The organism is Saccharothrix sp. NBAS 001 (assembly GCF_056640475.1).
The window spans coordinates 5953184-6863057 of sequence record NZ_CM153251.1 but is presented as its reverse complement, the minus strand read 5'-3'; the positions used below and the strand labels follow the sequence as shown (position 1 = coordinate 6863057).

The window sequence follows — 909874 nt, the reverse complement described above, 5'->3', positions numbered from 1 at the left end:
CGGCAGGGCGGCCCGGCTGCCCGGCGGGCGGTAGGCGGGCCAGAGAATGTCCACAGTGGAGCCCGTGCGGTAGCGAGCGAGAGTCTTGGGGCGCTCCGCCCTGTGGTGTGGCCGGCGGGTGGCCGCCTACCTGCGGCCACGGCTGTTCGCCCCCACGCGCCTGGCCGGCGCTCGCACGCGAGCCCGTCCGCAACGCACGAGCTCATCCGCACGGCGAGCCGAGCGAGCCGGGCACGTTCGCGCACTGCCGCGCCGCCTGTCGGCCGCGATTGGCTGCCGCCGCGCCGCGTTCCGGTCTCGCTGCGAGCTGCCGTGTGCCCTGGCTCGCCCCGTCCCGTTTCGCCGCGCCCTGCCGTGTCCTGGCTCGCTGGGCTTCGGCGCGGCCAGGCCCGTTTCGCCGCGCCCCATCCCGGATTCGCCGTTGTCCTGGCCGGCTCGCCGCATCCTGGTGGGCGCCGACGGTGGCGGGCCGGCGATGGTGGGGACGGCGATGGCTGCGGTGGCGGTGGCGGTGGCGGAGTGGACGGTGGCGGGGCGAGGGGGAGGTGGGGTGAAGCGGGGGGTGAAATGGGGGATTAGGTTCGATTTGGTAGAGATTGTCCGAAATGTCCGTGACGGCCTTCGCCTGCGTGGAAGCGGGCGAGGCCGGATTCCGCGTCCCGCAGGGAGATCAGGCCACGGTCGCGTTCGTTGGACAGGGCGGTTTCCTCGTCCAAGCCGTCCTGGTCCAGGACCGACAGGCGGTCTTGGCGCAGGCAGGTCTGGGGGAACGACGCCAGTTCCCGCGCCAGTTCTTCGGCGGCCGCACGGGCCGTTCCGGTCGGCACCACCCGGTTCGCCAGGCCCATGGCCAAGGCTTCCGGCGCTCCCACCGGCCGGCCGGTGAGGATCAGGTCCAGGGCCCGCGACTGGCCGATCAGCCTGGGCAGGCGGACGGTTCCGCCGTCGATCAGCGGGACGCCCCACCGCCGGCAGAACACGCCGAAGATCGCGTCCTCGTCCGCCACGCGCAGGTCGCACCACAGGGCGAGTTCCAGACCGCCCGCCACGGCGTGGCCGGACACGGCGGCGATCACCGGTTTCGACAGGCGCAGCCTGGTCGGGCCCATCGGGCCGGTCGGGGAGAGGGGGTCGTTGGCGCGGTCGGTTCCCAGGGCCTTGAGGTCGGCCCCGGAGCAGAACGTGCCGCCCTCGCCGTGCAGGACGGCCACCGACAGCGATTCGTCCTCGTCGAACTCGCGGAACACCTCGGTCAGCGTGTGCGCCGTCGGGCCGTCCACCGCGTTGCGCACCGCCGGCCTGTTGAGCAGCACCGTGCACACCGCACCGGACCGCTCCACGCGCACCGAACTCACAGCTTCGGCCGCCCCCGTCCGATGATCGCCTCGAAGTCCACCCCGCGCGGCAGCGTGCCGAACGCCGCGCCCCAGTCCCCCGACAGCCGCGACGCGCAGAACGCGTCCGCCACCGCCGGGTGCCCGTGCCGCACCAGCAGGGAACCCTGCAACGCCAACGCCATCCGCTCCACCAGCCTGCGCGCCCGGACTTCCAGGTCGGCCACGTCCGTCAGCTCAGTCTTCAACGCCTCGACCGCCGCGTCCAGCCGCCGGTCGGCACCACGTGCCGCGTCCAGCTCGGCGAAGAACTCCGCCACCGCCTCCGGTTCACGGGCCATCGCGCGCAGCGCGTCGAGCGCGGCGACGTTGCCCGACCCCTCCCAGATCGACATCAGCGGCGATTCGCGGAACAGCCGGGGCATCCCCGAATCCTCGATGTACCCGTTGCCGCCCAGGCACTCCAGCGCCTCGGCGGCGTGCGCCGGGCCGCGCTTGCACACCCAGTACTTGATCACCGCCAGGCCCAGTCGGCTGCGCGTCCCGGCCAGCCAGAGCGCGGCGGTGGTGGCCGCCTCGGACTCCACGGCCAGGTCCGCCAGGACGTTGCGCATGGCCGGCTGGTCGACCAGGTCACGCCCGAACGCCGTGCGGTGCGCGGCGTGGTGGGTCGCCTGGGTCAGGCCGTAGCGCATCCCGGACGCGCTGCCCAGCACGCAGTCCAACCTGGTCGTGTTGACCATCTCGATGATCGTCCGCACGCCCCGGCCGGGCTCGCCGACCAGCCACCCCACCGCGCCGTCGTACTCCAGTTCGGCGGACGCGTTGGACTTGTTGCCCAGCTTGTCCTTCAGGCGCTGCAGGAACATCGCGTTGCGCGTCCCGTCCGGCAGCACGCGCGGCAGCACGAAGCAGGACAGGCCCTCCGGCGTCTGCGCCAACGTCAGGAACAGGTCGGACATCGGCGCGGAGGTGAACCACTTGTGCCCGGTCAGCAGGTAGTGGTCGCCCGCCCTGGTGGCGGTGGTGGTGTTCGTGCGGACGTCCGAGCCGCCCTGCTTCTCGGTCATCGACATGCCCGCGAGCAGGCCGCGCTTGCCCGCCGGCGGGCGCAGGCCGAAGTCGTACGTGGTGGACGCGAGCAGCGGTTCGTACTGTTCGGCCAGTTCGGGTGTTTTGCGCAGTGCGGGCACCGACGCGTAGGTCATCGAGATCGGACAGCCGTGGCCGGCCTCGGCCTGGCTCCACACGTAGAACTTCGCGGCACGCGCCACGTGCGCGCCCGGCCGGTCGTCGCGCCACGGCGTCGCGTGCAGGCCGTGCGCGACGGCGGTGGTCATCAACCGGTGCCACGCGGGGTGGAACTCGACCTCGTCCACGCGGTGCCCGTACCGGTCGTGGGTGTGCAGGACGGGCGGGTTGGCGTTCGCCTGCCGTCCCAGGTGCTGGACGTCCGCCGAGCCCGCTTCGACGCCGAGTTCGCGCAGCTCCGCCTCGGCCCACGCCGCGCCGCCGCGGTGCAGCCCGTCGAGCAGCGCGGGGTCCTCGGCCACGTCATGGCCTTCCAGCGGGGGGACCTGGTTGGTCACCTGGTGCGTGGCGCGGGTCATGCCCCTCAGGGTACTACCGGGCGGTAACTTCCTGGTCGGTCAAAATTTGGGGGTGCTGACGCCCGTTCGTCGGCCTAACGTCGATCTCGTGAGCGATCACAGGCAGGCGGTGGCCGCGCTGCGCGGCCAGTACGCGGCGATCCCGGCGGGCAGACCCGTCCGGCTCGCCAAGCCGACGTCGAACCTGTTCCGGTTCCGCGCCGACCAACCCGGCGGTCTCGACGTGGCCCGCTTCGACCGAGTGCTCTCGGTCGACGCGTCCGCGCGCACCGCTCAAGTGCAAGGCATGACCACCTACGAGAACCTGGTCGACGCCACCCTCCCGCACGGCCTGATGCCGCTGGTCGTGCCACAGCTCAAGACGATCACGCTGGGTGGCGCGGTCGCCGGGCTGGGCATCGAGTCCAGCTCGTTCCGCAACGGACTGCCGCACGAGTCGGTGCGCGAGCTGGAGGTGCTCACCGGCGACGGCGAGGTCGTCGTGCTCAAGCCGTCCGACGACCTGTTCCGGGGCTTCCCGAACTCCTACGGGACGCTCGGCTACGCGTTGCGGGCGGAGATCGAGCTGGAGCCGGTCCGGCCGTTCGTGCGGCTGCGGCACGTGCCGTTCGGGTCGGCCGCGGAACTGGCCGAGGTCGTGGAGGCGGTCTGCGCGGAACGCTCCTACCAGGGCGAGCCGGTCGACTTCATCGACGGCACGGTGTTCTCCGGCCACGAGCAGTACCTCACGCTGGCGGACTGGGCCGACAGCGCGCCGTACCGGTCGGACTACACCGGGCGCAACATCTACTACCGCTCGATCCAGGCGCGGCGCACGGACTACCTGACCGTGCGCGACTACCTGTGGCGCTGGGACACCGACTGGTTCTGGTGCTCGCGCGCGTTCGGCGCCCAGCACCCGGTGGTGCGCAGGCTGTGGCCCAAGCGGTACCTGCGGTCGGACGTCTATCACCGGATCGTGGCGTGGGACCGCAGGAGCGGGTTCAGCGCCAAGATGAGCAAGGCCGTGCAGGAGCCGGTGATCCAGGACGTCGAGATCCCGGTGGCGAGGCTGGCCGAGTTCCTGGACTTCTTCCACCGCGAGATCGGCATCGAGCCGGTCTGGCTGTGCCCGATCCGGCTGCGCGACGGCGCGGCCTGGCCGCTGTACCCGATGGACCCGGGCGAGCTTTACGTCAACGTCGGCTTCTGGTCCACTGTGGACCTGCGACCGGATGAGAAGATGGGCAGCCGCAACCGGCTGATCGAGGACAAGGTGACCGAACTCGGCGGCCACAAGTCGCTGTACTCGGACTCCTACTACGAAGAAGGGGATTTCTGGGCGAAGTACAACGGTGCCGTCTACCGCGACCTCAAGCAGCGGTACGACGCCGACGCCCGGCTCCCCGACCTGTACGCCAAGTGTGTTCTCCGCAGGTGAATGGAGGTTCCATGCGGTTGGCCGAGGTGTTCCAGCGGGCGGTCGGCGGCGACGCGTCCGTGGGTTTCAGCGCATACGACGGCAGCCGGGCGGGTTCGGCCGACGCGGACGTGCGCATCGAGGTGAGATCGCCGGAGGCGTTGTCCTACCTGGCGTCCGCACCCGGTGAGCTGGGTCTGGCGCGGGCGTACGTGACCGGCCACCTGGAGATCATCGGGGACGTGTACGGCGCGCTGGTGCACCTGTCCGAGTTGTCGCTGCGGGAGGTCCCGTGGCGGGAGCGGCTGGAACTGCTGGGCCAGTTGGGCAAGCAGCGGCTCAACGCCAAGGTCGAGATCCCGCCGCAGGAGCGCAAGCTGCACGGCCTGCGCCACTCGAAGGCGCGCGACCGCGAGGCGATCGCGCACCACTACGACGTGTCGAACACGTTCTACGAGTGGCTCCTGGGGCCGTCCATGGCCTACACCTGCGCAGTGTACCCGTCCGGAACGTCCACTTTGGAGGAGGCCCAGTTCGCCAAGCACGACCTGGTGGCCCGCAAACTCGGCCTCAAGCCCGGGATGCGGCTGCTGGACGTCGGCTGCGGGTGGGGCGGGATGGTGATGCACGCCGCGCGCGAGTACGGCGTGAAGGCGCTGGGCGTCACGCTGTCGCGCAACCAGGCGGAGTGGGCGCAGAAGGCGATCGTCGAGGCGGGCCTGTCGGAGCTGGCCGAGGTGCGCTACCTGGACTACCGCGACGTCCGGGAGACCGGGTTCGACGCGGTCAGCTCGATCGGCCTCACCGAGCACATCGGCAAGGCCAAGCTGCCCGCCTACTTCCGCTCGCTGTACCGCAAGCTGCGGCCCGGCGGGCGGATGCTCAACCACTGCATCACCCGGCCGGACAACCGGCAGCGGGCGCGGACCGGCGGGTTCATCAACCGGTACGTGTTCCCGGACGGCGAGCTGGTCGGCCCCGGCCACCTGGTGTCGCTGATGCACGACACCGGGTTCGAGGTGCGGCACGAGGAGAACATCCGGGAGCACTACGCGCTGACGCTGGCGGCGTGGGGCCGCAACCTGGAAGCGCACTGGGACGACGCCGTGGACGAGGTCGGGCTCGGCCGGGCGCGGGTGTGGCGGCTCTACCTCGCCGCGTCGCGGCTGGGGTTCGAGCGCAACAACATCCAGCTCCACCAGGTGCTGGGGGTGAAGCTGGACGGTACGTCGTCCGGGATGCCGCTGCGCCCGGACTGGAGTTGACGGTCCGGACGTCCACGGCGGCGTTGACGGGCGAGAGGTAGAACAGCACCGGGGCGGCCGGCGCCCACGCGTCGCGCCGGTCGCCCCGTGGCAGGTGCAGGGTCGGGGCGTCCAGGGTGAACCGATCGACGCCGTCACACCGCCGGGTGATTTTCGCGGTCGACGTGACGGGTTCCGCGAAGCGATCGGCGCGGAGCGGGCGGTCGTCCGGGAGACCACCGTCGAAGTTGCCGGAGGACGTGGTCCTCGCGGCCGGCGCGGCGCTGGACCTGGCCTTGCGGCTGTTGCGGTCGGCCCTGGTGGGGCGGTCGGCCTAGGTGAGGGACGTGCGGAAGCGGGTCCAGGTGGTGGGGTGGAGGTGCAGGGCGTGCTGGTGGGGGTCTTTTGAGTCCCGGATGCCCGCTCCGTCCTCGGCCAGCCGCACTTCTACGCAGTTGTCGTTGCCTGCGGTGCTGTAGCTGCTTTTGAGCCACTCGGTGTCGCGCGCGGTCACATCGCCTCCAGTGCTGTTTCCAGTCGCGAACGCGATTCTTCCTCGCTGAAGGCCAGTTCTTGAAGCCGCCGAAAGCACCGTGCGATCGCCTCGGTGTCAGCCGGCTCGTCCAGGTAGGTGGACGGGCCGTAGGCCACCGGCAGCAGGCCGACACGAGGGGTACCCAGGTCGAATGAGAACAGGACCAACGCGCCTTGCTGGCAGGGATTGCGGGGGTCGGTGGCGTCGAGCAGGCGGAGCGAGATGTTCGGTCGGTGGGCAGACGTCAGGAGGTGTTCGATCTGTCGCCGCATGACCTCGGGCCCACCGACCGCGATCGCCAGGGCGTCCTCGGTGAAGAAGAACGCGAACTCTTTGTCGGCGAGGAGCTTCTGGCGTTCGAGCCTGAAGGCGATCCGGTTGGCGCGCTCCTGGTAAGACGGCTCCCACCAGACCCCGTCGCCGGATGCCATCTGCACTTCGGTGTACTCGGGGAGTTGGAGCAGGCCGGGGATGACGGCGCGGTCGTAGTAGGTGACGCTGGTCGCGGCGGCTTCGAGGTCGGCGATGCGACTGTGCGCGCCGGGCAGCAGATCCACGTAGGCGCGCTTCGGTTGGCGTTTGCGGGCTTCCACGCCCATCGCGAGGATCTTCTTGCGGTCCTGCGGGTTCGCCCCGTAGTGGGTGAGCAGTCGGGCCAGGTCGGCGGCGGTGAGGTTCGCGCGGCCGTCTTCGACCTTGATCAGCTGGCTGCGGTCCTTGCCGATCGCGCCCGCCGATTCGTCCAAGGTCTTGCCCGCCGCTTGGCGCAGCCGCCGCAACTCGCTGCCGAGCAGTCGTCTCGGCATGGTCTGCACGGCTTGGCCCACGACGACCTCCCGGTGGAATCACTCGACTAGGTAACTGCGCAACTCTCACGTGAGCCCTTAATCTCGCCCCACGTTCGATTAGTTGCTCCGTACAGCCTAGTGGAGGACGTGTCATGGCAGTCGAAACGCCCGCAGTCTCGGTACTCGCCTCGGTCGTCATCGCGGAGGGCACCACCGTGCGGACCCGCACCGACCTGGACGACCGCGAGCTTTACGTGGTCTTCGACGGCGATCCCGGCACGTTCGACCTCACCATGACGCGGGACGTGGCCGCCGCGTGCGTCGCCCAGTTCACCGAAGCCCTCAACACCCCGGCCGGACGCGTTTCGGGCCACTGACCGAGACCGTCGGAACCCGGTCTTCGGCAGTGGCCCGTGAGGTCCGCTCCGCACCGACCCATCAGGTCAGCTGGTCGGCGATCTGCTTCGCCTGGTTGGACGGGATCGCGAAGCCGATCCCGACGCTGCCCGCCGACCCGCTGTCCGACGCCGGCGAGTAGATCGCCGAGTTGATCCCGACCACCTCGCCCGCGGAGTTGATCAGCGGTCCGCCCGAGTTGCCCGGGTTGATCGACGCGTCGGTCTGGATCGCCTGGTAGCTGACCGGTGCCGACCGGCGGCTCTCGCCCGGCACGGTGACCTTCCGGTCCAGCGCGCTGACGATCCCCGACGTGACCGTGCCCTGCAAGCCCTCCGGCGAACCGATCGCGACGACCTGGTCGCCGATCTTCACGTTGTCCGAGTCGGCGAACGTGGCCGCGGTCAACCCGCTCACGCCCTGCGCCTGCACGACCGCCAGGTCGCTGGTCGCGTCCGTCCCGAGCACCTTCGCGTCGACCGTCCGGCCGTCGCTCAACGTCACCGTCACCTGCTGCGCGCCCGACACCACGTGGTTGTTGGTCAGGATCCGGCCGTCCGCGGAGAGCACCACGCCCGAGCCGATGCCCTGCCCCTGCGCCGTCGCCACGTTCACCTGGACCACGCTCGGCAGCACCTTCGCCGCCACCGCGCTGACGTCCAGAGTGGACTGGTTCGAGGTCTGCAACGCCACCGACGAGCCGGACGTGCCGACCGCCGGGCCCGGTGCGTTCATCGCGCCGACCACCCCGCCGGTGACCCCGCCGAACAGCGCGGCGATCAGCGCCGCCGACGTGACCACCGTGCCGGTCCGCCGCCAGAACGGCTTGGGCGCGGGCGGTGCCGGCTGCGGCTGGAAGCCGACCGGGCCGTGCGGACCGACCGGACCGAGAGGACCTTGAGGACCCTGAGGACCGAAGCTCTGCGGGGCCTGGTGCAGTGAGCCGCTCATCGCGGGGAAGTCCTGTGTCATGTACCCAGGAAAGCCCCGCAGGCTATGAACAACCTGAGCGTCCGCCTAGGAGTTGCCAAGAAGTGCGCGGACCTCGCCGGCGGTGAGCGTCCGCCTCCCGAACAGCGGCCCCTGCGCGCCGGTCACGCCCAGCTCCCGCAGCCGCCGCGCCTGCGCCGCTGTGGTGACGTCCGCCGCGTGCAGCGGGACGCCCAGCGTCCGCGCCCAGTCCAGCGACGCCACCGCGGCGCTCTCGTCGACCGGGTTCGCGCCCTCGGCCAGGCCGTCCACCGGCGTGCCCTGGAACTTCACGCCGTGCAGCGGGATCCGCCGCAGCTCGTCCGCCGGGATGTTGCCGCCGCCCACCTGGTCCAGCACGAACCGGACGCCGTGCTCGGCGAGGATGCCGAGTTCCTCCGCCTGGTCCTCGCCGACCTGCGCGGGCAGCCGCTCGCCCAGCTCGAAGCGCAGCCGGTCGGCGGGCAGACCGCTGGTCCGCAGGACCCGCCGCACCTCGGCGACCAGCTCCGGCTCCTGGCAGTGCCGCGCGGTCAGGTCCATGGCCAGCACGGGCGCGGCCGGCCCGAACTCGGCGTACCAGCCGCCCGCCTCCCGGCACGCCCGCTCCATCGCCCACCGGCCGAGCCGCACGGCCATCCCGGTGCACTCGGACAGCGACGCCAGCGTGTGCGGGTCGAGCATCCCGTGCTCCGGGTGGTCCCAGCCCAGCCGGGCCTCGACGGCGATCAGCGACCGGTCGGCCAGCGCGAACACCGGTTCGTAGTCGACCCGGAAGTCCTCCTGCTCCAGGCCGCCCGAGATGGACGCCGCCAGCACCAGCCGCCGCCGGTCGCGGCGGTCGCGCTCCGCGTCGTACAGCGCCCACTGGGCCTTGCCGCCGTCCTTGGCCCAGCGCAGCGTCACGTCCAGGCGGCGCAGCAGTTCGGTGGCGTCCGCGCCGCGCGCGGGCTCCTGGGCCACGACGCCGACGCTGGCCGTCACGCCGATGCCGTGCTCGTCCACCCACAGCGGCTCGGCGAGCAGGTCCACGGCCCGCTCGGCCAGCGCGATCACGGTCGGCGTGTCCGCCGGGTCCCGGATCAGCACGCCGAACTCGTCCGGTCCGATCCGGGCGAGCTGCCCGACCTCGCCGAACACCCCGCGCAGGTGCCCGGCCACCCCGGTCAGCACCTGGTTGCCGACCTCGTGCCCGAACGCGTCGTTGACCACCCGGAAGCCGTCGACGTCGAAGACCACGAGGGCCAGCGCGTCCGGCCCCTTGGCGCCGACCGCGCCCTCCAGCCAGCCGAGGAACTGGGCGCGGTTCGCCAGGCCGGTGTGCACGTCGTTGAGGCTCTGCCGGACCAGTTGGGTCTGGAGCGCGCGCACCTCGTCCAGGCTCTCGATCATGGTCACGTGGTAGGCGGGCAGGCCGGAGTCGTCGCGCACCAGGGTGACCGCGATGAGCACCGGGATGGTCTCGCCGTCGCTGCGCACCAGGCGCAGTTCGGCCCGCACGCTCTCGCGCGCGCCGGACGCCAGCGACTCGGTGATCCGGACGATCGACGGCCGGTCGTCCGGGTGGATCAGCTCGCGCGCGGTCCGGCCGGTCAGCTCCTCGGGCGTGTAGTCGAGCATCGCCAGCAGGGCGTCGTTGAAGTCCAGGATGGCGCTGTCCACGCCGGTCATCGCGATCGCGACGGCGGAGGTGCGGAACACCGCGTGGAACTTGGCCTCGCTTACCCGCAGGGCCGCCTCGGCCTCGCGCAGCGTCCGCAGCGCCGCCAGCCGGTCGGGCTCCTGCCGGCCCAGGGTGTGCTCGCGCAGCGCGTCGCTGTAGCCGGCGGCGATCCCGCCGAGCACGGTCATCAGCCGGCCGGTGCGGTCGGCGGGCAGGCCGAAGTGGGCGATCAGGTGTTCGCCGAGGAACGCGAGCGAGCGCTCCAGCGTGGCGGCCGAGTCGACGTCGAGTTCGACCAGCGAGCGGCCGACGTGGTGGACCGTCGCCGCGGGGTAGCGCTCCCGGCACACGGCCGCGTGCAGCCGCCGGGTGTACTCGGTGAGCAGCTCGATCAGCCTCGGCTGTCCGGTGAGGACGGTCCAGTCGAGCGTGGACGCCCAGCGCCGGGCGAACTCGTCGCGGGCGAGCGCGAACGCCCCGAGTTCACCGCTCGCCGCGGCGCCTGACTGGTCGACCATCATCATTCAGCTCTACAGGGCCATTCCGACGTGCGCATTCTCCATCCGAGTCACTCGAATGGGTGCATTGACGGTTGCTGGTCGCCGCCGAGCTTACTGGTATTCCACCGAACCGGCGCAAGATGATCCTGCTACTCGCCGGTAGGCACAACGTCGGGTGGGCGGACCGGGACTGGCGAAGTGCCCCGGTCCGCCCGGTGCCGACACCGCTAGGCGTGTTCCGGCGGGCTGATCAAGGACTCCGGGATGGCCGAGTCCTTGGTGCCCCACTTCTCCAGAATCCGCAGGTAGGTGCCGTCTTTGACGAGTCGGTTCACCGCGGCCTGGAAAGCCGGTGCGAGCGGCGAACCCTTCTGGAAGGCGAATCCCACGTCCAGTCGCTTGAACTCGTTGAGGAACTTGAGGTTCGGCTGGTTCGCCGCCGCGTGCCGCAATCCGTTGATCGTGCTCATGACGACGTCGATGTGCCGCTGCTGGAGCCCCAGGTAAACCGCCGCGTTCTCGGCGAAGCTGAGCACCTCGTAGGCGGGTTTCCCGGCGTCCGGGCAGATGTGCTTCTCCTTCTCCAGAGTCGCCTCGAACGTGGTGCCGGTGCCCGTGCCGATCTTCAGGCCGCACAGTTGCAGCAGGTCGTCCACCTTCGACAGCCGGTTGTCGTCGGCGCGCACCGCGAAACCCTGGCCGTCGTTGATGTAGGTGACGAAGTCGATGGTCTTCTTGCGCGCCTCGGTGACGCCGAAGTTGCCGGTGCCGACCTGGTACTTGCCGCTGCCCAGCGCGGGCAGGATGACCTCGAACGCGGCCACCTCGCGGTCGATCCGCACGCCGAGCAGCCTGCCGACCGCCTCCGCGAGGTCGACGTCCAGGCCGAGGATCGTCTTGTTGTCCTCGGCGTAGTAGGCCGACGGCGGCTGCCCGCCCACCGCCGAGCCGAACTTCACCGCGCCCGCCGCGCGGACGTCGGCGGGCAGCAGGTTCGCCAGCGCCTCGTCCTTGCCCAGCCCGGACAGCACGTCGGCGCTCGGCCGCACGCCGGTGCCGGCCGGGTCGGTCGCGTCGGCCGCCGAACACCCGCTCACCACCAGGGCGAGCAGGCTCAGCAGCATCAGCAGTTGTCTCGTGCGCATCTAATCGTCCTCGGGCAGGTGCTTCTCGAAGGCCAGGTGGCCGATGTCGAGCGGGTCCGCGTCCACGTCGAACAGCGCGGTGTAGCCGGTGGCCAGGTAGAGCCCCTTGGCCTCGGGCTGCCGGGGGCCGGTGGTCAGGTAGATCCGGCGGTAGCCGGACTCCGCCGCGATCCGCTCCAGCTCGGCGACCACCCGGCGGCCCAGGCCGCGCCGGCGGTGGCCGGAGTGCGTCCAGATCCGCTTCAGCTCGGCGGTGTGCTCGTCGTAGCGCCGGAACGCGCCGCCGGCGATGGCCGCGCCGTTCTCCAGCAGCAGCAGGAGCACGCCGTCCGGCGGCGCGAACAGCGCCGGGTCGTGCCGGGTCATCTCCGCGCGCGCCTGCTCGCCGTACCGGGTCACGTACTCCCGGGTCAGCTCCTCCTTGAGCGGCAATGTCTCCGGGTCGTCCCAGAGGACCCGGCGGGCCTCGACGGTGTCGACGGTCATCCGTCCACCGCGAGGGAATCCCGCCGGGGCTCCACGATCCGGGCGGCGCGTTCCCGGTCGCGCTTGGCGACCTCCTCGCGGACGATCGGGATCACGTACCGGCCGAAGTCGATGGTGTCGTCCACCATGTCGTAGCCGCGTGCCGACAGGATGTCCACGCCGAGGTCGTAGTAGTCCAGCAGCGCCTGGGCGACCGTCTCCGGCGTGCCGACCAGTGCGTTGGAGTTGCCCGCGCCGCCGGTCGCCGTCGCCGTGGGTGTCCACAGTGCACGGTCGAACCGCTCGCCGCGCTCGGCGATCTCCAGCAGCCGCTGCGAACCGGTGTTCTCCGGGCTGGTCAGGGAGTGCCTGCGGGTCAACGACTTCCCGCCCGCCGTGCGCTGCTTGATCGCGTCGACCGTGCGGTACGCCTTCTCCCAGGCCAGTTCCTCGGTCGCGCCCAGGATCGGCCGGAAGGCCACCTGGATGCGCGGCACGTCGGAGCGCCCGGCGTCCCGCGCGGCCTGCTTGACCGACTCGATCTGCGCGGCGGTGTCGGCCAGCGGTTCGCCCCACAGGCAGAAGATGTCCGCCTCCGCGCCACCGGCCCGGTACGCGGCGGGCGACGACCCGCCGAACGACACGTTGGGCCGGGGCTGCTGCACCGGGAACACGTCGCTGACGAAGTCGGCGAACCGGTAGTGCTCGCCCTCGTGGTCGAACGGGTCGCGCGAGGTCCACGCCCGCTTCACGATCCCGATGTACTCGCGGGTGCGGGAGTAGCGCTGGTCCTTGGTCAGGTAGTCGCCCTCGCGCTGCTGCTCGTGGTCGGTCCCGCCGGTGATGAAGTGCACGGTCAACCGGCCGTCGCTGATCTGGTCCAGAGTGGCGAACGTCTTGGCGGCGAACGTCGGGTAGGAGACGTTCGGCCGGTGCGCCAACAGGATCTGGAGCTTGTCCAGCTTCGTCGCGATGTAGGCGGCGGCCTGCGCGGGCTCGGGCGAGCCGGAGCCGTAGGCGAACAGCACCCGGTCCCAGCCGTGCTCCTCGTGCGCGCGGGCCAGCCGCAGCGTGTACTCCTTGTCGAAGGACGCGCCGCTGCGCGCGTGCGTCTCCGACCCGTCGTTGGTGCCGCCGATCCCCAGAAACTCAACAGGCACGTCAAGTACCTTCCACGTGATGGTGCTAGTCCGGAAACGCTTGTCCGCCAAGAAGCTCTGCGGGCAGAGTTGTTCGGATTGGGAGTTGTGGTGCGGGAAGCCCGAAGCGGGCGGGAACAGAGCCGACGCGCCGACGGCGTTGAGGGAGACGCGCGGTGTCGGCGGGCGGGTCAGCCCGAACAGGAAGCGGACCACACCCGACCGAAGTCGATGTGGCCACGGATGACCAGCCGCACGGAATCCACGACCCCAGTCCAGCAGCGCGAGCCGTGGCCGTCAACGACGGTTCGATCCGCGTCCAAATGACGGAATCCCTTGACTTGCCTCGCGGTCGCGCGCCTACGATCGCGAGGCGGCGTTGAGGGACGCGGCACCGTTCCGTGTTCCCTCCTGCTCTGGAGACGTCGTGAGCGCTTCTACCGTGGTGTCACCGCCCCGGGCCAGAAAAGTCGCCGAGATAGTGCCGTTGCGCCGCCCGTGGCGCTGGGCGTCGGCGGCGCTGGTCCTGTCGGCCGTGCTGGTGGTGCTCTGGTCGGTGGTGACCAACGAGCAGTTCCAGTGGGGCGTGGTCGTCCGGTACTTCACCACCGAGGCCGTGTTGCGCGGGCTGGGCCTGACGTTGTGGCTCACCGCGCTGACCGTCGTGCTGGGGTTCGTGATCGGCGGCGTGCTGGCCGTGATGCGGCTGTCCGGCAACCCGGTGCTGGTCGGGGTGAGCTGGGGCTACGTCTGGCTGTTCCGGTCCGTGCCGCTGCTGGTGCAGTTGTTGTTCTGGTTCAACATCGGCGCGCTGTACCCGGTGCTCTCCGGTGCGACGCCGATCATCGGCCCGGTCACGGCGGTGATCATCGGCCTGGTGCTGCACGAGGCCGCCTACGCCGCCGAGGTGGTGCGCGGCGGCATCCTGTCGGTGGACGCCGGGCAGGTCGAAGCGGCGCTGGCGCTGGGCATGCGGCGCGGCCGGGTGCTGCGCCGGATCGTGCTGCCGCAGGCGATGCGGGCGATCATCCCGGCCGCCGGGAACATGCTCATCGGCACGTTGAAGGGCACGTCGATCGTGAGCGTGCTGGCCGTGCAGGATCTGCTGTACTCGGTCCAGCTCATCTACAACCGCAACTACCTGATCATCCCGCTGCTGCTGGTCGCCACCGTCTGGTACGTCATCGTCACCAGCCTGCTCAGCGTCGGCCAGTACTACGTGGAGCGGTACTACGGGCGCGGCGCGGGGAGGCTGTCGTGACGGTCGCCGTCCAGGTCACCGACCTGCACAAGAGCTTCGGCGGCACGCCCGTGCTGCGCGGCGTCGACCTGACCGTCCCGCGCGGCTCGGTGACGTGCGTGATCGGGCCGTCCGGGTCCGGCAAGAGCACGCTGCTGCGCTGCCTCAACCACTTGGAGAAGCCCGACCGCGGGGAGATCGAGGTGGGCGGCACCCTGGTCGGCTACCGGCGGCACAAGGGGAAGCTGTACGAGCTGAAGGAACGCGTCATCGCCGGGCAGCGGGCGTCGATCGGCATGGTGTTCCAGGGGTTCCACCTCTTCGGGCACCTCACGGTGCTGGGCAACGTCGTGGAAGCGCCGGTCGGCGTGCTGGGTGTGCCGCGCGCGGAGGCCGAGGAGCGGGCGCGGGCGTTGATCGCCCGGGTCGGGCTGGCCGGCCGTGAAGACGCCTACCCGCGCCAGTTGTCCGGCGGGCAGCAGCAGCGGGTGGCGATCGCGCGGGCGTTGGCGATGCGGCCCGAGGTGATGCTGTTCGACGAACCGACCTCGGCGCTGGACCCCGAACTGGTCGGGGAGGTGCTGGAGGTGATGAAGGATCTCGCCGCGGACGGGATGACGATGGTCGTGGTGACCCACGAGATCGGGTTCGCGCGGGAGGTCGCGGACACCGTCGTGTTCCTCGACGAGGGCCTGGTGGTCGAGTCGGGCCCGCCGGGCGTCGTGATCGACGGCTCGCGGCACGCCCGCACCCGCGAGTTCCTGGCCCGGGTGCGATGAGCGTCGTGGTCCTGGTGGGGGCGGGGCCCCGGGCGTCCGGCCTGGTCGAGCGGATCGCCGCGAACGCGCCCGAACTGCTCGACGGGCCGGTGCAGGTGCACCTGGTCGACCCGTTCGCGGCCGGCTCCGGGCGGGTGTGGCGGCACGAGCAGTCGGCGCTGCTGCGGATGAACTCGATGGCCGAGGACGTCACGATGTTCACCGACTCGTCGGTGGTGTGCGAGGGCCCGGTGCGGCCGGGGCCGTCGCTGGCCGAGTGGGCGACCGACCTGTCCACTGTGGACCTCGACCCGGCGGTGCGGGCCGAGCTGGCGGCCATGGCGCCCACCACGTTCCCGAGCAGGCGGGTGCAGAGCGCGTACCTGAAGTGGTTCCACCGCGAGGCGGTCGCCGCGCTGCCCGCCGGGAGTTCGGTGCACGTCCACCCGACGAAGGTGGTCCGGCTGACCGGGTCGTCGCAGGTGCGGCAGCGGGTGTGGCTGGCCGACCGCGCCGAGCCGCTGGTGGCCGACGTCGTGGTGCTCGCGCTGGGGCACCTGGACACCGAGCCCGCGCCGGAACACCTCAAGATGACCGACTACGCCGCCGAGCACGGGCTGACCTACCTGCCGCCGGACTACACGGCCGACGCGGACCTGTCGGCGGTGCCCGCCGGGGCGGACGTCGTGGTGCGCGGCCTGGGCTTGGCGTTCGTGGACCTGGCGGTGCTGCTGGCCGAGGGGCGGGGCGGCCGGTTCGTCCGCGCCGGCGACCGGCTGGACTACGTGGCGTCCGGCCGGGAACCCCGGCTGCACGTCGGTTCGCGGCGTGGCGTGCCGTACCACTCCAAGACCGGGTACCGGTTGCAGGGCGATCCGCCCGGCCCGCCGACGTTCTTCGTGGCGGCCGAGTTGCTGGCCGGCGACGGGGAGATCGACTTCCGCCGCGACGCGTGGCCGTTGATGGCCAAGGAGATCGCGCACGGGTACTACCGCGAGCTGTTCACCGGCCACCCCTCGCGGGTGACGCTGTCGTGGCCGGAGTTCTCCGCGCGGTTCGCCGGGTTGGACTGGTACAGCCCGCAGATGCGGGAGCTGGAGCGGTCCGCCGTGCCCCGCGAGGAGGACGTGCTGGACTTCGAGCGGCTGGACCGGCCGATCGACGGGCTGGTGTTCGAGACCTCCGAGGCGTTGCAGGAGTACCTGCGGGCCTACGTGACGGCGGACGTCGAGCGGCGGTCGTCGGCCGAGCACAGCGCCGACCTGGGCGCTTTCCTGGCCCTGCTGGGGGTCTACGGGCAGGTGGCCCTGATCGCGGCGTCCGGCCGGCTGGTCGGCGAGGACGGGTGGTGGCACGGGTTCTTCAGCTACCTCGCGAGCGGACCGCCACCGGACCGGTTGGAGGAGCTGCTCGCGCTGGCGCGGGCCGGGATCGTGACGTTCCTGGGCGCGGACATGTGGGTCGAGGCGGCGGACGGGGAGTTCGTCGCCGGCAGCGCGAGCGTGCCCGGTCGGGTGGTGCGGGCGCAGGGGCTGATCGAGGCGCGGCTGCCGGTGCACACCCTGGAGCACACCGCCGACCCGTTGCTGCGTTCGTTGGCGGCGGCCGGGGAGGTGTCGGACGTGCGCGGGATGGTCGAGGTGAGCGCGGAGGACAGCCGCGTGCTGGACGCTTCGGGCGTGCCGCACGCCCGCCGGTTCGCGGTGGGGCCGTACACGTCCAACAAGGCTTACGCGGCCTTCGCCCGGCCGAAGACGAACGCGCCGGCGTTCCGGCAGAACGACGAGGTGGCGCGCGCAGTGCTGCGGTTCCTGGCGGCGGTGGAGGTGGACGAGTCCGTGGCGTAGGACCAGTCCTCGAAGCAGGTGTGGTCGGTCGGGTTCGATCCCGGCTCGTGGTGTGCGGGCGCGAGTCGGCTACGAAGGTCCACCCGGTGCGGGACGGGCACGGCTGTCGGTCGTCGGTGCCGGCCGGGGAACGCGGGTGTAGTGGTGCTCCTCGTGGCCGGGCGGCAGGCTGCGGCCGAGGTGGAGGTAGACCTCGCCCCAGCGCGAGTCGACCACCCAGTTCTCCCACTGGTCCAGTTCGACGTCGCAGAACCGGTGCAGGAGGTGGGTGAACTGCCGCCACTCCTCGTCGGAGAGGCGGTCCCGGTCTTCGGTCACCGCGTCAGGGTACGGCGGCGCGGCTAGCGCAGGCGCAGGCCCGCGATCAGCAGCCCCACCACGCGACGCGCGTCGTAGCGCGGGCTGTCGGCCGAGCCGACGCAGAGGTTGCCGACGCCGCGCAGCAGTTCGTACGCGCCCACGTCCGCGCGGATCTCACCCTCGGCCGCAGCGGCGTCGAGGAGTTGGGCGCACGCGGGCAGCAGGCGGTCCAGGAAGTACGTGTGCAGGGTCCGGAAGGCGTCGTCGTCGGACTGCATCGCCTCCGCCAGGCCGTGCTTGGTGACCAGGAAGTCCACGAACAGGTCGATCCAGCGGGTCAGCGCGGCGTGCGGTGTGGGGCCCGCCGCGAGCAGCGCCGGGGCCGCCTCGGCGCACGTCTCGACCTGGTGCCGGTAGACGGCGACGATCAGGTCCGCGCGGGTCGGGAAGTGCCGGTAGATCGTGCCGACGCCGACGCCCGCCGTTGCGGCGATGTCGCGCACGGGCACGTCGACGCCGGAGGCGGTGAACATCGCGGCGGCTGCGTCGAGCAGGGACTCCTCGTTGCGCCGCGCGTCGGCACGCTTGCGCCGGCCCGAGTGCTCCGACCCGCTGTCGACGTCGTCCACCGCCGCCACCTCCACCACTCCGCTTGGCAAACGGAACCGTGTTCCGTATGTTGGTTAGCGGAACACGGTTCCGCTTCGGTCAGGATGTCAGACCGGGCGGGACCGGGCCACCTCGACCCTCCGGGAGGAACGACCATGCGCTACCGCACCTTGGGGCAGACCGGCGTGCAGGTCAGCACGCTCGTGCTCGGCGCGATGAACTTCGGCGCGCTCGGCCGCACCACCCAGGACGACGCCACCGCCATCGTCGACGCGGCCCTGGAAGCCGGGATCAACCTCGTCGACACCGCCGACGCGTACAGCAGGGGCGAGTCGGAGGAGATGGTCGGCAAGGCCATCGCCGGCCGCCGCGACGAGATCGTGCTGGCCACCAAGGCGGGCCTGCCGATGAGCGAGCACCGCGACCACCGGGGCTCGTCGCGCCGCTGGCTGGTCACCGAACTGGACCACAGCCTGCGCCGCCTCGGCGTCGACCACGTCGACCTCTACCAGATCCACCGCTGGGACCCGACCACCGACGACGAGGAGACGCTCTCCGCGCTGACCGACCTGCGCCGCGCGGGCAAGATCCGCTACTTCGGCTCCTCGACGTTCCCCGCCTACCGCGTCGTGCAGGCCCAGTGGGCCGCCCGGGAGCACCACCTGGGCCGGTACGCGACCGAACAGCCCGGTTACTCCATCCTGCAACGGGGGATCGAGGCGCACGTCCTGCCGGTCGCCGAGCAGTACGGGCTCGGCGTGCTGGCGTGGAGCCCGCTGGCCTCGGGCTGGCTGTCGGGGGCGATCCGCGAAGGCCGGGAGATCACCACCAGCCGGTCCGCCCTGCTGCCGCAGCGCTTCGACCTCACCACCGCCGGCAACCAGGCCCGGCTGCGCGCCGTGGAGCGGCTCGCGGCGCTCGCCGACGAGGCCGGGCTGACCCTGATCCAGCTCGCGCTCGGCTTCGTCACCGCGCACCCCGCCGTGACCAGCGCCATCATCGGTCCCCGCACCCCGGACCACCTGCGCGCCCAGCTCGCCGCCGCCGACACGGTGCTCAGCGCCGACGTGCTCGACGCGATCGACGAGATCGTCGCGCCCGGTGTCGACCTGGCCCCGGAGGAGAAGTCCGACACCCCGCCCGCCCTGCTCGACCCCTCGCTGCGCCGTCGCTGACCCGCCGCCCCGCACCGGGGTGGGCCCGCCGGCGCGCTCCGGGCGGACGCGCCGGAGCAGGTCGGGGCCGAGGTCGTGGACGTTCTCCGGGGACAACGCCGCCAAGTCGTCCAAGTCCCCGTTGGGCAGGGCGTCGCGCACCCGCCCGCCGAGCACGGCGTCAGGCAGGAACTCGCGCAGCCTGTGGCGCATGTCGGGGCGTAGGCGACGGGGTGGCCCTTGGCCGTGCCGAACAGCACGACGTGCCCGGGGCCCACCTCCGCGTCCAGGTCGGGCACGCCGCCGGTGTGGCTGTCCAGCGCGGGCAGCAGGATCCGGTCCGGGTCGTTCGGGCGGTACCAGAGCAGCAACGGCTTCGCGCGTCGCGCTTCGGCGTTGTCGAAGCAGCACAGGGCGATCGTGTGCCCCGGGAAGGTCTCGGCGTAGAACCCGAACAGCTCCGGGCTCGGCGTCGGGCCCCGCCTCCATCCACGCCATCGCCGCCGCTGCCACCGGCACGTCGACCGACGCGGCGGCCACCATCCGCTCCAGGACGTCCGCGTGCCCGCCCACCGGGATGAGGTTCTCGCGCGTCATCCCGGTGGCCGGCAGGTGGAGCACCATCGAGTTCGGTCCGCCCGCCAGGTTGACGGCGGTGTTCCGGTAGCCCAGCACCTCGACGTGCCCGTGCCTCGGGTGGTCGCACCGGCCGCCGTAGAGCACGGTGCCGGTGAACTCCGCCGGACCGGAGGAAACGCACGTGGCCGGACCCTACGCGACGGAGGTGTACCGCCCCTGGAACCGGACCAGCGGCTGGTTGCCCGAGTCGTGCTGGATCTCCAGCGGCTCGCCGACCAGCGCCACGTGGTCGCCCACCGCGATCCGCCGGGCCGTCCGGCAGCGCAGCCGGACCGGCGCGTCCAGCAGGTGCGGCACACCGTCCACATCGGACCGCCAGCGGGTGTCCGGGTGGCCCCAGCGGTCCGCGCCGGTCTTCGCGAACAGGTCGGACAGCCCGGTCTGGCCGACGTGCAGCAGGTGCACGGCGAACAGCGGCGCGGTGCGCAGGACCGGCCACGCCGACGCGCCCTCGCCGATCCACACCACGATCAGCGGCGGGTGCAGGCTGGCCGAGGTGAACGAACTCACCGTGACGCCCACCGGACCGTCCGGGCCGCTCGCGGTCACGATCCCCACGCCCTGCGGGAAGTCGCGCAGCGCCGCCCGCAGCTCGGTGCCCAGCCCGCTCATCGCTCGACCCCGACCGGCGTGGTGAACCAGCCCGCCTCGTCCAGCTGCACGCCCAGCGCGCCGATCAGCCGGGTCTGGTCCGCGGTCAGCGTCGCCTCGTTGACGAACAGCCCGCGACCGGGCACCGCCGCGCCGAGTTCGGCGAGCAGCGGCTTGAGGTGCACCTCGACCGCCAGCGCGTGCTTGTCGGCCGCCGCCACCAGCAGCGGGACGGCGGTCTTGCCGCGCAGCCAGTTGCCGGGCGCCTGGTCGAGCACCGCCTTGAGCAGGCCGGTGTAGGTGGCCTTGTAGGTGGGCGAGGCGACGATCAGGACGTCGGCGTTGGCCAGGCCCTCCAACGCCTCCCGCACGGCCGTGGAGCCCGGCTGGAACAGCTCGGGCGCGAGTTCGGCCGCGTCGACCAGCGGACCGTTGGGGACGACCTCCCGGCCCTGCTCGGTGAGGGTCCGGCGGACGGCCTCGCGCAAGGCCAGCGCCGCGTTCAACGTTCGGGAGGCCGGGCGCGGATTGCCGACCAGGGCGCCGACGACGAGTGGCTGGGTCATGGACCCGAGCATTCCAACGTCGTGGGCGGCCCTCAAGGTCGTCCAACGGGCGGGACGACCTCGGGCGCGGTGCCAGGACTCGGCCGGCGACCCCTGGTGAGGGGCCGCCGGCCGAGGCGTCGGACGCCCGTCCCCGCCCGGTGGCGGGGGACCGGGTCAGGCGACGGAGGAGAGCACCGAGTCGATCCGGGTGGCGATCCGGTCGTTGTCGGTCGGGGCGAGGCTCAGCCAGCCGTTCTCGCGCACCATCAGGTACCGGCCCTGGGTGGTGTCGAACCAGGTGATGAGCACGCCCGCCCGGGTGGCGCGGAACCCGCCTCCGGAGGTCACGCCGAACTGGCCGCCGGCCACCCGGCCGGTCGCGAGTTCGCTGACCGCGGCGGCGTCCTCGCGGGACAGGCCGGCCTTCTGCAGGGCCTCGCGCTCGTCCAGCTCACCGCCGCCCCACGGGTCGTCGTCCTCGTCGTCGTCCTCCTGCTGCTGTTGCAGGGCGACCGCCTCGTTCAGCGTCTCCAGCCGCACGGACAGCGCGCTGCCCGGTCCGGCGGAGCCGTGCGGCAGCACCTCGACGATGGACCGCGCCAGCGCCGTCGGCCGGATCTCCTGGAGGCCGATCTTGCCGCTGTCCACGACCACCAGCACGGCCCGCCGGCCGTCGGTCGCGGCCAACGCGCGCAGCGGCCGGTCGACGTGCGCCACCGCGTCCACCGCGACCTGGTGGTCGGCGAGCAGGCGCAGCAGGTCGACCAGGTGGGGGTCGGGCTCGCCGTACGCGGCCAGCACCTCGGCCCGCAGCCGGGCCCGCTCCTCGCCGGTGGTGCCCACGCTCGGCACGTCCAGCGGGTACGGGAGCCGACCCAGCCCCTGGTCGTGCCAGAGCACGTCCAGTTCGCGCGGGGTGAGCAGGAACTGCGGCGCGATCACTGGTCGCCGCCCTTCTTCTTGGGCTTCGTGCCGCCGATCACCGACGGGGGCAGGTTCTCGCCGGGCACCTCGAAGATGTCCTCGCCGCGGATGTAGGCCGCGGACTTGCGCTCCTTGTCCTCCCCGCCCTGGCCGCCGGCACCGTGACCGCCGCCGCCCATGGGGGCGCCCGCGCCGCCCGCGCCGGCACCGGCCGCGCCCGCCGCGCCCGGCCCGTAGCCGCCGGGCATCGGGCCGCGCTGGCCGCCGGGAGCGCCGACGCCCGCCGCGCCGCCGGCCGCGAGCTGCCCGCCGCCCGCGCCGCCGGCACCGGTCGGGCCGAAGCCGCCCGCGCCGCCGCCGAAACCGCCCGCACCGCCACCGCCGCCGAACCGGGGCGCGCCGCCACCGGCACCGCCGCCCGCGCCACCGCCGGCACCGCCGCCGCCACCGCCCGCGCCACCGCCGCCGGGGATCGGCGGGGTGCCGGGGGAGCCGGCCGGGATGTACGGCGGGAGCTTGCCGCCGCCCGGACCGAAGCCGGTCTGCGGCTTGGGGATCACCGTGCCGGGAGGGGCCGGCTTGTACGGCGGGGGCTGCTGCTTGCCCGTGTTGCCGCCGCCCGGCGGCGTGTAGCCCGGCGGGACGTACCCGCCACCGGGCGGGTTGTAGCCGCCGCCGGGGGGCGGCGGGGTGTAGCTGGGCGGGGTGTACTTGTTGGCGACCGGGACCTGGGCCGCCGCCGCGGCGGCCGTCGTGCCCTCGGGCCGGTAGGCCGCGGCGGGCACCTGCGGCACGCCGCCACCGCCGCCGTAACCGCCGCCACCGCCGCCACCCGCGCCGCCACCGCCACCGCCGAAGCCGCCGCCCGTGGTGCTCGGCGGGGTGTAGCCGCCGGCCGCGGGGGCGCTGGGCGCCGTCACCGCGGACGCCTGCGTCGTGCCGCCGGTGGGCGCCGTCGCGGCCTGCGCGTCACCCAGGGTCGGCGCGCCGGCCGTGGCCATCATCAGCTGCTGCGGGGGTTCCTCCACGCGGCCGGTGACCGGGTTGAACGGCGCGGTGAAGCGCGGGGTGTTCTCGTCGACCGCGCGGGACTCGTTCTCCATCGTGGTCATCACCGCGACGGCCTGCTCGTGCGCCGCGCGGGACTGGTCGTTGGCCGCCTGCACGTCGGCCGCCGAGTTCACGAAGCCCTGGATGCCGCCGGCGGTGAACGCGCCGGTCGCCTGGTCCCAGTTGAACGCGATCGGCTCGGGCATGGACGCCCGCGCGTTCTCCATGATGTGGCTCTGGTCGTCCACCCGCTTGCCGACCTCGACGGCGGTCGCGGCGGTCTGCGTCACCCACTCGGCGAGCCGCTTCACCGCGGCGCGCGCGCCGTCGGCCGCCTCGCCGGTCCAGCCCGTCTCGGTGGCCGCCACGCGCTCGTTGATCACCCGCGCGGACTCGGTCAGCTCGTTGCCGAACTGGCCCCACTCGGCGCCGATCTCGCCGGTCTGGCCGGGGTCGTTGTTGTTGTGCACCGCCTCGTACAGCTCCTGGTGCGACCGCGACGCCCAGTTCTGGGTGTCGGTCAGGACGAGGTCGATCTCCTGGTCAGCCATCGCTCGCCCTCTCAGTTGCCGCTCAGGCGGGTCAGTTCGGTGCGGTGTTCCTCGTCGACCGCCAGGAAGTTGCGGATCGCGCTCTGCACCGAGTCGTGCGTCTGCTGGAGGACCTCGCGGTAGGCCGTCATCACCGAGACGAAGGACAGGTCCTGGCCCTCGGCGCGGCCCTCGAACTTGGCGGCCATCTTGTCGCCGACCGGGTTCGCGCCCAGCGGCGCGGGGCGCGCGAGCCGGCCCGCCCGCTCCAGCCACGAGTCGACCTGGTCGATCTGCTCCAGGAGCATCTTGCGCATTTCCTCGCCGGTCGCGGGGTCGAGCATCACCCGCCCGGAGTTCACGGTCTCCTGCAACGCGAGGACCTGACCGTCGGCCATCGGGGCCTGAACGGCGACCCGGGAGGCCAGTCGCCCCTCGGTCTCTTCATTCCCTGGTTCGGCGATGTACATCGGATTCCCTCGCGGAGGCAGCCTGCTGGACTGAACCCAGGGTCACCCTCGCCTCCAACGCCGGCCCAACGCGCGGCCAACGCCCGCCGCGATCTCGCCGCGTCGGCGGATCCGGGGAGGTCGGACACTATGCGAAACTCTCCGACTACAGGGTGACAACGCCGAAAGGTTTTCAGGATGCGGGTGAACCTGCTCGGCCCTGTTGAGCTCGTTTCCGCAGATGGCGGTGCCGTGCGGTTGGGGGCGGCCAAGCGCCGGGCCGTGCTGGCCGCGTTGGCGCTGGAACTCAACCGGGTGGTCTCGGGCGATCGCCTGCTCTCGCTGGTGTGGGACGGCTCACCGCCGCCGCAGGCCAAAGCCGCACTTCAAGGACATATCGCCCAGCTGCGCAAGGTGCTCGCCGACGGCGTGGCGCTGATCACCCGCGCGCCCGGCTACGTGCTGACCGGCGAACGGGACGCGGTCGACGTGTTCCGCTTCGAGGACCGGGTCGCCGCCGCGCGCGACGCCGCCGACGAGGTCGCGGTGGGCCTGCTGACCAGCGCGCTGGCGCTGTGGCGCGGGCCGGTGCTGGCCGACGTGCCGGGTGCCGAGGTGCGCGAGGCGGTGACCGCGCGGCTGGACGAGCTGCGGCTGGTCGCCGTGCAGGAGCTGGCCACCCGGCTGTTCCGGCTCGACCGGGCCGCCGAGGCGGTGCCGGGGCTGCGCGACGTCGTGGCCGAGCACCCGCTGCGCGAGCCGCTGGTGGCCCGGCTGGTGCTGGCGCTGCACTGGACCGGGCGGCAGGCCGAGGCGCTGGAGCTGTTCCACCACACCCGCGAGCAGCTGGCCGAGGAGCTGGGCGTCGACCCGGGGCCCGAGCTGCGCGACGCGTACCAGACCGTGCTGGCCGGGGACACCGCGCCGAAACCCGTCGAACGCGGGCCGGTGCCCGCGCAGCTGCCCCGTGAGCACCGGGGTTTCGTCGGCCGCGAGCCGGAGCTGTCCGACCTGGCCGAGAGCCTCGGCGGCGACTCGCCGATCGGGCTGCTGGTCGGCCCGGCCGGGGTCGGCAAGACGGCGCTGGCGCTGCGCTGGTCGCACCGGGTGGCCGGGCAGTTCCCGGACGGCCAGCTCTTCGTGAACCTCCGGGGTTTCGACGAGACCGAGCCGCTGGACCCGCGCACCGCGCTGGTCGGCTTCCTGCGCTCGCTCGGGCTCGCCGACTCGCAGATCGCGGCCGACCTGGAGGCCCAGGCCGCGCAGTACCGCTCGCTGCTGGCGGGCCGGCGGGTGATGGTGCTGCTGGACAACGCCCGTTCGGCCGAGCAGGTCCGGCCGCTGCTGCCCGGGTCCGCCGGGTGCCTGGTGCTGGTGACCAGCCGGCACCGGCTCGACGACCTGGTGGTGACCGAGGGCGCGTCCGCGCTGCACGTCCAGACGCTGCCCGAGGAGAGCGCGGAGAGCCTGCTCGCGGCCGTGCTGGGCCGGCACCGGATCGACCCGGAGCCCGAGGCCGTCGCGGAGCTGGTCGAGCTGTGCGACCGGCTGCCGCTGGCGCTGCGGATCGCGGGCGCGCGGCTGGCGTCCCGGCCGCGCTGGACCATCCAGTCGCTGGTGGACGAGCTGCGCGACGAGCAGCACCGGCTCGACGCGCTGGAGCTGCCGGAGGCCGGGCGCGGGGTGCACGCGGCGCTGGCCGTGAGCTACCGGGAACTGCCCGAGGGCGCGGCGCGGCTGCTGCGAAGACTCGGCCTGCACCCCGGCACCGACCTGGACAGCTACACCGCCGCCGCACTGCTGGACATCAACGTCGTGAGCGCGCGCACCCACCTGCGGACCCTCGCGTACGCGAACCTGCTGCACGAGTCCACGCCCGACCGGTACTCGCGGCACGACCTGGTGCGGCTGTTCACCCACCACCTCGCGGCCGGCGAGTCCGAAGTGGACACGGCGGTGTCCACGGCCCGGCTGCTGGACTACTACCTGCACGTCGCGGACTCCGGGCGGGCCCACCTGTCCGACCACGTCCGGCCGTTCGGCCCGCGCGAGCACCTGCCCGCGAGCTTCCCGGAGCTGTCCTCGCACGCCGCCGCGCTGGACTGGTTCACCATGGAGGAGGCGAACCTGGGGCTGGCGCTGGACATCGCGCTCAACAGCGGGCAGCGCGAGCGGACCTGGCAGCTCGCGCTGTGCCTGGACGCGTTCCACTTCCGGCGCGGCAACCGGCTGGACCGGCTGGCGCTGTGCCGGATCGGCGCGGCGGCGGCGCACGACCTCGGCGACGCGCAGGCGGAGGCGACCTTCCTGCTGCGGCTGGGTTCCACCCTGGCCGAGCTGGGCCGGATCGCGGAGGCGATCGAGACCTGCACGCGGGCCGCGGAGCTGGCGGGCGACGACCGGCACCTGGGCGTGGCGGCGCTGGCCAACCTCGGCTACTGCCTGATGGCCGACGACCAGCTGGACCGGGCGCAGGCGACCATCCTGGACGCGCTGGAGATCGCGCGCGAGGTCGGTGACGAGCGCTCGCAGGCCAGCGTGCAGAACAACCTGGCGAACGTGCTGCTGCGCAAGCACCAGCCGGAGGAGGCGCTGCGGCACGCGGCCGAGGCGCTGAGCCTGTTCACGTCGGTCGCGCCGTCCAAGGCGCACACCGCGACCCTGCACACGGTCGGCACCGCGTCGCTGCAACTCGGCCGGCTGGACGAGGCGCTGGAGTCCTACCGGGCGGGCCTGGCGCTGGCCGAGCGGCTGGGCGACCGGTACCAGGAAGCGCTGTGCCACCGGGAGATCGGGGACGTGCTGGAGAAGGTCGAGGGCGTCGACGCGGCCGTGCCGCACTGGCTCGCGGCCCTGCACCTCTACCGCGACCTGCGCCTGGCCGACGCCGACGACATGGCCCGCAAGCTCGACCCGAACGTCCTCGCCGGCTGACCCGGCCGGGTCAGCCGACCGCGCCCGCCGCCGCGCGGCCCGCCACCCGGCCGGAGAACAGGCAGCCGCCGAGGAAGGTGCCTTCCAGCGCGCGGTACCCGTGCACGCCGCCACCGCCGAAGCCCGCCGCCTCGCCCGCCGCGTACACCCCGGCGAGCACGGTGCCGTCCTCCTTGAGCACCCGCCCGGACAGGTCGGTGTGCAGGCCGCCCAACGTCTTGCGGGTCAGCACGGACAGCCGGACCGCGATCAGCGGCCCCGCCTTCGGGTCCAGCAGGCGGTGCGGCTCGACCACCCGGATCAGCTTGTCGGTCAGGAACCGCCGGGCCGCGCGCATGGCGTTGACCTGCATGTCCTTGCCCAGCCCGGAGATCACCTGCCGGTCGCGCTCCACGATGACCCGCTCCAGCGCCGCCGCGTCGATCAGGTCGGAGCCGGCCAGCCGGTTCATCCCGGCCGCGAGTTCGGCCACGCCGCGCGCGGAGATGAACTCGTCGGAGCGCTTGGCGAACTCCTCCACGGGCACGACCGCGCCGGGCAGCGCGCGCTTGAGCACCTGCTTGACGTCCTTGCCGGTCAGGTCCGGGTTCTGCTCGGACCCCGACAGCGCGAACTCCTTGCCGATGATCCGCTGGTTGAGCACGAACCACGAGTAGCCGTAGCCGGTCTTGACGATGTGCTCCAGCGAGCCGAGCGCGTCGAATCCGGGGAACAGCGGGATCGGCAGCCGCCGGCCGGTCGCGTCCAGCCACAGCGACGACGGTCCGGGCAGGATGCGGATGCCGTGCCGGCTCCAGATCGGCGTGTGGTTGGCGATCCCCTCGGGGTAGTGCCACATGCGGTCCTCGTTGACGATCCCGCCGCCGGCCGCCCGCACGACCTGGAGCATCCGGCCGTCCACGTGGTCGGGCACGCCGGAGAGCATGTGCTCGGGCGGCGTCCCCATCCGCGCGGGCCAGTTGCGGCGGACGAGTTCGTGGTTGCCGCCGATGCCGCCGGACGTGACGATCACGGCCTGCGCGCCGAGTTCGAAGTCCTCGACCCGGACGCGGGAGCTGGGTTCGCCGCGCCCGGCGGTGCTGGGCTCCAGCACCTCGCCGCGCACGCCGTCCACCACGCCGCCGGTGACGGTCAGCCCGGTGACCCGGTGCCGGAACTTCAGCTGCACCTGACCCCGGGCCACGGCGGCGCGCACGCGGCGTTCGAACGGCTCCACGAGGGCCGGGCCGGTGCCCCACGTGACGTGGAAGCGGGGCACCGAGTTGCCGTGGCCGTCGGCCAGGTAGCCGCCGCGCTCCGCCCACTGCACGAACGGGAACCAGCGCACGCCCATGTCGTGCAGCCACCGCCGCTTCTCGCCGGCGGCGAAGTGCACGTACGCCTCGGCCCACTTGCGCGGCCAGTGGTCGGTTTCGCGGTCGAACCCGGCCGAGCCCAGCCAGTCCTGCAGCGCCAGGTCCGCGTGGTCCTTGACCTTGAGCCGCCGCTGCTCGGGCGTGTCCACCAGGAACAACCCGCCGAAGGACCAGAACGCCTGGCCGCCCAGGGACGCCTCCGGCTCCTGGTCGAGCAGGATCACCCGGCGACCCGCGTCGGCGAGTTCGGCGGTCGCGACGAGCCCCGCGAGGCCGCCGCCGACGACGATGACATCCGCGTCCTGTGCCATCGGGCGAGTCTAGATCCAAGTCCTGGCCGGGCACGAGACTTGAAGAAGATTCACCTTGACGCCGATCGTGGCGTCGGCGTCACCCGAATGGCACCCGCGCGCTGCCCGTCCGGCTTCCCCCGAGGTCCCGGTGAAGTGGTCCCGGCGATCTCCGGGCCCGCCGGTCGACGGCCCATTGTCCGGGGTCGGCGAACGATTTCCGGCGCACCGGAATCGGTTGCCGACCGTCATCGCCCGGCGCGCGCATACCGGGAGTAGGTCCGGGAATGCCGGGCGCTGCCGGCGAATGGGTGAAACGACCGCGCGCACGTCGCGGGTGGGCACGACGTGCGCGCGGTCGATTCGGGTCGGGGCCGCCGGCCGTTCGGTGAGGGGGTTCCGCTCGGCCGACGGCGGCCGGGCCACGCGGGCGCTCCGGGATCGTCTCGGGGAGAGGGCCTGCCGCACCCGTGGGGGGCGGGCGTCGGAGGTCCTGACGTCCGGGCGGCAGCCGCGCGCCGACCACCCGTACAACGGGCGACATAGCACACGTGTTCCCGGGGTGTCCAGGGTCACTACACAGAGTCGCCACGAAGCTCGGTCATCCGCCGTTCGGCGGAGGCCAGCCGGTCACGTGCCGCAACCGCCTTGCGCTTGGCCCGCTCGACCCGGGTCGCGGCCTCCTGCTCGGCCTGCTGCGCCCGGCGCAGCTCGGTCCGCAGCGCCGCCGCGTGGTCCTCCCGCTCGACCAGTGCGGCCTCCGCCTCGCCGACCGCCGCGTCCGCCGCCTTCACGTCGGCCCGCGCGTGCGTGATGTCGTCCCGCGCTTCGGTCAACTTGCGCTCCCGCCGCTGCTCATGGCGGGGCGCGAGGTCGTCCCGGACCGGTGTGCCGGCCTCGGCCAGGGGGCCGAACCCGGACTGGTCGACCGACTTCACCAGGCGTCCGGCGCGGATCCGGGCGGCCAGCACGGCGTCGGCCAGGGCGGCGGTCAGCGTGGACCGCACCTGCTGCACGGCGTCCGAGCCCAGCGGCGCCCCGGCGTCGCGCGCCAGCTCCTCGGTCAGCCGCACCAGGCCGCTGAGCAGGACCCGCCGCCGGGCACCCAGTTCACGCAGCGCACCGCCCCGCAACTCCTCCTGCGCGGCCCGCAGCTGATCACCCAGAGCCACCGCCTCGGCCAGTTCGGCGGCCCCGAACCGGGCCAGCCGGTTGAGCGCCCACGCCGACGAGGTGGGCTTGCGCAGGGCGGCGATCTCCTTGGCCAGCGCCTTGTCGCCGTGCTCCAGGGCGGCCCGCGCGTGGGCGTCCCGGGCCGCGACGAACCGCGCCGGCGAGAGCGCGTACAGCTCGTCGGCGACCCGGTCGATCGGTTCCACGTCCACGATGCCCACCAGTGTGCTCGCCATCGTGTTGATGTGCGATTTGTTACCCGTTCAAGACGTCGTCCAGGGTTTCACCGTTGACAGAGTTTGACATTCCGGCCGGTCGGCTCTTGACTGGAACTGCCGCACCGGTCCGGAACCGGCGCGGCACTTCGCGCACGGGCGCGCAATACCCCGTTCAGTCCAATGTGGACTCGCCTATTGGGCTGTTCGTCTGATTGTCGTGGAAGACCCGGAGAGATGTGCTTGCGCCAATCTTTCCCCACGAAGGGTTTGCGCCGTGATCAACTCAGGAAGTCGGTGGAGACACCGCACCAGTGCGGCCCTGCTGGCCGCCGTACTGGGCACGACTGGGTTCGGCTTCGCCGCCGCTCCGGCCGTCGCGCAGGAAGCGCCGACCGCGCCCGCGTCCACCGACAAGGGCCTGGACAAGCAGGACCGCGAACAGCTGGCCAAGGCCGAGAAGGCCGGCCAGGACAACGTCACCCTGCTGGTGGCCGCCGAGCCCGGCAAGCTGGACTCCGCCGCGAACGACCTCAAGGCCCTCGGCGGCGTCGTCGAGACGACCGAGCGGGACGTCGAGTACCTCAAGGTCTCCGTGCCGCGCGGCAACGCCGAGAAGGCCGCCAAGCTGGCCTCGGTGAACGCCGTCGACGTCGACGGTCTGGTGGCGCTGGACAACCCGCGCCCGGACGGCGCGACCACGCCGCTGCCGCAGACCGCGCCGGGCCCGAAGACGCCCAAGAAGAACCCGTACATGCCGATCCAGGACACCAAGGCGGCGCAGTTCACCGACGAGCACCGCAACTGGGACGGTCGGGGCACGACCATCGCCATCCTGGACAGCGGCATCGACCTGGACCACCCGGCGCTGGCCACCACGTCCACCGGTGAGCGCAAGATCGTCGACTGGTACAACGCCAACGCCACGAACTCCGGCGACGGCACCTGGGTCCAGGTCGGCGGGCGCTACAACGGCACGTTCACCAACGGCGGCGTGACCTACAAGGCCCCCACCACCGGTGGTCCGTTCAGCTTCGGCCTGTTCCGCGAGACCGCGGGCGACCTCGGCCTCGCGGCCAGCGAGACCGGCGGCGACATCAACCGCGACGGCGACAGCGCGGACGCGTTCGGCGTGCTCCAGGACATCACCACCAAGGAAGTCCGGGTGGACGTCGACGGTGACGGCGACTTCACCGACGAGCGCGCCATGATCGACTACAAGTACAAGAAGGACGTCGGCCACTTCGGCACCGACCGGCCCGGCACCCCCGTGCTGGACACCGTGGCGTTCGTGGTGCAGACCGACCGCTCGATCTACGACAACGCCGGCCAGGCGTACGTCAACATCGGCATCGCCGCCGCCGCGCACGGCACGCACGTCGCGGGCATCACCGCCGCCAACAAGCTGTTCGGCGGCAAGGCGACCGGCGCGGCCCCCGGCGCGAAGCTGATGGCGGTCAAGGTCTGCCTGTCGACCCCGTCGTGCACCTCGTCCGGCCTGATCGACGGCGTGCTCTACGCGGCCCGCAACGGCGCGGACGTCGTCAACATCTCGATCGGCGGCCTGCCGGCGCTCAACGACGGCAACAACGCCCGTTCCGAGCTGTACAACCGCACCATCGCCGAGTACAACATGCAGATCTTCATCTCGGCGGGCAACAGCGGCGCGGGTGCCAACACCGTCGGCGACCCCTCGGTGACGACGGACGCGGTCAGCGTCGGCTCGTACATCACCAAGGACACCTGGCTGTCCAACTACGGCTCGGTCACCGCGCAGAAGGAGAACCTGCACGGCTTCTCGTCGCGCGGCCCGCGTGAGGACGGCGGCTTCAAGCCGAACATCGTCGCGCCCGGCTCGGCGATCTCGACCGTGCCGCAGTGGCAGGTGCCCGGCCCGGTGGCCGGCACCTACGACCTGCCGCCCGGCTACGCGATGTTCAACGGCACGTCGATGGCCTCCCCGCAGGCGACCGGTGCCGCGGCACTGCTGGTCAGCGCGTTCAAGGCCGAGCACGCCGGCGAGCGGCCGACGGTGCTGGAGCTGCGCAACGCCATCCAGTCCGGCGCCAAGTGGGTCTCCTCGCTGGGCGCCTACGAGCAGGGCGCGGGTCTGTTCGACGTGCAGCGCTCGTGGCAGCAGCTCAACGCCCACCCGAACGTGCAGAACGTCACCACCTCGGTCACCGTCAACACGGCGCTGTCGGCCCTGCTGCCGACCCCCAACACGGGCGTGGGCATCCACGACCGCGAGGGCGTGACCATCGGCAAGGAGTACGTGCGCACGTACACCCTGACCCGCACCACGGGCCCGGACCGCAACCAGCAGTTCCTCGCCAACTGGCAGGGCAACGACGGGACGTTCTCGTCCAAGTCCCTGGTCAGCCTGCCGCTGAACACGCCGGTCAAGTTCGACGTCAAGGTCAAGCCGACCAAGGCGGGCGTGCACTCGGCCGTGCTCAAGCTGGACAACCCGAACACCCGGGGCGTCGACGTGTTCACCCTGAACACGGTGTTCGCGGCCGAGGAGTTCACCGCGCCGAAGAAGTTCGCGGTCTCCAAGACGGGCACGATCGCGCGCAACCAGTCGCAGAGCATCTGGGTGCGGGTGCCGGTCGGCACCAGCGCGCTCAAGGTCGACCTGGCGGGCGGCGGCGAGGCCGGCAAGGGTCAGGTCCGCTTCCTGCGCTTCGACCCGTACGGCGTGCCGGCGGACACCACCACGACCACCAACTGCTACAACCCCGACGCGGGTGCGGGCTGTGCCGGTGGCACGCCCACCAGCCGCACGGTCGCCAACCCGATCCCGGGCGTGTGGGAGATCGTGGTCGAGTCGCGGCGGACCTCCGACGCGGACAACGCCCCGTACACCGTGACGGCGTCGGTGCTCGGCACGTCGGTCAGCCCCGACCCCGACACCATCGCGTCCGCGCAGACCGGCGTCGGCGTGGACCGCAGCTACACGGTGAAGAACACCCTCGCGGCGTTCAACGGCCGGCTCGTCGGCGGCGCGCTGTCCAGCGCCAAGATCGGCCGCCCGTCGATCGCCGAGGGCGTCTCGCAGACCTACGACGTGACCGTTCCGGCGGGCTCCACGTCGCTGCGGGCGACCATCGGCAAGCCGAGCGACATCTCGGCCGACCTCGACCTGTTCGTCTACAACTGCACCTCGGGCACGTGCGTGCTGTTCGGGCAGACCGCCGACGGCGACTCGGAAGAGTCGTTCACGGTGAACAACCCGGCAGCGGGCGCGTGGCGCATCCAGGTCGACGGCTACGCCGTGCCCTCGGGCACGACGGAGTACGACTACATCGACGTGTACGCGGTGTCGGGTCTGGGCACCGTGTCGGTGACGGACACCAACGCCGACCGCACGGCCGGTGCGACGTGGACCGTCCCGGGCGTCGTGACCGCCACCGGCCAGGCCGGTGCCGGCCGCGTCCTGCGCGGTGAGCTGACCGTGCAGACCGGCGAAGGCGCCGTTGTCGGGCGCAGCGCGGTGATCGTCCAGAACGTGGTCTGACCTCGTTCCGACCCCAGGGCCACCCCCGGTTCGCCGGGGGTGGCCCTGTTCGGTTTCAGCGGCTTCGACAGGCTGTCACCGGCTGTGCTGTGAACACTCTGGGACGGCATCGCAGGTGCCACGTCGGCTCCACCCCGGACAGTGGGGCTGCACGGCGAAACGGACTCGGTGTCTTCCCGCGTATCCGGCGTCGTTCGCTGTGCACGCAGCCGACCTTCCGCACGAGACCGGGGTCGTGCCGAGGGACGGCATCCGGTCCGCGGTCCACTGATCCCGCCGGCCACCCCGGCGCAGGCCGCGTTCGAGGGCGATCTGATGGACCTGATCGGCTATGGCTTGTCGAAGCAGCGGCCCGGGGCCGCTGCGCGGCTGTTCGGACTCGTGTCGGTGATTCCACGTCCGGCCGAGTCGGAGCTGCGGGTGGACACCCGCAGCGAGTCCCTCTCCTTCATTGCCGCGAACATCAGCCCGCTCCTCGACGTGGAGCGATCCGCCGTGGGCGGACTTCCGGGCCTCCGGGTGAGCCACAGGGGCGAGAGGGTGGTGCTGCGGCGACTCCAGTCGCCAGGCCGGATCGTGTTGCGAGGAGTGACCGAGGCGATGTGGTTCGACGCCCTCCGCCGGGGTGTCGGCGAGATGGACCTCGACGCGCTCTACCTCGGCGGTCGTTCCGGCCTCCACGAGTGGGAGCAGCGTGATCTGGCGGACTCGCGCCGTGTCCCGCATCCAGTGGGAGTAAGTGTGGTCAGTGGGTTGCTGCGGCGGCTACGCGCCTTCCGCGCCAGTTCCACGTTGCAGTTTCTCGACCTGTGGGTCAATCGCTGCACCGACGTACTGGAAGTTCACGTCGAGTGGGCGGGCGACTTGGCCCACGGTGATGTGATCGAGCGGCTCGCCGATCCCCGGCTCGGGTTGGGTCTGGCGGTGCACGAGTACTCGGGATGTTGCTGCGAACCGTGTGCGGGCGACCAGTACATGATCAAACTTCGCGATGTCGCCACCGGGACCGTCGAGGTTTGCCTGCGTCGCAGCAGTTTGCGCGACCACCGGCTACCTCCGCGCGCATCCGGCCCCTGCCTGGCGGCTTCCCGGGTTTCGGGAGGCCGGCGCGATGGGCTCTGATCTGGTTGCCGCACTGGCCATCGCGCCGGTCACCTGGTCGGTCGCGTTCATCCTCGCGGTCGCAACCGCGCTGCTGTCCCGTGACGTCCGGCAACGCGCGGACGCGCGGAAGGTGATGGAGTTCCTGCTGCGCTTGCGCCGCCGCTAGGGCGTCGGGTCCGGGCGGCTGATGGGCTCGTCCACGTCCACCTGGCGCACGCCCTCCACGGCGGTCACCCGGCCGACATCGCCCACCGGCACCGAGATCCGCAGGTAGCCGATCGACGTGTCGGTCGCCTCGACGGTCGCGCCGAGTTCGCGCAGGGTCGCGGCGGTGCGCTCGGTGGCCCCGGCGTCGGTCGAGATCACCAGGACCACGCTGGTCACCCCGTCCCGCTGCGCCTTGGTCAGCACGTCCTTGCCGTGCGGGCTGAGTTTGGCGGGCACTGGCACCTCCGTGGGTGGCGGCGTGGTGACCGGTGGCGCGGCGGTCGGCTGTGCGGCGCTCGGCTGGTCGGCGGTCGGTCGGCTCACGCTCGTCGTCGCGGACGGTGCCGACGCCGGGCCGTGGTCGACGACCGGCGACGAGCACCCGGCCACCACCAAGCACAGCAGGCCCACCACTGGTCGCTTCATCCGTACCCCTTCCGAGCCGTCCTGACACCTGGACGGATCAACCACCCCGGTTGGTTGCCTCCGGACCGCTGAACGCCTGCACGCGCTCCTCGCCGTCGGCGCTCTCGCCGAACACCCGGCTGTCCGACCCGGACGCCGGGCTGTCCCGGGTGGTCCGGTGCGGCGGCAGGTCGCGGACCCGCACCTGCGGCAACGCCTCCGGGTGCCGGGTCCGCAGCCACGCGATCAGGTGCTCCCGCACGACGCACCGCAGGTCCCACAGCCGGCCCGCGTCGGTGGCGCTGACCAGCGCGCGCACCCGCACGAACGACCCGACCGCGCCGGTCACCTGCACCACGCACACCCGCCCGTCCCACAGGTCGACGGTCTCCAGCGCGTGCCGCAGCTCCTGCCGCAGGTCCTCCACCGGCACGGTCCAGTCCAGGTCCAGCTCGACCGTCCCGAGCAGCGCCGACTGGGTCCGCGTCCAGTTCTCGAACGGCGTCTTCAGGAAGTACGACGTGGGCAGGATCAGCCGCCGGTCGTCCCACAGGTGCACCACGACGTAGGTCAGCGTGATGTCCTCGACCCGCCCCCACTGCTCCTCGACCACCACCACGTCGTCCAGCCGCAGCGCGTCCGAGAACGCGATCTGCACCCCGGCGAACACGTTGCCCAGCAACGACTGCGCCGCCAACGCCGCGATGGCGCCGATCACCCCGGCCGACGCCAGCAGGCTCGTGCCGGCCGTCCGCGCTTCGGGGAACGTCATCAGCACCGCGCCCGCCGCCAGCACCCCGACCACCACGACGGTCACCCGCCGCACCAACGTGATCTGGGTGTGCACCCGCCGCGCGTGCCGGTTGTCGGAGACGTCCACCCGGATCCGCGCGAGCGTGGCGTCCTCCGCGACCACCAGCAGCGCGCCCAACAGCCAGGCCCCGGCGAGGATGAGCGCTATCCCGACCACGTGCAGGGCCGCGGGCCGCCACTCGCCCCGCGCCGCGACCCCCACCGAGAACTGGACCGCCACCAGCACCGCGACCAGCAGCGCGGGCTTGTGCGCGTGCCGGGCCAACCCGGCGAACAGGGCGGACCGCCGGCCGATCCGCCGCACGACCCGGTGCACGAGCGTCACGGTCACCAACGCGACCAGAACCGACCCGGCGAACGTGAGCACCGCGACGAGCACAGGCACCTCCTCCTCGTAGTCACGTCCCCCTGCCCTACCCGCCGGGTGGATCACCCATTCGCCGACAGGACATTCCTCACGTGCGCGCAACCCCGCCGGCCGGGCCACTCGCGGTACGGCCGAACGGGGTCATCCCGCCGAACCCGACCCGCCTGCCCCGCCGCAGCCGGCAAAGTCGGTGCGTGACGCCGCAACCGCCCGTCGACCCCGCCATCCAGGCCGCGCACATCACCCGGCGCGGCGCGCTGGTCGGCGCGGTGGTGGCCGCGCTGATCACCGCGTCGGCGACCGGGATCGGGGCGTACTTCGCCGGCCGCAAGGAAGGCGTTGCGGTCGCGCACACCGAGACCGTCCGGGAAACGGTGACCGTGTCGGGTCCGGCCGGTCAGGACACGTCGCCCGGGTCGACCACCCGGGCCGCGCCCGGGGGCGCGATGTCGCTGCTGGAGCTGAGCCCGGTCGAGGCGGCGGGGAAGAAGATCGTCACCGACCCGCAGCGGGTGGACACCAAGACCTACCAGCGGGCCATCACGATGTGGATGGGGTTGTGCAGCGGGGGCGACACCGCCTCCCGCACCTACCACCTGGACCGCAAGTACCAGCGGCTCCAGGGCAAGATCGGGCTCAGCGACAGCTCCAAGAGCGATCGCCGCGTCGAGTTCCGGGTCTTCGTGGACAGCCGTCAAGTCGACACCGCGACCGCTCAGGTCGGGCTGGGCCAGGTGCGGGAAATCGACGTGGACGTCACCAACGCGCTGCGCGTGCGACTGGAGGTCTACTTCCAGACCTACACCTGTTACAGCGAGTACCAGGCGGGCGCGGTGTGGATCGAGCCGACGCTCGGCTAGCTGTACTGCCTGTGAGGTCGGGGACGCGGCCGGCGGGTGCTTGGCCGCCCGGTGCGGTGTGGCTGCGGTGGTGATTGCAGGTGTGCAGCCGTCCCGGTGGCGCTTCACGGCGTTCAGTCTGGGGGTCGGTAGGTGCGGGTGCGTTTGTGGGTGACGCCGGTGGTGGCGGGGGTGTCGCGCCAGGGTGGGAGCGGTGGCGGGAGCCGTTGTCGGTCAACACCGGCCGCACCATGATGCCGCGCGCCCGGAAGAACGTCTGTGCGCTGGACCTGACCGCCGCTGCGGTCTGTTGGTCTCGCCTGGGGCGGGTCTCGGTGTGGGCCGGGCTGTTGCGCCCGCCTGCCGTCCGTGGACGCGGTGGACGTCGACGTGGACCGGGTCGGCGGGCGCGGCGTGTTCGTGGCGGCGTACGACGCGGCTGGTCGTGTGGTCCGGACCCTCACCCATTCCAGGATCATCCGACTACGTGCCGGACCGTTCACAACCTCCCAGGGCGGTACAGCTAGCCGTTGGGCAGGAAGTGCGCCATCCGGCCGACGAACGCGACCAGCCGGTCCGGCGTGAAGCGCTCGGGGTCGGTGATCGCGAGCCGGCCCGCCATCTCGGCCAGGGCGAGCATGGTGTGACCGAGCAGTTCGGCGTCCAGGTCGGGGCCGCCCATGGCCTGCAAACCCAGGTCCGCCAACGCGTTGACCTGGTCGGTGATCCGGGCGCGGACCAGTTCGACCTGGCGGCGGAACTCGACGGGCGTGCCCTCCGGCGGCAGCAGGACCAGCCGCCAGCGGTCCGGGGTCGCCACCACCGCGTTCACGAAGGCGCGCACGGCGTCGGTGTAGAGGTCTTCCGGGGTGCGGTCGTCCAGGCCCGCCGGCACGGCCGCCAGGACCTGCGCGGTGGCGCGCTCGGCCTCGCGGGCGAGCAGCGCGGAGATCACCTCGGCGCGGTTGGCGAACTGCTCGTAGACCACGGGTTTGGTCACGCCCGCGCGACGGGCCACCGCCTCCATGGTCAGGGCGTCGAAGCCGCCTTCGGCGATCAGCGCCAGCGCGCCGTCCAGCAGCTGGTCCCGGCGCTGGCCGGGGGGCAGCCTCGGGGCGTACTTCCGGCGCGTTGTGCTCACCGGACCATATTGCTACGGTGTCGTAGCTTTCACAAAGCTACGCTGGCGTAGTAATTGCCGGAGGTCGTGATGGAACCCGACAACCTCGTGTTGCAGCCTCGGGACGTGCACTTCGACTGGTCCTCGCTGCCGATGCACTGGGTGCCCGACGAGCCCGCGGCCACCCACGTCATGAACGTCCTGCACCTGCTGCTGCCCGAGGGCGAGCGCTGGTTCGTCCGCACGTTCCAACAGGCGATCCCGCTGATCACCGACGACGACCTGCGCGAGGACGTGCTGGGGTTCATCGGCCAGGAAGCCGTGCACGCCGAGGCGCACAGCGAAGTCCTCGACCACCTGCTGGCCAACGGCCTGGACCCGCGCCCGTTCACCGACCAGGTGGAAGTGGTGTTCCGGCGCGTGCTCGGCGACCGCGCGGGCGTCGCCGAGCGGGTCCGGCGCGAGCACCTGCTCGAACGGATCGCGCTGGTCGCGGCCATCGAGCACTACACCGCCTACCTGGGCGACTGGATGCTCAACGCGACCGCGCTCGACCGCGCCGGCATCGACCCGACCATGCTGGACCTGCTGCGCTGGCACGCCGCCGAGGAGGTCGAGCACCGCAGCGTCGCCTACGACCTGATGCGCCACCTCGACCGCCGGTACGTGCGGCGCGCGCGGACGATGGTCGTCGTCGCGCCCGTGCTGTGGCTGCTCTGGGCGCGCGGCGCGCGGTTCATGATGGCCAACGACCCGACCCGGCCGGGGAGGCTGACGTTGCGGGAGTTCCGGCGCGCGGGCCGGCGCGGGCTGCTGCCGACCGGGCGCGAGCTGCTGCGCGCCACGCTGCGCTACTTCCACCCGCGCTACCACCCGAAGCAGGAGGGTTCGACCAGCCAGGCGGTGGCCTACCTGGCGTCCTCGCCGGCCGCGCGGGCGGCGCACTGATGGACCTGTTCCTGCGGGGGCTCACCGCGTTCGGCGACGGCTACCTCAAGTCGTTGCGGTTCCTGGGTTCCGCGCGGCCGGCCAGGTCCGCCGGCACGCCGCTGCGGCTGGTCGTGGCCGAACGCGAGGTCGTCGCCGAGGGCGTGGTGGGCCTGCGGCTGGCCGGGCCGGGCGACCTGCCCGCGTGGCAGCCCGGCTGCCACCTCGACCTGCACCTGGATTCGGGGCTGCGCAGGCAGTACTCGCTGTGCGGCGACCCGCGCGACCGGTCGTCGTACCGGATCGCGGTGCGCCGGCTCGGCGTCGGCTCGGCCGAGGTGCACCGGCTGCGGGTGGGCGACCCACTCGTGGTGCGCGGGCCGCGCAACGCCTTCCCGTTCGTCGCCGACGGACCGGTGCTGTTCCTGGCCGGCGGCATCGGGATCACGCCCATCCTGCCGATGGTCCGCGAGGCCGACCGGCTGGGCGTGGCCCGGAAGTTCGTCTACACCGGGCGGTCCCGCGCGTCGATGCCCTTCCTGGACGAACTCCCGCGCGGCGCGGACGTGCGGCCCGACGACGAGTTCGGCCCACCGGACGTCGAGTCGATCGTGCGCGCGGCGTCCGACGGATCGGTCTACTGCTGCGGCCCGACACCGATGCTGGACGCGGTGCGCCGGGGCTTCCGGGCCCGGCGGCTGCACTTCGAGCGGTTCGCGCCACCGCCCGTCGTGGACGGTCGTCCGTTCGCGCTGGTGTTGCGCCGCAGCGGGATCGAGCTTCCGGTGCCCGCCGACCGGTCGGCGCTCGACGTGCTCAAGGACCTGCGGCCGAACGTGCCCTACTCGTGCCGGCAGGGGTTCTGCGGCACGTGCGAGGTGGACGGCGTCCGGATCTGCGTCTCCCGCCCGGCCGGTGACCGGCTCGTGCTCGACCTGTAGCGGAGGAATCGTGTTCGTGGAATCCGATGGTGTGCGGCTGTCCGTGTACGAGCGGGGAGACCGGTCCGCGCCGACCGTGGTGCTGGTGCACGGCTACCCGGACACGCACCGGGTGTGGGACGGCGTGGCGGACGTCCTCGCCGAGGAGTTCCACGTCGTGACCTACGACGTGCGCGGGGCCGGCGCGTCGGACAAACCCCGTGGACTGGCCGCCTACCGGCTGCCCGCGCTGGCCCGCGACCTGTTCGCGGTGGCCGAGGCGGTCAGCCCCGGCGGGCCCGTGCACGTCGTGGCGCACGACTGGGGTTCGATCCAGGCGTGGGAGGCGGTGACGACGCCGGGCGCGCGGATCGCCTCCTACACCTCGATCTCCGGGCCGTGCCTGGACCACGTGGGCCACTGGATGCGCCGCCGGCCGACCTCCGCGCACCTCCGGCAGTTGCTGCACTCCTGGTACATCGTGGCGTTCCACCTGCCGTTCGTCGCGCCTTTCGCGTGGCGCAAGGTGATCGGCCCGCGCTGGGGCCGGGTGGTCAACCGCCTCGAAGGCGCGCGGTCGCACGTCGCGGACTCCGTCGTGGACGACGGTGTGCGCGGAATGTCCTTGTACCGGGCCAACTTCATCCCGCGAATCCGCTCGCCGCGCGTCCGCCGCACGGACGTCCCGGTGCAGCTCGTCCAACTGCTCAAGGACGACTACGTGACGGCGGGCGTGTTGCAGGACGTGGACCGCTGGGCCCCGAACCTGCGCCGTCGGGTGCTGGACGCCGGGCACTGGGCCCCGGTCACGCACGCCCGCACGATCGCGCTGCTGGTCGCCGACCACGTCACCGGCCACAGCCCCGCGCCGACCCCTGCGCCGACAACCCTTCCCGACGCCGCGCCGGATGCCACGCCCCCCGGTCGTCGGGCCTGACCCGCGTGCTCGGCCTGACCGCGTGCCCGTCCGGGCCTTCCCGGGACGACGTTCGCGGTCGGCGGCCCGCCGGCGATTCCGGTGCTCAGCGCCGGAATCGGCACCGAGTCGGGTGGCGGGACGTCCAGAGGTGGCGCGTCACCGGCCACAGCCCTGCGCCGGGAGCCCGGACACCACGTCCCGCGCACGGCTCCGCGCCAGGTTCCACGACCTCCGGTCGTCGTCGGTGAGCCGGTCCGGGTTGGCCCGGGCCGCCGCTCGTCCAGCCGCACCCCGGCGGCCGGCACCAGCAGGTACACCACGCCCAGCCGGAGTTCGCACGCGGCCACCACGACCCGCGGCACGGTGAATCCGTAAGCCTGCTGGTAGGCCCACGTCCGGGCGACCGCCCCGACGATCCCCAGCGTCGGCAAGGTGACGACGAGCAACTGCCAGAACCCCTGCCGCACGTACTCGGCGTAGGTGAGGTTCGCCGTCCGCCGCACGTAGTCGTCCCCGCCGAACAGCGCCCTGACCTGCACACCGACGAACGCCGCGAAGATCATGACCAGCGGGCACACCGGCAGCGCCCAGTCCCGCACGGCCGGCCCCAGACCGGTCGGCAGCATCGGCCGCGACAGCCGCCGCGCGTCGCTGTGCCGCAGCTCGGCGGTCGGCCACGGCATCGCCCGCCCGGCCCCCACCAGGGCCGCCGCCGAGCCGACCGCCGGCCCGCGCGCCGTCCCGTGCGCCCGCCCACCACCGTCGGCGACCCGGCGGGCACGCACAGCGGGTACAGCTCCGTCGACGCGGTCACCGCGCCCGTGCCGAACAGCAGCAACGAGAGCACGACCCACCCCGGCCGAACCTGCTTGACCAGGAAGAACACCACCAGAGCGAGCAGCGGCCAGCCCAGGCCGGGCCGGTCGAACGGCACCAGCAGCGCAGCGGCGGCCCCCATCGCGGCACCGGTCAGCAGGACACGTTCGGGAGACATCAGAGCCCTCAAGGGCGTGTGTCAGCGAGCCGCGTCGCCCCCAGAGCGACCGGCTGTCGGGAATGCGGGTGCGCTAGACCGGATCCGGCACGGCGGGCACGCGCGGCGTCACGGGCACGGTCGCCCGGATGCGGCAGCCCGGACCGCCGTCGACCACGGCGATCGTGCCGCCGTGCAGGTCGATGACCCAGCGGGCGATGTTCAGGCCCAGGCCGGTGCCGCCGCCGCCCGCCCGCTCACCGCGGGTGAACCGCTCGAACACCCGCTCGCGGTCCTCCGGCGGGATGCCCGGACCGTCGTCGGCCACCTCCAGCACCAGGTTCGTGCCCACCCGCGCGGTCAGCCGCACCTCGCCGCCCGCCGGGCCGTGCCGCGCGGCGTTGTCCAGCAGGTTGACCACCACCTGGTGCAGCCGGGCGCGGTCGGCCGTGGCGGTCGCGGTGGGCGGCTGGACGTCGACGGTGAACCGAACCCCCCGGTCGGTCACCGAAGCCTCCGCCACGACCTCGGCCAGCAGCGGCGCGATCGGGAACTCGGCGAGTTCCAGGCGGTGCGCCCCGGCATCGATGCGGGACAGGTCCAGCAGTTCGGTCACCAGCCGGCCCAGCCGCTCGGTCTGCGCCAGCGCGGTGCGCAGGGTCTTCCCGTCCGGCTGGGCCACCCCGTCGACCACGTTCTCCAGCACGTTCTGCAACGCGGTGATCGGCGTGCGCAGCTCGTGCGACACGTTGGCGATCAGCTCGCGGCGCTGCCGGTCGGCAGCGGCCAGGTCCGCTGCCATCTGGTTGAACGCCCCGGCGAGTTCGCCCACCTCGTCGCGCGCGGTGGCGCGCACCCGCCGGCTGTAGTCGCCGCGCCGCATCGCGCGGGCGGCGGTCGTCATCTCGCGCAACGGCCTGGTCATGCCGTGCGCCAGCACCTGCGAGGTGAACAGCGCGGCGGTCAGCGCGCCGATCGTCGTGCCGACCGGCAGCCACCGCATCTGCCACCAGAAGTAGGACAGGCCGACCGCGCCCGACGACACCAGCAGGATCCCGAGCTTGAGCTTGATCGAGCGGACCGGGTCGAGCGGGCGCGGCAGGAACTCCAGGACCGCGGTGAACGCCGACCGAGCGGTCACCTGGGCACCTCCAGGGCGTAGCCGACGCCGTGCACGGTCCGGATCAGGTCGGTGCCCAGCTTGCGCCGCAACGCCTTGATGTGGCTGTCCACGGTCCGCGTGCCGGTGCCGTCCGGCCACCCCCACACCGCGCTGAGCAGCCGTTCCCGCGACTGCACCGCGCGCGGCCGTTCGGCCAGGTGCACCAGCAGTTCGAACTCGGTCGGGGTGAGGTGCGCCTCCTCGCCGGCCCGCAGCACCCGCCGTTCCGACAGGTCGATCTCCAGGTCGGCGACCGAGATCCGGGTGGGCGGCGCGGCCGAGCGCTCCACCCGGCGCAGCAGGGCGTGCACCCGGGCGGCCAGCTCCCGGATGGAGAACGGCTTGGTCAGGTAGTCGTCCGCGCCGACCGCCAGCCCCACCAGCATGTCGTTCTCGTCGCCGCGCGCGGTCAGCATGAGCACCGGCACCGGCCGGGCGGCCTGGATCCGGCGGCACACCTCAAGGCCGTCGAAACCGGGCAGCATGACGTCCAGCACGACGAGGTCGGCGTCACCCGCCTTGGCCACGGCGGTGGGCCCGTCGTGCGCCAACTCGACGTCGAACCCCTCGGCCCGCAGCCGCGCGGCGACGGAAGAAGCGATGGTCAGGTCGTCCTCGACCACCAGAACCCGGCGAGTCATGCCGACGACTCTAGGTGCGACCGGTGGAGACGAACGGTGCGAGTTGTGAACGTCCTGTGGAGGCAACCCGGGCCTCCCGCACGCAGCGCGGCCGGCCGACGGCTTAGGGTGGCGCAGTGGCGGAAGCGGTCCTGGAAGCGGTGCTGGAGCGGATCACGTACGCCAACGAGGAGACCGGCTACACGGTCGCCCGCGTGGACACCGGGCGCGGAGCCGACCTGGTCACCGTGGTCGGGGCGCTGCTGGGCGCGCAGCCCGGCGAATCGATCCGGATGCGCGGCCGGTGGGGGTCGCACCCCCAGTACGGCAAGCAGTTCCACGTGGACGACTACACGACCGTGCTGCCCGCGACCATCCAGGGCATCCGCCGCTACCTGGGTTCGGGCCTGATCAAGGGCATCGGGCCGGTGCTGGCCGACCGGATCGTCACGCACTTCGGGGTGGACGCGCTCGACGTCATCGAGCAGACCCCCGAGCGGCTGATCGAGGTGCCCAAGCTCGGACCCAAGCGGACCAGGCTGATCGCCGCCGCGTGGGAGGAGCAGAAGGCCATCAAGGAGGTCATGGTCTTCCTCCAGGGGGTCGGCGTCTCGACGTCGTTGGCGGTGCGGATCTACAAGCAGTACGACGACAAGTCCATCGACGTCGTGCGCACCGAGCCGTACCGCCTGGCGACCGACGTGTGGGGCATCGGCTTCCGCACCGCCGACACCATCGCGAAGGCGGTGGGGATCCCGCACGACAGCCCGCAGCGGATCAAAGCCGGGTTGCAGTTCACGCTGTCCGAGGCGACCGGCAACGGCGACTGCTTCCTGCCGGAGAACCAGCTCATCGGCGAGGCGATCAAGATCCTCCAGGTCGACGCCGGCCTGGTCATCGACTGCCTGGCGGAGCTGGTCGCGGAGGAGGGGGTGGTGCGCGAGGTGCTGCCCGACGGCGAACCCGCGATCTACCTGATCCCGTTCCACCGAGCGGAGATCTCCCTGGCGGGGCAGTTGCTGCGGCTGCTGCGCACCGGCGAGGAGCGGATGCCCGCGTTCGGGGGCGTGGACTGGGAGCGCGCGTTCGGCTGGCTGGGCGCGTCGCTGGAGGAAAAGCAGCGGGACGCGGTGCGGCTGGCGCTGACCCGGAAGGTCGCCGTGCTCACCGGCGGGCCGGGGTGCGGCAAGAGCTTCACCGTGCGGTCGATCGTGAAGCTGGCGATGGCGAAGCGGGCCAAGGTGGTGCTCGCCGCGCCGACCGGGCGGGCCGCGAAGAGGTTGGCGGAGCTGACCGGCCACGAGGCCCGGACCGTGCACCGGTTGCTGGAGCTCAAGCCCGGCGGTGACGCGGCCTACGACAAGGACCGGCCGCTCGACGCGGACCTGGTCGTCGTGGACGAGGCGTCGATGCTGGACCTGTTGCTGGCCAACAAGTTGGTCAAGGCCGTGCCGCCCGGGGCGCACCTGCTGCTGGTCGGCGACGTCGACCAGCTGCCGTCGGTGGGCGCGGGCGAGGTGCTGCGGGACGTGCTGGCGGTGGACAGCCCGATCCCGAACGTCCGGCTGACGCACATCTTCCGGCAGGCGCAGAAGTCCGGCGTGGTGACCAACGCGCACCGGATCAACTCCGGCGACCACCCGCTGGTGCAGGGCCTGGACGACTTCTTCCTGTTCCCGGCCGAGGAGGCGGAAGACGCGGCGGCGTTGACGGTCGACGTCGTGGCACAGCGGATCCCGCGCAAGTTCGGGCTCGACCCGCGCAAGGACGTCCAGGTGCTCGCGCCGATGCACCGGGGCCCGGCCGGCGCGGGCGCGCTGAACGCGGTGTTGCAGGAGGCGTTGACGCCGGCGGTGAAGGACCTGCCGGAGCGGCGGTTCGGTGGGCGGGTGTTCCGGGTCGGGGACAAGGTCACCCAGATCCGGAACAACTACGACAAGGGCGCGAACGGGGTGTTCAACGGGACGTTGGGCGTGGTCACAGCCATCGACGCGGTGGAGCAGAAGTTGACCGTGAAGACGGACGAGGACGAGGACGTGGACTATGAGTTCGGCGAACTGGACGAACTGACCCACGCTTACGCCATGACGATTCATCGCTCACAGGGCAGTGAGTACCCGTGCGTGGTCATTCCAATCACGACGAGCGCGTGGATGATGTTGCAGCGGAACCTGCTGTACACGGCGGTGACGCGGGCGAAGAAGCTGGTCGTGCTGGTGGGGTCGCGCAAGGCGATCGGGCAGGCCGTGCGCACGGTGGGGGCGGGGCGTCGGCACACCGCGCTGGACTACCGGCTGCGGCAGGGCTGAGCCGTTCAGGCGTGGGCCGAGCGGTCGGCGCGCGCGAGTTCGGCGGCGTCGGCGAAGGCGGACTGGAACAGCGCGATCTCGGAGCCGTCGAGGCTGATCATCGTGCGCTCGTCCAGCCAGACCTCCAAGGTGCCGTCGGTGACGGCGATCGTGCAGACGGCCGGGCGGTGGCCGTCGTCGGAGCAGCGCAGCAGCCACTCGCGTGCCGGGTGGCACTGATCATGGCTGGAATCACGGGTGATCGCGGACATGGTTGTCCCCCTTCGGGTGGTTCGAGCGTGGAGCAGGCCGAATTCGGGCCGGTGGTTGATGGCTTGGACTCGGTTGGCTCGAACTCGCAACTGCGAATGAAGAGTTGCCCCAATCGTGTGGTGAGGGCGAGGCATGGCGCAGACACCGACCGTCCGGCAGAAGTTCCTGGCGATGTACATGCGCGAGGCGCGGCTGAAAGCGGGCGTCGAGCCGAAGGAGGCGGCGCACCTCCTCGGCCGGGACACGACCCGCGTCACCAAGCTGGAACTCGCCCGCGAGGGGATCACGCCCGGCGACGCCAAGATGCTGCTGGACCGGTATGGCGTGCACACCGAGGAGGAGAAGGCGGAGATCGTCGAACTCGCCCGCACCAAGACCCAGCGCGGGCGTTGGCAGGGCCACCGGGCGACCGTCCCGCTGGAGCAGCGCCCCTACTACGACTTCGAGTGGGACTCCGACGAGATCCGGCACTACGCCACCGAGCTGGTACCCGGCATGTTGCAGACTGCGACCTACATGCGGGCGATGCTGACCGCGCGGAACTGGGTCGACCCAGAGACGATCGACGGCATCGTGATGACGCGCTTGGAGCGCCAAGAGGTGCTGTTCCGCGAGCGGCCGAGCCACGCCGCCTTCGTGCTGAGCGAGAGTTGCCTGCGGCGGGTGTTCGGTGGCAACGCGGTGATGCACGAGCAGATGCGCCATCTGAGCGAACTCGCGCGCCGACCGAACGTCCAGCTCCAGATCTTGCCGTTCGACGCGCCGGGCGGCGCCAGCACCTTCGCGTTCACCATGCTGCGGGTGCCCGCGCCGACGTCCGCGCCGCCGCTGAACCTGGTCTACGTGGAGAACCTGCACGACGCCGACTACCTGGACGGCGACAAGGAAATGGCGGACTACGCCAAGCTCTGGGGGAACCTGACGGCGAACGCGCTGGGAGTGGAACAATCGAGGAGGTTCGTCCAGCGCGTGGCTCGGGAGTACGCCTGAGCCGGAAAGGCGGTCCCTGCCATGACCCCGGACTTCTCCAGCGCCAGTTTCAAGACCTCCAGCCACACCGAGGACAACGGGACGTGTGTGGAGGTGGCGGTGGTTCCGGGGTTTTTCGCGGTGCGGGACACCAAGAACCGGGCGGGTGGGCAGGTGTGCGTTGCGGGTCGGGCGTTTCGTAGGTTCCTCGCCGGGCTCCGCTGAGGAGGACCGGGCGGCGTTCGCCACTGGAGCGGGAACGCTATGTGGAACCGGCCCGCATCCGCAGCCAACGCGGCTGCCGGCTGGGCCATCGTGCGACCGTGCCGATGGAGCAGCGGCCCTACTACGACTTCGAGGTCGACTCGAACCTGATCCGCCACTACGGCATGGAGATGGTCCCTGGGCTCTTGCAGACCGAGCGCTACATGAGGGCCGCCCTCGAACGGCGTTTCCGGATCGACGCGGCGAGTGTCGAGGACATCGTGGCGACCCGGCTGGAGCGGCAGGAGGTCCTGTTCCGCAGGGTGCCGGTGACTGCGGTGTTCGATCATGAACGAGCGAGCGCTCCACCTGGATGAGCTGAGCCGGCGGAGGAACGTGCGGATCCACGTCCTGCCGTTCGAGGGCTGGGGAGCGGGGGAACGGCTTTCAGCTTCACCGTGTTGCGTCCCCCGCCTCGACGGCGTCCGCCGCCGACGTGCTGGGAGTGGAACAATCGAGGAGGTTCACCCTGGGGGTCGCCCAGGACTTCGCCTGACCTGGAGAGGCGGTCCCTGCCATGACACCGGACTTCTCGGCCGCCCTGTTCAAGACGTCGACCTTCACCGAGAACAACGGGACGTGCGTGGAGGTGGCGGTGGTTCCGGGGTTTTTCGCGGTGCGGGACACCAAGAACCGGGCTGGTGGGCAGGTGTGCGTTGTGGATCGGGCGTTTCGGAGGTTTCTCGCCGGGCTCCGCTGAGGAGAACCGGGCGGCGTTCGCCACTGGAGCTGGAACGCTATGTGGAACCGGCCCGCACCCGCAGCCAACGTTGCCATCGGCTGGGCCATCGCGCGACCGTGCCGATCGACGCGGCGAGTGTCGGGCACGTCCTGCCGTTCGAGGGGCTGGTGAGCGGGGGAACTGCTTTCAGCTTCACCGTGTTGCGCGTCCCCCGCCCCGACGGCGTCCGCCGCCGATGTGCTGGGAGTGGAACAATCGAGGAGGTTCATCCTGGGGGTCGCCCAGGACTTCGCCTGACGTGGAGAGGCGGTCCCTGCCATGACACCGGACTTCTCGGCGGCCACCTTCAAGACGTCCGGTCACACCGATGGCAACGGGACGTGTGTGGAGGTGGCGGTGGTTCCGGGGTTTTTCGCGGTGCGGGACACCAAGAACCGGGCTGGTGGGCAGGTGTGCGTTGCGGGTCGGGCGTTTCGTAGGTTCCTCGCCGGGCTCCGCTGAGGAGGACCGGGCGGCGGTCGCCACTGGAGCGGGAACGCTATGAGGAAAGTCTGACGCCCGGCGATGCGAACATGCTGCTCGACCGGTACGCGGTCCACACCGAGGAGCAGAAGGCCGAGATCGTGTAACCGGCCCGCACCCGCAGCCAACGTGGCCGCTGGCTGGGCCATCGCGCGACCGTGCCGATCGACGCGGCGAGGTCGAGGATGTCCTGCCGTTCGAGGGGCGGGTGCGCGGGGAACGCCCTTCAGCTTCACCATGTACGCCTGACCTGAAAGGTGGTCCCCCATGACTCCGGACTTCGCGACTGGCCGGTTCAAGACCTCCAGCCACACCCAGGACAACGGGACGTGTGTCGAGGTGGCGGTGGTTCCGGGGTTTTTCGCGGTGCGGGACACCAAGAACCGGGCGGGTGGGCAGGTTAGAGTTGTGGATCGGGCGTTTCGGAGGTTCCTCGCCGGGCTCCGCTGAGCGGAGCCCGGCGGCGGTCGCTACTTGAGCGGGAACGCGATGTCGCAGGCGTCGTCCTCGGGGCCGATCGTGGACCAGTCCGCGAAGTAGACCTCACGCGGCCCACCGGCCACGGTCAGCCCGTTCGCCTCCACCCACGCGTGCACGGCGTCGTACGCGCCCATGATCTGCGGGTACTGCACCTCGCGCTTCTTCAGCCGGGTGTACGCCTCGCGGTGCGCCGGTTCGACCCTCGCCGCCACGCCGGCGGGCGGGGCGGCGACGGCGATCGGCAGGGCGATCTCCACCGGCCCGTCGCTGTCCTCGGTCACCTCGCCGTGGTAGATCACCAGGCCGGGGGCCGAGATCCCGCCGTACTCGGCGGTCGCCTTCAGGACCCGGTCCATCGCCTCGGCGATCCAGTCGGTCAACGCGGGCTGCAGCACGTGGCGCTGCTCCGTCAGCACGACCTGCTCCGGCACGTCCCGCTGTTCCACCTTGAACATCTCCGCCAACCCCTCTCCTCCGGACATCACCACGTGGAGGTACGCGGCCAGGTGCCGCTGCACGGCGAACCTCTGCTCCACCCCGTCCCAGTACTCGCCGAGCAGCGCCGGGCGCTCGCCCGCCGCGGCCGAGACGATCCGGTCGACCTCGCTCAGCGGCATGTCGATCCGGCGCAGCGACCGCACCAGCCGGGCGTGCGCCAACTGGTCCTCCCGGTACCGCCGGTAGCCGTTGGACGGGTCGACCTCCGCCGGCACCACCAGCCCCTGGCGCTCGTAGAGCCGCAACGCCTTGAGCGACAGCCTGGAACGTCGCGAGAACTCGCCGATCCCGAGCAGCCGGTCCATCCGCACCTCCTCCACGTGGACGACCTTGGAGCGTGCCCCAAGGGCAGGGTCAAGCCTCGCCCGAACAACCCGTCACCGCTCGTGCGCGACTGAACGATCTTCACCCGAACGCGTGACAGGAGGCGGGTTCGACAGTAGTTGCGAGCAGCATCCGGTGTAACGGGATTCGCCCGCCCGCCGAACTCGAACCCGTAGCGACCAACCCGGCACCGACCCGCACCGGCCCGCACCCGCTCCGCAGGAGGCCCGATGTCCGAGCAGACCCCACCGGCGTTCGACCCGCGCAAGAGCCCGCACAAGGGGAGCGGCACCGGCCCGGCGTGGGGCGCGGAGTGGGTGCGGGAATCCTTGCACCGCATCAGATCCGCGTCGACGGTGGAGGAGGCGGTCGCGCAGGCCGCCGTCGAGCAGGTCGTCCTCCTGCACTCGATCCGGCGCACTCTCATCTGGACGGCGATCATCATCCCGCTGGTCCTGTTCGGCCTCGGCGTCGTGCTGGTGACCGCCGAGCCCGGTTCGCCCGACTGCGGGACCTACCGGACCCGCTGCTGAACCGTTCCGGAGCGGCCAGGCGGGGCCGTGCGGTCCAACCTGCGCCCATAAGCGTGAGGTATGGCCGGTCGGAGGGTGTGCAGGGCACCGGTTTTGGCCCATTCTCCTGCTCAACCCTGCATAGGAGGAGAACAACCGTGAAGTCGACCAGACGTTCACTGGTGACACTGGCCATAGCCGGTGTCACCGCCGCCGCTGTGATCAACGGCGGCGTCCCGGGCACCGCGGGCCCTGCACCCGAGGTGGCCGCCGCCCAGGCCGGGCCGACCTACGTCTACAAGGTGCACGCACCGCTCGGCAAGGCGTCGCAAGACCTGCTCTCCCGGGGCTTCGACGTCCTGGAGCAGCGCGAGGGCGACTACCTGTTCGTCCTCGGCGACTCCACCGCCGGCCAGAAGCTCAAGGGCGACGGCTTCACCGCCGTCATCGACGAGGTGCTGCCCGCCCCGCAGTGGACCCCGCCGTCGCGCAAGTCGCAGCAGCTCGACGCGGCCGCGCTGGAGGAGACCTACTACGGCGGCTACCGCACGGTCAACGCCCAGTACGCGCACCTCGACGCCGTCGCGTCGCAGTACCCGAACCTGACGCAGACCGTCGACTACGGCGACTCGTGGAAGAAGACGCAGGGCGCGGGCGGCTACGACCTGCGGGCCATCTGCATCACCAAGAAGAACGCCGGCGACTGCGCGCTGAGCACGACCGCGCCCAAGCCCCGGTTCTTCGTGATGGGCCAGCTGCACGCCCGCGAGCTGACCACCGGTGACGTCGCCTACCGCTGGATCGACCACCTGACCCAGGGTTACGGCACCGACGCCGAGATCACCGCGCTGCTCGACTCCACCGAGGTGTGGGTGGTGCCGATCGCGAACCCGGACGGCGTCAACATCGTGCAGCAGGGCGGCAACTCGCCGCGCTACCAGCGCAAGAACGCCAACACCACGAACGGCTCGAACTGCTCGGGCACGTCCGGCTCGCACGTGGGCATCGACCTGAACCGCAACACCAGCTCGCACTGGGGCGGCGAGGGCACGTCCGCGCAGCCGTGCGCGGAGACCTACAAGGGCCCGTCGGCGAACTCCGAGGTCGAGACGCGGGCGTTGCAGGCGTTGTGGCGCAACCTGTACAAGGACCGCCGCGGCACCGGCACCTCCGACGCCGCGCCGGCCGACACCACCGGTGTCGTGATCTCCATGCACAGCTACTCCAACCTCGTGCTGTTCCCGTGGGGCTGGTCGTCGCAGTACAAGTCCGGCAACGACACCCCGCTGCGCACGATGGCGCGGGAGATGGCGTCCCTGGCGGGCGGCTGGCAGTACGGCCAGCCCGGCGAGGTGCTCTACAACGCCTCCGGCGCGACCGACGACTGGGTGTACGACGACCTGGGCGTGGCGTCGTTCGTGTGGGAGATCGGGCCGGGTTCCGGCTCGTGCAGCGGGTTCTTCCCGGCGTACTCCTGCCAGACCTCGACCTTCTGGCCGAAGGTCAAGTCGATGCTGATGTACTCGGCGAAGAAGGCCACCAACCCCTACGGCGGCGGCGGCAACCCGCCCGGCCCGTGCGCGAAGGCGACCAACGACGGCGACGTCAACATCCCGGACGCCGGCGCGGCCGTGTCCAGCACGATCAACGTCTCGGGCTGCACCGGCAACGCCTCGGCGACCACCCAGGTCGAGGTGCACATCAAGCACACCTACCGGGGTGACCTGGTCCTCGACCTGGTCGCGCCGGACGGCACGGCGTACCGGTTGAAGCCGTCGGACAACGACTCGGCGGACAACATCGACACCACCTACACCGTCAACGCCTCCACCGAGGTGCGCAACGGCGCGTGGAAGCTCCAGGTGCAGGACGTCTACTCGTCCGACACCGGCTACATCGACTCGTGGAGCCTGACCACCTGATCGGGCCCCGCTGACGTTCGGCACGAGACCGGCCCCGCAGGCGCACGACGCCTGCGGGGCCGGTCCACGTCCGGGGAACGTGCTCGGCGCGCCACGCAAGGAGATCACCGGACAGCGCGCCCCGCAGACCGCGCACGGCGGGCGTTTCCGCGTACGGCCGGGATGTTCTCCTTGGCGTGCCGGGAGAGCGCGGGCAGGGACGTCGTGCGGCACGGTCCGCCGGCCCGTCGACCCCGTTCGGCCGCGTTGCCGTGCCGACGATCGAGTGGTCCGTGGCGGCACCCCGCTGTGCACGGGCCGTCGTTGCGCCACCATCGGTCGATGAAGCGCAGTGACAGTCGCTACCTGCTCGCGCCCGCGCTGGGTCTGGTTCTGGGCACGACCTGGCTGCTGGGCCTGGCTCTCCTGGCCTGGCCCCTGGACAAGAGTCCGAGATTCTCCTTTTACGCCGGCACCTTCACGGCGTTGTGGACAGCCGGCAGTGCGGTGCTGTCCTGGTTGGTGATGCGCCACTACGGGGTGCGCCGACCGAGAGCGACCGTCGGCGCGGCGGTCGCCCTGACGCTGGTCGTCTCGGCGTTCGGGTACTCCTGGCTGCCGACCCTGTTCGCGCCGTTCGTGTTCGCCGTGTGCTTCCTGGTCGCGGCGGCGGTCGTGGACCTGGTGCCCGCGGACACGAACGGGCCCCTGCGGGGGAGACGCCCGCAGGGGCCCGTTCTGTGAGGGGTGTTACCCGGGCCGGAGGCCCGTTCGTACGGCCTTACTTCAGGCCGTTGCCCATCGCAGCGGCAAGTTCGCCGTTGGTGGTGTCACCGTCGAGCGACCAGAAGAACGCGCCGCCCAGACCCTGCTGCTTGGTCCACTGCATCTTGCTGGTGATCGTGGCGGGGGTGTCGTAGCTCCACCACTGGTTGCCGCAGTACGCGTACGCGGTGCCCGCGACGGTACCGGTGGACGGGCACCGGGTCTTGAGGACCTTGTAGTCCTCGATGCCCTTCTCGTACGTGCCCGGAGCGCCGTCGGTCGCCGTGCCGCCCGGGGCGGCCTGCGTGACGCCGGTCCAGCCGCGCCCGTAGAAGCCGATGCCGAGCAGCAGCTTGGACGACGGGACGCCCTTGGCCTTCAGCTTGTTGATGGCGGCCTGCGTGTCGAAGCCGTCCTTCGGGGGGTTGACCGCGGTCAGCGGGGAGTGGGGACGGGTCGGGCCCTGGGCGTCCCACGCACCGAAGAAGTCGTAGGTCATGACGTTGTACCAGTCGAGGTACTGCGCCGCGCCGCCGTAGTCGGCGAGGTCGAGCTTGCCGCCGTTGCTGGCGTCGGCCGTGATCGCCGCCGTCACCAGGTTGCCCTGGCCGAAGCGGGTGCGCAGGGCCTGCGCCACGTTCTTGAACGCCGCGGCACCGCTGGTGTCGCAGGACAGACCACAGGCGTTCGGGTACTCCCAGTCGATGTCGATGCCGTCGAACACGTCCGCCCAACGCGGGTCCTCGACCAGCTTGTAGCAGGACTCGGCGAACGCGGTCGGGTTCTGCGCGGCCTGGCCGAAGCCACCGGACCAGGTCCAGCCGCCGAACGACCACAGCACCTTGATGTGCGGGTACATCTTCTTCAGCTTGCGCAGCTGGTTGAAGTTGCCGCGCAGGGCGCCCGCGTCCCACGTGTCCGACGTGCCGTCGACGCTGGTGTCCGCGCCGTAGAACTTGTCGTAGTCCGCGTAGGTGTCGTCGTTCGCGGTGCACCGGCCGCCGGTCACGTTGCCGAACGCGTAGTTGATGTGCGTCAGCTTCGCGGCCGAGCCGGAGGTGTGGATGTTCTTGACGTGGTAGTTGCGGCCGTAGACGCCCCACTGCACGAAGTAGCCCAGGTTCTTGTAACCGGGGGGCGGGGTCCCGGTCGTCGTGGTGGTGGGCGTGGTGGTCGTCGTCGACGTGGAGGTCGTCGTCGTCGGGTCCGTGGTGGTGGTCGTCGTGGACGTGGTGGTGGTCGTCGTCGTGGTGGTCGTCGTGCCGCCGCCGGCGTCACAGGACGCGCCGTTCAGCTTGCAGTTCGCCGGACCCGAGAACGCGCCCGTGTAGACGATGTTGAAGCCGAAGCTCACCGAGCCTCCGACACCGACGTTGCCGTTCCACGTGTTCTTGACCGTCACGTGCTGGCCGCTGGTGGTGTAGCCGGCGTCCCACAGGGAACCGACCTTGTGGCCGGCCGGCAGGTCGAACTCGACGGTCCAGCTGGAGATGCCCGCCGAACTCGCGTTGCGGACCGTGTACTTGCCCTCGTAGCCGGAGCCCCAGTCCGAGCCCTTGGTGAAGGTGGCGGACAGACCGCCGGCGCCGCTCGCGGCGGGAACCAGGACCAGACCGAGGACCATCGTGGCGATCGCCACGAACAGCGCTGTGAGATGCCAGCGGATCTTGGACATCGTGCTCCTCGTCAGGGAAAGGAGTGCAGGGTTGAGAAGAACATGTGGTTCAGACCACTTGACGGTCAAGGTCTAGACCACTGTGTCACTCGAACGGACTAGCGGTTCGGGGTGTGTAAGCGTTTCCACAACTGTCCGCACACCGGGGGTGCGCATCACCGAAAGTCGTCCAGGTGATCCCCCCTGAGGTGGTCGCCGGCAGGCCCGAGCCTGGCCAGACTCGGTCCCCTCGACGTCTACTGGGAGGAAGGCCGATGGGCAGGAGAGGCATCGCCTCGGTCGTGGTCGCGGTAGTGGGACTGACCGCGCTGGGCACCGGGGGAACGGCGGTCGCGCAGCCCGCCGCCGCCGGAACGAGGATCGACCGGCAGGTCGTGCAGCGCGGGATCGAGAAGCTGGCCGGCGCGGGCGGCTTCGCGGGCGTCCAGGTCCGGGTCGTGGACGGCCGGGACCGGTTCACCGCGCGCGCCGGCGTGGCGCGGTGGGGCACCGCGAAACCCGTGCCGACCGACGGGCTGTTCCGGGCGGGCAGCATCACCAAGACGTTCGTCTCGACCGTCGTGCTGCAACTGGTCGGCGAGGGCCGGGTGGGGCTCGACGAGCCGATCGGCCGGTACCTGCCGGGGCTGCTGCCCGACGGCGACAAGATCACCGTGCGGATGCTGTTGCAGCACACCAGCGGGCTGTACAACTACACCTCGTCGCTGCCGGAGGACCCGGCCGGACTCGAAACGATCCGCCACAAGAGGTGGACGCCGCAGGAGATCCTCTCGATCGCGACGTCCAAGCCGTTGGGCTTCCCGCCCGGCACCGACTTCAGCTACTCCAACTCCAACTACGCCGTGGCCGCCCTGCTGGTCGAGAAGATCACCGGGAAGCCCTACGGGGCAGCGGTTTCGCAGCGCATCCTGCGACCGCTCGGGCTGCGTGACACGTCCTTCCCGGGCAACCGCGAGGACGTCCCCGGCCCGCACGCGCACGGTTACTACACCGTGGCCGGCAAGGTCGTGGACGTCACCGAGCTGAACTCGTCGGTCGCCTACGGGTCCGGCGAGATCATCTCCAGCACCGCCGACCTCGACCGGTTCGTCGACGCCCTGCTGGACGGGCGGCTGCTCAAGCCCGCCCAGCAGGCCGAGCTGCACAAGTCGCTGCCGTTCACCCGGGGCTACGGCCTCGGGCTGGAGCAGAACGTGCTCCCGTGCGGGGTGACCGTGTACGGCCACACCGGCGGGATCCCCGGCTACTCCACCTACATGGGCAGCACCAAGGACACCAAGACCCGGTTGCAGGCGTCCCTCACGCACGCGCCCGAACCCGGCAACTTCCAGGGCTGGAACGAGGTGCTCACCGAGGTGTTCTGCTGACCCTGGCGCTGGGCGGGGGTCTTCCCGGACCCCCGCTCAGCGGTCGAGGAACAGCTCCAGCTGCGCCACGACGAACGCGTGGTCGTCGGCCTGGGGCAGGCCGGACACGCCGACCGTGCCGACCATCCCGACGCCCGCCACGAGGACCGGGAACACGCCGCCGTGCGCGGCGTACCGGTCCAGGTCCAGCCGGGAGTCGGCCTCGAACGTGCCGCCGCGCGCCCGGAACGTCTCGCCGACCCGGAACGAGCTGCGCCCGTAGCGGTCCACCACGCGGCTCTTGCGGTCCAGCCACTCGTCGTTGTCGGCGGACGTGCCGGCCAGCGCGACGTGGAACAGGCGCTGCTGCCCGCGCCGCACGGAGATCGCGATCGGCAGGCCCTGCGCGCGGGCCGCGTCGACCAGGAACAGGCCCAGCGCCAGGGCGTCCTCGTTGGTGAACGAGCGGAAGACCAGCCTGGCCTCCTGCTCGGCCAGTTCGTCCAGCAGGCTCGCCGCGCTGCTCCCGGGGCCGCTCACGGGGCCACCACCTCTCCGGTCCGGGCGGACGTGGACACCGCCTCGACCAGCAGACGGTAGAACTCGGCGTCCGCGACAGCTCCACCGGCCGGTCCGCGAGACAGCTTCAGCCCATTATGCAACGCTGTTTGGTAATCGTTGGGCGTGCCATCATTCGGTGGTGCCCAACTTGCGCTTCCTGCGCGGCTACAACGACGCGGTGGTGCTGGGCCTGGCCAGGTCCGGCGCCGTCACCAGGGTCGACCTCGCGGAGCGCAGCGGGCTGACCCCGCAGGCGGTGTCCAAGGTCGTCGCCCGGCTGATCGCGGACGGCCTGCTGGTCGAGTCCGGCACGCGCAACGTCGGCGTCGGCAAGCCGCGCACCCTGCTCAAGCTGGTCGCCGAGAGCAGGCTCGCGCTCGGCGCGCAGGTCGAGCGGGACGAACTGCGGGTCGTGCTCACCGACCTGGCGGGCGACGTGCTGGACCGCGCGGTCGCGCCGCTGCCGCCCGACTTCGACCCGGAGACGTTCGTCGGCGAACTCGTCCGGCTGGTGGACCCGCTGCGCGGCGAGCGGCTGCTCGGCGTCGGCATCGGGTTCGTCGGGCCGCTGGACCACCGCACGGGCGTGGTGCACGACGCGACGGCCCTGCCGAAGTGGCACGACGTGCCGCTGGCCGAACTCGCCGAACAGCGGCTCGGCCTGCCGGTCGTGGTCGACAAGGACACCAACGCGGCGATCGTGGCCGAGTCGTGGCGACGCGGCGAGGAGTTGCGCAACGCCGTGCTGGTGCTCGTCGGCACGGGCATCGGCGTCGGGCTGCTGCTGGACGGGCGGGTGCACCGGGGCGCGCGGACCAACGCCGGCGAGTACGGGCACACCACCCTCCAGCTCGACGGGCCGCGCTGCGTGTGCGGGCGGACCGGGTGCGTCGAGGCGGTGCACAACCTCGCCGCGCAGGCCGGTGACCTGGCCACCGCGACGTCCGTCGTGGGCACGGCGGTGGCCGACCTGGTGCAGCTCCTGGACGTGGACCACGTCGTGCTGGCGGGTCGGGCGGTGCTCGCCGCGCCGGCGCAGTACCTGGCGGGCGTGCGGGCCGCGCTGCCCACCGCGGCGTGGCTGCCGGTCGACGTCGGCATCACCCCGTTGGCCGATGACGTGGTCGCGGCGGGGGCGGCGATGCTGGTCCTGAGCGAGTTCTACGGGCATCCCCGGTAGCCGATTTCGGATAGTGCTGCTCAAGGGCACACGTGCGGGTGATTCACTATCCGGCATGTATGCGCTCCGCCACGCCGTCGGGACGGACCCCGGCCTGCGCCGTGAGGCGAACGAGGACTCGGTGTACTTCAGCGAGCGCCTGTACGCAGTTGCCGACGGGATGGGCGGTCACGCGTACGGGGAGGTGGCCAGCTCCATCGCGGTGGCGGTGCTCGCCGAACTGGACGTCGACGCCGACGACCCGCTGTCCGCACTGGCCGGTGCCGCGCGGGAGATCGCGATCCGGCTGACCGACCTGGCCGAGGAGAACTTCGACATGCGCGGCATGGGCACCACGCTCACCGCGCTGCTGTGGGACGGCGAGCGGTTCGCGGTCGGGCACATCGGGGACTCCCGGTGCTACCTGGTCCGCGACGGCGAACTCACCCAGCTCACCCGCGACCACACCATGGTCCAGGCGCTGGTGGACGACGGTCGGATGGCCGCCGAGCAGGCCGCCGAGCACCCCGGCCGGTCCATGCTGATGCGGGCGCTGCAAGCGGGCAGCTCGCACGACACCGACCTGTTCTTCCACGACGTCGAGGCCGGCGACCGGTACCTGATCTGCTCGGACGGCCTGTCCGACGTGGTCGGCCCGGCCGAGATCGGCGAACTGCTCACCGCCGACCCGGACGGCGACGCGACCGTGGGGGCGCTCATCGCCGCGGCCAACGCGGGCGGCGGGCCGGACAACATCACCTGCGTGGTCGTGGACGTGCTGCCGGCGGGCAACGCGTCCTGGCTGCCGAAGTGGCTACAGCGCTGAGAGCCCGAGCAGGTCGGCCAGCCCGGCCCGGCCGGGGGCGGTGACCGCGACCGCGCGGCCGGTGCCGGACTTGCGGACCCAGCCCCGGTCGTGCAGGTGCGCGCAGACGTACGCGCCCGCCGCGCCGGCCAGGTGCGACCGGCGTTCGGTCCAGTCCAGGCACGCCTTGGCGATCGGCCGGCGGGTGGTGGAGAAGTCCGCGCCGAGGTCGCCGAGCCACCGCGCGCCCGCCGGGGTGAGCGCGAGCGCGTCGTCCAGCAGGCGCCGGTCGACCATGGCGTCGGCGATGGCCACGCCCAGGCGTCCGGCCAGGTGGTCGTAGCAGGTGCGGCCCCGGGCCAGCGCGGCGGACGCGGTCGCCGCCTGGAGACCGCGCGCGGGCGGCGTCGGGCCGAGATAGGCCAGCAGGTGCTCCAGCAGGTCGGCCTCGCGCGGGCCCGCGAGCTGGACGTAGCGGTGCCGGCCCTGGCGGCGTTCCCGGAGCAGGCCCGCTTGGACCAGGCGGGTCAGGTGCTCGCTCGCGGTGGGCTGGGAGACCTCGGCGGCCCGCGCGAGTTCGCCGGCGGTCCAGGCCCGGCCGTCCAGCAGGGACAGCAGGAACCGCGCGCGGGTGCGGTCGGCCAGCAGCGCGGCCAGGTTCGCGAGTTCGTCGGCGGCCATGAGGCCATTGTGCGCGCCGGACACTTCGGCGCCCGCCGAAGCGTCGTGCGCCTACCGTGGTCGGCGTGGAACACGACGTGCTGCTCGACCCGGCCTACACCGTCCCGTCCGTGCCGTATGCCGAGCGCGGGGTGGCGTGGCTGCGCTGCCACGTGGCCCGGTTCAGCGAGGGCGCGGACCACGAGCGGCGGCGGGCGGCGGCCGTCGCCCGACTGTCCACTGTGGACGTCGAGGGGTTGCGGCGGCCGGGGCACGCGGTGGCGAAGCTGGCTTCCGCGCTCGGGTTGCCGCGCACGGTCGTGCCCGACGTGGCGGTGGTGGCGCGGTCGTACCAGCCCCACACGCCGATCACGGCCGCCGCCGACGATGCCGTGGCGCGGCTGGTCGGGTGGTGCGGCGGGGTGTGGGACGAGGAGACCGCTGCGGTGATCGGGCTGCTGGTGCAGGCCAGTGCGGCGATGGAGGCGCTGATCGCGGGCAAGGAGCCGCCGGTCCCGGTCACCCGGCGGATCGCGCCGGACGGTGCGGAGGTGCTGGTCGACCTGGCCGGCGCGCCGTTCGGCGCGGGACGGCACGGCTGCCCGGCGCGCGAGCACGCGTCGGCGTTGGCCGAGGGCACGTTCCACCGCCTGCACGCCGGGCCGGAACCCCTGGTGCTGCCCAACGCCTGGGACTTCGCGTCGGCGGCGGCGTTGGTGCGGGCCGGTTTCGCGGCGATCGGCACGACCAGCCTGGGCGTCGCGGCGGCCAACGGCATCCCGGACGCGGCGGGCGTGGCACGCGGGGAAACCCTAGCGCTGGCCCGGAAGCTGGTGCGGCTGCCGGTCCCGGTGTCGGTCGACGTCGAAGCCGGGTTCGGCGACGTGCGCGGGTTGGCGGCGGAGCTGGCCGACCTCGGGGTGGCGGGCGTGAACGTCGAGGACGGGCGCGGGGACGGGCTGGCCGATCCGGTGGTGCAGGCGGAGTCGGTGCGGGCGTTCAAGGAGACCGCGCCGCACCTGTTCGTCAACGCCCGGGTCGACACGCACTGGCTGGGGGTGGACCGGGGGAGCACGGTGGAGCGGGCGCGGCGGTACGTGGACGCGGGAGCGGACGGGATCTTCGTCCCCGGCCTGGTCGAGCCGGGAGCCATCGCGGCGGTGGTCGCGGCGGTCCCGGTACCGCTGAACGTGCTGGCGCAGCGGGACATCCGGGAGTTGGCGGAGTTGGGCGTGCGCCGGGTCAGCACCGGATCGCTGCTGTTCCGGGCCGCCCTCCAGGCGACCGTGGCGACCGCGCGGGCGGTGCGCGACGGCGTGCCCGTGGGCGAGGTCCCCGGGTACGACGAGGTGCAGCGGCTGGCCGAGTGGTGAACGGACGCGCGCCCGCGGTCGTGTGGTTCCTCCGCACTAGGGCACCACCCCGACCCCGGTCCGGCCCGCCCGCAACGCCCAGGGCAGCAGCAGGGCGACGGCCAGGATCCCCAGTGACACCAGCGACACCCCGCCGACCACCCACGCCGCGTACACGCCGTAGGACGCGACCTCGCTGCCCAGGCCGGCCACCGACGTGACGGTGGCCCGTGCGGAACCCGTGATCCGTTCCTGCAACCTGGTCTCGGCCACCACGAGCACCAGCCGGTACAGCCCGTACGACAACGCGACCAGGGCCAGGCCCGCCGGGTGGTGCAGCAGCCCGGCCCCGCCCAGCAGCAACGCCGACAACGCCAGCAGCGCACCGAGCGGCGCGCGGGGCGTGTTCAGCGCCGCGCCCGCCGCACCGGCCAACGGGATCGCCAGCACGGCCACCGGGACGAGCGCCACCGGGACGTCCCACTCCCTCGCCAGCAACGGGAAGTACTCCTCCAAGGCGTCCACGCCCAGCAGCAGCGCCACCACGAGCACGGCCCGTCGCACGGCCGGCACGGCGGCGGTCTCGGCCAGGCCCGAGCGCAAGGTGGCCAGGTAGCTCTCCGGCTCGCCGCGCGGGGTTTCCGGCAGCCGGGTCGCGACCAGGGCGGCGCCCAGGCAGGTCGCCACGCTCACCCAGCCCACCAGGGCGTACCCGCCGGTGGCGAACAGCGCGGTCGCGGCGAGCGCGGCGGGGATCTGGGCGAGCAGGCCCACCGCCGTCACCCGGCCCAGCACGCGGCCGAAGTGGTCGACCGCGCCGACCGCCGCCAGCGCGTCGTGCAGCAGGGCCTCCAGCGCGCCCGACACGAGCGCGCCACCGAGGCCCCACAGCACGAAACCCGCCGCGTACGACCAGAAACCGGGCACGGCCGTCCACAGCGCGTACCCCGACGCCTGCAACCCGCCCGCCGCGACCAGCGACCACCGCCGGGAGAACCGGTCGGCCAGCGCGCCGAACGGGATCTCCGCGACCACGGCCACCGTGGACCAGATCGCGAACAGCGCGGAGATCTGCCCGTCCGACATGCCGTTGTCCGCGAACAGCAGCGCGTACATCGGGTAGATGGGCACGACGTCGGCCAGCAGCGCCCAGCCGACGAACAGCCGGGACAGCGGGCGGGCCGGGGGTGGTACCGGGCGTCAACCGAAAGGCATGACCCAGACTAACCCCGTGCGGCCCGACCGCCGCCCGAATTCCGCCGGTCCGAGCGGACCGGCGCGGCTACACCGGTTCGACCACACCGGTCCGGCGACGGGCCACCAGGGCGTCCACCACCAGGAACGCGACCAGGCTCAGCCCGAACAGCGGCACGAACCAGCCCACGCCCGCCGCGACCACGAGCACCGCGACCAGCTGCCCGCGCGGGGTCTTGCGCCACTGCCCGCGCGGCACCGGGCGGCCGAAGCCCCGGGTCGGCCGGCGCAGCCACCAGATCCGGTAGCCGAGCACGACCACCGTCACCAGGCCCAGCCCGAGCAGCAGCAACAGCACCTGGTTGGGCCAGCCGAACAGCACGCCCATGTGCGCGTCGATGCCCCACCGGCTGAGCTTCGCGATCAGCGAGTAGTCCGCGAAGTCCACCCGGTCCACGACCGCCCCGCCGCGAACGGCGACGGCGTCGACCTGGGTGGGCAGGCCGCGTTCGATCTCGGCGACCTTCCACGCCCCGCCGGACGCCGGGAACCCGATCTCCACCGCCCGCGCGTCGATCCCCGCCTTGCGCGCCACCGCGAGCACACCGTCCACTTCGGACGGTGACCCGGCGGTGGGCGTGCCGGCGGCGTGCCCGGCGTGGTCGCCGGAGCCCGCGACGTCCAGCGCCGGCGTGGTCCAGCCGAACGCCTTGCGCAGGTCCGCGACGTTCTCGCCGGCGTAGGTGGACCACGTCAACCCGGTCGCGGACAGGAACAACGCGCCCACCAGCACCCACAGCCCGATCACGGCGTGCCGCCGGGTGGCGGGCTTGGGCTTCACCGCGCGGCGGCGGGAGAACCACAGGAACACGCCGCCCAGGGCGACCACCCACAGCCAGGACGCGGCCAGCTCGCTGTAGAGCCGGCCGGGCTCGCCCAGCAGCAGGTTGGCGTGGATCTTGTCCAACGCGGTCCGCAACGGCAGCACGCCGCTCGACCCGTAGGTCACCAGGTCCCCGACGACCGCGCCGGTCCCGGGATCGACGAACACCGCGCGCTGCTCGGAACCGCCGAGATCCGGCGCGGCGAACAGCACCCGGGTGGTCGTGCCGGGTTCGGGCGCGGGCCGCACGGCGACCGGCGCACCGCCGGGACCGGCCGCGACGGCGGCCTGGACCTGCTGCGACAGCGGCACGGTCCGCTCGGACGCGGGCACCTGCAAGCGGTCCGAGTAGATCCACGACTCCAGTTGCGGCGTCGCGGCGTACAGCACGCCGGTCAGGGCGGCGATCAGGACGAACGGGCCCACCAGCACGCCCGCGTAGAAGTGGAAGCGCAGCACGAGGCCGCGCCAGGACTCTGTCATGGCGATAACTCCTGGGTACCGGGGAATGCCACCGGTCCCGAGGCGGGACCGGTGGTGTGGCGGGGCGACCTAGGAGAAGAGGGGTGGCCCGCGACGGGGCAGCGTGCGGCGGCGCAGCACCTCCGACAGCGGCGGCTGCGGGTGCTCGGCGGTGAGGATGCCCAACGGCGCGCGGGCGGGCGGCGGCGCGAGCTTGCGCGGCAGCACGGACGCCAGCGCGGCGGCGAGCCGGAACACGGCCCGTTCCGCGCCGGCCAGCGCCGCGACGACGACCCCGGTGGCCAGCACGTGCGCGACCAGCATGGCCGGCGTGGGCAGGAGTTCCCGGGGGTGGCGGGCGAGCAGGGCGAGGAACGCGTGCACGGTCACCTGGACCAGGCCGACCAGGCCGAGGATCTCGCCGAACCCGAGCCTGCGGTCGGTCAGCGGCCCGCACACCCAGGCCACGGCGACCGCGAACACCGCGACGTGCGGCACGGGCGGCAGGTGCCCGTCCGCCCCGGCGTGCGCCACGACGGCGAGCAGCCCGGAGGACAGCCCGACCGCGCCGCAGCGCACCACGCGCACGGCGCCACGGGTCGGGTCCGTCGCCACGAGTCCGCAGCGTAGTTCACCCGCTAGCGTGATCGGCATGACCAAAGTGCTGATCATCGGTGGTGGAATCGCCGGACCCGTGACCGCCATGGCGTTGCGCGAAGCCGGGATCGAAGCAGTGGTGCACGAGGCGTACCCGACCGGTGCGGACGACATCGGCGCATTCCTGACGATCATGCACAACGGTTTGGACGCCTTACGCGCGATCGGCGCGGAACAGCCGGTGGTCGACCATTCCTTCGCCGCCGACGGCCTCGACCTCTACACCGGCGACGGCCGGCTGGTCAGCGAAGCGCGCTGGCACAGCGACCTCACCGGTCCGCGCACGTTGCGCCGGTCGGAGCTGTACCGCGCGCTGCACGACGAGGCCGCGCGCCGGGGCGTGGAGATCCGGCACGGCAAGCGGTTGGTCCACGCGGAGCACACGGCGGACGGGGTGCGGGCGACGTTCGCCGACGGCACGCACACCACGGGTGACGTCCTGGTCGGTGCGGACGGCCTGCACTCGGCGACCCGCCGGATCCTCGACCCGGCCGCGCCGGAACCCCGCTACACGGGCCTGAACATCTTCTACGGCTACACCGAGGGCCTCGCGCCGACGACCGCGCCCGGCCGGTACCACATGATCGCCGGCGGCACGGCGTTCTTCGGGCACACGACCGCGCCCGACGGCCGGACCTGGTGGTTCGCCCGCGTGCCCGCCGACGAGCTGCCCGCCGAGGAGTCCTTCGCCGAGGAGTCGTCCGGTGGCACCCCGCCGGACCTGGTCGAGCGGGCCGCCGCCGCGTTCGCCGGCGACGACGTGCCGGCGGCGTCGATCATCCGCGCGAGCGGCGAGATCCACGCCGGCAACGCCCACGACGTGCCGTCCACTCCGGTGTGGCACGACGGGCGGGTGGTGCTGGTCGGGGACGCGGCGCACGCCGCGTCCCCGGCAGCGGGTCAAGGCGCGTCGATGGCGCTGGAGGACGGCGTTGTCCTGGCGATGTGTCTACGCGACTTCTCCGAGCCGCGTGCGGCGTTCGAGGCTTACGAACGGTTGCGCCGTGTTCGGGTGGAAGCGCTGGTGGCGATGAGCGCTGGATTGGGCGCGGGCCGTTCGGCGGACTCGGAGTCGTTCTACCGACACCACATCGAGTGGAATAAGTCGGTCGGTGCTTCGGCGTTCGATGATTCGGTTTCGGACCGGCTGCGGACCGATCAGTTGTAGGGCATTCCGCCGAACGGGGCCACGCCGGCGGCGGTCGTGAAGACGGCCACCAGCAGGACGGCGATGAGCACTCGTCCGATTCGCATGTGCGCTCCAGTCACGGGAGATCGGAGGAAATTCCGGGAGAATTCGGCGCCGCGGCTACCGTGACAGCAGCGGGTGAAACGCCGCAGTGATTTCGGTGAACAAACGGCGAACGCTGCGAACGCCGAGTTGATTTGAAATAGCGAAACATCTTGTTAACCTGCCGTTTGCCTTGTATTCTCACGGTGTGCGTGTCGTCACCCTGCGTCTCGTTGGCCGCGAGCGTGAGCTGACCCGCCTCGTGGCCCGGGTCGACGCCCTGGCCGAGGGGCGGGGTGCCGCGCTGGTGGTCGAGGGCGAGCCCGGGATCGGCAAGACCGCCCTGGTCAAGGCCGTCTGCGAGACGGCCGCCGCGCGCGGTTTCCGGGTGTGCAAGGGCGCGGGCGACGAACTCGGCCGCTCGCTGCCGCTGCTGCCCCTGCTCGACGCGCTGTCGGCGGCCCGCTCCGACCCCGGCGCGACGGCCACCGCCGAACGCCTGCTGGCCCGCGTGGACGACCTGTGCGCGATGGGTCCGGTCGTCCTCGTGCTGGACGACCTGCACTGGGCGGACGCGGCCACCGTCGCGGTGTGGAAGCGGCTGGCCCGGCTGGTCCCGCAGCTCCCGCTGCTGCTGATCGGCGTGCTGCGGCCGTTGCCGCGCCGGGACGACCTGGCCGCGCTGCGCAGCGGCGTGGAACGCCTGACCGTGCCGAACCTGGGCGCCGCGGCGGTGGTCGAACTCGTCGGCGCGCTGGCCGGCGGCACCCCCGACGACGCCCTGGCCCGGCTCGCCGCCGACGCCGGCGGCAACCCGCTCTACCTGGTCGAGCTGGTCGAGGCGCTGGTCCGGGGCCGGGCGGTCGAGGTGGACGCGGCCGGCACCGCCCGGCTCACCCAGACCGACCTGCCCGCCACGCTGTCCGCCGCCATCGCCGACCGCATCGGCTTCCTCAGCGCCGACGTCCGCCGGGTGCTGGTCGCCGCCGCGCTGCTCGGCGTCGGCTTCCCGGTCGCCGACCTGGCCGCCGTGCTCGGCACCCGGGTGGTCGACCTGCTGCCCGCGTTGCAGGACGCGACCGTCGCGGGCGTGCTGGAGGACGGGCGGATCGGCCTGAGCTTCCGGCACCCGCTGGTCCGCGCCGCCCTCTACGACGAGGTCCCGGCCAGCGCCCGCAGCGCGTGGCACGGCGAGGCCGCGCGGGCGCTCGCGGAGAGCGGCGCGGGCGTCGACCGGGTCACCCGGCAACTGCTCGCCGCCGACGACCGCATGCCCGCCTGGGTGACCGACTGGCTGGACGAACACGGCGCGACCCTCGTCGCGCACGCCCCCGAAGCCGCCGTGGACCTGCTCGGCCGGGTCGTGGTCACGCCGAACGCGACCGCCCGGCGCGGTGTGCTGCTGGCGCACCTGGCCGAAGCCCGGTTCCGGCTCGGCGACCACCACGGCGCGGAAGCCGTGGCGCTGGCCGGGCTCGAACACGGCACCCTCGTGGACCTGCACTGGACCCTCGCCCAGTGCAGGTCCATGACCGGCCGCTCGGCCGAGACGCTGGTCGAACTCGACCGCGCCCTGACCCGTCCCGGCCTGCCCGAGGGCGACCGCGCCCGGCTGCTGGTGCTCGCCGCCCGCGCGCACTGGGACGTGGGCGGGCTGGCCGACGCGGAACGGCTCGCCGACACCGCCGAGGAGATCGCCCGGCGGACCGGCGACCGCACGGCGACCAGCTGGGCGCTGCACGTGCGCACCATCGTGGCCATGGCGCGCGGTCTGATGGCCGAGGCGCTGCCGCTGTTCGACCGGGCGCTGGCCGTGGCCATGGGCGACCCGGCCACCGCCGACCTGCGGCTGCTGCTCCAGATCAACCAGGCCGTGACGCTGGGCGAGCTGGACCGGGGCGAGGAGGCGATCGCGTCCGCGAGCGTCGTCCGGCACGCCGCCGACCAGACCGGCAACACCGTCCGCCTCGCCCAGGCGCAGAGCGCGCTCGGCCAGCTCCTGTACGACGCGGGTCGCTGGGACGAGGCACTCGTGGACGTCGACCTGCTCGCCGACGACCTCAAGCACCCGATGGTGTCGCGTTGCGACCACGGCGTGGCCGCGCTCGTCCACCTGCACCGCGGCGACGCCGAAGGCGCGCGCCGGCACCTGGACGCGGCGGGCGCGGAGGTCGAGGGTCACGTGGTCGGCCCGCTCGCCCTGGCCACCGCGCTGGAGCTGGAGCAGGCCGGGCGGGCGCGGGAGGCGCTGGCCGTGCTGGCGGCGGGCATGGACGCGGTGGAAGACCTGCTGCCCGACGCCGTGCGGCTGGCCGTGGAGCTGGGCGAGGATCCGGCCGCCGCCGTCGCGCGGGCCGAGCGGCTCGCCGTCGAACTCGACGTGCCGCACCGCCGGGCGTCCGCCGCCTACTGCCGCGCGCTGGTCGCCGACGACCCGGTCGGCCTGCTGCACGCCGCCGACGAGTACCGCGCGGCGGGCCGTCCGCTGTCGAGGGCCAAGGCGCTGGGAGCGGCGGCCGTGGCGTTCGCGTCCTCCGGCGACCGGACCTCCGCGCGGGCCGCGCTGAGCCACGCGGTCGACGTGCACACCGCGCTGGGCGCGGACTGGGACGCGACCCTGCTGCTGGCCCGCCTGCGGGAACTGGGCATCCGGCGCGGCCCGCACGCCAAGCACCGGCGGGCCACGCACGGCTGGGAGAGCCTGACCCCGATGGAGCTGAAGGTCACCGAGCTGGTGGTGACCGGCCTGTCCAACCGGCAGATCGGCGAACGCCTGTTCCTGTCCGGTCGGACGGTGGCCACCCACGTCTCACACGTGCTGGCGAAGCTGGGGGTCCGGTCGCGCACCGACATCGCCCGGGAGGCCATCCGGCACCGCGTGGGCTGACCGGTACGCGGAGCGGGCCCGGAAGCCCAGCGGCAGCGCGAACCACCAGAACCCGAACCACAGCACCAACCCGCCGGTGATCCAGGCGGCCGGCCGCAGGCCCAGCACCACGTCGAGGATCAGCAGCAGCGCGGTGGCGAGCGCGAGCTTGAGCAGCACCAGACCCGCCAGCAGCAGCCTGCTGGACGTGCGCACGAGTTCCTGCTTGAGCCGGCGGCGGAACACCAGCCGGTGGAACGGCGCGGGCGCGATCAGCAGGGCGGTGGAGGTCGCGCCGAGCACCAGGCTGAGCACGTACACCTGGAGCTGGAAGAAGCTCAGCGTGCCGAACCGGGGCGTGAACGCGAGCGTCAGCAGGAACGCCAGCAGCAGCTGCACGCCGGTCTGGGCGACCCGCATCTCCTGGAGGATCTCGGCGTAGTTGCGGTCCATCCGCTGGGCGGGGGTCTCGTCTCGTACAGGGTCGGTGGTCATCGTCTTACGGTGCTCTCCGCACTGGTGCGGAGACATCGGTCGGCCTACGGACTTTCCGGGTGGGGTGGGCTGTTGGCAGAGGTGTGGAGCTGCGCGAGTGGGTGACGGACATGCGGGTCGAAACGGTCACGCCGGCGGGGACCCGGGCCCTGCCGCCGGACGCGGCGACGACCCTGGTGCTGTGCTCGGTGTCCGAAGAGGCGTTCGTGGTGGGTCCGCGCACGCGCGGGACGTACTTCGAGACGATCCCCGCCCACCGGCTGAAGGTGCGGCTGCGTCCGGGCCGGGCGCGGGCGCTGCTGGGCGTGTCGGCGCGCGAACTGGTGGACACGGTCGTGCCGCTGCGCGACGTGTGGGGGAGGGTCCGGGGCTTCGACGGCCTGCGCAAGATGGTGGCGGACCGCTTCGCCGACGCGGACCCGGGGCGTGACGCGGTGGTCGCGGAAGCGGTGCGCGCGGTGCCGCGTTTGGGGGTCGCCGGGGCGGCGCGGGCGTTGCACGTGAGTGAGCGGCACCTGCGGACGTTGTTCCGTGACGCGGTGGGGGTGTCGCCCAAGCAGTACTCGCGGATCGAGCGGGTGCGGAGGGTGGTGGCGTCGGGTGCGGCGGGGTCGTGGGCGCGGTTGGCGCACGAGTTGGGGTACTACGACCAGGCGCACCTGAGCACGGAGTTCCGCGCGGCGATGGGCATTGCGCCGGGAGCGTTCGCGGCGGGCCGGTATCCGGACGCGACACCGTGCCACGACATGTCGGCGGCGTCGGGCGCGCACCACGCGGTGGCGTCGGCCTGACCAACCCCCACCGGCGCGGGGAAGATGCTTTTTGACCTGGGGATTCTCAGCCCACCATGCCGTTTTTCATTCGGTCCGCGTCGGTGTCGAATTCCGGACGAAACGCACTGCCACAGGCCCCGGCGCAAGCGCCGACCTACAACTCCCGCCCCATGTACAACGCGACCTCCCCCTCCGACACCGTCCCCCGGTACAACGTCGTGTCCAACCCGCACAGCTCGAACCCCATCCGCAGGTACGCACGCACCGCCGGCACGTTCACGTTCGACGTCTCCAGCCACGCCGTCCGCGCCCCGCGCCCACGCCCCCACTCCACGCCCAACTCCATCAACCGCCGCCCGATCCCCATCCCCCGATACGCCGGATCGACCGTGAGCTGCTGGATCACGACCCGCGCGTGCCACTCCGCGTACGCCACCAGCACGAATCCCCGCACGGCCGAATCCTCCGCGACGAACCCCACCACCGGCTCGGCGTCGTGATCCGGCGGGAACACCTTGGTCAGCGCCGGAACCACCGGAACTTCCCGCAGCGCGAACCCCGACGACCCCGACGACCCCGCCGTCACCTCGAACACCGTGTCCGTCGTGAAGCTGTCGTCCAGATCCAGCACGTCCTGCGCCGCCAACGGCCGGTACCGCACCCCCGTCACCCGCACCCCATCACCCGCACGCCGCCGCGCGGTCCAGCAACAACGTCCGTTCACGCTCGTTGCGGGTCATCGACGCCGCCCGCTTGAACTCCACTCGCGCCTCGGCCGGCCGCCCCAGCTTGGCCAGCAGGTCACCGCGCACGCTCGGCAGCAGGTGGTAGTCCTTCAACGCCGGCTCGTCGACCAGTTCGTCCACCAGCTCCAGCGCGGTCGCCGGGCCGAACGCCATGCCGATCGCCACCGCGTGGTTGAGCGCCACGATCGGCGACGGCGTGACCAGCGCCAACGTCTCGTACAGGCCGGCGATCAGGGTCCAGTCGGTGTCCTCGGGGGTGCGCGCGCGGGCGTGGCACGCGGCGATCCGGGCCTGGATCGAGTACGGCCCGCGCCCCGACTTCTCCAGCGCCGCCAGGCCGCGCCGGATGTGCAGCTGGTCCCACAGCGCCCGGTTCTGGGCCATCAGCAGGACGGGCTCGCCGTTCGGGCCGGTGCGGGCGCGGGAGCGGGACGCCTGGATCTCCAGCAGCGCCACCAGGCCGTGCACCTCGGGTTCGCGGGGCATCAGGCCGGCCAGCACGCGGGCCAGGCGCAGGGCGTCCGCGCACAGGGCGGGACGCATCCAGTCGTCGCCCGCGGTGGCCGAGTAGCCCTCGTTGAAGATCAGGTAGATGACGCCGAGCACGCTGGACAGCCGCGCGTCCCGCTCGTCCTCCGCCGGCACCTCGAACGGCACGTTCGCCTTGGCCAGCGCCTTCTTCGCCCGCACGATCCGTTGCGCCACGGTCGATTCGGCGACCAGGAACGCCCGCGCGATCTCGTCGGTGGTCAGGCCGCCGAGCATCCGCAGCGTCAGCGCGACCTGGGCTTCGGTGGACAGCACCGGGTGGCACGCGGTGAACACCAGGCGGAGCAGGTCGTCCTTGATGTCGCCGACGCCCTCGGCCGCGTCCGGCACGTGGTCGGACTCCTGGTCCCGACCGATCTCCGCGAGCTTGCGCTGGTAGTTCTGCCGGCGGCGGATCTGGTCGATCGCCCGGTTCTTCGCGGCGGTCATCAGCCACGCCCCGGGGTTGCGGGGGATGCCGGTCTCCGGCCACTGTTCGAGCGCGCTGACCAGGGCGTCCTGGGCGAGTTCCTCGGCCAGGCCCACGTCTCGCACCATCCGGGCGAGACCCGCGATCAACCGTGCCGACTCGATCCGCCAGACCGCCTCGACAGCACGACGCGCATCGGAAGCTGTCACGACCCGAAATCAGATCAGCTCCCGATGCGCGTCGGCAAGCGGGGTACTACCCGTTGTGCTGAGCGGCGGCCTGCGCACGCAGTTCCGCTTCGCGCTGGATCACGTCGGGGGCCACGTCGCCGAAGTCCTCGGGCGAGAACACCTGGCGGATCTCGATGTGCGACTGGCCGCCGTTCGGGTTCGGCACCCGCTTGATCCACTCGACGGCCTCTTCCAGCGACTTCAGCTCCAGCAGCCAGAAACCCGCGATCAGCTCCTTGGTCTCGGTGAACGGACCGTCCACCACGGACCGCTGGTCGCCGTCGAAGAACACCCGCGCGCCCTTCGAGCTGGGGTGCAATCCCTCGCCCGCGAGCATCACGCCCGCGTTGACCAGCTCCTCGTTGAACTCGCCCATGGCCCGCAGCTCTTCCTCGCTGGGCATGGCACCGGCTTCACTGTCCGGCGTGGCCTTGACGATCACCATGAAACGCATCTCAAATGTCCCTTTCGGAGCGTGTGGTTCCCATTCTGACGTGCGCGCGGGTCAGCCGCGGAACACGCGACCCAGCGTGCAAGTGCCGGGGCCGACGACCGCGATCAGCAGGAAGGCCCAGCAGTAGACGGCGGCCGGCTCGCCCATGTTGTGCACCGGCAGCAGCCCGGTCGGCTGGTGCACGACGAAGTAGGCGAACGCCATCGCGCCCGAGCACAGCAGCGCGGCGGACCGGGCGGCGATCCCGCAGGCCACCAGCACCGAGCCGACCAGTTCGATGGCGCTGCCCCACCAGCCCGGGAACGACCCGAACGGCACGGCGGTGCCCTGCCCGTCGATGCCGCCGAGTAACCCGAACCCCTGGAGGCCGTGGCAGGCGAACAGGAACGAGATCACGATCCGGAAGGCGGCGAGCATCAGGTCGGTGCGCCCGGCGGAACGGTCGCGGGTGGCGGTGGGGGCGGTGGTCGTGGTCATCTCTGCGGTCCCTTCGCTGTCGTCCTGCCTACGCGACGAACGGCACCCGCGCCGGATCGACACGGTCCTCGAACTTTTCCGAACATTTCTGTTTCCGCAGGTCACGGCATCGCGTCGGCGGTCCGACGGGCGAAGCGCCGGCGGCCGGACGGGCAAATGCCGCAACCGGAGGCATCGGGTGGGCGATCGTCCGCGCCCGTCGGGCGGACATACAGTGCGGCGTGAGCGCCCACCTGTGGATCCGCGCCCGGCACGCCGCCGACCGCGCCCGGCTCCGGCGCGGGCTCGACCTCCCCGCCGTGCGCGTGGTCGACGCGCGCTGCGGGCTCGCCGCCGCGCTGCGCCGGCCCGGCACGCTGGTCGTGGAGCACGCCCACCGCGCCGCGCCCGCCGACGCCGCGCTGCTCGCCGAGCACCTCCACCGGGACGTGCCGAGGCTCGTGGTGTGCACGGGGATGGAGCCGGTGCTGCGCCCGCACGCCCTCCGCGACGCCTTGGCGACCCGCGCGATCCTGATCGAGGGCGACCCGCCGGGCATCCGCCAGGTGGGACGCCTGGACAGCCTCGACCCGTGCGGCGACGCTGGCGGCGTGACCGATGTGGACGTGGTGGTGGTCGGCGGCGGGGCGATGGGATCGGCGGCGGCGTGGCAGCTCGCCTCGCGCGGCGTGGAGGTGGTGCTGCTGGAGAGGTTCGCGCGCGGGCACGTGTTCGGCGCTTCGCACGGCGCGTCGCGGATCTTCCGGCTCGTCTACCCGGACCCGGTGTACGTGCGGTTCGCCGCCGAAGCCCTGGCGCTGTGGCGGGAACTCGGCGGCGGCCTGCTCACCGAGACCGGTGGCGTCGACCACGGAGACCTCTCCGGGATCCCGGAGGCGTTGGCGGCGGCCGGATCCCCCGGCGAGGTGCTCCCGGCGGACGCGGCGCGCGAGCGGTGGCCGGGTCTGCGGTTCGACGGCGACGTGTTCCACCACCCCCGGTCCGGCCGGCTGCACGCCGACCGGACGGTGGACCTGTTGCAGGACTTGACGACCGCGCTCGGCGGCGTGGTGCGGCACGAGACCCCGGTGCTGGAGCTGCGGGTCGGCGACCGGGTCGAAGTCGTTACCCACCAAGAGGTCTACCGCGCTCGACGGGTCGTGGTCGCGGTCGGCGCGTGGTCGGCGAAGCTGCTCGACGGGCTGGTCGCCCTGCCCCCGTTGACCGTGACCCAGGAGCAGCCCGCGCACTTCGCGCCGGTCGACGCCACCGAGTGGCCCGCGTTCATCCACCGCCGCCCCGGCGCGGTCTACGGCCTGGCGACGCCGGGCGAGGGGATCAAGGTCGGCGCCCACGGCGGCGGTCGGGTGGTGGACCCGGACGCGCGGGACTTCCTCCCCGAAGCCGGCCGGCTCGCGGCGTTGCAACGCTACGTCCGGGAGTGGCTGCCGGGCGTCGACCCGGACGACTTCGCGCCGATCAGCTGCACCTACACCTCGACGCCCGATTCGGACTTCGTGCTCGACCGGCACGGGCCGCTGGTCGTCGCCGCCGGGTTCTCCGGCCACGGGTTCAAGTTCGTCCCGGCGGTCGGCCGGGTGCTGGCCGACCTCGCCACCACCGGGCCCGGCGGTGATCGGCGGTTCGCGGCGGATATTCCCGGCCGGGCCGGAAAACCCTGAGCGTTCCCACAGAATGGTCGCCCCTCCGGCCGGACCCGGTGCTGCCGCAGAATCCGGGTGAGGTCGAAGGGAGCTGGGACATGGGAGCTGGTCTGCACCTGGCCGTGGCGCTGGACGGCACCGGGTGGCACCCCGCCGCGCCGTGCGATCCCGCGCGGTTCACGCCGGGGTACTGGGTGGACCTGGTGCGGGAGGCCGAGCGCGGCCTGCTGGACCTCGTCACGTTCGAGGACGACCTCGGGCCGGTCGGGCGGTTGGACTCGGTGCTGGTCGCGTCCCGGGTCGCGCCGCTGACCACGCACATCGGGCTGGTGCCCACGGTGGTCGCCACGCTGACCGAGCCGTTCCACCTGTCCAAGGCGATCGCCACGCTGGACTACGTGAGCAACGGCCGGGCCGGCGTCCGGGTGCGCGGCACGTTCGCCGCCGACCACGCCCGGCACTTCGGCCGGCGCGCGTTCCCGGACGTGCCGGACGACGCGCTGCTGGCCGACCTGGTGGACGAGACGGGCGACTACGTCGAGGTGCTGCGGCGGTTGTGGGACAGCTGGGAGGACGACGCGGAGATCCGCGACGCCGCCACCGGCCGGTTCATCGACCGCGACAAGCTGCACTACGTCGACTTCACCGGCAACTGGTTCAGCGTCAAGGGGCCGTCGATCACCCCGCGCCCGCCGCAGGGCCAGCCGCCGGTCGCCGTGCTGTCGCACGCCTCGCGCATCCACGACCTGGCGCGGCGCTCGTCGGACCTGGTGTTCACCACCCCGCACAGCGCCGAGGACGTGCGCGCGATCGACGCGGAAGTGCAGGGGCTCAGGCACTTCGCGGACGTCGTGGTGTTCTTCGACGCCGACCGCAAGGCGCGCGCCGAGGAGTCCGGCGAGATCGACTCCGACGCGTTCGTGTTCGCCGGCGACGCGAGCCAGCTGGCCGACCAGCTGCTGGAGTGGCACGAGGCCGGCGCGTTCGGCTTCCGGCTGCGGCCCGCCCACCTGCCCGACGACCTGGTGGCGATCACCTCCGAGCTGGTGCCGGAACTCCAGCGGCGCGGCGCGTTCCGCACCGCCTACGAGGCCACGACGCTGCGCGGGCACCTCGGGCTCGCCCGGCCGACCAACCGCTACGCCGCCTGAGAGGACGCCGAGATGAAGCAGATCCACCTCGCCGCGCACTTCCCCGGCGTGAACAACACGACTGTGTGGAGCGATCCGCAGGCGGGCAGCCACATCGAGTTCTCCTCGTTCGCGCACTTCGCGCAGACCGCCGAGCGGGCCAAGTTCGACTTCTTCTTCCTGGCCGAGGGGCTGCGGCTGCGCGAGCAGAACGGGCTGATCTACGACCTGGACGTGGTGGGCCGCCCGGACACCTTCACCGTGCTGGCGGGCTTGGCCGCGGTGACCACGCACCTGGGGCTGGCGGGCACCATCAACTCCACGTTCAACGAGCCCTTCGAGGTGGCCCGGCAGTTCACCTCGCTGGACCACCTCTCCGGCGGGCGCGCCGCGTGGAACGTGGTCACCTCGTGGGACGCGTTCACCGGCGAGAACTTCCGGCGCGGCGGCTACCTGCCGGAGAACCAGCGCTACGAACGGGCGAAGAAGTTCCTCGACGCGGCCACCGTGCTGTTCGACTCGTGGCGCCAGGACGGCGTTTTCGCCTACCAGGACGAGTTCTTCGACATCTCCGGCCGGTTCGACCTGCCCCGGTCGCCGCAGGGCCGGCCGGTGGTCCTCCAGGCCGGCGACTCCGACGAGGGCCGGGAGTTCGCCGCCGCCAAGGCCGACGCGATCTTCAGCCGGCACGCGACCCTGGTGGAGGGCAAGGCGTTCTACGCCGACGTCAAGGGCCGGCTGGCCAAGTACGGGCGCACGCCCGACCAGCTCAAGGTGCTGCCCGCCGCGTCGTTCGTGCTGGCGGACAGCGATTCCGAGGCGCAGGAGCTGGCGCACGAGGTCCGCCGGCAGCAGGTGAGCGGGCAGACCGCGATCAAGTCCCTGGAGCAGGTCTGGAACCGCGACCTGTCGGCGTACGACCCGGACGGGCCGCTGCCCGAGGTCGACCCGCTGGTGGGGGAGCACACCATCGCGAAGGGCCGGGCCAGCGTGCGCAGCCACCGCGATCCCCTCGCCACCGCGCGGGAGTGGCGTGAGCTGGCGGCGTCGAAGAACCTGTCGATCCGCGACCTGATCATCGAGCAGACCGCGCGGCAGACGTTCATCGGGTCGCCCGCCACGGTCGCGGGCCGGATCAACGACCTGGTGCAGGCCGATGCCAGTGACGGGTTCATCCTGGTGCCGCACGTGACCCCCGGCGGGTTCGACGTGTTCGCCGACACGGTGGTGCCGCTGTTGCAGGAGCGCGGGGTGTTCCGGGCCGACTACACCGGGCCGACGCTGCGCGACCACCTGGGATTGTCGTGAAGTACCTGCTCATCACGCTGATCACGCACACCGGTCCGCCGTCCACGACGACGGACCGGTTGCGGGAGGTGGTCGACACCGCCGTGCTGGCGGAGGAACTGGGTTTCGACGGCTACGGGGTGGGCGAGCGGCACGAGCGCCCGTTCATCTCGTCGTCGCCGCCCGTGGTGCTGAGCCACATCGCGGCCCGCACGTCGAGCATCCGCCTGTTCACCGCCGTGACCACGTTGAGCCTGCTGGACCCCGTTCGCGCGTACGAGGACTACGCGACCCTGGACCACCTGTCGGGCGGTCGCCTGGAGCTGATGATCGGCAAGGGCAACGGCTCCGCGCAACGCGAGCTGTTCCACGTGACGCCCGAGGACCAGTGGGACCGCAACAACGAGGGCTACGAACTGCTCCGCCGCCTGTGGCGGGAGGACCGGGTGACCTGGTCCGGCCGGTACCGACCGTCCCTCGTGGACGCCGAGGTGTGGCCGAAGCCGTTGCAGCAGCCGATCCGGGTGTGGCACGGCAGCGCGACCAGCGAGGCGTCGGTGGAGCTGGCGGCCCGCTGGGGCGATCCGCTGTTCTCCGCCAACGTGACCAACCCGCTGGAGCCGTACGCCGCCCTGATCCGCCACTACCGCGAGCGGTGGGCGCACCACGGCCACGCCGGGCCGCCGATCGTGGGCGCGGGCACCGCCGGCTACTACGCGGCCCGCAACTCCCAGGACGCGATCGACGTCTACCGCCCGACCTTCGAGTTCAAGCTGGCGCTGCAGAAGAAACTGGGCCTGGAGCCGGTGTTCCACACGTTGGAGGACTTCGTGGCGCGCAGTTCGGCGCTGATCGGGAGCCCCGCCCAGATCGTGGAGAAGGTGCAGCGCTACCACGAGGCGTTCGGCCACCAGGTGATGCACCTGTCCGCCGACCGCGACGGCCTCGACGAGAAGCAGCACCGGGCGACCCTGGAGCTGTTCCAGAGCGACATCGCCCCGGTGCTGAACCGGGACATCGCCGACCCGGCCTGGTGACCTCCGAGGAGCACCGCGGCCGGCCGAGCCGCCCCTTCACCGGTCCCAGTCGCCGATCACCGGCGGCGCACTCGTCCCCGACGCCCCGAACACCTCGTCGGGATCCGGCTCCAGCAGGTACGACGGCGTCTGGTGCTCGGCGTCCTCCTCCCGAGGCGCCCCGCCGCCGACGACCGGGCCCACACCGGCCGCTCCACCGCCGCCACGCACCCCGCCCGGTCCGCCACCCCGGGCCCCGCCACTCGTCGCGCCCCCGGGCGGCCCGACCCCGGACGCCCCGCCCGGCCCGGCAAGCCCAGGGCCGCCGATCCCGGGCGCGCCGACGCCCGTCCCGCCGATCCCGGGCCGACCGGCCCCCGTGCCGCCACCGCCGCCGATCCGCCCCGCACCACCGCGTCCCGCCGAGCCGCCGGCACGACCGCCGCCCGCCCCGTTGGCCGCCGACCCGCCCCGCCCGCCGGGCACCGGCCCCGGCACCACGCCGCCGCCGACACCGGGAACCGCGCCGCCGGGCACGCCAACCTGCTTGCCCGGCAACGGCTCCGTGCCCTGCCCGTGGCCGCTGGGCTGGGTGACCCCGCCGACCGGCAGCGGCCCGCCCGGCTCCGTCCGTCCGACATCCGGCGGTCGGGTGGGCGTCGAGCGGGAAGTCTCGGTGTGACCGGAGACCTCCGGCACCGGCCCAACCCGGCGTGACGACGACTCACGTGCGTCCACTGTGGCCTCGGCCACGGAATCCTGTTGCGCCACAACAGGAGGAGGCGCGAACGCGGGCTGCGCCGCAGCCGTCTGCGCCACCGTCCGGTCGTAGGTCTCGACGACCCGGGCCGCTTCCCGGTGGTCCTTCTGCTGCTGCTCGAACGCCGCCCGGTCGGCCGCCGCCTGCTGGATGATCTGGATGGGATCGGTGATCCGCAACAGCCGGTCGTTGGCCTCCTGCACGTCGAACGGCCGGGCGGGCGGCGGGGGGACGCTGTTCTTGGCGTCGGCCAACGCCCGCGACTGCTGCGTGAACAGCGTGCCCGCCAGCTGCGCCGAAACGCCGGTCTCCCCGGCGCGGTTGCCCATGCGCGCCAACGCCTGCCGCGCGTGGTCCCCGGCTTCGCCGACCCACTCGCCCTCGCTGTTGCCGATCGCGGTGACGAGGTTCTCGTTGAAGGTGGCCAGGCGGTTGCCCAGGTCGGTCCACATCGAGGCGATCTCGCCGACCTGGGCCGGGTCGACGCCGTCGTGGACGCCGTCGTAGAGCTGCTGGTGCGAGATGCCCAGGTAGTACGTGCCGGGCTGGTCCGGCGCGGTCCGGGTGAGCACCCCGTCCTTGAGCTGGGCCGCCTGGCGGTCGAGCAGGTCGTCCACCCGACCCGGGTCCATGATCGCGCCGACGTAGCCGCCGAACGGCCCGTAGCGCTCCCGGTGCTCCCGCCGCACCCGGTCCTGCAACTCCTCGCCGGTGTGCGCCTCGGCGTGCCGGTCCAGGTGGTAGCGGTGGTAGACGTCCGACGGCCGGCCCGGTGCCCCCTCGTTCATGCCCTCCCCCTCCCCGCCGGTCGCTACGGCAGTCTCGGTTCGACCAGCTCCGCTATCCGCCGTGCCAGCGGACAGGGGTCCTCGCCGCTCTGCGCGGTGTTGAGCACCACGTCGACGCGCGAGGACGGGCCGACCCCGAGGTAGATCCCGCAACTGCCGGTCGCGCCGAGCAGCTCCTTGGCCGGCCGGTCGCCGACGTTGATCTCCTTGACCTGGCCGCCGTTGGCCGCCACGCCCGCCAACCCCACGTTGGTGCGGATGCCCACGCCGAGCGCACCGGCCTTGTTCGAGAACGTGCACACCCGCGCGGTGCCGATCTTCTCCTCGGCGGGCTCCACCCGGGACAGCCCCAGCGCGCTCTCCGCCTCGCCCTTGGTCAGCAGGGTGCACGGGGCGGCCTTCTCCAGCGACCCGCCCGGGTCGGCCGCGCTCGGCGGGCTGCCGGTCACGTTGCCGCCGGGGTTGCTCGTCGCGCTGACCGAGGTGGTCGACGCGCGTCTGGCCACGCCCGCGACCTGGGCGCCGCAGGCGGTGACGGCGAGCAGCGCGGCCAGCAGGCCCGCCAGGCCGAGTCGTGAGTTCACAGGTGCTCCCTGATAGGTCAAGCGCTCTGTGGTGAACCACCGGTGTTCTTGAGGTCGTGGGCGCGGTCGTCGTCGGTGCGCCGGTAGGTGCTGATCGCGCTCACCACCTCGGCGCGCAACTGCTGGAGATCGGCTTGGAGCCGGTGGACGGCGGGGACGAAGCCCTGCGCCGGGTCGCTCGCGATGGTCGCCAGGAACGGTCGGTAGACGCGCGCCGCCGGCGTCGTGCCCAGCTGGGGTTCCTGGCCGAGCACCTCGGCCTTCATCAGCGCGGTGGCCGTGCCGGCGAGCATGTCGTCGATGGCGTCGACGAGGGCCTGCGCACCCTCGGGGCTGATCGTGAAGCCCGCCGCGGTGGCGGCCCGGAACCCCTGGACCGCGCCGGACATGTCGCCGATCCCCTGGACGAAACCGCCTACCGCCACGGTGATCTCCCTCCCCGGAGGACGTCGGACCCGGTCGCGGACAGGCGGGCCAGGTGACGGGTCAGCGCGGCGTGGTCGGCCGGGGTGTAGGTGGCCGAGACCACGCCGTCGTCCGCTCCCGGCAGGACGGCGTAGCGGCCCTGGTCGGTGTCCAGGTAGCCGAGCGTGCCCCGGTCCGCGCCGTCCGCCGTGACCGCGAAGTAGCCCGCGCCCAGCCGGGGCCGGCGCAGGATCTCCTCCACCGCCGCCCGCGCGGACGGTGCGGCGGGCTTGAGGGCGCTGGTGAAGCGGAACTCGGAGAAGTCCTCGTCCGGGGTCCGGGCCGGTTTCGACGTGTCGACCACGGTCACCGACGAGCCCGGCCCCGGCCGCACCGGGGGCAGCAGGTCGACCAGCGCGGGCAGCACGGCGTCCGGGTGCGCGCGGTGGAACGTGATGGAGGCTTCGCCGCCCACGGCCAGCAGGCCCGCGCGGTCGTCCGCCACGGCCAGCGCCAGCGGCCGGTCCGCACCGGAGGTGCCCACCAGCGCCACGGCGACCCGGCCGCCGGCGAGCAGGCGCAGCGACTCGACCAGCTCGGGCGCGAACTCGCCCGCGCGGACCAGGCCGCGCGCCGCCAGGTCGCGGTGCGCCCGCGCCACGACGGTCAGCCGCTCCTCGCGGGTCGCGCCGTGGTGGCCCACGTCGAAGGGGAAAACCCGCACGTCGACGCGCAGGGCTTCGCCGAGCGCGTCGAGTTCGGCGAACGAGCACACCATCCCCGTCGACACCCGATATCGCCGCCTTCCCCGCCGCTGGGGGATATGTTGGCAGCACTGCGCGGCGGTGAATCCGTCTTCGTGCGGGTCTCACCCCACGGGTGGGCGAATTTACGCCTTATGGGGGACGGGCATTCCTCGTGATTGGTTCGGTGAGTCGAATCGCGCGGAGTCCGTGTTGTCGCCTGGCACGCCCCGGACCTCGGTGTATTCACTGTCAAAGGTGAATCCGGTCGCGTCCCGACGTACCTCGTCACCTCGATCGGGTGTGGCGTGATGCAGCAACGCCGGTCGTTGTCGACAAACCTCGGAAAGGTTCGCCGAATGTACTGCGTCTCGTAATGCGGTCGCGATCGGGGCAAGCGTTCCGCGTGCAAGGATTAGTTGCCGAGTGGAATACCCGATCAAACGGTGGAATTGCCGTCGATCGTACCGGTGGTCGTCCCGCAACCCGGCCGTCGCCCGGCCGACCCCGAGCCGATCACGCTGGACCGGGCCGGGTCGGCGCGCGCTCACGGCCGGTCGGCCGCGTCGGTGCCTCGGGGGCCGGGCGTGGGCCCGGTGCCGTCGGCGGCCGGCTCATTTGATGGCGAACCGCATCTCGGCGATGACGGCCTTGCCTCGTTGGCTCGCCACGAAGTTCAGGAACGAGCCGGTCAGGCTGCCCGGCTCGGGCTGGCCGTAGGTGTAGAGGTACTCCGGCACCTGGAACGGGTAGTTCGCCTGGTCGGTGCCCGGGGACGGGCTCGTCCCGTCGATCGAGACGATGTGGACGCCCTTCGATTCCTTGGCTTTGGTGTACTCCACGTACCCGATGGCACCGGCGGTGCCGGCCACCTTGTTGGCGACGTCCTCCGAATTCGACTTCTCGCACTTCAGGACGGGCACGTCCCTCTTGTCCGGGATCGGCACCTCGCAGTCGGAGGAGTTGAAGTCGATTTCCCGGGCATCGCCCAGGATGGTGCGCTGGAACGCGGCCCGGGTGCCGGACGGGGAGGTGCGGCCCACCAGGCGGACCGGTTGGCCGGGGCCCCAGGTTGGCCGTTCGCCTTTGTAGAGGGCTTGGATTTCGCTCTTGCTCAGGTTCTTCTCGCCGACGCTGTCGTTGACCACGATCGCGAACGTCACGTTCCCCACCTGGCGGCCGGCCAGGCCGGAGTACGCCCCGGTCGCCTCGCCGTCGCTCATCGCGATGGTGAGCACGCCGGAACCCTTCGTGTCGTTCAGGTGGGTGACCCCGTCGTTGCTGGCGTTGGGCGCGGACTGGACGTCGCCTTCCGGGCAGCCCTTCTTGTACTCCTCGGCGAGTTTCCCGGTGGCCGGCGCGAAGGCGCTGGAGCCTTCGATCCTGATGGTTCCGGCGACGCAGTCCGAACCCCGCTGGCCGTACAGACCGGTGACGATCAGGGCGGCCGACGCGGTGAGCACTATCGCCATCCCGGCGCTGAGCCACAGGGTGCGCCTGCTCGGGCCGTCGCCGCGCGCCGTGTCGTGCACGAGCCTGCCGCCGTGGATGATGCCGTCGCAGTCCACGGTCTTGGTGTCGTCGGCGGGATCGCCGGACAGCAGCACCAGCAGTTTGAGCCGGTCGCCCCGGTTGAGCGGGATCTTGGGCAGGTCCAGCTTGTCGTCGCCGACCGGCGGCCAGGACTTGTTCTGCTGGAACATGCGGAGCACGGGCTGCTTGGCCTCGACGATGTCGACGTCGATCACCCGGCGGCCGCCGAACTCCAGGTGCAGCGGGACCTCGAAGTCGGCGGCCCCGACGGCGGCGCTGCCGGTGTTCATGATGCGGATCAACGCCAAACCCGCGTCGGGGACCGACGCCCCGCCCCGGCGTCGGTCCCGCAAGTCGACGTCGATCATGTTGTCGCCGAGCGTCGGGGCGCGTCCGATCGGCGCGTCCAGGTGCACCCGCCAACTGATCTGCTTGCGCCTGGACCAGCCCGCGGCGAGGGAGACGACAATCGTCAGCAAGGCCGAAGCGGCACCGATAATGACCTGGGGATCCGTCAGTGGCGTGGTGTCGGCGAGTTGCTGGACGGTCTGCAAAAAAGGCACCGACTGGCTCATGCGCCCAACGTATCCAACAGGCGATCCGGCGCGGATCCGTTCACTTCCGATTCATGGCTCGTTCGGCAAGACTTCCGGCCGTCACGGCTGAATCGGACAATGTCGCCGATCGTGCGACGACTTGATTTCCGCAGTATTGCGGGGGTGGTCAGGTGGCGGTCTATTCGCGGTCCGGGTGGATTTATTCTTTCCACCCGGACAACCGGTCGCCGGGTCGCGCGACACCCTCAGGGGTAGTACCCGCGCACCGCCGCGCTCGCTTCGTCGTACAGCGCGGGCCCCTCGGTGGGCACGGAGGGGAAGCCGCCGGCGGTCTTGAGGCCGTTGAGCTGCTCGGCCGACAGGGCGAACACGACGTGCCCGAGGCCGGACCGGGCCAGCGCCCCCGCGCACATCCCGCACGGCTCGCAACTGGTGTACATCGTCGTCCCCGCGGCGACCTCGGGCGACAGCTCGCGGGCCGCCCACCGGGCCAGCTTCAGCTCCGGGTGGGCGGTGATGTCCCGGTCGGTCAGGCTGGTGTTGCGCTCCTCGGCCAACACCGCCCCGTCCGGCCCGACCAGGAGCGAGCCGAACGGCGGGTTGCCGCCCGCGCGGGCCTCGGCGGCCAGGGCGATCGCGCGCCGCAAGTGCTGTTCGTTCAACGGAATTCCTTTCGCACGGTGGCGAGCGCGTGCCACGCCACTTCCGGGTCGAGCGTCTCGGCCGGGTCGCCGACGTACGGGTCCAGCACGACCGCGTGCACGCCCTGCTCCCTCAACAGCGCCAAGTCGCCGACCACCTGTTCGACGTCGCCCTCACCCATCCGCCGTTCGGCCAACGGTCGGTCGGTGATCCGCAGCAGGATGCGCGGGGCCAGAGCGGGCAACGGTTTCCCCTCCTCTTCGGCGATCTCCGCCAAGCGGGACAACGACTCCTGCCACGCGGAATGCGTCAACCGCAGGCTGTGCCACGCGTCGCCGTGCCGCACGGCCCGCCGCAACGCGCCGTCGCTGTGCCCGCCGACCCAGATCGGGATCGGCCCCGAACCGTAGTCGGCCTCGTCCCGCCACGCCCGCCGAAGCGTGCCGACGAGGTCGTCGGTCAGCTTCCCGCGCTGCCCGAAGGGCACGCCCAGCGCCGCGAACTCCTGCCGCGCCCACCCGACGCCGACCCCGAGCACCAGCCGCTGCCCGCTGAGCTGGTGCAGGTTCGCGGCCATCCGCGCCACCAGCAGCGGGTGCCGGTACGGCGCGATCAGCACGGTGGTGCCCAACGAGATCCGGTCGGTCACCCCGGCGAGCCACGACAGCGTGGTGAACGGCTCGTAGAACGGCGCGGGGTACTGCTCGGCGACGTCCGGCGTGATCGCCACGTGGTCGGACACCATCAGCAGGTCGTACCCCAGCCCCTCCACGGTCCGCGCCCAGTCGCGCAGCACCGCCGGGGACGTGCCGGGGCCGAAGTTGGGGACGTTCACACCGATCAGCACGTGCCCAAGATTAGGTCGGGCCGGCGTGACGGTGAAGGGACTCCTCACGGCATCACCCCGTCCGTGCCGTGGATTCCACGGTAGATTGGCCGGATGACCGAGACCCTGGATGCGACGGACTGGGCGATCCTCGCCGAGCTGCAACAGGACGGCCGGGTCGCGCTCACCGAGCTGGGCCGCCGGGTCAACCTCAGCGCGTCGGCCACCACGGAACGGGTCAAGCGCCTGGAGCAGGCCGGCGTCATCACCGGCTACCGCGCCACCGTCGACCTGGACAAGGTCGGCTACGGCGTGCTCGCCGTGGTGCGCCTCAAGTACCCCGGCAACCGGCACGAGCCGCTGCACGCGCTGCTCGCCGAGCGCTCGGAGATCCTGGAGTGCCTGCGCACCACGGGCGAGGACTGCTACACGCTCAAGGTCGCCGCCGGTTCCATGGCGCACCTGGAGAAGGTCGTCAACGACCTGACGGCGTTCGGCACCACCACCACGAGCATCGTCTACAGCCAGACCTTGCCGTACCGGGGGATCGGCGGACGCCCACCCGCCTGACCTAGCGCCACGGCAGGGCGGGCACGCACGTCGCCGGGTCCGACGAGAACTGGCTGCCGTAGACCACCGCGCCGTCCGGCCGCAGGTAGCACTGCCGCGCGATGTCCGCGCTGGTGCCGAGGAACCGGCCGTTCCGGTCGTACGCGCGGACTTCGCCGGTCGTGCCGTCGTAGGGGAGTTCCCGCTTCGACGGGTAGACGATCCGCGCCAGGTAGGTGCCGTCGGCGATGGTCGCGTCCACGGTCGTGCCGTCGTAGGTGTAGGTCACCCTGGCCACTTTGGTGCCGACCCGGCCGACCGCCACCCGCCAGGCCCGGGGGTCCGGGCGCTTGTCGTCGCCGAGCGGTCGCCCGCCGCTGGTGCCGCCGGTGTGGTCGACCGAGAAGTAACCGGGCAGCCAGTCCAGCGCGGTCAGGTAGAGGTAGCCGGAGTCGAACGGCACGAACGGGCCGTCGACCGTGCAGGGGAGCAGGTAGCCGGAGGTGTAGAGCACCGCGTACTTGCCCGCCGCGTCCTCCCGGTACTGGTACAGCCGGGCCGGCGGGCTGATCCGCGCCGATGCCGAACACCCGGCCTCGATCTCCGCGACGCGCTGCGGGGACAGGTCCGCCTTCGCGGCGGTGGGCGCGCTCTGCGCCGGGTCGAGGGCGTCCTCGGCGGGCCGGGACACGTCCGGCGTGAGCACGACGGCCAGGGCCACCACGGCGGCAGCGGCGGCCAGGACGGCCGCGTGCCGCCGCGCCGGCCGCCGCCCGGTGATCGCGCGTTCGACCGCGTCGCGGATCTCGGCGTGCCGGCCGGGCGGCAGGTCGCGGGCGGGGGGCAGGGTGGTGTTCATCGGTCCTCCACGGCGAGCGGGGTGAACGGGACGACGTCCGGGCCGGTGCCGAGCAGCCTCGCCAGCCGCGCCTTCGCCCGGCTGACCCGCGCCCGCACGCTGCCCTCGGCGATGCCGAGCACGGCGGACGCGTCGGCGTACGACACGCCCGACCACACGCACAGCGCCAGCGCCTCGCGCTCGGCGCGCGGCAGCCGGTCCACCGCCGCCAGCAGCGCGGACATCCGCCGCTGGTCGTCGACCCGCGCGGCGACCTGGTCGGCGTGGTCGGGGACGGGCGGTTCGACGGGCACCCGGTTGAGCAGCCGCAGCCGCCGGGCGAACGTGCGCCGCTCGCCGCGCACCACGTTGGTGGCCACGGCGAGCAGCCACGGCAGCGCCGACTCGTGCTCCAGCCGGACGCGGGCCCGCTTGCGCCACGCCAGCAGGAACGTGGCCTGGAGGTGGTCCTCGGCGGCGGACCACGACGCGGTGAGCCGGAAGCAGTGGTTGTAGACCGCCTTGGCGTGCCGGTCGAACAGCACGCCGAACGCGGCACCGCTGCCGGCCGCCGCGCGGGCCCACAGCGCGCGGTCGTCTTCGGTCGTCATGTCCTCTTCGTGCCCGCTCGGGGGACCTGTGTTGCGCCAGTGTGCCGCCCTGCGGCGGCGCGGTTCCGCCACCGGCCGCCGCACCCGATCCCGACCTGCGCGGAAGCGCTCTCACGAAAGTCTTGACCGGGCCGGTCGGACCCGGTGAGGATCGGCTGGAGCCCGCCGCCGCCCCGTCGACGAACGGATCAGCAGATGTCCCGCAGACACCTGGGTACCGCGCTCGCCGTGCTGCTCGCCACCGGTCTGACCACCGGGGTCGCGAGCGCGGACCCCTCCCCGGGCCGGCCGGTCGTCGGCGAACCCCGCACCGAACGCGGCTGCGCCCGGATCGAACCGACCTCGCCCACCTACGTCGACTGGCCCAGGGTCCGCAGCCGCGTCCAGGGCGGCCCCGCCGACGAGCGGCGGATCGCCGGCATCGTGAACTCCCTGACCCTGGCCGAGAAGGTCGGCCAGATGACCCAGCCGGAGATCGCCGCCATCACGCCGGACGAGGTCCGCCGGTACGGCATCGGCACGGTCCTCAACGGCGGTGGGTCGTGGCCAGGCCGCGACAAGCACGCCGCCGTGCGGGACTGGCTCTCGCTCGCCGACGCCTACTGGGACGCCTCGACGGCGACCCGGACGAAGATCCCGGTGCTGTGGGGCATCGACGCCGTGCACGGCAACAACAACGTCTACGGTGCGACGGTCTTCCCGCACAACATCGGCCTGGGCGCGGCGCACGACCCGTGCCTGGTCCGGGACGTCGGCGCGGCCACCGCCGAGCAGATCCGCGCCACCGGCCAGGACTGGGCGTTCGCGCCGACCCTGGCCGTGGTCCGCGACGACCGCTGGGGCCGGACCTACGAGGGCTTCGCCGAGGAGCCGGAGATCACCCGCGCGTACGGCTACGAGGCCGTGCGCGGCCTCCAGGGCGACGGCCGCCGCCGGGTGGACGTGCTGGCCACCGCCAAGCACTTCATCGGCGACGGCGGCACGCTCGGCGGCAAGGACCAGGGCGTCACCCCGTCGTCCGCCGCCGAGATGGTCGACCTGCACGGCCAGGGCTACTACGGCGCGCTGGCGGCCGGCGCGCAGACCGTGATGGTGTCGTTCAACAGCTGGACCAACGCCGACCTGGGGATCGAGGAGGGCAAGCTGCACGGCAGCCGGCTCGCGGTGACCGACGTCCTCAAGGGCAAGATCGGGTTCGACGGCCTGGTCGTGTCGGACTGGAACGGCATCGGCCAGGTCCCCGGCTGCACGAACGCCAGTTGCCCGCAGGCGATCAACGCCGGCATCGACGTCGTCATGGTCCCCGACGACTGGAAGGCGTTCATCGCCAACACCGTCGCCCAGGTCGAGGACGGCCGGATCCCGTTGTCCCGCATCGACGACGCGGTCACCAGGATCCTCCGGGTGAAGCTGCGCAGCGGTGTGCTCGACGGCGTGCGGCCCTCGGCGCGCGAGCACGCGGGTTCGGCCCAGGCGTTGCAGGCGCGCAAGACCGCCCGCGAGGCCGTGCGGAAATCGCAGGTGCTGCTGAAGAACGACAACCGCGTGCTGCCGCTCAAGCCGCACGCCAAGGTGCTGGTGGTCGGCAAGAGCGCGGACAGCCTCCAGAACCAGACCGGCGGCTGGACGTTGAGCTGGCAGGGCACCGGGAACACCAACGCCGACTTCCCCAACGGCACCACGGTGCTCGGTGGGCTGCGCGAAGCGTTGGGGGACGGGAACGTGGTGTTCTCCGAGACAGGTGACGTCGACCCGGCGGGCTTCGACGCGGTGATCGCGGTCATCGGCGAGACCCCGTACGCCGAAGGCACCGGCGACCTGGGCAAGCGCACCCTGGAGGCGGCCAAGCTCCACCCGGAGGATTTGGCGGTGCTGGACAAGGTCCGCGGTCGCGGCGCCCCGGTCGTCACGGTCTACGTGTCCGGACGTCCGTTGCACGTCAACAAGGAACTCAACCGCTCCGACGCGTTCGTAGCCGCGTGGCTGCCGGGGGCCGAAGGCGGTGGTGTGGCGGATCTGCTGGTGCGCGGGCGTTACACGTACCCGGGCTTCACCGGGACGCTGTCGTACTCGTGGCCGCGCAGCGCGTGCCAGACGCCGCTCAACCCCGGCCAGGCGGGCTACGACCCGTTGTTCAAGCCCGGGTACGGCCTGAGGTCGTGGCAGACCGGGCGCGTCGGCAAGCTGGACGAGACGTCGCCTGCCGGCTGCTCGGGCGACGGTGGCGGCGGCACCGCGACCGAGGACCTGGAGCTGTTCAACCGGCGGGACATCGCGCCGTACAAGGGTTTCATCGGCTCGCCGGACAACTGGGGCGGTACCGAGATCGGTCCGGACGGCGAGGCCGCGCACAGCACGGTCGGCGTGCGCCCGGCGGACGTGAACGTGCAGGGCGACGCGTTGCGGACCACGTGGACGGGTACCGGCCAGCTCTACCTCCAGAACCCGGCCGGCGGCAACGACCTGCGGGGCTACCTCAACGCGAACGCGGCCCTGGTGTTCGACGTGATCGTGCACCGGCCGCCGGCGGCGCGGACCGTGGTGAGCGCGCACTGCGGGTACCCGTGCTTCGCGGAAGTCGACGCCACCGGGATCTTCGGCGGCCTGCCGGTCGGGGCGAGGGCGACGGTGAAGATCCCGGTGGCGTGCTTCGCGGCCGGGGGTCTGGACCTGGAGAACGTCAACACACCGTTCCTGGTCTACACCGACGGCGCGTTCGAGGCGTCGTTCGCGAACGTCCGGTGGGTGCCGAAGGCGGCCCGGGACCCCGACGCCCGAGCGTGTTCCGGCCCGAGCTGACCGGACGGGGTGGGTCCGGCGCACGGGCCCACCCCCGGTTCAGTACCCGACGGTGAACCTGGCCCTGCTGTGCCGCGGCCGTTCGGCCTCGTCCAGCAGGGCCACCGCGAAGTCCTCCAGCGAGATCGCGGAGTCCCCGCCGGAGGTCACCACCAGCTCGTCGCGGCCGAGCCGGTAGCGGCCGGTCCGGGTGCCCGGCTCCAGCGCGAGCGGCGGGCTCAGGTACGTCCAGTCCACTTCGGACTCCGCCCGGACGACCTCCAGCTGCGCGGTGCACGCCAGCGCGATCGGCCGCAGGAACGCCGGGAAGTCCGGCGCGTCCTGCACCAGCACCCCGTCCGGCCGGACCAGGCTGCTCGCGCCGCCGACCAGCAGCAGCCGCGCCCCGGTCGGCCGCACGCCGTCCAGCAGCGCCTTCGCGGTGGCCGCGAGTTCGTGCTCCCGCCCGTCGACCGGCCGGGTCGCGCCGATCACGACGTCCTGGCCGGCGCCGAGCCGGGTCACGTCGGCGGCGGCGTTCGCGTCGCCCACGCGGCACCCCGCGCGGCCGAACCGCGAGACCGCGACGACGTCATGCCCGCGACGCGACGCCTCGGCCACCACCCGGCTGCCGACGCCCCCGGTCGCCCCGAACACGGTGATCCGCATTCCCGTTCCCCCCTCTGGTCTGCGCCACGACCAGCGCGGCGAGCACGATCACGGCGCCGGACACCTGCGCCACCGTCAAGTCCTGGCCGAGCGCCAGCCAGCCGACCGTCGTCGCGACCACCGGGCTGAGCAGGCCGAGGAACGTCACCTCGGTCGCCGCCAGCAGCTTCACGCCGCGGAACCACAGGCTGTAGGACAGCGCCGCGCCGATGACCGCCAGGTACGCGTACCCGGCCACGTTCGTCGCGGTCAGCGCCGGCGGCGGGCCCTCCACCAGGAAGGTGGCGGGCAGGAGCAGCAGGCCGCCCGCGACGAGCTGCCAGCCGGTGGTGGCGAGCAGCGGTGCCGGCGACGCCCACCGCTTGCCCAGCACGGTCCCGGAGGCCATCACCACCGCGCCGCCGAACGCCGCGGCCACGCCCAGCCAGTCCAGCTGCGCGTTGGCCCGCAGCACCAGCAGGCTCACCCCGACGATCCCGGCGACGGCCGCCAACCCGACCCGCAGCGTGATCCGCTGACCGAGCACGGCGGCGGCGAGCCCGGCGACGATCAGCGGCTGGATCGCGCCGACCGTGGCGGCCACCCCGCCGGGCAGCCGGTATGCGGCCAGGAACAGCAGCGGCAGGAACGCGCCGATGTTCAGCGCGCCGAGTATCAGCGACTTCCACCACCAGTCGCCGGTGGGCAGTCGCCGGACCACCACGAGCAGCAGGAGGCCGGCGGGCAGCGCGCGCAGCAGGCTCGCCAGCAGCGGGCGGTCCGGCGGCAGGTACTGGGTGGTGACGAAGTAGGTGGTGCCCCAGATGGCCGGGCCCAGCGCGGTGACCAATCGGTTGCTTAGCACTAAGCCAAAGTAGCTCATTGCTAAGCTACTTTGGCGGTGATCTGCCTCACCGCTAAGGTATGCGGGCATGGGAGACCACGTGGACCTCGTGCTCGACCAGTGGCGCGCGCAGCGCCCTGACCTGGACGTCTCGCCGATGGCGGTGATCGGCCGGCTGTCCCGGCTGAACCGGGTCGTCGACGGCGAACTGCGCGCGACCTTCGCCCGGCACGGCCTGGACCGCGCGTCGTTCGACGTGCTGGCCACCCTGCGGCGCAGCGAGCCGCCGCACCGGCTGACGCCGACCGAGCTGATGAAGTCGTCCATGATCACCTCCGGCGCGGTCACCCAGCGGCTGGACCGGCTGGAGGCGCGCGGCCTGGTGACCAGGGGCCCGAGCCCGGTGGACGGCCGGGGCGTCGTCGTGGCGCTGACCGACGAGGGCCGCGTGCTGGTCGACGCCACCCTGCCCGACCACCTGGCCACCGAGGAACGCCTGCTGGCCGCGCTCGGGCCGGCCGAGCGCGAGCGGCTGGCGGCGACGCTCAAGACCGTCCTGGAATCCCTCGCCGACTGACCCCGCGCGGCCGTCGTTGCCGGCAAGGTGATGGGCAGTCGAACGCACGGGGGAGAACATGAAGAGGATCGCGGTCGTCGGCGCGGTGGTGCTCGCGGGAGGCATGTTGGGCGCCGCCCCGGCCGGTGCGACGGTCAGCCCGCACTGCCAGGAGGACGGCTACTGCCTGTTCTCCGCGACGCGGTTCGGTGGCACCAAAGCCGTCCTGCCGTCCGACCCGGGCTGCCACCGGGTGGGCGCGCTCGGGTTCAGCCCGGCCCGTTCGGCGGCCCGGGGTTTCGGCGACGGCAGCGCGTTGGCGATCTACTCCGACGCGAACTGCGCGAACCGCATCGCCTTCGTGTACGACGAGGTGCCGGACGCGTCCGCGCTGTCCTACCGGCTGCTGCCGATCCCGGGCTGACCGGGTTCCGCGGCGGATTCGGTGCGGCGCAGCCAGAGCAGGCCGAGCACCGGCAGCACCAGCGGCACGAAGCCGTAGCCGATGCCGAAACCGGACCACACCGTGGCTTCCGGGAACCACGACGGCACCAGCAGGCTCACCGCGCCGACCACCACCACGCCGGTCAACTCCACGGCGCACGACGCGAACGCCACCCGCCGCGACCCGCGGCTGCCCACCGCGAGCGTCACCGTGGCCAGGATGTAGACCACGGCGGCCAAAGCGGACAGCAGGTACGCCACCGGAGCCTCGCCGAAGCGCGTCGCGATCTGCACGGCGGACCGCGCCGTCGCGGCGAGCGCGAAGATCCCGTAGACGGCGATCAGCAGCCGCCCCGGCCCGGACCGGGTGGCGTTCGGCCCGGCGGCGGGCCCGGGGGAAGGCGCGGCGTCAGGCATGGCCCTGCCACACCTGGTGCAGCCGCACGATCATCACCGGCACGCTCAGGCACCCGACCGCGAGCACCGAGGCGCCCCACCGGGACCGCTCCGCGATCGACCAGAACCCGGCCAGCGGCAGCACCAGCACCGGCCCGAGCAGGTAGCCGACGAACGTGGCCCCGGAGATCTCCCGGTCCAGCCCGACCAGCCGGACGATCCCGACCACGGCCTGCACCAGCAGCCCGACCTCCAGCAGCACCACCAGGCCGGCCACGCCGAGCGTGAGCTTCGTCTCCAGCGTCAACGGCTTGTCCAGCACCACGAGCAGCACCGCCCACGCGGCTGCCACCAGCGCCAGCACGGTCAGCGCCACGGCCAACGAGTCGATCATCGAACCAGGTCCTCCAACGGCATGTCCACCGGGACACTAGCCGCCACCCGTTCGGCCAGCCTCCGGTGGCCGATGGCACGGGCGATCGACCGGGCCCGCGCCGCGTGCTCCCGGGCCGCCTCGACGTCGCCCGCGCGGGCGTGCACCGCGGCCAGCACGGTGTGCACGACGCCGGTCAGCGACGGCCGCGAACCCCGGCGGACCAGGTCGTGGGCCTGCTCGGCGAGTTCACGGGCCTCGCGGGGGCACGTCTCGCGGCCCGCGTCGGCCCACTCGACCAGCGCCTCCACCTCGTGGTGGTAGTCGGCGATGGACCGCGCGGCGGCCACCGCCTCGACGAACCGGTCCGGCCGGTACCCGTGCAGCGCCGACTCGGCCCGGCCGACCCGGACCAGCGCGGCGGTCTCCCACATCGCGTCGCCGGTCGCCCGGCTGACCGCGAGCATCGCCACCGCCTGCTCCAACGACCCGCGCACGTCGCCCGCGTCCCACGCGGCCAGGCTCAGCGCCCACCGGGCGAAGCTCTCCTCGCGGAGCTTGCCCAGTTCGACGGCACCGGCCAGGGCCTCCCGGGCGCACGCCACGCCGTCCTCGCCCAGGCAGTGCCGCAGCGCGGCCAGCCGGTTGAGCGCGAACACCTCGCGGGCCCGGTCGCCGGCCGCGCGGGCGAGTTCCAGCGCCGAGGTCAGCCGGTCCAGCGCGAGCGGGTAGCGGTCGCTGAGCCAGTAGTTGGTGGCCAGGTTGATCGACGCGACCAGGTGCGCCTCGGCGTCGCCGGCCCGCCGCGCGACCTCGGCGGCGTGGCCGTGCGCGGCGATCCCGTCGTGCAGGTGGCCGCCGACCAGCAGGTAGCGGGCCAGCCCCCGGCTGAGCAGCCAGGCGTACCGGGGCCGGTCGAGGTCTTCGGCGTGGCGGATCGCGGCCAGCAGGTTCGGCCGCTCCCGGTCGCACCACGCGGTCGCCGAGGCGTGGTCGGGCAGCGGCGGCAGGCCGACGTCCGGGAACGCGGGCACCGGCGGCGCGGTCTCCAGGTCCGGCACGAACACCCGGTTCGCCCGGTCGGTCGTGCGCAGGTAGTAGTCGAACAGCCGGTGGGTCGCCTCGGTGCGCTCCTCGGCCGGCGCGACCTCGCGCGCGTACTCGCGGATCAGGTCGTGGAAGGTGTAGCGGCCCGGCGCGCGCTGCTCCAGCAGGTGCACGTCCAGCAGGCCCTCCAGCAGCTCCTCCGCCCGGCCCGCCGGCAGCCCCACCGCCGCGGCGGCGGCGAACACGTCCAGGTCGGTCCCGGGCTGCGCGCCGAGCAGCCGGAACACCCGCTGGTGCGCGTCGTCCAACTGCCGGTAGGACAGGGAGAACGCCGCCGCCACGCCGTGATCGTCCACGGCCAGCTCGCGCAGCCGGTCCCGCAGCCGGTCGCGCAGCTGCGCGACGGTCCACAGTGGACGGTGCTGCAACCGGGCGGCGGCGATCCGGATGGCCAGCGGCAGGCAGCCGCACAGCGCCACCACCTCGGCCACCGCGGCGGGTTCGGCGCGGGTCGCCACCCGGTCGAACAGCGCGACCGCGTCCGACTCCGGCAGCACGTCCAGCGAGACCGGCGTCGCGCCCGCGACCGTGGCCAGCCGCCGCCTGCTGGTGACCAGCACCAGGCAGCCCGCCGTGCCCGGCAGCAGCGGCCGGACCTGCTCGGCGCTCGCCGCGTTGTCCAGCACGATCAGCACCCGCCGGCCGGCCAGCGTCGAGCGCCACAGCGCGGACCGGGCGTCCACCGACTCGGGCAGCGCCTCGGCGACCACCCCGGCCTCGCGCAGCAGGACCTCCAGCGCGGCGGCCGGGTCGACCGGTCCCCGGCCGGCGGTGTGCGCGTGCAGGTCGACGAACAGCCGCCCGTCCGGGAAGCGGTCCGCGAGCCGGTGCGCGACGTGCAGCGCGAGCGCGGTCTTGCCGACCCCGGCCATGCCGTCGACCAGCGCGATCCCGGTGGCCCCGGCCAGCCGGGCGATCTCGGCGGTGCGCCCGGTGAAGTCGGGCACGTCGTAGGGCAGGAACGTGCGGCCCGCCGGCCGGGCCTCGTCCCGCAGCACCTCCTGGTGCGCCGCCCGCAGGTCCGCGCCGGGGTCCAGACCGTGCTCGACGCGCAGCCACCGCCGCCGCTCGTCGAACACCGCCAGCGCCCGCACCTGCTCCCCGGACCGGTGCAGCGCCAGCACCAGCAGCGCGGCGAACCGCTCCCGCAGCGGGTGCTCGGCCACCAGGTCGCGCAGTTCCGCGGCGACCGGCCGGCCCAGCTCCAGGTCGGCGGCCACCCGCTGCTCCAGGGCGGCCAGCCGGGCCTCCTCCAGGCCCTGCGCCAGCCGCTGCCGGGCCAGGTCGCCGGCCACGTCGGCGAGCACCGGCCCGCGCCACAGCGCCAGCGCCGCGCGCAGCAGGTCGGCCCGGCCCGCGGGCTCGGCGTCGCGGGCCCGTTCGACCAGCTCCCGGAACCGGTGCACGTCGATCCGCGCCGGGTCGGTGACCAGCGCGTACCCGTCGCCCCGGCGCTCGATGCGGCCGAGTTCGGCCGGCAGCGCGGTGCGCAGCCGGCTCACGTTGCTGCGCAGCGCCGCCTCCGCCCCGGCGGTCGGCGCGCCGTCCGACGCCAGGTCGATCAGCCGCCCGGCGGACACCGCCCGGTTGGGGTGCAGCGCGAGGACCGCCAGCAGGAACCGCTCCCGCCGCCGGTTCACGGTGATCACGCGACCGTCGAGCACCACCTCGAACGGCCCCAGCAGGCGGAACTCCACACCCCGCACGGTACTCGGCGGGCCGGCAACCAAATGGCAACGCGGACCGCCGACGCTGTGGCCATCGGTTCGCGAGCACCGGGGAGGTCGCGACGTGTCCACGACGCACCGGAGAGCAACGCGGCCGGCCGGCGGGTGCCGGCCGCGCCGCTGCCCGCCGGTCTCGGCCGGGTCCCGCCCGCCTGGGGGTGGGGCGGGGACCCGGCACGGGTGTTCGCGAACGGCTCCACCGGACCGCGCCGGGACCCCGGTGGGTGGAGGCCGGCGGTGACCTGCGGGCGTGACCGGACATCGACACGGTCAACGGCACGTGGGCACCGCGGGGGTGATCGGGAACGGCGGGGACGACACGCCCCCCGGATCCGCCTGACCCGACCCCGGGGAGGCCGTGGAGCGCTCGTGTAGGGGCGCTCCACGGCTGCTCCCGTTGCCGCGCAAGCGACTGCGGGATGCCGAACACCGATCGCCGGCACCCGCCCGGGGTACCAAGCGGCCACCTGCCCGTCGGTGCCGATTCACTCGATAGTGGCCACTTTCGTGCGATCCTCCCTGGGTGATTCGGCTCCGCTGATCACGCACAGTCAGACCCTCTGGCGCGCGCTGTCACCCTGCGACGCCGCAATCGGGGAGAGGACACCCAACCGTGCGAAAGTTCCCTTGGCGGGTGACCGGCTTACTCGCGGCCGGCGTCACCGTCATCGCCACCCTGCTCGTGCCCACCGCCACGGCCGCCACGCCGATCACCGTCGCCCAGGCGATCGGTCAGCAGAACGGCGCGTCCGCCACCGTGCGGGGCTACGTCGTCGGCCAGCCGACCGCCACCTCCACCGTGGTCCGCTCGAACTTCCCGTCGGACTACGCGCTCGCCCTGGCCGACGCGCCGGGCCAGACCAACACCGCGCAGATGGTCTACGTGCAGATCACCTCGGCGTTCCGGGCCGCGTGGGGCCTGCGCACCAACCCCGGCCTGCTCGGCACGCGCATCGACGTGACCGGGCCGCTGACGGCGTACTTCGCGCACCCCGGGCTCACCTCGCCCACCGCGTTCGCGCCCGTGGGCACGGCCCCCACGACGACCACGACCGTCCCCACCACGACCGTCCCGCCGACCACGACCACCACGGGCGGCCCCGGTGACGACTACTACCGGGACGCGATCGGCAAGACGGGTCCGGCGCTCAAGACGTCGCTCAACCAGATCATCCGCACCAACACCAAGCTCACCTACGAGCAGGTGTGGAACGCGCTGAAGTCGACCGACGAGGACCCCGCCAACCCCGCCAACGTCGTCCTGCTCTATAGCGGGCGCTCGCAGAGCAAGTCCGCCAACGGCGGCAACGCCGACGACTGGAACCGCGAGCACGTCTGGGCCAAGTCGCACGGCGACTTCGGCACCGCCACCGGTCCCGGCACCGACCTGCACCACCTGCGCCCCGAGGACGTCTCGGTCAACGCCAACCGCGGCAACAAGGACTTCGACCTCGGCGGCTCGCCCGCGAGCGAGGCGCCCGGCAACTTCACCGACTCCGATTCCTGGGAGCCGCGCAATGCGGTCAAGGGCGACGTGGCGCGGATGCTGTTCTACATGGCCGTGCGCTACGAAGGCGGCGACGGCTACGTGGACCTGGAGTTGAACAACAACGTCTCCAACGGTTCCGCGCCGTACATGGGCCGGCTGTCGGTGCTGTTGCAGTGGAACGCCCAGGACCCGCCGGACGCCTTCGAGAAGCGCCGCAACCAGGTGATCTTCGACAGCTTCCAGCACAACCGCAACCCGTTCATCGACCACCCGGAGTGGGCCGCGTCGATCTGGGGCTGACCCGCACCGGGAGCCGGGTCCGCCGCCACCCGCTCGGGCCTGCCCGAGGGTGGTGGACCCGGTCCCCTGGCGCGGGTGCCGCCGGAACTCGGCGGGCCCGGCCCCTCGGGCGGGTGCTACGCCAAGTGGTCGCCGACCTCGTATTGGGACGCGGACAGGCGTCCGACGCGTACAGAGAGTGTGGTCCGTTCGCGGCGCACCTGCGGTTCGTGGAGCGGTCGAGCCGCGAGCCGGCGCGGCACGCGTTCCGCGAGAGGTCTTGGCAGCAGGCCGGCTGGAGCGCGAGCAGCGGTTCTTCGCGGCGCGTCCGGGTGGCCGAGCAGCTCGCCCGACTCCGGACGAACGCGGACGATTCGGACGCGGCGGACCGTGCACCGAGGCACGCGCCGACCCCGCTCGTTGCTACACGGGGCAGGTGTTTGCGGGCGCGGCACCTGCCCCGTGTACGGCCGGAAGGGGACCACGTCCCCCGTACTCCCCTTCCGACTCCCCTTGCAACAACGGAAGGACACACACCCTCCAGGAGGAGGTGTCGTAACGCTATGCCACTTTCCCCCGGATCGCACCTACTACGATTGAGTGAATTACCAGGTGAGAGCGACTCGACTACCCTCAGAGAGTCACCATGATCCGCCGGTCGAAGACGAGGTCGCGGGCCGACCGCAAACCCATCGCGATCGCGCCGCTGAGCACCGCGCCGTCCCCGAGTTCGCCGGCCGCGATCCGCGGCGCGAGCGGCGTCATCCGGCCCAGCGCCTCGGCCATCGGCTCGGCCAGCAGCCCGGTGTTCCCGCCGATGCCGCCGCCCAGCACCACCAGCTCCGGGTCGATCACCGCGGCCACCGACGCGACCACGAACGCCAGCCGCTCGGCCTCGTCGCGCACCGCCCGCAACGCCCGCTGGTCGCCGGACTTCGCCAGCACGAACACGTCCCGGGCCGACTTGGCCGAGGTGACGCCGTGCTCCTTCGCCAGCGCCACAACCGATTCCGCCGCAGCCGCCGCCTCCAGCCGACCCCGGCCGTGGTCGTCCACTTCGGACGGTGCGCCCCACGGCAGGTAGCCGATCTCGCCCGCCGCGCCGTGCGCGCCCCGGAACAACCGGCCGTCCACCACGATCCCCATGCCGATACCGGTGCCGACCATCACGCACACGAACACGTCGACGTCGCGCGCCGCGCCGTACGCCCGTTCGCCCACCGCCGCCAGGTTCGCGTCGTTCTCCACCAGCAGGTCGGGGCCCAGCTGGGCCTCCAGGTCGTCCAGCAGCCCCCGGCGCTCCCAGCCCGGCAGGTTCGGCGCGTGGGTGAGCGCCCGCCCGCGCGAATCCGGCACACCGGGCGTGCCGACGACCTTGACCACCAGGTCGGCCATCGACAGGCCGGCGTCGGACACCGTCCGCTCGGCCAGCTCCCGCACCGTGCGCACCAGCGACCCGGCCGACCGGCACCGGTTGCGCTCGTCCACCCGCGCGATCACCGACCCGGCCAGGTCGGCCACCGCGACCCGGATCCGCTGCCGGCCGATGTCGATGCCCAGCACGTGCCCGGCCGCCGGGTTCGGCTCGTAGACCATCGCCGACCGGCCCGGACCGGACGTGGTGCGGCCGATGGGGCGCACCAGCCCGTGCTGCTCCAGGTCGAGCAGCGCCTGCCCCACGGTCGGTTTGGACAGTCCCGTGTCCTTGGCTATCTGCGGCCGGGTGGCCGGGCCACCGCGTCGCAGCCGGTCGAGCACGGCGCGTTGGTTGAGTACGCGCATCCCCGCGGGGGTGCCCACCTGGGGCGACTTCCGGACCATCACAGCGAGTGAGTCTAGATCGGGTGGAGCAGCGATCGGACAGGCTTGCGGACAAGCTTCCCGACCGGCCTTGACAACGATGTCAGCCGGCCGTTTCGCTGGCCCACGTGCCGGCCGGCCGAGGCGAGGGGCGTGCGCGATGGGCCACATGCGGGGATTCCTGGTCGTCCTGTCGACCGCTGCGGTGGTCCTGGGTGGCGTGGCAGGCTGGTCGTCCGCGACCGCCGCACCAGGGGAGCCGACCGTGAGCGAAACGCTGTTCGCCACGTCGTTCGAAGAGGGACAGCCCCAGCCGAAGTGGGCGAGCACGGTCGAGACCGACGCGGCCGGGAACGCGCGGACGTCCGGCGTCGACGGCTCGGACTCCACCGGCATCCCCGGCAACGTCACCGACCGGATCGTGGACGTGGCGGCCAACGCCGAGCACACCGAGGCCGGCGAGGTGAAGGAGAACCTGGTCGACGGCAACACCACGTCGAAGTGGCTGGCGTTCACGTCGACCGGGTGGGCGCGGTTCACCTTCCCCGAGCCGGTGGCGGTCCGCCGGTACACCCTGACCTCGGCCGACGACGCGCCCGAGCGCGACCCGAAGGACTGGACCCTGAGCGGCTCGGCCGACGGCACGACGTGGACCGCGATCGACACCCGCGCCGGCGAGGTGTTCGCGTCCCGGTACCAGACCAAGACCTACGAGACGGCGAACACCACCGCGTTCCCTTACTACCGGCTCGACATCACGGCCAACGCGGGCGGCGTGGAACTCCTCCAACTGGCCGAGATCCAGTTCTCCGACGGCTCGTCGACCCCGCCCGCGCGCAACATGCGCACCACCGTGGGCAAGGGGGCCAACGGTGGCTACAACGCCAAGTCCGGTGCGGGTTTCACGGGCGTGAAAGCGTTGCGGTACCAGGGAACGCACACCGCCGCCGGGCGCGGCTACTCGTACAACAAGGTCTTCGAGGTCGACCTCCCGGTGACCGCCACCACCGAGCTGTCCTACCTGGTGTTCCCGTCGTTCGTCACCGACGAGCTGAACTACCCCAGCACGTTCGTCGCGGTGGACCTGGCGTTCTCCGACGGCACCTACCTGAGCGACCTGGGCGCCCGCGACCAGCACGGGTTCGAGCTGTCGCCACGCGGGCAGGGCGCGGCGAAGTCGTTGTACACCAACCAGTGGAACCGGGTCGCGTCGGTGGTCGGGAAGGTCGCCGAGGGCAAGACGGTCAAGCGGATCCTGGTGGCCTACGACAACCCGGCCGGGCCGGCGTCGTTCAACGGCTGGATCGACGACATCGCGGTGAAGTCCGCGCCCGCCGTCGTCGACCGGGCCCGCCCGACCGACTACGTGCTCACCACCCGCGGCACCAACTCCAGCGGCAGCTTCTCGCGCGGCAACAACTTCCCGGCCACCGCCGTGCCGCACGGGTTCAACTTCTGGTCGCCCATGACGAACGCGGGTTCGATCAGCTGGCTCTACGAGTATGCGAAGGCCAACAACCGGGACAACCTGCCGACGCTCCAGGCGTTCACCGCGAGCCACGAGCCCAGCCCGTGGATGGGGGACCGGCAGACGTTCCAGGTGATGCCGTCCGCCGGCCCGCCCACCGCCGACCGCGCGCAGCGCGCGTTGCCGTTCCGCCACGAGAACGAGACCGCGCGAGCGCACTACTACGGCGTGGAGTTCGAGAACGGGATGCGCGCCGAGATCGCGCCCACCGACCACGCCGCCCTGTTCCGCTTCACGTTCACCGGCGACAGCTCGAACCTGGTGTTCGACAACGTGAACAACAGCGGCGGGCTGACCCTCGACCCGGCGACCGGTGTGGTCAGCGGGTTCTCCGACGTCAAGAGCGGCCTGTCGACCGGCGCGACCCGGATGTTCGTCTACGGCGTGGTGGACCGGCCGGTCAAGGCGAGCGGCCGGCTGACCGGCGCGGGCCGGGACAACGTGGCCGGCTACCTCCAGTTCGACACGTCCACCGAGAAGGCCGTCACGCTGCGGATCGCCACGTCGCTCCTGGGCGTGGACCAGGCGCGGCACAACCTCGAACTCGAAGTGTCCACTTCGGACACGTTCGACTCGGTCCGGGACCGCGCGCGCGACGCGTGGGACCGGATCCTGCGGACGGTCGAGGTCGAGGGCGCCACCGAAGACCAGCTGACCACGTTGTACTCCAACCTGTACCGGCTCTACCTCTACCCGAACTCGGCCTACGAGAACACCGGCACGGCGGACGCGCCGAAGCACCAGTACGCCTCACCGGTCCAGCCCGCCGGGGCCGCCACCCCGACCCGGACCGGCGCGAAGGTCGTGGACGGCAGGATCTACGTCAACAACGGGTTCTGGGACACCTACCGCACCACTTGGCCCGCGTACAGCTTCTTCACCCCGCGCAAGGCCGGTGAACTCGCGGACGGGTTCGTCCAGCAGTACCGCGACGGCGGCTGGATCTCCCGCTGGTCCTCGCCCGGCTACGCCAACCTGATGACCGGCACCAGCTCGGACGTGGCGTTCGCGGACGCGTTCGTCAAGGGCGTGCGGGACTTCGACGCCAAGGCCGCCTTCGACGCGGCGGTGAAGAACGCGACCGTCGCGCCGCCGAGCGCGGGCGTCGGCCGCAAGGGTCTGGACACCTCGATCTTCACCGGTTACACGTCCACCGCGACCGGCGAGGGCATGTCCTGGGCGATCGAGGGGTACGTCAACGACCACGGCATCGCGACCATGGCCAAGGCGCTCTACGAACAGACCGGCGAGGCGGAGTACCTGGCGCAGCACGAGTACTTCGCCAACCGGGCGCAGAACTACGTCCACATGTTCGATCCGGCCACCGGGTTCTTCCAGGGCCGCAAGCCGGACGGCACGTGGCGCGTCCCGGCCGCCGAGTACGACCCGCGCGAGTGGGGCTACGACTACACCGAGACCGACGGCTGGAACATGGCGTTCTCCGTGCCGCACGATGGTCGAGGTCTGGCGAACCTCTACGGGGGCAACGACGAGCTGGCCAAGAAGCTGGACGACTTCTTCGCCCTGCCGGAGACCGCGAAGTTCCCCGGGTCCTACGGCGGCGTCATCCACGAGATGACCGAGGCGCGGGACGTCCGCATGGGCCAGCTAGGGCACAGCAACCAGGTTTCGCACCACATCGCCTACATGTACGACTACGCCGGGCAGCCGTGGAAGGCGCAGGAGAAGGTCCGCGAGATCCTGTCCCGGCTGTACCTGGGCAGCGAGATCGGCCAGGGCTACCCCGGCGACGAGGACAACGGCGAGCAGTCGGCGTGGTACCTGTTCAGCGCCCTGGGTTTCTACCCGTTGCAGATGGGCGACGCGCGGTACGCCATCGGATCACCGCTGTTCACCAAGGCCACGGTGAACCTGGAGAACGGCCGCAAGCTCGTCGTCAACGCGCCCGAGAACAGCGCGCGCAACATCTACGTGCAGTCGTTGAAGGTCGACGGGAAGAAGTGGGACAAGGCGTACCTGCCGCACGCCGACATCGCGCAGGGCGGCACGCTCGACTTCGAGATGGGGCCCGAGCCGTCGAAGTGGGCCACCGGAGCCGACGCCGCGCCGCCGTCGCCCACCACCGGCACCGAGCCGCCGAAGCCGTTGCGGGACGTCACGTCGGCGGCGGCGGAGGTGACCGGGTCCGGCCCGGTGACCTCGTTGCTGGACAACACGTCCCAGACGTCGGGGAGCGTGTCGTGGCTCCAAGCCGACCTCGGGGACCCGAAGGAGAAGGCGGAGTTCTACACGCTGACCTCGGCCAAGGGCACGGGCGGCGACCCCGCGTCATGGGTGCTCAAGGGTTCCTACGACAAGGCGGTCTGGTCCACTGTGGACGAACGTTCCGGCGAGGTCTTCCCGTACCGTCAGCAGACCAGGGCGTTCAAGATCCCCAAGGCCGGCCACTACCGCTACTACCGCCTGGAATTCCCGGCGGCGGCGACCCTGGCGGAGGTCGAACTGCTGGCCAAGCCGTTCGCGACGTGCGCGACGACCATCACCGACGACCACCCCGGACCGTTGCAGGTGCGCGGGGTCACGTGCGTGGACGGCGGCACGGTCACCGGTCCCGTGGTGGTGAACGCGGGCGCGTCGCTGTACGTCTTCGGCGGCCGGATCCAAGGCCCCCTCTCGGCGACGGGAGCGGCGGCCGTCGTGCTGGTGGACAGCGAGGTCGACGGCCCGGTCACCGTCACCGGCACGACCGGCGAAGTGGCGCTGGAGCACACGACCGTCGGCGGCCCGGTGAACCTGGTCGGCAACAAGGGCGGCACGGTCGTCGCCGCGACCACCGTGGGCGGGCCGCTGTCGTGCGTGACGAGCAACCCGCCCCCGGTGGCCAACGGCTGGGCGAACGAGGTGCGCGGGCCGAAGGTCGGCCAATGCGCGAAGCTCTGACGCTCGCGGACCAGCACGTGCCCTGCGCATCTTCTTCGTGATCTTGTTCCGCGCGGCCTTGCCACCCGCTACGCGAAACGAGCCACCCGCCACCGCGCCGAGATCGCCTCGGCCCGCATCGTCGTCTACCCCCGTGAAGATCCGCCGGACACGGCCTAGTGCTGCGTTCCTCAGTTGTCGGTGATCACGTGGATGTCGCCGACCGGATTGGCCTGCTCCAGCATCTCCAGGAACTGTTGGTAGTAAAGGCTGTTGCGTGACGCGGCAGTGAGGGTGACGGCCTGGCCGTCACGTATGCGGACGGCACCGTAGACCCAGGTCTTCTCCGGCCCGCGGGAGTAGTCCAGGAGTGCTTTGATGCGGTGAGCAGGATGCGGCGGATCTGGCTGCGTCCGACCATGACGCCGTCGGCTTGCAGGCCTCGCTCAGCGAGTCCAACGTCCAGTGCGCCGGACCGCCTTCCCGTTCGGCGTCCAGGGTGCCGTCGGACTGCCGGGTCAGTCGGCCCGGTGGCTGCCGGGTGCGCGCCATCGCGACGATCCGGCTGCGTTCGTCCTCGGTCAACCGGGGACGGCGCCCCGCTCCCGGACGGTCACCCAGGCCGTCCAATCCGTTGATGTTGAACCGATGCAGCAACTCACGCACGGTCTGCGGATGACATCCGACCTCGGCCGCGATGCCCTTGGTCGACCCACCCTCCCAGCCGGCCACCACGATCCGCGCCCGCCGGATCCAGTCACCGGGAGCGTGTCGGGCACCGGCCAGTTTCGGCACCGCCCGCTCCTCCACAGCGTCGATCGGTAATCGCGCTACCAGCACTTCCGGCACGTGCCACTCCTCGTCGACCGATCAAGATCGACGATCAAGACACGGCACCTTCGAGGAACGCAGCACTAGGGCGTGTCTGACGGATCTTGATGTTGAGGTCCGGCAGAGTCCTGGTCATGGGGAGGGAGTTGGTGTCGGATGTGGCGTGGGCGGTGCTGGAACCGCTCCTGCCGGACCGTTCGCCGTGTCGCGGCGGCCGATGGCGTGATCACCGTCAGGTGATCGAGGGAATCGCCTACAAGTGCCGGGTCGGCGTGCCCTGGCGGGAGGTTCCCGGCCGGTTCGGGCCGTGGCAGACGCTCTACGAGCGGTTGTCCCGCTGGAGCGCGGACGGCACCTGGGCCGTCCTGGTCTCCGCTGTTCAGGCGCGGGCGGATCTGGCCGGTGAGCTGGACTGGGTGGTGTCGGTGGACTCCACCCTGATCCGGGTCCGTCAGCACGGCGCGGCCTTGTCCCGGAACACAGGGGGCCTGGTCGAATCACAGGAATCCGACCGCGGAGCCGGCCGACCACGCCATCGGCCGCTCCCGCGGCGGTCTGACCACCAAGATCCACCTCGCCGTCGACGGTAGGGGCATGCCACTGTCGCTGGTGCTCACCGCGGGCAACGTCAACGACACCACTGTCTTCGTCGACGTTCTGGCCGGGGTCCGCGTCACCCGCCCGGTCGGGCGGCCTCGCACCCGGCCGGAGCGGGTGATCGCGGACAAGGGCTACTCCAGCCGCTCCAACCGCGAGCACCTGGCCTCGCGCGGGATCAGGGCCACGATCCCGGAGAAGCACGACCAGATCGACAATCGGCTGCGCCGAGGCTCGGCCGGCGGCCGTCCTTACGCGTTCGGCAAGCGGCTCTACAAGCGGCGCAACGTGGTCGAGCGTCGTTTCCAGCGGTTCAAGGACTTTCGCGGCATCGCCACCCGCTACGACCGCCTGGCCCGCAACTACCTCGGCGCACTCCACCTGATCAGCTTGCTCGACTGGCTTCGCGATCCGTCAGACACGCCCTAGGGCGTGCGGCCGGTCAGCCCGAGCAGCCGGTCGAGCAGCGGAGCGTCGTCGGGAACCGGGACCTCGGGCCCGAACAGCCCCATCTCCCGGGCCACCGGCGCGCTGCCGACCAGGTCCGCGTGCACGAACGCGAGCACCTCGTCGTCCCAGGTCGGCTTGAGGCCGAGAGCGGTGGCGAGATCCCACCCGTGCACCAGGATCTCGCCCACGGTCAGGCCGCCGACCATCGCGGCGGGCATCTCGTTCGGCGAACCCAGCACGGTCGTGCCCTGCCAAGCCTCGGGCGCGCTCCACGCCGTCGCGGTCCGCTCGACCTGGGCGCGCAACCGGGCCTGCCAGTCGGTCAGGTCGGCGTCGGCCTCCTCGCCCTCCGGCGTGACGACCTCCTTGCGCGCGGCGGCTTCCAGCGACGGACCCCAGTGCAGCAGGTGACGGATCAGCCGGCGGACGTCGTACTCGGCGCACGGCGTCGGCGCGTCCAGCCGGTCGGGCGTGATGTCGTCGATGATCTCCAGGAAGGGCGCCGCAGCGAGCGCCGCCAGCCGTTCGGTGTTCATGCGCGGCACGCTACGGGCGCGGCCCGCCAGGTGTATTGAACAAACGCGACATACCCTGACCGGGTGCGGGACGAGCGGGAACTGGACTGGCGCAAGCACCAGCGACACGCCTTCCCGCTGCCGTCACCGGACCTCGCGCCCTACGTCGCGCGGTACTGGATCGTGCACTGGTCCTACGACCGGCCGTACCGGCAGCTGATCGTGCCGTACCCCAACGTGCACCTGGCGTTCCAAGGCGGCCGGGCCACCGTGAGCGGGGTGTCCAGCCGGCACGTCCACCAGGTGCTGGACGGCGACGGGCAGGTGTTCGGGGTCGCGTTCCGGCCGGGTCGGTTCCGGGCGTTCCTGGGCGCCCCGGTCCGGTCGATCACCGACCGGACGGTGCCGTCGATGTTCCCGGACGTCCGCGAGCCGACCGTGCCCGCCGTCGAGGAGATGCTGCGGTCGTGCCTGCCGGAGCCCGACCCGGCGGCCGAGTTCGCCGCGGCTGCCGTAGACCGGATCGTGGCCGAGCCCACGATCACCAGGGTGTCCGCGCTGGCCGAGGCGACCGGTCGCGGCCCCCGGCAGTTGCAGCGGCTGTTCGCCGAGCACGTCGGCATCGGCCCGAAGTGGGTGATCCGCCGCTACCGGTTACACGAGGTGACCCAGCGGATGGCAGCGGGCGCGCGGGTCGACTGGGCGGCCCTGGCCGCCGACCTCGGGTACGCCGACCAGGCCCACTTCGTGCGCGACTTCACCGCGATGTTCGGCGAGACCCCGACCGGCTACGCGGCCAGGTATCACCAGGAGATCTCGCGGCAGCGCTCGGCGGACGCCCCCGGCTCGACCTGAAGCGTCGCGTGCTCGATGTGGTACTGCTCGGCGAGCAGCGTCTGCGCGGCCTCCAGCACCCGGGCCGGGTCCGCGTCCTGGCAGGTGGTGAGGTGCGCCGAGGCGACCTCCATGCCCGAGGTGAGCGTCCAGACGTGCAGGTCGTGCGCCTCCTCGACGCCCGGCAGCTTGCCGAGTTCGGCCTGCATCGCCTCGACGTCGAGGCGCGCCGGGGCGTGCTGGAAGAGGATCCGCAACGCGCTCGCGGCGAGCTTCCAGGTGCGGGGGAGCACGAACAGGCCGATCGCGACACCCATGATCGGGTCGGCGTAGCGCCAGCCGAACAGCAGCGTCACCGCGCCGCTGATCAGCACGCCGACCGAGCCGATGAGGTCGGCGAGCACCTCCAGGTACGCACCCCGGACGTTGATGCTCTCCTTGGCCCCCTCGCGGAGCATGAAGAACGAGATGACGTTGGCAACCAGCCCGGCCACCGCCGCGAGCATGACGGGCAGCCCCGGCACCTCCGGCGGATTCCCGAACCGGCCGACCGCCTCGAACACGACGTACCCGGCGACGCCGAACAGCAGCACCGCGTTGGCCAGGGCGGCCAGCACCTCGGCGCGGTAGAGCCCGAACGTGCGACTGCCCTTGAAGGAGGCGCGGCGAGCCAGGACGATGGCGGTGAGGGCCATGCCGACGCCGAGGACGTCGGTGAGCATGTGAGCGGCGTCGGAGATCAGCGCAAGCGATTGCGTGGCGAAGCCGACGGCGAACTCGACCACCATGAAGGCCGCCCCGATACCGAAGGCGACCCACAACCGGCCGAGGTGCTTCGCGCTCCCCGATGACACTCCGTGGCCGTGTCCGTGACCCATGGATGGAACATATAGTCACATGCGCATGAGTGCAACCGGTAGATCAGGTGGGGTTGACCACCCATCCCGGACACCGGACCGGCCCCGCCGGGATCAGGTTCGTGACCTGGCGAACCACGTGGAGCCGGCCCCGTCCTGAGGTGGTCTCCAGCGCCCTTCGCCATTGGTCCGCCGACGTGCCCAAGGGGCGACCAACCTCGTGTCCGCGTCGGTCATCACCACATCGGGTGCACCGTGCCGTTCGGAGATGAGCCAGGCGACTTGCCGAGTTCGTCACTTTCCGTGACATCCGGCTCGTGCCTAGGTCTGTGATGACCATGGCCGGACGCGGCCGACGTCCGTCGCGGAAGCCCAAGATGTGCCGGACTCACTTGGGGCGCGCGTGGGGTGCTCAGCGAACGGGCGACGCGCCCGTGAGATCGCAGCGACACCGCCCAGTTCCCGGCGGAGCTACCCCGACCCACCCCCGCAGCGAATCCGGCAACCTCAACCCTTCTCGACCGCCTAAATCCTCAGGTCAGCGCCCTCGGCGAACCGTCCCCGGCCGCGAGCCACGCCCCAGGGGGCAGGGGGTGCAAAACCACCCCGACGGCCCTGCTAAGCTTCTGCCCATAGCTACGGCCCCCGTAGCTCAGGGGATAGAGCACCGCCCTCCGGAGGCGGGTGCGCAGGTTCGAATCCTGCCGGGGGCACAACTGTTTGACCTGGCCTTCGAGTATTCGAGGGCCCCCGTGAAACCCGCGCCGTGACATCACTCATGACGCGGGTTTCAGCTTATCGTCCTCCTCATGGCTCGTCCGGACGGCGTATCGCGCAGGGAGCGCGGCAGCATCGACTCGCTGCCGAGTGGCGCTCTGCGCGTTCGTGTGTATGCCGGTCTGGACGTGATCACGAAGCGCCGCCACTACCTGACCGAGGTCGTCCCGGCGGGCCCCGACGCCGAGCGCTTGGCCGAGGAGGCCCGGGACCGCTTCCTCCGCGAGATCGACGAACGCTCCCATCCGCGGACCAACGCCACGGTGGGCTTCATGGTCGCCGCCCACATCACGGCGGCGCGCCTGGAGCGCACGACCCGCGAGACCTACGACGGCTACGCCCGCAAGCACATCTACCCGATCATCGGCCACTTCAAGGCCGAGTCGCTGGCAGTGGAGGTCCTGGACTCCTACTACGAGGAGCTGGAGCGCTGCCGCGAGCACTGCTCCGGCGGCCCGGAGACCGACCACCGGACACCGGGCGAGCACACCTGCGACCGCCGCTGCCGCCGCCACGTCTGCAAGCCACTCGCGGCCTGGACCGTCCGCAAGATCCACTTCATCCTCACCGGCGCGTACAAGCGCGCGGGCCGCAAGAGCTGGGTCACCCGCAGCCCCATGGCCAACGCCGACCCACCGCCGCCCCCGCCCCCGAAGCCGAGCCCTCCCTCACCGGAGGAGATCGCGACCATCCTGGACGAAGCGTGGCGGCGGGACCTCGACTTCGGGGCCCTCGTGTGGACCTCGACCACCACGGGCGCGCGGCGCGGTGAGATGTGCGCGCTGCGGTGGCGGCACTTCCAACCCGGCCTCAAGCGGCTGCGTGTCGAGGCGTCGATGGCCCAGGGCAACACCGACATCTGGGAGAAGGACACCAAGAGCCACCAGCACCGCATCCTCGCCCTGGACGCCGAGACCACCGCCATCCTGTCCCAGCTCAAACGCTGCTGCGAACACCGCACCCGCGAACTCGGTATCGACCTCTCGCCGGAGGCGTTCATCTTCGCGACCTCCCCGGACGGCATGGTCGGCTTTAAGCCCCGCGCTGTGAGCCAGCGCTACCGGCGCATGGTCGACAAGCTCGGCATCAACACCACGTTCCACAAACTGCGCCACTACTCCGCGACCGACCTCATCAGCGGCGGCGTCGACATTCGCACCGTCGCCGGACGCCTCGGCCACTCCGGCGGCGGCACCACAACCCTGAAGATGTACGCGGCCTGGGTCGAAGAAGCCGACCAACGCGCCTCCGAGACCCTCATGACCAGGATGCCCACCACCCCGGCACCCATCCCGGAGCCGCGGGACAGGCCCAAGGCGGCCCCGCGAAGCCCCTACGAGACCATCGCCGCGCTGGAACGCACCCGCATCGTCACCGACGACATCCCGGACGGCGCACCCGCGCCCACTGTGAAGGAACTCGCCGATCGGCACGCCGTCTCCGTCGGCACCGCGCACCGTGCCCTGGGTTTGTTGAAGGACTGGGGCCTTGTCTCACGCACCGGGCGAGGCGTGAAACCGGTCATCATCCGATCGGACAGCGACGACGAAGGCGTGGCGCTCTACGAGGCTCCGGTCGCGAACGTGACCCGGCTTCCGTCACAGCCCGTCGAGACCTCCGTCCACGTCGAACCAAGTGCTCCCACTGGTGGGAACCGTCCGTTGCAGCTTGAGATCGTTGGGCCCGCTGGGGAGGTGTTGACCAAGTTGGTCACGTCCGCCGACCCCGCGAACCTCGACGAACTACGCCGGTTGTTCACCGGAGCCTTGCGCCGCAAGGGGCATCCAGACGACTCGTACGGCGACTTCGAGATGAACGTGAGCATTGTGGGAGCCGACGGCCTTCTTCTGACGTTCGTCGCCTGAACCCGTGCCACCGCGTGGCAGGGCGAGCCAGTGCGGCATGGTGCCCAATGAAGGACGGTGATCATGCGCTGCGAAGCGTGTCACCAGCCCTGCAAGTACCTCGTCACCGTTGGTGCGTCCTTTGCCAGGGCGCTCCGCCAGTTGAGCGCTCCGGCGTTTTGCAGCCGGCCGACGATGACGATCGGGTGCACACCCATCGAGGTTGCCATCTTGTTCAGCCAGCCTTGGCCGATGCGCTCCGGTGTGGCCGGAAGCGGGTCGGGCAATGCCCAACTGGCGGCCAGATCGTTGGCCTCGTCCTCTTGTTTCTGGCCCTGGGGGTTGTCCTCGTCCAGGATCACCGGACCTGTTATGTGGTCGAGCGCAACGTGCGCCGTCTCGTGGAGCAGGGTGAACAGCACCTTGTCGAGGCGGTGTCCGCGCCCCGAGAGCCCGATGACGGGAGTGCCGCCCATGTCCATCGCGGCTCCGTCGATCTTGCTGGAGGGGAACGCCTCGACGTAGACCAGCCGGACTCCGACCTCCGCGAACATCGTCGGGAACTTGGCGAATGCCGACGGCTCTCTGGCCTCGCTGCTCAGCCTGCCCGCCAGAACTCGCAGACCTTCGGGCGAGTACGGGGCTACGGACAGTCGTTCAGCCTCGCGGCGGACGCACGCGACCCATACCGACTGTGTGGGCGAGGCCGCCTCCTCCATGTTGCTGCGCCGGGCGACCATCGCAAGTCGGGGCGTGTCGTCCAGGGTCTTCAGCTCAAGGAGGTCGCAAAGCTGGGCGGCTTGTCCCGGGAGCGTCGTTGCGGTGATCACGCCACGTTTGCGCAGCAGCGCCAGGGGCGCCAACTTGTTGAGCCGGGCCCGCAGCCGAACATCGTCCAGTTGGAGACGGGTGCCCTCGTGCTGAGACTGCCGCCACAAGTGGTACTGGTTCTGGTAGTTCAGCCAGTACTCCGGGCTGGGGCCCAAAGCCGCCGCGATCTGTGCCGCCGACTCCCGGGTGATCTCCTTCTTGCCCGCGACGATCTCCGAAACGACCTGGGCCGGCCGGCCGATGATCTCGGCGAACTCGGCCTGGGTCCAGCCGTGCTTCTCGATCTCCACCAAGAGGTGCTCGCCCACCGGGGTGACCTCCGCGAGCACGGTTCTCATCGCTTCACCTCCAGGGCGTCGGACCTGAGGAAGCCCACCACCATGACCTCATCGGCCTTCCCTCGGTCGAAGTCCAACATCAATCTCAACCCATCCGCCACGTGGATCGAACTGCGCGCTCCTTCGTGGCCGTTCTCGCTCCGGAGCTCCAAGGACAGGACCTTGCTCAGGTCGTGGCGGTCCCGGGCGGCGAGCAGCGACTGGAGTCGGCACCGGTAGGACCTCACGGCTTCCGGGGGCAACCCGTCCAGTTGGAACGCGGCGTCGACGGCGAGTCGATGGAGGTCCGGGTGGTCGTACAGCAGCTCCACAAGACCTCCCTCCTTCACCCCTGGGCTGATGCCGACCGACGCCGCGGAGCGTACAGCCGTAGCCGCGGGCTCGCCGCCGTCGTACCCGTTTGGACTAGCCCCTACACGACATCGTCTCTTCACCCCTTGCGTGAAGGTGTGTAGCCGGCTTACGGTACCGCTGTCCGGGCAACACAGTTAACAGATGGGAGTGAGGGCATGAGCGGGGAAGCAGAAGCCGCAAAGCCGCACCCTGGAGGTCCGAAGCTCACGGTGACGGTGTTCGCACCCAGGTCGCCCGAGTCGAAGACCTTCGAGTTCCGCCGCAACGACACCGTCGGCGAAGCCGCCCGTGTCGCGGCCGACGCGTTCGGCTACGAGGGAGGCAACCCCTCCTTCGCGACCAACGAGAACGTCGTCCTCGATCGCACCAAGACCCTCGCCGGTGCGCACGTACGGGACGGCGACGAGCTGAACCTGGTCGACGTCGGTGGAGGTGTCTGAAGTGATCCCTGCGGTCGTCACGGAAGCCGTGGTCGCGGCCGAGATGCCCGCCGTGATCGCTTGGGTTGCGCGCCGTCCGGGTTGGACGGCCAGCCTGGACAGCGCGCAACTCGTCCTCACGGTCAACGCCGTCCACCCTGGCGACGCGACCGTCGCGCGGATCACCGCCGACCTCGGCGGCTACCGGGCAATACCCCCGGCCTGGCGCTTCGGGGAACCGACCGATGATCCCCGTGCCGTGCCCTTCCCGGAAGCGGGCAACAGCCCGGCGGTGCCGGGGTCCATCTTTCACTCCAATCGTGTGCTGTGCGCGCCGTGGAACCGCCTGGCCTATGCCGAACACGGAGGTCCCCACGGTGATTGGGGCGCGTTGACCAACTGGGCCGTGGCCGGTGCCGGTTACACCAAGGCCGAGACCTTGGCGGACATGCTCAGTCAGATCCACCTGCATCTTTCCTTGAGCCCGAGGATGTCCTGATGACCGTGTTTCGTCGGAACCCTTTGCCCACTGGCCCGGCGACCGGCAGGTTGCTCGTCGCCGAGCAGGTCCTGGCACCGACCAAGGCGGTCCTGCAAGCCAGCAGCGCAGACCACGATGCTCATGAGGGGCTGGTGTTCTGGTTGGGGCGCACCGTCGGTGCCGATGTCCTCGTCGTCGCGATCGTCGCCCCTCCGACCGAGCACCGGCGCGACGGAGTGTTCGTCGCGGAATCTGCTGTGGCCGGGACGGCTCGTGCGGCACGTGCAGTCGGCCTGGGGCTCGTTGCCCAGGTGCACAGCCATCCCGGTCACGACACACGCCACTCCGACGGCGATGACCAATTGGTGCTCATGCCTTTCGAAGGCATGTTCTCCGTCGTCGTGGCGCACTACGGCCGGGGCAGCCTGCAACCCGCGCAGGGCGCCGGACTTCACCAGTTCCAACGCGGGCGATGGGTGTACGTCGACGAAGGTGCTCTGACCGTCGTGCCCTCGCTCGTGAGCATTGGGGCCCACCATGCCTAGCCGTCGCGAGATCTTCTACGCAGAACGCGACCGTCGCACCCGCCAGTACGGCGGGGACGACAATTCCCTCGAACGGCCTGTGCGGATCGTCGTCGACGCGGAGACGGCCAGCACCCGTCCCGGACAGATTGCCACGCTCGCACTGGTCAACCTGGTGGCGCGAGTCCACCGCCGGATCTGCCTGGAAGTACCGGCGGTACCCCTGGTCGCCCGTGGTCTGGTACCAGCCGGAGACCTACGTGCCGCTGCCGTCGCCACCGCCTTGGCGATCACCCCGGTGCTCGACCTGACCACAACCTTCGACAGCACCACAGGCGTGCTGACGGTTCGCATCGGCGAGCGGGCATCCAACGATTCCGACCTCGTCGTGTCCTGGCGCGGAGGCCGTGGATCGCTATCTGTGGCACCAGGCGATGACGAGACTTGCTCCCCTGACTCCACCTTTGGCGCTGCTGCCGCTGCGGTCCTCGGCGCCGCCGCGCTCTTCCGTCTGGTTCACGGGCAGAAGGTGCGCTCTATACGGTTCAACCCGGTCGAGCTGACTGCGGACAAGGACGCGGGCACTCGCGACGGGCGCGGCCTGATCGACGTCGGTTCAGTGCTCGTCGTCGGCGCAGGAGCGGTCGCGTCCGGCCTCGCATACTGGGCACGGGAGTTCGGAACAGGCTCAGGGCCATGGGACTTCGTCGATGCGGACCGGTCGGAACTGCACAACACGAACCGTTGTATGACCATGACCGCCTCGCACGCGGGTTGGTCGGACGGCGTCCCATCGGGACAACCCGCCTTCAAGGCCGACGCGACGGCGTGGGCCGTCGACGGACGGCCGCACCGCCAGTGGTACGACCTGTGGCAACCGGGGAACCAGACTCGACACGACCTCGTACTGCCGCTCGCAAACGGCCGTGGGGTGCGTGCCCTTCTCGCCCAGCGCGGTGAACCCGTGCTGCTCCACGCCACGACATCCTCGAACTGGACAGCGGAAGTGCATCGCCACGTGCCCGACCGCGACGACTGCCCCGCGTGCCGACTGCCGGACAACACCACCCCACAGATGGAGTGCGCCACCGGCCCGGTCAACGTGGACACATCCTCCAGCCCGGATGCGGCCCTGCCGTTCCTCTCCGGCGCGGCCGGCCTGCTGCTCGCCGCGACCCTCACCGAGATGCCCTCGCAGGCCGTCTTCGGCGACCGGATCAACCACTGGCAACTCGACATGGCCGCATCCGAACCGGTGATTCGGGCGTGGCAACACCCATTCAGCGATTGCTGTCGGCATGTGCAATCCGCCCACATTCGGCAGACCTTTCAACGCCACAGTCCACGCCGGTGGGACTACCTCGACGACTTTTCGCGTCTCGGTCCGGTCGGCCATTGAAGTCATCCTGTGTCGTAACCACAGGTGCCTGAATTCCCTGTCAAGTCAGCATGTTGAATTGGGCGCGGGCAACTGTCTGATGGTTGCCTCGTGCTTGAGAAGGCGATGCGGGCGGCGTCGAATGCAGCGAGCGCGGGACGAATTCTGGCACTGCGGTGGTGTCGGGCCGGTTGTTGTCCACGGGGCGGGCGGTCCAGTGCGGGAAGGTGGGCCGGGTGGGGATGCGTTCGATCGTGATAGTGCAGTTCGGCCTGTCCCGAGCTTCGGGGGCGCGCCTCCGTGGGGCGCCCCCGAACCTGCTTTGGCACCGCGTTGGATGCGGGGCACCCGCGACACGGGGTGCCCGATCACCGGTCCTGTCGGTGGCCCGTCGTTATCGCTTCTCGATGGGCAGGGTTGCGGCGACCAGCTTGGTCGTCTCGTCGTGCCCATACCCGTTGGGGTGGGCCGCGCCCCACATGGCGTGCTCGGAGAGCACGGGGGCCGGGATGGGCCAGATCCACCGGTTGGAGCTCGGCAGCTGGCAGGGCTCGTGTCCCTTGAAGGCGTCGTAGGTGTCGACGTAGGCGACCTTGAACTCGGGATTCTCGGCGACGTCGGCGACGGCGCCCTCGATCGCGACGTTGAACTCCTCGAACTTGCCGCGCAGCCACGCGAGGTCGGCGTGGTTCATCGGCCCGAGCTGGTTGCTCAACAGGGGAATGGGGGATCCGTCGTACCGGCACTTCGTCTCGTCCTGGGGGACGATGGCGGGATATCCGACGACCGCGACCTGCGCGCGCGGAGCCCGTTTGTGGATCTCCAGCAGGGCTTTTTCGATCTCTGCCGCCGCCTCGTGGATGGTGAAGTCGGGTTCGTTGCGCTCCTGGCACGCGCCCGCGGGGCGGTTGTCCATGCCGCGGCCGTTGTACGGGTCACCGGTCGGGAGCCCGTCGGTGACGCAGGTGAGGAAGGCGGTGCTGATCCCGCTGTCGTTGCCTCCCAGCTGGAAGGTCACGTAGTCGGTGTCGGCGGTGACGCTGTCGATCATCGGATCTTCGATGCCGTAGGCCTTGTCCCAGAAGCCGCCCGCTCCTGCGTGCCGCTTGGTCAGGCTCGCGCCGTTGCAGGAGAGGTCGGCGAGTTCCCAGCCCATCGCGGCGGCCAGTTGGTGGGGATAGTTCCTGGTCGACTGTCCGCCGCACCGGCCGTCCTCGACCTCCGGTTTGACGCCGGCGGCGGCGGTGAAGGAGTCGCCGATCGCCACGTAGTTCGGACGCGCCCTGGGCGCGTCGGTGTGCTGGTCGCCGGCGGACCCGGCGCCGGCGGGGACACCGGTCAGGACACCTCCCCCGACCACCATCACCACAGCTGTCACCACGGCCGTCACGGACCTCGACAGACCGGTCATCGACCCACCGTCCCTCTCTGCGCGCTCACAGTCGTGCCCCGCCCGGGCCGGGCCGGGCACCGCCCCCCCCAGCCAACGCACCCGTGCGACGGCACCGCCCGTTTCACCGGAACGTGGGCGCGTTGCGACGGAACGCCGTCACGCGGCGCAGCGACCGGTCGACGACGGTCCGGCAACGACTTCCCGAACGCCTGTCCCCGGGGCCGAGGGCCCCGGCCGCCGTCGGGTGGGCTGCGGCCTGCTTCCAGGCGGCACCGGCGGTTCAGCCGCCGTGTGGTCGCCGTCCCGGGAACGGAACGACGTTGGGGTGGGGTTGTGTGAGTGCGTCGCGGAGTTGCCGGTTCTCGTGGGTGAGTTGGTTGACGGCGCGGACGAGGGCGGGGACGTCGGCTCGGAGTTGGGCGAGTTCGGCGTTCTTGGTGGTGATGGTCTTGTCGAGCGTGGTGATGGTGGTGCGGAGGCGGTCTTCGTCGGGTGTGGTGCCGCCGCCGTGTTCGCGGACGCGTTCGTGGAAGTGGTTGCGCAGGTCGGTGTGGCGTTGGGTGAGGGCGTTGCGGGGGACGTCGGCCTCGATGGCGAGGGCGACGACGGTGAGTGCGCCGTCGGAGCGTTCGGGTCGGCCGGTGAGGATGCGGTCGACGGCGGCGAGGATGCGGTCGCGTTCGTCGGGTGCGGGGCTCACCGGGTGTCCTTGCCTGGGTCGGTGGTGATGCGGGTGTGGTCGTGGGTGTCGGCCCGGCCGCGCAGGGTGGTGGCGGTGGCGCGTAGCCGGTCGGCGAGTGGTCCGGGGACGTGGCCGGCGCGGTGGTCGAGTCGGTCGGCGCGGTCGCGGAGCTGTCGGGCGTGGTGGTCGGTGCGGGCGATGTTGCCGCAGCCGGGCACGCAGTGGTCCAGGCTCGGGGTGTCCTTGACGCCGTCGCGGTGGCACAGGGCGCGGTCGCGCTGGTAGTGGCACAGCAGCAGTGCGTGGGGGTTGTCGTAGAGCAGGGCGTCCTCGTTGGCCAGCAGCCGTCGGGCTGTGGTGGCGGTCAGGACGGTGCCGGCGAAGCTGGGTGCGGTGGCGGCGGCCTTGATGGCGCGGCGGGCGGCGGGACCGGAGACGCCGCCGCCTTCGGCGAGGTCGTGGTGCAGGTCGGCGACGGTGTCGGCGACCGCGCGGACGGTCTCGATGTCGAGCAGTTCGTGGATGCCGCCGCGCCCGCGCGAGGCGTAGCCGGCGGAGACGGCGGTGCGCAGGTGTCCGTACTGGATCGCGAGGGCGACCAGGCCGTCGGGTCGGCGGGCGATGTGCCAGGCCAGGCTCCGGCGGAAGCGGGCGGTGCCGATCGCGCCGGCGGGGTCGGGCGGGATGGTCTGCTCCGGTAGTCCGTGGGCGGTGGCCAGGGTGTCGGCGAAGGCCGTGAAGCTCTCGATCCGGTAGGCCATGGTGCCGCTGCGCATCGCCCCCGACCCGGGCTGCCTGCCGGTGTGTACGGCGTCGAACAGCAGCTCGCCGGGCGGGACGAGGCGTTCCAGGACCCTGATGGCGTCGACCACCGGGCGGATGGCGACCCAGGGGACGTCGCGTTCGACGCCGGCGGAGGCGTGGTTGCCGTGCTCGTCCAGCGCGGTCTTGAACACCGCGCCGCGGTCAGCACCACCAGCATGTACAACGCGAACGAATGCCGGGCCGAGTGCGGGGTCGCATACGGCGCGAACACCCGGTGCGGATCGAACCCCACCCGCCCCGCCGGGGTCAGCACCCGCTCGCAGCGCCGGTTCGCCACAGCGAACACCCCGTCCCAGGAGTGCACCCCCAACGGCAGCCCCCGCTCGTTGAGCCACAACCACAACGGCTCCAGCCCGCGCGGCCCCTCGGTGAACAGCAGCATCCGCTCCCCCACCGTCAACCGGTCCAACACCTGCGCCCCGGTCGAGCCGTCCGGGCCGCGCCAGTGCACCACTGGCGTGCGGCCCCGCGTCACCCCGGTCACCACCCGCAGCCCCGGCACCCGCTCGTAGCGGCCCCTGCGCTGCGCCCGCCGCACCGCCCACGCCCGCGACGACTCCACGTACGCCTCGACCTCACCCACCGCGTCCGACGCGACGTAGAACGTGCGGCGCTTCTTCGACCGCGTCACCCCCGCCGCCACCACACCCCGGTAGTAGCGGCCCCCGTCCAACCGCCGCGCCGGCACCTCGAACGTCAACAACGACCCGGCCTCCGAGCGCCGCAGCCCCGAGGTGGTCAGCAGCCGGACGAACGCCACGTTGCGGTCCTCGACCCGCCCCACCCAACCCGGCTCCGGCACCCCGCCGGCGGTGTGCCCGCGCAACCCCACGTCGATCCACCGTCGCCACGTCCGCAGCGTCAACCAGTGCACGTTCCCCGACCGGGCGTCCTTCGCCCTGGCCACCGGCACCTCCAGCACGTCCCCGTCACGGCCGACCACCCGCTGCACCGCCACCGGACTGCGCCGCACGTGCCCGTTGCCCACAGCCCACCGGTACAGCGCCGCGAACGCCGCCAGCTCCCGGTCCCACTTCGCCCCGCCCACCCGGCCCGGGTTGGCCTCGGCGAACCGCCGCCAGTGCTCGAAGTCCTCCACGTCCCCGGGGCACCGCGTCCGTCCACACCCGACCCCGCGCCCACAGGAACGTCAACAGCAGCACGATGTCGGTCGCGTAGTTCCGCCGCGTCTCCGTGGTGTACCGGCGGAACACCGTCGACTGCCCGAACAGGCCCAACACCGGATCCACCGTGTAATCCGGCGCCAGGAAGATCGGATCACCCGCCAGCACCCCGACCTCGTCCTCACGCACCGCCAGGTCCTCCCAACCCGGCAACAACCCCCGCCGAACCCCACCCCGCACCGCGTCCTGCGGCACCCAGAACACCCGCCAACCCGCCACGTTCCGACTCCCTTGAAGTGCGTCAACACGCACCATCAATAGGGAAGGATGTGGTGGACTCGGACCAGCCCTCCGGACCCACGCAAGCCTAGGGGCGTGCGTAGATTCGATGGCCTACCTCCGACTCCGATCTGTCAAGACTCGCCCAGGCGTAAGCGGGCTTGAGCGCCACCAGCAACTCGGCAGATCGACATCTGCCCGGTGCGAAGTGCGGGCCTCGGTCCTAGTGATACCCGGCTGGTGCGGATTCTCATTGCCACGTGGCCGCTGGTACGGGCCGACCGATCAGGTGTCTGTTGTGTGGTCAGCAGCACAGCAGGTCGGTTCAATGCTCAAGGGCTATCTCGGCTGCGAGCTGCCGGTGTTCGTTGTTGAGGCCGCGGACGATGTTCATGAACGCGCTGGACGCGGCCTCGACAGGGCTTGTCTCTTGGACTCGCCGCCACAACTCCCTGAGAGCGGCGTGCACCACAGCCTCTGCGATGTCGGGCACAGCTCGGTGTGTCGCCGCGACGAACGCGCCCGCGCAGTCGGGTCGCGTCAAGATATCGATCAAGGTGAGGACGGTGAAGCCGGTCATCACCTCCACCAGGTGTTCCGACCCGGTGGAGTCCCGGACACCGCTGATCGCCCAGTACGCCCAGTACAGCAGGTCTGTGCCCGGCGCGTTCATATAGGCGGTGGTGAACAGTTCGTGGGCGCGGCGGCGATTGGTCCAGGTCGCGATGCGGCCGAGGACGATCATGACCGCGCCGCTTCCACTCCTGTTCGACAGCGATGTCCAGGAGTGCGGAGTGGTCGTAGGGCAGGTCGACGATGTGCTCGCGGAGCAGGTCGAGGACGGGTGAGGTAAGTCCGGTCCAGCCGCCACAGCCGAGCAGGTGCAGGCCCGCTTCGAGACAGAGGCGGCCGTTCTGCCTCGATGGCCGAGTGGGTCGAGGTGGCCGAGGCCAGCCAGGCCGGTGCACCAGATGACGGTGTCGACGTGGGCGAGGACGCGGTCGACAGCGAGTTCAGTAGGTTGACCTTGCAGTAACACATGAAGTTGCGGTCTTGCCGACTGGTCGATCTGGCGAAGGTTGGTATGGTCCGTTCCGTCTCGTCAACCATTCCTTGACGCGAGACGGTACGAAACGGCAGGTCGGGTAGCGCACCACACGGCACGCCACCCGACCCTGTTCATCTGGTCAACAGGTCGACGATCGATCCCGCGAGGGTGACGACCTGCACCAGAAGGCCGAGAACAACGGCGGCCCCGGTGGAACTCCACTTCCACTTGGGTCGTCGTTGCGGCATTCGTTCGCCGTCCTCGTCCTCGTCCTCGTTACCTCGAACCACTCAACCTCCTTGGCGAAGCCCACTGCCATGGGCTGAGCCGAGACCTTCCCGGCCCGTCGACGTGACCGGGACGGCGGAGGGAAGCGATCCGTCGCTGACTGTATCGGGTGGTTCGTCCTAGTCACGTGACTACGCCTACCGAACAACGGCCGCCGAGTTCACCTGCCGTTGTCCCGCGCACCATTCCCGCCGGTAGGCAGCTTTCTGGGCGTAGTCAGCGCGAGTTGGCCGACTCGTAGAAGTCGGGCTCCCAGACCCGGTCTCCGGTAGCCTTTCGAGGGCCTCGACAAGAACGCGGTCTTGCAACCGGCCGGAGCCGACTACGAGACGTTGTGGCTGGCGGCACCAGTCGGACGCACGCTCAGCCCGGTGAGCGTTCGAGCCCCTGCGGACTTCGTTCGTCCTCTGCTCGTGTGGATGGGACTATCCACGGGGCACAGGATGTGGCGGCGGTGAGCAGCGCTACTTGAACGAGTTGAGTTGATGGAGTACTGCGTCGGGTATGGAGGCCGTTGCCTCGTCGAGCAGGTGCTCGATCGCGTTGGCCTCCGAGGACTTGTCGATGTCGATCATTCTCGACCAGTTGGAGGGTTCGTAGCGCGCCAGCGACGACAGCGCCAGCAGGGTGGCCCACAGCGCCAGGAACGGGTGGAGGCCGGTTGTCATCGAGCCGACTGCGGGTGTGACGACCGAGTCTTTCGACGACCGGTAGCACACGACACCGATGTCGTCGAAGGTCTTGTACTCCGCCACGGGGATCGGTGGTTCGCTGCGCCAGCGCACGGTCAGACCTACACCTGGGCCGTTGGGGCCGAGCCACTCCACGGATGTCGACGGGTGTGAGGTCGACAGCACGCTCAGTCGAAGTGCAGGGTAGTGGTCGAGGTATCTCCTGACCTGTTCCCGGTCGTTGCCGTACTGGTCCTTCACCCGATGCGGGATCCGGTGGACTTCGGCTTCTGCGAAGGAGTGGGCGTTGGGCCACCGATCCTGGAAGAACAGCAGGGCGGGCTGGGTGACATCCGACGTGAGAGGCACGACTGCCGTCTCGGGCAGCAGTGGCCACAACGTGCTGAGCTTGACAGCTTCGCGGGGTAGGAGCGCCTCGACGCCCAACGCGGTGGCAACCGAGGGAAACAAGCCCCACTCCGTCGCGGCGACGGCGACTTCTGCTGCCAGAGCCGCACCTGTGTCCGCGGTCAAGCCGTGGCCGCTCACCCTCCACGATTGGTTGTCGACGCGTGGTGATGCGGCCACGATCGCCCGTCCTGCCTGTGAGAGGGCGTAGAACAACTGCACCGGCCGGGTCGCGTACCCCGTCCCCCTGGCAGCGTCGAGGAACTGCTCGCACTGTTCCAATGCGGATTGGAACAGTGCTCGTCGACCACCTTGCTTCGCATACCCCGGTGGTTCATAGCGGAGTGCTCGTATGCCCCGCAGTGCCTTCTCCGTACCGGCCACTCGCCGATCCTCCTTCGCGGCAAACTTGCATGCTCTGGCCTGACGTGTTTCCGGAATCGTCGCCGCAAGGGCATCGGTGGTCAGGTCACGTTCGGATTGTATGCGAAGCCGCTGCTCTGATCAGGAAGGGTCTGGGGCGGCGCGGATGTAGTGCGCGATCAGTTTTGCGCTCATCGCTCGCATCATCTGCACCGTTCTGTGCTTGAACTGGTGGTCCGGTGGCCTTCCTGCGTACACCGTGGCGTATGTCCCTGCGCCCGTTGTGCGTTCGCCGGCATGGAGAAGTCCTTCGTGCGCGGTCTTCGATCTGAGGGTGTACACGGCCGAGAGTTCCCTGACCTCCTGTTTTGAGGCAACCAGTTCGAGTGAGGCTTCGAATCTGGCGGTCGCGCCCATGTGTGCGGTGCAGGCGTCGCAGCAGTTGCAGATCTCCAGGGGTCGTAGTTTGGCTCCGAGCCCTTCGATCACTCCCACGTAGGCCAACATTGCATACGAGGGTGAGACCGCCTCCAGGGCGATGCCGTTGTGGTAGGCGCTCAGTGCCGTGAGCAGTGAGTTATCCTCGCTCACCCTGTCGAAGGCCCGTGCAAGGCGTTCGGAGATCTTTACCTCCTCGACTCTGCCTACGTCCGGAATCGACCCGACGAATTGGTCGATGCGCGATGGCGGAATGCTGCGTCCTTCGCACGGGCCGAACTGAGGTGACTGTCGAAGCTGCCAGTTCGTGCCCAGAGCCAGTGACAGCAGGGAACAGAGCAGGTTCAGGTCGTGTGCCGCTCGGAGCGACACGTCTTCCCAGTTGAACCCTGGTGCTGTTCCTTCGACGAACACCGGGTAGGAGTGGCTGAGGGAGTAGCCGCTCAGTGACGGGAGCTCCGTGCTGCTGACTGCTTCCCGGAACTGGGAGGTGGCCTGGTGGATTCTCATGCCGCCGACGGAAGCGGGGGAGGTGAGTAGCTGCACGCCGCGTGGTTGTTGGCCCACCACGCCGATGATCGCGTGCCATTGGACGATCTGCTGGCGTTCGGTGAGCCGTTCGATCCCCTCCATGAGCGCGTCGACCCACGGCCGGGTCTGGCTGACGATCGCCGACTCGTCGGCGACGGCGACGCGGTAGCCCGAGCTGGCGGGGACGACCAGCAACTCCGACGTGACGCTCGTGGAGTCGGTGCCGTATCGGCCGTGTAGGTACGGCACCTCGGGAGTGGGCAGTTCCTGGCTGTAGGTGAACACCTCGGCGTTGTGGTCGCGTGTCAAGGCTGCTGACACGTAGCGCATGAGCCTGTCGCCGTCCGAGCCCCAGTCGATGTCCACTCGGTCGAGGCTGATCTCGACATGCGTACGTCGGCCGGAATTCACGACAACGATTTTCGCACGGCTCCCTCGAAGAGCCGCACAGATATACGACCGGTTCAGCGCCGGGCCATGGGTGTGGTCCCCCGTCGGCGCTGTGCGAGGGGCAGGAGACTCCGGTGTTCGGCGCTCACGGCTGAGGGCGCTAAGCAACTGGCTGTCGTCGTCCGAAGCCTCAACGGGTGGACGACTGTCGCAACACCTACATGCGCTACCCGATCGACCGAAGAGTTGAGCGACGCTCTCGTCAATGGTCTTGGGGTCCGACCACACTTCGCACTCGCCGATGAAGATCTTGCGATCGTCGACCCACACGAGGAGGCTGGCCTTGCCGGTGCCGTTGAACAGTTCGCCGACGGCGTCGCCCTCGAACGGGGCATTCTACCCGACCAGGAGGAGATCGCGGATCTCCTCCTCCTGTAGCGACAGCGGCTGGCGAAGCGAGCTTGTCGGGTGGTCGGTGGGGGAGGTCTGTCCGGTCGGGGTGCGCGATGAGCAGTGCGCGGGCCTTGGTGGTGCGTTGTGGTGGTGGGGGCAGTGCCACTGGGGTGTGGGGTGGATCGGTGGCCCGGTCCGATGGGTGTTCCGGGGTCGGTTTTAGGTTGTCGGGGCGGTGTAGATGCCGCGCTTCCGCAGGTCTGCGGTGGCGTTCGCGAGGGTCTGGTTCACGTGGGCCGAGGATTCGAAGGGGCTGTCGACCAGGTGGTTTTGGGGTAGATCGGCTGTTCGCAGATCTTGCGGAAGTTCTCAGTGCGCATGAGCGGTAGTTGGTGATCGTGATGGCGACGGCCTCGTTCCGGTAGCGGCGTAGTGCCTCGATGTCGATGATCGCGGAGGCGGCTGCGTTCGATTCGGCGGGGGCGGACCGCAATGTTGCTGTTCACCCGTTCTCGCGGCTGGCGGACCGGGCCGCCGGCCGTCGGATGGGAACTTTGACCACGGGATTCTCGGAGTCCACAATGGAGTTCTGAGACCGGAGGTGCGCTGATGGCGTTGAACGGCTCCGACACTGGCAGGCCAGGGTTTGTGTCTTCTGCTCGGTTTTACACGGTGGCCGAGGCGGCGGCGCTGCTCCGCATGTCCTCGATGACTCTCTACCGTGCGATCGAAGCGGGACAGTTTCCCGCCGTCCGGATCCGGACGAGGATCGTCATTCCGGCGCGGGCGGTCGAGGAGATGGTCGAGCGGGCCCTCGCGGATGGCTGCTGTGTCAACGCTGTCGCGTGGGTGCCCGGCACAGTGGCGTGACTATGACCGCCCGGTCTTCCGATGGGCGAGAAGTGCTTGGTAGGGCCGGTCGTCGAGTTCGGCGCGGGCGCTCGCCGGATGCGTGGTGCTCAGTCGCCAGTGAAGGCAGGGGTCGGGGCTGGTGGCGCACGCGGTGCAGATGATGTCGACCGTGCCGTTGTGGACGGTCGCGCGGTAGCCGGTGGCGGCCAGGCTGTGTTTCCGTTGCCGGCAGGTGCCGGGCAGGATCGCGATCCGGGTGTTGGTGCTGTCGATCCTGTGACGCAGTGCGCCGTCCGGTTGCCGTGATGTCGAGTCCACGCCAGGCAACCTAGCACTTGACTCGAACATCTGTTCGATCCGTCGTTGATTCGGTTGTGTGGCCACGGTGCGTCGTCGGGTCGCGACATCGCGCGGAAGTGTTGCGGTACGGGGGAATCGTCGTGTCGGTGAACGGGGCGGGCCAGGCTGCCCGACGGCCGGTCGCGGGTCAACCGCGTAGGGCGTGCGGTGTGACCCGCTCGCGGTCGTCGGGCGGCCGGTCCGCGCCCCTTCCCCGACACGACGCGGGCACGTCAGGCCGGAGCCTGGCGGGAGGGCCGTCGTGTCCGTTCGACAGGAGTTCGTCATGGTGGTGACCGCGGCGGTGGCTGTGTTGGTGTTCTTCGACGGCCGGGATGTGCGGGTCAGTGTGCACGCGGACCGGGACGCGGCGGTGGCGGCGTTGGCCGGGTGTGTGCGTCGTCGGTGGGAGCCGGTCGCCTTCCGGCTCGACGGTGTCGGGCACGACGGCCTGTCCGACCGCGAGGTGGTGCAGTTGTGGTTCGCCACGGTGAACGAGGGCAAGCCGGCGGGCGCCGTGGACCGGGCGCGGTGGTTGGTCGAGTCGCAGTCGGTGGAGTTGGACATGGTGGCGGTGGTGCTGCCGCGTGCGCGCGTGTGTGAGCTGGCGGAGGACACGCGTGGTGTGCGGGTGGAGTGGTATCGGGCGCTCAACGGGTCGTCGGCGCAGACCCCGCACGAGGCGGGTCGGGGGATGGCGGAGATCCTGCGGCGGTGCCGGCGCGTGTTCGCGCGGGCCGTCAGGGCGGACTCCGTGCACCGACGTTGACACAGGGGCGCTGTGAGCGACCGACTGTCTGTCTACATCGGATAGTTTGTCGCGTCGGTGGTGGTCGCGGTGCCCGGTCCGGGCGGGGCTGGTGATCGTGGGTGACGGCGGGGTCGGTGTCAAACCGCGGCGGGGTGCCGGGTTCTGCTGTGTCCTCCCTTCGGTCGGGCAGAACCCGGTACCCCGCTGGTGCGGTTGGACACCGGCCCCGTCGCCACCCGGGTCGATCGGGCCCCGCCCGGACACGGACCCCGCGACCTGTTGGGTCGGTGTCGGGCGGGCTGGGATCCGCCGGAGTGACGTGGCGAACCGGATTTCCCATGTACGGGAACGGGTTTGTTGCGTGCGTTGTCCGGCGGTCGTGTCTACCGGAGGGATGTTGTCGTGACCGCCCAGTTGTGGAGTAACACGCGTTTCGAGTTGGTGGACCCGCGCACGTTGTTGATGGATCGGAATTCCCGCACGATCGGTGACATCGAGGCGGAGAAACCTGACCTGTGCGCGAGCATCCGCAAGCACGGTGTCCGGATCCCGGTCGTCGTCCGGCCGACCGGCGAGGGCCGGTTCCGGGTGCAGGATGGGCACTGCCGCACGATCATCACGGCCTCGCTGCCCGGCGACGACCACGTCGTCCCGGCGATCGTCACCGAGTCCGAGGACGAGGAGCAGTGGGCGTGGCTGCGGGACCAGTGGCTGGCCAACGAGGTCCGCAGCGGCTACGACAGTGTCGACGCGGCGCGGATCTTCGAGGAGCTCACGCTGTTCGGGCTCACCGCGGACCAGGTCGCGGACGAGTTGGGCGTGGACGTCGGGACGGTGGAGGCCGGGCTGCGGACCCGGCGCAGCGACAAGGCCACCGGGACGTTGCGGGCCCATCCGCAGCTCTCGCTGCTCCAGGCCGCCGAGCTGGCCGAGTTCGAGGGCGACGAGGACGCCTACCGCGACCTGACCGAGACCCTGGACACCGATCCGGCCGGGCTGGACCACGCGCTGGCCGAGTGGCGGCTGACCTACGAGCTGCGCGCCGCCAGCGAGGAGCTGGCCGGGCGGTTGCGCGAGTCCGGGGTCGAAGTCGTCGGCGACCACGCCCCGGTCGGGGCGTTGCGGCTGGACCGGTTGTACCGCAGCCGCAAGGACAGGGTCCGGTTGGACGGCGAGGACTCCGGCCACGAGTCGTGCCCGGGGCACGCGGCCTACGTCACGACCAACACCGTCGAGGGTGTCGCGACCGCGGTCTATGTCTGTCGGGACTGGGCCTCCCACGGCCATGTCGAGACGTGGAGCGTGAACCCGACCGTGGCGAAGTCGGAGGAGTGGTCGCCGGAGCGCAAGGCCGCGCACGCGCGGGTGTTGCGCAACAACAAGGTGTGGCGGGCCGCCGAGACCGTCCGCCACGCCGCGCTCCGCAAGCTTCTGGCCGGTGGACCGCCGCGTGCGGCGGGGCAGTTCATCGCGCGCAGCTTGGTGGAGGGCGATCGTGAGTTGCGGCGGGCGATGGAGCGCCATCACGGCTTCGCCTGCCGCCTGCTCGGCCTCAAAGAACCCAAGCCGGGCGGGAAGAACCCCCTGGTCGCCAGGTTGGGCAAGGCGACCGCGGATCAGGCGACGATGGTCAGTCTCGCGGTCCTGTTGGCCGCGTTCGAGGCCTCCACGAGTACGGAGACGTGGCGCAACCCGACGGCGGAGCAGAAGCGGTACTTCGCCGCGCTGGCCAAGTGGGGTGTGCGCCTGCACTGGGTCGAACAGCTGGTCAACGACCCCGAGGCCGACGCGCACCTTGCCGTCGACACCGACCTGACCGACCTCGACCCGGCCGAGACCGAACCGGAGGTCGACGGGCCCGACGGCGGCGACCAAGCCGCCTGACCCCTCCTGAAGACGACGAGGACGTGGCCGACTTCCCCCGGCCACGTCCTCGTCCCCATGCACGAAAGGACAAACACCATGTTCGACCACACCCCGACCCATACCGACCACATCGTGCCCAGCGCGCGTCGCGCCAGTGCCTGGGAGGCCGTGGGGACCGCGGTGGCCCGTCGTGGCGACGCGTTGGAGGCGATGCGCGCGGCCGGGTTGACCGGCTGGGACATCCGCAAGGTCGCTCAGACCGGGATGGACGTGACCCCGTCGGGCGTGACGGTTGTGGACAACCCCGACCAGGTCATGCTCGTGCGCACCGACCCGCGCACCGGCACGACCCGCTACCTGAGTTCGGTGGGCAAGGGCTACGGCGTCACGCAGAACGAGGACCAGGCCGCGGTCCTGGACACCCTGGTCGCCGAGTCCGGCGCGTTCGGCCTGGCTCATGTCGGGTCGATGGACGACGGGCGGCGCACGTTCGCGACGATGAGGCTGCCCGCGACGATGAGCATCGGCGGGGTGGACCGGGTCGAGCTGTACCTGGCGGTGTTCGACTCGCACGACGGCAGCGCGGCGTTCCGGGTGTGCGCGGTCCCGTTCCGGCCGGTGTGCGCGAACCAGCTCGGGTTGGCGGTGGCGACGGCGGTGTCGTCGGTGGAGATCCGGCACACCCGACGCTCGCGGATCGACGTGGGCGAGATCCGCGCGAAGCTCGGCGTGCTCCACCACTACGCCGACGAGTTCGACACGGCCGCGAACAGGTTGCTGGACACCTCCCTGACCACTGCGCAGTTCCGGGAGCTGGTCGAGACGGTGTGGCCGGTGGACGAGCGCACCGCGCCGCCACGCGCCCGCGCCAACGCCGAACGCCGCCGCGGCACGCTGCTGCGGTTGTGGACCGACGCACCCACGCAGGCCGGTATCCGCGGCACGAGTTGGGCGGGTGTGCAGGCGGTCACCGAGTACCTGGACCACTTCGCGCCCGCCGCCTCACCGCTGGTCCGCGCCCAGCGGGCGTTGACCAGCGGCACCGTCGCGCGCCGCAAGCAGCACGCGTTCGACCTGCTCACCGCCTGAGCACCCTGTCCCGGCCCCGCCGCCTTCGTGGTCGCGGGGGCGGGGGCTTTCCGAGATCGCTGTCCGAGGGAGTCGTTATGTCCGTGTTCGTCGTGCCCATGGCCCATATCGACCTGCTGGTCAACGCCGGCCTGCACTACTGCCTGCTCGACAACGCCGCGAGCGCGGGTGAGATCGGGGCGATGTTGTGGGCCGAGAACTACCGCAGCGTCAACCGCCACTACCGGGAGGCCAACGAGCCGCCCCGCTACCTCGCCACCCTCCACACCCCTTACCGATTCCACCCCGTCGCCGTCCTCAAAGCCATCGACGGCTACCTGCACCAGCTCCTCGACCCGCCGGACTCCCCACCCACCTGGGCCGTGGCGTGGTGCCGTGCGCTGCGGGTCGCCGTCGAAACCGACGTAGCGCCCGACGACCGGTCGATGATCGTCGGGATGACCGGGACACCGGTCCCGGCCTACCAGCGGTTCGCCGTGTACGCGCGGGCGCCGTGGCGGGTCGGGTCGCTGGACGACGTGCCCCTCACCGACCGGCCGATGCCGCGATGACCGCCGACACCGATCCAACGTCCCGGCTCCTCGCCGAATCGACCACTGCTCTGGCCGGCATGTCGTCCCAGTGGGAGTGGGCCGAGGACGAGGTCGACGCGGCGGCCCACCGGCATCCCGCCGACGCCGACTTGGTGCACCACGGCTTCGGGCTTCTCGCCCCGACCCACGAATCCATGGCGACCGAGTTCGTCCTGCGGTCGCACTGCCGCGAACTCCTGGACCGCGTGGTTGCCGGCCGGGACACCCGACCGGCCACTGCGGCCGAGATCTGCTGCGCTTGTGCCGAAGCCGGCCGGCATGGCCCGTTGACGACCACGGCGGCCGGTCTCTACTTCCGCATGTGGGCCACGGCCTTCCCCGCACAGCCCGTGGTCGGCGACCGGTTGGCGCACTACGAGGCCCTCTACGGACCCGCCATCGACGACCTGGAGGCCGCCTTGCGGCACAAGCTCGCCGTCCTCGGCCGGGTCCTCGGCGAGGTCACGTGCGCGGGCCGCCACCACCTCGTTCCGGTCCGTTGCCGCTACGCCATGTCCGGCCGCCCGGAAGCCCGGGGGTGACGTCGTGGACGGTTTGTGGCAGGCGGTGTGCGCCGCCGCGCGGCGTGGGTGGCCGGTGTTCCCGACGGTCGCCGGGTCGAAGCGGCCGGCGGTGGCGGACTGGGAGCGGTGGGCGAGCACCGACCCGGACCGCCTGACCGTGTGGTGGGCGCACTCGGCGTGGTCCAACCCCGCCATCGCGACCGGCCCGGCCGGCCTGGTCGTACTCGACCTGGACGACCCCGTCCACCACGGGAGTCCGGGAGGGGAGCACGGCGCGCGGGTGCTGGAACGACTCACCGGCGGCCGGGCGCCGGAGACGTTCACCGTGCGGACGCCGAACAACGGCCTGCACCTGTATTTCACCGCCCCGGACGGGGTGGTGTTGCACAACAGCGCGTCGAGGCTGGGGCCGTCGGTGGACACCCGTGCCCACGGTGGCTACGTCTTGGCCGCCGGATCCGTTACCCCCGGCGGCCGCTACGAGATCGAGGCCGACACCGCCGTACTGCCACTGCCACACCAACTCCTGGACGCGCTGACACCCCTGCCTCCGGTCGACACCGCCGTCGTGATCACCGGCGCGGACGCCGACGCCTATCTGCGGGCGGCGTTGGCCGGTGAGGTCCGCAGGGTTGTGGAGGCGGTGCCCGGCACCCGTCGGGTGTCGCTGTTGCGCGCCGCCGCGCGGATGGGACGACTGGCGGGACTGTCCGACGCAGTGATCGTGACCGCGTTGCGGGAAGCCTCCGACCGTCACCTCGCGGACGGTGCGTACAGCCTGGTGGAACGCGAACGCGCCATCGCCGACGGCATCCGATGGGGACGACAGCACCCCCGCCGGATCACCTCCACCCGCTGAACCCCTCAGGGCCCAAGGCAAAGGGGAGGGGAGCGGCAACAGGGTGTCGTGTCCGCCGCCCGCCTGGTTCTACAGGTCCGGGGTGGTCGCCGCAAACAAACAGCGTTTGCCCGACCACCCCGGACCTGTGCCCGAACCCCAGGCGGCGGGCACGACACCGGGCCACCGCCGAGAAGCAGCCGAGCAGGGGGCAGGACAACCAGGCAGACCCGGGACCCCTCGGGTCCACACAGGACTCCAGCGCCCCCTCGCCCGGCATCCGACCGGAGAGGTGATCCGTCATGACCGACGACCAGTCCGTCCCCGCAGGGGGCGAGCCGCACGACCCGATCCCCGACCGCATCCCGTTGACCGATCCCGGGAAGGTCGTCGCCGCGCTGCCGCACCTGCTGGGGTTCTACCCGGCCGACTCGCTGGTCCTGCTCGCCCAGGAGGGCGACGCGATCGGGGTCACGCTGCGCGTCGACCTGCTCGACGCGCACCACGACCGCCGGGTCGCCGCCGGGTTGGCGGACGAGCTGGCCCGCCACGACCCCACCCTGGTGGTGTGCGTGGTCGTCGGCGACGACCTGGACGGGACCGGTGTCGGGGCCCGGGCCCCGCTGGCCGCACACCTCGCCGCGGAGCTCGGGGCCTACGGCGTGCACACGCACGTCTACGGAGTACCCCGGGTCGCCCCCGGCGAGCGCTGGTTCGTCTACGGCGCCACCGGCCGGGTCCCGGACTCCTACGGCTCCCTGATGCACGCGCTGTCGGTGTCCCGAGGCCTCGTCGTCCAGCCGAGCCGGGAAGCCCTCGCCGCGACCCTGGCACCCGACCCCGACGAGACCCTCGCCCGCCGCGCGCGGCTGATCAACGAGTTCCTCGACGCCCGCAACGCGCGGGACACGCCCGACGACATCGAGGCCGCCTACCAGGCGGTCCGCCGCCAGGTCGACCGGGCGGTCGACCGGGTCGAGCCGCTGACCGACGCGGAGATCGTCGAACTCGGCGTCGCCCTGGCCGACTCCTGGGTACGCGACCGGTGCATGGCCCTGGCCATCGGCGAGCGGGCCGGTGCCGCCGAACGCCTGTGGACCGACCTGGTCCGCGCACTCCCGGCACCCGAGTGCGCCCAACCCGCCTCGCTGTTGGCGGTCTTCGCCTACATCCGCGGCGACGGCCCCGTCGCGTCGTTCGCGCTCGACCACGCGCTCGACGCCGACCCCGACCACCGCCTGGCCACCCTGGTCAACCAAGCCCTGGAGCAGGGGGTGCCGCCACAGGCCATGCGCGGGCTCGCCCAACGGTGCGCCGGACTCCGCCACACCACCACCACCACGGACACCGCCGCTGCGGGCACCGGCGACGACCCCACATCCAGCAACACGTCCGGCGAGGAGAACTGACATGGCCGGCGAGACCACCCTGACCGTCATCGGCAACCTCACCGGCGACCCGGAGCTGAGGTTCACCCAGTCCGGCGCGTCGGTCGCCAACTTCACCATCGCCTCCACCCCGCGCACCTTCGACCGCCAATCCGGCCAATGGCGCGACGGCGACACCCTGTTCCTGCGCTGCACCGCCTGGAACCAGCTCGCCGACCACGTCACCCAGTCCCTCGCCCGCGGCACCCGCGTCATCGCCCAAGGCCGGTTGCGGCAACGCTCCTACGACAAGGACGGCGAGAAGCGCACCGTGCTCGAACTCGACATCGACGACATCGGCCCCACCTTGCGCTACGCCACCGCGACCGTCACCAAACCCGGCGGCACACCCACAACCGAGGCACCGGAGCCCGCCGGGATCCCGTCCTAGCAACCGTCTGCCGAGGGCGGCTACCGGTCGACGTGGGCCGCATTTTCCCGCGGCCCACGTCGACCACCCGGCCGAAACACATCCGGCGGCGCCACCGTCGATCCCGATACAGTCCCGTTCGGGAGACCCGCGGTCCGGGGCTGATACGGATCCCGTCCGCGACCGTCTCCGCGTGCCGAGGCGGTCTTGACGGAATCGTCCGCTCCGGCGGACGGGTGGCCTTTCGGGGCTTCCGCCCCGCACGCCCGGGACGGCCGGCCCAGGTCGGTCGTCCCGGCCCTCCCTGCGACCACCCGCCCCGCGTTGTCGGCGCGATCTCACCGGATTTCCACGTCGACCCCGTACCACTCCCGCAACGCCGTGGCGAGTTCCTCGCCTGCGTAACGAGGCACTTGACCCTGCCACCACGGGAGACCCGTGCGCACCGGCTCCGGGACCAACAGCGCGCGGAACCGCTCGTCGATCCCGGCCAGCCGCTCCTCCATCCACTCCAGCCAGCCCTCGGAGGAACGCGCACCCTCCAGCGCATCGCGTACGCGCAGATCGAAGTAGTACTCGTTGACGTGGTCGTGGTAGGAGTCCTCCACGAACCCGACGAACTGCTCCCACTCGTCCAACGCGCTGTTCAGCACATGCATCGCGTGACGCCCCATCCCCCCGTGGGAATCGTCGGCGGACACTCCGCGCGCTCCCGCAGCCGATGATGTCAACCGCGACCACCCCGCTCAACCGGGTTCGAGCTGTCGCATCCGCATCCTCCGATCCGCAAGACCCGGAACGCGACAGCCGCTGGGCAGGACAGGCGGCTCGCCCACCTCCGAGGATTTCGGGAGGGGCGGCGCAGTGTGCGGGCCGGCCCCGCCCCGTCAAATCGCTGTCCGGAACAATTTCAACCCGCACAAAATCCGCGGGGACCCCCCACCCCACGGATTTTGCTGAAATTCTCCCGGCCATCCCGCGCGATTTGACAGAACGACCCCGACCCTCGGACAGGCAAGAGCGGGCAGGCCAGAGGCCTGCCCTCGATGACGCGCCGCCCCACCCGAAACCCTCTCCCGTCGTGGTGCGGAAAGTAGCAATACGCGACCCGAGAATTACCCATTCGGGGGTCGATCGACTACCCGTATTCGTTGTGCGCGGATTATTCCGGCGATACCATGAAATGGTAGGAAGTCGCCGGGAACGTCAAGCCCGGCACAACTCGAATCCGTATCGGGAGAGTGGACCGTCATGGCCGAGAAAACAGGTTTCACCGAATGCCTGGTCGACATCGCCGACGCCGTGCGCGCCGGAGACGTCCCCAGGGCGAAGCTCCACGCCGGCCGCCTGCTGGGCGAACTCGACCAGCACACCTTCGACATCGTCGCGGACTGCGTGAACACCATCGAGCGCTACCCCGATCGTGCCGAGGTCCACCTGCGCGCCCGCTGGAAGGCCGCCGACGACGACGACGACCGGGCCGTGATCGCCACGTTCGGCACGGCCTACCTCCAACGCCGCCCCGCACCCACCGAGCCGGCCCGCCGCCCCATCCGCGACACCGCACCCCGCGACGAGCACACCGAACTGCGCCCCGAGGCCCGCCGCACCCTCACCCCCGCCCGCCGCGCCGACCTCCGCGACGAGAACCGGCACGACGGGCTCATGGCCGCCTACGAGCCGCGCGCCGGGGTGGACGACGAACCACCACGGGACGACACCGTCTACGCCAGCGGCCTGGACTACGACGCCGCCGCCGTACCAGCGCTGCGCGGCACCCCGTGCGTGCGGTGCTGGCTCGAACGCGCACCCCTGGACCACGACCCGGCCAGTGACGACGGGCTGTGCGGAGACTGCCGGGACAAAGGCCGACCCGGCATCCCGCCCCTGCCCGCTGGCCACAGCCGCGCCGATGCCGTCGAAGCGCGCTGCGCGTTCCTCACCGCCACCTACCCGTGCGCGCGGGCACTGCTGGCCCGCTGGTGGAAGACCCACGCCACCCCCGCCGACCGCGCCGTGATCACCGACTGGGTCCGCCGCAACCCGATCCCGATCCCGATCCCGACCCCGACCGCAGTCGCCCCGCACCGGCCCGCCGAGCCGCGCACCGACGAAACCGACCCGACACCAGCCGCCGACCCCACCGCCGCCGAGCAGACGACCTGCGCCCAGTGCGGAGACCCGCTCGACACCACCAGCACCGGCCTGTGCTCCGACTGTCGCGAGGTCGAACAGATGATCACCGCCGACTGACACCCCCGCATACCGGTGGCGCACCCCCGTGGCGCGCCACCGGTATGCGGCACCGCCCAGACCGGGTGACCGGTGCCGACGACGGCCGCCGCCCTCGCATACCCACCCACCCGCCCTGGCGGGCCGGCCGCAGCCGGCCGGCATCGAGCCGCGCCGCTCGTCCCTCACGGACCCGGCACAGCACCCCCGTCGCGAGGTACCACGGGTTCCCGCGTGCCGCCGGCGACCAGACCCCCACCACACCGCTCACGTCCCGCCCTGCGATCCGTCCGTGCCCGCCGGGGGAGCCTGCTGCGCCAACGACTTCAACGCCCGCACCCGGCCCACGTCCACCCCGAGCAACACGGCGACGTCCTCGACCGGTTCGCCCAACCTCAGCAGTTCGGCCACCGCCGCCGCTGACGCGCACTCGTGCCGCCGACGGAACTCCTCGTGCTCGTAGAACACCTCCGCCAGCCGGTTCACCCGATTCTCGTGCTCCCGCAACGCTTCCCGCCGCCGGACCCGAGCCTCCCGGGCCCGCCGCCGCGCCGCAATCCTCGCCGAAGTTCCCGCCATCACCCCACGCTAAGCACCCACCCCGCCCACAACCCCACCCCCACCCCCGATTCACGGATTCCCACCCCGCCAGGCCTCCTCACTCCATCCGAACCTCGACACCAGCACTCCCGCACCTCGGTCGCACACCGAACACGAGACACCTCTGGCACTCCGCAGTGCGCGGCCCACCCACCGACCCGTGAAACCACCGCCAGAACAACGACTTCCCCGACCCCGGCCGCCTAGCGTCCGGGCATGATGGCGCTCAAGGTGCTGCACGCCGGCGACGGCTACACCTACCTGCTGCGCCAGGTCGCCACCGGCGACACCCCACGCCAGGGCCGCGACCCGCTCACCGCCTACTACCACGCCGAAGGCAACCCGCCAGGCCAGTGGATCGGCACCGGCACCACCGCCCTCGGCGTGCACGGCGACGTCCGCGAAGAACAGATGCAGGCCCTCTACGGAGAACGCCTCCACCCCGACGCCAACACCCTCGTCGCCACCGCCGTCGCCCAAGGCCACAGCATCACCAGCGCCCTCGCCGGCGTCCGACTGGGCCGCCGACTCGCCCAATACGACAACGACATCCCGCTCATCGCCGAACTCCAAGCCGCCTACAAGCGGTTCGAACACACCCACCAACGCCGCCCCGACATCCAGGAACGACGCGACATCAAGGAACAGGTCGCCGCCGCCCTGCTGTCCCTGCGCGACCCGAACCGGGCCTGGACCACCGCCGAGATCCGCACTTACCTCACCGACGAACTCGGCCGCGCACGCCAACCCGTCTCCGGCTTCGACCTCGTCTTCAGCCAACCCACCAAAACCGCCGACATCCTCTGGGCGCTCGGCGACCACCACACCCGCACCGCCCTGGAACACGCCCACCACGACGCCGTCCGCGCCGCCATCGCCTACCTCGAAGCCGAAGCCGCGTTCAGCCGCGCCGGCAAAGCCGGCATCGCCCAGATCGACACCACCGGCCTGATCGCCACCGCGTTCACCCACCGCGAGTCCCGCGCCGGGGACCCCAACCTGCACACCCACGTCGCCGTCGCCAACGTCGCCCTGTGCGCCGACGGCAGGTGGCGCACCCTGGACTCACGCCAACTCCACCACGCCGCCGTCTCGGCCTCCGAGGTCTACAACGCCGCCTGGGAACGCGGCGTCACCCGCCGCCTCGACGTCGCCTGGACCACCACCCCACGCGGCCCCGGCAAACGCCCCCTGCGCGACATCGCCGGCATCCCACCTGAGTGGGTCGCCGGGTTCTCCCAACGCCGCACCCAGGTCGAAGCCGTCTACGACCAACTCCTCGCCCGCTACGTCCGGACCCACCGCGCCACCCCGCCCCGCAGCGTCCAGTTGAAACTCGCCCAACAGGCCGCCACCACCGACCGACCCGACAAACCCGGGCTGCGGAGCCTGCGCGACCAACTCGCCGACTGGACCCACCGCGCCCACCAACTGCGCCCGGACCTCGACATCCCCACCGTCATCCGCGCCGCCGTCACCGCTGCCACCCCGACCACCACACCCGACCGGGTCGACATCGCCGCGTTGTCGGCGACCGTGGTCAACGCGGTCTCCGAACGGCGGGCGACCTGGACCGTCTACCACGTCCGCGCGGAAGCTGAACGACGCCTGCGCGGCCTTCGGACCACCGACGAACACCAGCACGCCGCGCTGCGCGAAGCCGTCGTCCACCACGCCCTGGAGCACGACTCGGTCAAGCTCGACATCACCCCGGACCCCACACCCGTCATGCTGCAACGCGCCGACGGCGAATCCGTCCTACGCCGCAGAGGGTTCGCCCGCTACACCAGCAACGCCATCCTCGACGCCGAACAACGCCTCGTCGACGCCGCCCGCACCTACCACGGCCCCACCATCACCGACAAGGTCCTGAACAAGGTCCTCCGACGCCTCGACCGCAAGACCAAGGGCCACAACAGGATCACCCTCAACCCCGGCCAACGCGACCTCGTCCGCGCCTTCGTCACCACAGGCAAGGCCCTCACCGTCGCGATCGGACCACCCGGAACCGGCAAGAGCACCGCCATGCGCGCCGTCGCCGAAGCCTGGCACACCACCGGCGGACGCGTCATCGGACTAGCCCCCTCCGCAGCCGCCGCCGGCGTCCTGGGCGACATGCTCGGCATCCCCGCCGACACCATCCACAGCCTCGTCACCGCCCACCGTCACCACCAACCCGTCGACGTCCGGCACGGCGACATGCTCCTGGTCGACGAGGCCGGCATGGCCGGAACCCTCATGCTCGACCACATCCGCGCCCTCGCCGCCCACCGCGGCGCCGTGGTCCGACTGGTTGGCGACTACCGCCAACTCGCCGCCGTCGAAGCAGGCGGCGTCCTGCGCCTCATCCACACCGAAACCGGCGGCGTCGAACTCACCGAAGTCCACCGCTTCCGCGACCCCGCCGAAGCCCGCGCAGTCCTCCAGGTCCGCGTCGGGGATGCCCGCGCCATCGCCTGGTACACCACACACAAACGACTCCACGGAGGCCCCCAAGCCGCCGTACTCGACCAGCTCTACACCGCCTGGCGAGCAGACCGCGCCAACGACCACGCCACCATCATGTCCTCCGACACCAACGACATCGTCGCCGAACTCTCCGCCCGCGCCCAAACCGAACTCCGCGCCACCGGCCACGTCGACCCCACCGGAATACCACTCCGTGACGGCAACCACGCCGGCCGCGGCGACACCATCGTCACCCGCCTCAACCGCCGAGACCTACGCCCCCGCCTCACCGACCACGTCAAAAACGGCGACCTCTGGACCGTCCACCACGTCAACCCCGACGGCAGCCTCACCGCCCGCCACCTCAAACACAAAGGCACCATCACCCTGCCCGCCCACTACGTCACCCACTTCGTCGAACTCGGCTACGCCGCCACCATCCACCGCACCCAAGGCCTCAACGTCGACACCGCCCACGCCCACCTCTCACCCCACGCCACCCGCCAACTCGCCACCGTCGCCCTCTCCCGAGGAACCGATCGCAACCACCTCTACCTCGACACCACCCCCGTCCTCGCCCCCGACGAACCCCCAGTCCTCCCCGGAGACCTCTACTACCGCCACCGCGAAACCACACCCGGCATCGCCGCCTTCGCCACCATCCTCGCTAACGACGGCACCGAGATAACCGCCACCGAAACCCGACGGGAAGCACGAGAACTCCCACACCGGCTCGACCAACAGGTCCCCGAGTACGAACACGCCCTCCTGCTCTACCACGGCACCGACCCCGACACCCAAGCAGAACAGTGGGTCGAACAAGCCCTCCCCAGCCTCGCCGACACGATCCTCGCCGACGACGCCTGGCACGCACTCCTGGCCGTCCTCCACGAAATCCACGACATCGGCCACGACCCCGCCGAAACCCTGGCCGAACGCGCCGCCACCCGCGAACTCGACACCGCCGAGAGCCTCGCGAAAGTCCTCCACCACCGCCTCACCGAACACCTCGACGAACTCGCGCCAGTACCCCTCTCCGCAACCGATCCCGACAGCCCGACCCCCGCGTGGCTACCTCCACTGCCTGCCGAACCGGCTCAGGACGACCAGCACGCCGAGCTCCTCCACTGGCTGCGCGACAAGCACGAGTCCATCGCCCGCCGCATCCACCAACTCGCCGATCGGGCCCTGCGGACACAGCCACCGTGGCTGGACAACCTCGACCCGCGCCACCTGCACCTCGCCGGCCAGATCGCCGCATACCGGGAACGTTGGAACATCCCCGACACCGACCCCGTCCCCCTCGGCCCACCCGCACGCGGAACCCGCCAACGCGCCCGGAACTGGCTGGAAACCCTGATCGACACCCCGTTGCACACCACACAACCGGTCAACGTGCCGGCCGGTTCGCCTGCACCCGCCGTCACCGGGATGAAGTCCGCGCGGGAGTTGCAACGCGAGATCGAACGCGCGGCCATCGACCACCTCGACCACCAAGCGGCCCTGTGGGTCCACCAGGCCATGCCGACGGAAGCGCATCGGGTTCTCGCCGAACCGGCGTGGCCCGCCCTCGCTCGACGCCTGCACCACGTCCACGACACGGGCACCGATCCGGCCGCCGCGCTCGCCACCGCCCGCGCCACACGGCAGATTCGCACCGCTGAATCCCTGACGAAGGTGCTGCACCACCGGCTACGTGGAGACGTGCCGAACTCCCCACCACCGAAGCCCACGTCGCCCGCGACCGCCCAACTGGCAGACGGAGCGCGCACGATGCGCGACCGCCTCACCGAACTCGGCAGGAACCTGCACCCGACCGACGACATCCCCATGGCCCCGCCATCCGTGGCCGGTCCCGCTCCCGAGCCGGACACGACCACCAACGCACTTACTCCGGGAAAGGACTTCTTCGACCAGTTGACCGACGCCTGCACCGCCTACCTGGCACACATAGACCGCCAAGCCGACGCCCGGACACAGGCTGGTCTCTCCACGTTGAGAAACCGGGCGTCCAGGCTGGTCACCACGCTGAACCGTCGGAGAGGCAAACAGCAGGAACCCGACGCGCATCGGCACTCCCGGACACAACCCGCCCAGTCCCACGAAGGACCTCGGCTCACGCCTTAACGCCCCACGGCCGATGCTGGGCCGCAGCCCGCCGGGTCGACCCGTAGGCATCCATGCGCACCGTGGCCCGGTCGATCCACCCCGACACCGCCGCCGCGCCACCAGAACTGCGCGTGGCCGGGTGTAAAGCCAAGGGGGACCTGCGTACCCACCTCCGCGCCCGAAAGCGCTGAGCGAAGCAGGCAGAGCACCGACCCGTCCGAGTAGGGCAGCACTACGCGCGCCTCTCTTCCCGAATCGATGGAACTGGTTCGTACCACGTCCACGGCGAAGACCCGTGAACGCCTTGGCGTTGTCGCAACGCCGCTTCGATGCCGTCTCCGAGCGCCGAACCGCCTAATCTGAACGGGTGATTCTGGCACCCGGAGACTCTGCCTGATGTGGGCTCAAAGACTCTTTGACCTGCATGTACGAGAATAGAGTATTACTCCAGTAATATATGACTGACTTTCCGGTAAGTAGGTTGGTCGAGCGGTGGCTTTGGCGGGGGCGGTGGATTCGATAGTGTCCGGGCCATGACCGAGACACCTCCGTCGAACGAGGAACAGTCGAACGAGTCGCAACGGAACCTTCGGGAAGAACTCCGCGACCTCAGGCACGAATTGGACCTGGTCAAAATCGAGCTAAAAACCGTGAAGCGCGCGATCAGGGATCTTGGCGACCGGATCACGTACTGGTTCAGGGGAGGCGGACCGCCGAACGGTGCGCCCACCCGGTGACGCACCCGCACCGGGCCGGTCACCACCACTACAGCCGGGCCGCCCAAGTCATCACAAACGGTCCTTCCGCGTGGCGGGCCGCCTTGTCCCGGTGGCCGCACTCGATCGACTGGGCCACCGGGCCGACCGGTCGCACCGTGTAGTCAAGGTCCCCGTGGGTGATCTCTATCGAGGCGTGCCGGACTCGATTTGCTCCAGCGGGTTCGCTTCGGTGCCCTGCGCGATGCGGCGCGCTTCGGCGTTGAGCGCGTCGGCCACCTCCGGCGGGTAGGCCGGGCCACTCCATCAATCCGCGTTTGTAGAGCTCGGCCACTGCATACACCTCCGTTGGCTCTTAGGCACACGGCCATGACGCCCGCGCTACTAAGGTCAGCCGTTTTGAACAAGCTCTACTTGCATAGCAACTCATTTTGTCCGGTAGGGGAAGTGAATGCTTAGTCACAATGGAGAATGATCTGTGCACATTACTCCCCGTTCAATTTGGGCGAGTGGCGCGGTGCACGTCGAGAGCCTGCATTGCGTGACACCTCCCGGTGCTGGAATGGCCGGACCCCTGCACGGCAGATTCGACTACTCCTGAGTCAGTCAAGGGCGGTTGTCTGTGGATCGGCGCGCATCGGTGTCGAGTGCGATGTGTTGCGCGAGTTGGGTTTCGTGCTCGTACGCGCGCCCGTCGGCGTCGAGGAACGCTTCGTCGGTGACGGCCTGCCATGGGGTGTGTTGGTCTTTGTCGATGCAGCGGCGGAGTGGGGTGTTGGTGTCGGTGAGGCGGTGGAGGGTGGGCCAGAGGTAGTGGTGGCGGTAGGTGATGAGGGCGGTGGTGGGTTCGGTGGGGTGGTGGTAGGCGTCTTGCCAGGCGGCGAGGAGGGCGGTGAGGTCTTCGACGGTGCGGGGGTGGTGGTGCCAGCAGGGTGGGATGTGGTGGGGGTGGGTGAGTTCTTCTCGGGTGTTGAGGTGGTGGACGAAGTGGTCGAGTTGGTGCCAGAGGGTGGTGGCGCGTTCGGTGTCGAGGTGTTCCCAGGACCAGCCGCCTGGTTCGGTGCGGTCCACGGCCGGGCGGAGGACTTCGAACGCATCGACGAGGTGTTTGACGGTGTCGGTGAGTTCGAGGTGTCGGGTGCGTAGTTCGGCGAGGGCTCGGGAGAGCTCCGCAGGGCTGGGGTTGGTCATGACGTGATGCGTCCCATGCGCTGCTCCGCCTGCTGTTTGAGCGATTGCAGGTGGTGGGCGTCGGCGCGCTCGAACCAGGCGTCGAGGTGGACCACGGTGGCGGGGGTGTTGCGGTAGAGCAGGAGCGCCTGCCCGTCGGGCAGGGTGCGGAGCTGGTCCACGCGCAGTGCTTTCTCCCAGGTGTAGCTGGTGGAGCGGGTGCGCCGGAATTCGCCGGTGCTGGCGCTGGTCTGGAGTGTGTGGGTGTCGCCGACGAGGCGGGAGAGGTCGTCGAGGGTGTCGGCTTCGGCGACGCCGCCGAGGATGAGCCTGGTGGTGACGGAGTTCCAGATTTCTCTGGTTTGGTCTTTGCCCCAGCGGCGTTGGAGTTGGCCGAGTCCTTGGCAGGCGAGGATCATGTGGATGCCGCGTCCGCCGGAGTCGGAGACGAGTTGTCCGAGGTTTTCGGGGGCGGCGACGTTGCCGATCTCGTCCCATGCGCAGCGTAGGGGCGGGTCGAGGCGTCCGTCGGGGTAGTGGGTGGCCAGGCGTTTGGCTTGGTGGTGGACGTGCAGGGCGAGGGCTGAGGCGAGTGGTCCGGCGGAGCCGACGCCGCCTTCGCTGATGATGTAGAGGGTTCCTTGGGAGCGTAGGAAGTCGTGGACGTCGAATTCCTGGCCGGCGCGTGGGGAGCAGGCGTCGAGGAGTCCGGGTGAGTTGAGCGGGTCGAGGACGAGGTTGAGGGTTTGGGCGATGCCGCCGAGCATTTCGCCGGCGGTGTTGGTGGTGAGGTCGCGCAGGGTGTGGGCCCAGTGGGCGCTGGTGGGGGAGTGGCGGAGGATGGTGGCGGGTTCGTCGTCGGTCCAGCGTGATGCCCAGGTGAGGATGTCGCGCATGGTTTTGCCGGTGAGGGCTGCGGCGTGGAGCCAGGCGCGGAGGACGCGGGCGGCGGAGTCGGTGAAGAAGCCGGCGTTGGTGGTGCCGTCCATGGGTCGGGCGGCGACGAGTTCGCGGGCGCGTCGGATGGCTTCGTCGGGGTCGTGGCAGCCGGTGACGGGGTTCCAGCGCATCGGGGTGGGCCAGCCGGTGACGTTCTCCGGGTCGAACACGTGGACGCGGCCGACCTGTTCGCGGATGCCGATGGTGGCGGCGAGGACGTCGCCTTTGGTGGAGGTGGTGACAACGGGGCCGGGTGCGTCCAGGACGCGGGGGATGATGCGGCGGTTGGTCTTGCCCTGTCGGGTGCCGACCATGACGAGTTCGGCGTCTTCGTGTTGGCCGTAGAGGTCGATGCGGTGGTGGACGGATCGTCCCATGTGGACGCCGATCTCGGACATCGGTTGGCGGGTTCCGCCGGTGAGTGAGGGTCGGGTGCGGGTGGCTCGTGCGCGGGCGGCGGTGGCTCCGAGGGTTCGGCGGAGTTGCCGTTTGGTGGCCAGGGTTCCTGTGTGCCGGCCGTAGCGCCCGACGGCGAGGGCCGTGGTGGTGACCGTGGCGAGCACCAGCAGTTCGACCAGGCCGGTGATGGTCCACCAGAGTGCGGGGTGGGAGTCGGGGTGGCCGAAGGCGTTGCCGGGGTGGGCGGGGTCGCGCAGGAGGGTGGCGGTGGCGCGTGCCCAGCCGGTGGTGCGCCAGGTCCAGCCGTGGCCGTCGAGCAGGGCGGTCAGTGCGCCGCCGGTGGCGAGGCCGGTCAGCAGACCGGTGGCGAGTACGGCGAGGAGCAGAGTCAGGGCGAGGGCGAGGAGTTGGTCGTCGCCATGGGGGTCGCGGCGGCCGGTCATGACACGGCACCTGGGTCGGTGTCGCGCATGGTCTGGTCGGTGTCGATGAGGGCCCATTCGTGTCCGCCGCGCAGGACGGTGTGGTCGACGAGGTAGGGGTGGTCGTTGATTTTCCAGAGGGCGGTGCCTTGTTCGAGGAGGGTGAGCAGGGTGGTCTGGGTGTCGTCGAGGTGGAGTTCGGTGGCGGTGGTGGTGAGTTGGTCGGAGCGTTGGCGGTAGAGGATGCGGGTGCCGCAGTCGGCGAGCAGGGCGCGGCCGTAGTGGGCGGATTCGGGGGTGCCGCCGAGTAGGTCGGTGATGCGGTGGCACAGGAGGAGGGTGGCGTTGCCGGTGGCGCGGGAGACTTTCTGGCCTGCGTTGGTGCGGGCCATGAGGGCGGGGAAGCCGGCGAGGCGCCAGGCTTCGTCGTAGACGGTGTAGCGGTGTCCGGGGTGGTGGGCGAAGGCCAGTTCGATGACGGCCTGGGTGGTGGCCATGACGAGGGCGACGGCGGTGTCGCTGGTCTTGACGCGGCTGATGTCGATGACGGTGGCGGTGTCGTGCCAGTCGAGTTGGTTGGTGGGGCGTGGGTCGTCGAGCAGGCCGGAGAGGCTGCCCTTGGTGAGGGCGCGGATCGCGAGGCCGATTTCGTGGGTGCGGTCGCGGAGGGTGGTCTGGTCGAGGTGGTGGTGTTCGGCCATCTCCGGGGTGGGGTCGAGGAGCAGGTCGACCAGGAGGCCGAGGTGGATGGGGCGCAGGCGGGTGAGGTCGCCGTTGACGTCGTGCCAGTGGGTGGCGGCGGTGAGGGCGGTTTCCAGGGCGGTGCGTTCGTCCATGGTCAGGGCGCGTTGGTCGGGGAGCAGGGTGCGGATCAGGGCGGCGAGGAGTTCTTCCCAGTGGGAGCGGACGATCGGCCACCACTGGTCGCTGGTGAGGTGGTCGGGTTTGGGTGGGAGGGCCAGGGCGTTGAGGCGTTCGGTCATGCCCGGTCCCAGCCGTAGTACCCGGCCGCCGAGGGCGTGGACGACGGGGACCCATTCGCCGCGGATGTCTCCGGGGACGGCGAAGCGGCGTCCGAAGGCGACGCCGCGGACGCAGAGGGATTTGGCGAGGGCGGATTTGCCGCTGCCGATGACGCCGGCGATGAAGATGCCGGCGTCGTGGAGCAGGCCGTGGGTGTAGAGCCGCCAGGGGTCGAAGCAGAACGGGCTGCCGGAGAAGCGTTCCTGCCCGATGTATGTGCCGATCGGCGGGAGTCCGGCTCCGGCCAGCCAGGGGAGGATGCCGCGTAGTTGGGCGGTGGACTCGACGTGCGCGGGCAGCCGCATCCGGTGCGCGATCCGCCCCGCCCGTTGTCCGGCGGGGCCCAGCCACGGGCGCGGCACCCATCCCGGCAGCCCTGCCCCGACCTGGTCGGCGCGATGGCGGGTCATCGCAGGCCTCGGGCGAGGGGGAGTGCGGCGGCCCAGAAGCCCTGGTCCTGTTCCCAGTGCAGCACGTGGGGTTCCACGGTCGCCTCGTTGAGGGCGGCTTCGGCCGCGCCCGCCTCGACCTCCAGCTCCTCCGGGGTGGCGGCGGTGACGGAGACGAAGCCGAGGAACCGGAAGTGGGCGAAGCCGTCGACGAGTTCGGCTTCGCGGCGGTGCAGGTCTTCGGCTTCGCGGCGGTCGGCGCGTTTGGTGCGGCGGTCGATGCGCCGGTTGAGGGTTTCGCGGGCGTCGTCGGCTCCGGCCTCGACGTCGATGCGGGTCTGGGCTTTGCGGGTGGGGACGGGTTCCAGGATCAGGGACAGGGTGCGGCGGGTGGTGAGGCGGAGCAGGAACGGTTCGAGGAAGCCGACCGGGACGCCGCCGTCGGCGCGGGGCCATTCGGCGATCCACCAGGTGCGGTGCACGGCGGAGTCGGTGGCGTAGTGGGTCCGGTGGGCGGTGGTGGCCATCGGGTGGCATGCGGTCGGGTCGACGCCGGAAGGGGTGCCGGGGTCTCCGCCGGCCTGGTCGCCGTGTCCGCCGCCGCGCCGGTCGAGCATCGCGGTGGCGGCCGGGTCGAACGCGGTGCGCACGAGGTAGGCGAGGCCGCGTGGGGGGAGCCAGCCGCGCACGGTGATCCCGGCGGCGCGTAGTCCGCGTTCGACCCGGGTGATCTCGGCGAACAGCACCGACGCGGCTCCGTCGTCGCCGCCTCCGGCGGTTTTGATGCGGGCGGTGGCGCGGCGGGGGTCGAGGCGGAGGATCAGGAAGGATTCGTGGCGTTGTCCGGCGCGGCCGTGGGTGGTGATGAGTTCCTCGTAGGCGGCTGCGGCGAAGGGGTTGGTGTGCTGGCCGCGGACGTTCCATTCCCGGCGGACGGGGTCGCCGGACTCGGGGATGACCCGTTGGAGGATCTGGACGCGGGAGAGCGGGCTGTCCGAGCGGCACAGCGAGTTGAGCACCGCGCCGAACCCGGTCACGCGGTGGGCCTGGTCGGCGGTGTCGAGCAGGGCGAAGGTGTCCGCGCCGATCTCCAGCGCGGCGACCAGGCTGCCGTCGAGGGTGTCGGTGACGACGCCGAGATCCCGGTCGCGGTCTTCGCCGACCTGGTAGGTGTGGAACCGCAGCCGGGACAGGTCGCCGGGCAGGCGCGGGCCGTCGGCGACGGTGTCGTGGGGGCGCAGGCGGAACGGGCCGCCCCGGTACTCGTGCTGGCCGGTCGCCCGGGTGAGCAGTCGTCCGAGCAGGATCGGCGCGAAGTCGACCAGCGGCCGTCCGAACACCGGCACCAGCGCCGCCGCGACCAACAGGCCCGCTACCGTGAGCGGCACGGCTTTGAGCACGCCCGGCGTGTTCAGCCCGGCCACGACGGTGAACAGCGCGACCACCAGGCAGACGAGCTGGGCGGGGGTTTTGCCCCACAGCACGCCGTCGCTGCGACGCTTGGAGAACCGGACACGGATCGCGGTCACCACCGACCTCCTCCATTCGCGGGCCCCGGCGGCACGCTCCCGGGCTCCTGGGCGTTCGGCACGGGCTGGTTGCCGCTGCCGGTGGGCAGCGGGAGGTAGGGCAGGTGGTCGGGGTAGGGGCTGTCCTCGGCGCCGCCGGAGGTCACGCCGTCCATCGCCACCTGCCCCGCCACCGCCCCGACCGCCCCGGCGATCGCGGCACTGGTCAACACCGACCGCATTCCCGCCGCGTGACTCGCCGTCGCCGACCGGTGCACCTGCTGCTGCCGGAGACCACCCGGCCGAGCCGTGGACGGGGGCCGGGTTGGCGTGGAGATCGTCAGACCCCCGGCGGGCGAGGACCGCAGTCCGGCGGGCTGCGGGGCCGGGAGTCGCCGCGCGGCATTGCCGCCGGACCGGGTGGTCGACGAAGTGGTCGAGTGCAGCGCGGCACCGGCGGGTGAACCGCGGCCCGCGACCATGGCCAGCGTCGCGGCCGTGGTCATCGCCAGTGACCCGCGCCCCGAACCCCTGCCGTGGTCGCCGTCGAGCGGGAACCACTTCACCACCACGAACGGCGCGACCGCCGCCACGCCGAGCGTGCCGACGCCGAGCAGCAGGTCCCCGAGCCCGCGTCCCTGGCCGATCCAGCTCTCGCCGAGCCGGAACACGATCACGGTCAACGGTTTGGCGATGACGCACGCCCACAGCACCGACAGGCCCTTGCGCGACCACTTCCGGGTGCCCCTCGGTCCGGCGCCGCCGGCGAGTTGGAGCACCATCAGCGCGACCGCGAGCACGATCGCGCCCTTGCGGAACACCAACAACAGGTAGGCGACCCCGGAGCAGAACGCGCCGAGCAGGCACACCACCATCACGAACAACCAGCCGGTGGCCGACGCCGCGCCCGAGGTGGCCAGCGTGTACATCAGGGAGAAGAACCGGGCGTAGACGACCTCCGACGTGCCGGCGGTCGCGCCGGCGAACCAGTCCGCGGCCCGGTCGGACACGAACACCGCCAGCGCGACCAGTGTCAACCCCGCGCCGAGCCCGAAGGCCCACCGCACGATCCCGAGCGCGCCCTCGGCGAGTTCCCGGGGTCGCATCCGCACGGCCGCGATCACGGCGTTGACCAGGAACAGGATGAGGACCAGGTAGGCGCTGACGGTGCCGATCGCGCCCAGTACCGATCGCAGCCCAGGGTCGTTGAAGTCGATGGAGGTCGGGTGCCGGAGCGCGTCCAGGGTGAGTTCCAGGCCGGTGAGCATCGCCCGCGCGGCGGCCTCGGCGAGGCATTTGTCGAACTCGGTGGCGCAGTCCATCGCGCCCCACAACTTCGCCCCGGCCTGCGCGGCCGTCGCCCCGGCGCACAACGTGCCCATCGTGAGCACGTTCGCCGGGACCGAGCACAACGCCGCGACGCTGTCGCCGACCTTGCCCCAGTCCACCACCGACTCCGTGCCCCCGGTCGCCGAGCCGATCGGGACGCCGTCCGCGACCACCCGCCCGGCCAGGTTCAGATCCGCCGCCGTGACCCCGGGAGGGAACGGGCGGCGGGCGAGGTAGGAGTTGAGCACCGCACAGGTCCGGTCGATCACCCGCCGGTCGGTGCCCTGCGAACTCGCCCCGGTGAGGGTGTCGCCGAGCCTGTCGCGGGGGATCGCGGCGCAGTCGATCGTGCCGTCCGCCGCACGCGGCCACCACTGCATCGCCATACACCCGTCGCTGGTGCCCACGCAGGAGCCCACGGCGGTACGCACCTGGTCGATGCGGCGCTCGTTCTGCTCCTCGGTCCAGTGGTAGGCGGGCGACAACGGGGGCCGGGTCAGGCAGAACCGCCACGTCGCCCGCTGCGGCGAGAGCTCCCCGCGGTGGTTGACCACGAACGTGCACCGCAGCTCCGTGTCGTCGCGCAGGATCGCCTGGTCCCCGCCGCACACCGCGTCCGCCGGCACCTGCGCCGAGGGCCACGGGCAGCCCGGCGCGAGATACCACCACCGCCCGTCCGCCACCTTCACCCGCGGATACTCCCGATCCGCGATCAGGACCATCTCGATCCCGGCGGTCGGTTGCGGCGCACCGGACTGCGCGGCGGCGGGCGCCGCGAACACCACCAGCAGCACCAGCACGAGCACCCCGGCCGAACCGGCCCGCACCACGGTGTCAGCAGCGGACATAGGGCACCGCCGAGAAACCCGAACCGGTCCGCAGGAACGCCGACGCCCGGTGCACCGCCGAGACGGGCAGCGTGGTCGCCTCCGGCGGAGACGACGGCACCCACCGGCCCTCACGCCACACCACCCAGTACGACCACAACGCGCCCACCACCTCACCCGCCCCGGTGGCGGTGTCGGCGGACCGCAGCCAGAAGCCGTCCACCGACACCCGGGCCCGATCACCGTCGCGTGCCTCGACCTTGACCGCCGTCGCGCCGAACAACGCCCGCCGGTAGGCCGGGTTCTCCTGCTCCGCCCACCGCCCGAACCCCTCGACCACCTCCGGAGCGGCACCAAGGTCGCGCGCCGCCTCCCGGACCGCCTGACTCCCCGCGACCCGTCGCGACACCAGCACCGCCAAGTGGCCCGCAGCCGTGGCCGCCACCGCCTCGTCGCCTCGCTCGCACTCCGCATTGCGGGACACCTGCGAGGTCGGCACCTCGCCGACGCTGTTCGTCCGTCCGATCAGGACACCGCCGGTGAACACCGCTACCGCCGCCCCCGACAGCGCCAGGACTTTGACCACCGGCCGGAATCCGCGCCGCGTGCTGCTGTAGTCGACCATCGGTCCACCACCCTTCAGCCGGAGAACACCGAGTACATGAAGTTCACGAGGATCGAGGCCATGCCGACGACCGCGCCGAGGAACACCCCGCCCACCACGCCGCCGATCCCGACCCCGCGCGCGTGCTGGAACCCCAACCGCGGCCCGACCACGGCGATCCCGATCCCGATCACCACCGCCGCCAACCCGCCCACCAACACGTACATCGCGATCGAGTTCACCAACGACTCCATCGCCGCCAACCCCGGAGCCTTGCGGCCGTCCTCGATGTCGATCGGCCCCACCGGCCCACCCGCCTGAGCACGCCACCACGTCGTCCAAAGCCCGTCATGCACTGTCAACACCTCACAACCGTTGTGCGGAAAGAAGAATCGCGGTCGCGGCGACCTGCTCGGCCGCCACCCCGCCACGCGTCACCGGCGCGGCCGAATCGACCAGCACCCGCTCGAACGGCACCCGCAACACCGCCGCGACAGCACGCCCGGCAGCGGCCTCGGCAGCAGCGGCGGCCCGCGGCCACCGACCCGGCCGGTGCTGCACCACGACCACCACCGCCCGGCCGGTCAGATCACGCCGGACGTCACCGGCCACCAGCTCGACCAACCGCCCGGCCCGGCGCACCTCGGCCGCATCCGCCCGGCACACCACCACCAACACGTCGGCGACCCCCACAGCCACCCGCGCCGCCGCGTCCAGCTCGGCGGGGCAGTCGAGCACGGTCATCCGACCCACGCCCCGCAGCACCTCGACCACGTCCAGCACCTCCGCCGGACGAACCACGCCCCACGGCCCGGCCGGCGGCACGCCACCCACCCGCGTCACCCAGCCACGCGACCCCGTGCCCGCCCCGAAACACTCGACGTGCCGCACCCCGTGCACGAACCCGCCGAGCACCGCGCCCCGATCCGACTGGGCCAACACCCGACCCAGGCCCGGCCAGTCCAACCCGACACCCGGTGCACCCGGCAACCTGGACGCCGCCCCCGGCCACACCGAACCCGACGCGTCCACCACGACCACCGGCCCCGGCTGATACGACGCCGCCACCACCGCGAGCCGCGCGGCCACCGTCGACCGACCCGAACCGGCCACACCCACCACCGCCACCACCAGACCCGACAACGGCCGCCGCAACACCTCCTCCACGCCCGCCCGCCCCCGCCGGCCACCGCCCACCCGCGCGACAGCGGGCACCTCGCCGCGCGGGATCAGGACCGGCCCAGGGGCAGCCGGCTGCGGGGCACGGTGCACAGGGAACGCGGCGGAGGCCGGGAACGGCACCGGCTGCCCACCCCAACTCCCGCTCACCAGCGGAATCCGATCCGAGCAGGCAGCCACGCCGGACGCGGCTGCACGACCGGCTCCGACGACGGGGTACCCGCCGGACGCGGACTCCCGAGCCGCGCCGCCCTGGCCCGCAACTCCGCCGACGGCACCTCCGGCGACCACCCGGACTCCCGCAACCGTTGTGGCAGCGCGATCCCCGCCCGCGACGACAACCGCCCGCTGATCCCGTCCAACGCCGCCGCCAGATCCAGGCACCGCCGGTCGGCCAACGTGGCAGCGGCATAGATCGGTCCCTTATACGAGAAGGGGAGGCCGCGGTCGCGGGCGGTCACCGCGGCACGGAGTTCGGCCGCGTGGTCGGCGACCCGGTCGCACAACACCGTCGAGTACTGCTGCTGCCGCCGCGTCACGGCCGAGAACTCCGCGACCGACTCGGACAGGTCGACCATCCGACCATCCACTGTGGACAACGTCATCTCCTCGGTCAGCCGATCGGCGTGCGCCGACCCGCGCGACACGACGTGCTCCTCGACCCGCACCGCCCACGCGACCGGATCCGCCGCCGCGGTCACGTCCGGAGAGGCCGGCTCCACCCACTGACGGTCGAACCCGAGGAACCCCTCGTTCTCCACGTCGGACATCGATCCCACCTCGCCTCTCCGCGACATCAGGGAATCGGCCGGGCCGCGACGCCACGGAAATCGCCGCCCACCCGCACCCGCGACACCCTCACCACCTCGCCCGACTGCGGCGCCTCGACCATCCGGTGCACGCCGTCGAACGACCCGAGATACATCGCCACGTGATGGGTGCCCCAGAACAACAGATCCCCCGGCCGCGCCGAGCCGAACGGCACCACCAGCTCCGCGCCGGTCAACTGCGAGTCCGACGGCCGCGTGATCCGCACCCCGACCTGCGCGTAGGCGTACAACGTCAAGCCACTGCAATCGAAACCGACCTTGTCGAAGTCCCCGTGCGCGTCCGCCACCCCGCCGTCCCGCACCCCTTTAGTCGGCCCGTGCTCGTCCCCGCCGCCCCACGCGTACGGGGTCCCCAACCACGCCAACGCCGCCCCGACCGCCCTGGCCACCCGCTCCGACGCGGCCACCACGGTCCCGACGACCTGCGCCTCGGCAGGCAGGACGACCGTGTTCCCCACGACCCGCACCGACACCGGCCCCGCCACCACCTGCTCCACACACCCCGCCCCGCCGCCGAACCGCGCGGCCACGACCTCCTCGGCCCACCGCCGGTGCCGCGCGTACCACGACGCACCCGCCCCGCTCGCCTGCACCACCTGCGCCAACTCGTGATTCGGCCGCGGATCGGACCCATACCCCGGAACCCGCCTGAGCAACACCGCGAAGAACCCCGCCGCCGCCCGACCCGGATCCGTCCGGTCATAACCCGCATACGCGTCGAACGGCCCCGGCGCGATCTGCTGGAACGCCCCCACCGCCTCGCCGACCACCACATCGGCCCGCAACGTGCTCTCCTGCATCGCGGTCTGCAATGCGATCACCACACCCCGACGCTCCACGCCCATCCCCTTGGCAGAAGCCAGAATCGCGTCCACAACAGCCGCCTTCGACGACGACAACACCGACCCGACCGCGACCTCGCCACCGTCCGCCGCGCACGATCCGGCTTGATTGGTCGCGCCCGCATTCCATTGCGTGGTCAGCAATCCGCCGCCCACCACGAGCACCAAGACCACGGCGGCCACCGCCAGGAGCGGCTTCATCGGACGACCCCGCCCAGTCGGATCCTGAACCGGTGCCGGAACCCGCCCGAGACCCAGAACTCGCCCGGCTCGCCTGCGGCGACGATCCCGCCCACCGCGCCACCCGCGCCGGGCTCCTCCGCGCGGATCCGCGCCACGCTCGCCACACCCGTGACCCGACCCGACGCCACCTCGACCCGGACCAGCCAATCCGACCCGACCACCACCGCCCAGACCTGCGCACGCCCGTCCTCACGCACACACGCCAACGCCCCCAACCGATGCCCGGCCACCCAATGCCCCGACACCGCCACCGAGCCGATCTCCCCGAACGTCCCCGGATCCCGCAACACCAACCGACCAGGCCCCTCGACCACCACCACGACCCCGTCGACCCCGCACGCACCCGACACCCCACCGGCGACCGGAACCCGCCGCTTCTCCGCCAACGTCCCCGGATCCCGCAACACCGCCACCCCCGGCGAGACCTCCCACAACCCACCCGGGGTCACCGCAACGCCGACCACGTCCCGCCCGGCCGACCCCACCCGCCGCACCTCGCGACCGTCCCCGGCATCCACCACCCGAAGCGCGGACCCTGCGGGCGTCGCCACCGCCTCGACCAAGCCCTCCGCCGTCGACGCCAACCCGACCCCGCCCGCGGGCACCCTCGCCACCACCCGCACCGCGGCGAACACCCGCACCTCGGCCGTCGACACCGCAACCGAGCTCGGCGGCACCGGCACCGGGTCCTGCGTCGCACACGCCACCGACGCACACGACACAGCCATCCCAAACACCACCCGAAACATGAAGACAAACCTGCCCATGAACGACCTCCGAACCAGCGTGAACGCACTCCAGCGTCACGCCGAAAAGGCGCATAACACCCAGGAAGCCTCTGATATCCCGGATTTCCGCGACCCGGTCAAAGTCTGATCTATCGGCACGTGGAAAGGTGGAATAAATGCGTCGACCCGGGTTACTTTCGGTCCACCCGGAATCCTGGTGAAACCAATCGGAGGAGGAGACGATGTCCTTCGACGCCCACGAAATCCCGCGGTTCGACCCCACCGCCCTGACCCGACACCGCCGACGAGCCGGTCTCACCCAAGTGGCGCTGGCCCGACGCCTCGCCATCCACGACAACAAGATCTACCGGTGGGAGAAAGGCCTCACACCGATCACAGCCGCCGAACTGCGCCGGCTCGCCCGCGAACTCCGCGTCGCCCCACCCCAACTCCAACAACCGCTCACCGCACCACCCACACTCACCGACCTGCGCAGCCTCGCCGCCCTGGCCCCCGTCGAACTCGCCGACCGGCTCCACATCAAGACCACACGCCTGCTCCGCTGGGAACACGGCCACCTCGGCACCCCCGACGAACACGGCCCCCTGCTCGCCGCCACCATCGGCATCAGCGACACCGCCATCGCCCACCACGAACGAACCGGACTCCTGCCCACCGTCCTGGCCGTCCGCCTCGCCCGAGCCCTGCACGTCACACCACGACAGGCCGCCGCGGCCTTCCACACCACGCGCAGGACCCACCAGCAGACACGCCCGGCCGCCTGACCGGCCACCTACGCCGCCTCCCCGCCCGAACCCGGCCCCGCCGACACCACCGCCAGCCGACGCCCCATCACATACCGGCGCCGCGCATCCCGCTCCAACACCCCGGCCTTCCACAACGCCACCAACAACCTGTGGACAGTCGTCATCGGCAACTCCATCCGCCGACAGATCTCCGACATGCTCACCGCCCGCCCGCTCCCGGCCACCACGTCCAGCACACGCAACACCCGCCCCAGATAGTCCCGCCCCTCCGACACAACCGGTGACGACGACCGCCCCTCGACCTCCCTGAAAGGGTGACGAACCACCCGACCGGTGATTCGTGACTCAGATACCCCGCACGACCGCGGCTGCATGGACATATCCTCAACTCCTCGGCAGTAGTCACCCAAAGGGCGTCGATCTGTCTTCCGAGTGTCGGAACAGCCTGGGGGAGAGGCAAGGGGGCAGGTGTATTCGAATGGAAGGAATGAAGAATAGGTCGGTGGTCGAGGAGGGCTTCGCCGAGGCGCTTCGCCGGGCGCGGGGCGGCGAGTCCCAATCGTCGGTGGCGCGACGAATGCGGTACAGTGCCAGCCACTACTCCAACGTCGAGAACGGATTGAAGCCGCCGACCGAAGACTTCGCCCGCGCCTGCGACACCGCATTCGCGACCGGCGAAAGATTCCTCACGCTGATCAGCCAGGCGCAACCCCCACTCGGTCTGAAAGCCCGCGCCCGCCCGGCGGAGCTGCCCCAGTCACCGCGCCTGGTCGGCCGTTCCGCACTGCTCGACAGCCTCGACCGGGTGCTGGACACACCGGGAGGCGACCACTCCGCGCTCGTCATCGCGCTCGACGGTCAAGCCGGTGTCGGCAAGACCACCTTGGCGCTCGCCTGGGCCCATCAGGTCAAGGCGAAGTTCCCCGACGGCGCGCTGTTCGTGGACCTGCGCGGCTACGTCGCGGACGGAGATCCCGCCGCGCCCGACCACGTCCTGGAACACATGCTCAAGGTGCTCGGCGTCCCGGCCGCCGACATCCCGACCGGCGTCGACTGGAAGGCCGCTCTGCTGCGCACGGTCCTGGACGGCACCCGCACGCTGCTCGTGCTCGACAACGCCGCCGACCTCGACCAGGTCCGACCGCTCATCCCCGCCGAACCCGGCTGCCTGGTCGTGGTCACCAGCCGACGCAGGCTCTCCGGCCTCGCGGTGCGCCACGGCGCGCAGTGCCTGACCGTCGACAGCTTCGACCGGTCCGACGCGATGACCCTGCTGCGCGACGTCGTCGGCGAACGCGTCGACCACGACCCCGAGTCCGCCCACCGGATCATCGGGTTCTGCGGCGGCCTCCCCTTGGCCGTGCGGGTCGCCGCGGAACGGGTCGCCGCCAGCCGGCACCTCACCCTCGCCGGCCTCGCGGACGAGCTGTCCGGCGAGAGCCAGCGGCTCGACGTCCTGACGCTGCACGACATCGGCACCGCGGTCCGGGCGGTGTTCTCGTGGTCGTTCCGCGCCCTGGAGCCCGCCGCCGCGCGGACGTTCCGGTTGCTCGGCCTGCACCCCGACCGCGAGTTCGGCGTCGGTGCCGCGTCCGCGCTGACCGGACTCCCGGTTGCCGAGGTGTCGAGACTGCTCGACACCCTGACCGGCGTCCACCTGCTGCACGAAGTCGGCCACCGCCGTTACCGCTTCCACGACCTCGTCCGCGACTACGCGGTCGAATGCCTCACCACCGAGGAAACCCTCGACGACACCGTCCACGCCGTACGCGACCTCGCGTCCTGGTACCTGCGCACCATGGCCGCCGCCAACAAGGCCATGTCCCCCAACCGACCCCAGGTACCGCTGCCGGCCACCGTCGAACCGATCGAACCGCTGACGTTCAGCACCACCCACGACGCCGTCCGGTGGGCGGAGGCCGAACTGGCGAACCTGGCCGCCATGACCCGCCAGGCGGCGACCCTGGGCATCCACGACCTGGCGTTCGGGTTCCCTGCGGTGATGGGCTACTACCTGTACTGGCGGCGGCCGTGGCACCTGTGGGTGGCGCCGATGGAGACCAGCCTGGCCGAAGCCCGACAACTCGGCGACACCGCCGCGCAGGCGTCCATCCTGAACAACCTCGCCACCGCCTACCTCGACCTGCACCGGGTCCGCGACGCGCACGACAGCTTCGCCGAGGCGATGCGGTTGAGAGTCCGCGACAACGACCGCGAAGGCCAGATGTGGAGCGGAATCGGCATCGGCCGCGCGCTGCAAGCCCACGGAGACCACGCCGGCGCGCACGAGCACTACCGGGCGGTGCAGACGCTGTGCACCGAACTCGACAACCGGTGGGGCTGGGCCATCGCGACCGCCTACGTCGGTGACACCCTGCGCGCATTGGGGCAGCACGACGCCGCGCTCGCCGCGCTGGAGCAGAGCCAGACGGTGATGAGCCGGCTGGACGACCGCCAGTCGCAGAGCTGCGCCTTGGACAAGATCTCCGACGTCCACCGCGACCGAGGCGACCAGTCCGCGAGCCTGACCTACCTCGAACAGGCGCTGGCCGCCAGCTCCGGCGCCGCCGACCGGTGGGGACAGGCCGAACTGCGCCGCAAACTTGGCCGACTCCACCTCGAACTCCGCCACCCCGAACAGGCCCGCCAAGCCTGGACCGAGGCGCTACAACTGTTCGAGGCGCTGGGGGACACCAGGGCGGTGGGCGTGCGCGCCGACCTCGCCCGACTGGACGCCGGCGACCTGCCGACACCCCGCCGCGCCGGCTGAAGACCCGTCCCGGCCACGAAAGGACCTCGATGCCCGACCCGTTGCCCGCCGTACGGGGCGTGATCTCCACCGACGAACACGACATCGACTGGGCGTCGACCGACTTCGGCAGAACCACCCACCACCGTCCGCTCGCCGTCCTGCGCCCCGAATCCGCCGACGACATCGCCGCCGTGCAGCGCTACGCCACCGCGAACGACCTCCGCCTCGTCCCACGATCCGAAGGCCACTCCACCGCGGGTCAGGCACAGGCACCCGGCGGCATCGTCGTCGACATGACCGGCCTCGACACCGTCCACGAGATCGCCTCCGACCACGTCGTGGTCGACGCCGGCGCACGGTGGAGCCAGGTCCTGGCCGCCACGATCCCCCGAGGCCTCACCCCGCCCGTGCTCACGGACTACCTCGAACTGTCCGTCGGCGGCACCCTGTCGGTCGGCGGCATCGGCGGCGCCAGCCACCGCCACGGCGCACAGACCGACAACGTCCTGGCACTCGACGTACTCACCCCGGACGGCACCCGCCACACCTGCTCACCCACCACGAACCCCGCGCTGTTCGACACGGTCCGCGCCGGCCGAGGACGCAACGGCATCATCCTCACCGCCACACTCCGGCTGCTGCCCGCCCACACCCACGCCCACGTCTACCGGCTGGACTACGACAACCTGGCAGACCTCCTCGCCGACCAACGCACCCTCATGCGCGAACAGCGATTCGACTACCTCGAAGGCCAGGCCCAACTCGACGACACCGGCCGCTGGAACCTCCGCATCGAGGCCGCCACCTTCCACACCCCACCCGCAGAACCAGACGACACCCAGCTCCTGCACGGCCTCAACCACCGCGGCGAGCCTGACACCGAGGCCACGACCTACCCCGGATTCCTCGACCGCCTCGCCGAATCCGTCGCACTGCTCCGCCGCATCGGCCCGTGGCAGCAGCCACACCCCTGGCTCAACCTCCTGCTCCCCGACCACCAGACCGAAACCACCGTGTCCGCCGCCCTGACCGAGACCACCCGGCCGCTGATCGGCGACAGCGGCGTCGTCCTGCTCTACCCGATCCCCCGAGCCCGATTCCGGACCCCGGCCCTCCACCTCCCGGAAACACCGGTCAGCTTCCTGTTCTCCATCCTCCGCGCCGCACCCGCCGACGACCCCAGCGCCCTGGCACGGATGGCCGAGCACAACCACAACCTCACCCGTGCCGCCATCACCGCAGGTGGAGTCCCCTACCTCGGCGAAATTGCCACCTGAACCACGCCACGCATCCCTATTCGCTTCCATTCGAATAAGGCAACCCACTGCCACAACTCCAGCGCGCGATCAATTTTCGGAATCGCCCCGCCGCCACCGCGGCATCCCGATCAATTCGGAGGCGATCCCATGCACATCCCGGTACGCGGCACCCTGGCCGCCGCCCCGCTCCTCACCGCCCTGCTCCTCGGACCGACAGAGACCGCGTCAGCCCGAGCACTCTGCGGCTTCCACCACGTCAACCCCGACCACAACAACGGCGCGGTCTCCCGCTACGACCACTGCGCCGACTCCTTCATTCTCATCCGCGTCGACACCTCCAGTGGCCACCACTACGGCAAATGCGTCGGCCCCTGGGGATCGGTCCCGTTCTGGCCCGGCGAAGCGGTCACCAACGCCTACTACGTACCGACACCGCCGAACACCATGGAGGTCGACGGCCGCAGGATGTGCCGCCTCCAACAACCTGTGGTGTAGACGGCGAAGGTCGGTGACGGTGCCCGGCGAGCCAACGCCGAGCGTCGTCACCGGCCTGTGGGCATCGACCTCAGGTCGGGCTCGGAGTGGCCGAGGTTCCGGTGACCGACTTGATCAGTTCGTAGAAGGTCTCCGCCGCCAGTAGCGGCGTGTCGGCGCTCGGGACGACGATCCACTCCATCCGTTCGCCGTTGAAGCGGGTCGGGGGAAGCGGGACCACTCGCGCATTGTCGAACGTCGCCACCTGGCTCGGGTCTGGCGCAACCTCGGCTGAGGGCTTGACGAGGAAGAAGGCCACCGGGGTGTTCTCGATCCAGAAGACTGGCGTCGGGTTGGCCTTGAACCGATCCTGGCCGATGACGGCGATCGCCACGTTCACGTGGACGGCGACCACCCCGAGGTCGGGGCCGGTGACGGTGAGCACGCCGCAGTCGCACTGGCCGTCCGGCCCCCACCACTCTCGTACGACGTCTCCATCGGTCGTGGCGTCCGTCAAGGGTCGCAGCGACACATCATCCGTGGGCTCGCTCGATGCCGGGTCGATGAACCACGTTCCATCCCACGTCGCCCCGGGAAGCACCGGCCAGCCCAGCTCGGTGTATCGCAACGCGGCCTGCTCGTTGCCGCGCGACTTCGGTGCGACGACGGAGTTCGTCATTGACTGCCTTTCGGTTGCCTCGCGTGGAGTATCCACAGAGGATTGTTTGCGTCGGCCATGGGAGTTGGCCGGCAGGAATGCCTTCGTCCTGCGGCTAGGCCGACTCGGTCAGGCGGTGTCGTGCCCGCGTGCTCGACTTGGTGCACGCGAGGTGGAACCGCAACAGTGGGCTGCATGGCACGGCCACGTGACGCCACAGCTTTGTTCGACAGGTCATGCAGAACCCGTTTGCGTCAGGCGCATGATCTTCGAGCAGTGTGAGGATCCCGGCGGCAAGCCCGGGTAGTTCGGTGCGAGCGATCAGGGCTGCGTCTGCGTCGCTGCCTTGGAACACTCCTTGCACCGCTGCCTCAAGTCGTGCTCTGACGTCCATCATCAGGGCTCGGAAGACAACGTTGTTGTCCGACGTCAACATCATGTCCTGCCTCCGCTTCGTCGAGTCGGACGGCGGCCGGGGTTCTTGCACACAGGGGTTTGCGGGTGCGGGAAGGCCGGGATTCCCTCGTGTTTGCGCCAAGCGGCGTCACAGGCGGTGCACGTGGGCCAACACCCATCGGGGTGTCGCGGGGGCGGATCGTGTGGCACCGTCACGGGTTCGCCGCACAGCGTGGAACCCGTGTCGCACGCCGCCATCGAGCGCGGGACTGCATGACGTCGTCCGGAGTACGGCAACCAACGAAACGCGCGGGTGGTCATCACGGCCCCTGCTCGGGTGCACGGGAAGACGTGCCGATCCGTCGAATGGGGCCGGCTTTCAATCCGGGTGGTTCAGGCTGCACCACGGCAGGCCTGCCGCCGACCGTGCCGTGGTGCCTCCTGCTCGCCGATTGGTCAATGGGCGGCCATGCCGTCCGCGGGACCGGCAGCGGTGGGGGGCGCTTCACCGCCGCTGGCTCCGCAGAACCGCCCGTCGGCAAGTTGTCGAGGAACGCGTCCAACTGGCCTGGGCCGGCTCCGCCATGCAGGGGGCCGGCCAGGGGAGTGTCGCTGATCAGCTCGGGTCGCGGACTGGTAACTTGAGTAACCGTCCTCATGGATCCTCCGATCTGGCGCGTTAACCTCGCCTCAGACCGTAAATCCGTTTAAACAAGTTCGCTACTCGACCTTATGGGTGAACTTGCCTGCTACGTTCCGCAAGTTGGCAAGTCGCCCGAACCGGAGGCTCGATGACCCCCGCCGCGATCCCCAAGCGCGTCGCCGACGTGATCATCGGTCGCAAACTCGCGGAGCTTCGCGTGGCCTGTGGACTGAGCCAGGCCGAGGTGGGCAAGTTCCTCGACTGCACGCAGAACAAGATCGGGAACATCGAGCGGGGCGACAGCGGCACCACCTTGCCCGACCTCCTCGCGCTGCTCGACGGCCTCCGCCCCGACGAGCCGACCAGGGAGCAGCTCCTGCTGTTGGCACGCGGCCGGGAGAAGCGGGCGTCGCGGACCGCGCTGCGGGCGAGCTTCCTCGGCACCATGCGTGAAGTCGTCGACCTGGAGACCAGCGCGCACTACCTGTGGCAGCACAACAGCATGACCGTCCCCGGTCTTCTGCAGACCGAGGCGTACATGAGGATGCTGTTCCGGGCGGCGAGGCCTTCGATGAGTCCGGACGACGTCGAACGTGCCGTGGTGCTGAGGCTTCGGCGGCAGGCTGTTCTCGACAACCTCGATCAGCGGTTCTGGTTCGTCGTGGACCAGGCGGCGCTCGAACGCATGGCGAACATGGACGGCAGCTCGGCCATCCAGCGCGAGCAGAAGGTGGCCGTCGCCGAGGCCATCGACCGGCCGAACGTCGAGGTGCAGGTCGTTCCCTGGAACGTCGGCTATTACCTCGGTCAGGCCTTCACCTACACGATCTTCGGCTATGACAGCGATCCTCATGTGCAGCTCGTGCACATCGAGGGCCTCAAGGACGGTCAGGTCACGTCGAGCCAGGAAGAGGCGAACGAGTATCTGACGGTGTGGGAACACCAGCGGGCCGCAGCACTCGGCCCGGAGCAGTCTCGTGCCTTCCTCATGGCGCAGTGACCGAAAGGGACGGCACGCGAGGAGAGGAGCCGATGTTGATCCACCCGATGTCGCAGGGGCGAGGAGCCTCAGGAGGGTCATCTGCGAGTGGCGAGGAGCTGACAGGGTGGCACAAGTCCACCCACAGCGATCCGAATCAGTCCTGCGTGGAGGTCTCGGGCAACGGACCCGTCATCGGCGTCCGTGACACCAAGAACCGGTCGACCTGCACCTTGTTGTTCTCGAAGGCCGCGTGGAAGTCGTTCACCTCGAATGCCGTCGGGGGTCGATTCACCGCGTGAGCCACGCCGTGCGTGGGTGTCCGGCGTTGTCGGACACCCTGCCCGTGCAGCCATCGACCGGCCGGACCCGACCGCCTCAGGTTGCGCTGTCAGGACGGGCTTGGCCGCGGTCGGCCCAGACGACATGCGCTGTCAGGTCCTGCTCGGCGAAGTGGGTCAGCGCTTGGTCCGCTTGGTCGGTGACGACCCAGTAGGTGCCGTCGACCGAGATCGCCTGTACCTGGCCGGGAAAGGCGAGGCCCCACGCCGCTATGCCGACGCCACCGGCCGGGCGGTCGTGTTCGTAGCCGACGGCGAACAGTCGCGGAACGCACAAGCTCACCAGGTTCCGCAGGGCCGCCGGTGGTGCCGAGACTTGGGGGTGCTGCCGCCCCGGTGGCTGAACAGCCATGGTGTTCCCTTTCATTCAGTCCTACTCCGGCAGGTCCCGCTCTCGGCCGGCGTCGCCGGCCGAGGGTGTCCTGGTCCCGGCCTTGCGGCCGATCAGGTGGCCCAGTTCCAGCAACTCGTGGCTCAACTGGTGTTCGACGGTGGCCAGCGGAATCGTGTAGTCGGTGGTGCACAACGGATCGGCTTCGTCCATCAGGCGTGCGCAGTACCGTCCGAGGAAGGTGTTGGTCCGGGTGGTCCTGGCGATGAACTCCAGTTCGTCCCTGTTCACCGTTCTCGGTCGCGTCCGGCGTCCCGGTACGCGTCCGGTCCCGAACTGCTGCTCGCTTGAACGCCTTCACTCGGCTGCACGACGGCCTCCCTGCTCGACAGCGCGTTTAGGTTGCGGGGTTATGCGACCAGGACCGGCTATGATTACGGAAGGATGCAAGTCGACTACCAGGAGTTTTGCGTCTGGATGTCGTGGATCTGGGCATTGCGGAGCGAATCTATGAGCGACGTGCGCGACTCGTCCGGTGAAGGGCGTCCCGCCGCCGTCCGCCTGGCGGCCGAGATCAAGGCCCGCCGTAGTGCGGCCGGGCTGAGCCAGCCCCAGTTGGGCGCCGCGATCGGCTACACGCGTCAGTACGTGTCGACGGCGGAACGCCCCGGGCAGAACCTCCCGTCGTTCGAGTTGGTGAAGGCGATCGACACCGCGTTGGGCGCGGACGGGGCGCTCATCGCTCTGCGTCAGCTCGCCAGGCGCGAGCAGCACGCGTTCCGCAACGGATCGGCGCTGTCGGCAGAGGAGGGCGCCACGTACCGGGGTCGACGTCCGGTGCCGCGGGCCGCACCCGCGTACCTCCCGGATCTGGCCGACCACCTGCGCGAGCAGTGGCACCTGCTGGTGAAGACCGACAACCTGTTCGGCCCGCGGTTCGCGCTCGGCCCGGTGCACAGTCATCTCCGGTTGGTGCGGGAGGCGATGCGTGCCGCGCGGGGTCCGCTCAGGCGGGAGTTGGTCCGGTTGGCGGCCCGGTACGCGGAGTCGGCGGCGTGGCTGCACGAGGACGCCGGCGAGGACGAGTTCGCCCGGTACTGGTCGGACCGCGCGATGCAGTGGGCCCACGAGTCCGACGACCGGCGGATGCTGTCCTGGACCCTGTTCCGGTGCAGTCAACAGGCATCGGCGGCGTCCGACGCCGCGCGGACCCTCGGGCTCGCTCAGGCCGCGCGTCGGGACGAGGTCGACTTGGCTCCACCGATGAGGGCGGCGATCGCCCAGCAGGAGGCGCACGGGCACGCCTTGGACGGGGACGAGGTCTCGGCCCAGAGGATGCTGGACGAGGCGCACGGGTGGGCCGCGTCGGACGGCGTCGGCGATGCCCGTGACGGTCATGGTTCGTTCTGCACGCCCGCCTACCTGGAGTTGCAGCGCGCGGCGTGCTGGCTGGCCGTCGACCGGCCGGATCGCGCGGTCCTGGTGTACGAGGAGGCCCTTCCGGCGCTGCCTCCGGCGTACCGGCGCGATCGCGGGCTGGCGCTGGGCGGGTTCGCCGCTGCGGCGGCTCGCGTCGGCGAACCCGAGTACGCCGCGCACCTGGCCGGTGAGGCGTTGGAGATCGCGCACAGCGCCGGCTCCGTCCGCACGGAGAACGCGCTGCACAAGGTCTCCGACCTTCTCGCGCCGCACCGGTCGATACCTGCGGTGGCCGCGTTCACGATCCGGCTGGGTGCCGGGTCGTGACCGTGTCGGGGGTCGAACTCGCGGCGATGCGGCGCGCGATCGCCCTGTCCGCGTTCGGCCTGGGCCGTACGAGCCCGAACCCGCCGGTCGGCTGCGTGGTCCTCGACCCTGGGGGCCGGGTCGTGGGGGAGGGGTACCACGAGCGCAAGGGCGAGGCGCACGCCGAGGTGAACGCGCTGGCGGCGGCGGGAGATCGTGCCCGGGGCGGGACCGCGGTGGTGACGTTGGAACCGTGCAACCACCACGGCCGGACCCCGCCGTGCCGTCAGGCACTGATCGACGCCGGCATCGCACGGACCGTCGTCGCCCTGATCGACCCGACCTCGCGGGAGGAGGGCGGTGCCGCCCGACTCGCCGCGGCCGGGGTCGACGTCGAGGTGGGGGTGCTCGCCGACGAGGCCCTCCTGGTGCTGGGGCCGTGGCTCGATGCGCAGCGCACCCGCCGCCCGCACATCACCTGGGCGTACCGGTCAGGCCCGGACGGGCGTACGGGCGTGCTCACCGACTCCCAGATCAGCGTGTTGTCTGCGGGAGTGGACGTGGTGATCAGGGGAGACGGACACGTCGCCGAAGCGGTGCCTGGGGCCCATCCCGCCGACATCTTCCACCTGCCCGCGCTTCCTCCCGGAACTTCGCGCGACGAACTGGTCGACGCGCTCTACAGCGGCGGGACACGATCGGCGCTCCTCGTGTCGGACCACCGGTACGCGGAGCTCTTCCTCCGGCGAGGGCTGGTGGGAGAGGTGGTGGTCCTCCTCGACGTCACCGGGCCGTCGACCACCCCGTTAGCTGATGGGGCGTCCCTGCTCCCACCGGGGTTTGCGCTTCATCGGGTGGCCAGATCCGGAGATGACCTGCGACTCGACGCCCGACGGCACGGACCGGGGCAAATCGCCAGGTCGGACAGTTGACTCCTTCCCCGGGACCGAGGTGAGCCGCTCTGATCGAGCCCTTGCGGGTCCCGGCGGGGCGGAGGCAATGGCCGCGGTCTCGCTCGTGATCCGGCTGTCCACTTGAGACCGCGGAGGGTCCGGGGCTGTGCTGAACACGATCAGACTGCGTCGTAGCGCGTTCGCCAACGCGTCGTCGCTGGCCGGCTATCCGTCGGACTACGCCCTGGCCAAGGCCATGGGCCTCAACCGGTCCACGCTCGCCCGCGTGCGCAACGGCGACCTGCGACCCGGACCGGCCTTCATCGCCGGCGCGCTCACGGCGTTGAAACCACTGCGATTCGAGGACCTGTTCGAGATCGTGTGCGACCAGGCGCGGGTCGACGCGACCCGGTGAACCAGGAGTCCGGTGCCGGTGTGTCACCGTCCGGCCGCAGCGTCCTGAGTCTCCTGCGCAGGCCCTGTTTCGACGGCGCGAAGTCCGCCCGTGCACGAGAGCACTGTTCGTCGGCTACAGGCGAAGGGATGATGGCGTTGGCTGTGGATCGTGTGCGGGATGATCGCGAGTCGCCGGTCGCGGCGTTGTCGTCGTTGGCGGTGACGTATCGGTCGCGGGGGCGGATGCACCGGGTGATCGACTGCGCCGACGGGATCCTGGAGGACTGCGTGGCCCGTCGCGACGAGCGCGGTGTCGCATTGATGTTGGGCCACCTCGGGTGCCTCATGACCGAGGTCGGCAGGCTGGACACCGCCGTCGACTACCTCGATCGTGCGAAGACGTTGTTCGGCAAGCTGTCGGACGCGCCCGGCATTGCGCGATGCCACGTGCAGATCGCGCGAGTGCGCTGGGCCGCCGGCGACGAGAAGAGCTTCGCCAGTCACCTGCGACGAGCACTCGCACAGGAAGGCGGCCTGGACCGACACCTCGCCGAGCAGGTCCGGGCACTGCTGGTGACCCCGCGCGGAACCGCCCTGCCCGACACACCGTGGCCTGCGTTCGGCGACCCGCGACACCGCCTGAATGAGCCGGTGGTCCTGCGCGCCTCGACCAGGTGACGAGTCGATGAGATGAGGTGCCGGAGCGGCCTTGGTGGGGCGGTGTGGCGTGATGGTTTCAGGCGTGTCCGAGTTCGACGGAGGCGACGTCGGTCCATCGGTAGGCCTTGTGGTCCCGGTTGAGGTCGATCAGCGATACGGAGGACACGGTGACCTGGGCCGTGTGGTGGCCGTGGGTTTCCAGCGTCTCGGCGGCGGGTTCGGCGGGGCCGGCGGTGTTGGAGTAGCCGAGGCTGACGTGCGCGCGGAATCCGTTCTCGGGCTCGGGGACGTTGTCGGTTTCGCACACGTCGCCGATGGCGGCCCGGATGGCCAGCCGCAGCTCGGCGAGCGGTTCCAGGGGCCGGGCGGGCATCTGGACGGTTTCGGGGTCTACGTGGGCGGGGCCGATGGTGACGGTGAACGGCTCCAGCCCGGCGCACCGTCTCCTTGTGGCCTGCACGATGCAGTATTCTCCTCGATGTTATTCGCGTGACAGGGTACTGGGCCGTAAGGAATCTTCCGCCAACGCTTTGCCAACTATTTCCCTCCAACTCGGTCAACCGAGAGTGCCTGCAAAAATGCGTATTCCCGGGCCTGTGGTGGCCGGGCTCGCACTCAGTGCGGGTCGGGCCCGGGCGGCGTGATGAACGAGCCATTCCGCACTTCGCGTGTGGCCTCCTGAGGCGCCTGTCGCCTCAGGAGGCCATTGATCACTCGGGCGCAGACCCGGGACTCAGCAGGGCTTTATTCCCCGCACCCCTGCCCAGCCGGCGATGACGCGCGTCCTGGAAACAGTTTGCCCCGGACCAATGGTGAGACACGGCTCGTCCGTGGTTCCGGCCAAGTCCAACTTGCGCTGCACCGTGTAGGAGTGACAATTGCGAATGTCGTAGTAGACGACCTTCAGCGGGCCGAGGGGCACGTCACCTACCGTGTAGCTGAGGCCGCACGGCGCCGCCATCGCCCCGGAAGCGCCCGAAACGAGCATTCCGGAGGTCAGTACCCCGATTGCAATTGCGGAGGCGGCCACGCGCCTGAATGACATTTTCACATCTACCGTCCTTTTCGGTCGGGTCGATCTTTCGTTCGCCGACGATCCCTTGTGTCTGGTGTTCGGTCTGCCGAAGAGCGCCGTTGTTGCCGCGTGCGGCGAGGCAGCGCACCCCAGGTCAAGAATCGGGTTTACGCACGAGCCTGCTGAGGATCCCTCGGCTCGGCGGGGCCGGAACCGGATCCGAGCCCGTCCCTGATCCGGTCGTTGACACTAGCGACACCCGAGCTCCTGACCAGCCGGATCGCGTCCCCGGGATATCCCCGGGATGATCAGCATCGGCCCTGCGGCAAACTGGGAACCGTGCGACATGACCCCTCTCGGACTCGTGGCGACCTGCTGGCCGAACTGGAGCGCGTGCGAAAGCTCCTCAAGTGGTCGCTCAAGACTCTCGGCGAAAAGACCGGGGCAAGCGACACCAGTTGGAACTACTGGCTCAGGGGAGTGCGGCCGGTCTCCGACCACTTCGTGGTTCGCGCAGCAGAGGTCATGATTCACGCACTGGGTCAGAAGCTCGAACCCGGAGAGGCCGGCCGGGACGACCTTCAGGTATTCGACGAGGCCCGGGAATCGCTCCGCCTGGTCCGCGAACACTGGACACGTGCACCCGACGCGGGGTCGACAGCGCAGGCGCCCGGTCCGCCATTGCCGAGTGCCGAACTCGCAGAGGCGGCCGACCGGCTGGCGATCGAAGTGACGAGCCAGTGGACCGCGGAGGCGGACCATCGCCGATTACGCACCCCGATGCCGGTGCCTGTTCGCTGGCAGTGGGCCAAGGGGATGACCAGCAGTGTGGAAGTCGTTGCCAACGTGCCACCTCGCCGAAGACCGCTGTTCCGACCCCTGCCCGAGTTGAGCCCCGTCAGTCCGGCGAGCTTGCGGGGCGGTGAGTTGCGGGACTTGTTCCCCGTCTGCGCCGGGACTGATTCGGGGCGAACAGTGATCCTCGGCAACGCGGGCTCGGGGAAGTCGGCCAGCGCGATCCTGACGCTGCTCGAAGCGCTCGCCCACCGTGCGGGACTGGTCGCGGAGCAGCGCGCGACCGTACCCGTGCCGGTTCTGTTCACCACGAGCGGCTGGGATCCGGGCGATCAACGGTTGGGCGAGTGGCTGGCTGAGCGGCTGGCGGCAGATCACCCGTTTCTACGCGCTGAAGTCCTGGGTGCAGGCACGGCTGCCCAACTCGTTGCCTGCGGCGGGGTTTCGCTGTTCCTCGACGGTTTCGACGAGATGGACCCACGGCTGCGCGCGGCGGCGTTGGACGAGCTCCGCAAGCCCTCGACCTTTCGATTGGTGCTCCTGACCCGCACGAGCGAGTTCGCCGACGCGGTGGTCGCCGGCGAGCACATACATGCGGCTGCCGCGCTGGAGCTGTTACCGGTCTCGCCGGTCGACGCTGCCGCATACCTCAACGGATTGAACCTCGACGGCAGCGAGCCGCAGTGGGCCCGGCTGACCACCCACCTGAACGAGCACCCGGACAGCGCCGTGGCCCGTGCGCTCGACTCCCCGCTCGCTCTGACCCTGTTGCGTGATCACGCCGATGCGGACCTGATCCAGGACCTGCTCGCCCCTGGCCGGTTCGGCTCCCGCGAGGAAGTGGAGAACGCGCTGCTCGACCGCTCCGTGGGCGACGGCGAGCGCCGAACGCCGCTGACCTTCATCGCCGCGCGGATGCTGGCGCAGGGCAACATCCGCGACCTCGCGTGGTGGCAAATCCATCGATGGCTGAACCGGTGGCACGAGCGCGCGGTGCGCGCGAGCGTTCCTGCCGTCATGGGGCTGATCACGGGTGCGTTGTTCGGACCTGTCATGTTCGGACCACAGGGCCGCTATGTGGTCGACGGGTCCACCGGAGCCGCGTTCGGCGTGGTCTACATGTCCGCGATCGGGCTGATCTTCGGCTTGTTGACCGGGCTCACTTCGGAACTGCGGCACTCCCGCCGGTTCACCAGGGTCAGCGGGAACGTCGCCGCGTTCAGCCCTGGTGCCGGATTGACCATCGGGGTGGCCACCGTGGTCGCCGTGGGAAACCAAACGCACTGGGTGCTCGGGCTCTTGGCGGGAGCTGGGGCGGGTGTGGTGGTCTGGCGTTGGGCGACCAGGGCGGCACCGCCACCGGGCACCGGCGAACGCACAGGGTGGATGTCTTACGTCCGCCGGTTCCACCTGCTGTCAGGTCTGGCAATCGGGCTCCCCGTCGGGCTGGCGTACGGATTTACCGACGGAGCGCAACACGGGGTCGGCGCGGGTCTGACCACAGCGTTCATCTTCGGACTCATGGTCGGCTTCGCCCGCCCCTCCACCGAAACCGCCACCGATCCGCACCTGGCGTGGGTGCAGGACACGAGGCACGCCGTCCTCTTCGGCATCACCGGCGGGCTCGCCTTGGGCCTGCCGCAGGGGATCAAGCAGGGGGTGCTGCACGGACCACTCGCCGGGGGCATCGCCTTCGTGGCGATCACGGTCATGCTCGGCCTCAGTCTGGGTATCGGTTCCTCCGATGCGTGGCGAACCATGCTGGTATGCCTTCAACTGCGGCTACGCGGCGTCCGCATCTGCGGTGTGTCCTTCCTGGAGGCCGAACGGGACCGCCGCGTGCTGCGAACCGTCGGGGCGCTCTACCAGTTCAAGCACCCGCGCCTGCAGGACCGACTGGCAGCCGGCCAACCCGTCCAGTAGCGCTGTGCGCCGAGATCCCGTCCGCAGGAGTCACTGCCCTCACGCGTGAACCACCTCGCATCCCAAGTCGACGTACCTGGACTCCACCAACTCCGGACCCTCGCCCCGGGCACCTGAACATCCGGAGGTCGGCAGAAGCGGACGTACGCCACGCGATGGCAGGGAGGCGGCTTCGGCCGAGCCGTCGAGTCGATCTTGTCGCCTGGCTTCCGGCCACGAAATCCTTCGCTGCGGACGCGTTCGCTTCTAGCCTGTCCGGATTAGGATGCGCAGTCGATCAGGAGTGCGGAGGTAGGACGCAACATGACGATGGGGAGCAGCAGGTGAGTGGCCGGGTGGCGGTCAGCGCCATGCCCCTGCCCGTCGATTCAACCCGGTCCGTGGTCTTGGATGGTCCGCCGATTCCGCCTGCGGCGCGTCTCCGGTTGTACACGCCCGACGAGTGGGAGGAGTTCATCCGCGAGTGGGCCACCGCACTGGCTGAGGACTACTTCCAGATCAAGCGGCTCGGTGGGGCGGGTGACAAGGGTGCGGACATCGCAGCGTTCAAGACCGACCGGGAGTTCGAGGGGCCGTGGGACTGCTTCCAGGCCAAACACTACAAGGAGCCCCTCGGCTACGCCGTTGCCGCGGCCGAGATGCTCAAGGTCTTCACATCCGTCATCGACGGTGCGTACTGCCTGCCCGAGAGCTACCAGTTCTTGGCACCCAGGGGGTTGTCGACTCCGTTCAACATGATGGTCAGTAAGCCGACCACCCTGCGGAACAAGTTCCTGGACCGGCTCGTCGAAGGCGACGCGCTCGTGAAGGAGCTGGACAACGTGATGCTCGGCGCGGTGCGGGATTTGGCGGCGGTGACCGACTTCGCCATGTTCAGGTCGGTGGAGGTCTTGGACGCGCTGGAGACCCACAATCGAACCCGGTGGCACGCCGCCCGGTTCGCCACGGCGCTCCCTGCACGGGCCGACGGAGAGGTCCCGCCTGAGGAGTACATGCCCGTCGAGGCCCGCTACTTGCAGCAACTCCTGGCCGTGTATCTGGAGCGTCACCCGGACAAGATCACCACCCTGGACTCGGTGGCCCGCGTACCGAAGCTGAGCAGGCACCTTCAGCGGCAGCGGGTGAGTTTCTTCCGGGCGGAGTCGCTCAAGGCGTACTCCGCCGGAGCGGTGCCTCCAGGCACCTTCGAGAAGCTCCAGGAGGACATCCACGCCGGGGTGGTCGACGTGGCGGAGGGTGACCACGCGGACGGCTACGCGCGGTTGGGGCAGGTCCTGACCCAGGTGGGCAGCCTCGACCTCAGTCGCCACAAGCTCATTGACGTGACCGACATCGACGACCGCAAGGGCGTCTGCCACCAGCTCGCCAACGACGACCGGCTGACCTGGGTGGAGGAAGCATGAGGGTTCCGCTCAACGGCCCACTGGAGTACGGGGTCCGAGTCCTGGTGATGTTGACCGAGGCATATCCGGAGCAGCTGGACATCAACCACCTGGTCCTGCTTGACCACAGCGTGCTGCACACCGCCGAGCTCGGGGGGCCACCCAGCATCCACCCCGCCCACGCCATGCACGCCGGAGAGCTGGGCGTGCGGCGGGCGAGCATCGAGGAAGGGCTGCGGGTCATGATGCGTGCCGGGCTGATCGACATGCGCGCGTCGGGTGCCGGCATCCGCTACGAGGCAGGGGACGAGGCGCACAGTTTCGTCTCCGCGCTCGCGTCGGGCTACATCGCCCAGTTGCGTGACCGCTGCCGGTGGGTGGTCGAGCGGTTCGCTCCTCTGCCCGAGGAGGAAGTCCGACGGCAAACAGCTGCGATCTTCGGCAGTTGGCACGGCGGCGGAGTCGACAACGGCGACGGAGAGAGGGGTACGGGCTCATGGAGCGGCTGACCCTGCTGCATCTGACCTTCATCGGCCCGTCGGTCAACCCGGCGACCGTGGATTTCGGGCCCAGCCTCACGTTGGTCCGTGGTCCGTCGGACACCGGGAAGTCCTACATCGCCGACAGCATCGACTTCATGCTCGGCGGCTCGGCACTGGAGGACATCCCGGAACGGGTCGGTTACGACACCGTGCTGCTCGGCATCCGCCTGCCCGACGGCGAGGACATCACCCTGTCCAGAGCCACCCAAGGGGGCGGCTTCCGGCTGTTTCACGGCGACCACCGCGCCTATCCACTGCCCGCCAACGGCGAGATCCTTGCGGAAAAGCACAACGCCAAGAATGCCAGGAACCTCTCGCGCTTCCTCCTGGACAAGATCGGCCTGGATGGAAAGTTCATTCGAACGGACGGCGCGGGGAAGACGATCTCGCTGAGCCTGCGCAAGGTGTCCCCCCTGTTCCTCATCGGTGAAACCAAGATCCAAGCCAAGACCGCACCAGTGGTGACTGGGCAACACACACTCCGCACCGGAGAAATCTCAACGTTTCGCCTCCTCCTTCAAGGCGAGGACGACTCCGCGATCGAGCCGGGTGAATCGGCACCCGAACGTCGCCGGTCCAAGCTCGCCAAGCACGACGTCATCGACACGCTGCTGGCCGAGCTGCGTGAACAGCTCCAGACCGAGGAGACGCTCCAACAGGTTGTCGACCGGTTGGGGCGGCTGAGGACGACAATCACCGAGTCGACCGCCGCGATCGAGCAGACCGCCACCGCAAGGCACCAATGGGGACAAACGCTGTCCAACAGCGAACGACTCGTCGTCGCCGCACGGCGCAGCCTCGCCGAACTCGACGTTCTCGATGCGCGTTTCACCCTCCTGCACGAGCAGTACACCTCGGATCTGGCACGACTGGAAGCCGTCGCCGAGGCCGGATCGCTTCTCGGCTACTTCACCCCGGGGCGCTGCGTGTTCTGCGGTGCCGAGCCCGCACACCAACACCTCAACGAGGACTGCGCCGACGACACGACCGCGCTGGCCGAGTCCGTGCGCGAGGAGCAACGCAAGACGACCGCGCTGCGCGGCGACCTGCTTCATGCCATCGACGGGTTGCGCGTCGATCGTGCGGAGAAGGCCGCGCGCCTCTTGGCATACACGGATCGGACAACCGAGGCGCGGTCGATGATCTCGCGACTCGACGACATGCTCAACCCTCGACAACATGAGCTCAACGAGGTGCTCGGCTTGTCGTCGCAGCTCGAACGCGACGCCGAGACCATCCGCCGAATCCAGCGACTCGAAACCCTCCGCGTCGAGATCGAGAATGAACCAAAGCAGGACACGATCGCTCCCACCGCAGGACTGCAACGAGGAGCTGTCGACGACCTGTCACGCATGATCGCGGCCCGGTTGCGGGCCTGGGGCTTCCACGACGCGGACAACACCAGTTACAGCTTCGAGGCCCAGGACATCGTCTCGGGCAGCCAACTGCGCTCCGCCCACGGCAAAGGTGTCCGCGCTGTCCTGCATGCCGCGTTCACCATCTCACTCGCCCAATACTGCTTCGACAACGACCTACCCCACCCAGGCTTCGTCGTGCTCGATTCGCCCCTGGTCGTCTACCGCCCCCCGGACCCTGACGCCGAACCCGACGACAGCGGCGACGTCCTCGACACCACCAGCCTCGCGGGCCGGTTCTTCGCCGACATCCAATCGAACTTCTCTGGCCAGATCATCATCCTGGAGAACCAGAACCCGCCGAACGCCTTGGGGGTCTGGGCACGGGACATCTCCTTCACCAAGAACCCGACCCGCGGCCGCTACGGCTTGTTCCCCCACCCTCAGCCGGCGGACTGACAACCCGCCCGACCAGATCTACTGACCCCGCCCCGTCCAGGACGTCGACTCGACGCCAACCCTATGCGTCCCCCGAGCGGGTGATTTTCGAATCACATAGTTGATCTCCGCTGGGCGGAGCCGCGTGACGCCGCTCGTGACGCGAAACGGAGTCAACGGCAGGGGCAGGCGAGCCATACGTGATCTATGGTGTTGCTGTAGTCGCAGGTAGAAGCTGGTGTAGTCAGCGGCGGTCGCCCTCCGGAGGCGGGTGCGCAGGTTCGAATCCTGCCGGGGGCACTCAATTGATCAAGTGTTTCCGCAACTCAGCCCAGGTCCCCTCGGATGGCCAATGTGGGTGCGGAAACATAGATTCTCAGGTCAGCCCAAGTCTGTTCGGTGCCCTGCGGGGCGTGCCGAATGTACTTTGAGGTTGTCGTACGGCCTGGGGCGTGGTAGAGGTTCCGTCCGCTGACGGCATGACAGCATGTGCGCAACTGCTAGACGCGTCCGTCCATGGCCGAGGCCCTGGACATCGACGTCCTCGACGTCTTGTCGCGATGGACGTGCTCATCGAGCGGAGTCTGCGGTTGAGGAGTCGGGCTTCGGCGACCTGGCCGACCTGATGAACAGGCAAACTGCTGGCCGAACTGTCCTGCCGCCTACCAACCCACTGATCACGATCACCACCCCCGGCCAGCCGCGCCGACGGGTCGCGGCCGGCCACGTTGTTCCCGTCACGCCTGAACGCCCGCCGAGGAGAGTGGCAGGTGACCCGCGACTTCTAGCCGGGATGGGCGAGCCCCGGCACCTCTAGTGCGACCGGAGTGCCGGGTTCTTCGGCGGTCTGCCTCGGCGAGACTTCGCTGGCCGCCACGCGCGGAGTTCGTCGGCGGTCGCATCCCACCGCTGTAGTTGCCAGTTCAGGAAGTCGGTGACGTCCGCACCGGAGTCGCCGGCCGTCGACCAGGTCATCCACGGCAACAGTTCCAGCAGACCGGCGAGCAAGGGCAGGGCGGAACTCCGGTCGAGGGCATCGGCTGACGCGAGGAGTTCCATCAGGACGGCGGCGCGTTGCCGTTCGTTCCACCCCGCCCACCCGAGCAGCATTTCCTTCCTTCCTGTGGCAGACGCTCGCGGGTAGGAGATGAAGCGTTCATGCGGCACGTCGAACTTGCCGCGCAGGCGCCAATAATCGATCTTGAGGTAGTCCGTGTAGGAGTAACGGGGAGGCGCCGGCGGAAGCGAAGGACCAGCTGATCCGGTGACGTCCTTCTCGTGCTGGCGCTGCCACACGTGTTCCCACTCCGCGCGCTTGGCGAGGCCGGACTCACGTACTCGCAGCGCCGCCAGGTAGGGCACGTGCTCGCGCTCGACGCAGGACGCGATCACGTCCACGACAGGCTTGCCGGGCGCGTAGAGCGTCACGACCTCCGCGACGGCAGGATCGCCGGCGACCTGTCGAGCGAGTTCCGCGACCGTTAGTGGCCGGGGCGGCGTCTCGCTCCCGTCAAGGGCGAACCAGTGTCGCGAGTCCTCGCACCGATCGAGGATCCAACTTTCGAGCGCGGTGTCCTGGAGGTCCTCCCAGGAGACCCTGGTCCACCGCCGCTTGTACTCCGGCCGTTCCACCAGGTCGAGTTCGGGGTTGTCGCGAATGGCTCGGACGCGGCGTTCGACAATGTCCTGGTACTCGGCCAGCCACTCGCGTGGCACCTCGGTGGTGATCGCAGCGCCTTGCCGCTCGAACCAGGTCGTGGTGTTTTCTCCAGCGCGTGAGCGCTCGGCCAGCACGAGCTCGAACGCCCGCTCGCCAACCCTCAGCTCGGGGACCACATCGGGGTGCGCGACCAGGTCTTCGCCGCGAGTGAGACCGTAGAGGCGGTAGACCTCCCAGTCGAGTTCCTCCTGCAGAGCGATCATCGTCGCTCGCACGGAGTGCCACCGCGCCTTGGCGATGGCCAGCCGCTCGGCAGTCGGCGGACCCGCCGCGAGAACCTCGCTCGGTTCCAGCGAAACCAGTTCTCGTGCGAGCTCGGCGAGGCGTGCGCCCGACCGCGTCGGGAGGCTCCGGGGAAGCGGAAGCCCTCGCAGGCGAGACGGCGCGAACTCGTAGATCTCCATCCACGGCTCCGCGGTCACGGACGACCCCGGCACGACGTGCCGCTTGCTCTGGCTGTGTTGCTTCAGCCAGAAGCACGCGGCAGAGCTATTGAGGAGCCCGAGGAGTCCGACGTGGTCCTCCTCCGTGGCGGACCTCGGCAGCTTGATCACGGGAGCAGAGGTCAGGGGCATCGCACGGTCGCGTGACAATGCGAACTGGTTGTGCGTCGCGACCCAGGACAGTGTGATCGACAATTCGTGCGCATCCGGCGTGTAAGTCACCTGGTGCCAGTCGAACCAAGCCCTGCCGTCCTCCTGGTAGGAGCGGCCGGAGTAGTTGGAGCGCGCGAGCAGGCTCGTCCGATACGGCCACAGGCGGCGGAGGTGTCCGGGATACCGCCTGATGTCGATCAATCCGCTCCATCTGTCCTGCGGGCAGAAGGCGACGTTCACGGGCTTGGCCGTCCAGTCCCTGACTTCCGAGCCGGTGATGACCGGAACGAGCACGTCACCGCCCTCGGCCCCGATGCGCTCGAAGTGCCGTGGTGGGGCAACGAACACGGAGTCCGAGCCTGTGGTGGCGGCATAGCCGATGCGGATCGCACGATCGCCGAGCGACTCACCGCCCGCCATCCGTTCGAGCAACCCGGCGGTTCGCGGCGGGGAAAGGCTCCAGGGGTGGACGGCCAGGTCGGCCCGGCCGACGGTGAAGGAGGAACTCCACTCCGAGCTCCGCCCCGCTTCCCATGACTGCCGCACGATCGATCGCCACACGACACCGTCCTCGGGGTGGTCGGGAAGTGTCGGTTCGCTGCGGAGTCCCGCGACGACGAGGATCTCGTCCTCCGGGGTGGGTTGGCGGTTGCGTCCGATGAGTACGACCGTCGGTGTGCCACGGTTGGGGATGTACGCGCCGCACGTGTCGAGGACGTGCGTCAGGGTCGCACGCTCACCGTAGAAGTCCTCCACCAACCTCTTGCCGAACTCGCGCTTCATGAATGTATTGGAGATGAACTGACCGACGTGCCCGGCCCGGTCGTCCCTCGCGGCCAAGTCGAACATCAACTCGGCGAACGGGACGGTGAGGGCGAAGTGCCCTGTGCACGACGAATACCGTTCCCGATAGCGGCTCGCCAGTGCCTTGTCGGCGACCGTGATGTACGGCGGCTCCGACACCACTACGTCGTACCTGCCTGGCGTCAGCATTTCGCCGAGCCGCCCCTGTTCGTGGCCGCCCATGAGGATGTCGGCGGGAGGAGGCAGGAGCGCGTCGCCTACCACGACGTTGAAGTCGTGTTCGCCGGGCAGTGGGTCACCGTCCAGCAGTCGGAGCGCCGCGACGAGGAGCCGGAACCGCGTGATCATCACCGCAGGAAGGTGGCGATCCACCCCATGTACGGTTCGGAGCGCGCGAAGCACGCGTTCTGCGCGGGAGGCCGTCGGTTCCCGCTGCTCCCACGCACGAACCACCCGTTCGAAGGCGGAGAGGAGGAACCGACCGGATCCACACGCCGGGTCCATGATCCGCAGTTCGGCCGGATCGTCTTCCAGCCGGGGGTTCAGCGTGTGGTCGAGGACCAACGACACCACCATTTCGGGCGTCGTCAGGAGCATGTACCGATCACGTGCCGACCGCGATAGATCTTGGTAGAGAACCTCGGTGAAGTCCGTCGCCAGGTCGACGTCCCGGAAGCGGTGGACGGCCGCACCATCGGCGTCGACTCGCCTCCAGAAAGCGATCAAGCGATCGGCGGCCGCCGCTGAGATCGGACAACGCGCGAGAATATCGACCGCGTCCCCCAGCACGTCGACGCCACCGGGCCGGGACAGGCGGCGGAACACTGCCATCAAGAAGTCGGCAGGTGTCGATGACGGATTCTCTGCGAACCAACGGGTCTGCCCCGTCTCCGCCGCACGAACACCGTCTTGATCCGCACCCGACAGGAGAAGCACCCCCGGCAGGATCTGGTTGTCCTCCGCATATCGCACGAAGACCGAGGCCAGCACCCAGCACACGGCGGCGCAGTCCACCTGTTCGTCGACCCATGCGGAGAAACCCGTCCCGATGCCCGTTTCGTGCACCAGACGCTCGTATGTGGCACGCAGCGCGTTGGCGTCACCGGCATGGCCGATGTTCCGGTGCAGGTCCGTCTCGACGGCTCGCACCTCGTCCAGCAGTTCGGCGAGCAGCCTGCCCGGGTCCACCACCTGATCGCTCCTCCACGGCGGTTGTCGATCGCACCTGCCGCTTATTTTTCAGACCGTGTTAGTAGCTAGGCTGCTAGCCTAGCACCGCGCTCGCCTGTGTCGGTCTGTCGCCGGGGGCGCTCCTCGCGCTGTGGAGACCCGATTTGGAGGGCGCCCTGTTGAACGCCACATGGCTCCGGCTCATGGTGTTGCCGCTGCGCGTGGTGCCGGCCCTGCTGCTTGTGATCTTCGCGGGAGTGGTCGGATTCGTCGCGCTGTTCTGCCCTCCGGACCGGAGGGACTACGCACTCGATCTCGTGAGCACTTGGACGACCGCTGCCTGCATCATCGCTTTGGGGCAGAGCAAGGTGGCTCTGCCCGCCGGCTCGTCCAACCAGCAGTCCAAACCCGGACGAAGCAGATCTCTGGCCACAAAGTGAAGCCCTGCGGATCAACCCGCTGGAAGCGATGGGCGTAGTCCAGCCGTGCGCCTGCGGCGAGGGGTCCGCAGCTCCAAGCTGGGCGGCGTGTCGCTGCCGCTGTGTCCCCTCACTGCCGTCGCTCGGCCGCCAACTCGACGCAAAAGTCGATCACGGACTTTGCGACGGCCAACAGGGTGAACGGCAGCAGGCCCAGGAGACGGACCCGCCTGGATCAAGTGCGGTACTTGTTCGCGACCGCCGGAAGCGGATCGGACACGAACACTACGTCAACGGCCCGATGGCCTGGTGTGGATGCGGTACGTGCCGCACCTGCGGCACGAATGCACAGCTCGTGCCGGCACGCTGGTCAGTCCGGTGACCGGAGCTCGAACCGCGCCTCGATCAGCAAGGAGCCAGTGCGAAGCCGCTGGTCAGCCCAGGCCCCATCCTTTGGTGCTCCTGCCGGGGCATCCACCTTTCGCCGGGTAACTCAGGCCCTGAGCTGCGGAAACGCGCTCGGTGCCCGAACTTTTCAGTCTGTCGCCGTCAGTGGGAATCTGCCCCTGTTTGCCGCCGTCCGCGGACTCACCACGGACTGATCTTGAACACGGCGAAGGCCCCCGAGGTGGTCCCCGAGGGCCTTCCGCCTGGGTCGCGGGTCATGCTTCGAACAGACCCTCGATGGTCTTGTTCGAGGTCTCCCGCTGCCCGTCGATGCACTTCGCGTAGACCTTCAAGAGCGCGTCCACCGAGTGTCCGGCGCGCTCCGCGACCTCGGTAGCCGGGACGCCCCTGTTCAGCCGGAGCGGCACTGCGGCGTGCCGCAGGTCGTACGGTCGTGCGGCCGGCGGAGATGCCACTGGGGCAGGCGTAAGGGCATACTGACGGGCTTCCTCCCACACCCGGTAGTAGGCGCTGGGGAGAAGGCGCAGAGCGGTCGAGGTGGCAGTCCGTGCGCCACGGCTGCAGGGCGGTGCTCGCAGCGCCTTCGGGTTAGTCCAGCTCGCGCGAGGCTGTCCCGCTCTCGGCTACGGGATCACCGAGATCCACATCGGGATGCCAAGGCGCTGGAAGATCATTGTCGCCGAGGCCAGCTCGGACTTGGCGAAGGAGAACAACGAATCCACGCTCAGCGGTCGATCGCCGCGGTGTATGGCGTAGACGACGGCGCTCGGGCGGTTACCGAGAACCTCGGCACGACCGGGATCGAGCTCGTTCACCCTGTCGACGAACATGTCCCATGTGGACTTCTCCACCAGGTTCTCCACGGCAACGATGCCCTGGGCGAACAAGTGACTCAGCGGGCCCGAGCCGGTCCGCGCGTTCACCCGCTTCACGTGGATCAATTCCTGGTTCGGCCCGAGCAGGTCGCAGGCCTCAAAGCCCTGTCTCCCCGTGGGACGCAGGAGCTTCCGGTCCAGGCACAGGAACCCTTCCAGGGTTCCGGCGTGCAGGTTGTACGTCTGTTCGTCACGTTTGCCCGCTGCGTCGGGGGGCGCTTCCCGCCAAGCGGGTAGCTGCCATGGCGGGTCGGACCTGAAGGCGGTCTCGATGACGCGGTCGACGTGGCCGCGGTACTGGTCGGTGAGGTCGTACCAGTGGCCATCGAGCAGGACGAGGCGTTTTCCGCCTGCCAGGTCGACCTGGGCGGTGAGCCAGTGCAGTGCGGTGACGTCGTCGCCGAGGCGGTCGTCATCCTCGGAGTAGCCGGTGATGTGACCGGACTTGAGGACATCGGTGTAGGAGTCGATCTCCGCTTCCGCCAACCCGTGGCAGATGTCGGCGAGTGTCAGCTCGCTGGTATCGATTGTGCTCCGGCCCACCTTGCCCCGGTAGCTGACGACATCCGGTCCTGCGTGGTACGCCGCCGGGTAGGCGACACTCACCGAGTCGGCTCGGTCGCGCAGGTCGCGTCCCAGGCGTGCCCATGCCTCGGGGAGGAAGTCGGCGTCGGATGGGACTCGGCTGATCCAGGTGAGCAGCTCCAGTTCCGGCGACGGCGGCTCGCCCAGGACTCGTCGGATCTCACGGAGGTCGTCGATGAGGTTCACCGGGTCTGATGGTATTGGCAGCCGAATGCGTTTGGTGCAGTCGATCGTGATGCGACGTTCCGACTTGCGGACTTGGCTGATCCGCAGGGACTGCGTCGACCTGATCCGGCCCGCGATCTGACCCACCAGTTCTGCGTGCTCGCGGATGCCGAACGACCAGAGCGAAGTGCCGCCGGGAACGGTGTTCCGGTCGACGCGAGCTTTGCTGCTGAAGTGGGTTCGGCTGATGGTCCGGACGGCAGCCGAGTCGAGCACCCGCAGGGCCATGTTCAGCCCGAAGTCGTGGTCGATGGCGCCGGAGCGCAGCATCCGCCAGCCGCCGCCGAAGGTGAGGGCGAAGGCATCCTGGCCGACGCGGACGAACAGGATCGCCGAGGACTGGCCGCCCCAGAAGTTGAGCGATGTTCCGGTCAGACTCTCGATCAGTGCCACCCATGCGACCCTGGTGGGCTCCGGGCTGCCCGTCACGAGCAGGGCCTCGTTGCCGAGCTCGGCGATGGGTGCCGCGGCGTAGGTGTCGTCGGCGCTGTTCTTCGGAGGAGCCCAGCAGTCCGCGAACGCGATGCCCGGACGCAGGCGGTAGAGATTCGCAGTCCGAGTCGACTCCGCGGTCGGCGCGCAGATCTCCACCGCGGTCACTTCCGGCCTCCGCGGTCGAGGTCGTGGTAGGTGGCGGCTTCGACGACGGTGGCGGGGTTGACCCAGACCGACTGCGCGTCTGCGTGCCGCCACAGGTCAGCGGCACGGGACGAGCGGCCCTGGCGGGACTGGACGTTGCCCAGGCCGAGGAGGGCACGGGTCATCTCGTAGCGGCTGTCCGCCTGCGCGGCGAGTTCGACGGCTTCGCTGTAGTGGCGGCAGGCGTCGTCGAGACGGTCTGCCTGGAAGTCGACCCAGGCCAGGCAGTTGGTCCCCATGGCGACCTCCAGCGGTTGCCGCGCTCGGGCTACCGCCTCGCGGGCGTAGTCGGCGGCAACGTCGTGCTTGCCCACCGCCGCCGAGGCGAACGCCAGTCCGCGCAGGGCGATCAAGGTGTTGCGGGTCAGGCCGGCAGACCGGTAGTAGTCCAGCGCGGCGTCGAGGCCGGTGATCGCCTCCTCGGCGCGCCCCTCGTACAGTCGCACCCAGGCGAGGCTGGAGCGCGCGTCGATCTGCCCGCGTTGGTCTCCGAGCTCCGCGTGGATGGTCTGGGCTCGCTGGTGCGCCTCGGCGGCCTCGGCCAGATCACCCGTTTCCACGTGGGCCATACCGAGGCTGTTCAGGATCATCGCTTGGGCGACCTGATCGCCCAGGGAATCCGCGGTGGCGAGGGCGGTGCGGTGGGTGGTCACCCACGGCTCGAAGAGGCGGTCGGCGAAGAAGAACCCCCGTAGGACGAGCGCGAGCTGCCAGGACCGTGCGTTACCGGCCGCCAGCTCGACCACGCCGGTCAGCATGGGCCACCACGCACGCAACCATGTCCTCGCCGTGTCCGCGTCATGGAACGGGAGCCGCGCGGGAGGTGGCGGTGTGCTCGGGAGGTGGCGGTGCGGTTCGATCAGGCGATCGGCGGCCGCCGCGGCACCCAACGCGATGTCGATCAGCCGCGAAGTCGCGATTTGGCGGTCCCGGTCGTCCGACTCGGATGTCGCGCAACGCACGGCGAACGCTCGAACCAGGTCGTGCAGCCCGATGTCACCGTGCTCGTCGCGGGTGATCAGATTGGCGTCGTGCAACCGGTCGAGGACTTCGCCCACGGGTGCGTCACCCAAGTCGAGCCAGGTGTCGACGGACCATTCCGCGATGGTTCCGTAGGGGTGGATGGTGAGCAGGGCCAAGAGCTTGCGCTCGACGGGCGGAAGGCTGCTGTAGGACAGGACGAGCACGCCCGTGATGCTGCGTTCGCCATCGTCCAGCGCGGTCAGGAGACTCGTGCGGCGGTCGACAAGCGCGGCGAACCGGGCCGCGGTCCACGACCCGGTGGCGAACCTGGACGCCGCGATCCGGATCGCCAGCGGGAGCCCACCGCACTGCCGTACCAGTCGCACCACGGTATCGTCGTCGACCGAAGGACGCTCACCGCAGATCGCGCGGAACAGGGCGACCCCGTCGGAGTCGTCGAGCATGCCGAGCGGTACGCGAATCGCCTCGTCCATCGCTGCGAGGTGGTGTCGGCTGGTCACGATCAGCCTGCTTGACGAGCCCACGGGGCGGAGCGGAACGATCTGGTCGGTAGACCTCGCGTTGTCCAGCACGACCAGGACGTTGCGCGTGGAGAGGATGTCGCGTGTCATCGTGATCCTGTCGTCCGGGTCGGCCGGGATCAACTCGATGTCGGTTCCGAGTTGGCGCAGCAACCGGTACGCCGTGTCCGCGGCGCTCAGCGCAGGCTCGGCGGAGTAGCCCCGCAGGTCCACGAACAGGGTGCCGTCGAGGAAGCTCGCCCTCACCGCCTGTGCGGCCCTGACCACGAGCGTGGTCTTGCCCGCACCACCGAGGCCGGTGACGACGACGACGCGGTTGTCGCGCGGCGCGGCGATGACGTTGGTCAGCAGGTCCAGCTCCGGCCCGTGACCGACGAAGTGACGGGTGGCGGTAGGGAGAGCCGAGCAGTGCACGGCCCGGGTCTGCTCGGTGGTGAACAGCTCCAACAACTGCCCGTTCGCGCGGAGCACGCGATCGTAGGCGTTGACAAGATGGAGCGAGGGGGCCTCCTTGTTGTTCTCGATCTTGCTCAGATGCCCCTTCGTGTAGTCGATCATCCTGGCGAGCTCGGCCAGCGAGTGGCCGCGCCGGTCGCGCCAGCGGCGCAGGTCCGAGCCGATGTGACGCATCAGTGGACTCTCCTGTGGTGATGGGTAGTGATCCGGTCCACGACCCGCAGTCGTGGACCGGACAGGCGACTAGCCGAGCAGGAACAGCAAGGGGTCCAGCACGGTGAGGATCAGGTGCGTGTGCATGGGTCTTCCCTTCGGCGGAGCGTTCGCGCACGCCGTCGTTCGACAGGCGAATCGCTGGTGATTGGGTCGGCCGATCGGTCGACCCAATCCTGGGCGGGCCAGGTGAACGCGGTGAAGGGGTTTCCAGCGGGGAAACGGTTTCGGTCCACCACAGGCCCGCTACCTGCGGTGTTTCAGGGGTTTCCGAAACGGTGCGACAGCCATTCGGCGCAGCGGTGACCACGTAGCCCCCCGGTACAATGCTTGACCTGGGGCAGCGCACCGGGGGTGGGCGGATGGACGCGGTCGGCGACAGACGAGGTGGCAATGCCGAAGCCCTGTTCAATGAATTGAAGTTGCTGCGCAAAGGGTTCGGAGTCAACGGTTCTCAACCGATCGACGAGTTCGGGCCGGTGGTTCGCCTGGTCAGCGGCGCAGTCGAGAGCGACACCGAGTGGCAGACCCGGCAGAAGATCCGAGCCACGTTCGACCGGCTGTCCGACGGTTTGACGGAGCCGTACCGGGTCGTCGCCCGCGCGGCGCTCGGCTTCGACGCACCACCCTCGGCCCGCTACACCGAGCGGCTGGTGGCCCTGGCACCCCTGGTTCCCGCGCTCAACCTGAGCCAGCGGTCGCTGCAACGCCGCAGCGACGAAGCGCTGCGGCTGCTCGCCGAACGCGCGCTGGCCGAACGGCGCGCAGAGGCGGCCGCCCGGCACCAGGCACCCTGGCACACCGCTGTCCTGCGGACGAGGGTGCTGCTGGACCAACCGGAGGTCGAGGCGATCGAGACGCGGAGGATCACCAGCCACGTGAGTGGCCTGGACGTGATCCGGCACTCCCTCACGGTCGCGCCGCCCGGAACGGGCGACCGCGGCTCCGTGGGAGGAGTGCGGCTGCGGGTGCTCTCCGGCGGCGAACTGACCGCCACCCGGCGCGTCGCCGCCACTCGCGTCGAGTTCGACCTGCGGCTCAGCCGCGTCCTCGATGCCGACGAGGAGCATGACATCGAGTTCATGGTCGGAGTGCCGGTCATGTCGCCGTACTACGTCTGCACACCGGCCTACCCCTGCGAATTGTTCGACCTTCGACTCCGGTTCGGCCGCTCGCGCGGGCCGAGCCGGGTCCAGGTGGTCGACGGTGCGTTCGCCCACGAGGTCGGCGACCCCACGGTGCGCCGGGCCACCGTCGGTCTGGACTCGGTCGGTGAGGTGCGGCACGTGTTCCGCGATCTCGCGCCGTACCGGTCCTACGGCCTGCTGTGGGCCTAGTGCCGCCAAGGCGGACCTAGCGCAGGTTCGGGTTGCCCCACGCCAACTCCGGCAGCCTCGATGCCCGCCGGCCCGCATCCGCCCCGTGCATCAGGTCGTTAGCGACCGTTCGCCATGACCTCGACATCTCCAACCGCAACCGCAGCGCGCCCGCGACGTCGACCTCGATCATCTCCGGCCTGCCGGGCAGCACTTGGCGCTCGAACTGGGCGACCCCGTCGACGTGGACCTTGAAGAGTCCGACCTGCGAGCGCTCGGTGTCGTCACCGAGCACCCCGATCGCCGAGTACATCTTCTGGAACCGGCCGCCGAGGTCCACGTCGAGGAACCCGGTGGATTCGGTGAACATCGAACTCGGTCGCATCACGATGCTGTCGGCATACCGCACCCCTTGGAGGACCGCGTCGCCCGACCGGAGGTCCGGCGTGCTGAGCACCCACGGCATCCGCGCCACCGTCAGCGGTTCGGCCGCCGGTGTCGTGCGGGCTCCGCCGCGCCACGCACCGCGCTCGGGCATCGGGTGGCGGCCGGCTCCGGTGATCGCGGCGATGAGGTCGGCCACGCCGTCCTCGGTGAACTCCGAGATCTCGAACCTCGTCGTGGAATAGGCGTTGAGAAAGACCGGGATCTCGTCGATCGAGCGCCCCGGGAGAACCACCGGGAGAATTCGTTCGGTCTGTTCCCGGAGGTTCCTCGTGAGGTTGTCGCGCAGAATCGCGGCCTCGAATTGAGCACCCCGGCCCTCGTGTGCTGCCGCCCGTCCGTCCGCTCTCTGTTTGAATTTCGGTGATGCGATCACCATGATGAAGTCCGCCTCGGAGAGCTGTTCGACCGCCCACAAGGACCAGTCCCGGCGGACGTTGTCGTACCAGAGGTCCACATGCACATCGAGGCCCATGCGCATGCGGAGGAAAGTCGCTAGTCGGTGTACTTGCTGTTGGTGCTCGGGAGTGTCGTGGGAATAGCTGATGAACACGCGCGGGGCCGCATCTTCGTTGCCGCCCCCGGGTTCCCGAGCGGAGAGGTTCCCGTTGGTCACGTCGCTGATCGTGCCTCCTCCGGAGCTGTGGCGCAGCGACCGGACACGCACTTGTCCAGAAACTGTCGTGAATGTGTCGCGTTTTTCCTCTGGGCCGCGCTCAGGGCGGTCGCCTACGATTGCGACCAATCACCGTCACCGATACGCGTCCACGAGTTCGATCTCGGGGACGCGGGAGGAGTTGGAGTGACAGACCGGCTGGGGCACAAGCAAACTGCGGTCATGTTGATCCTCATGGCGCTGTCGAGGGAGGTCTCGAACAACGAATTACGTGACACCGTCGGGTTCACCCTCGACGGCAAGGATCGACGCGACCTCAATTCCCGGCGCTTGGTGGACAGCTCCAGGCCGAATTGGAAGGATTCCTTCGTACACCGGCTGACGGACAAAGGTCTGAGCTGGTGTCAATCGGAGATGAAGCACAGCGAACCCCCGCCGCCACGCCCGCGCAGCAGCCTGGCGTTCGCCCTGTACCCGCTGCTCGGTGCGCTAGGGCAGTACCGGCAGCGCGAGGGGCTGCGGCTTGAGGAGATCTTCACTCCAGAGATCGAACTGACCGAGGCCGAGATCGTCGAGCGAGTCCACGGTGCCTACCGCAAGCTCGCCAGGACACCTCGTGCGTGGGTGTTGCTGACCGATCTGCGGGCGATGCTCGTCCAAGCGCGTCGGGAGGACGTCGACGCGGTGCTGATGGAGCTCGACCGGTCCGGCAAGGCGCACCTGGTTCCGGAATCCGACCGCAAAGCACTCACCGAGGCCGACCACGCCGCCGCGATCCGGGTGGGTGGAGAGGACAACCACCTGATCTCCATCGAGGCGTCATGACCGACCTGCGTGCGGCTCTGGTCTCGTTGCGGATCAACTGGGCCCAAACCCCCGACGACGTCTGGCAAGACTCCGCGTGGCACGTCGACGCACTGCACGCCGAGGCCGTGGCGGCCATCGACAACGCCGTCGCCGACGCGCGCAGCAGCATCGGTCCCAGCCCGATCGGCCTGGTCCTGCAGGGGCAGAAAGGGGTGGGGAAGACGCACTTGCTGGGTCTGGTCCGGCGACGGGCGCACGAGCAGGACGGCTACTTCTTCCTCGACGACCTCACTGCGGGCGACGCGTTCTGGGAGAACACCGCCGAGTCGCTGCGGCGCGGGCTCTCCCGCGACTCCGACGACGGCACCACCCAGTTGAGCCGGTTCCTCCAGCGTGCCTGCAAGCTTGGTCGCGTCGACCCGGATTTGGCGACCCGCATCGTCGACGGGTGGCCGGTGACGCGGGAGGACCTCGACACGTTCCTCGCGGGCCTGCGCACACTCGACCGGCAGGTCGCGATCGAGTGCTCCGACACCGCGCGAGCGATGGTGCTGTACGCGCGGCACGACCCCGAGACGAGCTACGTCGGCGAATGCCACCTGACCGGGGTCGACGAGGTCAAGTCGGATGAGCGGGCTCCTTGGGGCATCCGGGCCACGCCCAAACCCGCCATGACCCGGGTCCAGGACATCACCCGACTGCTGGCGCTGACCGGGCCGGTGGTGATCGGCGTGGACCAGCTCGACACCCTGATCGCCCAGTCCCAACGGCTCAGCAGCGACTCCGGTCCGGCCGAGGACCTCCTGGTCGGGAGGATCGCCGACGGGCTGATGCGGTTGCGCGAGATCACCCGGCGCACGGTGACCGTGCTGATGTGCCTGCCCAACACCTGGTCGAGTATCGGTGCGGCGGCGTCCGACACGGTGGGCGACCGGTTCCGCGAGTCGCTCATCCTCAACCGCGTCGCCGAGGGCGATGTCGGGCGCGCTCTGGTTGAACGTCGCCTGTCCGTGGCCTACCAGGCGATAGGTTTCGACCCACCGCACCCGACCTGGCCGGTCGCGCCCGAGGCATTCGAGGCGGGCTGGGAACGGCAGACGCCGCGCGAGCTGTGGAAACGGCTCAGCACTCACATCGACGCGAGCCTGCGGGCAGGTGAGATCACCGAACTGACGACCTTCACCGACGATGCGCGCGTTGCGGACCGGGAAGAAGCGGTGGTGGACCTGGCGGTCGAGCCGGGCCGGTTCGACGAGCTGGACGAGGAGTTCGAGACGCTTCGGTCGGCCGCGGACGTCGAGTCGCTGCTCGACCCGGCCGCCGAGGACCAGGAGGTCCCCGCAGTCCTGTCCGCTGCTCTGCGCTCGTGGGTCACCGAGCTGGGTGGACACAGCATGGAATGGGAACGCGGTCCCGACGGGCGTGACCTGCACGTTCGGCTGATCCGCACGGTTGACGAGACGTCCGACCTGACCGAGCGGTGGGCGTTCCGGATGATCTCGGCACCGCATCCCAACGCGGTGCTCAGCCGCCTGCGCAAGGCAAAGTCCGCGGCAGGGCTCGAAGTGGGCGGTAGCAACCACCTGGTCATCATCCGCAACGGCGACTGGTCCCCTGGGCCGACCACTTCCGCGGAGGTCGAGGCGCTCGAGGCGGCCGGTGGCACGCGGTGCAGGATTTCGGACGAGGACTTGCGGACATTCTGGGCGCTGTCGCAGATCTGGACGGAAAGCGCGGAGTTCCTCGCGTGGCTGGTCGATCGCAAACCCGCGAGTAGTTCCGAGTTGCTGTCGAGCGTGTTGCCCACGGTCGTCAAGAGTGGTGGCGATGCCGGAACCGCACCGCTGTCGACCACGGTGTCGCTCGGGACCGCGGCAGGCGGGCGGGCGGTGACCGTCGAGCTGGCCGAACTCCGTCAGCACGCCGCGGTGTTCGCCGGTTCGGGCTCCGGCAAGACCGTGCTGCTGCGCCGCATCGTGGAGGAGTGCGCCCTGCGCGGGGTGTCGGCGATCGTGCTTGACCCGAACAACGACCTCGCGCGGCTCGGCGATGCCTGGCCGGATCCGCCCTCGGCGTGGGCGCCCTGCGACGCCGACCTGGCGCGACGCTACTTGGACGAGACCGACGTCGTGATCTGGACACCCGGCTGGAGTTCCGGGAGACAGCTCACCCTGCGTCCGCTGCCGGACTTCACCGAGGTCCTCGGAGACCCCGACGAGTTCGAGGTCGCTGTCGAGATGTCGGCGGCGACCTTGGCGGCGCAACTGCGGATCGCGGGCAGCACGCAGCGCGCGAACATCCGCCGAGCCGTGCTGCGGGAGGCGATCACCTACTACGCGGCGAGCGGTGCGAGTGGTTTGCCCGGCTTGATCGCGCTTCTATCCGATCTACCGGACGACGCCAGCACCCTCAACGACAGTCGCCGCATCGGTGCCGAGCTGGCCGAGGCCCTCAAGGCTGCGATGGTGAACGACCCGCTGCTGGCGGGCGGCGGCGAACCGGTCGACCCGGGGGTTCTCATCACTCCGCCCCGGGGCAAGCGCGCGAGGGTGTCAGTGATCAGTTTCGTCGGCCTGCGCGCGGAGGAGCAGCGGCGCAACTTCGTCAACCAGTTGCAGATGGAACTGTTCGCCTGGATCAAACGCAATCCGGCGGGCGACCGCCCCCTCGGTGCCCTGTACGTGATGGATGAAGCCCAGTCCCTCGCCGGATCGGGAGCGATGACTGCCAGTACCCACAGCACGATCGTGCTGGCCTCCCAAGCACGCAAGTACGGCCTCGGCCTGCTTTTTGCCACCCAGGCACCGAAGGCGCTGCACAACCAGGTGGTGGGGAACGCGATGACCCAGTTCTACGGCCGCCTGAACAGCAACGTCCAGATCGAGGCGGTCAACGACCTCGCCCGAGCGAAGGGGACGCCGGTCAAGGACATCTCTCGCCTGGCACGCGCGCAGTTCTACATCTCGGGTGAGGCATCCGGCTTCCACAAGATCACCACACCGCTGTGCCTGACACACCATCCCTCCGCGCCGCTCAGTCCGGAGGAGGTGATCGAACGCGCCCGTGCCGCCCGAAAGAACCCATGACTTCGGTCTCCGGCATCTCGTCGTGGTCGATCATGCGCCCAGAGTACGAACGCGAGATGCCGAGCCGAGGGGCACAGCGACACATCACCCGCTGTGGTGAACCACCTGAGCTTCGCATCTCGCGCTCGGCTGATCAGGGCAGCCGAGCTTGATCAAATTCCTGACGCAGGGCCCACCTCGTGCGATGCGCGTCGCGCACTGCGGCCATGTGGGCGCGGAAGTCGCCGTCGCGGTCGCAGCGGGCGAACAGCGCCTGGGCCTCGGCCAGCAGGCGGGCCGCTGCCTGGTACGACTCACGCTTGCGGACCTCGACAGCCCGGTCGGCAGCGCGGAGCAAGATCGGAATGGCGTCGGCCGGGTGGCTAGCGGCACGGACGCGTGCGAGTCGGAGCCACAGACCGTCTGAGCAGCCACCGTCGACCGCTGCCTGCCAAGCGGCCTCGTTCTCGTCGTCGGCCAGCAGGATCTCCACCAACATCGAGCGACCCGGTGACCAGCTTCCTTTGGCGGGCGGTAGGTCGGCGAGGAAGGCCAGCGCGCGTTCCCGCCATTGCGGAAAGTCGCCGGCGGTGGTGCTGCGGAGCGCGCGGAAGGTCTCCAGGCTCGGTCGGTCGGTGAAGTTGCCCCACAGCATCTCGCCCGCCTGGTCACGCCGATCCGCGCGCACGTGGATCTCCGCAGCCAGGCTCCGCAGGCGAAAGTCGGGTTCGAAGTCGCCCAGGCCGCGTTCCAGCCAGTTCAGCGCCTCGTCGTCACGGTCGTCGGCACACAGCCGCTCGGCGATGCGGAGCACGTCGTAGGCGCTCGTCACATCTCGTCCCAGCACCTCGATCAGCCCATCTGCCCCTCCCGAAGACTCGGCCAGTTTCTCCATGAGGTGGGTGATGACGAAGCGATGGGTGCTGTAGTCGTTCGGCTTCTTCGGCGGCAGCTTCCGCCACGCCTGCTCGACGAGTTCCCGGTACCGTGCCAAGCCCGCTGAACCCAGGACCTCCTCGTAGTCGGGCAGTACATTGAGGAACACCTCGTACTCGCTGCTCACCGCACGCGTGACCAGACGTTCGGCCAGTTCCGCCGGGTCGGGTGAGCCCGCTTCGCAGGCCGCCAGGTGAACCTCCTCAGCGCGGGCGATCGCCTCGGACAGCCCGCCGTCGGAGTCGTCCACCCGCCCGGCCGAGGACTCCAGCAGTTCCAGCGTGTACTCGGCGAGGGTGATCGCGGCATCGGCGAACCCAGCTCCGACCAGGCCTTCGACCTCGTCCAGAGCATCACCGACGTGCATGAAGTAGCCGTATGCCCCGCCGTAGTCGACGAAATCGGGGATGTCGATGGCGCGTTCCAAGCGGACTCTGACGTCCCGGTCATCGAACGCGTTCTTCTGCCCGGCTGCGGCGGCGAGACGGGAACGCAGCACGTGATCCGATTTCGCGGCCGTCATCAGTTGCTCGATCAGCCACTCCTGATCACAACCACGCAAGAACAACCGCAACCGCTCGTCCGACAACGGCTTCGCGCGCGGCTCCCCGACCTCACCGCCCTGCTCCAGCCACGCCAGCGAGGCGGCGACGCAGTGCTTGCAGAACACACCGTCGACTCCGTACGGGCAGGAGCAACTCCCGAGCAAGCCCTTGGGCGTGACATCGAGCCGCACGCGATAGGTCCGGGTGCCGTCCACCGTTGCCGTCACGGTCGACCCGTCCACGGTGATCCGTCGAACCTGGCCCGCCGCGAAGTACCGCTCGCCTCGCTCGAAGGACCTCTCATCAGCCAGCTTCCGCACCGTGCTCCTGCTCACCGCCACGGCTGCTCATCCTGCCAGGCACCTGCAAGGTGCGGCTCCTACGCCAACTGCACCTCCATCGAGCCACATCAGCTACACGCCAACCTTTTCGGTGAGAATTTTCCATCAGGCACCGCAGGAGACGGATTTGTGGGTGAGATGGTCCCCCGCCCGGAAAGGCACCTCCCCGATGACCTCGCACTTACCCTCGCACCTGGACGTGATCGAACGGCGATTCATCGCGATGACCGCCGGCTCGCAGCCGTTGACGCTCGACTGCGCAGCACGTGGATGCGGCCTGCCCGACGAGGAGCTACCTCTGGGCCGCGTGCGCGTACTGCTCCTCAAACGACAGACGAGTTGGGTGAGCAGGGACGCCGTGTGGAAGGAACTCGCCCGAAAGGCACACGCGGCATCCGAACCGTGGACCACCATCGCTGCCGCGATGATGATGCCCGGCCTCAAGCACATCGCTGGAGAGCTGGGCTCCCGCTTCTGCGGCGACCGTGACGACCTGGACTCCGGGATCCTCGAAGGCTTCCTCCAAGCACTCGACGTCACCGACGCACGGTCGCCGAAGATCTTCGGGCAGCTGTACTGGGCAGCCTTCCGACGCGGCCACGAAGCCTGCAACAGCGAAAGGAGGCGAGCGATGTCCCGGTCCGCACTCGCCGACACCGCATTCGACGCCCGCACAGCCGACGGACATCAGGATAAGGTTCCCCCGATAACCCGAGGCGGTTGTTACCTGGATCGGGCCGGTGATGCCGGGATGGTAGTCGGTTCGGCCTGGACGGCGTGCCAGTCGGCTTCGTACTCGTCCGGACTGAGCCAGCCGAGGTCCTTCTGGATGCGTTCGGTGTTGTAGAACCCGTCGATTCAGCGGAACAGGTCGTTCTCGGCTTCGTCGCGGGTGCGCTAGGAGCGGCGGTAGACCAGCTCGATCTTGAGCGTGGAGAAGAAGTTCTCCATCAGGGCGTTGTCATACGAGTCGCCGACCGACCCCATCGAAGGCAGGATTCCGTTGTCCTTCAACCGTTCTGCGAAGCGGAGGGCCGTGTAGGTCGACCCGCGGTCGCTGGTCTTCCAGCCCACGATCCGGTTGGAGAACGCGTCGCGCACGGCCGCGAGCCAGAAGGCGCCCTCGCTGGTGCGGATCCGGGTGGCGTCTGCCACCCACAACCGGTCCGGCGCGGGCGCGGTGAAGTCCCGGTTCACCCGATCAGGGGCCGGTGCGGCCCGCGGATCCTGCCTGGTCGACGACGTCCGCCACTGTCTACGCAGGAAGGCGCCCTGCAGACCGGCCTGGCGCATCAGCCGCTCGACACGCTTGCGCGACACGCGGACACCCCGACGCCGCAGCACCTGGTGCACCTGCGGACGGCCATAGGCGCCGCCCGAGGCAGCGTGGATGTCGGCGATCTCCGCGGTGATCGCCCGGTCCTCGCGTTCGCGATCCGACGGGTCGGCCTGTCGCGCCACCCAGCCGCGGTAGGTGGAGGAGGCGACGCCCAGGACCCGGAGGACGAACTCGACCCCGAAGCGGTCGCGAAGCTGCTCTACGAGCTTCACGACCGTCGCCGGGTCGGGTCGGGTTCCGCCGCGAAAAACGCGGACGCGGTCTTCAGGATTTCGTCGGCCCGCTTGAGTTCCGCGTTCTCCCTGCGGAGCCGGCGCAGCTCCTCCGACTCGGTCGCGGTGGGCCGGTCGTCCCGCTCGCCGCGGTCGGCCTCGTCCTGCCGGATCCAGTTCCGCAACGCCTCGTGGTGCACGCCCAACTGCCCGGCCAGGCGCCGGATCACCGGCTTCGGATCCGACTCCCGGTACAACCGAACCGCACGGGCCCTCAACTCGTCGGGGTACTTCTTCGGTGCTGCCACGGACGACTCCCTTCAGGCCCTATCGGACCATGTCTGGAAAGCCTCCGAGCTATCGGGGGAACCTCAGACCCGACCGACATCGCCTACTACGTCTGCCACGGACCGCGCCGGTCCACCCTGCTGGACCTCGCCTGGATCGCCGGGACACGCCAGCGGATCGAGGAATGCTTCCAGCAGGCCAAGAACGAGGCCGGACTGGACCAATACCAGGTCCGTTCCTGGCGGGCCTGGTATGCCCACATCACCCTGTCCATGCTCGCCCACGCCTGGCTCGCCGTCACGCGATCCCCTGTGGCAAAGGGGAACCGGTGCCGGCCGCACGGGCATGATCGGCTTCACGTTACCCGAGATCCGGCGCCTGCTGGTCGGCCTGGTCCTACAACCCGCCACCAGCGCCGAGCACGTCTGGTCCTGGTCGCGTTGGCGCCGACGACGCCAGCACCAAGCCCGCCGCAGCCACTACAAACGGCGCGGCTACCCACTCACATAAGTGCCGTTGCAGTACTAGGGCAATCGCGACGCGCTGTCGGACTGTCGTCGTCTCCCGTCCAGGCGCTTGGCGTAGATCTTGAGCAGCACCTCCCGAGGGTCCCGCCCACTCGGCGACCGTTACTACGGGTATTTCTCCGTTGAGCCATGTCGACACCGCCGCCTGCCGCAGGCGACGAAATGGAGGCACCCGAAGAACACGGACGCGTCACCCCCGCCCTACCCGTCCGCACCCCCGGCCTCGGCCCCGAGGTCGGACAACAGCCGGGCGAGCAATCGTTCCTCGTGGACCGGGGAACGTACGCGGTCGTATGCGATCCGCAGGCCGGCGACAGCGGTCACGAGATCGTTCGGCGCGTCACCGATGCCGCTCAGACCGCACTCATCGGCATAGGTGCTTGGGTCGAAGCGCCATGACAGCGCTTCCGGGGCCACGGAGATCACTTGGTCGGCGATGGTGAACCCGGCTGGGTCGAAGTCCGCCCGCGCGTAGATCGTGCAGCCCTCGGCGGCGAGTCCGGCGAGCAGGTCCAAGGCGGCGCCGGAGGCGATCCCGTCGGTGCATACCAGCGGTGGGCAGTTCGGGCCGAGCGCGTCGGCAGCGGCTTCCACGACTGTGGGGTTCTCGCACACGAAGACATCGCCCGCCGGAGCGGTCCAGGTGCCCGAGAGTGAGCGAAGGGTCAGCCAGACAGGTTCGCCGGGCGCGCCGGCGCACAGCCTCGCAGCCGGGGATTCGCCGGTCAGGGGGAGGTTCAACGCCAGCACGCGGGAGGACACACCGTCGCACACCACGCCGGCACCGGCCCACGCCGCACGCCAGCCTCGGCCGGCTCGCTGGGGGCGGGGGAGTTCGTGCACGATCGCCAGGAGGCGGGCGACCGCACGTCCCAGCTGTCGATCGGCATCGAGCGCGTGGGCGTCGTGCAGGGCGTCCGCAGCGAGTTGGGCGAGCCTTGTTCCGCTGTTCGTAGTGCGCAGTCGGGTGACGACGGTCGCCACCTGTTCGGCTAGGGCCTGAAGCTCACCCGAGCCCGGTCGAGGCAAGCCCGTGTCGGCGAGCCACCGCTCCACCACGCCGGCGGCCACACCCGACTCGACCAGGTGGGTAGCCGCGCGCCCTCGCTCAGCCGCTGCTTCGGCTTGGGCGCGGTCGCGGTGAGCCTTGTCGGGTTCGATCTGTTCATCGCGCAGCGCCTCGACGAGTCCAAGCACCGTCAGGTGGTGGTCGGACAGCTTTTCGGCGAGGTCCTGGAGACGAACGGGCTTGCCGGACAGCTCCCACCGGGTGCCGAGCAGGAGGGCGACGTCCCGTCGCTGCTCTGCGGTCAGGGCGACTGCGGTGAGCGTGCCCGTTTCGGTGCGGTGCCCTCGCCTGGCACGGGTGTGGACGGCGTCGAGCACTGCTGCGGGACCCGGCAGGCGCGCCCAGTCCTCGATGCCCGGCGGGATCGTCTTCACTCGGCGTCCGCCTCGGCGAACAAGCCGTCGGCCGTCAACAATGCCTCATCGGCGCGCACGTCGGAGAGCGGTAGTGCGACGGCGGTCCACTCACTGCCGCACCACAGGTACGGAACAGCGTCCACTCCTGGAAGGCCCCGGTGCCTTGCGAGGTCGTACACGGCCACTGCCGGGACGGTCGGGTACTTGCACCACTCGTCGTGGGCGGTCAGCATCACGTCCAGGTCGAAACTCACCGTCAAGCCCATGAACGATGCCTTGATCTCGTCGTCCACCCCGGTCATCGCCTCGTCCAACCACACGCACCGCGGGGCGTGGCCACCGGCCGCGTTGTAGGCGACGACCGCAGCGGCGAACAGTGGTTGGGACAGCAGCACGACCTTCTCGCCGCCGGATTTGGCACCGTGCTTGGCCGCGTCGAACGGCACCCAGCGGCTGGTCGATCCGGGCCGGTACTGCAGCGAGATCTTCAGCCAACCGCGGTAGTCGAGGGCGGTGGACAACTGCTCCCGCCAGTCGGCGGAACCCTCGGCCGACGCGTCCGCCCTGGCCGCGTCGATCTTGCGCGCGAGGAAGGCGCGCACTGTTTCCTGGCGAGCGGGTGATAGTTGTTGGTAGCCCTGGGTCAATGCATCCACCACGGTGCCCGCGTCCGGGTCGGTGGGATCGGGCTCCCACTTCAACTGCACGGCGTTGCCGTGCCGGGTCGGGTGGCTGGTCAACTGCTCGTTGATGTCGGTGAAGGTCCGGGCGGTGTAGTCCAACCGGTCCTTGAGGTGTTCGATGAACGTCGAGCCGAGCAGGGTGGTCAACACCCGTTGCTGCTCGGAGTCGAACGCGTTCTCCTGCGCGCGGACCTGATCGGCGAGCAGGTCCGCGGCGGCCGAGGGTGCCTGCCAGCCGGTCGCGCTGTCGGCCAGGACGACCACGCGCAGGATCGCGCCGTCGTGTTCCGGCTCCCGGACGCGGGCGTCGCGATCAGGCAGCAGATCCTGTCGCAGCGCTTCGAGCCTGCTGTAGCAGTGCCGCCAGGCGCGGTCCTCGTCACCGGGATCCGGGAGTTCCCGGCGTGCCGCGCGGGTCGACTCCCGTGCGGACTCCACGCTTCGGCGTTCCGGTGCCGCCAACCCGAGGGGCTGCGCGAGATCGGCGTCATACACCTCCCACCACGTCGCGAGCGCGGCATCCCGTCGGCGTTCCGCGGTCTGGCGGCGTTCTTCGTGCCGACCTAGGGTCTCTTCGGCCTGGGCGACCGTGACTCTTGCGCCAGTATGTCTCTCTCCGAGCCCGTCGAGTTCCCGGTCGGCCTGTTCGACCAAGCGGTCGAGCTCGGCGCGGCGGTCCAACTGGGCGCGGGCATCACTGGTGAGCGCGCCTTCCGCCGTGCGCAGCCTGACCTCTGCCTGCCGTTTCCGTCCGTGCAGATCCTTCAACTCGACATCGACACCGGCGAGTCTGCGTTGTGCGGAGGCGAGTTCGCTTCGCGCCCGGTTCACGGTCGACACGCGCACGTCGAGCAGTTCCTTGTACTTGGACAGGTTGTCCACGGCTTGGCGATAGTCCTGCAAAGCTCCGTCGAGGAGGGCCAGGTCATCCAGCGGGAAGGCGTGCTCACCCGCATAGGTGGAGAAGTCCGCCCGTGCGGTGTCCCGGATGGTTTCGTTCGTGTGGTGGGTGTTCCTGGCGGACGCGGCCTTGCGTTCGCTGTCCGCGGCCTGACGTTCCCTCTCCCGCAATGTGGTGACGGCGTCGGTGACCGGGCGCTCTCCCGGAAGTCTCTTCGACTCCGCCGCGAGACGGAGGAGATCGTCGTCGAGTTCCCCGATCCTGGATTCGATCGCGCCGGTCGACTTCTCCAACTCCGCCAGCCGTGTCCGCAAGCGGACGATCTCCCGCTGCCTGGCGGACTCGCGAGCGGTGGCACCGAGGTAGGACGCGGGTCGCGCGACTTCGGCGCGCCCGGACAGGGCGGCGCACCGCCACGTGCCGTCCGCCGCCAGCCAAGTGCCGGCAGCGTCACCGCCGGGGTGGGAGCCGTGCCACCCGATGGTGCTGAGGACGGCGCGGACAGCGGCCTCCGTGAGGCCGCCGGTGGCGGTGGGTTCCAGCACCTCGGTCAGGTTCGCGCCCTCCGCCCGGATCTCGCCCGCGCGCACGACCGTGTCCGCCTGCCCGCCGTCTGCTGTGGCGGTCAACTCGCCGTCCGGACTCAGCCAGGCGTCGAGCACACCTGCGGCGGCCAGAGTCGCCTCCAGCAGATCCACCTCGCCCGCAGACAACCCGCCCACGGGCTGTACGCACCGCCAGAACGGCGCGCCCAGCCCCGTGTCGGGTTCCGGCCGATCGCGACGGCGCCAGGAATCCGGAGGTGCCGGCGGACGCTCGGTCTGGTGGAGCACCTCCGCCAGTCCCACTGCGGCCTGCTCGTGTTCCGCCACGAGTGCGCCACGCTCGTGGACCAGTGCCGAGCGTCTCGACCTCAGCGCGTCGCGAACCTCGTCGACGTGCAGGGCGATCGCCGCTGCAGGCGAAACGCCGCGCTGCTGCGCCGGAGTGCCCGATGGGTCCACGGCGGTCAACTCGGCCACCAGGTCACACCAGAACTCGACAGTTCGCTCGTCGGCCTTGGCCAGGACGACGCCCGTGTTCCACTCGCGGAGCTGCCTGCGCAGGGTGTCCACCGCCACCTCGACGCCATCACGTGCCAGTTCCCGCTGGGCCGAGACCTCGTGCAGGTCCGACTCCCGGTCTGCCAACAGGTCCGCTGAACGTGCCGCGTTCGACTCGGCCCGGTCGAACGCGTCACGCAGCTCTCGCAGTCGGGTGAAGCGCTCCCGCCGGACCGAGAGGTCGGCGCGCAACGCGGGCACGTCACGAGCGGGCAGGTGTCGAGCAGCCGACTGGTGCAGTCCGGCCGGCCTCGCTGCGGCCATGACGTCTCCGGACGCCTGAACCACATCCGCATCGGCTTGGTCGGCGGAGGCGCTGGCGCCTTGCTCCGCCTCGGCGGCTTCCACCGCGTCCTCGGCCGCTCCCGAGCGACGATCCTCGACTCCCACAAGTCGCTCGGCCAGCACTCCGAGCTGGTCGCGCAGCACTTCAACGTGGTTCGTCGCGCTCGTCGCGTCCCGGAAGGCCTGGCTGTCCAGCAGCTCACGCAGCTCAGTGCCGAGGTCGGCTCGTTGCGCTCGTGCGTGGGAAATGCGCTCGTCCAGCTCAGAGGCTTCCCCGCGGGCGGTGGTCAACGCGGTTTCCGCAGACCGCCGGTCTTTGGTGGTGCGGTCCAGCTCGGTGGTCGCTGCGGTCAGTGCATCGGCACGGTGGCGCACCACAGTGCGCGCCCAAGGGGTCCAGCCGGTGCGGACGAACCCCGCCAGCCGCACAGCGGCACCGCGGGTCTGGTCCACGGCCGTGCGCAGCTTCTCCAGGTTGTCCCACCCGTCGGCGAGCTGGGTGATCTCCGCGCTCGCCAGCGGCGGCAGAGCCGCGCGCAGGGTCTCCGCCAGGCTGGCGGGGTTGAGCCGTTCCCCCAACTTGGGCTTGCGCAGTTGCTTGAGCAGCTCGGTCAAGTTGTCGTAGGCGTCGGAGCCGAGCCCGAACAGCTCGGCGGCCAACCTGGTGCGGTATCGGGCGGCGCTGTCCGGCACCGTGACACCGGGGACCTTCTTGAGTTCTTTCTGGTCGAGCGGCCGGTCCGCCGCAGACAGCTTGAAATCGCGTCCCGGACGCAAGTGGGTGATCAGGTGCCACGTGGTCACCGCGGATGTGCCGGTACCGCGACGGGCGCTGACGCCGAGGCCGCAGACGAAGAACCGCGCCGTGCCGTCGTCGTCGAGCCTGCCGAACTCGGCCCAGGCGTAACCCAGTCCGGCGTCCGAACGCGGACGCGGATCGTCGTCCTCACCTGTGGGTAAGAGGTTGAAGCGCATCGTGCGGTGCTGAGAACCGAACGGATCGAGCACGGACGCGCCGATCTCCCCGCGCAGCAGCATCAGGGTCGTCAGTTCGAGCACCTTGGTCTTGCCCGCCCCGTTGCCACCGCGCAGCACCAGACGGCCGTCCGCGAACCAGAACTCCGCCTGGTCGTACTCCCACAGGTTGACGATGCCCACGCGCAACGGCTGCCAGCGGCGGAGTCGGGGCTCCGGGAGGCCGCCGGTCATCGCTGCCGCCAGCCACCGCTCGCGGTCGGGTTCCGGTCGGGTCAACCTTCGGCCTCCTCGTCCAGCCTCGCGTTGACGGCCAACACCCTCGGGTCACGGTAGCGGGCCGCTGCGGCGGTCAGCCGCCACCTGCCCGGTAGCCCGGTCGGGCGCAGCAGGTCCAGGGCGCCCAGCAGATCCCGTGCCGTGGATTCCACGGCGTTGCCCACGCGCAAGTCATTGGTCATCGCCTTGGCGTGGCGCGTTCGGACCTCGCCGGCGGCCGACCCCAGGTCCTCGGCCATGACGATCGAGTCCGCGCCGCGCCGGCGCACCAGTTCGTCGAGCACCATCAAGGCCGCGAAGTCCGCAGCGCGCAGCCTCGGGAACGGAAGGTCCGTGTCCGCCTCGTCGGCGGCGATGAGCGCCATCCCCTCGGCACGCTGCTCGACCACCCACCCGGTCATCTCCGCGCACCAGGACAGGACGCGGTGGCGCTGACCGGTGAGGTAGAACCGCTCGGCGTCGGTGAGATCCTCGAACAGGACCAGGGGCAGCTCGACCAGCCTGCGCATCAATCCGATCCGGGCCGATGCCTCGTGGGGCGGTCCACCGTCGTGCCCGTCGCTGAGAGCGGCGCGCAACGAGGAAGGGTCGACCAATCGCAGCAGCAGCTCGCGGCGCACCTCGTAGGCGCCGCCGATCGCATCACGTCGGTGCGCCCACCCCTCGCGCTGCTCCTCGTCGTCACGGGCGGTCGACCGCAGCGCCCCCATGGACACCAGCAGGTGAACGGCCTTGACGAACAGGGAACGTTCGGCGAACCGGTCGGGGTCATAGGGCGCGAGTTCGACGTCTTCGTGCGAGGAGAGCACTCGGACCCGGTCGGACAGGTCCTGGGTGGTGGTGATGTCCTCGGCGTCCTCGGCCGCCGCTGCGGCGAGGACGGCCAGGACGAGCACCCGCCGGGTCGGCGGCTGGAACCGTCGGGGGGCGACGACGACCCCGTCGACGGGGAGCCGGAACAACCGGGCCGCGGAATCGGTCACCACCAGCCGGTAGCCGAGCCGCTGGGCGAACCACTCGGCGAGCGTCGCCCGGTGCACCCGCACCAGTGGCCACACGTCGGGGTGGGTGTGCCGGTCCAGCACCGGCGAGCGGAGCAGGACGGTGAACGCCCGTTGCCGCTCGGCTGCTTCCCGGTTCACGCGGGCTCCATCCTGAAGTACCAGTTCAGGGTCGCCATGCTGCCGCTGCCGGCGCGCAGGCTCGTGGTGTCGTGCGCCTGCGGCGGGCGGCGCAACGTGATCCGCCACCGGCCGTCCCCGGTCACCGCGCTCTCCGACCGCGTCCGCCGCACCACGCCGACGAACTCCAGCAGCAGGTCCAGTTCCGCGTCGGTGATCTCTCCCCAGTCGGCCAGGTGCGTTCCGGAACGTTGACGCAACGCCGCCTCGGCACCGCTGCGGGCGGCTTGGGCGGCGAGCCTGGTCCGTCGGGCCGCGCTCTTGCCGGTGGAGTAGTCCGGCATCTTGGTCCGCCTGCCCACCGCCGCACGGGCGCCCTGCTCGCGGAAGCGCGCGGTGACCGCTGCGGGTGGTGCGTCGGTCCAGCTCAAATCGCCGTCTTCGGCGGAATCCGACACCAGAAGCAGGTGGCGTGCGGAGAACGCACCCACCGCGGTGTCCCAGATCCGCCAGGCGCTCTCGTCGTCGGGAGCGCGTTCGACCGCGACGGCCAGGGCAAGGAGTTCCGCTCGGCGTGTGACCGCGCCGCCGGTGTCCAGCAAGAGGTTCATGTTGCGGGCCCACGGAGCGACCAGGTCGCGCAGTTGGCGTCGTAGCTTCCGCGCCTGGCTGTCCGCGCCGCCGAACCAGGAGCCGAGGGCTTCCCAGGTGTGCTCCCAGCGACGGGCCTGGGATGCCACCACGTCATCGTCCGCGTCGGTGTCCAACGCGGCGCGAACGCACGCCCGCCACACCTCCGGCGTCAACACCGGGTCGAGCTCGGCCAGCAGTTCCGCGATCCGCGGAGTGTGGACGTCGACCTGCTCGCCCCACATCCCGATGTAGGAGCGCAACGTCTGCCACAACAGCTCCTGCTTTGCCGGGTCCGGTCCGCCGGACAGGGCGTGCGCCAACGTGCGCTGCCACCCGCGAGCCGCCGTGGCCATAGCCTGGTGCATAGCCCCGACCTGCTGGAACTCCGTCGCCGCAGTGGTGTACACCGCCTGCCGAATCGACCCGGCGAACGCGATCAGCCGTTCGTGGATCGCACGCGGTGCCAGCGTGAGGTCGCCCGCGGCTTCCTCGGTGTCGTCGACGGACGCCCAGAAGACGTGCAGACCGGCCGCTCGCGGGGTGAGCTGGTACCGGTCCCGGCGGCGCAGGAAGTCCTCTCCCGAGCGCGCGGGCTCCTGCCAGCGGGTCACGACCCGCCACTGCACCAATCGCTCAAGCCGCGCGTCGAGGTGCAAGACCTCCGGAGCGAGCAAGCGGTCCACCGCTTCGGCCGGTACCTGGTCGGCGATGCGGGCACGCAGCCCGGTGGCCACCTCGTCGTAGGACAGCCCGGTCAGGCTCGTGTCCTGCTCGGCGAGCAGGACGTCGACGATCACCCGGTACTGCGCCGCGAACCGGGAGGTCAGGTAAGCCGGGACGAGATCCTGTCCGGGCAGCAGAGCCGACCACGGATCAGCGGGCGCCTCCGTCTCGGGAGTCTCGTCGTGGTCGATCACGCGCCCAGCGTACGAACGCCAGGGGCTCACCCGGGAGCAACAGCGACACATCACCCATTCTGGTGAATCTGCTCCCGTCGGACGGCGTCGGCTGCCACCCCGGCTGATCGGTTCCGAATGCTCACACCAGGGGCCCGCCGGCCGGAACCTCAGTTTCCGAGGTCGAACCGGAGGCGGAGGGAACGGCCCACGACCTGGTACGACGCCATGCCTCCGAGGGCGAATGGGTTCGGGAGAACGCGGAGACGAACCTTGGCGGGGTCGAGGACGTCGGTGACGAAGACGATGTAGTACTCCTCGCCATCGGCCAGGTTGTTGGCTCTCCGGACTTCGGACTCGCCGAGCGTGAACTGCGGTGTGTCGTCGGTAGTGGCCTTCACCTCGTAGAGGAGAGTCCTGTCCGGCCTCCTGACCACGAAGTCGTGGCCGCCGGTGTCGTCGCCCCTGCCGTCGGCGAGGTGGTCGGCGCGGTAGCCGGAGCACCAGCTGTCTTCGGGCGGGACGTCGAACGTGGCGCGCAGCCACTCGCCGACGACGATCTCGCCCGCGAGCCCGATGAGCTTCGTCTTGTCCGCCGAGACCGAGGGAGCGCGCCACGCCCGTGCACCGCTGCCCCCGGCACTGGTGACCGACGGCGTCGTCCGGAGCCTGGTGGACGACTCGGGAACGGGATCGGTGTCCAAGACCTCCCGGGGGACGCTCTCCCGGAGCGCCTGGATCAGGTTGTCGCGGTCTTCCTGGTCGGTGGAGTAGGTCTTCCCGCCGTAGTGGACGACTTCGCGCCGGCGCTTCGCCGTGTCGTGCTCGGCGTCGAGCCGGCTGCGGGCGGCGTCCAGCTCGGCATCGTTCAGGCGCAGCTGACGGGGTTCGGTGGTCGCGGGCATTTCCTCCGGCCACTGCTCGTGCTCCCGCAACCACGCGATCACCGCGTCGGAACGGGGAATCCCGAAGTCCAGGAGTCCGGATCGGACCATGGTTTCGATGTTCTCCGCCGGATCGCCGGGACACCTGCCCTGGCCTCCGGCTTCGCGGTGCAGCCACGCTTCGACGACGAGCCGCGCTTGGTCCAGTCTCCGCGACACCGCCCGGCGTCCTCGTTCACGTAGCTCATCGACCGGTGCCAAGGGCCGTTCCGGCCCGAACGGCTCGCCTACCGCCTCGACCCACGCGTCGACGTGTGTTCGCAGGACCTCGTCGGACAGGTTCCAATGCGTGTCGAGCCAGGCGGGATCCGGTTCCAGGCCCGGCAGTTCGCGCAGGCGCACGTACTCGTCGAGCGGCGCACCCGTCCGGAACGCCGTCGCGAACCTGTCCCGCAGCCGATCCCGGATTTCGGACCTGTGCTGTTGCACGTAGGCGTCGAACTGCTGCCGGTGGCCACCGGGGTTGTGGATCGGCCTGAGGCGCAGCGCGCGCAGGCCGGCGTTGGCGTGGGCCAGGGAGATGTCGAGTTGTCGGATCGCGTCCAACAGGTCGTTCCGGCCCGCGAGGGCGATGATCCGGTCGGCGTCGGGCCTGTGCACGGCCAGCCAACTCCGCACTTCGTCCTGATCGGTCATCCGGGTTCGGACGCCCTGCAACTCCTCGGCCGTGGCGATGTCGATGCAGGCGACCAACTCCAGGACAGGAGCCAGTTCGAACCGGCTCGACGTCCGGTCGCCGACGAGGGCTTCCACCTCGGTCACCGGCATCCTCAACACGGCCGCGACATCGGCCAGGGTGGGCACGGCGTCGCCACATCGGGCCGCGAGGTCGATCAGGGCGAGCCGGAGGCTGTCGGCGATGGCGAGCCCACCTCTGAACTCGGCCAGGGCCGTCGCGGCGGACTGGAGCACCGACCACCGATCGCCCGACCCGCGCAGGGCCACGATCACCGGGTCACCGGCCGACGAGGTCACCCGCACCGAATCGGGCGCGAACTCCTGCTCCACCGGGTGCCCGTCGACAACGGCGGTGATCGAATCCGCGACGACGAGCTGAACGTTGCCCCGCAACGGTTCGACCGCCGACGCCCCGGTGACTCCGCTCACCGGGGTGGTGTGGCGGCGCTGCTCGGCGACGGCGTCGACGAGCAGCGGCAGCCAGCCGCCGCCCCACTCGTCCAGCGGCCGACCGGGCACGTCGAGCGGGTCGGTCCCATCGGCCAGGACCTCCACGACCGCGTCCGAGCACGCCCTGATCCTGGTGACGCCGTCGTCCACGAGTGCCTGCCGCACCCGGTCTGCCAGAGCGGGCGAACGGATCGCGAGCATCGGCACCGGGGTCTGCGCCAGCAGCGTGGTCTGCACCGTCCCGCGCCGATCGCGGGCGTACACGGCGCCGCCGTCCCTGTCGAGGTCGACCAGGCCCAGAGCGCCCTGCGCGTTCACCACGATCGCGTGGGGTACCCGCCCGCCGCGATCGACCAAGTCCCGCCATGCCTGCTCGTAGGCACTGCGCACGGTCATCGCCCGAGGTCCCTGCCGCTCGACCAGTGTGTTGATCTCCACCAGCCGGTCCGCGGCCGTGGCGGGGTCGTCCCAGAACCGGGCTCCCAACCGCTTGAGCCGGGCGCGGACCCGGTCGGTCAGCAGCGACCGCGAGGCAGCCGGATCCGCGCGCAGGTAGTCGGGGGTGTCGGTGTCGCCGACCCACCACGCCGAGAGCAGCTGGGTGAAAACCTGCTTGGCGCGGTCGCCGGGCGTGGTTTGCGGAACCCAGTCGGCCTCGCGCAGGAAGGCCGCGACGAACGACGGCCAGACGACCTTCACCGTGTCGCTGGATGCCCGGAAGTCGACTTGGAGAGCTGATTCCGACCACACGTCGAGCCCTCGCAGCACCAGCTGGGTGTAGAGCTTGCGGGCGTCGTCGTGGAACACCGACCAGTCTTCCTGACCGGGCAGGACCGCGATCCCGCCCGCGACCAGGTACCTGGTGGATTCGTAGCTCGGCCGGTGACCCCACAGCTCGGCCAGCTCGCGCCAAGCGGCCTGGGTTTGCCGACTGATACCGATGTCGAAGTCCTGCACCGTGCGGGGATCCTTCAACTGCTTGCCGCGGAGGTGGAGGTGCTCTGCCACCCGCAACGGGACCAGACCGTGGTTGACGCCCAGCCTTTCGAAGAACAGCAGCGCGTCGTCGACCTCGTCGGGCTCGGAGAACTCCTTGATCAGGGTCCGCTCGCCGATGAGCCGCAGCGATCCGGAGACCGCCGCCGTGGTTGCGACCAGGTCGGCCAGAAGCTGATCGGTTCTGTGGTCCGGACCGTGCCACGCCGGTCCGAAGTAGGCATCGGCCGCAGCGTGCCACCCACTGCGGGTGGGCACGAGCAAGCCGGCCTGGCCCAACGCGTTGTCCCGGCGTTCCGCAGGGGTGTCGCGCCACAGTTCGAAGGCGAACCGCAGGCACGCGGACCGGATCCCGTCGTCAGCCGTGTCCTTCATGACCTTGCCCAGAAGGTCGAGTACGGCGTCAGTGCGGTACTCGCGCACCACACCTTCCAACCACCGACGGCCTGGGCGCTGCTTGCGGTTGTCGTCGACCCAGCGGATGTCGCCGGGCATGAAGGCCAGGCGTTCACGCACAGCCTGGGGCAAGGGTGGCAGCTCGCCCCCCTCGCCGCGTACCCGGCCGAAATAGATCGTCAGGTCGTTGTCCTCGGCGGCGTGGAGCACATCGCCCTCGGTCAAGATGACCCGACGGTCCCGAAGCGCCGACGCGTTGGGCAGTGCCACGCTGAGATCGTCGTAGAAGTCGGCCCAGACGTCAGCTGTCGCCCCTCGGCGGAGCAGATCGGCGGCGAAGGTCTCGGCGAACTCGGCGAGGTGTCGCGGCTGTGCGTCGATGGTCGTCTCGCGAGCTTTTGACAAGGCCCGCAGCCGCCGGACACGGTGCTCATGCAGATCATGCCGCACCAATCGGCTCTCGCCCGCTGCCGCGACCGCCTCGGGGGTGAACACCTTCCCGCGGTGTGGCCACAGGAGTGCAGACGTGAGTGGGAGGCCGTCCGGGCCGTCCAGCTGCGGGAGCACGGGGAGTTCATCAAGCGGAAAGCCTCGGGACTCCAGCGCGGTGGCCAGGCGCTCCAGCCAGTGGTCCGACCAGCAGACGAGATCGAGTCGCACACCGTTCGGCAAGTCCAGCCCGCCGAGGCAGGCGGCGATGACCGCGTCGGCGCACAAGGCGGCGACTTCGTCGTAAAGGACATCGTTGAGGTGGACCGCCTCGTGCACGTCCCGCCGGTCGAGGTTGGCGAAGAACGGACCGTTGACCAGCGCGGCGAGAGGGTGGCGAGCATCTTCCCCCAACGGCAGGAACGCGTAGACGCGCCCATGGCGGAGCGGTGTGCCCAGTGGCACGGCGACGCTCACCACGCCGTCACCCCTCCAGTTCGCCCAACCGGAGCCGATGGTGTTGTCCTCCAGGCTCGCCTCGATTGCGCCTCTCATCACCGCTTCGTCCACTACCCGGTTGAAGACCAGGTACGTGCCCTGCTCCCCGAGCGACACCTGCTCGACGGACAGAGTCCCGGTGCCCGGCTGGGGTCGTGTGGTTCGGGTCAACCGCTGTGCGTTCTCGCGCTCGGCGTCACGCACCCGGACCACGATCTCGGCCACCCGGACGAGGAAGAGGTGGAATGGCACCTCGTCGTGGGATAGCCGGCTCAGCTGCTCCCGAGCGCGCTTGCGCGCCGCGACCGAGCGCAACGGCAGGCGGATGACCGTCGAGAAGCCGCGCCGGGCGAAGTCTTCGACCACGGCGGGGGTTCGCGTGAGCGGCACGGTCACCTTCAAGGTCGACACGTTCTCCCGCAGCTCATCAGCCAACCCCGCCCGATCCGAGCTGTGACGGGCCGCCAGTTCGTCGAAATCGGAGGGACGACCGAAACGAAACCGGAAACCGTCGAAGCGGCGTGCCCCTTGCTGGGCGGCGCTGAAAACCTCCGGGCAGTCGGTCAGCTGAAGCACGCTCTTGAAGCCGACGCCCTTGTTGCCGATGCCCTCGTCCGGCCGCTTGCTGCTCAGCGCGATCCGGCACATCGAGTCGAAGTTGTCCTCGTCGACCGGCCGTCCGCCATTGGCCGCGTAGAGGACACCGTGGTCGCCCTCGGTCTCGTCCAGCAAGAACTCCAGCATCCCGTCGGAGCGATCGGGATCGTGCGCGTCGTGCCCGTTCTGCAGCAACTCGATGATCGTGCGCCCGTCGTAGTCGGCGGCGAAAATGCCCTCGATCGCCTCCTTCTGCTCCCTCGTCACAGGTTGCCCGAGTTCGACGCCCGTGAGGTACAGCGACACCACCGCGTCAGCCTGCCGCCTCACCCGCTCCGCCGTGTCCGGGGAGGCAGCCTCGGTGGCGGGCACTAGGGCAGCAGGTTCGTGCATCACACATCCTGATCGACGTGGACAAAGGTGCCGTTACGTGGTCGGGTGCTCACGATCGGAGACTGCCGACCTCGGCCACTTCGCGCACTCAGCACTCGTCAACCCTGTTCCGGTAGGGATTCCATCGCTCGGCTGCCGAGGTCGTGCAGTGGATCGTTGGTCGACGGGGTATGTGGCCGCGCAGGGGCTACCTCTCCAGCACGTACACCTGGAGCGGTGTGCCCGCCTGATCTGTGAAGGTGCCGTGGGTGGTCCAGCCTGCCGATTTGTAGAGGTGGGCCGCTGGGGCTTCCGGGTGGGTGCAGAGCCACGCCGGGCCGTCGGAGGCGAACTTGTCCAGGAGGGTTCTGGCCATGCCCCGGCCTCTGCGGTCCGGGTCGACCATCAGTTCCACCACCTCCAGTGCGGGAGCCTTCAGGTGGTGTCGGGCTTCCGGGGCTACGGCCTGGCGCACTGCGGCGTAGAACGGCGAGTTCGGGTCGGGATTGGTGGGCCAGCCGTAGATCACGGCCGCGAGGGAGTTGTCCTCGTGGGTCACCAGGCCGTGCGTTCCTGGTGTGGACAGGTGGTTTGCGAACCTTCGTGGGAATCCGGCGAAGTGGTCTTCGGTCGCTGACCACGGAGGTTCGGCGAAGCACTTGCGGTACAGGCGTTCCAGCGGGTCCGACAGAGCGGCCAGCTGCGTGGGTCCTACTGCGGTGTGTTCTACGACCCCCATGGAAGTCAGGGTATCGGTGCCACACGTGGTCGTGGGGCGACTTCTGCGCGGCCGAGATCGGGGTGATCGCGGAATACAGCGGGTCCGGAGATGGCCCGTATTGCCGGACGGTGGGTCGGTCGTCGCCGACGGGGGTCGCGGGTGCTGCTTTCCGGAGGGGTCGGGAAGTGGTGGGTCAGGGGCGGGACGGGCCTTCCAGGTAGGTGACGACCATGCAGCCTGCTACGGCGGTCAGGGATATGACCGACCAGCGGCCGAGCAGGGGGACTATCGGGACTGTGCCCAGCAGGGCCAGGCCCAGGAGGGTTCGGCTTTGGCGGCGTTGGGTTGTGGGGTTGGGGAGGGTGGTGGGGGACGGGTGGTTGTGCCGGGTGGGGTGGGGTTTGGCGGGGGTGGGCCGGGGGAGGGTGTGCAGCTGGAGGCTCTGTCGAACGCCTGTGCGGTTGGAGTCGCCCGGCTGTGGGGGCGGGAAATCGCGCGTCGGGTGTTCTCTCACCTCTACACTCAACAGTTGTTCCTCCAAGCAGTTTCTGGACTCGCCAGGCCAGTTGGACGCGGGTGGGACATCGCGCGGTCTCCTGCTGCAACAGGAGACCGCGTTGCTATTTCCGGTGCCGGGCGACTGCGGCGTTGTCGAGCATGGCGCAGCGGGTGGTCGGTAGTCGCGTTTCCGGTGGTGTGCTGCGCCGAGCGGCCCTGGGCCGGCGGTGAGCGGTGTAGGCCAATCGGTGCAGCTGGTCGTTCGGGTGGATATGCCCGGTAATGGGCTTGCGGTGCTTTTGGGGGCTGGTCTGTCGGTCTGCCTGGGGTTATTTGTGCGGTTGTCGCTCGATCGAGTGAATGTGGTCGGGTGTGTGGTCTTGCGGGTGGATTCCGCAGATTTGCGAAGAAGACGTGAATGTGCGTTGGCGAGTTGTTTTCGGCGGGTTCGGCCCGTCCGGGGCAGGACAGCACGACGTCCCGGCGTCGGGGGACGACACCGGGACGTGCGGCGAGGTCGGTCAGGCTGCGTTGAGCAGGTGGTCGACCTCGCGGGCCTGGGTGGACGGGTCGTTGAAGTAGGCGGTGTGGCCCACGCCGGGCCAGATCAGGTGTTTCGCGCCTTGGATCTGGCAGACCAGGCCGTCGCCCCACACCCGCGGGGTGGCCGGGTCGTGCTCGCCGCTCACCACGAGGACGTTCTTGGCCCCCTTGACGTTGAGGCGGGACCACGGGTTCGCGGGACGGATCGGCCAGCCCGTGCAACCCGCCTGGATGTCCCAGCCCTCGGTGTAGCCCCGGGTCACCGGGGCCAGCCGGCGGGATTCCTGTTGGCGGACGGCCAGTTCGGCGAACGTCTTGACGTCACTGGGGAAGTCGTGGCAGCCGATCACCCGGTACGCGGCGTCGGAGCCCACTCGGCCGAAGATGGCCGCGTCGGGGTTCGGGACCAGGACGTCCCGGAGGACTTCGGCCAACCTGGGCCAGTCCTGCGTCATGTACAACGCGTTGTAGACGCCGTAGCCGATCTGCTCGGCGGTGATGCCGTAAGGGATTCCTTCCGCTGGGATGTTGTGGCGGTCGGCCCGTGCGAGCAGCGCGCTGTACTCGGCCTTGACGTCACGGCCGTGCAGCGCGCAGGTTGTCGTTGCCGCGCACCACTTCGCGAACTCGTTGAACACGTCCTCCGTGCTGCGCGTCTCGTCGGACGCCAGGCGGCGCGCGCCGATCGTGTGGTCCATCGCTCCGTCCAGGACCGCGGAGCGCACCCGTGACGGGAACAGTTGCGCGTACGTCGCGCCCAGGTGCGTGCCGTACGACAGGCCCAGCCAGCTCACCTTGTCCGCGCCCAGCGCGGCGCGCACCGCGTCGAAGTCCTTGGCAGCGCTGATGGTGTCGACGTGGTCGATCAGCGGGCCGGTCGCCTGGCGGCACGACTCGGCCACCTCGCGGTTGTAGGCCACCAGCGCCCGGAACTGCTCCGGGGTCTGCGGGTGGTGGCTCACCTTCGGGTCGTAGGGCGGTTTCGGGCAGTTGATGGCCGGGACGCTCTCGCCCACGCCGCGCGGGTCCACGCCGACGATGTCGAAGCGGTCGCGGAGGTTCGCCGGGAACACCTCGGTCGGTTCGTCGCGGACCATCGGCACGGCCGGGCCGCCGGGGCCGCCCGGGTTGATGAACAGGACGCCGATGCGGCGCGCCGGGTCGGCGGCCGACAACCGGGACACGGCCAGGGAAATCCGCTCGCCGTTCGGCTTCGCCCAGTTCAGCGGCACCGCCACGGTGGCGCACTCGGCACCGTGCTCGCCGCACGCCTGCCACGTCGGCGCGGGTGCGGCTTGTGCGGACGCGGGAACCGCCAACGTGGCGGCCACGCCGATCGCGGTGGCTACGGCCAACGCTCGTTTCATGTCATCCCCTCAGGGGTCGGGTGCGGCGATCATGACCGCGCCGGACGTCGGCGGGCGTCGGTCGCCGGGATGACGCCGGCTCATCCTGCCGACCGAGTGCGGTATCCCTCCAGGAGGGCGGGGAACGGCCGGCGCGAGTTGTCACGGAAAGTGTCGGTTAATTGCTCAGGGGATTTTTCGGTAGCTATGGGTAGAGCGGGCCGGAACAGTAGGTAGGGTTATCCGTAGAGCGTGTCGGGGTGGCCTTCCACCTGCGCGTTCAACGAATATTGCGAGTATTGCGGGTAACCTCTTGGTTCTCCGCTGAAGCTCCTCGTACGGTTTGTCTGGAGTCGGCCGCTGCGGCGCCCGACCTCTTCACCCTGCGAAGTGAGGAATTCGGCAAACCATGAGGAAAACAACGCTGAAGGCGATCGCCTGCACGATCGCCGCCTCGGGAATGGTCGCGTACTTCGCGACACCGGCCGCGTCCGCCCCGGCGGCGCAGCCCCCGACCGCCATCGTCAACGCCGGCTCGGCGGACGCCGTGCCCGGCCGCTACATCGTCGTGTTCAAGGGCCAGGGGCAGGGCGCGCAGTCGGTGAGCGCGGCGGCCTCCTCCATGACCCGCCAGTACGGCGGGCAGGTCCGGCACACCTACGGCGCGGTGCTCGACGGGTACTCCGCCTCGATGTCGGCCGACGAGGCCGCGCGGGTCGCCCGCGACCCGAAGGTCCAGTACGTCCAGCAGGTCACCCGGATGGTCGCCACCGACACCCAGAACAACCCGCCGAACTGGGGCGACGACCGCGTCGACCAGCGCGACCTGCCGCTGAACAACGCCTACACCTACCCGACCAACCCCGGTCAGGGCGCGCGGGTGTACGTGATGGACTCCGGCATCAACGCCAACCACACGGATTTCACCGGGCGCATCGCCGCGGGCTTTGACGCGGTCGACAACGACACCACGCCGCAGGACTGCCACGGGCACGGCACGCACGTCGCCGGCACCGCGGCGGGCACCACGTACGGCGTGGCGAAGAAGGCCACCATCGTGGCGGTGCGCGTCCTCGACTGCTCCGGCAGCGCCACCGACGACGACCTGATCGCCGGCATGAACTGGGTCAAGAACAACGCCGTCAAGCCCGCGGTGGTCAACTACAGCATCGGCTGCCGTCAGCGGTGCAGCAACCAGACCCTCGACAACGCGGTGAAGTCGGTGATCGACAGCGGCGTGCAGTGGGTGCAGGCGGCGGGGAACTCGACCGACGATTCCTGCTACTACAGCCCGCAACGGCTGCCCGAGGCGATCACGGTCGGCAACAGCACCAAGACCGACACCCGCCGCAGCGACAGCAACTACGGCTCGTGCCTGGACATCTGGGCGCCGGGCGACAACATCGTCTCCGCCTCGTACAACAACAACACCGGCAGCGCCACGATGTCCGGCACGTCGATGGCCTCGCCGCACGTCGCGGGCGCGGCTGCGGTCTACCTGGCGCAGAACACCTCCGCCACCCCGGCGCAGGTCCGCGCCGCGCTGGTCGACAACGGCACCACCGGGAAGCTGTCGGGCATCAACACCGGTTCGCCGAACGTGCTGCTGTACACCGGTTTCCTCAACGGCAACCCGCAGCCCGGTGACGTCACGGTCGCCAACCCCGGCAACCGCACGGCCACCGTCGGCCAGGCGTTCAGCCTGGACAACAGCGCCACTGGCGGCACCCAGCCCTACACCTGGAGCGCCACCGGCCTGCCGGCCGGGCTGTCCATCGACTCGGCCACCGGCCGCATCTCCGGCACGCCGAGCGCGGCGGGCACCGCGAACGTCACGGTGACCGCGACCGACAAGGCGGGCAAGGCCGGTTCGGCGTCGTTCACCATCACGGTGTCGACGACCGGCGGTGGCTGCCAGCCCGTCACCAACGGCACGGACTACGCGATCCGCGACCTCCAGACCGTGCAGAGCGCCGTCACGGTGTCCGGCTGCTCGGGCAACGCGTCGGCCACCTCGACCGTCGCGGTGAACATCGCGCACACCTACATCGGCGACCTGGTCGTGTCCCTGGTCGCGCCCGACGGCAGCGTCTACGTGCTGCACAACCGGGCCGGCGGCAGCGCGGACAACATCAACCGCAGCTACACCGTCAACCTGTCCAGCGAGGCGCGCAACGGGACGTGGCGCCTGCGCGTGCAGGACGTCGAGGTCAACGACATCGGGAAGATCGACACCTGGACGCTGACCCTCTGACGACCGCGGCGCCCGGCGAAGTCCCCCTTCGCCGGGCGCTCACGGGCAGGTCGCGCCTCGGACGGCGCGGCCGCGATGCTCAGGCAGGGGTTGCGGCGGTGACGGGCTCCGGTGCGGGCTTGCGGCCGCGTATCACGCACGGGGCCACGGTCGCGGTGGCCGGCACCCCGGCCGCGCCGGCCACGAACGCGGTGGACATGGCGTCGGTGAACGCGGCGCGGGCGCTGTCGGCCAACCGCGCCCATCAGGGCGGCGATGCGGCCGGTGCGGCGCGCCCGCTGCCCGCGCCGAGCAGGGCCAAGGCGACGACCAGCGGCACCACCCCGGTGGTCGGGGTGAGGTCGGCCGGCAGCAGGAAGCCGGCGGCCATCGCGACCATGCCGGTCATGGCGAGCGTGCGGTTGCCGACGCGGGTGCCGAGCGCCGCGCGCGGTGCGGGAAACCGTGCATGGGCAGTTCGATGATCATCCACACCGGCGCCGTCATGCCGACCACCGAGAGGATCGCGCCCAGCGGGTCGGGCTTCTGCCACGGGCCGCGCGACTCGGGCATCAGCACGATCGCGGCGGCGATGGCCACGACGGCGATCGGCACGTTGATCAGGATGGACCGCGTGCCGGGCATGACCAGCGCGCCGCCGACGCCCATCACCACGCGGGCGGCGACGAGTTCGCCGGGGCTGGTCACGAAGGTTGCGAACAGCGACGCGGCACCGAACAGGGCCGGCCCGACGATCATCACCCTCCGCCTGCCGAAGCGGTCGGCGAGGCTGCCCGCGGTGAGCAGGAGGCCCGCGAACACCGGCACGTAGCTGTCCAGCACCTACTGGACGTCCTGCGCGCTCGCCTTGAGCTTGCCGGTCATGATCTCTCCTCAGGGCTTTGCGCATGGTGTGCGCCGAGGTCGGGGCATGACGACCGACGACCTCCCCTCGGTGTGGACCAGGCAGCGCCGCTCCCGGGACCAGCCCTCGCTCAACCGGGCGCAGATCGTCGCGGAGGCGGTCGCGCTGCTGGACGCGGAGGGCATCGACGCGCTGACCATGCGCCGGCCGGGCACCCGCCTCGACGCCGGCGCGACCTCGCTGCACCGGCACGTGGCCAACCGCGACGAGCTGGTCGAGCTGGTCGTGGACGAGGTGTACGGCGAGATCCGCGTCCCGGGCATGATGGCGCTGCTCGCCGCCGCCGGCTTCCCCCCGGCCTAGGCGGGCCCGGCGATCGGCACGGTGCTCGCCTACGTGATCGGCGTCGGCATCAGCGAGGCCGCGTGGCTGACCGTGCCGGCCCGCAGCGGCCAGAGCGAGCGCGACTGGCAGCGCCGGCTCGGCCCGACCGCGGGCCGCGCGGTCGAGGACTACCCGATCCTGCGCAACGCCTTGAGCGTGCGCCGGTCCATCAGCCACCCGGTGGCCGTGACGACGGCGGCGAAGGCGACCACGCCGACCGGCGTCGCCGGCGGGAGCGCGCCGTCGGCGAGCCGGAGCAGGCCGTCGGAGGCCAGCCTGACCCCGGCGAACACCAGGACCACCGGCAGCACCTTCACCGGGCCGCGCCTGCCCGGCAGGTGCTGCCACAGCAGACCGACCACCGCCCCGGTGCACCACCACCGGACGACCACCCACACCACGAGCAACGCCGACTCCGCCAGGTAGCCGGGCTGGCGCTGCGCGAAGGACAGCCCGTCGAGCCAGACCCAGCCGTTGACCAGCAGGCTCACCGGCAGGCCCAGCGCCAGCGCGTACCGGATCGCGTGCCGGGCGTTGGCCACCGGCTCGGCACCCGGTCCGAGGGCGAGCAGGACGTCCAACGGCGTGAGGCCGCCGATCAGGTCGTAACCCCTTGGCGTGTCCGGCTCCCGCCGCCTCCTGGCGGTGACGACGACGTCACGCGCGTGCCGGCGCAGCGTGTCCAGGCCCGTCCCCAGGACGTTCTCGCGCACGGTCGACGCGCCCATCGGCCGGTCCAACGGCGATCGCAACCGCCGGAACACCAGCAGCACGACGACCGCCGTCACCGACCACACCGGGAGCGTCCAGCCCCACACGACCAGACCCCAGTCCACCACGCCCACGAAGAACAGCACGGCCGCCGCGGTCTTGAGCCACCGCACGTCGACCGGGTCCACCTCGGCGACGTGCCGCTTCATCAACGCCCACAACGCCATCACCGGCACGAGCAGCAGCGGGTCGGCCAGATCTCTCGCCAGTTGCGCGGGGTACCGGTCGAACGTGCAGCACACCGCTGCGGCGTCGAGCGGGAACGGGGACAGCCACCGGACCCGGCCGGTGTTCACCACGTCGGACGACAGCCGGTCCAGCACGACGAGAACCGCGACGACCACCGCGCCGCCCCACACCCACCGGCTGATCCGGTGCGCCGGGTCGAGGCGGCGGGCGATCCCGAACGCCTGGGCGACCGAGGCCGCGACCAGCGTCCCCAGCACCAGCACGAACGCGGTCTTCACGGTCACCGACAACGGGTTCACCGCGACGAGCGCGGGCCACTCCCGGTAGGTCCAGACGACCGGCAGCGCGCCGAGGCCGACGGCGGCGACCACCAGCGCGAGCAGCGGCAGGCGTCGCAACCGCCAGCGCCACGCGCAGAAACCGAACAGCGCCAGCACTCCCGCGCCCTCGACCCAGCCGACGAGCCGCAGGTCGACCACGGCACCGGGAGCGTTCAGGAAGTACTGGGCGGCGACGTCCGCGACCGCCGTCACGACCGCCACCACGGCGACCGGGACGGCCAGGCGCAGCGCTTCGGCGCGCGCCCCGGCGGGGGTCGGCGATCTCCGGATCCACAACACCAGACCCACCGCCACCACGACCTGCGCGAGCCACGACAAGGCCAGGGCGAGCACCGACCACGGGTGGGTCACGGCGGCCGCGCCGACCGCCACCCGGGCGTCCGGCACGACGACGACCGACCACGGCCCGGCGCGGTCGGTCGTCCACGTGGTCTCCACGTCGGTGCTGGTGGCGGGCGCGGGCGCCGGTGAGCGCGCCCAGCCGGCGGGCGTGCGCACCGAGACCCTGGTCCACCTCGCGGCGGACAGCGCCGCCGGCGGCTGGTGGGTGAGCTGCCACCGGTCCGGCCCGGACGCGGTGACCCGGACGACCCCCACCGCGAAATCGGGGGTGCCGACCACGTCGGTGTAAACGCGGTCGACGACCTCCAGCCGGTCGCCGACGACGGTCGCCGAAGCCGGCGACTCCCGGATCTCGGCGGCGCGGTCCTCCTCGCGGCCACGGCCGAGCAGGCAGCGCAGCGCGCCCCGGTACGCGGACTCGTCCGGTGGGGCGAGCAGGTGCGGTGCCAGCGGGTTGTCCCGGGGCAGGCTGATCTCCAGCCGGCTCGTCACCCGGACGTAGTCGCGCCCGGCCGCGTCCACGGTCGTCTCGGCGGCCACCTCCACGCCGGGCAGCGGCGCGCAGTCGAAGTCGCCGTAGACCTCACCGCCCCCGAACCCGGCCATGATCGACAGCACCAGGGCCGTCGAGCCCGCGACCAGCAGCGCGGCCCCGGAGATCACCGCGATCGGCTGGTACCACTTGTCCGTCATGCCCCGCCCCGATCCCCCGTGGGTGCATGAGCGGTATCCGGCGGCCGGGGGCCGGCGTTACCGACGGGGGGAGCGGCCGGCCCGCGAGCCGGCCGCTCCGCGCCGGGATCAGGCGCAGTACTGCCCCACGGCGTCCACGAGGATCCGGGCCGCCTGGTCGATCACCTCCTCCGTCACGTTCAACGGGGGCATCAGCCGGATCACGCAGTCGTCGCGGCCGCCCAGCTCGATGATCAGGCCCCGGCGCAGCGCGTAGGACTGGACGGCCGCCGCCCGTTCGGCCGCGGGTGCCCCGGTGACCGGGTCGGCCAGTTCGACGCCCAGCATCAGGCCGCGACCGCGGATCTCGCGCACCCAGGGGTTGCCGTCGAGTTCGGCCAGCCGGGTGCGCAGCTGCTCGCCGCGCTCGCGCACGTTGGCCAGCACGTCGTCGCGCCGGAAGATCCGGATCGTCTCCACGCCCGCCGCGAACGCCGCCTGGTTGCCCCGGAACGTGCCGGTGTGCGCGCCGGGGGCCCACGTGTCCAGGCGCTTGTCGTAGATGATCAGCGCCACCGGCAGGCCGATGCCGCTCAACGCCTTCGACGCGATGATCACGTCCGGCTCGATGTCGTACTGCTCGAAGGCGAACCAGGTGCCGGTGCGGCCGCAGCCGGTCTGCACCTCGTCCACCACCAGCGGGATGTCCAGCGCCCTGGTCAGCGCCCGGAGCCGGCGGACGAAGTCGAGCCGCGCCGGGATCACGCCGCCCTCGCCCTGCACCATTTCGAGCACCACCGCGGCCGGCAGGGGGATGCCGCCGTTGGGGTCCTCCAGCGCGCGTTCCAGCAGGTTCACGCAGTTGGTCTCGCACGAGTCCGGCCGCAGCCCCAGCGGGCAGCGCGAGCAGTACGAGTAGGGGAAGAAGTGCACGCCGGGCATCCCGCCGGCGACCGGCTCCTTCTGCGACACCAGGCCGGTCAGCGCCATCGCCGCGTGGCTGGAACCGTGGAAACCGCCCTGGAACGAGATGATCTCGCTGCGCCCGGTGGCGGTCTTGCACAGCTTGAGCGCCGCGTCCACGGCGTTCGCGCCGGTCGGCCCGCAGAAGTGCACCTTCATCCGGGACCGCAGGTCGGGTGCGAGCATGGACAGCTGGGCGTCCAGGAACTCGCGCTTGGCCGGGGTGGGGAAGTCCAGCGCGTGGGTGAGCACGGACAGCCGGTCGGCCGCCGCCGCGGCCACCTCGGGGTGGTTGTGGCCCAAAGACAGCACACCGGCTCCGCACAGGAAGTCGATGAACACGTTGCCGTCCACGTCGCGCACGTAGCTGCCGAAGCCCTCGGCCAGCGCGATCGGCAGCCGGCGGGGGTAGCTGCGGGCGTTGGACTCCCACCGGGTCTGGTGGTCCAGGTACTCCGCCGACCTCGGGCCGGGCAGGTCCGTGGTGACCAGCGGGAAGTGTTCGGTGGTCTGGGTCATGATGGCCTCCGCGCGGGTTCGGCCGCGCTCTCTTCGGTCAGTTCGACGGCGGGGTTGCCCCGCCACCGCGACCGGGTGGGGACGTCGGTTCCCTTCATCAGGAAGGAATCCGGTTCCAGCAGGGAGTTCTCGCCCACGGTCGTGCCGTAGTGGACGAAGGCGCCGGTGCACAGCGTCGCGCCCGCGCCGATTCGGACGTGGTCGGACTTGAACGCGCCGTCCTCCAGCGAGTGCGCCTGGATGACGCTGCCGGCGTTGAGCGAGCAGTCGTCGCCGATGGTGATCAGCGACTTCTCCGGGATCGAGCAGCCGTCGTCGAACACCCGCCGGCCGATCCGCACGCCGAGCAGCCGCCACAGCGCGTTCTTCATCGGGGTGCCGTCGAACAGCATCAGGTACCGCCCCGGGCTGAGCTTCCAGAAGCGCTCGTGCCGCCAGAAGACCGGGTCGTAGATCGAGCAGAACCTCGGGCGCAGCCGGCGGAAGCCCTGCACCGCCCGTTCGGCGAACACCATGAAGCACGCCGAGAACACCACCGACAGCACGAGGTCCGCCGACGTCGTCAGCCAGCCGTAGGTGCTGTGCAGGCTTCCGGCGGCCACGCCGATCAGCACCAGCCCGAACACCTGGAGCCAGTGCACCAGCAGGTAGATCAGCGCGGTGACCGCGTTGTGCCGGTTCTTCGCGCCCAGCCGCAGCCGGCGGCCTTCGAGCACGTCGATGTCGGCGTCGCGCTTGACGTTGCGCGGGATCTCGAACGCGGGCGAGCCGAGCAGACCGGTGTTGGTCCGCACCGGGCCGTCCAGCGGCACCAGCACCTTCGTCGCCAGCAGGCAGTCCTCGCCCACGCGGGCGTCCGGCGGGTAGGCGATGTTGTTGCCCAGGAAGGCTTTCGGCGCGACCGCCACCTCGCGCACCCGGAACGACGTGCCGGAGAAGTCGGCGTTGAGCAGGGAGAGCCCGTCCGACACCATGGTGCCGACGCCGATCGTGGACAGCCCGGGTGCCTCGTGCTTGACCTCCACGCCGAAGTTCGAGCCGGTCTGCTCCACCCGCCCGAGCCGGTAGCCCAGCGCGCGCAGGTAGTGCACGATGGCCGAGCTGTCGCCGAACAGGTAGTTGAGCGCCCGGACGTTCGTCAGCCGGGAAACCCCTTGGTGCAGGGAGAAGCGCAACCCGTACAGCGGGTACGCCCGGCCAGGCCGCACGAACCGCGACAGCAGCCTCGGCACGGTCAGCACCAGCACCAGGGTGGCCAGCAGGCCGCCGAAGTACAGCAGCGCCGAGTCGGCCAGCTGACCCCGGTAGAACGCCCAGTCGGCGAAGTCCGGCGTGCCCTCGTACACCATGGCCATGGCCAGGTCCGTCACCAGCAGCGACGCGGGCAGCGGGAACAGCACCAGCACCACGAGCTGGCTGAGCCCGAACCAGAACCGCCGGCCACGCGGCAGCCGGGTCCCGTCCAGGGCGCGGTAGTCCACAGTGGACTTGCGGGCCGGGGTGCCGTGCCACGACTCGCCGTCCGGCACGCGCTGCCCACCGTGCAGCGACGAGGCGTGCCCCAGCTGGGCGTGGTCGCCGATCGCGGTGTCGACGTCGAGCACGGCCATCTCGCCGACGAACGCCTCCCGACCCAGCGTGATCCGCCCGGTCCGCAACCGGCCGCCGCGCACCTGGTAGCCGTTGAGCCACGAGTCCTTGCGGACCACCGCGCCGGCACCGATGGTGACGAGGTCCGTGCAGACCGGTGGGTTCCGGGTCAGCAGCAGCGCGCCCCGGCCGATCTTCGCGCCGAGCGCCCGCAGGTAGAGCACGTAGAGCGGGGAACCGGCCAACAACGCCATCGGGCTGAACCGGATCAGCGCCTTCACCGTCCAGAAGCGCAGGTAGGCCCAACCCCACAGCGGGATCTCCCGCTCGTCCCACCGCCCGATCAGCAGCCACTTCGCGCCGATCGGCACCAGGGACAGGAACGCGAACGCGAGCGCCGCCGAGGCCACCGCGCGCAGGTACAGCCCGCCGATCCCGTCCGCCCCGGCGATCCAGCCGAAACCGGTGTCCAGCAGCAGCCCCGCCCCGCAGGCGTAGCCGAGGAAGACCAGCACCTGGGCGAACCCGCAGAGCAGGTAGCGGGCCGTCGCGTAGCGCCGCGCCGGTTCCACCGTGACCGATTTGCCGCCGCCGGCCAACGAGGCCGCCAGCGCGCGCACCGACGGGTGCCGGTAGACGTCGCGCATCGGGATGGGAGGCAGTTCGGTGCGCTGCCGCACTTTCGCGCAGAACCTGGCCAGCAGCAGCGAATCCGCGCCCAGCTCGGCGAAGAACTCGCTGTCCACCGACACCTCGTCCACGCGGAGCACCTCGGCCAGCGCCTCGGCCAGCGCCCGCTCGGTCTCGTCGCCGGGCGGCACGTGCGCGCGTCCGCCGGCCAGCGCCCGCCGGGCCGAGGGCGGCGGCAGGTTGCGCCGGTCGGCCTTGCCCTGCGGCGTCATCGGCACCAGGTCGAGCGGTTCCAGGTAGGCGGGGACCATGTACGCGGGCAGGCGCTCCCGCAGCACCCGGTAGATCTCGTCGGCTCCCGGGTCCGCCGCGCCCTGGCGCAGGCTGTAGTACCCGACCAGCTCGGCGGTCGCCGGGTCGGGCCGGTAGGGCTCGACCACCGCCTGGGCCACGCCGGGCACCCGGAGCAGCACCGACTCGATCTCGGTCAGCTCCACCCGGTAGCCCCGGATCTTCACCTGGGTGTCGATCCGGCCCAGGTACTCCACCTCGCCCGCGTCGTCGATGCGGGCCAGGTCGCCGGTCCGGTAGATCCGGCCGGACGGGTTGTTCGGCACCCCGAGGAAGTCCGGGATGAACGCCCGCCCGGTCAGCTCCGGCCGGTTGAGGTAGCCGGTGGCCAGGCCGATCCCGGCGATGCCCAGCTCGCCCGCCTCGCCCCGGTCCAGCGCGCGCGGCTCGTCCGGGTCGAGCACCACCACCGAGTACGTCGGCAGCGGCACGCCGATGGTCACCGGGCGGTCCGGCCGCACCACGGCCCAGGTCGCGGTGACGGTCGCCTCGGTCGGGCCGTACACGTTGAGGAACCGCCGGTCGGGGCGGTGCCAGCGGGTCACCAGGTCCTCCGGGCACGCCTCGCCTGAGACCAGCAGGAACCGCAGGTCCGGCAGGTCGGCGTCGATCGTGGCGAGCAGCGTCGGCACGCAGCACAGCGCGGTGATCCGCCGGTCGAGCAGGAACTCCCGCAGCTCGTGGCCGACCAGCGCCGCGCCCGGCGGACGCGGCACGAGGGTCGCGCCGGACAGCAGCGGCACCCAGATCTCCTCGACCGAGAAGTCGAAGGCGATCGTCATGCCCTGGTACATCCGGTCGCCGGGCTCGATCCCGTAGACCTCCACCGCGACCCGGACGAAGTTGCAGATCGCGGCGTGCTCCACGGTCACGCCCTTGGGGCGGCCGGTCGACCCGGAGGTGTAGACGACGTAGCACAGGTCGTCCGGCGGCACGCCCTTCTCGTCGGCGGTGAGCCGGTGCGAGGGCAGGTTCGGGTCCGCCTCGTCCAGGCACACCGCGTCGACCGGGACCCGGTCGCGCAGCGACGACGCGGTCAGCACCCGGCGGACGCCGGCGTCCCGCGCGATGAAGTCCAGCCGGTCGTCCGGGAACGCCGGGTCCAGCGGCACGTAGGCCGCGTTGGCCTTGAGCACCGCGAGCGTCCCGACGTAGGTGTGCGCCGGGTCGTCGAACAGCAGGCCGACCCGGTCGCCGGGCCGGACGCCCGCCGCGCGCAGGTGCCGGGCGAGCCGGTTGGCCCACCGGTCGAGTTCGGCGAAGGTCAGCCGGACGCCGTCCGCGTCCACCGCCAGGGCCCCGGCCACGGCGTCGCAGTGCTGCTCGAACACCTCCTCCAGCCGTTCGCCGTCCCGCCAGCGGACCTCCTGGCCGAACCCGCCGCAGGTGAGGACCCGGCCGTCGGCGACCACGCCGATGGGAGCGTCGCGCGGGCTCACCGCCCGACCCCGACGGGCTCGCCGAGCCCGAACACGTCGTGCAGGCGGCGCACCGCCTGGTCGACCAGGCCGGCGGGCAGGACGGCGGTGAACCGGGACGACGAGGTGGTCAGCGCGGACACCACGCCGCCGAGTTCGCCCACCGCGCGCAGCAGCCCGGCCAGGTAACCGGGGTGGTCGAACAGGCCGACGCCCACCACGGACACCGCGCCCAGGCCGTCCTGCACGGTCCAGGGCGCGCCCAGCTCGCGGGCGACCTCGTCGACCACGTCGACCACCCGGTCGCCGCCGCGCACGGTGAACCGCACCTCGTGCCCGTCCTTCCAGGTCAGCACGTCCGGGTTGAGGCCGTGCTCGACCAGCCGGGCCAGCGCCGGTCCGCAACGGTCGGCCGCGGTGCCGGCGAGGGCCAGCGACACCAGCCGGACGTCGCGCTCGTGCGCGATCCCGACCACCCGGTGGCCGGCCTCCAGCGGTTCGGCGGCGACCGTCGTGCCCAGCACGGGCCACGCCGAGTGCACCACCCGCACCCGCACCTCGTGCCGCTCGGCGAGCGCGACCGACCTCGGGTGCAGCACCTTCGCGCCGCGCCCGGCGAGTTCGGTCATCACGTCGTAGGGCACGGTGTCCAGCCGCGTGCTGCCGGGCACCACCCTCGGGTCGGCGGTGTGCACGCCGGGCACGTCGGTGCAGATCTCGCAGTCCGCGCTGCCCAGCGCGGCGGCCAGGGCGACCGCCGTGGTGTCCGAACCGCCCCGGCCGAGCGTGAGCAGTTCGCCGTCCTGGTCGCGGCCCTGGAACCCGGCCACGACGACGACCCGCCAGCGCTCCAGCCGCCGCCGGATCCGGTGGGCGTCGATGTGCTCGATCACGCCCGCGCCGGGTCGTCCGCCCACGACGATCCCGGCCTGGTCGCCGGACAGCGACCCGGCGGCGATCCCGCACTGGTTGAGGGCCAGCGCGAGGACGGCGGCCGAGACCTGCTCGCCGGTCGCCATCAGCTGGTCCAGTTCGCGCTCCTCGGGTTGGTCGGCGAACTCGCCCGCGAGCGCGACCAGGTCGTCGGTGGTGTCGCCCATGGCGGACACCACGACCACGACCCGCTTGCCCTCCTCGGTCAGCGCGACCAGCGACCGGGCCACGTCCCGGACCTGCCCGGGGGTGGCCAACGAGGAGCCGCCGTACTTGCGCACCACGAGTCCGCCCGGTAAATCGCCGGCGCCATCACGCCCGGCGAGTGGCCAGGTCTCGGCCGGACTGGCTCCGACCGGCTCCGAACATTTCTTCATCACCTTGTGACCCCTGATCTTTCAGCATTTGGTGTGCAACTGCCGAAGTGCGGGGCAGGGTCGTCCGACCGACTGCTCAGTGAATTGGTTAGCCATCTGACCCGGTGCCCCTTTAGGTTAATTGCGCCTGGAGGTGAAACCGGTGCGGCAAATCTGAACGTAGCGCAGCTTCCCGGGGTGTGAACACCCCCAGAAGGCTTACAGGGCACCAGGTCCGAAGTGGCTCGGTGGCCCGCGCAAGTCGTGGTGCGCAAGGGCCCGGCATGAACCGAACGGCGGAATCGGGATTCCGTGGAGTGGCTGCCGCATTCCAGCCGACCGGTCGCCGGAGAGGGCTCCGATCGGCCTGGAATAGTCCCGGTAGGAGGGGGTTTGCGGGTTTTTCCGGTAATTGTTAAGGCGCTGGTCAGTACTGGTTCCGGGGCCGGTTCGCGGTCCTTTTCGAGCGGTTCTCCGGCGCGCGTTTCGTATTCCTTCGCGGTTATGTCCGATTCGTCGCGAAAATGCGCGTGCGGGACTGTGCACGCACGGTCACAAGTGAGGGGTCCTCGTTCGGACGCTTTCCGGTTTCGGACAGCGGCCCAATGTCCGGAATCGCGTGGTTCATCACCTTCCCGAACGGGTACCGCTCGGGCGCGGGCGGAACCCGCCGCGCCGGCACCCGGCCGCGCCGACCGACCGACCGACCACCACCGGGGATCCGGCCGGGTGGCCGGGCGCACCCGCCCGCGTCCGTTGTGGAGCGACCACAGTGGACGGACGGCACCGGAGTGTCGGACACCGAACCACCCGCCGGGGGCCGACCTCGCCCGGTCCGGGCACCGAGGCCCGCCCGGTGCGGGTTCACCAGGTCGGCGGATGCGCGGCCCCGCCACGGGGTGTGATTCTCGGCGGGGGGCGGACCGTGATCGCCACCTCTTGGCAGTATGGGCGGGGTGGTGATCGACGTGGGGCTCGAACTCGTGCCGGCCGCGCTCGGCGCGGTGCTGATGGTCGGTCTCGGCGTGTTCGCGCTCGCCTGCCGGCTGTCGGCGGGGGAGCCGGTGCCGCCCGCGCACGCCCGGCGGGTCGCCCGGTGGCAGCTGGCCGCGCCGTGGGTGTTCGGGGCCGCGGCGGCCGTGGTCGTGGTCGACCTGGGGTGGATCCTGCTGGCGGCGTGACCACGTCCACGGTGGACGGCGCACGCCGGGCCGCGCGCGGATCTCCCGCGCGGCCAACGATTCCGCGCCACGCGCACCGAGTGACGCACGCCACCCACGCCCGGACGACGATGTCCGGACGCGGTGCGGGTGGGAGGCTCCCGGTCAGCCCGCGATCTCGGGCTCGGCCAGCGAACTCGCCGAGGTGAACAGCATCCACAGCAGCGCGCCCACCACCAGGCCGCTGATGACGAACACCGGGAACACCAGGTTGAACACGGCGGTGCCCTGCGGCGCGGCGACGCTCGCGTCCGAGACCACGTGCACCGCGGCCATGCCGGTGTAGTGCATGCCGGTCACCGCGACGCCCATGACCAGGCCGGCCACCACGCTCGCCGTCGTCGTCTTCACGACCAGGGTGAACCAGAACGCCGCCGTGGCCGCCGCGATCGCGATCACCACGGACAGCGCGACCAGGCCCTGGTCGTAGTTGATCTCGCCCTTGAAGCGGATCGCGGACATGCCCAGGTAGTGCATCCCGGCGACGCCGACCCCGGCCAGCACGCCGGCGATGATCAGCCGCATCCTGGTGAACCGGACCAGCGTGACCAGGGACAGCCCGACGCCCACCACGACCACGGCGACCAGCGCGGACAGCGCGGTCAGCGGGGCCGAGTACTTGATCGTCGTGCCGGGGATGTCGAAGCCGAGCATGGCGATGAAGTGCATCAGCCAGATGGCGATGCCGCCGATGGCGAACGCGCCGAACACGGTCCACAGGACCTTGGCGCCCCGGCCGGGCTCGCGTCTGGCTCTGGCCATGCAGGACAGGCCGATCAGCGAACCGATGACGGACACCGCGTAGGCGAGCACGAGCGTCCACGCGCCGGAGGAGAAGTGCTGCATCGAGTCGTGGTTCACGGAGGTACCGATCTTTGGGAGTGCGGAGTTGGCGGAGAACCCCTGCTTACCGGCCCACTCTGGGCGTTCGGGGCGATTACCGCCAGAGCCGGTAACCCACTTGAGGCATATTTCCCACAACATCATCACGCATTGTGAGCGACACGGCACAGCGCGCTGGTTTTCGCCCCCTTGGGACCGCTACCAGGGCTTCGACGCTGGTCGGAGCCCTGACGGCGACGGGTGGTGGCATTTATCACCCGCGCTGGACCACATTTCCGTAGTTGTTCGGACGGGCCCGTTTCGCGGGGTGTGCGCCAATCCCGAAACGGTTCAGCGGAAGTACGCGACGACGTCCGCCGGCGTGCACGGCGCGCCGAAGTGCCCGCCCGCCCCGGCGTCCGCGCCGGCCGACCGCCACCACGCCGCCTGCGCCGCGTCGCGCACGCCGTCCACCACCACGGTCACGCCGGACGCCCGGACCGCCGACACCAGCGACGCCACGTACTCCGCGCGGTGGTCCACCAGCCGCGCCGCCACCCGCACGCACCGCACCGGCAGGTCGTCCAGCGCGGACAGCTCGGCCGGGCCCAACCCGAAGTCGTGCAACGCCGTCCGCACGCCCATGTCCGCCAGCACGGACAGGTTGTCCACCGCCTCCACCCCGGCCAGCGCGCCCACCGGCATCCCGACCATCAGCCGGTCCGCCGCCAGCCCGGTCTCCTCCAGCACCCGCACCACCCGCGACACCAGGTCCGCGTCGCCGGACTGCACCGCCGTCAGCCCGACCACCAGCGGCGCCTCGATGCCCGCGCGCTGCCGCCACCACCGCGCCTGGCCGCCCGCCACCCGCAGCAGCCACTCGCCCAGCGGCAGCACCAGCCCGGTCTGCTCGGCCAGCTCCACGCACGCGTCGTGCGCGAGCGGCGGCTCGCGGTCCCAGTGCAGCAGCGCCTCCACGCCCGCCACCCCGCCGGCGAACCCGATCACCGGCCGGTAGCGCACGCCGATCTCGCCCTGCTCCCACGCGCCGGGCATGCCGACCGCGAGCGCCTGGGCGTGCCGGTCGGCCACGTCCTGGTCGTGGTGGAACAGCTCCCACTGGCCGCGCCGCCCGCGCTTGGCCCGGCGCAGCGCCTGGTCGGCGGCCCGCAGCAGCTCGGCGGGCTCCAGGTCGCGAGCCGGCCTGCGGACCACGCCGATGCTCACCGACACCGCCAGGCCGTGCCCCTCCACGAACGTCGGCTCGGCCAGGTCCTCGTTGATCGCGGACACGATCAGCGCGATGTCCGGGGTCTGCGCGGTGTTCTCCACCAGCACGCCGAACTCGTCGCCCTCGAACCGGGCCACCATCGCGTTCTCCCGGGCCAGCACGCTCTTGAGCCGCTGCGCGACGTGCACCAGCAGGCGCTCGCCCGCACGTCCGCCGAGGCTGTTGCACACCATGCCGAACGCGTCGACGTCGAGGTGGAACAGCGTGACGCCGTGCACCGGGTCGGCCCGCCGCAGCGCGCTCTCCAGGTAGGTGGTGAAGTACTGCCGGTTGGGCAGGCCGGTCAGCACGTCGTGCAGCGCCTGGCGGTTCAGCTCGCCCTGCAACAGCATCAGCTCGGTGCCGTCCTCGACCACGGTCACGAAGTGCGCGGGCTCCTCGCGGGCGTCGCGCATCAGCGAGGTGGTCAGCGTGATCCGGGCGACCTCGCCGTTGCTGCGCAGCAGCCGGTGCGACTGCCGGACCCGCTCCTCGCCGCCGTCGAGCAGCAGCGCCATCGCCTCGCGCAGGGCGGTCTCGGAGTCCGGGTGGACCAGGTCGAACACGGTCCGCTCGGCGAGTTCGGCCGTCGAGTGGCCGAGGATCCCGGTGATCGCGTCGTTGGCCCGCACGACCCGGCCCGCCAGGTCCACGATCAGCACGCCGCTGGTCGAGGACGTGACCACCTCGTCGACCAGCGCCTCGCTCTCGTGCAGCCGCCACTTGGCGTCCCGGACGGCCTTGAGCAGGGTGAGCTGCATGCTCTCCTGCTGCTCGAACACCGACCGGCGGTTCGCGGCCAGGAACCCGGCGGACAGCGCGCCGAGGCCGACCGCGATCCGCTCGGCGTGCTCGGCCACCGGGTGGAACTCGGCCAGCCCGAACAGGCCCCGGCCGAGCACGTCGGTGGTGACGCGCAGCCCGGCCTCGCCGACGTAGCCCAGGGCGACGAGTTCGTCGCCGACCTGTTCGAGCCGCTCGCCCGCGAACGGCTCGACGTGCAGCGCGTCGCAGATCCGGTCGAGCTGCCGGCGCAGTTCGGCGTCGAGCTGCTCCCTGCTGTGCGACACCACGATCGCGCCGCTCATCAGGTAGGCCCACTTGCGGGCGAGTGATTCCCGTCCCCGGTCGGGGACCGGTGCGGACGGCGTGGCGTCCGGTTCTCGGTCTGCTTCAGGCATTCCCGTTGCCCTGCTCTGATTCCAGGTTGGGCGGCAGCTTACCTACTTCGGGTCTCCGCACGCTCGACCAGAGGAGTGAACAAAATACCCACGATCGATTCGTCGGTGCTACCGGGATGACTATCGGTCAGATTCTTTTCCGCAATTTTCGGGTTACTGCCGCCGATTCGGTCAATCCGGACCTCACCTGTTGACCCGACCGACACCTGCGTAGAGCAACATGTTCATGTCCGGCACGTCGGAGATGTCCGACGGCCCGCCCGGCCGCCATTCCGCGCAGCCCACCAGGCCCGGTTCGACCAGGTCGAACCCGTCGAACAGGGCCAGGATGTCGGCGTGCCGGCGGACCGTCATCCGGTCCCGGCTGCCGCTGTCCCGGATCGCCTCGGCGGCCTCGTGCAGCGGCTGCCCGACGTGGTCCGCGCTGGCGTGGCTGGCCGCCAGGTAGCTGCCGGCCGGCAGCGCGTCCCGGTAGCCGGCCACCAGCCGGGCCGGCTCCCACTCGTCCGGGATCCAGTGCAGCATCAGCATCATCAGCAAGCCGATCGGCCGGTCGAAGTCCAGCAGCTCCTTGACCTGCGGACTTCCCAGGACGCCCGCGACGTCGCGCATGTCCGCCCGGACGATCGCCGCCCGGTCGTTGTCGGCCAGCATCAACTCGCTGTGCGCCACCGCGATCGGGTCCCGGTCGACGTAGACCACCCGGCACGCCGGGTCGACCCGCTGGGCGACCTCGTGCACGTTCGACACGGTCGGGATGCCGGAACCGATGTCCAGGAACTGCCGGACGCCCTGGTCGGTCATGAACCGCACGGCCCGGCCGAGGAAGGCCCGGTTGACCCGGGCGCCGGCCCGCACGCCGGGCATCAACTGGTCGATCTTCAACGCGATCTCGCGGTCCACGGCGAAGTTGTGCGCGCCGCCCAGCATGAAGTCGTAAGCCCGCGCGATGCTCGGCACGGAAACGTCCACGCTTTGCGGAACCCAGTCCGATCGGACCACCGCGAACACCTCATCGCCGCTCGGGAACGCCCGAGTTTAGCGAGATCACCGCCGGATTCATTGGGCCACCAGCGTGACCACCCTGTCACCCGATCGGGTACTCCCTCCTTCGTCCGAATGCCGCCTAAAGTGGGCCTCCACCACCCGCCTCCCACCGAGGAGTGACAATGTCGGTCCCGGTGGCACCCGGTCGGCTGCCCCTACTTGGTCACACCGTGTCACTACTGCGGCGTCGGGCCGAATTCACCGCCGCACTCCGCGCGCACGGCGAGATCGTGAAAGTCGACCTCGGTCCGGTGCCCACCTATTTCGTGACGAGCCCCCGGCTCACCCACCAGGTCCTGGTCACCGACGGCCCGAGGTTCCGGAAAGGGCTCCTCTTCGAGCGGTTCCGGCCCTACATGGGCAACGGCTTAGCCCTGTCCGACGGGACGTTCCACCGCCGGCAGCGACGGATGATGCAGCCCGCCTTCCACCGCGAGCGCATCGCGCACTACGCCGAGGCGATGGTCCGCGCGGCCACCGACCTCGCCGACACCTGGCAGGCCGGCGTGCCGCGGGTGGTCGAGGACGACATGCAGGCCCTCGCGGTCACCGTGGTCGGCGAGACGCTGTTCTCCACCGAGATCGGGCAGCGGGCCGTCGCCGAGATCCGCCGCTCGGTGTTCGACGTGATCCAGAACGGAGCCGTGCGGGCCCTGTCGCCGGGGTTCGTGTCCAAGCTCCCGATCCCGGTCAACCGCAAGTTCGACCTGGCCATCGAGCGGATGCGGGCCATCGTCCTGGAGGTCGTGGCGAGCTGGCGCGCCGAGGGCGTCGACCACGGCGACCTGCTGTCCACGCTGCTGCTCGCGCACGACGAGGAGTCCGGCGAGGGCATGACCGACCAGCAGGTCTACGACGAGGTGATCACCCTGCTCACGGCGGGCATCGAGACGTCCGCGGTCGCGCTCGGCTGGCTGTTCCACGAACTCGCCGAGCACCCCGAGGTGGAGCGCCGGGTGCACGCCGAGGTGGACGACGTGCTGGCCGGCCGCCCGGTCACGTTCGCCGACCTGCCCCGGCTCGGCTACCTGTACCAGGTCGTCAACGAGGTGCTGCGCAAGTACCCGATCTGGATCCTGATGCGCAAGGCGATCGAGCCCGTCGACCTGGCCGGCACCGTGCTGCCGACCGGCGCCGAGGTCATCGTCAGCCCGCACGTAGTGCACCACGACCCGGCGCACTACCCGGACCCGGAGCGCTTCGACCCCGACCGGTGGACCGGCGAACGGGCCGCCGCGCTGCCCAGGGGCGCGTTCGTGCCGTTCGGCGGCGGCACCCGCCAGTGCATCGGGAACGTGTTCGCGCAGACCGAGATCGTCATCGCGCTGGCCACCGTCGCGGCCCGCTGGCGGCTGGTCCAGGTGCCCGGCACGCGGGCCCGCAGCAAGTTCACCACCGCCGCCTACCCGGTCGACCTGGTGATGACGCCCGTGCCGCGCACCTGACGGCGGACGTCCCCCCGAGCCGACTCCGCGAAGCCTCGTGCCCTCCGGCGATCCGCACCGGGGGGCACGAGTGTGTCCGGGGGCGCTACGGCAGGGGAGCCGCGCCGCGCTCCGCGATCAGCTGCTTCATGTACTCGCCCTCGCTCGACTGCGACTTCAGCATGTTGTCGGCGAGCGTGCGGACCACCGGGACGCCGGCGTGCGTGGCCGCGTACTGGGCCATCGGCGCGCCGCCCTGGTGGTGCCGGAGCATCAGCTGGAGGAAGTACACGTCGAACTCGGTGCCGGACAGCGACCGCAGCCTGGCCAGCTCCTCCGACGTGGCCATGCCCGGCATCAGGCCGGTCTGCCCCTGCTCCTGCCCCGACGACGCGTGGTCGTGCGAGGAGGACTCCATCCACTTCATGTGGGTGCCGTCCGACGACTGCTCGGGCGCTCCCCAGAGGGACAGCCAGCCCTTCATCCGGCCCACCTGCTCCAGCTGCGTCGACTCGATGTCGAAGGCGAGCTGGCGGATGGCCGGGTTCGTCGTCTTGTCCCGCGCGGTGTTCGCCATGGTGATGCCCTGGAGGTGGTGCACCGCCATGTCCTGCGTGAACCCGATGTCCACCGAGTCCCGGCCCGGCGCGCCCGTCGAGTCCGAGCCGGGCAGCTGGATCAGCAGCCCGACCGCCGCGCCGAGCAGCAGCACGGCGACCACCGCCACCGTGACCACGACGGCCCTGGTGGCGGTGGTGCTGCTGCGCGGCTGCTGCCCGGTGTCCTCAGCGGTCAAGATCAGCTGCTCGGCTGGGTGACCGGCGGGGTCCCGCCGGTCTCGCCCTGGTCCTCGGTGCCACCGTCCATCGGGACGGCGTCCGCGCCGGGCTTCTCGGCCACGAACGGCGGCGGGTTGTCCACGTCGAACGTGGTCGAGTCGCAGGCCGCGCCGATCTCCGGGTACGTGTTCTGGTTGCGCCGCAGCGACTGGATGAACTGGTCGATGCGCTCGTCGTCCGCGTTCTCCAGCTTGAGCTGGTGGCCCCACGACTGGAGCGAGATCGGCTTGTCCAGGCCGGGGTACGGCGAGATCATCGTGTACTGCTGGCCTTCGGCCTTCTTCTGGAGCTTGGTGAGCGGCTCACCGGTGATCTGGTCCGGGTTGTACGCGATCCAGACCGCGCCGTGCTCCAGCGCGTGCACCATGTTCTCGGTGCGCACGGCCTTCGGGTACACGATGCCGGTGCAGTTCGCCCACGCACCGTCGTGCGGACCACCGAAGGGCGGTGACTGGTCGTAAGCCACCCGCTGGGTCGGCTGCACGTGCTTGCCGGCCTTGTAGTCCTTCTTGATCACGCCCTGGATCTGGTCCGAGGGGTCCTTGTTGTCCGCGGACGGGTTCCACTTCGCCAGCGCGGCCTCTTGCTCGTTCTTGGCCGAGATCTGCGCGTACGCGTACCCGAACACCGTTCCCGCCAGCGCCAATACGGCGATCACCGCGATGATGGTGCCCCACGGCTTCGGCTTCTTGGCCACCACCGAGGACCGCGCCGCCGCCACGCTGGACCGCGTGGCCTTAGTCTTCTTGCCGCTGGTCATGTCCGCCTCAGGTCAGTCGTCATACGCCCATGCCGCGGGCCAGTGTAGGGAACCGGTGTCTGGTCGTCGTCAACTGCCGGTCACCACGGGTGGCTGTTAACAGTTGCCCAGGTGGCCTACCTCTCACTCCTCGGGACGCGTATCCCGGTCGAGACCAGCGGGAACGCTTCCCTAGACTTAACGGGTGACTCCCGCTGTGCTCGCTGACCTGGTCCGTGCGACGGCCGTGGACGTGTTGTCCACCCGCGGCCTCGACCCCGCCGCCCTGCCCGCGACGGTGACCATCGAGCGACCCCGCAACCCCGAGCACGGCGACTACGCGACCAACCTCGCCCTCCAGGTCGCCAAGAAGCTCGGCGTCGTGCCCCGCGACCTGGCCGGCTGGCTGGCCGAGGCGCTGACCGGCACCGACGCCATCGCCTCGGTCGACGTCGCCGGCCCCGGCTTCCTCAACCTCCGGCTGGCCGCCGACGCGCAGGGCGACATCCTCCGCGACGTGCTGGCCCGGGGCACCGCCTACGGCCACGGCGACCAGCTCGCCGGCGTCAAGATCAACCTGGAGTTCGTCTCGGCGAACCCGACCGGCCCGATCCACCTCGGCGGCACCCGCTGGGCGGCGGTCGGCGACGCGCTCGGCCGGGTGCTCGCGGCCAGTGGCGGCGACGTGACCAGGGAGTACTACTTCAACGACGCGGGCGCGCAGATCGACCGGTTCGTCCGGTCCCTGATCGCCGCCGCGAAGGGCGAGCCCGCCCCCGAGGACGGCTACGCGGGCGGCTACATCAGCGACATCGCCGCCGAGGTGCTCAAGCAGGAGCCCGGCGCGCTGTCCGCCGAGGACGGCCCCGAGGTGTTCCGCCGGATCGGCGTGAACCTCATGTTCGAGGAGATCAAGCAGGACCTGCACGACTTCGGCACCGACTTCGACGTGTACTTCCACGAGAACTCGCTGCACGAGTCCGGCGCCGTGACCAAGGCCATCGACCAGCTCAAGGAGTCCGGCGGCCTGTACTTCGAGGACGGCGCCTGGTGGCTGCGGTCCACCGAGTACGGCGACGACAAGGACCGGGTGGTCATCAAGAGCGACGGCGACCCGGCCTACATCGCGGGCGACATCGCGTACTTCCTGGACAAGCGCGCGCGGGGCTTCGACCTGTGCATCTACATGCTCGGCGCGGACCACCACGGCTACATCGGCCGGCTCAAGGCCGCCGCCGCGGCCGTCGGCGACGACCCGAAGACCGTCGAGGTGCTGATCGGCCAGCTGGTCAACCTGGTCAGCGACGGCAAGCCGGTCCGGATGAGCAAGCGCGCGGGCACCGTGATCACCATGCAGGACCTGGTCGAGGCGGTCGGCGTGGACGCCGCCCGCTACGCCATGACCCGCTCGTCGGCCGACTCGTCCCTGGACATCGACCTCGACCTGCTGCGCAAGCGCAGCAACGACAACCCGGTCTTCTACGTGCAGTACGCGCACGCCCGGCTGTCCTCGGTGCTGCGCAACGCCGCCGACCTGGGCGTCACGCCCGGCGAGGCGTTCGACCTGCTCGACCACGACCGCGAGGGCGACCTCGTCCGCACCGTCGGCGACTTCCCGCGAGTCGTGGCCACGGCCGCCGAGCTGCGCGAGCCGCACCGGGTCGCCCGGTACCTGGAGGAGCTGGCGGGCACCTACCACCGCTTCTACGAAGCCTGCCGGGTGCTGCCGCGCGGGGACGAGGAGACGACCGACTTGCACCGCGCCCGCGTCCAGCTGTGCGCCACGACCCGTCAGGTGTTCGCGAACGGCCTCCAGCTGCTCGGCGTGAGCGCCCCGGAGCGGATGTGATGCGCGCGCACCCCGCCGGGCCCCGGCACGCCGACGTCCTGATCCCCTCCAACACCGCCGGCAACCGACCGTCCACCCCGGACGAACTCGACCACCTGCACCCCACCGTGTGGCCGCGCAACGCCGCCCGCAACGACGCGGGCTCGGTCGAACTGGCCGGCGTCGACGTGCGGGCGCTCGCCGAGCAGTACGGGACCCCGCTGTTCGTCATGGACGAGGGCGACTTCCGGTCCCGCTGCCGCGACCACGCCGAGGCGTTCGGCGACCCGACGCGCGTGCACTACGCGTCCAAGGCGTTCCTGTCCGTCGCGGTGGCCCGGTGGGTCGCCGAAGAGGGGCTGAGCATCGACGTGGCCAGCGGCGGCGAACTCGCCATCGCGCTGCGCGCGGAGTTCCCGCCCGAGCGGATCGCCTTGCACGGCAACAACAAGTCCATCGCCGAACTCACCACCGCGGTCGAGGCGGGCGTGGGTGCCGTGGTGCTCGACTCGTTCCACGAGATCGCCCGCCTGGACCAGATCGCCCGCGACCGCGCGGTGGTGCAGCCGGTGATGATCCGGGTGACGGTCGGCGTCGAGGCGCACACCCACGAGTTCATCGCGACCGCCCACGAGGACCAGAAGTTCGGCTTCTCGCTGTCCTCCGGCGACGCCGCCGAGGCCGCCCGCCGCGTGCTCAAGGCCGAGGGGCTGCGGCTCGTCGGCCTGCACAGCCACATCGGCTCGCAGATCTTCGACGCCAGCGGCTTCGAGGTCGCCGCGCGCCGGGTGATCGGCCTGCTCGCCGAGCTGCGCGACGAGCACGGCGAGGGCGTCCTGGAGCACGTGGCCACCGTCGACCTCGGCGGCGGCCTGGGCATCGCCTACACCCCGGACGACGACCCGCCGCCGCCCGCCGAACTGGCCCGGCAGCTGCACAACATCGTGTCCAAGGAGTCCGAGCACGCCCGCCTGCCCGCGCCGAAGATCGCGGTCGAGCCCGGCCGGGCGATCGTCGGGCCCGGCACGGTCACCGTGTACGAGGTCGGCACCATCAAGGACGTCCAGCTCGACGCCGGCGCGATCCGCCGGTACGTCAGCGTCGACGGCGGCATGAGCGACAACATCCGCACCGCCCTGTACGACGCCGTGTACGACTGCAAGCTGGTGTCCCGCAAGGCGGAGGACGGCGCGAAGGCCGTGCTGTGCCGGGTCGTCGGCAAGCACTGCGAGTCCGGTGACGTGGTCGTGCGGGACTGCTGGCTGCCCGACGACCTCGCGCCCGGCGACCTGATCGCGGTCGCCGCCACCGGCGCCTACTGCTACTCCATGGCCAGCGGCTACAACCGGCTGCCCCGCCCCGCGCTCGCCGCGGTCGCGGACGGCGAGTCCCGGTTGCTGCTGCGCCGGGAGACCGAGGAAGACCTGTTCCGCCTGGAGGTATGACGTGCCTGGCCGTAAACCGATCAAAGTCGCGCTGCTCGGCTGCGGCACGGTCGGCACCGAGGTGGTCCGGCTGCTGACCGACCAGGCGGCGGACCTGACCGCGCGGGTCGGCGCGCCCGTCGAGCTGGCCGGCATCGCGGTGCGCAAGCCGAACAAGCACCGCGAGGTGCCCGCCGAGCTGCTCACCACCGACGTCGACGGGCTGCTCGACTCCGACGCGGACGTCGTGGTCGAGGTCGTGGGCGGGATCGAGCCCGCGCGGACGTGGCTGCTCAAGGCGCTCAAGGCGGGCAAGTCCGTGGTGACCGCCAACAAGGCGCTGCTCGCCGAGCACTCCGGCGAGCTGTTCGAGGCCGCCGACGCGGCCGGTGCCGACCTGTACTTCGAGGCGGCGGTGGCGGGCGCGATCCCGCTGCTGCGCCCGCTGCGCGAGTCCCTGGCCGGCGACCGCATCACCCGGGTGATGGGGATCGTCAACGGGACCACCAACTTCATCCTCTCGGGGATGGACTCCACCGGGGCGAGCTACGCGGAGACCCTGGAGGAGGCCACCCGCCTGGGCTACGCCGAAGCCGACCCGACCGCCGACGTGGACGGGTTCGACGCCGCGTCGAAGGCCGCGATCCTGGCGTCGCTGGCGTTCCACAGCCGGGTGACGGCCGCCGACGTGCACCGCGAGGGCATCGCCGCGGTCAGCGCCGCCGACATCGCCGCCGCCAAGGGCCTGGGCCGCACGGTCAAGCTGCTGGCGATCTGCGAACGGGTCACCGACGACGGCACCGACAGCATCTCGGTCCGCGTGCACCCGGCGATGATCCCCAGGTCGCACCCGCTCGCGGGGGTGAACGGCGCGTTCAACGCGGTGTTCGTGGAAGCCGACGCGGCCGGCGAGATGATGTTCTACGGCAAGGGCGCTGGTGGCGCGCCCACGGCCAGCGCGGTGCTCGGCGACCTGGTCGCGGTGGCCCGCAACAAGGTGGTCAGCGGGCGCGGGCCGCGCGAGTCGGCCTACGCGGGGCTGCCCGTCCGGCCGATGGGCCAGGCGTCCACGAAGTACCACATCAGCCTCGACGTGGCCGACCGGCCAGGTGTGCTGTCGCAGGTCGCGGCGGTGTTCGCGGAGCACGGCGTGAGCATCGCGGCGGTCCGGCAGGAGGGACGGGTGGACGACGCCAGCCTGGTGATCGTCACCCACGCCGCGACCGACGCGGCACTGCGGTCGACCGTGGACAAAATCGGCGGACTGCCCGCGGTTCGGGAAGTGGTCAGCGTGATGCGGGTGGAAGGCGAAGAGTCATGACGATCCAAGCGGGCGTGCGACCGGGGTGGCCCGGCATCATCCACGCCTACGCGGACCGGATCCCGCTCCCCGGGGGAGCGAAGGTCATCACCCTCCACGAGGGCGGCACGCCCCTGGTGGCCTCGGACTACCTGTCCGACGTGACCGGCTGCCAGGTCTACGTCAAGGTCGAGGGCGCGAACCCGACCGGCTCGTTCAAGGACCGCGGCATGACCGTGGCCATGACGCACGCCCTGGCCAGCGGCATCAAGGCGGTCATCTGCGCCTCGACCGGCAACACCTCGGCGTCCGCCGCGGCCTACGCGGCCAAGGCCGGGCTCACCGCCGCCGTGCTGGTGCCGCGCGGCAAGATCGCGCTGGGCAAGCTCGCCCAGGCCGTCTCGCACGGCGCGCGCATCCTCCAGATCGACGGCAACTTCGACGACTGCCTCGAACTGGCCGCCAAGACCTCGGCCGAGTACCCGATCACCCTGGTCAACTCGGTGAACCCGGTCCGGCTGATCGGCCAGAAGACCGCCGCGTGGGAGATCTGCGACGTGCTCGGCCGCGCGCCGGACGTGCACTGCCTGCCGGTCGGCAACGCGGGCAACATCACCGCGTACTGGCGCGGCTACTCCGACTACGCGACCGACGGCGTGGTCACCACGACCCCGCGCATGTTCGGCTTCCAGGCGGCCGGCTCCGCGCCGCTCGTGCTCGGCGAGCCGGTCGCGAACCCGGAGACCATCGCCACCGCGATCCGGGTGGGCAGCCCGGCGTCGTGGACCGGCGCGGTCACCGCGAAGGAGCAGTCCGGCGGCCTGTTCGAGGCGGTCACCGACGAGAAGATCCTGGAGGCGTACCGCCTGCTGGCCAACCGCGAGGGGATCTTCGTCGAGCCCGCCTCGGCGACCAGCGTCGCGGGCCTGCTCGCGACCACCGCCGACGGCCGCCTGCCGAAGGGCTCGGTGGTCGTCTGCACGGTCACCGGCCACGGCCTGAAGGACCCGGACACGGCCCTGCGCGACATGCCCGAGGTCGAGCCGGTCCCGGTCGACCCCGGCGCGGTCGCCACCGCGCTGGAACTGGCATGACCGGCGTCCGCGTCACCGTCCCGGCCTCCACCGCGAACCTCGGCTCCGGCTTCGACGCCCTCGGCATGGCCCTCGGCCTGCACGACGAGGTCGAGTTCGAGACCACCGCCGCCGGCCTCACCATCGAGGTGACCGGCCAGGGGGCCACCACCGTCCCCGAGGACGAGACCCACCTGGTGGTCCGCGCCTTCAAGGCCGCCGCCGCCCACCTCGGCCTCGCCACCCCCGGCCTGCACCTGCGCTGCCGGAACGCGATCCCGCACGCCCGGGGCCTGGGCTCGTCCTCGGCCGCGGCGGTCGCGGGCATCGCCGCCGGATACGCGCTGGCCGGCCACGAGTTGGACACAACCGCGTTGCAACTCGCCGCCGAGTTCGAGGGCCACGCCGACAACGCCGCCGCGGCGATGTTCGGCGGCGTGGCCGTCGCCTGGACGGAGGGTGACCGCTACCGCGCGGTGCGTCTGGACCCGAACCCCGCACTGGCCCCCGTGGTGCTGGTGCCGGACCGGGAGTCGGCCACCCACACGACCCGAGGTCTGCTGCCCGGGACGGTCCCGCACGCCGATGCGGCGTTCGCCGCCGGGAGGTCCGCGCTGGCCGTGCACGCCCTGACCGCCGACCCGGCCTTCCTGCTCCAGGCACTGGACGACCGGCTGCACGAGCCGTACCGGGAATCCGCCTGGCCGGAGACGTACGCGCTGGTCAGGGCGCTTCGGGAAGCCGGAGTGCCGGCCGCCGTCTCCGGTGCCGGCCCGACCGTCCTGGCCCTGCCGGAGGACGGCAAGCTCCCCGAAGACGTCGACGTGAGCGGTTTCACACCGCACCACGTTCCCGTCGACCTGGTGGGAGTGCGCGTTGCGCCACTCGGTTGAGTGAGGCGACGCGCCGGGCCCCGGTTGTTGCACCTGGCCGGACCGGCGTCTACCCTCGGGGCCATCAGTCACCGCGCGCACGGGCGCCGGTGTGGTGCCCGGACATTCGCTCCGGATCGCATTCCTCCAGTGACTTGGCCCTGTGCCGTATGGACGGGGTTGGCGCTGGAAGGCACCCGCTCGCCGTGTGACCGAGAACGTCTCGTGCCGGTGGACTCCGTATCTGTGCGCCTTTTCGCGCGGGCGGAGTCCACCGAGACGCAGGCGAACTGCCTGTCCGCATTCCGTCGGACGGCAGGTCCGCTGGTCCGCGTAGGAGGCGCGGTCCGGTCAGGAAGGACATGTGTGAGCAACACTGATGTGCTGAGCAGCGAAGCTCCTGCTGCTCCCAACGCCGCTGCCAGTTCCGGAGCCGAGGAGAACGCTCTGTCAACCCCTTCGAACGGCAGCGCCCCGCCGCGCAAGCGCGCGGGCCTTTCCGGCATGGTGCTCGCCGAACTTCGTGAACTCGCAGGTCAGCTCGGTATCACCGGCACCGCCGGACTCCGCAAGGGCGACCTCATCGCGGCCATCAAGGAGCGCCAGGGCGGCACCTCCGGTCGGGGCAGTGCCGCGACGCCGCCGAAGGCCGAGAAGAAGGCGGCCCCCGCAGCCGCCGCCGAGAAGCCGGTGGCCGACAAGCCCGCCGCCGCGCCCGCTCCCGTGGTCGAGAAGCCCGTGGAGAAGCCGACGCAGCAGCAGCTCGACGTGACCGACCGCCCCGCGCAGACCGACGACGAGGGCAACCGCCGGGGCAACCGCCGCCGCCGTTCCGCGAACCGCCCGACGGGCAGCCCGGAATCGGCCCAGCCGACCGCCGCCGCGCCCACCACCGAAGCGCCGCCCCAGCAGCAGCCGCAACAGCAGCAGCCGCAGCAGGACCGCGGTGACCAGCGCGAACAGCGCCAGGACCGAGGCGACCGCAACGACCGGGGCGACCGCAACGACCGCGGTGACCGGGGCAACCGCAACCGCGACCGGGACGGTCGTGGCGACCGTGAAGGCCGCGACGGCCGTGGCGACCGCAACCGGGACCGTGACCGGGACCGCGACCGCGGCGGCGACCGCGACCGTGACCGTGACCGGCAGAACGTGCAGAACGTCCAGGACGACGGCGACGACGAGGAAGGCGGCCGCAGGGGCCGTCGCTTCCGCGACCGCCGCCGCCGAGGCGGCCGAGGCGACGGCGCCGGCCCCGGCACCGACACCGAGGTGCGCGACGACGACGTCCTGCTCCCGGTCGCGGGCATCCTCGACGTGCTGGAGAACTACGCGTTCGTCCGCACGTCCGGCTACCTGGCCGGCCCGAACGACGTCTACGTGTCGTTGTCGCTGGTCCGCAAGTACGGCCTGCGCCGGGGCGACGCGCTGATCGGTGCCGTCCGCCAGCCGCGCGAGGGTGAGCAGCAGCGCCAGAAGTTCAACCCGCTGGTCCGCGTGGACAAGATCAACGGGCTGGACCCGGAGGAGTCGAAGAACCGCCCCGACTTCACCAAGCTGACCCCGCTCTACCCGAACGAGCGGCTGCGCCTGGAGACCGAGCCGCACATCCTGACGACCCGCGTCATCGACCTGGTGATGCCGATCGGCAAGGGCCAGCGCGCGCTGATCGTGTCGCCCCCGAAGGCCGGCAAGACGTCCGTTCTGCAGTCGATCGCGAATGCGATCACGAAGAACAACCCGGAGTGCCACCTGATGGTGGTCCTGGTGGACGAGCGGCCCGAAGAGGTCACCGACATGCAGCGGTCGGTGAAGGGCGAGGTCATCGCCTCCACCTTCGACCGCCCGCCGTCGGACCACACGACGATCTCCGAGCTGGCCATCGAACGGGCGAAGCGCCTGGTCGAAATGGGCCACGACGTGGTCGTGCTGCTGGACTCGATCACCCGCCTGGGCCGCGCGTACAACCTGGCGGCCCCGGCCAGCGGCCGAATCCTGTCCGGCGGTGTCGACTCGACGGCGCTCTACCCGCCGAAGCGCTTCCTCGGCGCGGCCCGCAACATCGAGGGCGGCGGCAGCCTGACGGTGATCGCCACGGCCCTGGTCGAAACGGGCTCCGCCGGCGACAGCGTGATCTTCGAGGAGTTCAAGGGCACCGGCAACGCGGAACTCAAGCTGGACCGCAAGATCGCCGACAAGCGAACCTTCCCCGCGGTGGACGTCGACTCGTCCGGCACCCGCAAGGAAGACCTGCTGCTGTCGCCGGACGAGCTGGCGGTCATGCACAAGCTCCGCCGAGTCCTGCACGCCCTGGACAGCCAGCAGGCGATCGACCTCCTGCTGGACCGTCTCCGCAAGAGCCGCACCAACATCGAATTCCTGATGCAGGTGGCGAAGACGACGCCAGGCGCAGACAACGACTGAGCGAAGTCCCCAACGGCCCGCCCGACCCCACGGTCAGGCGGGCCGTTCGCTTTCCACCACCCAACGCGCCCGCAGCCCCCACACCACCCACCCAACACACACGCGCAGGCCCCCACACAACCCAACCTGCGTCGTGTCATCCCCGTGTGGCCTGCGCGCAGCGAACCGCGCTTGAGTAGGGAGTGCAAGCACGCTTTTCGCTTGCACTCCCTACTCAAGGGTGGTTGTCTCAGACCAGGCCACACGGGGATGACACGACGCCCACCGCATTTCGTGTCAATCCTCGGCGGCCAGCCCGTCCGGCGAGGACGCTTTTAACTCTTTTTTCGCCCAGACCTCAAAACCCGCGACGCTCCACAGCCCCAAAACCGCAGGTCAATCCAGCGCGCCCCGCCAAACGAGGCGTCCGCCCTCACTCCAGGCGTGGCCTCCGGCCCCCAACACAATTATCCCACGAGGGACCGACAATCCGCCCCCGCACAAGCCTCTCGCCACCCCGCACAAGCCTCTAGCCACCCCGCACAAGCCTCTAGCCACCCCGCACAAGCCTCTAGCCACCCCGCGCAAGCCGCTAGCCGCCCCCTTGCCGCCCCGCGCCGGCCGCCCTCTCGCCGCCCACCCGCAAGCCGCCCTCTCTCCGCCCACGCACAAGCCGCTGGCCGCCCCCGCCCGACCCCCTGGGCGCAATCTCAGCCGCAATCTCAACTGCGATATAAACGGCGATCGTCCTCAATCGCGATCTCAAGCGCCATCAGTACCCGCACACCCCTCAAAGGCCGTGCAAATCACCAACGCACGCAGCCCCGCGCCCATCACCCGAACGCGCCGTATTCAGCCGCACTCGCCACCGGCAAAGCGTTCGTCCGCCAGAGCAGCTGTCCGCCGCCTCTCCGACACGTACTGACCCACGAGCAGCACCACTACCGGCACCCCCACGACCACCACCGCCACCACAGGCAGCCGAACACCGTCGAGCGCCACCCCCGCACCGAGCAACCCGGCCGGGTACCCCCACCTCAACCACACCCGCTGCCACGCAGCACGCCACGCCACCATCCCGCTCCCCGCCGCCCCCACCGCGACCGACGCCCCGAACAACGGGCTGGACAGCGCGATGTCCCGAGGAGCACCCACGAGCAGTCCCGCAAGCCCCGTCAAGCCCAGCACAGCGCTGCCGAACAGGAACGGCACCGCCAGCCACGTGCTCAACCGCAGCGGGCGTCCGGATATGCACAACACCCGCCAAGTCTCGTGCCCGCCGACCTCTCCGTGCTGCTCTGAGTAGTCCAACGGCTACCTCATGCGCCCAATGGTCGACCCCGAACGTCCAGCGGTCACACCCACCGACTCCCTCCACCGCCCGGCCGCACCCGCTCCCAACCCGCCCCGCCCCAGCCGCACCCCTCCACCACCCCGGCCGTGACCCCCGCCACTCCACCCGCTCCCGCAGCCGCCACAACCCGCCCCACCAGGCACGGGAACATCTCCGGAAGCCGATGCGTTGTCATGCTTGTCGACCGCATCTGGCAGACTGTCAGGTCGAGTCCGGCTCCGGTTCACCTCACCCGTGGTTCCCAGCAACCACCGAGGACCCGGCGGCCACCGAAGAGAGGGACAAGACGTTGAAGACCGGTATTCACCCCGAGTACGTGACGACCGAGGTCACCTGCGGCTGTGGGAACACCTTCGCCACCCGCAGCACCAAGACCTCCGGTTCCATCCACGTCGAGGTCTGCTCGAACTGCCACCCGTTCTACACCGGCAAGCAGAAGATCCTCGACACCGGTGGCCGGGTCGCGCGCTTCGAGGCCCGTTACGGCAAGCGCAAGGGCAAGTAGCTGCACCGACGGCGTCCACCCGGCACTCCCGGGTGGGCGCCGTTGCTGTTTCTCCGCACCACCCGGAGCACCACCCGAGACCGGAGCGCCGAACCGTGACCCTGGAAGCCCTGCTGGCCGAGCACGCCGAGCTGGAAGCCAAGCTCGCCGACCCCTCGGTCCACGCCGACCAGGCAGGCGCGCGCAAACTCGGCAAGCGCTACGCCGAGCTGACCCCGATCGTCCGCACCGCCCGTGAACTCGACGAGGCCCGCAACGACCTCGAAGCCGCGAAGGAACTGGCCGCCGAGGACTCGGGCTTCGCGGCCGAGGTGGACGACCTCACCCAGCGCATCCCGAAGATCGAGGAGAAGCTCACCGAACTCCTCCTCCCGCGCGACCCGCACGACGGCTCCGACGTCGTCCTGGAGATCAAGTCCGGCGAAGGCGGCGAGGAGTCCGCGCTGTTCGCGGGCGACCTGCTGCGCATGTACCTGCGCTACGCCGAGCGCCACGGCTGGAAGGCCGAGGTCCTCGACGGCACCGACTCCGACCTGGGCGGGTTCAAGGACGTCACGGTCGCCATCAAGGCCAAGACCGACACGCCGGACGGCGTGTGGTCGCGGCTGAAGTACGAGGGCGGCGTGCACCGCGTGCAGCGCGTCCCGGTGACCGAGAGCCAGGGCCGCATCCACACCAGCGCGGCCGGCGTCCTGGTCTTCCCGGAGACCGAGGACGTCGAGATCGAGATCGACGAGAACGACCTGCGGGTGGACGTGTTCCGGTCGTCCGGCAAGGGCGGCCAGAGCGTCAACACCACCGACTCGGCGGTCCGCATCACGCACCTGCCGACCGGCATCGTGGTGTCCTGCCAGAACGAGCGCAGCCAGCTCCAGAACAAGGCCCGCGCGATGCAGGTGCTCCAGTCCCGCCTCCAGGTGCTGGCCGAGGAGAAGGCGCAGCAGGAGGCGTCCGACGCCCGCCGCACCCAGATCCGCACGGTCGACCGCTCCGAGCGGGTGCGCACCTACAACTTCCCGGAATCGCGCATCTCCGACCACCGCGTCGGGTACAAAGCGCATAACCTGGACCAGGTCCTGGACGGCGACCTCGACGCGGTGCTCGACGCGCTCGCGGCGGCCGACCGGGCGGAACGGCTCGCCGGCGGGTGACGGGAGGGCGCGATGGCGGAGATCCTGGTGAGTCCCCGGCGCGCCCCTCTGGACCACCCGCTCGACATCCGGATCACCGGCCTGGCACCGGACACCGAGGTCACCGTCCGCGCGTCCACCGCCGACCACGGGTCCGCAGCGGTCTTCCGCTCCGACGAGCGCGGCGTGGTCGACCTGACCAGGCACGCCCCGCTCAACGGCAGCTACCGGGGCGTCGACCAGATGGGCTTGTTCTGGTCGATGACCCCGACCCCCGCCGCTCCTCCCGCCGCCGAACCGGGGCCGACCCGGATCGAGGCCGGGACCGCGCCACCGGTCGAGGTCGAGCGCCTGCGCGTCCCCGACCGGGTGAAACGCACCGAGGTCGACGCCCTCTCCGCGGTCCTGTTCGAACCCGAGCACGACACGCCTCCCGCCGCCGTCATCGTGCTGGGCGGCTCCGAGGGCGGGCGGCACGAACTCGACGCCGCCCTGCTCGCCGGTCACGGCTTCACCACCCTCGCCCTGGCCTACTTCGGTGCCGAGAACGTCCCCGACGACTTGATCCACATCCCCGTCGAGCACGTCGGCAAGGCCCTCGCCCACCTCGGCGACCGACTGGCGCACCGCGCGACGGGCCACGCGACGGACCGTGCGACGGGCCACGCGCCCAGGATCGGGATCGTCGGCGGCTCACGCGGCGGTGAACTGGCGCTGCTCGCCGCCGCCACCTACCCCGAGGTCGCCGCCGTGGTCAGCGTCGTCGGCTCGGGCGTGCTGACCCAGTGCATCGGCCCCGGCACCCGCCTGCTCCAGAAGCTGGACCACGAGGCCGCTTCCTGGACGTGGAAGGGCCGCCCGCTCCCGTACCTGCCGCACTACGTCCCCGAGGAGCTGCGCCGCCGGGTCGTCGAGGGCGAACCTGTCTCCCTCCGGGCCGCGTTCGACCTGTCCGACGGCATCCCGGAGACCGCCGAGATCCCGGTGGAGCGGATCTCCGGCGGTGTGTTGCTCCTCTCATCCGGCCGCGACGGGAGCTGGCCGAGCGCCGAGCTGAGCGAGGTCGCCGAACGCCGGCTGGCGGCCCACCACCACCCCTTCCGGCACGAGCACGTGGTGTACCCGGAGGCAGGACACCTGATCGCCGGCCCGCCGCACCGCCCGGCCACGGCCACCGTGCTGCCCGGGCCGGGCGTCCGGTTCGACCTGGGCGGCACCCCGGCCGCCACGGCCGCCGCCCAGGCGGACGCGTGGCGTCGGACGATCGAGTTCTTGTCCGACCAACTGGGCACCTAATGTGTCGTTCATGAGCGCACACTTTGACGTCGTGGTCCTCGGTGCTGGGCCAGGCGGGTACGTCGCCGCGATCCGCGCGGCCCAGCTCGGGCTGAAGACGGCGGTCATCGAGGAGCGTTACTGGGGCGGGGTCTGCCTGAACGTGGGCTGCATCCCGTCGAAGGCGCTGCTGCGCAACGCCGAACTCGCCCACCTGTTCACCCACGAGCAGAAGACCTACGGCATCCAGGTCGACGGCACGGTGAAGTTCGACTACACCGCCGCCTTCGACCGCAGCCGCAAGGTGGCGGACGGGCGCGTCAAGGGCGTGCACTTCCTGATGAAGAAGAACGGCATCACCGAGTACAACGGTCGGGGGACGTTCGTCGACGCCAACACCATCCAGGTGGGTGATGAGACGGTCACGTTCACCAACGTGATCATCGCCGCCGGCGCGACCACCCGACTGCTGCCCAACACCTCCCTCTCCGAGCGCGTGGTCACCTACGAGGAGCAGATCCTCACCTCCGACCTGCCGGAGAGCATCGTCATCGCGGGCGCGGGCGCGATCGGCGTCGAGTTCGCCTACGTGCTGCACAACTACGGCGTCAAGGTCACGATCGTGGAGTTCCTCGACCGGGTGGTGCCGCTGGAGGACGTGGAGGTGTCCGCCGAACTCGCCAAGCGGTACAAGCGGCTGGGCATCGACGTCCGCACCGGCACCCGCGTCGAGTCGATCGACGACAGCGGCGCGAAGGTGCGCGTCACCGTGTCGAAGGACGGCGAGCAGGAAGTCCTCGAAACCGACAAGGTGTTGCAGGCCATCGGCTTCCAGCCCCGGACGCAGGGGTACGGCCTGGAGAACACCGGCGTCGAGCTGACCGAGCGCGGCGCGATCGCCGTCGACGGCCGGGGCCGCACGAACGTGCCGAACGTCTACGCGATCGGCGACGTCACGGCCAAGCTCATGCTCGCGCACGCCGCCGAGTCCATGGGCGTCATCGCGGCGGAGACCATCGCCGGCGCGGAGACCCAGGAGCTGGATTTCGTGATGATCCCGCGCGCCACCTACTGCCAGCCGCAGATCGCGAGCTTCGGCTACACCGAGGCGCAGGCCCGGGAGAAGGGCTACGACGTCAAGGTCGCGAAGTTCCCGTTCACCGCCAACGGCAAGGCGCACGGCATCGGCGACTCGGCCGGTTTCGTGAAGCTGATCAGCGACGCCGAGTACGGCGAGCTGCTCGGCGGTCACCTGATCGGGCCGGACGTGACCGAGCTGCTGCCCGAGCTGACCCTGGCCCAGCAGTGGGACCTCACCGTGCACGAGGTGGCGCGCAACGTGCACGCCCACCCGACGCTCGGCGAGGCGGTCAAGGAGGCCGTGCACGGCCTGGCCGGGCACATGATCAACTTCTAGGCTCTACGCTCTGCCCATGACCCGACACCCGCTGCGGCTGGCCGTGCTCGAAGCCGAACGCTTGTTGGCCGCAGCGGGCGTCGACAGCCCGCGCGCGGACGCGGAACTCCTCGCCGCGCACGTGCTGGGCGTGGAACGCTCACGCCTGCCCCTGATCCCGCTGGTCGACCCGCCCGTGGTCGACGCGCTGCACCGGCTGGTGCGCGAGCGCGTCACGCGCATCCCGTTGCAGCACATCACCGGGTGGGCGCACCTGGGCGGGCTGGACCTCGACGTCGGCCCCGGCGTGTTCATCCCGCGCCCGGAGACCGAACTCCTGCTCGAATGGGCGCTGGCCGCCGTGTCCGGTGTGGACGAACCGCTCGTCGTGGACCTGTGCACGGGTTCGGGGGCGCTCGCGCTCGCCGTCGCGCACCGCCTGCCGCGCGCGACCGTGCACGCCGTGGAGCGCGACCCGGTGGCCCTCGCCTGGGCCCGCCGCAACTCCGACCTCCGCGTCGAGGCCGGCGACACGCCGATCCGCCTGCACTCCGGTGACGTCACCGCGCCCGGCGTGCTGTCCGATTTGGAGGGTGGGGTCGACCTGGTGGTGTGCAACCCGCCTTACGTGCCCGAGGGCACCGAGGTGCAGCCCGAGGTGGCCGACCACGACCCGCACGACGCCGTGTTCTCCGGCGCGGACGGCCTGGACGTGATCCGGCACGTCGTCGCGCTGTCCGCCCGCCTGCTCAAGCCCGGCGGCCACGTGGCGATCGAGCACGACGACACGCACGGCGAGTCCGTGCCCGCCCTGCTGTCCGCGCGCCGCGTGCTGACCGACGTCCAGGACCACCGCGACCTGGCCGGCCGCGCCCGCTTCGCGACCGCACGCCGCACGTGATCACGCGCGCCGACGTCCTCGCCCGCGCGTCCGCCGCCGACGACGTCCTCCCACTCCTCACGGTCGACGAGTTCTTCACGGACAACCCCGCCGAGGACTCGCTCGCGCCCAACCAGTGGGGCTACGGGCGTCCGCCGCTCGCCGAGGTCGAACGGCGGCTCCGCGCGCTCGCCGCCCGGCCCGACGTGCACTGGGTGCGGGTGCAACTGCACGACGAGACCTTCGACCTCGACGTGATCGCCGCCGAGGCCGTCGCGATCTGCACGACCCTCGACCCCGCCGCCGTCGAGGGACTCCTCGACACGAACTCCCTCCAAGCGGATGGCGTGATGGACGGCTACGCCATGGGCGACCCCGCCGACGAACCGCCGGTCCCGCCGGGCAGCCGGGTCCTCTCCCTCGTCTGGGACTGACTCCCCGCCGGCCCGCCTCGACCGCACTGCCCGCCCCTCCGCCGCGACTGTGATCTGGGAATCCGACCTTGCCCTGATCGGGCAGGCATAGGTTAGCCTCACCTAAGTCGAGGGTGGGGAGGTTGCGATGCGTCGCTGGTGGCCGGTGCTGCTGGTCGTGCTGCTGACCGGGTGCGTGGCGGTGCCGCCGCCCGGCGCTTCGCAGTCGACGGCGGGCGACCGCGTGCCGCTGAGCGAGCTGACCCCGCTCGCCGACCCCAGGACGCACACCGGCCCGTCGACCGCGCTCGTCGAGCAGGCCGACATCGACCCGGTCGAGCGGGGCGTCACGCCGAAGCTGCCGGTCACCGTCACCGACAACCAGGGCACGCGGGTCACCGTCACCGACACGTCCCGGATCCTCGCGCTGGACATGTCCGGCACGCTCGCCGCGACCGTGTTCGGGCTGGGCCTGGGCGACCGGGTGGTCGGCCGGGACACCTCGACCGGCTTCCCCGCCGCGCGCGGCCTGCCGCTGGTCACCGTGAACGGGCACCAGCTCAACGCGGAGGGCATCGTCGGGCTGCGGCCCACCGTCGTGCTCACCGACACCACGCTCGGGCCGTGGGACGTGATCCTCCAGTTGCGCGACATGGGCGTCCCGGTCGTCGTGGTCACCCACAAGCGCGGCATGGACACCAACGCGACGATCGTCCGCGCGGTCGCCGAGGCGCTCGGCGTGCCGGAGACCGGCGAGAAGCTGGTGACCAGGATGGCCGCCGAGGTCGAGCGCACCACGGCCGCCATCGCCCGGCTGGCCCCGACCGACCCGGACCGCAGGCTGCGCGTGGTGTTCCTCTACCTGCGCGGCACGGCCGGCGTGTACTACCTGTTCGGCAGGGGTTCCGGCGCGGACTCGCTGATCACCGCCCTCGGCGCGGTGGACGTGGCCACCGAGGTCGGGCTGGAGGGGATGCGCCCGATCAACCCCGAGGCGCTGGCCCGCGCCAAACCGGACGTGATCCTGCTGATGACCAAGGGGCTGGCGTCCGTCGGCGGCGTCGAGGGCGCGCTGACCGTGCCCGGCATCGCGCAGACCCCGGCCGGCCAGAACCGCCGGTTCGTGGACATGAGCGACTACCAGATCCTCGGCTTCGGCCCGCTGACCTCCGCCGTGCTCGACGGCCTCGCCCGCGCGCTCTACGCGCCGGACGCCCCGTGAAGGGCCCCGCGAGACCTCCCGGCGTCTCCACGCGACCCCCGGCCGAACCAGCCGGCGAACCGCCTGCTGAACCGTCCGCTGAACCACCCGGCGAACCGCCTGCGGGGCTGCCCGCTGAACCGTCCGTGAAAACGCCTGTCGGAGTGTCCGTGAAGCCACGCGCCGAACTGCCCGCGAGACCTCGCGCCAAGCGCACGCGGGTCGTGGTGCTGTTCGCCGTTCTCGCCGTGGCGTTCGTCGTGGTGGCGCTGGTGTCCGCCGGCGCGGGCCAGTACGGCGTGCCGATCAGCGAGGTCGTCGGCTCGATCGCGCACCGCCTCGGGCTCGACCTGGGCGTGCCGCCCGCCGACCGGTACGCCGAGGGCGCGCTGTGGGCGATCAGGTTCCCGCGCGTGGTGATGACCGTGCTGGTCGGCGGCGTGCTAGGGGTGTGCGGCGCGCTCATGCAGGGCTCGTTCGGCAACCCGCTGGCCGAACCCGGTGTGGTCGGCGTCTCGGCGGGCGCGGCGGTGGGGGCGTGCTCGTCCATCGTGTTCGGGTGGACGTTCCTGGGCGCGTTCACCACGCCCGGCGTGGCCTTCGCGACCGGCCTGGTGACCACGTTCTCCGTCTACGCCCTGGCCCGCGCGAACGGCCGGTCCGGCGTGGTGTCGATGATCCTCACCGGGGTCGCCGTCAACGCGGTCGCGGGCGCGGCCATCGCGCTGCTGATGTTCCTGGGCGACCAGGCCGCGCGCGAGCAGATCGTGTTCTGGCAGTTGGGTTCGCTGGCCGGCAGCCGCTGGCCCTACGTGTGGCTGGTGCTGCCCCTGGCGGGCACGACGGTCGTCGCGGCGGTGCTGCTGTCGCGGCGGCTGGACCTGCTGGCGCTGGGCGACCGGCAGGCCCGCCACCTCGGCGTGGACGTCGAGCGGCTGCGGCTGGGCGTGGTGTGCCTGGTCGCGGTCGGGGTGTCGGCCGCCGTGTCCTACACCGGGATCATCGGGTTCGTCGGGCTGGTGGTGCCGCACCTGGTGCGGATGCTGGTCGGCCCCGCGCACCGGGTGCTGATCCCCGCCTCCGCGCTGGGCGGTGCGGTCCTGCTCTCGCTCGCCGACCTGGTCGCGCGGACCCTCGTGCCGCAGGCCGACCTGCCGATCGGCATGGTCACCGCGCTGGTCGGCGGGCCGTTCTTCTTCTGGCTGCTGCGCCGGACCCGGACCCGGGAGGGCGGATGGGCCTGAACCTCGTGGAGGCGGCCGGGGTCGTCGTGGCGATCCGCGGCCGGCGGCTGGTCGACGACGTGTCGCTGGAGTTGCGCGCGGGGGAGGTGCTGGCGCTGGTCGGTCCCAACGGCGCCGGCAAGTCGACGCTGCTCGCCGCGCTGGCCGGCGACCGGGCCGTCGCGGGTGGCGTGGTGCGGGTGGACGGGCAGCCGATCGGTGCCGTCCGCGCGCTCGCCCTGGCCCGCGCGCGGGCCGTGCTGCCGCAGCGCAACCCGGTCGCTTTTCCCTTCACCGTCCGGGAGATCGTCACGATGGGCCGCGCGCCGTGGATCGGCACGCCCGCCGAGGACGAGGACGACGAGGCCATCGCGGAGGCGCTGGGGCGCGCCGAGGTGGCCGCGCTGGCCGACCGGCCGTACTCGGAGCTGTCCGGCGGCGAGCAGGCGCGGACCGCGCTGGCCCGCGTCCTGGCGCAGCGCACCCCCGTGCTGATGCTGGACGAGCCCACGGCCGCGCTGGACGTGCGGCACCAGGAACAGGTCATGACCCTGGCCCGGGAACGCGCCGCCGCCGGCGTCGCCGTCCTGGTCGTGCTGCACGACCTGGGCCTGGCCGCCGCGCACGCCGACCGGGTCGCGGTGCTCGCCGACGGGCGGCTGGTCGACATCGGGCCGCCCGACGAGGTGTGCACGGCCGAGCTGCTGACCCGCGTGTACCGGCACGAGGTCGAGGTGTTCCCCCATCCCCGCACCGGGCGGCCGGTCGTGCTGCCGGTCCGACAAGGAGGTCTGTGATGTCCACTGTGGCCGGACGTGGGACCGGAGGCGCGTTCGAACGCGCGCCGGGACGTGTGGTCGGACGGGTGGCGGGGAGCGCGGCCGGGCTGGCGCTGGTGGCCTTGGCGGCGCTGCCCGTGCCCGCCTCGGCGGCGGCCCGGGTCGAGCTGTCCGTCGCGACCGCCGACCCCGAGTACGCCACGGCCGTCGACCTGCGCGGCACCGGGTTCCAGTCGGTGCCCAACGCGCACGGCGGGATCTACGTGCTGTTCGGCTGGGTGGAGGGGACCTGGCAGCCCAGCAAGGGCGGGCAGGTCGGCGCGAACTACCGGTACGTCCAGGACAGCGAAGCCAAGGACAACAACGGTTTCCAGCGGTTCGTGGCGTTCCCCGGCAGCGACACGGCGAGCAGCGCCAACGGCGGCACCATCGCCGCCGACGGCACGTGGAGCGCCCGGCTCGTCATCCCGGGTGCCAAGTTCACCGCGGCCGACCGCTCCGGCAACACCACCCAGGTCGACTGCGCCACCGTGCGGTGCGGGGTGATCACGATCGGCGCGCACGGGGTCGTGAACCCGAACAACGAGACCTTCACCCCCGTCCGCTTCGCCGTGCCGCAAGGACAAACCCCGCCGCAAACCCAGCCGCAACCGCCGACGCAGGCCCCGCCGCCCGCGCGGACCGCGGTGGACGCTCCGGCGAAACCCGTCGCCGCGCCCGCCGTGCTGAGCGCGGCGCGGACCGCGCTGCCGGCGGGGGAGGCCGTGGCGGTGACCGGGTCCGGGTTCGCGGCCGGTGAGCAGGTCCAGGTGGCGTTGGGCCCGGTGTTCCTGCCGCCGGTGACCGCCGACCAGGCCGGGGCGATCACCTACACCGCGACGATCCCGTCCTCGGTGTCCGCCGGGGTGCACCGGTTGGCGTTCACCGGGGCGACCTCCGGTGCCGGCGGTGGCGTGGAGCTGACCGTGGACCCGCCGGTGGCGACGGCCGAGGTGGCGGCGGCGAGCGCCGAGCCCGGACCGGGCGGCGTGAACTGGACCCTGGTGGGCGGGATCGCGGCCGGTCTCGTCCTGGTGATCGCGGCCGTGGTGCTGCTGAAGCGGAGGAAGACGGCATGAGACTCGCGGGCGCGGTAGCGGCGGGGGCGTTGCTGGTGGCGGTAGCCCCCACGGCGTGGGCCCAGACCACCACCACTACCACCACGACGACCACCACGACGACGACCACGACCACATCACAAGCGACCACAACACAAGCAAAAGCCGCTCAAACGACGACGCAGGCGACGACCACGACCACGACGCCGGTCACCACCACGAACGCCCCGACGTGCGAACTCACCTCGCAGACGGCACGCAAGGGCGATCTGTTGTGGGGCTTCAAGAAGAGCTTCCGCCAGTACGTGGGCGTGACGGCCGGCAACGCCATCACCGCGTCGGACGGCGCGGTGGTCACCGCCGTGGACGAGGTGGTCCGGGACGGCGTGCCGAACCCGGCGGGCATCCCGACCGGGGCCTACCGGTTCTCGTTCGACCAGGCCGACTACCGCGGCCCGACCGACTTCACCGTGCGGTACAAGGGGAAGGTCGCCTTCGCCTACCCGTCGCACTTCTTCACGCTGATCCTCGGCGACCCGAGGGTGACCCGCAACGGCGACGCGGCGACCCTGCGCGCGGACATCGAGCTGAAGGCCCAGCCGGGCGCGCCGACCGAGTCCAAGAACCTGCCCGACGTCGACCTGGCGACGCTCCAGCCGTCCGCCGGCACCACGACCCCGGCACCCGGCAGCCTCGCCTGGTCGGCCGTGCCCGCCACGCTGACCAGCGCCGACGCCTTCGCCGGCTTCTACCAGGCCGGTGCCGAACTCGACCGGCTCGCGCTGAGCGTGGCGGCGGACTGCGCGAACCTGCCCGAACCCCCGCCGACCGCGACCGCCGGCACCCCGCCGCCGGTCGCGCAGGCGAACACCATGGTGCCCCAGCTGAAGTACCGGCCCCTGGCGAACACCGGAGCCGACGTGGAACACGTGCTGTGGCTCGGGATCTCGGTGCTGCTGGCCGGCACGGCCGTGCTCCTCGCGGCCTACCGCCCCCGCCGCGCCTGAAACCCCCGGTGACCGGCACCCCGGCCGCGCTTGCCGGTGACCACTCCCGGCAGGTGCGGCACCCCCTTCCTCGGCACTCCATTCCCCGGCACCCCGCTCCCGGGCACCCCGTTCCGCACGACGAACCCTGCGCTGAAACGGGATCCGCCCGACCACGCAGTGGGTGGTCGGGCGGAACGTGTTGCCGTGGAAAGGAAATCCGGGAACTAGTCGGTGCTCTTGAGCGCCTCCGCGACCGCCGCCGAGATGCGCCGCTCCTCGGCGGCCTTCCGCGCCTTCGCCCGAGCGCGCAACGCCAACCCCAGGCACAGCAGCAGGAGCAGCCCGATCACCGCCGCCCACGGCACCGCCAGGTCCCACTCCGCCGCGACCACCGGCTCCAACCCGCCCCCACCGGGCACGGAACCGGTCACCTCGACGGTCGCCACGACCCGCCCGGCGGGCCAGGTCTGCACGGAGACCTCGCGCTGGGCGCTCTCGCCGGGCAGCAGCTCCGGCAGCTCGGCCACCTCGGCGTCCCGCCCGAACCAGCCGAACAGCCCCTCCACCCGAACGCGCTGCGCGGCGGTCAACCGGGTGTTGCCGACGTTCGCCACGGTGTAGGTCACCTTCGCGACCCCGCCCGCGAAGGGGTTCACCGACCCGTCGAAGCCCACCTTCAGGTCCCGGACCTCCAGGCGCGGCACCAGGTCGCCGCTGACCCGGACGTGCATCCGCGCGCCCAGCCGCCGGTCGACGGTGATCCCGACCCCGCTGTCCGCGACGGCCAGCGACGTCACGACACCACCGCTGTGGTCGCCGGGCGTCGCCGAGGCCGGGACCGACAGCGTGAACGGCACGGTGAGCGTCTGCCCGGCGGGCACGGTCACCTCGTCGGCGGCGAACTTCGCCCACGTACCCACGTGGCCGGACGGCTTCCCGGCGGGCAGCAGGTCGAGCTGACCGGACGACGTGGTGAACGCGTCCGCCGCGTACACCCGGAACGTCAGCGACCGGGTCTCGTGGTTGGTCACCAGCAGCTCGTCGGAGATCACCGCGCCCGGCACGGCGGTGTACCCGAAGTTCGCGCGGCCCGCGCCGAGGGCGTTGTCGGCGGGCCGCACCCCCCAAGTGATTGCGTCCTGCGCGAACGCCGGCAGGGGTGCCGCCAGCGCCCCCACCACCAGGCACAGCACGGCCAGAACACGATGCATGGTCGTCTCCGACATGGGAAGGGGGCGCCGCCCGGAGGACGGCGCCCCGAGGGGGTCGGGTCAGCTCAACGCCGTCAGGGTGAGGGTCGCGGAGTACGTGCCCGCACCGACGCTCGCCGGCACCTTCAGCTCCAGGTCCGCGCCCAGCTTCGCCGAGCCGGACGCGTGGCCGAGCGCGGCGCTGCCGAGCGTGGCCGGCGTGGACAGACCGGGCCCCTGGTCGAACCCGGACGCCACGGCCGCACCGGCGACCGCGCCGCCGGTGTTCTCGGTCACCGCGGGCGTCCAGCCCAGGTTCTTGCCCGCGAACGAGGTGGCACCCGCGGTGAAGTCGCTCACCTGCGCGGAGACCGACCAGGCGGGCGCGCCCAGCCGGGTGTCGGTGACCCGCACCGGGTTGATCGTGCCGGTGGCCCGGTAGTGGTCACCGGCCTTGGTGGCGGTGCCCAGGTCGACCAGCTTGTTGCCGCCGTCGATGGTCCACACGAACTCGCCGGGCTCCTGCGGGGTCTCCGGCACGGTCACCTTGACGTCCTGCGAGGTGCCCGACGGCGCGGTGGTCACGGTGTAGCCGACGTCGAACGGCAGCGGCGCCTTGTAGTCCTGGTTGCCGCCGCACCCGGTGGAGTAGAAGTGCGGGCGCACCGACGCCGGGACGGACTTGACGAACTCGGCGGGCCAGGATCCCCACCAGCCGGTCGCGCCGCCGTCGGTGCCGCAGGCGCGGGTCTGCGCGCCGCCGTCCGCGAAGTCGACCTCGACGCCCTGGTAGTCCGGGGTGACCCGGAAGCCGTTGGCGGAGAGCCCGGACACCGAGCCCGCGTCGAAGGTGAGCAGGGTGAGCCGGCCGAAGTCCTGCGGCTGGGTCGGGTTGCCGCCCATGTCGACGCCCGCGCCGAGCTTGAACTCGACGGACAGCGCGCCCGAGCCGTCGGCGTTCACGGTGAGCTTGGGGTCTTTGTAGATCTCGTTGGGCGCGTTGAACTGGGGCGGGTAGGCGTTGACGGTGTAGCTGCCGGTCCACGACAGGCTGCCCGCGCCGGTGCCCGGGTGCACGGTGCCGGTGCCGGCGGTGAACTTGACCGCGTTCGGGGTCTTCTGCGGCGAGGACACCGGCATGGACGTGCCCGGCTTGGGCGCGACCGCGTACTCCGCCTGCGAGCCGCCGGAGACCGAGCCGACGAGCTGGGTGACGTTGCCGGTGAGGTCCTTGTAGCTCCACGGGCCGAAGATGCCGACCTGCGCGTAGCCGTTGAGACCCCACACGAAACTGGCGTCGGTGATCGTCTGCTCGCTCGCCTGCGCCTGGGCGGGCAGGGCGCAGAGAGCGGCGGCGACACCCACCGCGAGGCAAGCGCCGAGAGCCCTGGGTCTTGTCATTCCCGAACCTCCTGAAATTAGGTGAGGCTAACCTTAGTTTCACAGTTGTTCGCGGGACAAGGAGTCGGGGCCGGGGGATCGGCTGTGACCTCCACCGCTTCCGCGCGGCGGGCTGTGCCAGGATCACTGCGTGAGCACGCTCTACGACTGCGCCGTTCCCGCCGACCGGACCTCCGGTCTCGCCGCCGCCGCCGGCGCGGTGCGGTCCGGGCGCCTGGTGGTCCTGCCCACCGACACCGTCTACGGGATCGGCTGCGACGCGTTCGACGCGAAGGCCGTCCGCTACCTGCTCGAAGCCAAGGGCCGAGGCCCGGACATGCCGGTGCCCGTGCTGGTCGGCTCGTGGACCACGATCGACGGCCTGGTGCTGTCGGTGCCCCGGCAGGCCCGCGCGCTGATCGAGGCGTTCTGGCCCGGCGGCCTGTCGCTGGTCCTCCAGCACGCCCCGTCGCTGGCCTGGGACCTCGGGCACACCCGGGGCACGGTGATGCTGCGGATGCCGCTGCACCCGGTCGCCCTGGAGCTGCTGCGCGACGTCGGCCCGATGGCCGTCTCCAGCGCCAACAAGTCCGGCTTCCCGCCCGCCGGAACCGCGCAGGAGGCGTGGGACCAGCTCGGCGAGGACGTCGGCGTCTACCTCGACGGCGGGCCGTGCACGGACAACGTGGCGTCCACCATCGTCGACCTGACCGGGCCCGACCCGCTGGTGCTGCGCGAGGGCGCGGTGCCGCTGGCCGACGTGCGCGAGGTGCTCGGCATCGAAGTCGAGGTCGCCGGCTAGTGGATCTTCCCGATCGGAGTAGCGTGGCACCCGCAGTGTCCGAAACCCCATCCCCGAGGGGCTAGCACCAGTGGGCCCGTTGCCCGACACCTCTTCCGTCCTCCCGGTCCGGGAGTACCTGCTCGTCGCGCTGACCGCCGCCGTGGTCACGTTCCTGTTGGTCGGCCTGGTCCGGGCCCTCGCGTTCCGGATCGGCGCCGTCGCCTACCCGCGACAGCGGGACGTGCACGTCAAACCCATGCCGCGAATGGGCGGACTGGCCATGTACGGCGGCGTCCTGGGCGGCATGATGCTCGCCCACCAGCTGCCCGTGCTGCGCGCCGCCTTCGACTTCTCCTACGACCCGTGGGCCGTCATCGCGGGTGGTGGCGTCATCGTCCTGGTCGGCGTCCTGGACGACCGGTTCGAACTCGACTCGCTGACGAAACTCGCCGGCCAGGTCACCTCGGCGGGCATCCTCGTCCTGTTCGGACTCCAGTGGCTGGTGTTCTGGGTGCCTTGGGGCGACGGCGAAGGCCAGGGCTCGCTGCTGGTGCTCGACCAGAACCAGGGCGCGCTGCTCACCGTGCTGCTGGCCGTGACGATGGTCAACGCGATGAACTTCGTCGACGGTCTGGACGGCCTGGCCGCCGGCATCGGCCTGATCGCCGCCGTGGCCACCTGCGCGTTCTGCATCGGCGTGCTGGCCAAGAACGGCGGCGACGTCGGCTCCTACCCGCCCGCGCTGATCGCCGCGACGCTGGCCGGCGCGTGCCTGGGCTTCCTGCCGCACAACTTCAACCCCGCCCGGATCTTCATGGGCGACTCCGGGTCGATGCTGATCGGCCTGATGCTCGCCGCCGCCGTCACCTCCGCGTCCGGCAAGCTGAACTACGGCTCGTTCCAGTCCATCGAGACCCTCGACCTGCTCGGCCTGCTGTCCCCGCTGCTGGTCGTCGCGGCGGTGCTGTTCGTGCCGATGCTCGACCTGCTGATGGCGGTCGTCCGGCGCACCCGGCGCGGCGAGAGCCCGTTCTCCGCCGACAAGATGCACCTGCACCACCGGCTGCTGGAGATCGGCCACTCGCAGCGCCGCGCCGTCCTGCTGATCTACCTCTGGGCGGCGGTGCTGGCGTTCGGCACGGTGTCGCTGACGCTGTTCGACGCGACCGTCGTGATGTGGTGCCTGGCCGCCGGGCTGCTGCTCGCGCTGCTGGTCTCGGCCGTGCCGCGACTGCGCGAGCTGCGCCGCACCTGACCGCCGACCGGACCACCGGGTCGGCGCGCGAAGTGACGCCGACCGGTGGCCGCCGAGGGCCGCCGTCCGTCCGCCGGGGCACCGCCGGACGCCGGAACCCGGGCCGGGCCGGCCGCGACGGGGTAGTCACGCTCGGTGATCTGAACGGCGGTGATCGCGCCGCCGGGTGGCGGCTCCGGCCAGGGTGTAGTAACGCTTTCCGCACCCCGAGCGAAAGGTCTCACCCGCGCCCCACTTACACTCGGTTGCGACCAGTGGGAAGGGGTGACATGAGCCAGGAGTGGACTCACGAGAAAGTCGTCCAGCGGCTCGCGGGCGAGATGTTCCGCGGCCTCATCTGGGCGGCCCTCGCCACCGTCGCCATCGGCGCGGTGGTCTGGACTGTGCTGGCCGGGGTCCCCGGCCTGGTCGCGGCGCTCATCGGCGGCGCGCTCGCCATCGCGTGCTCGTTGATCACGCTCTGGCTGATGCACCGCACCGCCGCGCTGCCCGTGCAGTTCATCATGATCGCCGCGTTCGGCGGCTTCCTGGGCAAGCTCATCCTGCTGGTCGTGGTGATGGTGCTGCTCCAGAAGTTCCCGGTGCTGCACGTGAACGCGCTCGCGCTGACCATGGCCGCGACCATCGTCGTGGCGACCTTCATGGAGGTCCGCGCTTCCAAGCGCAGTCGCAGTCAGGTGATCATCCCCACCCCGGGCAACACCTGATCTACCGGCTGGTACGGTGCGCGAAGACGGGACGCCCCAGCTAGGTAGGGGTGCCTCTCGCGGGCGCGTGCGGTACGTAAGGTACGTTTGTCCCGATCGTGACGATTCCCCCGGCGGAGTGAACGCCGGCCGGGAGAACCGGAAGGAACACAGTGACCTCGTTGGTGCTGGCCTCGGGTGGCGAGTTCGTCGCGCCCGGTGTGAAGGACTTCTTCCCCCCGGCGATCTTCGGGTCGGTCGACAAGCCGATGGTCCTGCTGGTGCTGTCGATCATCATCATCGGGACGTTCTTCATCGTCGCGACCCGCAACCTGAAGCTCGTGCCCGGCAAGTTCCAGTTCGCCGCCGAGTCGGTCTACGACCTCGGTCGCAACTCCATCGCCCGTGAGCAGATCGGCGGCAAGGACTTCAAGCCGTTCGTCCCGCTGATCCTCACGGTCTTCACCTTCGTCCTGGTGAACAACCTGTTCGGGCTCATCCCGTTCATCCAGTTCCCGACGATGGCGCACATCGGCTTCCCGCTGGCCGTCTCGGTTCTGGTCATCTACCCGGTTTACCACTACGTCGGTTTCAAGCGCCACGGTTTCGTCGGTTACCTGAAGCACGCGACCATGCCGCCCGGTGCGCCGTGGTTCGTGCTCATCCTGCTGATCCCGATCGAGTTCTTCCAGAAGTTCCTGCTGAACCCGCTGACGCTCGCCATCCGAGTCTTCGCGGCGATGTTCGCGGGTCACCTGCTGCTGCTGGTGTTCACCCTGGCCGGTGAGTTCCTGCTGCTGAACGGCGGAGCCACGGTGGTGGTCGCTCCGATCGCCTTCCTCTTCGCCATCGCGCTGACGTTCCTCGAAGCGCTGATCATGGTCCTCCAGGCCTACATCTTCGCCCTGCTGTCCGCCAACTACATCGGCGCGGCGCTGGCGGAAGAGCACTAGAAAAACAAGCCTCCGATCCGCGAGCGTTCGCGGACCGAAGTGAAAGGGAACAGCACAAGTGAGCGCTATCGTTCTTGCTCAGGATGCCGTCAAGACCGTCAACAACGCGGGTCTCGCCGCGATCGGCTACGGCCTCGCGGCCATCGGCCCCGGCATCGGCGTCGGTCTGATCTTCTCCTCGGTCATCAACGGCACCGCCCGCCAGCCCGAGGCCCGCGGCGTGCTGCTGAGCCTCGCCTGGACGACCTTCGCGATCGTCGAGGTCCTCGCGCTGCTCGGCTTCGTCGTGTACTTCCTCGCGAGCAACGCCTGATCGTCCGTCCCGCGCATTAGGAGTCCGTGATGAAGACCCTCATCCTGGCGGCGGAGGGCGAGGCCATCAACCCCGTCCTGCCTCACCCGTCCGAGATCATCATCGGCCTGATCGCGTTCCTGCTGCTCCTCTTCGTCATCAAGAAGTTCGTTGCACCGCGCTTCGAGACGTTGTACGCGGAACGTGCCGCCAAGATCGAGGGCGGGATCGAGAAGGCCGAGCAGGCGCAGGCGGAAGCCCAGCAGAAGCTCGAAGAGTACAAGGCACAGCTCGCCGACGCGCGGGCCGAAGCCGCTCGCATCCGTGACGACGCCCGCATCGAGGGCGAGCAGATCATCAGCGAGCTGCGTGCCAAGGCGCAGGAGGAGTCCGCGCGGATCGTCGCGCAGGGCCAGACCCAGCTGGAGACCCAGCGCGCGCAGATCGTCGCGGAACTGCGCGGCGAGCTGGGCAAGCTCGCGATCGACCTGGCCGACCGGGTCGTCGGTGAGTCGCTGGAGGACGAGGTGCGCCGTCGGGGCACCGTCGACCGGTTCCTCTCCGAGCTGGACAACACGTCGGCTCCGGCCGCCAAGTGAGGGAACGCCGATGACGCTGCACGCCGCCAGTCGCGACGCGCTGGCCGCCGCCGAACTGCGGCTGCTGGAGATTGTCGACGGCGCCGAGGACAGCGCCGCCCTGGGCAAGCTGGGTGCGGAGCTGTTCGCGGTCGTCGGCCTGCTCTCCAAGCAGCGCTCGCTGCGCCAGGCACTGGCCGAGTCGTCGACCGAGGCCGCGAGCCGCGAGCAGCTCCTGCGGAGCCTGTTCGACGGCAAGGTCTCCGGCGACGCGCTCCAGGTCCTGGCCACGGTCGTCACCGCGCGCTGGTCCAGCCCGCGTGAGCTGGTCGACGGCGTCGAGTCACTGGCCCGCACCACGCTGCTGGTGCGGGCCGAGCGGGACGGCAAGCTCGACACCGTCGAGGACGAGCTGTTCCGACTCGGGCGGATCATCGCCGGCAACTACGAGCTGGAGCTGGCGCTGACCGACCCGGCGGCCGACGCCGACGGCAAGGTCTCGCTGATCGACGGCCTCGTCGCGGGCAAGGTGGACGAGACGACCAAGGTCCTGGTCGACCAGCTGGTCCGGGAACCCCGCGGTCAGGGCGTCGTCGGCGGCCTGTCCGACCTGGCGTCGCTCGCGGCCAAGCGCCGGGAGCGCTCGGTGGCCTACATCCGCTCCGCGGTGGAGCTGGACGCGGCGCAGCTGGACCGTCTCGAAGCCACGCTGACCCGGATCTACTCCAGGCCGGTCGCGCTGCACGTGGAGGTGGACCCCACGCTGCGCGGCGGTCTGCTGATCAAGATCGGCGACGAGGTCATCGACGGAAGCGTTGCCGGTCGGCTGGCGGCACTGCGCCGCGACCTCGCCGGCTGACCAACCGGAACCGCGGCCCACAAGCCCCTTTCCTCATAAACGAAGTGAGAGCAGGAACGACATGGCGGAGCTGACGATCTCGTCGGACGAGATCCGCAGTGCGATCGAGAAGTACGTCTCGACCTACTCCCCGGAAGTCAGCCGGGAAGAGGTCGGCGTCGTCGCGGAGACCTACGACGGCATCGCCATCGTCGAGGGTCTGCCCGGCACCATGACCAACGAGCTGCTGGAGTTCCCCGGCGGCGTGCTCGGCGTGGCCCTGAACCTGGAAGTGCGCGAGATCGGCGCGGTCATCCTCGGTGACTTCGACAAGATCGAAGAGGGCCAGGAGGTCAAGCGGACCGGCCAGGTGCTCTCCGTGCCGGTCGGCGACGGCTTCCTCGGCCGCGTGGTGAACCCGCTCGGCCAGCCGATCGACGGCCTGGGCGACATCGTGGCCGACGACAACCGCGCCCTGGAGCTGCAGGCGGCCTCCGTCCTCCAGCGCCAGCCGGTGAGCGAGCCGATGCAGACCGGCATCAAGGCGATCGACTCGATGACCCCGATCGGTCGCGGCCAGCGCCAGCTGATCATCGGCGACCGCAAGACCGGCAAGACCGCGGTCTGCATCGACACGATCATCAACCAGAAGAAGGCCTGGGAGTCGGGCGACCCGCAGCAGCAGGTCCGCTGCGTGTACGTCGCCGTCGGCCAGAAGGGCTCCACCATCGCGGGCGTCAAGACCGCGCTGGAGGAGGCGGGCGCGCTGGAGTACACCACCATCGTGGCCGCCCCGGCGTCCGACTCGGCCGGCTTCAAGTGGCTCGCCCCCTACACCGGCTCGGCCATCGGCCAGCACTGGATGTACCAGGGCAAGCACGTCCTGATCATCTTCGACGACCTGACCAAGCAGGCGGAGGCGTACCGCGCCATCTCGCTGCTGCTGCGTCGTCCGCCGGGCCGCGAGGCCTACCCCGGCGACGTCTTCTACTTGCACTCGCGCCTGCTGGAGCGCTGCGCGAAGCTGTCGGACGAGATGGGCGCGGGCTCGATGACCGGTCTGCCGATCATCGAGACCAAGGCCAACGACGTGTCGGCGTACATCCCGACCAACGTCATCTCGATCACCGACGGCCAGTGCTTCCTGGAGTCCGACCTGTTCAACGCCGGTGTGCGGCCGGCCGTCAACGTGGGCATCTCGGTGTCCCGCGTCGGTGGCGCCGCGCAGACCAAGGCGATGAAGACGGTCGCCGGCTCGCTGCGCCTGGACCTGTCCCAGTTCCGCGAGCTGGAGGCGTTCTCCGCCTTCGCCTCGGACCTGGACGCCGCCTCGCGGGCCCAGCTCGACCGGGGTGCGCGGCTGGTCGAGCTGCTCAAGCAGGCCCAGTACTCCCCGGTGCCGATGGAGGAGCAGGTCGTCTCCATCTACCTGGGCACCAACGGTCACTACGACTCCGTCCCGGTGGGCGACGTGCGGCGGTTCGAGGCCGACTTCCTCGACCACGTGCGGCGCAGCCACGACGTGATCCTGTCGAGCATCCGCGAGTCCAAGAAGTTGTCGGAAGACACCGAAAAGGGCATCGTGGACGCTGTCAACGCGTTCAAGCAGCAGTTCACCGCTTCGAGCGGCGCCTCGGTCGTGAACGAGGCCCCGGCGGACGCGATGGACGCCGACAAGGTCGGACACGAGTCGGTCAAGGTCAACCGACCCGCTCCGACCGAGAAGTGACGTAGGCATGGCGGCACAGATTCGCGAGCTGCGCCAACGGATCCGAACGGTCAACTCGACCAAGAAGATCACCAAGGCGTACGAGCTCATCGCCACGTCGCGGCTCGCCAAGGCGCAGGCCCGGGTCGCGGCGTCGAAGCCGTACGCCGAGGAGATCACCGGTGTGCTGTCCGCGCTGGCCAGCGCGTCGGCCAACCTCGACCACCCGCTGCTGACCGAGCGCAAGGCCCCCAAGCGGGCCGGCGTCCTGGTCGTCACCAGCGACAAGGGCATGTGCGGCGGCTACAACGCCAACGTGCTCAAGGCGGCCGAGGAACTGCTGGCGCTGCTCCGCTCGGAGGGCAAGGAGCCGGTGCTCTACGTCATCGGCCGCAAGGGCGCGAGCTACTACCGGTTCCGCCGCCGGGAGATCTCCGGCGAGTGGAGCGGGTTCTCCCAGCTCCCGCACTACGTCAACGCCGCGGAGGCGGGTGACACGCTGGTCCCGGCCTTCATCGAGGGCACCGAGAACGGCGGCCAGGGTGTCGATGAACTCCACGTCGTCTACACCGAGTTCAAGTCGATGCTGAGCCAGCAGCCGACCGCGAAGCGCATCGCGCCGATGGAGATCGAGTACGAGGAGTCCAAGCCGAAGCTCCAGTCGGTGTACTCCTTCGAGCCGAACGCCGAGACGCTGCTGGGCGCGCTGCTGCCCAAGTACGTCAAGACGCGGCTGTTCTCGGCTCTGCTGGACGCGGCGGCTTCGGAGTCGGCGGCCCGGCGGACCGCGATGAAGGCGGCGACCGACAACGCCACCGAGCTGGTCCGCAACCTCAGCCGTCAGGCGAACTCGGCCCGCCAGGCCCAGATCACCCAGGAGATCAGCGAGATCGTCGGTGGCGCCTCCGCGCTTACCGGGGGCGCAGGAAGTGATGAGTGACATGAGTGCTACTGCCACCACCACCCGCACCGGCCGTGTGGTCCGGGTGATCGGCGCCGTCGTCGACGTGGAGTTCCCGCGCGACGCGGTGCCCGAGCTGTTCAACGCCCTGCACGTCGAGATCACCTTCGAAGCGGTGGCCAAGACGCTGACCCTGGAGGTCGCCCAGCACCTGGGTGACAACCTGGTCCGCACCATCTCGATGCAGCCGACCGACGGCCTGGTCCGCGGCGCGACCGTGTCCGACACGGGCCACGCCATCCAGGTGCCGGTGGGCGACGTCGTCAAGGGCCACGTGTTCAACGCGCTGGGCGAGTGCCTGGACGTGCCCGGCCTCGGCCGCGACGGCGAGCAGTGGGGCATCCACCGCAAGGCGCCCGCGTTCGACCAGCTGGAGGGCAAGACCGAGATCCTGGAAACGGGCATCAAGGTCATCGACCTGCTCACCCCGTACGTCAAGGGCGGCAAGATCGGCCTGTTCGGCGGCGCGGGCGTGGGCAAGACGGTGCTCATCCAGGAGATGATCACCCGTATCGCCCGCGAGTTCTCCGGCACGTCGGTGTTCGCCGGCGTCGGCGAGCGCACCCGTGAGGGCACCGACCTCCTCCTGGAGATGGAGGAGATGGGCGTGCTCGGCGACACCGCGCTCGTCTTCGGCCAGATGGACGAGCCGCCCGGCACGCGCATGCGCGTCGCGCTGTCCGCGCTGACCATGGCGGAGTACTTCCGCGACGTCCAGAACCAGGACGTGCTGCTGTTCATCGACAACATCTTCCGGTTCACCCAGGCCGGTTCCGAGGTGTCGACCCTGCTGGGCCGCATGCCGTCGGCCGTGGGCTACCAGCCGACGCTGGCCGACGAGATGGGCGAGCTCCAGGAGCGCATCACGTCGACCCGGGGCAAGTCGATCACGTCGCTGCAGGCGATCTACGTGCCGGCGGACGACTACACCGACCCCGCCCCGGCGACCACCTTCGCCCACCTGGACGCGACGACGGAGCTTTCCCGTCCGATCTCCCAGAAGGGCATCTACCCGGCGGTGGACCCGCTGTCCTCGTCGTCCCGGATCCTGGAGCCCTCCATCGTGGGCGAGGAGCACTACCGGGTCGCGCAGGAGGTCAAGCGGATCCTCCAGAAGTACAAGGAACTCCAGGACATCATCGCCATCCTCGGCATGGACGAGCTGTCCGAGGAGGACAAGGTCCTCGTCGGCCGCGCCCGTCGGCTGGAGCGGTTCCTGGGGCAGAACTTCCTCGTCGCCGAGAAGTTCACCGGGCAGAAGGGCTCGTTCGTCCCGATCAAGGACACCATCGAGGCGTTCGACCGGGTCTGCAAGGGCGAGTTCGACCACTTCCCGGAGCAGGCGTTCTTCTCCTGCGGCGGGCTCGACGACGTCGAGGCCAACGCCAAGAAGCTGGCCGGCAAGTAAGTCACCGGCTGTTCGCGTCAAACCCGTCCGACCTTCGTGGTCGGGCGGGTTTTTCGTTGTGCGTGGGTGCGGTGCGGTGCGGTGCGGTGTGGAGGTGGGTGTGCGTGGGTGTGGGTTGGGCGGGTGTGGGTTGTGGGTGGGGTGGGTGTGGGTGGGGTGGGTGTGGGTGGGTGGGGTGGGTGGCGCTCAGGGCTTGGGGAGAGGGGGTTCGGCGCGCCAACCCAGGGAGCGGGAGATCGCGCGGCCACAGGCCCTTACGGCGGGCAGGACGGTGTCGGTGCGGGTCTCCAGGGGGACTACTACGGAGACGGCGGCCACGACGTCGCCGTCCGGGCCCCGGACCGGGGCCGCGATGGAGTAGGTGATCGGTTCGATCTGGCGGTCGGCGATCGCGTAGCCGTCGCGGCGGACGGCGGCCAGGGTTTCGCGCAGCTCTTTGGGCGTGCCGATGGTGTGCTTGGTGAACCGCTTGAGCGGGGTGTGGATCGCGCGTTCCTGGACGTCGTGCGGGGCGTGGGCGAGCAGGACGAGGCCGACACCGGTCGCGTGCAGCGGCATCCGGGAGCCCATCCGGGTCAGCACGCTGACCGCGTCCTTGGCGGCGAGGCGTTCGACGTAGACGACCTCCAGGTCGTCGCGGATGGCAAGTTGCACGTTGTGGTGGATGATCTCGAAGAGGTCTTCCAGGTAGGGCAGGGCGCGGTCCCGCAGGTCCAGCGCACCGGGTGAGAGCGCGCCGAGTTCCCACAGGCGCAGGCCGATCGTGAAGCGGCCGTCGGGGTCGCGTTCGAGGGCGCGCCACGCGACCAGTTCCCGGACCAGGCGGTGGGTGGTGCTCAGCGGGAGGCCGGAGTGGCGGCTCAGCTCGGAGAGCGTGGCCGACGGGCGGTCCGCGGTGAACACGGCGAGCAGGGTGAACGCCCGGCCGAGGATGGATCTGGGGACTGGCACCGGACCAGTCTCCCAGGCGCTGTCCGTCCTGCCTGTCGTCCGCTGACCGGAGTTGGGTCGCGGTCGGGTCTGTGGCGGACCTCACCTGGTGCGAAGGAGTTCGGGGAGCTGCGGTCCACTCTGGACATACCGGAGTGCTGGGTGTGCTGGGGTTCGTCCGGTCCACAGTGGTCCGCTGGGTTCTCGGGTGGGGAGCGGGTGGGGAGCGGGTGGGGTGGGTTGCGGGGTGGATCATGCTTGGTGGCGCGTGGATCGGTTGTCGGGGATCGTGGGCGTCTTGTTGCCGGGGTGGTGGGCGGGGCGCTGCCTGGGGTGCGGTGTCTGATGTCGGCGCTGTGTCCGGTATCGGCGTCGGGGGCGCTCGGGGGCCGTGTGTGGGGCGGCGGTCGGGATTGGCCGGATCGGTGTCATCTGTGGTCCACTTCCGTGTGGGACCGTGCTTACTGCGGGTGTCGCCTGTTCTAGGGGTTCCAGTGGTCGCCGCGACCGGTGAGGTGGCGGTGACGACCGTTGGAGCGACCGCCAGGCGGGTGGTACCCGGTGGCGGGCGCGGCTGAGGGTGGCTGGGGCGGCGCTCGCTTCGGGCGACCGTTTAGACTGCACAGGACTCCACCGTGAGACAAGGGAGATGCGCGTGGCCGAGATGACCGTCCAGCTCGTCGCGGTGGAACGCCGCCTGTGGTCCGGCACGGCCACCTCCGTGGTCGCGCAGACGACCGAGGGCGAGATCGGCATCCTGCCCGGCCACGAGCCCGTGCTGGGCCAGCTGGTCGAGGGTGGCGTGGTCCGGATCCGCACGGTGGACAACGAACTGGTGACCGCGGCCGTGCACGGCGGGTTCCTGTCGGTGACCGGTGAGGGCGTGAGCATCCTCGCCGAGGCCGCCGAACTCGCCAACGAGATCGACGTGGACGAAGCGCGGTCGGCGCTGACGAACGCGGACGACGTGGAGCGCGCCAGGGCCATCGCGCGGCTCCGCGCCGCGGGACACCCGGCCTGACGCGGACGAGCGGACAAACGCCGTGGGGATCGCCGAAGTCGTCGGGGTGGTCCTGTTCGTGGCGGTGGTGCTCCTCGCGTACTTCGCGTGGCGCCGGATCCGCCTGCTTCGTGCTGGAGGGGTGCATGTGGCCCTGCGGGCGAGGCTCGACGTGAGCGGTCGGGGATGGCATCTCGGCGTCGGGCACTACCGTGGGGATACGTTCGTGTGGTCGCGGGTGTTGAGCCTGCGCACCGGTCCGGACCGGGTGATCGACCGCGACGGGTTCGAGATCGACGACCGGCGTGAGCCGACGGCGTCGGAGACCTACGCGATGCCCACCGGAGCGGTGGTGTTGAGATGTCGTGGGGCCAAGGGTGAGTCCGTGGAGATCGCCATGGGCCCGGATGCGTTGACCGGCTTCTTGTCGTGGCTGGAATCCGCGCCTCCGGGCCGTTCTATTCCCTGGGCCTCCTGACCTCTGATCTTCGGTAGCCCGGAACTCGGTAGCCCGGAACTCGGAAACTTGGCAACTCGGAAACCGGTCGTCGGCGAATCGCCGGCGGCCGGTTTTGTGCTGGGGGCGTGGGTGAAAAGCGTCCTCGCCGGACGGGCGAGCCGCCAAGGATGACAAGAGAAAGGGCGGGCGTCGTGTCATCCCCGTATGGCCCGGTCGGAGACAACCGCGCTTGGCCAGGGTGTGCAAGCGAAGGGCGTGCTTGCACACCCTGGCCAAGCGCGGTTCGCTGGCGCGCGGGCCATACGGGGATGACACGACGCGGGGCTGGGTGTGTGCGGGGCTGGGTGAGTGCGGTGCGTGGGGGGTGTGTGGTGCGTGGGAGTGTGCGGTGCGTGGGAGTGTGTGGTGCTTGGGGTGTGGGCTGAGCGGAGTGGGGTTAGGCGTTGCCGCCTGGCTGCCATAGGACGTCGCCGTCCGGGTTCGCTACCCGGGCGAGGATGAACAGCAGGTCGGACAGGCGGTTCAGGTACTTGGCCGGGAGGGTGTTCGTCACTTCCGGCTCGGCTTCCAGCAGTGCCCAGGTGCTGCGTTCGGCCCTGCGGGCGATCGTGCGGGCCTGGTGGAGCAGGGCCGCGCCGGGGGTGCCGCCGTTGAGGATGAACGAGTCCAGTTTGCCGACCCTGGTGTTGTACTCGTCACACCAGGCTTCGAGGCGGTCCACGTAAGGCTGGGTGATCCGCAGCGGCGGGTATTTGGGGTCCGGGGTTACCGGGGTGCAGAGGTCCGCGCCCACGTCGAAGAGGTCGTTCTGGACCTTGCGGACGACCTCTCGCACGTCGTCTGCCAGGGCTCCCAGGGCCAGTGCCACGCCGAGAGCCGCGTTGGTTTCGTCCACGTCCGCGTACGCGGTGATCCGGGGGGACGTTTTCGGGACGCGGGTGAAGTCGCCGAGGCCCGTGGTGCCGTCGTCGCCTACCCGGGTGTAGATCCTGGTGAGGTGAACCGCCATGCCAAGCACTGTAGGGGGCTCCGGGCTCTGGCTTGATTCAGTGCGTCCGTACGATTGCCGGGTAGTACCGACTAGAGGAGTTTCCTTGGTGAGCGAGCACTTCCGGGTTCAGGGCGGTGCGCGGCTGGTCGGCGAGGTCGAGGTCGTCGGCGCTAAGAACAGCGTGCTGAAGCTGATGGCCGCCGCGCTGCTGGCGGAGGGCACGACCACCATCACCAACTGCCCGGAGATCCTGGACGTGCCGCTGATGGCCGACGTCCTGCGGAGCCTGGGCTGCGAGGTGACGCTGTCCGGCGACGTGGCGACCATCACCACGCCCGCCGAGCTGAACCACCGCGCCGACTCCGAGGCGATGGGCAAGCTGCGCGCCTCGGTGTGCGTGCTGGGTCCCCTGGTGGGGCGTTGCAAGCGGGCCGTGGTGGCGTTGCCGGGTGGCGACGCGATCGGGTCCCGGCCGCTGGACATGCACCAGAGCGGGCTGCGCAAGCTGGGTGCGCACAGCGAGATCGAGCACGGGTGCGTGGTCGCCGAGGCCGAGGGCCTGCACGGCGCGCAGATCTGGCTCGACTTCCCGAGCGTCGGAGCCACCGAGAACATCCTGATGGCCGCCGTCCTGGCGAACGGCACCACGGTCATCGACAACGCCGCGCGCGAGCCCGAGATCGTGGACATCTGCGTGATGCTCCAGGAGATGGGCGCGAAGATCGAAGGCGCGGGCACGTCGACGCTCACGGTGCACGGCGTGGAGTCGTTGCGCCCCACCGAGCACCGGGTGATCGGTGACCGGATCGTCGGTGCCACGTGGGCGTTCGCGGCCACCATGACGCGGGGTGACATCACCGTGCGCGGCGTGAACCCGCACCACCTCGACCTGGTGCTGGAGAAGCTGCGGATGGCGGGTGCCGAGGTCACCACGTTCGACGGCGAGGGCGAGGGCGAGGGGGACGCGGCCGGGGTCCAGGGGGTCCAGGGGTTCCGGGTCGTGCAGGACGGGCGTCCGCAGTCGGTGGACTTCGTGACGCTGCCCTACCCCGGGTTCGCGACCGACCTCCAGCCGTTCGCGATCGCGTTGTCGAGCGTGTCCGAGGGCACCTCGATGATCACCGAGAACCTGTTCGAGGCGCGGTTCCGGTTCATCGAGGAGATGGTCCGGATGAGTGCGGACGCGCGGACCGACGGCCACCACGCGGTGGTGCGCGGGGTGGAGCGGTTGTCGAGCGCGCCGGTGTGGGCTTCGGACATCCGGGCCGGGGCCGGGCTGGTCCTGGCCGGGCTGTGCGCGGACGGTGCCACTGAGGTGTACGAGATCTTCCACATCGAGCGCGGGTATCCGGGCTTTGTGGAGAACCTGCGCAAGCTGGGGGCGACGGTCGACCGCATCGCACCCTGAGGGGCCTGTCCTGAGGGTGCAGCTTGAGGGCGCGGCTTGAGGGGCCTGTCCTGAGGGCGCAGCTTGAGGAAGGCTGGTTCGGCACTGGAAGGCTGCCGCCGGTAGGGGTATGCCTGCGGACGGGGGCGTCCGGGGGTGCTGACGTGGCGTTTCGGTTGTGGGAGTCGGTCAGGCGTCTCCGAACTGGCGGGCGGTGGCTTCCAGGCGGGCGTGGTACTGCTGCCACCAGGCGCGGTCGCCTCCTGCCATGTTGTCGACCTCCGCTCGGTGGCCTACCTCGCCGTCGACCAGCTCTCGGACGATGTCCGCGTGGCCGGCGTGGCGGTTGGTCTCCGCGATCATGTGGATCAGGATGCGGTCCAGGGTCACGTTGCGGCGTTCTTCGGGCCACCACGGGACCTCGCCGGGGGCGTCGATGTCCAGGGCCTCGACGGTGGCGTCCGAGTGGGCCCACACGCGGTGGTAGAAGGCGATGACGTCCTCCCGCGATTCCTCCGCCGTCGCCCACATGTCGGCGTTCTGCTCCGCGTCGTCGCGCAGGGTCGGGATCTCTTCCGGGTACGGGCGGCCGAAGACGTTGCCGAGGTAGCCGCTCTCCACCGACGCCAGGTGCTTGACCAGGCCCAGCAGGTTGGTGCCGGTCGGGGTCAGCGGGCGGCGGATGTCGTACTCGGACAGGCCGTCGAGCTTCCACACGACGGCTTCGCGGGCCTGTTTGAGGTAGTGGTGCAGGTGGGATTTCGTGGTCATGTGGTCAGGATGGCAGGCGGGTACGACAGCGGTGGGGTGACGGCCGGGAGTGGGCGCTCAGCGGAGCAGGAGTTTCGCGTTGGGGGCGTCGGCGGGGAAGACGAGCAGGCGGTGGAGGTCGCCCCGGGTGGCCACCGTCGTCTTGATGCCCGCCCGGCGCAGGCGGGTCGCCAGGATCTGGGCGGCCTCGGTGGTGGGCACGACGGCCACTTCACTGAGCAGGCCGAAGTCTTCTCCGGTGTAATCGGGTACGGCACGTCGGTCGTTGCCGAACGCCCAGCGCAGCAGGAGCGCCAAGGCGCCCAGGACCACGACCAGGAGCAGGGTCTGGGTGAGCGCGGTCACGGTGTCCATGCTCCTCCAGCACCGATTCAGTGAGCAACGGCACGCCGGCGGCTGTGTTACTCGTCAGTACGCTACGGGGAACAACGTCGTAGGAGGTTGCCGTGCCGTACCCGGCCGACCGTGAGCGCGACCGCCCGTGGGTGATGCGCACCTACGCGGGGCACTCCAGCGCAACGGCCTCGAACGAGCTGTACCGCCGCAACCTGGCCAAGGGGCAGACCGGTCTGTCCGTGGCCTTCGACCTGCCCACGCAGACCGGCTACGACCCCGACGACGAGCTGTCCCGGGGCGAGGTCGGCAAGGTCGGCGTGCCGATCAGCCACCTCGGCGACATGCGCAAGCTGTTCGACGCCATCCCGCTCGGCGAGGCCAACACGTCGATGACGATCAACGCGACGGCAATGTGGCTGCTCGCGCTCTACGTCAGCGTCGCCGAGGAGCAGGGCGCGGACCGGGCCGCGCTGTCCGGCACCACCCAGAACGACATCATCAAGGAGTACCTCTCCCGGGGCACCTACGTGTTCCCGCCCGGCCCCAGCCTGCGGCTGATCACCGACATGGTCGCGTGGACCGTGTCGAACGTGCCGAGGTGGAACCCGATCAACATCTGCTCGTACCACCTCCAGGAGGTCGGCGCGACGCCGGCGCAGGAGATCGCGTACTCGATGTCGACGGCGATCGCCGTGCTGGACTCGGTGTTCGACTCCGGCCAGGTGCCCGACGAGCGCCGCGGCGAGGTGGTCGCGCGGATGTCCTTCTTCGTCAACGCCGGGGTGCGGTTCGTCGAGGAGATGTGCAAGATGCGGGCGTTCGTCCGGCTCTGGGACGAGATCACCCGCGACCGGTACGGCATCGAGAACCCGAAGCACCGGCGCTTCCGGTACGGCGTGCAGGTCAACTCGCTGGGGTTGACCGAGGCGCAGCCGGAGAACAACGTGCAGCGGATCGTGTTGGAGATGCTCGCCGTCTCGCTGTCCCGGGACGCGCGGGCGCGGGCGATCCAGCTGCCGGCGTGGAACGAGGCGCTCGGCCTGCCGAGGCCGTGGGACCAGCAGTGGGCGTTGCGGATGCAGCAGGTGCTGGCCTACGAGACGGACCTGCTGGAGTACGACGACCTGTTCGAGGGCTCCAAGGTGGTGGAGGCCAAGGTCGAGGAGATCCTGGCGGGCGCGCGGGCCGAGATCGACCGGGTGCAGGCGATGGGCGGCGCGGTCGCGGCCGTGGAGTCCGGGTACATGAAGTCGGCGCTGGTGTCCTCGCTCGCCGAGCGGCGGCGGCGGGTCGAGTCCGGCGAGGACGTCGTGGTGGGCGTGAACAAGTTCGCCACCACCGAGCCCTCGCCGTTGCAGGCCGAGGGCGCGAACGCCATCGAGACCATCGACCCGGTCGTCGAGCAGCACGCGGTCGAGGCGATCCGGGAGTGGCGCGCCGGTCGGGACGAGGCGCTGGTCTCGTCCACTTTGGACGATCTGCGGGCGGCGGCCGGGACCGACCGGAACCTGGTCGAGGCGACGATCGCGTGCGCGAAGGCCGGTGTCACGACCGGCGAGTGGGCTTCGGCGTTGCGCGCGACCTTCGGCGAGTACCGCGCGCCCACGGGGGTTTCGGCGGCTTCGGCGTCCGGTGAGGCGGGCGCGGAGATCGCGCGGGTCCGGGAACGGGTCCGGGCCACCGGTGAGGAGCTGGGCGAGCGGTTGCGGATCCTGGTCGGCAAGCCGGGCCTGGACGGGCACTCGAACGGCGCGGAGCAGGTCGCCGTGCGGGCCCGCGACGTCGGGTTCGAGGTGGTGTACCAGGGGATCCGCCTCACGCCCGCGCAGATCGTCTCGGCGGCGGTGCAGGAGGACGTGCACGTGGTCGGGTTGTCCATCCTGTCCGGTTCGCACCTGGAGGTCGTGCCGGCGGTGGTGGACGGGCTGCACGCGGCCGGGGCGGGTGACGTGCCGGTCATCGTCGGGGGCATCGTGCCGCCCGACGACGCCGACAAGCTCCGGGACCGGGGCATCGCCCGGGTGTTCACGCCCAAGGACTACGAGTTGACCCAGATCATGGACGAGATCGTGTCGGTGGTCCGCGAGGCGAACGGCTTGGCCTAGAGGAAGTCCTTCGTGGAGACGATCTCGGCGAAACCGCCGGCGCGGAGGTTCGTCGCGGTCGCCCGGTAGAGGTCGTCGGCGGTGAGGTCCTCGACGCCGAACGTGAAGGTGGCGTCGAGGACCACCCGCACGTGGTAGCCGAGGTTCCCGGCGACGCGGGCGGTGGTTTCCACGCACATGTTGGTCTGGATGCCGGCCAGCACGATGTCGGTGATGCCCCGGTTGGTCAGCCACGCGTGCAGGTCGACTTCGCCGTGGAAGGCCGAGTTCACCTTCTTGGCGAACACCAGGTCCGGCACGGCGGCGTCGAGTTCGGGCTTGAACCGGTTGCCGTCCTGGCCGGGGCGCAGCGAACCCTGCGCGGAGTCGTGGCGCACCAGCACGAGCGGGCCGGTCCACGCGTCGAGGAGGGCGGCGATGTTGGCCTCGGCGTCGGGGTTGTTGCGGGTGCCCCAGGCCGGCGAGTCGAAGCCGCGCTGCACGTCGATCAGGATCAGGACCTTGTTCGTCATGGTGTCGATCGTGGCGGGCGCGGGTCGGTTCGGGGGAGTGGCAGAACTGGCGCGATCCGGTACTTTCCTGCCACGCCGCGACCCCTGTTCGTTGGTGGGTGCCGAGTACAGCGACATCGCGCATTGCCGTCGCCGTTGGAAGGGGTGCTGCTGGGGGGCCGGGGCCTCGGTGTTGGCCGGGTTGCCGTTCCGTCGGACTGTCTCCGTGACCGCCGGGACCATGCACGGCAACTGGGCCGGGGGTGCTGGAGGCGATGATCGGTGCGGTGAGCGGGTTGGGGGTCGACGTCGTGGCGGCGCTCGGGCGCGGCGGCGGCCTCGGCCGGTTCGGGGTGCTGCCCGAGCACGTCCGGATCGGGCGGTTCGTGGTGTAGGAGAGGGTTCTGCCCCAACGTCGACCTGGTGGTCTGCCAAGCGGGGCGGGTAGGTGCTCGGCTTGCCGGCGCACGGCGTGCTGCTGGTGGAGTGGCCCCTGGTGAACGACCAGTTCGGCATCGCGGACATGCGGCAGGCGCGGGGGCCGGGGTGGTCGCCGGGGGACGATCTGGCCGCCGCCGTGGGGAGGTGGTGGTGGGCGGCGATTTCGGGGTGCTGGGGCGGCGGTCGGCGTCGGGATCCGGGCCATGCCCTCGCCGGGCGAAGGGCTGGCGGAACTGGTCCGCTGAGGTACTTTCCCGCCATGCTCACGATCGGCGTGCTGGTGTTGCCGGGCAGTCGGGTGTTCGACATCTCGGTGGTCGGCGAGGTGTGGGGCGTGCACCGGCCGGAGTTGGGTGTGCCGCCGTTCGAGGTGCGGGTGTGCGCGCCGGGGCGGGTCGCCACGCCGGTGCAGCCGCTGGGCGTCGTGCCCGCCACGCACGGGCTGTCCGGGCTGCGCGGGTGCGACCTGGTCGTGGTGCCCGGCCGGGTCGACCCGCTGGCGGAGGTGCCCCGGTCGGTGGTCCGGGCGCTGCGGGCGTTCGACGGCACGGTCGCGGCGCTGTGCTCGGGGGCGTTCACGCTGGCCGAGGCCGGGATGCTGGACGGCCGCGCGGCCACCACGCACTGGCGGCTGCTGGACGAGTTGGAGCGCAAGGCGCCCGGGGCGACCGTGCTGCGGGACGTGCTGTTCGCCGACGAGGGCGACGTGCTGACGTCCGCGGGCGTGGTGGGCGGGCTGGACCTGTGCCTGCACCTGGTCCGCCGGGCGCACGGCGCGGACGTGGCCGCCGCGCTGGCCCGCCGGTTGGTCATGCCGCCGACCCGGGAGGGCGGGCAGCGGCAGTACGTCGACCCGCCGCTGCCGGGTCGGACCGAGCGTGGCGGGCTGTCCGCCACGGTGGAGTGGGCGGTGGGCCGGCTGGCCGAGCCGATCGGCGTCGCGGACCTCGCCGGGCACGCCGGGCTCAGCGAGCGCACGTTCCACCGGGTGTTCCTGGCCGCGACGGGCAGCACGCCGGGGAGGTGGTTGCAGACCCAGCGGGTGTTGCTGGCGCAACGCCTGCTGGAGACCACGGACCTGACCGTGCACCGGGTCGCCGAGCGGTCCGGGCTGGGCACGGCGGCCAACCTGCGGCGGCGGCTGCGGGCCGAACTCGGCGTCGCGCCCGACGCCTACCGCCGCACGTTCCGGGTGCCTACGGCGTCGTGACGGCGATGACGCCGCCCTGGTCGTCGAGCAACAGGCGGTTGCCCAGGGGCGCGGCCAGCGGCACGTGGTAGGTCTGGGTCATCAGGGCCAGCGTGCGGGCGCAGTTCCCGACCTGGCCGACGGTCCGCACGCCCACCGTGACGGCGCTGCCGGACTCCCGCACGACGGGTTCGTTGTGGGCGGGGGCGTCGCCGGGGCACGGTGACGGCGCGGCCGGCATGGTCACCGTCAGCTCGCGGTCGTTCGCGCTCGCCGGGCCGCTGGAGATCGCGGGGCGCACCTCGCCGGGCTTCCAGAACGTGCCGGGGTCGAGCGCGGGCCAGGCGAGCACGCTGCCCGCCTCGGTGGTGAACCGCCACGCCGGCAGCTGCCACGGGCCGCGATCGGTCGGGAACTCGGCGGTGCCGAACTCGGCGGCGACCAGCTTGGGCGCGGGGGTCTGTGCGGGGGTCGGCGTGGGGCTCGGCGGGGTGGTGGGGGCGGTCTTCGGGCGGGACATGCCGCGCAGCGCGTCCGCCGAGCCGATCAGCGGCACGGTGGCCCGCGCGCCGCCGGGGAGGTCGACCGGGGTGGGCGTGGGTGTCGGCGGGTGCTGACCGGTGAAGTCGAGGCGGCCGGCGAGCACGTCGACCTTGTCGTCGCCGCGCAGCCCGTCCACGACCTGGAGCAGGTCCCCGATCAGCACGATCGGCCGGGGCGACGCGGTCGCCGGGAAGTCGACCGGCGGGACCGTGCTGATCGGCGGAGCGGTCGACGCGGTGCCGCCGGACGCGCACCCGGTGAGCAGCAAAGCCAGCGCCAGCACTCGCAGTCTCATGGTCGGAGGACGGAACGCGGAGGCCGGCCGGTTGCACGGCGGGGGGAGGGCGGCCCGTCCACCGTGGCGTGCCGCGGGTCGAGCGTCCGGTTGCACGTCCGACTACGGTCGTGACATGGCCGAATACCAGCACATTCGCGTCGAACCCGGGGACGGGGTCGTGCGCGTCACGATGGACCGCGCCCGGAAGCGGAACTCGTTGTCCGCCGAGCACCTGGCGGAGTTGCTGTCGGCGTTCCGCGCGATCGCGGCGACCGACGCGGCGGGGGTCGTCCTGGCCGGTGAGGGGCCGGTGTTCTCGGCGGGCCACGACTTCGCCGACGTCGCCGGCCGCGACCTGGAGGGCGTGCGCGACCTGCTGACCCTGTGCACGGACCTCATGCGCACCATCGAGTCCGTGCCGCAGGTCGTGATCGCGCGGGTGCACGGCCTGGCCACCGCCGCCGGCTGCCAGCTCGTCGCGTCCTGCGACCTCGCGGTGGCGTCCGAGGACGCCGGGTTCGCGCTGCCCGGCGGCAAGGGCGGCTGGTTCTGCCACACGCCGGCGGTGCCGGTCGCGCGGGCCGTCGGGCGCAAGCGGCTGATGGAACTCGCGCTGACCGGCGACGTGATCGACGCGCGCACCGCCGAGCAGTGGGGGTTGGTCAACAAGGTCGTGCCGGCCGACGAGCTGGACGCCGCCGTCGCCGACCTGATGGGCCGGGCCACCCGGGGCAGCCGGGCCGGCAAGGCGTTGGGCAAGCAGACCCTGTACGCCCAGCTGGACCGGCCCGAGTCCGACGCGTACGCCATCGCCGTCGAGGTGATGGCCGCCGCGTCCCAGACGCCCGCCGCCAAGGAGGGCATGGCGGCGTTCCTGGAGAAGCGCCCCGCGCAGTGGACCGACTAGACCTTCTTGTAGTACACCGTGGTCGGCCGCAGCACCCCGGTCGGGTCGGCCGCGTAGTCCGGGATCACGCCCACCTCGACCCAGCCCGCCGAGCGGCACAGCGCCTCGGCGGGCGACCCGGTCCTGGTGGCCACGGTGAGCAGGGTCGCGCCCCGGTCCGCCGCGCACTTCTCGGCCGCCGCCAGCAGTTCCCGGCCCAGCCCGTGGCCGCGCGCCCGGCGCAGCACCAGCAGCTTGGTGATCTTCGCGCGGTGCGTGCCGTTGAGCGTCGTGGTGAACCGGACCTGCACGGTGCCCTCGATGCGCCCGTCGACCCGGGCCACCCAGACCGCCAGCACGCCGTTGGCCACGGCCGCCGCCCGCGCCTTCCACCACGACACCGCGTGCGGCCGGGGCAGCGGGGCCAGGAAGCCCACCGACGCGCCGTCGGCCACCGCGTCGGTCAGCACGTCCGCGAGTTCGTCCGCGTCCGCCAGCACGTCGGCGGACAGCAGCTCCACGACGTCCTTCACGGCTGCGCGTTCTCGTGCAGCAGGAGCAGGGTGTAGGCGGCGATCGACTGGGCGTCGGTGATGTCGCCGCGCGCCACCATCGCCTCGAACTCCGCGCGCGGGAACCACGCCGAGCGCATGTCCTGCTCCTCGGGCTCCCGCTCGTGGAAGCCCTCGGTGAGCCGGGTGGCCAGGAACACCCGGCCGCGCTGGCTGGACATGCCGGGCGCGACGTCCAGCAGGCCGAGTTCGACCAGCTCCCCGGCGCGCAGGCCGGTCTCCTCGCGCAGCTCCCGGGCGGCGAGCGCCAGGGGCTCCTCGTCGGCGCGCTCGGGCGCGGTGCCCTGGGGGAACTCCCAGCGGCGCATCCCCAGCGGGTAGCGGTACTGCTCGACCAGCCGCAGGCGTTCCCCGTCCAGCGGGATGACCAGGGCGTAGTCGGGCTTGTCGACCACGCCGTAGATGCCGGTCGTGCCGTCGGCACGGCGGATCGGGTCCTCGCGGACCGTCATCCAAGGGTTCGCGTACACCTCACGCGATCCGAGGGTTTCCACGTTCATTCTCCCTGTGCCGGCGCCTGGGCCAGCTTCGAGTGGCGACGTCCGTACCCGAAGTACACCACCAAGCCCACCACGGACCAGATGCCGAACGCCAACCACGTCGCGGGCGCGAGGCCGGCGACCAGCAGCACGCACATCCCGAGCCCGAGCAGCGGCACCACCGGCATCAACGGCGTGCGGAACCCGCGCGGCAGGTCCGGCCGGGTCCGCCGCAGCACGATGACACCCACGTTGACCAGCCCGAACGCCACCAGCGTGCCGATGCTCGTGGCCTCCGCGAGCTGACCCAGCGGCACCAGGGCGGCCAGTGCGGCGACCACCACGCCGACGATCACCGTGTTCGCGGTCGGCACCCGGCGCGCGCCGACCCGGGAGAACACCTTCGGCACCAGCCCGTCGCGGGACATCGCGATCAGCACCCGGGTCTGTCCATAGAGGACGGTCAGCACCACGGACGCGATCGCGACCACCGCGCCCGCCGACAGGATCGTGGCGGGCCACGCCTGGTCGGTGAGCTGCCGCAGCGCGGACGCCAACGACGCGTCCGAACCCTTCAGCACGTCCACCCCGGCCGCGCCCACGGCGGTCAGCGCGACCAGCACGTACACCACGGTCACGATCGCCAGCGAGATCACGATGGCGCGCGGCAGGTCCCGCTGCGGGTTCTTGGCCTCCTCGCCCGCCGTGGACGCCGCGTCGAACCCGATGAAGGAGAAGAACACCAGCGACGCGGCCCCGGTGATGCCCGCGACCCCGGCGGGCGCGAACGGCTCCAGGTTCGCGGTCTGGAACCCGAACACCGCGACCACCACGAAGAACAGCAGCACCAGGACCTTCAGCGCGGTCGTCACGGTGGTGACCGCCGCGCTCTCCTTCACCCCGCCCAGCAGCACGCCCATCGCCAGCAGCACGACGACCGCGGCGGGCAGGTCGACCACCCCGCCGGAGATCGCGGCGGGCAGCTGGACGCCCAGCGTGGCGTCGAGGAACGCGTTGAGGTACCCGCTCCAGCCCACCGCCACGGCCGCGACGGACACCCCGTACTCCAGCAGCAGGCACCACCCGCACACCCACGCGACCAGCTCGCCCAACGTCGCGTAGGTGTAGGAGTAGGCCGACCCGGCGACCGGCACCGCACCGGCGAGTTCGGCGTAGGACAGCGCGGAGAACAGCGCGGCCAGCGCGGCGACCACGAACGACACCGCCACCGCCGGACCGGCCACCGGCGCGGCCTGGCCGAGCACCACGAAGATGCCCGTGCCCAGCGTCGCGCCGACCGACAGGGCGATCAGCGGCACCAGGCCGAGCGTGCGGTGCAGGGCGGTGTGCCCGCCGTCGCCGGTGAGCTGGTCGACGGGCTTGGTGCGCAGGAGTGACACGGCGCTCGACGGTACCTGCCGGTGGCACCCCGCTCGCACCCCGTAGCCTGTCGGCCGTGCGCCTCGTCATCGCTCGCTGTCAGGTCGACTACGTCGGACGCCTCACGGCCCATCTCCCGATGGCCCAGCGCCTGCTGCTGATCAAGGCGGACGGCTCGGTGTCCATCCACTCCGACGACCGGGCGTTCAAGCCGCTGAACTGGATGAGCCCGCCGTGCTGGCTGATCGAGGACCCGGACCTGTGGGTCGTGCAGAACAAGGCGGGCGAGAAGCTGATCATCACGCTGGCCGAGGTGCTGCACGACTCGAAGCACGAACTGGGCCCCGAGCCCGGCCTGGTGAAGGACGGCGTGGAGTCGGACCTGCAGAAGCTGCTGGCCGAGCACGTGACCACGCTGGGTGAGGGCTGGACCCTGGTCCGCCGCGAGTTCCCGACCCCGATCGGCCCGGTCGACCTGATGTGCCGGGACTCGTCGGGCGGCTCGGTCGCGGTGGAGATCAAGCGGCGCGGCGAGATCGACGGCGTCGAGCAGCTCACCCGCTACCTGGAGCTGCTCAACCGGGACCCGCTGCTCGCGCCCGTGCAGGGCGTGTTCGCCGCCCAGCAGATCAAGCCGCAGGCCCGGACGCTGGCCGAGGACCGGGGCATCCGGTGCGTGATCCTCGACTACGACGCGTTGCGCGGCATCGAGTCCGACGAGTTCCGGCTGTTCTGACCCGCCGGCGGTCCCTCAGCCGCGCCAGTCCGGCGACAGCACGACCAGCGCCCCTTCGACGCAGGCGTTGATGGCGTCCAGGTCGTCCTGCCACGCGGGCGGCACGGCCCTCGGGCGGACCGCGGTCGTGCCGCTGGTGAGCCGGCTCTCCAGGAACGCGACGTGCTGCTCCCGCGACAGGCGCTCCTGCTCGGCGTCGATCAGGGCGTCGAGCTTCACGACGCCGGCGTGCGCCTGGCCGAGCTGCCGGGCCACGTCCCGGACGACGGCCTCCGCGCCCGCCAGTTCGCCGGCCCGGACCGCGACGAGGTGCTCCAGTTCGGCGTAGCGCGCCGATTCCCGCAGCAGCAGGTGCTCCTCGGCCGTGCCCAGCAGCAGCAGCGCCGAGCGCCACACCGCCGAGTGGGCCTCGCGCAGCTTGTCGGCGGTCAGCCAGCCGGCGCGGGCGGCGGCGCTGGACCACATGCCGTCGAGGTGCTCGGCCATCTCGCGGACGAGCCGCCCGTGGTCGGCGGGCAGGTTGCGGAAGTGCACGGCGGTGATCCGGGAGATCCGCCAGTTCGGGCCGAACGCGGTCGCCACCCGCCGCTTCACCCGCTGGTAGGCGGCGACCGGGGTGCCCGCCGCCAGCAGGATCATCGCCACCGCGCCCGGAGCCCCGAAAAATGCGGCCAATGGCCAGAAGACGACCAGGCCCGCCAGTCCCGCCGGAACCAGCAATATCGGCTCCATTCGGGCTATTCGCAGCCCCACCGACTGTTTCCGGGGTTCGAGCACGGCCCACGAAACGACGTCGTCGGACCGAAAGCGGGTGATGTGCACGGGTCGCCAGATGTCCACGAAGCCTCCGGGTCGACCTGCCGAAACGGTCTGTCGGGCGCGACCGCACAGTACACGTCAGGTTATTCGAGATGGTCTCACAACTCTTTCCGGCGGTCGGTGCACGGCACCCGGACGAGTGCCCGGCGCGAGTACGCCGTTCGGCCGCGTCGCGTCGTGGAATTCGCGATATACGCTGACGGCCCGGTGAAATCGACGTGGGGAGGCACTGTGCCTGTACGAAGACCCCGGCCACTCCTCGTGCCCGCCCTCGTCGCGCTCGCCCTGGTCGCGGCGTGCGAATCCGAGCCGCCGATGTCACCCGTGCCGCTGGCGGCGGGCAGTTCCACCGCCTCCGCGCCGGCCGCCCAGCTCGTCGCGCAGCCGAAGTCCGCCAAGGCGGGCGACGAGGTGCGGCTCAGCGGTGAGGGGTACCCCGCCAACAGCCGGGTCGTGTTCACCTTCCACGGGCAGCGGGTGGGCGACGCCACCACCGACGGCGCGGGCCGGTTCGCCGGGGTGCTGGTGAAGGTGCCCGATTCGTTCCGGACCTCCGCGCCCGGCACGCAGTTCGTCGTCGGCGCGACCTCGGGGCCGTTCTACGCCGAGACGCCGTTCGTGATCACCCGCTGACCCGCCGGAGCCGGGTCGGCTCCCGGGCCGTCGAAGACCGACAGGTCGACGTACGCCTTGACCAGCCCGGCGTCGATCCGGCCGGGGTAGACGCGGCCGTGGTTCCAGCGGTAGAACGCGATGCCCTCGCGCACGTCGTCCTCCTCGCCGGACAGCACGTAGCCGGCCGCCGCCGCGCGGTCCTGCAGACCGTGCACCAGGTCGACCGGGCCGGCGCACCACGTCCGGGACGCGCCGACCACCTCCGCCGCGCCCGCCAGGTAGTCCGCCGCGACGGGACGCCGCGCGCCCTGCCGGGTGGCCAGGACGAACGTGAACGGCAGGTGCTCGGGGTAGTCCTGGTCGCGCGCGTCGGCCAGCGCCGTCGCCGCGTGCGCCCGGCCGGCGTCCGCTCCGCCGGCGTAGTCCTCGTCGCCGACCTGGTGGTAGAGCAGGACCAGGCGGCCCGCTTCCCGGTGCCGCGCGAGCGCGCCCGGCCGGTGGCTGACGCACCTCGGGTCGTCCGGGTAGCCGATGTGCCGGAACAGGAACCTCAGGTCGTAACCACCGGTTCGGGTGTAGTCGGCCAGCTGCCACGGCGCCAGTTCGCGCGCCGCGTATTCCACGCCGTACGCGGTGACCACGGGCGTCGACGGGGCTCGGTCGGGGGCTTGGTCCACGCACGGGAGTACGAGGTTTAGGCGTGGGTAGTTCAGATCGGCGAAAACCCCCCGATTGCACTACGGTCGGCATGATCGCCTGTGGGATAGTGTCCGATGTTGTTCGACCTTGTTGAACAGGGAGGTGGGCGACGGTGCCCGTGCTCGCCGAGGCGGACCTCCGGCTGGACGCCGGTCCGCTCGACTACGCGTTGCTCGCGATCTACTTCGCGTTCGTCCTCGGTATCGGCTTCCTGGCGCGGCGCTCGGTGTCGTCGAGCCTGGACTTCCTGCTCTCCGGCCGCTCGCTGCCCGCCTGGGTGACCGGCCTGGCGTTCATCTCGGCGAACCTCGGCGCGATCGAACTGCTGGGCATGGCCGCCAACGGCGCGCAGTACGGCATGGCGACCGTGCACTACTACTGGATCGGCGCGATCCCGGCCATGGTGTTCCTCGGCCTGGTGATGATGCCCTTCTACTACGGCTCCAAGGTCCGCAGCGTCCCGGAGTTCCTGCGCCGCCGGTTCGGCAAGGGCGCGCACCTGGTCAACGCCATCAGCTTCGCCGTCGCGCAGGTGCTGATCGCGGGCGTGAACCTCTACGCGCTGGCGTTCCTGCTCAACCTGATGCTGGGCTGGCCGATCCCGCTGTCGGTGGTCATCGCCGCGCTGATCGTGCTCACCTACACCACGCTCGGCGGCCTTTCGGCGGCCATCTACAACGAGGTGCTCCAGTTCTTCGTGATCGTCGCCGCGCTGCTCCCGCTGACCATCGTCGGCCTGCACAAGGTCGGCGGCTGGCAGGGCCTGGTGGACAAGGTCACCGCCGGTCCGGGCGGCTCGGAGCAGCTGTCCGCGTGGCCCGCGACCGAGCTGACCGGCATCCAGAACCCGGTGCTCAGCGTGATCGGCATCGTGTTCGGGCTCGGGTTCGTGCTGTCGTTCGGCTACTGGACGACGAACTTCGCCGAGGTGCAGCGCGCGCTGTCGGCCAAGAGCATGTCCGCCGCCCGGCGCACGCCGATCATCGGCGCGTACCCCAAGGCGCTGATCCCGTTCGTGATCATCATCCCGGGCATCATCGCGGCCTTGGTCGTGCCCGAGATGCAGGCGCTCAAGGCCGGTGACGACAGCTCCGGCATCGCCTACAACAACGCGCTGCCCGCGCTGATCGGCGAACTGCTGCCCAACGGCATGCTCGGCATCGCCATCACCGGCCTGCTGGCCTCGTTCATGGCGGGCGTCGCGGCGAACGTGTCGTCGTTCAACACGGTGTTCACCTACGACCTGTGGCAGGACTACGTCCGCAAGGATCGCCCGGACGAGTACTACCTGCGGATCGGCAGGCTGGCCACCATCGGCGGCACGCTGATCGCGATCGGCACCGCGTTCCTGGCGGCCGGCTACGGCAACATCATGGACTACATCCAGGCGCTGTTCTCGTTCTTCAACGCGCCGCTGTTCGCCACGTTCATCCTGGCCATGTTCTGGAAGCGGATGTCGGCGGCGGCGGGCTGGATCGGCCTGGTGTCCGGCACGCTCGCGGCGGTGCTGGTGTTCGTGCTCGCCGAGACCGGCGTGGTCGACCTGCCCGGTCAGGGCGCGAGCTTCGTCGGCGCGGGCGCGGCGTTCGCGGTGGACATCGTGGTGAGCGTCGTGGTCACCGTGTTCACCCGGCCGGTGCCGGAGGAACGCCTGGTCGGGCTGGTCTACAGCCTGACGCCGAAGGAGACCCGCAAGCACTCGGCCACCGGTGAGGACGCCGGCTGGTACCGCTCGCCCGTGCTGCTCGGCATCGGTGTCCTGGTGCTGACGGCCGTGCTCAACATCATCTTCGGCTGAGGGAGGTCGTCGTGGCGCACAAGGCCGGTCTGTTCGACCTGCGACTGGTGATCGCGGTGCTGTTCGGGGTCTACGGCGTGGTCCTGGCGGTGGTCGGGCTCGGCTTCACCGACGAGACCGACCTGGCCAAGTCCGACGGGCTCAACATCAACCTGTGGTCCGGCGTCGGGATGGTGGTGCTGGCGGCGCTGTTCGCCACTTGGACGTTCCTGCGCCCGATCGTGGTGCCGGACGAGCAGGAGAACGCCGCCGGGAACGCCTAACGGCGCGGGTAGACGGGGTTGAACGCCTCGACGGTCCAGGCGTCCAGACGGCGGATGGCGCGGCGGATGCGGTCGCGCAACTCGGTGCTCCTCTCATAGGGGTTCACCGGGTATAGCGTTCCGATCTTCTGAATCGTTCCCGATGTGCGTGGTGAGCCCAAACACACGAGATCGCGCCGATCGCCCGGTCCCGCCCTCCCGGCAGCCGGGCTTGCCCGATTCGTCGGGAAACCGGGGGCGGGCGGCCGACTGACCAGCGATCTCGTGCCGAGCCGGCGCAGTCGGCTCGAATTCAACACCGGGTTCTTCGCACTTGTGGGCGAGTCGGTCGCTACCGTGCACCCGTGCCCCGCCTCGTCGCTGTCCTGTGCGCGCTCCTGGTCGTGTCCGCCTGCGCCGGCACGGATCTCGCCAAGCACAAGCCGTATCCGCGTCACACCATCCAGGCCAACGCGGAGAACGTCACGGAGACCACCGGCGCGCAGCCCACGAACGTGCCCGACGGCCAGCCGGTCGACGCGGCGTTCGCCGCGGACAAGCTGCGCCTGACCGACCCGTGCAAGCTGCTCGACCGCAAGGTGCTGGAGGCGCTGGGCACGCCGGGCGAGGTGTCGCCGACCGGGTTCAGCCGGTGCTCCAACTTCATGAAGGACAAGAACGGCAAGGACCTGGCGGTCACCGTGGAGATCGGCCAGACCATGACCACCGAGCTGAAGAACGCGGACAAGCAGCTCGCCGGCCTCAAGAGCTACGAGCAGACGCTGGACACCAGCGCGTGCTTCGTCTCGGTGATCACCCAGGAGAAGCCGGCGCTCGGGCTGACCGTGCAGATCGGCTACAAGGAGGGCGACGCGTGCGTGCCCGGCCGCAAGGTGGCCGAGTCGGTGGTCAAGCTGCTCAAGGACCGGGTCGGCGTGAAGTCGCCGCCGAAGGACTCCCTGGTCACGCTCGACCCGTGCACGCTGGTCGACAAGGCCGTGATCGAGGCCGCGGTGGGCGCGGAGAACCGGACCTACCCCTACGGCCTGCACAACTGCTCCTGGGTGGCCAACGGCAAGGAGATCACCCTGGACATGCGGTCCACGTTCGTCCCGGCGGACCGCAAGTTCGACGCCAAGCAGGCGGACGTGGACCTCGGCGGGGCGCCCGGCTACCAGTTGGAGAACTCCGGCGCGTACCCGTCGTGCGCGGTGAAGTGGGTCCAGCGGCTCAACACCGGCGAGGAGGGCGAGATCGTCGAGGTCAAGGCGGCCGGCCCGAAGAAGTCGGAGTTCGACCGCTGCGCGATGGCGGTGGCCTTCGCCAAGGGCGTCCTGCCCAAGATCCCGAAGGGCTGAACGGGGGCTGACATCTGGTGCGGTTAGCCGTTACTGTCGAGTAACACCTTCGCGCACCTTGGAGGGCCCCTTATGACGCAGACCGCCCCCACGAAACCCTCGCGCCCCGACGGCGAGCAGAAGCGCTTCGCCTCGCTCGACCCGCGCACGGGTGAGGTCATCGCGCACCACCCGGTGCACGGCGAGGCCGACGTGCGGGCGGCGGTCGGGTCGGCGCGACCGGCCGCGCGGTTCTGGGCCGACCTGGGGTTCGACGGCCGGCGGGCCCGGCTGGACGCCTGGCGCAGGCTGCTGGTCAAGCGGCTCGACGAGTTCCAGACCCTGATCAGCGCGGAGACCGGCAAGTCCGCCGACGACGCGCGCACCGAGCTGGCCCTGGTCATCGACCACCTGCACTGGGCCGCCCGGCAGGCGCCCAAGACGCTGGGCAAGCGCAAGGTCAAGCCCGGCATGCTGATGTACAACCACGCGGCGACGCTGGAGTACCGCCCGCTGGGCGTGGTCGGCGTGATCGGGCCGTGGAACTACCCGGCGTTCACGCCGATGGGCTCCATCGCCTACGCGCTGGCCGCCGGCAACGCCGTGGTGTTCAAGCCCAGCGAGTTCACCCCCGGCGTCGGGGTGTTCCTCGGCGACACCTTCGCCGAGGTCGTGCCCGAGCACCCGGTGCTCCAGGTGGTGACCGGGTTCGGCGAGACCGGCGCGGCGCTGTGCGCGGCCGGCGTCGACAAGCTCGCGTTCACCGGCTCGACGCCGACCGGCCGGAAGGTCATGGCCGCCTGCGCGGCGACGCTGACCCCCGTGCTGGTCGAGTGCGGCGGCAAGGACCCGCTGATCGTGGCCGAGGACGCGGACGTGCGCGGCGCGGCGGAGGCGGCCGTGTGGGGCGGCATCTTCAACGCGGGCCAGACGTGCGCGGGCGTGGAACGGGTGTACGTCGCGGACGCGGTGTACGAGGAGTTCGTCAAGCTCGTGGTGGAGAAGGCGAAGAAGCTGCGGCCCGGCGGCGAGCCGGACGCCGACTTCGGCCCGATCACCATGCCCAAGCAGGTGGAGGTCATCCAGTCGCACGTGGCCGACGCGCTGGAGCGCGGCGGGCGGGCGGTGGTCGGCGGGCTGGAGTCGATCCGGCCACCCTACGTCGAGCCGGTGGTCCTGGTGGACGTGCCGGACGACTCGACGGCGGTGACCGACGAGACGTTCGGGCCGACGCTGGTGGTGACCAGGGTGGCCGACGCCGACGAGGGCGTGCGCCGGGCCAACTCGCTGCCCTACGGCCTGGGCGCGACGGTGTTCTCCCGCAACCGGGGCGAGGAGCTGGCCGACCGGCTGCGCTGCGGCATGGTGTCGGTCAACTCGGTGCTCGCCTACGCCTCGGTGCCCGGCCTGCCGTTCGGCGGGGTGGGCGATTCGGGGTTCGGGCGCATCCACGGCGAGGACGGGCTGCGCGAGTTCACCTACGCCCACTCGGTCACCCGGAAGCGTTTCGCCGCCGCGCTGGACCCGATGACCTACGAGCGCGGTTCGCGCACGATCAGGCACGTCGTGCGGCTGGTCAAGGTGCTCTACGGGCGCTGAGCGTGTCCTCCCCGGTTGGGGTAGGAATGGGTGACCATCGACGATGGAGGTCACCGTGAAGAAGATCATCAACGATCCGGCGACGGTGGTGGCGGACGCGCTGCGCGGCATGGCCGCGGCGCACGCCGACCTGCTGGACGTCCAGTACGACCCGACCGTCGTCGTGCGCGTCGACGCGCCCGTGCCGCGCAAGGTCGCGGTCGTCTCCGGCGGCGGGTCGGGCCACGAGCCGCTGCACGGCGGGTTCGTCGGGCGCGGGATGCTCGACGCGGCCTGTCCGGGCCCGGTGTTCACCTCCCCGACCCCCGACCAGGTGCAGGCGGCGCTGGCCCGCACGGACGGCGGCGCGGGCGCGCTGCTGATCGTGAAGAACTACACCGGCGACGTGCTGAACTTCGAGACCGCGGCCGAGCTGGCCGCCGCCGACGGCATCGACGTGCGGACCGTGGTGATCGACGACGACGTGGCGGTGACCGACTCGCTCTACACGGCGGGCCGGCGCGGCGTGGGCGGGACCGTGCTGCTGGAGAAGCTCGTCGGCGCGGCGGCCGAACGCGGGGTGGACCTGGACGGCTGCGAGGCGTTGGCCCGCAAGGTGACCGGCCAGGTCCGCTCGATGGGCCTCGCGCTCGCGCCGTGCACCGTGCCGCACGCGGGCGAGCCGAGTTTCGTGCTGGCCGACGACGAGATGGAACTGGGCATCGGCATCCACGGCGAGCCCGGCCGGCGGCGGGTGAAGGTCGGCCCGGCCGACGAACTCGTGCCGGCGCTGCTCGACCCGGTCCTGGAGGACCTGCCGTTCGCCGAAGGCGACCGGGTGCTGCTGTTCACCAACGGCATGGGCGGCACGCCGCAGATCGAGCTGTACCTGGCGCACGGCATCGCCGAGCGGCTGCTCGCCGAGCGCGGGATCACCGTGGAGCGGCGGCTGGTCGGCTCGTACATCACCAGTCTGGAGATGCAGGGGATGAGCTTGACCGTGCTGAAGGTGGACGACGAACTGATCGACCTGTGGGACGCCCCGGTGCGCACCGCCGCGCTGCGGTGGGGTGTCTGATGGGCTGCCCGGCGGCGGCCGTCGCGGACGCGTTGCGGGCGGTGGCCGGGGTGGTCGCCAAGCACCGCGAGGAGCTGGTGCGGCTGGACCGGGAGATCGGCGACGGCGACCACGGCGAGAACCTCAACCGGGGGTTCGCCGCGCTGGTGACCAAACTGGACGGCGAGGTGCCGGCGACGCCCGGCGCGGTGCTCAAGCTCGCCGCCACCACGTTGATCTCGACGGTCGGCGGCGCGGCGGGACCGCTCTACGGGACGGCGTTCCTGCGCGCGGCGACCGCCGTGGGCGACGCGGCGGAGCTGGACGGGGCGTTGGTCGCCAAGGCGTTGGAGGCGGCGCTGGAGGGTGTCGTGGCGCGCGGCAAGGCCGTGGTGGGCGACAAGACGATGGTCGACGCGCTGACCCCCGCCGTGGCCGCCGCGGAGTCCGTGGCGTCGACCGGCGGGGACGCGTCGGGGGTGCTCCTGGCCGCCGCCGAGGCCGCCGAGCAGGGCGCGGAGTCGACCGTGCCGCTCGTCGCGCGCAAGGGGCGTGCCTCCTACCTGGGTGAACGCAGTGCCGGGCACCTCGATCCGGGTGCGCGGTCCACCGCGTTGCTGCTGCGGACGTTCGCGGGAGGTGCGCGATGATCGGGTTGGTGGTGGTGTCGCACAGCCGGACGCTGGCCGACGGGGTGGTCGAGCTGGCCGGGCAGATGGCACCGGACGTGCGGATCGTGGCCTCCGGCGGTGACGGGTCCGGCGGGCTCGGCACGGACTTCGCGGCGGTGTCCGAGGCCATCGCGGCGGCCGACTCCGGGGCCGGTGCGGTGGTGCTGTTCGACCTGGGCAGCGCGAAGATGGTGGCCGACATGGCGGCCGAGGAGTCCACGGGCGACGTGCTCGTGGTGGACGCGCCCCTGGTCGAAGGCGCGGTCGCGGCGGCCGTCGCGGCGCAGGGCGGTGCGGACCTGCCGACGGTCGCCGACGCCGCGCGCTCGGCGGGAGGACCCGCCGTCCGCTCCGGTGGCGACGTCGAGTCCACCGACCGCTCCGGTGGGGACGTCGAGTCCACTGAGGACGGTGTTCGGGCGGAGATCGTGCTCACCAACGAGGTCGGCCTGCACGCGCGGCCGGCGGCGCTGGTCGCGCGGTCGCTGGCGGGGCTGGACGCGCGGGTCGTGGTGCGGTTCGGCGCGGAGCGGGCGGACGCCGCGAGCGTGCTGGCGCTGATGGGGCTGGGCGCACCGGGCGGCGCCTCGGTCGAGGTGTCGGCGACCGGGCCGGACGCCGCCGAAGCCGTCCGCCGGGTGCGCGAACTGGCCGGTCGCGACTTCGACGAATGACCTGTCCGCGCAGGTCCCGCCCCGCCGTCTTGCTCGATCCCGATGGTGAAGCTCACTCGGACGGGGTGCGACGCCCGTGGGATAGTCGGGCGCAAGTTACCGTCCGGTAGCCCTCCGCGGAGTGGGAGGTAGTCCAGTGACGCGCCAGTTCAGCACGGTCGGAGTGGTCGGTCTCGGCACGATGGGCGCCGGTATCGCCGAAGTGCTCGCCCGGACCGGCCGCACTGTCATCGCGGTGGACGTGGACGAGGAGGGGCTGGTCCGGGGGCGCGGCCACCTCGACCACTCCACCGACCGCGCGGTGGCCAAGGGCAAGCTCGCCGAGGCCGACCGCGCCGGGCTCCTCGGCCGGATCTCCTACTCCACCTCGCTGGAGGCGCTCGCGGGCGTCGACCTGGTGGTCGAGGCGGTGCCCGAGCGGATCGACCTCAAGGCCGGCGTGTTCGCCGCGCTCGACCGGATCTGCGGCCCGGACACGGTGTTCGCCTCCAACACCTCGTCGCTGTCCATCACCGAGATCGGCGTGCACACCGGACGGCCCGGCAAGGTCGTCGGGATGCACTTCTTCAACCCCACCCCGGTGCTCAAGCTGGTCGAGGTGGTCCGCACGGTGGTCACCGAACCCGACGTCGTCGCCGACGTGGTGGAGTTCGCGCGGTCGCTGGGCAAGACGCCGGTCGTGATCGGCGACCGCGCCGGGTTCATCGCCAACGCCCTGCTGTTCGGCTACCTCAACCACGCCGTGCGCATGTACGAATCCCGTTACGCCACAAGGGAAGACCTCGACGCGGCGATGCGCTACGGCTGCGGCTACCCGATGGGCCCGCTGGCGCTGCTCGACCTGATCGGCCTGGACACCGCCTACGAGATCCTCGACACGATGTACCACCAGTCCCGCAACCGCCTGCACGCCCCGGCCCCGCTGCTCAAGCAGATGATCACGGCGGGCCTGCTGGGCCGCAAGAGCGGGCGCGGCTTCTACACCTACGACGGCCCCGATTCGCCGGTCGTCGTGCCCGACGCGCACCCGCCCGTCGCGGCGGACACCGGCGCGACCACCCGGGAGGTGCAGCGGGTCGGCGTGATCGGCACCGGCACCATGGCCACCGGGATCGTCGAGGTGTTCGCCAAGCGCGGCTACGACGTCGTGCTGCGGGCGCGTTCGCTGGACAAGGCCGAGGCGGCGCTGGGCAAGGTGCGCAAGTCGCTGGACAAGGCGGTCTCGCGCGGCAAGCTCGCCGAGGCCGACCGGGACGCCGCGCTCGCGCGCGTCACGCCCGCCGTGGAGTTCGAGCACCTGGCCGACTGCGACCTCGTGGTGGAGGCCGTGGCCGAGGAGCTGTCGATCAAGAAGTCGGTGTTCGAGGCGCTCGACGAGGTGTGCAAGCCGGGCGCGGTGCTGGCCACCACCACGTCCTCGCTGCCCGTCATCGAGTGCGCGGCGGCCACCTCGCGGCCCGGTGACGTGGTGGGCCTGCACTTCTTCAACCCGGCGCAGGTGATGAAGCTGGTCGAGGTCGTGGAGACCATCGCCACCTCCGCCGAGGTCGTGGCCACCGCCCGGCGGATCTGCCTCGACCTGGGCAAGCAGCCGGTGCACTGCGGCGACCGCGCCGGGTTCATCGTCAACGCCCTGCTGTTCCCGTACCTCAACGACGCGGTGAAGATGCTGGAGGCGCACTACGCGTCCGCCGACGACATCGACAACGCGATGAAGGTCGGCTGCTCGCTGCCGATGGGGCCGTTCGAACTGCTCGACGTGGTGGGGCTGGACGTGTCGCTGGCCATCGAGCGCACGCTGTACCTGGAGTTCCGCGAAGCCGGCTTCGCCCCCGCGCCGCTGCTGGAGCACCTGGTCACGGCCGGGCGCCTGGGCCGCAAGACCGGCAAGGGCTTCCGCGACTACACGTGAGCCGGTCCGGGGTCCGCCCGGCCCCGGCGGGGTTGGGCGTACCTGGGTACCGCGGGGTCGCGGGCGTTTGGCATGGTGGACCCATGCGGCGTGTGGTTGTTTCGCTCCTGGTGGCAGCGCTCGGTGTCACGTCGGGCTGCGCGTACTCGGTGAACGGCACGCCGGTGTCGGCCGGGGTGCTCGACATCGAGCCGCCGTTCTCGTCCGGCACGCCCGATCCCACCTCGGAATCCGGGTCGCCCGAGGCGAACCCGGCGAGCGAGTTCTGCAAGCTGCTGTCCTGGAAGGACCTGCCCTACGACGTGCGGGACAAGTCCGCCGCGCCGACCGACACCGGCTACGACTCGCAGTTCGACCAGTCGTGCAAGTGGCAGACCTCGGTCGACTCGCTCGACGTCGGCGTGACCCTGCGGTTCCGCTCCGGGCGGCCGATCACGCTGGAGCAGAACAACGGCGAGTTCCAGCTCAAGGACCGGAAGGTCACCTACTTCGACCGCACCACCGACACGTCCGTCCAGCCGTCGTGCGTGCTGGTCATGGACTACGCGGGCGGCGGCGTCGGCATCATCGTGATCGACGGCTCGGCGCGCTACGGCGCGATCTGCGACCAGGGGAAGAAGGTCGCCGAGGTGCTCCTGGCCAAGGAACCCGCCCGCTGACCCCGTCCCCGGTGGCCGCCCCGCGCGGCTAGCCGCAACAACCGCCGCCGCAGCACCCACCGCCACCGGAGCCGCCGGCGGGCTGGGCCGCGTTGCCGGCCAGGCCGGACACGCCGACCATCGACAGCAGCTTCACCGTGTCGTCGTGGCCCTGCGGGCACGCGGCGGGGGCGGAGGATTCGCTCATCGGGCGCTTGACGTCGAACGTCGACCCGCAAGCCTTGCAGCGGTACTCGTAGGTGGGCACGCGCCTATTGTGGCGGCTTGCGGGGCAGCAGCACCAGCGCGGGCACGGCAACCGTCGAAACGACCGCGACCAGCGTCAACAGCGGCATCTCGTGCGCCCACCCGAGGCCGGCCGCCGCCGCGTGCGCGCCCGCGAACGTCGCCACCCACGTCCGCGAGCAAGGCCGGACCAGCATCGTCACCAGCGCCGAGCCCGCCGTGACCAGCAGGATCGTGGCCGAGGCCAGCAGTATCCCGGGCACCGGCCCCAACGCGCGCGGGACCGCCGGCACCTCCGCCAGGCCCGCGCGCAACGCCGGCTGGGCCACCACCCCCATCTCCAGTAACAACAGCACCCCGACCACAGCCCGCTGCCACCTGTTCACTCCGTGGACCGTAGGCGATCACGTCCGACTATCGGAGTTACCCTGGTTACTCGTGCCGCGCCGCAACCGTCCACACCGCCCCGACGAGCCGTCCCCCGTCGGCGGCCACGGCTGGGCGCGCTCCGAGACCGGACCGGACGGCGACTGGCTCGTCCGCACCGTGCCCGGTGCCGCGACCACCAAGACCTACCGGTGTCCGGGCTGCGATCACGAGATCAAGCCGGGCACCCCGCACGTCGTGGCCTGGCCCGCCGACCACGGCTCGGTGGAGGACCGCCGGCACTGGCACCAGGGCTGCTGGACCTCCCGGACCCGCCGAGGCCCCACCCCGCGCCGCTGGTAGCCCGAGGGGCGTGGCGGGTGGCAGGATCGGGGCGTGGGTGACGCTGTCCGGATCACGGCCAACACCGTGCTGCCCGCGCGGCGCGAGGACGTCACGTTGGTCACCGCCGACGGTCTGCGGCTGGTGGGGGAGCTGTCGCTGCCCGAGCGACGCGCGCCCCGCGCCACGCTGGTGCTGCTGCACCCGCTGCCCACGCACGGCGGCATGATGGACTCCCACCTCTACCGCAAGGCGGCGTGGCGGCTGCCCGCGTTGGCGGACCTCGCCGTGCTGCGGTTCAACACCCGCGGCACGGCCAGCGAGGCCGGGCGCAGCGAGGGCGGTTTCGACAACGCGGTGGGCGAGCGGTTCGACGTGGCCGCCGCGCTGGCGTTCGCGGCCGAGCGCGGACTGCCCGAGGTCTGGCTGGTCGGGTGGTCGTTCGGCACCGACCTGGCCCTGATGCACGGGTGTGACCCGAAGGTCGCGGGCGCGGTCCTGATCTCGCCGCCGCTGCGGTGGAGCACGGCCGAGCACCTGGCCCGGTGGGTCGACAAGCCGGTGGTCTGCCTGGTGCCGGAGTTCGACGATCACCTCTCGCCGGACGAGGCCAGGCGGCGGTTCGGCGCGGACTGCCCGGCCGCGACCGTGATCGACTTCCCCGGTGCCCGGCACCTCATGGTCGGGCACTCCGAGAAGGTGCTCGACGCGATCGTGGCGACCGTCCTGCCCGACCGGCCCACCCCGCTGCCGCGCACCTGGGTCGGCCCCTGCGAGAAGCGTCAGTTCAGCCCATTTGTGGGTTAGCTTGACTGGACGGCCACAGGTGAAGTGTTAGCGTGCCCGACCGTCTCGTGCGGCGCGAAGTCACCTTCAAAACTCGATAAGGACGGTCTCCCGCCGATATCGGGTCTGGAGAATCTCGTGGGTGGAATGAGCATCGCTATGAGGTGATGCCATCGCGGTGGGCCGACCGTGGCAATGAGTGCCGGGTGTGTTGGTCGCATGGCCGAGAAGGGTTGGACGACAGGGTTTCCATGCTGCTGGTCTGATGGAAGTCCGCGTATTGAAAACTGGGTTCTCAGCGATAACTTGCGCGCCGGCCGGCACGTCTCGCAGAACCGACCGGCACGTTTGACGGAGTCGCTGGGTCGATGTCTGAACCACGGCTAGGAGCTGATCGGGACGACCCGCCTAGTATCTGTAATTTCGGTACTCATCCGGGTATGTGGATAGATAGTTTTGCCAGTCTTCCGTGTTTCCGTTGACGGTATAGACAAGCTTCATCATGATTCCGATGAATATCCACGTCGGATCCCTGCTGTCGCCCCACTGCATTCTGGGTGCGGAGCTTCCCGTAAATCGCCCACCAGCGAGGCCGTCAAGTGTTCCAGTCTCGTTCGAGTTGAATTCACGGGCTCCTACGAGTCGTCCTCTTTCGAATATGTAGAACCCGGGCTCACGATGGCCATGAGAGCTAAGCCACAAGTACATCGGGGTCTTCTTCAGGCCGACGTACTGGAAATGTTTCTCGGCGTTTATGAAAACGAATGATATTCCAGACAGTGCTTCTTCTCCGAGGTGCTCCGCCAGGGTCTTGATGATGTGGCCGTAGGCCGTGTGCCATAGATGCTCCCGCCAGCCCTGAAATGCGAGAAGGAACACATCGTTGTTGGCTATCAAATCATCCGGCTCGCTGACTTCGCGCAAATAGTAAAAGCCGGACGAACCAGGGCTCTGCCTTTTAGGATCTGGGCGAAAGAAGTTGACATTCTGTACACTGTTGGCGGCGAATGAACCCGAGTCCGCCTTGATGGAGGTCGATGTGCCCGGACTGTTGCTGGCGACGGGTGGGCCTGAAACCGTGCCAGCGGCTAAGGGTGGTCGGGACGTTGACTGATATTCACGTCACCCATCTGCTGGGCGGCGGCTGAGCCGTTGTCGGCACTGATGTTGACAACTCCCGTCATACTATTAGCCGCATTGTGCCTCCCGTGGTCGACGTCTTTCAGGTCTGAGATAATGCTATTCAGTTCTGCGGCAAAAGCCGCGTCACCTTCGGCTGCGTCTTCCAAGGCCAAGCGGACGCGAGATCTCGTGCGATCGCTGGCCTCGCCATGCTCCCGCACCTCGTAGTCGAATTTCTCAAGTGCGGGATCCCCTCCGAGCTTTGCTTTAATTAGTTCGCGTGCCCTGTCTAACCCGTCGTCGACTGCTCTGTCGACACTTTCCTCGGCGCGTGCAGTCAGTCGACTCAGCTGCCTTGCGGTCCACGCTGTGAGGAATGTCAAGACAGTTTCGAAGTCCATGGCCTCAGTTCTCGCTTCCACTGTGGAATTTGATTTTGCCGTCAGGTAGCCTGACCGCAATTTTAACACGTGAACCCGCCAGAGGCGCAACTGTGGAGAACCGAACGGTGGTGTTCTGTCTGTCGAATACGGCGGCAGTGGGGCGGTCACGTCGGAGTGCAGGTTGGGTGCGGGGTCACCTCGGAGGTGGGCGCTGGCATAGTCGGGATTGAGCGTAAAAATCTGCGACTACGTGGGCCCCGGTCAATCGGCGTCGCCCGCCTTGCGTGAATGCAATTTCGCTGGCCATCGAAAACATGAAAGGGGTGGGTCTTCACCGTGGGCGCAGGAACTCTCCCGCCACCGGCAGTCGCCAAGCCCTCCTGTCTGTGCCGCCGGACGATGAGGAGTGCGTAACGCCTGTAGTGTGGCTGTGTGATCGCGTTGGACTGCGCGTGCTCTCCACGCTATCGGGGCTGTCGGTAGCCGGGTCCGATTTGTACTCATTGCATACGGTGTCTCCTTCACGGTCTGAGGGTGGGCAGGATCGCAGTCGGGAACCTGCTGTGAAAGAAGGGCTATCCCGCGTGGTCTTTGGTGCTGGAATCGCGCCTTTCGTGTGTCGCTCCACGGCCAGGCCCTGTTGCCTGGCGTATGGCGCGAGGGTGTCAGGGGTTATCCGCTATCCGGGCAGCGTGGAGGAAATATTGGACTCCCGCTCCAGCGTCCACATCGGGTTCGTCATCTTCGGGATGTGACCCGTCACAAGGCAGATGATCTCGTAAGCATGGAGATCGGATGTCATAGGGGGAAACCATCAAGGCGTGTGCCGAGATAGGCGGGATCACACCGTGCCGAGACTGGTTTCCAGGGCAGGCGTAGGAATGGTCGAAGTGGACTGGTCAGGCGATAGGGATGTGGTGGGTCGTAGGTCGTTGGTTGGTGGGCAAGGACACATCAGTGCACCTGACGACGCGGACAATGGATCCACCAAACCGTCAGGTGGTCATCGTCGCCTCCTGACGCCGGTAGACCAGGACCGGGCCGTCGATCGTGATGCTGTCGCCGACGTGCGCGAAGCCCAGCTTCTCGGCGACCCGCTGGGACGGCGTGTTGTCGAGGTCGGTGATGATCACCACGGGGCGCTCGGGCCGCTCCCGGTCCGCCCACGCGATGGCCGCGCGCGCCATCTCGGGCGCGTAGCCCCGGCCCCAGTGCCCCGGGCCGATCCGGTAGAACAGGTTGAACGTCGGCTCGCCGTCCAGCCGGTGGTGGCGCAGGCCGCCGAAACCGATCACCTCGCCGGTCGCCACCAGCACCAGGGCCCAGTACCCGATGCCGTCCTGCGCCCAGTGGTCCTGCCAGTCCGCGAGCAGGTCGGCCGCCTCCTCCGCCGAGGGTGGGCCGACCGGGTTGAAGCGGTGGGTCTCCGGGTCGGTCAGGATGGTGATCGCTGCGCGCAGGTCACCCGGGCCGACCCGCCGGAGCAGCAGTCGGTCTGTGCGGATCTCCGCCGGGTTCGAAGTCATGGCGACGACGTTAGCGAGCGCGTACGACAATTTCCCCCGTGGAGACTTCCTCGTTGGTGATGCTGCACGCGTTCCCGTTCGACGGGCGGATGTGGGACGACGTCCGGGCCGCCCTCGACCCGATCACCCCCGACCTGCGGGGCCTCGGCCGGCCGCCGGACCTGGGCGTGTTCGCCGAAGACGTGCTGCGCGACCTCGACCGCCGCGGCCTGGACCGGGTCGTGCTCGGCGGCTGCTCGATGGGCGGTTACGCGGCGATGCAGCTGCTGCGCCGCGCGCCCGACCGGGTCGCCGGGCTGGTGCTCGCCGACACCCGGTTCACGGCCGACGCCGACGAGGTGCGCGCCGGGCGGCTGGCCATGGCCGACCGGGTCGCGGCGGAGGGCGTCGGGTGGCTGCCGGACACCATGGTCCCGGGCCTGTTCGGGGCGTCGCCGGCGGACGGCGTGGTCGAGCGGGCGCGGGAGCTGATGCTCGCGCAGCCGCCCGCCGAGGTGGCGTGGGCGCAGCGGGCGATGGCCGGGCGGCCGGACTCGCGCGACGTGCTGGCGGACGCCGACGTGCCGGCGCTGGTGCTGGTCGGGTCCGAGGACGGGCTCACCCCGCCGGCCGCCGCCCGCGACCTGGCCGACGTGCTGCGGGCCGAGTACGTGGAACTGCCCGGCGTCGGGCACCTGACGCCGCTGGAAGCACCGGAAGCGTTTGCGGCCGCGGTGCTCGACTGGCGGGCCCGGGTCGGCGTCTGAGCGTCCGCGCGGTCAGCGCTTGCCGGAGCGGGCCTTGGACGGGTTCGGCCGGGTGATCTTCTGGGTGGGGCCGTCCGGGCCGCTCTGGGGCTTGGCGTCCGGCGCGGGCTTGGCGTTCGCGGCGGGCTGGTTCGGCCGGCCCTGCGCCGCCTGCCCTTGTGCGGCCTGACCCTGTGCCGCCTGGGCCTGGGCCTGGGCGGCCGGGGTCGGCGCAGCGGCGTGCACGGGTGCCGGCTTGGCCGGTGCGGCCTTCGCCGGCTCGGTTGCGGACTGGTCCGGCGCGGTGGTCTGGGGCTGCGCCACCGGCTGGTTCTGCACGGGCTGGTTCTGGGCAGGCTGGTTCTGGGCAGCGGGCTGGTTCTGCGGCGCGGCCGGGGTGGTGTTCGGGGCCGGGTGGGCGACCGGCTGGGTGGCCTGCGGCGGCTGCGGGCGCTCCTCCTCCAGCGGGTCGAGCAGCGGGGTGACCTCGTGCAGCGCGGTGCGCACGGCGTGCAGCTGCTGGGACAGGCGGTTGCGCAGCTGCTTGAGCGCGTCGACCTTCTGCGTGGCCTGGGTGACCCGGCGGTTGGACTCCTCGGTGGCCTCGCGGACGCGGCGGTTCGCCTCGTCGGTGGCCTCCTGGACGCGCGCGGTCGCCTCGCTGATCGAGTCGTGCCGACGGCGGTTGGCCTCCTCGGTCGCCTCGCGGACCAGGCGCTGCGCCTCGGCGTTCGACGCGGCCTGCTCCTGGGCGATCTGGGCGCGCACCCGGGCGGCCTCCTCGGCGGCCTCGCGGACCCGGCGGTCGGCCTCGCCCTTGCTGGACGCCTCCTGCTCGGCGAGCATCTTCATCGACTCGACGCGACGGGCCGCCATCGCGATCTCGAAGTCCTCCTCGACCGTGGTCCGGCGCTGGAGGGACTCCTCGTCGTGGCGCGCCGCGGTGTCCCGCGACTCCCCGACGATGCGCTCCGCCTCGGCGCGCGCCTTCTCCAGCACGCCTCGGTGCTCGGCCTCCATGTCGGTGCGCCGCTGGTCGAGTTCGGCGATCAGCGTCTCGTACCGGGTGCGCAGCACGGCGGCGTCGGCCTCGGACTTGGCCCGGATGTGGCTGCCCTCGGCCTCGGCGCGGGCCTTGATCTCGTTGGCCTCGTCCTGCGCCAGCCGCAGCATCCGCTGCAACCGCTCGCTCAGGCCCTCCAACGTGGTGGGCGGCAGGGAAAGCCGCTCCACCTGGCCGCGCAGCTCGGCGATCTCCGACCGGGCGGCCTCCAGCTGGCGGCTCAGGTCGTTGGTCTGCGAGACCGCCGCGTCCCGGTCGGCGGCGAGCAGCCGCAGGTCCGAGTCGAGGCGCTCCAGGTGGTCCTCGACCTGCACGCGGTCGTAGCCGCGTTTGACGATGTCGAAGCCGGATCCCAGGGGGACGAGGTCACGGTCGTCGGCGAGGCCCATGGGGGTCACGCTACCCGTTCCGGCGGTGCGGGGGGCACCCCGCCACCCGCACCACCAGACGTTTTCGCTTTACACGCCGCGAAAGCGGTTGATTTCGGTCAGGTGTGCCGAGCGCCGCTCGTGATCGAGGACACCCAGGCCCTCCTCCGGCGCCAGGCACAGCACGCCGACCTTGCCCTGGTGCGCGTTGCGGTGCACGTCGTAGGCCGCCTGGCCGGTGTCGGCCAACGAGTACACCTTGGACAGTGTGGGGTGGATCTTCCCCTTGGCGACCAACCTGTTGGCCTCCCACGCCTCGCGGTAGTTCGCGAAGTGCGAGCCGATGATCCGCTTGAGGTTCATCCACAGGTAGCGGTTGTCGTACTGGTGCAGGAACCCGCTGGTGGACGCGCAGGTGACGATCGTGCCGCCGCGCTTGGCCACGAACACCGACGCGCCGAAGGTCTCCCGGCCGGGGTGCTCGAACACGATGTCCGGGTCGTCGCCGCCGGTCAGCTCGCGGATCTTCGCGCCGAGCCGCTTCCACTCGCCGGTGTCCTGCTCGTGCTCGTCCTTCCAGAACCGGTAGCCCTCGGCGGACCGGTCGATGATCAGCTCCGCGCCCATCCGGCGGCAGATCTCGGCCTTCTCCGGCGAGGACACGACGCACACCGGCGTCGCGCCGCCGTTGAGCGCGAACTGGGTGGCGTAGGAGCCGAGGCCGCCGGACGCGCCCCAGATCAGCACGGTGTCGCCCTGCTTCATGTTCGCGCCGTTGGTCGACACGAGCTGCCGGTAGGCGGTGGAGTTCACCAGACCGGGGGACGCCGCCTCCTCCCACGTGAGGTGCCGGGGCATCGGCATCAGCTGGTTGGCCTTGACCAGGGCCACCTCGGCGAGACCGCCGAAGTTGGTTTCGAAGCCCCAGATCCGCTGCTCCGGGTCGAGCATGGTGTCACTGTGCCCGTCCGGGTGCTCCAGCTGCACGTCGAGGCAGTGCGCGACGACCCGGTCGCCGGGCTTCCACGCGTTGACGCCGGACCCGGTGCGCAGCACGACGCCGGCCAGGTCGGAGCCGACCACGTGGTAGGGCAGGTCGTGCTTGGCGGACTCGGGCGAACTGCGGCCCAGCCGCTTGAGGAAGCCGAACGTGGACAGCGGCTCGAAGATCGAGGTCCACACGGTGTTGTAGTTGATCGCCGAGGCCATCACCGCGACCAGCGCCTCGCCGGGCCCGAGTTCGGGCGTGGGCACCTCGTCGAGGTGCAGGGACCGGCGCGGGTCCTTGTCCTTGGTCGCCAGGCCCTGGAACAGCTCGACCTCGTCGGAGTGCACCGTGACGCCCCGGTAGGTGGCGGGTACGTCCAACGATCCGATGGCGTCCAGTTCGTCGGCGAGGATCGCATCGAGGATCTTCTGCACGGCGTTCCCTCCCAATCGGGGGTGCTCGGGATGTTCGGCGTCGGACGCAGGTCCACGCGGGTTGCCGGAGGTTACCCACGGGTAACCGATTCAGTACCGGCGCTGTGAGCCAGGGCACTGGGGTTTCGCCCGATCGGTCGACCTCGGGTTCGCTCGCCGCCGACCTTGACCGGGCGGCCAACCAAGCGGACGATCGGTGGTGTCCGAATTCCAGGACGGAGGTGCAGGTCATGACCAAAGCGTGGACCAGGTGGCAGGACTGGGCCGAGGTCGCCATCGGCGTGCTCGTGGTGCTGTCACCGCTCGTGGTGACGACGTCCGACGCCGCCATGTGGACGATGATCGTGCTCGGCGCGCTGATCGCCATCGACGGCCTCGCGTCGCTCGCGATGCCGGCCATGGTTTACGGCGAGTGGTTCCAGATGGTGCTCGGCGCGTTGCTGTTCATCTCCCCGTGGGTGATGGGTTACAGCGACCTGGCCGCGGCGTCGTGGGTGTCGTGGGTCGGCGGGGTGCTCACCGTCGCCGCCGGTGCGATGGCCATGCCCGCCGCGAACGCCGCCCACAGCGGTCTGGCAGGCTCGCACTGAGTTGAGAACGGGCGAGGTCGTCCGCACCGGGCGGCCTCGCGCGCTGTCCGGATCGCGGAGGGGTGCAGGCGTGGCAGAGGACTCGTCGGCCAGGGAGCGGATCCTCGCGGCGGCCGAGGAGCTGTTCGCCGAGGCGGGCTTCGACGCCACCCCGACCTCGCGCATCGCCGAGCGGGCCGGGGTGCCCAAGGGGCTCGTGCACTACTACTTCCGCCGCAAACCGGACCTGCTGGCCGCGCTCGTGCAGCGGCTGCCCGACGGCGCGGTGGACGCGCGACGGCTCGTCGTGGTGGGCGACATCGCGGAGAGCCTGCGCCGGCTGGTCGCCGCCCTGGACGCCCGGCTCGACGCGTCGCCGCTGCTCAGCCACCTGCTGTGGCGCGAAGCCGACACGCACAGCGCCGTCCGGGACGCGCTGCACGCCCGCTACCGGCTCGTCGTCGCCCAGATCCGCCAGGTGATCCTGGCGGCGGGCGGCTCGGCGGTGGCCGCCAAGGACGTGGACAGCGCGTCCGCGCTGGTCGCGCTGGCGGTGAGCTACCGGCACTCGGTGGCCCGGCACGCGCCGGACGACGACCGGATGGACCGGGAACTCACCTTCGTGGCGGCGGCCCTCGCGTGACGGATGCCGGCGGGCTCAGTGGGCGGCGTGCTCCGGGGCCGGCTGGACGAGTTCGACCAGGACGCCGCCGGCGTCCTTGGGGTGCACGAAGTTCACCCGGCTGTCGGACGTGCCGCGCTTGGGCTCCTCGAACAGCAGCCGCAGGCCCCTGGCCCGCAGCGCGGCCGACGCGGCGTCCACATCGGACACCCGGTAGGCCAGCTGCTGGAGGCCCGGGCCGGAGCGGCCGATGAACTTGGCGATGGTCGACTCGGGCGTGAGCGGGGCCAGCAGCTGGACGGCCGTGCCCGTGCCGTCGTCGCCGGGTGCGCGCAGCATCGCCTCGCGGACGCCCTGCTCCTCGTTGACCTCCTCGTGGGCGACCTCCAGGCCGAAGTTCTCGCGGTGGAACGCGATCGCGGCGTCGAGGTCGGGCACGGCGATCCCGACGTGGTCGATGGCGGTCACCAGGCCGCGCAGTTCTGGCTGCATGGCAGGCACAGTAGTGGCGGAATCGGTGCAGCGGTGGCTGTGCGGCGCCTCACACGGCTACCCCCGAGTAGCCCTGGGTATCGTGACTGGTTAACAACCGCTTACCCAGGCTCGTGGAGGCCGATGTGTCCGGTTCCGTCATCGTCGCCGGGGCTCGTACCCCGATGGGGCGACTGCTCGGATCGTTGAAGGACTTCTCCGGCGCCCAACTCGGCGGCGTCGCGATCAAGGCCGCGCTGGAGCGGGCCGGCGTCGCGCCCGAGCAGGTCCAGTACGTGATCATGGGCCAGGTGCTGACCGCCGGCGCCGGCCAGATCCCGGCCCGCCAGGCCGCGGTCGCGGCCGGCATCCCGATGTCGGTGCCCGCGCTCACCGTCAACAAGGTGTGCCTGTCCGGCATCGACGCGATCGCGCTGGCCGACCAGCTGATCCGGGCCGGCGAGTTCGACGTGGTGGTGGCGGGCGGCCAGGAGTCCATGACCCAGGCCCCGCACCTGCTGCCCAAGTCGCGCGGCGGCTACAAGTTCGGCGACGTGACCCTGCAGGACCACATGGCCCTGGACGGCCTGTTCTGCGCGTTCGACCAGGTGGCGATGGGCGCGTCCACCGAGAAGCACAACGCCCGCTACGGCGTGACCCGCGAGGAGCAGGACGCGTTCGCCGCCCGCTCGCACCAGCTGGCCGCCAAGGCGATCCGGAACGGGCTGTTCGCCGAGGAGATCGCGCCGGTCTTGGTCCCCCAGCGCAAGGGCGACCCGGTGCTGGTCGACACCGACGAGGGCGTGCGCGGCGACACCACGGTGGAGACGCTGGCCAAGCTGCGCCCGGCGTTCGCCGCGGACGGCAGCATCACCGCGGGCTCCTCGTCGCCGATCTCCGACGGCGCGGCGGCCGTGGTCGTGATGAGCAAGGCCAAGGCCGAGGAGCTGGGCCTGACCTGGCTGGCCGAGATCGGCGCGCACGGCGTCGTCGCCGGCCCCGACGCGAGCCTGCACGAGCAGCCGTCGAACGCGATCCGGGCCGCCTGCGCCAAGGAGGGCATCGACCCGGCCGACCTCGACCTGATCGAGATCAACGAGGCGTTCGCCGCGGTCGGCGTCGTCTCGGCCCGCGAACTCGGCGTCGACCAGGACAAGGTCAACGTCAACGGCGGCGCGATCGCGCTGGGCCACCCGATCGGCATGTCGGGCGCCCGGATCGCGCTGCACCTCGCGCTGGAGCTGAAGCGGCGCGGCGGCGGCGTGGGCGCGGCGGCGCTGTGCGGCGGCGGCGGTCAGGGCGACGCGCTGATCGTGCGCGTCCCCAAGGTCTGACGGTGTGGTCCGCACCGTTGACGTAGTAGAGCTGGTCGACCGCGCGCGCGAAGGACAGCCGCGCGCGGTCGCCCGGCTGATCTCGCTGGTCGAGGACGCGAGTCCGCAACTGCGCGAGGTCGCCCGCGCGCTCGCGCCGTTCACCGGCAACGCGCGGGTGATCGGCCTGACCGGGGCTCCGGGCGTGGGCAAGTCCACCGCCACGTCGGCGCTGGTGGGCGCCTACCGGGCGCGCGGCCGGCGGGTCGGCGTGCTGGCGGTGGACCCGACCTCGCCGTTCTCCGGCGGGGCACTGCTGGGCGACCGGGTGCGGATGGGCGAGCACGCCACCGACCCCGGCGTGTTCATCCGCTCGATGGCCACCCGGGGCCACCTGGGCGGGCTGTCGTGGGCGACGCCGCAGGCGCTGCGGGTGCTCGACGCGGCGGGCTGCGACGTGGTGCTGGTCGAGACCGTGGGCGTCGGGCAGTCCGAGGTGGAGGTGGTCTCGCTGGCCGACACCACCGTGGTGCTGCTCGCGCCGGGCATGGGCGACGGGATCCAGGCGGCGAAGGCCGGGATCCTGGAGATCGCCGACGTGTTCGTGGTCAACAAGGCCGACCGGGACGGCGCGGACGCCACCGCGCGCGACCTCAAGCACATGATCTCGCTCGGCCGCCGCGAGCGCACCGACGTGCCGTGGCGGCCACCGGTGGTGAAGACGGTCGCGGCGCGCGGCGAGGGCGTGGCCGACGTGCTGGACGCGATCGACGCGCACCGGGCGTGGCTGCACGAGCGCGGTGAGCTGGCCCGGCGTCGGACCCGGCGGGCGGCGGCCGAGATCGAGGCCATCGCCCTGGAGCGGCTGCGGTCCCGGTTCGGGGACCTGCGCGGTGGCGCGGCCGTGGGAACCTTGGCCGAACGGGTCGTGGCGGGTGAGCTGGACCCCTACGCCGCGGCCGACCAGTTGGTCGAGGGGGTGGGTGCGTGACACCGGTGGTCGTCGACATCGGTACGCGGGACACCAGGCGGGTGCTGATCGGCGCCCTGGTCGCCGGTGCCCTGGGGGTGGTGGCCCTGGTGGGGGCGTTCTCGGGCTACCGCCAAGGTTCCGCCGCGGGCGGGACGATCGCGCTGGTCATCGGCGTGGTGTTCACCGGCATCGGGCTGCTCGCGGTGCTGAACTGGAAGAAGATCTCACGGCCGCGCAAGCTCGTCTTCGAGCCGCCGGGCGTGCGCTAGGACGACCCGCGGGGCGCGCCGTGGGCGGTGCCGTGGCCGGACCTGGCCGGGGTGCGGATCTCCCGGACCCGCGAACGGGCCGTGCAACTGGCCGACGCGCTCACCCGGCGCACCATGGTCCGGCTGGACCTGCTGCCCGCGCACCCGCCGTCGTTCGCCGCGCGGCACCCCGGGCTGGCGGGCCTGGCCCGCCCGGACGGGACCTACCGGCTGCCGCTGGGCGACGCCGCCTACCTGGTCCCGGTCATCGAGCGGGCCGTGCTCGCCTTCGCGCCCCACCTGTACCGGGGGGTTCAGGACGAGGGGTTCACCGTCGGGCTGTCCTGAGCGGCGAGGTGCGCCTCGTGCTGGGCGTTCGCCTTGCGCCACAGGACTTCCGCGTCCGCCGGGGGCAGGGTCAGGCGGTAGACGTCGGCCAGGGCCCGCACCCAGTCGGCACGGCGGTCCAGCACCGTCCTGCGGGTGGTCGCCTCGATCCGGGACAGGGTGAGCGCGCGCAGCGCGTCCCAGCCGCGCGCGTCGGTGCGCTGCGCGGTGAACGTCTTGACGAAGCCCGACTCCGGCGACGTCGACAGGTGGTGGTGGCGCTCGGCGAAGTCCGACATCCGGGCCGGGTTCGGGTCGAAGTCCATGGCGTGCAGGCCGCTGCGCGGGTCGTGGCCCAGCCGCCACCCGCCGGGCGCGACCACCGACGGGCGCAGCGTGAGGGTGAAGGGGCCTTGGCGGTGCTCGCCCGCCCGCAGCGGGAGCGGCGCGTGCAGGCCGACGCCGAGGCCCGCGTCCACCAGCCAGGCGTCGTCGGAGTCCGGCAGGTCGCGGACGGTCAGCACGAGGTGGTGCCGGTTGATCACGGCGGGCGATTCCGGGGTCGTCTGCACTCCGCCGAGGTGCCTCGTCACGTGGTATCCGAGCGCTTTCAGGATCTCCGCGAACGCGCCGTTGAGGTGAAAGCAGTACCCGCCCCGACCGTTCAGGATGCGGGTCAGGGAATCACCCGGGTCCAGCGTCGTCGGGCGGTTCAGCTGGATCTCGATCGTCTCGTATGGCACCCGTTCCACGAACGCCTGGTGCAGACGGGTCAGCGCGCCCGCGCTCGGCGGCTCCGCGCTGGTCAGGCCCAGTCTGCGGAAGAACGCGAGCAGTGTCGGACGCGTTACCGGAGCAGTCACCGAAAATCCCCCATCCGAGTGGGAAGTCGAAGCCGGGACTTCCGACTCTAGGCAAGGACGATCACAGCGCAGAACGTTTTAGACCGGCAACTGGGGGATGAAGAGGTGCGATGTACGACTCCGTGGGACTCCAGGTGCTCTCCCGCGAGGAGTGCCTGAGACTGCTGGGCACGATGGCCGTCGGCAGGCTGGTCTACACCGACCAGGCGCTGCCCGTCGTGCACCCCGTCGTGTACGTGGTGGACGGGGAGTCGGTGGTGCTGCGGGTGCCCGAAGGCAGCTCCACGCTGGTCGCCCGGGACACGATCGTGGCGTTCCAGATCGACGAGGTGGCGGCCGACCTGTCGCGCGGGTGGTCGGTGATGGCGGTCGGTCACGTCAGCGAGGTCGACGACGAGGCGGTGCTGGCCCGGCTGCGCGCGCTGCCGCTGGCCTCGCGCGGGTTCGGCCGGCAGGACCGGTACCTGGTAGTGGCGCTGGAAGTGCTGTCCGGCCGGCGGATCCCGTGACGGCGGACCGGCGCGGTCGGCCGGTGGGAGCGCACGCCCGGCCGAGGGGATAATCTCGGGACCTCCCGGCTGGAGGGGTGGGTCGGTTGCCAGGTTCCCCGGATCCGAACGCGCGCCTGGACGGGTTGCTCCGCGAGCTGACCGACCGGACCGCCGAGGTGCTCGTCTCGCAGGAGCGGATGCACCGGCTGCTGGACGCGGTCGTGTCGCTGGCCAGCGACCTCTCGCTGCCCGACGTGCTGCGCCGGATCGTGGAGTCGTCGTGCAGCCTGGTCGGGGCGCGGTACGGCGCGCTGGCCGTGGTCGGGCCCAACCGGCAGCTGCTGGAGTTCACCTACGGCGACGACCCGCACCCCGCCGAGTTCGACGGCCTGGCGTTCGACCCGGCCGCGCCGGGGTTCCTGGGCGTGCCGGTGCACGTGCGCGGCGAGGTGTTCGGCAACCTCTACCTGTCGGACAAGGAGAACGGCGCCGACTTCACCCGCGCCGACCAGGAGGTCGTGGTCGCGGTCGCCGCGGCGGCGGGCATCGCGATCGAGAACGCCCGGCTCTACGAGCAGTCCCGGCAGCGCGAGGTGTGGCTGCGCGCGTCCAACGAGGTGACCAACGCGCTGCTCACCGGGACACCGGACCGGGACGCGCTGCGGCTGGTGGCGGTCCGGGCGCGGCTGGCGGCGGACGGCGTCAACGCGGTCCTCGCCCTGCCCGACGCGCAGGGCGAGCTGGCGGTCCGGGTGATGGACGGCGAGCTGCGCGGGTTCACCGTGTCCCGGGAGGGCAGCGCCAGCCGCGAGGTGTACGCGACCGGCCTGACCAAGGTGCTCGACGGCCTGCCCGGCCACTTCGACCGGATCGGGCCGGTGGTGATCGTGCCGCTGGCGGCCGGCGAGCGGATCCTGGGCGTGCTGATGGTGGCGCGGTCGCGCGACCACCACGCGTTCGACGCCTCCGACGTGGCGCTGGTCGAGTCGTTCGCCCGGCAGGCCGCGCTGATCCTGGAGTTCACCCGGGCCACCGGGGCGGGCCGCCGGCTCGCCGTGCTGGAGGACCGCGACCGGATCGCCCGCGACCTGCACGACCTGGTCGTGCAGCGGCTGTTCGGGCTGGGCCTGGGGTTGCAGGGGCTCGACGGCCTGGTCGAGCAGCCGCTGGTGGCGCAGCGGCTGGCGGAGTTCGTGAGCGAGGTCGACCAGACCATCCGGGAGATCCGGCGGACGATCTTCTCGCTGCAGGAGCCGTTGGCGGGCTCGGCGTCGCTGCGGGTCCAGCTCATCCGGGTGGTGCAGGACTCCAGCCGGCTGCTCGGGTTCGAGCCGGTGCTGGCCGCCGACGGGCCGATCGACTCGCTGGTGCCCGACCACGTGCGGCCGGACCTGCTGGCCACGCTGCGCGAAGCGCTGGCCAACGCGGCGCGGCACGCGTCGGCGCGCAAGGTCGAGGTTCAGGTGGCGGTCGACCGCGAGGCCACCGAGCTGCGGCTGGTGGTCAAGGACGACGGCGACGGGCTGCCGGACGGGCGCGCCCGGCACACCGGGGGCTTGGTCAACATGGCCGCGCGGGCGGCGCGGTGGGACGGTAGCTGTGAAGTCCGCTCGGAAGCGGGCAAGGGCGTAACGGTGACGTGGTCCGTGCCGTTGGTATCGGGGTAGGGAGGGTTCATGTCCATCTCGGTGCTGCTCGTCGACGACCACGAGATCGTCCGGCGCGGCCTCCAGCAACTGCTCGCCGTGGAGCCGGACATCGACGTCGTGGGTGAGGCCGAGAGCGCCGCCGCGGCGGTGTCCGCGGCCGCCCTGCACCGGCCCGACGTGGCGGTGATCGACGTCCGGTTGCCCGACGGCGACGGCGTCACGGTGTGCCGGGAGATCCGCTCGGTCGTGCAGCCGCCGCCGGCCTGCCTGATGCTGACCTCGTACTCCGACGACGAGGCGCTGTTCGGCGCGATCATGGCGGGCGCGGCCGGGTACATGCTCAAGCAGGTGTCCGGGAACGACCTGGTGTCGGCGATCCGGACGCTGGCCGGCGGCGGGTCGCTGCTGCACTCCGGGGTCACCGCGACGGTGTTGCAGCGGCTGCGCGGCGGGCCGGTGGAGGATCCCCGCTACGCCGCGCTGAGCCCGCAGGAGCGGCGGATCCTGGACCTGATCGCCGAGGGCCTGACCAACCGGCAGATCGCCGGGCGGCTGTACCTGGCCGAGAAGACCGTGAAGAACTACGTCTCCTCGCTGCTGCACAAGCTCGGGTTCGACCGGCGGACCGAGGCCGGGGTGTACGCGGCCCGGCGGCGGCAGTCCGGCGCGTCCGGCGGCTGACCGCCCTCCGGGGAACGACCGGCGGGACTCCCGTCGCGGGCCCCGCGACGGGAGTCCCACCGCGCTCACAGCCAGTTCGCGCCGGTCAGCGACCGGTCGCCGCTCTCGGCGGTGGGCTTCGTCGGGTCCGGGAGGGGCGTTCCGGCGCAGGTCACGTCCTTGGCCGGGACCTTGCCGTCCACGATGAACGCCTCGACCAGGTCGTCCACGCACCGGTTGCCGAACCCGTAGATGCCGTGGTCGCCCTCGTCGGTCACGGTGAGCAGCCGGGAACCCGCGAACTTCTCGTGGGCGCGCCGGGCGCCCTCGACCGGGGTGGCCGGGTCGCGGACCGACTGGACCATCAGGATCGGCGGGACGCCCTTGCCGGTCGGCGTCTTCAGGTGCAGCGGCGGGCGGTTCCAGAACGCGCACGGGGCCAGGATCTGGTACGAGCCGATCAGCGGGTACAGCTTGCCCAGCCGCTCGGCCTCCTCGGCCAGGTACCCGCGACCGCCCCGGAACTCGGTGTCGTTGCACGCGATGCCGTACAGCGTCGCGTTCGCCGCGTCCGGGTAGCGGATGTCGGAGGCCGCGACGGCGTTCACGGTCGGGTTGGCGAGCGCCGAGAACGTCTTGGCCGCGCTCGGGAACCGGGTCTTGCTGTACAGCGCCTGCACCAGGAGCACGTCGAGCGTGACGCCGTTGAAGATGGTGCCGTCGGGGAGCTGCACCGGGTTCTCCGCCAGGCGCGCCCGGGTCCGCTCGTAGGCGCGGCGCACCTGCTCGCCGGTCGTGCCCAGGTGGTAGAGGCTGTCGTACTTCGCCACCCACGGCAGGAAGTCGACCCGGAACCGGCGTTCGAAGCCCCGGCCGAACTCGTCGAAGATGTCCTGGAACGTGGTGGTGAACTCGGTGTTCGAGTCGAGCACGAACTTGTCCACCCGCTGCGGGAAGTAGGTCGCGTAGTACGCGCCCAGCCACGTGCCGCCGGAGTAGCCGATCCAGTTGATCTTGTCGCGACCGAGCAGGTGCCGCAGCAGGTCGAGGTCCTTGACGGTCTGCTCGGTGTTGACCACCTTGCCCAACTCGCCGGAGTTGCGCTGGCAGGTGCCCGCCTGGAGTTCGGCGGCGTCGTAGAGCAGCTCCACGTTCGCCCGGCTGCGGTCACGCGGGTCCGCCACGCTCAGGAAGTCGAAGTTGGCGCAGGTCACGTTGGTGCTCGCGCCCGTGCCGCGCGGGTCGACGCCGATGATCTCGAAGTTGTCGACCAGCTTCGACCGGCTCTGGTAGAGCAGCGGCAGGGTGCGGCCGGGCGCACCGGGGCCGCCCGGGTTGGTCAGCACGCTGCCCCTGGCCTTGCCGGACTTGGGCTTGAGCCGGCTCACCGCGATGGTGATCGTCTTGCCGTTGCCGGGGCTGCGCCAGTCCTGCGGCGCCCGGTAGGTGCCGCACTCCAGGTCGGGCGCGGGGATGTCGGTGCACGCGGCCCAGCCGATGGTCTGGTCGTGCAGCGGGGTGCGTCGGTCCTGCTCCTGTGCCTGCGCCACCGCCGGTAACGTCGCCACCAGGGCGACGGCGGACACGGCCAACACTGCTCTGCGCATGGATTTCCCCCTCCAGTCGTGCCCCCACCTCATCGGTGTGGTGGGGTGGACGACAAGCGCAGAAAGGCTGGCGTTCGGGTCTACGAAAGAACTAGGCCAGTTGCTGCCCGGGGAAAGTAAGGTCGGAAGCGTGGGGATTTTCCGGAGGAAGCGGCCCGCCGCGGTCGCCCGTGAGGTGGTGCGCGACCACACCTACGACGACGCGATCCTGGACATCGCGGCCGAGGAGATGGACGCGGGGCACCTGCGCGCGGCCACCACCGTGCTGGCCGAGTGCCGGGACGAGCCCGAGCTGCGGGCGTTGCGGGTCGAGGTGCTGGGCGAGCACGCCATCGGGCACGCGGACGAGCTGCTCGAACTCGCCAAGGCCAACTCCGACCCGGACCTGTGGCTGCTCGCGGGCACCGCGTTCATCCGGGAGGCCTGGGCGATCCGGGGGTCCGGGCGCGCGGACAGCGTCGGCAAGGACCGCTTCAAGGTCTTCTTCGGCACGTTGCGCAAGGCCGTCGGGCCGCTGCACGAGGCCGCCAAGCTGCTGCCCCGCGACGCGGTGCCGTGGGCGCTGCTCCAGACGGCGGGCCTGGGCCTGCAGGTGGACCGCGACCAGAAGGACGAGGTGTGGCGGGAGATCGTGGCCCGGTGCCCCTCGCTCTACCCCGCGCACTGGACCCGGTTGCAGATCCTCGCGGCCAAGTGGGGCGGGTCCGCCGAGGAGATGATGGCGTTCGCCCAGGGCAGCGTGGACGCCTCGGCGCCCGGCGACCCGGTGGTGGCGATGCTGCCCCTGGCGCACTTCGAGATCTTCCTGGAGCAGTTCGAGGAAGCGGTCCAGGCGCGCAGCGCGTTGAAGATCGCCACGCTGAAGCTGCGCTACTTCAGCCGGGTGCGCGACGAGATCGCGCAGGCGGCGGACCGGTGGGACGCCTCGCCGGCGCGGGCGCACCCGCGTTCGTTGCAGGCGCACAACCTGTTCGCGGCGGCGTTCGCGCTGGCCGACGACGCGCCGCGGGCCCGTCGGCACCTGATCGGGATGCGCGACCACGTGCACGACGTGCCGTGGGCGTACGTGGCCTACCTGGCCGACGACCTGGAGAAGGAGTACTCAGAGTTGGCCAACAAGTACTTGGACGCCTGAGCCGGGTTCGGGCCGGCTCAGGCGTCGGCGTTCAGCACTTCTGCTTGTAGAAGTACTTCTCGTTGGCGTCGAGGTCCGCCTTGGTGATCGCCAGCAGGGTGGTCTCGATGTCGCGCTTGACCGAGCCGCCCTCGATGGCCGCGATCGCCTGCTCGACGCCGATGCGCCCGATGGCGGCCGGGTCCTGCGCGATCAGCGCCTGCACCGCGCCGCCGCGCAGGTCGGTCACCTGCTTGGGGCTGGCGTCGAAGCCGATCAGGTTGACCGCGCCGGTCCTGCCCGCGTTGCGCAGCCCGGTCGCCGCGCCCTCGCCGGTGTTGAGGTTGGTGGCGAACACGCCGATCAGGTCGGGGTTCGCGGCGAGTGTCGCGGTGACCTTGGACGCGGCCTGGTCGGGCTCGTTGTCGGTGTACTGCTGCCCGACGTACTTCAGGTTCGGGAACTTCGTGATCTCGTCCTCGAAGCCCTTGGCGCGGGCGTCCGTCGTGGACGTGCCGGCCTTGGTGTTGAGCACCAGGACCGACCCCGGCTTGTCGCCGGCGAGCTTGGCGAGGGTCTGCGCGGCCAGTTGGCCGCCCTGCTCGTTGTCCGAGGACACGGTGGACACCGCGACCGACGTGTCCTCCAGCTTGGTGTCGACCTCCACGACCTTGATGCCGGCGTCCTTGAGCTGCTTCATGGGGCCGGCCATGGCCTTGTCGTCGGTCGGCGCGATCAGGACCGCGCCGGGCTTGTTGGCCAGCACGCCGGTCACGATCGGGGTCTGCAACGTCGAGTCGAACTTGGCCGGCGCCTGGACGTCGACCTGGTAGCCCCTGGCCGTCGCCGCCTCGCGGAACCCGCACTCCATGGAGATGTAGAACGGTTCGGCGGCGACGCCGGGGATCAGCACCATCTTCTTGGCCTCGCCGGTCCCGCCGGTGTCGCCGATCTGGCCCCCGCCCCCGCACCCGGTCAGCAGCAGGGCCGCTCCGAGCAGGGCAACTGTCCTCGTTGACATGGTCTCCCCAACCTTTCGGCTAGCGTTGATTGCGCGCCCTTCGCCGCGACTGGTCGAACCACACCGCGGCCACCAGCACGATGGCCACCGCGATCGGCTGCCAGTACACGTTCACGCCGACGATCACGAAACCCTTGCGCAGCACGGCGGGGATGAACACGCCGAGCACCGTGCCGACGATCGACCCCGCGCCGCCGAACAGGCTGGTGCCGCCGAGCACCACGCCCGCGATGGCGTTGAGGTTGTCCGTGTCGTGCCCGGTGATGGACGCGACCCGGAAGTACGCCAGCGCCATGAATCCCGCCAGGCCCGCGAGCGTGCCGGCCAGCAGGTAGACCCGGACCAGGTGGCCGGTGACGCCGATGCCGACCCGGCGGGCGGCCTCCTCGTTCGAGCCGAGCGCGTAGGTGTGCCGGCCGAACCTGGTGGTGGACAGCACCAGCGCGCCGACCGCGGTCACCACGGCGGCCAGGATCACCAGGTTGGGCACGCCGAACCAGGTGCCGGTGCCCAGGCTCTCGCCCAGCACGTCGGGCACGCCGCTGACGTTGGAGCCGTTGGACAGCAACTGCCCCGCCCCCAGCGCCGCGCCGAACGACCCCAGCGTCACGATCAGCGGCGGGATGCCCGTCCTGGCGACCAGCAGGCCGTTGAGCAGGCCCCAGGCCGCGCCGCTGACCAGCGCGGTGACCAGTCCGATGAGGACGGTCCCCCAGCCGGCGGCGGTGGCGTTGCCGCCGTTGACGGCGTTCATGGTCATCGCCGAGGTGACGCCGGAGAAGACCAGCACCGAGCCCACGGACAGGTCGATGCCGGAGGTGATGATCACGAACGTCATGCCGACCGACAGCACCAGCAGCACCGACGTCTCGACCAGCGTCGTCTGGAGGGTGAACGTGGTCAGCACGGCGTCCGGGCGGATCGCGCCGAACACGGCCACGAGCACCAGCAGGACCAGGCCGATCCACAGGGTGTTCGCGCCGAACAGGCGCTGCCCGAGGGTTCGCTCGGTCATCCGTCCTCCTGCGAGAGCGCGCCGGTCATCGCGCCGACCAGCTCCTCCACGGTCGTGTCGGCGGCGGTGAACCTGGCCACCCGGCGGCCCAGCCGCAGCACCTCGACGCGGTCCGACACGGCCAGCACCTCGGGCATGTTGTGGCTGATCAGCACGACCGCCAGACCTCGGTCGCGGACCCGCTTGACGACCTCCAGCACGCGTTCGCGCTGCACCACGCCGAGCGCGGCGGTCGGTTCGTCCATGAACACGAGCTTGCCCGCCCAGACCACGCTGCGGGCCACCGCGACGCTCTGCCGCTGGCCGCCGGACAGCGCGCCGATCGGCACGTCCACGCTCTGCAACGTCACGCCCAGCTCGCCGAAGGACTCGGTGGCCTTGCGGCGCATCGCCTTCTTGTCCAGCACGCCCAACCGGCCGAGCAGACCGGGCTTGAGCAGCTCGCGGCCCAGGAACAGGTTCGCCGCCGGGTCGAGGTCCGGCGCGACGGCCAGGTCCTGGTAGACGGTCTCGATGCCCAGGTCCCGCGCGGTGGTGGGGGTGGGCAGGGTGATCGGGCGGCCGTCGAAGGTGATCGTGCCGCTGTCGGGCCGCTCCGCGCCGGACAGGCACTTCACCAGGGTCGACTTGCCGGCCCCGTTGTCCCCGATGAGGGACACCACTTCGCCCGCGTACGCGGTGAACGACGCACCCCGCAGCGCTTCCACGCCGCCGTAGTGCTTCACCAGGTCGCGGGCCTCTAACAGGGGTTCTGCCACGTCAGCTCCCGAGGCTCGACGGCAGCGGCGGGCGACAGCGGACGGCGACCAGGTCGCCGGTCAGCACGGTCTCGCCCGCCGCGTGCGGCACGACGACCGTGCTGCCCTTGCGCAGCGGGACCTCGCCCAGTGCGCCTTCACCGTCCAGCACCACCAGCACGGCGAACGACGGGTCCAGCGCCCGGTGGCCGGCGACGTGCAGGCGGTCCGCCCGGAAGAACGGGTCCGCCTTGGCGCGCAACAGGTTCACCGAAGGCGCGACGCGGGACGCGGTGTGCGTGAGCAGGTCCTCCACGTGCTGCGCCCGGCGGTCCAGGCACTCCAGCGCGGCCTCCTGGCCCAGGCCCAGGTGCCAGGAGTCCGCGCCGGGCAGGAAACCCCGCCACTCCAGCGTGACGGAGAAGTCGGTGGGCTGCTGGAGTTCGACGATGAACACGCCCTCGCCGATGGCGTGCGGCACGCCGGCGGGCACGAACAGCGTGTCGCCCGCCTTGACCGACACCGGGTTCAGTGCGCCCAGCAGCGCCGCCGAGTCCTGTGTGGACACCCAGCCGGCGACGGTCTCCGCCGGGACGTCCGCGCGGAAGCCGAGGTAGGCGGTGGGGTCCGGGCCGGTCGTGCCGACCACGATCCACGCCTCGGTCTTGCCGTGCCGGCAGGCCAGGTGCTCGGCGGCGAAGGCGTTGGACGGGTGGCAGTGCACCGGCAGGCGCTGGCCCGCGTCGAGCAGCTTGACCAGCAGCGCGGTGTCCGCGCCGAACTCCGCGACGTGCTCGGGACCCAGCCACGCCACCGGGTCCTCGGCGACCGAGGCCCGCAGCCACCGGCCGTCCGGCAGCCTGGTCAGGCCCGCCTCGTCCTGCCCGTACAGGGTGGTGGTCGAGGCCACCCAGTCCTCGGGGCCCTGGTCCGCCCCGGGTTCGCCGCGCAGCGCGGCGATCGCCGCACCACCCCGGTAGAACTGCTTCGGCTGGTTGGCCGGAAGCGCGATCGGCTGGTCGCTCACGCACGAACCTCCCCTGATCCACGGGCCACCAACCGGACCGGCAGCACCACCCGGCGCGGCGGTGACGCGTCGCCGTCCAAGCGGGCGTACAGCAGGTCGGCGGCGGCCTTCCCCAGCGCGCTCGCGTCGTGCGCGATCACGCTCACCGGCGGCGAGAGCAGGTCCGCCAGCTCGAAATCGTCGAAGCCGAGCAGCGCCGGTCGCGACGCCGACCCGGCCAGCGCGCGCAGCGCGTGCACGGTGATCCGGTTGTTGCCGGTGACCACGGCGGTCGCCGGGTCGGCCGCGTTCCGCAAGCGGTGCAACGCCCTGCGGACCGACGCCTCGTCGTGCGGCCCCATCTCGACCAGCGACTCGTGGAAGCCGACGCCGGCCCGCGCGCAGCCCTCGCGGAAGCCGCGCAGGCGTTCGTTGGCGGTGAAGATGTCCGGCGCGTCGCCGAGGAACGCGATCCTGCGGTGCCCGAACGACGCCAGGTGCGCCACCGCTTCGACCGTGCCGCCGACGTTGTCCACCAGCACGGTGTCCGCGACGACGTCGCCCGCCGGGCGGTCCAGGAACACCACGGGCGTGCCCGCGCGCATCTCCGGCACCAGGTACCCGTGCTGCACGCCCGCCGGCACGATCAGCAGGCCGTCGACCCGGCGGGAGCAGAACTCCAGCGCCAGTTCCCGTTCCCGCGCCGGGTCCTCGTCCGACGAGCCGGTGATGACCTGCCGGCCGCGCAGCCGGGAGATCTCCTCCACGGCCCGCGTCACGCCGGAGTAGAACGGGTTGCCCACGTCCTCCAGCACCAGGCCGACGGTGCCGGTCGACGAGCCCCGGCGCAGGTTGCGCGCGCTCAGGTTGCGCCGGAAGCCGAGCTGGTCGATCGCCGCGAGCACCCGTTCCGCGGTCGCCGGGTGCACCCCCGCCTCGTCGTTCACCACGCGCGAGACCGTCTTGATGCTCACACCCGCCAACCGCGCCACGTCGTTCATGGTGGCGCGCCGGACCTTCCGGGCGGTGCCGTTCGCGGACAACGTTGTCATAGTCCGCGAATCACACACCCGGGCATGGTCCGTGTCAATGATGCGCGCTGTCTCGAACCGGACAACACTCGGACACGGCCTTGACGCACCCCCGACACACTCCGCGAGTATGCGATTACCCCACGTTTGTGGACAGCGTTGTCAACGAGGAGGGCTCGTGAAGACGGCACTGGCGACAGCGGCAGTCGTGGCAATCGCGTTGGTCCAACCGGTCGCGTCCCACGCCCAGGCGGAGGACCTCGCGCACTGGGTGAACCCGTTCGTCGGCACCCGGCCGGGTGGTCCCGACCACGGCACCGGCGGCGGCGCGGGCAACAACTTCCCCGGCGCGGACGTCCCGTTCGGCATGGTGCAGTGGAGCCCCGACACGGTGACCCGCCAGCACGGCGGCTACTTCTACGAGGACAACCGGATCAAGGGCTTCAGCCTCACCCACCTGTCCGGCGCGGGGTGCTCGACCTACCAGGACGTCCCGATCACGCCGTTCGTCGGCGAGGTGACGACGTCGCCCGCCGCCGACCCGAACCGCTACGTCTCGACCTTCTCGCACGCCAACGAGTCCGCCACCCCCGGCTACTACGGCGTCACCCTGGACAGCGGCGCGAAGGTCGAACTCAGCGTCACCCAGCGCACCGGCATCGGCCGGCTGGCCTACCCCGGCGGCAGCACGTCCACCCTGCTGGTCAACACCTCCGGTTCGATCGCGGGCACCGACGACGCCGAGGTCACCATCGGCACCGACAGCATCAGCGGGTGGGCCACCAGCGGCCGGTTCTGCGGCGCGGACCACCGCTACCGGGTCTACTTCCACGCCCAGTTCGACCAGTCGTTCGAGTCGATCGGCACCTGGAAGAACGGCGCGGTGACACCCGGCAAATCCGCCGAGCGCGGCGGCTCCCCGCGCAAGGGCGACCTGGGCGACGCCCGCAAGACCCTTGCCGCGCAAGGTGAGCAGCGTTCGGTGGGCGCGCTGGACACCACGGTCTCCGGACCGGGCAGCGGAGGGTACGTCACGTTCGCCGACCCGGACGTGACCATGCGGGTCGGCCTGTCGTTCGTCTCGGTCGACGGCGCGAAGAAGAACCTCAAGGCGGAGAGCGGCACCCAGTCGTTCGACGGCATCCACACCGCCGCCCGCAAGGCGTGGAACGACCGGCTCGGCCAGATCAAGGTCGCCGGCGGCACGGACGCCCAGCGCACCACGTTCTACACGGCGCTGTACCACTCCCTGTTGCAGCCCAACGTCTTCTCCGACGTCGACGGGCGCTACCCCGGCTTCGACGGCCGGCTGCACACCGCCGACAAGGGCCACGCGATCTACACCAACTTCTCCGGCTGGGACGTCTACCGCTCGGAGATGCAGCTGCTCTCGCTGCTGGCGCCGAAGGAAACCGCGGACATGGTCCGCTCGATGGTGGCGTTCGCCGAACAGGGCGGGTCTTGGGACCGCTGGACGGTCGCCAACGGCTACACCGGGGTGATGGTCGGCGACCCGTACCACGTGATGGTGGCCAGTGCGTACGCGTTCGGCGTCAAGGACTTCGACGCGAACAAGGCGTTGCTGCTGATGCTGCGCGGCGCGACCCAGCCCACCCAGGGCTACGAGGAACGACCGGGGCTCAAGGAGTACCAGGATCTCGGGTACGTGCCGATCGGCGCGGAAGGCGTCTGGGGCGCGCCCGCCACGACCCTGGAGTATACCAGCGCGGACTTCGCCATCGCCGACTTCGCCCGCCGCCTCGGCGACGGCGCCACCTGGCAGACCTTCATGAAACGGGCCCAGTACTGGCAGAACGTGTTCAACCCGGCCACCTCCTACACCCAGGCGCGCAACCGCGACGGGTCGTTCGTCGAGCCGTTCGACCCCGGCAACCCGGACAACTGGGTCGAGGGCAACGCCGCCCAGTACACCTGGATGGTGCCCCACAACGCGCGCGGCCTGTTCACCGCGATGGGCGGCGACGCGAAGGTCCGCGACCGGCTGGACTTCTTCTTCACCAAGCTCAACGCCGGCCCCGACGAGCCGCACGCGTTCCTCGGCAACGAGCCGATCATGCACAGCCTGTGGCTCTACAACTGGGCCGGCGCGCCCGCCAAGACCCAGGCCGTGGTGCGCCGGGCGGTCGACGAGCTGTTCGGCCCCGGCCCGAACGGCCTGATGGGCAACGACGACCTCGGCCAGATGTCGTCGTGGTACGTGTGGGCCGCGCTCGGCATGTACCCGGTCGTCCCGGGCCGCGCCGAACTCGTCGTCAACAGCCCGCTGTTCTCCGAGGTCACCATCACCCGCCCGAACGCCAAGCCGATCGTGGTCAAGACCTCCGGCGCGGGCAAGCACGTCGCCGGCCTCAAGCTCAACGGCCGCGCGCAGACCCGCACCTGGCTGCCGGAATCCCTGGTGGCCAACGGCGGCACGGTCGAGTTCGACCTGGCCGCCGACCCGACCACGTGGGGCACCGGACCGGCCGACGCGCCACCGTCGTTCCGCGATGGCGAGGTGGGCCAGCAGTCGTTCATCGCCCCCGGACGCCTAGTGCTGCCCGCCGGCGGGACCGGCACGGTGACCATCGGCGCGCAGGACTTCTCCGGCAAGGGCGGCAAGGTGGGCTGGACCGCCCAGCCGCCCAACGGGATCACCGTCACGCCGAGCCAGGGCGAGATCACCGCGCCACCGGGCGACAAGGCCGGGCAGACCGTGACGATCACCGTCGCCGCGAACGCCCCCGAGCAGACCCACCGCGTCCCGGTCACGTTCTCCAACGGCCAGCGCAGCACCATTTCGGTCCTGGTGGCCGACCCGGGCAGCCTGCGGGCCGCGTTCAACAACGTCGGCACCTCGCCGGACGACAACCAGGCCATCGGCAACTTCGACGGCGGCGGCTGGAGCTACTCCCGGAAAGCGCTGGGGGAGAAGGGCCTGACCCCCGGCGCGAAGATCACCCACGACGGCATCGCCTACACCTGGCCCACCTCGCCGGTCGGCGAGCCGGACAACGTCAACACCACCGGCCAGACCATCACGCTCAACGCCACCGGCACGAAACTCGGCCTGCTGGGCAGCGGTGGCGGCGGCAAGGCGTCCGGCAAGCTCACCGTCACCTACGCCGACGGGAGCACGCAGGTAGAGGACGTCGGTTTCTCCGACTGGGCCCTGGGCGGCAACGCGACCACCCCACCGTCGTTCGACAACCGGGTCGTCGCCATCACGCCCTACCGGAACAACTCCAGCGGAACTTCCCAGCAGCTCAAGATGTTCCTGTTCGCGACCGCGCCGATCACCCTGCAAGCCAAGGAGGTCCGCTCGGTGACCTTGCCCTCCGCCGTCACCGGCGGCACCTTCCACGTCTTCGCGATAGGCGTCGGCTAGTCGACCCACAGATTCCACATCAACCCAATCGCCCACCCACCCATCCACCCACTCACCCACTCACTCACCCGTCAGTTCACCCCACCCGCTCACCCCCGCCAACCCAGACGTTCACCCAATCGACCGGGAGGTGTGAAATCGACATTCCACGTCGACTGGCGGAGTTCCACTCCGGCCAATACGGTAACGCCGTGCTCCGGGCAACCCTGGTATTGCTGGTAATGGCCGCTATGGTGGTACCCGTGACGGCGAACGCGCAGACGGACCCGGTCGAGTCGGTGAACACGTTCATCGGCACGAAGGACGAGGGGAACACGTTCCCGGGCGCTTCCGCGCCGTTCGGAATGGCCCATTCGAGCCCTATCGGGTCGCATTACGCGGGTTGGCGCTACGACGATCCGGTGATCCGCGGGTTCGGTCACTTCTTCCTGTCCGGCGCGGGCTGCTGGGAACAGGGCGGCCTGGTCTCCATCCTGCCCACGACCGGGCTCCCGTCGACCTTCGACCACCGCCGCTACGGCGTCGGGTACGCGCACGAGGGCGAGATCGGCAAACCCGGCTACTACCGGGTGGGCCTGGCCTCCGGGATCACCGCGGAATCCACCGCCACCACCAGGACCGGCGTCGAGCGGTTCACCTTCCCCCCGAACACCACCCCGCACGTGCTCGTCAACGTGGGGCAGGCCAACGACAAGGAACCGGTCAGCGGCAGCAGCATCCGCGTCGTGAACGACCGGACCCTGGCCGGAACCGTGACCGCGCAGGCGTTCTGCGGCGGCAAGCCGTACACGACGTACTTCACCACGACGTTCGACCGCCCGTTCACCACGACCGGAAACTGGGGCGGTGAACAGGGCGGTGCGGGTCTGCGCGGCCAGTGGCTGACCTTCGCCGACGGCCCCGACCCCGGCCCCGTCACCGTCGCCACCGCCATCTCCCACGTCGACCCGGCGGGCGCGACGAAGAACCTGGTGGAGGCCCGCAACCGGACCTTCGACGAACTCCGGGACGCCGCGCAGGCGTTGTGGCGCACCGAGTTGGACTCGATCGAGATCGAGACGAACAACCCCACCGACCGCACGGTCTTCTACACCGCGCTCTACCACGTGCTCCTGCAACCGTTGACCGGCAACGACATCGACGGCAGGTACCGGGGCTTCGACGACAAGGTGCACACCGCCCAGGGCTGGACGTACTACGAGTACTTCTCGCTGTGGGACACCTACCGGGCGCACAACCAGTTGCTGGCCCTCCTCCGCCCCGACCGGGCCCGGGACGTCGCCAGGTCCGTGCTGACCATCCACGACCAGGGCGGCTGGCTGCCGAGGTGGGCGTACGCCAACCAGGAGACCAACACGATGACCGGCGACCCGGTCACCCCGTTCCTGGTGGACCTGTGGCGCTTCGGTGCCCTGGAGGGCCTGACGGACAGGGCTTACGACGCCCTGCTCCAGAACGCCACCCGGGTCCCCGACCCGAAATCACCGTTCGAGGGCCGGGTGGGCAACCCGTCGTACCTCAAGGACGGCTACGTCCAGTACGACAAGAACTTCCCCAAGAAGGGACAGGACGTGGACCCGCAGCACGGCGCGTCCGCGACCCTCGAATACGCGCTGGCCGACTGCGCGCTCTCCATCATGGCCGCATCGCTGGGCCACCGCGAGGACGCCGAAACCCTCCGCAACCGCGCCCGGAACTACCGGGTCCTGTGGGACAGGACGGTCACCGACCGGGGCTTCACGGGCTTCCCCCGCCCCAGGACGGCGGACGGCCGCTGGCTGACCCCGTTCACCCCGCAGGGCCAGGACGGTTTCCACGAGGGCACCGCGTGGCAGTACCAGTGGCTGGCCCACCACGACGTGCCGGGCCTGGTGGAACTCCTGGGAGGCAAGGAGAAGGCCACCGCCCGGCTGGACGACTTCTTCGCCTACCCGGACCTGGTGGCCGACCCGGCCAAAACGGTCCGCGAGAAGTGGGTGGTGGGTCCGTACGACTACTACAACCAGTTCCGCTACAACCCCAACAACGAACCGGACCTGCACGCCCCGTGGATGTACGCCCTGATGGGGCAGCCGTGGAAGACCTCGGCCGTCAACCGGGCCGCGCAGACCCTGTTCGTGGACGGCCCCAACGGCGTGACGGGCAACGACGACCTGGGCACGATGTCCGCCTGGTACGTCTTCAGCGCCCTGGGCCTCTACCCGGCAGTGCCCGGCACCGGCCAGTTCATCCTGCACACCCCGAGGTACACCAGGTCGGTGATCCACCGGCAGAACGGCAACCCGATCACCATCACCGCAGACCAGGCGGACCCCACCAGGCTCCAGTACATCAAGTCCGCCCAACTCGACCACGTCCGCCACGACAAGGTCTGGGTGGACCACCAATCCCTGACCGGCGGGGCCAACCTGAACTACACCCTCACCACCACGCCCGCAGAAGCGACCTGGGCCACCAACCCGGACAGCGCCCCACCCTCCCCCTGCGCCCAGCACCCCTGACCCCCGGCCCCTCCGGCCCCTGCCCCCCGATCCCAAGTCCCAAGTCCCAGATCCCTCAGCCCCAAGTCCCAGATCCCAGATCCCTGCGGGCAAACAACAATTCGCCCACAGGGCTCATCCACAACGGTCCACAAGGCTCCACAACACTTCCCCGCAAGCCCGCAAGCCCGCAAGCCCGCAAGCCCGCAAGCCCGCAAGCCCGCAAGCCCGCAAGCCAAGATTGCAAACCAACACCCCGCCACGGGCAGAGCTGGGATCACCCGACCGTCAACAGTCAACCGTCTCACCGTGCGCGGGCAGTCGAATGCACAGCGCAACTGCCACAGACGACAAAATATTGTACTTGTTGAGCTTTGGTCACTTTCCTCACACGTATGGCCGAGTTCGCCTGCCGTCCGCTCACCGACGGTCTACGTTCCAGCCATGACAGGGGCACGCATACCAGCCGTGGTGGTCGCGGACATCCGCAAGCACTACGGCGACTTGAAAGCGGTGGACGGAGTCTCGTTCACCGTCGCCGAGGGGGAGTTCTTCGGCATCCTCGGGCCGAACGGGGCGGGCAAGACCACGACCCTGGAAATCGTCGAGGGCCTGCGCAAGTCCGACGCCGGATCGGTCACGTTGCTCGGTGAGAACCCGTGGCCGCGCAACCCCAAGCTGCTGCCCAGGATCGGCGTGCAGCTGCAGGCGTCCAGCTTCTTCGAGAAGCTCACCGCGAAGGAGCAGTTGCAGACGTTCGGCTCGCTCTACGGCGTCACCGCCAAGAAGGCCGACGAGATGCTGGAACTGGTCGGCCTCTCGGACAAGGCCGACGTGCAGGAGAACAAGCTGTCCGGCGGCCAGCGGCAGCGGCTGTCCATCGCGTGCGCGTTGGTGCACGACCCGGACATCGTGTTCCTGGACGAGCCCACGGCCGCGCTCGACCCGCAGGCCCGGCGCAACCTCTGGGACGTGCTGCGCGCGATCCAGGCGCGCGGCAAGACCATCGTCTACACCACCCACTACCTGGACGAAGCAGAGATCCTCTGCGACCGCGTCGCGATCATGGACAAGGGCCGGATCCTCGCCATGGACGCGCCGGCCACCCTGGTCCGGGGCCTCGACGCGCCCACCCACGTCATCCTCCAGAAAGGCGTGCTCTCCCCGGCCGACGCGAAGGCCATCCAGGGGGTCGAGAACGCCCAGGAGGACGAGGTCTCGCTGACCATCTCCACCCGCAAGCCCGCACCCGTGCTGTCCGCGCTGGCGGAACGCGGCACCCTCGACGGCCTACAAGTGCGCACGGCCACGTTGGAGGACGTGTTCCTCAACCTGACCGGACGGGAGTACCGCGCATGACCGCGTTCAAGAGCCTGTCGGTCGCCATGATCAAGGGCTTCCTCCGCGACAAGATGACGCTGTTCTTCGTCTTCATCTTCCCGTTGATGTTCCTGGTCGTCTTCGGCCTCCTGTTCCGCGACGCGGGTGACGAGAAGACCAAGATTGCCGTGGTCGGCGACGGCCCGGTCATCACCGCGCTGGACAAGACCGGCGTGCTGGAGCTGGAGAAGTACGACAACGTCGACACCGCGCGGCAGAAGGTCCAGGACGGCGACCTGCCGGCCGTCGTCGCGGTCGACGGCAACGACATCCAGCTGACCTTCGCCGCCAGCGACCAGGTCAAGGCGCAGACCGTCCTCGGCATCGTGTCCGGCGTCGTGGACAAGGTCAACGTGGCCGCCACCAACACGCCGCCCACGTACAAGTTCGACGCGCAACCGATCGAGGACGCCTCGCTCAAGCCGATCCAGTACCTGACCCCCGGCATCCTGTCGTGGGCGGTCTCGATCTCCGGCGTGTTCGGCGCGGCCCTGACCCTGGTCTCGTGGCGCAAGAAGCAGGTCCTGCGCCGGATCCGGCTGTCCCCGGTCGGCCCCACCGCCGTCCTCAGCTCCCGGATCCTGGTCAGCATCGGCACCGCCCTGGCCCAGGGCATCATGTTCGTGGCCGTGGCCCTGACCCCGTGGTTCGGCCTGCAACTCACCGGTCAGTGGTGGCTGGCACTGCCGCTGCTGGTCCTCGGCACGACGGCGTTCTTCGCGATCGGCATGCTCGTCGGAGCATTCTGCAAGACCGAGGAAGCGGCCAGCGGCGCGGCGAACATCATCATCATGCCGATGGCCTTCCTCTCCGGCACGTTCTTCCCGGTGGAGAACGCCCCGGGCTGGCTGCAGACCGTCTCGAAGATCTTCCCCCTGCGCCACATGAACGACGGGATGCTGGACGTCCTGGTCCGAGGCAAGGGCATCGAGGCCCTGATCATCCCGTCCGCCGTACTGATCGCATTCACCGTGGTGGTGGGCTTCATCGCCGCCAAGGTCTTCCGCTGGGAAGACTGACACCACAAAACGCGCGCACCGCGCACCAGCCCCGCCGCGTCGTGTCATCCCCGTATGGCCCGCGCGCAGCGAACCGCGCTTGAGTAGGGAGTGCAAGCACGCTTTTCGCTTGCGCTCCCTACTCAAGGGTGGTTGTCTCCGACCGGGCCGTACGGGGATGACACGACGCCCGCCCTTTCTTTTCGTCATCCTTGGCGGCTCGCCCGTCCGGCGAGGACTCTTTTTCTCTCTCTTCCACAAAAGCAACCCCGGCCGGCCAGTACGCTGCAACCCCCTCCGCAGCCTGAGCGGGCTCAACTACGAAGAGTGACCAGGAACAGGCAAAACGGACCCTGGGGCAAAGTGAGCCCCGTCACTCGCCACAATGGGTGACATGCTCTCCAGCCCCGTAGGTCGTTTCCGTCTCTTCGCGCTGGCCGAAGCCGTGTCCTGGGCCGGCCTGTTGATCGGGATGTTCGTCAAGTACGTGGTCGGCCCCGAGATCGGGGTGAAGATCTTCGGCCCGATCCACGGCCTGATCTTCGTCGGCTACGTCCTGGTCACCCTGATGCTGGCCAACCGCTGGGACCGCCGCACCACGTTCTGGGCGCTCCTCGCGAGCATCCCGCCGTTCGGCACGGTCTTCTTCGAGCGGTGGGCGCAGAAGAACGGGAAGCTCGCAGTCGCCTCATCAGCGTGACCCGACCGGCGCGCCCTAATCGGCGCGACCCAGCAGGCGCGACCCAACAGGCGCGACCCGAACCTAGAGGTCGGCAGCGAGCGACCGCGCCATCTCCAACTCGTGCTCGGGATCGCCGAGGTGGTACACCCGTTCGCTCTCCTCGATGGAGTCCAGGAACTCCTGGTACACCAACGCACCGACGAGGTGCGCCGCCGGCCGCGCGTGCCGGAGAGCCGCCAGTGGATCGCTCTCGGGCCGGTGCCGCAACCAGGCATCGGCCCAAACCCGCGCGATCCCGAGGTCGTCCCCGACGAACCCGATCAACCGCGCCGCGTCCAGCGCCGGGTGACCCCAGTGGGCGTCGCCCCAATCCAGGACCGTTCCCCCGGACCGCCAGTTGCCGGGGTGGAAATCGCCGTGCAGCAACGTGTCCGGCAGCCCGAACGACGGAACGTCCACATCGCGCACCCGCGCTTTCGCGGGCCCGGCCAACGCGGCCTGCACCGCCACCCACCGCGGCACGATGTCCGCGATCACCTCCGGTGACGGTCGCCAGCAGTCGATTCCCTCCGCGTCGCGCATCAGGACCCGTTGGGGCGCGCCGGCAACCACGTCCGGTACCAACTCCGGGTCCACCGCGCGGACCATCGAGATCACCGCGGACTCGTCGGCCATGAACGCCGGGATCTCCTTGGCCCAGAACGTCCCTGAGCCGGTTTCCAGCCTGTACAGGCAGGACAGGTTCCACGTCTTCACCTGAACCGCCCGCCGGACCTCGACGTGCTCGCCGGCCCACGCGACCAGCGCCGCCGGCCCACCGGGGCGCGCCCACGGCATCCTCAGCGGGTCGTCGGACAACACCGGGGGTTCCGAGGAGGACGACCAGGGAATCGCGGGACGGGAGGCGGCCTCGGTCAGGTAGGTCACCGTGCCGTCGCGCATCCGCGACCCGGTCGTGGACACGAGCCGGAGCACGCTGGTCGGCACTCCGAGCACTTCGTCCAAGTGCCGGACGACGGGTTCCACGTCGTTCCACCAAGGGCTGTCCACGGTGAACTCGACCGAACCCACGTACTCACCGTCGACGGTGACCAGCGCTACGACATCCCGCACGCCGTGCAGGGTCCCCCACGATCAGGGCCACGTCGAGCGGATTTGACCGCTGCGGCTCCCGCGCCGGCCGTCGCCCACGCCGCGGGCTCAGTCGGTGAAGTCCCCGACCGAACGACGCACCTTGGCCAGCAGGTCGGTGAGCTGCTCGGTCTGCCGGTCGGTGAGCCCGCGCAACCCGAACTCGACCTGCGTCACCGCTTCGGTCGCCGCCTCGCGCCGGGCGTGCCCGTCGGGCGTGATCTCGACCAACGTCGTGCGCCGGTCCGTGGGGTGCGGGTTGCGCCGGACCAGGCCGTCGGCTTCGAGCCGGTCCACGATGTTGGTCACGCTCGTCGGGTGCAACTGCAAGCGCTCGCCCATCACGCGCATCGGCAGGCTGCCGGTCCGCGCGAACGTCAGCAGCACCAGCGCTTCGAACCGGGCGAACGTGAGGCCGTGCGGCTTGAGGGCGGCGTCCACGGCCGACTGGATGATCTGCTGTACTCGCATGACGCTCGTGACCGCCGCCATCGCCGTCGACGGTCCGATCCGCTTCTCCCACAGCTCGGCGGCGCGCGCGATGGGGTCGAACGGCAGCGGTTGGGACGTCATGCGCCGAAGCTACCAGTGGGTACCCGGATACCAGGAGGCAACTGTGCTCGTCGCGTTCAGCGTCAGCCCGCTCGGCGGGGAGTCCGACAGCGTCGCGGAGGCCGTCGCGGCGGCGGTCCGGGTGGTTCGGGAGTCCGGGCTGCCCAACGAGACCAACGCGATGTTCACCCTGGTCGAGGGGGAGTGGGACGAGGTGATGGCGGTGGTGAAGAAGGCGACCGAGGTGGTCCAGCAGGTCGCCCCGCGCGTGGGGCTCGTGCTGAAGGCCGACATCCGGCCCGGGTTCACCGGGCAGCTCCGGGCGAAGGTGGAGCGCGTGGAGCAGCACCTGGCTTCGGGCGACGCCTGAGTCGACACGTAGTCCGAGACCGCTCAGGCGAGGGAGCCCCGGCGAGGGTAGCCCGGCGAGCGACGCAACCACGCTGGCGAGTAGTCGGACGTCCGACTACTTTGCTGACCATGGCACCCCGAGACCTGTGGCTGCGGTTCGAGACCTATCACGACGTCACCTACTTCACGCCCGAGTCCCGCGCCGTCACCGACGACCTGGGCTGCAAGGGCGGCTGGATGGGCTACTTCGGGATGCGCGCGGCCCCGCTGGGCGCGGCGGCACCGCAGACCGTGGCCGCGGCGTTCTACAGCTTCCACCCGAGGATGGCGGCCCGCGCGCTGCCGGACGCCTGGGAGGTCGCCTCACCGGAGCGCTTCCTGGACGCCCGGCTGCGCGGGGTGGACGCGGCCCTGAAGCGGATGCTGCCCTCCACGGAAATCGCCGAGATCGCGGAGGCCGCGCGGCTGGCGGCGGAGGCCGTCGAAGGCGCTTGGACGGCGGGGAGGGTCCTGGGCGCGGCCAACGCGGCCCTGAGGCTCCCGGACGAGCCTCACCTGGCGCTGTGGCAGGCGTGCACGACGCTGCGGGAGCTTCGCGGTGACGGGCACGTCGCGGCTCTGGTGGCGGCCGACTTGAGCCCGTGCGAAACGCTGGTGCTGTTCGGCGCGGACAAGGGGTTGGACGCCGCGTATCTGCGGGTGGCGCGGGGGTGGAGCGAACAGGAGTGGGCGTCGGCGGAGGCGTCCCTGTCGGCGCGGTCCCTCTTCGACGGCGGGCTCACCGACAGCGGGAAAACCCTGCGCGAGGAGATCGAGCGGCAGACCGATCAGGCCGCCGAGAACCCGTGGAAGGCGCTCGGACCTGCCAAGACGGACCGGTTCGCGGAGTTGATGACCCCGCTGGTGCTGGAGTTGGCGAAGAAGAACGACGCGATGAGGGTCAATCCGATGGCGATTGATCCGGTGCGCGACCTGACGATGTGACGTGACAACCTGGCCGGTCGCGCGCAATGCACTCCGGAGGTCGTGCCAGGATGGAACCGTGACAAGGCCAGACCCTCGCAAGACCGCAGCACTGTCCGCCGCGCTGTCCGGGGCGGTCGACCTCGGCGCGCTGAAGGCACGGGCCGACGCCGCCCGTCAGCGGTCCACCGCGCCGCCCGCATCGGCCGCGTCCGACGGTGGGCACAGTCACGGGCACAGCCCGTGGGTGCTCGACGTCACGGAGGCGACGTTCCAGTCCGTCGTCGAGCGCTCCCTGGACATCCCGGTCGTGGTCGAGTTGACCGCGACGTGGAGTCCCGAGGCGGAGCAGTTGTCCCCGATCCTGGAGCGGGCCGCGCGTGCCGGTGGCGGCGCGTGGATCCTGGCCCGCGTCGACCTCGACGCCAACCCCCGGGTGGGGCAGGCGTTCGGCGTGCAGTCGGTGCCGACGGTGGTCGCCCTGGCCGCCGGGCAGCCGGTGGACGCGTTCGCCCAGCCGTTGTCGGCCGACGAGTTCGACCAGTGGGTCAACCGGTTGCTGGACGCCCTGCGGGACCGCCTGCCGGGGATCAAGGCGGCCGAGGCGGCTGCCGGTGGCGAACCGGTGGAGGAGCCCGAGGACCCGCGGTTCGTGGCGGCCGAAGAGGCGTTCGAACGCGGTGAGTTCGACGTGGCCATCGCCGCCTACGAAGCCATCCTGTCCGCCGAGCCGGCGAACGCCGACGCGAAGGCCGCGTTGGCGCAGGTCCGGTTCACGGCACGGGCCGAGGGGCTCTCGCTGGACGCCGTGGCCGCTGCCGACGCGGCACCCGATGACGTCGACGCGCAGTTGGCCGCGGCTGACGTCGAGTTGGCCGGGCAGGAGGTCGAACGGGCGTTCGGGCGGTTGATCGACACCGTTCGGCGGGTGTTCGGGGAGGACCGGGACCGGGTTCGGGAGCACCTGGTCGGGTTGTTCGAGTTGTTCCCGGCGGATGACGATCGGGTGGCTCGGGCTCGGCGGGCGTTGGCTAGTGCGCTCTTTTAGGGGCTAAGAGCCTTTAAGAGCTAAAAGCGTCCTCGCCGGACGGGCTGGCCGCCAAGGATGACGAAAGAACGGGCGGGCGTCGTGTCATCCCCGCATGGCCTGGTCTGAGACAACCACCCTTGGGTGGGGAGCGCAAGCGAAAAGCGTGCTTGCGCTCCCCACCCAAGCGCGGTTCGCTGCGCGCAGGCCATACGGGGATGACACGACGCGGCGGGCTTAATGCGCGGTGCGCGCGTTTGTGGTGAGCGGGCGCGTTGTGGTGGAACGGCGTGTTGTGCGGTGAGCGGGCGCGTTTGTTGTGGAACGGCGCGTTGTGTGGTGAGAGTTGTCGTGGGCTTGGTCAGTCGGAGTATTTGCGGGTGCAGAGGCCGGAGCCGTCGTAGAAGCCGTCTCGGAAGGCTTCCACGCGGGCGAAGCCCGAGGGGACTACCTGGCCGTTGACGTCTGCGGCGATGAGGCTCTTGTCCGCCAGGAGTTCTGCCACGGCCTCGTCCAGGTCGCCCGAGGACAGGCGGAGGGTGGCCTTCGGCTGGGTGGTGGTGCCCGCCCAGGCTCCGGTCAGGCAGGCGGTTCGCAGGCCGGCCGCCGGGCCTTCCAGGGAGTAGCCCGTGGCCTTCTGGATGGACAGGGCGAAGCGGGAGGCGATTTCGGCGAAGGCGGCGAAGTCGCCGATTCCGCCCTTCTGGCCCCGTTTGGGCGGGGTGCCGATCTTGACCAGGTCGGCCAGGTCGACGGTGATCGTGTTGGTCGACGGGCAGTACGCGGCGGGACTGGTTTCCTGGGCGTTCGCGCAGGTCGCGTTGCCCGACTTGATCGTGGGCGGGGTCGCGCCGCTCTGGTTGTACGCGCTGCGGAGGCTCTCCTCCAGCAGGTCGAGGTAGCGCTTGTCGTCCACCTTCACGTTGCCCTTGCCCAGGCCGGTGTCGACGTCCTGGGCGTCGAACTTCTCCTGGGTGATCCGGGCCTTGATCTCCTGGTCGTCGATCTCCGCGCAGCGCTTGGGGTCGCCAGCGAAGCCGAACTGGAACGCGGCCACGCGGTCGAACGCGCTGCCGTGGGCACCTTGCTTCTCGGCCGACGTGCCGGCTGCGTCGCGGATGAAGAACATCGTGGCCAGGATCTGGTTCAGGCCGGGGCCGGTGGAGATGCGGAAGTGCTTGGACTTGCCCTCCGCCACCCAGCGGAAGAAATTGCCGGCGTAGCAGTCGGCCTGCTGTTCCTTGATGATCGACGGGGTCGCCTGGGTGACGCCGCTGTCCGGGCCGAGCTTGTACTGCACGGCGTGGCCCATCTCGTGGGCCAGGACCGTGACCACCGCCATCGGGCCGAAGGAGTCGTCCAGCATGGGGAGCAGTTCGCCCCGGTCCCAGGCGATGCTGTCGTCCAGGGAGCAGTAGAAGGCGTTGGCCACGCCCTTGGTGTTGGTCCGGCAGATCTCGATGCCGGTGCCGTTGGAGTCGTACGAGACCAGGCGCTTGACCGGCTCGAACTTCTTGCCGGCGAAGTTCTTGGGCAACTGCTCCGCCCAGTACTCCTCGACGTCGGCCAGGGTGTTGATGGCCAGGCGGTCCATCTCGCCGCCGTCGCCGTTCTCCACCCGCAGGTCCGCGTCCGGCACGCCGGGCTTGGGGCCGCTCTCACCGGTCGTGATGTCCAGGCCCGACACCTTGGACACGTCCGGCTTCACCGCTCGTGCCGAGCCGTGCACGGCCTGTGAGCAGCCTGCGGTCAACGCTGCGACCGCGACCAGCGCCGCGGCCGTGAACACCCGTCGAGCCATGCCCAAGCCCCATCCCGATCAGTGCGGTCCGTGCGCACACTACTTGTCCGGCGCGGGCCGGGTGGCCGGAACTACCCGAGCCCGCAGGCGCTGTCGCCGACGAACACACCGCTGCGGAACACGTCGACCCGCTTGAAGCCGGGAGCCACGGACGTCGTGCCGGACCCGTCGCGGGCCGCGTAGTCGTACGCCAGCAGCACCTTCACCGCCTCGTCCAGGTCGCCGGGGGACAGGCCGAAGCCCTGCTGCCGGGTGAAGACCTCGCGGGTGTAGGCACCGGCCAGGCACAGCGCGCCGGCCGCCGCCTCGTCGCCGTCGGTCTTCACGCCGACGGCCGCGCGCGCCGCCATGCCGTACCGGGACGCCAGCAGGATACCGGTCGCGTAGTCGCCGATCTTGGCGTGCAGCTCGGGCAGCTTCTTGGCGACCTCGATCTCCACCGACCTGTCCTTCGGGCAGAACGCCACCGGGCCCTGGTCGCCGGAGCAGTCCGGTTCCGCCTGGGTGGGCGTGGTCTTGGGCGGCGTCCACGTCTTGCCCTTGGCCGTGACCAGCGCCTTGTAGTAGCTGTCCAGGTCCGGCGTGATGGCGTTGAGCATCTCGTCGAAGGGCAGGTTGCCGCCCCGGTCGCGGTCGTCGACGCTGGTGAACGCCTGCTGGGTGAACTTGCGGGTCTGCACGGTCATCGCGGCGCAGAACTTGGTGCCCTCCTGGTACCCGTCCTGGAACGCCGAGACGCGGTCGAACGCGTTGCCGTGCGCGGACTTGTCGTTGGGGGAGGTGCCCACCGGGTCGCGGAACGAGATCAGCGCGCCGAGCGCCGAGTCCAGGGTGTCCGTGCCGATGTCGAGGTGCTCGGACTTGCCGTCGTTGACCCACTTGATGAAGCTGCCGGCGAAGCAGTCGGCCATCGCCTCGGTGAGGATGGTCGGGTACTTCTCCGGGTTCTTGCGCTCGGCCTCGGGCGTGATGCCGATCCGGCGCTGCACGGCGTGGCCCATCTCGTGCGCCAGGACGATCACCACGGCGGCGTCGCCGTAGCCGTCGCGCAGCACCGGCAGCAGGGCGGCGCGGTCCCACGCGATGGCGTCGGCGGTGGGGCAGTAGAACGCGTTGCCCTCGACGTCGCTGGCCTTCTCGGTGCACGGCGGCGGCTTGGCGGCCGGGTCCGACGTGTCGACCGAGTAGACGCCGCCCTCGATGGGCCGCCACTTCTCGCCGAACGTGCTCGGGAACGTCTGCTCCCAGAACTGGTCGATGTCGGTGATCGCGGTCGCGCCCAGGCGGTCGATGTCGCCGCCGTCGGTGCCCTTGATGAAGCTCGGGTCGACGCCGTCCTTGGCCACCACCTTGCCCGCCACCGGGCGCCCGGCGACGGACTGGGTGCACGCCGACGCGACCAGCGCCGTCGAAACCACCGCTACCAGCAGGATCAGCCGAGCCGATGCGTGCCGCATCGGACCATTGTGCAGTCTTTCGACCCCTGTGGGGGTGTTCTCGGCAGTTCGGGCGTGAGGTGAGGACGGCTCGGGTGGTCCGGAGGGGTGGGGAGGGGTGGGGAAGGGGTGGGAGTCGGAGAGGGGCGGGTGGGGGAATCGGGGGTGTCGGGGGGTTGAACGTTCGGTTGTCGGGTGGGGTGTCCACGTGGGAGGCCGAGGTCGGCGCGGTGTCGGAGCGCGTACGGGTGGTGGCCGACCGTTGACTCCGGTGCGGGGCTGGGGTTAACCTGCCAATTGTAAACAATCTTTACTATTCTGCTCCCGAGCCGCCGCCCCGGACCGTGAGGAGAACACCGTGCGCCGTGTCGCCCCGTTGGCGTCGGCGGCTGTGCTCTTGTTGCTCGCACAGCCGCTGACCGCCGCCAGCGCACCCGCCGATTCCCTGCTATCCCAAGGCCGACCGGTCACCGCGTCGTCGGTCGAGGACTCCACCCTGGCCGGGCAGTACGCCGTGGACGGCCGGACCGACACCCGCTGGGCCAGCGCGCCCGGCATCGACCCCCAGTGGCTCGCCGTCGACCTCGGCGGCACTTCCGAGGTGCACCAGGTCATCGTGCGCTGGGAAGCCGCGTACGCCACCAAGTACAAGGTCCAGATCTCCGCCAACGGCTCCGCGTGGACCGACCTGAGCAGCCGCACCGCGGGTGACGGGGAGTCCGACACCCACGCCGGGCTCCAGGGCACCGGCCGCTACCTGCGGGTCCTGGGCACGGCTCGGGCCACCAGCTACGGCTACTCGATCTTCGAGCTGGAGGTCTACGGGGTGCGCGGCGGTGGCGACACCGTCGCGCCGAGCATCCCCGCCGGCCTCCGGGTGACCGGGACGACGGCGACCAGCGCGTCGCTCGCCTGGACGGCGGCCACCGACAACGTCGGCGTCACCGGGTACGACGTGCTGCGCGACGGTGTCGTGGTCGGCACCGCGAACAGCACCTCGTACACCGACGAAGGTCTTGCCCAGAGCACGGGCTACGACTACACCGTCCGCGCCCGTGACGCCGCAGGCAACTCCTCGGCGTCGAGCAACCAGGTCCGCGCCACCACGGGCGCGGGGTCCGGGTCGTTCGTGATCGCGGCAGCGGGCGACATCGCCGAGCAGTGCACGGCGAGCAGTTCGTCCTGCGTGCACCCGAAGACCGCGAAGCTGGTCGAGCAGATGAACCCGGTGGCGGTGATCACCATGGGGGACAACCAGTACGACGACGCCCACCTGTCGGACTTCCAGAACTACTACGACAAGACGTGGGGCAAGTTCAAGGCCAAGACCAAGCCGATCCCGGGCAACCACGAGACCTACGACAGCCCGCCGCTGTCCGGGTACAAGACCTACTTCGGCCCGATCGCCACTCCGCAGGGCAAGACCTACTACTCCTGGGAACAGGGCAACTGGCACTTCGTCGCGCTGGACTCCAACGAGCCGAGCAAGGCGGGCTCCCCGCAGGTCGAGTGGCTCAAGCAGGATCTCGCGAACAACCGCAAGGGCTGCGTCGCCGCGTACTTCCACCACCCCCGGTGGAGTTCCGGTGAGCACGGCAACAACACCAGCAGCGCCACGCTGTGGGAGACCCTGGTCGCCGACAAGACCGACCTGGTGCTGGCCGGGCACGACCACCACTACGAGCGCTTCAAGCCGTTGAACGCCGCCGGGAAGGCCGATCCGAACGGCACCCGCTCGGTGATCGGCGGCGGTGGCGGCGCGTCGCTGTACAAGGTGTCCGCGAACCCCGCGATCACCGAGTTCGCCAAGTCGGTCCACGGCGTGCTCAAGCTGACCTTGACTGACAGCACCTACTCCTGGCAGTACCTGGGCCTGGACGGGAAGCCGGTCGACAGCACGCCGACCTACAACTGCCACTGATGTACCTCGCGACCGCACGTCAGGCGCCGGAGGGCGCCCGGGGCGGGGGCCGGGTGGCGGGCAACGTGCTCGCCCTCGGCCTGGTCAGCCTCGTCACCGACATCTCCTCGGAGATGGTCACCGCGGTGCTGCCGCTCTACTTCGTGGTCGCGCTCGGGTTGAGCCCGCTCCTGTTCGGCGTGCTGGACGGGCTCTACTCCGGGGTGACGGCCGTGGTCCGGCTGCTCGGCGGGCACGTCGCCGACCGGTTCCAGCGGCGCAAGGCCGTGGCGCTGGCCGGCTACGGCCTGTCGGCGGCGGCGAAGATCGGGTTCCTGGTGGTCTCCTCGCCGGTCGCGCTGGGCGGTGTGCTCGCCGTGGACCGGACCGGCAAGGGGCTGCGGACCGCGCCGCGCGACGCGCTGATCTCGTTGAGCAGCCCGGCCGACGGGCTCGGTCGGGCGTTCGGCGTGCACCGCGCGATGGACACGGTCGGTGCGTTCATCGGGCCGCTGGCGGCGATGTTCGTGCTGTGGGCGAGCCTGGGCTCGTACGACGCGGTGTTCGTCACGAGCTTCTGCTTCGCCGTGCTCGGCGTGGTGCTGCTCGCCCTGCTGGTGCGCGACCGGCAGTCGCCGGCGGCCGCCCGCCCCGGGCTGAAGTCGTTGTGGACCAGGCAGTTCCGCCGGGTCGTCGGGTGGGCCGCGCTGCTCGGCGCGGTCGCCGTCGGCGACGGGTTCCTCTACCTGCTGCTGCAACAGCAACTCCGGCTGGACGCGGTGCACTTCCCGCTGCTGGCCCTGGGCACGGCGGCGGTCTACCTGCTGCTGGCCGTGCCGCTGGGCCGGCTCGCGGACCGGGTGGGCCGGTGGCCGGTGTTCCTCGCCGGGCACGTGGCGCTGGCGGCGGCCTTCGGGCTGCTGCTCACGCCGTACGTCAACGTGTTCGTCGTGCTCGCGCTGCACGGCCTGTTCTACGCCGCCACGGACGGCGTGCTGCCGGCCGCCGCCGGCCCGATGCTGCCCGCCGCGCTGCGCACCAGCGGCCTGGCGGTGCTGCAAACCGGGCAGGCGTTGGCGAAACTCGTTTCCTCTGTCCTCTTTGGAGCGATGTGGACGATCTGGGGAGTGTCGACCGCGCTGACCGTGTCGCTGAGCGCGCTGGCCGCCGTCCTGGTTGGCGCGGCGGTGTTGCGGCCGCTGTCGTCCTGATCCTGGCGGCGACCGGGTACGTGCTCTACGCGCGCGGCCACGCCGTGGGCGCGTCGGAGGCGTGCAACCGGCGGTCGGCGGCGTCGGGCACCTCGGCGTGCCTGCGGGCGCTGCCCGGCCTGCCGCCGGTGGTGGAGCTGGTGGTGACCGCCGCCGGCCGGGAGACCCGGCACGAGATTCCGGGCATCCCGAGCCGGCTCCAGGTGTCGCCGAGCGGGCGGATGGTGTCGTTCACCGTCTTCGTGTCCGGCGACTCCTACAACACGGCCGGGTTCTCCACCCGGACCGGCATCTTCGACACCTCGAACGACGAGCTGCGCAAGTCGATCGAGGACATCCCACTGACCGTGGACGGCAAGCGGTACTTCGCGCCGGACCTGAACTTCTGGGGCGTCACGTTCACCGCCGACGACAGCACGTTCTACGCCACCGCGGCGAGCCGCGGCCGCACCCACCTGATCCGCGCGGACTACCGGGTGTGGGAGGCGGAGGCGTTGCGGGACAACGTGGAGTGCCCGTCGCTGTCCCCGGACGGCACCCGGCTGGCGTTCAAGAAGAAGGTGGAGCCGGGACCGTGGCGGCTGCACGTGCTGGACCTGGCGACCATGGCGGAGACGCCGCTGGCCGAGACCCGCAGCGTCGACGACCAGGCCGTGTGGCCGGCCGCCGACACCGTGGGCTACGGCCTGGCGGGCGAGCGGTGGACCGTGCCCGCCGACGGCTCGGGCACGCCGGAGGTCACTCGGGGATGAGCCAGAGCACGCCGGCCGGCGGGAGCTGCAGCACCGCCGACGCCGGCCGGCCGTGCCACGGCTCCTCCTCCGCCACCACGCCGCCGAGGTTGCCAACCCCGGAACCGCCGTAGCCGACCGAGTCGGTGTTCACCGCCTCGCGCCAGCGGCCCGCCGAGGGCAGGCCCACCCGGTAGTCGTGGTGGGGCGTGCCGGCGAAGTTCGCCACGCACGCCAGCACCGAGCCGTCCTCGCCGACCCGCAGGAAGCTCAGCACGTTGCCCGCCGAGTCGTTCGCGTCGATCCACGAGAAGCCCTCGGGCTTGCCGTCCGCGCTGTAGAGCGCCGGGCTGTCCTTGTAGATCCCGTTCAGGTCGGCGACCAGCGACCGGATGCCCTCGTGCAGCGGCGACTCCAGCAGGTGCCAGTCCAGCGAGCGCGACTCCGACCACTCGCCCTGCTGGCCGAACTCGCCGCCCATGAACAGCAGCTGCTTGCCGGGGTGCGCCCACATGAACGCCAGCAACGAGCGCAGGCCCGCGGCCTTGTTCCAGTCGTCGCCGGGCATCCGCTGCCACAGCGAGCCCTTGCCGTGCACCACCTCGTCGTGCGAGAGCGGCAGCACGAAGTTCTCGCTCCACGCGTACACCAGCGAGAAGGTGATCTCGTTGTGGTGGAACGACCGGTGCACCGGCTCGCGCGACAGGTAGTGCAGCGTGTCGTGCATCCAGCCCATGTTCCACTTGAACCCGAACCCGAGGCCGCCCAGGTGGGTCGGCCGGGTCACGCCGGGCCACGCGGTCGACTCCTCGGCCACCATCACCACGCCGGGGTGTCGCTTGTAGACGGTCGCGTTCAGCTCCTGGAGGAACCGCACGGCGTCCAGGTTCTCCCGGCCGCCGTACTGGTTGGGCAGCCACTGGCCCTCTTCGCGCGAGTAGTCCAGGTACAGCATCGAGGCCACCGCGTCGACCCGCAGGCCGTCGATGTGGAACTCCTCGATCCAGTACAGCGCGTTGGCGACCAGGAAGTTGCGCACCTCGTTGCGCCCGAAGTCGAACACCAGCGTGCCCCAGTCCGGGTGCTCGCCGCGGCGCGGGTCCTCGTGCTCGTACAGCGCGGTGCCGTCGAACCGGGCCAGCGCCCAGGAGTCCTTGGGGAAGTGCGCCGGCACCCAGTCCATGATCACGCCGATGCCCCGGCCGTGCAGCACGTCGACGAAGTGCCGGAAGTCGTCCGGCGAGCCGAACCGGGAGGTCGGCGCGTAGTACGAGGTGACCTGGTAGCCCCACGACCCGCCGAACGGGTGCTCGGCCACCGGCATCAGCTCGACGTGCGTGAACCCGGCGGCTTCGACGTACTCGGCCAGCTGGTCGGCCAGCTCCCGGTAGTCCAGCCCCGGCCGCCACGAGCCCAGGTGCACCTCGTAGACGCTCATCGGCGCGTTGATCCACACCGTGGCGTCGCGCCGCGCCTCCCACTCGGCGTCGTCCCAGGTGTGGGACGAGGCGGTCACCACCGACGCGGTCGCGGGCGGCGTCTCGGTGGCGAACGCCATCGGGTCGGCCTTCTCGTGCCAGCCGCCGTCCCGGCCCAGGATCCGGAACTTGTACCGGGTGCCCACCGGGATGCCGGGGACGAACACCTCCCACACGCCCGAGGAGCCCAGCGAGCGCAGCGGGGTCGCGCGGCCGTCCCAGCCGTCGAAGTCGCCGCACACCCGCACGCCGCGCGCGGTCGGCGCCCACACCGCGAACGACACGCCCGTCACCTCGCCGGCGGGCGTGTCGTAGGAGCGGACGTGCGCGCCGAGCACGTCCCACAGCCGCTCGTGGCGGCCCTCGCCGATCAGGTGCAGGTCCAGCTCGCCGACCGTGGGCAGCCACCGGTACGGGTCGTCGACCTCCACCGCCGAACCGCCGTAGACGACCTCCAGCCGGTAGTCGCCGGGGTGCTCGGGCAGCTCGCCCGCGAACAGGCCGTCCGCCACCCGGTCCAGTTCGAAGCGCTTGTCGCCGGCCAGCACGGACACCGCGGACGCGCCGGGCCGCAACGCCCGCGCCACCACCTCGCCGGAGGCCAGGTGGTGCACGCCGAGCACCGAGTGCGGGTCGTGGTGCGACCCCGAAAGCAGCCGGTCGACGTCCTCGGTCATCGTGCTCCCTCTCCAGTGATCCGGGCGATCGACGACAGCGGCACCGTCAACCACTCCGGCCGGTTCGCGTACTCGTAGGCGACCTCGTACACCGCCTTGTCCAGCTCGAACGCCCGCAGCAGGTGGCCACGCCCGCGCGGGTCGCCCACCGAGGACGCCGCCGCCTCCGCGTAGCCCTCGGTGAACGCCGCGCGGTTGCGCCGCGACCACTCCAGCGCCCGCACCGCGAGCTGGTGGTCCTCCGGCCGGCCGACGAGCAGCTGGTGGGCCGCGTAGTCGAAGGATCGCAGCATCCCGGCCACATCGCGCAGCGGCGAGCGCAGCGAGGTGCGCTCGGCGATCGGCGCGCCCGGCTCGCCCTCGAAGTCGATCAGCAGCCAGCCCTGCACGGTCCGCAGCACCTGGCCCAGGTGCAGGTCGCCGTGGATGTGCTGGATGGCGATCACGCCGGGGGTGTCCCGGGCCTGCTCGAACGCCGCCCGCAGCGCCGGCACGTAGGGTCGCAGCTCCGGCACCGCCTCGACCACCGAGTCCAGCCGGGTCACCATCGCGCGCACGGTCCGCTCGATGTCCTCGTCGTCGGCGTGCTGGGTGCCCAGCGCCCGTTCCAGGTCGCCGTGCACGGTGGCCACCGCCTGCCCGAGCCGCTGCGCCTCGCCCGCGAAGTCGCCGCCCACCTCGTCGGCGTGCAGGTCGCCCTCGGCCATCAGGTCGCGCACGCTGGTGGTGGCCATCGCCCAGCCGTCCACCGCGTCCGGCAGGAACTGCTGGAGCATCCCGACCGTGGTCGACTGGCCGTCCAGCGAGCCGGTGATCGAGCCCAGCGGCCGCGCGATGTGCTCGCAGCCCACCTCGTGCAGCGCGCGGTGCAGCACCAGGTCCGGGTTCTCGCCCAGGGTGAGCTTGCGGAACAGCTTGAGGATGTACTGGCTGCCGAACACCAGCGACGTGTTGCTCTGCTCGGACGTGATCGGCCGGCCGCGCAGGCCGGTCTGCAACGCCACGTCCGGCTCGTGCGCGAACACCAGGCCGTCGACCTTCGCGTTCTCCGCGATCAGGTCCAGCAGCCTGCCCGCCAGCTCCGGCTCGGCGGTCGCGTCGTAGTTCTCCGCCAGGTCGGTCACCAGCAGCTGGTAGGGCTCGCGCCGGTCCGGCTGCTCCACCTCCACCACCAGGTGCACCAGCACCGGATCGGTCGCGCTGAGCACGCACGTCCGGAGTGGACGGATGGCGGTGACGGGCCGGTCCTTGCCGCCGAACCACCGCTGCGCGGGCAGCCACGCGGGCAGTTCGGCCATCACCTTGTCGACCAGGTCGTGCGGTTCGGTCACCGGGTTCACCTCGTCTCGCCCTCGTCGCCCGCTTCGACCAGTTGGAACCAGTAGAAGCCGTGACCGGGCAGCGTCAACAGGTACGACAAGTCGCCCACGGTCGGGAAGCGCACCCCGCCGGTCAGCTCCACCGGCCGCGCGCCGCGGTGCTCGGACAGGTCCAGCTCGACGGGCTGCGGGAACCGCGACAGGTTGTTCACGCACAGCACGATGTCCTCGTGGCCGTCCGGCCGCCGCCACCGCCGCCGGTAGGCCAGCACGCTGGGGTTCGAGCCGCCGAGGTCGGTGAAGTCGCCTTCCGCGAACGCGTGGTGCTGCTTGCGCACCTCGATCATCCGACGGGTCCAGTTCAGCAGGGATGACTGGTTGTTCAGCTGTGCCTCCACGTTCAGGCCCTGGTAGCCGTAGACCGGGTCCATGATCACCGGCAGGTAGATGCGTCCGGGGTCGCAGGAGGAGAACCCCGCGTTGCGGTCCGGGGTCCACTGCATCGGCGTGCGGACGGCGTCCCGGTCTCCGAGCCAGATGTTGTCGCCCATGCCGATCTCGTCACCGTAGTAGAGGACGGGCGAGCCCGGCAGTGACAAAAGCATGGCCGTGAACAGCTCCTGCTGGTTGCGGTCGTTCTCCAGCAGGGGCGCGAGCCGCCGTCTGATCCCGATGTTGGCCTTCATCCGGGGATCCTTGGCGTACTCGGCGTACATGTAGTCGCGCTCTTCGTCGCTGACCATCTCCAGGGTCAGCTCGTCGTGGTTGCGCAGGAAGATGCCCCACTGGCAGCCGTCCGGGATCTGCGGCGTCTGCGCCAGGATCTCCGAGATCGGGAACCGCGACTCGCGCCGGACCGCCATGAAGATCCGGGGCATCAGCGGGAAGTGGAAGGCCATGTGGCACTCGTCGCCGCCGACTTCGGGGTTGCCGAAGTACTCCACCACGTCCGACGGCCACTGGTTGGCCTCCGCGAGCAGCACCCGGCCGGGGTACTCGTCGTCGACCACCTTGCGGCAGCGCTTGAGGAAGTCGTGCGTGCGCGGCAGGTTCTCGCAGTTCGTGCCCTCCTGCTCGAACAGGTACGGCACCGCGTCCAGCCGGAACCCGTCGATGCCCAGGTCGAGCCAGAACCGCAGGGTGTCCAGCATCGCCTCCTGCACGTCCGGGTTCTCGAAGTTCAGGTCCGGCTGGTGGGCGAAGAACCGGTGCCAGTAGAACTGGCCGCGCACCGGGTCGTAGGTCCAGTTGGAGGACTCGGTGTCCACGAAGATGATCCGGGCGTCCGGGTAGCGCTGGTCGTCGTCGCCCCACACGTAGTAGTCGCCGTAGGGCCCGTCCGGCTCGGCCCGCGACTGCTGGAACCACGGGTGCGCGTCGCTGGTGTGGTTGAGCACCAGGTCGGTGATCACCCGGATGCCGCGCCGGTGCGCCTCGTCGAGCAGGTAGACGAAGTCCTCCACGGACCCGAACTCGGGCAGCACGGCGCGGAAGTCGGAGATGTCGTACCCGCCGTCGCGCAGCGGCGAGGCGTAGAACGGCGGCAGCCACAGGCAGTCGACGCCGAGCCACTCCAGGTAGTCCAGCCGCGACGCCAGGCCGCGCAGGTCTCCGGTGCCGTCACCGTTGGAGTCGGTGAAGGCGCGCACCAGCACCTCGTAGAACACCGCGCCCTTGAACCAGTCGGGTTCGCGCGGCGCGAGTTTCGCCGCCCGGAAGTCCTCGGCCTGCGGTTCGACCAGCAGGCCGTCCGCGCCGATGGCCTCACCGGTGTGCGGCACGCCGTCCAGTCCGGTCAGTGCGGCGTCGGGTCGGGGGTCTTCTGCCATCTGCTCCACCTCGTCCCACCTCGTCGGGGGTACGGTCGACGGTCCCTCGCGCTGCGGCGCGCGGGGACTCGTGTCGGGGTTTGGTCCGCGGGTTAGCTGCCGAACCTGCGCTGCACGCTGACGACGTGCGCCGATGCACGCCACGGCTCCAGGCGGACGTAGTTGGCCTGGCCCCAGTCCCAGGTTTCCCCGGTCACCTCGTCGTGCGCGATCAGGCGTTCGTGCCAGTCGAAGCCGAGCGAGGGGAGGTCGAGCCAGACGGTGCCGTCCTGGGCACTGTGCGGATCCAGGTTCACCACCACGATCACGGTGTCGCCGCTGCCCGGGTCCTGTTTGGAGTAGGCGATCAGCGCGGGGTTCTCGACGTGGTGGAAGCGGAGGGTGCGCATCTGCCGCAACGCCGGGTGCGCGCGGCGGATCGTGTTGAGCTTGCGCAGCCACGGTTCCAGCGACCGGCCTTCGGCCACCGCCTGCTGGAAGTCGCGCGGGCGCAACTGGTACTTCTCGGAGTTCAGGTACTCCTCGCTGCCCTCGCGCACCGCCTGGTGCTCGAACAGCTCGTACCCGGCGTACACGCCCCAGCTCGGGCTCAGCGTCGCGGCCAGCGCGGCGCGCAGCGCGAACACGCCCGGACCGCCGTGCTGCAACGACTCGTGCAGGATGTCCGGCGTGTTGACGAACAGGTTCGGCCGGGCCTCGTCCCAGTGCGCGACCAGTTCGGCGCCGAACTCGGTCAGCTCCTCCTTGGTCGTGCGCCAGGTGAAGTAGGTGTAGCTCTGCGTGAAGCCGAGCTTGGCCAGCCCGTAGAGCCGGGCCGGGCGGGTGAACGCCTCGGACAGGAACAGCACGTCCGGGTGCTCGTCCTTGACCGCCCAGATCAGCCACGCCCAGAAGTCCGGCGGCTTGGTGTGCGGGTTGTCCACCCGGAAGATGCGCACCCCGTGGTCGACCCAGTGCCGGACCACGCGCAGCACCTCGTTGTAGATGCCCTGCGGGTCGTTGTCGAAGTTGACCGGGTAGATGTCCTGGTACTTCTTCGGCGGGTTCTCGGCGTAGGCGATCGAGCCGTCCGGCCGGGTGGTGAACCACTCCGGGTGCTTGAGCACCCACGGGTGGTCCGGCGCGCACTGGAGGGCCAGGTCGAGGGCGACCTCCAGGCCCAGCTCGGCGGCCCGCGCGACGAACGCGTCGAAGTCCGCGATCGTGCCCAGCTCGGGGTGGACCGCGTCGTGCCCGCCCTCGTCCGCGCCGATCGCCCAGGTCGAGCCCGGGTCGTCCTCGGTGGCGACCAGGGTGTTGTTGGGGCCCTTGCGGTTCACCCGGCCGATCGGGTGGATCGGCGGCAGGTAGGCGACGTCGAAGCCCATCGCGGCGATCCGGTCGAGGTCCCTGGCCGCGGTGGCGAACGTGCCGTGCACCGGGACGCCGGCCTCGTCCAGCCCGCCCGTCGAGCGCGGGAAGAACTCGTACCAGGAGCCGAACGCGGCGCGGGTGCGGTCCACCCAGACCTTCTGCGGCCGGCCCTTGGTGACCAGCTCGCGGACCGGGTGGTCGTGCATGACCTGCCGCACGTCCTGGGCCAGCGCCGGCGCGACCCGCTCGGCCAGCGGGCGCTCGCCGTCGCGCAGCGCGGCGGCGGCGTTGGCCAGCAGCGGCTTGTCGCGGCGGCGGTCGGGCCGGCGGGAGACCCGGTCGATCAGCCGCGCGCCGGACTCCAGGTCGTTGTCCAGGTCCTCGGGGCCCTGCCCGGCGGCGATCTTGACCTCGACCGCGTGCAGCCAGGTGGCCCAGGGGTCCGACCAGGCGTCCACCCGGAACGTCCAGGCGCCCTCGGCGTCCGGGACGATCGTGGCGGCCCAGCGGTCCAGCCCGACGCCCTCCGGGACCATCCGCGCCTGTCTCGCGACCCGGTCGCCCGGTCCCCGCCACGTCACGGTGGCGGCGACGGCGTCGTGGCCTTCGCGCCACACCGTCGCTCCCACCGGGACGTGCTCGCCGACCACGGCCTTGGCCGGGTACCGGCCACAGCTCACGGTCGGGGAGACGTCGTCGATACCGAGTCGTCCGCTCATCGGCAGCGCCCCTCTCACCTGGTGTGACGCATGCACGGTCAAGTTTGCCCGTATCGATCGCGCAGGTCGTCACCGGGGACTACGTACCCGGTGTTCGTACCCCTTCGAGGTGGATCGCACACTTGGCGGTGACCTCGGTCTCGTCATGGGAGACGCCCGTCTCAATCCCCGGAGCGGGTGTCACCCGTTCGGTGGTCTTGAGTGGTGGCGTCACCCGGAGTGTGCTTCCGGGGAGGATCTTGGTGGGTTCGTCGCCGACTTCGGTGTCACTGAAGAAAACTACGGGTCAATTGTCCGTGGCCGGCGTCCTTCGCGCCGCGCGATCCCTCCCGGTGGTGAACCCGGCGGGCGTCCCAGGCGGGCGGAGATCGCCCGATCGGGTCGGGTGGCGCATCGCGGACGCCCCGGACCACTCCAACGGACGGGTGACCCCGGACCGCGCGGGCTCGCGCGCGCCCGCGCGTTCGACTGGTTCCCGCACGGTCCGCTGCCCCGATGGGCGGCCGGGTGGTGCGTCGATCAGCGCAACGGGTGAGGCCGCACCAATGCGGCGCGGCGACCTCGGGCGGTGGTGTACGAAAGAACACGCGGGGAGCATCGGCGCTGGTGGGCCCGGATCGACGTGCGCACCGGCCCGGGTGACCGTTGCTCGGCACCGCTGGATGGGGGATAAGGTCCGACGCCATGCGAGCACTCCGCCGGTTCACCGTCCGAGCCAGCCTGCCCGAGCCGCTGTCCGCACTGGGCACGCTCGCCACGAACCTCCGCTGGACGTGGCACCAGCCGACACAGGACCTGTTCGCCTCGATCGACGCCGCGCGCTGGGCCGACGGCGGCGACCCGCTGCGCCTGCTGTCCACGGTCGACCCGGAGCGGCTGGACGCGCTGGCCCGCGACGAGCAGTTCCTCGCCCACACGCGGGCGCTCGCCGACGACCTGACCCGCTACACCACCGGCCCGCGCTGGTTCCAGCGCCGCCAGGACGAGGTGCAGCAGCGGCGTGAGCACGGCAACTACGACCTGAGCCCGCTGCCCACCGCGATCGCCTACTTCTCCATGGAGTTCGGCGTCACCGAGGCGTTGCCCAACTACTCCGGCGGCCTGGGCGTGCTCGCGGGCGACCACCTCAAGGCGGCCTCCGACCTGGGCGTGCCGCTGATCGCGGTCGGCCTGCTCTACCGGTCGGGCTACTTCCGCCAGGCGCTGTCCCTGGACGGCTGGCAGATCGAGCACTACCCGGTGCTGGACCCGCGCGGCCTGCCGCTGGAACTGCTCACCGAGCCCTCCGGCGCGCCGATCCTGGTGCACGTGGCGATGCCCGGCGACCGGGTGCTGCGGGCCAAGATCTGGAAGGCCCAGGTGGGCCGCATCCCGCTGCTCCTGCTGGATTCCGACGTCGAGGAGAACGACGAGGACCTGCGCGGCGTCACCGACCGGCTCTACGGCGGCGACCAGGACCACCGGATCCGGCAGGAGATCCTCGCGGGCGTCGGCGGAGTGCGGGCGGTGCGGACGTTCTGCGAGCTGACCGGCCACCCCGAGCCCGAGGTGTTCCACACCAACGAGGGCCACGCGGGCTTCCTCGGCCTGGAGCGCATCCGCGAGCTGGTGACCGGCCAGGGCCTGGACTTCGACCAGGCGCTGGCCGCCGTGCGCGCGGGCACCGTGTTCACCACGCACACGCCCGTCCCGGCAGGCATCGACCGCTTCCCGGTGGACCTGGTGCAGCACTACTTCGGCTCCGAGGCGCTGCTGCCCGGCGTGAGCACGCAGCGCGTGCTGGCGCTGGGCGCGGAGGAGAACCCCGGCCTGTTCAACATGGCCCACATGGGCCTGCGGCTCGCGCAGCGCGCCAACGGCGTGTCCAAGCTGCACGGCAAGGTCAGCCGGGACATGTTCAGCGGCATGTGGCCGGGCTTCGACGTGACCGAGGTGCCGATCGGCTCGGTGACCAACGGCGTGCACGGCCCCACCTGGGCGGCCACCGAGATGAGCCGGCTGCTCGGCGAGTCCGACGACGCGGGCGTCGGCCTGCGCGGCTTCGAGCCGGTCACCGACCAGCGGCTCTGGGAGCTGCGCAACGACCTGCGCGGCAAGCTGGTGCAGGAGGTGCGCCGGCGGACCCGGCAGTCCTGGCTCCAGCGCGGCGCGTCCGCCCTCGAACTGGGCTGGACGGACTCGGTGTTCGACCCGGACATCCTCACCGTCGGGTTCGCCCGCCGGGTGCCCACCTACAAGCGGCTGACCCTGATGCTGCGCGACCCGGAGCGGCTGCGCACCCTGCTGCTGCACCCGCAGCGCCCGGTGCAGCTGGTCGTGGCGGGCAAGTCGCACCCGGCCGACGACGGCGGCAAGGCGCTGATCCAGCAGATCGTGCGGTTCGCCGACGACGCCGGCGTGCGGCACCGGATCGTGTTCCTGCCCGACTACGACATGTCGATGGCCCGCTACCTGTACTGGGGCTGCGACGTGTGGCTGAACAACCCGATGCGCCCGCTGGAGGCGTGCGGCACGTCCGGCATGAAGTCCGCGCTCAACGGCGGCCTCAACCTGTCCATCCGGGACGGTTGGTGGGACGAGCTGTACGACGGCAGCAACGGCTGGGCGATCCCGACCGCGGACGGCGTCACCGACCCGACCCGGCGCGACGACCTGGAGGCCGCCGCCCTCTACGACCTGCTCGGCAACCAGGTCGCGCCGCTGTTCTACGACCGCGCCGACACCGGCGTGCCGACCCGCTGGCTGGCCATGGTGCGGCACACCCTGGCGTCGCTCGGCCCGGCCGTGCAGGCGTCGCGGATGGTGCGCGAGTACGTGGAGAACCTCTACGCGCCGGCCGCGTCCTCGGCGGGGTCCGTGGTCGGCGAGGGCTTCCGGGGCGCGAAGGAGCTGGCGGCGTACCGGCAGCGGCTGCGCGCGTCGTGGACGCGGGTGCGCGTGCTGGAGTCGGAGATGACCCTCAACGGCTCGGCCGTGCCGCTGCTGGGCTCGCCGGTCGGGGTGCGGGCGCGGATCGAGCTGGCCGGGCTGGAGCCGTCCGAAGTGGACGTCCAGGTCGTGCTGGGCAAGGTCGGCGACTCGGACGAGCTGTACGACGTGGTCACCCACGCCATGCGGTACGCGGGCAACGGCAACTACGACCTGGAGGTGCCGCTCCCGCACGCCGGGGCGGTCGGCTACACGGTCCGGGTGCTGCCCCGGCACGACCTGCTCGCGTCCCCGGCTGAACTCGGTCGGGTGGTGCTGGCCGGGTAGCCACCCGGTCGGCCCAGCGGAGATCACGGGTGGTGAGCGGGGCTCGGGGTCGGTCGTCAGCGCAACCGGTGAACTCCGCGTGACCGCGCTCTGGCGGGCCGGCCGGCGCGGGTCGTCCGGGCCCGGACGATCACCGGCCGTCACGGCCTCGGCGGCGGTGGCCCGGTGGTTGGGCCGGTCCGGGGTCCGGGGTCCGGCCGCCCGTCACGGTGCGCTCTCCGCAGCGGGGCGGAGAGCCGGCGTCGGGGCAGCTCACCTCCGTCGCGGGTGCGCGGTGCCGTTGCGTGACCACCCGGCCGTGCGACGCTTTCGCCGGAATTCCGGGTCGGTGGGTAACGTCGGCCCGGCCCGGTGGGTTCGGCGGAAACCACGGCTGCGCAACGATCAGCCGGGGGAATCCGCGGCTCGTGCCGGCCGGGCGGGCGGGACGCGGGGACCGGGGGCTCGACGCTCCCGGTCCGTCCGCGGGCGGTCAGCGGACGTCGAGCCGGGCGCTGGTCTCGGCCACCCGGGGCATCCAGCCCGCGAGTTCGTTCGCCTCGGTGAGCGTGCGCCGGGCCGCCGCGTTGTCGCCGGCCGCCATCTGCGCGCGGGCGATGGTCGCCAGCGCGTCCGCCCGGCCCAGCGCGCTCTCGCTGGTCCGCTTCGCCTGCCCGGCCAGTTCGATGGCCAGGTCGGTGTCGCGCTCCAGCAGCGCGAGCTGGGCGAGCGTCGCGGTGCACCGGTACTTGGGGTAGCCCAGCTGCACGGCGCCCTCGGACGCCCGCCGCGCCGCGCCCATGCCGACCTCGACCGGGAGCTGCCCGGCCTCCATCGCGTTGGCCGTGGAACTGGCCATCTCGGCCATCACGAACGCCATGTCCCGCTGGTCCAGGTCGGTGCGCCCGACCAGCTCGCTGACCAGGTGCAGCGCCTCGGCGTAGCGGGTCCGCATGGTCAGCACGGCGACCTGCGAACCGATCGCGACCAGCAGCGTCGGGTGCGCGTCGAGCAGCCGCCGGGCGATCGTCTCGGCCCGGTCCAGCTCGCCCGCCGACAGCGCGTCGGACACCTCGTTGACCATCGGCGTCGCCTCCATCTCGGCGACCACCCGCCCGGTCAGGAACGGCAGCCGGAACAGGAACCACCCCGGCGACGTCGTCCCGGCCCCGCGCCTGGGCACCAGCCCGTGCGCGAGCACGGCGGACGCGGCCACCGCGAACCCGAAGGCGAACGCGGTGACCGGCGGGAACACCCAGCACAGGGCGACCACGAGCCCGGTCAGCAGCACCGACACCAGCGAGGTCAGCCACAGCCGCCGGCGGACCGGCGTGCGCACGGACGTGAGCCCGACCGACATCACCACCGGCACGGTCCGCAGCACCACGCGCAGCCTCGGCGTGTTCCAGGTGCGCACCTCGCCACCGACGCCGATGACCACCAGCGACACCCGGACCCGCCACAGCAGCGCCCCGAGCAGCAGTCCGACCTGCAACAACGCCATGGCGACGAGCAGGCCGCAGGTCGCGCCGGCCAAGCTCTCCGCCCAGGACCCCGGTTCCCGCACGACCAGTCCGATGACGACCAGCGCCGTCAGCACCATCAGCACAAACCTCATGACGCTACCGGCCGGCGCGCGGTTCCCCGGCCGGGGTGCCCGGTGCGGCCGAACCCGCGCGCGGGAGGCGTCACGTCGGCAGGTTCCCCGGACCGGGCCCTGCTCCCGGTCCGGGGAACCTGCCGACGTGACGCCCCGTGAGGTGCGCGGCGGCGGCGGGTCAGACGACGGCGGGGGTCGCGCCCTCGCGGATCGGCAGGCCCGCCTCGGCGTACGCCCGGAACCCGCCCACCAGGTCCGTGGCGTTGGGCAGCCCGACCCGCTGCAGGTCGCGCGCGGCCAGGCTGGAGGCGTAGCCCTCGTTGCAGAGCACGACCACGGTCGTCTCCGCGCCGAACCCCGGGATCCGGTACTCGCCGCCGGGGTCCAGCCGCCACTCCAGCACGATCCGCTCGACCGGCACCGAACCGGGGATCTCGCCCTCGGCCAGCCGGTTGTGGTGCGGCCGGATGTCGACCAGCAGCACGTCGGACAGCCCGGCCAGGTCCCGGGGCTCGACCCGGCGCAACCCGGCCCGCGCCTCTTCCAGCAGTGTCTCCGCGCTCACGGCCCCTCCTGATCTGCGAGCACCCGCAACTGGTCCAGCGGCAGCCGCTGCGCGGGCAGCGGCGCGATCTCGGTCGGGATGTCGGCCAAGCTCGGGTACTCCCGGGTCGGCACCAGCGGCGGCGAGTAGGCGTGCACGCTGGACGCGCCCACCACGCCCTTGTTGGTCACCTGGTGCGCCCGCCCGGCCCCGAAGCCGATCGACGACCCGACGCCGCGCACGGTCGAGCGGACCGGCCCGCCCGGGTAGCGGTAGTCCTCGGAAAGCTCCCCGGTGAGCACGGTGAACGAGCCGGCCGCGCCGCCGTGGTCGTGCGGCTCGGTGCCCTGGCCGGGCAGCCAGGACAGCAGCCACAGTTCGACGCCTTCGGTGAGCCCGAGCCGGGCCCACCACCGCTGCTCGCTGTCGAAGGACAGGATGGACAGCAGCGGCGTGGTCAGCTCACTGGCCACGTAAGAGGTCAGTTCGCGGAGTTCGCGGGGCGTCCACAGGTCGCGCGACGGGTGCAGCAGGTCCCGGAACAGCGGGACGTCGAGCGCGGCGTGCACGTCGGCGCGCGGGATGACGGAAGTCAAAATCGCTCCTGATGGCTACGAGACGTACGGGGTAGCGATCAAGACGCGACGGGGGCCTCTACCGGCTCACCGCAGCGGATGGTCCACCGGGGTCAAGCCGAGCCGCCACGTCGCGTCCGGCTACACCCGCACGACGCCACCAGGAGGAGGTCGATCGTGCGGTCACACCACGTGAGCAACTGACGGGCCACGCACGAATAGTGCCATGCCGGGCCGGGTCCGCGCAGGGGCTCTCACCAGCCAGGATTGCCTCGGGCACCGAGGTTGTTCAGCCGGTGCCCCGGCCCGGCTCGGGCACGCGCAGCAACAACAGCGAGCGCGGGCCCAGGTCCAGCCGGGCACCGGGCTCCAGCCGGCCGGGCCGCGCCGGCGAGCCGTCCCCGGTGGTCGAGTCGAGCACCGGCTCGAACCGCTCACCGTACTCCACGCCCGGCAACGTGACCGAGATCGCGTCCGGGCCCGCGTGCAGGAGCAGCAGCCACGAGTCGTCGGAGACCAGTTCGCCCTCGCGGGTGCGCGAGAGCGAGGTCGACCCGTCGATCCACATGCCGAGGAAGCGGCGGCCCTCGTCGAACCAGTCGGTCTCGGCCATCTCCTCGCCGTCCACCCGGAACCACACCAGGTCCGGCGCGCCGGACGGCGTGGTGCGGCCGTCGAAGAACTCGGGCTGGCGCAGCGCGGGGCTGGTCGCCCGCAGGCCGATCACCCGGCGGGCGAAGGCCAGCATGGACCCGCTCTCGTCGGTGGCCGCCCAGTCGACCCACGACGTCTCGTCGTCCAGGCAGTAGGCGTTGTTGTTGCCGCGCTGGGTGCGCCACAGCTCGTCGCCCGCGGTCAGCATCGGCGTGCCGGTGGACAGCAGCAGGGTGGCCAGCAGGTTGCGGGCCTGGCGGGAGCGCAGCGCGAGCACCTCGGGCTCGTCGGTCGCGCCCTCGACCCCGCAGTTCCACGACCGGTTGTCGTTGGTGCCGTCCCGGTTGTCCTCGCCGTTGGCCTCGTTGTGCTTGTCGTTGTAGGACACCAGGTCCCGCAGCGTGAACCCGTCGTGCGCGGTGACGAAGTTGATCGACTGCCACGGCCGGCGCAGGTCGTCGGCGTAGAGGTCGGAGGAGCCGGAGAGCCGGTAGGCGAGGTCGCGCACGCCGGTCTGGCCGCGCCAGAAGTCCCGCACGGTGTCCCGGTAGCGCCCGTTCCACTCGGCCCACTGCACGCCGAAGTCGCCCACCCGGTAGCCGTCGCCGGTGGCGTCCCACGGCTCGGCGATCAGCTTGCACCGGGACAGCAGCGGGTCCGAGGTGATCGCGGTGAGCATCGCCGAGGCCCGGTCGAACCGGCCGCCGCCGGGCCGGCCCAGGGTGGAGGCCAGGTCGAACCGGAACCCGTCCACGCCCAGCTCGGTCGCCCAGTACCGCAGCGAGTCCGTGACCAGCCGCACGACCTGCGGCGAGCCGGCCTCCAGGGTGTTGCCGCAGCCGGTGATGTCGAGCGTGCCGCCGCCCTCGATGTGCAGGTAGTAGCCGGGCGCGTCGAAGCCCCGGAAGGACAGCGTCGGGCCGTCCGGACCGCCCTCGCAGGTGTGGTTGTAGACCACGTCGAGCAGCACCTCGATGCCGGCGGCGTGCAGCGCGGCCACCATGGTCCGGAACTCCTCGACCTCCCGGCCGGGCTCGCTCGCGTAGCCGGGGTGCGGCGCGAAGTAGCTCAGCGGCGAGTAGCCCCAGTAGTTGTGCCGGCCGTTGCGGACCAGCGCGGGCTCGTCCTGGAACGCCTGCACCGGCAGCAGCTCGACCGACGTGACGCCCAGCCGGACCAGGTGCTCGACCACCGCCGGGTGGGCCAGCCCCAGGTAGGTCCCGCGCAGGTGCTCGGGCACGTCCGGGTGCCGCCGGGTGAACCCGCGCACGTGCAGCTCGTAGACCACCGCCTCCTCGAACGGCACCTCGGGCTTGACCCCGGTGTCCGGGCCGCCCGGCGAGGACACCACGGACAGCGGCACCGCGCCCAGCGAGTCGACCGGCGACGGCGGGCCCAGCATCGGGTCGTCGAGGTAGCCGAGGGCGGCGTCCTGGGCGGTGACCGCGCCGGTGATCTGCCGCGCGTACGGGTCGAGCAGGAGCTTGGCCGGGTTGCAGCGCAGCCCGCGCGACGGGTCGTACGGGCCGTGCACCCGGTAGCCGTAGCGCTGGCCGGGCGTGATGCCGACCACCGTGCCGTGCCACACGCCGAACGTGCGCTCGGTCAGCTCGACGCGCCTCTCCGATCCGTCGTCGCTGATCAGGCACACCTCGACCGCCGTGGCGGGCGGCGCGGACACCGCGAAGCGCACACCACCGGCCTCGGGGTGGGCACCCAGCGGGAACGGCCGACCTGCGAGCGGGGACGAGTCGAGGGCCATGGCCCCGATCTTCCCAGGATCCGGCCCCGCGTTGGGGACGACGGCCCTGCCGCCCCCGCGCGTCGGGCGTTGCACGAGAATGGGCGCGGCGAGGCATCGACGGGGCGAGGGCAGGCGTGGAAAACGAAGATCTGGTCATCCACATGCAGGGTGTTTCGGTTCGACGGGGCAAGACCACGCTGGTCGGGGACGTCGACTGGAACGTGGAGCTGGACGAGCGCTGGGTGGTGCTCGGACCCAACGGCGCGGGCAAGACGACGTTGCTGCGGCTTGCCGCAGCCGAGCTGCACCCGACCAAGGGGAAGCTGCACCTTTTGGGGGAGCGCGTCGGCAAGACCGACGTGTTCGAACTGCGCCCCCGGATCGGGTTGTGCTCGGCGGCGATCGGCGCGCGCATCCCGGCCGAGGAGAAGGTGCTCGACCTGGTGGTCAGCGCCGGCTACGCGGTGCTGGGCCGGTGGCGCGAGGAGTACGACCGGCTCGACACCGGCCGGGCGCGCGAGCTGCTCGGCCAGCTCGGCATCGGGCACCTGGCCGACCGCGCGTACGGCACGCTGTCCGAGGGCGAGCGCAAGCGCACGCTGATCTCCCGCGCGCTGATGACCGACCCGGAGATGCTGCTGCTCGACGAGCCGGCCGCCGGTCTGGACCTGGGTGGGCGCGAGGACCTGGTGGCCCGGCTCTCGGAGCTGGCGCTGGACCCGGACGCGCCGGCGACCGTGCTGGTCACCCACCACGTGGAGGAGATCCCGCCGGGCTTCACGCACGCGCTGCTGCTGCGCGAGGGCGCGATCGTCGCGCAGGGCCTGCTGGACGACGTGCTCACCGAGGAGAACCTCTCCAAGACGTTCGACCAGCCGCTGGAGCTGCAACGTGCGGGCGACCGGTACTTCGCGCGCCGCAAAGCTACCCAGGGGTAACCTGCCAGGCGCGTACCGACGGAGGTCGAGGAGGACCTGTGGGTGAGTTCGTGAAGCTCGAAGTCGAGGACGGCATCGGTGTCATCCGGCTGGACCGCCCGCCGATGAACGCGCTGAACCGGCAGGTCCAGGAGGAGATCCGGGCGGCGGCGCTGGAGGCGGCGCAGCGCGAGGACGTGTACTCGGTGATCGTGCACGGCGGCCCCAAGGTGTTCGCGGCGGGCGCGGACATCAAGGAGATGGCCGAGCTGTCCTACGCCGAGATGGCGGCGCGCGCCGGGTCGTTCCAGTCCGCGCTGCGCGCGGTCGAGGAGATCCCGAAGCCGACCGTCGCCGCGATCACCGGCTACGCGCTGGGCGGCGGGTTCGAACTCGCGCTGTGCGCGGACCGGCGGATCGCGGGCGACAACGCCAAGGTCGGCCAGCCGGAGATCCTGCTGGGCGTCATCCCGGGCATGGGCGGCACGCAGCGGCTGCCCCGGCTGATCGGGCCGTCGAAGGCGAAGGACCTGATCTTCACCGGGCGGTTCGTCGGCGCGGAGGAGGCGCTGCGGATCGGCATGGTGGACGAGGTCGTCGCGCCCGACGACGTGTTCGCGGCGGCCAAGCGGTGGGCCGGTCAGTTCGTGAACGGCCCGGTGCGCGCCTACGCGGCGGCCAAGGCCGCGATCGACGGCGGTCTGGACACCGACCTGGGCAACGGCCTGAAGCTGGAGAGCCAGCTGTTCGCGGCCATGTTCGCCACCGAGGACCAGAAGGCGGGCATGGCCTCGTTCATCGAGCACGGCCCCGGAAAGGCGAAGTTCAGTGGTCGCTGACCCGAAGACCCCGGTGGACCCCGAGCCGAACCCGCACGCCACCGCCGAGCAGGTGCGGGCGGCCTACGCGGACCCGAAGCTCGCGAACGTGCTCTACCACGACTGGGAAGCCGGCACGTACGACGAGAAGTGGTCGATCTCGTACGACGAGCGCTGCATCACCTACGCCACGGACCGGTTCCGCGCGGTGTCCGGCGGGGTCGGCCCGTACGGGCACGCCCTGGAACTGGGCTGCGGCACCGGTTTCTTCCTGCTGAACCTGATGCAGGGCGGCGTGATCGAGCGGGGCTCGGTCACCGACCTGTCGCCGGGCATGGTCGAGGTGGCGCTGCGCAACGCGCAGAACCTGGGCCTGCCGGTGGACGGCCGGGTCGCCGACGCGGAGCGGATCCCGTACGAGGACAACACGTTCGACCTGGTCATCGGGCACGCCGTGCTGCACCACATCCCGGACGTGGCGGCGGCGATGCGCGAGGTGCAGCGGGTGCTCAAGCCGGGCGGGCGGTTCGTGTTCGCGGGCGACCCGACCGACGTGGGCAACTTCTACGCCCGCAAGCTCGGCCAGTTGACGTGGTGGCTGACCACCAACGTGACCAGGCTCGCGCCGCTGGCCGACTGGCGGCGCCCGCAGGCGGAGCTGGACGAGTCCTCCCGCGCCGCCGCGCTGGAGGCCGTGGTCGACCTGCACACGTTCGACCCGGGCGACCTGGAGCGCACCGCGCGCGGCGCGGGCGCGACCGACGTCCGGGCGGTCACCGAGGAGCTGTCGGCGGCCCTGTTCGGCTGGCCGGTGCGGACGTTCGAGGCGGCCGTGCCGAGGGAGAAGCTCGGGTTCGGCTGGGCGATGTTCGCCTACCGGACCTGGCAGCGGCTGTCCTGGGTGGACGAGAACGTGCTCGCGAAGGTGCTGCCGCGCGAGGTGTTCTACAACGTCTCCGTGACGGGCCGCAAGCCGGTCGCCTGAGTGGGTTACGCGTTCAGCCTCGACGACGTGGCGTACCTGCGTTCCGACGCGGGGTGCGCCGCGTTGTCGGCGTTGGCCGACCTCCCGCTCACCCCGGCGTCGCGGCTGGCCGACGTGGCGCGGGCCCGCCGGGTCGCGCCGGAGAACTTCGCGGCCGTGCTGGAAACCCTGCTGCTGCGCCGGAAAGCTCCGTCCAAGGTGGACTTCGCGGACGGGCTGTACACCGACGACGCGCTCCAGCAGGCGACCCCGCGCGCGGTCGCCGCGCACCGGGCGCTGCGCTTCGCCGGCCGGGTCGTGCACGACGTGACGTGCTCGGTCGGCGCGGACCTGGCCGCGCTGCCACCCGGTTCGATCGGCTCGGACCTGGACCCGGTGCGGCTGGCCATGGCCCGGCACAACCTGGGCGAGGCGGTGCCGCTGCTGCGGGCGGACGCGCTGCGGCCGGTGTCGCGCGACGTCCCGGTGATCGCCGACCCGGCCCGCCGGGACTCGGCCGGCCGCCGAACCTGGCGGCCCGCCGACTTCGCGCCCCCGCTGGACGAACTCGCCCTGGCCTACGCGGGCCGGGACCTGGCCGTGAAGTGCGCGCCCGGCGTCGACTTCGCGGTCGCGCCGTGGGCCGACGAGGTGGAACTGGTCTCGCTGGACGGCCAGGTGCGCGAGGCGTGCCTGTGGACCAGGGGCCTGGCCACGCCCGGCGTGACCCGCCGGGCCACCGTGCTGGCGACCGGCGGCACGCGGTGGACGATCACCGACGCCGAGCCCGACGACTGCCCGGTCACGCCGCCCGGCGAGTGGCTGGTCGACCCGGACGGCGCGGTGGTGCGGGCCGGTCTGGTCCGGCACTACGCCGCCCGGCACGGCCTCGCCCAGCTCGACGAGCGCATCGCCTACCTGACCGGGCCCACCCCGCCGCCGGGCGTGCGCGCGTTCCGGGTCGTGGAGCACGGCCACTACAGCGAGAAGTCGCTGCGCGGCGTGCTGCGCGCGCACGACGTCGGCCGGCTGGAGATCCTGGTGCGCGGCCTGGACGTCGACCCGAACGCGTTGCGCCGCAGGCTCAAACCCGCCGGCGGGGCGGAGGCGACGGTCGTGCTGACCCGGATCGGCCGCACCCCGACCTACCTACTGGCCCGCGCCGAGCGCACGTAGCCGGTCCAGGACGAACCCGCGCAGGCCGTCGAGGTCGGCGTCCACGGCGACGTCGATCCCGTCGCGGTCGGCGGACTCCAGCCGTTCGTCCACCAGCAGCGCGCCCCGGCCGGGCCCGAACGCGCACTCCACGTCGACCGGGAACCGCCGGGTCTCCAGGATGCCCGGCCGCACCGCCTCGGCGACCGCGACGGCGTCGTGCAGCGCCATCCCGTCCCAGCCGAGGAACCTGCGGTAGGTGGCCAGGTAGTCCGGCGTCAGGCCGACCAGCTTCGCGCCGACCGGCGAGGCGGCGGCGAGTTCGGCCAGCCACGCCGCGCTCACCGCGCACCGCCGGGTGAGGTCCATCGGCACCAGCGTGACCGGCACCTCCGCGCCCACCAGCACCCGGCGGCCCGCCTCCGGGTCGCACCACAGGTTGAACTCGGCGGCGGCCGTGACGTTCCCGCCCCGGACACCACCGCCCATCACGACCAGGCGCGCGATCTTGTCGCGCAGCCCGGGGTGCGCGGCCAGCAGCAGCGCGATGTTGGTCAACGGCCCGATGGGCACGATCGTCACCGGCTCGTCGGCGGCCTCCAGGAGGTCCTTGAGCAGGGTGACCGCGTCGCGCCGGTCGGGGCCCCGGGTGGGTTCGGGCAGCGTGTCGGCGAAGCCGGACAGGCCGTCCGCGCCGTGCGCCTTGGAGACGTGCGGCTGGCGGTGCACCAGCGGGCGGGCGGCGCCCGCCGCGACGGGCACGTCCTCCCGGCCGAGCAGGGCCAGCACGCGCAGCGCGTTGCGGGTGGTGAGTTCCGGCGACACGTTGCCGAACACCGTGGTCACACCGATCAGGTCGACCTCGGGGCTCGCCGCGGCGAGGGCGAGCGCGAACGCGTCGTCCACGCCGGGGTCGGTGTCGATGATGAGGGGGGTCGTCACGTGCTCCCATCCTGCCGTAGCCCGTCGGGTCCGCGCGCCGGGAGCGTGCGCGATGATCGGGAGGTGCTCGAAGTGGTGGGTGAGGACGAGTGGGCGCGGTGGCGGGCGCTGAGGTTGGCGGCGCTGCTCGACGCGCCCGCCGCGTTCACGTCGACCTACGCGCAGTGGGTCGACGAGCCGGAGTCGAGGTGGCGGCGGCGGTTGGCCGACACGCACGACCTGGTGGCCGTGCTGGACGGGGTGGACGTCGGGATGGTCAGCGGCGCCGGCGGTGCCGAGGTCGGGCTGTTCTCGCTCTGGGTGGCGCCCGCCGCGCGCGGCCGGGGCGTCGGCGACGCGCTGGTGGACGGGGTCGTGGCGTGGGCCGGCGGGCGCGCGGTGTGGCTGGAGGTGGAGCCCGGGAACGAGCACGCGCGAGCCCTCTACCTGCGGCACGGGTTCGTCGCGAGCGGCGGGCGGAGGCTGGTTAGAGTGCCCGCGTGACGAGCATGTGGGGTGCGCCCGTGTGGACCAGGTGGGGCAGTGCGCGGCGTGATCCGGCGCAGGCCAGGTTCCTCACCCTGGCGTCCCTCAGGTGGGTGTTCCGGCACCGCGCGTACACGCCGTGGTACCTGGTCCGGTACTGGCGGCTGCTCCGGTTCCGGTTGGCGAACCCGCACGTCGTGCTGCGCGGCATGGTGTTCCTGGGCAAGAAGGTGGAGCTGCACTGCCGCCCCGGCTACGGCCGGCTGGAGATCGGGCGCTGGGTGCACATCGGCGACGGCAACGCCATCCGCTGCCACGAGGGTTCGCTGCGGATCGGCGACAAGGCCGTGTTCGGCAAGGACAACACGGTCAACTGCTACCTCGACGTCGAGATCGGTGCGGCCACGCTGGTCGCGGACTGGGTGTACATCTGCGACTTCGACCACGTGACGGCGGACGTCGAGCGGCCGATCAAGGACCAGGGCATCGTGAAGTCGCCGGTCCGGATCGGCCCGGACTGCTGGCTCGGCACGAAGGTCACCGTCACCCGGGGCACGCGCGTCGGGCGCGGGTGCGTGCTGGGCGCGCACGCCGTGGTGCGCGGAGACGTGCCGGACTACAAGATCGCGGTGGGCATCCCGGCGCGCGTGGTGAAGGACCGGCGTGAGGACTACGAGGCCGACGCCGTGCGGCGGGCCGCCGTGGCGGACATGGCGCGCAAGGCCCGTGAGGCGCTGGAGAAGTCCGAGCGCGCCGACTGACGCGTTCGGCGGGTTCTGCCGCGGGGTCCGGACGGCGGTTCGGGAGGAGGGCTTCGACGCCCGACCGTGGGCGGGCCCGCGTGGCGGCGGGGCCGACCGGGGTCAGACCGGCCGCAGTTCCTGCCCGGCCTTGACGTCGTAGGCCACCTGGGCGGTCCGGATGTCGTCGATGTGGTCCTCGGACCACGTGCGGATGGCGTCCATCAGCCCCGCCACGTCCTGGCCCAGCGGCGTGAGGCTGTACTCCACCCGGGGTGGCACGCTCGGGTAGACGGCCCGGTGCACGAGGCCCGAGCGCTCCAGGTCCCGCAACGTCTGGGTGAGCATCTTCTGCGTCACGCCGTCCAGCCGCCTGCGCAGCTCGCCGAACCGCATCGTGCCCGGCCGCAGGGCGCCCACGACCAGGCACACCCACTTGTTCGTCAGCAGGTCGAGCACGGCCCGGGACGCGCAGTTCCGCAGGAACGCGTCGGCCCCGCCGAGGGCGCGCAGGTCGGGAACGGTATGCATGAGGTACCTAGATACCATCGAGGTGCCTTCTTCACAACGGGTACCGCTCGCGATGATCCTTTCCGCATGACGAACACGATGCGGGCGATCCGCCAGACCGCCCTCGGCGGCCCCGAGGTGCTGGAGCTGGTCGAGACCGAACGGCCCACCGCCGGTCCGGGCCGGATGCTGGTCCGGGTGGTCGCGGCCGGCGTCAACCCGGTCGACTGGAAGGTCCGGGAGAACGGCTACTGGTTCCGCCCGCCGCTGGTCCCCGGCTGGGACGTCTCCGGGGTCGTGGTCGACCCCGGTCCCGGCGAGAACCGGTTCCGGGCGGGCGACGAGGTCTTCGGGATGCCCTGCTTCCCCGAGGTCGGCGGCGGCTACGCGGAGTACGTCGCGGCACCGGCCCGGCACTTCGCCCGCAAGCCCGCCGCGCTCGACCACGTCGAGGCGGCGGCCCTGCCGCTGGCCGTGCTCACCGGCTGGCAGGCGCTCACCGAAGCGGTCCAGCTCCAGCCCGGTCAGCGGGTCCTGGTGCACGCCGCCGCGGGCGGGGTCGGCCACCTGACCGTGCAGCTGGCCAAGATCCTCGGCGCGCACGTGGTCGGCACCGCGAGCGCCGCCAAGCACGCCGTGCTGCGCGACCTCGGCGCGGACGAGCTGGTCGACTACCGCACCGAGGACTTCACCGCCATCGACCCGGTGGACGTCGTGGTCGACCTGGTCGGCGGCGACTACGCGAGCCGGTCGCTGCGGGTGCTCAAGCGCGGCGGGGTGTACGTGGCGGTCGCCGTGCCGAACGACGTGGACACCGTCCGGGCCGAGGCCGAACCGCTCGGCATCCGGGCCACGTCGGTGCTGGTCGCCGCCGACCACACGGCGCTGGACCGGGTCGCCGGTTTCGTGGCGCAGGGCAGGCTGCGGCCGGTGGTGGCCGAGACGTTCCCGCTGGCCGACGCCGCCAAGGCGCAGGAACTCGGCGCGGCCGGCCGGACGACCGGCAAGATCGTGCTGACCCCTTGAGACCCGGCCCGGGGGCGGCTGGACGAGCAATGCGCGTAAGTCGGGGTGGTGTCCGGAGATCCGTTCGTGGATCGTGGACTCCACGCCGGTGGGGTGCGGCAGGTCCCTCCCGACGGTCAGGCGTTCGGAGTCGGCCGGGTGGGCGTTGATCATCGCGGACAAGGGTCACGTCGGTGAACGACACCTTGAAGGGCCAACTGGACCTGGAACGGCACGGCGGACGCACCGTCGACGGGGTCGGAGTCCGCATCGCCCAACGACTTCCGGCCCTCACCGCCGCCCTCCGGCACAACCGCGCCACCGGCCAACCCGTCACCCGATCCCCGACCGCCTACGACCACCGACCGAGTTACGCGTACTCGTCTAGAGGAACGCGTTGCCGGTGGCGATCTTCGGACGGCCGAGCGGCCCGTGCTCGCGGGCCGCCGCCGCCCGGTACACCCCGACGGTGTCCGAGGCGATCCGCGCCCAGTCGAAATCGGTGCCCAGCCGGGCTTTCGCGGCCTTCGCCCGGCGCACGGCGGCGGGCCGGTCGTCCAGCACCGAGCGCACCGCCCGCGCCAGCCCGTCCACGTCGCCCGGCGCGAAGGACAGCCCGGTCACGCCGTCCAGCACGACCTCGCCCAGCCCGCCGGCGGTGGACGCGACCAGCGGCGTCCCGGCCGCCGCCGCCTCCAGCGCGACGATCCCGAACGGTTCGTACCGGCTGGGCAGCACCACGGCGTCGGCGGCGGCCAGCACGGCGGCGAGGGTCCGGTCCGGCAGGTGCCCGACGAACTCCACCGACCGCCGGACCTTGTGCTTGCGCGCCTGCTCGACCAGCCAGTCCCGGTGCGTGCCGCCGCCCGCCACCAGCACCCGGGTGCCCGGGTGCGCCCGCCGGATCCGGGGCAGGGCCGCGATCAGGTCCTGCACGCCCTTCTCCCACTCCAGCCGGCCGAAGAACAGCAGCAGCGGGCCGTCGGCGGCGAACTCGGCGCGCGCGGCCGCCACGCCGGCCGCCCGCACCCGCCACCGCCGGGGCTCGATCCCGTTGTGCAGCACGGTGATGCCGCCGGCGTTGACCTCGAACAGGTGGGCCACCTCGGTGCGCATCGCCGCCGAGCAGGTGATCAGCGAGTCCGCCCGGTTCGCCAGCCACCACTCCACCGAGTGCACCTGCTGGTTGAGCGTCTGGGACAGCCACCCGCTGTGCCGGCCGGCCTCGGTGGCGTGCACGGTCGCCACCAGCGGCGCGCCGGCGGCCTCGGCCAGGGCGATCGCCGGGTGGGTGACCAGCCAGTCGTGCGCGTGCACGACCTGCGGTCGCCACCCGCGCAGCAGCGCGAGGCCGGCGCGGGTCATCGCGTGGCCCATGGCCAGCGTCCACGCCACCAGGTCGCGCTCGAACACCAGGTGCGCGGGGTCCTCGGCGACCCGGATCACCCGGACGCCCTCCACCACCGCGTCCGACGTCGGGTGCGTGACGGCGTCCGACCCGGCGGGCTGGCGGCACAGCACGACGACCTCGTGCCCCTGCCCGGCGAGTTGGGTCGCCAGGGCGTGCACGTGCCGACCCAGCCCGCCCACCACGACGGGCGGGTACTCCCACGACAACATCAGCACGCGCATGTCGCATCCTCGCATTTCCTCGATACCCTCGGATGAGCAGAGGGGGGAGCCGCCATGCAGCCGTGGGCGTACGGGGTGCTGTTCTGCGCCGTCCTGCTGGCCGCCGGGTTCGTCGTGGACCGGAGGGCGCGCGCCAAGCGCGCCGGACTGGAGCGACCGGCGGACCGCAGGGGTCGGTCGAAGGCGGACCCGGTGTCGCAGGCCCGGATCGACAACCCGGGCTCGGCCGGGATCACCGAGCAGTGGGAGGGGCGGCTCGGCCAGCCCGGCGGGGGCTGAGCCGGGCGCATCAGCCGAGCCCTCGCGCGTCGAGGTGGCCGAACGGCCCGTCCAGGGCCCGCAGTTCGGCCACCCTGGCGCTGCCGCGAACGCCCGCACGACCGCGCCGCAGCAGGGCGGCGAGTTCGGCGAACCGGTCCGCGTGCACCTTCGCGCGGTAGCGGGCGTAGTCGGCGGCGGAGTCCTTGGTGACCATGAACGCCCAGTCGCTGGACAGCGCCAGCAGCGCCTCCCGCACGGCCTGGTCGGCGAGCGGGTCGCGGGTGCGGCCGGCGAGGTCGAGCGCGCGCAGCTCGCGCTGCACGCCCGCGTTGAGGTCGACCACGTCGGCGACCTGCGGGCCATTCCACACGTGCCAGTCCTTGCCCGCCCCCCACGACGACGGCGGGATCTCCACGGGCGCGCCGACGTGCCCGGCCTCCACCGCGCCGCGCAGCGTCGTCACCCGCACGCCGGCCTCGGGCAGCGCCCGCAGCACGGCCTCCAGCCACGCCGGGCCCTCGTGCCACCAGTGCCCGTACAGCTCGGTGTCGTAGGCCGCGACGACCAGCGACGGCCGGCCGTGCCGCGCGCGCAGCGCCCGCAGCCGCCGCACCACGACGTCCACGAAGTCCGCCGCGTCCCGCCGCACGACGGCGGCGGCGTCCTGCGGCGAGTACGGCCGCTTGTCCCCGGGCGCGACCTGCACGCCGGTCACCCGGGACGGCTTGAGCCCGCTCGGGTGGTCGTAGGTGTGGAAGTCCCGGTACGCCGGGTCGCCGGGGTAGCCGACCTTCGGCGACCACACCCGGTAGGACACCTCCAGGTCCCGCCCGAAGCACAGCACGTCCGACGACCCCACCGGGCGCCCGGCGGCCGTGTCGCCGCGCAGCGACGGCCCGTCGACCAGGAACCGCCGCACGCCCGCCGCCGCGTAGCCCTCCTCCATGCCGGGCGCGTAGGCGCACTCGGGTGCCCAGATGCCCTCGGGCGCGGACCCGATCCGCAGCCGCGTGTCGGCCAGACCGGTGCGCAGCGAGAACGCCCGCAGCGCCGGGTCGAGCAGCGGCTGGAACGGGTGCGCCGCCGGGCCGCCGAGCAGCTCGACCACCCGGCTGTCCACGAGGGACCGCAGCACCGGCGAGAAGCCGTGCCGCCACCGGGTTTCGAACCGGTCCAGCGCCCACTGCGACGCCCGGTGCTCGCGTGCCGCGAGGTCCGGCAGCCGGGGCGCGGCGCTGTGCGCGCGCAGCTGCCAGTCGCCCAGCCAGTCGTGCACGCCGCGCAGGCAGTACGGGTCGTCCAGCTGGGCGGCCAGCACCGGCGTCACGCCCAGCGTCAGCACGTCCTCGCGGCCCTCGGCGGCGAACCGCTCCAGCAGGTCCACCACGGGCAGGTAGGAGTGCGCCCACGCCTGGTAGAGCCACTCCTCGCCGACCGGCCAGGCCCCGTGGTGCGCCAGCCACGGCAGGTGGCTGTGCAGCACCAGGCAGAACGTGCCCTCGGTCATCGCCGGACCGCCACCGCGACCAGGTCGAGGCTCGCGTCCAGGTCGTCGGTGGTGATCTCGAAGTCCTCGCCGCGCACACCCGCCACGGCGGCCAGCAGGTCGGCCGGCCACGGGGCACCGGCCACCACCACGGCCACCTGGGCGTCGATCACCGAGCCGCCGAACCGGGCGTCGAGCGCGCGCAGCGCCGGCCCGTGCCGCAGCCCGGCCAGCAGGTCGACCGCCAGGCCCGCGCCGGTCAGCAGGTCGGCCAGCTCGCCGGCGGCGAGTTCCCTGGTGTGGAACGGGTTCAGGGGCGTGTCGCGGCCGGGCGAGAAGGTGATCCGGTTGGGCGTGGTCACGAGCAGCCGCCCGCCGGGGCGCAGCACCCGCGCGCACTCGGCGAGGAAGCCCTCTTGGTCCCAGAGGTGTTCGATCACCTGGAGGTTGGCCACCACGTCCACGCTCGCGTCGGCCAGCGGGAGCGCGGCCAGGTTCCCGCGCACCACGGCCAGTTCCGGGTACGCGCGGGCGGCGTGCGCGGCGGTGTGGGCGTCGTAGTCCAGCGCGACGACGCGGGCGGCGTGCCGGGCGATCAGGGCCGCGCCGTAGCCCTCGCCGCAGCCCGCCTCCAGCACGACGGCACCGGCGCAGTACCGGACGAGGTCGAGGTAGGCCGCCTCGTGGCGGCGGAACCAGTAGTTCTCCGCGGGGATCCCGGGCACGGTGCGCTCGCCGGTGAGGGGCAGCGGCTCGACGGTCACCCGGCCAGCGTAGTCGCTCGTTACTGGTCGGTAGCCAGGACCCGACCCATCGGGTGTCACTGTTTCGTGTGATCTGGCGCGTTATCGATTACCGGACGTCCCGGTGAGCGTGATTGTTCGAGGGTTCGGCCTTTCCCGGAAAATGACACCATCGGGTGACCTGGCGTCGTGCCGTGTTGATCTCTTATTCCGGTGTTTTCCCTGCGTGACGGCTCGCGGGCGACGGTCGCGCAGGTCTCCGGAAGATCCCTCATGTGCTGGTTGACCACTCTTTCGCTCGGTATCCTCGGTCAATCTTCAAACGAGTGGGGCGGCCATGGGTGCGAAAGAGCCGGAGATTGTTCCGCTGCACGCGGGTTTCGACGTCGTCTACCGCGGTTTCCACCGACGACAGGTGATCGAGCACCTGGAGAACCTGGAGGAACAGCTCCGGTACACCAGCGTGGACCGCGCCGAGGCGCTCGCCCAGGCGGCCGACCTGCGCAAGCTGCTGGAGATGACCCGGGGCGACCTGGAGGAGTCGCGGGCGCGCGTCGAACGGCTGGAGATGTCGCCCGGCACGACGGCGGGCGCGACCGAGCGCCTGCACCGGATGCTGCTGCTGGCCGAGGACGAGTCCGCCGAGCTGCGGCTGCGCGCCGAGCGCGACGTGGCCTCGCTGCGCAAGCGCACCGAGGTCGAGCTGTCGGAGCTGCGCCGGGAGGCGGAGGCGGAGATCGCCGCGCTGCGCCACGCCGCCGACGAGCACGCCCGCGAGCTGCGCGAGGCCGCCGCCCGCCACGCCGCCGAACTCGACCAGCGCGAGGTCGACCTGGAGCGCCGCCGCGTCGACACCGAGACCCACCTGGCCAACCGCACCAGCCAGGTCGAGGCCGACTGCGCCGCGGCCATGGCGCAGGCGCAGGAGGACGCGGACCGCCTGCTGCGCGAGACCGCCGAGCAGTGCAACCACCTGGAAGCCGAGTCCGAGGAGCGGCGCACCAAGGCGCACAACTACTTCGAGCTGACCATGACCCGCCGGCGCAACGAGGCCGCCCAGCACTTCGCCGAGCAGGAGGAGCTGGCCACGGTGCGCGCCGCGTTCGTGGTGAAGATGGCCTGCCGCGAGGCCCACCGCCGGATCGGCGAGATCCACCAGAACGCCGCCGAGCTGCGCGAGCTGCGCCGGACCGTGGCGGGCCAGCTCGCCGCGGCGCGCAACGTGCTGGCCGCCGCCGCCGACCGGGTGCCGGGCCTGATCCCGGAGCAGTCGGTGAACCAGGCGGGCGGGGAGCAGGTCGTCGACGGTCAGCGGGTGGGCGCCTGATGCGCCGCAGACCCTCGGCGCTCGCCGCGCTGGTCGCGGGTCTGGTCCTGGTCCCCGCCGCGCTGACCGCGTTCGGCTTCTCGCTGTACGGCGACGAGATCACCGGCGCGCTGCCGTTCTCCTCCGCGCCCGCGCCGGGCCACGTGGTGTCGCACCCGACCCGGCCGCCGCTCCCGGTGCGGCCCACGGTCGCGCCGGCCGCGACGCCCGCGCCGCCGCCGAGCCCGGAGCTGACCCGGCAGAACGTCGCGAGCCTGTTCTCCGGCAACGGGGTCAAGGGCATCACGTTCGCCCCGGGCGGCACGCAGTACGCGGGGCGGGGCGAAGCGGTGCAGCAGGGCTTGGGGAACCTGCTCGGCGTGGCGACCGGTGTGGTCGTGACGCTGGTCGCGCACGCGTGGAACGGCGAGACCGCCAGTCATCGGTGCGACGTGCTGGCCATGGAACGCGCGCAGCTCGTGCGGGCGTTCCTGGTCGGGCGAGGGGTGCCGGAAGAGGCCATCAGCACGCGGGTCGTGGTCGACCCGGTCTGGGGTCCGCCGTCCGACGGCGGGCCGCAGGTCGACGTGCTCGTCGGGTAGGAGCGTTATGTCAGGCGCGGTCGCGTTCGTCTTCGGGTTGTGCGCGCTCTCCTTCGCGGCGGGCTGCGTGCTGACGGCGTGCATGCTCAGACGCGAGCCCGAGCCGGAGCCCGTCGCGGTGCCGGCGCCCGTCCGGGCGGAACCCCGGCTCGACCTGCGCCGGCCGCCGGAGGACTACGCGACCAGGCCGATCCACCGCAACCCGGTGATGGGCCTGCCGGTCTCGGCCCCGCCCGCCGAGCCCGCCCGGCCCGCGCTGACCTTGGTGCCGGCGCTGGTCCCGGTGATCGAGGACGTGCCGGAGGAGCCCGCCCCGGTGGTGCCGGAACGCCTGGTGCGGGTGGTCGAGGACGCCGAGCCGGAGCCCGGCGACGTCCCGGAGCCCGAGGACGCCGAACCCGCCGTGCACGTGGTGGCGGAGCCTGAAGTCGTTGTGCCGCAACCGGTCGCGGCGGACGCCGGGGCGGTGGAGCCCGCAGCCGGAGCGGCGGAGGGGCCGGGGGTCTGGTCGGAGCCCGTCGCGCCGGAGCTGCCCGCGCAGGCGACCTCGACCGAATCGGCACCGCCCGAGCGGTCCGCGTGGTTCACCGCCGAACGGCCGGTGCTGCCGGGGCAGCCGGACGGCAAGCCGGGACTTCGCCCGGTGCCGGGCCCGCTGCCCGCCCAGCCGTCGCGCCCGACCGACCCGGGGGAGTTCCGCCGCCGCTACCTGCGCACGTTCGAGGCGGCGCGGCGGCGGACCCGGTGAGCTGTCGGTCGGCCGGTGCGGTCGGGTGGACTAGCGCTTGCGCAGCCTGCGCAGGGCCTGCTGGAGCCTGGTCCTGTTGCGCGGGTCCCGGGCGGCGTGCTTGAGCTGCTCGGTGACCCGCCGCCCCTGCGGACTGCGGGCCAGCGCGGAAAGCTTGCTGAACAGCGAAGGCATGTCGTCTCCTCTCCCCGTCGAGGTTCCCCGACCGGTCAACGGGCAAACCCCGCCAGGAGTTCCTAAACCGGCGAAACGGTCACGCCGACCGCGCCCGGGCCGACGTGCGCGCCGATCGCCGAGCTGACCGTGGTGACCAGGAACCGCCGCACGTTGGGCAGCCTGGCGCGCAACTGGTCCAGCACCGACTGCGCGCGTTCCGGCGCGGAGAAGTGCTCGACGGCGATGTCCACCTCGCCGCCGCCGGCCCGGCCGGCCGCGATCTCGATCAGCCGGCGCAGCGCGCGTTCCGCGCCGAGCACCTTGTCCAGCGGCGTGATCCGGCCGTCGGTCATGGTGAGCAGCGGCTTGACCGACAGCGCCGAGCCGAGCAGGGCCGCCGCGGCGCCGATCCGCCCGCCGCGGCGCAGGTACTCCAGGGTGTCCACGTAGAACAGCTCGGTGCTGCGCCGGAAGCTCTGCTGCGCGGCGGTGACCACCCGGCGCACGTCGCCGCCCGCCGCCGACACGGTCGCCGCGGCCACCGCCGCGTACCCGAGGCTCATCCCGCACGTGCGGGTGTCGACCACGTGCACCGGGATCCGGGCCTGGTCGGCCGCCTGCCGGGCGGCCTCGGCGGTCCGCGACAGGTCGGTGGACACGTGCAGCGACACGACCGCCTCGGCGCCGGCCGCCGCCGCGTCGGCGTAGGTCCAGAAGAAAGCGCCCGGGTCGGGCGGTGAGGTGGTGATGTCCTCCTGGTCGCGCATGGCGTCCACGAGCCTCGGCAGGGGCACTCGCGCCTCGTCGTCCACCCAGTCCCCGATGCGAACCTGGATCTGCGCCACGGTGATCCCGAGCTTCTCGGCCAACTGGGGCGGCAGGCACGCGGTGGAGTCGGTGACGATCGCTACTCGACGGTGCATGTCTTCGGACCCTAGCCGAGTAGGGGTCCGGTCTGTAACGCCGCCGCGGGCACGCACGATATCGTTCGATTGGCCTCATAACGCTTGTGGGGATCGTCACGCGGTATGGGCGCCGGCCCGGGTTTGTCCCCCTGCTACTGGTGGGTAACATCGGGGTGGCAGACACCACCATGCCAATGCGGCGATGACATGGCAGGGTCACGAAACACACTACGAACACCCGGCGATCCGGTCGCAGCGCACCGGCTCGTCCGAGACACCGCCGCCCGTCCGCAGGAGGTCGAAGAGGACCCATGAACATTGTCGTCCTGGTCAAGCAGGTGCCCGACACCTGGTCCGAGCGCAAGCTCACCGACGCCGACCACACCCTGGACCGCGAATCCGCGGACGCCGTGCTCGACGAGATCAACGAACGCGCGGTGGAAGAAGCGCTGCTGCTCCAGGAAGCGCACGGCGGCGAGGTGACGGTGGTCGCCATGGGTCCCGACCGCGCCACCGACGCGATCCGCAAAGCGCTGTCCATGGGCGCGGACAAGGCGGTGCACGTCTCCGACGAGTCGCTGCACGGCTCCGACGTGCTGACCACCGCGAAGGTCCTGGCCAAGGCGATCGGCACGGTCGAGGGCTTCGACCTGGTCATCGCCGGCAACGAGGCCACCGACGGCCGCGCGGGCGCCATCCCGGCCATCCTGGCCGAGCTGCTGGGCCTGCCGCAGGTCACCCAGGTGCGCAAGCTCTCGGTCGAGGGCGGCGTGATCAAGGCCGAGCGGGAGACCGACGAGGGCCTGGCCTTCATCGAGGCGGACCTGCCCGCCGTGGTCAGCGTCACCGAGAAGATCAACGAGCCGCGCTACCCGTCCTTCAAGGGCATCATGGCGGCGAAGAAGAAGCCCGTGTCCACGCTCACCGTGGCGGACCTCGGGCTCGACGCGGGCGAGGTCGGTCTCGGCGCCGCGTGGTCGCGGGTGCTGGAGGCGGCCCCCAAGCCGCCGCGCAGCGCCGGTCAGCGCGTCGAGGACTCGGGTGACGGCGGTTCGAAGATCGCCGAGTACCTGGTCGGCCAGAAGCTCATCTGAAGGCGAGGGAACGCATGTCTGAGGTCCTGGTCCTCGTCGACCACGTCGACGGCGAGGTCAAGAAGGTCACCCATGAGCTTCTATCCGCCGCGCGCCGTCTCGGCGACCCGGCCGCGGTGGTGGTCGGATCGCCCGGCACCGCGGGCAAGGTGAAGGAGTCGCTGGCCCGCTACGGCGCGGCCAAGGTGTACGCGGTGGAGTCCGACGACGCGGTGAACCACCTCGTCACGCCCAAGGTCGACGCGCTGGCGACCATCGCGGGCACCGCCTCCCCGGCCGCCGTGCTGGTCTCGGCGACCATCGAGGGCAAGGAGGTCGCCGGCCGGCTCGCCGCCCGGCTGGGCTCCGGCCTGCTGGTGGACGTGGTGGACGTGGACGGCGACGGCGTCGGCACCCAGTCCATCTTCGGCGGTGCGTTCGTGGTCAAGTCCAAGGTGGGCACCGGCGTGCCGGTGATCACCGTGCGGCCCGGCGGCGTGGAGGCCGAGGAGGCGCCCGGCGAGGCCGTGGAGGAGTCGGTCGAGCTGCCCGCCGCCGACCCGGCCAAGGTGACCCGGGTGACCGGCCGCGAGCCGATCGTGGGCGGCGACCGCCCGGAGCTGACCGAGGCGTCGGTCGTGGTCTCCGGTGGCCGGGGCGTCGGCTCGGCGGAGAGCTTCGCCGTGGTCGAGAAGCTGGCGGACAGCCTGGGCGCGGCGGTGGGCGCGTCCCGCGCGGCCGTGGACTCCGGCTACTACCCGCACCAGTTCCAGGTCGGCCAGACCGGCAAGACGGTCTCGCCGCAGCTCTACATCGCGCTGGGCATCTCCGGCGCGATCCAGCACCGGGCCGGGATGCAGACGTCCAAGACGATCATCGCGGTGAACAAGGACGCCGAGGCCCCGATCTTCGAGATCGCGGACTTCGGCGTGGTGGGCGACCTGTTCAACGTCGCCCCGCAGCTCACCGACGAGGTCGCCAAGCGCAAGGGCTGAGCACCCCCGCAGCCGAGGGCCGTACCGCGTTTTCGCAGGTACGGCCCTCTTGCTATGCCAACACACCAGGGTTTAACCGTTCTGCCACTAATGCGTCATCGGAACGACCTGCTGTCGGTCGCCATCCGGTCGGTACACCAGTGCCATGACGCAGCCTCAACTGCTTGTCAGCACCGGGAACGACGCCGCCGCCGACGCGCCGCGGTACTCCCTGCTCGTCGCCCGCGACAGCGCCGAGGTGGTGGCCGCGCAGAGACTGCGCCACCAGGTCTTCGCCGGGGAGATGGGCGCGACCCTGCACTCGCCCGTCGCCGACCACGACGTCGACCCGTTCGACGAGTACTGCGACCACCTGGTGGTCCGCGACGACCGGACCGGCGAGATCGTCGGCACCTACCGGATGCTGCCGCCGGAGCGGGCCGTCGAGGCCGGCCGGCTCTACTCGGACACCGAGTTCGACCTGTCGCGGCTGGCGGCGCTGCGGCCGGGCGTCGTGGAGACCGGCCGCTCGTGCGTGCACCCCGACCACCGCAACGGGGCTGTCGTCTCCCTCGTGTGGGCCGGTATCGCCCGCTACATGCTGCTGTCCGGCCACTCGTGGCTGGTCGGCTGCGCCTCCGTGCCCCTCAACGACGGCGGCTCGTACGCGGCGGGCGTGTGGGACCAGGTGCGCGCCAAGCACTACGCGCCCGAGGAGTACCGGGTCGCCCCGCTCAACCCGTGGGACGTCGACGCGGTGCCGCGCCCCGCGAAGACGGTCCTGCCGCCGCTGCTCAAGGGCTACCTGCGGCTGGGCGCGTGGGTGTGCGGCCGGCCCGCGCTGGACGAGGACTTCGGCGTGGCGGACCTGTTCGTTCTGCTCGGGATGGAGCACGTCGACCAGCGCTATCTGAAGTTCTTCCTGGGCGAGACATCATGAGCGCGGCCCACCCGTGGATGCCGTTCTCGCCGTGCGGTGACGGCTGCGTGGACCACGCGACCCCGTCGGTGGGCGCGCTGCGCCTGGCGTGGCGGGTGGTCGCCGCGCTGACCGTGCTGTGGTGCGGGGTGTTCGTGGCGCTCGCCGCGCTGGCGTGCCGGGGGCAGGCCCGGGAAGCCGTGCTGCGCCGCTGGTTCCGGGCCCTCGTGCGGGCGTTCGGCGCGCGGCTGGAGGTCGTCGGCGGGCCGGTCTTCCAGGCCACGCCCGGCCGTGGCGTGCTGGTGGTGTCCAACCACGTGTCGTGGCTCGACGAGCTGGCGATCGACTCGGTGCAGCCGATCCGGCTGGTCGCCAAGCGGGAGATCCGGGACTGGCCGGTGCTGGGCCGGCTGATCACCGCCGCCCGGACGGTCTACCTGGACCGGGAGCGGCTGTCCCTGCTGCCCGGCACGGTCGCGGAGCTGGCCGCCGCGCTGCGCGACGGCGCGGCGGTGGGCATCCACGCCGAGGGCACCACGTGGTGCGGGCTGGCCTCCGGCCGCTACCGCCCGGCCCTGTTCCAGGCCGCGCTGGACGCCGGCGTGCCGGTCCGGCCGGTGGTCCTGCGCTACCTGGTCGACGGCGAGCCGACCAGCCGGGCGGCGTTCGTCGGCTCGGACACCCTCGTCGGCTCGATGCTGCGGGTGCTGCGGCTGCGCGGGCTGGTGGTCGAGGTGCACGTCCTCGACGAGATCGCGCCCGGCCGCGCCGCCGACCGCCGTGAGCTGGCCGGCCTGGTCCAGTGGGAGTCGGAGCGCGCGCTGTACGGGGAGGTGCTGGTCCCGATCCAGCGCGTGCACGGGAGCCGGAAGGTGGGCGCGCGGCGGTCCGTCGTGCGCCGCTGAGCCGGTCGAGCTTCGGCGGGGGTGCGGTCGCCTACGCGCCCCCGCCGTGCCTTGCCCGCGCGAGCCCGGGGCCTGGGCGCGGCGGGCCCGTTCCGCGTCATATCACCTTGACCTCGACCCAGGTCGAGGTTGAACGATGGGCGGGTGACCACCACCGACGCGGAACACGAGTCCGGCACGGCGAAGAAGTCCAGGCTCTGGGCCCCGGAACGGCGGGGGCCGACGGTGGGCATCGTGCTGCTCGTCACCCTGCTCGCGTTCGAGAACATGGGCGTCAGCACGGCCATGCCGAGGATGGTCGCCGAACTGGACGGCAACGACCTGTACGCGTGGCCGTTCCTGGCCTTCCTGGCCGCGAGCGTCATCGCCACCGTCCTGTCCGGACGGCTCAGCGACCTGCGCGGCCCGCGCCCCAGCCTGCTGATCGGGCCCGCCCTGTTCCTGATCGGCCTGGTCGTGGCCGGGCTCGCCCAGGACATGCCGCAACTGCTGCTCGGCCGGGTGCTCCAGGGGCTGGGCGGCGGCGCGCAGGTGGTGGCCGTGTACGTGCTGATCGCGCTGGTCTACCCGGAGGGCGACCGGCCCGCGGTGTTCGGCCTGCTCTCCAGCGCCTGGGTGGTGCCGTCGCTGGTGGGGCCCGCCGTGTCCGGCTGGCTCACCGAGACGCTGTCCTGGCGGTGGGTGTTCCTGGGGCTCGCCCCGTTCGTGCTGGTCGCCGTGCTGCTGCTGGCCCCGGTGCTGGGCAAGGTGCCCGAGCACCGGCCGAGCCCCGACCAGCGGCGCGGGCTGCCCCTGGCCGCGCTGGGCGTCGGGGTGGGCGTGGCGAGCCTGAGCTGGGCCGCCCAGCACCCGACGGGGCTCGACCTGGCGATCGGGCTGGTGGGGCTGGCCGTGCTGGTCCCGGCGCTGCGGGTGCTGCTGCCCAAGGGCACGCTGCGGGCCCGGCGCGGCCTGCCCACGACGATCCTGTCCCGGGGCCTGCTGGCCGGCTCGTTCTTCGCCGCCGAGGCGTTCATCCCGCTGACGCTCACCTCGGTGCACGGCTACTCGGCCATCGCCGCCGGCCTCCCGCTGACGTTCAGCGCGCTGGGCTGGACCTCCGGCGCGTGGTTGCAGTCGCGCAAGCCGGACGTCCCGCGCGCGACCCTGGTCCGGTGGGGTTTCGCGCTCAACGCGGCGGGCGTCGCGGGCGTGACGCTCATCGCACCTCCGTGGGGGCCCGCGTTCCTCACCCCGGTGCTGTGGACGGTGGCCGGCCTGGGCATGGGCATGGCCATGTCGAGCCTGAGCGTGCTCACCCTGGCCGCGTCCAGCGACGTGGACCGGGGCTTCAACTCGGCGGCGTTGCAGATCAGCGACATGCTCGGCTCGGCGCTGATGGTCGGGCTGGGCGGGGTGCTGGTCGCCACGCTCGCGTCGGCCGAGATGCCCACGGCCGCCATCGTGCCGTTCGACCTGCTGATGGCCGGCGTCTCGGTCCTTGGTGCCGTGCTCGCGGGGCGGCTGGGCCGGGCTACCCTGGTGGACTGATGGCCTACTTCGACCACGCCGCCACGACCCCCATGCTCCCCGAGGCGATCGAGGCGATGACCAGGGCGTTGTCCAGCACGGGCAACGCCTCGTCGCTGCACACCTCCGGGCGGCGGGCGCGGCGCGCGGTCGAGGAGTCCCGCGAGGACATCGCGGACGCCCTGGGCACGCGGCCCTCCGAAGTCATCTTCACCAGCGGCGGCACGGAGAGCGACAACCTCGCGGTGAAGGGCGTCTACTGGGCCCGCCGCACGGACCGCCGCCGCCGGGTCGTCGCCTCCAGCGTCGAGCACCACGCCGTGCTGGACACCGTGCAGTGGCTGGCCGAGCACGAGGGCGCCGAGGTGACCTGGCTGGAGCCCGACGGGCAAGGCCGGGTCGGGCCCGAGGCGCTGGCCGAGGTGCTCGCCGACGACGTCGCCCTGGTGACCGCGATGTGGGCGAACAACGAGGTCGGCACGGTCAACCCGGTGCCCGAACTGGCGGCCCTGGCCGCCGCGCGCGGCATCCCGCTGCACACCGACGCGGTGCAGGCCGTCGGCGCGGTGCCGGTCGACTTCACCGCCTCGGGCGCGAGCGCGCTGACCCTGTCCGGGCACAAGGTCGGCGGCCCGTACGGCGTGGGCGTGCTGCTGCTGGGCCGGGACGTGCCGACGACGCCGCTGCTGCACGGCGGCGGGCAGGAGCGGGACGTGCGCTCCGGGACCCTCGACGTGCCCGCGATCGTCGCGCTGGCGGTGGCCGTGCGGCACGCGGTGACCGAGCAGCTCGCGCGCGCCGGCGAACTGGCCGCGCTGCGCGACGACCTGGTGGCCGAGGTGCGCCGCGCGGTGCCGGACGTGGTGCTCAACGGCGACCCGGTGCACCGGCTGCCCGGCAACGCCCACCTGACCTTCCCCGGCTGCGAGGGCGACAGCCTGCTGATGTTGTTGGACGCCAAGGGCATCGAGTGCTCGACGGGGTCCGCCTGCACGGCCGGCGTCGCGCAGCCCAGCCACGTGCTGCTGGCGATGGGCGTCGACCCGGTGCTCGCGCGCGGCTCGCTGCGGTTCTCGCTGGGGCACACGTCGACCCGCGACGAGGTGCGGGAGCTGGCCGGGGCGATCGGGCCGGTGGTGGAACGGGCCCGCACCGCGGGCATCGCGGGGATGAAGCGACTCAAGGCGGAGGTGTGAGCGGGATGCGGGTGCTGGCGGCGATGAGCGGCGGTGTGGACTCCGCCGTGGCCGCGGCGCGGGCGGTGGCGGCCGGGCACGACGTGACCGGGGTGCACCTCGCGCTGTCGGCCAAGCCGGGCACGTTGCGCACCGGCGCGCGCGGCTGCTGCACGGTCGAGGACGCGCGGGACGCCCGCCGCGCCGCCGACGTGCTGGGCATCCCGTTCTACGTGTGGGACTTCGCCGAGCGGTTCACCGAGGACGTGGTGGAGGACTTCGTCGCGGAGTACGCGGCGGGCCGCACGCCCAACCCGTGCCTGCGCTGCAACGAGCGGATCAAGTTCGAGGCCCTGCTGGACAAGGCGATCGGCCTGGGCTTCGACGCGGTGTGCACCGGCCACTACGCCCGGCTGTCCACCTCGGACGGGCGGGTGGAGCTGCGGCGCAGCGCCGACGACGGCAAGGACCAGTCCTACGTGCTGGCCTCGCTGACCGCCGAGCAGCTGGCGCACGCGCTGTTCCCGCTGGGCGGCTCGACCAAGACCGAGGTCCGCGCGGAAGCGGCCGAACGCGGTCTCCAGGTGGCCGAGAAACCCGACAGCCACGACATCTGCTTCATCCCGGACGGCGACACCCGGGGCTTCCTGACCCGGCGGCTGGGCGAGCAGCCCGGCCTGCTGGTGGACGACGAGACCGGCGCGGTGCTCGGCCGCCACGTCGGCGTGCACGAGTTCACCGTGGGCCAGCGCAAGGGCCTGGGCATCGACGCGCCCGCGTCCGACGGCCGGCCGAGGTACGTGCTGTCGCTGGAGCCGGTGTCCGGCACGGTCCGGGTCGGCGCGGCGGAGAAGCTCGCGGTGACCGAGATCGTGGCGAGCGACCCGGTGACCCGGATCGAGTTCGACGGGCCGGTGGAGTGCGTCGCGCAGGTGCGGGCGCACGGCGGTCTCGCGCCCGCGGTGGCCGAGCTGGTCGACGGCGAACTCCGCGTGCACCTGCGCGAACCGCTCAGCGGCGTCGCGCCGGGCCAGGCGGTCGCGGTGTACCGGCCCGACGCCGCGGGCGACCTGGTGCTGGCCAGCGCGACCATCGGCAGCACGGCCTGACCGCCGGGCTCACAGGTTGACCGCGTTGACCACCGCCGCGGCGCCGACCAGCACGCCGTAGCCCACCGACGCCAGCACGACCACCCGGGTGCGGCGGGTCTCGTCCCACGTGGTGAAGGCGAGCAGCCACGCCAGCAGCGGGAGCAGCAGCACGCCGTGCATGGCCACGCCGTGCGACAGCTTCCACGGCCCGCCGCGCGCGGCGATCATCAGCCCGCCGAACGCCAGCGCCACGGCCAGGCTCGCCGCCCCCACCCGCACCGCCACCTTCATGCTCGGCGCGAGGTGCGACGCCCGGAACGCGGCGACCACGAGCGCCACCACCGACGCGATGATCATCACCCCGCCGGCGGTGAGGCCGCGGCTGACCAGGCTGTCGAACGTGGTGGCCTCGTTGAAGTGCGACGGCACCCCGCGCCACGCCTGGAGGCTGATCAACGTCACCTCCAGCACCGAGGCGAAGGTGAACAGCCCCACCCAGAACGCGCCCCGGCGGGACGCGCCCATCCGCAGGAAGCCGCCCACCCACGCGTAGGTGGCCAGGGTGAGCCCGAAGGAGAGCCCGAACGTCACCGGCTTGCGCCACGACACCGGCCCCTCCCAGGGCCCGCCGGCGACGAAGAACACCACCAGGTGGAACAGCCCGGCCAGGAACAGCAGGGCGGCGACCCGGTACGCGACACGCGAAGTCATGACACCGAATGGTGCCCACCCGCGCGCCGCGCGACGTCCCGTGGGAGGCGGCACCGCGGCGTACGTCCAGGCGCGTACTCAGGGCGTCCAGTCGGTGTTCGCGCCGCACAGCACCACGCACACCGTGCCGGGCACCCGCCCGTGCAGCCACGCCGCGAACGGCACCGCCGCCGCCGGTTCCACGGCCAGCCGGAACTCCTCCCACAGCCGGTCCCGCGCCGACAGCAGTTCGTCGTCGGTGACCAGCACCGAGGACGCCCCGGCGGCGCGCAGGATGCCGAACGGCACCCCGCCCGCCCGGCTCGCGCCCAGCGCCGAGGAGGCGACCGAGTCCACCGCCGAGTCGACCGGCCCGCCGGCGGCGAAGGCGTCGTGCATCGCGCGGCACCCCTCCGGCTCCACGGCGGCCACGTGCAGGCCCGACAGGGCCGCCCCGGCGGCCAGCCCGCCGCCGCCCACGGCCACCGCGACGACGTCCACGTCCGGCGCGTCCTCGACCACCTCGGCGGCGACCGTGCCCTGCCCGGCGATGACCGCCAGGTCGTCATAGGCCTCCACGTAGAACCCGGACGCCTCGCGCGCCGCCTCCGCGGCCTGCGCGTAGGTCGCCCCGGCCCGGATGAGCTTCGCGCCCGCCGCCTCGATCCGCCGCACCTTGCCCTCCGGCGCGCCGACCGGCACGTACACCGTGGCCTGGGTGCCCAGCAGCCGGGCGGCGGTGGCCACGCCCAGGCCGTGGTTGCCGCCCGACGCGGTGACCACCCGGTCCGGCACGCCGGCGGCGAGCAGCGTGTTCACCGCGCCGCGCAGCTTGAACGAGCCGGAGAGCTGGAGGTGTTCGAGCTTGAGCACGAGCGGCCGGCCGTCCACCTCGACCCGCCACAGGGGCGTGCGGCGGACGTGCGGGCGGATGCGGTCGGCGGCGGCGACGACGTCGGGGGTGGTCATGCGGTCAAGGATGCGCCTACCCGGCGATCCCCCTGTACACCCACATGACGAGGGTCACCGCGCCGACCACGAAGCACAGCAGCGCCACGATCAGGCCGAGCAGCACCAGGATGTTCGTGGTCCACGAGGAGTCCCGGTCGTCGGCCGCCGCGAGTTCGGCCCGCAGCTGCTCGGAGACCGCGCCCTGGAGGGCGGTGAGCCGGATCCGCGCGGTTTCCGTGGTGGCTTCGCCGGTCGCCCAGTTCAGCGACGCCAGGCGGGATTCGGGGGTGCGGTAGGCCCGTTCGAACGCGGCCAGCTCGGTCTCGTCGCGGCGGTCGGCGAGGTAGCTCCAGCGGCCGGCCTGGGCGGTGTCGCCGAGCACCCGGTAGACCTCGGCGAGCCGGTCGCGCAGGTCGAGCCGGTCCGGGTAGCTGGTGACCAGCCCGACCAGCCGTTGCCGGGCACGCAGGACGCTGGCCAGATCGCCACGCTCGACCTCTTCTGCGGCCTTGCGAAGCGTCAGCTCGACAGGCATGAGCCACATCGTCCCAGCCGGTGCAACCGTAGGATCCTCGGGTGATCGGGGTGTCGTTGGTGGCGTTCGGCCTGGCCTGGTGGCTGGGGCTGTACCTGGTGGCGAGGAATCCGCGCAAGCCCGTGCTGCACCGCGCCGCCGCTGGTCTGGTGGCCTACGCGGCGGCGCTGGCGCTGCCCGTCCCGCCCGTCGTGCTCGCGCTTCCGGCCGTGGCGTGGACCGGCGCGATCGTCTGCCTGCTGCCCGGCAGCCACGACCGGTGGTGGCGGTGGAGCGCGGTCCCGCTGCTGGTGGCGGCGTGGTTCGCGCCCGTGGTCGTGTTGGCCCCGTTGGCTTTCGCGCTGGTCCTCCACGTGCGGCGGACGCGGACGCTGCTCGGCGCGGCGACGGTGATGTTCCTGCTCGGCTCGGCCCTGGTCCTCACCGGATTCACCCCTTCGGTGTGGCTGATTGCCTCGATCGGAGTAGACCTGCTGGTGTTCGGCGTCCTGGTGGCGCTGCGCGACGCGTTCGACGAGGGCGAGGCGATCCGGGCCGACATGTCGCGCTCCCTGCTCGGCTCGGCGGGCTTGGCGGTCGTGTTCGGCGGGCAGGTCGCGCTGTTCCTGGACGACCGGCTCACGCCCCTGCTGTACGGCACGGTGGCCGCCGCGATCGCGCTGCACGTGCTGGCCAACCCGCTCGCGGCGATCGTGGACCGGGTGGCCGTGCCGGCCGTCGCGGCGGAGCGGGCCGAGCTGCGCGACGCCGTGGACGCGCTGCCGAAGCTCGACCAGCGCACGTCGCTGGACGAGGTCGACCTGGTGAAGTCCACCCGGCGGGCGCTCAGCGGCTACGGCGACCTGGGCAAGCTGGTCGCCAACCCGCTCACCCGGCTGCCGCTGATCGACGCCCGGCTGGCCGCGCGCGGCGCGCCGGACCAGCCGCTGGAACGCGCCGCGGAATTGAAGTCGCTGTTGTTGGAGAGCATTCTCCGGTTGAAACCGCGCGAGGGCGCGTTCGGCACGAGCGACGAGTGGCGGCACTACAACGCGCTGTACTTCTATTACGTCGTCGGCATTCGACCGTATTCACGCCGGACGAAACGCGAAGACCTCGACCCGGACGCGCGCAAAGCGCTCGCCTGGTTCGTCGGCCAGGTGCCCGAGCGGACCCTGCACAACTGGCAGAACGCCGGGGCCAAGCTGGTGGCCGCCGACCTGTCCGCCCGCGTTCCGGATTGAGCGGACCCCAGGTCGACCTGCCCGAACTGGCAGCCGATGGCAGTGTTCGGCGTCGTGCCGGCAGTGCCCGCGACCCTAACTTCGGGGCCATGACGACAACTCAGGTCCGCAACGACGGTTTCCTCCGCTTCGTGCTCAAGCTCGACGGCGTCGCCTCGGGCTCGGTGGGCGTGCTGGCCCTCCTGGTGGACGCGCCACTCGGCCTGCCGAGGGCGCTGGTGCTCGGTCTCGGCGTATTCCTGGTGTTTTACGGCGTGGGCGTCTTCCTGCTCGGCGTGAAGCCGGTCCGGCCGTTGGTCGGCGTGGTCGTGGTGGCCAATTTCGTGTGGGCGGTGGACAGCTTCCTGACCGCTTTCGCGGGCTGGTTCCCGGTCACCACCCTCGGCGCGGTGGTGATCGTCGCCCAGGCGGTCGCCGTGCTCGGGTTCCTGGTCCTCCAGGTGGTCGGCCTGCGCCGCGCGGCCTAGGAGCGCAGGGTCCGGCTCCGGCCCCGGAACTCCGCCACCACCTCGTCACCCCGGCGCACGGTGATGTCGTAGATCCCGCTGCGCCCGAACCGGACCCGCTCCACGGCGGTGGCCACCAGCTCGTCGCCCACCCCGCACGGCACCAGGAAGTCGATCTCCGCCTGCGCCGCGACCGTCACCGACCCGGGGCGGTTGCAGGCGCAGGCGAAAGCCGTGTCGGCGAGCAGGAACACGTACCCGCCGTGCGCGATCCCGTGCCCGTTGATCATCCGCTCGGTTACCGTCATCGCCAGCGTGGCGGAACCGTCCGCGAGCGCCAGCGGTCTGATGCCGAGCGCGGTCGACGCGGGGTCGTTGGCGAGCATCTGCGCGGGTCCGTCCATGGGTGCACTGTAGGAGGTCGGGTGTTCGGGGCGAAGCGGCGCGAGGAACAGCTCCAGGACCGGCTGGCCGGGCTGGAACGCCAGGTGGCCGCCCTGACGGCGCAGGTCGAGGCGGTCCGGCCGCTGCTCGCCGACGTGGCCCGGGTGGCGGCGCTGACGGCCGCCGCGGACAGCGCCGTGACGGCCCTGGAGCGCCGGGCCGAGCCCCTCGGCATCGGTCGGCCGCGCACCGACGGGCGGCTGAACACCGTGTACCGGGCCGACGTGCTCGGGTTCGTCGCCGTCTACGTGGACACCGGCCTCACCTCGGACGTGGAGCTGCTGGTCGGGCCGGAGAACCCGCCGGCGGAGCGCGTCGGCGTGCTGGACACCGGCGGCGAGCGCAACTGCTACGCGGGGGCGATCGTGCGGCCGGGCGAGTACTGGCTCGCCGCCTCGACCCGCGCGGAGCCGGACCCGGCGTTCAAGATCCACTTCACCCCGCTGTTCTGATGCTGGTCGAGATCGGTCGGGCGGTCGCGCTGTTCGCCGTGACGAACGTGGACGACCTGCTCGTCCTGGCCCTGTTCTTCGCCCAGGGCGTGCCGCGGGCGAAAGTGGTCCTGGGCCAGTACCTGGGGTTCACCGGCATCCTGGTGGCGGCCGTCGCCGCAGCGCTCGGCGCGACCCTGCTGCCGCCGGAATCGCTGCCGTACCTGGGGCTGCTGCCCATCGCCCTGGGGTTGAGGGCGGCGTGGCGGGCGTGGCGCGGGGGAGACGACGAGGAGCCGTCGGCGGAGGGCGTCCTGGCCGTGGCGGCCGTGACGTTCGCCAACGGCGGCGACAACATCGGCGTGTACGTGCCGGTGTTCGCCACGACGGGGATCGTCCTGTACGTCGTGGTGTTCCTGGCGCTGGTGGCGGTGTGGTGCGCGGCGGGGTACTACTTCGCGACGCGCCGAGCCGTGGCGGACCGGCTGTCCAGGTGGGGCACGGTCCTGCTGCCCGTGGTGCTCATCGGCGTCGGCCTGCTGGTCCTGTTCGGATAGTGCTCGTACGCCGGTCGTGCCCGACCTGTCCGCGAGGTTCTTCCCCGCACACTCGGGGGTGTTCCGTCGCGCTGCCGCTCGGCCTCGCGTTCAGTGCGGTCTTCCCCGCCTACGCGGGGGTGGCCCTACCCAGAACGGGCGGATGCGGGTCGTCACGGCCCCCACTGCGGAGGCTTCAACACGCGGTACACGGGCGTCGGCCGGTCTGCCGGACCCTGGAAAGAGGGCGGCGGGGGTAGGCGATGTGCGTTCGCCCACCCCCGCCGCCGTGCAGGGATTACTGAGTGAAGCCCTTGAAGATGTTCGTGAACTCGTACTGCGACTGGGAGATGCTGCTGCACGTCGGCGAGATGCCGCCACCCGGGCAGGAACCGTTGTCGCGGCCGACCGACCAGAACCCGAGCAGGCCGATCTTGTTCGAGTTCGCCCACGACACCAGCTTGTTGGCGTGTGCCTGGGTGAAGATCTTGCCGTTGTAGTTGCGGCCGATCATCGGGGTCACGCCCAGCAGGCGCTTGAGTTCCGCGTCGGACTTCGCCGGCCAGATGGTCTTCATCTGCTTCAGCGACGCCTCGGCCGCCGCGATCACCGCGTCGCCCCAGTCGGCCCGCGACGAGCCGAACTCCATGGTCATCGGGTTCACCAGCACGGTGAGGCCCTTGGCCGCCGCGTTCTGCAGGATCTGCACCGAGTACGGGTCCATGCCGTAGTCGTCGCCCTGCACGCGCATCGTGTAGCTGATCGCCGTCCCGCGCTCGGTCTGGAGCTTCTTCAGCGCCGTGTTGACCAGGTCGTGCGGGATGGACGCCTCGACGTCCACGTCCAGGTGGTTGCTGCCGACCGCGTCGAGCACCTTCTTGTACGCGCCGACCAGGGCGTCGGCCGTGGAGCAGGTGTACTCCAGGTACGGGCCCGCCGCGCCGCCGGTCGCCACGATCACGTCGCCGCCGAGCGCCTTCAACGCCTTGACGTCGTTGATGATCCGGCTGTCGTTCAACGGGAGCGTGCCGCCCCACGACGGGTTGCAGCCGGAGCTGTCGGCGAGCGCGAACGCCAGCGTGTACACCTTCTGGCCGGTCGCGCGGGCCATCGACTCCAGTGACGGCGTCGGCATCGTGATGTCCACGTAGGGCGCGGACTTGAGGCTGCCGGGCGGGGGAGTCGAGGTGGTCGTCGTCAGGGTCGTGGTGGTGCTGCTGCTCGTCGTGGTGGACGTCGTCGTGGAGGTCGTGGTCGACGTCGTCGTGGTGGTCGTCGTGGTCGTGGTGGTTCCGCCCGCGCACGGCTGGCCGTTGAGCTTGCAGTTGGCCGGCAGTCCGGTGCCGCTCGCCAGGAACCCGAACGAGGCGGACGCGCCCGCCGCGAGGGTGCCGTTGTACTCGCGGTTGGTGAACGTGTGGTGGTTGCCGGAGCTGGCCAGCGTGGCGTCCCAGTAGGAACCGGGCTTGGTGCCGGACGGCAGGTCGAACTCCAGCTTCCAGCCGGACAGCTGCGCGCTGCCGGCGGTGATGGTGTACTTGCCCTGGTAGCCGGAACCCCACGAGGAGTCCTGGCTGAACACGGCGGTGGGTGACGCGGCTGCGCCCGCCGGCGCGACCAGGACGAGGCCCGTGGTCGCCACCGCGGCGACTCCGGCCGCGAGGGCGGCCAGGCTCTTGCGCTTGTTCGACATCGCACTTGCTCCCGTGGCAGGGGGACGGGTTTGGAAGTGGTGCGGGAGCGCGGGGCGCGGCACGCCCCCACACCACGTCGTGTGCGGTGCCGTCGCAACTGTCAGCACCGACAAGGTGACGGTAGGTGGCCTAGACCACCTCGTCAATGGGTCTAGACCTTTTCAGTTTTGACCGGGTCGGAAACGGGGGTGGGAGACTGTGCCCCGTGGATGACGCACCTTGGCCCGCCGGCGCCGCTACCGGCATCGGCTCCCTGCCCGGAACCGACCCGCTGGAGGCCGCGCGGATCGTCCTGGGCGAGCTGCCCGACCTCCCCCACCTGCCCGAACTGCCCGCGCGCGGGGTCGGTGCGGACATCATCGGCCGCACCGCGGCCCTCCTGGTCGACCTGCCGGTGGAGGTCGTGACGGCCGGCTACCGGACCGCCGCGCACCCCGGCAAGGACCACCGCCGCGGGGTGGACTTCCTGCGCCGCGACCTCGACGCGTTCGAGGAGGCGGCCGACGGTCTGACGCCCGCTACCGTGAAAATCCAGGCGGCCGGGCCGTGGACGCTGACCGCCGGCATCGAGCTGATGCGCGGCCACCGGGTGCTCACCGACAAGGGCGCGCTGCGCGAGTTCGCCGCGTCGCTGACCGAGGGCCTGGCCCGGCACGCGGCCGAGGTGGCCAAGCGGACCGGCGCGCGGGTGGTCGTGCAGCTCGACGAGCCGACGCTGCCCGCCGTGCTGCGCGGGCTGCTGCCCACGCCGTCGAAGCTCGGCACGGTCGCCGCGGTCCCGGAACCCGACGCGCGCGCGTTGCTGGAGTCGGTGATCGAGGGGATCGGCGTGGACGTCGTGGTGCACTGCTGCGCGTCGAAGCCGCCGATCTCGCTGCTGCGCGGTGCGGGCGCGAAAGCGGTCTCGTTCGACGTGTCCGTCCTGGACGCCGGGATGTGGGACGAGATCGGGGAGGCGTGGGAGGAGCGCACGACGTTGTTCCTCGGTCTGACCCCGAGCCTCGACCCGGGCCGCCCGCCGACCCTGCGCGAGGTGGCGAAGCCGGCGCTGGACCTGGTGGACCGGCTGGGTTTCCCGCGCTCGATCCTCGCCACGCACGCGCTGCCGACCCCGGCGTGCGGGATGGCGGGCGCGAACGCCGGGTGGGTGCGCCGGGCGCTGGCGCTGACCCGCGACACCGGGAAGGCGTTCCTGGAGCCGCCCGAGGGCTGGTAACCGGTCGGGTCGGCGGCTAGTCTTCCGGTAATTAGGGAAGTTTCTTTACTTAAGGCCACCGCCGCCGGCCGGAGCGGAGGTTCCATGCGGTTCCCACGTTGGGCGCTGGCGTTCGCCTTGATCGGTTCGGTGGCGGTGACCCCCGCCCAGGCGGAGCCCGGTGGGTCGGCTGTCGGTGGGTCGGCTGCCGACGTGTCGGCCAAGGCGTCGGCCCCTCAGGTGCGGGTGGACCAGGTCGGGTACGGGACGGCCGAGGCGAAGCAGGCGTACCTGATCGCGCCCTCGGCGGTGTCCGGCAAGTTCACGGTGGTGGACGCGGCCGGCAAGACCGCGCTGTCCGGGCAGGTCGGCAAGTCGCTGGGCAAGTGGAGCGCGAAGTTCGGCGCGGTGCAGCCGATCGACTTCTCCGGGCTCACCAAGGCGGGCACGTACCGGGTCAAGGCGGGCGGCGCGACGTCGCCCGCGTTCAAGGTCGCCGACGGCCTGTTCGCCCCGGTCGCCGACGCCACCGTGGAGTTCTTCCAGGCGCAGCGTGACGGCGCGGACGTCATCCCCGGGCGGCTGGGCCGCAAGGCCGCGCACCTCACCGACCGCAAGGCGACCGTCTACGAGACGCCGGTCTTCCGCGGCGAGGGCGGCGACGAACTCGCCGCGCCGCTCAAGCCCGCCGGCCCGACCGCGGACGTCGAGGGCGGCTGGTTCGACGCCGGCGACTTCGTGAAGTTCACCCACGCCTCCGCCTACGCCACGGCGTCCCTGCTGTTCGCGCAGCGCGAGCGGGAGACCCCGGCGCTCGCGGCCGAGACGAAGTTCGGCCTGCGCTGGCTGGACAAGGTGTGGGACGCCGACGCGAAGGTGCTCTACGCCCAGGTCGGCATCGGCACCGGCAGCGCCGAGCACGGTTTCGTCGGCGACCACGACGTGTGGCGGCTGCCCGAGGACGACGACAAGCTCACCGTCAAGCCGGGCGACGAGAAGTACTTCATCAAGAACCGCCCGGTGTTCCGCGCCAACAAGCCGGGCGAGAAGATCAGCCCGAACCTGGTCGGCCGGGTGACCGCGTCGTTCGCGCTGGCCGCGCAGGTCGAGGCGCGCCGCGACCCGGACCTGGCCCGCTCCCACCTGGAGCAGGCGGCGGCGCTGTTCGCCCTGGCCAAGACGACCGACGTGGGCGAACTGGTGTCGGCGTTCCCGCACGCCTACTACCCCGAGAACTCGTGGGCCGACGACCTGGAGTTCGGCGCCACCCAGCTCGCGCTGGCGGGCCGGGCGCTCGCCGACCCCCGGTCGGCGGGCTGGGCCAAGGCCGCCACGCACTGGGCGAAGGTCTACCTGGCCAGTGGTGACACCGACACGCTCAACGTCTACAACACCAGCGCGCTGGGCCACTACGACCTGGCCAAGCTGCTGCGCGCGGGCGTCCCCGGCGCGGAGGTGACCGAGGCCCAGCTGGTCGGCGACCTCCGCCGCCGGCTCCAGTCCGGTGTGGACAGCGCGGCGCGCAGCCCGTTCCGCACCGCCGCGAACGTGGCGGCGTTCGACGCGGCCACCCGCAGCTTCGGCTTCGCCGCGACCGCGCGGCTGTTCCGCGACCTGACCGGCGACAAGTCGTTCGACGCGTTCGGCGTGCGGCAGCGCAACTTCACGCTGGGCGCGAACGCGTGGGGCACCACGCTGGTGGTCGGGGTCGGCAGCACGTTCCCGCAGTGCCCGCACCACCAGGCCGCGAACCTGTCCGGCGACCCGAACGGCGGCAAGCGCGTGCTGGTCGGCGCGGTGATCAACGGGCCGAACGACGCGAAGCTGTTCGCGGACCTCGGCGAGATGCCGGCGGGCGCGATCGCGTGCGCCAAGCCGTACACGAAGGAGTTCGACTCGTCGGCGTCGCGGTTCGTCGACGAGCTGAGGTCGTGGCCGAGTTCGGAGCCGGCGATCGACTTCACCGCCACGGCGGCGGTCGCGTTCGCCCTGTCCTAGCCGCTGCGCCCGGAGGGCTCCCGCCACGCCCGGCGGGAGCCCTCCGCCGTCACAGCCGTTCGAACGGCTCCGCGTACCGGAACGCGCCGCGCTGGTTGGGGCGGTAGGCGTGCAGGGTCCGCACCTGGAAGTGCGCGCCCCACTCCGGGCTGGGCGCGTCGACGCCCAGGTCGGCGGCGGGCCGGAAACCGAACCGGGAGTAGTAGGCGGGGTTGCCGAGCAGCGCCACGAGGGGCTCGCCGAGCGCGTCGGCCGCGCCGAGCACCGCGTGCACGAGGGCCTTGCCGACGCCGCGCCGCTGGTGGTCCGGGTGCACGCTGAGCGGCCCGAGCCCGAGCGCCGGGCCGTCGTTGAGCGCGGCCCGCGTGCACACCACGTGCCCGATCACCGCGCCCTCCGGGGATTCGGCGACCAGCGACAGCTCCGGGATCCAGCCGGAGTCCGCGCGCAGTTCGCTGACCAGCCAGGTCTCGCCGCCGGGGTGCGCGGCGAAGGCGGCGTCGGTGACGTCGGTGATGGCCTGGACGTCGTCGGGTGTCTCGCGTCGGATGAGCACCCGCCGAGCCTACGACCCGGCCAGGTGCACGCCCGCCGGCATCCGGGCTCCGCGCAGGAAGCCCAGCAGCACGTTCTGGAACGCCCGCGCGGCGGTGGTCGGGGCGACGTCCGTCCGGTGCGCGAGCCCGACCGTGCGGGTGGTGCTGGGCGCGAGCGGCGTGCCGTGCAGCGACCGGGTGGCCAGCACCGTGCTCGGCACGATCGCCACCCCCAACCCGACCTCGACGAACCGCAGCACCGCGTCCATCTCGCCGCCCTCCACCGCGAACTGGGGCTCGAACCCGGCCCGGCGGCACGCGGCGAGCGTCGTCTCGCGCAGGTCGTAGCCGGGCCGGAACATCACCAGCGGGTGCTCTGCCAGCTCCGGCAGGCGCAGCCGGGGCACGCCGAGCGGTTCGGCGGACGCGACCACGAGTTCCTCGCGCAGGACGGGCTGGACGGTGAGCGCCCGGTTGGCGTCGGCCGGCGACACGATGACCAGCGCCAGGTCGAGGTCGCCCGCCTCCAGCGCGGCCACCAGGTCCCGCGACCCGCCTTCGGTGACCGACACCCGGATGCCGGGGTAGGCGTCGTGGTAGCGCTTGATGACGTCGGCGAACAGGCTCACGCACAGGCTCGGCGTGGCGCCGACCCGCACCCGGCCCCGGCGCAGCCCGACCAGCTCCGCGACCTCCAGCCGCGCGGTGTCCACATCGGACAGGATCCGGTTGGCGACCGGCAGCAGCGCCTCGCCGGCGGGGGTGAGCGTGATGTTGCCGCGCGCCCGGCTGAACAGCTCCGCGCCCAGTTCCTTCTCCAGCGCGTGGATCTGCTTGGAGAGTGAGGGCTGCGCCACACGGACTTCCTCGGCGGCCTTGGTGAAGTGCCGCGTCCGGGCCACTGCCAGGAAGTATGCGAGCTGCTGGAGCGTCATAGCCCCAGGCTATCGTCAAGCAGCTCACCATGTATTGGACGACTTGTCGGCCGGGTTCCTAGCTTCGAGGCGTGGACACGATCCGGCTCTACCGCAGCACGATCGGCAAGAAGGCCGTCATGGCGGTCACCGGGGCCGTGATGTTCCTCTACGTCATCGTGCACATGCTCGGGAACCTGTCGATCTTCGCCGGGCCCGGCACGCTCGACGCGTACGGCAAGTTCCTGCGCGACATCGGCGTGGTCTGGCCGGTACGGGCCGGGCTGCTCGCGTGCGTCGTCCTGCACTTCGTCGCCGCCTACCAGTTGACGGCGCGCGCCCGCAAAGCCCGTGGCCGCTACGAACACCGCCGGGTCGTGCAGGGCTCCTACGCCGCGCGCACGATGCGGTGGGGCGGCGTGATCATCGGGCTGTTCGTGGTCTACCACCTGCTCGACCTCACGGTCGGGTGGCTCAACCCGAACGGCGTGCACGGCGCGATCCACGCCAACGTCGTCGCCGACTTCCAGCACTGGTACGTGGTGCTGGCCTACACGGCGGCCGTGCTCGCGCTCGGTTTCCACATCCGGCACGGGGTGTGGAGCGCGACCCGGACGCTGGGCGTGACCACCTCGCGGGTGGCGGGCCTGGCCGCGGCGGTCGTGATCTGCGCCGGTTTCCTTTCCGTTCCCTTCGCCGTCTTCACCGGATTGGTGAGCTGACATGCCCTCTGACAAGCCCTCCGACCTGCCCCGGTACACCGAAGGCCGGCCGATCCGCGACCAGCGCGTGCCGGACGGCCCGATCGAGAGCCGCTGGGACCGCCGCCGGTTCTCCGCCCGCCTGGTGAACCCGGCCAACCGCCGCAACCGCAGCGTGATCGTCGTGGGCACCGGCCTCGCGGGCGGTTCGGCCGCCGCCACCCTGGGCGAGCTGGGCTACCAGGTGAAGTCGTTCTGCTACCAGGACAGCCCGCGCCGCGCGCACAGCATCGCCGCGCAGGGCGGGATCAACGCCGCCAAGAACTACCGCAACGACGGCGACAGCGTGCACCGCCTGTTCTACGACACCGTCAAGGGCGGCGACTTCCGCGCCCGCGAGTCGAACGTGCACCGGCTGGCGCAGGTCAGCGTCGAGATCATCGACCAGTGCGTGGCCCAGGGCGTGCCGTTCGCCCGCGAGTACGGCGGCCTGCTGGACACCAGGTCTTTCGGCGGCGCGCAGGTTTCCCGCACGTTCTACGCGCGCGGCCAGACCGGGCAGCAACTCCTCCTGGGCGCGTACCAGGCGCTGGAACGCCAGATCAGCGCCGGCCGGGTGGAGATGCACCCCCGCACCGAGATGCTGGACCTGCTGGTGGTCGACGGGCGGGCGCGCGGGATCGTGGTGCGCGACCTGGTCACCGGCGCGGTGTCGACGCACTTCGCGGACGCCGTCGTGCTCGCGACCGGCGGCTACGGCAACGTGTTCCACCTGTCCACGAACGCCAAGGGCTGCAACACCACCGCGATCTGGCGCGCGCACCGCCGCGGCGCGCTGTTCGCGAACCCGTGCTTCACCCAGATCCACCCGACGTGCATCCCGATCAGCGGCGACCACCAGTCGAAGCTGACGCTGATGAGCGAGTCACTGCGCAACGACGGCCGCGTGTGGGTGCCGAAGAACGCGCAGGACCCGCGTTCCCCCAACGACATCCCGGAAGGCGAACGCGACTACTTCCTGGAGCGCATGTACCCGGCGTTCGGCAACCTCGTGCCACGCGACATCGCGTCCCGCGCGGCGAAGAACATCTCCGACGAGAAACGCGGCGTGTACCTCGACTTCGCCGACGCCATCACACGCCTGGGCGCGCACGCCGTGGAGGAGCGCTACGGCAACCTGTTCGAGATGTACGAGCGCATCACCGGCGAAGACCCGTACCGGGTGCCGATGCGCATCTACCCGGCCGTGCACTACACGATGGGCGGCCTGTGGGTCGACTACGACCTGCGCTCCAACATCCCCGGCCTGTACGTGATCGGCGAAGCGAACTTCTCCGACCACGGCGCGAACCGGCTGGGCGCGAGCGCGCTCATGCAGGGCCTGGCCGACGGCTACTTCGTGCTGCCCGGCGTGATCGGCGACTACCTGGCCGACGCGCCCTTCGAACCACTCTCCGAGGACCACCCGACCGTGGCGGACACCGTGTCCGAGGTGCGCGGCCGGGTGAAGACCCTGCTCGCGGTGGACGGCGACCGCACGGTCGAGTCGTTCCACCGCGAGCTGGGGCGCCTGATGTGGGACGAGTGCGGCATGGAGCGCAACGAGGCCGGGCTGCGCAAGGCGCTGGAGCGCATCCCGGAGCTGCGCGAGGAGTTCTGGCAGCGGGTCAAGGTGCCCGGCACGGGCGCGCGGCTCAACCAGGAGCTGGAGAAGGCCGGCCGGGTCGCGGACTTCTTCGAACTGGCCGAGCTGATGTGCGTGGACGCGCTGCACCGCGAGGAGTCCTGCGGCGGCCACTTCCGGTCCGAGTCGCAGACCCCGGACGGCGAGGCGCGCCGCGACGACGCCCGGTTCTCCTACGTCGCGGCGTGGGCGTGGACCGGCGCAGAACCCGTGCTGCACAAGGAAGACCTCGTTTTCGAGCACGTCCAGCCGAGCACCCGGAGCTACGCGTGAAACTCACCTTGCGGATCTGGCGGCAGAGCGGCGCGACCGGGCGGCTGGTGGAGTACCCGCTGGACGACCTGTCGGCGGACATGTCGTTCCTGGAAGCGCTGGACGTCCTCAACGAACGGCTGGTCCTCGCCGGCGAGGACCCCGTGGCGTTCGACCACGACTGCCGCGAAGGCATCTGCGGCATGTGCGGCGTGATGATCAACGGCGTCGCGCACGGCCCGCAGAAGGCGACCACCGCGTGCCAACTGCACCTGCGCAGCTTCGAGGACGGCGACGTGCTGACCGTCGAGCCGTGGCGCGCCGACCCGTTCCCGGTCGTGCGCGACCTGGTCGTGGACCGCAGCGCGTTCGACCGGATCGTGGCCGCCGGCGGGTACGTCAGCGTGCCCACCGGCAGCGCACCCGACGCGCACGCCACCCCCGTGCCGAAACCGGACGCGGACACCGCGTTCGAGGCGGCGGCGTGCATCGGGTGCGGCGCGTGCGTCGCCGCGTGCCCCAACGGGTCGGCGATGCTGTTCACCGCCGCGAAGGCCACCCACCTCGGCGTGCTGCCACAAGGACAGCCGGAGCGGTACTCGCGGGCCCGCGACATGGTCGCCGAGCACGACGCGCTCGGGTTCGGCGGCTGCACCAACACCGGCGAGTGCACCGCGGCGTGCCCCAAGGGAATCCCCCTGACCACCATCGCCCGGCTCAACGCCGACCTGCTGCGCGCTCACACCACGCGCAGCGACAGGTAGCCCACCGAGCACACCAGGACCGTCGCCAGCAGACCCAGCAGCAGGGCGCGCGGCCCGGTCGCGAGCAGCGCGCGCGGCCGGACCGCCGTGCCCAGCCCGAACATCGCCGCCGCGAACAACACCGTGGTCAAGGTCTTGGTGCCGTCCAGCAACCCCGAAGGGAGCACGTCGGTCGACCGCAGCGCGACCATCGCCAAGAACCCGACCAGGAACAACGGCACCACCGGCCCGCGCTGCCGGCTCACCCCGGCCACGATCGGCGCGAGCAGCACCACCCGGCTCAGCTTCACCGCCATCGCGGTCGCCATCCCGGACGCGGGCGCCGCGGCGGCCACCTGCGCCACCTCGTGCACGCTCAACCCGATCCACTCCGGCGACGCGCCCAGCAGCGGCAGCACGACCATCGTCGCCGTCCCGAACAGCGTGACCAGCGCCACGCCGGTGGCCACGTGCTCCTCGTCCCGCTCGCTCGACACCGCCGCGATGGCCGACGCGCCGCAGATCGAGAACCCGCTGGCCACCAACAAGGTCAACCCGCGCGGCAACCCCAACCGCCCGCCCAGCCACAACGTGCCGAAGAACGTGACACCGACCGTCACCACCGCGGCGACCAGGATCCCCGGCCCGAGTTCCAGCAGCTGCGGCAGCGACAACTGCAGACCCAGCAGCACCACCCCCGCGCGCAGCAGCTTGCGGGTGAGCGGCGCCAGGTCCGGCAACCGGCCACCCACCAGGACACCCAGCACGAGCGCGGCGATCAGCACACCACCACGTTCGGCCGAACGGCCGCGCTCCGGTAGCCGGCACCCGGCGATGAAGTCATACCCTGGGGCTATGACCGAGCCGCCGGACCTCGCCTCGCTGCGCCTGCTCGTGCTGGTCGGCGAGCTGGGCAGCCTCGGCCGCGCCGCGCAGGAACTCGGCGTGGCGCAGCCCTCGGCCAGCAAGCGGCTGGCCACCCTGGAACGCCGGCTCGGCCTCGTCCTGCTCGACCGGGGCCGGCGCGGCTCCGCGCTCACCCCGGCGGGCGTGGTCGTCACCGAACGCGCCCGGCGCGTCCTCGACGAGGTGACCGGGCTGCTCGCCGCAGCCGACGCGCTGCGCGCCGAACGCGACGCCGGCCTGCGCGTCGCGGCCAGCATGACCGTCGCCGAACACCTCGCCCCGGTGTGGATCGGCGAACTCCGCCGCACCCACCCCGACCTGCACGTCGGCCTGCGCGTGACGAACTCCGAAACCGTCCTGCGGCTGCTCCACGACGGAGCCGCCGACCTCGGGTTCGTCGAAGCACCCGGCGCGGTGACCGGCCTGTCCTCCCGCAAGGTCGCGGTCGACCGGCTCGCCGTCGTCGTCCCGCCCGGCCACCGCTGGGCCAAGCGCCCGGTGACCGTCACCGAACTCGCCGCCACCCCGCTCGTCGTGCGCGAACGCGGCTCCGGCACCCGCGACACCCTCGACAAGGCCCTGCCCGGCGCGGTGCCGCCCGCACTCGAACTGGGCTCCACCACGGCCGTGCGCGGCGCGGTCGTGGCCGGCGTCGCGCCCGCCGTGCTGTCCGTGCTCGCCGTCGCCCTCGACCTGGCCGACGGCCGGCTGGTCGAGGTGCCGGTGGACGGGCTGGACCTGCGGCGCGTCCTGCGGGCCGTGTGGGCCGGCGGGCGGCGTCTCGTGGGACCTGCCGCGGAACTCCTCGCGGTCGCCGCCCGGCGTAGTTCAATGGGCGCATGAGCTGGTTGCGCCGACGCACCGAACCCGACACCCCGCCCGTGCACCTGCCCAACCCGGCCGAGGCGGCGGAGGCGTTCTGGCGGCGGTGGCTCGACCTGCTGCCCGAGATCAGCGCGGCGCTGGGCGACGGCGAACCGCACCGGGTGGAGAACGACCTGTGCGACCTGGTCGCCGGCCTGCACCCGGACCTGCACTTCTCCCTCGAACGCGGCCACCGCGCGATCTACGCCCTGGTGGTGAGCGGCCAGGAAGACCCGAGGCTGCGCCCGTACACCGACGCCTGGACCGCCGCCGCGCCGCCCGAGGACATGATCTGGGAGTACCACGACTCGGTCCCGCCCGTGCCCGACCCGACCCTGGTCACGGTCAACCTGGGCACGAAAGCCGTCCGGCTGGCCGACGTGCGGGTCGTCGCACAACCGGCGGACGGCCTGGTAGATGTGGCCGTCTTCCACCCGCTGTTCGGCGAACTGGACGACACCCAACGCCGGACGATGACGTTCCTGCCGCTGGACGTGACCCTCGGCGAACGCCTGGCCGCCGAACGCCTGGGCCGCGTGGAAACCGCCCTCACCGAACCCGAGGGCACCATCGACCTGCCAGCCCTGCGCGACCTCGTCCGAGACCTGCCCACCCCACCCGCCTGACCCCGCTCGCCACCGACCCTCACCCCGACCCTCACCCCGACCGGGCGGCACCCGGCGAAACCCCGAACGCCCGCTTGTAAGCCCGGCTGAACGCCGCCTCCGACTGGTACCCGAACCGGTGGGCGACCGCGCTCAACGTCTCCGTCGAGTGCCGCAGGTGCGCCTGCGCCCGCTGCATCCGCCACCGCGTCAGGTAGCGGATGGCGGGCTCGCCCACCAACTCGGTGAACCGGCCCGCGAACACCGAGCGCGACAACCCCGCCTCCCGGGCCAACCCGGTCACCGTCCACTCGCGCTCGGGAAACCGGTGCAGCGCGGTCAACGCCCGCCCCACGTGCACGTCCCGCAGCGCCGCCAACCACCCCACCCGCGCCTCGGCGGCGGTGTCCAGCCAAGTCCGGATCGCCTGCACCACCAGCACGTCCGCCAGCCGGGTGATCACCGTCTCGCCGCCGGCACGCGGCTCGGCGGCCTCCCGCGCGATCAGCCGCAACGTGCTGCGCAACCAGTCGTCGTCCCACGCCCCCACCCGCAACACGACCGGCAACTGCGCCACCAACCGTTGCGCCGCAACGTGATCGAACCGCACCACCCCGTACGTGACCTGAGCCGCCGCGCCACCCCCACCGTGCCGCAACACCTCGTACCGATCACCGATCCGCTCGACCGGCAACCCGAACAGATCCCGGACCGGCGCGTCGGGAGCGCTGCGCACCCGGTGCGGCGTGCCGTGCGGGATCAACACGAGGTTGCCCGGCCCCACGGTCATGGAGGGTGCCCCGTCCACCTCCCACACGCACGTGCCCGCCGTGACGATCCCGAACGTCATGAACCCGTCCAAGGAGGGCACCGAAATCCCCCACGGCGCACTCAGCTCGGCTCGGCAGTACAACGTCCCGGTGAGCCGCAACAGGTGCAGCGCCTCGCCGAGCTGATCGTCGGACGGCGGAAAGGGCCGAGTCATACCCCGGATGCTCGCACCGCCCGCACCGCGCGGTCCACGGTGGAGGACGAACGGCAAGGAACCCCGGCGCACCGGCCATGGTCCGACCCCGTGGGCGGTTTCCAGACTGGGGCCATGAACAAAGTGATCCTCATCGTGGCCGGCGTGGTGATGCTGGCCATCGGGGCGGCGACCCTGTTCGCGCCGGTTGCGTTCCACGCGTTGAACGGCACGGAACTGGGCGATTCGCCGGCGTTGTTGAGCGAGATCCGGGCTCCGGGTGGTGCGCTGGTGGTGCTGGGGTTGGTGGTCCTGGCCGGAGCGTTCCGTTCGGCGTTGACCGTCACGTCGGCGTGGTTGGGTGCGGTTCTCTATCTGTCCTACGGCCTGTCGCGGGTCGTGAGCGTCGTGGCGGACGGCCTCCCACCCACAACCCTGACAGCCGCCGCCGTGGCGGAGCTGCTCCTGGGCCTGGCCTGCCTACGCCCCTTGAAGTCCCGTACGGCCAGGTGAGCCTCTTGACCGGACCCCACCAGCCTGAGCCTGCCGGCCTTCACGCCCCACCTGCTGAGGCCGACCAGTTCACACGATCGAGTGGTCATCCCCGAAAACCGGCCAAAAACGTACGGTAACACCGTTCCGATTACTCGGTTGGATACAAGGAAACCCGCGAACCCCACACCTCAACTTCCCGCCACCCACGCCACTGCCCCCCGCCGACCACCCCCGTCCAGACCACCCCGTCCAGACCACCCCGTCCAGACCACCCCGTCCAGACCACCCCGTCCAGACCACCGCCGAACCCACTCCCCAGCCCAACACCCACACCCTCACCAGACCCACACCGCCACCGAGGCCAAGACCCCACGCCCGCCCACAGCCCACAGCCCGAACGCCGACAGCCCGAACACCCACAGCCCGAACCCCGACCAGACGCCACCCGCCCGGCGCACGCGGCAGCGGCACCCGCCGCGACACCACGCGGCCGCCCGTGCCCGCGCGTCGCGCGCACCCCGCGCGTCGCGCGCACGGCCGCGCTGGCCCGCGCAGCGCCTGGCCACGTGCACCTCGCAGCGCCTGGCCGCGCAGCACCCCGCCGTGCGCACCCCGCGTACTCGTACTCGCGCGCAGTTCGTACGACGGCCGCTGCACCTGCCGTGGGCATGCAAGGCGAGGGCCGTGCCTGCAACGCTGGGACGCCTGTCCCAGCCGCAGGCACCGCGTGCCCTGGTGCGAGCACTCGCGTGTTCGCCGCGCATTGCCACGTGGCTGTGTGCCGCGCGTACAGCCACGCACCCCGGTGCCAGCCGTGCCGCCGCTCGGCTGGCGGCCGGGCCGCCCGGAAGCCGGGCTGCCCCGCCCAGTTGCCAGCCGGGCCGTGCAGCAGTCGCCGTGCCATCGCCGTGCCGCCGTGTCAGCCGCCACGTCGCTGCTTCGCCCGCGTCGCACCGACCGCCTGCCGCCGACCGCCGAGCGCTGGCTGCCGAGCGCTGGCTGCCGACCGGCTGCCGCTGAGCGCCGGCCGCCGACCGGTTTGGGCCGCTGGGGCCTGCCTGCGTGGCGCTGCCGGGCCACTGGGCGGCTGTGGCCCGGTGGTCTCGCGCTGCCGGGCTTCCTCGACCCTGTCCGGGGTCCATCCCGTCCGTCCCCGTGCGACTCGCGCGTTTTGCGTTGCCATGACGGCCGCCGGCGGACGCCCGCGCGTCGGCTGAGCGCGGCCGATCGGGTCAGACAGGGCCGCCAGAGCGTCTGTGCGGGTGGCGGCGCGCCGTGGCAGCCTCGGGCGTCCGGGCACGCTGCCACTGGCGGGCACCGATCGGGTGACGTCTGCGCGGTGTGGCGTGCCGTCTCGGGTTGTGTGGGCGGCGTGGGCGACGGTCGGGGGAGAGGAGGGTGCGGCAGGTCTGCCCTTGCGAACACCGGAATTGCCGGATCCGCAAAGATGCGGATCGCTCACGTGCGGAAATGGCGCGCGGCTTGATCGAACAGCGTCCGGCGGGTTTGGCTGGACGGCACCAGAGCGGGAGGGGAAGCAGATGGCCGATGTGGTGGTGAGGCCCGCGCGTGAGGACGAGTGGGCGGCGGCCGGTGTGATCACGGTCGAGGCGTACGCCGTCGACCGGTACATCGAGAGCCACAGCGGCGGGTACGCCGACGAGCTGGCCGACACCCGGGCCCGCGCGCGGCAGGCGGAGCTGCTGGTCGCGGTGGACGTGGCGGACACCCTGCTGGGCACCGTCACCATCGCGCTCCCCGGCACCCCGTACGCGGAGGTCAGCCAATCGGGCGAGGTCGAGTTCCGGATGCTCGCGGTCAGTCCCGCCGCGCGCGGGCGCGGGGTCGGCGAGGCTCTGGTCCGGGCGGTGATCACGCGGGCCCGGGAGGTCGGCGCGCGGCGCGTGGTGATGAGCAGCGCGGAGACCATGACCACCGCGCACCGGCTCTACCAGCGGCTCGGGTTCCGCCGGTTCCCGGAACGCGACTGGAACCCGGTCCCCGGCGTCCAACTGATCGCCTACGCCTTCAGCCTCGAACTCGCCTGACCTCGCTTGAACTGGACGGACGTCCGGGCAGACGGCACGCGGGCCGGACGTTCGTCGGGACGCCGCAGCGCGCATCCAGCGGGACACCGGAGAACGCATCCGGCAGACGCGGGGAGGACAGGCCAGGGCGGGTGCACGACCGGCACGCGGCCGAACGGGGTCGGGGAGTCGCGGCCGCCCCTGGCCCGTGCGACGCTGGTGGGCGTGCTCCAGGCCTGCCTGAACGGTGCCCGCGCCACCGACAGCCACCCGGCGCTGCCGGTGACGCCGCAGCAGCTGGCCGCCGACGCCGCCGCGCTCGTCGAACTCGGCATCACCCACTTCCACCTGCACCCGCGTGACCTGGTCGGCCTGGAAGTGCTGGCCGGCCCCGAGGTCGCGACCACCGTCGCCGTGGTGCGCGCCGCCACCCCGCACGCCGAACTGGGCGTCACCACCGCAGCGTGGATCCAGCCGGACCCGGTGCGCCGCGCGGAACTCCTGCGCGGCTGGGCCGGCCTGGCCGCCGGCCGCCCGGACGTCGCCTCGGTGAACGTCCACGAGGACGGCTGGCTCGACGCGGCCACCGCCCTGCGGGACGCCGGTGTCGGCATCGAACTGGGCGTGTTCCACGAGGACGCCGCGCACCTCCTGCGCCGCGCGGGCATCCCGGACGGCACCGTCCGCATCCTCGCCGAGGTCCGTCCCGGCGGGACGACCGCCGACGCGGAAGCCCTGCTGCGCCTGCTGGAACCGCTCGGCCCACCGATCCTGCTGCACGGCGAGGACGGCAGCGCGTGGCCGGTCCTGGACTACGCCGCCCGCCTCGAACTCGACACCCGGATCGGCCTGGAGGACACCCTCCTCAACCCGGACGGCAACCGGACCACCGACAACGCCCAACTCGTCGGCTACGCCCAACGCACCATCCGGGCCAACGCCATCCGCTGACAGCCCGCGAGCAGCACGGCCCCGACCCGACCAGCCCGGACCGGCACAGCCCGGACCGGCACAGCCCGGACCGGCACAGCCCCGACCGGCACAGCCCGGACCCGACCAGCCCGGACCCGACCAGCCCCGACCTGCGCCTCCGGTACGGCACCGGTCGGCCTGGTCAACCCGGCAGGCCCGGCGGGTCCGGCGGGCTGGTCTGCCTAGTCGGGCAGCACGACGGACACGATCCCCGCCAGGTGGGCCAGTCTCGCGACCTCCGCCGCCCGGAACATCGGTCCGCCCGGACGGCCGACCAGCAGCACCCGGTCGGGCTTGCCCAGCGGGGTCGCGGCGAGTTCGGTGCCCAGCTCACGCCACGTCTCGGGCACCCAGCTCTCCTCGCCGTCCAGCACGGTCGCCCGCGCCAGCGGCATCCACGGCGGGTTCGTCATGCGGGTCTCCGGGGCCGCCGTCGACGCGGTGACCCGGTGCACGCCCGCGCTGTCCGACCGCACGACCACCGCCCACCCGGCCCGGATGATCTTCGGCACGCCCTCGGTGAACACCTCCAGGCCGCGCTTGGGCTCCTCGGCGACCTCCTCGACCAGCTCCAGTTCGCGGTGGGTGTCGAGGACCCCCGCGTACGGGCGGACCGCGTCCACCTCGACCCCCTCGACGGACTCGGCCGCGGTGATCAGCACGTCCGGCAGCCGGCCGGAGGGCAGTTCCACCACCAGGTCGTCGATGGCGACGCCGACGCTGCGCTCCACCACGTCCACGCTGAGGATGTCGGCCCCGATCTCACCCAGCGCGGAGGCGACCGCGCCCAGGGCGCCGGGGCGGTCCGGGAGCTGGACCCGGATCAGGAAGGACACGGTGCAACGCCTCCAAGGGGTTCGGAGTTTCGGCCGATGATTCTCGCAGACGCAGCTTCGCTTTCCGACCCACCGGGGGCGTTGCGCCACGGTAAAATCCCGCACCCCCGCGCGCGGGCCGGACAACCCCGTCGGACTCGTCCCTGACCTGCCAATAGACTCGGCGGGTCCCAATCCGAGTAAACCGACCCACGGGGGTTGACGAGATGCCCAGCATCTCCCGCGACGAGGTCGCGCACCTGGCCCGCCTGGCCAGGCTCGCCGTCACCGACGACGAGCTTGACCTGTTCGCCGGCCAGCTGGACGTGATCTTGCAGTCGGTGGCCACGGTGGGCGACATCGCCACCGCGGACATCCCGCCCACTTCGCACGCCGTTCCGCTGACCAACGTGTTCCGCGAGGACGTGGTGCGTCCCAGCCTCGGTCAGCAGCAGGCGCTCGCGGGCGCCCCCGCCGCCGAGGAAGGCCGTTTCCGCGTTCCGCGCATCCTGGGTGAGGAAGCATGACCGACCTCGTTCGCAGCACCGCCGCCGAACTGGCCGCCAAGGTCGCGAGCCGCGAGGTCTCCGCGACCGAGGTCGCCCAGGCCCACCTCGACCGCATCGGCGAGGTCGACGGCGCGGTGCACGCCTTCCTGCACGTCGACACCGAGGGCGCGCTCAAGGCCGCCAAGCGGGTGGACGACGACATCGCCGCCGGCAAGCCGGTCGGCCCGCTGGCCGGCGTCCCGCTGGCCCTCAAGGACGTCTTCACCACCGAGGACATGCCGACCACCTGCGGGTCGGCGATGCTCGCGACGTGGCAGCCGCCTTACGACGCCACGGTCACCCGCCGCCTCAAGGAGGCCGGCATCGTGATCCTGGGCAAGACCAACATGGACGAGTTCGCGATGGGCTCCTCCACCGAGAACTCGGCGTTCGGCCCGACCCGCAACCCGTGGGACCTGGACCGGATCCCGGGCGGTTCGGGTGGCGGCTCGTCGGCGAGCCTGGCGGCGTTCGAGGCCCCGCTGGCGATCGGCACCGACACCGGCGGCTCGATCCGCCAGCCCGGCTCGGTCACCGGCACGGTCGGCGTGAAGCCCACCTACGGCGGCGTGTCCCGGTACGGCCTGGTGGCGTTCTCCTCGTCGCTGGACCAGGGCGGGCCGTGCGCCCGCACGGTGCTCGACGCGGCGCTGCTGCACGAGGTCATCGCGGGCTACGACCCGATGGACTCGACGTCGATCGACGCGCCCGTCCCCCCGGTGGTCGCCGCGGCCCGCGAGGGCGCGAACGGCGACCTGTCCGGCGTGCGGGTCGGCGTGGTCACCCAGTTCAGCGGTGACGGCTACCAGCCGGGCGTGCTGCGCTCGTTCGAGGCGGCCGTCGCGCAGCTCAAGCAGCTGGGCGCGGAGGTCGTCGAGGTCTCGTGCCCGAGCTTCGACTATGCGCTGCCCGCGTACTACCTGATCGCGCCCAGCGAGGCGTCGTCCAACCTGGCCCGCTTCGACGCGATGCGCTACGGCGCGCGCTACGGCGACGACGGCAACCGCAGCGCCGAGGAGGTCATGGCGATCACCCGCGACCACTGCTTCGGCGCGGAGGTCAAGCGGCGCATCATGATCGGCACCTACGCGCTGTCGTCGGGCTACTACGACGCCTACTACGGCTCGGCGCAGAAGGTGCGCACGCTCATCACGCGCGACTTCCAGCAGGCGTTCGAGAAGGTCGACGTGCTGGTGTCGCCGACCACGCCCACCACGGCGTTCAAGATCGGCGAGCGGGCCGACGACCCGATCGCCATGTACAAGGCGGACCTGTGCACCATCCCGGCGAACCTGGCCGGCACGCCCGCCATGAGCGTCCCGAGCGGACTGTCCGACGAGGACGGTCTGCCGGTGGGGTTGCAGATCATGGCCCCGGCGTTGCAGGACCACCGGATGTACCGGGTGGCAGCGGCTTACGAGGCGGCCCGCGGCTCCGTGCTCGCGGACGTGCCGGAACTGGCGGTGGCGCGGTGAAGAAGGCACGAGGGATCTTCGCGCTGCTCGGCGCGGGCAGCGCGGCGGCGAGCGCGTTCTCCACGCTGAAGTCCGCGCGCGGCAAGAACGACAAGCTGGCGCTGGCCAACGCCGTCGCGAGCATCCTGGTGGCGATCACCGGCGCGGCGCTGGCCGTCCGGGGCCTGCGGAAGGACGGCGACGCATGACCGCGGTGCACGAGCTGATGGACTACGCCGAGGTCGTGGAGCGCTTCGACCCGGTGCTGGGCCTGGAAGTGCACGTCGAGCTGCACACCAACACGAAGATGTTCTGCGGCTGCGCCAACCTGTTCGGCGGCGAGCCCAACACGAACACCTGCCCGGTGTGCCTGGGCATGCCCGGCGCGCTGCCGGTGGTCAACGGCAAGGCGATCGAGTCGGCGATCCGGATCGGGCTGGCGCTCAACTGCTCGATCGCGCAGTGGTGCCGGTTCGCCCGGAAGAACTACTTCTACCCGGACATGCCGAAGAACTTCCAGACGTCCCAGTACGACGAGCCGATCGCGTTCAACGGTTGGCTCGACGTCACCCTGGACGACGGCGAGGTGGTGCGCGTGGAGATCGAGCGCGCCCACATGGAAGAGGACACCGGCAAGTCGCTGCACGTCGGCGGCGCGACCGGCCGCATCCACGGCGCGGACTTCTCGCTGCTGGACTACAACCGGGCGGGCGTCCCGCTGATCGAGATCGTCACCAAGCCGATCACCGGCACCGGCGAGCGCGCCCCCGAGGTCGCGCGCGCCTACGTGACCGCGCTGCGCGACCTGCTCAAGGCGCTGGACGTCTCCGACGTCCGGATGGACCAGGGCTCGCTGCGCTGCGACGCGAACGTGTCGCTGATGGCCAAGGACGCCACCGAGTTCGGCACCCGCACCGAGACCAAGAACGTCAACTCGCTGCGCAGCGTCGAGCGCGCCGTGCGGTTCGAGATGACGCGGCAGGCCGCGGTGCTCGCGGGCGGCGGCACGATCCGCCAGGAGACCCGGCACTTCGACGAGTCGACCGGCGGCACGTCCTCCGGGCGCGCCAAGGAGACCGCCGAGGACTACCGGTACTTCCCGGAGCCCGACCTGGTGCCGGTCGCCCCGTCCCGCGAGTGGGTCGAGGAGCTGCGCGGCACGCTGCCGGAGCTGCCGTGGGAGCGCCGCAAGCGGGTCCAGGACGAGTGGTCGCTCACCGACGCGGAACTGCGCGACCTGGTGAACGCGGGCGCGGTCGACCTGGTCACCGCGACGGTGGAGGCGGGCGCGACGCACGCCGAGGCCCGGTCGTGGTGGGTGGCCTACCTGACCAAGGAGGCCAACGCGCGCGGCGTCGAGCTGGGCGAGCTGGCCGTCACGCCGGCCCAGATCGCGCGGGTGATCGCGCTGATCAACGCCGGCGAGCTGACCAACAAGCTGGCCCGCGACGTGGTGACCGGTGTGCTGGCGGGCGAGGGCGAGCCGGAGGCGGTGGTCGAGGCCCGCGGGCTCAAGGTCGTGTCCGACGACTCGGCGCTGGAGAAGGCCGTCGACGAGGCGCTGGCGGCGCAGCCCGACGTGGCCGCCAAGATCCGCGACGGCAAGGTCGCCGCGGCGGGCGCGATCGTCGGCGCGGTCATGAAGGCGACGAAGGGTCAGGCGGACGCCAAGAAGGTCCGCGACCTGATCATCGCGCGCTGCTCGTAGTCACGTCCGTCCACCGCGGGGCAGGCTCCGGCCTGTCCCGCGGTGGCGTTTCCGGGGCCGGTGTTCGGGGCGGTATCCAGGGGCCGGTTTCCGCCGCCTGTTGCGGCCGGCCGGCGGAATTCCCGGTGGCATTTGGACATCCGTCGAAGTGATCATCCACACGGCACTGCACGTATCTGGTCCGCGCCCGCCCGCTCCTCCACCTCGAAGCACCGATGTCCTTCCCGGAAAACGGGTGGCGAACAGTGACGAGGGGAGCGCCGACGGTGTTATTCCACGCGACCGGTCGGTCGGTTCGTCCCCTTATTGCGGACCCCGACACACCACCTCTGTGTCAACACGTTCGCCCATTCGAGTGGTACCGTCCGCCTCGAAAGGGAACTTCGCCCAGGTCAACGCCCACCCTTAGCGGGCCGACGATTGCTCTCGGTGAATTTACTGCTCAAAGGTGCGTCCATCTGTGTCAGGCTTGAGCCGTTCGGCCGGGCCGGGGGGCCGCCGAATGATCAATCTCACCAGTCAAGCATCCCGGCGTGACCCGGGATCCGTTGTAGGGGAGGACAACGCATGTCTGCTGAAACCGATCCCAAGCTCGTCGAGGAGATCGACGCCATCCCGACCGACGTCATCGTCGACGAAGAGGCAGCCGAGGCGCTCGCCGCCCGCAAGGGCAAGAGCAACAGCGGCAACGGCACGGGCGCCGGCGGCGCCGTCCCGCAGGGCGGCCCGTACCAGACCCACGGCGAACCCGGCGGTGGCGACGACCCCAACGGCGGCCCCTACCAGCCGCACTCGCCCGAGCCCGGCAAGCCCGGTCCGGTCGTCCCCACCGGGGGCCCGTACCAGACCCACTCGGTCGACGAGCCGATCTCCGCGCAGAACTGACGCCAGAGGACCGCACTGCCAGCCGGACGGGTGGCAGTGCGGTCCGCTAGCTTGTGCTCTCATATGAGAGTGCCTCTGGCGACCGCCGATCCCGTGGGGGATGCCCGCGAACTGCACCGCAAGGGCAAGGCATCCGCGTCCGCGAACCGCTACCTGACCGCGACCCGCATCCTCCGCCAGGGACTGGCCCTGCTCGACCGGGCGGACGCGGACCCGGTCGGCCGGCTCGAAGTCCGCATCAGGCTGCTCATGACGCTGTCCTTCTGCCTGGCCGAAACCCAGGGCCTGGACCACGGACTGCGCCAACTCGCGGACGCCCGCGCGGAAACCGCGGGCCTGCCGGAAGGGGCGCTGCGCGACGAGCTGACCAGCCTCGTCAACGGCGTCCAAGGCGTCCTGCTGTTCCGCGTCGGACGCATCGAAGAGGGCATCGGCTACGCCGACCTCGACGTGGCGCACCACGAACGCCTCCTGGAGCGCACCAAAGCCGACGGCGGCGACCCCATCCCCGTCGTCCAGTCGCTGATCACCACGCTCACCAACCGCGGCAACGCCTACGGCGAGATCCACCGCATCGACAACGCCGTGCGCGACCTCAACCGCGCCGCGCGACTGGCCACCGAGCACGAGATCCCGCTGCGCGCGGCACTGGCCACCCACTCGCTGGGCAACGTGCTGCGGCTGGCCGGCGACATCCCGCAGGCGCTGAGCCGCTACCAGGAGGCCAACCGGGCGTTCCGCGAACTCGAACCCGGACTCCTGCTGCGCCTGGGCATCGACCAGGCCGAGGCCATGATCAGCGTCGGCCTGACCGACGAGGCCGGCCGACTGCTCGACGAGGTGCTGCCCGAACTGCGCCGCCAGCGCATCGGCCAGGACGTCGCCGAAGCCGAGCTGTACCGGGGCGCCGCCGCGCTCGCCGACGGCGACCTCGTGCTCGCCCGCCGGATGGCCCGCTCCGCCCAACGCCGGCTGGTGCGCCGGGGCAGCCCCGCGTGGGCCGCCGTCGCGGGCCTGATCGAGCTGCGCGTGGACGCGCTGCGCGCCGTGGAATCCCGCCGCTCCTCACCCTCGGTGCTGCGCCGCGCGCTGGAACTGGCCACCCGGCTCAGCGCCCTCAAGCTCCACGACCAGGCCAAGCTCGCCACGGTGCTGGCCGCGCGGATGGAAGTCCGGCACGGCAACGTCGACAGCGCCGCCGAACTCCTGCGCCGGGTCGCCAACTCCCGCCGGTTCGCCCCCATCGACCACCGGATGCTCCTGCGGCTGTGCCGGGCCGAACTGGCACTGGCCCGGGGGAACCGGCGCGCCGCCCTGGCCCAGGCCAAAGCCGGCCTGGCCGAACTGGGCCGGATGCGCGACCGGATGGGCGGCCTCGAACTGGTCTCCGGCACCGCCCTGCACGGCCGCGAACTCGGCGACCTGGCCGTCCGCCTGGTGCTGGAGAGCGGCGACTCCCCGGCCACCGCCAAACGCCTGTTCACCTGGCTGGAGCGCACGCGCGCCCAGCTCTACCGCTACGACCCCGTCGAGTCCACAGTGGACCTCGCGCTGAGCGAGCGGATCACCGAGGTGCGCCGGCTCAGCCGAGCCCTGCTCCGCGCCCGGCTCGACGGCCTGCCCACCACCAACCTGGAAGAACGCCTGGCCGCCAGCCAGCGCGACGCCATGCGCCTGGGCTGGAGCGAGAGCCCGTGGGGCAGGCCCCGCCCGGTCGCCACCGCCGACGACATCACACCTCGCCTCGGCGACCGCGCCATGATCAGCTTCGCGGCCTCCGGCGACACCCTCGTCGCGGTGGTCCTGGCCGGCGGCCGGGTGCGCATGAAGCACCTCGGCTCCGTCGACGAGGCCACCGAGTGCGCCCGCCGGCTGCACGCCGACCTCAACGCCCTGGCCCCCGACCACCTGCCGCCGCCCCTGATGCAGGTCATCTCCGCCTCCGCGCGGCGCGAAGCCGAGAAGCTCGACTGCCTGCTCCTGCGGCCACTGGCCGGGATGATCGGCAGCCGCGCCCTCGTCGTCGTCCCCACCGGGGCCCTGCACGTCGTCCCGTGGGGCGTGCTCCCCACGTGCGCCGGACGCCCCACCGTGGCCGTCCCGTCCGCCACCTCCTGGCTGTTCACCACCCGGGCGGACCGGGCCGGCGCGACCGGCGTCCTGCTCGTGCGCGGCCCCGGACTCCAAGCCGCACAAGGCGAAATCGACCGGCTCGCCGGCTACCACCGCGACGCCAAGCTCCTCGGTGTCGCCGACGCCCGGGTCAGCTCGGTCCTCGACGCCCTCGACGGCGTCGAACTCGCCCACATAGCCGCCCACGGCGAACACGAACCGGAGAACGCCCTGTTCTCCAAACTGGAACTGGTCGACGGCGCCCTGTTCGCCCACGAGGTCGGCCGGGTCCGCCGCCCACCGCACCAGGTCGTCCTCGCCGCCTGCGAACTCGCCCTCAACCGCGTCCGCCCCGGCGACGAACCCCTGGGCTTCGCCGGCGCGCTGCTCGCGGGCGGCGCCCGCACGGTGATAGCGGCCTCCAGCCGGGTGGGCGACAAGCAGTCCGCCGAAGCCATGGCCGACTTCCACCACAACCTCGCCGCCGGCGCGTCCCCGGCCGTGGCCCTGGCCGACGCCATCGCCATCGACCCGCTGCGCCGGCCGTTCGTCTGCCTCGGCTCCGGCTAGTCCCCGCTAGTCCTTGCTAGTCCCGCTAGTCCTTGCTAGTCCTTGCTTCCGCCCGCGCCGCCGTCCCGCACGATGACGACCACCCGGTCGTCACTCGACACCGGCGTGCCACCCGGGTTCTTGTTCACCGTGCCGATCAACGCCGTGTTGTCGTCCACCGCCACCATCGCGCCGACCCGCCCGAACCCGTTCTCCTTGTCCAGGAACGGCTCCGGCTTCCCGGTGAACGCGCCGTCCGGCCCCATCGGCAGCACCAGCGTGCCCGGCGCGCCCGCCGTGCCCACCCACACCACGTTCGACAACGACGCGCACCCGCTCACCCCCGGCTTGTCCGGCCACGACCACGCCGGGTTGCCCAGCGGCTTGCCCGCCTCCACCCGGTACAGCTGGTCGGCCGACGCGCCCGCGTCCGTCACCCACGTCTTCGTGCCGTCCGCCGACACGCACACCCCGCCCGGCGACCGCAGCCCCGACGCCAGCACCCGCGAACCCGCCGTCGGGTTGCCGCGCGCCGGCTGCCCCGACCCGTCGATCCGCAGCACCTTGCCCGCCAGCGACTCCGGATCCGCCGCCGACGCCGGGTTGCCCGCGTCACCCGTCGCCACCAGCAGCGCGCCGGTCCGGTCGTAGGCCAACGACCCGCGATTGCCCGACGGCCCCTTCGGGATGCCCGTCAACACCGGCTTCGGCACGTCGTTCGGCGCGAGGCGCAGCACCCGGTTGTCCGTCGCCGTCGTCACGTACACGTAGACCAACTGGTCCTCCGGGTACGTCGGCGACAACGTCACACCCGTCAGACCGCCGTCCGTCGACGCGTCCACCTCGAACGTCTGCACCACGACCGGGTCCACGTCCTTCGTGACCCGCACCAACCGGCCCGTCGTCCGCTCCGTCGCCAACGCCGTCACCGCGCCGGTCGTCTGGTTCACGTCCGTCAACGCCACACCCGACACCGGCGACAGGCACGTGCCCACCACCGCCGGGTTGAAGTCCTTGCAGCCCTGCGGCGGCGGCACCGGCGTCGGCTGCTGCCCCGGCTGCTGGCCCTGACCAGGACTGCTCGGCAGCTCGCCGGGCAGTTCCGGGCGCGGCCCGGCCTGCGGCGTCAACTGCGGCGCGGGGCTCCACCCGGCGGGCGCCGGCTGCTCCGGGAAGCTCGCGCAGCCGACGGCCAGCAGGCCGACAGCGGAGCCGATCAGCAACCCACGGAGTCGAGACACGACACCCAGGCTAAGCGCGCGGCCGTGAACGTGAGGTGAGAACCTCCCCCAACGCCCGGTCCACCGCCCGCGCGCGCTCCAGCAGCAACTCCAACTCCGCCACCACGACCCGAGGGTTCTCCAACGGCAGGAAGTGCGTGTTCGGCAGCACCCGGACCCGCGCCTGCGGCAGCGCCGCCACCGGCCCCACCATGCTGTCCGGCGACGTCAACCAGTCGTACCGGCCCGCCAACACCGTCGTGGGGCACGTCACGCCGGTGAGGTCCAGGCGCGGAGCCCGGCCCAACGCCAGCGCCAACGTGAAGTACCAGCCCCAATCGTGCTTCAGGAACCGCCGCAGCGACCCCACCGCCGCAGACGCCACCTCCGGCACCGGCACCCGGTGCAGCACCGAGTCCAACACCGGCCCCGCCAACCGCAGCGCCGCCGCCGACGACACCCCGATCACCCGGCGCACGTCGGCGGGCAGCCCCGGCAACCCCAGCACGCCCGCGAACGAATCACCCGGCGCACCCGCCACCAGCAGCAGCCCCGAAACCCGGTCGGGGTGCCGCAGCGCCAACTCGGCCGCCACCGTCACCCCCATCGACCACCCCATCACCACGCACCGCTCGACACCGCCCGCGTCCAGCACGGTCACCGCGTCCGCCACGTGATCACGCAGCGTGATCCGACTCGGGTCGTCCGGGCGGTCCGAACCCATCGTGCCCCGGTGGTACCAGCTGTGCACCCTGGCCCCCGACAGCTCCGGCCACACCGACGGCACCGCGCCCAGGCCGGGGCTCAGCAGCACGTCCGGGCCGTCGGCGTCGGTGCGCCACAGCCGGATCCGCGTGCCGTCCGCGGAGACCACGTCATGCTCCCGCATGGTCCGACAGTGTGCCGTAGCGTGCGGGTGTGACGCTTACCGTGTTGGTTCCAGATGAACTGGGCATCCGCGTGCTGGCCGGCGTCGAAGGCGTGCGGCCGGTGCTCTACGCGGTGGGGGAGGACCTGCCGCCCGAGGCCGCCGACGCCGAGGTGCTGGTGCCGAAGTTCCTCCAGAGCACCGATCCCCGCGAGTTCTTCGGGCGGCTGCCCAAGCTGCGGCTCGTGCAACTGCTCAGCGCGGGAGCCGAGCGGTTCATCGGGACCCTGCCGGACGGCGTGCTGCTGTCCACGTGCCGAGGGGCGCACGGCGGGAGCACCGCCGAGTGGGCCATCGGGGCGCTGCTGGCGATCTACCGCGACTTCCCGGCGTTCGAACGGGCGCGGGTCGAACGGCGGTGGGACTACCACGGGACCGACACGTTGCAGGGCAAGCAGATCCTCGTCGTCGGAGCGGGCGACCTGGCCGAGCAGTTCCGGCGCCGGGTCGAACCGTTCGACGCCACCGCGACCCTCGTCGGGCGCACCGCGCGCGAGGGCGTGCGGGGGATGGACGAACTGCCCGACCTGCTCGGGTCGTACGACGCGGTGCTGGTCGTGGTGCCGTTGACGGACGAGACGACGGGCATGGTCGACGCCAAGTTCCTAGCCCGGATGAAGGACGGGGCGATCCTGGTCAACGCGGCGCGGGGACCGGTCGTGGACACCGACGCGCTGCTGGCGGAGCTGGTGAGCGGTCGCCTGAGGGCAGCCCTGGACGTGACCGAACCCGAGCCGCTGCCGGACGACCATCCACTGTGGAGCGCCCCGGGCGTGTTCCTGACGCCGCACGTGGCGGGGTCCTGTCGTGGGCACGCGGAACGCGCCTACGCGGTGGTGGCTTCGGAGGTGGCGCGGTTCGCCCGGGGCGAGGAGCCGAGGAACCTCGTACACGGCGACTACTGACCGCCGTCACCCCGTTGGACGGGCACCCGCTCGGGTGCCCTCCTTCACGCTCCGGCCTTTCCCCGGCGCTTCCGCCGTCGCCTCACGCGTGCTTCCGGCGACCCCTCCCGCCGCTTCTTCTTCCACCCTTCCCCTCCCCGCTCCGCCCACGCTTCCGTGGCCCGGTAGGTCCAGCTCCAGCGGTCGCCCGAAGCGCCCAACACCCGCGATAGCGCCCGATACCCCCTCGATGGGGCGCGAAACTAACCCATTCGGGTGAAGGCCGGCCGCGTAACGGACGCTCGCGGTGGTCCTCCGAACCTCCTAACGTGCGGGTGCGTGGCTACTGACGATCGCTCGAAGAGCCCGAGCGGCTACTCCGACGACGGTTTCTATTCGACATCGACGAGCGGCGTGGGCGGAGGAGCACACCACTTCGACGACGGCACCGGCACCGGTACCGGCACCCAGGCGTTCGGCAAGGACACCACCGCCTTCAACAAGGACACCAGCAGCTTCGACACCTCCGGCTACACACCGGTGGACACGTTCGGGCAGACCGCCGCCACCCACTACGACGACGAGGACGAGCGCAAGCCGTTCGCCTGGTCCGGCAGCGCCGACCTGGGCCTGCTGGTGCTGCGCGTCGCGCTCGGCGCGGTGTTCATCGGACACGGCGCGCAGAAGGTGTTCGGCGCGTTCGGCGGCCCCGGCATCGACGGTTTCGCGCGCCAACTGGCCGACTTCGGCTACCGCGAGGAGAAGATCCTCGCGTGGGTCACCGGCATCACCGAACTGGCCGGCGGCGGACTGCTCGTGCTTGGACTGTTCACCCCCCTGGCAGCGGCGGGCATCCTCGGCGTGATGGCCAACGTCATCGCCCTCAAGTACGGCGGCAGCCTCTTCCCGCCAGACGGCTTCCGCCGCTTCCTCAACTCGAACGGCGTCGAGCAGGAACTCGCCTACGCGGCCATGGCGTTCGCCCTGGTCTTCGCCGGCCCCGGCCGCGCCGCACTCGACTACAACCGCAGCTGGTTCCGCCACCCACTGCTGACGGGCTTCATCTGCTTCGTCCTGGCCGCCGGCGCAACAGCCGCGACACTCCTCGTCTTCCGCACCTGACCACCCCCGGGCCTGCCGAACCCGACGCCACCACCCCCGGGCCTTCCGCACCTGACCACTCTGGCCCAGCGCACCGACCCGCCTCCTCCGCCCACCACCGTCGCCACTCGCCTCGGGCCTCCAAACCGACCGCCGGCTCCGCCAGGCCACGCTGCCAACTCCGCCAGACCGTCGGCCGGGCTGCCGCACGTCCGGCACCGGATCAGCATCAGCGTGGCCGGCGTCCGGTCGTCGCCATTCCCTCCCGGGCATCGCCCGTCCTACGGCCAACGTCCTACGGCCGGCCAACGTCCTACGGCCAAGCCCGCCCGGTCGGACTCGCCCAGCCACGCTGGCCCAGCCACGTCACGCTGGCCCAGCCCAGCCCAGCCCAGCCAGCTCACGCCAGCCCAGCCACGCCCGACCGGACAGATCCGATCGGACAGATCCGATCGGCTGGCCTCGCACAGCGCCATTCCCGACTGGACTGATCCGACCAGTTGGGGCTCGCCCTGACCGGTCCGTCTCGCTCACCGGCCAGGTGGCCCGTGCGCTGAGGTCCTGGACCGTGGCTCGTCCTGTCTGAGCGGGTCCATGTCTGCTTGCCTCTGGTGCGTGGTGCGTGGTGCGTGGTGCGTGGTGCGTGGTGCGTGGGTCTGGCCTGGGCGCAGCCTTGGGTTGGGGGCTGGGTGGAGGGCCTGGTGGGGCGTGGCCTGGGGCGGTGGGGCGGTGGGGCTGGAGTGGACGGGGCTGGAGTGGACGGGGGCTGTGTGTAGTTGTGTGGGGAGGCGGGCCGGGGTGTGGGCCGGGTGGTGCGAGTTCTCGCCGCCGTGTGCCGCGCTCCTTGTTTACGGCAACGAAATTGCGTGCCGGAAAGTGCCCGAATTCGGTCCCACCATCGGATGGTTCTGGGTCCGTCGGTCGGGGGACGTTTGGAGTTTCGCTCCGTATGCGACTACCCGCCTGAGTGCCGGTTGGGCGTTCAGGCGGGTAGTCGGTTTGTGCTGCTTTCGGATTTTACCGGTTCACGTCTCGGACTGCGCCCTTTGACGCGTCGGTCGTGAGCAGTGCGTACGCCCGCAGGGCCGCAGTCACCGGGCGGACTCGGTCCTCTGGCTGCCACGGGCGTTCGGAGGCTTCCATCTTCGCCCTGCGCTCGGCCAAGACCTCGTCGGGCACCTGGAGTTCGAGGCGGCGTTCGTGGATGTCGATGACGATCCGGTCGCCGTCCCGGACCAGGCCGATGGTCCCGCCGCCCGCCGCTTCCGGCGACACGTGGCCGATCGACAGGCCCGACGTCCCGCCCGAGAAACGGCCGTCGGTGATCAGGGCGCATTTCCTGCCCAGCCCCGCACCTTTCAGGAACGCGGTGGGGTGGAGCATTTCCTGCATTCCCGGTCCGCCGGCCGGTCCTTCGTAACGGACCACCAGGACGTCGCCGGGCTGGATTTGCTTGTTCAGGATCACCGAGACGGCCTGTTCCTGCGATTCGACGACCCGCGCGGGGCCTTCGAAGTGCCACAGGTCCTCGTCGATCCCGGCCGCCTTGATCACGGCCCCGCGCTCGGCCAGGTTGCCGTGCAGCACGGCCAAGCCGCCGTCCTTCGTGTACGCGTGCGCGACGTCGCGGATGCAGCCGCCCGCCGCGTCGGTGTCGAGCTTCGACCACCGGTTGGTGGTGGAGAACGCCTGGGTCGTCCGCACGCCACCGGGGGCGGCGTGGAACAGTTCCACGGCCTTCTCCGACGGCGCTTCGGCGCGCACGTCCCACGCCGACAGCCACGACGCGACGTCCGGCGAGTGCACCGTGCGGACGTCCTCGTTCAGCAGCCCCGCGCGCCACAGTTCACCCAGCAGTGCCGGGATGCCACCCGCCCGGTGGACGTCTTCCATGTGGTAGTCCGAGTTCGGTGACACCTTCGACAGGCACGGCACCCGCCGGCTCAGCTCGTCGATGTCGGCCAGGGTGAAGTCGATTTCACCCTCCTGCGCCGCCGCGAGGATGTGCAGCACCGTGTTGGTCGAGCCGCCCATCGCCATGTCCAGCGCCATGGCGTTCTCGAACGCCGCGCGCGACGCGATCGAGCGGGGCAGCACCGACTCGTCGTCTTCGCCGTAGTACCGCTTGCACAGTTCGACCACCGTGCGACCGGCCTCGGCGAACAGGTCGCGCCGCGCCGCGTGCGTCGCGAGCGTCGAGCCGTTGCCGGGCAGCGCCAGGCCGAGTGCCTCGGTGAGGCAGTTCATCGAGTTCGCGGTGAACATCCCGGAGCACGACCCGCACGTCGGGCACGCGGAGCGCTCGACCTCGGTCAGCCCGGCGTCGTCGACGTCGGGGGACGCGGACGCGGCGATCGCGGTGATCAGGTCGGTGGGCGCGACGGCCACGCCGTCGACCACGACGGCCTTGCCGGCCTCCATCGGCCCGCCGGAGACGAACACCACGGGGATGTTCAGCCGCATCGCCGCGTTGAGCATGCCGGGGGTGATCTTGTCGCAGTTGGAGATGCACACGATGGCGTCGGCCTGGTGCGCGTTGACCATGTACTCGACCGAGTCGGCGATGATCTCGCGCGACGGCAGCGAGTACAGCATCCCGCTGTGCCCCATGGCGATGCCGTCGTCCACGGCGATGGTGTGGAATTCGCGCGGCACGCCGCCCGCCTCGCGCACGGCCTCCGCCACGATGTCGCCGAGGTCGCGGAGGTGCACGTGACCGGGCACGAACTGCGTGTACGAGTTGGCGATGGCCACGATCGGCTTGCCGAAATCGCTGTCGGTCATGCCGGTGGCGCGCCACAGCGCGCGGGCCCCGGCGGCGTTGCGGCCGTGGGTCGTGGTGCGGGAACGGAGCGGTGGCACGGCTCCTCCAGAATCTGCGTCTCAAGCGGTGTCGCGAAAGGCGCCGGGTGGGCGCCGTAAGACCGGGAGCGGTGCCTTAGAGGCTACTCCGCCGCAACGCCGCCGTGACCAGCACGCCCGCGAGCGCGAGTGTGATGACGTGCACGGCCGTGCACCACAGGCAGATCTTGCCGATCAGCACGAACTCGGCCGCGACGAGGTAGACGACGAACAGCACGCCCACGCCGATCGAGCCGAGCCGCACCCAGTGCAGCCGTTCGTCCCGCCACGCGACGGGCAGGCACAGCAGGGTCATGAACACGAAGAAGGCCAGGCCGAGGATCGCCACCGGGATGCCGGCGAGTTCGGACTGCTCACTGCTGGTGACGGTGCCGCAGTCGATGACCTCGCCCTCGGCGCACAGCAGCACGCCGGCGGAGAAGTGCGCCACGGTCATGTAAACCGACACCGCGAGTCCCGCGAGCGACAGCACGAGGCTGACCACGGGCACCCACCGGACCTGAGTGTTCGACGTCACTCCGCTGACTCTACGGAGTCGGGTGTTGCGTTCGGGTCAGGGACCCGACCACCGCTCACGTGTGCCAGCGCGGGCAGGTGACCGACCCGGACGGCGGGCAGCCGGACCAGTGAACCGTCCTTGAGCACGGCGCTCAGCCAGCCCTTCGGCACGACCTTGATGGCCTGCACGTCGTCCCACGCGACGACCCGCTTGCCGAACGTCGCACGGGCGACTAGCTGCGAAGAGTCCACCGTGGTCCGGTTTCGCACCACCCACCACGCGAACGCCAGCGGCACCAGGTAGACGGCCTGGAGGCCGGGTGCCGCCCACGCGAACGGGGTCGCGCAGATCGCGATGGTGGCGGCGGCGAGCAGGGCGGGCGCGGGTATCCGGAAGACGAGCTTGTCCACGTGCCGAGATGCTGCCAAAGACCCGCCGACCGGGTGACTCCGGGCTGGTTTCACCCGGTCGTGGGTGTCCACCATCCGGGAGTGCCGTCCCGCACAGTTGACGCCCCTTGCGGTTGACGGTTAACGTCACCGCCATGCAGCGCAACCTCATTCTCGTACTTCCCAGGCGCGTCGACGCCTAGGCAGGTACAGGCTGCGTCGACGCGCGACCCTCGTTCGACCCGTTCGGGTTGACGAGGGTTTTTTCGTGCCCGGACCGTGCATTCTCCACACCCACGAGGCAGACAGATGACCAGCGCAACCTCGCGACCGGCTCCCGGTGAGCCGACGTCGCCCCGCCCTGGACCGCGGCCGAAACCGGCCCCGCCGAGCGGCGCCCCCCTCCGCGTGACCGGCGCCCAGTCCCTCGTCCGCTCCCTCGAAGCGGTGGGCTGCGAGGTGGTGTTCGGCATTCCCGGCGGCACGATCCTGCCCGCGTACGACCCGCTGCTCGACTCCACGAAGGTGCGCCACATCCTGGTGCGCCACGAGCAGGGCGCGGGTCACGCCGCGACCGGCTACGCGCAGGCCACCGGCCAGGTCGGGGTGTGCATGGCCACCTCCGGGCCGGGGGCGACGAACCTGGTCACGCCGCTGGCCGACGCGAACATGGACTCGGTCCCGGTGGTCGCCATCACCGGCCAGCAGTCCCGCCCGCTGATCGGCACGGACGCGTTCCAGGAAGCCGACATCTGCGGCATCACGATGCCGATCACCAAGCACAACTTCCTCGTCACCGACGCCGCGGACATCCCGCGCGCGATCGCCGAGGCGTTCCACCTGGCGTCCACCGGACGTCCCGGCCCCGTCCTGGTGGACATCCCCAAGGACGTGCTCCAGGAGATGACCTCGTTCTCCTGGCCGCCGGAGCTGCGCCTGCCCGGTTACCGGCCGACGACCCGGCCGCACGGCAAGCAGGTGCGCGAGGCCGCGAAGCTGATCGCGGCGGCCAAGCGCCCCGTCCTGTACGTGGGCGGCGGTGTCATCAAGGCCGAGGCGTCGCCGGAGCTGCTGCGGCTGGCCGAGGAGAACGACATCCCGGTCGTCACCACGCTGATGGCGCGCGGCGCGTTCCCGGACTCGCACCGCCAGCACCTGGGCATGCCCGGGATGCACGGCTCGGTGTCGGCGGTGGCCGCGATGCAGAAGGCCGACCTGCTGGTGGCGCTGGGCGCGCGGTTCGACGACCGGGTGACCGGTCAGCTGTCGTCGTTCGCGCCGGACGCGCAGGTCGTGCACGCCGACATCGACCCGGCGGAGATCTCCAAGAACCGTCGCGCGGACGTGCCGATCGTGGGCGACTGCAAGGAGATCATCGCCGAGCTGATCGACGCGGTGCGCGCCGAGAAGGAGAACGCGAACCGGGTGGTCGACCTGTCCCCGTGGTGGGAGCAGCTGGACGCGTTGCGCGCCACGTTCCCGGTGGGCTACGACTGGCCGGAGGACGGGACCCTGTCGCCGCAGTACGTGATCGAGCGGATCGGCGTGCTGACCCCGCCGGACACGCTGTTCACGGCCGGTGTCGGGCAGCACCAGATGTGGGCCGCGCAGTTCGTGAAGTACGAGCGCCCGCGCACCTGGATCAACTCCGGCGGCCTGGGCACCATGGGGTTCGCGGTGCCCGCGGCGATGGGCGCGAAGGCGGGCGTGCCGGACGTCCAGGTGTGGGCGATCGACGGCGACGGGTGCTTCCAGATGACCAACCAGGAGCTGGCCACCTGCGCCATCGAGAACATCCCGATCAAGGTCGCCGTCATCAACAACGGCAACCTGGGCATGGTCCGCCAGTGGCAGACCCTGTTCTACGGCGAGCGCTACTCCAGCACCGACCTGGGCACGCACAAGCACCGCATCCCGGACTTCAAGCTGCTCGCCGAGGCGATGGGCTGCGCCGGGCTGCGCGCCGAGTCCCGCGACGAGGTGGACGCCGTCATCGAGCAGGCCATGGAGATCAACGACCGCCCGGTGGTCGTCGACTTCGTGGTCGGCAAGGACGCCCAGGTGTGGCCGATGGTCGCGGCGGGGACCGGCAACAGCGAGATCATGGCCGCGCGGGGCATCCGCCCGCTGTTCGACGAGGACGAGTGATGTTCCCCGGACGGCCGGCCCGCGAGGATCGAAACGACGAGGACGAGTGATGACTAGGCACACCCTGAGCGTTCTGGTCGAGGACAAGCCCGGTGTCCTCGCGCGGGTGGCGGGGCTGTTCTCCCGCCGCGGCTTCAACATCGAGTCGCTCGCCGTGGGCCGCACCGAACACCCCGACATCTCCCGGATGACGATCGTGGTCTCCGTGGAGGAACTGCCGCTGGAGCAGGTCACCAAGCAGCTCAACAAGCTGATCAACGTCATCAAGATCGTGGAGCTGGAGACGACCGCGTCGGTGCAGCGCCAGTTGCTGCTGGTGAAGGTCCGCGCCGACGCGACCGTGCGCAGCCAGGTCCTCGAAACGGTGCAGCTGTTCCGCGCGAAGGTGGTCGACGTCTCCCCGGAGGCGGTCACCGTCGAGGCCACCGGGACGTCTGAGAAGCTCGACGCGCTGCTGCGGATGCTGGAGCCGTACGGGCTCCGCGAGATCGTCCAGTCCGGCATGGTCGCCATCGGCCGTGGCGCCCGCTCCATCACCGCGACCGCGGTGCGCTGAAATCCGTTTTGTAGGAAGGAAGTACCACCAGTGAGCGTCGAGATCTTCTACGACGACGATGCCGACCTGAGCATCATCCAGGGGCGCAAGGTCGCGGTCATCGGCTACGGCAGCCAGGGTCACGCCCACGCGCTGAGCCTGCGCGACTCCGGCGTCGACGTCCGGATCGGCCTGCCCGAGGGCTCGAAGTCCCGCGCCAAGGCCGAGGAGGAGGGGCTGCCGGTCGGCACCCCCGCCGAGGTCTCGGCCGAGGCCGACCTGATCATGATCCTGGCCCCGGACACCGCGCAGCGGCACATCTACGCGCAGGACATCGCGCCGAACCTGAAGGACGGCGACGCGGTCTTCTTCGGCCACGGCTTCAACATCCGCTACGGCCTGATCGAGGTGCCGTCCAATGTGGACGTCGCCATGGTCGCGCCGAAGGGGCCGGGCCACCTGGTGCGCCGCCAGTTCGTCGACGGCAAGGGCGTGCCCGCGCTGATCGCGGTCGAGCAGGACGCCACGGGCGGCGCGCAGGCGCTGGCCCTGTCCTACGCCAAGGGCATCGGCGGCACCCGCGCGGGCGTCATCAAGACGACGTTCAAGGAGGAGACCGAGACCGACCTGTTCGGTGAGCAGGCGGTGCTCTGCGGCGGCGCGTCGGCGCTGGTGCAGGCCGGTTTCGAGGTGCTGACCGAGGCCGGCTACGCGCCCGAGGTGGCCTACTTCGAGTGCCTGCACGAGTTGAAGCTGATCGTCGACCTGATGTACGAGGGCGGCATCGCCCGGATGCGCTACTCCATTTCGGACACCGCCGAGTACGGCGACCTCACCCGGGGCCCGCGCGTCGTGACGCCCGGGGTCAAGGAGGAGATGCGCAAGATCCTCGGCGAGATCCAGGACGGCACGTTCGCCACCGAGTGGGTGAACGAGGACGACGCCGGCCGCGGCAACTACAAGAAGTTGCAGCAGGAGGGTGAGCAGCACCCGATCGAGGAGGTCGGCAAGAAGCTGCGCGGTCTCATGTCGTGGGTCGACCGGCCCATCACCGAGACCGCCTGAGTCTCTACCGGCAAGACGGAGCCCGCGGTGTCCACGACGCCGCGGGCTCCGGTATATCTAGGCCCCATGAGTGACAGCGCGCCGATCTACGACGACAAGGCCCACGTGCGGGGCAACCTCGACCTCACCGGCGCGGCCTGGATCCGCAGCGACGAAGGTGCGGAAGAGGAGGAGGAGCACGTCGAGATCGCGTTCGTCGAGCACACCGACGGCGTGACGTACACGGCGATGCGGAACTCCGCGCACCCCGAAGGCCCCGTCCTGGTGTTCACCCCCGCCGAGTGGGAGGCGTTCATCCTCGGCGTCAAGGACGGCGAGTTCGACGAGCCCTGGTAGGGCCTCGGGGCAGTGCCGTGCCGGGCAGTGCCGTGCCGTGTCGGACAGTGTCGGGCAGTGCACCGGTGACCGGGCCTGGGCGGTCCGGGGTCGGTGGGGGTGCGGTCAGCCTCGCCAGAACCGCCGTGCTTCGCCGACCAGGCAGTCGCACAGCGACTCGCGGTACCCGCACCACCAGCACTCGGGCTCCGGCGGCCGGGGTTGCGCCCGCATCGTGCGGACAAGGGGTTTCGGTGTGGTGGCGCGCCGGAACGTGGGTGCCGGCGTGGTCGGCGGGGTGCAGTTCAGCCACGCCACCGGGTGTAAGCGGCCGCAGCGCGGGCACTGGTTCATCCGGTAGACGCCGGTGGTGGGCAGCGTGCGGGACGCCGGCGAGAGGTCCAGGGCGTGGCCCGCGCCCCACGTGACCGTCCGGCCGTCGACGGCGGTGAACGGGTGCGGCCGGGTGAACAGCTGGTCCCGGCGCGCCGCGAACGCGCCCAGCGCGTACGTGCCGGGCGGCACCGCGATGTCGACCGGTTCGCCGAGCCGCGCCGGGACGATCAGGCCGCTGTGGGTCTGCCTCCCGGTCAGCACCAGGCCCACCGGGTCGCCTCGGCGCAGGCCGAGACCGCGTGCGGACGCGGTGAGGTTCGGCCGCACGGTCACCACGTCGCCGCCGACGTCCGGCCGCACGGCGGCACCGGTCGCGTCGAACGCGCGGCGCGGCGTGCCGGTTTGGTCGAACAACGCGGCTCTGCGGTCGTACAGGTAGCGGGCGGCGAACACGGCGAACGGGCCGACCGGGCCCAGGACGAGGGACGCGGCCAGCTCGGCCACCAGGAGGTAGCCCTCCCGGCGCTCCGCGTCGGTGGGGCGGAACAGGTAGTCGGTCATACCCGCTCCGATGCCGTTGCGACGCCCGGGAATACAGCCGGGCGCGCAGCCTGGGGTCACGGCTTCGGCACGGCTGCCGGAAGCGGGTTCAACGGCGGGGAGCCCCGGCCCGAACCCGTCCGCCGACGCCGTGCCCGCGCGGGTCGAGCTGGGCCGCACGTTCGGGTGGGGCCGCCGTCCACCTCGCGTGGCCGGCCGCGCCGCTGCGCACGATCGCCCGGGACCGCAGCGCGCTCAGCACGCGTGGCGACACCTCGACGTCGTCCGGCCGCCCGGTGCCCGGTGATCCACCCGGGCCGGCGATATAGGACACTCGTACGGGAAACCAGCAGGTGAGACAGGGCACCCGGGTGACGGGAGCGGCGTCGGCGCCGGATATGCTCGTTAACAACCCGGACACATTGCCGTGGCCGGCCGCGCGGGTCTCGGCTCGCTGTGACGGCCCCGCGCTCCCCACCCGCCTTGCACACCACCGGGAGCACGTCCGTGACCAAGCCCGTTGTCTTGATCGCCGAGAAGCTAGCCCCGTCCGTTCTCGACGTCTTCGGCGATGACATCGAAGTGCGCCACGTCGACGGCACCGACCGTCCCGCGCTCCTCGAAGCCGTCGCCGACGCCGACGCGCTGCTGGTCCGGTCCGCCACGAAGGTGGACAAGGAGGTCTTCCAGGCCACCACGAAGCTCAAGGTCGTCGCCCGCGCGGGCGTCGGGCTGGACAACGTGGAGGTGCCGGCGGCCACCGAGCGCGGCGTCATGGTGGTCAACGCGCCGACGTCCAACATCGTCAGCGCCGCCGAGCACGCCGTGGCCCTGCTGCTGGCCACCGCCCGGCAGATCCCCGCCGCGCACGCCACCCTCCAGAACAACGAGTGGAAGCGCAGCAAGTTCAACGGCGTCGAGATCAACGGCAAGACCGTCGGCGTGGTCGGCCTGGGCAAGATCGGCCAGCTGTTCGCCGCCCGGATCGCCGCGTTCGGCACCGAGGTCATCGCCTACGACCCGTACGTGAGCGCGCAGCGCGCCGCCCAGCTCGGCATCGAGCTGGTCACCCTGGAGGAGCTGCTGGAGCGCGCCGACGCGATCTCCATCCACCTCCCGAAGACCCCCGAGACCAAGGGCCTGATCGGTGCCGAGCAGCTGGCCAAGGCCAAGCGCGGGGTGATCATCGTCAACGCCGCGCGCGGCGGCCTGGTCGACGAGCAGGCGCTGGCCGACGCGGTCGCGGAAGGCCAGGTCGGCGGCGCGGGCATCGACGTGTTCAGCACCGAGCCGACCACCGAGAGCCCGCTGTTCGGCTTGCCGAACGTGGTCGTCACGCCGCACCTGGGCGCGTCCACCACCGAGGCGCAGGACCGCGCGGGCACGGACGTCGCGAAGTCGGTGCTGCTCGCGCTGCGGGGCGAGTTCGTGCCGGACGCGGTGAACGTGCAGGGCGGCGGCGTGGTCGGCGAGGAGGTCCGCCCCTACCTGCCGCTGGTGCAGAAGCTCGGCGGGGTCGTCGCGGCGCTGTCCGCCAAGGCCCCGACCAGCGTCACCGTCGAGGTGCGCGGCGAGCTGTCCAACGAGGACGTCGCGGTGCTGCCGCTGGCCGCGCTGCGCGGCGTGTTCTCCAGCGTGGTCGAGGAGCAGGTGACGTTCGTCAACGCGCCGAGCCTCGCCGCGTCGCTGGGCGTCCAGGTCGACCTGGTCAAGGAGCCGGAGAGCGCCAACCACCGCAGCCTGGTGACGGTGCGCGCGGTGCAGGCCGACGGCGCGGTGATCACCGTGTCCGGCACGCTGACCGGCCTCGACCAGGTGGAGAAGGTGGTCGGCGTGAACGGCCGCGGCTTCGACCTGCGCGCCGAGGGCAACGTGCTGCTGCTGGAGTACCCGGACCGGCCGGGCGTGATGGGCGCGGTCGGCACCCTGCTGGGCGAGGCGGGCGTGAACGTCGAGGCGGCGCAGATCAGCCAGACCAAGGACGGTTCGGACGCGTTCATGCTGCTGCGCGTCGACCGGCCGGTGGACACCGCGGTGCTCGACCCGATCGGCGCGGCGGTGGGTGCGCACACGGTGCGCGCGGTCGACTTCGGGTGATCCGGAGGCGTTGAGCGTTCCCCGGCGGGCCGGGGGTCACGAGTAGCGGTGCTCCCGGGGTTCGCCCCGGAGGTCCCGCAGCACCAGGACCCCCGGCCCGCCGACGTCTTCGCAGTCGGGGCCGTGCAGGTCCAGCCCGCCCAGGTCGGCGACCGGCCCGGTGCCGAAGTACGCGGGGTCCAGGTCGAACGCGACCCGGGTGCCCGCGCCCGGCGGCGGGTCGAACGGCTCGGCGTCGGTCACCGGGCGCAGCCGGGCGAGGTGCTGCCGCAGGCCGCGACCGTCGCGCCACACCTCCACGGTGGTCCGCGCGGACAGCGCCGCCGCCGCTGCGGCGTACCACCGGCAAGGCCCCAGCAGCGACCCGTGGTGGCCCAGGCCGGCCGGGTCGCGCGGGTCCTCGGGCAGCAGGTCGACCTGGTCGTCGCGCACGGTGAACGCCAGGTCGCCGTGCACCTCGGCGACGACGTGCGGCGTGTGGACGGGCGCGAGCGCCGCCGCCGGGTGCAGCCCGTGGCCCAGGACGGCGGTGAGCACGCGGGTGGCCAGGCGCGGGTCGTTCAAGCCGACCCCGAAGTACAGGCCGGGCCGGTGGGGCACGCTGTCGGCGAATTCGAGAATCGTGATGACGGCCTTGGAGTACGCGTTCCCGGACACGGTGGGAGTCTATTCGGCCGAATCCGGTTCAACCGGTATCGCCGCAGGTCCCGGCGGTGTCGCAGTTGACGGTTGGTCCACAAATCTGTGGGTGCCATCACTCTTTCGGTCTAAATGATCGGCTCGGCGGAACGATTAGGTTCCACCCCACGAGGTCGACCCGGTGCCGTAGAGGGCACGGCACCGCGCGGGCAGCTCCACCCCTACCGGTTACCGAGCGACGCTGCCTGCCGGGTCGAATCAGACCTCGGTTGGGGCACGTTGTGAGCCGATCTCGCGTTGTCGCCAGATCAGCGGTACCGGTGTTGGCGGCGATCCTCGTCGCCGGTTCGACCGCCGGTCCCGCGCTGGCCGCGGAGGATCAGCCGGCCGAGTCCGTAGCCGCCGCGCACGGACTGGACGCCGGCAAGTTGCAGTTGAAGGTGGGCAAGCGGCTCTCGGTCGCGCAGGGCCAGGTCACCGCGTTCGTGGAGGTCGAGGCCAAGCCGGCCGTCGACACCTACACCGAGAAGACCAGCCAGGGCGCGACGAAGCAGCAGGCCAAGGAGGCCGCCAAGGCCACGAAGAACGACACCGCCAAGGTGGTCGACTCCGTGGTGGGCGACCTCAAGGGCAAGGACGCCGCGACCAAGGAGGTCTACCGGACCGCCAACGGCGTGGTGGGCGTGGTCGTCACGGCCAACGCCGACAAGGTCCGGGAGATCGCGCAGCGCGCGGACGTGAAGTCCGTCCGCACCGTGGTCCCGAAGTCCCGGCAGAACTCCTCCGCCGTCCAGCTGACCAACACCCTCAAGGTGTGGCAGCAGTACGGCAAGCTCGGCGACGACACCCGCATCGGCATCATCGACACGGGTATCGACTACACGCACGCCGACTTCGGCGGTCCGGGCACCATCCCGGCGTTCGAGGCGATCGACGAGACCAAGGTCGACGCCTCGTACTTCCCGACCGCCAAGGTGGTCGGCGGCTACGACTTCGTCGGCAACGGCTACGACGGCGCGAGCAAGGACCCGGCCGTCAACACCCCGAAGCCGGACCCGAACCCGATCGACTGCAACGGCCACGGCTCGCACGTCGCCGGCACGTCGGCGGGCTTCGGCGTCAACGCCGACGGCTCCACCTTCAAGGGCGACTACACCAAGCTGACCGGCGACTCGCTCAACGCGCTGCGCATCGGCCCCGGCACCGCGCCGAAGGCCCTGCTCTACGCGCTGAAGGTGTTCGGCTGCGAGGGCTCGACCAACGTCACCGCGCAGGCCCTGGACTGGTCGCTCGACCCGGACGGCGACGGCGACTTCTCCGACCACCTCGACGTGGTCAACCTGTCGCTGGGCTCCGACTACGGTGCCCCGGACGACCCGGACTCGCTGTTCGTCCGCAAGCTCAACGCCTCCGGCGTCGTGACGGTGTTCTCCGCCGGCAACGGCGGCGACCTGTACGACATCGGCGGCTCGCCGGGCAGCACCCCCGAGTCGCTGACCGTGGCCAGCACCCGTGACGCGTACGTGCTGCGCGACGCCGCCGAGGCGACCGCCCCGGCCGACGTCGCGGGCCCCAAGGCCGGCCAGTACAGCCAGTCCTACAACTACGAGGGCAAGTCGGTCACCGCGCCGGTCGTGCCGCTGGGCGACGCCGCCAACAAGGACGGCTGCCTCCCGCTGTCGGCCGCCGACGCGGCCGCCGTCAAGGGCAAGATCGCGTGGCTGGAGTGGGACGACAACGACGCCAGCCGGCGTTGCGGCTCGGGCGCGCGGTCGAACAACGTGACCGCGGCGGGTGCCGTGGGCGCGGTCTTCAGCTCCACCCTGGAGAACTTCAGCGCGGGCATCGCGGGCAACGCGGCGATCCCGGTCATCCAGCTCACCGGCGGCGCGACCGCGTCGGTGCGGCCGGCGCTGACGGCGGGCACGCTGACCGTCCGGCTCGCGGGCGACCTGCGCACCACGCTGCCGACCTACGACCAGTCGATCACCGACACGCCCAGCTCGTTCACCTCGCGCGGCGTGCGCGGCCCGGTCGTGAAGCCGGACGTGGCCGCGCCCGGTGACACCATCGCCTCGGCGGCGGTCGGCTCGGGCAACAAGACCGCGGTGCTCAGCGGTACCTCCATGGCGGCCCCGCACACCACGGGCATCGCCGCGCTGGTCCGCCAGGCCCACCCGGACTGGACCCCGGAAGAGGTCAAGGCCGCGATCATGAACAGCGCGTCCGCCGACGTGAAGGCCGGTGGCAAGACCTACGCCCCCAACCGCGTGGGTGCCGGCCGGATCGACGGCAAGGCGGCCCTGGACAACCAGGTGCTGGCCTACGTGCAGGACGACCCGGGCGCCGTCAGCGCGTCCTTCGGCGTGGTGGAGGTCACCAAGCCGGTGTCGCTGTCGAAGACAATCAAGGTGGTCAACAAGTCCACCAAGTGGGTCGACTACACGATCGACTACCAGGCCCTGACGACCATCCCGGGCGTCAAGTACGAGCTGTCGCAGAGCACCGTGCGGCTCAGCCCCCGGGGCATCGCCAAGGTCAAGGTCACGCTGAAGATCGACAACCCGGCGGCGCTGCGCAAGACCGTCGACCCGACGGTCGAGGCGAACCACCTCGACGTGCCGCGCCAGTTCCTGGCCGACGCGTCCGGCCGGATCGTGTTCACGCCCAAGAGCGGGTCCTCGGTCGCGCTGCGGGTGCCGGTGTACTCGGCCCCGAAGCCGGCGGCGGACATCAACACGCCGGACAGCGTGACGTTCAAGGGCAACGCCAAGCAGTCGGTGCTCAACCTGACCGGCCGCGGCGTCAACCAGGGCGCCTACAAGTCGCTGGTCAGCGTCCTGGAGTTGCAGCAGACCTCGCCGAAGCTGCGCGAGTGCCGCCGCAACGTGACGACGAACTGCACGCTCAACGACACCGCCAAGGGCGGCGACCTGCGGTACGTGGGCGTCACGTCCACCGCGCCGCTGGCCAAGGCGCAGGGCGAACCGCAGAACGCGCTGCTCGCGTTCGGCCTCGTGACCTGGGGAAACTGGTACAACCTGGGTAACAACACGGTGCCGTTCGTGGACGTCGACACCACGGGTGACGGCGTGCCGGACTACGAGGTCTACGCGAACAAGCTGACCGACACCGACCTGCTGGTGGCGGTCACGCAGGACCTGCGGACCGGCGAGACCGTCGACATCCAGGCCGTCAACGGCCAGTTCGGCGACGTGGACACCAACGTGTTCGACACCAACGTGGTGGTCCTGCCGGTGCTGCTGTCGGCGCTGGGCATCGACGCGAACGCGGACACCTCGCGGATCTCCTACACCTCGGGCGTGTCCGGCTTCTACGTCGCGCCGGGCACGACGAACGGGCTGATCGACTCGATCGGCACGCCGTCGTCGTTCGACCCGCTCAAGCCCGGTCTGTGGGTGCAGGGCGGCGGCGACGCCGCGCTGTCCTACGTGGCCCGTCCGGGTACCGCCCTGGTGGTCAACCGGGACGCCGCGGCGCTCACCGCGGACAAGGCGGACAGCCTGCTCGTGCTCAACCACCACAACGCCACCGGCGACAAGGCGGACGTGGTCAAGGTGAAGGCGACCAGGGGCAACCGCTCGGCGGGCTGAGGCCCGTACGTCGCTCTGGCCGGTCGGGGGTTGCCCCGGCCGGCCAGAGCCGTTTAAGCACATCGGGTGACGGCCGAACGGAGGTACTGAACCGTTCGGGTGTCCCGCAGTACGGGAGACATGGCCACTGAAGTGTGTTCCGAGTGCGGCGAACGGGTCTTCGACCGGTAGCCTTTCGCAAAGGAAACTAGTCCCGCGCAATGGGACTGATACCTGGGAGGTGTGTGGATGCGGCTCGCAGTGATCCCAGGAGACGGGATCGGGCCCGAGGTCGTCGCCGAGGCTCTGAAGGTACTCGGTGAGGTCGTTCCAGCGGCTGAGATCACCCGCTACGACCTCGGCGCGGCGCGCTGGCACGCCACAGGTGAGCTCTTGCCGGAGTCGGTGCTGGGCGAACTGCGCCAGCACGACGCGATCCTGCTCGGTGCCGTCGGGGACCCGTCGGTGCCCAGCGGCATCCTGGAACGCGGACTGTTGCTCCGTCTCCGCTTCGAACTCGACCACCACGTGAACCTGCGCCCGGCCCGGCTGTACCCGGGGGTGCGCAGTCCGATCGCGGACCCGCCGGAGATCGACATGGTGGTCGTGCGGGAGGGCACCGAGGGCCTGTACGCGGGCAACGGCGGCCTCCTGCGCAAGGACACGCCGCACGAGATCGCCACCGAGGTGTCGATCAACACCTCGTTCGGGGTGGAGCGGGTCGTCCGCGACGCGTTCGCCCGCGCGGCCAACCGGCCCCGCAAGCACCTCACGCTGGTGCACAAGACCAACGTGCTCACGCACGCGGGTTCGCTGTGGTCGCGCGTGGTGGAGGAGGTGTCGTTGCAGCACCCCGACGTGACGGTGGCCTACCAGCATGTCGACGCGGCGACCATCCACCTGGTCACCGACCCGGCCCGGTACGACGTGATCGTCACCGACAACCTGTTCGGCGACATCCTCACCGACCTGGCGGCGGCGGTGACGGGCGGCATCGGACTGGCGGCCAGCGGCAACCTGGACGTGACGCGGCGCAACCCGAGCATGTTCGAGCCGGTGCACGGCAGCGCGCCGGACATCGCCGGGCAGGGCATCGCGGACCCGACGGCGGCGGTGCTGTCGGTGGCCCTGATGCTCGACCACCTCGGTGAGCACGAGGCGGCCCGGCGGATCGAGGCTTCGGTGGCGTTCGACCTGGCCACCCGGGACCACGCCTCGCCGGGTGCGACCTACGCGGTGGGCGACCGGCTCGCCGCCCTGGTCAGCTCGAACGTCCGCACGGGCTGATCTCCCGGCGCTCCCCCGGGAGCGACCACCGGTTGTGCCGAAGGCCGCCCCGACCACCACGGTCGGGGCGGCCTTCGGGCTTCCCGGGGCGCGGTCGGCCGGCGCACCGGGCGCGGGCTCGGCGGGGCGGCGGAGTGAGCACGGCCACGGGAATCGTGTTTCGGCAGGTCCACGACGTATGGTCGGCCGAGTCTCCTCGCGGGGGAAGTCCGGTCGAAGTCCGGCGCTGACCCGCAACGGTAGGTCCTCCCGCAGGGAGGGCGAGCCCGATCACCCGCAGGCGGCCGAACGAGCTCCACCTCCTGCCGTGGTCTGCGGGACGGGTGCGACGGTCCTTCGGGCTGCGTGCCGCACGGCCACCCGTCCGAAAGGCGACCGGTGACCAAACGGCTGTGCGCCGGGCTGACCGCGCTGCTCGTCCTGTCGATCGTGTGCGGCGTGGCGCTGGGGCCGGTGAGCATCCCGTTCGCCGACGTCGTGCGCTTCCTGAAGGCGGCGTTCGCCGGTGATGTGATCGAGGTCTCGGAAGCGGGCGCCTACCGGATCGTCTGGGACATCCGGCTGCCCCGCGTGCTGCTGGCCGCCGTGGTCGGCGCGGGCCTGTCCGTGGTGGGCGTGGCGATCCAGGCGATGGTCCGCAACGCGCTGGCCGACCCGTACGTGCTGGGCATCTCGTCGGGCGCGAGCGTCGGCGCGACGGCGGTGGCCACGACCGGCCTGTTCGCGGCGCTGGGCATCTACGCGCTGTCGACCGCGGCGTTCCTGTCGGCCCTGGCCGCGATGGCGCTGGTCTACCTGGCCGCCCGGCGCGGCGGCCTCACCCCGCTGCGGCTGGTGCTCACCGGCACCGCGATGGCCTACGGGTTCTCCGCGATCGCCATGCTGCTGGTGTTCCAGGCGCCGCGCGGCGAGGCGGCCCGCGCGGCGATGTTCTGGCTGCTGGGCAGCCTCGGCGGGGTGACCTGGATGTCGCTGCCGATCGCGGCCACCGTGGTCCTGGCCGGCATCGCCTACCTGCGGTCGCAGGCGAAGAACCTCAACGCGATGTCGATGGGCGACGAGACCGCGACGACGCTCGGCGTGGACATCGCGCGGCTGCGCAAGGTGCTGTTCGTGGTGACGGCGGCGATGACCGGGGTGCTGGTGGCGGTCAGCGGGGCGATCGGGTTCGTCGGCCTGATGCTGCCGCACCTGGTGCGCCTGGTGGTGGGCGCGGACCACCGCAAGGTGCTGGCCGTCGCGCCGCTGGCCGGGGCGTGCTTCCTGATCTGGGTGGACGTGGCGGCGCGGCTGCTGGCCGCGCCCGAGGAGCTGCCGCTGGGGGTCATCACGGCCGCACTGGGCGTGCCGTGCTTCGTGTTCCTGATGCGCGGGCGCGGCTACGTGTTCGGGGGAAGGTGATGCGCGGTGGACGTTGAGGTCGACGGGATCACGGTGGCGGGGATCCTGCGCGGGGTCTCGCTGGCGGTGGGCGGCGGCGAGGTGCACGGGATCGTCGGGCCCAACGGGAGCGGCAAGTCCACGACGCTGCGCTGCGTGTACCGGGCGCTGCGGCCCGGCGGCGGGGTCGTGAGGTTGGCCGGGAAGCCGTTGGACGCGTTCACGGTGCGGGAGAGCGCGCGCGAGATGGCGGCGTTGACCCAGGACAGCCACGTGGAGTTCGACTTCACGGTGGCCGAGGTGGTCGCGATGGGACGGTTGCCGCACCAGTCGGGGTTCGACGGCGAGACGGCGCGGGACCGGGAGATCTGCGCGTCGGCGCTGTCCCGGATGGATGCCGGGGACCTGGTCGACCGCAGCTTCCTGAGCCTGTCCGGCGGCGAGCGGCAGCGGGTGCTGATCGCGCGGGCGCTGGCGCAGCAGCCGAAGGTGCTGGTGCTGGACGAGCCCACCAACCACCTCGACATCAGCCACCAGCTGGCGTTGCTGGCGCTGGTGCGCGGGTTGGGGATCACGGTGTTGACCGTGCTGCACGACCTGAACCTGGCGGCGGCCTACTGCGACCGGGTCCACGTGATGGACGACGGGGTGGTGGTGGCGTCCGGGAAACCGGCGGAGGTGCTGACGCCCGAGGTGTTGCTGGAGGTCTTCCGGGTGCGGGCGCACGTGGTCGCGCACCCGGTCAGCGGGGTTCCGCAGTTGTTGTTCGAGCACCGGTCCGAGGCCGGACCCGGGTCCGGCTGAGCGGCGCGGGCGGGTTTCGACGGTGGTGGCGAGAGGGAGTGCGTTGAAGAGGTTTGTCGCGGTTGCGGTCGTGTTGGGGTTGACGGCGGGGTGCGGGGCGACGATCGCCGAGACGCCCTCGTCCGGGAAGGTGACGGTCCGCAACTGCGGGGTCGACGTGACCTACGAGCAGGCGCCGAAGCGGGTCGTCACCAACGACACGGGGATCGCGGAGCTGATGTTCGCGCTGGGCCTGGGCGACCGGATGGCGGGTTACGTCGTCGGCGACAGCCAGAAGGGCGACCTCGACAGCTCGCCGTGGAAGGCGGACTTCGCGAAGGTGCCCAAGCTGGCCTCGGAGATCAACAAGGAGGTCGTGCAGGGCGCGTCGGCGGACCTGGTGTTCGCCGGGTGGAGCTACGGGTTCTCGGAGAGCACCGGGTTCACCCCGGACGCGCTCAAGGGGCTGGGGGTCGCGACCTACCAGCTCACCGAGGCGTGCCGCAACGGCGTGGGCAAGCAGCGCGGGATCATGCCGCCGCTGGAGGCGCTGTACACCGACCTGGGCAACCTCGGCAAGATCTTCGGCGTCTCCGACCGGGCCGACGCGCTGATCGCGGGCTACCGCAAGCAGGTGTCGGACGCGGAGAAGCTGCTGTCCGGCAAGCCCCGGCCGAAGGTGTTCCTGTACGACAGCGGTTTGGACCAGCCTTTTACGGCGGGGAAGAACGCGGCACCGCAGGACATCATCGGCAAGGCCGGCGGTGACAACATCTTCGGCGACCTGGACGACACCTGGACCACGGTGGGGTGGGAGGCCGTGGTCTCCCGCGCGCCCGAGGTCATCCTGATCAACGACTACGCGGACAGCGACGCGAGCACCCCGGAGCAGAAGAAGTCGTTCCTGGAGTCGTACCCGGCGTTGAAGGAGGTCCCGGCGGTGCGGGACAAGCGGTTCTTCGTGCTGCCGTACGCGGCGCTGGTCGAATCGCCCCGCAACCCGGCGGCGATCGAGTCCTTCGCCCGGTTCCTGGCCGGGGGCTGACGCCGGGACCGTCGCAAGTGGTCGGTGGCCGCGAGAGCCGAAGTGTCCTCACGGGACGGGGCCGGCCACCGACGACGGGCACGACGTGTCGTCCCCGTGCGGCCTGTGCAGTGCGGGCCGCACGGGGACGACCCGGGTGGTGGTGGTTTGCGGGCGTTGTCGATGCTCAGATCGTGGGAACACCCGTCCGTGGCTTGGTAATCGCCGCTCGGCTGTGGCAGTATCCGGAACGTGGCTCTCTTCGCCGTGATCATTATTTCTGAGCGCGCCGGGTAAGTGCTCCCCAAGCACCCGGCGCGCCGACCTCTCGCATCCTGCGGGGGGTCTTTTTGTTTTCCGTGATCTTCTCTAGGAGACCCTCGTGACCACGCTCGGCGATTCCTTCCACGTCTACGACACGACCTTGCGGGACGGTGCCCAGCGGGAGGGCATCTCCTACTCGGTCACCGACAAGCTCGCGGTCGCGCGGCTGTTGGACGGGCTGGGCGTCGGGTTCATCGAGGGTGGCTGGCCCGGGGCACTGCCGAAGGACACGGAGTTCTTCGCACGGGCCGCCGCCGGCGACCTGACGCTGAAACACGCGCAGCTCGTCGCGTTCGGGTCCACCCGCAAGGCCGGGGTGAAGGTGCAGGACGACCCGCAGGTCCGCGCCCTGCTCGACTCGCGGGCGCCGGTCGTCACGCTGGTCGCCAAGTCCGACCGCCGGCACATCGAACGCGCCCTGCGGACCGACGTCGCGGAGAACTGCGCCATGGTCCGCGACACCGTGCGGTTCCTCGTGGACGAGGGCCGCCGGGTGTTCCTGGACGCCGAGCACTTCTTCGACGGCTTCGCCCACGACTCCGACACGTCCCTGCGCACGCTGGAGTCCGCTGTGGAGGGTGGCGCGGACGTCGTCGTCCTCTGCGACACGAACGGCGGTCAGCTCCCGCTGGGACTGGCCGAGACCGTGGCCGACGTGGTCGCCCGCACGGGCTTCCGGGTCGGCATCCACTGCCAGGACGACACGTCCTGCGCGGTGGCCAACACCATCGCGGCGGTGCAGGCGGGGGCGACCCACGTGCAGTGCACCGCCAACGGCTACGGCGAGCGAGCGGGCAACGCCGACCTGTTCGCCGTCGTCGGGAACCTCGTGACCAAGCTCGGCCTGGACGTGCTACCGCGCGAATCACTGGCCGAACTGACCCGTGTCTCCCATGCTCTTGCCGAAATCGCGAACATCGCACCCGACTCCCACCAGGCTTACGTCGGGTCGTCGGCCTTCGCCCACAAGGCGGGGCTGCACGCGAGCGCGATCAAGGTGGACCCGGAGCTGTACAACCACATCGATCCGGACACCGTCGGCAACGACATGCGGGTGTTGGTCACCGAGATGGCGGGTCGGGCCAGTCTCGAACTCAAGGGACGTGAGTTCGGGATCGACCTGACCCGCCGGCCCGAAACGCTCACCAACGTGGTGCGCAAGGTCAAGGAACTGGAGGCGGGCGGCTGGTCGTTCGAGGCGGCCGACGCCTCGCTGGAGCTGTTGTTGAAGGACGAGCTGTCCGAATTGGACACGCCGCCGTTCACGCTGGAGTCCTACCGGGTCGTGCTCGACCACGCCCAGGACGGTTCGATCGTGTCCGAGGCGACGGTCAAGGTGCACGTCGCGGGCGAGCGGGTGATCGCCACGGCCGAGGGCAACGGGCCGGTGCACGCGCTGGACGCGGCGTTGCGCAAGGCGTTGCTGCCGCACCTGTCCTGGTTGGACAGCGTGCAGCTCAACGACTACAAGGTGCGCATCCTCACCGATCAGCACGGCACCGACGCCGTGACCCGCGTGCTGGTGGAGTCGACGGACGGCGAACGCGAGTGGACCACGGTCGGCGTCCACGGCAACATCGTCGAGGCCAGTTGGCTGGCCCTGTGCGACGCCCTGGTGCACAAGGCCGGCCGGGTCTGAGGCCCGCCCGGGGCCGGGCGGCCTGGTGGCGCGCCTCAGGCGGTGACGAGGGTGAGCAGTTCCGCCTTCAGGATCCGGTTGATCGGCAGGAAGAACGCCGTGCAGCCGCCCGATCCGCCGTTGCCGCCGAGCAGGTGGCCCTGGGCCTGGTCGCCGGCGACCACGGGCACCCAGTCGTCACCGGGTTGGACGCACAGGTTCGTGCGGGTCAGCCCGGTGATGGTGCCACCGCCGTGGTTGACGGTCTGGTTCTTGGCCTGGACCGTGCCGCAACGCCACCCCGAGGTCCGGCTGCCCGCGCACACCGCCGCGCCGACCGCCGCCTCCGCCGAACCGGTGACGGGGGTGGCGTACCCGGCTATCCGGGGCAGTTGGTCCCACTCGGCCGGGTCCAGGACCTTCACCACGGCGTAGGTGTCGCGGATCCGCAGGACGGGGCCGATCCGGCCGCCGCCGGGTCCGGTCAGCGGGTTGGTGTAGGTGGCGCAGCGGACCGAGACCAGCAGGTGGCCCCGGACGTTGAAGCCGTTCACGCACCGGGCGTTGGCGGGCGAGCCGAGCGGGGTGCCGGCTTCGAGGGGCGTGGGGGCGGCGGCGGCCGCGGCGGTCGTCGCGGCGGTCGTCGTGGCGGCCAGCAGGGTGGCCAGGGCGAGCAGCAGGGTTCTCATCCCTCGACGCTAGGCACGGCAGGTGGCGGGGCAAGCCGCCGGTTAGGGTGATCGGTGTGCGCATTGCCCGTATCGCCCAACCGGACGGCCTCGCTTTCGCCTCGATCGAAGGCGACGGCGACGACCTGACCGCCGTCGAGATCGCCGAGGACCCGTTCGCGAACCCGACGTTCACCGGCCGCAAGTGGCCGCTCGCGGACGTCCGCCTGCTGGCCCCCTTCCTGCCGCCGAAGATCGTGTGCATCGGCCGCAACTACGCCGAGCACGCCGCCGAACTCGGCAACGAGGTGCCCGAGAACCCGCTGATGTTCCTCAAGCCCAACACCGCCGTGATCGGGCCGAACGCGGACATCAAGCTGCCGGCGGTGTCCGAGCGGGTGGACTTCGAGGGGGAGCTGGCGGTCGTCATCGGCGTGGGCGGGCGGGACATCCCGGCTTCCCGGGCCCGCCAGTCGGTGCTCGGCTACACGATCGCCAACGACGTGACCGCGCGGGACCTCCAGAAGACCGACGGCCAGTGGACCCGGGCCAAGGGCTTCGACACGTTCTGCCCGCTCGGGCCCTGGGTGGAGACCGAGTTCGACCCGTCCGACGTGGCCGTCCGCACCGAGGTCGACGGCGAGGTCAAGCAGGACTCGCGCACCTCGTTGCTGCTGCACGACATCCCGGAGCTGATCGAGTACATCTCGGCGGTGATGACGCTGCGCCCGCTCGACGTCATCCTCACCGGCACCCCGGCGGGCGTCGGCCCGCTCCGGGCCGGGCAGACCGTGTCGGTGACGGTCGAAGGTCTCGGGACCCTGACGAACACGGTCACCAACCGCTGACCGCGGTGGTACCGCGCCGGGCGGCTCCCGCGAAGGAGTCGCCCGGTGGTGTTCTCCGGCCCGTTCAGCTCCGGGCGATCTTCTCCGGGGCGCGGCGGGCGAAGTCGGGGGCGTGCTCCGGGAGCGGGCCGATCGCCACCAGGTAGGCGGGGATCGCCTGGAGCCACGGCAGGCGTTGCAGCAGGGCGACCGCTCTGGGCACCCGGGCGCCGACCGACTCGCGCTCGCCGGTCACCACGGGCTTGACCAACCTGTCCTGGATCCGGCGCTGGACCGCCTGCGTCACCACGGTCGGGAACCAGCGGCGCCGGCGCACCTTCGCCAGGACGTTCCCGGTGATCGCGCCCCGCCGGGCGGGCGCGGCCAGGATCCGCGCCGCCGCAACGGCGTCCTGCACGGCCAGGTTGATGCCGACGCCGCCGATCGGCGACATGGCGTGCGCGGCGTCCCCGATGCACAGCACGCCCTCGCCGTGCCAGCGGCGCAACCGGTCCAGCTTCACGTCGAGCAGCTTCACCTCGTCCAGCGACTCGACCGCGTGCACGCGCTCCTCCAGCCACGGGATGAGCTTCACCACCCGCGCGCGGAACGCCTCGACGCCCTCGGCGCGCAACTGCCGGTCCGTGCCCTTCCGGATCAGGAACGCGCACTGGTAGTAGTCCCCGCGCGGGATCAGCACGAGCGCCGAGCCGCGGGCGAACCGCCCCAGGCCGCTGGCCGACTCGTCCTCCAGGCGCGGGATGCGGAACCACCACACGTCCATCGGCGCGCCGAACTCGTGCACCGGCAGCCCGGCCTCCCGGCGCACCGCCGAACCGCGCCCGTCCGCCGCGACCACCAGGTCGGCGGCCAGCTCGGCCTCGCCGTCCGGGGTGCGGTAGCGGACGCCGGTGACCCGGGTGCCCTCCCGCGTGACACCGGTGAACTCGGCGTTCATCCGCAGGTGGAACGACGGTTCGCGCTTGCCCGCGTCGGCCAGCAGGTCCAGGAAGTCCCACTGCGGCACGAACGCGATGTGCTTGTGCGGGCCGGGCAGCCGCTTCAGGTCGGCCATCGTGACCAGCCCGCTGTCGAACATCACCTGCGCCCGGTCCACGACCTGGTGCGGCACGTCGGCGAACGATGGGCCCAGCCCCAGCTCGTCGAGCAGCGTCAAGGTCGACGCGTGCACGGTGTCGCCGCGGAAGTCGCGCAGGAAGTCGCCGTGCTTCTCCAGCACCGTGACCTCGACCCCGGCCCGCGCCATGAGCAGCGCGAACACCATCCCCGCCGGGCCTCCGCCGACGACCGCGACCGTGGTCCTCTCCATGATCCCCACCTCATTTTCAACAGGAGTTGAATAACTTCAGGATGCTCCTGTCGGCGACGCCGGTCAAGCCGGATACGCTGATCGGGTCATGAGCGCATCCGCAGTCACCCCAGAGGTCCGCGTCCGCTTCTGCCCGTCGCCGACCGGCACGCCGCACGTGGGCCTGATCCGCACCGCCCTGTTCAACTGGGCGTACGCCCGCCACACCGGCGGCTCGATGGTCTTCCGCATCGAGGACACCGACGCGTCGCGGGATTCCCAGGAGTCCTACGAGCAGCTGCTGGAAGCCATGCGCTGGCTCGGCCTGGACTGGGACGAGGGCCCCGAGGTCGGCGGCCCGCACGGCCCGTACCGGCAGAGCGAGCGCCGTGACATCTACGCGGGCATCGCGCGGAAGCTGCTCGACGCGGGGGAGCTGTACGAGTCGTTCTCCACCGCCGAGGAGATCGAGGCGCGCCGCAAGACCGCCGGCCAGGACCCGAAGCTCGGCTACGACGGCTTCGACCGCGACCTGACCGACGAGCGCAAGGCCGCGCTGCGCGCCGAGGGCCGCGAGCCCGTGCTGCGCCTGCGGATGCCCGACGAGGACTTCGGCTGGGACGACCTGATCCGAGGCGAGATCACCTTCAAGGCCGGCGTGACGCCCGACCCGGTCTTGGTGCGCGCGAACGGCGAGCCGCTCTACACGTTCACCAACCCGGTGGACGACGCGTTGATGCGCATCACGCACGTGCTCCGCGGAGAAGACCTCCTGCCGTCCACTCCGCGCCAGTTGGCCCTTTATGCGGCACTGCGGCGAATCGGCGTGACTGATTTCACCCCGAGCTTCGGGCACATGCCTTACGTGATGGGCGAGGGCAACAAGAAGCTGTCCAAGCGGGACCCCCAGTCGAACCTTTTCCGCTACCGCGACCGGGGATTCCTGCCGGAGGGGTTGCTGAACTACCTGGCGCTGCTCGGCTGGTCCATCGCGGACGATCGGGACATCTTCTCGCCGGCCGAGCTGGTCGAGGCGTTCAGCCTGGAGAAGGTCAGCGCGAACCCGGCCCGGTTCGACCTGAAGAAGGCCGAGGCGATCAACGCCACGCACCTGCGCGCGCTGCCGGTCGAGGAGTTCGTCGCGCGGGTGCTGCCCTACCTCGCGGCCGACGGCCTCCTGGTCGACCCCACCGACGAGCAGTTGACCACGTTGCGCGGAGTGGCCCCGCTCGTGCAGGAGCGTCTGGTCGTGCTGTCCGAGGCGTCCGGCATGGTGCGCTTCCTCTTCACGGACGACGAGTCGTTCGTGCCGGAGGAGGAGTCGGCGGCCAAGGCGCTGGGCGAGGACGCCAAGCCCGTGCTGACCGCCAGTATCACCGCCCTGGAGTCGTTGGCGGAGTGGACGGCCGCCGCCATCGAGGAGGCGCTGAAGGTGTCCCTTGTGGACGGACTCGGCCTCAAGCCGCGCAAGGCGTACGCCCCGGTGCGGGTTGCCGTGACGGGTCGTACCGTCTCGCCACCTCTGTACGAATCGATGGAGTTGGTCGGTCGGGATCGCTCGATCGGGCGATTGCGCAAGGCGCTCGGGTCAATCTGACTGGTTCGTTCGGGCGGTTCAGCGGTGCTTGACCGTGCAAGAACCGCCAGATATCACCTCTCTGGTCGAGTCGGACGAGGGCTGCTCGCACCTAGCCTCACTGGGTGACAACCGCAGCCCCGACTTTCACCCCCCGGAGAACCGGCGAGATCCGCGCGGTGAGCCTCGATGTGGACGACACGCTCGTCGACTACAGCAGCTCGTCGCGGGCCGCGCTGGCGGCGATGGTCGGCAACGCCGACAACTGGTCGTTGTGGCAGCGCATCACCGACGAGCACTGCGCCCGGCTGCTCGCGGGCGAGCTGGAGTACGAGTCGATGCGCAACATCCGCACTCGTGCGTTCTTCGCCGCCCTCGGCGAGGAGATCGACCTCGCCGAGGCCACCCGGCGCGAGCTGTACCGCCAGGGCGTGCTCGCCTCCGGCTGGCGCTTGTTCCCCGACGTCGTGCCGTGCCTGGAATGGCTGCGCGCCACCGGCCTGCCGCTCGCCGCCGTCAGCAACGCCTCGGGCAGACACCAGCGCGTGAAGATCGCCGCGCTCGGCCTCGCCCAGTACTTCGACACCGTGCTGATCGCCGGCGAAGTGGGCGCGGCGAAACCGGACCGGGTGATCTTCGACACCGCGTGCGCCGACCTCGGTGTCCCGCTGCACGACACGGTGCACATCGGCGACCGCCTGCACGCCGACGCGATCGGTGCCCGGGACGCCGGCATGAAGGGCGTCTGGCTCAACCGGCAGGGCCCGCGCGAAGGCACCCTGCCGAGCGGCATCTCCTCCATCAGCAGCCTGTCTGAGCTGCCGGAACTCCTCGTCTGCGAGCTGTCGGCGGCCTCTGCCTGACCCCCGATTTCCGTTCCGCCGGGCTCTTGGTCTACTATTCCTCCCGGCGGAACGGACAGCCCCTCCAAGCCAAGACGAAGTCGGTCGAGGCGAAGGGCGAGTTGATCGGAAAGCCAATGGGGTATGGTGTAATTGGCAGCACGACTGATTCTGGTTCAGTTAGTCTAGGTTCGAGTCCTGGTACCCCAGCTGCAAGCGGTAGGAAATAGATGTGGTAAGCTACCGCAGCACCGAGAACGACAACTGAATGCACCAAAGGCAAGATCCCTAGGGCCCCGTCGTCTAGCGGCCTAGGACGCCGCCCTCTCAAGGCGGTAGCGTGGGTTCGAATCCCATCGGGGCTACAGATTAGAAGATCCCTGTGACGGTAGAGCTGTCACAGGGATCTTTCGCATTTCACACCGGGGGTCCGACCCCCGGACCCCGGCCGGAGGGCTTCGCCCCCGGACCCCTTTTGGTTGGTGCCTGTTGTGTGTGTTGGGCGCTGCGCTGTGGGTGAGATGGGGGGTGTCGGTGGGGGGGTGTGTTCTGGTGTTGTTCGGGGACTGGGGCGGGGTGGGATTTCTGTGCCGCAGGGGGCTGGCTGGGTCTCGTCGCCGAGGTTGGACGGGGCTGGGGGTGCGACTTGGGTGTTGGCGTTGAGGTTGGCCGGGGCTGGGGGTTGTGCGGAGACCCACCCCCGGGGTGTGAGTTCGGCCGGGGGTGGGTCGTGGTGGATCTGGCAGTCGTGGCTCCGGGTCGGAGCCGCGACTGGGTTGTGGGGCTAGAGGCGGGATTGCAGGGCTTCCGCGGCGGCCAGGAGGTCGGCTGCCCAGCGGGCGCCGGGGCGCCTGCCCATGCGGTCGATGGGGCCTGAGACGGACACTGCGGCGACTACCGCGCCGGTGCTGTCGCGGACGGGGGCGGAGACGCTGGCGACGCCGGGTTCGCGTTCGGCGACGCTTTGCGCCCAGCCTCGGCGGCGGACCTCCAGGAGGGTGCGCTCGCCGTAGACCGCGTCGGCCAGGACCGAGCGCTGGGTGCCCGGGTCGGACCACGCCGCCAGGACCTTCGCGCCCGAGCCGGCCGTCATCGGCAGCCTCGCTCCCACCGGGACGGTGTCGCGCAGGCCGCTGGGCGGCTCCGCGGACGACACGCAGATGCGCTGCATTCCATCCCGCCGGTACAGCTGCACGCTCTCCCCGGTGATGTCCCGGAGCCTCGGCAGCACCGAGGAAGCCGCGTCCAGCAACGGGTCCGTGGCCCCGCCCGCCAATTCCGCCAAAGCCGCGCCCGGACGCCACCGGCCGTCGGAACCCCGTCGCAGCAACCGGTGCACTTCGAGCCCCACGGCCAACCGGTGCGCGGTTGCGCGAGGCAAACCCGTCCGGTTGCACAACTCGGCGAGCCCACACGGATCCTTTGCGACGGCGTTCAAGACAGCCACTGCCTTGTCCAGCACGCCGATCCCGCTATGCTGTCCCACAAGACGATACTAACTTCCCACTGTCTGGGAAGTCCAGATCTATCGACTGTCCAGATCCTGGGAGAAGCGATGAGCCGCACGCTCGCGGAGAAGGTGTGGGAAGCGCACGTGGTGCGCCACGGCAGTGGCGCGGAGCCCGACTTGCTCTACATCGATCTCCACCTGCTGCACGAAGTGACGAGCCCGCAGGCGTTCGACGGCCTGCGCCTGGCGGGTCGGCCGCTGCGCCGCCCCGACCTGACCATCGCGACCGAGGACCACAACGTCCCCACGGTCGACATCGAACTGCCGATCGCCGACCCGGTGTCGCGCACCCAGGTCGAGACGCTGCGCAAGAACTGCGCCGAGTTCGGCGTCCGGCTGCACCCCATGGGCGACGCCGAGCAGGGCATCGTGCACGTGGTCGGGCCGCAGCTCGGCCTGACCCAGCCCGGCATGACCGTCGTCTGCGGTGACAGCCACACCTCCACGCACGGCGCGTTCGGCGCACTGGCCTTCGGCATCGGCACCTCCGAGGTCGAGCACGTGATGGCCACCCAGACGCTGCCGCTGAAACCGTTCAAGACCATGGCCATCACCGTCGAGGGCTCGCTGAAGCCCGGCGTCACGGCCAAGGACATCATCCTCGCGGTCATCGCGAAGATCGGCACCGGCGGCGGGCAGGGCTACGTCCTGGAGTACCGGGGGCCGGCGATCGAGGCGCTGTCCATGGAAGCCCGGATGACCGTCTGCAACATGTCGATCGAGGCCGGCGCGCGCGCCGGGATGATCGCACCGGACCAGACGACGTTCGACTACCTGGCGGGTCGCCCGCACGCGAGCACCGGTGCGGAGTGGGACGCGGCGGTGGAGTACTGGAAGTCGCTGCGCACCGACGAGGGCGCGGAGTTCGACGCCGAGGTCGTGCTCGACGCCGACGCGCTGACCCCGTTCGTCACCTGGGGCACCAACCCGGGCCAGGGGCTGCCGCTGGGCGACCGGGTGCCCGACCCCGAGGCGATCCCCGACGAGAACGAGCGGGTGGCCGCCGAGAAGGCGCTGGCGTACATGGGGCTGGAGCCCGGCACCCCGCTGCGCGACATCCACGTGGACACCGTCTTCCTCGGTTCGTGCACGAACGGCCGCATCGAGGACCTGAGGGCCGCCGCGGACGTCCTGCGCGGACACCGGGTGGCCGACGGCGTCCGGATGCTCGTGGTGCCCGGCTCCATGCGGGTGCGCGCGCAGGCCGAATCCGAGGGGCTGCACGAGGTGTTCCTGGCGGCCGGGGCCGAGTGGCGGCAGGCCGGGTGCTCGATGTGCCTGGGCATGAACCCCGATCAGCTCAAGCCCGGCGAGCGCAGCGCGTCCACCTCCAACCGCAACTTCGAGGGCAGGCAGGGCAAGGGTGGCCGCACCCACCTGGTTTCGCCACTCGTGGCCGCCGCGACGGCCGTGCGCGGCACCCTGTCCTCCCCCACCGACCTGGCCTCTGGGAGCTGAGCCGAGATGGAAGCCTTCACCACCCACACCGGCGTCGGCGTGCCGCTGCGGCGGTCCAACGTGGACACCGACCAGATCATCCCCGCCGTCTACCTCAAGCGCGTGACCCGCTCGGGTTTCGAGGACGGGCTGTTCGCCGCCTGGCGGGGTGACGAGCAGTTCGTGCTCAACCAGGAGCCCTTCAAGGCGGGCAGCGTGCTGGTCGCCGGGCCCGACTTCGGCACCGGCTCGTCCCGGGAGCACGCCGTCTGGGCGTTGATGGACTACGGCTTCCGGGTGGTCGTCTCCTCCCGGTTCGCCGACATCTTCCGGGGCAACGCGGGCAAGCAGGGCCTCGTGGCCGCCCAGTGCGAGCAGTCCGATGTCGAATTGCTCTGGAAGCTGCTGGAGAACGACCCCGGCACCGAGGTGACCGTGGACCTGTCCGCGAACACTGTTGTGGCCAAGGACTTCACCGCCCCCTTCTTCGTGGACGAGTACACCCGCTGGCGGCTGCTGGAGGGTTTGGACGACATCGCGCTGACCCTGCGGCACGCCGATGACATCACCACGTTCGAGCGGAACCGGCCGGGTTGGTTGCCCACCACCGAACAGGTGCCCGCGAGCTAGTCCGCGAGGGGCCGGATTCCCCCTCTGCCAGCGGGAATCCGGTTCCGAGCGGGGCCCGAAGGGGCCTTCCGGTGTCCCTCGACAGGTCGTAATTGCCCACGCCACAACGAAAAATCTGGCGTGGCGATTGGTATTTCCTTGCATATGGGCTTACCGTGGCCATCAGTCGGCCCGACTAGGGCCGTGAGCGTCCTGGGAGGGACTGAAGGTGAACAAGGCCCAGCTCATCGAGGCGCTCGCCGAGCGCCTTGGCGACAAGAAGAACGCAGCCGCCGCCGTCGACGGGCTCGTCGACGTCATCGTCCGCAGCGTCCACAAGGGCGAGAAGGTCAACATCACCGGTTTCGGTGTGTTCGAGAAGCGTGCCCGTGCGGCCCGCACCGCTCGCAACCCGCGCACCGGTGAGACCGTGAAGGTCAAGAAGACCAACGTTCCCGCGTTCCGCGCGGGTTCGACGTTCAAGGACGTCATCAGCGGCACCAAGAAGCTGCCGAAGGCCACCGCCGCCAAGCCCGCCGCGGCCGCCGCCAAGCCGGCCGCCGCCGCCAAGCCGGCTGCGTCCACCAAGGCGCCGGCGACCCGCAGCACCACCGCGCGCACCACCACCACGCGCACCGCGCGCAGCACCACCGCGCGCACGGCCGCTGCGGCCACCAAGGCTCCGGCGACCCGCCGGACCACGGCGGCAGCCAAGCCCGCTGCCACCGCCGCCAAGGCTCCGGCCGCCGCCAAGGCGACCGCGACCAAGGCGACGACGGCGAAGGCCGCCGCGCCGAAGGCCGCTGCGGCCAAGAAGCCGGCCGCCGCCGCCAAGGCGACCACGGCGAAGGCGCCTGCGGCCAAGAAGCCGGCCGCGAAGAAGCCGGCCGCCAAGAAGTGAATCCCGGCCGGGTGGACGCCCGGCGGGGAAAGCGGTAACCACGCTCAGGGCCTGGTGCGGACGCGCACCGGGCCCTAGGCGTGACCGATGCCCGGCGCGGACGCGTGCCGGGTTTTCGTGTGTCCGGGGCCGGGCGGCCGTGGTGTTTTCCACGCCTTCCGCAGCCCTGGGAGGATGATCGGGGCACGGCGGGGTCCGGGCATTCGCGGCGGGGTTTCCGGCCGCTGAGGGCATCTCACGGGTCGGCGGGCGGGTGAATGGCGTTGCGGGGTCCCGAACGGTCGGCCGCCGCCGTGGTGGGCGGACGAGACCGCGAATGCGCGGCCTCGCCCGCCGGAAGTGCCGGCCGACACGGCGGGAAAGGAAAGCGGTAGGCGGCCCACTCGTTCGGCCCAGCGATTCCCACGAACGAACCCGTCCGGTCGGCGGGGAAAAGCGCGCACGGCTACGGGACGGGCGCGGCCAATGGGCTGGGGAGGTAGTGCGCGGAGACCAGCCGGGGCCAGCTCGCGCTGCTGTCCGAAGTGGACCAGCCCGGCTCGGGCCGGCGGAACGCCAGCAGCCAGACGCTCGCCTTCTTGCACGGCACCTCGGCGAGCGGCAGGCCGGCCAGCGACGCCAGCGTGGCCACCACGTCCGGGATCACGCCGCCCTGGCTGGACACCACGGGCACGCCCGGCCCGTCGGCGATCTCCAGCAGCCGGACCAGGCCCGCCTCGCGGTCGGGCCAGTAGCCCTCCTCGGACAGCCGGGGCTCGGCCAGCACCGACGTGCCCAGGTCCCGGGCCACCCCGCGCACCGTGTCCACGCACCGCACCCTGGGCGCGGAGTGCACCCGCGCCGGCGCCCACAGCGGCAGCAGCCCGCGCAGCCCCTCGGCCTGCCTGCGGCCCGCCGAACTGAGCGGGCGCAGGTCGTCGTCGCCCGCCCAGTTGTCCCGCTTGCCCGCTTTCGCGTGGCGCACCAGCAGGACCTCGGCGAGGTCGGTCGACTCGGCCGAGTAGACCGCCAGCACGTCGCGGTCGGTGTCCCGGGTGACCAGTTCCGCCGCCACCTCCACGGGCACCCAGCGCAGCTCGTCCACCTCGTCGTTGGGGGCGAACGAACCCCCGGCGGCGCGGGCGGCGAAGAAGTCGACGGTCTTCGGCTTGCCGAACGCGGTGTACCGGACGGTGGCCAGGTGCCGGCCGAGCACGGCGTCGAAACCGGTCTCCTCGCGCACCTCGCGCACCGCCGCGGCGGGCACCGTCTCACCGGGGTCGAGCTTGCCCTTGGGCAGCGACCAGTCGTCGTACCGCGGTCGGTGCACGACGGCCACCAGGCCGTCCGCGCGCCACAGGACCGCGCCGGCCGCCCGGATCACCCGAGCGCTCGGTGCGCGCGCAGCAACTCGGTCTGGTGGTCGCGCACCCGGCTGCCGTCGGCCGGGGACGCCTCCCACTCGCCGTCCGGTTGCAGCACCCAGCAGCGGGTCGTGGGCTCCAGCGCGGAGTCCAGGATGTCGCCCAGCTGCGCGGTGAGCTTCGGGTCGGTCACCCGGACCTGCACCTCGACCCGGCGGTCCAGGTTGCGGTGCATCATGTCGGCGCTGCCGATCCAGTACTCGTCGCAGCCGACGAAGTGCACCACCCGGGAGTGCTCCAGGAACCGGCCGAGGATCGACCGCACGTGGATGTTCTCCGACAGGCCCTTGATGCCGGGCTTGAGCGCGCACACCCCGCGCACCACGACCTCCACCCGCACGCCCGCCTGGGACGCGCGGTAGAGCGAGTCGATGACCTGTTCGTCCACCAGGGAGTTGACCTTGATCCGGACGCCCGCGGGCTCGCCGGCGCGGGCCAGCTCGATCTCCCGCTCGATGCGCTCCACGATGCCGCGCCGCACGCCGTAGGGCGCGACCAGCAGGCTGCGGTAGTGGTCCTGGCGGGCGTAGCCGGTGAGGACGTTGAACAGGTCGGTGAGGTCCGCGCCGATGGTCGGCTCGGCGGTCAGGATGCCGATGTCCTCGTACAGGCGGGCGGTCTTGGGGTTGTAGTTGCCGGTGCCGATGTGGCAGTAGCGCTGGATGCGGGAGCCCTCCTGGCGCACCACCAGCGAGGTCTTGCAGTGCGTCTTGAGGCCCATCAGGCCGTAGACCACGTGGACGCCCGCCTTCTCCAGCGCCCGCGCCCACTTGATGTTGGCCTGCTCGTCGAACCGGGCCTTGATCTCCACCAGCGCGACGACCTGCTTGCCGGCCTCGGCTGCGTCGATCAGCGCGTCCACGATCGGGGAGTCGCCCGAGGTGCGGTAGAGCGTCTGCTTGATGGCCAGCACGCGGGGGTCGGCGGCGGCCTGCTCGATGAACCGCTGCACCGAGGTGGAGAACGAGTCGTACGGGTGGTGCACCAGCACGTCGCCCTCGCGCAGGGTGGCGAAGATGCTCTTGGGGGTCTCCCGCTCGCCGAACGCCGGGTGCGTGGCCGGCACGAACGGCGCGTCCTTGAGCTGCTTGCGGTCCACGCTGTAGAGCTGCCACAGGCACGACAGGTCCAGCAGGCCGGGCACCTGGACGACGTCGTGCGGGTCGACCTCCAGCTCCCGCAGCAGCCGCTCCAGCATGTGCTCGGTCATGTCGTCGGCGATCTCCAGCCGCACCGGGGGACCGAACCGCCGGCGCACCAGTTCCCGCTCCAGCGACTTGAGCAGGTCCTCGTCCTGGTCCTCCTCGACCTCCAGGTCCGCGTTGCGGGTCACCCGGAAGGCGTGGCACTCGATGACGTCCATGCCCGCGAACAGCTCGCCCAGGTGCGCGGCGATGAGTTCCTCCAACGGCAGGAACGTCGCGGTGGGACTGGTCCGGTCGTGCTCCACGCGGACCAGCCTCGGCACGTTGTCGGGCACCTTCACCCGGGCGAACCGCTCCGCGCCGCCCTCGGGGTCGCGCACCGTCACGGCCAGGTTCAGGCCCAGGCCGGAGATGTAGGGGAACGGGTGCGCCGCGTCCACCGCGAGCGGGGTCAGCACCGGGAAGACCTGGTCGCTGAAGTAGTTGGACAGCCGCAGCTTCTCGAAGTCGGTCAGCTGCGCCCAGTTCACGATGCTGATCGCGTGCTTCTCCAGCTCCGGCTGGACGTGGTCGAGGAACGCGCGGGCGTGCTGCTCGACCAGTTCCTGGGTGCGCTTGGCGATCGCGGCGAGCTGCTCGCGCGGCGTGAGCCCGTCCGCGCTGCGCACCGACAGGCCGGTGTCGTCGCGGCGCTTGAGGCCCGCGACCCGCACCATGTAGAACTCGTCCAGGTTCGAGGCGAAGATCGCCAGGAACTTCGCGCGCTCCAGCAGCGGCTGCGAGGAGTCCTCGGCGAGCGCGAGCACCCGGGCGTTGAAGTCCAGCCACGACAGCTCGCGGTTGAAGTACCGGTCGTCGGGCAGGTCGGCCCGCTCCTCGGCGGTCGCGGTGACGGCGGGCGGCGAACTCGGGAACGCGCGCGCCGGCGACTCGGCGACCGGTTCGACCGCCTCGGCACGGGTGGCGTCGCGGCGCACGGCCGGGCGTGGGCGACGGCGCGGCGCGCTCGCCGCCGGCTGGGTCCGAGGCGTCCGGGTGCGGCGCTTCGGCGCGGGCTGCTCGGGAGTGTTGTCCGTGCTCACGAAGGGCATTGTTCCTCACATTGCGCCACACCGCGCTGATCGCAGCCGACGATGAGATGAACTCCCCGTCACACGTGATCGGGTAACGGCGAGCCCTCCGTCACACGTCGGGAGGTGCGTCACACGGGGCGGCGCAACGCGGTGACCGTTCCGTCCGGATCACGGTCGATCGTCACCCGCTGGCCCGCGCGCAGGCGCCGCCAGCCGCCCACCGCCACGGCCGGCGCGGGCACGTCCACGAGGAGGCCGTCGTCGCGCAGCACGGTCGCCGAGCCGTCGTCGTGGTGGGCGCTGACCGTCGCCTGTTCGGTCGCCTGCTCATCGGGCACGGCGGGCAACGCTAGCCGATCGGGGGTGGTGGCTCCGGAGGCGCACCTGCGACGCTCCGCGACAGCCTCATTACCGAAAGGAGTGGCGGGCATGAGGGTTCTGGCAGGGGTGGTCACCGCAGCGGTGCTGGCCTTTATCGGCCTGGGCAGCGCGACGGCGGCACCGGTCCCCGAAGCACCCGTCCAACAGGAGTCGACCCAGGGCAGCGGCCTGGCCGCGGCGGCGCGCAACGTCGAGCTGCGCAAGACGGTCCCGGACACCGTGGGCGCGATCTCCGTCAACTTCGTGCAGTACCGGCACCGCGACGTGATGTTCGTCAGCGGCACGTTCGGGCTCAAGACCTACGACGTCACCAGGCAGGACGAGCCGAAGCTGCTCGACCACCTGACCAAGCAGGAGCTGGCGCTGCCCGGCGACGACCCGGCGCAGCGGTTCTGGGAGAACGAGGACGTCACCGTCGACCCGAAGCGCAAGCTGGTGTTCCTGGCCCGCGAGCGCAGCGCGTTCGGCCGCCAGCCCGGCAACGAGCGCCCGACCGGCGTCTACATCATCTCGGCCGCCGACCCGGGCAAGCTGGAGCTGCTGAACTTCGCGTCCATGGGCACGGGCCACATCACCACGTGCATCAACGACTGCCAGTACCTGTGGACGACGGGCTACGACGGCACGCCGTCGACCGACCCGGACACGTACCGGCGCTCCGGCAAGGTGTTCGTGACCGACCTGCGCGACCCGCGCAACCCGAAGACGCTCACGACGTACGTGGACCTCAACCGCAACCAGGGCGAGACCCACATGACCCACGACGTCCAAGTGGACGCCGAGGGCGTCGCGTGGGTGGCGGGCACGGGCGGCACACGCGGCTACTACACGCGCGGGTGGCACAAGGACCCGTTGACGGGCCGGGCGCGTGAGGCGACGCCGTACAACCCGGTGCCTTACGCGGGCGGCGCGGCCCCGAAGCTGGACATGCCCACGTCGTTCTCGCACAACTCGTTCCGGCCGGTCGGCGACACGGTCAAGGACGGCCCCCGGCCGACCCGCGAGAACCCGGCGGGCAGCCTGCTGCTGCACACCGAGGAGGCGTTCGACTCCCCGACGTGCAAGGACCAGGGCCGATTCGTCATCTCCTCGCTCCAGGGCTCCACGCACGGCGAGTCGTGGCGGGCCACGCCGGACAAGCCGTTCACGCTCAAGACCGTGGGCATCTGGAGCCCGGACGACCAGGAGGGCACCCTGCCCGGCCCGGACGTCTTCTGCTCGGCGCACTACTTCGACGTGCAGAAGCGGATCGTGGCCTACTCCTGGTACGAGCAGGGCACCCGGTTCCTCGACATCTCCGACCCGACCAAGCCGATCCAGGTCGCCTACTGGCGGCCCGAGGGCGCGGTGTCGTGGGCCCCGTACTTCCACCGCGACCGGGTGTACGTGGCCGACTTCGGGCGCGGCGTCGAGGTGTTGAACCTCACCAAGGGCGCCTACGACGCGCAGGACACGCACACCAACGTGACGTTGAAGACAGCACCGGTGAAGGAGGCCGCCCGCAACGCGGACAGCCCGCGCAAGCGCTTGCCGCTCGCGCCGGACCCCGACTACGGGTACGCCTGCCCGATGCTGCGCGGCGGTGGCTGCGGGGAAGGCCCAGCCTGCTGCTGAGGTGAAGTCCGGTGGGCGGTCCTCAGCCGCCCACCGGGCACAGCACGGCCGCCGACCGGGGCCCGAGCCCGAGGCCGGCCGCGAGTTCCAGGTCCTGCGCCGTGTCGACGTCGTTGCGCAGCGACGGCCACGGCCCCAGCAACGCCCGCGCGTCCGCCGCGTGCGCCTGCGCCGACCCCGCGCCGAACCTCGGGTCGAGGTCCCCGCCGGGCGCGGAGAGCAGCAGCGTCGTCCCGGTGCCCTGCCGGTCCGGGCAGAACGAGCGCCCGTCCGCGGCGTCCAGCGCCAGCTTCAGCTCGTCGCTGCGCAGCGCGGGCAGGTCGGCCTGCAACGCGCCCACCACCGACCCCGGATCACGCCCGCGCAGCACCGCCGCGCCGAACCGGAGCGCCTCGTTGAGCCCCTCCGGGCCCGGGATCGACTCGACCCCCATCGCCCGCAGCTCCGCCGCCACCGCCGGGTCCTCCGTGATGGCCAGCACGCCGCGCACCACCGCCACCGCCGCGGCGATGGTGTCCAGGGCGAACGCCAGCGCCAGCGCCGGCCGGTCGTCGGTCACCCCGACCAGCCGCGTCTTCGCCCGGTGCAGGGTCTTGACCGGCACCACCAAGTCCACATCGGCACGCACACAGCCATACTCCCCGATGTCGACTGGACCCCGCCGCCCGTAGCGGGGAAGACTCCAGGCGGGCTGCGGGTGACGAGAGGGAGAACACGTGGGCAGGGAGAAGGGCGGATTCTGGGTGGGGCTCGCCGCGGCGGTGTTCTACCCGTCGACCGCGCTCATGGCGCGCCGGCGCAACGAGGGCGTGGAGCACATCCCGAAGACCGGCGGCGCGCTGGTCGTGATGAACCACGTGTCCCACCTGGACCCGGTCTACGACGCGGTGTTCACCCACAAGCAGGGCCGGGTGCCGCACTTCCTGGCCAAGCACAGCCTGTGGAACGTCCCGGTGCTCGGCACCGTCATCAAGGGCGCGAAGCAGATCCCGGTCTACCGCGGCACCGCCGACGCCCAGCAGAGCCTGCGCGCCGCCCACGAAGCCCTGGAGCAGGGCCTGGTCGTGGTCATCTACCCGGAGGGCACCATCACCCGCGACCCGGACGGCTGGCCGATGACCTCGCGCACCGGCGTGGCCCGGCTCGCGCTGGAGCATGACGTGCCGATCATCCCGGCCGCCCGCTGGGGCACCCGCGACCTCTACGACCACTACCGCAAGAAGTTCCGGCCGTTCCCGCGCAAGACCGTGGTGACCAGGGTCGGCGCGCCGGTCGACCTGGCCGAGCACCGCGCCAAGCCGCAGTCCATCGCGGTGCTGCGCGAGGTGACCGACGTGCTCATGGGCGAGGTGAAGACCCTGCTGGCCGACATCCGGCAGGAGACCGCGCCCGAGGGCTTCTACTCGTCGAAGAAGGTCTGACGTGGAGCGCGTCGCGGTGATGGGCGCGGGGTCGTGGGGCACGGCCTTCGCGAAGGTGCTGGCCGACTCGGGCACGGACGTCGTGCTGTGGGCGCGGCGCGCGGAGGTCGCCGGCGAGATCACCCGGACCCGGGTCAACTCCGGCTACCTGCCCGACACGGTGCTGCCCGCGAACCTCACCGCCACCCACGACCCGGCCGAGGCGCTGGCCGGGGCGCGGGCCGTGGTGCTGGGCGTGCCGAGCCAGACGCTGCGGGCCAACCTCGCCGAGTGGCGCGCGGCGCTGCCCGTCGGGGCGACCCTGGTGAGCCTGGCCAAGGGCGTGGAGCTGGGCACGCTCAAGCGGATGAGCGAGGTGGTCCGCGAGGTCGCGGGCGTGCCGGAGGACCAGGTCGCGGTCGTCTCCGGGCCGAACCTGGCCAAGGAGATCGCGGCCGAGCAGCCGACCGCCACGGTCATCGCGTGCACCGACCACGACCGGGCGGTGGACCTCCAGCACGCGTGCTCGAACTCCTACTTCCGGCCCTACACCAACGTCGACGTGGTGGGCTGCGAGCTGGGCGGCGCGTGCAAGAACGTCATCGCGCTGGCCTGCGGGATGGCCGCCGGGCTGGGGTTCGGCGACAACACCATGGCCTCCATCATCACCCGCGGCCTGGCCGAGACCGCCCGGCTGGGCGCGGCGCTGGGCGCGGACCCGCTGACCTTCGCGGGCCTGGCCGGGCTGGGCGACCTGGTGGCGACCTGCGCGTCGCCGCTGTCGCGCAACCGGTCGTTCGGGGAGCGGCTGGGGCGCGGCGACACGGTGGCGCAGGCCCAGGAGGCCGCGCAGGGACAGGTCGCGGAGGGCGTGAAGTCGTGTTCGTCGATCCGGGAACTGGCCGCGCGGATCGGCGTGGACATGCCGATCACGGACGGCGTGCACCGGGTGTGCCACGACGGATTGGACCCACGCGCGCTCACCACGGCGTTGCTGGGGCGAGAGCGTAAGGCGGAACGGCAGTGAGCCAGGGCGTCGGTTCGGAGTACGGGGACGGCACGCGGGTCGTGCACACGGTGTCGACGGGAGCGGGGGAGCCGTTCCTGGCGGGGCCGGTGTTCGCGTCGGCGTACCACTTGGGCGGCGAGGACACCTACGGGCGTTCGCACAACCCGACGTGGCGCGCGCTCGAAGGCGCGCTGGGCTCGCTGGACGGCGGCGAGGCGGTGCTGTTCCCGTCCGGGATGGCGGCGATCTCGACGTTCCTGCGGGTGGTGTTGCGGCCCGGCGACACCGTCGTGCTGCCCTCCGACGGCTACTACCTGACCCGGAACCTGGTCGCCGAGATGCCCGTGACGGTGGTCGAGGCGCCCACGGCGGGGCCGTACCCCTCGTTCGCGGGGGTGCGGCTGGTGCTGCTGGAGTCGCCGTCGAACCCCGGCCTGGACGTGTGCGACATCGCCGCGGTGGCCGCCGCCGCGCACGAGGTGGGCGCGCTGGTGGCGGTGGACAACACGACCGCGACGCCGCTGGGGCAGCGCCCGCTCGAACTCGGCGCGGACGCCGTGGTGAGCAGCGACACCAAGGCCGTGGCCGGGCACAGCGACGTGCTGCTCGGGCACGTGTCCACAGTGGATCACGCGTTGGCGGAGCGGGTGCGGGCCGCGCGGACGGTCGGCGGCGCGATCCCCGGGCCGTTCGAGGCGTGGCTGGCGCACCGCGGCCTGGGCACGCTGGACCTGCGGCTGACCCGGCAGGCGGAGAACGCGGCGGCGCTGCACGCGGCGCTCAAGGACCGGCCGGAGGTGACCGGCCTGCGCTGGCCCGGCGCGCCGGAGGACCCGGCGCACGCCGTGGCGGCGCGGCAGATGCGGCGGTTCGGCGGGGTGCTGACGTTCGTGCTGCGCGACGCCGGGGCCGTGGCGGCGTTCCTGGAGCGGTCCCGGCTGGTGGCCGCGTCGACCAGCTTCGGCGGGCTGCACACCACGCTGGACCGGCGCGCGCAGTGGGGCGACCCGGTGCCGGAGGGGCTGGTCCGGCTGTCCGCGGGCTGCGAGGACACCGCCGATCTCGTGGCCGACGTGCTGGGTTCACTCTGACGGGTGGCGGCCGTTCCAATTCGTGGGACGCGGTTGCTCCACCGGAGCGGCCCTGCCAGTCTTTCCGGCATGTCTTCCCGCGCTATCAACGCCGGTCGGGGTCACATCGACCTCGGCCTGGCGGCCAGCGCGCTCTGTCCTTCTCGGTGATCGACCTGCGTCCCGCGGGCCCGTGACGCCCGCACAACCGCACATTCCTCCCGAGAAGGAACCATGTTCGCCGTTCCGGAGAACACGATCGCCCTGCCCCAGTCGCACGCCGCGCTGCACCCCGTGCGGATCGCGCTCGACACGGCGGCACGGCGGGAGCGCTGGGCCCACCTGCTGCGCTACGACCCCGACAGCCGCTACAGCGCGCTGGTCGAGCGCACCGACGAGCAGGAGATCTGGCTGATGAGCTGGCTGCCCGGCCAGCACACCGACCTGCACGACCACGGATCGAGCACCGGGGCGTTCACGCTGGTCAGCGGCTCGCTGACGGAGATCGTGGCACCCGGCCGGACCCAGGTGCTGCACCACCTGACGGCCGGCCAGTCCCGGGTGTTCGGCCCCGACTACGTGCACCAGGTGCGCAACGACGGGCCGGACCCGGCCGTCACGATCCACGTCTACCGCGACGGCGGGCGCACCATGCGGCCGTTCCGGTACGACCCGGTCGACGGGGCTACCGCCGCGCGGTGACGTGCGGCGGCACGGCCCAGTCGCCGACCAGCAGCGGGTCGGGTTCCGGCTCGCCCCACGACGTGCGCAGCGGCAGCACGCCCGCCCACCTCTCGTTGGCGGCGACGTCCTCGTCCTCGTCGCCGGGCGGGCCGGTGCGGATCTTCACCGACGCCTCGGCGAGGTCGAGCGCGAGCACGGACGTCGCGGCGAGTTCCTTGGCCGTGGGCGGCCGGGAGTAGTCCCAGGAGCCGGGCGCGAGGTGCTCGGTGAGCACCGTCAGGGCGTGCAGCTTCGCGTCCGGGTCAGTCACCGGTACGGCGGTGCCGTGGATGACGGCGGCGCGGTAGTTCATGGAGTAGTCGAACACCGCGCGCGCGTAGACGACACCGTCGAGCAGGGTCACCGCGACGCACACCGGCACGCCGGTCGCGGCCTCGCGCAGGCTGCGCGCGCCGGTGGAACCGTGCAGGTAGATGGTGTCGCCGTCGCGGCCGTACCCGGTCGGCAGGACCAGCGGCGCGCCGTCCACGACCACCGCGAGGTGGCAGACCAGGCCGGCGTCGAGCACGGCGTGCAGGGCGTCCCGTTCGGTCACGGCGCGCTTGCTGCCGCGCTTGATCGTGCTGCGGGGCGTCGGAGACAACGTCATGCGGCCAGCATCACGGGTAAAGTGGCCTTCCTCAAGTGCCAATTCCGAGCTATCCGAGGAGGCCACTTTGGCCGAGACCGCGCTGCCCGTGACGCTGGACCGCGAGTCGGCCGAGCCGCTGGCCGTGCAGCTCGCCGAAGCGCTGCGCGCGGCGGCCGGCGACGGGCGGCTGCGCAGCGGCGACCGGCTGCCGTCCACCCGGGCGCTGGCCGAGCGGCTCGGCGTCAGCCGCACCGTGACGGCAGCAGCATACGAGCAGTTGCACGCCGAGGGCTGGATCGCCGGCCGGCACGGTTCGGGCACCTACGTGACGACCACCCCGCCCGGCTCGCTCAAGGGCCGGCCGCGCCGCGCCGCCGCGCCCCGGCCCGCCGCCGACGTGATCGACTTCGCCCCCGGCGCGCCGTGGGCCGAGGGGCTCGACCGGGCCGCGTGGCGGCGGGCGTGGCGCGCGGCGGCCGACTCGCTGCCGCTGTTCCGGCCCCAGCGCGGCGGGCTGCCCGAGTACCGCGCGGTGGTGGCCGAGCACCTGCTGCGCCACCGCGGGCTGGCCGTGCGCGGCGGGCTGCGCGAAGAACTGGTGCTGGCCACCGGCGGCACCACCGCCGCGCTGGTCGAGATCGCCGCCGCCGTGCTGGAGCCCGGTGACGTGGTGGCCGTGGAGGAACCCGGCTACCAGCGGGCCGTGGGCGCGCTGCGGTCCGCGCGGATCAAGGTCGTCCAAGCGCCGGTGGACGCCGAAGGGCTGTTGGTGGACGGCGTGCCGGACGGGGTGCGCGGGGTCTACTGCTCGCCCGCGCACCAGTACCCGATGGGCGGCCGGATGTCCGCCGCGCGCCGCGTCGCCCTCGTGGAACGCGCCCGGCGCGACGGCTGGCTGGTCATCGAGGACGACTACGACGGCGAACTGCGCTACGACGTCGCGCCCCTGCCGCTGCTCGCCGCGCTCGCCCCGGACGTCGTGGTGCACCTGGGCACCACCAGCAAGATCCTCACGCCGACCCTGGGCGCGGGCTGGATGGTCGCGCCGGAACCGATCGGGGCCGAGATCCTGGCCCACCGCGAACGCACCGGCACCGCGCCCTCCGCCGCCGGGCAGCGCGTGCTGGTGGAACTCGCGCGGACCGGCGACCTGGGCCGTCACCTGCGCAAACTCCGCCGGGAACTGGCCGAGAGGCGAGCCCTGGTGGCCTCCGCGCTGGCCGCCGCCGGGGTGTCGGTGCTGGGCGACGACGCCGGCGCGCACGTGGTCGTGCTGCTGGCCGACGCCCAGGCCGAACGCGACCTGCTGGCCGCCGCCGAGGCGCGCGGGCTCCGGCTGGACGGGCTGGGCCGCCACCACGCCGCGCGGCCCAAGGTGTTCGGCGTGGCCATCGGCTACGGCGCGTGCTCGCGCGACCAGCTCACCGCCGCCCTGCCCGTGCTGGCAGAACTCCTGGGCTCTCCCGTTGAGCCATCCGGGTAGGGTCGGAAACCATGACACGACGCAAGACCAAGGTCGCCGTGGTGTTCGGCGGGCGCAGCAGCGAGCACATGGTCTCCTGCCTGTCCGCCGGCAGCATCCTGCCGCACCTGGACCGGGACCGGTTCGAGGTGGTGCCCGTGGGTATCACGCACGACGACGGCCGCTGGGTGGTCGGCGCCGACGACACCAAGGCGCTGGAGGTGCACGACCGCCAGTTGCCGACGGTCGGTTCCCTGGTGCCCGCGTCCGGCGGCGAACTCGTCCCGGTCACGCCCGACGAGGTGCTGGGCGACGTGGACGTGGTGTTCCCGGTGCTGCACGGCGCGTGGGGCGAGGACGGCACCGTCCAGGGTCTGCTGGAACTCGCGTCGATCCCGTACGTGGGGCCGGGCGTGCTGGCGTCGGCGGTGGCCATGGACAAGGAGTTCACCAAGCGGCTGCTGGGCGGCGTGGGCCTGCCGGTCGGCGAGTTCACGGTGCTGCGCCGCGACCAGGAGACCTTGTCCGAGCCGGACCGCGAGCGGCTGGGCCTGCCGGTGTTCGTGAAGCCGGCGCGCGCGGGGTCGTCGGTCGGCATCTCCAAGGTGGTGGACTGGTCCCACCTGGACAGCGCGATCGCGTTGGCGCGCAAGACCGACCCGAAGGTGATCATCGAGTCCGCGGTGTCCGGGCGCGAGGTCGAGTGCGGCGTGCTGGAGTTCCCCGACGGCCGGGTCGAGGCGTCGCTGCCGGCCGAGCTGCGGGTGGTGGGCGGCGCGGTCGACTGGTACGACTTCGACGCCAAGTACCTCGACGACGTGTGCGAGTTCGACATCCCGGCGAAGCTGGACGACCGGGTGGCGGAGGGCCTGCGCGAGATGGCCGTGACGGCGTTCAAGGCGCTGGACTGCCAGGGCCTGGCCCGGGTGGACTTCTTCGTCACCGACTACGACGAACTGGTCATCAACGAGGTCAACACCATGCCGGGCTTCACCCCGATCTCGATGTACCCGCGGATGTGGGCCGAGACCGGCCTCGACTACCCGACCCTGCTGACCACGCTGGTCGAGACCGCGCTCGCGCGGGGGACCGGACTGCGCTGACGTCCCCGGTGCCGCCCGGCCACGGCCGGCGGCACCGGCGGAAGGCGGGATCGGGCGGCGCGTGCCACGACGGCACGCGCCGCGGGCGTCTTACGGGAGCTTCCAGTCGACGGGCTCGGCACCCTGCTGGACCAGCAGTTCGTTCGCCCGGCTGAACGGGCGGGAACCGAAGAAGCCGGCCGCCGCCGAGAGCGGGGACGGGTGCGCCGACTCCACGCACGGGAACGGCTCCAGCACCGGCTTCAGGTTGCGGGCGTTGCGGCCCCACAGGATGGCCACGAGGGGTTCCTCGCGGGCCGCCAGGGCCTTGATCGCCTGCTCGGTGACCGCCTCCCACCCCTTGCCCTGGTGCGAGTTGGACTTGCCCGGCTGCACGGTGAGCGCCCTGTTCAGCAGCAGGACCCCCTGCTCCGTCCACGGGGTCAGGTCGCCGTTGGTGGGCTTGGGGTGCCCCAAGTCCTCCACGTACTCGCGGTAGATGTTGATCAGGCTCTTCGGGATCGGCCGGGTCTCCGGCGACACCGAGAAGCTCAGACCCACCGCGTGCCCCGGTGTCGGGTACGGGTCCTGACCGACGATCAGCACGCGCACACCGTGGAACGGTTGTTGGAACGCGCGCAGCACGTTCTCGCCGGCCGGCAGGTAGGTGCGGCCGGCGGCGACCTCCTCGCGGAGGAACTCGCCCATCTTCGCGATCTGATCGGCGACCGGCGCGAGTGCCTGCGCCCAGCCGGCTTCCATGACTTCCTCAAGCGGACGTGCCACGATCGGGGACTTTATCTCAGTCGAGCCGACGCAGGTCCTTGCGGTAGGTCAAGATGTTCGCCACGTACTTGTCGACGGCGAACTGCCACGCGCCGTCGGGCACCACGTAGCCCTCGCGGATCTTCGCCGGCACGCCCAGCGCCATCGCCCGCGTCGGCACGTGGCCGTTGAAGGAGACCACCGCGCCCGCGCCGACGATCGCGCCCGTCTCCACCACGGAACCGTTGAGCACCACCGATCCCGACGCGATCAGGCACCGGTCGGCGATGGTCGCGCCCTCGATGTGCACGTTGTGCCCGATGACGCACTCCTCGCCGATCAGCGTCGGGTGCACCTCGGTGCAGTGCACGACCGTGCCGTCCTGGATGGACGTGCGGGCGCCGACCTCGATGCGGCCGTAGTCGCCGCGCAACACCGCCTGCGGCCACACGGACGCGTGCGCGTGGATGCGGACGTCACCGATCACGGTCGCATCGGGGTGCACGTACGCGTCCGGGTGGATCACCGGTTCGTAATCGCCCAACGCGTAGATCGCCACCGCGGTCCTCCTACAGTTCTTTCGCGAAGCAGAGGCTGTCGGGATTTTCCCGGTAGTAGCCGAAGTTGTCGATCCGCTCGTACCCGCTGGACCGGTAGAGCCCGATCGCTTCCGGCTGCGGTCGCCCGGTCTCCAGCACCATCCGGGTGCGGCCCGCCGCGCGTGCCGACGATTCCAGCTCGGCCAGGACCTCCCGCGACAAACCCTTGCCGCGCGCGGAATCGGTCGTGTACATCCGCTTGATCTCGGCGTCGCCGGCGCGCAGCGAGTGGCGTGCCTCGTCGTGCGCACGCCACCCGCCGCACGCGACCGGCGCGCCGTCGAGGTAGCCGACGACGAAGTGCCCCAGCGGCGCGGCGAACTGCGCCGGGTCGACCGGCGTGTCGTCCTCGCCGCCGTAGCGCACCACGAACACCTGCTGGAGTTCGGCGATCAGCTTGACCGAGTCTGGATGGTCATACGCCCGCGTGAATATTTCCACACCGATCAGGTTACCTAGCGCCAGTGCTCCCAGCCAGGGGGCTTCTCGTACCCGCGACCGTCCACGGTGACCCCGCCGCCGTGCCGGACCGTGCCGATCGTGCGCCACCCGTCGGGCACCGCGGCCGGCTCCGGGAAGGTCGCGGCCAGCGCGTGGTCCTCGCCGCCGGTCAGCACCCAGTGCCGCGCGTCGGCGCCGAGCGCGGACGCCACGTCCAGCAGTCGCGGGTGGACCTCCAGCAGCTCGGTCCGGATGTCGATGCCGATGCCCGATTCCTCCGCGATGTGCCCCAGGTCCGCCAGCAGCCCGTCGGACACGTCGATCATCGCCGTCGCCCCCGCCGCGGCAGCCTGCGGCCCGGCGGCGTAAGGGGGTTCGGGATTCCGCTGCGCCCCGACGACCGCCACCGGCGAGCGGAACCCGCGCCCCAGCACGGCCAGTCCGCCGGCCGCCCAGCCCAGCCGTCCGCACACCGCGACAACATCACCCACCTGGGCTCCCGACCGGGTGATGGGCTCGTAGCCGCCCAGGTCGCCCAGCGCCGTAACGGAGATCACCAGTGTCGCGGAGGACACCATGTCCCCGCCCACCACGCCCGCGCCCGCGACGGCGGCCTCCTGCCACAGCCCGGCGGTGATGCCCTCGACCACGGCGGACGGCGTGTCCGGCGGGCAGGCCAGACCGATCAGCAGGGCCGTGGGCAGGGCGCCCATGGCCGCCACGTCGGCCAGGTTCACGGCCGCCGCCTTGCGGCCCACCTGCTCGGGAGACGACCAGTCGAGTCTGAAGTGGACACCCTCCACGAGCACGTCGGTGGACACCACCACGCGCCCGTCCGGCGCGGCCACCACGGCCGCGTCGTCACCGGGCCCGAGCAGGGTGGTGGGCGGCTGCGTCCGACCTGCCGTCACCCGGCGGATGAGACCGAACTCACCCACTTCAGCGACCGTGTCCGCGTTTCGCGGCGGCTCCGGACGCAAGATTGCCTCCCGTTCTGAGCATTCGGAACCCCAACTGGGGTACGTTGCTGACCACGTTCCTACCCCGACCTAACCTGTCGCGACGAAGGGGCACGCCGTGGTGCACGCATACATCCTCATCCAGACCGAGGTCGGAAAGGCAGCCGCCGTCGCGGCCGAGATCTCCGGGATCCCCGGCGTGGCCACCGCGGAGGACGTCACCGGCCCGTACGACGTGATCGTCCGCGCCGAGGCCGACACCGTCGACCAGTTGGGGCAGCTCGTGGTGGCCCGCATCCAGAACGTCGAGGGCATCACCCGAACACTGACCTGCCCGGTGGTCCACCTGTAGGCCCGTGCTGTCATAGCCGGGTGGCACAGGAACCCGAACCCACGTCGCTACTGCCCCGACCGCTGCTCGCCGTGGCCATCGGCCTGCCGGCGCTCCTCGCGGCGGGCGTGGCGGCCGCCGGGCTGTTCCTCGGTGCGGGCGGCCAGGACGAGGCCGCGGACCCCACGTCGGACCGCTCCGGGCCGCTCGCCCTCGTACCGGTGCCCGCGCCCGCCGCCGAGTCGGCGGACTGCAAGGCGCTGCTGAGCAAGCTGCCGATGCAGCTGGTGTCCAACGGCGCCACGCTGTCGCGCCGCGACCTGGCGGCACCCGCCCCGGCCGGTGCGGTGGCGTGGGGCGACGCCAAGCACGAGCCGATCGTGCTGCGCTGCGGCCTCGACCGGCCCGCCGACCTCAAGCCGACCTCGGAGCTGCGCGGCATCTCCGACGTCCAGTGGCTGGTGCTGACCGAGGGCGGCAACGCCACCTGGTACGTCGTGGACCGCCCGGCGTACGTGGCGCTCACCGTGCCGTCCGACGCGGGCACAGGCCCGTTGCAGGACATCTCCACCACCATTCGCGACACGCTGCCCGCCGTTCCCGTGGACACCCGCGGCTGACCGCGCACGCACCCGCGCGCGGCACCGCAAAGCCTCCCCGAAACCCCGGAACGGCGGAAGGCCCCTGGAACGGGTTCCAGGGGCCTTCCGCAACGCTCAACCGAACGCGGTCTCAGCCGCGAACCACCTTGCCCGCCTTCAGGCACGAGGTGCAGACGTTCAGCCGCTGCCGCTGCGAAGGCGAGACCTTCGCGCGCACGGTCTGGATGTTCGGGTTCCACCGGCGATTGGTCTTCCGGTGGGAGTGCGAGACCGACTTGCCGAAGCCCGGCCCCTTGCCACAGACGTCGCACACGGCAGCCACGTCAGCCACTCCTTAAGGTTTGTCCTTCGGTACTCACGCCCCGGCGGGCGCGCAAGCGTGCACAAGCCTCAGCCGGGCATGGCAACTTCGTCAGGGTAGCCGGTCGGCTGCGACGCCACCAAACCGGGTCGAATACCCTCCCGGCCATGCAGGTACTCGATGCGGTCGCGGTGCGCCAGTGGGCGGACGCCTGTGTCCGCTCCCTGGACGCCAACCGCGACGACATCGACCGCATCAACGTCTTCCCGGTGCCCGACGGCGACACCGGCACCAACCTGTCGCAGACCATGCGATCCGCGCAGGACTCGCTGCTCAGGACCCCCGCGGACTCCGTCGGCCAGGCGCTCGCGGCCCTCGCCCGGGGTGCGCTGGCCGGTGCCCGGGGCAACTCCGGGGTGATCCTGTCCCAGGTCCTGCGCGGCCTGGCCGAGGCCGCGCAGGGTGCGTCCACGGCCGGCGGCCAGTCGATCCGCAACGCCCTGCGCCGCGCCGACGAACTCGCCACCGCCGCGGTCTCCCGACCCGTGCCCGGCACCGTGCTGACCGTCCTGCACGCCGCCGCCGAAGCGGCCCGCGACTGCCGCTCGGACGCCCTGGACGACGTGGTCACCGCCGCCGCGCGGGCCAGTGCCGAGGCGCTCGCCGACACCCCGCGCCAACTGGCCGTGCTGGCCCGCGCGGGCGTCGTGGACGCGGGCGGGCGCGGCCTGGTCGTGCTGCTGGACACCCTCGCGGCGGTGATCACCGGGCAGCCGCTGGAACCCCCGGCCCGGCCGAGCCCGGCGCGCACCGCCGAAGCCCTCACCACCGCCCGCGAGGCCGGGTCGTCGGAGTACCAGTACGAGGTCATGTACCTGCTGGACGGCTCGCCCGACGCGGACGCCCTCAAGCAGCGGCTCACCGCCCTGGGCGACTGCGTGTCGGTGGTCGGCGACGGCGCCGGGCTGTGGACCGTCCACGTGCACTGCAACGACATCGGCGCGGCCGTCGAAGCGGGCGTCGAGCAGGGCCGGCCGCACCGGATCACGGTCGCCCGGTTCGCCGACCAGTTCGCCGCCCAGGCCCCCCGGTTCGTCCGCGACCGGGCGGTGGTCGTGCTGGTCGAGGGCGACGGCGCGAAGGAGCTGTTCCGCTCCGAGGGCGCGGTGGTCGCCGAGCCCACCGGCGACCCGGCCGACCTGCTGGCCGTCGTGGTGAGCACCCGCGCCCGGCACGTCACCGTGCTGCCCGGCGACCCCGACCTGCGCGCGCCGCTGGACGTCGTGGTCGCGCAGGCCGCCGAGGCAGGCCAGGACGTGGTCGTGGTGCCGACCTCCTCGCCGGTGCAGGCGCTGGCCGCGCTGGCCGTGCACGACGCGGCCCGGCGGCCCGGCGACGACGTGGTGGCGATGGCCGAGGCCGCCGCCGCGACCCGGCGCGGCGAGGTGAAGGTCTCCGAGCGCGAGGCGATCACCTGGATCGGCCGCTGCCGCCCCGGCGACCTGCTCGGGATGCTCGACGGCGAGGTGGTGGCGATCGAGCCCGCCCCGGCCGGTCCCGGGCCCGCCGACGTCGGCCCGCTGGCCCGGCTCCTGGTGGGTCGGATGCTGGCGGGCGGCGGCGAACTGGTCACCGTGATGCTCGGCGAGAACGCGCCGGAAGGGCTGGCCCAGGTGCTGGAGGAGTACCTGCGCATCGCCCATCCGGAGGTTGATCTGGCGGCGTATCAAGGCGGACAGCCCGGCGCCGTCCTCATTGTCGGTGTGGAGTAGTTGAATAGGCCGGGATGACGACCTTCGACGAAAAGCTGGTGTCGGTGCTCGGCAAGAAGAGCGCCGACGCGCTGGAGAGCGGTCTCGGGCTCACCACGGTCGGCGAACTGCTGCGGCACTACCCGCGCCGGTACGACGAACGCGGCAAGCTGACCGAGATCAAGGGCCTCGAACTGGGCGAGCACGCCACCGTGCAGGCCCGGGTCAAGAGCGCCCGGCAGCGCCGGATGAAGAGCCGCAGCGGGGAACTGCTGGAGGCGGTGATCACGGACGGCTCGTCCGACCTGCACCTGGTGTTCTTCGGGCGCGGGTCGCGCACCGTCGAGCGGGAGCTGCTGCCCGGCCGCGAGGCGATGTTCGCGGGCAAGGTCGGCATGTTCAACGGCAAGCTCCAGCTCGCCCACCCCGACTACCAGGTGCTCGACGCCCAGGACGACGAGAGCGCCGCCAAGTTCGCCGGCGCGTTCATCCCGGTCTACCCGGCGGCGCAGGGCATCCAGTCGTGGAACGTGTCCAACTGCGTCGAACAAGTGCTCGCGCTGTGGGACGGCGTCGCCGAGGACCCGCTGCCCGCCGAGCTGCGCGCGGAACGCGGCCTGGTGCCGCTGGAGAAGGCGCTGCGCGACATCCACCGGCCCGACGGCTGGGCCGCGATCACCGTGGCGCAGCAGCGGCTCAAGTGGGATGAGGCGATGGCCGTGCAGCTCGCCCTGGCCCAGCGCCGCCGCTCCGCCACGGCGCGCCCCGCGCCCGCGTGCCCGCCCAGACCCGGCCTGGTCGCCGACGCCTTCGACGCCCGGCTGCCGTTCGAACTCACCGCCGGCCAGCGCGAGGTGGGCGAGCGGATCTCCGCCGACCTGTCCGCCGAGCAGCCGATGAACCGGCTCCTGCAAGGCGAGGTCGGCTCCGGCAAGGCCCAGCCGCTGGACGCCCTCGTGCTCACCCCCGACGGTTTCGTGGCGATGGGCGACCTGCAGGTCGGTGACCAGGTGATCACCCAGGACGGCACGCCCACCGAGGTGACCGGGGTGTTCCCGCAGGGCGAGCGCGAGGTGTTCCGGGTGGTGCTCTCGGACGGCAAGTCCGTCGAGTGCGACCTGGAGCACCTGTGGGCCACCCACGACGGCGAGGTGTGGACCCTGCGCGAGATCCGCGACGACCTGCTGCGCAACGAGGGCACGTCCCGCTGGCGGCTGCCGATGGTCGTCGCGCCGGACGTCGACTGCGTCGAACTCGCCCCGGTCAAGGAGCGGCACGAGCTGCTGCAGGGGCTGCTCAGCACGGGCGGCGCGTGCGACGGGGTGGACGTGGTGTTCCGCACCGAGTCGGAGAACCTCGCCGAGTACGTCAGCGAGCTGGCCGAGTCGCTGGGCGGCACCGGCGTCGTGGGCTACGGCTACGAGCAGCACCAGGTGGTCGTGCGGCTGCCCGAGGAGTTCCCGCCGTTCCGCGACGCGCTGGACCGCACCGCGCCGCCCGTCCGGTACATCGAGCGGGTCGAGTTCGTCGGCGTGCGGCCGGTGCAGTGCATCTCCGTCGACCACCCGTCCCGGCTGTACGTGACCGACCACTTCGTCGTCACCCACAACACGATGGTCGCCCTGCGGGCCATGCTCCAGGTCGTGGACGCGGGCCGGCAGGCCGCCATGCTCGCACCCACCGAGGTGCTCGCCGCCCAGCACGCCCGGTCGCTGCGCGACCTGCTCGGCGACCTCGGCCAGGCGGGCGAGCTGGGCGGGGCCGAGCACGCCACCCGGGTCACCCTGCTCACCGGCTCGATGCCGACCGCGCAGCGCAAGCGGGCCCTGCTGGAGATCGTCACCGGCGAGGCCGGCGTGGTCGTCGGGACGCACGCCCTGATCCAGGACAAGGTCGAGTTCCACGACCTCGGCCTGGTCGTGGTGGACGAGCAGCACCGGTTCGGCGTCGAGCAGCGCGCGGCCCTCAGCGGCCGCGCGGGCGGGTCGACACCGCACGTGCTGGTGATGACCGCGACCCCGATCCCGCGCACCGTCGCGATGACCGTCTACGGCGACCTGGAAGTCTCCGCGCTGCGCGAACTGCCGCAGGGCCGCTCGCCGATCAGCACGTCCGTGGTGCCGATGGCGGAGAAGCCCGCGTGGCTGGACCGGGCGTGGCAGCGCATCCGCGAAGAGGTCGGCAACGGCCACCAGGTGTACGTCGTCTGCCCGCGCATCGGCGACGGCGAATCCGAAGACCCGTCCGGCGACGAGCCGCCGAAGGACGACACGTCCGACCGCAGGCCGCCGCTGGCCGTCGTGGACGTGGCGCAGCGCCTGGCCGAGGGCCCGCTCAAGGGACTGCGGGTCGACATCCTGCACGGCCGGATGCCACCGGACGACAAGGACGCGGTGATGCGGGCGTTCGCCGGCAACGAGGTCCAGGTCCTGGTCGCGACGACGGTGGTCGAGGTCGGCGTGAACGTGCCGAACGCCACGGTCATGGTGATCATGGACGCGGACCGCTTCGGCGTCAGCCAGCTGCACCAGCTGCGCGGCCGGGTCGGCCGGGGCAGCGCCTCCGGCCTGTGCCTGCTGGTCACCGAGATGCCCGAGGGCACCGCGACGATGGCCCGGCTGCGCGCCGTGGAATCGACCCTGGACGGGTTCGAACTGGCCCAGCTCGACCTCGAACTGCGCCGCGAGGGCGACATCCTCGGCGCAGCCCAGTCCGGCACCCGGTCGGGCCTGAAGATGTTGTCGCTGCTGCGCGACGAGGACGTGATCGCCGAAGCCCGGGTCGTCGCGACCCAGGTCGTGGACGCCGACCCGGAGCTGGCCGCACACCCGGGCCTGGCGTCGCTGGTGGCCGGCCTGCTCAACGAGGAACGGGCGGAATACCTGGAGAAGGCATAGATGCGCGCCCTGTCGCCGACCCGCAGCCGTGCCCCCGAACTGGCGAGGGCGAGGGAGGAAGCACGCGACCTGCGCGCGGCCCGCCCCGACGTCCGCGACAAGGTGGTGCGGTCGCTGCTGCCCACCTGGCTGGCCAAGCAGTACCTGTCGTCGCTCAAGCGCGCGGGCGCGGTCATGCTCGCCGGCGCGCTCGCGTCCTACGCCGCCAACCTCGCCGCCCCCTGGTACTACCACGCCGTCGACGTGCTGCTGCTGGTCCTGGGCCTGGCGACGTTGTGGGGCGTCCTCGTCCAGATCCGCACCCGCCGGGTCGAGGCGACCAGGCTGCGCGAACACGGCCCCGACGAGTACGACACCCTGGAGGACGCGGGCGTGCGCGTCACCACCAGGCCGTGGTGGCGCAACCTGCTGGGCCGGCTGTTCGACCTGGCGGTCCTGATCCTGCCGGTGCTGGTGGCCGTGCGGGCGTGGTCGGACGGCGACTGGCTGGGCGGCATCGCCGCCGTGGTCGCCGCCGGCTGCGTGGTGGCCGGCTCGGTGTACTACCTGCTGGCCGCCCGCGAGATGGGCCGCTGGCGCCAGGACTTCCTCATCCAGGAGCGCCTGACCTTGCCCCCGGTCCGCGAAGACTGGCAGATCCTGCTCGGCTGACCCACCCGCCCCACCGCCGGGCTGACCGCCGGACGCGCCGAACGGCTGGAGTATCGTCGCCGTACTGTGCGCCGCCTGCTGCTCGCCCTGACCTCGACCGCGTTGGTCCTGTCCGCGCTGGTCGCCTGCGCGCCCGGCGAGAGCGCGACACCGCCGCCGAGTTCACCGCCCAAGGGCGACCTGGCGGTCCTGGCCGAACGCCTCGACCAGCGCCGGGCCGAACTCAAGACCGCCCGCTTCCACACCGAGGGCTTCGCCTCGGACGGCGGTGCCACCGAGGTCCGCAACACCGTCGACGGAACCCTGCGCCAAGACCCGGAGGGCATCACCGGCTCGATGGCCATGCAGATGTCCACCGGCGGCCAGACCCGCAAGATGGACATGGTCATGACCCGCGACGGCCTCTACGTGCACGTGGACGGCGCACCGATGCCCGAAGGCAAGAAGTGGGGCTTCTACACCCGCCAGAACGGCGGCGAGGTCGACGCCCTGCTGCGCGGCTTCGGCCCGGGAGCGACGGTCGGCGCGGAACTCGACTACGTCCAGCCCCGCGCCGCCCTGATCGTCAACCGGGCCGCCGAGCAACTCGACGGCACCCCGACCACCCGCTACGAACTCGTGGTCGACCCGCTGAAGATGGCGAAGGTCATCGAGGACCCGGACATCCAGCTCCAGCACACCCAACTGGCCGAGTACGGCGTCACCATCCGCGCCGTGGCGTGGGTGGACGACTCCGGCGCACCCCAGAAGGCGGAGTACCGCTTCGAGCTGAACGGCAAGGTCGTCAAGCAGTCGACCACCCGCTTCACCGAGTGGGGCAAGCCGTTCGACTTCCCCACCCCGTCACCGGCCGAGGTAGTCCCGGCCGACCAGCTCCCCAAGTAGCCGAGCCCGGAGAGCCGAGCCCGAGGCAGCCACGACCCCCGCCGGAGCGACGGCCGGGCGGTTGTCGCCCGGCCGTCGTCGTCGGATCGGGCGTCGTTCTGGTCAGTTGTTGCGGGGGAGCGGGAGCTGGGTGGTCGGCTGGTCGTCGGCCACGTCGGACCCGGCCCCGGAACGGTCCTCCGACCTGCCGTCACGGCGGGCGTCCGACTCGTCGTCGGCGTCGTTCTCGGCGTCCAGCGGCAGCAACGTCGAGACCGCCCTGGTCACCGCGTCCTGAGCGGCGGCGAACTGCTCGGACAGCGCCTTGTGCACGGTGTGCAGCTCGGTCAGCTTCTGGTCGGCGGCCGTGATGCGGCGGTCGGCGTGCGAGTCGGCGTCGGTGATCGTCTTCTCGGCCTTGGCCGCAGCCTCGCCGACCGTCTGTTCGGCACGCGCGTTGGCGTCCGCCACGGTCTTCTCGGCCTGGGCGTTCGCCTCGGTGACGGTCTTCTGGGCGGTGGCGTCGGCCTCGGCGAGCGTCTTCTCGGAGTAGGCGTCGGCGTCGGCGATCGTCTTGTCCGCCTTGGCCGTGGCGTCCGCGACGGTCTGCCCGGCCTTGGCGTCGGCCTCGGCCGTGGTCTTCTCCGCGTAGCTGTTCGCGTCCGCGACGGCCTTCTCCGACTTGGCCAGCGCCTCGGACTCCAGCTCGGCGATCTGCTTGGCCGACTCGGCGCGCAGCGCGCCGACCTCGGTCCCCGCCACCTCCAGCAGCCGGGCGGCCTCGGCCTTGGCCTCGACGACGTGCCCTTCGTGCTCCTTGCGGAGCGTCGTGCGCAGGTCGTCGTACTCCTTGTCCAGGTCGTCGTGGTAGCCCTTGTACTTGGCGTCCAGCTCGACCCGGCGCTCGTCCAGCGCGGTGCTCTTGGCCTCGAACTCGGCCGACACCCGGTCGTGGTCGGCCCGCGTCTCGGCGAGCAGCGCCTCGTGCTCGGCGGTCAGCTTGGTCCGGAGTTCCTCGTGCGAGCGCTCCAGCTCGGTCCGGCGGTCCTGGTACTGCTTCTCCAGGTCGCCCGCCCGCTTCTGGTAACCCGCCTCCAGCTGCTTGCGGCGCTCTTCGAGGTCGCCCATGGCCCGCTGGTGCGCCGCGCGGCCCTCGGCGGCGAACCGCTCGGCTTCCGCACGGGTCGCGTTGGCCTGGTCGACCGCGCCCTTGCGGATGTCGGCGATCTCCTCCTCGGCCAACGTCATCATCACGCGCACCCGTTCGGTGACGTTCGACGCGCTGACCGGGCTGGACGCGAGGTTCCCGAGCTGGGCCTTGACCTTGTCGAGTTCGGCACGGGTGGTGTTGAGGAGCTTGCTCAGCTCTGCGACCTGGGCTGCCGCGGCGTCGCGTGATCTGTTGGAGTTCTTCAGGTCGAACTGCAACCGTGTGACGCGCTCGTTGACCTGTTTCTGGTTGTACCCGCGCAGAACAACGTCGAAGTGGGTACGGGCAGCAGGCTGCCCTGTCTCTTCAGCCCCGGCCATATGCCCAACCCTACCGAGAAGTCGACACGGTCTGTCACCCGATACAGCGAACGCAGTGTAACGACACGGTGATTGTCCGCTCAGGGCCACGAGACGGCCACTCGATGATGAGGAGTCCTCGGACCTGGGCTCTTGCGCTCGCGGGGCACCCGTCACCGTCGACCGGTCGGTCGCCACGCCCGGTCGCCTCCGGTCACCCGTCGGCCGCCGTTCGGCCATCCGTGCAGTGACCGAGCTGACGGTTGCCGGCGGTGATCAGTGGGAACCAGTGAGGCGGGAACCGGTGATCCGGACGGCCGCGCGGTGCGGACCGCCGGGTCGGCGGTCGTCGAGTCGGGAGGTGGGTGCCGTGGTCGGCGTGCGGGGTGGTGCGCCGCGCCTCCGGTCGGTACGCCCTGACCGGTCGGAGGCGCGACGGCGCGCCCACTTGCCGTGGGGTTCGGGCGCCTGGCCCGATGGGTGGCTCAGTCGGTGGAGATCGGGCCTCGGGGCGTTCGAGGACGACTCCGCCGCGCCGGCGCTCACTGTCATGCACATCTCCTCTCGGTCGGTTCGGGTGGTGCTCGGCAGTGGGTCGTGCCCGTCAATTGTCGAACAGGAGTTCGAGCGCCGGCAAGATCACTTTCGGGTGAACGGGGTGCGGGCTCCCGACTGCCCGCCGCCGCGAGTGTGAGCCCGCCGTCAGGGGGCTGCGCCGAGCCGGTGCGCAAGGGACAATCCACGGGCCCGCCCCCTGGTCGGACCGCCCTTGACCGGGTGAGTGAACGATCACGATGACGTCCGTCACGTGAGATGGAACTCCCGAGGGGCGGGACGCGCACGGTAACGTGCCTTGATTGACCGCCGAGTGACCTGGGAGGGAACGCCGAATGTTCCGCAAGGTTCTTGTCGCCAACCGCGGCGAGATCGCGATCCGGGCTTTTCGCGCTGCCTACGAGCTGGGCGCCGGCACGGTTGCCGTCTTCCCCCACGAAGACCGCAACTCACTGCACCGGCTGAAGGCCGACGAGTCCTACGAGATCGGCGAGCCCGGCCACCCCGTGCGCGCTTACCTGTCCGTGGACGAGATCATCAAGGCGGCCCGCAAGGCCGGCGCGGACGCGGTCTACCCCGGCTACGGATTCCTGTCGGAGAACCCCGAGCTGGCCAAGGCGTGCGCCGACGCCGGGATCACGTTCGTCGGCCCGCCCTCGGACGTGCTGGAGCTGACCGGCAACAAGGCGCGCGCCATCGCCGCCGCCCGCGAGGCGGGTCTGCCGGTGCTGCGGTCCAGCGCGCCGTCGAGCGACATCGAAGCCCTGCTCGACGCCTCCAAGGACATCGACTTCCCGGTGTTCGTGAAGGCCGTCGCGGGTGGTGGCGGTCGCGGTATGCGCAAGGTGGACGAGCCCGCCGGCCTCCGCGAGGCGCTCGAAGCGGCCTCCCGCGAGGCCGAGTCGGCGTTCGGCGACCCGACCGTGTTCCTGGAACAGGCCGTGGTGGAGCCGCGCCACATCGAGGTGCAGATCCTCGCCGACGGCGAGGGCAACGTGATGCACCTGTTCGAGCGCGACTGCTCGGTCCAGCGCCGGCACCAGAAGGTCATCGAGATCGCGCCCGCCCCGAACCTCGACCCGGCGCTGCGGGACCGGATGTGCGCCGACGCGGTGAAGTTCGCGCGGCACATCGGCTACCGCAACGCGGGCACCGTCGAGTTCCTGCTCGACCCGCACGGCAAGTACGTCTTCATCGAGATGAACCCCCGCATCCAGGTGGAGCACACGGTCACCGAAGAGGTCACCGACGTCGACCTGGTGCAGTCGCAGATGCGCATCGCGTCCGGCGAGTCCCTGGACGACCTGGGCCTGAGCCAGGACACCGTGCACCTGCGCGGCGCGGCCCTCCAGTGCCGCATCACCACCGAGGACCCGGCCAACGGCTTCCGCCCGGACACCGGGATGATCAGCGCCTACCGCTCGCCGGGCGGCTCGGGCATCCGGCTGGACGGCGGCACGACCGGCGCGGGCACCGCGATCGGCGCGCACTTCGACTCCATGCTGGTCAAGCTGACCTGTCGCGGGCGCACGTTCGCCGCCGCCGTGGCACGGGCCCGCCGCGCGGTCGCGGAGTTCCGCATCCGGGGCGTCTCCACGAACATCCCGTTCCTCCAGGCGGTGCTGGACGACGAGGACTTCTACGAGGGCCGCGTCACCACGTCGTTCATCGAGAAGCGTCCGCACCTGCTGACCGCACGGCACTCCGCCGACCGCGGCACGCGGATGCTGACCTACCTCGCGGACGTCACGGTGAACCTGCCCAACGGCGCGCGTCCGGCCGCCGTGGACCCCAAGGACAAGCTGCCGCAGACCGACCTGTCGGTCGAGCCGCCCGCGGGTTCCAAGCAGAAGCTCACCGAGCTGGGGCCGGAGGGCTTCGCGCGCTGGCTGCGCGAGTCCAAGACGCTCGCGGTCACCGACACCACGTTCCGCGACGCGCACCAGTCGCTGTTGGCCACCCGAGTACGCACCAAGGACCTGCTCGCCGTAGCGCCGTACGTCGCGCGCCTTACGCCGCAGCTGCTGTCCCTTGAGGCGTGGGGTGGCGCGACCTACGACGTGGCGTTGCGGTTCCTCGCCGAAGACCCGTGGGAGCGTCTCGCCGCGCTGCGCGAGGCCGTCCCCAACATCACCCTCCAGATGCTGCTGCGCGGCCGCAACACGGTGGGCTACACGCCGTATCCGGAGGCCGTGACCACCGCGTTCGTCGAAGAGGCGACCAAGACCGGCATCGACATCTTCCGCATCTTCGACGCGCTCAACGACGTGGAGCAGATGCGTCCGGCGATCGAAGCCGTGCGGGAGACCGGGACGGCCGTCGCCGAGGTGGCGCTGTGCTACACGGCGGACCTGTCCAACCCGGACGAGCGCCTGTACACGCTCGACTACTACCTGAAGCTGGCGGAGCAGATCGTCGGTGCGGGTGCGCACGTGCTGGCCGTGAAGGACATGGCGGGCCTGCTGCGCCCGCCGGCCGCCGCACGGCTGGTGACGGCGTTGCGCAAGGAGTTCGACCTCCCCGTGCACCTGCACACGCACGACACGGCGGGTGGCCAGTTGGCGACGTACCTGGCGGCCATCCAGGCCGGTGTGGACGCCGTGGACGGCGCTGCGGCGTCGATGGCGGGCACCACGTCGCAGCCGCCGCTGTCGGCGATCGTCGCCGCCACGGACTACACGGAGCACGAGACCGGTCTCGACCTCCAGGCGGTGTGCGACATCGAGCCGTACTGGGAGGCCGTGCGCAAGGTGTACGCGCCGTTCGAGTCGGGCATCCCCGGCCCGACCGGCCGGGTGTACAACCACGAGATCCCCGGCGGCCAGCTGTCGAACCTGCGCACCCAGGCGGTGGCGCTCGGCCTCGGCCAGAAGTTCGAGGAGATCGAGGCCATGTACGCCGCGGCCGACCGGATGCTGGGCCGGTTGGTGAAGGTGACGCCGTCGTCCAAGGTCGTCGGCGACCTGGCGCTGCACCTGGTGGGCGCGGGCGTGTCGCCGAAGGACTTCGAGGCGGAGCCGAACAAGTTCGACATCCCGGCGTCGGTGGTCGGGTTCCTGTCCGGTGAGCTGGGCGACCCGCCCGGTGGCTGGCCGGAGCCGTTCCGCAGCAAGGCGTTGCAGGGCCGGGCCGCGCCGAAGGGCGTGGCGGACCTGACCGACGAGGACCGCGAGGGGCTGGAGACGTCCCGCCGCGCGACGCTGAACCGCCTGCTGTTCCCCGCGCCGACGAAGGAGTTCCTGGCGCACCGGGACGCGTACGGCGACACCAGCGTGCTGCGCAGCAAGGACTTCTTCTACGGCCTGCGTCCGGGCGAGGAGTACTCGGTCGACCTTGAGCCCGGCGTGCGCCTGCTGATCGGCTTGGAGGCGATCGGCGAGGCCGACGAGCGCGGCATGCGCACCGTCATGGCGACGCTCAACGGCCAGCTCCGCCCGATCCAGGTGCGCGACCGCTCGATCGCGGCCGAGATCCCGGTGGCGGAGAAGGCGGACCGGTCGAACCCCGGCCACGTGGCCGCTCCGTTCGCGGGCGTCGTCACGCCGAACGTGGCGGAGGACGAGGAGGTCGACGCCGGTCAGACGGTGGCCACCATCGAGGCGATGAAGATGGAGGCCGCGATCACCGCGCCGAAGGCCGGTCGGGTCAAGCGCCTCGCCGTGCGGGGCGTGCAGCAGGTGGAAGGCGGCGACCTGCTGATCGTGCTCGAATAGCGTTTCCCGTCGCACGGGCCGGGCATCCCACGGTGGGTGTCCGGCCCGTGGCATGTCCCGGGGTATTCCACGCGGCGCGGGCACGCGGTGGCGTGCCGGGGTGCCTGAACAGTCCGACGTGGACGGTCCGTGTGGCCGGTTCGGGCGGCTCCGGTGAGGATGGCGGGGACGATCCGCAGGGCCGGCCGACGGCTCCGCGGGTCGCCGTCCCGGGCAGACGTCACTCGACCAGTTGTTCTCCCCGACCACGGGAACCCAGGGGTCGGGACGGCCGTTGGAGGTGCCATGAACAAGGTCACCGCAGCGCTGCTGGGAGTGGCGGCGGGAGCGGTCGCGTGGGCGTTGCGCGACGTGCCCGCCGCGCTCGGCGGCACACCGCGCGGGGAACGCGTCGAGCGCTCCCCGCAGTTCCGCGACGGCAGGTTCCACAACGCCGCGTCCACCCGCACCCTGCCGCCGGGCAGCGCGGGGGGCATGGCCAAGGAGCTGCTGTTCGGCGGCCAGCAGCGGCACCCGGCCGGCCGGGTCCCGCTGGTGCCCGCCGGTCCGGTCCGCTCCGCCGAGGGCCTGCACATCACCTGGTACGGGCACGCCTCCACGCTGGTCGAGGTCGACGGCGCGCGGATCCTGCTCGACCCGGTGTGGAGCGAGCGCTGCTCGCCGTCGCAGGCGGTCGGCCCGAAGCGGCTGCACCCGGTGCCGCACGCGCTGGCCGAGGTCGGCCGGGTGGACGCGGTGGTGATCTCGCACGACCACTACGACCACCTCGACCTGCCGACCGTGCGGGAGCTGACCCGCACCGGCGACGCGGTCTTCGTGGTGCCGCTGGGCATCGGCGCGCACCTGCGCCGGTGGAGGGTGCCCGAGGAGCGGATCGTCGAGCTGGACTGGGACGAGTCGCACGAGGTGGCGGGCGTCCGCCTGGTCGCCTCGCCGGCACAGCACTTCTCCGGGCGCGGCCTGCGCCGCGACACCACGCTGTGGGCGTCGTGGGCGATCGTCGGCCCCGAGCACCGCGTGTACTACAGCGGCGACACGGGCTACTTCGACGGCTACCGGAAGGTCGGCGAGAAGTACGGGCCGTTCGACGCCTCGCTGATCCAGATCGGCGCGTACGGGCCGGACTGGCCGGACATCCACATGACCCCCGAGGAGGGCGTGGCGGCGCACCGCGACGTCCGGGGCGGGCTGCTGATCCCGGTGCACTGGGCGACGTTCAACCTGGCGTTCCACGACTGGGCGGAACCGGTCGACCGGGTGTGGCGGGAAGCGAAGGCGTGGGAAATCCCGTTGGCCGTGCCGAGGCCGGGCGAGAGGATCGACGTGGCGGATCCCCCGGCGGTCGACGGATGGTGGCAGGCGCTCGCATGAGGACAGCGGTGGTGACCGGTGGCGGCACCGGGATCGGCAAGGCGATCGCGGCCGAGTTGGTGGGCCGGGGCCTGGAGGTGGTGATCACCGGGCGGCGCGCGGAGGTGCTGGCGGCGGCCGCCGCCGAGGTCGGCGCGCGGGCGGTGGCCTTCGACGCGGCCGACCCGGGAGCGGTGCGGGCGGCGCTGGCCGAGCTGCCGTCCACAGTGGACGTGCTGGTCAACAACGCCGGCGGCGTGGTCGGCGGCGGCGACCTGCGGGCTCAGTGGCTGGCGGACTACGAGGCGAACGTGGTGACCGCCGTCCTGGTGACGACGGCGCTGGAGCCGAGGTTCGCCGACCAGGCCCGGGTGGTGACGATCGGCTCGATCGCGGGGCGGCGCGGCGGCGGGAGCTACGGCGCGGCCAAGGCGGCGGTGGAGGCGTGGACGGCGGAGCTGGCGTTCGCGTTGGGCGGGCGCGGGATCACGGCGAACGTGGTGTCGCCGGGGTACGTGGAGGACACCGAGTTCTTCGGCGACCGGATGACGCCGCAACGCCGCGAGACCCTGGTCTCCCAGACCGCGAACGGCCGGCCGGGCACACCGGCGGACGTGGCCGCCGCGGTCGGGTTCCTGACCTCGCCGGAAGCGGGTCACATCACCGGTCAGGTGATCGCGGTGAACGGCGGTGCCGCCTTGGGTCGTTGATCTCGTGAACCGCCGTTCGAGCCGCCGGTGGGTGGCCGGTGGTGCTCGCGGTGGTCCGGCGGCAAGCCGGTCGACCGGTGATCCCACCGGTCGGTGCGGCCGGTCGGCGAGCACTGGTCCGAACGAGTAATCCGGGTGGCGACCCGGACAGCGGGCGCGACCGTCGGAGCACAATCCGGGGCACCACATCCGGAGGGGGTCGACGGCTGTGCCACGAGGAGAGAGCCCGCTGGAGCCCGACGGGTCGGCGTTGACCGATTTCGCCCTGGGCCTGCGTCGATTGCGCACGCGCGCCGGAATGCCGAGCTACCGGCAACTCGCCCGGTGGGCGCTCTACTCGCCGACCACGCTGTCCGACGCGGCCGGCGGCAAGAGGCTGCCCAGCCTGGCGGTCACGACCGCGTTCGTGAAGGCGTGCGGGGGCGACGAGGGCGCGTGGGAACGGCGCTGGCGCGAGTTGAGCACCGAGCTGGCCGGCACGCCCACGCCGAGCGACGCGGGCACCGCGCCCTACCCCGGGCTGGCCCCCTACGAGGCCGATGACGCGGAGTGGTTCCACGGCCGAAGCGCGCTGGTCGGGGAGTTGACGGCCAAGGTCGCCGAACGTCGGCTCACCGCCGTTTTCGGGGCGTCCGGCGCGGGCAAGTCGTCGCTGTTGCGCGCGGGGCTGGTGCCCCGGCTGACCGCGAACGGCACGTGGATCGCGCTGTTCACGCCCGGCGCGGACCCGTTCGGCGAGTGCGCGGCGCACCTGGCGCGGTGGCTGGGCACGACGGCCGGCGTGGTCCGCGCGGAGTTGGCGGCCGATCCGGGCAACCTGCGCAGGCTGGTCTGCCAGGCACTGGTGGGGGAGCCACCGGACCGCCAGGTCGTGTTCGTGGTCGACCAGTTCGAGGAGCTGTTCACGTTGTGCGCCGACCCGGCGGCCCGGTCGGCGTTCATCTCCGCGCTGGTCCGGGTCTCGCGCGCGGAGAACGGGCGTTGCCGGGTCGTGCTCGGCGTGCGCGCCGACTTCCGCAGCCGGTGCCTGGGTGACGTCGAACTCGCCTCGGTCCTCGACGGCGGGCAGCTCGACATCGGGCCGATGACCGTCGAGCAGCTGCGGTGCGCGATCGTGGAACCGGCGAAGCGCGCGGGCTGCGTGGTGGAGGGCGCGCTCGTCGCGGCGCTGGTCGCCGAGGTCCACGGCCGGATCGGCGTCCTGCCGCTGCTGTCGCACGCGCTGCGCGAGACGTGGCTGAGGCGCAAGGGCAACACGCTGACGCTCGCCGGTTTCCAGCGCACCGGCGGCATCGACGGCGCGTTGGCCAACTCCGCCGAGTCGGTCTACGCCGCGCTCGACGAACCCCGGCGCGAGGTGGCGAAGGACCTGTTGCTGCGCCTGGTGGCGTCGGGCGACGAGGGCGAGGACACCCGGCGGCGGGTGGACCGCGCCGAGCTGGACGCCGGCGGGGACGTGGACGCCGTCCTGGGCGAACTCGCCGCCGCACGGCTCGTGGTGCTGTCCGGCGACCGGGCCGAGATCACCCACGAGGCGTTGATCGACGCGTGGCCCCGGCTGCGCGACTGGCTGGCCGAAGACCGCGACGGGCGGCGCGCCCACCGCAGGCTCACCGACGCCGTGACGCTGTGGCGGTACCACGAGCGCGACCCCGACATGCTGCTGCGCGGCGCGCTGCTGGCGCAGACGTCGGCGTGGGCTCGGGCCGGCGGCAAGCTCAACCGGGTCGAGCGGGAGTTCCTCGACGCCGGCCTCTCCGCCGACCTGAGCGAGCGGACCAGGCGTCGCCGGCACGTCCGACTCGTCCGGGCGCTCGCGGCGCTCGTCGTCGTGTTCGCGGTGTTCGCCACGTTGACCGCCATCTACGCCACGAACACCCAGCGCGCCGCGACCCGGCAGCACACCGCCGCGCTCGCCGAGGACGCCGTGGAGACCGCCGCGCGGCTGTCCGACACCGACCCGGCGCTGGCCGCCCGGCTGCTGCTCGCCGCCTACCGCCTGGACCCGTCCGAGAAGACGGCGAACGCGCTGGTGAGCGCATCGGGCCTGGTGAGCGGGATCGGCATCGCGGACGCGGCGGGCTCCCTCGTGGCGACCGCCGGGCACGGGCGGCTCGCCGCCGTGTCGCGGCGGGCGGCGGACGTCACCATCCTGGTCGCGCTGACCGGGGACAGCGCGACGCCGGTCGGGTCGATCCCGGGCGGGCAGGCCGATCCCGTCTTCAGCGCGGACGCCCGGATCGTCGCCACCCAGGACCGCGACGGGATCCGGCTGTGGGACATCGGCAACCCCGCCCGGCCGGTCGAACTGGGCGGCATCCCCGGCCGGCAGCGCGCGGTCCGGTTCAGCCCGGACAACAGGCTGCTGGTCACCGTCGACGCGGCACCGGTGACCAGGGGCGGCGAGACGCTCGGGGCACCGGTCCGGGCGGGGCGGCTGTGGGACGTCCACGACCCCCGCGAGCCGCGCCGGCTCGGCGCGCTGGGCGGGGCGAACACGCTGTTCGAGTTCAGCGGTGACGGGCGGCTGCTCGTCACGCTCGACGTGGACCGGGACGCCGGCGTGCCCTACGACCAGGACCTGGAGATCTGGGACGTCGCGACGCCGGGCGCGCCCCGGGTGGTCGGCCGGGTGGACAGCGGGGCGGTCGGCTCGATCAGCGCGGTGGCGTTCGTCGGGTACCGGGGGCTGGTCGTGGGGGACATGGAGGGCGGCGTGTCGTTCTGGAACCTGGCCACGCCGGAGGACCCGCGCCTCGTGGTCGTCACCTCCGTGCACCGGGGCGCGGTGAACGTCGTGGCGGTGAGCCCGGACCAGCGGTTGGTAGTGACCGCCGGGTCGACCGGGGACCTGGTCCAGTGGACGTTCCCGAAGCCCCAGGAACTGCGTCGCAAGACCGACCCGGTGTGGGTCGGGTCCGGCTTCACCGGTCTGCGCTTCGCCCCGGACGGGCGCAGCGTGCTCGCGCTCAAGGTCACGTCGATCGTCAGCGCGGTCCGCTGGAACCTCGAACCGGAGCAGGCCGCGGCAGCGGCCTGCGGGTCGCTGTCGGCGGGCTTGACCCAGGCCGAGTGGAGCACCTACTTCCCCGACGTGCCCTACCGGGACCTCTGCTAGCGACCGGGCGGGCCGTCCGGCTGGCTGCGGCAGGCGGCCGGGGTTCGGGGCGCCGAACCCTCCGCCCGACGCCTCGGGTACCTCGGCGCGGCCGGGCGCCGAGGCGCTCGGGGTGCGGTGCGTGGGTGTTGCCGGAGGTGGGCGGGGTGGCCTGCGACCATGGGCGGGTGACCAGGATCGTCGCGGGCGTCGCCGGTGGGCGTCGGCTGCAAGTGCCGCCGAAGGGCACCCGTCCCACCTCGGACCGGGTGCGGGAGGCGTTGTTCAGCTCGCTCCAGGCCCTGATCGACCTCGACGGGGCGCGGGTGCTCGACCTGTACGCCGGGTCCGGTGCGCTCGGGTTCGAGGCGTTGTCCCGGGGGGCCTCGTCGGCGGTGTTCGTGGAGTCCGACAAGCGGGCCGCCGACGTGCTCAAGGCCAACGCCAGGGCGCTCGGGCTGCCGGGGGCGACCGTCGTCAACCGGACCGCCGAGGCCGCTGTCGCCGGCCAGGCCGACGGGCCGTGCGACGTGGTCTTCGCCGATCCGCCGTACGCGGTGACCGACGAGCAGCTCGGGTCGGTCCTCGACGGGCTGGTCCGGCACGGGTGGTTCGCCGCCGGTTCCTTGATCATCGTGGAGCGGGCCGCGCGCAGTCCTGAACCGATCTGGCCTCGTGAGCTGGAATCGTTGCGCAGCAAGCGTTACGGAGACACGGCGTTGTACTGGGCGGAGTACGTTGACGCCCATGGGTGATGCCGACCACGCACCGGAGTGGACGCGTCCGATCGGGTGCTACCGTCCGAAACCATGACGCGTGCCGTGTGCCCCGGCTCCTACGACCCGGTCACCAACGGACACCTGGACATCATCGGCAGAGCGGCGAAGCTCTTCGACGAGGTCGTCGTCGCCGTGCTCATCAACAAGAACAAGAAGACCTTGTTCTCCGTCGAGGAGCGCACCGAGATGCTGCGCGAGGTCACCGCGCAGTGGCCGAACGTGCGCGTCGACTCCTGGCACGGCCTGCTGGTCGACTACTGCCGCGAGAACGACATCCAGGCCATCGTGAAGGGTCTGCGCGCGGTCAGCGACTACGACTACGAACTCCAGATGGCGCAGATGAACCACCAGCTCACCGGGGTCGAGACGCTGTTCATGCCGACCAACCCGGTCTACAGCTTCCTGGCCAGCTCGCTGGTCAAGGACGTGGCGACCTACGGCGGCGACGTGTCGACGCTGCTGCCGCCGTCCATCCTGGCCCGGCTCACCCAGCGGCTCGCCGAACGCCGCTGAGCGGTCACGGTGGGTTCACCCCATCGTGGTCGTTTCCTCACTCGACGTGATTAGCGTTCGAGGGCATGAGCGAGATCACATCACGCGGCGCCAAGGCGCTGCTCTCCCTGCTGCTGGTTCTCGTCGGCACCCTCACCCCCGTCGTCCCGGCCGGCGCCGCCCCGGCGTCCTCGGGGCTGTCCGCGCTCCAGGCGGCGTGCGGTGACACCTCCGGCTTCCGCAAGGTGGCCCTGTCCGGGCTGCCCTCCCAGGCCACCGACACCGTCCGGCTGATCCAGCGCGGCGGGCCCTACCCGTACCCGCAGGACGACCAGACCTTCCAGAACCGGGAGCGGGTCCTCCCGGCGTGCGCCACCGGCTACTACCGCGAGTACACCGTCAAGACGCCCGGCAGCTCCACGCGCGGCGCGCGGCGGATCGTGACCGGGAACGCCTCGCCGAAGCTCTACTTCTACACCGCCGACCACTACGCGAGCTTCGTGCTGGTGGACGTCTCCCGCTGAGCCGGCGGGCCGCCGCGCGGGCGGCCCTCCGCGCCGGTGTCACCCGGCGGAGCGGGGACACGCCCTGCCGATCTACCCGCGGCCGGGTGATCGGCAGGGCACACTGGGACGGGTACCGCTGTGTGGGCGTGGGGAGTGTGCCGTGTACCGGGTGTTCGAGGCCCTCGACGAGCTGGTCACGATCGTCGAGGAAGCGCGTGGCGTGCCGATGACCTCCGGGTGCGTCGTGCCGCGCGGTGACGTGCTCGAACTCCTCGACGACGTGCGCGACGCGATCCCGGCGGAGCTGGACGACGCCCAGGACGTGCTCGACCACCGCGACGAGCTGGTCGGCAAGGCCCAGCACGAGCTGGAGGCGAGCACCAGCAAGGCCCGGTCGGACGCCGAGCGGATGGTGGCCGAGGCGCAGCACGAGGCCGAGCGGATGCTGTCCGAGGCCCGGTCGCGGGCCGAGCGGATGGTGGCCGAGGCGCAGGACCAGGCCGAGCGGACGATCTCCGCGGGCCGCCAGGAGTACGAGGACCTGGTGGGTCGCGCGCACGCCGAGGCCGACCGGATGGTGCAGGCCGGCCGCGCCAACTACGAGCGGGCGATCGAGGAGGGGCGCGCCGAGCAGGCCCGGCTGGTCGACCAGACCGAGGTCGCGCAGGCGGCGCACGCCGAGTCCGCCCGGGTGCTCGACGCCGCGCAGTCCGAGGCGATCCGGCTGCGCAGCGAGTGCGACGCCTACGTGGACGGCAAGCTCGCCGACTTCGAGGACCTGCTGGCGCACACCCTCCGCTCGGTCGGCAAGGGCCGCTCGCACCTGCGCGGTCCGGGGGTGGCCGGTGCCGCCGCGCCGTTCGACTACCACGAGACCGCCCGTTCCTGACCGCCTCGACACCCGACCGGACCAGGCCGGACCTGCCGATTTCACGTCAGCGCCGGTTGTCCCGTACCCTTGACCGGCTGGCCGTGGTAAGTCACCCGTCGGCAAACACCAAACATCATGTCTGAACACCGTCACGCGTCCACGCGTTCCACAGCCACCGGGCCCTGGGTCATCGACACCAGGGACCTCGGTCGTCGCGCGGGCTCCAGCCGCGCCTACAAGCGCACGGTGCCGGCGGAGGGCCTCGGCCTGCTCGGCGTGATCGCGGTGCCCGCGGGTGGTGTCGTCGAACTCGATCTCCTGCTGGAGTCGGTGGTCGAAGGCGTGCTGGTGACCGGCACGGCCGCGACGGTGGTCGAAGGGGAGTGCTCGCGCTGCCTGGAACCGCTGTCGGCCGAGGTCGAGGTGGAACTGACCGAGTTGTACGCCTACCCGGACAGCGCCACCGACGAGACCACCGAGGAAGGCGAGGTCAGTCGGTTGCACGACGACCTGGTCGACCTCGAACCGGTGGTGCGGGACGCTCTCGTCCTCGCGCTGCCGCAGGTGCCGCTGTGCTCGCCGGACTGCCTCGGGCTGTGCGTCGACTGCGGTGGCAGGCTGGCCGATCTCGGCCCCGATCACGGGCATGAGACGATTGACCCCCGGTGGGCCGCCCTTCAGGAGCGGTTCGACGGGAATCGTGACAATCCAGAGGAGAACTAGTCGTGGCCGTCCCGAAGCGGAAGATGTCGCGCTCGAACACGCGCTCGCGCCGCGCTCAGTGGAAGACCGCTGCCGTGCACCTGGTGGCCTGCTCGAACCGGGCCTGCCGCCAGCCGAAGCCGCAGCACGTCGCCTGCCCGGCTTGTGGCCAGTACGACGGCCGCCAGGTCGTCCAGCCGGCCTGATCCTCATCAAGGCGAAGGTAGCGTCGCACTGTGGGGGGTAGGTCGTCGCGCGGTCGGTCCGCCGACCGCGCCCCGTTGCTCCAGGCGCTCGGCGTCCCGTTGGACGCCGAGCTGCTGACGCTTTCCCTGACACACCGGTCGTACGCGTACGAGAACGGTGGGCTCCCGCCGAACGAGCGGCTGGAGTTCCTCGGTGACGCCGTGCTCGGCTTGGTGGTCACCGATCACCTGTACCGCACCCACCCGGATCTGCCCGAGGGGCAGCTGGCGAAGCTCCGTGCCAGTGTGGTGAACATGCACGCGCTGGCGGGTGTGGCCAGGGGTCTGGGCGAGGACGGTCTGGGCGGGCATCTGCTGCTCGGTCGCGGCGAGGAGCTGACCGGCGGCAGGGACAAGGCGAGCATCCTCGCGGACGGCTTGGAAGCCGTCATCGGCGCGGTGTACCTCCAGTTCGGCATCGACACCGCGCGTCAACTCGTCCACCGCCTCTTCGATCCGCTGTTGGTGGAAGCGCCGTTGCGCGGCGCGGGGCTGGACTGGAAGACCAGTTTGCAGGAGTTGACCGCATCGGCGGGGCTGGGCGTGCCCGAGTACCGGGTGGACGACCAGGGGCCCGACCACCGCAAGGAGTTCACCGCAACGGTGCTCGTCGGTGGCCAGTCCCACGGCGCCGGCGATGGCCGCACCAAGAAGGAAGCCGAGCAGAAGGCGGCCGCGGCCGCCTACCGGGTGCTGTCGGAACGGGTGCGCGCGGAGCAGGAAGCCGCGTCCGGGAACGGACACGCACCGGAATCGGCACCACCGCAGACTTCACCCACCGAGGAAGACTGACGCCGATGTATGCCACGAACGTCCGGACCAACCGGCGCGTGCGCGACCACCACCGCCACTCACGACCGTTGAACGCCTCCCGCAGCGGTGGGATCCAGGGCCTCGTCCTGGTCCGCGACACCACCCAGGCGGGCGGCTGGATGCTCAAGCCGACCAAGCCGCAGGCCGCCGCGTACGAACTCCTGGAGGAGTTGGAAGCCGCCGCGGAGACCGAGAACGAGGACTGATCCCGTCACGTGCCCGAGCTGCCTGAGGTAGAGGTCGTCCGCCGAGGTCTGCACGAGCACGTCGCCGGTCGGACCGTCGCTGCGGTCGAAGTGCTGCACGCCCGTGCGATCCGCCGCCACCTTCCCGGTGCGGCGGATTTCGCGTCCCGGTTGGCCGGTCGGACCATGGTCGGGGCGCGGCGGCGCGGCAAGTACCTGTGGGTGGACCTGTCCGACGGGGACGCCATGCTCGCCCACCTAGGGATGAGCGGCCAGATGCTGGTGCAGCCCCTGGACGCGCCGGACGAGAAGCACCTGCGGGTCCGCGTGCGGTTCGCCGACGACGGCCCGGAACTGCGGTTCGTGGACCAGCGCACGTTCGGCGGGCTGGCGCTGGCCGAGATCGTCGTGGTCGACGGCACGCCGCTGCCGGAGCCGGTGGCGCACATCGCGCGCGACCCGATGGACCCCGCGTTCGACCCGACCGCCGCGGTCGCCGCGCTGCGCAGGCGGCGCACGGACGTCAAGCGCGCGCTGCTGGACCAGACGCTGGTGTCCGGCGTGGGCAACATCTACGCGGACGAGGCGCTGTGGCGCAGCCGCCTGCACGGCCTGCGGCCCACCGAGAAGCTCACCCGCGCGAAGACCGCCGAACTGCTCGCCCACGCCACGGACGTGATGCGCGAGGCGTTGGGCGAGGGCGGTACGTCGTTCGACGCGCTTTACGTCAACGTGAACGGCCAATCCGGCTACTTCGACCGTTCCCTGAACGTCTACGGGCAGGAGAACCGACCGTGCGCGCGGTGCGGAACGGCGATCGTGCGGGAGCCGTTCATGAACCGCTCGTCGTACTCCTGCCCGCGTTGCCAGCCGAAGCCGCGCGGCACGACCTGACGGGCCCGCGCCGGAGCGGTCAGCGCGATTTGGGCTCGGCGAGCCGGCGCAGCAGCGGGGTGGCCGACCGGAGGTGATCGCGCTCCTCTTCGGACAGTCGCGAGATCCGCTCGGACAGCAACTCCGCTTCGCCGTGCGCCAGCGACAGGATGGTCTCCCGCCCCGCGCCGGTCAGCTCCACGATCGTGGCGCGGCCGTCCGCCGGATCCGCTTCGCGGCGCACCAGCCCGCCGGATTCCAGCCCGGTCACCACGGTGGTCGCCGTCGGCTGGGAGCACAGCGCGCGCACCGCGATCTCGCCGATGCGCATGGGTCCCTGCGCGGCGAGTTCGGCGAGCACGAGCAGCTGCGTGGGCTGCAACCGCCGCACGGGCGCGGACTGGCGCAGGCTCCTGATCAGCCGATGTACGGCGACCACGAGCTGTAACGCATCCTGGTTGGTCACACTGGTGGTCATCGAGGACCTCCTCGTGGCTCACCGACCGTGAGCAAGTGTCCGAATTCGGACAGGACATTCGCACTATCGGTGTACCGCTGTCCAGCGAACTGATTCATTCGCACCCGGATGTACTCACTGTTTCCGCACCGGTGCGGTCACCAACGCGTTAGAACGGCATAAAAGCCGAGGTCGCGGGCATCAAGACGCCATCAGAAAGGCGGTAAACCCGAGTAGTAGACGGCACTGCGGACTGTGCAGCACGTAGTGTCGCACCGTGACGAAGGTGCTCGTGGTCGACGACGAACCGCAGATTGTGCGTGCGCTGCGGATCAACCTGTCCGCGCGGGGCTACTCGGTGCTCACCGCCCACGACGGCACCGCCGCGCTCAAAGCCGCCGCGGAGGGCAAACCCGACGTCGTCGTGCTCGACCTCGGGTTGCCCGACGTCGACGGCACGGAGGTGATCGCGGGCCTGCGCGGCTGGACGTCCGTGCCGATCATCGTGCTGTCCGCGCGCACCGACTCGACGGACAAGGTCGAGGCGCTGGACGCCGGCGCGGACGACTACGTGACCAAGCCGTTCGGCATGGACGAGCTGCTCGCGCGGCTGCGCGCCGCCGTGCGCCGGTCGGCGGTCGCCGAGGGCGAGGACGCGGTGGTCGAGACGTCGTCGTTCACCGTCGACCTGGCCGCGAAGAAGGTGCTCCGGGAGGGCGAGGAGGTCCACCTCACGCCCACCGAGTGGGGCCTGCTGGAGATCCTGGCCCGCAACCGGGGCCGGCTGGTCGCGCAGAAGCAGCTGCTCCAGGAGGTGTGGGGGCCGCAGTACGCGAAGGAGACCCACTACCTGCGGGTGTACCTGGCGCAGTTGCGGCGCAAGCTGGAGCCCGAACCGGCCCACCCCCGGCACCTGGTGACGGAACCGGGGATGGGGTACCGGTTCGAGCTGTGACGCGCTCAGCCCGCCGGCATCGTGGGGTGGCGCTCGAACAGCAACGCGCCGCGCACGATGGTCTCCTTGTAGCGGGCGGCGAGGCGTCCGGTCAGCACGGCTTCGCGCGGGCGGTCGTCGCCGTGCACGAACTGGACCAGCCCGGCCCGGCGGCCCAGGCTCACGCACTGGTTGATGTAGGAGTACCGGAACCGCTTGGGCCGCTTGCCCGCCAGCCGGTCCGCCAGCGCCCGCACGGCCCGCTGGGTGGTCGGCAGCCCGGTCGCGCACGCCATTCGCAGCTCCAGCCCGTCAGGGCGGCGGATGGACGCGGCGTCGCCCACGCCCAGCACGTCCGGGTGCGACACCGACGCGAGCGTCTGGTCCACGACCATCCGGCCGTGGTCGTCCACCGCGAACCCGGCGTCGCGGGCGAGGTCCGGCACCCGGAACCCGGCCGCCCACACGACGGTGTCGGCGGCCACGCGGGTGCCGTCGACCAGGGCCAGTCCTTCCGCGTCCACGGACGCCACGCGGCTGTGCTCGCGCACCTCGACGCCCAACCGGTCGAACGTCGCCCGCAGGTACCGCCGCGCCTTGGCCGACAGCGTCGCGCCGAGCACGCCCGAGGTCACCAGCACGACCTCCAGGTGCGGCAGGCTCTCGGCGAGTTCGGCGGCGGCCTCGATCCCGGTCAAACCGCCGCCGGCCACCGCGACCACGCGGGCGCCGGCGAGGTGGGCGCGCAGCCGTTCGGCGTCGTCCTGCGTGGCCACGGTGTGCGCGTGCGCGCGGACGCCGGGCACCGAGTCGAGGTCGGCGTGGCTGCCCAGCGCGTAGATGAGCCGGTCGTAGCCGAGGGCGCCGTCGGTGAGCTGGACCTTGCGGGCCCGCGCGTCGATCGCGGTGACCCGGTCGACCACCAGCTCGACCCCGGTGCCGGCGAGCAGGTCGGCCAGCGGCAGGTCGCGCAGTTGCTGCCCGACGGCGAGCTGGTGCAGCCGGACCCGCTCCACGAACCGGTCGCGGGCGTTGACCAGGGTGACCTCGGCGTCGGTCCACTTCGCCGCCAGCTTGGCCGCGGCCAGCCCCGTGTAGCCCGCGCCGACGACCACGATGTGCTCTGTCATGTCCCCGTCCTCTCGTCGGAATGGGAGCGGGGCGGCACGGTGGTTCGTGACGGCCTCGATCTGTGACTCGTGTCACTGCGGGTGTGCGGCGAGGGCACTCCGGGGCGGCGATGATCGTTGACGGCACGTGCGCACCGCGCGGCCCGTGCTCGCCGGGGGCGTGATGTCGTTGGTGGACAAGGGGATTGGCGGCTTGATGACGGTAGTGACCACGGCCCACACGTCCGAAGTGGACCCGGCGGTTCTCGCGGCGGCGCGCGCGTTGTGCGATGACGCGTTCGACGGCGGTTTCAGCGACGACGACTGGGAGCACGCGCTCGGCGGCGTGCACGCGCTCGTGTGGGAGGAAGGCGTCCTGGTCGGCCACGGAGCCGTTGTGCAGCGCAGACTGCTGCACAACGGGCAAGCGTGGCGGACGGGGTACGTCGAGGGCGTGGCCGTCCGGGCGGACCGGCGGCGGCAGGGGCACGGCGCGGCGGTCATGGGCGCGCTGGAAGGCGTGGTGCGGCGGGCCTACCAGGTGGGCGCGCTGGCGTCGGCCGAGACCGCGCTGGACTTCTACGCCGGGCGCGGCTGGCGGTTGTGGCGCGGGCCGACCTCGGTGCTGGGCCCGACCGGGCTCCGGCGCACCGAGGACGACGACGGCGGCGTCTTCGTGCTACCCGTCGAGGTCGAGCCGGACCTGGACGGCCCGCTCGCCTGCGACTGGCGCGCGGGCGACGTCTGGTAGCCGGGCGCGGTGGTCAGGGCTTGCGCGCCTGGACCAGCCAGACCGCCGAGCCGTAGCAGACGCCGTCCGGGGTCACGTGCTCCGCCAGGCTCGCCCGCACCGCGTCCAGCGCGCCCGCGAGGGCGTCCGGCGCGAGGTCCCGGATCTGGGACTCGTGCCGGGTCGAGACGTACCCGAACGCGTCCTCCACGTCCCGGCCGAGGTACATCGGCTCGTCCAGCGGGGTGAGCACGACGTCGGTCAACCCGGCCCCGGTCAGCACCCGGCGGACCTTGTCCGGCTCGCTCAGCGCGAACGGGTTCGGCGTGTCGGTCGGCGGGTCGGGCAGGTCCCGGCCGCCGGAGAGCAGCGTGCGGAACCCGGTGAAGAACTCGTTCTCCCGGAAGTTCCGCCAGGTCAGCAGCACCACCCGGCCGCCGGGCCGCAGCGCCCGCGCGAGGTTGCCGAACGCGGCCGGCGGGTCGCCGAAGAACATCGCGCCGAACCGGCTGATCACCACGTCGAACGCCGCGTCCGGGAACGGGTGGACCTGCGCGTCGGCCTGCTCGAAGGCGGCGTTGGCCAGGCCCTCGCGGGCGGCCCGCGCGCGGCCCTCTTCGACCATCCGCGACGACAGGTCGACGCCCAGCGCCGAGCGCGCCCGTCGGGCCGCGTCCAGCGTGGTCCGGCCGCCGCCGCAGCCGACGTCGAGCACGTCCGACGTCGGGGTGAGCGCCGCGGCGGCCAGGAACCGCGGGTGGTAGCGGACGAGTCCCCGTTCCAGGCGGTCGGCCTGGTCGATCCAGAAATCGCCCTGGTCGCCGTCCCAGGCGTCGAACTGGGCGGAGTTCGACGGGTCGACCAGCGGTGCGGTGGAGTCGCTCATTGGCCGGGACCCTAGCGACCACGCCCGCCGCCCGCCCCCGGTTTTCCCCGCTACGGCGCGGAACTCGACGTGGGTGTCGGCGTCGTCGTCGCGCTGGACGAGGAGTCCGAGGTCGGGGTGAAGGAGGTCGGCGGGTTGCTCTGCGACTGCGACGTCGGCGCCGCCGTGGTGGTCGTGGTGAGTTCCACCTTCGGCTCGTCCGGTCGCGGGCCGGCCGCCTCGGGCTCCTTGCGCGGCTCGGACGACGAGGGCGCGGACGACTTCACCGGGCGCGCCGAGACGGTGACGACCACCGTGGACGTGCTGCCGTCGGCGGCGACCCGCACGGACGTGTCCACCGTCGCCTGCACGTCGGCGCGCTGCTCGGGCGGCACCGGATCGGGCTCGCCGCCCATGGCCAGCATGGACGCCAGCGAGGCCATCACGGTGGCGACGACCGCGCCGCCGCCGGCCAGCAGGGCCACCGAGGAGATCTTCTTCTTCGGTGCCGCCTGGGGATCTTGCTCGAACACACCATCTCCCTGTGGGGAACCCGGTCGGATGGTCAGGTGTCCGAGTTATCGGCGGGTCACGTCGGGAGGCGAATCGTTCGAGCGGTCCTCCACACCTTCGTGTGGCGGACCGTCACCCTCGAACAACGCCCTCGTTTGGCCGAACCGCCGCCCGCCTACCCGGCGGACGTGGTGGTGGGGGCCGCCGTGGTGGTCGTGACGGCCGGCGGCGGAGTCGTGGTGGCGGCTGGCGGCGGCGTCGTGACCACCGGGGGCTTCGACGAACTGGTGGTGGGGTTCGGGTTGCCGGTCGGCGAGTCCTCGACCGTGGTGGTCGTGGTGGTGCCGTCCGGGTTGGTCACGGTCGTCACGCGGGTGCGCTTCGCCGTCGTGGTGGTGGTGGTGGTCGTCGTTTCGCTCGGCGCGGTCGTCGTCTCGGTCGTGGTGGTGAGCGTGGACGACGCCGTCGTGGACGAGGCGGTGACCAGGGTGCTGCGGGACACGACGTCCTCGCGCGGGGTCGGCTTGGCCGGACCGGCCTCCTGCGACGCGCCCGCGATCGAGGCGACCGACGCGAAGATCGTCGCCACCAGCACGCCGGACGCGGCCAGCAGGACGTTGGGCGACACGCGCAGCCGGCGGCGGTCGGGTTCCGGGGTCTCGTACAGCCCGTCGGTCACTCGCACTCCCTCGTTACCAGCCGAAATTCTGGGTCCAGTACCAGCCGTCGACCGCCAGGCCCACCCCGATCGCGGTGAACCCGCAGTTCAGGATGTTGCGGCGGTGACCGTCGGAGTTCATCCATGCCTTCATCACCGATTCCGGCGTGCGCTGGCCCTTGGCGATGTTCTCGCCGCCGGGGCTCGGGTAGCCCGCGGTGCGCATCCGCTGCGCGAAGTCCACGCCTTCCGGGGTGTCGTGCGAGAAGTAGTCCCGGGCCGACATGTCGTCGCTGTGCCCCTGCGCGGACTTCACCGCGCGCTCGTCCACCTTCAGCGGACCGCACCCGGCGGCGGACCGGGCCTCGTTCACCAGGTCCACGACCCGCTGCGTCTCCGACACCGGCGGCGGGGCCGTGGTGGTGGTCGGAGGGGCTGTGGTGGGTGCGGCGGTCGTGGTGGTGGTCGGGGGTTCGGTGGTGGTGGTCGTGGTGGGAGCGGTGGTGGTGGTCGGCGCCTCGGAGGTGGTCGGCGCGGGCGCGTTGGGCTGGGTGGTGCGCGCGGGCAGGCCGATGCCGCCCACCCCGCCGACGCCCGTGTTGTCGCCGTCGTCGCCCTGTGCTGTGGTGGGCGCGGCGACGAACGGGGCGAGCTGTTCGGGGCCGGCGAAGGCCACACCGGTCGCGCCGGCTGCCCCGAGCATCAGCCCGACGAGTACGCCCATCACGGATCGGTTACCGCGCCGCGCAGTCACGGTCGCGCACCGTACCACTAACGGGTGAAATGTCAGGATGGAAGTTGTGGCTGGAGTAGAGCGGACCGTGCGCCTCACCGCCTGGGTGCGGGGGCACGTGCAGGGCGTCGGCTTCCGGTGGTGGACCCGTGCCCGAGCCCTTGAGCTGGGCTTGGTCGGCAGCGCGTCGAACCTGAAGGACGGCCGGGTCGAGGTCAACGCGGAAGGCCCGGAGGCCGCCTGTCGTACTTTGTTGGACGTTTTGCGCGCCGGCGGTACGCCCGGTCGGGTGGACTCGATCGTGGAGCGCTGGTCGGAGCCACGCGGCGGCCTGACGGGATTCGTGGAGCGTTGAACGCGTAAGGGTCCGGTGGCGTAGTAAACCGGTGTGGACCGTGGCGAAGATGTGGTCAGGCAGCTGTACGGCCGCTGGCGCGGTCCGCTGCACGGCTACGTGCTGCGGATGGTCGGCGGCGACCACCAGTACGCGGAGGACGTCGTGCAGGAGACCCTCCTGCGCGCCTGGAAGCACGTCGACGAACTGACCCCCGACGACGCCGGGCCGTGGCTCTACACGGTGGCCCGGAACCTGGTCATCTCCGGCTTCCGGCGGCGCGGCGGGCGCAACTCCGAGGTGCCCATCGAGCCGACCGACCTCCCGCCGGTCGCCGACGAGGTGGAGCGCGTCTTACAGAGCTGGCAGGTGGCCGAAGCGCTGCGCGCGCTAAGCCCCGACCACCGGGCCGTGGTGGTCGAGCTGTACTACCGCCGCCGTACCGTCAACGAGGCGGCGGCGGTGCTCGGCATCCCGGCCGGCACGGTCAAGTCGCGCTGCTTCTACGCCCTGCGCGCGCTGCGCGACGCCTTGGAGGAGCGGGGGGTGACGGAGTCGTGAGCTGCGATCGCACCGTCGCCCTGGGCGTGTACCTGCTCGGGTCGTTGGACCCCGCCGAGCGCTCGGCGTTCGAGCGCCACCTGCGCACGTGCCGCGCGTGCCGCCGCGAGATGCTCCGGCTCGCCCCGCTGCCGGGCCTGCTCGGCCAGGTCCGGCTGGAGGACCTGGAACTCCCGTTCGAGGACCCGGCCCCCGACCCGGACCTGTACCCGCTGCCCGAACCGGAACCCGTCGCCGAGCCGGTCCGGGCCCGTCGCCGGTGGCCGGTGCTCGCCGGGGTGGCCGTGGTGGTCGCCGCGCTGGTCGCGGTCGGCGTGCTGGTGCTGCGGCCCGGGACCGACCCGGTGACCTGGACCGCGCTCGACGGCGGCACCGGCGTGGCCGCGCGGGCGGAGCTGGTCGCCAAGTCGTGGGGCACCGAGCTGTGGCTGTCGGTCCAGCACGTCCCGCCCGGCCGGCGCTGCAAGCTCGTGGTGCACGACCGCGCCGGCAAGGCGGAGATCGGCGGCTGGTGGAGCAGCGACCACGCCGAGGACGAGCGCATCCCCGGTTCCACGTCGTTCCGGCTGGACCAGATCGAACGGCTGGACCTGGTGGTGGAGATGGACGTGCTGGTCTCGGTGAAGCCCCCGCAGCCGGGCTGAGCTGGGGCGCGGCGCGCCGGCGTCTGGATCGGCCGGCCCTTGGGTACTCTGCCCCGGTGCACCTCAAGAGCCTGACGCTGAAGGGCTTCAAGTCCTTCGCCTCGGCTACCACGCTGCGCTTCGAGCCGGGCATCACGTGCGTCGTCGGCCCCAACGGGTCCGGCAAGTCCAACGTGCTCGACGCGCTCCGCTGGGTGATGGGCACGCAGGGCGCGAAGGACCTGCGCGGCGGCAAGATGGAGGACGTCATCTTCGCCGGCACGTCCGGCCGCGCCCCGCTGGGCCGCGCCGAGGTGACGCTGACCATCGACAACTCCGACGGCGTGCTGCCGATCGAGTACACCGAGGTGTCGATCACCCGCCGGATGTTCCGCGAGGGCGCGACCGAGTACGAGATCAACGGCAGCTCGTGCCGGCTGATGGACATCCAGGAACTGCTGTCGGACTCCGGCATCGGCCGCGAGATGCACGTCATCGTCGGCCAGGGCCAGCTCGCCGCGATCCTGGAGTCCAAGCCGGAGGAGCGCCGGGCGTTCGTCGAGGAGGCCGCGGGCGTCCTCAAGCACCGCAAGCGCAAGGAGAAGGCGCTGCGGAAGCTGGAGGCGATGCAGGCGAACCTGACCCGCCTCACCGACCTCACCGCCGAGCTGCGCCGCCAGCTCAAGCCGCTGGGCAAGCAGGCCGAGATCGCCCGCCGCGCCCAGGCCGTGCAGTCCGAGCTGCGCGACGCCCGGATGCGCCTGCTGGCCGACGACCTGGTGACCCGGCGCGCCGCGCTGGCCCGCGAGGAGCAGGACGAGGCGACCGCCCGCGCCCGGCGCACCGAGGTCGAGCAGGCCCTCCAGCAGGCGCAGCTCCAGCAGAACGAGCTGGAGGACCAGGTCTCGGCCGACGCGCCGAAGCTCCAGCAGGCGCAGGACACCTGGTACCGGCTCTCCGCCCTGGAGGAGCGGCTGCGCGGCACGGTCCGGCTGGCCGTGGAGCGGGAACGGCACCTGTCGGCCTCGGTCGAGGCGCCGCGCGGCGGGCGCGACCCGGACGAGCTGGACGCCGAGGCCGAGCAGACCGCGATGCTGGAGCAGGAACTCCAGGACGGCGTGACGGAGGCCCGGGTCGGGCTGGCCGAGGCCGTCGAGACGCGCGCCGAGCTGGAGCGCCTGGTGCAGGCCGCGGAGAAGGCCCACCTCGCCGCGGTGCGCGCGATCGCCGACCGGCGCGAGGGCCTGGCCCGGCTGTCCGGCCAGGTGGAGGCGCTGCGCTCGAAGACCTCCGCGACCGCCGAGGAGATCGAGCGGATGTCGGTCGCGCTGGCCGAGGCGGTGCAGCGGTCCGAGGTCGTCGCGCAGGAACTCGCCGAGGCCCGCGAGGTCACCGGCACCGAGGACGAGGACGACGTCGGCCTGGACGAGCGGCACCGGCGCGCGGTCGAGGCCGACGACGCCGCCCGGGGCCGGGTCGAGGAGCTGGTCAAGGCCGAGCGGACGGCGGAGCGCGACATCGCGTCGTGGAAGGCGCGGGTGGACGCCCTGTCGCTGGGGTTGACCCGCAAGGACGGCGCGGGCGCGCTGCTCGCCTCCCGGCTGCCGGGCCTGCTCGGGTCGGTCGCCGCGCTGCTCACCGTCGAGCCCGGGTTCGAGGTGGCGCTGGCCGCCGCGCTCGGACCGGTCGCCGACGCGGTCGCGGTGCGGTCCGGCCCGGACGCGCTGGCCGCGCTGGAGTTGTTGAAGGAGCAGGACGCGGGCCGGGCCGGGGTGCTGGTCGGCGGGTCCGGGCCGGTGGACCGGCCGTCGTGGCCCGCCCTCCCGCCCGGCGCGCGCTGGGCCGTGGAGCTGGTGCAGTCGCCCGAGGCGCTGCGCCCCGCGCTGCACCGGGCGCTGGACCGGCTGGCCGTGGTCGACGGCCTGGCCGGCGCGCGGGACCTGGTCGAGGCGCACCCGGACGTGTGCGCGGTGACCCACGAGGGCGACGTGTTCGGCGCGGACTGGGCGGTCGGCGGTTCCGGGCGCAGCCAGAGCGTGATCGAGGTCCAGGCCGCGGTGGACGAGGCTTCGGAGAAGCTGGCGCTGACCGAGCGCGCGCTGGAGCGGTCGGCGGCGGCGTTGGAGGGCGCGCGGGCCGAGCAGCAGGCCCGGCGGACCGAGGTGAACGCGCTCAAGGAGCAGCTCAACGAGGCCAAGGTGCGCCGCGCCCGGTCCTCCGAGCGGCTCAACCGGCTGGCCGCCGCGGTGCGCTCGGCGCAGGCCGAGGTCGACCGGGTGCGGGTGCAGCGGGAGAAGGTCGAGGCGGCCCGCGAGGAGAACCTGCTCAAGCTCGGCGAGCTGGAGGAACGCCTCCTGGTCGCCGAGGAGCAGCCGCTGGACGACGAGCCGGACACCGCCCAGCGCGACGAGGCCGCCGCCGAACTCGCGTCGGCCCGGCAGGGCGAGGTGGACGCGCGGCTGCACCTGCGCACCGCCGAGGAGCGGGCGCGGGCGTTGCAGGGCAAGGCCGAGGGGCTGCGCCGGGCCGCGCGCGCCGAGCGGGAAGCCCGGGAACGGGCGCAGCGCGCGCACGCCGCGCGGGCCCGGGGCGCGGTGGTGGCCAAGGCCGTGGTCCGGGGCGGCGAGGTCGCGCTGGAGCGGATCGGCCAGTCGCTGGCCCGCGCCGCGCGCGACCGGGACGTCGCGCAGGAGCGCAAGGCGCAGCGCGAGACGTTCCTGGTGCAGGTGCGCAGCCTGGTCCGGGAGATGTCGGTGGAGCTGGAGAAGCTGACCGACGCCGTGCACCGCGACGAGGTGCTGCGGGCCGAGCAGCGGCTGCGCATCGAGCAGTTGGAGACCAAGGTCGCCGAGGACTTCGGCATCGGCCTGGACGACCTGGTCGCCGAGTACGGCCCGGACGTGTTCATCCCGCCCTCGCCCCAGGAGCTGGCCGAGTACGAGGCCGCCAAGGATCGCGGCGAGGCGGTGACCGCGCCGCAGCCGATCCCGTTCGACCGCGACACCCAGGCGCGGCGGGCCAAGCGCGCGGAGCGCGACCTGTCGCTGCTGGGCAAGGTCAACCCGCTGGCGCTGGAGGAGTTCGCGGCGCTGGAGGAGCGCTACAAGTTCCTGTCCAACCAGCTGGAGGACATCAAGGCCACCCGCCGCGACCTGATGACCGTGGTCAAGGAGGTCGACGACAAGATCCTGGAGGTCTTCACGTCGGCCTACGAGGACGTGGCCCGGGAGTTCGAGGTCGTGTTCAAGGTGCTGTTCCCGGGCGGCGAGGGCCGGCTGGTGCTGACCGAGCCCGACGACATGCTGACCACCGGCATCGAGCTGGAGGCCCGGCCGCCGGGCAAGAAGGTCAAGCGGCTGTCGCTGCTGTCCGGCGGCGAGAAGTCGTTGGCGGCGGTGGCGATGCTGGTCGCGATCTTCCGCGCGCGGCCGTCGCCGTTCTACGTGATGGACGAGGTCGAGGCGGCCCTGGACGACACCAACCTGCACCGGTTGATCGGGCTGTTCGAGCAGCTCCGCGAGCGGTCGCAGCTGTTGATCATCACGCACCAGAAGCCGACGATGGAGATCGCGGACGCGCTGTACGGCGTGTCGATGCGCGGCGACGGCATCAGCCAGGTGATCTCGCAGCGCCTGCGCGGCCGTGACGACCTGAAGCCCAAGTCCGCACCCCGCGCCGCCACGCCACCGGCCGCCGAGCCGGTGACCGCCGAGCCGGTGCCCACCGAGCCTGGGGCCGCCGAGCCTGCTGCGGCAACGGTCGTCGAGGAGCCGGCGCCGGCGGACTAGCTGTACCGACCGGTGAGGTTGGGGACGCGGCCGGCGGGTGGTTGACCGCCCGGTGTGGTGTGGCTGCGGTGGTGATTGCAGCTGTGCAGCCATCCCGGTAGCGCTTCGTGGCTGCGCACGACACGGCCGGTCGCGCGGTCCGGAAGCGACGGGCGGGCCGGGCCCCGCCGGCGTGGTGCCCGCGCCGTCACGGTCCGCCGCCCGGTGTGGTGGATCCACGACACACCGAGCCAGGCGCGTGCCGGTCTCCGACAGCGGGACGTCACGGCGGGACACGAGGCATCCCGGGTCGCCGGTCACGGCAGAACCGCCGCGCGCCTCCCGCAGCGAGAACGCCGCGCCGACCGGGTCGAGCAGGGGCGCCACCGCACCCCGGCCCTCGACGTCGAACGGCCCGGCTCCCGGCCGGTGAACCGCCACCCCGGCGCGGCCTCGAAGAACGCCGCCGCGCCCGGCACGTCCCGGGTCTTCAGGTCCATCCAGCAGCACGTGGAAACGGTCGTACCGGGCAGAACGGTGGGCCGGCAACTCAATTCCGGTAGGCGAAGCCCGTCCGGAACGCCCACACCACGGCCTGCGTGCGGTCGCGCACCTCCAGCTTGGTGAGCACGTGCTTGACGTGCGTCTTCACCGTCTCCACCGACAGGTGCAGCGCCCGCGCGATCTCCGGGTTGGACAGCCCCTCGGCCATGGCCCGCAGCACGTCCGCCTCGCGGTCGGTCAGCCGCACGGTCCGCGCCCGGTCGGCGGGGGTGCGCAGGGCGTGCGCTTCGAACAGCCGCCGGGTCACCGACGACGAGATCACCGCGTCGCCGGCGGCGACCGTGCGGATCCCGGCGACCAGTTCGTCCGGCGAGGCCCGCTTGAGCAGGAAGCCGTCCGCGCCGGCCGCGATGGCGTCGTCCACCACCTCGTCCAGGTCGAACGTGGTCAGCACGAGCACCCGGGGCCGGGGCTTGGCGGACATCAGCTCGCGGGTCGCGGACACGCCGTCGCGCACCGGCATCCGGATGTCCATCACCACCACGTCGGGCCGCAGCGCCAGCGCGGAGACCACGGCGTCGCGGCCGTTGGAGACCTCGCCGACGACCGCGATGTCGGGTTCGCCGTGCAGCAGCGCCTTGAGCCCGCCGCGCACCAGCGAGTCGTCGTCGGCCAGCAGCACCCGGATCACGGCGTCCCCCTCGCGGGCAGGGTGGCGCGGACCAGGAACCCGCCGTCCACCGGTCCGGCCTCGAACTCGCCGCCTTCGAGGCGGGCCCGTTCGCGCATGTTCACCAGACCCCGGCCGGGGGTCGGCGCGGCGAGGTGCCTGCCCTCGTTCACCACCTCCAGCACCACCCGGTCGCCGACCTGGGCCAGGTCCACGTCGATCCGCCCGGTCTCGGTGTGCCGCAACGCGTTGGTCACCGCTTCCTGGATGATCCGGTGCACCGCCCGCGCCGCGCCCGGCGCGAGGTCCACCTCGGTGGTGTTGAGCCGCAGGTCCCGGCCCGCCGCGCGCACCCGGGCGGTGAGTTCGCCGAGGTCGGGCGGGGTGTCGTCGTCGCTGTGCATGACCCGCAGCAGCCGGTCGAGTTCGCCCAGCGCGTCGCGCCCCACGGTCTCGATGTGCCCCAACGCCTCCTGCGCGAACGCCGGGTTGTCCGCGAACACCCGCCGGCCGACCCCGGCCTGCATGACGATCACGTTCACCGCGTGCCCCAGGGCGTCGTGCAGCTCGCGCGCCAGCCGGGTCCGCTCCTCGGCCAGCAACCGGGCCTGGGACGCCTCCGCCCAGAACCGCCGGGCCCGGGTCGCCTCGCCCGCCACCATCGAGATCAGGAAGCACATGCTGACGCTGAACAGCTCGGCGGAGCCGACCTCGGCGCGGTCGAAGACCACGTAGCCGACCAGCGCCAGCAGCGTGAGCGCGCCGCCCACCAGTCGCATCCGCCAGCCGTAGGTGGCGAACACCGTGAACACCGCGATCCACGCGGGCCACTGCACGACGGTGGGCGGGTAGCCGGCCGCCGCGTTCACCACCACGACGACGCCGGTCACGGCGGTCACGGACACCGGTGCGGTGGTGCGCCACAGCAGGCTGAAGGCGGACAGCACGGCGAAGCCGAGGCTGAACGCGTCGGTGGGCCGGTGCGGCGGCTCGGACCCGGCCAGCAGCGCCGCCACGACCGACGCGACGACCAGCCCGGTGGCGAGCCAGGCGTCCGAACGGGTGGGCATGGCTCATCGTCCCCCGCCGTGCCGCGCCCGGCCAACGCTCTTAAGAGGACAACGCATCCCTCTGGAGAGGGAGATACGTCGACTGGCCTCGGGGGGCGACCGCGAGGGGTCCGCGTCCTTACCGTTCCCGGCGATTCCCTTCCGAGAAAGGACGTTCCGGTGGCAACCGTGCTCACGACCCGGCGCAAGATCGGGTTCGGGTGGCTGGCCCTCACGGCGGTCGCCATCGCGGTGTACGCGCCGCTGCCCTACCTGAGCGCACCGCTGAAGGAGATGGGCGACAGCGGGTTGGCGAGCCACTACGCGGCGAAACCGCCGTGGGTGCACGCCGTGCTCTACACGCACATGGTCGGCAGCGGCTTGGCGCTGCTGCTGTCCCCGGCGCAGTTGTCGGCGCGGTTGCGCCGGCGGTGGCCGAGGCTGCACCGGGTGCTCGGCCGGATCACGGTCGTGGCCATGCTGGTCGGCGGCACGATGGGCGCGGTCCTCGCGCCGATGAGCATCGCCGGCCTCAACGGGATGTTCGGGTTCGGCCTGCTGGCCGTGCTGTCGGTGGCGTTCCCGGTGCTGGGCTTCCTGGCCGTCCGACGCGGTGACCTCGTCGCCCACCGGCGGTGGATGGTCCGGGCGTTCTCGCTGGTCTACGCCGGGGTGATGCTCCGGGTCGGGGTGCTGCTGCTGCTCCCGGTGGTCGGCGACTTCGACTCGGCGTACGCGTTCATGCCGTTCGGCTCGTGGGTGCCCAACCTGCTGGTCGCGGAGTGGGTGCTGCGCCGGGAGCGGCGTCCGGAGCGGCGCGCGGCGGTGCCCGCCGGGGCTCGCTGAGCGCCCGGCGGGGTCGGGCCGGAGGTCAGACGGCGTCCGGTTCGGCCTTGCGCGGCCGGGCGTCCAGGGCGGCGGCCTCCTCCGGGGTGGGGGCGGTGCCGCCGAGGTGGGCGGGCTGCCACCACTGGCCCGCGCCCGGCTGCGGGTAGTGGGCCTGGGCCCGGTCGAGCAGCTCCTGCATCCGGGCGCGCAGGTCGGCGTCGGTGGTGGGCTCGATCGGGTCGCCGACGACGATGGTGACCGGTACGTGGCGCTGGGTGAGGTTCTTCGGGCGGCCCTTGGTCCACAGGCGCTGGGTGCCCCACACGGCGGTCGGCAGCAACGGCACGCCCGCTTCGGCGGCCAGCCGGACCGCGCCGCTCTTGACGTCCTTGACGGTGAACGACCGGCTGATGGTCGCCTCGGGGAAGATCCCGACGACCTCGCCGGCGCGCAACGCGGCCAGCGCCTGCCGGTAGGACTCCTGACCGGCCGCGCGGTCCACCGGGATGTGGTGCATCCCGCGCATCAGCGGTCCGGACACGCGGTTCTTGAACACCTCGTCCTTCGCCATGAACCGGACCAGCCGACGGGACGGCAGCGCCCCGTAGCCGGCGAAGATGAAGTCGAGGTAGCTGACGTGGTTGCTCGCCAGCACGGCCCCGCCGGTGGTCGGCACGTGGTGCGCGCCTTCCACGGCGATGCGGAGGTCGAGCACGCGGAACAGGGCCTTGGCCGCGGCGATCACCGGCGGGTACACGCGATCTGGCATGACCTGAACGGTACGCTACTGGCGGGTAACCGTGTTCTGCTCCCGAACCACGCGGGGCACCCCGGCGAGGTCCTCCTCGTTGCACAACAACTTGAGGTTGTAGTACGGCGAGCCCTTGGTGTCGTCGTAGTCGAGGTGGACGGCGATCACGTCCACCGGCTCGCCCAGCCAGTCCTGGGTCTGCCGCAACCACGAAGAGGCCCGTTCGAGGGCGTTGGGCAGGTCGTCGTCCCTGAACTCGACCGGCCGGTAGGGGACCTCCTGCACCTGGTCCCGCTGGTTCGCAGGCATCGGCAGGTCTACCGCCACCCCGCTGTCGTTGAGTTCGAGTTGGATCGTTTCCTCACTCACACCTTGAGGGTCCACCACCCCAGGTCGCGCGGCAAGAGATGGGGGTGTGCGTTCAGCCCGTCTTGACCACGACCGTGTCCTCCGGCGCGAGCGGCGCGCCGGCGTCGGAGCGGATCTCCAGCCGTGCCAACGGTCGGCCGTTCGCGCGGTCGACGAGTTCGGAACGCGGTTCGCCGGGCGCGAACGAGTGTTGTTCGCCCCATTGGCGCAACGCGACGATCACCGGGAACAGGTCGCGGCCCTTGGCGGTCAGCACGTACTCCCGGTAGGGGCTGCCGTCGGCGGCCGGCACGGACTCCAGCACGCCGTCCGCGACCAGCGCGCGCAGCCGGGCGCTGAGCATGTTCTTCGCCACGCCGAGGCCGCGCTGGAACTCGTTGAACCGCCGGACGCCGTCGAAGGCGTCGCGCACGATCAGCAGCGACCACCAGTCGCCGATCGCGTCCAGCGAGCGGGCGACGGGGCACTCCGCCTGGTCGAGACTCGTCCTGCGCACCACGGTTGCATCTTACAACCACTTCCGACTAGCGTCCGAGTGGTAGCAAGATGAAACCACTTGGAGGTCGGCACGTGATCGGCACCGGGCGCGCGCTGCTGTTCGCCGCCACGGCGGGACTCGCCGTCGCGGACATGTACTTCGCCCAGCCGCTGCTGGTCACCCTCGCCCGGGAGTTCGGCCTCGCACCGGCCGGCACCGGCCTGGTCGTCACGCTCACCCAGGTCGGGTGCGCGGTCGGCCTGCTGTTCGTCGCCCCGCTCGGCGACCTGCTGGACCGCCGCCGGCTGGTGCTCGCGATGACCCTGCTCGCGGCGGTCGCCCTGGTCGTCGTCGGCACCGCGACGCACCCGGTGGTGCTGCTGGCGGGGCTCGTGGTGGTCGGGCTGCTGTCCGTGGTCGCGCAGGTGCTGGTCGCGTTCGGGGCGGCGCTGGCCGGACCGGACCGCCGGGGCCGGGTCGTGGGGCTGGTCACCAGCGGTGTGGTGATCGGGATCCTGTTGGCCCGCACGGTGTCCGGCGTGCTCGCCGACCTCGCCGGGTGGCGCGCGGTCTACCTGGTCTCGGCGGGCGCGACCCTGCTGCTGGCGGCGGCGCTGCGGCGGTCGCCGGCCGACCCGCCGGGGCGGGCCGTGCCGCGTTACCGCGAACTGCTCCGCTCGACGGCCGCGCTGTTCGCCACCGAACCGGTGTTCCGGAACCGGGCGTTGTTGACCATGCTGCTGTTCGCGTCGTTCAGCCTGCTGTGGAGCGGGGTGGCGCTGCCGCTGAGCGCGCCGCCGTGGTCGTTGTCGCACACCGCGATCGGCGCGTTCGGTCTGGTCGCCGCTGCGGGCGCGGTGGCGGCGGCGGGCGCGGGCCGGCTCGCGGACCGGGGGCTCGGGCAGTGGACGACGGGGGTGGCGCTGGCGCTGCTCACCGCGTCGTGGCTGCCCCTGGGGTTCGCGGTGGAGTCGCTGTGGGCGTTGGCGTTCGGCGCGCTGCTGCTGGACTTCGCGGTGCAGGCGGTGCACGTCACCAGCCAGAGCATGGTCTACGCGGTGCGGCCTTCTGCGGGCAGCAGCCTGATCGGCGCCTACATGGCGTGCTACTCGGTCGGCAGCGGCCTGGGCGCGCTCGGGGCGTCCGCGGCGCACCAGGTCGCGGGGTGGGTCGGCGTCTGCGCGCTCGGCGCGGCGGTGAGCACCGCGGCCCTGGTCTTCTGGGCGGTCACCAGGGCTCGAAAACCCCTCGCTTTCGCCCGGCCCGGCGAGTGACGATTCCCGGTATGTATGCCACCCGTTTCGCCGGCCCGGACGACCTCGACGCCGTGCTGGCGCTCCTCGTCCGGCTCCAAGCCGACACCGCGCACCACATCGGCTACCTCGGTGAGACGCTCGGCGAGCTGACCGAGGAACTCGCCGAATTCGAACCCGACTGGCCCTCCTGCACGGTCGTCGCCACCGACGACTCCGGCCGCCTGTGCGGCGTGCTCAGCGTGGAGGTGGACACCGAGCTGAACCGGGTGTTCCTGCACGGCCCGTTCGTGGACGTGCCGGTCAACCACCCGGCGGGCAGCCGGATCTGGGACCAGACCTCCGACGCCCTGTACGCCGAGGCCGCCCCGCTGGTACGAGGTATCGACGACCGCGAGGTCTACGGCCACACCGAGCACCGGCGGCTGGCCGCGTTCGCCCAGCGGCACGGCTTCTCCGCCGGCCGCCCGAGCGGGATCTTCGTGCTGGGCGACGACGACCTGCGCGGCCTGCTGCTGCGCGACGCGGGCTGCCCGCGAACAGGTCCCGCCCGCGAGATGCGCGTGCTGCCCACCGACGCCGCCGTGCACGAGGCGGTGGCCGTGCTGCACGAACGCTGCTTCCCGAAGACCTACCTGTCCGGCCGCAAGCTGGTCGACGGTGACGGCCAGCACACCGTCGTGGTCGCGATGGACGGCGAACGGGTGCTCGGCTACGCCGCCGGCAAGGCCGAACCCGGCGAGTACTACATCGACTTCGTCGCGGTGGAGCCCGACGCGCGCGGCGCCGGGGTGGGCGCCGCGCTGGTCACCGAGCTGGTCTGGAAGCTCGCCGAACGGCACGGGGCCCGCCCGCAGGCCGCCGCGTCGATCCTGGCCGGCAATGCCTCGTCCCGGCGGATGTTCGAACGCCTCGGCTTCCACCTCTACCTGGAACTGGTCGCCTACCGCGCCAACCGGGCCGCCTGACCCCGCCCGCCTCCGCGTCCGACCTTCCGCGTCCGACCCTCCGCGTCCGACCCTCCGCGTCCGACCCTCGGCGTCACGCCGCCCGAGCACTGGCCGGCTCCACCTCGGGCGGCAGGTCTTCGTTGTGCCGCAAGGACAGCAGACCGCCCACGATCAGCGTCACCAGCACGCCCATCGGCGTGTACCACGGGTAGGCCAGTACCTTCGAGGTCGCCGTGGCGGCGGAGAAGTCGATCGTCAGGGCCGCGTCCGGGCCCGCGAACTTCACGCCCAGGATCACGAACGCCATCACCGCGACCGTCGTCACGAACGCCGCGATCGCGTCGGACTGCCGGGCCCGCTTGAACAGCAGCCCCAGCAGGAACGCGCCGAGCAGCGCGCCGTAGGTGAAGCCCGCGATGGACAGCCCCTGCTCCACGATCGGGTTGCCGCGCCGGGTGAACGAGGCGAACAGGCCCGCGCACACGATCAGCAGCCCGGCCCACACCACCGTCCAGACCCGGCCCTGCTTGAACAGCTCCGCCTCGCTCAACGGCCGGCGCACCACCCGCTGGACGACGTCGGTCACCGTCGAGGAGGCCAGCGCGCCCAGCGACGAGCTGAGCGCGGCGGCGAGGATGCCCGCGATCACGAACCCGGACAGCCCGGACGGCATGTCCTGGACGATGAAGTTCGCGAACAACTCGTCGTTGTTGTTCAGCTTGAGGTCGGTGACGGGGTTCGCGCCCTTGTAGAACGCCCACAGCATCACGCCGATGAACAGGAACAGCGCGAACTGGAGGAACACCACGACACCGCTGGCGATCAACGCCTTCTGCGACGCCCGCACGTCCTGCGTGGCCATCAGCCGCTGCACGATCAGCTGGTCCGCGCCGTGCGAGGCCATCGACAGCACGGCACCGCCGACGAACGCGGTCAGGATCGCGTAGGGCGAGGTGAACGGGCTGGCGGACAGGTCGAAGATCTGGAACTTGCCGGCGTCGACGGCCGAGTCGAACCAGCCGGCGTCCAGCTTCCCGGACAGCACGACGATCACCGCGACCGCGCCCAGCACGTACCAGAGCATCTGGATGGCGTCGACCCACACGACCGCGCGCACGCCGCCGAGGAAGCTGTAGACCACCATCGCCAGGCCGAGCACGACCACGATCGCCCAGTACGACGCGTCCACGCCGTACGCGGCGAGCACGACCTTGACCGGGATGGCGGTGGCGAACAGCCGCAGGCCGTCCGCGAGCAGCCGGGTCACCAGGAAGGTCAGCGACGCGGTGCTCTGCAACCCGCCGCCGAACCGCTTGCCGAGGAAGCCGTACGCGGTGACCAGGTTGCCCGCGATGTACTTGGGCAGCAGCACGAACGAGACCACGATCCGGCCCAGCAGGTAGCCGATCGCCAGGGACAGGAAGGTCATCGTGCCGCCGTACGCGACGGTCGGCACGGACAGCACGGTCAGCGTCGAGGTCTCCGCCGACACCACCGAGACGCACACCACCCACCACGAGATCCGCCGCTCGCTGACGAAGTAGTCGGTGGCCGACCGCTGCCGCCCGCCGATCCACACCCCCAGCAGCGGCATTCCCACCAGGAACAGCACGATGATGGCGACATCAAGTGCGCGCACGGTGACCTCCAATTCTGAGCCCGGTGACGGGGCTGTCGGCAGGGTCGGGCAGTCGCAGGGGTGCCCGGCCCGGGGTGATCGAGCCGAGCGGGCGCGGACCGGACGCGCCGGTGGCGGCGGGCACGTTCGCGGGCAGGCCGTGCCAGGTGAGGAAGCCCAGCAGGGCCGCCAGGTACGCCTCCTTGCCGTCCGCGGGCAGCCCGAACTCGTCGCTGGTGCGCAGGTCCACCTTGTCCCGCAACGAGCGCACGAGCACGGGGTTGCGCATCCCGCCGCCCGAGCCGATCACGGTGGTGCCGGCGCACTCGGCGGCGATGGTGCGGGCGGTGAGTTCGGCGAGGGTGGCCAGGAAGTCCTCGGCGGGCACGGTCAGCCCCTCGGTGACCCGCTCCAGGTAGGCCAGGTCGAAGTGCTCCTTGCCGGTCGACTTGGGCGGCTTCGCGGCGTAGTACGGGTCGGCGAGCAGCCGCGCCAGCAACTCCTCGTGGATCCGGCCGCGCGCGGCGAACCCGCCGTCCACGTCATGGGTGCGCAGGCCGCCGGAGAGGGCGACCATGGCCGCGTCCATCAGCGCGTTGCCGGGCCCGGTGTCGTAGGCGACCACCCCGTCGGGGGTCTGCCGGGTGATGTTCGCGATGCCGCCGATGTTCAGGGCGGTGGTGCCGGGCAGCTCGGCCAGCCACAGGGCGTCGAGGGTGCTCGCCAGGGGCGCGCCGTGCCCGCCGGCGGCGACGTCGCGCACCCGGAAGTCGGCGATCACCGGCAGCCCGGTGGCTTCGGCGATCCACGCGGGTTGGCCCAGCTGGAGGGTGCCCACGCAGCGGCCGTGCTCGACGTGGTGGTGCACGGTCTGGCCGAGCGACGCGACGAGGTCCGCCCGGTGGGTCGTGGCCAGGGGCGCGGCCGCGTCGGCGAACAGCCGACCGAGGCGGGTGTCCAGCAGGCAGAGGTCCTCGGGACTTCGGGGCGGGGTGCGGAGTCCGGGCGGGAACGGGTGTTCGCCGTGGTGCAGGGGAGTGAGGACGACCGTGCTGCCGTCCAGTGCGAATTCGCCCACCGCCACGTCGACGGCGTCCATCGACGTTCCCGAGATCAGCCCGATCACCCTCACGCCCTGTGTCCTATTCCACACTGCCCGCAGGCGCAAGGGGGCTGGTGGGAAAGTTGCTGGAAATCAATCTGGTTCGTTGATTGATCACAATGCGGGGCGTGCGAGGATTGCGCGGTGTCCACCACGCTCCTGATCTGGATCGTCGTTGTCGTCGCGGCGCTGCTCGCGGTCGCCCTCGTGACGGGCGTCGTGCTGTCCAAGCGCAGGCGCATCAGCCTCACCGAGCCCGAGCGGGACAAGCCCGTCAAGGGGTACCAGGCGGGCAGCGGCGTCACCTTCGCCAAGCCCGCCGAAGCCGTCGAACCGGCCGAGCCCGCCAAGCCCGTCGAGCCCGTCGCGGAGCCCGAGGTCGAGGCCGCGCCGGAGCCGGTGGAGCACCCGGTCGCGGAGCGGACCGAGGTGGACGGCCAGCCCGGCGTGGGCGACGACGCCGCCGTGCCGAGGGACTCGGTCAAGCGCGGGTTCGTCGAGGTGCCGCTGCCCGAGGCCGCCTCGGAGATCGACGAGATCGAGCCGACCTCCGGGCGGCTGGAGCGGCTGCGCGGCAAGCTGTCGCGGTCGCGGTCCACGCTGGGGCAGGGCCTGCTCGGCCTGCTCGGCGCCGGCGACCTGGACGAGGACTCGTGGACCGACGTCGAGGACACGCTGCTGATGGCGGACCTCGGGGCGGCGGTGACCGACCAGGTCGTCACCGCGCTGCGCGCGCAGATCGTGGCGCGCGGCGTGCGGTCGGCGGACGACGCGCGGGCGTTGCTGCGCGAGGTGCTGATCGACGCGCTGCACCCGGAGATGGACCGCTCGGTGCACGCGCTGCCGCACTCCGGCAAGCCCGCGGTCGTGCTGGTGGTCGGTGTGAACGGCGTCGGCAAGACCACGACGACCGGCAAGCTCGCCCGCGTGCTGGTCGCGGACGGGCGCACGGTGCTGCTGGGCGCGGCGGACACGTTCCGCGCGGCGGCGGCGGACCAGTTGGCGACGTGGGGGTCGCGGGTCGGCGCGGAGACCGTGCGCGGTGCCGAAGGCGCGGACCCGGCGTCCGTGGCGTTCGAGTCCGTCAAGAAGGGCGTGGACGCCGGGGTCGACACGGTGCTGGTCGACACGGCCGGGCGGCTGCACACCAAGACCGGGCTGATGGACGAGCTGGGCAAGGTCAAGCGGGTGGTGGAGAAGCAGGCGGCGGTGGACGAGGTGCTGCTCGTGCTCGACGCCACCACCGGCCAGAACGGGTTGACCCAGGCCCGGGTGTTCGCCGAGGTCGTGGACGTCACCGGGATCGTGCTGACCAAGCTCGACGGCACCGCCAAGGGCGGGATCGTGTTCCAGGTGCAGCGCGAGCTGGGCGTCCCGGTGAAGCTGGTCGGGCTGGGCGAGGGGGCCGACCACCTGGCCCCGTTCGAGCCCGCCGCGTTCGTGGACGCCCTGCTCGGCTGACCCGCTCGGCCGACCTGTCGGGTGGTCGTCGGCCCCGGTTCGCCCGGTGGGTCAGTTCACGTCCGAGCAGCGGTGCCAGCACTCCTTGACCTGCTGCTGCTCGGGGATCACGTGGTAGTGCAGCGGTTCCAACGGCGATTTCACGACGTAGGCCGCCGGGGTGCGGCGGGCCTGCGGCACCACGTACCGCAGGGTGCCGCGCACCGGCTCCAACCAGCCGTCGCGGTTCGTGGCGCGGACCCGGGCGCCGGGGTAGGCGCGGCGGTACCGGCCGATCAGGTCCACCAGCCACTGCACGCGGTCGTCGGTCCGCTCGACGGGCACCGGGTCGAGTTCGGCGCCGTCGCTCCAGCGGCCGACGACCTCGTGGTCGTCCCAGTGCAGGGTGAGCGTGCGGCCTTCATACGTCGTTCCCACGTCGGAGATCATCGTCGGTGGGCGCGCGCCCGGCTTGTCAGGGTCATCCGATCGACTGATCCTCAGGCGGCGGCGGGCTTGGCCGTCAGCTTCAGGCCGACGACGCCGCCGATGATCAGCACGAAGCACGCGACCTTCAGCGGCGAGATCGACTCGTCGAACACCAGCGCGCCGAACACGACGGTGCCGACCGAGCCGATGCCGGTCCACACCGTGTAGCCGACGCTGACGTCCAACGTCTTGAGCGCCAGCGACAGGAAGAAGATCCCGCCGGCGGCGGCCAGCACGGTGGTGATGGACCAGCCGAGGTGGGTGAAGCCGTCGGAGCCGTTGGTGCCCAGCGCGAACACCACTTCGAAGACGGCCGCGACGAGCAGGAACGTCCACGGTCGCACGTCGGACCGCGCGGGTGCGGCGGCCGGGGTGGTCGCCGGGGATTGCCTGGTCTGCTCGGACATGGTGGAGGTTCTTCCTGGTTCGTGGGGAGCGGGACGGTCGCGGGTCCGGTCAGACACCGGAGGCGATGCGCAGGCCGATGACGCCGAGGATGATCGCGCCGAAGCACAGCGCCCGTGCGCGGTTGATGCGCTCCTTGAAGAACAGGACGCTCAGCACGACCGTGCCGACCGAGCCGATGCCGGTCCAGATCGTGTACCCGACGCCGACGTCGAGGGTCCTGAGGGCGAGGGACAGGAAGAAGATGCCGCCGGCGGCGGCGAACAGCGTGATCACGGACGGGACCAGGCGGGTGAAGCCCTTGGTCGCGTTGGTGCCCAGGGCGAACGCGACTTCGAAGACGGTGGCGATCGCCAGGTACAACCAGTGCATTGGGGTCGGCTCTCTGTGCGGGAGGCTGTGCCCAATAACTGTATGCGCATGAATGTAAATGCGTCAACGGGTGTCCCCGCTGGTCCGGTCGGTGGACGTCGCACCCGGCCGGCCGGGTGCGACGGCGGCTCAGGTCAGCGCGGCCTTGTCGGCCAGGCCGCGCGCGATGGCGAGGACCTCCGGCAGGATCCGGTCCACCGCGTCCTTGGTCAGCCGGCCCTCCGGACCGGACACCGACACGGCCGCCATGGTGGGCGCGCCGAGCAGCGGGACGGCGATGCAGCGCACGCCGAGTTCCTGCTCGCTCTCGTCGAGCGCGTAGCCCTGCTCGGCGATCTGGTCCAGCGACGCCAGGAGTTCACCCGCGTCGGTGATGGTGTTGGGCGTGTACGCGGGCAGCCCGGTGCGGTCGAGCAGCGCGCGCACCTCCTCGCGCGGCAACTGGGCCAGCATCGCCTTGCCCACCCCGGTGCCGTGCGGCAGCAGCCGGCGGCCGACCTCGGTGAACATCCGCATCGAGTGCCGCGACGGCACCTGCGCCACGTACACCACCTCGTCGCCGTCCAGCACGGCCAGGTTGGCGGTCTCCTCGACCTGGTCCACGAGCTGGGCCAGGAACGGGCGCGCCCACGTGCCGAACTGGCGCGAAGCGCTCTCGCCGAGCCGGATCAGCCGCGACCCGAGGGTGTACCGGCGGTTGCTGTTCTGCCGCACGTACCCCAGCGTGACCAGGGTGCGGATCAGCCGGTGGATGGTCGGCAGCGGCAGCCCGGAGGTGGTGGCCAGTTCCGACAGGCTCGCCTCGCCGCCCGCGTCGGCCAGCCGTTCCAGCAGGTCGAAGGCACGCTGCAAGGACTGCACGCCCGTGGACTCCCGTGCCATTCGGATCACCCTTCGTTGCCGTTCCGCAATGCAAAAACTATAGTCCGCAGAGTAGAACCAGACGCAAGAGAGGTGGGGCCACCATGACCGGTATCCGCGTGCTCGGGGGCGACGTCGAGCGTGGGGACGAGATCCTCACGCCGGACGCCCTGGAGTTCGTCGCCGGCCTCCACCGCGCGTTCGCCGCCACCCGGGACGAGCTGCTCGCCCGCCGGGCCGAGCGCGGGCGGCTGGGGTTCGCCGAGGAGACCAGGCACGTCCGGGAGGGCGACTGGCGGGTGGCCGCGGCGCCGGAGCCGCTGCGCGACCGCCGGGTGGAGATCACCGGGCCGACCGAGCGCAAGATGACCGTCAACGCCCTCAACTCCGGCGCGAAGGTGTGGCTGGCCGACCTGGAGGACGCGAACACGCCGCACTGGCACAACGTCGTGTCCGGCCAGGTCAACCTCTACGACGCCGCGCGCGGCACGGTCGAGCACCGCTCGCCCGAGGGCAAGCACTACACCCTCGACGACGGCGACCGCCCGACGATCGTGGTCCGCCCGCGCGGCTGGCACCTGCCCGAGCGGCACATCGAGGTCGACGGCGCCCCGGCGGTCGGCGCGCTGGTCGACTTCGGCCTGCACTTCTTCCACAACGCCGCGCTCGGCCGGCCGTACTACTACCTGCCGAAGATGGAGAGCCACCTCGAAGCCCGGCTGTGGAACGACGTGTTCACCGCCGCGCAGGCCGGGCTGGGCGTGCCGCACGGCACGATCCGCGCCACCGTGCTGATCGAGACGATCCCGGCCGCGTTCGAGATGGAGGAGATCCTCTACGAGCTGCGCGACCACGCCTCCGGGCTCAACGCGGGCCGCTGGGACTACCTGTTCAGCATCATCAAGTACTTCCGCGACCAGGGCGCGGAGTACGTGCTGCCGGACCGCAACAGCGTGACCATGACCGCGCCGTTCATGCGCGCCTACACCGAACTGCTGGTCCGCACGTGCCACAAGCGCGGCGCGTTCGCGATGGGCGGCATGGCCGCGTTCATCCCGAACCGCCGCGACCCCGAGGTGACCGCGCAGGCGCTGGCCAAGGTCCGCGACGACAAGAGCCGCGAGGCGGGCGACGGGTTCGACGGCAGCTGGGTGGCCCACCCCGACCTGGTCCCGGTGTGCCGGGAGATCTTCGACGCCCGGCTGGGCGAGCGGCCCAACCAGCTCGACGTGCTGCGCGAGGACGTGGAGGTCACCGCCGAGCAGCTGCTGGACTTCAAGTCGGCCGGCGGTCACGCGACCCGCGCGGGCGTGGAGAGCGCGGTGGACGTCGGCGTGCGCTACCTGCTGTCGTGGCTGGGCGGCAACGGCGCGGCGGCGATCCACAACCTGATGGAGGACGCGGCGACCGCCGAGATCTCCCGCTCCCAGCTGTGGCAGTGGGTGCACAACGGGGTCGTGCTGGACGACGGCGCGCCGGTCACCGCCGAGCTGGTGCGCGCGGTGCTGCGGGACGTGCGGGGCCGGCTCGACGGCGAGCACCTCGACCTGGCCGTGGAGCTGTTCGAGCAGGTCGCGCTGGCCGACGACTTCGTGGACTTCCTGACCCTCCCGGCCTACGCGCGGATCGCCTGACGTGCCCCGGACGTCCCTGGACCCGGCGGCGGTCGCGGCGGCCACCGCGCGGCTGGTCGACGTGGTCCAGCGGGCGCCGGCCGGGCGTCAGCCGGTGCACACCTGCTACGTCCCGGCCGACCGGGTCAGCGCGGCCACGCCCGACGAGTGGGGCGCGCGGGCGCTCGCGGCGCTGGCGTCGCACGCGCCCGCACCGGCCGACCTCGCCCGGATCCTGGACCTGCCGGCCGACCTCGCGGAGGTGCTGCACGCCAAGGTGGCGGCCAAGCTCGCCGCCGAACCCGTGGAGGACCTGCGGATCGACTTCGAGGACGGCTACGGCGCGCCGCCCACCGAGGACGACGACGCCGAGCGCACCGCCCGGATCGCGGCCGGCTGGCTGGCGCGGGGGCGTGCCCCGGCGCGGTTCGGCATCCGGATGAAGTCGTTCGACACGGCGGCCCTGCGCGAGCGCGGCATCCGGACGCTGGACGTCTTCCTGACCGCGCTGGGCGAGGTGCCGCCGAACTTCGTGATCACCTTCCCCAAGGTCACCTCGGTCGCGCAGGTCGAGGTGCTGGGCGAGATCCTGGACCTGCTCGGCGGCGACCTCCGGTTCGAGATCCAGGTCGAGACCACCCGGTCCATCGTGGACGGTGCCGGCCGGCTGGCGATCCCGACGTTCATCGAGGCCGGGCGCGGCCGGGTGAGCGGGCTGCACTTCGGCACCTACGACTACACGGCCGGCTGCGGGCTCGGCGCGGCGCACCAGCACCTGGCGCACGAGGCGTGCGACTTCGCCCGGGACGTCATGCAGGTCTCGGCGGCCGGGCGGGGCGTGGAGCTGTCCGACGGCTCGACCAACGTCCTGCCGGTGGGCGACGCGGTCGAGCACGGCTGGCGCACGCACTACGCGCTGGTCCGCCGTTCCCTGGCGCACGGCTTCTACCAGGGCTGGGACCTGCACCCGGCGCAGCTCGTCACCCGGTACGCCGCGGTGCACGCCTACTACCTGCAAGGCGCGCGGGCCGACGCGGAACGGCTGCACGCCTACGTTTCCCGGGCCGGCGGCACCGTGCTGGACGAACCGGCGACCGCCCAGGCGCTGTCGTCGTCGTTCCTGCGCGCGGTGGACTGCGGTGCGCTGGACGCCGCCGAGGTCCACCGCATCACCGGGTTGGACCAGGCCGCGCTGCGCGCGTTGGCGCTACGTCGGTAACAGGGCGGCGATTCGCGGCGACCCAAACAGGGACGGCCACCCCTTCGGAGGTCCCATGTTCGCCGATCGCCTGGCCAGCGCCCGGCAGGCGCTCGCCTCGGGAAACCACGACCAGGCCGTGCTGATCGTCGTGAGCGGCCTGGCCGAGGCCCGCCGCCGGTTCGACGGCGGCGACGGCGACGCCCTGGCGTGGACGGTGGTGCTCACCGGAGAGCTGGACGCGCTGACCGAGCACGTGCTGGAGCCCGCCGAGCGCACCCGGCCGTGGGAGGACCTGCGCACCCTGGCCCGGCGGGCGGGCGCGGCGCCGGCCGAACTCGGCTCGGTGCTGCGGCTGACCGTGCTGCACCTGCGGGCGGACCGCCCCGAGATCGCCGCCGAGCACGCCGCGGCGGTGCTGGACCTGTTGCCGCGCAACGGGGTCCTGCGCGCCGAGGGCGTGGAGGTCGAGGGTCCGGACCCGAGCACGATCCACGAGGTGCTGGCCGACGTGGCGCACGACCTGTACTACCGGCGGGAGGACTTCGCCGCCGCCGAGGAGCTGGCCGGCGGGTTCGCCGGGCGCTACCCGGATTCCCCGGTGCCGTGGTACTTCCTGGGCCACTCGGCGGCGCGCCTGGAGCACCACGAGGACGCCGTGCGCGCGTTGACCCGGCTGGCCGAGCTGGTCCCGGACACGCCGGGCCCGCTGGTCTCGCTGAGCGGCTCGCTGTTCCACGTCGACCGGCGGGCCGAGGCGGTGGCGGCGCTGACCAAGGCGATCGGGCTCGCGCCGGACGAGACCCGGTACCGGTACTTCCGGGCGCAGATGCACGCGGCGGACGGCCGTGCCGAGGACGCCCTGGCGGACCTGGAGGAGGTGATCGTCGCGGAGCCGGCGGGCCGCGCCCTCGCCGACTTCGCCGCGATCCTGCGGCTGAACCTGCTGGTGGACCTGGGACGGATCGCGGAGGCGGCGGCCGAGGCGCGGGTGCTCGCCGACCACGGCGACGAGCCGACGGCGGGCGCGGCGTACGCGGTGCTGGGCGAGTTGGCGTTCGACGAGGGCGACTACCGGCGGGCCATCGTGTGCTTCACCGCGCAGCTGGACCGGCACGAGTCGGCCGAGGCGCTGCTGTCCCGGTGCGCCGCCTACGAAGCGGCGGACCTGCTCGACGCCGCCGCCGAGGACCTCGACGCGCTGGCGGAGACCGAGCCGGAGCAGGCCGTGGAGGCGTTGACCGGCCTGCGGGAGCGCCACCCCGCCCATCCGGGCACGGCCAAGGCGCTCGGCCACGCCCTGGTTCGGGTGCTCGACCCGGTGCGGGCGGTGCGGGAACTCACCGAGGCCCGGCGGCGGCTGCCCGGCGACTGGCAGGTGGTGGCGTGGCTGGGGTTGGCCGAGATCACGCACAGCGCCGTCGACACCGACTGGAACGAGGGCTTCTCCGGCAGCCGCGTGCTGGCCGCGATCGGCCGGCTCACCGACGCCGTGCTGATGGCGCCCGACGAGCCCTACCCGCGACAGCACCTGCGGTGGCTGGTCGAGCGGGCGTGCGCGTTGAAGCCGGTCATGGAGTTCCTGGTGCACGTCCGGGACGCGCCGCGCGGCTTCGGCCCCGGCGGCGCGGACCTGGCGGCGGCGCTGCCGGACGTGGCCGAGCTGCTCGCCGGGTGGTCGCACGCGCGGCCGGCGGAGCCCGAGCCGCTGCGGTGGGAGGCGTCGCCGGCCGGGTTGACCGCGCTGCGGGCCGGGATCCGCGACCTGCCGGTGTTCGGTGCGCTGGTCGACCTGCGGCTGGCCGACGTGCACCTGAAGCTGTACCAGGTGCCCGAGGCGCTGGACCGGATCGCGGCCGCCGAGCGCGCGCTGGTCGAGGTCGGCCGCCCGCCGGCGGAGGACCGGCTCGACCTCGGGCCGTCGGCGGAACCGGACCTCGACCACGTGGAGCTGACCGCGGCGGTGCACGCGGAACTGCGCAAGTCGGTCGCCTGCCACCGGTCCCGGGCGCTGCAGCAGCTCGGCGACCTCGAAGGCGCGCTGGAGGCGGCCGAGCACGGGTTCGGCGACGACGATTTCGACGACCTGTACCAGCGCGCGATGCTGCTGCGGGACCTCGGCCGGCCGGGCGAGGCCGCCGACCGCCTGCCCCGGCTCGCCGAACTCGCCGACCACGCGGACCGCACCCGGCTGGCGAACCTGGAGGCGACCCTGCACCTGAGCCGGCGCGACTTCGACGCGGCGGCCCGCGTGCTGGAACGCGTGCTGCCGACCGTGGCACCGGATTCGTACGACGCGTCGGTGTTCGTCACCAACCTGATCTCGGTGCACCTGGAGCGGGCCGAGCCGGGCGCGGTGCTCGACCTGATGGACCGCTACCCGCTGCCCGCGTGGGCCCAGTCCTCGCTGCTGCTCAACCGGCACGCGATGCGCGCGGTGGCGTTGACCGCGCTGGGCGAGCACCGGGCGGCGGCGGACGGGTTCCGGGCGGCGCTGGCGATCGCCGAGGAGGTGCGCGGCGGGCTGCTCGACCGGGCGTCACGGCTGTCGTGGCAGGCCACCCACCTGTGGGTGTACGAGCAGGCGGTGCTGGTGGCGCTGGCCGCCGGCGACCCGGTGGGCGCGTGGGAACTGGTCGGGCGGGCCAAGGCCCACGTGGTCGAGGGCCGGCCGCAGTCCGCCCCGGCGGTTCCCGCGCGGGGCGTGCTGGCCGACTTCTTCGTGGCCGCCGACCGGGTCCTGCTGTTCCTGCTGACCCCGGACCGGGCCGAACCCGAGGTGCACCAGTGGGAGGCGGAGCCGGGCGAGCTGGTCGGGTGGTTCTTCGACCGGACCGTGCGGGAGCTGGACGTGGACGCGTTCGCGGCGGCGTTCGGGCCGATGGTCGCGCCGATCGCCGACCGCTGCGCGCCCGGCGAGGTGGTCGTCCTGGTGCCGCACGGGGTTCTGCACCACCTGCCGCTGCACGCGTTGCTGCTCGGGCGGAACCCGGTGTGCCGGCTGCCGTCCGCGTCCCTGCCGCGCCGCGAGCCCCAGGCGGACCGGCGGTGGCGCACGGCGCTGGTGCTCGGCGACCCGCGCGGCGACCTCGTGCACGCCCGCCAGGAGGCCGCAGGGGTGGCGGCGGTGTTCGGCACCCGGCCCGTGCTCGGCTGCGAGGCCACCCGGGACCGGTTGCCGGCGGCCGGGTCCGACCTGCTCCACCTGGCGTGCGGGGCCGACGAATCGGTGGTCCGGCTGGCCGACGGGCAGGAACTCGCGTTCGCGGACGTCATCCGGTTCGACGTCACCGCCGACCTGGTGACGCTGAACGTGGGCGAGTCCGGCGAGGAACTCGCCCGCGCCTTCCTGCACGCGGGCGCGCCGTCCGTCGTGGCGAGCCTGTGGGAGGTCGACGACCTGTCCACCGCGCTGCTGATGATCGGCTTCTACTCGCGCGTGCGGGCGGGCGCGGGCCTGGCCGACGCGTTGCGCGAAGCCCAGCTGGAACTGGCCGCCACGACCGCGCGGGACGTCGTGGCGTACTGCGACGAACGACTGACCGGCGTCGTGGACCCGGTGACGGTCGCCGAGCTGCTGCTGGACCGGGCGGGCGCGCAGACGGCGGCGGGCGACCTGGCGAGCGCCGCCGCGACCTGCCGCGAGGTCCGGCCCGCGCTGGCCGGGACGCGCGGCGAGTCCGCCCGACGGCTGCGCGCGCGTGCGGCGCGTCGGCTCAACCTGTTGGCGCTGAAAGCGGAATCCCCGCCGCCGGTGGATTACGCCGCGCGCCCTTTCGCGCATCCCTACCATTGGGCGGCGTTCGTGCTCGTGGGTGATTGGCGGTGAGGCCGGTGCTGTTGTCGTCGTTGACCAGGAGTCACGTGGTCGTGCGGGACGACGTCGAGGTGCCCCAGGCGAGAGCCGCGCGGGAGCGGGTGAACGCCGAGTTCATCGTGGTGGTCACGGCGGACGGCAACCCGCTGGGCGTGCTCGGCGTGCCGGAGCTGGCCGAACTCGGCGACACCTCGGAGACGCTGACCGCCGTCGCGCACCGGTTCCCGCCCCTGGTCGTGGTCGGCGGCGACCCGGACGAGCTGAGCCCCGACGAGCTGTTCGACCTGGCGGACCTGGTGGTGCGCGAGCGGCTGCGGTTCGTGCTGGTGGAGCGGGACGGCCAGCCCGCGGGCGTGGTGCCGCGCGCGGCGATCGCCGACGTGCTGCCGCTGGACGTGCTGGACAGCCTGGCCGTCCGGCCCGGCAACCCGACCGTGCCCGTGCTGCGGTACGTGTGCCGCAAGTGCGCGCCGCCGTCGTTCCAGATGCCGCGCGTGCCGGGAGAGGGCCGCCGGCCGCCGAACTGCCGGCGGGTGTTCTTCCACGGCGCGATGGAGACGGACGCTTGACGTTCGTCTGGAGGGGTCTGCGGTGCTGGGGGTCAGGCGTGGAGGGCTGTGACGAAGGCCGTCCACGTGGTGGCGGGGACGTGCAGTCGTGGCCCGGTGGGGTTTTTGGAGTCGCGGACGGCCGTGTGCGTGTCGGTGATGCGGACCTCGACGCAGGCGTTGCTCGCGGCGGCGCTGTAGCTGCTCTTGAACCATCCGGTGTCGTGGCGCATGGTCACGTCTCCTTCAAAGACTCGATCAGCAGTGCCTTCGATGCCTCGGGCGGGAGCGCGAGTTCCCGGAGGCGCTCGAAGACCCTCGCCATGACGTCCGTGTCGGCCACCTGATCGTAGTACGTTGCCGCACCGTAGATCGTGGTCGGATAGCCGATCCTCGGTGCGGCAACGAAGTCCAGCACCACCAGCCCACCACCAAGCGCCGGGTTGTTGGCCGTGCCGGCCGGCATCACCTGGACGGAGAGCCCCGGGTGTCTCGCGACCAATTGCAACACGTGGAGGACTTGGCTCTGCATCAGGGCCGCGTCGCCGACCACGTTCTTCAGCGTGTCTTCGGTGAACACGAAGGCCAGTTCCTTCTCGTGGCCGGTGTCGAGCACCCGGCGCTGCTGCTCCAGCCGGTAGGCGATCGCAGCTTCGGCTGCTTCGGTTTCGTACCAGGTACTTCCAGCGATCTGGATCAACGCCCGGACGTATTCCGGCGACTGGATCAGCCCCGGGAAGATCCCGAACTCGTAGTGCCTGACGCGGCACGCGGCGGACTGGAGATCGGCGAGGCGGGCGAAGGCGTCGGGCAGGTCGTCGGTGTAAGCGCGGCGGAGTTGGCGGCGTCGGGCCTGCATCCCGATGGCCAGGACCGTCTCGCGTTCGCGGGTGGTCGCGTCGTAGAAGTCCAGCAGGGCAACGAGGTCCTCGTGCCGGAGGACGCCGTGGCCGTTCTCGACCTGGCTGATCCGCGCGGCTGCCCGGTCGATGTGGCCACCGGCTTCGTGTTGCGACTTGCCGGCTCGTTGCCGCAACCCTTGCAGCGCAAGGCCGAGTTGCCTCCGTTCGAAGGTCTGATGCCGACACCGCACTCTACGGGAGGCTCCCATGTATCGAAGCAGTCCGGTCCTGGTCTCGACGCAGATCGACATCTCGGAGGACTTCAGCCTCGTGACCGCCGTGCACGATGGCGGTGACCTGGTCGAACTGGAGTTCTCCGGCGGTACGCACGCGTCGCTGTTCTTCACCCGCCGCGGCTTCGAGCAGTTCAAGCGGCAGTGGCCCGAGGTGCTCGCGAAGACCGAGAGTCACTAGATCGGGTGGTCGCCCCGGCCCGCGAGCGGACCGGGGCGTGGGGGATCAGAACGTCGGCAGGGTGAGCCAGGCGGAACCCGGGTCCTCCGCGTCGTCGCGCAGCACGGAACCCTCGATCAGCCCGTACGGCCGGTCGGCGGCGTAGAAGACCTCGTTGTGGTTCTCCAGCCCGAACGGGCTCAGGTCCACCTCGAAGTGGTGCTTGTTCGGCATCGACAGGCGCACCTCGGCGACCTCCGGGCGGGCCTCCAGCACCGCCTCGCCCATCGCGTAAAGCGTCTGCTGCAACGACAGGCTGTGCTTGTGCGCGAACGTCCGCAGCATGATCGCGCGGATCTCGCCGAAGCTCTTGGCCCAGTCGATCCCGGTCCCCTGGTAGCGCCACCGCGCGGTCACCGACGTCGCGAGGATCCGGTCCGTCGTCTCCCGCAACGTGGTGTACGGGTCGCGCGGGTAGCCGTGGAACTCCGAGTCGGTCGACTTGAGCACCACCAGGTCCTTCAGGCCCGACACGACCCACGCCCGGGACCCCTCGACCGTCACGGCGGTGGTGCGCTTCTCGTTGCCGCCGGCCACGAACGCGTGGTCGTGGTCCTCGATCCGCTGCCACGAGTGCTCGTCGATCAGGATCCGCGCGCCGCTGATCGGTTCCTGCGTCGACACGAAGTGCCGGCCCAGCCGCAGCGCGAAGTCCTCGATCTCGCCGACCGGGCTCTCCTTGGCGAACGCGTAGACGGTGTTCTTCTGCGTGTCGGTCGCCAGCACCTTCGCGTTGTCGCCGGTCAGGTGGGTGTCCTCCAGGTCGCCTCGCAGCGAGGTGCTCACCGTGAAGTCCCGGACGGTGTGCACCGCGCCGTCGCGGGTCACCGTCACCAGGCGGTTCTCGGCTTTGCCGTACTGGTTGGGCCCCAGGACGATGGCCATCGGTCAGCTCCCTTGCGTGTCGTGGGGGTGGAGCACCTTGCGCAGGCGCAGCGCGGCGATCCGGGCGAGTTCCCGGTTCACCACGCGGAGTTCCGCCGCCGCCGGGTTCTCCAGGCGCTCGGCCAGGTCCGCCAGCACCGCCTCGCCGGACAGCCCGGTCGCGCACACCAGGTAGATGTGCCCGAACCGGTCCTCGTACGCCGCGTTCGCCGCCTTCAGCCGGTCCGCCAGGGACCGGTCGACGTCGGACTGCTCGGCGGCCGACCAGCGCGCGGCGACGCCGCCGCGCGCGGACTTCTCGCCGATCCTCGGGTGCCCGGCGATCGCGGCGCGCACCTCGTCGTCGGTCAGCTCGACCCGGGCGGTGGCCAGCAGGGCCTCCTCGGACCGGTAGGGGCGGCCCGCCAGCACGGCGTCGACCCAGCGGGGCACGGCGAGGCATTCGGTGAGCAGCGGGCGGAGGTCCGCCGCCGGCGCGGAGTCGAACTCGTCCAAACCGGGCACTGGGGCTCCAAGTTTCTGTATCGCGGAAACGCGATTCCGCTAGAGCGACGGTACGAGCGCCCTCCGGCAGGTGTCAACAGTCTTGCGCGGCTCCGGTTCGCCGACCTACTCTCTCGATGTACGGAAGATGACTTCCGCATTGTGGAAGGAATTCGATGCGCTACGACCTCAACCTGTCGATCCTGCACACCGACCTGCCGCTGCTCGACCGGCCGGCGGCGGCGAAGGCGGCCGGTTTCGACGCGGTCGAACTCTGGTGGCCGTTCACCGAAGCCGTACCCGCCGCGCACGAGGTCGACGAACTCGTCGCCGCGATCACCGACGCCGGCGTCCGGCTGGTCGGGCTGAACTTCTTCGCGGGCGACCTGGCGGCGGGCGACCGGGGCCTGGTGTCGTGGCCGGGCAGGCAGGCGGAGTTCCGGGCCAACGTGGAGATCGCCGCCGGCCTCGCGGCCCGCCTGGGCTGCACGGCGTTCAACGCGCTGCACGGCAACTTCGCGACCTCCGAGCTGACCGTCGACAACCTCCGCTTCGCCGCGGACGTGGTCGCCGAGACCGGCGGCACGGTCCTGCTCGAACCGCTCTCCGGCGCGCCGGACTACCCGCTGCGCACCGCGATCGACGCGATCGACGTCCTCGACTTGGTCGACCGGGCCAACGTCGCGCTGCTCGCCGACCTCTACCACCTCGCCGTCAACGGCGACGACCTCGACGCGCTCGTCGGGCACGTCGACCGGATCGGGCACGTGCAGATCGCCGACGCGCCCGGCCGGGGCGAGCCCGGCACCGGCGACCTCGACGTCTTCGGTCACCTCGGGAAGCTCGGCGCGGCCGGCTACCGGGGCTGGGTCGGCCTGGAGTACAAGGCCGTCACCGGCGGCTACGACTGGCTGTTCGGGAAGGACAGGACATGACCGAGATCGGTTTCATCGGCCTGGGCATCATGGGGTCGCCCATGGCGGCCCACCTGGTCGCCGCGGGTCACGCGGTGCGCGGGTTCGACCTGGACGCGGCCGGCCTGGAACGGCTCGCCGCCGCCGGCGGGACGGCCGCGGCGAGCGCCGTGGACGCCGCGCGCGGCGCGCAGGTCGTGATCACCATGCTGCCCGACCACCCGCAGGTGGAGGAGGTCGTGCTGGGCGGCGTGCTCGACGTGCTGGACGAGGGCGCGCTGCTGGTCGACATGAGCACCATCCGCCCGGAGACGTCGGTGGCCGTCGCCGAGGCCGCCGCCCGCAAGGGCGTCCGGGTGCTCGACGCCCCGGTGTCCGGCGGCCAGACCGGTGCCGAGCAGGCCGCGCTGTCGATCATGGTGGGCGGCGACGAGGCCGATTTCGCCGCCGCGCGCCCGCTGTTCGACGTGCTGGGCAAGACCGTCGTGCACGTCGGCCCGCACGGCGCGGGCCAGGTCGTCAAGGCCGCCAACCAGTTGATGGTCGGCGGGATCTACGCGCTGGTGGCCGAGGCGATCGTGCTGCTGGAGGCGTCCGGCGTGGACGCCAAGGCCGGCCTCGACGTGCTGGCCGGCGGCCTGGCCGCCAATCGGGTCCTGGACCTCAAGCGGGGCAGCATGATCGCCCGCGAGTTCACCCCGGGGTTCCGGATCGACCTGCACCACAAGGACATGGGCATCGCGCTCGCGGCGGCCCGCCAGGCCGACGTCGCGCTGCCGGTGACCGGGCTGATCGCCCAGCTCGTCGCCTCCGCCAGGGCGCAGGGGTACGGCAGCCTCGACCACTCGGCGCTGGTGAAGGTCGTCGAGAACTTCGCAGGGAGGGCCTGATGGCCAAGGTTCCCGTCATGCGCGCCGTCGTCGACGTCCTCAAGTCCGAGGGCGTGGACACCGCGTTCGGCTGCCCCGGCGCGGCGATCCTGCCGCTGTACAAGGCGATGCAAGAGGACGGCACGATCGAGCACCTGATCGTGCGGCACGAGGAGGGCGCGACGCACATGGCCGACGGGTGGTCCCGCACCACCGGCAACGTCGGCGTGGCCATCGGCACCTCCGGCCCGGCCGGCACCAACATGATCACCGGCCTCTACACCGCGCAGGCCGACTCGGTGCCGATCCTGTGCATCACCGGCCAGGCCGCCACCGCCAAGCTGCACCAGGAGGCGTTCCAGGCGGTCGACATCGTGGCCATCGCCGCGCCCGTCACCAAGTGGGCGGTGCAGGTGAAGGAAGCCGCGCAGGCACCGTGGATCTTCCGCGAGGCGTTCCGGATCGCCCGCTCCGGCAGACCCGGACCGGTGCTCGTCGACCTGCCGATCGACGTGCAGAAGCAGGAGATCGAGTGGGACGCCTCGATCGACGCGCCGCTGCCGGTGGTCAAGCCCGAACCGCACCCGGCCCGCGTCGAACGCGCCCTGGACCTGCTGCTGGCCGCCGAACGCCCGCTGCTGCTCGCGGGCGGCGGGGTGATCCTCGCGGACGCCGGCGACGAACTGCGCGACCTGGCCGAGTACCTCCAGGTGCCGGTGCAGGCGACGCTGATGGGCAAGGGCGCGCTGGACGAGGACCACCCGCTGTACTGCGGGATGACCGGCATCCAGACCTCCCAGCGCTACGGCAACGCGTCGTTCCTGGAGTCCGACCTGGTGCTGGCGCTGGGCGCGCGCTTCGGCGACCGGCACACCGGCGACCTCGCCACCTACCGGGGCGACCGGAAGTTCGTCCACGTCGACGTCGAGCCCACCCAGATCGGCAAGGTGTTCGGGCCCGACCTGGGCGTGGTCTCGGACGTGAAGCTGTTCCTGGCCGCCGTGCTGGAGCGGGCGAAGGCGCGCACCGCCGCGCGCGAGCCGGGCGCGTGGGTGGCCCGCGTGCAGGACCTCAAGCGGACCCTGCTGCGGCGCGAGGACTTCGACACCGTCCCGGTCAAGGCTCCCCGGGTGTTCAAGGAGATCAACGAGTTCTACGGGCCGGACACGTACTTCGTGACCGCGATCGGGCTCTACCAGATCTGGTCGGGCCAGCACCAGAAGGCGCACAAGGCGCGGCACTACCAGGTGTGCGGCCAGGCCGGGCCGCTGGGCTGGGAGATCCCGGCCGCGATCGGCGTGAAGAAGGCGCTGAAGAACACCGAGCCGGACGCCGAGGTGGTCGGCATCGTCGGCGACTACTCGTTCCAGTTCCTGGTCGAGGAACTCGCCGTCGGCGCGCAGTACGACGTGCCGTTCGTGCTGATCATGCTCAACAACGAGTACCTGGGCCTGATCCGGATGGCCGAGGACCACGGCGGCTACGACATGGCGTACGAGGTGGACGTCCACTACGACACCACCGGCTCGGACAACGTCAAGATCATGGAGGCGTACGGCTGCTCCGGCACCAGGGTCACCGCACCGGACCGCATCCGGGAATCCCTGGAGTGGGCGCGCGAGGAGGCCGAGCGGACCCGCCGCCCGGTGCTCGTGGAGATCATGATCGAGCGCGAGGGCAACACCGCCAACGGCACCTCGATCGCCGCGATGCGCGAATACGAGCCCCTGCCGTAATGGGGCACGTGGTCGTCGCGCCCGACAAGTTCAAGGGGACGCTCACCGCCCCGCAGGTCGCCACCGCTGTGACGCGCGGCCTGCGGGAGGCGTCGCCGGGACTCGACGTGCGCGCGCTGCCGGTGGCGGACGGCGGCGAGGGGACCGTGGACGCCGCCGTCGCCGCCGGTTTCACCCGCGTCGGCCGGTGGGTGACCGGGCCGGACGGCGCACCCGTGGCCGCGAGCTTCGCGGTGCGCGACGGCACCGCCGTGGTCGAGGTGGCCGCCGCGTCCGGGCTGTCGCTGCTGGCCGAGCCCGCGCCGCTGACCGCGACCAGTCGCGGCACCGGCGAACTGCTGCGCTGCGCGCTGGACCTGGGCTGCCGGCGGATCGTGCTGGGCGTCGGCGGCAGCGCCACCACCGACGGCGGGCGGGGCATGGTCGAGGGCCTGGGCGACCCGGAGGACTTCCGGGACGTCGAGGTCGTGCTGGCGAGCGACGTCGACAACCCGCTGCTGGGGCCGCGCGGCGCGGCGGCCGTGTACGGGCCGCAGAAGGGCGCGTCGGCCGAGGACGTGGCGGTGCTGGAGGAACGGCTCGCGCGGTACGCCCGGGAACTCGGCACCGAGCACGTGGCCGCGCCGGGCGCCGGCGCGGCCGGCGGCATCGGGTTCGCCGCGCTGACCGTGCTGGGCGCGCGGCGCAGGCCCGGCATCGAGGTGGTGCTGGAGCTGGTCGGCTTCGGCGACGCCGTGGCGGGTGCCCGGCTGGTGATCACCGGCGAGGGGTCGCTGGACGCGCAGACGTTGCACGGCAAGGCTCCCGCCGGGGTGGCGAAGGCCGCGCGGGGCGTGCCGGTGGTGGCCGTGGCGGGCCGCTCCAGCGTCGTGCCGGACGACCTCGGGCTCCGCGCCGTCTACACCCTGCTGGACGTGGAACCGGACCTGACCCGCTGCCTGGCCGCCCCGGAGCCGCTGCTGGCCCGCCTGGGTGGTCGCATCGCGGCCGAGTGGCTGGGAGAGTGACCCCCATGGACCTGGTGTTGCGGGCGGCCCGGGTGATCACGCCGGACGGCGAGACCGCCGCCGACGTCGGCGTGCGCGACGGCCGGATCGCGGCGGTGACCGGGATCGACCGGCTCGACGGCGACCGGGTGGTCGAGCTGGCCGACGACGAGGTTCTGCTGCCCGGTCTGGTGGACACCCACGTGCACGTCAACGACCCCGGCCGGGCCGAGTGGGAGGGGTTCGCCACGGCGACCCGCGCCGCTGCGGCCGGCGGCGTGACCACGATCGTCGACATGCCGTTGAACAGCCTGCCGCCCACCACGGACGTGGCCGCGCTGGCGGTCAAGCGGGCGTCGGCGGAGGGGTCGGTGCACGTCGACGTCGGGTTCTGGGGCGGGATCGTGCCCGGCAACGCGGCGGACCTGCGGCCGCTGCACGACGCGGGCGTGTTCGGGTTCAAGTGCTTCCTGATCCACTCCGGGGTGGACGAGTTCCCGCACGTCGAGCTGCCCGAGCTGACCGCCGCGCTGACCGCGCTGCCGGACGCGCTGACCATCGTGCACGCCGAGCACCCGCACGACGTGACCGAGTCCGGGCCGGACTACCCGGGCTTCCTGGCCTCCCGGCCGCACCGGGCCGAGGACCACGCGATCGCCGACCTGGTCGGCGTCGCCCGGCGGACCGGGGCGCGGCTGCACGTGCTGCACCTGTCCTCGGGGCCGGCGCTGGAACTGGTCGCGGGGGCCAAGGCGGAGGGGCTGCGGCTGACCGCCGAGACCTGCCCGCACTACCTGACGTTCGTGGCCGAGGAGATCGGCGACGGCGCCACGCAGTTCAAGTGCTGCCCGCCGATCCGCGACGCGGCCAACCGCGAGCAGCTGTGGCGGGGCCTGCGCGAGGGTGTGCTGGACCTGGTGGTCAGCGACCACTCGCCGTGCACGCCGGAGCTGAAGGAAGGCGATTTCGCCACCGCGTGGGGCGGGATCGCGAGCCTGCAGCTGGGGCTCCCGGCGGTGTGGACGCAGGCGCGGCGGCGCGGGCACGCGCTGGCCGACGTGGTCGAGTGGATGGCGCGCAGGCCCGCCGAGCTGGTCGGGCTGCGCTCGAAGGGCGCGATCGCCGAGGGCCGGGACGCCGATTTCGCGGTGTTCGCCCCGGACGACGCGTTCGTGGTCGACCGGAACCGGCTGCACCACCGCAACCCGGTGACGCCCTACCACGGCCGGGCGCTGGCCGGCGTCGTGCGGCAGACCTGGCTGCGCGGTCGGCGGATCACCGGCGAGACGCCCCTGGGACGGTTGCTGAGCAGAGGAGAGTCATGACCCCGAGCTGGACCCGGCTGCCCGATCTCGCGTCCCGCGCCTCGGGCGGCACCGTCGCGTGGGCCGACGACGAGCTGTTCGCCGAGCGCGAGAACCTGATCACCCGCGCCGAGCCCGAGTACCGGCCCTACACGTTCGGCCACAAGGGACAGGTCTACGACGGCTGGGAGACCCGCCGGCGGCGCGAACCGGGCGACGACCGCGCGATCGTCCGGCTGGGACTGCCCGGCGTGATCCGGGGCGTCGTGGTGGACACCGCGTTCTTCAAGGGCAACTACCCGCCGGCCGCCACCGTCGAGGCGACCCACGCGCCGGGCCACCCGGCCCCGGACGAGCTGACCGGCTGGGAGGTCGTGGTCCCCCGGTCGCCGCTGGAGGGCGACCGCAAGCACTACTTCGACGTGTCGGCGCACCGCCGGTTCACCCACGTCCGGCTGACCATCCACCCGGACGGCGGGGTGGCGCGGCTGCGCGTGTTCGGCTCGCCCGTGCCGGACCCGGACCTGCTGGTGCCCGAGGCCGTCGACCTGGCCGCGCTGGAGAACGGCGCGTCCGTCACCGGGTGCAGCAACACGTTCTACAGCGACCCGGCCAACCTCCTCGCGCCCGGCCACGCGGCCGTGATGGGCGAGGGTTGGGAGACCGCGCGCCGCCGTGACGACGGCAACGACTGGGTGGAGCTGGCCTTGGCCGCGCCCGGCGTGGTGCGCCTGGCCGAACTGGACACCAGCCACTTCAAGGGCAACGCGCCGGGCTGGGCGTCGGTGCGGGTGCGTGACGAGCGCGTCGGCGGCGACTGGGTCGACCTGCTGCCCCGGACCCGGTTGCAGCCCGACACCCGGCACCGGTTCCGGGTCACCGGGCCGGGGGCCACCGGTCCGGAGGCGACGCACGCCCGGCTGGACATCTACCCGGACGGCGGGATGGCCCGGCTGCGGCTGGTCGGCGCGCTCACTCCCAGCGGCCTGGCGGCAATCACGGAAAGCTACCGCGCGCTCACTCGTTAGTATGGAAGTGGTCAACCCACCGGCGTACCTTGTGTCCGACTTCAGTTGGTTGTGCGTCACTTCACTCCCCTGAAAGCCTGCGGAAACCCATCCGGGTGACAGAGGGAGGGAACCCTGTGCGACCGATCTTCCGCGCGTTAGGCGGCGTGGGCACGGCCGTCGCGCTCGTCGTCGGCATGACGTCGACCGCGTCGGCCGACCCCGTCGAAGCGCAAGCCCTGGACACCGCGGCCATCGACTGGAAGCCGTGTCCGGAGGCGGCCGACGTCGAGTGCGGCACGCTGAGACTCCCGATCGACTGGTCCAAACCCCGCGGCGACAAGTTCGACCTCGCCGTGGCCCGCCGCAAGGCCACCGACCCGGCCAAGCGGATCGGCGTCCTGGTGATCAACCCCGGCGGCCCCGGCGGCTCCGGCGTCAACTTCGCCCTGGGCGCGAACCACTACTTCAGCACCGCCGTGCAGGAGCGGTTCGACATCATCGGCTTCGACCCGCGCGGCGTCGCGCGCAGCCGGCCGGTCACGTGCTCCATCGACGTGTTGCAGAAGCAGCCGTCGGTCTACCCGACCAACCAGGCCGAGTTCGACAAGCTGGCCCGCTACAACCGCGAGCTGGCGGCGGACTGCCGCAAGCAGACCGGGCCGATGTACGACCACGCCGACACCATCGGCGTCGTCGACGACATCGACGCGCTGCGCCGCTCGCTCGGCGAGCGGAAGATCAACTACTACGGCGTCTCGTACGGCACGCTCATCGGCCAGCAGTACGCCGAGCGCTACGGGCGCAACATCCGCACCATGGTGATCGACTCCAACATGGACCACAGCCTCGACACGTGGCGGTTCAACGAGACCGAGGCGCGCACCGCCGAGGACTCGTTCACCGAGTTCGTGAAGTGGTGCGACCGGACCACGTCGTGCGCGCTGCACGGCCGTGACGTCGCGAAGTTCTGGGACGATCTGCTGGCGAAGGCGGATCGCGGAGAGATCACCGACCCGGGCGACCCGACCCGCAAGCTCACCGCCGACGACATCATCGGCGGCGCGTTCGGCTCGTTCTACGGTCCGGGCTGGCAGTCGCTGGCCACCGCCCTGCTGGAACTCGCGTCGGGCACCGGCGCGCCGAGGGCGTTCGCGGTGGAGACCGCGCAGAACCCGTTCCCGGCCGTGTTCTGCCAGGACTGGGCGATCCGGGTGAAGAACCAGCGCGAGTTCACCACGCTGGTCGACCGGGCCAAGCAGCTCGCGCCGCACATGCGCGGCTCGGCCCTGGGCCACTCCGCGACGGCCGGCTGCATCGGCCTGCCGGAGAAGGTCAACAACCCGCAGCACCGGCTGAACATCAAGAACGCGCCCAAGATCCTGATGCTCAACGCCCTGCACGACCCGGCGACGGGCTACGAGTGGGCCGTCAACGCCAACCGCCAGAGCCGTGACACCACGGTCCTGGTCACCTACGAGGGCTGGGGCCACGGCGTCTACGACCGCAGCCAGTGCACCCAGGGCACGACCGACAAGTACCTGATCGAGCAGCGAGTCCCCCGGACGGGCACCCGCTGCGCCGCCGTCGAACCCGCGACCGCGACCGCCCGTGCGGCCGGCACGACCGGCTTGCCGGCGGGCCCGAAGCCCGGCCTGCCGGGCTGGCTCGGCTAAGCACCCCGACGACCGGGCCGCCCCCGTTCCGCACGGGGGCGGCCCGTTCTCGTCGGTGCCGGCCGGGGTCCGCTAGTGCAGGCCCTTGAGGAACCGGTCGACGTCGAAGCCGTGCGCCTCCAGCCGGGACCGCGCCGTCCGCAGCTCGTCGGGGGAGAACAGCGACCCGTACTTCGGCCTCAGCGCGGTGGCTTCGAGGCTGTGGGCGAGCATCCCGATCTCCCGCAACCGGGTGAAGCCGTCGGAGGCGTTCGCGTCCCGGAGCAGGAGGCGGGCCGCGCCGACGCCGGTGTGCTGCTTGATCATGTCCTGGTAGTCCGCTGCCCGGTACCGCTTGGTCCGGGCGAGGAAGCGGTAGTCGTCGTACAGCTCCTTCTCGAACGCCTTCGCCAGCGCGTCGAGTTCGTTTGCCGAGGTCATGGCACGTCCCTGCGATGGCCGGTCATGTCTGACATGTCGAGTGCCGCGCAGGTCCCGTTACCGCACGGCGGTGACCCGCGGTCGTCGCGTGGGCGCGATGGGGTGGCAGAACCACTCGATGGTCGCGTTCTGGGCGGACCGAACGTCACCGACGATTCCACGGCGCACAGCCGCCGCCACCGCCGAACGTCCGCCCTTCAACCTCCGGAAACCTGCCCGTAACACCAGGCCCCGGACAGTTCACCGGCCCGAAACGCGGCACGCGGCCCGGCGAAACAGGACGTCCCGATGCTCCCCTGCAACCGACGTGCAGTGGAGGTCGACGTGGATACAGGGGACACCGCCTGGTTGCTCACCAGCTCCGCACTGGTGCTGCTGATGACACCGGGCCTGGCCTTCTTCTATGGGGGCATGGTCCGGTCCAAGAGCGTGCTCAACATGATGATGATGAGCCTCGGCGCGATCGGCGTGGTCGGTGTGCTCTGGGTGCTGGTCGGCTACTCCACCGCGTTCGGCACCGACGTGGGCGGCGGCCTGCTGGGCAAGCCGTTCGAGTTCTTCGGGCTGGAGGGCCTGCTCGGCAAGGACGCGCTGTCCGGCACCATCCCGACGACCGTCTTCGTCGCGTTCCAGGCGATGTTCGCGATCATCACCGTGGCGCTGATCTCCGGCGCGATCGCCGACCGCGCCCGGTTCGGGCCGTGGCTGCTGTTCGCCGGCCTGTGGTCGCTGGTCGTGTACTTCCCGGTCGCGCACTGGGTGTTCGACTTCGACGGCAAGGACGCGGCCGGCAACGTCGTGGACCCCGGCGGCTGGATCGCCAACAAGCTGCTGGCCATCGACTTCGCGGGCGGCACGGCGGTGCACGTCAACGCGGGCGCGGCGGGTCTCGCGCTGGCGATCGTCCTGGGCAAGCGCGTCGGCTGGCCCAAGGACCGGATGAAGCCGCACAACCTGCCGCTGGTCGTGCTGGGCGCGGGCCTGCTGTGGTTCGGCTGGTTCGGCTTCAACGCGGGCTCCGCGGTCGGCGCGAACACCACGGCCGGCGTCACGTTCGTCAACACCCTGGTCGCCACCTCCGCCGCGATGCTCGCCTGGCTCGCCGTGGAACGCGTCCGCGACGGCAACGCCACCACGCTCGGCGCGGCGTCCGGCGTCGTCGCCGGTCTGGTCGCGATCACCCCGGCGTGCTCGGCGGTCACCCCGGTGGGCGCGATCGCGGTCGGCGCGATCACCGGCGCGCTGTGCGCCCTCGCGGTCAGCCTGAAGTACCGCTTCGGCTTCGACGACTCGCTCGACGTGGTCGGCGTGCACCTGGTCGGCGGCCTGTCCGGCACCGTCCTGATCGGCCTGTTCGCCAGCGACGCGGCCCCTGCGGCGGTCAACGGCCTCTTCTACGGTGGCGGCGTGGACCAGCTCTGGCGGCAGGTGGTGGGCGCGGGCGCGGTGCTCGGCTACTCGTTCGTGCTGAGCCTGGTCCTGGGCTACCTGGTCAAGTTCCTCGTCGGCTTCCGCACCGACGAGGAGGCCGAGATCGGCGGCATCGACGAGGCCGAGCACGCGGAGACGGCGTACGAGTTCGGCAGCGGCCTCGGGTCGCGTGGCAACAGCAGGCCCAGTGTCGCCGCCGGCGCAGCCGCGGTGCTTGAGGGGAGCAACAAGTCATGAGGCTGGTCACCGCGATCATCAAGCCGTTCACGCTGGACGACGTGAAGACGGCGCTGGAGCAGCTCGGCGTGCTCGGCATGACGGTCAGCGAGGTGCAGGGCTACGGCCGGCAGAAGGGGCACACGGAGGTGTACCGGGGTGCCGAGTACTCCGTGGACTTCGTGCCGAAGCTGCGCATCGAGGTGCTGATCGACGACACGGCCGTCGACAAGGTGCTCGACGCCGTGGTGGAAGCCGCCCGCACCGGCAAGATCGGCGACGGCAAGGTCTGGGTGACCCCGGTGGACACCGTCGTCCGGGTGCGGACCGGGGAGCGCGGCACGGACGCCTTGTAGCGCTTCGCGGGCGTCCAGTGGGAATGCTCTGGTGGAACGGGGGACGGCCGTGGTGGACAACGTCGGGACGGCCGTCGTCACGGCCGACGACCTGGTGCGGGCACGGGATCGACTGCTCGCGCCGGGTCGGCGGCGGTTGACGGGGGAGCCGCTGCGCGAGGCGCTGGTGGACCTGCACGAGTTCTGGCTGACCGCGCACGCCGCGCAGTCGGGCGTCGGCGGACCGGGCGGCGGCGTGGCCCTGGTCGCGGTGGGCGGGCTGGGCAGGCGCGAACTCGTGCCGTACTCGGACCTCGACCTCGTCCTGGTGCACAGCGGGCACAAGGGCGTCGAGGCGATCGCCGAGCAGCTCTGGTACCCGCTGTGGAACTCGGGCATCGGCCTGGACCACTCGGTGCGCACGGTCGGCGAGGCGCTGCGCGTCGCGTCCGGCGACCTGCGGACCGCGCTCGGGCTGCTCGACCTGCGGCACATCGCGGGCGACGCGGAGATCAGCGGGCGGCTCGCGGACAGCGCGCGCCAGGCGTGGCGGTCCGGGGTGCGGACCAGGCTGGACGAGATGGCCGAGGCGGCGCAGCGGCGTTGGGCCCGCAGCGGCGAGATCGCGCACCGCGTCGAACCGGACCTGAAGCACGGGCGTGGCGGGCTGCGGGACGTGACCCTGCTCGACGGCCTGTCCGCGGCGCAGCTGACCGACCGGCCGTCGGCCGATGTGGACGAAGCCCGCAGGCTGTTGCTGGACGTGCGGACCGAACTGCGCCGGGTGGCCCGCCGGCCGAGGGACGTCCTGCGCGCGCAGGACGGTGACGAGGTCGCGACCGCGTTGGGCTTGGCCGACCGGTTCGCGCTGGCGCGCGCCCTGTCGTCGGCGGCCCGCACGATCGTGTACGCCGTGGACGTTTCGATGCGCACGGCCCGTGCCGCGGTACCCAAGCGGGGGCTGGGCGTGTTCGCCCGCTCGCCGTTGCGCCGGATGCCCGCGCGGCGGCCGTTGGACGAAGGCGTCGTGCTGCACGGCACCGAGGTCGCGCTGGCCCGTGACGCGATGCCCGGCCGTGACCCGGCGCTGCTGTTGCGGGTCGCCACGGCGGCGGCGCGCAGCAAGCACCCCATCGCGGCCGGGACGTTGGCGCGGCTCGCGGACTCCGCGCCGGAGCTGCGCCGGCCGTGGCCGAGCGAGGCGCGCGAGGAGCTGCTGGCCTTGTTGGGCAGCGGCTCCGGCTTGATCGACGTGGTGGAGGCGTTGGACCGCACCGGCCTGTGGGGGCGGTTGTTCCCCGAATGGGGTGCGGTGCGCGACCTCCCACCGCGCGACGCCTCCCACATGTGGACGGTCGACCGGCACTTGGTGCAGGCCACGGCACACGCGGCGCGTCTGGTCACCCGTGTGTCCCGTCCGGACTTGTTGTTGTTGGGCGCGTTGCTGCACGACATCGGCAAGGGGCGGGCACAGGACCACTCCGAGGTCGGTGCCGCCCTGACGACCCAGGTCGCCGAGCGCCTGGGCCTGTGGCCGCAGGACGTTGTGACGTTGTCGGCGCTCGTGCGCCACCACCTGCTGCTGCCGCACACCGCGACCCGACGCGACGTCGAGGACGAGGCGACCGTCCGGCGCGTGGTCGACACCCTGGACGGTGACGCCGTCCTGCTGGAACTGCTTCACGCGCTGGCCGAGGCAGACGCCCTGGCGACCGGTCCGGGCGTGTGGTCGGAGTGGAAGGCGTCGCTGATCGGCGACTTGGTCGCGCGCTGCCGGACGGCGATGGCCGGCGACCCGTTGCCCGAGCCCGAGCCGTTGGACCAGCGGCAGCGGGACCTCGCGGCGTCCGTGTCGACGTCCGGGAAGCCCGACGTGCTGGTGGACCCGTCGGGCCAGGCGGCCACGGTGACCGTGGTGGCCCCCGACCGGCCGGGTCTGCTGTCCCGGGCCGCCGGGGTGCTCGCGTTGAACTCGCTGGAGGTGCACTCGGCCGTGCTGGGTGCCCACGAGGGCGCGGCGGTCGACGTGTTCACGGTGTCGCCGAGGTTCGGTTCGTTGCCGGACGTGACGTTGCTGAGGGAGCAGCTGACCCGCGCGGTCGACGGTTCCCTGCCGTTGGCCGAGAAGTTGGCGGCCAAGGAACGCGACTACGGAGGCCCGCCCCAGGACCCGCCGCCGCCGAAGGTGCTGTGGTTCGACGACGAGTCGACCGGAGCGGTGGTGCTGGAGTTGCGGGCGGCGGACCGGATCGGGTTGCTGCACCGGGTGGCCGACGCGTTGGAGCGGTCCGGGGTCGACGTGGTGTGGGCGAGGGTGTCCACGCTGGGGTCGACGGTGGTGGACTCGTTCGCGATCACGGCGTCGGGTGGGCTGGACGGCGAGTTGCGCCGGACGGTGGAACAGGCGGTCCTGGCGGCTGCCTGCTGAACGGCCGTGTGCTGTTGCGTAGGTCTACGCACAACCGACACGGGTGGTCACGCTGACCTGCGGCCTCGTCCCACGGCAGGCTCTCTGCTGTGACGCGGGGGGCCGCCGGAAGCACGGCGGACGGAGCGTCACCGACGAAAGGTCCGGGGGCGGTCCACTGAGGGGTTGGGCCGCCCTTGGACACACCGGATCGGGACTTCGCGCGCGGATCTCCGGCCGGGCGGCTGGTCGTCGGTCGGTTGGCCCGTTGTCGGTCGGTGGTCGGTCGGTGGCTGTTCGGCGGTCAGCGGTTGGCCGGTGGCGGGCGGTCGGTTGACGCCGCCGGTCGCCGGTTGTCGGTCGCCGGTCGGCGGTGCTGTCGGCGGTTGGCGGTTGGTTGGCGGTCGGCGGTTGGTTGGCCGGAGGACGCGCTGTGCGCTCTCAGCTTTCGAACGCCGGATTGTCGGTGGTGGCTGGGATGATTGTGTCGGGGGCCGGAGGCCGCCGGGCCGGAGGCCGGCGGTGGTTGCGGCCCCCGAAAATCGCTGTTGGTTGCGGGTGCGCGGTGCTAGACAGCCGACGTGGAAGAAGCTCTGGATTTCCCCGGTCTGCTGCGGCTGATCGACGAACGGTCGACCGCGTTCCGGGCTGCGGTCGCCGCTGCGCCCAGCCTCGACGTGGAGGTGCCGACCTGCCCGGGGTGGACGCTCCTGGATCTGGTGCGGCACCTGGGTGACGGGCGCTACCGCTGGGCCGGCAACGTCGCTGCGGGGCCCGCTGCCGGGCCTGCGGGCAAGTCCGCCCCGGCCGTGCCGCAAGAGCGCGAGGCCCAGCTGGCCTGGTTGGCCGAAGCGGCGCGGCACCTGGAGGGCGCACTGCGCGAGGCCGGTCCGGATCGTGGTTGCTGGACGTGGTGGGGCCGGTCGCAGTCGCCGCAGACCGCCGGTGCGGTTGCCCGGCATCAACTGCAAGAGGTCGCGGTCCACACCTATGACGCGCAGTTGGCCGTGGGTGTGCCGGAGTCGCTGCCGGTGGAGGTGGCGCTTGATGGTGTCGACGAGTTCTTGTCGACCTGTTGTGCGACTACGTCTCCCTGGCCGCACGAGCCTGCCGTGGTCGATTACCACGTTGTCGAGGGTCGTTCCTGGCGTCTGTGGTTGTCCGCTGAAGGCGCGCGGGCTGCCCGTTTGCCTGAAGGTGGGGAAGTGGCCGACGCCTCTGCCGAGGGCACGGCCAGCGATTTCGTCCTGACGCTGTACGGGCGGTTGTCGGTGGATTCGCTGAAGCTCGAAGGTGATCTACGTGTGTTCGACCGGCTGGTCGCCTGGGAGCCGGAGTAGGAAAGGCGTCCTCGCCGGACGGGCAGACCGCCGAGGATGACGGAAGTGCGGTGGGCGTCGTGTCATCCCCGTACGACCTGGTCGGAGACAACCACCCTTGGTAGGGGAGGGCAAGCGAAGGGCGTGCTTGCCCTCCCCTACCAAGCGCGGTTCGCTGGCGCGCAGGCCGTACGGGGATGACACGACGCAGGTAGGTGGGTGGGCGCTGCGCTTCGGCGTTTGGGGGAGGGGGGAGAGGCTGTCCGAGGTGTCCGGGAACTCCGGGGCGTCCGAAACGTCTCTTTAGTATGGGTGTGATGAACGCCGTCGCCGTAGCGCCGCGAGCCCTTGTGGTGCTTGCCGGGCTGCCGGGCGCTGGGAAGACGACGTTGCTCGCCGGAGTCGACACGGGGGGTGCGCCGGCCGTCGTGCTGGATTCCGACCAGGTGCGCGCCTACCTCCGGGGTGTGTTACCCGCCGCGTTGCCCTACCGCTTCTACCGGCCCCTCGTGCACCTGGCGCACCGGGCGCGCATCCTCTGGTTCGCTGTCACGGGCTCCGGGCTGCTGCTCGTCCACGAACCGTCGACGCGTCCGACCACCCGGGCCGGCTTGGTCCTGGTCGGCTGGGTCGCCCGGCGGCCCCGGCACTTCCTGTGGCTCGACGCCAGTCCCGAGGAGGCGTTGTCCGGGCAGGTCCGGCGGGGGCGGTTGATCCGGTCGCGCTCGTTCTCCCGGCACGTCCGGCGTGCCGCCCGCCTGCGTGAACGCTTCGCCGCGGGCAAGGCGCCGCGGGGGTGGCAGGGGTTGGCCGTGCTGACCCGGGACGACCGGCTGCGACTGTCGGTCACCCGGAGCGGCTACGCTGGCGGGTAGTCATTGGTCCGACGACGTGCGAGGTCTGGCGGCATCGTGTTCAACACCCTTTCCGACCGGCTCACCTCGGTCCTGCAGAACCTGCGGGGCAAGGGTCGGCTGTCCGAGGCCGACATCGACGCCACCGCGCGCGAGATCCGGGTGGCGCTGCTGGAGGCCGACGTCGCGCTGCCCGTCGTCCGGACGTTCATCGCCTCGATCAAGGAACGCGCCAAGGGTTCCGAGGTCTCGCAGGCCCTCAACCCGGCCCAGCAGGTCGTCAAGATCGTCAACGAGGAGCTCGTCGGCATCCTCGGCGGCGAGACGCGGCGGCTGAACCTGGCCAAGAACCCGCCCACGGTGATCATGCTGGCGGGCCTCCAGGGTGCCGGCAAGACGACGCTCGCGGGCAAGCTCGCTAAGTGGCTGCGCGGCCAGGGGCACACGCCGATGCTGGTCGCGTGCGACCTCCAGCGCCCCAACGCGGTCACCCAGCTCCAGGTCGTCGGTGAGCGGGCCGGTGTGCCGGTGTTCGCCCCCGAGCCCGGCAACGGCGTGGGCGACCCGGTGGACGTGGCCCGTCGCGGCATCGAGGAGGCCAAGCGGGCGCAGCACGACGTGGTCCTGGTCGACACCGCCGGCCGGCTCGGCGTCGACGAGGAGATGATGCGCCAGGCGATCGACATCCGCGCCGCCGTGCAGCCCGACGAGGTGCTGTTCGTGGTCGACGCGATGATCGGTCAGGACGCCGTGAACACGGCGACCGCGTTCCGCGACGGCGTCGGCTTCACCGGTGTCGTGCTGACCAAGCTCGACGGCGACGCGCGCGGTGGTGCGGCGCTGTCCGTGCGCGAGGTGACCGGCCAGCCGATCCTGTTCGCGTCCAACGGCGAGAAGCTGGAGGACTTCGACGTCTTCCACCCCGACCGGATGGCGTCGCGGATCCTGGGCATGGGCGACATGCTCACCCTGATCGAGCAGGCGGAGCAGGCGTTCGACGCGGACCAGGCCGAGGCCGCCGCGGTGAAGATGGGGTCCGGCCAGCTGACGCTGGAGGACTTCCTGGAGCAGATGCTCACCCTGCGCAAGATGGGCCCGATCGCGAACCTGCTGGGCATGCTGCCCGGCGCGGGCCAGATGAAGGACCAGCTCGCGAACCTCGACGAGAAGCACCTGGACCGCGTGCAGGCGATCATCCGAGGCATGACGCCCGCCGAGCGGGACGACCCGAAGATCATCAACGCGTCGCGCCGGCTGCGCATCGCCAACGGGTCCGGCGTCCGGGTCAGCGAGGTGAACGACCTGGTCAACCGCTTCTTCGACGCCCGCAAGATGATGTCGCAGATGGCCGGCCGGTTCGGTCTGCCGGGTGCCCGCACCAACAACCGCAAGGGCAAGGGCAAGAAGGGGAAGAAGGGCAAGGGGCGCGGCCCGACGCCGCCGAAGATCCGCGGCGGCTTCCCCGGCATGATGCCGGGCGGGATGCCCCCCGGGATGCCGCCGGGCATGCCGGGCGGGATGCCCGAGCTGCCGCCGGGCGTCGGCGGGCTGGACCAGCTCCCGGCCGGGTTCGACCCGTCGAAGCTGAAGTTCCCGAAGAAGTGAGCGGGCTGCACCTGCGCGGTGTCGTCCTGCCCGACGGCGGCGAGCCGCGCGACCTCTGGGTGGTCAACGGCCGGATCCGCACGCAGCCCGTGCCGGGTGCGCGGACCGTGGTGGACGGCGGCTACCTGGTGCCCGGCCTGGTCGACGCGCACTGCCACGTCGGCCTGGGCTCGAAGGGCCCGGTCGACCTGCCGGAGGCGGTCGAGCAGGCGCTGCTCAACCGCGCGACGGGCACGCTGCTCATCCGCGACTGCGGTTCGCCGCTGGACACCCGGCCCTTGCAGGAACGCCTCGACCTGCCCCGGATCATCCGCGCGGGCCGGCACATCGCGCGGCCCCGCCGCTACATCCGGTACCTGGGCGTCGAGATCGAGGACGAGCAGGACCTGCCCACCGCCGTGGCGGAGCAGGTCGCGCAGGGCGACGGCTGGGTGAAGCTGGTCGGCGACTGGATCGACCGGGCGACCGGCGACCTGGCCCCGCTGTGGTCCGACGACGTGCTGGCCCGGGCGATCAAGGTGGCGCACGAGGGCGGCGCCCGGGTCACCGCGCACGTGTTCGGCGAGGACGCGCTGCCCGGCCTGCTCGCGGCGGGCATCGACTGCGTCGAGCACGGCACCGGCCTGACCGACGACACCATCGCGACGATGGCCTCGGCCGGCACGGCTTTGGTGCCCACCCTGATCAACATCGAGAACTTTCCGGAGATCGCCACGTCCGGGGCGGAAAAATTTCCGGCGTACGCGGCCCACATGCGTGATCTTTACGCGCGCAACAAGGCGACCATCGCGTCCGCCGTCGAGGCCGGGGTCCCGGTCTTCGCGGGCACCGACGCGGGCGGCGGCATCAGGCACGGCCGGATCGTGGACGAGATCCAGGCGCTGCACGGCGTCGGGCTCTCCCGGCACGACGCGCTGGCCGCCGCGTCCTGGTCCGCGCGCGAGTGGCTGGGCTTCCCGTCCCTGGTGGAGGGTGCCGCGGCGGACGTCGTGGTGTACCGGGAGGACCCCCGCGAGGATCTCGCGGCGCTGCGCCACCCGGCCCTGGTGATGCTGCGCGGTCGGATCCACTGAGGCGCGGCCCCTCTCGTTCGGTCGCGCGTCCGACAGAGTGATCTTGGGCCGCCCTGGGCAGTGCGGGTCCGGGCCGTGCCGCTACGTTCGGTCGAGTGGAGGAACAGCGGGACACCGGGCGGGCGCATTGGGGCTTCCTCGGCTTCTTCGTGGGCTTGGCCGGGTACCACCTGTCCACGCTGGTGTTCACGGCGGTCACCGCCGACCGGTTCGCCGAGGTCGATATCACCGACCCGCCCGTGCTCGGGCCGTTGCTGCTGCTGCTCTTCCTGCCGAACGTCCTGCTGGGACTGGGCCCCGTGGTCTTCTCGTGGTGGCGCGGCAACGGCCCTGACCGGGACTTCGGCCTGCTGCCGAGGGGCCACGACATCAAGGTCGGCCTGCTGTGCGGCGGTGCGTCGCTGCTCGTCGCGTGGGTGCTGGGCGTGCTGCTGCTGAACATCTACCGCGACGCGGACTCGTCGCTCGACAAGATGGAGTCGCTGTCCGGCGGTCGATCCGTGTGGCTGGCGCTGGCCGCGCTGTTCGTGTTCGTCGGTGCCCCGCTCACGGAGGAACTGCTCACCCGTGGTGCGTTGTGGAACGCGTTGGAGCACTACAAGGTCCCGAAAATCGCCATCCTCGGCCTTACGGCGCTGATCTTCGCGTTCCTGCACGAGGAGTCGTGGCGGACGATCAGCCTGTTCGCGCAAGGGCTCGCCATCGGCGCGGCCCGGATGATCACCGGCCGTGTCTCGGCGAGCGTCGTCGCGCACGCCGCCAACAACCTGCTGCCCGCCGTCTACCTGTACGTAGGCGCCTCCTGATTAGGGTGTTTGTTGTGAACCCACCGGATGAACCCCCGACAAGCCTCATCGCCGGAGTCCGTGCGGTAGGCCGTGAACCGTCCCCCGAGCGGGCCGGGCAGCGCTGGGGTTTCGGCGCGTTCCTGCTCGTCGAGGCGGTTTTCATCCTGTCGGCCGTGTTCATCACGGCGATCGCGTCCACGAACGGCACGGACCCGTTCGACTCGGTGGCGTTCATCCTGATCGGCTCGATGGTGCCCACGGTGCTGGCCGCCGCGCTGGCCGTCGTGATCACCCGGGTCCGGGGCAACGGCCCGCTGGTCGACCTGCGGCTGTCCTGGAACTGGGCGGACGTCAAGATCGGGCTCAAGCTGGGCCTGCTGGGCATGGTGCTGACCTACCTGGCCGCGGTGATCTGGTCGCGGATCGTCGGCACCGACAACGCCACGTCGGCGATCGGCGAACTGGTGGACGGCGCGGCGCTCCCGCTGGGCGCGGCCATCGCGATGTTCCTCTACGTGTGCTTCCTCGGCCCGATCTGCGAGGAGTTGATCTACCGGGGTCTGCTGTGGGGCGCGATCGAGCGCCAGGGCTGGAGCCAGTGGGCGGCGTTCGTGCTGACCACGCTGATCTTCGCGGCCAGTCACCTGGAGCCGTTGCGCACGTCGCTGCTGATCGTGGTCGCCCTGCCGATCGGCATCGCCCGGTTGATCACCCGTCGGCTCACGGCGAGCGTGGTGGCGCACGTGATCAACAACTTCCTGCCGGGCCTTACGCTGCTGCTCGTCTCGTTGGGCGTGATGCCGGGATGAGGGGAGTGGTGGCGGGGTGACCGGGGTGGTCGATCTCAACAGCGATCTTGGCGAGGGGTTCGGGATCTGGCGGCTGGGCGACGATGACGCGCTGCTCGACGTCGTGACCAGCGCGAACGTCGCGTGCGGGTTCCACGCGGGCGATCCTTCGACCATGCGTCGGGTGTGTGCGCGGGCCGCCGAGCGGGGGGTGGCCGTGGGCGCGCAGGTGTCGTACCGCGACCTCGCCGGGTTCGGTCGGCGGTTCATCGACGTCGACCCGGCAGAGCTGGCCGACGAAGTGCTCTACCAAATCGGTGCTCTGGACGCGTGTGCGCGTGCTGCGGGCACGAAGGTGTCTTACGTGAAGCCGCACGGCGCGCTGTACAACGCGACCGTGCACCACGACAGGCAGGCCGAGGCCGTCGTGAACGGCGTGAAGGCGTTCGGTGGTTTGCCGGTGCTCGGACTTCCCGGTTCGCGCCTGCTGCATTACGCATCACGCGCGGGATTGCGCGCGGTGCGTGAGGCGTTCGCCGACCGTGCCTACACGCCGGAGGGCACATTGGTGCCGCGCACGCAGCCCGGTGCTGTGCTCACCGACACACAAGCCGTCCTCGAACAGGTTCTGCGGCTGGCGGAACGAGGTGAACTCGTCGCCATTTCGGGTGAGACCATCGCCACCGAGGTGGACTCCATCTGCCTGCACGGGGACACTCCGGGTGCCGTAGAGCACGCCCGATCCGTGCGGAGAGCGCTGACCGGCGCAGGCGTGGCCGTGGGCCGATTCGTGGTCGAGTAGACCCGTCTGGCAGAATGGCCTGTTGTTCGCCGCGGTCGGTCCCTCTCACCGTGCCATGGCGCCCAGACCTTTGGGCTTTCCCGCTCGTGCCCCACGCGGGCGAGGAGTGCCCGCACCTGAGCAAACGAGAGCCTGAGGAGTACCCACACCCGTGGCCGTCAAGATCAAGCTTCAGCGGCTTGGCAAGATCCGTCAGCCGTACTACCGCATCGTCGTCGCCGACGCGCGCACCCGCCGCAACGGCAAGGCCATCGAGACGATCGGCAAGTACCACCCGAAGGAAGAGCCGTCGTTCATCGCGGTGGACTCCGACCGGGCGCAGTACTGGCTGGGCGTCGGCGCGCAGCCGACCGAGTCCGTGCAGCGGATCCTGGAGATCACCGGTGACTGGCAGAAGTTCAAGGGCCTGCCGGGCACCGAGGGCACGCTGAAGGTCAAGGAGCCGAAGACGAGCAAGGCGGAGCTGTTCGCCGCCGCGCTCGCCGCCGCCGGCGACGCGCCGTCGACCGAGGCCACCACGCCGAAGAAGAAGGCCGCCAAGAAGACCGAAGAGGCCGAGGCCCCGAAGGACGAGGCGTGAGCTTGTTGGCTGACGCCCTCGAACACCTCGTTCGGGGCATCGTCGACCACCCGGACGACGTCCGGGTGAACCTGGTCACGACCCGGCGCGGTCGCACCCTTGAGGTCCACGTCCACCCGGACGACCTCGGCAAGGTGATCGGCCGCAGCGGTCGTACCGCGACGGCCCTGCGCACCGTCATGGCCGGGATCGGCGGTCGTGGCGTGCGCGTCGACGTGGTCGACACCGACCGCTGAGCGCGCGCATGGACGTCGTCGTCGGCCGTGTGGCCAAGGCGCACGGGATCACCGGCGAACTCGCCGTGGACGTGCGCACCGACTCGCCCGAACTGCGGTTCGCGCGCGGTTCGGCGCTGGGCGCGAAGCTGCGCGACGGCACGTCCCGCACCCTCACCGTCGCAGCCGCCCGGAACCACTCCGGGCGGCTGTTGGTGCGTTTCGACGAGGTCCTGACCAGGGACGTCGCCGAGACGTTGCGCGGGACGCTGCTGTTCGCGAGCACCGAGGACCTGCCGCCGACCGGTGATCCGGACGAGTTCTACGACCACGAACTCGAAGGACTGCGGGCCGAACTGCTCGACGGCACCGGGATCGGCGAGGTGCGCGAGGTCGTGCACGGCCCGGGTGGCGAACTGCTGGTGGTCGACCGCGCGGAAGGCGGGGAGCTGCTGGTGCCGTTCGTGCGCCAGATCGTGCCCACCGTCGACGTGCGCGGTGGACGTGTGGTGCTCGACCCGCCCGAGGGCCTGCTCGATGCGGATTGACGTCGTCACGATCTTCCCGGAGTACCTGGAGCCGCTGCGCGCCGCGCTGCTCGGCAAGGCCATCGACAAGGGCCTGATCAGCGTCGGCGTGCACGACTTGCGCACGTGGACGCACGACGTGCACAAGGCCGTGGACGACAGCCCTTACGGCGGTGGTCCCGGCATGGTGATGAAGCCCCAGGTCTGGGGCGCGGCGCTGGACGAGGTGTGCGCGGGCGACCCGCCGCCGAGACTGGTCGTGCCGACGCCCGCCGGGCGGCCGTTCACCCAGGAGTTGGCCCACGAGTACGCGGCCGAGTCGCGGCTGGTGTTCGCGTGCGGCCGGTACGAGGGCATCGACCAGCGGGTGGTGGACGACGCGGCCCGCCGGATGCGCGTGGACGAGGTCTCCATCGGGGACTACGTGCTGGTCGGCGGCGAGGTCGCGGTGCTGGTCGTGGTGGAGGCCGTGGTCCGGCTGCTGCCCGGCGTGCTGGGCAACCCGGCGTCGGCCGCGCAGGACTCGTTCTCCGACGGCCTGCTGGAGGGCCCCTCGTACACCCGGCCCGAGGTGTGGCGCGAGCTGGCGGTGCCGGACGTGCTGCGCTCGGGCAACCACAAGGCGATCGACCGCTGGCGGCGCGACCAGGCGCTGCGCCGCACGTGGGAGCGCCGGCCCGAACTGCTCGACGCCCTGCCCGAGGGCGCGCTGGACAAGCACGACCGGAAGCTGCTGGACGAGCTGCGGTAACCCCCGATTTCGTCGGGACCCGCCTCGTCTGGCACACTGGACAGGTTGCTGCACCCGGTCAGCCGGGGTGCGCCGCAAAGCCCGCCCCCACGCGGATGTGTGAAACCTTGGCAAGGCCATGAGCGACCTTGGCAAGTACGCGCCTCGGGGGAGTACGCATTACACGTGAGGACGAGGACGGACCACCGATGAACACCCTGGACGCTCTTGACGCCCAGTCGCTGCGCTCCGACATCCCGAGCTTCCGGCCGGGCGACACGCTGAAGGTCCACGTCCGCGTCATCGAGGGCTCCCGCGAGCGGGTCCAGGTGTTCCAGGGCGTCGTGATCCGCCGCCAGAACGGCGGGATCCGCGAGACCTTCACCGTCCGCAAGGTCTCGTTCGGCGTCGGCGTCGAGCGCACCTTCCCGGTGCACTCCCCGAACATCTCCGAGATCGAGGTCGCCACCCGCGGCGACGTGCGCCGCGCGAAGCTCTACTACCTGCGCGACCTGCGCGGCAAGGCCGCCAAGATCAAGGAGAAGCGGGACGCCAAGCCGGCCTCCTGACGCCCGGTTCACGTCCGACCAGTAGCCTGCCCACGTGGCAGAACCCGTGCACAGCTCCGCTGACGAAGACGGTCGGGAACCCGATGCCGAGTCCACTCCGGACTCGGCATCGGACGGTAAGGGCAAGAAAAAGAAGAAGGCCCCGCTGTGGCGTGAGATCCTGGTGCTCCTCGGCACGGCGCTGGTGCTCACCGTCCTGATCCAGACGTTCATCGCGCGCGTGTACGTGATCCCGTCGGCGTCGATGGAGCAGACGCTGCACGGCTGCACGTCCCCCTGCTTCGGTGACCGCGTCCTGGTGGACAAGCTCACCTACGACTTCTCCGACATCGAGCCGGGCGACGTCGTCGTCTTCCGCGGGCCGCCCGCGTGGACCGCGAACGACTTCCAGTCCTCCCGCTCGGAGAACCCCGTCGTGCGGGTCTTCCAGTCCGGCCTGTCGCTGATCGGCCTCGCGCCGCCGGACGAGCGCGATTTCGTCAAGCGCGTGATCGCCGTGGGCGGCCAGACCGTGGAGTGCTGCGACGAGCAGCACCGCGTCAAGGTCGACGGCAAGCCGCTGGACGAGCCTTACGTCTACTGGCAGCCCGGCACCGGCCCGGAAAGCCAGGACCCGTTCGAGCCCGTGAAGGTTCCCGAGGGACACCTTTGGGTGATGGGTGACAACCGGACCAACTCGTGCGACTCCCGTTGTCAGGGTTCCGGCGGGGTCAACGGGGCCGTTCCGGAGTCCGAGGTGATCGGAAAAGCGCGCGCGATCGTGCTGCCGCCGGCTCGCTGGAGCGGCATCGGCGACCACAACCCGCAGGTAGTGGCCATGGGCGCGCCCGCGTGGCAGTCCGGCATCCCGGCCGGCATCGGGCTGGCCGCCGCGTGGCCGGTGCTGTTCTTCGGCCGCAGGCTCCGGGGCCGGCTGACCAGGGCCTCACACACCGGATCGGTACGCTGACAGCGTGGTAGACGTCGCACCTTCCCGCGGTTCGTCCGACGAGGACCCCGAGCGCTCCTCCGACGAGGAGAAGATCGAGGAGTTCCGGAAGCGGTCGCAGAAGAAAAAGCGGAAAGGCTCGTTCTGGCGTGAACTGCCGATCCTCCTGGTGGTCGCGGTAGGGCTCGCGTTCCTGATCCAGACATTCCTGGCACGGGTCTACATGATCCCGTCCGAGTCGATGGAGCAGACGCTGCACGGCTGCACCTCGCCGTGCTTCGGCGACCGGGTGCTGGTCGACAAGCTCACCTACGACTTCACCGACCCCTCGCCGGGCGACGTCATCGTCTTCCACGGGCCGGACACCTGGATCAACAACGACTTCGCGCCCGCGGAGCCGGCGAACCCGGTGGTCGGGTTCTTCCAGGGGCTGGGCTCGCTGATCGGGATCCCGACGGCGAGCAAGGAGGACTTCGTCAAGCGGATCATCGCGGTCGGCGGGCAGACCGTGAAGTGCTGCGACGAGAAGAACCGGTTCCTGGTCGACGGCAAGCCGCTGGACGAGCCGTACGTCTACTGGGAGCCGGGGCGCGGCAGCTTCCAGGACTCCTACGACGAGTTGAAGATCCCGGACGGGTACCTGTTCGTGATGGGCGACAACCGCAACGACTCGTGCGACTCGCGGTGCCAGGGCGACCGCCGGCTGGGCGGGCTGGTGCCGGTGGACAAGGTGGTCGGCAAGGCGCGGTTGATCGTGCTGCCGCCGAGCCGCTGGGGCGGCGTGACCGACCAGAACCCGCAGGCCGTGGCGCTGGGCGCGCCGGTCTGGCAGGACGTCGTGCCGGCCGGGGTGGGGTTCGCCGCGGCGTGGCCCGTGCTGCTGGTCGGCAGGCGGGTGAGGGGCCGGATCCGGCGTTCGCGGCTGGGATAGGGTCGGCTGGTGATCCGCAAGCCGCCTCGGGCGCAGGTCCGGCAGACCGCGGGCATCTGGGCGTTCCAGGCCGCGCTCGACCGGCGCGGCCTCGGCCCGGTGGCCGGGGTGGACGAGGCCGGTCGCGGTGCCTGCGCGGGTCCGCTGGTCGTGGCGTCCTGCGTGCTCAAGCCCGGTGACGCGGCCCGGTTCGAGGGCCTGACCGACTCCAAGCTGCTCACCGCCAACGCGCGGGACCGGATCTTCGACGTGGTGGTCAAGCGCGCGGTCGACTACGCGGTGGTGGTGATCCCGGCCTGGGAGGTCGACCTGATCGGTGTGCACGTGGCGAACATCGAGGGGATGCGGCGGGCGGTCGCACAGCTGTCCGCGCACCCCGGCTACGTGCTCACCGACGGATTCCCGGTGCCGGGGCTGACCGCGCCGAACATGCCGGTGGTCAAGGGCGACCGGGTGGCGGCGTGCGTCGCGGCCGCGTCCGTGCTGGCCAAGGTCACCAGGGACCGGATCATGGCCGAGCTGCACGGGGATCTGCCGAGCTACGGGTTCGACGTGCACAAGGGCTACAGCACCGCCGAGCACACCGCCGCCCTGCTGGAACACGGGCCGAGCGCGGAGCACCGCTGGTCGTATGCGAATGTGGCTTCGGCAGGGGCCCGACACGGGTTGACCGCGCCGCACCGAGTGGCGCGTGACGTGCTTTCCGCCACCGTGGTCCAGAATGGAACATCGCCGCGGACCAGCGGTGGCAGGCTCGCGACGAGGAGGGGCGCGGATTCGATGAGCACCCGCGCGGAGGCGTAATGAGTGCAGAGGATCTCGAAAAGTACGAGACCGAGATGGAGTTGTCGCTGTACAAGGAGTACCGCGACATCGTCAGCCAGTTCTCGTTCGTCGTGGAGACCGAGCGGCGGTTCTACCTGGCCAACTCGGTGGACGTGCAGGTCCGCAACGCGGACGGCGAGGTCTACTTCGAGGTGCGGATGTCCGACGCGTGGGTCTGGGACATGTACCGGCCCGCCCGGTTCGTGAAGAACGTCCGGGTCATCACGTTCAAGGACGTCAACGTCGAAGAGCTGGACAAGCCCGACCTGCGGCTCCCCGAGGACGGCCCGTTCAACTCCTGATCGTGCGAAGTCGTCAGGGGCTCACCCACCCGGGTGAGCCCCTTTTCGGCTTTCTGGACCGTTTTCGCAGGTAGGGGCCGGTTGTGGAGGGTTGTCCACAGGCCCTGGAATCCGTCCACAGATCTCCGGTTCACCCTGGCCGCGCAAGATCCGCTTCGGCACAGTCGATCTCGACACGACGACTGAGCCGAACGGAGCAACACCATGCCGGACACCCGGGAGCTGGGCCGCCTCGGCGAGCACGTGGCCTGCCACTACCTGCGGCAGCGGGAGCGCCTGGAACTGCTCGCCCGCAACTGGCGGTGCCCCGAGGGCGAGCTGGACATCGTCGCCACCGACCGCGAGCGGCTGGTGGTGTGCGAGGTGAAGTGCCGGTCGGGGCCCGGCCGGGGCAGCCCGCTGGAGGCCGTCACCCCGACCAAGCTCGACCGCGTCCGGGGGCTGGGCCTGCGCTGGCGTGACGCGCACGGCCTGCGCGGCCTCGCCGTCCGCTGCGACCTGGTGGGCATCCTGTGGCCGAGGTCCGGCCCCATCCGCCTGCACCACGTGCGGGGAGCTTGAGATGGCTCTCGCGAGCGCCTGGTGCGTCGCCCTGTTCGGCGTGGACGGCGTCCCGGTGGAGATCGAGGCCGACGTGGGCGCGGGCTCGGTCCGCACCCAGCTGCTGGGCCTGCCGGACGCCGCCCTGCACGAGTCCAAGGACCGGGTGAAGGCGGCGGTCCGCAACAGCGCCCACGAGTGGCCCACCCAGCGGGTGACGCTGGGCCTGTCCCCGGCGACCCTGCCGAAGGGCGGTTCGGGCTACGACCTGGCCCTGGCGTGCGTCGTGCTGGCCGCGTCCCAGGCCGTCCCCGGCGAGCGCCTGCACGGCACCGTGCTGCTGGGGGAGCTGGCGCTGGACGGCCGCGTGCGCACCGTCCGCGGCGTGCTGCCGGCGCTGCTGGCCGCCCGCCGGGCCGGTCTGACGAGGGCGATCGTGCCGACCGCCGCCCTGCCCGAGGCCGCGCTGGTGGAGGGCCTGGCCGTGCGCGGCGCGACGACCCTGGCCGACGTGATCGACTGGCTGAAGGGCTCGGACGACGCCCTGACGCCCGCCGGCACCGGGCGGGAGCCCCCGCCGGCGCCGCCCGGCAAGGACCTGGCCGACGTGGTCGGCCAGCCCGAGGCCCGCTGGGCGCTGGAGGTCGCGGCGGCCGGAGGGCACCACGTGCTGCTGACCGGCCCGCCCGGCACCGGCAAGACGATGCTGGCCGAGCGCCTGGTCAGCCTGCTGCCGCCGCTGTCCGCCGAGGAGGCCATCGGCGTGACCGCGATCCACTCGATAGCGGGGCTGCTCACCCCGGAGACCCCATTGGTGGCGACGCCGCCGTTCGTCTCGCTGCACCCGTCGACGTCGACCGCGGCACTGGTGGGCGGCGGTTCGGGCCTGGCGAAGCCGGGCGCGGTGAGCCGGGCGCATCGCGGCGTGCTGTTCATCGACGAGGCGTGCGAGTTCGGCGCGCGCAGCCTCGACGCGCTGCGGACGTGCCTGGAGGACGGCGAGGTCCGCATCGCCCGCCGCGACGGGATAGCCCGGTACCCGGCCCGCTTCCAGCTGGTGCTCGCCGCCAACGCGTGCCCGTGCGCCCCGCCGAAGGACGTCGACTGCATCTGCCTGCCGGCGGCCAAGCGCCGGTACCGGAGCAAGCTCTCCGGTCCCCTGCTGGACCGGGTGGACCTCCGGGTGACCATGCGCCCGTTGACCGTGATGCTCGGCCCCGAGGTGTCGGTCCCGGAGTCGACCGCCGTGGTCCGCCGGCGGGTGCACCTGGCCCGTGCGAGGGCCAAGTCCCGCTGGGCACCCCACGGCTGGCGGACCAACGCGGAAGTCCCCGGCCCGGCCCTGCGCAAGGAATTCCGCCTCCCGGCGACCGCGACCACCCTGCTGGACCGGGCACTGGCCATCGGTGCCCTCACCGGTCGCGGCGCGGACCGCTGCCTCCGCGTCGCGTGGACGTTGGCCGACCTCGCCGAAACCGACGAACCCACCGCGGACCACGTGGCCGCGGCCCTGGAATTCCGCGAAAGGAGAAGGCCATGACCCCACCCCCGAAACTCTCCCGCCTGACACCGAGGAAATCGCCCACCCCGACACCACCGCCGGGCCCCACGACCACAAAACCCACCCTCCGCCGCCTGGCGAGCCCGAAAGACCTCAACCGCTGGATCCTCGGCTGGCCCGGAAAGGTCCTCCGAATCCGACCCACCCACCCGGAAGAAGGCGCCCGCAAGGTGCCCGACCCACCCACCGGAGGCACCCCGTGACCGAATTCCCCACCCCGGAACCGACCGACACCCCCGCCGATCCCGACCTCACCGCGACCGCACCCGACCTTCCCCGGTCCCTGGCGGCGATCCCCGGCCCGGCGGCTTCCGAGAACGAAGATCCTCCGATCGCACTGGGAACCCCGCTACCGCTGGTCGTGGACCAGCTGTTCCTCGCCGAACCCGCGACCCCGGCCGCTTCTCCCGCTCCCGCCGCACCGTCCAGCGACACCGCACCGCCCACCCAGTGGCCGGCGGTGGCGGGCTCCCTCGCCCGCAACGCCCGAGCGGAACGCGAAGCCGCGCCTCCACCTGCCGCGCCCCGTCCTGCCGCGCCTCCACCTGCCGCGCCCCGCGCACGAAACCCCGAGCCGAAGTCGGGCTGCGCCTACGAGGACCTCCGCGCGGCGGCGTCTGGGCGGAGCCGGTCCTGTCCCGTCGAAGAAGCACCGGCGACCACACCGCTCCAGTCCTGCGGCGCGCCGGGCTCATGCAGCGGCCGGTCGGTCCCGTCCGGTGGAACGCGCGCGCCCTCCTCGGAGGCCCGCGCTTCCTCCGAGGTCGGTGCGGCCTGTGGACGTCCGCGACGCAGGTCGTGCGCTTCACCCGACTTCGGGTCCGACCGCTTCGCCCCTTTCCGGCGGGGCAGGGCCTGGCTGGGCGAGCTGATCAACCAGGTCTGGCCGGCGCACCTCCGGTCGCGATGCGGTGGCTGGGCGGACCGGTGTCGGGGGGCGCGTCGCTGCCCGCGTCAGGCAGACCGGCCGTGGCGGACGACCTGCGGTCTCGCGCAGGCAGGGGTGTGGCGTGATTGACGACGTGCGGCTGGCGCGCGCCTACCTGTCGCGCGTCGCCGAACCGCCGGCCGGGGCGTTGGCCGCGTTCGTCGCCGCCGTCGGGCCGGTGCGGGCGGCGGCGTTGGTCCGGCGTGGCCAGGTCCCCGGTGCCGTGGACAGCCAGACCTCCGCGCGCCGGGCCGAGGACAGGGCCGCCGCCGACCTGGCGGCGGTGGCGGAGCTGGGCGGGCGGCTGGTCGTGCCCGAGGACGCGGAGTGGCCCACGTGGCCGTTCAACGCCCTCGACCTGGCCGCGGCCCAGGGGCTGCGCTGCGGGCTGGCTCCGCTGGCGCTCTGGGTGCGCGGCGAGGCGGAGCTGTCCACCCTGACCGAGCGGGCCGTCGCGGTGGTGGGCAGCCGGTCCTCCACCGGGTACGGGCAGCACGTCGCGGCGGAGTTCGGGCACGGGCTGGCCGAGTCCGGCGTGACGGTGGTGTCCGGGGCCGCCTACGGCATCGACGGCGCGGCGCACCGGGGTGCGCTGGCGGCCGGCGGGCCGACGATCGCCGTGCTCGCGTGCGGGGTCGACATCGCCTACCCGCGCGGCCACCAGGGGCTGCTGGACCGCATCCCGCACCACGGGCTGGTGGTCTCCGAGTACCCGCCCGGCCTCCAGCCCGCCCGGCACCGCTTCCTGACCCGGAACCGGCTGATCGCGGCGTTCGGCGAGGGGACCGTGGTCGTGGAGGCGGGGCGGCGCAGCGGTGCGAAGAACACCGCGGCGTCCACGTCCGCGCTCGGGCGGGTGCTGATGGCGGTGCCGGGGCCGATCACGTCCAGCAGTTCGGCGGGCTGCCACGACCTGCTGCGGTCCGGGCAGGCGCTGGCGGTGAGCAGCGTCGCCGAGATCATCGAGTCGACCGGGCGGCTCGGGGTCGACCTGGTCGAGGCCACGCGGAACACCGAAGTCGGTCTTCCGCAGGGCGAGGCGCTGCGAGTGTTCGAGGCGTTGCCGCTGGATTCCGCGACCAGCGCGGAGGCCGTGGCGGTGGAGTCCGGGGTCGAGCTGGCGAGGGTCCGGGCGTTGCTCCCGGAACTGGAGCTGGTCGATCTGGCGGTCCGGGTCGACACTGGATGGAAGCGCTCTCATGAGGGGATCTCGCGTGGCGATACTTGACCAAGAGCGTTCTGAGGCGCAGCGTCAGGGGCTATGTCCCCGCCGCCGCCCGCTCGGACTCGTCGTGTCGACCTCGTCGGCCTGCGTCGCGAGCTGCCCGGCGACGTCTCGACCAACCTGGCCGACTACCAGCGCCACCTCGCGATGGAGCGCTCGCTCTCGCCGCACACCGTCCGCGCCTACCTGGCCGACGCGGTCTCACTGCTGGTCCACCTGGCGGGCGGGACGGCCGGTGACGCCACCGTGGAGGCGGTCGACCTCGCCGGGCTGCGCTCGTGGCTGGCGGCCCAGCACGGTGCGGGTGCGAGCCGGACCACGCTGGCCCGGCGCACGGCCGCCGCCCGCACGTTCACCGCGTGGGCGGCGCGGACCGGGCTGCTCGCCGACGACCCCGGGCCGCGTCTGGTCGCGCCCCGGCCGCACCGGACGCTGCCCGCAGTGTTGCGGCCGGACCAGGCGAAGGCCGCGATGTCGGCCGCGGAAGTATCCGCGGAAGGAGGCGACCCGGTTGCGCTGCGTGACCAAGCCGTGGTGGAGTTGCTGTACGCGACAGGTGTTCGGGTCGCCGAGCTGTGCGGTCTCGACCTCGGCGACGTCGACTACTCCCAAAGGGTGATCCGGGTTCTGGGCAAGGGTAGGCGCGAACGCACCGTGCCATTCGGCGTACCGGCCGAACGGGCAGTACGGCGCTGGGTGGAACACGGTCGATCGGTGCTGGTCAGCGACCGTTCACGGGACGCCCTGTTCGTCGGTGCGCGCGGCGGCAGGCTGGACCCGCGTACCGCCAGGAGGGTTGTCCACGATGTAGTGGGTGCGGTGCCCGAGACAGCCGACATCGGGCCGCACGGCCTGCGGCACACCGCGGCCACGCACCTGTTGGAAGGGGGAGCGGACCTGCGTACCGTCCAAGAGCTTCTCGGTCACGCTACGCTCGCAACCACTCAGCTCTACACACACGTCACCGTCGAACGGCTGAAGGCGATCCATGACCGAACCCACCCCCGTTCCTGACGTCGCAGGGGGAGGTTCGCGGACCGCAACCGTGACCTCTCCTTCCGCCGCGCGCGTCGGGGCCTCGTCGGAGGCGCAGCCCTCGGTTGCGCACGCCCCGACCGGGACGAACGGTCACCACGTCGCCGGCGACGACCCCCGCACCGGGCCCGCCGCCGGCGAGGCCCCGCGCACCAACGGCCACTCCGTGACGCCTGCCGCGCCCGCCCCCGCTGCACCTGCACCCACGTCGTCCACCCCGCCGCCGCCGGCACAATCGGCAACGGGACCGACCGGGCCTGCGCAACCGGCACCGGCCCGGTCCGCGCCGGAACTGGCCGCGCCGGAACAGGCGGGGTCGGAACAGGCCGCGCCGGAACAGGCGGGGTCGGAAGGGGCCGTGTCGGGACTGGCGGGGTCGGAAGGGGCCGTGTCGGGACTGGCGGGGTCGGAAGGGGCCGCGCCAGGAGCGGCTGTGCCGGGGCCGGCGTCGGGATCGGTGGATGACGTGCCGCCGGTCGATCTGTCCGCCGGTGTCGTGCCTGCCGCAGAAGGGGGTGCTGCCGACGTGACCGCCGTCGAGGTGCCTGCCGTGACCACTCCCGCCGCAGGTCGGCCCGCGCACCCGGCGTCGGAGTCGCGCACGGCCGACGACGTGGAAGCCGGGATCATCGCGCTCTGGCACACCTACGGCCAGTCGCACGAACGGATCCTGCGTGACCGCTTGGTGCTGCACTACGCGCCGTTGGTCAAGTACGTCGCGGGGCGTGTCGGCACCGGGTTGCCGGCCCACGTCGACGTGGCGGACCTGATCCAGTCCGGAATCTTCGGCCTGGTCGACGCCATCGAGAAGTTCGAACCTGAACGTGGGCTGAAGTTCGAGACCTACGCGATGCAGCGGATCCGGGGCGCGATCCTGGACGACCTCCGCTCCCAGGACTGGGTCCCGAGGTCGGTGCGCAGCCGGGCCCGCGACGTCGAACGGGCACTGGAACGGCTCGGTGGCCGGCTCCAGCGCACGCCGACCGACCGCGAACTCGCCGCCGAGCTCAAGATCGGCCTGGCCGAGCTGCGCGAGCTGTACGCGCAACTCCAGCTGACCAGCGTGGTGGCGCTGGACGAGCTGATCGCGGCCGGTCGCAGTGCGGGCGGTGCGGGCGCGTCACTGGCCGAGTCGTTGCCGGACGAGGGTGCGGAGGACCCGATCGCGACCCTGGTCGACCAGGACAGCCGCCGTCAGCTCGCCGACGCGATCGCGCAGTTGGCGGAGCGCGACCGCGTGGTCGTCACGCTCTACTACTTCGAGAACCTGACCCTCGCCGAGATCGGCAAGGTCCTCGGCGTCACCGAATCTCGGGTCTGCCAGCTCCACACCCGCGCGGTCCTGCGGCTGCGCACCAAGCTCAACGAACAACTCGAAGTCTGATCGTCCGGGGAGCGCGGAAAGGCCGGGAGGTCGCCGCGGGGCCCAATCCACGCGCACGGATCGTCCTCCCTGAACCGGTGCGCACCCCGGGTTGTCGAGCAGCGCGGAATCGCCGATTCGGCCTGCCGTGAATCCGTCGGGAAATCGTCGGGAGCCTTGCCGCGGGCTCGTCGCGTTCTTGGTTGTGCGGCCGTGTGACGAATGTGCCTGGAACGACGTCGCGGGTCCGGAGCGTTGCTCGGCGGGGTGTCGGTGAGGGGGAGCAGGCGGACTCTGGCTTGGGTCAGGAGGCTCAACGGGTCCAGGTATTCGCGGCGCGGGGCCGGGCGCAGCGCCGCCCAGTGCAGGCAGGTCGTCCGGCAGCCCTGGTGGCCGGGGGCCAGGGTGCCGATCGGGGTTCCTTTCGAGACTCGTCGGCCGCGATCGACCAGGGGTTTCAGCGGTTCGTACGTGGTCCGCAGATTGCCCTCGTGGGACAGGGACACGACCTGGCGGGTGCCGACCGTGTTGGCGAAGTGGACCGTGCCGTCGGCGGACGCGAGGACCGGCGTGCCGGGGGCGGCTCCCAGGTCGACGCCCCGGTGACCGGCGCGGAACGGGGTCGGTGGGGGCTGGAACGTCCTGAGCACCGGGTGGGGTGGTGCCAGCGGCCAGGCGTGGCGGGGTGGGCGGAGCGCGGTGGGGGAGCCGGCGGTGGGGGAGCCGGCGGTGGGGGAGCCGGCGGTGGCAGTGGCGGGGACCGGGTGGGCGCACAGCAGGGCCAGGGTGAGTGTCAAGGCTTGGACCAGCGGCGTTCGGATCGTGGGAGGCATGTGTCCACGGTGCCGGGCCGGGGCTGGGGCTACCAGCGGGTCTGGGCGAACTGTGGACAACTCGGCCGCCTGTGGACAGCTCAGGGGCGGGTTCAGGGCCCCTGGCGTGGCGGCGTACACTCGTCTCGCGGCCCGTGTGAGTGCGGGGCGACTTCGCGTGCCAATGCTGACTTGATCCACCTTACGTGGTCGAGTCGCGGCGTCCGGCGGTCCTGAGGTCAACTCCGGTTCGGACGGCGGCAAGGGCACCAGGGCGGCGGCCCACCCGGTCCGCCGCGACCAACCGGAACGCGTGCCGGCGGACAGCCGGTGCGCCTGAACGAAGAGGTGCGAACCCGGCCATGGCCGTCGTCACCATGAAGCAGCTGCTCGACAGCGGCGTGCACTTCGGGCACCAGACCCGTCGCTGGAACCCGAAGATGAAGCGCTACATCTTCACCGAGCGCAACGGCATCTACATCATCGACCTCCAGCAGACGCTGACCTACATCGACCGGGCTTACGAGTTCGTTCGGGAGACGGTCGCGCACGGCGGGTCGATCCTGTTCATCGGCACGAAGAAGCAGGCGCAGGAGGCCATCGCCAACGAGGCGCTCCGCGTCGGCATGCCCTTCGTCAACCAGCGCTGGCTGGGCGGCATGCTCACCAACTTCTCCACGGTGCACAAGCGCCTCCAGCGGCTCAAGGAGCTGGAGTCGATGGAGCAGACCGGCGGTTTCCAGGGTTTCACCAAGAAGGAAATCCTGATGATGAACCGTGAGAAGGACAAGCTGGAGCGCACGCTCGGCGGTATCCGCGACATGTCCAAGGTGCCCAGCGCCGTGTGGATCGTGGACACCAAGAAGGAGCACATCGCGGTCGGCGAGGCGCGCAAGCTGAACATCCCGATCGTCGCGATCCTCGACACCAACTGCGACCCGGACGAGGTCGACTACCCGATCCCGGGCAACGACGACGCGATCCGGTCCGCCGCGCTGCTGACCAAGGTCGTCGCCGAGGCGGCCGCCGCGGGTCTGATGGCGCGCTCCGGTGCGCGGACGAACGCGGCCGCCGGTGCCGACAAGCCGGAGCCGGGCGTCGGGACCGACGAGCCGCTGGCCGAGTGGGAGCAGGAGCTGCTGGTGGGCGCCGAGGCGACCGAGAAGCCGGCCGCCGCCGCTGCGGAGCCTGCCGCCGCCGAGGGCACCACCGAGGCCGTCCAGTCCTGATCCGTCGGCACGCCGCGCCCGCCACCCGCGGGCGCGGCGTGCACCGGTGACCGCTACACCCCCGCGCGTATCCCGCAGAAGGAACGGAAAACCGCACGATGGCGAACTACACCGCCGCTGACGTGAAGCGCCTGCGCGAGCTGACCGCCGCAGGCATGATGGACTGCAAGAAGGCGCTGGAAGAGTCCGACGGCGACTTCGACAAGGCGGTCGAGATCCTGCGCATCAAGGGTGCGAAGGACGTCGACAAGCGCGCCGCGCGCACCACCTCCAACGGTCTGGTCTCCGCCGAGGACGGCGTGATGATCGAGCTGCGCTGCGAGACCGACTTCGTCGCCAAGAACTCCGACTTCCAGGAGCTGGCCTCGCGGATCGTCGCGGTCGCCAAGGCGACCCGCCCGGCGGACGTCGAGGTGCTCAAGGCCACCGACCTCGACGGCCAGACCGTCGACGCCGTGGTCCAGGAGTTCTCGGCCAAGATCGGCGAGAAGCTGGAGCTGGCGAAGGTCGCCGTGTTCGACGGCACCGTCACCACCTACCTGCACCGGCGTGCCGCCGACCTGCCGCCCGCCGTGGGCGTCGTGGTCGAGTACACCGGTGACAACGAGGACGCCGCGCGCGGTGCCGCGATGCAGGTCGCCGCGATGCGCCCGCGCTACCTCACCCGCGACGAGGTGCCGGCCGACGTGGTCGCCAACGAGCGCCGCATCGCCGAGGAGACCTCGCGCGAGGAGGGCAAGCCCGAGGCGGCCCTGCCCAAGATCGTCGAGGGCCGGGTGAACGGCTTCTTCAAGGACGTCGTCCTGCTGGAGCAGGCGTCCGTGACCGAGTCCAAGAAGAACGTCAAGGCTGTGCTGGACGAGGCCGGGGTCACCGTGACCCGCTTCGCCCGGTTCGAGGTCGGCGAGGCCTGATTCGCGTGAGGGCGGGGTTGCGCAAGGATGCAACCCCGCCCTTGCCGTGTCCAGAGGAGGACCTGTGAGCGCAGAGGTAGACGCAGAGCCAGGCCACGGTTACCACCGGGTCATGCTCAAACTCGGCGGTGAGATGTTCGGCGGTGGCGGTGTGGGCGTCGATCCCGACGTCGTGCAGAACGTCTCCCGCCAGATCGCCGCGGTCGTCCGAACAGGTGTCCAGGTCGCCGTCGTGATCGGTGGCGGCAACTTCTTCCGGGGTGCCGAACTCCAGCAGCGCGGCATGGACCGCAGCCGCGCCGACTACATGGGGATGCTCGGCACCGTCATGAACTGCCTGGCGTTGCAGGACTTCCTGGAACGCGAGCACGGCATCGACACGCGCGTGCAGACCGCCATCACGATGGGCCAGGTCGCCGAGTCCTACATCCCCCGCCGGGCCATGCGCCACCTGGAGAAGGGCCGCGTGGTGATCTTCGGCGGCGGCGCGGGCATGCCGTACTTCTCCACCGACACCACGGCCGCGCAGCGGGCGCTGGAGATCGGCTGCGAGGTCGTGCTGATGGCGAAGGCGGTGGACGGCATCTACACCGCCGACCCCAAGACCGACCCGGACGCGCTGATGTTCGACAACATCACGCACCGCGAAGTCCTCGAACGCGGCCTGAACGTCGCCGACGCGACCGCGTTCAGCCTGTGCATGGACAACAACATGCCGATCATGGTGTTCAACCTGCTCACCGAGGGGAACATCGCGCGCGCCGTGCGTGGTGAGAAGATCGGCACGCTGGTGAGCACCCCCGGTGGTCGCCCGTCTTTCTAGACCTGCTGGGATTCGAGCAGAACTTCGCACACCAAGGGAGTCAAGCCGTGATCGACGAGACCCTCCTCGACGCCGAGGAGAAGATGGAAAAAGCGGTGTCCGTGGCGAAGGAGGACCTGGCGGCGGTGCGCACCGGCCGCGCCACACCCTCCATGTTCTCCCGCATCGTCGTCGAGTACTACGGTTCGCCGACCCCGTTGAACCAGCTGGCCAGCGTCGCCATCCCGGAGGCCCGGATGGCGGTCGTCAAGCCCTACGACGCTTCCCAGCTGAACTCGGTCGAGAAGGCCATCCGCGATTCGGACCTGGGGGTGAACCCCAGCAACGACGGCGCGGTCATCCGCGTGGTGATCCCGCAGCTGTCCGAGGAGCGCCGCCGCGAGATGGTGAAGGTCGCCAAGTCCAAGGGCGAGGACGCCAAGGTGTCCATCCGCAACATCCGCCGCAAGGCCAAGGAGGAGCTGGACCGCCTGGTCAAGGACGGCGAGGTGGGCGAGGACGACGGCGCCCGCGGCGAGAAGGAGCTGGAGAACGTGACGCACCGTTACGTCGCCCAGGTCGAGGAGCTGGTCAAGCACAAGGAAGCCGAGCTGCTGGAGGTCTAGGCCGCCGCTGCTGGAGAAGGTCCGGAGGGGCGCGTTGGACGCGTCGGTGTCGTTCGGCCGGATGACCGGTCGCGTGGTTTCCTTGGCCGGTCGACGGCCGTGATAGGAGCACAGGTGTCAGGCGGCGGTGAGCAGGGCGCGGCCGGGAAGAACGCGTCCCGCGCGGGCCGGGACCTCCGGGCGGCCATCGCCGTGGGTGTCGGGCTGGGCGCGGTCATCCTGTTCGCCCTGTTCACGGTGCGCCAGCTGTTCGTCGGCGTGGTCGCGATCGCGGTCGCGGTGTCCATGTACGAGTTGACCGGCGCGCTGAAGCGGGGCGGCGACATCAAGGTCGCGCTGGTGCCGGTGCTGCTGGGCGGCCAGGCGGTGGTGTGGCTGGCCTGGCCGTTCGGCCGCGACGGGATGCTCGCCGCGTTCGTGGTGACCGTGCTGGTGTGCCTGATCTGGCGGCTCAAGGACGGTGCGGACGGCTACCTGCGGGACGTCACGGCGTCCATCTTCACGGTCGTCTACGTGGCCGTGTTCGGGTCCTTCGCGGTGATGCTCGTGGTCCCCGAGGACGGCGTGTTCCGCGTGCTCGCGTTCCTGATCGGTGTCGTCCTGTCGGACACCGGCGGGTACGCGGCGGGCGTGTTCTTCGGCAAGCACCCGATGGCGCCGGCGATCAGCCCGAAGAAGTCCTGGGAGGGCTTCGCCGGGTCGCTGGTCGCGGGCATGGTGGGCGGCGCGCTCACGGTCGGCCTGATGCTGGACGGCGTCTGGTGGCACGGCGTGCTGTTCGGTGCGGCGCTGGTCGTCACCGCGACCACCGGTGACCTGGTGGAGTCGCTGATCAAACGGGACCTCGGGCTCAAGGACATGGGCACGCTGCTGCCCGGCCACGGCGGTCTGATGGACCGGATGGACTCGTTGCTGCCGTCCGCCGTCGTGTCCTGGCTGCTGCTGCACGCGTTCGTGCCCTGATCGGGCTTCAGTCGTCGTAGGGGTCGTCCACGGGCGCGCCCGTGTCCTCCTCGGACAGCGGGACCGCGCGGGACGGGTCGATCACCGAGAACGCCGAGCCGGTGTGGTCGGCGACCACGGTGACCCGGCCGAACGGGCTGTCGTACGGCTCGACGGTGACCCGTCCGCCCAGCTCCAGCACGCGGGACGCGACCGAGTCCGCGCCGATCTCCGGGTCGGCGGTGAAGTAGACCATCCAGTGCGCCGGGGTGTCCGGCGCGAACGCGCTGCCCATCCGCTGCCGGCCCAGCACGGTTTCGCCCTGCACCGCCCAGATCGTGTAGTCCACGGCGTGGCCGTCGCCGATCTGGGTGATCTCGAAGCCGCACAGCTCGTGGAAGAACTCGTCGGCCGTCGCGCCGTCGCGGGTGTTCAGCTCCGCCCAGGCGTACGCGCCGTGGCCGTCGGTGCCGAACAGCCAGTCCGGCGGCACGTGCCGGAAGCCGATCACGCCGCCGGTCGGGTCCGCGATCAGCGTGCTCACCTCGTCCGGCTCGCGCAGCACGTGCCCGCCGATCGCGTGGGCCTTCTCGGCGGTGGCGCGGGCGTGCGGGGTGTTCAGGTAGAGCGTCCACCCGAAGCCGCCGTCGGCGGCGCGCAGCTCGGCCACCGGCAGGCCGTCGACGACGGCGACCGTGTGCCCGGCCACGTCGGCGTACGTCCAGCCGAACAGCCCGGTGTAGAAGTCGATGGCCGCTTGCCGGTCCACGGTCGGCAGCTCCACCCAGCAGGGCGCGCCGTGGTGCAATTCGGCCAGAGCGGGAGAATTCGGGACAATCGACACCGCATTACCTCCTGCGAGCCGGGGGGAATGATCACGCTACGGCTCTACCCTTGTTTCGTGAAGGGATTCGTCCGCGCCGCGCTGGCCGCCGTGCGACCTGTCGACGTCCTGCCCAGCCCCAACATCTGGCACTGGCCGGACGTCTACGAGGTGGAGAACCGAGCGCAGGACGTGGAAGGCGCGATCTGGCGCGCGCTCGCCGAGGCCGTCGACTGGACCGGCCAGGACGTGGTGGACGTCGGCTGCGGTGACGGATTCCACCTGCCGGTGTTCGCGCGAAGATCCAGACGGGTGGTCGGCGTCGAACCCCACCCGCCGCTGGTGCGGCGGGCCCGGGAGCGCGTCGCCGACGTGCCGAACGCGTCCGTGGTCGCGGGGCCTGCGCAGCGGCTGCCGTTGCCGGACAGCAGCGCGGACCTCGTGCACGCGCGCACGGCCTACTTCTTCGGACCCGGTTGCGAGCCCGGCATGCGTGAGGCCGACCGCGTGCTACGGCCCGGCGGGACGCTCGCGATCGTGGACCTCGACGGCTCGGCGGAGCCTTACGGCCCGTGGCTGTGCGCCGACGAACCCCGCTACAACCCGATGGAGGTCGAAGAGTTCTTCGCGGCACAAGGGTTCGTGATGCGACGCGTGCGCGCGCTGTGGAGCTTCGAGACGCGTAAGGACCTCGAAGCGGTGTTGCGCATCGAGTTCTCCGCGAAGATCGCCGAACGCGCGATCGCGCAGACTTCCGGCCTGTCGTTCGAGGTGGGCTACCGGCTCCACACCCGGCGCAAGCCGTCCGGGCTCGTGCTTCCGTGAGTGGTTCGGGTGCCGGCGTGCACATAGGATCGGGCGCGTGGAGAACCGGAACGCGGGCAGGCTGGGTCGTCGGGTCGGCGTGATCGGGCTGGGCTGCTGGCAGCTCGGGGCCGACTGGGGCCAGGTGGAGGAGTCCGACGCGCTGGCGATCCTGCACGCCGCCGTCGACTCCGGGGTGGACTTCCTGGACACCGCCGACGTCTACGGCGACGGCCGCAGTGAGCAGCTGGTCGGCCGGTTCCTGCGGGAACGCGGCGACGCCGGCCTCACGGTGGCCACCAAGATGGGCCGCCGCGTCGAGCAGGCGCCGGAGAACTACAGCCGGGCGAACTTCCTGGCGTGGAACGACCGGTCGCGGGCGAACCTGGGCGTGGACACGCTGGACCTGGTGCAGCTGCACTGCCCGCCGACGCCGGTGTACTCCACCGACGAGGTGTTCGACACCCTGGACGAGATGGTGCAGGCCGGGCGGATCGCCGCCTACGGGGTGTCGGTCGAGACCACGGAGGAAGCGCTGACGGCGATCGCCCGGCCGGGCGTGGCGAGCGTGCAGATCATCCTGAACGCGTTGCGGCACAAGCCGCTGGAGCGGGTGCTGCCGGCGGCGGCGGACGCGGGCGTGGCGGTCGTCGCGCGGGTGCCGCTGGCCTCCGGGCTGCTGTCGGGCAAGTACCGCCGGGACACCGAGTTCGGTGCCGACGACCACCGCAGCTTCAACCGCAACGGCGAGGCGTTCGACGTCGGCGAGACGTTCTCCGGCGTGCCGTTCGAGGTCGGCCTGGAGGCGGTGCAACGGCTGCGCGGGCTGGTGCCCGAGGGCGCGACGATGGCGCAGTTCGCACTGCGCTGGATCGTCGACCAGCCCGGCGTGACCGTGGTGATCCCCGGCGCCCGCACCGCCGAGCAGGCGCGGGCCAACTCGGCCGCCGCGGACCTCCCGCCGCTGACCTCGCGGGACGAGGTCAAGGCGGTGTACGACGAGCTGGTGCGGCCGTTGGTGCACGGCCGCTGGTAGCTCACTCCTCGTCGGTGTCCTCTTCGACGTCCAGTTCGCCCAGGATGGCGTAGAGCTTGCGCCGGGCCTCGTTGAGCACCTCGACGGCCCGGGTCTTCTGCTCACGCGTGCCCGCGTGGGCCATCTGGTGCATCGCCGAGCCCAGGTGCCGCGACGCCGTGCGCAGCTTCGCCGCCTGGAGGTCGACCTCGTCGTTGACCTGCTGCCACGGCGGCGCGCCCTCCAGCTTGGCCGCTTCGGCCTGGCCGGACTCGGTGAGCGTGAACAGCTTCTTGCCGCCGGACTCCTCGCTGGACGCGACGAGCCCCTCGTCGGCGAGCAGTTGGAGCGTCGGGTAGACCGAGCCGGGGCTGGGCCGCCACAGGCCGTCCGTGCGCCGGCCGATCTCCTGGATCATCTCGTAGCCGTGCATGGGCCGTTCGGCCAGCAGGGCGAGCACGGCCGCGCGGACGTTGCCCTTGCGCTGCCGGCCACCGCGACCCCGGCCGCCCGGGAAGAAGCCCGGCGGCTCGGGCGGGACCGGGGGGCCGCCGAACGGCCCGAACCCGCGCCTCGGGTCGCCTCCGCCGAAGCCGCGCCTCGGGTCGCCGAAGCCCCGGCCGCGCTGGTGGCGGTCGTGCATGCCGTGGTTCTCGTGGGGGAACCTCATATCGCTATCTCCTTCATCGATCGGTTCTGACGTGTCGACGATATATCGGAACGCATCGCGATGCAACGGTGATGTGAGTCGCTCCGACGTGGGACACTGGAGGGCGCTATGACTGCACTCCCCCTCGTCTTCGACGCGCCCAAACGCGGCCTGCCGCCGCGCCACCTCGCCGACCTCACCGCCGAGCAGCGGAAAGAGGCCGTGGCGGCGTTGGGCGAGAAGCCGTTCCGCGCCGCCCAGCTGTCCAACCACTACTTCAGCCGGCTGACCGTCGACCCGGCCGAGATGACCGACATCCCGGCCGACTCGCGCGACCGGCTGGTCGCCGACCTCATGCCACCGCTGTGGACCGAGCTGCGCAGCGTCGAGGCCGACGCGGGCACGACCCGCAAGACGCTGCTGCGCGCGCACGACGGAACGCTGGTCGAATCGGTGCTGATGAGGTACCCGGACCGGGCGACGCTGTGCATCTCCTCGCAGGCCGGCTGCGGCATGGCGTGCCCGTTCTGCGCGACCGGGCAGGGCGGCCTGACCCGCAACCTGTCGACGGCCGAGATCGTGGACCAGGTGCGCCGGGGCGCCGCGGCCATGCGCGACGGCGAGCTGCCCGGCGGCCCGGGGCGGCTGTCCAACATCGTCTTCATGGGCATGGGCGAGCCGCTGGCGAACTACAAGCGGGTGATCGAGTCGGTGCACCGCATCTGCGACCCGGCCCCGTCGGGCCTGGGCATCTCGCAGCGCTCGGTGACAGTGTCGACGGTCGGCCTGGTGCCCGCGATCAGGAAGATGACCGAGGAGGACCTCCAGGTCCGGCTCGCGGTGTCGCTGCACACGCCGGACGACGAACTGCGCGACACGCTCGTGCCGGTCAACACGAAGTGGAAGGTCGCCGAGGTGCTGGAGGCGGCGCGCGGCTACGCGGACCGGACCGGCCGCCGGGTGTCGATCGAGTACGCGCTGATCCGCGACATCAACGACCAGCCGTGGCGCGCGGACATGCTCGGCAAGCTCCTGCGCCGCCACCTCGGGCAGCTGGTCCACGTGAACGTGATCCCGCTCAACCCCACCCCGGGCTCGAAGTGGGACGCCTCGCCGAAGCCGGTGGAGCGCGAGTTCGTCCGCCGGGTCAACGACCAGGGCGTGGCCTGCACCGTGCGCGACACCCGGGGCCAGGAGATCGCCGCCGCGTGCGGCCAGCTGGCGGCGGAGGGCTGAGCAGCGGTACGCCGCCGGTCGGCGCGGTCGACGCGCTCACCGGCGACGTGCCGGACCGGCTCCAGGCGTGCACACCCGGAGCCCGGCCCGCCGTTCGCGGGGTCAGACCACCTCGTCCAGCTTGCCCGTCGCCACGTCGAACACGAAGCCGCGGATCGAGTCCTTCAGCGGGATATACGGGCTGTTGCGGATGCGGCCGACGGACTGGCGGACGTCCTCGTCCAGGTCCTTGAACGCCTCGGCCGCCCACGGCGGCTTCACGCCCACCTCGTCCTGGATCGCCCGCTTGAACTCGTCGTCGGTGAAGGTGAGCATCCCGCAGTCCGTGTGGTGGATCAGGATGATCTCCCTGGTCCCCAGCAGGCGCTGGCTGATCGCCAGCGACCGGACCTCGTCCTCGGTCACCACGCCGCCCGCGTTGCGGATGACGTGCGCCTCGCCCTCGTTCAGCCCGAGCACGCGGTACACGTCCAGGCGCGCGTCCATGCACGCCAGCACGGCGACGTGCTTCGACGGGGGCAGCGGCAGCGGGCCGGAGAACTGTTCGACGTAGGCGGCGTTGTTGGCCAGTAGTTCGTCCGTGACGGACATGGCGGGTAATTCCTCTCACGGAGAGCAAGTGAATGTGTGCGCTGCGCGACACTGAGCCAACTGTCGTATGCGGATGTGCGCAACCGGCGTTCACTGGGTGGGAAGTGAGGCTTCCACGGCCCGTCCGGACCAAGGGGTCCGAGCTGCTCGTGCGTGATCGACGACGACCCGGACCTGAGGGGTCCGGGTCCGGGAATCACGAAACCGTCGAGTGCCGGCCGGGCCGCTCGCGACCCGGCGGGTGGTGGGCTAGCGCTTGCGCCAGGAGGTCCGGCTGCGGACCTGTTCCCAGATCAGCAGCAGCGCCATGCCGGTGCCGAACGCGATCACCCAGATGTTCTCGACCCGGCCGTGGTGGTTGCCGATCAGCAGGGAGAACGTGGCCAGCACGGACAGCCAACCGGCGATCCTGATGCCCTTGGGGAAGGTGCCGTGCCAACCCCACTCGGCCGACGGCTCGTCGTGGGTGTCGACCGCCGGACGCTTGTCCAGTTCCGAGGACGAAGACACAGCCGCACGACCTTCCTGCCCGATCACGTTCACCAACGGTGGCAATCGTCGCACATGGCGGGCGTGCGCGAGACGTGAGGTGCGCGGCACCGCCCCGAGGTCTACCCTCACCCGCTGTTTGACCAGCGAAAGGCGGCGAGTTGACCGAGCAGCCCGGCTTCCACCCGGCCGAGGAGCCCACGCCCGACACGTTCGCACCCGTCGAGGTGGGCCTCTACGGGGTGTCCAAGCGGTTCTCCGACCAGACCGCGGTGGACGACATCTCGTTGCGGGTGCACGAAGGCGAGTTCTTCTCCGTGCTCGGCCCGTCCGGCTGCGGCAAGACGACCCTGCTGCGGATGGTCGCCGGGTTCGAGCACCCGGACGCCGGCCGGATCGAGCTGGACGGCGTCGACATGGTGGGCGTGCCGCCTTACCGGCGGGACGTGAACACGGTCTTCCAGTCGTACGCGCTGTTCCCGCACATGTCGGTGTGGGACAACGTGGCGTACGGCGTGAAGCGCAAAGGCGTCAAGGGCGACCAACTGCGCAAGACGGTCGGTGAACACCTGGAGCTGGTGCGGTTGAGCCAGTTCGCCAAACGCCGGCCGGCGCAGCTCTCCGGCGGGCAGCAGCAGCGCGTCGCGATCGCCCGCGCGTTGGCCGCCGGCCCGCAGCTGCTCCTGCTGGACGAACCGCTGGGCGCGCTGGACGCCGTGCTGCGCAAGGAACTCCAGATGGAGTTGATGCGGATCCAGCGCGAGGTCGGCACGACGTTCCTCTACGTCACGCACGACCAGGAGGAGGCGCTGGTCCTGTCGCACCGGATCGCCGTGATGAACGCCGGGAAGCTGGAACAGGTCGGCTACCCGGAGGACGTCTACGAGCGCCCGGCGACCCGGTTCGTGGCCGGGTTCATCGGCACCTCGAACATCCTGGACGCCGAGGTGTCCGGTGTGGACGGCCGGTGGGTGGAGCTGTCCGCGCCGGGCGTGACGCGGCTGCGCGCCGCGCTGCACGGCGAGGTGCGGCACGGGCAGCGCGTGGCCGCGACCGTGCGCCCCGAGAAGGTGCACTTGTACGACCAGGCGGGCGAACCGCCGTCAGGCTGGTGCGTGTTCAACGGCACCGTGCGCGATGTCGTGTACACCGGGGTGTCGACGCAGTACGTGGTCGACGTGCCCGGCGGCGGCGAACTCGTCGCGTTCGTGCAGAACACCCGCCGCATCGACGACGCGGGCGCGCCGGGGCAACCCGTGCGGATGGCCTGGGACCCTGACTTCACCGTGCTGTTGGAGAACGCAGATGACTGAACGCAACCTCCGGATCGCCCGCCTGTGGGACGTGGACTCGGCGCGGGTGACCCGCCGGACGATGCTGCGCTCCTCGGCGTTCTTCGCCCTCGCCGCGACGGGCGCGTGCGGTGTCGGCGAAGCGCCGGGTGCCGGCCCCGCGCCCACGTCGAAGGCGAAGGCGGTCAACGCCAAGGACGAGCCGAAGCTGAACTTCTACAACTGGACGGACTACATCGCTCCGGACACGCTGTCCGGCTTCAAGGCCGCCGCCGGCATCGACGTCACCTACGACAACTTCAGCACCAACGACGAGATGGAGGCCAAGATCGCCTCCGGCGCGGCGGGCTACGACCTCGTGGTGCCCAGCGACAACTTCCTGCGCCGGTTCCTGCGCTCGGGCCTGCTGTCGCCGCTGGACCACGACCTGCTGCCGAACCTGAAGAACCTCGACCAGCGGTTCACCGAGGCCGACTACGACCCCGGCAACGCCTACTCCGTGCCGTGGGCGTGGGGCACGACGGGGCTGGCGTACTCGAAGTCCCTGCTCGGGGACGTGACCGGCTTCTCGGCCTACGACCTGGCCGCCGCGCAGGGCCGCAGCACGATCCTGGACGAGGCGCGGGACGGCCTGGCGCTGGGCCTGCTCAAGGCCGGCCACGACCCGAACACCACCGACGCCGCGCACCTGGACGACGCGGTGGCGGTGCTGCTGGAGCTGAAGAAGAAGATCGGGCAGATCACCTCCGACGTCATCGAGCCGCTGACCGGCGGGCAGGTGCCGCTGGCCCAGTCCTACTCCGGCGACGCGTTCCAGGCGCGCGGGGCCAACCCGGACATCGGGTACGCCATCCCCACCGAGGGCGGCCTGTCCTACGTGGACCTGCTGTGCGTGCCGAAGGACGCCCCGCACGCGGCCAACGCGCACCGGTTCATCGATTACATCCTCGGGCCGGAGGTGGGTGCGGCGCTGGCCAACGCGGTCCGGTACGGCAGCCCGAACGCGGCGGCCAAGCCGTTGATCGACAAGGAGCTGCTGGAGGACCCGCTGGTGTACCCCTCGGCGGAACGGCTCGCGAAGCTGCCGTTCACCAAGGACCTCGGCGGCGAGGTGGAGGCCCGGTACGCGGACGCGTGGACGAAGGTCAAGACGGGCTGACCGGGACGCCGGGGACGGGGCCGTTTTCGCCCGGCTGGTGGACGTCGGCGGAGGTGGCATCATGTGCGCTCGTGCTCCGAACCCGGCGCAGGTGGCTGGTCGCCACCGGTCTGCTCGCCCCCACCGGCCTCTGGCTGGGCGTTTTCCTCATCGCGCCGCTGGCGCTGGTGGTCCAGTTCAGCTTCGCCACCCGCGACACCGGCGTGGCGCGCGCGGTGCTGCCGTGGACGGCGCAGGCGTACCTGACGGCGCTGGACCCGGCGTTCCTGCCGATCTTCGGCCGCACCCTCGCCTACGCGGGCGCGACCACCGCGCTGTGCCTGCTGCTCGGCTTCCCCCTGGCGTGGTTCATCGCCCGGCACGGCGGCCGGTACCGGACCGTTCTGCTGGCCGCCGTGCTGGTGCCGTTCTGGTCGAGCTACCTGGCGCGGATCTACGCGTGGAAGGCGCTGCTGGACGGCGACGGGCTGGTCAACCGGCTGCTCGGGGTGGTCGGGCTGGACCGGCCCGGCGGCTTCCTGCTGACCGACGGCGCGGTGGTGCTCGGGCTGACCTACGGGTTCCTGCCGTTCATGGTGCTGCCGCTGTACGTGGCGTGCGAGCGGTTCGACCACCGGCAGGTCGAGGCGTCCTACGACCTCGGGCACGGTCGGGTGTCGACGTTCTGGCGGGTCGTGCTGCCGGGCGTGTTCCCGGGCGTCCTGGCGGGCGCGCTGCTGGTCCTGGTGCCCGCCGCCGGTGATTTCGTGACGCCCCGGCTGCTCGGCGGGGTGGACCAGTCGACCTTCGGCAGCGTGATCGACGACCAGTTCCGGGGCGGCAACAACTGGCCGCTCGGCTCGGCGATGGCGGTGTTGCTGCTGGTGCTGGTCGTGGTGGTGCTCGTGCTGCGCGGACGACGTGGGGAGGACGTGCTGTGAACCGGCGGCCGTGGGCGTTGGGGGCGGTTGCCGGGTTCGTCTTCCTGTTCCTCTACGCGCCGATCCTGTGGCTCGCGTTGGTGTCGTTCAACGAGTCGCGCTCGCTGAGCCGGATCACCGGCCTGTCCACGCACTGGTACGGCGAGCTGTTCGCCGATTCGCGGGTGCTGGAGTCCCTGGGCCTCACGCTGCGGCTCGCCGGGGCGAGCGCGGTCATCTCGACGGTCATCGGCACGCTGGCCGCGTTCGGGCTGCGGCGGGCGTTCCCGGGGCGCGGGCTGTGGACGGTGCTGCTGAGCCTGCCGCTGGTGGTGCCCGAGGTGGTGCTGGGGGTGGCGCTGCTCGGGTTCTGCGTGAAGCTCGCCGGCATCCCGCTCGGGTTCGGCGCGCTGCTCGCCGCGCACGTGGCGTTCTCGCTGAGCTTCGTGGTGGTCGTGGTGCGGGCGCGGGTCGCGGGCATGGACCACCGGTTGGAGGAGGCCGCAGCGGACCTCGGTGCCGGGCCGCTGGTGGCGTTCCGGACGGTGACGCTGCCGCTGGTCGCCCCGGCCGTGGTCGCGGGTGCGGCGTTCGCGTTCCTGCTCTCGTTCGACGACGTGGTCACGTCGAGTTACCTGACCGGCGTGGGCTCCACGACGCTCCCGGTGTTCGTGTACGCGCAGGCGAGCAAGCGCGGGGTGTCGCCGGAGATCGTCGCGCTGTCCACGCTGATGGTGGCGGCCAGCGCGGCGCTGTTGATCGCCGGTGTGCTGTTGGCGGCCAAACGTGCCCGTTCGTCAACTTTCGTCGAGTCGATCCGCGACCAATGAACGCGGCCCGGTGCGGGGAGGTTCTTTAACGTTGTCCTGTGTGACGTCTGTTGTGCAGCGACTGCGACCGGAAGTCGCGGACCTCCGGACGGCGCCGGCCGCGTTTCTCCGCACCCACGCCGAGCGCTTCCGCGCGCTGACGCCGTGGCGGGTCGCGCGGGAGCTGGTGGCGATCGTCGCCATCGTCGTGCTGGACGTCTGGCCGGGGTTCATCGCCACGCAGGACCCGGTCCCGGCGTGGGTGCTGATCGGCTTGGGCGTCTCGTTCGTGGGGCTCTACGTGCTGCGGTTGCTGTTCCCGGCGATCGCGCTGCTGCTCGGGATCTGGGTGGTGTTCAGCGTCGAGCACGGCGGCGTCGCCACGATCCTGATGCTGTCCTACGCGTCCGGCTACCGGATCGTGTCGTGGCAGCGGTCGTTGGTCACGGCGGCGTTGGGGCTGGCGCTGCACATGCTCGCGTGGGACATCACCACTCCCGGGCTCAGCGGGCCGTTCGGGTCGTGGGTGATGCTCACCGTGTACGGCATGGTGGTCGCGTTGCCGTTCCTCGTCGGGCGGTACACCGCACAGCGGAACGCGCTGGTCGCGGCGTTGCAGGACCGCGAGGAGACCATGGTCCGGGAGCGGAAGATGGTGTCGCGGCAGGTGCGGCTGCGGGAGCGGAACCGGATCGCGCAGGACATGCACGACAGCCTCGGCCACCGGCTGAGCCTGATCTCGGTGCACGCGGGGGCGCTCTCGCTCGACCCCGGTCTGGGCGACCGCCAGCGCGAGGCCGTGCAGGTGCTGCGGACCGCCGCGCTGACCGGGATGGAGGAGCTGCGCGGGGTGATCGGCGTGCTGCGGCGCGACGAACCCGACGAGGACCAGGTGCGGCGCACCGTCGACGCGATCGACGAACTCGTGGAGGGCGCGCGGCGGGCCGGGGTGCGGGTCAGCCTGGTGCGCGGCGGCCAGCCGTGCCCGCTGCCCGCCAAGGTCAGCCACGCGGCCTACCGGATCGCGCAGGAGGGGCTGACCAACGCGAGCAAGCACGCGTCCGGCGCGAGCGTGCAGGTGACGGTCAAGTACGAACCGGACGCGATGGTCGTGGAGGTGCGCAACAACCCGCCCCGGGTCAAGGCGGCCAAGGGGGCCGGGTTCGGGCTGATCGGGCTGGGCGAGCGGGTCCGGCTCGCGGGCGGGATGCTGCACGTCGGGGAGCTGCCCGCGGGCGGGTTCCGGATCGCCGCCGTGCTGCCGTACGAGGACACCGCGGCGGCCGGCGACGAGCCCGCCGACGACGAGCCGGCCGAGCAGGTCAAGCCGGGCGGCATCCGCAAGTGGGCCGGGGTCGGGTCGATCGCGCTCGCGGGCGTCGTGGTGCTCGCGGTGGTCGGCGGCTACACCTGGATCGGCAGCCGGCCGGTCACCAAGGTGGTCAAGCCCGACCTGTACGACTCGATCTCGGTGGGGGAGTCCGAGTCGGCGGTCCGGGACCGGCTGCCGGGCGGGGCGGATCCGCTGGTCAGCGACTTCACCTCGGACGCGCCGCCGGAGCCGCGCGGCGCGGCGTGCGAGTACTTCGTGGCCGACGACCAGTCGTACTCCCGGAAGGCGACCAAAGTAGTGCGGTTCTGCTTCGCCGGCGGCAAGCTCGTCGAGAAGAACTCCCACCAGCAGGAGACGTGAACGTTGATCCGGGTACTGATCGCCGACGACGAACCGCTGATGCGGGCCGGCATCAAGGCGATTCTCGGCACCGCCGAGGACATCGAACTCGTGGCGGAGGCCGGCGACGGGCGGGAGGCCGTGCAGATCGCCCTGGAGCGCCGGATCGACGTGGCGGTGCTCGACATCCGGATGCCCCGGCTGGACGGGCTGGCCGCGGCCCGTGAGCTCAAGGCCGTCGCGCCGTCGGTGCGGGTGGTGATGCTCACCACGTTCGGCGAGGACGACAACATCGTGCGCGCGCTGTCCGACGGCGCCGCCGGGTTCCTGTTGAAGGACTCCGCGCCCGAGGAGCTGCTGCGCGCGGTCCGCGCGGTCCACTCCGGGGAGGCGTACCTGTCGCCGATGGTGACCAGCCGGGTGGTGGGGATGGTCGCGGCGGTCGGCCAGCCCCGGCGGCAGGAGGCCGTGCGGCAGGTCGGCGGGTTGACCGAGCGCGAAGTGGAGGTGCTGGCGTTGTTGGGGTTGGGGATGTCCAACGCCGACGTCGGCCAGCGGCTGCACATGAGCGAGGCGACCGTGAAGACCTACGTGAGCCGGTTGTTGGCGAAACTGGGGTTGACCAACCGGGTCCAGGCCGCGTTGTTGGCCCGCGACGCCGGGTTGGCCGGGTGATTCCCGGCGATCGCGGCGGGACCGGCGGGTGGGATTTCCAGTTGCGCCGCGCCGAGGTCGTGCTGGGGTCGATCGCCGTCGACGGCGGCGATTTCCCGTGGATGACCGGGGTGTTCTCGGCGCGGCCCGGGTTCGCGGCGGTGGCCGGGCGGTTCGCGCAGGGTGCCGGGGGGTTCCGGCGCGGTGGTGCTGATCGACTCGGACGGGATCGAGGTGGATTTCCACCTGGAGGTACACGGGGATCGCGCCCGGTTCCGGTGGTGGCCCGCCGACCACGAGGACGACGGGTGAACGACGAATAAAAGCGCCCCCGCCGACGGCTTTGTCGGCGGGGGCGCTTGGTCGCGCGCAGCGCGCGGGGGGAACGCGCTATGCGCGAGCGCGATTGCCGGTCACCAGGCGGTAGATGCCCAGGACGACCAGCGAGCCGAGAATGGCCAGTAGCCAAGTGCTCAGGCTGAAGAACGTGTTGATGTCCGTGCCGAACAGGGCCTGGCCGATGAACCCTCCGACAATGGCGCCGACAATGCCCAGCAGCATCGTGATGATGATGCCGCCCGGGTCGCGGCCAGGCATGATGGCCTTGGCGATGGCGCCCGCGATGAGGCCGAGAACGATCCAACCCAAGATGCCCACGGGGGCTCTCCTTCCTGATGGCCGCCACGAGCGGAATCCGTGGCGACGCTTGATCAGTGGATGCCCACGTTCGGGTGGCCCCACGCCTGCGTTACCGTTCTGTGACCTGAGTACCGCTGTGCGGGCTATCAGGTTGGTTCCGGAACAATGGCGGCGATGAGCACACCACGCACGGTCCTGGTCCTCGGGTCCACCGGGTCGATCGGCACCCAGGCCCTCGACGTCGTCGCCGCCAACCGGGAGCGCTTCTCCGTGGTCGGGCTGGCCTCGGGCGGGTCCGACCCCGCCCTGCTGGCCGCCCAGGCCGTGGAGTTCGGCGTCTCGGCGGTCGCGGTCGCGAAGGCCACGGCCGTCGAGGACGTGACGCTCGCGCTGTACGCCGAGGCCCAGAAGCGCGGGTACTCCTCCGGCGGGTACAAGCTGCCGAAGCTGTTCGCCGGGCCGACCGCGATGACCGACCTGGTCGACGCGGTGCCGGCGGACGTCGTGCTCAACGGGATCACCGGCTCGATCGGGCTGGAGCCGACGCTGCGGGCGCTGGCCACCGGCGCGACGCTCGCGCTGGCCAACAAGGAGTCGCTGATCGCCGGCGGGCCGCTGGTGCTCAAGGCCGCCCGGCCGGGCCAGCTCGTGCCGGTCGACTCCGAGCACTCGGCGCTGGCCCAGTGCCTGCGCGGGGGCCGCCGCGAGGAGGTCTCCCGGCTGGTGCTCACGGCGTCCGGCGGACCCTTCCGGGGCCGGTCGCGGGCCGAACTGGCCGGGGTCACCGCGGCCGATGCGATGGCCCACCCGACCTGGTCCATGGGCCCGGTGATCACGGTGAACTCCGCGTCCCTGGTCAACAAGGGCCTGGAGCTGATCGAGGCGCACCTGCTGTTCGACGTGCCCTACGAGCGGATCGACGTGGTGGTGCACCCCCAGTCGGTCGTCCACTCCATGGTGACCTTCACCGACGGCTCCACGCTCGCCCAGGCCAGCCCGCCGGACATGCGGCTGCCGATCGCGCTGGCCCTGGGCTGGCCGGAACGCGTCGCCGGGGCCGCCGCCGCGTGTACCTTCGAAGCACCGACTGCCTGGACCTTCGAACCGCTGGACGACTCGGTCTTCCCCGCGGTGCGGCTGGCCCGGCAGGCGGGCTCGGGCGGGGGCTGCCTGCCCGCCGTCTACAACGCCGCCAACGAGGAGGCCGTCGCGGTGTTCCTCGGCGGGGGCACGTCTTTCACGTCCATCGTGGACACGGTCGAGCGGGTGCTGGCGGAGGCGGACGGGTGGGCGCGCGAACCCTCCGACGTCGCCGAGGTGCTCGCCGCCGAGGATTGGGCCCGGACTCGGGCGCGGGAACTCGTGGCCACTTCGGCGGGGTCTGGAAGGGACTGAACCGTGGTCTTCTTTTTGGGCATTCTGCTCTTCGCCCTCTTGATCGGGATCTCGATCGCGCTGCACGAACTGGGCCACCTGGCCACCGCGAAGATGTTCGGCATGAAGGTGACCCGGTACTTCATCGGGTTCGGGCCGAAGATCTGGTCGTTCCGGCGCGGGGAGACCGAGTACGGGCTCAAGGCGATCCCGGCCGGCGGCTTCTGCGAGATCACCGGCATGACCGCGCTGGAGGAGGTGCGCCCCGAGGACCAGGACCGCGCCTTCTACAAGCAGAAGACGTGGAAGCGCGTCGTGGTGCTCAGCGCCGGCTCCATCACGCACTTCATCCTCGGATTCATCATCCTGTACCTGATGGCGGTCTTCCTCGGGATGCCCAACCTGCGCAACACGGCGGTCATCCAGGAGGTCGCGCCGTGCGTGCAGAGCGTGAGCAAGACGGACTGCGCGCCCGGTGACACGTCGCCGGCCGGCCGGGCCGGGTTCCAGCCCGGCGACGAGATCGTCGCGGTCGCCGGGGTGGCCACGCCCACCTGGACCGACGTGCTCAAGTCGACCCGCGACCGGTTCGGGACCACCGACTTCACCGTCAAGCGCGGCGACCGGACGCTGACCCTCTCGACCGACGTCGCCCGGGTGGACCGGCAGTACCAGCGGGCCGACGGCTCGAAGTACACCCGCGAGATCGGCGCGATCGGCGTCGTGCAGCAGCGCAACTTCGAGTACAACGCGGCGACCGGCGTCGGGGCGGCTGTTTCGTACACCGGCGACATGTTCGTCAACACCTGGCACGGGCTGCTGAAGTTCCCGGAGAAGATCCCGGCGGTGATCAAGGCCATCGGCGGCGGCGAGCGCGACCTGGAGTCGCCGGTCAGCGTGGTCGGCGCGTCCCGGCTGGGTGGCGAGGCCGTCGAGCAGGGGCTGTGGCCGTTCTTCTGGCTGATGCTGGCCGGGCTGAACTTCTTCGTCGGTGTGTTCAACCTCCTGCCCCTGCTCCCGCTTGACGGTGGTCACATCGCCGTCAACCTGTACGAACGGGTGCGAAACTGGATCCGGAAGCTGCGCGGGATGCCCGCCGGTGCGCCGGTCAACTACCTGCGGCTGCTGCCGCTGACCTACTTCGTGATCTTCGTCGGTGGCGCGGTGACGCTGCTGACGGTGACCGCGGACATCGTGAACCCCATCCGGCTCCAGTGATCCTCGCGACAGTGAGAGGTGTTTGTTCATGAGTGACGGCGTGATGCTCGGGATTCCGGCATTGCCGCCTCCCGTGTTGTCCGAACGGCGCAAGACCCGCCAGTTGATGGTCGGGTCGGTCGGCGTGGGCAGCGAGTTCCCGGTGTCGGTGCAGTCGATGACCACGACCGTGACGGCGGACGTCAACGCGACGTTGCAGCAGATCGCGGAGCTGACCGCGGCCGGGTGCGACATCGTGCGGGTGGCCTGTCCGTCCCAGGACGACGCGGACGCGTTGGCGGCGATCGCGAGGAAGTCCCAGATCCCGGTGATCGCGGACATCCACTTCCAGCCGAAGTACGTGTTCGCGGCGATCGAGGCCGGGTGCGCGGCGGTCCGGGTGAACCCGGGCAACATCAAGAAGTTCGACGACAAGGTGCGCGAGATCGCGGCCGCCGCTCGTGACCGCGGCACGCCGATCCGGATCGGCGTCAACGCGGGTTCGCTGGACCCGAGGTTGATGGCCAAGTACGGCAAGGCGACGCCGGAGGCGTTGGCCGAGTCGGCGCTGTGGGAGGCGTCGCTGTTCGCCGAGCACGACTTCCACGACCTGAAGATCTCGGTCAAGCACAACGACCCCGTGGTGATGGTGCGGGCCTACGAGCTGCTGGCCGAGCAGTGCGACTACCCGCTGCACCTGGGCGTGACCGAGGCCGGTCCGGCGTTCCAGGGCACGATCAAGTCGGCGGTGGCGTTCGGCGCGCTGCTGCGGCAGGGCATCGGCGACACGATCCGGGTCTCGCTGTCCGCGCCGCCGGTCGAGGAGGTCAAGGTCGGCCACCAGATCCTCCAGTCGCTCAACCTGCGGCCGCGCAAGCTGGAGATCGTGTCCTGCCCGTCGTGCGGTCGGGCGCAGGTGGACGTCTACACCCTCGCCGAGCAGGTCACGGCCGGTCTGGAGGGCATGGAGGTGCCGCTGCGGGTCGCCGTGATGGGCTGCGTGGTGAACGGGCCGGGCGAGGCGCGCGAGGCGGACCTGGGCGTCGCGTCGGGCAACGGCAAGGGCCAGATCTTCGTCAAGGGCCAGGTGATCAAGACCGTGCCCGAGCACCAGATCGTGGAGACGCTGATCGAAGAGGCCATGCGGCTCGCCGAGGAGATGGGCGAGACCGAGGAGAGCGCCGTGGCCGGGCAGCCGGTGGTCACCGTCGGGTGACCGGCGGCGGCCGGTGGGCGCGGCGGCCGGGGCGGGTGCCCCGGCCGGTCCCGCCAGTGGCCGGCCGGGGGCCGTCGGCTGAGCTGAGCGGGTGGCTGACGCGCGTGGAATGCGGTCCATCTGGCAGGCTTGACCCGTGCTGAGGCTGGCGGGCGCGCGGCTCCTCGACGAGCGGGACCTGAACGAGGTCCTCGCGCTGCTGGCGAACGACCCGGTGGCCTCGTGCATGGTGGCCGCGCGGGTCGAGGCGGCCGGGCTGGACCCGTGGCGGCTGGGCGGCGAGGTGTGGGCCTACGACCACCGCTCACTGCGCGGTGGCCGGGTCGACGCGCTGTGCTTCGCCGGACCCAACCTGATCCCGCTCGGCGGCAACGCGTCCGCCCTGCGCGGCTTCGCCGACCGCGCCCGGCGGCGCGGTCGGATGTGCTCCTCCCTGGTCGGCCCCGCCGAGCAGGTGCTCGGCCTGTGGGAGGAACTCGCCCCGGACTGGGGCCCGGCCCGCGAGGTGCGCGGCGACCAGCCGCTGATGGCGCTGGGCGGCAGCCCGTCGGTGGCGCCCGACCCGCTGGTCCGGCCGGTGCGCCCGGACGAGCTGGAGCGCTACCTGCCGGCGGCGGTCGCGATGTTCGTCGAGGAGGTCGGCGTCGACCCGTGCGCGGACGACGGCGGCGCGTCCTACCGGGCCCGGGTGACCGAGCTGATCGCGAGCGGGCGGGCGTTCGCCCGGTTCGAGGGCGGCGAGGTGGTGTTCAAGGCCGAGATCGGTGCGATGTCGGCGGAGGTCGGGCAGATCCAGGGCGTCTGGGTGCGGCCGGACCGGCGCGGCCAGGGCATCGGCACCACCGGCACGGCGGCCGTCGCCGAGCGGCTGGTGCGCGGTCTGGGCCGGACCGCGTCACTGTACGTGAACAGCTACAACGACGTCGCCAAGGCCGCCTACCGCAAGATCGGCTTCTCCCAGGTGGGGCAGTACGCGACGGTGCTGTTCTAGCCGTTGGGCATACTCGCACCGTGATGCTTCGGAAGACCGCCTTGGCCGTCGTCCCGCTGCTCGTGCTCGGTGGGTGCGGCCTCTTCTCGTCCCGGCCGGGGCCGGAGCAGATCGCCGGGGACTTCCTGGGCAAGGTCGCGAGCGGCGACGTGGCCGGCGCGGTCGCGCTGACCGACGACCCCGACAAGGCCAAGGAACTGCTCGACAAGGTGCGCGGCGTGCTCAAGCCGGCCGCCGTGCGGGCCTCCGTGCAGCAGGTCCGGTCGGGCGGCGAGTCGTCCACCGCGGACGCCACCGCGAAGCTGGAGTGGGACCTCGGGCACAACCGGGTGTGGTCCTACGACACGAAGTTCGACCTGCGGCGCGAAGAGGACACCTGGAAGGTGCACTGGGCCCCGTCGGTCGTGCACCCGAAGCTGGCCGCGCAGCAGTCCATCGGCGCGACGGAGGTCAAGCCCGCGCTCGCGCCGGTGCTGGACCGCGACGGCGTGCCGCTGCTCGCCCCCGAGCAGGTGGTGTCGATCCTGCTGGACCCGGCGCAGGCCGGTGACCTGGCGGCGGTCGCGGGCGCGCTGGCCGGCGCGCTGGGCCGGATCGAGCCCGCCATCACCGCCGCGTCCATCACCGACGGCGTGGCGAAGGTGCCCGCCGGACAGGTCTACCAGGTGGCCGCGCTGCGCGACGCCGACTACCAGTCGGTCAAGCCCGCCATCTACGAACTGCCGGGCGTGCGGTTCACCACCCAGACGTCGCTGCTCGCGCCCGCCCGGGACTTCGGCTCCCAGCTGCTGCCGGCCGTGCGCAAGGCCGTGGAGGAGGAGATCGCCGGCCGGTCCGGGCTGCGCATCTACACCGTGAACGCGGCCGGTGCCGAGGTGGAGGACCTGCACGACGTCGCGGCCGAGCCCGCGCGCGCCATCCAGACCGGCATCAGCCGGGCGGTGCAGACCGCGGCGGAGGACGCGCTGGAGCCGATAGCGGAGCCCGCGATGCTGGTGGCGCTGGCCGCGTCCAGCGGGGAGGTGCTGGCGGTCGCGCAGAACAAGCCGGCCGACGAGCAGGGCGCGATCGCGCTCACCGGGCGCTTCCCGCCGGGTTCCACGTTCAAGATCGTCACCGCGGCGGCGGCGCTGGACAGCGGCATCCCGGCCGATTCGCCGCAGCCGTGCCCCGGCCGGCTGACCATCGACGGGCGGCGGGTCGTGCCCAACGACCACGACTTCGACAAGGGCACCATCCCGCTGCACTCGGCGTTCGCGTTCTCCTGCAACACGACGTTCGCGCAGATCGCGGCCGGCCTGCCCGCCGACGCGCTGACCAAGCAGGCCGACCGGTTCGGGCTCGGCGTCGACTTCGACATCCCGGCGATCACCACGGTGACCGGCTCGGTGCCGCCCGCGACGGACGTGGTCGAACGCGCGGAGGACGGGTTCGGCCAGGGCAAGCTGCTGGCCAGCCCGTTCGGCATGGCGCTGGTCGCGGCGACCGCGGCCAAGGGCTCGATGCCGACGCCGACCGTGCTGCGCGGGCGCGAGACCAAGGCCGGCCACCAGCCGGCGGCACCGACGCCGGCCGTGCTGGAGCCGTTGCGGGCGATGATGCGCGAGGTGGTCGAGACGGGCACCGCGCCGCAGTTGCGGCCGTTCGGGGACGTCCGGGGCAAGACCGGCACGGCCCAGTTCGGCGACGGCACGAACTCGCACGGCTGGTTCGTCGGGTACCGGGGCGACATCGCGTTCGCGACCCTGCTGCTGGGCACCAACTCCTCGTCTCCGGCGGTGGACGCCTCGGCCCGGTTCCTGGGCGCGCTCGGGTAGCGGATCGTGGCCGCGTGGCCGCGTGGCTCTTTCGGAGAGGCGACCTCGGCGGGGCGGTGTTGCGGGGTCCTGCGCGGGTGGGTTCTGAACTGCGCAAACGTGGTGAACGCGGCGTTGGGGCGGTCCGAGGGGCCGCGTGGTGTCGTCGGCCTGACCACAATGCGGGCACACCGCGCATGGGCCGTCACGGTGAGCCGTAATGTGTCGACTATGTCCGTGCGTGCCGTCCTGGAGCCAGGAGAACAATCCCCACGTCGCCCGGTGCCCGCCGAAATCGAGCGGCCCGAGTACGTGGACCGGAAGGAACCCCGGCGCAACACCGACCCGTGGGTGCAGCCCCCCGAGGTCGTCGAAGCGATGCGGGTGGCCGGGAGGTTGGCCGCCCAGGCCCTCCAGGAGGCCGGCAAGGTCGTCGTGCCGGGGGTGACCACCGACGAGATCGACGCCGTCGCGCACGAGTTCCTGTGCGACCACGGCGCGTACCCGTCGACCCTCGGCTACCGCGGCTTCCCGAAGTCCTGCTGCACCTCGCTGAACGAGGTGATCTGCCACGGCATCCCGGACTCGACGGTCGTCCAGGACGGCGACATCGTCAACATCGACGTGACCGCGTTCATCGGCGGCGTGCACGGCGACACGAACGCCACCTTCCTCGCCGGCAACGTCGCCGAGGACGTCAAGCTCCTCGTCGAGCGCACCCACGAGGCCACCATGCGGGCCATCAAGGCGGTCAAGCCCGGCCGGCAGCTCAACGTCGTGGGGCGGGTCATCGAGTCCTACGCCAACCGGTTCGGCTACGGCGTGGTGCGCGACTTCACCGGGCACGGCATCGGGCGGACCTTCCACAGCGGGCTGGTCGTGCTGCACTACGACGCGCCGCACGTCCCGACGCTGATCGAACCCGGCATGACGTTCACCATCGAGCCGATGATCACGCTCGGCGGCATCGAGCACGACGTGTGGGAGGACGGCTGGACCGTCACCACCCGCGACAAGAGCTGGACCGCCCAGTTCGAGCACACCATCCTGGTCACCGAGAGCGGCTCGGAGATCCTCACCGTGTGCTGAGTTCGGCCACCAGCTCGGCCAGCGGGCCCGCGACGGCGTCCGGCTCGGACGCCGCCGCCAGGTGGTGGCTGTCCAGTTCGCGCACCGGCCAGCCCAGCTCGCGGGCCGTGGCGAACGGCTTGCGGTAGGCGTCGCTGAGCCGCAGGTAGCCGCACGGCCCGGTCCACGCCACGGTGGGCCGGGGCTCCTTGAGGAACGCCAGCGGCACCTCCGCCTCCTCGCCGACGATCTCCTCCAGCAGCCGCACGTCCGGCACCATCGCGGAGAGCACCTCCGGTGCGAACCACCGGTCCCAGCGCGGCATCAGGCCGTCCCGGGAGATCGACTTGAGGTGCGCCATCCGGTCGGCCGGCGCGTCGTCGCGCCAGCTCCGGCCGGGTGCGGGCAGCTCGGCGTCGAGGAACACCAGGCCGGTGACCGGGGTCTCCAGCGCGTCGGCGAACGCGGGCAGCAGCGGGCCGGCCCCGCTGTGGCCGACCAGCACCAGGTCGCCCTCGACCAGGGAGTCCTCGACGGCGTCCGCGAACACGCCGATCAGCCGCTGGTGCACGGGGGCCGCGTTCACGGTCACCCGCAGGTCCAGCAGCAGCACCTGGTGTCCCAGCGCGGCGAGCGCGCCGGCCAGCGGCCGGAGGCTCGCCGGACCCAGGTAGGGGCTGTGCACCAGGACGGTGGTGGTGGGGGCGGAGACCATGACGTGGATGATGTCAGCCGGGACCGACAACGAGGGGGTTTTGCGGCGGTGAGCGGCGCGTTGTTGATCGCCGGGACGACCTCGGACGCCGGCAAGAGCGTCCTGGTCGCCGGTCTGTGCCGCCGGCTGGCCCGGCAGGGCGTGCGGGTGGCCCCGTTCAAGGCCCAGAACATGTCGAACAACTCGGTGGTCACCGGGGACGGCGGCGAGATCGGCCGGGCGCAGGCCGTGCAGGCGGCGGCGTGCGGGCTGGAGCCGAGCGTCCGGTTCAACCCGGTGCTGCTCAAGCCGGGCGGCGACCGCACGTCGCAGGTGGTGGTGCTCGGCAAGGCGGTGGGCGAGGTGTCCGCGCTGTCCTACCGCGAGCGCAAGGCGGGGCTGATGACCACCGTGCTGTCCACTTTGGACGGACTGCGGCGGGACTTCGAGGCCGTGGTGTGCGAGGGGGCCGGCTCGCCGACCGAGATCAACCTGCGCGCGAACGACATCGCCAACATGGGCCTGGCCCGCGCGGCGGACCTGCCGGTGCTGGTGGTCGGCGACATCGACCGGGGCGGGGTGTTCGCGCACCTGTTCGGCACCCTGGCCCTGCTCGACCCGGCGGACCAGGCGCTGGTCGCGGGGTTCGTGGTGAACAAGTTCCGGGGCGACCCGGCACTGCTGGAGCCTGGTCTGCGGCAGTTGCGCGGGTTGACCGGGCGGCCGGTGCTGGGCGTGCTGCCGTGGCGCGAGGAGCTGTGGCTGGACGCGGAGGACTCGTTGTCCTACACGGCCGACGGCGTGATCGGGCGGCCCGCCCCGCCGCACGGCGACCAGTGGCTGCGGGTGGCGGTGGTGCGGTTGCCGAGGATCTCCAACGCGACCGACGTCGAGGCGTTGGCGTGCGAGCCGGGCGTGTCGGTGCGGTTCGTCACCGAGCCGTCGCGGCTGGCGGACGCGGACCTGGTCGTGCTGCCGGGCTCGAAGGCGACCGTGTCGGACCTGGCGTGGTTGCGGGCCACCGGGTTGGCCGAGGCGATCGTGCGGCACGACGGGCCGGTGCTCGGGGTGTGCGGCGGGTTCCAGATGCTCGGGCGGCGCATCGAGGACGCCGTGGAGTCGGGTGCGGGTGTGGTCGACGGTCTGGGGATGCTCGACGTCGACGTGCGCTTCGCCGAGGAGAAGACGTTGAGCAGGCCGGTCGGCGAGGCGCTGGGGGCTGCGGTGGCCGGCTACGAGATCCACCACGGCCAGGTCGTCCGGCGCAGCGGTGACGGGTTGGTGGTGTTGCCGGACGGGACGCCGGAAGGCGTGCTGGCCGGGCGGGTCGCGGGGACGCACTGGCACGGTCTGCTGGAGAACGACGCGTTCCGGCGGGAGTTCCTGCGCTGGGCGGCGGGGCACGCGGGACGGGCCGGTTTCCGGCCCGCGCCGGACACCGACTTCGCCGGGCAGCGGGCCGCGCAACTCGACCTGCTCGGCGACCTGGTCGGTGAGCACCTCGACATGGACGCGGTGTTCGCGCTGCTGGAGAAGGGCGCGCCGGCCGGGTTGCCGGTGGTGCCGCCTGCGGGTGCTCCGCCGATCACCTGACGGCCGATCACCTGACGGCTGATCGCTTGGGGGCCGACCGCTTGGGGGCCGATTGCCGCGCGGGTGATCGGTTGGGGGCTGATCGCTCGGCGGCCGATCCCCCCGACGTGGCGCGGTTCCGGTGTGGGAACTCCCGTGGGACGGCCCGAGTCGGTTCGCGGATCTCGTGACCACTCGGCGTCGGGTCGCGGTGCGCGTGACCACCAAGTCGCGCTGGTGCACCGCGGTCGGTCGCCTTCGGATCCGGATCGTGCCACCGGGGACGCGGCGAGCGTCCGTGCGACCGCCAAGTCGGTGACCGCTCGTCGGCGTGGGCCCGGTGGCCGCGAACGCGGCCGTTCGGAGACTCGGGTGTCCGCTGGGGCGCCCCGTCAGGGGGTTGGCCAGGGAGCCGCCCGGTGGGAGTTCGGGGGGAGCGTCGCCGGTGGTGAACCGGAGACCCGCCGAAATCCGCTACCGGGTGTGCTTGTCAGCGGACAGGTGGAGATCCATGCCCACGATCCCTTGCATGGCACACCTCCACTCGCGAGTAGTCATGAGAAAAGTACCGGTGGGCCGGTCGGGGATACGTAGCCCGATCGGGGGATAACCGGTCACGATTCGTGCACGAGATCTGCCCAGCCGTCCTGCGCGGGTCGTTCCGACCACCCGTCCGGCCACTTCCGGCGCAGGTCAGCGGGCTTGACGCGGGCACCGGCCAGGGACGCGGGGGTGTGCACGCCGAAATTCGCCTCGCCGGAGAAACACGCGCCGCGGAACACCGATTCGCCGAAAGCGACTCGGCGGAAATCCGCCAGACCGCGGAATTGCGCCTCCCGGAAGTCCGCGTGAGCGGTGAATTCCGTGCCTCGGAACGTGGCCGGGCCGACGAACGCGGTGCCGACGAACGCCGCCCGGCGCACCCGCGCGTGGGTCAGCGTGAGCTTGACCAGCGTCGCGTGCGACAGGTCCAGCGAGATGTCCGACCAGAACACGTCCGGCCGGTCCGGGCGCAGGTGCCCGGCCAGCAGGCCGAGCGCGGTCTGCCGCACCTCCTGCTCCTGGAACCGCGCGGTGTCCCGGGGGCCGGCGCGGAGCCGGACGTCGGGCGGTGGCGTGAACGGCATCCGCAGGTAGGCGCACACCAGGTGCACGATGGTCTGCCGGTGCGCCGGGTTGTCCTGCGCCAGCCGCTCCAGCGCGTACAGGCCGGCCAGTCGGACCGGGGCCTTGTCGCTGCCCAACTGGTCGGCGGCCTTGCCGTACAGCTCGGTGACCCGCCGCTCGGTGGCGTCGTGGTCCTTCTGCGCCAGGTCCAGTTCGGTGGACCGCTGGCGGCGGGCCGTCAGCAGCAGCGCCGCCGCGCCGCCCGCGCCGAGCACGATGCTGGACGCCGTCCGGATGGCGTCCAGCCGCACCCCGTCCTGGGGTGCGGCTGGACCCGAGCGTGGTCAGCAGCAGCACGATCGAACCGGCCGCCAGCGCCAGCAACCCGACGCCCCAGCCGACGATCGTCCTGGGCGACAGCACTCGGTGCTCCACCGACCCACCCCAGCGGAACCGCGACCACCCGTCAATCACCGATCCGTGCGGTGGAAAGGCGGTGGGGGTCACCGGACGGGCGAAGGGTTGGCGGGGAATCGTGGGGGCTTGGGTTCGTGGTCGGGCGGGGCGTGGTCGGGCGGGGCGTGGTGTGGCGGGGCGTGGTGTGGCGTGGTGTGGCAGGGCGCGGTTAAGGGACCGGGGCGGGGATCTTCGCGGGGGCCGGGCGGGGTGCCGGTTTGTGGATGGTGGTCGCGGCCATGCCGGCGATCACCAGCGCGGCGGCACCGATGCGCAGCGGCGAGACGTACTCGTCCAGGAACAGCCAGCCGGAGAACATGCCGGCGACGGGGACGAGCAGGGCGAACGGCACGACGGTGCTGGCGTTGTGCTCGCGGAGCAGGAAACCCCAGACGCCGAAGCCGAACAGCGTGGACACCCACGCGACGAACAGCAGCGCGGTGATGCCGGACCAGGACGCGTTCCCCAGCGCGGTGACGATGGCCGAGGGGCCCTCGAAGATCGCGGACAGCGCGAGCAGCGGCAGTGCGGCGAACGCGCTGACCCAGACGATGAAGCTCAGGGCGTCCGGCGGCCTGGCGTAGCGGGTGGCGACGTTGGACAGGCCCCAGGCGATCGCGCCCAGCACGACCAGCAGGAGGGCGGACAGCGGGCTGGTGAGGCCGTAGTCCAGCGCGATCAGCACGATGCCGACTGCGGCGACGGCCATGCCGATCAGCTGCACGGGCCGTGGACGTTCCTTGAGCAGCACGGTCGCGAACACGACGGTGAAGATGACCTGGCTCTGGAGCACGAGGGAGGACAGGCCGGCGGGCATCCCGGCGCCCATGCCGAGGAAGAGGAGGCCGAACTTGGCGACGCCGAGCAGGGCGGCGACGGCCGCCACCCACTTCCAGGCCACCCGGGGCCGGCCGACGAGCCACAGCGCGGGCACGGCCGCCGCGAGGAACCGCAGCGACGAGAACAGCAGCGGCGGGAACTCGTTCAGGCCCACCTTGATCACGACGAAGTTGACGCCCCAGATCACGGTGGTGAGTACCGCCAACGCGGCGTGGGCTGGTTTCACGTCCCCGAGTCTTGGCGTTCGGACCGTTTAGCACCAGCGATTGATACTGAAGGCTTGAGTTAAGCGACGCTACATCTAGGATCGGGGCATGCTCGATCTCGGCAGGTTGCGCGCGCTGCACGCGGTGGCCCGGCACGGCTCGGTCGGCGCGGCGGCGACCGCGCTGGGCTACACGCCCTCGGCGGTCTCCCAGCAGATCGCCAAGCTCGAACGGGAGACCCGCACCACGCTGCTGGAACGGCGCGGGCGCGGCATCGCCTTGACCGACGCGGCGCACCTGCTCGCGGCCACCGCCGACCAGGTGCTGCGGCTGGTCGAGCACGCCGAGGTGACGTTGGAGGAGCAGCGCGGGGCGGCGGTGGGCGAACTGCGGATCGGCGCGTTCGCCACGGCCGCGCGCGGGCTGCTGCCGTCGGTGCTGGTGGCGCTGGCCGGGGCCCACCCGGACCTGGACGTGCGGCTGGTGGAGCTGGACCCGCCGCCGGCGATCGAGTTGGTGGCGCGCGGCGAGCTGGACCTGGCGGTGACGCACGACTGGGACAACGCGCCGCTCGCGGTGCCGGACGGGCTGTCCCGAGCGCGGCTGGGCGAGGACTTCGCCGACGTGCTGCTGCCGGCCGGGCACCCGCTGGCGGACCGGGGGTCGGTGGTGCCGGAGGACCTGGCCGGGGAGCGGTGGATCTGCCAGCCCGAGGGCACGATCTGCCACGACTGGCTGGTGAACACGTTCCGGATGGCCGGGATGGAACCCGACCTGGCGTACCGGATCGCGGAGTACGAGACGCAGATCGCGCTGCTGGAGCGCGGGGTGGGGGTGGCGCTGCTGCCCCGGCTGGGGCGGGGGACGTTGCCGGCCGGCGTGCGGGCGGTGGCGTTCACGCCCACGCCGACGCGGCGGGTGTTCGCGATGTGGCGCACGCAGGCCGGGCGGCGTCCGGCGGTGGTGGCGACGTTGGCTGCGTTGCACGGCTGTTGGGATGAACGTTTGACCGCCTAAGTAACGATCGGGCATCGTGCTGTTGCGACGGGGGCCGGTGTGACGACTTCCGTGGCGAGCGGCTGATCACCCGGCCGTTCCGCAGGCCAAACACCAGGGGACCTCCCAAGGTACTTCCGCCGCCGTGGGAGGTCCCCGCCCTGCGTCGTGCCTGGACCGCTGGGCGGGGGCGCGATGCGGCCCTCGGTTGTGTGGTTGTGGGGCGTGTGTGCGGTGGGGCGTGCGGTCGTGGTGGCGGCGTGTGGTTGTGAGCGCTCTGAGTGGGTCGCTGTGAGCGTGGTGGTGTAGTCAGCGGTCCGAGTGGCGTTCCAGCAGTTCCTCCAGGAAGCCGCCTGCCTCGGCTGCGGCACGTGCGGGGTCCTGGTCGCGGACGGCGTCGAGGAGGCCGCCGTGGGAGACCTGGTCGTCCTCGTGGTCGGTGTCGACGGTCGCCGTGATACTCGCCCGGACGGCTTCGGTGAGGCCCTGGTACAGCTCGGCGAGCAGGGTGTTGTGCGAGCACTGCACGAGCATCACGTGGAACGCGGCGTCGCGTTCCACCAGGCGTTCCCAGTCCTTGTCGGCGAGGGCGGAGTCGCGTTCCGCGAGCAGCGCTTCCAGCCGGCGCAGTTCCTCGTCGGTGCGGTGGGCGGCGGCCAGGCGTGCGCCCTCGACCTCCAGCGTGCGGCGCACCTGGAGCACGTCGCGCAACTCGCTGCCGCACAGTCGGCGCACCGCGCCGGACAGTTCGCTGGTGGCGCGCACGAACGTGCCATCGCCTTGGCGGACTTCCAGCAGACCGGCGTGGGACAGCGCGCGCACCGCCTCCCGCACGGTGTTGCGGCCCACGCCCAGTGCGGTGACGAGTTCCGGCTCCGGCGGGATGCGCTGGCCGACCGGCCATTCGCCGCCGGCGATCGCGTCCCTCATCTGGTCGATCACCTGGTCGACGAGTCCGGCCCGCCGGGTAGTGGCCAACGGCACAGCGTCATCCTTTCATCCGAACATCCCATGTCTGTAATAGTAGCCCGGTGAGGATCCAGCAGACCCAGCCAGACCTGACACCGGTGGTTCACATTGCCACTGATGCCAGTGCCAACGCGACGATCGCGGTCCATCCTTCTGGTAGTCCTGCTCCTCCGGTGGTTCGGAACCGCCAAGTTGCCCTGGTCGGCAGCACCCTGTTGGCGATCGGCGTAGCGCTCGCCGCCGCCAACCTGCGCCCGGCGGTGACCAGTCTGGCTTCCGTGCTCGGCGATGTGCGGACGTCGTTGGGGGTGTCCACGGCGTGGACGTCCGTGCTTACGGCGGTACCGACGCTGTGCTTCGGGTTCGCGGCCTTCCTGGCACCTTGGCTCGGACGGCGGCTGGGGATGGCCCGAGCGGTCGCACTGTCGCTGGCGGTGCTGACCGCGGGATTGGTGCTCCGGGTGATCGACGGACCGCCGGTGGTCCTGGGCGGCACGTTCATCGCGTGCGCCGGCGTCGCGGTCTGCAACGTGCTGATCCCGGTGGTCGTCAAGGACTCGTTCCCGGGTCGGGTCGGCCTGATCACCGGTGTGTACACGGCCGCGTTGGCTGCGGGCGCGGCACTGGGCGCGGCGTTCACGCCGGCGCTGGAGTCGGTGTTCGGGTCGTGGCGGCTCGCGGTGGGGGCGTGGGCGTTCCTGTCGGCGGCGGCCCTGGTGGTGTGGTTGGCGGGCGCTCGGCACGGTGAGGTCGTCCGGTCCGCGGCGGTGCGCACGGGCAAGGGGCGGTCGCTGGTGCGCAGCCCGTTGGCCTGGGTGATCACGGTGTTCTTCGGGTTGCAGTCGCTGCTGGCGTACACGGTCATGGGGTGGCTGCCGCAGATCCTCGGGGACGCCGGGGTGGACCGGACCACGGCCGGGCTGCTGCTGGCGATCACGATGGTGCTGGGCGTGCCGGTGAGCCTGATCGTGCCGCCGTTGGCCGCGCGGCGTGCGAGCCAGTCCGGGTTGGTGCTCGGGTTGGGGGCGTTGTCGGTGGCCGGTGTGCTGGGGCTGGCGCTCGCGCCCGCTGCCGCGCCGGCGTTGTGGGTGGTGCTGATCGGCGTGGGGATGGGGATGTTCCCGCTGGCCCTGGTCATGATCTCGTTGCGTACTTCGTCCACATCGGACACTGCTCGGCTGTCCGCGATGGCGCAGAGCATCGGGTACCTGATCTCCGCTGCGGGGCCGTTCGTGTTCGGCGTGCTGCGCGGGGCGACCGGGGATTGGACGGTGTCGATGCTGGTTCTGGTGGGGTTGCTGGTGCTGCTGACCGGGTTGGGGTGGGTGGCGGGGCGTCCTCGGACGGTTTGAGGTTGTTGGTGGGAGTCGGGGTTGAGGGCGCTGCGGCTGGGGTTGGGGGAAGGGTTTAGGGATTAAGAGCGGCGCTCGCCGCTGGGCAGGCCGCCGGGGGAGGAAGGGCCGTCGTGTTCTCCCCGTATGGCCTGGTCGGGAGACAACCGCGCTTTGCCAGGGTGTGCAAGCGAAGGGCGTGCTTGCACACCCTGGCAAAGCGCGGTTCGCTGCGCGCAGGCCATACGGGGAGAACACGACTCGGAGGGCCTTTGAATGTGGGTGTGGGTGGGTGGGTGGGTGTGTGGGTGGTAGGCGGTGGGTGGGTGGGTCAAGGTTTGCGGGCTACGCCTACGTAGGCGCTGATGTAGGCGTCGGCTGAGTCCGAGTGCCATTCGGACAGGGGGACTACGCCGGGTGGGACGATGTCCAGGCCGGTGAAGAAGGCGGCTACTTCGTCGCGTGAGCGGAAGGTCAGGGGGCTGTCCGTGCGGCGGTAGATGGCTTTGATCTGCTCGGTGTCTTCCAGGCCGTTCGGGTTGATGCCTTCCAGGCTGCCGTGGGAGATGGCCAGGTAGCTGCCTTCGGCGAGGGCTTCCAGGTAGCGGGCCACGGCCTTGTCCGGGTTGTCGCTGTCCGGCACGAAGTGCAGCACCGCCACCATCAGCAGGCCGATCGGGCGGGTGAAGTCGAGCATGTCGCGGACGGTGTCGTTCTCCAGCACGGAGTTCGGATCGCGCAGGTCGGCCTGGATCGCGATGGCGTTGGGGTTGTTCGCCAGCATGGCCGTGCTGTGCGCGACGGCGACTGGTTCGACATCGACGTAGACGACCTTCGCGTTCTTGTCGGACTGCTGGGCGATCTCGTGCACGTTGCCCACGGTCGGGATGCCCGAGCCCAAGTCCAGGAACTGGTCGATGCCCTGGGCCAGCAGGTGGCGGACCGCCCGGCGCAGGAACGAGCGGTTCGCCCGGGAAGCGCCTGCCATGCCGGGGAATATCTGTTCCACGGACTTGGCGGCTTCGCGGTCGACCGCGAAGTTGTGCGAGCCGCCCAGGAAGTAGTCGTACATGCGGGCCGCGCTCGGGCGGTCCAGGTCTACCGAGGACGGAACCCAGCTGGCCTGTTCCATGTCTTCCCCTTCGTCGCCGACCCGCGTGATCGTTCCCGGGCCGCAATGCGGGCACAACCTCTGAACGGGCGGTCGTCCGGACGCCAGGTGGTGGGGCCATGGGCTGGGGTGGGGGGAGGGGGAGCTGGGGGCGGGTGTCAGGTCAGGGCGTTGGCTAGGACTGTGGTGACGACCTTGTGCACGGCGGCTTGTGGTGGGGGTGCGCCTTCTCGTCCCGCGTAGAGCAGGTGGCCCGCGCCCAGCAGGGTCGGGGCGAGGGTGTCGATGTCGGCGTCGGGTGCGATGCGGCCCTGGTCCTGTTCCGCCTTCAGGTAGGCGGTGATCATGGTGGCGGCCTCGGTGATGAGTGGGATGCCGGTCGGGCGGTCCTTGCGGAGTGTGGCGCGCAGGTCGTCGCGGAAGGTGATCAGCGCGATGACGGCTACGGCGACCGAGGTGAACAGGTCCGTGAGGGTCGCGGTCAGGTTGTCGACGACGGTGTTGGTGCCGGCCTGGTCTTGGAGGGTCAGGGATTGGAGTTCCACCCGCCGGATCCGGTCTCGTACGAGTTCGGCCAGGAAGGTGTCGAAGTCCGCGAAGTGGCGGTGCAGCACGCCTTTCGCGCAGCCTGCCTCCGTGGTGACCGCGCGGCTGGTCAGGGCGCTGGGGCCGGCGGTGATCAGGATGCGCTCGGCGGCGTCGAACAGTTGCTCGCGGGCGTCGCGGATGGCCACTCCTGTGGGCACGCCTGGTCCTCCTGGTTGACTAGTGGGCGCTTGCCCACTATTAGTGGGCGCATGCCCATTATGCCTGCGGGGTCTTCTCCCGCTGATCGTCCGGTACATCGTGAACGGGGTGCGGCGGAGTCGTTCGGAGCTGATCCGGACCGGTACGACCGGGCGCGGCCCCGGTACCCGTCGGCGATGGTGGACGCCGTGGTGGCGGGCAGCCCGGGGACCTCCCTGGTGGACGTGGGGATCGGGACCGGGATCGCGGCTCGGCAGTTCCAGGACGCCGGGTGCCGGGTGTTGGGCGTCGAGGTCGATCCTCGGATGGCCGAGTGGGCTCGGCGGCGGGGTTTCGCGGTCGAGGTGGCGGCGTTCGAGCAGTGGGACGCGGGCGACCGGGTGTTCGACGCGGTGGTGTCCGGGCAGTCGTGGCACTGGGTGGACCCGGTCGCGGGGGCGGCGAAGGCCGCTTCGGTGTTGCGGCCGGGTGGGCGGTTGGCCGCGTTCTGGAACGTGGGTCGGCCGCCGCAGGACTTGTCGGCGGCGTTCGGCGAGGTGTACCGGAGGGTGGCGCCCGAGGCTCCTTCCGCGCGGTGGTGGGGTGCGGTGGACCAGGCGTACGCGGTGTTGACCGACCGGTCGGCGGACGGGCTTCGGGAGGTCGGGTTGTTCGGCGAGCCCGAGTTGTGGCGGTTCGACTGGGAGCTGGAGTACGGGCGGGACGCGTGGTTGGACGTCGTGCCGACGGCTGGGGATCACGGCCGGTTCTCCGCAGCGCAGTTGGCCGAGGTGTTGGCAGGGGTGGGTGATGCCGTGGATGCGGTGGGCGGCAGCTTCACGATGCGGTACACGACGACTGTGCTCACGGCGGTTCGGGTGGATTAGTACCCGTGGGCGCTGTTACGGGCGCGGTTAACGTGGGGTGCATGGCGAAGATCCACGTGGGCGCGACGTTGACCCCTTCGTTCCGCGAGTTCCTGCCGCCGTGGGTGGCGCGGCAGCCGTGGTACCGGGGTGAGGGCGTGCCGGCGTTGTCGATGGTGGGGTTCTTCCGGTTCGAGGACCCGGCGGGTGAGGTCGGCGTCGAGACGCACCTGGTGTCGGACGGGACGTCCACCTATCAGATCCCGATGACCTACCGGGGCGCGCCGGCCGAGGGGGTCGGGGAGGAATCCCTGATCGTGACGACCGAGCACAGCGTGCTGGGTCCGCGTTGGATCTACGACGGTCCGGCGGACCCGGTCTGGGTGGACCGGGTGTTGACCCTGGTGCGTGAAGAGGGTGTTTCCGAGCCGAGCAGCCGGGGGGATTCGCGGTTCGCGCAGGCTCGGGGTGTGCGGGTGCGGCCCGGGGCGTCGGCGGGCGTGGAGGTGGTGCGGGTGCTGTCGGCCGGGGGTGTCGAGCCTCCGCCCGGGGTCGCCGGTCTGGTGGTGGGGACCTGGGGGTCCGGGGTCGAGGGGCGCCTCGCGGTGGTTCGGGCGGGGTAGCGCTCGCTCAGAGCGAACGCTCCGGGGAAACAATCCCGCGCTCACCTTGGTTGAGCCGTACAGACTCAACTTTGGAGGTCGACATGGGTGAGACGTTGGCGCTGCCGGTCCTGCCGCTGGACGACGTGGTCGTGCTCCCCGGCATGGTCGTGCCGATCCGGCTCACCGGCTCGGACGCCACCGCCGAGGCGCGGGCCGCGGTCGAGGCCGCTTCGGCCGGGGACGGGCCGGCCCGGGTGCTGCTCGTGCCACGGCTGGACGGCAAGTACGCCAAGGTCGGCACGTTGGCGGTGATCGAGCAGGTCGGACGGCTGTCCGGGGGTGAACGGGCGGCGGTCGTCCGGGGCACCGAACGGGTGCGGATCGGGACCGGGACCACCGGGCCCGGGGCGGCCCTGTGGGTGGAGGCGACGGTCGCGGACGAGTCGCCCGTGGACGACCGGACGCTGGAGCTGGCGCGCGAGTACCGGGCGCTGGTGACCACGATCCTCCAGCAGCGCGGTGCGTGGCAGGTCGTGGACTCGGTGCAGCAGGTGGACGAGCCGTCCGCGCTCGCCGACCTCGCCGGGTACGCCTCCTACCTGAGCGACGCGCAGAAGGTCTGGCTGCTGGAGACCAGCGACGTCGCCGAGCGCCTGGAGAAGCTGCTGGTGTGGGGCCGCGAGCACCTCACCGAGCTGGACGTGGCGGAGACCATCCGCAAGGACGTGAAGGAAGGCGTCGAGAAGCAGCAGCGCGAGTTCCTGCTGCGCCAGCAGCTCTCCGCGATCCGCAAGGAACTCGCCGAGCTGGACGGCAAGCCCGCCACCGAGGAGCAGGACTACCGGGCCCGGGTCGAGGGCGCGGACCTGCCCGAGAACGTGCGCAAGGCGGCCCTGGCCGAGGTGGACAAGCTGGAGCGGACCTCCGACCAGTCCCCCGAGACCGGGTGGATCCGGACTTGGCTGGACACGGTGCTGGAACTGCCGTGGAACTCGCGGACCGAGGACTCCTACGACATCGCGGGCGCGCGGGCCGTGCTGGACGCCGACCACGCGGGCCTGGACGACGTGAAGGAGCGCATCACCGAGTACCTCGCGGTGCGCCGTCGGCGGGCCGACCGGGGCATGGGCGTGGTCGGCGGGCGGCGCTCCGGCGCGGTGCTCGCGCTGGTCGGGCCGCCCGGGGTGGGCAAGACGTCGCTGGGCGAGTCGGTCGCGCGGGCGATGGGGCGCGAGTTCGTCCGGGTCGCGCTGGGCGGCGTCCGGGACGAGGCCGAGATCCGGGGTCACCGGCGCACCTACGTGGGCGCGCTGCCCGGGCGGATCGTGCGGGCGATCGCCGAGGCGGGCTCGATGAACCCGGTGGTGCTGCTCGACGAGATCGACAAGGTCGGCGCGGACTACCGGGGCGACCCGACGGCGGCGCTGCTGGAGGTGCTCGACCCGGCGCAGAACCACACCTTCCGCGACCACTACCTGGAGGTCGAGCTGGACCTGTCGGACGTGGTGTTCCTGGCCACGGCCAACGTCCTGGAGTCGATCCCCGGCCCGCTGCTGGACCGGATGGAGCTGGTGCGGCTCGACGGCTACACCGAGGACGAGAAGGTGACCATCGCGCGCGACCACCTGCTGCCGCGCCAGGTCGAACGGGCCGGGCTGACCGGCGAGGACGTGGCCGTCACCGAGGACGCGCTGCGCAAGCTGGCGGGCGAGTACACCCGCGAGGCCGGGGTCCGGCAGCTCGAACGGTCGTTGGCGCGCGTGCTGCGCAAGGTGACCGCGCGGGTCGCGCTGGACGAGGCCGCGCTGCCGGTCGCGGTGGACGTGCCGGACCTGCGCGGGTACCTGGGCTCGCCGAAGTTCACGCCGGAGTCGGCCGAGCGCACGGCGGTGCCGGGCGTGGCGACCGGGCTCGCGGTGACCGGCGCGGGCGGTGACGTGCTGTTCGTGGAGGCGTCGCTGGCTTCGCTGGGCACCGGGTCGGCGGGTGTCACGCTGACCGGCCAGCTGGGCGAGGTGATGAAGGAGTCGGCCCAGATCGCGCTGTCCTACCTGCGCTCGCACGACGACCGGGCGGAGGCGCTGGCCGACCGGGGCGTGCACATCCACGTGCCGGCGGGCGCGGTGCCCAAGGACGGGCCGTCGGCGGGCGTGACGATGACGACGGCGCTGGCGTCGCTGCTGTCCGGGCGGCCGGTGCGGGCGGACGTGGCGATGACCGGCGAGGTGTCGCTGACCGGGCGGGTGCTGCCGATCGGCGGGGTGAAGCAGAAGCTGCTCGCCGCGCACCGGGCGGGCATCACCACCGTGCTGCTGCCGCAGCGCAACGAGCCCGACCTGGACGACGTGCCGGCGGAGGTGCGCGACGCGCTCACCGTGCACCTGGTGGGCGACGTCCGCGAGGTGCTGGACCTCGCGTTGGAGCCGACGGCGGCGACCGCGGCGGCGTGAGGCCCGGGCACGGCTCGGCGGATCGGGGTGTCCCGGTCCGCCGAGTCCGCCTGTCCGCCGTCCGCTGTGGGGTTCGTGGTCGCCGTCCCGTCACCGGCGTGGCCCACCGTGCGGGTTCCGGTGGATCACCAGGGGGGACGCGTTGTTCGTCAGAGTCGTGTTGGTGTGCCTGGTGGCCGTGGTGTGCGGTGCGGGCAGTGCGGTCGCCGCGCCGGACGCGCCGGTCTCCGGCGCGGGCTCGACCGGGCCCGCCGCCCTGGTCGAGTCGTGGCGGGTGGCGGCGCGCGGGTCGGGGCTGCGGGTGTCGTACGCGGCCACCGGGGCCACCGACGGGCGCAACCAGTTCCGGCGCGACCAGGTGCGGTTCGCGGTGACCGAGCTGCCTTACGGGTTGTCCGAGGTGGACGACCCGGTGCCGGACCGGCCGTTCGACTACGTGCCGGTCGCGGCGGACGCGCTCGCCGCGGGCCACCGGCTGCCGGTGGACCTGCGGTTGTCGGAGGAGGCGCTGGCCGGGATCTTCACCGGGACGATCACCGACTGGTCCGACCCGGCGGTCGCCGCCGCCAACCCCGGCGTCGCGCTGCCCGCGCTGCCGGTGGTGCCCCTGGTGCGCTCGGACGGCAACGCCGACACCCTCCAGTTCACCACGTGGCTCGCGGCCCGGTTCCCGGACCGGTGGAACGACCTCTGCGCCCGTGCCGAGCGGAGCGTGCCGTGCGCGCCCACCCAGTTCTTCCCGCTGCTGCCCGGGTTCCGGTCGGTCGCCGGTGCGCTCGGCGTCGCCAACGCGCTGCGGGCGCTGCCGGGGGCGATCGGGCTCGCACCGCAGGCCTACCTGCGCAACGCGGGTGTGCCGGTCGCCGCGCTGCGCAACCCGGCCGGGCAGTACACCCGGCCGAGTGCCGAGTCCGTGTCGGCCGCGTTGGGGTCCACGGTGGTCCCGGCGGGCGGCGTGGCGGGGTTCGGCGCGGCGCACGCGGAGCAGGACCCGCGCTCGTACCCGTTGTCCCGCCTCACCTACGCGGTCGTGCCGACCGGGGTGACCGCCGCGACCACCGCCGCGCACGGGGAGGCCGTGGCGGCGTTCTTCCGGTTCGGGGTGTGCGAGGGGCGCTCGGCGGTGGAGGCCGCCGGGTACGTGGCGCTGGGTCCGGACCTGGCGCGGGCGGCGGTGGCCCGGCTCGGCCGGGTGCCCGGTGCGCGCGTCGAGCCGTGCGCGGACGGGCCGGCGGGCGAATCGATCACCACGGAGGTGCTGCCGGGCGAGTTGCTGCTGTCCGTCGAGCCCGGTGAGGTGGTGCTGCCCTCACCCGTGCCGACCGCCGACGGCGCGCGCCTGGTCACGTCCGGCGCGCTGCGCCCCGTCCGGGTCACCGACACCCGCGCGGGCAGCCCCGGCTGGAGCCTGTCCGGCCAGGTCACCGACTTCCGCTCGGCGCTCGGCGAGGTGATCGACGGCGCGAACCTCGGCTGGTCGCCGAGGGTCCTCGACCGGTCGCCGACCCAGTCCCTGGTCGAGGGCGCGGTGGTGCCGCCCGCGCCGGCCGTGCTGCCGGGCGCACCCGTGCCGGACGGGTCCGGGCTGCGGGACTCCCGCGTCCTGGCGTCCACGCCGCACGGCTCGGGCACCGCCGTGCTCACCGCCGACCTCACGCTGCACGCCCCCACGTCGACCAAAGCCGGTGGCTACGCGGCGGTCCTCACGATCACCGTGATCTAGCGGAGGTTGCACAGCTCCAACGGGCCGCCCTCGGGCGTCCGGCACGGCAGGTAGCCCGCGTCCTTCATCCGGATGCGGGCGTCGTCGTGCTCGCGCGCGTAGGTGATGAACTTGGCCTGCAACGAGTCCTCGGCCGGCTGCGTCCTGGTGTACAGGTACTCGACGGTCCAGAACTGGTAGCCCGTGTCCACCCCGGCGACGGCGTCGAACACCTTGCCGTCCAACGACAACGCGGTCAGCTTGTCGGTCTTGCGGGCCTCGGCCACGGACGGCGCGTCGGCGTACCCGATCGCGCCCTCGACGGCGGCGATCTCGTGCACCACGTCGCTGTTCTTGTCCCGCTCGCACCGGATCACCTTGGCCTGCGGGTCGCGGTCCTGGGTGCGGCAGTCGTTGGACGACAGCGCGCCTTCCGTGGTGCCCAGCACGCGGCGCTCGAACAGCTCCCGCGTGCCGGACTCACTGCCCCGGCCGACGATCCGGATGGGCAGCGGATCGCCGCCGCGCAGTTGCCGCCAGTCGGTGTACTGGCCGGTGTAGATGCCGCGCAGCTGCTCCAGGGTGAGCGCGTCGAGGCCCACCGAGTCGTGCACCACCACGTGGTAGACCACGATCGCGGCCTGCTGCGCCACCACGTCGCGGGTCTCCTGCTTGCCGTCCGACAGCGCGATCAGCGCCCGCCCCGGCTCGGCCGCGGCGACCGCCCGGACGCCCGCGATGCTGCCGGTGGCCTCGGTCTCGACGTGCGCCTGCGGGCAGGCTTTCACGTACTGCTCGGCGATCCTGGCCATGGTCGGCATGAACACGCTGGACCCCTCGACCCGCAACGTGCCGGTGCCGCACGCCACGGTCGGGTCCTGGCTCTCCGGCGCCCACGCCAGGGTCAGCACAAGCACGCCCGCCAGCAGCGCGGCCAGACCGCCGGTCAGCCGGGGCAGGGTGAGCAAACGCTCCTGCTTCTCGTCGTGCAGCACGCCCGCGCCGCCGAGGCTGCCCGAGACCTTGACCTCCTTGCCCAGCTCGCCGCTCCGGTTGCCGTCCGGCTCGCGCAGCACCACCAGCAGCTTGAACTTCTGCTTGCGGCGCAACGTCAAGCCGTCCAGCCGCACCCCGTGCCAGACCGGTTCGGCCACGGCGGGCGGGCGGTCCGGGCCGGCGCGGAACAGCCGGCCCACGCTCAGCGCCATCCGCTCCCGCACGGTGGTCAGCGGCGCGCGGACCTGGCCCGCCTCCCGGCCGAAGAACTGGAGGCTGCGCCGCACCTCGGCGCGCAGCTCCTCGGACCCGGCCTCGGAGACCCGCGCGTTCCACACCACCCGGCTGCCGAACGTGAACGTCAGCGGCTTGTCGAAGTCGTCGGTGTCGATGTCGTAGGTGCCGGAGTTGCGCACCCGGATCACCACGATCGACATCCGGTCCAGCACGCGCACCAGTTCGCCCAGCTGCGGCGCGTGCGCGTCGGTCCCGTCGTGCAGCTGTTCGGGGCCCAGGCCGATCTTGGAGTTGTACAGCACTCGGAACCCGACGCGTTTGCGGCGCACGAACAGCCGGTCGATGACCGGGGTCGCGAACAGCAGCGCGATCGCGAGCGCCACCGGACCGGGACCACCGAGGAAGTCCAGCGCGGACCGCAGCATCTGCACACCGAATTCTCGGTCGCGGTCCGCCCGGGGTTTCCGGCATGGCCTGACGTTCACCGGGACTTCATGCCCTGGCAAGATCGCTAGGGCTGGGTGGTGGACAGGAAGTCCTCCAGCGGGACCGGCGTCAGGCCGTCCTGCTTGCACCGGTTGAGGAACGCGACGAAGTCCTCCACGAACGTCTGCCGGAAGTGCATCAGCACGATGTCGCCCGCGTTGAGCTTGCCGCCGGCCTGGAACTGCACCACGCCGTCGTTCACCGCCGCCGTCCACATGACCAGCGCGGCGAACCCGCAGTCGGTGGCCGCGCGCCGGGTGGTGCCGTCGTAGTTGCCGAACGGCGGCCGGAACAGCTTGGGCCGCACGCCCAGCTGGCCCTGGAGGTAGTCGGCGTTGCCGCAGATCTCCTGCTTCTGGAACTCGTAGCCCTTGCCCTGGAGGTTCGGGTGGGTGTTGGTGTGCGCGTGCACCTTCGCGCCCGCCTCGTCCTGCAACGCCTTGAAGAACGGCGGCCCGTCCTGGACGTGCTTGGTGTTGAGGAACAGCGACGGCTGCACGTTCGACGAGCGCATCAGCTCCAGCGCCGCCGGGTGGCGGATCGCGCCGTCGTCGATGGTGATGAACACGTAGGGCTTGTCGGTCTCGATCCGCCGCACCACCGGCAGCAGCCCGTCCGGCGACGCCGGGGCCTTCGCCTGCGCGGTGCCGAACTTGTACGGGTGCTGGAACACCGGGACCGTCACGCCGCCGGGACCGGGCACCGCAGTCGGCGGTGTGGTGGTAGTCACGGTCGTCGTGGTGGTGGTCGTGGACGTGGTGGACGCCGGTCGCGCCACCGGTTCCGCGCCGCACGCCACCGTGACGACGGCGAGCGCGATCGCGACCGCCACTCTGATTCTGCGCATAGCCGGTGATCCCCCCGTGGACTCGGCAAACCCCTGCGGAGACAGGGTGCCTTACACACATTTTGAGACGTTTCCCGGGGCTCCGGGGTTGCCCGTGACGAATCTGCGACCCGGTTCGGCCGGCGGTAGGGTCCGGTCGACCCGAGTGTGGAGGAATCCGATGAGCCTTGAGCGCCCCGTCGCTCCCGACCCCTACTCGCTGCTGCCCGTCGTGGCGGCGTTCGACGTGACGTCCGACGACGTGCGCGACGGCGAGACCCTGCCGGAGGCCCAGGTGCACGCGGCCGGCGACACCTCGCCGCAGCTGTCCTGGTCGGGCTTCCCGGCCGGCACCAAGAGCTTCGTGGTCTCCTGCTTCGACCCGGACGCGCCCACGCCGTCCGGGTTCTGGCACTGGGTCGCGGTGAACCTGCCCGCCTCGGCCACCTCGCTGGACACCGGCGCGGGCGCGTCCGACGACACCCTGCCGGTCGGCGCGTTCCACGTGCGCAACGACTACGGCACCCGGTCGTTCGGCGGTGCCGCGCCGCCGCCCGGCGACCGGGCCCACCGGTACTGCTTCGTGGTGCACGCGGTCGACGTGGAGCGGTTGGACGTGACGCCGGACTCGTCGCCCGCCGTGGTGGCCTTCAACCTGGCGTTCCACACGCTGGCCCGCGCGATCATCACCCCGACGTATGCGAGCTGAGCCGGGAATGAGCGCCTCGCGTCCGGGGTTCCACCAGGGTGTGAGGCACTTCGACCTGGTCATCATCGGCTCCGGCTCCGGCAACTCGATCGCCGACGAGCGATTCGCGGGCTGGGACATCGCGATCGTCGAGAAGGGCGTGTTCGGCGGCACGTGCCTGAACGTCGGGTGCATCCCCACCAAGATGTTCGTGCACACCGCCGACGTGGCCGCCACGCCCGCCGCGGGTGCGCGCCTGGGCGTGGACGCGACCCTCGACGGCGTCCGGTGGACGGACGTGCGCGACCGGATCTTCGGCCGCATCGACCCCATCTCCGCGGGCGGGCGGCGCTGGCGCGCGGAGGAGAACCCGAACACCACCGTGTTCGAGGGCACCGCGCGGTTCGTCGGCCCCAAGGCGCTGGACACCGGCACCGGCGAGGTGATCACCGCCGACCGGTTCGTGCTGGCGGCGGGCTCGCGCCCGGTGCTGCCCGACGTCGCCGACCTGGCGACCACCGGCTACCACACGTCGGACACGATCATGCGGCTCGACGCCCTGCCGGCGCGGCTGACCATCCTGGGCAGCGGGTTCGTCGCGGCCGAGTTCGCGCACGTGTTCTCGTCGTTCGGCGTCGCGGTGACCGTGGTGGGCCGCTCGAACCTGCTGCTGCGCAACGAGGACCACGACGTCGCCGCCCGGTTCACCGACATCGCCGCCGGCAAGTGGGACGTGCGCCTGGGCCGCAAGGCCGTGCGCGCCGAACGCGTCGACGGCGAGGTGCGGCTGCACCTGGAGGGCCCGGAGGGCGCCGAGGTCGTCGGGTCGGACGAACTGCTCGTCGCGGTCGGCCGCACGCCGAACTCCGACCTGCTCGACCTGGCCGCCGCCGGCGTCGACGTGCACCCGGACGGCCGGGTCGTGGTGGACGAGTACCAGCGGACGTCCGCCGAGGGCGTCTTCGCGCTGGGCGACATCAGCTCGGAGCACCAGCTCAAGCACGTGGCCAACCACGAGGCGCGGGTGGTCCAGCACAACCTGCTGCACCCCGACGCCCCGATCGCGGCGGACCACCGGTTCGTGCCGTCGGCGGTGTTCTCCTCGCCGCAGATCGCCTCGGTCGGGCTGACCGAGGAGCAGGCGAAGGCGCGCGGCGCGCGGTACGTGGCGGCGAAGCAGGACTACGCCGCCATCGCCTACGGCTGGGCGATGGAGGACACCACCGGGTTCGCCAAGGTGCTGGCCGACCCGGCGACCGGGCAGCTGCTCGGCGCGCACGTCATCGGGCCGCAGGCGTCCAGCGTGATCCAGCCCCTCGTCCAGGCGATGAGCTTCGGGCAGGACGCGAGGTCGGTGGCCCGGGGGCAGTACTGGATCCACCCCGGGATGCCCGAGGTCGTGGAGAACGCCCTGCTCAACCTCGACCTGGACTGAACCGGGCCGGTCCCGCCCGGGTGCTCCGGGCGGGACCGGGTCCGGGCTCACTCCGGCGGGGTCAGCCGCAGGTCCGGGTCCACCGGGGGTTCGCCGTCGAACCGGGTGGACCCGACCGCGCCCAGCGCGTCGAGCACCAGCGCGATGTCGGTGGCGTTCGGGTCCGCGCCGGACGGCGGCACCTCGAACCAGCCCTTCAGGTCGTCCGGGATCGGGTAGTCCTCCGCGAGGTCCTTGTACAGCTCGCTGCGCCGCCGGGCCTGCTCGCCGAGCTGCTGGTACTCGCGCATCGCCAGGCGCATCCGGATCCAGCGGTAGCGGTCGGTGTCGGCCGCGTCGTCGGCGGTGAAGCGGGTGCGCAGCAGCTCGCCCGCCAGCCTGCCGCGCTCGGCCAGCGCCAGGATCGTCTCCGGGCGCATGAACAGGTTCGTGCCGCCCTCGTGGTCGGCCAGCCGGACGTGCGCGATCCGGCCCCGGTAGCCGGGCAGCGCGGACTGCATGGTGTCCCGCCAGTCCATCATCGTGTTCAGGATGGCCGCCGCGAAGCGGCCCACCCCGCCGATCGCCGTCCACGGCCGGCCGGAGGTCGCCGCGTCCTGCGCGGGCAGCCACACCGGGGGCGCGTCCGGGCCGGGGTACGGGCCGAGGGTGAGGCCGAACGTCGGCCAGCGCGGCAGCAGCGTGTCGAAGAAGTGGATCGGGAAGTTGCTGGTGATCCCGCCGTCGGAGAACCAGTGCAGCCGGGGCTCGGGTTCCGCCCGGCACAGCGGCACCGCCGCGATCAGGCCGGGTAACGGCATGCTCATCCGCACCGCCAGCGCGACCGGCAGGTCGGCGGGCAGCACGCGCAGCGCGAGGTCCGGGTGCAGTGGGCAGCGGTGGTCGGTGTCCGCGCCGCCGGTCGCGCGCACGACCCGTTCGGGCAGGACGTTGCCCAGGCACGCGGCGCAGTACAGCCACGGCGCGGCGGGCTCGGTGAACGGCAGCCGGTACGGCCGGCCCTCGGACAGGTCCGTCGTCATCAGCACCAGGTTCGTGGTGAGGTGCGAGAACTTCAGGTCGGTGACGCCGGACAGCTCGTCGAGCTTGGCGGAGAACCAGTCCGCGATCGGCGGCACCCCGGTCGACGCGGGCACCCCGCACCGCCGGTCCCAGAAGTTCGCCTTCACCGCGCCCGTGCCCGGCACGAGTCCGAAGTGGACCTTCGTCGCCATCCGGTCGAGGAACCGCTTGGCCCCCAACAGGTAGGTGACGGCCACCGCGCTGACGAACGCGAACCCGAGCACCACCCACCACACGACGGCCACCGCCAGCGAAGCGAAGTCTCCGAGGCTCAAGGACATCAGGAGCAGGACGGGGATCAGCGGGACGATCAGCAGCAGCGCCGTGCCCAGCCGGCGAACCCACGCCGACCACCCGGACGCGGTGGACCGCCGCCTCGGCCGCACCCGCACCAGGATCGGCGGCACCACGACCGCGACCACCGCGATCACCGCGATCAGGACCCAGCTCGGCGTGCCGCCCCAACCGACCGCCAGGAACCACGCGGTCGGTCCGGCCAGCCACAGCAGGACGGCCAGCGCCAGCGAGACCTTGGCCCGGTACCCGATCGCCGCGAACAGGGCGAGGACCAGGCACGTGGTCGCGCTGCGGCCGGTGGTGCCCCGGGACTGCATGGAGGCCGCGACGATCCGGTACAGCTTGCGGGTCGACTCGGCGGGCTGGAACAGCTGGGCCATCCGCCAGCCGGGCGCGGCGAACCACCGGATCGTCTCGGCGAGCTTGTCGAACCCGCCGCGCTCGCGCCCCTTCTCGGCGGCGGCGGTGAAGGCGGCGGCGATCGCCCCGGCCGACGCCCCGCCCAACGACCGGAACCGGTAGTGCCGGGCCAGTTCGACCACCGCCCACGGGTAGACCACGCCGCTCGTGGTCCCGCCCCGCATGGTCACGTCGCAGTAGCGGTTGAACTCTTCCCGTTCGTCGGCCTGCTCGTCGGCCATGGGCGACCTCCCTCGCGCCGGACAATGATCGCGCCCGGCGACGGCGAAGGCGCTAGACCGATCGACTGGTCCCCAGCGGCCACCCGGACCTTGATGCGTTCGATCGGGTGAATATCGATCATTCCCATAACGCTCGGTGTCCAAACGTCGAAGGACCGGTCATCCGGCGGATCACCAGCCGGGCCGACGAATACGGACATCACCATGACGCAGCCACCGACCGACCCGTCCGGTCTGCCGCCCGGCACCCCACCCCCGTTCGGGGCAACTCCGCCGCACGGCTGGACGCCGCCGGCCGCCGGCGCACCGCAGGCCCCCGCCGGCCATCAGGGCGTGCCCGGCCGGATCCCGGGCGCACCGCAGGGGTGGACCGGTCAGCCGGGTTGGACCGGTCAGCCGGGGTGGGTGGGGCAGCACGGCGTCGGCGGGCCGCCGTGGGGTGGTCCGCCGGTCCGGAAGAAGACGCCGAAGTGGCCGTGGATCGTGGTCGGGGTGGTCGGCCTCCTGCTGGTGGGGGCGGTGGCGACCAGCCGACCGGGTGCGAACACGAGGCTGGGCGCCTCGACCACCGCCACGCCGGCGACGACGTCCGCGCCCGAGCTGGTCAAGGCCGCGGAACCGACGCCGGCGGTCACCACGACCACCCGGCCGCCCGTCCCGCCGTCGGTCTACACCGGGGTCGGCGACGACGTGATCACCCTGGACCGGCCGGCGGGCCTCAAGATCGTCAAGTTCGAGTGCCCCGCCTGCACCGGCAACACCGTGCTCAAGTCCAACGGGTTCGAATCCCTGCTGGTGAACGAGATCGGCGCGTACACGGGGGTGCGCTGGCTGGACATCCGCGACGGCAGCCGCACGACGACGCTGACCGTCAACGCCACCGGGGCGTGGACCGCGACGGTCGGCGAGTTCGACCTCGCGGCCACCGCCACCGGGCCGATGTCGGGCTCGGGCGACTCCGTGCAGCTGTTCCTGGGCGCGTCCCGCAAGGCGCGGATCACCAACTCCGGCGAGGGCAACTTCATCGTGCAGGCGGTGTCGGTCGAACGCGGCCGGCTCCAGTTGGCGGTGAACCACATCGGCGGGTACGAGGGCACCGTCGAACTGGCCGGGCCCGCGATCATCCAGGTCACCTCGTCCGGCGACTGGACGATCACCCCGTCCTGAACAGGCCGTTGGCGCGGGCGACGTCGGCGACCTGCTCCGGCGTGCCGGACATGATCGTGCGGACGTTCGCGGTCACCAGTTCGATCGGCCAGTCCCACCACGCGGCGCGCAGCAGCAGGTCGACGCCCTCGTCGGAGTAGCGCCGCTTGACCGGTCGGGCGGGGTTGCCGCCGACCACGGTGTAGGGCGGGACGTCGGAGGTCACCACCGCGCCGGTCGCGACGATCGCACCGTCGCCGATCCGCACGCCCGGCATGACCAGGGTGTGGTAGCCGAACCAGACGTCGTTGCCGACGACCGTGTCGCCGCGCGTCTCCATGTTCGTCATCAGGTCGACGGTGGACTCCGCCCAGGAGCCGCCGAAGATCGTGAAGGGGAACGTGGAGACGCCCGTGGTCAGGTGGTTCGCCCCGGCCATGATGAACCGGGTGTCGGTGGCCAGCGCGCAGAACCGGCCGATGACGAGCTTCTCCCGGCCGTAGCCGTACAGGACGTTGCGGGTCGCGAACCCGGTCGCGTGCTCCGGGTCGTCGTAGTAGGTGTAGTCGCCGACCTCGATCGTCGGCGAGCCCTCCAGCAGGGGCTTGAGCAGCACCACCCTCGGGTGCTCGGACAACGGGTGCAGGATGTTCGGGTCGGGCGTCAAATCCACTCCTATCGCAACTCGTGTTGCGTTAACCCTGGCACGGTCCACACGCTAAACGCAACCCGTGTCGCGTTAGGGGTAGGTGTGTCGCCGTTCGCGCAACTCGTGTTGCCTTTGTCGCCTTGTGGGGGTCGTTAATGCAACTCGTGTTGCGTTAGGATTGCGGTACCTCACGCGAGAACGGAGCGTCGTTGACCAACCGACCCGGTGGGCGGTCCGCCCGCGTGCGTGCCGTCGTCCTCGAAGCCACCTACGCCGAACTCGTCCGGCGCGGCTACCTCGGCATGACCGTCGAGAACGTGGCCGACCGCGCGGGCGTGCACAAGACGACCGTGTACCGGCGGTGGGGCACCGTCGACGTCCTCATCGCCGACGCCCTCGACGACAGCCGCGACGCGGAGTGGCCCGCCCCCGACACCGGCACGCTCGAAGGCGACCTGATCGCCCTCGCCACCGAGGTCGTCGACGTCTTCACCGACCCGGCCCGCAGCGCCGTCCCGGAGGCGGTCGTCACGGCCGCGTTGCAGTCCAGCCGCGCGCGCCGGGCCAAGGAGGACTTCTACGCCGCCCGGCACGCCCAGGCGGCCGTCGTCGCGATCCGCGCGATCCGGCGCGGCGAACTCGCGGCGGACACCGACCCGGTCGAGCTGATCCGGCTCACCTGCGCCCCGCTCTACTACCGGATCTTCATCACCGGCGAGCCGATCGACCGGGCGACCGCCGAGCGCTCGGCCCGTGCGGCGATCGCCGCCGCGCGAGCCGGCCTGCTCGCGACGACGACCACGCCCGAGGGCTAGAAGCGTTACCAGCGCGGGATTCGCGGGTCCGGCGCACGCGCCGCCGAGCCGATCCGCCGCACCGGGCGGGACCGGCACGCTGCCGACCGCGCGCGCTGTGCACCCCGTCCCGGGCGGACGCGGTCATCGGGCCGGCGGTCGGGTACCCGCGCCGAGCACCAGCACGCCGGCCTCCGGGTCCTCGCCGGGCCGCAGCAGGGCGAACCGCCACGGCCGGTCGTCCACGGTCGCGTCCGTCGTCCGGAACTCCTGCACCGCGCGGCAGTCCCACCACGGCGCGAGGTCGGTGCGCCGGGAACGCAAGTCCCGCAACAACTCCGCGAACCGGGGATCGTCCGGCGACCGGTCGGCCCGCGCCCGGAACTGCCGGAAGACGGTGCGCGCCAACGGCTCCCAGTCCGGCGTGCGGGCCCGCCAGGCCGGGTCGGTGAACGCCAGCACCAGGTTGCGGTCGGGCAGCGCCAACGCGGCGAACCCGTCGTTGGCCGCCACCACGTCGAACCGCCGGTCCACCACCGCCGCCGGCGCGGTCAGCCCGTCCACCACCGGCCGCAGCCCGGCGAGGTCCACGTCCGCCGGCTGCGCGCGCAGCCCGGCCAGCGCCAGCACGTGCCGGTGCGCGTCCGGGTCCAGCCGCAACGCGCGCGCCACCGCGTCGAGCACCTGCCGGGACGTGTCCACCCGGCCCTGCTCCAGCCACGTGTACCAGGCCAGGCCGACCCCGGACAGCGCGGCGACCTCCTCGCGCCGCAGCCCCGGCGTCCGCCGCCGCCCGCCCGCCGCCAACCCGACGTCCGCCGGGGCCAGCAGAGCCCGGTGCGCCCGCAGGAACCGCCCCAACTCCTGTCTGGTCGACATGCCTGCGAGCCTATTACCGCCGCTCACCGCACAAACGCCTGTCTCGCCCGCTGGACGCGGCCCGGCCAGCATCGAGGCCATGACCTTGTGGCGACGCGATCCCGACTCCTCCGACCGCACCGAACCGCGCGTGTACATCAGGGCGTTCGTCCAGCCGGGCACGATCGAGGAGGCCATCGGCTTCTACGAACGGCTCCTGGGCGTCGAGGCCGACCTGCGCACCCCGTACCCCGAGAAGGGCCTGTCCCTGGCGACCGTCGGCGCGTTCCTGATCATCGAGGGCGACGACGAGACCGTCGCACCGTTCCGGGCCACGCACGGCACCCTGCTCGTGGACGACGTCGCCGGCTACCTGGAACGGCTGGCCGCCGAGGGCGCGGTGATCACCGACCCGCCGGTGGACGTGCCGACCGGCGTCGGGTTCACCGCGCGGCACCCCGACGGGACGGTGGTCGAGTACGTGCACCACCGCCCGCAGCCGCACGAGCGCTAGGGCCTGGCCCGAACGCCGGATGGTGGGGGTGGCGAGTCGATCATGGCCTGGTGGGAGGTGGGGGTGTTGTCGTAGCGGGTGGTGATGGCGCGGAACTGCGTGAGCCGGGCCGAGTTCGTCGATCGCCTCGGCGACCACCCGCACCTCCGGCCGCCGGCGACGGGGTGCCGTCCCGGGACCACCGCCGCAAACGCGTGCGGACCGTCGTCCACGGCCCGTACCGCCCCGGCGGGTCCCGCCGCGCCACACCGGTCTCCGCCTTGAGCGCACCACAACCCGAGATCGAACCGGACCAACCGACACCACTTCGAGGACTGGCTCTGGCGTTCGGGGACGCCGGGCTCCCGGGTCTGGACCGAGGTGCGCACGTCCACGCCCGGCACCCGTTCGTCCAATGCGGACCGGAAGGCCGCGAACGCCTCGGGATTCCCGACGCGGGGGACTAGATCCGGTCCAGGAACTCGTCGACCTCGGCCAGCGCCCGCTCCCGCACCGACTCCGCGGACAGGAACAGGTCGTGCATCCCGTTGTCCACCTGCACCACGGTGACGTCCCGGCCGATCTTCGGGGCCCACCGCTGCATGTGCTCGACGTCGAGCACGGTGTCCGCGGTCATCGCCTCGGGCGACCACGCCTTGCCGTGCAGCAGGCTCCGGCCGGAGCGCAGCACCAGCACCGGCACCCGCACGTCCAGCCCCCGGTGCAGTTGCGCCTGGCCCCGGCGCACCGCGCGCAGCCAGCCCGCGAGCACCGGGAACGCCTCGACGGGCTTCCAGTTCGTGTCGAAGTCCCACTCCCCGTGGTGGTCGGCGTGGATGCTCTCGCCGTACACCGGGCCCAGGCCCTTCTTCAGCACCAGGTGCGGCGCGACCCGGCCGATGCCCCGGATGAACGCGGTGCCGACCGTGCGGGTGATCCACGGCTCGGCCAGGTCCAGCCACGGGCTGTTGAGCACCAGCGCGTCGAGCACGTCGTCCGCGCGGCGCTCGTGCGCCCACAGCGAGGTGATCAGCCCGCCGGTCGAGTGGCCCATCACCACCAGCCGCCCGTGGTGGTCCTCCTCGCGGATCACCCGCACCGCCGCGTCGATCTCCTCGAAGTGCTCGGCCAGGTCGGCCACGTAGTTGGCCGGCTGGCCGGGCTTGAGCGAACGGCCGTACGCGCGCAGGTCGATCGCGTAGAAGTCGTACCCGCGCGCGGTGAAGTGCTCGGCGACGTGCTTCTGGAAGAAGTAGTCGGCGAAGCCGTGGACGTAGAACACGGCACCCCTGGTCGCGGGCTGGGCGCGGCGGCGGACCAGCGTCGCGGTCACGTCCCCGCCGCCCAGCGGCAGCGTCCGGGTCTCGTAGTCGGTACCGAGCACGTCTGCGGTCATCGCGCCAGTGTGCACGCAGATCGAGCCTTTCGGGGAGATGCCGGTCGCGGGTCGTGGCAGTCTGGAAGGCATGAGTGAGGAGATCGAGCGGTCGACGGCGCGTGTTCGTTTCCCCGGCATCAGCCCGAGGGCCTACGAACACCCGGTCGACAGGGGGGCGTTGGCGGTCTTGCGCGCGGTGCCGGGAATCGGGCCCGTGTTGCAGGCGGTGGCAGGCGCGTTCACCGAGCGGGGTGAGCGCCTGATGTACGTGGCTTCCGCGATCCGCGTGGGGCCGAAGCAGTACCCGGATCTGGACCGGATCCGGCTGGAGGCGGCGGCCACGCTGGACCTCGACCCGGCGCCGGAGCTGTACGTGCAGCGCGACGCGCAGGTGTACGCGCGGACGCTGGGCATCGACAAGCCGTTCATCGTGGTGTCGACCGGCCTGCTGGAGCTGCTGGACAACGACAGCCGGCGGTTCGTGATCGGCCACGAGATGGGCCACGTGCTGTCCGGGCACGCGCTGTACCAGACCATCCTGTACCGGCTGATGGAGTTGCAGCACGGGCTGGGCTGGATGCCGGCCGGGTTCTGGGCGGTGCGCGCGGTGATCGCGGCGCTGCTGGAGTGGTACCGCAAGACCGAGCTGAGTTGCGACCGGGCCGGGCTGCTGGTCTGCCAGGACCCGGCGGCGGCGCTGCGGGTGCACGTCGCGCTGGCCGGCGGGATGGACCTGTCCCAGGTGGACACCGCCGAGTTCCTCAAGCAGGCCAAGGAGTACGAGCAGGTCGAGGACGTCCGGGACAGCCTGCTGAAGCTGATCAAGACCTGGCGCAGCACGCACCCGATGGCCGTCGTGCGGGCCGCCGAACTCCAGCGCTGGGCGGCGGGCGAGGAGTACCGGGAGATCCTCACCGGCACCTACCCGCGGCGGGACGACGACCAGCCCACCTCGACCTTCACCGAGGACATCAAGTCCGCGGCGAAGTCGTACAAGGACTCCGCGCAGCGCTCCGAGGACCCGCTGGTCAAGGTGCTCAACGAGGTCGGCGACGTGCTGGTCGGCGCGGCGGACAGGGTGCGGTCGAAGTTCAACGGCCAGTAGGCCGAAAGTGTGCAACGCGCCCGGCGTTGGGCTGATCGGCCCAGCGGTGTCGTCCATCCGGGTTAGCCTCTGATCTGTTGCGGTCGATCAGAGGAGGGGCTGTGCGCGCATTCGTGGTGGCACTGGTGCTGGCGCTGGTGGGCGGGGGCGCGGCGAGCGCCGACCCCAGGGTGGTGGGTGGCTCGCGGGTGTCGATCGGCGACTACCCGTGGGTCGTCTACCTGGCCGACTCGGGCGGGCGGCAGTTCTGCGGCGGGACGCTGGTCGCGCCGACCAAGGTGGTCACCGCCGCGCACTGCACCGGGGCGCTCGCGCCGACGATCTCCCGGGTCGTGGTGGGCCGCGAGGACAAGACCGACGACCGGCAGGGCGAGGCGCTGCCGGTGAGCGGGGTCTGGACGCACCCCGACTACCAGTCCGCCGACCGGGGCAACGACGTCGCCGTGGTGACGCTGGCGCGCGCCACGTCCGCGCGGCCGTTGGGGCTGGCGGACGACCCGGCGCTGTACGCGGCGGGCACGGCGGCGGTGGCGCTGGGCTGGGGCCGCACCTCCGAGCAGGGCGCGACGTCGAAGTACCTGCGGGGCGTGACGGTGCCGGTGGTGTCGGACGAGTCGTGCGCCCGGTCGTACGGGCTGTTCCGGTCCGGGGCGATGGTGTGCGCCGGCGTGCCCGAGGGCGGGCGGGACACCTGCCAGGGCGATTCGGGCGGACCGCTGGCGGTGGGCGGGAAGTTGATCGGCATCACGTCGTGGGGCGAGGGCTGCGCGCGCAAGGGCAAGCCCGGGGTGTACACGAAGGTGTCGACCTATCGGGTGGTGATCGAGCAGCAGCTTCACACCGCGGGGTGACGTCCGGTTGTGGCGTCCCGGACCGGCGGATTCAGTGTGCCGATATGCGGACGTTGATGGCAGTGCTGCTCGCCCTGGTGGTCTTCGCGCCGAACGCGGCGGCGGCCCGGGAGCCGGTGGATCCGAGGGTGGTCGGCGGCACCGCCGTGGAGGGTGTCGAGGACTACCCGTTCGTGGTGGCCCTCGTCCTGCCGGACGGGGAGCAGTTCTGCGGTGGCGCGCTGGTCGCGCCGAACCGGGTGGTGACCGCCGCGCACTGCGCGGTCGGCAAGGGTCCCGGCGACCTCCTGGTGGTGGGCGGTCGGATCGACCTGACCACGCGGGACGGCGTCGTGTCCGGCGTGACCGGGGTCGAGGTGCACGACGGCTACGTGGGCGCGGACACCGGCAACGACATCGCGTGGCTGACGACCGCCGAGGCGTTCCCGTACGAGCCGGTGGACCTGCCCGCGCGCCGGGAGGACCTCTACCGGGCCGGCGCGGTGGGCACGGTCGTCGGCTGGGGCCGCACCGAGGAGGGCGGGCCGACGAGCGAGGTGCTGCGCGAGGCGGACGTGCCGATCACGTCGGACACCGCGTGCGCCGCGGCGTACCGGGCCTACGACCCGGAGTCGATGTTCTGCGCGGGTCGCCCGGAGGGCGGGGTCGACGCCTGCCAGGGCGATTCGGGCGGGCCGTTCGTGGTGGACGGCAAGTTGGCCGGCATCGTGTCGTGGGGCGTGGGCTGCGCCCGGCCCGACTACCCCGGCGTCTACACCCGGGTCGCCAACTACGTGTGACCTGACGCGTCCGGGCCCGGGGGTCGTGCCACGACCCCCGGGCCGGCGCGCGTCCGGGGCCGTCCGGTCAGACGACCAGGCCGACGGACATGGTCAGGAACACGGCGGCGCACACGGCGTCCAGGGCCGTGGTCACGCCGGGCTTGCGCAGCCGCCGGCCCATGCTGCTCGCCGCGAGCACGATCATCAGCTCCCACACCGCCGCGAGTCCCAGGAAGATCACCGCGAGCAGGGTGAGCTGCGCGGCCGGGCTCCCGGTGCCGATGAACTGCGGCAGGAACGCCAGGCTGAACAGCAGCATCTTCGGGTTGGTGATGTTGGTCAGGAAGCCCTGCCGGAACGGCCGGTCGGCCACGACCGCGCGGCCCTCGTCCTCGGTGGCGGTCCGCCGCAGCAGCCCGCGCGCGATGCTCAGCGCCAGGTAGAGCAGGTAGGCCGCGCCGACCCACTTCAGCGCGGTCAGCACCGCCGGGTACCGGGCGATCACCACGCCGAGGCCGGAGATGACCAGCGCGACCTGCACGGCCGCCGCCGTGTGGATGCCGGCCAGCGCCCACAGCCCCGCCCTGGTGCCGGCCCGCATCGACGTCCGGAGCAGGAGGAAGGCGTCCACGCCGGGCGTGAGCACGACCACCGCGCAGGCGATCAGGAACGTCGGTAGCTGGGTGAAGTCCAGTTGCATGGGTTTCCCTCCCTCGGTGACCGGACAGATGAGCGTGATCTGCCTCACGAGCCGGCAAATTTCCGGCACTACACGATCCTAACAACAGATTTTCCGGATTTGATACCACCTTGACGCATCCGCTACGGTTCGTGGCCAATCGGACGCACACGGTGAAACACCGGCCGATCGCACTAAGGAAGTGCTCCATGCGCCTCAGCGCACTGGTCCTGACCGCGCTCCTGCTGAGCGCCCTCCCCGCCCAGGCCGTGGTAGGCGGCCAGAACGCCCCGGACACCCCGTGGGCGGTCGCGCTCTACGACGCGCGGGGCAACTTCTTCTGCGGCGGCGTGCTGGTCGGCGAGCGCAAGGTCCTCACCGCCGCCCACTGCACGATCGAGCGCACCACGCTCTCCGAGCACGACCGGCGGCCCGCCGACCTGCGCGTGGTGGTCGGCCGGCGCGACCTCGACACCGCCGCCGGCCGCCAGGTGGCCGTGACGGAGGTGCGCCGGCACCCGGCGTTCCGGTCCGTGGCGACCGGCGACGACGTGGCCGCGCTCACCCTCGCCGAGCCGGTGCCGTTCCAGCCGATCGGCGTGGGCCAGGCCCGCGCCGGGGACCGGGCGGTCGTGCTGGGCTGGGGGCGCACCACCGAGATCGCGCCGCCGAGCCGGACGCTGCGCCAGGTCGACCTGCCGGTGTGGGCGGACGCCGAGTGCGCGAAAGCCGTCAACGGTTACCGCGCGGACGCGATGATCTGCGCGGGCTACCCGGAGGGCGGCAAGGACGCCTGCGAGGGCGACTCCGGCGGCCCGCTGGTCGTGGGCGGCCTGCTGGTGGGGGTCGTCTCCTACGGGCACGGCTGCGCGCGGGCGGGCGAGCCGGGCGTCTACACGAGGGTGAGCCGATACCTCGGCGAAATCTGAGACTGTGGTACCAACGCGGTGTGCGCTCGCATCCCTATCCGGCCACACTGCGCCGCAAGTGGTCAGCGGATCTGACCTCCGCGCAGCTGTACGCCCTGCTCAAACTGCGTGGCGAGGTCTTCGTGGTCGAGCAGTCCTGCCCCTACCCGGAGCTGGACGGCCGTGACCTCGACTCTGATACCAGGCACTTCTGGCTGGAGTCCGACGGTTCCCCCGAGCCGCGGGCGTACCTGCGGCTGCTGGAGGAACCCGACGGCACGTTCCGGATCGGCCGGGTGTGCACGGCGCGGTCCGCGCGCGGGCGCGGCTACAGCCGGCGGCTGATGGAGGCCGCGCTGGTCGAGGTCGGCCGGCGGGTGTGCGTGCTGGACGCGCAGACCTACGTGGCCGACTTCTACGCCTCGTTCGGCTTCATGCCGGTCGGCGCGGAGTTCATCGAGGACGGGATACCGCACCTGCGGATGCGCCGGTCTCGCTGATCACCCGCACCGCCCGCTCGACGTCCGCCTCGGTCAGGTCGGCCCGCGCGGTCAGCCGCAGCCGGGAGATCTGGTCGGGCACCGACGGCGGCCGGAAGCAGCCGACCAGCACGCCCTGCGCCCGGCACGCCTCGGCCCAGCCGAGCGCCGCCTCGGGCGACGGGGCCTGCACCGAGACCACCGCCGCGGTCGGGCTGCTCACCCGCAGCCCCTTGTCCCGCAGCCGGAACGCCAGGTCCTGCGCCACGTCCAACGCGCGCGTGGCGCGGTCGGGCTCCTCGCGCACGACCTTGAGCGCGGCCAGCGCCGCCGCCACGCTGCCCGGCGCGAGGCCGGTGTCGAAGATGAACGTCCGCGCGGTGTCCACCAGGTGCTTGATCACCCGGCTCGGCCCGAGCACCGCGCCGCCCTGCGTGCCCAGCGCCTTGGACAGCGTCACCGTGGTCACCACGTCCGGCGCCTTCGCCAGGCCCGCCGCGTGCACCGAGCCCCGGCCGCCCTCGCCGAGCACGCCCAGGCCGTGCGCGTCGTCCACGACCAGCGCCGAGCCGTGCTCCCGGCACACCGAGGCGAGTTCGGCCAGCGGGGCCAGGTCGCCGTCGACCGAGAACACCGAGTCGGTGACCACCAGCGCCCGCCTCTTGCCCCGGGTGGACAGCGCGTGCGCGACCTGCGGCACGTCGCAGTGCCCGGCCACCACCACGTCCGCCTTGGACAGCCGGGTGCCGTCGATCAGCGACGCGTGGATGTGCTGGTCGGCCACGATCGCGGTGCCCGGCCCGGACAGCGCGGTGAGCGCGCCCAGGTTCGCCAGGTAGCCGGAGGAGAACACCAGCGCGGACTGCGCGCCGCAGAAGTTCGCCAGCTCGTACTCCAGCTCGGTGTGCAGCTCGGTCGAGCCGGTCACCAGCCGGGAGCCCGTCGAGCCCGCGCCCCAGCGCAGCGCCGCCGCGGCCGCCGCGCCCATCACCCGCTTGTCGCGGGCCAGGCCGAGGTAGTCGTTGGACGCCAGGTCCAGGTCGGTCGAGTCGGCCGGGCGAGGTCGCACCCGGCGGGCCAGGCCGGCTTTCGCGCGGGCCTCCGCGCGGGTGTCGATCCAGTCGAACACCGACTCCGGTCCGGTCGCCGCCTCTGTGCTCACACTCACGCCGGCAGTCTCCCATCCGGCCGCTAACGTCCCCGCGTGGACCTCTTCCAGCTCGGTTCGCCAGACCTGCGGACGTTGCGCACCGACGCGCCGGTGCACCGGGACGAGACCACCGGGTTGTGGCTGGTCAGCCGGTACGACGACGTGCGGGCCGTCCTCGCCGACCCGGGGCGCTTCCACCCCGACAACGCGCTCACCGCCGTCACCGCCATCCCGCGCCCGGTGCTGCGCGTGCTGGCCCGCGCGGGCTTCTCGCTGCCGCCGACGCTGGCCAACAACGGCACCGACACGCACGCCGGGCTGCGCCGGCTCGTCGCCCGGTTCCTCACCCCGGCCCGGGTGGCGGCGATGCGGCCCCGGATCGCCGAGCTGGCCCGGGAACGGCTCGCGCGGCTGGCGGGTCCGGTCGCCGACCTGCACCCCGCGCTGGCCCGCGACCTGCCGGCGATCGTGCTGATGGAGGTCATGGGCGTGCCGGTGGACGGCGGCGACCAGGAGGGCGTGGACATCGCGCTGCTCAAGCGGTGGAGCACGGCGTCGCTGGAGCTGTTCTGGGGCAACCCGTCGCTGGAGCGGCAGTACGAGCTGGCCGGGCCGAGCGCCGAGTTCCACCGCTGGCTGACCCGCCGGCTGCGGGCCGCGCGCGGCGACGACGACCTGTTCGGCGCGCTGCGGGACGTGCCGATCCGGGAGGCCGCCGGGCTCTGCTACTTCCTGCTCATCGCCGGCCAGGAGACCACCACCCAGCTGCTGTGCGCGGTGTTCGACGCGGTGCTGCGGCAGGGCGACCTGTGGTCGCGGCTGGGCGAGCCGGGGATGGCCGGGCGGGTGGTGGAGGAGGTGCTGCGCCGCGACCCGCCGGTCAGCACGTGGCGGCGGGTCGCGGCCGAACCGGTGACCATCGCCGGCGTGGACGTCCCGGCGGGCGCGCAGCTGCTGCTGATGCTCGCGGGCACCGGCTCCGACCCGGACGTGTTCGCCGAGCCGGAGCGGCTGTGCCCGGTGCGGCCCAACGCCCGCAAGCACCTGGCGTTCGGGTTCGGCCGGCACTTCTGCCTGGGCGCGGGCCTGGCCCGGCTGGAGGGCGAGGTGGTGCTGCGGGAGACCTTCGAGCGGTTCCCGCAGCTGCGCCTGGCCTCCGCCGAGCCACCGCCGATGCTCGGGCTGCTGTCGTTCCGCGCGCCGTTGAGCGTCCTGGTCGACCTGGGCGGCCCGGTCGGGTCGACGCCCGACCGGGCCGTTCAGTTCGCGTAGCGGCGCACCGAGTCCGGGTGGATGACCAGCCGGACCCAGTCGCCCGCCAGCATCGCGGCGAGTTCGCCGGCGCGGGTCGGGTCGTCGAGGTCCCAGTAGCGGGCGGCCAGCCGGGAGCACAGCTCGTGCGCCCCGTCCGGCTCCACGGTGGCGGGGCCCGCGACCGACACCCAGTGCTCGCGCTCGCCGACCGGGGCGGCGACGACGAGCGAGGCGCGCGGGTCGCGGGCCAGCCGCCGCACCTTGAGCGAGTCCGGGGCCGTGAACAGCTGGACCGCGCCCTCGGCGGTGGCCTCGAACCACACCGGCCGGGGTTGGGCCGGGACCGGCCCGGCGGCCACGGACAGGAACCCGTGCAGGGGGCGGGCGAGGAGTTCCAGGTCCTCGGCGGTCAGCGAACTCTGGTCGGCGCTCATCACGGCCTTTCCGGTCTTCGGGTGATCACGGGACGAGCACCAGCTTGCCCGTCGTGGCCCGGGACTCCAGCGCCCGGTGCGCGCGGGCGGCCTCGGCCAGCGGCAGGGCCTCGCCGAGCACGGTCCGCAGCCCCAGCCCGAGCGCCTCGCGCGCCAGGTCGGGGGTGGCCCGCTGGGCCAGGCCGATCAGCGCCGCGCCCTTGGCGAACACCTCCGACGGCGTGACGTCGAGCGGTTCGCCGCTCGCGAACCCGAACAGCAGCAGCCGGCCGACACCGGGCCGCAGCAGCTCGAACGACCGCCGCGCCACCGACCCGCCGACCGACGAGAACGCCACGTCCACCTCGGCGACCCCCTCGTGCCAGCCGTCCACGCCGTAGTCGACGGTCTCGTGCGCGCCCAGGTCACGGGCCAGCGCCAGCTTCTCCGCCCCCCGCGCGGCGGCCACCACGACGGCCCCGGCCCGCGCCGCGAGCTGCACCAGGAGGCTGCCGACCCCACCCGCGGCGGCCTCGACCAGCACCCGTTCACCGGCCACGAGACCGACCCGGCGGACCGCCTGCACGGCCGTGGCGCCCTGGAGGAACAGGGCGAGCGCCCGGTGGTCGTCGACGTCGTCGGGGACCTCCACCGGCTCCTTGAGCACGGCCAGCTCCGCGTACGCCTCGCCGGACGGCACGCCGATCACCCGCCGGCCGTCGGCGGTCACCCCGACCACCTCGGAGCCGAGCCGCCCGTCCGGCGTGACGGCCGCCGGGTACCACGGGAACAGCTTCGCGCCCCGGCCCGACCGGATCACCGTCTCGCCGTAGTTGACGCCGATCGCGGTGACCCGGACCAGCTCCTCGCCCGGTCCGGCGACCGGGTCGGGCACCTCGACCTCCCGCAGCACCTCGGCCGGACCGAACTCCGTGAACCGCACCGCGCGCATGGCTCCCCCTTCGACGGATTAACCGGACCATTGGTCCGGTTGACCTCCGCTACAATACGGACCAACGGTCCGCTTTTGTCAAGGGGAGGTTCGCCGGTGGCCGAACGTGCGGACGCCGCGCGCAACCGCGCGGCGATCCTGGCCGCCGCCTGCCGGCTGATCGGCGAGCACGGCCTCGACGGCGTGAACATGGCGGACGTCGCGGTCGCGGCGGGCGTCGGCAAGGGCACCCTGTTCCGCCGGTTCGGCGACCGGGAGGGCCTGGTCCAGGCCGTCGTCGCGGAGAGCGCGCGGGCGTGGCTGGCCGAGTCCGAGATCCTCGTCACCGCCGCGGACCTGCCCGCCGCCGAGAGGGTGATCACGTTCGTCGGCACCCTGTTCGACCACGTGCTGGCCTCCCTGCCGGTGATCCGGGCGCTGGAGCGGGTGACGGCCGCGAGCACCGGGTGCGACGCGAACTTCGCCCTCACCCACCGCCGCCTCCAGGACCTGATCGCGCAGGTCAGGCCCGATTCGGACGCCGACTACCTGGCGCACGCGCTGCTGGCCAACCTGCGCGGCGAGGTGGTCCACCACCTGGTCCACCGGATGGGGCTGCCGGTCGAGCAGGTCCGTTCGGGTGTGACCGCGCTCGCCCGCGCAGTGCTCACCGGGGACTTGGAGCCGGTCGACCGAAGTGCGACGATGCCGGGGCTGTAGGGGTGCGCGAGGAAGCCGGTGCGAATCCGGCGCGGTCCCGCCACTGTGACCGGGCACGTGGATCCGGGAGTCAGGAACTCGGCCCCCGATCTCACCGCACCGGACCCGGGCGTGGACACCCGAGGAAGGACACCGCCGCATGGGCGCGCGTTTCCCCTTTTCCGCCGTCGTCGGCCACGACGACCTCCGCACGGCGCTGCTGCTCAACGCCGTGCACCCCGGTATCGGCGGGGTGCTCGTCCGAGGCGAGAAGGGAACCGCGAAGTCGACCGTGGTCCGCGCCCTGGCCGCGCTGCTGCCGACCCTGGACGTGGTCGCCGGCTGCCGCTTCGGCTGCGACCCCGCCGTGGACGCCGAGTGCCCGGACGGCCCGCACGACGGCCCGGCGGAACGCCGCACCGCGCGCCTGGTCGAACTGCCGGTCGGCGCGACCGAGGACCGGCTGATCGGCTCGCTGGACCTGGAGCGCGCGCTGACCGAGGGCGTGCGGGCCTACCAGCCCGGCCTGCTGGCCGCCGCGCACCGGGGCGTGCTCTACGTGGACGAGGTCAACCTGCTGCACGACCACCTGGTCGACCTGCTGCTCGACGCCGCCGCGATGGGTCGCGCGCACGTCGAGCGCGAGGGCGTATCCGTCTCGCACGCCGCGTCGTTCCTCCTGGTGGGCACCATGAACCCGGAGGAGGGCGAGTTGCGGCCACAGCTGCTGGACCGCTTCGGCCTCACCGTGGCCGTGCGGGCGGCCCGCGACGTCGGCACCCGGACCGAGGTGATCCGCCGCCGGCTGGCCTACGAGGCCGACCCCGCCGGTTTCGCCGCCCGGTGGGCCGACGAGGACGCCGCGCTGGCCGCCCGGATCGTGGCGGCGCGCGCCCGGCTGTCCGCCGTCGTGCTGCCCGACGCCGAGGTGCGCCGGATCGCCGGCATCTGCGCCGCGTTCGACGTCGACGGGATGCGCGCGGACCTGGTCGTGGCCCGCACCGCCGTCGCGCACGCCGCGTGGCGCGGCGCGGACGAGGTCGCCGAGCCGGACGTGGAGGCCGCCGTCCGGCTGGCCCTGCCGCACCGCAAGCGCCGCGACCCGTTCGACGAGCCCGGCCTGGAGGAGCAGCAGCTCGAAGACGCCATGCGGCAGGGCGCCGAGCACGCCGCCGACGACCCCGACGACGAAGGCCCCGACGACGGCGGTCCCGACGACGGGCCGGACGGCCCGGACGACGGCGGCGGGCTCCCGCAGGACGCCCCCGAAACCCCGTCCGACGCCACCTCGGACAGCTCCGCGCCGCAGCGGCCCGGCGGGTCGTCCGGCGAACGCACGCACGCGCCCGCGCCGTCGTTCAAGGCCCGGCTGCTCCAGGTGCCCGGTGTCGGCGAAGGCGCTCCCGGCAAGCGTTCCCGGGCCCGCGCCCGCACCGGCCGGGTGGTCCGCTCGTCCACCTCGGACGGGTCGGGCCTGCACCTGGTCGGCACGCTCGGCGCGGCGGCGCCGTTCCAGGCCGCGCGCGGGCGCAGCGGCCCCGGTCTGCTGCTGCGCGGCACCGACCTGCGGCTGTCGGTGCGCGAGGGCAAGGAGAGCAACCTGGTCCTGTTCGTGGTCGACGCGTCCGGCTCGATGGCCGCGCGGCAGCGCATGTCGGCGGTCAGCGGCGCGGTGGTCTCCCTGCTGCGCGACGCCTACCAGCGCCGGGACAAGGTCGGCGTGATCACCTTCCGGGGCGCGGGCGCGGAAACCGCCCTGCCGCCGACGAACTCCGTGGACGCCGCAGCGGCCCGGCTGCGCCAACTGCGCACCGGTGGCCGCACCCCGCTGGCCGACGGCCTGCTGCGCGCCCGCCGGGTGCTGGAGGTCGAACGGGTCCGCGACCCGCGCCGCCGCCCGCTGGTGGTGCTGCTCACCGACGGCCGCGCCACCGCCACCGGCTCCGGCGGCGACCCGATGCGCGACGCCCTGCGCGCGGCCGGCCTGCTGGCCGCCGACGAGGTCGCCGCGGTGGTCGTGGACTGCGAGTCCGGCCACGTCCGGCTCGGCCTCGCGGGCCGGGTCGCCCAGGCGCTGGGCGCGGTGTGCCTGCGCCTGGAGGAACTGTCCGCCGACCAGGTCGCCGGCGTCGTGCGCGCCGCGCGGGCCGCCTAGGAGACCGCCGTGCCCCAAGGACAGCCGTCCGTCGTCCCGGTCGACGGGCTCACCACGAAGCAGCGGCGCAACCGGCCCCTGACCATCCTGCACACGGGGGAGATGAAGGGGAAGTCGACCGCCGCGTTCGGGCTCGCGCTGCGCGGGTGGAACCAGGGCTGGTCGATCGGCGTCTTCCAGTTCGTGAAATCGGCGAAGTGGAAGGTCGGCGAGGAGTCGGCGTTCCGCGCGCTGGGCCGGCTGCACGAGCAGACCGGCGAGGGCGGCCCGGTCGAGTGGCACAAGATGGGCGAGGGCTGGTCCTGGTCCCGCAAGGCGGGCACCGAGGAGGACCACGCCGCCGCCGCGCTGGAGGGCTGGCGCGAGATCGCCCGCCGGCTGGCCGCGCAGCGGCACGGCGTGTACGTGCTCGACGAGTTCACCTACCCGCTGCACTGGGGCTGGATCGACGTCGACGAGGTGGTCGCCACCCTGCGCGACCGGCCCGGCCACCAGCACGTGGTGATCACCGGCCGGTACGCGCCGGCGGCGCTGGTCGACGTCGCCGACCTCGTCGTGGAGATGACCAAGGTCAAGCACCCGATGGACGCGGGCCAGAAGGGCCAGAAGGGGATCGAGTGGTGAACCGCCTGGTGGTCGCCGCGCCCGCGTCGGGCAGCGGCAAGACCACCGTGGCCACCGGCCTGATGGCGGCGCTGCGCCGCGCGGGGGACCGGGTGGCCCCCTTCAAGGTCGGGCCGGACTACATCGACCCCGGCTACCACGGGCTGGCCACCGGCCGGCCGGGCCGCAACCTGGACCCGGTCATGGTCGGCGAGCACCGGGTCGCGTCGCTGTTCGCGCACGGCGCGCGCGGCTGCGACCTGGCCGTGGTCGAGGGCGTGATGGGCCTGTTCGACGGGCGGGTGGACACCGAGGGCATCGGGTCCACTGCGCACGTCGCGAAGCTGCTGTCCGCGCCGGTGCTGTTCGTGGTGGACGCGCGCGGCCAGAGCCGCAGCCTGGCGGCCCTGCTGCACGGCTTCCGGGGCTACGACCCGACCGTGCGGCTGGGCGGCGTGATCCTCAACCAGGTCGGCTCCGAGCGGCACGAGCACGTGCTGCGCGGGGCGTGCGCCGAGGTCGGGCTGGAAGTGCTGGGCGTGCTGCCGCGCGACGACAAGTTCCGGCTGCCCTCCCGGCACCTGGGCCTGGTCACCGCCGCCGAGCACGGGCAGCCCGCGCTGGACGCCGTGGACGCGATCGCGTCGGCCGTCGCCGAGCACGTCGACCTGGCCGCGGTGCGCCGGCTCGCCGCGCAGGTGCCGGCGCTGGCCGTGCCCACCTGGGACCCGGCCGCGGAGGTCGCGCCGGTCGGCGGCAACCCGGTGGTCGCGGTCGCGGGCGGCGCGGCGTTCACCTTCGGCTACGCCGAGCACGTCGAGCTGCTGCGCGCGGCCGGCGCGGACGTCGTCGTGGTGGACCCGCTGCGCGACCCGGGCCTGCCGGACGGCACGGCCGGTCTGGTGCTGCCCGGCGGGTTCCCCGAGCAGCACGCCGCCGAGCTGTCCGCCAACGACGGGCTGCGCGCCGCCGTCGCCGCGTTCGCCGCCGCCGGCGGCCCGGTGCACGCCGAGTGCGGCGGGCTGCTCTACCTCGCGCGCGAGCTGGACGGCGCGCCGATGTGCGGCGTGCTCGACGCGGTCGGCGCGATGACCCCGCGCCTCACGCTCGGCTACCGCGACGCCGTCGCGCCGTTCGACTCGGTGCTGGCCCGGGCGGGCAGCCGGATCACCGGGCACGAGTTCCACCGGACCGCGCTGAGCGCGCCCTCGGGCGCCCGGCCGGCCTGGCAGTGGCGCGGCCACGACCAGCGGCCGGTCGCCGAGGGGTTCGTGCTCGACGGCGTGCACGCGTCTTACCTGCACACGCATCCGGCGTCCGCGCCGGAGGCCGTGGCCCGCTTCGTGCGGGCCTGCGCGACCGAGCCCGTGCGGTACGAGGCCACTCGATAGTGGTTCGCGCCGGCGCGGTACGGTCCTTGCCCACCAAGCCGTACACGTCGTGGGGAGCAGTTGTGATGACTGGTCGGGTCACCTTCGTGGGCGCCGGTCCCGGTGCCGCCGATCTCATCACCGTCCGGGGCTCGAAGCGGATAGCCGAGGCCGACGTGGTGGTGTGGTCGCCCGCCGTCGTCGAGGCCGAGTGCGTGCGCGAGCACGCCCGCCCGGACGCCGAACTCGTGGACTTCTCCCGGGTGTCGGAGTCCGAGGTGGTCGACCTGTACCGGCGCGCGTCGGCGAGCAAGCTCAAGGTGGTGCGGCTGCACGCGGGCGACCCGTCGCTGTGGGGCGGCCTGCGCGAGCAGCACGAGACGTGCCAGAAGCTCGGCCTGGCCGTCGAGGTCGTGCCCGGCGTGTCGGCGGTCTCCGCCGTGGGCGCGTCCGTCGGGCGCGAACTGACCACTTCGGACGTCGCGCAGTCGCTGGTGCTGACCGGGCCCGAGGGCGCGGAGCACGTGGCCGAGTTCGCCGCGCACGGCACCACCATGGCGATCAGCGCGTCCGGCGCGCGGACCGGCCGGATCGTGGAGCAGTTGCGCGCGGGCGGCTACCCCGACGACACGCCGGTCGTGGTGGCGTACAAGGTTTCCCTGCCCGACGAGACGGTCGCGCAGACCACGCTGGGCGAGCTGGAGGCGTGCGTCAAGGAGCACAAGCTCTACCGCACCACGCTCTTCCTGGTCGGCGAGGTGCTCAAGCCCGCCACGACCCGGCGCGCGGCGGCCGGTGACGAGCCGGTGCGCCGGACCCGGTCGAAGTGGTCGATGCGCGCGTCCCGCGATTCGGCTTCGGTCGCCGCGTGGTCGGCCGTGCACGACTGGCAGGAGACCGCGCGGGCCCGCCGGTCCGCGCCGGCCAAGCCCAAGCCCGAGAGCGACGACCCGGTGCTGGAACTGGTCCCCGACGAGCCCGTGACCGAGGTGCCGGCGGACGCCCTGTCGGTGGCCGTGGTGGCGGGCGAGGTCGTGGCGGTGGCGGGCGAGGCGGAGCCCGCCAAGCCGAAGCCGACGGTCGCGGCGGCGGCCAAGCGCAAGCCGACCACGGTCCAGGCCAGCACCACGCCGCGCAAGCCGGCCGCGCCACGCGCCAAGAAGACCAAGCGCGCCAACTGACGTGGACGTCGTCGCGCTGCACGGGTTCCTCGCCGACACCGGTCGGACGTGGGGCTCGGTGACCGTCGTGGACGTCGAGGAGCACGGCCCGCGCCACGCGCTCAACGTGTGCCGCGCCCGGCCCGCCGTCGTGGTGTCCGGCGCGGACCCGGCCGAACTGGCCCGGGGTCTGGCCGGCTGGCGGCGGACGCTCACCGTGGCCGACGCGTCCGGGCTGTCCACGGCGGACCCGGCCGACGCCGTGGTCCGGCGCTGGGTCGACCCCGGTTTCGTGCTGTGCGCGGCGGACGCCGGGTGGACGCCCTCGCCCGGCGGCTGGGCGCTGCCGGACGACGATTTCGCCCACCGCGACGGCATGGTGGCCACCGCCGAGGTGCGCGCGCTCGCGCTGGCCCGGCTCGCGCCCCGGCCCGGCACGCTGGTCTGGGACGTCGGCGCGGGCCCCGGCGCGATCGGCGTCGAGTGCGCCCGGCTGGGCGCGGCGGTCGTCGCGGTGGAGCGGGACCCGGTGCAGTGCGTGCGGATCATCGCCAACGCCTCCGCGCACGGCGTGGACGTGCGGGTGGTGGAGTCGCCGCTGGCCGAGGCCGCCGACCTGCCCCGCCCGGACGCGGTGTTCGTCGGCGGCGGCGGGCCGGACGTGGTGCGCCAGTGCGCCCGGGTCGGCGCGCAGCGGGTCGTGGTGGCCACCACCGACCTGGAACGGGTGGTGCCCGCGCGCGACGCGCTGCTGGAGGCCGGCTACGAGGTGTCGGGCAGCCAGCTCTCGGCGGCCCGGCTGACCGGTGGCACGCTGCTCGCGGTGAACCCGGTGACGGTGTTGTGGGGCACGAAGAAGTCGTGATGTGGAGGACGTGGGCGTGATCGGGTTGTTCGCCGCCGGCGAGCGCGGGCGGCGGGCGGCCGTCGAACTCGCGGGTTTCCTCGGACCGGACGCGGTGGTGCCGGACGGGCCGGTCGGCCCGGCGCTGCGCAGGCTGTGGCCGAGCCTCGGATCGGCGGTGTTCTTCCTCGGCACGGACGCCACCGTGCGGCTGGTCGCGCCGCTGCTGCGCGACGAGCGCTCGGACCCCGGCGTGGTGTGCGTGGACGGCGGGTTCGCGGTGGCGCTGCTGGGCGGCGTGGACGCGCTGGCCGGCCGGATCGGCGAACTGCTGGACTGCGTGCCCGTGGTCACCTCCGCGTCGGTGGCCTCGCCGCTGGACGAGCTGGTCGAGCTGCTGGACGTGGTGGTGGACGGCGACCTCGCGGCGTTCGGCGCGGCGGTCCGCGACGGCGACTGCGTGCTGCTGCGCAACCCGCTGGGCTTCCCGCTGCCCGCGCTGCCGGACAACGTGCAGGTGGACGACCTGTCCGGGCACCCGGAGTGGACCGTGGTGCTGGACGACCGGGTGCCGTCCGGCCCGCAGCCGGAGCGCGTGCTGCGCCTGGTGCCGCGCACGCTGGTGATCGGCGTCGGCTCGGGCACCGGCGTGTCCGCGTCGGCGGTGTCCGAGGCGTTGGCGGAGCTGGAGGTCCGGGGGCTGGACCTGCGCGCGGTCCGCGCGTTCGCCACGCTGGACCGCAAGACCGCCGAGCAGGGCATCGCGGACGCCCTGGACGACTGGGGTTTCTGGCACGACTCGACCACCGCGCCGCTGCTGGCCTACTCCGGCGAGGAACTCGCGGTGATCCCGGTGCCGAACCCGGCGGAGCTGGCGATCGGCATCCCCAGCGTGGCCGAGGCGGCGGCGCTGCGCGGCGCGATGGAGCTGTCCGGCGGCGGCCGGGTGGAGATGGCCGTGGAGAAGGTCAAGGGCGCGGCGGTCACCGTGGCGGCGGCCCGGGTGCTGCCGCGCGGCCGGCTCGCGCTGGTCGGCCTCGGACCGGGCGGGGCGGACGAGCGGACGCCGCGCGCCGAGGCCGAGCTGCGCCGGGCGTCGGTCGTGGTGGGCACCGACGAGTGCGTGGCCCAGGTGCGGCACCTGCTGCGGCCCGGCACGCGGGTGGTGGCCGACGGGGCGGTCGGGCTGGCCGAGGCCGGCGCGGCGGTCGCGTTCCTCGGCCGCGACGGCGGTCCGGTGCTGGAGGGCCCGGTGCGGGCCGAGGTCGTCCGGGTCGGCGGCGTCACGTCCTGAGCGCCGGTCCGCGCGGGCCGGCCCGGTGCGCTCGGTGAGCAACGATTCGTCGTGGGGTGGCCACATCGTTGCGTCGCGGGGCGGTTCGGGTTCGGGGAACGCCGCACGTCAACTGTGAAGCCGGGATTGGTGCTTGTCGGGTATGCGCTTTTGGTCCTAGCTGGGGGGACGCCGCCTGCCGTCAACCTGCCCGGAAGGATCGAGCGCACCCATGGCGAAAACCCTGCATCGCCTGATCACCGCTCTGGCCGCCGCCGTCGCCGCGGTCGGCCTGCTCACCGTCGTCCCGGCGAGCGCCGACGTGTCCCCGTACATCGTCGGCGGGACCCGCGCGACCATCAGCCAGTACCCGTGGACCGTCTACCTGGCCAGTTCCAGCGGCGGCCAGTTCTGCGGCGGCACCCTGGTCAAGGGCAACAAGGTCGTCACCGCCGCGCACTGCACCAGCGGTCGCTCCGCCGCGAGCACCCGCGTGGTGTGGGGCCGTGAGGACAAGCAGAGCACCGCGGGCATCACCGCCTCGGTGACCAAGATCTGGGTCCACCCGAGCTACCGCAGCGCCACGTCCGGCTACGACGTGTCGGTGCTCACGCTCGACCGCAACATCACCTCGGCCTACCTGCCGCTGGCCGGGCCGTCCGACTCCGCGCTGTACGCGGCGGGCACCAGCACCACGATCCTCGGCTGGGGCACCACGTCGTCCGGCGGCTCGGCGTCGCGCTACCTGCTCAAGGCGTCCGTGCCGGTGGTCTCCGACACCAGCTGCAAGCAGTCCTACCCGCAGTACATCGCCTCCGCGATGGTGTGCGCGGGCTACCCGCAGGGCGGCACCGACACGTGCCAGGGCGACTCCGGCGGCCCGATCGTGGCCGGCGGCAAGCTGATCGGCGCGACCTCCTGGGGTCGCGGCTGCGCGTCGGCGGGCTACCCCGGCGTGTACGCCCGGATCGCGACCTACAACTCCGAGCTGACCCAGCAGATCAACTCGTAAACCTCGCGCCGTGCCCACGTCCGGGTGGTTCTCCGGCGTGGGCCCGGCGCGCGTGGTCGGATGTTGATCATGCGATCCGTGTTCCTCCTGTTGTTCCTGCTCGCCCTGCACACCATCCCGGTCACCGCCTCGGCCGCGCCGAGCGGGCTGCGCGACTGCGCGGCCGAGGTGGCCGACCGCACCGGCAGCGGTCGGTGCAGCGGCTCCGGCACCTTCCGGGTGATCGTGGCCTGCGAGGACGGCCGGTTCGCGCGCGGCCCGTGGGTCACCATCGACCAGCGCCTGGGCACGACCGACGCCACCTGCCCGTCCCGCGCGATGGGCGCGGAGATCGAGGAACTGCTGGCCGACGGCACGATCGTCGGGGCGTAGCGCCCGCGCAGGCGTAGCGTTGCACCGCATGGACGACTACCTCCCGCTGCCCGAGGACTGGGAGCGCGCGCTCGCCGTGGTGGCCCACCCGGACGACCTGGAGTACGGCGCCGCCGGCGCCGTCGCCCGGTGGACCGCCCAGGGCAGGTCCGTGGCGTACCTGCTGGTCACCAAGGGCGAGGCGGGGATCGACGGCCTGCCGCCCGAGCAGGCCGGTCCGCTGCGGGTCCGCGAGCAGGTCGCGTCGGCCGCCGTCGTCGGGGTGACCGACGTCGAGTTCCTGGACCACCAGGACGGGATCGTGGAGTACGGCCTGCCGCTGCGCCGCGACATCGCCGTCGCCATCCGCCGGCACCGCCCGGAACTGGTGATCACCGGCAACCACCACCCGACCTTCCCCGGCGGGTTCGTCAACATGGCGGACCACCGGGTGGTCGGGCAGGCGGTGCTGGACGCGGTGCGCGACGCCGGCAACCGGTGGGTGTTCCCGGACCCCGACCTGGAGCCCTGGAACGGGGTCCGGCACGTCGCGATCGCGTCCTCGCCGCACTCCGGGCACGCGGTGGACCTCACCGGCACGTTCGACCGGGGCGTCGAGTCGCTGCGCGCGCACGCCGCCTACCTGGCGGGCCTGGGCGGCGGTGCGATGGCGGACCCGGACGGGTTCCTGCGCGGGATGGCCGAGGCGGCGGCCGAGCGGTTCGGCGGACGCCTGGCGGTGCCGTTCGAACTGGTGGTGATGTGAAGCACCCCGGTTGGACACGGCATGTCTGATGTGGATGCTTCTACCCATGCACGGTGAACAGCACTACCTTGTGGGCCTCGACCTGGCCGGCCGGAAGGTCGTCGTGGTGGGCGGCGGGACCGTCGCCCAGCGCCGGCTGCCGCGCCTGGTGGCGGCGGGCGCGCTGGTCGAGGTCGTCTCGCCCGAGGTCACCCCGGCGGTCCAGGGCATCGTCGAGGCGGGCGGCGCGGTGTGGCACGAGCGCCGCTACGCCCCCGGCGATCTGGAGGGCGCGTGGTACGTGCTGGCCTGCACGTCCGACGCCGAGGTGAACGCCCGGATCACCGCCGACGCGACCGACCTGAGGGTGTTCTGCGTGCGCGCGGACGTGGCGGTGAAGGGCACCGCGGTGACCCCGGCCGTGGGCGGGCACGACGGCCTGCTGCTGGGCGTGCTGGCGGGCGGGCAGCACCGGCGTTCCGCGGCCGTGCGGGACGGCCTGCTCGCGGCGCTGCGCGACGGCTCGCTGGGCGACCAGCACGACCAGCCCGCCGGGGTGGCGCTGGTCGGCGGCGGTCCCGGCGACCCGGACCTGATCACCGTGCGCGGCCGGCGGCTGCTGGCCCGCGCGGACGTCGTGGTGGCCGACCGGCTGGCCCCGATGGAGCTGCTGGACGAGCTGCCGCCGCACGTCGAGGTGGTGGACGCGGCCAAGATCCCGTACGGGCGGGCCGCCACCCAGGAGTTCATCAACACCACGCTGGTGGACAACGCCAAGGCCGGCAAGTTCGTGGTGCGGCTCAAGGGCGGCGACCCGTACGTGTTCGGGCGCGGCTTCGAGGAGCTGATCGCGTGCGCGGAGGCGGGCGTGCCGGTGACCGTGGTGCCCGGCGTGACCAGCGCGTTCGGCGTGCCCGCGCTGGCCGACGTGCCGGTGACGCACCGGGGCGTGGCGCACGAGGTGGTCGTGGTGTCCGGGCACGTGGCCCCGGACGACGAGCGCTCGCTGGTGGACTGGGACGCGCTGGCCCGCCTGCGCGGCACCGTGGTGATCCTGATGGGTGTCGAGCGGGCGGGCGCGTTCGCGGCGGCGTTGCGGGCGGGCCGGCCCGGTGACACGCCGGTCTCGGTGATCCAGGAGGGCAGCACCCGGGCCCAGCGCGTCGTCGAGTCCACTTTGGACGCTTTGGGGCACGACGTGGTGGCGCACGGGATCCGCCCCCCGGCGATCATCGTGGTCGGACCGGTTGCCGGACTGGCGCGGGAGCTGCCTTTTCGAGCGTGAGCGTCCACGCCACCCCGGCGGCGACGGCGGTGACCAGGCAGGCGAGCAGGACCAGGGTGAGGGTGCTCGGGTGGATCAGCGGCTCGCCGCGCAGCGCCTGCCAGGTCAGCAGCGCGAACAGCCCCGCGTAGCCGACGGCGGCGACCCCGACCAGGCGCACCCTGGCGCGTTCGCTCAGGGCCAGGGCGGTGACCGCGAACGCGACCAGGATCATCACCTGGAGGCCGTGCATCCCGAAGAAGTGCGGGATGCGCAGGTCGCCGCCCGTGGTGCTCCACGCGGTCACCGGCATCTGCTCGCCGCCGTCCGGCGCGCCCACGGTGTGCCCGCCGCGCAGGGTGATGTCGTGCCCGGCGGCGTCGGTGGTGGTCGCGCGCTTGTTCTGGCCGACCATCAGGTAGCCGGACGCCATGCCGAGCACCGCGAGGTACAGGCCGGTGCGGATGCCCCACGTGGTCGGCCGGTCGCGCAGCTTCTGGAACGACAGCACGATCGCCAGCGCCACGTTGGCCAGGAACATGACCGGGATCGTGTACTTGAACATGTTCTGGGTCAGCACGTTCCAGAAGTCCTGGCTCGTGTTGTAGTGGCTGAACGTGCCGCGCGCGGCCTGCACCGCGACGATGCCGACGTCGGCGAACATGATGACCGCGATGGTCGTGCCGAGGCCGGAGGTCCAGCGCCTCCCCTTGTGCGCCAAGGAGAGCATCCAGGACAGCGTCGCCGAGTAGACGGTCAGCGACACGGCGAACTTGAGCGGCTTGAGCCACACGGGAGAGCCCTGGAGCGCCCGACCGTCGAACAGCAGTCCGCCGAGGGCGACCAGGGTCAGCGCGGCCATCACCCAGGCGAGCAGGAGTGTTGGGCGGTGCCAGGTCTTCGTCATGCCGTAGAGCCTGGTCAATCGGGGCGGGCGTCTCACTGGTGCGCGCAGGCCGGTCGGAGGTGGGGCGCGCCCCCGCCGGGGGAGGAGGGACAGCCAGGTGGCGGTGCGGATCCGGTTGGCCGGGGTGGGGTTGGCGAAGGTGCGGTTCGCCTACTCGCCGTTGTTCGAGACGGTGATGGCGGTGGACGGGCTGCGGGTGCCCGGCGCGCACGCCGTGCACCTGCCGTGGGTGGTGTGGGCGCGGGAGCGGGTGGCGTCGATCGACGACCTCCCGGTGTTGCTGGACCTGGTGGCGGGACCGGTGAAACCCGCGCTGCTGATGCCCGTGCCCGACGTCCGGATGCCCGACCTGGAGGCGGAGTTGGCCGGGGTGCCGGGACGGGTGGCGGACGTCGTGCGGGCCTGCCACGAGGTGCTGGTGGCACCGTTCTGGCGGCGGATCGCGGCGGTGCTGGAGGCGGACGTGTTCGCGCGGGCGGCGGTGCTCGCCGATCGCGGCGCGCAGGCCGTGTTCGCCGACCTGCACCCCGAAGTGTCCTGGGAGGACGGTGAGCTGGTCCTCTACGCGGACCGGCGGCCGGACCAGCCGCACCGGGTCGACTTGGCGCACGACGGCCTGGTGCTGTCGCCCAGCGTGTTCTGCTGGCCGCGCGCGTGGGCGGCGATCGACCCCGTGGGGCCCGGTGTGGTGCGCTACCCGGCGCGCGGGATCGCCGCGCTGTGGGAGTCGGCGTGGGAGGCGGGGCCTGCCGCGCCGGACGAGTTGGCAGCGCTGATCGGGCGGACCCGGGCGGCGCTGCTGGTGCTGCTGGCCGCACCCATGTCGACCACGGAACTGGCCGCGCGGCTGGGGGTCACCGCCGGGGCGGTGTCGCAGCACGTCGGCGTGCTGCGGGCGGCGCGGCTGGTGACGACCCGGAGGGACGGCCGGGCCGTGCTGCACATGCGCACCCCGCGCGCCGACGCGTTGCTGGCGTGAGCGTTCGCCCGTTGGGGTCTCGGCTTGAGCCTCAGGTCCGGCGCAGGCCCAGTTCGTGCGCGGGATCGACCGGGTGGCCGTGCTCGCAGACCGGGACCAGCCGGACCTGCCCGCCGCAGCCGACGTGCTCGTGCTCGACCGGCGGGCCGCCGTCGGCGAGGTGCCGGTCGCCCCAGGCCATCAGGGACATCAGGACCGGCCACAGCTCGCGGCCGGCGGGGGTCAGGCGGTACTCGTAGCGCGGGCGGCTGCCGAACTCCCGGTACGGCTCCTTGGTCAGCAACCCGGCTTCGACCAGGTGGTGCAGGCGGTTGGCGAGCACGTTGCGGGCCACGCCGAGGTGCTGCTGGAGCGCGTCGAACCGGCACACCCCGTTGAACACGTCCCGGACGATCTGCAGCGACCACCGTTCGCCCAGCACACCCAGGGCGCGCGAGATCGAGCACACGTCGTTGTCCACCACCACACCGGTCACCCGCCCCATGCTACCCGCTGGGTTGCCAAACGGAACCCAGCCTGTCTAGGTTGCTCATTGAAACTCAGGATGTGGAGGGGGTAAGGACATGCGACTCGACGACCATCCGACCGTCCGGGAGGCCAGGGCCGAACCGGTGCGCCCGCCGGACCCCGTCGTCGCGGCGGACCGGTTGCGGGACCTGGCGTTCCGGGCCGGCGCGGACGACGTGGGCTTCGTCCCGATCGACACGCCGGGGCTGGAGGTCGACGTCGAGTACGCGCGCAAGGCGCTGCCGGGGGCGCGCAGCTACGTGGCGTTCTGCGTGCGGATGAACCGGGACAACGTGCGCAGCCCGTTGCGCAGCATCGCGAACACCGAGTTCCACCAGGCGCTGGGCGACGCGGACGAGGTGGGCCACCGGCTGGCGCGGCTGCTCCAGGACGAGGGGTACCGGGTGGTGCACCCGGCGTCGGCATTCCCGCAGGAGATGGACGGCTTTCCCGGGCGTGGCTGGGTGATCTCGCACAAGCTCGTCGCGCAGGCGGCGGGCCTGGGCCGGATCGGCATCCACCGCAACGTGATCCACCCGAGGTTCGGCAACTTCGTCCTGCTGGGCACGGTGGTGGTCGACTTCGCGGTGGACGAGCCGTCCGGTCCGGTGGACTTCAACCCGTGCCTGGAGTGCAAGCTGTGCGTCGCGGCGTGCCCGGTCGGCGCGATCGGCAAGGAGGGGTCGTTCGACTTCGCGGCGTGCTACACGCACAACTACCGCGAGTTCATGAGCGGGTTCACCGACTGGGTGGAGAACGTCGCGGACAGCGCGGACCGCGAGGACTACCGCAGCCGGGTGTCCCCGGCGGAGACCGCGTCGATGTGGCAGAGCCTGGCGTTCAAGCCGAACTACAAGGCGGCCTACTGCATGGCCGCCTGCCCGGCGGGCTCGGACGTCATCGGCCCGTTCCTGGCCGACCGGAAGGGCTTCGTCGCCGAGGTGGTGAAACCGTTGCAGGACAAGGAGGAGCCGGTGTACGTGGTGCCGGACTCGAAAGCCGAGGAGCACGTCCGCAAACGCTTCCCCCACAAAGACGTCCGCCGCGTGTCCAACGGCCTCTGACACACCGGCGTGGCTCCCCGCCTCTGCGGCGGGGCGCGCGCGGCGGGTGAGTGCGGCTGGTGAGTGCAGCGGGGCGAGTGCGGCGGGATGCGCGCGGCGGGGTGAGTGTGGCGGGGTGAGTGTGGCGGGGTGAGCGCGCCCCGCCTCGGCGGCGGTGAGTGCGGCGGGGGAGCGTGGTGGGTGAGCGCGGCCGGATTGTCGGTGCCCCGTGCGATCATGGAGACGGGGGCCGGAGGCCACGGGCCGACCCGGTCGGCCGAGCATTTTCGCTGGTCAGAGCCGTGAAAGCGAGCCGCCCGCCCCCGGAGTGCGGGGAGCGGGCGGCTCGGTGTTCAGGTGTCGTGCGACGCGGTCAGTGCTGCGCCACGCGGCGCGGCCGGCCACCGCGCTCGCGGTCACGGCCGTGGTCCGAGCGGTCGGAACGGTCCGACCGGCCGCCGCGGAACTGGCCGCCGCCGGTGCGGCGGGGGCCGCCGCCACGACGGGCCGCGCGCACCGGGACCTCCGGCTCGGTGACCGGGATGCCGCTGGGCGTGCGGGCACCGGTGATGCGGATCAGGTCCTCGTCACCGGGGCGGACCTTGGTGGACTCCGGGCGGATGCCCGCCCGAGCCGTCAGGCCCTGCACGGCGCGCCGCTGGTCGTGGGTGACCAGCGTGACCACCGTGCCGGACTGCCCGGCCCGCGCGGTGCGCCCGGCCCGGTGCAGGTAGTCCTTCGGGTCGGCCGGCGGGTCGACGTGCACGACCAGGCTGACGTCGTCCACGTGGATGCCGCGCGCGGCGACGTCCGTGGCGATCAGCACGGGCATGCTGCCCTCGCGGAACTGGCCGAGCACGCGGGTGCGGGCGCTCTGCGCCTTGCCCCCGTGCAGCGCGCCCGCGTGGACGCCCATCGACCGCAGCTTCTTGGTCAGCCGGTCCACGTGGTGCTTGGTGCGCACGAACATGATCGTGCGCCCCTCGCGCGCGGCGACCTCGGTCACCACGGACTGCTTGTCCTCCGCGGACACGAACAGCAGGTGGTGCTCCATCGTGGTCACGCTGCCGGTGGGCGGCGCGACGGAGTGGACCACCGGGTCGTGCAGGTACTGCCGGACCAGCTTGTCGACGTCGCCGTCGAGCGTGGCCGAGAACAGCAGCCGCTGCCCGTCCTGCGGGGTCAGGTCGAGGATGGCGCGGACCTGCGGCATGAAGCCCATGTCGGCCATCTGGTCGGCCTCGTCCAGCGCGCTGAACATGACCTCGGACAGGTCGGCCGTGCCCTGCCGCACGTGGTCGGAGAGCCGACCGGGCGTGGCGATGAGCAGGTCGACACCGCGCTTGAGCGCGTCGATCTGCCGGGGGAACGACGTGCCGCCGACGACCGTGCGGCACCACAGGCCCAGCGAGCGGGCGAACGGCGACAGCGCCTCTTCGACCTGCATCGCGAGTTCACGCGTCGGCACGAGCACCAGCGCGCGCGGCTTGAGCGGCTTGGCCCGGCCGCCCGCGAGGCGGGACAGCAGCGCCAGCCCGAACGCGAGGGTCTTGCCGGAGCCGGTCTGGCCTCGGCCGAGCACGTCGCGGCCGGCGAGCGCGTCGGGCAGCGTCGCGGCCTGGATCGGGAACGGGTCGGTGATGCCCGCCTGGGTGAGCGCCCGCAGCAGCTCGTCGGCCAGGCCCAGCTCGGCGAACGAGGGCAGCGGGCCCTCGGGCAGCGTGCTCTCGACGTGGTCCGGAACGGTCGTCTCCAGCACCTGCTGGGGACGGCGGCTGCCCTGGCCGGCGGGGCGCCTGCTGCGCGGCTTGCGGAACTGCGGGCGCTCGGATCGGCCTTGGGACATGGGTGGCAAAAGAAACCTCCGGGACAAGGCACGTCTCGGGGATCGCTTCTGCCTTTGGCGCAGGCGCTAATCGCAAGGACGGGCCCGGCGCTGCTTGCGCCGATAGTGGTTGGGAGCACCGCCGCCCTGCCGGGTCTGGGGCCGCGAACGGTTGTTGCGCCTCCGGGCGATGCACCACTCAGTCTAGCCGATCAACGGACCGGCTCGCGCATCCCGCCGGTGAAATCGCGCACACGGGTGGCCAGGTGGGCGATGCCGTGGGCCGCGCCGACCGTGATCGGGAACCAGATAAGCGCAGTTCGGGGCAGGTTCGGCCGGATTCCCGCGCGGCGCGGCCGGTGCACCGCCCAGAGTGAAAAAGGGGCTACGACGGTGGGTGCGGTGATCACACCCGGGGTGTAGCCGCGAAAAACGGCACTCGCCCCGACGTGGGTGATCGAGTGCAGCCCGAACCCGATGAGCACGGCCTGGAAGAACGGTGATCGACCGCCGGTCCAGGCACCCCTGGCGCACGCCGCGGCGATCACCGCGCCGACGACGCCGATCGCGATCGCGGACTGGGCGGGTGTGGTGGTCGGCACCCGGTTCCGGCGGGTCCAGCCCGGCATCGTGGCGAGTTCTTCGAGGTCGTGCACGACCCACGCGGCGAGCAGCCCCCAGGTGACCTTCTTGCTGACCATGGCACTTACGTTACATGATGTAACGCATGTCTGGACGTCCTCGGAACGCCGAGATCGACCGCGCGCTCACCGCCGCCACCGGCACCCTCCTGGAGGAAGTCGGCTTCGACGGCCTGACGCTGGACGCGGTGGCCGCGCGGGCGGGGGTGAGCAGGCCCGCGCTGTACCGGCGGTGGCCGACCAAGCTGCACCTGGTCGCGCACGTCGTCGCGGACGGGGTGCCGATGTCCGACCCGGACACCGGCAGCGCCCGCGAAGACCTCCGGATCCTGGCGAACGCGCTGGTCGACGGCCTGTCGTGGGTGTTGTTGGCGGTGCACGCCGAGGCCCGCCGGGTGCCCGGCCTGCTGGATGGGTTCCTCGCCGGGCGGCACGCGCTGGTCGAAGCGGTGGTGCGGCGCGGGGTGGCGCGCGGCGAACTGCGCCCGGACGTGGACCCGGAACTCGTGCGCGACCTGCTGTTCGGCCCGCTGGTCTACCACTGGCTGGCGACCGACCGGCCGCGCCCGGCGGAGACCGTGTTCGACGTGGTCTGGCCGTTGTTCGCGGCGCGCTGAGCCGCCGCCAGCCGGTCGGTGGCCGCGCCGGGACCGCCGCGCGCCGGAGGTGTCGGCGCGCGGCGGTCGTGGTTCGTCCGGCGGTGGGCGGTCAGCGGGTCAGCCCGGCGACGTCGAGCAGCATCTCGACGAGGTCCGCCGGCTCGGCCAGCTCCGGCGCGAGGCCGCGCGAGGTGAACCAGCCCGAGATGTTGCGGACGTCCCGTTCCAGGAACTCCGCGCCGCGCGGGTTGGCCACCACGTCCACCACCTGCGGCAGGTCGATCACGACCAGCCGCCCGTCGTGCACCATCAGGTTGAACGCCGACAAGTCGCCGTGCGCCAGACCCGCCGAGGCGAGCAGGCTCAACGCGTCCACCAGCTGCCGCCACAGGTCGAGCAGCTCGTCCGGTTCCGGTCGCAGCTGCGCCAGCCGGGGTGCGGCGGCGCCGTCCGCGCCGACGAACTCCAGCAGCAGTTCGGTGCCGGCCCGGGACACCGGGTAGGGCACGGGCGCGCCCAGCTGCCACAGCGTGGACAGCGCGGCGAACTCCGCCACCGCCCACTGCTCGGCGATCAGGTTGCGCCCGAACGACGTCCGGTTCTCGATGGCCCGCTGCTCGCGGGACCGCCGCATCCGGCGGCCTTCGAGGTAGCCGGCGTCGCGGTGGAACATCCGGTGGTCGTTGCTGCGGTACCGCTTGGCCGCGAGCAGGCAGGACCGGTCGCCGCCGGGCAGCGCGCGTTCCAGCAGGAAGACGTCGGCCTCCTTGCCGGTCTTCACGATGCCGAGTTCGCGGTCCACCGCGGACAGGTCGGTGACCAGCCACCCGGGCCACGGCTTCGGGCCGTGCTCGGCGGCGTCCCAGGTGGACCACCGGTCGCCGCCGTCGGGCACGGCGGTGATCTCCGCGTCCTCCGCGTCCTCCCGCGACTGGGCGAGCCGGTCGCGGGCGTCCTCGGTGAGCCGGCCGCGCCGGTTGGGCGCGGGCTCGTCGTCGTCGCGGGTCCCCCGGCGCTTGGCGCGCCAGGTCAGGTCGTCGGCGTGGTCGAAAGAGGTGTCGAACTCGTCGTCACGGTCGAGAAAACGCTCGTGCTTGCGCACTGGGTGGGCTCCAAGGAGAAGAAGGAGGATCGCCCCACCGGCGCGTGTGGTCGGCGCGCTAGGCAGTCGGGGCGAGCGGACGGGTCGGTGCCACGTCCCGGACAGCTGTAGTCATCGGGGGCACCTCCTCCATCTCCGCCGCACATCCGGCGCTTCAACGCGAACGCGGACCAGCATGCCCGGTCCCGCCGCTCGTGCGCAACCGAATTTCCGCGGTCGGGTTTTGCCTGGTCAGGGGGCTTCCGTGCGGCGGTCGAACCGGTAGCTGGTGCGGTGTCCCAGCCACGCGGCGGCGAGTTCGCCCATCACCAGCGAGTCGTGCCGCAGCACCCGCTCGTCGTGCCACTGGGTGGCCAGGCGGGCGGTGGCGAGCATCCGGCGGCGCGCGGTGGCGCTGAACTCGACCAGCGCCTCCAAGGCGTCGTCGACCTGGTCGGCGGCCAGCGGCACGGGGGCCGCCGGCGAGGGCAGGGCCAGCCGCTCGTGCGCGAACGTCGCGGTGGTGGCCAGGTCGCCGGCCAGCTGGTGCTCCACGGACTCGGCGTTGCCCTGCAGGCGGGACAACCCGGCCGCCGCCAGGCGCAGGCCCAGCAGCCGCGCGACGCACAGGCCGGCCCACACCTGCTTCAAGGTCTCCGGCGCGTCCAGCTCACCCGTGTCGAGGTCCTCGGTCAGGTCGCGGAGGGTTTTCGAGGTGACCGCGTGGTTGTCGGGTGCGTCCGCCGCGTCGTCTTCGGCGGCGGACTCGGCGGGTGTGTCGGGACTCACTCGGTCATTGTGGCAGCACCGTCACGCGAGGTGACAAACAACTGCGGTGAGTCACGCTTTTGGCGGCTTCCCGGTGGCCGGCGGTGCGCGAACGATCGCCGGTAGTCCTTGGGGGACAAGCCGACTACTGCATTGAAGTGGTGTCGCAGCAACGCCGCTGTGCCGAATCCGCATCGGTGGGCGATGGACTCCACGCTGAGTTGCGTCTCCTCCAGCAGTTGCCGCGCCCGCAGCACCCGTTGGGTGGTCAGCCAGCGGTGCGGGGTGGTGCCGGTCTCGGCGGCGAACCGGCGGGCGAAGGTGCGTTCGGACATCCGCGCGTGCTCGGCGAGCCCGGCCACGGTGTGCTCGGTCTCCAGCGCGTCCATCATCCAGGCCAGCGTCGGCTGGAGGCTCTCCGCGCGCACGGTGGTCGGCTGGACGAACTGGCGCTGCCCGCCGTCCCGCTGCGGGGCGACCACCATGCGGCGGGCGATCGTGGTCGCGGCGGCCGAGCCGACTTCGCGGCGGACCAGGTGCAGGCACGCGTCGATGCCGGCCGCCGTGCCGGCACTGGTGATCAGGTCGCCCTCGTCCACGAACAGCACGTCCGGGTCGACCTGGGCGAGCGGGAAGCGCGCGGCGAGTTCGTCGGCGTGCCGCCAGTGCGTGGTGCAGCGCCGGTTGTCGAGCAGGCCGGCCGCGCCGAGCGCGAACGACCCGCTGCACACCGACAGCACGGTCGAGGCCCGGCGGATCGCGTCGAGCAGGGCGGGCGGGTACTCGTCCCGGATCGCGAACGCCGGGACGGCCACCAGGTCGGCCCCGGCGAGCGCGTCGAAGCCGTGGTCGGGCACGACGGACGCGCCGACGTTCGTGCGGACCGGCCGGCCGGGGTGCTCGCCGCAGACCCTGAAGTCGACCAGCGGCACGCCCTCCTCGGTCCGGTCGATGCCGAAGACCTCGCAGATCACGCCGAACTCGAACGGTGCCAGGCCCTCGATCACCGGCACGGCCACGGAGGTGAGCATGGTCCGAGGATAGCTGGCAGGATCTTGACGGACAACGGCAAGACTGCCAATTGTGGCTGGTTATTGCCGGTCGCATAGTTAGTGCCATGACCGCACTGCTGTTCGTGATCACCGTCCTGGCACTCGTCGTCTACGGACTGGAGCGCAACCACCACCGCAACGCGGGCTTCGGCTCCCGGCTCGCCGGCAGCCACGACGTCGACGACCGCGACCTGGCCCGGGTCTCGACCGAGCTGTCCGCCCCGGCCGAGCAGGGCGCGCCGGAACGGCCGCACCCCGCGGCGCGGCTCGCGGTCCGCTCGGTCTGAGCGGGTGGACCGGTCAGACGATCAGGTCGAGCGCCGCATCGCCGGTGGGCTCCAGCCGGAGCCCGGCGGCGGCGGCGATCCTGACCAGGGCGCGGACCGACCCGGCCTCGGCGCGGGACTTCACGATCGCCCGCGCGAGCAGGCCCTTGTGCGCCTTGTTGAAGTGGCTGACCGCCTGCCGCCGCCCGGCCGGGTCCTCGGTGACCACCCGGACGGTGATGGCGTGCGGGATCTTCGCCAGCGAGCTGTAGGGGGCCGACCGCAGGTCGATGACCGGGGTGTCGGCCAGCGCGGGGGTGAGCACCGGCCGCCACAGCGCGCCCAGCGGCCCGGTCGCGGGCAGCACGCTGCCGCCGGACAGGCGGTAGGCGGGGATCGGGTCGCCGCCGTGCACGATCCCGAACAGGGCGGACGCGACCGCGAGCCGGCCCTCGGCGCGGCCGCGTTCGGCCTTGGTCAGCGTTTCGAGGTCGAGGTTGTCGTAGAGCACGCCGGTGTAGCGCCGCAACGCCGGCATGGTCGGCGCGGTGCGCAGGTCGGCGTTGCGCTCGACCTCGGCCCGCTGGCGCTCGGACAGGCCCAGCACGGCCAGGCTCGCGGGCACGTCGGCGGCCAGGTCGACCAGGGCGTCCACCAGCTTCGCGCGGACCGGGTTGAGTTCGGGGCGCGCGAGGAGGTCGAGGTCCAGCGGCGCACCCGTGCCGCCGGTCGCCTTGGTCTCCGACGGGGGCAGCAGTACCAGCACGGACCGGGAGCCTAGGCCGTGCCCCGCCGCCCGGATCGGGTCGGGTTGTCGGCGGGGCGGGCTCAGCCGGGCTGGCCCACGCAGAACTGGTTGCCGTCGGGATCGGCCAGCACGGTCCAGGTCAGGCCGGGCACGGTGTGCTCGGCGACCTCGGTCGCCCCCAGTTCCACGAGCCTGGCCACCTCCGCCGCGCGGTCGGGCACGTGCGTGTCGAAGTGCACCCGGTTCTTGCCGGGCGCGATGTCGTCCGCGCGTTGCAGGCCGAGTTGCAGGCCGCCCTCGACGGCCGGGCCGATGATGAGGAACTCGCCCCAGTCGTGCCGCACGTCGGTGCCCAGTGCCTTGGTCCAGAACTCCGCGAGCTTGTGCGGGTCCGGGGTGTCGATGGTGATCATGCCGATGGTCAGGGTCATGTCCGGGAAGGTAACCGCGACCACCGACAATCCGCTGTCGGTGAGCCGCTGACCTGCACCGATGCGCGCGGCTGCGACCGGTGCCGGCGGCGTCGGCGCGCGGGTGGCGTCCGGGTCGGCGCGGCGGGCGCACCGCGCGGGGGTCGGCGGCGGAAGACCGCTCGTGACGGGCTGTGCGCGCGGGGCGGGCCGGCGGGAACCCGTTTGAACTGGTCGGAAGGCGTTCACTACCCTTCCTTGCACTACCAGCGCCACGAGGAGCACCCACCGTGATCACGAGGATGTCGTCGCTGTTCCTGCGCACCTTGCGCGAGGATCCGGCCGACGCCGAAGTCCCCAGCCACAAGCTGTTGGTCCGCGCCGGCTACGTCCGCCGCGTCGCGCCGGGCGGGTACTCGTGGCTGCCGCTGGGCCTGCGGGTGCTGCGCAACATCGAGCGGATCGTGCGCGAGGAGATGGACGCCTTCGGCGCGCAGGAGATCCAGTTCCCCGCGCTGCTGCCGAAGGAGCCCTACGAGGCCACGAACCGGTGGACCGAGTACGGCCCCAACATCTTCCGCCTCAAGGACCGCAAGGGCGCGGACTACCTGCTCGGCCCCACCCACGAGGAGCTGTTCGCGCTCACCGTGAAGGGCGAGTACTCGTCCTACAAGGACTACCCGGTCACGCTCTACCAGATCCAGACCAAGTACCGCGACGAGGCGCGTCCCCGCGCGGGCATCCTGCGCGGCCGCGAGTTCGTCATGAAGGACTCGTACTCCTTCGACCTGGGCGACGAGGGCCTGGCGGAGTCCTACCAGCGCCACCGCGACGCCTACATCCGGATCTTCGACCGGCTGGGCCTGGAGTACGTGATCGTGTCGGCCACGTCCGGCGCGATGGGCGGGTCGGCGTCCGAGGAGTTCCTCGCGGTCGCGCCCACCGGCGAGGACACCTTCGTGCGCAGCACGGAATCGGGCTACGCGGCCAACGTCGAGGCGGTGGTCACGCCCGCGCCCGCCGAGCAGTCGGTGGACGACAAGCCCGCGGCGCAGGTCCACCACACGCCCGACACGCCGACCATCGACTCCCTGGTCGCGTTCCTCAACGGCGCGGACCTGGGCCGGAGCTTCACGGCGGCGGACACGCTGAAGAACGTCCTGGTCAAGCTGATCACGCCGGGCAAGGCCCCGGAGCTGCTGGCGATCGGCCTGCCCGGCGACCGCGAAGTGGACTTCAAGCGCCTGGAGGCGGCCGTCGAGCCCGCCGAGGTGGCGATGCTGGAGGAGTCCGATTTCGCCAAGAACGGGTTCCTGGTCAAGGGGTACATCGGCCCGGCCGCGCTGCAGGCCAACGGCGTGCGCTACCTGGTCGACCCGCGCGTGGTGCGCGGCACGGCGTGGGTGACGGGCGCGGACAAGGCCGACCACCACGTGGTGGACCTGGTGCAGGGCCGCGACTTCACGCCCGACGGCACGATCGACGTGGCCGAGGTGCGCGAGGGCGACCCGTCGCCGGACGGCCACGGCGTGCTGGTCGCCGCGCGCGGCATCGAGATCGGCCACATCTTCCAGCTGGGCCGCAAGTACGCGGACGCGTTCTCGCTGGACGCGCTGGGCCCGGACAGCAAGCCGATCCGGATCACCATGGGGTCCTACGGCGTCGGCGTGTCCCGCCTGGTGGCGGTGATCGCCGAGCAGAGCCACGACGACCGCGGCCTGATCTGGCCCCGCAACGTCGCCCCCGCGGACGTGCACGTGGTCGTGGCGGGCAAGGACGAGGCGCTGCTGGCCGGCGGCGAGCAGCTGGCCGGCGAGCTGTCGGCGGCCGGGCTGAGCGTGCTGCTCGACGACCGCAAGGCGAGCCCCGGCGTGAAGTTCGCCGACGCCGAGCTGGTCGGCGTGCCGACCATCCTGGTGGTGGGGCGCGGGCTGGCGAACGGTCTGGTCGAGGTCAAGGACCGGCGTTCGGGTGAGCGGGTCGAGGTCGCGGTGGCCGACGCGGTGCGGCACCTGCTGGACGTCGTGCGCGGCTGAGCGGTCGTGCGGGCGGGGCTCCGACCTGGGTCGGGGCCCCGCTTTCGTTGTGGGGCACGGGTTCGCGGCGAGCGGGTTCCGGGGAACCGGTCGTGCTCAGCGGTCCAGGACCGCCTTGAGGACGGCCGGGGTGTCGGACAGGTCCTCCAGCACGACGTGCGCCCCGGCGTCGAGGAGGTCCGCAGCGGTGCTGCGCCCGGTGGCCACGCCGATCGCGAACGCGTCGTGGTGCAGCGCGGCGTCCACGTCGTGCGGGGTGTCGCCGATGACGACGGCGGAGAAGTCCTTGCCGTGCTTGGCCGACGCGAGCCGCATGGCTTCCAGCACGAGTTCCGGCCGGTGCTCGGAGACCGTGCCGTAGCCGCCGATCTCGAAGTCGACGTGCCGGTCCAGGTCGAACGCGGCGAGCTTGAACCGGGCGATCTCCACCAGGTTGCCGGTGACCAGCGACTGCACCACGTCCTCCTGCCGTGCCAAGGCTTCCAGCGCCGCAGCGGCACCGGGCAGCGCGCGACCGTGCGCGGGCAGCCCGGTGTGCTCCCGCGTCGCCACGTCGATCAGCTCGGCGTGCAGCCGGGAGATCAGCTCCTCGGTCGGCTCCAGGTCGTGCGACAGCAGCAGTTCCCGGGTGATCGCGCGCTCGGTCCGGCCCGGGAAGCTGGGCACGTGCACGAGGTCCAGCCCGGCCACGGCGTGCAGCGCGGTGCGGTACCAGGCGTGGCCCAGGCCCCGCGCGTCGATCAGGGTGAGGTCGATGTCCCACAGCACCAAGGTGTTCACAGCAGTCGCACGCTCTCCATGATCCGTTTCACGTCGTCCTCGCCGGGGCCTTCCGCGACGTGCGGGCCGCCCTCCGCGACGTTGAGCACCAGCACGGCCACCTTCGACCCGTTGGCGATGGCGTACGCCCGGACCGTCGCCTTGGGCGCGAAGCACGGGTTCACCGCGCTGGGCGTCACCTCGACGGCGGCCTCGGTGTGCTCGCCGACGCCGCGCACCTCGGGCTGACCGAGCTTGGGTTTCCTGCCGTCCACGGTGTAGCTGGAGCGGGCGAGTTCGACCACCGCCGCCTCGGCGACGTCGGGCACCTCGCCGGTCGCGGAACCGGACGCCACCATCGCCTGGATCATGTTGCGGCCCTGGCAGTCGAACGGCCGCGACACGAGGGCCTTGGTCAGCCGGACCCCGCCGACCGCACCGCCCGCGCTCGCCTCCCAGGACGGCGGCACCTCGTAGCGCAGGCCGGCCTGGGTGTCCTCGACCACGGGCCAGTCGGCCTTCGCGGTGGTGGTCGTGGCGGTGGTGGGCGCGGGTGCGGCTTCGCCGCCGGTGAGCAGCACGGCGGCCGTCCCGCCGCCGACGACCGCGAGCACGCCGGCCACGGCGAGCGCGATCCACAGCGGGCGGCGGTTCGGCGGTTTCGGCTGCTGCTGGTAGACGCCGAGTCCGGTGTAGCCCACCCGGTCAGCCCGCCAGCTGCTTCACGGAGTCGACCGAGGTCTGCAGGTCGGCCTCGGTCGGTGCCTTCGGCTCGGCCGGGCCGCCTTCCAGGTCGGCGTTGGCCATGAACACGTGCAGGCCGGTGGAACCCTTGAACACCAACACCTTCACCATGCCCTTGGTGGCCAGGCAGTCGCTGCCGGTGGTGGTGATGGTGGCGTCGACCTGCACGCCCTCGCTCTCGCCCTTGGCGCCGGGGACCTTCACCGGCTTGGGCTCGCCGAGCTTGACGTCGATCGACTTGCCCGAGCTGTAGTACTGGGTGCCGAGCTTCTGGGCGAAGTCCTTGGCCACGGCGGTCGGGTCGCCCTGCGGCACGACCACGCCGCCGGTGCTGCCCCGGTTGTAGCGCGCGCCGCCGCAGTCGTAGTTGCCGTAGACGGCGATGCCGGTGAGCTTGACGTCCTTCATGCCGTTGACGGGTGCCGAGGTGGTGCTCGGGGCCCACGCCTTGGGCACGTCGTAGCTGTAGGACAGGCTGTCCACCACCAGGCAGTTCCAGTCGGCCTTGCCCGCCTTGCAGGTCTTGTTCTCGGTGCCGGCCTTGGACGTGGTGGTCGTGGACGGCTTTTGCGCGGTGGTCGTCGGGACCGGCGCGGAGGTGGTCGACGCGGTCTGCGAGCCGTCGTCGCGGGTGAGCAGGAACGCGGTGAGCCCACCGCCGACCAGCAGCAGCACGACCACGCCGACGACGATCCACACGGTGGCGTTGCTCTTCTTCGGGGGCGGGCCCTCGCCGCCGGAGAACACGCCCAGGCCGCCGTAGCCGCCGCCGTAGTTCTGCTGCCCGTACTGGCCGTGTTCGGGCTGCCCGTACTGGGGTTGGTGGTACGGCGGTTGGCCGTACTGGGGCTGCCCGTACTGCGGTTGGCCTTGTTGGGGTTGGCCTTGTTGGGGCTGACCGTACTGCTGGGGGTTGGCCGGGTGCTGCTGACCCCAGTCGCCCTGTCCGGGCTGGCCACCCCAGCCGCTCTGCCCGTCACCTGGGTGCGTCACGGCCAAACCGTACCGCGCCGGTTCGGCGGCGAGAGGGCCGGCGAGAAATTCAGCACGCGTTGACTTGTGGCGGGTCGGATCGTAGTCTCGCAATTCAACTGGTGATGAAAAAGTGTCTGGAGGCAACCATGGCCACACCGCAGGACCGGCCCGCCGCCGTCGCGGTGGCCGCCGCCGTCGTCGGTGCGCTGGTCGCGCTGGTTCTGGGGCTGCTCACGTTCGGGGTGCAGGCGACGGTCCACCCCCGGGAGGTGCCGCTCGCGGTCGCGGTCGGGCCGGACGCACCGCCACCGTTGCGCGCGGTGGCCGACAAGCTGGCCGGGACGTCGTCGGCGGAGGTGGTGTGGCGGGTCGCCACACCGGAGGCGGCGCGGGAGCTGTTGGCCGCGCAGGACGTCTACGGCGTGCTCGAACTCGCGCCCGGCGCGGCGTCGATCGTGCTGTCCGGTGCGGTGAACCCGTCCGGCACGCAGGTGGCGCAGCAGGTGCTGGCGGGGGTGGCGCAGGGCGCGGGGCTGCCGGCGGAGGTGGTCACGCTCAACCCGGCGTCGGCGGCCGGGCGGACGGCGCCGCTGGCCGCGAGCGCGTTGCTGTGGGTGGCCGGGCTGGTGGCGGGGGCGGCGTTCACCCGGCTCGTGCGCCGGGCCGGGGTGTGGCCGCGACTGCTGGGGGCGGCCGGTGCGGTGGTGCTCGGGGTGGGCGTGGTCGCCGGGTTGTTCGCGCTGTGGGACTCGGGCCTGCCGTCGGGTTGGGGCGTGCTGGGCTACCTCGGGCTGGTGGCGGCGGCGTTCGTCCTGGTGCAGGCGGCGTTGTTGCGGGTGCTGGGGTTGCGGGCGATGGCCGTGCTGGGGCCGCTGTACCTGATGGCTCCGGCGGTGGCGGGGCAGGTGCCCGAGTTGCTGGATCCGGTCTACCGGGCGCTGTTGTGGTCCTGGACGCCGTTCCGGTTCTCGACGGAGGGGTTGCGCGCGCTGTTGCAGGGCGGGGCCTTGGACGCGGCGCAGGTGTGGGTGTTCGTCGGGATGGCGGTGGTCGGGTTGATCGGGGTGGTGCTGCCGGGCAGGTCCGGGAAGGCGGGGGCGTCAGGAGGAGAGGAAGCTCAGGCGGACCTTGCGGACGGGGTTGTCGACGTTGGTGTCGACCAGGCAGATCGACTGCCAGGTGCCCAGCGCCAGCACGCCTCCTAGCACCGGGATCGTCGCGAACGGCGGCATCAGCGCGGGCAGCACGTGGTCACGGCCGTGGCCCGGCGTCCCGTGCCGGTGCCGCCAGCGGTCGTCGCGGGGCAGCAGGTGCTCCAGCGCGGCCAGCAGGTCGTCGTCGCTGCCCGCGCCGGTCTCCAGCACGGCCAGGCCGGCGGTGGCGTGGGGCACCCACACGTGCAGCAGGCCGTCGCCGTCGACGCCGCTGAGGAACTGCTCGCAGGTGCGGGTCAGGTCGTGGACCACCTCGTCGGTGCCGGTGCGGATCTCGACTTCTTCGCTGCGCATGGCCGGCGATTCTAGGCGGGTTCGGGTGGGTTGTCCGGGCTCGAAAACGACGTGCCGGCGCGTGCGGTGATCAGGGAGGATCCGGGCTGTGCCACACACCGCCATCGTGACCGGGGCGAACCAGGGGATCGGCGCGGCGACCGCGCGGGCACTGGCCGCCCAGGGCGTCTCCGTGCTGATCACGTTCCTGCGTTACGCGCCGACGCCGGACCCGAGCCTGCCCGCCGAGTACTTCAGCGCCCGGGAGACGGGCGCGGACTCGGTGGTCGAGGCCATCGCGGAGGCCGGCGGCCGGGCGCACGCCGTGGAGGTCGACCTGACCGACGTGAACGCGCCGGCGCTGCTGTTCGACACCGCGCAGCGGTTGTTCGGGCCGGTCGACGTGCTGGTCAACAACGCGTCGGGGTGGGTGCAGGACACGTTCCTGGCCAACGAGACCGACCAGTTCGGACGGGTCCAGCGGGCGGTGGTGCCGCAGACGTTCGACGCGCAGTTCGCGGTGGACGCGCGGGCGGGTGCGTTGCTGATCGCGGAGTTCGCGCGGCGGCACCTGGCGCGCGGCGGCAACTGGGGGCGGATCGTCGCGATGACGTCGGGCTCGCCCGAGGGATTTCCCGGAGAGGTTTCCTACGGGGCGGCCAAAGCGGCGTTGAACAGCTACACGTTGTCGGCGGCGGCGGAACTGTGGGCGCACGGGGTTACCGCGAACGTGGTCAAACCGGGGGTCACGGACACGGGGTGGGTGTCGGAGGCCGTCCGGGCGGAGTTCCCGGTGGCGTTGCCCGAAGAGGTGGCGTCGGTGGTGGCGTTCCTGTGCTCGGAGGCGGGCGGGCGTGTGACGGGCAACATCCTGTCGCTGCGCTGAGGTGGGGCGGAATGCGGGTTACTCACGGGTAACATGCCTGGTATGAAGGCTTCTCGTCTGCGGCGGGGCATGAACCTGTGGCCGCCGTTCCTGTTCGCCGGCATCCGGGTCGTGGAGTTGTCCGACGACTACCGGTACGCGAAGGTGCGGATGCGCCTGCGGTGGTTCAACCGGAACTACGTCGGCACGCACTTCGGCGGCTCGCTGTTCGCGATGACCGACCCGTTCTGGATGTTGATGGTCCTGCGGCACCTGGGCCGCGAGCACGTCGTGTGGGACCGGGCGGGCGAGATCGAGTTCGTGCGACCGGGGCGCGGGACGGTGTACGCGGAGTTCCGCCTCGCGGACGAGCACGTGGAGGACCTGCGGGCGCAGGCGGCCGGCGGCGGGAAGGCGCTGCGGTGGTTCCCGGTGGACGTGGTGGCCGAGGACGGAACCGTGGTGGCCCGGGTTCGCAAGCAGGTTTACGCGCGCCTCAAGGCCGGTTCGCCGGACGAACGGGCGTCTGTCGGGGGTTGAGGGCTGGGAATCGTCGGGAAAGGTGTGGACGTGGGCCGGGCCGGCGAGTAGTGATGTGAGCCATGCGGACTGCCTTCGGCTCCACGTTCGACCCGCCGCTCGGCTACCTGAACACGGCGAGCATCGGGGTGCCGCCGGCACCCGTGGCCGCGCAGGTGGCCGCCGCTGTCGCGCGCTGGGGTTCCGGGGCCGACGGGCCCGACGCCGTCGACACCGCCGTGGCGGTCGCCCGGGAGGCGTTCGGGCGGCTGGTCGGCGTGCCGGCGGACCGGGTGGCCAGTGGGGCCTCGGTGGGGCAGATGGTGGCGATGGTGGCCGCCTCGCTGCCGGCCGGGGCACGGGTGCTGGTCGCCGAAGGGGACTTCACGTCGTTGACGTTCCCGTTCGCGGCGCGCGGGTTGGAGGTCACCGAGGTGCCGCTGGAATCGGTGCCGGCGGTCGCGGCCGAGTACGACCTGGTGGCGGTGAGCGTGGTGCAGTCGGCGGACGGGCGGATCGTCGACCTGGCGGGGTTGCGCGCCGCCGGGGTGCCGGTGCTGCTGGACGCCTCGCAGGCGGTGGGGTGGCTGCCGTTGGCGCTGGACTGGGCGGACTGGGTGGTGGCGGCCGGGTACAAGTGGCTGATGTCGCCGCGCGGGTGCGCCTGGTTGGCGTGCTCGCCGCGCGGGGTGGCGTCGGCGGTGCCGGTGGCCGCCAACTGGTGGGCCGGGGAGAACCCGTGGACCTCGGTGTACGGGCTGCCGTTGCGGCTGGCGTCGGACGCGCGTCGGCTGGACATCTCGCCGGTGTGGTTGTCGCAGTTCGGGGCGGCTGCGGCGGTGCCGTACGTGGCGTCGCTGGACCTGGCTGCGGTGCGCGACCACAACGTGGGGTTGGCCGACTCGGTGTTGACGGGGTTGGGGTTGGCGGCGCGGGGGTCGGCGATCGTGTCGTTGGAGTTGTCGGAGGCTGCTGCGGGGAGGTTGGCTCGGGCGGGCGTGCGGTCGTCTGTTCGTGCAGGTCGGGTGCGGTTGGGGTTCCACCTGTACAACACGGTGGAGGACGTGGATCTTGTGCTCGGAGCGCTTCAGTAGGCGGCGTCCGTTACGGTGACTGTTTGTGTCTGTACCTCCTGAATCACCTGAAGAGGTGACGCAGCGGTTACCCCGCATCTCGGGTCCGCCGGTTGGGGCGGCCGGTGGGTCGGCCGGTGGGCCGGTGCCTGGTGGCGGTGTCGGCGGCGTGCCCGGAAGTGCCGGCGGAGGTGGTTCCGCGGGCGGGTTCCCGGGTGGTGTGCCGGGGGTGCCTGGAGGGGTTCCGGGTGGTCCCGCGGGTGCTGCTACGCCTGGGAGTGGGTTTGCTGCGCCCGGGGGTGGGTCTGCTACGCCTGGGAGTGGGTTTGCCGCGCCCGGGGGCGGGTTCGCTGCGCCGGGGGTGGGTTTGCTGCGCCTGGGCCTGCGGATACCGCGCGGTTCGGGCGGTCGGACATGGGGCAGCTCGACTCGTTGCTGGAAACCGGGCCTGGGACTCCTGCGGGTGGGTGGCAGGGCAGCGGGCCGGGTGGTGGGCAGGGAGGTCGGCCGGGGGGTGGGCCGGGAGGCCGGTCTGGGAGTGGGCGGGGCGGTGGGCCTGGGAGTGGGCCTGGGAGTTCGCGGCGAGGGTGGTTGCTGAAAGGGGCCGGGCTGCTCGGGGTGGCTGTTGTTTCCGGGCTGATCTGGTTGGTCGTGATGCCTAAGGAGACGCCGGTTTCGTCTCCGCCTGGTACTACGTCCGCGAGCGCGGGGGAGTTCACGTTCGTGCGGTCGCCGCAGGTGCCTGAGGCGTTGAAGGACAGTCAGTGCGCGTCCCATGCGTATGGGGAGACGAAGACGTTCCTCACGTCGACGCCGTGTCAGCAGTTGACCCGTGGGTTGTTCACGACGACTACCCCGGACGGGCGAACTGTGTACACGTCCGTGTCGGTGGTGCGGATGAAGACGTTGGCGGATGCCACCCAGTTGAAGGACCTGACCAGTCGGGACGGGACGGGGAACGTCAACGACCTGGTGAAGGACGGGGCTGTGCAGGTGGCCGGGTTGCGGTCGCTGGGGTCCGGTGGGTTCGCGGCTCGGCAGCAGGAGCGCGACGTGATCATCATCGAGTCGGACACGGTGCAGCACGGGGCCGATGAGGCGGCGCACAACGCGTTGATGAAGAAGGTGTCCAACGACGCGTTCCGGTTGGTCGGTGAGTTGGTGTAGCGGGATTGAGGTTTGGTGTTGGGAAGGCTCTGGGGGGATTTGGGGGTTTAGGGGGCTTTGGGCTTTGGGGGCTTTAGAGGGCTTTGGGGGCTTGGGCTTTTAGGGATTTAAGAGCGGCGCTCGCCGCTGGGCAGGCCGCCGGGGGAGGAAGGGCCGTCGTGTTCTCCCCGTATGGCCTGGTCGGGAGACAACCACCCTTTGCCAGGGTGTGCAAGCGAAGGGCGTGCTTGCACACCCTGGCAAAGCGCGGTTCGCTGCGCGCAGGCCATACGGGGAGAACACGACTCGGGGGGGAGTGTGTGTTTAGGTGGTTTCTGGGTGTTTTGGTGGTGGGTTTGGTTTAGCCCACGGCGGTGCCTGGTAGTGGGACTGCTGTGGGGGTTATTCCTGCTGTTTTGCGCCAGCGGGTTGCGCGGATTGTCGATTGGGTCAGGGCGTCCAGGGCCGATTTTCGTTGGGCCTGGTCGTCTGTTCTTTCCAGTACGCCGCGCCAGGCTGCGCAGGCGTCTGTTTCCACGGCTATGAGCGCGGCTGTCGCGGAGGCGGCGCTGTCCACCGGTTGGGGTGGCAGGTAGGCCGGGGCCGGTGGGCGGGGTTGGGCTCCGGCGTCGCGCAGGGCTCGTTCGGTGGTGTCGCGGCGGGCTCGGTGGGCGTTCGCGCCTTCTGCCACGGCCGGGGCCTGTTGGTCGATGAACGCGCTGACCAGGCCGTAGGTCCACACTGCGGCGTGTTCTGCCGCCAAGGCTTCCTGGAGGGCGTCCACGCCGGTGTTGCTCTGGTTCACGCCAGCGCCTCCAGCAGGCCCGCGCAGCCCGCCGACACGGACGCCAGCAGGCCCGCCCGGTGGGTCGGGACCGTCACGGCCAGTTCCGCCGCTTGCTTCTGCGCCGTCTGCAAACTGGTGACCAGGGCCTCTCTCGTCGGGTTCGCCGGGGGTGTCGGTGGGGTCGACGTGCTCGTCGGCTGCGTGGTGGACGTGCCGGGGACCTTCGGGGTTGCCCGGTCCACCTCGGCCTGGAGCTTGTCCGCGTGCTGGGTTCTCGCGGCCGCCGTCTCCGCCGCGCCCAGGGCGGTGGCCAGCGCGGCGTCGGCTCTCGCCGCCCGCACCAGGTCCGCCAGCGGGTCGGGTGGGGGCGGTGCGGGCGGGGGTGTGGTGCACGCTACTGCGAGGGGCGCGGTGGTGGCCGCCACCAGGAGTGCGCGCCTGCTGAGCGCCGTTCTTCCGATCACGGAATCCGATCCTGCCAGAGCGCCGGTGATCGGCTTGTCGCGTGCGGGGTCTCCGGGAGGAGATAGTCTGGGCGACCAACGGCCGGCGAGTGCAGCGTCGGCCGGGGTTGCCGTGCCCTTCTGCACCTGAAAGGAGTCACCACGTGTCCAGCCCGCCGCGCGGAGAACTCGCCGCGCAGCTAGCACCCGTCGTGCGGGAAGCGGTGGAGGCCATCGGCTTCGACCTCGAAACGCTCGACGTGAACCAGGCTGGGCGTCGCAGGCTGGTGAAGGTGGTCGTGGACGGCGACGACGGGATCGGGCTCGACGAGGTCGCCCAGGCCAGTCGTGTCGTGTCCGCCGCGCTCGACGCGAACGAGCACCTGATCGCAGGCCCGTACACGCTTGAAGTCACCTCGCCCGGCGCCGACCGGCCGCTCACCCGGCCCCGCCACTGGCGGCGCGCCCGGCTGCGGCTGGTGAAGGTCAAGCAGCCCGACAAGGTCGAGTGGTTCGGCCGGGTCGGGGCCGCCGACGACGACGGCGTCACGCTGTTGGTCCAGGGCGTGCTCACGCGCGTGGAGTACCGCTCGATCGAGCGGGCCGTGGTCGAGATCGAGTTCAAGCAGCCGCCCGTCGAGGAGTTGGCGCTCCTGGAGGGTTCTAGTACGAAGGAGGAGTCGGAGTGAACGTCGACATCGCCGCACTGCGGGCGATCGAACGGGACAAGGACATCCCCTTCGACACCGTTCTGGAAGCCATCGAGACCGCACTGCTCACCGCCTACAAGCACACCGACGGCCACCACCCGCACTCGCGCGTCGAGATCGACCGCAAGACCGGCGTGGTCCGGGTGCTGGCCCAGGAGCTGGGGCCCGACGGCGCCGTCACCGAGGAGTGGGACGACACGCCGGAGGGGTTCGGCCGCATCGCCGCGACCACCGCGCGCCAGGTCATCCTCCAGCGCCTGCGCGACGCCGAGCACGAGCGCACGTTCGGCGAGTTCTCCGCCAAGGAGGGCGAGATCATCGGCGGCGTGGTGCAGCGGGACGCCCGCGCCAACGCCCGGGGCATGGTCGTCGTCCAGATCGGCGACACCGAGGGCGTCCTCCCGCCGGCCGAGCAGGTGCCGGGCGAGTCGTACGAGCACGGTTCGCGGATCAAGTGCTACGTCGTCGGTGTGTCGCGCGGCTCGCGCGGTCCGCAGATCACCTTGTCGCGCACCCACCCGAACCTCGTGCGCAAGTTGTTCGCGCTGGAGGTCCCGGAGATCGCCGACGGCACGGTGGAGATCCCCGCCGTGGCACGTGAGGCAGGTCACCGTTCCAAGATCGCGGTCCGGTCGACGGTGTCCGGGGTGAACGCCAAGGGTGCCTGCATCGGGCCCATGGGCGCACGTGTGCGCAACGTCATGAGCGAGCTGGCCGGCGAGAAGATCGACATCATCGACCACTCGGACGACCCGGCCACGTTCGTCGGGAATGCCTTGTCACCGGCCAAGGTTGTCTCCGTGCGGGTGCTCGACGAGCGGGCCAAGACGGCGCGCGTCGTGGTGCCGGACTTCCAGCTCTCCCTCGCCATCGGCAAGGAGGGCCAGAACGCCCGGCTGGCCGCGCGGCTGACCGGCTGGCGCATCGACATCCGCAGCGACGCCGACGCCGGGGGGTCCGCGCCCGCAGGCGCGGCGACATCCGGTTCGGCTGATTGAGCGGCAGGGGATAGACTTCCCAGTGGTTCGACGTCGGGGATCGGTTTTCACGCACAACGGCCCGGTACGCACGTGCATCGGATGCCGCGCTCGGACGTTGCCCTCCGAGTTGCTGCGCGTGGTGGTCGTGGACGGGGCCGTGGTCCCGGACACTCGCCGAAGGCTGCCCGGTCGGGGTGCTTGGCTGCACCCCGACGAAGGTTGCCTCCGCGACGCCGAGAAGCGAAGGGCGTTCCCCAGGGCCTTCCGGGTCCAGGGGGCGCTCGACGTGGAACGGGTCCGCGGACACCTCGGACAGCAGGGGAAACAGGTCGTGGGATCGCCTCACGACCCGCAGGAAGCAAGGAAGCAGGTCGACCCGTCATGAGTCAGCCGTGAAGCTGAAGACATGAACGCGCGACGTTAAGACGAGGTCGACGGGACTGCCGCCGGCCTCATCACCAGAGGAGTGCAGTGGCAGGCAAGGCCCGCGTGCACGAGCTCGCGAAAGAGCTCGGTGTCACGAGTAAGGAACTGTTGACGAAGCTCGCCGACCAGGGCGAGTACGTGAAGTCCGCGTCCAGCACCGTCGAGGCACCCGTTGCCCGGCGGCTCCGTGACGCCTACGCGTCGAAGTCCGACGCCAAGTCCAAGTCGTCCGGCGCCCGTCCGGCGCCCCCCAAGCCCGCCTCGCCCGCTCCGGCCGGCGACGCGAAGTCCGACGCCCGTCCGGCCGCCCCGGTGGGCAAGCCCGGCCCGCGTCCGGTGCCCGGCCCCAAGCCGGTCGCGCCGAAGCCCGCCGCACCGGCACCCGCGCCGAAGGCCCCGGCTCCGGTCGCCCCCGCGGCTTCCGCACCCGCCGCTCCGGCAGCTCCCGCTCCGGCGGCGGCCTCGTCCGCTCCGGCCTCCTCCCCGGCGTCGGCTCCGGCCCCGCAGGGTCAGGGGCAGGGTGGCCAGGGGCAGGGCGGTCAGGGTCAAGGCGGCCAGGGGCAGGGTGGCCAGCAGGGCGGTCGGCCGTCCGGGCCTCGTCCCGGGCCGCGCGCGCCCCAGCAGCAGCCCGCCGCGGCGCAGCACAGCCCGTCGGTGGTGCCGCCCCGTCCGCAGGCCCCCAAGCCCGCCGGCGCGCGTCCGCCGCGTCCGGGCAACAACCCGTTCGGTGTCGGTGGCGGCGCTCCCGCGCCTCGTCCGCAGGCCCCTCGTCCGCAGGCTCCCGGCGGCGGTGACCGTCCCGAGCGCGGCGGCGACCGCGGTGGCTCGCCCAAGCCCGGCGACCCGCGTCCGGCCGGTCCGCGTCCCGGTGGTTCCGCCGGTTCCGGCGGCCCGCGTCCCAACCCCGGCAACATGCCGCCTCGGCCCAACCCGGGCATGATGCCCGGCCGTCCGGCCGGTCCCCGGCCCGGTGGCGGCGGTGGCGGCGGTGGCCGTCCCGGCGGCGGTCCCGGCGGTGGCGGTCGCGGTCCTGGTGGCGGCGGCGGTCGTCCCGGTGGCGGTGGCGGCGGCGGTGGCTTCCGCGGCGGTCCCGGTGGTGGCGGCGGTGGCGGTGGCGGTGGCTTCCGCGGCGGTCCCGGTGGTGGCGGCGGCGGTGGTGGCGGTGGCGGTTTCCGCCCCGGTGGCGGCGGCGGTGCCCCGGCCGGTGGCGGTGGCTTCCGCGGTGGCGGCGGTCGTCCCGGTGGCGGTGGCCCCGGCGGTCGCGGTGGCGCGGCCGGCGCGTTCGGCCGTCCTGGTGGTCCGGCGCGTCGTGGACGCAAGTCCAAGCGCCAGAAGCGCCAGGAGTACATGGACAACATGCAGGCCCCGTCGGTCGGTGGCGTCCGCCTGCCCAAGGGCAGCGGCGAGACCATCCGGCTGCCGCGCGGCGCCTCGCTGACCGACTTCGCCGACAAGATCAACGCCAACCCGGCTTCGCTGGTGCAGGTGCTGTTCCACCTCGGCGAGATGGTCACCGCGACGCAGTCGGTGTCCGACGAGATCCTGGAGCTGCTCGGCTCCGAGATGAACTACGTCGTGCAGGTCGTGTCCCCCGAGGAGGAGGACCGCGAGCTGCTGGAGACCTTCGACATCACCTACGGCGAGGACGCGGGCGACGAGACGGATCTCCAGATCCGGCCGCCGGTCGTGACCGTCATGGGTCACGTCGACCACGGTAAGACGCGCCTGTTGGACACGATCCGCAAGGCGAAGGTCGCCGAGGGCGAAGCGGGCGGCATCACCCAGCACATCGGCGCCTACCAGGTGCGGACCGAGCTGGAGGGCAACGAGCGCCTGATCACCTTCATCGACACCCCGGGCCACGAGGCGTTCACCGCCATGCGTGCCCGTGGCGCGAACTCGACCGACATCGCGGTCATCGTGGTGGCGGCCGACGACGGCGTGATGCCGCAGACGGTGGAGGCGATCAACCACGCCCAGGCGGCCAACGCGCCGATCGTGGTCGCGGTCAACAAGATCGACAAGGAGGGGGCCAACCCCGCCAAGATCCGCCAGCAGCTCACCGAGTACGGGCTGGTCGCCGAGGAGTACGGCGGCGACACGATGTTCGTGGACATCTCGGCGAAGCAGGGCATCAACATCGACGGCCTGCTGGAGGCGATCCTGCTGACCGCCGACGCCTCGCTGGACCTGCGGGCCAACCCGGCCATGGAGGCCCAGGGCGTCGCGATCGAAGCGCACCTGGACCGCGGTCGCGGCCCGGTGGCCACGGTGCTGGTGCAGCGCGGCACGCTGCGGGTCGGCGACTCGATCGTCGCCGGCGACGCGTACGGCCGCGTCCGCCGCATGGTGGACGAGCACGGCGACGACGTCACCGAGGCGACCCCGTCGCGCCCGGTGCAGGTCATCGGTCTGACCTCGGTGCCCGGCGCGGGCGACTCGTTCCTCGTCGTGGACGAGGACCGGGTGGCCCGGCAGATCGCCGAGCGCCGCCAGGCCCGCACCCGCAACGCGCTGAACGCGGCGCGCCGCAAGCGGGTCAGCCTGGAGGACCTGGACGCCGCGCTGAAGGAGACCAGCCAGCTCACCTTGATCATCAAGGGCGACAACTCCGGTACCGTCGAGGCACTGGAAGACGCGCTGATGAAGATCGAGGTCGGCGACGACGTCGAGCTGCGGGTCATCCACCGGGGCGTCGGCTCGATCACCGAGGGCGACATCAACCTGGCCGTCGCCGGTAGCGCGATCGTCCTGGGCTTCAACGTCCGGGCCGAGGGCAAGGCGACCGAACTCGCGAACCGCGAGGGCGTGGACGTCCGCTACTACACGGTCATCTACCAGGCGATCGACGAGATCGAGCAGGCCCTCAAGGGCATGCTCAAGCCGGAGTACGAAGAGGTCCAGCTGGGCCGCGCGGAGGTCCGCGAGGTCTTCAAGTCCTCCAAGGTCGGCACGATCGCGGGTTGCATGGTCCTGTCGGGCGAGATCCGCCGCAACGCGCGGGCCCGGCTGCTGCGCGACAACAACGTGGTCCAGGAGAACCTGCCGATCAGCTCGCTGCGGCGGTTCAAGGACGACGCGACCGAGGTCCGCGAGGGCTTCGAGTGCGGTCTGACGCTCGGCAACTACGGCGACCTGAAGGTCGGCGACGTCATCGAGACGTTCGAGATGCGCGAGAAGCCGCGCGCCTGATCGTCTTCGGACACCGGGGGCCGTCGCTTCGGCGGCGGCCCCCTCTTACCCCCGTGGTGATGACCTTTGTACGTGGGTGCCCTGGAGTTGGACGTGCTGCTGGGTGACGTCCACTCGCTGAAGCAGAAGCGGTCCGTGGTGAAGCCGGTCGTGGCCGAACTGCGGCGCAGGTTCGAGGTGTCGGTGGCCGAGGCCGGGCACCTGGACCTGCACCGCCGCGCGCTGATCGGAGTGGCGGCGGTGGCCGCCGACGCCGAGCATGTCAGGGACGTGCTGGCCGCGTGCGAGCGGCTGGTGGCCGGACGTCCCGAACTGGAACTGCTCTCCGCCCGCCACCGACTGGTGGGGCCGGAGGACGACTGAGCCGCCGTTCGCGGCGGCTGTGCACATGGAGGAGGGAGCGCCGTGGCCGACCAGGCTCGGGCGCGCAAGCTGGCCAAGCGGATCTCGCAGATCGTGGCCTCCGCGCTGGAACACGAGGTGAAGGACCCGCGGTTGGCGCGGGTGACGATCACCGACACGCGGGTCACCGGCGACCTGCACGACGCGACGGTCTACTACACCGTGCTCGGCGAGAAGCTGGACGTCGAACCGGACTTCGCGGGTGCCGCCGCGGCGCTGGAGAAGGCCAAGGGCGTGCTGCGCACGATGGTGGGGCAGCAGACCGGGGTCCGGTTCACGCCGACCCTGGCGTTCGTCACCGACACCGTGCCGGACGAGGCGCGCCGGATGGACGAACTGCTGGCCCGCGCCCGCGAGGCGGACGCCGAGGTGGCGCGGATCGCGCACGGTGCCGAACCCGCGGGCGAGCCGGACCCGTACAAGCCGCCGCGTGAAACCGAGGAATCCGACTAGCGTTCTCACCGTGTACCTCGACCTGAGCGTCCCGCTGGAGTCCGCCGCCGACGTCCTGCGCGCCGCGTCCGACGTGACCTTGCTGGCCCACGTGAACCCGGACGCGGACGCGCTGGGCAGCGCGTTGGCGCTGGGCCTGGTGCTGCACCGGCTCGGCAAGGTGGTGCGGGTGTCGTTCGGCGCGCCGGAGGCGGTGCCGGAGACGTTGCGGGACCTGGACGTGGCCGGCCTGCTGGTGCCCGCGTCGGCGGTGCCCGCCGCGCCCGAGGTGCTGGTGGCGCTGGACGCCGGGTCGGTGGGGCGGCTGGGCCCGCTGGCCGACCGGGTGTCGACGGCCGGCGCGGTGGTCGTGCTGGACCACCACGTGTCCAACCCCGGCTTCGGGACCGTGAACGTGATCGACCCCGCCGCCGAGGCGACCGCGCTGGTCGTGCTGCGGCTGCTGGACGTGCTGGGCGTCGAGCTGGACGAACCGGTGGCCCGCTGCGTCTACGCGGGCCTGGTGACCGACACCCGGTCGTTCCGGCACGCGAGCGCGGCCACCCACCAGGTGGCGGCCCGGTTGCTGGAGGCCGGGGTGGACGCCGAGGCGGTCGCCCGGCCGCTGATGGACTCTCACCCGTTCGGGTATCTCGGGATGTTGGCGAAGGTGCTGGCGCGCGCCGAGCTGGAACCGGGCGCGGCCGGCGGGCGCGGGTTCGTCCACACCTCGGTGACCTTGGCCGACGCCGCCGGGTTGCGCCCGGAGGAGGTCGAGAGCGTGGTCGACCTGGTGCGCACGACCGCCGAGGCGGAGGTGGCGGCGGTGTTCAAGGAGCTGCGGCCGTCGGCGTGGTCGGTGTCGCTGCGCGCGGTGAGCGCCGTGGACGTGCGCGAGGTCGCCCAGCTGCTCGGCGGCGGCGGGCACCGGCTGGCGGCCGGGTTCACCGCCGAGGGCGACGTGGCGGACGTGCTGGCCCGGCTGCGCGCGGCGCTGGAGACCGTCGCCGGCTGATCCCGCCCTCCGGGAATCGTCGGTGGTGCCTGGGACAATGGCATCGGGGGCCGGAGGCCACCGACCGCGCGCCGTGAGGTCCCGGCCTTGAGCCGCCGGATTGTCGGTGCCCCGTGCGAGAGTGGACCCCGGGTTGAGCCGAACGGCCGAGGGCCGTTCGCCGGAGGGGTCGGGGGAGTCGTGGAGGAGCGGGTGCCCGCGCGGCGGGTGATCGGGTTGGCCGCGCCTGCCCTCGGGGTGTTGGCGGCCGAGCCGCTCTACGTGCTGGTGGACACGGCCGTGGTGGGCCACCTGGGCGCGTTGCCGCTGGCCGGGCTCGCGGTCGGCGGCGTGCTGTTCACCCAGGTCGCGACCCAGCTGACGTTCCTGTCCTACGGCACGACGGCGCGCGCGTCCCGGCTGTTCGGCGCGGACCGGCGCGGGGACGCGGTCCAGGAGGGCGTGCAGGCGACGTGGCTGGCGCTGGTCGTCGGCGTGCTGCTGATCGGGCTGGGGCAGCTGGTGGCGGGGCCCGCGGCCGCGCTGCTGGCCGGCGACGAGGTGTCCGGGCAGGCCGTGGGGTGGCTGCGGATCGCCCTGTTCGGCGCGCCGTTCGTGCTGGTCACGATGGCCGGCAACGGGTGGATGCGGGGCGTGCAGGACACCGTCCGGCCGCTGCGGTACGTGTTGGTGGGCAACGGTCTGTCGGCGGTGCTGTGCCCGGTGCTGGTCTACGGCGCGGGGTGGGGGCTGGAGGGCAGCGCGGTCGCGAACGTGGTCGCGCAGGTCGTGTCGGCCGGGTTCTTCTTCCGGGCGCTGGTCGTCGAGCGGGTGCCCTTGCGGCCCCGGCCGAAGTTGATGCGCGCGCAGCTGACCCTCGGGCGTGACCTGGTGGTGCGCAGCCTGGCGTTCCAGGCGTGCTTCCTCTCGGCCGCGTCGGTCGCCGCGCGCACGTCGGTGGGCGCGGTCGGCGCGCACCAGATCGTGTTGCAGCTGTGGACGTTCCTGGCGCTCGTGCTGGACTCGCTGGCGATCGCGGCGCAGGCCATCGTCGGGCAGGCGCTGGGCGCGCACCGGCCCGAGCAGGCCAAGAGGTTCGCCTGGCAGGTCACCGGGTACGGGCTGGTGTTCGGCGTGGTGCTGGGGGCGCTGTTCGCCGCGCTGGCGGGGGTGATCCCGCCGCTGTTCACCTCGGACCCGGCGGTGCTGGGCGAGGTGCCGCACGCGTGGTGGTTCTTCGTGGCGCTGCAACCGATCGCCGGGGTGGTGTTCGCGCTGGACGGGGTGCTGCTCGGCGCGGGCGACGCCGGGTTCCTGCGCACCGCGACGCTGCTGTCGGCGGGCATCGGGTTCCTGCCGCTGATCTGGGCGTCCCACGCCTACGGGTGGGGGCTGGTCGGCATCTGGACCGGGCTGTCCGCGTTCATGGTGCTGCGCCTGGTCACGCTGCTCGTGCGGGCGCGTTCGGGCAGGTGGGCGCGGGTGGGGGTGGTGTGGTGAGGGGCACTGCCAGGAATTGTTAACAGAGGGCAAGTGTTCCCGATAGACGGAGTGCCGCCGCAGGAACACGAGGAGCTTTGCCGTGCCGGTCGATCGTGCCACCAGACAGGCGTGGCTGATCTGGTCAACCGCCGTCGTCGTCTACGTCGCCGCCCTCTTCCACCGCACCTCGCTCGGCGTCGCCGGGCTCGAAGCCGCCGACCGGTTCCACGTCGGACCCGCCGCGCTCAGCACGTTCACCGTGCTCCAGATCGGCCTCTACGCCCTGATGCAGATCCCCACCGGCCTGCTGGTCGACCGGTTCGGCGCACGCCGGGTGCTGGTCGCCGCCGCGCTGCTGATGGGCGTCGGGCAGTTGATGTTCGCGCTGGCCTCCTCCTACCCGCTCGGCCTCGGCGCGCGGGCCGTGCTCGGCGTCGGCGACGCGATGACGTGGGTCAGCGTCCTGCGGCTGGCCGCCGCGCACTTCCCGCCGCGCCGGTTCACCGTCGTGATGTCGCTGTCCGCCGCGCTCGGCGGCGCGGGCAACCTGGTCGCCACCGTCCCGCTGACGCTGCTGCTGGCGAGCACCGGCTGGACGGCCACCTTCCTGATCGCGGGCCTGGCCACGGCCGCCTACTCGGCCGTCGTCGCGTGGCGGGTCCGCGAGGTGCCGCACGGCGTCGTCCAGCCGCCGGTCGAGCCGGTGCCGCTGCGGACGGTGGCCAAGCGCGTGGTCGCGGCGTGGTCCGTGCCCGGCACGCGGCTGGGTTTCTGGGTGCACTTCGCCTCGATGTCCACGCCCGCGATGCTCGGCCTGCTGTGGGGCTTCCCCTACCTGGTGGAGGCGCAGGGCCTGAGCCGGCCCGACGCGTCGGCGGTGCTCAGCGTGCTGGTCGTGGTGGGGATCGTGGCCGGGCCGCTGATCGGCGCGGTGATCGCGCGCAAGCCGGAGTGGCGGATGCCGATCGTCGGCTGGTACCTCGGCGCGGCGCTGGTCGGGTGGGCCGTGCTGCTGGCCTGGCCCGGCGGCGTGCTGCCGACCGGCGTGCTCGCGGTCGTGTTCGGCGTGCTCGCGGTGGGCGGTCCGACCTCCGGCGTGGCGTTCGCCCTGGTGCGCGACTACAACCCGCTGCACCGGGTGTCGACGGCCACGGGGGTGGCCAACGTGGGCGGGTTCGCCGCGATCACGTTCACCGCGTTCGCGGTCGGCGTGGTGCTGGACCTGGTGGCGGGTCTGCCGGTCGCCCAGGCGTACCGGATCGCTTTCCTGACCGTGGTTTCCGTGCTCGTGCTGGGTGTGTGGCGGACCGCCGTGTGGTGGCGCCGGGCGCGGGCCGAGGTGTTCGCGGCGGAGGAGCGCGGGGAGCAGGTGCCGGTGCAGTTGCGTCGCCGGCGTTGGGACGTTCTGGCCGAGGCTTAGGATGTGCGGTCGTGTCCGCATCATCTTCCGCTGTGCAGCCAGGTCTGGTCGTCGTCGACAAGCCGGACGGCATGACGTCCCACGACGTGGTGGCCAAGGTCCGCCGCATCCTCGGCACCCGCAAGGTCGGGCACGCGGGCACCCTCGACCCGATGGCGACCGGTGTCCTCGTGCTGGGCGTCGAGCGGGCCACCAAGCTGCTGGGCCACCTGGCGCTGGACAGCAAGGCCTACCTCTCCACGATCCGGCTGGGCTCGGCCACCACGACCGACGACGCCGAGGGCGAGGTGCTGTCCACTTCGGACGCCTCGGCGGTCGAGGAGTCCGCGATCCGGGCCGGCGTGGCCAGGCTGACCGGTCCGATCCAGCAGGTGCCCAGCGCGGTCAGCGCGGTGAAGATCGACGGCAAGCGGGCGTACGCGCGGGTGCGCGCCGGCGAGTCGGTGGAGATCCCGGCGCGGCCGGTGACCGTGCACCGGTTCGACGTGCTGTCCGTGCGGCGCGAGGGCGCGGCGACGGAGCTGGACGTGATGGTCGAGTGCTCCTCGGGCACCTACGTCCGGGCGCTGGCCCGCGACCTGGGCGCGGACCTGGGCGTGGGCGGCCACCTGGCGGCCCTGCGCCGGACCCGGGTGGGCCCGTTCGACCTGCGGGTCGCGCGCACGCTCGCGCAGCTGGAGGAGTCCCCGGGGCTGTCGCTGGACCTGGACGAGGCCGTGGCGAAGGCGTTCCCGCGCCGGGAGATCGCGCCGCGCGAGGCGGTCGCGCTCTCGCACGGGCAGCGCCTGGCGGCGGGCGGGTTCGAGGGCACGTACGGCGTGTTCGGCCCGGACGGCCACGTGGTCGCCCTGGCCAAGGACGAGGGTTCGATCGCGAAGCCGTTGGTGGTGCTGACCCCGGCCGGCTGACCGGATCGCCGAGGTTCGCACGAACGGGTGATCGCGGGACAGGAGCCGCCGACGGAGGTACCCACACCGCCGCTGCCGCGCCTACCGTGGCCCGCATGGCGAGATGGGTGTGGCCGACCGTCGGCGGCGTGGTCACGTCGGCGACCGGCGTCGTGATCAACCTGGCCACCGACCAGGGGGCCAACCCGTGGACGTGGGCCGCCGTGCTCCTGCTCACCGCGGTGGGCGTGGGCGTCGGCGTGGCCGCGCAGCGCGCCGATACCGCGCCCGACATCGGCGACGTGCGCAACACCATCACCGGGACCGTCTACGGCAGCGCCGTGCAGGCCCGCACGCTGGGCGCGGTCACGCTCAACTCCGGCTCGGCGAGCGGCGGCTCGACGATCAGCCAGTCCGCGACCGCCCACGAGGGCAGCACCATCCACCAGGCCGGCCGCGACATCCGCCACGACCGGGGGCGGTGACCGCCGGCCGTCCCGGCGAAAGCCGCGACCGCCGACGCCGGCCGGCTCCCGCGCCGGCCGCACCCGTAGGCTGCTCCCCGTGCAACGGTGGCGAGGGCTGGACCACCTGCCCGGCGGGTGGGGTCGGTGCGTGGTGACGATCGGCGTGTTCGACGGGGTGCACCGGGGCCACCAGGCGCTGGTCGGACGAGCCGTCGAACTGGCCGCGGAGAAGGGCGTCCCGTCGGTCCTGATGACCTTCGACCCGCACCCGTCCGAGGTGGTGCGGCCCGGCAGCCACCCCGCGCAGCTGACCAGCCTGCGCCGGCGGGCCGAGTTGGTCGAGCGGCTCGGCGTGGACGTGTTCTGCGTGGTCCCGTTCACCGTCGAGGTCTCGCGGATGCCGGCGGCCGAGTTCGTGCACGAGATCCTGGTCGACCGGCTGCACGTCGCGTCGGTCGTGGTGGGGCAGAACTTCACGTTCGGCAGCAAGGCGGTGGGCAACGTGGACCTGCTGCGCGCGCTGGGGCAGCGCTTCGGGTTCGGGACCGAGGGGGCGGATCTGGTGACCGACGACGGGGTCACGTACTCGTCGACCTACATCCGGGCGTGCATCGACGCCGGCGACGTGAAGGCCGCCGCCCAGGCGCTCGGCCGCCCGCACCGGCTCGAAGGGATCGTCGTGCGCGGCGACGGGCGCGGCAAGGAACTCGGGTTCCCCACCGCGAACCTGTCCACCACGCGCTTCGCCGCGGTGCCCGCCGACGGCGTGTACGCCTGCTGGTTCATCCATTCGAGCGGACGCCGGTTGCGGGCCGCGGTCTCGGTCGGCACGAACCCGACGTTCTCCGGCCGCGAGCGCCGGGTGGAGGCCCACGTGCTCGACGTGGACGAGGACTTCTACGGCCAGCGGGTGGCGCTGGACTTCGTGGAACGCCTGCGCGCCATGGAGCGCTACGACACCGTCGAGGCGTTGCTGGACCAGATGCACAAGGACGTCGCGGAAACGCGCGACATCCTCCCGGAGGCCGCTGCGTGACGCGTTGAACCACCTGGGTGGATCCGGACATACGTCCGCCACTTACCTGGCAAGATGCCTGTCACGTCCAAGCCGGTCAGGGGAGAGGCGAAGGTGGAGGACCACAAGATCGTCCAGCGCAATCTCGCGTTGCAGCGAGAGTGGTACGGAGAGCCCCTGGGGGACCGGGTGCGCCGGCTGGTGGTGGCCTTCAACGTGTCCCAGGCGCAGCTCGCGGACGTGCTCGGGATCAGCGCGCCGATGCTCAGCCAGGTGATGAGCGGCCGGCGCGCGAAGATCGGCAACCCGTCCGTGCTGGCCCGGATGATCATGCTGGAGCGCAAGGTCCTCACCCCGGACGTGGCGACCGGCGCGCCCGAGGCGCTGCAACGCGCGCTGGACGAGGTGCGCGACTCCAAGCCCACGGTGAGCCGCGACTCGCTGCCGGTCAACGGGACCGACGACGAGGCCGCGGTGTTCCCGTTCCTGCGCCGCATCGCCGACCGCCGCGAACTGTCCCAGGCGGCCGACATGCTCGGCGACGACTTCCCGGCGCTGGCCGACCTGCTGCGCCGCGCGGGCAAGGGCCGCGACTCCTGAGGCTGTTCACCGGCGTGTTCCCGCCCGCCGACGTGGTCGCCGAACTCGATCACGCCCTGCGCGCCGTCCGCGCCGCGCACCCGGACCTCAGGTGGAGCGCCCCGGACCGGCTGCACGTGACGCTCCGCTTCCACGGCGACGACGCGGATCCCGCCGGCCTGCTCGACGCGGTGCGCGGCCTGCCCGCGCCGACCCTGCGGCTGACCTCCGCCGGCACCTTCCCGGGCGTGCTGTGGATGGGCGTGCACGGCCCGCTGCGCCCGCTCGCCGAGGCGGCCGGTGCGCCGGTCGACTGGCGTCCACATCTGACGGTCGCCCGCGCGCGCCGGCGCGGGGATCGGCTGCCGCACGTCGCGTTCGACGGTCGCGAGTGGACCGTGACGGAGGTCGCACTGGTGCGCAGCCGCCCGTCGGTGGGCTACGAGGTGCTGGAGCGGGTGCCCTTGACCACGCCAAACGGGTAGTGGCCGGCGACTACTGGTAACCTCGACAGTTGGGTCTGGCTGCGGTCCGTGGCGGCCATGACCGTCTACCCCCGGTGACGGGGCCGCACGGAACATCGCATCAGGTACAAGGAGTAGCGGAAACGTGGCACTGACCACCGAGCAGAAGAAGACGATCCTCGCCGAGTACGGCGTCCACGACTCGGACACCGGCTCCGCCGAGGCCCAGGTCGCGCTGCTGAGCAAGCGCATCGCGGACCTGACCGAGCACCTCAAGCAGCACAAGCACGACCACCACTCGCGTCGTGGTCTGCTGCTGCTGGTCGGCCGTCGCCGCCGGCTGCTCAACTACCTCCAGAAGGTGGACATCCAGCGCTACCGGTCGCTGATCCAGCGACTCGGCCTGCGCCGCTGACCACCGCCGAGGGGGAGTGACCGGTCCGGTCGCTCCCCCTCGGTGCAGTACCCCGCAAGACACCTGCAGTACCGCAAGAGCAGTACCGCACACACAACGGAACAAAGACGAGGGACGCACGCGCGGCGCACCGGGACGACTTGATCGCCGGTCCTCGGTAGTGGCCCCCTGGCCCAAGACGAAAACCCCAGGGGACTTCGATCGAAGACCGGCCTCGTCCGACCCGCGACCCCGCGCCCGTGCGCGCTGCGGCCCGTATGACGAGGAGTTTTGACACATATGACCGACAACGAGGTCCACGAGACTTCAGCTGTGATCGACAACGGTCGGTTCGGCACCCGCACCATCCGCTTCGAGACCGGGCGCCTGGCCCGGCAGGCGGCCGGCACCGTCGTCGCCTACCTCGACGACGAGACCATGCTGCTGTCCGCCACGACGGCGTCGAAGCACCCCAAGGAGCACTTCGACTTCTTCCCCCTCACGGTGGACGTCGAGGAGCGGATGTACGCCGCGGGCCGCATCCCCGGCTCGTTCTTCCGCCGCGAAGGCCGCCCGTCGACCGACGCGATCCTGACCTGCCGGCTGATCGACCGGCCGCTGCGCCCCTCCTTCGTGGACGGTCTGCGCAACGAGATCCAGGTCGTCATCACGGTGATGAGCCTGAACCCGGCCGACCTGTACGACGTCGTGGCGATCAACGCCGCGTCCGCGTCCACGCAGCTGGCCGGCCTGCCGTTCTCCGGCCCCATCGGCGGCGTCCGGGTGGCGCTGATCGAGGGCCAGTGGGTGGCGTTCCCCACCCACGAGCAGCTGGAGAAGGCCGTGTTCGACATGGTCGTCGCCGGTCGCACGGTGGGTGACGACGTCGCGATCATGATGGTCGAGGCCGAGGCCACCGAGCGCGTGATCGACCTGGTCGCCGAGGGCGCGCAGGCGCCGACCGAAGAGGTCGTGGCGGCGGGTCTGGAGGCGGCCAAGCCGTTCATCAAGGTGCTGTGCGAGGCGCAGGCCGAGCTGGCCGCGCACGCCGCCAAGGCGACCGGCGAGTTCCCGACCTACCCGGCCTACCAGGCCGACGCGTTCGAGGCCGTCGAGCAGGCCGGTTCGGCCGACCTGGCGCAGGCGCTGACGATCGCCGGCAAGCAGGAGCGCGAGTCCCGGATCGACGAGGTCAAGGCGTCGGTGCTGGAGAAGCTGGCCGAGCAGTTCGAGGGCCGGGAGAAGGAGGTCGGCGCGGCGTTCCGCTCGCTGACCAAGAAGCTGGTCCGGCAGCGGATCCTGCGCGACAAGGTCCGCATCGACGGCCGCGGCCTGACCGAGATCCGGTCGCTGTCCGCCGAGGTCGAGCTGATCCCCCGGGCGCACGGCTCGGCGCTGTTCGAGCGCGGCGAGACCCAGATCCTGGGCGTCACCACGCTGAACATGCTGCGCATGGAGCAGCAGATCGACTCGCTGTCCCCGGAGACGCACAAGCGCTACCTGCACCACTACAACTTCCCGCCGTTCTCCACCGGTGAGACCGGCCGCGTGGGCTCGCCCAAGCGCCGCGAGATCGGCCACGGCGCGCTGGCCGAGCGGGCGCTGATGCCCGTGCTGCCCAAGCGCGAGGAGTTCCCCTACGCGATCCGCCAGGTCTCCGAGGCGCTCAGCTCCAACGGCTCGACCTCGATGGGCTCGGTCTGCGCGTCCACCATGTCGCTGCTCAACGCCGGCGTGCCGCTCAAGGCCCCGGTCTCCGGCATCGCGATGGGCCTGGTCTCCGACGACGTCGACGGCAAGACCGAGTACGTGGCGCTGACCGACATCCTGGGCGCGGAGGACGCGTTCGGCGACATGGACTTCAAGGTCGCCGGCACCAAGGAGTTCGTCACCGCCCTCCAGCTCGACACCAAGCTCGACGGCATCCCGTCGGAGGTGCTCGGCGCGGCCCTCAACCAGGCCCGCGACGCGCGCCTGACCATCCTGGAGGTCATGGCCGAGGCCATCGACCGCCCGGACGAGATGAGCCCGTTCGCGCCGCGCGTCACCTCGGTGAAGATCCCGACCGACAAGATCGGCGAGGTGATCGGGCCGAAGGGCAAGATGATCAACTCGATCACCGAGCAGACCGGTGCCGACATCTCCATCGAGGACGACGGCACGATCTACGTCGGCGCGGCGGACGGCCCGTCGGCCGAGGCCGCGATCGGCCTGATCAACGCGATCGCCAACCCGCAGCTGCCGAAGGTGGGCGAGCGCTTCCTGGGCACCGTGGTCAAGACCGCGGCGTTCGGCGCGTTCGTCTCGCTGCTGCCGGGCAAGGACGGCCTGATCCACATCTCCAAGCTGGGCAACGGCAAGCGCATCGGCAAGGTGGAGGACGTCGTCAAGGTCGGCGACAAGCTCCGGGTCGAGATCGCCGACATCGACCAGCGCGGCAAGATCAGCCTCGTCCTGGTGAACGAGGACGCGGACGCCGCCGCTCCCGCGCAGGACACCGCTCCCGAGCAGGACGCGGCTCCCGCGCAGGACACCGTCCCGGCCGAGTCCTCGGCGCAGTGACGACGAACGTCGACGGGACGGCCGCGGGTGCCTCGGGCACCCGCGGCCGTCCGCTTCCCAGCAGGCTCGGCCACCTCCAGCGGCCCGGCAGCACCCGCGTGCTGGAGCAGGGCGGGACCGGCGTGACCGTGCGCCGCAGCGTGCTGCCCTCCGGCCTGCGGGTGATCACCGAGCAGATCCCCGGCGTGCGCTCGGCGTCGGTGGGCCTGTGGGTGCAGGTCGGTTCGCGCGACGAGCGGGCCGAGGTGGCGGGCGCGGCGCACTACCTGGAGCACCTGCTGTTCAAGGGCACCGCGAACCGGTCGGCGGCGGCGATCGCCGAGGAGATCGACGCGGTCGGCGGCGAGCTGAACGCGTTCACCGCCAAGGAGCACACCTGCTACTACGCGCACGTCCTCGACGAGGACCTGCCGCTGGCCATGGACCTGGTGTGCGACGTGGTGTTCGAGGCGTTGTGCGAGCCGCGCGACTTCGAGACCGAGCGCGGCGTGGTGCTCGAAGAGATCGCCATGCGCGACGACGACCCGGAAGACCTGCTGCACGACGCGTTCCTGGACGCGATGCTCGGCGAGCACCCGCTGGGCCGGTCGGTGCTAGGCACCGAGCGGTCCATCCAGGACATGGAGCGCTCCGCGCTGTTCGGGTTCTACAAGCGCCGCTACACGATGCCCCGGATGGTGCTCGCGGTGGCCGGCAACGTCGAGCACAACCACGTGATGCGCTTGGCGCGCAAGCAGATCGGCGAGCGGCTGGCACGCACCGGCACGCCCGTCGCGCCGCGCGTGGGCCGGGCCCGGATCCCCGGCGCGCGCAAGCTCGTGCTGCACTCCGACGACACCGAGCAGGCGCACCTGATGCTGGGCGTGCGCGCGGTGGACCGGCACGACGAGCGCCGGTTCGCGCTCAACGTGCTCAACGCCGCGCTGGGCGGCGGCATGAGTTCCCGGCTGTTCCAGGAAGTCCGCGAGCGGCGCGGCCTGGCGTACCAGGTGTACTCGTCGGTGGGCCTGTACGCCGACACGGGCACGTGGTCGGTCTACGCGGGCTGCCAGCCGGACCGGCTGGGCGACGTGGCGGGCGTGGTGCGCGACGTGCTCTCCGTCGTGGCGTCGGGAGGTCTGACCGACGCGGAGGTCGCGCGCGGCAAGGGCCAGCTGCGCGGCGGGCTGGTGCTGGGGCTGGAGGACACCAGTTCCCGGATGTCCCGGATCGGCAAGGGCGAGCTGAACTACGGCGACTACCTGTCGGTGGAGCAGACGTTGGCGCGCATCGACGAGGTGACCGCCGAGGACGTCGCGGCGTTGGCGCGCGAGCTGCTGCGACGTCCCGTCGCCGCCGCCGTGGTCGGCCCTTACGCTCACGCCGACGATTTGCCGCCCCAGGTGCACGAGGTGATCTCTTGAGCAAGCGTTCTTCCGAGGCGAACCCCATCCGCGTCGGCGTCTTGGGCGCACGCGGCCGCATGGGCGCCGAAGTGGTCCGTGCCGTGGAAGCGGCGGACGACGCGGTGGTGGTGGCGGCGGTCGACGCGGGCGACGAGCTGTCCGCGCTGACCGACGCGCGGGCGGAGGTCGTGGTCGACTTCACCAACCCCGACGTGGTGCTGGACAACCTGAAGTTCTGCGTGGCCAACGACATCCACGCGGTGGTCGGCACGTCCGGGTTCGACGCGGAGCGGCTGGCCGCGGTGTCCGGGTGGCTGGAGCCCAAGCCGGAGGTGGGCGTGCTGATCGCGCCGAACTTCGCCATCGGTGCGGTGCTGTCCATGCGGTTCGCCGAGGTCGCCGCCCGGTACTACGACTCGGCCGAGGTCATCGAGCTGCACCACCCGCGCAAGGTGGACGCGCCGTCCGGCACCGCCGCGCACACCGCCCGGCTGATCACCCGGGCGCGCGAGGCGGCCGGCGTGGCGCCGATGCCGGACGCCACCACCCAGGAGGCGCCGGGTGCGCGCGGCAACCTGGTCGGCGACGTCCGGGTGCACTCGCTGCGCATCGCCGGGCTGATCGCGCACCAGGAGGTCGTGTTCGGCACCGAGGGCGAGACGCTGACGCTGCGGCACGACTCGCTGGACCGCACGTCGTTCATGCCGGGCGTGCTGCTGGCGGTGCGCTCGATCCGCTCGCACCCCGGCCTGTCCGTGGGGCTCGACACCTTCATGGACCTGTGAAGACCCGCACCACCGCCTTCATCATCACCGCCGCGCTCGCGGTGTACTTCGTGCTGCTCGGCGGGCGCGCGGTGGTGTTGATCGGCACCGGGGACGTGGTGGGCATCGGGCTCGGCGCGGCCGTGCTGGTGCTGCCGGTGATCGGGGCGTGGATCGCGTGGACGAACCTGCGGTTCGGGTTCACCACCGAGCGGATGGCCCGGCAGCTGGCCGACGAGGGCGCGCTGCCGGACGTGTCCGGTCTGCCGCGCCGCCCGTCCGGCCGGGTGGACCGGGAGGCGGCGGACGCCTGGTTCGAGCAGCGGCGGGCCGAGGTCGAGGCCGCGCCGGAGGACTGGCGGCGGTGGTTCGCGCTGGCCCAGGCGTACGACCTGGCCGGTGACCGGGGCCGGGCGCGGGAGACCATGCGCAAGGCCATCGACCTCTTCCAAGCGGCGAATAATCGGGCGTGAGGCATTCGAGTGAGACTCAATTCATCCGGCCTTAACGCCTTCTTGCCTTGGTTTGTCCGGTGGCCCGTGGCTACCGTGGAGAGGTGACCAACACCTACCAGAACCTGCGAATCACCATCGCCTGCCTGGTCCTCGTCACCGCCTTCAGCGCCGCCCTCGCCCTCACCTAGGCAGACCGCGACACGCCGCCCGGCCGGGCGAACCACCTCACTCGACCGGGTGCATCCGGGTGCAGTCGCTCCGCCGTTCGGGTAGCCGCGTAGACATGGACCGAACAGACCTGCTGTACGACTGCGACCTCCTGGACCGCCACGGCGAGCACGTCGGACCGGTCGAAGAACTGTGGCTGGACGACGGCCGTCCGCTGTGGGCGGCCGTCCGCACCGACAACGCCACCACCCTCGTACCCATCCGCGGCGCGCAGGTCCGCGACCGGCGGCTGGTGGTGCCGGTGGACAAGAGCGAGATCGAGGAAGCGCCCCGGGTCGGAGCGGAGCTGTCCGACCTCGAACACGTCGAGTTGCACGACCACTACGGGCTCACCGTGCCGCCACAGCGCCTTGTGCGCCACGAACGCCGCTAGGGGCACGGGGGCGGGGCGTCGGTGCGGTCAGTGCGGCAGCCAGCCGGCCATGAGGCCCGGTGACGCCGCGAGCACGCTGAACCTGGCGAACCGCCCCACCATGCCGGTGGCGATGAACAGCCACGACGACATGCCCGCGAGCCCGGCGAGCACCGTGGTGAACATGAACGGCGGCAGGCCGACCACGGAGCTGACCGCGTGCGTGCCGAACATCCAGTGCGGGTGCCGGTGGCAGCGGTCCCGCACCCACTCCAGCCTGGCCTTCCACTTCGCCCGCAGGGGCGTCAGGGGCTTGGCGGGCTTCTCCTTGCGCCGCAGCCACGCGGGCAGGTGCCAGTCGCCGCGCGCGGCCAGGAAGTAGAACATCTTGCCCAGCACCTGGCCCACCGCGACGGCCAGCCCGATCCACCACCACGAGATGTGCGGTTGCTGCGTGACGAGGCCGATGACGAAGACCTCGATGCTGATCAGGGGGATGATCGCGGACCCGAACGCCACACCGAACGTCAGGCCGATCCACCCCAGCAATGCCCACACCTCTTCGAGGCTAGCAACCGCTCAGGCCGTGAGAGGTAGGGTCAGCCCCCCGGAAACCCTGATTTCACGCACCGGGCGGCCACCCGCGTCCAGGGTGCGCACGGTGCCGTCGGCGTCCCAGCCGGCCTTCGCGAAGAAGCCGGTGGACGCCTTGTCCGCCTCCGGGATCCAGGCGATCCCGCGCGTGCAGCCGCCGTCCAGCAGCGCCCGGCCGGCGGTGGCCAGCAGCCGCGCGCCGTGGCCGCGCCGGCCCCACCGGGGCTCCACCAGGACGCTCGCCAGCGCGGTGGTCGCCGCGTCGTCGGGCAGCGTGCCGTCCGCCCGCGCCACCTCGGCCTCCGGCGCGTTCCCGGCCACGCAGTAGCCGACCAGCCACGCACCCTCGGTCGCCACGAACACCCTGGAGTGCGCGACGGCCTCGGCCCACGCGTCGTCGGTGTCGTCCAGGCCGGCCAGGACCTCCTCCGGCAGCAGCGACCGGTACGCGGTGCGCCACGTTTCGCGGTGGATCCGGGCGATCTCCAGCACGTCTTCGGGCTTCGCGGTCCGCACCGCGGCATCGGCCATGCGGGCACCCTAGTGGCCGAAATCCGCGTGATCCGGGCGGGTACCGCGTGAAAGCGTGCCGGACATGCGCTGGGCTGCGTTGGGTGTCGTGTACGTGGTGTGGGGCTCTACGTATGTGGGGATCCGGTTCGCGATCGAGACCATGCCACCGTTGTTGTCCGCCGGGACGCGGTTCCTCGCCGCCGGGCTCGTGCTCGCGCTGGTGCTGGGGCGTCGGCTGCGGATGACGTGGCCGCAGTTCCGCACGGCGGCGCTGCTGGGGCTGCTGTTGCCCGCGTGGGGCAACGGGCTGGTGGTCGTGGCGGAGCAGTCGGTGCCCTCGGGGTTGGCGGCGCTGCTGGTGGCGTCGGTGCCGATCTACGTGGTGCTGCTGCGGCGGGCGGGTGGCGAACGGCCGCCGCGCGTGACGTACCTGGGTGTCGTCATCGGGCTGGTCGGGTTGGCCGTGCTGCTGCTGCACGACGTGGGCGGCTCGTCGTGGTGGGGGCCGTGGACGGTGCTGCTGGCCGCGTTCGGCTGGGCGCTGGGGTCCTACCTCAACGGCAGGCTGCCGACCGCGGACCCGTTCGCGATGTCCGCCGTGGAGATGATCGTCGGCGGTGCGCTGCTGTCGTTGGCCGGTGTGCTCGCGGGGGAGCGGGTCACGCTGTCCGAGGTGTCCACGGCGTCGTGGGTGGCGTGGGGCTATCTCGTGGTGTTCGGGTCGTTGTTGGCGTTCAGCTCCTACGTGTACGTGCTGGGGCAGCTGCCCGTGTCCACGGTCGCGACCTACGCGTACGTCAATCCCGCGATCGCGGTGCTGCTCGGCGTGTGGCTGGCGGGCGAGGAGTTCGGTCCGACGCAGCTGGCCGGGGGCCTGCTGGTGGTCGTCGCGGTGGTGCTGGTGGTCCGGGCCGAGCGGAAATGTCGTACCGAGGTGGGATTATCCGAGCCGTGCAGACGATGAGCGCAGACGTCGCCCGCCGGATCGCGCTGGCCGCGCAGGGCTTCGCCGATCCCAGGCCCGCTTCGCCGCCCACCAGGCGGCACCTCCAGCGGGTGCTGTCGCGCGTCCGCTTGCTCCAGCTCGACTCGGTGAACGTCGCCGTGCGCGCCCACTACATGCCCGTGTTCAGCAGGTTGGGCGCGTACGCGCCGTCGCTGGTGGACGAGGCCGCGTGGTCGCACAGCGCGCGCAAACCGCGCCTGCTGGTCGAGTACTGGGCGCACGAGGCGAGCCTGGTCCCGGTCGAGGACTGGCCGCTGTTCCACTCCGGTGCCAAGAAGCGCGGTTGGTGGCACAACTACTCGGCCACCGCCGAGCGCGAACCCCGCCTGGTGGAGGACATCCTGGCCGTGGTGAAGGAACTCGGCCCGGTGGGCGCGGGCGCGATCGAGAAGGCCCTGGCGGGCAGCGGCCCCCGGGCGAAGGACCACTGGGGCTGGAACTGGTCCGAGGTCAAGAAGATCTGCGAGTACCTGTTCGGTTCCGGAGCCCTCACCACCGGCACCCGGCGGGGTTTCGAGCGCCTCTACGACCTGACCGAACGCGTCCTGCCGCCCGAGGTGCTGGCCCGCCGGGTGTCGGCCGAGGAGGGCGCGCGCGAGCTGGTGACCAGGGCGGCGCGGTCGTTGGGCGTGGCCACCGAACCGGACCTGCGCGACTACTACCGGCTGGCTCCCGCGCGCAGCCAGCAGGCCGTGCGCGAGCTGGTCGAGGAGGGCGTGCTGGAGCCGGTCGCCGTGCAGGGCTGGTCCGCCCCCGCCTACCGCCACGTCGAGGCCCGCGCGCCCCGCGCGGTCACCGGGCGGGCGCTGCTGTGCCCGTTCGACCCGCTGATCTGGGAGCGGGCCCGCACCGAGCGCATCTTCGACTTCCACTACCGCATCGAGATCTACGTGCCGGAGGCCAAACGCGTCCACGGCTACTACGTCTTCCCGTTCCTGCTCGACGGCGAGCTGGTGGCCCGCGTCGACCTCAAGGCCGATCGCGCGGCCGGCGTCCTGCGCGTCCAGTCCGCCCACTCCGAGGTGACGGCGGACCACGGCCGGGTGGCCGTGGAGCTGGCGGCCGAGCTGCGGCACATGGCCGACTGGCTGGGGATGGAACGGGTCCAGGTGACCCAGCGCGGCGACCTCGCGCCCGCCCTCAAGGCGGTGGTGCGCAAGTAGCCTGCTCCGCGTGAGCGCGGGGCAGCGGGCCGAGGCCGACGGCGGCCAGGTCTTCCAGGCGGGCCGGGACGTGATCGTCAACCACGCCCCGGCGAGCCCGGCACGAGTGTCGAACCTGCCCCCGCGCAACCCGTACTTTGTCGGCCGCGAGGAAACCCTGGCGGCGATCCGCGGCGCGCTGGCGCGAGGTGTCGTCGCGATCCAGCCCCTGCACGGCATCGGCGGCGTCGGCAAGTCCCAGACGGCCGTCGAGTACGCCCACCGCCACGCCGCCGACTACCGGTGCACCTGGCGGATCCCGTCCGAACACCCCGAACTGATCCCCGGACACCTGGCCCGCCTCGCGGCCGCGTTGGACGCCCCCGACTTCCGCACGGCGTTGAGCGCCCGGTCGGACTGGCTGCTGATCTTCGACAACGCCGAGAGCCTCCAGGACCTGTACCCGCTGCTGCCGTCCGGCGGGCACGTCCTGATCACCACCCGCAGCACCGGCTGCGGCGGCCTCGGCGCGGCCGTGCGGCTGGACGTGCTGCCCCGCGCGGACTCCGCGGCACTGCTGCGCGCCAGGGTCCCGGCGATGTCCGAGGCCCAGGCGGACGACCTGGCCGACCTGCTGGGCGACCTGCCGCTGGGCCTGGCGCAGGCCGCCGGCTACCTGGAGGAGACCGGCCTGCCCGTCGCGGACTACCTGGCCCTGATCCGGACGTACGACCGCACCCTGTTCGCGGAAGGCGACGTCGTCGGCTACCCGCACACCATCAGCACGGTGTGGGGCCTGTCCCTCCGGCACCTGGCCGACCACGAACCCCGGGCCTCGGCCGCGCTGCGCGGCATCGCGTTCCTGTCGCCCGACGCGATCCCGGTCGGCCTGGTCACCGGGCCGGTCGCGGCGGTCGAGTCCGCCCGGATCGTCGGTGCGCTGGTCAAGCACGGCCTGGTCGAGCGCGACGGCGACACGATCTCGGTGCACCGCCTCCTCCAGGCCCACTTGCGCCACGAAGCTGGTCACGCGGACCTGACGGCCGTGCTGACCCGCTTCCGCGACGTGCTGGAGTCCGAGGACGAATCGGCGAACTGGCGCCAGGCCCAGCGGCTGGCACTGCACCTGATGACCGTGCTGAGGTACTGCCGCCTCGGCGAGCGGGGTGTCGAGGCCGCGCTGTCCGCCCTCGGCGACGTGGTCGCGCGGCTGCTCCGAGGCCCCGGGGTGGCGAGGGTGTCACGGGAGTTGAGGCGCGTCGCCGAAGCGATGGAGCAACCGTCTGCGGCCCCGGACGATCGGCTCGATCCCGCGCTCTGGCGGGAACTGCGGGACGTCCTGCGCGAAGGGACCGCCTTCGGTGCCCTCGTGCTGTTCGTGGAGGCCGCGCGGGACCCGGACAGCGACCCGGACGCCTCGCCGGCGCGGCTCGGCGCGGAGGTGATCCTGGCGCTGGCCGAGGTCGCGGCGGACCTCGGCCAGGTGAAGCGGGCGAACCTGGCCCGCCTGCGCGCGGTGCTCAGCCGGGAAGGCCCGCGGCGCGCACGACCGGAGGAGACGTGCGCGCCGCGGTAGCTCAACTGGTCGACGTGGTGACGAGCGCGTCGCCGCTGCCCGTCCGCCCCGTCACGAACAGCGCCGGCTCGGACTCCGGCGGGGTGCCGGAGACGTCGAGTTCGCTGCGCGCCGTCCCGGACGTCGACACCAGGTCGACCTTCGCGGCCACCCCCGGCCGCACGCCGACCCGCACGTCACCCGAGCCGGTGCCCATCTGGATGCGGCCGGCGGCGGCGTCGGCGACGGTCACGTCACCGCTGCCGGTGCGCACCTGGACGTCGCTCTGCACCGCGCCCAGCCAGACGTCGCCCGTGCCGGTGAACAGCACGGTGTTGCCGCCGACCGACGACACCTCGATGTCCCCGCGCCCGGTCTTGGCCCGCAGCCCGCCCAGCATCGGCCCCAGCCGGACCTTCCCGGACGCGGTGTTGACCTGCGACGACGCGTCCGCGCGGTCCGCGGTGATGTCGCCGGTGCCGGTCTTGATGTCGAGCTTGCCCGCCGCCCCGGTCACCGTGACGTCGGCCGCGCCGGTCTTCGTGGTCACGTGCGAGCCGCTCGGCGCGCGCACGACCACGCCCAGCGGCACCGCGCGCAGGGCCAGCGAGTCCGACGCCTGCACCCGCAGGCGCTGCCCGGTCAGGTCCAGGCGCGCCTCGCGGACCGCCTCGGCGGGCCCGGCGGGCTGCCCCCGGTTCGACCCGAACTGGTCGTTCACCCAGCTCAGCAGGTTGTTCAGGCCGGCCGTCCAGCTCTCGCCGGCCGACGCCTCGTGCTTGACCTCGACGTGCACGCCCGGCTCGTCGACCAGGTGCACCCGCACCCGGCCGGAGATGAGGGACACGTCGATCTCGACCACGCCCTCCACCTCGAAGCTCTGCTGCCGCACGACGTCCGACTCCGGTTCCACGACGTCCCCCTCCATCAGCCCTGGACCCAGCCGTTCACCCGGGAGCCGCTGTCCTTGGGCGGCTTGGGCGCGGACTCCTGCCAGTGGCCCTTGTGGTGACCCCGGCGCCCGCCCACCGCGCCCTGCACGGCCTGGGCGACGAACGTGTTCAACGACATGCCCTGCGACGCCGCGGCCTGCTCGGCCTTCGACTTCAGCTCGTCCAGCAGCCGCAGCGTGATGCGCGTGGCGTCGCTGCCGGCGGTGGGCCGGGGAGCCTCCTGCGGCTCCGGTTCGTGCTCCTCACGCGGGGCGGACGCGCCGGAGACGACGACGCGGACGTCCCGACCGTCCAGCCGGACGTCGACCACGGGGCCGTCGAGCGCCGCGGTCACCTCCGCGGCCAGGTCGGACAGGGCGTTCATGAGCGCCAGCCGGGCGGCGGGCTCCAGCGCTGCGGACAGCACGGCCGCGGTGCGCCGGGTGTCTTCCTCTCCGGCGGACGCGGCTGTCGCGAGATCCTCGCGCAGCTGTGCGATGTACGGCGACAGATCCATGACACCACTATGGCGTCATTCCTGACATCACGCAACCATCAGCGTGATGTCACCTTCGGCGTGAAGCGCTGCGGAACCACCTGTGCACGGACCGCGCCCACGGTCGTGGCGGGGTAGGGCCGAACAGCCGATCGGTTAGGGTTTCGGCCATGGCTGAGACGGTGTCGCCGAAGGTGCAGTTGATCGCGAAGACGGAGTTCTTCCCCCCGGACGACGTCCCGTGGTCCACCGACGCGGACGGCGGCGAGGCGCTCGCCGAGTTCGCGGGCCGTGCCTGCTACCAGTCGTGGACCAAGCCCAACCCCGCGACCGCCACCAACGCCGGCTACATCAAGCACATCATCGAGGTCGGCCACCTGTCCGTGCTGGAGCACGGCTCGGTCAGCTTCTACCTGACCGGAATCTCCCGCTCGCTGACCCACGAGCTGATCCGGCACCGGCACTTCTCGTACTCGCAGCTGTCCCAGCGGTACGTGCCCGAGCGCAACGCCGCCATGGTCGAGCCGGACGTCATCGCCGACGACCCCGAGCTGCACGAGATGTTCCTCAAGGCCGCGCAGGCCAGCGTCGAGGCGTACAACGAGCTGCTCAAGGGCCTGGAGGAGAAGTTCTCCGACGTGCCCAGCGCCACCCTGCGCCGCAAGCAGGCCCGCCAGGCGGCCCGCGCGATCCTGCCCAACGCCACCGAGACCCGCATCGTGGTGACCGGCAACTACCGCGCGTGGCGGCACTTCGTCGCGATGCGCGCCACCGAGGCCGCCGACGTGGAGATCCGCGCCCTGGCCATCGAGTGCCTGCGCCAGCTCCAGAAGGCCGCCGCCAACGCGTTCGCCGACTTCACCATCTCCACGCTGCCCGACGGCACCGAGGTCGCGTCCAGCCCGCTCGTCACCGAGGGGTAGCGCGTGAAGCGACTGATCGTCGACGTCCGCCCGGGGGAGTACACCGTCGCCCGGCTCGCCGCCGACGCGCCGGTCCCGGCCGGCCTGCTGGACCACGCCCTGGTCTCGGTCACCCGGACGCCCGACGAGCTGTCGATCGTCTGCCCGAGCGAGCACGCCCCGCCGGCCGACGACGTGCAGGCGGGCTGGCGCCTGCTCACCGTGCGCGGTCCGCTGGAGTTCACGCTCACCGGCATCATGGCGGCCCTGTCCGGCGAACTGGCGGCGGCCGGCGTGAGCCTGTTCGCGCTGTCCACCTATGACACCGACCACCTGCTGGTCAAGGGCCCCGACCTGGGCCGGGCGGTCACCGCCCTGCGCTCTTCGGGCCACGAGGTGAACCTCCCCGCCTGACCGCACGTGCCCCACGTAAGACCCCCCTTCCCCTTACACCCCCTTCCCCTTACACCCCTTCCCCGCACACCCCCCACATGACCTCACTTGCCCACCGCGATCCAACTTTGTCCCGCACCCGACCCACGTGACCCCTGCAAGCCCCCCACATGACCCCCACCGCGAGGCCGCGTCGGTAGTTCGGTCCTCATTTCGCGTCGACCGAGCCGAAGGCCCGATCGACGCGAAATCAGGGCCGAGCTGCCGACTTCCAGGCGGCCGAGCCCGAGCCGCCGAAGGCGGCTCAAAATGTTACTGAAACCGAGCGGCGTCCTCTGTGGTCTGAAGTAGCGTTCGCCCGTCCAGGGTTGAGGAGTACGAACGGTGACTGGTCCACAAGGCGTGAACGCCCAGCCGAGGGTGATCGCGGGCAGGTACACGTTGCTCGGCGAGCTGGGTCGAGGCGGGATGGGCGTCGTGTGGCGCGCCCAGGACAACGTGATCGGGCGTCAGGTCGCGATCAAGGAGCTGCACCTGCCCGACGGCATCGCGCACGAGGAGCGCCGGGTGCTGGAGGAGCGGGTGCTGCGCGAGGCGCGCACCGCCGGCCGGCTGAACGACCCCGGCGTGGTCACCGTGTTCGACGTGGTCGCCGAGCACGGCATGACCTACATCGTGATGGAGCTGGTCGAGGCGGCCACGCTGTCCACGATCATCGCCCAGGGCGGTCCGCTGCCGCAGGAGCGGGTGATCCCGATCGCGGTGCAGGCCCTGTCCGCGTTGGACACCGCCCACCAGGCGGGGATCGTGCACCGGGACGTCAAGCCCGGCAACCTGATGGTCCAGCCGAACGGCCGGGTGAAGCTGACCGACTTCGGCATCGCCCAGGCGATGGACGACCCGAGGCTGACCACCAGCGGCAGCCTGATCGGCTCGCCCGCCTACATGTCCCCCGAGCGCATCCACGGCCACGAGGCGTCGCCCGCCTCCGACCTGTGGGCGCTGGGCGCGACGCTCTGCTACGCCGTCGAGGGCGCGAACCCCTACGAGCGGTCCACCACGGCGTCCACGCTGCACGCCATCATGAACGAGATGCCCCGGCTGACCAGGGCGCACGGCGTGCTCGGCGCGGTCATCACCGGCCTGATGATGCCCGACCCGAACGCCCGGCTGACCGGTCCGCAGGCCCGCGCCATGCTGGAGCGCGCGATCGCCCAGCCGACGCCGCCGCACGGCTTCACCGGGCCCGCGCCGACCATGCAGTACCAGCAACAACAGCAGCAGGCACCGCGCAAGCCGTGGGTGCGCAACCTGATCACGATCGGTGCCGCGGTGGCGGCGGTGGCGTTCTTCCTCGGCGGCATCCTGGTCGACCGGTGGCTGTTCAGCGACAAGCCGCCCACCGCGATGGCGCAGACCGTCACCTTCGGCGGCGGCGGCCAGCTGCCCGAGTTCAAGCTCAGCGGCAACCAGTGCGGCGACAACTTCCTGGCCGACTCGGTGCGGGTCGGCAGCGCGGACTGCGACGGCGAGCACAACATCGAGGTCTACGCCCAGGCCGACGCGTTCGGTTCGCTGGCGTCGGTCCCCTACCCGGGTGACGAGTACCTGAAGAACTTCGCCGAGAACTACTGCACGCTGGTGTTCTCGTCGGCGCGGGTGCCCCCGCAGGACAAGGAGAGCAAGCTGAAGTACGCCGCCGTGGTGCCGACCGCCGCGGAGTGGAAGGAGACCTACTCCGCGAACAAGGGCACCCGCGAGATCACGTGCGTGCTGTGGAACAAGGACCGCGCGCTGCTCAGCGAGCAGGTCTACGCGGAGAAGTAACCTGGGGCCATGGGTGTCGCGCAGGACGAACGCAGGCTGCTGACCGAGCTGTTCGCCGAGGTCGGGCCGGACGCGCCGACCCTGTGCGACCCGTGGCGCACCAGAGACCTCGCCGCGCACCTCGTGCTGCGCGAACGCCGGGTCGACGCGGCGGTGGGCATCCTGGTCAAGCCGCTGGCCGCGCACACGCGGAAGGTGCAGGACTCCTACGCCGCCAAGCCGTGGGACGAACTGGTCGCCCTGGTGCGCACCGGGCCGCCGAAGTGGTCCCCGTACGCGCTGTTGGACGACCTGGTCAACACCCTTGAGTACTTCGTGCACCACGAGGACGTGCGGCGCGCCCCGGACGACTGGCGGCCCCGCTCGCCCGACCCGAGGCGCGACGACGCGCTGTGGAGCGGGCTGCGCCGCGCCGGGAAGCTCACCTACCGCGCCAGCCCGGTGGGCGTGGTGCTGCGCCGCCCCGACGGCGAGGCGGTCACGGTCAAGACCGGGCCGAACCCGGTGGTGCTGACCGGGCAGGTCTCGGAATTGGTGGTGCACGCCTTCGGCCGTGAGCGCGCCGAGGTGGAATACGACGGCGATCCGGACGCGGTCGAGGCCGTGAAAAGTGTGAACCGGAGCCTGTGAAGACCGGCCCATCAGGTGTTGCGCGCAGGTCAGGCGGTAGCGTTTGGCCATGACCGGATGCCCTACCGCTTCGCCCGGCCGACCGTTCGGCCGCGTGCTCACCGCCATGGTGACCCCGTTCGACGCCTCGGGGGCGTTGGACCTGGACAAGGCGCAGCACCTCGCGAAGCACTTGGTCGAGCAGGGCAGCGACGGTCTCGTGGTCAACGGCACCACCGGTGAGAGCCCGACCACCACCGACGCCGAGAAGGCGGACCTGATCCGGGCCGTGGTCGAGGCCGTGGGCGACCGCGCGACCGTGGTCAGCGGCGCCGGCACGTACGACACCGCGCACAGCGTGCACCTGTCGCAGCAGGCCGAGGCGGCCGGCGCGCACGGCCTGCTGCTGGTCACCCCGTACTACTCGCGGCCGTCGCAGGCCGGGGTCGAGGCGCACTTCCGGGCCGTCGCCGACGCCGTGGGCCTGCCGGTGATGCTCTACGACATCCCGCCGCGCACGGTGATCCCGATCGAAGTCGAGACCCTGCTGCGGCTGGCCGACCACCCGCGTATCCTCGCGGTGAAGGACGCCAAGGGCGACCTGCTCGCCGGCAGCAAGGTCATCGCGGCCACCGACCTGGCCTACTACTCCGGCGACGACCCGCTCAACCTGCCCTGGCTGTCGGTGGGCGCGGTCGGTTTCGTCAGCGTCATCTCGCACCTCGCCGGCGACCGCCTGCGCGAGCTGCTGGACGCGTTCGAAGCGGGCGAGGTGGCCCGCGCGACCGCGATCCACCACGATTTGCTGCCGCTGCTGCGGCCGTTCAACCGGATGCCGGGAGTCGTCTACACGAAGGCCGCCCTGCGCCTGCGAGGCGTGGACGCGGGCGACCCGAGGCTGCCCCTGGTACCGGCGTCAACCGAGGACATCGAGGCCATCACGGCCGAACTGGGAGTCAACGCGTGATCAACCCGAGCTCACCCCCGCCCGCACTGCCCGACGGAGGTCTGCGCGTCGTCGCACTGGGAGGGATCGGCGAGGTCGGCCGCAACATGACCGTGTTCGAACACGCCGGCCGCCTGCTGGTCGTGGACTGCGGGGTGCTCTTCCCCGAGGACGACCAGCCCGGCGTGGACCTGATCCTGCCGGACTTCCGGGCCATCGAGGACCGGCTGGACGACATCGACGCGCTGGTCCTGACGCACGGCCACGAGGACCACATCGGCGCGGTGCCGTTCCTGCTCAAGCTGCGCCCGGACCTGCCCGTCGTGGGGTCCCGGTTCACGCTGGCGCTGCTCGCGGCCAAGTGCAAGGAGCACCGGCAGACCCCCACCCTGGTGGAGATCTCCGACGGCGAGCGCCGCGCGTTCGGCCCGTACGAGCTGGAGTTCTTCGCGGTCAACCACTCCATCCCGGACGCGGTCGCGGTCGCCATCCGCACCGCCGCCGGCCTGGTGCTGCACACCGGCGACATCAAGCTCGACCAGCTGCCGCTGGACGGCCGGCTGACCGACCTGGCCGGGTTCTCCCGGCTGGGCGACGAGGGCGTGGACCTGTTCCTGGTCGACTCCACCAACGCCGAGGTGCCCGGTTTCGTGGCCCCCGAGCGGGAGATCGGCCCGGTGCTGGAGAACGTCATCCGCAAGGCCAACCAGCGGGTCATCGTGGCCTGCTTCGCCTCGCACGTGCACCGCGTGCAGCAGGTGCTGGACGTGGCCGTGCAGTACAAGCGGCGGGTCGCGCTGGTCGGCCGGTCCATGGTGCGCAACATGGGCATCGCCGCCGAACTGGGCTTCCTGCACGTGCCGGACGGCCTGTTCGTGGACCTCAACGAGGCCATGGACATGCCGGAGAACGAGGTGCTGTTCGTCTCGACCGGGTCGCAGGGCGAGCCGCTGTCCGCGCTGTCCCGGATGGCGCGCGGCGAGCACCGGCAGATCTCCATCCAGGCGGGCGACACGATCGTGCTGGCCAGCTCGCTCATCCCGGGCAACGAGAACGCGGTGTTCGGCGTGGTGAACGGCCTGGCCCGGCTGGGCGCGACGGTCATCCACCAGGGCAACGCCAAGGTGCACGTCTCCGGCCACTCGCCGGCCGGCGAGCTGCTGTTCCTGTACAACGCGGTGCGCCCGTCCAACGTCATGCCGGTGCACGGCGAGTGGCGGCACCTGCGCGCCAACGCCGCGCTCGCGGTGGCCACCGGCGTCGCCGAGGAGCGCGTGGTGATCGCCGAGGACGGCGTGGTCGTGGACATGGTCGACGGCAAGGCCGCCGTCAGCGGCAAGGTCGAGGTCGGGCACGTCTACGTGGACGGCCTGTCGGTCGGCGACGTCGGCGAGTCCACGCTGTCGGACCGGCTCGTGCTGGGCGAGGGCGGGTTCATCGCGATCACCGTGGCGATCGACTCGAACTCGGGCCGCGCGGTCGCCCCGCCGACGGTGTCCGGCCGGGGCTTCTCGGACGACCCGAAGGCGCTGGACCAGGCGATCTCCCTGGTGGAGATGGAGCTGTCGCGCACCGAGGTCGAGGGCATCACCGACTCGCACCGCATCGCGCAGGCCGTGCGCCGCGTGGTCGGCCGCTGGGTGGCCGAGACCTACCGCCGCCGCCCGATGATCGTGCCGACGATCATCCCGGTGAACTAGTCCCGCGAACCCGGGCCCGGCCACACCAGCCGGGCCCGGACCCGGGCACCGACCCCGAACGCCGGCAGCACGTCCTCCGGCGCGTTCATCCGCAGCCGCAGCCCACCGGTCACCGAGACCACCTCGGCGCGGTCCTCGAACGCCATGCCCCACGCGGCCACGGCGGCGTCCACCCGGTCCCTGTACTCCTGCACGACGGCGAACAGCCTCGCTGCCTGGTCCTCAGGGTCGTGCCGGTGGACGCGCCGCACGTGATCGCCGCGCAGCGTGTTGTCGGGCCGAACCCGTTGCGGCTGCGGGGCATGGTCGAACAGCACGTGTTGGAGCGCCCGGTGCCCGGACCACCGGCCCCGCCTCGGCTCCCGCCGCTCGGTCAACCCCCGACCGGACCGGCCACCGCAACGGGTTCCACCACCGGGACGTTCCGGCTGCTCGCCACCTGCACGACGGCAGCCCCGGCCAGCAGCACCGCCGCGCCCGCCACCTGCACCGCGTTCAACCGCTCCCCGAGCAGCCACCACGCCAACCCGGCGGCCACCACCGGCTCCAGCAGCCCGATCACGCTGGCCGCCGACGACGGCAGGTGCCGCAGCGACACGATCCCCGCCAGGTATGACACCGCCGTGGCGACGAAAGCCAGGCCCAGCAACAACAACCACGTCGGCCCGAGTTCGGTGTCCCGGTCCGCCGGCACCAGCCACGGCGGGCTCACCACCGCCAGCACGACCGCGCCCACCAGCATCCCCACCGCCAGCACGCCGAGCGGGTCGTGCTTCCCGGCGGCCTTCTCGCCCAGCAGGTAGTACGCCGCCGTGCACACCGCCGAGCCCAGACCGGCCAGCACGCCCACCGTGTCCAGTTGCAACGACCGCCACACCTCGCCGATCATCGCGAGCCCGGCCAGCGCCACCGCCACGCCCCACCACACGGCGCCCGCCAGCCGGGTGCCGCGCACGAACCGCGCCCACAGCGCCACCAGCAGCGGCGCGGTGAACTCCAGCAGCATCGCGATGCCGATCGGGATCCGCGCCGCCGCCACGAAGAACAGCAGCGGCGCGCCGATCACCCCGAACAGGCCGAAACCGACCGGCAGCCACCACTCGTGCCGCGCGAAGCGCAGCGCGCGGGGGCGGGCCGACACCACGAACCCGACCAGCAGCACCGCCGCCAGGCAGATCCGCGCGCTGGTCACCTGGACCGGGGTGACGCCGACGCCCATCACGGGCTTGGCCAGCACCCCGGACGCGCCGAACGTCACCGACGACAGCAGGGCCAGGGCCAGACCCCTGGTGTTCAAGCGGCTTCCGGACGCCACGGGCTGCGGCCGGTGGTGGGCCGGGTCGGGTCGTGGAACTTCGGCCGGTCCGGTTCGTCGGCGCGCAACGGCGCCAGCCCGGCCGTGATCGCGCGCATGATCCGCTCGTGCGCCCGCCGCGCGTCGCCCGGCCGCCCGTCCTCCAGGTCCGCCAGGTCGACCGGCGCGCCGAAGTGCACCTGGAACGTCGGCCGCCGCCGCAGCCCGCTCAGGTACGACGTGAGGTAGGGCTTGAAGTCCGCCCACCCGTCGACCCGGGTGTTGCCCCAGCAGACGGCCTCGTGCGCACCCCACTGGCTGATCGGGATCACCGGCACGCGCCCGCTCAGCGCCAGCCGCGCCGCGCCGGTCTTGCCGCGCTCCGGCCACAACCCGGGGTCCTTGCTGATCCCGCCCTCCGGGTACACCGCGAGCGGGTCGCCGCTCGCCTTCAGCGCGTCGACGGCCCGGTGGTAGGCCTCGCCCACCGAAGTCGACGCCCGGTCCACCCGCAGGTGCCCGGACGCCTTGAGCGCGGGCCCCATGACCGGCGCGTCGAGCAGCCCGCCCGCGAGCAGGAAGCGCGGCGCGACACCGATCTTGTGGCACGCGGCGATGAGCACGAACGGGTCGAGGTTGCCGATGTGGTTGGACGCGAGCAGCAGGGGACGGCCCTTGAGGTGCGACGGGATGTCGCCGGTGACCTTGAGACGTCCGCTGAGACCGACGAACCCGCGGTCGACGGTGGTCAGCACGCGCCACAGCAGTGGTGTGGACACAGCGGGGAAGGTTACGGCGTGTCGAGGTGTGGATGTACCTCGATCGGGGCAACTATGGGCGTCAAGCGCCGCACGTCACGTCCCCCGTGACCGTTGTGGCTGGTGGGACTCCAGGGACTACCGTATACATCATGGCTGGCCGAACCGGAACCTCGCGCGGCAAGGGCACGACCCGTGGCTCCAGAGCCGGGTCGAAGCCACGTGCTGCCGCGGCCAAACCCAGGTCGCGGGCCACGTCGAAGCCCGCCGCGAAGAAGAAGTCCGGCTCGGTCGGCAAGGCGTGGGGCCTGCTCGGCCGGGGTGTCGGCGGGGTGGTGCGGGCGGTCGGCCGGGGCAAGGAGCTGGACCCGGCGCACCGCCGCGACGGTTTCGCGCTGGTGCTGATCGCGCTCGCCGTGATCACCGGCGCGGGCGTGTGGTGGCAGGCGGGCGGCCCGGTGGGGCAGTGGGTCGACGTCGCGGTGCGCAGCTCGGTCGGCGCGCCCGCGCTGATCCTGCCGCTGGTGCTGCTGGGCGTCGGCATCACCCTGATGCGCACCGACCCGAACGCCGAGGCGCGGCCCCGGCTGGTGATCGGCGGCGTGCTGGTCGCGGTCGGCTTCCTCGGCATGTTCCACCTGATCGGCGGGCTGCCCGTGGACCCGGTGGAGCGGCGCGCGGCGGGTGGCGCGCTCGGCTACCTGGCGGGCGGGTTCCTCGCCCAGGGCCTCACGCCGTGGGTCGCGGGCCCGCTGCTGGTGCTGATCTTCGGCTACGGCCTGCTGGTGCTGGCCCACCTGCCGATCCGCGAGGTGCCCGCGAAACTCGGCTCGCTGCTGCACGGCCGCCGCACCGAGGACCAGCTGGAGGGCTTCGGCCGCGAGGACGAGGCCGCCGAGGAGGAGCCCAAGCCCGCGAAGCTGCGCCGGCCGTCCCGCCGCCGGCAGGCCGCCGTGGCGCAGGAGCAGCCCGAGCTGCCGCTGGACGAGGAGGAGCCGCCGGCCCCCGCGCCGCGCGCCGCCGCGAAGCCGAAGGCCGCCGAACCGGCCGAGAAGCCGGAGAAGGCCAAGCCCGCCATGGCCGTGCGGGCGGTGGAGGGCGACTACAAGCTGCCGCCGCCGACCATCCTCAAGGACGGCGACGCGCCGAAGGCCCGCAGCAAGGCCAACGACCAGATGATCGAGGCCATCAGCGGCGTGCTCGACCAGTTCTCGATCGACGCCCAGGTGACCGGGTTCACCCGGGGCCCGACGGTCACCCGGTACGAGGTGGAGCTGGGCCCCGGCGTGAAGGTCGAGAAGATCACCGCGCTGACCAAGAACATCGCCTACGCGGTGGCCACGGACAACGTGCGGCTGCTCGCGCCGATCCCCGGCAAGTCCGCGGTCGGCATCGAGGTGCCCAACAGCGACCGCGAGATGGTGCGGCTGGGCGACGTGCTGCGCTCGCCGTCCACGGTCAAGGACAACCACCCGATGGTCGTCGGGCTGGGCAAGGACATCGAAGGCCACTTCGTCACCGCGAACCTGACCAAGATGCCGCACCTGCTGGTCGCGGGCTCCACCGGTTCGGGCAAGTCGAGCTTCGTGAACTCGATGCTGGTGTCGCTGCTGGCGCGGGCCACGCCCGAAGAGGTCCGGATGATCCTGATCGACCCGAAGATGGTCGAACTCACCCCGTACGAGGGCATCCCGCACCTGATCACGCCCATCATCACCCAGCCGAAGAAGGCCGCCGCCGCGCTGGCCTGGCTGGTCGAGGAGATGGAGCAGCGCTACCAGGACATGCAGGTCAACCGGGTGCGCCACATCGACGACTTCAACCGGAAGGTGAAGTCCGGCGAGATCACCGCGCCGCCGGGCAGCGAGCGCGAGTACCGCCCGTACCCCTACATCATGGCGATCGTCGACGAGCTGGCCGACCTGATGATGACCGCGCCGCGCGACGTCGAGGACGCGATCGTCCGGATCACCCAGAAGGCGCGCGCCGCCGGCATCCACCTGGTGCTGGCGACCCAGCGGCCGTCGGTGGACGTGGTGACCGGCCTGATCAAGACCAACGTGCCGTCGCGGCTGGCGTTCGCCACGTCGTCGCTGACCGACTCGCGGGTCATCCTGGACCAGCCGGGCGCGGAGAAGCTGATCGGCATGGGCGACGGCCTCTACCTGCCGATGGGCGCGTCGAAGCCGGTGCGGGTGCAGGGCGCGTTCGTCGGCGACGAGGAGATCGCCGAGATCGTCAACTTCACCAAGGACCAGGCGCAGCCGGAGTACACCGACGGCGTCACCGCGGCGAAGGCGGGCGAGAAGAAGGAGATCGACGCCGACATCGGCGACGACCTGGAGGTGCTGCTCCAGGCCGCGGAGCTGATCGTGACGTCCCAGTTCGGCTCGACGTCGATGCTCCAGCGCAAGCTGCGGGTCGGGTTCGCCAAGGCGGGCCGGCTGATGGACCTGCTGGAGACCCGGGGCGTGGTCGGCCCGTCGGAGGGCTCCAAGGCCCGCGAGGTGCTGATCAAGCCGGACGAGCTGGACTCGGTGGTGTACCTGATCCGGGGCGGCTCGGGCTCGCCGGAGGACGAGGACTGAGCCGCCGCCGGACCACGTCCGCCGGCTCGCCGGTCAGCTCGCGCCGAACTTGCGGACCGCCTCGTAGTACAGGTCCGCGGTGCGGTTGCACGCCCAGTTGCCGGCGCACTGGTGGTACAGGTCGGCCTTGAAGTTGTTGTCGATCTTGAGCCGGGTGGTCTCGGTGAACCGGCCCTGCCGCTTGTAGTTGCGGTAGCCGAAGTCGTGGCGGTGGCAGGCGGGCAGGAACTTGAAGCCGAACGGGTTGTCCGGCGACCACGAGCACCCGTCCGACGACCAGTCGAGCTGGTCGGCGTTGGGCGTGCCGGTGCGGATGGAGCTGAACTGCGCCAGGGACTTCGAGAACAGGTAGTCGTCGGTCACGGCGGGCGCGTTGATCGCTGCCTGGGCGGTGTTCGCGCCGGCCAGCAGGGCCAGCGACGTGAGGACGACGGCGAACGCGGTGCGCAGGGTTTTCACGGTTGTTCCCCCTCGGTGACACGGGTGTGAGGAGGTTCATACCGACTCGTCGGTGACTTCCGACAGCCCTGATGGGCTCCCGGTGCGGCAACAGGGGGTGAACGTCGCAGTACCGCTTCGGGGTCCCGACGCCGCCCCGAATGCCCGGCGGACCGCTCTCGGCCCGCCGGGCCCGGGCGTCCCGAGGCGTGGCCTCTCCGGGTGGGCGAGCCGTACCCCTCCGCACCGGCTCGAACACCCGCGCCACCGGCGTCGGGCACAGCTGGTCAGGGCGTCAGGAGTCGTCGCCCTGGTCGAGGAAACGCCGGATCGCGGGCTCATCCGGGATCTCGTTCTCGTTGTCTATGAGACGTTCGGCGATGGGCAGGGGTTCCTCGGCCCACACCGGGTGGAAATCCCCGCCGGGCAGCAGGCCGTGCCGCCGGGCGAACTCCTCGGCGGCCTCCCGGATCGACTCGCGCAGCGTGCCCACCACGACCGTCTCGGCGGTGTAGGTCAGCTCCACCAGCAGCGCCCGGATCCGGTCGAGCTGGTCCTCCTGGTCGGACTTGTCCGCGAGCTGCGGCCACAGCCGGCGTTCGAAGACCTCCACGAAGTCGGCGGCGATCCCGTCCGTGGCGGTCCGCAGGTTCGCGAACTTGGCCAGCACGTCCTCGGCGGGCACGGTCAGCAGCGCCAGCCGGTTGCCTGCTTCGAGCGCCCAGCGCCGGGTGTGCGGCCAACCGCGCCGCCACCGCACCAGGCCGAGCTGGATGGCCCGCCGCAGCACCTTGGGGCGCACGTCGCCCATCGGGACCAGCCGGCTGATGTCGCGGACCCGGACGCGCACCCAGTCGTCGGGTCCCTCGGTGTCGCCGACGCCGAGCACGGCGGCCACGCTCGCGCCCTGCTCCCGGGCCTTGACCAGCTCGGCGATCGCGGGCAGCGAGAACCCGCGCGCTTGGAGCCGCTGGACCAGCGTGAGCCGCTCGATGTGGGACTCGTCGTAGAACGCCTGGCGGCCCTGCCGCTTGGGCGGGTGCAGCACGCCCTTGGTCTGGTACATGCGGATCGTGCTGCCCGGCACGCCGACGCGGACCGCGAGTTCGTCGACCGTCAGCTGCTCCACGCGAGCCATCCTCGCGCGCGGAAGCTCGTGGAGTCAAGACTATTCGAGTTGTGGTTCGAATAGTCAGAGGTGGAGCAGCATCCGCGAGTTCCCCAGCGTGTTCGGCTTGACGTAGGACAGGTCGAGGAACTCCGCGACCCCCTCGTCGGCCGACCTCATGATCTCCTCGTACACCTCGGGGGAGACCGGAGTCCCGTCGATCTCCACGAACCCGTGCCGACCGAAGAACTTCGTCTCGAACGTCAGCACGAACACCCGCGACAACTGGAGTTCCCGGGCCGTCTCGACCAGTTGCCGCACCAGCCGGTGCCCGATCCCGCGCCCCAGCGCCCGGGGCGACACCGCGACCGTGCGGATCTCCGCCAGGTCCTCCCACAGCACGTGCAGCGCGCCGCACCCCAGCACCACGCCGTCCTGCTCGGCCACCCAGAACTCCTGGATGTCCTCGAACAGCGTGACCAGCGGCTTGGCCAGCAGCACCTGGCCCGCGTACTGGTCGATGAGGGCCTTCATGGCCCGCACGTCACCGGTCCGGGCCCGCCGGACGTTGATCGGGTCGTTCACCGGCCGAACTTTATCGCACGGACACCCGGCCGAAAGGTGACCTCGCTATCGCCGAAAAGCACCCGCCGGCGTTTCCCGCGGATCCTCCCCGGCCATTCCTCCGGCACCCCGCGCAATCGCCCGGACGGCCGCTGTGACCTGCGTCGTCCGTGGTCGCCGCCAGGTCGGCGACGGCGGACGGGCCCGGCCGCGCGTTTTCGGCCGTCCCGCGAAACGGCGACCTCGGCGAGCGGGCCCGGCGTGGCGGAGCCCACCGGTAAACGCCACCGGCGGTCGCTCGTGAATTGTCGGTACCGCCCGATTCCGGTCCGACCGCCGGGCCCGGCCGGCCGGGCACCCCACCGCTGATGTCAGGCGACGTCCGGGTGGCCGGTTACGCTGAGCACCGTGTCTTCCCCCACCACGTCCAAGCGCGTCTCCATGCTGACCCTCGGGTGCGCCCGAAACGAGGTCGACTCCGAGGAACTGGCCGGCCGGCTGTCCGCGGGCGGCTGGGAGCTGGTGGACGGCGACGCCGACGTGATCGTGGTCAACACGTGCGGCTTCGTCGAGTCCGCCAAGAAGGACTCCGTCGACACGCTGCTCGCCGCCGCCGACTCCGGCGCGAAGGTCGTCGCGGTCGGCTGCATGGCCGAGCGGTACGGCACCGAGCTGGCCGACAGCCTCCCCGAGGCCAACGCCGTGCTCGGGTTCGACCACTACGAGAACCTCGCCGACCGGCTGGACGACGTGCTCGCCGGCCAGACCGTCGAGTCGCACAAGCCGGTCGACCGCCGCACGCTGCTGCCGCTCACCCCCGTGCAGCGGCCCCAGGCCGCCGCGGAGGTCCAGGTGCCCGGCCACGGCTGGGGCCCGCGCGTGCTGCGCACGCGCCTCGAAGACACCCCCGTCGCGCCGTTGAAGATCGCTTCCGGCTGCGACCGGCGCTGCTCGTTCTGCGCCATCCCGAGCTTCCGGGGCGCGTTCGTCTCCCGCCACCCCGACGAGATCGTCGCCGAGGCGGTGTGGCTGGCCGAGCAGGGCGTCCGCGAGGTGTTCCTGGTCAGCGAGAACTCCACCTCCTACGCCAAGGACCTGCCGCGCGAGCTGGGCGGCCTGGAGAACCTGCTGGAGCGGCTGGCGAAGGTCGTCGACCGGGTCCGGGTCTCCTACCTCCAGCCCGCCGAGACCAAGCCCACGCTGGTCAAGGCGATCGCGACCACGCCGAACGTCGCCCAGTACTTCGACATGTCCTTCCAGCACTCCAGCGAGCCGGTGCTGCGCCGGATGCGCCGGTTCGGCTCGACCGAGTCGTTCCTCGGCCTGATCGGGCAGATCCGCGCCCTCGCGCCGGAAGCGGGCATCCGCAGCAACGTCATCGTCGGCTTCCCCGGCGAGACCGAGCACGACGTGGCCGAGCTGGAGCGCTTCCTCACCGAGGCCCGCCTCGACGCGGTCGGCGTGTTCGGCTACTCCGACGAGGACGGCACCGAGGCCGAGGGCCTGGGCGGCAAGCTCGACGCCGACACCATCGCCGCGCGGGTCACCCGGATCTCCAACCTGGTCGAGGAACTCACCTCGCAGCGCGCCGAGGACCGGGTGGGCACCGAGGTCGTCGTCCTGGTCGAGACCGAGGAGGACGACGAGAGCGACTGCGTCGGCCGCGCCGCCCACCAGGCGCCCGAGGTCGACGGCGAGTGCGTGATCACCAACGCCGACGGGCTGACCGTCGGCGACCTGGTGCGCTGCCGGGTCGACGCCGCCGAGGGCGTGGACCTGGTGGTCACCGCGATCGAGGTGCTCCAAAGGTGACAGAACCGCCGCGCGTGCCGGTGCTGAACATCGCCAACGTGCTGACGATGTCCCGGCTGGTGCTCGTGCCGGTGTTCCTCTACCTGCTGTTCGCCGAGGACGGCCACGACCGGGTGTGGCGGCTGGCGGCGTTCGCGGTGTTCGCCGTGGCGTCGGTCACCGACCACGTGGACGGCAACCTGGCCCGCAAGCACGGCCTGATCACCGACTTCGGCAAGATCGCCGACCCGATCGCGGACAAGGCGCTCACCGGGGCCGCGCTGATCGGGCTGAGCCTGCTCGGCGAACTGCCCTGGTGGATCACCGTGGTCATCGCGATCCGCGAACTCGGCGTCACCCTGCTGCGGTTCTGGGTGATCCGGCACGGCGTGATCCCGGCCAGTCGCGGCGGCAAGGCCAAGACCCTCGTCCAGATCTTCGCCATCGCCCTCTACCTGCTGCCGCTGCCCGACGCGCTCCAGGTCGTGGCCAAGATCTCGATGTACGCGGCGGTCGTGCTGACCGTCGTCACCGGCGTGGACTACGTGATCCGCGCGTTCAAGCTGCGGGCGCGCGGCAAGCGCGCGGTGGCGGGGGCGTGACGGCGGCCGAGGTCGTCGCCGGGCTCAAGGCTCGCGGCGAGACCGTCGCCACCGCCGAGTCGCTCACCGCCGGGCTGGTCGCCGTCGAGATCACCACCGTGCCGGGGGCGAGCGCCGTGCTGCGCGGCGGGCTGATCGTGTACGCGACGGAGCTGAAGGCGTCGCTCGCGGGCGTGGACGCCGCCCTGCTCGCCGAGCACGGCGCGGTGCACCCCGAGGTGGCCCGGCAGCTCGCCGAGGGCGCACGGGAGCGCTGCGGGGCCACGTGGGGGCTCGGGCTGACCGGAGTGGCCGGGCCGGACCCGCAAGACGGCGTCGCACCCGGCACCGTCCACATCGGTTTGTCCGGTCCGTCCGGTTCCACCGTCCGAACGATCACTGTCGGTGGTGATCGACACGCGGTCCGGAACGCGGCCGCGGCCGCCGCCCTTGATCTACTCCGCGACCACCTCAAGATCTCCGCCGGTTGACGTGAGCAGGGCAATCCCGGTCACGTCCAGGCGTCGGCCCGGGAACTTACCGGCCGGTTCACTCGTTCGCCCTGGGCGGACGTGTCCGGAAGTCACTGCCCGTCGACGGGACGGGTCGGTAACGTGGTGGCACGGCCGGCCGGAAGGAGGCGCGCGATGACCGTGCTGCTACGCGAGGCGATCGGTGATCGGCTCCGCCATGCCCGCACCACCCAACGCCGCACGCTGCGCGAGGTCTCCAGGACCGCCCGCGTCAGCCTGGGGTACCTGTCCGAGGTGGAGCGTGGCCGCAAGGAGGCGTCCAGCGAACTGCTGGCCGCCATCTGCGAGGCGTTGGACCTGCCCCTGTACCAACTACTCCACCTGGTCGCCTCGGACATCGGTGCCGTCCAGCAACCGGTGCCCAGCCCGGCCGAGCTGACCGAGCGCGCGCAGCCCGCGGCGCCGAGCCTCGAAGGCGGCACCCTGGTGCCCGCCGTCATCGGCAACGACCTGTCCGACCTGCGGCTCCAGCCGATGCTCACCCACCGGCTGGCCACATCGATCGGCAAACCGCGCGGTGCCGTGGTGGCGGCATAACCCCAGCGCCGCACATCCGAAGCCGAGCCGGTCCGTCCGGCTCGGCTTCCTGGCACGAGCACCCGCCGGCCGCGTCCCACTGCAACGAGTTGGCAACCGCCCGCGGGGTCGCCGCGTCCACCCCGGTACGGGGCGGGCAGGATTACCGTGCCGACCGGAGCTTCAGGGGTGACTCAGGGTGAACCCGGATATCTCCCCAGGTCGGTGGAAGAGGCACGGGACAACTGACACGATGGAACCAACACCGGCACCGGGTCGTTGCCAATCACGAGCGCGAGCCAGGGATAGTGCGGAGAAGGCAGGCGTAGGAGATGGCCAACCCTTTCGTGAAGGCATGGAAGTACTTCATGGCGGCTTTTTCGTCCAAGATCGACGAGCACGCCGACCCGAAGGTGCAGATCCAGCAGGCCATCGAGGAGGCGCAGCGGCAGCACCAGGCGCTGTCGCAGCAGGCCGCCGCGGTGATCGGCAACCAGCGCCAGCTGGAGATGAAGCTCAACCGGCAGCTCGGTGAGGTCGAGAAGCTCCAGGCGTCCGCACGCCAGGCGCTCGTGCTCGCCGACGAGGCTCGGGCCAAGGGCGACGAGCAGCGGGCGACGGAGTTCGAGAACGCCGCCACGTCGTTCGCCACCCAGCTGGTCACCGCCGAGCAGAGCATCGAGGACCTGAAGACCCTGCACGACCAGTCGCTCCAGGCGGCCACGCAGGCCAAGCAGGCCGTCGAGCGCAACGCGATGGTGCTCCAGCAGAAGCTCGCCGAGCGCACCAAGCTGCTCAGCCAGCTGGAGCAGGCCAAGATGCAGGAGCAGGTCTCCGCGTCGCTGCGCCAGATGTCCGAGCTGGCCGCGCCCGCCAACACGCCGTCGCTGGAAGAGGTCCGGGACAAGATCGAGAAGCGGTACACCACCGCCCTCGGCTCCGCGGAACTCGCCCAGAACTCGGTGCAGGGCCGGATGCTGGAAGTGCAGCAGTCGACCACCCAGATGGCCGGCTCCTCCCGCCTGGAGCAGATCCGGGCGTCCATGCGCGGCGGCAGCGTCGCCGGCGAGGTCACCGGTGCCAAGCCCGGCAGCGCCGCGGCGAGCATCCAGCAGGAGATCCAGCAGCGCGTCCAGCAGCAGGCGCAGAGCACGCCTCAGCAGACCCAGCAGCTGCCGCAGCAGAACCCGCCCGCGAGCCAGGGCTGAGGGCGTGTCCGCGATGGATCATCCGAGGATGGATCCCCGGCGGAGAGTGGCCGGTGAGATCGCCCAGTTCGTCGGTGGCGCGGTCCACGGCCAGCTCCAAGGACAACTCGCGGACCAGGTGAAACGGCGGCTCGCCGCCTGGAACGACCCACGTGCCAAACTCGACCGGCGGTACCGCCGGTCGAGTCGGGTGCTCACGTTCTGGTTGATCGTCCTGGCCATCCTCGCGGTGGTCGGGACCCTCACCCTGGTGGGCGTGCTGCCGACCGCGGCGGGCGTGGTCGCGGCCGTGGGCTTCGCCGGCACCGGCGTGCTCGCGGTCCGCACGAAGACGAAGATGCGCGAGATCGACACCGCCCGCCGGCAGTTGGCGGTGGCACCGACCCGCACCCCGCTGCCCGCGCGGAGTTCGGCGGCCAGGCAGCCGATGGAGCGCCTGGAAGACGCCGAGGACACCCTGCGCGAGCTGCTGCGCCAACTCGACTCGGCCGCCCTGACCTCGGTCCCGGCGGACTCGGTGGCGCAGGCCAGGTCGACGGGGGCCGAGGCGTCGGCCGCGATCCGGGCGGTCTCGCACCAGTTGCAGGCCGTGGAACGAGCCCGTGACACCGCCCCGCCGCTGGCCCGTGGCCCGTTGGTGGACGGGGTCCACCGCCTGCGGGTCCAGCTGGACGAGGGCGTGGACGGCTACTGCGACCTGGTGGCCGCCGCCGGTCGGGTCCTGGCGGAGAGCGCGGCTTCCAACCCGCGCCAGGTGCTGGGCGAAGCGACGGACCACCTGGCCGGTCTCGCCTCCGCCCTGCGTGACCTCTCCCACTGGACCCGTCCCGACGTGGTCTGACCGACCTCACCCGCCTCGCGGTGCCGGCGGCTCCCGTTTCGGCGACGGGGCGTAGTCGTCTGAGGTCAGCCGGGGTGGCGTGGGCTCGCGCGCGGGTGCGTCGGGCTGAGGCCATCCGCACGAACGGGGCTTAGGTCACGTTGCGTAGTCGAGCTGGTCTGATGTGCTCGGTGGTCTGGTATTCCTTGCTGCAATCGTGTGATTATCAGACCGTTATCTGGCCGCGACCACTACATGGCGTGGCAGGATTCCCCGAGCCGGACAGCGGCGTTCGGCTTCGGGTCGCCGGGGAGGGCATTGAGTGGCGTTGTGGACCGTGCACGGCGATGGCCGCACCACCGACGGTGACGCGGTCAGCCCGCAGGAGCGACTCAGCTGGCCCCTCACCATCGGTTTCGGGGCGCAGCACCTGGTCGCGATGGCCGGTGCCACGATCCTCGTCCCCGCCTCCACCGGCCTACCGGTCGCGACCACCCTGCTCTTCTCGGGTGTCGGCACGCTGCTGTTCCTGATCATCACGCGCAACCGGGTCCCCAGCTACCTCGGCGCGTCCTTCGCGTTCATCGCCCCGCTCGAAGCCGCCCGCAGCGAGGGCGTCGCCGCCCAGCTCGGCGGGATCGTCGCGGCCGGCCTGCTGGTGATCATCATCGGGGTGGCGGTGAAGGCCCTCGGGGTCCGGCTGCTCGAATCGGTGATGCCGCCGGTGGTCACCGGCGCGGTGGTCATCCTGATCGGGCTGAACCTGTCGCACCGCGCGACGACCTCGTTCTCCGAGCAGCCGCTGCCCGCCGTGGTCGCGATGGGCATCATCCTGCTCTGCGGCGTCCTGGGCCGAAGGCTCTTCTTCCGCTTCTCCGTGCTGTTCGGCGTGGTCGTGGGCTGGGTGCTCGGCTTCGCCCTGGGCATCGTGGACACCGGTCCGGTCGCCGACGCGGCCTGGTTCGGCCTCCCGACCCTGCACTCCCCGGAGCTGCGCCCGTCGGTCACCCTCCTGATCCTGCCGGTCGTGATCGTCCTGGTCGCGGAGAACGTCGGGCACGTCAAAGCCGTCGCCGGCCTCACCGGCCGCAACCTGGACGGCAGCGTCGGCGACTCGATCATCGCCAACGGCCTGTCCACGACCCTCGCGGGGTTCGGCGGCGCCCCCGGCACCACGACCTACTCCGAGAACATCGGCGTGATGGGCGTGACCAAGGTGTACTCCACCGCCGCCTACGCGGTGACCGGCGCGATGGCGATCCTGCTGGCGTTCTCCCCGAAGGCCACCGCGGCCCTCGGCACCATCCCGCCGGGCGTGGTCGGCGGCGCGACGCTGGTCCTGCTCGGCCTGATCACCCTGGTCGGCGTGCGCATCTGGATGGAGAACCGGGTCGACCTCACCAACCCCGGCAACGCCCTGGTCGGCGGCGCGGCGCTGGTCGCGGGCGTCGGCGACCTGACGCTCAAGCTCGGCAACCTGGAACTCGGCGGCCTGGTCTGGGGTTCGCTGCTGGTCGTGATCCTGCACCCGATCATGCGCTGGCTGCGCGCCGCCCGCCGCATCTGACCTCACTCCCGCAGGAACCCGCCCACGAGGTGCTCCTCCTCGTAGGCGAAGTGCGCGTCCAACTCGGCGGCCAGCCCGGTCAGGTCCCCGGTCGCCTCGATCTCCTCGACGACCTTCGCGATCACCCGGTGCTCGGCGCGCAGCCGGGCGACCACCGGCCGCAGGTCCGGGAACCCGGCCTCGAACGCGGTGAACGCGCCGTCCTCCCGCACGTGGTGCAGCCGCAGGTGGGCGCAGAACGCCAAGCAGTGGCTCATCAGGTCCCGCCGCCCGTCGAACGACCCCTCGACCAGCCCCGCCAACTCCGCCCGCAGTTCGGCGTGGTGCCGCTTCAACTGCGCGGCGAGCCCCTTGATCCTCTCCACATTCAACGTCAGCGGGTGCAGCGCGACCACCGGGATCACCCGTTCCGTCGACGTCTGGTAGGCCGCGAACGCTGGATCGAGTGACGCCTGCGCGGCGTACCAGGTGTCCCGCTCCTCCCCGGTCAGCACCTCCGCACGGGCGGCAAGCGTTTGCGACCCGATCTCGATCGTCACCTGCGGGTCGGCGACGAGGTTGTGGAACCACTGCGGGTGCCGGTCGCGCCCGGCGTTGGAGGCGAACACGAGCAGCCGCTCGCCGTCGCGCAGGTAGCCGGCCGGGGTCGTGTGCGGACGTCCCGTCTTCACCCCCGCCGTGGTCAGCAACAGCAGCGGAGCCCCTTCGAACACGCCCCCGACGACTCCGTCGTTGGCCCGGAACTCGTCGATGATCGGCTGGTTCACGCCGCACCCCCACCTGGTCTGGCCGCGATTAGTCTGACCTCGAAGACAAATCAGCTTTGACTGCAAAGCATCTTTAGTTGCAAAGATAGAAGGGGAACGGCGAAGGTGTCAACGACCGACGACGCCATCCGGGCGTTGCTGCTGCTCATGCCGCGGATGGTGGGCCGCGCCAAGCGCATCCCGGTGCCCGGGGAACTCCAGTCGCTGGCGCTGGCGCCCCGCCACCTGTCGCTGCTGGCCTACCTGTTGTTCGACGGCCCGATGACGATCAACGACCTCGCACAACGCCTGGAGGTCGCGCCGACCACCGTGAGCCTCATGGTCGCCGAGCTGAGCCGTAAGGGCGTCCTGGAGCGCCGTGAGGACGACAACGACCGCCGCAGGCGCATCGTGAGCATCACCGACGCCCAACGCCCGTCCATCGACACGTGGCTGGCCAAGGGCGCGAAGGCGTGGCACACCGCTCTGGACCCGCTCACGCCGAGCGAGCGCGAGACGTTCGTGGCGACGCTGAAGGCGTACGAAAGAGCCCTAGACGAGTGAACGGGCGATCCGGTGGACCAGCCCCGGGCCCTCGTAGATGAACCCCGTGTAGAGCTGGAGGAGGCTCGCGCCGGCGTCCATCATCCGCTTCGCGTCGTCCACCGACGCGATCCCACCGACCCCGATGACTGGCAGCTTCCCGTCGGTCTCCCGGCTCACGAACCGCACCACGGCGCGCGCCCGCGCGGCCAGCGGCCGGCCGCTCAACCCGCCGGCCTCGGCCGCGAGCGCCTGGTCCGCCGGCGCGAGCCCGTCCCTCGACAGGGTGGTGTTGGTCGCGATCAACCCGGCGACCTGGTGCGCCGCGCACACCTCCAGCAGCTCGCCGATCGCCTCGTCGGTCAGGTCGGGCGCGATCTTGACCAGCAACGGCTTCCGGGTGCCGGACCCGGCCAGGTCGGCGGACGTCTCGTTCAACGCCGACAGGAGTTCCGTGAGCGCCTTGCGGTCCTGCAGGCTCCGCAGGCCGGGCGTGTTGGGCGAGCTGATGTTCACCGCGAAGTAGTCGCCGTGCCGGTACAGGGCCCGCAGCGACGCCCGGTAGTCCTCCACGGCCTCTTCGACCGGCGTGACCTTGGACTTGCCCAGGCTGATCCCCAACGGCACGGAGAGCGGCCCCAGCCGGTCCAGGCGGTTGGCCAGCTCCAGCGCGCCGTCGTTGTTGAAGCCCATCCGGTTGATGATCGCCTCGCTGTCCCGCAGCCGGAACAGCCTCGGACGCGGGTTGCCCGGCTGCGCGTGCCGGGTGACCGTGCCGACCTCCACGAACCCGAACCCCAACGCGCCCCACGACGGGAGCGCGCGTCCGTTCTTGTCCAGTCCCGCAGCGAGGCCCACCGGGTTGGGGAAACGCACCCCGAACACCGTGCGCTCACCGACGGGCTTGCGGCGCACCAACCGCGCCGCCGGGCTCAACGCCGCCATGGCGCGCAGCGTGGTCTCGTGGATGCGTTCCGCGTCCCCGCCGTGCATCCGGAACAACGTCTTGCGCACCACGCTCTTGTAGACCACGGCAGTAACCCTAAGCGATCGGACCTGGCTGGCAGTGCGGGCACCAGTACGAACTGCGCTCCTGCACCCCCGGGCCCTGCTCGGCCACCCGGACCCGCGTCCCGCACCGCAAGCACGGCCGCCCGGCCCGCCCGTACACCCACGCCTCACGCCCGCGCCCGACCATCCCGGTGGTGTTCCGGATCGGCCGCAGGGCATTGGCCAGCAGCAACTTCCGCGCCAACGCCACCGCGCGGCCACCGTCCACACCGGACATCGGCGTCCACGGCGACACGCCCAGCAGGAAGCACACCTCGGACTTGTAGACGTTCCCCACGCCGGCCATCACCCGCTGGTCGAGCAACGCGAGACCAACCTCACGCTCCGGGTCCGCCGTGAGTCGCGCCACGGCCTCCGCCTCGTCGTCGGCGGTCCACGCGCCCAGCAGGTCCGGGCCGAGGTGGCCGACCAGTCGCGACTCCTCGTCGGTCGGCACCAGTTCCAGGTCGTGCAGCGCGAACCCCACCGCCACCCGGTCCGGCACCTCCAGCACCACGCGCGCCTGGTGACCGGGCCGCTGCCACTTGCCGCCCGGCCGGTAGAGGTGCCACGAGCCGTCCATCCGCAGGTGGCTGCGCAGCGTCACGTCCCCGGAGAACCTGGTCAGGATGTGCTTGCCGACCGTGGCCACGCCCACGACGTCCCGCCCGGCGAGGTCCACCGTGGCCAGCCTGGGGTGCCGGAAGTCGGTGCGCAGCAGCGTCCGCCCGGCCAGCGCGTCGTCCAGTCGCCGCCCGGTCAGGAAGACCGTGTCACCCTCGGGCACCGCTGTCGAAAGCCACCTTCAGCCCGAAGGCCACCAGCACGGACGCCGTAAGGCGCTCCGTCCACTGCTTGACGCGCGGCCTCGTCAACACCACCGCAGCGCGTCCCGCCAGCCACACGACGATGATCTGCCACACCTGGCCGATGCCCACGTGGATGCCGACCAGCAACGCGGCCCACCCCGTCGACTCGCCGGACGTGGGCAGGAACTGCGGCAGCAGGCTCAGGTAGAACACGCCGATCTTGGGGTTGAGCAGGTTGGTGGTGAACCCCACCCGCAACGCCTGCGCCGGCGTGATCCGGGGCGCTTCCACCGGCTTGTCCGCACGCGCGCCGCGCCACGACTTCCACAGCGCCGACCCGCCCAGCCACAGCAGGTAGGCCGCGCCCGCGTACCGCACGACGTCGTAGGCGAGCCGGGACGCCACCAGCAGCGCGGTCAGCCCCGCGATGCTCGCCGCACCCCACACGACGCAACCGAGCGTCGTGCCGAATCCACCGACCAGACCGGCCTTACGGCCACCGCCGAGCACCATGCGCAACAACATCATGGTGTCCAGGCCCGGCGTGATCGTCAGCAACAGCGCGGCGACCGTGAACGCCAACAGCGCCGTGGTGCTCACGCGTCGACCGCCTCTTGGATCTCTTCGTCGTCGAAGTCCGCGTGCACCGGGCGACGCCTGCTGCGGCTTATCCGCAGTATCCGCGCCAACAGCAGGTTGAATGCCAGCGCCACCTCGCGCGCGCCGGGCGTGCCCCACTCGTGGATCGGCATGCAGGCACCTTGCGCCTGCTGCACCGCCAACCGGTCCGGCAGCGCCACCGGCATCACCAGCGGCCCGAAGATGTCGCGCAGCTCCTCGATCCGGAACTGGTGCTCGTGCGACCGGGGCCGCACCCGGTTCACCACGACGCCCAGTGGCTGGAGGTCCGCGTTGTGCTCACGCTCGGACTGCACCGCCTCGAACGCCCGCTGCACGCCCGCCACCGCGAACATGGTGGGCTCGGTCACCAGCAGCGCCCGGTCCGCCGCCACCAGCGCCGACCTGGTCAGCTGACCCAGTGACGGCGGGCAGTCCAGCAGGACCAGCTGGTAGGGCTCCTCGGTGTCGCCCTCGGAGGCCAGCACGCGCAGCGCCTCGCGCAGCCGGCCCAGCCGCGACTCGCCCGGGTCGGGGTGGTTGAGCAGCTCGGCGTCCTCCGACCCGGCCAGCACGTCGACGCCATCGCCCCAGGCACTGGGCGCGATGGCCGCCCGGACGGTGTCGCCCGTGGGGTCCTGGAGGACGTCGTAGATGGTCGCGTCGGTGTCGTCGGGTTCCAGCGTCGAGGTGGCGTTGCACTGCGGATCCAGGTCGATGACCAGCGTCCGCACCCCGCGCCGCAACGCCGCCGACGCGAGACCCAACGCGACCGTCGTCTTCCCTACGCCACCCTTAAGGCTGAGCACCGCCACCGTATGCACGGGGTGCAGCCTACGGTCTCTAGGCTCTAGTGCCATGCGACCGGACGCCGTACACAGGGTGCTCGACACCGAGCTGGCCGCCGCGCGGGAGCGCCGGGGCGGGGAACCGCCCAGGGTGCTGGACGTGGGCGGCGGCAGCGGTGTGTGGGCCGTTCCACTCGCTGTGGCCGGTTGCGTGGTGACCGTGGTCGAGCCCAGCCCCAACGCGCTCGCCACGTTGCACAGGCGCGCCACGGAGGCCGGCGTCACCGATCGCATCACGGCCGTGCAGGGCGACACGGACGCGTTGGACGCCGATTCGTCCGCCGACCTGGTGCTCGGCCACGGGCTGCTGGAGGTCGTGGACGACGCCGCCGTGGCGCTGAACGCGCTGGCCAAGGCGGTCGCGCCGGGCGGGGCGGTGTCCGTGCTGGTGGCGAACCGGTACGCGGCCGTGCTGCACCGGGCGATCGCGGGCCGGCTGGTGGACGCGCGCCGGCTGCTCGACGACGAGGCGGGGCAGCTCGCCGGGTCCCGCGAGCCGTTGCAGCGCCGCTTCGACGTGGCCGGGCTGGAGGCCCTGGTGCTCGGCGCGGGCTTGGAGCTGGAGCTGCTCCAGGGGCACGGCGTGGTGTCCGACCTGGTACCGGGCTCGGTGCTGGAGGCCAACCCCGGCGCGGCCGAGGCGCTGGCCGAGCTGGAACTGGCCGCCTCGACCCGCTCGCCGCTGCGCGACGTGGCCGCGCGGCTGCACGTGTTGGCCCGTCGGCCGGGGTGAGTTTGCGGTAGAAACGGGGTCGGCAATCCGCTGCCGACCCTCCAGGAGTCCCGCATGGGAGATCCGCACTTATCAGAGGTCGTCCCCGCCCTGCGGGGGCCTCTGCCGGCCGGGGCCTGCTGATGGCCGAGGACCCGCCCGACCCGGTGCCGCTGGAATCGCCGAGACCGGAATCGCTGGAAGACGAGGTGCGCGCGGCCGTCGCCGGCGATCGGATCGCGATCGGGTGGCTGTTGGCCTCCATCCGCCCGTTGGTCGTGCGCTACTGCCGGGCACGGGTGGGCCGGCAGGAACGCTCTTACACCTCGGCGGACGACGTGGCGCAGGAGATCTGCCTGGCCGTCCTCACCGCGTTGCCGACGTACAAGGACCACGGACGTCCGTTCTTGGCGTTCGTGTACGGCATCGCGGCGCACAAGGTGGCCGACGCGCACCGAACGTCGCTGCGCAACCGTGCCGAACCGGTCCCCGAGGTGCCCGACGCGCCGTCCGACGACGACGGTCCGGAGCAGACCGCGTTACGCGCCGAACTGTCCCGTCACGTCGCCAAGCTGCTCAAGATCCTGCCTGACAAGCAGCAGGAGATCCTGCTGCTGCGCGTGGTGGTGGGGCTCACGGCCGAGCAGACGGCCGTCGTGGTGGGTTCGTCGCCCGGTGCCGTACGGGTCGCGCAGCACCGGGCGTTGTCGCGTCTGCGGAGGGAGGTCGGCGCGTCCCGCCGACTGTTGAGCGGCTAGTGCCGCCAGCGGGTGGCGTGCACGACCTCCTCGGGCGTGGCGTCGGAGAACAGGGCGATCTCGCCGCGCCGCACGTCCGCGATGGTCGCCGCGAACTCGACGCCGAACGCCTCCGTGAGCACGTCGTCGTCCTCGAACGCCCTTACGGCGTCCTCCAGCGACGCGGGCAGCCGTTGGGCGTCTTCCACCTGCGCGGGGTCCACGGTCGTCGGTTCCGGCAGCCGCGCGCCGTCCACGATCCCCGCCAGGCCCGCAGCGAGCGTCGCCGCCACCGCCAGGTAGGGGTTCGCGGACAGGTCGAAGCACTTGATCTCCAGGTCGCGGCCCTCCACGAGCCGCAGCGCGGTCTCCCGGTTCTCCACGCCCCAAGCCGCGAATGCGCCTGCCCAGTGCGACGGGACCAGCCGCAGGTAGCTCGCGACCGAAGGGCAGCCGATCGCGCACAGGCCGGGCAGGTGCCGCAGCACGCCCGCCGTGAACGCCTCGGCGTCCGGGTGCAGACCTCCCTCGAACAGGTTCTTCCGATCCCTCCACAGGCTGACGTGTAGGTGGCCGCCGTTGCCGACGCCGTCCGCCACGACCTTCGGTGAGAACGACGCGCGCAGCCCGTGCCGGATGGTGATCGCCCGGATCGTCTCGCGCACCAGCACTGCGGTGTCCGCCGCGTGCACCGGGTCCTCGGGCGCTGTGGACACCTCGAACTGGCCCGCCGCGTACTCCGGGTGGAACTGGAGCACGTCCACGTTCTGCTCGGCCAGCGCGGCGATCAGGTCGGCGCAGTAGTCCGACAGCTCGACCTGACGGGCGTGGCCGTAGGCGGGGGAGGTGGTGGCGGGCCGGAAGTCCTCCGTGCCGCCCTGGCCCACCGCCCATTCGACCTCGAACCCGGCGCGCACCTCGAAGCCGTTGACGGTGAGCCGGTCGGCCATGGTGCGGGCCAGGCCGCGCTCGTCCTGCGGGTGCGGCTCGCCGTGCTGGTCGTAGCGGTCCGCCGGCGCCCACGCCCACCCCGGCTGTCCGGCCAGGACGGTGATCCGGGCCAGGTCCGGGTGCAGCCGGAGGTCGCCGACCGGGCCGCCCGAGTGGCGTCCGGAGATGATCGAGTCGTCGAGGAGGAAGGCGTCGAACACGGGGGAAGCACCCACGCCGTGCGCTGCCGCGTGGGGGAGCTTGTCGAGCGGGACCGACTTCACGCGGGCGATGCCGCTGTGGTCGATCCAGGTGATCGCGACGGCTACGACGTCGCGATCGGCCAGGCCGTCCAGCAACGCGGTGGCTTGTGCCTGGCGGTGGTCCCGTTCCGCGGTGTCCATGAGGTGCGTGGTTACACCAGGTCACTACTCTTCAACAAGTGGAGCCGCTGCTGCCTTACGTGGCCGAGTTGAACCTCGTGGACCACCACTGTCACGGGGTGCTGCGCGACGACGTCGACCGGACCGGGTTCGAAGAGATGCTGACCGAGGCGGACGGGGTGAGCCCGTGGGGGACGTCGCTGTTCGACTCGTCCATCGGATTCGCGGTCCGGCGCTGGTGCGCGCCCCTGCTCGACCTCCCGGCGCACGCGCCGCCGGACGAGTACGTGGCGCGCCGGCGGTCGTTGGGCGCGGCCGAGGTGAACCGGGCGTTCCTGGTCGCGTCCGGGATCACGACCTTCCTGGTCGACGGCGGGCTGTGGCCGGAGAGGTTGCACGGTCCGTCGGATTTCACCGGATCTCGTGAACTCCCGGTGCTTCGCTTGGAGCGGCTGGCCGAGGAGGTGATCATCGGAGGTGCCACGGGATTCCCGGACGAGGTGCGTCGGGCGTTGGAGCGCGCGCCGGCCGTGGCGGCCAAGTCGATCGCGGCCTACCGCGTGGGGTTGGCGCTGTCCGGTGAGCGCCCGTCGGACGCCGAGGTCGTGGCGGCGTGCGAGCGGTGGCTGTCGGCCGGCGGTGGGCGGTGCGCCGACGAGGTGCTCTCGCGGTTCCTGGTGTGGGAGGCGCTGGAGCGCGGGCTGCCGGTGCAGTTCCACGTCGGCTACGGCGACCGCGACCTGGCGTTGCACCGGGCCGACCCGTCGCTGCTGACCGACCTGCTGCGGGCGACAGAGCACCTGGGCGTGCCGATCATGCTGCTGCACAACTACCCGTTCCACCGGTCGGCCGGGTACCTCGCGCAGGTGTTCCCGCACGTGTTCGCCGACCTCGGGCTGGCGACGCACAACGTGGGCCACCAGGCGAGCCGGGTGCTGGCCGAGGCGCTGGAGATCGTGCCGTTCGGGAAGTTCCTGTTCTCGACCGACGCGTTCGGCCTGGCCGAGCTGTACCACCTGGGCGCGCTGTTCTTCCGGCGCGCGCTGTCGGACTTCCTGCTGTCCGGGATGCGGCGGCAGGCTTTCGGCGAGGCGGATGCGGTGCGAATCTCTCACCTGATCGGGTCGGAGAACGCGCGCCGGGCCTACCGGTTGGACTAGAATGTCGAACACGCGTTCGAGTCGTGAGTGGAGGTGGTCATGGGCCGCAGCGCCAACCTGCCGCGCGGCCTGGTGGACCGTTTCCGCGCGCGTGAGGGCCGGTGGCCGGACGACACCGGCTGCCCGATGCTGCACGTCGACATGGACGCCTTCTACGCGTCCGTGGAGATCAGGGACAACCCGGAGCTGGCCGGCAAGCCGGTGATCGTCGGCGGCACGGCCAACCGAGGCGTCGTGTCGGCGGCGAACTACCTGGCCCGCGAGTTCGGCGTGCGCTCCGCGATGCCCACGGCGCACGCCCGCAGGCTCGCGCCGCACGCGGTGTTCGTGCCGCCCAACTTCACCCGGTACCAGGAGGTGTCGCGGGGCGTGATGGCGATCTTCCGCGACATCACGCCGCTGGTCGAGCCGCTGAGCCTGGACGAGGCGTTCCTGGACGTCAGCGGCGCGCTGCGGCGGCTGCGGGCGACCCCGGGCGCGATCGCCGAGACGATCCGGCGGCAGGTGGAGCAGGCCGAGGGCGTCACCTGCTCGGTCGGGGTCGCGCCGACGAAGTTCCTGGCGAAGCTGGCCTCCGGCATGTGCAAGCCGGACGGCATGATGGTCGTGCCCAAGGCGTCGGTGCTGGAGTTCCTGCACCCGCTGCCGGTGTCCGCGCTGTGGGGCGTCGGCAAGCGCACCGCCGAGCAGTTGGACCGGGTCGGCCTGGAGACCGTGGCGGACGTGGCGGCGACCCCGCTGCCGAGGCTGCGCCGGGTGCTCGGGGTGGCGCTCGCCGAACACCTGCACGCCCTGTCCCAGGGCCTGGACGACCGGCCGGTCGTGCCGTCGACCAGGGAGAAGTCGATCGGCGCGGAGGAGACGTTCGAGGTCGACCACTTCGACCGCGAGCTGCTGCGGCGCGAGCTGCTGCGGCTCTCGGAGCGCTCCGCCGGGACGTTGCGGGAGCGCGGGCTGCGCGGCCGGACCGTGTCGATCAAGGTCAGGTTCGCCGACTTCACCACGATCACCCGCTCCAAGACGCTGCGCGTGGCGACGGACGTCACCCAAGAGGTCTACAAGACCGCGGCGACGCTGCTGGACGAGCAGGTGCCGCCCGGCGCGGTGCGGCTGATCGGCGTGCGGATCGAGCAGCTGGTCGAGGGCGAGGACGGCGAGCAGCTGATGTTCGACGCGCCGGAGCGCGGCTGGCGGGAGGCCGAGCAGGCCGCCGACCAGGCGCGCACCCGGTTCGGCCGGGCCGCGGTGAAACCGGCGACGCTGCTGGCCGCCGCGCCGTTCCAGCCGAACCTGCCCGAACCCAAGCCCGACCGCTGACCGTTCGGGGTTCCGACGTCCGGCAGCGGGCCGTTCGGGTGGTCGATCGGCCCGAACCCGACGTCCGGGTCGATCACCGGGCACCATCACGACGTGGACCGGTTCTGGGGGCTGCTCACCCCCGCCGAGCACGCGGTGCTCGGCACGACGGGAACGGAGCGCGACTACGCCTCCGGTGCGGTGGTGTGCCACGAGGGCGAGATCACCAGCTACGTGCTGGTCGTGCGCAAAGGACTGTTGCGGGTCACCGCGACCACCGCGGCCGGCGGGGAGAAGGTGCTGGCCGTGCGCGGCGCGGGCGACATCGTCGGCGAGCGGTCCGCCATCGACGGTCAACCCCGTTCGGCCACGGTGCGCGCACTGGGCTCCGTGCGGGCGCTGGTGCTGACCGCGTCCGGGTTCGCGTCGCTGTGCCAGCGCCACCCGAGGATCGCGTGGGCCCTGCTGACCGTGATCGTGGCCCGTCAGCGCGACGCCGACCGGCAGCGCATCCAGATCAGCGGCACCGCGACGCAGCGCGTGGCGGCCGTGCTGATCGACGTGGCGCTGGAACGCGGCATCGCCGACCAGGGCGCGGTCTCGCTGAGCCAGGAGGAACTCGCGGGCATCGCCGGCACGTCCCGCGAATCGCTCGTGCGGGTGCTGCGTTCGCTGCGCGCGGACGGCATCATCAGCACCGGCCGGCGGAAGATCGACATCCTGGAGGTCGAGCGCCTCTACGACCTGACGACGTGATCGGCGTCCGTTCGGGTACGGGTCCCGACCTGCGTCGACATCGCCGGCCCTTGTGCGTCATCTGACGCAGAACATCTTTCCGGTCCCCCCTACAAATGAGGTACGCCGAGATCAGAGGGGGAGACCATGAACCACAAAGAGGAACCCGCGAGGTCCCGCCGGCGGTTCACCGAGCGCCTCGCCTGCACCCTCGTCTTCACCGTCGTCCAGTTCTGGGCCGCCGCGGTGATCCTCACCCAGCTGGAGACGACCGGCCCGATCGCGCTGGCCGTGGCGCTGGTGCTGGCCGGGGGCCTGATCGCCGTGCACGACGCGTGGCGCGAGGTGCGTGCCGGCCGTCGTGAACTCGACGCCGAGATCAGGGAGGACCTGGTCCGGCTCTGAAGCCACCTGGCGGCCGGCGAGGGGTGGCCGCCGTTCCCAGTGAGGCATTCCGCGGGCGGTCGGGTCTGCGGAATGCCTCACTTCCTGTGCGGCCCCGAACTTGTCCACAACCCCGATCCCCCCATCCACAGATCGCGACCGCACGATCGACACCCCACCCCGAACCCTCCATCGTGGACACATGCGAACCCACACCCAAGACCGAACCACGATCCGGCTGGAAGCCCTGGCGGGCATGTTCCCGCACCAGGTGGCGACCGCGGCGGAACTGATCAGCCTGGGCCTGCCCAACGACGAGGTGGCGGCCCGCTGCCGTCCGGGCGGCCAGTGGCAGCACCTGCTGCCCGGAGTCCTGCTGTTAACCCGAAAACCCCCGACCCGCCTCCAGTGGGTGCGGGCCGCCCTGCGGCACGCCGGCGGGGAGGCCCAGCTGACCGGGGTCGACGCCCTCCAACTGCACGGGATGCGGGCCGTCCCGGTGGCGGGCCCGGTGCGCGTGCTGTCGACCAGACCGGTGGACCCGACCCCGCAGGTCGGCGTGACCCGCGTCCGCGCACTCCCGCCCCCGGTCCTGCGCAAGGGCTTCCTGACCGCACCGCTCATCAGGGCGGCCGCCGACGCGGTGCGAGCCCTCCTGCCAGACCTCGACGCGGTGCGCGCCGTGCTGACCGAGGTGGTGCGCCGAGGCGGCGTGCCGGTCGCCGACCTGGCCAAGGCGTTGGCCAGGGGAGCGGAGCCGGCGCACCAGGTCCTGGCCGACCTGGCAGGCGGCGTCCGCACCGTGCCGCAAGCGTGGGCCAGAGCCCTCCTGTCCGACCTCCCGCTGCCGCCCCCGACCTGGCACGTCGAGCTGGAGACGTCGGACGGCATCCCCCTGGGCACCGCGGACGCCTGGTGGCCGGAGCCGGGCCTGGTGTGGCAACTGACCCCCAACCCGGACAACCGCCGCCTGGCCGCCGCCGGAATCGCGGTGGCCCAAACCAGCCCCCAGGAACTCCGCCAGTCCCCGTCGACAGCCGCGAAGTCCCTCCACAACGCCCACCGCCAAGCCACCGGCCGCCCCAGCCCCGACGTAAAGGCAACCCGCATGACGACAACCCCATAAACCCGCCCCACACCCCAGCCGACCCCGCCAAGCCACCCGCCCCACCCCGGCCACTCGCCTCACCTTGGCCGCCCTGCCACCCCGGCTACCCCCGGCCACCTGGTTCCGCCCCAGCCCCCCGGTTCCGCCCCAGCCACTTCGCGCCCGGACCGCACCGCCCAGCACCCTGCCCCGAAACCGACACGGCATCCCGCACCCAGCACTCGGCACCCGCCATCCGGCACCCGGCACCCGGCACCCGGCACCCGGCACCCGGCAGCTGACCCTTGGTGCCTGCCATCGGGTACTCGGCGTCGGGCACCCGGTACTCGGCGTCGGGCGCTATGCATCGGGCGACCTGCGTCCACCACCGGTGCCCGGTGCCCGGCACCGGGCACCGGGTGGCCAGGACCGGGTGGCCAGGACCGGGTGGCCAGGACCGGGTGGCCAGGACCGGGTGGCCAGGACCGGGTGGCCAGGACCGGGTGGCCAGGACCGGGTGGCCAGGACCGGGTGGCCAGGACCGGGTGGCCAGGACCGGGTGGCCAGGACCGGGTGCTGGGCGCAGAGCGCTGGGTGGCTGGCATCGAGAACCCTGCGTTCGGTGCCATGCGCCCGGTGCCGCAACGCGCGGCCGTGCGGGAAGGCCGTACTGCGTGCTCCCGATCTGATGTCCGGATCGGGACCTGTGTCGGGCGCAGGGCCGGGGCTCGTGCTGAGGGTCCACGCCGGGGCATCCGGCGTGGGGCTGTCCCACGCGGCCGAGCTGGAAACCGGGCCAGACCGGTGTCGGCACCTCGCGACGACGCCCGTGTCACGAACGCACCAAGCGGCTGGCCTCGACCCTCGTGAAGGCTGGCACGCTGCTTGATCGCGGCGACTGGTCGGCCGCTTGGTTACGCCTGGCAACTGTGCCGTCGGGTGGGCGGCCGAACTGGCCAAGGCGGTGCAGGCAGGGTGGGCGCGCTCTCACGAGCCCTTGAACGGCGGTCGGCGCTCACCACCCGGAGTCACGAGCGACGGTCGAGGCGCGGGCTGTCCATGCCTAGCCGCGTGCCGACGCCTTGGGCTCCGGCCTGCCCGCCTGCCCAGCCTTCGATTCGCCCTGCCTTCGACTCGTCTCCGCCGCTGCTTGCCTTCGGCTGCTGCTCGGCCCAGTCGCTGCTTGCCCCGGCAGTTGGTCGGCCCGGCTGCTGTTTGCCCCGGCGGCTACTCGGCCCGGCTCGCCCTGGCCGAATTCGGGTCGGCTCGTCGTGGCTGGTCGGCCTCGAACCCGGTTGGCTCGGGCTCGGGCTCGGGCTTGGAGTTGGAGTTGGAGTTGGTGCTTGGCGTCGGTGCGGACGCCGACTGGCCCGGTGCGCCGGGCCAGTGCTGCCCGGCGCGCCGGGACCAGAGCCAGGCTCGGGTTTCGGGGCGGATCGGACGGGGCCGGGCGAGGGTGCCGCAGACCTGGGAAGGTCGAGGTCGGTGACCTGAGGTCGGGCAGGGGGTCAGGGGCGCGGCCGCTGTGGGGGTGGGGGCCGTGGCGCTGGCCGCAGGTAGGGCGAGTGTGTGGCACGGGGTGGGCGGGGCGCGCTCTACGTGGGTCCGAAGCCCGGAAGGATCCGGGCTGCCTTCGAGCGATGGTGAGGTGGTTCGGGTGATTTGGGCGTGTTGTGCGGATCACGCCGTTCGTTCGGTGCGGCCGGAGGGTTGACAGATGACCTTTCGGGCTGCTTTCGCGGCCTTACGGGGGCCCTACCGTTGACCCGTGAGGATGATGGTGACCGAAGGAACCGCTTAGGGGCACGGACTGGGTAGTCGCCAAGCCCCGCGAATCGTATCCTGGTTGTGACACCCCCATGCGGGGCGTCCGCCGGGACCGGCGGCAACCGTGAACACCCGGCGCCCGCGACCGCTGTGCCGGAGGAGGAGCCATGCCACTCTCCGAGCACGAGCAGCGACTGCTCGACCAGATCGAGCGCGCGCTCTACGCCGAGGACCCGAAGTTCGCATCCACTGTGCGTGGCGCCAAGCTGCGCAAGCCGTCGCGACGGCGTCGTATCCAGGGCATCGCTTTGTTCGCCGTGGGTGTGGCGCTGCTGGTGACGGGTGTGATGTTGCCGAAGCTCGCTGGTATCCCGGTGGTGAGCGTGGTCGGCTTCCTGTTGATGTTCTTCGGCGTGCTGCTCACCGTGACGACACTCCGTCGTGGTGATCAGGGTGCCGAGGAACCCAACGAAGAGGGAAGTCGGCCCAGCCGCAGCTCGTTCTCCCAGAAGATGGAAGAGCGTTTCCGTCGTCGTCTTGAGGACGAGTAGACGCCCCTACCCAACGCACTCGGCCCGCGCCCACAGGATCTCTCCGCCTTCAGGTCGGACGTGATCACCCGGGACGCGGGCCGTGCGTATGCCCGAAATCGCTCCGGCCCCTGGCCGGGTCCGGCTGGCGGGTCCGGCTGGCGGGTCGCGTTCCGGGCTGTGGCTGGCCTGCGGCTCGCTGACTGGGTGACCGGCACCCGCGTGAACCAGAACTGGGTGATCGGCACTGGGTGATCGGCTTGGCCACGATCCAACGGTGACGTGCGTGTGGCCCGTCCCCCGAAGGGAACGGGCCACTGAGGCCGGACGAGGGTGGGGCTAGTCGTCGGAGTCCGGGGCGACGGTGGGCTGGAGGACGGACCTCGGCAGGATCTTCGCCCGGAGGGCGAGCGGGGCGTTGCGGTTCAGGCTCTGGCGGACGTCGGATACCGCTCGGGGTAGGGCCGGGTCGGCGTTGACGTCGGCGCTGTACCAGGAGCGTTCGACGGCTCCGACCACCGCGCGCAGGCCGTCTCGGCCCTGTTCGTCCAGGTTGTGGGCGCGGACCATCCGGCGCGCGGCCACTCGCACCGTCTCCGTCGACGGGACGCGGGTGCCCCGGTCCACCGATTCCGCCAGCAGCTCCTGCCACGCGGCCCCCGCCGCGTTCGGGCCCAGGTTCGCCACGGCCTGCAGCCTCGTGCGCCTGCGCACGGCCCGGATCCCGGCCGGCACGACCGCCAGTTGCACGATCAGCAGCGGCACGGCCAGCCACCACGACACCAGCGCGACCGCCAGGGTCAGGGCACCTATCCACGACGTCACCGCCACGCCCGCCAGCACGGGCAGCAGCCACGGCCACTTCGGCCGCCACGTCGTGCCGTCGCCGCGCCGCTTGCCCAGGTTGGCGAACAGCACCGCCAGCAGCACCGCGAGCACGACCAGCAACCCCGCCGCGATCAGCAGCGAGACCAGGTGCCACGTCGGCGTCGGCTCGGCCTGCTCCTCGCCGCCCTCCTGGCCCTGCGCGTTCGGTGCGGCGGAGGCGCTGGTGGTGGGCGCGGTGGTGGTGTCGGTGGTGGTCGTGGTGGTGGCTCCGGTCGGGTCGGTCTCCTCGCCGTCCGGGTTCTGGCCCGAGATGTACGGCGGCACGATCGCCCGGCCGTCCGACAGCGGCGTGGGGTCGAAGACCATCCAGCCGTAGCCGGGGAAGTAGACCTCCACCCAGGCGTGCGCGTCCTGCGTGGTGATGGTCTGGAAGTCGCCGGTCGGGAAGCCCGCGGTGAAGCCCATCGCGACCCGGGCGGGCAGGCCGATCGACCTGGCCATGATGGCCATCGCCGACGCGTACTGCTCGCAGTAGCCCCTCTTTCCGGTGAACACGAAATCGCGCAGCGCGTCGGTGGTCTGCGCGCTCGCCGTCTCCGTCGTGTACGTGAAGCCGTTCGTGCCGTCCGTGAAGTACCGGTAGAGCGCGGTGGCCTTGTCGAACGTGTTGGTCTCGCCCTTGGTGATCTCCCGCGCCAGGTCCCGCACCTCGGGCGCCACGCCGGGAGCCTCCAGGTAGACCTCCTCCACGTCGAGAGCGCCGTTGGCCTTGCGCAGCGCTTCGGCGGGCGGGGTCTTGAGGACCGTGTCCAGCGTGTACGCGGGTGCTTCGCGCGCCCGCACGCTGTAGACCATCCCGCGCACCGGGTCGTAGCGCCAGTTGTCCTCGACGCCCTGCAAGCGGCGTGGCCTGCCGTACACCGGCAGCCAGTTGTCCAGCCAGCTCACCGGCTCGATGGTCACCTGGGAGACCTCGCCGCCGCCGGGGTCGCCGGGCTGGGCGGGCAGCACGCCGTTGGCCTGCACACCGGTCGGCAGGTCGTCGCCCATCTTCCAGCCCTTGTCGGGCACGTACTCGCGCAGCGTCATCGCCCGCAGGTACGCCGACTCGGTGAGGCCGCGCACCCGGAACAGTTCCTTCGTGCTGCCCCGGTCGAGCATCCCGCGCAACTGGGTCATCGGGTCCAGGCCGAGCCGGTCCGCGCCGCCGCCGACCGCATCACCCGTGCCGGGGAGCTTGCCGACCGTGCCGACCAGGGTGATGCTCGCGCCCGCGACCAGCGCGATCACCACCGCCATGCCCGCCACGGCGGTCGCCGCGGGGCCTGAGCCGCCGGCTCCGCGACCGGGCAGCCTGCCGCGCCACGCCTGGTGGCGGTGCTGCCCGTCGACGGCCAGCAGCAGCGCGAACGCCCCCGCGCCGAACACGAACGTCCACAGCGGCAGCATCTCGTCGGCCAGCGACGCGGGCACCGCGAACACGCACAGCAGCACCAGGCCGGACGCCGCTGGTGCCGCCACGCCGACCGCGAGCACGTCCACCAGGACCGCCACCAGGCCGATCGACACCATCACCAGGCAGCGCATCGCGTCGCTGTCGTCCACCGGCGGCACGCCGGTCTGCACCTCGGCGAACGCGTCGCCGAGCACCGAACCCAGGTCGTTGATCGCCTGCGGGCTGGGGAACACCACCAGGAACCCGCTGCGGGTGAAGATCGTCACCAGCAGGCAGGCCAGCGCGAGCACCTGTCCGAGCCCGACCAGCGGCAGGGGCAGCCTGACCGCGCGCAGCAGCACGCCGGTGCCCACCACGACGGTGATCGCCACGGCCAGGTTCACCAGCCAGAGCACCCCGCCGATCACGCTGGACAGCGCGGTCGCCGCGCACAACGTCGCCAGGCCGGCCACCGCCGGCGTGGCGCTGACCACCCAGTTGCCCCCGGGGGCGGTCCTGCCGGTCACCTCTAGCCCACCTCCGTGCGCACCACGGGTCCGCGGTTGCCCGCGCTGTGGCACAACTCCTGCCAGATCTGTCCCATCGGGGTCGACGGCCGCGCCACGACGGCGCCCCAGCCGGCCGCGCCGAGCAGTCCGCGCGCTTCCTCCGGGTCGGGGGCGGGGTCCTCGGAGGCCGCCGCCCACGCCCGCACGTCCATCACCACGGCCAGGCTGCGCATCCCGCGCGGCCGGTTGCGCACCAGCGCGTCGACCACGGCGGGCGTGGAGCCGCCGAGGATCGCGATGACCTCCTGGCCCGCGCCGGGGTCCAGGCCCGCCGCCGGCTCCTGCCGGTGCGAGGGTTGCAGCGCGGCCAGCGCGTCGAGCACCACGGCGTCGCTGTGGCCGCCGTCGCCGGACCCGCCCGCGAGCACCCGGCCGTCGTCGCCGATCAGCCGCACCTGGTGGCCGAACCGGTGCAGGTGCAGGCACACCGAGGCGGCGAACGACACCGCCCACTCCAACGACGAGCCGGGGCCGCTGCCCCGGTGCGCGGTCAGCCGGTGGTCCAGCAGCACGGTCGTGCCGCCGCGCCACGGCCGTTCTTCGACGCGGACCATCAGCTCGTCCCGCCGCGCGGTCGACTTCCAGTGCACTTTCCGCAGGTCGTCGCCGTGCCGGTACTGCCGCACGATGGCGTCGTCCTCGCCCTGGCCCGACCGCAGCCGGATCGAACCGTCGTCGCCGGAACCCATGCCGGAGCCGCTGGGCAGGCCCGAGAGGCCCACCACCCGGGGCACCACGACCAGCTTGGACCGGCCGGCGAGTTCGCGGTCGTACTCGGCCAGCCCGAACGGGTCGGTGACCCGGGCCATCAGCGGGCCGACCTGCTGGATGCCGCGCATGACCGGCTTGAGCGGGTAGCGCAGCGCGGTGACGGTGTTGCGCGGCAGCCGTTCGACCACGAACCGGGGGCGCGAGCCGAGCGCGTAAGGCACCGCGTCCTCCAGCAGCAGGCCGCCCGTGGGCAGCCGGCCGGTGGAGCGCAGCTCGACCCGCACGTCGGTCGCCGACCCGACCTGCACCCGGCTCGGGAACAGGAACCGGGCCGCGTGCAGCCCGACCCGGGCCCGCTGCGCCAGCCACGCCGCGAGCAGCGGCAACGCCACCACGAACGCCGCGACCCGCAGCAGGTCGCGCTCGTTGAGCACGATCGCGCACAGGCCGGCGGCGATCCCGGCGGCGAGCAGGCAGCGGCCCCTGGTGGTCAACCCCGACAGGGCTGCGCGCATGTCAGCGGTTCGGGTTCAGGTTGTGCGCGAACTGGGCCGACGGGTCCTGCACGCCCTGCGGCACCGGCACCCGCTGGAGCAGGTTGCGCACCAGGTCGGCGGACGACCGGCGGGCGGCCTGGGCCTCGGCGGTCAGCACCAGGCGGTGCGCCAGCACGGGCACCGCGATGGCGTGGATGTCGTCGGGCACCACGAAGTCGCGCCCGGCCAGCGCCGCCTGCGCCCGCGCGGCCCGCACGAGTTGCAGCGTGGACCGGGGGGACGCGCCGAGCCGCAGCTCGGGCAGCCGCCGGGTCGCGCCGACCAGCTCCACGGCGTACCGGCGGATGTCCTGCGACAAGTGCACCCGGCGCACCGCGTGCACCAGCTTGAGCACCTGGTCGGCGTCGGACACCGGGCGCAGCTCGGCCAGCGGGTCGTGGCCCGCGTGCTCGTCGACCATCGCCAGCTCGGCCTGCGGGTCCGGGTAGCCGATGGACACCCGCGCGGTGAACCGGTCGCGCTGGGCCTCGGGCAGCGCGTAGGTGCCCTCCATCTCGATCGGGTTCTGGGTGGCGATCACCATGAACGGCGCGCTCAACGGGTAGGTGTGCCCGTCGACCGTGACCTGGTGCTCCTCCATGCACTCCAGCAGCGCCGACTGGGTCTTGGGCGACGCGCGGTTGATCTCGTCGCCGACCACGATGTTCGCGAACACCGGACCGGGGCGGAACTCGAAGTCGTTGTCCTGCCGGTTGTAGATCGACACGCCGGTGATGTCGCTGGGCAGCAGGTCCGGCGTGAACTGGATGCGGCTCACCGAGCAGTCGATGGACCGGGCCAGCGCCTTGGCCAGCGACGTCTTGCCGACCCCGGGCACGTCCTCGACCAGCAGGTGGCCCTCGGCGAGGAGGGTGACCAGGGAGACCCGGACCACGTCGGGCTTGCCGACGATGACCTTCTCGACGTTGGCCGCGATCCGCCCGACCACGGCGTGCAGCTCGGCGAGCACCTCGTCGGGCCGGCCGTGCGGGGCCGCTGTCGGGTGCGCCGTGCTGTTCACGTGGTGGGGTCCACCGCCGCCGTACGAGTGTTCGGGCAGCGCGGCGGGCTGGGTACTCGGAGTCACTCGACCTCCCGAAGACCACCGCGACCGGTTCGCGGTGGCGGTGAGCGTTTCACGCAGTGTGTCAAACCATGGCGAAGCGCCATACACCGATTGAACAGTTTCGGGGGCGTGGTTTCCACGGCCTCCGAACTGCCCCGGTCCGCCCGTCCCCACCACGATTCCCCACCGGGGCCCCCGACGAACCTGTTTTGCCCGATTTCGCTGGGCCGTTCGAGTGGGATTCGGGCCGGTTCGGCTCACCCGCAGAGGTAGAGGTGCGCCACGTCCCCCACCTCGCCCCACGGCGGCCATCTTCGCTCTACCTGCGTAAACGCTGGACGGTGTGCCGCGCGACCACCCGTTTCAGCGTTGACTGTGGTGGAAAGTGGGGTACTGTGGCGCCCGGTGGGGCAGACGGGGGCTCCACTGCCGGTTCACAGTCCGGCGGCGGGAGGTGGGTTGCCGTGTTCCTGGGCACGCACCACCCCAGGCTGGACGACAAGGGCCGGTTGACGCTGCCTGCGAAGTTCCGGGACGCGCTAGCGGGGGGTCTCATGGTCACCAAGGGCCAGGACCACTGCCTCTACGTGTTCCCGAGGGCCGAGTTCGAGCAGATGGCGCGCAAGGTCGCGGATGCTCCGTTCACCAACGAGGCCGTCCGCGCCTACCAGCGCTACCTGTTCGCGGGTACCGACGAGCAAAGGCCGGACGGCCAGGGCCGGGTGTCGATCGCACCGGAACTGCGCCGGTACGCGGGGTTGACCAAGGAGTGCGTGGTCATCGGCGCGATCAACCGGCTGGAGATCTGGGACGCGCCGGCGTGGCAGCGCTACCTGGACGAGCACGAGGACAGCTACGCCGAGGCTCGCGAGGAGGTGCTGCCGGGCGTCTTCTGAGTTCGGGCTTGAACGCTTGAGGTTTCGGGTGCCGTGAGGCCTCGGTCCGCTCGGCTTTCGGCCCTGGCGCACCTTCCCCGGCGCCAGGTCCGACGGGCGGGCGGGGACCTGACGACACCCGATTTTTCTTTGCCAGGGCGGGGGGATGTGCGTGGGAGGGGACATGGTGGAGCGAGCGCGGCACGTGCCGGTGCTGCTCGACCGCGTCCTGGGCCTGCTCGACCCCGCGCTGGCCGACCGCGACGCGGTCTTCGTGGACTGCACGCTCGGGCTCGGCGGCCACTCGGAGGCGGTGCTCGCGGCGTACCCCCGGGTGCGGCTGATCGGCCTCGACCGGGACCCGCAGGCGATCGCCCTGTCCCGCGAGCGGCTCGCGCCGTACGCGGACCGGGTGACGTTCGTGCAGACCACCTACGACGGCATCGCGGACGCGGTCGACGGCCCGGTGGACGGCATCCTGATGGACTTGGGCGTCTCGTCGCTCCAGCTCGACGCCGAGGAGCGCGGTTTCGCGTACTCCCGGGACTCCCCGCTGGACATGCGGATGAGCGCCGGGACCGGGATGACGGCCGCCGACGTGCTCAACGAGTACTCGGTGGACGACCTGACCCGGATCCTGCGCGACTACGGCGAGGAGCGGTTCGCCCGCAAGATCGCGGGCGCGGTGGTCCGGGAGCGCGAGCGGGAGCCGTTCACCACCAGCGCCCGGCTGGTCGAGCTGCTCTACGCGGCGGTGCCCGCGGCGACCAGGCGGACCGGCGGCCACCCGGCCAAGCGCACGTTCCAGGCGCTGCGGATCGAGGTCAACGGCGAGCTGGAGTCGCTGCGGCTGGCGCTGCCCGCCGCGCTGTCCGTGCTGGCCGTGGGCGGCCGGATCGTCGTGGAGTCCTACCAGTCGCTGGAGGACCGGATGGTCAAGCGCGCCTTCGCGGAGCTGGCCGTCTCGCGCACGCCGCAGGACCTGCCGGTGGAGCTGCCCGGCCACGGTCCGCAGCTCAAGCTGGTGACCCGGGGCGCCGAGGTCGCGAACGAGCGGGAGATCGAGGACAACCCCAGGGCCGCGCCGGTTCGGCTGCGCGCGGCCGAACGCATCCGGGAGGCGACGTGACCGCGCCCGCACGGTCCAACGGCGTGCCGTCGTCCCCGGCGAAGCCCCGCGAGCGCGCGCTGAAGTCGGTCCCCGCCCGGTCGAGGTCGGCCGCGGCGGAGCGGGCCTACGCCCGGCGCGCGCAGCGGTCCAAGGCGTCCCAGGGCCCGGCGGTCTCCCGCCGGGCGGCGGTCGCGCCCAAGGCCCCGTTCGTGGTCATGGTGATGGTCGTGCTGGGGGTGGGCCTGTCCGCGATCATGTGGCTGTCCACCCAGGCCACCGCCGACTCCTACCGCCTGCAGGACGCGCGGGCCGAGGAGACGCGGCTGGCCCGGCAGGTCGAGCAGCTGCGCCAGGAGGTGGCGCTGGCCGAGTCGCCGCTCAAGCTCGCCGAGGCCGCCGCGAAGCTCGGCCTGGTGGCCGCCGGCGACCCGGCGCGGCTCAAGCAGCTGCCGGACGGCTCGGTCGAGGTCTACGGCAAGCCCTCGGAGGCCAAGGCCCCCGAACCGCCGCCTGCCGAGACCCCGCCACCGGCGCAGACCCCGCCGCCGGACGCGAACGCGCAACAGCAGGGCCAGAACGGGCAGCCCGCCCAGAACGGGCAGCCGGACCCGAACGCCCAGCAGCCGCCGACCCAGAACGGCCAACCCGACCCGAACGCCCAACAGCCCGGCCAGAACGGGCAGCCCGGGGGGCAGTGATGCCGGTGCGGTCCGGTGCGGTGGTCACGGCGGCGAGCCGGCGTGACCGCGTGGTCGGGGCGGCGGGCGGGGTGCGGGACAGCGGGTGGACGCCCACGCGATCCGTGGGCCGGTGCGCGGCGATTGCTGGAGGTTTGTGATGCCAGGGCCCAGTCGGGGCAGGCCCGCTCGGCGACCGCTGTCGGTGCGCGGCGCGGCTCCGGCCAAGCGCCGGCGCGGCGGCAACACCAGGGTGCGCATGGCGGTCGGCCGGTTGCTGCTGGTCGGCGCGCTGGTGCTGGCCGGGCTCAAGCTCGTGCAGGTGCAGGGCTTCCAGGCCGAGGCGCTGTCCGCGCAGGCCGAGAAGCAGCGCGCCACCCCGATCGACATCCCGGCGGCGCGCGGCTCGATCACCGACCGCAACGGCAACAAGCTCGCGTTCAGCATCGAGGCGAGCGCCCTGTACGCGGTGCCGCAGATGTCCCGGGAGAAGTGGGCCAAGGCATACGAGGCCGACCCCAAGATCGGCACCTACGAGGAGTGGGCGAAGGCCGTCGCCAAGTTCGTCCAGGACACCCTGGGCACCGAGGTGCAGGGCCAGAAGACCGACGAGCAGACCATCTACGGGATGCTCACCAAGGACATCAGCTACATCGAGCTGGTGGAGAACGTCGATCCGGGCAAGGCCGCGGCGATCACCGAGAAGTACGGCGAGATCGGCTCGGAGTACCGGGCGGTGCGGGTCTACCCGAACGGCGAACTCGCCTCGAACATCGTGGGCGCGGCGAACTGGCGCAAGGACCAGCAGCCGCCCGCCACGCACGGCCTGCTCGGCCTGGAGAACTCGCAGGACAACCTGCTCGCCGGGCGCAACGGCCGGCGCGTGGTGGACACCATGCAGGGCAACAACGTGGTGATCCCCGGCCCCGGCCGGTCGCGCGAGCTGGCCGCCGCGACGCCGGGCCGCAGCCTGGAGCTGACCCTGGACGTCGACACCCAGTACGCGGTGCAGCGGATGGTCACCGACTACACCGCCAAGGCGGGTGCCAAGAACGGTTCCGCGGTCGTGCTGGACGTGAAGACCGGCGAGATCCTGGCGATGGCCAACGACAAGACGTTCGACCCGTTGAAGTTCGGCCAGGCCACCGAGGACCAGACCCGCAACACGGCCGTGTCGTCGCTGTTCGAGCCGGGTTCGGTGAACAAGATCGTGACCGCCGCCACGGCGATCGAGGACGGCGTCGCCAAACCGGACGACGTGCTCACCGTGCCGTACACGATCAAGTTCGCCGACCGGATCATCAAGGACGCCACCGAGCACCCCACCCAGGACATGACGTTCACCGGCGTGTTCGCCAAGTCGTCCAACGTGGGCACGCTGATGACCGCGCAGAAGATCGGCGAGGACCGCTACGCCGAGATGCTGCGCAAGTTCGGCCTGGGCAAGCGCACCCAGTCGGGCGTGCCGGGCGAGGAGTCCGGCTCGGTGCCGCCGCGCAACCAGTGGTCCGGCTCGACGTTCGGCAACCTGCCGATCGGCCAGGGCCTGAGCATGACCCTGCTCCAGATGACCGGCATGTACCAGGCGATCGCGAACGACGGCGTGCGCGTGCCGCCGAGGATCATCCGGGCCGAAGTGGACGCGAACGGCGCGCGCAAGGAGACGCCGAAGCCGGAGACGACCCGGGTGGTCAGCCCGCAGACCGCGAAGACGGTCCGCGACATGTTCCGCGCGGTGGTCCAGAAGACGCCGGGCGAGCCGAACCAGACCGGCACCGGGCCGTCCGCCGCGCTGCCCGGTTACCAGGTCTCCGGCAAGACCGGCACCGCGCAGCAGATCGACAAGAACTGCGCGTGCTACAGCCAGTCCGAGTACTGGATCACCTTCGCCGGTATCTTCCCGGCGGACAATCCGCGTTATGTGGTGGGTCTCATGCTGGACGCCCCCACCGGCGACCCGAAGTACAGCCAGTCCGCCGCGCCGCTGTTCCACGACATCGCCTCGTACCTGTCCCAGCGCTACCAGGTGCCGCTGTCCCCGGAACAGAGTCCGGTCGTCCCGCTGATCCTCTGACCTGCGCCGGAGTCCTTTCCGGCGGTTCCGCCACGGGTTGTTCCGGGTTTTGCGCGATACCACCCGGAACAACTCCGGGCGGGTGCCCGGCCAGATCCGTGGTTTCTTCGCGCGGACCGCGGGGAACACCGTCGAAATCGGTGGTCGGGGCTCGTTCCGAGCCGGTCCGAAGTGGTCCGGAGTGGTTCTGCCGGGGAATGTCGCAGGGGCTGTGGTGGACGTGGTGGGTGGACACTCTCCGTGCGCCGGTAGCCTTCCGCGCGTGCCTGCCAAGCTTGAGGGCAAGGTCGCGACCGCCCCGCCTCGCCCTTCTCGCGTCCAGCCCGTTCCGGTGTCCGAACTCGCCTCCACAGTGGACGCGCACCTCACCGCGCCCGACCGGGCGCACGTGCTCGTCGGCGGGGTGACGCTGCGGGCCCAGCACGCGCTGCCCGGCGACCTGTTCGCCGCCCTGCCCGGTGCCCGCGCGCACGGCGCGGACTTCGCCGACCAGGCGCTGTCGCGCGGCGCGGTCGCGGTGCTGACCGACGAGGTCGGTGCCGCGAAGATCGCCGCCGACGTGCCCGTCCTGGTCCACCCCGATCCGCGCTCGGTGCTCGGCGTGCTCGCCTCGCGGGTCTACGGCGACCCGTCCACCCGGCTCGCGCTGTTCGGGATCACCGGGACCTCCGGCAAGACCACCACCAGCTACATGGTCGAGTCCGCGCTGAAGGCGGCCGGCCGCACGACCGGCCTGATCGGCACGGTCGAGACCCGGATCGCCGGCCAGCGCCTGGACAGCGCCCTGACCACGCCCGAGGCGCCGGACCTGCACGCGCTGCTCGCGGTGATGGAGGAGCGCGGCGTCACCGACGTGACGATGGAGGTCTCCAGCCACGCGCTGCGCCTGGGCCGGGTCGGCGGCGTCGGGTTCGCGGTCGGCGCGTTCACCAACCTCTCGCAGGACCACCTGGACTTCCACCCGGACATGGAGGACTACTTCCGCACCAAGGCGCAGCTGTTCGACGGGCGCGCCGCGGTCGAGGTGGTCTGCGTGGACGGCGAGTGGGGCCGCCGGCTGGTCACCCCCGCGACCGTCACCGTGTCGACCACCGGGGACGCCGCGTGGACCGCCTCGGACGTCCGGGTCTCGGCGACCGGCGAGCAGGCGTTCACCGCGCACGGGCCCGACGGCCTGGAGTTCCCGGTCGAGCTGCGGCTGCCCGGCGAGTTCAACGTGGCCAACGCGCTGCTCGCGATCGCCTGCCTGCACGTCCGGGGCGTCGAGGTGGAGGCGATCCGGCGCGGCCTGGCCGACGTCCAGGTGCCCGGCCGGATGCAGCGGGTGGACCAGGGCCAGGGCTTCACCGCGGTCGTGGACTACTCGCACAAGCCGCAGGCCGTGGCGCTGGCGCTGGACGCCGTCCGGGCCCGCTCGACGGGCCGGATCATCACCGTCCTGGGCTGCGGCGGCGACCGCGACACCGCGAAGCGCCCGCTGATGGGGGAGGAGGCGGCGCGCCGCAGCGACGTCCTGGTCGTCACCGACGACAACCCCCGCAGCGAGGACCCGGCCGCGATCCGCGCGGCGATGCTGCGGGGCGCGCTGGCGCTGCCGGACGACGAACGCGGCGAGGTCGTCGAGATCGGCGACCGGGGCGACGCGATCCGGCACGCGGTGTCGCTGGCCCGCGCCGGCGACGTCGTCGTGATCGCGGGCAAGGGGCACGAGACCGGGCAGGAGGTCGCGGGCGTCGTGCACCCGTTCTCGGACGTCGAGACCCTCGCCGACGCCATCAGAGAGGTGCACGGGTGATTCCGCTCAGCCTGGCCGAGATCGCCGAGATCGTCGGCGGCACGCTGCACAACACCGACGGCTCGCCGGTCGTGACCGGTTCCGTCGAGTTCGACTCCCGCGAGGTCGCCGGGGGAGCGCTGTACCTGGCGCTGCCCGGTGCCCGGGTCGACGGCCACGACTTCGCCGCCGAGGTGGTGGCCAAGGGGGCGGCGGGCGTGCTCGCCGGCCGCCCGGTCGACGCGCCCGCGGTGATCGTGCCGCCGGTCGAGGACGGGCACGGCAACTCCTACGTGCTCGCCGACGACGCCGACGGCCTGGGCGCGGCGGTCCTCGCGGCGCTGGCGAAGCTGGCCCGGCACGTGGTCGACAGCCTGCCGGAGCTGACCGTGGTGGGCGTCACCGGCTCGTCCGGCAAGACCACGACCAAGGACCTGATCGCGGCGGCGCTGGCCCCGCTGGGCCGCACGATCGCGCCGCCCGGGTCGTTCAACAACGAGCTGGGCCACCCGTGGACCGCGCTGCGCGCCGACGCGGACACCCGGTTCCTGGTGCTGGAGCTGTCCGCACGCGGCCCCGGCCACATCGCCGACCTGTGCCGGGTCGCGCCGCCCCGGATCGGCGCGGTGCTCAACGTGGGCAGCGCGCACCTGGGCGAGTTCGGCTCCCGCGAGGGCATCGCGCAGGCCAAGGGCGAGCTGGTCGAGGCGCTGCCGGCGGACGGCGTGGCGATCCTGAACGCCGACGACCCGCTGGTGGCCGGCATGGCCCCGCGCACCGCGGCGAAGGTCGTGCTGGTCGGCGAGCACAGCGCCGCGCAGGTCCGCGCGGTCGGCATCACCCTGGACGAGCAGGCCCGCGCCGGCTTCCGGCTGGTCACCCCCGCCGGCGAGGCCGACGTGCGGCTCGCCGTGCACGGCCCGCACCAGGTCGGCAACGCCCTGACCGCCGCCGCCGTCGCGCTGGAGCTGGGCGCGACCCCGCAGCAGGTCGCGGACGCCCTGGGCAAGGCCGAGCGGGTCTCCGCGCATCGGATGGCACTCACCGAACGTCCTGACGGTGTGACGGTCGTGAACGACGCCTACAACGCGAACCCGGAGTCCGTGCGCGCGGCGCTGAAGTCGCTGGCCACGATTTCCCGCGCCACCACGCCCGCCCGGCGCAGCTGGGCCGTGCTGGGCGCGATGGCGGAACTCGGTGCGGACCACGTCCGCGCGCACGACGAAATCGGCCGCCTGGCCGTCCGGCTGGACATCAACAAGCTGGTGGTGGTGGGGCACGACGCCCGCCCGATGCACCAGGGCGCGCACCTGGAAGGATCATGGGGCGAGGAAGCGGTCCTGGTGCCGGACGTGGCGGCGGCCGTGGAACTGCTCCGCGACCAGGTGCGTCCCGGTGACGTCGTGCTGGTGAAGGCATCCAAAACTTACGGCCTGTGGCGGGTTGCCGAGGCCCTTCTGGAGGCGGTCGGCAAGTGAAGAGCATCCTCATCGCGGCGGCCATCGCGCTGATCGCGTCGATCATGCTGACGCCGTACCTGATCAAGATCTTCTCGCGGCAGGGTTTCGGTCAGGAGATCCGCGAGGAGGGCCCGCAGAGCCACAAGACCAAGCGCGGCACGCCCACCATGGGCGGTGTGGCGATCCTGGTCGCGATGTGGCTGGGCTACCTCGGCGCGCACCTGGTGAACTCCATGTCCGCGTCCGCGCAGGAGCAGACGCCCACCGCGTCCGGCCTGCTGGTGCTGATGCTGACCACCTCGCTGGGCGTCGTCGGCTTCCTGGACGACTTCATCAAGATCCGCAAGCAGCGCAACCTCGGCCTGAACAAGACCGCCAAGCTGGTCGGCCAGTTCGTCGCCACGATCCTGTTCGCGGTCCTGGTCATGCAGTTCCCGAACAAGGACGGCCTCACCCCGGCGTCGGTGAACCTCTCGTTCGTCCGCGACATCGCGGTGGTCTCGTTCGGCGTCATCGGTTTCGTGGTGTTCTGCTACGCCGCGATCAGCGCGTGGTCGAACGCGGTGAACCTGACCGACGGCCTGGACGGCCTGGCCGGCGGCACGTCCGCGATGGTGCTGGGCACCTACGTGGTGATCAGCTTCTGGCAGTTCCGCTACAACTGCTCGAACCTGCTGGTGGCCGGCTGCTACGACGTGCGCGACCCGCTCGACCTGGCGCTGGTGGCCGCCGCCGCGATGGCCGGCTGCATCGGCTTCCTGTGGTGGAACGCCGCGCCCGCCAAGATCTTCATGGGCGACACCGGTTCGCTGGCGCTGGGCGGCCTGGTGGCAGGTCTGTCCATCGCCACCCGCACCGAGCTGCTGATGGTCGTGATCGGCGGCCTGTTCGTGGTCGAGGCGCTGTCGGTGGTGTTGCAGGTCGCGGTCTTCCGCACGTCGCGGCGAAGGCTCTTCCGAATGGCACCGTTCCACCACCACTTCGAACTCGCCGGGTGGGCGGAAACCACGGTGATCATCAGGTTCTGGTTGCTGGCCGGCATGTGCTGCATGTTGGGCCTGGGCCTGTTCTACAGCGAGTGGCTGACGGCGGCGGGGAGCTGAGCGTGGGATTCCTGGCCGGTCGCAACGTCCTGGTCGCCGGAGCCGGGGTGACCGGCCGGTCCGCCGCCGAGGCCCTGCTGGCGGCCGGCGCGTCGGTGATGGTCACCGACGGCAGCGCCGACCGGCTGGAGGCCCTGGAGCCGCTGCTGCCGGGCGTCGCGCTGGTGCCGGGCCTGGTCGCGCCGCCGGCGGAGATGGAGCTGGTGGTCACCAGCCCCGGTTGGCGGCCGGACAGCCCGCTGCTGCTGGCCGCCGAGGCGGCGGGCGTCGAGGTGATCGGCGAGGTCGAGCTGGCCTGGCGGATGGGCCTGGAGCTGGCCGACCCGCCCGCGTGGCTCGCGGTGACCGGGACCAACGGCAAGACCACCACGGTCGGGATGCTGGAATCGGTCCTGCGCGCCGCCGGGATCGATGCCGTGGCCTGCGGGAACGTCGGGCTGCCGGTGGTCGACGCGCTGCTGGCCGGGCACCGGGCGCTGGCCGTCGAGCTGTCCAGCTTCCAACTGCACTGGTCGCCGTCGGTGCGGCCGACGGCGGGCGTGTTCCTCAACCTCGCCGAGGACCACCTCGACTGGCACGGCTCGCTGGAGGAGTACGCGGCGGCCAAGGCCGGCGTGCTGACCGGCGAGATCGCCGTGGCGGGCGTGGACGACCCGCGCATCGCCGGGCTGCTGGCCGACTCGCCGGCCCCCGTGCACGTCGGCTTCACGCTGGGCGCGCCCGAGGAAGGCCAGTTGGGCGTGCTCGACGGGCAGCTGGTGGACCGGGCGTTCGGGCCGGACGCGGTGCTCGCCGACGTCGCGGACGTGCGGCCGGCCGGACCTCCCGGCGTCGCGGACGCCTTGGCGGCGGCGGCGTTGGCGCGGGCGTACGGCGTGGCACCGGAGGCCGTGCGGCAGGGGCTGCGGGACTTCCGGCCCGGCGCGCACCGGGCCGAGTTCGTCGCCGAGTCGGGCGGCGTGCGGTACGTGAACGATTCGAAGGCCACGAACCCGCACGCCGCCGTGGCGTCGCTGCGGACGTACGAGAGCGTCGTGTGGATCGCGGGCGGGCTCCTGAAGGGCGCGTCGGTGGACGAGTTGGTGCGCACCGAGGCGCACCGGCTGCGGGGCGCGGTGTTGATCGGCGCGGACCGGGAGATCATCGCCAAGGCGTTGGCCCGGCACGCGCCCACGGTGCCCGTGGCGGTGTTGGACGACGCGATCATGTCGGACGCCGTGCGCGCGGCGCGGTCCATGGCGCGTGCCGGGGACACGGTGGTGTTGGCACCCGCGGCGGCGTCGATGGACATGTTCAGCGACTACGCGCACCGGGGTAAGGCGTTCGCCGAAGCGGTTTTGGCGCTCACGGGTCAAACGCGCGCGTAAGGCGGCACCTGCGTGTAAATGCTGTCGGGGTCTTTGAGGAAGCCCTGGGCGCGCTCGATCGTCGGGCACGGCCAGGGCTCGCGGCCGAGGCGGCCGTCGATCCAGGTGGTCGGGCAGCCGAGGCAGAGGCCGTGGTGGTCGGGCTTGTGCGCGGTCACGGTGCCGCGCAGGGCGGCGATCAGGCGGGGGACCTCGGTGCGGGCGATGGTCAGGACGGTGTCGTCGTCGGAGTCGTTCTCGCTGGTCAGGAGTTCGACGGCGTCCAGGTAGCCGAGCATGTCCTGCTGGAGCAGGCGGTGGGCGTACGCTAGCGCGGCATTGATCGTAGGCATGGCACGACTTTCGTCCTGCGCGCAGGACAGTGCAACACGGCAGAAGGCCGTGTTGCCAATGTTCACCCTTTTGGTGGGTCGTTTTGTCGCTAATGTCGTAGTCATGCCGCAGAACCAAGGACCGGGAGTCCGGCGACGCGTACTGGCCAGTGCGCTGACCCAGTTGCGCGAGGCCGCGGGGCTCGGATTTGACGACGTGATCAAGGAGCTGGGCTATTCCAAGTCCAAGATCAGCCGGATCGAGTCCGCCGTCACCGGGGTGTCCATTGTGGATACCAGGGCTCTGGCCGAACTGTACCGGGCCGAACCTGAGAAGCGGCAATGGCTCCTGAAGTTGGCGAGCGTCGCCAAGAAGCGCGGCTGGTGGCACGTCTACGGCGACGTCCTGTTCGACTGGTTCTCGGAGTACGTGGTCCTGGAGTCCGAAGCCGTTGCCGTGGACACCTTTCAGATCGATTTCGTTCCCGGCCTGCTTCAGACTCCGGAGTACGCAAGGCAGATCATGCGGGTACGTTCGCCGGAGGCAGCCGATGACGTGGTCGACAAGCGGGTGAAACTCCGGCAGGCCCGGCAACAGCGGGTGGAGGACGGCTCTTTGTCGGTGTGGGCGATCGTCGACGAGGGAGCGCTGCGCCGCGTGGTAGGTGATGTGCGCGAGTCCCAGCTACGGCATCTGCTCGAACTCGCCGACCTGCCGAACGTCACCTTGCAGGTGTTGCCGTTCGCCAAAGGGCCGCACATGTCGATGGGTACCGCGTTCGCACTGCTGAAGTTCGCCGACTTCCCCAGCGTGGTCTACATCGACAACCTGACCGGTGGCCTCTACTTGGACGATGACGCCGAAACCCAGCGGTATAGCCTGGTGATGGATCACCTGCGTGCGGCGGCCTTGGACCCGAAGGAGTCCGCAGCGTTGGTCAAGCAGGTGATGGCCGATCGCTAAGGAGCGCTACATGTGGTCTGAGTGGCGGAAGAGCAGCCGCAGCAACGGCACCGGCAACTGTGTTGAGCTGTCCTGGCGCAAGAGCAGCCGCAGCAGCGGCACCGGCGAATGTGTCGAGGTTGCCCGATCCACCGGCGCGGTGCGGGTGCGGGACAGCAAGAACACCGGCGGGCCGGTGTTGGGGTTCGGTGCGGGGGCCGCTGCGGCGTTCTTCGCCTCGCTCAAGCGCGGCTAGCCAGCACCTCTCCGATGACGTGCCGGGAGTTCTCGGCCAGCGGCGGGTTGCTGTCCCAGTAGTACGGCAACTGGACCAGTGCGATCGAGAGCGCCAGCGCTTGGCCGCGCAGCCAGGTCGCGTCGTCGTCGCCCAACGCTTCGCGAAACGTGTCGCGAGCCGGCGCGGGCAGCAGGTTCCACGCCACGCCCAGGTCCGTCGCCGGGTCGCCGACGCCCGCCATCGAGAAGTCGATCACCGCGCTCAGCTTCCCGTCCCGCACCAGCAGGTTCCCCGGCGTCAGGTCCGCGTGCACCCACACCGGTTCGGCCTCCCACGGCGGCAGGGCCAGGGCCTTCTGCCACACCTCGGTCACGGCCTTCGCGTCGATCCGGTCGCCCGACGCGGCGATGGCCTCGCGGGTCATCGCGTCCCTTGTTGCCAACGGTGTGCCGCGACTGCTCGCCGGCGGGTTCGCGATTCGTATCGCCCGCAGTGCCGTGATGAGTTTCGCGATGTCTTCGGCGACACCGTGCGCCACCTGGCCCGTGATCGGGTTCGTGCCCTCCAACCACCGGTAGACGGCCCACGGCCAGGGATACCCGGCGGCCGGACGGCCCAGGGCGAGCGGTTCCGGGGTGGCGAACGGCAGGTGCGGGGCCAGTTTCGGAATCCACTCGTACTCGTGGCCGATGGCGTCCACCGCCCAGCCGATCCTCGGCAAACGGACGACCAGGTCCGCGCCCAGCCGGTACAACGCGTTGTCGGTGCCCGCCGAGGCGACCCGGGCGAGTGTGAGGTCCGCCCATTCCGGGTACGAGTCGGCGAGCAGGGAGCGGACCAGGGATTCGGGGATCGGGCGTTCGTCGGGGTGCACCCGCCGATCCGATCGACTTCCCGAAGCAACCGTCAACCGGATTCGCGCGTCCTCTGGTCACGGCCGGGCGTGATCTGTCGCCGCGTCTGGGCGACACGCGGCGGATTTTCACCTTTCCCCGCGCGAAGCGGGAGACGATGAACGCATGACAGCGGTGGACAGAGTGGTGGAACGGCCGCCCAAGCCTGCGCGCGCCAAGAAGGCGGTCCGCAGCACGCTCACCGCGTGGCTCAGCCGGCCACTCGCCGATTTCCACCTGCTGCTGGCGATCTTCGGCCTGCTGACCGCGCTGGGCCTGATCATGGTCCTGTCCGCGTCCGCGCCCGGCGAGGTCGCCGAGGGCGCGTCCGCCTACAGCGTGTTCCAGAAGCAGTTGCTCTACGTCGCCGTGGGCGCGGTGCTGTTCCTGATCGTGCTGCGCATCCCGCTGCGCACGATCCGGTACGGCAGCACGATGGCGATGCTGGTGTGCGTGATCCTGCTCGGCCTGGTCCTGACTCCACTGGGGACGGTCGCGGGCGGCGCGCAGTCCTGGTTCACCGTCGGACCGGTGTCGTTCCAGCCGATCGAGGCGGCCAAGCTCGCGCTCGCGCTGTGGGGCGCGCACGTCCTGGTCACCAAGCGCGCGCTGCTCAACCAGTACCGGCACCTGCTGGTGCCGGTCGTGCCGGTCGCGCTGGTCGTGTTCGCGCTCGTCATGCTCCAGCCCGACCTCGGCGGCACGATCACGCTCGGCGTGGTGCTGGTCAGCCTGCTCTGGTTCGTCGGCGCGCCGATGCGGCTGTTCGGCGTGATCGCGATCGGCGCGGTGTCCGGCGCGGTCGTGCTGGCGATCGGCGCGACCTACCGGCTCCAGCGCGTGCTGACCTACCTCGACCCGGACAAGGACCCGCTGGGCGCGGGGCTCCAGGCGCGGCAGGCGCTGTTCGCGCTGGCCGAGGGCGGGTTCTTCGGCAAGGGGCTGACCAACGGCAGTTCCAAGTGGCGCTACCTGCCCAACGTGCACTCCGACTTCATCTTCGCGGTCATCGGCGAGGAACTCGGCTTCATCGGCTGCCTGCTGGTGCTCGGGCTGTTCGGCCTGCTGGCCGTGGTCGGGCTGCGGATCGCCGCGCGCAACACCGACCCGTGGATCCGGATGGTGTCCGCGACGCTGACCGTGTGGCTGGTCGCGCAGGCCGCGATCAACATCGGCTACGTCGTGCAGCTCCTGCCGGTCACCGGCATCACGCTGCCGATGATCTCCTCCGGCGGCACGTCGATCGTCACCACGATGGTGGTGTTCGGCATCCTCGCCAACTGCGCGCGGCACGAGCCGGAAGCCGTGTCCGCGCTGCGCTCGATCGGGCCCGGCCGGGTCGGCGGGATCCTCCGGCTGCCCGCGCCCGAGGCGTACAAGCCGCCGCCCAAGCGCAAGCCCGTGCGCCCGTCCACCCCGCCGCGCAGCCGCAAGGCCGCGCCACCGCCCGTGGACGAGCGGAGGATGGCCGGCCGGCACGCTCCGCCTTCGGAGTACCGTCGGCGCGACTCCCGCCGCACGACCCAGGACCGTTCCCGGCGTCGTGACGGGCGATAGCGGTTTCACCCAATCAAGGAGGAAGTGCGTGACCGGGGTTCCCCAGCAGGTCGGACCGTGCGTGGTGGTCGCCGGAGGCGGCACCGCCGGGCACATCGAGCCCGCCCTGGCCCTGGCCGACGCCGTCATGCGGCTGCGGCCCGACGCGCGCGTGGTCGCGCTCGGCACCGAACGCGGGTTGGAGACCAAGCTCGTACCCGCCCGCGGCTACCCGCTGGAGCTGATCCCGCCGGTGCCGATGCCCCGCAAGCCGTCGCCCGACCTGCTCAAGCTCCCGCTGCGGGTCCGCGAGTCGGTCAAGCGCACCCGCGAGGTCTTCGACCGGGTCGGCGCGCACGTCGTGGTCGGGTTCGGCGGCTACGTGTCGCTGCCCGCCTACCTGGCCGCGCGCGGCCGGCTGCCGATCGTGGTGCACGAGGCCAACGCCAAGGCGGGCCTGGCGAACAAGGTCGGCGCGAAGTTCGCCGAGCGGATCGCCGCCGCCGTGCCCGACTCGGGCCTCAACGACGCCGAGATCATCGGCATCCCGCTGCGGCACTCCATCACGTCCCTGGACCGCGCCGCGTTGCGCGCCCAGGCCCGCGCCCACTTCGGGCTCGACCCGAACGCGCCGACCCTGCTGGTGTTCGGCGGCTCGCAGGGCGCGCGGTCGATCAACAACGCCGTGTCCGGCGCGGCGGCGGCGTTCGCCCAGGCCGGGATCGGCGTGCTGCACGCCCACGGGCCGAAGAACTCCGTCGCGGTGCAGTCGGTCTCGCCGCCTTACGTGCCGGTGCCGTACCTGGAGCGGATGGACCTCGCCTACGCCGCCGCCGACGCCGTGCTCTGCCGGTCCGGCGCGATGACCGTGGCCGAGGTGTCCGCCGTGGGCCTGCCCGCCATCTTCGTGCCGCTGCCGATCGGCAACGGCGAGCAGTCCCTCAACGCCGGCCCCGTCGTGCGGGCGGGCGGTGGCGTCCTGGTGCCCGACGAGCAGCTCACCCCGCAGTGGATCGCCGAGAACGTCGTCCCGCTGGTCGCCGACCGCGCGCGGCTGGCCGCGATGTCCGCCGCCACGCTGGGCACCGGCCGGCGCGAGGCCGACGAGGTGCTGGCCCGGATCGTGCTGGACGTGATCAAGAAGTGAACACCCCCGAGGACACCGGTGCCGAGATCGGCACCGACACCTACCCCGAGGACCTGGCCCCGGCGACCGCGCCGGGCGACGAGCCGCCGGGCGTGCTGGACCGGGTGCACCTGGTCGGCATCGGCGGTGCCGGCATGAGCGGCATCGCCCGCATCCTGCTGGCGCGCGGCGCGCAGGTGTCCGGCTCGGACGCCAAGGACTCGCGCACCGTGCTCGCCCTGCGCGCGCAGGGCGCGGCCATCGCGGTCGGCCACCACGGCTCGCACCTCGACCAGCTCATCGGCGGGCCCACGGCGGTCGTCGTGTCCACCGCGATCCGCGAGGGCAACCCGGAGCTGATCGCCGCCCGCGAGCGCGGCGTGGTCGTGCTGCGGCGGGCCGAGGCGCTGGCCGCGCTGATGCTCGACCACCGGGTCGCCTGCGTGGCCGGCACCCACGGCAAGACCTCCACCACGTCGATGCTCACCGTGGTCCTCCAGCACTGCCGGATGGACCCGTCGTTCGCGATCGGCGGCGACCTCAACGAGTCCGGCGCGAACGCCCACCAGGGCGCGGGCGGCGTGTTCGTGGCCGAGGCCGACGAGAGCGACGGGTCGTTCCTGTTCTTCGCGCCGTCGGTCGCGGTGGTGACCAACGTCGAGGCCGACCACCTCGACCACCACGGCACGGTCGAGGCGTACGTGGCGGTGTTCGACTCGTTCCTGGAGCGCATCGACCCCGAGGGCGTGCTGGTCGTCTGCGTGGACGACCCCGGCGCGGCGGCCCTGGCCGGGCGGGCGGCGGCGCGGGGCCTGCGGGTGCGCCCGTACGGCCGCACGGCCACCGGTCCCGGCGCGGCGAAGCTGGTCGACTACCGGGCCGAGGACGGCGGCGGCCTGGCCGTGGTCGAGGTCGACGGGCAGACCCTGGACGTGCGGGTGTCGGTGCCCGGCGAGCACATGGCGGCCAACGCGATCGCCGCGCTGGTCGCCGCGCTGGAGCTGGGCGCGGGCCTGGAGTGCGTGCTGGAGGGCCTGGCCGCGTTCGGCGGGGTGCGCCGGCGGTTCGAGTTCAAGGGCCGCGCCGGCGGCGTGCGGGTCTACGACGACTACGCCCACCACCCGACCGAGGTCGCCGCCCAGCTCACCGCCGCGCGGCCGGTCGCCGGGGACGGCAAGCTCGTCGTCGTGTTCCAACCCCACCTGTACTCGCGGACCCGGCTGTTCGCCGACGAGTTCGGCACCGCGCTCGGGCTGGCCGACGAGGTCGTCGTGCTCGACGTCTACGGCGCGCGCGAGGACCCCGAGCCGGGCGTCACCGGCGCGCTGGTCGCGGGCAAGGTGCCGCTGGACGCCGACCGCGTGCACTACGAACCGTCGTTCGACCGGGTGCCGGCGCTGGTCGCCGGGCTGGTCGGCGAGGGCGACGTGGTGGTGACCATGGGCGCGGGCGACGTGACGATGCTCGGCCCGGAGATCGTCGGGGAGCTGCACCGGCCATGAGCACGCAGACGGCGCGCCGCCGCCCCGCCTCCGCGCAGCGGCGGCGCCCGTCCCGGCGCGGACCCTCGCGCCGCGTGGTGGTCCGCCGCCGCGTGGTGGCGGTCCTGGTCCTGCCGGTGGTGACCGCGCTGGTGTGCGCGGTCTGGTTCACGCCGCTGCTGGGCGTCCGGCAGGTCGAGGTGCGCGGCACCACCGAGCTGACCGCCGACCAGGTCCGCCAGGCCGCCGCGATCGAGGAGGGCACGCCGCTGGTGCGCCTGGACGTCGACGCGGTGGTCGGGCGGGTGCGCGAACTGCCGAGGGTGGCGGGCGTGCGGGTCGAGCGGGAACTGCCCGGCACCGTGCGGCTGACCATCGACGAGCGGACCCCGGTCGCCGTGGTGAAGCTGCCCGACGGCGCGCACCTGGTCGACGCGACCGGCAAGGACTACGCGACGCTGGCCCAGCCGCCCGGCGGGCTGCCCGAGCTCAAGGCGGAGCCCGCCGGCGCGCCGTCCGCGGTCGCCGTGCTCACCGGTCTGCCGGAGGCGTTGCGCAAGGAGGTGCTGGTGGTGACGGCGACGACGGACGCCGACGTGAAGCTGGCGCTCACCGCCGGCCGCGAGATCCGCTGGGGCTCCTCGGCCGACACGGCCCGCAAGGCGGCCGTCGTGCAGGTGCTGATGACCCGCGACGGGACCGTCTTCGACGTGTCCAGCCCCGAGCTGCCGACCGTCTCCGGCGGCTGACGCCCGCGAACGCGCCCGGTGGCCGGTCCGCCACGCCCGGTGGCGGCCCTGGTGACGAACGACACCCCGGTGCCGCGACCGGTGCCGGCGCGGCGCGGAAATCCGGTTCGGCCCGGCGGGGCCGGCGGCGATACTGCGCGCCATGACTGTGACGAAGATCGTGACCAAGCCCGAAGACCGGGTTGACCTGGCGTTCACCGGAGATGAACGCTCCCTGCTCGGCGGTTTCCTGGACTTCCTGCGCGGCACGGTGGAGCTGAAGGTCGCCGGACTGTCCGATGAGGACGCGGCCCGCGCGGTGCTCCCGTCGCCGCTGACCACGGCCGCCGGCGTGGTGAAACACCTGCGCTGGGTGGAGAACTACTGGTTCCGGGTGGCCCTGCTCGGGCACCCCGACGAGGCCCCCTACAGCCGGGAGGACCCGGACGCGGACTGGCGCGTCGAGCCGGGTGAGACGATCGACGCTCTGGTGGGCGACTACGCTGCGCAGTGCGCGGTGAGCCGGGAGGTGTTCGCGGGGCTCGACCTCGACCACGAGGTGGTGTTCCGGGGGGACAAGCGGCTTTCCACGCGCTGGGTGCTGATCCACATGATCGAGGAAACGGGTCGGCACGCGGGGCACCTGGACGTGGTGCGCGAACTGCTCGACGGGGTGACCGGGGAGTAGACCTCGCTCACCCGGTCGGGACACAACACGGCGTGGCTGCTGGACCGACGCATTCCCGGTGCATAACGTCCTCCAAGAACATACGGGGTTGACATAACTCTTGACCTCTGGTTGAGGGTTTCAATCCGGGTGGAGTTCCGTCCGGGTGTGACACCGGTGGTCATCCACTCCAGCACAGAGCACGGACACGATCAGGAAGGCGGATCCGATGACGCCCCCGCACAACTACCTCGCGGTGATAAAGGTCGTCGGCATCGGCGGTGGCGGTGTGAACGCCGTGAACCGGATGATCGAGGTCGGGCTCAAGGGCGTCGAGTTCATCGCGGTGAACACCGACGCGCAGGCGCTGTTGATGTCCGACGCCGACGTCAAGCTCGACATCGGCCGTGAACTGACCCGCGGCCTCGGCGCGGGCGCGAACCCCGAGGTCGGCCACAAGGCCGCCGAGGACCACCGCGAAGAGATCGAGGAAGTCCTCAAGGGCGCGGACATGGTGTTCGTGACCGCGGGCGAGGGCGGTGGCACGGGCACCGGCGGCGCGCCGGTCGTGGCCTCCATCGCCCGCAAGCTCGGCGCGCTCACCATCGGCGTCGTGACCCGGCCGTTCTCGTTCGAGGGCAAGCGCCGGGCCAAGCAGGCCGAAGAGGGCATCCAGGCCCTGCGCAACGAGTGCGACACGCTCATCGTGATCCCGAACGACCGGCTGCTCCAGCTCGGCGACATCGGGGTCAGCCTGATGGACGCGTTCCGCTCCGCGGACGAGGTGCTGCTGTCCGGTGTCCAGGGCATCACCGACCTGATCACCACGCCCGGTCTGATCAACCTCGACTTCGCCGACGTCAAGTCGGTGATGTCCGGGGCGGGCTCGGCGCTGATGGGCATCGGCTCGGCGCGCGGCGAGGGCAGAGCGGTCCAGGCCGCGCAGAAGGCGATCAACTCGCCGCTGCTGGAGGCGTCCATGGAGGGTGCGCACGGCGTGCTGCTCTCCATCGCGGGCGGCTCCGACCTGGGGCTGTTCGAGATCAACGAGTCCGCCTCGCTGGTCCAGGAGGCCGCGCACCCGGACGCCAACATCATCTTCGGCACGGTGATCGACGACTCGCTCGGCGACGAGGTCCGGGTGACGGTCATCGCGGCCGGCTTCGACAGCGGCGGCCCCACGCACAAGAAGCTGGAGCCGCAGGCGCTGTCCGGGGCGCAGCGGGCCGGTGCGGTCGCCCCCGGTGACGCCGGGGTCGTGCAGCGCCCGCAGCCGCCGGTCCAGCCCCCGCCGCCCACCCAGTTCTCCGGGCAGGTCGAGCACCAGCACCAGCACCAGCCGGTGCAGCAGCACCAGCAGCCGCCGGTCGAGCAGCGGCCCAGCGTGCCGCAGCAGCCGACCCAGACCAACGGCACGTCCTCGCAGCCCGCCTACCAGCCCCCGCAGCCGCCGACGATCCACCGGCCGCTCTCCCAGAGCGGCACGCTGCCCAGCCGGGCGGTGCCGGTGACCGACGACCCGGACGACGAGGTGGACGTGCCGCCGTTCATGCGGCGCTGACCGCCTTGCCGCACGTCACAGGGGAGACCCGCCGAGCCTCGGCGGGTCTCCCCTTTTCGCATGGCAGGCTGTGCCCGTGCGCATCCGTCGTGTCGTGACCACCCGCCAGGGCGGCGTCTCCAAGCCCCCTTACGAGTCCTTCAACCTCGGCGACCACGTCGGGGACGACCCGGAGGCGGTCGCCGCGAACCGCGGCCGGCTCGCCGAGGGGCTCGGCCTCACGCCGGACCGGCTGGTCTGGATGGAACAGGTGCACGGCCGGACCGTGCAGGTCGTGGACGGGCCCCGGGCCGAGCCGCTGGAGGCCACCGACGCGGTGGTCACCGCGACCGGCGGCCTCGCGCTGGCCGTGCTCACCGCGGACTGCGTGCCGGTGCTGCTCGGCGACCCCGAGGCGGGCGTGATCGGCGCGGTGCACGCCGGACGGGTCGGCGCGCGGGTCGGCGTCGTGCCGGCCGCCCTGGAAGCCATGCGGGACCTGGGCGCGCGGCCGGAGAACGTCGAGGTGCTGCTGGGGCCCGCCGTGTGCGGGCAGTGCTACGAGGTGCCCGCCGACATGCGCGACGACGTCGAGAAGCACCTGCCGGGCAGCGCGGTCCGCAGCCGGGCCGGCAAGCCCGCCCTCGACCTGCGGGCCGGCATCTGGCAGCAGCTCGCGGACGCGGGCGTCGGCAAGATCGGCGTCGACCCGCGCTGCACGGTCGAGGAGAAGGATTTGTTCAGCCACCGCCGCGAGCCCGGCACGGGCCGGCTCGCCGGGGTGATCTGGATCGACGCGTGAACCGCCGGGAGGAGCTGGCCGCGAACCTGGCGGACGTGCGGGAGCGGATCGGGCGGGCGTGCGCGGCGGCCGGCCGCGACCCCGGCGAGGTGACCCTGCTCGCGGTGACCAAGACCTTCCCGGCCGCCGACGTGGCGCTGCTGGCCGACCTGGGGTTGACCGAGTTCGCCGAGAACCGGGACCAGGAGGCGGGCGCGAAGACCGCCGAGTTCGCCGCGCTGCGGCCCGGCGCGGCGGTCCGCTGGCACATGGTCGGCAGCCTCCAGCGGAACAAGGCGAAGTCGGTGGTCGGCTGGGCGGACCAGGTCGACTCGGTCGACTCCGAGCGGCTGGCCGACGCCCTGGCCAAGGCCGCCCCGGCGAGGGGTGCGGGCGACCGGCGGCTCGACGTGCTGATCCAGGTCAGCATCGACGGCGACCCCGAGCGGGGCGGCTGCCCGCTCCCGGACCTCCCGCGACTGGCCGAGTACGTCACCCGAAAGGGTGAACTTTCGCTGCGGGGTGTGATGACCGTCGCACCCCTCGGCATGTCTCCAGTGCAGGCGTTTGACGCTCTACAAGGTGCGGTAACCCGCTTGCGTGACGATCATCCCGATGCCAACGTGATCTCGGCGGGGATGTCCGGTGACCTGGAAGATGCCATCACGTACGGATCGACGTGCGTGCGTGTCGGAACAGCGTTGCTGGGCAGCCGGAGACTAGCCTCGCCGTAACTGTCTGGAACCTCTGGGACGACCGCGACGTCCTTGCGGGTAGGGAGATCGGCGGAGAGAGGGCTCGACATGAGCGGGTTTCACAAGCTGAAGGCTTACTTCGGGATGGTTCCCGCCGAGTACGCCGACGATCCCGACTACGACAACGACCGCCAGGGTCGCTACGACTACCGGTCCGACTACGCCGAGTCCGACGACTACGAGACCTACCCCGAACAGCGCAACGGTCGTCGTCCGGCGGCCCGCTACCGCACCGAGCTGGACGAGGCCGAGGACTTCGAGCCCGAGACCCGCTCCCGCACCCGGAGGTCGTGGAACGCCGAGCCGACGCACGGCGCGCTGGCCGTGGAGCCGACCCGAGAGCCGGTCAGCAGGCCGCGCCCGGCCCCGGAACCCGCGCGCAACCAGCTGGGCCGCATCACCACGCTCAACCCGCGCAGCTACAACGAGGCGCGGACCATCGGCGAGCACTACCGCGACGGCACCCCGGTGATCATGAACCTCACCGACATGGACGACGCGGACGCCAAGCGCCTGGTGGACTTCGCGGCCGGCCTGGCGTTCGCCCTGCGCGGGTCGATCGACAAGGTCACCAACAAGGTGTTCCTCCTCTCACCCCCGAACATCGACGTGACGGCGGAGGATCGCCGACGACTCGCGGAGGGCGGGTTCCTCAACCACGGGTGAGTGATGGCACAGTTGACGGTGTGTTCGCACTCGCGCTGGTCCTCTACTACGTGCTGTTCGCGTTCTGGCTGCTGCTCACGGCCCGGGTCGTGGTCGAGCTGGTCAGGTCTTTTGCCAGACAGTGGCGCCCGGCGGGCGGCGTCGCGGTTGCTCTGGAGACTGTCTACACGGTGACCGATCCCCCCGTCCGACTGCTCCGCCGGCTCATCCCCACCGTGCGGATCGGGGGCATCGGGCTGGACTTGTCCATTATTGTGCTGTTGCTGGTCGTTATCATTCTGATGCGAGTAGCCGATCCCAGGTGAGGGGACCAGGGATGTCCACAGCCCAGGAGTGCGTGAGGTGATCTGATGCCGTTGACCCCCGCGGACGTGCACAACGTCGCGTTCAGCAAGCCGCCGATTGGCAAGCGGGGCTACAACGAGGACGAGGTGGACGCGTTCCTCGACCTGGTTGAGGGCGAGTTGGCCCGCCTGATCGAGGAGAACAACGACCTGCGCCAGCAGGTCGAGCAGCTCGACCAGCAGGTCGAGACCGCGCGAGCCGACCTCGAGGACGCACGGGCGAAGGTCGCCGCAGGCGTCGGCCCCAGCCGCGTCGTCGACGAGCCCCGCAGGCTCGCCCCGGTGCCTCCCCCCTCGGCGCTGGAGCAGACTTCGCCCGGCGGTGGTGGTGACCACCACGTCCAGGCCGCCAAGGTGCTCGGTCTGGCCCAGGAGATGGCGGACCGGCTCACCGGCGAGGCCAAGGCCGAGGCGGACGGGATGCTGTCGGAGGCCCGGACCAAGTCCGAGCAGCTGCTCTCCGAGGCACGAGCCAAGTCCGACACGATGGTCAACGAGGCGCGCACGCGTGCCGAGACCATGCTGAACGACGCGCGGACCCGCGCCGACACGCTGGAGCGCCAGGCCCGTGAGAAGGCCGGCGCGCTCGACCGCGACGCTCAGCGCAAGCACGCCGAGGTGATGGGCAACATCACCCAGGAGAAGAACACCCTGGAGAAGCAGATCGACAAGCTCCAGACGTTCGAACGCGAGTACCGGACCCGGCTCAAGACCATGCTGGAGTCCTCGCTGCGCGACCTGCAGGACCGCGGCCCCGCCGCACCGTCCGACGGTCGTCAGCAGGGCTACTCGTTCGGCGCGCGCGCCGAGGCGGGCTGACCGGCGGTCCTGATCTAGTCTGCGCACGTGCTCTACATCGTTGCGCTGTTGGTGCTGGCAGCCCTGGGGCTGCTCGTGCCCGCGCTGACCACGGACCAGACGTACTGGGCGTGGTTCTCCGTGGGCGCGAGCGCGGCCGCGGCCCTGGTCCTGATCTGGGACTGGGCGCTGCGCCGCGGGTCGGGAACCGCCCCGGCTGCCGGCACCACCGCGCAACGGGATGATCAACAGGCTAGCGCTGTTGATCATCCCGTTGACGAGCAGGGTGGCGACGACACCCCCGTTTCACCCGATCAGGCGATTGAGCCCGATGAGGAGGACACGGACGCCGCCGACCTGCTGATCGTCGCGGACCTGAAGGACGAGATCCGGGTCCTGGACGAGCGGCCCCGCTACCACCTGGCCGCGTGCCCGTGGCTGGCCGGCCGGGCGTCGCTGGGCCTGCCGATCTCGGAGGCCAGGCAGCTCGGCTTCACCCCGTGCGCGGTGTGCGTGCCGGACTCGACCTTCGCCGCCAAGAAACGCGCCTCCTAGCGCTGGAGGTGCACCCGCGCGGTGAACGCCGGCCCGTCCGGCGTGCCGCAGTGCTGGTCGACGGTCACGTCGAGCGCCGTCAGCCGCCCGTCGGTGCGCTCGATCCGCTCGACGGTGAACGAGCCGTACACCGGGGCGCACGCGAACCCCCGGCTGATCACCCGCAGCATCGGCTGCGCCGGGTCGGGCCGCCACGTGACGTTCGAGTAGGTCCCCACCTCGACGGGCACCTCACCGGCCGCCGCCAACTCGATGCCGATGAAATCCCGCTCGTGGTCGTTGTACCCCTGGAACCGCACCCAGTGCCGCGAGTTCTCGCCGATCATCAACTCCTGCTCCGGCGGGGCCCAGCGCCCCTCCCGCCCGTCGACCGGGAACGCCCCGGCCTCGGCGTGGAAGTCGAAGCTCGACTCCTCCTCGACCTGGGCGGACGCGGCCGGCGCGAGCACCGCGGGTAAGGCCAGGGCCAGCGCGAGCACAGCCGTACGTCTCATCATCGTTCCCCCTCTGTCCGGTGCCTTGCAGTCCCAGCGTCCCGAGATCGGGACCTCCGCCGCATGAGCAGAACTACTCAGGGCGTCTGGCCGGGACGACGGCCGTCGTGCGGACCGCTCTGCTGATCGCCACCGACACCCGCGACGACCGGGTGCCCTCGACCGCGTTCCCGACCGCGTCGACCGCGACGCTCGGCGCGGCCGGCTCGCCGGACGCGTGGCACCGGGAAGTCCGCACGGCGGGGCCCTGCCGTGGGAGGCGCGGCTGAGCTTCGGTCCGAACGGCCCGGTCCCGCCTTCCGGGCTGCACGTCCGGGACGTCCGCCACAACCGGGTTGCCGGCACGAGATACGCTTGACGTACACGGCGTTGATCCGGCCATCACCGGGGAGCTTCCGGAAGAACGGGCGCGAGCCTCAGTAGAACCGGACGGGTGCGGCCCGTCACAGCCGTCAACGAGAGGCCGTCGTGCAGTCCGCGTCGGCAAGCGGGGTGGTACCGCGGTGCGCCGGAGCCATGGCGTGTCGTCCCCGCGTGCCGGATGACGCAGCACGCGAGGAGCAGCACGATGGCCTACCCGAAGGCAGGCGAGGGCTCGGTGCCCTCCCAGCCGTCTTTTCCCGCCCTGGAACAGGACGTCCTCGACTTCTGGAAGTCCGACCGGACGTTCCAGGACTCGATCGACGCCCGGCCGGCGGGGGACCGGGGCGCCAACGAGTTCGTCTTCTACGACGGCCCGCCGTTCGCCAACGGCCTCCCGCACTACGGGCACCTGCTGACCGGGTACGTCAAGGACGTCGTCCCGCGCTACCAGACCATGCGCGGCAAGCACGTCGAGCGCCGGTTCGGCTGGGACACGCACGGCCTGCCCGCCGAGGTGGAGGCGGAGAAGCAGCTCGGGTTCTCGTCGAAGTCCGAGATCGAGGCGTTCGGGATCGAGAAGTTCAACGAGGTCTGCCGCACGTCGGTGCTCCAGTACACCGACCAGTGGCGCGACTACGTCACCCGCCAGGCGCGCTGGGTGGACTTCGACAACGACTACAAGACCCTCGACCTGGACTACATGGAAAGCGTCATGTGGGCCTTCAAGTCCTTGTGGGACAAGGGCTTGGTCTACGAGGGCTTCCGGGTGCTCTGGTACTGCTGGCGGTGCGAGACGCCGCTGTCCAACACCGAGACCAAGATGGACGACACCTACCGCGACCGGCAGGACCCGGCGGTCACCGTGGGCCTGCGGCTGGAGTCCGGCGAGCTGGCCCTGGTGTGGACGACCACGCCGTGGACGCTGCCGTCCAACCTCGCCGCCGCGGTGCACCCGGACGTGGACTACGTGACGGTCGAGGCGAACGGCGAGCGCTACCTGCTCGCCGAGGCCCGGGTGGCCGCGTACGCCCGCGAGCTGGGCGAGGACCCGCCGGTCGTGGCCCGCTACAAGGGCGCCGAGCTGATCGGCCGCCGGTACACGCCGCCGTTCGACTTCTTCGTCGGCCGGGAGAACGCCCACCAGGTGCTCTCGGCGGACTACGTCACCACCGAGGACGGCACGGGCATGGTGCACATCGCCCCCGCCTTCGGTGAGGAGGACAAGGTCGTCACCGACGCCGCCGGGATCGAGGTGGTCGTGCCGGTCGACGCGCACGGCCGGTTCACCGCCGAGGTGCCGCCCTACGAGGGGCAGCACATCTTCGACGCGAACAAGGTGATCATCCGCGACCTGCGGGACGCGGGCCTGCTGCTGCGCCACGAGACCTACGACCACCCGTACCCGCACTGCTGGCGCTGCGACAACCCGCTGATCCAGCGGGCCGTGTCGTCGTGGTTCGTCGCGGTGAGCAAGTTCAAGGACCGGATGGTCGAGCTGAACGGCGAGATCAACTGGGTGCCCGAGCACATCAAGGACGGCCAGTTCGGCAAGTGGCTGGAGAACGCGCGGGACTGGAACATCTCCCGCAACCGGTTCTGGGGCTCGCCGATCCCGGTGTGGGTCTCCGACGACCCCGAGCACCCCCGGGTGGACGTGTACGGCTCGCTGGACGAGCTGGCGCGGGACTTCGGCGCGCGCCCGACCGACCTGCACCGGCCGCACATCGACCGGCTGACCAGGCCGAACCCGGACGACCCGACCGGGCGCTCCACCATGCGCCGGGTGCCCGAGGTGCTGGACTGCTGGTTCGAGTCGGGCTCGATGTCGTTCGCGCAGGTGCACTACCCGTTCGAGAACGCCGACTGGTTCGACGACCACTACCCGGGCGACTTCATCGTCGAGTACAACGGCCAGACGCGCGGCTGGTTCTACACCATGCACGTGCTGGCCACGGCGCTGTTCGACCGGCCCGCGTTCAAGAACTGCGTGGCGCACGGCATCGTGCTGGGCGACGACGGCCAGAAGATGTCCAAGTCGCGCAAGAACTACCCGGACGTCAACGAGGTGTTCGACCGCGACGGCTCGGACGCCATGCGGTGGTTCCTGATGGCGTCGCCGATCCTGCGCGGCGGCGACCTGGTCGTCACCGAGCGGGGCATCCGGGACGCCGTGCGCCAGGCCGTGCTGCCGCTGTGGAACTCGTGGTACTTCCTCGCGCTGTACGCCAACGCGGAGGGCGTCGAGGGCAGGTGGCGGACCGACTCGCCGCACGTGCTCGACCGCTACGCGCTGGCCAAGACGCACGACCTGGTCGCGGACGTGACGGCGCGGCTGGACGTCTACGACATCTCGGGGACGTGCGCGTCGATCCGGGAGTTCCTGGAGGTGCTGACGAACTGGTACGTCCGCCGGTCCCGCGACCGGTTCTGGGCGGGCGACCAGGACGCGGTGGACACCCTGCACACCGTGCTGGAGGTGGTCAGCCGGGTGGCCGCGCCGCTGCTGCCGCTGACCACCGAGGTGGTGTGGCGGGGGCTGACCGGCGGGCGCTCGGTGCACCTGGCCGACTACCCGGCGGCGGCGGACCTGCCGGCCGACGACGACCTGGTGGCCGCGATGGACCAGGTGCGGCAGGTGGCGTCCACGGCGCTGTCGCTGCGCAAGGCCAACAAGCTGCGCGTGCGGCTGCCGCTGGCCAAGCTGGTGATCGCGGCGCGCGACGCCGAGCGGCTCTCGGAGTTCAGCGGGATCCTGCGGGACGAGGTGAACGTGAAGGAGGTCGAGCTGACCTCCGACGTGGACGCGCACGGGCACTTCCAGCTCGCGGTGAACGCGCGGGCGGCCGGGCCGAGGCTCGGGCCGGACGTGCAGAAGGTGATCAAGGCGGTGAAGGCGGGCGACTGGTCCGAGGTCGACGGGAAGGTCGTCGCGGCCGGCGTCGAGCTGTTCCCGGAGGAGTACGAGCAGCGCCTGGTGGCCACCGACCAGGGGGCCACGGCGGCGCTGCCGGCCAACAGCGGGCTGGTCGTGCTGGACACGGCGGTCACGGCGGAGCTGGCGGCCGAGGGCGTCGCGCGCGACCTGGTGCGCGTGGTGCAGCAGGCGCGCAAGGACGCGGACCTGGACGTGTCGGACCGGATCGCGCTGGTGGTGCAGCTGCCCGACGGTGAGGTGGCGGACGCGGTGCGCCGGTTCGAGGCGTTCGTGGCGGCCGAGACGCTGGCCGACGCGGTGTCCTACGGCGAGGCGGCCGGGGGCGCGGCGGGCTCGGTCGGCGACGGGGCCGAGGTGAAGGTCTCCGTCACGAAGGTCTGATCGACGGGCGGAGGGGCACGGCCGGGAGTTGCGGCCGTGCCCCTCTTCTCGTTGCTGCCCGGTCGTTCGTGCGCGGTCGGTCAGGCGGCGCGGAACGCGAGGGCGATGGTCAGCAGTACGCCGACCTGGTCCGCCAAGTGCGGTGGCGGCGGGTCGAGGACGTCCACCAGGTCGGTCAGCCAGGTGGTCAGCTCGTCGGACATGTCAAGCACCTCCCTCGCGCTCCAGCAGGGTGCGCAGGGTCGCCAGGCAGCGGCCCCTGGTCGGGCCGATGCTGCCCCTGGGCATGGACAGCGCCTCGGCGACCGCGCGGTACTCGGCGCGGCCGGCCAGGACGGTCAGCCGGAGCAGTTCCTGGCAGCGCCGGGGCAGCTTCGAGTACGCCCGCCACAGCCGCCGGTCGCGGTCGTCGCGCAGGGCCTCGGTCTCCGGCAGCCACCGGGTGTCGGGCACGTCGACTGCCGAGTCCGAGGACAGCGCCGCCCGGCCGTGCGCCTCGCGCCACGCGCGCTGGGCCTCGCGCCGGGTGGTGACGATCAGCCAGCCGGCCAGGGCGCGCGGCTCGGCGATCCGGTCCAGGTGCCGCAGCAGGCTCAGCCACACCGTCTGCACCACGTCCTCGGCCACGCCCTGGTCCAGCCCGTTGCCCCGGGCGACGTGCCAGACCAGCGGGGTCAGCTCGGTGACCAGGGTGTTGAGCGCGTCGCGGTCGCCCGCGCGGGCGGCGGTGAGCAGGGCGGCGTGCCGTTGTGGCGCGTCCGGCGCGGGCGAGCCCTGCGCGATGATCGCGGCCACGCCCAGGTCGTCGGCCACCGGGTCGTCGGGGATCGCCTCGGTCAGCTCGTCGCGCAGCTCGTCCAGCAGCGGGTCGAGGCCGCCGTCCGAGGTGGACAGCCCGGGGCGGGAGTTGCGGTGCTCGTCGTCGGTCATGTTGTCCCCTTCCCGCGCCGGGAGCCCCGCGCCCGGCGCTCGGAGTTGCCGACCACCGCGCCGACCCTGGCCCGCGCCTCCGACACGTACCGGCGCACGGAGTCCCGCCGGCATCCCAGCACGTCGGCGATCTCGTCGTCGTCGAAGTCCCAGAACCGCAGGACGAGGGCCGTGCGCAGCTGGTCGGGCAGCCGCGCGATGGCGGCCAGCGTGCTGTTGAGCTCGTGCCACGCCTCGGCCTCGCGGTGCCGCTGCACCAGGATCCGGGACCGGGAGACCACCTCGTCGGTCACCTCGCTGGGCCGCTCCAGCCGGCGGGCCTGGTCGACCAGCAGGTTGCGGATCGTCTTGACCAGCCACGCCCGGCGGGCGTCCGGGTGGATCGAGGGCCAGTGGCGCCAGGCGCGGACGAACGCCTCCTGCACCGCGGACTCGTGGTCCAGGTGCGGGGACATGACGGCGGCGAACCGGAAGAGGCGGGTGCGCTCCCGGTGGTAGAAGTCGCCGAAGGTGGCCGCGTGGGCATCGGGGTCTCCCGGTGTCACGAACCCTCCCTCTGGTCGGCGTCCGGTACCCGGTAGACGGACGTGGTGGAGGGTTGTGGATGCCGGCGGTTCAGTCCAGTCGGCGCGCCACGGCCCGCAGCACCCGCACCCACCACGACCAGCGCGCGGGTGTGATGTCCTGACCTGCGGCGATGCTGAAGTTGTCGAACATGTCCTCCATCAGGGCGTCGTGCAGCCAGCGCACGGCGAGCGGCCAACCCAGCAACATCCACCCGTTCGGGCGACCGGTGAGGGTGTGCCGGACGCCGCCGGGGACGGCCTCGAACACGTGCGTGCCGACCACGCCGAAGCCCGGCGCGAACGTGAACTCCACTCGTTTGCCGGGTTCGTAGGCGGTGCAGCGGTAGCGCACGAACCCGTGCCCGCCCTCCGCCCCGACCCCCAGCGGCCGGTCGAGGACCAGCTTCGGCCACTTCCTCGGCCACAGCTCCACCGCGCGGTCCACCCAGCCGTCGCCCGGTACCTGGCGCTGATGCACGTTCTTGATCATGAAAACCCCCATACGGTTCCGTATGGAAGCCCACCATACGGTAGCGTACGGTTTTGTGAAAGCACGCCGGACCAAGGACGACTGGACCGAGGTGGCGCTGTGGGCGCTGGCCGAGGGCGGGGTGGCGGCGGTGGCCGTGGAACCGCTCGCGGCCCGGCTCGGCGCGACCAAGGGCAGCGCCTACTGGCACTTCCCCAACCGCGAAGCCCTGCTCAAGGCCACCCTCGAACGGTGGGAGCGGGAGCACACCGAGGCGGTGATCGCCCTCGTCGAGACCGAGACCACGCCGCAGGGCCGGTTGCGCCGGCTGTTCGGGATGGTTCTGGAGGACCCCCGGTCCAGCGCGGTCGAACTGGCCATGCTCGCGGCCAAGGACGACCCGGCGGTCGCGCCCGTGCTGCGCCGCGTCACCGACCGCCGGGTCGGCTACCTGGTCGAGCTGTTCGAGGCCCTCGGGTTCCCGGCCGGGGACGCGCGCCGCCGGGCCGTGCTCGCCTACTCGGTCTACCTCGGCCAGGCCCAGCTGATGTCGGCCGCGCCGCACGTGGTGGGCGGCCGCCGGGCGCTGCTGGAGGACACCCTGACCGCGGTGACCGCCCGTGGCTGAGCCGTTCCGGCTGGGCGTGCGGGTCAAGCCGGGCGCGAAGCGCGACGCCGTGGGCGGCCGGTGGAACGGGGCGGACCTGGTCGTCGCCGTCGCCGCGCCCGCCGTGGAGGGCAAGGCGAACGAGGCCGTGCGCAAGGCGGTGGCCCGCGCGTTCGGCGTGCGGCGGCAGGACGTGCGGATCGTGCGGGGCGAGCGCGGGCGGGACAAGGTGGTCGAACTCGACCCCGCCCCCGCCGACGCGGAGGAGCGCCTGGCACGGCTCCTCGACGGCTAGCGCCGCGCGTGTCCACCCACCGGGACGTCCGCGCGGAGGGGGCCGCGCTGTCCGCTGTGGACGGTGATCCGCCCGGCGTGCCCACTCGACCGGCGAAGACGCGTTGTGCCCGTACGGTTTCCCCGTGGGAGGCGGAGCCGGTGGTTCCGCGCCGCACCGCGCCGACCCCGCGTGACCGGGGCCGACCGGGGCCGGCGGTGGCCCGGTGGTGATTGCCGGATTCGTCCAAATCGGTGTCACCGGGGGAGAATGACCACTACCGGGTGAACAACTGGAGGTCGAGTGGGTGGTGTGACGGCCTTCCTCGGCATCGGCGCCGCGGTCTTGCTGCTCTCCGTCATCGCGGTGCGGGTGTCGATCAAGCTCGGTCTGCCCTCGCTCCTGCTGTACCTGGGCATCGGCGTGCTGCTCGGCGAATCCGTGCTGGGGATCCAGTTCGAGGACGCCGACATGACGCGCTCGCTGGGCACCGTGGCGCTGGTGCTGATCCTCGCCGAGGGCGGGCTCACCACCCGCTGGACCGCGGTGAAACCCGCGCTGGGACTGGGTATCGCACTGTCCACAGTGTCCGTGGCGGTCAGCGTCGGGCTCACCGGTGTCGGCCTGCACTACCTGCTCGGCCTGGACTGGCGGACCGCCCTGCTGTGGGGCGCGGTGCTGTCGTCCACGGACGCGGCGGCGGTGTTCAGCGTGCTGCGCGGGGTGGGGGTGGGCAAGCGGCTGATCGGCGCGCTGGAACTGGAGTCCGGGCTCAACGACGCCCCGGTGTACATCGCCGTGGTGCTGCTCGCGTCACCCGACCCGGTGACGTGGACCGCGCCCGTGCTGATGGTCTACGAACTGCTCGCGGGCGGCGCGATCGGCGTGGCGCTGGGCTGGCTGGGCGGGTTCGCGCTTCGGCGTGCCGCACTCCCGTCGACCGGCCTGTACCCGTTGGCGACGGTCGCCGTGTGCCTGCTCGCGTACACGGCCGGCGACCTGGCGCACGCGTCCGGGTTCCTCGCGGTCTACACGGCGGCGCTCGTGCTGGGCAACGCCCGCCTGCCGCACCGGTCGGACACGCTGTCGTTCGCCGAGGGGCTGGGCTGGATCGCGCAGATCGGGTTGTTCGTGCTGCTCGGCCTCTACGCGTCGCCCGGCCGCCTGTTCGAGTCGCTGATCCCGGCGCTGGTCGCGGGCGGGGTGCTGGTGCTGCTGGCCCGACCGGTGTCGGTGCTGTGCGCGGCGCTGCCGTTCAAGGTGCCGTGGCGGGAACAGGTGTTCATCTCGTGGTCCGGGCTGCGCGGCGCGGTGCCCATCGTGTTCGCCCTGATCCCGCTGATCCAGGGGTTCGAGGGCGCGCGGCACCTGGTCGACGTGGTGTTCGTGCTGGTCATCGTGCTGACCGTGGTGCAGGGCTCGACGCTGCCGTGGATGGCCAAGTGGCTCGGGCTGGTGAAGTCCGGCGAGGCGCAGGAGATCCAGGTCGACTCGTCGGCGCTGGACGAGCTGGGCGCGGAGCTGCTCCAGGTGCGCATCCAGGGCGGCTCCAAGCTGCACGGCGTCTACCTCAGCGAACTGCGGCTGCCGCCGGGCGCGACGGTCAGCCTGGTGGTGCGCGGCGACGACGGCTTCACCCCGCAGCCCACCACCCGCCTCCAGGAGCACGACCAGCTGCTGGTGGTCTGCACGGACGCCGCCCGCACGGCCACCGAACACCGCATCCGGGCCGTCGACCGGGCCGGCCGCTTCGCCCGCTGGAAGGGCGACGCCGGCCTGCCGTGACCCCGCCGCGCCGCGATCGGGGGCGGGTCCGCCGTGTGATCCCGCTCGCGGTCGGGGGTGCGCGGCGGCCCGGCCGGGCGCACCGTGATCGTCCGCGTGACCTGCGGGTGCTGGGGGTTCCCGCACGGCGGGCGGGTGGGCGGGTCGACCTCCCAGGATGTGAACGGGCCTCGACTGGGTGCCGGGTCGTGGGCTAACTTCGGTCACGAGGTCATGAGTGCCAGCGCGAAGCTCGGGCTAGCTGGCCGGCAACCCTCCTACCGCGGTGGGGTGCCCCCGATGAGGACCTGGCCTGGCGCGTAGGGCGTCGGGCAAGCGCGGGCCTCCCATGCCACGGAGTCCGCCGGACCCGTCGGAGGTTGTCATGACCGTCGCAGTTCCCGGTTCCATCGCCGCCCTGCCCCGCGTCGTCGGAGCCGCGTTGCGCGTCCCGCTGGTCACCGGCGAGCGCGTCGAGTACGCCAATCTCGACCACGCCGCCAGCGCGCCCTGCCTGGAGCAGGTCCGCGACGCCGTGGACGAGCTGCTGCCCTGGTACGCCAGCGTGCACCGGGGCGCGGGCTTCGCCTCCCAGGTGTCCACCCGCGTCTACGAGCAGGCCCGCGACTCGGTCCGGCGCTTCCTCGGCGCGCGTCCCAGCGACACCGTCGTGTTCACCCGCAACACCACCGACTCGCTCAACCTGCTGGCTCGCAGCCTGCCCCGGCACACGTCCGTGGTGCTGTTCGACACCGACCACCACGCGGCGCTGCTGCCGTGGCGCGGCCCGAACGTGCACCGCCTGACCACCCCGGCCACGCCCGCCGGGGCCGTGCTGGAGCTGGACCGCGCGCTGCGCGCCACCCCCGAGGGCCCGCGCCTGGTCGTGGTGACCGGCGCGTCCAACGTCACCGGCGAGGTGTGGCCGGTGGCCGAACTGGCCGCCGTGGCCCGCCGGCACGGCGCGCGGATCGCGCTCGACGCCGCCCAGCTCGCCCCGCACCGGCCCGTGGACCTGCGGGAGCTGGACGTGGACTACGCGGTCCTGTCCGGCCACAAGATCTACGCCCCGTTCGGCACCGGCGTGCTGGTCGGCCGGGCCGACTGGCTCCAGGCCGCCGAGCCCTACCTGGTCGGCGGCGGCGCGACCGCGCGGGTCACCGACCACGGCGACCGGCTGGGCGTGGCCTGGTCGGCGGTGCCGGAGCGGCACGAGGCCGGCTCGCCGAACGTGGTGGGCGTGCACGCCCTCGCGGTGGCCTGCGACGTGCTGGGCCGGCACTGGGAGCAGACCACCGCGCACGAGCGGGAGCTGCTGGCCCGGTTGCGCGCGGGCCTGGCGACCGTGCCCGGTGCGCACGAGCTGTCGATCTTCGGGTCCGACCGGGACCGGGTGGGCGTGGTGAGCTTCGTGGTGGCCGGGCAGGACGTCGGCTTCCTGGCCGCCGCGCTGTCCGCCGAGCACGGCATCGGCGTGCGCGACGGCGCGTTCTGCGCGCACGTCGCCGTGCACCGGCTGACCGACGGCAACCGGGCGCTGCGCGCGTCGCTGGGCCTGGGCAGCACCGCCGAGCACGTGGACCGGTTCGTGGCGGCGCTGCGGTCGCTCGTGGTCGAGGGCTCGCGGTGGCCGTACCGGATCGTCGACGGCCGGTGGGTGCCGGAGAACGACGAGCGGGCGCTCCCGCCGTTCCTGCGCTGAACGGATGCTGGACAATGGCCCGGTGAGCACCGATCCCAACACCGATCCGGAGCACGGGGCCGACCCGGCCGATCCGGAACCCGGCAGCACCGCCGCGCCGCCGCCCAAGAGCCGGGTGGCGCTGCTCGCGGCGATCGCGCCGGTGGTGCTGGCGCTGGACATCGCGACCAAGGTGATCGCGGTCGCGGAGCTGGAGGGTCGGGAGCCGGTCGAGCTGTTCGGCAGCCTGGTCTACCTGTCGTTCCTGCGCAACTCGGGCGCGGCGTTCGGCATGGCCGAGGGCTGGACGGTGATCCTCGCGCTGATCGCGCTCGGCGTGGTCGGGTTCATCCTGTGGATCGCCCGCAAGCTGCGGTCGGTCGGCTGGGCGATCGGCCTGGGCCTGGTGCTGGGCGGCGCGACGGGCAACCTGGTGGACCGGATCTTCCGGTCGCCGGGGCCGCTGCGCGGGCACGTGGTGGACTTCATCTCGCTGATCGAGCCCTACGGCACGTTCTTCCCGGTGTTCAACATTGCCGACTCCGGCATCTGCGTGGGCGGCGCGATCATCGTGATCATGGCCGCGATGCAGCGCGACTACGACGGAACCCGCCACGTGAAGCCGGTGAAGAACGCATGAGCGACTACCGCACGCTGCCCGTCCCCGACGGGCTGGACGGGATGCGCGTCGACGCGGGCCTGGCCAAGCTGCTCGGCCTGTCCCGCACGGTCGTCGCGGGCCTCACCGAAGCCGGTGACGTGGTGCTGGACGGGCAGCCCGCCGGCAAGTCCGACCGGCTGGTGGCCGGGTCGTGGCTGGAGGTGACCCTGCCCGAGCCGGAACGCCCGGTGCAGGTGCAGGCGATCGCCGTGGAGGGCCTGGAGGTCCTGCACGAGGACGACGACATCATCGTGGTGGACAAGCCGGTCGGCGTGGCGGTGCACCCGAGCCCCGGCTGGACCGGGCCGACCGTGGTCGGCGGGCTGGCAGCTGCCGGGGTGCGGATCGCCACGTCCGGCGCGGCCGAGCGGCAGGGCGTCGTGCACCGGCTGGACGTCGGCACGACCGGCGTGATGGTGGTCGCCAAGAGCGAGCACGCCTACTCGGTGCTCAAGCAGGCGTTCAAGGAGCGCACGGTCGACAAGCTGTACCACGCGCTGGTGCAGGGCCACCCGGACCCGATCAAGGGCACCATCGACGCGCCGATCGACCGGCACCCCAAGCACGACTACAAGTTCGCGGTGATGGCCAACGGCAAGCCGAGCATCACCCACTACGAGGTGGTCGAGGCGTTCCGGGCGGCGTCGCTGCTCGACGTGCACCTGGAGACCGGGCGCACCCACCAGATCCGGGTGCACTTCTCGGCGCTGCGGCACCCGTGCGTCGGCGACCTCACCTACGGCGCGGACCCGGTGCTGGCCAAGCGGCTGGGCGTGACCAGGCAGTGGCTGCACGCGCGCACCCTGGGCTTCCACCACCCGGCCGACGGCCAGTGGGTGGAGTTCACCAGCGAGTACCCGGCCGACCTGTCCGACGCGCTGGAGCTGCTGCGCGCGGAGGGCTGAGGCCGCCCGCGCGCTCCGGTCGGGTCTGGCAACGGACAATCCCTCCCGTTCGAAGGTCGCGTTCGCGTAACGTTGCGGCGAAGGCCCGCTCGTATGGGGAGGTACGTGTGGTGTCAACGCACTACGACGACCCGGATCGCACGCCACCGCAAGGCATCCCGGTCGCCGGCGGCGCCGGGGGCCGGCACCAGGCCGCGCCGGTCGCACCCGCGCCCGACGCGTGGGCCGCCGCCGAGGCGCAGCACCGCGCCCGGCAGGCCCCGCCGCCCGCGCAGCACCGGGTCCGCCCGGTGGCCGCCCGACCCGAGGACGAGACGGTCGCGCACCAGCCGTTCGACGCGCGCGTCGACCAGACCGTCGCGTACGGGCGGACGCCGGTCGCCGAGGACGAGACGGTGTACGGCGGCCGGTTCACCCCCGCCGCGGTCGACCCGGACGGCTGGAGCGTCGCGCCGGCGGTGATCGGCGGCGACCTGCCCGAGGCCGCGCCGGCCCCGTCGCCACCGCCGCGACCGGCGGTGCGCCCCGGTGGGCCGGCGGCCGGGCAACCGGGTGCGCGGCCCGAGCCGGAGGACAACCCGACAAAGCGCTCATTCCTCGGGAAGTTGTTCAACCGCAACGGATGACGCGGTCCGGGCGGGCGTGCATCACTGCCCGTTCGGACCTTGGCGGACGCCCTCCGGGCGGGCCACGCTGAACGCCCATGAGAGCTATCCGCTATGCCGCGTACGGCCCACCGGACGTCCTGAAGGTCCTGGAGGTCGACCCGCCGGTACCCGGCCCGCACGACGTGCTGGTGCGGGTCCGGGCGGCGTCGGTCAACCCCCTGGACGACCACTACCTGCGCGGAACCCCTTACGTGGCGCGAACCGTCACCGGCCTGTTCCAGCCCAAGGGCGGCCTCGGCGCGGACCTGTCCGGCCAGGTCGAGTCCGTCGGCTCCGCCGTCACCCGGTTCCAGTCCGGTGACGAGGTGTTCGGCGGCCGGGGCACGTCCACCGACGACCGCAGCGCCGCCTTCGCCCAGTACGCGTGCTTCCACGAGGACGCCGTGCTGCTGACCAAACCGGAGAACCTCACCTTCGAGCAGGCGGCGGCGGTGCCCGTGGCGGCGCTGACCGCGTTGCAGGGCCTGCGCGACGCGGGCCGATTACACGACGGCCAGAGCGTGCTGGTCAACGGCGCGGCGGGCGGCGTCGGCACGTTCGCGGTGCAGTTCGCGAAAGCGCTCGGGGCGGGCGTGACGGCGGTGTGCGGCACCGGCAACGTCGAGCTGGTGCGGTCGCTGGGCGCGGACCGGGTGGTCGACTACACGGCCGAGGACTTCACCGCGTCCGGCCGCTACGACCTGGTGCTGGACATGATCGGGAACCGGACGTTCGCCGAGTTCCGCAGGATCCTCGCCCCGCGCGGCACGCTGGTGGCCGTGGGCCAGGCGGTCTTCCGCGACCAGCTGGTGTCGCCGGTGCTGCGGCCGGTCGGGATGGCGGTGATGTCGGCGTTCGTCAGCGAACGCCTGGTCTCGTTCCTGACCCGCAACCGGCGGGAGGACCTGCTGGTCGTGCGGGAACTGCTGGAATCGGGCCGGGTGCGGCCCGTGATCGACCGGACGTACCCGCTGGAGCGGGCGCGGGAGGCGTTGGCGTACTTCGAGCAGGGGCACGTGCGGGGCAAGGTCGTGCTCACCGTGTAGGTCGGTTCGACTAACGTCGGTGGTGTGTCGAGGACCAGCGTGGGCAACGAGACCGAGGGGCTGCTCTGCCTGTGGGTCGAGCCGTGGGGCACCGACCACTGGCTGCGCCCGGGGGAGGAGTTCACCGTGGTGACCTCGACGGTGGAGGAGTCGCCGTTCAACGTCGTGGTCCACGACCAGGGCGTCACGGTGTGGGTGAACTCGGGAGCGGACGCCGAGGTGGTCGACCGGACCGGTGCGCCGGTGCCGTGCGGCCACCAGCGGCCGGCCGACGCCGAGAGCTAGCCGGCGGCCGTCCGGCACCGGCTGCCGGCGCTAGTCGTCGACGGTCCAGACCAGGGTGTTCAGGTCGGTCTCCGGCCGCGAACTCCACCGGACCGAGGTGACCGCGGTGTTCTCCGGCAGCACGTAGACGGTGTGCCCGCCGGCCGTCTCGCCGGGCTGGACGCCGATCTTGTGCGGCGGCCGGGACGACAGCGACACCGGTGCCTTGCCGACCGTCTCGCCGGTGCTGGTCATCAGCACGAGGTACATGTCCGGCAGGGCGTTGAACGTCACCGTGCCGATGTTGGCCAGTTCGGTGTGCACGACGACCGCGCGCTCGCCGGCGGCCAGCTTGTAGCCGGCCGCGGTGAACAGGAAGTCCGCCGGGTCCACGACCTCCACCAGCTGGATCGTGAAGCGCGCGCCCTCCAGGCCCTCGGTCTCCAGCGTGGAGCCGATCTTGCCGGTGCGGGACTTGGGCGCGGGGGCGTGGTCGCCGCGCGCCCAGCCGGACGACTGCGGCGGCCCCCACGTGTTCATCGGCTCGTGCGCGGTGGGCTGCGGCGGCTGCTGCGCGGGGAACGGGCCGCTGGGCGGGCCCTGCCGGTAGGAGCCCGACGGGGTGCCGCGGACCGTGCCGGGCGCGGGCTGGTACTGGCCCGACGGCGTGCCGCGCGCGGCCTGCCCCGGACCGGCCTGGGCCGGCCCCGTGTAGTTGCCCCACGCGACGCTGTTGGCCAGCGCCTTGCGGATGCCGTTCGGGTCGCACTCCACACCGACCAGCAGCGGCAGCCCGCTGCCGGACAAGGTGATCAGCCGGGTGGCCGCCTCGCGCGGATCCATGCCCAGTCTCGCGGCCAGCTCGTGCACGGCGGCACGTCCCATCTCGGCGAGCATGGCCAGGAGACGGGCGTCGACGGGATCCGGCGCTACCACCCCTCGAACGCTACCCGCCTGGACGGATCTTCGTGCGTTCGCCCCGCCGCGTGCCTGCGGTTCGTGCACCTATGGACGCATGTGATCGGTTCGGGGGAACACGGCCGCGCGGGGGTCGGGACGCGCCGTGCGCGGTGCGTGCCGGACGGTGTCCGGCGCTCCCCGACGGCGGCGAAAACCTGTCCGTGTCGTCAACCCCCAGGGCCGCGATCGGGCCGGCGTGGTTATAGGCTCGCGGGGTCTTGCCCGCGCGACGATCCGGGCCACTTCGATCCTCTGGGGGGTAGGGTGTCCGACTCGTTTGTGCACCTCCACGTGCACACCGAGTACTCGATGCTGGACGGCGCGGCGAAGCTGAAGGACATGTTCGCCGAGTGCGAGCGCCTGGGCATGACCGCCGCCGCGATCACCGACCACGGCAACATGTACGGCGCCTACGACTTCTACAAGCAGGCGACGTCGGCGGGCATCAAACCCGTGGTGGGCATCGAGGCGTACATGGCGCCCGAGTCCCGGTTCAACAAGAAGCGCGTGCTGTGGGGCGACCCCGGCCAGAAGTCCGACGACGTCTCGGCGTCCGGTGCGTACACCCACCAGACGATCTGGGCGCGCACCAACGAGGGCCTGCACAACCTGATGAAGCTGTCCAGCCGCGCCTCCACCGAGGGCCAGCTGGGCAAGTGGGCGCGGATGGACGCCGAGCTGGTCGCCGAGCACGCGGGCGGGCTGATGGCGACCACCGGCTGCCCGTCCGGCGAGGTGCAGACCCGGTTGCGGCTGGGCCACGAGAAGGAGGCCCTGGAGGCCGCCGCGAAGTGGCGCGACATCTACGGCGCGGACAACTTCTTCGTCGAGCTGATGGACCACGGCATCGAGATCGAGAGCCGGGTGCGCGGCGGGCTGCTGGAGATCGGCAGGAAGCTCGCCATCCCGTTCGTGGTGACCAACGACTCGCACTACACCTACGCCGAGGACCGCGAGGCGCACGACGCGCTGCTGTGCGTGCAGACCGGCAAGACGCTCCAGGACCCGTCGCGGTTCAAGTTCGACGGCTCCGGCTACTACCTGAAGTCGCCGGACGAGATGCGCGCGATCGACTCGTCGGACGCCTGGCAGGAGGGGTGCCGCAACACCCTGCTGGTGGCCGAGAAGGTCGACACCACCGGCATGTTCGCGTTCCAGAACCTGATGCCGCGCTACCCGACCCCGGAGGGCATGACCGAGGCCGACTACTTCCGGGAAGAGGTCTGGGCCGGCATGCGCCGCCGGTTCCCGGAGGGCGTGGACGAGGTCCACCGCAAGCAGGTCGAGTTCGAGATCGGCGTCATCCTCCAGATGGGCTTCCCGTCCTACTTCCTGGTGGTGGCAGACTTCATCAACTGGGCCAAGGAGAGCGGCATCCGGGTCGGCCCCGGCCGGGGCTCGGCCGCGGGGGCGCTGATCGCCTACGCGATGGGCATCACCGACCTGGACCCGTTGGCGCACGGCCTGATCTTCGAGCGGTTCCTCAACCCGGACCGGGTCAGCCCGCCCGACATCGACATCGACTTCGACGAGCGCCGGCGCGGCGACGTGATCCGGTACGTGACCGAGAAGTGGGGTTCGGACAAGGTCGCCCAGGTGATCACGTTCGGCACCATCAAGGCGAAGGCCGCGATCAAGGACTCCGCCCGCGTGCTCTACGGCCAGCCCGGCTACGCGGTGGCCGACCGCATCTCCAAGGCGATGCCGCCCGCCGTGATGGGCAAGGACATCCCGCTGTCCGGCGTGTTCGACGCGTCGCACAAGCGCTACTCGGAGGCCGCCGAGGTGCGCGCCCTCTACGACACCGACCCGCAGGTCAAGGAGATCATCGACACCGGGCGCGGACTGGAGGGCCTGATCCGCAACGCGGGCGTGCACGCCTGCGCGGTGATCATGTCCGCGGAACCGCTGATGGACCACATCCCGGTGTGGAAGCGGCCGCAGGACGGCTCGATCATCACGCAGTTCGACTACCCGACCTGCGAGACGCTCGGCCTGCTGAAGATGGACTTCCTGGGCCTGAGCAACCTGACCACGATCGACGACGCGCTCAAGAACATCGCCCTCAACGGCAAGGGCGACGTCGACATCACCACGGTCCCGTTGGAGGACAAGAAGACCTACGACCTCCTCGGCCGGGGCGACACGCTGGGCGTGTTCCAGCTCGACGGCGGCGCGCTGCGCGACCTGCTGCGGCTGATGCGCCCCGACAACTTCGAGGACGTCTCGGCGGTCATCGCCCTGTACCGGCCGGGTCCGATGGGCGCGAACTCGCACACGAACTACGCGCTGCGCAAGAACAAGCAGCAGGAGATCGTGCCCATCCACGAGGAGCTCAAGGAGTCCCTCGCGGAGATCCTGGACACCACCTACGGCCTGATCGTGTACCAGGAGCAGGTCATGGCGATCGCGCGGAAGGTCGCGGGCTACTCGCTGGCCCAGGCCGACCTGCTGCGCCGCGCGATGGGCAAGAAGAAGAAGGAGATCCTCGACAAGGAGTTCGAGGGCTTCGAGAAGGGGATGGTGGACAGCGGCTACTCCGCCGCGGCCATCAAGACCCTGTGGGACATCCTGGTCCCGTTCGCCGACTACGCGTTCAACAAGGCGCACTCCGCCGCATACGGCCTGATCGCGTACTGGACCGCGTACCTCAAGGCGAACTACCCGGGCGAGTACATGGCGGCGCTGCTGACCACGAACTCGGACAACAAGGACAAGTCCGCGATCTACCTGGCCGAGTGCCGGCGCATGGGCATCACCGTGCTGCCGCCGGACGTCAACGAGTCCGAGCGCGAGTTCGTCGCGGTCGGCGACGACATCCGGTTCGGCCTGGGCGCGATCCGCAACGTCGGCGCGAACGTGGTCGAGGGGATCATCAAGGCGCGCAAGGAGAAGGGGAAGTACGTCGACTTCTCCGACTTCCTGCGCAAGGTCGACGCCACGGTGTGCAACAAGAAGGTCGTGGAATCGCTGATCAAGGCGGGCGCGTTCGACTCGCTCGGCCACCCGCGCAAGGGTCTGCACATGGTGCACGTCGAAGCGGTCGACGCGGTCATGCTGACCAAGAAGGAAGAGGCGCGCGGCCAGTTCGACCTGTTCGGCGACGGCGGCGGGGACGACGGCGTGGGCAGCGTCTTCGACGTGCGGATCCCCGACGAGTACTGGGAGCCCAAGCACCAGCTCACGCTGGAGCGGGAGATGCTCGGCCTGTACGTGTCCGGGCACCCGCTCAACGGCGTGGAGCAGGTGCTGGAGTCGTACTCCGACGCCTCCATCGCGCGCATCCTGGAAGGCGACGTGCCGGACGGCACGCAGGTCACGCTGGGCGGCATCCTCGCGTCGGTGACCCGGCGGGTGAACAAGAACGGCGAGCCGTGGGCGTCCGCCCAGCTCGAAGACCTCGCCGGCGGCATCGAGGTGCTGTTCTTCCCCAAGAGCTACATGGTGCACGGCATGTCCGTGGCCGAGGACGCGATCGTGCTGGTCAAGGCGCGGGTGGCCAAGCGCGAGGACCGGATCTCGCTGATCGCCAACGACCTGGTCGTGCCGGACCTGTCGGAACTGGGCGCGCAGGCGCTGAAGCTGAAGGTGTCGGCGTCGCGCTGCGACCCGAAGCTGGTGACGTCGTTGAAGGAAGTGCTCAAGGCCCACCCCGGCACCACCGAGGTGCACCTGAACCTGATCATCAACGCCGGCCGGAACACGATGCTGAAGCTGGACGACGCGCTGCGGGTCAGCCCGACGCCGTCGTTGATGGGCGACCTGAAGGCGTTGCTCGGTCCGGGCTGCCTCGGCTGATCCCGGCGTTCGACGCGGGCGGTCCGGTGCGCCGGGCCGCCCGCAACCGGTCAGGCCGGTTGTTCCGGACATACCGGCTGGTCCGATTGAGTGACATCCGGCCAGTACCGGCACGCCGACGTTTCCCCGGTCGTTGAGTAAACAGGGTTCACTCAACTATCGGAGGGGTTCCCATGGGGGAGAACGCCGACCACGCCACCGCCCTGGCCGAACTGGGCGACGAGTACTTCCAGAATCCGCACGCCTTCCACGCCGAACTGCGCGCGCAGTCCGCAGCCCGGCCGGTCCTGCTGCCGCGCGGCCTCAAGGTCTGGCTCGTCACCCGCTACGACGACGCCCGCCACGTCCTCGCCGACCCGAAGTTCAGCAAGGACTTCGCGGGCTTCCCGCCGCTGTTCGAACGGCACCACATCGGCACCGGCGGTACCACCCGCTTCGACAACTCGCTGGTCCAGCACATGCTCAACAGCGACCCGCCCAACCACACCCGGCTGCGCAAGCTCGTCACCAAGGCGTTCACCGCCCGCCGCGTCGAGCAGTTGCGCCCGCGCATCCAGCAGATCACCGACGAACTCCTCGACGCCGCCGCCGGCCACCCCGAGACCGACCTGGTGGACGCCCTGGCGTTCCCGCTGCCCATCACCGTCATCTGCGAGCTGCTGGGCATCCCGCCGGAGGACCGCGACGACTTCCGCGAGTGGTCCAACGTCCTGGTCGCGGGCAACGAACCGGACCGCGTCGAGGTCGCCGGCGCCGCCACGGTCGACTACCTGTCCGGCCACATCGACAAGGTCCTCGCCCAACCCGGCGACGACATCTTCAGCGCCCTGGTCCACGCCACCGACGAGAACGACCGGCTCGACCGGGCCGAGCTGATGTCCATGGTGTTCCTGCTGCTGGTCGCGGGCCACGAGACCACCGTCAACCTGATCGCCACCGGCGTGCTGAACCTGCTGCGCCACCCCGAGCAGCTCGACAAGCTGCGCGCCGACCGGTCGCTGCTGCCCGGCGCGATCGAGGAGTTCCTGCGCTACGAGGGCCCGGTCAACCAGGCCACCTTCCGGTTCACCACCGAGGAGGTCACGCTCGGGGACGTGACCATCCCCGAGGGGGAGTTCGTGCTCGCGTCGCTGATGTCGGCCAACCGCGACGAGAACCGGTTCCCGGACGGCGAGAAGTTCGACATCACCCGCCCCTCCGGCGGGCACCTCGCCTTCGGCCACGGCATCCACTACTGCCTGGGCGCGCCGCTGGCCCGGCTCGAAGGCGAGATCGCCGTCGGCACCCTGCTCGACCGCTACGACGTCGCCCTGGCCGCCGAACCCGAGACGCTCCGGTGGCGCAGCAGCACGCTCATGCGCGGCCTCTACACGCTGCCGGTTAGCCTTTCGGTCCGTGGATCGCGATGAGCTGCTGAAACTGGACCAGGCGCACGTCTGGCACCCGTACGGCCCGATGCCGGGCACCCACCAGCCGCTGGTCGTCGCCTCGGCGGAAGGTGTCCGGCTCCGGCTGGACGACGGACGTGAACTGGTCGACGGCATGTCGTCCTGGTGGGCCGCCATCCACGGCTACCGCCACCCCGTCCTCGACGCCGCCGTCCGCGACCAGCTCGGCCGGATGAGCCACGTCATGTTCGGCGGCCTCACCCACGAGCCCGCCGTGGCGCTGTGCGCGAAACTCGTGGACATCACCCCGGAACCGCTGGAGCACGTGTTCCTGTGCGACTCCGGGTCGGTGTCGGTCGAGGTCGCCGTCAAGATGGCCCTCCAGCACTGGCGGTCCCGGGGCAGGCCGGAGAAGCGGCGGCTGCTCACCTGGCGCGGCGGCTACCACGGCGACACCTTCCAGCCCATGTCCGTGTGCGACCCCGAAGGCGGGATGCACGCGCTGTGGCGCGGGATCCTGCCCGAGCAGGTGTTCGCCCCGGCCCCGCCGCGCGACCTGGAAACCGGCTACGTCGAGGAACTCGCGCGGTTGATCGAGGAGCACGCCGACGAACTCGCCGCCGTGATCGTCGAACCCGTCGTGCAGGGTGCGGGCGGCATGAGGTTCCACGACCCCCGGTACCTGCACGTGCTGCGCGAACTCACGCTCACCCACGACGTGCTGCTGATCTTCGACGAGATCGCCACCGGCTTCGGCCGCACCGGCGAGCTGTTCGCCGCCGACCACGCCGCCGTCAGCCCGGACATCATGTGCGTGGGCAAGGCGCTGACCGGCGGGTACCTGTCCATGGCCGCGACCCTGTGCACGGCCCGGGTCGCGGACGGGATCTCGCGCGGCGACGTGCCGGTGCTCGCGCACGGACCGACGTTCATGGGCAACCCGCTCGCGTCCGCCGTCGCACTGGCCTCGGTCGACCTCCTGCTGTCCCAGGACTGGAAGTCCTCCGTCGCCCGCATCTCCGCCGGCCTCACCGCCGGGCTCGCGGGCGCACCCGGCGACGTGCGCGTCTTCGGCGCGATCGGCGTCGTGCAGCTGGAACACCAGGTCGACCTGGCCGCGGCCACCGCGGCGGCGGTCGAACACGGTGTGTGGCTGCGGCCGTTCCGCGACCTGATCTACACCATGCCGCCGTTCATCAGCACGGACGAGGACGTCGCCACGATCTGTAACGCAGTGGTTGCGGCGGCCCGGATTTGAGTACGTTTGCGGCCATGCGCAAAATCGGAGTTCTCGTAGCCGCCTGCGTCCTGGCCGGCCTCGCGGTGACCCCCGCCGCGTCCGCCGCACCCGTCACCTCCGGGAAGTTCACGTACATGGGTGACGGGCGGCTGGCGCTGTGGGGCACCAAGTTGTGCCTCGACGCCGCACTGGAGGAGATAGACGACGAAGGCGGCCGGGTGCAGCTGTGGACCTGCGGCCTGGGCGGCGACGAGCAGAAGTGGGACCGGGTCTACGACGGGGTCGGCGTCCTGCTGGTCAACCGGTACAGCGGGCGGTGCCTGGACGCGGCGTTGGAGGAACTCGACGTCGAAGGCGGCCGGGTGCAGCTGTGGAGCTGCGGCTTCGGCGGCGACGAGCAGCGGTGGACCTACGACTCGCACCAGGGCGACGTCTTCATCAACAACCGGGCCACCCAGGGCGGCCTCGGCGTGCAGTCCGAGGAAGACCTGTACGACGGCGCGCCCGTGGGGGTCTGGCACAAGCGCTGAACTCGCGGACGTGAGGCCGGGTGCCCTCCGGGACCGGGGAGAACCCCCGCCGGAGGGCACCCGCTTCACATCCGCAGCAGGCTCGACCCCCACACCAGCAGCAACGCGGAGTAGCCGACCAGGACCCACCCCAGGGACTTGTTGGTGGGATCGCCGTTCTCGATCCGCAACACCTTCACCACCAGGGCCCACAGCAGGGCCACGACGAACGCCGCCAACGGCACCGCCGTCACCCCGTACGAGCCGGCGTAGACACCGGCCCAGAAGTCGGTCGGCAGCACGACGTCGTCCGCGTAGCCCGTGGGGATGCACGCCACCCCCACCAGCGACCAGATCCAGGCGACGGTCTTCAGCCGGCGGCGCGGTTCCGGGCCGGCGGAGTCGTGGTTGATCCCGAGCACGCCCAACGCGGCGAACGCGCCACCGGCGAACAGCCAGCCCACCACCGTCGACACGACCGGCACCCGCCCCACGACGGAGCCGACCTCCGGGATGACGAGGCCCCACAGCAGGAAGTGCGCGCCGACCGTGCCGGCCGCGGCCCCGAGGACCACCGCCGCCTGCCACCACCCGGGCAACCTCGCGAACCAGTTCTTGGGCTCGGCCGCCTGGCCGCCGCGCGTCCCGGCCTGCTTCTTCCGGCCGTCCTCGGTCGCCGGGTTCCTGCCCGCCGGGTTCCGGTTCGCCCGGTTCTTCTTCTTGGCCAACGAGGTCAGACCTCGATGGCTGCCGCGAGCTGCACGTTCGTGGGCTCGATCAGCACCGACCCGTCCGGCAGGACGATCACCGGGATGTTCTTGCGCCCGCCCGCGATCTCGACGGCCTTGTCCCGGGCCGCGTCGTCGTGCTCGACGTCGACGTCGGTGAACGGGACTTCGTGCTCCCGCAGCCAGGCCTTGGCCCGCCGGCAGTCCCCGCACCAGTCCGCACCGTAGAGAACGATCTCACTCATGCGAGTGATGCTAGAACGTGGCCGGCAGCCACGCTCCGTGTAGTCGTAGGGTGAGTGCCCGTGAGCGTCCTCGTGATCACCGGAACGGGAACCGAGGTCGGCAAAACCGTGGTGGTCGCCGCCCTGGCCGCCGTGGCAGCCGCCGACGGCCGGCGGGTGGCCGTTCTCAAGCCCGCGCAGACCGGCATCGCCCCGGGCGAGCCGGGCGACCTGGCCGAGGTGGTGCGCCTGGCGGGCCGGGTGACGACCCGTGAGCTGCGCAGGTACCCGGACCCCCTGGCCCCCGCGACGGCCGCGCGCAGAGCCGGGGCCCCCACCGTCCACCCCAGCGAGGTGGCGGCGGCGGCCGTCGACCTGGACGCCACCCACGACCTGGTGCTGGTGGAGGGCGCGGGTGGCCTGCTGGTCCACTTCGACGCCGAGGGCACGACCATCGCCGACGCGGCGTGGGCGCTCAACGCCCCGGTCCTGGTGGTCGCCCACGCGGGCCTGGGCACCCTCAACACCACCGCCCTGACCGCCGAAGCCCTGCTGCACCGGGGCCTGGAATCCCTCGGCGTGGTGGTCGGCCGCTGGCCCGCCGACCCGGACCTGGCCGCCCGCTGCAACCTGCAAGACCTCCCGGAAGCCGCCGGCGGGCCCCTGCTGGGCGTCCTCCCGGACGGCGCGGCAGGACTTGGCCGCCCGGAGTTCCTGGAGATGGCCCGCAGCTCGCTCTCGCCCTGGTTCGGCGGCACCTTCGACCCGGACAAGTTCGCCGCCCCCCACACCTGCTGACCCGGGCCGCCGGCCGGCCGCGTCAGTGACGTACGTCGCTCAATACCACCCCGGGTGGTGCGGCAGACTGGCCGGCGGACTTACCGCCGGACAACCTATGGAGAAGTCGTGACCGCAGCCCCCGAGCAGGTCGATGTCCTGGGCGTTGCCCGTGAGCAGGTGCTGGAGCGCGGCGTCGGTCTGTCCGAGGAGCAGGTGCTCGAAGTGCTCGGGCTGTCCGACGACCGGATCCCCGAGCTGCTCGAACTCGCCCACCAGGTGCGGATGCGCTGGTGCGGGCCGGAGGTCGAGGTCGAGGGGATCGTGTCGCTCAAGACCGGCGGCTGCCCGGAGGACTGCCACTTCTGCTCGCAGTCCGGCCAGTTCCCCTCGCCGGTCCGCTCCGCCTGGCTCGACATCCCGGGGCTGGTCCGCGCGGCCCGCCAGACCGCCGAGACCGGCGCGTCCGAGTTCTGCATCGTGGCCGCCGTGCGCGGGCCGGACAAGCGGCTGCTCTCCCAGGTCCGCGACGGGATCAAGGCGATCCGGGACGACGGCAACGACATCCAGATCGCCTGCTCCCTCGGCATGCTGACCCAGGAGCAGGTCGACGAGCTGGTCGCGATGGGCGTCCACCGCTACAACCACAACCTGGAAACCGCGCGCTCGCACTTCCCGAACGTCGTCACCACGCACTCCTGGGAGGAGCGCTGGGACACCCTGCGCATGGTCCGCGAGGCCGGCATGGAGGTCTGCTGCGGCGGGATCATCGGGATGGGCGAGACGCTCGGCCAGCGCGCCGAGTTCGCCGTCCAGCTCGCCTCGCTCGAACCGGACGAGGTGCCGTTGAACTTCCTGATCCCCAACCCCGGCACGCCTTACGAGAACTACCCCGTCGTGGAGGGCCCGGACGCGCTGCGGGCGGTGGGCGCGTTCCGGCTCGCGCTGCCGCGCACGATCCTGCGGTTCGCGGGCGGGCGGGAACTCACCTTCGGCGACCTCGGCGCGAAGCAGGGGATGCTCGGCGGCATCAACGCGATCATCGTCGGCAACTACCTCACGAACCTGGGCCGCCCGGCGCAGGACGACCTGGACATGCTCCAGGAGCTGTCGATGCCGATCAAGGAATTGAGCAAGACGCTGTGACCGGGACGGTAGGGACGGGCGAACCGGCCGTGTCCGCCGGCTACTGCGGCTACTGCGGCAAGGACTTGGCGGGGCAGGACCACTCCGCGTGCGCGTTGCGCCTGCGGGTGATCGACCCGCCGAGGTTCTGCTCGGCCTGCGCGCGCCGGATGGTGGTGCAGGTGACGCCGTCGGGGTGGACCGCGACGTGCAGCCGCCACGGGGAGATCACCTCCGCGCGGTAACCTGCCCTGGTCGGGTTCGGGTAGGGGAGGTCGTGCGTGGCGGAGCAGCCGGTGGACGAGCGGGCCGCGCCTGTTCGGGTGCCACCCGTTTTCATCTACCGCTACGAACCTCCGCGCCCGCGCGTGGTGGTGAAGGCCGACCTGCTGCCCGCGTTCGCCGTGCTGTCGACGATCGCGCTGTTCGGGCTGCCGGCGGGGTGGCTGTGGGCGTGGCTCGCGCCGCCGCAGAACGTGGTGATCGCGCAGGACGCCTCGCTCGTCCCGGTCACCGGTGAGAGCTACCACCGCCTCGACGGGCTGATGCTGTTCGTGCTGATCGGGTTGGGCGCGGGTCTGCTGACCGGGATCGCGGTGTGGATGCTGCGGGAACGTCGGGGGCCGGTGGTGCTGATCGCGGCGACGGCGGGCGGCGCGGTGGCCGCGTACCTGGCGCAGCGGACCGGGGTCGGGTCGGCGGGCGGCAAGTACCCGCCGCCGGACGCGCCCAAGGTGGGTGACGTGCTCGCCCTCGCCCCGGTGCTCGAAGTCTGGTGGGGCTTGCTGGCGTGGCCCTTGGGCGCGGCGCTGGCGTACGGCTGCCTGGCGGCCTGGAACGGACTGGACGACCTCGGCCGGCGCCTCGGCTGACGCAGCCGGAGCGGGCCGGGCGGGCCGGTGGTCCCGGGCCGTTGCCGCGGAGCGGTGTCGCGGGTCAGATGCGGTAGTGGTCGTCGCGGACGTCGGTGACGAACATGTGGCCTGGCGCGTGGGTGATCGCGAACGGTGGCGCGGACGCCATCACGGCCGCTTGCGGGGTCACGCCGCACGCCCAGAACACCGGTACGTCCCCGTCGTGCGGAGTGGTCGCCTCGCCGAAGTCGGGCCGGTCGAGGTCGGCCACGCCCAGCGCGGACGGGTCGCCGGCGTGCACGGGCGCGCCGTGCACCGCGGGCATCCGGGCGGTGATCTCGCGGGCCTGCGCCACCTGGTGCGCGGGGAGGTACCTCATGCTGACCACCATCGGGCCGTGCAGGCGGCCGGCCGGGCGGCATTCGCGGTCCGTGACGTACATCGGGACGTTGCGGCCTTGTTCGACGTGGCGCAGCGGGATGCCGGCTCGGGCGAGGGCGGATTCGAACGTGAAGCTGCACCCGATCAGGAACGCCACCAGGTCGTCGCGCCAGTACGCCGTCGCGTCGGTGGGTTCGGCGACCGGTTCGCCGTGCTCCCACACCCGGTAGCGGGGCAGGTCGCGGCGCAGGTCGGCGTCGGGGGCCAGCGCGGTTCGCGGGGAGCCCGGGTCCGTCACGTCGAGCACCGGGCACGGCTCGGGGTTGCGCTGGGCGAACAGCAGCACCTCGTACGCCCAGTCCTGCGGCACGGCGATCAGGTTGGCCTGGGCGTAGCCGTCGGCCAGTCCCGCGGTCGGGCCGGTCGCGGTGCGGCGGACGTGTTGCGGTGTCCCGGTTTCGGCGGTCACAGCAGTTCCCGTCCCTTCGTCTCGGGCAGGCCCACCAGCGCGACGACGGCGATCCCGTACGCGATCGCGCCGAAGACCATCGCGCCGCCGACGCCCATCCGCTCGGCCATGAACCCGACCAGGGTGGGGAACAGCGCGCCGACCGCGCGGCCGAAGTTGTAGGTGAAGCCCTGTCCCGTGCCGCGCAGCGCGGTCGGGTACAGCTCGGCGAGGAACGACCCGAAGCCGCTGAAGATCGCCGACATGCAGAACCCGAGCGGGAAGCCGAGGAACAGGATCGTGGTGTTCGCGCCCGCCGGGATCTGGGTGTAGAGCAGGATCAGTCCTGCCGACAGGACGGAGAACAGGGCGAAGGTCTTCTTGCGCCCCAACCAGTCGGTGACGTAGCCGCCGCACACGTAGCCGATGAACGCGCCGGAGATCAGGAACGCCAGGTACCCGCCGGTGCCGATGACGGTCAGGCCGCGTTCGGACTTCAGGAACGTCGGCAACCACGTGGCGAGCGTGTAGTACCCGCCTTGGACGCCGGTGGCGAGCAGCGCGGCGAACAGCGTGGTGCGGGTCAGGTCGCCCTTGAAGATCGCGGTGAACGAGCCCTTGTGGCTGCTGCTCGTGCGCCGTTCGGCGACCTCGGGGGCGTCCTTGACGGTGCGGCGGACGTAGATGATGAGGATCGCGGGCAGCGCGCCGGTCCAGAACAGCACGCGCCACGCGACGTCCTGCGGGAACAGGTTGAACACCAGCGCGTAGACCAGCACGGACAGCGCCCAGCCGACCGCCCAGGCGCTCTGGATGAACGCCACCGTGCGGCCCCGGTACTGGGGTTTGCAGTACTCGGCGACCAGGATCGCCCCGGCCGCCCACTCGCCGCCGAAGCCCAGACCTTGCAGGGCGCGGAAGATCAGCAGCGTCTCGTAGCTGGTGGCGAACCCGCACAGGACGGTGAAGACCGCGTACGTGGCGACCGTGATCATGAGGGTGCGGACCCGGCCGATCCGGTCGGCGAGGATGCCCGCGATCGCGCCGCCGATCGCGCTGACCACGAGGGTGACCGTGGTGAGCAGGCCGGCTTCGCCCTTGCTGATGCCGAAGTAGGCGGTGATCGCGACCAGTCCGAGCGGCAGGACCTGGAAGTCGTACGAGTCCAGGCCGTAGCCGCCGAACGCGCCGACGAACGCCTTCTTGCCGTTGCGCCCGAGGGTGTGGAACCAGGCGAACGGGCCGTCCCTCTTGACGCTCTCCGTCGTGCTGCTGCTGCTCATGTCGTCACCTCGCGGGGCGTGGGATGTGTGCTGGACCACACCGTAGGGATTGTTCAACAATCCGACTAGGGGACAATAGGGCGAATCAACACTAGAACGATCGCTCAAGCTCAAGCTCAGGCCCAGGCCCAGGCCCAGGCCCAGGCGCGGACGCGGGCTCAGCGCGGGCGCGGGCTCGGGCGCAGTTGCGGGCGCGACGCGGGTTCGGCGCGGGCTCGGTGCAGGTGCGGGCGCGGGCGCGGCGGCGCGGGGTGGTGAGCGGCGGGAACTCTCAGGGAGGTTGCCTGATAGTTCGCGGCCGGGGCGGGCCAGTGTGTGCGGATGCGGATGCGGATGCGACGTGGGCGTATGTGCGTAGTGGTGAAGGGCAGGAACTTTCAGGGAGGTTGCCTGATAGTTCGTGGCGGGGTGCGCGGGGTGCGGATACGGGCGCACTCGCGGGTGCGGAGTGGGTGGTGAAGGGCGGGAACTTTTAGGGAGGTTGCCTGATAGTTCGAGGCGGGCTGGGCTGGGGTGAGGCCGGGCCGGGCCGGGGCGAGGTGAGGCGGGTGGCGGGTCAGTTGCGGTGGGGGAGGTGGCCGAGGTCGGCGATCGGGGCGGGCACGGCGTGCAGGGCGGCGACGATGCCGGCCTCGCGGTGCATCACCTTGCGGACCAGGCGCAGGCGGCGGGCTTCGGAGCGTTCCTCCAGGAGCTGTTGCCGGTCTTCGAGGGTGAGCAGGCAGTCGTTGGCCAGCGCGTACGCCAGGTCCTCCGTCGCCGGCACGGGCGGGTCGTCCTCGAACGCCGCGTCCCGGTACCGCCGGAACGCCGCCACCGCGCCCTCCACCAGCAGCGGCAGGACCTCCGCGACCTCCGCCGGCGCGGGGACGTCGGCCAGCCACTCCACGTCGCCCAGCAGGTAGGGCGCGCTCTCGGTGTCCACGTCGACCAGCCGGAACCGCCGCCCGCCGGTCGTCGCCAGGTCGAACCGCCCGTCCGGCAACGGTTTGGCGTCGCGCAGCAGGGCCTCGCAGCCGACCTCGTGCAGCGCCGTGGCGTTGCCCGGCCCGACCTCCCACCCCTGCCGGATGGCGACCACGCCGAAACTGCGGTCCGGCAGCTTCCCGGTCACCAGGTCGACGGCCAGCTGCCGGTACCGGGGCTCGAACACGTGCAGCGGCAGTGACGTCCCCGGCAGCAGCACGGTACCCAGGGGGAACAGCGGGAGCGTCGTGGTCACGTCCCCAAATTACGGCTGCTCGGGGGCCTCAGCACGGCGAACGGATCGGTGACCCGCATCTGGCCCGCGACGAACCGGAACAGCGCGGCCGGCCGCCCGCCGGACGGTCCCACCGGCGCGACGGCCCCGGTGGGCTCCAGCAGGCCGCGCCGGGACAGCACGCGCTGCAGGTTCGTCGCCGACACCTCGTAGCCCAGGGCCGCCGAGTACAGCGACCGCAGCGCGGAGATCGTGAACTGCGGCGGGGCCAGCGCGAAGCCCAGGTTGGTGTAGGACAGTTTGGACGCCAGCCGGCTGCGCGCCCGCCGGCAGATCGCCTCGTGGTCGAACGCCGTCGCGGGCAGCGCGTCGACGGGGTGCCACGCGGTGTCCGACGGGACCACCGGGTCGGTGTCGGACGGCACCAGGCCGAGGAACGCGGTCGCCACGACGCGTGGTCCGGGGACGCGGTCGGGCGCGCTGAAGACGGCCAGCTGCTCGACGTGTGACAGTTGTCGCACATCGACTTTCTCCGCCAACTGGCGCCGGATCGATGCCTCGACGTCCTCTTCGGAACCGAGCCCGCCGCCGGGCAGTGACCAGCGGTGAGCGTGCGGTTCCCGCGCGCGCTCCCACAGCATGACCTGGAGTGATCCGGCTCTCACCTGGAGCACTGCGGCCACGACTTCATGTTCCGCGAGACCCACTCGGCTGATACTATCGGCCACGTTTTCGCCCGAAAGGCGAAAACCTTGGCTGAAGGAGGAGACCCATGGTCGCTACCGCCTATGTGGAGCGAACCTCTGACGGTGCGTACGACGGCATCGCGCCGGACGCCGCCTGGCGGGACGAGGTGCTGGAGCTGGCGCGCAGGCAGGATGCGGTCATCCTCGCGCACAACTACCAGCTCCCCGAGATCCAGGACATCGCGCACCACACCGGCGACTCGCTGGCGCTGAGCCGCATCGCCGCGGCCAGCGACGCGTCGACGATCGTGTTCTGCGGCGTGCACTTCATGGCCGAGACCGCGAAGATCCTGGCTCCCCACAAGACCGTGCTGATCCCGGACGAGCGGGCGGGCTGCTCCCTGGCCGACTCGATCACCGGTGAGCAGCTGCGCGCGTGGAAGGCCGAGCACCCCGGCGCGGTCGTCGTGTCCTACGTGAACACCACGGCGGAGGTGAAGGCGGAGACGGACATCTGCTGCACTTCGTCCAACGCCGTGGACGTGGTCGCCTCCATCCCCGCCGACCGCGAGGTGCTGTTCCTGCCGGACCAGTTCCTCGGCGCGCACGTCAAGCGCGAGACCGGCCGGGAGAACCTGCACATCTGGGCGGGCGAGTGCCACGTGCACGCGGGCATCAACGGCCCGGAGCTGGCCGAGCGCGCGGCGGCGAACCCGGACGCCGACCTGTTCATCCACCCCGAGTGCGGTTGCGCCACCTCGGCGCTCTACCTCGCGGGCGAGGGCACCGTGCCGGCCGAGAAGGTCAAGATCCTCTCGACCGGCGACATGATCACCGCGGCGCGCGGCACCAGCGCGAAGTCGGTCCTGGTGGCCACCGAGATCGGGATGCTGCACCAGCTGCGCCGGGCCGCGCCGGAGATCGACTTCCGCGCGGTCAACGACCGGGCGTCCTGCCGCTACATGAAGATGATCACCCCGACCGCCCTGCTGCGCTGCCTGCGCGAAGGCCGCGACGAGGTGCACGTCGACCTGGCCACCGCCGAGCGCGCCCGGGGCGCGGTGCAGCGGATGATCGAGATCGGCAAGCCCGGCGGCGGCGAGTGAACACCCCGCTGTGGGAGGCCCGCGCCGACCTGGTGGTGGTCGGCACGGGCGTCGCGGGGCTGACGGCGGCGCTGCGCGCTCGGGAACTCGGCCTGCGGGTCCTGGTCGTGACCAAGGGCGACCAGCCCGACGGCAACACCCGCTGGGCGCAGGGCGGCGTGGCCGTCGTGCTGCCCGGTGAGCACGACGAGGGCGACACCGTCGACGCGCACGTCCGCGACACGCTCACCGCGGGCGCGGGGCTGTGCGACGAAGCCGCGGTCGGCGCGATCATCGCCGGCGGACCCGCTGCGGTGCAACGGTTGCGGGAGCGCGGCGCGGTGTTCGACGCGGCGCGCGACGGCAGGCTGGCGCGCACCCGCGAGGGCGGGCACAGCGCGTTCCGGGTGGTGCACTCCGGTGGCGACGCGACCGGCGCGGAGGTGGAGCGGGCGCTGCTCGCGGCGGCCGCCGACGGCCGGGTGCCGGTGCTGGAGCGGCACGTCGCGGTGGACGCCGTGCGCACGCCGCTCGGCCAGGTGTGCGGGCTGCTGGTGCTGGACTCGCACGGGGTGCCGGGCGTGCTGACCGCGCCCGCCGTGCTGCTGGCCAGCGGCGGCCTCGGGCAGCTCTACCAGGCCACGTCCAACCCGGAGGTGGCCACCGGCGACGGGCTGGCGCTCGCGCTGCGGGCCGGCGCGGTCGCGGCGGACGTCGAGTTCGTGCAGTTCCACCCGACCGTCCTGTACACCGGGCGGGGCGCGCGCGGCCGGTGCCCGCTGGTCACCGAGGCGGTGCGCGGCGAGGGCGCGGTCCTGGTGGACGCGAACGGCGCGCGGGTCATGCGCGGCGTGCACCCGCTGGAGGACCTCGCGCCCCGGGACGTGGTGGCGGCGGCGATCACCCGGCACATGGCGGGCGCGCCCGGCGGCGTGGACGACCACGTGTTCCTCGACGCCACCGGGATCTCCGAGTTCGCGCGGCGGTTCCCCACGGTGCACGCGGCGTGCGTGACGGCGGGCGTCGACCCGTCCGCGCAGCCGATCCCGGTCGCCCCGGCGGCGCACTTCGCGTGCGGCGGCGTGGTGTCCGATGTGGACGGACGGACCGGCGTGACCGGGTTGTACGCGGCGGGCGAGGTGGCGCGCACCGGCCTGCACGGCGCGAACCGGTTGGCGTCCAACAGCCTGCTGGAGGGGCTGGTGGTCGGCACGCGCGCCGCCGAGGCGGTGGCGAGCGACCTCGCGCTGGGCGTCCTGACCCGCTGCACGGGCACCGCCGAGCTGCCGGTGGCCCCGGTCGCGGACCGCGACTCGTTGCAGCGCGTGATGTCCCGGTACGCGGCGATCGGCCGGGACGCCGAAGGTCTCGCGGTCGTCGGTTCGGTGCTCGACCTGTCCACTGTGGACCGCCGGCTGACCACCCGGGAACTGGTCGAGGACGCGGCGCTCACCGTGGCGGCGCGGGCGTTGATCGCGGCGGCGGCCCAGCGCACCGAGTCGCGCGGCTGCCACGTGCGGACCGACTACACCGCGCGCGACGACGTGGGCTGGTCGCGCAGCCAGGTGGTGCGGCTCAACCCGTCCGGGCAGCCCGTGCTGGCCGACCCGGCGGCGGCTTCGAGGGGAGTGGCATGACGCTCGACATGGACGACGTGCGGCGGGTCATCGGCACCGCGCTCGCCGAGGACCTCCGGTACGGACCGGACGCGACGACCGAGGCCACGGTGCCCGCCGACGCGGTCGCGGTGGCCGAGCTGACCCCGCGCGCGGCCGGTGTGCTGGCCGGGATCCCGGTGGCGCTGGCGGTGTTCGAGGAGGTGCTGGACTTCGAGGTGCTGGACCGCCGGGAGGACGGCGACAAGGCCGTGCCCGGCGAGCCCGCGCTGGTGCTGCGCGGCCCGGTGCGCGGGCTGCTCACCGCCGAGCGCACCGCGCTGAACCTGCTGTGCCACCTGTCCGGCATCGCCACGCTCACCGCCGCGTGGGTCGACGAGATCTCCGGGACCGCCGCGCGGGTGCGGGATTCCCGCAAGACGCTGCCCGGTCTGCGGCTGCTGGAGAAGTACGCCGTGCGCTGCGGCGGTGGCGTCAACCACCGGCTCGGCCTCGGGGACGCGGTGCTGATCAAGGACAACCACGTGCAGGCCGCCGGGTCGGTGGCCGCCGCGCTGCGGGCGGTCCGGGCGCACGCGCCGGACCTGCCGTGCGAGGTCGAGGTGGATTCCCTGGCACAGCTGGACGAAGCCGTCGCCGAAGGTGCGGAACTGGTGCTGCTGGACAACTTCACGGTCGCCGAGTGCGCCGAAGCGGTGCGGCGGGTCCGCGCCGCCGACGCCGGCGGGGTGCGGTTGGAGGCGTCGGGTGGGTTGACCTTGGACGTCGCCCGCGCCTACGCCGGGACCGGCGTGGACTTCCTGGCCGTGGGCGGGCTCACGCACTCCGCGCCGGCGCTCGACCTCGGGATGGACCTGCGCTGAGCCGGGCCCGCGCCCCCCGTGCGGGAGGGCGCGGCCCCCCGGCTCACGCCCGGTCGTCCTTCCTGGCGCGCTTGCGCTCGGCGTCGACCCGCTCGGCCGCGCTGCGCGCGGCGTCGTCGCGCTGGACGTCGACCTCTTCGCGCCGGATCGTGCCCGCGACCTGCTGCTGCTCGGTCACGGTTTCCTTGTCCAGGCGCACCTGCTCGACGGCCTCGGCGTGCTTCTGCACGACGGGCTCCTGCCGGTGCAGCGTGACCTCGGCCTCTTCCTCGGCGAACGCCTTGCCGGTGCCCTTGCCGTCGGCGGGCTCGCGCACCACGCGGACCTCTTCGTGCGTCACCGGGACGGTGATCGTCTTCTGCTCGGTGACCACGTGCTTGACCAGCCGCACGCGCCCGGCCTCGACCTCGCGCGTGCCGACCTCCAGCCGCTCCTCGTACCGGGTGACCGACGCGTCCCGGTCCGCGGTGCGGTCCCGGTCGGCGGCTTCGTGCCGACCCGTGACGTCCTGCCGGTCGGAGGTCCGGGTCTGCGCGGCGGCGGCGTTCTCCCGGGTGGTGCGGTCGCGGTTGGCGACGTGCTTCTGGTCCTTGGGGAGCCGGTCGTGCTGCCCGGTGTTCGCGGTCGGGATCAGGCCGTAGTACTCGTACAGCTCGGCCTGCTGCTCATCGGACATGTGCTCGTCGTCGACGTCGATCCGCGGCGAGTCCTTCACCACCCGCTTCTCCACCGGCACGGTGATGTGCCCGGCGGCGACCTCCGCGTCCTGGATCGGGACGAAAGACTCCTTCGTGCCGAACAGGCCGGTGTGCACGGAGGCCCACATCGGCCGCCCGTCCCGGTCGTCCAGCCACACCTGCTTCACCGACCCGATCCGCTCGCCGTGCGAGTCGATCACGTCGCTGTCGTACAACCGGTCGATCTCGGCCTGGTTGATCATGACAACCCCTTCGCCGCTCGGAACTCAGTGCGAGATTCCCCGCGAAGGCGGACTACCCGCGCCTCCGAGCGACGCCAAACCGCCGCTCACCCGGACGTGTGACGACGTCCCGCGAAAGAGACTCAGGACTACTGCGCGTGAGGTTTCAGGGGTGGGTGCCGGGTCAGAGCCGCCGGTTGGCCAGCACCGGGAGGGTGCGGCGGGCCTGCTCGACGGCGGCCACGTCCACGTCCGCGTACAGCACGCCCGGCTCCGCGCCCAGCGAACCCACGACCTCGCCGAGGGGCGAGGCGACCGCGCTGTACCCGATCCCGGTCGGCGCGCCGCCGTGGTCGACCGCCGGGTCGGCCTGCCCGCACGCGAGCACCCACGACGTGCTGTCCAGCGCCCGCGCCCGCACCAGCAGCTCCCACTGCTCCCGCTTGCCCGGCCCGGCGCCCCACGACGCGCCCAGCAGCACGGCCGAGGCACCCCGGTCGGCCAGCGCCCGGAACAGCTCCGGGAACCGGACGTCGTAGCAGGTCGCGAGGCCGAGGGTGACCCCGTCGATCTCGAACACCACCGGCCGCGCGCCGGGCGCGACGGTCTTCGACTCGGTGAACCCGAACGCGTCGAACAGGTGGATCTTGTCGTAGCCCACGTGCAGGCCGCCGCCGGTGACCAGCAGGGTGTTGGCCACCCGGCCGTCCGGGGCGGGGGTGAACATGCCCGCGACGACCACCACGCCGTGCTCGTCGGCGATCTCCCGCACGGCCGTCGCCCACGGCCCGTCCAGCGGTTCGGCGACCGGTCCGAGCGGCACGCCGAACCGGCACATGGCGGCTTCCGGGAACAGCACCACCCGGGCGCCGTCGGTGCGGGCGACCTGCCCGCGCAGCAGGTCGAGGTTGGCCGCCGGGTCGGCGGACGAGGTGATCTGGCAGAGCGCGACACGCATACCACCCACCATAGGTAGTGTCAGGTCCCGTGCGCTCCCTGTTGCCCCCGTTCGTCCTGGCCGCCGTCCTCGTCGTCGCGGGGTGCACGGGAACCACGACACCGAACGCGGAGGGCTCCGCGGACGGCAGCGCGATAGTGCTGGCCGACAGCGCCGAACCCGCGACGCTCAACCCGCTGCTCGGCTACGGCCGGGACGGCGTGTCGAAGGTCTACGACGGCCTGTTCGAGCACCGCGCGGACCGCTCGCTGCGCCCGCAGCTCGCCGAGGACCTGCCCAAGCCCGCCGCCGACGGCCTGTCCTGGACGGTGCGGCTGCGCGGGGACGTGAAGTTCTCCGACGGTTCCGCGTTCGGCCCGGAGGACGTCGTGGCCACCTACCGCGCGCTGCTCGACCCGGCGTCGGGGGCGACCGAGCGCGCCCGGTACGAGGGCCTGACCGGCGTGGAGCAGCTCGACGTGCGCACCGTGCGGTTCACCCTGGCCAAGCCGTGGGCGGCGTTCCCGCACCTGCTCACGCTGGGTCTGCTGTCCAGCGAGTCGTTCAGCGTGCCGCTCAAGGACATGGTCCCGGTCGGCACCGGGCCGTTCAAGGTCGCGGAGTGGCGCAAGGGCGACCGGCTGATCCTGGAGTCGAACCCGAAGCACTTCGCGGGCGAGCCGAAGGTCCGCAAGCTGACCGTGGTGTTCGTGCCCGACGACAACACGCGCGCGCAGCGGATGCAGGCGGGCGAGTTCGACGGCGCGGAACTGCCGCCGCGCCTGGCGCAGTCGTTCAACGGCACGAGCGGGATGCGCGTGGTCACCCACCGCAGCACGGACCTGCGCGCGGTGACCCTGCCCACCGGCCCGGTGACCGGCGACCCGGCGATGCGGATGGCGCTCAACCACGCGGTCAACCGCAAGGGCCTGGTCGACAACCTGCTGGGCGGCAAGGGTTCGGCGGCGGCCACGCCGGTACCGGACACCATGCCGGAGTTCTACGACCCGACCGCCGCGTTCGCCTACGACAAGATCCAGACCGAGCTGCTGCTGGAGCAGGCGGGCTGGGTGCGCGGCGCGGACGGCGTGCGCGTCCACAACGGCGTGCCCGCGCGGTTCACCCTGATGTACCCGATCGGCGACGTGGTGCGCGCCGACCTGGCCACGGCGTTCGTGGCCGACGCCAAGGCGATCGGCGTGGACGTCCAGTTGGCGGGGCTGAGCTGGGAGGCGATCACGCCCCGGCTGGGCACCGACGCGCTGCTCTACGGCGGCGGCGCGCCGTTCGACCCGGACCTCACCGCGTACCAGCCGCTGCACACCGGCAACCCCTGGGGCTACTCGAACCCGCAGGTCGACGCGGCGCTGGACGCGGGGCGCACGCTGCTGGACCCGGCCCAGCGGGTGGCGGCGTACCGGCAGTTCCAGCAGGCGTACCTGGCCGCGCCGGGGATGGCGGTGCTCGCGGCGGTGCAGCACACCTACGTCCTGCGCGACAACTGGACCGGCTACCAGGAGGTCGTGGACCCGCACGCGCACGGACCGCTGTCGTGGGGGCCGTGGTGGAACCTGGAGAAGTGGGCGGCGCGCTGAGTCGGGCGGGCGCGCCGGGTTTCGCGGGGTCTGCTGGGTTTTGCGGTCTGCCGGGTTCTGAGTGTCGCCGGGTTCTGAGTGTCGCGGGGTTCGGGGTGTCGCGGGGTTCGAGGGTCGGGCGGGGTGAAGTCCGGGGACCGATGGTGTAAACGGGAAGGGTGCGCCGGCTGCGGGCCGGCACCGATCTCCAGGGGAGCCACGTGATCGACCTGAACGCCGTCCGCGCCGACACCCCAGCCGCGAGCCGGCGGGTCTTCCTCGACTCGGCGGGCTCGTCGCTGCCGCCCCGGCCGGTGCTGGACGCGGTGATCGGCCACCTGGAGCGGGAGGCCGAGATCGGCGGCTACGGCGCGGGCCGGGAGCGCGCCGACGACCTGGAGGCGGGTTACGCGGTGTTCGCCGACCTGCTCGGCGCGGAGCCCGACGAGATCGCGTTCACCGACAGCGCGACGCGGTCGTGGCTGTCCGCGTTCGACGCCGTCCCGCTGGCCGCCGGCGACCGGGTGCTGATCACCGAGGTCGAGTACGCGGGCAACGCCGTGCCGCTGCTGCACCGGGCCCGGGAGGTCGGCGCGAGCGTGGAGGCGGTGCCGTCCGACGGGCGCGGCCAGGTCGACGTGGAGGCGCTGGAGGGGCTGCTGGACGAACGGGTCAAGCTGGTCTCGCTGGTGCACGTGCCGACCAACAACGGCCTGGTCAACCCGGTCGAGGAGGTCGTCGAGGCGGCGCACCGGGTGGGCGCGCTGGTGCTGCTGGACGCCTGCCAGTCGATCGGCCAGCTCCCGGTGCGGGCCGACGAGCTGGGTGTGGACCTGATCTCCGGCACCGGCCGCAAGTGGCTGCGCGGACCGCGCGGCACGGGCGTGCTGGTGGTGCGCCGGCGGGCCCGCGAGGTGCTGCGGCCCCGGCTGGTCGACCTGCACAGCGGCGAGTGGGTGGCGCCGGCGGAGATCCGGCTGCGCGAGGACGCGCGGGTGTTCGAGCTGTGGGAGACGAGCGTGGCCGACCGGCTCGGGTTGATCGCCGCCGCGCGGTACGCCCTGGAGCTGGGGGTGGACGGGATCGCGCGGGAGGTGGCGGACCGGGCCGACCGGTTGCGGCGCGGGCTGGCCGAGCTGCCGGGCGTGGAGCTGCGGGACATCGGCGAGCAGCGGTCGGGCATCGTCACGTTCACCGCCGCCGGCCGGCGCGCCGTGGAGCTGCGCGACGAGCTGGCCGGGCACGGCGTCGTGGTCAGCACCAGCCACGTCGGCTCGACGCTGCTGGACATGACCAGGCGCGGGCTCGACGAGGTGATGCGGGCATCACCCCACTACTTCGTCGAGCCCGCGCAGGTCGATCAGGCTGTGGAGGCTGTCAGCAGGTGCGTCCGATGATGCGCGGCACGCAGTCCGAGTAGGTCAAGAACAGCTCCACGGCGCTGTCGTTCCGGGCCGTCTGCGGCGCGATCTGGGTGTCACGCGGGTAGAACCCAGAAGTGCCGCCGGCGGACTGGGGGTACATCTCGAAGGTGTAGCTCCAGATCTTGTGCTGGAACCACATCCAGTCGTTCACGCTGCCGTCGGTGATGTAGAGGTCGCTGGACTGCTCCGGCGTGTAGCCGTTCAGCGACGCCATCCGGCGGCCGAGGGTGGAGAACGCGCTCTGCTGCGTCGCGTCCAGGCCAGGGGCGGTGTCGGCGGTCGTGTAGCCGTAAGGCCACAGGATCAACTCCGAGAACGTGTGCCAGTCGATGTGCGACTTGATCTGCTGCACACCGCCGACGACGCGGCTGTTCACGAAGTCCCGCACCCGCTGCGTCTCCGGCGCGGAGAACGCCGAAGGGCCGCGGTAGGTCTCGCTCGACGGGCTGGTGCTGGAACCGCCGCAGCAGCCCCACTTGTAGCCCCAGTTGCGGTTCGGGTCGGTGCCGCTGCCCTGGCGGTTCTTCCGCCACGCGCGGAACGAGCCGGACGCGATGTCGTACTCGGCACCATCCGGGTTGACGCTGGTGACGATCCAGATCTCGCGGGAGTCGACCAGGTTCTTGATGGCCGGGTTGGTGGCGTAGCCGTCGGTGTACTGCTTGATGATGCGCAGGCACATCTCGACGGTGAGGTGCTCACGGGCGTGCTGGTTGCAGGTGAACAGCACCTCGGGTTCGTTCTCGTCCACGCCGACGTTGTCGCTGATCTTCAGCAGCCACAGGTCGCGGCCTTCGTAGGACTTGCCGATGCTGCTGAGCTTGGCCAGGTCCGGGTGGTCGCGGACGGTCTGGTTCAGCTCGGCGACCGTCTCCGCGAAGTTGTGGTACCCGGTGTAGCCGGACGGGAAGTCCTGGGTGCCGACGTCGCCGGTCCGGTCGGTGAAGTCCGCCTTGCCCAGCGCCGCGAGCTGGGCGTCCGCGTCACCCAGGTTCTTCAGGGGGAGCCCGGTGGCGCGCAGCTGCCACTGCTGCCGGGGTTCGGCGATCACGGTGAGCGTCGACCCGTCCAGACCGAGCACGTCGACACCGGTCCGGGCCACCTTGGTCCGGGCCTCGGGGGTCGGCGCGGTGACCTCGAACATGGTCCGCTCGGGTGAACTGGTCGTGCTCGGCTGCGCTGTCACGGTGTTGAAGGGCAGCACCAGGGTCAGACACACGCCGAGCGCGGCGGCCGCTAGGCCGCGCCGCTTGAAGGACATTGCGCCTCCATCATCTGCAGGGTTTGCGACGGAGTTGTGCCTACGCAGCGTGGCCCGTTTGTCACAGTTCGGCATAGCCGCCGTTTGTCGGGTTCCCGTTGCTTTGCCCGGCTGACAGTTGACAGACCAATTCTGTTACTGGTCAGTACACCAAATCCGCAGAATTGCGGCCGATTGATGCATTCAACGTGCCGCTGTTCGGGCTAATCGGAGTGACTGATTGACTGGGTCGCCTGGGTGGGCGAGGGCGTGTGGCGGACATTCGCGTGGACATCTGCGTGGACATTTCGGGTGGTGAGCGGAGTGGGCGGAAGGTGTATGGGGCAGCGCGGTGGGCGTGATGGGCGCGGAGGGAGTGAAGGGCGTGGGGGGCGTGGGGGGCGTGGGGGTGGAGGGGCTGTGCAGGAGGCGGTGGCCCGGGAGGGGTCGGTGATCCTCCAGGCGGGGCGGGACCTGGTGGTGAAGTTCCAGGAGTCGCCGCCGTTCCGGTGGGGCACGGTGGGGGTGGTGCTGGCCGTGCTGGCGTGGCTGGTCTGGCCGGAGGCGCAGCCTCAGCGGAGTTACGCGCAGCCGTGGTTCGAGGCGCCCGTGCAGACGATCACGTCGGTCGTGCCGACCTCGGCGCAGCAGTCGGCGCTGCCCCCGGCGGTGCCCCCGGTGCCGACCTCGGTGCGGCCGCCGGAGGTCGTGCCGACTTCGGTGGTGCCGACTCCGGCGGGGGCCGAGCCCGCTCCCGTGGCGGTGTCCGAGGGGCCGCGGATCGTCATCGGGGTGGGTGATCCGACAAGCAGTTCGAAATGCGAGAAGGGGCGGTGCTACTGGATCAACACCCGGCTCACCGGATTCGCCGCGAACACGCCGGTGAGTGTGGAGCCCATCGGTGATCGGCGCAGTTTCAGCGAACCGTGCCGGGCGACGACGGATGCGTCCGGGGCGGTGGATTGCAACCGGACCCGGTACGACGTGCCCGGTGCGGAGGTGTACGTGTACGTGGACACGCTGGCCGGGCGGGTGGAGTCGAACCGGATCGTCTGGCCGTCCTGATCCGGATCGTGGACGTCTCGGGGCGGCCTGCGGCGGGTTCGTCCGGACGGCTTACCCTTAGGGCCATGCTCAACCGCATCGACCTGCGAGGTCGGGTCCCGTCTCCCGCTGAACTGCGCGCCGCGCTGCCGCGCGCCGAAGTGGACGTGGACGCGGTGCTGCATCACGTGCGGCCGATCGTGGAAGCGGTGCGGGAGCGCGGGGTCGAGGCGGTTCTGGAGTACGGCGAGAGGTTCGACCACGTGCGGCCCGAGTCGGTCCGCGTGCCGAAGGCCGAACTGGACCGTGCGCTGACCGAACTGGACCCGGCCGTGCGGGAGGCGTTGGAGGAGTCCATCGCGCGAGCCCGCAAGGTGCACGCCGACCAGCGGCGCACGGACACCACGACGCAGGTCGTGCCCGGCGGCACGGTCACCGAGCGCTGGGTGCCGGTCGCGCGGGTCGGCCTGTACGCGCCGGGAGGGCTGGCGGTCTACCCGTCCAGTGTGGTCATGAACGTGGTGCCGGCGCAGACCGCGGGCGTCGAGTCGCTGGTGGTGTGCTCGCCGCCGCAGGCCGAGTTCGGCGGTCGGCCGCACCCGACGATCCTGGCGGCGGCGGCGCTGCTGGACGTGGCCGAGGTGTGGGCGGTCGGCGGTGCCCAGGCCGTGGCGCTGCTGGCGTACGGCGGCGTGGACACCGACGGCGCGACGCTCGAACCGGTGGACCTGGTCACCGGACCGGGGAACATCTACCTGACCGCGGCGAAGAGGTTGCTGCGCGGGCTGATCGGGATCGACTCCGAGGCCGGGCCGACCGAGATCGCGGTGCTGGCGGACGCGACGGCCGACCCGGTGCACGTGGCCGCCGACCTGATCAGCCAGGCCGAGCACGACACGTTGGCGGCCAGCGTGCTGGTGACCACGTCGGTGGAGCTGGCCGACGCGGTGGACGCGGAGTTGGCGCGCCAGGTCGCGGCCACCAAGCACTCGGCCCGGGTGCGGACCGCGTTGGGCGGTCGGCAGTCCGGCGTGGTGTTGGTGTCCACTGTGGACGAAGGTCTGCGCGTGGTGGACGTCTACGCCGCCGAGCACCTGGAGATCCAGACGGAGTCCGCGCGCGAGGTCGCGGCCAGGGTCCGGGCCGCCGGGGCGATCTTCGTGGGGGCGCACTCGCCGGTGTCGTTGGGCGACTACTGCGCCGGGTCGAACCACGTGCTGCCCACGGGTGGTTGCGCGCGGCACTCGTCGGGGTTGTCGGTGCAGACGTTCCTGCGCGGGATCCACGTCGTGGACTACAGCGAGGACGCGTTGCGCGAGGTCGCGTCGAAGGTGGTGGCGTTGGCGGAGGCCGAGGATCTCCCGGCGCACGGGCAGGCGGTGACCGCGCGGTTCCGTGAGGTCGGTGGCGGTTCCGGTGGTGGTGCTGATGCTGGTGGTGCCGGTGGGTCCGGTGCCGGCGAAAACGGCGGGGGGCGGCGGTGAAGCCGGTCGGGGCGCGGGTGGAGTTGTCGGATCTGCCCCTGCGGGAAGATCTGCGCGGGCGTACGCCTTATGGTGCGCCGCAGTTGGATGTGCCGGTTCGCCTCAACACCAATGAGAACCCGTACGCGCCGTCCGCCGAGTTGGTGGCCGAGGTCGTTGCGGAAGTGGCGTTGGTGGCGGGAGAACTGCACCGGTACCCGGACCGGGACGCGGTGGCGTTGCGGGAGGATTTGGCCGCGTACCTCGCGTCGTCCACGGGGGTGCCGGTGACGGTGGCCAACGTGTGGGCGGCCAACGGGTCCAACGAGATCCTCCAGCAGATCCTCCAAGCGTTCGGCGGGCCGGGGCGTTCGGCGCTGGGGTTCGAACCGTCGTACTCGATGCACCCGATCATCGCGGCGGGCACCCGGACGGAGTGGTCGCCCACGCCCCGGCGTGCCGATTTCTCGTTGGACGTCGAACGCGCGGCCGAGATCGTGGCCGAGCGGCGGCCGGACGTGGTGTTCGTGACCAGCCCGAACAACCCGACCGGCCAGAGCATCCCGGTGGCCGACCTCAGGGTGCTGATCGAAGCGGCACCGGGGATGGTCGTGGTGGACGAGGCGTACGCCGAGTTCTCCGCGCGGGACAGCGCGGTGGGACTGCTGGACGAGTTCCCGCGCAAGCTGATCGTCAGCCGCACGATGAGCAAGGCGTTCGCGTTCGCCGGAGGCCGGCTGGGGTACTTGGCCGCCGCGCCGGCGGTGGTCGACGCGTTGTTGCTGGTGCGCCTGCCCTACCACCTGTCGGCGCTGACCCAGGCGGCGGCGCGGGCCTCGCTGAGGCACGCGGGGGAGACGCTCGGCTCGGTGGCACTGCTCGCCGCCGAGCGGGACCGCGTCGTGGAGTCGTTGGCGGGCCTGGGTTTCGACGTCGTGCCCAGCGACGCGAACTTCGTGCTGTTCGGGTGGTTCGAGGACGCGCGCGCGGCGTGGCGGTCCTACCTGGAACACGGCGTGCTGATCAGGGATGTCGGCATCGCGGGTCATCTGCGGGTGACGGTCGGTACTCCGGAGGAGAACGACGCGTTCCTCGCGGCGAGCAAGGAGGTTGGCCGGTGAGCCGGGTCGGCAAGGTGGAGCGGACCACCAGGGAATCGTCGGTGTACGTCGAGGTCGACCTCGACGGCACCGGGCGCGTGGAGATCGGCACCGGGGTCCCGTTCTACGACCACATGCTGACCGCGTTGGGCGTGCACGGGTCGCTGGACCTCGTGGTGCGCGCGACCGGGGACGTCGAGATCGACGCCCACCACACGGTCGAGGACGTGGCGATCGTGCTGGGTCAGGCGTTGCGGGAAGCGTTGGGGGACAAGGCGGGCATCCGCCGGTTCGGCGACGCGTGGATCCCGATGGACGAGACCTTGGCGCACGCGGCGGTGGACGTGTCCGGGCGGCCGTACTGCGTCCACGTGGGCGAGCCGGAGCAGTTCAACACGTTCACGATCGGCGGGAACTACCCGTTCGTGCTGAACCGGCACGTGTTCGACTCGTTGGCGTTTCACGCGGGGATCGCGTTGCACGTGCGGGTGGAGTACGGGCGCGACCCGCACCACATCACGGAGGCGGAGTTCAAGGCGGTGGCGCGGGCGTTGCGCGCGGCGGTGGAGCCGGACCCGCGAGTGGGCGGTGTGCCGTCCACCAAGGGCGTGCTGTAGCGCTGTGCTGCTGAAGGGGCTCCAGGTCGCAGGAGTTGTGGCCCGGGGCAGCTGTGGTCCGCGCGGGGGCTGTAGGCCGAAGGAGCTGTAGTGCCGAAGGAGTACGTGGTCATCGGGTTGCTCGCGTTGGCGGGCTTCCTGATCGGCGGTGTGTACAGCACGTGGAAGACGGCGCGCGGGTTGGCGATCGTGCTGGCGGTGTTGGTGGTGGTCGCGGTGGGTGGCGCGATCGCCTGGCTGGTCTAGTGCTCGTCCCGGATTTTCAGGTAGGCGGGCGGAACGGCTCGGGCCAGCCACACGCCGTTCGCGCTCACCCGGAACTCGTGGCCGTCGGCGTGCATCCGGTGGGCGGCCACTTCGAGGACCACCGGCTTGCCTCGGCGGGCACCGACCCGGATCGCGGTGTCGACCGTCGCCGAGAGGTGCACGTCGTGGCGGAACATCGGGCGCAGGCCCTCGGCGAGGATGTCGGGTAGGAATTTCGCGACCGTGCCGTGGTAGAGGACGGCCGGGGGTTCGGTGACCGGCAGGTCGAGGTCGACCTCGACGGTGTGGCCCTGGTTGGCGCGGATTCGGCCGTCCTCGATCGTGAAGCGCTGCTTGTCGTTGCCGGCGACCACTTCCCGGACGTTGTCGTGGGTGGTGCGCAGGGCCCGGACGAACGCGTCCAGGTCGACCCAGCCTGCCGGGTCGAGGGTGAGGCCCGCCGATTCGGGGCTGTGTCGCAGGTGTTTGGACATCCGCTTGGACAGGCGGATCATTTCTCGTTCTTGCACGACGCACAGTGCAGCACGGCGGGTCGGCGTGCGGCCAGCCTGTTTCGGTGGGTCACCTCGAACGTGTGCGGTGGGTCGGTGGGTCGGTGGGTCGGCGGGTGGTAGGTCGGTGGGTCGGTGGGTGGTGGGTCGGTGGGCGGGGCACAGTGGGTCGGTCGGTTCGGGTGGCGGGTCAGGTGCCGCCTTCGCTGGCGGGCTTGAGCTTGGGCGCACCCGGGCCGTCGGAGGCTTGTTCGTCCTCGAAGTTGTGCAGGAAGCAGCTGCGCAGGGAGAGGCAGCCGCAGCCGATGCACGAGGTCAGCCGGTCGCGCAGGCGGATCAGGGCGTCGATCCGGGCGTCGAGTTCGGTCTGCCAGGTGGTGGAGAGCCTGCTCCAGTCGGATTTCGTGGGCGTCCGGTTGTCGGGGAGGGTGGCCAGTGCGTCGTTCACGTCCTCCAGGCTGAGCCCCACGCGTTGCGCCGTGCGGATGAACGCCAGCCTGCGCAGCACCGAACGGGGGTAGCGGCGCTGGTTGCCGGCGGTGCGTTCGGACGCGATCAACCCCCGTTCCTCGTAGAACCGCAGCGCGGTGTGCGGCACGCCGCTCCGCTCGGCGACCTGGCCGATGGTCAACATCTCCGGCAGCTTGCTCACCGGGTCATCTTAAGCCTTGACCTCGACCTAAGTCGAAGTTGTTGGGTGGGTTCATGGGAGATGCGAGCGGAGTGGGTCTGGGCGGGGCGGGTGCGGGTGGGGTGGGTGCCGGCGGGGTGGGTGTGGGGGAGGTGGGGTTCGGGGGCATACCGGCGTTGTTCGAGCGGATGTCGGGGGACGAGAAGCACGAGTGGGCGGCTGCGTCGACGTTGCACGTGCTGTGGGTGCTGTACGACCGGGTGCTGAACGTGTCGCCGGAGCGGGTGGACGACCCCGACCGGGATCGGTTCCTGCTGTCCAAGGGACACGGGCCGATGGCGTACTACGCGGTGCTGGCGGCCAAGGGGTTCCTCGATCCGTCCACTTTGGACACGTGGACGCAGTGGGATTCGCCGTTGGGGCAGCACCCGGACCGGGTGCTGGTGCCGGGGGTGGAGATCGGCAGCGGGTCGTTGGGGCACGGGTTGCCGATCGCGGTCGGGGTGGCGGTCGGGTTGCGGTTGCAGGGGCGTTCGGCGCGGGTGGTGGTGCTGGTCGGGGACGCGGAGTTGGACGAGGGCAGCAACCACGAGGCGATCGCGCTGGCGGGTCGGTTGGGGTTGTCGAACCTGACGGTCGCGGTGGTGGACAACGAGTCCGGCACGTACGGGTGGCCCGGAGGGGTGGCCACCCGGTTCGCGGTCGAGGGGTGGGCCACGTCCACTGTGGATGGTCGGGACCAGGACGCCCTGTACTCGGCGTTCGTGGGGGTCGACGGCGAGCGGCCGTCGGTGGTCGTGGCGCGAGTTGTCAAAGGGGAGTGATCGAGGTGGGTTCGACGGGTGCGTCGTCGATGCGGCAGGAGTTCGTGGCTGCGGTTGAGGAGGTGATGGAAACCGATCCCCGGGTGGCGGTGGTGCTGGCGGAGATTTCCCGGGACGCGTTCCGGCCGTCGCCTCGGGTGGTGAACGTGGGGATTCGCGAGCAGGCGATGGTGGGGGTCGGCAGTGGACTCGCGTTGAGCGGGATGCGGCCGGTGGTGCACACCTACGCGCCATTCTTGGTGGAACGGCCGTTCGAGCAGATCAAGCTGGATTTCGGGCACCAGGACGTGGGTGGGGTGTTCGTCGGCATCGGTGGTTCCTATGACGATCCGGTGTGGGGGAGGACTCACCAGGCACCGGGTGATGTGGCGTTGTTCGACACTTTGCCCGGGTGGCGGATCGTGGTGCCCGGGAATGGTGGAGAAGTCGGCGAGGTGGTGCGGGAGGCGCTCGGGTCGGATGACCGGGTCTACATCCGGCTGTCGTTGCGGGAGAATTCGCGGGCTTATCCGGTGAGTCGGGGGCTCACCGAGGTCCGACGTGGTGGTGGCGGGGTGGTGGTGGCTGTCGGGCCGATGTTGGATCCGGTGCTCGCGGCTACCGAGGGGGTGGACGTGACGGTGCTGTACGCGTCCACGGTCCGGCCGTTCGACGAGGGTGGGCTGCGGGCCGCGGTGGCGGCTTCGCGGGCTGACGTGTTGTTGGTGGAGCCGTATTTGGCCGGGACTTCCGCGCACGTGGTGGCCGAGGCGCTGGCGGACGTGCCGCATCGGTTGCGGGCGTTGGGGGTGCGGCGGGAATCCGAGTTGCGGGCTTACGGGACCGCTGAGGATCACGATTCTGCCCATGATTTGGATGTGTTGGGGATTGCGGCTGCGGTTCGGCGGTTGTTCGGGCATCCGGTGTGAGGGTGTTCGGGTTCAGGGATTAAGAGCGACGCTCGCCGCTGGGCAGGCCACCGGGGAGGTGGGCGTCGTGTTCTCCCCGTCTGTCCTGGTCGGAGACAACCACCCTTTGCCAGGGAATGCAAGCGAAAAGCGTGCTTGCATTCCCTGGCAAAGCGCGGTTCGCTGGCGCGCAGGCCAGACGGGGAGAACACGACGCGGCGGCGGCGGTTTGTTGGTGCTTGAGTGGTGATCGTTGGTGGGAATGGGAGTGTTTGTGTGTCGGTGCGTTTTGAAGTTTTGATTGCGTTTGAGGGTGTCTTTTGATGCCGTTGTGGGGTGCTTTTGTGGATGCCTTTGCGTGCTTGGGTGCTTTTGTGGGTGCTTTTGTCGGTATGGGCGTAGGTATCTTTGTGGGTGTGGGTGCGGGTGCGGGTGGGTGGGTGGGTGGGTGACGGGGGTGGTGTGGCTGGGGGCTGAAGGGAGGGGTCTGTGGGACTTGGGGGAGTTGGGGGAGTTGGGTCTGGGGAGTGGTGGTTTCTGGTTGTCCGTGCGTCGGATGTTCGTGTGGGGTTGGTCTGGGGCATGATCTCTTGTCGTGAGCGTGCCAAGAACCCTGATCTGGACACACGCGCCTACGGCTGAGTTGCAGTTGGCGTTGCACCGGGCTGTGGCCGGGCCTGCAGCGTTGGTGCCGGTCGAGTCGGGGACGGTGTTGTTGCCTCCCTTGGGGATCGGGTTCGCTGCTGCCCAGCGGTTCGCGTCGCGGGTTCGGGAGGTTTCCGGCGGGTCCGGGTTGTTGGTCCGGTGGGACGACCTGCGGGGTGGGGTGGTCTGGTCGGACGGGGACGCCAGTGGGTTCTCCGGGGCCGCGCGGCGGTTGGTGGGGGTTGTCGGGTGGTGGCGGTTGAAGGCGGTTTCCGGGGAGTTGCCGGTGTCGGCTGACGTGGCCGAGGTTCGTTCGCTGGTTTCGCAGGGGCGGGCCGACACGTGGGTTCGCGCGTTGCCCGATCGGGCCGGGTTGGCGATCAACACCGTGTTGCCCGTGGTGCCGGTGACGCAGGGTGGGGCTCCGTTGGCCTAGCCTGGTGCCGTGGCACCACGAGTCGTCGTACTGGACTACGGATCCGGCAACCTGCGTTCCGCCGAGCGCGCCCTCCAGCGGGTGGGTGCCTCGGTCGAGGTCACTTCCGACCGGCGCGCGGCCTTGGACGCCGACGGGCTGGTGGTGCCGGGGGTCGGGGCCTACGCGGCGTGCATGGACGGGCTCAACGCGGTCAAGGGTGGGCGGATCATCGGGGAGCGGCTCGCCGGTGGCCGGCCCGTGCTGGGGATCTGCGTGGGCATGCAGATCCTGTTCGACCGGGGTATCGAGCACGGCGTGTCCACCGAGGGCTGTGGCGAGTGGCCGGGGACGGTCGAGCGGCTCGTGGCACCGGTGGTGCCGCACATGGGCTGGAACACGGTCCGCGCTCCGTCCGGGACCCGGTTGTTCGAGGGGCTGGCCGACGACACGCGCTTCTACTTCGTGCACTCCTACGCGGTTCGGCGGTGGGAGTTGGAGCCGTCCGAGGTGATCCGGCCGCCGTTGGTGACGTGGGCCACCCACGGCGGTGACGAGTTCGTGGCCGCTGTGGAGAACGGGCCGTTGTGGGCCACTCAGTTCCACCCGGAGAAGTCCGGGGACGCGGGTGCCCGGCTGTTGGAGAACTGGCTGCACAGCTTCCGGTGACGGGGGCGGAGGTGTGCGGGTGTCGGTGGCAACTAGGCTGTTCGCGTGACTTTCACGTTGCTTCCGGCCGTTGACGTGGCCGCCGGTCAAGCCGTCCGACTGGTGCAGGGCGAAGCCGGCACCGAGACCTCCTACGGCTCCCCGCTGGACGCGGCCTTGGCTTGGCAGCGCGACGGTGCGGAGTGGGTGCACCTGGTCGACCTCGACGCGGCCTTCGGGCGTGGCAGCAACCGGGAACTCGTCGCGCAGGTCGTCGGGTCGCTCGACGTCGAGGTCGAGCTGTCCGGGGGTATCCGGGACGACGCTTCGCTCGCCGCCGCGCTCGGGACCGGGTGCGCGCGGGTGAACCTGGGCACGGCCGCGCTGGAGGACCCGGTGTGGTGCGCCAAGGCGATCGCCGAGTTCGGGGACCGGATCGCGGTCGGGCTGGACGTGCGGATCACCGCCGACGGGCACCGGCTGGCGGCTCGGGGCTGGACGCGGGACGGCGGCGACCTGTGGGAGGTGCTCGACCGGCTGGACCGGGACGGGTGCGCCCGGTACGTGGTCACCGACGTCGGCAAGGACGGCACGTTGCGGGGGCCGAACGTCGACCTGCTGCGCGAGGTGTGCGACCGGACCGACGCGCCGGTCATCGCGTCCGGCGGGGTGTCCAGTGTGGACGACCTGGTGGCGTTGGCCGCGCTGTCGCGGGACGGCGTCGAGGGCGCGATCGTCGGCAAGGCGCTCTACGCGGGCGCGTTCACGCTTCCCGAGGCGCTCGCCGCGGTGCGCTGATCGCCTTGGTGAACTCCTCGGTGATGTGGGCTTCGGCCGCGGCCCGGGTGACGCCGGTCGCCGCCATCACCTTGGCCGCGGTGCCGTCCTCCTCCGCCAGCAGGCCGAGGAGGACGTGCTCGGTGCCGACGAACGCGTGACCCAGCCGCAGGGCCTCGCGGGTGGTGAGTTCGAGCGCTTTCTTGCAGTGGGCGCTGAACGGTTGCGGGTCGGGGCGTTGACGGCTGGTGTTGTCCAGGGTGTTGAGGACGGCCAGCCTGGTGGTGCCCTCCGCGCCCTCCAGCTTGGCGATGGTCTTGGCGGCCAGGCCGCCGGACTCGTCCATCAGCCCGAGCAGCAGGTGCTCGGTGCCGATCCGCTCGCTGAACCTCGCGTGGTGGCGGGCCAGGACGACGACCCGCCTGGCCCGGTCCGTGTAACGGTCGAAGGTCGGCTTGAGGTCGGGCGACTCCTTGGGCACGAAGCGCTTCTGCGCGGCCTGCTTGGTGACGCCGATGCTCTCGCCGATGTCGGTCCAGCTCGCCCCCGCGCGGCGGGCCTCGTCCACGAAGTGGCCGATCAGGTGGTCGCCCAGTTCGTCCAGCTGCCCGCTCAGCCGCACGGCGACGGTCAGCCTGCCCAGGACGTCGGGGTGCTCCTGGGCGACGGTGACGATCAGATCGGTCAGCTGGACCGGCACGGTGACCACCCGTCAACTCTAGGTTGACGGTCTGGGTGGGGTCAACCGGTGGTTGACGGCACGATCTCGATGCCGACGGTGCCGGTCCGGCCTCGGCGCAGCCGGCTGCCGAGCAGGGTGAGGCGGCCGACCAGGCCGTACTTGCGGGCGATCAGGGTCCGGGTCTGGTCGCTCGACGCCGCGTCCTGGACCTCGGCCCTGGCGGTGGTGCTGTCGCCGGTCTGGTTGCCGCGGAAGTCGCAGGGGGCGATGGTGACCTCGCCGTTGTTGCGGATGCGCTTGACCTTGCCCGCGTCGGCGGCGGACCAGACGTAGATCGTCCCGCCGCTGCGGGCCGCCCAGACGGGTGTGGGGACCGGGGTGCCGTTCTTGCGGAAGGTCGTGAGGAGCAGGTACTTCTCGTCGCCGAGGCTCATGCCGGTCACGCTAACCCCGGAGGGTGGGACTCGTGCGGTGAGGCTGGGGCGGGAGCTGGGAGGGGAGCGGGGGTCGCGTCACGTGGGGGCGTCGGCCGGGGCGTCGGCCCTGGTGTTGCGGGAGGCCTGGTGTGGGCCGGAGTGCCCTGATGTGGGTGGGACCGCCCACCCCTCCGGAGAGGGGCGGGCGGTCCCGTTCGCACTTAGAGCGGCTGGACGTTGGTGGCCTGGGGGCCCTTGGCGCCCTGGCCGACGTCGAAGCTCACGCGCTGGTTCTCTTCCAGGCTACGGTAGCCGTTGCTCTGGATCTCCGAGTAGTGCACGAACACGTCCGCGCCGCCGTCCTCGGGGGAGATGAAGCCGAAGCCCTTCTCCGAGTTGAACCACTTCACAGTGCCCTGGGCCATCTTTTCCCACTTCGTATAGATGCCGGCGGCGCTGGTGCGTCGCCGTGGCTGCTTCAAAGCGGGGGATCTTCCCTGAACCGGGAGAAATCACACGCTCGAAACGCGGTTCGCGAGCGTGGATGACACGGACACAAAACCTCAAAGCCACTACCAGTGAACCACGACTTGGCGGCGGAGTCGAACCGGAGTCGGACTCGGGTTGGGGGACGAGTCGCGCGTCACGCGCGGGCGGGCGGGGGTCGGGTGGTCCGGGAGCACCCCGGGAGCACCTCCCCGTAGGCTTTCGCCCATGTCAGTCGCGGTGCGCGTGATCCCCTGCCTGGACGTCGACCGGGGGCGGGTGGTGAAGGGGGTCAACTTCACCGACCTGGTGGATGCCGGTGACCCGGTCGAGCTGGCCCGCGCCTACGACGCCGAGGGTGCCGACGAGCTGACCTTCCTGGACGTCACGGCGTCCTCCTCGGACCGCGAGACGACGTTCGACGTGGTCCGCCGCACCGCCGAGCAGGTGTTCATCCCGCTGACCGTGGGCGGGGGCGTGCGCGCGCCCGAGGACGTCGACAAGCTGCTGCGCGCGGGCGCGGACAAGGTGGGGGTCAACACCGCCGCGATCGCGCGGCCCGAGCTGCTCGGGGAGCTGTCCCGGCGGTTCGGGGCCCAGTGCATCGTGCTGTCGGTGGACGCCCGGCGGGTGCCGGAGGGCGGGCGGCCGACGCGGTCCGGGTTCGAGGTGACCACGCACGGCGGGCGCCGGGGGACCGGGCTCGACGCCGTCGAGTGGGCCGCGCGCGGGCAGGAGCTGGGGGTCGGCGAGATCCTGCTGAACTCCATGGACGCCGACGGCACCAAGGCCGGGTTCGACCTGGAGCTGATCCGGCTGGTGCGCGCGGTCGTGGACGTCCCGCTGATCGCCAGCGGCGGCGCGGGGACCGTCGAGGACTTCCCGCCCGCCGTCGAGGCCGGCGCGGACGCGGTGTTGGCGGCGAGCGTGTTCCACTTCGGTACGTTGCGGATCACCGAGGTCAAGAAGGGCCTGCGGGACGCGGGCGTGGAGGTTCGCTGAGCATGCGCGACACACCCATCGAGGTGCGGTTGGCCGTCCTGGTCGGGGCGGTCGGCGGTCTGCTGTTCGTGGTGGAGGGGCTGGTCCGCTGGCAGGGCGACGGCGACCCGGCGTGGATCAAGTTCCCGATCATCCTGCTGGTGCTGGAACTGCTGGTGGCGGGCGGTCTGCTGGCCGGGCTCCGGCTGGTCCGGCCGGCCGGTGCGGTGGTCTACATGCTGATCGGCCTGATCCACCTGCTGGCCGTGCTCGGCGAAGGGCCGGTGTGGGTGCTGGTGCTGTCCGGTCTGCTCTCCGCCCTGCACATCTTCGGCGCGGTGCTGCTGAACACCCGCCCGGCGCGACTGCACTTCGGGGGCGAGCGGTGACCGGCGAACTGGACCCGACGATCGCCACCCGGCTCAAGCGCACGGCGGACGGGCTGGTGTGCGCGGTGGCGCAGCGGCGTGGCACCAACGAGGTGCTGATGGTCGCGTGGATGGACGACGAGGCGCTGCACCGCACGTTGACCACGCGCCGCGCCACGTACTACTCGCGCAGCCGCCGCCAGCTGTGGGTGAAGGGCGAGACGTCCGGCCACACCCAGTACGTGCACGAGGTGCGGCTGGACTGCGACGGCGACACGCTCCTGCTGGTGGTCGACCAGGTGGGTGGGGCCTGTCACACCGGGGACCGGACGTGCTTCGACTCGACGGTGCTGCTCGCGCCCGAGGCGTGACGCGCCCGGTCAGCCGATGTCGCCGGTGAGGTAGCGCTGGAGGTTGGGTGCGACGGCCTTGACCATCGTCTCGACGTCGGCGCTCGCCAGCGGTTCGAACCGGACCACGTAGCGGACCATGCCCATGCCGAAGATCTGGGTCGCGGCGAGCGTGGCGCGCAGTTCGGGGCGGTCCGAGCCGATCCCGGACAGCACCCGGTGCAGCAGGTGCTGGACGAAGAACTCGCGCAGCACCTCGGCCACCCGGTCGTGCGCGGTGACGCTGCGCATCAGGGCGGCGAAGTGGCCGCCGCCGGTGGCGTCCCAGATGCCCAGGAAGTTGCGCACGATCCGTTCGCCGATCTCCTCGGCCGGGCCCGCGAGGAGGCGTTCGACCAGCGTGTTCGGGTCGATCGGGACCTGGAGCACGGCCTTGGCGAACAGGCCCTCCTTGCCGCCGAACCAGTGGTTGACCATCGCCGCGTCGACCCCGGCGCGGGACGCGATGGACCGCACGGTCGCGCCTTCGTAGCCGCGTTCGACGAACGTCTCGCGGGCGGCGGCGAGCAGCGCGGCCTTGGTGTCCTCCCCGCCGGCCCGGCGGCCCCGGCGCTTCGGCTCGGTCTGTTGCGTGCCTTCGTTCACTTCTCCATGATGGGTCACGTCGCGCCTTTTTTCAACGTACGTTGAAATATGTGCACGGGCAGTCACCGGCCGTGATGCGGTCCAGCCTCACACAGCGGCGCGTCGATCGCCGCTTGCTGCCGCGTGGGTGCACGGTCCGTGGGCCGTGCGGGGATTCGTATAGGGCGACACGGCACAATGTCCGCATGGTGAGCGTCATCGGTGCAGGTGCGGGTCTGGGCGAGGTCAGCCCGACGCGCGAGGAGTTCCGCGAACTCGCCGCGCAGCGGCGGGTGATCCCGGTGGTGCGCCGGCTGCTCGCGGACGCGGAGACCCCCGTCGGGCTCTACCGCAAGCTCGCGGCCGACCGTCCCGGCACGTTCCTGTTCGAGTCGGCCGAGAACGGCCGTTCCTGGTCGCGCTGGTCGTTCGTCGGCGCGCGCAGCGCGGGCGCGCTCACCGCGACCGGCGGCGAGGCGTTCTGGCTCGGGCCGCACCCGGTGGGCCTGCCCGAGGGCGGCGACCCGCTGGTGGCGCTGCGCGAGACCATCGAGGTGCTGCGCACCGACCCGCTGCCCGGCCTGCCGCCGCTGACCGGCGGGATGGTCGGCTACATCGGCTACGACGCGGTGCGCCGGCTGGAGAAGCTGCCGAACCTCGCCGAGGACGACCTGAAGGTCCCCGAGCTGGTGATGCTGCTGGCCACCGACCTGGCCGCGCTGGACCACCACGAGGGCACCGTCACGCTCATCGCCAACGCGATCAACTGGGACGACTCGCCGGAGCGGGTGGACGCCGCCTACGAGGACGCGGTGGCCCGCCTGGACCTGATGACCCAGGACCTCCAGAGCCCCGCGCCGCCGACCGTCGCGGTGTTCTCCCGGCCCAAGCCGGAGTTCGTGCGGCGGCGGTCCCAGCAGGAGCACTACGACGTCGTGGAGCAGGCCAAGGAGGCCATCCGGGCGGGCGAGGCGTTCCAGGTCGTGCTGTCGCAGCGGTTCGAGATGCGGACCACCGCCGACCCGCTGGACATCTACCGCGTGCTGCGCACGTCCAACCCCAGCCCGTACATGTACCTGCTGCGGCTGGACGACTTCGACATCGTCGGGTGCAGCCCGGAGTCGCTGGTCACCGTGCGCGACGGCAAGGCGACCACGCACCCCATCGCGGGCACCCGCTGGCGGGGCGTGGACGACGAGGAGGACGCCCTGCTGGAGAAGGACCTGCTCGCCGACCACAAGGAGCGCGCCGAGCACCTGATGCTGGTCGACCTGGGCCGCAACGACCTGGGCCGGGTGTGCAAGCCGGGCTCGGTGACCGTGGTCGACTTCTTCAAGGTCGAGCGGTACAGCCACGTGATGCACATCGTGTCCACGGTCAGCGGCGAGCTGGCCGAGGGGTGCACGGCGTTCGACGCGGTGGCGGCGTGCTTCCCGGCCGGGACGCTGTCCGGCGCGCCCAAGCCGCGCGCGATGGAACTCATCGAGGAGCTGGAGCCGACCCGGCGCGGCCTGTACGGCGGCGTGGTGGGCTACCTGGACTTCGCCGGCGACGCGGACACCGCCATCGCCATCCGGACCGCGCTGGTCCGCGACGGCGTGGCCTACGTGCAGGCCGGCGGCGGCATCGTGGCCGACTCGGACCCGGTCGCCGAGGACAACGAGTGCCTGAACAAGGCGGGCGCGGTGCTCTCGGCGATCGCGACCGCGCAGACCATGGCCCCGGCGGTGGACCCGGCCCGTGTCTGAGGACGTGCCCCGGACCGCGCCGACCCGGCGTCCACTGTGGATCGTGGTGCTGCTGCTCCTGGCCGGGGCGGCGGCGCTGTGGGGGTCCGCGAAGCTCGCCTGGGACGCTTCGGCGGACCGCGCCGGCGAGGACGTGGTGCCCGCCCTGGTGCCGCTGGCGCTGCTGTGCCTGGCCGCGATCGCCGCCGTGGTGGCGCTGAGCGGCTGGGTGCGGCGGGCGCTGGGCGTGGTCGTGCTCGCGGCCGGTGGCGTGGCGGCGTGGCTCGCGGTGGCGGAGTCCGGATCGCCGCTCGGGCGCGGCACGGCGGCGCTGGGCGGAATTCTGGTGCTCGGCGCGGGCGTTGTGCTCGTCGTGAGGGGATCGGCGATGCCGAGGCTGGGCGGCGGCTACCAGACACCGGGCGCGGCCAAGCGCAGCGCGGATCCCGAGCGGGAGCTGTGGAACGCGCTGGAGCGCGGCGACGATCCCACGGAACGGGACTGACCTGGCGCTGACCGCCGGCTGACGGCGGGGTGGCGCACGTTTGCGCACGTGGACTCGGAAGGACCCTGGTCATCTGCGCGAATGGGACTACCCGGTGGCCGGACGGAGCCCCGGCCGGGGTTAGCATCCTCGTGGCGGGAAGGGGAGCATGACGTGCGGGAGCTGGCGAGCGAAACGGATGGACTGACGGACACGGGCGAGGTGCTCGGATGACCGTTCTGGAGTCGATCATCGAGGGCGTCCGCGAGGACTTGGCCGTGCGCGAGGCGGAACTGCCCTTCGACGTGCTCAGGGAGAAGGCCGCGAAGGTGGCGCCGCCGCAGGACGTGATGGCGGTCCTGCGGTCGCCGGGCGTGGGCGTGATCGCGGAGGTCAAGCGGCGCAGCCCGTCCAAGGGCGCGCTGGCGGAGATCCCGGAGCCCGCGGAACTGGCCGCGCAGTACGAACTCGGCGGCGCGCGGGCGATCAGCGTGCTGACCGAGCAGCGGCGCTTCGGCGGGTCCTTGGCGGACTTCGACGCGGTGCGGGCCGCGGTCGGTGTTCCGTTGCTGCGCAAGGACTTCATCGTCAGCCCCTACCAGGTGCACGAGGCGCGCCTGCACGGCGCGGACCTGGTGCTGCTGATCGTGGCGGCGCTGGAGCAGAACGCCCTGGTGTCGCTGCTGGACCGGGTCGAATCGCTGGGCATGACGGCGCTGGTCGAGGTGCACACGGCCGAGGAGGCCGACCGCGCGCTGGAGGCCGGGGCGAGCGTCATCGGCGTGAACGCGCGCAACCTGCACACGCTGGAAGTGGACAAGGACGTGTTCGGCCGGATCGCGCCCGGTCTGCCCTTCGAGACGATCAAGATCGCCGAGTCCGGGGTGACCGGGCCGGGCGACCTGATGTCGTACGCGGGTGCGGGCGCGGACGCGGTGCTGGTCGGCGAGTCACTCGTGACGAGCGGCGACCCCAAGGTCGCGGTCAACAAGCTGGTGACGGCGGGGTCGCACCCCGCGTGTCCCCGGCCGAGCCGATAAGGGAGCAGCGCATGGCGCGCGGCCAGTTGGCACCCACACCCCACGACCCGGACGAGCGTGGCCACTTCGGGCCGTGGGGCGGCCGGTACATGCCGGAAGCGCTCATCGCCGCGGTGGACGAGCTGGCGACCTTCTACGAGAAGGCGCGCGTCGACCCGGAGTTCCTGGACGAGTTCTTCCGGCTGCTGCGCGACTACGCGGGGCGGCCGTCGCTGCTCACCGAGGTCCCGAGGTTCGCCGCGCACGCCGGCGGCGCGCGGGTGTTCCTCAAGCGCGAGGACCTCAACCACACCGGCTCGCACAAGATCAACAACGTGCTGGGCCAGGCGCTGCTCACCAAGCGGATGGGCAAGAAGCGGGTCATCGCGGAGACCGGGGCGGGCCAGCACGGCGTCGCCACGGCCACCGCGTGCGCGCTGATGGGCCTGGACTGCGTCGTCTACATGGGCGAGGTCGACACCGAGCGGCAGGCGCTGAACGTGGCGCGGATGCGGCTGCTCGGCGCCGAGGTCATCCCGGTCAAGACCGGGTCGCGGACGTTGAAGGACGCGATCAACGAGGCGCTGCGCGACTGGGTGGCCAACGTCGAGGACACCCACTACCTGCTCGGCACGGCGGCGGGTCCGCACCCGTTCCCCGTGCTGGTGCGCGACTTCCACCGGGTGATCGGCATCGAGGCCCGCGCCCAGGTGCTGGAGCAGGCGGGCCGGCTGCCCGACGCGGTCGCGGCGTGCGTGGGCGGCGGGTCCAACGCGATCGGCATCTTCCACGGCTTCATCGACGACCCGTCCGTGCGGCTGGTCGGCCTGGAGCCCGGCGGTGACGGCATCGACACCGACCGGCACGGCGCGACGCTGACCGTGGGCACGCCCGGGTCGCTGCACGGCGCCATGTCCTACGTGATGCAGGACGAGGACGGCCAGATCACCGAGGCGCACTCGATCTCGGCCGGTCTGGACTACCCCGGCGTCGGCCCGGAGCACGCGCACCTCAAGGACACCGGCCGCGCCGAGTACCGGCCGGTGACCGACGCGGAGGCCATGGAGGCGTTCGCGCTGCTGTCCCGGACCGAGGGCATCATCCCGGCCATCGAGTCGGCGCACGCGCTGGCCGGCGCGCTGGTCCTGGGCCGCGAGCTGGGCCCGGACGGGTTGATCGTGGTGAACCTGTCCGGTCGGGGCGACAAGGACATGGACACCGCGATCAAGTGGTTCGGGCTGGGAGTGGAGTCATGAGCAGGCTTGCCGGGGTCTTCGAGACGTGCCGGGCGGAGTCGCGGGCCGCGCTGATCGGCTACCTGCCCGCCGGGTACCCCTCCGTCGAGGGGTCCAAGGACGTCCTGCGGACCATGGTCGACTCCGGGTGCGACGTGGTCGAGGTCGGGCTGCCGTTCTCCGACCCGGTGATGGACGGGCCGACCATCCAGCGGGCCGCCGAGCAGGCGCTCGGCGGCGGGTTCCGGGTGCGCGACCTGTTCGGCGTGGTCGAGTCGGTGACCGCGGCCGGCGGTCGGGCCGTGGTGATGACGTACTGGAACCCGGTGCTGCGCTACGGGGTGGACGCGTTCGCGCGCGACCTCGCGGCGGCCGGCGGGCTCGGCCTGATCACCCCCGACCTGGTGCCCGACGAGGCCGACGAGTGGCTGGCCGCGGCCGACGCGCACGACCTGGACCGGATCTTCCTGGTCGCGCCGTCCTCCACCGCCGAGCGGATCGACCTGAACGCGCGGTCGTCGCGCGGGTTCCTGTACGCGACGTCGGTGATGGGGGTGACCGGGGCCCGCGACGTGGTGTCCACGGCGGCCCCGGAGCTGGTCGCGCGGGTGCGGGAGCACACCTCGATGCCGATCGCGGTGGGGTTGGGCGTGCGGTCCGGTGCGCAGGCGGCGGAGCTGGCGGCGTTCGCGGACGGGGTCATCGTCGGCTCGGCGTTCGTGACCGCCGTGCAGGACGGCAGCGTGGCGGCGCTGACCCGCGACCTGGCCGAGGGCGTGCGGGCGGTGCCCAGCCCGGCCTGAAGTGCACACCATCGTGTGAACCGACGTCCGGGGTCCTGATCAGGCCCCGGAATTGTCGGTGGGCGTCGGGAAGCTGGGCTCATGATCAAGCCCGTTCCCGAACCGACGTGCGACACTGGCGTGCGTCGGGCGATTCCTGGAGGTGATGCCCGGTGGCACTGCCCAACGACGTCGCGCCCGAGCCGTCGATGCTCGACCACGAGGGCCCGTGGTCCGTGGACGACGTGCTCGCGCTGCCCGAGGACCACCGGCAACGGGTCGAACTCGTCGACGGGACGCTCCTGATGAGCCCCCTCGGCGTGTACCGGCACCAGCGGCTGCTGTTCCGGATCGCGATGGCGCTGGAGTCCGCGTGCCCGCCCGACCTGGAGGCGACGACGGGGATCAACGTCCGCCTGTCCGACGCGTGCATGTTCATCCCCGACTTCACGGTGAACACGCCGGGTCCGCACGGGCTCACGCTGCCCGCCGGGGCGATGGTGCTGGTCGGCGAGGTGGTGTCGCCGAGCACGCGGTTCAAGGACTACGGGATCAAGCGGCAGCGGTACGCCGAGGCCGGGGTGCCGTTCTACCTGGTCGTGGACCCCAAGGACGACGTGGCCGTGGCGACGCTGTTCGAGCTGTCGGGCGACGAGTACGTCGAGGTCGCGCGCAGTGACGGCGGCGTGCTCCGGTTCGAGCGGCCGTTCCCGGTAACAATCGAGCTGTCCGCGTAGGCGGATTTTCGCCACCGACTACGGTGGGGTCCGTGGTGACGACTTTCCTCGCGACGATCCCCAGTCCGGACCGGGGTGTGTGGCAGCTGGGGCCCATCCCGCTCCGCGCCTACGCGCTGTGCATCATCGCCGGCATCATCGTGGCCATCTACTGGGGCGAGCGGCGGTGGGTGGCGCGCGGCGGCCTCAAGGGCGAGGTCACCGACATCGCAGTGTTCGCGGTGCCGTTCGGGCTGGTCGGCGGCAGGCTCTACCACGTCGCGACGGACTGGCACAAGTACTTCGGCGAGGGCAAGAACCCCTGGGAGGCCTTCGCCATCTGGAACGGCGGCCTGGGCATCTGGGGCGCCATCGCGCTGGGCGGTGTCGGCGCCTGGATCGCGTGCCGCAAGCGGGGCATCCCGCTGCCCGCGATGGCCGACGCGCTCGCGCCCGGCATCGTCGCCGCGCAGGCCATCGGCCGGCTGGGCAACTACTTCAACCAGGAACTCTACGGCGGTCCCACCGACCTGCCGTGGGGCCTGGAGATCTACGAGCGGATCGACCCGGCGACCGGCTTCAAGGACGAGCTGGCGGGCGTCGCGATCGACCACACGCCGATCATGGTCGTGCACCCGACGTTCCTCTACGAGCTGCTGTGGAACCTCGGCGTCGCGCTGCTGATCGTGTGGGCCGACCGGAAGTTCCGGCTGGGCCACGGGCGGGTGTTCGCGCTGTACGTCGCCGGCTACACGGCGGGCCGGTTCTGGATCGAACTCATGCGCACCGACCCGGCCACCCAGGTGCTGGGGCTGCGGGTCAACGTCATCACGTCGGTGGTGGTGTTCCTCGGTGCGGTCGTCTACTTCGTGCTGGCGGCGAAGAAGGGCGACCGGGAGGTCATCGTGCGCGGTGACGCTGCGACCGCCGGCACGGCTGCGGCGGACGGGGCGGCGGGGGCCGATCCGGACGGTGAAGCCGGCGAGGGCGACGCGAAGGCCGGCGTGGAACCGGACGCGAAATCCGAGGCGACCAAGGTCCCGGGCACCGAACCGGCGGCCAAGTCGGACGAGTAGACCGCCGTGCGCATCCTCGTCGTGGAGGACGACGACCGGGTTGCGCGGGGTCTGCTGACCGCTCTGCGGCACGCCGGCTACGAGGTGCACCGGGCGGCGACGGCGGCCGCCGCACTGGCCGCGCCGCCCGCCGACGTGGTGCTGCTCGACCTGGGCCTGCCCGACCGGGACGGGTTGGACGTGCTGCGCGAGCTGCGCCACCGGCCGGGCACCGCCGTCATCACGGTGACCGCGCGCGGCGAGGAGCGGGAACGCGTGCTCGGCCTGCGGGCGGGCGCGGACGACTACGTGGTCAAGCCGTTCGGCACGGCGGAGCTGCTGGCCCGGATCGAGGCGGTGCTGCGCCGCACCCGGTCCGCCCGCGCGGCGGAGGACCTCGGCGACCGGGTCACGCTCGGCGCGCTCACCCTGGACCCGGCGACCCGCGAGGCGGTGGTCGACGGCTCGCCGGTGCCGCTGACCCGCAAGGAGTTCGACCTGCTCGCCCTGCTGGTCGGCCGGGCGGGCGCGGTGGTCAGCCGGGACCTGATCGTGGACCAGGTGTGGCAGGCGCACTGGGAAGCCCCGTCGCGCACCCTCGACACGCACATCGCGGCGCTGCGCGGCAAGGTCGGCCACGCGGTCCGCATCGAGACCGTCCGAGGAGTGGGCTACCGGGTGGCGGCCCACTCCTGAGCGGTCAGCTCACCACTGGTGGGCGACGTCGAGGACGACCCGGCCGGGCAGCGTGAACACCCGGAACGGCAGCCGGGCGCGCACGCCCAGGCCGACCCAGGTCTGGCCCTCGAACGAGTTGGCCCACGCGACCTGCCGGAACGTCGGGAACCCGGACACGTCCACCAGCTCGGTCCGGTCGGCGAAGGTGTAGGTGGGGTTGCCGTGCTCGTCGTAGGCGGGCGACTCCAGGACGATCAGCAGCTTCGCCCCGCCGCGCAGCGGCACCGGCTTGCCGGTCGCGTCCTCGTAGACCTCGTCCACGTACCGCACGCTGTACCCGTCGTTCTCGCCCCGGAAGTCGAACACCAGCCGGTCGTAGCACTCCTGCCGACCGGCCCGGACGTCGGTCAGGTTGCCCCGGTGCGCAGCCGCCGCCTGCTTGGGCAGCGACCCCCAGTCGACCCCGCACGCGACCGGCGCGGCCGAGGCCGCCGGCACCGTGACCACGGTCAGCGCCGAGACCACGGCGGCGACCGTCAACACCACACGACGCAGCATTGTCACCATCCCCCTCTTGCCCGATGTCGGCTGATCCGACCTCCCCATGACGCCGGTCACCTCGGTCCGGTTGCGCGTGGTTCGACCGATTGTCACCCGATTGGGCGTTGCCATCACCCGTTCGGTGCAGGGTCCGGCGTTCGGGGGTGGATGGGGCAGGATGGGCCGGACCCCTGACGAGGTGTGATGCTCCGCCGACTGCTCGTGCTCATCGTGCCGCTGCTGGTGGCGCTGGTCGCCGCGCTCGGGGTGCCGCTCGCGTTCGCGGTCGTGCAGCGGGAGAGCCAGGAGACCTACCTGGACCGCCTGGGCGACGCGGGCCGGTTCGCCTCGCTCGCCGAGAACGCCCTGTCCTCCGGCCGGCGGACCGCGCTGCGCGAGGAACTCGACCGCTACGACCGCCTGTACGGCATCGCCGCCGCCCTGATCGGCACCGACCGCTCGGTCATCGAGAGTTCGCGGCTGCCGTTCCCGCTGACCGACCCGCACGTGGCCGCCGGGCTGGACGCGGCGTTCAGCGGCTACCGGGGCGACGCGGACCAGTCGGTCTGGCCGTGGGAGGGCGTCGACCTGGTGGTGGTCGAGCCGGTCGGGCGGGACAGCGAGGTGGTCGCCGCCGTGGTCACCATCTCGCCCACCGACGGCCTGCGGCGGGCGATCCTGCGCCAGTGGGGCCTGCTCGCGCTGATCGGCCTGGTGCCGATGCTGGGCGTGGTGGCGGTGGCGTGGCCGATGTCGCGGTGGGTGCTGCGGCCGGTGCGGCGGTTGGACGACGCGACCGCGGCCGTGGCGAGCGGGCAGCTGGACGCGCGGGCCGACGAGGTCGGCGGTCCGCCGGAGCTGCGCCGGCTGGCGACGTCGTTCAACGCCATGGTCGACGTCGTGGGGCGCGCGCTGCGCCGTCAGCGGGCGTTCGTGTCCGACGCCTCCCACCAGCTGCGCAACCCGTTGGCGAGCCTGCGGCTGGCAGTGGACAACCTGGCCCCGCACGTGACCGACGACGAGGGCCGGGAGGCGCAGCGGATCGCGGTGGACGAGGCGGAGGAGATGGGCCGCGTGCTGGACACGCTGCTCGCCGCGACCCGCCTGGACAGCGCGTCCGCCGCCGAGCCCGTGGAGGTGGACGCGCTGCTGAGCACGCACGCGCCCGGCTGGCGGGCGCTGGCCGGGGACGTCGAGCTGATCGTGGACGTGCCGCCGGGCCTGCGGGTGCTGGAGCCGCCCGGCGGGCTGGGCAGCGTGCTGGACGAGCTGGTCGGCAACGCGATCCGGCTGTCCGGCGCGACCCGGATCCGGGTGTGGGGCGAGCCGGCCGGCGACCGGGTGGACCTGCACGTGACCGACGACGGCGAGGGCCTGACGGAGCGGGAGCGGGCGCTGGCGGCCCAGCGGTTCTGGCGCGCGCCGAAGCACCAGAACACCGCCGGCACGGGGCTGGGCCTGTCGATCTGCGCGGAACTCATCGCCGGCGCGGGCGGTGAACTCCGCCTGCTGCCGGTCGAGCCGCACGGCCTGGACGCCGTGGTGACCCTCGGTTCCCGGACCCTCAGCGCTTGACCGAGCGGAACCAGCGCTGCGCGCCGGGGTGCAGCGGCACCTCGCCGGTCGCGATGCCGGTCCGGACGTTGATCCGACTGGCCTCGGGGTGGCCGGCGGCGATCCGGGCGGACTCGGTGAACACGGTGCGCGTCACGACCTCGACCACGGACGCGTCCAGCGCCGTGCGGGCGAGCAGCAGGTTGGGCACCGCGAACGTCCGGCACGGCCCGATGCCCCGGTAGGTGGTGGCCGGGATGGTCACCGGCGCGTACGGGCCGGGGTGGGCGTCGGCGAGCCGGACGGCCTCGTCGGGCAGGTCGAGCAGGCGGATCGGGAAGGTCTCCGGCAGGTCGCCGATCGCCGGGGTGGGGATGCCGGTCAGCGCCAGCATCGCGTCGATCGAGCCCGCGGCGAGCTGCCGGCCGGCCTCGGCGTGCGCCATGCGCCGGGCGTCCACCCGGATGCCGAGCAGGTCGAGCAGGCGGGTGGCGGTGAACTCGGTGCCGGACTCGCGCGGGCCGAACGACACCCGCAGGCCCGCCAGGTCGGCGAGCCGGGTGAGGTCCGACCCGGCCGGCACGACGACCTGGAGGAAGCTGTCGTAGAGGCGTCCGACGGCGCTGATCCCGCCCGGGTCGTCGGCGCTGAGCGGGGCGTCGAAGGTGGCGTCCAGAGAGGACAGTCCCAAGTGGACCGAGCCTTCCTGGAGCAGCCGCACGTTCTCCACGGACGCGGCGGTGTCGCGGGCGACCACCCGGGTGTCGGGGAGCCGGTCGGCGAGGGCGCGGGCGAGCGCGCCGCCGACCTCCCGGAACACCGCGCCGTCCGGTCCGGTGGCCAGCACCAGTTCGGCCGGGGGCGGCGGGTCGGTCGCCGAACACGCCGGCACCCCCGCCGCGAGGGCGGCGAGCAGCACCGAACGCCGGGACACGCGCACCCCGGCAGCCTAGGCCCCGCCACCCGGGGCGGGGCGCGCGCTGGGCCTGTCGGCGGAGTGAACGACGTGTTACGTCAGAGGGACCTGAAGTTTCCGGTGGGCACCTTGTCGCAGGTACGGGCTGTGCTCAGGATCACTGACCAACCCCGCCGCACCGGCACCCCTGGAGGAGACGTGACCACCGCGCACACCCGTGAGCGCAAACCGATCTACAAGCACCTGTACTTCTGGGTCCTGGTGTCGATCGTGCTCGGCGTGATCGTCGGGTACGCGTTCCCGGCCCGGGCGTCGGAGATGAAGTGGCTCGCGGACTTCTTCGTGGCGCTGGTGAAGGTCGTCATCGCGCCCACCATCTTCTGCACGGTGGTGGTCGGCATCGCGGGCCTGGGCAACCTGGCCAAGGCGGGCGGCCTGGCGCTGCGGACCATCCTCTACTTCACCGCGATGACCACGGTGGCGCTGGTGATCGGCCTGCTGGTGGTCAACGTCGTGCAGCCCGGCCACCACGGCCCGGCCATCCCGATCAACGACGAGGCCGCGTCCAAGACGCTGTCCGAGGCGAAGACCGCCGAGACCGGGGTGACCGGGTTCATCCTGTCGCTGGTGCCGAAGTCGTTCGTCGGCGCGTTCACCGACGGCCAGCTCATCCAGGTGCTGCTGGTGGCGATCCTGGTCGCGGTCGCGGTGGCCGGCATGGGCAAGCGCGGCGAGAAGGTGGTGTCCGCGCTGGACACCGTCGCCAAGGTGATGTTCGGCGTCATCCGGATCGTCATGTACGCCGCGCCGATCGGCGCGTTCGGCGGGATCGCCTACACCATCGGCAAGTTCGGCGGCACGATCCTGGGCAAGCTCGCCTGGCTGATGGGGTCGTTCTACGCGACCTGCCTGCTGTTCGTGGTCGTGGTGCTCGGCGCGGTCGGCGTGTACGCGGGCTTCTCGATCTTCAAGTTCCTGCGCTACATCAAGGACGAGCTGCTGATCGTGCTGGGCACCAGCTCGTCGGAGTCGGTGCTGCCCCGGATGCTGGTGAAGCTGGAGGCGGCCGGCGCCGACAAGTCCGTGGTGGGCCTGACGATCCCGACCGGCTACTCGTTCAACCTCGACGGCACGTGCATCTACCTCACCATGGGCGCGATCTTCATCGCCCAGGCCACCGGCCACGACGTGGGCCTCGGCACCCAGATCGGCCTGCTGCTGTTCATGCTGCTGGCGTCCAAGGGCGCGGCGGGCGTGACCGGCGCGGGCCTGGTCACGCTGGCGGCGTCGCTGACCGCGTTCGAGGCGAACAGCGCCATCCCGGCGGTGGGCATCGCGCTGATCGTCGGCATCGACCGGTTCATGTCCGAGGCGCGGGCCATCACCAACGTCATCGGCAACGGCGTGGGCACGCTGGTGGTCGCGCGCTGGCAGGGCCAGCTCGACCGGGACCGGCTCAAGGAGGTCCTGGACAACCCGTCCGATGTGGACGTCGACGCCCTGATGGACCGCCACCACGACGACCGCGCGGAGGACCGCGAACCGGTGGGTGCGGGCACCCGCTGACCCCGTTGCGGCGGCCCACGGCTCCACCCCGCGCTGGTGGAGCCGTGGGCCGCCGCTTCTCGTCGGGACCGGGAGGGGCGCGCGTGGCGGGAGTGGACGGTCGCCGTGGAGCGTCCCGCCGTTGCGCGTCTCCGAAGCGTGATGAAGTGACTGCGGAGCGCGAAAAGCGGGAGCGGACCGGCACTGCGGCCCGAGAACGTCACACGACCTGGTGAACTTGCTCCGACCTGGGGCTATGTCGGTGACCTGCGGTGGTGTCGGCAAGCTCTCACGGGCGCGCGCGGGGGTCGGCGGTCGGATATGCTTAACAACGCGTAACAAGGTCGGCCTCAATGTCGCCCCGCCCACCTGAATCGTTACGCGTCCATGCCTGGGATCACCCGATGGATGGTGTCTCCTGGTTTCGCGGCTGTTAAAGTCGCGTCAACACGCGGGCCATCGTCGTCCCGTGCCCAGCAGCCGGATTCCCAGGAACTGGACACGAGGACTCGTCTTCTAGAAGGACGACGAAGGAGGTCTGCGCAGTGATCTTCTCCGCCATCCCGTCCGCACGGGGTCTTTACGACCCGCGCGCGGAGCGTGACGCCTGTGGTGTGGCGATGGTCGCCGACATCGAGGGGCGGCGGTCGCACGGCATCGTGGTCGACGCGTTGACCGCGTTGGCCAACCTGGAGCACCGGGGCGCGGCCGGGGCCGAACCGACCAGCGGTGACGGCGCGGGCATCCTCCTGCAGCTGCCCGACGAGTTCCTGCGGTCCGCTGTGGACTTCGCGCTGCCCGGTCCCGGCGAGTACGCCGCCGGCATCGCGTTCCTGCCCGCCGCCGAGCAGGAGCGGGCCAAGGCGCAAGCGCTTGCGGAGCGGATCGCGGAGGAGGAGGGGCTGCGCGTGCTCGGCTGGCGCGACGTGCCCGTCGACCCGGACGCGGCCGACGTCGGGCCCACCGCCCGGTCGGTCATGCCGCACTTCTCGATGATCTTCACGGCCGCCGAGAACGGCGACCGGTCCGGTGTGGAACTCGACCGGATCACCTTCGCGCTGCGCAAGCGGGTCGAGCACGAGACGGTCGCCGCCCAGGTCGGCACGTACTTCCCGTCGCTGTCCGCGCGCACCCTGGTCTACAAGGGGATGCTGACCACCGGCCAGCTGCCGGCGTTCTTCCCGGACCTGCGCGACGAGCGGCTGGCCAGCGCGATCGCCCTGGTGCACTCGCGGTTCTCCACCAACACGTTCCCGTCCTGGCCGCTGGCCCACCCGTTCCGCTACGTGGCGCACAACGGCGAGATCAACACCGTGCGCGGCAACCGGAACCGGATGCGGGCCCGCGAGGCGCTGCTGGCCAGCGACGTGATCCCGGGCGACCTGACCCGGCTGTTCCCGATCTGCCACCCGGAGGGCTCGGACTCGGCGTCGTTCGACGAGGTCCTGGAGCTGCTGCACCTCGGTGGCCGGTCGCTGCCGCACGCGGTGCTGATGATGATCCCCGAGGCGTGGGAGAACCACACCTCGATGGACCCGAAGCGGCGCGCGTTCTACGAGTTCCACGCGTCCCTGATGGAGCCGTGGGACGGCCCGGCCTGCGTCACCTTCACCGACGGCACGCTGGTCGGCGCGGTGCTCGACCGCAACGGCCTGCGCCCGGCCCGGTGGTGGCAGACCGCCGACGGCCGCGTGGTGCTGGCCTCCGAGACCGGTGTGCTCGACGTCGCGCCGGACCAGGTGGTCGCCAAGGGTCGCCTCCAGCCCGGCCGGATGTTCCTGGTGGACACCGCGCAGGGCCGGCTGGTGGACGACGACGAGGTCAAGTCGGGCCTAGCCGACGACCTGCCCTACGACGAGTGGCTGCACGCCGGCCTGCTGGAGCTGGCCGACCTCGCCGACCGCGAGCACGTGGTGCAGAGCCACGAGTCCGTGGTGCGCCGCCAGCTCACCTTCGGCTACACCGAGGAGGAGCTGCGGATCCTGCTCGGCCCGATGGCGGTCGGCGGCATGGAGCCGCTGGGCTCGATGGGCACCGACACGCCGGTCGCCGCGCTGTCCCAGCGCTCCCGGCTGCTCTACGACTACTTCGCGCAGACCTTCGCCCAGGTCACCAACCCGCCGCTGGACGCGATCCGCGAGGAGATCGTCACCTCGGTCGCCCGGGTGATGGGCCCGGAGCAGAACCTGCTGGAGCCCGGCCCGGTCAGCTGCCGGCACATCAAGCTCACCTACCCGGTGATCGACAACGACGAGCTGGCCAAGCTCATCCACGTCAACGACGACGGCGACCTGCCCGGCTACGCCTGCACCGTCCTGAGTGGACTGTACGAGGTGGACGGCGGCGGCGCGGCGCTGCGGCAGGCGGTGGAACGGGTCCGCCGCGAGGCGTCCGAGGCGATCGCGGCCGGCGCGCGCACGCTGGTGCTGTCCGACCGCGACTCCGACCACCGGCTGGCCCCGATCCCGTCGCTGCTGCTGGTCTCCGCCGTGCACCACCACCTGGTGCGCACCAAGGAGCGGCTGCGGGTCGCGCTGGTCGTGGAGACCGGCGACGCCCGCGAGGTGCACCACATCGCGGCGCTGCTGAGCTACGGCGCGGCGGCGGTCAACCCCTACCTGGCGTTCGAGACCATCGAAGACCTGATCTCGCAGGGCGCGATCACCGGCATCGAGCCGCGCAAGGCGGTCCGCAACTACGTCACGGCGCTGGTCAAGGGCACCCTGAAGATCATGTCCAAGATGGGCATCTCGACGGTCGGCGCGTACACCGCCGCCCAGGTCTTCGAGGCCGTCGGCCTGTCGCACGACCTGCTCGACGAGTACTTCACCGGCACGGTGTCCAAGCTCGGCGGCGCGGGGCTCGACGTGCTGGCCGAGGAGGTCGCGCTGCGCCACCGCCGCGCGTACCCGGACAACCCGACCGACCGGGTGCACCGCCGGCTGGAGGTCGGCGGCGAGTACTCCTACCGCCGCGAGGGCGAGCTGCACGTGTTCTCGCCGGAGACCGTGTTCCTGTTGCAGCACGCGACGAAGACCGGCCGTGAAGACGTCTTCCGCGACTACACCGCCGAGGTCGAGCGGCTGGCCCGCGAGGGCGGCACGCTGCGCGGCCTGTTCTCGTTCAAGACCGACCGCGCGCCGGTCCCGATCGACGAGGTCGAACCGGTCTCCTCGATCGTCAAGCGGTTCAACACCGGGGCGATGTCCTACGGCTCGATCTCCGCCGAGGCGCACGAGACCCTGGCCATCGCGATGAACCGGCTCGGCGGCCGGTCCAACAGCGGCGAGGGCGGCGAGGACCCGGAGCGCCTGTACGACGCCGAGCGCCGCTCGGCGGTCAAGCAGGTGGCCTCCGGCCGGTTCGGGGTCACCAGCGAGTACCTGGTCAACGCCACCGACATCCAGATCAAGATGGCGCAGGGCGCGAAGCCCGGCGAGGGCGGCCAGCTGCCCGGCTACAAGGTCTACCCGTGGATCGCGCGGACCCGGCACTCGACGCCGGGCGTGGGCCTGATCTCCCCGCCGCCGCACCACGACATCTACTCGATCGAAGACCTCGCCCAGCTGATCCACGACCTGAAGAACGCCAACGAGCGGGCCCGCGTGCACGTCAAGCTGGTCTCCGAGGTCGGCGTGGGCACGGTCGCGGCGGGCGTGGCCAAGGCGCACGCCGACGTCGTGCTGGTCTCCGGCCACGACGGCGGCACCGGCGCGTCGCCGCTGAACTCGCTCAAGCACGCCGGCACGCCGTGGGAGATCGGCCTCGCCGAGACCCAGCAGACGTTGCTGCTCAACGGTTTGCGCGACCGGATCACGGTGCAGGTGGACGGCGCGCTGCGCACCGGCCGCGACGTCGTGGTGGCCGCGCTGCTCGGTGCCGAGGAGTTCGGGTTCGCCACCGCGCCGCTGATCGTCGCGGGCTGCGTGATGATGCGGGTCTGCCACCTGGACACCTGCCCGGTCGGCGTGGCGACCCAGAACCCGGAGCTGCGCGCGCGGTACACCGGGCAGGCCGACCACGTGGTCAACTTCTTCGAGTTCATCGCCCAGGAGGTCCGGGAACACCTGGCGGCACTGGGTTTCCGCACCATCGACGAGGCCGTCGGCCAGGCCGGGCTGCTGGAGACCAACCGCGCCATCGAGCACTGGAAGGCCAACGGGCTCGACCTGACGCCGGTGTTCGACGTGCCGGAAACCCCGTACCGCACGGCCAAGCGCCGGGTCCGCGAGCAGGACCACGGCTTGGCGCAGGCGCTGGACCGCACGCTCATCCAGCTCTCCGAGGCGGCGCTGGAGGACGCGCACCCGGTGCGGCTGGAACTGCCGCTGCGCAACGTGAACCGCACCGTCGGCACGCTGCTCGGCGCGGAGGTGACCCGCCGGTTCGGCGGCGACGGCCTGCCCGACGACACGATCCACGTGACGTTCACCGGGTCGGCCGGCCAGTCGCTGGGCGCGTTCCTGCCGCGCGGCGTCACGCTGGAGATGGTCGGCGACGCGAACGACTACGTCGGCAAGGGCCTGTCCGGCGGCCGGATCGTGGTGCGCCCGCACCCGGACGCGCCGTTCGCCGCCGAGCGCCAGGTGATCGCGGGCAACGTGATCGGCTACGGCGCGACCGGCGGCGAGATCTTCCTGCGCGGGCGCGTCGGCGAGCGGTTCTGCGTGCGCAACTCCGGCGCGCTCGCGGTGGCCGAGGGCGTGGGCGACCACGCGTTCGAGTACATGACCGGCGGCCGGGCCGTGGTGCTCGGGCCGACCGGGCGCAACCTGGCGGCCGGCATGTCCGGCGGCATCGCCTACGTGCTCGACCTCGACCCGGCGTCGGTGAACCCGGCGATGGTCGAGTTGCAGCGCCCCGGCGGCGACGACCTGCGGTGGCTGCGCGAGGTCGTGGAACGCCACCACAAGCTCACCGGATCGGCCGTGGCCGCGTCGCTGCTCGGCGACTGGCCCCGGCGGTCCGCGTCGTTCACCAAGGTCATGCCCGGTGACTACCAGCGCGTGCTCGAAGCGATGAGGCTCGCCCGCGCGGAAGGCAGGGACGTCGACCAGGCGATCATGGAGGCATCCCGTGGCTGACCCGTACGGTTTTCTGAAGAACTCCCGGGCCGAGGCGAAGAAGCGCCCGGCGGCCGAGCGCCTGGACGACTGGCACGAGGTCTACCTCGACCTCGACGCGGACACCCGCGACAAGCAGGTCAAGACCCAGGCGTCGCGCTGCATGGACTGCGGCATCCCGTTCTGCCACTCGGGTTCGGCGGGCTGCCCGCTGGGCAACCTGATCCCGGAGTGGAACGACCTGGTGCGCCGGGGCGACTGGGGCCAGGCGTCGGACCGGTTGCACGCCACCAACAACTTCCCCGAGTTCACCGGCCGGCTGTGCCCCGCGCCGTGCGAGGCCGCGTGCGTGCTGGCGATCAGCCACGACGCGGGCGGCGCGGTCGCGATCAAGCGGGTCGAGCAGGCGATCGCGGACGTGTCGTGGGAGCAGGGCCTGGTCCAGCCGACCCAGGCGCAGGTGAGTTCCGGCAAGCGGGTCGCCGTGGTGGGCTCCGGCCCGGCCGGGCTCGCCGCGGCGCAGCAGCTCACCCGGGCCGGCCACGAGGTGACCGTCTACGAGCGCGACGACCGGCTGGGCGGCCTGCTCCGGTACGGCATCCCCGAGTTCAAGATGGAGAAGAAGGTCCTGGACCGGCGGCTCGCGCAGCTCCGCAAGGAGGGCACGAAGTTCGTCACCGGCTGCGAGGTCGGCGTGGACCTGACGGTGGAGGAGCTGCGGTCCCGGTTCGACGCCGTGGTGCTCGCGGTGGGCGCGCTGCGCGGCCGTGACGACACCTCGACGCCCGGCCGCGGGCTGGCCGGCATCCACCTGGCCATGGACCACCTGGTGCCCGCGAACCGGGCGGTCGAGGGCGACGGCCCGCCGGCGATCGACGCGGCGGGCAAGCACGTGGTGATCATCGGCGGCGGCGACACCGGCGCGGACTGCTACGGCACCGCGACCCGGCAGGGCGCGGCGTCGGTGTTGCAGCTCGACCAGTACCCGCAGCCGCCCTCGCAGCGCGACGACGAGCGCTCGCCGTGGCCGGTGTGGCCGTGGATCCTGCGCACCTACCCGGCGCACGAGGAGGCCGGCGAGCGGAAGTTCGCGGTCGCGGTGGAGGAGTTCGTCGGCGACGAGCACGGGCACGTCAAGCAGATCCGGCTGCGCAAGGTGCGGGTGGAGAAGGACGCGTCCGGGCGGCGCGCGGTGGTGCCGACGTCGGAGGAGGTCGAGGTGCTGCCGGCGGACCTGGTGCTGCTGGCGATCGGCTTCGAGGGCGTCGAGCACATGCCGCTGCTGGGCGGGCTGGGCCTCGAACTCACCTCGCGCGGCACGATCTCGTGCGGGTCGGACTGGCAGACCCGGTCGCCGGGCGTGTTCGTCTGCGGTGACGCGCACCGCGGCGCGTCCCTGGTGGTGTGGGCGATCGCGGAGGGCCGCTCGGTGGCCAACGCGGTGGACAACTTCCTGACCGGGTCGTCGGACCTGCCGTCCCCGGTGATCCCCAACCAGCTGCCGCTCGCGGTCGTCTGAGTTTCGCGGGAGGCCCCGCCGGTCGCCGCCGGCGGGGCCCTCAGGCGTCGAAGCGGCCGCGTGCGGCCTCGATGTGGCCGAGGTGGCGCAAGGTCCAGTCGCACATGGTGTCGACGGTCGCGCGCAGCCCCAGGCCCGCCTCGGTGAGGGTGTACTCGACGCACGGCGGCACGGTGGCGTGCACCTCGCGCACGACCAACCCGTTGCGCTCCAGCATCCGCAGGTTCTGGGTGAGCATCTTGTGGCTGATGCCCTCGACCTGGTCGCGCAGTTCGCTGAACCGCAAGGTCGTCTCGCCCAGCGCCTCGATGATCAGCAGCGCCCACTTGTTGGCCACGTCGGAGAAGATCTCGCGGGCCAGCGAGTCCGCGCGCCGCAGGTCCGCGTCGGCCGGCAGGTCGCCGAGCTGGTTGGTCACCACGAGGTTCCCCCGTCACCGAAAAGTGCGTTCTTCCACGTCAACGCACACTCTCCTACGGTTCCCCGGTAACCACAAGAGAGCACGGTGCGGAGGAACACGCCATGGCCATCACGTTGCTGAACCCCGGCGGGCTGCCGGCGGTCGAGGTCTACCGGCAGGTCGCGATCGGGAGCGGGTCGAGGCTGGTCTTCGTCGCGGGCCAGGTCGCCTGGGACGACGAGGGGCGCACGGTCGGCGACGACCTGGCCGCGCAGGTCGAGCGGTGCTACCTCAACGTCGGCACCGCGCTGGCGGCGGCGGGCGGCACGTTCCACGACGTCGCCAAGCTGACCGTGTACGTGGTCGACTGGACGCCCGACAAGATGCCGCTGCTGCTGGACGGGATCGCGCGGGCGGCTGCGACGCTCGGCATCACCCCGCTCGCGCCGGCCACGCTGGTCGGCGTCGCCGCGCTGGACGTGCCGGAGCACCTGGTCGAGGTCGAGGCCACCGCCGTGCTCGACTGAGGTCAGCCGCCCGGTCAGCCGCTGGGGCGGTCGGCGAGAGCGTGACCGTCGTGTTCGGCGAAATCAGTACTTTTGGTTGGCGGATAAGCATTATCGGAGTTGCGGCAGTCCCACGATCGTGTGATGCGGCGGCGGACGTCGCGTCGGTACGCTCGGCGCCATGCCGAAGATCACGCCGACCGCGAAGAAGTTGTTGCTGGGCAAGGAGATCGCGTTCCTCCGGGAGCGCACCGGCTTGTCCCAGGCGCAGGCGGCGGCGCTGATCGAGAAGAGCCAGAGCCGGATGGCCGACCTGGAGGCCGGGCAGTCGAGCATCACCCCGGGCGACCTGATCCTGTTGCTCAAGGGGCTGGGCGTCACCGAGGAGGCGCACGTCGAGGCGTTGTTGGAGTTGCGGCGCAACAACCACCAGCGTGGTAAGTGGAACGGCGTGCGCAGCGTGTACTCCGAGTCGTTCCGCACCATGGTCGACCTGGAGGAGAACTGCGACCTGATCCGGACGGTCGAGAACGAGGTGCCGCCCGGCCTGGTGCAGTGCGAGTCGTTCGTCCGCGCGCTCTACGCCCTCAGCGACGACGATCGCGACCTCGATCTGCGGGTGCAGGCGAGGTTGGCGCGGCAGGAAGTGTTCCGCAAGGCCGGCGCGCCGGAGATCGCGTTCGTGATCTCGGAGTCGGCGCTGCGCCGCCAGTACGGTCCGCCCGAGGTGATGCGTGAGCAGATCGACCACATGATCAAGCTGTCGCGGCTGCCCAACGTCCACCTCCAGGTGCTGCCGTTCAAGACCAGGGTGCAGAGCGACCTGATCGTGGACCGGTTCGTGCTGTTGCGGATCCCGTCACCCGGTGTGGCGGGTCCGTTGGAGTTCTTCTTCACCGAGAACCAAGCGGAATTCCGCTACGTGGACGAGAAGGCACTGGTCGCGGTGTTCGAACGGGTCTGGGCCAGACTGACCGGGGTGGCGCTCGGCTACGAGGAGAGCCGCCGGTTCATGCGTAGAGTTGCCTCCGATTACAGCTAGTCGGTGGGAGGCGGCGATGTTCCGCAAGTCGAGCTACAGCGGGTCCAACGGCGGCAATTGTGTGGAGGTGGCGCGGTTGGCGTCGGTGGTGGCGGTGCGTGACAGCAAGGCCCCTGGTGGTGTGGTGCGGTTCGGGTCGGTTGGGTTTGGGCGGTTCTTGGTTGCGGCCAAGGGAGATTCGTTCAGTCGGTCGGCGGGTTGAGCAGGCGGCGGGCCGCGACTAGCGCCCCGTCCCCGCGCACCTCGGGGGCGAGGGAGGCTGCCCGCGCGACGGTCTCCGGGCGCAGCGCGCGGTCGAGGGCTCCCGCCAGGTCGGCCGTGCCCTCGGTGCCGAGGCCGAGCGCTTCGACCCTCCCGGCCCAGTAGGGCTGGTCGTACATGTGCGGCACGACGACCTGCGGCACGCCCGCCCGCGCGGCGGCCGTCGTGGTTCCCGCGCCACCGTGGTGCACGACCGCCGCCACGCGCGGGAACAGTGCCTGGTGGTTCGCCTCGCCGATCGAGAGGGTGCCGGAGCCGGGCGTCAGACCGGACCACCCCCGCGACACGACCGCCCGCCGACCGACCGCGCGGGCCGCCTCGACCACCGCCGTCCCCAGGTCGTCGGACGCGGGCATGCTGCCGAAGCCGAAGTACACGGGCGGCTCGCCCGCCCGCAGGAACTCCTCGACCTCGACGGGCAGCGGGCGGTCGTCCGGCACGGTCCACGCGCCCGGCTGGAACACCCCGCCCGGCTCCGGCCACGGGCCCAGCACCTGGTCGGCGGCCAGCCACGGCCGGTCGGTGAACACGTGGTCCCGCACGCTCGCCACCGGCGGCAGGCCCAGGCCGTCCCGGTGGGCGTTGAGCGCCTCGCCGAACAGGAAGTTCCAGCGCTCGGCGTCGGCGGCCCAGCGCCGCGTGTTCCCGGCGGACTCGTCGGGCGGGGTGAGGCCGCGCATCACCAGCGGCGGGTGGTGCGGGGACGGGAGCGTCACGGGGCAGAAAGCCGCGTAGACGTACCGGATTCCCAGCGATTCGGCGATCGAGCGCGCGGCGACCTGGAGGCCGCCCGCGCCGAGCAGGACGTCCGCGCCGCGCGCCGCCTCGGTGATCGCCTCGAACTGGGTGCGCACGGTCGCGGCGGTCGCCTCGCGCATCTGCTCCGGGGCGGGCGGCTGCGCGGGGCGCGGCGCGGTCGCCGTCCCCCGCACCTCCGGACCCACCGGCGTGAACGCGAAACCCCGTGCCGCCACGAGGTCCCGGAAGTCCGGGGGAGCGCACACCCGGACCTCCGCGCCCAGTTCCCGCAACCGCACCGCCAGACCCGTCACCGGTTCGACCTCGCCCCGCGAGCCGATCGTGGACAGCACAACGCGCATCGGAATTCCCCACCGCTCGCCGAAGATGAGCCGACCAGGTCGGCCGGACGACGATTCTGGGGCCCGCCCGGGGTCTTGCCGCAAGTCCCCCGACCGGCTATACGTTGAGGTGGGAGGAAGAGGGTCAGCCGAAGCTCACCCGGTCCAGCCAGAAGTCGAGCAGGGCCCGGTCTCCCACCACGTCCAGCGCGTCGGCGGCCTCCCGGCGGTAGACCACCAGCAGCAGGTCGCGCAGCGGACCCCGGGCGGCGACGGCCGACTTCTCGTGCGCGTGCCGCCAGGCGATCCCGGCCCCGGTCAGGTCGACCACCCACTCCGCGTCCGGGTGGTCGGTGGCGTGCAGGTGCAGCGTGCGGCCCGGCCCGAGGAGTTCCCGCAGCTCCGGGCGGACGTCGACCATCACCGGCAGGCTGAGCAGCGCCAACCACTCGTCCAGCGCGTCCGCGGCGACCACCGGGTCCGCCGCGTACTCCGCGCCCGCGGCCTGGGCCGCGTCCGCCCGGTGCACGAGCAGTTCGTGGGTGAACCGGCGGGCCCAGAACAGCGGGGTCCCGCCGGGCACGGGGGTCCACACCCGCGCGTTCTCGCCGGCCTCGCCCAGGGCGTCGGACAGGGCGCGGGCGGCGGCGACCACCTCGGTCGCCGCCAGGACGGGATCGTGGTCCCGGTACCGGGTGAGTTCGCGCAGGTCGTCGTCGGGCACCGGGCCGGCCGCCCGGGTGGCGACGATCCCGGTCACCCAGCGCAGGCCCGCGCCGACGTGCCGCAGCAGCTGTCCCAGCGTCCACTCCGGGCAGCCCGGCACGCGCGCGGTCGGGTCGGCGGCCACCACGTGCCGGGCGAGGAGCCCGGCTTGGGTGACGATCTCGGCCCGGTACCGGTCGAAGTCCAGCGGCATCCCGCAATCATGGTGCACCGGCCGGTCCGTCCGCTTCCTCCGAGGAGGTGGGTGACGTCGTCCGACGCCCCGTCGGCCCGCCACCCGCTGCGGAGGCCCGGCGCGCCCCGGCTCAGTCGACCCAGAGCCGGGGCGACGCGACGGCGACCGGGGGACCGGGCACCCACCTGCCGTCCTTGAGGTACTCGACGGTGGCCAGCGTCCGGTAGTACGTCGCGCCGCACGACGCCCCGCCGTAGTCCAGGATCACCGACGGGCCGTACGGGCCGGGCAACTCGCCGCCGCGCCAGCCGAACTCACCGTAGGAGTCGGCGGAACCCCGGCAGAACTGCCACAGGTCGTCGCCGTTCAGGAACTGCGCGACCACGCGCACCCGACCCTGCCCGGTCGCCGGCCTGGTGCACCCCCGGTTGAGGTCGTAGCCGAGCCGGATGCCGTCGCCGGTCGCGTGGTTGGCGCTGAAGGTCCCGGGCACCCACCGGGTGATCGCGGCGGACGCCTTCACGCACCCGAACAGGTCGGAGAACACGGTCTGCCAACCGGAACCCACCGCGGCGGCGGGTTGGGCGGTCACCAGGGTCAGCGACCCCAGCAGGGCCGCGCACAGGGCCGTGTGGAGGGTTCTGCGCAACCAGGGCATGGCGGGTCCCCGTTCGGAGTGGAAGCGGCTCGTTCGGACGCTTTCACGGTATGGACGACAGGGGCGCGCGGTACCGCGCACCGGACCACTCCGGCGTGGGTGAAGATACCCATGCGGTTGCCGCGAAAACGCCTCGCGAACGGGTCAACCGACCGTTTTCACCGACCGGATGTGGCTCACCGGGAACTCGTGCGTCACCCCGGACCGGTCCTTCGCGGTCAGGTCGCCCGCCGCGTGGTCGACCGGCGTGACGACGTGCCGGCTCGTCGCGCGCGGGCCGCAGGCCACGTCGATCTCCACGGACGTCCCGGTGACCAGCGCCTCGGCCAGCAGCACCACCTCGGAATCGCGCAGCACCAGCGACTGGTCGCGTAACAGCCGGGCCGCGCCCATCCGGCGCGATTCCGCGCGTGGCGGCACGAACTTCGGCCGGGGGCGCTCCCGCTCCACCAGGGCCACCGCGAGCCGGCTCAGCTCCTGGTCGGTCAGCGGCGCGCGCCACGGCCGCCACGACCCGATCTTGCGGCCCGGCGGCTCGACCCGGCGGCGCGGCACCCGCTCCAGCACCGCGCGGCCGTCCGGACCGGCCGTGGTGGGCGCGTAGCCGGCGGCGCGCAGCAGCGCCAGCGTCTCGCCGGCGGGCTTGGCCGAGGCCAGCACGGTCGGGCCGAGCCGGTGCAGGTCGAGCGGGACCAGCGACCGGTGCCCGGCGATCTCGCTGAGCAGGTGCGGGTCGTCCGCGCGCACGCAGCACGCCACCGACGTCACGGTGACCTGGCCGTGCCGCCGGGCCACCTCGCGGACCAGCCGCTCCAGGGTCTGCGGCACGCCGTGCTCGGCGATGTCGGCCAGCCGCGCGAGCACCTCGTCCGGGGTGTGCCCGGCGTCCAGCGCCCGCCGCACGCCGGCCGCGGTGAACCGCCAGCCGCCCTCCGCCGGGTCGGCCACCAGCTCCAGCGCCGCGCTCAGCTCCCGGCCGGGCGGTCCGGCCGCCACCGCCGTGAGATCGGGTCTCAGGTGCGCCTTGACCGCCGCGGGCGGCACGAACCCGGCCGCAGCCCGCGACTCGTCACCGGTCAGCACGGCCCGGCCCAGCGTGGTCAGCGCGCCCAGCGCGACCAGCCCGATCGTCTCCGCCTCGACCAGCGCAGCCTCGGTGGTCTGCGGGTTGTGCGCGGCGGGCCGGGCCCACACCAGGTCCGCGACCACCTCGTGGCGGTGCTCGAACGCCTCGTCCTCGGCCAGGTCCGCGTACTGCTCCAGCACGCCCCGGCGCGTCGCGTCGCCGTGCTCGGAGACCTGCTCGGCCAGCGCCGGCCGGGGCTTCGCGGGCGTCCAGGTCATCCTCGGCCAGGCGCGCACCAGCTCCGCCAGCCGGTCCGCGGGCGACGCGCCGCGCCAGTCGTCCGACCTGGTCGTGGGCAGCACCCGCCGGTCCGGGTCGGCGACGGCGAGCAGCCGCGCCTCCACGGCCAGCTCCAGCCACAGCCGGGTGCGCGTCTCGTCGACCCGCAGCGCGCCCGCGATCCGGCGCAGCTCGCGCACCCCGACTCCGCTGCGCGTGGTGATGACATCGTTGTCACACAGTTCGACCAGCCTCGTTATCCCGTCCACAGTGGACGTGGCGGGGTGGATCGCGGCCCGGTCGGCGAACCCCTTGTGCTGCCCGGTCCGGCGCGGCGCGCGCGGCGGCGGGGTGATCCGCCGGGGCGGGTCGCCGTCGGCCGCACGCAGCCCGGTCGCCGTCCGCAGCCGGTCGCCGGCCGGCCACACCAGGGCGTGCGCGCGCAGCCGCTCCAACGCCCGCTTGAGTTCCGTGCGGGACGATTTCCCGTTGCAGCGCAAGCTTTCCGCGACGGCGTCCGGTGTCGCCGCCTCGCCCAGCCGCAGCACCGCGTCCAGCACGTCGCGGCACCCCCGGTCGAGGCCGTCCACGGCGCGCTTGAGCGAGGCCGGAGCGGTCAGCTCGTCGGCCAGCCCGCGCAGCGAGTGGGGATGGGTGTCCGCCGCGTCCTTGCGCAGCGCGAGGATGTCCCGGATGTCCTGAGCGTCGAGTTCGTGCAGCCAACTGGCCAGCGCCGATTTCCTACCCACGCGCCGATTATGCACGGCCTGTCACCGGGCGGTCATTCCACGCGACCGGGGGTGCGGACCGGCGGCCGTAAGCTGTCCGCCGTGGAATTCACCGGCTTCGGCGAGTACGCCATCGACTTCTTCGACGGGCTGGAGGGGGACAACTCCAAGGCCTACTGGGACGACCACAAGCACACCTACCAGTCCGACGTGCGCGCGCCGATGGAGGCGCTGCTGGCCGCGCTGGAGCCCGAGTTCGGCAAGGGCAAGGTGTTCCGGCCGTACCGGGACGTCCGGTTCAGCAAGGACAAGACGCCGTACAAGACGCACTGCGGCGGCGTGGTCGAACTCGGCCGGGGCGGCGGCGCGCACTACGTCCAGATCGGCCCGGAGGGGCTGTTCGTCGGCGGCGGGTCGTTCGCGATGGCCTCCGACCAGCTCGCCCGGTACCGCGAGTCGGTCGTGGACGACGTGCGCGGGCAGGCGTTGGAGAAGGCGCTGGCGAAGCTGACCAAGGCCGGTTGGGAGGTGCGCGGCGACCAGCTCAAGCGCGCGCCGCGCGGGTTCGACCCCGAGCACCCCCGGATCGGGCTGCTCAAGCACAAGCGGCTGTTCGCGGCGCGCAGCTGGCCGCCGGACGACGTGCTGCACGAGCCGGGGTGCCTCGACCGGGTGCGCCGGGCGTGGCGCGAGGTGACCCCGTTCGTGGACTGGTGCGCCGACCACGTCGGGCTCAGCGAGATCGGCTTCCGCTGAACGCCAGCCGCGCCACCAGCCAGCCCAGGGCGACACCGGCCACGTCCACCAGGGCGTCCAGCGGGTCGCCGCTGCGCCCCAGCGGGGTGATCAGCCATTGGAGCACTTCGGACACCGCGGCGTACGCGACCAGGCCCGCCAGCAGCGGGACCCGGGGCAGCCGCGACCACAGGCCGGTGCCCGCGAGCAGCGCGAACAGCAGGACGTGCACCACCTTGTCGGTGCCCGCCGGGGAGTCCGGGACACCTGACTGAGGGGTGAACAGGATGATGACGCTGAGCAACACAGCGGTCACGAACGGAAGGATTCTGCGGCTCACGAGCCCGATTGTGCCTGTTTCCGGCAGATTACTTCCCGGTACATCCTGATCGGTCCAGTGACAGGGACTAGGCTCTCGGAACGTGAGTCGACGCGCGAAGATCGTCTGTACGATGGGCCCCGCCACCGCGACCGAGGACAAGGTCAACGAGCTGGTGGCGGCCGGTATGGACGTGGCCCGGATGAATTTCAGCCACGGCAGCCATGCCGACCACAAGCAGGTCTACGACCTCGTCCGCGCCGCATCGGACGAGAGCGGGCGCGCGGTGGGCATCCTCGCCGACCTCCAGGGCCCCAAGATCCGGCTCGGCCGGTTCGCCCACGGCCCCGTCGAGTGGCGCACCGGTGACGTCGTCCGGGTGACCGTCGAGGACGTCGAGGGCACCCACGACCGGGTGTCCACCACGTACAAGGAGCTGTCGAAGGACGCCAAGGTCGGCGACCGGCTGCTGGTGGACGACGGCAAGGTCGGCCTGGTGGTCACCGACGTCGAGGGCCCCGACGTGGTGTGCGAGGTCACCGAGGGCGGCCCGGTCAGCAACAACAAGGGCCTCTCGCTGCCCGGCATGGACGTCTCGGTGCCGGCGCTGTCCGAAAAGGACATCGACGACCTGGAGTTCGCCCTGAACCTGGGCGTGGACTTCATCGCGCTGTCCTTCGTGCGCTCGCCGGCCGACATCGACCTGGTGCACCAGGTGATGGACCGGGTCGGCCACGGCCGCCGCCCGGTGATCGCCAAGATCGAGAAGCCCGAGGCCGTCGACAACCTCGAAGCCATCGTGCTGGCCTTCGACGGCGTCATGGTCGCCCGCGGCGACCTGGGCGTGGAGCTGCCGCTGGAGCACGTGCCGCTGGTGCAGAAGCGGGCGATCCAGATCGCCCGGGAGAACGCCAAGCCGGTGATCGTGGCCACCCAGATGCTCGACTCGATGATCCAGAACTCGCGCCCGACCCGCGCCGAGACCTCCGACGTCGCCAACGCCGTGCTCGACGGCGCGGACGCGCTGATGCTCTCCGGCGAGACCTCGGTCGGCCGGTACGCGATCGAGTCGGTCAAGACCATGGGCCGGATCATCGAGGCCGTGGAGACCGAGTCCGTGCAGGTCCCGCCGCTGACCCACGTCCCGCGCACCAAGCGCGGCGTCATCTCCTACGCGGCCCGCGACATCGGCGAGCGGCTCAACGCCAAGGCCCTGGTCGCGTTCACCCAGTCCGGCGACACGGTGCGCCGGCTGGCCCGGCTGCACACGCACCTGCCGCTGCTGGCGTTCACGCCGGAGCAGAGCGTGCGCAGTCAGCTTGCTCTCACGTGGGGCACCGAGACGTTCCTGGTGCCTAAGGTGGACTCGACGGACGAGATGGTCCGCCAGGTGGACATGTCGATGCTGCACATCGGCCGGTACCAGCCCGGTGACCTGGTCGTCGTCGTGGCAGGCTCCCCGCCTGGCACCATCGGCTCCACCAACCTCATCCGGGTGCACCGGCTCGGAGAGGACGACCACGCTTAGGGGTAGGACGTGACAGAGGCTGCCCGTGCCGCCGCTGCCGCCGGCTACGCGGACCTCCCGCTGGACACCGACGGCGTCCCGCACGGGCAGCCCGTGCTGGACCGCCTGGTGGCGCTGCTGGACCTGGAGCGCATCGAGGAGAACATCTTCCGGGGCGTGTCGCCCGCCGAGTCGCCGATGAGGGTGTTCGGCGGCCAGGTGGCCGGCCAGGCGCTGGTCGCGGCCGGCCGGACCGTGCCGGCGGAGCGCCGGGTGCACTCGCTGCACTCGTACTTCATCCGGGGCGGTGACCCGACGGTCCCGATCGTGTACGAAGTGGACCGGATCCGCGACGGGCGGTCGTTCACCACCCGGCGGGTGGTGGCCGTGCAGCACGGCAAGGCGATCTTCACGCTCTCCGCGTCGTTCCAGCTCGACGAGCCGGGCATGGACCACTTCGAGGCGATGCCCGACGTGCCCGCGCCCGAGACGCTGCCGACCTACGCCGAGTCGGCGGCCGGGTACCTGGAGAAGGTCGGCATGGCGCGGCTGCCCCGGCCGATCGACATCCGCTACGTGACCGAGCCGCCGTGGCGGGCGCGCGAGGACGGTCCGGGCGAGGCGCGCAGCCAGGTGTGGATGCGGGCCGGCGGCAAGCTGCCGGACGACGACCTGCTGCACGTGTGCGTGCTGGCCTACGCGTCGGACCTGACGCTGCTCGACTCGGTCCTGGTGCGCCACGGCGTGTACTGGGGCACGGACAAGGTGCTCGGCGCGAGCCTGGACCACGCGATGTGGTTCCACCGGCGCTTCCGGGCCGACGAGTGGTTCCTCTACGACTGCGAGTCCCCGTCGGCGTCGGGCGCGCGCGGGCTGGCGACCGGGCGGTTCTACGCCCAGGACGGCCGGCTCGTGGCGACGGTCGTGCAGGAAGGGCTGCTGCGCGTGCTGCCGTAGCGCCCGCTACGGTGTGCGCCGTGGAGTGGCCGGACCGCCTGTTGGCGTTGGCAGACTGGGAAGCGCTGCCCGGGACCGGGACGCGCAACTTCGAGCTGGTGGAGGGTGTGCTGCTGGCGCGGCCCGCGCCGCCGGCCGACCACCAGAAGGCGGTCTTCCGCCTGGCGGAGCGGATCGACGGGCAGCTGCCGGACGGGTACGTCGCGGTGCCGCAGGTGGAGGTCCTGGTCGACCCCCTCCCGCCGGTCACCGTGCGGGTGCCCGACGTGGTCGTGGTGACGACGCCGTTCGCCTCGGACAACCCCGCGCGCTGCGCCGCGGAGGACGTGGTGCTGGCGGTCGAGGTCGTCTCGCCGGGCACCGGCCGGACGGACCGGATCGCGAAGCCGATCGAGTACGCCGAGGCGGGCATCGCGCACTACTGGCTGCTCGACCTGGACGACCCGACCGCGCTGGTCGCGTTCAGCCTGGTCGACGGGGTCTACGAGCACGTCGCGGGCGGCACGGGGAGGGTCGAGGTGCCGAGTCCGTTCCCGGTCGCGCTCGACCTCCCCGCGCTGCTGTCCCGCTAGGCGTCGCGCAGGGCGTCCCACATCGCGCGCACGTGGTGCTCGCGGGTCGCTTCCGCGCCGATCGCCACCCGGATCGCGAACCGGCCGTTCACCACGGTGTGGGTGAGGAACGCGCTGCCTTCGGCGTTCACCGCGTCCATGGCCGCGCGGGTGGCGTCGTCGCCGTCGCGGTGGGCGAGGGTGACCAGGGACAGCGAGCGCGGGACGACCAGCTCCCACCGCTCGTCGGCCGACACCCAGGACTCCAGCAGCCCGGCCAGTTCCACGTGGCCGCGCAGGTGCGCCCGCACGCCCTCCAGCCCGTACCAGCGCAGCGTCGACCACAGCTTCAACGACCGGAAGCGCCTGCCCAGCGGGACCTGCCAGTCGCGGTAGTCGACCACCGCGCCCGATTCGGTGGCGCTGTTGCGCAGGTACTCGGGCAGGATGGTCAGGGCGTCCACCAGCACGTCGGGGTGCGCGGTCCAGAACAGCGACAGGTCGAACGCGGTCAGCATCCACTTGTGGGCGTTGGCGCAGAACGAATCGGCGTGCTCCAGGCCGTCGAACAGGTGCCGCTGCTCGGGGCACAGCGCCGCCGGGCCCGCCCACGCGGCGTCCACGTGCAGCCAGATCCCGTGCCGCGCGCACACCTCCGCGATCTCCCGCACCGGGTCGACCGCGCCGGTCCCGGTGGTGCCGATGGTGGCGCACACCAGGATCGGCCGCCGACCTCCGTCCACATCGGACTGGACCTGCGCGGCCAGGGCGCGGGCGTCCATCGCCAGGGTGTCGGGGGACACCGCGATCGACCGGACCGCCTCCTCGCCGAGACCGGCCAGGCGGGCGGCGCGCTCGATCGACGAATGTGTCTGGGACGACACGTAAATCGTCTCGTCACCGTCCACACCGGACTGACGCCACTTGTCCGAACCCCGGTGCAGCGCGGCGAGCACGGCCACCAGCGCGGCGCTGGAGGCGGTGTCCTGGATAACCCCGCCCCCGGTGAAGCGCTCCGGCAGGCCCATCGCGCCCACCAGTTCGTCCATCAGGTGCTGCTCCACCTCGGTGCACGCCGGGGAGGTCGACCAGAGCATCCCCTGCACGCCCAGCCCGGACGACAGCAGGTCGCCCAGCACGGACGGCAGCGAGGCGTTGGACGGGAAGTAGGCGTAGAAGCCGGGGTGCTGCCAGTGGGTCGTGCCCGGCACCACCACCCGGTCGAGGTCGGCGAGCAGGCCGGCGAAACCCTCGCCCGTCTCGGGGATCGGGGCGAGCTGTGACCTCACCCAGCCGGGCTCGACCTGGGAACGCACCGGCAGGTCGCCGACCCGTTCGCGGTAGTCGGCGATCCAGTCGATCACCTCGTGGCCGATCCGGCGGAACTCGTCAGGCTGCATACCCCGCACGCTAACGGGCGGGCCGGCGGGCCGGCTTGTCCGTCCGGGCACGATCGCGCAGCGCGACCACGTGCGTGCCCGGCGTCACCGGGGCCCGGGAGGTTCACCGCAATGGCCGTGGCACGGGTCGAAACCCGGAGCGGGCCGCGGGCGTCACACCGGTGCGGGTGATCGGGCGGACCGGGAGATGGGGCGGCATGGGGGATCGGCGTCGTGCGCTGTGGGTGGTCGTGTGCCTGGTGCTGCTGCTCTCGGCGTGCTCCAAGAGCGGGATCGAGCGGCCGAGCGCGGCCGAGGAGACCCTCGGGCAGCAGCTCAACGAGTACCACGAGAAGTTGAAGCGGGAGGGTTTTCGCGGTGTCGTGGACATCCGGCGCAACGGGGAGCGCCTGCTGTCCGAGGCGTACGGCCTGGCCGACACCGCCGCGTCGCGCGGGAACACCGTCGACACCCGGTTCCGGGCCGGCGCGGTGACCGAGCAGTTCACCGCTTTCGCCGTGCTGGCGCTGCTGGCCGGCCGCCGGCTGCAGGTGAACGAGCAGGTGTGCCGGCACCTGCCCGCGTGCCCGCCCGCGTGGCGGCCGATCACGGTGGAGCAGTTGCTGCTGCACACCTCGGGCCTGCCGGACTACCTCACCGCGGCCGGCGGGGAGCCGGCCGCGCGGGGGCTGACGCACCTCCGGTTCGTGGAGCAACTCCAGGGCCTGCCGGTCGACCGGGCGCCCGGTGCGTGGCGGTACAGCGCCACGGACTACGTCGTGCTGGGCGCGCTGGTCGAGGTCCTCGCGGGCAAGCCGTACGGGGAGTACCTGAAGACCGCCGTGCTCGACCCGCTGGGCATGACCGCCACCTCGATCGACTGGGAGCAGGTCGACCCGGCCGGGCGTGCCGAGGGCTACGCGGGCGCGGACCCCGTCGCCGACCCCGGCCCGCCGGCCCGGTACGCCGACCGCGCCCTGGTCACCACCGCCGCCGACCTGAGCCGCTGGAACGCGTACCTGATCACCGGCATGCCCCTGTTCGGCCTGACCGAGGCGCGGCTGCGGCTGACCGGCGTGGAGGAAGGCCCGACCGCCGGGACCGTCATGCAGGGCTACGGCGCGGGCATGGTCAACTCCTCGGTGCGGGTCGAGGTCCTCGCGTCGGGCACGCTGCCCGGGTTCGGGGCGTTCAGCGGGATCCGCGAGCATGCCGGGGTGTCGGTGGTCGTGCTGACGAACTCCGCCGACGGGAACGCGGGCGAGGTGGGGCCCAAGCTGCTCTCCATCGCCACTTCGGCCTCCTGACCGCCGTCAGGGGCGCGGCAACGAGGGAAGGGGTCGGGGGATGGCGGATCGGCGTCGCGCGCCGTGGGTGTTCGGGTGCCTGGTGGTGCTGCTGGCGGCGTGCTCCGGCGGCGGGGCCGGGGAACCGCTGCCCGCCGAGGTGAACGTCGGGCAGCGGCTCAACGACTTCCACGAGCGGTCGAAGCGGGACGGCTTCCGCGGTGTCGTGGACGTCCGCCGGTTCGACGAGCGGCTGCTGTCCGAGGCGTACGGTCCGGCCGACGCCGCCTCGGGGCGCGCGAACACGCTCGACACCCGGTTCCGGATCGGCGGGGTGACCGAGCAGTTCACCGCGCTCGCCGTGCTGAACTTCGAGGCGCACGGCCGGTTGAAGACGACCGACCCGGTGTGCCGGTACCTGCCTGCGTGCCCGCCGCAGTGGCAGCCGATCACCGTGGACGACCTGCTGCTGCACCGGTCCGGCCTGCCCGACTACCTCGCCCTGGCACCCGACGAACTGGCGGCGCTCGACGCGCGACGCCCGTCGCACCAGGAGTTCGTGGCGTACCTGCAGGGCAAACCCGTCGAACGGGCACCCGGCACGTGGCGGCACAGCGGCACGGACTACGTCGTGCTGGGCGCGCTGATCGAGGCCATCTCGGCGACCTCGTACGCGCAGCACTTGAAAGGCACCGTCTTCCAGCCGCTGCGGATGCACTCCACCACGATGGTGTGGGACGAGGACGGCCCGGCCGGCCGGGCCGTGGGCTACGTCGCGGGGCGTGCCGCCGACGCCGCGCCGCTGGTCCGCTACGCCGATCGCGGCCTGTCCTCCACCTCGGCGGACCTGCACCTGTGGAACCGGTTCCTGCTCGACGGGGCGTCCGGGCCGATCGCGGTCGCCGGGAGCGAGGTGCGCGGCAGGCTGACCTCGGCGCAGGTCGACACGGCCTCCGCCGAGGTCCGGCAGGGCTACGGCGCGGTGTTCCGCAACCCCGCCGTCCGGCCGGAGGTGCACGCGTCGGGCGGCGTGCCCGGCTTCACCGCCTACAGCGCGATCCTGCCGAACACCAAGGTCTCGGTCGTCGTGCTGGCGAACGCGGAAGACCCCGCGATCGCCACCGTGACGGGCCCCCGGCTGCTCGGCATCCCCACCGGCTGACCGGGGCTCACGGCACGCGGCGGCGGCGGTGGGTCGGGCGCTGGTCGTGCGGCGGGGTCAGGGCGCGGGTCTCCACGCGTTCCAGCACGACCGAGCTGGTCAGGTTGCGGACCTCGGTCCGGGACGCGATCTTGTCCACCAGGAACGCCTGGAGGTGCGTGCTGTCGGCGACCGCGATGTGCACCAGGAAGTCCGCCTGACCGCTGACGTGGAACAGCGAGCGGGTCTCCGGCTGGGCCATCACGTACGCCCGGAACGCGGCCACCACCGGGCGGGTGTGCGGGCGGACGTTGACCGACACCACGGCCTCCAGCGGCAGGCCGGTCAGCCTCGGGTCGACCACCGCGTGGAACCCCGTGATCACACCGAGTTCACGCAGCCGGCGGACCCGTTGCAGGCACGTCGAGGGCGCGAGTCCGACCAGGTCGGCGAGGGTCCGGTTGGGCAGCGTGGCGTCGTTCTGCAACTCCTCCAGAATGCGCCAGTCAACCGAATCGAGTTCGGCTACTTCCGTCACAACCGAACACTGTACTGAAGTCCTGGTGGGGTGCCGAACTTCGACCGGAAGATCCCGCCGTGCACATCGCCTGGACCTCCTTCCTGCTGGCGCTCGTGGTGATCACGATCGTCCCCGGCCCGGACTTCGTCCTGGTCACCGGAAACGCCGTGCGCGGCGTGCGGCTGGGCGCGCTGACCGCGCTGGGCGTGATGACCGGCCTGGTGGTGCACGGCGTCCTGGCGACGGTCGGCCTGTCCGCGCTCGTGGCCGCCGCGCCCGCCGCGCTGTGGGCGGTGAAGGCGGTCGGCGCGGTCTACCTGCTGTACCTGGGCGTGATGACGCTGCGCTCGCGCCGCACGACGATCGCGGTCGCCCCGCCGTCGCAGAAGTCGGTGTTCCTGCGCGGGGTGCTGTGCGACCTGCTCAACCCCAAGGTGATGCTGACGTTCCTGAGCCTGATCCCGCAGGCGATGGACCCCAACGCCCCGCCGCTGCCGCAGGCGGCGCTGCTGTCCGCCGTCACGGTCGGCGTGTTCGCCGCGTTCTGGACGTGCGTGGTGCCGCTGGCGGGCCGGCTGGCCCGGCTGCTGACCCGGCCGAAGGTGCAGCCGGTGTTCGAACGGCTCTGCGGCACCGCGCTGATCGGCATGGCCGCGTCGGTCCTCGCCGCCTGAGCCGACGCCCCGGCACGTGACCGTCGCGTTTCCGCCAGACCCGGGCGGTGGCCGGCTGGTGGGCTGAGCGCGTGCCCACCGTGCCCACCACATCGACGCCCACCACATCGACGCCCACCGCCTCGGCGAACCCCGTCCGCACCCGGTCCTGGCCCGCCGTCGGCGCGGTCACCACCGGGATCTTCTCCGTCGTCACCACGGAAATCCTGCCGATCGGCCTGCTCAACCCGATGGCGGCCGAGTTCGGCGTGTCCACCGGCACGGCCGGGCTGATGATGACCACGCCGGGGCTCGTCGCGGCGGTCGCCGCGCCAGCGGTCACCGCCACCGCCGGCCGGCTGGACCGGCGGGCCGTGCTGTGCGGCCTGACCCTGCTGCTGGCCGTCGCGGACCTCCTCGCCGCGCTCGCCCCCACGTTCTGGGTGGTGATGGTGTCGCGGGTGCTGGTGGGCCTGGTGATCGGCGGGTTCTGGTCGATCGCGGCCGGGCTCGCCGGCCGGCTGGTCGCGTCCGAAAAGGTCCGCACGGCCACCGCCGCGGTGTTCGCGGCGGTGCCGCTGGGATCGGTGCTGGGCGTGCCCGCGGGGACGTTCGTCGGCGGCCTGTGGGGGTGGCGGGCCGCCTTCGCGGCGATGGGCCTGCTGACGCTGGGCGTGTTGGCGGCCTTGGCCGCGTTCCTGCCGCCGCTGCCGGCGCAGCGCGCGACCCGGCTCGGGGTGCTGCGGGACCTGGTGGGGCGCAACGGTGTCCGGACCGGTCTGCTGGTCACCTTCCTGGTCGTCCTCGCGCACTTCGGGACCTACACCTACGTCACGCCGTTCCTGCGCGAGGTCACCGGCGCGAGCCCGGCCTCGATCACCGCGTACCTGCTCGTCTACGGCGCGGCCGGGGTGGTCGGGAACTTCCTGGCGGGCGCGCGGGCGCACCGCTGCGGCACGTTCCCGGCGGCGATCGGCCTGCTGGCGGGCGCCACCCTGCTGCTGCCCGTCGTCGGCGGGTCGGACGTGGGCGCGGTCGTGCTGCTCGTGGTGTGGGGCCTGGCCTACGGCGCGGTGCCGGTGTGCTCGCAGACCTGGTTCGCGCGCGCCGCGCCGGACGCGCCGGAAGCCGCCTCGGTGGTGTTCACCTCGTCGTTCCAGGCCACGTTGTCGCTCGGCGCGCTGGCCGGCGGCGTGGTGGTGGACGCCACGTCGCCGGCCACCGCGATGGTGCTCGGCGGCCTGGTCGCCGCGGCCACGGCGGCTGTGCTGCGGTTGCGGTCGTCCACTCCCGGGTGACGTGTGCTCGCGGGAGTCCGTGATCACCGCGACTGAGGGGCCGCACACACGTGCGCGCCCGCCCGGATTTGGGCAGGCTGTGCAGATGACCACCTCCGAGGCACCCGCGCGGATCGCCGTCACCGGGCTCGCCGTCATGGGCAGCAACCTGGCGCGCAACCTCGCCCGGCACGGCTTCCGCGTAGCCGTCCACAACCGCAGCTCCGCCCGCACCAAGGCGTTGATCGAGGAGCACGGGCACGAAGGCGACTTCGTGCCCGCCGAGACCCTGGAAGAACTCGTCGCGAGCCTCCAGACCCCGCGCCAGATCATCATCATGGTCAAGGCCGGCGCGCCCACCGACGCCGTGATCGACGACCTGGTCCCGCTGCTCGAACCCGGCGACATGGTGATCGACGGGGGCAACGCCCACTACGCCGACACCCGCCGCCGCGAGGCCGCGCTGCGCGACGCGGGCCTGCACTTCGTCGGCACCGGCATCTCCGGCGGCGAGGAGGGCGCGCTCAACGGGCCGTCGATCATGCCCGGCGGGTCCGCCGAGTCCTACGCCCACCTCGGTCCGGTGCTGGAGGCCATCTCGGCCAAGGTGGACGGTGTGCCGTGCTGCGTCCACGTCGGACCGGACGGCGCCGGGCACTTCGTGAAGATGGTGCACAACGGCATCGAGTACGCCGACATGCAGCTCATCGCCGAGGCGTACGACCTGCTGCACCGGGTCGGCGGCCAGAGCCCGGCGCGGATCGCCGAGGTGTTCCGCGGCTGGAACTCCGGCGACCTGGAGTCCTACCTGGTGGAGATCACCGCCGAGGTGCTCGGCCACACCGACCCGGAGACCGGCGCGGCGCTGGTCGACGTGATCGCGGACGAGGCCGAGCAGAAGGGCACCGGCCGCTGGACCGTGCAGGAGGCGCTGGAGCTGGGCGTCCCGGTGACCGGCATCGCCGAGGCGGTGTTCGCCCGCTCGCTGTCCGGCCGGGTCGACCAGCGCACCGCCGTGCGGGCCGCGCTGGGCGCGTCCGAGGTGACCCCGGCGCCGGACGACTCGTTGGTGGAGGACGTGCGGCAGGCGCTGTACGCCTCGAAGGTGGTCGCCTACGCGCAGGGCTTCGACCAGATGCGCGCGGCGAGCGCCGAGTACGGCTGGGACCTCGACCTGGGCGCGATGGCCACGATCTGGCGCGGCGGCTGCATCATCCGGGCCCGGTTCCTGGACCGGATCCGGGAAGCCTACGACAAGGAGGCCGACCTGGCCTCGCTGCTGGTGGACGACTACTTCCGGGACGCCGTGGCCGACGCCGAGGCGGCCTGGCGGCGGGTCGTGGTCAAGGCCGTGACGGCGGGCGTGCCCGTGCCGGGCTTCGTCTCCGCGCTGGCCTACTACGACGGGCTGCGCTCGGAGCGGCTGCCCGCGTCGCTGATCCAGGGCCTGCGGGACTTCTTCGGCGCGCACACCTACCGCCGCACCGACCGACCGGGCAGTTTTCACACCCGCTGGTCGGGTGACCGGTCCCAGGTGGACGCCTGACCCGTCCGGCTCGATCATGGTCGGGTGCGTGATCGATTCCGCCGCAACCCCGTCACGGCGGGCTACCTGCTCGCCGTGGCGGGGCTCGCCCTGCTGGTCCGGTTCGTCTTCGCCGACGGGATGTCGGCGCAGGTCCGGGAGTCGCTGAGCACGAACGCCGACAATCTGGCCGACCACCCGGTGAACGCCCTGCTGGGCAGCGCGTTCGTGCTCGACCCCGGTGACGGCGCGGCGTTCACGGTGGTCGCGCTGGTCGCCGTGGCGCTGTGCCTGGGCGCCTTCGAGCGCGAGGTCGGCCCGTGGCGCGCGGCGGGAGTGGCGCTGGTCGGCCACGTCGGCGCGACCCTGGTGACCGCCGCCGTGACCGCCTCCGGCGCGTACCCCGTCGACCTGACCCACGTCACCGACCTGGGCGTCACCTACGTCGCGTTCGCCGCCGCCGGCGCGGTCACCGCGCTCGCCCCGGTGGTGCTGCGCGGGCCGTGGCTGGCGCTGCTGGTCGCCTGCCCGCTGCTGACCGCCCACTGGTACGGCGCGGTCCCCGAGTTCGGCGCGATCGGCCACGTAGCCGCCGCGTTCATCGGATCGGGTTGCGGTGCGTTCGCCGTTCACCGGGTCTACGCGGCGGCCGGCCGTTGACGTCGTCACCTGGGGTGACGTTCGAGAGAAAGATCAACACGACCGGGTGGAACCGCTGTCAGACTCGCCACATTCCCCTCATCATGGTGGGGACGCGAGCTGTGCGACGCGGGCTGTGCCGACACGTCCCCTGTGCCGACACGGAGGTGCCACCGTGGCGACCCCCTACCACCGCGCCGAGGCCGAGCCGGGACTCGATGCCTTCAGGCCGCGCCCGCCGCTGCCCTTAGCGCACTAGCTCTCCACCCCGCACCCCCCGCTCCACCCCACAACCCGTACCCCGCGCCGCCCGGCGTGGGGGCGATGCCGCCATGGCACGAACAGCGGCCGTGGCGCGGCCACGGCCAGTGAAGGGAACGGCGATGAACCGCCCGCGCTCCAACAAGTCCCACGCCGGCGAGCACACCACGGCCGGCCCTCCGGGCGGCCTGGCCTCGGTGCTGCGCTTCGACCTGCCCGCCTCGATCGTGGTGTTCCTGATCGCCGTCCCGCTGTCGCTGGGCTTCGCCGCGGCGGCCGGCGCGCCGCTGCTGGCCGGGCTCATCTCGGCGGTCGTCGGCGGCGTCGTGGTGGGCGCGCTGGGCGGGGCGCCGCTGCTGATCAGCGGACCCGCCGCCGGCATGGTGCTGATCCTCGGCGGGATCATCGCCCAGTACGGCTGGGCGGCCACCGCGATGATCACCGTCGGGGCCGGCCTGGTGCAGGTGCTGGCGGGGCTGGCCAAGGTCGGCCGGGTCGCGCTGTCGCTGTCGCCGGCGGTCGTGCACGGCCTGCTCGCGGGCATCGGCGTGACCATCGCCGTCGGGCAGCTCGTGGTCGTGCTGGGCGGCCGGCCGGGCGCGACGGTGCTCGCCAACCTGGGGCGGCTGATCGCACCCGTCGACCTGGCCGCGCTGCTGGTCGGGGTGGTCGCGGTGGCCGTGATGCTGCTGTGGCCCAGGGTGCCGCGCTCGTCCTACGTCCCCGCGCCGCTGGCCGCCGTGCTGGTCGCGACGCTGGCGGGCAGCGGGCTGGACGTGGCCCGGGTCGACCTGCCGGCCGGCTCGCTGGGTTCGATCGTGCTGCCGAGGATGCCCGAGGGCACGGTCCTGGGCATCGCGTTCGCCGTGCTGACCGTGGCCGTGGTGACGGCCGTCGAGTCGCTGCTGTCCGCCGTCGCCGTGGACAAGCTGCACGACGGCCCGCGCGCCGACCTCGACCGCGAACTGGTCGCGCAGGGCATCGCCAACACCGTCGCCGGGGCGCTGGGCGGGCTGCCGGTCAACGGCGGCATCGCGCGCGGGTCGACCAACGTCGCCGCCGGGGCGCGCACGCGCGCGTCGGCCGTGCTGCACGGCGTGTGGATCGCGGTGTTCGTGCTGGCGCTGGGCTCACTGCTGGAGCTGATCCCGCTGGCCGCGCTGGCCGGGGTGCTGCTCGTGGTGGGCGTGCGGCTGGTGAGCGCGCGCCGGATGCGGACCCTCTGGCGGCACGGGGAGTTCACCGCCTACGCGGTCACCGCGCTGGGCGTGGTGGCGCTGGGCCTGGTCGAGGGCGTGCTGCTGGGCGTCGCGGCGGCGGCCCTGCGGTCGCTGTGCCGGCTGACGCACTCCACGGTGCTCGTCGTGGAGGAGGCCGAGGGCCTGCGGGTGGTGATCCGGGGCTCGCTGGTGTTCCTCGGCGCGGGCCGGCTGGTGCGCGAGCTGCGGCTGCTCCCGCCGGGCCGGCGGGTGGTGCTGGAGCTGCACATCGACTTCCTGGACCACGGCGCGTTCGAGGCGATCGACGACTGGCGCGCCGGGTACGTCCGGCTGGGCGGCCAGGTCGAGGTGGACGAGGTGCACGACACCTGGTTCTCCAAGGCGACCCGGGGCATCCCGGCGCTGAGCAAGACCCCGCTGTCGCCGCTGCCCCGCTGGTTCGCGCCGTGGTCGCACTGGCAGCGCCGGCGGGCCGTGACGCTGCCCCGGCCGCGCGAGGACGCCGACCCGATGATCCGGGGCATGCACGAGTTCGAGCGCTCGGCCGCGCCGCTGGTCCGGCCGTTCCTGGCGGAGCTGGCGGTGCGCGGCCAGAGCCCGCGCCAGCTGTTCATCACCTGCGCGGACTCGCGGGTGGTGCCGAACCTGATCACCACGAGCGGGCCGGGGGACCTGTTCTGCGTGCGCAACATCGGCAACCTGGTGCCGGTGGACGGCGACGACTCGGTGGGCGCGGCGGTCGAGTACGCGGTGGAGGTGCTCGCCGTGGAGACCATCGCGGTGTGCGGGCACTCGGACTGCGGCGCGATGAAGGCCCTGGTCAACGGGTCGGCGCGGCCCGGGTCGCAGCTGTGGTCGTGGCTGCGCGCGGCCGATTCCAGCCTGATCCGGTTCCACACGCCGGGCGCGCCGGAACTGCCGGTGGTGGAGCGGCTGGCGGTGGCCAACGTCGCCCAGCAGCTGGACAACCTGCTCGCGTACCCGAGCGTGCGCGAGGCGGTGGCGGCCGGGTCGTTGCGGCTGGTGGGGATGTACTTCGACATCTCCGAGGCGCGGGTCTACCTGGTCGACCCGGAGCGCGACGGCCTGGAGCCGGTGCGCGCTTAGTGCGTTGGCCATGAACGTTCGCCGGGTTGGGGACACGCCGGACGCGGTCATGGCTGCGGGCTCGTGGTGATCCATGCCCGGCGGCGCAGTCGCCGCCGCCGGGCATGGGGACATCGACGGCCGAGCCGGTCGGAGCACGCCGATCAACCGCGGACGAGGGCCGTCGAGCGGCCCGGGCCGCCGTCGATCCGCCCGCACCACGGCTCGACCCACACCTCCCGGGCCAACCCCGTCGAAGCCCAGTCCGTTCCCCTGCGCACAGGCGTCATCGCCCACTCGAACCACCCCCACCACGTGGCCCAGGCCAGACGACTCCGACAACACCTCCACCGGCGCAACGCCAACGCACGCCACCAACGCCGGAGCCGACCCCGTGCAGCCCGACCAACCCGACCAACCCAAGGGGTCAACCCACTGGCGGGCGGGGCGCGGGGGCCGCGGCGGAACCGACCCCGTCGGGGGGTGCGGGGTCGGTTCCACCGCGGATGCGGTCGGGCGGCGCTGATGGGGGCTCGATCATCGGGGGGAGGCGCGCCGCCCGGCGCGCGGAGCGGGGGTTGCCCGCTCGTCCTCGGGGTGGCGGCTACACCGCGCTGCGCAGCCGCCTGCGCCCGCCGGGCGACTCCGCCGCCACGGTCAGCGCGAGCTGCGCGCCCAGGTAGGCCCGGCACGGTGCGGGCCGCCGGCGGCTCCAGCGGCTGCTCCGGCAGGTCGGGCACCGGCCGTGCTCGTCCGGGGTGTGTTCGTCCAGCAACGCCTTGAGCGCCGCCACCAGGCGGGGCAGCTCGGCGCGGGCGAGTTCCACCGCGGTCTCGTCGTCGCCGGCGGTGGCCAGGCGGACCAGCGTCGCCAGGTGCTCGTGCAGCGACTTGTCGAGCTGGCTGAAGACCGTGACGGACATCTCCAGCGCTCCTTCCCGAAACCCTCGGCGGTGTGGTCTCCCGGTTGTGCCCCAGCAGCCTGCGACCGTCCACCGGCCGACTGCAAGTTGCAGTACACGAATGGATGACGGCTCTTTGCTCCACCGGCACGCACCCACAGAATCTGTTGCGGACCCCACGAGGAGGTACGTCGATGCCCCGCGGCACCAGCCCGACGCTGCGCAAGCGCCGGCTCGTCGGCGAGCTGCGCCGATTGCGCGAAGCCGCCGCCCTCACCATCGAGGAGGTCGGCGAACGGCTGGAGTGCTCCGCGTCCAAGATCAGCCGGATCGAGACCGGCCGGGTCGGGGTCACCCCGCGCGACGTCCGGGACATGCTCGCCGCGTACGGCGCGGACGAGAAGACCCTCGACGAACTGGTCCAGCTCGCCCGGGAGGCCCGGCGCAAGGCGTGGTGGGACGAGTTCGGCGACCTGGTGCCCAGCCGGTACATCGGGTTCGAGGCCGACGCCGAGTCGGTGCACACCTACCAGGGCCTGATGATCCCCGGCCTGCTCCAGCACGAGGGCTACACCAGGGCGCTGATCGCGAACGTCCTGCCGGACGCGCCGCCCGACGAGGTGGACCGGCGGGTCCGGCTGCGCACCGCCCGGCAGGCGCTGCTGGTCGAGCAGGACCCGCTCACCCTGCACGTGGTGATCGACGAGGCCGCGCTGCGCCGCCGAGTGGGTGGGACCGAGGTCATGCGTGGCCAATTGCAGCGACTTAATGAAGTCGGAAAACTCGACAATGTCACCCTTCAGGTCATTCCATTCACCCATGGCGGTCATGCCGCGATGGACGGTCCGTTCGTTCTCCTGAGCTTTGTCGAAAAGTCCGATGCGGACGTGGTATACCTCGAAAGCGCTCGTGGGGACGTCTACTTGGAACAGCCGCCCGACGTCGCCAGGTATTCCGACCTGTTCGCGCGACTGGCCGCGGCGTCCTTGGACCCGGCTGCTTCGGCGGCGTTCATCGAACTGGTCGCGCGCGAACTTCTCGCCGACGGGGAGTGAACAGCCCATGCCGCAGGAGTGGCGCAAGAGCAGGCGTTCGTCCGCCTCCGGACCGGACTGCGTGGAGATCGCGCTGGTCCGCTCGGGCGCGGTCGTGCGCGATTCGAAGAACCGGTCCGGCGCCGCGCTGGACTTCGGTGCCGCGCAGTGGTCCCGATTCCTCGGATTCGCGAAGAGGGGGCGCGGCGACGAGCGCTGAGCGCGGTACCGCGCCCGGACCCCTCGCGGGTCCGGGCGCCGCGGGGGCGGGTCCGTCAGGGCCCGCCCCCGACTTTTGCCGGGGGTCCGGTACGACCAAGGTCTGACGACCGTGAGACCCCGGTCCGATGCGCGCGGGTCGGACTTTCCGGTCAACTCGTCGCCGGAAGGTGGTGGTGGCGAACCCACCCGTCCGGCAGGGGCCGACGACGGTCCCCGGGCGTGGCGGACCGAGCCCGCGCGGCCGGTCCGTCGGAGCCGCCGGCACCATCCCGCACGATCACCGCGACCACGAACTTCGCTTGGGGGAACACGATGGCGTTGCTGACCGATGCGCTGGAAGGGCTGGCCGGTCTGCCGCAGCCCGCGGTGCTGGCGGTGACCGGCGGCCTGACGCTGGCGGAGTGCACGATCGGCGTGGGCTTCATCGCGCCGGGCGAGAGCGCGCTGCTGCTGGCCGCGACCACGGTCACCAGCGTGCCGAGGTTCCTGGTGATGTGGCTGGTGGTCTCGGTGTGCGCGGTCGCGGGCGACAGCATCGGCTACTTCCTCGGCCGCCGCTTCGGCGACCGGATGCGGGAGAGCAAGGTGGTCCGCAAACTCGGGCAGCAGCACTGGGACAACGCGGGCGACCTGCTGCGCCGGCGCGGCGCGTGGGCGGTGTTCGTGGCCCGGTTCATGCCCGTGGTGCGGACCCTGGTGCCCGCGTCGGCCGGCGCGTCGAAGCTGGAGTACCGGCGGTTCCTGCCCGCCTCGATCGCGGGCGCGGTCTGCTGGTCGGCCCTGCACATCGGGATCGGCTCGGCGGCCGGTGCGTCCGCGAAGTACATCGAATCGGTGTTCAACGGCGCGATGTGGGGCGTGATGGGCGTCGCGGTGGTCGTCGGCGTGGTCGTGTTCCTGCGCCGCCGCAAGAAGAACGCCGCCGTCGCCGCCGCCCCGGCCGAGCCGGTCGAAGAGGTCGTGTAGCCGCTGCCGGGCGCGCCGCACCCCGGGCGCGCACAGCCGAAGGGGCCGTGTTCGGGGGTTCGGGTCCCGAACACGGCCCCTTCGACAGGGGGGAGGGCAAAGGAGAAAGGCCATCCCCTACCGGATGACCTCTCCCCGTGGAGCTGGGGACGAGGGCGGGCCGGCGTTCCGCCGCCGCGGGCTGGATGCCCCTTGCACGCCGGCCTGCCCTCGTCGATCAGGGAGCAGCGGGTGTTCCGCTGTCTGGTCCAACCTCCCCCACCGGGGTTCGCCCTGTGTGGTTGGTCGGACACGCTTAGCGTAAGTACGCGGCTACAGCCCGACTGGAGTCGGACTGAAGTGATCTCGCCGGCGCCGTTGCCGGATCGGGTAGTTTCGGTTGGCCAATGCCCTTCGGCGAAGGATCGGTCGGTGGACTACGACGGCGGGGAGCCCTTGCGGTTCGAGGTGCTCGGCCTTCTCCGGGTGCGGCGCGGCGCCCGGGAGGTCGACCTCGGTGCCGCCAAGCAGCGCGCGGTGCTCGCGGTGCTGCTGCTCGCCCGCAACACCCCGGTCAGCCGGGGCCACATCATCGAGGCGGTGTGGGGTGACGCGACCCCCAGCAGCGCCGTCAACCTGGTGCAGACCTACGTGGCGGGCCTGCGGCGCGCCCTGGAACCCAGCCGGGCCCGCCGCGCGCCCGCCGAACTGCTCACCTCCGTGGGCGACGGCTACCTGCTGCGGCTGGACCCGAACGCGGTCGACCTCGACGCCTTCGAACGGGGCGTGGTCACCGCCGGGCGGCTGCGGGCCACCGGCGACCTGGAGTCCGCCGCCGTCGCGCTGGACGAGGCGCTGGCGCTGTGGCGCGGCGAGCCGCTGGGCGGCGTGGCCGGGTTGTTCGCCGAGGTGGAACGCGGCCGGCTGGCCGAACGCCGGCTCGCCGTGCTGGAGGAGCGGGCCGAGCTGCTGCTGCTGACCGGGCGCGGCGCGGAACTGGTCCAGGCGTTGACCGCGCTGGTCGGCGAGCACCCGTTGCGCGAGCGCGGGCACGGCCTGCTGATGCGCGCGCTGTGCCAGGCGGGCCGGCAGGCCGAGGCGCTGGGCGTCTACCGGGAGGCCCGCCAGGTGCTGATCGAGGAGCTGGGCGTGGAGCCCGGCCCCGAGCTGCGCCGCCTCCAACAGGCCGTGCTGGCCGGGGAGAACCCCGAGCCCGAACGGCCCACCCGGCCGATCGCGATCCCGGTGCCGCCGCCCGAGCCCGCGCTGCCGACCACCCCCGCGCAGCTGCCGCGCGCCCCGGTCGCGCTGATCGGCCGGGACACCGAGGTGAACCGGCTGGACGGGCTGCGCGACTCGGACCCGTCCGGCGGCCTGGTGCTGGTGGTCACCGGCCCGGCGGGCGTCGGCAAGACCGCGCTGGCCCTGCACTGGGCGCACCGGGTGCGCGAGGACTTCACCGACGGCCAGCTCTACGTGGACCTGCACGGCTACGACCCCAACCAGGAGCCGCTGGGCGCGGGCGAGGTGCTCAACCGGTTCCTGCGCACGCTGGGCGTGCCGTCCGCCGACATCCCGGTGACCGTGGAGGAGCGCTCGGCGCTGTTCCGGACGCTGGTCGCGGACCGGCGGATGGTCGTGATGCTGGACAACGCGCGCGGCTCCACCGAGCTGATGCCGCTGCTGCCCGGCTCGCCGTCGTGCGTCGTGGTCACCTCCCGGCGGCGGCTGGTCGGGCTGGTCGCGCACGCCGAGGCGCGGATGGTGGAGCTGGACATGCTCGACACCGACGCGGCCGTCGAGGTGCTGGGCCGGGTCGCCGGGCGCGACGGCAGCGAGGTCGGCGCGATGCGCCGGCTGGCGGTGCTGTGCGACGGGCTGCCGCTGGCGCTGCGGATCGCCGCCGCCCGGCTGGCCGTGTCGCCGTCGTTGCCGGTGGCCGAGCTGGTCGCGGAACTGGACGACGAGCACGGCCGGCTGGCCGCGCTGGGGCTGGAGGACGAGGACTCGACGGTGCGGGCGGCGCTGGACGCCTCGCGGCGCGCGCTGTCGCCGCTGCCCGCGCGGTTGCTGGCGCTGCTGGGGCTGCACCCCGGGGCGGACGTGACGGCGTACGTGGTCGGCGCGATGGCGAAGGTCCGGGTGTCCGAGGCGCAGCGCGCGCTGGACGCGTTGACGGCGGCGAACCTGCTGTCGGTCGGCGAGCCCGGCCGGTACGGGGCGCACGACCTGGTCCGGGTCTACACCCGCACGCTGGCGGGCGAACTCGGCCCGGAGGAGCAGCACGAGGCGACCAGCCGGATGCTGGACTTCTACCTGCACTGCGCGGACCTGGCCGACGGCCTGCTGCCGGTCGGCCGGGGCAGCGTGCGGGTCGCGCCGGAGCTGGTGCCCGAGGAGGTGCCGAAGCTGACCGGCGCGGGCGACGCGACCGCGTGGCTCGACGCCGAGCAGGGCAACCTGATCGCGGCGGCGGAGTTGGCGGGCGAGGGGGTCGAGCGGGCGTGGCTGGTGCACGCGTGGCAGCTGCCGTACACGCTGTCCCGGTTCTTCTGGCTGCGGACCGATCGGGCGACTTGGCTGCGGTCCACGGAACTGGCGATGCGGGCGGCGACGTCGCTGGGCGATCCCGAGGCGCGGTTCGTGACGCTGTTCAACCTCGGCGTGGCGCTGGCCCAGTTCGACCGGTGGGACGAGGCGCTGGTCCGGATGCGCGAGGCGCTGGAGGTGGCGCGGGCCGGCGGGGACGTCAACGCGCAGGCGCGGGCGCTGACCACGGTCGCGGACATGCTCCAGACGCTGGGCCGGATGGAGGAGGCGGAGAAGTTCTACCGCGAGGCGCTGGAGGTCAGCCGGGCCGCCGGGTCGCGCTGGGCGGAGGCGGCGGCGCACCACAACCTGGGGCCGCTGTACCTGGCGATGCGGCGCTACGAGGACGCGAAGACGTGGCTGCGCGCGGCGGTGCGGATCTACCAGGAGGTGGGGGAGCAGTGCGGGGAGTCGACCTGCCACACCGACCTGGCGGCGGTGCTGCTGGAATCCGGTGAGCTGTCCGAGGCGGTGGCTTCGGCGCGCACCGCGTTGTCGGTGGCGTCGGCGGCGATGAGCCCTTACCACCAGGCGTTGGCGCACGACCGGCTGGCGACGGTGTTCGACCGGCAGGGGATGGCCGGCGCGATCGCGCATTGGCAGCGGGCGTTGGCGTTGTTCACCGAGTTGAACTCGCCGGAGGCCGATTCGGTGCGGGCGCGGCTGGCCCGTGCGCGGGCGGCCTCGGTGGTCTGAGGCGTTCCGGGATCGGGTTTCCCGAAACGCGTCGCGGAGAACCCGCGCGATCGCGTCGGCGGAATGGTCGAATCGCGGCCGGCGGAATGCGGGGGAGCGCGCACGGCAACCGGGTGCGGTATCACCGGCATCGCGCGGTTCGGCTCGCACTCGCCGGCCGGGCCTCTCCCGGGTTGTGCGGGCCGGCGCGGTCCTCGGTCGCCGGGGCGGTTCGCGTGGCCGGGTGGTGCGGGTGGGCCGGCCCACCGGGGCGGCGGTGAGGTCCGGTGCGGCGGGCGGTCCGCCGATCGACGTGGGCCGTTGGGGTTGCGCTGGGCCGTTCAGGTGCGGGCGATTCGTGTGGTGGGTGGGGGATTCCGGCGTGGAGAGCGCTCTCCGCAACCGTTGTCGGGCGGCCTGATCGGTTGAGTGGTCTGGACCTATTGACAGAAAGGTCTGGACCTATTTACGTTTCGTTCGCTCCACTCTGCGTCGAGGCCGCCGCCTGGTGCAGGAGGTACGGCTAGTGTCCAGAAGGTTGATGCCGCTGATGGCGTTGCTCGCCACAGCGGCGGGACTCGTCATCGCTGTCGTGTCCCCGTCCACGTCGAGCGCCGCGGGTGGTGAGGAGTGCCGCCCTGACGGCCTCTACCAGACGCCCGGCGTCTCGGTCCCCTACTGCTCGGTCTACGACACCAACGGCCGCGAGAACCTGGGCGGCGACAAGTCCCGCCGGGTGATCGGCTACTTCACGAGCTGGCGCACCGGCAAGAACGGCGCGCCTGCGTACCTCGCCTCGGACATTCCCTGGACCAAGGTCACGCACCTCAACTACGCGTTCGCCCACATCGACGCGGCCAACAAGGTCTCGGTCGGCCCGGACGGCCCCGACAACGCCTCCACCGGCATGACCTGGCCGGGTGTCGACCTCGACCCGACCCTGCCCTACAAGGGGCACTTCAACCTGCTCAACAAGTACAAGAAGCAGTACCCGAACGTGAAGACGCTCATCTCGGTGGGCGGCTGGGCGGAGACCGGCGGGTTCCTGAACCCCGACGGCAGCCGCAACGCGTCCGGCGGCTTCTACAAGATGGCCCAGTCGCAGGCGTCGATCGACACCTTCTCCGACTCGGCGGTCGAGTTCATCCGCAAGTACGGCTTCAACGGCGTCGACATCGACTACGAGTACGCCACGTCCAACAAGTACGCGGGCAACCCGGACGACTACTGGATCTCCGACGCCAACCGCGCCACCTTGTGGAAGGGCTACGACGCCCTGATGAAGACGCTGCGGGAGAAGCTCGACCGGGCTTCCGCGGCCGACGGCAAGCACTACCTGCTGACCGCCGCCGTGCCCGCCTCGGGTTGGCTGCTGCGCGGCCAGGAGGCGTACCAGGTGACCCGTTACCTGGACTACGTCAACATGATGACCTACGACCTGCACGGCGCGTGGAACCACTTCGTCGGCCCGAACGCCGCCCTGTTCGACGACGGCAAGGACGGCGAACTCGCCGCGGGCGGTGTCTACGGCGCGTACGACGGCACCGGCTACCTGAACGCGGACTGGGCGTACCACTACTTCCGGGGCGCGATGCAGGCCGGCCGGATCAACGTCGGCGTGCCGTTCTACACGCGTGGCTGGAACAACGTCACCGGCGGCACGAACGGCTTGTGGGGCAAGGCACCGCTGGCCGACCAGAAGAAGTGCCCGCCCGGCACCGGCGGCAACGTCGGGTCGACCACGCCGTGCGGTTCGGGCGCGATCGGCATCGACAACCTGTGGCACGACCTGGACAAGGCCGGCGCCGAGGTGCCCGCGGGCGCGAACCCCATGTGGCACGCCAAGAACCTCGAAAACGAGATCACGCCGGACTACCTGGAGCAGTACGGCCTGACCCCGAAGACGGACCCGGACGACCGCATCTCGGGCACCTACGTCCGCTACTACGACAGCACGATGGCCGCGCCGTGGCTGTGGAACGCCGACAAGAAGGTGTTCCTGTCCACCGAGGACGAGCAGTCCATCGCCGCCAAGGCGAAGTGGGTGGCGGACAAGGGCCTCGGCGGCGTGATGATCTGGGAACTGGCCGGCGACTACAAGTTCGACAGCGCCAAGAACCAGTACACCATCGGCGACACCCTGATCACCAAGCTCGACCAGGGCCTGCGCGGTGCGGCCCCGTACGGCGCGCAGAAGGCCAACGGGACGCCCCCCACGCAGGTGATCAACGTGTCGGCGACGGTCTCCGGCTTCGCGCTGGGCGACAACAACTACCCGATCAACCCGAAGCTGAAGATCACCAACAACTCGACCTCCACCCTCCCCGGTGGCACCAAGATCGAGTTCGACTACGGGACCAGCGCGCCGGGCACCATGTCCGACCAGTCCGGCTTCGGCCTGCGGGTGACCCAGAAGGGCCACTCCGGACCGAACGTCGGCGGCCTCAAGGGTGACTTCCAGCACGTCGAGCTGACCCTGCCGTCCTGGCAGACGCTCGCGCCGGGCGCGTCGGTGGACGTGGCGCTGAGCTACCAGCTGCCGATCGCGTCGCCGTCCAACTTCAAGCTCACCTTCGGCGGGCAGACCTACGCGATCGCGTCGGACCACCCGCGTGGCGGCGGCGTCATCCCGACGTCCACCACCACCCCGACGTCCACGTCCACGTCGACCTCGACTTCGACCTCCACGTCGACCTCGACCACCACGACCACGACGACGACCACCACCACGACCAACCCCAACACCTGCACCGTCGCCGGATGGGACCGCGCCAAGGTCTACAACGGCGGCAACCAGGTCTCCCACAAGGGCAAGAAGTGGCAGGCCAAGTGGTGGACCCAGGGCGAGGAGCCCGGGACCACCGGCCAGTGGGGCGTCTGGAGCGACCTGGGGGCCTGCTGAGGCCCGCCTGAGGCATCCCTTACCCGCCGTCTGCCACCCCTTACGGCGGCGGGTAAGGGCACCAGGCCCTGAACCCACGTGAACGCCCGATGCCCGGACCGACGCCTCAGGACGAATCTTCTCCTCGTCAGCGGATGAGAAAGCGCGAACGAGGAGACGGACATCATGGAGTGGACGCCCGAGGCCATCAAGGCGGAGATCGACTACCGGCAGGCGGCCCTGCGCGCCGACGCGGCACACGCCCGCGTTGCCCGGCAGTCGGCGGCACCGAGGCGCTCGTGGTGGCGGCGGTTGCGCCACCGTACGGGCCCCTCGGTGCCGCTTCCCCGAAATGGTCACCGCGACGCCGCCTGAGGTGTGCGAACATGCCACCCGTGGCACGCCTTGGTACCGGAATCCCCTTGGTGGCGCGTAGCCGGGAGATCGCCAGGCTGCGCGCCGCCCTCGACGAAGCCGCCCGCGGCAAGGCGGGCGCGGTCCTGCTGGCCGGTGACGCCGGCGTGGGCAAGACGCGGCTGGTGGACGAACTCGCCGCCGCCGCCGACGCCCTGGTGCTGACCGGCCGATGTCTGGACGTCGGCGAGACCGGCCTCCCCTACCTGCCCTTCACCGAAGCGCTCGGGCAGCTGCGGGAGGCCGGTCTGCTCGACATCGAGGCCCGTCCCGCGCTCGGCCGGCTGCTGCCCGAGCTGTCGCTGCCCGCCACCCAGGACAGCGGGCTGTCGGGCCTGCCGTCCCACCTGGTCGGCCGCCGCCCGGAGCAGGACGTCGGCCAGTTGCAGCTGTTCGACGCGGTGCACGGCATCCTGGGCGAGCTGGCCGAGGACCGGCCGGTGCTGCTGGTCCTGGAGGACCTGCACTGGGCCGACGCGTCCACCCGCTACCTGCTGTCGTTCCTGTTCTCCCGGCTGCGCGCGCAGCGGCTGCTGATCGTGGGCACCTACCGCTCCGACGACCTGCACCGCAGCCACCCGCTGCGCCCGCTGCTCACCGAACTCGTGCGGCTGCCCGCCGTGCAGCGCCTGGACCTCACGCCGTTCAGCGCGATCGACGCGCGCTCGTTCGTGGCGGCGCTGGCCGACGACCTGCCCGACGACATCGTGCTGGAGGTCGCCGAGCGCTCGGACGGCAACCCGTTCTTCGCCGAGGAGCTGATCGCGGTCGCGACCTGCGGCTCCGGCATCCCGTGGACGCTGGCCGAGGTGCTGCTGGCGCGGATCGAGCGGCTGATGCCCGCCGCGCAGCACGTGGTGCGGGTCGCGTCGGTCGCCGGGCGCTCGGTGCGCCACGACCTGCTGCGGCACGTGGCCGACATGGACGACGCCGCGCTGGACGGCGCGCTGCGCGAGGCCGTGCAGCACCACGTCCTGGTGGTGAACGGCAACGAGGTCTTCACCTTCCGGCACGCGCTGCTGCGCGAGGCCGTCTACGGCGACCTGCTGCCGGGCGAACGGGTGCGGCTGCACTCCGCGTACGCCTCGCGCACCGCCGACCTGTCCGACCGGGGGTCGGCGGCGGCGCTCGCGCACCACTCGCTGGAGAGCCACGACCTGGCCCGCGCGCTGCGCGCGTCGGTGGACGCCGCGCAGGAGGCCCAGGCCGCCGGCGCGCCCGCCGAGGCGCTGCGGCACCTGGAGCAGGCGTTGAAGCTGTGGCAGGCGGTGCCGGCGGCGGACCGCCCGGCCGGGGTGACCGAGCTGCTGCTGCTGCGCCGCGCGTCCTGGGTGGCGGGCACCGCCGGGCAGCCGGAGCGGGCCATCGCGTTCGCGCGCAGCGGGACGAAGCTGGTCGACTCCGAGACGCCGGAGGAGGCCGCCGAGATGTGGCGGCGCTTCGCCCAGTCGTTGCAGGTGATCGACGGCACCGAGGCGGAGAAGTTCGTCGCCATCGAGGAGGCGTGGAAGCTGGTGCGCGACCGCCCGGCGACCGCGTCCCGGGCGTGGGTGCTGGCGGTGTGGGCCGCGCAGCTGCGGCACGACCGCAAGTACGCCGAGGCGCGGGAGCGGGCCGAGGACGCGGTGCGCGACGGCCGCGAGTCCGGCGCGGACGCGGCGGTGGCCGACGCGCTGGCCACGCTGGGCCTGCTGGACGAGGCGGCGGCGGACGTGGCGTCGGCCCGGTCGCACCTGGAGGAGGCCGTGACGTTCGCGGTGCAGGTCGACGCGGTCAACACCGAGCTGCGCGCCCGGTACTTCCTCGGGCTGCACCACTACGACCTGGGCGAGCTGGCCGACGCGGCCCGGGTGTTCGACGAGGGCATGGCGCGGGCCAAGGAAACCGGGCTGACCTGGAGTTCCTACGGCTTGGAGCTGCGCATCCTCCAGGTGTTGACCAGGTACTACGTCGGCGACTGGGAGAGCGCGGCGGTGGCCGCCGAGCCGCCCGGCCTGCGGGTGTCGAGCACGGTGTCCGCGCGGCTGGCCGCGGCGGGCACCCACGTGCTGGTCAGCCGGGGGGAGTTCGAGCAGGCCGAGCGGCTGATCGGGGAGCTGCGGGCGGACTGGCACCGCGACCTCCAGATCGCGCTGATCACCGGCGGCACGGGCGCGGAGCTGGCGCTGTGGCGCGGGCAGCCGGAGCTGGCGGTGGACCGGGTCGCGGACGCCATCGCGTGGTCGCGCCGGGAGGGCGGCGACTGGGCGCTGTCGGGTATCAGGCTGTCCGCTCTCGGCGTCGCGGGGTACGCCGAGCTGGCCGCCCGAGCCCGGCGGCGGCGCGACCGGGACGGCGAGGAGGCGGCGGTGGCGGCCGGGCGGGACCTGGCCGACTACGCGCGCACCACGGCCGAGATGGGCTCGCCGCGCACCGGCTCGCTGGGGCCGGAGGGCCGGGCGTGGCTGGCCCGGGTGGCGGCCGAGGAGAGCCGGCTGCGCGGGGCGTCCGACCCGGACGCCTGGCGCGCGGCGGCCGACGAGTTCGACTTCGGCTCGGTGTTCGAGCAGGCGGTGTGCCGCTGGCGGCTGGCCGAGGCGCTGCTGGCGGCCGACCGGCGCGACGACGCGGTGGCCGAGCTGCGGCTGGCCGACGACGTGGCGGACCGGCTGGGCGCCGCGCCGCTGCGCGACGCCGTGCACCTGGTGGCCCGGCGGGCGCGGGTGGCGCTGCACGCGGAGACCGCGCGGACCCGGGTGGACCCGTTCACGCCGCGCGAGCGCTCGGTGCTGGGGCTGGTCGCGCTGGGGCGGACCAACCGCGAGGTGGGCGAGGAGCTCTACATCTCGGAGAAGACGGTCAGCGTGCACCTGACCCGGATCATGGCCAAGCTCGGCGCGAGCCGGCGGGCCGAGGCGGTGGCGATCGCCTTCGACCGGGGGCTGCTGGACCAGGCGTGACGCGGTCGGCGGCCCGTCCGGTCCGCCGACCGCGCCCCGCTCAGGCGGCCGGGAAGTCCGGCAGGGTGAGCGCCGAGTGCTCGGGGCGGGCGAGTTCGACGGGCACCGAGGTGAGCGAGGCGAGCCCGGCGTTGCGCCGCGCGAGGGCTTCGGCGGTGGTCGGGAACATCGTCGCGCTCCCCTCGCCGACCAGCGCCTGGTTGAGCGTGACGAACTCGCGGGTGGTGCGCTCGTAGGCGGCGAAGGCGGCGGTGTGGTCCGGTTCGGTGGCCAGCGCGTGGGCCAGCGCGTACGCGCCGACCAGCGCGAGGCTGGTGCCCTGCCCGGTGAGGAACGACGGGGCGTGCGCCGCGTCGCCGACCAGCCCGACCCGGCCGTCGGACCAGCGCGGCAGGTGGATCTGGCTGACCACGTCGAAGAACACGTCGTCGGCCGCGCGCAGCGCGGCGACCATCCGCCCGACCTCCCAGCCCTGCCCGGCGAAGGTCTCGGCGACCAGTTCCCGCTGCGCCTCGGGGTCGCGGAACGCGTCGAACGGCGGGTCGGGCCGGGCGAAGTTCAGGAAGCCGTGCAGCTCGTCGCTGCCCTTGACCGCGTAGAGCACCGCCGCCTTGCCGGGGACGGTCCACATCACGCCCTCCTGGGACAGGCCCAGGAAGTTGGGCAGGGTGAAGCCCGCGAAGCAGTAGCCGAGGTAGCGGTGGAACCGCTCCTCGGGCCCGAACACCAGCGAGCGGGTGCGCGAGTGCAGGCCGTCGGCCCCGATCACCAGGTCGAACGACCTCCGCAGGCCGCTGCGGAAGGTGACGTCGACCCCGTGCGCGTGCTCGGCCAGCGTGTCGATCGAGTCGCCGAACCGGAATTCGGCGGTGTCGCGGACCAGGTCGTGCAGGGCCGCGGTGAGGTCTCCCCGGCGCACCTCGACGTCGCTGTCGTCGCCGCGCACCACCGCCTGCGGGTCGAGCGCGGCCACCACCGAGCCGTCGGCGTCGAGGAACGTCAGCCGGCGGGTGTCGACGTGCGCGTCCCGCAGCCGGGGCAGGATCCCCATCCGCCGGACCACCTCCAGCGCGGTGCCGCGCACGTCGATCGGGTAGCCGCCGGCGCGCGGGGCGTCCGCCTTCTCCACCACGGTCACCGCGAACCCGGCGCGGTGCAGCCAGAACGCCAGCGCGGGCCCCGCCACGCTCGCCCCGGAGATCAGCACGGTCTGCTCGGTCATGTCCCCTCCTCGACGCGCGGGCGTACCCGCGCGCCCCTGTGGATAGCTAACTTAGGTACCGATAAAGTGGGTGTGCCGGTGCGCCTCCACGCGCCGCACCCCACCCACTGTATACCTAACTTAGGTATCGAACGGAGCCCGATGTCCGACCCCGACGAGTCCGAACTGCGCGACGTGCTGCCCCGCCTGATGCAACTGGGCAACGTGCTCAACCGCAGCGGGCTCGCGGAACGGGCCATGGCCGAAGCCGGGGCGGGCCTCGACCGGCCCGCGCTGACGGTGCTGGTCGTGCTGCACCTGTCCGGCGGCGCGCTGCGCGTCGGCGAGATCGCGGCCCGGATGCAGGTCGCCGGCCCGCACGTCACGCGGCACGTGCACGAGCTGGAACGGCGGGAGTTCGTCCGCCGCCTGGCCGACGACCAGGACCGGCGCGCCCGCCGGGTCGAACCCACCCCGGCCGGGACCGAGGTCGCCGACCACTACCTGCGCACCATCGGCGGCTGGTTCCGCGACGCCCTCGCCGACTGGTCCACCGACGACCGCCGCACCTTCTTCCAGCTGCTCCAGCGCTTCTCCGACGACCTCGCGGCCCGGTTCGCGGCACCCGCCGACGAGCGCCGGCCGGACGTCACGCGGTGAGCGTGAGGTAGGCGAACCCCGGCACGTCCTGCCACCCGCGCAGCCACGAGGCCCGGTGGGCATCGGCGCGGGCGGCGGGCCGGGCGGCGTCGGGCGCGTGCTCCCAGTAGCCCTCGCCGAGCAGCAGCCGGGGGCGAGCGGCCGGCGGCCCGTCGCCAACGCGTGCTCGGTGTGCGCGCTCGGGTCGCCGCCCCGGACCTGGCTGGAGCCGGGCCCGTGGAAGACCGGGTCGTCGTGCGGCGGGGGATCACCGGCCCGGTCACGACCGGAAGTGTCCGCACCGGGTGGGGGTCGGGCAACCGCGTTCGTAGTCCAAGGGACCAGGCCAGGTCATCCCGCAGGTGGACGACGGGTTCCACCGCCAAGGTGATGTTCGGGCACGCGGACCGCCCATACCTTTCCCCTGTCCGCTTGAGCAGAGGGAATGAGGGAGCATGTCCGCACTGGTGTCCGACGTCGGAACCCGTACCGCTGTGGCTGCCGCGAACCTGGTGAAGGTCTACGGCAAGGGCGACACCGCCGTCCGGGCGCTGGACGGCGTGAGCGTCGCGTTCGAGGCCGGGAAGTTCACCGCGATCATGGGGCCCTCCGGCTCCGGCAAGTCCACGATGATGCACTGCCTGGCCGGCCTCGACAGCGTCGACGGCGGCGCGGTGCAGATCGGCGGCACGGAGATCACCTCGTTGGGGGACAAGGACCTCACCAAGCTGCGCCGGGACCGGATCGGGTTCGTGTTCCAGGCGTTCAACCTGCTGCCCACGCTCACCGCCGAGGCGAACATCCTGCTGGGGCTGGAACTCGCGGGCCGCAAGCCCGACCGGCAGTGGTTCGACACCATCGTCGACGTGCTGGGCCTGCGGGACCGGCTCAAGCACAAGCCGACCGAGCTGTCCGGCGGCCAGCAGCAGCGCGTGGCCTGTGCGCGGGCCCTGGTCGCCAAGCCCGACGTGGTCTTCGCCGACGAGCCGACCGGCAACCTGGACTCGCGCTCCGGCGCGGAGGTGCTCGACTTCCTGCGCATGTCGGTGCGCAAGCTCGGCCAGACCGTGATCATGGTGACGCACGACCCGGTGGCCGCGTCCTACGCCGACCGCGTGGTGCTGATGGCCGACGGCCACCTGGCCGGCGAGATCGACAACCCGACCGCCGACTCCGTGCTGTCCGCGCTGAAGCACCTGGGTGCGTGACCTGAATGTTGCGCACCATCATCGCGGGCCTCAAGGCCCGCACCGCCCGCCTGGTGCTCTCCTCGGTGGCGATCGCGCTCGGCGTGGCGTTCGTGACCGGCACCCTGGTGCTCAGCGACGCCATGAGCGAGGGGATGCGGGACGAGTTCGCCAAGAGCGCCCGCAACGTCGACGTCTCGGTCACGACCTCCGGCGACAACAAGGGGATCTCGCCGGAGACGCTGGAGAAGATCCGCAAGACCCCCGGCGTCGCCGGCGCGGACACCCGCGACTACGCCTCCGTGCCGCTGATCGCCTCGAACGGCAAGGCCAAGACCGCGTTCGCGGTCCCGCTGGGCACCGTCGAGAAGCTGCGCGAGTACGACCTCGCGGACGGCCGCTACCCGACCACCGCGACCGAGGTGGCGGTGGACGTGCGCACCGCGTCCACGGCGAAGCTGACCGTCGGGCAGCCGGTGACGCTGCTCGGCAAGGACGAGCAGAAGCACCAGTACACCCTGGTCGGCACCTACAAGCAGGGTGTCGGCCAGGTCTCCCTGGCCGCCATGGACCACCTGGTGCTGTCGGCGGAGGGGTTCGAGGGTTTCGCCACGGACCGGCTGCCCTACCAGGCGGTCGCCGTCGCGGCCGACGGCTTCACGCAGCAGCAGGTCGCGGACGGCGTCCGCAAGGCCGTCGGCGAGAACGGGTTCACCATCCAGACCGGTGAGCAGGTGACCGAGGCGACGTTGAAGGAGATCGCCTCGCAGGCCGCCGAGTTCACCACGTTCCTGATGGCCTTCGCGGTGATCGCGCTCGTGGTCGCCTCCATGGTCATCTACAACACCTTCACCATCCTGGTCGCGCAGCGGACCCGGGAACTGGCGCTGATGCGCTGCGTGGGCGCGAGCCGCAAGCAGGTGTTCCGGGGCGTGCTGGCCGAGGCGTTCGCCATGGGCCTGATCGCGTCGGTGATCGGCCTGTTCGGCGGGCTCGGCATGTCCGCCCTGATGCAGAAGGTGATCAGCGGGTTCGGCGGCGGCGAGACGGCCATGGAGGTCCGGCTGCCGGTGACCGCCACGACGGTGCTCGCGGCGTTCGGCGTCGGCGTGCTGGTCACCGTGCTGGCCGCCGTGCTGCCCGCCCGCAAGGCCACCCGGGTCGCCCCGATCGCGGCCCTGCGCAGCCAGGCCGACAGCCACGAGGAGGTCTCGCGCACCGGCAAGCTGCGGGTGCTGATCGCGGTCCTGCTCGGGATCTGCGGCGCGGGCGCGGTCGTGCTCGGCATGCGGATCGAGAACGAGATGCCCGCGATGCTGACCAGCGGCGCGGGCACGATGCTGCTGCTGGGCGCGGTGCTGGTGCTCGGCCCGCTGCTGGTCGGCCCGGTCAACCGGGCGCTGGGCGTGGTGCCCCGCGCGCTGTTCGGGGTGCCCGCGAAGCTGGCCTCCGCCAACGCCGGCCGCAACCCCAAGCGCACCGCCGCGACGACCGCCGCGCTGATGATCGGCGTGACCGTGGTGGCGCTGGTGACGGTGGTCGCCAGCAGCGCCAAGGAGACCGCCAACGCGCAGGTCGACCAGCGGATGCCCGCCGACTACACGGTGACCTCCTCGGTGCCCAGCCGGTTGCTGCCGCAGGACCTGGCGACGCAGCTGGCCGCCGTGCCCGCCGTCGAGAAGGTCGCGCCCACCACCCAGATCTCCACCCGGGACGCGTACTTCGTCGGCGTGGCGAAGAACTCGATCGGCGACCTGTTCCGGCCGACCGTGGACAGCGGCTCGCTGGCCGACCTCGGCGAGGGCACGATCGCGCTGAAGTCCGACTACGCCAAGGAGCAGAACCTGTCGGTCGGCTCCACCGCCAAGGTCAAGACCGACGACGGCGAGCACGCGCTCAAGGTCGTGGCGCTGGTGTCCGGGCAGCGGCTGGGCGACGGCGTGGTGACGCTGGAGACCTCCGCGAAGCTCGACCCGGAGGCGGACGGCTACCAGAGCATCATGATCAAGCTCCGGCCCGGCGTGGCCGACGGCCGCGCGGCGGTCGAGAAGGTCACCGACGCCTCGCCGCTGGCCGCGCTCGACTCGGCCGCGGAGACCAAGGCGCAGCTGAACAAGCAGCTCGACCAGGTGCTGGCGTTCATCTGGGCGCTGATCGGCCTGGCCGTGGTGATCGCGCTGTTCGGCATCGCGAACACGCTGACGCTGTCGGTGCTGGAGCGGACCCGCGAGTCGGCGCTGCTGCGGGCGCTCGGGCTGACCAGGGGCCAGCTGCGGCTGATGCTCGTGGTCGAGTCGGTCCTGATGGCCGTGATGGGCGCGGCGATCGGCCTGGTGCTGGGCGTCGGGTTCGGCTGGGTGATCACCACGGCGGTGTCCACCGACGCGGTCTCGCTGGCCTTCACCGTGCCGTTCGGGCAGATCGGCGCGATGCTCGGGGCCGCCGTGATCGCCGCCGTGCTGGCCGCCGCCCTGCCCGCCCGCCGGGCCGCGCGCACCTCGGTCGTCGCGGGGATGGCCGACGCCTGACCCGTGCGCCGCGACGGTCGACGGCCGTCCACCCGAGGGGTCACCCCCTCGCGGTGGGCGGCCGTTCTCGTGCGCGGGCGTCGGGTCAGGGGGCGATCCCGAGGTCCTCGGACAGGGCGCGGAAGCGGGATTCGGCCAGGGGCGCGGGGTTCTCGCCCAGCCAGGCCAGGTGGCCGAAGGTCTCCAGGACCACCAGGCCGTGGATCGAGGTCCACGCGGTGAACGCGACCGCCGCCGCGTCCGGGGGCAGGTCCACGGCCGCCGCGAAGGTGTTCAGCGCGGTGAGGCCCGCCGGGACCTCCCGGCGCTTCAGGGTGCCCCGGTGCCACGCCTCGACGATCGGCGGCGCGAAGGCGGCGCCCACCGCCCGGCTCGCGTGCGAGGTCGGGCCGGCTTCCGGGGCCTGGTAGTCCGGGACCGGCGTGCCGTACAGCAGGGCGAACTCGTGCGGGTGGGCCAGCGCCCACTCCCGGTACGCCAGCGCCGCCGCCACGAAGGCGTCGCCCCCGGCCGCGTCCCGGGCCCGCGCCACCTCCGCCGCCAACGCCGCGAACCCGTCGGTGATCAGGTCGGTGAGCAGCGCGTCCCGGCTCGGGTAGTAGCGGTACAGGCCCGCCGGGCTCATCTCGATCGACACCGCCACCGCGCGCAGCGACAGCGCCGCGCCGCCGCCCTCCCGCAGGTGGGCCAGCGCCGCCGCCTTGATCTCGGCCAGCGTCTGCTCCCGGAGCCGTTCCCGCCTGGTCACCATGTGCGTGAGGGTAGCGCGTTGCGATCGGTGTTCGCAGTGCGATACGTTGAAAGTGTGAACACTGATCGCAGTGCAATAGCTGATCGCAGTGCAAGTGGTGAACGCGGAAGCGCCCCGAGCCGGGCGACTGCGGTGTTGTTGCTGGTGGAGGGGCTGCTGCTGGTGGTCCCGATCGTCGTCCTCGGGGCCGCCGTGGACTGGCCCGCCGGCCTGGGCGAACCCGCCGCCACCGTGCTGCCGCGCGTGGCCGAGAACGAGACCGCGTTGCGGCTCGGGTACGTCGCGTACCTCGCCTACTCGGTGTTGTTCCTGCCGGTGGCGCTGTGGACGGCCGCGACTCTCGCGCCCGGCCGGCAGGACTCGCGGGTCGCCCGGCTCGGCGCGGCGTTCGCCGCCCTGTCCGCGGTGGCGCGGTGCGTCGGCATCGTCCGGTGGCTCACCGCCATGCCCGATCTCGCGCACGCGTGGCGGTCGGGGGCGGACCGGGCGGTGATCGAGGTGCAGTACGACGCGTTGAACTCGTTCGCGGGCGGCGTCGGCGAACTGCTCGGCGTGTCGCTGTTCGCGGCCGGCTGGCTGCTCTGCCTGGCCCGGATCGCGGACGTCCCGCCGTGGCTGCGGGGCTTCACCGTCCTGACCGCCGCCGCCCTCGCCCTGCCGCTGGTCGAGTTGCTCGGGGTGGATGCGGGCGCGCTGATCAGCGTGGGCAGCGCGACGGTGCAGGTCTGGTTCCTGGTCGCCGCCGTGCACGTCCTGCGGCGGGGGCGCTCGTAACGGCCGCCGTCGACCGCTTGTGTGTCGTGGGTCACAGGAAATTTTCGGCGCGCGCGTCATAGCGGCGCGTGTGCACCCTCTAACTCGGTGCGGGGTGGCTCGGGCGAGGGCCGAGCCACCCCCGCCCTCTTCCTCGGGCTCGTTCGGCGGGTGTCGCCACCCCGCTCCCGGTGGTGATCGCCGGGATTACCGAATGTAACGGAACGGTGTCGGACGGTCGTTTTCCGGTTGACAGCAGGGGTGCTCGCTCAGGACTGTGAGAGCGCTCTCGCCGTGGTGCGAGCGGCCGTGAAGGGGTGAACCGATGACCGCGACCGGGCCGGACGTCGAGGCGGGGCTGCTCCGCTTCCCGCCGGATTTCGCCTGGGGTGCCGCGACGGCGGCGTTCCAGATCGAGGGATCGACCACAGTGGACGGTCGGGGGCCGTCGATCTGGGACGCGTTCGCCGCCACGCCCGGCCGGGTGCGCGGCGGCGACACCGGCGAGCCCGCCTGCGACCACTACCGCCGCTACGCCGGGGACGTGGACCTGATGTCCCGGCTGGGGCTGGGCGCGTACCGGTTCTCCGTGGCGTGGCCGCGCGTCCAGCCCGCCGGCGCGGGCCGCGTGGAGCCGCGCGGCCTGGCGTTCTACGACCGGCTGGTGGACCGGCTGCTCGCGCGCGGCATCGAACCGGTGGCCACGCTCTACCACTGGGACCTGCCGCAGGCGCTGGAGGACGCCGGCGGCTGGCGCAACCGGGACACCGCCCACCGGTTCGCCGAGTACGCCGCACTGGTGCACGAACGGCTGGCCGACCGCGTGCGGCAGTGGACCACGTTGAACGAGCCGTGGTGCTCGGCGTTCCTGGGCTACGGCAACGGGGTCCACGCGCCGGGCGTGGCGGACCCGAAGGGCGCGCTGGAGGCCGCGCACCACCTGATGCTGGGCCACGGCTCGGCGTTGCGGGCGATGAGCGCCTCGGCACCGGCCGACCACCTGTTCTCCATCGTGCTCAACTTCAGCCCGGTGTGGGTCGACGCGGACGACGAGCGGCACCGGTCGGCCGCCCGGAAGGTCGACGGCCTGCAACACCGGATCTTCCTGGACCCCTTGGCGGGCAGGGGTTACCCCGACGACGTGCTGGCGGGCACGGCCTGGCTGGGCGACTGGTGGCGGGTGGTGCGCGACGGCGACCTGGACGTCGTGGCGACCCCGGTGGACTGGCTGGGCGTGAACTACTACAGCCCCACCAGGGTCGCGCCCGCGCCCGCCGACCACGTGCCGGACGGGCCGTTCGCCGGGCTGCGCGGCGTCGAACTCCTGCCGCCGCGCGGGGAGCTGACCGGGTTCGGCTGGGAGGCGGACGCGCGGGCGTTCACCGAACTGCTGGAACGGCTCGGCCGCGACGTCGCGGTGCCGCTGGTGATCACCGAGAACGGCTCGGCCTTCCCGGACGTGGTCGACGGCGGGCGGGTGGCCGACGTGGCGCGGACCCGGTACCTGGTCGAGCACCTGCGCTCGGTGCACACCGCGATCGCGCGCGGGGTGGACGTGCGCGGGTACTTCGCGTGGTCGTTGCTGGACAACTTCGAGTGGGCGGCCGGCTACGGGCAGCGGTTCGGCGTGGTGCACGTCGACTTCGGGACGCAGGAGCGGACGGTGAAGCTCAGCGGCCACACCTTCGCCGAGGTGATCCGGCACAACGCCGTCCCGGCGGCCGGCCACCGGTTCGGCTGAACCGGGCCGGGTCAGGCCGAGTCGCGGCGGACCAGGACGGTCGGCAGGACCTCGCGGCGGGCGCGGATCGGTTCTTCGCGCAGCAGGCGCAGGAGGTGGGTGACCATGTGCTTGACCTGGTTGCCGGTGTCCTGGCGGACGCTGGTCAGCGGCGGGGTGGTGTGCGGGGCGATCATCGGGTGGTCGTCGAAGCCCACCACCGCCACGTCCTCGGGCACCCGACGGCCGGCCTCGCGCAGCGCGTCCAGCGCGCCCGCCGCCATCAGGTCGCTGGCCACGAACACCGCGTCGAGGTCCGGCACCCGGTCCAGCAGCGCCGCCATCGCGCGCTTGCCGCCCTCGCGGGTGAACCCGCCGTCCTCGGTCAGCCGGGCCGCCTCCGCGTCCGACACCCCGGTCGCGGTCCGCCAGCCGGCCAGCCGGTCCATCGCCGAGTGCTCGTCCAGCGGTCCGGTCACCGAGCCGATCCGCTTGCGCCCCGACGAGATCAGGTGCTCGGTCGCGAGCACGCCACCGCCCTCGTTGTCGTGGTCGACCAGGTGCAGCCCGCGCAGCGGACCCCACGGCCGGCCGGCGTACACGGCGGGCAGCGGCAGCTTGCGGGTGACCGCCGGCAGCTGGTCGCCCTTGTGCGGCGCGAACATCAGCGCGCCGTCGACGTGCCCGCCGGCGAGGAACCGCTCGGCCCGCGCCAGGTCTTCCGGCGAGTGCACCAGCAGCAGCACCATCTGCGCGTCGGCGTCGGCCAGCGACCGGGCGGCGGCCCGGATCAGCCACGCGAAGTGCGGGTCGTCGAAGATCTTCGGCTCGGGCTCGGAGAACACCACGGCGACCGCGCCGGTCCGCCGGGTCACCAGCGCCCGCGCGGCCTGGTTCGGCTGGTAGCCCAGCGCCAGCACCGCCGCCGTCACGGCCTCGTGCGCCTCGGGGCTGACCCGGGGCGACGCGTTGAGCACGCGGGACGCCGTCGCACGCGAGACGCCGGCCTTCGCCGCCACGTCCTCCAGCGTGGGCCGCGAGCCGGAGTGCGATTGGACGGACACGGGTACCAACTCCTCGCCACACCGAGCCTGATCGGATCAGCTTAGCGGGAGGCCACCTCGTTGGGAGCGCTCTCACACCAGCCGTCGCGCCCGACCACCCGGTCCCGCGCCGACACGCCCAGCGACACCCGCAGCACCCCGTCCTCCCGCCGCGACGACACCGGCAGCCCGGCCCGCGCCGCCGTGCGCAGCAGCCCGGTCTCCGCCGGCAGGCACCAGCCGACCAGCTCGCGGTACCCGCCGGCGCGCGCGGTGCGGGCCAGTGCCAACAGCACCCCGGTACCCACCCCGCGTCCCTGCCAGGCGTCCTCCACCAGCAGCGACACCTCGGCACCGGCCGGGGTCGACGTCGGGATCAGCTGCCCCAGCGCCACGACCCGGTCCGCGCACTGCGCCACGACCGTGGTGCCGCGCGGCGGCGTCAGCAGGCGGTGCAGCCACCGGCGGGGGAGCGTGCGCATCCCGGAGTGGTAGCGGTTGAACAGGGTGCGCATCGAGCACCGGGTGTGCAGGTCGGCGACCGCGTCCTGGTCGGCGGGTCGGCCGGGGCGCAGCACCAGGGCCTGGCCGTCGTCGGACACCAGCGCGGTCGCCGTCGGGGCGTCGCCGATCAGGTCCACCAAAGCCCGCGCACGAGCCAGTTCCACCTGCGTGAACGGTGCCCAGCCGCGCCGCGCGACCAGCGCCGTGCCGTCCGGGGCGACCAGCCTGGCCTGGTGCTCGTTCACCGCCGGGTCGTCGGTGACCACCACCGAGTCGGCGGCGAGCACGGCGCGCAGCGCGTCGGCCAGGTGCCCCGGCTCGCGCAGCGCGCGCCGGGCGGCTCGCAGCGCGGCGGTCGGGGCGTCCACCAGGTCGCGCAGGTCGGCGGGGGTGATGCCGACGCACCGGCCACCCTCCGCGCGCACCTCGGCCACCAGGTCGGCGGGCCGCAGGCCGGGCGCGGCGCGCACCACGAGTTCGTCGATCACGCCGCCGGGCACCGGGATCACCGACAGCGCCAGGACGTTGCAGGCCCGGTCGGCCAGCCGGACGGTCACCCGCGCCAACGCGCCGGGGCTGTCGGACAGTTCGACGCGCAGGCGCCAGGTCTTCGGTGCGGGTTCCATGCGACCAGCGTCGGCGCGCCACGTTGCGACCGTGGCAACCGGAGGTAAAACCCGGCGGGTGCGGTCAGTCGTCGCAGTGCGGGGGCGGGAAGGGGTTGAGCGGGCCGCACGGCCAGTCGGTGCGCTTCGCCGTCGTCGTGGTCGTCGGCGGGAGCGTGACCTCGGTGGTCGGGTCCGGGGCGCGGGGCGGCGTCGTGGTCGTCGTGCGCTCCGGCGGCGCGGACGTCGTGGACCTGGGCACGGCCGCCACCGGGTCCTTGGTCGCCGTGGACGTCGTCGGCACGGGTGAGCCGGAGGACGGGAACGGCCGCGTGGTGATCCAGGTGGACGACGGCGGCTCCGCCTTGTTCTTGTCGTCCACACCGTCGAGGTAGACGCCGACGAGCACGCCGGTCAGCGCCGACGCCGCCACGGCCAGGCCGCTGGCAGCCCACAGCACCCGCACGGCCGAACCTCCGAGTCTCTTGGCGTTGGCGCAAACGGCAGAACAGTACCGCCAAGTGGACCGGTCTCAGGCGACCCAGGCCACCTCGGCCGGGCCGGTCGTCCGGTCCACCTCCGCGAGCACCGCTCGGCGTTCCTTCGCGGTCAACGAGCGGAAGGGCTCCACGGTCACGGTCGTGCGCCGACCTTTGCGCTCCTGCGCCCAGACCCCGGCCATCCGGCCGTCGACCAGCAGCACCGGCGTGAGCCACCCCTGCGGTCGGTACACGCGGTCGGGCGTGCCGCCGTCGAGCAGGTGTCCGGCGTGCCGGGTCGCGGCGACCACGTACTGGTCGAACGCGGGCAGCAGCCGCACGCCGACCACCGGTTCGGCCTCGCGCAGCGCCGGCACCAGGTCGGTCCGCGCCCAGTACGGCTCGCCGGCCACGTCGACCGGGGTGATCCGGTCGCCGAGCGCCTGGAGCACCCGCCCGCCGTCGGCCGGCCGCACGCCCCACCACCGGGCGAACTCCTCGCGGGTGGCCACGCCCTGCTGCCCGAAGAACCGCAGCGCGATCCGCTCGACGGCGTCGGCCGGCGGCTCCCCGACGTCGATCCAGGTGTCCGGCCGGGTGAACGCGACCAGTTGCCCCTCGCCGGGGCCGAACACCAGCCGGCCCTGGAACGACGCGGGCTTGAGGTAGGCGCCCCAGCTCTCCCGCAGCTTCCCGCCGATGTGCGGGGACGTCCGCCGGGCCACCTCGTCGGCGAGCGCGGCGCGGGTCAGCACCCGGCCCTCCAGGGCCTCGGCGACGCCGTCGAGCAGGGCCCGCAGTTCCTCGGCGGTGACCTGGAAGTTCCGCAGCCACACCGGCTTGAGGTAGTGCCGGTAGGTGGCGAACCCGGCCTGCCACAGCGCGTACTCGCGGGCCGGCAGCAGGTGCAGCGTGCCGCGCATGGACCAGGTCTTGACCAGCGTCCGGTCCGCCCAGAGCGCGTGGTCCACGAAATCCGGCGGCAGCCCGTCCACCCGCGCGCGCAGCGCGGCCTCGGCCGACGACATCAACTGGGCGTGCAGGCCGCACAGCTCGGCCACCACGTCCAGCGCGTCCTCGGCGGGCCGGCGCACGTCCAGGCTGTGCGCACGGGTCCGCCACGCGGCGATCCGCCCCCAGGTCAACCCCACTGGCGGTGCTCCCCGTCGGTCACGGCCCGCTCGATCGCGGCGAGCCGTCGTTCCAGCACCGCCGTCCCCAGCACGCGGGCGAGCACCAGGGCCGCTCCGGACAGGCCGGCGACCAGCACCGCGCCGGTCAGGTGCCATGTCGGAGCGTCACCCGTGCAGGTGAAGACCTCGGTGAACCGCTCGGTCGAGCAGGTCACGAACGGCACCGCCGCCAGCCCGACGCCCGCCGCGGCGACCCCGCCCAGCAGGGCCGAGCCGAACGTCCGCATCAACGGGAACGCGGCGTTGACGGCACCGACGGCGGCGATCGCGAACAGCAGCGGCACCGGGTGCGGGAACGGCCCGAACAGCGCGCAGCCGAGCATCAGCACGGCCACCACGGCGAGACCCGTCCGTTCACCCACTTGCCGACCCTAACCCGCGACGCCGGCGGGACGTCAGAAGTTCGTCAGGCGTTTCCGGGACCCTGACGGGTGTCCGGTTCGCCAGTCTTGAGGGGCATTGGCGAGGCGGAAGGCAGGCGGATGTCCAAACGGGTCGTGGTGGCGGGGGAGCCGGCGGCGGGTCCGCACCGGTTCTGATCGCGGCGGCCGGTGACCGGCCGCACGGCGGACGAGGCGCTGCCGGCACCCACCGGCCGGCTCCCCCGAGCCACACCCGGCACGACCCGGACCCGGCCTCGCCCGAGACCGACCTCGGCGACCAGGTCCACGAGGTGGCCGCCGACACCCCTGGCGCAGAACCGGAACACCCGCGCAACGCCCCGCATTGGTCTGATCCAGGCATAGCCTTTTCGCCGTATTGACGTATCTGGTCTAGACCACATAAAGTGGTGAGCGCCACATCGTCCCTCGTCGATGGGCGGGCGGATGCCCCATCGACGAGGAGCCGGCTCACTGGGGTGGGCCACGAGTGCGGCGGCGGAGCACCTTGCTCTCTCCCCACGCCCCGCCGTCGCACTCGGCCACCCCACGAGCCCCGGGCCGATGTGAGGGTCGGTCGACCTCGTCGCCTGTCACACTGTGAGCGATGCTCACGAGGACCATCGCGATCCACTACGTCACGGCCGCGCTGCGCGGTGCCGTCCGGCACGGGCACGACGTGCCGGCGCTGCTCGCCGCCGCGGGCATCCCCGAGGCGCTGCTGTCCGACGATCGCGCGCGGGTCACCCCCGCCCAGTACAGCAAGCTCGTCCAGACCCTGTGGGACGTGCTCGACGACGAGTTCATGGGTTTCGGGCCGCAGCGCAGCAAGCGCGGCACGTTCCCGACCATGTGCCTGCTCGCCGTGCACTGCGCCTCGCTGGAAGACGCGTTGAAGCGCGGCCTGGCCTTCTACGCGCTGTTCGACATCCGGCCGACGATGCGGCTGGCCGAGCACGACGGCGTCGCCCGGTTCACGCTGGCCGCCGAGGGCGTGGACGACCCGGACCGGTTCCTGGTGGAGTCGCTGCTGGTGCTGTGGCACCGGTTCTCGTCCTGGCTGATCGGCCGGCGGATCCCGTTGCGCGGCGTGGAACTGGCCTACCCGGAGCCGCCGCACGCGGCCGAGTACCACCTGATCTTCGGCTGCCCGCTGCGGTTCGGCGCGCCGGAGACGGTGCTGACCTTCGACACCCGGTTCCTGCGGATGCCGGTGGTGCAGGACGAGGCCGCGCTGCGCCGGTTCCTGCGCAACTCGCCCGCCGAGCTGCTGTCCCGCCGGGACTACGGCGCGGACGCGTCCAGCCAGGTCCGGCGGATGCTCGGCGGCGGCGTGGTGGGGCTGGAGCACGTGGCCGCGCGGCTCGGGGTGAGCGCGCCGACGTTGCGCCGCAAGCTGGCCGCCGAGGGCACGTCCTTCCGCGAGGTGCGCGAGCAGCTGCTGCGCGACCAGGCGGTGGCGGGCCTCGTGCGCGGCGGCGAGTCGGTGGAGGAACTGGCGCTGCGGCTGGGGTTCTCCGAGGCGAGCGCTTTTCACCGGGCGTTCAAGCGGTGGACGGGCAACAGCCCTGGCGCGTACCGCACGGGGGCTGGTAGCCAGTAGCCCGCTGAGCCGGAAGTTCGCCGGAATGCCGCCGGACGGTCGTGTTCCGACAACTCCCGACAGGGTGGACTGGCATCGGGAAATTCGTCCACACCACCTGCGGAGCACCCCGTGTCCAGACGCTCGTGGCCGCTCGCCGCCACCCTGGTCCTCGCCCTGATCCCGATCTCACCCGTCCACGCCGAACCCGCCGCGCCGACCGGCGTGGCCGACCTGCCCGACGCGGTCGCGGCCCGGTCCGCCGTCGACCCGGCGCGCCGGATCGAGACCACCCGCACCACCCGGCCGGTCGCGCCGGGCGTGTCGCTGAGCTCGTTCGACTGGTACGAACCCGGCGACGCGGGCGGCTGGGTGCGCGGCGACGCGCTCACCGTCGACCTGACCGCCGGCACCCGGGTCGACTACCTGCACCCCGGCGCGGTCACCACCGCCGAACCCCTGTCGGCACAGGCGAACCGCACCCGCGCGGTGGCCGCCGTGAACGGCGACTTCTTCGACATCAACAACTCCAACGCGCCCGAGGGCGTGGGCGTGCAGGGCAGCGCGGTGGTCAAGTCGCCCGCCGCCGGGCACCGCCGCGCGGTCGGCATCGACGCGTCCGGCATCGGGCGGGTGATGGACGTGCTGTTCGACGGCCGGGTCACCCCGGCCGACGGCGGCACGATCCCGTTGGCACAGCTCAACAGCGCCTCGATCGAGGCCGACGCGGTCGGCGTGTTCAACCCGGTGTGGGGCGCCTACAGCCGGGCGCGGGCGGTGCGCGGCGCGACGAAGGTCGCGGAAGTGGTGGTGCGCAACGACGTCGTCACCGCCGTGCGGACGACCGCCGGCGACGACCCGATCCCGTCCGACGGGTACGTCCTGGTCGGCCGGGAAGCCGGTGCGGACCGGCTGGCCGCGCTCGCGGTCGGGCAGCGGGTCACCGTGGACTACTCCGCCAAGGCCGACGACGGCAGCGCCCTCAAAGCCGCGATCGGCGGCAACCAGCTGCTGCTCAAGGACGGCGCGGTGGTCGCGCCCGACGACCCGCTGCACCCGCGCACGGCGGTCGGGTTCTCCGCGGACGGCAAGAAGATGTTCCTGCTCACCGTGGACGGCCGGCAGGCGCCGTTCCTGCTGGGCCTCAACCTCAAGGACATGGCGGCGGCGCTCAAGGAGATGGGCGCGCACAACGCGCTCAACCTCGACGGCGGCGGCTCGTCCACGCTGCTCGCCCGCACCCCCGGCACGGACGCGGTGGCCGTGGAGAACACGCCGTCCGACGGCGGGGAGCGCCCGGTGCCCAACGGCCTGGCGCTCTACGCGCCGCAGGGCAGCGGCCGGCTCGCCGGGTTCTGGACCCGCACCGCGATCGACCCGCGCCGCGCGCCCGGCTCGGACACCGTCGCCGGCGGCCACCCCGAGCGGGTGTTCCCCGGCCTGACCCGCCGCCTGGTCGCGGACGGCTACGACGAGACCTACGGCCCGGCCCGTGACCAGGCGCGCTCCTGGCAGTCCACCCGCCCGCACGTCGGCCGGGTCGTGGACGGCGTGTTCCGCGGCCTGTCCCGGGGCACCACGAAGGCCGTCGCCCGGCGCGGCGGCACGACCGGCGAGGTCGACCTGACCGTGCTGGGGCCGCTGTCGCGGCTGTCGGCCACCACGAACCGGCTCAGCCTGCCGGAGATCGGCGGCACCGGCGGGTTCGGCGTGGTCGGCCACGACCCGGAGGGCTTCACCGCGCCGATCGAGCCCGCCGACCTCGGCCTGGACTACGACCGGTCGGTGGTCGAGATCGCGCCCGCCGACGACGGCGCCCTGCGCGTCAAGGCGCTCAAGGCCGGCGCGACCACGGTGACCGCGCGCGTCGGCGGCACCACCGTCCAGGTGCCGGTCACGGTGGGGCTGCAGGAGAAGGTCGTCGCGGACTTCGACGACGGCGCGGCGTGGACGTTCGGCTCGGCGCGCGGCTCGGGCTCGGTCGCCCCGGTCGCCGAGGGCCACACCGGCGCGGGCCTCAAGCTCGCCTACGACTTCGGCCAGTCGACCGGGACCCGCACCGCCTACGCCATCCCGCCGAAGCCGATCGTGGTGGAGGGCCAGCCGCTCGCGCTGGGCGCGTGGGTCTACGGGCACGGGCGCGGCGAGTGGACCGCGTTCACGGTGACCGACAACGCGGGCCTCACCAGATCGCTCTACGGCCCCTACATCACCTGGACCGGCTGGAAGCACTTGGAAGTCCCCGTGCCGTCCGGCATGGAGTTCCCGTTGCGGGTCAACCGGTTCTACACCATCGAGACCAAGGCCGACCGGCAGTACTCGGGCGAGGTCCTGGTGGACGACATCGTCGCCAAGGTGCCGCCGGCCGTTCAACTGCCCGCCGCGCAGGAGGTCTCCGACCGCGTGGTGATCCGGGACGGCACGCTCGGCAACCGCGAGTGGCGGTTCGCGGTGATGTCCGACGCCCAGTTCGTGGCCCGGAACCCGGACAGCGACCTGGTGCGCGCCGCGCGCCGGACGTTGCGCGAGATCAAGGCGCAGAAGCCCGACTTCGTGGTGGTCAACGGCGATTTCGTGGACGAGGCCGCGCCCGCCGACCTGGCGCTGGCGCACCGGATCCTGGACGAGGAGCTGGGTGACGAGCTGCCCTGGTACTACGTGCCGGGCAACCACGAGATCATGGGTCCGGGCACGATCGAGAACTTCCGCCGCGAGTTCGGCACCACCAACCGGGTCTTCGACCACAAGGGCACCCGGTTCGTGCTGCTCGACACGTCCACCGGGACGTTGCGCGGCGGTGGCTTCGACCAGACGGCGATGCTGCGCGACGCGCTGCGCGAGCACGGTCGGATCAACTCGGTCGTCGTGATGGAGCACCACCCGCCGCGCGACCCGACGCCGACCATGGGCAGCCGGCTCAACGACCGGCTGGAAGCCGACGTGGTGGAGGACTGGCTGGCCGAGTTCCGCCGCACCACCGGCAAGGGCGCGATGTTCATCGGCTCGCACGTCGGCGTGTTCCACGCGTCGCGGGTCGACGGCGTGCCGTACCTGATCAACGGCAACTCCGGCAAGGCGCCGGCCGAAGGCGGGTTCTCCGGCTGGACCATGCTCGGCGTCGACGCGCGCCCGAAGCACGGCCAGGAGTGGATCGCCGCCGAGATCCGGCCGCACGTGGACGAGTTGACGCTGACCGCGCCGACCACCGTGCGGGTCGGCACCCCGGGCGCGGTCGCCGCGACCGTCGCCCAGGGTTCGCGGCAGGTGCCGGTGAAGTACCCGGTGAGCGCGGACTGGACCGGGTCGCTGAACGTCCACATCGGACCCGTGACGGGGCTGCGGCCGTGGCACGTGGCCTGGCTGGACCCGGAAACCGGCAAGCTCACCGCGATCCGGCCGGGCAAGGCGACCGTAGCGGTCACCGTCAACGGCGTCACCCGCCGCGCGGACGTGACCACCGCGTGGCCGCAATGGGGCCGCAAGGTCGCCTAGACCGGACACCGCGCGACGGCGCGGTCGCCTGAGAGGGCGGAGCCCGGTGTGCCGACACCGGGCTCCGCCCGCAAGAACTCCGCAATCGTCAACGGGTTTCGCGCCCCGGGGTCAGAACTGCTCGCCCTTCGCGGCACGCTCGCGCAGCGACGCCGTCGGCCGGAAGCGCTCGCCGTAGGTGTCGGCCAGGTAGTCGGCCCGCTCCACGAACTCCGACAGCCCGTACGAGTTCACGAACTGCAACGTCCCACCGCTCCACGGCGCGAACCCGAACCCGAACACGCTGCCCACGTTCGCGTCCCCGACCGAGGTCAGCACGCCCTCGTCCAGGCACCGCACGGTCTCCAGCGACTGGATGAACAGCAGCCGGTCCTCGACGTCGCGCTCGGTCACCCCGGCGTCCTCGCGCGCGTACCGCGCCAGGCCCGGCCACAGGAACTTCCTGCCGCCCTCGGGGTATTCGTAGAACCCGGCCCCGCCGGACTTCCCGGTACGCCCCTCGGCGACCAGGTCCTCCAGCACGCCGAACGCCGGGTGCCCGCCCAGCGCGCCCGCGATCGACGGGTCGTCGGCCAGCGTCTGGTCCCGGATCTTGAGCTGCAACGTCAGCGTCACCTCGTCGGACACCGCGAGCGGTCCCACGGCCATGCCGGAGCGCTTGGCGACGTTCTCGATCAGCGCCGGGCGCACGCCCTCGGCGACCATCGACACCGCCTCGGTCACGTACGTGCCGAACGTCCGCGACGTGTAGAACCCCCGACTGTCGTTGACCACGATCGGCGTCTTGCCGATCTGGAGCACGTAGTCGAACGCCCGCGCCAACGTCTCGTCCGAGGTCCGCTCGCCGCGGATGATCTCCACCAGCCGCATCTTGGGCACCGGCGAGAAGAAGTGCAGGCCGATGAACCTCGTCGGGTCGCCCACCGCCGACGCCAGCCCGGTGATCGGCAGCGTCGAGGTGTTCGACGCGATCACCGCGTCCGGCAGCGCCGCGGACTCGGCCGCCGGCAGCACCGCGTTCTTCAGCTCCCGGTTCTCGAACACCGCCTCGATCACCAGGTCGCACCCGGCGAGGTCGGCGTCCGAATCGGTCGGCGTGACGCCCGGGACCCCGTTCGCACCCCGGGTCGCGGCCTCCAGCGTGACGTCCTTGAGCACCACCTCGATGCCCGCCTCGGCGCTCACCTCGGCGATGCCCGCGCCCATCATGCCCGCGCCGAGCACGCCGAGCTTGGCCACCTTGGTCTGGTCCACAGTGGACGGACGGGAGCCGCCGGCGCCGATCTCGTTGAGCTGGAACCAGAACGTCGAGATCATGTTCTTGGACACCTGGCCGGTGACCAGTTCGAGGAAGTACCGGCCCTCCACCTTGAGCGCGGTGTCGAAGTCGACCAGCGCACCCTCGACGGCCGCCGCGAGGATCTTCTCCGGAGCCGGGTACGCGCCGTGCGTCTTCTTGCGCAGCACGGCGGGCGCGGCGGCCAGCAGCCCGTACACGTTCGGGTCGCCGAACTTCACGTCCGGCACCGCGTACCCCGGCTGGTCCCACGGCTGCCGCGGCGCGGGGTTGGCCGCGATCCACGCGCGGGCCTGCGCGACCAGGTCATCCGGCGAGGACGCCAGCGCGTGCACGAGGCCCGCCTGCAACGCCCGCGCGGGCCGCAACTGCTTGCCCTCCATCAGCAGCGGCAGCGCGGGCTGCACGCCCAGCAGGCGCACCAGCCGGGTCACGCCGCCACCGCCGGGCAGCAGGCCCAGGGTCGCCTCGGGCAGGCCCAGCTTGATCTTGTCGTCGTCGAGCACCACGCGGTGGTGGCAGGCCAGCGCGATCTCGAAGCCGCCGCCCAGCGCCGCGCCGTTGATCGCCGCGACCACCGGCTTGCCCAGCGTCTCCAGCCGGCGCAGCTGGCCCTTCACGTCCTCCAGGAAGCCCAGCGCCTCGCCCGCGTTCTCCGGCGTGAGCCGGATCAGCAGGTTCAGGTCGCCGCCCGCGAAGAACGTCTTCTTGGCCGAGGTCAGCACGACGCCGGTGATCTCGTCGCGCTCGGCCTCCAGCCGGGCGACCGCCGCGCCCATCGCCGCGTGGTACTCGGCGTTCATCACGTTCGCCGAGCCCGGCATGTCCATGGTCAGCGTGACGACGCCCGCTTCGTCGCGCTCGTAGTGGATGGTCATCAGACCCTCTCGATGATCGTCGCGATGCCCATGCCGCCGCCCACGCACAGCGTGGCCAGGCCCCGGCGCAGGTCCCGGCGCTCCAGCTCGTCCAGCAGGGTGCCCAGGATCATGCAGCCGGTCGCGCCCAGCGGGTGGCCCATCGCGATCGCGCCGCCGTTGACGTTGACCACCTCGTCGGGCAGGTCGAGTTCGCGCTGGAACTTCAGCACCACCGAGGAGAACGCCTCGTTGATCTCGAACAGGTCGATGTCCTCCACCGACAGCCGCGCCCTGTCCAGCGCCTTGCGGGCTGCCGGGGCCGGGCCGGTGAGCATGATGGTGGGCTCCGAGCCGACCACCGCGACCGACACGATCCGGGCGCGCGGGGTGAGGCCGAGGTCCTGGCCCGCGCGGGCGTTGCCGATCAGCATCGCCGCCGCGCCGTCGACGATCTGCGACGAGTTGCCCGGCGTGTGCACGTGGTGGATGCGCTCGACCGACGGGTAGCGGTCGATGGCGACCGCGTCGAAGCCGAGGTCGCCGTGGAACTGGAACGACGGCTTGAGCCCGCCCAGCCCGTCCAGCGTGGTCTCCGGCCGGATCGCCTCGTCGTGGTCGAGCACGACGAACCCGTTGCGGTCCACCACCGGCACCAGCGACCGCTCGAAGTACCCCTTGTCGCGGGCGAGCGTGGCCCGCTGCTGGGACTTCAGCGCGAACGCGTCCACGTCCTCCCGGCTGAAGCCCTCCAGGGTGGCGATCAGGTCCGCGCTCACGCCCTGCGGCACGAAGTTCGTGGCCAGGTTGGTCTCCGGGTCGGCCATCCACGCGCCGCCGTCGGAGCCCATCGGCACCCGCGACATCGATTCCACGCCGCCCGCGACCACCAGGTCCTCGAAGCCGGAGGCGACCTTGGCCGCCGCCAGGTTCACCGACTCCAGGCCGGACGCGCAGAAGCGGTTGAGCTGCACACCGGCGGGCCGCAGGTCCCACCCGGCCGCCAGCACGGCGGTGCGGGCGATGTCCGAGCCCTGCTCGCCGACCGGTGACACGACGCCGAACACCACGTCGTCCACGGCCGAGGTGTCCAGGTCGTTGCGCCGCGCCAGCGCCGCGAGCACCCCGGAGGCCAGGGTGATCGGCTTCACGCTGTGCAGCGAACCGCGCTTTCCCCTGCCACGCGGTGTGCGCACCGCGTCGAAGATCAAGGCTTCGCTCATGCTGCCACGGTAGGCAGCCCCGGCCCCCAAGCCCATGACCGCGCGGACTGACTTATTAGCTCACCGCGAGTTCCATCACCTCGCCGCACCCGGTGAAGCCCAGCCGCTCGTAGAGCCGGCGGGCCGGGACGTTCCCGGCGAACACCCGCAACTGCACGCGCCGCCAACGGTGCTCCCGCGCCCAGGCGAGCACCTCCGCCACCAGCGCCTCGCCGACGCCCCGCCGGCGGAACGGCGGTTTCACCCACATGGAGTACAGGTACAGCACGTCGTCGTGGTCCTCATGGGGCACCGTCCCCACCAGTCCCACCGGCTGAGGGGCTTCCGCGATCACTTTCACGCCCCACCTCGGGTGCAGGATCTCGCGCCAGCGGGCCTCGTCGTAGCCCTGCTCGACCGACAGCGTCGAGCCGAACGCGCCGGGGTCGCTGGCCAGTGCGCCGAGCCTCATGTCACGCCAGGTCGCCCAGTCCCTCGGGGACAGCCTCCGGAGGTTCATGCCCGCAGTGTTGCGCACGCGCCTGACAGTTGTGCTCACGATCTGCCGGCAGTTGTGGGTGTGGCGGTCATGGCGGGCGACCCCGGCCGGTGGGACCGTCGTCGGTATGCCAACACGCCGTTCCCCCTGGATGACCGACGACCTGGACCAGCTGCGTCAGCTCGCCCGGACGTTCTTCGAGAAGGAATCGGTCCCGAACCACGAGCGCTGGGCCGCGCAGAAGCAGGTGGACCGGGAGTTCTGGACCAAGGCGGGCGGGCTGGGCCTGCTGTGCCTGTCCGTCCCGGAGGAGTACGGCGGTGGCGGCGGCACGTTCGCGCACGAGGCGGTGCTGCTGGAGGAGCAGGCCCGCGCGGGCGACAGCGCGTGGGGCAACAGCGTGCACAGCGGGATCGTGGCGCACTACGTCCTGGCCTACGGCACCGAGGAGCAGAAGCACCGCTGGCTGCCGAAGCTGGCCAGTGGCGAGTACGTGGGCGCGATCGCGATGTCCGAGCCCGGCGGCGGCTCCGACCTCCAGAACATCAAGACCCGCGCGGTCCGCTCCGGCGACGAGTACGTGATCAACGGCTCCAAGACGTTCATCACCAACGGCGCGCAGGCCGAACTGGTGGTCGTGGTCGCCAAGACCGACCCGTCCCAGGGCGCGACCGGCATCTCCCTGCTGGTGGTGGAGACGCCGCTGGCCCCCGGCTTCCGGCGCGGCCGGGTGCTGGACAAGATCGGGCTCAAGGGCCAGGACACCGCCGAGCTGTTCTTCGACGACGTCCGGGTGCCCGCGGCCAACCTGCTCGGCTCGTCCGAGGGGCAGGGCTTCATCCAGCTCATGCAGCAGCTCCCGCAGGAGCGGCTGATCATCGCGGTGGCGTCGGTCGCGGGCATCGAGGCGGCCCTGGACCTCACCGTGGACTACGTCAAGGACCGCACCGCGTTCGGTCGGGAGCTGATCAAGTTCCAGAACACCCGGTTCACCCTCGCCGAGTGCGCCACCGAGGCCCGGGTGACCAGGGCGTTCGTCGACGAGTGCGTCGAGGCGCACCTCCAAGGCCGGCTCGACGTGCCGACCGCGGCGATGGCCAAGTGGTGGTCCACCGAGCGGCTGTGCCGGGTGGTGGACGAGTGCGTCCAGCTCTTCGGCGGCTACGGCTACATGACCGAGTACCCCATCGCGCGCGCGTGGGCGGACGCGCGCGTGCAGAAGATCTACGGCGGGACGAACGAGATCATGAAGGAAATCATCGCGAGGTCGCTCTAGTGGCCGGGCCGCTGGCGGGCCTGCGGGTGGTCGAGCTGGCGGGCCTCGCGCCGGCGCCGTTCGGCTGCATGGTGCTCGCCGACCTGGGTGCGTCGGTGGTCCGGGTGGACCGGGTCTCCGGCGGCACGGCCGTGCCCGGCGACGTGCTGGGGCGCGGCCGGCGGTCGGTGGGCGTGGACATCCGCCGGCCGGAGGGCGCGGAGGTCGTGCTCAAGCTGGTGGAGCGGGCCGACGTGCTGGTGGAGGGCTTCCGGCCGGGGGTGACCGAGCGGCTGGGCCTGGGGCCCGCGCACTGCCTGGCTCGCAACCCGGGGCTGGTCTACGGCCGGATGACCGGGTGGGGCCAGCGGGGGCCGCTGGCCGACCGGGCCGGGCACGACGTCAACTACATCGCGCTGGCCGGGGCGCTGGAGCCGATCGGCCGGGCGGGCGCGCCGCCCACCGTGCCGCTCAACCTCGTCGGCGACTTCGGTGGCGGCGGGCTGCTGCTCGCGCTGGGCGTGCTGGCGGCGCTGTACGAGCGCGAGCGGTCCGGGCGCGGGCAGGTGGTGGACGCGGCGATGGTCGACGGCGCGGCGCTGCTGACGACGTTCCTGCACGGGATGACGGCCGCCGGGGGCTGGTCGGGGGAACGCGGCGCGAACCTGCTCGACGGGGGCGCGCCGTTCTACGACGTATATGCCACCTCGGATGGAAAGTACGTGAGCATCGGGGCACTGGAGGAGAAGTTCTACGCGGAACTGCTGGTGGTGCTGGGTTTGGCGGATGCCGAGGTGCCGAATCGGCACGATCCAGCGCAGTGGCCCGCGCTGCGGGAGCGGATCGCCGCCGTCGTGGCCACTCGAACGAGGGATGAATGGGCGGAACGCGCGGCCGGCACGGATGCCTGCCTGGTGCCGGTGCTCGCCCCCGGCGAGGCCCCGACCGCGCCGCACAACGCAGCGCGCGGGACGTTTGTCGAGGTGGGGGGCCTGGTGCAGCCCGCGCCCGCACCCCGGTTCGACCGCACCCCGGCGGCGACACCGTCCGTGCCGCCGTCCGTCGGGCAGCACACGATCGAGGTCTTGGCCGAGTTGGGACTGCCCGACGCGGACATTGCGGAACTGCGTCGGACGGGGGTCGTCGGATGATCGGGAGACGATTGGCAGGCGGTCGGAAAATGGCCGCGAAAATACGCCCGTGGTGGGTGAAAGAATACTGTGCGGCCCGTACCGGCCCAATGACGCACGGTGGGTGCGTCAGCGCATGTGGGTGATCAGCGCGATCTGCGGCGGAGAGCTGACGATGTCGCGGAACCTCGGTGTTCGTGCCAGGGGGGGAGTGGGCGAGTGGCCCGTACCTAGGTCATCGGCCGGGGCTCGGGGACCCTTGATCGTCCGTTCGGGTGACTGCCAGGAGGGCTGGAGCGTGGCTCCCTGGTGGATCCTGCGCCCGGTCGTGGGATCAGGGCGGGTTCTCCCGTCATCGTCCGGGTGAATGAGGGACCATGGGCCGTAACGCGGTGGGCACGACGCCTGCCGGCCGGGCACCTGTGAACGGACGGAGAGGGTCTCGTGAACGTCAAGAAGGTGGTGACGCTGGCGGCCGTCGCGCTGCTGCTGTTCCTCCTGATCACCCAGCCCGATCAGTCCGCCGACGCGGTCAAGACCGGCGTCGGCTGGCTGCGCCAGGGAGCCGAGTCGATCATCACGTTCGTCCGCAGCCTGTTCCGCTAGTCCACGTCGCGGGGCGTGAGTGGTCTGGTCACCAGTGGTGACGGCGGGGCCCGGACGTTGCACCGTATGGGTGGAATGAGGGCTATAACGCGCTGGTAACAGGGTTTTTGACAATCCAGGGTCTAGCGGTTGTCGGTACCCGCTAATACGGTGCGCTGCATTGGCTGATCTTCGACCGACGAGGAGGCAGAATGGTCGAGGACTCCGGAGTCGACGAGCTGCTGCGGCAGTGGGCGGCTGAGCGCTCGGACGACGCCGAGTTGCAAGAGGTGAACCGGATCAAGGACGAGTGGCTGGCCGAGGCCCCGCCGTCCGCGCCGGGGATCCCCGTGCAACGGGCGAACGGCGGGTCGCGCGGACTGGTTCGGGTCGAATCCGCTGACCCGGCCTACGTGGCGGCGATGCGGAAGAGGGCACCCGAGGTGCCCGAGGTCCTGCTCGCGGCGGCCGCCAGCTACTGGCAGCTGGTGGGCGACCTGTCCGAGGCGGAGCGGTGGTGGGACGCGGGCATCAGCCCGTTGGACCAGCGCGCGCTCGACTACCGGGCGGCCGGGCTCACGCCCGCCGACCTGGGACGGCGTCTCGGCCCGATGACGGTGCTCCAGCACCTGCGTCGGGGCAGTGCGGCGGCCTGGTGCGTGGCCAGGTTGCAGCGGCAGCGCCGGGACGGCGTTGCGTGAACCAGCGCCGCGTTGTGAGGGCGCGGCGTCGAGTGCGGTACCAGCACCAACCGGGAGGGCGGGCTCCTGTGCGAGGAGCCCCTTCCGTCGAGAAGTGAACTCCGCGAAGTAGTGTGGGAGGGTGCCCGGCACCCTCCTGACACCCAAGCGGCTCGTCGTAGCGGCGGTCTGCCTGGTGTCGTTGATCGTGTGCTGCGGCCTGGCCTACTGGCAGTGGGAGCGGTTCTCCGAAGCCGGTGGCACGTTCCAGAACCTCGGGTACGTCTTCCAGTGGCCGCTGTTCGGCCTGTTCCCCCTGTTCATGGTGTGGCGGCTGCGCAAGCTCGCGGCGCAGCGCCGGGCCGAGGACGGGGCGGACCCGGCGGTCGGGACGCGGGAGCCGGTGGCGCCCGCGCCGCGGCCGGTGGTTACCGTGGAACCCGTCAAAACACCCGCGCACGACGACGAGGACGACGAGTTGGCGGCCTACAACCGCTTCCTCCGGCAGCTCAACGCGCGGGACCAGCGGTGAGCGAAGGCGGTCGGTAGGCGATGAGCGGTGCGTTGAGCCGGTTCCGGTTCATGGCTTACGTGGTCGGTGTCGGCCTGCTCCTGCTCGTGGTCGCGATGTTCGTCAAGTACATCGGCGACAACGCCGGGATGATGGCCGTCGTCGGCCCCGTCCACGGCTTCCTGTACGCCATCTACCTGGTCTTCACGGTCGACCTGGCGCTGAAGGCGCGCTGGTCGCTCAAGGGCTCCGCGCTGGTGCTGCTCGCGGGCACCATCCCGTTCGTGTCGTTCTACGCCGAGCGCAAGGTGGTCGAGAGCGTCAAGGCGGAACGTGCGCTGTGACCGCCCGCGCCGTCCGCGCCCGGAGCCGCTGTGAGCGCGTCGTGTGAGCTTGAGGTGCTTCCTGTCGGGTTGTGGGCTTCCGGCGCGTCTGCGGGCACGTGGCACGCCTCCGGGGCCGTCTCGCGCACCCGGTGCGCCGGCACCCGCGCGGTGATCGCCTCCGCCCGCCGCCCGCCCGTCGACGGGCAGGTCCCGCGCCACCGCCGTGCGACCTGCGGCCCGGCGCCGGCCGGGTGTTGTGACCGGGTCCCGGTTGACCGTGCCTACCAGGCACAACTAGCGTCTGGCGGTACCAACTGAACACGGCCGTCGATGTCGAGCGGGAGAGTCCCCGCAAGGGGCGCCGAAGGAGCAACTCCTCCCCGGAATCTCTCAGGCACAGCTACCGCCCGACGAAGGCAACTCTGGAAAGCAGGCGCTGCGCGCCTCGCCCACGGTGCAAGCCGCGCCCAGCGCGCGGTGAAGCTCTCAGGCTCATGACAGAGGGGGAGGCTCACTCGACGAGGAGTCTCCGATGGACCGTGTCATCCTTCACCAACGGCGGCCGACCGACCAGGTCGGTGTCATCGCCGTGCCCGCCACCAGGGAGGACCACCCCGTGGAAACCCGCCGGACGCCGCTGCACGCCGAGCACGAGGCGCTGGGCGCCCAGTTCACCGACTTCGCGGGCTGGCGGATGCCGCTGCGCTACGACAGCGAACTCGCCGAGCACCACGCCGTGCGCACGTCGGCGGGCCTGTTCGACCTGACGCACATGGGCGAGATCGTGCTGTCGGGCCCCGACGCCGGCCGCGCGCTGGACCACGCGCTGGTCGGCAACGCGTCCGCGATCTCCGTCGGCCGCGCCCGCTACACCATGATCACCCGGCCGGACGGCGGCGTGATCGACGACCTGATCGTCTACCGGACCGGCGAGCAGGAGTACCTGGTCGTCGCGAACGCCTCCAACGCCGCCGTGGTGTTCGAGGCGCTGGTGGAGCGGGCCGACGGCTACGACACCTCGGTGGTGGACAAGTCGGTCGACTACGCCCTGCTCGCGATCCAGGGCCCGGCGTCCACCGCGATCCTGGCCGGCCTCACCACCACCGACCTGGCGTCGGTCAAGTACTACGCCTCCTACCCGACCGAGGTCGCGGGCCGGCCCGCGCTGCTCGCCCGCACCGGCTACACCGGCGAGGACGGCTTCGAGCTGTTCCTGGACCCGTCCGACGCGCCGGCCGTGTGGCAGGCGCTGCTGGAGGCGGGCCGCGCGCACGACCTGCGGCCCGCCGGCCTCGGCTGCCGCGACACGCTGCGCCTGGAGGCCGGGATGCCGTTGTACGGCAACGAGTTGACCACCGAGCGCACCCCGTACCACGCCAACCTGGGCCGCGTGGTGAAGCTGGACAAGCCGGAGGACTTCGTCGGCCGCGACGCGCTGGCCGCCGTCGCCGACAAGGGCGTGGAGGCGAAGCTGGTGGGCCTCAAGACCACCTCCCGCCGCGCACCCCGGCACGGCTACCCGGTGCTGGACGCGTCCGGCGCGGTGATCGGCGAGGTCACCAGCGGCGCGCTGTCGCCGACCCTGGGCTACTCGGTCGCGATGGCGTACGTGCCGCCGGAGCACGCCGAGCCCGGCACCGAGCTGGCCGTCGACATCCGGGGCAAGCAGGAACCCGTGGAAGTCGTCGCGCTGCCGTTCTACAAGCGAAACTCGTAAGGGAGACACCATGTCCGAGCACTTCAACACCTCCCTCGCGGAGTTCGACCCGGAGGTCGCCGAGGCCGTCGCCGCGGAACTGGGCCGGCAGCAGGGCACCTTGGAGATGATCGCCTCGGAGAACTTCACCCCGGTGTCGGTGCTCCAGGCGCAGGGTTCCGTGCTGACCAACAAGTACGCCGAGGGCTACCCCGGCCGGCGCTACTACGGCGGCTGCGAGAACGTCGACGTGATCGAGCGCCTGGCCATCGCGCGGGTCAAGGAGCTGTTCGGCGCGGGCTTCGCGAACGTCCAGCCGCACTCGGGTGCGCAGGCCAACGCGTGCGCGATGTTCGCGCTGCTCCAGCCCGGCGACACGATCCTGGGCCTGGACCTGGCGCACGGCGGCCACCTGACCCACGGGATGCGGATCAACTTCTCCGGCAAGCTCTACAACGTGGTGCCCTACCACGTGTCGGAGACCGACGGCCGGGTCGACATGGCCGAGGTCGAGCGGCTGGCGACCGAGCACCGCCCGAAGCTGATCGTGGCCGGCTGGTCGGCCTACCCGAGGCAGCTCGACTTCGCGGAGTTCCGCCGGATCGCCGACTCGGTGGACGCCTACCTGATGGTCGACATGGCGCACTTCGCCGGCCTGGTGGCGGCCGGGCTGCACCCGAACCCGGTGCCGCACGCGCACGTCACCACCACGACCACGCACAAGACGCTGGGCGGCCCGCGCGGCGGCGTGATCCTGACCAACGAGGCCGACCTGGCCAAGAAGATCAACTCGGCGGTGTTCCCCGGCCAGCAGGGCGGCCCGCTGGAGCACGTGATCGCGGGCAAGGCGGTGGCGTTCAAGCACGCCGCGTCGCCCGAGTTCGCCGACCGCCAGCGCCGCACGGTCGAGGGCGCGAAGATCCTGGCCGACCGGCTGTCCCAGCCCGACGCGGCGGCGGTCGGCGTGAAGGTGCTCACCGGCGGCACCGACGTGCACCTGGTGCTGGTCGACCTGGTGGAGTCCGAACTGGACGGCAAGCAGGCCGAGGACCGGCTGCACGAGGTCGGCATCACGGTCAACCGCAACGCGGTGCCCAACGACCCGCGCCCGCCGATGGTCACCTCGGGCCTGCGGATCGGTACGCCGGCGCTGGCCACCCGGGGCTTCGGCGCGGCGGACTTCGCCGAGGTCGCGGACGTCATCGCGGCGGCGCTGCAGGCGTCGCCGGACCTGGCGGAGCTGCGGTCCCGGGTCGAGGTGCTGGCCGCGAAGCACCCGCTCTACCCGAACCTGTAAAGGTTTCCCGCCCGACACGTGATCCCCGGCCCAACCCCAGGCCGGGGATCACGTGCATCGGGGGGTGGCACTTCGGTCGGCGCGGAGGGTCTTGCTAGGCGGCGGGGGCCTGCACGCCGGGCGGCAGGCACTCGACGTTGCGCTTGCCGCTGGGCTGGACGACGAACCACGTGCCGCCCACGCCCTGGCCCTTCCACTGGCCGGGGGCCTCGTCCTTGGAGTAGGTGTAGAGCGCCCACCCGGCCAGCGTGACCTGCTCGGTGCCGTCCGCGCGCTTGACCGTGCCGACCAGGGCCTGGTCCACGCCCTCCAGCTTCGGCGTGCCGGCCGCCAGCAGCGGCGGCCAGGTCTCGGCGCACTTGCCCTCGCAGTTGGACCTCGGCGGGTTCGGCGAGTCCTTGTCGAACCGGTAGAGGGTGCGCCCGTCGCCGTCCTGCACGACGTCGCCCATCTTCGGCACGCTCTTGGCGACCAGGGTGACCGACGACCCGGCCGGCGCGGGCGCGGCCTGCCCCTGCGGCACGTCCGCCGGCGTCTCGGCGACCGGGTCCGCCGGGGTCTGCGACGTGGTCGCCGAGGGTGTCGCGGCGGGGGCGTCGTCGTAGGCGGCCTGCGCCGCCGCGCCCACCTGACCGGTCTGCGCCACGGTGGTGCCCTGGAGGCCCACGGCGTTCGAACTCCACACGACCAGCGCGAGCACGGCAGCCATGCCGCCCGCGACGGCGATGGCGATGCGGTTTCGTCGGATCACGCTCAACTCCTCCTCGGTCCGTCGATCGCTCCACCCACGACTACGGCCACCCCGGAGGGCCGGTTCAGCGCCGGACGGCGGGTCGAACCAAGACAGGGGTGGCGTGCGAACGTCGGGTACCAGAGGTGTGAGGAGGAGACTCGTGGTCGTCGCAACCGCCGGAGTGGCCGGGCGGCTCGCCGCCGTCGTGGAGCGTCTGCTGGGTGCGCCGCTGCCCATCGGGCTGCGCGCGTGGGACGGCAGCACGGCCGGCCCGCAGGACGGCCCGGTGGCCGTGATCAGGTCCCGCCGCGCCCTGCGCCGGCTGCTGTGGAACCCCGACGAGCTGGGCCTGTCCCGCGCGTACGTCGCGGGGGAGTTGGACGTGGACGGTGACCTGACCGACGGGCTGGTCCGGTTCTGGGAGCTGGCGCGGCAGGGGAGGCTGACCAAGCCGAAGGCGCTGGACGTGCTCGGCGCGGTGCGCACGGCGGCCGCGCTGGGCGTGCTCGGACCGAGGCCCGCGCCGCCCGGCGAGGAGGCCCGGCTGTCCGGCCGGCGGCACACCCGCGACCGGGACCGGGACGCCATCGCCCACCACTACGACCTGAGCAACGCGTTCTACCAGTTGGTGCTCGACCCGAGCATGGCGTACTCGTGCGGGTACTTCACCTCACCGGACGCCACGGTCGCCGAGGCGCAGCACGCCAAACTGGACCTGGTGTGCCGCAAGCTCGGGCTGGAGCCGGGGATGCGCCTGCTGGACGTGGGCTGCGGGTGGGGTTCGATGATCGTCCACGCCGCCAAGCACTTCGGCGTGCGGGCGACCGGCGTGACGATCTCGGCGCAGCAGAAGGCGCACATCGAGTCCCGGATCGAGCGCGAGGGCCTGGCCGACCTGGTCACCGTGCGGCTCCAGGACTACCGGGAGATCGCCGACCCGCCGTTCGACGCCGTCTCCACGATCGAGATGGGCGAGCACGTCGGCGAGGAGAACTACCCCCGCTACGCCGCCGTGCTGCACCGGGTGCTCAAGCCGGGCGGGCGGCTGCTGCTGCAGCAGATGTCGCGCGGTGCCAACGCGCCCGGCGGCGGCGCGTTCATCGAGTCCTACGTGGCACCGGACATGCACATGCGCCCGGTCAGCCGGACCCTGGCGCACCTGGAAGGGGCGGGCTTCGAGGTCCGGGATGTGCACGCGCTGCGCGAGCACTACGTTTGGACCGTCCGCGCGTGGGCCGAGACGCTCGAACGCCGCTGGGCCGAGGCGGTCGCCCTGGTCGGCGAAGGCCAGGCGCGGGTGTGGCGGCTGTACCTGGCCGGTGGCGCGCTGACGTTCGAGGAGGGCCGGATGGGTGTGGACCAGGTGCTCGCGGTCCGGCCCGGCCCGCGCGGCGGGAGCGGGCTGCCCAGGACTCGGGAGTGGGCGTGAACTTCGGCTGGAACGTCCTGTGGTCGGCGGTCGCCGTCGTCGTCCTGGTGACGGCGCTGTTCGGCTACGCCGCGTCGCGCAAGCGGTTCGACCTGGTCGACTCGTTCTGGGGGCCGGGCTTCGCGGTGATCGCGGCGCTGACCTACGCGCTGTCGGCGCACTCGGCGCGGGCGCTGGTCGTCGCGGTGCTGACGGTGGTGTGGGGCGTGCGGCTGGGGTGGCACATCCACTCCCGCAACCGCAAGAAGCCCGAGGACCAGCGGTACGTGGACATGTACGCGCGGGCCAAGGGCAACCCGCTGGCCAAGATGTACCGGGTCTACCTGCTCCAGGCCGCGATCATGCTGGTCGTCTCGCTGCCGGTGCAGTTCGCCGCGCACCTGACGGCGGAGTTCGGCGTGCTGGACTACCTGGGCGTGGCGGTGTGGCTGGTCGGGTTCGCGTTCGAGGCGATCGGCGACCACCAGCTCGAACGCTTCAAGGCCGACCCGGCGAACAAGGGCCAGGTCATGGACCAGGGCCTGTGGCGCTACACCCGCCACCCCAACTACTTCGGCGACGCGTGCGTGTGGTGGGGGCTGTTCCTGTTCGCCTGCGCCGCGCCGTGGGGCCTGGTGCTGGCGGTCAGCCCGCTGCTGATGACCTTCCTGCTCGCCAAGGGCAGCGGGAAGCCGTTGCTGGAGAAGGACATCGCGCAGCGGCGTCCGGGGTACGCCGACTACGTGCGGCGGACCAGCGGGTTCTTCCCGCTGCCGCCGAAGGCCGGGTAGCCGCGGCGGTGGCCCGGTCGCTGCACGTAGCGGCCGGGTCACCCGGTGGTGAGGCCATAAGGTGTCACCGTGGGCAACGAGATCTCCTTCCCGCGCCAGCAAGCGCGCAGCCAGCGGTTCACCCTCGGTGCGCCGCGCAACTTCACCGTCGCACCCGACGGCAGCCGGGTCTACTTCCTGCGGACCGCGTCGGCCACGAGCCGCGCGAACTGCCTGTGGGCCTACGACACCGCCACCGGGACCGAGCGGCTCCTGGTCGACGCGGCCTCCCTGCTCACCGACCCCGAGGATCTGTCCCCGGAGGAGCGGGCGCGCCGCGAGCGCAGCCGTGAGCAGGCCACCGGCATCGTGTCCTACGCGGTGGACGCGGACGTCGCGCAGGCCGCGTTCGCGCTGTCCGGGCGGCTGTTCGTGGCCGACCTGGCGTCCGGCGCGGTGCGCGAGCTGCCGGTGGGCGGCAGCGTCGTCGACCCCCGGCTGGACCCGACCGGGCGCAAGGTCGGCTACGTCGTGGCGGGCGCGCTGCACGTGGTGGACCTCGAATCGGGCAACGACGTGGTGCTCGCCGAACCGGACGCGGACGACGTGACGTGGGGCCTGGCGGAGTTCATCGCCGCCGAGGAGATGGGCCGCCACCGCGGCTACTGGTTCTCCCCGGACGGCGAGCACGTGCTGGCCGCGCGGGTCGACAACCGCCCGGTGCACCGCTGGTACATCGCCGACCCGGCGAACCCGGGCACCCCGGCCGCCGAGATCGCCTACCCGGCCGCCGGCACCCCCAACGCGGACGTCCAGGTCGCGATCCTGGGCCTCGACGGCAGCCGCGAGTTCGTGACGTGGGACCGGGCGGCGCTGCCCTACCTGAACACCGCGAACTGGTCGGCGCACGGCCGGCCGCTGCTCCAGGTCCAGTCGCGCGACCAGCGCCGGGTGGAGGTGCTCGCGGCCGGCCCGGACGGCGTCGAGGTGGTCGCCGCGGACACCGACCCGCACTGGGTCGAGGTCGTGCCCGGCTCGCCGCGCTGGATGCCGGACGGCGAGCTGGCCCGGGTGGTGCCGCTGGACGGCGCGAACCGGCTCGTGGTGGGCGGGCGGGTGTGGACGCCGGACGGCTTCCAGGTGCGCTCGGTGGTCGAGGTGGCCGACGACGTGCTGGTGACCGCGTCCACCGACGACCCCACCCAGGTGCACGTGTACCGGGTCACCGCCGACGGCGTCCACCGACTGTCCACTGAGGACGGTGTGCACGGGGTCGCGCGCGGCGGCGACGTGGTGGTGCTGTCCTCCAGCGGTCTCGGGCACTTCGGGCCGAAGGTCACGGTGACCGGCGGCGGCACGATCGGCTCGTTCGCGGAGACCCCGGTGCTCACGCCGGACGTGCGGCTGCTGACCGTGGGTGAGCGCGGGCTGCGCGCGGCGCTGCTGCTGCCCGCCGGGCACGTGAAGGGCGAGAAGCTGCCCGTCCTGCTCGACCCGTACGGCGGGCCGCACGCGCAGCGCGTGCTCAGCGCCCGCAACGCCTACCTGGCGTCGCAGTGGTTGGCGGACCAGGGTTTCGCGGTCCTCGTGGTGGACGGGCGCGGCACACCCGGCCGGGGCCCGGAGTGGGAGCGGGCGATCGCGTTCGACTTCGCCGGCGCCACGCTGGAGGACCAGGTCGACGCCCTGCACGCCGTCGCGGCGCGGGAGGACGACCTGGACCTGGGCCGGGTGGCGATCCGGGGCTGGTCCTACGGCGGGTACCTGTCGGCGCTGGCGGTGCTGCGGCGGCCGGACGTGTTCCACGCCGGCATCGCGGGCGCGCCGGTCACCGACTGGCGGCTCTACGACACCCACTACACCGAGCGGTACCTCGGGCACCCGGACGAGAAGCCCGAGGTGTACGACGCGAACTCGCTCATCGCGGACGCGTCGAAGCTGGAGCGGCCGTTGATGATCGTGCACGGGCTGGCGGACGACAACGTGGTGGCCGCGCACACGCTCCGGCTCTCGTCGGCGCTGCTGGCGGCGGGACGCCCGCACACCGTGCTGCCGCTGTCGGGCGTGACCCACATGACACCGCAGGAGCAGGTGGCCGAGAACCTCCTGCTGTTGCAGGTGGACTTCCTCAAGCGCTCGCTGGGCTGACGGCCGGCGTCACCGCCGCCGGGACGACCCGGCCGCGCCCGGCGCTGTGACCCGGTCACGGCAAGAGGCCCGTTTCCGTTGCCCGGCAACGGAAACGGGCCTCTCGCGGACCGGTCAGGCCAGGGACTGCCGCACCAGGTACGGCGGGATCGAGTTGCCCAGCAGGGCCAGGTCGTCGATCGTCTCGGGCCGGTAGCCGCAGCCGGCCAGGCGCTCGGTCATCAGCGCGGTCGGGTCGGCCACCTCGTCGGCGCGGCCGAACAGGTACGCCCACTCGTGCTCGTCCGAGCCGTAGTACGCGACCGTGCCGAACACGTCGTTGAACCGCTGCCAGGAGCGGATCAGCGTGCCGTTGCGCCACATGGTCTGGCACCCGGCCTGCGTCACCACCACGCCACCCGGCGTGAGCAGCGCCTTGCACATGCGCAGGAACTCCTCGCCGTACAGGCGGTTGTGCTGCGCCTCCTCCTCGCGCTCGTCCGGCAGGTCCACCAGGACGATGTCGTAGCGCTCGGAGGTGGTGCGGATGTGCTCCCAGCCGTCGGTGTAGCGCACGCGGATCGCGCCCTCGCCCTGCTCGGCCGAGGCCAGCTCCCGCGGCGTGTAGCCGTAGGGCAGGTGCTCCGCGCACAGCTTCACGGCTTCTTCGTCGATGTCGATGTGGTCGACCACCGACGCGCCGGCCGCGACCGCCATCTGGCACACCACGCCCTCGCTCGACCCGATGACCAGCACCCGGTCGACGCGGTCGGCGAGCAGCAGCGCCGGGACCATCAGCGCCTCGTGGTAGGTCAGCTGGCTGAACTCGGTGCTCTGCCGGTCGTCGTCGCAGAACAGCGACAAGCCCTGGCCGGTGCGCGCGATCACCAGGTGCTGGAACTTCGTCTGGGTGTCGACCACCACGTCCTCGACGTCCCAGAGCCGGGTCAAACCGGCCGCGAGCGGTTCGCGGATCACGCCTTCTCCTCGCCTACGAGCGCGGGGACCCGAGTGCCCCGGCTGATCATGTCCGTCCGTGCGGACGCAGCTCCCAGCGCAGTGGCCAGCAACTGCACCGCGAGCGCGGGTTTGGCGCGCGTGCCGCAAGTGAACACGTCCACGAACACCGCTCCGACTTCCGGATACGTGTGGATGGACGCGTGCGACTCCGACAACAGGGCCAACACGGTGACCCCTTGCGGCTCGAACTGCTTGGAGACCACCTCCAACACCGTGGCATCGGCCTGGGTGAGGGCTTCGCCTAGGGCGTGTCGCAGGAACTGCTCGTCGTCCAGCAGTTCCGGGCTCACGCCTTCGAGTTCGGCGAGTACGTGCTGTCCTGCGAACAAGCCAACCGGCTCGGTTTCGCACGGGAGTTCGGACATCAATCACTCCAAACATCTTGAGGAGGGGTCTTGCGTCTTACAGACAGGAGCGTGCTCATCGCACGCAGTAGGTGGCCAACGGCTCGAAACCGTTGAAGGCCACGGAGGAGTAGCTGGCGGTGTACGCCCCGGCGCACAGCAGGTCGACGTGGTCGCCCGCCCGAAGTTCCAGCGGCAGGTCGTAACACGTGTTCTGGTACAGCACGTCGTCCGCGTCGCACGTCGGTCCGGCGATCACCACGGGCCCGGTGGGCCCGCCGTCGCGGCTGGTCCGCAACGGGTAGGCGATCGCCTCGCCCTCGGTCTCCGCGAGCCCGCCGTAGCGGCCGATGTCGAGGAACACCCAGCGCCGTTCGTCCGAATAGGACTTCCGCGACACCAGCACGACCTCGGAGCGCAGCACCCCGGACTCGGCCACGACCGCGCGGCCCGGCTCGATCATCACCTTCGGCGCGAACTCCCCGAAGTGCCGGGCGATCGACGCGGTGATGGCGGCGGCGTAGTCGGCCAGCGGCGGCAACGGATCCAGGTAGCCCGCGGGCAGACCACCGCCCAGGTTCACCGTTGACAGCTCGACGCCCTCGGCCCGCAGCTTCGCGGTCACCTCGGCGGCGTCGGCGATCGCCGCGTCCCACCCGGTCGGGTCGAGCTGCTGGGACCCGGCATGGAACGCCACGCCCAGCGGCACCAGACCCAGCTCCCGCGCCAGGCGCAGGAGATCCGCCGCCATTTCCGGCGCGCAGCCGAACTTCTTCCCGAACGGGTAGGTGGAACTGTTGGTGTTCACCAAGATCCGGAGCATCACCGACGAGCCCGGCGCGTGCTCGGCCAGCGCCCGCACGTCCTGCTCGCTGTCCGACACGAACAGCCGCACCCCGCGACCGTGCGCGTAGGCGATGTCCCTGGCCTTCTTGATGGGGTTGCTGTAGGAGATCGTCTCCGGTCGCGCGCCCCGCGCCAGGCACAGGTCGATCTCGTTGGGGCTGGCGACGTCGAAGCTCGACCCCTCGGCGGCCAGCAGCTCGACCACCTCGGGCGCCGGATTCGCCTTCACCGCGTAGAAAATCCCCACGTCGGGCAGGGCGTCGCGGATCGCAGCGAACCGGTCGCGCACCGTGGGCAGGTCGATGACCAGGCACGGCGTCGCGGGTTGCTCATGGTCCAGGAAACGACGAATACGAGCTGTTGCCTCGTGGTGGAGCCGTTGGCCGGCAAAGCTCGTCTTCATCTCGCTAGGGGTCCCCCTCCGCAACCGCGTGCTGGCACGGCCGTCCACTCTAGGCGGTTTCGGTGAAGAACGCTCTATCAGCCGGCGAAGTTGTGATGCAGCTCCACCAACGTGATGTCCGGCGGAGCCCCCACGCGGACCGGCGGACCCCAGAAACCGGCACCGTTGCTGGTGTACACCTGGGTCCCGTCGACAGTGTCCAGACCACTGCGAACGGGTTGCTGCAAGCCGACAACGAGGTGGAACGGGAACATCTGGCCGCCGTGCGTGTGGCCGGAGAGCTGGAGGTCCACGCCGTGCCCGGCGGCCTCGCGCGCCTGCACCGGTTGGTGCGCCAGCAGGACCACCGGGTTGCTCCGGTCGCGCCCGTCCAGCGCCCGCGCGAAGTCCGGGCCGCCGTCGAAGTCCCGGCCCGTGACGTCGTTCACGCCGGCGAGGTCGAACGCCGCCCCGGCCCGTTCCACGCGCAGCCGCTCGTTGCGCAGCGGGTGCACGCCGAGCCGGTCGAGTTCGGTCACCCACGGCTCCACACCCGAGTAGTACTCGTGGTTGCCGGTGACGAAGAACGAGCCGTGCGTGCTCACCAGGTCACGCAGCGGTGCCGCCGCCTCGCCCAGCTCCTCGACCGTGCCGTCCACCAGGTCGCCGACGATCGCCACCAGGTCGGCCTGCTGCTCGTTGATCATCCGGACGATGCGCTCGGTGTGCGCGCGGCCCAGCAGCGGGCCCAGGTGGATGTCGCTGACCACCGCGATGCGGTAGCCGGAGAGCTTCGGGTCGAGCTTGCCCAGCGTGATGGGCACCCGCTTCACCAGCGGGTCGCCCAGCGCCTGCGTCGCGCCGTAGCCGACGACACCCGCCGCGGCGACCCCGCCGACCGCGGCCAGCGACCGCGCGATGAACAGCCTGCGGCTCTGGTCGTGCGGCGTGGCGGGCCCGGCGGGTTCCAGCGTGGCGACGGCGTCCGCGTGCCCGGACGTCCCGGCCGGCTCGGGCGGCTCGGGCGCGGTCGTCGGGACGGGTGCGGTGGCCGTGACGGGCGTGGAGCGGCGGCGGGCGGCGCGGTTGAGCAGGGCGCGCGGGACCTCCATCAGCCCGAACAGCAACGCCAGGTAGAACGCGCAGGCCAACCAGAGGTAGCCGGGCCACGCCAGGATCGCGGTGTTCAGCACCAGACCGGCCACCAGCAGCACGAACAGCCCGATCACGACGCCGGTGCCGACCTGCCGCGCCCGACCGGGCAGAGTCGTGTCGCGGACCGCGCGCCGCCACACGTAGTAGTGGACCGCGCCCATGACGACGGCGAACAGCACGACGAACAACTTGCTGCCTCCCAGTGGTGTGGTGCCAAGTCTCCATGAAACGCGGCGGACCCGTGCAACCGTCCGGGCCTCTGCCGGCGTGACCAGCCCGGTACCGCGACCGGCATCGTGCGGAAGGCGATCCGGGCGGTGTCGGCTGGTCGGTAGGTCAGGCGTCGGTTCGCCAGTGCACGGCCGCCGATCGGCCGCCGGTCGTGACGAACTCGTGCACGGCCGCGCGGACGTCGGCCAAGGGCACCTCGGCATCAGTCGGGAACTCCCGGACGTCGCCCTGGTAGTCGATCGACGCCGGGGATTCCCGCTCGGGGAGCGCCGACTCCAACACCACTTCCCCTTGCCCGGCCTGGTCTGCCGGCGCTTCGGGTCACGCTTGACGCCCTCCACCACCCGCTCGGTCTCACCGGCGGCGTCAGCGCCCGCGTCGACCAGGTGCTTCGCGTCCGATGCCCGACCCACGTCGTACGTGTGGTCATCGGAGGCTTCCTCGCCCCGGACCGACCGGCTCTCGATCGACCCGGCGCGGCCCACGAAATATCGTGCCGGCGTGCAACCGTCCGGGCCGCTGCCGGCGTGACTTACCCGGTACCGCGGGATGGGGGAGACAGATGAGTGATCGGGACGCCGCGTTCGCCGAGTACTTCGCGGCGCGGTCCGAGGCCATGCGCGGCACGGCGTACCTGCTGTGCCACGACTGGCACCGTGCGGAGGACCTGGTCCAGGCCACGTTCGCCAAGATCTACGTGGCGTGGGCGCGGATCAACCGGCACGAGGCACTCGACGCCTACACCCGGCAGACGCTGGTCCGGACGTTCGTGTCCGAACTGCGCCGGGGCTGGTTCAAGCGGGAACGCGTGAGCGACTCGACACCGGAGGCCGCCGGTGTCGGTCGGGGATCGGCGGAGGACCGGCTGGTGCTGCTCGACGCACTGGCCAAGGTGCCGCCGAGGCAACGCGCGGTCCTGGTCCTGCGGTACTGGGAAGACCTGTCGGTCGAGGAGACCGCCAGGGCGTTGGACTGTTCCGAGGGAACCGTCAAGAGCCAGGCCGCGCGGGGGCTGCAGACGCTGCGCGGCCTGATCACCCCGCAGCAGGGAGAAATGGTGTGATGGACGAGGACGAGCTGAAGCGCGCGTTTCGCGACGCGATGGTGGCGAGCAGCCCGCCGCCTCCGATGAGCCCCGCCGCCGCGCTGGCGGCCGGCCGATCCGCCCGGCGCAGGCGCACGGCGACCTGGGGCGCCGCGGTGGCGGGCCTGGCCGTGGTGGCGATCACCGTCGGCACGGTGCTGGTGCCGCAGCTCACCGGCGGGTCCGGTGGCGCGGTGATCCAGGCGGGCGGGCAGTCGTCCGACCCGGGGCCGGTGCGGCCGGGGGTGTCGGTCACCCCCGGGCCGTCCGGGTTCCCCGGCACCACCGGGCGGCCGCCCGGGTCGGGGTCGCCGAGCGGGACCGGGCGGGCGACCGAGACGTCGTGGCCGGACGGGCAGGAGGACCGGACCGCGACCAGGGGGCCGCGCGCGGAGAAGTCCGTGACGTTGCTCAACGACCTGGGCTCGTCGCTCCCGGCGACGTTCCAGGCGGTGGACCGGCAGCCGGTCGGCGACCAGTGGTTCGGGCCGCTGCGTTCCAGCCAGTCGCAGTTCGCCGACTACTACGACGGCGACAAGCAGGTCTGGGAGTACATGGCGAGCACCCCCGTGGTCCGGGAGGGCTCGTCGGGCGTGGGCCGACTGTGGATCCAGGTCGCCACCAAGGGCACGAAGAAGGCGTCGGACGGCTCGCCGTGCGGCGCGGTCGCCGCCGCCTGGCCGATCAAGGGCTCCTGCCAGGTGCTGGACGTGGGCGGCAAGAAGGTCGGCCACGTCACGTCGCGGCCCGACCTGGAGTCCGACCTCGACGAGCTGGTGATCCACCAGTACGACGACGGGACGCTGGTGTTCGTCGGGCAGGCCGCCGAGTTCCGGCGCTCCGGCCTGCCGGCGCTGGACGGCCAGGTGTTCACCCGGGACGCGCTGGCGGCGCTCGCCACCGACCCGAGGTTCCACCTGGACTGAGTCGGGCGGACCGGAGGGGCCGGGGGTGTGTCCGGCCTCTCCGGGGTGCTCCACCCGGAGTACTCCATCCGGGTGTTTCGGCAGGTACCGTGCTGTGTTGCCATGCGGACCCTGCTGATCGACAACTACGACTCGTTCACGTTCAACCTGTTCCACTACCTCGCACAGGTGAACGGGCGGGAACCGGTCGTCGTCGCGAACGACGACCCCCGGTTCCGGATGTCCGATTTGCGCCGGTTCGACAACGTGGTGCTCTCACCCGGTCCCGGCCGCCCGCACAACCCCGCCGACTTCGGCCTGTGCCGCGCCGTCATCGACCACGGCGACCTCCCGCTGCTCGGCGTCTGCCTCGGGCACCAGGGGCTCTGCCTCGCGCACGGCGCGACGGTCGACCTGGTCGAGCCCCGGCACGGGGTGGTCGACCAGGTGCGGCACACGGGCACCGACCTGTTCGCCGGGCTGCCCTCGCCGCTGCCCGTGGTGCGCTACCACTCGCTGGCCGTCACCGACCTGCCGCCGTCGCTGGAGGCCGTGGCCTGGTCGGCGTCCGACGGCGTGCTCATGGGCGTGCGGGACCGCACCCGGCCCGCGTGGGGCGTGCAGTTCCACCCCGAGTCGGTGTGCACCGGGTACGGCCACGAGCTGCTGGCCAACTTCCGCGACCTGAGCGGCGGGTCGTCCGGCGCGGCCGACCCGGTGGTGCCGGCGGCTGTGCCGGCCCCTGAGCGGCAGGTGATCGTGCGGCGGGTGGACGTCCACCCGCCACCGGAACGGGTGTTCGCGGCGCTCTACGGGGCCTCTGCCGACGCGTTCTGGCTCGACAGCGCCCAGCAGGGGCACCGGGGCCGGTTCTCGGTCATGGGCGACGCCGGCGGGCCGCTGGCGCGGGTCGCGAAGTACGACGTGTGGACCGGGCGGGTGACGGTCGGCGACGAGGAGTTCGAGGGGCCGTTGTTCGACTGGTTGGCGGCGGACCTGGCGGCCAACCGGGTGGCCGTGCCGGACGTCCCGTTCGAGTTCCACCTCGGGTGGGTCGGGTACCTCGGCTACGAGTTGAAAGCGGAATGCGGCGGTGAGTCCGCGCACCGTTCGGAGCAACCGGATGCCGCGTTCGTGTTCGCCGATCGGGCGCTCGTCTTCGACCATGTGGAGCGGTGCGTACATCTGTTGACGCTCACCGACGCGGACGGGTGGTTGGACCGAACGGCGGCGTTGCTCACCCGTGTCGGCGATGACCCTCCGCCGCCTGTTTTAGGGGCCGCCGCGCAGTGCGTTCAGCTCCGGCACAACCGGGCGCAATACCTGAAACTCGTCGCGGCCTGCCAAGAGGCCATCACGGCGGGCGAGAGCTATGAGGTGTGCCTGACGAACGCGGTCACCTGGCGGGGCCGGGTCGACCCGTGGGAGGCGTACCGGTTCCTGCGCGCGGAAAGCCCGGCACCGTTCGGGGCGTTGCTCCGTTTCGACGCGCTCTCGGTGCTCAGCACTTCACCCGAGCGGTTCATCCGGATCGACCGGGAGGGTGTCGTCGAATCCGAGCCAATCAAGGGCACCCGGCCGCGCGGGGCGACCCCCGGGGCGGACCGGGCTTTGCGCACGGCCTTGGCGACCAGCGCGAAGGACCGGGCCGAGAACCTGATGATCGTGGACCTGGTCCGCAATGATCTGGGCCATTGCGCGGAAGTGGGCAGCGTCGAGGTGCCCAGGATCTTCGAGGTGGAGAGCTACGCGACGGTGCACCAGCTCGTCAGCACCGTTCGGGCGAGACTTCGGCGCGGCGGCGGCGCGGTGTCGGCTGTTAGGGCGGCGTTCCCCGGCGGGTCGATGACGGGGGCGCCCAAGATCCGGACAATGCAGATCATCGACGGGCTGGAAGCCGGGCCGCGTGGTGTCTACTCGGGTGCGCTCGGTTACTTCTCACTGTCCGGAACGGCCGACTTCAGCATCGTCATCAGGACGCTGGTGGTGGACCGGGACAAGGTGAGTTTCGGCGTGGGGGGCGCGGTCATCGCGCTGTCCGACCCGGCCGCGGAATTCGAGGAGACGGCGGTCAAGGCGACCGCCCTGCTGAGACTGCTCGGTACCGGGTTTCCGGGCCGGGAGTGAAACCCCTGACCTGCGGTTTCCGGTGTTGTCCCCTGCGGCGGGCACGGTTGCGCCGCAGGGGAAAACGCCCGGCGCGGCTCAGGAGGCGTGGGCTTCCTGGAACTGCACGACCAGGCCCTGGGGAATGCGGCCGCGGTCCGAGATCTGGTGCCCCTGCGCCCGCGCCCAGTCCCGAATGGCCTGCGCCTGGGCCTTGTCACCAGCCTTTACCGTGCTCTTGCCGGTGCCCTTGCGCTGCTTGCGGCCGCCCGCGCGGCGCGCCTTGGCGACGAAGTCGGCCAGGGACTCGCGGAGCTTGTCCGCATTGTCCTTGGAGAGGTCGATGGAGTACTCCACACCGTCCAAGGCGAAGGTCACGGTCTCGGCGGCTTCGCTGCCGTCGAGGTCGTCGATGAGTTGGACGACGGTCTGCTGTGCCACTGTTCCTCCGTGTGTGCTCGCATAGCGCGTGTTGCCGTCAACTTGTATCTGCACCACACGCTTCGGACGACACCATAGTGCACGGAAGGAATATCGCCTAACCTTTCGTCGCGAAAATGTGTCCGATGCCCCCGGACGGGTCATTTCGCGGGCTAAACCGCCGGCACCGAAATGTGAGGGCCGCCTTCGGCGTCACACGTGGTGCCGGTCACACCCGGTCGGGTGGCCTATCCTGGAGGTCGGGTACCCGCCCGGGGTAGGGAAGGTCGGGAGCGATGCACGGTTACACGGCGGACAAGGACGCTTACCTCAAGCGCCTGCGCCGCATCGAAGGACAGGTCCGCGGCCTCCAGCGCATGGTCGAGAACGACGAGTACTGCATCGACGTGCTGACCCAGATCTCGGCCGCCACGAAGGCGTTGCAGGCCGTCTCCCTGGGCCTGCTGGACGAACACCTCAAGCACTGCGTCGCGCAGGCCGCCGCGGAAGGCGGCCAGGTGGCGGAGGACAAGCTCGCCGAGGCGTCGGCCGCGATCGCCCGCCTGGTCCGCTCGTAACGCGGCTCCCGCCGCGCGCCCGCCCGCCACCGCGGCACCCGCGCGGGGCCCGCTCGGCGTCGGACCGGACGGTCGGCTGCGGCCGAGGGGTACGCGGCAGTCCGCCCACCTGATCCAGTAGAGTGCAGTCTCACTGGCCCCCGTAGCCCAACCGGCAGAGGCAGCGGACTCAAAATCCGTCCAGTGTCAGTTCGACTCTGACCGGGGGCACCAGAACTAGCAGGTCACCGCCCATGGCGATCAAGCTGCGGCGCTCTTACCATGATCGTACCCAACGGAAACCCAACGCTTTGGCGGAACAGGGGTGGGGCGCATGGCCAGGGAACCACTGGAGATCGGCACCTTCGGCGACATCTACCACTCGGCCCAGGTCGACGGCACCTGGATGCCACTCCGCGAGGTCCCGGATGGGGCCGAGCCCACGAACTACAAGGCCGCAGCCCGCTACCGCGCGGCAGACGGCCACACCAGACAGATGGAGCGCGTCGGCCCCACCAGCAAGAAGGCCGAGGCGAACCTGAAAAAGGCGCTCATCGAACGCCTCAACGCCAACGGCACCATCCTGACCGGCGACTCCCGCTTCGGTGAGGTGGCCAAGGTTTGGATGGCCGGCGTCGAGCGTCGCCGCGCGGCGACGACCGTCGACCGGTACCGGGGCCGCCTCGACAACCACGTCATCCCCGCACTCGGCCGGCTGTTCATCCGCGAGTGCACGCCCGGCCGCCTCAAGCAAGCCATCGACGCCATGGAGCGGACCGGCCTGGAAGCGGGGACGCTCCGCGGGATCCGCACCGTGATTTCAGGCGTTCTCCAGGAAGCGGTCGACCTCGAACTGGTCGACAAGAACCCGGTGCGGAACATGTCCCGCATCACCTCCAGCGGTCGCCGCAAGAAGAAGGTCTCCTACAACGCCCAGCAACTCGTCGACTTCCTCGCCAAAGTCGACGCGGACAAGACCGCCCGGCGCGGCGACCTGTGCGATGTGATCCGGTTTCTGTTCGGGACCGGCGCTCGGTTCGGTGAGGCGCTGGCGCTGCGCTGGAGGGACCTCAACCTGACCGACGAGCCGGTCGACGTGGAAGACGAGGATGGGGACTTCGTTCAGATCCCGGCGCACGGGGTGTGGTTCAACGGCAACCTCGTCGGGGTCCGCGGGCGCGGCATCGTGCGTCATGGCGGCAAGACCGAGTCCTCCCGCGGCACGGTCGTGCTCCCCGAGTTCCTCGTGATGCTGCTGCAGTTCCGCCAGCCTGCCGATGCGGGACCGGACACGCCAGTGTTTCCGTCGTCGGTCGGCGGCTGGCGACACCCGTCGAACGTCCAGCGGTCGGTCCGGCGATTGCGGGAGCGGATCGGCTATCCGACCTTCACCACCCACGTCGGCCGGCGCACGGTCGCGACCGCGCTGGACCGGGCCGGGCACACGGCACGCGAGGTGGCGGCGATCCTGCGGCACGCACGCCCGTCAATGACCCAGGACGTGTACATGGCGAAGGACACGGCGAACCCGGCGGCGGCAGCAGCCCTGGATCGGTTCCACGGCGCCGCGTGACGGTTCGGACGGGGACTGGTCTCCTGGGAAGCGCGAACAACCACCAGACCAGCCCCCGCCCGTACATTGTGCCCGGCCGGGTGACCGGCGTAACAGTCCGGGCGGCGCGGCGCGACACACACGTCATGCGTATCGCGATACTCGCCGCCGTCGTGTTGGCCACTACGGCGTGCACCAGCAGCCCCTCCCAGACGGCCAGCTCGACTCCGCCGCCGGCGTCCACTCCGCAACCCGCCGCCACCACCACGACCTCGGCCGCGCCGAAGATCCTGACGTGGGGTGACAAGGGCACGTCCACCCAGGTCGACATCCAGCTCGGCACTCCGGTCGCGGACCCGACCCCGACCGACAAGCCCGGCACGCGGTACGTGCTGATCCCCCTCAAGATCACCAACAATGCGGCCGGGACGGCGGCGCTGTCCTTCTCCGGGCGGGTGGGCCAGACCGAGGCTCCGCCGGTGGACCTCGGCTCGGAACTCCCCCCGAAGCTGCTGCCAGGCGAGTCCGCCGAACTGCAGCGGCGGTTCCGGGTGCCGACCGACGGCAAGGAGCTGGTGATCGAGACGTACGCGAACATCGACCAGCAGCCGACGCAGAACCGGCTGTCGTTCAAGGGCCCGCTGCCTGCCTGACCGACGACGAAGCGCCCCCGCGCCCGGCCGGAGCCGAGAGCGGGGGCGTCGTGCTGCCGGACGGAAGTGCGGCAGTCCTACGGGGTGCGGGGCAGAGTGCTCACGTCGTACGAGCCGTCCCCACCGAGCCTTGCTGCCTTCGGCTGGTTCGGGATGCCGAGCACCCCGGCGGCGGTGCCGACCGCGATGACGATCGTCCACACCTCCTGTGAGGAGATCCCGCCGGGCAGCAGCGGGATCACCGCGCCAGCGCCCAGCACCAAGGCGTTGACCCAGGTTTTTGCGGTGGCCAGCAACGGGGTGTTGGGAATCAGCCAGGTGCCGACGGCGTTGAGCGCTGCCGCGCCGACGACGATGCCTTCCTCGACGGACAGGCCGCCGTCGGTGAGCGCGCCCTGCAGGCCGAACGCGATCGCGCCGAGGATCGCCCACCACAGCTTCATGTAGCTCATCGGGTCGCCTCTCCGGTGGACGGCACGAGGGTGCCGATCCGCTCCAGCAGTTCGTCGACGGTCCGCTTGGCCTCGTCCAGGTTGTCCGTGTCGCGCACGCGGCCCAGGGCTTCCTCGACGAGGCCCTTGATGCCCTCCTCCAGGCCGGCGACGATCGCCGGGACCTGCTCGGCGGCGGCGGACGACGCGGCCTCACGGGTGAGTTCGGCGAGCCGCTCGGGGGTGACGTCGCCGTCCGTGGCGATCCCGGCCACCTGGGCCTGGATGGAGGCGAGGGCGACGGCGTTGGCCATCGACGCCTCTCGGGCGTCCTTCGCCATGCCCTGCGCGCTGGCCAGGGCCTGGGACGCGAGCACCCACGTGCCGTCCCAGAGCCTGATGGATTCGTCCTTGAGCATGTCGTCTCCCTTGGCGGATTCCTGGCCGGCGACCAGGTTGATGAACACGTCCCAGGGGAAGTTCCGCCCCGGGTCGGTGTGGTCGGTCTCCCGCCAAGCGGCGCTGGTGTCGGCGTGCCCGCAGATCCCGTCGACGTCGGCACGCAGGTCTGCGGCACCGACCTTGCGGACGGTGATGCCGTACTGGTCGCAGCGGTCCCGGACCCATGCGGCGGTGTGGCGCAGCATGGTCATCGGGGACCGGACCGTGCGGTTGCCGTTGACCCACGGCACCCACAGGGTGATGTCCTGTTCGGACAGCCACTGTTCGCGGGTCATGTGCGCGAAGGCACACAGTTCGATGTGCAGCCCCCATGAGTTCGCGGTTCCGCCTGCGGTCCAGGCGGCGCGGTCGTAGGGCACCAGCGGCGCCGCCACACCACCGGCATCGGACGCGGCGTGCGCGGACGCGCCGCTGTTGTTGTCGAGGAAGGCGGCCATGTCGTTGCGGTTGAGGATGCCCTCACCGGTGTGGATCGTGACGAACCACGGCGTGCCCGGTCGGGCGCTGGAGTAGGGGGCCATTGGGCACCTCTCTACTGTCGGAGGCGGTTGGCGATGGTGACGAGTTCGGTGCCGTACGTGGCGGAGGGCGCCCACTTCCCGCCCAGCTCCTCGAACGCCTCGCACCTGTGGCGGCCGATCACGAGCCAGTAGCGCGGGTCGATCACAAGCCCGGCGACCGGCCAGCCCGCGTACGCGCGCAGGTGCTGTACGTGCGCGGTCGCGCCGACATCCCAGGACGCGAACAGCGCGTGCGCCAGTGGGTTGTCCCCGTCGGTCACGCCTGGGTACATCGCCTGATGGCGGATCTTGAGACCGCAGGTGTTGTAGCTCTCCGGCCGCACCCGGCCGCCGTACGCGCCGCCGCCGGTCTCTTTGTAGGACTGGGCTATGACGCCGACCGGGTCGATGCCGTAGTCGATGCCGGCCTGCCACAGTGCGGGGACCATCTGCTCGCGGAACAGCACGGTGGCCGTACCGAGTCGCGACAGGACGCCCTCGCGGGTGGAACTGGGCGGTCCGATGATGCGCATGGTCACCTCACGCTGGTATCCGGGGTCATCGGCACAGGTCGCGCGGAGCAGGGGGGTAGGGGTTCTGTGTCTGCTGCTCCTTGGCCTGGGCGCGCTTGGACAGGTAGTCCGCGAGCGCGGCCTGGAACCGGACCCCGTTGTCCGCCGAGGGAGCGGCGGTGAGCTGGCCGATCTTGGTCATCAGGTCGTCCAGCGCCTGCTGCGCCTCGGCGTTGGCCTTGCTCCGCGCGTCCAGGGCGTCGGCGAACCCGTTGGCGTAGGCCAGCTGGCACTGCTGGACGCGCAGCGTCTCGGCGTCCTGTGCGGCGTTCGTACGGTTGTCAGCCACGCTCTTCACGGTGGTGACGATCGCCAGGACGATGAGGACGGCGGGCACGACCGCCGCGCCGAACCGCCTGCGCGCGGTCTGCCGGGTCGGCTCCACTGGCTCTGCCCCCTCGGGTTTGGTTGCGCGGCGGGCGATCCGTCGCAGGTCCAGCACGGCGCGGTCCAGCAGCACGCCGACGATCACGCCGAACATTGCCCACGCGATCGAGTGCAGGGTGTAGATGCAGGAGTTCACGAGTCATCACCCGAACCCGGGTCGCGTTCGCCGGCGATCAGGTCCCCGACCACGCGGCGGGCGTCGTCGAGCACATCGCCGGCGGACTGGTCGTCGCGGTCCTCCGGGCGCTGGCGGCGCAGCTGCCGGAACAAGATTGCGGCGACGATCATGAACGGGGCGTTGACGACCGGCTGGGTCAACTCCGGGGCGAGGTAGGCGATGACGAGGTTCGCGACCCACGCCAGGCTGATGATCCACAGCAGCGCGATCTGCAGCGCTCTGGGCACAAGGCACCCCCGAGGGTCAGTGGTGGATGATCGAGATTCCACCGACCTGCCCGACCAGGTGGTGAAGCACAACCGCAAACCCTCCTACGGCGCGGGCGGTGCCGCCCCGGCGAACGCGTCCCACATGCTGTTCGTCGTGAACTCGATGTCGTTCGCACTGCTGTCGTGCGTGATGACCGGGTTCGTCGCCACGGCCCACGCGAACCGCGGCGCCCAGGCGTCCGACTGCTCCAGCACCCGCACCGACAGCGACCGACGCAGCTGGCCACGCGGCGAACCGTCCTCGCTCTCCGCCCCCACCGCCACGGCCGCCTTCACCATTGCCGCCTGCACCCGTTCGACGAACGAGCGGGTGGTCGCCAACTGGCTGATCTCGTCCAACCTGTCCACGAGTGTCCTTTCACGACAGAGCGGGGGTGCCAAGCACGAACCATGCGCCCGGCTTGATGCACAGCACCAGCACCACGTGGCCGACGACCGGGGTGTATGCGGTCAGGCGCGGGAGGGTGCGGGACTGGCCGTCGATGGTCAGGACGACCTTGCCGCCGACGGCGGTGCCGGTGACCGTCCCGACCCGCAGCAGCCCGTCCCGCAGCTCGGTCAGGCGCTGCTCGATCGCGTCCTCGGGGTTGGCCACCACGTCACCCCGCAGCCAGCGAGCGAGTGTCCAGAGTCTGTGCGCCAGACGGCGACAGAGGCGTGACCACACGGTCCACGATGTGGGTCTGCACGGTGCCCTGGTCCCGGACCACGACGACATCACCAGCCTCCAGCGCGGGGTTCACGATCGTCGACAGGGTCACAGCGGCGTCCCCGCCTCGCGTGCGCGCGAGCAGCGCGGCGGCGGTGGTCTGGCACTGGCCGATCGTGGTCAGCAGCGGACTGCTGTAGATACGGGTCTTCTTGCCAAACGGCCCGAGGTAGTAGGTGGGGCTGGCAGGGTCGGTGTCCCACACCGTCGCGGTCACCGGCGCGGTGCCGTCGGTGCGCTCCCCGCGCGCCACCACCCCGCTGTACACGCCCTCGCGAGATTGGTCGTCGTCGCGTTCGATCAGGATCCCGCCGGCCCCGGAGTCGACGACCCACAGCGGGTTGTCGGCCAGGGTCGGCTGGTAGCGGATGACCCCGCTGCCCTCCGGGTCGAAGTACACCTCCGCACCGAGCGCATCACCGAGCTTCTCGACGCCGTCGGCCCAGCGTTCCTGCTCGATCTCCAGACGGGGCGCGACCTGGCTGGAGCCGGTGAGGTCGGTGACGAGGACGTCGGTGCCCAGCGTTTCCTGGATCAGCCGGCGGATCTCGGTGACCACCGTCGCTCCGGACACCGTCTGTCCGGGCGCGAGCAGTCGGTCCTCCGCCACCCTGGCCGACCGGTCGACCAGCGACAGCGACATCGTGCCCGAGGAAGGCATCGGGCGTCGGCGGGGTGCTCGGGTCACGAGGCCGCGGATCACCGGTATCCACTCCGGTTCGGTCACGCCGGGGATGACGATGCCGTAGTCGACCTGGATCTCCGTGCCGTACACCCCGATCACCGAACGCGGGTCGACCGACCACAGGGCCAGGTCGGTTTCCAGCGTGGCGGTGCGGCGGGTCTGTGATCCCGCGTCGGAGGTGACCGATCCGCCCGCGACCGGGATCTGCCGCGTGCCGTACGGGCCGTAGGCGGTGGCGCGCACGGCGATGCTGTGGGTCTGGGTCAGGGCCGTGCGCGCGGGGCTGCTCAGCGGCCACATCGGCGACCTCCTACGCGGTGGCGTACAACGCCGCGTCGGGGACGCCGGTCTCCCAGAACGGCGCGGACAGCAGCCATGCGTCCTGCCATGCCTTGCGGCCCTCGGGGTCGATGGTGAGCTTGCCCAGCGCGATCCACTGGTCCGGGTAGTGGACGTCGTCGGGGGTGCGCAGCAGCACCGGCTGCAGGTCCGCGAACGCCCTCTCCAGCGCCTGCTTCTCGGCGGCGCTGATGGCGTTGAACCTGATGTCGCCGGTGGCCGCGCGTCGCGTCTGCGCCGACACGACCACCGCGTACGGGGAGTCCAGGGGGTAGAACACGCCCTGGTCGACTTCGTGCTCCAGCGTCGGCACCACGCGCAGGTCCACGGTGATCGGCGAGTCGGGGCGGACCGGGTGGGTCAGCCACGTGCGGCCGGCACCGTCGAGCACGGCCTGTTCGGAGGTCACCCGGCCGCCGACCAGGCTGGGGTTGTACGCCTGGTAGGTGACTGCGGTGTCCAGCGGGCACTCGCCGTCGTCGACGGTGAGGATCGGCGCGAGCCGGCTGGTCGACAGGCCGGTGGTGCCGGTCCACGTCCCGCCGAACGAGTCGCCGCCGAACCACACGCCGTCGGTGGCTCCCTGCTCGACGACGACCGCGTCCAGGTCCATCGTGCCAGCGAGGGGCATCCCGGCCGCCACGAGCTTGATCACGCCCACGGCGGCGGCCCCGACAGGGGCGACGGCGGTCATCACGTGCCGCGCCCACAGCGTGACCGAGGCGTTGATCTGGTCGGCGGTCAGCGTGACCGTCTGCGTGGTCAGCGCGCCACCCGCGCTGTTGGTGTAGGCAACGGACAGCGTGACCGAGCTGGCCGCGGCGGACAGTCGCAGCGCGACTGCCACGGTCGCGCCGGGGGCGACGGGCATGCTGTGCGGCACGCCGATCCCGACCGGCCCGGCGGACGTTGCGGTGGCCCGCAGCGACCAGGCTCCCTCCGCTCCGTCGGCAACCCGTGCGAGCGTCGCGCTGCCGTCGGTCACCGAGTAGCCGGTCGACGCCACCTCGACGCCGGGATTGGCGCACCAGTTCGTGCGCGTCGCAACGGTCGCCGTGACGGGATAGCCGCTGCGAACCGGGGTCCGCGCGCCGTCGGGTGTGATCCGGATCAGCTGCAGGCCGGGTGCGTCGGGCCACCACGCCTGGACCCGCATGACACCCCGGTCAGGCAGCGGGGTCAGCAGGATTCCGCCGCCGGGATAGGTGGCCTGCGCCCCGGCACCCGCCACTCCCAGCCGTGTCAACCCGCGCAGCGCGGTCTGCGAGCCGTAGGTGAACGTCGCTGGCACGTCGGGGACGGGATACTGCGACGGCGGCGGGGCCGGCATCACGTCACCGGCCAGCGGCACCCGCCCCAGTGCGGTGGAGGCGACCACCTCAGTACCCGGTGGCGATGTAGGTGAACGAGCAGGATCCGCTCAACACCGCCGACGACCCGTTGCGGACCTCGACCGTGGCACCCGCGGCCGAGGTGGCCAGGATGACGAACGGTCCGCCCGCTGCGGAGAAGGTCGAGGTGAGCGAGAGCCCGATCGTCGTGGTCGGGAACGGTGTCTTGTAGACGAACGCGATCTGGCCCGAACCGTTGGTGGTGCCGATGATGTGGCCGGTCCGGGTGACGATGACCGAGTTGGTCGGAGGCTGCACCGCGTACTGGTTCGGCCCGGCGTCGGCGGGCGTGCAGATCCCGACACTGGGCCCCCATCCCGCGACCGTGCGCTCCACCACGTAGCTCTCGTCGCCGATGAGCGAACGGAGCCCGTAGTACGGGTCTCCGGGCAGCGCGGCCCTGGTCGTCGAGTGCAACAACAAGTCGCGTTGGTTGGCGGCGTCGATGAACTGGGTCTGCGCCGGCCACGCCTGCGCGGTGCTGCCTTCCTTGCCGCGCACTACGGTCACCGACTGCGACGCGGTCGTGTGCCCGGTGATCCACACGACCTCGTACAGGCCCAGCGCTGGGTTGTGCAGCACGATCGGCAGGTAGAACGTGGTCGAGTAAGTGTTCGGGAGATCGACGAACGCGAGGCTCGACAGCGTCGTGTCGGAGATCGTGGCCTGCAGGCTCAGCACGCCCGCGAAGTAGTTCCGGTGGGTGCGCTGCTCGTAGCTCATCAGACTCTCCTGCGGGTCGCGATGGCGGTGCCGGTGGCGTGCCCGGCCCGCTCGATACGGCCGTCCACGAAGTGCATGAGCCCGTCGTCGCGGACTTCGACCACCGCGCCCGCCAGGGACAGGCCGTCGAGGCTGTTCGCGCGGGAGACCGCGTCCCACTGGTCGTCGGTCAACACCCGCTCGGGGCGGCTGGTGCCGTTGTAGACGGTCGAGTAGCCCGGCGGGATCAGCCCGCCCGAGTCGTAGCCCAGGGGTGCCGCGCCCGGGTCGGACTGCTGCACGCTGTAGATCGACCCGTACCGGGCCAGGATGTACCGGATCCCGGCGACGATGTTGGCCACCGGGTGGGTGATGTCGTCGGGCAGTCGGGGGTCGCGGTAGGCGGCGAAGGTCTGCGGGATCGTCTGCATCAGCCCCTGGCTCGGGTAGCCGGCCTGGGCGTTGGAGTCCCACAAGTTGATCGCCTTGGGATTGCCGCCGGACTCGCGCATGATCAGCGTGTGCAGGCGGGGTGCCCAGTCCGCGCCGACGCCGGTGATCTGGATGGCCGAGGCGATCCAAGACGCCAAGTCGCCGCCGCCGCTCAGACCCAGCCAGCCCTGCAGCTTCTCCCACAGCCACTCGGCGCCCTTGGACACGAGCGTGGCCGGGGTCTGAGCCAGCAGCGTGAGCCATTCGCCAGCGCCGCCGAGCGCCGCCTTCACGTAACCGACCGGGTCGGTCCACAAAGCTTTCACGGTGTCGCCGATGCCGGGCAGCCAGCCCAGCAGGGTGCCGACAACCCCACCCTCGGCGAACCGCTGCACTACGCCACCCTCGGCGAACCGCTGTCCGCCGCCGGTGCCCGCGCCGCCCTGCGACCGTCCGCCGGAGAAGAACTTGTTGGCCCAGCCGATGAAGCCCGCGCCGAGCCCGCGCACGGCCTCGGGCACCAGCCAGCCCTCACCTGGCGAGGCGAGGACCGGGACGACATCGCGGCCGGGCGCGTAGCCGGGCAGCACGCCGCCGTGCGCCATGTGCTGCATCTTGCCGCCGCTGGTGGGCGAACCCCGACTGAAGGACAGTTCCGGCAGTTCTCCGAGCCCGACGAGGGAGGCGACCTTGTTCCACACCGCGCGGATGCCCTCGTTGTAGACCACCTCGATGATCCACTTGATGGGGGTGGACAGGATGTCGTACACCCGATCCCACGCCGCCTTGATCGCGTCCACGGCCGTGCCGAATGCCGAGCCGACCGCGCCCGCCGCAGAGGAGATCGCGTCGAACACGGGGTGGATCACGTTTTCCCACACCCACGAGATCGCGGTGCCGAGCGCATCCCACGCTGGCTTGATCAAGTTGTTCCACGCCCACGCGAACGCGTCGCCCAGGACGCCGACCGCCGCGCCGATGTAACCGAAAACCGGCTGCACCACGCTGCCCCACAGCCACGAGACGACCGCGCCGATCGCCTCGAACACCGGCACGGCGACGGACTGCCACAACCAGACCAGCACTGCGGCCCATGCCTTGACGTAGGCGACGATGAAGTCCACGACCGGGCTGATCACGTTCTGCCACAGCCAGGTGAACAGTTCGCCGATCGCCGAGAACACCGGGCTCAGGACGTTCTCCCACAGCCAGGTCGCCACGACGGCGATCGCCTTGAACGCCAGCACTGCCGGAGCGACGAACACCGTGACCAGGATCGCCGCGGCGATCCGCGCCGCCAGGCTGATCCCGTCGAACAGCGGCTTGAGGACGTACTCCCACAGCCACGACGCCGCCGTGCCGATCGCCTTGAGCGCGACCACGATGCCGTCGAACGCGGGCTTGAGGACGTTGTCCCACACCCACACCGCAGCGGACTGGATGGCCTCCCACAACCCGATCCAGAAATTCCGGAACCCTTCGCTGTGGTTCCACAGGTAGATGATCCCGGCGACCAGGGCGGCGATCGCGACGATGATGATCCCGATCGGGTTCGCGGACATGGCGGCGTTGAGCGCCCACTGGGCCGCCGCCCATGCCTGGACCCACCGGATGATGGTCGACACGATGGCGTAGCCCTTCAGCGCCAACGATCCGGCGAGGAACCCGGCCGCCAGCACCGGCAGGGCGGGGGCGAGCCAGTCGATCAGGGTGGCCAGCGGAGGCAGAATCTGCGACGCCAGCGACGCCAGGTCCACGATCAGCGGCGCGACCGCGATCGCCGCCGCGGAGAACCCAGCCGCCAGCGCCGGGATCTGCGGACCCAGCTTCACGACTGCGGCGAACACCGCCTGCGCCACGGCCTGGACGCCCGGCAGCAGCGCGGCGACCACCGCGTGCACGGTTCGGAACAGGGTCACCAGCGCGGTCTGTCCCTCGGCGGACTGCAGCAGGGCCGCGACCGCGCCGGTCACTGCGTACACGGTGCCCAGCAGCCCGCCACCGCCGGCCTGCGACGCCGCGCCGAACACCGCCCCGACGATCGAGCCGATGTTGCCCGCCACCGCGCCGAGGTCCTGCAGCGCGTCCAGCCCACCCCGGATCCACGCTTCGAGCTGGCCGGACGCGCGGGCCTCGGCGACGAACGCCGCCAGCCCGGCCGTGGCGCTGCCGAACCCCATGGTGACGTCGGCGGTCACGACCGCGCCGACCGCGACCACGTCGCGCAGCGCCGCCAGCAACGGCCGGGTCCCCTCGGTCAGGTTGCCGACCGCGACCGTGGACCGGTCGAAGATCAGGGGCAGGTCATCGATCGTGCGCTGCTCGCGAGCGAACCCGGCCGCGCCGAGCGCCGCCGCGTTCCACTGCCCGGCCATGCCGACCAGGCCGGTGCGCACGGCGGGCAGGTAAGTCTCGCCCAGCGGCCGGACCTCGTCGGCGACGTCCGCGAACAACCTGGCCTGCGTGTCCAGCCGGATCTCGGCCAGCGCGGGCTTGAACCGCAGGTACTCGCCGACCAGCGCCCGCGCCGGGCTGGCCAGCTTCGCGGTCGCCTCATTGAGCTTCTGCGCGTCGCCTTCCGCAGCGGCCTTCATAGCATCGCCCAGCCCGAGCACGCCGACCTTGAGCGCAGCGACCGCGACGCCGCCGGTGGCCAGCGCCCCGGGCACCAGCAGGGCCGCGCCGGAGGTCGTCGCCAACGCCCCGCCGAGCGCGGTGACGGTCGGGACCGCCGACCCGACCGCCACCACCCCTGCCGCCGCCCGGTACGCGCCCACCGAGAGAGCGAGCGCGTCACGGCGGGCGTCGCGCAGCGACTTGGACATCCGGTCGACGCCCTCGCCCTGCTGCCACAACCGGACCAGGGTCGAGGTGCCGCGCTCGGCGGACTTCTCGAACTCCTCGACGGCCGCCTTGTGCCGCTTCTGCGCGGCCTCCAGCACCGTGGAGGCTTTGGTCGCGTCCGACTGGGCGCGGGTGGACGCGCGCGTGGCCGAGGCCAGGCGCTCCTCGGCCACCGCGAGCTGGTCGACGGTGGCCTTGCCCGAGGCGCGCAGCTTCGCTAGGCGCTCCTCGGCGACCCGCACCCGGCCGACCGAGTCGGCTTCCTTGTCCCTGGCCTTGGCCAGGCGCTCAGTGAGCGCCTTGACGTCATCCTCGGCCTTGGTCGCAGCCGCCTTGTCGACCTGCGGCACCACCGTCGCCACGGCGCGCACGTCGACGGCCTTCAGGTCACGGCCGACCTGCTTCTGGAAACCGCGCAGGGACGGCAGAACCTGTACGTACGCCGCGCCGGCGAGGTAGCGGGCAGCCACGGGGAATCACCCCCTCGGCAGCACGCGGCTCACGATGTCCATGTGGGTGGCGTAGTCGGCGCGCCGACCGGCGCGCTGGGCCGCCGTCGTCGGCCGGGGCGCGGGCTTGGCCCGCACCGCCTTCTTGCCCTTGGGACGCACGCTGTTCGCGACTGCGGCCTCGACCCGGCCAGCGAGGTCGCGGATCTCGGCGCGCAACTCCTCGATCGGATCCCATTCGCGCAGCGACGGCCGCCGCGAGGCCCCACTGCCGGGGTTGTGGGTGAGTTCGGCCAGCTCGTCGTCGTCGGCCAGGGCGAGCTTGTAGCGCGACCACTTGGGCAGCTGCTCGATCAGTCGGGGCAACTTGCCCCATGGATGCGCGCCCCGGAACCAGTCCAGCAGATCCAGACCGAGGTGGTCATGCAGGTCGTACTCGATGGCCTCGCCAGCGCGTTCTAGGAGCGCCGCGAGGCCCGCGAACCCCCCGGCGGTGCCTGCTCGGGGGCGATGCTGAAGTGCCTCAGCATGTCCTGCACGAGAGCGTTCATCACCCCGGCGGGCGCGGGACCGACCAGCTCTAGCACGCGCTCGGCGTGCTCGCCGCACAGCAGTTCCAGCGTGGCTCGGGATGACCGGGATTCCTCGATCTCCAGCATGGTGTCGCCGTCCGGGCACGGGATGCTGAGCACCTCGTCGTCGGTGATCTCCAGGTCGAACGGCTTGACCGCCGCCTCGGCGACGTACTGGCTGAACTTGTGCTGTTTGCCCACGGTGTTCCTCCGGGTGGTGTGGGACGGATCAGTCGGTGACGGGCGTCTTGCCACCGGACTTGGGGGTCGCTGACTTCGTGGCGACGACGGACGGCGCGGCTGTGCCGTCGCCCGCGCCGGTCCGGTCGGAACCGGCCTGCTGCGCGGCAACCTGGACGGCATCCTCCGGCGAGTCGTCGTCGATCGGCTTGTACCCGCGGCCGTAGACGAGGTTGTTGACCGCCTCCGGGTTGCGGACGGTCACCTCCTCGCCGTCCGGGGAGACCAGGCGCACTCCGTCCCGGGCGTCGTCGCGCGTGCTCTCGTGCTGGTCGTCGGCCATTCCGCAGCCCCTCTTCTCGTGTGCCGTGCCGTGCCGGGTGGGGAGGGTGTGGTGCGGGGCGCGCCACCCGGAGCACGCCCCGCACCACGGCTCACGACAGTGCCGGGAAGCCCATCGCCACCAGCAGGCTGCGCCAGCCGGGGCCGCCGAAGAAGTGCCGGACGCTGTAGCCGGCGGTGGAGTCGACCGCAGCCGACATCGTCATCTGGTAGGACACGGCGTCGTCGCCGTCGGTCCACACCTGGTCACCGCGCTCGGTCACGGACGCGCGCGGCAGCAGCCGGCCGACGTAGATCGCGTCGGCCCCCGAGCCGTCCACGAAGATCCCGTACGCCCTGTAGTACTTGGTGGTCGGCCGGGTCGGCTGCGAGAACGCGACCTCGCCGGTGACCGCGGTCGGGGTGACCGCCGACAGGTCGACGTTGTGGTACATCTCCAGCGTCTTGAGCTTGGTCTCCTGCGCGGTGAACTGCAGGCCGGTCATGTCGCTGTTGATGTCGCGGCGCGTCGGGTCGAACGCGCCCCACGACGTCACCTCCGACACCTCGGTCGACCGAGACCAAGTCGCGCCGTCGTCCTTGGTCACCCAGCCGATGTCGGTGAAACCCGACGGCAGCGCCGCCAGGTCCGCGCCCGCGCCAGTGGTCAGTGTGGACGGCAGCGAGGCGGTCATCGCCGCGAAGAACAGCGACCCGGCCAGCGCCTTGCGGATCAACTCGACCTGCTTGTCGGCCAGGTCCTCGTATGCGGGCATCCCGCGTCCTCCCTCATCAGGGCATGTGGCAACGGCCCCAGGGGCGGGGCTGGATGGATCCGGGTGGGTGCTGTCAGCGGGGCCTGCGCCACGCGAACTGGTAGGTCGCCGCCTTGTGTCGCAACGATTCGTTCTCGTACGGCACTCGCAGCGGAGCGCTGGTGGTCTCGGCCTTGTCGATCAACACGCCGTCAGGATGGTCAGGAGTGACGATGCTGCGCCCGGCGCACGAAAGGATCACCTGCTGACAGTTCCGCGCGAGCTGCCGCGCCTGCTCGTAGGTGGGAGCGAACACCGCAACCTCGACCAGAGGCCGGTCGGTCACGAAATCGTCCGCGCCGCCCACCCGCGTCACCTTGATCACCGGTACGTCGGAGTCCAGAGTGGACGCGGTGTCGGTGGTGGTCGGCGCGACCCCGGTCAGCAACGCCATGACCACGTCCTCGGCGTCCGGGAACGGCGGCAGCGGGATCGGCATCTCAGCCGCGTTCGATCGCGTCGATCGCCGAGCGCATCGCGTGGTCCCCGACGCGCTTCTTGCTCCCGAACTCGACGCTCGCCGAGTGCGGGGCGTCGGCGACCACCTCGGCTCCCACCCGGTCCCGTGCCCGGCCGACCGCGCGCACGCGCTCGACGTGGATCGAAGCTGCGTGCTCGCCGGTGTCTTGCCGGGTGCGCGCGCGGGCCCACGCCGCGCCGATCTCCGCCCGCTCGACGCACAGATCGTGCAGATCGCTGGACTGCAGTAGCGGGCGCAGTCCGACCGAGTTGGGCCGGTAGTCGGTGATCCTGGCCATCAGCCCCGCTCCCTCCGCAGCTGGTATTCGTCGCCGGGCTGCCACGCGGTCAGGGGCGAGCGCCACTGCGCGCCGGACCCGTCCACCCGCCACCGGGTGCCCCTGTAAGCCGGTGGAACCGCATCGACCGACGGCAGCACCACTTCGTCGGTCACCCGGATGTCCGCTCCGTACGGCGCGAGCAGCACGCCGCGGTCCACCACCGTGTCCTGCGCGAACGTCACCTCGGTGGAGGACGGCAGGTAGAACGCGCATCCCTGCACCGTGTGCGGTGACGGTGCGCTGCCGCTGTCGCCCCATCGGTTCTTCTGGGCCGGCACGCGGTGCACGGCGACCGCGAACCCGAACGGCAGCATCACCAGCGGTCCTCGGGCTCGGGACCGTTGGAGCGCACCACCGACCACGGCATGTGCGGGCTGCGCGCCAGGTGCTCCAGCGCGTCATCGGCCACCTCGGCCGAGCGCGCGCCGGACGCGAGACCGAGCAGCCGCCTGTCGTCCCGGGTCAGCCACAACCGGCCCGCCGCGACCTGCCGGTCCTGCGACATGGAGAACGGCCCGGCGGACTGACTGTTCGCGCCGGTCGGGTTGCGCAGCACCCGCAGCACCATGTTGCACAGCACCTGCTTGACGTCCGCCGCGTTCGCCCGCCCGGACGCGATGTGCGCGGCCAGATCCCGGTCGGGCACGTAGCGCGACAGCAGCCGCTCGGCCTCGTCGAGCTTGACGGTGAGCTTGTCGTCCAGCGACTCCGGGATGTCGCCCTCGAAGTAGGAGGCGCGGAGGTCGTCGACGGTCGCGTACGTGGCCACGATGACCTCCGCTCCTGCTCAGGACCCGGAGGTCGTGCCCTTGCGGCCCGTCGTCTTGGTCTCCGCCGACTTCGGGGTGTCGGCGACGTTCGCCGTACCGCCCACCTGCCCGGTCACGGTGAGGTCATCCTCCGCGCCCGGGGAGTGGCCGATGTAGCCGTGCTCGGTGCCGTCCAGCGGCGCGACGAACTTCTTGCTGTCGGATGTGTCGGTCATGGCGGTGCCTCCTCAGCGGCGGGTCACGGTGACGCGGACGAGCCCGCCCGGGTCGGCCAGGCCGGTGCCGTTCGCGACCGACCGCCACTGCAGGGTGTCCCCGGCGGACAGGTTGCGGTTCGCGGCGGTGCCGGACAGGGCCACGGTGGCGTCGTCGTTCGCCGCGGCGTTGGTGCCGCTGCCGAACGTGAGCGTGGCGACCACCGTGCTGCCGCTGCCGTCCTGCCCCTTGTTGACGAGGCTGATCGTGCGGTTGTTGGTAGCCACGCCGGTGATCACCGCCTCGGGCACGTACTCGACGTCGGTCACGGTGCAGTCGAACGGGGCCTGCGCGACGACGGTGTCGTCGCTGTTGCCCGCGGTGGACACCGCAGGAACGTCGGCCTCGATCACCCTCTGCAGGGGTGCGGTCATCGCAGCTCTCCGATCAGAAGACCAGCGCGGCCACGGGGTACCGCGTGTTGGCGTCGGGGTTGTCGTTGTTGAGCAGGTTCGCGACCTGCCAGCCCACCCGGAACTTGAGCCGGTAGGCGATCATGTCCTGCTGCGGCAGGTTGTAGACGATCGCGCCGGTGTTGTCCTGGATCACGGCCTGGTCCAGGAGCTTCATCTCGATGTCCTGCCGGACACCGATCATGAACTGGTTCCAGTCGCCGGCGAGCATCCGCACGTTGGTGCCCACGCCGCCGCTGGTGGACCAGAGACCGCGCATCGGGTAGGCGACCGGCTCGCCGTCCAGCTCGTTGAGGTTGTCGCTCAGCCGGCCCGCGTCGTTCCTGCGGCCCTGGGTGTCGCGGGCCGCACGGAACCGCCGGCGCACCGCGCGGGCCGCGACATACCCGTTCACGTCGAAGCCGTCCTCCTCGACCGCACCGATCAGGTTATCGATGTCGCCGAAGAAGCCGCCCTGCGCGGCGGTCGCCGTCCCCTCAGTGACTGTGTTCCCGGCCGCGACGGCGGCGGCGAACACGTTTGTGGGGAACGAGGAGGGCGCGTTGATGCCGAAGAACACCGCCATGTCCAGAGTGCGGTGGATCGCCTCGCGCACCAGCGGCTCTGCGGAGTCCCACACGTCGCCCTCGATGTCGTCGGCGACGTTCTCCGGCACCGGGAGGATCGTGGCAATCTCCTCGATCTGCAGGAACTTGTTGTCCCAGGCCATCTTCGTGGTCTGCTTGAGCCCGGTGTCGCCGTTGACCCAGTAGGCGACCGGAAGCGCCGAGATGATCGGGAACCTGATCGCGTTGCGTGCCACCGGGATCGACCGGAACAGGCGCAGCGCGGCCGATTCCTCGGTGAGCTTCCCGAGCATCGCCCGGGAGACTTCCTCCGGGATGAGCGCCTGCGCGTCGCTGCGCGTCACGGCAGTGTTGTACGGCACGGTCTACCTCCAGAACTGTGCGCAGCGGTCCGGCCGTGCCGCTGGCTGATCGGTTAGCGGTTGCGCGCCATTTCGCGCATCACGTCGCCCATCGACTTGGGCGTGTCGCCGCCCTTGCGGCCTTGGTCGGGATCTGCGGTGGGGCGTCCGGCGACGCGGCGGAACGCGGCGACGCGCTTGGCGATGGCCGCGTCGTCCGGCTCGCCGTTCTTCAACAGCCGGACGGGGTCGAGTTCGTCGAGAAGCTCGGCGACGTCCTCGGCCTTGATCCCCGCCTCGGCCAGGCCCGACCGCAGTTGGGTCATCGCCAGCCGGCCGGCGCGTTCGGTGTCGCGCACGTCGCGGTCGGCCAGCGCCGACTTCATCTCGTCGAGCTGCTGCTGCAGCGTCTTGGCCTGGTCCGCGCCTGCCTTGTTGTCCTTGGCGCGCTGTTCCCAGGTGCGGGCGTGCTCCAGCCGCTTGCGCACGTCCGCCGGGTTGACGCCGAGTTCCCGGGCGAGAGCCCTCCACTCGTCGGCCACCCAGTCCTCGGCCGTGGTGGTCGCGGTGTCCGTTGCGGTTCCCGCGTCTGCGGTCTCGGTACCCTGCCCGTCGTCTTCGCCTGCGGTTGCACCAGCGTCGTTACTCATGGGTGTTCTCCCGTTTCGGGATGGCCGCCCCCGTTCCGGGGTACGGAAATCTCAGGACGCGAGGTCGTCGGGCCCGGTGAATCGGTCGCCCGGCCGCACCAGCAACGGGCCCAGTTCGCCGTGCTCGCGCGTCATCTGCACCACCAGGTGCCGGTAGTCCGGAGCGCGCCCGCCCCGATCTGCGTGACCGGTCAGCGCGAGCACCGCGCCGTGCACCTGCTCCAGCAGCTCCGGCTCGATCACCTGGCCCCGGTCAGGGCCCCAGAGCCCCTCCACCCGGCAGTCGCAGCCGGGGTGGATGGGGTTGAGGTCCTCGACCCGGTAGCGCTGGGTGGAGGCGATCACGCACAGCGCGCAGTTCTCCTCGCCCTGCAGCACCCGCCGCCACCTGGACGGGCGCGCGCCCGAGGGTAGCCGGCGCAGCGCCGAGCGGGTCGCGCGCGCGTAGGTCTGCTGCAGGTCCATCTCCGCGATCTGCGCCAGCCGCGTCTCGCCCAGCTCCAGTGCCCGCGTCAGCGACCTGCCGCGCGCGAGGGCGGTGTAGACGGTCGCGAACGGCCGCCGGTAGACCTCCTGCGGCGGGACTCCGCGCAGACGCAGCACCTCGCCGTCCGGAACGCCGGGCGGGGCGACCGTCCTGCCGAGCGCCTCACCGGCCTGGTCGGCGACGTAGGCGGCGGCCAGTGCGGCCAACGCCCGCTGGCTGCCCTGCGCCGCCGGCACCGCTTGGGCGACGAACGTGTCCGCGTCCCGCTTCCGCCACGTGTCCAGGCCGAGGAACATCCGGACCAGCGTGGTGATCAGCCGGGTTGAGAGCGCCCGCCGCGCGGCGGCGAACTCCTCCGGCGTCACGGCCGGAGGCCCTCGCCCGCAGGCACGTCATCTACCTCGGCCCGCGCCGGTGGCGGCCGCATCGTCCCGGCGCGCGAGGCGGTGCGCGACTGGTCGGGCCCCGGCGCGCCGAGCCCGGCCAGCGCCTTCTCCGCCGCGCGCTCGGTGCGTAGCTGCGCGACCCGCTGGGGGGACCAGCCGATCTCCTCGACGCCCATCGGCAGCGGCACCCCCGCCGCGGTGAGCTTGGACAGGTAGTCGCCGACCTGGGCTGGCACGAAGTTCTCCGGCCGCGCCCACACGATCTCCGACTGCGACAGGTCACGGCCGAGTTCGGCGGCCTGTGCCATGTACTGCAGGAGTTCCTCCAGGCCCTCGTCCCACGAGCCCGTGCGCTGCCTGATCTTGGCGTTGTGGCCCGCGTCGAGCGCCGCAACGGCGTCTGCCGACAGGTTCACCATGTCGCCGGGCAGGTAGTACACCGGCGTCAGCGTGACCGCGGCGAACGCGCGCATGTCGGCGTCGATCCCGCGCAGCATGTCCGCCGTGGCCGTCTGCTGCAGTTGCACCAACTGCACCGCGGGGTCGCCCGGCTCCGGCGGCGGGATCGTGCCGATCTGCGTCACGCCCGACTTCCACGGCGCGATCGGCTCGCCCGTGACAGGGTCCTCGTCGGCGTTGTAGTTGAGCAGGATCGACTGCCGGAACGCCGCGTACCGCTCGGAGGACAACCTGTTGAGCAAGCTGAGGTTGAGCCGGTTCTGGTCATCTATACCCGCGTCGTGCTCGGCGACCGGGTCCTCGCCCTCGTCCCCGTTCAGGAACGGGATGACAGGCACACCGGGAAGGGTCCGTCCGGGCTCCTCCCGCTGCTCCCATGCGTCCGGTTTCCACGACATCGACCCGGTCGAGGTCGACTTCGTCTGGCGTGTGGTCCGCCAGTGGTACCGGGTTCCCGGGCCGTCGTCGGTCGCGCCGCGCAGGTACAGCGTCGCCATCCACCGCTTGGCGATCGAGTCGTGCCACAGCCGCAACGCGGCCAGCCGGCGCGACGCGTCGGCCGGGTCGCACTCCACGATCACGTTCTCCGGGCCCTCGATCGTCACCCGAGGCGTCTTCGTCCGCCGCGGGTCGACCCCGACGATGGCGTACGCGGCGCTGCGGGAGTACGCCTTGCGCCACAAACCGAACTGGCGCGAGTCCAACTTGGCCCTCTGCCACAGCCGCCACACCGGGTCTGGCCCGGATTCCGGATCGTGCTCCGGATCCCGGAAGCCCAGCACCATCGTGCGGTGCACGCTCGACTCCACGCACAGCCGGCACAGGTTCGTCCGCGCCATGCGCTGGAACCGCCGGTACGCCTCCTTGTGCTGGTTCGGCCCGGCCGGCAGGTCGTGGTCGCCCTCGTAGTAGCGCCGCCAGTACCGGATCGCGTCCTGCCGGGACCCGTCGAGCAGCTTCCTTCCCAGGCGCTCCAGCCACTCCAACGGTGTTAGGTCGGCGGCCTCGGCCACGGCCACCCCCTGTCAGAATGCGGCAGCCCGCCGCTTCCGCTGCTTGTCCAACCCCTTGGCCACCGCGTCACCCCGGCACTCGAACGCCAAGATCGCCGCCATCGCCGCGTCGATCTTCTTCGGCGACTTCGCGTACTCCTTGCCGATCGTGATGCCGACCTTGCCCGCCAACCTGCGCCGCGCGTGCAGCACGTGCTGGGTGAGGATCGCGTCGGTGCTGTGCGTGACCTGCTTCGCGCGCACCGCCTCGTACAGGCGGTGCACCGCCGCGACCATCGCCGTCGGCCGGGTCGTCCACCACTCGATCGGCTTGCTCTGGGTGGCCCGCACCCGCATCCGCGGCCCGTACAGCGAGCCCCACCGGTCCACGTAGGTCTGCCAGTACGGCGGGTCCGCGTAGAACCCCACCACCTGGTAGCGCTCCATCACCGACTTGATCGCCGCGTCGACGACCATGCCGTCCACGCGCCAGTCCTTGCCAGCCGGGCCGACGGGCTTCTGCCAGATCGTCGGCTCGCCGTCGTACTCGGGCACGAACAGGTGCCCGTCGGAGACCCTGCAGGCGATCAGCGCGGTGGAGTCCTCGCTGACCGCGCCGTCGAATCCCAGCACGATCCGCTCGCCGTCGAGCACCGTGATCCACGGTGCCTTGACGGCCTCCCACGCCTCCACCGCCATCCACGCGTTGCCCGCGGAGGTGCGGGCGTTGAGGAAGTACCGGCGGCTGTCCTCGGGGTCTTTGCGTGGGTCGTAGAACTCGTCGACGATCGAGTCGAGGTCGTTCCACTCGATTGCCTCGCCGAACGCCTCCAGGATCGCCGCGCGCAGCATCTCCTCGCGCGACAGGTCCTCGCACTCGCCCCACCGGTGGTCGTAGAGCAGCCGCTGCCGCCGGGTGCGTTTCTGGCCGATCGCCTCGGCCAGCGCGTAGGTGGACTCCGCGACCGACTCTTCGCCGGGTGCGAACATCGTCGTGGTCTCCAGGTACCACGTGCCCGGCGCGGTCTTCTTCCGCTTGCGCAGGTTCCGGGTGACGGTGTTGTACATCCCCCGCAGCTCTGGGAGGTTGTACAGGTGCGTCTCGTCGAAGCAGACGAACGTTTCGAGGCCGCCGTCCTTCGACGCCGACGCCGCCGTGGACGGCAGGATCTTCCCGCCGTCGGGCAACACGGTCCGCGTGAGGCCGGCGTCCGCGCCGACGTGGGACAGCAGGGCGTCCTCGTCGGTCAGGTTGTAGTAGATCGTCTCGTAGACGTTCCCGGCCTGGCCTTCCTCGGTGGCCAGTACGCGGATCAGCGGCTTGCGGATGGGCTTGCCCATCGGCTCGCCCGGCTCGTAGACGTAGCGGAAGCCCAGACCCCACGGGTCCTCGTAGACCTCGCCACCCTGGGCGAACCCGGCGAACCGGCACGGCCCAAACGCCTCGAACAACGCGAACCGCGCGCCCAACCCGCTCTTGTCGCAGCCCTTGGGCCGGGAGAAGAACGCGGAGTCGTAGAGCTGCCGCCCGGACTCGTCCAGGGCGTAGCAGTCCACGACGAACCCGCAGAACTCGTCGCCGTGCGACACGGGCATCCCGGCGGCGTCACCGCGCCCGTGGACGACGAAGTGCTCCATCCACGCGACCGCGAGCCACCCGAGGGACCGGGTCCGGTCGTGCTGCGGCGCCCGCACCAGCGTGCGGGGCACGGTGCTACCCGGCCGCGACCCGGGACCGACGGGACGACATCGCCGTCACCGTCGCGTCGCCGCCCGCCGGGGCGGCGGGGGACGTCCCGCCCCGACTCTGGCTGGCGTCGAGTTCGACCTGCCACCGCAACCGGGCCATCGCCAACGGCGTCAACCCCAACCGGTCGGCGTACTGGCGGGCCTCCTTGCCAGCGTCGAGGTCGCCGCTGGACGCGAGCACCATCCACCGCGTGTACAGCGCTACCTCGTCCAGCCAGCCGAGCGCCTGCCACTCGACGGCCTGCGGCAACGCCCACAACTTCGTCCACAGCGCCAGCTCGCGGTCGGCCTGGCCAGCCATCACGAGCCGCAGTGTCTCCACGCGCTCCTCGGCGCGCACGAGCGTCGTCTCCGCGACTCGCTGCCCCTCGGCGCGCTTGGCCTCCAGCGACTCCAGCTTCGCCACGGCCACCCGGTACTTCGCCTGCGTGTGCAGGTCCGGTCCGAGCGGAAACGCCGGAGTCGGTCCCGTCCGGCCGGCGGCGGGCAGCAGGATGCCGCCGGGCGTCTTGTTCCGCCGCACCCGCTGATCGGGATCCTTCGGCGGCGGTCCGGACATCTGCGTACGGATGGTCATCAGATCACCCAGAACTTGCCGCCGTTGCTGACGACCACTGCCGCAGCGCCGGTGCGCTCCTTCAGCACCTGGGCCTGCTTCTTGGCGTGCTCCTTGTCGAACGGCTCGTCCTCGTCCTTGGCGTAGACGTCGACGTGGATGACGACCTCGATGCGGTCCTCGCGGTAGTTCTCGGGACCGACGACGTACGTGCGGATCATGTGGACCACTCCCGTTCCGGGATGCGCGGCACCCCGTTTCGGGACACCGCTACGTCTCAAGCAGCCACGCCACGACCTCGTCCAAATCCGCGAGCGTGGACGGACAACGACCGAACCTGCGCCCGGTCACCGCGATGTACCGGCCCGTGCCGTACACCTCCACCCCCCTGCGGCAACCTGCGGCCCCTCGTCACCGCGGCCCGCCCCCACACGTGCAGGCCCGTCCCGGACGGGGACACCTCCACGTACGTCGCGGGCACCCGCGCCAACACCTCCGCCGCCCTGCCGGTCACCTTCCCGTCGGGGGCGAGGCAGTGGTCCAGGTCCAGGCTTGCGCAATTCCAGCGGCGGACCGGCGCGGTGCGCGGCGACCCGGCCACCGAAACCGGCCACCACACCCCCGACGAGAGCCTTACGAGAGCCTCCGCGCGCCCCTGCGGGCCCTCGCACGCGACCTTTCCCAACGCGTACACACCGCGAGGCCCAGCAATTCCCCGACAGAGGGCCCCTCCGGGGGAGGGGGTCACCCCCCGGGTGGCCTAGGCAGTGTCCTGTAAGGGGTCATCTGAGCCATAAGACGATGGCGGCGATGGTGAGTTCGGCCTGGTAGTAGGCGGCTCGTTTGGCGTAGCGGGTCGCCAGGCCCCTGAACTGCTTGAGCCGGCTGAAGCATCGCTCGACCACATTGCGCCGCTTGTACAACTCGGTGTCGAACGCCGGTGGCCGCCCGCCGTGCGAGCCCTTGGCCGCGCGGCGGGCGACCTGGTCGACCCGTTCGGGACAGACGAACCGCAGGCCCCTCTCGCGCAAGGACTTCCTGGTGGAGTCGTGCGAGTACGCCTTGTCGGCGATGACTGCGTCCGGTCGGGTGCGGGGGCGCCCCGGCCCGACGCGGGCGACGCGGATGCCGTCGAGCAACGGCAGCAACTGCGGGTTGTCCCCGGCCTGGCCGGGCGTGACCAGGACCCGCATCGGCAGACCGCGCCCGTCCACGACGAGGTGGATCTTGGTGCTCAGGCCGCCCCGGGACCGTCCGAGCGCCTCGCCCGCGACCGAGAGGGCCTCGGCTCCGGGTCCGCACCCCCCTTTTTCCGGGCACCGGCGGCGTGCTGGTGTGCCCGGACCACACTGGAGTCGACACTGACCACCCACTCCAGGTCACCGACCGAGTCGTCCTTCACCACGGCCCGGTCGAGGATGCGCTGCCAGGTGCCGTCCGTCGTCCACAGCCGAAGACGTTCGTGGGCGGTCTTCCACGGCCCGTACCGTTCGGGCAGGTCACGCCACGGAGCACCGGTCCGCAGCTTCCACAGGATCGCGTTGACCACCTGCCGGTGGTCACGCCAACGCCGGCCACCACTGGCCACCGGCGGCAGCAACGGCTCGATCACCGACCACGCCCGATCCGTCAACTCACCACGACCGACCATGCACCAGAACTACCAGAGGCCCTGATCAACCGCTTACAGGACACTGCCTAGTCAGAGGAGGCCGGGGTGGGGTGCGCGGGGGCGTTTGGTGGTGAGTCGGCGTTGTGCGGTGTTGCCTTGTCGGCTGCTGCGGCGGTCGTGGTGCCAGTCGCAGAGGGTGCGGGCGTTGGCGGGTGTGTGGTCGTGGGGGTCTCCGACGTGGTCGACGTCGTTGCCCCACTCGTTGCAGCGCTCGCGGGGTTGGTAGTCACCTGCGAGGTAGGTGGGGAAGCCGCCGTCGTCGTGGTCTTCGAGCCAGGTGCAGCGGTGGTTGTCGCGTGCGAGCACGACGGGTCTGGTGTGTGTGCGCCACTCGGGTGGGAGTTCGGCGCGGCGGTTGCTGCCTGCCCAGCCACCGGGCATGAGTCACACCTGGTGGGACTGGGTAGCGGTGACGTCCTTGGGTGCGTGGTCCACCGTCCACCTCCGTCAACCGAGGGTCGTGGCGGCGACGAGCACGGTCCCGACGACGGTGACGGCCGCAGTGGCACGCAGGGTGATGGTGACGCCGGTGGTGGTCTGGGCCTTGACGGTGGCGGTGATCTTGCCGAGCAGGACGCTGGAGACGGGGGTGATGTCGAGGCCGTAGGTGGCGGTCGGCATCGGGCTGGTCCAGGTGATGGTGCGATCGACGGTCGCGCCGAGGGCGAGCAGGGGGACGTCGAGGAGTCCGAGGCGTTGGTGGACGGCGCGTTGTTGGAGCGCGGTGATCGCGGTCGCGTTGGCGGCGCTGCGGTTGTCGGCCGCGGTGGCTTTGGTGGCGGCTTCGCTTGCGGTGGCTGCGGCGGTGTCGGCTTTGGCTGCGGCCTGCGTTGCCGAGGTGGTGGCGTGGTCGGCTGCGGTGCGCGCCGCGGCGGCCTGGCGGGTGGCGACGTCGGCTGCGGTGGTGGCGTCGGCGGCGCTCCGCGCGGTGGCGCGGGTGAGGGTGTCGAGGTCGGCGAGGTCGCGGCGGGCTTCGTCGAGGGTGTCGCCGTGCTCCGCGACCAGGCGGCGCAGCTCGTCCAGTTGGTCTTGGAGGCGTTGGTGTCCGGCGTCTGCGGCGGCGTGGACTTCGTCGAGCCCGCCGGCGATGCCCTGGAGTTTGATGATCTGGGTGTCGACGGCGGCGAGGGTGGTGAGGGCGGCTTCGGTGGCGGGGTCGGGTTGGCGTTGCGCGAGGAAGGTGCGGCGCATCGGTCCCCCTTGTCAGGCGCTGCGGGCGACGCTGACGGTCGGTGTCCCTGCAGAGATCATCTTGATGGTGGTGGGTCCGGCGGTGGGGGGCTCGATCTCCACGCTGGTGATGGCCGCGGGGATGAGCCGGGTGTTCTTGCCCGCGACGGTGGGCGTGGTGCCGTCGGTGGTGAAGTAGATCGGCGCGGTGCCGGTCATGTTGACGATTTCGACCTCGGGCACGTCGTCGGCGAACTCGAAGGACGTGACGGTCGCGGCGGTGAGTTGGACGGCGTGGACGCCTTGTTCGTCGGCCGCGATGGTGTGGTCGGCCACGCCGCCTCCTGTGGGGTCGGTGTCGGTGACGAGCAGGTCGACCCAGTAGCCGCCGCCGTTGCCGCTGTTGGCGGGGTAGGTGGTGATCGCGCCGCTGCTGAAGCTGCCTTGGCCGTCGATGGCGGTGGCGTGGTTGGGGGCGGTGAGGGGGCCGCCGGTGAGGCCGTCCGCGCCCGCGCCGCCGGGCTGCCAGAACCCTGCGGTGATGGGGAACTGGTCCGGGAAGTGCACGGTCGGCTTGTAGTTGCCGGGGTCGAGCGGGATGGGCGCGGGGAACAGTGCGGTGTGCCAGCCGGTGCCGTCGAGGGTGAAGGTGACGTCGCTGCCCGCGACGGGGGTTCCGGTGCCGGGGCCGGTCATGGCCCAGAGCCGGCCGGTGATGGTGCCGGTGATGGCGGTGGTGCCGCGGTAGAAGCGGATGCCCAGTGCCCAGCGCGGGGTGCCGGTGAGGCCGATCTGGTGGGCGAGGTTGATGGGTTGGCCGTCGCTGGCTCCGGTGGTGGGTCCGGGGGTGGTGCCGAAGAGGGTGTGGTCGGTCACCGGCTGCCTCCCCGGGTGGTGTGCCGTGGCCCCGGCCTCCGCAAACCGGGGCCACGGCGTTTCCCCATCTCCGCCCGATGGTGGTTGGGGCCCCGACGCGGGTTGTGCGCGATGCCGCGTCGGGGGTCTGGTGTGGTGGGGGGCGGCCGGAGTCGAACCGGCGACATCCGGGTTATGAGCCCGGCCCGCTACCACCTGCGCCACGCCCCTCGGGTGTGCGAAAGCCCCGCCTGCGAGGGGTGCGGGCGGGGCTTGGGCAGACTTCTGGTGGGTCGAATCATGAACCGTCACAAGTTGACGTGTCAAGCAGGGCGGCGTTTCCGGGCGCGGTCGGCGCGCGCTTGGCGGAGTTCCGCCTGGCGTACGAGGACGTCGCGGGGGGTGTTGACGGGGTGGCCTCGGTCGTCGCGGCGGTCGGGGATCCACCCTCTGGTGCGCCATTGGCGGATGGTGCCTTCGGTGGGGACGCCGCCGAGGTGTTCGGAGAGGTTCTTGGGGCTGTACGGGGTGTCGAGTTCGTAGGTGGCGGGCAGGGGGGTCAGCCATGGTTCGCCGAGTTCGGCTACGCGGCGGGCGAGGTGGGCCGCGTGCTGGGGGTTGTAGCGGGTGAGGGCCTTGTGGAGTTCGCGGGCGATGGCGCGGGCCCGGTCGAGCGGGGTGTCGGCGGGGTCGGGCCACGTGCCCTTGCGGGGCTTGATCATGCGGCTGTTGCGCCGTAGGCGCGGGCGAGGACGTTGGCGAGCGCGTCGTACTGGTCCATGTTCATGAGGTGTCCGCAGAGGGCGCAGATCACGTGCGGTGAGCCTTCCTCGCGCCGGAGTGCGAGGGTCTGGCAGCGGGGGCAGGGCGACCAGAGTTGGTGTGTGCGGTGGGTGCGGCCTTCCACGAGGGCGACGCGTTCGTGGAGGTCGAGCAGCCGCAGGGCCCCGTCGACTCCGTCGCAGGAGGCCCATTCGCGGTTGTCGTCGCGCCACACCTCCCGCAGATGCAGGTCGGTGCACCGGCCGCCTTCGGCGTGCCAGTGGCCGCCGGTGCACTTGGCGAGTTGGACGTGTGCCTCTCCCGGCACCCACACGAGGTGGACGACCTGGGGAAGCGCCAGGAGCGTGTCGAGGTGGTCGGTGAGGAGGGCGCTGCCGCGGTTGACGGCGCGGCCGGCGTGGACGGCGCGGGCGGTGCGCTCGTTCTGGGCGTGCCAGGGCACGTGGACACGCTCGGCGACGGCTTCGGCCCACAGGTCGATCTCCTCGGCGATTTCCTCTTGGAGGGTGAGGATGCCGAGCCGGAGGGGGACGGGCAGGTCGCGGGTGCCGGAGGTGGGGGCGTCGGTGGCCCCGCCGGTTTTGCCGAGGAGGTCGCCGAGTTCGGCGTAGTCGCGGGGGATCTGCTCCACGGCGGCGCGGACTCGGTGGGTGTCGGTTCGGCAGAGGCCGCCGGTGGTGGTGGCGCGGTCGGGGATGCGGATCTTGGTGGTGGTGCCGTTGGGGTTGGTGTGCGGGTGGGTGGTGTGGTTGGCGCAGCGGGGGCCGCGCCGGCACAGCAGTGTGGCCTCGACGGTGGCGGTCATGGGGTCCTCCGCTCGTGCTCTACCGCTGCCCACGCCTCACCGAGACGCTGGATGGTTTGAGCGAGTACTTCGACGGCAGGCTGGAGCGCGGTCACGGTGTTCTGCATGGCCTGGCCGATGGCCTTCTCCACGTCGTTGGGCGGCCGGCGCGGCGGGTGCGGGATGCAGCCGTCGCGCCGGTAGTGCAGGTGCCCGGTTCGACCCGTCCAGAACGGGCAGGTGCAGAGTGGTCGCTCGGCCGTCACGGCTTCCTCCGGGCGTCGAGCAGCGCGCCGATGGCGGCGAGGGCGATGAGCGTGGCGAGGCCGGTGACGGCCCACTGCCAGGTGCCGGTCCAGGCCCAGGCGGTGCAGCCGACGGCGAGCAGGACGAGCCCGGCCGCGCCAGCGGGGTGGAGCGGGCGGCGGTTCACCGTGCTCTCCGAGGGTTGATGGCGCGCGGCGGGCGGGCTTGGCGGGCTGGGCCGGTGTTGCGGTTGCGGCGTAGCCACAGGGCGCGCTCGCGCGGGTCGGTGGGCGACGGGGCTGGGAGTCCGAGCGCTTCCGTCGCCTGCTCGATCGACAGGGCGGCTTCCTGCCAGGCCGCGATCATCGCCCTGGCTGTCGCATCCCAGGCCGAGTGGAGGAGTTCGGCTTCCCACTCGGTGTGCACGGTGACGATCGGGAGTTCCGGGCGGGGGACGGCGTACACGACACCGTCGATGCGCCGCTGGAACACGGGCGGAGTGCCTGGTGTGCCGTCGAACCCGGCGATCCACCGGTCACCGGGCTGGTCGTCCGGTCCCGGTGCGGTGCGCAGGCCGTCGCCGGACAGCACGCCGATGTCCTGCCAGCCGGTCTCGAAGAACCGGGCCAGGCCGCTCTGGTCGTGCTGGGTCTGGAGGATGCGGCGGCGGAAGTGCGCGAAGAGGCTGTAGATGCTGGCGTCGCGCACGTGGCCGTCCGGGTCGGCGGGCCTCGCGGGGACGAGGTCGGCGTGGTGGAACTCGACCTGGTTGCTGATGTGCTGGGGCAGGTCGTAGGGCTCCTGGTAGTCCAGGAGCGGGTCGGTGCGGGCGGCGTGCCATCGGGTTTGGCAGGGGTCGGAGCAGAACAGGTCGCTGACGCTGTCCTGGTCGAGGGGCTGGCCGCAGGTGTGGCAGCCGGTGGCGTGGTCGATGGCGGCGATGATGTCCACCACCCACCTACCGGAAGGCTCGGAGGTGCTGGGCGGCCTCGGAGTAGCCGACGGTGTCGAGTTCGTCGGCGATGTCGTCGCGCGCCTTGGCGCGGATCTGGTCGACGTGGTCGTCGACGACGGTGGTGATGGCGGCGATGAGGGTTTCGGAGGGTGCGCTGTCGGCGGTCACCGGTGCCTCCCTGCGGCGGAGTCTGGGGGTGGCTGGTGGCCGCAGGGTAGGCCGGATGGTGGCGGGTGGTGTGACGCGTCCGGGTGGGTTGGCGGGATCGAGACCGGAGGTAGTCGCGTTCGCGGGGAAAACCGCGTGCAGGTGCACGGGCGGTGAACGGCTGGTGCTGGTCAGGTGGGGTGGGTGACGGGTTGTGGAGGGTTTTCCAGGCTTTCCCATCCGTGCGCCCTATGCACTCCTGGAAATGCCGTCACACCCGTCACGCCCCGCCCCTCAGGCAGCCTCGTCAGCGTCGTCAATGCCATGCGGACGCAAGCTGATGCTCTGCCAAAGCCACCCCGTACGGGTGTGCCTTTTGCGATAGCCGCGAACCTCCATCGAGGCGCTGAACGCCTTCTGGGTCATGTCCGCCTCTTCGCCCTGTGCGCGCTGCCAATCCTTGAACGCTTTGTACAGCGCCGCCGAGCCAGCCGAGCCGTGCCCCTGTACCACGACGGCCTCGTCGGCCAGGAACCGCGCGACGACATCGGAGTCCAACCGGTACCGCTCGGTCGCGTCCAGCACGGCCTGCGGCGGGTTGAGGCCCTGTCGCTGGTATTCCAGCCACCCACGCCACACCCACGCCAGGACCGCGTCCGCGTCGGCCCTCAGCTTCTCCGGCAGGTCCCCGTCCCGATGCTGGGGCGGGACGACGATGTCGAATGGCACGGCGAGGATGCGCCGCCACGTCGCAGGGTCGTCGCCGCGCACCTGGGGCAGGTGGTTGGTGAGCATGAACAGGGTGTGCGACGGGTCGAACTCGACCGGGTTGCGGTACAGCAGCTTGGCGTTGACCGGGTCGCCGCCGGTGAGCTTCTTCATCGTGGCCTCGTCGAGCCGGGCACCATTGGCGATCTCAGAGCAGAACGCCATCCGCGCGCCCTTGAGCCGCATCCGCTCCGGCGCGAGGCCCTGCTGCCCGTACTTGGACTGCAGCAGGATCTCGGCCGGGACCTCGATGGCGTAGTCGCCGAGCGCGTACCGGACGGCGTCGCGGAGGGTGCCCTTGCCGTTCGCGCCGGTGCCGTGCCAGATGAGCAGCACGTGGTCCCGGACCCGGCCGAGCAGCGCGGAGCCGAGGCTGCGGGCCAGGAAGCCGCGCATGTCCGGGTCGGGCTGGACCTGTTCGAGGAAGTGCTCGAACACCTCGGACCGGGCGTCGGGGTCGAACCGTGCGTGGGTGACCTTCGACAGGTGGTCGTCGGGGCGGTGCGGGGATACGTCGGCGGTGTGCAGGCGGACGGTGCCGGCGGGGGTGTTGAGTACTTCGGGGTCGGCGTCGAGGCCGACGGCGGCGATGGTGCAGGGGTGGAGGCTCTGGGCGAGGTCGAGCACGCCGTTCTTGCCGGACGCGGAGTCTACGCGTCCGATGTCCTTGAACAGTGCGGTGCGGGTGTCGCCGTAGAGCCGGGCGAGTTCGTGCACGGCGTCTTCGACGAGGGTGACGACGGCGCGTGTCTCGGCTCCGTCGAGGCACACGGCCCAGCGGGTGCCGTCGTATTCGTGCCAGCCGATGCCGTGCGCGTGCAGCAGTTTGCCGCCGTAGGCGCGGGTGAACCGGACGGCGAACCGCAGTTGTCCCCGGTGGATTTCGTCGGCGTTGGCGTCGTCGGTCACGCTGCCTCGCCCTCCTTCTGCGTGCTGTGGAGCGGGAACGTTCACCCGGCGCTCGGGATGGGGGTGGTGCGGCCGGTGAGGTGGCGGTCGAGGTGGGTGAACAGGTCGGTGAGCTCGGCGCGGATGGCGTGGTCGGGGACGTGGAGGGTGTCGCGGGTGTGGTTGGCCACGCGGTGGACGAGGGCGTGCCAAGAGCGGGCGCGGACGAGGTCGGCGCACACGGGGCACAGTGCCCAGGCGTCGTGGTAGCGGACGAGGGCGTCGGTGCCGACGATGACCCGGATG

General features: G+C 71.8%; 862 protein-coding genes, 5 tRNA genes, 5 pseudogenes and 4 riboswitches (1 of these 876 only partly in view). Of the genes and pseudogenes, 513 read left to right on the top strand and 359 right to left on the bottom strand.

What is annotated here, in order from left to right; all coding sequences use genetic code 11:
- Nucleotides 1–575: 575 nt before the first annotated feature.
- Nucleotides 576–1355: a crotonase/enoyl-CoA hydratase family protein gene (locus AC0HI0_RS29510; RefSeq protein WP_480926771.1), complete on the bottom strand. Its 780-nt coding sequence runs from the start codon at nt 1353–1355 to the stop codon at nt 576–578.
- The gene (locus AC0HI0_RS29505) at nt 1352–2944 is read right to left on the bottom strand and encodes an acyl-CoA dehydrogenase family protein (RefSeq protein WP_480926770.1); all 1593 of its coding nucleotides are present in this window, start codon (nt 2942–2944) and stop codon (nt 1352–1354) included. Before AC0HI0_RS29505 ends, AC0HI0_RS29510 begins: the two co-directional genes overlap by 4 nt.
- Nucleotides 2945–2996: 52 nt before the next feature.
- Between AC0HI0_RS29505 and AC0HI0_RS29500 the strand changes: the two genes are divergently transcribed.
- Both AC0HI0_RS29500 and AC0HI0_RS29495 read left to right on the top strand, forming a co-directional pair.
- The gene (locus AC0HI0_RS29500; protein ID WP_480926769.1) at nt 2997–4364 is read left to right on the top strand and encodes an FAD-binding oxidoreductase; all 1368 of its coding nucleotides are present in this window, start codon (nt 2997–2999) and stop codon (nt 4362–4364) included.
- 11 nt (nt 4365–4375) lie between these two features.
- Entirely contained in the window at nt 4376–5608 is a 1233-nt protein-coding gene (locus AC0HI0_RS29495) for a class I SAM-dependent methyltransferase (protein ID WP_480926768.1), read from the top strand.
- Nucleotides 5609–5921: 313 nt separating this feature from the next.
- On the opposite strand, the gene AC0HI0_RS29490 is transcribed toward AC0HI0_RS29495, so the two are convergent.
- Together AC0HI0_RS29490 and AC0HI0_RS29485 are read right to left on the bottom strand one after the other, a co-directional pair.
- Nucleotides 5922–6101 (bottom strand): DUF397 domain-containing protein, encoded by a 180-nt coding sequence (locus AC0HI0_RS29490; protein ID WP_480926767.1) that lies wholly within the window; start codon nt 6099–6101, stop codon nt 5922–5924.
- On the bottom strand, nt 6098–6949 hold the full coding sequence (locus AC0HI0_RS29485; protein ID WP_480926766.1) for a helix-turn-helix domain-containing protein: 852 nt from the start codon (nt 6947–6949) through the stop codon (nt 6098–6100). The genes AC0HI0_RS29490 and AC0HI0_RS29485 overlap by 4 nt, the downstream gene beginning before the upstream one ends.
- Before the next feature lie 113 nt (nt 6950–7062).
- On the opposite strand from AC0HI0_RS29485, the gene AC0HI0_RS29480 reads away from it, so the two are divergent.
- The gene (locus AC0HI0_RS29480) at nt 7063–7287 is read left to right on the top strand and encodes a hypothetical protein (RefSeq protein ID WP_480926765.1); all 225 of its coding nucleotides are present in this window, start codon (nt 7063–7065) and stop codon (nt 7285–7287) included.
- Nucleotides 7288–7348: 61 nt separating this feature from the next.
- Here the strand turns inward: AC0HI0_RS29480 and AC0HI0_RS29475 are convergent, their stop codons facing one another.
- The 5 genes from AC0HI0_RS29475 to AC0HI0_RS29455 form a co-directional block, all read right to left on the bottom strand.
- Nucleotides 7349–8278 (bottom strand): S1C family serine protease, encoded by a 930-nt coding sequence (locus AC0HI0_RS29475; protein ID WP_480926764.1) that lies wholly within the window; start codon nt 8276–8278, stop codon nt 7349–7351.
- 45 nt (nt 8279–8323) lie between these two features.
- The gene (locus tag AC0HI0_RS29470) at nt 8324–10462 is read right to left on the bottom strand and encodes a putative bifunctional diguanylate cyclase/phosphodiesterase (protein WP_480926763.1); all 2139 of its coding nucleotides are present in this window, start codon (nt 10460–10462) and stop codon (nt 8324–8326) included.
- Between the two features lie 203 nt (nt 10463–10665).
- The gene (locus tag AC0HI0_RS29465; RefSeq protein ID WP_480926762.1) at nt 10666–11583 is read right to left on the bottom strand and encodes an ABC transporter substrate-binding protein; all 918 of its coding nucleotides are present in this window, start codon (nt 11581–11583) and stop codon (nt 10666–10668) included.
- Entirely contained in the window at nt 11584–12069 is a 486-nt protein-coding gene (locus tag AC0HI0_RS29460; protein ID WP_480926761.1) for a GNAT family N-acetyltransferase, read from the bottom strand.
- Nucleotides 12066–13208, bottom strand: coding sequence for an LLM class flavin-dependent oxidoreductase (locus AC0HI0_RS29455; protein WP_480926760.1), 1143 nt, complete (start codon nt 13206–13208; stop codon nt 12066–12068). The genes AC0HI0_RS29460 and AC0HI0_RS29455 overlap by 4 nt, the downstream gene beginning before the upstream one ends.
- 406 nt (nt 13209–13614) lie before the next feature.
- Here AC0HI0_RS29455 and AC0HI0_RS29450 point away from each other — a divergent pair, with 406 nt between their 5' ends.
- The 3 genes from AC0HI0_RS29450 to AC0HI0_RS29440 are packed head-to-tail and all read left to right on the top strand — an operon-like array spanning nt 13615 to nt 17032.
- Nucleotides 13615–14448: an amino acid ABC transporter permease gene (locus AC0HI0_RS29450; RefSeq protein WP_480926759.1), complete on the top strand. Its 834-nt coding sequence runs from the start codon at nt 13615–13617 to the stop codon at nt 14446–14448.
- Complete coding sequence (locus AC0HI0_RS29445; protein WP_480926758.1) at nt 14445–15206, top strand: amino acid ABC transporter ATP-binding protein; 762 nt, start codon at nt 14445–14447, stop codon at nt 15204–15206. The genes AC0HI0_RS29450 and AC0HI0_RS29445 overlap by 4 nt, the downstream gene beginning before the upstream one ends.
- Nucleotides 15203–17032, top strand: coding sequence for an FAD/NAD(P)-binding protein (locus AC0HI0_RS29440; RefSeq protein ID WP_480926757.1), 1830 nt, complete (start codon nt 15203–15205; stop codon nt 17030–17032). The genes AC0HI0_RS29445 and AC0HI0_RS29440 overlap by 4 nt, the downstream gene beginning before the upstream one ends.
- Before the next feature lie 69 nt (nt 17033–17101).
- Here the strand turns inward: AC0HI0_RS29440 and AC0HI0_RS29435 are convergent, their stop codons facing one another.
- Both AC0HI0_RS29435 and AC0HI0_RS29430 read right to left on the bottom strand, forming a co-directional pair.
- Nucleotides 17102–17350 (bottom strand): hypothetical protein, encoded by a 249-nt coding sequence (locus tag AC0HI0_RS29435; RefSeq protein WP_480926756.1) that lies wholly within the window; start codon nt 17348–17350, stop codon nt 17102–17104.
- 23 nt (nt 17351–17373) lie between these two features.
- Nucleotides 17374–17961, bottom strand: a complete 588-nt coding sequence (locus tag AC0HI0_RS29430; RefSeq protein ID WP_480926755.1) for a TetR/AcrR family transcriptional regulator — start codon at nt 17959–17961, stop codon at nt 17374–17376.
- A 135-nt stretch (nt 17962–18096) separates the two neighbouring features.
- Between AC0HI0_RS29430 and AC0HI0_RS29425 the strand changes: the two genes are divergently transcribed.
- Nucleotides 18097–19116 carry an aldo/keto reductase gene (locus AC0HI0_RS29425; protein ID WP_480926754.1) on the top strand — a complete coding sequence of 340 codons (1020 nt, stop codon included), beginning with the start codon at nt 18097–18099 and terminating at the stop codon, nt 19114–19116.
- A 750-nt stretch (nt 19117–19866) separates the two neighbouring features.
- Here AC0HI0_RS29425 and AC0HI0_RS29420 read toward each other — a convergent pair.
- The 5 genes from AC0HI0_RS29420 to AC0HI0_RS29400 form a co-directional block, all read right to left on the bottom strand.
- Nucleotides 19867–20346, bottom strand: coding sequence for a flavin reductase family protein (locus AC0HI0_RS29420; RefSeq protein WP_480926753.1), 480 nt, complete (start codon nt 20344–20346; stop codon nt 19867–19869).
- On the bottom strand, nt 20343–20891 hold the full coding sequence (locus tag AC0HI0_RS29415) for an NADPH-dependent FMN reductase (RefSeq protein WP_480926752.1): 549 nt from the start codon (nt 20889–20891) through the stop codon (nt 20343–20345). Before AC0HI0_RS29415 ends, AC0HI0_RS29420 begins: the two co-directional genes overlap by 4 nt.
- Nucleotides 20892–21047: 156 nt before the next feature.
- On the bottom strand, nt 21048–21815 hold the full coding sequence (locus AC0HI0_RS29410; RefSeq protein WP_480926751.1) for an ESX secretion-associated protein EspG: 768 nt from the start codon (nt 21813–21815) through the stop codon (nt 21048–21050).
- Nucleotides 21812–23398, bottom strand: coding sequence for a PPE domain-containing protein (locus AC0HI0_RS29405; protein WP_480926750.1), 1587 nt, complete (start codon nt 23396–23398; stop codon nt 21812–21814). The genes AC0HI0_RS29410 and AC0HI0_RS29405 overlap by 4 nt, the downstream gene beginning before the upstream one ends.
- 11 nt (nt 23399–23409) lie before the next feature.
- Complete coding sequence (locus AC0HI0_RS29400; RefSeq protein ID WP_480926749.1) at nt 23410–23775, bottom strand: hypothetical protein; 366 nt, start codon at nt 23773–23775, stop codon at nt 23410–23412.
- Nucleotides 23776–24024: 249 nt separating this feature from the next.
- Between AC0HI0_RS29400 and AC0HI0_RS29395 the strand changes: the two genes are divergently transcribed.
- Nucleotides 24025–26760, top strand: a complete 2736-nt coding sequence (locus AC0HI0_RS29395; RefSeq protein WP_480926748.1) for an AfsR/SARP family transcriptional regulator — start codon at nt 24025–24027, stop codon at nt 26758–26760.
- 10 nt (nt 26761–26770) lie between these two features.
- On the opposite strand, the gene AC0HI0_RS29390 is transcribed toward AC0HI0_RS29395, so the two are convergent.
- Entirely contained in the window at nt 26771–28426 is a 1656-nt protein-coding gene (locus AC0HI0_RS29390) for an FAD-binding dehydrogenase (RefSeq protein ID WP_480926747.1), read from the bottom strand.
- Between the two features lie 554 nt (nt 28427–28980).
- A complete protein-coding gene (locus AC0HI0_RS29385) occupies nt 28981–29814 on the bottom strand; it encodes a hypothetical protein (protein ID WP_480926746.1) in 834 nt (277 codons plus the stop codon).
- Between the two features lie 256 nt (nt 29815–30070).
- On the opposite strand from AC0HI0_RS29385, the gene AC0HI0_RS29380 reads away from it, so the two are divergent.
- From AC0HI0_RS29380 to AC0HI0_RS29370, 3 genes are all read left to right on the top strand, one after another.
- Nucleotides 30071–33313, top strand: a complete 3243-nt coding sequence (locus AC0HI0_RS29380) for a S8 family serine peptidase (protein ID WP_480926745.1) — start codon at nt 30071–30073, stop codon at nt 33311–33313.
- A gap of 315 nt (nt 33314–33628) precedes the next feature.
- Nucleotides 33629–34435, top strand: a complete 807-nt coding sequence (locus AC0HI0_RS29375; RefSeq protein WP_480926744.1) for a hypothetical protein — start codon at nt 33629–33631, stop codon at nt 34433–34435.
- Nucleotides 34425–34583 carry a hypothetical protein gene (locus AC0HI0_RS29370; protein ID WP_480926743.1) on the top strand — a complete coding sequence of 53 codons (159 nt, stop codon included), beginning with the start codon at nt 34425–34427 and terminating at the stop codon, nt 34581–34583. The genes AC0HI0_RS29375 and AC0HI0_RS29370 overlap by 11 nt, the downstream gene beginning before the upstream one ends.
- Here the strand turns inward: AC0HI0_RS29370 and AC0HI0_RS29365 are convergent.
- Nucleotides 34580–35050 carry a hypothetical protein gene (locus AC0HI0_RS29365; protein ID WP_480926742.1) on the bottom strand — a complete coding sequence of 157 codons (471 nt, stop codon included), beginning with the start codon at nt 35048–35050 and terminating at the stop codon, nt 34580–34582. The genes AC0HI0_RS29370 and AC0HI0_RS29365 overlap by 4 nt on opposite strands.
- Before the next feature lie 37 nt (nt 35051–35087).
- Nucleotides 35088–36227, bottom strand: a complete 1140-nt coding sequence (locus tag AC0HI0_RS29360; RefSeq protein WP_480926741.1) for a mechanosensitive ion channel family protein — start codon at nt 36225–36227, stop codon at nt 35088–35090.
- Between the two features lie 176 nt (nt 36228–36403).
- Here AC0HI0_RS29360 and AC0HI0_RS29355 point away from each other — a divergent pair, with 176 nt between their 5' ends.
- A complete protein-coding gene (locus tag AC0HI0_RS29355) occupies nt 36404–37069 on the top strand; it encodes an NPCBM/NEW2 domain-containing protein (protein WP_480926740.1) in 666 nt (221 codons plus the stop codon).
- Nucleotides 37070–37571: 502 nt separating this feature from the next.
- Here AC0HI0_RS29355 and AC0HI0_RS29350 read toward each other — a convergent pair.
- On the bottom strand, nt 37572–38189 hold the full coding sequence (locus AC0HI0_RS29350; protein ID WP_480926739.1) for a TetR/AcrR family transcriptional regulator: 618 nt from the start codon (nt 38187–38189) through the stop codon (nt 37572–37574).
- 69 nt (nt 38190–38258) lie between these two features.
- Here AC0HI0_RS29350 and AC0HI0_RS29345 point away from each other — a divergent pair, with 69 nt between their 5' ends.
- From AC0HI0_RS29345 to AC0HI0_RS29335, 3 genes are read left to right on the top strand one after another with little or no spacing between them, the layout of a single operon-like run.
- A complete protein-coding gene (locus AC0HI0_RS29345) occupies nt 38259–39116 on the top strand; it encodes a metal-dependent hydrolase (protein ID WP_480926738.1) in 858 nt (285 codons plus the stop codon).
- Nucleotides 39116–40036, top strand: a complete 921-nt coding sequence (locus tag AC0HI0_RS29340) for a PDR/VanB family oxidoreductase (protein ID WP_480926737.1) — start codon at nt 39116–39118, stop codon at nt 40034–40036. The genes AC0HI0_RS29345 and AC0HI0_RS29340 overlap by 1 nt, the downstream gene beginning before the upstream one ends.
- 16 nt (nt 40037–40052) lie before the next feature.
- Nucleotides 40053–40952: an alpha/beta fold hydrolase gene (locus AC0HI0_RS29335; RefSeq protein WP_480926736.1), complete on the top strand. Its 900-nt coding sequence runs from the start codon at nt 40053–40055 to the stop codon at nt 40950–40952.
- A gap of 317 nt (nt 40953–41269) precedes the next feature.
- On the opposite strand, the pseudogene AC0HI0_RS29330 reads toward AC0HI0_RS29335, so the two are convergent.
- The 4 genes and pseudogenes from AC0HI0_RS29330 to AC0HI0_RS29315 form a co-directional block, all read right to left on the bottom strand.
- Nucleotides 41270–41560 (bottom strand): annotated as a pseudogene (locus AC0HI0_RS29330) (DUF4153 domain-containing protein); the annotation flags it as partial.
- Entirely contained in the window at nt 41494–41928 is a 435-nt protein-coding gene (locus AC0HI0_RS29325; RefSeq protein ID WP_480934560.1) for a hypothetical protein, read from the bottom strand. The pseudogene AC0HI0_RS29330 and the gene AC0HI0_RS29325, both read right to left, overlap by 67 nt.
- A 73-nt stretch (nt 41929–42001) precedes the next feature.
- A complete protein-coding gene (locus AC0HI0_RS29320; RefSeq protein WP_480926735.1) occupies nt 42002–43048 on the bottom strand; it encodes a HAMP domain-containing sensor histidine kinase in 1047 nt (348 codons plus the stop codon).
- Complete coding sequence (locus AC0HI0_RS29315; RefSeq protein ID WP_480926734.1) at nt 43045–43710, bottom strand: response regulator transcription factor; 666 nt, start codon at nt 43708–43710, stop codon at nt 43045–43047. Before AC0HI0_RS29315 ends, AC0HI0_RS29320 begins: the two co-directional genes overlap by 4 nt.
- 116 nt (nt 43711–43826) lie before the next feature.
- Between AC0HI0_RS29315 and recD2 the strand changes: the two genes are divergently transcribed.
- Nucleotides 43827–45998, top strand: a complete 2172-nt coding sequence (recD2, locus tag AC0HI0_RS29310) for an SF1B family DNA helicase RecD2 (RefSeq protein WP_480926733.1) — start codon at nt 43827–43829, stop codon at nt 45996–45998.
- A 5-nt stretch (nt 45999–46003) separates the two neighbouring features.
- On the opposite strand, the gene AC0HI0_RS29305 is transcribed toward recD2, so the two are convergent.
- Nucleotides 46004–46249: a hypothetical protein gene (locus AC0HI0_RS29305; protein ID WP_480926732.1), complete on the bottom strand. Its 246-nt coding sequence runs from the start codon at nt 46247–46249 to the stop codon at nt 46004–46006.
- A 133-nt stretch (nt 46250–46382) separates the two neighbouring features.
- On the opposite strand from AC0HI0_RS29305, the gene AC0HI0_RS29300 reads away from it, so the two are divergent.
- From AC0HI0_RS29300 to AC0HI0_RS29275, 6 genes are all read left to right on the top strand, one after another.
- Nucleotides 46383–47240: a helix-turn-helix domain-containing protein gene (locus AC0HI0_RS29300; protein ID WP_480926731.1), complete on the top strand. Its 858-nt coding sequence runs from the start codon at nt 46383–46385 to the stop codon at nt 47238–47240.
- Nucleotides 47241–47261: 21 nt separating this feature from the next.
- Complete coding sequence (locus tag AC0HI0_RS29295) at nt 47262–47444, top strand: DUF397 domain-containing protein (RefSeq protein ID WP_480926730.1); 183 nt, start codon at nt 47262–47264, stop codon at nt 47442–47444.
- Between the two features lie 104 nt (nt 47445–47548).
- Nucleotides 47549–47800, top strand: a complete 252-nt coding sequence (locus AC0HI0_RS29290) for a Scr1 family TA system antitoxin-like transcriptional regulator (protein WP_480934415.1) — start codon at nt 47549–47551, stop codon at nt 47798–47800.
- A gap of 200 nt (nt 47801–48000) precedes the next feature.
- Nucleotides 48001–48183, top strand: coding sequence for a DUF397 domain-containing protein (locus AC0HI0_RS29285; protein ID WP_480926729.1), 183 nt, complete (start codon nt 48001–48003; stop codon nt 48181–48183).
- A 300-nt stretch (nt 48184–48483) separates the two neighbouring features.
- Nucleotides 48484–48666: a DUF397 domain-containing protein gene (locus AC0HI0_RS29280; protein ID WP_480926728.1), complete on the top strand. Its 183-nt coding sequence runs from the start codon at nt 48484–48486 to the stop codon at nt 48664–48666.
- Between the two features lie 288 nt (nt 48667–48954).
- Complete coding sequence (locus AC0HI0_RS29275; RefSeq protein WP_480926727.1) at nt 48955–49137, top strand: DUF397 domain-containing protein; 183 nt, start codon at nt 48955–48957, stop codon at nt 49135–49137.
- Between the two features lie 20 nt (nt 49138–49157).
- Here the strand turns inward: AC0HI0_RS29275 and AC0HI0_RS29270 are convergent, their stop codons facing one another.
- Entirely contained in the window at nt 49158–49985 is an 828-nt protein-coding gene (locus AC0HI0_RS29270; protein ID WP_480926726.1) for a MerR family transcriptional regulator, read from the bottom strand.
- Between the two features lie 234 nt (nt 49986–50219).
- Between AC0HI0_RS29270 and AC0HI0_RS29265 the strand changes: the two genes are divergently transcribed.
- From AC0HI0_RS29265 to AC0HI0_RS29255, 3 genes are all read left to right on the top strand, one after another.
- A complete protein-coding gene (locus AC0HI0_RS29265; RefSeq protein ID WP_480926725.1) occupies nt 50220–50522 on the top strand; it encodes a hypothetical protein in 303 nt (100 codons plus the stop codon).
- 137 nt (nt 50523–50659) lie between these two features.
- Complete coding sequence (locus AC0HI0_RS29260) at nt 50660–52423, top strand: M14 family zinc carboxypeptidase (RefSeq protein ID WP_480926724.1); 1764 nt, start codon at nt 50660–50662, stop codon at nt 52421–52423.
- A 321-nt stretch (nt 52424–52744) separates the two neighbouring features.
- On the top strand, nt 52745–53146 hold the full coding sequence (locus AC0HI0_RS29255) for a hypothetical protein (RefSeq protein WP_480926723.1): 402 nt from the start codon (nt 52745–52747) through the stop codon (nt 53144–53146).
- Between the two features lie 37 nt (nt 53147–53183).
- Here AC0HI0_RS29255 and AC0HI0_RS29250 read toward each other — a convergent pair whose 3' ends face one another.
- Complete coding sequence (locus AC0HI0_RS29250; RefSeq protein WP_480926722.1) at nt 53184–54842, bottom strand: glycosyl hydrolase family 18 protein; 1659 nt, start codon at nt 54840–54842, stop codon at nt 53184–53186.
- 254 nt (nt 54843–55096) lie between these two features.
- On the opposite strand from AC0HI0_RS29250, the gene AC0HI0_RS29245 reads away from it, so the two are divergent.
- Nucleotides 55097–56209, top strand: a complete 1113-nt coding sequence (locus AC0HI0_RS29245) for a serine hydrolase domain-containing protein (protein WP_480926721.1) — start codon at nt 55097–55099, stop codon at nt 56207–56209.
- 36 nt (nt 56210–56245) lie between these two features.
- On the opposite strand, the gene AC0HI0_RS29240 is transcribed toward AC0HI0_RS29245, so the two are convergent.
- Entirely contained in the window at nt 56246–56728 is a 483-nt protein-coding gene (locus AC0HI0_RS29240) for a heme-degrading domain-containing protein (protein WP_480926720.1), read from the bottom strand.
- 160 nt (nt 56729–56888) lie between these two features.
- On the opposite strand from AC0HI0_RS29240, the gene AC0HI0_RS29235 reads away from it, so the two are divergent.
- Nucleotides 56889–57929 (top strand): ROK family transcriptional regulator, encoded by a 1041-nt coding sequence (locus AC0HI0_RS29235; protein ID WP_480926719.1) that lies wholly within the window; start codon nt 56889–56891, stop codon nt 57927–57929.
- Nucleotides 57930–57984: 55 nt separating this feature from the next.
- On the top strand, nt 57985–58734 hold the full coding sequence (locus tag AC0HI0_RS29230; protein WP_480926718.1) for a PP2C family protein-serine/threonine phosphatase: 750 nt from the start codon (nt 57985–57987) through the stop codon (nt 58732–58734).
- Here AC0HI0_RS29230 and AC0HI0_RS29225 read toward each other — a convergent pair.
- The gene (locus tag AC0HI0_RS29225; RefSeq protein ID WP_480926717.1) at nt 58723–59394 is read right to left on the bottom strand and encodes an ArsR/SmtB family transcription factor; all 672 of its coding nucleotides are present in this window, start codon (nt 59392–59394) and stop codon (nt 58723–58725) included. The two genes, AC0HI0_RS29230 and AC0HI0_RS29225, sit on opposite strands and share 12 nt — an antisense overlap.
- Before the next feature lie 65 nt (nt 59395–59459).
- Between AC0HI0_RS29225 and AC0HI0_RS29220 the strand changes: the two genes are divergently transcribed.
- Complete coding sequence (locus AC0HI0_RS29220) at nt 59460–60746, top strand: isocitrate lyase/PEP mutase family protein (protein ID WP_480926716.1); 1287 nt, start codon at nt 59460–59462, stop codon at nt 60744–60746.
- 36 nt (nt 60747–60782) lie between these two features.
- Here the strand turns inward: AC0HI0_RS29220 and AC0HI0_RS29215 are convergent, their stop codons facing one another.
- The 3 genes from AC0HI0_RS29215 to AC0HI0_RS29205 all read right to left on the bottom strand — a co-directional run bounded on the left by AC0HI0_RS29215 (nt 60783) and on the right by AC0HI0_RS29205 (nt 63879).
- The gene (locus AC0HI0_RS29215; protein WP_480926715.1) at nt 60783–61856 is read right to left on the bottom strand and encodes an MFS transporter; all 1074 of its coding nucleotides are present in this window, start codon (nt 61854–61856) and stop codon (nt 60783–60785) included.
- Nucleotides 61857–62007: 151 nt separating this feature from the next.
- Nucleotides 62008–63285: a PepSY-associated TM helix domain-containing protein gene (locus AC0HI0_RS29210; RefSeq protein WP_480926714.1), complete on the bottom strand. Its 1278-nt coding sequence runs from the start codon at nt 63283–63285 to the stop codon at nt 62008–62010.
- 69 nt (nt 63286–63354) lie between these two features.
- Nucleotides 63355–63879: a hypothetical protein gene (locus tag AC0HI0_RS29205; protein ID WP_480926713.1), complete on the bottom strand. Its 525-nt coding sequence runs from the start codon at nt 63877–63879 to the stop codon at nt 63355–63357.
- 37 nt (nt 63880–63916) lie between these two features.
- On the opposite strand from AC0HI0_RS29205, the gene AC0HI0_RS29200 reads away from it, so the two are divergent.
- Nucleotides 63917–65089, top strand: coding sequence for an FAD-dependent monooxygenase (locus AC0HI0_RS29200; RefSeq protein WP_480926712.1), 1173 nt, complete (start codon nt 63917–63919; stop codon nt 65087–65089).
- Nucleotides 65090–65360: 271 nt separating this feature from the next.
- On the top strand, nt 65361–68039 hold the full coding sequence (locus AC0HI0_RS29195; protein WP_480926711.1) for an ATP-binding protein: 2679 nt from the start codon (nt 65361–65363) through the stop codon (nt 68037–68039).
- Here the strand turns inward: AC0HI0_RS29195 and AC0HI0_RS29190 are convergent.
- Nucleotides 67962–68513, bottom strand: coding sequence for a DUF6328 family protein (locus AC0HI0_RS29190; protein WP_480926710.1), 552 nt, complete (start codon nt 68511–68513; stop codon nt 67962–67964). The two genes, AC0HI0_RS29195 and AC0HI0_RS29190, sit on opposite strands and share 78 nt — an antisense overlap.
- Before the next feature lie 110 nt (nt 68514–68623).
- On the opposite strand from AC0HI0_RS29190, the gene AC0HI0_RS29185 reads away from it, so the two are divergent.
- Nucleotides 68624–69304, top strand: a complete 681-nt coding sequence (locus AC0HI0_RS29185; RefSeq protein WP_480926709.1) for a helix-turn-helix domain-containing protein — start codon at nt 68624–68626, stop codon at nt 69302–69304.
- A gap of 136 nt (nt 69305–69440) precedes the next feature.
- On the opposite strand, the gene AC0HI0_RS29180 is transcribed toward AC0HI0_RS29185, so the two are convergent.
- Genes AC0HI0_RS29180 through AC0HI0_RS29165 form a run of 4 tightly spaced genes read right to left on the bottom strand, consistent with a single transcriptional unit; the run spans nt 69441 to nt 72151 of the window.
- Complete coding sequence (locus AC0HI0_RS29180; RefSeq protein ID WP_480926708.1) at nt 69441–69956, bottom strand: GNAT family N-acetyltransferase; 516 nt, start codon at nt 69954–69956, stop codon at nt 69441–69443.
- Nucleotides 69957–69966: 10 nt separating this feature from the next.
- A complete protein-coding gene (locus tag AC0HI0_RS29175) occupies nt 69967–71199 on the bottom strand; it encodes an RNA polymerase sigma factor (RefSeq protein WP_480926707.1) in 1233 nt (410 codons plus the stop codon).
- A gap of 46 nt (nt 71200–71245) precedes the next feature.
- Nucleotides 71246–71674 (bottom strand): YciI family protein, encoded by a 429-nt coding sequence (locus AC0HI0_RS29170; RefSeq protein ID WP_480926706.1) that lies wholly within the window; start codon nt 71672–71674, stop codon nt 71246–71248.
- 51 nt (nt 71675–71725) lie between these two features.
- Nucleotides 71726–72151, bottom strand: a complete 426-nt coding sequence (locus AC0HI0_RS29165; protein WP_480926705.1) for a DoxX family protein — start codon at nt 72149–72151, stop codon at nt 71726–71728.
- A gap of 221 nt (nt 72152–72372) precedes the next feature.
- On the opposite strand from AC0HI0_RS29165, the gene AC0HI0_RS29160 reads away from it, so the two are divergent.
- The 4 genes from AC0HI0_RS29160 (at nt 72373) to AC0HI0_RS29145 (ending at nt 77248) form a co-directional block, all read left to right on the top strand.
- A complete protein-coding gene (locus AC0HI0_RS29160; protein WP_480926704.1) occupies nt 72373–73812 on the top strand; it encodes an FAD-dependent oxidoreductase in 1440 nt (479 codons plus the stop codon).
- An 80-nt stretch (nt 73813–73892) separates the two neighbouring features.
- On the top strand, nt 73893–74945 hold the full coding sequence (locus AC0HI0_RS29155; RefSeq protein ID WP_480926703.1) for an LLM class flavin-dependent oxidoreductase: 1053 nt from the start codon (nt 73893–73895) through the stop codon (nt 74943–74945).
- Nucleotides 74946–74957: 12 nt separating this feature from the next.
- Nucleotides 74958–76232, top strand: a complete 1275-nt coding sequence (locus AC0HI0_RS29150) for an NtaA/DmoA family FMN-dependent monooxygenase (protein WP_480926702.1) — start codon at nt 74958–74960, stop codon at nt 76230–76232.
- Nucleotides 76229–77248: an LLM class flavin-dependent oxidoreductase gene (locus AC0HI0_RS29145; RefSeq protein WP_480926701.1), complete on the top strand. Its 1020-nt coding sequence runs from the start codon at nt 76229–76231 to the stop codon at nt 77246–77248. The genes AC0HI0_RS29150 and AC0HI0_RS29145 overlap by 4 nt, the downstream gene beginning before the upstream one ends.
- Before the next feature lie 36 nt (nt 77249–77284).
- Here the strand turns inward: AC0HI0_RS29145 and AC0HI0_RS29140 are convergent, their stop codons facing one another.
- From AC0HI0_RS29140 to AC0HI0_RS29110, 7 genes are all read right to left on the bottom strand, one after another.
- On the bottom strand, nt 77285–78775 hold the full coding sequence (locus AC0HI0_RS29140) for a hypothetical protein (protein WP_480926700.1): 1491 nt from the start codon (nt 78773–78775) through the stop codon (nt 77285–77287).
- Nucleotides 78776–78798: 23 nt separating this feature from the next.
- Nucleotides 78799–79359 (bottom strand): DUF3558 domain-containing protein, encoded by a 561-nt coding sequence (locus AC0HI0_RS29135; RefSeq protein ID WP_480926699.1) that lies wholly within the window; start codon nt 79357–79359, stop codon nt 78799–78801.
- A gap of 17 nt (nt 79360–79376) precedes the next feature.
- The gene (locus tag AC0HI0_RS29130) at nt 79377–79784 is read right to left on the bottom strand and encodes a hypothetical protein (RefSeq protein ID WP_480926698.1); all 408 of its coding nucleotides are present in this window, start codon (nt 79782–79784) and stop codon (nt 79377–79379) included.
- Nucleotides 79775–80554 carry an ESX secretion-associated protein EspG gene (locus tag AC0HI0_RS29125; RefSeq protein ID WP_480926697.1) on the bottom strand — a complete coding sequence of 260 codons (780 nt, stop codon included), beginning with the start codon at nt 80552–80554 and terminating at the stop codon, nt 79775–79777. The genes AC0HI0_RS29130 and AC0HI0_RS29125 overlap by 10 nt, the downstream gene beginning before the upstream one ends.
- Nucleotides 80555–81121: 567 nt before the next feature.
- A complete protein-coding gene (locus AC0HI0_RS29120) occupies nt 81122–82519 on the bottom strand; it encodes a substrate-binding domain-containing protein (RefSeq protein ID WP_480926696.1) in 1398 nt (465 codons plus the stop codon).
- 323 nt (nt 82520–82842) lie between these two features.
- Nucleotides 82843–83259: a nucleoside deaminase gene (locus tag AC0HI0_RS29115; protein WP_480926695.1), complete on the bottom strand. Its 417-nt coding sequence runs from the start codon at nt 83257–83259 to the stop codon at nt 82843–82845.
- Entirely contained in the window at nt 83256–84086 is an 831-nt protein-coding gene (locus AC0HI0_RS29110; protein ID WP_480926694.1) for an LLM class flavin-dependent oxidoreductase, read from the bottom strand. The genes AC0HI0_RS29115 and AC0HI0_RS29110 overlap by 4 nt, the downstream gene beginning before the upstream one ends.
- Nucleotides 84087–84179: 93 nt before the next feature.
- Between AC0HI0_RS29110 and AC0HI0_RS29105 the strand changes: the two genes are divergently transcribed.
- Nucleotides 84180–84635, top strand: a complete 456-nt coding sequence (locus tag AC0HI0_RS29105; RefSeq protein ID WP_480926693.1) for an Lrp/AsnC family transcriptional regulator — start codon at nt 84180–84182, stop codon at nt 84633–84635.
- A 1-nt stretch (nt 84636) separates the two neighbouring features.
- Here AC0HI0_RS29105 and AC0HI0_RS29100 read toward each other — a convergent pair whose 3' ends face one another.
- Nucleotides 84637–85473 carry a hypothetical protein gene (locus tag AC0HI0_RS29100; RefSeq protein ID WP_480926692.1) on the bottom strand — a complete coding sequence of 279 codons (837 nt, stop codon included), beginning with the start codon at nt 85471–85473 and terminating at the stop codon, nt 84637–84639.
- Nucleotides 85470–86063, bottom strand: a complete 594-nt coding sequence (locus tag AC0HI0_RS29095) for an RNA polymerase sigma factor (RefSeq protein WP_480926691.1) — start codon at nt 86061–86063, stop codon at nt 85470–85472. The genes AC0HI0_RS29100 and AC0HI0_RS29095 overlap by 4 nt, the downstream gene beginning before the upstream one ends.
- Before the next feature lie 195 nt (nt 86064–86258).
- Between AC0HI0_RS29095 and AC0HI0_RS29090 the strand changes: the two genes are divergently transcribed.
- Nucleotides 86259–88862: a glycoside hydrolase family 3 N-terminal domain-containing protein gene (locus tag AC0HI0_RS29090; protein ID WP_480926690.1), complete on the top strand. Its 2604-nt coding sequence runs from the start codon at nt 86259–86261 to the stop codon at nt 88860–88862.
- Nucleotides 88863–88901: 39 nt separating this feature from the next.
- Here AC0HI0_RS29090 and AC0HI0_RS29085 read toward each other — a convergent pair whose 3' ends face one another.
- Both AC0HI0_RS29085 and AC0HI0_RS29080 read right to left on the bottom strand, forming a co-directional pair.
- Complete coding sequence (locus tag AC0HI0_RS29085; protein WP_480926689.1) at nt 88902–89510, bottom strand: NAD(P)-dependent oxidoreductase; 609 nt, start codon at nt 89508–89510, stop codon at nt 88902–88904.
- Nucleotides 89434–90372 (bottom strand): EamA family transporter, encoded by a 939-nt coding sequence (locus tag AC0HI0_RS29080; protein ID WP_480926688.1) that lies wholly within the window; start codon nt 90370–90372, stop codon nt 89434–89436. The genes AC0HI0_RS29085 and AC0HI0_RS29080 overlap by 77 nt, the downstream gene beginning before the upstream one ends.
- A 49-nt stretch (nt 90373–90421) precedes the next feature.
- Between AC0HI0_RS29080 and AC0HI0_RS29075 the strand changes: the two genes are divergently transcribed.
- Together AC0HI0_RS29075 and AC0HI0_RS29070 are read left to right on the top strand one after the other, a co-directional pair.
- Nucleotides 90422–90910 (top strand): MarR family winged helix-turn-helix transcriptional regulator, encoded by a 489-nt coding sequence (locus tag AC0HI0_RS29075; RefSeq protein ID WP_480926687.1) that lies wholly within the window; start codon nt 90422–90424, stop codon nt 90908–90910.
- A gap of 58 nt (nt 90911–90968) precedes the next feature.
- Entirely contained in the window at nt 90969–91313 is a 345-nt protein-coding gene (locus AC0HI0_RS29070) for a hypothetical protein (RefSeq protein WP_480926686.1), read from the top strand.
- Here the strand turns inward: AC0HI0_RS29070 and AC0HI0_RS29065 are convergent.
- Genes AC0HI0_RS29065 through AC0HI0_RS29055 form a run of 3 tightly spaced genes read right to left on the bottom strand, consistent with a single transcriptional unit; the run spans nt 91286 to nt 94906 of the window.
- A complete protein-coding gene (locus tag AC0HI0_RS29065; RefSeq protein WP_480926685.1) occupies nt 91286–91750 on the bottom strand; it encodes a hypothetical protein in 465 nt (154 codons plus the stop codon). The two genes, AC0HI0_RS29070 and AC0HI0_RS29065, sit on opposite strands and share 28 nt — an antisense overlap.
- Entirely contained in the window at nt 91743–92123 is a 381-nt protein-coding gene (locus AC0HI0_RS29060) for a hypothetical protein (protein ID WP_480926684.1), read from the bottom strand. Before AC0HI0_RS29060 ends, AC0HI0_RS29065 begins: the two co-directional genes overlap by 8 nt.
- Entirely contained in the window at nt 92120–94906 is a 2787-nt protein-coding gene (locus AC0HI0_RS29055) for an AfsR/SARP family transcriptional regulator (protein ID WP_480926683.1), read from the bottom strand. Before AC0HI0_RS29055 ends, AC0HI0_RS29060 begins: the two co-directional genes overlap by 4 nt.
- Before the next feature lie 643 nt (nt 94907–95549).
- Between AC0HI0_RS29055 and AC0HI0_RS29050 the strand changes: the two are divergent.
- Together AC0HI0_RS29050 and AC0HI0_RS29045 are read left to right on the top strand one after the other, a co-directional pair.
- Nucleotides 95550–95942 (top strand): annotated as a pseudogene (locus AC0HI0_RS29050) (DUF6359 domain-containing protein); the annotation flags it as partial.
- A gap of 18 nt (nt 95943–95960) precedes the next feature.
- On the top strand, nt 95961–96725 hold the full coding sequence (locus AC0HI0_RS29045; RefSeq protein ID WP_480934414.1) for an endonuclease I family protein: 765 nt from the start codon (nt 95961–95963) through the stop codon (nt 96723–96725).
- A 612-nt stretch (nt 96726–97337) separates the two neighbouring features.
- Here AC0HI0_RS29045 and AC0HI0_RS29040 read toward each other — a convergent pair.
- On the bottom strand, nt 97338–98486 hold the full coding sequence (locus tag AC0HI0_RS29040; RefSeq protein WP_480926682.1) for an ROK family transcriptional regulator: 1149 nt from the start codon (nt 98484–98486) through the stop codon (nt 97338–97340).
- 178 nt (nt 98487–98664) lie between these two features.
- Between AC0HI0_RS29040 and AC0HI0_RS29035 the strand changes: the two genes are divergently transcribed.
- Complete coding sequence (locus AC0HI0_RS29035) at nt 98665–102933, top strand: GH92 family glycosyl hydrolase (RefSeq protein ID WP_480926681.1); 4269 nt, start codon at nt 98665–98667, stop codon at nt 102931–102933.
- A gap of 288 nt (nt 102934–103221) precedes the next feature.
- Here AC0HI0_RS29035 and AC0HI0_RS29030 read toward each other — a convergent pair whose 3' ends face one another.
- Entirely contained in the window at nt 103222–103761 is a 540-nt protein-coding gene (locus AC0HI0_RS29030; RefSeq protein WP_480926680.1) for a helix-turn-helix domain-containing protein, read from the bottom strand.
- 116 nt (nt 103762–103877) lie between these two features.
- Between AC0HI0_RS29030 and AC0HI0_RS29025 the strand changes: the two genes are divergently transcribed.
- Nucleotides 103878–104769 (top strand): IS5 family transposase gene (locus tag AC0HI0_RS29025; protein WP_480926679.1). Its coding sequence is split into 2 segments (ribosomal slippage): nt 103878–104248 and nt 104247–104769, totalling 894 coding nucleotides; the frame shifts between segments, so codons are not numbered across the junction.
- Here AC0HI0_RS29025 and AC0HI0_RS29020 read toward each other — a convergent pair.
- The gene (locus AC0HI0_RS29020) at nt 104766–105326 is read right to left on the bottom strand and encodes a TIGR03086 family metal-binding protein (protein ID WP_480926678.1); all 561 of its coding nucleotides are present in this window, start codon (nt 105324–105326) and stop codon (nt 104766–104768) included. The genes AC0HI0_RS29025 and AC0HI0_RS29020 overlap by 4 nt on opposite strands.
- A gap of 63 nt (nt 105327–105389) precedes the next feature.
- On the opposite strand from AC0HI0_RS29020, the gene AC0HI0_RS29015 reads away from it, so the two are divergent.
- Complete coding sequence (locus AC0HI0_RS29015; protein ID WP_480926677.1) at nt 105390–106160, top strand: AraC family transcriptional regulator; 771 nt, start codon at nt 105390–105392, stop codon at nt 106158–106160.
- Here AC0HI0_RS29015 and AC0HI0_RS29010 read toward each other — a convergent pair.
- The gene (locus tag AC0HI0_RS29010) at nt 106109–107017 is read right to left on the bottom strand and encodes a cation diffusion facilitator family transporter (protein ID WP_480926676.1); all 909 of its coding nucleotides are present in this window, start codon (nt 107015–107017) and stop codon (nt 106109–106111) included. The two genes, AC0HI0_RS29015 and AC0HI0_RS29010, sit on opposite strands and share 52 nt — an antisense overlap.
- A gap of 620 nt (nt 107018–107637) precedes the next feature.
- Between AC0HI0_RS29010 and AC0HI0_RS29005 the strand changes: the two genes are divergently transcribed.
- Nucleotides 107638–107709: transfer RNA gene (locus tag AC0HI0_RS29005), tRNA-Arg, on the top strand.
- Nucleotides 107710–107805: 96 nt separating this feature from the next.
- Complete coding sequence (locus tag AC0HI0_RS29000) at nt 107806–109638, top strand: tyrosine-type recombinase/integrase (protein ID WP_480926675.1); 1833 nt, start codon at nt 107806–107808, stop codon at nt 109636–109638.
- An 80-nt stretch (nt 109639–109718) separates the two neighbouring features.
- Here the strand turns inward: AC0HI0_RS29000 and AC0HI0_RS28995 are convergent, their stop codons facing one another.
- Nucleotides 109719–110786 carry a HigA family addiction module antitoxin gene (locus tag AC0HI0_RS28995; protein WP_480926674.1) on the bottom strand — a complete coding sequence of 356 codons (1068 nt, stop codon included), beginning with the start codon at nt 110784–110786 and terminating at the stop codon, nt 109719–109721.
- Complete coding sequence (locus tag AC0HI0_RS28990) at nt 110783–111097, bottom strand: hypothetical protein (RefSeq protein WP_480926673.1); 315 nt, start codon at nt 111095–111097, stop codon at nt 110783–110785. The genes AC0HI0_RS28995 and AC0HI0_RS28990 overlap by 4 nt, the downstream gene beginning before the upstream one ends.
- 252 nt (nt 111098–111349) lie before the next feature.
- Here AC0HI0_RS28990 and AC0HI0_RS28985 point away from each other — a divergent pair, with 252 nt between their 5' ends.
- Genes AC0HI0_RS28985 through AC0HI0_RS28970 form a run of 4 tightly spaced genes read left to right on the top strand, consistent with a single transcriptional unit; the run spans nt 111350 to nt 113963 of the window.
- Nucleotides 111350–111580: a hypothetical protein gene (locus AC0HI0_RS28985; protein ID WP_480926672.1), complete on the top strand. Its 231-nt coding sequence runs from the start codon at nt 111350–111352 to the stop codon at nt 111578–111580.
- Between the two features lies 1 nt (nt 111581).
- Entirely contained in the window at nt 111582–112058 is a 477-nt protein-coding gene (locus AC0HI0_RS28980) for a hypothetical protein (protein ID WP_480926671.1), read from the top strand.
- The gene (locus AC0HI0_RS28975; RefSeq protein ID WP_480926670.1) at nt 112058–112585 is read left to right on the top strand and encodes a Mov34/MPN/PAD-1 family protein; all 528 of its coding nucleotides are present in this window, start codon (nt 112058–112060) and stop codon (nt 112583–112585) included. Before AC0HI0_RS28980 ends, AC0HI0_RS28975 begins: the two co-directional genes overlap by 1 nt.
- On the top strand, nt 112578–113963 hold the full coding sequence (locus AC0HI0_RS28970; protein WP_480926669.1) for a hypothetical protein: 1386 nt from the start codon (nt 112578–112580) through the stop codon (nt 113961–113963). Before AC0HI0_RS28975 ends, AC0HI0_RS28970 begins: the two co-directional genes overlap by 8 nt.
- Nucleotides 113964–114336: 373 nt before the next feature.
- Here the strand turns inward: AC0HI0_RS28970 and AC0HI0_RS28965 are convergent, their stop codons facing one another.
- From AC0HI0_RS28965 to AC0HI0_RS28955, 3 genes are all read right to left on the bottom strand, one after another.
- Nucleotides 114337–115353 (bottom strand): SGNH/GDSL hydrolase family protein, encoded by a 1017-nt coding sequence (locus AC0HI0_RS28965; protein WP_480926668.1) that lies wholly within the window; start codon nt 115351–115353, stop codon nt 114337–114339.
- Nucleotides 115354–115615: 262 nt separating this feature from the next.
- Nucleotides 115616–116035, bottom strand: a complete 420-nt coding sequence (locus AC0HI0_RS28960; protein ID WP_480926667.1) for a cell division protein ZapB — start codon at nt 116033–116035, stop codon at nt 115616–115618.
- Nucleotides 116032–116973 (bottom strand): hypothetical protein, encoded by a 942-nt coding sequence (locus tag AC0HI0_RS28955; RefSeq protein ID WP_480926666.1) that lies wholly within the window; start codon nt 116971–116973, stop codon nt 116032–116034. The genes AC0HI0_RS28960 and AC0HI0_RS28955 overlap by 4 nt, the downstream gene beginning before the upstream one ends.
- 24 nt (nt 116974–116997) lie before the next feature.
- Here AC0HI0_RS28955 and AC0HI0_RS28950 point away from each other — a divergent pair, with 24 nt between their 5' ends.
- A complete protein-coding gene (locus AC0HI0_RS28950; RefSeq protein WP_480926665.1) occupies nt 116998–117354 on the top strand; it encodes a hypothetical protein in 357 nt (118 codons plus the stop codon).
- A 1216-nt stretch (nt 117355–118570) separates the two neighbouring features.
- Here the strand turns inward: AC0HI0_RS28950 and AC0HI0_RS28945 are convergent.
- The 3 genes from AC0HI0_RS28945 to AC0HI0_RS28935 all read right to left on the bottom strand — a co-directional run bounded on the left by AC0HI0_RS28945 (nt 118571) and on the right by AC0HI0_RS28935 (nt 122358).
- Nucleotides 118571–118990 carry a hypothetical protein gene (locus AC0HI0_RS28945; protein WP_480926664.1) on the bottom strand — a complete coding sequence of 140 codons (420 nt, stop codon included), beginning with the start codon at nt 118988–118990 and terminating at the stop codon, nt 118571–118573.
- Nucleotides 118991–120045: 1055 nt separating this feature from the next.
- Entirely contained in the window at nt 120046–121044 is a 999-nt protein-coding gene (locus AC0HI0_RS28940; protein ID WP_480926663.1) for a YaaC family protein, read from the bottom strand.
- Nucleotides 121045–121164: 120 nt separating this feature from the next.
- Nucleotides 121165–122358 (bottom strand): hypothetical protein, encoded by a 1194-nt coding sequence (locus tag AC0HI0_RS28935; protein ID WP_480926662.1) that lies wholly within the window; start codon nt 122356–122358, stop codon nt 121165–121167.
- Between the two features lie 270 nt (nt 122359–122628).
- On the opposite strand from AC0HI0_RS28935, the gene AC0HI0_RS28930 reads away from it, so the two are divergent.
- Complete coding sequence (locus AC0HI0_RS28930; RefSeq protein ID WP_480926661.1) at nt 122629–122820, top strand: hypothetical protein; 192 nt, start codon at nt 122629–122631, stop codon at nt 122818–122820.
- A gap of 564 nt (nt 122821–123384) precedes the next feature.
- Nucleotides 123385–123645 carry a helix-turn-helix domain-containing protein gene (locus AC0HI0_RS28925; RefSeq protein WP_480926660.1) on the top strand — a complete coding sequence of 87 codons (261 nt, stop codon included), beginning with the start codon at nt 123385–123387 and terminating at the stop codon, nt 123643–123645.
- Here the strand turns inward: AC0HI0_RS28925 and AC0HI0_RS28920 are convergent, their stop codons facing one another.
- Nucleotides 123646–123945: a hypothetical protein gene (locus AC0HI0_RS28920; RefSeq protein ID WP_480926659.1), complete on the bottom strand. Its 300-nt coding sequence runs from the start codon at nt 123943–123945 to the stop codon at nt 123646–123648.
- 283 nt (nt 123946–124228) lie between these two features.
- Here AC0HI0_RS28920 and AC0HI0_RS28915 point away from each other — a divergent pair, with 283 nt between their 5' ends.
- The 8 genes from AC0HI0_RS28915 to AC0HI0_RS28880 all read left to right on the top strand — a co-directional run bounded on the left by AC0HI0_RS28915 (nt 124229) and on the right by AC0HI0_RS28880 (nt 131424).
- Complete coding sequence (locus AC0HI0_RS28915) at nt 124229–124735, top strand: hypothetical protein (RefSeq protein WP_480926658.1); 507 nt, start codon at nt 124229–124231, stop codon at nt 124733–124735.
- Nucleotides 124736–125119: 384 nt separating this feature from the next.
- A complete protein-coding gene (locus AC0HI0_RS28910) occupies nt 125120–126601 on the top strand; it encodes a ParB/RepB/Spo0J family partition protein (protein ID WP_480926657.1) in 1482 nt (493 codons plus the stop codon).
- A gap of 78 nt (nt 126602–126679) precedes the next feature.
- On the top strand, nt 126680–127672 hold the full coding sequence (locus AC0HI0_RS28905; protein WP_480926656.1) for a DUF932 domain-containing protein: 993 nt from the start codon (nt 126680–126682) through the stop codon (nt 127670–127672).
- Between the two features lie 77 nt (nt 127673–127749).
- The gene (locus AC0HI0_RS28900) at nt 127750–128223 is read left to right on the top strand and encodes a hypothetical protein (RefSeq protein ID WP_480926655.1); all 474 of its coding nucleotides are present in this window, start codon (nt 127750–127752) and stop codon (nt 128221–128223) included.
- A complete protein-coding gene (locus AC0HI0_RS28895) occupies nt 128220–128786 on the top strand; it encodes a hypothetical protein (RefSeq protein WP_480926654.1) in 567 nt (188 codons plus the stop codon). The genes AC0HI0_RS28900 and AC0HI0_RS28895 overlap by 4 nt, the downstream gene beginning before the upstream one ends.
- 4 nt (nt 128787–128790) lie before the next feature.
- Complete coding sequence (locus AC0HI0_RS28890) at nt 128791–129627, top strand: bifunctional DNA primase/polymerase (protein WP_480926653.1); 837 nt, start codon at nt 128791–128793, stop codon at nt 129625–129627.
- Nucleotides 129628–129908: 281 nt separating this feature from the next.
- A complete protein-coding gene (locus AC0HI0_RS28885) occupies nt 129909–131015 on the top strand; it encodes a DUF4192 domain-containing protein (RefSeq protein WP_480926652.1) in 1107 nt (368 codons plus the stop codon).
- 1 nt (nt 131016) lies between these two features.
- Nucleotides 131017–131424, top strand: a complete 408-nt coding sequence (locus AC0HI0_RS28880) for a single-stranded DNA-binding protein (RefSeq protein WP_480926651.1) — start codon at nt 131017–131019, stop codon at nt 131422–131424.
- A gap of 317 nt (nt 131425–131741) precedes the next feature.
- Here the strand turns inward: AC0HI0_RS28880 and AC0HI0_RS28875 are convergent, their stop codons facing one another.
- Nucleotides 131742–132062, bottom strand: a complete 321-nt coding sequence (locus AC0HI0_RS28875; protein WP_480926650.1) for a hypothetical protein — start codon at nt 132060–132062, stop codon at nt 131742–131744.
- Between the two features lie 592 nt (nt 132063–132654).
- Between AC0HI0_RS28875 and AC0HI0_RS28870 the strand changes: the two genes are divergently transcribed.
- On the top strand, nt 132655–133656 hold the full coding sequence (locus tag AC0HI0_RS28870; protein WP_480926649.1) for a hypothetical protein: 1002 nt from the start codon (nt 132655–132657) through the stop codon (nt 133654–133656).
- 246 nt (nt 133657–133902) lie between these two features.
- On the opposite strand, the gene AC0HI0_RS28865 is transcribed toward AC0HI0_RS28870, so the two are convergent.
- Nucleotides 133903–134214, bottom strand: coding sequence for a hypothetical protein (locus AC0HI0_RS28865; RefSeq protein WP_480926648.1), 312 nt, complete (start codon nt 134212–134214; stop codon nt 133903–133905).
- A 237-nt stretch (nt 134215–134451) separates the two neighbouring features.
- Here AC0HI0_RS28865 and mobF point away from each other — a divergent pair, with 237 nt between their 5' ends.
- Nucleotides 134452–138810: a MobF family relaxase gene (gene mobF, locus AC0HI0_RS28860; protein ID WP_480926647.1), complete on the top strand. Its 4359-nt coding sequence runs from the start codon at nt 134452–134454 to the stop codon at nt 138808–138810.
- Nucleotides 138811–139325: 515 nt separating this feature from the next.
- Nucleotides 139326–139529 (top strand): hypothetical protein, encoded by a 204-nt coding sequence (locus AC0HI0_RS28855; protein WP_480926646.1) that lies wholly within the window; start codon nt 139326–139328, stop codon nt 139527–139529.
- Nucleotides 139530–140114: 585 nt separating this feature from the next.
- Here AC0HI0_RS28855 and AC0HI0_RS28850 read toward each other — a convergent pair.
- The 11 genes from AC0HI0_RS28850 to AC0HI0_RS28800 form a co-directional block, all read right to left on the bottom strand.
- Nucleotides 140115–140699 (bottom strand): DUF4913 domain-containing protein, encoded by a 585-nt coding sequence (locus AC0HI0_RS28850; protein ID WP_480926645.1) that lies wholly within the window; start codon nt 140697–140699, stop codon nt 140115–140117.
- A complete protein-coding gene (locus AC0HI0_RS28845) occupies nt 140696–142459 on the bottom strand; it encodes a type IV secretory system conjugative DNA transfer family protein (protein WP_480926644.1) in 1764 nt (587 codons plus the stop codon). Before AC0HI0_RS28845 ends, AC0HI0_RS28850 begins: the two co-directional genes overlap by 4 nt.
- On the bottom strand, nt 142456–143766 hold the full coding sequence (locus AC0HI0_RS28840; RefSeq protein ID WP_480926643.1) for a hypothetical protein: 1311 nt from the start codon (nt 143764–143766) through the stop codon (nt 142456–142458). The genes AC0HI0_RS28845 and AC0HI0_RS28840 overlap by 4 nt, the downstream gene beginning before the upstream one ends.
- Before the next feature lie 101 nt (nt 143767–143867).
- Complete coding sequence (locus tag AC0HI0_RS28835; RefSeq protein ID WP_480926642.1) at nt 143868–145379, bottom strand: SCO6880 family protein; 1512 nt, start codon at nt 145377–145379, stop codon at nt 143868–143870.
- Nucleotides 145376–147535, bottom strand: coding sequence for a hypothetical protein (locus AC0HI0_RS28830; protein ID WP_480926641.1), 2160 nt, complete (start codon nt 147533–147535; stop codon nt 145376–145378). The genes AC0HI0_RS28835 and AC0HI0_RS28830 overlap by 4 nt, the downstream gene beginning before the upstream one ends.
- On the bottom strand, nt 147522–148139 hold the full coding sequence (locus AC0HI0_RS28825) for a hypothetical protein (protein WP_480926640.1): 618 nt from the start codon (nt 148137–148139) through the stop codon (nt 147522–147524). Before AC0HI0_RS28825 ends, AC0HI0_RS28830 begins: the two co-directional genes overlap by 14 nt.
- Before the next feature lie 14 nt (nt 148140–148153).
- Nucleotides 148154–148423 carry a hypothetical protein gene (locus AC0HI0_RS28820; protein WP_480926639.1) on the bottom strand — a complete coding sequence of 90 codons (270 nt, stop codon included), beginning with the start codon at nt 148421–148423 and terminating at the stop codon, nt 148154–148156.
- 61 nt (nt 148424–148484) lie between these two features.
- Nucleotides 148485–149447: a hypothetical protein gene (locus AC0HI0_RS28815; RefSeq protein ID WP_480926638.1), complete on the bottom strand. Its 963-nt coding sequence runs from the start codon at nt 149445–149447 to the stop codon at nt 148485–148487.
- Nucleotides 149444–150067 (bottom strand): hypothetical protein, encoded by a 624-nt coding sequence (locus AC0HI0_RS28810; RefSeq protein ID WP_480926637.1) that lies wholly within the window; start codon nt 150065–150067, stop codon nt 149444–149446. Before AC0HI0_RS28810 ends, AC0HI0_RS28815 begins: the two co-directional genes overlap by 4 nt.
- A gap of 26 nt (nt 150068–150093) precedes the next feature.
- Complete coding sequence (locus tag AC0HI0_RS28805; protein WP_480926636.1) at nt 150094–151170, bottom strand: C40 family peptidase; 1077 nt, start codon at nt 151168–151170, stop codon at nt 150094–150096.
- A complete protein-coding gene (locus AC0HI0_RS28800) occupies nt 151167–151940 on the bottom strand; it encodes a glutaminyl-peptide cyclotransferase (protein WP_480926635.1) in 774 nt (257 codons plus the stop codon). The genes AC0HI0_RS28805 and AC0HI0_RS28800 overlap by 4 nt, the downstream gene beginning before the upstream one ends.
- Nucleotides 151941–151959: 19 nt before the next feature.
- Between AC0HI0_RS28800 and AC0HI0_RS28795 the strand changes: the two genes are divergently transcribed.
- Nucleotides 151960–152088 carry a hypothetical protein gene (locus AC0HI0_RS28795; protein WP_480926634.1) on the top strand — a complete coding sequence of 43 codons (129 nt, stop codon included), beginning with the start codon at nt 151960–151962 and terminating at the stop codon, nt 152086–152088.
- Nucleotides 152089–152182: 94 nt separating this feature from the next.
- Nucleotides 152183–152725, top strand: a complete 543-nt coding sequence (locus AC0HI0_RS28790) for a helix-turn-helix domain-containing protein (protein ID WP_480926633.1) — start codon at nt 152183–152185, stop codon at nt 152723–152725.
- Between the two features lie 8 nt (nt 152726–152733).
- On the opposite strand, the gene AC0HI0_RS28785 is transcribed toward AC0HI0_RS28790, so the two are convergent.
- Nucleotides 152734–153081, bottom strand: coding sequence for a helix-turn-helix domain-containing protein (locus tag AC0HI0_RS28785; RefSeq protein WP_480934413.1), 348 nt, complete (start codon nt 153079–153081; stop codon nt 152734–152736).
- 113 nt (nt 153082–153194) lie between these two features.
- On the opposite strand from AC0HI0_RS28785, the gene AC0HI0_RS28780 reads away from it, so the two are divergent.
- The 3 genes from AC0HI0_RS28780 (at nt 153195) to AC0HI0_RS28770 (ending at nt 157213) form a co-directional block, all read left to right on the top strand.
- Nucleotides 153195–155477 carry an ATP-binding protein gene (locus AC0HI0_RS28780; RefSeq protein WP_480926632.1) on the top strand — a complete coding sequence of 761 codons (2283 nt, stop codon included), beginning with the start codon at nt 153195–153197 and terminating at the stop codon, nt 155475–155477.
- Nucleotides 155478–155506: 29 nt separating this feature from the next.
- Entirely contained in the window at nt 155507–156736 is a 1230-nt protein-coding gene (locus tag AC0HI0_RS28775; RefSeq protein WP_480926631.1) for an FAD-binding protein, read from the top strand.
- A 129-nt stretch (nt 156737–156865) separates the two neighbouring features.
- A complete protein-coding gene (locus AC0HI0_RS28770; RefSeq protein ID WP_480926630.1) occupies nt 156866–157213 on the top strand; it encodes a DUF6355 family natural product biosynthesis protein in 348 nt (115 codons plus the stop codon).
- 70 nt (nt 157214–157283) lie between these two features.
- On the opposite strand, the gene AC0HI0_RS28765 is transcribed toward AC0HI0_RS28770, so the two are convergent.
- Nucleotides 157284–157871: a bifunctional DNA primase/polymerase gene (locus AC0HI0_RS28765; protein ID WP_480926629.1), complete on the bottom strand. Its 588-nt coding sequence runs from the start codon at nt 157869–157871 to the stop codon at nt 157284–157286.
- A gap of 414 nt (nt 157872–158285) precedes the next feature.
- Nucleotides 158286–158567 (bottom strand): HC3 family zinc finger protein, encoded by a 282-nt coding sequence (locus tag AC0HI0_RS28760; protein WP_480934412.1) that lies wholly within the window; start codon nt 158565–158567, stop codon nt 158286–158288.
- Between the two features lie 470 nt (nt 158568–159037).
- On the opposite strand from AC0HI0_RS28760, the gene AC0HI0_RS28755 reads away from it, so the two are divergent.
- Nucleotides 159038–159889, top strand: a complete 852-nt coding sequence (locus AC0HI0_RS28755) for a helix-turn-helix domain-containing protein (protein ID WP_480926628.1) — start codon at nt 159038–159040, stop codon at nt 159887–159889.
- 32 nt (nt 159890–159921) lie between these two features.
- Entirely contained in the window at nt 159922–160170 is a 249-nt protein-coding gene (locus tag AC0HI0_RS28750) for a DUF397 domain-containing protein (RefSeq protein ID WP_480926627.1), read from the top strand.
- A 76-nt stretch (nt 160171–160246) separates the two neighbouring features.
- On the opposite strand, the gene AC0HI0_RS28745 is transcribed toward AC0HI0_RS28750, so the two are convergent.
- Entirely contained in the window at nt 160247–160576 is a 330-nt protein-coding gene (locus AC0HI0_RS28745) for a hypothetical protein (protein WP_480926626.1), read from the bottom strand.
- A gap of 6 nt (nt 160577–160582) precedes the next feature.
- The gene (locus tag AC0HI0_RS28740) at nt 160583–160831 is read right to left on the bottom strand and encodes a hypothetical protein (protein WP_480926625.1); all 249 of its coding nucleotides are present in this window, start codon (nt 160829–160831) and stop codon (nt 160583–160585) included.
- A gap of 219 nt (nt 160832–161050) precedes the next feature.
- Between AC0HI0_RS28740 and AC0HI0_RS28735 the strand changes: the two genes are divergently transcribed.
- The 4 genes from AC0HI0_RS28735 (at nt 161051) to AC0HI0_RS28720 (ending at nt 164232) form a co-directional block, all read left to right on the top strand.
- Nucleotides 161051–162286: a helix-turn-helix transcriptional regulator gene (locus AC0HI0_RS28735; RefSeq protein ID WP_480926624.1), complete on the top strand. Its 1236-nt coding sequence runs from the start codon at nt 161051–161053 to the stop codon at nt 162284–162286.
- 26 nt (nt 162287–162312) lie between these two features.
- Complete coding sequence (gene ribD / locus AC0HI0_RS28730) at nt 162313–163197, top strand: bifunctional diaminohydroxyphosphoribosylaminopyrimidine deaminase/5-amino-6-(5-phosphoribosylamino)uracil reductase RibD (RefSeq protein ID WP_480926623.1); 885 nt, start codon at nt 162313–162315, stop codon at nt 163195–163197.
- A 127-nt stretch (nt 163198–163324) separates the two neighbouring features.
- The gene (locus AC0HI0_RS28725) at nt 163325–163573 is read left to right on the top strand and encodes a transcriptional regulator (protein ID WP_480926622.1); all 249 of its coding nucleotides are present in this window, start codon (nt 163325–163327) and stop codon (nt 163571–163573) included.
- A 20-nt stretch (nt 163574–163593) separates the two neighbouring features.
- The gene (locus AC0HI0_RS28720; protein ID WP_480926621.1) at nt 163594–164232 is read left to right on the top strand and encodes a tetratricopeptide repeat protein; all 639 of its coding nucleotides are present in this window, start codon (nt 163594–163596) and stop codon (nt 164230–164232) included.
- Between the two features lie 58 nt (nt 164233–164290).
- On the opposite strand, the gene AC0HI0_RS28715 is transcribed toward AC0HI0_RS28720, so the two are convergent.
- Nucleotides 164291–164674 (bottom strand): 2'-5' RNA ligase family protein, encoded by a 384-nt coding sequence (locus AC0HI0_RS28715; RefSeq protein ID WP_480926620.1) that lies wholly within the window; start codon nt 164672–164674, stop codon nt 164291–164293.
- 894 nt (nt 164675–165568) lie between these two features.
- Between AC0HI0_RS28715 and AC0HI0_RS28710 the strand changes: the two genes are divergently transcribed.
- The 4 genes from AC0HI0_RS28710 to AC0HI0_RS28695 all read left to right on the top strand — a co-directional run bounded on the left by AC0HI0_RS28710 (nt 165569) and on the right by AC0HI0_RS28695 (nt 171685).
- On the top strand, nt 165569–167947 hold the full coding sequence (locus AC0HI0_RS28710; protein ID WP_480926619.1) for a hypothetical protein: 2379 nt from the start codon (nt 165569–165571) through the stop codon (nt 167945–167947).
- 323 nt (nt 167948–168270) lie between these two features.
- The gene (locus AC0HI0_RS28705) at nt 168271–169350 is read left to right on the top strand and encodes an ABC-three component system protein (protein WP_480926618.1); all 1080 of its coding nucleotides are present in this window, start codon (nt 168271–168273) and stop codon (nt 169348–169350) included.
- A complete protein-coding gene (locus tag AC0HI0_RS28700; protein ID WP_480926617.1) occupies nt 169347–169838 on the top strand; it encodes an ABC-three component system middle component 2 in 492 nt (163 codons plus the stop codon). Before AC0HI0_RS28705 ends, AC0HI0_RS28700 begins: the two co-directional genes overlap by 4 nt.
- On the top strand, nt 169826–171685 hold the full coding sequence (locus tag AC0HI0_RS28695) for a hypothetical protein (RefSeq protein ID WP_480926616.1): 1860 nt from the start codon (nt 169826–169828) through the stop codon (nt 171683–171685). Before AC0HI0_RS28700 ends, AC0HI0_RS28695 begins: the two co-directional genes overlap by 13 nt.
- A gap of 792 nt (nt 171686–172477) precedes the next feature.
- Here AC0HI0_RS28695 and pglX read toward each other — a convergent pair.
- Nucleotides 172478–175975, bottom strand: coding sequence for a BREX-2 system adenine-specific DNA-methyltransferase PglX (gene pglX, locus AC0HI0_RS28690; RefSeq protein ID WP_480926615.1), 3498 nt, complete (start codon nt 175973–175975; stop codon nt 172478–172480).
- Nucleotides 175976–176118: 143 nt separating this feature from the next.
- Between pglX and AC0HI0_RS28685 the strand changes: the two genes are divergently transcribed.
- Entirely contained in the window at nt 176119–176394 is a 276-nt protein-coding gene (locus AC0HI0_RS28685) for a hypothetical protein (protein ID WP_480926614.1), read from the top strand.
- Between the two features lie 1010 nt (nt 176395–177404).
- On the opposite strand, the gene AC0HI0_RS28680 is transcribed toward AC0HI0_RS28685, so the two are convergent.
- Nucleotides 177405–179066 carry a DUF6119 family protein gene (locus AC0HI0_RS28680; RefSeq protein WP_480926613.1) on the bottom strand — a complete coding sequence of 554 codons (1662 nt, stop codon included), beginning with the start codon at nt 179064–179066 and terminating at the stop codon, nt 177405–177407.
- Nucleotides 179063–181240, bottom strand: a complete 2178-nt coding sequence (locus AC0HI0_RS28675) for a helix-turn-helix domain-containing protein (protein WP_480926612.1) — start codon at nt 181238–181240, stop codon at nt 179063–179065. Before AC0HI0_RS28675 ends, AC0HI0_RS28680 begins: the two co-directional genes overlap by 4 nt.
- A 461-nt stretch (nt 181241–181701) precedes the next feature.
- On the opposite strand from AC0HI0_RS28675, the gene AC0HI0_RS28670 reads away from it, so the two are divergent.
- The gene (locus AC0HI0_RS28670) at nt 181702–182616 is read left to right on the top strand and encodes a hypothetical protein (protein WP_480926611.1); all 915 of its coding nucleotides are present in this window, start codon (nt 181702–181704) and stop codon (nt 182614–182616) included.
- 16 nt (nt 182617–182632) lie between these two features.
- Here AC0HI0_RS28670 and AC0HI0_RS28665 read toward each other — a convergent pair whose 3' ends face one another.
- Nucleotides 182633–183655 carry an SEFIR domain-containing protein gene (locus AC0HI0_RS28665; protein ID WP_480926610.1) on the bottom strand — a complete coding sequence of 341 codons (1023 nt, stop codon included), beginning with the start codon at nt 183653–183655 and terminating at the stop codon, nt 182633–182635.
- Between the two features lie 186 nt (nt 183656–183841).
- Here AC0HI0_RS28665 and AC0HI0_RS28660 point away from each other — a divergent pair, with 186 nt between their 5' ends.
- Together AC0HI0_RS28660 and AC0HI0_RS28655 are read left to right on the top strand one after the other, a co-directional pair.
- The gene (locus AC0HI0_RS28660; RefSeq protein WP_480926609.1) at nt 183842–184480 is read left to right on the top strand and encodes a hypothetical protein; all 639 of its coding nucleotides are present in this window, start codon (nt 183842–183844) and stop codon (nt 184478–184480) included.
- The gene (locus AC0HI0_RS28655) at nt 184477–187548 is read left to right on the top strand and encodes a helicase HerA domain-containing protein (protein ID WP_480926608.1); all 3072 of its coding nucleotides are present in this window, start codon (nt 184477–184479) and stop codon (nt 187546–187548) included. Before AC0HI0_RS28660 ends, AC0HI0_RS28655 begins: the two co-directional genes overlap by 4 nt.
- Before the next feature lie 133 nt (nt 187549–187681).
- On the opposite strand, the gene AC0HI0_RS28650 is transcribed toward AC0HI0_RS28655, so the two are convergent.
- Entirely contained in the window at nt 187682–189328 is a 1647-nt protein-coding gene (locus AC0HI0_RS28650; protein ID WP_480926607.1) for an SWIM zinc finger family protein, read from the bottom strand.
- 190 nt (nt 189329–189518) lie between these two features.
- On the opposite strand from AC0HI0_RS28650, the gene AC0HI0_RS28645 reads away from it, so the two are divergent.
- Complete coding sequence (locus tag AC0HI0_RS28645; protein ID WP_480926606.1) at nt 189519–190196, top strand: hypothetical protein; 678 nt, start codon at nt 189519–189521, stop codon at nt 190194–190196.
- 50 nt (nt 190197–190246) lie between these two features.
- Here the strand turns inward: AC0HI0_RS28645 and AC0HI0_RS28640 are convergent, their stop codons facing one another.
- Together AC0HI0_RS28640 and AC0HI0_RS28635 are read right to left on the bottom strand one after the other, a co-directional pair.
- The gene (locus AC0HI0_RS28640) at nt 190247–190900 is read right to left on the bottom strand and encodes an IS3 family transposase (protein WP_480926605.1); all 654 of its coding nucleotides are present in this window, start codon (nt 190898–190900) and stop codon (nt 190247–190249) included.
- On the bottom strand, nt 190897–191208 hold the full coding sequence (locus AC0HI0_RS28635) for a transposase (protein ID WP_480926604.1): 312 nt from the start codon (nt 191206–191208) through the stop codon (nt 190897–190899). Before AC0HI0_RS28635 ends, AC0HI0_RS28640 begins: the two co-directional genes overlap by 4 nt.
- 63 nt (nt 191209–191271) lie before the next feature.
- Between AC0HI0_RS28635 and AC0HI0_RS28630 the strand changes: the two are divergent.
- Nucleotides 191272–191511, top strand: a pseudogene (locus AC0HI0_RS28630) (IS701 family transposase); the annotation flags it as partial.
- A 405-nt stretch (nt 191512–191916) separates the two neighbouring features.
- Here the strand turns inward: AC0HI0_RS28630 and AC0HI0_RS28625 are convergent.
- From AC0HI0_RS28625 to AC0HI0_RS28595, 7 genes are all read right to left on the bottom strand, one after another.
- The gene (locus AC0HI0_RS28625; RefSeq protein WP_480926603.1) at nt 191917–193158 is read right to left on the bottom strand and encodes a DUF2399 domain-containing protein; all 1242 of its coding nucleotides are present in this window, start codon (nt 193156–193158) and stop codon (nt 191917–191919) included.
- Nucleotides 193155–197321: a TIGR02680 family protein gene (locus AC0HI0_RS28620; RefSeq protein ID WP_480926602.1), complete on the bottom strand. Its 4167-nt coding sequence runs from the start codon at nt 197319–197321 to the stop codon at nt 193155–193157. The genes AC0HI0_RS28625 and AC0HI0_RS28620 overlap by 4 nt, the downstream gene beginning before the upstream one ends.
- Nucleotides 197322–197362: 41 nt before the next feature.
- Nucleotides 197363–198508 carry a TIGR02678 family protein gene (locus AC0HI0_RS28615; RefSeq protein ID WP_480926601.1) on the bottom strand — a complete coding sequence of 382 codons (1146 nt, stop codon included), beginning with the start codon at nt 198506–198508 and terminating at the stop codon, nt 197363–197365.
- On the bottom strand, nt 198505–200037 hold the full coding sequence (locus AC0HI0_RS28610; protein WP_480926600.1) for a DUF2397 domain-containing protein: 1533 nt from the start codon (nt 200035–200037) through the stop codon (nt 198505–198507). The genes AC0HI0_RS28615 and AC0HI0_RS28610 overlap by 4 nt, the downstream gene beginning before the upstream one ends.
- A 149-nt stretch (nt 200038–200186) precedes the next feature.
- Nucleotides 200187–205334: a sacsin N-terminal ATP-binding-like domain-containing protein gene (locus AC0HI0_RS28605; RefSeq protein ID WP_480926599.1), complete on the bottom strand. Its 5148-nt coding sequence runs from the start codon at nt 205332–205334 to the stop codon at nt 200187–200189.
- A 250-nt stretch (nt 205335–205584) separates the two neighbouring features.
- The gene (locus AC0HI0_RS28600; protein ID WP_480926598.1) at nt 205585–206115 is read right to left on the bottom strand and encodes a GNAT family N-acetyltransferase; all 531 of its coding nucleotides are present in this window, start codon (nt 206113–206115) and stop codon (nt 205585–205587) included.
- A gap of 1001 nt (nt 206116–207116) precedes the next feature.
- Nucleotides 207117–208505: an alpha/beta fold hydrolase gene (locus tag AC0HI0_RS28595; protein WP_480926597.1), complete on the bottom strand. Its 1389-nt coding sequence runs from the start codon at nt 208503–208505 to the stop codon at nt 207117–207119.
- A gap of 388 nt (nt 208506–208893) precedes the next feature.
- On the opposite strand from AC0HI0_RS28595, the gene AC0HI0_RS28590 reads away from it, so the two are divergent.
- The gene (locus AC0HI0_RS28590; RefSeq protein ID WP_480926596.1) at nt 208894–210738 is read left to right on the top strand and encodes a S8 family peptidase; all 1845 of its coding nucleotides are present in this window, start codon (nt 208894–208896) and stop codon (nt 210736–210738) included.
- Nucleotides 210739–210817: 79 nt separating this feature from the next.
- Here the strand turns inward: AC0HI0_RS28590 and AC0HI0_RS28585 are convergent, their stop codons facing one another.
- The 3 genes from AC0HI0_RS28585 to AC0HI0_RS28575 are packed head-to-tail and all read right to left on the bottom strand — an operon-like array spanning nt 210818 to nt 211560.
- Nucleotides 210818–210973, bottom strand: a complete 156-nt coding sequence (locus AC0HI0_RS28585) for a hypothetical protein (protein WP_480926595.1) — start codon at nt 210971–210973, stop codon at nt 210818–210820.
- Nucleotides 210974–210982: 9 nt separating this feature from the next.
- A complete protein-coding gene (locus tag AC0HI0_RS28580) occupies nt 210983–211126 on the bottom strand; it encodes a hypothetical protein (RefSeq protein ID WP_480926594.1) in 144 nt (47 codons plus the stop codon).
- Entirely contained in the window at nt 211123–211560 is a 438-nt protein-coding gene (locus AC0HI0_RS28575) for an MFS transporter (RefSeq protein ID WP_480926593.1), read from the bottom strand. The genes AC0HI0_RS28580 and AC0HI0_RS28575 overlap by 4 nt, the downstream gene beginning before the upstream one ends.
- An 88-nt stretch (nt 211561–211648) precedes the next feature.
- Between AC0HI0_RS28575 and AC0HI0_RS28570 the strand changes: the two genes are divergently transcribed.
- A complete protein-coding gene (locus tag AC0HI0_RS28570) occupies nt 211649–211945 on the top strand; it encodes a TetR/AcrR family transcriptional regulator (protein WP_480926592.1) in 297 nt (98 codons plus the stop codon).
- Between the two features lie 149 nt (nt 211946–212094).
- On the opposite strand, the gene AC0HI0_RS28565 is transcribed toward AC0HI0_RS28570, so the two are convergent.
- From AC0HI0_RS28565 to AC0HI0_RS28550, 4 genes are all read right to left on the bottom strand, one after another.
- Entirely contained in the window at nt 212095–214302 is a 2208-nt protein-coding gene (locus AC0HI0_RS28565) for a DUF6185 family protein (protein ID WP_480926591.1), read from the bottom strand.
- Between the two features lie 108 nt (nt 214303–214410).
- Nucleotides 214411–215763 carry a diaminobutyrate--2-oxoglutarate transaminase family protein gene (locus AC0HI0_RS28560; protein ID WP_480926590.1) on the bottom strand — a complete coding sequence of 451 codons (1353 nt, stop codon included), beginning with the start codon at nt 215761–215763 and terminating at the stop codon, nt 214411–214413.
- Nucleotides 215760–219773, bottom strand: coding sequence for a Pls/PosA family non-ribosomal peptide synthetase (locus AC0HI0_RS28555; RefSeq protein WP_480926589.1), 4014 nt, complete (start codon nt 219771–219773; stop codon nt 215760–215762). The genes AC0HI0_RS28560 and AC0HI0_RS28555 overlap by 4 nt, the downstream gene beginning before the upstream one ends.
- Nucleotides 219770–220966: an aspartate kinase gene (locus AC0HI0_RS28550; RefSeq protein WP_480926588.1), complete on the bottom strand. Its 1197-nt coding sequence runs from the start codon at nt 220964–220966 to the stop codon at nt 219770–219772. The genes AC0HI0_RS28555 and AC0HI0_RS28550 overlap by 4 nt, the downstream gene beginning before the upstream one ends.
- 1031 nt (nt 220967–221997) lie before the next feature.
- Between AC0HI0_RS28550 and AC0HI0_RS28545 the strand changes: the two genes are divergently transcribed.
- Complete coding sequence (locus tag AC0HI0_RS28545) at nt 221998–222222, top strand: hypothetical protein (RefSeq protein ID WP_480926587.1); 225 nt, start codon at nt 221998–222000, stop codon at nt 222220–222222.
- Between the two features lie 144 nt (nt 222223–222366).
- Here AC0HI0_RS28545 and AC0HI0_RS28540 read toward each other — a convergent pair whose 3' ends face one another.
- From AC0HI0_RS28540 to AC0HI0_RS28530, 3 genes are all read right to left on the bottom strand, one after another.
- Complete coding sequence (locus AC0HI0_RS28540) at nt 222367–223122, bottom strand: MHYT domain-containing protein (RefSeq protein ID WP_480926586.1); 756 nt, start codon at nt 223120–223122, stop codon at nt 222367–222369.
- 312 nt (nt 223123–223434) lie between these two features.
- Nucleotides 223435–225534, bottom strand: coding sequence for a putative bifunctional diguanylate cyclase/phosphodiesterase (locus tag AC0HI0_RS28535; RefSeq protein ID WP_480926585.1), 2100 nt, complete (start codon nt 225532–225534; stop codon nt 223435–223437).
- 183 nt (nt 225535–225717) lie between these two features.
- Nucleotides 225718–226545, bottom strand: a complete 828-nt coding sequence (locus AC0HI0_RS28530) for an SAM-dependent methyltransferase (protein ID WP_480926584.1) — start codon at nt 226543–226545, stop codon at nt 225718–225720.
- A 158-nt stretch (nt 226546–226703) separates the two neighbouring features.
- Between AC0HI0_RS28530 and AC0HI0_RS28525 the strand changes: the two genes are divergently transcribed.
- Nucleotides 226704–228026, top strand: a complete 1323-nt coding sequence (locus tag AC0HI0_RS28525; RefSeq protein ID WP_480926583.1) for a cytochrome P450 — start codon at nt 226704–226706, stop codon at nt 228024–228026.
- Nucleotides 228027–228111: 85 nt separating this feature from the next.
- On the opposite strand, the gene AC0HI0_RS28520 is transcribed toward AC0HI0_RS28525, so the two are convergent.
- Together AC0HI0_RS28520 and AC0HI0_RS28515 are read right to left on the bottom strand one after the other, a co-directional pair.
- Nucleotides 228112–228801, bottom strand: a complete 690-nt coding sequence (locus AC0HI0_RS28520; RefSeq protein ID WP_480926582.1) for a DUF305 domain-containing protein — start codon at nt 228799–228801, stop codon at nt 228112–228114.
- 2 nt (nt 228802–228803) lie between these two features.
- A complete protein-coding gene (locus AC0HI0_RS28515) occupies nt 228804–229604 on the bottom strand; it encodes a DUF3105 domain-containing protein (protein WP_480926581.1) in 801 nt (266 codons plus the stop codon).
- 184 nt (nt 229605–229788) lie between these two features.
- Between AC0HI0_RS28515 and argS the strand changes: the two genes are divergently transcribed.
- From argS to rho, 6 genes are all read left to right on the top strand, one after another.
- Nucleotides 229789–231432, top strand: a complete 1644-nt coding sequence (gene argS / locus AC0HI0_RS28510; protein ID WP_480926580.1) for an arginine--tRNA ligase — start codon at nt 229789–229791, stop codon at nt 231430–231432.
- The gene (gene lysA, locus AC0HI0_RS28505; protein ID WP_480926579.1) at nt 231432–232856 is read left to right on the top strand and encodes a diaminopimelate decarboxylase; all 1425 of its coding nucleotides are present in this window, start codon (nt 231432–231434) and stop codon (nt 232854–232856) included. The genes argS and lysA overlap by 1 nt, the downstream gene beginning before the upstream one ends.
- Before the next feature lies 1 nt (nt 232857).
- Nucleotides 232858–234156, top strand: coding sequence for a homoserine dehydrogenase (locus tag AC0HI0_RS28500; RefSeq protein ID WP_480926578.1), 1299 nt, complete (start codon nt 232858–232860; stop codon nt 234154–234156).
- Complete coding sequence (gene thrC / locus AC0HI0_RS28495) at nt 234153–235229, top strand: threonine synthase (protein ID WP_480926577.1); 1077 nt, start codon at nt 234153–234155, stop codon at nt 235227–235229. The genes AC0HI0_RS28500 and thrC overlap by 4 nt, the downstream gene beginning before the upstream one ends.
- Nucleotides 235226–236101 carry a homoserine kinase gene (gene thrB, locus AC0HI0_RS28490; RefSeq protein ID WP_480926576.1) on the top strand — a complete coding sequence of 292 codons (876 nt, stop codon included), beginning with the start codon at nt 235226–235228 and terminating at the stop codon, nt 236099–236101. Before thrC ends, thrB begins: the two co-directional genes overlap by 4 nt.
- A gap of 345 nt (nt 236102–236446) precedes the next feature.
- Complete coding sequence (gene rho / locus AC0HI0_RS28485; protein ID WP_480934411.1) at nt 236447–238504, top strand: transcription termination factor Rho; 2058 nt, start codon at nt 236447–236449, stop codon at nt 238502–238504.
- 831 nt (nt 238505–239335) lie between these two features.
- Here rho and AC0HI0_RS28480 read toward each other — a convergent pair.
- Nucleotides 239336–239794 carry a hypothetical protein gene (locus AC0HI0_RS28480; RefSeq protein ID WP_480926575.1) on the bottom strand — a complete coding sequence of 153 codons (459 nt, stop codon included), beginning with the start codon at nt 239792–239794 and terminating at the stop codon, nt 239336–239338.
- 332 nt (nt 239795–240126) lie between these two features.
- On the opposite strand from AC0HI0_RS28480, the gene rpmE reads away from it, so the two are divergent.
- The 11 genes from rpmE to AC0HI0_RS28425 all read left to right on the top strand — a co-directional run bounded on the left by rpmE (nt 240127) and on the right by AC0HI0_RS28425 (nt 250743).
- Nucleotides 240127–240342: a 50S ribosomal protein L31 gene (gene rpmE / locus AC0HI0_RS28475; RefSeq protein ID WP_480926574.1), complete on the top strand. Its 216-nt coding sequence runs from the start codon at nt 240127–240129 to the stop codon at nt 240340–240342.
- Nucleotides 240343–240437: 95 nt separating this feature from the next.
- Nucleotides 240438–241493: a peptide chain release factor 1 gene (prfA, locus tag AC0HI0_RS28470; RefSeq protein WP_480926573.1), complete on the top strand. Its 1056-nt coding sequence runs from the start codon at nt 240438–240440 to the stop codon at nt 241491–241493.
- 12 nt (nt 241494–241505) lie between these two features.
- A complete protein-coding gene (locus AC0HI0_RS28465; RefSeq protein WP_480926572.1) occupies nt 241506–242768 on the top strand; it encodes an acyl-CoA thioester hydrolase/BAAT C-terminal domain-containing protein in 1263 nt (420 codons plus the stop codon).
- A 10-nt stretch (nt 242769–242778) separates the two neighbouring features.
- Nucleotides 242779–244164, top strand: coding sequence for a dihydrolipoyl dehydrogenase (gene lpdA, locus AC0HI0_RS28460; RefSeq protein WP_480926571.1), 1386 nt, complete (start codon nt 242779–242781; stop codon nt 244162–244164).
- A gap of 16 nt (nt 244165–244180) precedes the next feature.
- The gene (prmC, locus tag AC0HI0_RS28455; RefSeq protein ID WP_480926570.1) at nt 244181–245044 is read left to right on the top strand and encodes a peptide chain release factor N(5)-glutamine methyltransferase; all 864 of its coding nucleotides are present in this window, start codon (nt 244181–244183) and stop codon (nt 245042–245044) included.
- Nucleotides 245041–245457 (top strand): hypothetical protein, encoded by a 417-nt coding sequence (locus AC0HI0_RS28450; protein ID WP_480926569.1) that lies wholly within the window; start codon nt 245041–245043, stop codon nt 245455–245457. Before prmC ends, AC0HI0_RS28450 begins: the two co-directional genes overlap by 4 nt.
- A gap of 127 nt (nt 245458–245584) precedes the next feature.
- The gene (locus AC0HI0_RS28445; RefSeq protein WP_480926568.1) at nt 245585–246658 is read left to right on the top strand and encodes a heme/hemin ABC transporter substrate-binding protein; all 1074 of its coding nucleotides are present in this window, start codon (nt 245585–245587) and stop codon (nt 246656–246658) included.
- Nucleotides 246659–246807: 149 nt separating this feature from the next.
- The gene (locus tag AC0HI0_RS28440; protein ID WP_480926567.1) at nt 246808–247881 is read left to right on the top strand and encodes a FecCD family ABC transporter permease; all 1074 of its coding nucleotides are present in this window, start codon (nt 246808–246810) and stop codon (nt 247879–247881) included.
- The gene (locus AC0HI0_RS28435; RefSeq protein WP_480926566.1) at nt 247872–248657 is read left to right on the top strand and encodes a heme ABC transporter ATP-binding protein; all 786 of its coding nucleotides are present in this window, start codon (nt 247872–247874) and stop codon (nt 248655–248657) included. The genes AC0HI0_RS28440 and AC0HI0_RS28435 overlap by 10 nt, the downstream gene beginning before the upstream one ends.
- Entirely contained in the window at nt 248657–249757 is a 1101-nt protein-coding gene (locus tag AC0HI0_RS28430) for a hypothetical protein (RefSeq protein ID WP_480926565.1), read from the top strand. The genes AC0HI0_RS28435 and AC0HI0_RS28430 overlap by 1 nt, the downstream gene beginning before the upstream one ends.
- Nucleotides 249754–250743 (top strand): HtaA domain-containing protein, encoded by a 990-nt coding sequence (locus AC0HI0_RS28425; RefSeq protein ID WP_480926564.1) that lies wholly within the window; start codon nt 249754–249756, stop codon nt 250741–250743. The genes AC0HI0_RS28430 and AC0HI0_RS28425 overlap by 4 nt, the downstream gene beginning before the upstream one ends.
- Before the next feature lie 206 nt (nt 250744–250949).
- On the opposite strand, the gene AC0HI0_RS28420 is transcribed toward AC0HI0_RS28425, so the two are convergent.
- Together AC0HI0_RS28420 and AC0HI0_RS28415 are read right to left on the bottom strand one after the other, a co-directional pair.
- Nucleotides 250950–251936, bottom strand: a complete 987-nt coding sequence (locus tag AC0HI0_RS28420; RefSeq protein WP_480926563.1) for a WxL protein peptidoglycan domain-containing protein — start codon at nt 251934–251936, stop codon at nt 250950–250952.
- A gap of 60 nt (nt 251937–251996) precedes the next feature.
- A complete protein-coding gene (locus AC0HI0_RS28415) occupies nt 251997–253316 on the bottom strand; it encodes a hypothetical protein (RefSeq protein WP_480926562.1) in 1320 nt (439 codons plus the stop codon).
- 130 nt (nt 253317–253446) lie between these two features.
- On the opposite strand from AC0HI0_RS28415, the gene AC0HI0_RS28410 reads away from it, so the two are divergent.
- The 10 genes from AC0HI0_RS28410 to atpD all read left to right on the top strand — a co-directional run bounded on the left by AC0HI0_RS28410 (nt 253447) and on the right by atpD (nt 262758).
- Nucleotides 253447–254097, top strand: coding sequence for an L-threonylcarbamoyladenylate synthase (locus AC0HI0_RS28410; protein ID WP_015104701.1), 651 nt, complete (start codon nt 253447–253449; stop codon nt 254095–254097).
- 70 nt (nt 254098–254167) lie between these two features.
- Entirely contained in the window at nt 254168–255334 is a 1167-nt protein-coding gene (locus tag AC0HI0_RS28405; protein WP_480926561.1) for a glycosyltransferase family 4 protein, read from the top strand.
- Between the two features lie 269 nt (nt 255335–255603).
- Entirely contained in the window at nt 255604–256041 is a 438-nt protein-coding gene (locus AC0HI0_RS28400) for a Cg1360 family ATP-synthase-associated protein (RefSeq protein ID WP_480926560.1), read from the top strand.
- A gap of 152 nt (nt 256042–256193) precedes the next feature.
- Nucleotides 256194–256973: a F0F1 ATP synthase subunit A gene (atpB, locus tag AC0HI0_RS28395; RefSeq protein WP_480926559.1), complete on the top strand. Its 780-nt coding sequence runs from the start codon at nt 256194–256196 to the stop codon at nt 256971–256973.
- A gap of 58 nt (nt 256974–257031) precedes the next feature.
- Nucleotides 257032–257286 carry an ATP synthase subunit c family protein gene (locus tag AC0HI0_RS28390; protein WP_015104697.1) on the top strand — a complete coding sequence of 85 codons (255 nt, stop codon included), beginning with the start codon at nt 257032–257034 and terminating at the stop codon, nt 257284–257286.
- A 29-nt stretch (nt 257287–257315) separates the two neighbouring features.
- A complete protein-coding gene (locus tag AC0HI0_RS28385; protein ID WP_480926558.1) occupies nt 257316–257864 on the top strand; it encodes a F0F1 ATP synthase subunit B in 549 nt (182 codons plus the stop codon).
- Nucleotides 257865–257874: 10 nt separating this feature from the next.
- Nucleotides 257875–258702: a F0F1 ATP synthase subunit delta gene (locus AC0HI0_RS28380; RefSeq protein ID WP_480926557.1), complete on the top strand. Its 828-nt coding sequence runs from the start codon at nt 257875–257877 to the stop codon at nt 258700–258702.
- Nucleotides 258703–258763: 61 nt separating this feature from the next.
- Nucleotides 258764–260410 (top strand): F0F1 ATP synthase subunit alpha, encoded by a 1647-nt coding sequence (atpA, locus tag AC0HI0_RS28375; RefSeq protein ID WP_480926556.1) that lies wholly within the window; start codon nt 258764–258766, stop codon nt 260408–260410.
- A gap of 7 nt (nt 260411–260417) precedes the next feature.
- Complete coding sequence (locus tag AC0HI0_RS28370; protein WP_480926555.1) at nt 260418–261329, top strand: F0F1 ATP synthase subunit gamma; 912 nt, start codon at nt 260418–260420, stop codon at nt 261327–261329.
- Nucleotides 261322–262758, top strand: a complete 1437-nt coding sequence (atpD, locus tag AC0HI0_RS28365) for a F0F1 ATP synthase subunit beta (protein WP_480926554.1) — start codon at nt 261322–261324, stop codon at nt 262756–262758. Before AC0HI0_RS28370 ends, atpD begins: the two co-directional genes overlap by 8 nt.
- 186 nt (nt 262759–262944) lie before the next feature.
- Here atpD and AC0HI0_RS28360 read toward each other — a convergent pair whose 3' ends face one another.
- A complete protein-coding gene (locus AC0HI0_RS28360) occupies nt 262945–263709 on the bottom strand; it encodes an IclR family transcriptional regulator (protein WP_480926553.1) in 765 nt (254 codons plus the stop codon).
- A 634-nt stretch (nt 263710–264343) separates the two neighbouring features.
- Between AC0HI0_RS28360 and AC0HI0_RS28355 the strand changes: the two genes are divergently transcribed.
- The gene (locus AC0HI0_RS28355; RefSeq protein ID WP_480926552.1) at nt 264344–264709 is read left to right on the top strand and encodes a F0F1 ATP synthase subunit epsilon; all 366 of its coding nucleotides are present in this window, start codon (nt 264344–264346) and stop codon (nt 264707–264709) included.
- A 22-nt stretch (nt 264710–264731) separates the two neighbouring features.
- A complete protein-coding gene (locus tag AC0HI0_RS28350) occupies nt 264732–265166 on the top strand; it encodes a DUF2550 domain-containing protein (protein ID WP_480926551.1) in 435 nt (144 codons plus the stop codon).
- A gap of 418 nt (nt 265167–265584) precedes the next feature.
- On the opposite strand, the gene AC0HI0_RS28345 is transcribed toward AC0HI0_RS28350, so the two are convergent.
- Nucleotides 265585–266157, bottom strand: a complete 573-nt coding sequence (locus tag AC0HI0_RS28345) for a cob(I)yrinic acid a,c-diamide adenosyltransferase (RefSeq protein ID WP_480926550.1) — start codon at nt 266155–266157, stop codon at nt 265585–265587.
- A gap of 88 nt (nt 266158–266245) precedes the next feature.
- On the opposite strand from AC0HI0_RS28345, the gene murA reads away from it, so the two are divergent.
- Nucleotides 266246–267547, top strand: a complete 1302-nt coding sequence (gene murA, locus AC0HI0_RS28340; protein WP_480926549.1) for a UDP-N-acetylglucosamine 1-carboxyvinyltransferase — start codon at nt 266246–266248, stop codon at nt 267545–267547.
- A gap of 168 nt (nt 267548–267715) precedes the next feature.
- Here the strand turns inward: murA and AC0HI0_RS28335 are convergent, their stop codons facing one another.
- Nucleotides 267716–268297: a DinB family protein gene (locus AC0HI0_RS28335; RefSeq protein ID WP_480926548.1), complete on the bottom strand. Its 582-nt coding sequence runs from the start codon at nt 268295–268297 to the stop codon at nt 267716–267718.
- Nucleotides 268298–268354: 57 nt separating this feature from the next.
- Nucleotides 268355–268651, bottom strand: a complete 297-nt coding sequence (locus AC0HI0_RS28330) for a hypothetical protein (protein WP_480926547.1) — start codon at nt 268649–268651, stop codon at nt 268355–268357.
- A gap of 92 nt (nt 268652–268743) precedes the next feature.
- Between AC0HI0_RS28330 and AC0HI0_RS28325 the strand changes: the two genes are divergently transcribed.
- Nucleotides 268744–270738 carry a protein meaA gene (locus tag AC0HI0_RS28325; RefSeq protein WP_480926546.1) on the top strand — a complete coding sequence of 665 codons (1995 nt, stop codon included), beginning with the start codon at nt 268744–268746 and terminating at the stop codon, nt 270736–270738.
- On the opposite strand, the gene AC0HI0_RS28320 is transcribed toward AC0HI0_RS28325, so the two are convergent.
- Nucleotides 270735–271250 (bottom strand): cysteine hydrolase family protein, encoded by a 516-nt coding sequence (locus AC0HI0_RS28320; protein ID WP_480926545.1) that lies wholly within the window; start codon nt 271248–271250, stop codon nt 270735–270737. The two genes, AC0HI0_RS28325 and AC0HI0_RS28320, sit on opposite strands and share 4 nt — an antisense overlap.
- A 679-nt stretch (nt 271251–271929) precedes the next feature.
- Here AC0HI0_RS28320 and AC0HI0_RS28315 point away from each other — a divergent pair.
- The gene (locus tag AC0HI0_RS28315) at nt 271930–272880 is read left to right on the top strand and encodes a GlxA family transcriptional regulator (RefSeq protein WP_480926544.1); all 951 of its coding nucleotides are present in this window, start codon (nt 271930–271932) and stop codon (nt 272878–272880) included.
- On the opposite strand, the gene AC0HI0_RS28310 is transcribed toward AC0HI0_RS28315, so the two are convergent.
- Complete coding sequence (locus AC0HI0_RS28310; RefSeq protein ID WP_480926543.1) at nt 272867–273697, bottom strand: hypothetical protein; 831 nt, start codon at nt 273695–273697, stop codon at nt 272867–272869. The genes AC0HI0_RS28315 and AC0HI0_RS28310 overlap by 14 nt on opposite strands.
- A gap of 115 nt (nt 273698–273812) precedes the next feature.
- Between AC0HI0_RS28310 and AC0HI0_RS28305 the strand changes: the two genes are divergently transcribed.
- Nucleotides 273813–274586, top strand: a complete 774-nt coding sequence (locus AC0HI0_RS28305) for an enoyl-CoA hydratase-related protein (protein ID WP_480926542.1) — start codon at nt 273813–273815, stop codon at nt 274584–274586.
- Here AC0HI0_RS28305 and AC0HI0_RS28300 read toward each other — a convergent pair.
- The 3 genes from AC0HI0_RS28300 to AC0HI0_RS28290 are packed head-to-tail and all read right to left on the bottom strand — an operon-like array spanning nt 274583 to nt 277016.
- Nucleotides 274583–275098: an N-acetyltransferase family protein gene (locus tag AC0HI0_RS28300; protein WP_480926541.1), complete on the bottom strand. Its 516-nt coding sequence runs from the start codon at nt 275096–275098 to the stop codon at nt 274583–274585. The genes AC0HI0_RS28305 and AC0HI0_RS28300 overlap by 4 nt on opposite strands.
- Nucleotides 275095–275631, bottom strand: coding sequence for an NUDIX domain-containing protein (locus AC0HI0_RS28295; RefSeq protein WP_480926540.1), 537 nt, complete (start codon nt 275629–275631; stop codon nt 275095–275097). Before AC0HI0_RS28295 ends, AC0HI0_RS28300 begins: the two co-directional genes overlap by 4 nt.
- A gap of 2 nt (nt 275632–275633) precedes the next feature.
- Nucleotides 275634–277016, bottom strand: coding sequence for an amino acid permease (locus AC0HI0_RS28290; protein WP_480926539.1), 1383 nt, complete (start codon nt 277014–277016; stop codon nt 275634–275636).
- A 56-nt stretch (nt 277017–277072) separates the two neighbouring features.
- Here AC0HI0_RS28290 and nucS point away from each other — a divergent pair, with 56 nt between their 5' ends.
- Nucleotides 277073–277732, top strand: a complete 660-nt coding sequence (nucS, locus tag AC0HI0_RS28285; RefSeq protein WP_480926538.1) for an endonuclease NucS — start codon at nt 277073–277075, stop codon at nt 277730–277732.
- Nucleotides 277733–277747: 15 nt separating this feature from the next.
- On the opposite strand, the gene AC0HI0_RS28280 is transcribed toward nucS, so the two are convergent.
- On the bottom strand, nt 277748–278452 hold the full coding sequence (locus AC0HI0_RS28280; RefSeq protein WP_480926537.1) for a hypothetical protein: 705 nt from the start codon (nt 278450–278452) through the stop codon (nt 277748–277750).
- A gap of 330 nt (nt 278453–278782) precedes the next feature.
- Here AC0HI0_RS28280 and AC0HI0_RS28275 point away from each other — a divergent pair, with 330 nt between their 5' ends.
- A complete protein-coding gene (locus tag AC0HI0_RS28275) occupies nt 278783–279184 on the top strand; it encodes a hypothetical protein (RefSeq protein WP_480926536.1) in 402 nt (133 codons plus the stop codon).
- Here AC0HI0_RS28275 and AC0HI0_RS28270 read toward each other — a convergent pair.
- Nucleotides 279151–279843 carry a hypothetical protein gene (locus AC0HI0_RS28270; protein WP_480926535.1) on the bottom strand — a complete coding sequence of 231 codons (693 nt, stop codon included), beginning with the start codon at nt 279841–279843 and terminating at the stop codon, nt 279151–279153. The two genes, AC0HI0_RS28275 and AC0HI0_RS28270, sit on opposite strands and share 34 nt — an antisense overlap.
- Nucleotides 279844–279977: 134 nt before the next feature.
- Between AC0HI0_RS28270 and AC0HI0_RS28265 the strand changes: the two genes are divergently transcribed.
- The 9 genes from AC0HI0_RS28265 to AC0HI0_RS28225 all read left to right on the top strand — a co-directional run bounded on the left by AC0HI0_RS28265 (nt 279978) and on the right by AC0HI0_RS28225 (nt 289793).
- On the top strand, nt 279978–281663 hold the full coding sequence (locus AC0HI0_RS28265) for a sodium:solute symporter family protein (protein ID WP_480926534.1): 1686 nt from the start codon (nt 279978–279980) through the stop codon (nt 281661–281663).
- Nucleotides 281664–281674: 11 nt separating this feature from the next.
- Complete coding sequence (locus tag AC0HI0_RS28260; RefSeq protein WP_480926533.1) at nt 281675–281926, top strand: hypothetical protein; 252 nt, start codon at nt 281675–281677, stop codon at nt 281924–281926.
- 344 nt (nt 281927–282270) lie between these two features.
- Nucleotides 282271–283263, top strand: coding sequence for a DUF3558 domain-containing protein (locus tag AC0HI0_RS28255; RefSeq protein ID WP_480926532.1), 993 nt, complete (start codon nt 282271–282273; stop codon nt 283261–283263).
- Between the two features lie 72 nt (nt 283264–283335).
- Nucleotides 283336–284841, top strand: coding sequence for an aldehyde dehydrogenase family protein (locus tag AC0HI0_RS28250; RefSeq protein ID WP_480926531.1), 1506 nt, complete (start codon nt 283336–283338; stop codon nt 284839–284841).
- A gap of 55 nt (nt 284842–284896) precedes the next feature.
- Nucleotides 284897–285898 carry a dihydroxyacetone kinase subunit DhaK gene (gene dhaK / locus AC0HI0_RS28245; RefSeq protein ID WP_480926530.1) on the top strand — a complete coding sequence of 334 codons (1002 nt, stop codon included), beginning with the start codon at nt 284897–284899 and terminating at the stop codon, nt 285896–285898.
- Nucleotides 285898–286527, top strand: coding sequence for a dihydroxyacetone kinase subunit DhaL (gene dhaL, locus AC0HI0_RS28240; protein ID WP_480926529.1), 630 nt, complete (start codon nt 285898–285900; stop codon nt 286525–286527). Before dhaK ends, dhaL begins: the two co-directional genes overlap by 1 nt.
- A complete protein-coding gene (gene dhaM, locus AC0HI0_RS28235; RefSeq protein ID WP_480926528.1) occupies nt 286524–287222 on the top strand; it encodes a dihydroxyacetone kinase phosphoryl donor subunit DhaM in 699 nt (232 codons plus the stop codon). The genes dhaL and dhaM overlap by 4 nt, the downstream gene beginning before the upstream one ends.
- Nucleotides 287223–287358: 136 nt before the next feature.
- Nucleotides 287359–289134, top strand: coding sequence for a 3-hydroxyacyl-CoA dehydrogenase family protein (locus tag AC0HI0_RS28230; RefSeq protein WP_480926527.1), 1776 nt, complete (start codon nt 287359–287361; stop codon nt 289132–289134).
- Between the two features lie 83 nt (nt 289135–289217).
- Nucleotides 289218–289793 carry a DUF3558 family protein gene (locus AC0HI0_RS28225; protein WP_480926526.1) on the top strand — a complete coding sequence of 192 codons (576 nt, stop codon included), beginning with the start codon at nt 289218–289220 and terminating at the stop codon, nt 289791–289793.
- A gap of 28 nt (nt 289794–289821) precedes the next feature.
- Here AC0HI0_RS28225 and AC0HI0_RS28220 read toward each other — a convergent pair whose 3' ends face one another.
- Nucleotides 289822–290040 carry an FmdB family zinc ribbon protein gene (locus AC0HI0_RS28220; protein WP_480926525.1) on the bottom strand — a complete coding sequence of 73 codons (219 nt, stop codon included), beginning with the start codon at nt 290038–290040 and terminating at the stop codon, nt 289822–289824.
- Between the two features lie 4 nt (nt 290041–290044).
- Complete coding sequence (locus AC0HI0_RS28215) at nt 290045–290404, bottom strand: hypothetical protein (protein WP_480926524.1); 360 nt, start codon at nt 290402–290404, stop codon at nt 290045–290047.
- A gap of 52 nt (nt 290405–290456) precedes the next feature.
- Between AC0HI0_RS28215 and AC0HI0_RS28210 the strand changes: the two genes are divergently transcribed.
- Both AC0HI0_RS28210 and AC0HI0_RS28205 read left to right on the top strand, forming a co-directional pair.
- Nucleotides 290457–290747 (top strand): hypothetical protein, encoded by a 291-nt coding sequence (locus AC0HI0_RS28210; protein ID WP_480926523.1) that lies wholly within the window; start codon nt 290457–290459, stop codon nt 290745–290747.
- Nucleotides 290748–290780: 33 nt separating this feature from the next.
- Entirely contained in the window at nt 290781–291533 is a 753-nt protein-coding gene (locus AC0HI0_RS28205) for an alpha/beta hydrolase (protein ID WP_480926522.1), read from the top strand.
- Between the two features lie 387 nt (nt 291534–291920).
- On the opposite strand, the gene AC0HI0_RS28200 is transcribed toward AC0HI0_RS28205, so the two are convergent.
- From AC0HI0_RS28200 to AC0HI0_RS28190, 3 genes are all read right to left on the bottom strand, one after another.
- Complete coding sequence (locus tag AC0HI0_RS28200; RefSeq protein ID WP_480926521.1) at nt 291921–292436, bottom strand: hypothetical protein; 516 nt, start codon at nt 292434–292436, stop codon at nt 291921–291923.
- Nucleotides 292437–292600: 164 nt separating this feature from the next.
- Nucleotides 292601–293185 (bottom strand): hypothetical protein, encoded by a 585-nt coding sequence (locus AC0HI0_RS28195; protein ID WP_480926520.1) that lies wholly within the window; start codon nt 293183–293185, stop codon nt 292601–292603.
- An 827-nt stretch (nt 293186–294012) separates the two neighbouring features.
- A complete protein-coding gene (locus tag AC0HI0_RS28190) occupies nt 294013–294543 on the bottom strand; it encodes a GNAT family N-acetyltransferase (RefSeq protein ID WP_480926519.1) in 531 nt (176 codons plus the stop codon).
- A gap of 38 nt (nt 294544–294581) precedes the next feature.
- Here AC0HI0_RS28190 and AC0HI0_RS28185 point away from each other — a divergent pair, with 38 nt between their 5' ends.
- Complete coding sequence (locus AC0HI0_RS28185) at nt 294582–295289, top strand: alpha/beta fold hydrolase (RefSeq protein ID WP_480926518.1); 708 nt, start codon at nt 294582–294584, stop codon at nt 295287–295289.
- A gap of 12 nt (nt 295290–295301) precedes the next feature.
- Here the strand turns inward: AC0HI0_RS28185 and AC0HI0_RS28180 are convergent, their stop codons facing one another.
- Together AC0HI0_RS28180 and ccrA are read right to left on the bottom strand one after the other, a co-directional pair.
- Nucleotides 295302–296720: a chromosome segregation protein gene (locus AC0HI0_RS28180; protein ID WP_480926517.1), complete on the bottom strand. Its 1419-nt coding sequence runs from the start codon at nt 296718–296720 to the stop codon at nt 295302–295304.
- 69 nt (nt 296721–296789) lie between these two features.
- Entirely contained in the window at nt 296790–298121 is a 1332-nt protein-coding gene (ccrA, locus tag AC0HI0_RS28175; RefSeq protein ID WP_480926516.1) for a crotonyl-CoA carboxylase/reductase, read from the bottom strand.
- A gap of 230 nt (nt 298122–298351) precedes the next feature.
- Between ccrA and AC0HI0_RS28170 the strand changes: the two genes are divergently transcribed.
- Complete coding sequence (locus AC0HI0_RS28170) at nt 298352–298711, top strand: SPW repeat protein (protein ID WP_480926515.1); 360 nt, start codon at nt 298352–298354, stop codon at nt 298709–298711.
- A gap of 70 nt (nt 298712–298781) precedes the next feature.
- Nucleotides 298782–299333 carry a TetR/AcrR family transcriptional regulator gene (locus AC0HI0_RS28165; RefSeq protein WP_480926514.1) on the top strand — a complete coding sequence of 184 codons (552 nt, stop codon included), beginning with the start codon at nt 298782–298784 and terminating at the stop codon, nt 299331–299333.
- A gap of 15 nt (nt 299334–299348) precedes the next feature.
- Here the strand turns inward: AC0HI0_RS28165 and mce are convergent, their stop codons facing one another.
- Nucleotides 299349–299804 (bottom strand): methylmalonyl-CoA epimerase, encoded by a 456-nt coding sequence (mce, locus tag AC0HI0_RS28160; protein WP_480926513.1) that lies wholly within the window; start codon nt 299802–299804, stop codon nt 299349–299351.
- Nucleotides 299805–299929: 125 nt separating this feature from the next.
- Here mce and AC0HI0_RS28155 point away from each other — a divergent pair, with 125 nt between their 5' ends.
- Genes AC0HI0_RS28155 through AC0HI0_RS28140 form a run of 4 tightly spaced genes read left to right on the top strand, consistent with a single transcriptional unit; the run spans nt 299930 to nt 302665 of the window.
- Nucleotides 299930–301117, top strand: coding sequence for an acetyl-CoA C-acetyltransferase (locus AC0HI0_RS28155; protein ID WP_480926512.1), 1188 nt, complete (start codon nt 299930–299932; stop codon nt 301115–301117).
- Nucleotides 301118–301121: 4 nt separating this feature from the next.
- Nucleotides 301122–302087, top strand: a complete 966-nt coding sequence (gene meaB, locus AC0HI0_RS28150) for a methylmalonyl Co-A mutase-associated GTPase MeaB (RefSeq protein ID WP_480926511.1) — start codon at nt 301122–301124, stop codon at nt 302085–302087.
- Entirely contained in the window at nt 302084–302338 is a 255-nt protein-coding gene (locus AC0HI0_RS28145) for a hypothetical protein (protein ID WP_480926510.1), read from the top strand. Before meaB ends, AC0HI0_RS28145 begins: the two co-directional genes overlap by 4 nt.
- A gap of 27 nt (nt 302339–302365) precedes the next feature.
- Nucleotides 302366–302665: a hypothetical protein gene (locus AC0HI0_RS28140; protein WP_480926509.1), complete on the top strand. Its 300-nt coding sequence runs from the start codon at nt 302366–302368 to the stop codon at nt 302663–302665.
- Here AC0HI0_RS28140 and AC0HI0_RS28135 read toward each other — a convergent pair.
- On the bottom strand, nt 302632–303507 hold the full coding sequence (locus tag AC0HI0_RS28135) for an arylamine N-acetyltransferase family protein (protein WP_480926508.1): 876 nt from the start codon (nt 303505–303507) through the stop codon (nt 302632–302634). The two genes, AC0HI0_RS28140 and AC0HI0_RS28135, sit on opposite strands and share 34 nt — an antisense overlap.
- A 110-nt stretch (nt 303508–303617) precedes the next feature.
- On the opposite strand from AC0HI0_RS28135, the gene AC0HI0_RS28130 reads away from it, so the two are divergent.
- The 3 genes from AC0HI0_RS28130 to AC0HI0_RS28120 all read left to right on the top strand — a co-directional run bounded on the left by AC0HI0_RS28130 (nt 303618) and on the right by AC0HI0_RS28120 (nt 306328).
- Nucleotides 303618–304016, top strand: coding sequence for a pyridoxamine 5'-phosphate oxidase family protein (locus AC0HI0_RS28130; RefSeq protein ID WP_480926507.1), 399 nt, complete (start codon nt 303618–303620; stop codon nt 304014–304016).
- Between the two features lie 86 nt (nt 304017–304102).
- The gene (locus AC0HI0_RS28125) at nt 304103–305665 is read left to right on the top strand and encodes a sensor histidine kinase (protein WP_480926506.1); all 1563 of its coding nucleotides are present in this window, start codon (nt 304103–304105) and stop codon (nt 305663–305665) included.
- A 9-nt stretch (nt 305666–305674) separates the two neighbouring features.
- The gene (locus AC0HI0_RS28120; RefSeq protein WP_480926505.1) at nt 305675–306328 is read left to right on the top strand and encodes a response regulator; all 654 of its coding nucleotides are present in this window, start codon (nt 305675–305677) and stop codon (nt 306326–306328) included.
- A gap of 65 nt (nt 306329–306393) precedes the next feature.
- On the opposite strand, the gene AC0HI0_RS28115 is transcribed toward AC0HI0_RS28120, so the two are convergent.
- The gene (locus AC0HI0_RS28115; protein WP_480926504.1) at nt 306394–307914 is read right to left on the bottom strand and encodes an alpha/beta hydrolase; all 1521 of its coding nucleotides are present in this window, start codon (nt 307912–307914) and stop codon (nt 306394–306396) included.
- A gap of 130 nt (nt 307915–308044) precedes the next feature.
- On the opposite strand from AC0HI0_RS28115, the gene AC0HI0_RS28110 reads away from it, so the two are divergent.
- A complete protein-coding gene (locus AC0HI0_RS28110) occupies nt 308045–309049 on the top strand; it encodes a hypothetical protein (RefSeq protein WP_480926503.1) in 1005 nt (334 codons plus the stop codon).
- A gap of 31 nt (nt 309050–309080) precedes the next feature.
- On the opposite strand, the gene AC0HI0_RS28105 is transcribed toward AC0HI0_RS28110, so the two are convergent.
- The 5 genes from AC0HI0_RS28105 to AC0HI0_RS28085 are packed head-to-tail and all read right to left on the bottom strand — an operon-like array spanning nt 309081 to nt 313808.
- Nucleotides 309081–310049: an ABC transporter substrate-binding protein gene (locus tag AC0HI0_RS28105; protein ID WP_480926502.1), complete on the bottom strand. Its 969-nt coding sequence runs from the start codon at nt 310047–310049 to the stop codon at nt 309081–309083.
- 19 nt (nt 310050–310068) lie between these two features.
- Entirely contained in the window at nt 310069–311064 is a 996-nt protein-coding gene (locus tag AC0HI0_RS28100; RefSeq protein WP_480926501.1) for an ABC transporter permease, read from the bottom strand.
- Complete coding sequence (locus tag AC0HI0_RS28095) at nt 311061–311822, bottom strand: ATP-binding cassette domain-containing protein (RefSeq protein ID WP_480926500.1); 762 nt, start codon at nt 311820–311822, stop codon at nt 311061–311063. The genes AC0HI0_RS28100 and AC0HI0_RS28095 overlap by 4 nt, the downstream gene beginning before the upstream one ends.
- A 1-nt stretch (nt 311823) precedes the next feature.
- Nucleotides 311824–312828, bottom strand: coding sequence for a class I mannose-6-phosphate isomerase (locus AC0HI0_RS28090; RefSeq protein ID WP_480926499.1), 1005 nt, complete (start codon nt 312826–312828; stop codon nt 311824–311826).
- A complete protein-coding gene (locus AC0HI0_RS28085) occupies nt 312825–313808 on the bottom strand; it encodes a LacI family DNA-binding transcriptional regulator (protein ID WP_480934410.1) in 984 nt (327 codons plus the stop codon). The genes AC0HI0_RS28090 and AC0HI0_RS28085 overlap by 4 nt, the downstream gene beginning before the upstream one ends.
- A 160-nt stretch (nt 313809–313968) precedes the next feature.
- Between AC0HI0_RS28085 and AC0HI0_RS28080 the strand changes: the two genes are divergently transcribed.
- From AC0HI0_RS28080 to AC0HI0_RS28060, 5 genes are all read left to right on the top strand, one after another.
- Nucleotides 313969–317226 carry a GH92 family glycosyl hydrolase gene (locus AC0HI0_RS28080; RefSeq protein WP_480926498.1) on the top strand — a complete coding sequence of 1086 codons (3258 nt, stop codon included), beginning with the start codon at nt 313969–313971 and terminating at the stop codon, nt 317224–317226.
- A 221-nt stretch (nt 317227–317447) separates the two neighbouring features.
- The gene (locus AC0HI0_RS28075) at nt 317448–319727 is read left to right on the top strand and encodes a GH92 family glycosyl hydrolase (RefSeq protein ID WP_480926497.1); all 2280 of its coding nucleotides are present in this window, start codon (nt 317448–317450) and stop codon (nt 319725–319727) included.
- A gap of 423 nt (nt 319728–320150) precedes the next feature.
- Nucleotides 320151–321065, top strand: a complete 915-nt coding sequence (locus AC0HI0_RS28070; protein WP_480926496.1) for an ABC transporter ATP-binding protein — start codon at nt 320151–320153, stop codon at nt 321063–321065.
- Entirely contained in the window at nt 321062–322105 is a 1044-nt protein-coding gene (locus AC0HI0_RS28065) for an ABC transporter permease (protein ID WP_480926495.1), read from the top strand. The genes AC0HI0_RS28070 and AC0HI0_RS28065 overlap by 4 nt, the downstream gene beginning before the upstream one ends.
- A gap of 373 nt (nt 322106–322478) precedes the next feature.
- Nucleotides 322479–322784: a DUF3817 domain-containing protein gene (locus tag AC0HI0_RS28060; protein ID WP_480926494.1), complete on the top strand. Its 306-nt coding sequence runs from the start codon at nt 322479–322481 to the stop codon at nt 322782–322784.
- Between the two features lie 63 nt (nt 322785–322847).
- Here the strand turns inward: AC0HI0_RS28060 and AC0HI0_RS28055 are convergent, their stop codons facing one another.
- The gene (locus AC0HI0_RS28055; protein WP_480926493.1) at nt 322848–323879 is read right to left on the bottom strand and encodes a phosphotransferase; all 1032 of its coding nucleotides are present in this window, start codon (nt 323877–323879) and stop codon (nt 322848–322850) included.
- Nucleotides 323880–323966: 87 nt separating this feature from the next.
- A complete protein-coding gene (locus tag AC0HI0_RS28050) occupies nt 323967–324470 on the bottom strand; it encodes a MarR family winged helix-turn-helix transcriptional regulator (protein ID WP_480926492.1) in 504 nt (167 codons plus the stop codon).
- 43 nt (nt 324471–324513) lie between these two features.
- Between AC0HI0_RS28050 and AC0HI0_RS28045 the strand changes: the two genes are divergently transcribed.
- From AC0HI0_RS28045 to AC0HI0_RS28035, 3 genes are all read left to right on the top strand, one after another.
- On the top strand, nt 324514–324819 hold the full coding sequence (locus AC0HI0_RS28045) for an MTH1187 family thiamine-binding protein (RefSeq protein WP_480926491.1): 306 nt from the start codon (nt 324514–324516) through the stop codon (nt 324817–324819).
- Between the two features lie 110 nt (nt 324820–324929).
- The gene (locus tag AC0HI0_RS28040; protein ID WP_480926490.1) at nt 324930–325784 is read left to right on the top strand and encodes an SCO6745 family protein; all 855 of its coding nucleotides are present in this window, start codon (nt 324930–324932) and stop codon (nt 325782–325784) included.
- A gap of 58 nt (nt 325785–325842) precedes the next feature.
- Nucleotides 325843–326811, top strand: coding sequence for a tetratricopeptide repeat protein (locus AC0HI0_RS28035; protein ID WP_480926489.1), 969 nt, complete (start codon nt 325843–325845; stop codon nt 326809–326811).
- A gap of 340 nt (nt 326812–327151) precedes the next feature.
- Here AC0HI0_RS28035 and AC0HI0_RS28030 read toward each other — a convergent pair whose 3' ends face one another.
- The gene (locus tag AC0HI0_RS28030) at nt 327152–328591 is read right to left on the bottom strand and encodes a neutral zinc metallopeptidase (RefSeq protein WP_480926488.1); all 1440 of its coding nucleotides are present in this window, start codon (nt 328589–328591) and stop codon (nt 327152–327154) included.
- Between the two features lie 71 nt (nt 328592–328662).
- Entirely contained in the window at nt 328663–330048 is a 1386-nt protein-coding gene (locus AC0HI0_RS28025; RefSeq protein WP_480926487.1) for a neutral zinc metallopeptidase, read from the bottom strand.
- A gap of 337 nt (nt 330049–330385) precedes the next feature.
- On the opposite strand from AC0HI0_RS28025, the gene AC0HI0_RS28020 reads away from it, so the two are divergent.
- From AC0HI0_RS28020 to AC0HI0_RS28010, 3 genes are read left to right on the top strand one after another with little or no spacing between them, the layout of a single operon-like run.
- Nucleotides 330386–331948 carry a discoidin domain-containing protein gene (locus tag AC0HI0_RS28020; RefSeq protein WP_480926486.1) on the top strand — a complete coding sequence of 521 codons (1563 nt, stop codon included), beginning with the start codon at nt 330386–330388 and terminating at the stop codon, nt 331946–331948.
- The gene (locus AC0HI0_RS28015; protein ID WP_480926485.1) at nt 331948–333138 is read left to right on the top strand and encodes an MFS transporter; all 1191 of its coding nucleotides are present in this window, start codon (nt 331948–331950) and stop codon (nt 333136–333138) included. Before AC0HI0_RS28020 ends, AC0HI0_RS28015 begins: the two co-directional genes overlap by 1 nt.
- Nucleotides 333139–333158: 20 nt before the next feature.
- The gene (locus AC0HI0_RS28010; RefSeq protein WP_480926484.1) at nt 333159–333890 is read left to right on the top strand and encodes a TolB-like translocation protein; all 732 of its coding nucleotides are present in this window, start codon (nt 333159–333161) and stop codon (nt 333888–333890) included.
- On the opposite strand, the gene glgB is transcribed toward AC0HI0_RS28010, so the two are convergent.
- The 4 genes from glgB to AC0HI0_RS27990 form a co-directional block, all read right to left on the bottom strand.
- Complete coding sequence (gene glgB, locus AC0HI0_RS28005) at nt 333877–336024, bottom strand: 1,4-alpha-glucan branching protein GlgB (protein ID WP_480926483.1); 2148 nt, start codon at nt 336022–336024, stop codon at nt 333877–333879. The genes AC0HI0_RS28010 and glgB overlap by 14 nt on opposite strands.
- Nucleotides 336021–337355, bottom strand: a complete 1335-nt coding sequence (locus AC0HI0_RS28000) for a maltokinase N-terminal cap-like domain-containing protein (RefSeq protein WP_480926482.1) — start codon at nt 337353–337355, stop codon at nt 336021–336023. Before AC0HI0_RS28000 ends, glgB begins: the two co-directional genes overlap by 4 nt.
- A 5-nt stretch (nt 337356–337360) precedes the next feature.
- A complete protein-coding gene (treS, locus tag AC0HI0_RS27995; protein WP_480926481.1) occupies nt 337361–339172 on the bottom strand; it encodes a maltose alpha-D-glucosyltransferase in 1812 nt (603 codons plus the stop codon).
- Nucleotides 339173–339264: 92 nt separating this feature from the next.
- Nucleotides 339265–341244, bottom strand: coding sequence for an alpha-1,4-glucan--maltose-1-phosphate maltosyltransferase (locus AC0HI0_RS27990; protein WP_480926480.1), 1980 nt, complete (start codon nt 341242–341244; stop codon nt 339265–339267).
- Nucleotides 341245–341928: 684 nt separating this feature from the next.
- Between AC0HI0_RS27990 and glgP the strand changes: the two genes are divergently transcribed.
- Entirely contained in the window at nt 341929–344499 is a 2571-nt protein-coding gene (gene glgP / locus AC0HI0_RS27985; RefSeq protein WP_480926479.1) for an alpha-glucan family phosphorylase, read from the top strand.
- A 472-nt stretch (nt 344500–344971) separates the two neighbouring features.
- On the opposite strand, the gene AC0HI0_RS27980 is transcribed toward glgP, so the two are convergent.
- The 4 genes from AC0HI0_RS27980 to glgX all read right to left on the bottom strand — a co-directional run bounded on the left by AC0HI0_RS27980 (nt 344972) and on the right by glgX (nt 349613).
- Nucleotides 344972–346096 carry a tetratricopeptide repeat protein gene (locus tag AC0HI0_RS27980; RefSeq protein WP_480926478.1) on the bottom strand — a complete coding sequence of 375 codons (1125 nt, stop codon included), beginning with the start codon at nt 346094–346096 and terminating at the stop codon, nt 344972–344974.
- 160 nt (nt 346097–346256) lie between these two features.
- Nucleotides 346257–346643, bottom strand: a complete 387-nt coding sequence (locus AC0HI0_RS27975) for a rhodanese-like domain-containing protein (protein ID WP_480926477.1) — start codon at nt 346641–346643, stop codon at nt 346257–346259.
- Nucleotides 346640–347221, bottom strand: a complete 582-nt coding sequence (locus AC0HI0_RS27970; RefSeq protein WP_480934409.1) for a cysteine dioxygenase — start codon at nt 347219–347221, stop codon at nt 346640–346642. The genes AC0HI0_RS27975 and AC0HI0_RS27970 overlap by 4 nt, the downstream gene beginning before the upstream one ends.
- Before the next feature lie 265 nt (nt 347222–347486).
- On the bottom strand, nt 347487–349613 hold the full coding sequence (gene glgX, locus AC0HI0_RS27965; RefSeq protein ID WP_480926476.1) for a glycogen debranching protein GlgX: 2127 nt from the start codon (nt 349611–349613) through the stop codon (nt 347487–347489).
- 143 nt (nt 349614–349756) lie between these two features.
- Between glgX and AC0HI0_RS27960 the strand changes: the two genes are divergently transcribed.
- The 4 genes from AC0HI0_RS27960 to AC0HI0_RS27945 are packed head-to-tail and all read left to right on the top strand — an operon-like array spanning nt 349757 to nt 353470.
- Complete coding sequence (locus AC0HI0_RS27960) at nt 349757–350533, top strand: ABC transporter ATP-binding protein (RefSeq protein ID WP_480934408.1); 777 nt, start codon at nt 349757–349759, stop codon at nt 350531–350533.
- Between the two features lie 38 nt (nt 350534–350571).
- Nucleotides 350572–351351: an enoyl-CoA hydratase/isomerase family protein gene (locus AC0HI0_RS27955; protein ID WP_480926475.1), complete on the top strand. Its 780-nt coding sequence runs from the start codon at nt 350572–350574 to the stop codon at nt 351349–351351.
- Nucleotides 351341–352315, top strand: a complete 975-nt coding sequence (locus AC0HI0_RS27950) for a class I SAM-dependent methyltransferase (protein WP_480926474.1) — start codon at nt 351341–351343, stop codon at nt 352313–352315. The genes AC0HI0_RS27955 and AC0HI0_RS27950 overlap by 11 nt, the downstream gene beginning before the upstream one ends.
- Entirely contained in the window at nt 352316–353470 is a 1155-nt protein-coding gene (locus AC0HI0_RS27945) for a THUMP-like domain-containing protein (protein WP_480926473.1), read from the top strand.
- On the opposite strand, the gene AC0HI0_RS27940 is transcribed toward AC0HI0_RS27945, so the two are convergent.
- Complete coding sequence (locus tag AC0HI0_RS27940; RefSeq protein ID WP_480926472.1) at nt 353444–354391, bottom strand: nucleoside hydrolase; 948 nt, start codon at nt 354389–354391, stop codon at nt 353444–353446. The genes AC0HI0_RS27945 and AC0HI0_RS27940 overlap by 27 nt on opposite strands.
- A gap of 63 nt (nt 354392–354454) precedes the next feature.
- Here AC0HI0_RS27940 and AC0HI0_RS27935 point away from each other — a divergent pair, with 63 nt between their 5' ends.
- Nucleotides 354455–354874 carry a GNAT family N-acetyltransferase gene (locus AC0HI0_RS27935; RefSeq protein WP_480926471.1) on the top strand — a complete coding sequence of 140 codons (420 nt, stop codon included), beginning with the start codon at nt 354455–354457 and terminating at the stop codon, nt 354872–354874.
- Nucleotides 354871–355617, top strand: coding sequence for an acyltransferase (locus AC0HI0_RS27930; protein ID WP_480926470.1), 747 nt, complete (start codon nt 354871–354873; stop codon nt 355615–355617). Before AC0HI0_RS27935 ends, AC0HI0_RS27930 begins: the two co-directional genes overlap by 4 nt.
- A gap of 102 nt (nt 355618–355719) precedes the next feature.
- Here AC0HI0_RS27930 and AC0HI0_RS27925 read toward each other — a convergent pair whose 3' ends face one another.
- On the bottom strand, nt 355720–356127 hold the full coding sequence (locus AC0HI0_RS27925; RefSeq protein ID WP_480926469.1) for a winged helix-turn-helix transcriptional regulator: 408 nt from the start codon (nt 356125–356127) through the stop codon (nt 355720–355722).
- Between the two features lie 66 nt (nt 356128–356193).
- Here AC0HI0_RS27925 and AC0HI0_RS27920 point away from each other — a divergent pair, with 66 nt between their 5' ends.
- Both AC0HI0_RS27920 and AC0HI0_RS27915 read left to right on the top strand, forming a co-directional pair.
- Nucleotides 356194–357132, top strand: coding sequence for an NADP-dependent oxidoreductase (locus AC0HI0_RS27920; RefSeq protein WP_480926468.1), 939 nt, complete (start codon nt 356194–356196; stop codon nt 357130–357132).
- 164 nt (nt 357133–357296) lie between these two features.
- Nucleotides 357297–357473, top strand: a pseudogene (locus tag AC0HI0_RS27915) (IS982 family transposase); the annotation flags it as partial.
- Nucleotides 357474–357495: 22 nt separating this feature from the next.
- Here AC0HI0_RS27915 and AC0HI0_RS27910 read toward each other — a convergent pair.
- Nucleotides 357496–358743, bottom strand: coding sequence for a glycosyltransferase family 4 protein (locus tag AC0HI0_RS27910; protein WP_480926467.1), 1248 nt, complete (start codon nt 358741–358743; stop codon nt 357496–357498).
- Nucleotides 358744–358797: 54 nt separating this feature from the next.
- Between AC0HI0_RS27910 and AC0HI0_RS27905 the strand changes: the two genes are divergently transcribed.
- Nucleotides 358798–359022 carry a hypothetical protein gene (locus AC0HI0_RS27905; RefSeq protein WP_480926466.1) on the top strand — a complete coding sequence of 75 codons (225 nt, stop codon included), beginning with the start codon at nt 358798–358800 and terminating at the stop codon, nt 359020–359022.
- Between the two features lie 10 nt (nt 359023–359032).
- Here the strand turns inward: AC0HI0_RS27905 and AC0HI0_RS27900 are convergent, their stop codons facing one another.
- Nucleotides 359033–360511, bottom strand: coding sequence for a 1,4-alpha-glucan branching protein domain-containing protein (locus AC0HI0_RS27900; RefSeq protein WP_480926465.1), 1479 nt, complete (start codon nt 360509–360511; stop codon nt 359033–359035).
- Entirely contained in the window at nt 360508–361254 is a 747-nt protein-coding gene (locus AC0HI0_RS27895) for a class I SAM-dependent methyltransferase (protein ID WP_480926464.1), read from the bottom strand. The genes AC0HI0_RS27900 and AC0HI0_RS27895 overlap by 4 nt, the downstream gene beginning before the upstream one ends.
- Nucleotides 361255–361570: 316 nt before the next feature.
- On the opposite strand from AC0HI0_RS27895, the gene AC0HI0_RS27890 reads away from it, so the two are divergent.
- Genes AC0HI0_RS27890 through AC0HI0_RS27880 form a run of 3 tightly spaced genes read left to right on the top strand, consistent with a single transcriptional unit; the run spans nt 361571 to nt 363889 of the window.
- On the top strand, nt 361571–362560 hold the full coding sequence (locus tag AC0HI0_RS27890; protein WP_480926463.1) for a hypothetical protein: 990 nt from the start codon (nt 361571–361573) through the stop codon (nt 362558–362560).
- Nucleotides 362560–363141 (top strand): hypothetical protein, encoded by a 582-nt coding sequence (locus AC0HI0_RS27885; protein WP_480926462.1) that lies wholly within the window; start codon nt 362560–362562, stop codon nt 363139–363141. The genes AC0HI0_RS27890 and AC0HI0_RS27885 overlap by 1 nt, the downstream gene beginning before the upstream one ends.
- 7 nt (nt 363142–363148) lie before the next feature.
- Nucleotides 363149–363889: a hypothetical protein gene (locus AC0HI0_RS27880; protein WP_480926461.1), complete on the top strand. Its 741-nt coding sequence runs from the start codon at nt 363149–363151 to the stop codon at nt 363887–363889.
- Between the two features lie 30 nt (nt 363890–363919).
- On the opposite strand, the gene AC0HI0_RS27875 is transcribed toward AC0HI0_RS27880, so the two are convergent.
- Nucleotides 363920–364063: a hypothetical protein gene (locus tag AC0HI0_RS27875; protein ID WP_480926460.1), complete on the bottom strand. Its 144-nt coding sequence runs from the start codon at nt 364061–364063 to the stop codon at nt 363920–363922.
- Nucleotides 364064–364125: 62 nt separating this feature from the next.
- Nucleotides 364126–364968 (bottom strand): DegV family protein, encoded by an 843-nt coding sequence (locus tag AC0HI0_RS27870; protein WP_480926459.1) that lies wholly within the window; start codon nt 364966–364968, stop codon nt 364126–364128.
- A 293-nt stretch (nt 364969–365261) separates the two neighbouring features.
- Here AC0HI0_RS27870 and AC0HI0_RS27865 point away from each other — a divergent pair, with 293 nt between their 5' ends.
- The 7 genes from AC0HI0_RS27865 (at nt 365262) to mnmA (ending at nt 372614) form a co-directional block, all read left to right on the top strand.
- Nucleotides 365262–366044 carry an electron transfer flavoprotein subunit beta/FixA family protein gene (locus AC0HI0_RS27865; RefSeq protein ID WP_480926458.1) on the top strand — a complete coding sequence of 261 codons (783 nt, stop codon included), beginning with the start codon at nt 365262–365264 and terminating at the stop codon, nt 366042–366044.
- A 14-nt stretch (nt 366045–366058) separates the two neighbouring features.
- The gene (locus tag AC0HI0_RS27860) at nt 366059–367018 is read left to right on the top strand and encodes an electron transfer flavoprotein subunit alpha/FixB family protein (RefSeq protein ID WP_480926457.1); all 960 of its coding nucleotides are present in this window, start codon (nt 366059–366061) and stop codon (nt 367016–367018) included.
- Nucleotides 367019–367163: 145 nt separating this feature from the next.
- The gene (locus AC0HI0_RS27855) at nt 367164–367937 is read left to right on the top strand and encodes a GNAT family N-acetyltransferase (protein WP_480926456.1); all 774 of its coding nucleotides are present in this window, start codon (nt 367164–367166) and stop codon (nt 367935–367937) included.
- Nucleotides 367934–368821, top strand: coding sequence for a lysophospholipid acyltransferase family protein (locus tag AC0HI0_RS27850; RefSeq protein WP_480926455.1), 888 nt, complete (start codon nt 367934–367936; stop codon nt 368819–368821). Before AC0HI0_RS27855 ends, AC0HI0_RS27850 begins: the two co-directional genes overlap by 4 nt.
- A gap of 144 nt (nt 368822–368965) precedes the next feature.
- Complete coding sequence (locus AC0HI0_RS27845; RefSeq protein ID WP_480926454.1) at nt 368966–370351, top strand: MFS transporter; 1386 nt, start codon at nt 368966–368968, stop codon at nt 370349–370351.
- On the top strand, nt 370351–371526 hold the full coding sequence (locus AC0HI0_RS27840; protein ID WP_480926453.1) for a cysteine desulfurase family protein: 1176 nt from the start codon (nt 370351–370353) through the stop codon (nt 371524–371526). Before AC0HI0_RS27845 ends, AC0HI0_RS27840 begins: the two co-directional genes overlap by 1 nt.
- 5 nt (nt 371527–371531) lie before the next feature.
- Nucleotides 371532–372614 (top strand): tRNA 2-thiouridine(34) synthase MnmA, encoded by a 1083-nt coding sequence (gene mnmA, locus AC0HI0_RS27835; protein WP_480934407.1) that lies wholly within the window; start codon nt 371532–371534, stop codon nt 372612–372614.
- A 9-nt stretch (nt 372615–372623) separates the two neighbouring features.
- Here the strand turns inward: mnmA and AC0HI0_RS27830 are convergent, their stop codons facing one another.
- The 3 genes from AC0HI0_RS27830 to AC0HI0_RS27820 all read right to left on the bottom strand — a co-directional run bounded on the left by AC0HI0_RS27830 (nt 372624) and on the right by AC0HI0_RS27820 (nt 374772).
- On the bottom strand, nt 372624–373307 hold the full coding sequence (locus AC0HI0_RS27830) for a hypothetical protein (RefSeq protein ID WP_480926452.1): 684 nt from the start codon (nt 373305–373307) through the stop codon (nt 372624–372626).
- Nucleotides 373308–373385: 78 nt separating this feature from the next.
- On the bottom strand, nt 373386–374255 hold the full coding sequence (locus AC0HI0_RS27825) for a serine/threonine dehydratase (protein WP_480926451.1): 870 nt from the start codon (nt 374253–374255) through the stop codon (nt 373386–373388).
- A gap of 16 nt (nt 374256–374271) precedes the next feature.
- Nucleotides 374272–374772 carry a DUF6584 family protein gene (locus tag AC0HI0_RS27820; RefSeq protein ID WP_480926450.1) on the bottom strand — a complete coding sequence of 167 codons (501 nt, stop codon included), beginning with the start codon at nt 374770–374772 and terminating at the stop codon, nt 374272–374274.
- 41 nt (nt 374773–374813) lie between these two features.
- On the opposite strand from AC0HI0_RS27820, the gene AC0HI0_RS27815 reads away from it, so the two are divergent.
- Together AC0HI0_RS27815 and AC0HI0_RS27810 are read left to right on the top strand one after the other, a co-directional pair.
- Nucleotides 374814–375995 (top strand): hypothetical protein, encoded by a 1182-nt coding sequence (locus AC0HI0_RS27815; protein WP_480926449.1) that lies wholly within the window; start codon nt 374814–374816, stop codon nt 375993–375995.
- A gap of 89 nt (nt 375996–376084) precedes the next feature.
- Nucleotides 376085–376462, top strand: a complete 378-nt coding sequence (locus tag AC0HI0_RS27810) for a hypothetical protein (protein ID WP_480926448.1) — start codon at nt 376085–376087, stop codon at nt 376460–376462.
- Here the strand turns inward: AC0HI0_RS27810 and paaI are convergent.
- On the bottom strand, nt 376459–376845 hold the full coding sequence (gene paaI, locus AC0HI0_RS27805; RefSeq protein ID WP_480926447.1) for a hydroxyphenylacetyl-CoA thioesterase PaaI: 387 nt from the start codon (nt 376843–376845) through the stop codon (nt 376459–376461). The genes AC0HI0_RS27810 and paaI overlap by 4 nt on opposite strands.
- 21 nt (nt 376846–376866) lie before the next feature.
- Here paaI and AC0HI0_RS27800 point away from each other — a divergent pair, with 21 nt between their 5' ends.
- Together AC0HI0_RS27800 and AC0HI0_RS27795 are read left to right on the top strand one after the other, a co-directional pair.
- Entirely contained in the window at nt 376867–377337 is a 471-nt protein-coding gene (locus AC0HI0_RS27800; RefSeq protein WP_480926446.1) for a hypothetical protein, read from the top strand.
- A complete protein-coding gene (locus AC0HI0_RS27795; RefSeq protein ID WP_480926445.1) occupies nt 377337–377873 on the top strand; it encodes a cadmium resistance transporter in 537 nt (178 codons plus the stop codon). Before AC0HI0_RS27800 ends, AC0HI0_RS27795 begins: the two co-directional genes overlap by 1 nt.
- A gap of 277 nt (nt 377874–378150) precedes the next feature.
- On the opposite strand, the gene AC0HI0_RS27790 is transcribed toward AC0HI0_RS27795, so the two are convergent.
- Nucleotides 378151–379545, bottom strand: a complete 1395-nt coding sequence (locus AC0HI0_RS27790) for a cellulose binding domain-containing protein (RefSeq protein WP_480926444.1) — start codon at nt 379543–379545, stop codon at nt 378151–378153.
- A gap of 206 nt (nt 379546–379751) precedes the next feature.
- On the opposite strand from AC0HI0_RS27790, the gene AC0HI0_RS27785 reads away from it, so the two are divergent.
- Complete coding sequence (locus AC0HI0_RS27785) at nt 379752–380762, top strand: methionine synthase (protein ID WP_480926443.1); 1011 nt, start codon at nt 379752–379754, stop codon at nt 380760–380762.
- An 84-nt stretch (nt 380763–380846) separates the two neighbouring features.
- A complete protein-coding gene (locus AC0HI0_RS27780) occupies nt 380847–382739 on the top strand; it encodes a glycoside hydrolase family 9 protein (RefSeq protein ID WP_480926442.1) in 1893 nt (630 codons plus the stop codon).
- A 49-nt stretch (nt 382740–382788) separates the two neighbouring features.
- Here the strand turns inward: AC0HI0_RS27780 and AC0HI0_RS27775 are convergent, their stop codons facing one another.
- The gene (locus AC0HI0_RS27775) at nt 382789–383295 is read right to left on the bottom strand and encodes a GNAT family N-acetyltransferase (protein WP_480926441.1); all 507 of its coding nucleotides are present in this window, start codon (nt 383293–383295) and stop codon (nt 382789–382791) included.
- A gap of 9 nt (nt 383296–383304) precedes the next feature.
- Nucleotides 383305–384210: a LysR family transcriptional regulator gene (locus AC0HI0_RS27770; RefSeq protein ID WP_480926440.1), complete on the bottom strand. Its 906-nt coding sequence runs from the start codon at nt 384208–384210 to the stop codon at nt 383305–383307.
- 71 nt (nt 384211–384281) lie between these two features.
- Between AC0HI0_RS27770 and AC0HI0_RS27765 the strand changes: the two genes are divergently transcribed.
- The 3 genes from AC0HI0_RS27765 to AC0HI0_RS27755 are packed head-to-tail and all read left to right on the top strand — an operon-like array spanning nt 384282 to nt 387590.
- Entirely contained in the window at nt 384282–384911 is a 630-nt protein-coding gene (locus AC0HI0_RS27765; RefSeq protein WP_480926439.1) for a succinate dehydrogenase cytochrome b subunit, read from the top strand.
- Nucleotide 384912: 1 nt separating this feature from the next.
- On the top strand, nt 384913–386847 hold the full coding sequence (locus tag AC0HI0_RS27760; RefSeq protein WP_480926438.1) for a fumarate reductase/succinate dehydrogenase flavoprotein subunit: 1935 nt from the start codon (nt 384913–384915) through the stop codon (nt 386845–386847).
- A complete protein-coding gene (locus AC0HI0_RS27755; RefSeq protein ID WP_480926437.1) occupies nt 386844–387590 on the top strand; it encodes a succinate dehydrogenase/fumarate reductase iron-sulfur subunit in 747 nt (248 codons plus the stop codon). The genes AC0HI0_RS27760 and AC0HI0_RS27755 overlap by 4 nt, the downstream gene beginning before the upstream one ends.
- Here the strand turns inward: AC0HI0_RS27755 and AC0HI0_RS27750 are convergent.
- Nucleotides 387566–388354 (bottom strand): YeiH family protein, encoded by a 789-nt coding sequence (locus AC0HI0_RS27750; protein WP_480926436.1) that lies wholly within the window; start codon nt 388352–388354, stop codon nt 387566–387568. The genes AC0HI0_RS27755 and AC0HI0_RS27750 overlap by 25 nt on opposite strands.
- A gap of 70 nt (nt 388355–388424) precedes the next feature.
- On the opposite strand from AC0HI0_RS27750, the gene AC0HI0_RS27745 reads away from it, so the two are divergent.
- Nucleotides 388425–389318 carry a LysR family transcriptional regulator gene (locus tag AC0HI0_RS27745; RefSeq protein WP_480926435.1) on the top strand — a complete coding sequence of 298 codons (894 nt, stop codon included), beginning with the start codon at nt 388425–388427 and terminating at the stop codon, nt 389316–389318.
- Nucleotides 389315–389965, top strand: coding sequence for a hypothetical protein (locus AC0HI0_RS27740; protein ID WP_480926434.1), 651 nt, complete (start codon nt 389315–389317; stop codon nt 389963–389965). Before AC0HI0_RS27745 ends, AC0HI0_RS27740 begins: the two co-directional genes overlap by 4 nt.
- Before the next feature lie 31 nt (nt 389966–389996).
- Here AC0HI0_RS27740 and AC0HI0_RS27735 read toward each other — a convergent pair whose 3' ends face one another.
- A complete protein-coding gene (locus AC0HI0_RS27735) occupies nt 389997–390929 on the bottom strand; it encodes an AraC family transcriptional regulator (RefSeq protein WP_480926433.1) in 933 nt (310 codons plus the stop codon).
- A gap of 114 nt (nt 390930–391043) precedes the next feature.
- On the opposite strand from AC0HI0_RS27735, the gene AC0HI0_RS27730 reads away from it, so the two are divergent.
- From AC0HI0_RS27730 to AC0HI0_RS27720, 3 genes are all read left to right on the top strand, one after another.
- Complete coding sequence (locus tag AC0HI0_RS27730) at nt 391044–391421, top strand: DUF4345 domain-containing protein (RefSeq protein WP_480926432.1); 378 nt, start codon at nt 391044–391046, stop codon at nt 391419–391421.
- A gap of 1523 nt (nt 391422–392944) precedes the next feature.
- Entirely contained in the window at nt 392945–393451 is a 507-nt protein-coding gene (locus tag AC0HI0_RS27725; protein ID WP_480926431.1) for a GNAT family N-acetyltransferase, read from the top strand.
- Between the two features lie 204 nt (nt 393452–393655).
- Nucleotides 393656–394381, top strand: a complete 726-nt coding sequence (locus AC0HI0_RS27720) for a 3-keto-5-aminohexanoate cleavage protein (protein WP_480926430.1) — start codon at nt 393656–393658, stop codon at nt 394379–394381.
- A gap of 203 nt (nt 394382–394584) precedes the next feature.
- On the opposite strand, the gene AC0HI0_RS27715 is transcribed toward AC0HI0_RS27720, so the two are convergent.
- The gene (locus AC0HI0_RS27715) at nt 394585–395238 is read right to left on the bottom strand and encodes an ACT domain-containing protein (RefSeq protein ID WP_480926429.1); all 654 of its coding nucleotides are present in this window, start codon (nt 395236–395238) and stop codon (nt 394585–394587) included.
- Between the two features lie 206 nt (nt 395239–395444).
- Between AC0HI0_RS27715 and gatC the strand changes: the two genes are divergently transcribed.
- The 6 genes from gatC (at nt 395445) to AC0HI0_RS27685 (ending at nt 402494) form a co-directional block, all read left to right on the top strand.
- Entirely contained in the window at nt 395445–395744 is a 300-nt protein-coding gene (gatC, locus tag AC0HI0_RS27710) for an Asp-tRNA(Asn)/Glu-tRNA(Gln) amidotransferase subunit GatC (RefSeq protein ID WP_015804727.1), read from the top strand.
- On the top strand, nt 395741–397240 hold the full coding sequence (gatA, locus tag AC0HI0_RS27705) for an Asp-tRNA(Asn)/Glu-tRNA(Gln) amidotransferase subunit GatA (protein ID WP_480926428.1): 1500 nt from the start codon (nt 395741–395743) through the stop codon (nt 397238–397240). Before gatC ends, gatA begins: the two co-directional genes overlap by 4 nt.
- Nucleotides 397237–397428, top strand: a complete 192-nt coding sequence (locus AC0HI0_RS27700) for a hypothetical protein (RefSeq protein ID WP_480926427.1) — start codon at nt 397237–397239, stop codon at nt 397426–397428. Before gatA ends, AC0HI0_RS27700 begins: the two co-directional genes overlap by 4 nt.
- Nucleotides 397425–398927: an Asp-tRNA(Asn)/Glu-tRNA(Gln) amidotransferase subunit GatB gene (gatB, locus tag AC0HI0_RS27695; protein ID WP_480926426.1), complete on the top strand. Its 1503-nt coding sequence runs from the start codon at nt 397425–397427 to the stop codon at nt 398925–398927. The genes AC0HI0_RS27700 and gatB overlap by 4 nt, the downstream gene beginning before the upstream one ends.
- A gap of 567 nt (nt 398928–399494) precedes the next feature.
- Entirely contained in the window at nt 399495–399812 is a 318-nt protein-coding gene (locus tag AC0HI0_RS27690) for a hypothetical protein (RefSeq protein ID WP_480926425.1), read from the top strand.
- A 63-nt stretch (nt 399813–399875) separates the two neighbouring features.
- Nucleotides 399876–402494, top strand: coding sequence for a CHAT domain-containing protein (locus tag AC0HI0_RS27685; protein ID WP_480926424.1), 2619 nt, complete (start codon nt 399876–399878; stop codon nt 402492–402494).
- Between the two features lie 35 nt (nt 402495–402529).
- Here the strand turns inward: AC0HI0_RS27685 and AC0HI0_RS27680 are convergent, their stop codons facing one another.
- On the bottom strand, nt 402530–403714 hold the full coding sequence (locus AC0HI0_RS27680) for a PQQ-dependent sugar dehydrogenase (RefSeq protein ID WP_480926423.1): 1185 nt from the start codon (nt 403712–403714) through the stop codon (nt 402530–402532).
- Between the two features lie 10 nt (nt 403715–403724).
- Nucleotides 403725–404582 carry an alpha/beta fold hydrolase gene (locus AC0HI0_RS27675; protein ID WP_480926422.1) on the bottom strand — a complete coding sequence of 286 codons (858 nt, stop codon included), beginning with the start codon at nt 404580–404582 and terminating at the stop codon, nt 403725–403727.
- 29 nt (nt 404583–404611) lie between these two features.
- On the opposite strand from AC0HI0_RS27675, the gene AC0HI0_RS27670 reads away from it, so the two are divergent.
- Both AC0HI0_RS27670 and AC0HI0_RS27665 read left to right on the top strand, forming a co-directional pair.
- Nucleotides 404612–405526 carry a 2-hydroxyacid dehydrogenase gene (locus AC0HI0_RS27670; protein WP_480926421.1) on the top strand — a complete coding sequence of 305 codons (915 nt, stop codon included), beginning with the start codon at nt 404612–404614 and terminating at the stop codon, nt 405524–405526.
- A gap of 318 nt (nt 405527–405844) precedes the next feature.
- A complete protein-coding gene (locus AC0HI0_RS27665) occupies nt 405845–406627 on the top strand; it encodes a DoxX family protein (protein WP_480926420.1) in 783 nt (260 codons plus the stop codon).
- Nucleotides 406628–407623: 996 nt separating this feature from the next.
- Here AC0HI0_RS27665 and ilvD read toward each other — a convergent pair.
- The 3 genes from ilvD to AC0HI0_RS27650 all read right to left on the bottom strand — a co-directional run bounded on the left by ilvD (nt 407624) and on the right by AC0HI0_RS27650 (nt 410377).
- Nucleotides 407624–409468, bottom strand: coding sequence for a dihydroxy-acid dehydratase (ilvD, locus tag AC0HI0_RS27660; protein WP_480926419.1), 1845 nt, complete (start codon nt 409466–409468; stop codon nt 407624–407626).
- A gap of 76 nt (nt 409469–409544) precedes the next feature.
- Nucleotides 409545–409985, bottom strand: a complete 441-nt coding sequence (locus tag AC0HI0_RS27655) for a vitamin K epoxide reductase family protein (protein ID WP_480926418.1) — start codon at nt 409983–409985, stop codon at nt 409545–409547.
- The gene (locus AC0HI0_RS27650; RefSeq protein ID WP_480926417.1) at nt 409982–410377 is read right to left on the bottom strand and encodes a PH domain-containing protein; all 396 of its coding nucleotides are present in this window, start codon (nt 410375–410377) and stop codon (nt 409982–409984) included. The genes AC0HI0_RS27655 and AC0HI0_RS27650 overlap by 4 nt, the downstream gene beginning before the upstream one ends.
- Before the next feature lie 288 nt (nt 410378–410665).
- On the opposite strand from AC0HI0_RS27650, the gene AC0HI0_RS27645 reads away from it, so the two are divergent.
- The 4 genes from AC0HI0_RS27645 to AC0HI0_RS27630 all read left to right on the top strand — a co-directional run bounded on the left by AC0HI0_RS27645 (nt 410666) and on the right by AC0HI0_RS27630 (nt 414440).
- Complete coding sequence (locus tag AC0HI0_RS27645; protein WP_480926416.1) at nt 410666–412504, top strand: acetolactate synthase large subunit; 1839 nt, start codon at nt 410666–410668, stop codon at nt 412502–412504.
- Between the two features lie 49 nt (nt 412505–412553).
- A complete protein-coding gene (gene ilvN / locus AC0HI0_RS27640; protein ID WP_015104554.1) occupies nt 412554–413060 on the top strand; it encodes an acetolactate synthase small subunit in 507 nt (168 codons plus the stop codon).
- Between the two features lie 30 nt (nt 413061–413090).
- The gene (gene ilvC, locus AC0HI0_RS27635) at nt 413091–414104 is read left to right on the top strand and encodes a ketol-acid reductoisomerase (RefSeq protein WP_015104553.1); all 1014 of its coding nucleotides are present in this window, start codon (nt 413091–413093) and stop codon (nt 414102–414104) included.
- A gap of 66 nt (nt 414105–414170) precedes the next feature.
- Entirely contained in the window at nt 414171–414440 is a 270-nt protein-coding gene (locus tag AC0HI0_RS27630) for a DUF397 domain-containing protein (RefSeq protein ID WP_015104552.1), read from the top strand.
- Between the two features lie 105 nt (nt 414441–414545).
- Here AC0HI0_RS27630 and AC0HI0_RS27625 read toward each other — a convergent pair whose 3' ends face one another.
- Complete coding sequence (locus AC0HI0_RS27625; protein ID WP_480926415.1) at nt 414546–415316, bottom strand: hypothetical protein; 771 nt, start codon at nt 415314–415316, stop codon at nt 414546–414548.
- Between the two features lie 486 nt (nt 415317–415802).
- Here AC0HI0_RS27625 and serA point away from each other — a divergent pair, with 486 nt between their 5' ends.
- Nucleotides 415803–417392: a phosphoglycerate dehydrogenase gene (gene serA, locus AC0HI0_RS27620; RefSeq protein ID WP_480926414.1), complete on the top strand. Its 1590-nt coding sequence runs from the start codon at nt 415803–415805 to the stop codon at nt 417390–417392.
- Nucleotides 417393–417428: 36 nt separating this feature from the next.
- Here the strand turns inward: serA and AC0HI0_RS27615 are convergent, their stop codons facing one another.
- Nucleotides 417429–418049: a hypothetical protein gene (locus tag AC0HI0_RS27615; RefSeq protein WP_480926413.1), complete on the bottom strand. Its 621-nt coding sequence runs from the start codon at nt 418047–418049 to the stop codon at nt 417429–417431.
- Between the two features lie 263 nt (nt 418050–418312).
- On the opposite strand from AC0HI0_RS27615, the gene AC0HI0_RS27610 reads away from it, so the two are divergent.
- The 6 genes from AC0HI0_RS27610 to cimA all read left to right on the top strand — a co-directional run bounded on the left by AC0HI0_RS27610 (nt 418313) and on the right by cimA (nt 428061).
- Nucleotides 418313–421645: a S8 family peptidase gene (locus tag AC0HI0_RS27610; RefSeq protein WP_480926412.1), complete on the top strand. Its 3333-nt coding sequence runs from the start codon at nt 418313–418315 to the stop codon at nt 421643–421645.
- 228 nt (nt 421646–421873) lie between these two features.
- Nucleotides 421874–422911, top strand: coding sequence for a 3-isopropylmalate dehydrogenase (locus AC0HI0_RS27605; protein WP_480926411.1), 1038 nt, complete (start codon nt 421874–421876; stop codon nt 422909–422911).
- A gap of 378 nt (nt 422912–423289) precedes the next feature.
- On the top strand, nt 423290–424312 hold the full coding sequence (locus AC0HI0_RS27600) for a FecCD family ABC transporter permease (RefSeq protein WP_480926410.1): 1023 nt from the start codon (nt 423290–423292) through the stop codon (nt 424310–424312).
- A gap of 6 nt (nt 424313–424318) precedes the next feature.
- On the top strand, nt 424319–425095 hold the full coding sequence (locus tag AC0HI0_RS27595) for an ABC transporter ATP-binding protein (protein WP_480926409.1): 777 nt from the start codon (nt 424319–424321) through the stop codon (nt 425093–425095).
- A gap of 43 nt (nt 425096–425138) precedes the next feature.
- Nucleotides 425139–426119 (top strand): ABC transporter substrate-binding protein, encoded by a 981-nt coding sequence (locus AC0HI0_RS27590; protein ID WP_480926408.1) that lies wholly within the window; start codon nt 425139–425141, stop codon nt 426117–426119.
- 361 nt (nt 426120–426480) lie between these two features.
- A complete protein-coding gene (gene cimA / locus AC0HI0_RS27585; protein ID WP_480926407.1) occupies nt 426481–428061 on the top strand; it encodes a citramalate synthase in 1581 nt (526 codons plus the stop codon).
- Nucleotides 428062–428096: 35 nt separating this feature from the next.
- Here cimA and AC0HI0_RS27580 read toward each other — a convergent pair whose 3' ends face one another.
- Entirely contained in the window at nt 428097–428729 is a 633-nt protein-coding gene (locus AC0HI0_RS27580; protein ID WP_480926406.1) for a S1 family peptidase, read from the bottom strand.
- A gap of 56 nt (nt 428730–428785) precedes the next feature.
- On the opposite strand from AC0HI0_RS27580, the gene AC0HI0_RS27575 reads away from it, so the two are divergent.
- The gene (locus AC0HI0_RS27575) at nt 428786–429556 is read left to right on the top strand and encodes a fumarylacetoacetate hydrolase family protein (RefSeq protein ID WP_480926405.1); all 771 of its coding nucleotides are present in this window, start codon (nt 428786–428788) and stop codon (nt 429554–429556) included.
- Between the two features lie 64 nt (nt 429557–429620).
- Here the strand turns inward: AC0HI0_RS27575 and AC0HI0_RS27570 are convergent, their stop codons facing one another.
- Nucleotides 429621–430865 (bottom strand): FAD-dependent oxidoreductase, encoded by a 1245-nt coding sequence (locus tag AC0HI0_RS27570; protein ID WP_480926404.1) that lies wholly within the window; start codon nt 430863–430865, stop codon nt 429621–429623.
- A gap of 88 nt (nt 430866–430953) precedes the next feature.
- On the opposite strand from AC0HI0_RS27570, the gene gltX reads away from it, so the two are divergent.
- The 4 genes from gltX (at nt 430954) to AC0HI0_RS27550 (ending at nt 433627) form a co-directional block, all read left to right on the top strand.
- On the top strand, nt 430954–432441 hold the full coding sequence (gene gltX, locus AC0HI0_RS27565; protein WP_480926403.1) for a glutamate--tRNA ligase: 1488 nt from the start codon (nt 430954–430956) through the stop codon (nt 432439–432441).
- A gap of 104 nt (nt 432442–432545) precedes the next feature.
- Nucleotides 432546–433283, top strand: coding sequence for an HAD family hydrolase (locus AC0HI0_RS27560; RefSeq protein WP_480926402.1), 738 nt, complete (start codon nt 432546–432548; stop codon nt 433281–433283).
- Nucleotides 433284–433400: 117 nt separating this feature from the next.
- Nucleotides 433401–433472, top strand: a tRNA-Gln gene (locus AC0HI0_RS27555).
- An 82-nt stretch (nt 433473–433554) separates the two neighbouring features.
- Nucleotides 433555–433627: transfer RNA gene (locus AC0HI0_RS27550), tRNA-Glu, on the top strand.
- Between the two features lie 419 nt (nt 433628–434046).
- On the opposite strand, the gene AC0HI0_RS27545 is transcribed toward AC0HI0_RS27550, so the two are convergent.
- Entirely contained in the window at nt 434047–434748 is a 702-nt protein-coding gene (locus AC0HI0_RS27545; RefSeq protein WP_480926401.1) for an IclR family transcriptional regulator, read from the bottom strand.
- Nucleotides 434749–434817: 69 nt separating this feature from the next.
- Here AC0HI0_RS27545 and leuC point away from each other — a divergent pair, with 69 nt between their 5' ends.
- The 3 genes from leuC to AC0HI0_RS27530 all read left to right on the top strand — a co-directional run bounded on the left by leuC (nt 434818) and on the right by AC0HI0_RS27530 (nt 437719).
- The gene (gene leuC, locus AC0HI0_RS27540; protein ID WP_480926400.1) at nt 434818–436230 is read left to right on the top strand and encodes a 3-isopropylmalate dehydratase large subunit; all 1413 of its coding nucleotides are present in this window, start codon (nt 434818–434820) and stop codon (nt 436228–436230) included.
- Between the two features lie 6 nt (nt 436231–436236).
- Complete coding sequence (gene leuD / locus AC0HI0_RS27535; RefSeq protein WP_480926399.1) at nt 436237–436839, top strand: 3-isopropylmalate dehydratase small subunit; 603 nt, start codon at nt 436237–436239, stop codon at nt 436837–436839.
- Nucleotides 436840–437047: 208 nt separating this feature from the next.
- A complete protein-coding gene (locus AC0HI0_RS27530; protein WP_480926398.1) occupies nt 437048–437719 on the top strand; it encodes an HU family DNA-binding protein in 672 nt (223 codons plus the stop codon).
- A 445-nt stretch (nt 437720–438164) separates the two neighbouring features.
- Here the strand turns inward: AC0HI0_RS27530 and AC0HI0_RS27525 are convergent, their stop codons facing one another.
- From AC0HI0_RS27525 to AC0HI0_RS27515, 3 genes are all read right to left on the bottom strand, one after another.
- Complete coding sequence (locus AC0HI0_RS27525; protein ID WP_480934406.1) at nt 438165–439079, bottom strand: NUDIX hydrolase; 915 nt, start codon at nt 439077–439079, stop codon at nt 438165–438167.
- Entirely contained in the window at nt 439079–441349 is a 2271-nt protein-coding gene (locus tag AC0HI0_RS27520) for an RNA degradosome polyphosphate kinase (protein WP_480926397.1), read from the bottom strand. The genes AC0HI0_RS27525 and AC0HI0_RS27520 overlap by 1 nt, the downstream gene beginning before the upstream one ends.
- 119 nt (nt 441350–441468) lie before the next feature.
- Nucleotides 441469–441678 (bottom strand): LysM peptidoglycan-binding domain-containing protein, encoded by a 210-nt coding sequence (locus AC0HI0_RS27515; protein WP_480926396.1) that lies wholly within the window; start codon nt 441676–441678, stop codon nt 441469–441471.
- Nucleotides 441679–441769: 91 nt separating this feature from the next.
- Between AC0HI0_RS27515 and AC0HI0_RS27510 the strand changes: the two genes are divergently transcribed.
- Nucleotides 441770–443335 (top strand): LVIVD repeat-containing protein, encoded by a 1566-nt coding sequence (locus AC0HI0_RS27510; protein ID WP_480926395.1) that lies wholly within the window; start codon nt 441770–441772, stop codon nt 443333–443335.
- 22 nt (nt 443336–443357) lie between these two features.
- Here the strand turns inward: AC0HI0_RS27510 and cofC are convergent, their stop codons facing one another.
- Nucleotides 443358–443963 carry a 2-phospho-L-lactate guanylyltransferase gene (cofC, locus tag AC0HI0_RS27505; protein WP_480926394.1) on the bottom strand — a complete coding sequence of 202 codons (606 nt, stop codon included), beginning with the start codon at nt 443961–443963 and terminating at the stop codon, nt 443358–443360.
- Nucleotides 443964–444051: 88 nt separating this feature from the next.
- On the opposite strand from cofC, the gene AC0HI0_RS27500 reads away from it, so the two are divergent.
- The 4 genes from AC0HI0_RS27500 to AC0HI0_RS27485 all read left to right on the top strand — a co-directional run bounded on the left by AC0HI0_RS27500 (nt 444052) and on the right by AC0HI0_RS27485 (nt 447516).
- Complete coding sequence (locus tag AC0HI0_RS27500; RefSeq protein WP_480926393.1) at nt 444052–444756, top strand: lysophospholipid acyltransferase family protein; 705 nt, start codon at nt 444052–444054, stop codon at nt 444754–444756.
- Between the two features lie 19 nt (nt 444757–444775).
- A complete protein-coding gene (locus AC0HI0_RS27495; protein ID WP_480934405.1) occupies nt 444776–445762 on the top strand; it encodes an NAD(P)H-dependent glycerol-3-phosphate dehydrogenase in 987 nt (328 codons plus the stop codon).
- Nucleotides 445759–446835, top strand: coding sequence for a cystathionine gamma-lyase (locus tag AC0HI0_RS27490; protein ID WP_480926392.1), 1077 nt, complete (start codon nt 445759–445761; stop codon nt 446833–446835). The genes AC0HI0_RS27495 and AC0HI0_RS27490 overlap by 4 nt, the downstream gene beginning before the upstream one ends.
- Nucleotides 446836–447048: 213 nt before the next feature.
- Entirely contained in the window at nt 447049–447516 is a 468-nt protein-coding gene (locus tag AC0HI0_RS27485) for a cysteine dioxygenase (protein WP_480926391.1), read from the top strand.
- On the opposite strand, the gene AC0HI0_RS27480 is transcribed toward AC0HI0_RS27485, so the two are convergent.
- Nucleotides 447500–448147 (bottom strand): pyridoxamine 5'-phosphate oxidase family protein, encoded by a 648-nt coding sequence (locus AC0HI0_RS27480; protein ID WP_480926390.1) that lies wholly within the window; start codon nt 448145–448147, stop codon nt 447500–447502. The genes AC0HI0_RS27485 and AC0HI0_RS27480 overlap by 17 nt on opposite strands.
- A 67-nt stretch (nt 448148–448214) precedes the next feature.
- On the opposite strand from AC0HI0_RS27480, the gene pdxR reads away from it, so the two are divergent.
- Both pdxR and AC0HI0_RS27470 read left to right on the top strand, forming a co-directional pair.
- On the top strand, nt 448215–449612 hold the full coding sequence (gene pdxR, locus AC0HI0_RS27475; RefSeq protein ID WP_480926389.1) for a MocR-like pyridoxine biosynthesis transcription factor PdxR: 1398 nt from the start codon (nt 448215–448217) through the stop codon (nt 449610–449612).
- A gap of 11 nt (nt 449613–449623) precedes the next feature.
- Nucleotides 449624–450694: a D-alanine--D-alanine ligase family protein gene (locus AC0HI0_RS27470; protein WP_480926388.1), complete on the top strand. Its 1071-nt coding sequence runs from the start codon at nt 449624–449626 to the stop codon at nt 450692–450694.
- A 90-nt stretch (nt 450695–450784) separates the two neighbouring features.
- Here AC0HI0_RS27470 and AC0HI0_RS27465 read toward each other — a convergent pair whose 3' ends face one another.
- Genes AC0HI0_RS27465 through AC0HI0_RS27450 form a run of 4 tightly spaced genes read right to left on the bottom strand, consistent with a single transcriptional unit; the run spans nt 450785 to nt 453458 of the window.
- Nucleotides 450785–451462 carry a uracil-DNA glycosylase gene (locus tag AC0HI0_RS27465; protein WP_480934404.1) on the bottom strand — a complete coding sequence of 226 codons (678 nt, stop codon included), beginning with the start codon at nt 451460–451462 and terminating at the stop codon, nt 450785–450787.
- A 13-nt stretch (nt 451463–451475) separates the two neighbouring features.
- A complete protein-coding gene (locus AC0HI0_RS27460) occupies nt 451476–451997 on the bottom strand; it encodes a gamma carbonic anhydrase family protein (RefSeq protein WP_480926387.1) in 522 nt (173 codons plus the stop codon).
- A gap of 10 nt (nt 451998–452007) precedes the next feature.
- Complete coding sequence (locus AC0HI0_RS27455; RefSeq protein WP_480926386.1) at nt 452008–452478, bottom strand: GNAT family N-acetyltransferase; 471 nt, start codon at nt 452476–452478, stop codon at nt 452008–452010.
- A 14-nt stretch (nt 452479–452492) separates the two neighbouring features.
- Nucleotides 452493–453458: a thiamine-phosphate kinase gene (locus tag AC0HI0_RS27450; RefSeq protein WP_480926385.1), complete on the bottom strand. Its 966-nt coding sequence runs from the start codon at nt 453456–453458 to the stop codon at nt 452493–452495.
- A gap of 97 nt (nt 453459–453555) precedes the next feature.
- On the opposite strand from AC0HI0_RS27450, the gene AC0HI0_RS27445 reads away from it, so the two are divergent.
- Both AC0HI0_RS27445 and AC0HI0_RS27440 read left to right on the top strand, forming a co-directional pair.
- Nucleotides 453556–453789 carry an Lrp/AsnC family transcriptional regulator gene (locus tag AC0HI0_RS27445; RefSeq protein WP_015104517.1) on the top strand — a complete coding sequence of 78 codons (234 nt, stop codon included), beginning with the start codon at nt 453556–453558 and terminating at the stop codon, nt 453787–453789.
- A gap of 20 nt (nt 453790–453809) precedes the next feature.
- The gene (locus AC0HI0_RS27440; protein WP_480926384.1) at nt 453810–454388 is read left to right on the top strand and encodes a DUF3515 domain-containing protein; all 579 of its coding nucleotides are present in this window, start codon (nt 453810–453812) and stop codon (nt 454386–454388) included.
- A 112-nt stretch (nt 454389–454500) separates the two neighbouring features.
- On the opposite strand, the gene rpmB is transcribed toward AC0HI0_RS27440, so the two are convergent.
- Nucleotides 454501–454692: a 50S ribosomal protein L28 gene (gene rpmB / locus AC0HI0_RS27435; RefSeq protein ID WP_360734839.1), complete on the bottom strand. Its 192-nt coding sequence runs from the start codon at nt 454690–454692 to the stop codon at nt 454501–454503.
- Nucleotides 454693–454838: 146 nt separating this feature from the next.
- Here rpmB and AC0HI0_RS27430 point away from each other — a divergent pair, with 146 nt between their 5' ends.
- The 4 genes from AC0HI0_RS27430 to AC0HI0_RS27415 all read left to right on the top strand — a co-directional run bounded on the left by AC0HI0_RS27430 (nt 454839) and on the right by AC0HI0_RS27415 (nt 460855).
- Nucleotides 454839–456443 carry a DAK2 domain-containing protein gene (locus AC0HI0_RS27430; protein ID WP_480926383.1) on the top strand — a complete coding sequence of 535 codons (1605 nt, stop codon included), beginning with the start codon at nt 454839–454841 and terminating at the stop codon, nt 456441–456443.
- A gap of 14 nt (nt 456444–456457) precedes the next feature.
- Nucleotides 456458–459319 (top strand): helicase-related protein, encoded by a 2862-nt coding sequence (locus AC0HI0_RS27425; protein ID WP_480926382.1) that lies wholly within the window; start codon nt 456458–456460, stop codon nt 459317–459319.
- A complete protein-coding gene (locus tag AC0HI0_RS27420; protein ID WP_480926381.1) occupies nt 459320–459970 on the top strand; it encodes a hypothetical protein in 651 nt (216 codons plus the stop codon).
- Nucleotides 459971–460036: 66 nt separating this feature from the next.
- Complete coding sequence (locus AC0HI0_RS27415; RefSeq protein ID WP_480926380.1) at nt 460037–460855, top strand: SCO4651 family lipoprotein; 819 nt, start codon at nt 460037–460039, stop codon at nt 460853–460855.
- A 102-nt stretch (nt 460856–460957) separates the two neighbouring features.
- Here AC0HI0_RS27415 and AC0HI0_RS27410 read toward each other — a convergent pair whose 3' ends face one another.
- Nucleotides 460958–462262, bottom strand: coding sequence for a hypothetical protein (locus AC0HI0_RS27410; RefSeq protein WP_480926379.1), 1305 nt, complete (start codon nt 462260–462262; stop codon nt 460958–460960).
- 971 nt (nt 462263–463233) lie between these two features.
- Here AC0HI0_RS27410 and AC0HI0_RS27405 point away from each other — a divergent pair.
- The 13 genes from AC0HI0_RS27405 to mutM all read left to right on the top strand — a co-directional run bounded on the left by AC0HI0_RS27405 (nt 463234) and on the right by mutM (nt 477255).
- The gene (locus AC0HI0_RS27405; protein WP_480926378.1) at nt 463234–466611 is read left to right on the top strand and encodes a pyruvate carboxylase; all 3378 of its coding nucleotides are present in this window, start codon (nt 463234–463236) and stop codon (nt 466609–466611) included.
- A gap of 285 nt (nt 466612–466896) precedes the next feature.
- On the top strand, nt 466897–467982 hold the full coding sequence (locus tag AC0HI0_RS27400; protein WP_480926377.1) for an MBL fold metallo-hydrolase: 1086 nt from the start codon (nt 466897–466899) through the stop codon (nt 467980–467982).
- Nucleotides 467979–468671, top strand: a complete 693-nt coding sequence (locus AC0HI0_RS27395) for an SDR family NAD(P)-dependent oxidoreductase (RefSeq protein ID WP_480926376.1) — start codon at nt 467979–467981, stop codon at nt 468669–468671. Before AC0HI0_RS27400 ends, AC0HI0_RS27395 begins: the two co-directional genes overlap by 4 nt.
- Nucleotides 468672–468879: 208 nt before the next feature.
- Nucleotides 468880–471789 carry an nSTAND1 domain-containing NTPase gene (locus AC0HI0_RS27390; RefSeq protein WP_480926375.1) on the top strand — a complete coding sequence of 970 codons (2910 nt, stop codon included), beginning with the start codon at nt 468880–468882 and terminating at the stop codon, nt 471787–471789.
- A gap of 167 nt (nt 471790–471956) precedes the next feature.
- Entirely contained in the window at nt 471957–472523 is a 567-nt protein-coding gene (gene rsmD, locus AC0HI0_RS27385; protein WP_480926374.1) for a 16S rRNA (guanine(966)-N(2))-methyltransferase RsmD, read from the top strand.
- Nucleotides 472524–472577: 54 nt separating this feature from the next.
- Complete coding sequence (gene coaD, locus AC0HI0_RS27380; protein ID WP_480926373.1) at nt 472578–473060, top strand: pantetheine-phosphate adenylyltransferase; 483 nt, start codon at nt 472578–472580, stop codon at nt 473058–473060.
- A gap of 65 nt (nt 473061–473125) precedes the next feature.
- Complete coding sequence (locus tag AC0HI0_RS27375; protein WP_480926372.1) at nt 473126–473563, top strand: guanyl-specific ribonuclease; 438 nt, start codon at nt 473126–473128, stop codon at nt 473561–473563.
- Nucleotides 473564–473705: 142 nt separating this feature from the next.
- A complete protein-coding gene (locus AC0HI0_RS27370) occupies nt 473706–474434 on the top strand; it encodes a DivIVA domain-containing protein (RefSeq protein ID WP_480926371.1) in 729 nt (242 codons plus the stop codon).
- Nucleotides 474435–474551: 117 nt separating this feature from the next.
- Nucleotides 474552–475139 (top strand): YceD family protein, encoded by a 588-nt coding sequence (locus tag AC0HI0_RS27365; RefSeq protein ID WP_480926370.1) that lies wholly within the window; start codon nt 474552–474554, stop codon nt 475137–475139.
- A gap of 2 nt (nt 475140–475141) precedes the next feature.
- A complete protein-coding gene (gene rpmF / locus AC0HI0_RS27360) occupies nt 475142–475324 on the top strand; it encodes a 50S ribosomal protein L32 (protein WP_015104500.1) in 183 nt (60 codons plus the stop codon).
- Nucleotides 475325–475354: 30 nt separating this feature from the next.
- On the top strand, nt 475355–476155 hold the full coding sequence (gene rnc, locus AC0HI0_RS27355) for a ribonuclease III (RefSeq protein WP_480926369.1): 801 nt from the start codon (nt 475355–475357) through the stop codon (nt 476153–476155).
- Nucleotides 476156–476160: 5 nt separating this feature from the next.
- Nucleotides 476161–476382: a hypothetical protein gene (locus tag AC0HI0_RS27350; protein WP_480926368.1), complete on the top strand. Its 222-nt coding sequence runs from the start codon at nt 476161–476163 to the stop codon at nt 476380–476382.
- Between the two features lie 9 nt (nt 476383–476391).
- Nucleotides 476392–477255 carry a bifunctional DNA-formamidopyrimidine glycosylase/DNA-(apurinic or apyrimidinic site) lyase gene (gene mutM / locus AC0HI0_RS27345; protein WP_480926367.1) on the top strand — a complete coding sequence of 288 codons (864 nt, stop codon included), beginning with the start codon at nt 476392–476394 and terminating at the stop codon, nt 477253–477255.
- 19 nt (nt 477256–477274) lie between these two features.
- On the opposite strand, the gene AC0HI0_RS27340 is transcribed toward mutM, so the two are convergent.
- Complete coding sequence (locus AC0HI0_RS27340; protein ID WP_480926366.1) at nt 477275–477712, bottom strand: MarR family winged helix-turn-helix transcriptional regulator; 438 nt, start codon at nt 477710–477712, stop codon at nt 477275–477277.
- Between the two features lie 256 nt (nt 477713–477968).
- Between AC0HI0_RS27340 and AC0HI0_RS27335 the strand changes: the two genes are divergently transcribed.
- Entirely contained in the window at nt 477969–478646 is a 678-nt protein-coding gene (locus AC0HI0_RS27335; RefSeq protein ID WP_480926365.1) for a response regulator, read from the top strand.
- A gap of 5 nt (nt 478647–478651) precedes the next feature.
- Here the strand turns inward: AC0HI0_RS27335 and AC0HI0_RS27330 are convergent, their stop codons facing one another.
- The gene (locus AC0HI0_RS27330) at nt 478652–479755 is read right to left on the bottom strand and encodes an NAD(P)/FAD-dependent oxidoreductase (protein WP_480926364.1); all 1104 of its coding nucleotides are present in this window, start codon (nt 479753–479755) and stop codon (nt 478652–478654) included.
- A 163-nt stretch (nt 479756–479918) separates the two neighbouring features.
- Between AC0HI0_RS27330 and AC0HI0_RS27325 the strand changes: the two genes are divergently transcribed.
- Nucleotides 479919–480485, top strand: a complete 567-nt coding sequence (locus AC0HI0_RS27325; protein ID WP_480934403.1) for a GNAT family N-acetyltransferase — start codon at nt 479919–479921, stop codon at nt 480483–480485.
- Nucleotides 480486–480498: 13 nt separating this feature from the next.
- On the opposite strand, the gene AC0HI0_RS27320 is transcribed toward AC0HI0_RS27325, so the two are convergent.
- The 4 genes from AC0HI0_RS27320 to AC0HI0_RS27305 form a co-directional block, all read right to left on the bottom strand.
- Nucleotides 480499–481350, bottom strand: coding sequence for a class I SAM-dependent methyltransferase (locus AC0HI0_RS27320; RefSeq protein WP_480926363.1), 852 nt, complete (start codon nt 481348–481350; stop codon nt 480499–480501).
- A gap of 50 nt (nt 481351–481400) precedes the next feature.
- Nucleotides 481401–481862, bottom strand: coding sequence for a hypothetical protein (locus tag AC0HI0_RS27315; RefSeq protein WP_480926362.1), 462 nt, complete (start codon nt 481860–481862; stop codon nt 481401–481403).
- A 155-nt stretch (nt 481863–482017) separates the two neighbouring features.
- Nucleotides 482018–482521, bottom strand: coding sequence for a hypothetical protein (locus AC0HI0_RS27310; RefSeq protein ID WP_480926361.1), 504 nt, complete (start codon nt 482519–482521; stop codon nt 482018–482020).
- A 13-nt stretch (nt 482522–482534) separates the two neighbouring features.
- Nucleotides 482535–483224: a CAP domain-containing protein gene (locus AC0HI0_RS27305; RefSeq protein WP_480926360.1), complete on the bottom strand. Its 690-nt coding sequence runs from the start codon at nt 483222–483224 to the stop codon at nt 482535–482537.
- Between the two features lie 67 nt (nt 483225–483291).
- Here AC0HI0_RS27305 and AC0HI0_RS27300 point away from each other — a divergent pair, with 67 nt between their 5' ends.
- Genes AC0HI0_RS27300 through smc form a run of 4 tightly spaced genes read left to right on the top strand, consistent with a single transcriptional unit; the run spans nt 483292 to nt 488539 of the window.
- Entirely contained in the window at nt 483292–483588 is a 297-nt protein-coding gene (locus AC0HI0_RS27300) for an acylphosphatase (protein ID WP_480926359.1), read from the top strand.
- 33 nt (nt 483589–483621) lie between these two features.
- On the top strand, nt 483622–484128 hold the full coding sequence (locus AC0HI0_RS27295) for a sigma-70 family RNA polymerase sigma factor (protein ID WP_480926358.1): 507 nt from the start codon (nt 483622–483624) through the stop codon (nt 484126–484128).
- On the top strand, nt 484125–484772 hold the full coding sequence (locus tag AC0HI0_RS27290; RefSeq protein WP_480926357.1) for an anti-sigma factor family protein: 648 nt from the start codon (nt 484125–484127) through the stop codon (nt 484770–484772). The genes AC0HI0_RS27295 and AC0HI0_RS27290 overlap by 4 nt, the downstream gene beginning before the upstream one ends.
- A 56-nt stretch (nt 484773–484828) precedes the next feature.
- Entirely contained in the window at nt 484829–488539 is a 3711-nt protein-coding gene (smc, locus tag AC0HI0_RS27285; protein ID WP_480926356.1) for a chromosome segregation protein SMC, read from the top strand.
- Nucleotides 488540–489068: 529 nt separating this feature from the next.
- Here smc and AC0HI0_RS27280 read toward each other — a convergent pair.
- Nucleotides 489069–489713, bottom strand: coding sequence for a response regulator (locus AC0HI0_RS27280; protein WP_480926355.1), 645 nt, complete (start codon nt 489711–489713; stop codon nt 489069–489071).
- Nucleotides 489710–490762: a sensor histidine kinase gene (locus tag AC0HI0_RS27275; RefSeq protein WP_480926354.1), complete on the bottom strand. Its 1053-nt coding sequence runs from the start codon at nt 490760–490762 to the stop codon at nt 489710–489712. The genes AC0HI0_RS27280 and AC0HI0_RS27275 overlap by 4 nt, the downstream gene beginning before the upstream one ends.
- Before the next feature lie 159 nt (nt 490763–490921).
- Here AC0HI0_RS27275 and AC0HI0_RS27270 point away from each other — a divergent pair, with 159 nt between their 5' ends.
- The gene (locus AC0HI0_RS27270) at nt 490922–491587 is read left to right on the top strand and encodes a DUF2306 domain-containing protein (protein ID WP_480926353.1); all 666 of its coding nucleotides are present in this window, start codon (nt 490922–490924) and stop codon (nt 491585–491587) included.
- A gap of 25 nt (nt 491588–491612) precedes the next feature.
- Here AC0HI0_RS27270 and AC0HI0_RS27265 read toward each other — a convergent pair whose 3' ends face one another.
- Genes AC0HI0_RS27265 through AC0HI0_RS27255 form a run of 3 tightly spaced genes read right to left on the bottom strand, consistent with a single transcriptional unit; the run spans nt 491613 to nt 493188 of the window.
- Nucleotides 491613–492338 carry a lysophospholipid acyltransferase family protein gene (locus AC0HI0_RS27265; RefSeq protein ID WP_480926352.1) on the bottom strand — a complete coding sequence of 242 codons (726 nt, stop codon included), beginning with the start codon at nt 492336–492338 and terminating at the stop codon, nt 491613–491615.
- Between the two features lie 15 nt (nt 492339–492353).
- Nucleotides 492354–492689 carry a hypothetical protein gene (locus AC0HI0_RS27260; RefSeq protein WP_480926351.1) on the bottom strand — a complete coding sequence of 112 codons (336 nt, stop codon included), beginning with the start codon at nt 492687–492689 and terminating at the stop codon, nt 492354–492356.
- 52 nt (nt 492690–492741) lie between these two features.
- Nucleotides 492742–493188: a winged helix-turn-helix transcriptional regulator gene (locus AC0HI0_RS27255; protein WP_480926350.1), complete on the bottom strand. Its 447-nt coding sequence runs from the start codon at nt 493186–493188 to the stop codon at nt 492742–492744.
- A gap of 71 nt (nt 493189–493259) precedes the next feature.
- Between AC0HI0_RS27255 and AC0HI0_RS27250 the strand changes: the two genes are divergently transcribed.
- On the top strand, nt 493260–494441 hold the full coding sequence (locus tag AC0HI0_RS27250) for an MFS transporter (protein ID WP_480926349.1): 1182 nt from the start codon (nt 493260–493262) through the stop codon (nt 494439–494441).
- Nucleotides 494442–494452: 11 nt separating this feature from the next.
- Nucleotides 494453–495388 (top strand): GNAT family N-acetyltransferase, encoded by a 936-nt coding sequence (locus AC0HI0_RS27245; RefSeq protein ID WP_480926348.1) that lies wholly within the window; start codon nt 494453–494455, stop codon nt 495386–495388.
- Between the two features lie 73 nt (nt 495389–495461).
- Here AC0HI0_RS27245 and AC0HI0_RS27240 read toward each other — a convergent pair whose 3' ends face one another.
- Together AC0HI0_RS27240 and AC0HI0_RS27235 are read right to left on the bottom strand one after the other, a co-directional pair.
- Complete coding sequence (locus tag AC0HI0_RS27240) at nt 495462–497009, bottom strand: sodium:solute symporter (protein WP_480926347.1); 1548 nt, start codon at nt 497007–497009, stop codon at nt 495462–495464.
- On the bottom strand, nt 496996–498120 hold the full coding sequence (locus AC0HI0_RS27235; RefSeq protein ID WP_480926346.1) for an anhydro-N-acetylmuramic acid kinase: 1125 nt from the start codon (nt 498118–498120) through the stop codon (nt 496996–496998). The genes AC0HI0_RS27240 and AC0HI0_RS27235 overlap by 14 nt, the downstream gene beginning before the upstream one ends.
- A 114-nt stretch (nt 498121–498234) precedes the next feature.
- Between AC0HI0_RS27235 and ftsY the strand changes: the two genes are divergently transcribed.
- Nucleotides 498235–499551 carry a signal recognition particle-docking protein FtsY gene (gene ftsY / locus AC0HI0_RS27230; RefSeq protein ID WP_480926345.1) on the top strand — a complete coding sequence of 439 codons (1317 nt, stop codon included), beginning with the start codon at nt 498235–498237 and terminating at the stop codon, nt 499549–499551.
- A gap of 51 nt (nt 499552–499602) precedes the next feature.
- Here the strand turns inward: ftsY and AC0HI0_RS27225 are convergent, their stop codons facing one another.
- From AC0HI0_RS27225 to AC0HI0_RS27210, 4 genes are all read right to left on the bottom strand, one after another.
- The gene (locus AC0HI0_RS27225) at nt 499603–499968 is read right to left on the bottom strand and encodes a hypothetical protein (protein ID WP_480926344.1); all 366 of its coding nucleotides are present in this window, start codon (nt 499966–499968) and stop codon (nt 499603–499605) included.
- 62 nt (nt 499969–500030) lie between these two features.
- Nucleotides 500031–500426 carry a DMT family transporter gene (locus tag AC0HI0_RS27220; RefSeq protein ID WP_480926343.1) on the bottom strand — a complete coding sequence of 132 codons (396 nt, stop codon included), beginning with the start codon at nt 500424–500426 and terminating at the stop codon, nt 500031–500033.
- A gap of 49 nt (nt 500427–500475) precedes the next feature.
- Complete coding sequence (locus tag AC0HI0_RS27215) at nt 500476–500796, bottom strand: DMT family transporter (protein WP_480926342.1); 321 nt, start codon at nt 500794–500796, stop codon at nt 500476–500478.
- Nucleotides 500797–500925: 129 nt separating this feature from the next.
- Complete coding sequence (locus AC0HI0_RS27210) at nt 500926–501678, bottom strand: IclR family transcriptional regulator (RefSeq protein ID WP_480926341.1); 753 nt, start codon at nt 501676–501678, stop codon at nt 500926–500928.
- An 83-nt stretch (nt 501679–501761) separates the two neighbouring features.
- Between AC0HI0_RS27210 and aceB the strand changes: the two genes are divergently transcribed.
- Genes aceB through AC0HI0_RS27190 form a run of 4 tightly spaced genes read left to right on the top strand, consistent with a single transcriptional unit; the run spans nt 501762 to nt 508854 of the window.
- Nucleotides 501762–503291 (top strand): malate synthase A, encoded by a 1530-nt coding sequence (gene aceB / locus AC0HI0_RS27205; RefSeq protein WP_480926340.1) that lies wholly within the window; start codon nt 501762–501764, stop codon nt 503289–503291.
- 1 nt (nt 503292) lies between these two features.
- Nucleotides 503293–504489: a DUF6986 family protein gene (locus tag AC0HI0_RS27200; protein ID WP_480926339.1), complete on the top strand. Its 1197-nt coding sequence runs from the start codon at nt 503293–503295 to the stop codon at nt 504487–504489.
- A 55-nt stretch (nt 504490–504544) separates the two neighbouring features.
- Nucleotides 504545–508297, top strand: coding sequence for a CHAT domain-containing protein (locus AC0HI0_RS27195; RefSeq protein ID WP_480926338.1), 3753 nt, complete (start codon nt 504545–504547; stop codon nt 508295–508297).
- On the top strand, nt 508294–508854 hold the full coding sequence (locus AC0HI0_RS27190; RefSeq protein ID WP_480926337.1) for a hypothetical protein: 561 nt from the start codon (nt 508294–508296) through the stop codon (nt 508852–508854). The genes AC0HI0_RS27195 and AC0HI0_RS27190 overlap by 4 nt, the downstream gene beginning before the upstream one ends.
- 32 nt (nt 508855–508886) lie before the next feature.
- On the opposite strand, the gene AC0HI0_RS27185 is transcribed toward AC0HI0_RS27190, so the two are convergent.
- Nucleotides 508887–509066 carry a DUF397 domain-containing protein gene (locus AC0HI0_RS27185; RefSeq protein WP_480926336.1) on the bottom strand — a complete coding sequence of 60 codons (180 nt, stop codon included), beginning with the start codon at nt 509064–509066 and terminating at the stop codon, nt 508887–508889.
- A gap of 2 nt (nt 509067–509068) precedes the next feature.
- Nucleotides 509069–509944, bottom strand: a complete 876-nt coding sequence (locus AC0HI0_RS27180; protein ID WP_480926335.1) for a helix-turn-helix domain-containing protein — start codon at nt 509942–509944, stop codon at nt 509069–509071.
- Between AC0HI0_RS27180 and AC0HI0_RS27175 the strand changes: the two genes are divergently transcribed.
- Complete coding sequence (locus tag AC0HI0_RS27175) at nt 509943–510149, top strand: hypothetical protein (protein ID WP_480926334.1); 207 nt, start codon at nt 509943–509945, stop codon at nt 510147–510149. The genes AC0HI0_RS27180 and AC0HI0_RS27175 overlap by 2 nt on opposite strands.
- 45 nt (nt 510150–510194) lie before the next feature.
- Here AC0HI0_RS27175 and pucL read toward each other — a convergent pair whose 3' ends face one another.
- Together pucL and uraD are read right to left on the bottom strand one after the other, a co-directional pair.
- Entirely contained in the window at nt 510195–511073 is an 879-nt protein-coding gene (gene pucL / locus AC0HI0_RS27170) for a factor-independent urate hydroxylase (protein WP_480926333.1), read from the bottom strand.
- A 3-nt stretch (nt 511074–511076) separates the two neighbouring features.
- Nucleotides 511077–511577 carry a 2-oxo-4-hydroxy-4-carboxy-5-ureidoimidazoline decarboxylase gene (gene uraD / locus AC0HI0_RS27165; protein ID WP_480926332.1) on the bottom strand — a complete coding sequence of 167 codons (501 nt, stop codon included), beginning with the start codon at nt 511575–511577 and terminating at the stop codon, nt 511077–511079.
- Between the two features lie 155 nt (nt 511578–511732).
- On the opposite strand from uraD, the gene AC0HI0_RS27160 reads away from it, so the two are divergent.
- The 7 genes from AC0HI0_RS27160 (at nt 511733) to AC0HI0_RS27130 (ending at nt 520048) form a co-directional block, all read left to right on the top strand.
- Nucleotides 511733–512491 (top strand): hydroxypyruvate isomerase family protein, encoded by a 759-nt coding sequence (locus tag AC0HI0_RS27160; protein WP_480926331.1) that lies wholly within the window; start codon nt 511733–511735, stop codon nt 512489–512491.
- Nucleotides 512488–513360: a 2-hydroxy-3-oxopropionate reductase gene (locus AC0HI0_RS27155; protein ID WP_480926330.1), complete on the top strand. Its 873-nt coding sequence runs from the start codon at nt 512488–512490 to the stop codon at nt 513358–513360. The genes AC0HI0_RS27160 and AC0HI0_RS27155 overlap by 4 nt, the downstream gene beginning before the upstream one ends.
- A complete protein-coding gene (gcl, locus tag AC0HI0_RS27150) occupies nt 513360–515075 on the top strand; it encodes a glyoxylate carboligase (RefSeq protein ID WP_480926329.1) in 1716 nt (571 codons plus the stop codon). The genes AC0HI0_RS27155 and gcl overlap by 1 nt, the downstream gene beginning before the upstream one ends.
- Nucleotides 515075–516082, top strand: coding sequence for a glycerate kinase (locus AC0HI0_RS27145; protein ID WP_480926328.1), 1008 nt, complete (start codon nt 515075–515077; stop codon nt 516080–516082). The genes gcl and AC0HI0_RS27145 overlap by 1 nt, the downstream gene beginning before the upstream one ends.
- A 5-nt stretch (nt 516083–516087) precedes the next feature.
- Complete coding sequence (gene allB / locus AC0HI0_RS27140; RefSeq protein WP_480926327.1) at nt 516088–517386, top strand: allantoinase AllB; 1299 nt, start codon at nt 516088–516090, stop codon at nt 517384–517386.
- Entirely contained in the window at nt 517383–518393 is a 1011-nt protein-coding gene (gene alc / locus AC0HI0_RS27135; RefSeq protein ID WP_480926326.1) for an allantoicase, read from the top strand. Before allB ends, alc begins: the two co-directional genes overlap by 4 nt.
- 116 nt (nt 518394–518509) lie before the next feature.
- Nucleotides 518510–520048, top strand: coding sequence for an alpha/beta hydrolase (locus AC0HI0_RS27130; RefSeq protein ID WP_480926325.1), 1539 nt, complete (start codon nt 518510–518512; stop codon nt 520046–520048).
- A 72-nt stretch (nt 520049–520120) separates the two neighbouring features.
- Here the strand turns inward: AC0HI0_RS27130 and AC0HI0_RS27125 are convergent, their stop codons facing one another.
- The gene (locus tag AC0HI0_RS27125; protein ID WP_480926324.1) at nt 520121–520468 is read right to left on the bottom strand and encodes a hypothetical protein; all 348 of its coding nucleotides are present in this window, start codon (nt 520466–520468) and stop codon (nt 520121–520123) included.
- Nucleotides 520469–520792: 324 nt separating this feature from the next.
- Between AC0HI0_RS27125 and AC0HI0_RS27120 the strand changes: the two genes are divergently transcribed.
- The 24 genes from AC0HI0_RS27120 to AC0HI0_RS27005 all read left to right on the top strand — a co-directional run bounded on the left by AC0HI0_RS27120 (nt 520793) and on the right by AC0HI0_RS27005 (nt 544366).
- Nucleotides 520793–522136 (top strand): ammonium transporter, encoded by a 1344-nt coding sequence (locus AC0HI0_RS27120; RefSeq protein WP_480926323.1) that lies wholly within the window; start codon nt 520793–520795, stop codon nt 522134–522136.
- Complete coding sequence (locus tag AC0HI0_RS27115) at nt 522133–522471, top strand: P-II family nitrogen regulator (protein ID WP_480926322.1); 339 nt, start codon at nt 522133–522135, stop codon at nt 522469–522471. The genes AC0HI0_RS27120 and AC0HI0_RS27115 overlap by 4 nt, the downstream gene beginning before the upstream one ends.
- A gap of 31 nt (nt 522472–522502) precedes the next feature.
- Nucleotides 522503–524878: a [protein-PII] uridylyltransferase gene (locus AC0HI0_RS27110; RefSeq protein WP_480926321.1), complete on the top strand. Its 2376-nt coding sequence runs from the start codon at nt 522503–522505 to the stop codon at nt 524876–524878.
- A 560-nt stretch (nt 524879–525438) separates the two neighbouring features.
- Nucleotides 525439–526197 carry a maleylpyruvate isomerase family mycothiol-dependent enzyme gene (locus AC0HI0_RS27105; protein WP_480926320.1) on the top strand — a complete coding sequence of 253 codons (759 nt, stop codon included), beginning with the start codon at nt 525439–525441 and terminating at the stop codon, nt 526195–526197.
- Nucleotides 526198–526493: 296 nt separating this feature from the next.
- Nucleotides 526494–527051, top strand: coding sequence for an AAA family ATPase (locus AC0HI0_RS27100; RefSeq protein ID WP_480926319.1), 558 nt, complete (start codon nt 526494–526496; stop codon nt 527049–527051).
- Between the two features lie 36 nt (nt 527052–527087).
- A complete protein-coding gene (ffh, locus tag AC0HI0_RS27095) occupies nt 527088–528635 on the top strand; it encodes a signal recognition particle protein (protein ID WP_480926318.1) in 1548 nt (515 codons plus the stop codon).
- Entirely contained in the window at nt 528632–529708 is a 1077-nt protein-coding gene (locus tag AC0HI0_RS27090; RefSeq protein WP_480926317.1) for an amidohydrolase family protein, read from the top strand. The genes ffh and AC0HI0_RS27090 overlap by 4 nt, the downstream gene beginning before the upstream one ends.
- A 95-nt stretch (nt 529709–529803) precedes the next feature.
- Nucleotides 529804–530514 carry a CPBP family intramembrane glutamic endopeptidase gene (locus AC0HI0_RS27085; protein WP_480926316.1) on the top strand — a complete coding sequence of 237 codons (711 nt, stop codon included), beginning with the start codon at nt 529804–529806 and terminating at the stop codon, nt 530512–530514.
- Between the two features lie 14 nt (nt 530515–530528).
- Nucleotides 530529–531305 (top strand): CPBP family intramembrane glutamic endopeptidase, encoded by a 777-nt coding sequence (locus tag AC0HI0_RS27080; RefSeq protein WP_480926315.1) that lies wholly within the window; start codon nt 530529–530531, stop codon nt 531303–531305.
- Between the two features lie 16 nt (nt 531306–531321).
- Nucleotides 531322–532086, top strand: coding sequence for a LamB/YcsF family protein (locus AC0HI0_RS27075; protein WP_480926314.1), 765 nt, complete (start codon nt 531322–531324; stop codon nt 532084–532086).
- Between the two features lie 151 nt (nt 532087–532237).
- Entirely contained in the window at nt 532238–532666 is a 429-nt protein-coding gene (rpsP, locus tag AC0HI0_RS27070) for a 30S ribosomal protein S16 (protein WP_480926313.1), read from the top strand.
- Nucleotides 532663–532902: an RNA-binding protein gene (locus AC0HI0_RS27065; RefSeq protein ID WP_015104447.1), complete on the top strand. Its 240-nt coding sequence runs from the start codon at nt 532663–532665 to the stop codon at nt 532900–532902. Before rpsP ends, AC0HI0_RS27065 begins: the two co-directional genes overlap by 4 nt.
- A gap of 8 nt (nt 532903–532910) precedes the next feature.
- Entirely contained in the window at nt 532911–533429 is a 519-nt protein-coding gene (gene rimM / locus AC0HI0_RS27060; protein ID WP_480926312.1) for a ribosome maturation factor RimM, read from the top strand.
- Complete coding sequence (gene trmD, locus AC0HI0_RS27055; RefSeq protein WP_480926311.1) at nt 533419–534159, top strand: tRNA (guanosine(37)-N1)-methyltransferase TrmD; 741 nt, start codon at nt 533419–533421, stop codon at nt 534157–534159. The genes rimM and trmD overlap by 11 nt, the downstream gene beginning before the upstream one ends.
- A 188-nt stretch (nt 534160–534347) precedes the next feature.
- On the top strand, nt 534348–534707 hold the full coding sequence (gene rplS, locus AC0HI0_RS27050) for a 50S ribosomal protein L19 (RefSeq protein WP_015104444.1): 360 nt from the start codon (nt 534348–534350) through the stop codon (nt 534705–534707).
- A gap of 34 nt (nt 534708–534741) precedes the next feature.
- A complete protein-coding gene (lepB, locus tag AC0HI0_RS27045) occupies nt 534742–535656 on the top strand; it encodes a signal peptidase I (RefSeq protein ID WP_480926310.1) in 915 nt (304 codons plus the stop codon).
- Between the two features lie 4 nt (nt 535657–535660).
- Nucleotides 535661–536566: a signal peptidase I gene (gene lepB / locus AC0HI0_RS27040; protein ID WP_480926309.1), complete on the top strand. Its 906-nt coding sequence runs from the start codon at nt 535661–535663 to the stop codon at nt 536564–536566.
- 9 nt (nt 536567–536575) lie between these two features.
- A complete protein-coding gene (locus AC0HI0_RS27035; protein WP_480926308.1) occupies nt 536576–537370 on the top strand; it encodes a ribonuclease HII in 795 nt (264 codons plus the stop codon).
- A complete protein-coding gene (locus tag AC0HI0_RS27030; RefSeq protein WP_015104440.1) occupies nt 537370–537693 on the top strand; it encodes a DUF2469 domain-containing protein in 324 nt (107 codons plus the stop codon). Before AC0HI0_RS27035 ends, AC0HI0_RS27030 begins: the two co-directional genes overlap by 1 nt.
- 204 nt (nt 537694–537897) lie before the next feature.
- Complete coding sequence (locus AC0HI0_RS27025) at nt 537898–538254, top strand: YraN family protein (RefSeq protein ID WP_480926307.1); 357 nt, start codon at nt 537898–537900, stop codon at nt 538252–538254.
- 1 nt (nt 538255) lies between these two features.
- Nucleotides 538256–539773 (top strand): YifB family Mg chelatase-like AAA ATPase, encoded by a 1518-nt coding sequence (locus AC0HI0_RS27020; protein ID WP_480926306.1) that lies wholly within the window; start codon nt 538256–538258, stop codon nt 539771–539773.
- 1031 nt (nt 539774–540804) lie between these two features.
- Nucleotides 540805–541950 carry a DNA-processing protein DprA gene (gene dprA / locus AC0HI0_RS27015; protein WP_480926305.1) on the top strand — a complete coding sequence of 382 codons (1146 nt, stop codon included), beginning with the start codon at nt 540805–540807 and terminating at the stop codon, nt 541948–541950.
- 33 nt (nt 541951–541983) lie between these two features.
- Nucleotides 541984–542961: a tyrosine recombinase XerC gene (locus AC0HI0_RS27010; RefSeq protein ID WP_480926304.1), complete on the top strand. Its 978-nt coding sequence runs from the start codon at nt 541984–541986 to the stop codon at nt 542959–542961.
- Nucleotides 542962–543523: 562 nt separating this feature from the next.
- Nucleotides 543524–544366 (top strand): FliA/WhiG family RNA polymerase sigma factor, encoded by an 843-nt coding sequence (locus AC0HI0_RS27005; protein ID WP_480934402.1) that lies wholly within the window; start codon nt 543524–543526, stop codon nt 544364–544366.
- A 344-nt stretch (nt 544367–544710) separates the two neighbouring features.
- Here the strand turns inward: AC0HI0_RS27005 and AC0HI0_RS27000 are convergent.
- Nucleotides 544711–545178 (bottom strand): annotated as a pseudogene (locus AC0HI0_RS27000) (M23 family metallopeptidase); the annotation flags it as partial.
- A gap of 341 nt (nt 545179–545519) precedes the next feature.
- On the opposite strand from AC0HI0_RS27000, the gene rpsB reads away from it, so the two are divergent.
- The 5 genes from rpsB (at nt 545520) to AC0HI0_RS26975 (ending at nt 549691) form a co-directional block, all read left to right on the top strand.
- A complete protein-coding gene (gene rpsB, locus AC0HI0_RS26995) occupies nt 545520–546386 on the top strand; it encodes a 30S ribosomal protein S2 (protein ID WP_480926303.1) in 867 nt (288 codons plus the stop codon).
- Nucleotides 546387–546484: 98 nt separating this feature from the next.
- Nucleotides 546485–547300: a translation elongation factor Ts gene (gene tsf / locus AC0HI0_RS26990; RefSeq protein ID WP_480926302.1), complete on the top strand. Its 816-nt coding sequence runs from the start codon at nt 546485–546487 to the stop codon at nt 547298–547300.
- Between the two features lie 112 nt (nt 547301–547412).
- Nucleotides 547413–548123 carry a UMP kinase gene (gene pyrH / locus AC0HI0_RS26985; RefSeq protein ID WP_480926301.1) on the top strand — a complete coding sequence of 237 codons (711 nt, stop codon included), beginning with the start codon at nt 547413–547415 and terminating at the stop codon, nt 548121–548123.
- Between the two features lie 47 nt (nt 548124–548170).
- Nucleotides 548171–548728 (top strand): ribosome recycling factor, encoded by a 558-nt coding sequence (frr, locus tag AC0HI0_RS26980; RefSeq protein ID WP_480926300.1) that lies wholly within the window; start codon nt 548171–548173, stop codon nt 548726–548728.
- Between the two features lie 114 nt (nt 548729–548842).
- Complete coding sequence (locus AC0HI0_RS26975; protein ID WP_480926299.1) at nt 548843–549691, top strand: phosphatidate cytidylyltransferase; 849 nt, start codon at nt 548843–548845, stop codon at nt 549689–549691.
- Between the two features lie 7 nt (nt 549692–549698).
- Here AC0HI0_RS26975 and AC0HI0_RS26970 read toward each other — a convergent pair whose 3' ends face one another.
- On the bottom strand, nt 549699–550514 hold the full coding sequence (locus AC0HI0_RS26970) for a VOC family protein (protein WP_480926298.1): 816 nt from the start codon (nt 550512–550514) through the stop codon (nt 549699–549701).
- Nucleotides 550515–550571: 57 nt separating this feature from the next.
- On the opposite strand from AC0HI0_RS26970, the gene AC0HI0_RS26965 reads away from it, so the two are divergent.
- Both AC0HI0_RS26965 and AC0HI0_RS26960 read left to right on the top strand, forming a co-directional pair.
- On the top strand, nt 550572–551318 hold the full coding sequence (locus AC0HI0_RS26965; protein ID WP_480926297.1) for a class I SAM-dependent methyltransferase: 747 nt from the start codon (nt 550572–550574) through the stop codon (nt 551316–551318).
- 37 nt (nt 551319–551355) lie between these two features.
- Nucleotides 551356–552333, top strand: a complete 978-nt coding sequence (locus AC0HI0_RS26960) for an aldo/keto reductase (protein ID WP_480926296.1) — start codon at nt 551356–551358, stop codon at nt 552331–552333.
- A 1-nt stretch (nt 552334) separates the two neighbouring features.
- Here the strand turns inward: AC0HI0_RS26960 and AC0HI0_RS26955 are convergent, their stop codons facing one another.
- Entirely contained in the window at nt 552335–552982 is a 648-nt protein-coding gene (locus tag AC0HI0_RS26955; protein WP_480926295.1) for a PadR family transcriptional regulator, read from the bottom strand.
- A gap of 108 nt (nt 552983–553090) precedes the next feature.
- Here AC0HI0_RS26955 and rlmN point away from each other — a divergent pair, with 108 nt between their 5' ends.
- On the top strand, nt 553091–554197 hold the full coding sequence (rlmN, locus tag AC0HI0_RS26950) for a dual-specificity RNA methyltransferase RlmN (RefSeq protein ID WP_480926294.1): 1107 nt from the start codon (nt 553091–553093) through the stop codon (nt 554195–554197).
- A gap of 102 nt (nt 554198–554299) precedes the next feature.
- On the opposite strand, the gene AC0HI0_RS26945 is transcribed toward rlmN, so the two are convergent.
- Together AC0HI0_RS26945 and AC0HI0_RS26940 are read right to left on the bottom strand one after the other, a co-directional pair.
- The gene (locus tag AC0HI0_RS26945; RefSeq protein ID WP_480926293.1) at nt 554300–554788 is read right to left on the bottom strand and encodes a beta-class carbonic anhydrase; all 489 of its coding nucleotides are present in this window, start codon (nt 554786–554788) and stop codon (nt 554300–554302) included.
- A gap of 249 nt (nt 554789–555037) precedes the next feature.
- Nucleotides 555038–555298: a DUF2631 domain-containing protein gene (locus tag AC0HI0_RS26940; RefSeq protein ID WP_480926292.1), complete on the bottom strand. Its 261-nt coding sequence runs from the start codon at nt 555296–555298 to the stop codon at nt 555038–555040.
- Nucleotides 555299–555438: 140 nt separating this feature from the next.
- Between AC0HI0_RS26940 and AC0HI0_RS26935 the strand changes: the two genes are divergently transcribed.
- From AC0HI0_RS26935 to AC0HI0_RS26905, 7 genes are all read left to right on the top strand, one after another.
- Nucleotides 555439–556590, top strand: coding sequence for an ABC transporter ATP-binding protein (locus AC0HI0_RS26935; protein WP_480926291.1), 1152 nt, complete (start codon nt 555439–555441; stop codon nt 556588–556590).
- On the top strand, nt 556583–557728 hold the full coding sequence (locus AC0HI0_RS26930; RefSeq protein ID WP_480926290.1) for a polyamine ABC transporter substrate-binding protein: 1146 nt from the start codon (nt 556583–556585) through the stop codon (nt 557726–557728). The genes AC0HI0_RS26935 and AC0HI0_RS26930 overlap by 8 nt, the downstream gene beginning before the upstream one ends.
- A gap of 71 nt (nt 557729–557799) precedes the next feature.
- Entirely contained in the window at nt 557800–558648 is an 849-nt protein-coding gene (locus AC0HI0_RS26925) for an ABC transporter permease (protein WP_480926289.1), read from the top strand.
- The gene (locus tag AC0HI0_RS26920; RefSeq protein WP_480926288.1) at nt 558645–559457 is read left to right on the top strand and encodes an ABC transporter permease; all 813 of its coding nucleotides are present in this window, start codon (nt 558645–558647) and stop codon (nt 559455–559457) included. The genes AC0HI0_RS26925 and AC0HI0_RS26920 overlap by 4 nt, the downstream gene beginning before the upstream one ends.
- A gap of 40 nt (nt 559458–559497) precedes the next feature.
- Nucleotides 559498–561129: a sensor histidine kinase gene (locus tag AC0HI0_RS26915; protein ID WP_480926287.1), complete on the top strand. Its 1632-nt coding sequence runs from the start codon at nt 559498–559500 to the stop codon at nt 561127–561129.
- A 3-nt stretch (nt 561130–561132) separates the two neighbouring features.
- On the top strand, nt 561133–561783 hold the full coding sequence (locus AC0HI0_RS26910; protein ID WP_480926286.1) for a response regulator: 651 nt from the start codon (nt 561133–561135) through the stop codon (nt 561781–561783).
- Nucleotides 561784–561945: 162 nt separating this feature from the next.
- A complete protein-coding gene (locus tag AC0HI0_RS26905; RefSeq protein WP_480926285.1) occupies nt 561946–562074 on the top strand; it encodes a hypothetical protein in 129 nt (42 codons plus the stop codon).
- A 78-nt stretch (nt 562075–562152) separates the two neighbouring features.
- On the opposite strand, the gene AC0HI0_RS26900 is transcribed toward AC0HI0_RS26905, so the two are convergent.
- Complete coding sequence (locus AC0HI0_RS26900) at nt 562153–562419, bottom strand: GlsB/YeaQ/YmgE family stress response membrane protein (protein WP_360735020.1); 267 nt, start codon at nt 562417–562419, stop codon at nt 562153–562155.
- A gap of 156 nt (nt 562420–562575) precedes the next feature.
- Between AC0HI0_RS26900 and dxr the strand changes: the two genes are divergently transcribed.
- The 6 genes from dxr to map all read left to right on the top strand — a co-directional run bounded on the left by dxr (nt 562576) and on the right by map (nt 570064).
- On the top strand, nt 562576–563796 hold the full coding sequence (dxr, locus tag AC0HI0_RS26895; RefSeq protein WP_480926284.1) for a 1-deoxy-D-xylulose-5-phosphate reductoisomerase: 1221 nt from the start codon (nt 562576–562578) through the stop codon (nt 563794–563796).
- Between the two features lie 3 nt (nt 563797–563799).
- Nucleotides 563800–564993: a M50 family metallopeptidase gene (locus AC0HI0_RS26890; RefSeq protein WP_480926283.1), complete on the top strand. Its 1194-nt coding sequence runs from the start codon at nt 563800–563802 to the stop codon at nt 564991–564993.
- Nucleotides 564994–565021: 28 nt separating this feature from the next.
- Entirely contained in the window at nt 565022–566188 is a 1167-nt protein-coding gene (ispG, locus tag AC0HI0_RS26885) for a flavodoxin-dependent (E)-4-hydroxy-3-methylbut-2-enyl-diphosphate synthase (RefSeq protein ID WP_480926282.1), read from the top strand.
- 136 nt (nt 566189–566324) lie between these two features.
- Complete coding sequence (locus tag AC0HI0_RS26880) at nt 566325–567179, top strand: GNAT family N-acetyltransferase (RefSeq protein WP_480926281.1); 855 nt, start codon at nt 566325–566327, stop codon at nt 567177–567179.
- 23 nt (nt 567180–567202) lie between these two features.
- Nucleotides 567203–568996: a penicillin-binding transpeptidase domain-containing protein gene (locus tag AC0HI0_RS26875; RefSeq protein WP_480934401.1), complete on the top strand. Its 1794-nt coding sequence runs from the start codon at nt 567203–567205 to the stop codon at nt 568994–568996.
- 210 nt (nt 568997–569206) lie between these two features.
- Nucleotides 569207–570064: a type I methionyl aminopeptidase gene (map, locus tag AC0HI0_RS26870; RefSeq protein WP_480926280.1), complete on the top strand. Its 858-nt coding sequence runs from the start codon at nt 569207–569209 to the stop codon at nt 570062–570064.
- Here map and AC0HI0_RS26865 read toward each other — a convergent pair.
- On the bottom strand, nt 570051–570758 hold the full coding sequence (locus tag AC0HI0_RS26865; protein WP_480926279.1) for an alpha/beta hydrolase family protein: 708 nt from the start codon (nt 570756–570758) through the stop codon (nt 570051–570053). The two genes, map and AC0HI0_RS26865, sit on opposite strands and share 14 nt — an antisense overlap.
- Nucleotides 570759–570806: 48 nt before the next feature.
- Between AC0HI0_RS26865 and AC0HI0_RS26860 the strand changes: the two genes are divergently transcribed.
- A complete protein-coding gene (locus AC0HI0_RS26860) occupies nt 570807–572330 on the top strand; it encodes a cobyric acid synthase (protein ID WP_480926278.1) in 1524 nt (507 codons plus the stop codon).
- 593 nt (nt 572331–572923) lie between these two features.
- Here AC0HI0_RS26860 and AC0HI0_RS26855 read toward each other — a convergent pair.
- Nucleotides 572924–573727, bottom strand: coding sequence for a pentapeptide repeat-containing protein (locus tag AC0HI0_RS26855; RefSeq protein WP_480926277.1), 804 nt, complete (start codon nt 573725–573727; stop codon nt 572924–572926).
- Nucleotides 573728–574041: 314 nt separating this feature from the next.
- Entirely contained in the window at nt 574042–574938 is an 897-nt protein-coding gene (locus AC0HI0_RS26850; RefSeq protein ID WP_480926276.1) for an EamA family transporter, read from the bottom strand.
- Between the two features lie 88 nt (nt 574939–575026).
- On the opposite strand from AC0HI0_RS26850, the gene AC0HI0_RS26845 reads away from it, so the two are divergent.
- On the top strand, nt 575027–575935 hold the full coding sequence (locus AC0HI0_RS26845; RefSeq protein WP_480926275.1) for a LysR family transcriptional regulator: 909 nt from the start codon (nt 575027–575029) through the stop codon (nt 575933–575935).
- 288 nt (nt 575936–576223) lie between these two features.
- Here AC0HI0_RS26845 and AC0HI0_RS26840 read toward each other — a convergent pair whose 3' ends face one another.
- Nucleotides 576224–576898 carry a FadR/GntR family transcriptional regulator gene (locus AC0HI0_RS26840; RefSeq protein WP_480926274.1) on the bottom strand — a complete coding sequence of 225 codons (675 nt, stop codon included), beginning with the start codon at nt 576896–576898 and terminating at the stop codon, nt 576224–576226.
- A gap of 83 nt (nt 576899–576981) precedes the next feature.
- On the opposite strand from AC0HI0_RS26840, the gene AC0HI0_RS26835 reads away from it, so the two are divergent.
- On the top strand, nt 576982–578235 hold the full coding sequence (locus AC0HI0_RS26835) for a CynX/NimT family MFS transporter (RefSeq protein ID WP_480934400.1): 1254 nt from the start codon (nt 576982–576984) through the stop codon (nt 578233–578235).
- Nucleotides 578236–578545: 310 nt separating this feature from the next.
- Here AC0HI0_RS26835 and AC0HI0_RS26830 read toward each other — a convergent pair whose 3' ends face one another.
- Nucleotides 578546–579346, bottom strand: a complete 801-nt coding sequence (locus tag AC0HI0_RS26830) for an SAM-dependent methyltransferase (RefSeq protein ID WP_480926273.1) — start codon at nt 579344–579346, stop codon at nt 578546–578548.
- 137 nt (nt 579347–579483) lie between these two features.
- Nucleotides 579484–580071, bottom strand: coding sequence for a TetR/AcrR family transcriptional regulator (locus AC0HI0_RS26825; RefSeq protein WP_480926272.1), 588 nt, complete (start codon nt 580069–580071; stop codon nt 579484–579486).
- Nucleotides 580072–580131: 60 nt separating this feature from the next.
- Between AC0HI0_RS26825 and AC0HI0_RS26820 the strand changes: the two genes are divergently transcribed.
- The 4 genes from AC0HI0_RS26820 to AC0HI0_RS26805 all read left to right on the top strand — a co-directional run bounded on the left by AC0HI0_RS26820 (nt 580132) and on the right by AC0HI0_RS26805 (nt 585695).
- Entirely contained in the window at nt 580132–580938 is an 807-nt protein-coding gene (locus AC0HI0_RS26820) for a class I SAM-dependent methyltransferase (protein ID WP_480934399.1), read from the top strand.
- A gap of 41 nt (nt 580939–580979) precedes the next feature.
- Complete coding sequence (locus AC0HI0_RS26815) at nt 580980–581540, top strand: maltokinase N-terminal cap-like domain-containing protein (RefSeq protein WP_480926271.1); 561 nt, start codon at nt 580980–580982, stop codon at nt 581538–581540.
- A gap of 83 nt (nt 581541–581623) precedes the next feature.
- Nucleotides 581624–583972 (top strand): endopeptidase La, encoded by a 2349-nt coding sequence (lon, locus tag AC0HI0_RS26810; RefSeq protein ID WP_480926270.1) that lies wholly within the window; start codon nt 581624–581626, stop codon nt 583970–583972.
- A 142-nt stretch (nt 583973–584114) separates the two neighbouring features.
- Nucleotides 584115–585695: a substrate-binding domain-containing protein gene (locus AC0HI0_RS26805; protein ID WP_480926269.1), complete on the top strand. Its 1581-nt coding sequence runs from the start codon at nt 584115–584117 to the stop codon at nt 585693–585695.
- Here the strand turns inward: AC0HI0_RS26805 and AC0HI0_RS26800 are convergent.
- Nucleotides 585692–587332, bottom strand: coding sequence for a substrate-binding domain-containing protein (locus AC0HI0_RS26800; RefSeq protein WP_480934398.1), 1641 nt, complete (start codon nt 587330–587332; stop codon nt 585692–585694). The genes AC0HI0_RS26805 and AC0HI0_RS26800 overlap by 4 nt on opposite strands.
- 86 nt (nt 587333–587418) lie before the next feature.
- Nucleotides 587419–588240, bottom strand: a complete 822-nt coding sequence (locus AC0HI0_RS26795; RefSeq protein ID WP_480926268.1) for a polysaccharide deacetylase family protein — start codon at nt 588238–588240, stop codon at nt 587419–587421.
- A gap of 160 nt (nt 588241–588400) precedes the next feature.
- On the opposite strand from AC0HI0_RS26795, the gene AC0HI0_RS26790 reads away from it, so the two are divergent.
- Nucleotides 588401–588928 carry a YbhB/YbcL family Raf kinase inhibitor-like protein gene (locus AC0HI0_RS26790; protein ID WP_480926267.1) on the top strand — a complete coding sequence of 176 codons (528 nt, stop codon included), beginning with the start codon at nt 588401–588403 and terminating at the stop codon, nt 588926–588928.
- 40 nt (nt 588929–588968) lie between these two features.
- Nucleotides 588969–590342 (top strand): mycothione reductase, encoded by a 1374-nt coding sequence (locus tag AC0HI0_RS26785; protein WP_480926266.1) that lies wholly within the window; start codon nt 588969–588971, stop codon nt 590340–590342.
- Nucleotides 590343–590389: 47 nt separating this feature from the next.
- Here the strand turns inward: AC0HI0_RS26785 and AC0HI0_RS26780 are convergent, their stop codons facing one another.
- On the bottom strand, nt 590390–592342 hold the full coding sequence (locus tag AC0HI0_RS26780) for a patatin (RefSeq protein ID WP_480926265.1): 1953 nt from the start codon (nt 592340–592342) through the stop codon (nt 590390–590392).
- Nucleotides 592343–592546: 204 nt separating this feature from the next.
- Between AC0HI0_RS26780 and AC0HI0_RS26775 the strand changes: the two genes are divergently transcribed.
- The gene (locus AC0HI0_RS26775; RefSeq protein WP_480926264.1) at nt 592547–593509 is read left to right on the top strand and encodes a hypothetical protein; all 963 of its coding nucleotides are present in this window, start codon (nt 592547–592549) and stop codon (nt 593507–593509) included.
- On the opposite strand, the gene AC0HI0_RS26770 is transcribed toward AC0HI0_RS26775, so the two are convergent.
- Nucleotides 593496–594155, bottom strand: a complete 660-nt coding sequence (locus AC0HI0_RS26770) for a CatB-related O-acetyltransferase (protein ID WP_480926263.1) — start codon at nt 594153–594155, stop codon at nt 593496–593498. The two genes, AC0HI0_RS26775 and AC0HI0_RS26770, sit on opposite strands and share 14 nt — an antisense overlap.
- 191 nt (nt 594156–594346) lie before the next feature.
- Here AC0HI0_RS26770 and AC0HI0_RS26765 point away from each other — a divergent pair, with 191 nt between their 5' ends.
- Nucleotides 594347–594952, top strand: a complete 606-nt coding sequence (locus tag AC0HI0_RS26765) for a TetR/AcrR family transcriptional regulator (RefSeq protein ID WP_480926262.1) — start codon at nt 594347–594349, stop codon at nt 594950–594952.
- A 123-nt stretch (nt 594953–595075) separates the two neighbouring features.
- Here AC0HI0_RS26765 and AC0HI0_RS26760 read toward each other — a convergent pair whose 3' ends face one another.
- The gene (locus tag AC0HI0_RS26760) at nt 595076–595810 is read right to left on the bottom strand and encodes a helix-turn-helix domain-containing protein (RefSeq protein ID WP_480926261.1); all 735 of its coding nucleotides are present in this window, start codon (nt 595808–595810) and stop codon (nt 595076–595078) included.
- A gap of 79 nt (nt 595811–595889) precedes the next feature.
- Here AC0HI0_RS26760 and AC0HI0_RS26755 point away from each other — a divergent pair, with 79 nt between their 5' ends.
- Nucleotides 595890–596303, top strand: a complete 414-nt coding sequence (locus AC0HI0_RS26755) for a VOC family protein (RefSeq protein ID WP_480926260.1) — start codon at nt 595890–595892, stop codon at nt 596301–596303.
- A gap of 442 nt (nt 596304–596745) precedes the next feature.
- Here AC0HI0_RS26755 and AC0HI0_RS26750 read toward each other — a convergent pair whose 3' ends face one another.
- Complete coding sequence (locus AC0HI0_RS26750; RefSeq protein ID WP_480926259.1) at nt 596746–597678, bottom strand: alpha/beta hydrolase; 933 nt, start codon at nt 597676–597678, stop codon at nt 596746–596748.
- 70 nt (nt 597679–597748) lie between these two features.
- Between AC0HI0_RS26750 and AC0HI0_RS26745 the strand changes: the two genes are divergently transcribed.
- The 3 genes from AC0HI0_RS26745 to AC0HI0_RS26735 all read left to right on the top strand — a co-directional run bounded on the left by AC0HI0_RS26745 (nt 597749) and on the right by AC0HI0_RS26735 (nt 600395).
- The gene (locus tag AC0HI0_RS26745; RefSeq protein WP_480926258.1) at nt 597749–598765 is read left to right on the top strand and encodes a M48 family metallopeptidase; all 1017 of its coding nucleotides are present in this window, start codon (nt 597749–597751) and stop codon (nt 598763–598765) included.
- Between the two features lie 101 nt (nt 598766–598866).
- Nucleotides 598867–599616, top strand: coding sequence for a S1 family peptidase (locus AC0HI0_RS26740; RefSeq protein ID WP_480926257.1), 750 nt, complete (start codon nt 598867–598869; stop codon nt 599614–599616).
- Nucleotides 599617–599672: 56 nt separating this feature from the next.
- Complete coding sequence (locus tag AC0HI0_RS26735; protein ID WP_480926256.1) at nt 599673–600395, top strand: S1 family peptidase; 723 nt, start codon at nt 599673–599675, stop codon at nt 600393–600395.
- A 67-nt stretch (nt 600396–600462) separates the two neighbouring features.
- On the opposite strand, the gene AC0HI0_RS26730 is transcribed toward AC0HI0_RS26735, so the two are convergent.
- Nucleotides 600463–601077 (bottom strand): LysE family translocator, encoded by a 615-nt coding sequence (locus AC0HI0_RS26730; protein WP_480926255.1) that lies wholly within the window; start codon nt 601075–601077, stop codon nt 600463–600465.
- A gap of 188 nt (nt 601078–601265) precedes the next feature.
- Between AC0HI0_RS26730 and AC0HI0_RS26725 the strand changes: the two genes are divergently transcribed.
- The gene (locus tag AC0HI0_RS26725; protein ID WP_480926254.1) at nt 601266–601985 is read left to right on the top strand and encodes a serine protease; all 720 of its coding nucleotides are present in this window, start codon (nt 601266–601268) and stop codon (nt 601983–601985) included.
- Nucleotides 601986–602005: 20 nt separating this feature from the next.
- A complete protein-coding gene (locus tag AC0HI0_RS26720) occupies nt 602006–602464 on the top strand; it encodes a GNAT family N-acetyltransferase (protein ID WP_480926253.1) in 459 nt (152 codons plus the stop codon).
- Here AC0HI0_RS26720 and AC0HI0_RS26715 read toward each other — a convergent pair.
- Nucleotides 602418–603605 (bottom strand): 8-amino-7-oxononanoate synthase, encoded by a 1188-nt coding sequence (locus AC0HI0_RS26715; protein WP_480934397.1) that lies wholly within the window; start codon nt 603603–603605, stop codon nt 602418–602420. The genes AC0HI0_RS26720 and AC0HI0_RS26715 overlap by 47 nt on opposite strands.
- Nucleotides 603606–603647: 42 nt before the next feature.
- On the opposite strand from AC0HI0_RS26715, the gene AC0HI0_RS26710 reads away from it, so the two are divergent.
- On the top strand, nt 603648–604865 hold the full coding sequence (locus AC0HI0_RS26710) for a cytochrome P450 (RefSeq protein WP_480926252.1): 1218 nt from the start codon (nt 603648–603650) through the stop codon (nt 604863–604865).
- On the opposite strand, the gene AC0HI0_RS26705 is transcribed toward AC0HI0_RS26710, so the two are convergent.
- Nucleotides 604853–605281 carry a pyridoxamine 5'-phosphate oxidase family protein gene (locus AC0HI0_RS26705; protein ID WP_480926251.1) on the bottom strand — a complete coding sequence of 143 codons (429 nt, stop codon included), beginning with the start codon at nt 605279–605281 and terminating at the stop codon, nt 604853–604855. The genes AC0HI0_RS26710 and AC0HI0_RS26705 overlap by 13 nt on opposite strands.
- A gap of 25 nt (nt 605282–605306) precedes the next feature.
- Entirely contained in the window at nt 605307–606212 is a 906-nt protein-coding gene (locus AC0HI0_RS26700; protein ID WP_480926250.1) for a quinone oxidoreductase family protein, read from the bottom strand.
- Nucleotides 606213–606308: 96 nt separating this feature from the next.
- Here AC0HI0_RS26700 and AC0HI0_RS26695 point away from each other — a divergent pair, with 96 nt between their 5' ends.
- The 11 genes from AC0HI0_RS26695 to cobA all read left to right on the top strand — a co-directional run bounded on the left by AC0HI0_RS26695 (nt 606309) and on the right by cobA (nt 617688).
- The gene (locus AC0HI0_RS26695; RefSeq protein ID WP_480926249.1) at nt 606309–606911 is read left to right on the top strand and encodes a TetR/AcrR family transcriptional regulator; all 603 of its coding nucleotides are present in this window, start codon (nt 606309–606311) and stop codon (nt 606909–606911) included.
- Nucleotides 606887–607011: riboswitch (cobalamin riboswitch) on the top strand. (Overlaps the previous gene by 25 nt.)
- Before the next feature lie 39 nt (nt 607012–607050).
- A complete protein-coding gene (locus tag AC0HI0_RS26690) occupies nt 607051–609045 on the top strand; it encodes a putative cobaltochelatase (RefSeq protein WP_480926248.1) in 1995 nt (664 codons plus the stop codon).
- A 9-nt stretch (nt 609046–609054) separates the two neighbouring features.
- The gene (gene cobO, locus AC0HI0_RS26685; protein WP_480926247.1) at nt 609055–609669 is read left to right on the top strand and encodes a cob(I)yrinic acid a,c-diamide adenosyltransferase; all 615 of its coding nucleotides are present in this window, start codon (nt 609055–609057) and stop codon (nt 609667–609669) included.
- Entirely contained in the window at nt 609666–611039 is a 1374-nt protein-coding gene (locus tag AC0HI0_RS26680) for a cobyrinic acid a,c-diamide synthase CobB (protein WP_480926246.1), read from the top strand. The genes cobO and AC0HI0_RS26680 overlap by 4 nt, the downstream gene beginning before the upstream one ends.
- 65 nt (nt 611040–611104) lie before the next feature.
- The gene (locus AC0HI0_RS26675; protein WP_480926245.1) at nt 611105–612199 is read left to right on the top strand and encodes a cobalt-precorrin-4/precorrin-4 C(11)-methyltransferase; all 1095 of its coding nucleotides are present in this window, start codon (nt 611105–611107) and stop codon (nt 612197–612199) included.
- Nucleotide 612200: 1 nt separating this feature from the next.
- Nucleotides 612201–613043, top strand: coding sequence for a bifunctional cobalt-precorrin-7 (C(5))-methyltransferase/cobalt-precorrin-6B (C(15))-methyltransferase (locus tag AC0HI0_RS26670; protein ID WP_480926244.1), 843 nt, complete (start codon nt 612201–612203; stop codon nt 613041–613043).
- 16 nt (nt 613044–613059) lie between these two features.
- Nucleotides 613060–614316 carry a cobalamin biosynthesis protein gene (locus tag AC0HI0_RS26665; protein WP_480926243.1) on the top strand — a complete coding sequence of 419 codons (1257 nt, stop codon included), beginning with the start codon at nt 613060–613062 and terminating at the stop codon, nt 614314–614316.
- Nucleotides 614317–614527: 211 nt separating this feature from the next.
- Nucleotides 614528–615307 (top strand): S1 family peptidase, encoded by a 780-nt coding sequence (locus tag AC0HI0_RS26660; protein WP_480926242.1) that lies wholly within the window; start codon nt 614528–614530, stop codon nt 615305–615307.
- 78 nt (nt 615308–615385) lie between these two features.
- Complete coding sequence (locus tag AC0HI0_RS26655) at nt 615386–615679, top strand: hypothetical protein (protein WP_480926241.1); 294 nt, start codon at nt 615386–615388, stop codon at nt 615677–615679.
- Between the two features lie 28 nt (nt 615680–615707).
- Nucleotides 615708–616424: a PIG-L deacetylase family protein gene (locus AC0HI0_RS26650; RefSeq protein ID WP_480926240.1), complete on the top strand. Its 717-nt coding sequence runs from the start codon at nt 615708–615710 to the stop codon at nt 616422–616424.
- Nucleotides 616425–616470: 46 nt separating this feature from the next.
- A complete protein-coding gene (cobA, locus tag AC0HI0_RS26645; protein WP_480926239.1) occupies nt 616471–617688 on the top strand; it encodes a uroporphyrinogen-III C-methyltransferase in 1218 nt (405 codons plus the stop codon).
- Here cobA and AC0HI0_RS26640 read toward each other — a convergent pair.
- Nucleotides 617633–618574 (bottom strand): hypothetical protein, encoded by a 942-nt coding sequence (locus AC0HI0_RS26640; protein ID WP_480926238.1) that lies wholly within the window; start codon nt 618572–618574, stop codon nt 617633–617635. The two genes, cobA and AC0HI0_RS26640, sit on opposite strands and share 56 nt — an antisense overlap.
- A gap of 97 nt (nt 618575–618671) precedes the next feature.
- Here AC0HI0_RS26640 and AC0HI0_RS26635 point away from each other — a divergent pair, with 97 nt between their 5' ends.
- A complete protein-coding gene (locus tag AC0HI0_RS26635) occupies nt 618672–619553 on the top strand; it encodes an ArsR/SmtB family transcription factor (RefSeq protein ID WP_480926237.1) in 882 nt (293 codons plus the stop codon).
- 31 nt (nt 619554–619584) lie between these two features.
- Here the strand turns inward: AC0HI0_RS26635 and AC0HI0_RS26630 are convergent, their stop codons facing one another.
- Nucleotides 619585–620037: a winged helix-turn-helix transcriptional regulator gene (locus AC0HI0_RS26630; RefSeq protein WP_480926236.1), complete on the bottom strand. Its 453-nt coding sequence runs from the start codon at nt 620035–620037 to the stop codon at nt 619585–619587.
- A gap of 79 nt (nt 620038–620116) precedes the next feature.
- On the opposite strand from AC0HI0_RS26630, the gene AC0HI0_RS26625 reads away from it, so the two are divergent.
- Nucleotides 620117–621124: an epoxyqueuosine reductase gene (locus tag AC0HI0_RS26625; RefSeq protein ID WP_480926235.1), complete on the top strand. Its 1008-nt coding sequence runs from the start codon at nt 620117–620119 to the stop codon at nt 621122–621124.
- Nucleotides 621125–621476: 352 nt separating this feature from the next.
- On the opposite strand, the gene AC0HI0_RS26620 is transcribed toward AC0HI0_RS26625, so the two are convergent.
- Complete coding sequence (locus tag AC0HI0_RS26620) at nt 621477–622949, bottom strand: DEAD/DEAH box helicase (RefSeq protein ID WP_480926234.1); 1473 nt, start codon at nt 622947–622949, stop codon at nt 621477–621479.
- Between the two features lie 191 nt (nt 622950–623140).
- Nucleotides 623141–623629 carry an HXXEE domain-containing protein gene (locus tag AC0HI0_RS26615; RefSeq protein WP_480926233.1) on the bottom strand — a complete coding sequence of 163 codons (489 nt, stop codon included), beginning with the start codon at nt 623627–623629 and terminating at the stop codon, nt 623141–623143.
- A gap of 26 nt (nt 623630–623655) precedes the next feature.
- On the opposite strand from AC0HI0_RS26615, the gene AC0HI0_RS26610 reads away from it, so the two are divergent.
- Nucleotides 623656–624186 (top strand): TetR/AcrR family transcriptional regulator, encoded by a 531-nt coding sequence (locus AC0HI0_RS26610; RefSeq protein WP_480926232.1) that lies wholly within the window; start codon nt 623656–623658, stop codon nt 624184–624186.
- A 91-nt stretch (nt 624187–624277) separates the two neighbouring features.
- Here the strand turns inward: AC0HI0_RS26610 and AC0HI0_RS26605 are convergent, their stop codons facing one another.
- From AC0HI0_RS26605 to AC0HI0_RS26595, 3 genes are all read right to left on the bottom strand, one after another.
- Nucleotides 624278–625270 carry a serine protein kinase RIO gene (locus tag AC0HI0_RS26605; RefSeq protein WP_480926231.1) on the bottom strand — a complete coding sequence of 331 codons (993 nt, stop codon included), beginning with the start codon at nt 625268–625270 and terminating at the stop codon, nt 624278–624280.
- 231 nt (nt 625271–625501) lie between these two features.
- Nucleotides 625502–626038, bottom strand: coding sequence for a hypothetical protein (locus AC0HI0_RS26600; protein ID WP_480926230.1), 537 nt, complete (start codon nt 626036–626038; stop codon nt 625502–625504).
- On the bottom strand, nt 626035–627048 hold the full coding sequence (locus tag AC0HI0_RS26595) for a helix-turn-helix domain-containing protein (protein ID WP_480926229.1): 1014 nt from the start codon (nt 627046–627048) through the stop codon (nt 626035–626037). Before AC0HI0_RS26595 ends, AC0HI0_RS26600 begins: the two co-directional genes overlap by 4 nt.
- An 86-nt stretch (nt 627049–627134) precedes the next feature.
- Between AC0HI0_RS26595 and AC0HI0_RS26590 the strand changes: the two genes are divergently transcribed.
- The gene (locus AC0HI0_RS26590; protein ID WP_480926228.1) at nt 627135–627356 is read left to right on the top strand and encodes a hypothetical protein; all 222 of its coding nucleotides are present in this window, start codon (nt 627135–627137) and stop codon (nt 627354–627356) included.
- 13 nt (nt 627357–627369) lie between these two features.
- Here AC0HI0_RS26590 and yaaA read toward each other — a convergent pair whose 3' ends face one another.
- Nucleotides 627370–628101 carry a peroxide stress protein YaaA gene (yaaA, locus tag AC0HI0_RS26585; protein WP_480926227.1) on the bottom strand — a complete coding sequence of 244 codons (732 nt, stop codon included), beginning with the start codon at nt 628099–628101 and terminating at the stop codon, nt 627370–627372.
- Between the two features lie 62 nt (nt 628102–628163).
- The gene (locus tag AC0HI0_RS26580; protein ID WP_480926226.1) at nt 628164–628514 is read right to left on the bottom strand and encodes a VOC family protein; all 351 of its coding nucleotides are present in this window, start codon (nt 628512–628514) and stop codon (nt 628164–628166) included.
- Nucleotides 628515–628783: 269 nt separating this feature from the next.
- Here AC0HI0_RS26580 and AC0HI0_RS26575 point away from each other — a divergent pair, with 269 nt between their 5' ends.
- Nucleotides 628784–630529: a proline--tRNA ligase gene (locus tag AC0HI0_RS26575; protein ID WP_480926225.1), complete on the top strand. Its 1746-nt coding sequence runs from the start codon at nt 628784–628786 to the stop codon at nt 630527–630529.
- Between the two features lie 96 nt (nt 630530–630625).
- Here AC0HI0_RS26575 and AC0HI0_RS26570 read toward each other — a convergent pair whose 3' ends face one another.
- Genes AC0HI0_RS26570 through AC0HI0_RS26560 form a run of 3 tightly spaced genes read right to left on the bottom strand, consistent with a single transcriptional unit; the run spans nt 630626 to nt 633025 of the window.
- A complete protein-coding gene (locus tag AC0HI0_RS26570; RefSeq protein ID WP_480926224.1) occupies nt 630626–631309 on the bottom strand; it encodes an HAD family hydrolase in 684 nt (227 codons plus the stop codon).
- On the bottom strand, nt 631306–631989 hold the full coding sequence (locus AC0HI0_RS26565) for a DUF8017 domain-containing protein (protein ID WP_480926223.1): 684 nt from the start codon (nt 631987–631989) through the stop codon (nt 631306–631308). Before AC0HI0_RS26565 ends, AC0HI0_RS26570 begins: the two co-directional genes overlap by 4 nt.
- Before the next feature lie 4 nt (nt 631990–631993).
- Nucleotides 631994–633025: a DUF8017 domain-containing protein gene (locus AC0HI0_RS26560; RefSeq protein WP_480926222.1), complete on the bottom strand. Its 1032-nt coding sequence runs from the start codon at nt 633023–633025 to the stop codon at nt 631994–631996.
- A gap of 128 nt (nt 633026–633153) precedes the next feature.
- On the opposite strand from AC0HI0_RS26560, the gene AC0HI0_RS26555 reads away from it, so the two are divergent.
- Nucleotides 633154–634212, top strand: a complete 1059-nt coding sequence (locus AC0HI0_RS26555) for a YhgE/Pip domain-containing protein (RefSeq protein WP_480926221.1) — start codon at nt 633154–633156, stop codon at nt 634210–634212.
- Here AC0HI0_RS26555 and AC0HI0_RS26550 read toward each other — a convergent pair.
- Entirely contained in the window at nt 634108–634515 is a 408-nt protein-coding gene (locus tag AC0HI0_RS26550) for a YjbQ family protein (protein WP_480926220.1), read from the bottom strand. The genes AC0HI0_RS26555 and AC0HI0_RS26550 overlap by 105 nt on opposite strands.
- Nucleotides 634516–634603: 88 nt before the next feature.
- On the opposite strand from AC0HI0_RS26550, the gene AC0HI0_RS26545 reads away from it, so the two are divergent.
- From AC0HI0_RS26545 to AC0HI0_RS26530, 4 genes are all read left to right on the top strand, one after another.
- Nucleotides 634604–635380: an SDR family NAD(P)-dependent oxidoreductase gene (locus AC0HI0_RS26545; RefSeq protein WP_480926219.1), complete on the top strand. Its 777-nt coding sequence runs from the start codon at nt 634604–634606 to the stop codon at nt 635378–635380.
- Between the two features lie 42 nt (nt 635381–635422).
- Nucleotides 635423–635899 (top strand): DUF4442 domain-containing protein, encoded by a 477-nt coding sequence (locus AC0HI0_RS26540; RefSeq protein WP_480926218.1) that lies wholly within the window; start codon nt 635423–635425, stop codon nt 635897–635899.
- A 62-nt stretch (nt 635900–635961) separates the two neighbouring features.
- Nucleotides 635962–636972 carry an aminotransferase class V-fold PLP-dependent enzyme gene (locus AC0HI0_RS26535; RefSeq protein WP_480926217.1) on the top strand — a complete coding sequence of 337 codons (1011 nt, stop codon included), beginning with the start codon at nt 635962–635964 and terminating at the stop codon, nt 636970–636972.
- 849 nt (nt 636973–637821) lie between these two features.
- Nucleotides 637822–638118, top strand: coding sequence for a hypothetical protein (locus AC0HI0_RS26530; protein WP_480926216.1), 297 nt, complete (start codon nt 637822–637824; stop codon nt 638116–638118).
- A 340-nt stretch (nt 638119–638458) separates the two neighbouring features.
- Here the strand turns inward: AC0HI0_RS26530 and AC0HI0_RS26525 are convergent, their stop codons facing one another.
- Both AC0HI0_RS26525 and AC0HI0_RS26520 read right to left on the bottom strand, forming a co-directional pair.
- Nucleotides 638459–638839 carry a ferritin-like domain-containing protein gene (locus tag AC0HI0_RS26525; RefSeq protein ID WP_480934396.1) on the bottom strand — a complete coding sequence of 127 codons (381 nt, stop codon included), beginning with the start codon at nt 638837–638839 and terminating at the stop codon, nt 638459–638461.
- 59 nt (nt 638840–638898) lie between these two features.
- A complete protein-coding gene (locus AC0HI0_RS26520) occupies nt 638899–639348 on the bottom strand; it encodes a hypothetical protein (RefSeq protein WP_480926215.1) in 450 nt (149 codons plus the stop codon).
- A 143-nt stretch (nt 639349–639491) separates the two neighbouring features.
- On the opposite strand from AC0HI0_RS26520, the gene rimP reads away from it, so the two are divergent.
- From rimP to AC0HI0_RS26420, 20 genes are all read left to right on the top strand, one after another.
- The gene (gene rimP, locus AC0HI0_RS26515) at nt 639492–640016 is read left to right on the top strand and encodes a ribosome maturation factor RimP (protein WP_480926214.1); all 525 of its coding nucleotides are present in this window, start codon (nt 639492–639494) and stop codon (nt 640014–640016) included.
- On the top strand, nt 640013–641035 hold the full coding sequence (gene nusA, locus AC0HI0_RS26510) for a transcription termination factor NusA (protein ID WP_480926213.1): 1023 nt from the start codon (nt 640013–640015) through the stop codon (nt 641033–641035). Before rimP ends, nusA begins: the two co-directional genes overlap by 4 nt.
- 22 nt (nt 641036–641057) lie before the next feature.
- Entirely contained in the window at nt 641058–641402 is a 345-nt protein-coding gene (locus tag AC0HI0_RS26505) for a YlxR family protein (RefSeq protein WP_480926212.1), read from the top strand.
- Nucleotides 641403–641488: 86 nt separating this feature from the next.
- Entirely contained in the window at nt 641489–644635 is a 3147-nt protein-coding gene (gene infB / locus AC0HI0_RS26500) for a translation initiation factor IF-2 (RefSeq protein WP_480926211.1), read from the top strand.
- Nucleotides 644636–644701: 66 nt separating this feature from the next.
- Nucleotides 644702–644998 (top strand): DUF503 domain-containing protein, encoded by a 297-nt coding sequence (locus AC0HI0_RS26495; protein WP_041315031.1) that lies wholly within the window; start codon nt 644702–644704, stop codon nt 644996–644998.
- 42 nt (nt 644999–645040) lie between these two features.
- Nucleotides 645041–645490, top strand: a complete 450-nt coding sequence (rbfA, locus tag AC0HI0_RS26490) for a 30S ribosome-binding factor RbfA (RefSeq protein ID WP_480926210.1) — start codon at nt 645041–645043, stop codon at nt 645488–645490.
- Between the two features lie 10 nt (nt 645491–645500).
- Nucleotides 645501–646484 (top strand): DHH family phosphoesterase, encoded by a 984-nt coding sequence (locus AC0HI0_RS26485; RefSeq protein ID WP_480926209.1) that lies wholly within the window; start codon nt 645501–645503, stop codon nt 646482–646484.
- A 180-nt stretch (nt 646485–646664) separates the two neighbouring features.
- Nucleotides 646665–647963, top strand: a complete 1299-nt coding sequence (locus tag AC0HI0_RS26480) for an MATE family efflux transporter (RefSeq protein WP_480926208.1) — start codon at nt 646665–646667, stop codon at nt 647961–647963.
- A gap of 82 nt (nt 647964–648045) precedes the next feature.
- Nucleotides 648046–649365 carry an MFS transporter gene (locus AC0HI0_RS26475; RefSeq protein WP_480926207.1) on the top strand — a complete coding sequence of 440 codons (1320 nt, stop codon included), beginning with the start codon at nt 648046–648048 and terminating at the stop codon, nt 649363–649365.
- Nucleotides 649366–649376: 11 nt separating this feature from the next.
- Nucleotides 649377–650273 (top strand): tRNA pseudouridine(55) synthase TruB, encoded by an 897-nt coding sequence (gene truB / locus AC0HI0_RS26470; RefSeq protein WP_480926206.1) that lies wholly within the window; start codon nt 649377–649379, stop codon nt 650271–650273.
- A gap of 95 nt (nt 650274–650368) precedes the next feature.
- Nucleotides 650369–650737: a hypothetical protein gene (locus AC0HI0_RS26465; protein ID WP_480926205.1), complete on the top strand. Its 369-nt coding sequence runs from the start codon at nt 650369–650371 to the stop codon at nt 650735–650737.
- Nucleotides 650738–650816: 79 nt separating this feature from the next.
- Nucleotides 650817–651755 (top strand): bifunctional riboflavin kinase/FAD synthetase, encoded by a 939-nt coding sequence (locus tag AC0HI0_RS26460; RefSeq protein WP_480926204.1) that lies wholly within the window; start codon nt 650817–650819, stop codon nt 651753–651755.
- 93 nt (nt 651756–651848) lie between these two features.
- The gene (locus AC0HI0_RS26455) at nt 651849–652334 is read left to right on the top strand and encodes a helix-turn-helix domain-containing protein (RefSeq protein WP_480934395.1); all 486 of its coding nucleotides are present in this window, start codon (nt 651849–651851) and stop codon (nt 652332–652334) included.
- Nucleotides 652335–652348: 14 nt separating this feature from the next.
- Nucleotides 652349–652798 (top strand): 2'-5' RNA ligase family protein, encoded by a 450-nt coding sequence (locus AC0HI0_RS26450; RefSeq protein ID WP_480926203.1) that lies wholly within the window; start codon nt 652349–652351, stop codon nt 652796–652798.
- Nucleotides 652799–652922: 124 nt separating this feature from the next.
- A complete protein-coding gene (rpsO, locus tag AC0HI0_RS26445) occupies nt 652923–653192 on the top strand; it encodes a 30S ribosomal protein S15 (protein ID WP_015104318.1) in 270 nt (89 codons plus the stop codon).
- 279 nt (nt 653193–653471) lie between these two features.
- Complete coding sequence (locus AC0HI0_RS26440; RefSeq protein WP_480926202.1) at nt 653472–655733, top strand: polyribonucleotide nucleotidyltransferase; 2262 nt, start codon at nt 653472–653474, stop codon at nt 655731–655733.
- A 98-nt stretch (nt 655734–655831) separates the two neighbouring features.
- Complete coding sequence (locus AC0HI0_RS26435) at nt 655832–657136, top strand: M16 family metallopeptidase (protein WP_480934394.1); 1305 nt, start codon at nt 655832–655834, stop codon at nt 657134–657136.
- Nucleotides 657133–657903: a 4-hydroxy-tetrahydrodipicolinate reductase gene (gene dapB / locus AC0HI0_RS26430; RefSeq protein ID WP_480926201.1), complete on the top strand. Its 771-nt coding sequence runs from the start codon at nt 657133–657135 to the stop codon at nt 657901–657903. Before AC0HI0_RS26435 ends, dapB begins: the two co-directional genes overlap by 4 nt.
- Complete coding sequence (locus AC0HI0_RS26425) at nt 657900–658355, top strand: tetratricopeptide repeat protein (RefSeq protein ID WP_480926200.1); 456 nt, start codon at nt 657900–657902, stop codon at nt 658353–658355. The genes dapB and AC0HI0_RS26425 overlap by 4 nt, the downstream gene beginning before the upstream one ends.
- Before the next feature lie 265 nt (nt 658356–658620).
- Nucleotides 658621–658938, top strand: coding sequence for a PRC-barrel domain-containing protein (locus AC0HI0_RS26420; RefSeq protein WP_480926199.1), 318 nt, complete (start codon nt 658621–658623; stop codon nt 658936–658938).
- Between the two features lie 27 nt (nt 658939–658965).
- Here AC0HI0_RS26420 and AC0HI0_RS26415 read toward each other — a convergent pair whose 3' ends face one another.
- Together AC0HI0_RS26415 and AC0HI0_RS26410 are read right to left on the bottom strand one after the other, a co-directional pair.
- Entirely contained in the window at nt 658966–659466 is a 501-nt protein-coding gene (locus AC0HI0_RS26415; RefSeq protein WP_480934393.1) for a hypothetical protein, read from the bottom strand.
- A 30-nt stretch (nt 659467–659496) separates the two neighbouring features.
- Nucleotides 659497–660042 carry an N-acetyltransferase family protein gene (locus tag AC0HI0_RS26410; RefSeq protein WP_480926198.1) on the bottom strand — a complete coding sequence of 182 codons (546 nt, stop codon included), beginning with the start codon at nt 660040–660042 and terminating at the stop codon, nt 659497–659499.
- Nucleotides 660043–660106: 64 nt separating this feature from the next.
- On the opposite strand from AC0HI0_RS26410, the gene AC0HI0_RS26405 reads away from it, so the two are divergent.
- From AC0HI0_RS26405 to AC0HI0_RS26395, 3 genes are read left to right on the top strand one after another with little or no spacing between them, the layout of a single operon-like run.
- On the top strand, nt 660107–660988 hold the full coding sequence (locus AC0HI0_RS26405) for an EamA family transporter (RefSeq protein WP_480926197.1): 882 nt from the start codon (nt 660107–660109) through the stop codon (nt 660986–660988).
- Nucleotides 660985–662193, top strand: a complete 1209-nt coding sequence (locus tag AC0HI0_RS26400; protein WP_480926196.1) for a winged helix-turn-helix domain-containing protein — start codon at nt 660985–660987, stop codon at nt 662191–662193. Before AC0HI0_RS26405 ends, AC0HI0_RS26400 begins: the two co-directional genes overlap by 4 nt.
- 10 nt (nt 662194–662203) lie before the next feature.
- A complete protein-coding gene (locus tag AC0HI0_RS26395) occupies nt 662204–663748 on the top strand; it encodes a hypothetical protein (protein WP_480926195.1) in 1545 nt (514 codons plus the stop codon).
- 1 nt (nt 663749) lies between these two features.
- On the opposite strand, the gene AC0HI0_RS26390 is transcribed toward AC0HI0_RS26395, so the two are convergent.
- Together AC0HI0_RS26390 and AC0HI0_RS26385 are read right to left on the bottom strand one after the other, a co-directional pair.
- A complete protein-coding gene (locus AC0HI0_RS26390; RefSeq protein ID WP_480926194.1) occupies nt 663750–664640 on the bottom strand; it encodes a DUF4097 family beta strand repeat-containing protein in 891 nt (296 codons plus the stop codon).
- 14 nt (nt 664641–664654) lie between these two features.
- Entirely contained in the window at nt 664655–665176 is a 522-nt protein-coding gene (locus tag AC0HI0_RS26385) for a toxin-antitoxin system HicB family antitoxin (protein ID WP_480926193.1), read from the bottom strand.
- A 149-nt stretch (nt 665177–665325) separates the two neighbouring features.
- Between AC0HI0_RS26385 and thyX the strand changes: the two genes are divergently transcribed.
- From thyX to AC0HI0_RS26355, 6 genes are all read left to right on the top strand, one after another.
- The gene (gene thyX, locus AC0HI0_RS26380) at nt 665326–666078 is read left to right on the top strand and encodes an FAD-dependent thymidylate synthase (RefSeq protein ID WP_480926192.1); all 753 of its coding nucleotides are present in this window, start codon (nt 665326–665328) and stop codon (nt 666076–666078) included.
- Between the two features lie 3 nt (nt 666079–666081).
- Complete coding sequence (locus AC0HI0_RS26375) at nt 666082–666471, top strand: ACT domain-containing protein (protein ID WP_480926191.1); 390 nt, start codon at nt 666082–666084, stop codon at nt 666469–666471.
- Nucleotides 666472–666834: 363 nt separating this feature from the next.
- Nucleotides 666835–668277 carry a serine/threonine-protein kinase gene (locus tag AC0HI0_RS26370; RefSeq protein WP_480926190.1) on the top strand — a complete coding sequence of 481 codons (1443 nt, stop codon included), beginning with the start codon at nt 666835–666837 and terminating at the stop codon, nt 668275–668277.
- Between the two features lie 9 nt (nt 668278–668286).
- Entirely contained in the window at nt 668287–668907 is a 621-nt protein-coding gene (locus AC0HI0_RS26365; protein ID WP_480926189.1) for a TIGR03085 family metal-binding protein, read from the top strand.
- Between the two features lie 49 nt (nt 668908–668956).
- Nucleotides 668957–669853, top strand: coding sequence for a 4-hydroxy-tetrahydrodipicolinate synthase (gene dapA / locus AC0HI0_RS26360; RefSeq protein ID WP_480926188.1), 897 nt, complete (start codon nt 668957–668959; stop codon nt 669851–669853).
- Nucleotides 669850–671532 carry a ribonuclease J gene (locus AC0HI0_RS26355; RefSeq protein ID WP_480926187.1) on the top strand — a complete coding sequence of 561 codons (1683 nt, stop codon included), beginning with the start codon at nt 669850–669852 and terminating at the stop codon, nt 671530–671532. Before dapA ends, AC0HI0_RS26355 begins: the two co-directional genes overlap by 4 nt.
- Here the strand turns inward: AC0HI0_RS26355 and AC0HI0_RS26350 are convergent.
- The 3 genes from AC0HI0_RS26350 to AC0HI0_RS26340 are packed head-to-tail and all read right to left on the bottom strand — an operon-like array spanning nt 671529 to nt 673605.
- The gene (locus tag AC0HI0_RS26350; protein WP_480926186.1) at nt 671529–671909 is read right to left on the bottom strand and encodes a hypothetical protein; all 381 of its coding nucleotides are present in this window, start codon (nt 671907–671909) and stop codon (nt 671529–671531) included. The two genes, AC0HI0_RS26355 and AC0HI0_RS26350, sit on opposite strands and share 4 nt — an antisense overlap.
- Nucleotides 671906–672829: an EamA family transporter gene (locus AC0HI0_RS26345; RefSeq protein WP_480926185.1), complete on the bottom strand. Its 924-nt coding sequence runs from the start codon at nt 672827–672829 to the stop codon at nt 671906–671908. Before AC0HI0_RS26345 ends, AC0HI0_RS26350 begins: the two co-directional genes overlap by 4 nt.
- Nucleotides 672826–673605, bottom strand: coding sequence for a lysophospholipid acyltransferase family protein (locus AC0HI0_RS26340; RefSeq protein ID WP_480926184.1), 780 nt, complete (start codon nt 673603–673605; stop codon nt 672826–672828). The genes AC0HI0_RS26345 and AC0HI0_RS26340 overlap by 4 nt, the downstream gene beginning before the upstream one ends.
- A 131-nt stretch (nt 673606–673736) precedes the next feature.
- On the opposite strand from AC0HI0_RS26340, the gene AC0HI0_RS26335 reads away from it, so the two are divergent.
- A complete protein-coding gene (locus AC0HI0_RS26335; protein ID WP_480926183.1) occupies nt 673737–676172 on the top strand; it encodes a DNA translocase FtsK in 2436 nt (811 codons plus the stop codon).
- Between the two features lie 33 nt (nt 676173–676205).
- Here AC0HI0_RS26335 and AC0HI0_RS26330 read toward each other — a convergent pair whose 3' ends face one another.
- From AC0HI0_RS26330 to AC0HI0_RS26320, 3 genes are all read right to left on the bottom strand, one after another.
- A complete protein-coding gene (locus AC0HI0_RS26330; protein WP_480926182.1) occupies nt 676206–676631 on the bottom strand; it encodes a phospholipase in 426 nt (141 codons plus the stop codon).
- Between the two features lie 274 nt (nt 676632–676905).
- Nucleotides 676906–677739 carry a MerR family transcriptional regulator gene (locus tag AC0HI0_RS26325; RefSeq protein ID WP_480926181.1) on the bottom strand — a complete coding sequence of 278 codons (834 nt, stop codon included), beginning with the start codon at nt 677737–677739 and terminating at the stop codon, nt 676906–676908.
- Nucleotides 677740–677802: 63 nt separating this feature from the next.
- Nucleotides 677803–678303: an amino-acid N-acetyltransferase gene (locus AC0HI0_RS26320; RefSeq protein ID WP_480926180.1), complete on the bottom strand. Its 501-nt coding sequence runs from the start codon at nt 678301–678303 to the stop codon at nt 677803–677805.
- Between the two features lie 420 nt (nt 678304–678723).
- On the opposite strand from AC0HI0_RS26320, the gene rimO reads away from it, so the two are divergent.
- The 7 genes from rimO (at nt 678724) to AC0HI0_RS26285 (ending at nt 685298) form a co-directional block, all read left to right on the top strand.
- Complete coding sequence (gene rimO, locus AC0HI0_RS26315) at nt 678724–680094, top strand: 30S ribosomal protein S12 methylthiotransferase RimO (protein WP_480934392.1); 1371 nt, start codon at nt 678724–678726, stop codon at nt 680092–680094.
- Nucleotides 680095–680141: 47 nt separating this feature from the next.
- Nucleotides 680142–680675, top strand: a complete 534-nt coding sequence (gene pgsA, locus AC0HI0_RS26310; protein ID WP_480934391.1) for a CDP-diacylglycerol--glycerol-3-phosphate 3-phosphatidyltransferase — start codon at nt 680142–680144, stop codon at nt 680673–680675.
- Nucleotides 680672–681145, top strand: a complete 474-nt coding sequence (locus AC0HI0_RS26305) for a CinA family protein (RefSeq protein WP_480926179.1) — start codon at nt 680672–680674, stop codon at nt 681143–681145. Before pgsA ends, AC0HI0_RS26305 begins: the two co-directional genes overlap by 4 nt.
- Nucleotides 681146–681301: 156 nt before the next feature.
- Entirely contained in the window at nt 681302–681724 is a 423-nt protein-coding gene (locus tag AC0HI0_RS26300) for a helix-turn-helix domain-containing protein (protein WP_480926178.1), read from the top strand.
- 311 nt (nt 681725–682035) lie between these two features.
- Nucleotides 682036–682911, top strand: coding sequence for a PspA/IM30 family protein (locus tag AC0HI0_RS26295; protein WP_480926177.1), 876 nt, complete (start codon nt 682036–682038; stop codon nt 682909–682911).
- A gap of 46 nt (nt 682912–682957) precedes the next feature.
- Nucleotides 682958–683752: a phage shock envelope stress response protein PspM gene (gene pspM, locus AC0HI0_RS26290; protein ID WP_480926176.1), complete on the top strand. Its 795-nt coding sequence runs from the start codon at nt 682958–682960 to the stop codon at nt 683750–683752.
- Nucleotides 683753–684053: 301 nt separating this feature from the next.
- Nucleotides 684054–685298, top strand: coding sequence for a uracil-xanthine permease family protein (locus AC0HI0_RS26285; protein WP_480926175.1), 1245 nt, complete (start codon nt 684054–684056; stop codon nt 685296–685298).
- A 2-nt stretch (nt 685299–685300) separates the two neighbouring features.
- On the opposite strand, the gene AC0HI0_RS26280 is transcribed toward AC0HI0_RS26285, so the two are convergent.
- The gene (locus AC0HI0_RS26280; RefSeq protein WP_480926174.1) at nt 685301–686065 is read right to left on the bottom strand and encodes a nitroreductase/quinone reductase family protein; all 765 of its coding nucleotides are present in this window, start codon (nt 686063–686065) and stop codon (nt 685301–685303) included.
- A 147-nt stretch (nt 686066–686212) separates the two neighbouring features.
- Here AC0HI0_RS26280 and AC0HI0_RS26275 point away from each other — a divergent pair, with 147 nt between their 5' ends.
- On the top strand, nt 686213–686608 hold the full coding sequence (locus AC0HI0_RS26275; RefSeq protein ID WP_480934390.1) for a MarR family winged helix-turn-helix transcriptional regulator: 396 nt from the start codon (nt 686213–686215) through the stop codon (nt 686606–686608).
- Here AC0HI0_RS26275 and AC0HI0_RS26270 read toward each other — a convergent pair.
- From AC0HI0_RS26270 to AC0HI0_RS26255, 4 genes are read right to left on the bottom strand one after another with little or no spacing between them, the layout of a single operon-like run.
- Nucleotides 686597–687619 (bottom strand): quinone-dependent dihydroorotate dehydrogenase, encoded by a 1023-nt coding sequence (locus AC0HI0_RS26270; RefSeq protein ID WP_480926173.1) that lies wholly within the window; start codon nt 687617–687619, stop codon nt 686597–686599. The two genes, AC0HI0_RS26275 and AC0HI0_RS26270, sit on opposite strands and share 12 nt — an antisense overlap.
- Before the next feature lie 10 nt (nt 687620–687629).
- Nucleotides 687630–688424, bottom strand: coding sequence for an Fpg/Nei family DNA glycosylase (locus tag AC0HI0_RS26265; RefSeq protein ID WP_480926172.1), 795 nt, complete (start codon nt 688422–688424; stop codon nt 687630–687632).
- Complete coding sequence (locus tag AC0HI0_RS26260; protein WP_480926171.1) at nt 688411–689046, bottom strand: LysE family translocator; 636 nt, start codon at nt 689044–689046, stop codon at nt 688411–688413. The genes AC0HI0_RS26265 and AC0HI0_RS26260 overlap by 14 nt, the downstream gene beginning before the upstream one ends.
- Nucleotides 689043–689888 (bottom strand): ParA family protein, encoded by an 846-nt coding sequence (locus AC0HI0_RS26255; RefSeq protein WP_480926170.1) that lies wholly within the window; start codon nt 689886–689888, stop codon nt 689043–689045. Before AC0HI0_RS26255 ends, AC0HI0_RS26260 begins: the two co-directional genes overlap by 4 nt.
- Before the next feature lie 34 nt (nt 689889–689922).
- Between AC0HI0_RS26255 and AC0HI0_RS26250 the strand changes: the two genes are divergently transcribed.
- Both AC0HI0_RS26250 and AC0HI0_RS26245 read left to right on the top strand, forming a co-directional pair.
- Nucleotides 689923–690645, top strand: a complete 723-nt coding sequence (locus tag AC0HI0_RS26250) for a class I SAM-dependent methyltransferase (protein ID WP_480926169.1) — start codon at nt 689923–689925, stop codon at nt 690643–690645.
- A gap of 122 nt (nt 690646–690767) precedes the next feature.
- On the top strand, nt 690768–691382 hold the full coding sequence (locus AC0HI0_RS26245) for a sigma-70 family RNA polymerase sigma factor (protein ID WP_480926168.1): 615 nt from the start codon (nt 690768–690770) through the stop codon (nt 691380–691382).
- On the opposite strand, the gene AC0HI0_RS26240 is transcribed toward AC0HI0_RS26245, so the two are convergent.
- Nucleotides 691379–692695, bottom strand: coding sequence for a type I glutamate--ammonia ligase (locus AC0HI0_RS26240; RefSeq protein ID WP_480926167.1), 1317 nt, complete (start codon nt 692693–692695; stop codon nt 691379–691381). The genes AC0HI0_RS26245 and AC0HI0_RS26240 overlap by 4 nt on opposite strands.
- A 38-nt stretch (nt 692696–692733) precedes the next feature.
- Here AC0HI0_RS26240 and AC0HI0_RS26235 point away from each other — a divergent pair, with 38 nt between their 5' ends.
- From AC0HI0_RS26235 to AC0HI0_RS26210, 6 genes are all read left to right on the top strand, one after another.
- A complete protein-coding gene (locus tag AC0HI0_RS26235) occupies nt 692734–693834 on the top strand; it encodes an amidohydrolase family protein (protein ID WP_480926166.1) in 1101 nt (366 codons plus the stop codon).
- 39 nt (nt 693835–693873) lie between these two features.
- Nucleotides 693874–695151 (top strand): DNA polymerase IV, encoded by a 1278-nt coding sequence (locus tag AC0HI0_RS26230; RefSeq protein ID WP_480926165.1) that lies wholly within the window; start codon nt 693874–693876, stop codon nt 695149–695151.
- Nucleotides 695152–695244: 93 nt separating this feature from the next.
- Nucleotides 695245–695886 (top strand): Crp/Fnr family transcriptional regulator, encoded by a 642-nt coding sequence (locus AC0HI0_RS26225; protein ID WP_480926164.1) that lies wholly within the window; start codon nt 695245–695247, stop codon nt 695884–695886.
- 126 nt (nt 695887–696012) lie between these two features.
- Nucleotides 696013–696270 (top strand): hypothetical protein, encoded by a 258-nt coding sequence (locus AC0HI0_RS26220; RefSeq protein ID WP_480926163.1) that lies wholly within the window; start codon nt 696013–696015, stop codon nt 696268–696270.
- 181 nt (nt 696271–696451) lie between these two features.
- On the top strand, nt 696452–697375 hold the full coding sequence (locus tag AC0HI0_RS26215) for a hypothetical protein (RefSeq protein ID WP_480926162.1): 924 nt from the start codon (nt 696452–696454) through the stop codon (nt 697373–697375).
- 1895 nt (nt 697376–699270) lie between these two features.
- A complete protein-coding gene (locus AC0HI0_RS26210) occupies nt 699271–699654 on the top strand; it encodes a DUF3040 domain-containing protein (RefSeq protein ID WP_480926161.1) in 384 nt (127 codons plus the stop codon).
- Nucleotides 699655–699972: 318 nt separating this feature from the next.
- On the opposite strand, the gene AC0HI0_RS26205 is transcribed toward AC0HI0_RS26210, so the two are convergent.
- From AC0HI0_RS26205 to AC0HI0_RS26195, 3 genes are read right to left on the bottom strand one after another with little or no spacing between them, the layout of a single operon-like run.
- Nucleotides 699973–702423, bottom strand: coding sequence for a transglutaminase TgpA family protein (locus AC0HI0_RS26205; protein WP_480926160.1), 2451 nt, complete (start codon nt 702421–702423; stop codon nt 699973–699975).
- A gap of 2 nt (nt 702424–702425) precedes the next feature.
- Nucleotides 702426–703691, bottom strand: a complete 1266-nt coding sequence (locus tag AC0HI0_RS26200) for a DUF58 domain-containing protein (RefSeq protein WP_480926159.1) — start codon at nt 703689–703691, stop codon at nt 702426–702428.
- Between the two features lies 1 nt (nt 703692).
- Complete coding sequence (locus AC0HI0_RS26195; RefSeq protein ID WP_480926158.1) at nt 703693–704799, bottom strand: AAA family ATPase; 1107 nt, start codon at nt 704797–704799, stop codon at nt 703693–703695.
- Between the two features lie 443 nt (nt 704800–705242).
- Between AC0HI0_RS26195 and mraZ the strand changes: the two genes are divergently transcribed.
- From mraZ to murD, 8 genes are all read left to right on the top strand, one after another.
- A complete protein-coding gene (gene mraZ, locus AC0HI0_RS26190; RefSeq protein ID WP_480926157.1) occupies nt 705243–705674 on the top strand; it encodes a division/cell wall cluster transcriptional repressor MraZ in 432 nt (143 codons plus the stop codon).
- Nucleotides 705675–705837: 163 nt separating this feature from the next.
- Entirely contained in the window at nt 705838–706782 is a 945-nt protein-coding gene (gene rsmH / locus AC0HI0_RS26185) for a 16S rRNA (cytosine(1402)-N(4))-methyltransferase RsmH (protein ID WP_480926156.1), read from the top strand.
- Nucleotides 706779–707462: a cell division protein FtsL gene (gene ftsL, locus AC0HI0_RS26180; protein WP_480926155.1), complete on the top strand. Its 684-nt coding sequence runs from the start codon at nt 706779–706781 to the stop codon at nt 707460–707462. Before rsmH ends, ftsL begins: the two co-directional genes overlap by 4 nt.
- 139 nt (nt 707463–707601) lie before the next feature.
- On the top strand, nt 707602–709515 hold the full coding sequence (locus tag AC0HI0_RS26175; RefSeq protein ID WP_480926154.1) for a peptidoglycan D,D-transpeptidase FtsI family protein: 1914 nt from the start codon (nt 707602–707604) through the stop codon (nt 709513–709515).
- 262 nt (nt 709516–709777) lie between these two features.
- On the top strand, nt 709778–711310 hold the full coding sequence (locus AC0HI0_RS26170; protein WP_480926153.1) for a UDP-N-acetylmuramoyl-L-alanyl-D-glutamate--2,6-diaminopimelate ligase: 1533 nt from the start codon (nt 709778–709780) through the stop codon (nt 711308–711310).
- Nucleotides 711307–712767, top strand: coding sequence for a UDP-N-acetylmuramoyl-tripeptide--D-alanyl-D-alanine ligase (locus tag AC0HI0_RS26165; protein WP_480926152.1), 1461 nt, complete (start codon nt 711307–711309; stop codon nt 712765–712767). The genes AC0HI0_RS26170 and AC0HI0_RS26165 overlap by 4 nt, the downstream gene beginning before the upstream one ends.
- Nucleotides 712764–713852 carry a phospho-N-acetylmuramoyl-pentapeptide-transferase gene (gene mraY, locus AC0HI0_RS26160; RefSeq protein ID WP_480926151.1) on the top strand — a complete coding sequence of 363 codons (1089 nt, stop codon included), beginning with the start codon at nt 712764–712766 and terminating at the stop codon, nt 713850–713852. Before AC0HI0_RS26165 ends, mraY begins: the two co-directional genes overlap by 4 nt.
- A gap of 2 nt (nt 713853–713854) precedes the next feature.
- Nucleotides 713855–715219, top strand: coding sequence for a UDP-N-acetylmuramoyl-L-alanine--D-glutamate ligase (gene murD / locus AC0HI0_RS26155; RefSeq protein ID WP_480934389.1), 1365 nt, complete (start codon nt 713855–713857; stop codon nt 715217–715219).
- Here murD and AC0HI0_RS26150 read toward each other — a convergent pair.
- Complete coding sequence (locus tag AC0HI0_RS26150) at nt 715204–715551, bottom strand: hypothetical protein (protein WP_480926150.1); 348 nt, start codon at nt 715549–715551, stop codon at nt 715204–715206. The two genes, murD and AC0HI0_RS26150, sit on opposite strands and share 16 nt — an antisense overlap.
- Before the next feature lie 103 nt (nt 715552–715654).
- Here AC0HI0_RS26150 and AC0HI0_RS26145 point away from each other — a divergent pair, with 103 nt between their 5' ends.
- A complete protein-coding gene (locus tag AC0HI0_RS26145) occupies nt 715655–716494 on the top strand; it encodes a helix-turn-helix domain-containing protein (protein ID WP_480926149.1) in 840 nt (279 codons plus the stop codon).
- Between the two features lie 10 nt (nt 716495–716504).
- Nucleotides 716505–716729 (top strand): DUF397 domain-containing protein, encoded by a 225-nt coding sequence (locus tag AC0HI0_RS26140; protein ID WP_480926148.1) that lies wholly within the window; start codon nt 716505–716507, stop codon nt 716727–716729.
- Here the strand turns inward: AC0HI0_RS26140 and AC0HI0_RS26135 are convergent.
- Nucleotides 716716–717585, bottom strand: coding sequence for an aminoglycoside phosphotransferase family protein (locus AC0HI0_RS26135; protein ID WP_480926147.1), 870 nt, complete (start codon nt 717583–717585; stop codon nt 716716–716718). The two genes, AC0HI0_RS26140 and AC0HI0_RS26135, sit on opposite strands and share 14 nt — an antisense overlap.
- A gap of 145 nt (nt 717586–717730) precedes the next feature.
- Between AC0HI0_RS26135 and ftsW the strand changes: the two genes are divergently transcribed.
- The 12 genes from ftsW (at nt 717731) to AC0HI0_RS26075 (ending at nt 728581) form a co-directional block, all read left to right on the top strand.
- The gene (gene ftsW / locus AC0HI0_RS26130) at nt 717731–719161 is read left to right on the top strand and encodes a putative lipid II flippase FtsW (protein ID WP_480926146.1); all 1431 of its coding nucleotides are present in this window, start codon (nt 717731–717733) and stop codon (nt 719159–719161) included.
- Nucleotides 719162–719189: 28 nt separating this feature from the next.
- Nucleotides 719190–720287, top strand: coding sequence for an undecaprenyldiphospho-muramoylpentapeptide beta-N-acetylglucosaminyltransferase (gene murG, locus AC0HI0_RS26125; protein WP_480926145.1), 1098 nt, complete (start codon nt 719190–719192; stop codon nt 720285–720287).
- A 134-nt stretch (nt 720288–720421) separates the two neighbouring features.
- Nucleotides 720422–721768 carry a UDP-N-acetylmuramate--L-alanine ligase gene (murC, locus tag AC0HI0_RS26120; RefSeq protein WP_480934388.1) on the top strand — a complete coding sequence of 449 codons (1347 nt, stop codon included), beginning with the start codon at nt 720422–720424 and terminating at the stop codon, nt 721766–721768.
- Complete coding sequence (locus AC0HI0_RS26115; protein ID WP_480926144.1) at nt 721765–722496, top strand: cell division protein FtsQ/DivIB; 732 nt, start codon at nt 721765–721767, stop codon at nt 722494–722496. Before murC ends, AC0HI0_RS26115 begins: the two co-directional genes overlap by 4 nt.
- A 142-nt stretch (nt 722497–722638) precedes the next feature.
- A complete protein-coding gene (locus AC0HI0_RS26110; RefSeq protein ID WP_480926143.1) occupies nt 722639–723163 on the top strand; it encodes a DinB family protein in 525 nt (174 codons plus the stop codon).
- 208 nt (nt 723164–723371) lie between these two features.
- Complete coding sequence (gene ftsZ, locus AC0HI0_RS26105) at nt 723372–724703, top strand: cell division protein FtsZ (protein ID WP_480926142.1); 1332 nt, start codon at nt 723372–723374, stop codon at nt 724701–724703.
- Between the two features lie 76 nt (nt 724704–724779).
- Nucleotides 724780–725484: a peptidoglycan editing factor PgeF gene (gene pgeF, locus AC0HI0_RS26100; protein WP_480926141.1), complete on the top strand. Its 705-nt coding sequence runs from the start codon at nt 724780–724782 to the stop codon at nt 725482–725484.
- On the top strand, nt 725481–726197 hold the full coding sequence (locus tag AC0HI0_RS26095) for a YggS family pyridoxal phosphate-dependent enzyme (RefSeq protein ID WP_480926140.1): 717 nt from the start codon (nt 725481–725483) through the stop codon (nt 726195–726197). Before pgeF ends, AC0HI0_RS26095 begins: the two co-directional genes overlap by 4 nt.
- A 69-nt stretch (nt 726198–726266) precedes the next feature.
- Complete coding sequence (locus tag AC0HI0_RS26090; protein ID WP_480926139.1) at nt 726267–726884, top strand: cell division protein SepF; 618 nt, start codon at nt 726267–726269, stop codon at nt 726882–726884.
- A 20-nt stretch (nt 726885–726904) separates the two neighbouring features.
- Nucleotides 726905–727189, top strand: a complete 285-nt coding sequence (locus AC0HI0_RS26085) for a YggT family protein (RefSeq protein ID WP_480926138.1) — start codon at nt 726905–726907, stop codon at nt 727187–727189.
- A gap of 45 nt (nt 727190–727234) precedes the next feature.
- Complete coding sequence (gene wag31, locus AC0HI0_RS26080; RefSeq protein ID WP_480926137.1) at nt 727235–728047, top strand: DivIVA-like cell division protein Wag31; 813 nt, start codon at nt 727235–727237, stop codon at nt 728045–728047.
- Between the two features lie 27 nt (nt 728048–728074).
- Complete coding sequence (locus tag AC0HI0_RS26075; RefSeq protein ID WP_480926136.1) at nt 728075–728581, top strand: hypothetical protein; 507 nt, start codon at nt 728075–728077, stop codon at nt 728579–728581.
- On the opposite strand, the gene AC0HI0_RS26070 is transcribed toward AC0HI0_RS26075, so the two are convergent.
- Nucleotides 728578–729078 (bottom strand): hypothetical protein, encoded by a 501-nt coding sequence (locus tag AC0HI0_RS26070; RefSeq protein ID WP_480926135.1) that lies wholly within the window; start codon nt 729076–729078, stop codon nt 728578–728580. The two genes, AC0HI0_RS26075 and AC0HI0_RS26070, sit on opposite strands and share 4 nt — an antisense overlap.
- A gap of 104 nt (nt 729079–729182) precedes the next feature.
- Here AC0HI0_RS26070 and AC0HI0_RS26065 point away from each other — a divergent pair, with 104 nt between their 5' ends.
- Both AC0HI0_RS26065 and ileS read left to right on the top strand, forming a co-directional pair.
- Nucleotides 729183–729344, top strand: a complete 162-nt coding sequence (locus tag AC0HI0_RS26065) for a hypothetical protein (RefSeq protein WP_480926134.1) — start codon at nt 729183–729185, stop codon at nt 729342–729344.
- 299 nt (nt 729345–729643) lie between these two features.
- Nucleotides 729644–732754: an isoleucine--tRNA ligase gene (gene ileS, locus AC0HI0_RS26060; RefSeq protein WP_480926133.1), complete on the top strand. Its 3111-nt coding sequence runs from the start codon at nt 729644–729646 to the stop codon at nt 732752–732754.
- A gap of 80 nt (nt 732755–732834) precedes the next feature.
- Here the strand turns inward: ileS and AC0HI0_RS26055 are convergent, their stop codons facing one another.
- From AC0HI0_RS26055 to AC0HI0_RS26040, 4 genes are all read right to left on the bottom strand, one after another.
- Nucleotides 732835–732957, bottom strand: a complete 123-nt coding sequence (locus AC0HI0_RS26055; protein ID WP_480926132.1) for a hypothetical protein — start codon at nt 732955–732957, stop codon at nt 732835–732837.
- A 1-nt stretch (nt 732958) separates the two neighbouring features.
- Entirely contained in the window at nt 732959–733684 is a 726-nt protein-coding gene (locus tag AC0HI0_RS26050; protein ID WP_480926131.1) for an RNA polymerase sigma factor, read from the bottom strand.
- The gene (locus AC0HI0_RS26045) at nt 733681–734229 is read right to left on the bottom strand and encodes an RNA polymerase sigma factor (protein WP_480926130.1); all 549 of its coding nucleotides are present in this window, start codon (nt 734227–734229) and stop codon (nt 733681–733683) included. Before AC0HI0_RS26045 ends, AC0HI0_RS26050 begins: the two co-directional genes overlap by 4 nt.
- A 70-nt stretch (nt 734230–734299) precedes the next feature.
- Nucleotides 734300–734740 carry an SRPBCC family protein gene (locus AC0HI0_RS26040; protein WP_480926129.1) on the bottom strand — a complete coding sequence of 147 codons (441 nt, stop codon included), beginning with the start codon at nt 734738–734740 and terminating at the stop codon, nt 734300–734302.
- A 55-nt stretch (nt 734741–734795) separates the two neighbouring features.
- Between AC0HI0_RS26040 and AC0HI0_RS26035 the strand changes: the two genes are divergently transcribed.
- The 9 genes from AC0HI0_RS26035 to AC0HI0_RS25995 all read left to right on the top strand — a co-directional run bounded on the left by AC0HI0_RS26035 (nt 734796) and on the right by AC0HI0_RS25995 (nt 742589).
- Nucleotides 734796–735347 (top strand): TetR/AcrR family transcriptional regulator, encoded by a 552-nt coding sequence (locus AC0HI0_RS26035; RefSeq protein ID WP_480926128.1) that lies wholly within the window; start codon nt 734796–734798, stop codon nt 735345–735347.
- Nucleotides 735340–735621: a DUF167 domain-containing protein gene (locus AC0HI0_RS26030; protein ID WP_480926127.1), complete on the top strand. Its 282-nt coding sequence runs from the start codon at nt 735340–735342 to the stop codon at nt 735619–735621. Before AC0HI0_RS26035 ends, AC0HI0_RS26030 begins: the two co-directional genes overlap by 8 nt.
- A 291-nt stretch (nt 735622–735912) precedes the next feature.
- Nucleotides 735913–737385, top strand: a complete 1473-nt coding sequence (locus AC0HI0_RS26025) for a potassium/proton antiporter (RefSeq protein ID WP_480926126.1) — start codon at nt 735913–735915, stop codon at nt 737383–737385.
- A 209-nt stretch (nt 737386–737594) separates the two neighbouring features.
- Nucleotides 737595–737709, top strand: a riboswitch (SAM riboswitch).
- Nucleotides 737710–737749: 40 nt separating this feature from the next.
- Nucleotides 737750–739066: an aminotransferase class V-fold PLP-dependent enzyme gene (locus AC0HI0_RS26020; RefSeq protein ID WP_480926125.1), complete on the top strand. Its 1317-nt coding sequence runs from the start codon at nt 737750–737752 to the stop codon at nt 739064–739066.
- 22 nt (nt 739067–739088) lie between these two features.
- A complete protein-coding gene (gene lspA / locus AC0HI0_RS26015) occupies nt 739089–739685 on the top strand; it encodes a signal peptidase II (RefSeq protein ID WP_480926124.1) in 597 nt (198 codons plus the stop codon).
- Nucleotides 739682–740611 (top strand): RluA family pseudouridine synthase, encoded by a 930-nt coding sequence (locus AC0HI0_RS26010; RefSeq protein ID WP_480926123.1) that lies wholly within the window; start codon nt 739682–739684, stop codon nt 740609–740611. Before lspA ends, AC0HI0_RS26010 begins: the two co-directional genes overlap by 4 nt.
- Before the next feature lie 110 nt (nt 740612–740721).
- Nucleotides 740722–741237: a hypothetical protein gene (locus AC0HI0_RS26005; protein ID WP_480926122.1), complete on the top strand. Its 516-nt coding sequence runs from the start codon at nt 740722–740724 to the stop codon at nt 741235–741237.
- 77 nt (nt 741238–741314) lie between these two features.
- Entirely contained in the window at nt 741315–742304 is a 990-nt protein-coding gene (locus AC0HI0_RS26000) for an NAD(P)-dependent alcohol dehydrogenase (RefSeq protein WP_480926121.1), read from the top strand.
- A 24-nt stretch (nt 742305–742328) separates the two neighbouring features.
- The gene (locus AC0HI0_RS25995) at nt 742329–742589 is read left to right on the top strand and encodes a hypothetical protein (RefSeq protein WP_480926120.1); all 261 of its coding nucleotides are present in this window, start codon (nt 742329–742331) and stop codon (nt 742587–742589) included.
- 30 nt (nt 742590–742619) lie between these two features.
- Here AC0HI0_RS25995 and AC0HI0_RS25990 read toward each other — a convergent pair whose 3' ends face one another.
- The gene (locus AC0HI0_RS25990; protein WP_480926119.1) at nt 742620–743504 is read right to left on the bottom strand and encodes an AsnC family protein; all 885 of its coding nucleotides are present in this window, start codon (nt 743502–743504) and stop codon (nt 742620–742622) included.
- Between the two features lie 288 nt (nt 743505–743792).
- On the opposite strand from AC0HI0_RS25990, the gene dnaE reads away from it, so the two are divergent.
- The 4 genes from dnaE to AC0HI0_RS25970 all read left to right on the top strand — a co-directional run bounded on the left by dnaE (nt 743793) and on the right by AC0HI0_RS25970 (nt 750484).
- The gene (gene dnaE / locus AC0HI0_RS25985; RefSeq protein ID WP_480926118.1) at nt 743793–747326 is read left to right on the top strand and encodes a DNA polymerase III subunit alpha; all 3534 of its coding nucleotides are present in this window, start codon (nt 743793–743795) and stop codon (nt 747324–747326) included.
- A 173-nt stretch (nt 747327–747499) separates the two neighbouring features.
- On the top strand, nt 747500–748735 hold the full coding sequence (locus AC0HI0_RS25980) for a cytochrome P450 family protein (RefSeq protein ID WP_480926117.1): 1236 nt from the start codon (nt 747500–747502) through the stop codon (nt 748733–748735).
- On the top strand, nt 748722–749972 hold the full coding sequence (locus tag AC0HI0_RS25975) for an adenosylmethionine--8-amino-7-oxononanoate transaminase (protein WP_480926116.1): 1251 nt from the start codon (nt 748722–748724) through the stop codon (nt 749970–749972). The genes AC0HI0_RS25980 and AC0HI0_RS25975 overlap by 14 nt, the downstream gene beginning before the upstream one ends.
- A gap of 14 nt (nt 749973–749986) precedes the next feature.
- The gene (locus AC0HI0_RS25970) at nt 749987–750484 is read left to right on the top strand and encodes an RICIN domain-containing protein (protein WP_480926115.1); all 498 of its coding nucleotides are present in this window, start codon (nt 749987–749989) and stop codon (nt 750482–750484) included.
- Nucleotides 750485–750549: 65 nt separating this feature from the next.
- On the opposite strand, the gene AC0HI0_RS25965 is transcribed toward AC0HI0_RS25970, so the two are convergent.
- The gene (locus tag AC0HI0_RS25965; protein WP_480926114.1) at nt 750550–751191 is read right to left on the bottom strand and encodes a hypothetical protein; all 642 of its coding nucleotides are present in this window, start codon (nt 751189–751191) and stop codon (nt 750550–750552) included.
- Between the two features lie 5 nt (nt 751192–751196).
- On the bottom strand, nt 751197–751436 hold the full coding sequence (locus tag AC0HI0_RS25960) for a glutaredoxin family protein (RefSeq protein WP_480926113.1): 240 nt from the start codon (nt 751434–751436) through the stop codon (nt 751197–751199).
- Nucleotides 751437–751496: 60 nt separating this feature from the next.
- On the opposite strand from AC0HI0_RS25960, the gene bioD reads away from it, so the two are divergent.
- The 4 genes from bioD (at nt 751497) to AC0HI0_RS25940 (ending at nt 754189) form a co-directional block, all read left to right on the top strand.
- Complete coding sequence (gene bioD, locus AC0HI0_RS25955; protein WP_480926112.1) at nt 751497–752213, top strand: dethiobiotin synthase; 717 nt, start codon at nt 751497–751499, stop codon at nt 752211–752213.
- A gap of 108 nt (nt 752214–752321) precedes the next feature.
- Nucleotides 752322–753338: a biotin synthase BioB gene (gene bioB / locus AC0HI0_RS25950; RefSeq protein ID WP_480926111.1), complete on the top strand. Its 1017-nt coding sequence runs from the start codon at nt 752322–752324 to the stop codon at nt 753336–753338.
- The gene (gene bsaP, locus AC0HI0_RS25945; protein ID WP_480926110.1) at nt 753335–753562 is read left to right on the top strand and encodes a biotin synthase auxiliary protein BsaP; all 228 of its coding nucleotides are present in this window, start codon (nt 753335–753337) and stop codon (nt 753560–753562) included. The genes bioB and bsaP overlap by 4 nt, the downstream gene beginning before the upstream one ends.
- A gap of 36 nt (nt 753563–753598) precedes the next feature.
- Complete coding sequence (locus AC0HI0_RS25940; RefSeq protein ID WP_480926109.1) at nt 753599–754189, top strand: DUF2567 domain-containing protein; 591 nt, start codon at nt 753599–753601, stop codon at nt 754187–754189.
- Nucleotides 754190–754253: 64 nt separating this feature from the next.
- On the opposite strand, the gene AC0HI0_RS25935 is transcribed toward AC0HI0_RS25940, so the two are convergent.
- The 4 genes from AC0HI0_RS25935 to AC0HI0_RS25920 all read right to left on the bottom strand — a co-directional run bounded on the left by AC0HI0_RS25935 (nt 754254) and on the right by AC0HI0_RS25920 (nt 758158).
- Nucleotides 754254–755021, bottom strand: a complete 768-nt coding sequence (locus AC0HI0_RS25935) for a putative hydro-lyase (RefSeq protein WP_480926108.1) — start codon at nt 755019–755021, stop codon at nt 754254–754256.
- Complete coding sequence (locus tag AC0HI0_RS25930) at nt 755018–756283, bottom strand: MFS transporter (RefSeq protein ID WP_480926107.1); 1266 nt, start codon at nt 756281–756283, stop codon at nt 755018–755020. The genes AC0HI0_RS25935 and AC0HI0_RS25930 overlap by 4 nt, the downstream gene beginning before the upstream one ends.
- Nucleotides 756284–756839: 556 nt before the next feature.
- Nucleotides 756840–757505 carry an LON peptidase substrate-binding domain-containing protein gene (locus AC0HI0_RS25925; protein WP_480926106.1) on the bottom strand — a complete coding sequence of 222 codons (666 nt, stop codon included), beginning with the start codon at nt 757503–757505 and terminating at the stop codon, nt 756840–756842.
- Complete coding sequence (locus AC0HI0_RS25920) at nt 757502–758158, bottom strand: NUDIX hydrolase (RefSeq protein ID WP_480934387.1); 657 nt, start codon at nt 758156–758158, stop codon at nt 757502–757504. Before AC0HI0_RS25920 ends, AC0HI0_RS25925 begins: the two co-directional genes overlap by 4 nt.
- A 98-nt stretch (nt 758159–758256) precedes the next feature.
- On the opposite strand from AC0HI0_RS25920, the gene nadA reads away from it, so the two are divergent.
- The 3 genes from nadA to nadC are packed head-to-tail and all read left to right on the top strand — an operon-like array spanning nt 758257 to nt 761734.
- Entirely contained in the window at nt 758257–759276 is a 1020-nt protein-coding gene (nadA, locus tag AC0HI0_RS25915) for a quinolinate synthase NadA (protein ID WP_480926105.1), read from the top strand.
- Nucleotides 759273–760892, top strand: a complete 1620-nt coding sequence (locus tag AC0HI0_RS25910) for an L-aspartate oxidase (protein ID WP_480926104.1) — start codon at nt 759273–759275, stop codon at nt 760890–760892. The genes nadA and AC0HI0_RS25910 overlap by 4 nt, the downstream gene beginning before the upstream one ends.
- Nucleotides 760889–761734 carry a carboxylating nicotinate-nucleotide diphosphorylase gene (nadC, locus tag AC0HI0_RS25905; RefSeq protein ID WP_480926103.1) on the top strand — a complete coding sequence of 282 codons (846 nt, stop codon included), beginning with the start codon at nt 760889–760891 and terminating at the stop codon, nt 761732–761734. The genes AC0HI0_RS25910 and nadC overlap by 4 nt, the downstream gene beginning before the upstream one ends.
- Before the next feature lie 43 nt (nt 761735–761777).
- Here the strand turns inward: nadC and AC0HI0_RS25900 are convergent, their stop codons facing one another.
- Complete coding sequence (locus AC0HI0_RS25900; RefSeq protein WP_480926102.1) at nt 761778–762674, bottom strand: DUF2382 domain-containing protein; 897 nt, start codon at nt 762672–762674, stop codon at nt 761778–761780.
- A 163-nt stretch (nt 762675–762837) separates the two neighbouring features.
- On the bottom strand, nt 762838–763611 hold the full coding sequence (locus AC0HI0_RS25895) for a carbon-nitrogen hydrolase family protein (protein ID WP_480926101.1): 774 nt from the start codon (nt 763609–763611) through the stop codon (nt 762838–762840).
- A gap of 29 nt (nt 763612–763640) precedes the next feature.
- On the opposite strand from AC0HI0_RS25895, the gene AC0HI0_RS25890 reads away from it, so the two are divergent.
- Together AC0HI0_RS25890 and AC0HI0_RS25885 are read left to right on the top strand one after the other, a co-directional pair.
- Nucleotides 763641–765185 carry an ABC transporter substrate-binding protein gene (locus AC0HI0_RS25890; protein ID WP_480926100.1) on the top strand — a complete coding sequence of 515 codons (1545 nt, stop codon included), beginning with the start codon at nt 763641–763643 and terminating at the stop codon, nt 765183–765185.
- A gap of 200 nt (nt 765186–765385) precedes the next feature.
- Nucleotides 765386–766561 carry an aminotransferase class V-fold PLP-dependent enzyme gene (locus tag AC0HI0_RS25885; protein ID WP_480926099.1) on the top strand — a complete coding sequence of 392 codons (1176 nt, stop codon included), beginning with the start codon at nt 765386–765388 and terminating at the stop codon, nt 766559–766561.
- On the opposite strand, the gene AC0HI0_RS25880 is transcribed toward AC0HI0_RS25885, so the two are convergent.
- On the bottom strand, nt 766542–767849 hold the full coding sequence (locus AC0HI0_RS25880) for a M14 family metallopeptidase (RefSeq protein ID WP_480926098.1): 1308 nt from the start codon (nt 767847–767849) through the stop codon (nt 766542–766544). The two genes, AC0HI0_RS25885 and AC0HI0_RS25880, sit on opposite strands and share 20 nt — an antisense overlap.
- A 399-nt stretch (nt 767850–768248) precedes the next feature.
- Between AC0HI0_RS25880 and AC0HI0_RS25875 the strand changes: the two genes are divergently transcribed.
- The 5 genes from AC0HI0_RS25875 (at nt 768249) to AC0HI0_RS25855 (ending at nt 772298) form a co-directional block, all read left to right on the top strand.
- Nucleotides 768249–768893: a hypothetical protein gene (locus tag AC0HI0_RS25875; RefSeq protein WP_480926097.1), complete on the top strand. Its 645-nt coding sequence runs from the start codon at nt 768249–768251 to the stop codon at nt 768891–768893.
- 65 nt (nt 768894–768958) lie between these two features.
- Nucleotides 768959–770356, top strand: coding sequence for a histidinol dehydrogenase (gene hisD, locus AC0HI0_RS25870; RefSeq protein ID WP_480926096.1), 1398 nt, complete (start codon nt 768959–768961; stop codon nt 770354–770356).
- The gene (locus AC0HI0_RS25865) at nt 770353–771456 is read left to right on the top strand and encodes a histidinol-phosphate transaminase (protein ID WP_480926095.1); all 1104 of its coding nucleotides are present in this window, start codon (nt 770353–770355) and stop codon (nt 771454–771456) included. The genes hisD and AC0HI0_RS25865 overlap by 4 nt, the downstream gene beginning before the upstream one ends.
- The gene (hisB, locus tag AC0HI0_RS25860; protein WP_480926094.1) at nt 771453–772052 is read left to right on the top strand and encodes an imidazoleglycerol-phosphate dehydratase HisB; all 600 of its coding nucleotides are present in this window, start codon (nt 771453–771455) and stop codon (nt 772050–772052) included. The genes AC0HI0_RS25865 and hisB overlap by 4 nt, the downstream gene beginning before the upstream one ends.
- A gap of 90 nt (nt 772053–772142) precedes the next feature.
- Nucleotides 772143–772298 (top strand): hypothetical protein, encoded by a 156-nt coding sequence (locus AC0HI0_RS25855; RefSeq protein ID WP_015104207.1) that lies wholly within the window; start codon nt 772143–772145, stop codon nt 772296–772298.
- On the opposite strand, the gene AC0HI0_RS25850 is transcribed toward AC0HI0_RS25855, so the two are convergent.
- Nucleotides 772295–772828, bottom strand: coding sequence for an RNA 2'-phosphotransferase (locus AC0HI0_RS25850; RefSeq protein WP_480926093.1), 534 nt, complete (start codon nt 772826–772828; stop codon nt 772295–772297). The two genes, AC0HI0_RS25855 and AC0HI0_RS25850, sit on opposite strands and share 4 nt — an antisense overlap.
- A gap of 172 nt (nt 772829–773000) precedes the next feature.
- Nucleotides 773001–773444 (bottom strand): redox-sensitive transcriptional activator SoxR, encoded by a 444-nt coding sequence (gene soxR, locus AC0HI0_RS25845; protein WP_480934386.1) that lies wholly within the window; start codon nt 773442–773444, stop codon nt 773001–773003.
- A gap of 185 nt (nt 773445–773629) precedes the next feature.
- On the opposite strand from soxR, the gene AC0HI0_RS25840 reads away from it, so the two are divergent.
- The 4 genes from AC0HI0_RS25840 to priA all read left to right on the top strand — a co-directional run bounded on the left by AC0HI0_RS25840 (nt 773630) and on the right by priA (nt 777658).
- The gene (locus tag AC0HI0_RS25840) at nt 773630–774265 is read left to right on the top strand and encodes a thiamine pyrophosphate-dependent enzyme (RefSeq protein WP_480934385.1); all 636 of its coding nucleotides are present in this window, start codon (nt 773630–773632) and stop codon (nt 774263–774265) included.
- 29 nt (nt 774266–774294) lie between these two features.
- On the top strand, nt 774295–775173 hold the full coding sequence (locus AC0HI0_RS25835; RefSeq protein ID WP_480934384.1) for a transketolase family protein: 879 nt from the start codon (nt 774295–774297) through the stop codon (nt 775171–775173).
- 1069 nt (nt 775174–776242) lie between these two features.
- The gene (hisH, locus tag AC0HI0_RS25830; protein WP_480926092.1) at nt 776243–776881 is read left to right on the top strand and encodes an imidazole glycerol phosphate synthase subunit HisH; all 639 of its coding nucleotides are present in this window, start codon (nt 776243–776245) and stop codon (nt 776879–776881) included.
- A 45-nt stretch (nt 776882–776926) separates the two neighbouring features.
- Nucleotides 776927–777658 (top strand): bifunctional 1-(5-phosphoribosyl)-5-((5-phosphoribosylamino)methylideneamino)imidazole-4-carboxamide isomerase/phosphoribosylanthranilate isomerase PriA, encoded by a 732-nt coding sequence (gene priA / locus AC0HI0_RS25825; protein WP_480926091.1) that lies wholly within the window; start codon nt 776927–776929, stop codon nt 777656–777658.
- Here priA and AC0HI0_RS25820 read toward each other — a convergent pair.
- The 3 genes from AC0HI0_RS25820 to cspE all read right to left on the bottom strand — a co-directional run bounded on the left by AC0HI0_RS25820 (nt 777624) and on the right by cspE (nt 779160).
- Nucleotides 777624–778346, bottom strand: coding sequence for a Clp protease N-terminal domain-containing protein (locus AC0HI0_RS25820; protein WP_480926090.1), 723 nt, complete (start codon nt 778344–778346; stop codon nt 777624–777626). The genes priA and AC0HI0_RS25820 overlap by 35 nt on opposite strands.
- A 32-nt stretch (nt 778347–778378) precedes the next feature.
- Entirely contained in the window at nt 778379–778753 is a 375-nt protein-coding gene (locus AC0HI0_RS25815) for a PPOX class F420-dependent oxidoreductase (protein ID WP_480926089.1), read from the bottom strand.
- A 203-nt stretch (nt 778754–778956) separates the two neighbouring features.
- Nucleotides 778957–779160, bottom strand: coding sequence for a transcription antiterminator/RNA stability regulator CspE (gene cspE, locus AC0HI0_RS25810; RefSeq protein WP_015104197.1), 204 nt, complete (start codon nt 779158–779160; stop codon nt 778957–778959).
- A 289-nt stretch (nt 779161–779449) separates the two neighbouring features.
- On the opposite strand from cspE, the gene hisF reads away from it, so the two are divergent.
- From hisF to hisI, 3 genes are read left to right on the top strand one after another with little or no spacing between them, the layout of a single operon-like run.
- Nucleotides 779450–780223, top strand: a complete 774-nt coding sequence (gene hisF / locus AC0HI0_RS25805) for an imidazole glycerol phosphate synthase subunit HisF (RefSeq protein ID WP_480926088.1) — start codon at nt 779450–779452, stop codon at nt 780221–780223.
- A 2-nt stretch (nt 780224–780225) separates the two neighbouring features.
- Nucleotides 780226–780591, top strand: a complete 366-nt coding sequence (locus AC0HI0_RS25800) for a hypothetical protein (protein ID WP_480926087.1) — start codon at nt 780226–780228, stop codon at nt 780589–780591.
- Nucleotides 780588–780941, top strand: coding sequence for a phosphoribosyl-AMP cyclohydrolase (gene hisI / locus AC0HI0_RS25795; protein ID WP_480926086.1), 354 nt, complete (start codon nt 780588–780590; stop codon nt 780939–780941). The genes AC0HI0_RS25800 and hisI overlap by 4 nt, the downstream gene beginning before the upstream one ends.
- A 9-nt stretch (nt 780942–780950) precedes the next feature.
- On the opposite strand, the gene AC0HI0_RS25790 is transcribed toward hisI, so the two are convergent.
- A complete protein-coding gene (locus tag AC0HI0_RS25790) occupies nt 780951–781565 on the bottom strand; it encodes a TetR/AcrR family transcriptional regulator (RefSeq protein ID WP_480926085.1) in 615 nt (204 codons plus the stop codon).
- Nucleotides 781566–781750: 185 nt separating this feature from the next.
- Between AC0HI0_RS25790 and AC0HI0_RS25785 the strand changes: the two genes are divergently transcribed.
- The 8 genes from AC0HI0_RS25785 to AC0HI0_RS25750 all read left to right on the top strand — a co-directional run bounded on the left by AC0HI0_RS25785 (nt 781751) and on the right by AC0HI0_RS25750 (nt 789258).
- A complete protein-coding gene (locus AC0HI0_RS25785; protein WP_480926084.1) occupies nt 781751–783292 on the top strand; it encodes an anthranilate synthase component I in 1542 nt (513 codons plus the stop codon).
- A complete protein-coding gene (locus AC0HI0_RS25780; RefSeq protein WP_480926083.1) occupies nt 783285–783776 on the top strand; it encodes a Trp biosynthesis-associated membrane protein in 492 nt (163 codons plus the stop codon). The genes AC0HI0_RS25785 and AC0HI0_RS25780 overlap by 8 nt, the downstream gene beginning before the upstream one ends.
- A 209-nt stretch (nt 783777–783985) precedes the next feature.
- Nucleotides 783986–784795: an indole-3-glycerol phosphate synthase TrpC gene (gene trpC, locus AC0HI0_RS25775; RefSeq protein ID WP_480926082.1), complete on the top strand. Its 810-nt coding sequence runs from the start codon at nt 783986–783988 to the stop codon at nt 784793–784795.
- Between the two features lie 11 nt (nt 784796–784806).
- On the top strand, nt 784807–786030 hold the full coding sequence (trpB, locus tag AC0HI0_RS25770) for a tryptophan synthase subunit beta (protein ID WP_480926081.1): 1224 nt from the start codon (nt 784807–784809) through the stop codon (nt 786028–786030).
- Complete coding sequence (gene trpA / locus AC0HI0_RS25765; protein ID WP_480926080.1) at nt 786027–786812, top strand: tryptophan synthase subunit alpha; 786 nt, start codon at nt 786027–786029, stop codon at nt 786810–786812. The genes trpB and trpA overlap by 4 nt, the downstream gene beginning before the upstream one ends.
- 152 nt (nt 786813–786964) lie before the next feature.
- Nucleotides 786965–787528, top strand: coding sequence for a Uma2 family endonuclease (locus AC0HI0_RS25760; RefSeq protein ID WP_480926079.1), 564 nt, complete (start codon nt 786965–786967; stop codon nt 787526–787528).
- A 35-nt stretch (nt 787529–787563) separates the two neighbouring features.
- Entirely contained in the window at nt 787564–788583 is a 1020-nt protein-coding gene (gene lgt / locus AC0HI0_RS25755) for a prolipoprotein diacylglyceryl transferase (protein WP_480934383.1), read from the top strand.
- Nucleotides 788584–788589: 6 nt separating this feature from the next.
- Nucleotides 788590–789258 carry a response regulator transcription factor gene (locus AC0HI0_RS25750; RefSeq protein ID WP_480926078.1) on the top strand — a complete coding sequence of 223 codons (669 nt, stop codon included), beginning with the start codon at nt 788590–788592 and terminating at the stop codon, nt 789256–789258.
- Between the two features lie 9 nt (nt 789259–789267).
- Here the strand turns inward: AC0HI0_RS25750 and AC0HI0_RS25745 are convergent, their stop codons facing one another.
- The gene (locus tag AC0HI0_RS25745; RefSeq protein WP_480926077.1) at nt 789268–789798 is read right to left on the bottom strand and encodes an AMIN-like domain-containing (lipo)protein; all 531 of its coding nucleotides are present in this window, start codon (nt 789796–789798) and stop codon (nt 789268–789270) included.
- Nucleotides 789799–789984: 186 nt separating this feature from the next.
- Between AC0HI0_RS25745 and AC0HI0_RS25740 the strand changes: the two genes are divergently transcribed.
- Nucleotides 789985–791355: a sensor histidine kinase gene (locus tag AC0HI0_RS25740; protein WP_480926076.1), complete on the top strand. Its 1371-nt coding sequence runs from the start codon at nt 789985–789987 to the stop codon at nt 791353–791355.
- Here the strand turns inward: AC0HI0_RS25740 and AC0HI0_RS25735 are convergent.
- Nucleotides 791345–792274, bottom strand: a complete 930-nt coding sequence (locus AC0HI0_RS25735) for a TAXI family TRAP transporter solute-binding subunit (RefSeq protein ID WP_480926075.1) — start codon at nt 792272–792274, stop codon at nt 791345–791347. The genes AC0HI0_RS25740 and AC0HI0_RS25735 overlap by 11 nt on opposite strands.
- Before the next feature lie 174 nt (nt 792275–792448).
- Between AC0HI0_RS25735 and dctA the strand changes: the two genes are divergently transcribed.
- The 3 genes from dctA to AC0HI0_RS25720 all read left to right on the top strand — a co-directional run bounded on the left by dctA (nt 792449) and on the right by AC0HI0_RS25720 (nt 800377).
- Nucleotides 792449–793816, top strand: a complete 1368-nt coding sequence (gene dctA / locus AC0HI0_RS25730; protein WP_480926074.1) for a C4-dicarboxylate transporter DctA — start codon at nt 792449–792451, stop codon at nt 793814–793816.
- A gap of 524 nt (nt 793817–794340) precedes the next feature.
- Nucleotides 794341–798879, top strand: coding sequence for a glutamate synthase large subunit (gltB, locus tag AC0HI0_RS25725; RefSeq protein ID WP_480926073.1), 4539 nt, complete (start codon nt 794341–794343; stop codon nt 798877–798879).
- The gene (locus tag AC0HI0_RS25720) at nt 798872–800377 is read left to right on the top strand and encodes a glutamate synthase subunit beta (protein WP_480926072.1); all 1506 of its coding nucleotides are present in this window, start codon (nt 798872–798874) and stop codon (nt 800375–800377) included. Before gltB ends, AC0HI0_RS25720 begins: the two co-directional genes overlap by 8 nt.
- Before the next feature lie 40 nt (nt 800378–800417).
- On the opposite strand, the gene AC0HI0_RS25715 is transcribed toward AC0HI0_RS25720, so the two are convergent.
- The gene (locus tag AC0HI0_RS25715) at nt 800418–800798 is read right to left on the bottom strand and encodes a winged helix-turn-helix transcriptional regulator (protein ID WP_480926071.1); all 381 of its coding nucleotides are present in this window, start codon (nt 800796–800798) and stop codon (nt 800418–800420) included.
- Nucleotides 800799–800899: 101 nt separating this feature from the next.
- Here AC0HI0_RS25715 and AC0HI0_RS25710 point away from each other — a divergent pair, with 101 nt between their 5' ends.
- The 3 genes from AC0HI0_RS25710 (at nt 800900) to AC0HI0_RS25700 (ending at nt 802527) form a co-directional block, all read left to right on the top strand.
- Entirely contained in the window at nt 800900–801304 is a 405-nt protein-coding gene (locus AC0HI0_RS25710; RefSeq protein WP_480926070.1) for a RidA family protein, read from the top strand.
- Nucleotides 801305–801464: 160 nt separating this feature from the next.
- On the top strand, nt 801465–802325 hold the full coding sequence (locus AC0HI0_RS25705) for a helix-turn-helix domain-containing protein (protein WP_480926069.1): 861 nt from the start codon (nt 801465–801467) through the stop codon (nt 802323–802325).
- Between the two features lie 16 nt (nt 802326–802341).
- Nucleotides 802342–802527: a DUF397 domain-containing protein gene (locus AC0HI0_RS25700; RefSeq protein ID WP_480926068.1), complete on the top strand. Its 186-nt coding sequence runs from the start codon at nt 802342–802344 to the stop codon at nt 802525–802527.
- Here the strand turns inward: AC0HI0_RS25700 and AC0HI0_RS25695 are convergent.
- From AC0HI0_RS25695 to AC0HI0_RS25680, 4 genes are all read right to left on the bottom strand, one after another.
- Entirely contained in the window at nt 802508–803686 is a 1179-nt protein-coding gene (locus AC0HI0_RS25695) for a glycosyltransferase (RefSeq protein WP_480926067.1), read from the bottom strand. The two genes, AC0HI0_RS25700 and AC0HI0_RS25695, sit on opposite strands and share 20 nt — an antisense overlap.
- A 124-nt stretch (nt 803687–803810) precedes the next feature.
- Complete coding sequence (locus AC0HI0_RS25690; RefSeq protein ID WP_480926066.1) at nt 803811–804584, bottom strand: maleylpyruvate isomerase N-terminal domain-containing protein; 774 nt, start codon at nt 804582–804584, stop codon at nt 803811–803813.
- 112 nt (nt 804585–804696) lie between these two features.
- Nucleotides 804697–805215, bottom strand: a complete 519-nt coding sequence (locus AC0HI0_RS25685) for a hypothetical protein (protein WP_480926065.1) — start codon at nt 805213–805215, stop codon at nt 804697–804699.
- 153 nt (nt 805216–805368) lie between these two features.
- Entirely contained in the window at nt 805369–807318 is a 1950-nt protein-coding gene (locus AC0HI0_RS25680) for a helicase-associated domain-containing protein (RefSeq protein ID WP_480926064.1), read from the bottom strand.
- Nucleotides 807319–807399: 81 nt separating this feature from the next.
- Between AC0HI0_RS25680 and AC0HI0_RS25675 the strand changes: the two genes are divergently transcribed.
- Entirely contained in the window at nt 807400–808053 is a 654-nt protein-coding gene (locus tag AC0HI0_RS25675) for a DUF2461 domain-containing protein (protein WP_480926063.1), read from the top strand.
- On the opposite strand, the gene AC0HI0_RS25670 is transcribed toward AC0HI0_RS25675, so the two are convergent.
- Nucleotides 808031–808348, bottom strand: coding sequence for a VanZ family protein (locus AC0HI0_RS25670; RefSeq protein ID WP_480926062.1), 318 nt, complete (start codon nt 808346–808348; stop codon nt 808031–808033). The genes AC0HI0_RS25675 and AC0HI0_RS25670 overlap by 23 nt on opposite strands.
- Before the next feature lie 106 nt (nt 808349–808454).
- Between AC0HI0_RS25670 and pyk the strand changes: the two genes are divergently transcribed.
- From pyk to AC0HI0_RS25655, 3 genes are read left to right on the top strand one after another with little or no spacing between them, the layout of a single operon-like run.
- Nucleotides 808455–809879 (top strand): pyruvate kinase, encoded by a 1425-nt coding sequence (gene pyk, locus AC0HI0_RS25665; RefSeq protein WP_480926061.1) that lies wholly within the window; start codon nt 808455–808457, stop codon nt 809877–809879.
- 9 nt (nt 809880–809888) lie between these two features.
- Nucleotides 809889–810815 carry an acyl-CoA thioesterase II gene (tesB, locus tag AC0HI0_RS25660; RefSeq protein WP_480926060.1) on the top strand — a complete coding sequence of 309 codons (927 nt, stop codon included), beginning with the start codon at nt 809889–809891 and terminating at the stop codon, nt 810813–810815.
- Nucleotides 810816–810835: 20 nt separating this feature from the next.
- Entirely contained in the window at nt 810836–811387 is a 552-nt protein-coding gene (locus AC0HI0_RS25655; protein WP_480926059.1) for a Uma2 family endonuclease, read from the top strand.
- On the opposite strand, the gene AC0HI0_RS25650 is transcribed toward AC0HI0_RS25655, so the two are convergent.
- Nucleotides 811384–812766: a pyridoxal phosphate-dependent decarboxylase family protein gene (locus AC0HI0_RS25650; protein ID WP_480926058.1), complete on the bottom strand. Its 1383-nt coding sequence runs from the start codon at nt 812764–812766 to the stop codon at nt 811384–811386. The two genes, AC0HI0_RS25655 and AC0HI0_RS25650, sit on opposite strands and share 4 nt — an antisense overlap.
- Before the next feature lie 197 nt (nt 812767–812963).
- Between AC0HI0_RS25650 and AC0HI0_RS25645 the strand changes: the two genes are divergently transcribed.
- On the top strand, nt 812964–814052 hold the full coding sequence (locus tag AC0HI0_RS25645; protein WP_480926057.1) for a serine hydrolase domain-containing protein: 1089 nt from the start codon (nt 812964–812966) through the stop codon (nt 814050–814052).
- 40 nt (nt 814053–814092) lie between these two features.
- Nucleotides 814093–815193: a serine hydrolase domain-containing protein gene (locus tag AC0HI0_RS25640; RefSeq protein WP_480926056.1), complete on the top strand. Its 1101-nt coding sequence runs from the start codon at nt 814093–814095 to the stop codon at nt 815191–815193.
- 7 nt (nt 815194–815200) lie between these two features.
- Here the strand turns inward: AC0HI0_RS25640 and AC0HI0_RS25635 are convergent, their stop codons facing one another.
- Nucleotides 815201–815710 carry an Lrp/AsnC family transcriptional regulator gene (locus AC0HI0_RS25635; protein ID WP_480926055.1) on the bottom strand — a complete coding sequence of 170 codons (510 nt, stop codon included), beginning with the start codon at nt 815708–815710 and terminating at the stop codon, nt 815201–815203.
- Nucleotides 815711–815769: 59 nt separating this feature from the next.
- On the opposite strand from AC0HI0_RS25635, the gene AC0HI0_RS25630 reads away from it, so the two are divergent.
- From AC0HI0_RS25630 to AC0HI0_RS25610, 5 genes are all read left to right on the top strand, one after another.
- Nucleotides 815770–816366, top strand: coding sequence for a LysE family translocator (locus AC0HI0_RS25630; protein WP_480926054.1), 597 nt, complete (start codon nt 815770–815772; stop codon nt 816364–816366).
- A gap of 71 nt (nt 816367–816437) precedes the next feature.
- A complete protein-coding gene (locus AC0HI0_RS25625) occupies nt 816438–817643 on the top strand; it encodes an MFS transporter (RefSeq protein WP_480926053.1) in 1206 nt (401 codons plus the stop codon).
- Between the two features lie 85 nt (nt 817644–817728).
- Nucleotides 817729–819168, top strand: coding sequence for an NADP-dependent phosphogluconate dehydrogenase (gene gndA, locus AC0HI0_RS25620; RefSeq protein ID WP_480926052.1), 1440 nt, complete (start codon nt 817729–817731; stop codon nt 819166–819168).
- A 24-nt stretch (nt 819169–819192) separates the two neighbouring features.
- Complete coding sequence (locus AC0HI0_RS25615; RefSeq protein WP_480926051.1) at nt 819193–819807, top strand: rhomboid-like protein; 615 nt, start codon at nt 819193–819195, stop codon at nt 819805–819807.
- 362 nt (nt 819808–820169) lie between these two features.
- The gene (locus AC0HI0_RS25610; protein ID WP_480926050.1) at nt 820170–822374 is read left to right on the top strand and encodes a SulP family inorganic anion transporter; all 2205 of its coding nucleotides are present in this window, start codon (nt 820170–820172) and stop codon (nt 822372–822374) included.
- 583 nt (nt 822375–822957) lie between these two features.
- Here the strand turns inward: AC0HI0_RS25610 and AC0HI0_RS25605 are convergent.
- Nucleotides 822958–823275 (bottom strand): hypothetical protein, encoded by a 318-nt coding sequence (locus AC0HI0_RS25605; protein WP_480926049.1) that lies wholly within the window; start codon nt 823273–823275, stop codon nt 822958–822960.
- Nucleotides 823276–823448: 173 nt separating this feature from the next.
- Between AC0HI0_RS25605 and AC0HI0_RS25600 the strand changes: the two genes are divergently transcribed.
- From AC0HI0_RS25600 to AC0HI0_RS25570, 7 genes are all read left to right on the top strand, one after another.
- Nucleotides 823449–824309 carry a helix-turn-helix domain-containing protein gene (locus tag AC0HI0_RS25600; RefSeq protein ID WP_480926048.1) on the top strand — a complete coding sequence of 287 codons (861 nt, stop codon included), beginning with the start codon at nt 823449–823451 and terminating at the stop codon, nt 824307–824309.
- 7 nt (nt 824310–824316) lie between these two features.
- A complete protein-coding gene (locus tag AC0HI0_RS25595; RefSeq protein ID WP_480926047.1) occupies nt 824317–824508 on the top strand; it encodes a DUF397 domain-containing protein in 192 nt (63 codons plus the stop codon).
- 314 nt (nt 824509–824822) lie between these two features.
- Complete coding sequence (locus tag AC0HI0_RS25590; RefSeq protein WP_480926046.1) at nt 824823–825476, top strand: DedA family protein; 654 nt, start codon at nt 824823–824825, stop codon at nt 825474–825476.
- Between the two features lie 411 nt (nt 825477–825887).
- Nucleotides 825888–828740, top strand: a complete 2853-nt coding sequence (locus tag AC0HI0_RS25585; protein ID WP_480926045.1) for an AfsR/SARP family transcriptional regulator — start codon at nt 825888–825890, stop codon at nt 828738–828740.
- Nucleotides 828741–829260: 520 nt separating this feature from the next.
- Nucleotides 829261–831621 (top strand): chitinase C-terminal domain-containing protein, encoded by a 2361-nt coding sequence (locus AC0HI0_RS25580; RefSeq protein WP_480934382.1) that lies wholly within the window; start codon nt 829261–829263, stop codon nt 831619–831621.
- A gap of 165 nt (nt 831622–831786) precedes the next feature.
- Nucleotides 831787–831975 (top strand): hypothetical protein, encoded by a 189-nt coding sequence (locus tag AC0HI0_RS25575; protein WP_480926044.1) that lies wholly within the window; start codon nt 831787–831789, stop codon nt 831973–831975.
- A gap of 11 nt (nt 831976–831986) precedes the next feature.
- Entirely contained in the window at nt 831987–834953 is a 2967-nt protein-coding gene (locus AC0HI0_RS25570) for a helix-turn-helix transcriptional regulator (RefSeq protein ID WP_480926043.1), read from the top strand.
- Nucleotides 834954–834993: 40 nt separating this feature from the next.
- Here the strand turns inward: AC0HI0_RS25570 and AC0HI0_RS25565 are convergent, their stop codons facing one another.
- Entirely contained in the window at nt 834994–836175 is a 1182-nt protein-coding gene (locus tag AC0HI0_RS25565; RefSeq protein WP_480926042.1) for an FAD-dependent monooxygenase, read from the bottom strand.
- 141 nt (nt 836176–836316) lie between these two features.
- Here AC0HI0_RS25565 and AC0HI0_RS25560 point away from each other — a divergent pair, with 141 nt between their 5' ends.
- The 3 genes from AC0HI0_RS25560 (at nt 836317) to AC0HI0_RS25550 (ending at nt 840508) form a co-directional block, all read left to right on the top strand.
- Nucleotides 836317–836814 (top strand): MarR family winged helix-turn-helix transcriptional regulator, encoded by a 498-nt coding sequence (locus AC0HI0_RS25560; RefSeq protein ID WP_480926041.1) that lies wholly within the window; start codon nt 836317–836319, stop codon nt 836812–836814.
- Between the two features lie 434 nt (nt 836815–837248).
- Nucleotides 837249–838001: an ABC transporter ATP-binding protein gene (locus AC0HI0_RS25555; RefSeq protein ID WP_480926040.1), complete on the top strand. Its 753-nt coding sequence runs from the start codon at nt 837249–837251 to the stop codon at nt 837999–838001.
- Nucleotides 838002–838006: 5 nt separating this feature from the next.
- Nucleotides 838007–840508 (top strand): ABC transporter permease, encoded by a 2502-nt coding sequence (locus tag AC0HI0_RS25550; protein ID WP_480926039.1) that lies wholly within the window; start codon nt 838007–838009, stop codon nt 840506–840508.
- 85 nt (nt 840509–840593) lie between these two features.
- Here the strand turns inward: AC0HI0_RS25550 and AC0HI0_RS25545 are convergent, their stop codons facing one another.
- Entirely contained in the window at nt 840594–841259 is a 666-nt protein-coding gene (locus tag AC0HI0_RS25545; RefSeq protein ID WP_480926038.1) for a TetR/AcrR family transcriptional regulator, read from the bottom strand.
- A gap of 132 nt (nt 841260–841391) precedes the next feature.
- On the opposite strand from AC0HI0_RS25545, the gene AC0HI0_RS25540 reads away from it, so the two are divergent.
- Both AC0HI0_RS25540 and AC0HI0_RS25535 read left to right on the top strand, forming a co-directional pair.
- A complete protein-coding gene (locus AC0HI0_RS25540) occupies nt 841392–842033 on the top strand; it encodes a DUF4386 family protein (protein WP_480926037.1) in 642 nt (213 codons plus the stop codon).
- A gap of 304 nt (nt 842034–842337) precedes the next feature.
- Nucleotides 842338–843753 (top strand): GH1 family beta-glucosidase, encoded by a 1416-nt coding sequence (locus AC0HI0_RS25535; protein ID WP_480926036.1) that lies wholly within the window; start codon nt 842338–842340, stop codon nt 843751–843753.
- Nucleotides 843754–843764: 11 nt separating this feature from the next.
- Here the strand turns inward: AC0HI0_RS25535 and AC0HI0_RS25530 are convergent, their stop codons facing one another.
- From AC0HI0_RS25530 to AC0HI0_RS25510, 5 genes are all read right to left on the bottom strand, one after another.
- Complete coding sequence (locus tag AC0HI0_RS25530) at nt 843765–844796, bottom strand: LacI family DNA-binding transcriptional regulator (RefSeq protein ID WP_480926035.1); 1032 nt, start codon at nt 844794–844796, stop codon at nt 843765–843767.
- 41 nt (nt 844797–844837) lie between these two features.
- A complete protein-coding gene (locus AC0HI0_RS25525) occupies nt 844838–845905 on the bottom strand; it encodes a GNAT family N-acetyltransferase (RefSeq protein WP_480926034.1) in 1068 nt (355 codons plus the stop codon).
- Between the two features lie 64 nt (nt 845906–845969).
- On the bottom strand, nt 845970–846350 hold the full coding sequence (locus tag AC0HI0_RS25520) for a hypothetical protein (protein WP_480926033.1): 381 nt from the start codon (nt 846348–846350) through the stop codon (nt 845970–845972).
- A 66-nt stretch (nt 846351–846416) separates the two neighbouring features.
- Entirely contained in the window at nt 846417–847514 is a 1098-nt protein-coding gene (locus tag AC0HI0_RS25515; RefSeq protein ID WP_480926032.1) for a winged helix DNA-binding domain-containing protein, read from the bottom strand.
- Nucleotides 847505–847918: a hypothetical protein gene (locus AC0HI0_RS25510; RefSeq protein ID WP_480926031.1), complete on the bottom strand. Its 414-nt coding sequence runs from the start codon at nt 847916–847918 to the stop codon at nt 847505–847507. The genes AC0HI0_RS25515 and AC0HI0_RS25510 overlap by 10 nt, the downstream gene beginning before the upstream one ends.
- A gap of 625 nt (nt 847919–848543) precedes the next feature.
- On the opposite strand from AC0HI0_RS25510, the gene AC0HI0_RS25505 reads away from it, so the two are divergent.
- Together AC0HI0_RS25505 and AC0HI0_RS25500 are read left to right on the top strand one after the other, a co-directional pair.
- Complete coding sequence (locus tag AC0HI0_RS25505; RefSeq protein WP_480926030.1) at nt 848544–849539, top strand: AraC family transcriptional regulator; 996 nt, start codon at nt 848544–848546, stop codon at nt 849537–849539.
- Nucleotides 849540–849650: 111 nt separating this feature from the next.
- On the top strand, nt 849651–853010 hold the full coding sequence (locus tag AC0HI0_RS25500; RefSeq protein ID WP_480926029.1) for a phosphodiester glycosidase family protein: 3360 nt from the start codon (nt 849651–849653) through the stop codon (nt 853008–853010).
- A gap of 111 nt (nt 853011–853121) precedes the next feature.
- Here the strand turns inward: AC0HI0_RS25500 and AC0HI0_RS25495 are convergent, their stop codons facing one another.
- Genes AC0HI0_RS25495 through AC0HI0_RS25485 form a run of 3 tightly spaced genes read right to left on the bottom strand, consistent with a single transcriptional unit; the run spans nt 853122 to nt 856886 of the window.
- Nucleotides 853122–855185 carry a 3-hydroxyacyl-CoA dehydrogenase NAD-binding domain-containing protein gene (locus tag AC0HI0_RS25495; protein ID WP_480926028.1) on the bottom strand — a complete coding sequence of 688 codons (2064 nt, stop codon included), beginning with the start codon at nt 855183–855185 and terminating at the stop codon, nt 853122–853124.
- Nucleotides 855185–856387 carry an acetyl-CoA C-acetyltransferase gene (locus tag AC0HI0_RS25490; protein WP_480926027.1) on the bottom strand — a complete coding sequence of 401 codons (1203 nt, stop codon included), beginning with the start codon at nt 856385–856387 and terminating at the stop codon, nt 855185–855187. Before AC0HI0_RS25490 ends, AC0HI0_RS25495 begins: the two co-directional genes overlap by 1 nt.
- Before the next feature lie 55 nt (nt 856388–856442).
- The gene (locus AC0HI0_RS25485) at nt 856443–856886 is read right to left on the bottom strand and encodes an N-acetyltransferase family protein (protein WP_480926026.1); all 444 of its coding nucleotides are present in this window, start codon (nt 856884–856886) and stop codon (nt 856443–856445) included.
- Between the two features lie 106 nt (nt 856887–856992).
- Between AC0HI0_RS25485 and AC0HI0_RS25480 the strand changes: the two genes are divergently transcribed.
- From AC0HI0_RS25480 to glyA, 8 genes are all read left to right on the top strand, one after another.
- Nucleotides 856993–858141 carry an acyl-CoA dehydrogenase family protein gene (locus AC0HI0_RS25480; protein ID WP_480926025.1) on the top strand — a complete coding sequence of 383 codons (1149 nt, stop codon included), beginning with the start codon at nt 856993–856995 and terminating at the stop codon, nt 858139–858141.
- Nucleotides 858141–859271, top strand: coding sequence for a CaiB/BaiF CoA transferase family protein (locus tag AC0HI0_RS25475; RefSeq protein ID WP_480926024.1), 1131 nt, complete (start codon nt 858141–858143; stop codon nt 859269–859271). Before AC0HI0_RS25480 ends, AC0HI0_RS25475 begins: the two co-directional genes overlap by 1 nt.
- 423 nt (nt 859272–859694) lie before the next feature.
- Complete coding sequence (locus AC0HI0_RS25470) at nt 859695–859856, top strand: hypothetical protein (RefSeq protein ID WP_480926023.1); 162 nt, start codon at nt 859695–859697, stop codon at nt 859854–859856.
- Between the two features lie 191 nt (nt 859857–860047).
- Nucleotides 860048–860536: a helix-turn-helix transcriptional regulator gene (locus tag AC0HI0_RS25465; RefSeq protein ID WP_360735187.1), complete on the top strand. Its 489-nt coding sequence runs from the start codon at nt 860048–860050 to the stop codon at nt 860534–860536.
- Nucleotides 860537–860657: 121 nt separating this feature from the next.
- Nucleotides 860658–861047, top strand: coding sequence for a hypothetical protein (locus AC0HI0_RS25460; RefSeq protein ID WP_480926022.1), 390 nt, complete (start codon nt 860658–860660; stop codon nt 861045–861047).
- 20 nt (nt 861048–861067) lie between these two features.
- The gene (locus tag AC0HI0_RS25455) at nt 861068–861370 is read left to right on the top strand and encodes a DUF3817 domain-containing protein (RefSeq protein WP_015104135.1); all 303 of its coding nucleotides are present in this window, start codon (nt 861068–861070) and stop codon (nt 861368–861370) included.
- A gap of 310 nt (nt 861371–861680) precedes the next feature.
- Nucleotides 861681–861768, top strand: a riboswitch (glycine riboswitch).
- Nucleotide 861769: 1 nt separating this feature from the next.
- A riboswitch (glycine riboswitch) is annotated at nt 861770–861860 on the top strand.
- Nucleotides 861861–861968: 108 nt separating this feature from the next.
- Entirely contained in the window at nt 861969–863069 is a 1101-nt protein-coding gene (gene gcvT / locus AC0HI0_RS25450) for a glycine cleavage system aminomethyltransferase GcvT (protein ID WP_480934381.1), read from the top strand.
- 10 nt (nt 863070–863079) lie between these two features.
- A complete protein-coding gene (gene glyA / locus AC0HI0_RS25445) occupies nt 863080–864345 on the top strand; it encodes a serine hydroxymethyltransferase (protein WP_480926021.1) in 1266 nt (421 codons plus the stop codon).
- 94 nt (nt 864346–864439) lie between these two features.
- Here glyA and AC0HI0_RS25440 read toward each other — a convergent pair whose 3' ends face one another.
- On the bottom strand, nt 864440–865096 hold the full coding sequence (locus AC0HI0_RS25440; protein WP_480926020.1) for a COG4315 family predicted lipoprotein: 657 nt from the start codon (nt 865094–865096) through the stop codon (nt 864440–864442).
- Nucleotides 865097–865238: 142 nt separating this feature from the next.
- On the opposite strand from AC0HI0_RS25440, the gene AC0HI0_RS25435 reads away from it, so the two are divergent.
- The 3 genes from AC0HI0_RS25435 to AC0HI0_RS25425 all read left to right on the top strand — a co-directional run bounded on the left by AC0HI0_RS25435 (nt 865239) and on the right by AC0HI0_RS25425 (nt 869404).
- Entirely contained in the window at nt 865239–866507 is a 1269-nt protein-coding gene (locus AC0HI0_RS25435) for a class I SAM-dependent methyltransferase (RefSeq protein ID WP_480926019.1), read from the top strand.
- Nucleotides 866504–867277 carry a DUF1295 domain-containing protein gene (locus tag AC0HI0_RS25430; protein WP_480926018.1) on the top strand — a complete coding sequence of 258 codons (774 nt, stop codon included), beginning with the start codon at nt 866504–866506 and terminating at the stop codon, nt 867275–867277. Before AC0HI0_RS25435 ends, AC0HI0_RS25430 begins: the two co-directional genes overlap by 4 nt.
- 69 nt (nt 867278–867346) lie before the next feature.
- A complete protein-coding gene (locus tag AC0HI0_RS25425; RefSeq protein WP_480926017.1) occupies nt 867347–869404 on the top strand; it encodes a S9 family peptidase in 2058 nt (685 codons plus the stop codon).
- Nucleotides 869405–869518: 114 nt separating this feature from the next.
- On the opposite strand, the gene AC0HI0_RS25420 is transcribed toward AC0HI0_RS25425, so the two are convergent.
- The 5 genes from AC0HI0_RS25420 to AC0HI0_RS25400 all read right to left on the bottom strand — a co-directional run bounded on the left by AC0HI0_RS25420 (nt 869519) and on the right by AC0HI0_RS25400 (nt 873643).
- The gene (locus AC0HI0_RS25420) at nt 869519–870361 is read right to left on the bottom strand and encodes a spermidine synthase (protein ID WP_480926016.1); all 843 of its coding nucleotides are present in this window, start codon (nt 870359–870361) and stop codon (nt 869519–869521) included.
- Nucleotides 870358–870768, bottom strand: coding sequence for an adenosylmethionine decarboxylase (speD, locus tag AC0HI0_RS25415; protein WP_480926015.1), 411 nt, complete (start codon nt 870766–870768; stop codon nt 870358–870360). Before speD ends, AC0HI0_RS25420 begins: the two co-directional genes overlap by 4 nt.
- Nucleotides 870769–870823: 55 nt before the next feature.
- Complete coding sequence (locus AC0HI0_RS25410) at nt 870824–871996, bottom strand: type III PLP-dependent enzyme (protein ID WP_480926014.1); 1173 nt, start codon at nt 871994–871996, stop codon at nt 870824–870826.
- 77 nt (nt 871997–872073) lie between these two features.
- Nucleotides 872074–873309 (bottom strand): metallophosphoesterase, encoded by a 1236-nt coding sequence (locus tag AC0HI0_RS25405; RefSeq protein WP_480934380.1) that lies wholly within the window; start codon nt 873307–873309, stop codon nt 872074–872076.
- A 157-nt stretch (nt 873310–873466) separates the two neighbouring features.
- Nucleotides 873467–873643 carry an Imm1 family immunity protein gene (locus AC0HI0_RS25400; RefSeq protein ID WP_480926013.1) on the bottom strand — a complete coding sequence of 59 codons (177 nt, stop codon included), beginning with the start codon at nt 873641–873643 and terminating at the stop codon, nt 873467–873469.
- Nucleotides 873644–873923: 280 nt separating this feature from the next.
- On the opposite strand from AC0HI0_RS25400, the gene AC0HI0_RS25395 reads away from it, so the two are divergent.
- The 3 genes from AC0HI0_RS25395 to pabB all read left to right on the top strand — a co-directional run bounded on the left by AC0HI0_RS25395 (nt 873924) and on the right by pabB (nt 877477).
- Nucleotides 873924–874424 (top strand): SigE family RNA polymerase sigma factor, encoded by a 501-nt coding sequence (locus AC0HI0_RS25395; RefSeq protein WP_480926012.1) that lies wholly within the window; start codon nt 873924–873926, stop codon nt 874422–874424.
- On the top strand, nt 874421–875371 hold the full coding sequence (locus AC0HI0_RS25390) for a hypothetical protein (protein WP_480926011.1): 951 nt from the start codon (nt 874421–874423) through the stop codon (nt 875369–875371). The genes AC0HI0_RS25395 and AC0HI0_RS25390 overlap by 4 nt, the downstream gene beginning before the upstream one ends.
- A 102-nt stretch (nt 875372–875473) precedes the next feature.
- Nucleotides 875474–877477, top strand: coding sequence for an aminodeoxychorismate synthase component I (pabB, locus tag AC0HI0_RS25385; RefSeq protein WP_480926010.1), 2004 nt, complete (start codon nt 875474–875476; stop codon nt 877475–877477).
- Between the two features lie 78 nt (nt 877478–877555).
- Here the strand turns inward: pabB and AC0HI0_RS25380 are convergent, their stop codons facing one another.
- The gene (locus AC0HI0_RS25380) at nt 877556–877897 is read right to left on the bottom strand and encodes a histone-like nucleoid-structuring protein Lsr2 (protein ID WP_015104119.1); all 342 of its coding nucleotides are present in this window, start codon (nt 877895–877897) and stop codon (nt 877556–877558) included.
- Nucleotides 877898–878172: 275 nt separating this feature from the next.
- Between AC0HI0_RS25380 and AC0HI0_RS25375 the strand changes: the two genes are divergently transcribed.
- The 4 genes from AC0HI0_RS25375 (at nt 878173) to AC0HI0_RS25360 (ending at nt 880638) form a co-directional block, all read left to right on the top strand.
- Entirely contained in the window at nt 878173–878454 is a 282-nt protein-coding gene (locus tag AC0HI0_RS25375) for a metal-sensitive transcriptional regulator (protein WP_480926009.1), read from the top strand.
- Nucleotides 878455–878590: 136 nt separating this feature from the next.
- Nucleotides 878591–878667: transfer RNA gene (locus tag AC0HI0_RS25370), tRNA-Leu, on the top strand.
- A 100-nt stretch (nt 878668–878767) separates the two neighbouring features.
- On the top strand, nt 878768–880006 hold the full coding sequence (locus AC0HI0_RS25365) for a site-specific integrase (protein WP_480926008.1): 1239 nt from the start codon (nt 878768–878770) through the stop codon (nt 880004–880006).
- Between the two features lie 125 nt (nt 880007–880131).
- The gene (locus tag AC0HI0_RS25360; protein ID WP_480926007.1) at nt 880132–880638 is read left to right on the top strand and encodes a hypothetical protein; all 507 of its coding nucleotides are present in this window, start codon (nt 880132–880134) and stop codon (nt 880636–880638) included.
- A gap of 77 nt (nt 880639–880715) precedes the next feature.
- Here AC0HI0_RS25360 and AC0HI0_RS25355 read toward each other — a convergent pair whose 3' ends face one another.
- From AC0HI0_RS25355 to AC0HI0_RS25155, 41 genes are all read right to left on the bottom strand, one after another.
- Complete coding sequence (locus tag AC0HI0_RS25355) at nt 880716–881090, bottom strand: hypothetical protein (protein ID WP_480926006.1); 375 nt, start codon at nt 881088–881090, stop codon at nt 880716–880718.
- Entirely contained in the window at nt 881087–882052 is a 966-nt protein-coding gene (locus AC0HI0_RS25350) for an N-acetylmuramoyl-L-alanine amidase (protein ID WP_480926005.1), read from the bottom strand. The genes AC0HI0_RS25355 and AC0HI0_RS25350 overlap by 4 nt, the downstream gene beginning before the upstream one ends.
- 11 nt (nt 882053–882063) lie before the next feature.
- A complete protein-coding gene (locus AC0HI0_RS25345; RefSeq protein WP_480926004.1) occupies nt 882064–882564 on the bottom strand; it encodes a hypothetical protein in 501 nt (166 codons plus the stop codon).
- Nucleotides 882565–882589: 25 nt separating this feature from the next.
- Nucleotides 882590–883126 (bottom strand): hypothetical protein, encoded by a 537-nt coding sequence (locus AC0HI0_RS25340; protein WP_480926003.1) that lies wholly within the window; start codon nt 883124–883126, stop codon nt 882590–882592.
- On the bottom strand, nt 883123–883395 hold the full coding sequence (locus tag AC0HI0_RS25335; RefSeq protein ID WP_480926002.1) for a hypothetical protein: 273 nt from the start codon (nt 883393–883395) through the stop codon (nt 883123–883125). Before AC0HI0_RS25335 ends, AC0HI0_RS25340 begins: the two co-directional genes overlap by 4 nt.
- Before the next feature lie 84 nt (nt 883396–883479).
- Nucleotides 883480–883785, bottom strand: coding sequence for a hypothetical protein (locus AC0HI0_RS25330; protein WP_480926001.1), 306 nt, complete (start codon nt 883783–883785; stop codon nt 883480–883482).
- Between the two features lie 10 nt (nt 883786–883795).
- Nucleotides 883796–884032, bottom strand: a complete 237-nt coding sequence (locus AC0HI0_RS25325) for a hypothetical protein (RefSeq protein WP_480926000.1) — start codon at nt 884030–884032, stop codon at nt 883796–883798.
- A gap of 4 nt (nt 884033–884036) precedes the next feature.
- The gene (locus tag AC0HI0_RS25320) at nt 884037–885131 is read right to left on the bottom strand and encodes a DUF5047 domain-containing protein (protein ID WP_480925999.1); all 1095 of its coding nucleotides are present in this window, start codon (nt 885129–885131) and stop codon (nt 884037–884039) included.
- 10 nt (nt 885132–885141) lie between these two features.
- Complete coding sequence (locus tag AC0HI0_RS25315; RefSeq protein ID WP_480925998.1) at nt 885142–886548, bottom strand: hypothetical protein; 1407 nt, start codon at nt 886546–886548, stop codon at nt 885142–885144.
- 1 nt (nt 886549) lies between these two features.
- Nucleotides 886550–887284, bottom strand: coding sequence for a hypothetical protein (locus AC0HI0_RS25310; RefSeq protein WP_480925997.1), 735 nt, complete (start codon nt 887282–887284; stop codon nt 886550–886552).
- Nucleotides 887284–891009 (bottom strand): transglycosylase SLT domain-containing protein, encoded by a 3726-nt coding sequence (locus AC0HI0_RS25305; RefSeq protein ID WP_480925996.1) that lies wholly within the window; start codon nt 891007–891009, stop codon nt 887284–887286. The genes AC0HI0_RS25310 and AC0HI0_RS25305 overlap by 1 nt, the downstream gene beginning before the upstream one ends.
- A gap of 6 nt (nt 891010–891015) precedes the next feature.
- On the bottom strand, nt 891016–891354 hold the full coding sequence (locus tag AC0HI0_RS25300) for a hypothetical protein (protein ID WP_480925995.1): 339 nt from the start codon (nt 891352–891354) through the stop codon (nt 891016–891018).
- A 92-nt stretch (nt 891355–891446) separates the two neighbouring features.
- Complete coding sequence (locus tag AC0HI0_RS25295) at nt 891447–891761, bottom strand: hypothetical protein (RefSeq protein WP_480925994.1); 315 nt, start codon at nt 891759–891761, stop codon at nt 891447–891449.
- A gap of 28 nt (nt 891762–891789) precedes the next feature.
- Nucleotides 891790–892083 (bottom strand): hypothetical protein, encoded by a 294-nt coding sequence (locus AC0HI0_RS25290; RefSeq protein ID WP_480925993.1) that lies wholly within the window; start codon nt 892081–892083, stop codon nt 891790–891792.
- A 91-nt stretch (nt 892084–892174) separates the two neighbouring features.
- A complete protein-coding gene (locus AC0HI0_RS25285; RefSeq protein ID WP_480925992.1) occupies nt 892175–892837 on the bottom strand; it encodes a phage tail tube protein in 663 nt (220 codons plus the stop codon).
- A 73-nt stretch (nt 892838–892910) separates the two neighbouring features.
- On the bottom strand, nt 892911–893315 hold the full coding sequence (locus AC0HI0_RS25280) for a phage tail termination protein (protein WP_480925991.1): 405 nt from the start codon (nt 893313–893315) through the stop codon (nt 892911–892913).
- A gap of 1 nt (nt 893316) precedes the next feature.
- On the bottom strand, nt 893317–893634 hold the full coding sequence (locus AC0HI0_RS25275; protein ID WP_480925990.1) for a hypothetical protein: 318 nt from the start codon (nt 893632–893634) through the stop codon (nt 893317–893319).
- Nucleotides 893634–893993: a hypothetical protein gene (locus tag AC0HI0_RS25270; RefSeq protein WP_480925989.1), complete on the bottom strand. Its 360-nt coding sequence runs from the start codon at nt 893991–893993 to the stop codon at nt 893634–893636. The genes AC0HI0_RS25275 and AC0HI0_RS25270 overlap by 1 nt, the downstream gene beginning before the upstream one ends.
- Complete coding sequence (locus AC0HI0_RS25265) at nt 893990–894445, bottom strand: Gp19/Gp15/Gp42 family protein (RefSeq protein ID WP_480925988.1); 456 nt, start codon at nt 894443–894445, stop codon at nt 893990–893992. Before AC0HI0_RS25265 ends, AC0HI0_RS25270 begins: the two co-directional genes overlap by 4 nt.
- An 18-nt stretch (nt 894446–894463) precedes the next feature.
- On the bottom strand, nt 894464–894661 hold the full coding sequence (locus AC0HI0_RS25260) for a hypothetical protein (RefSeq protein WP_480925987.1): 198 nt from the start codon (nt 894659–894661) through the stop codon (nt 894464–894466).
- A 12-nt stretch (nt 894662–894673) separates the two neighbouring features.
- A complete protein-coding gene (locus AC0HI0_RS25255; RefSeq protein ID WP_480925986.1) occupies nt 894674–895075 on the bottom strand; it encodes a hypothetical protein in 402 nt (133 codons plus the stop codon).
- Between the two features lie 13 nt (nt 895076–895088).
- Nucleotides 895089–896024 carry a phage major capsid protein gene (locus AC0HI0_RS25250; protein WP_480925985.1) on the bottom strand — a complete coding sequence of 312 codons (936 nt, stop codon included), beginning with the start codon at nt 896022–896024 and terminating at the stop codon, nt 895089–895091.
- A 71-nt stretch (nt 896025–896095) separates the two neighbouring features.
- Nucleotides 896096–896671 carry a hypothetical protein gene (locus AC0HI0_RS25245; RefSeq protein WP_480925984.1) on the bottom strand — a complete coding sequence of 192 codons (576 nt, stop codon included), beginning with the start codon at nt 896669–896671 and terminating at the stop codon, nt 896096–896098.
- Between the two features lie 51 nt (nt 896672–896722).
- Nucleotides 896723–897523, bottom strand: coding sequence for a hypothetical protein (locus tag AC0HI0_RS25240; protein WP_480925983.1), 801 nt, complete (start codon nt 897521–897523; stop codon nt 896723–896725).
- Nucleotides 897520–899022: a phage portal protein gene (locus AC0HI0_RS25235; RefSeq protein WP_480925982.1), complete on the bottom strand. Its 1503-nt coding sequence runs from the start codon at nt 899020–899022 to the stop codon at nt 897520–897522. Before AC0HI0_RS25235 ends, AC0HI0_RS25240 begins: the two co-directional genes overlap by 4 nt.
- A gap of 6 nt (nt 899023–899028) precedes the next feature.
- Nucleotides 899029–900705 (bottom strand): Terminase, encoded by a 1677-nt coding sequence (locus AC0HI0_RS25230; RefSeq protein WP_480925981.1) that lies wholly within the window; start codon nt 900703–900705, stop codon nt 899029–899031.
- 4 nt (nt 900706–900709) lie between these two features.
- Nucleotides 900710–901321, bottom strand: coding sequence for a hypothetical protein (locus tag AC0HI0_RS25225; RefSeq protein WP_480925980.1), 612 nt, complete (start codon nt 901319–901321; stop codon nt 900710–900712).
- Nucleotides 901321–901521 (bottom strand): hypothetical protein, encoded by a 201-nt coding sequence (locus tag AC0HI0_RS25220; protein WP_480925979.1) that lies wholly within the window; start codon nt 901519–901521, stop codon nt 901321–901323. The genes AC0HI0_RS25225 and AC0HI0_RS25220 overlap by 1 nt, the downstream gene beginning before the upstream one ends.
- Nucleotides 901522–902082: 561 nt before the next feature.
- A protein-coding gene (locus AC0HI0_RS25215) for an IS5 family transposase (protein ID WP_480925978.1) occupies nt 902083–902951 on the bottom strand; the annotation gives its coding sequence in 2 pieces (ribosomal slippage) (nt 902083–902571 and nt 902574–902951; 867 coding nt in all).
- 51 nt (nt 902952–903002) lie between these two features.
- Complete coding sequence (locus AC0HI0_RS25210; protein ID WP_480925977.1) at nt 903003–903278, bottom strand: hypothetical protein; 276 nt, start codon at nt 903276–903278, stop codon at nt 903003–903005.
- A 141-nt stretch (nt 903279–903419) separates the two neighbouring features.
- Complete coding sequence (locus tag AC0HI0_RS25205; protein ID WP_480925976.1) at nt 903420–904163, bottom strand: hypothetical protein; 744 nt, start codon at nt 904161–904163, stop codon at nt 903420–903422.
- Nucleotides 904164–904175: 12 nt separating this feature from the next.
- Nucleotides 904176–905018, bottom strand: a complete 843-nt coding sequence (locus AC0HI0_RS25200; RefSeq protein ID WP_480925975.1) for a DUF4082 domain-containing protein — start codon at nt 905016–905018, stop codon at nt 904176–904178.
- Nucleotides 905019–905155: 137 nt separating this feature from the next.
- Nucleotides 905156–905229 (bottom strand) — tRNA-Ile (locus tag AC0HI0_RS25195).
- Nucleotides 905230–905320: 91 nt separating this feature from the next.
- Nucleotides 905321–905719 (bottom strand): hypothetical protein, encoded by a 399-nt coding sequence (locus AC0HI0_RS25190; protein WP_480925974.1) that lies wholly within the window; start codon nt 905717–905719, stop codon nt 905321–905323.
- Nucleotides 905716–906585, bottom strand: a complete 870-nt coding sequence (locus AC0HI0_RS25185) for a hypothetical protein (protein WP_480925973.1) — start codon at nt 906583–906585, stop codon at nt 905716–905718. The genes AC0HI0_RS25190 and AC0HI0_RS25185 overlap by 4 nt, the downstream gene beginning before the upstream one ends.
- On the bottom strand, nt 906582–906830 hold the full coding sequence (locus AC0HI0_RS25180; RefSeq protein ID WP_480925972.1) for a hypothetical protein: 249 nt from the start codon (nt 906828–906830) through the stop codon (nt 906582–906584). Before AC0HI0_RS25180 ends, AC0HI0_RS25185 begins: the two co-directional genes overlap by 4 nt.
- The gene (locus AC0HI0_RS25175) at nt 906827–906997 is read right to left on the bottom strand and encodes a hypothetical protein (protein ID WP_480925971.1); all 171 of its coding nucleotides are present in this window, start codon (nt 906995–906997) and stop codon (nt 906827–906829) included. The genes AC0HI0_RS25180 and AC0HI0_RS25175 overlap by 4 nt, the downstream gene beginning before the upstream one ends.
- Complete coding sequence (locus tag AC0HI0_RS25170) at nt 906994–907761, bottom strand: hypothetical protein (RefSeq protein ID WP_480925970.1); 768 nt, start codon at nt 907759–907761, stop codon at nt 906994–906996. The genes AC0HI0_RS25175 and AC0HI0_RS25170 overlap by 4 nt, the downstream gene beginning before the upstream one ends.
- A gap of 7 nt (nt 907762–907768) precedes the next feature.
- Nucleotides 907769–907933: a hypothetical protein gene (locus tag AC0HI0_RS25165; RefSeq protein ID WP_480925969.1), complete on the bottom strand. Its 165-nt coding sequence runs from the start codon at nt 907931–907933 to the stop codon at nt 907769–907771.
- Nucleotides 907934–908206: 273 nt separating this feature from the next.
- Nucleotides 908207–909589 carry a DNA primase family protein gene (locus AC0HI0_RS25160; RefSeq protein ID WP_480925968.1) on the bottom strand — a complete coding sequence of 461 codons (1383 nt, stop codon included), beginning with the start codon at nt 909587–909589 and terminating at the stop codon, nt 908207–908209.
- 41 nt (nt 909590–909630) lie between these two features.
- Nucleotides 909631–909874, bottom strand: the 3' portion of a protein-coding gene (locus tag AC0HI0_RS25155) for a hypothetical protein (RefSeq protein ID WP_480925967.1). 83 nt of this gene lie beyond the right edge of the window; only the last 244 of its 327 coding nucleotides appear in the window; the start codon falls outside the window, past its right edge; the stop codon is at nt 909631–909633.

What these genes read in the sequence shown, in the direction of transcription:
- AC0HI0_RS27300 (WP_480926359.1), top strand. Translation starts at nt 483,292, where the DNA reads ATGGAAGTTGTGGCTGGAGTAGAGCGGACCGTGCGCCTCACCGCCTGG.
- AC0HI0_RS25220 (WP_480925979.1), bottom strand. Translation starts at nt 901,521, where the DNA reads ATGATCCGCACGTACGTCGTCGGTCCCGAGAACTACCGCGAGGACCGC.
- mobF (WP_480926647.1), top strand. Translation starts at nt 134,452, where the DNA reads ATGATGGCGCTCAAGGTGCTGCACGCCGGCGACGGCTACACCTACCTG.
- AC0HI0_RS27890 (WP_480926463.1), top strand. Translation starts at nt 361,571, where the DNA reads ATGGGTGCGAAAGAGCCGGAGATTGTTCCGCTGCACGCGGGTTTCGAC.
- AC0HI0_RS28400 (WP_480926560.1), top strand. Translation starts at nt 255,604, where the DNA reads ATGAGCCAGGAGTGGACTCACGAGAAAGTCGTCCAGCGGCTCGCGGGC.
- AC0HI0_RS29365 (WP_480926742.1), bottom strand. Translation starts at nt 35,050, where the DNA reads ATGAAGCGACCAGTGGTGGGCCTGCTGTGCTTGGTGGTGGCCGGGTGC.
- AC0HI0_RS28750 (WP_480926627.1), top strand. Translation starts at nt 159,922, where the DNA reads ATGTTGATCCACCCGATGTCGCAGGGGCGAGGAGCCTCAGGAGGGTCA.
- AC0HI0_RS25320 (WP_480925999.1), bottom strand. Translation starts at nt 885,131, where the DNA reads ATGTGGCCGCTGAGCAGCCCCGCGCGCACGGCCCTGACCCAGACCCAC.
- AC0HI0_RS27350 (WP_480926368.1), top strand. Translation starts at nt 476,161, where the DNA reads ATGTATGCCACGAACGTCCGGACCAACCGGCGCGTGCGCGACCACCAC.
- AC0HI0_RS26930 (WP_480926290.1), top strand. Translation starts at nt 556,583, where the DNA reads ATGACTGAACGCAACCTCCGGATCGCCCGCCTGTGGGACGTGGACTCG.
- AC0HI0_RS25260 (WP_480925987.1), bottom strand. Translation starts at nt 894,661, where the DNA reads ATGACCGACACATCCGACAGCAAGAAGTTCGTCGCGCCGCTGGACGGC.
- paaI (WP_480926447.1), bottom strand. Translation starts at nt 376,845, where the DNA reads ATGGACGGACCCGCGCAGATGCTCGCCAACGACCCCGCGTCGACCGCG.
- AC0HI0_RS28880 (WP_480926651.1), top strand. Translation starts at nt 131,017, where the DNA reads ATGGCCGGCGAGACCACCCTGACCGTCATCGGCAACCTCACCGGCGAC.
- ispG (WP_480926282.1), top strand. Translation starts at nt 565,022, where the DNA reads ATGAGTGACGGCGTGATGCTCGGGATTCCGGCATTGCCGCCTCCCGTG.
- AC0HI0_RS25490 (WP_480926027.1), bottom strand. Translation starts at nt 856,387, where the DNA reads ATGAGCGAAGCCTTGATCTTCGACGCGGTGCGCACACCGCGTGGCAGG.
- AC0HI0_RS26555 (WP_480926221.1), top strand. Translation starts at nt 633,154, where the DNA reads ATGGCCACACCGCAGGACCGGCCCGCCGCCGTCGCGGTGGCCGCCGCC.
- AC0HI0_RS26945 (WP_480926293.1), bottom strand. Translation starts at nt 554,788, where the DNA reads ATGTCCGTCACGGACGAACTACTGGCCAACAACGCCGCCTACGTCGAA.
- AC0HI0_RS27180 (WP_480926335.1), bottom strand. Translation starts at nt 509,944, where the DNA reads ATGGGAGCCTCCCGTAGAGTGCGGTGTCGGCATCAGACCTTCGAACGG.
- AC0HI0_RS26660 (WP_480926242.1), top strand. Translation starts at nt 614,528, where the DNA reads ATGGCGAAAACCCTGCATCGCCTGATCACCGCTCTGGCCGCCGCCGTC.
- AC0HI0_RS28570 (WP_480926592.1), top strand. Translation starts at nt 211,649, where the DNA reads ATGACGACCGACGACCTCCCCTCGGTGTGGACCAGGCAGCGCCGCTCC.
- lysA (WP_480926579.1), top strand. Translation starts at nt 231,432, where the DNA reads ATGCGCGCGCACCCCGCCGGGCCCCGGCACGCCGACGTCCTGATCCCC.
- AC0HI0_RS27425 (WP_480926382.1), top strand. Translation starts at nt 456,458, where the DNA reads ATGACGACCTTCGACGAAAAGCTGGTGTCGGTGCTCGGCAAGAAGAGC.
- AC0HI0_RS29060 (WP_480926684.1), bottom strand. Translation starts at nt 92,123, where the DNA reads ATGATCGACTCGTTGGCCGTGGCGCTGACCGTGCTGGCGCTGGTGGCA.
- AC0HI0_RS29415 (WP_480926752.1), bottom strand. Translation starts at nt 20,891, where the DNA reads ATGACCCAGCCACTCGTCGTCGGCGCCCTGGTCGGCAATCCGCGCCCG.
- AC0HI0_RS27925 (WP_480926469.1), bottom strand. Translation starts at nt 356,127, where the DNA reads ATGCATACCGTTCCCGACCTGCGCGCCCTCGGCGGGGCCGACGCGTTC.
- AC0HI0_RS27420 (WP_480926381.1), top strand. Translation starts at nt 459,320, where the DNA reads ATGCGCGCCCTGTCGCCGACCCGCAGCCGTGCCCCCGAACTGGCGAGG.
- AC0HI0_RS28770 (WP_480926630.1), top strand. Translation starts at nt 156,866, where the DNA reads ATGCACATCCCGGTACGCGGCACCCTGGCCGCCGCCCCGCTCCTCACC.
- AC0HI0_RS27850 (WP_480926455.1), top strand. Translation starts at nt 367,934, where the DNA reads ATGAGCGCGGCCCACCCGTGGATGCCGTTCTCGCCGTGCGGTGACGGC.
- AC0HI0_RS25590 (WP_480926046.1), top strand. Translation starts at nt 824,823, where the DNA reads ATGGCGTTGCTGACCGATGCGCTGGAAGGGCTGGCCGGTCTGCCGCAG.
- AC0HI0_RS28655 (WP_480926608.1), top strand. Translation starts at nt 184,477, where the DNA reads ATGACCGACCTGCGTGCGGCTCTGGTCTCGTTGCGGATCAACTGGGCC.
- AC0HI0_RS28645 (WP_480926606.1), top strand. Translation starts at nt 189,519, where the DNA reads ATGACCTCGCACTTACCCTCGCACCTGGACGTGATCGAACGGCGATTC.
- AC0HI0_RS27740 (WP_480926434.1), top strand. Translation starts at nt 389,315, where the DNA reads ATGAGCTGGTTGCGCCGACGCACCGAACCCGACACCCCGCCCGTGCAC.
- AC0HI0_RS26820 (WP_480934399.1), top strand. Translation starts at nt 580,132, where the DNA reads ATGCCTGCGGGGTCTTCTCCCGCTGATCGTCCGGTACATCGTGAACGG.
- AC0HI0_RS25550 (WP_480926039.1), top strand. Translation starts at nt 838,007, where the DNA reads ATGTTGCGCACCATCATCGCGGGCCTCAAGGCCCGCACCGCCCGCCTG.
- AC0HI0_RS27405 (WP_480926378.1), top strand. Translation starts at nt 463,234, where the DNA reads ATGTTCCGCAAGGTTCTTGTCGCCAACCGCGGCGAGATCGCGATCCGG.
- AC0HI0_RS26830 (WP_480926273.1), bottom strand. Translation starts at nt 579,346, where the DNA reads ATGGAACAGGCCAGCTGGGTTCCGTCCTCGGTAGACCTGGACCGCCCG.
- AC0HI0_RS29000 (WP_480926675.1), top strand. Translation starts at nt 107,806, where the DNA reads ATGGCTCGTCCGGACGGCGTATCGCGCAGGGAGCGCGGCAGCATCGAC.
- AC0HI0_RS28315 (WP_480926544.1), top strand. Translation starts at nt 271,930, where the DNA reads ATGCTCACGATCGGCGTGCTGGTGTTGCCGGGCAGTCGGGTGTTCGAC.
- cspE (WP_015104197.1), bottom strand. Translation starts at nt 779,160, where the DNA reads ATGGCCCAGGGCACTGTGAAGTGGTTCAACTCGGAGAAGGGCTTCGGC.
- AC0HI0_RS26240 (WP_480926167.1), bottom strand. Translation starts at nt 692,695, where the DNA reads ATGGACACCGCGGAACGGGACCACCGCCAGGCACAAGCCACCGCGTTG.
- AC0HI0_RS26020 (WP_480926125.1), top strand. Translation starts at nt 737,750, where the DNA reads ATGACCGTCGCAGTTCCCGGTTCCATCGCCGCCCTGCCCCGCGTCGTC.
- AC0HI0_RS28080 (WP_480926498.1), top strand. Translation starts at nt 313,969, where the DNA reads ATGCGATTACCCCACGTTTGTGGACAGCGTTGTCAACGAGGAGGGCTC.
- thrB (WP_480926576.1), top strand. Translation starts at nt 235,226, where the DNA reads ATGACCGGCGTCCGCGTCACCGTCCCGGCCTCCACCGCGAACCTCGGC.
- AC0HI0_RS27840 (WP_480926453.1), top strand. Translation starts at nt 370,351, where the DNA reads ATGGCCTACTTCGACCACGCCGCCACGACCCCCATGCTCCCCGAGGCG.
- AC0HI0_RS29185 (WP_480926709.1), top strand. Translation starts at nt 68,624, where the DNA reads ATGCGGGTCGAAACGGTCACGCCGGCGGGGACCCGGGCCCTGCCGCCG.
- AC0HI0_RS25970 (WP_480926115.1), top strand. Translation starts at nt 749,987, where the DNA reads ATGCGCAAAATCGGAGTTCTCGTAGCCGCCTGCGTCCTGGCCGGCCTC.
- AC0HI0_RS25480 (WP_480926025.1), top strand. Translation starts at nt 856,993, where the DNA reads ATGCCAACACGCCGTTCCCCCTGGATGACCGACGACCTGGACCAGCTG.
- AC0HI0_RS26550 (WP_480926220.1), bottom strand. Translation starts at nt 634,515, where the DNA reads ATGCGCAGCGAAGAAGTCGAGATCCGCACCGGCACCGACGAGGTGGTC.
- AC0HI0_RS28065 (WP_480926495.1), top strand. Translation starts at nt 321,062, where the DNA reads ATGACCGCGTTCAAGAGCCTGTCGGTCGCCATGATCAAGGGCTTCCTC.
- AC0HI0_RS26800 (WP_480934398.1), bottom strand. Translation starts at nt 587,332, where the DNA reads ATGCTGCGGTCCGCGCTGGACTTCCTCGGTGGTCCCGGTCCGGTGGCG.
- AC0HI0_RS27330 (WP_480926364.1), bottom strand. Translation starts at nt 479,755, where the DNA reads ATGACAGAGCACATCGTGGTCGTCGGCGCGGGCTACACGGGGCTGGCC.
- AC0HI0_RS27630 (WP_015104552.1), top strand. Translation starts at nt 414,171, where the DNA reads ATGAGTGACAGCGCGCCGATCTACGACGACAAGGCCCACGTGCGGGGC.
- AC0HI0_RS29370 (WP_480926743.1), top strand. Translation starts at nt 34,425, where the DNA reads ATGGGCTCTGATCTGGTTGCCGCACTGGCCATCGCGCCGGTCACCTGG.
- AC0HI0_RS29105 (WP_480926693.1), top strand. Translation starts at nt 84,180, where the DNA reads ATGACCGAGACCCTGGATGCGACGGACTGGGCGATCCTCGCCGAGCTG.
- AC0HI0_RS25745 (WP_480926077.1), bottom strand. Translation starts at nt 789,798, where the DNA reads ATGCTGCGTCGTGTGGTGTTGACGGTCGCCGCCGTGGTCTCGGCGCTG.
- AC0HI0_RS28850 (WP_480926645.1), bottom strand. Translation starts at nt 140,699, where the DNA reads ATGACCAACCCCAGCCCTGCGGAGCTCTCCCGAGCCCTCGCCGAACTA.
- AC0HI0_RS28380 (WP_480926557.1), top strand. Translation starts at nt 257,875, where the DNA reads ATGACGCTGCACGCCGCCAGTCGCGACGCGCTGGCCGCCGCCGAACTG.
- AC0HI0_RS28875 (WP_480926650.1), bottom strand. Translation starts at nt 132,062, where the DNA reads ATGCATGTGCTGAACAGCGCGTTGGACGAGTGGGAGCAGTTCGTCGGG.
- AC0HI0_RS28465 (WP_480926572.1), top strand. Translation starts at nt 241,506, where the DNA reads ATGGCGGAGATCCTGGTGAGTCCCCGGCGCGCCCCTCTGGACCACCCG.
- AC0HI0_RS25565 (WP_480926042.1), bottom strand. Translation starts at nt 836,175, where the DNA reads ATGACCGAGCAGACCGTGCTGATCTCCGGGGCGAGCGTGGCGGGGCCC.
- AC0HI0_RS25600 (WP_480926048.1), top strand. Translation starts at nt 823,449, where the DNA reads ATGCCCCGCGGCACCAGCCCGACGCTGCGCAAGCGCCGGCTCGTCGGC.
- AC0HI0_RS25555 (WP_480926040.1), top strand. Translation starts at nt 837,249, where the DNA reads ATGTCCGCACTGGTGTCCGACGTCGGAACCCGTACCGCTGTGGCTGCC.
- AC0HI0_RS25255 (WP_480925986.1), bottom strand. Translation starts at nt 895,075, where the DNA reads ATGACCGCACCCCTGCAGAGGGTGATCGAGGCCGACGTTCCTGCGGTG.
- AC0HI0_RS25610 (WP_480926050.1), top strand. Translation starts at nt 820,170, where the DNA reads ATGAACCGCCCGCGCTCCAACAAGTCCCACGCCGGCGAGCACACCACG.
- AC0HI0_RS28700 (WP_480926617.1), top strand. Translation starts at nt 169,347, where the DNA reads ATGAGGGTTCCGCTCAACGGCCCACTGGAGTACGGGGTCCGAGTCCTG.
- AC0HI0_RS26250 (WP_480926169.1), top strand. Translation starts at nt 689,923, where the DNA reads ATGCGACCGGACGCCGTACACAGGGTGCTCGACACCGAGCTGGCCGCC.
- AC0HI0_RS27570 (WP_480926404.1), bottom strand. Translation starts at nt 430,865, where the DNA reads ATGGAGAGGACCACGGTCGCGGTCGTCGGCGGAGGCCCGGCGGGGATG.
- AC0HI0_RS27580 (WP_480926406.1), bottom strand. Translation starts at nt 428,729, where the DNA reads ATGAGAACCCTGCTGCTCGCCCTGGCCACCCTGCTGGCCGCCACGACG.
- AC0HI0_RS29040 (WP_480926682.1), bottom strand. Translation starts at nt 98,486, where the DNA reads ATGCGCGTACTCAACCAACGCGCCGTGCTCGACCGGCTGCGACGCGGT.
- AC0HI0_RS26735 (WP_480926256.1), top strand. Translation starts at nt 599,673, where the DNA reads ATGGCAGTGCTGCTCGCCCTGGTGGTCTTCGCGCCGAACGCGGCGGCG.
- AC0HI0_RS25640 (WP_480926056.1), top strand. Translation starts at nt 814,093, where the DNA reads ATGGCGGATCGGCGTCGCGCGCCGTGGGTGTTCGGGTGCCTGGTGGTG.
- AC0HI0_RS25645 (WP_480926057.1), top strand. Translation starts at nt 812,964, where the DNA reads ATGGGGGATCGGCGTCGTGCGCTGTGGGTGGTCGTGTGCCTGGTGCTG.
- AC0HI0_RS29460 (WP_480926761.1), bottom strand. Translation starts at nt 12,069, where the DNA reads ATGACCGTCGACACCGTCGAGGCCCGCCGGGTCCTCTGGGACGACCCG.
- AC0HI0_RS26200 (WP_480926159.1), bottom strand. Translation starts at nt 703,691, where the DNA reads ATGCGCGCAGCCCTGTCGGGGTTGACCACCAGGGGCCGCTGCCTGCTC.
- AC0HI0_RS28595 (WP_480926597.1), bottom strand. Translation starts at nt 208,505, where the DNA reads ATGAAACGAGCGTTGGCCGTAGCCACCGCGATCGGCGTGGCCGCCACG.
- AC0HI0_RS27155 (WP_480926330.1), top strand. Translation starts at nt 512,488, where the DNA reads ATGACCGAGATCGGTTTCATCGGCCTGGGCATCATGGGGTCGCCCATG.
- AC0HI0_RS26040 (WP_480926129.1), bottom strand. Translation starts at nt 734,740, where the DNA reads ATGATCAAGAACGTGCATCAGCGCCAGGTACCGGGCGACGGCTGGGTG.
- AC0HI0_RS26175 (WP_480926154.1), top strand. Translation starts at nt 707,602, where the DNA reads ATGCCAGGGCCCAGTCGGGGCAGGCCCGCTCGGCGACCGCTGTCGGTG.
- AC0HI0_RS26690 (WP_480926248.1), top strand. Translation starts at nt 607,051, where the DNA reads ATGGGCGCGCGTTTCCCCTTTTCCGCCGTCGTCGGCCACGACGACCTC.
- dxr (WP_480926284.1), top strand. Translation starts at nt 562,576, where the DNA reads ATGAGCACACCACGCACGGTCCTGGTCCTCGGGTCCACCGGGTCGATC.
- AC0HI0_RS27900 (WP_480926465.1), bottom strand. Translation starts at nt 360,511, where the DNA reads ATGACCGAGGGCACGTTCTGCCTGGTGCTGCACAGCCACCTGCCGTGG.
- AC0HI0_RS26745 (WP_480926258.1), top strand. Translation starts at nt 597,749, where the DNA reads ATGAGTGAGGAGATCGAGCGGTCGACGGCGCGTGTTCGTTTCCCCGGC.
- AC0HI0_RS26815 (WP_480926271.1), top strand. Translation starts at nt 580,980, where the DNA reads ATGGCGAAGATCCACGTGGGCGCGACGTTGACCCCTTCGTTCCGCGAG.
- AC0HI0_RS26055 (WP_480926132.1), bottom strand. Translation starts at nt 732,957, where the DNA reads ATGTCCGACGAGCTGACCACCTGGCTGACCGACCTGGTGGACGTCCTC.
- AC0HI0_RS28370 (WP_480926555.1), top strand. Translation starts at nt 260,418, where the DNA reads ATGGCGGCACAGATTCGCGAGCTGCGCCAACGGATCCGAACGGTCAAC.
- AC0HI0_RS29170 (WP_480926706.1), bottom strand. Translation starts at nt 71,674, where the DNA reads ATGCGTTTCATGGTGATCGTCAAGGCCACGCCGGACAGTGAAGCCGGT.
- AC0HI0_RS28415 (WP_480926562.1), bottom strand. Translation starts at nt 253,316, where the DNA reads ATGACAAGACCCAGGGCTCTCGGCGCTTGCCTCGCGGTGGGTGTCGCC.
- AC0HI0_RS26705 (WP_480926251.1), bottom strand. Translation starts at nt 605,281, where the DNA reads ATGAGCGCCGACCAGAGTTCGCTGACCGCCGAGGACCTGGAACTCCTC.
- ftsZ (WP_480926142.1), top strand. Translation starts at nt 723,372, where the DNA reads ATGACGCCCCCGCACAACTACCTCGCGGTGATAAAGGTCGTCGGCATC.
- AC0HI0_RS29420 (WP_480926753.1), bottom strand. Translation starts at nt 20,346, where the DNA reads ATGAGCGGGCTGGGCACCGAGCTGCGGGCGGCGCTGCGCGACTTCCCG.
- AC0HI0_RS28105 (WP_480926502.1), bottom strand. Translation starts at nt 310,049, where the DNA reads ATGTCAACGAGGACAGTTGCCCTGCTCGGAGCGGCCCTGCTGCTGACC.
- AC0HI0_RS27860 (WP_480926457.1), top strand. Translation starts at nt 366,059, where the DNA reads ATGTCTGAGGTCCTGGTCCTCGTCGACCACGTCGACGGCGAGGTCAAG.
- pyrH (WP_480926301.1), top strand. Translation starts at nt 547,413, where the DNA reads ATGCTCAAACTCGGCGGTGAGATGTTCGGCGGTGGCGGTGTGGGCGTC.
- AC0HI0_RS28945 (WP_480926664.1), bottom strand. Translation starts at nt 118,990, where the DNA reads ATGATCGTCCTCGGCCGCATCGCGACCTGGACCAATCGCCGCCGCGCC.
- AC0HI0_RS26230 (WP_480926165.1), top strand. Translation starts at nt 693,874, where the DNA reads ATGGGCCGCAGCGCCAACCTGCCGCGCGGCCTGGTGGACCGTTTCCGC.
- AC0HI0_RS26755 (WP_480926260.1), top strand. Translation starts at nt 595,890, where the DNA reads ATGACCTTGTGGCGACGCGATCCCGACTCCTCCGACCGCACCGAACCG.
- AC0HI0_RS28130 (WP_480926507.1), top strand. Translation starts at nt 303,618, where the DNA reads ATGTACGACTCCGTGGGACTCCAGGTGCTCTCCCGCGAGGAGTGCCTG.
- AC0HI0_RS25570 (WP_480926043.1), top strand. Translation starts at nt 831,987, where the DNA reads ATGCCACCCGTGGCACGCCTTGGTACCGGAATCCCCTTGGTGGCGCGT.
- AC0HI0_RS27485 (WP_480926391.1), top strand. Translation starts at nt 447,049, where the DNA reads ATGTTCGCCGTTCCGGAGAACACGATCGCCCTGCCCCAGTCGCACGCC.
- AC0HI0_RS29395 (WP_480926748.1), top strand. Translation starts at nt 24,025, where the DNA reads ATGCGGGTGAACCTGCTCGGCCCTGTTGAGCTCGTTTCCGCAGATGGC.
- AC0HI0_RS29035 (WP_480926681.1), top strand. Translation starts at nt 98,665, where the DNA reads ATGGGCCACATGCGGGGATTCCTGGTCGTCCTGTCGACCGCTGCGGTG.
- AC0HI0_RS27365 (WP_480926370.1), top strand. Translation starts at nt 474,552, where the DNA reads ATGTCTGAACACCGTCACGCGTCCACGCGTTCCACAGCCACCGGGCCC.
- AC0HI0_RS28040 (WP_480926490.1), top strand. Translation starts at nt 324,930, where the DNA reads ATGGCACCCCGAGACCTGTGGCTGCGGTTCGAGACCTATCACGACGTC.
- AC0HI0_RS28445 (WP_480926568.1), top strand. Translation starts at nt 245,585, where the DNA reads ATGCGTCGCTGGTGGCCGGTGCTGCTGGTCGTGCTGCTGACCGGGTGC.
- AC0HI0_RS25900 (WP_480926102.1), bottom strand. Translation starts at nt 762,674, where the DNA reads ATGATCAACCAGGCCGAGATCGACCGGTTGTACGACAGCGACGTGATC.
- AC0HI0_RS28250 (WP_480926531.1), top strand. Translation starts at nt 283,336, where the DNA reads ATGACGCAGACCGCCCCCACGAAACCCTCGCGCCCCGACGGCGAGCAG.
- AC0HI0_RS29375 (WP_480926744.1), top strand. Translation starts at nt 33,629, where the DNA reads ATGGACCTGATCGGCTATGGCTTGTCGAAGCAGCGGCCCGGGGCCGCT.
- AC0HI0_RS27790 (WP_480926444.1), bottom strand. Translation starts at nt 379,545, where the DNA reads ATGTCGAACAAGCGCAAGAGCCTGGCCGCCCTCGCGGCCGGAGTCGCC.
- AC0HI0_RS28430 (WP_480926565.1), top strand. Translation starts at nt 248,657, where the DNA reads ATGTCCACTGTGGCCGGACGTGGGACCGGAGGCGCGTTCGAACGCGCG.
- AC0HI0_RS25690 (WP_480926066.1), bottom strand. Translation starts at nt 804,584, where the DNA reads ATGCCGCTGGACTTCGACCGGTACCGGGCCGAGATCGTCACCCAAGCC.
- glgB (WP_480926483.1), bottom strand. Translation starts at nt 336,024, where the DNA reads ATGACCGAGGACGTCGACCGGCTGCTTTCGGGGTCGCACCACGACCCG.
- atpA (WP_480926556.1), top strand. Translation starts at nt 258,764, where the DNA reads ATGGCGGAGCTGACGATCTCGTCGGACGAGATCCGCAGTGCGATCGAG.
- AC0HI0_RS26535 (WP_480926217.1), top strand. Translation starts at nt 635,962, where the DNA reads ATGCGGACTGCCTTCGGCTCCACGTTCGACCCGCCGCTCGGCTACCTG.
- AC0HI0_RS28865 (WP_480926648.1), bottom strand. Translation starts at nt 134,214, where the DNA reads ATGGCGGGAACTTCGGCGAGGATTGCGGCGCGGCGGCGGGCCCGGGAG.
- AC0HI0_RS27340 (WP_480926366.1), bottom strand. Translation starts at nt 477,712, where the DNA reads ATGACCACCAGTGTGACCAACCAGGATGCGTTACAGCTCGTGGTCGCC.
- AC0HI0_RS28435 (WP_480926566.1), top strand. Translation starts at nt 247,872, where the DNA reads ATGGGCCTGAACCTCGTGGAGGCGGCCGGGGTCGTCGTGGCGATCCGC.
- AC0HI0_RS28830 (WP_480926641.1), bottom strand. Translation starts at nt 147,535, where the DNA reads ATGTCCGCTGCTGACACCGTGGTGCGGGCCGGTTCGGCCGGGGTGCTC.
- AC0HI0_RS27920 (WP_480926468.1), top strand. Translation starts at nt 356,194, where the DNA reads ATGACGAACACGATGCGGGCGATCCGCCAGACCGCCCTCGGCGGCCCC.
- AC0HI0_RS26615 (WP_480926233.1), bottom strand. Translation starts at nt 623,629, where the DNA reads ATGGTCAGCAAGAAGGTCACCTGGGGGCTGCTCGCCGCGTGGGTCGTG.
- nadC (WP_480926103.1), top strand. Translation starts at nt 760,889, where the DNA reads ATGACGCTCGACATGGACGACGTGCGGCGGGTCATCGGCACCGCGCTC.
- AC0HI0_RS27730 (WP_480926432.1), top strand. Translation starts at nt 391,044, where the DNA reads ATGAACAAAGTGATCCTCATCGTGGCCGGCGTGGTGATGCTGGCCATC.
- gcl (WP_480926329.1), top strand. Translation starts at nt 513,360, where the DNA reads ATGGCCAAGGTTCCCGTCATGCGCGCCGTCGTCGACGTCCTCAAGTCC.
- glgX (WP_480926476.1), bottom strand. Translation starts at nt 349,613, where the DNA reads ATGGCCCTCGACTCGTCCCCGCTCGCAGGTCGGCCGTTCCCGCTGGGT.
- AC0HI0_RS25310 (WP_480925997.1), bottom strand. Translation starts at nt 887,284, where the DNA reads ATGAGCTACGAGCAGCGCACCCACCGGAACTACTTCGCGGGCGTGCTG.
- AC0HI0_RS28600 (WP_480926598.1), bottom strand. Translation starts at nt 206,115, where the DNA reads ATGGGGGTCGTAGAACACACCGCAGTAGGACCCACGCAGCTGGCCGCT.
- AC0HI0_RS25355 (WP_480926006.1), bottom strand. Translation starts at nt 881,090, where the DNA reads ATGAGCTACATGAAGCTGTGGTGGGCGATCCTCGGCGCGATCGCGTTC.
- rsmH (WP_480926156.1), top strand. Translation starts at nt 705,838, where the DNA reads ATGGTGGAGCGAGCGCGGCACGTGCCGGTGCTGCTCGACCGCGTCCTG.
- AC0HI0_RS29345 (WP_480926738.1), top strand. Translation starts at nt 38,259, where the DNA reads ATGGAACCCGACAACCTCGTGTTGCAGCCTCGGGACGTGCACTTCGAC.
- AC0HI0_RS28320 (WP_480926545.1), bottom strand. Translation starts at nt 271,250, where the DNA reads ATGACGAACAAGGTCCTGATCCTGATCGACGTGCAGCGCGGCTTCGAC.
- AC0HI0_RS28330 (WP_480926547.1), bottom strand. Translation starts at nt 268,651, where the DNA reads ATGGACACCGTGACCGCGCTCACCCAGACCCTGCTCCTGGTCGTGGTC.
- AC0HI0_RS29020 (WP_480926678.1), bottom strand. Translation starts at nt 105,326, where the DNA reads ATGAACACCGAACGGCTGGCGGCGCTCGCTGCGGCGCCCTTCCTGGAG.
- AC0HI0_RS29285 (WP_480926729.1), top strand. Translation starts at nt 48,001, where the DNA reads ATGACACCGGACTTCTCGGCCGCCCTGTTCAAGACGTCGACCTTCACC.
- AC0HI0_RS28735 (WP_480926624.1), top strand. Translation starts at nt 161,051, where the DNA reads ATGAGCGACGTGCGCGACTCGTCCGGTGAAGGGCGTCCCGCCGCCGTC.
- AC0HI0_RS28810 (WP_480926637.1), bottom strand. Translation starts at nt 150,067, where the DNA reads ATGTCCGACGTGGAGAACGAGGGGTTCCTCGGGTTCGACCGTCAGTGG.
- AC0HI0_RS28925 (WP_480926660.1), top strand. Translation starts at nt 123,385, where the DNA reads ATGGCGTTGAACGGCTCCGACACTGGCAGGCCAGGGTTTGTGTCTTCT.
- AC0HI0_RS25835 (WP_480934384.1), top strand. Translation starts at nt 774,295, where the DNA reads ATGCGGCAGGAGTTCGTGGCTGCGGTTGAGGAGGTGATGGAAACCGAT.
- trmD (WP_480926311.1), top strand. Translation starts at nt 533,419, where the DNA reads ATGCGGATTGACGTCGTCACGATCTTCCCGGAGTACCTGGAGCCGCTG.
- AC0HI0_RS26220 (WP_480926163.1), top strand. Translation starts at nt 696,013, where the DNA reads ATGAACCACAAAGAGGAACCCGCGAGGTCCCGCCGGCGGTTCACCGAG.
- AC0HI0_RS25595 (WP_480926047.1), top strand. Translation starts at nt 824,317, where the DNA reads ATGCCGCAGGAGTGGCGCAAGAGCAGGCGTTCGTCCGCCTCCGGACCG.
- AC0HI0_RS27510 (WP_480926395.1), top strand. Translation starts at nt 441,770, where the DNA reads ATGAGGGTTCTGGCAGGGGTGGTCACCGCAGCGGTGCTGGCCTTTATC.
- AC0HI0_RS25705 (WP_480926069.1), top strand. Translation starts at nt 801,465, where the DNA reads ATGCCGAAGATCACGCCGACCGCGAAGAAGTTGTTGCTGGGCAAGGAG.
- AC0HI0_RS27160 (WP_480926331.1), top strand. Translation starts at nt 511,733, where the DNA reads ATGCGCTACGACCTCAACCTGTCGATCCTGCACACCGACCTGCCGCTG.
- AC0HI0_RS29245 (WP_480926721.1), top strand. Translation starts at nt 55,097, where the DNA reads ATGGGCAGGAGAGGCATCGCCTCGGTCGTGGTCGCGGTAGTGGGACTG.
- AC0HI0_RS28170 (WP_480926515.1), top strand. Translation starts at nt 298,352, where the DNA reads ATGACCAAAGCGTGGACCAGGTGGCAGGACTGGGCCGAGGTCGCCATC.
- AC0HI0_RS26845 (WP_480926275.1), top strand. Translation starts at nt 575,027, where the DNA reads ATGCTCGATCTCGGCAGGTTGCGCGCGCTGCACGCGGTGGCCCGGCAC.
- AC0HI0_RS26385 (WP_480926193.1), bottom strand. Translation starts at nt 665,176, where the DNA reads ATGGATCTGTCGCCGTACATCGCACAGCTGCGCGAGGATCTCGCGACA.
- gltX (WP_480926403.1), top strand. Translation starts at nt 430,954, where the DNA reads ATGAGCGCATCCGCAGTCACCCCAGAGGTCCGCGTCCGCTTCTGCCCG.
- trpA (WP_480926080.1), top strand. Translation starts at nt 786,027, where the DNA reads ATGAGCAGGCTTGCCGGGGTCTTCGAGACGTGCCGGGCGGAGTCGCGG.
- AC0HI0_RS27780 (WP_480926442.1), top strand. Translation starts at nt 380,847, where the DNA reads ATGCGGTTCCCACGTTGGGCGCTGGCGTTCGCCTTGATCGGTTCGGTG.
- AC0HI0_RS27325 (WP_480934403.1), top strand. Translation starts at nt 479,919, where the DNA reads ATGTCGTTGGTGGACAAGGGGATTGGCGGCTTGATGACGGTAGTGACC.
- AC0HI0_RS27875 (WP_480926460.1), bottom strand. Translation starts at nt 364,063, where the DNA reads ATGCCTTCGCTGTTCAGCAAGCTTTCCGCGCTGGCCCGCAGTCCGCAG.
- AC0HI0_RS26620 (WP_480926234.1), bottom strand. Translation starts at nt 622,949, where the DNA reads ATGTCCCAAGGCCGATCCGAGCGCCCGCAGTTCCGCAAGCCGCGCAGC.
- leuD (WP_480926399.1), top strand. Translation starts at nt 436,237, where the DNA reads ATGGAAGCCTTCACCACCCACACCGGCGTCGGCGTGCCGCTGCGGCGG.
- AC0HI0_RS28845 (WP_480926644.1), bottom strand. Translation starts at nt 142,459, where the DNA reads ATGACCGGCCGCCGCGACCCCCATGGCGACGACCAACTCCTCGCCCTC.
- AC0HI0_RS25580 (WP_480934382.1), top strand. Translation starts at nt 829,261, where the DNA reads ATGCCGCTGATGGCGTTGCTCGCCACAGCGGCGGGACTCGTCATCGCT.
- AC0HI0_RS27305 (WP_480926360.1), bottom strand. Translation starts at nt 483,224, where the DNA reads ATGGGCGTACTCGTCGGGCTGATGCTCGGGGCAGCCGGCGCGACCGGT.
- AC0HI0_RS28780 (WP_480926632.1), top strand. Translation starts at nt 153,195, where the DNA reads ATGAAGAATAGGTCGGTGGTCGAGGAGGGCTTCGCCGAGGCGCTTCGC.
- allB (WP_480926327.1), top strand. Translation starts at nt 516,088, where the DNA reads ATGGACCTGGTGTTGCGGGCGGCCCGGGTGATCACGCCGGACGGCGAG.
- AC0HI0_RS25960 (WP_480926113.1), bottom strand. Translation starts at nt 751,436, where the DNA reads ATGAGTGAGATCGTTCTCTACGGTGCGGACTGGTGCGGGGACTGCCGG.
- AC0HI0_RS28525 (WP_480926583.1), top strand. Translation starts at nt 226,704, where the DNA reads ATGTCGGTCCCGGTGGCACCCGGTCGGCTGCCCCTACTTGGTCACACC.
- AC0HI0_RS28760 (WP_480934412.1), bottom strand. Translation starts at nt 158,567, where the DNA reads ATGACCACCCGCGCGTTTCGTTGGTTGCCGTACTCCGGACGACGTCAT.
- mce (WP_480926513.1), bottom strand. Translation starts at nt 299,804, where the DNA reads ATGCAGCCAGAACTGCGCGGCCTGGTGACCGCCATCGACCACGTCGGG.
- AC0HI0_RS27760 (WP_480926438.1), top strand. Translation starts at nt 384,913, where the DNA reads ATGCCCTCTGACAAGCCCTCCGACCTGCCCCGGTACACCGAAGGCCGG.
- AC0HI0_RS27795 (WP_480926445.1), top strand. Translation starts at nt 377,337, where the DNA reads ATGCTGGTCGAGATCGGTCGGGCGGTCGCGCTGTTCGCCGTGACGAAC.
- ribD (WP_480926623.1), top strand. Translation starts at nt 162,313, where the DNA reads ATGCGGCGCGCGATCGCCCTGTCCGCGTTCGGCCTGGGCCGTACGAGC.
- AC0HI0_RS26090 (WP_480926139.1), top strand. Translation starts at nt 726,267, where the DNA reads ATGAGCGGGTTTCACAAGCTGAAGGCTTACTTCGGGATGGTTCCCGCC.
- AC0HI0_RS28025 (WP_480926487.1), bottom strand. Translation starts at nt 330,048, where the DNA reads ATGCGGCACGCATCGGCTCGGCTGATCCTGCTGGTAGCGGTGGTTTCG.
- AC0HI0_RS26595 (WP_480926229.1), bottom strand. Translation starts at nt 627,048, where the DNA reads ATGCTCACCTCCGTGGCCGTGCCGGTGATCGAGGGCCTGGCACCGTTC.
- AC0HI0_RS28795 (WP_480926634.1), top strand. Translation starts at nt 151,960, where the DNA reads ATGAAGACAAACCTGCCCATGAACGACCTCCGAACCAGCGTGAACGCA.
- dhaM (WP_480926528.1), top strand. Translation starts at nt 286,524, where the DNA reads ATGATCGGGTTGGTGGTGGTGTCGCACAGCCGGACGCTGGCCGACGGG.
- AC0HI0_RS25560 (WP_480926041.1), top strand. Translation starts at nt 836,317, where the DNA reads ATGTCCGACCCCGACGAGTCCGAACTGCGCGACGTGCTGCCCCGCCTG.
- murC (WP_480934388.1), top strand. Translation starts at nt 720,422, where the DNA reads ATGAGCGGCATCGCCCGCATCCTGCTGGCGCGCGGCGCGCAGGTGTCC.
- wag31 (WP_480926137.1), top strand. Translation starts at nt 727,235, where the DNA reads ATGCCGTTGACCCCCGCGGACGTGCACAACGTCGCGTTCAGCAAGCCG.
- AC0HI0_RS25700 (WP_480926068.1), top strand. Translation starts at nt 802,342, where the DNA reads ATGTTCCGCAAGTCGAGCTACAGCGGGTCCAACGGCGGCAATTGTGTG.
- AC0HI0_RS28420 (WP_480926563.1), bottom strand. Translation starts at nt 251,936, where the DNA reads ATGCATCGTGTTCTGGCCGTGCTGTGCCTGGTGGTGGGGGCGCTGGCG.
- AC0HI0_RS25710 (WP_480926070.1), top strand. Translation starts at nt 800,900, where the DNA reads ATGGCCATCACGTTGCTGAACCCCGGCGGGCTGCCGGCGGTCGAGGTC.
- AC0HI0_RS27685 (WP_480926424.1), top strand. Translation starts at nt 399,876, where the DNA reads ATGAGAGTGCCTCTGGCGACCGCCGATCCCGTGGGGGATGCCCGCGAA.
- AC0HI0_RS29300 (WP_480926731.1), top strand. Translation starts at nt 46,383, where the DNA reads ATGGCGCAGACACCGACCGTCCGGCAGAAGTTCCTGGCGATGTACATG.
- AC0HI0_RS25525 (WP_480926034.1), bottom strand. Translation starts at nt 845,905, where the DNA reads ATGGAACCCGCACCGAAGACCTGGCGCCTGCGCGTCGAACTGTCCGAC.
- AC0HI0_RS25185 (WP_480925973.1), bottom strand. Translation starts at nt 906,585, where the DNA reads ATGACCGCCACCGTCGAGGCCACACTGCTGTGCCGGCGCGGCCCCCGC.
- AC0HI0_RS26465 (WP_480926205.1), top strand. Translation starts at nt 650,369, where the DNA reads ATGGCGAGATGGGTGTGGCCGACCGTCGGCGGCGTGGTCACGTCGGCG.
- AC0HI0_RS29295 (WP_480926730.1), top strand. Translation starts at nt 47,262, where the DNA reads ATGACCCCGGACTTCTCCAGCGCCAGTTTCAAGACCTCCAGCCACACC.
- AC0HI0_RS27025 (WP_480926307.1), top strand. Translation starts at nt 537,898, where the DNA reads ATGCCGGACACCCGGGAGCTGGGCCGCCTCGGCGAGCACGTGGCCTGC.
- dapA (WP_480926188.1), top strand. Translation starts at nt 668,957, where the DNA reads ATGACCGGATGCCCTACCGCTTCGCCCGGCCGACCGTTCGGCCGCGTG.
- gatB (WP_480926426.1), top strand. Translation starts at nt 397,425, where the DNA reads ATGACCGCGGTGCACGAGCTGATGGACTACGCCGAGGTCGTGGAGCGC.
- pgsA (WP_480934391.1), top strand. Translation starts at nt 680,142, where the DNA reads ATGTCCCGGCTGGTGCTCGTGCCGGTGTTCCTCTACCTGCTGTTCGCC.
- AC0HI0_RS28975 (WP_480926670.1), top strand. Translation starts at nt 112,058, where the DNA reads ATGACCGTGTTTCGTCGGAACCCTTTGCCCACTGGCCCGGCGACCGGC.
- AC0HI0_RS25290 (WP_480925993.1), bottom strand. Translation starts at nt 892,083, where the DNA reads ATGGCCGACGACCAGCACGAGAGCACGCGCGACGACGCCCGGGACGGA.
- AC0HI0_RS26245 (WP_480926168.1), top strand. Translation starts at nt 690,768, where the DNA reads ATGGCCGAGGACCCGCCCGACCCGGTGCCGCTGGAATCGCCGAGACCG.
- AC0HI0_RS25785 (WP_480926084.1), top strand. Translation starts at nt 781,751, where the DNA reads ATGGTGAGCGTCATCGGTGCAGGTGCGGGTCTGGGCGAGGTCAGCCCG.
- AC0HI0_RS26150 (WP_480926150.1), bottom strand. Translation starts at nt 715,551, where the DNA reads ATGCCTACGATCAATGCCGCGCTAGCGTACGCCCACCGCCTGCTCCAG.
- AC0HI0_RS25365 (WP_480926008.1), top strand. Translation starts at nt 878,768, where the DNA reads ATGGCCAGGGAACCACTGGAGATCGGCACCTTCGGCGACATCTACCAC.
- AC0HI0_RS25190 (WP_480925974.1), bottom strand. Translation starts at nt 905,719, where the DNA reads ATGATCAAGCCCCGCAAGGGCACGTGGCCCGACCCCGCCGACACCCCG.
- AC0HI0_RS29150 (WP_480926702.1), top strand. Translation starts at nt 74,958, where the DNA reads ATGAAGCAGATCCACCTCGCCGCGCACTTCCCCGGCGTGAACAACACG.
- AC0HI0_RS25535 (WP_480926036.1), top strand. Translation starts at nt 842,338, where the DNA reads ATGACCGCGACCGGGCCGGACGTCGAGGCGGGGCTGCTCCGCTTCCCG.
- AC0HI0_RS29305 (WP_480926732.1), bottom strand. Translation starts at nt 46,249, where the DNA reads ATGTCCGCGATCACCCGTGATTCCAGCCATGATCAGTGCCACCCGGCA.
- AC0HI0_RS28620 (WP_480926602.1), bottom strand. Translation starts at nt 197,321, where the DNA reads ATGACCGGCGGCCTCCCGGAGCCCCGACTCCGCCGCTGGCAGCCGTTG.
- AC0HI0_RS29090 (WP_480926690.1), top strand. Translation starts at nt 86,259, where the DNA reads ATGTCCCGCAGACACCTGGGTACCGCGCTCGCCGTGCTGCTCGCCACC.
- AC0HI0_RS26275 (WP_480934390.1), top strand. Translation starts at nt 686,213, where the DNA reads ATGCCGCGGATGGTGGGCCGCGCCAAGCGCATCCCGGTGCCCGGGGAA.
- AC0HI0_RS29230 (WP_480926718.1), top strand. Translation starts at nt 57,985, where the DNA reads ATGTATGCGCTCCGCCACGCCGTCGGGACGGACCCCGGCCTGCGCCGT.
- AC0HI0_RS28580 (WP_480926594.1), bottom strand. Translation starts at nt 211,126, where the DNA reads ATGACCGGCATGGTCGCGATGGCCGCCGGCTTCCTGCTGCCGGCCGAC.
- AC0HI0_RS29440 (WP_480926757.1), top strand. Translation starts at nt 15,203, where the DNA reads ATGAGCGTCGTGGTCCTGGTGGGGGCGGGGCCCCGGGCGTCCGGCCTG.
- AC0HI0_RS26580 (WP_480926226.1), bottom strand. Translation starts at nt 628,514, where the DNA reads ATGACCCTGACCATCGGCATGATCACCATCGACACCCCGGACCCGCAC.
- AC0HI0_RS28345 (WP_480926550.1), bottom strand. Translation starts at nt 266,157, where the DNA reads ATGGCGGTTCACCTCACCAGGATCTACACCCGGGTAGGCGACGACGGC.
- AC0HI0_RS27245 (WP_480926348.1), top strand. Translation starts at nt 494,453, where the DNA reads ATGTATGCCACCCGTTTCGCCGGCCCGGACGACCTCGACGCCGTGCTG.
- AC0HI0_RS26865 (WP_480926279.1), bottom strand. Translation starts at nt 570,758, where the DNA reads ATGGTCTCCGCCCCCACCACCACCGTCCTGGTGCACAGCCCCTACCTG.
- AC0HI0_RS27115 (WP_480926322.1), top strand. Translation starts at nt 522,133, where the DNA reads ATGAGGCTGGTCACCGCGATCATCAAGCCGTTCACGCTGGACGACGTG.
- prmC (WP_480926570.1), top strand. Translation starts at nt 244,181, where the DNA reads ATGACCCGACACCCGCTGCGGCTGGCCGTGCTCGAAGCCGAACGCTTG.
- AC0HI0_RS27185 (WP_480926336.1), bottom strand. Translation starts at nt 509,066, where the DNA reads ATGCGCCACGACACCGGATGGTTCAAGAGCAGCTACAGCGCCGCCGCG.
- AC0HI0_RS26145 (WP_480926149.1), top strand. Translation starts at nt 715,655, where the DNA reads ATGCCGCAGAACCAAGGACCGGGAGTCCGGCGACGCGTACTGGCCAGT.
- AC0HI0_RS26875 (WP_480934401.1), top strand. Translation starts at nt 567,203, where the DNA reads ATGCTTCGGAAGACCGCCTTGGCCGTCGTCCCGCTGCTCGTGCTCGGT.
- AC0HI0_RS29080 (WP_480926688.1), bottom strand. Translation starts at nt 90,372, where the DNA reads ATGAGCTACTTTGGCTTAGTGCTAAGCAACCGATTGGTCACCGCGCTG.
- AC0HI0_RS28775 (WP_480926631.1), top strand. Translation starts at nt 155,507, where the DNA reads ATGCCCGACCCGTTGCCCGCCGTACGGGGCGTGATCTCCACCGACGAA.
- AC0HI0_RS27030 (WP_015104440.1), top strand. Translation starts at nt 537,370, where the DNA reads ATGAGTGCAGAGGATCTCGAAAAGTACGAGACCGAGATGGAGTTGTCG.
- AC0HI0_RS28965 (WP_480926668.1), bottom strand. Translation starts at nt 115,353, where the DNA reads ATGACCGGTCTGTCGAGGTCCGTGACGGCCGTGGTGACAGCTGTGGTG.
- leuC (WP_480926400.1), top strand. Translation starts at nt 434,818, where the DNA reads ATGAGCCGCACGCTCGCGGAGAAGGTGTGGGAAGCGCACGTGGTGCGC.
- AC0HI0_RS29250 (WP_480926722.1), bottom strand. Translation starts at nt 54,842, where the DNA reads ATGTCCAAGATCCGCTGGCATCTCACAGCGCTGTTCGTGGCGATCGCC.
- AC0HI0_RS28905 (WP_480926656.1), top strand. Translation starts at nt 126,680, where the DNA reads ATGTTCGACCACACCCCGACCCATACCGACCACATCGTGCCCAGCGCG.
- AC0HI0_RS25815 (WP_480926089.1), bottom strand. Translation starts at nt 778,753, where the DNA reads ATGAGCCTCGGCGACGAGAAGTACCTGCTCCTCACGACCTTCCGCAAG.
- AC0HI0_RS27735 (WP_480926433.1), bottom strand. Translation starts at nt 390,929, where the DNA reads ATGACTCGGCCCTTTCCGCCGTCCGACGATCAGCTCGGCGAGGCGCTG.
- AC0HI0_RS27960 (WP_480934408.1), top strand. Translation starts at nt 349,757, where the DNA reads ATGCAGGGTGTTTCGGTTCGACGGGGCAAGACCACGCTGGTCGGGGAC.
- AC0HI0_RS29315 (WP_480926734.1), bottom strand. Translation starts at nt 43,710, where the DNA reads ATGACTCGCCGGGTTCTGGTGGTCGAGGACGACCTGACCATCGCTTCT.
- AC0HI0_RS27265 (WP_480926352.1), bottom strand. Translation starts at nt 492,338, where the DNA reads ATGCCAGATCGCGTGTACCCGCCGGTGATCGCCGCGGCCAAGGCCCTG.
- AC0HI0_RS28565 (WP_480926591.1), bottom strand. Translation starts at nt 214,302, where the DNA reads ATGACGGACAAGTGGTACCAGCCGATCGCGGTGATCTCCGGGGCCGCG.
- AC0HI0_RS27400 (WP_480926377.1), top strand. Translation starts at nt 466,897, where the DNA reads ATGAACAAGGTCACCGCAGCGCTGCTGGGAGTGGCGGCGGGAGCGGTC.
- AC0HI0_RS28790 (WP_480926633.1), top strand. Translation starts at nt 152,183, where the DNA reads ATGTCCTTCGACGCCCACGAAATCCCGCGGTTCGACCCCACCGCCCTG.
- AC0HI0_RS26700 (WP_480926250.1), bottom strand. Translation starts at nt 606,212, where the DNA reads ATGCGCGCGGTGCGGTTCACGGAGTTCGGTCCGGCCGAGGTGCTGCGG.
- AC0HI0_RS26400 (WP_480926196.1), top strand. Translation starts at nt 660,985, where the DNA reads ATGAGCGCAGACGTCGCCCGCCGGATCGCGCTGGCCGCGCAGGGCTTC.
- AC0HI0_RS27645 (WP_480926416.1), top strand. Translation starts at nt 410,666, where the DNA reads ATGACCAGCGCAACCTCGCGACCGGCTCCCGGTGAGCCGACGTCGCCC.
- AC0HI0_RS29065 (WP_480926685.1), bottom strand. Translation starts at nt 91,750, where the DNA reads ATGCCTGACGCCGCGCCTTCCCCCGGGCCCGCCGCCGGGCCGAACGCC.
- AC0HI0_RS27480 (WP_480926390.1), bottom strand. Translation starts at nt 448,147, where the DNA reads ATGACGTTGTCTCCGACGCCCCGCAGCACGATCAAGCGCGGCAGCAAG.
- tsf (WP_480926302.1), top strand. Translation starts at nt 546,485, where the DNA reads ATGGCGAACTACACCGCCGCTGACGTGAAGCGCCTGCGCGAGCTGACC.
- AC0HI0_RS26760 (WP_480926261.1), bottom strand. Translation starts at nt 595,810, where the DNA reads ATGTCGACCAGACAGGAGTTGGGGCGGTTCCTGCGGGCGCACCGGGCT.
- AC0HI0_RS27770 (WP_480926440.1), bottom strand. Translation starts at nt 384,210, where the DNA reads ATGACGCTCCAGCAGCTCGCATACTTCCTGGCAGTGGCCCGGACGCGG.
- AC0HI0_RS25485 (WP_480926026.1), bottom strand. Translation starts at nt 856,886, where the DNA reads ATGAACCTCCGGAGGCTGTCCCCGAGGGACTGGGCGACCTGGCGTGAC.
- AC0HI0_RS28695 (WP_480926616.1), top strand. Translation starts at nt 169,826, where the DNA reads ATGGAGCGGCTGACCCTGCTGCATCTGACCTTCATCGGCCCGTCGGTC.
- glgP (WP_480926479.1), top strand. Translation starts at nt 341,929, where the DNA reads ATGCGAGCACTCCGCCGGTTCACCGTCCGAGCCAGCCTGCCCGAGCCG.
- AC0HI0_RS27175 (WP_480926334.1), top strand. Translation starts at nt 509,943, where the DNA reads ATGTATCGAAGCAGTCCGGTCCTGGTCTCGACGCAGATCGACATCTCG.
- coaD (WP_480926373.1), top strand. Translation starts at nt 472,578, where the DNA reads ATGACGCGTGCCGTGTGCCCCGGCTCCTACGACCCGGTCACCAACGGA.
- AC0HI0_RS29085 (WP_480926689.1), bottom strand. Translation starts at nt 89,510, where the DNA reads ATGCGGATCACCGTGTTCGGGGCGACCGGGGGCGTCGGCAGCCGGGTG.
- AC0HI0_RS28075 (WP_480926497.1), top strand. Translation starts at nt 317,448, where the DNA reads ATGGCCGCTATGGTGGTACCCGTGACGGCGAACGCGCAGACGGACCCG.
- AC0HI0_RS28060 (WP_480926494.1), top strand. Translation starts at nt 322,479, where the DNA reads ATGCTCTCCAGCCCCGTAGGTCGTTTCCGTCTCTTCGCGCTGGCCGAA.
- AC0HI0_RS29505 (WP_480926770.1), bottom strand. Translation starts at nt 2,944, where the DNA reads ATGACCCGCGCCACGCACCAGGTGACCAACCAGGTCCCCCCGCTGGAA.
- AC0HI0_RS26420 (WP_480926199.1), top strand. Translation starts at nt 658,621, where the DNA reads ATGGACCGAACAGACCTGCTGTACGACTGCGACCTCCTGGACCGCCAC.
- AC0HI0_RS25245 (WP_480925984.1), bottom strand. Translation starts at nt 896,671, where the DNA reads ATGAGTAACGACGCTGGTGCAACCGCAGGCGAAGACGACGGGCAGGGT.
- rlmN (WP_480926294.1), top strand. Translation starts at nt 553,091, where the DNA reads ATGACTGCACTCCCCCTCGTCTTCGACGCGCCCAAACGCGGCCTGCCG.
- rimM (WP_480926312.1), top strand. Translation starts at nt 532,911, where the DNA reads ATGGACGTCGTCGTCGGCCGTGTGGCCAAGGCGCACGGGATCACCGGC.
- AC0HI0_RS26790 (WP_480926267.1), top strand. Translation starts at nt 588,401, where the DNA reads ATGAGCCTTGAGCGCCCCGTCGCTCCCGACCCCTACTCGCTGCTGCCC.
- AC0HI0_RS28800 (WP_480926635.1), bottom strand. Translation starts at nt 151,940, where the DNA reads ATGGCTGTGTCGTGTGCGTCGGTGGCGTGTGCGACGCAGGACCCGGTG.
- AC0HI0_RS26335 (WP_480926183.1), top strand. Translation starts at nt 673,737, where the DNA reads ATGGCTGGCCGAACCGGAACCTCGCGCGGCAAGGGCACGACCCGTGGC.
- AC0HI0_RS27100 (WP_480926319.1), top strand. Translation starts at nt 526,494, where the DNA reads ATGAACGCCGTCGCCGTAGCGCCGCGAGCCCTTGTGGTGCTTGCCGGG.
- glyA (WP_480926021.1), top strand. Translation starts at nt 863,080, where the DNA reads ATGTCCGAGCACTTCAACACCTCCCTCGCGGAGTTCGACCCGGAGGTC.
- thyX (WP_480926192.1), top strand. Translation starts at nt 665,326, where the DNA reads ATGGCTGAGACGGTGTCGCCGAAGGTGCAGTTGATCGCGAAGACGGAG.
- AC0HI0_RS29190 (WP_480926710.1), bottom strand. Translation starts at nt 68,513, where the DNA reads ATGACCACCGACCCTGTACGAGACGAGACCCCCGCCCAGCGGATGGAC.
- AC0HI0_RS28070 (WP_480926496.1), top strand. Translation starts at nt 320,151, where the DNA reads ATGACAGGGGCACGCATACCAGCCGTGGTGGTCGCGGACATCCGCAAG.
- AC0HI0_RS25280 (WP_480925991.1), bottom strand. Translation starts at nt 893,315, where the DNA reads ATGCCGATCCCGCTGCCGCCGTTCCCGGACGCCGAGGACGTGGTCATG.
- AC0HI0_RS25275 (WP_480925990.1), bottom strand. Translation starts at nt 893,634, where the DNA reads ATGGCCAGGATCACCGACTACCGGCCCAACTCGGTCGGACTGCGCCCG.
- AC0HI0_RS26675 (WP_480926245.1), top strand. Translation starts at nt 611,105, where the DNA reads ATGACTGGTCGGGTCACCTTCGTGGGCGCCGGTCCCGGTGCCGCCGAT.
- AC0HI0_RS28950 (WP_480926665.1), top strand. Translation starts at nt 116,998, where the DNA reads ATGTACAACGCGAACGAATGCCGGGCCGAGTGCGGGGTCGCATACGGC.
- AC0HI0_RS28870 (WP_480926649.1), top strand. Translation starts at nt 132,655, where the DNA reads ATGGCCGAGAAAACAGGTTTCACCGAATGCCTGGTCGACATCGCCGAC.
- AC0HI0_RS29325 (WP_480934560.1), bottom strand. Translation starts at nt 41,928, where the DNA reads ATGTCTCCCGAACGTGTCCTGCTGACCGGTGCCGCGATGGGGGCCGCC.
- AC0HI0_RS28755 (WP_480926628.1), top strand. Translation starts at nt 159,038, where the DNA reads ATGACCCCCGCCGCGATCCCCAAGCGCGTCGCCGACGTGATCATCGGT.
- hisF (WP_480926088.1), top strand. Translation starts at nt 779,450, where the DNA reads ATGTCAGTCGCGGTGCGCGTGATCCCCTGCCTGGACGTCGACCGGGGG.
- AC0HI0_RS28675 (WP_480926612.1), bottom strand. Translation starts at nt 181,240, where the DNA reads ATGCGTCACATCGGCTCGGACCTGCGCCGCTGGCGCGACCGGCGCGGC.
- AC0HI0_RS27125 (WP_480926324.1), bottom strand. Translation starts at nt 520,468, where the DNA reads ATGACCTCGGCAAACGAACTCGACGCGCTGGCGAAGGCGTTCGAGAAG.
- AC0HI0_RS26050 (WP_480926131.1), bottom strand. Translation starts at nt 733,684, where the DNA reads ATGACCGACGACGAGCACCGCAACTCCCGCCCCGGGCTGTCCACCTCG.
- AC0HI0_RS25895 (WP_480926101.1), bottom strand. Translation starts at nt 763,611, where the DNA reads ATGCGTGTCGCGCTCTGCCAGATCACCTCGTCCGCCGACCCGGCGGCC.
- AC0HI0_RS27855 (WP_480926456.1), top strand. Translation starts at nt 367,164, where the DNA reads ATGACGCAGCCTCAACTGCTTGTCAGCACCGGGAACGACGCCGCCGCC.
- AC0HI0_RS27990 (WP_480926480.1), bottom strand. Translation starts at nt 341,244, where the DNA reads ATGAGCGGACGACTCGGTATCGACGACGTCTCCCCGACCGTGAGCTGT.
- AC0HI0_RS29480 (WP_480926765.1), top strand. Translation starts at nt 7,063, where the DNA reads ATGGCAGTCGAAACGCCCGCAGTCTCGGTACTCGCCTCGGTCGTCATC.
- AC0HI0_RS25575 (WP_480926044.1), top strand. Translation starts at nt 831,787, where the DNA reads ATGGAGTGGACGCCCGAGGCCATCAAGGCGGAGATCGACTACCGGCAG.
- AC0HI0_RS29475 (WP_480926764.1), bottom strand. Translation starts at nt 8,278, where the DNA reads ATGACACAGGACTTCCCCGCGATGAGCGGCTCACTGCACCAGGCCCCG.
- AC0HI0_RS26365 (WP_480926189.1), top strand. Translation starts at nt 668,287, where the DNA reads ATGGGTGTCGCGCAGGACGAACGCAGGCTGCTGACCGAGCTGTTCGCC.
- AC0HI0_RS27145 (WP_480926328.1), top strand. Translation starts at nt 515,075, where the DNA reads ATGGGGCACGTGGTCGTCGCGCCCGACAAGTTCAAGGGGACGCTCACC.
- AC0HI0_RS26300 (WP_480926178.1), top strand. Translation starts at nt 681,302, where the DNA reads ATGACCGTGCTGCTACGCGAGGCGATCGGTGATCGGCTCCGCCATGCC.
- AC0HI0_RS25465 (WP_360735187.1), top strand. Translation starts at nt 860,048, where the DNA reads ATGGTCGAGGACTCCGGAGTCGACGAGCTGCTGCGGCAGTGGGCGGCT.
- AC0HI0_RS28385 (WP_480926558.1), top strand. Translation starts at nt 257,316, where the DNA reads ATGAAGACCCTCATCCTGGCGGCGGAGGGCGAGGCCATCAACCCCGTC.
- AC0HI0_RS29140 (WP_480926700.1), bottom strand. Translation starts at nt 78,775, where the DNA reads ATGAACGAGGGGGCACCGGGCCGGCCGTCGGACGTCTACCACCGCTAC.
- AC0HI0_RS26295 (WP_480926177.1), top strand. Translation starts at nt 682,036, where the DNA reads ATGGCCAACCCTTTCGTGAAGGCATGGAAGTACTTCATGGCGGCTTTT.
- AC0HI0_RS25375 (WP_480926009.1), top strand. Translation starts at nt 878,173, where the DNA reads ATGCACGGTTACACGGCGGACAAGGACGCTTACCTCAAGCGCCTGCGC.
- AC0HI0_RS29280 (WP_480926728.1), top strand. Translation starts at nt 48,484, where the DNA reads ATGACACCGGACTTCTCGGCGGCCACCTTCAAGACGTCCGGTCACACC.
- AC0HI0_RS26725 (WP_480926254.1), top strand. Translation starts at nt 601,266, where the DNA reads ATGCGCCTCAGCGCACTGGTCCTGACCGCGCTCCTGCTGAGCGCCCTC.
- AC0HI0_RS26110 (WP_480926143.1), top strand. Translation starts at nt 722,639, where the DNA reads ATGACTGTGACGAAGATCGTGACCAAGCCCGAAGACCGGGTTGACCTG.
- AC0HI0_RS28190 (WP_480926519.1), bottom strand. Translation starts at nt 294,543, where the DNA reads ATGACTTCGAACCCGGCGGAGATCCGCACAGACCGACTGCTGCTCCGG.
- AC0HI0_RS29400 (WP_480926749.1), bottom strand. Translation starts at nt 23,775, where the DNA reads ATGGCCGACGGTCAGGTCCTCGCGTTGCAGGAGACCGTGAACTCCGGG.
- AC0HI0_RS27725 (WP_480926431.1), top strand. Translation starts at nt 392,945, where the DNA reads ATGGCCGATGTGGTGGTGAGGCCCGCGCGTGAGGACGAGTGGGCGGCG.
- AC0HI0_RS26140 (WP_480926148.1), top strand. Translation starts at nt 716,505, where the DNA reads ATGTGGTCTGAGTGGCGGAAGAGCAGCCGCAGCAACGGCACCGGCAAC.
- AC0HI0_RS27195 (WP_480926338.1), top strand. Translation starts at nt 504,545, where the DNA reads ATGTTCGCCGATCGCCTGGCCAGCGCCCGGCAGGCGCTCGCCTCGGGA.
- AC0HI0_RS27820 (WP_480926450.1), bottom strand. Translation starts at nt 374,772, where the DNA reads ATGCCTGTCGAGCTGACGCTTCGCAAGGCCGCAGAAGAGGTCGAGCGT.
- lon (WP_480926270.1), top strand. Translation starts at nt 581,624, where the DNA reads ATGGGTGAGACGTTGGCGCTGCCGGTCCTGCCGCTGGACGACGTGGTC.
- AC0HI0_RS26610 (WP_480926232.1), top strand. Translation starts at nt 623,656, where the DNA reads ATGTCTGGACGTCCTCGGAACGCCGAGATCGACCGCGCGCTCACCGCC.
- hisD (WP_480926096.1), top strand. Translation starts at nt 768,959, where the DNA reads ATGCTCAACCGCATCGACCTGCGAGGTCGGGTCCCGTCTCCCGCTGAA.
- AC0HI0_RS25605 (WP_480926049.1), bottom strand. Translation starts at nt 823,275, where the DNA reads ATGTCCGTCACGGTCTTCAGCCAGCTCGACAAGTCGCTGCACGAGCAC.
- AC0HI0_RS27210 (WP_480926341.1), bottom strand. Translation starts at nt 501,678, where the DNA reads ATGGCACGGGAGTCCACGGGCGTGCAGTCCTTGCAGCGTGCCTTCGAC.
- AC0HI0_RS27215 (WP_480926342.1), bottom strand. Translation starts at nt 500,796, where the DNA reads ATGCACTGGTTGTACCTGGCGATCGCCACCGTCTTCGAAGTCGCGTTC.
- alc (WP_480926326.1), top strand. Translation starts at nt 517,383, where the DNA reads ATGACCCCGAGCTGGACCCGGCTGCCCGATCTCGCGTCCCGCGCCTCG.
- AC0HI0_RS25410 (WP_480926014.1), bottom strand. Translation starts at nt 871,996, where the DNA reads ATGAAGACGAGCTTTGCCGGCCAACGGCTCCACCACGAGGCAACAGCT.
- AC0HI0_RS28590 (WP_480926596.1), top strand. Translation starts at nt 208,894, where the DNA reads ATGAGGAAAACAACGCTGAAGGCGATCGCCTGCACGATCGCCGCCTCG.
- AC0HI0_RS29200 (WP_480926712.1), top strand. Translation starts at nt 63,917, where the DNA reads ATGACCAAAGTGCTGATCATCGGTGGTGGAATCGCCGGACCCGTGACC.
- AC0HI0_RS26115 (WP_480926144.1), top strand. Translation starts at nt 721,765, where the DNA reads ATGAGCACGCAGACGGCGCGCCGCCGCCCCGCCTCCGCGCAGCGGCGG.
- AC0HI0_RS28900 (WP_480926655.1), top strand. Translation starts at nt 127,750, where the DNA reads ATGTCCGTGTTCGTCGTGCCCATGGCCCATATCGACCTGCTGGTCAAC.
- cobA (WP_480926239.1), top strand. Translation starts at nt 616,471, where the DNA reads ATGCACGGTGAACAGCACTACCTTGTGGGCCTCGACCTGGCCGGCCGG.
- AC0HI0_RS27430 (WP_480926383.1), top strand. Translation starts at nt 454,839, where the DNA reads ATGCAGGTACTCGATGCGGTCGCGGTGCGCCAGTGGGCGGACGCCTGT.
- AC0HI0_RS28535 (WP_480926585.1), bottom strand. Translation starts at nt 225,534, where the DNA reads ATGCCTGAAGCAGACCGAGAACCGGACGCCACGCCGTCCGCACCGGTC.
- AC0HI0_RS29390 (WP_480926747.1), bottom strand. Translation starts at nt 28,426, where the DNA reads ATGGCACAGGACGCGGATGTCATCGTCGTCGGCGGCGGCCTCGCGGGG.
- AC0HI0_RS25395 (WP_480926012.1), top strand. Translation starts at nt 873,924, where the DNA reads ATGAGTGATCGGGACGCCGCGTTCGCCGAGTACTTCGCGGCGCGGTCC.
- AC0HI0_RS28120 (WP_480926505.1), top strand. Translation starts at nt 305,675, where the DNA reads ATGTCCATCTCGGTGCTGCTCGTCGACGACCACGAGATCGTCCGGCGC.
- AC0HI0_RS27870 (WP_480926459.1), bottom strand. Translation starts at nt 364,968, where the DNA reads ATGCACCGTCGAGTAGCGATCGTCACCGACTCCACCGCGTGCCTGCCG.
- AC0HI0_RS25740 (WP_480926076.1), top strand. Translation starts at nt 789,985, where the DNA reads ATGCTCCGCCGACTGCTCGTGCTCATCGTGCCGCTGCTGGTGGCGCTG.
- AC0HI0_RS29470 (WP_480926763.1), bottom strand. Translation starts at nt 10,462, where the DNA reads ATGATGATGGTCGACCAGTCAGGCGCCGCGGCGAGCGGTGAACTCGGG.
- AC0HI0_RS28425 (WP_480926564.1), top strand. Translation starts at nt 249,754, where the DNA reads ATGAGACTCGCGGGCGCGGTAGCGGCGGGGGCGTTGCTGGTGGCGGTA.
- speD (WP_480926015.1), bottom strand. Translation starts at nt 870,768, where the DNA reads ATGTCCGAACTCCCGTGCGAAACCGAGCCGGTTGGCTTGTTCGCAGGA.
- nadA (WP_480926105.1), top strand. Translation starts at nt 758,257, where the DNA reads ATGGTCGCTACCGCCTATGTGGAGCGAACCTCTGACGGTGCGTACGAC.
- AC0HI0_RS29225 (WP_480926717.1), bottom strand. Translation starts at nt 59,394, where the DNA reads ATGGCCGCCGACGAACTCGCGAACCTGGCCGCGCTGCTGGCCGACCGC.
- AC0HI0_RS26540 (WP_480926218.1), top strand. Translation starts at nt 635,423, where the DNA reads ATGAAGGCTTCTCGTCTGCGGCGGGGCATGAACCTGTGGCCGCCGTTC.
- AC0HI0_RS29290 (WP_480934415.1), top strand. Translation starts at nt 47,549, where the DNA reads ATGGAGCAGCGGCCCTACTACGACTTCGAGGTCGACTCGAACCTGATC.
- AC0HI0_RS27910 (WP_480926467.1), bottom strand. Translation starts at nt 358,743, where the DNA reads ATGCGCGTGCTGATGTTGTCGTGGGAGTACCCGCCCGTCGTGGTGGGC.
- AC0HI0_RS29275 (WP_480926727.1), top strand. Translation starts at nt 48,955, where the DNA reads ATGACTCCGGACTTCGCGACTGGCCGGTTCAAGACCTCCAGCCACACC.
- pucL (WP_480926333.1), bottom strand. Translation starts at nt 511,073, where the DNA reads ATGGCCATCGTCCTGGGGCCCAACCAGTACGGCAAAGCCGAGAACCGC.
- lpdA (WP_480926571.1), top strand. Translation starts at nt 242,779, where the DNA reads ATGAGCGCACACTTTGACGTCGTGGTCCTCGGTGCTGGGCCAGGCGGG.
- AC0HI0_RS26010 (WP_480926123.1), top strand. Translation starts at nt 739,682, where the DNA reads ATGAGCGACTACCGCACGCTGCCCGTCCCCGACGGGCTGGACGGGATG.
- soxR (WP_480934386.1), bottom strand. Translation starts at nt 773,444, where the DNA reads ATGTTGACCATCGGCCAGGTCGCCGAGCGGAGCGGCGTGCCGCACACC.
- rplS (WP_015104444.1), top strand. Translation starts at nt 534,348, where the DNA reads ATGAACACCCTGGACGCTCTTGACGCCCAGTCGCTGCGCTCCGACATC.
- AC0HI0_RS27830 (WP_480926452.1), bottom strand. Translation starts at nt 373,307, where the DNA reads ATGACTTCGCGTGTCGCGTACCGGGTCGCCGCCCTGCTGTTCCTGGCC.
- AC0HI0_RS29165 (WP_480926705.1), bottom strand. Translation starts at nt 72,151, where the DNA reads ATGACCACGACCACCGCCCCCACCGCCACCCGCGACCGTTCCGCCGGG.
- AC0HI0_RS27745 (WP_480926435.1), top strand. Translation starts at nt 388,425, where the DNA reads ATGACCGAGCCGCCGGACCTCGCCTCGCTGCGCCTGCTCGTGCTGGTC.
- gatA (WP_480926428.1), top strand. Translation starts at nt 395,741, where the DNA reads ATGACCGACCTCGTTCGCAGCACCGCCGCCGAACTGGCCGCCAAGGTC.
- dhaL (WP_480926529.1), top strand. Translation starts at nt 285,898, where the DNA reads ATGGGCTGCCCGGCGGCGGCCGTCGCGGACGCGTTGCGGGCGGTGGCC.
- AC0HI0_RS29095 (WP_480926691.1), bottom strand. Translation starts at nt 86,063, where the DNA reads ATGACGACCGAAGACGACCGCGCGCTGTGGGCCCGCGCGGCGGCCGGC.
- AC0HI0_RS28180 (WP_480926517.1), bottom strand. Translation starts at nt 296,720, where the DNA reads ATGGGCCTCGCCGACGACCGTGACCTCGTCCCCCTGGGATCCGGCTTC.
- AC0HI0_RS28050 (WP_480926492.1), bottom strand. Translation starts at nt 324,470, where the DNA reads ATGACGTCCCAACCGCTGCCGTTCGACCCCATCGCGCGCGCCGCCGAG.
- AC0HI0_RS27825 (WP_480926451.1), bottom strand. Translation starts at nt 374,255, where the DNA reads ATGACCACCCCCGACGTCGTCGCCGCCGCCGACCGCATCCGCCCGCAC.
- AC0HI0_RS27470 (WP_480926388.1), top strand. Translation starts at nt 449,624, where the DNA reads ATGACACGACGCAAGACCAAGGTCGCCGTGGTGTTCGGCGGGCGCAGC.
- AC0HI0_RS27275 (WP_480926354.1), bottom strand. Translation starts at nt 490,762, where the DNA reads ATGCCCACCCGTTCGGACGCCTGGCTCGCCACCGGGCTGGTCGTCGCG.
- AC0HI0_RS29425 (WP_480926754.1), top strand. Translation starts at nt 18,097, where the DNA reads ATGCGCTACCGCACCTTGGGGCAGACCGGCGTGCAGGTCAGCACGCTC.
- AC0HI0_RS28855 (WP_480926646.1), top strand. Translation starts at nt 139,326, where the DNA reads ATGACCGAGACACCTCCGTCGAACGAGGAACAGTCGAACGAGTCGCAA.
- AC0HI0_RS26795 (WP_480926268.1), bottom strand. Translation starts at nt 588,240, where the DNA reads ATGCGCAGAATCAGAGTGGCGGTCGCGATCGCGCTCGCCGTCGTCACG.
- AC0HI0_RS27980 (WP_480926478.1), bottom strand. Translation starts at nt 346,096, where the DNA reads ATGAGGTTTGTGCTGATGGTGCTGACGGCGCTGGTCGTCATCGGACTG.
- AC0HI0_RS28310 (WP_480926543.1), bottom strand. Translation starts at nt 273,697, where the DNA reads ATGAGACTGCGAGTGCTGGCGCTGGCTTTGCTGCTCACCGGGTGCGCG.
- AC0HI0_RS28995 (WP_480926674.1), bottom strand. Translation starts at nt 110,786, where the DNA reads ATGAGAACCGTGCTCGCGGAGGTCACCCCGGTGGGCGAGCACCTCTTG.
- AC0HI0_RS28335 (WP_480926548.1), bottom strand. Translation starts at nt 268,297, where the DNA reads ATGACCACGAAATCCCACCTGCACCACTACCTCAAACAGGCCCGCGAA.
- AC0HI0_RS27375 (WP_480926372.1), top strand. Translation starts at nt 473,126, where the DNA reads ATGAGCGAGATCACATCACGCGGCGCCAAGGCGCTGCTCTCCCTGCTG.
- AC0HI0_RS27605 (WP_480926411.1), top strand. Translation starts at nt 421,874, where the DNA reads ATGCGGCTCGCAGTGATCCCAGGAGACGGGATCGGGCCCGAGGTCGTC.
- AC0HI0_RS26650 (WP_480926240.1), top strand. Translation starts at nt 615,708, where the DNA reads ATGGACGACTACCTCCCGCTGCCCGAGGACTGGGAGCGCGCGCTCGCC.
- AC0HI0_RS27905 (WP_480926466.1), top strand. Translation starts at nt 358,798, where the DNA reads ATGCAGCCGTGGGCGTACGGGGTGCTGTTCTGCGCCGTCCTGCTGGCC.
- AC0HI0_RS25695 (WP_480926067.1), bottom strand. Translation starts at nt 803,686, where the DNA reads ATGCGCGTTGTGCTGTCCACGATCGGCTCGCGGGGCGAGGTCGAACCG.
- AC0HI0_RS29070 (WP_480926686.1), top strand. Translation starts at nt 90,969, where the DNA reads ATGAAGAGGATCGCGGTCGTCGGCGCGGTGGTGCTCGCGGGAGGCATG.
- AC0HI0_RS28225 (WP_480926526.1), top strand. Translation starts at nt 289,218, where the DNA reads ATGCGGCGTGTGGTTGTTTCGCTCCTGGTGGCAGCGCTCGGTGTCACG.
- AC0HI0_RS26630 (WP_480926236.1), bottom strand. Translation starts at nt 620,037, where the DNA reads ATGGGGCGGGTGACCGGTGTGGTGGTGGACAACGACGTGTGCTCGATC.
- AC0HI0_RS25350 (WP_480926005.1), bottom strand. Translation starts at nt 882,052, where the DNA reads ATGGCCCCCTACTCCAGCGCCCGACCGGGCACGCCGTGGTTCGTCACG.
- AC0HI0_RS28115 (WP_480926504.1), bottom strand. Translation starts at nt 307,914, where the DNA reads ATGCGCAGAGCAGTGTTGGCCGTGTCCGCCGTCGCCCTGGTGGCGACG.
- AC0HI0_RS25225 (WP_480925980.1), bottom strand. Translation starts at nt 901,321, where the DNA reads ATGACCATCCGTACGCAGATGTCCGGACCGCCGCCGAAGGATCCCGAT.
- AC0HI0_RS26750 (WP_480926259.1), bottom strand. Translation starts at nt 597,678, where the DNA reads ATGACCGCAGACGTGCTCGGTACCGACTACGAGACCCGGACGCTGCCG.
- AC0HI0_RS27625 (WP_480926415.1), bottom strand. Translation starts at nt 415,316, where the DNA reads ATGACCGACTACCTGTTCCGCCCCACCGACGCGGAGCGCCGGGAGGGC.
- AC0HI0_RS26210 (WP_480926161.1), top strand. Translation starts at nt 699,271, where the DNA reads ATGCCACTCTCCGAGCACGAGCAGCGACTGCTCGACCAGATCGAGCGC.
- AC0HI0_RS28085 (WP_480934410.1), bottom strand. Translation starts at nt 313,808, where the DNA reads ATGAACGACGTGGCGCGGTTGGCGGGTGTGAGCATCAAGACGGTCTCG.
- AC0HI0_RS28305 (WP_480926542.1), top strand. Translation starts at nt 273,813, where the DNA reads ATGGCCGAATACCAGCACATTCGCGTCGAACCCGGGGACGGGGTCGTG.
- AC0HI0_RS27320 (WP_480926363.1), bottom strand. Translation starts at nt 481,350, where the DNA reads ATGAGCGACTCCACCGCACCGCTGGTCGACCCGTCGAACTCCGCCCAG.
- AC0HI0_RS29405 (WP_480926750.1), bottom strand. Translation starts at nt 23,398, where the DNA reads ATGGCTGACCAGGAGATCGACCTCGTCCTGACCGACACCCAGAACTGG.
- AC0HI0_RS25455 (WP_015104135.1), top strand. Translation starts at nt 861,068, where the DNA reads ATGAGCGGTGCGTTGAGCCGGTTCCGGTTCATGGCTTACGTGGTCGGT.
- ilvN (WP_015104554.1), top strand. Translation starts at nt 412,554, where the DNA reads ATGACTAGGCACACCCTGAGCGTTCTGGTCGAGGACAAGCCCGGTGTC.
- AC0HI0_RS27810 (WP_480926448.1), top strand. Translation starts at nt 376,085, where the DNA reads ATGACGACAACTCAGGTCCGCAACGACGGTTTCCTCCGCTTCGTGCTC.
- AC0HI0_RS28970 (WP_480926669.1), top strand. Translation starts at nt 112,578, where the DNA reads ATGCCTAGCCGTCGCGAGATCTTCTACGCAGAACGCGACCGTCGCACC.
- mnmA (WP_480934407.1), top strand. Translation starts at nt 371,532, where the DNA reads ATGCGGGTGCTGGCGGCGATGAGCGGCGGTGTGGACTCCGCCGTGGCC.
- AC0HI0_RS25930 (WP_480926107.1), bottom strand. Translation starts at nt 756,283, where the DNA reads ATGAGCAGCAGCAGCACGACGGAGAGCGTCAAGAGGGACGGCCCGTTC.
- AC0HI0_RS26780 (WP_480926265.1), bottom strand. Translation starts at nt 592,342, where the DNA reads ATGGCCGACGAGCAGGCCGACGAACGGGAAGAGTTCAACCGCTACTGC.
- AC0HI0_RS25650 (WP_480926058.1), bottom strand. Translation starts at nt 812,766, where the DNA reads ATGCAGCCTGACGAGTTCCGCCGGATCGGCCACGAGGTGATCGACTGG.
- AC0HI0_RS26955 (WP_480926295.1), bottom strand. Translation starts at nt 552,982, where the DNA reads ATGAGGTTCCCCCACGAGAACCACGGCATGCACGACCGCCACCAGCGC.
- AC0HI0_RS26590 (WP_480926228.1), top strand. Translation starts at nt 627,135, where the DNA reads ATGACCGCACTGCTGTTCGTGATCACCGTCCTGGCACTCGTCGTCTAC.
- AC0HI0_RS28015 (WP_480926485.1), top strand. Translation starts at nt 331,948, where the DNA reads ATGTACCTCGCGACCGCACGTCAGGCGCCGGAGGGCGCCCGGGGCGGG.
- AC0HI0_RS27865 (WP_480926458.1), top strand. Translation starts at nt 365,262, where the DNA reads ATGAACATTGTCGTCCTGGTCAAGCAGGTGCCCGACACCTGGTCCGAG.
- thrC (WP_480926577.1), top strand. Translation starts at nt 234,153, where the DNA reads ATGACGATCCAAGCGGGCGTGCGACCGGGGTGGCCCGGCATCATCCAC.
- AC0HI0_RS29075 (WP_480926687.1), top strand. Translation starts at nt 90,422, where the DNA reads ATGGGAGACCACGTGGACCTCGTGCTCGACCAGTGGCGCGCGCAGCGC.
- AC0HI0_RS27675 (WP_480926422.1), bottom strand. Translation starts at nt 404,582, where the DNA reads ATGCGGGAGCATGACGTGGTCTCCGCGGACGGCACGCGGATCCGGCTG.
- AC0HI0_RS29495 (WP_480926768.1), top strand. Translation starts at nt 4,376, where the DNA reads ATGCGGTTGGCCGAGGTGTTCCAGCGGGCGGTCGGCGGCGACGCGTCC.
- AC0HI0_RS25205 (WP_480925976.1), bottom strand. Translation starts at nt 904,163, where the DNA reads ATGCGCCGCACCTTCCTCGCGCAACGCCAACCCGACCCCGCCACCGAA.
- AC0HI0_RS25285 (WP_480925992.1), bottom strand. Translation starts at nt 892,837, where the DNA reads ATGCCCGCATACGAGGACCTGGCCGACAAGCAGGTCGAGTTGATCCGC.
- AC0HI0_RS29465 (WP_480926762.1), bottom strand. Translation starts at nt 11,583, where the DNA reads ATGCGCACGAGACAACTGCTGATGCTGCTGAGCCTGCTCGCCCTGGTG.
- AC0HI0_RS26215 (WP_480926162.1), top strand. Translation starts at nt 696,452, where the DNA reads ATGCGAACCCACACCCAAGACCGAACCACGATCCGGCTGGAAGCCCTG.
- trpB (WP_480926081.1), top strand. Translation starts at nt 784,807, where the DNA reads ATGGCGCGCGGCCAGTTGGCACCCACACCCCACGACCCGGACGAGCGT.
- AC0HI0_RS28765 (WP_480926629.1), bottom strand. Translation starts at nt 157,871, where the DNA reads ATGACGAACTCCGTCGTCGCACCGAAGTCGCGCGGCAACGAGCAGGCC.
- AC0HI0_RS28805 (WP_480926636.1), bottom strand. Translation starts at nt 151,170, where the DNA reads ATGAAGCCGCTCCTGGCGGTGGCCGCCGTGGTCTTGGTGCTCGTGGTG.
- AC0HI0_RS26405 (WP_480926197.1), top strand. Translation starts at nt 660,107, where the DNA reads ATGCGCTGGGCTGCGTTGGGTGTCGTGTACGTGGTGTGGGGCTCTACG.
- gatC (WP_015804727.1), top strand. Translation starts at nt 395,445, where the DNA reads ATGCCCAGCATCTCCCGCGACGAGGTCGCGCACCTGGCCCGCCTGGCC.
- AC0HI0_RS28560 (WP_480926590.1), bottom strand. Translation starts at nt 215,763, where the DNA reads ATGACCCAGACCACCGAACACTTCCCGCTGGTCACCACGGACCTGCCC.
- AC0HI0_RS27020 (WP_480926306.1), top strand. Translation starts at nt 538,256, where the DNA reads ATGGCTCTCGCGAGCGCCTGGTGCGTCGCCCTGTTCGGCGTGGACGGC.
- AC0HI0_RS28885 (WP_480926652.1), top strand. Translation starts at nt 129,909, where the DNA reads ATGACCGACGACCAGTCCGTCCCCGCAGGGGGCGAGCCGCACGACCCG.
- gndA (WP_480926052.1), top strand. Translation starts at nt 817,729, where the DNA reads ATGACCACCTCCGAGGCACCCGCGCGGATCGCCGTCACCGGGCTCGCC.
- AC0HI0_RS25545 (WP_480926038.1), bottom strand. Translation starts at nt 841,259, where the DNA reads ATGGTGACCAGGCGGGAACGGCTCCGGGAGCAGACGCTGGCCGAGATC.
- AC0HI0_RS28840 (WP_480926643.1), bottom strand. Translation starts at nt 143,766, where the DNA reads ATGCGGCTGCCCGCGCACGTCGAGTCCACCGCCCAACTACGCGGCATC.
- pabB (WP_480926010.1), top strand. Translation starts at nt 875,474, where the DNA reads ATGCGGACCCTGCTGATCGACAACTACGACTCGTTCACGTTCAACCTG.
- AC0HI0_RS28785 (WP_480934413.1), bottom strand. Translation starts at nt 153,081, where the DNA reads ATGCAGCCGCGGTCGTGCGGGGTATCTGAGTCACGAATCACCGGTCGG.
- AC0HI0_RS25980 (WP_480926117.1), top strand. Translation starts at nt 747,500, where the DNA reads ATGGGGGAGAACGCCGACCACGCCACCGCCCTGGCCGAACTGGGCGAC.
- AC0HI0_RS26410 (WP_480926198.1), bottom strand. Translation starts at nt 660,042, where the DNA reads ATGGCCGATGCCGCGGTGCGGACCGCGAAGCCCGAAGACGTGCTGGAG.
- AC0HI0_RS27395 (WP_480926376.1), top strand. Translation starts at nt 467,979, where the DNA reads ATGAGGACAGCGGTGGTGACCGGTGGCGGCACCGGGATCGGCAAGGCG.
- AC0HI0_RS25495 (WP_480926028.1), bottom strand. Translation starts at nt 855,185, where the DNA reads ATGACCATCCACTACGAGCGCGACGAAGCGGGCGTCGTCACGCTGACC.
- aceB (WP_480926340.1), top strand. Translation starts at nt 501,762, where the DNA reads ATGACCGGTATCCGCGTGCTCGGGGGCGACGTCGAGCGTGGGGACGAG.
- AC0HI0_RS29255 (WP_480926723.1), top strand. Translation starts at nt 52,745, where the DNA reads ATGAAGCGCAGTGACAGTCGCTACCTGCTCGCGCCCGCGCTGGGTCTG.
- AC0HI0_RS27880 (WP_480926461.1), top strand. Translation starts at nt 363,149, where the DNA reads ATGTCAGGCGCGGTCGCGTTCGTCTTCGGGTTGTGCGCGCTCTCCTTC.
- AC0HI0_RS28895 (WP_480926654.1), top strand. Translation starts at nt 128,220, where the DNA reads ATGACCGCCGACACCGATCCAACGTCCCGGCTCCTCGCCGAATCGACC.
- ileS (WP_480926133.1), top strand. Translation starts at nt 729,644, where the DNA reads ATGGCCTACCCGAAGGCAGGCGAGGGCTCGGTGCCCTCCCAGCCGTCT.
- AC0HI0_RS29155 (WP_480926703.1), top strand. Translation starts at nt 73,893, where the DNA reads ATGGGAGCTGGTCTGCACCTGGCCGTGGCGCTGGACGGCACCGGGTGG.
- AC0HI0_RS29100 (WP_480926692.1), bottom strand. Translation starts at nt 85,473, where the DNA reads ATGAACACCACCCTGCCCCCCGCCCGCGACCTGCCGCCCGGCCGGCAC.
- AC0HI0_RS28515 (WP_480926581.1), bottom strand. Translation starts at nt 229,604, where the DNA reads ATGACCAGCGGCAAGAAGACTAAGGCCACGCGGTCCAGCGTGGCGGCG.
- trpC (WP_480926082.1), top strand. Translation starts at nt 783,986, where the DNA reads ATGACCGTTCTGGAGTCGATCATCGAGGGCGTCCGCGAGGACTTGGCC.
- rimO (WP_480934392.1), top strand. Translation starts at nt 678,724, where the DNA reads ATGCTGACCCTCGGGTGCGCCCGAAACGAGGTCGACTCCGAGGAACTG.
- AC0HI0_RS27010 (WP_480926304.1), top strand. Translation starts at nt 541,984, where the DNA reads ATGTCCCCGCCGCCGCCCGCTCGGACTCGTCGTGTCGACCTCGTCGGC.
- AC0HI0_RS25800 (WP_480926087.1), top strand. Translation starts at nt 780,226, where the DNA reads ATGCGCGACACACCCATCGAGGTGCGGTTGGCCGTCCTGGTCGGGGCG.
- AC0HI0_RS25345 (WP_480926004.1), bottom strand. Translation starts at nt 882,564, where the DNA reads ATGCGCATCATCGGACCGCCCAGTTCCACCCGCGAGGGCGTCCTGTCG.
- AC0HI0_RS26070 (WP_480926135.1), bottom strand. Translation starts at nt 729,078, where the DNA reads ATGATGAGACGTACGGCTGTGCTCGCGCTGGCCCTGGCCTTACCCGCG.
- AC0HI0_RS26640 (WP_480926238.1), bottom strand. Translation starts at nt 618,574, where the DNA reads ATGACGAAGACCTGGCACCGCCCAACACTCCTGCTCGCCTGGGTGATG.
- treS (WP_480926481.1), bottom strand. Translation starts at nt 339,172, where the DNA reads ATGGCAGAAGACCCCCGACCCGACGCCGCACTGACCGGACTGGACGGC.
- AC0HI0_RS26775 (WP_480926264.1), top strand. Translation starts at nt 592,547, where the DNA reads ATGACGCAGCCACCGACCGACCCGTCCGGTCTGCCGCCCGGCACCCCA.
- AC0HI0_RS28100 (WP_480926501.1), bottom strand. Translation starts at nt 311,064, where the DNA reads ATGACCGAGCGAACCCTCGGGCAGCGCCTGTTCGGCGCGAACACCCTG.
- AC0HI0_RS26440 (WP_480926202.1), top strand. Translation starts at nt 653,472, where the DNA reads ATGACCGACAACGAGGTCCACGAGACTTCAGCTGTGATCGACAACGGT.
- rpsB (WP_480926303.1), top strand. Translation starts at nt 545,520, where the DNA reads ATGGCCGTCGTCACCATGAAGCAGCTGCTCGACAGCGGCGTGCACTTC.
- AC0HI0_RS25360 (WP_480926007.1), top strand. Translation starts at nt 880,132, where the DNA reads ATGCGTATCGCGATACTCGCCGCCGTCGTGTTGGCCACTACGGCGTGC.
- AC0HI0_RS29010 (WP_480926676.1), bottom strand. Translation starts at nt 107,017, where the DNA reads ATGGGTCACGGACACGGCCACGGAGTGTCATCGGGGAGCGCGAAGCAC.
- AC0HI0_RS29340 (WP_480926737.1), top strand. Translation starts at nt 39,116, where the DNA reads ATGGACCTGTTCCTGCGGGGGCTCACCGCGTTCGGCGACGGCTACCTC.
- AC0HI0_RS27495 (WP_480934405.1), top strand. Translation starts at nt 444,776, where the DNA reads ATGGGCGCGGGGTCGTGGGGCACGGCCTTCGCGAAGGTGCTGGCCGAC.
- AC0HI0_RS28745 (WP_480926626.1), bottom strand. Translation starts at nt 160,576, where the DNA reads ATGAAAGGGAACACCATGGCTGTTCAGCCACCGGGGCGGCAGCACCCC.
- map (WP_480926280.1), top strand. Translation starts at nt 569,207, where the DNA reads ATGTCCGTGCGTGCCGTCCTGGAGCCAGGAGAACAATCCCCACGTCGC.
- AC0HI0_RS29385 (WP_480926746.1), bottom strand. Translation starts at nt 29,814, where the DNA reads ATGGCGAGCACACTGGTGGGCATCGTGGACGTGGAACCGATCGACCGG.
- ftsW (WP_480926146.1), top strand. Translation starts at nt 717,731, where the DNA reads ATGACAGCGGTGGACAGAGTGGTGGAACGGCCGCCCAAGCCTGCGCGC.
- AC0HI0_RS28825 (WP_480926640.1), bottom strand. Translation starts at nt 148,139, where the DNA reads ATGGTCGACTACAGCAGCACGCGGCGCGGATTCCGGCCGGTGGTCAAA.
- AC0HI0_RS26000 (WP_480926121.1), top strand. Translation starts at nt 741,315, where the DNA reads ATGAGAGCTATCCGCTATGCCGCGTACGGCCCACCGGACGTCCTGAAG.
- AC0HI0_RS29265 (WP_480926725.1), top strand. Translation starts at nt 50,220, where the DNA reads ATGTCCGAGCAGACCCCACCGGCGTTCGACCCGCGCAAGAGCCCGCAC.
- AC0HI0_RS29210 (WP_480926714.1), bottom strand. Translation starts at nt 63,285, where the DNA reads ATGACAGAGTCCTGGCGCGGCCTCGTGCTGCGCTTCCACTTCTACGCG.
- AC0HI0_RS26730 (WP_480926255.1), bottom strand. Translation starts at nt 601,077, where the DNA reads ATGCAACTGGACTTCACCCAGCTACCGACGTTCCTGATCGCCTGCGCG.
- AC0HI0_RS27690 (WP_480926425.1), top strand. Translation starts at nt 399,495, where the DNA reads ATGTCTGCTGAAACCGATCCCAAGCTCGTCGAGGAGATCGACGCCATC.
- AC0HI0_RS27885 (WP_480926462.1), top strand. Translation starts at nt 362,560, where the DNA reads ATGCGCCGCAGACCCTCGGCGCTCGCCGCGCTGGTCGCGGGTCTGGTC.
- AC0HI0_RS27220 (WP_480926343.1), bottom strand. Translation starts at nt 500,426, where the DNA reads ATGTCCGAGCAGACCAGGCAATCCCCGGCGACCACCCCGGCCGCCGCA.
- AC0HI0_RS25840 (WP_480934385.1), top strand. Translation starts at nt 773,630, where the DNA reads ATGTCGGGGGACGAGAAGCACGAGTGGGCGGCTGCGTCGACGTTGCAC.
- AC0HI0_RS25880 (WP_480926098.1), bottom strand. Translation starts at nt 767,849, where the DNA reads ATGTCCTTCAAGCGGCGCGGCCTAGCGGCCGCCGCGCTCGGCGTGTGT.
- AC0HI0_RS28030 (WP_480926488.1), bottom strand. Translation starts at nt 328,591, where the DNA reads ATGGCTCGACGGGTGTTCACGGCCGCGGCGCTGGTCGCGGTCGCAGCG.
- AC0HI0_RS26625 (WP_480926235.1), top strand. Translation starts at nt 620,117, where the DNA reads ATGCGACTCGACGACCATCCGACCGTCCGGGAGGCCAGGGCCGAACCG.
- AC0HI0_RS25505 (WP_480926030.1), top strand. Translation starts at nt 848,544, where the DNA reads ATGCTCACGAGGACCATCGCGATCCACTACGTCACGGCCGCGCTGCGC.
- atpD (WP_480926554.1), top strand. Translation starts at nt 261,322, where the DNA reads ATGAGTGACATGAGTGCTACTGCCACCACCACCCGCACCGGCCGTGTG.